This is a genomic window from Alsobacter sp. (genome assembly GCF_059501845.1).
The window spans coordinates 221,847-1,114,296 of the sequence record NZ_JCACDK010000018.1; the positions used below are offsets into that span (position 1 = coordinate 221,847).

An 892,450-nucleotide genomic window follows, 5' to 3' on the forward strand; every position below is an offset into this window, starting at 1 on the left:
GCACGAAGGCAACGAGATCGTCCGGCATCGAGGCCGAGACTTCCAGGCGAACGGGCTCCGCACGCTTGCGACGCCGCAGAGCCCTTTCAAAGCGGCTGATCATGTCGTCGCCGGTCTCGTCGACCGGGAGACCCCCATCCCGCAGAACCCGCAGGAGTCCGCTGCCGCGTACGGTGCAACTCGGGAAGAGGCGGTCGGCGCAGGACAGGAGTACGTCCTCGATGGCGACGAACAGACGTGCGCCGCGTTCGAACATGTCGGGCAACTCGACGAAGCGGCCAAGGGCCGTCGGCAGCACGATCAGCGCCCTGACCGTCTTGCGCCCCGGCCAGCGCTCGAGGTCGAGGACGAGAGCCGGCTGGCCGGCCGGGAGAAACGGGAAGGGGCGCGCGGCGCCGATGGCGAGCGGGGTCACCAGCGGCGCGATCTGGCGCAGCGCATGGTCGTCGAGCCAGGAGCGCTCGCGCATGGTGAGTTCGGCCGGCGAAAGCACGACCACACCTTCCGCCGACAAGGCCCGGCGAAGGTTCAGCCACGCGTCGTGCTGCGCCCTGTCGAGGACATCCAGGCGCTCTGCAAGGCAAAGCGCGGGTTCCGTTGCCACGGCCCCGTCAACGGGCGACGACGGCAGCCGCTCGCCGCCGCGCAGGAAACGCGCCGCTCGCGTTGCAAAGAATTCGTCCGAGCTGCGACCGGAAAGTGTAAGGAATTTAATGCGCTCCAACAAAGGATGACGCTCAGATGACGCTTCTGCGACGACTCTTGCCGCGAAATCAATCCACGATAAGTCACGGTTGAATGTACGGGGGATCAAGGTTTGTCGCTCCATTTGGAAGCGACGAGAATGGAATCGTCTAACTTAAGGATGTATTAACCGTACTACTCTCGCCTTGATTGCAGACGCGGCGCGTCAAACAGTGACTTGGCTTTTTCCGACGAAAAAATGCATCAGCGCATCCAAAGCGGAAAACGGATGTTGTGCCTCCCCCTGACAAAAGTGTCCGGGAACTGTCACATTCCCGACCTAAAACTTGACGGCGAGCGAGAGGCCCGGATCGCGCCGGCCGAGGCGGGGTCAGTCGTACCACTCCGACCGCCTCGGCCGGACAAGCCCCGCCTGCCACCACTCGAGAAATTGGGGGACACGCATGATCACGCTAGAGCAGTCTGTCGCAATTTATGCGCGAGCAATGCGCGCCTGGTTCGGTGCGCAGGCGGGATCGATGGCGCTTGCGCGTGTTGAGCAGTGCCGGGTGTCGGGTGACAATGAAGGCGTAGACGTGTGGATTTCGGTAGCGGATCGAATCGAGGCGCTCGAGATCCTTGGAGAACCCCGCCATTCGCTCCAGATTTCACCGGTGCGCGGCGGCTGGCTGTCAGCCTGATCGCGCGACCACCCCACCAGCGCGGCTGTAAGCACGCGTCAGGTGCGAACGCTGGCCTGCCAGGTGGCCTGCTCGAGCCAGGTCGGCTCGATCTCGATGCCCCAGCCCGGCCCGTCCGGGATTGCGACCTTGCCATCCACGGCCCTCAGCGGGTTGCGTAGCAACCCCTGTTCCCAGGGGTAATAGTCCGGCCCTTCGATCGAAAATTCGACATAGGGTCCGGCATTCGAGATGGCTCCCATGACGTGCAGGGTGAAAGCCGTCACCAGCGACTGGTTGGCGGAATGGGGGGTGACCGGCAGTCCCGCCTCGCGCGCCATGGCCACCACTTTCAGCATGCGGCAGACACCGCCGATGTAGCAGAGATCGGGTTGGACCACGTCGACGACGCGGTTCTCGATCATGTAGCGCCAAAGCGTGAGGTCGCAGTCCTGCTCGCCCCCCGTGACGTCGAGGGAAAGGGCCTGCGTCACCTGCTTCGTCCAGCCATGCTCCCAATAGGGGCACGGCTCCTCGAAATGCACGATGCCGTGCTGCTCCAGCATGCGGCCGACCTCGATGGCCCTGGCTGGCGAATACGCGCTGTTGGCGTCCACCAGCAAGGTCGCGTCATGGCCCAGCGCGCGGCGCACCATCGGAACGATCGCGTCCGTGCGGCCAGGCCACTCGTCGGCGTCGTGGCCGCACTCCTTGCCCACCCGGAACTTGAAGGCGGTGTAACCGTGCTCGCCCTGCAGCCGTGCGAGGCGCTCTGCCTCGGCCTCCGGCGTAATTTCGCCCCGCTTCATGCTGGATGCGTAGACAGGAAACGGCCGCGGCGAGCCGCCCAGCAACGCGCAGACGCTCTTGCCGGCCCGCTTGCCGCGCAGGTCCCACAACGCGGTGTCGAGCCCGGTGAGCGCCCGGAACAGATAGGATCCCGGAAACTTGTGCTCGCGCTCGGGGATGAGATCGACCAGCCCCTCGATGTCGTCCTCGTCGGCGCCCAACGCCCAGGGCGCCACCTGCCGGTGAAAGACGGTGGCGGTGATGTCGGCGCAATAGGTCGAGAGCTGGCCCCAGCCCTGCTCGCCCGTATCAGCGGTGACACGAACGAAGCCGACATAGGGCGTGCTGAAGGTCTCGAGTTTCTCGATCGTCATGGCGGTCCTGGTCGCGCATCTCCGGCCCAGGGCCACCTTCTCAGCCGAGTGGTCTGCCACTAAGGTCCATTCTGGAGAAATCGCCAGACCAATACGGGAGCCGGCCGTGGTCAAGCGAGAACGTGGTGCACTGCTGCAGATGATCGTGCTGGACCGCGAAGGCCCGCTCGGCCTGAGCAGCCAGATCAGCGCGGCGCTGCGCACGCTGGTTCTCGAAGGCGCGCTGCGCCCCGGGGAGCGGCTCCCCGCCACGCGCACGCTCGCCCGCGACCTCGGCGTTGCTCGGTCCACCGTGGTCGACACGTTCGAGCAATTGGGGGCGGAGGGACTGCTGGAGACCCGCACGGGATCCGGCACCTACGTGACCTCGGCCCTGGCGGCGCAGCGGCGGCCGTTCCCCCCACGCAAGCCGGCCGATGCTCCGGCGAGCGTCAGGCTCGGCGCCACGATGGCGAAAGCCGCACCGCATTTCGCCAGGCGGATCGACCACAGGCCCCTGCCTTTCACCACGGCCATGCCGGCCTTCGACGCGTTTCCGCTCGCACGCTGGGCGAGCCTGTCCGCCCGGCACTGGCGCGGCCGTCGGCCGGACATCCTCGGCTATCCCGATCCTCACGGCCATCGCCCGTTGCGGGAGGCCGTCGCCGCTCACCTGCGCACCAACCGCGGGATCGCCTGCGAAGCCGGCCAGGTCTTCGTCACGGGAGGAGCCCAGCAGGCCTTCCAGATCACGGCGCAGATGCTGCTCGATCCCGGTGACCCCGTCTGGTTTGAAGAGCCCGGAGCGATCGGCGCGCGCAACGCGATGCTGCTATCGGGGGCGCGGATCGTACCCGTTCCGGTGGATGGAAACGGTCTCGATGTCGCTGCCGCCCTGCGCCTGGCCGCCCAGTTCCGGCTGGCCTTCGTCACGCCGGCGCACCAGCAGCCCACCGGTGCCAAGATGAGCATCGACCGGCGCCTCGAACTTCTCGCGGCGGCCGACGCGGCCGACGCCTGGATCATCGAGGACGACTGGGATGGCGAGTTCTGCTTCTCCGGGTCCCCCTTGCCGACGCTGAAAGGGATCGATCGCAGCGATCGCGTCATCTATGTCGGCACCTTCAGCAAGTCCCTCTTCCCTGCCTTGCGCCTCGGCTTCGTGGTCGCGCCCGCGGCGCTCACGCCGGCCTTCGAATCCGCATTGAGAGCCTTCGCGCCGAGCGCGCCGCTGGGGCTCCAGGCAACCCTCGCCGCCTTCATCGAGGAGGGTGACTTCGCCGCCCATGTCCGCCGCATGCGCCGGCTCTATGCGGAGAGACACCAGGCCCTGCTGGACGCTGCCGGATCGCACCTGGGCGAGTGGCTGACCGTCGAACCCACCAACACCGGCCTTCACACGGTCGCGCGATTCAAATGCGATGTCTCCGCGCAAGCCGTCACCGCGGCGGCACATGAGCGGGGGGTTGTCGTGACGCCGGTCAGCCACTTCGCGCTCGGTCCGGTCCGCAGCGACGGGCTGGTGCTCGGCTTTGCCGGTTACTCTCCGGCGCAGATCGACACCGCCGCGGCCGAGCTCGCGAAGTCCTTTCGAGGGCTCGGCCCAAAGGGCTGAGTTCACGGGCGCGACCCGTAAAGTGGTCTGCCCGTTTTCAGAGAATGGACCTCACTGACAGACCAATGCCGCCGTACCGTCGCACGACGAGTCCATGATCGCCGGACCGCCATCTTGAAGGGGAGGTACCGATGAGGATCTTGAAGGGGCTGTTGGTTTGCGCCGTGAGTGCGCTGGGTATCGCGGCCGCGGGGACGGCTTCGGCCGAGACGCTGCGCTTGCTCACCTGGGGCGACTATGCACCCGAGTCCGTCATCAAGGCGTTCAAGGACCAGACGGGGATCGACGTCGAGGTCACGATCTCCAACAACGAGGACATGATCTCGAAGCTGCGGGCCACCGGCGGCGCGGGCTTCGATCTCGCCCAGCCCAGCCAGGACCGCATCGTCGGCCCGCAGGCCGAGTTCGGGATCTACAAGCCGCTCGACCTCTCCAAGATCGACGCAGGCCAGTTCATCCCCGAGTTGCTGGAGGCGACCAAGAAGAACACGGCGGTCGACGGCAAGGTCTATGGCGTCGCGCATCTGTGGGGCACGTCCGGCCTCGTCGTGAACAAGGACAAGGCTCCGGGCATCAGCGGCTTCACCGAGCTCTGCAGCGACGCCTACAAGGGCAAGGTCTCGATGCGCCTGAAGCGCACGGCGCTGCTCAGCATGGCGTTCGCGGCCGGGGATGATCCCTTCGCCGCCTATGGCGACAAGCAGAAATACGCAGAGATCATCGAACGCGCGGGCCAGAAGCTCGCCGCCTGCAAGCCGAACGTGAAGGCTTATTGGTCCGGCTCCGACGACCTCAACAACATGTTCCGCTCCGGCGAGATCGTCGCCTCCGAGGCGTGGGACTCGACGGGGTTCAAGCTGAACGCGGAGAACAAGGCGATCAACTTCGTCGCGCCGTCCTATGGCGCGCTCGGCTGGATCGACACGTTCGCGTTGCCGGCCAAGGGCAAGGCGGATGACGCAGCCTACAAGTGGATCAACTTCGTCATGCAGCCGAAGATCGCGGCCATGATCGTCGAGTCCTCTGGAAGCTTTTCCGCCTCCAAGGGGTCGGACCAGCTCGTGTCCGAGAAGCTGCGCGCAGCCTTCCAGCAGGCGTTCCCCCCTGCGGTGATCGCCAACATCAAGTGGTTCCCTGCCATTCCCGCCGGCCTGGAGGAAATGGAAGGCAAGGTTCTCGACAAGGTCGCGGCGAAGTAAGGCCGCTGGTCCGGCGAGGCGAGGGGGCTCTCCTCGCCGGCCCTCCGGTTTTTCACCGCGCCGCCACGCCGCATACGATGAGTGCTTCCGACCACGACCTCGAATGCCGCGGGCTGATCAAGCGGTTCGGCCACTTCACAGCCGTCGCCGACGTTTCGCTGTCTGTGCCGCGGGGCAGCTTCTTCTCGATTCTCGGGCCGTCCGGCTGCGGCAAGACTACGCTGATGCGGATGGTGGCAGGGTTCGTGAACCCCGATGCCGGCGACATCCTGATCAAGGGCCGTTCGGTTCTGGAGACGCCGCCCAACCGGCGGCCCGTCAACATGGTGTTCCAGCACCTCGCCCTGTTTCCGATGATGAACGTGGCCGAGAACATCGGTTATGGCCTGCGCAGGCGCGGCACGCCGCGCGCCTCGATCCGCAGCAAGGTCGACACGGTGCTGGAGCGGGTCGGGCTTCCCGGAATGGGCGGCAAGCGCATCGATCAGCTCTCCGGTGGCCAGAAGCAGCGCGTCGCGATTGCGCGCTGCATGGTGCTGGAACCGGCCGTCCTGCTCCTCGACGAACCGCTGGGCGCCCTCGATCTCAAACTGCGCGAGCACATGAAGCTGGAGCTCAAGCAGTTGCAGCACCAGTTCGGAACGACCTTCGTCTACATCACCCACGACCAGTCGGAAGCGCTGGTGATGTCCGACCAGGTCGCAGTGATGAACCGCGGCCGCTTCGAGCAGGTCGGCGCGCCCCAGGACCTCTATTACCGCCCCGCCACGCCCTTCGTTGCCGGCTTCGTCGGTGACAGCCATCGCTGGACAGGCCGCGTGGTCGAGGCCGCGGCAGGCCGCGTCGTGGTTCTCGCGACGGGGGGCACGCCCATCGTCGCCACGGCCGGGGCCTCGGCCCTCCCTGCTGCAGGGGACGAGGTCGACGTCTTCGTCCGTCCCGAGGTCATCGCCATCGCCGCCCCGGGTGGCGGGAAGGAAGAAGCCAGTTCCGACAACGTCCTGCCCGGGACGCTCGACAGCGTCCTGTTCAACGGCGCCAACAGCCGCGCCCTCGTCTGCATTGCCTCGGGCGATGTCGTCGGCGTGGCCCTCCCGCCGGCGGCAGACGGGCTGGCCCTCGGGCACGGCGCACCCGTCGTCCTGCGGTTCGCAGCTCACAACGCCCTGGTTTTCCCCCACAAGGCGGGAGGCGAGGCGTGACTGCGGCCAGGCAAAGGGATCCAAAGGCGAGCCTGGCCTTCCTGCTGGTGGTCACGCCTTTCATCCTGTGGATCCTCCTTCTCGTCGTGATCCCTCAGGTCAATCTCTTCGTCCTCTCGCTCCGGGAGAAAGTCGGACCCGGCCAGTACCAGACGGGGCTGCACAACTACGTTGATTTCTTCGGTGAGGACGTCTATGTCCGCGCGCTCCTGCGCACGGTGATGATGTCGCTGCTGGCCACGGCGCTGACGCTGCTCGTGGCATTTCCCGTCGCCTACTACATCGCCAAGATCGCGAGGGGCCGCGCGCGCGGCCTGCTCTTCCTGGTTTGCCTGCTGCCCTTCTGGGTGAGCGAACTCGTTCGCGTCTTCGGCTGGATGATCGTCCTGCGCGAGACAGGACTGCTCTCGGGCCTGCTCCAGTGGTCGGGGATCACCGGCGAGCCGGTCGAATTCCTCTACAACGACGTCACGGTGATGGTCGGCCTCGTCTACACGTCCATGCTCTTCATGGTGGTGCCGCTGACCTCGACGCTGGACAGCCTCGACGACGCGCTCGTCGAGGCCGGCTACGACCTCGGCGGCAACGGGTTCGCCGTCCTGCGGGAAATCGTACTCCCGCACGCCATGCCCGGCATCGTCGCGGGCTCGATCATCGTGTTCATGCTGAGCCTCGGCAACTATCTCACGCCGATACTGCTCGGCGGCAAGAACAGCCAGTGGTTCACGGCGCACATCTATTCCCAGTTCATCACCCGCTTCAACTGGGAGGTCGGGTCCGCTTTCGGCTTCGTGCTGCTGGCGACGTCGAGCCTCGTGGTCTGGGCCGGGCTGCGCCTGTCGGGCCAGTCGCTCGCCGGGACGCTGGGGAGGTCCTGAGATGCTGGCCTCCATTCCCGGCGGACGCGGGACCCGCCTCTTGCACAAGGCCTATGTCTGGGTCTTCGTGGCGTTCCTGGCTCTGCCCTTGGCCGTCGTGGCCGTGTTCGCCTTCAACGACTCGCTCTATCCCGCCTTGCCCTGGCGCGGCTGGACACTGGCCTGGTTCTTCGGTGAGACAGCCCCCAGGATCGGTGCCTTCCATGACAGGAACGTCCTGCGCGGCATTGGCAATTCCCTGGTTGTCGCGTGCGTCACGACCCTTCTGTCCGTGGCCGTGGGAACGACGACGGCCTTCCTGTTCGAGCGCCACGACTTCCGGTTCAAGTCGGCCTTCGCGCTCCTGATGCTGGCGCCGCTCGTGATCCCCGGCGTCATTCTCGGCATCTCGATCCTCGCCTTCTCCAGCAGCATCGCGAACCTCCTCGACGATCGCTTCGGCATCGAGGTGGCATGGCTCAGGCCGGGTCTTCCGCTGATCGTCCTCGGCCAGTTCTCCTTCATGGCGACCATCGCCACGCTGGTGATCTCTGCGCGCCTGCGCCGTTTCGACCGCTCGCTCGAGGAGGCCGCGTTGAACCTCGGCGCCACGAGAGCGGAGGCGATCCGCACCATCACCTTGCCCTTCCTGCGCCCGGCCATGATCGGCTCGGGCATCGTCGTCTTCCTAATGTCCTTCGAGAACTTCAACACGACGCTGATGTTGGTGGGCTCGGACCCGCCGCTTACGATCACCATGTACGACCGCATGAAGCAGGGCTCGACGCCCGTGCTGAATGCCGTCTCCGTCCTGCTGATGGTCGGTTCCGCACTCCTCGGCCTGCTGAGCGTCGTCGTTCAGCGGAACCGGGCAAAGGCGGACTGACCTCGGTGGCGGAAGACGTCTTCGACATCGTGGTGGTGGGCGCGGGGTCGGCAGGGAGCGCCGTCGCCGGCCGTCTTGCCCAGACCGGCCGCTTTACCGTGCTCGTCCTCGAGGCGGGGCCGCGCGACCTGAGCCCCTGGATCCATCTCCCCATCGGCTACGGCAAGCTCTTCTACGAGCCGCGTCTCAACTGGATGTACCAGACCGAGCCGGAACCTGGGCTCGAAGGGCGGTCGATCTACCAGCCCCGCGGCAAGGTGGTGGGCGGCTCCAGTTCCATCAACGCCATGGTCTATTCGCGCGGCCAGCCCGCCGACTTCGACGACTGGGTCGCCGCCGGGAACCCTGGCTGGAGCTGGGACGACGTGCTGCCTGTCTATCGGCGGATGGAGGACCATGCACTCGGGCCCAGCGGTGTCCACGGCAAGGGCGGCCCGCTCAGCGTCGCCGACATCAGCGAACGCGTGCATCCGCTCACCCACGTCTTCGTGGAGGCTGCGCGCGAGGCGGGGCTGCCCTTCACGAGAGACCTCAACGGAACCTCGATCGAAGGCGTGGGCTATTACCAGCTGAATATCCGCGACGGTTTCCGCGCCTCGGCTGCCAAGGCCTACCTGAAGCCGGTCATGCGCGGCGGTCGTCTGGAAGTGCTCTCGGGCTGCCTGGCCACGCGCATCCGTTTTGAAGGCCGCCGCGCCTGCGCCGTCGAGTTCATCCGCGGCGGCCGAACGAGAACGGCCCGCGCGCGGCGCGGGATCGTGCTGTCGGCCGGTGCCTTCAACACGCCCCAGCTTCTCCAGCTCTCAGGGATCGGGCGGGCCGCCGAGATTGCCAGGGCCGGGCTGCCACTCCTCCTCGACGCGCCGGCCGTGGGCGCCAACCTGCAGGACCATCTGTGCTACGACCATGTGTACCGGGCCTCCCGGCCCAGCCTCAATGACGACCTGCTGCCCATGCGTGGCCGCATGCGCGTGGCGCTCGCCTATCTCGCGGGCCGAAGGGGGCCCCTGTCGCTCAGCGTCAACCAGGGTGGCGGCTTCTACAGGACGAGGCCGGACCTGCAGGCGCCCGACATGCAGATCTACTTCTCGCCGTTGAGCTATGAGCGGACACCCCCCGGCGTTCGGGCCCTGATGCAGCCCGACCCGTTCTCGGGATTTTCGACGAGCGTATCGCCCTGCCGGCCCCGCAGCCGTGGAACAGTGTCCCTGCGGTCGGCAGATCCCAGGGAGGCTCCCCTGATCGCGCCGGGTTATCTGTCGGACGAACGGGATATTCTGGACATGCTCGCCGGTGCGCGCTTTCTGCGCCGATTGCGAGACACAGGGGCACTGTCGTCCATCGTCGCGGAAGAGCTCAAGCCCGGACCGGATACCGCGAGCGACGAGGACCTCGTCGCCGACATCAGGCAGCGCGCCTACTCGGTCTATCATCCATGCGGCACCTGCAGGATGGGGCCGGACCCGTCTTCCGCCGTGGTCGATAGACGGCTTCGGATCCATGGCACCGACGGACTGTGGATCGCGGACGCGTCTGTCTTCCCGTCCATCACGTCGGGAAACACGAATGCCCCCAGCATCATGGTTGGCGAGCGAGCAGCCGATTTCATTGCTGCCGACATGAACTGACCCGCGAGCCCACCGATGCAGGATAAGCCGAAGCACCTCACATCAGTCACCGCTGGCGACCCCGTGCCCCGGCGCGAGCTTGCCTCCGCCAACGCCTTGCTGCCGGGCGACGACCTCGGGATCCTGCTCGCTGCCGGGGAGAATGACGGCCTCGTGGTTCTCAGCGGCAAGCCAATCACCCTGCTGGCCAAAAAGCTGCTCGAGCGCGCGCCGGCTCCGTCGATGCGCTACGCCTACGTGCTCACCGAGGAAGGCTGGAAGGCGCTTCGCGCGGCCAGAGACTCGCAAGACGAACGCTAGCGGGCAGCAGGAGCCCAGCGATGCTGTTTGCGCAGGCCGCTTGCACCGGCTCCGCGGTGACGCGGGCGCGAATACGGAAGGGTGAACTCAAGCCGGCTTGCCCGGCCGTGCCGGCTGGGCCGCGGTTCCGGGTCCCAGCGAGCGCTGGACGAGCACGGAGTCGGACCAGCGTCCGTGCCGGAACGCGACGCCCTGGAGCCGCCCCACCTGCGCGAAGCCAAAGCTGGCGTGCAGCCCGAGCGAAGCCTGGTTGTCGCCATCCACATACCCGACCATCTGCCGGTATCCGGCGGCGGCGCAGGTGTCGATCAAGGCCTGCATCAGCTTGCGGCCGATGCCGATCCCGAGATGATGGTGATGGACGTAGATCGAATGCTTGACGGTGAAGCGATAGGCCGGACGCTTCCTGAACAGCACCACATAGGCATAACCGACCACGGTCCCGTCGAGAACGGCGGCCAAATGCGGGAACTTGCGCTCGCGCAGGTTCTTCCGTCGGTCCTTGATGTCGTCGGGCTGCGGGATCCCGCTCTCGTCGATACCCTCCTCGATCCCCGCACGGACGTGGTGACGGTAAATCGCCAGCATGGCTTCGACGTCATCGTCGCGCGTCGGTCGGATGATCAGGGAGGGCTGCACGGGGCGAGAGGGTTCGGGAACGAGTGTCGGCCAGACTATTCCGCCACGACGTAGGTGTGAAGCCGCACGCGCCCTGCTGCATCGGTCTCGCGATAGAGACCCTGGATCTCCACGTCGAAACCCGGGAACATGTTGAAGCACGCCTCGAACATTCTGAGATAGTCGATCATGGGGCGCGCCCGCCCCGTGAGACGCTCTCCCGGGACGATGGTGGCGATGCCCGGCGGGTAGACCACGAAGGGCGTCGTCGCGACGCGCCCCTCCAGCGCGTCCACCGGCACGTAGTCGACGTCGTTCCTGATCAGCCGGCGCGAGGCCTCGCGCGGCGACATCGCGACTTCCGGCAAATGCTCCGCAGCGAACTGCGCCGCCTGCAGCCCGCTGACGTTCGCCTCGCGGAAGAAGCGGTGCATCTCGCCGCAGAGATCGCGGACACGGACCCCGGCGTAGCGGCCCGAACGCTTGTGCGCGAATTCGGGGATCACCTCGGCGAGCGGGGCATTGTCGTCGTGCAGCCTCTTGAAGGCTACGAGCGCGCTGATCAGCGTTCCGGCCTTGCTCGCCTCGACACCCGGCGTCAGCAGGAACAGCAGCGAGTTCAGGTCGTTTTTCTCGGCGACGATGCGGTTTTCGCGGAGGTATTGCGCCACGATCGGCGCCGGAATGCCGTGATCGGCATAGGCGCCCGTCGCCCGATCGAAGCCCGGCGTGAGCAGAGTGAGCTTGTTGGGATCCGTCATGGCGAAGCCGGGCTCGAGGTCCGGAAAGCCGTGCCACGTCCGGCCGGGCTCGAGTGCCCAGTACGCCGGATCGGAAGCGAGCAGATCGGTCGTTACGCTCTCCCAGGCTACATCGTGCACTGCTCCCTGCTGCGCAGCGTCGGGAATGGCGACACGGTCGGGAACGAAGGGCTCGAAGAACCAGCGCCGCTCGGACCTGTGCTCCTTGTCCTGGAACTCGCGCGCCACCGCTCGGATCTTCTTGCGCAGCTCGATGCCGAGGCGGATCGTGTCGTCCCACAGAACCTCGCCGGACCGGCCCTTCATCATCTGCGCGCCCACGTCGAGCGAGGCGAACAGCGGATAGAAGGGCGACGTCGAGGCATGCTGCATGAAGCTTTCGTTGAACCGGCGGTGACCCACCCTGCGCTTCTGACCCACGATATGGCCGTCCCGCACGTGGATCTGCGAGGCCTGCGAGAAGCTCGCGAGTTGCTTGTGCGTCGACTGGGTGGCGATGATCCCCGGTGAGTCGGGGCCGAGACCGGTGAGGCCCATGGCGAAGCGCCCGGCATAGAGCGGGTGGAACTTCATGAAGCCGGCCCAGGCCTCGTCGAAGACGATGTAGTCGCAGAGGTGTCCGATTTTCTCGACGATCATCTGGGCGTGATGGATCGTCCCGTCATAGGTGCACTGCTCCACCACGCCGACGCGGAACGGGCGCGGTCTGCGCCACGCCTCCGGATCGGTGACCAGCGGGTGTGCCCGGATGCGCTCGCGCAACTTCTCTTCGTCGAAGGTGTCCCAGCGCATGGGGCCTATGAGACCCCATGCATTCCGTGTCGTGGGCAGGTAGACGGGAATGCCGCCGCCCAGCATCAAGGCGCCATGGTGCGCGGCCTTGTGGTTGTTGCGGTCGAAGAGCACGAGATCGCCGTCGGTCACCAATGCGCCGAGCGCGACCTTGTTGGAGGTCGAGGTGCCGTTGAGGACGAAATAGGTCTTTTCGGCCCCGAAGATCTCCGCCGCCTCCTGCTGCGCCCTCAGCGCCGGACCCTCGTGGGTCAGCAGGTCGCCCAGATCGAGCACGGAATTGTCGAGGTCGTCGCGGAACACGGCCTCGCCGAGGTGCTCCATGAACACCCGGCCGATCGGGCTGCGGCTGTAGAACACGCCGCCATTGTGCCCCGGGCAGGTCCAGAGCTGGTTGCCCTCTTCCGCGTAGTCGACCAAAGCGCCGAAGAACGGCGTTTTCAGCGTCTCTGCATACTGCTTGAGGCGGCTGATCAGGTTCTTGGCGATGAAGGCCGGCGTTTCCTCCGACAGGAAGACATAGCCGTCGATGAAATCGAGCACCTCGACGGGGACATCCTCGAAGCGCTTGCGGCGGATCAGCAGGACGATCGGAAAGTCGAGACCGCGCCGGCGCATCAGATTGATCAGCGCCGCGGTCTTACCCTCCAGGCCCTTCTTGCCCCAGTCCACGACCATGCAGCCGATGGCCGCGTCGGTCTGCACCGCAATCTCCGCATCCTCGATGCGGCGCGCCTTGACGACCTCGAAGCCGGATCGCTCGATCTCCTCGACAATCTGGTTGAAGCGCAGGCCCTCGAGTTCGTCGGGGTCGAAGGAGGGGGCCGAGAACAGGAAGTTGAAACGCCGAAAATAATCCATGGATTCCTCCACCTCGATGGCAGGTGTGGGATCCGCCCATTACGGGACGGTGACACTTTGCCGGCCATCCACGCTCCGGTGTTACAAGCCGGCTCGCGCGGTGATCAGCTTGCCGACGCCGGCACCGGGCATCGCGGGCGGCAGAGGGTCCAGCCTCGACCAGCGCATCTGCCTGCCCGGGTCTGGCGCAGAGATGACGGCCGGTGGGAGCAGGAAGCCCTCCGTGCCACTCTTCTCCCGACCCAGCAGAAGGCGGTAAACGCTGCCGATTTGCCGGCGCCCTCCCCGTTGCGAATCATCGGCACCGTGCCGGCGCCACAGGACCGAGACGTCTGGCACAATCGCCGCCGGGCGGCTTGCCTTGGTGCACCGTCGTCCGGTGTCATTTCACGATCCATCGCCCTGGAACCATCAAATCCCGAACGGTCCTTGCCGAAAGGGTGTGGAAGACGCGGGATCGATCAATATGACTAGCGATTGTGACAATGATCTCCGTCATTCGGATCAGCCAACGAACGAGTATCCGCTTGGAAATCATGGCACGGCTCCAGGTATTGCGCCGCATCGTCGAAGCGGCATTCACGACGACACCTGCAGACATCCCCGATGCGCAGGCTCCGCTGCTGTCCGCTCCGCTTTACGCGGTCGGCGACGTGCATGGCTGTGACGGCCTGCTCGAAGAGATGCTGGCCGCGATTCGTCTCGACGCCGCGCGCAGCGGGGGGGCGGCGCAGATCGTGTTCCTTGGCGATCTCGTCAACCGGGGACCGGGGACGAGGAGCGTCCTTGCCAGGCTTTCCGCCGGCCCGGAGCAACCATCCGAGCAATGGATCGTCCTGCGCGGCAATCACGAGGACACGATGCTGGACGGCCTGGCGCGCGGCGGCCCGGCGTTTCAGCGCTGGCTGCGAAAAGGCGGCGTCGAGACCCTGCGCTCCTACGGCCTGGCGAGGCGCGAGATGAACTGGGAGGCCGCGCGCGCGGCGGTCGATCCAGCACATGTCACCTTCCTCGCTGGCCTGCCGCACGTTCACAGGGACAACGAGCTCCTTTTCGTCCATGCCGGGATCCGCCCGGGTGTCGCCCTCGCCGACCAGTCGCCGGTGGACCTCGTCTCGATCCGTGGACCGTTTCTGTCCCGGCCGCACGGCCTCGGCGTCCTGGTCGTGCATGGACACACACCAACCAAGGGCCGTCCCGGCATGCGCCCAGGCAGGATCAACCTCGATACAGGGGCGGTGACGACCGGCATCCTGACCGCGGCGGCGTTCGACGCCGACCGGCGCGCGGTCAGGTTTCTCCAGGTCGGCGTCCGAAAGGGCGCGGTCGTGGAGACCGGGCCGAAGAAGCTGCCCTTCGCGCCGTCGGTGCAGGTCGAGATCAACCCCGATAGCAACGCCGACGAGGAGACATCGTGATGAGCGCGCTCGTACCGGCTGCAGGCCCACCCGTCCCGGCAGCGATACTCCGGCAGGCCGGGCGCGAGCACGAGGTCTCGTTCATCTGCGACGATGCCACCTTCAAGCTCGCAAGCGGCCTCGCTCTGCTGGGCGAGGCGGCTCCAGGCCCGTCCTACCGCCGCCTGCAGACCATCTATTTCGATACGGAGGATGGCCGGCTGCGGGCCCGCCGTATGGCCCTTCGCCTTCGCAGGACGCGGGGCGGCTATCTCATGGGGCTGAAATGGAGCCCCACCAGCCCGGCCCATTCATTCGCCCGCGGTGAGGTGGAGGTGATGGTCCGCTCACCCGAACCAGACCTCAGCCTCTTCGGCGAGGATGTCCGCACCGAACTGGGCGGCGTCCTCGACGGGGCCGCGCTCGTGCCGGTGTTCGCCACGGATATCCGGCGCTCCGTGAAGATCGTCGGCGTCGGGCGCAGCGCAATCGAAGTCGCCTTCGATTCCGGCAACATCCGGGCGGGTGATCGCCATATGCCGGTCCGCGACATCGAGCTGGAGCTCAAGTCGGGGGATGCATCCGACCTGTTCCGGCTGGGCCTCGCGCTGCTCGATCGGCTGCCGCTGAGGCTCGGCACGCGGAGCAAGGCCGAGCGCGGCGCCTGGCTGCTGACGGGCGTGCCGCCCGGCCCCGTTGGAGCGACCGCACCCGCGATCACCTCCGCCACCAACGCCGACGACGCGATTGCCGGCGTGATCCGGGCCTGCCTCATCCAGTTCACGGCGAACTGGGAGTGCTTCCGCCAAGGCGAGCGGGTCGAGGCCGTGCATCAGATGCGGGTCGCCATCCGCCGCCTGCGTTCGGCGCTCGCAATCTTCAATCGCACGCTTCCCTGCCCGGAATTCGTTGAGTTCCGGGCGGAAGCCCGCCGGCTTGCCTCGGTGATGGGTGAGGCGCGCGACTGGGATGTCTTCGGAGACCTCGTGCGCGCCGGCCCCCTCGCAGCGTTCCCGGCGGACCAGGGTCTGCACGTTCTGCTTCAACAGGCAACGGCCAGGGCCGAGGCAGGCCACCGGCAGGTGGAGGCGCTGCTCGCCGACCCCGGAACGTCGCGCTTCGTTCTGGCGCTCGAACTGTTCGTCGTCCGGCGAGGCTGGCGCGTGGGCGACGACGCGGGCCGCCTCGCCATCCTGGCTGCGCCGGTCGGAGTCCTGGCCTCCGAGTGCCTCGGCCAGCTCGACAGGAAGGCCCGGAAGCAGGGCAAGCACTTCGACGCGATGAGCGAAGAAGAGCGCCACGAACTCCGCATCAGGCTCAAGAACGTGCGCTATGCCGCGGGTTTCTTCGGCCACGTCTTCGACCAGGGGCGGTCAGCCCGGGAATTCGGCAAGCGGGTGGCGTATCTGCAGGACCTCCTCGGCCACCTCAACGACGCCACGGTGGCCGGCGAACTTCTGCAGATGTCCGGTGCGCGGGACGATCCGGAAACCGCATATGCCGCCGGGATCATGAGCGGATGGTATCGCCGCGCCGTCGGTGACCATGAGCGCGAGCTGCGCCGCGCCTGGGTGAAATTTCAGGAAGCGCCCCGCTTCTGGAGGAGCCGCCGCCCGGAGCGCAGCGCGCGGCGGAAGGACAGCGGCTGAGGGCGGCTCGAGCGACAGCGAAGCTTGGGATCGGTTCAAACAGATCCACACGGAAGCGGCTGTTCTCCATAAGGTCGCAGGCTCCCGACTTCGGACAGCATGCCTAAGGGGCTGGCTCCGTTCTGGACATCGGAAAGTCTGCTATGAGGCTTAGGCGCCGAATGCTGCAGGGGACACTTTTGCGATGCCGCCGCTAAGCCGTCACCGCCGGTTTCGCAGACAGTCCACCCCGACGCCTGAGCAGTCCAAGGCCGGCGCACTGGAACGTCTGGCCCTGCTGATGGCACGCTATGACAGCGGCGCCATCCCGCCAGGTGTGGCCGCGGTCGTGAAGCGGCTCAGGCGGGCGGCGGGTCTGACGGAGTTGGAAGACTAAGCCGTCCGGGTCACGCCGTTGCCGCGCCGGAAAGCGTCGGCCGCGTCGCGACCGCCGCGACGAAGTCGGCGAAGGCGCGGGCCTTGGTGCTGGCCATCCGGCCGGTCGGAAAGACGGCCCAGAGATCGATCGGCGGGAGAACCCATTCGGTGAGGAGCTTCACTGCCTCCCCGTTTGCGAGTTCAGGAGCAAACATCCAGTCCGACGCGATGGTGATCCCGAGCCCGGCCAGGACGGCCGCGCGCGTGCCTTCGGCACTGCTCGCCCGGACCCGGCCCGCGACGGCGACCGAGATTTCCGTGGTGTCCCTCCGGAACGACCAAGTCCCGAAGCGACCCTGCGTGTAGGTGACCGCCTCGTGGCCGGCGAGGTCGGCGGGCGAGGACGGAGGGCCTCTACGGGCGACATAGTCGCGGCTGGCGATCACCGAGCGGGGACTGGTCGCCAGCCGCCGCGCGGTGGCGGAAGAGTCCTGAAGGTCACCCATCCGGAGCGCGACATCCACGCCCTCCTCGACGAGGTCGATCATCCTGTCGTCGAGGATGAGGTCGATGGCGAGGTCGGGATGGCCGTCGAGGAACTCCGGCAGGCGCGGGACGACATGGAGCCTGGCGAAGGTCGTGGCGGCCGAGGCCCGAAGGACCCCGCTCAGGCTTTGGCCCGCTCCCCGCGCGGCGAGATCCGCCTCGTCGGCCTCGGCCAGTGATGCCTTGGCCCGTTCGTAGAACCGGAGCCCTGCCTCCGTGGGCGCGAGGCCGCGCGTCGTGCGCAGGAGGAGACGCACGCCGAGCCGGGATTCCAGTTGGGCGATGGTCTTCGAGACGGCCGGTTGCCCGATCCTCAGCTGCCGGGCCGCGGCCGAGAAGGAGCCACTCTCCACCACCCGCACGAAGGACAGCATCGCCGCGTAGCGATCCATGGCCACTCTCCAACCTATTCCGCTGAGGAATAGATCATATCGCCACAGCCTGTCATCCCATGCCTTCCGGCATGGCCTAGCCTCCCTCCATCGCAAGCTTCACGGATGGAGACCACCGATGCCCCTCGCCTTCGACGCCTATCGCGACGCCTTCCCCCATGCCCGCCTGACGCGCAAGCCGAACGGCGTGCTCGAGGTCCGCCTGCACACGGACGGCGGCAAGCTCGTCTTCGACGGCCATGCCCACCGCGAGTTCGTCGACCTCTTTCACGCCATCGGGGAGGACCGCGACAACCGCGCCGTCATCCTGACCGGATCGGGCGACGCCTTCATGGACGCCATCAACCCGGACGGCTTCGATTTCTTCACCCCGCAGGGCTACGACCGCATCTTCCGTGAGGGCCGCAAGGTCCTGATGAACATCCTCGATGTCGAGGTACCGCTGATCGCGGCCCTCAACGGCCCTGTCCTGCTGCATTCAGAGTATGCGCTTCTCGCCGACATCGTCCTGGCGACGCCCGATACCGTGTTTCAGGACAAGCCGCATTTCGAGTTCGGCATCGTGCCGGGCGACGGGGTGAACCTGCTCTGGCCGGAGGTGATCGGCAGCGTTCGTGGCCGCTACTTCATCCTGACGCGACAGGTGCTCGACGCCGCCACGGCTAAGGACTGGGGCGTGGTCAACGAGATCGTGCCGCGGGACGGCCTCCTCGCCCGGGCCCACGAGATCGCCGACGCCATCGCGGCTCTGCCGCCGCTTACCGGCCGCTACACCCGGATCGCGCTCACCCAGATGCTGCGCCGGATCATCGAAGAGGGCGCGGGCTATGGCCTGGCCCTCGAGGGCATCAGCGCGGCCGATGTCGCCCGGTCCATGGCTCAGGGTTGAGGGAGGTTGTCATGTCTTTGCAAGCAAAACTGAACGCGTTCAAGGCCGCCTTCCGTTCCGGAGAACCGCCCTATAGCGTGACGGCCGACACGATCGCCGTCATGGACCGCGCCACCCGCGCGCTGATCGACTCCGGCGCGGCCGGCCTCGCCCTGAAGGCAGGAGATGCCGCGCCTGCCTTCAGCCTCAGGGATGCCCAGGGCGAGATGGTCTCATCGGGAGACCTGCTGGCGCGGGGACCTCTCGTCGTGAGCTTCTACCGCGGTGTCTGGTGCCCGTACTGCAACATGGAACTCCAGGCGCTCCAGTCCGAGCTCGCCTGGTTCAGGGAAGCCGGCGCGTCCCTCGTCGCGATCTCGCCGCAGACACCCGCCAACAGCCGCAAGTCGATGCGCCAGAATGGCCTCGACTTCCCCATCCTGTCCGACCCCGGCAACGCGGTCGCGCAGGCCTTCGGAATCCGCTTCTCCATGCCGGACGATCTGATCGCCATCTATCGCAAGCTCGGCAACGACCTGCCGTTGATCAACGGGGACGGCAGCTGGACGCTGCCGATGCCGGCCCGCTTCGTCATCGGCCAGGACGGGACGATCATCTACGCCGAGGTCAATCCCGACTACACCCTGCGGCCCGAGCCGTCGGACATGCGGCCGGCCCTCGCCGCGGCCAGCCGCCGGGCGGCCTGAGCAGGACCTGGTCGCCATCCCTCTCCCCCGTTTTTGGAGATCTCGACGCCATGATCGAAGTCTACGCCTTCGCCACGCCCAACAGCGTGAAAGTCCCCATCGCCCTCGAGGAGCTCGACCTTCCCTACGGCCTGACCGGCGTCAACATAAGGCAGGGCGCGCAGAAGGCGCCCGAGTACCTGGCGCTGAACCGGAACGGCAAGGTTCCGGTCCTGGTCGACCCCGATGGTCCCGATGGCCCTCTCGTCCTCACCGAAAGCGCGGCCATCCTCGTTCATCTCGCCGAGAAGACGGGGCGCCTTCTGCCGCATGACCCCAAGGGCCGCGCCCGCGTCTTCGAACAGCTCTTCTTCCACGCGTCCGGCCTGGGCGTGGCCTTCGGCAATGCAGGCTACTTCCGCAAGCTCGCGCCGGAGCCGGTGCCTTTGGCCATCGACCGGTTCGGCAACGAGGCGCTGAGACTCCTGGGCGTGCTCGACGCGGATCTGGCCGAGCGCCGCTTCGTCGCCGGCGAAGACTTCTCGATCGCCGACATCGCGCATTTCGGCTGGCTGTGGCGGCGCGAGTTCGCCGGTGTGTCGCTGGACGCCTTCCCCAACGTCCAGCGCTGGTACGACGCGGTCGCGGCGCGCCCGGCCGTCCAGCGCGGGATCGCGAGGACCACCGCGCTGGCGCCGGCCTGAGGAGGACGGGATGACACGATCGATCGTGGTGACCGGGGCCTCCCGGGGCATCGGGCTCGCGACGGCACGTGCGCTCTCCCGTGAGGGCTGGCACGTCATCGGGATCGCGCGCACTGACCCGGGCGGCGTCCCTGCCGAGATGATCGAGGCTGACCTCGCCGACCCCGTGGCGACGGCGCGCCTCGCGGAAGGCCTTTCACGCCGCGCCGACATCGCCGGGATCGTCAACAATGCCGGCATGGCCTTGCACGAAGACACTGGCGCCATCGACGTCGAGACGTCGATGCGGCTCCTGGAATTCAACTGGCGCCCTGCCTTGCAGCTCACGCAGGCGCTCCTTCCGGCCATGAGGCAGGCGCTCTTCGGACGGATCGTCAATGTCTCCAGCCTGGTCGTGCGCGGCTTGCCGTTCCGGGCCAGCTATGCGGCCTCAAAGGCAGCGCTGGAGAGCCTGACGAGGACGCTTGCGATCGAGCAGGCCGCCCATGGCATCACGGCCAATGCAGTCGCCCCCGGGCCCACCGAGACGGAGCTGTTCCGCGTCAACAACCCCGCCGGCAGTGCGGCGGAGGCGCGCTATCTCGCTCAGATTCCGATGCGCCGGCTCGGGCGGCCGGAGGACATTGCCGAGGTCATCGCGTTCCTGGCCTCTGACCGGGCCGGATACGTCACCGGCCAGGTGATCGGAGTGGACGGCGGCGCCAGCACCGGCCCGGGTGTGCCCGTCCCGCCTGCGGACTGAGGTCCGAGTCCCGCGCGGCATCAGCTGCCTGGCGCACCGGTTTCCATCGCGTCCTCGAGCGCCATGATCGCGCTGACCAGGAGCTCGACCGATTGCTGCATGGCCTCGAAGGCGCGCCCGTCCTGTTCGTCGCTCACGAGTTCGCCGACGCGGGCACAGATGTCGTGCAGCGCCCGCACGAGCTCCCTCACCAGCTCCCGTCGCGTGGCATCCACGGCCGCGCCTCCGATTGGACGTCAGGTCGTCATTGCAGGCTCACGGACCGCATGGGGAGATAGCGCGGGGCTCCGTCCTTCATGTCCCATGTGCGGACGAGGTGAGCGCCGGAGACGCGCACGTCCGCCGCCGCCTCGCCTGCACTTGCGCGAATCTCGATCCGGAGAGGTCCTGTGGCGCCGCCCTGCCAGGCGATGTCGAGATCCGTTTCGCCCGGCGCGAACGCGACATTTGTCCGCGACGCGACCTCGTGGTCGGAGGCATCAAGGAGACGAACGGAGAGAGACCCGGCTCCAGTCGCCACCGCGCGGATAGACAGCGTCCAGTGTCCCTCCGGCAGCGCATCGAAAGACCTGCTCAGCCACGTCGCGGACCGCAGGGCCGGCAGCGAGGCGGCGAGCCCGTCCCGGGCGGCAGCCGCCCCCGGCGGGCTGTCTCCCTCGGCCGTCAGGCGGAGCCAGGATGTCGGACCCAGATCCGCGAGAATGGCAGACGCCGGCGATGCCGTTCCCAGCATGAACTCGCTTGCCCGCCGCCACGCCTTCTCCGCCACCTTGCGGCCGAGCTCGAGACCCTCGGTGTGGTCTACCGGCCAATGGATGCCGCCATAGATCCGCGACACGCCGCTGGCCTCGGCCGCAGACCACAGCGTGGGATAGACGAGCTCGACCGGCTGATCGAGCCGCCTCTGCTCGGTGTAGAGCCGCGTCACGGAAGCGCGCAGTCCGAATTCGGTCTTGCCGGTCGCGAGTTCGGCCGCCCTCGCCCATGCGGCCGTGAACGCCGCGTGCCCGGAGACGTAGGCCGGGAAGGCCGGGGTCGGCAGGTAGGACGACCACTCGGCCGCGGGCCTCTCGCCAACGGGCCCGGCGGCCGCCGGCCCTGTCCCGGCAGCCAGTCGCGTCGCGGGCGCCGAATAGGCGAAGGCGGGCGGTGTCTCCGGCGGCCGCCATCCCTTCAGGGGAGCGTCGCCGAGGGCCCGAATGGCCGACAGCGGGCGAGCATAGTCGTAGTGGTACTTGGCTTCCCACGTCGCGATTGCCGTGTCGTGAAGAGCGACACCGATAACGAAGAAGAGCTTCACCTCCTCGTCGAGGCGCAAGTCGTCTCGGGAGGACAGAAAGCGCGTCAGCTCCAGCATGTGGGCCGGCGGCGGGCTGCCCCAGGGCACCCAGAACTCCGCAATCGCCTTCTCACGGTCGGTCAGGTTCGCGCTGACATCGACCAGGGTGCGCACCTGCTCGGCCCACTCCGGCGTGCCCGGCGCCGGCGGCGGAGGGGGCCGGAACTCGGCGGCATGCGAGAGCGCGAAGGGCATCACCCGCGACCAGTGCGGGGTGAGCGGCAGCTGGTCGGCGCCCAACGCCCGGATCGGCCGCCAGCGCCCGTAACCCTCGCCAGCGGCGCTATATCCCGTCGTGTCCGCGAAGTTCCCGGCCTGGTTGGCTCCGTCCTCCCGGGCGGCGGCCAGAATGGCCTGCGCAGCGTCCCGCCCCACCCGCGCCGCAGGCGTCTGCGAGGCAGGGTCATAGCCGAGGTCCCGCATGCGCAGGAGCAGCGCCTTTCGCCGTCCGGGCGCGAGTGCCTTCAACACCTCGTAGGCCGCATAGCTGATGGATTCGCGCTTGTTGACCACGGTCGGCGGCCCGGCCAGCGCCTTCAGCCTGCGTCCGGTCTGAACCCCCACCGCGACGGGATCGTAGGCAGCCCAGGCATCGTACATCGCGGTGTGCACGAGAGCGAGGAAACGGGCTCCCACGGTGGGTTCCCAGGCGACTTCGTTTGCAGCGGGCACGCTCTCGTCCAGCCATTCGGTCACGATGGACGACGCGCGGGAACTGTCCGCGAAACATCCGAGGCCGAGCGCCAGTCCGAGAGCGAGGGATGCGACTGTCCGGCAGGTCATGGCGACGCTCCTCTACCTGTCCAGGGCGCGCGTCACGCCGGCGAGCGAGGCGCGATGCTCCATCTTCATGACGCCGGCATCGGTGACCACGACGCGCGCCTGCTTTCCGAGCCGGAAGCCGCGCAGCAAGGCGGCGTAGTCTTTCGTGCCCTGCCGGATCGTCACGCGGCAGCGGCTTTCAGCGTCCGCGAAACGGCACTCACCCGGCCCGTAGAGATGCGAGAGGACCGGAACGGAATCCTTGTCGATGAATACTTCGACACGGGATCCCTCGACCCCCGCCTGCACGGTCTCGACGAGGATGTCCCGCTTTCCCGCGACGCTGAAGACGGCGTGGGCGGCGTCCCTCGGCCCCGCCAGGAGCATCACCTCGCCGCTGCGCGCCGAAGCGGGAGGCGAAAGGCTCAGCACGGGCAGAGCGAGAAGGACGGCACTGATGAAGGACGGCATGACAGGCCGCATGGTCGAGCTCCTGTGTGGCTGGAGGGGAAAGGGCGGCGCAGCCGCGCCGCCCCGGGGCTCGCTCAGAGGAAGCGGTAGACGATCGGGCAGTTCACGATCAGGCCGACCGAGCCGAACTTCTGCCCGTTGAGCCCGGTGAGGAAACCCTTCTCGACGAGGCCGAGGATCGCGAACTCCTCGGTCATCCGCGCCCGATAGCCCTTCTCGACGGAAGCCTGGGTCCAGACCGCGGGGTTGAGGTCCCAAAGCGGGCTGTAGTCGGTCGCGACAGTCGGAATCCCGCCGAGGACGTTCAGCGGCGATGCACCATCCGAGAGAGCGCTGTTGAGACCCTGGCGCTGCGGGTTGTCCTTACCGGTCGGTCCATTGACGAAGACGAAGATGCGCTCGACCGGGCTGAAGAGGCTGTCGTCGCCTGCCCCCTGGATGTCCTCGAGACCCGGCGCATAGGTCGCCGCCTCAGCCGTGGCCGGCAGCGGATTGCTGGCGTCCGTCGACAGATAGAGGACAGGCCGGGCGAAGCTGAAGCCGGTCGTCAGCGCCAGGGTGACGGTCTTGTCACGCGGGCAGATGCGGACGACCTTGTCGTGCACGAGGCTGTAGTCCGGATTGCCGTCGCAGAACTGGTCGAGCTGCTCGGCCGACACGTTCGACGCGATGATGGGCGCGTTGTAGATGTGCCCCCCGGCGTTCGTGACCTTCACGAGGGGGCTGTAGTCCTTGTCGCCGACGGATCCCGGCTGGAACTGCTTCGGCGGGAAGAAATTGGGTGCGTCACCCGGCGCGGCGCTGCGCTGCGGGCGGAAATCCACCTTCCCCGCCTCGAAAATCAGCTTGAACTTGGGACCGAGCACCGCCTTGCGCGTGCCGCGCCCGACGTCGGCATAGCTCAGCTTCGGCGAATAGTTCAGGCCGAGCTGGTCGGCGTTGCCGTGGTCGTCGGTGTCGGTGACGATGTACCACACCGTCTCCCCGCTCTTCATCGCGCCCTCGTAGAGCGGCAGCGTGATGGTGCCCTTGTCCTTGTCGACCTTTCCCGCCTTGAGATTGTGATACTCGCCGATCAGTTCCTTCTGCACCGAGGAGGGCTGCGGGCCGAAATAGGTGACAGGTACGTCGGCGCCGATGGCCGGCGGGGCGGGCTGCACGTCGTCGACGTCATCGGCCCGGCTCAGTGCGGGCCAGGCCAGCAGCAGCGCGCCGGATACGGCCGCCAGGCATGCGGCCCTGAGCGACGGACGGCGCGTCCAGGACCCGTATTGATTGCCGAGTTCCATTGCATGACTCCCTGTGCGTGGAGATCTGCCGAAATGGCAGGTCCAGCCGGGATATGCTGTGCTCTCAAAAGTCTAGCCGTCTTAGAGATTCATGTGTTTCGACGATCTGACGCACTTTCCTTAAATCATCTCATGGAATCACAGCTCACGCGGAAAAATCCTTTTCTCCTGTGCTGGTCGTCACTGAATTGTCGCACTGAGATAGCCGACATAAACTGACATAAGCACGGTACGATTTTCAGATTATTCCAAAATACAGCTGGGTGGCGCGCCATTAGCCGTTCAGGGTGACGCCGCGCAGGGTCGGCATGTGCCTGAGGGTTGGACAAAGGCCCCGCCATTCTCTTCCCGCCGCGGCAGCGACAGGCGCGCCTACCCGGTGCGGACACGTGAAGCGGAGGATGTCGTTGCTTCCGAGATTGTTCGACTTGCCCCTCGAAGGTCAGCCGGCTCGGATGATCCCCGACCTCGGCATCTGCTTCGAGGGGACGGGCCTCGTGGTCCAGTCCCTCCCCGTGGGAAGCATTTCAGGTTACTTCGTCTCCGGGCATCATCTCGTCGACGTACACGTCTCCGGTCTTGGCGACGTGATGTCGGTGGGAAGCGACCGGCGCAGGCCCTTTGCCGCTCCACAGCGCAGCGTCGGCTTCGTACCGGCCGAGACGGACCTTCGCCTGACCTGCGACAACAGCCGTCCGAACCTCCTCGTCTGGATCAGCCCGGATCGCCTCGAAAATCTCGTTGAAAGCAGCGTCACGCTCAGGCCGCTCGACTGGGAGGAAGATCCTGCCGGCTTCGAGATCGCGCGCCAGGCGATCATTGAAGTTCACGGCAGCGGCGGCCCGGAGCGCCTTCGGCTCGAAAGCCTGGCGGTCCAGTTGGTGTCGCGGACGATCGACAGGGTGCGCGCGGATTCCATGCGCGCTCCGACGGATCGGCGGCTGCGCGAGCGCATCACACGGGCCAAGGACTACGCCGTTGCTCACATCGCGGAAGATGTCGACCTCGCTGGCATGGCCGCCGCCGCATGCCTTTCGCCATACCACTTCCTGAGGGCGTTCCGCGCCACCACCGGAGAAACGCCGCACGCCTATCTCATGCGCCGTCGCGTCGAGACCGCCTCGGAACTGCTGCGGACAACGGATCTGCCTCTCGCGCTCATCGCGGTCCGGTGCGGGTTCTCGAGCCAGGCCCACTTCACCACCGCGTTCCGCAAGGTGATGTTCGCCACACCGGCGCACTATCGGAGCGAGTTTCGCGCCTTGGCTCCGAGCTCTCGCGGAGTTGCCTAGGGATGGAGGTTTACCAGATCCGGTACTTCCTGGCGGTCGCGGATCTCCTGAACTTCACCCGGGCGGCCGAGCAGTGCAATGTCGCCCAACCCTCGCTGACAAGGGGTGTCAGGCTCCTCGAGGATGAACTCGGCGGCGAACTTTTCCGGCGTGAACACCGCGCGACCCACCTGACGCCGTTCGGGCAGCGCATGCTGCCCCTCCTCAAGCAAAGCTACGACAGCATGACTGCCGCCAAGGATCTCGCGCGATCCTACAGCCGCCGTGGCAGCGAGCCTTTGTCGATCGCGCTGTCGACGTCGGTGGACGTCTCGCTGCTTGCCCCGCCGCTCGCCGAGTTGTTCCGGATCTTCCCGGATGTCGAGGTCAAGATCATCCGGGAACCCTCGCGCGAGCTGGTGTCCGTCCTGCGGGCCGGCGGAGTGGACCTCGCCTGCGCCGGTCCGCTCGCCGAAGTCTGGGAGAGGCTCGACATGTGGCGGCTCTTCGCGGAGCGGTTCACCTGCGTCGCCCGGCACGACCATCCGCTGGCCCATCGGACGTCGGTGTCGCTCGCCGACATCGCTCGCGAGCGGGTGCTCGGAGACTTGCACGGCCACGACTTCATCCCCGGCGAGGCGTGCGCTGGCGCGAAACCCCGCCTCGGCGCGGTGGCCAGCGCACCGGACGTCCTGCGCCTCGTCGAAGCGGGTCTCGGCATCGCGCTCCTTCCAAACACCTGGCCGATCGGTCACGCGCTCCGTCGCATTCCCGTACGGGATCTCGATGCATCGAGGGAGGTCAGGCTCTACGCCGTGGCGGGACGGCGCAGATCTCCCGCTGCCGCTCTCCTGGTGAAACTGCTCCGGGCCCGGAACTGGGATTCACCCGAGCCGGCATCCGCCAATGTCACACGGCTGAAGCCGATGTCCGCCGTCTGCGCGGACTTCCGCCACCGGGAAGAGGCCGAACCAGCCACTCACGGCATGGACTGAGCCGCACCCTTCCCGACGCCCCTCGCTTGAAAAGCAACTCCCCCACTGCTGTGGAGGAAGCCCAGTTTTTGGGCAGCTTGCCGGTTCAGGCCGCACGCATCGCCAGATCCTGGCCGCAGTCTTTCACAATGTTGCTGTTCTCCCGTCAAACCGCAATTTGTGGTTGAGTGATGATGGGACCACTCCCACACTGCAGGTCACGATCGAAGCGCATCCCGAAGACGAGACCATGCTTCACACGACTGATCTCGTAGCGGCGTCTCACTGGCGTCCGACGCTTGCAGAGGCGCTCGAGACGAGGCTGGACCTCGAAATCGTCCACGGCGTCACGGTCCGGCGCTTCCGGCACGGCTCATACCGGCTGAATTCGCCGGAGGGGTGCCGCGACCATCTGATCGCGCTCCGGCTCGCCGGAAGCTGTGGTGTGGAACGGACCTCCGCAGGCAGCCGCGACGCCGGCAGGACGGAAGCTGGCCATCTGACGATCCAGCCAGCCGGCCAGGGAAGTGCGTGGGAGGTCAAGGGGCACGGCGAACTTCTCTACCTGTTCATCCCGCCGGATCTCCTGGCGCAGATCGCGGAAGAACAGGATCTGCCGGCCAGCCGTGCGCTCCCGGTTTCACGGCTTGGCGTCAGGGACACCCAGCTGCGGGCCCTCTTGCAGCAGTTCCTCACGGTCTTCAGGCCCGCGCTGCCGCGCCCAACGCTCCTCGCCGAGTCGCTGCTGATCCAGATCACGACCGAAGTCCTGCGGCGGCACACGAACGCCTCCGGCCTTTCACCGCGGGAAAGGGCTATCCACCCCTTTTCGAGCGCGTTGCGGCGGCGCCTCGAGGAATACCTGGATGCGCATGTGATGGAGGGTGCGTCCGTCGGCGAGTTGGCCTCCTTCGCGGGCATCAGCCGGTCGCATTTCATCCACCGCTTCCGCATGACGTTCGGGACAACGCCGCACCGCTACCTCGTCGGCCTCCGGATCGAACTGGCGAAGCGGCACCTCGCAGACGGAAAGTCGCCCGCCGAGGTCGCCTATCTCACTGGATTTTCCGACCAGGCACATCTGACGACCGTGTTCCGCCAGTGGACCGGCGTGACACCGGGCTCGTACGGCCGGCATCGTTACGCCAGGTCAGGCTGACCGGCTTCCGTCGCCACCTTGCCCGGGACGTCTTTCCGGGCCGCGGCGGTTCACAGGAAGGGACGCGGGCAGAGGAGTGACTTCACCCTTGCCATCGCCTGGCGGACAGGTTCCCTCGCCTCATTGAGGCGAAGCGGGCCATGCCCGGGGAGAAAAACCTCGAAGTCAATTTCTGCCAGCCGCTCGATGGTGCGGCACGTGGCCTGGACGTTGCAATCCCACGTGTCCTGCAGCACCACCGTGCCACCCTCGAAGAGCGCGTCTCCGGCCATCAAGATCGCCGCCTCGGGATCCTCGACGACATAGGAGACATGGTCGGCGCTGTGGCCGGGTGTTGCAACCATGCGGATCCGGCGCCCGCCCATGACCGCGACGCTGTCGGGCGAGAGCACGTCGTCGATGACGCAGGGTTCGAAGCGGTAGTCGGCCGGGTAGACCCCCAGCGCCCTCGCGACGTCCAGGCTCATGGCGTGCTCGTCTCCGGCGGCGACGATGGCCGACGTCTCCGGCCCGGCGATGATCCGGGCTCCCCGGCGCCGCAGATGCGCGGCGCCGCCCGCATGGTCGGCATGGCAATGCGTGAGGAAGACATGCGTCACCGGACCAGGGAGTTCGCCAAGCGCGGTGTCCACACGGGCTAGATCCACGCCGGCGCCGGTGTCGAAGAGCAGCCAGCCTCCCTCAGCCTCGACGGCAAACGAGCTGCAATCCAGTGCATGGGTCGAGTTGTGCCCGAGCGCTCCACTCGTGACGAGGTAAATGCCACGACCGACGAGCATCCCTCACGTCCCGAGCACGGCAGGAATCTCACCCATCGTAATCCGGTTGACGCTCGCCGGCCCGGACCGGGCGAGAAGCGTGAATGTCTCCCTGAAGCCCGACCCGCAGGCCAGGGCCACGACGAGATCGCCGGACCCGAGCAGGCCGCGGCTGCAGAGCAGGTCGAGGGCCGGCGCCACGATTGCACTGGATGGTTCGAGATAGAGCCCGTCCACGCCTCCGATACGGCCGACCGCCGCCAGGCAGTCGGGCTCGGAACAGGACACGACCATGCCGTTGCAGGCGTCGAGGGCAGCGAGCGCATGCAGCCCGTCGGGCGGATGGCCGTGCGCGAGTTTTCCAAGGACGGTATCGAGGTCGTCGGTGAAGGGCAGCCTGGCAAAATCCTCCCAGGTCCGGATCCCGGCACCAAGGGCTACCTCGAGCGCGTTGAAGCGGTCCGGCACGGCGGCCACGAGCCGGGGCAAGGTGCGGATCATCCCGCCGTCGAGGAGATCCCGGAATCCCGCCGCGATGGAAGCGAGAGTTCCCCCGCCACCCGTCGGGATGATGACCCAGTCCGGGGCCCGGCCAAGGTCCTCCACGATCTCGTATGCGATCGTGCGGCATGCCAGCGCCTGCACGGGGTTCGAGCGCACCGTCGTCGAGGCGACATAGATGCCGTCGTGCCCCGCGAACTGCTGCAGTGTCTCGATGAGGGCGTCAATACCGTCATCGAGCAGGTAGATCTCGGAGCCAAGAGCACTGACGGGCGCGATGCGCTCGGCCGGGACCGAGCCGCCCATGAGCGTGACGCTCCGCAGGCCCGCCCGGGCCGCGTATGCCGCGGCCGAGAGACCGGTCGACCCCGCCGAAACGACGGCCATCGTTCTCGCGCCCAGCCGTACCGCATCGGCCGCTGCCAGTGAAAGCGCCCGGTCCTTGTGGGAGCCGGTCGGATTCCTGAACTCGTGCTTCCAGTACAGGCCGACATCCGGGAGCAGCCGGCTGCGGGTCAGCGGAGTGCCGCCCTCGCCGAGACTGACGGGGACGAGACCGGCGGGCACAGGAAGCCTGTCGACAAACCTCCAGAACGATCGGTCGTAGGGTGCGGCAGCCACGGCAGTGAGCCTCATCGGGGAAGATTGACACGACGGATTCGTCCGCGTAGTCCTATTGTCAGACATTGTGACTGATCAGGCAGACATTGGCAATGCAACTCAAGCGCGTCTCGCGGGTGACCACGTCCCAAACCGTCGCGACACAGCTCCTCGACCTCATCCGTCAGGGAGCGGTCAAGCCCGGGGACCAGCTGCCTCCGGAGAAGGAGTTGATGGAGCGGCTCCAGGTCGGACGGTCCACGGTCCGGGAGGCCCTGCAGATTCTCTCGACCCTGAACGTCGTCGAGGCCTCCGCCGGCCACGGCACGTTCGTGCGGCGGCCTACGGCCAGTGAAGTCCTGCGTCCGGAGGTCGTGAGCATCCTGATCGGCAATGAGGACGCTCTCGAGCTCCTCGAGGCGCGCGAGATGATCGAGCCCCAATGCGTGCGGCTGGCAGCCATCCGCGGCACGGTCGCTGACTTTGACGCGCTGTCCCGCCTGCTCGACCAGCACGAGGACGCGCGCCTGAACAACAGGCCCGTCAGCGGGTTTGCAGCCCGCTTCCATGTGATGCTCGCGGAAGCGTCGAAGAACAAGGTGGCGGCCAGCTTCATGGACTCGATCCTGGGGCTGCTGATGGAGCGCGGCCGGCGCTTCGACATGATCCCGGACTTCCAGGCCAAGGAGATCGAGCAGCATCGCGAGATCCTCGAGGTCGTCCGGTCCAGGGATCCCGATCGCGCCGCCACGCTCATGCTGAGCCACATCGTCGAATCCGCGGCAACCTACGACCGGGAAGGCGTCGTCGTCGGCAAGCCGCTTCTTGCGGTCGCCAATCGTCCAGCTGATTGAGGGAGGGGTCATGATGAGCTTCAGTATTGTCAGGCTGTCGCGCTCCGCGCTGTCCGCCGTCCTGTTGGCCGCGTTTTCGACTGCTGGCGCTGCACGCGCTGCCGAGATCGGCTTCTCGGTCATGGAGTCGGGGACATACGACAAGGCTGCGCAAGAGATCGCCGAGGCCTTCAAGGCCAAGACCGGCACGGACGTGAAGATCGCCGCCTTTCCCTGGGCGGTCCTGCGGCAGAACAACACGACCGACCTGATCTCGGGGACGGCCCAGTACGACGTGATGAGCGGCGGCTACTACCTCGCCGACGTCTATCCCTACTTCTCTCCGCTGACGTCCTTCATCAAGGCGGACGACTACGGCAAGGGCATGATCCCCGGCCTGATGGAGCCGGGCCGCTCCGAATGGGTCGGCAACGACCAGATCGGCGTCCCCTACGGCGTCGATGCCTTCGGCCTTCTCGTGAACACCGAGATCCTCGGCAAGGCTGGCGTAAAGCCCGAGTTCAAGGACTGGAACGACGTGGCGAAGGCCTGCGAGGCCATCGAGGCGAAGAACCCCGGCGTGGCATGCTTCAGCCATTCCACCGGCAATCCCGAGCAGATCGGCGCGTACTTCTTTTCCGCCTATCCCGGCACCTACATGACCAAGGACGGCAAGTACGCCCTAGAAGCCGACAAGGCAGCCGCGGCCGCCTCGCAGATCACGGCGTTGTGGAAGCATTTGCCGAAGAACGGCACGGCGCTTTCGTTCGACGAGGCCCATCAGCTCTTCAAGGACGGCAAGGTCGCCATGACGATGACCTGGCCGAGCTTCATCACGGGCTCTCTCGACAAGGACGGCTCGTCCGTGAAGGGCAAGTGGACCATGGTGCGCTTCCCGGGCGAAGGCTTCCCCTGGCTCTCGCTCTGGCAGCTCTTCATGCCGAAGACGGCCAAGGATCCCAAGCTCGCCTGGGCCTGGATGAAAGCCTTTGCCGGCCCCGAGAACGCCAAGGCCAACTACGTCAAGCACAACATCGGATCGGTCTGGCTGAGCATCTACGAAGACCCGGAGCTCAAGGCCAAGAACGCCCACTTCTGGCCGGTGATGATCGAGGGCTACTCGCGAGCCAAGAACCCGCCGCTCTCCGGCGAGGCGCAGGACGCGCTCACCAACACGCTGCAGGACATCGCCAACGGCCGCGTCAGCGCGGCGGACGGAATCAAGGCGGTCAACGAGAAGTGGGCTGGCCTCGCCGTGTCGCCGGCGCTCGTCGTCTCGGCCAAGGGCTCCGGGCTTCAGGCCAAGTGAACCGGACTGAGCACGGGGACATTCCCTCGTGCTCCGTCTCCGTCAAGCGTCAGTGAGAGGCCGGCCGTGTCCGATCGGAGTGCCCGAGGCACGCTGTCGATGCGCATCGAGCGATCCCTCGGCGAGGCCGGCGGGTTCGCCCTTCTGCTCCTTCCCGCGCTCGCGGTGCTCATCGCTGCACAACTGGTGCCGCTCGGTGCCGCCCTGTCCCTGTCCTTCCAGGACTGGTCGCTGGCGCGATCGCCGGAACCAGGGCCCTATGTCGGCCTCGTGAATTATACCAAGGCTTTCTCCGATCCGGTGTTCCTGGGGTCGGCGGGCTTCACCATCCTCCTCGCCCTCGCATCGACGCTCCTCCAGATCACGCTCGGCCTCGCCCTGGCTCTTGCGACGACCGGCGAAGGCTACACGCTCCGGCTGTCGCGCACGCTGCTGATGCTGCCGATGGTCGTCGCCCCGATCGCCGTCGGCACCATGTGGCGGATGCTGCTGTCGGCGCGGGTGGGGATGGTCAACAAGGGCCTCGCCGCTCTCGGGATCGAAGGGCCAAACTGGCTGGGCGACCCCGCCTGGGCGCGGCTGTCGCTCATCCTCGTGGACGCGTGGGAGTGGCTTCCATTCTCCACGATCGTGTTCACGGCGGCACTGGTCGGCCTGCCCCAGGACGTGCTGCGCGCCGCTTCCGTCGACGGCGCCTCGCGGCTCCAGACGTTTCGCCTCGTCGTGTGGCCGATGCTGGTGCCCATCGTCGTGATCGTGGCGATGTTCCGGCTGATCGACGGGCTGCTGACGCTGGACCTCGTCTTTACGACGACGCTCGGCGGTCCCGGCTACGCCACGCATACGCTCACCTACTGGATCTACCAGCAGGGCCTGCGATACTTCAACATCTCCTACGCCGCCGCATTGTCCTGGATGATGCTGGTCTTCTGTGTGGCGATCGCGGGCGCGTTCCTCTGGTGGCGCTCCTGGCTGGCGCGGTGGCTGTCCGAGGCGCGCGCATGACGGCCGTCTCGCGTTCGCCCTGGACCGTCCTGCGGGCGTTGCTGATCGGGCTCGGCCTGCTGGCCGCCTGCATGCCCTTCGTCGTGTTGTTCCTGAACGGGCTTCGGCCTGGCGACGAGTTCCTGTCCGAAGCGTCGGGACTGATCCCGGAGCGCCTCACGCTGGACAACTACGCCGTGATCTTCGATGCCCGCGCCGGCACGCTCGATTACCTCGTCAACTCCCTCGTCGTCACGACCGCGACCACCGTCCTCTCGGTCGCGATCGGGGCCATGGCCGCCTACGCGCTGTCGCGGGCCCGCCTGCCCTTCCGGCTCTCGCACGTGATCGCGACCGTTTTCCTGATGGTGCGGTTCTACCCCAAGATCGCCGTGGCCATTCCCTACTACCTGATGATGCGCGACGTGCACCTGCTGGACACGCGCACGGCCATCGTCATCGCCCATGTCAGCATCGCCGTTCCCTTCGTGGTCTGGCTGCTGCTGGCCTTCTTCGAGGAATTCCCGAGGGAGATCGAGCGCGCGGCCATGCTCGACGGCTGCGGGCCGATCCGCAGGTTCGTCCTGATCGTGCTGCCGCTCAGCACGCCGTCGCTCGTCACGGCCGCCATCCTCACTGCGTTCCTGTCCTGGAACGAGTTCCTGATGGCGTCCGCGGTAGGCCCCGTGCACGCCAAGACGCTGCCCGTCAGGGTCGCGAGCTTCATCACCGACAAGGGAACGCAATGGGGACCGATGTCCGCCATGAGCACCATCATCGTCCTGCCCGTCATGGCCTTCGCGCTGCTGACGCAGCGCTACCTCGTGCGCGGCCTCACAGCCGGCGCGGTCAAGGGCTGAGCCGTGGCTGAGGTGCTGCTCGAAGATGTCGGAAAGACCTTCGGCCGGGTCACTGCGCTGTCGCAGCTGAACCTGCGCATCGCGGACCATGAGTTCGTGTCGTTCCTCGGGCCTTCGGGATGCGGGAAGACGACCACGCTCAACATCATCGCCGGTCTGGAGACCCCCACCACCGGACGCATCCTGATAGGCGACCGGGAGGTCACGCGCGTCCCGGCGATGGACCGGGACATCGCCATGGTGTTCCAGTCCTATGCTCTCTATCCGCATATGACGGTCGCCGCCAACATGGGCTTTGCCCTGCGTGTCCGTGGCCGCTCTACCGACGAGATCCGGAAGGCTGTCGACCGCGCTGCGGCCATTCTCGACATCGGCCCTCTGCTCGATCGCTATCCGCGCCAGTTGTCGGGCGGGCAGCGCCAGCGCGTCGCCCTCGGGCGCGCCATGGTGCGGGACCCCCAGGTGTTTTTGCTGGACGAACCGCTGTCCAACCTCGACGCGGTTTTGCGAACCCAGACCCGCGCCGAATTGAAGCGCCTGTTCCAGGACCTGCGCACGACGGCCATCTACGTGACGCACGATCAGTCCGAGGCGATGACGATGTCAGACCGGATCGCCGTCTTCTCCACGGGCCGGATCCAGCAGGTCGATACACCGCTCGGCATCTACCGCGCGCCGGCCAACCGCTTCGTGGCGTCCTTCGTCGGCTCGCCACCCATGCGCTTCACCCGCATGCGTGCCGGCCCGACATCGCTCCAGGGAGCCGGGCTCGACCTGCCCCTGCCTCCGCGCTGGCCATCTGGCCAGGACGGGCGCCCCGTCGACCTCGGCCTCCGCCCGGAGGACCTCGTGCTGGGCGACACGGGCGAAGACGCAGTAGTCGAGTTGGTGGAGCACCTCGGCGCGCTCCGCCTCGTGCACCTGCGGCTGGGGGAGGCCTCCCTGGTCGCGCAGGTCGCCGAAGGCGAGGATCTCCGGCCCGCCGACCGCGTGAAGGTGAGGCTCTCGCCGGAGACTTTCTACGTCTTCGACGCCGAGAGCGGGGTGGCCCTCGCCACACCCGGAACGCTCAGGCGGAGCCTGACAGGAGGAGCGCTATGACGACCAAGCATCTGTTCCGTGAATTGACCTGGCCCGAGGTCAACGAGGTCGTCCTGCAGAGGCGCGTCGCGCTCATCCCCGTCGGGGCCATCGAGCAGCACGGGCCCCACCTGCCCGTCGACGTCGACAACACCTTCGTCGAGCATATCTGCGAGGAGACGGCGCGCCGCTCCGGCGGAACCGCGATCAGCCTGCCGCCGGTCCACTACGGCTACAACGCCCACAACATGGATTTCCCCGGCACCATCGACATCAAGATGGAAAACTTCATGGCCTATTGCTGCGACATCGGCGAGAGCCTGGCGCACCAGGGCTTCCGCAGGATGCTGTTCGTCAACGGGCACGGCTCCAACGCCTCGCTCTGCGACCTGATCGCCCGCCGGATCACCGTGACGACGCCCGCCATGGCAGGTGCGGTCAATCACTGGCAGGTGGCGTGGGACGTCATCCAGGGCCTACTCGAAGGCGGTCCATACGCGGCCGACCATGCCTGCGAATGGGAAACGTCCGAGTACCTCGCCCTCAAGCCCCACCTCGTCCAGCACGACAAGATCGCCGACGAGATCCCTGCCTACCGCGGCGGCCCGCGCTGGCTCTACCCCGACCTCAGCACCCAGCGCTGGGTCCATTTCATGAACTGGTGGAGCAAGATGAACGACTCCGGCGTGGCCGGCACGCCGACCCTGGCGACGGCCGAGAAGGGGCGCCAGATGCTGGAGACGACGATCTCGCGGCTGGTGGACGTCTGCCGCGAGTTCCGGGACCTGCCCGACGGGGAGCGGGTGGACCATACGGTGAAGCCATGACGCGTATTGCGCTGGACGAGGTCGCCGGTCTCGGGGTGCCACCCGGCAAGGTGGGGCGCTTCGACGTCGCGTTCGCGGACCGTGCCGACGGGAGCCCCGCGACATTTCCGCTGATCGTCGTGGAGGGCCATGCGGCGGGCCCGACCGCGCTCCTCACGGCCGGCATCCATGGCGACGAGTACGAGGGGCCGCGGGCGCTCTGGGCGCTGGCGGACCAGCTGCCGTCCCTGCCGGTTCGGGGCAGGGTGCTGATGGTGCCGATGGCAAACCTCGACGCCTTTTCGGCAGGCACACGGACGTCGCCGACCGATGGCCAGAACCTGGCCAGGATCTTTCCCGGCGATCCACAGGGCACGCTCACCTTTCGTCTGGCAGCTGCCCTCTTCGAGGTGGTGAGGATGGCAGACGTCCTCGTCGACCTGCATTCCGGCGGCGTGCGCCTCGCCTTCATGGAGGTCTGCGGTTTTTATTCCGAGGGTCCGGGCGTCACGCCGGAACTGGCCGCCCGATCGCTTTCGCTGGCGCGTGCGATGGGCCTCCAGCGCCTCTGGAGGCTGCCTGCCCGTGCCGGCGTGCTCTCCTACGAGGCCCTGCGGGCGGGCATCCCCGCGATCGGGGCCGAGAGCGGCGGGCGGGGCGGCCAGATCCAGGACGACGTCGACGGCTATGCGGCAGGTCTGCTCCGGGTTCTGCGCCACGAAGGCATTCTGCCCGACCTCCCGCCGGACATCCCCGCCGGTGCACCGGCCACGGCGGCGGTCCTGGACGGCGACTGGGCTCTCGCACCCTGCGGCGGATTCATCGAGAGCTTCGTCAGCCCGGGACAGGCCGTCGAGGCCGGCCACCCGCTGGCCGTGATCCGCTCCCCTTCGGGCGAAATCCTTGCAGACCTCCGCGCCGGAGAGCCGGGCATCGTCATGGGCGTGCGCCATCTGGCGTCGATCCAGCCCGGAGAATGGGCGACATGCGTTGTCCGGGAGGTTCTCCCGTGAGCAACCGATTGTCCGGCAAGGTCGCCATCGTCACGGGCGCCGCGGGCGGCATCGGGTCTGCCATCGGAGCGCGCCTGCGCTCGGAAGACGCGACCGTCGTGGGCGTCGATCTGCAGCCCGGTGTGGACGGTGTCGAAGCCTGTGACGTCTCTAGGCTCGCCGACGTCCAGCGGGTGGTCGACGGGGTCGTCGCCCGGTACGGCCGCATCGACATCCTCGTGCACGCAGCCGCCGCCCTGGGAGGCAGCGGCAACGTCCTCGGCATCACGCCCGAGGAATGGGCGCGCTACATCGATGTCAACCTGACCGGCTCCTTCTACATGGCCCAGACGGCCGCCCGGGCCATGGTCCTCGCCAAGGTGCAGGGCCGCATCGTTCTCATCGGATCCGTCAACAGCTTCGCCGCCGAAGCCGAGGCCGTCCCCTATGTCGCGAGCAAGGGCGGCGTGCGGATGCTGGTTAAGGCGCTTGCCGTCGATCTCGCCGGCCACGGCATCACAGTCAACCTTGTCGCGCCGGGCGCCATCACGGTTCCACGCAATGCCGCTCTCTTTGCGAGCGAACCCACGGCAACAGTGCATCGTACTGCGATCCCTGTCGGCGGTCCGGGTCTGCCGGACGATGTCGCCCGTGCCGCGCTGTACCTCGTCGATCCCGACACGTCCTACGTCACGGGCTCGGAACTTGTCGTGGATGGTGGTGTGCTCGCGAGAGTTTTCTAGGGCTCCCCATCCGGATCGGAGCACGCGGGGGATGTCTTGCGTCCCTCACGCGTCATGTTGCGCGCCTAAGGCGCGTGTCGATGAGGACGGCAAGGACCGTGCAGGCCCCGATAGCCGCGGTAATCCACTGGGCGTTCGAGCCCAGCAGCCGCAGCCCGAGGGAGAACGCACCCACCGTGAGCGCGCCCACGAGTGCGCCGAGCACCGAGCCCCGGCCTCCCCCCAGCGAAATGCCGCCGATCACCGCGGCTGTGACCGCCTCGATATTGATGAGTTCTCCGACCGTCGGCGTGATCGAGCCGATGCGCCCGATCATAACCCACCCCGCCAGCGCGGCGATCAGCCCCGCTCCGATATAGGCGGTTTCGCGGATCCGCCGAACCGGCAGGCCGGTGAGTGCCGCGGCTTCGGGATTGTCGCCCACGGCATAGGCGTGCCGGCCCCATGGCGTGCACGACAGGATGTACCACAGCACCGCCAGGAGAACGCCTGCCGCCGCGACGCCCAGCGTGATGACGGCCCCACCGATGTTCACGGAATGACCGAACACGTGGAGGAGAGGCGCCTGCGCCTCGACGTCCTGGCTGCGGATGGTCTCGTGCCTTGAGACGAGGTAGGCCGCGGTGCCGAAAATCTGCCACGTGCCGAGCGTCACGATGAAGGCCGGCAGGCGGGCGCGCGCGGTCAGCACGCCATTGATCGCGCCGCATGCCGCGCCTGCCGCCAGGCCGGCGAGGACGGCTGCCCAGCCCGGCCAACCCCAGGTGAACACCGCCTGGCCCATGACCACCATCGCGAGCACCAGGATCGCACCCAGCGACAGGTCGATCCCGCCGGTCAGGATCACCAGCGCCTGCGCAGCGGCGACGATGGTGGTGACTGTCACCTGCTGGACGATGAGCGAGAGCGCGAAGGGCGAGAAGAAAGGCGGCCCGAGCGCCGCGCCGAAGATGGCGACCGTGCCGCCCAGAACGAGCCACGGCACGCCGGCCCTGACCAGCCCCGGCATCGCAGTCGAGGTCATCCTGGTCCGCATCGACGGATCGCGCTCCGAACTCTGGCGACGGCCGATCCGTATAACGGAAGCGTCTCGCGGGAGCCATGCGGCACGACGGGAAGAGCATGGCGATGCCGGCGTAACCGGACCGCATTGCCCCGCCCACCCTGAGCTCGCGCGATCGCTCACGCTCCGTGGCACCCGTCCCGGGATCCCGGATTCAGGACAGCGGCTGACGTTCAACTTTCACGGACTGCCACGCATCGGAAGAACACGACATCGGGCCTCGGCCCTGGACGACCAGCGGTCAAGGGCCGGTGGCATGGGCGTGCGCTGGCATGTGGCGGGCGGCGACGTAGACGCCGAAGCCGAGGACCGCCCACATCAGGACCGAGAGGGGCAGGGCGATCATGATCCCTCGGGCCATTTCCGACTGTCCTGAGCTGAAGGGGGAGAGCAAGCCGGCGCAAGAGAGCGGGCGGGATGCAGGGATGAGGATGGAAACTGCCGTGCCTAGGCGGGGCGCTGCCTTGGGCCGGGACTATTTTGCGCCAGTGCCGCAGCCAGTGCGGCGCTCACCTGCTGGCGAGCCTGTGCGTGGCGCTTCGCTCGCTTGACACCGTTCATGGGGCCGACCTGACCTGCATCCGGGAAGGAAAAGGCTGACCGGCTTTTTAGAGCCGGCCAGCCTTCATCAACGACATGGAGGAGTCTATGTCTGTGATCGGGGAGGACGACCACGAGGTCAGAGTGGAACAGAATGGCCGGGCGCTAAAGTCGGGGCGAATACGATAGGCGTAAATGCGGATACGTTGCGGCCGGGAGTGTTCCTGCGTTCGGCCAGCAGCGCCGGGCTCCCGGTTGGGCACGTCAGTGGAACTTCGGAGTGCAAGCGCGGTTCTGAAGATGATACCGCGTTGCGTTCCGGCCCGAGGAGCGACGCCATGCCCAGTCTCGACTACGACACGATCGTCACGCTGACCACGGCCGCACCGGACGGGAGGCGACGCGTGGTCATGGTGGGCACTCTGCGCATGGCCTTTGCCGCAGCCCTCGAAATGCCGGGAGATGAAAGCACGACGGCCCGCATCGCTGGCGCGGGATTGCCTCCCGGAGGAACGTGGCTGCCGCCCTTCGGGGTCGTCCCGCTTCCGGAAAAAGGGCGCATGCCCCGCGCAACGCCTCCCGCGCGCCCAATCCACGCCTGACCCAACGATCTCGGTGGGCCAGCCTCGGCGACAAACGCGGACACCCCCGGGGTGATCGCGACGATGCAGGAACAAAGCTGCGGTCAACGATCGTTCACTATCGAGACCAGGGATCACACCGTCTTAACGGACCGGGAACGGTATTCAGCTCCTCTGCATGGACATCACGAGGAGCATACAGTGATCCAGTACCTTCGCGTTGCAGCCATCATTTTGTTCTCGGCAGGCGTTCAAGCTCAAGCTAGGGCGGAAAACTGGGTTGCGGAACGTATTCAGGGCCGTGTCACCGTCTCCACGCAGGACGGCGTCAGCGTTCTTCAACCCGGGATGGAGCTGCCCTATGGGGCAACCCTGGTCACCGCGTCTGGCTCCCGGGCCAGGCTGGTTCGCGGCAGCGGCGAGGTCATGGTGGGACCGGGCGCCACGATCCGGATCGAGACGAATCTGCTGGGAACCACGACGACAGTGGAGCAACGCGCGGGCGTGGTCGAGTTCGAGGTCGAGAAGAGGGCCGCACCCTACTTCAAGGTCGAGACCCCGGTCATGGCAGCAATCGTCAAGGGAACGCACTTCCGCGTCGCGGTCCTGCCCGGGCGTGCCGACCTGTCCGTCCAGCGCGGCCTTGTCGGCGTCACGGACTTGGCGAGCGGGCAGTCGGCCGATGTCGGGCCCGGCGAAAGGGCATCCAGCAGGACCGGCCGGGCCGGACTGTCGCTTGGCGGCAGGCCGGAGCGGGCGCGGGCCGCAGGAGAGGGCACGGGTGCTGTTGGCAGAGGCGAAGGCCGGCAGGGTGGCCCCGGAGAAGGCCGGGGAAGCGCGGGTGGCGGAAACGGGACGTCAGGAGGCGGGCACGGGGCCTCGGGTGGAGCAAACGGCAATGGCGGTGGAAGTGGCCATGATGGCAGCCACGGCCGCGGCGGAAACGGCGGCGGTGGTGCGGGTGGCGCCGGTGGTGCCGGCAGCGGCGGCCATGGTGGCGGAGGTGGCGGAGGCGGGGGAGGCGGCCATGGCGGTGGTGGGGGCGGAGGCGGTCACGGCGGCGGGGGCGGCCGGGGCCGCTAGCCGCGGCTCCGTGGCGTGTCAGGAACCATCCCCGACAGGTCCTCCACGCTGCCGCGCGCCGGCCGCTTCGCGCCCAGGCTCGTTCTCCTCCAGCCAGAGCGTGAGCATGGCGAACGAGAGCAGCACGCAGCCCATCACCTCCCAGGGCGACAGGATCTCGTGGAGGAAGAGGACGGCGAGAGCTGCAGCCACTCCCGGCTCGATCATCGATGCGACCAGCCCGACGACGGCAGAGCGGCAGCGTGCCATTCCGATGCAGTAACAGAGATAGGCCAGCGCCGTGGGGCCGAGCCCGAGATAGAGGAGCAGGCCGGCGCTTCTCCAGTCCGTGAGTGAGACCGACAACCGGTCCCACTCCAGCGGAGCGGCCACGAGTGTCACAGGCGCGAGAACGACCGCGGCGATCACGAGACCGAGGCCGGCGATCATCAGCGGAGAATGATCCGGCGCCAGCGACCGTGCGGCATGGGACATCACGACGAACGCAGCCGATGCGATCACCGACAGGCCCAAGCCGGCGGTGACATCGAAGACTTTTCCGCCATGGGCGTCATCCCCGCCGAATGCGACGACCCCCACCGCGGCCATGGCGAGCGCGGACAACACGTGACGCGAGATCCGCTCCGTTCCCCGGATCATCGTCCAGACAACCGCCAGCACCGGAGGCAGGCAAACCGTCAGGAAAACGGTGATCGTCACTCCCAGGAGCGAGAAGCTGCGGAACAGGCAGACCTGAAAAATTGCGCAGCACACGCCGAAGACCAGGAAGCCACCCCACGCGCCGCTGCGTGGCAAGGCGCTCGAGCCGCGTTTGAAGACAAAGGCCAGCAGAAGCAGGACAGGGCCGGCCACGATTGTCCTGGCGAAGCCGTAAACCTCGTCGGGAACCGCGAGTTCGCGCGGCAACAGCCGGCTGGCAACGCCGACCGTGGCCCAGAGCGCGGCGGCGAACATCACCAGTGCCAGCCCTGTCAAATGTTGCGAACGCTCGGATCTGGCACTTGCGATCTGCAACGACCTATCGCGCTCGCCGGCCTGGGCAGCCAGAGAGGCGAAGACCCGGGCCAGGCGGCCAAGTCCGTCGGCGCGGGCGGCAAGTTCCGGAAATTCGAGGCGCCGCGGATCGAAATTGCCCGCCTCGATCCGCCGCGCTGCTTCCGCGAGAAGCTGCACCTGTTCGATGTAGCGAAGCTCGACATCCCGAAGGCGCTTGCGCTCGATGCTCGCGTCGATCCGGGTGCGGAGCACGACCGTCTCGGACGGCATGGTGAGTAGGTCGTCGGCGCCGACAGCGATGGCCGAGGCGATCCCTTCCAGGTTATCGGCCGAAGCGTGGATGAGGATGACCGGCACGTGGGACAGCCCACCGCCGGCCTTCATCCACCGGATCATCTGTGTCGTGTCCGCAACCGGAAGCAAGGCCCCGAGCAGCACGAGGTCGAAGGTCATCCGCTCCAGCAACGCCATCGCGGCCTGCTGGTCGGGGACTGTCCGGACATCGTGCCCGAGGCTGGCGACCGCCTGCGCCAGGCTGGACGCATGCGCCGTCCTGTCATCCAGAACGAGCACCCTTCCCGCTCTCCGCTCCGCGGCGCGAGCAGAACCATCATTCATCAGCATGCCTGCCCGCATATGCCGGAGAACGTTAAGTCGCGCGCCCGTTCGTCAGATACGAATTGATATAGTCATGTACGTTGAAGAACTGTACAATCCGGACTATGTATAGTCTGGCATAACTTTCAGAGTTGAACAATGCACATCGGAGATGATGGCTGTATCATACTTGAAGGTATTATGTGGTTGCAGCAACGTTTTCGAGGAAAGGCGTCAGTCTAGGAGTATGAGACTGAGGCAAATCAGTTGCCGGGCGGGGCGCTGCCCACGTCTCCGACACCCCGCAGCCGGAATTCGACGACGAGCGGCGCCAGCAAAGCCTTGCATCCCGGTGGGTTCGGCCCTCTGCCCACGCCGAAATCCGGGCAGGCCATGCTGCCGGTTGCGCGGCATCCCTGGTGCTTCCATCCAGCTCTGGCACGAGATGCAGTGTTTCGCCACGAACGCTGTCTGTCGGCGGAAACTCCGCGCGGCCAAACAGCCCTGAGGCGGAGCGCACGCGTTGCCACGGCCGGCCTCTCGCGTCAGCCAATTCCAGCTATCTCTGCCTTGTGCAGTGTAGTAAATTCTGAAGTGCATCAGAGATGCTTTTGCCGGATGGAGGACCGGCCGCGGGCATCCTGCCGACTGCGCATACCAATTCCACAGAACCGAAAGATCTGGAGAGAGAAATGCGCATCACAGTTCTGGCAAACTATGCACCGTCAGCTATAAAAGGTCTGATGGACGGATCTGATCGTAGCGCTGCAATGCACACGTTGTTTGAAAGCGTGGGCGGCAGTTTTGAACGCCTCGACTTCACGAGAGGCATGTACGACGTGATCGTCACCGGCAACGTTCCAAGCCAGGCAGCAGCGATGGGTGTCGCGATGGCTGTCCGCGCGAGTGGCAAGATCTCCGATCTCGTCGTGCTCGAGCAGCTGGACATGGGCGAGGTGCTCGCGGCAGCCAAGAAGGCGTCATACCGGCCGCCGGCCTAGCCTGCCCACCGGACCCCGGGATCCGTCACCCTGGACAGGCGCGCACCGTTGGCCGCGCCTGTTCTTCAGGCCGGCTCAGTGCCAGCGGCGGTAATGCGGGCCCCAGTAGACCCGGTGGCGATACGGCGCATGCCAATAGCCGCCGTGCCAGCCGTGGCCGTAATAGCCGTGACCGTAGTAGACGACGCGACGATGCGGCCAATACCCGCCATAAGGCGCACCATAGCCGTAATACGCAGGGTAAGTGTCGTAGACCGGCGCATCATACGCTGGATAGTCGTAGTAGGCCGGCCCGGCATAGACGGGCGCGGTGGCGGCCGACAGCAGGCCGCCGAGCGCCAGGCCCGCTATTCCCAGGCCTACAGCCGGCCCCCAGCCGCCACCCCAGCCATGGGAGTGACCGTAGTAGCCGCCATGGCCATGGTACCAGTAGGGTCCTGCACTGGCGTTGCCGGCCGAGAGCGCGGTCGCGAGAGCAAGGGACAGAGCAGTCGTCGCAAGAATCCTGGGCATGTCACACCTCGCCTGGGTGCGTCACCTCGCTCGTATCAACGCACGTGCGTCCGCCCTGTTCCTGGCCCGCAGCCCGGTTCAGCCCAACGCACGACCCCCGACCTTGGCGCCTGCCGGCGTCCACGCCAGCCGCCTGCGCGGTCACGGGGTTGATCCGAGGCATGGTGATCGACCTCGCGGCAATCCTGCCCGTTCGCGGCGCCGGAGTGACTTTCCCTACGGTAAGTTACGTGTTCGCACCGCCCCGGCGCTCAGCCCAGGAGCTGGGCCAGCATGGAGACGAGGTCGTCCTTGCGGAACGGCTTTTTCAGGCGGGGAATATCCAGCGCGATGCTGTCGGCATCGGCGTAGCCGGAGACGAGGAGAACCGGAAGCTTCGGCACCCGGCTCCGGAGGGCCCTCGCGAGGTCGGTGCCATTCATGCCGGGCATGAGATGATCGGTCACCAGGACGTCGAAGCGCTGGCCCTTGTCGACGAGCTTCAGGGCCTGCTCGGCGGACTCCGCTTCGATCACCTGGAAGCCGAGCTCGCCCAGCATGTCAGCCGTGCTGAGCCGGACCAGCGGCTCGTCGTCCACCAGCAGGGCAGTCCCTCGCTGCGGGGCTGTCATCAGGGCGGGTTCGGACCGCGTTGCCGCCTCCTGGAGCGAGACCGTGCTCTCCGGCAGCCAGAGTTCGACATTGGTGCCGAGCCCGGGACGGCTGCGGATCGTCATGGCTCCGCCCAGTTGCGAGGCCAGCCCGTGAACCATGGACAGGCCGAGGCCCGTCCCCTTGCCGACCCCTTTCGTGGAGAAGAACGGCTCGGCTGCGCGCTTCAGCGTCTCCTCGTCCATGCCCGTCCCGGTGTCGGCGACGGACAGACGAATGTAGCGGCCCGGCCGCAACCTTGAGGGATGGCGGGCATCGATGATGTCGGCCGTGGCGGAGATGCGCAGCGTGCCGCCCTCAGGCATGGCGTCCCGGGCGTTCACCGCGAGGTTCAGGAGCGCCATCTCGAGCTGGTTCGGGTCGGCCAGCGCGGGCGGCACGTCCTGCCCTGCCTCGACCACGACCTTGATCTGCGGCCCGGTCGTGCTCGCCACCAGTTCTCCCATGCCGCCCATGAGCTGGGCGATGTCGACGGGAACCGACTGCAACGGCTGCCGCCGCGCAAAGGCCAGCAGCCGCTCGACCAGCGTCTTGGCCCTCTCGGCTGACTGGATGGCGCCGGACACCAGCCGCTGCTCGCGCTCACCACCGAGGCGCCTGCGTTCGAGCACGTCGAGAGCGCCGATGATGGGCGTCAGGAGGTTGTTGAAGTCGTGCGCCACCCCGCCGGTGAGCTGGCCGATCGCCTCCATCTTCTGGCTCTGCCGCAAAGCCTCCTGTGCCGCCTCCAGCTCCGCCTGACGGAGCTTCTCGTCGGTGACGTCGCGCGTGATGGAGTAGAGCTTGCCGCCCTCGGGCACGGTGGTCCAGGAAAGCCAGCGCCAGCCCCCGTCCTTCGTCAGGTAGCGGTTCTCGAAGTTCAGCACGGGCTGGCCACCCCTGGAGCGCTCGAACGCGACCGAGCTCGCCGCGAGATCATCCGGGTGCACGAACTCGGCATAGGGTCGGCCCAGCATCTCGCCAGTCGGCCACCCCAGTCCGGCCGTCCAGGCCGGATTGATCGCGTGGAAGGCTCCGGTCTCCAGGTCGACGACGGACAGGAAGTCCAGGCTGTTCTGCCAGATCTGGTCCCTCTCCCGGGTGCGCTCCTCGACCTGTGCCGCCAGTGTCTGCGCTGTCTCGATGAGGCGCTGCTGCTCGCGCCGTTCCGCCGTGACGTCGAGGTTGATCCCCGTCAGGCGAACCGGCTTGCCGTCCGGCCCGGTCACGGCGAGGGCCTGCGAGCGAATCCAGCGGACCTCGCCGTCGCGGGGCATCCTGCGGATATCGAAGCTGAACGAGCCTCCGCCCGAGGCTGCCGCCATGACCAGCGGCTCGGCGGCGGCCCGGTCTTCGGGATGGAGCGCGTCGGCCCAGGCGGCATACAGGCGATCCGCCGGCGTGCGGGGGTCGACCCCGAGCAGGTCGTACATCTCGGGCGACCAGGTGATCTCGTTCGTGACGAGATCCCAGTCCCAGACGCCGAGGCCTGCGGCCTGCTTGGCAAGCTGCAACCGCTGCTCGCTCCTGCGCAGCTCGGCTTCGGCCGCACGCATCGCGCTGATGTTCTGGACCGAGACGACCACCCTTCCGGGTTCTCCCGGCATCGGTGCCGAAGACAGGCGCACCGGGAAGCGGGTTCCGTCCCGCAGCCGGTATTCCTTCTCGTACGGATCCCACCAGCCGCGCTCGCGCGCCTGTTCTATGGCGGCCTGATCGAGGTGGAGGTACTCGGGGACGGTGAACTCCCGCCAGTCCCACCGCCCTTCCTCGAAGTCGGCACGGGTATGACCGGTCATCGCGAGAAAGCAGTCGTTGATAGCGAGGGTTTCGCCGGAAAGAGCGTCGAAGATGGTCAGTCCCATGAGGTCGGAGTCAAACACACCTCGGAACCGCGCCTCGCTGGCACGCAGCTTGGCTTGCGCGCCGACCCGCTCGATGTGAGCCCAGCACCGCTCGGTGACCTCGCTGATCAGGTTCAGTTCTTCCCCTGTCCATCGCCGCGGCACCCGGTCATGGATGGCCATCAAGGCGAGAAGCCGGCCTTCCTTGATCAGCGGCATGCAGATGGTCGCGGTGATGTCGAGGGCCTGGAAGGTCGCCGCCTCGTGCGGCGGGAGTTCTGTCAGATTGTCGTTGATGACCAGCGGCCGCCCTGCGCCGAGCTCCCGGACGGCAAGCTCGCCGAACGCCTTGAGGCTGTAGTGGCCGAGGATCGAGCGTGAATGCGGCTCATGCCAGTTGCCGCGGATCGTGAAGCCGTCCTCGTCGGGGTCCATGTCCGCATAGGCGCAGTTCGAAAGGTCGAGATGCTCGCCCATGAGCCGCGTCGTGATCGACAGCACGTCGTCGGCGCTCCTGGCGTTCGCGGTGGCCTGGGTGAGCTGGTCGAGAAAGCGGAAAAGCTCCGCGCTCGCGGCGTGGGCCTGCTCCGCCCGCACCTTGTCGGTGATGTCGATCACGGTCGCACCGACCTGGATCACCTCGCCGGCATCCGAGAGCACGGGAAAGAACCCGGTCAGCCAGGACCGGCGTTCGCCGGGACTGGCGGGCGTTTCTCCCTCGACCTCGACGGACCGCATGGCTTCGCCGGTGGCGAAAACCCGGTCGATGACGGGGCCGACAGCGACCGCATTGACGGGGACGAGCTCCTCGAGGGTGCGGCCGACATGCAAGCCGGCGGGAACGCCGTTGATGCCGGCCAGCATGGCGTTGATGCGGGTGTACCGATGCTCCCGGTCGAAGAACGCGAACCCGATCGGGGCATTCGCGATGAGGGCGTTCAGCGCCGCCGCGGTGTCGGCCAGGTCGGCGTGACTGCTCCTGGCCGTCGCCTCGGCCCGGGCCCGTTCCACCGACGACCAGGCGAGGCCGGCGACATCCTCCACGAGCGAGATCTCGTCCGGGGTCCAGTGATGCGCGTCGCGAAAATTGACGTAGAGCGAAGCGACGAAGCGCCCGCCCCTGACCAGCGGCACGGACGCGTAGGCGCGCGTGGCGATGGCGGCCCAGACCTGCGGGTCCTGTCCCGGGTCGGCCGTGAGGTCGTTGGACCAGCGGGACAGTCCCAGCCTTTGCTGCGCGATGTGCTCGGGGCCGAAGCTGTCCAACCGATAGGCCCCGTGGAGGGGCTCGACGCCGTCGGTGAAGCAGGTGTGCAGGACCACCGTCATGTCGTCCGGCTGAACCTCCCCGAAGCCGACCCGGTTCGCCCTGAGATGCCTGCCGAGGTGCTCCACGGCGACGGTCATGGTCTCGTGGGGGTCGTCCACGACCCGCAGGGCATCGCCGAGCTGGCGAAGAAAAGCCTGCCGGCGGTCGGCCAGCACCTGCGAGGTGATTTCATGGCAGGGGCAGAAGAAGCCCGAGACGGTCCCGTCCTCGCCCGGGACCGGCGTGTAGGAGTAGGCCCAGTGCGTCACCTCGGGATAACCCTTGCGGTGCATCACGAGCTCGATGTCGTCCATGTGGGACGCCTCGCCCCGGTAGGCGCGCTCCACGAGGGGCGTCAGGTCGGGGCGGATCTCGTCCCACACGTCCAGGAGGTCTCGCCCCAGCGCCGGGTGCTTGTTGGCCAGCACAGTCGCGTAGGCATCGTTGTAGAGCAGCGTCCGCTCCGGTCCCCAGGCGACGAACATGGGCTGGTTGCCGCCCAGCATGATGCTCACGAGGGTCTTGAGCGGCTGGGGCCAGCTGTCGGGAGCACCCAGCCGGGTGGCCGCCCAGTCGTGCCCGCGGATGCGGTTGGCCATTTCACCGTCACCGACCAACCAGTCTGGACCCGATGACACGTGCGCTCCCCGAGATGCAATCTCCAAATGTTAGGCGAGAAGAGGCTCCGCTGGCAAAATATCCACTTCAGCTCAAGCTATTCTGCTGACTGAATGACACCGAACAACAGCCGCAATACGGGACATGACAGAGCCCCATTATTGCAGAGCTCGAGCTATAGCATCGCAAGCGATGGGCCTGGACTTTAAAGCGAAATATATGGGCGCGGCACGACCAGCGAGTTGCTATCCGCGCCGCAACTCGGCGCAGCGCTCAACCCGGCCCCGATCGTTACCGAACGGATGTCGGCGAACTGACGTGATCCGCAGCCGCGTAGTGCTGCGGACCGTCGAGCAGGCCGCGCTCGACGACGGTTGCAATCGACATGACGCCTGCGACCACCAGCAGGACTCTCAGGAAGGCTTTCATGGCCCCGGTCTCCACCGACGCTGATTAACGTCTTTGCGAGAAAAGCGTTCGCTTCGAGCCTGCGGCGTTTCGGAGCACCCGCGCTAGGCGGCATGGTAGTGTGAGATCCCGGGTGGCCTTCCTGACGAGTTTCACCGATGCGGTTGATTGCTGGGCGGGGATCCCGCCCCGGACCGTTCAAAGCCGGATCCGGCCGGGGTTGGGGAAACGGGGCAGCCGACTCCCAGCGCGGCGCCGGACGGGTCGGAACGGCAGGGCTCATCCTCTCCCGTCTAGCCCTCGCCGCATGGACACTCGTGTGCCTCGCGCCGCTGTACTGGCTGGCTATCACGTCGCTGAAGGGACCCGCCGCGCTGGTCTATGGGCCCTTCTATCTGCCGGGCCTCGACTTCGTCCCTTCGCTTGCCGCCTGGCGCGACGTCCTTTCCACCGGCGAGGTGGCAAACCGCTTCACCAACACAGTGGTGGTCGCGCTCGCGTCATCGGCCCTGACGATGACGGCCTGCGTCCTGGCCCTGCATGACGGACGTGGAGCGCGGGTAACGACGGCCCTTCTGGTGACACGCCTGATCCCGCCCGTCGTGACTGTCGCACCCGTGTACCTCCTGGCTTCGGCGGCAGGGCTGCTCGACACCCGCACGGTGCTCGTCGGCACCTATTCCGCGCTCAACTTGCCGGTCGCGCTCTGGCTCATGCGGCCGTCCTTCGGAAGGCATCTCCAGGAACTGGAAGAGGCCGCGACGCTCGACGGCGCCTCGCGCCTGCGCATACTGCGAGACGTCACGCTCCCGCTCGTTTCCCGTCCCCTCGCCGCAGTCGGTCTGCTCGTCCTGGTCTTGTGCTGGAACGAGTATCTCTATGCCGCCTACCTGTCCGCCGCCGACGCACAGACGCTGCCGCCCTTCCTGGTCGGCCAGATGTCGGTTCGCGAGCAGCAGGCGGGATCGGACCCGGACGAGGTCAGCCGCCTGGCCGCGGTCGCCGTGCTCATGGTCGCTCCGCTGATCGCGGTAGCGTGGTGGATCACCCGTGCTTTCGACGCTCGTGAGCGCTGAACTCCGGGTTCAGATGGGGCTGTCCCGGCACCGTTGAACTCACCCGGCCAGTGGCGGCGTGACCCCGACCCAGGTCCTGTGCCCGTCGTCGCCGAGGAGAAAAACCGAGTCGACACTGGCGCGAGGGGAAGCGGGCGTCATTGTGCTGCCAAGCAAGGAACCGCAAAGGGAGGTATCTGTTTTCCAACGAGAGGGTGAGGCGTTGCAGGACCAGGAACGCGAGCGCAGGCTGACCGTCGCCGTGGGTGACATCCACGGCCGCGCGGACTTGCTCGCGCCGCTGTTGCAGGACATCGTGCAGCGCTGGGGCGAGCGTCTGCAGGCCATCGTCGTCGTGGGCGACCTCATCGATCGCGGCCCCGACAGTGCAGGCGTGGTTCGCGCCCTGCGAGAGCTGGAAGGCGCGCTGCCCGGCAAGGTCCATTGCCTGCGGGGGAACCACGAGCAGATGCTGCTGTCCTGCCTCGAGGCGCCGGGCCTCGTGCAGGAATGGCTGCAGTTCGGCGGGATGGAGACGCTGGACAGCTTCCGCGTCCAGAGCCCGTCGGCCATCCCCGAGGACGTCATAGCATGGCTCCGTGGCCTCCCGACCCAGTGGGAGGACCCGCTGCGATGCTACGTCCACGCCGGCCTGCAGCCGGGCCTGCGGCTGCGCTCGCAGAAGGACCAGCATCGCCTCTGGATCCGCGAACCGTTCCTGTCCTCGGGCTTCGATTTCGGCAAGCACGTCGTGCATGGGCACAGCACCGTCGAGACCATTGGTGGACGGCGGCCCTTCCCCGACATCAGGCAGTTCAGAACCAACCTCGACACGGGGGCATTCCACACCGGGGTGCTCTCAGCCGCCGTCTTCGACGATCAACAGCCTGGCCCGATCGGAGTGATGCAAGCCCTCGACGGCGGCATCGTCTACTGGATGCGCGGCCCGTTCGATGAGCCGGACCAGGAAGGGACCCCAGTTCGTCGAAAACTCGTCGCCTCGCTGGTGGCCGCGGGCCTGATCACGGCGGCCGGCATGGCTCTGCTGGGGCGCGCGCCGGACACCGGGACCGTCGCGGAGATCCAGACCGTATCTGCTTCACCTGTGCCGGCGTCGTCCGCCCCGGCGCAGCCTTCGGGAGCCCGCCAGCAGACGGCCGCGGCCATGGACCCGCTGGCCGAGGCGCTCCTGCCATGGTCGGGTCCCAGGCCCGGGTCACGCAAGGATCAACCGACCTCGCCCGTCGTGCAGTCCGAATCCGTCCACGCAGATTCGCCGGGCGCCGTTGCGGTCCTCCCTGCGCCTCAGGCCCCCGCGGCGCCGGCCGTGCCGCAGGAACAGGCCGGGCGTGAGCCGACCTTCGCCGCGATTGATCCGGCCCCGGTCGTGATCCCCGGTAAGCCTGAAATGGCGGACCCCGATCAGACTGCAGGGATCTCACCAGCAGACGACACGACCGGGTCGGTGCCGCCCGTGGAGCAGCAGGCCAGTATGCCCGCGCCGGTCGCCCCGGTCGCCCATCCAGCGCTCGTCGCCGGGGCGGATCAGCTTCCGCCCGAGGCACTGGCTGCGTTGACGCCATCTCCTCCCGCTCCGGTCGTGGCGGACAGTCAGGAGCCTGCCGTCCCACAGGCCGGTGCCCCGCCCGATGCGGCTGCTGACGCCGTCGTTGCGCGCCTCGATGCCCTGACAGACCTCGTGCCACCCGTCGAAGATCCGATTGCAATTGAGCCGCCGGCCACCGCGGCCGCGGTCGCGGCGCCAATCTCGGGCTCCGGCAGCGCAGGAAACAATGACGTCGAAGCCGCCATCGGCCCCGAACCGGGCCAGGCCGGAGCGGTCCCGGACGCTCTCGCGCGGCTGGCGGACCAGGTGCCGTCCGTCGAAGGCCTGGCAGGGCTCGACCCGCCCGCGGTGGCTCCGGTGCATCCCCGGGCCGAGGAGAAAACACCGGCGCAAATGGCCGGGCTGGAAAGCCCGATAAACGACCCTGCGGAGGATCAGGCGAGGCTCGCGCTCGCGCGGCTGGTCGATCTCGTCCCGCCCGTGAACGGCCTGCACGGGCTCGAGACGGACCAGCGCGTACAGCCTGTTCCGGCAGAAGCTCTCGATCCCGGTGCGGTCGTCGCAATGCCGGTCGCCCGTCCAGCCGGTACAAGCTCCCGTCCGGAGCCCGGCTCGCCCAGCCCGTCGATCACCCAGGCCAAGGCACCTCGGACTGCCACCCGCGCCCCGCGCCGGCCGCCCGCCGCCTATGCTGCCTCCCGTCCGGACAAGAGCTTCATAGCCGCTCTCTCCCGGCTCTTCCGCGCGGACGGCCCGGGTCGCCGCATGGCCGCAGCCCGGTCTGCCGAGTGCGTGACCGTCCGCGGCTCACGCAAGCTCTGCGGACCCGCCGCGTCGCATTCGCGCAGGGATGCCATCGCCGAAGTCTTCGGGCTCACTGAGTCCGGTGACGGCTCCGGCGGCTACACGGGCCGCGCCCCGGGCTTCGGGATCGGCGGCGCCGGCGGGGCTGCAAGCGGCGGCAGCGACGGTGGGGCGGGACAGGGAAACAGCGACGGCAACGGCCGCGGCAAAGGCAATGGTGGCGGCAACGGCCGGGGCAATGGTGGCGGCGGTAATGGTGGTGGCAATGGCAAAGGCCGGAGCTGACGCCGCGAGACACCCCGGCGGGCACCAGGTCGATCGCTTTTCGCCGGGCTCAAACTCAGTCGTGTAGCCCCTCCAGCCCGCCGGGACGTCTCAGCGCGAGGCGTCCGGCCCACGGTCTGCCCTGTGCGTGAGCGTCTCACGCGTGCTTTCCGAGCGTTTGCTTCCATCCTCCTGTCGATTCGTCGCGCTCCCCGCTGGTGCGGCGGCATGGACTCGTGCAAGTACGATCCATGCGAGCAGAGGAGTAAAAATGGCAAAGTTGAGCACCGAAGAAGTCGCCGAGCTCCGGAGGCTTCAGAAGCTGTTACGCGAGCAGCAGCGGGCCCTCGTTCTCGCCGCCGCCAAAGGCTCATCCCTGCCGCCGCGGCGCGCCATCCAGGAAATCGCCGAGCTGGAAAACGCCATCGTCGCCACCGACGCTGTCCTGCAGGACGGCTAGGTTTTCCTGCCGGTCGCCGAAGGCCGCTGCTTCGCGCGCCGCCGCCCGGCCCCGCCCGTTCCTCCTCGCCCGTGCTATGTCTCGGTCACGTGCAGCGCACGCTGGAGGCGACGATGGAAACGGAACAGGAGACCGTCGGGCAGTGCCTCTGCGGCGCGATCAGCTGGCGCTACCGGGGCGCCATTCCGGACGCGACGATCTGCAACTGCACCGCCTGCCGCCGCTACGGCGTGCTCTGGGCCTACGGACATGCCGGTGAAGAAATCACCGTCGAGGATCCCCGGTCGGCGCTGACCCGCTACATGCGAAAGGCGTCGTCGCCCCTCACCTTCGATTTCTGCGGAGTGTGCGGCAACGTCGTCTCGTGGCGCGGTCGCGGCCGGGATGAGAGCGGCCGGACGCGAATCGCGGTCAACCTCAGGCTCGCCGATCCCGACGCGGTCGCGCGCATTCCGCTACTGCGGTTCGACGGGCTGCATTCCTTCGACGACCTGCCTCCTGACGGGCGAAGGGTCGAGGATGTCTGGTTCTAAGGATCGAAGGGACGGAGCCTGGCCGGACCAACGCCCGGGCAGGTACCCGCGGGAGCGAGCAGCAGCAATGGCCGGCTCGTGGCGGTGAAAGCGGAGCGGGGATAAACGTCACCCCGCCCCGAGAACGATCACGCGGGAAGGACGACGACCTTCGTCTTCACCGGCGTCTTGCTGTAGAGGTCGAGCATGTCCTGGGTGAGCAGGCCGGTGCAGCCGCTCGTGATCCCGTTGCCGATGGTCGTAGGGTCGCTCGTGCTGTAGATCGTGTAGAGCGTATACTTGCCGTTCTGGTACAGGTAGAGCGTGCGTGCACCGAGCGGGTTCTCGAGACCGGGCGGCATGCCGCCGGCATACTTCGCTGCTTCGGGCTGGCGCTTGATCATCTCCGCCGGGGGCGTCCAGATCGGCCATTCGGCCTTGCGCCCGATATAGGCGTCACCGCTCCACTTGAAGCCGTCGCGGCCGACATTCGCACCGTAGCGCGTGGCCTTGCCCTCGCCCTCGATGCGGTAAACGTAGTAGTTGCCGGGATCGACGATGATCGTGCCCGGCGCCTCGGTGCTGTCGTAGCTGACTGTCCGGCGCCAGTACTTCGGGTCGACCTTGCTGATGTCGACCGCCGGAACCGGGAACTTCTCCTCCGGAAGGGGGCCGTACATGAGGGCCGCCTCGCTGCGGCTCATGCCATCCTGAGTCACGCATCCCGCGAGGCCGAGTGCACCGACGCTGACGGCGGAGCCCAGGAGGAACGACCGACGGTTCATCAGGCCCGAACGGGCTGCCTCGCCCGCCTCGCCAAAACGCGCGCTGTTTTCGTTCATGCTCATGATCGTGGAGATTCCCTTGTCCTGTCGTCCGACCAGAGGTTACTCCGGGTCACACGCTGAATGTCTTAACCGCGCGGACATTGCCGCCACGCGCTGCGATTGACAAGGTCGGGCTTATCCGGAGCAAGCCTGGCATGCGCCGGGTGGCGAGGGCCACCCCCTTGCCGCCTAGCGGCCCGGGAAGCCGATGGCCTCGCGGTTGACCACGAGGGCCGGGTCGAGCCGCCCCTCAAAGAAGTCGAGGATGTTGCGCATCGCTGCCACCGCCATGCGCCGTGCGCACTCTTCGGTCAGCCCGGCCGAATGCGGAGAGAGCACCGTGCGAGCCGAGGCGAGCAGCCTGTTGCCGGCGGAAGGAGGCTCGTCCGCGAAGACATCGAGACCGGCCGCGGCAATGCGGCCCTCCTCCAGCGTCGCGGCGAGCGCCTCCTCGTCGACCACGCCTCCGCGCGCCGTGTTGACCAGAATGGCCGAGCTCTTCATCCGCCGCAGTTCGGCGTCGCCGATGACGGGGCCTCCGGCCGAACCCGGCACATGCACGGAGACGAAGTCTGCTTCCGCCAGGGTCGGCAAGAGCCCCGCCGCAGGCTCAACCCCGACCTCCCGCATCAGCGCTTGGGGGACCGGCGGGTCGTGGGCGAGGACACGCATGCCGAAGGCGCGTGCCAGCTGCGCCACCTTGCGTCCGATGCGTCCGAAGCCGACCACCAGCAGCGTCTTGCCTTCGAGCTCCGTGGCACCGAAGCCGTTGCGCTCGTTCCAGCCCCCTTCGCGGACCGCCCTGTCATAGGCCAGCGTCTTCTTGGCAATGGCCAGCATGAGCATGAGGGCGTGCTCGGCGACGGGGCCGGAGTTCACGTCGCCGACCACCGCGAGGGGAATGCGACGGGCGTTCAACGCACCGACGTCGACGGCGTCGTAGCCCACGCCGTGGCGCGAGACCACGCGCAGGCGTGGCGCGTCGGCGATGACCGGTGCGGGCAACGGCTGGGTGCGGATGAGGAGCGCGTCGGCCTTGCCGATCAGCGGCGCGTAGGACGAGGTCGAGATCTCCTCGACGAGGTCGGCGGTGAAGCCGCTTGCCTCGCGCAGCACGGCGAGGCCCGCCTCGTGGATCTTGCCCGCGACGAGCACGTGCGGCATGCGGTCCGGCCTCCCCGGCAATTGCTGCAAGATTTCTTGTTGATCGGGTTGTCCTGCAACGATCGTTGCATGTCAAGACAGGCGGTGCCGGGCCCTCGCTGGCAATATCCATTGCTCCGATGCAAAGGTTGCAATATCAGTTGCAGAAAGAGGTGGAGCGGGTTCCCGCGAGGTCCCGCCCAGGGGAGGAAGCCGCATGTCTACCGTCCGCTGCACCATGGCGCAGGCGCTGGTCCGCTATCTCTGCAACCAGTTCACGATGGTCGAGGGCGAGCGGGTGCCGCTGTTCCCAGGCGTCTTCGCCATCTTCGGGCACGGCAACGTCACCTGCCTCTCCGAGGCCCTCGAGGCCGTGAAGGACACGATGCCGACCTGGCGCGGGCAGAACGAGCAGTCCATGGCGCTGGCCGCCATCGGCTTCGCCAAGGCCAGGCGCCGGCGGCAGATCATGGTCGCCGCCTCCTCGATCGGGCCTGGCGCGCTCAACATGATGACCGCCGCGGGCTGCGCCCATTCCAACCGGCTGCCAATCCTGATGCTGGCCGGCGACACCTTCGTCAACCGCCGCCCCGACCCCGTGATGCAGCAGGTCGAGCATTACGGCGATCCCACCATCAACGTGAACGACGCCTTCAAGGCCGTGACCCGCTACTGGGACCGGATCGTCCACCCCGAGCAGATCATCTCGTCCCTGCCGCAGGCGGTGGCGACGCTGCTTGATCCCGCCGATTGCGGCCCGGCCTTCATCGCCATGCCGCAGGACGTGCAGGAGATGGCCTGCGACTACCCTGAGGCGTTCTTCGCGCCGACGGTGCACATGCCACCCCGGCCGCGCGCGGACCGCAACCGCCTCGCCGAGGCGGTGGAGCTGCTCAAGGGTGCCAGGCGGCCTCTGATCATCTCTGGTGGCGGTACGCGCTATTCCGGCGCCGAGGCAGCGCTGGCGGCCTTCGCCGGGAAGCGCGGCATTCCGCTCTCCGAGACCATCGCCGGCAAGGGCACGGTGGCTCACGACCATCCCGCCTATGTCGGCCCGATCGGCATCGTCGGCTCGACCTCGGCCAACGCCATGGCTGCCGAGGCCGACGTGATCGTCGCCGTCGGCACGCGGCTGATGGACTTCACCACCGGCTCCTGGACGGTCTTCGCGCCGGAGGCAAAGTTCCTGTCGGTCAACGCGGCCCGCTGGGACGCCACCAAGCACCGGGCTCTGCCGGTCATCGGCGACGCGCTGGAGACGGTGACCGAGCTCGACGAGGCGCTGGGCGACTGGAAGGCGGACGACGCCTGGACCGGAAAGGGCCGCTCCGAGATGGAGCGCTGGAACGCCATGCTCGACGGTTTCCAGAAGCCCACCAACGCCGAGGTTCCCACCTATGCCCAGGTCGTCGGCGTCGTGAACGACAAGGCCGGCGAGAGGGACATGGTGATCACCGCGGCCGGCGGGCTACCGGGCGAGCTGATGAAGAACTGGCGGGTCAAGTCGCCCAACACATTCGACGTGGAGTTCGGCTTCTCGACCATGGGCTACGAGATTGCGGCCGCCTGGGGCGCGGCCATGGCCGATGCCTCGCGGCAGGTCATCGTCATGGTCGGCGACGGCTCATACATGATGATGAACTCGGACATCTATTCGTCCGTGCTCTCCGGCCACAAGCTGATCGTGGTGGTCTGTGACAATGGCGGCTACGCGGTGATCAACCGGCTTCAGAACGCCAAGGGCACGCCCTCCTTCAACAACCTCATCAAGGACTGCAAGGTGAAGGAGCCGTTCGGGGTCGACTTCGCCAAGCACGCGGAATCGATGGGTGCGCTGACGCGGCGCGTCGACAGCCTCGCGGAACTCGGCCCCGCCCTCGAGTGGGCCAAGACCACCGACCTCACGACGGTGCTGACCATTGTGTCCGATGCCTACACATGGACACCCGGCGACGCATGGTGGGACGTGGGCGTTCCGCAGGTGTCGGACCGCGACGACGTGAACAAGGCGGCGCAGGTGCAGGTCGAGGGCCGCCGGAAGCAGCGCGTCGGCGTGTGACACGGCCGCCGGCACACGGGATCCAGGAGGGCAGGACATGCGCGAGATCGGCGTTGCCGTCATAGGAACGGGCTTCATGGGCAAGGCCCATGCGCTTGCATACAGGACCGTGGATGCCGTGTTTCCGGGGTCGATGCGCCCTGTGCTGCAGGTGGTTGCCGACAATGTCGCGCCTGCGGCTGAGGCCACCGCCGCGCAGTACGGCTTCCGGTCCTGGACCACCGACTGGCAGGCCGCGATCGCCAATCCCGCCGTCGAAGTCGTGTCGGTCACGACGCCCAACCTGCTGCACCACGACATGGCGGTTGCCGCCGCGAGAGCCGGCAAGCACGTGCATTGCGAGAAGCCGCTGGCGCCGAACGCCGAAGTGGCCCGCGAGATGATGCAGGTGGTGGAGGCAGCCGGCGTCGTCAGCCAGGTCGGCTACAATTACCTGAAGAACCCCCTCATCAAGCTTGCCCGCGACATGATCCGGGGCGGCGAGATTGGCGAGGTCACCGGCTTTCGAGGCATCCACGCCGAGGACTACATGGCCGACCCCGAGACCCCCTGGTCTTGGCGCTGCGATGCCAGCGGCGGACCCGGAGCCGTCGCGGACCTCGGCAGCCACATCATCTCGATGGCGCGCTTTCTGGTCGGCCCCATCGAGACGCTGGTCGCCGACATCGAAACCCTTGTCCCGACGCGGCCGGTTTCAGCCGGTTCAAGCGAGCGCAGGGCCGTCGGCGTCGATGACGTGGCCCGCATCACCTTCCGCTTCGCCGGGGGCGCCGGCGGCTCAATCGAGGCGAACTGGTGTGCGACCGGGCGCAAGATGCAGCTCGGCTTCGAGATCAGCGGAAGCAAGGGCTCACTGGTCTTCAACCAGGAGCGGCTCAACGAACTCCTGCTGTACAGGACCGGCGGGGACCGGCGGCAGGCTGGCTATACGAGGATCGAGGCTGGCCCGCAGCACGCTCCCTACGGGCTGTTCTGCGTCGCGCCCGGCCACCAGCTGGGCTTCAACGATCTCAAGGTGATCGAGATGGCGGAGTTCCTGGCCAGCATCGCCGGCGGGCCGGCGGCGGGACCCGACTTCCGGGAGGCCTGGGAAATCCAGAAGGTCGTCGACGCCGCGGTCGCCTCGTCCAAGGCGAAGTCGTGGGTGACGGTGGGCTGAGCGGCAGGTGCCAGTCGTGCCGGCGATCCGCCCAAAGAAAAAGGTCGCTCCTTTCGGAGCGACCCAAGTCTAGGGAGGAAACGCCCAAGGAGGGCATGCAGCACGAGTGCTGCACTGCACAAACTAGAGTGGGCCGGGCAAATCGGCAAGGGCCGCGATTGCTTCCGATGATCCATTTCCAGGCACGTGCCATTTATGCAACATTTTTGAGCACACCCCAGCGTTGTGCGGCCTGTACCGGTCGGGTGCACGAAGGAGACGAGGGACATGAGCGTTGGTTCGCTTTCGGAAGCGACGCGGCTGCGCGACGAGATCTGCCGGGTGGGCGCGTCGGTCTTCGAACGCGGGCTGACGTTCGGATCGACCGGCAACATCAGCGCCAGGCTCTCCGACGGGGAGCTCCTAATGACGCCGACCAACGCCTCGCTGGGTGACCTCGACCCTGCCCGCCTGTCCCGCTTCTCCGCCGAGGGCGTGCATGTTGACGGCGACAAGCCGACCAAGGAGGCCTTCCTGCACCGCTGCATGTATTGCGAGCGGCCGCAGGCCGGGGGCGTCGTGCATCTCCACTCCACCTACTCGGTGGCCGTGAGCATCCTGGCCGACGTCGATCCCGCCGACGTGCTGCCGCCGCTCACCGCCTACTACATTATGCGCGTCGGCACGCTGCCGCTCATTCCCTATTACCCGCCGGGCGACGAGAGCCTCGCGGAGGCCGTGGCGGCGAAGGCGGGCGCGCATTCGGCCGTGCTGCTCGCCAATCACGGACCGGTGGTCTCCGGCAAGACCCTGCGGGAGGCGCAGTATGCCTGCGAGGAGCTGGAGGAAACCGCCAAGCTCCATCTGCTCCTGGACGGAAAGCGCGTGAGGCCGCTGACGTCGGACCAGGTCTCGGCTCTCAAGGGCCGCTGAGCCGCCGTCCTACTGGGCGAGGAAGCCGCCGTCGACGGGCAGCGTGTGCCCGGTCACCATGGCTGCGCCCGGTGATGCCAGGAAGAGAATGGCGGCCGCTACGTCCTCCGGGTCGGCCAGGCGCCGCAGCGGCGTCATCGCCTCGATCCGCGCCACGAGATCGGGGTCGGCGAGCAGCGGCGCGATGAAGGGCGTACGTACATAGGTCGGCGCAACCGCGTTGACGCGGATGCCGTGCGGCGCCCATTCGACTGCCAGCGCCCGCGTCATGTTGACGATCGCCCCCTTGGTCGTCTGGTAGGAGATGTTGGGGTAGAGCCCGCCGCCGGAAAATCCCATGATCGAGGACACGTTGACGATGGCGCCGCCGCCGCGCGCGATCATCCCGCGTGCCGCGATCCGGCTGGCCAGGAAGGTGCCGGTCATGTTGACGGCGACGACCTTCTCCCAGTCCGCCAGCGAGACGTCGACGGCCGGACGCCTGATCGCCGTTCCCGCGCTGTTGACGAGGATGTCGATGCCAGGCGCGCTGGCGCTCGCCTCGGCAAAGGCGGCCTCGAGGCTCTGCTCGTCGGACACATCGGCCTGGACCGCGAGATGCCCCATGCCGACGAGGTCATCCGGGAGTGCAGCCACTGCGCGGTCGAGGAGGACGACGCGCGCTCCGGCGCCGGCGAGGGTTCGCGCGGCCGCCAGTCCGATACCGCTCGCTGCCCCCGTCACGACAGCGGTCCGCCCGGCGAGGGAAAAGAGGGAATCCGGCATAGTAGGGCTCTGGAAGCGAGAGGAAGACACGAGGCCACCGCACCGGTGAGGCCGGTGCGAGCGGTCGCATCTTCCTAGCAGGCTCGCGCGACTTGTTCAGCCCCCGCAGCCGCAGCCACCGGAGGATCCCCCACCCGGGCTGCCGCCGCCATGGCCACCGCCGCCGCCTCCGTGGCCGCCTCCGTCTGAGCCGCCACCGGGACCACCGCCTCCGTGACCTCCTCCGCCGTGACCGCCCCCGCCTGAGCCGCCACCCCCTGGAGGCGTGCCGCCGCCATGGCCGCCTCCTGGAGGTGTACCTCCTCCATGACCGCCGCCTGGAGGCTGGCCGCCGCCATTGTCGCCGCCGCCCGGAGGCGTGCCGCCCCCGCTCCCGCCGCCCGGAGGGTTACCCCCGCCATTGCCGCCCCCACCCGGGGGTGTGCCGCCACCGTTCCCGCCACCCGGAGGATTACCCCCGCCATTGCCGCCTCCGCCGGGAGGCGTGCCGCCGTTGTCGCCTCCTGGAGGATTACCGCCGCCATTGCCGCCGCCTGGAGGCGTGCCGCCGCCCCCGTTGCCGCCCCCAGGGGGATTGCCCCCGCCCGGAGGCGTGCCGCCGCCAGTGTCGTTACCCGGAGGGTTGTTCGGCCTGCCGGGACCGGACGGGGGAGGGAAGTTACTTCCGCCGCCCACACCGGCCGGCGTGTTCACGGTCACGCGGTTGGGCGTCCCGCCCGTCGTCCGGTCCCGTGTTTCGGCCACGGTCCCGGCCGGACAGCGGTAGCGATACCAGCGCACCCCGCCAGTGCCGCCGGCTTCTCGGCAGAGGACGAGGACCGGCTTCCTCCCACCGATGCCTCCCGTCTGGCGGTCGCGGTTCTCGGCGACCGTCCCGGAGGGGCAGCGATGCCGGAACCAGCGCACGCGCTCGCGCCCGGACATCTCGCGGCACAGCACCAGCCGCCGCGACCCGCTCGGGGTGAATGCGCCCGTGCTGGCCACCTCGCGGCGAACCGTCTTGGCCCGGGCATGTCTCACGGGGACACAATTGCGGCCGTTCCAGCGCATGGCCTGGCCGGCCTGGCCCTGGGGGTAGCCACAGCCGCGAGCAACGCGCTTCCTGTCCTTCGTCGTGGTCGCTTGAGGAGCCGGGACGACCCGGCCACTGCCCAGATCATAGGGCCTGACCGCGCTGCGCGGTGCTTCCGGTGAAGTCCAGTGTCGCTGATGCGAGGCTGCGGGAAGATCCGCGGCACGCGCCGGGGAGAGCCCCAACGCGAGAACGGCCGCGACGGCCAGTGCGGCCCACGGCCGGGCTGAAAACAGGGACACGACGCCACTCCGATCATGATGTGGCGGCGACCTTAGAGGCGCATCAATATTAACACAATATTGATATTAATCCGTTAATAGGATCAAGGTCCTTGCGGTTGCAACTCCCGGGCGCGACTCTGCTTTCTCTGAAAGTCGCGTCCTAGCTCGCCCGGCGCAGTGCCTGCCTGACCACGTCGCGGTCGTCGCGGACGCGGAAGCTGCTGACGAGATCCTCCAGGCTCTTGATCTGCTGAGAGAGCATCGTGGCGGAGGCCGCGCTTTGCTCCGCCTGCGCGGCGTTTTGCTGGGTCGCGCCATCGAGCTGCGAGACGGCCTGACTGATCTCGTCGATGCCGGCAGCCTGCTCGGCTGTCGCCGAGGAGATTTCAGCGATTGTGCTGGCCACGGATGACGAAGTCTGGAGGATGCGCTGCAACGCCTCGCCGGCTTCCTTGCCGAGCCGCACGCCCGAGGAGACTTCGTCGACCGACTCGGTGATCAGCTTGGCGATGCCGCGCGCCGCCTCGCTGGAGCGCTGTGCAAGCGTGCGCACTTCCGAGGCCACGACCGCGAAGCCCTTGCCGGCATCGCCCGCCCGGGCCGCTTCGACGGCCGCGTTGAGGGCGAGCAGGTTCGTCTGGAAGGCGATGTCCTCGATGACGGTCGTAATGTCGGCGATGCGGCGAGATACCGCATCGATGCGCCCGATCGCCTCGACGGCAGCGCCGACGATGCGCCCTCCGTCCGTGGCTCCCGTCTTCGCTTGATCGGCGAGGCCTGCCGCCTGCTGGGCGGCATAGGCGCTGGACTTCACGGACGCAGCGAGTTCCTCGGTCGTCGCGGCGTTCTCCTCCAGGCTTGCGGCCTGGGTCTCCGTGCGCGCGGCGAGATCTTCGGCACCGGCGCGGATTTCGGCAGACGCAGTCGAGACGTCGGAAGCCGTCTGCTGGATCACTGCGATCGTTTCCGACAGGCGCTCGATGGTCTCGTCGATGCTGGACTTCAGCCGTCCGAAGAGGCCGTGATACTCGCCCGTCACGGGACGCGTCAGGTCCCCGGCCGCAATGGCAGCGAGCGAGGCGCCGAAGTCGTCGACCGCGTTGACGACGAGGTCGGCGACGGAGTTGAGCCCCTGCGCGATCTCGCGGGCCGTGCTCGTCTTGCCCGCCATGTCGACGCGGCGCGAGAAGTCGCCCTTTGCGGCTCCCTGCACGATCTCCGCGATCTCGCGCTCGGCGGCGAGTTCCTGCGTGATGTCGGTCCACACCAGTGCGTTGCCGACATGCTGGCCGTGCTCGTCGATGACGGCGTTCATGTCGACGTCGATGACATGCCCGCCGACCTCGTAGCGGATACGGCGGCGCCGGCCATTGTCGGAGATCACTTCGCGCTTCAGGTTCGCGTTCTGCACATAGTAGTCGGTGTGCTCTCCCTGCATGTCCTTGATCGAGAAGTTCTCCTTCGTGGCACGGAAATGCGGCTCCAGTTCCATGAAGAGGGTGACCAGCCGGTCGCTCAGGAACAGGATGCGCTCCTCCTGGTCCGTGATCATCAGCATGGTGCCGGACCCGTTCAGGCCGGCGGTCGTCAAGGCGTTCTGGCCCGTCATCACCTGCAGGCGCTTGAGGGCTCTGGCGATCTCCCCGAACTCGTTGTTCAGTTCCGCGCCCTCCACGGGGGTGGAGAAGTCGCCCTCCTGAAAGCGGGCGATGCTGGAGAGCACGCCGGCCAGCGGCCGGCGGATGGAGCGGATGACGAGGAACAGAACGAGCCCGGCCAGCGCGAGGCAACCCGCAACGATGCCCATGCGCAGCATGCGCTGATTATCGAAGCCGTCGATGCGGGCGGCAAGGAGGCGCAGAAGTTCGGAATTGGTCTTCGGCCAGATCTGCTCGACCGCAGCCCATTCGGCCGCGAACGCCGCCTGAGCAGCCTTCGCGGCTGCGGGAGCCGCTTCGGGAGCCGCGGAGAGAAGGGTCTCCACTGCGCTGCTCGACGCCTTGCCGGACGCCTCCAGGGCCGCTGCGGGCTCGCCGAGAACCTTGCGCACGCTGCCCTCGGGATTGTTGTCCATGGACAAGGCCAGCGAACTTGCCGCGTTGCCCCGTCCGATGCGAAGGCGTGTCGTGGCTTCGACGAAGGCCCGCATGGCGGCTGCGTCGGCAGGTTTCTCGGCGACGGCCCCCGCCGCTTCGTGCGCGGACTTCAGCGCAGCGTAGGCCTCTGGCAGGCGGAAAATGGCGACGTCCATCGCGTAGTAGGAGTCGAGGTCGGGATCGAGGGTCAGGTTCGAACCGTCTGACACCTTGCCGATGGCCGCCTGGGCGGCCGCCGAGACCTCAGCAGAACTGCCCTTGCCAACGATGGCCAGCAGGGCGTCGACCGCCTCCTTGCTGCCCATCTCGGTGTCGAGATCGGCGTAGGCGCCCCGCGCCTTTTCAACGGCTTTCAGAGCAACCGCCTGATCACGGGAAACATAGCCGGTCCACAACTCCTGTGCGTAGTGTGCTCCGACGATTTCCTTCTCCGCGAACGCGATGTCCTTTGCGACCTGGGACAGATAGAGCCACGTCATCAGGGCAAAGGGAACCGCCACGATCGCGAGTATCGCAGTGATCTTCATGCCTACGGTGAGTCGTGGCGCTGAAGCGGTTTTCGTCATGAGCCTGAAGTCCCCGGATCAAATCGAAAGAATAGCAATTCTGCTGACAATCGTGGAACATGCAGGACAAGTTCTTCGATTCCGTTACGGCCCACATGGGTCAAATACGATGGTTTACGAGTTGCAACGCGGCGCCACGCCGGCACGCAAGAGCGCGTGCAGGCTGTGGTCGATGTTGGACGCCCTTCCGGCGTGCAGGCGAAGCGCATAGAAAGGCGCAGGCTGCGCTTGACGCGCCGGAGGCCGGGGCGACGCATCATGACCGTGCTGCAGCGCTGGGCGAAAAGGCTGGCGATCCTGGTTGCAGTCGTCCTCTGCACCGTCTTCGCCGTGCGCGCCGTGCAGAGCGAGCTCGGCCCGCCCCTGCAGCCCTGGCACCTCTATGTCGGCGACGAGATGTCGCCTGCGGAGATCGACGCCGCGGACTGGGAGGCCTGGACGAAGCACGAGGACGCGCTGCTCGCCGACATGCGGGCCACTTTGGCCGGAAAGATCGAACCCGAGGACCGTATCCCTGCGAGCCGCTACACGCAGGGAGGCCCGATCGACCCCTTCACCTTCCCGCAGGACTGGAACCGCTCCTTCATCATCGAGCCGGAAGGCCGGCCCAGGGGCGCCGTCGTCCTCCTGCACGGCCTCACCGACTCGCCTTACAGCATGCGGCACGTCGCCGGAGTGTACCGGGATGCCGGGTTCGTCGCCGTCGTGCCCAGGATCCCCGGTCACGGTACGACGCCCGGCGGGCTGACGGACGCCACGGCGGCGGACTGGATGGCCGCCGTCCGCCTCGCCGTGCGCGAGGCACGCCGGCGAGCGGGGCCGGACGTGCCGCTTCATGTGGTCGGCTATTCCAACGGCGGCGCGCTGGCGATGACCTACACGCTGGACGCGCTGGAGACGCCGGCGCTCGCGCGGCCCGACAAGGTCATCCTGTTCTCGCCCATGGTGGGGGTGACGAGCCTGGCGCGCTTCGCCGGTCTTGCCGGCCTGCCGGCCATCCTGCCGCGCTTCGCCAAGGCCGCGTGGCTGGACATCGTGCCGGAGTACAACCCGTTCAAATACAACTCCTTTCCCGTCAACGCGGCCCGCCAGTCCTACCTGGTGTCGAGCGCCCTGCAGGAGCGGCTGCTCGCGCGCGCCCGGGACGCCAGGCTCGGCGAGCTGCCGCCCATCCTCACCTTCCAGTCGGTGATGGATTCCACCGTGAGCACGCCGGCCATCGTGCGCGCGCTCTACGAGCGGCTTCCCCCGAACGGCAGCGAGCTGGTGTTGTTCGACGTCAACCGCGCCGCCAGAGTGGCACCGCTGATCCGCGCGTCGGCCGGGGCCAAGGCGGAAACGCTGCTGCCTCCGGCCCCGCGCAACTTCCGCAGCGTCCTCGTGACAAACGCGTCAGCCGACACCAGCGACGTCGTCGCACGGATCGTCGAGGCGGGCGGAACGCAGGAGCAGGTCGTGCCCCTGTCCGCGACCTATCCTGCCGACGTCTACTCGCTCTCGCATATCGCCCTGCCCTTCCCGGAGGACGACGCTCTCTATGGTCTGCGGCCGACGGCGGCGGAGAGCTTCGGCGTCAGGCTGGGCTCTGTCGAGGCCCGCGGCGAGCGGGGCGTGCTCGTGGTCGGCCTCGACACGCTGCTGCGCATCTCCGCCAATCCGTTCTACCCGCTCGTGGCGGAGCGCATCCGCATGGCCATCGGTCCGCAGGCGCCCAGGCCCTGAGGCTCAGCCGACGACGGGCGTCGACAGCAGCCAAAGGCCGAGCACGGTGTAGCCGATCATCAGGACCCCCAGGGACACTTCGAAGAGGCGGGCACGCAGCGGATCTCCGATCTCGCGCAACGCCACCGCATGCGCGACGACCACGGCCAGGACATGGCCCAGCACCACCGCCGCGGTCTGAATGTTCCAGATCAGCGCCGCGCCGGAATAGGTCGTCAGGAACGAGGTCGTGACATGCAAATCCGCCGTGCCGAACAGGTCGAGCCCCCGGCCGAACGGGTCCGAGGCGACCTTTGCGGCGTACTGGCCCTCGACGAGGATCGCCGGCAGGAAGTGGGCGAGGTGCAGCCCCACGGCGATGGGGACCAGCGACAGCACATAGGCGCCGAGCGCGCGTGAGAGAAGCCCCGGCCGCGCCGCGGCCCGCCAGCCGATCCATATCCCGGCCGCATAGGCGAGCGGCAGCAGGAGAAGCGCCGCGACGAGCCCCAGCGTGTTCTGGACGACCATCGCGCTGCGGCCGGGATATTCGAGCGGGTTGACGCTGCCCACCGCCATCCAGGCGAAGGTCTGCGCCAGCGCATCGAACGACACCATGGCCAGCGCGGCGAGCAGCAGGTAGCCGCGGAAGAGCCCCGGCGGCGGAGCACCGGCCAGCTGGGCCCCGGGCCAGACCAGTGACAGCCGCGAGCGGCCGCCCTGCATGTCGCGCCGCAGCGGCGAGAGCAGGCCGACGGCCGCGAAGAACACGGTGAAGGGGTCGCCGCGCTCGCGCCATTCCTGCTCTCCGAAAACGAGGCAGAGAACGAACGTGGCCGACCAGTAGGCCAGCACGGCCCGCGCCAGCACCTCGGGGTCGTCGGGTGCGGGGTGGACGAGCTGCAGCCAGGCAAAGCCCAGGAAGGCGAGCATCGCCGGCGCGCAGCCTAAAACCCCGGAAAGCCTCGCCAGCGGACGCTCGCCCAACCTACCGCCGGTCAGGGCGGCCACGACCCGCACCGGGCCGGTCCACGGATTGAGCCAGGGCCACAGGTCGCCCGTCAGGGCCTGCGTCAGCGTGAGCCCGGTCCACCAGAGCGTCCAGATGACGATGGGGAGCGGATTGGCGAGCGGGTCGCGGCTGCCCCAGAACCCGGCTGCCAGCAGCATGGCCAGAAACGCAAAGGAGAGCAGGCTCGGCACGGTCCTCCCGGCCGGGCGAACCGTACCCAGGTCCAGCCGCGCCGACGCGAAGGCGACGGCCGCGCGGGCCGGCAGCGCCGCCATCAGCAGGACGGTTGCCGCCACCACCAGCGCGCCTCCGATCAGGTAGTGGCCGGTCGGCAGCAGCATGACGAAGCCACGCTCGCTGCCATGGGCGAAGGCGGTCGCAGGCGCGAGAACCAGTGCGAGAATGGCGACAACGAGCAAGCGACTGCGGCGAAGAAGGCTCCCCGCGCCAAAGCCACAGGTCAGACCGACGTTGTCATCCCCGGCCGGAGCCGCGGGGCGCCGGAGGGGAAGGGGAACCAGGAGCCTGAAGCAAGCGCGCTCAGGTTGGCTTGACCCTCCCCGTCCGGAAAGGCGCTGGATCCCCTTCTTGCGCCTTCGGCGCGCCGGGGATGACGAAGGGGGCGAACCGTCCGTCACGCCCGAGGCCCGCGCCCTAGTGCCCGACGCCGACATAGCGGTGCAGCAGGCCGGGGTCGGCTTCCAGTTCGGCGACGGCAAAGCTGCGGGTGGCCCGCCCGTTCTCCATGAATATAACCCGGTCGGCCACGGGCAGCACGGCATCGACGCGCTGCTCGACCAGGATGGAGGAGACACCCTCGGAGCGCAGGAGCCTCACCGTCTCGCGGATGCGGGAAATCATCGAGGGCATCAGCCCTTCGGTGGGCTCGTCCAGCAGCAGCACCTTCGGCTCGATGCAGAGCGCGCGCCCCATGGCGAGCATCTGCTGCTCGCCGCCCGACAGGGTGCCGGCGCGCTGGCTTAGCCTGTCCCCCAGCACGGGGAAGAGCTCCAGCACCCTCTGCAGCGCGGCCTGCCCGGAGCCCCGTGCCATCAGCCCGATCTCGAGGTTCTCGCGCACGGTGAGGTCGGCGAAGAGGCGCCTGCCCTGGGGGACGTATCCGATGCCCCGGCGCGCCACCTCTGACGCCGGAAGGTCGGAGATGACCTCGCCGTCGAGCATCACCGACCCGGAGGTGGGGCGCATCAGCCCCATGATGGTCTTCAGCGTCGTCGTCTTGCCCGCGCCGTTCCGGCCGAGGATGCACAGCACCTCGCTCTGCCCGAGCGCGAACGACACGCCGTCGAGCACGCGGGCCTCGCCGTAGTGGCAGACGATGTCGGCGACGCTCAGCATCACGACCCCAGATAGGCGCGCTGGACGGCCACGTCAGCGCGGATCGCGGCCGGCGTGCCCTCGGCCAGGATGGTCCCGGCGTTCATCACCGTGATGCGGTGGGCGAGCGCCATGACCACGTCCATGTTGTGCTCGATGAGAAGCACCGTGGCGTCTTCGGCGATGTCCCGTACGAGGGCGACGAAGCCGGCGATCTCCGCATCGGAAAGCCCCTGGGTCGGCTCGTCGAGGATCAGGAGCCGCGGCTGCAGCGCCAGCCCCATCGCCACTTCCAGCAACCGCTGGTGCCCGTAGGACAGCGTTCCCGCGCGCTGGCCGGACCGGCTGTCGAGGCCGACGCGCTCCAGCGCCTCACGGGAGAGGCGGTCGATATTGGCCGCCCGGAGCGCGCTCCCCTCGCGTGCGAGGCGCGATTGAACGGCCAGCTCGACATTCTCCTGGGCGGAGTGGGCGGGATAGATGGAGGTGATCTGGAAGGTGTAGGCGATGCCGCGAGCCACCCGTTCATGCGCCGGCAGCGCCGTCACGTCCTCACCGGCGAAGACGATGCGCCCCGACGTCGGCTCGATGCGCCCGCACACCAGGCTGACGAAAGTCGTCTTGCCGGCCCCGTTCGGCCCGATGATGGCGCGGATCTCGCCGGCGTCGAGCGCGAAGTCGACAGTGTCGACCGCTTTCAACCCGCCGAACTCGCGGCTGAGCCCGCGCGTCTCCAGCAGCCTCACGGCAGCCATGGCGCCCACCTCCTGCGGATCTCGCCCATCACTCCCTTGGGGAAGAACATCACGAGGACGATGAGCGCCACGCCGACCACGAGCATGTAGGCGGCCGTGAATTCCGAGGTCACGTCCACCGCGTAGAACATCAGGATGGTGCCGAGCAGCGGTCCCAGCACCGTTCCCGCACCGCCCACCAGCGTCCAGAGCAGCGGATAGATGGAGTACTGGATCGAGGCAAAGGTGGAGCCGACATAGGCGAAGAGCAGGGCGTAGGCCGCGCCAGCGGCGGCCGACAGAACGGCCGAGACGACCAGAGCCTCGCGCTTGGCACGCAGCGTGTCGAAGCCCAGCATGCGCGTGCGCTCCTCGTTCTCGCGGATGGCGACGAGCACGCGCCCACGCGGACCGCGGGCCAGCGCCAGCGCGGCGACGACCGCGACGAGCAGCAGCAGGACCGCCAGGTCGTAGCGAACGGCGGGATCGACGAGGTTGACGCGCAGGCCCCAGACACCGAAGGAGCGCGCGGCCTCCGGCAGGACGAGCCCCTCGTCGCCGCGCGTCCAGTCGCCGAAATAGAGCGTCGAGAGATGAAATGCCTGCGCGAACATGAGCGTGACGATCATGAACGCCACGCCCGTCGTGCGCAGGGCGACGAAGGCCACCGCGACGCCGAGCACCAGCCCGCAGGCGCATCCCGCGACGAAGGCGGCCGGCACGGGAAAGGCAAAGTAGTAGGCCGCCATCCCGGCGCCGTAGAGCCCGGCGGCGAAGAACATGGCGTGGCCGAGACTGAGCAGGCCCGTATAGCCAAAGAGCACGTTGAAGCCGATGGCGTAGACGGCAAACACCATACAGCGCGTCAGCGTGAGCTGGTGGTACTCCGGCACGACGAACTGCAGCAGGAACAGGAGCGCAACGACGGCCAGATGGCCGGCCACAACGGGGCCGGTTCCCGGCCCTCTCACCGCGGCTTCTGCCCGAAGAGGCCCTGCGGGCGGAAGACCAGGATCAGCGCAACGGCGAGGGTGGTGACGATCTTCGACAGCGTCGGCGAGGAGAAAACCGAGATGATGCCGTCGGAGAGGCCGACGATCAGCGAGGCCACCATCGTCCCCTTGATCGAGCCCAGCCCGCCGATGATGACGACGATGAAGGAGAGGAGCAGCGGGTCGAGCCCCATCAGGTAGTGCGCCTGCTGGATCGGCACGATCAGCACCGCGGCCACCGCGGCGAGCATGGCGCCGATGGCGAACACTGCGGAGTAGACGTGCCCGACCCGGATGCCGAAGGCCTGCGCGGTCTCGCGGTCATACTGGGTGGCCCGCATGACGAGGCCCCAGCGCGTCCGCGTGATGACGAACCAGGCCGCCGCGAGCAGGACGAGCGCCACGCCGACCACGACGAGCTTGTAGCCGGCATAACCGAACCACGGGAAGCGGATGCGGAAGCTGACCGGCGCCTCGACCGCGCGGGCATCCGCGCCGAAGGTCATCAGCACGGTCTGCTGGATGACGTAGAGCATGCCGATCGTGGCGATGATGGTCGCCTCGGGCTCGTAGTGGAGCCGGCGAAGCACGATCCTGTCCGCCGCCAGCGCGACGGCACCGGCCGCGAGCGGCGCGACCACCATCGCCGCCGCGAAGCCCAGGGCCGGGCTGGAGGACACCTGCGCCGCGACCGCCCAGGCCACCACGGCGCCCAGCATGAAGAACTCGCCATGGGCGACGTTGACGACCCGCATCACCCCGAAGACGAGGGAGAGCCCGAGCGCCGTCACCGCCAGCACGGACGCGCTGACGAGGCCTTCGAGGAATGCGAGCAGGAGGTGCGGTCCGAAATCCAACGAGCGCGATCCGGGAGGGCGTGGGTCCGGCGAAGGCGGCGGCCATCCCTGCGGACGGCCGCCGGCGCGCTCACAGAGGCATTTTGGTGTAGTCGGTGTCGTTCGTGTACTTGCCGTCGTCGATCGAGGTGGTGTGCACCACGTCGAGCTTGCCGGCATTGACCTTCGAGATGTTCTGCACGCCGAAGACCTGGTGCATCTTGCCGTCGAACACCTTGGCGCCCTGCGGCCTCTCGTTGCCGGCAGGCAGCGCCGTGATCGTCTCGCAGGCCTCGATGAACTTCGCCTTGTCGGCGGGTCCCTTGTAGCCGGAAGCCTCCATGGCCTGCTTGATGAAGTACAGCGTCTCCCAGCAGCCGAACATGTGGGAGTAGGTGGAGATATCCTTCGCGTCGCTCGTCGAGGCACCCGTGGCGTCGACGCCGACCGCCTTGCGGAAGTTCGTGTCCGCCGCCGCCGGGCTCGCGCCGGCATAGCGCGGATACGCTTCCCAGAAATAGGTGCCGTCGAGGAATTCGAGGTTCGGCGTCTTCAGGTCGACCGCCTCGAGGCTGTCGATGAAGCCGAAGATCTGCGGGCGCTTCGAGCCGTAGAAATCGCCGAGCTCCTTGACGAAGGTGAGCACGCCCGGCCCGACCATCACGTGATAGAGCACCTCGGTGGAGGACGGGATCTTGGGGAAGTACTTGGTGAAGGACGTGTCGGTCGGCGGCACCGGGATCAGCGACACCACCTCACCGCCCTGCTTCTTGATTGCCTCCGAGAAGAAGTCACGGTGGTCGTAGCCGAACGCGTAGTCCGGGTAGATCATCGTGACTTTCTTGCCGAGGTTCTTCGAGATCCACGGCGCCATCGAGCTGACCTGCTGGCGCACATCGGTGATGCCGGGCTGGAAGCAGTAGCGGTTCAGCTTCCCCGAGGCGACGTGGTAACCCTCCGACACCACGAAGTAGGGCATTTTCAGCTCGCCCGCGCGCGGTGCCGCGCCGAGCACGACATGCGAAAAGAGCGTGCCGAAGACGAGGTCCACCTTGTGCTGGGTGGCGAACTTTTCCACCACCTCGGCGCCGCGCTTGGGGTCCGTGCCGTCATCCTCGACGATGATCTCGATGGGCCGACCGCCGATGCCGCCGGCATCGTTGATGGCCTTCACCGCCGCCACGGTGGTGCGCTCGTACCAGCGCCCGTAGGCGGCGCCGATGCCGGTGCGGTGGACCTGGAAGCCGAGCTTCAGCGGCTCGGCCGCCAGTGCACGCCCGCTGCCGCCCAGGCCCGGCAGGGTGCCGGCCACGCCGGCGAGGCCGAGGCCCGCGCCCATTCCCTTCAGCACGCCGCGGCGGCTGAATCCCGTCCTGGTCCTGTCCGTCATCCCGTGATCTCCCCTCTCCGACCCCGTCACAGCGGGTGCAAGCCGCTTCTTCTCATGTGAGCGCAGCACGGGCCGCTTGGAAAGCGCCCACCGCGTGCAGCCGCGTTTCGTTTCACCTCTGGCCGTCCCATAGGGAGATATCCCCCGCCGCCAGCCCGCCGACGCGGGCATGCGGCCGGGATCCCGTGCTCATGGCCAGCACGAACATGAGCTCGCCCGCGCGCGGCGCATCGGGAACGGTCACCGTGATCGCGTCGAAGTGGCTGCGGACATAGGCGGCGTTGCGGTGATGCAGCGGAATGTCGATCGAGGCGCCCAGCGGCCCGACCTTGGCCGAGGACGGCACGATGGCGAGCGCCTTGCCCAGCATCTCGCGCATCGCGTAGCCGCCCGGCACGTGCCAGAGCGCCCCATGCTCGACCTCCCCGTCGGCGCCGACGAGCGATCCCTTGCCATAGGCCTCGATCGCCTCCGTCTCGCCGCCCAGCGCCGCGAGGAGGCGGCGCGAACAGACGAGGCCGAGCGGTTTCAGGGCATCCATCATCGGCAGGATGTCGGGCTCGTAGCGCCCGGCATAGGGGTTGGCGATCACGGCCGCGACCCAGCCCTTGCGCAGCGGCGTGTCGAGCTTCGGGCCGAAATCATGGTGGATCTCCTCCACCCCGGTGACGATCTTGCGGACGGACACGGTCATGGGGCAGCTCCGGCGATGGCAATATCCCGGCCCGAGCGGGACGGGGGCGGGGCGAGGCGGAAGCCGTCGCCGAGGACGAGCTGGCGGCCCTGCAGGGAGAGGGCTGCGTCCAGGATCAGGCCGGCCCGGCGCAGGTCGGCGGCGAGGGCGAGCCCGCGCGCAAGTGCCTGCCCGACGGCCATGGCCGGCAGGCGCGGGACGGCGACGGTCACCGGCAGGCCGCGCAAGTCGCTGTCGGGGTCGAGCGTGCAGGCGGGCTGGCGGGCGATGCCGGGGTGATCCGTGTCGACCGCGTTGGCGATCATCGTCGCCGCCGCATCGGCGGCAGCCGCACTGGCGGCGAGCACGGTCACCGCGTCGGCGATGCCCAGCGAGAACGACCGCCCGCGTGCACCGGAGGTGGCGATCCCGCCGATGCCGTCGCCGGATCCGACGCGGACGTGCGCTGGAAGCGCCGCGGGGTGCTCCGGCTCGACCGCCTCATGCCACCCCGACTGATGCGCGGGCAGCGGCTCACCCCCCTCGCCCCCGTCCCATCCGGCAAGGCCGATCTCCAGGAGTTCGCCCGGCGCACACCAGACGGCGATATCGCCGCCGTCATTGACCCACGCAGCCGAGAGGTCCGCCGCGCCGCGCATGACGCCCAGCAACTCGTCGGCCACCGCGCCCGCCACCGCCGCCATGGGCGTGATGAAGACGCCCGCAAACGGCGCCACGGCAGCAGCCATCCTGCGTCCCACGGCAGACGCAGGTTGCGGACCCGCATTCCCCACCGGCCCCCGCAGGCTACCCAGTTCCGCGCACAGCTCCGGGAGTATGGCGGGAAAGCGCGCGGCAGCGGCCCGGCAGGCCGCCTCGACCTCGCCGCGCGCGCCCCTTGCCGCGAGCACCACGTCGATCGGCCCGTGCGAGAGGTGCAGGCGCCCGCCTTTGAGAACCTGGATGGTGGCGCCCTCCATCGCCGTCACCCCAGCCTGCGCAGGAGTGAAAGAAAGAGACCGGCTTCCTCGCGGGACAGCGGCTCCAGTGTTCTCGCCGAGACCTCTGCGGCGGCCGCCTTCATGGCCCGGACCGCTTCCCGTCCCTGCGGGGTGAGGTCGACGATGACGAGCCGGGCATCGTCCGGCGAGACTGACTGGCGCACCAGGCCGCGCTTCACGAGGCGGCTCGCGACGCCCCACACGGTTGCGGGATCCATGGCAGTGAGCCGGCCCAGCTCGTTCTGCGAGACGGGCCCGGCGTCGTCGAGCTTGGCCAGCGCGGCGAACTGGGTGGGCGTGACGTCGAACGGGCCCATGACCGCGGCGAAGTGGCCGCTGGAGCGCTGGTGCGCCCGGCGCAGCAGATAGCCTGCCTGGTCCTCCAGCCGATACACCGCGGCATCCGCGGCCTCTCCAGGCGGCTTTCCCCGCCTGCGCGCAGGCTTGCCGCTCATGCGCCCCTCCGATCGAACGGCCACGGGTTCCCGCCGGGCCAGTTCTCGATCCGCGCCTCGCCCGCGAGCGCGGCGATCACGTCTTCCACCCGCACGACGTCGCCCATGTGCCCGCCCACCGTCTCGTAGAGGCTGCGGGGCAGGGTGAACTCCATGGGAGCGACCAGGGCGGGCGTCGGCACCGAGCCGAAGGATCGGCCCGGCATGTGCGTCACGTCCACCATCACCGTGATGCCGCCCCCCGGCCAGACATAGACGGGCGCGCCGCCCATGGTGATCCGCGCCTCGCCCTTTTGCACCGCGCGGGTGAGGAGCACCGGGTTCTGCGTCACGCCCGCCCGCAGCGAGCCGCCCGCCCCTGCCATGAACATGACGGTCGCCAGCGACGGCTCGCAGTTCTCCGCGATGCGGTCGACCACCGCCCCCACGGCGGCAGGCATGGGAGCCGGCACCGGGACGAGGTTCTCGTCGAGAATGCAGTAGAGCGCATCCTCCCCCGTGGTGGACGTGAACAGCAGCCGCAGGCCGGGCCATGCCACGGCCGGGTCGATCTTCTGCAGGATCGAGAGGGGATCGGAGATGTCCGTCCCGCCCCAGCCGAGCCCCGGCTGCGCCACCTGGAAATAGCGGCCAGGCGTCGACTTGCGCCCGCGCACGCGGAGGCCGGCGGGGCGCATGTCCAGCACCCGCCCGGCCTGGTGCTCGGTGAGCACGCCGGTGATGTGGTCGTCGACGACGATGACCTCGTCGACATGCCCCAGCCACTGCTTCGCGAAGATCCCCACGGTCGCCGAGCCGCAGCCCACCCGCATGCGCTCCTCGGGCTTGCCGTCGACGACGGGAGCCTTGCCGGCCGCAACCGCAACCTCGTGGCCGCCATCGATGGCGAGGGTCACATGCTCGCCCGCGCACAAAGCGAGCAGCGTCTCGCAGGTGACGACGCCCTCCTTCTTGGAGCCGCCGGTGAGGTGCCGGACGCCGCCGAGCGACAGCATCTGCGAGCCGTACTCCGCCGTCGTGACATGCCCGACCGGCTCGCCCTGGCAGCGGACGACCGCCTGCTCGGGACCGAGATGCCGGTCCGTGTCGATCTTCACCTTGACGCCGCAATAGCTGAAGATGCCCTCGGTCACGACCGTCACGGTGTCCACGCCCTCGTGCTCGCTGGAGACGATGAAGGGTGCCGGCTTGTAGTCGGGATAGGTCGTGCCGGACCCTACTCCGGTCACGAAAGTGCGCGAGGGCTCGATCAGCGATCCGTCCCAGTTGGCGGCGTCGGTCGCCACCACCGGCGCGCCGTCCTCGACGGCCCGGTGCAGAAGCAGGACCGGGTCCGTGCGCACGAGATGGCCGTTCTCGTTGGCGTAGCGGGCGCAGGCGCCGGGCCGGCCCGGCCGGATCCTGCACAGCACCGGGCAGGCATCGCAGCGCACGATGCCGTCCTCCTCCGCCGCGCCGAAGCGGCTGGAGCGGGCGGCGATGGAGAGATCCCCGGCGCTCATCGGCCCGCCTCGTCACCGCGGGCCCGAAGCGCCTCCCAGAGCCGGTGCGGCATCAGGGGTGCCCGCGTCACGCGCACCCCGCAGGCATGCCGCACGGCGGAGAAGATGGCCGGCGCGGTGGCGATCAGCGCCGGCTCACCCACGCCCTTCGCGCCATACGGGCCTTCCGGCTCGGGATCCTCGATGAGGTGGATCGCTATGGGGGGAATGTCGCCCGTGGTCGGGATCAGGTAGTCGTGCAGGTTCTCCGTGCGGCCCGGGATGAACTCCTCCATCAGGGCGAGCCCGAGCCCCTGCGCGATGCCGCCATGGATCTGGCCCTCGACCAGCGTCGGATTCACGGCCCGGCCGACGTCGTGCGCCGCTTCGATGGCGACCACCTTCACCGTGCCCAGTGCCGTGTCGACCTCGACCTCCGCCATCTGCGCCGCGAAACCATAGGAGACGTAGGGAATGCCCTGCCCGTCGGCATCGAGCGCCGTCGTGGGCGGATCCCAGGTGCCCATGCCCTCGAGGACGATGCCCTCCGCGTCGGCGGGCAGGTCCGCCAGCTTCACCGTGCGGGCCCCGGCGCCTTCGCCGACCACCAGCGTCGCACCGTCCAGGCGGATGGCGGCGTCTTCGCCGGCATTGGCGAGGGCCGTGATCCTCCCCCGAAGCGCCTTGGCGGCGAGCCGCGCGGCGTTGCCGGAGACGATGGTCTGTCTGGACGCCGAGGTCTTGCCGGCATCGGCCGTCAGGTCGGTGTCGCCGACCACGAGCTCGAACCGGGAGGCGGGGATGCCGAGGGTTTCCGCCGCGATCTGGGTCAGGACCGTCGTCGAGCCCTGGCCGATGTCGACCGCGCCGTTACGGAAGACCAGCCTTCCTTCGCGGTCCAGCGTGATGCGCATGGTGGACGGGTTCGACATCGAGGTGTTGCCGCAGCCATACCACATGCAGGCGACCCCGACGCCGCGCCGCAGGCGCCCGTCCGAGGCAGCGTTGAAGGCGGCGACGCGCGCCTTGGCGGCGTCCCAGCCCGGCTTCAGCGCATCGAGGCATTGCGGCAGGCCGCCCGACTCGAGCCGCTGGCCGGTGGCGGTTTCGTCGCCCCGGCCGATGGCGTTGAGGCGGCGGATGTCCCAGCGGCCTATGCCGAGGCCGACGGCGAGGTCGTCCATCAGCGTCTCGTGCGCGATGGCGGCCTGCGGCACGCCGAAGCCGCGGAAGGCTCCCGCCGGCGTGTCGTTGGTGTAGACGGCGCGGGTGCGGGCGAGGACGTTCGGCACGCGGTAGGGCCCGGTGCAGTGCACCGGCACGCGGTTGGCGACGGTCGGCCCCCATGACGCGTAGGCGCCGGTGTTGAAGTCCCCGTCGAAGCTGTAGGCGATGAGCCTTCCCGCCGCGTCGGCGGAGGCGCGGGCCTGCATCGAAGCCGGATGGCGCTTGGTGGTCGAGGCCATCGATTCCGCGCGCGAATAGACGATGCGGACCGGCCGGCCCGTCACCCGCGCCGCGACGGCGAGGAGTGGCTGCACCGAGACGTCGAGCTTGCCGCCAAAGCCGCCGCCGCACGCCGTCGGCCTGATGCGAACCTTCGACGCATCCACTCCCAGCACGCGCGCCACGTCTTCCAGATCCATGTAGGGCGCCTGCGTGCAGGCAGAGACCTCGATCCGGTCGCCCACCGGCACGGCGTAGCCGGCCTCGGGCTCGATATAGGCGTGCTCGACGAAGCCGGTCTCGAACGCTCCCGGCGCCGTCGCAGCCGCGGCGGCATGCCCGGCCCGCGCGTCGCCACGGCGCAGGAAGCCGCGGGTCAGGACGTTGTCCGGGGCGTGCGGGTGCAGCGGTCCGGCACCGTCGGCGAGGGCAGGCGCCACACCGGACAGCGGCGTCTTCACGGTCCAGGCGAGCGGCAGGTCGGCATCCGCCACGGCTTCGACGGCCGCCCTGTCCCCGACCAGTGCGAGCACGGCCTCGCCCCGGTAACGGACGAGGCCGTCGGCGAGGACTGGCTGGTCCTTGAGATGCGCGAAGATGCCGAAGGAGTTGGCGCCCGGGACGTCCCGCGCCGTCAGGACCACGGCGAGCCCGGGAACGCTCGCGCGAAAGGCCTCAAGGTCTCCCACCGTGAAGGTCGCCGACGCATGCGGCGAACGCACCACGCGCATCCACAGGGCATCGTGGGGAGCCTCGTCGGAGCCGAAAACGTCGGCACCCGTCACCTTCTTCCACCCGTCGAGGCGCGGAATGCGCGCGCCCACGCCCTCGCTCTCGGGCACGGGAATGGTCGCACCGCCTCCTGCAGCGACCGCGAGCACCGCGTCGATGATCTTCGCGTAGCCGGTGCAGCGGCAGAGCACTCCCCCCAGCGCGGCTTCCACTTCCCTCCGGGACGGGCTGGCATGGCGCGTGAGGCAGTCGACGGCCGCCATGATCATGCCGGGCGTGCAGATGCCGCACTGCGCAGCGCCATGGTCGAGGAAGGCGCGGCCGAGGCGGCGTGTCAGCCCGTCCGGCCCCTCGCCCTCGATGGTCTCGACCCGGCACCCATCCGCCTGGGCGGTGGGCACGAGGCAGGCGCAGACCTGCTCGCCCTCCAGCAGCACGGTGCAGGCGCCGCAGTCCCCGGCGCTGCAGCCAAGCTTCGTGCCGGTGAGACCCAGCCGGTCGCGCAGGGTCTCCGCCAGCGGCGCCAGGGGATCGGCTGTGACCGTCAGCTGCTCGCAGTTGACGGTTAGCGCGATGCCGCGGCCTTCGGGACGCTCCAGCATCAGGCGGCCCTCCTCTGCGGCGGGGCGGCGAGCTGTTCGACGAGGTCCCGCACCAGCACCAGCGCGGCCTCCCTGCGATAGGAGGCGGAGGCACGGATGTCGTCGATGGGCGAAAGCGCATCCAGCATGGCGGGACTGACGAGGCGAGCGAGGCCGGGTCCTGCGGGTTCGCCCGCCAGCGCCGCCTCGACCGCCGGCAACCGCTGCGCCACCGCCGAGCAGGCACCGACCGCCAGGCGTGCCGAGACGATGCGGCCGTCCGGACCGATGAGCAGCACGCCCGCGGCCATGGCGATGGAGATGACGAGATAGCTTCGCGCGCCGAGCTTCAGGAAGGCCGAGCGCTGCTCCAGCCCATCGGCCGGCAGCTGCACGACAACCGCGGTCACGAGTTCGTCGCTGCGGAGCGCCGTGCTCCGGTAGCCCGTCAGGAACTCCGGCAGCCTCAGGACGCGCCGTCCCGCCGGCCCGGCAAGCTCCACCGAGGCGTCCAACGCCAGCAGGTTCGGGATCCCGTCCCCGGCCGGGGAGGCCGTACAGAGATTTCCGGCGACGGTGCCCCTGTTCTGCACCTGCGCTCCCCCGATGGTGCGGGCGGCATGACGAAGACCGTCGAACATGGGCGGCAGGCCTGATTCGGCGATCCGGCTCCACGTCGCCCGCGCGCCGAGGCGGACCGCGCCGGCCGTTACATCGATCCCGTCCAGTTCCGTGATGGCCGAGATGTCCAGCACGTCCTGGCGTACCGGCGCTCCCCAGGACGCCTTGGCGACCCGGGCCGGATAGACGTCCGTGCCGCCGCTCATCACCTCGACGTCGCGGGAGGCGCGGATGGCGATGGCCTCGTCGAGCGTCGCCGGGCGGAGATAGTCAGCCATTCCCACCCTCCTCGCCGGTCCGGCCCCACAGAGCCATCACCTGCTCCCGTGTGTAGTAACCGCGCCCGAGATCGCGCGCGACGGCGGCGGGATCGCGCTCTTCCGGCGGGCCGTAGCCTCCGCCGCCGGGGGTCAGCACCTCGACCCGGTCTCCTGCCAGAAGGCGGATGCCCTGGTCCTTGGAGAGGTGCTCGGGCACGGTCACCGTGCCGCCCCGGTGGATCCGCACCACGTTCGGCGCGCCATCGAGCCCCCCCAGCACACCCGGTGGCCCGAAGCGGCCATGGTCCATGACGAAGGAGCCCGCCGCCTCGCCCCGCAGGATCTCGACCTCGTAGTGCACGCCGAAGCCGCCGCGGTGGCGGCCGGCCCCGCCGGAGCCCTCGCGCAGGCCGAACCGCCGGAAGAGCACGGGATAGAGCTGCTCGGTCACCTCGACCGGCGCGGTCTTGGAGATACCGATGGTCGAGCAGCCATTGGTCAGCCCGTCATGGTCGGCATTGCCGCCATAGCCGCCGCCGGAGATCTGGTACATGACGTAGCCCGTGCCGCGGCGCGGATCGGAGCCGCCCAATGCGAAGTTTCCGGACGATCCCGCCGGCGCAGCCGTCACCTTGTCCGGCAGAGCCTGCACCAGTGCCAGGAACACCGCCTCCGCGATGCGCTGTGACACCTCTGCCGCGCATCCGGACACCGGCCGGGGATAGCGTGCATCGAGGAACGTCCCTTCCGGCCGCACCACGTCGAGCGGGTCGAAGGCCCCGGCGTTGAGCGGCGTCTCGGGGAAGATGTGGCGCATGGCGAGGTAGACGGCCGAGCAGGTCGTCGCCCACACCGAGTTCATCGGCCCCCGGCAGGGCGGAGACGATCCGGTGAAGTCGAAGCGCAGGCCATCGCCCTTCTTCTCCACGGCGAGCGCGATGCGCAGCGGCTCGTTCACCACGCCGTCGCTGTCGACGAAGGCTTCCGAGCGATAGGTGCCGTCGGGGATCGCGGCGATCTGCGCCCGCATGAAATGCGCGGCCCGCACGCGGATCTCTCCGATGGCGCCTTCCACCGTCTCGCGTCCGTAGCGGTCGAGGAGCTCCGTCAGCCGGCGCTCGCCCACCTCCAGCGCCGCCGCCTGGGCCCGAATGTCGCCGATGCGCTGGTCGGCGATCCGGATGTTGGAGGTAATGATGGCGTAGATCTCCGCATCCATGACGCCGCGCTTGAACAGCTTCACGGGCGGCAGGCGAAGCCCCTCCTGCTCCACCTCGGTGGCGTGCGCGGAAAAGCCGCCCGGCACCATGCCGCCGACGTCCGGCCAGTGACCTGTGTTCTGCAGCCAGCAGAACAGCTCGCCGCGATGGTAGAAGGGCCGGGCGAAGCGCACGTCCATCAGATGCGTGCCGCCGAGATAGGGGTCGTTGACGATGTAGACGTCGCCCGGCTCCGGCGCGCCCGCCTTGCCCTCGCGCACCAGCCGCAGGATCTCGGCCGTGGAATGCTGCATCGTCCCGACGAAGACGGGCAGGCCCAGCTCGCCCTGCGCGATCAGGGCCCCGGTGTCCTTGTCGTAGAGCCCGGAGGACCGGTCGTCCGCTTCCGCGATCACCGGCGAGAACGCCGAGCGCGTGAAGGCGATGTCCATCTCGTTGCAGACCTGCTGCAGCCCGGCCTGGATCACGGCGAGCGTAAGCGGATCGAGCGGCATGGTCATGCGCGCACCTCCCCGACGGCGATGCGGAGGTTGCCGGAGCTGTCCACGCGCGCGGTGGCGCCGGGCTCCACCACGGTCGTCGCGTCGAACTGCTCGATGACGGCGGGGCCCTCCACGACGTCCCCGGCCCGCATGCCGTCGCGGTCGATCACCGCGGCATCGCGCCAGTTGCCGCCCAGATAGAGCTTGCGCCGGCCGTTTGCGGCGCCCGCTGGCTTGGGCGAGACCAGGGCAGTTACCGGGAAGGGCGCGCGCTTGCCGATCACCGACGTCACCAGGTTGACGAGCACCGGACGGATCTCCGGCAGCCGCACGCGGAAGCGGGCGAAGTAGGCCTCCTCGAAGATGGCCCGCAGCTCGTCGCGGGTTACGTCCGGCCCGGGAAGCGCGACGCGGATGAGGTGGGTCTGTCCCTGGAACTGCATGTCGGCGCCGTGCAGGGCGACGCTCTCCACCACCTCGTCCTTCTCCAGCGCGTTGATGCGCTCTCCCTCCGCGCGCTGGGCGCGCAGGACGGTGGAGACGCGGTCCATGTCGAGCGTGGGAAGCGGCGTGTTGACGGTCTGCACGAAGTCCTGGCGGAGGTCGGCGACGACGCAGCCGAGCGCGTTGGTCAGGCCGGGGCGGGCTGGAACCAGCACCTCGGGGATGCCGAGCTCGCGCGCGATGCCCACCGCGTGCAGCGGCCCGGCTCCGCCGAAGGCGAAGAGCACGAAGTCGCGCGGGTCGTGGCCCCGCGACAGCGACACGGCGCGGATAGCGCCGGCCATGTGCGTGTCGGCGATACGGATCGCCGCCGCGGCGGCATTCTCGATGGTGAGCCCCAGCGCCTGCGCCACGCCCAGGAACGAGGCGGCGACGCGGTCCATGTCGCAGCCCCCGCCGACGCCGGTGAGGGCGGAGGGATCGAGCCGCCCGAGCAGCAGGTGAGCATCGGTCACGGTGGGACGTGTCCCGCCCCGGCCGAAGCCTACCGGCCCTGGTCGAGAACCGGCCGATTCCGGCCCGATGCGCAGCATGCCGGACGCATCCACCCTGACGATCGAGCCGCCGCCCGCCCCCACGGTGCGCACGTCCACCATGGGGACGTGGATCGGCAGGCCATAGGCGATGGTGAGCTCCGCCGAGACCTCAGGGATGCCGCCATGGATGAGCGCCACGTCGGTCGAGGTGCCGCCCATGTCGTAGGTGATGGCGTTCGGCACTCCGGCGGCCGCAAGTGTCGCCACGGCGGCAGTCACGCCGGAGGCAGGACCGGACATGACGGTCTTCGCCGCCTCGCGCGCGACGAGCCGCGCCGGCACCATGCCGCCATTGCCGTTCATGACCAGCAGGTCGCGCCGGAAGCCGCGCGCCTCCAGCTCGCCCTGCAGGCGGCGGATGTAGCGGTCGAGCACCGGCTGGACGGCGGCGTTCACCGAGGCCGTCGTTCCCCGCTCATACTCCCGGAACTCCGAGAGCAGCCGGTGGCCAAGCGTGACGTAGCAGTTCGGCCAGACGGCACTGGCGATCTCGCCGGCCCGGACTTCGTGGGCAGGGTTCGCGTAGGAGTGCAGGAAGTGAATGACGAGGCTCTCGCATCCCGCCGCCGCCAGGGCGCGGGCGGCAGCCTCGACCGCCGCTTCGTCGAGGGCGACGACCACTTCGCCGCGCGCATCCATGCGCTCGGGCACTTCGAAGCGATCGTGGCGCTCGACCAGCGGCTCGAACACGCCTGTCATCCCGTAGGGCCTGGGCCGCGTCCGCCTGCCGATCTCCAGCGTGTCGCGGAACCCCTGCGTCGTGATCAGCCCGACGCGCGCCACCTTGCGTTCCAGCACGGCGTTTGTCGTCGCCGTGGTGCCGTGCACGATGAGGTCGATCTCTGACGGCACGATCCCCGCCGCCTCGATGGCGGCCAAGACGCCCTCCGCCTGGTTGGGCAGCGTGGTCGGCACCTTGGCCAGGCGCACGCGGGATCCCCCGGGGCCGGTCTCCAGCAGCACGAGATCGGTGAAGGTACCGCCGACGTCGATCCCGGCGATGCGCCTGGTTCCGTCTCCGCCGCGGCCCGATGTCATGCTCCCGCGCCTCCGGGCAAGGGCAAGCACGGGGAGGGTAGCGGGCGATGCTGCTGTCGGGGGCCGCTCACCGCAGCACCTCCGCGAACTGTATGCCGATCATTCGTACACACATGTTCGGCGGCGGACGGCAGCCTGTCAACGGATCCGGGAGGGCTCGCCAGGGGCGAGCCGCGCCGCGTCAGTGCAGCTTGAGCTTCGGCCGCACCACCTGGTTGACATGGCCGACGGCGATGAGCGCGACGCCCTTCAGCCAGCCATGGATGCCGATGAGGTGCAGCCGGTAGAGCGACAGGTAGACCATGCGCGCCAGCCGGCCCTCGATCGCCATGCGCCCGCCCACGAGGTTTCCCATCAGGCTGCCCACGGTCGAGAAGCGGCTCAGCGACACGAGCGAGCCCTTGTCGCGGTACACGAAGGGCTGCAGCGGGCGGTTGTTGATCATGGCCAGTATGTTGCAGTAGGCCGTCCACGCCATCTGGTGCGCGGCCTGGGCACGCGGCGGCACCGGCCGCTCCTCGCCCTCGGGCTTGAAGAAGCAGCAATCGCCCAGCGCGAAGACGCGATCGTCGCGCGTCGTCTGCAGCGTCGGCCGCACGACGAGCTGGTTGGACCGCGTCGTCTCCAGCCCGGCGATACCCTGCAGCAGGTCGGGCGCGCGTACGCCGGCCGCCCACACTTTGAGGTCGGCGGGGATGACCTCGCCGCCCTTCGTCACCATCGCCTCCGCGGTGACCTCGGTGATCGCCGTACCCGTCAGGACGCGGACGCCCAGCGCCTCGAGCTCCTCGTGCGCGGCCTTGGCGAGCTTTTCCGGAAGGGCCGGCAGGATGCGCGGTCCGGCCTCCACGAGGGTCACCTTGAGGCGGCTCTCGTCGAACACCTCCAGCCCGTAGTGCCGCAGGCCCGCAGCCGCGTTGTAGAGCTCGGCCGCCAGTTCCACGCCGGTCGCGCCGGCGCCGACGATGACGATCTCCACCTTCGCGTCCACCGACGGGTCGGCGATCATCGCGCGCGACACGCGAAGGCAGTGGTTGAGGAGCTTCTCGCGGAACCGGTCGGCCTGCTCCCGGTCGTCGAGAAAGAGGCAATGCTTGCGCGCGCCCGGCGTGCCGAAATCGTTGGAGACCGCGCCCACGGCGAGCACCAGGTAGTCGTAGCGGATGCGGTGCCTCCCGATCAGCTCGGAGCCGTCCTCCTCGTGGATGGGGGCCACGATCACCTGCCGGGCCTCGCGGTCGATCCCTTCCAGGCTGCCGAAGAAATAACGGTAGCCCCAGCGGTGCCCGTGGCTGCGGTACCCGACCTCGTCGAGATTGGCGTCGAGGGACCCGGCGGCCACCTCGTGCAGCAGCGGCTTCCAGATGTGCGTGCGGTTCCGCTCGAGAAGGATCACGTCGTACTTCTCGCGGCCAAGCTTGGCGCCGAGCCGTCGTACCAGTTCCAGTCCGCCGGCACCGCCGCCGACGACCACGATCTGCGTCTTCATGCTGGACACCCGCGGCCTTGTTTCGCCGGATCTTGGGGGGACGAGCGGCGACGGGAAACCGCTGCCGCAGCGTTCCCGATATCACGGCTTACGGCCTGCGGGACACTCCCGGATCATCGCGGCGCCACATTTTTGCCGCGCCCGCCTCAGGGCACCTCGCCCGCGGCTGCCGGATCCACACCCGAAGCGGGATCTGGAAGCGAGAAGATCTCCCGGAAACTGCGCCCGGATGCCAGCGCAGCCCGCCAGCCATCCTCGCGTGCGAGCCTCGCCTCGGCATCCCCTATGCGGGTCCGAACCGCCGAGGGCGGCAGGACGGCGAGGCCGTCGGCATCGCCGATGAGGATGTCGCCGGGCCTGACGATCGTGCCGCCCGCTACGACGGGGCAGTTCACCGCGCCGCGCTCGATCGAGATCGGACCGCGCGGATTGACGTGGCGCGCATAGACGGGGAAATCGTCCCATCCCGCCAGCGTATCGGTGTCGCGCACGGCACCGTCGCAGACCAGTCCCACCCCGCCGCGGGCCCGCAAATGACCGCCGAGGATGTCACCGATCATCGCGGTGTCGGCCCGCCCTCCGGCGGCGATCAGCAGCACGTCGCCGGGCCGGATGAGATCGAGCGCGTAGAGCACCGCGCCGAAGTCCGGCGGCTCGCACCGGACCGTCAGCGCCGGCCCGAACAGCCGCGCCTGCAGCGCCCGGGGGCGGAGCGGCGCGACGGCAGGGTCGATCTGGCCGATGTCTCCGCCCAGATCGATGGCGATGGCGGCGGGCACCGGCCGCCAGCGCTCGACCTCCTCGCGCGAGAGACCCGTGCCGGGCGGCGTATGGACGATGACGGGCATGGCGGGCCTCTTCTGAACGCGGGTCGGAGATCAGCGGCCCGCTTCGCGCGCCAGCGTTTCCCACGTCGATCGAATGCCCTCGCGCAGGCGCACCTTCGGCGTGAAGCCGATGTCACGCGCGATCGGTGAGACATCGAACTCCTGCTGCATTTCGTAGGCCGATTCCATCCCCGGCTCGACCTCGACCCGCGCACCCGGCACCACGTCCCGCACGATGGCGACCACCTCGGACATAGGCAGGAATTCGCCGCCGGTGGCCATGTAGCGCCGGGCGGGAAGCACGGGCGCATCGAGCGCCGTCACCAGCGCCAGCGCGGCGTCATCGGCATGGATGAACTGGGTCGGGACGCCGCCGGAGGCGCCGAGGCGGGTGGTGCGCCCGGCAATCGCGTCGAGGACCATCGTCTTGATGGCACAGGCGGTGCTGCGGCGGGGGCCGTAGACATGCGGGAAGCGCAGGCTGACGCTGTCGACGCCGTGCTCGATCCGGTAGCCCTCCAGGATGTGCTCGCAAGCCGTCTTCGTCGCGCCGTAGACCGTGCTCGGCGCCGGGATCAGCGTCCCGTCGGACCTCGCCTGCGTGGGTCCGATCGCACTGACCGACGAACAGTAGGATATCCGGCTCAGGCCGCGCTTACGCATTACCTCGAGGAGGTTCACCGTTCCGCCGACGTTTACCCGCACGAGCTCCGCCGGCCGGTCGGCCTCCACCATCGGTCCGGAATACGCTGCGCAGTGAACGATGGAGCCGAACGGGGACCTGTCCGCCAGGGCCTCGACGGCAGCGCCGTCGGAGACGTCGAGCGCCGTCACGCCCTCCCCGGCCCGCCAGTCCGTGGCGACGAAGGGCCGCGCACGGGAGGCGAGCAGGCGGCAGACGGCCGCGCCGATGAGGCCCTGCGCGCCCGTGACCAGAACCGTATCCATCCCGTCTCCTCAGATATCGTCGCGGCCGAGCCAGTGGACGTGGCGCTCGACCGAGGCCGCCATCGCCTCGGCCGCCCCCGAGCGGATCACCTTTCCCCACCACGCGCCATAGATCGCGTCGTAGCGAAAGCCTGAAATCCGGCTGGCGATGGCGCGCACCGAGGCGGCGCCGAGCGGGATGAAGTTGGGGTAGGAGCGCATGAAACCGAGATGCTTGCCGTCGGCCACCACCTGCAGCAGGTCTCCGGCCAGAAGCGCGCCCTTGCCGCCGCACAGATGGGCGCAATGCAGGACGGCGCCGCCCTCGAAATGCCCGCCGGAGCGGACCAGGGTGAGCCCGGGCAGCAGTTCCCGAGTCTCTTCCTCCCAGAACCGGAGGCACGGGTCGGGCCGCATGACGAAGTCGCGGTCCTGCGCGTGCAGCCAGACCGGGACGTCGTCGAAGGCCCGGCTCCACTCCACCATCGTCGTGTAGTAGTGCGGGTGCGAGATGGCGATGGCGGCGAGCCCGCCGAGGCCGGCGATCATCTCCACCGTGGCGGGATCGAGGAGGGACACGCAGTCCCACAGCACGTTGCCGGCGGGCGTCCGGACCAGCAGGGCGCGCTGGCCGATGCCGAACATCGGGGCGACGCCGATGCCGATCAGCTCGGCCTCCTGCCGCACCGCCTGCATGTGCGTGCGGCGCAGGCGGTCGAGCGTCGTCCATTCCTGGCCGGAGGGCGCCACGTATTGCCGGTATTCCTCGCAGATCGGGCAGGCCGGCGGCGGCGCCTCCGTCTCGGGATACTGGGTGCCGCAGGTAATGCAGATGAAGGCGTCCATCGGCGGCTCCCGGCCCGGTTCAGCGCACGAAGCGCTGTGCGTATTCCTCGCCGAGGCCGACGGCGGCGAAGTGCCGGCGGGCGGCGTCGAGCTTGGTGAAGACGTCCTCGACCCCCGTGGTCTCGCCATGGGGATCGCAATAGGCGTAGCCGCCCGTGACGTGGAACAGCGTCATCATCTCCGTCACCTCGTCGGGAACGACCAGCGTGTGCGTCTCGCCCGGCGGCTCGAACACGTAGTCGCCCTCGCGTGCCACCCAGTCATGCTCGAGGTAGCGCCAGCTGCCCCGCATGACGAAGGCGTGCACGGGGCCGAAATGCCTGTGCCGGGACAGCACGCCGGAGCGGCGCACGCGCAGGACGTTGACGTAGTAGCCCTGCGTCACGTTGAGCACGAGCGGCCGGAATGACACCGTGTCCGACTGCGGCACCCACATCCTCTCGTCGCCGTCGGCCGCCGCGCCCCCGGCGACGATGATGTCGGGGACCATGCCGAAAGGCTGCGGGTGCTGGTAGGGGATCTTGTCGCGGTCGGGCACACGGGCCGGAGCGCGGGCGATGACCGGGGCGTCGCTCATGATGTGCGTCATCCTGCGTGGCGGCCGGAACGCCGGCACCCAAGGTGATAGCCTTCGACGCTCCGGCTGGGAAGCCGCGGAGCCCTGCACAGGGCGGGTGGCACGGATTCAACTTGCACGGAGCGGCGACACACGCCAAGCGTGCAACGGGACCGTCTTGGGCTGAGCCGTTTATGGATCATGGCGTTTCACTGATCTCGACCATCGCGACCTGCTTCGCGTTCGCCTTCTGCTTCGGCTTCATCGCCCAGAAAATCGGGTTGCCGCCGCTGGTCGGCTACCTCGTGGCGGGCGTAGCCGTCGGACCGTTCACCCCGGGCTTCGTGGCCGATTCAGGCCTCGCGAGCCAGTTGGCGGAAGTCGGTGTCATCCTCCTGATGTTCGGCGTCGGCCTGCATTTCTCTCCGGCCGATTTGTCGGCGGTGCGCGGTGTGGCGGTGCCGGGGGCGCTCCTGCTCATCGCCGTGGCCACCGCGCTCGGGACGGCCCTCGCCATGGGATGGGGCTGGACTTTCGGGGGAGCGCTCGTCTTCGGGCTCTGCCTCTCGGTGGCGAGCACGGTGGTGGTGCTTCGCGCACTGGAGGAGCGCAACGGGCTCACCACGAGCGCCGGCCGCATCGCCGTCGGCTGGCTCATCGTCGAGGACCTCGCCATGGTCCTGGTGCTCGTGCTGCTGCCCGCGCTGGCCGAGGTGCTGGGCGCGGCTCCGGCCGAGGGCCAGGGCAGCCTCGCGGTGTCGCTCGCCATCACGCTGGGCAAGGTGGCTGCCTTCGTGACCCTCGCCATCGTGCTCGGGCCCCGCGTCGTGCCGTGGCTGCTGCAGCAGGTCGCCCGCACCGGCTCGCGCGAGCTCTTCACCCTGTCCGTCCTGGCGGTCGCGATCGGCATCGCCTTCGCCGCCGCACAGGTCTTCGGCGTGTCGCTGGCGCTCGGCGCCTTCTTCGCCGGCGTGGTTCTGAGCGAATCGCGCTTCGGCCACCGGGCCGCGGCCGAATCCATGCCCATGCAGGACGCCTTCGCGGTGCTCTTCTTCGTCTCCGTCGGGATGCTGTTCGACCCGCGCATCCTCGTCGAGAAGCCGATGCAGGTGGCCGAGGTGCTGGCCGTCATCGTCATCGGCAAGGCGGTCGCGGCGACGGCCATCGTGGCGCTCCTCGGATATCCGCTTTCCGTCGGCATCGCGACGGCAGCCGCGCTGGCGCGCATCGGCGAATTCTCCTTCATCCTCGCCGCCCTCGGCATCTCCACCGGCCTGCTGCCGCCGGAGGGCCGCGACCTCATCGTCGCCGCAGCGCTCTTGTCGATCACGCTGAGCTCGCTCGCCTATGCCGCAGCCGACGCGATCGGCTCGGCCGTCGCGGCCTCGCCGCGATTGTCGGCCTACGGCCAAAAGAGGCTCGGCGATCTGGAGGAGAGGCTGGAGGCGGTGCGGCGCAGGGCCGAAGCGCGGGAGGAGGAACACAGCGTCGAGATCCGCGCCGTCATGGGCAAGTTTCCCATTTTCGCCGGCCTGGACGACATCGCGCGCGAAGACCTCGTCATGCTGTTTCGCCCCGCCTCGGCGCAACCGGGCGAGCGCGTGATCCGCAAGGGCGACAGGCCGTCGGGGGCCTATTTCATCTCCTCCGGCAGCGTCCAGGTGGAGACCCCGAACGGCGACGTGCCGCTGGGGCCGGGAGACTTCTTCGGCGAGATGGCCCTGCTCAGCGGGGAACGGCGCAGCGCCACCGTCACGGCCACCGACTTCTGCGAGCTGTTCGTCCTCAGCCGCCGGGACTTCATGTCCTTCCTCGCCCGCCATCCCGGCCTGCAGTCCCTGATCAGCGAGGTCGCCACCTCACGCCGGGACATGAACCGAGTACACCAGGGCGGCTGAGCTTCAGGTAACGGTGTGATTCAGGTAAAGTACGGGCTTCAGCTGCTGCCGGGGTCGATGAAGGCGCAGATGGTCAGGTAGGACGGATCCGGGTCGGCGGGATCGACGGGCGAGGGCTGGTGTCCGCGCACGCCCCGGGCACGCGGGACCCCGCACCAGTGCGCCGGCGCCGCGCTGCCGGGGACTGGGCTCCAGACGATCCTGTCCCGGGCCACAAGCACGTCCGTCCCGTAGCGGCGGCTCGAGACGACCACGTCTCCCTCGGGAGTCAGGCGGTAGGCCGCCACGGACTCGCAGTCGCCCTCCTCCTTCGAGCCGCTGCAGCAGAGCTGCCCGCCGCGCCCCTTGAGCTGGTGATAGACGTCATGGGCGCGCGCGGCGGGTGCCCACAGGGCCAGGCTCGAGACAATGACCAGGATGATCGTCCTCATGGCTGGCCGTGCATCATCAGGGGATCAGCCTGGCCGGGCCGTCGCAGTCCGCCGGAATGCCTGGCACCACGGCTGCCGCTGATCCGTCGCAGTACTGCGCCCTCACCTCCTCGTAGTGCCGCCTCGCGCCGCTGACCACGTCGGCATCGCTGTAGCGGCGCCCGAGCTGGCGCGCTCCCAGCACGAGCCGCGCATACTGGTCGTCGCTCCACACCCTCAGCCTGCTTGTCTCCGTGGGCAGCGTTTCGGCGTCGGCTGGCGCACAGATCAGCAGCGGCAGCATTGCAAAGACCCGGCGGGGGACCATGGTCGTGCCTCTCCTCAAGTGGCCGGACAGCCCGGCCATCATTCGACACTGTGCAGCAACAGCGTCAAGTCGGCGCTTGATCGCATACGCGAGAGACACTTGAGCGACGTTATTTCAGCAATGGAAGAAGCGCTCGCGCTCACGCGGCCGGCGCCAGTTCAGCAACCGCGATGGCGCCGTCCGTGATGTAGCGGTTCACCTTGCCGATGGAGAGCCGCTCCCCGGGCGTGTAGGAGCGCGCCTCCGAGATCACGCCGGAACCGGCCAGCTCACCGACGAGGAAGTCCCGTTCAGCGTTGGTGTCGGCGTCGGTCGCGTGCGTGACCTGGAAGCTCAGCCGGGTCAGGGACAGTCCGGTGTCCTTGGTGACGGCTCCGATCCAGACGGCCTTCTCTCCCGAAACCGGCTGCGCGGACTGCAACCACAGCGCCGGCGTGTCGAGGGTGGCCTCTGCCCTTTCCACCGACAGGCCCCAGAACCGCACGTGGTGACGCTTGCGCGGGCTGTCGCCGATCGGCTTCTGGAAGCCGACGTCCTGTCCCCGGTCGAACAGGTAGAGCGTGCTGAAGGGCGCCGTGGGATAGGGCCGGTTCATGACGAATGCGACGGCCATCTTCCACGAGCTCGTCAGCCCCAGCGGGTCCGCCCCGCTCCAGCCCGCCGCGGCGAAGGCCCGGCTCAACTCCTCGCGCGTGCCGATCAGCGCGACGTTCACCGGATCGCCCGGCAGCCCGTCCCCGGTGAGGGTGTAGGACGGCACCTTGCCGGCATGGGTGAGGCGGGCCCCGAGGCGGATGGCGCGCGGGATGATGAGATAGGCCGCGATCCCGTAGGTGGCGGCGAGCGCCAGCACCAGCGGCAGCCGCCGGTCGGCGACGTCGAAGAAAACGACGAGGATCAGCCAGACGGTCGCCGCGCCGATGGCGAGAACCAGCAGCCGCTGCAACAGGCGCTTGAGCCTCCGCACCTCGTCAACCCTCCCGCAGCCGCCGCGCGGCTGGAGCGCGGCGGTTGCAGGATGGCACGACGGCAAGGCCGGGTGGAAGACGGGTTCCCCCGCCTTGCCGGGAAGTCAGCGCTTACTCCGGCGCCTGGAGCCCGTTCTCCTGCACCCAGGCCCATGTGTCGGCCAGCGCCAGCTCGAAGCGCCGGAACATCTCGGCGATCTCCTCCGGCTTGATGATCATGGGCGGGCACATCGCTACGTTGTCCTGGATGTTGCGCACGATCAGGCCGTGATGGTGGCCGCGGTCGTAGAGATAGGCGCCGACCTTGCCGATCGGGTCGAACTGGCGCTTGGTCGCCTTGTCGGCCACCAGCTCCAGCGCGCCGATCAGGCCGACGCCGCGCGCCTCGCCGACGAGGGGATGGCCGGCGAACTTGCGCAGGCCCTCCTGGAACAGCGGCTCCATCTGGCGCGCATGCTCGATGACGCCGCGCTCCTCCATGATCTTCAGGTTCTCCAGCGCGACCGCGGTCGCGACGGGATGGCCGCTCGCCGTGTAGCCGTGCCCGAAGGTGCCGATGCGGGCCGAGTTGTCCGCCAGCCCCTGGTAGATCTCGTCCGTCATCAGGATGGCGGCCAGCGGCATGTAGGAGGAGGTGATCTGCTTCGACAGCACCAGCATGTCGGGCGTGATCTTGTAGCGCTCGCAGGCGAAGGTGGTGCCGGTGCGCCCGAAGCCGTTGATGACCTCGTCGGCGACGATCAGGATGTCGTGCTTGCGGCACACGGCCTGGATCTTCTCCCAGTAGGTGGCCGGCGGCACGATGACCCCGCCGGCGCCCATCACCGGCTCGCCGATGAAGGCGGCGACGGTCTCGGGACCCTCGGCGTCGATCAGGTCCTGCAGCTGGTTGGCGAGGCGGCTGGCGAAGTCCTCCTCGGTTTCGCCCTCGTGGGCGAAGCGGTAGTGGTGCGGGCACGCCGTGTGCAGCACGTTGGCGATGGGCAGGTCGAAGTCGCGGTGGTTCCAGGGCAGGCCGGTCAGGCTTCCCGACGCGATCGTGATGCCGTGATAGCCGCGGATGCGGGCAATGAACTTCTTCTTCTTCGGCCGCCCCAGAGCGTTGTTGAGGTACCAGACGATCTTCATCACCGTGTCGTTGGCCTCGGAGCCGGAGTTGGTGAAGAAGACGCGCTTCAGGTGCGACGGCGCCATCGACACCAGCTTCTCGGCGAGGTCGATGGATGGGTTGTGCGACTTGCCGGCGAAGGTGTGGTAGTATGGCAGCTTGCGCATCTGCTCGGCCGCGGCCTGCACAAGGCGCTCCTCGCCGAAGCCGAGCGCCACGCTCCACAGGCCGGCCAGCCCTTCGATGTATTCCTTGCCCTGATCGTCGTAGACGTACACGCCCTTGCCGCGCTCGATGATGATCGGGCCCTTGCTCTCGTGCACGCGCGCATTCGTGTAGGGGTGCAGCACGTAGTTCACGTCCCGCGCGCTTTGCGAGTTGATCGGCGTGTTGGCGTTCATGGGGTCTCTCCCGGGTTTGTTTTGTGAGGGGATCTCACCGCCCCAGCCAGCGCTCGCGCACCGCGCCGGCATCGGCAAGGCCGAGACCGAGAGCGGTTGCGGCGCGCGCTGCGGCGGCCACGAGGTCGGAATTCCCTGCGGCGATACGGCCGTCGGGCAGTGTGAAGTTGTTCTCGAAACCAGTGCGCATGTCGCCGCCCAGCAGCGCTGCAAGCGCGAGGCAGCGGGTTTCCTCGGCCCCGAAGGCGCAGCACATCCAGTTCGGGAAAGGCGAGGCGCCGTCGTCCAGGAACGGCATCAGCTCGGAGGGACGGGCGAGCTGCCGTTCCGCATAGCGCCCGAGCACGTAGAGGACACCGGTGGACGCCGCATCCACATCGCCGCGCGCGGCGAAAGCGAGGAGCCGGTCGCGGTCGGCTCGGTCGTAGAGGATGACCTGCACCGCAATGCCCTCCTGCCGCGCCCAGTCGAGGAAGCGGAAGAAGGATCGTTCCTCCCCCTCGGGCGCGAGCTCGCGCAGGGCGACCGACACCGCCTCCGGGCGCACCTCCTCCACGACCCGGCGCTGCTCGGCCGGCGAGTAGACGCCCACCGCCTCGGTCGTGATCTGCACCACGAGCCGGTCTCCGACGGCGCGCCGCACCTGCACGGTCGCGTCGCGGTAGAGATCGGCGTCGAGCACGTGGCGGCCTTCCGCGTCGCGGACATGCATGTGGAGCACCGACGCGCCCGCCTCCAGCGCCTCGGCCGCAGCCCGGGCAAGTTCGGCCGGGGTGATCGGCAGCGCCCGGTGATCGGCCTTGCCTCGCCGGGCCCCATTGGGCGCAACCGCGATGGCGACGGAACGGGTCATGCCCGCTTGCCTCCCGCAGGCGCCTTGCGGCGGGAGCCCGCGAGCGCCGCGATCAGCTTCTCGTCGCGCCAGCGCTCCAGTTCCGCGATGCTGCGTCCACCGGCCTCCGCGGCGACGCCGTCCACGAGCACGGCCTTGACATCCGGCGACAGGGTCGGCGAGCCGAGGCTGCTCCAGCGTCGCTCCTGGCTGGGACCGAGATGGTCGAGATAGGCTGCGATCCCGCCCTCCCCGCCTCCGAGATGGTAGGCGAGGTGCGGGCCGATGACCGACCAGCGCAGCCCGGGCCCGGCGACGAGCGCCGCGTCGATGTCGGCGACGTCGGCGACACCCTCCGCCGCGAGATGCACGGCCTCGCGCCACAGCGCCGAGGCCAGCCTGTTGGCGAGGTGACCCGGCGCTTCCTTGCGCATGCGCACCGGCACCTTCCCGAGCGCCCGCATGAAGCGCACGGCCTTGCGCGCATGGACGTCGTCCGGACCGTAGATCTCGACCAGAGGCATGAGGTGGGCCGGATTGAAGGGGTGCGCGACGACGAGCCGTCCCGGCTTGTGCATCGTGGACGAGATGTCGGACCAGAGCAATGCGGAGGTGCTGGACCCGATCGTCGCCGCTCGGGGGGCGGCAGCCTCGATGCGAGCAAAGAGCTCCTGCTTCAGGGTGGCGTTCTCCGGCGCGTTCTCCTGGATCCAGCCGGCGTCGCGGACAGCGTCCTCCAGCGTCTCGCAGGCCGTCACCCTGCCGCGCCCGGCCAATCCCAGCCGGCGCAGCTGCCGGCGCAGGGGTGCGATCCGGCCGGCCAGAGCGCGCCTGCGCTCGGGATCGGGATCCCACGCGAACACGGTGCGCCCGGTCGCCGCGAACAGGGCGGCCCAGGACGCGCCGACGAGGCCGCAGCCCACGACGGCGACGACGGGGAGGAAGGGCCGTGCGGTCACCTCTGGCTCCTCCGCGCGCGCCGGACAGCAGCCGCCGCGTCCGTTTCGCCGAAGGTGAGGCTGGCATAGCCGGCATTGGCGGTACGCAGGTCCTCGCACAGAGCGCGCTCGGCGGCCCGTCCATCCCGGCGCTCGAGCGCCTCGACCAGTGCGAGGTGGCGCGGGATGCTCTGCTCGTAGATCTCCGCCGTGCCCGGGACGGTGTGGAGGGAACCGAGGAAGGGGCCGGCACGCAACCAGAAGGATTCGATCAGCCCCATCAGCATGGGCGAGCCGGCCTGGCGGTAGACGGCGAAGTGGAACTTCTGGTTGACGCTGACCGCCCCCGGCACGTCGCCGGCGGCAATGCGCGCCGCCATCTCGTCGTTCAGCGCACGCAGCCTCGCGACGAAATCGGGGGTCGCCGACGCGGCGGCCAGCCGGGCCGCATGCCCTTCGTTGAGGCAGCGGATCTCGAGCAGCTCGCCATGCTGGCCGCGGGTGAGGCTGGCGACCCGGAAGGCGCGGTTCGGCTGCTGGGTGAGCACGTGTTCGGCGACCAGGCGCTGCAGCGCCTCACGCACGGGCATGACGCTCGTGCCAAGCGCCGTGGCGAGCGTGCGGATGTTCATCGTCTCGCCCGGCGGCAGACGGCCCTCGAACAAAGCCTCGCGCAGCCGCGCATAGACGCGCTCCTGCAGCGTGTTCGTCTCGACGGCGCGAAGCGCCGATGCGATCACGTCCGGTGCGCGCAGGGGTCCCGCTTCCATAATGTGCTCCGCGGCGACAGCCCGGCGGCGGCCCCGTTCGACCGTTCTACATCAGACATCGGTGATCACAAATAGCGGCTTGACCGTCTCGACCCGCGCAGCCACCTTGGCCGCTGGCGGTCCGGATCCTGCAAGCACGACGGGATGTTGTGGGACGGTGCGGACGAGTGGCGCAGCCAGGCAAGCCGGCCCGACCGGCACGAGGGGGGACGCTGGCATGCCGGTTACGATCAATTGCGACATGGGCGAAGCCTTCGGCATCTACCGCTTCGGCGACGACGAGGCCTGCATGCCGTTCATCACGCACGCCAACGTCGCCTGCGGCTTCCATGCGTCCGACCCCATGGTGATGTGGCAGACGGTGAAAGCCGCCAAGCGCCACGGGATCAACGTCGGATCGCATCCCGGCCTGCCCGATCGCGAGGGCTTCGGCCGTCGCGAGATGAAGATGACCCGCGCCGAGGTCGCCGCCCTCGTCCTCTACCAGACCGGTGCGCTCAAGGCCTTCACCGACGCCGAAGGGATGGCCCTGTCGCACATCAAGCCGCACGGGGCCCTCTTCGGCATGGCGCAGCGCGACGAGGACCTCGCCGAGGGCATCGCCGACGCGGCGCTGGCGCTCGGCCTGCCGGTGATCGCCTATTCCGACTGTGCCATGTCGCGGGTCTTCGAGCGGCGCGGCGTCAGCTTCTCCTGCGAGTTCTACTCCGACCTCGACTATGACGATGCCGGCCGCCAGATCATCACGCGCTTCCACGAGCCCGTGACGCCGCAGGCCGCCGCCGACAAGGTGCTGCGGGCCGTCGAGCACGGGGTGACGGCCTCCGTGAACGGCAGGGATGTGGCCGTGACCGCCGAATCGATCTGCGTGCACAGCGACACGCCCGGAGCCGTCGAGGTCGCCCGCGCCGTCTTCACGGCGCTGAAGCCGCATCTCGCGCGCGCCTGAGCGGAGCGGAGCGATGATCTACGACGAACCGCGTTTCCTGCCCGGCGGCGACCGCTTCCTGCAGGTCGAGCTCGGCGACGAGATGAGCCTCGACCTCAACATCCAGGTGCACGCGCTGGCGAGGATGCTGCGCGAGAGCCGGATCGACGGGCTCGTCGAGCTCATCCCGGAGATGGCCTCGATCCTGATTTCCTATGACGGGGACCGAATCGGGATCGACGATCTCGCCCGCGAGGTGAGGCGCCTGCGCGACGGCATGGGCAGCCTCGACGAGCTGGAGCTGGAGAGCCGCCTCTATTCCGTCCCCATCCTCTACTTCGACCCGTGGACGCGCGACTGCGTCGAGGACTACCGGGCCAAGGTCGCGCCAAAGCCGGTGCTCGATCCCGAGCTGATCTGCGAGGCGAACGGGCTTGCCGGCCGCGATGCGCTGAAGCGCGTGCATGCGCGCACCGAGTATCTCGTCGCCGCCCTCGGCTTCTGGCCCGGCCTGTGCTCGCTGATGCCGCTGCACCCCGGCTCGCGGCTGACCGCTCCGAAATACAACCCGCCGCGCATGTGGACGCCCAAGGGCACGATCGGGCTCGGCGGGGCGCTCACCTGCATCTATCCCGACCAGACGCCGGGCGGGTACCAGATCTTCGCCCGCACGCCCATGCCGATCTGGGATCGGACGCAGCGCCTCAAGGCGTTCAAGGACAGCCTCGCGCTGTTCCGGGCCGGTGACCGGGTGAAGTTCGTGCCCATCGACGAACGCGAATACGCGGAGATCGCGGTCGAGGTGGAGGCGGGCGTGTACGAGCACGAATTCGTCGACTACCAGGTCTTCTCCATCCGCCGCTACAAGACCTGGCTCGCCGGCCTCGACCTGTCGTCCTCCGACACGGGGAGGCAGGCATGAGGAGCTTCGAGGTCGTCAAGCCGGGGCTCGAGACCAGCGTCCAGGACCTGCCAGGCCGCATCGGCCACTGGGAGCAGGGCTTCCCGCCTTCCGGGCCGATGGATGCCTGGTCGTTCCGCCTGGCCAACCTGCTCGTCGGCAATGACCGGGACGCGGCTGCGCTGGAGTGCCAGTTCCTCGGCCCGAGCCTGCGATTCGCAACGGACGCCATCGTCGCCGTGACCGGAGCCGATATGGGTGCCACGCTCGATGGCTCCCCGGTGCCGCCCTGGACCACCGTCGCGGTGAAAGCCGGGCAGGTGCTGGCGCTGGGCTCGGCCCGCACCGGAGCCCGCGCCTACATCGCCGTCGATGGCGGCATCGAAACGCCCGCCGTGCTCGGCTCGCGCTCCACCTTTCACATGGCCGGCGTCGGCGGCATCGAGGGCTACGCCGTGAAGGCCGGCCAGTCGGTCCCGCTGGGTCCGGCCGGGGGTTCGGCGGGCTGGACCGTGCGCCGGGATGCCCGCCCCGGCATCGGCGAGGCCCGTCGCTGGACGATCTCAGCCGTGCCCGGCCCGAACGACGACTGGCTCGACCAGGCCGCGCATGACCGGTTCCTCTCGGCCGACTGGACGATCCAGGCCAAGAGCAACCGCACCGGCATCCGCCTCACCGGCCCGGAATTCACCTTCGCGCCGCGCGCCTACGACAAGCGGCCGGAGCACGGGCAGGACCCGTCCAACATTCTGGATCACGGCTATCCCGTGGGAGCGGTGAACCTCGCAGGGCAGACGCCGATCATCCTGGCGCTCGACGGGCCGAGCACGGGCGGCTTCATCAATCCCTACACTGTCGCCAGCGCCGAGTTCTGGAAGCTCGGCCAGGCGCGGCCCTGGGACGTGCTGAACTTCAGGGCCGTGAGCGTCGAGGAGGCGCACGTCATGCGCCGGTCCGTTGCCCGCCTGTGCACGGCGAATTCGCTGGTGCGCGCGTGAGGCAGGCGGCTCCTCCGGTGGACCCCGCCACGCTCGAGATCGTGCACGGCAAGCTGATGGCCTGCGTCGACGAGATGGGCATCATCACCGCCCGCACCAGCATGAGCCCGGTGATCTACGAGGTTCTCGACTTCGCGTGCGGGGTCTGCCGCGCCGACGGCGACCTCGTCGCCCAGGCCAACGGGATCACGCTCTTCACCGGCACCTTCTCCGACCAGGTCCGCTTCATCAAGGAGCGCTTCGACGGCGAGATGCAGCCGGGCGACAGCTTCGTCACGAACGACCCCTATCGCGGCGGCACGCATGCCTGCGACATGGCCATCGTCACGCCGCTGTTTCACGACGGCCGCGTCGTCGCCTACGCCATCAACGTGGCGCACTGGCTCGATGTCGGCGGCGCCGTGCCCGGCAGTCTGCCGCCGGACGCCACCTCGGTGTTCCAGGAGGGGCTGCGCCTCCCCGGCTTCCGCGTCACCCGGGACGACCGCATCCTGCCGGAGATCGAGCGGCTGATCGCGGAGAACGTCCGGCTTCCCCTGCTGGCGCTCGCCGATCTCAGGGCGCAGCTCGCCTCCACCCGCCGGGCCGCCGCCCGCGTCGCCGAGATCATCGCCGACTATGGGCTGGGGACGTTCGAGGATTGCTGCGAAGCGATCCTTAACGACGCCGAGCGCCGCAGCCGCGCCGCCCTCGAGGCGCTGCCGGACGGCGAGTTCGAGGCAACCGACGTTATCGACGGCGACGGCGTCTCGGATGCACCCATCCCCGTCCGCTGCCGGGTGACGAAGCGCGGAAACTCCCTGTCGGTCGACTTCACGGGCACGGCCCCCACCGCAGCCGGGCCGGTCAACTGCGCCGCGGGCGCCACCCGCTCTGCCGTCAAGACCGTCTTCAAGGCCCTGGTCGGCCCGCAGGACCCGTCCAACGAGGGCTGGTTCCGGCCGCTCGACATCGTGCTGCCGCCGCGCACGGTCTTCAGCGCCGAGAAGCCGTCGCCGACGGGCTGGTACTACGAGGGCTCCGTCCATGCCTCCGAGCTGGTCTGGAAGGCGCTCGCCCCCGTCGCGCCGGAGCGCTTCCCCGCCGGCTCCTACGCCAGCCTGTGCGTCACCTACATCACCGGGCGTGACGCGCATGGCGAGGAGTTCGTCCACATCGAGCCGCAGCATGGCGGCTGGGGTGCCTGCCGCGACAGGGACGGCTCGTCCGGCCTGATCTCGCTGACGGACGGCGACACGTTCAACTACTCCGTCGAGCTCATCGAGGCGAAGTTCCCGCTCTTCGTCGAGCGCTACGGCTTCAACACCGAGGCGGGCGCCGGCGCGGGGCGCCATCGCGGCGGCTACGGCCTCGTGCGCGACTATCGGGTCCTGGCCGGGCAGGCCTGGGGCTATTGCGGCTTCGGGCGTACCGCCACGCCGCCCTGGGGCGTCGATGGCGGGCGGGACGGCTCGCTGAACGCGCTCAGGATCCGCGAACCCTCCGGCGCCACGCGGCTGACGCTGTCGCGGTGCGCCCGCTTCGACCTCTCGCCCGGCGACGTCGTCGCCATCGCCACGGGCGGCGGCGGAGGCTGGGGCGATCCCGCCGGCCGCGACGCCGCGGCCGTGGCGCGGGACGTCGAGGACGGGCTCCTCTCGCCCGAGGACGCGGACCGCCTCTACGGCTCCGGGGAGGGTGGCCGGTGATCCGCCTCGCAACCGATGTCGGCGGCACCTTCACCGACCTCGTCGCCTTCGACGAGACGACGGGCGCCGTGTTCACGGCGAAGACGCTGACCACGCCGCAGGACCAGTCGCGCGGCGTGCTCGCCGCCATCGCCGAGGCGCGCGAGCTGCACGGCCTCGACCCTGCGGCGGTCGCCTATTTCGTCCATGGCGGCACGGCCGTCATCAACGCCGTCACCGAGCGCAAGGGCGTGATGACGGCGCTCGTGACCACGCGCGGCTTCCGCGACGTGCTGGAGATCGGCCGCGGCAACCGGCCCGACCTCTACAATCTTCGCTCGCGCACCCCGCCGCCCTTCGTGCCGCGAGCCCTGCGTTTCGAGGTCGGCGAGCGCGTCGCGGCGGACGGCACGGTGGTCACGCCGCTCGCCGAGGGCGACGTCGCCCGTGTCGCGGAGGCCTGCCGGGCCGCTGGGGTCGAGGCCCTCGCCATCGTGTTCCTGCACAGCTACAGGGCGCCGGCTCACGAGGAACGCGCGGCCAGGCTGCTGCGCGAGGCGCTTCCCGGGGTCACGGTCTGTGCCAGCTGCGAGGTCTCGCGTGAATGGCGCGAATATGAGCGCAGCAGCACGGCCGTCCTGAACGCCTATGTGCAGCCGATCGTGCGCCGCTACCTCTCGGGCCTCGCGGACGGTCTCACCAAGGTGTCCGTCGCACCGCCGCACCATGCCATGCTGTCGAGCGGTGGCGTCGCGAGTTTCGCGCAGGCCATGGCGCAGCCGCTGACGTTGCTGGAATCCGGCCCGGCAGGCGGCGCGGCCGGCGCGGCCCGCATCGCCCGGGCGCTCGGCAGCGAGGGCGTCATCTATCTCGACGTCGGCGGGACGACCGCGAAGTGCTGCCTCGTCGGTGCCGATGGACCGGAGACCTCGCATCTCTACCATGTCGAGAAGACCCGCCTCTGGCCCGGCTATCCCGTCCAGGCCCCCGTCGTCGACATCGTCGAGATCGGGGCGGGCGGCGGGTCGATCGTCGGCGTCGACGCGCAGGGCCGCCTGAGCGTCGGCCCGCGCAGCGCGGGTGCCGATCCCGGCCCGGTCTGCTACGGGCGGGGAGGGACCCAGCCGACGCTCACAGATGCTGCGGTGGTGCTGGGCCACGTCGATCCCGCCACCTTCGCGGCCGGGCGGATGCGGCTCGACAGGGACGGCGCCGTCGGCGCCTACGAGGCACTCGGGCGCGCCCTCGCCATGGACGCACGCGCAGCCGCGGAAGCGGCTTTCGCGGTCGCCTCCGCCAACATGATCAACGCGCTGAAGCTCGTCACCGTGCAGCGCGGCCATGACCCCCGCAAGTTCCGGCTGGTGGTCAGCGGCGGCGCCGGGCCGCTCTTCGCGGCGGCGCTGGGCCGCGCCCTTGGGGTGCGTGGCGTCGTGATCCCGCCCTGGCCCGGTATCTTCTCGGCCTGGGGAATGCTCGCCGCCCGTCCGCGGGCGGAGGCGAGGCGCACGGTCTTCCTGCCGCTGGACGAGAACGCTCCGGCGGCGGCGGGCGCCGTGCTCGACGAACTTACGCAGGAGGCGCGCCGCAAGCTCGACGACGGTTGCGACATCACGGTCCGCCACAGCCTGGACATGCGCTATCGCGGCCAGGAGCACAGCGTCGTGGTGCCCTGTGTCCCCCGAGAGCCAGCCCCCGCGCTCGCCGCGCGCTTCCACGCGGAGCACGAGCGCAGCTACTCCTTCAGGCTCGACGGCCATGTGGTCGAGATCACCCACGCCTCAGTGGCCGCGGAGCGCGACGTCGCGCTGATCGGCCTGCCGGTGTCACCGCAGGGAGCCGCCCCGGAGCCGCGCCATCGCGGGGATGGCTGGACCGTCTGGCGCCGGGAGGCGCTTCCCGGCGGCTTCTCCCTGGAGGGACCCGCCCTCGTCGAGGAAGGCACGACGACGACCGTGATCCCGCCCGGCGATCGCGCTACCGTAACGAAGGACGGGCTCCTCCTCGTCGAACGCGCACAGGCTGGAGGGCCGGAAACCGGAGAGCACGCATGACCACCGCCCTCAGCTCCTACGCCGCCGGGGCGGCCTATGTGAACGGCCGGTACATGCCCATCTTCGAGGCCAGCATCCCGCTCACCGACTGGGGATACCGGCGGTCGGACGCGACCTATGACGTGATCGGCGTCTGGCGCGGCCGGTTTTTCCGGCTCGACGACCATCTCCGCCGCTTCCGCGCCTCGATGAAGGCGTTCCGGATGCAGCCGCAGGAGACCGACGACGACATCCGCGCCATCCTCAACCGCTGCGTCGCGCTCGCGGGCCTTCAGGATGCCTATGTCGCGGTCGACTGCCTGCGCGGCCGCCCGCCGGCCGGCATGCCCTACCACCCCGCTTTCGCGCGCAACTACATCACCGCCTTCGCCGTGCCGTGGATCTGCCTGCTCAGCCCGGAGCAGATGCGGCGCGGGGCGCATCTCGTCATCGCCGAGACGCTGCGCATTCCCACCCGCTCGGTCGATCCCCGGGCGAAGAACTTCCACTGGGCCGACCTGACCAAGGGGCAGTTCGAGGCGCTCGACCGGGGCGCCGAGTTCTGCGTGCTGCTGGACGAGGAGGGCAACGTTACCGAAGGAGCCGGCTACAACGTCTTTGCCGTCACAGGCGGGCGGGTGGCGACGCCGGATTCGGGCGTGCTGGAGGGCATGACCCGGCTGAGCGTCATGGAGCTGTGCCGCGAGCTCGGCATCCCCGCCGAGATCAGGCCGATGCCCGCACATGAGCTGCGCGAGGCAGACGAGATCTTCCTCGCCACCACGGCGGGCGGCATCATGCCGGCGTCCCGCATCGACGGCCGCATCATGGGCAACGACATGCCCGGCCAGATCTCCGAGCGGCTTCGCGAGGCATTCTGGGCGCGGCGCGAACAGGGCTGGCACGGCACGCCGGTCGACTACTCGGTGGCGGGCTGAAGCAGCGCGCGCCTTAGTGCCCGCTCCTCAGTGCCCCTGGGCGCGCAGGCGCAGCCTGTCCAGCACGACGCCGAGGATGACGATGGCGCCGAGCACGATCATCTGCACGTAGCCGTCGATGCGGGCGAGGTTCATGCCGTTCGACAGGATGGTGACGAAGAGCGCGCCCAGGATGGCCGTTCCGACGCCCCCCGCCCCGCCCGCGAGGCTGACGCCTCCCACCACGGCCGCGGCGATGGCCTGCAGCGACAGCGAGCCGCCAAGGTTCGGCTCTCCCGACCCGGTGCGCGCCGTCAGCATCATCGCGCCGACCGCCGTCAGGAGGGCACTGAGCACATAGGCATAGACGAGGATGCGGCGCGTCGGCATGCCCGCGACGACGGCGGAACGCTCGTTCGTGCCGATGATGTAGAGCGCGCGGCCGAAGACCGTGTAGCGCAGCGCGAGATGCAGGGCGATGGCGATGACGAAGGCGATGACGAGCGCCGCGGGGACGCCGAGGACGGTGCCGGAATAGAGCAGCGTCGAGTAGATCTCCGGCACCCCCTGCACCGGGCGGCCGTCCGAGAGCGTCGTCGCGATCCCGAGCGCGATGTTGTAGCTGCCGAGCGTCGTCACGAAGGGGCTGACGCCGACCATTGCGACGATGAGCCCGTTGAAGAGCCCCACTCCGAGGGCGAAGGCGAAGCCGGTGGCCAACCCCGCCAGCAAGATGACCGCGGGCGCATGCCCGCCAGACGCCGTGAGCGCGGCCATGACGAGCGCCACGGCGACGCTGACCATCGACACGGCCGGCCCCAGCGCGAGGTCGAAGCCGCGCGTGACGAGCACCACCATCTGGGCCATGGCGAAGATGGCGAGATAGCTCGTCTGCTGGGCGATGTTGACGAGGTTCTCGGGCGAGAGCACCCGCGCGTCGACGAGGCTGAAGCCGAGGAGCAGCACCAGCAGCGCGGCCGGCAGCACCGCCTTCATCAGGTTGTTCCAGCGCAGATGGAGGCGCCCGGTCCCGAGCGGGACCGCCTGTTCACTTGCCGGCGGCACTGCGCGCCCTCCGCGTCCCGATTTCATCGATGGCGACGGCCGCCACCATGATCACGCCCAGGAAGATCAGCTGGATCTTGCTGTTCACCTTCAGCAGGTTCAACGAGTTGGTGAGAATGGTGAGGAAGAGCGCGCTCAGCGCCACCATCTCGGCCCGGCCGATGCCGCCGCGCAGGCTGACGCCGCCGATCACCGCTGCGGCGATCGACTGCAGCATCATGCGGTCGCCGCCGAAGCTCGCCTGTCCGGAGCCCACCTGCGCGGTGAGGAGCACGCCCGTCAGCGCCGCAAGAAGCCCCGAAATGGCGTAGGTCGCGATCAGGTAGCCGCGCGTCGAGACGCCGGAAACGGTCGCCGCCTGGGCGTTGCCGCCGATGGCGAAGATGTAGCGCCCGAGCAGGGTGCGCCGCTGCAGGAAGATGACCAGGGCGATGACGATCAGCGCCACGTAGATCGAGATGGGCAGGCCGAAGAACTGGCCGCGCCCGAACTCCTTCACGAAGCCCTCCGGCATTCCGTAGACCGGGATGCCGTTCGTCAGGATCAGCGCCACGCCGAGGGTGGCCGACATCGTGCCAAGCGTCACGATGAAGCCGGAGATGCGGAGATAGGCGACGCACAGCCCGTTGATGATCCCGACAACGACACCGCTGCCGAGGCCGGCGATCAGTCCGATCGTAACGGCGATGGACGGCGTGTCGGGATAGGCGGCGGCGAGCGAGGCCATGGTCTTGGCCATGACGACGCTGGCCAGGGCCACCGTCGCTCCGACCGACAGGTCGAAGCCGCCGACGATGATCACCAGCGCCTGGCCGCAGGCGATGATGGCGAGCCAGGAGGCCTGGCGCAGGATGTTGATGACGTTGCCGGAGCCGTAGAACTTCGGCTCCACCAGCGACATCAGCACGATCACCAGGATCAGCAGAAGCGGCAGGAAGCCGATCCTCGAGATGATGTCGCCGAAGCGGACCCCTCCCCCGGCGGCCGGGGCCGGCGCGACGGTCTGGCTCATGCCGCCTGCTCCCCCTCGCGGTGCTCGAAGAAGCTCGCCAGCACGTTCTGCTCGTTGATGGCGTCGCCCTCGAGCTCGGCGACGATCTCGCCGTGGTGCATCACGTAGAGGCGGTTCGAGAGGTTCAGGACCTCCGGCAGCTCGGACGAGACCACGACGACGGCGGCCCCGGCCTCCACGAGGTCCTTCATGAACTCGTAGACCTCCACCTTCGCACCGACGTCGATGCCGACGGTCGGCTCGTCGAACAGGAAGACGGAAAGGTCGCGCGTCAGCGCGCGGGCCAGCATCACCTTCTGCCGGTTGCCACCGGAGAGGTTGCCGACGGCGCGCTCGATGTCGGGTGGCCGCAGCTTCAGACGGTCGACGATGCCGCGGATCGCGGAGCGCTCGCTGCGGACGTCGAGGATCCCCCTGCGCACGAAGCGGTCGAGGTCGAGCGCCGCCATCGAGGCGTTCTCGCGGATCGGCCTGCCGAGCGCGAGCCCTTCCGCGACGCGGTTGGCGGGGAAATAGGCGAGGCCGCGCTGCAGGCTCGCATGCGGCCCCGGTCTGACATAGGGGACGTCGGCAATCCGGACCTCGCCGCCCGAGACCGGCTCGATGCCGTAAATGGCACGCACCAGCTCGGACTTGCCGCAGCCCACGAGCCCGGCGATCCCGGTGATCTCGCCGGCCCGGGCATGGAAGTTGACGCCCTTCACGCTGCCGTCGGCAACGCTGACGCCGATTGCCTCGACCGCGGTCTTCCCGGGCTTGTGGGTGATCTTGGGGAAGAGCACGTCGATCTTGCGGCCGGTCATGAGTTCGACGAGTTCGCCGTCGCTCACATCGGCTGCGTCCAGCGTCTTGATGAGCCGCCCGTCGCGCAGCACGGTGATCCGGTCGGCGAGCGAGCGGATCTCGCGCATGCGGTGCGAGACGTAGATGATCCCGACGCCCTGGCTCTTCAGCTTGGCGATGAGCTCGAAGAGGCGCCCGGTCTCGCGCTCGGTGAGCGACGCCGTCGGCTCGTCGAGGATGAGCAGGCGCACGTCGCTGAGCAGGGCCTTGGCGATCTCCACCATCTGCTGGTGGGCGCGAGACAGGCTGCCGACCTGCTTGCGCGGCTCGAGCGCGAAGCCGAGTTCCTCGATGAGTTCGAGCGCCTGTTTCCGCATCCGGCGCGGATTAAGGATGCCGCCCTTCGACACCTCCCTGCCGAGGAACAAATTCTCCTCGACCGTGAGGCTGGAGACGAGCGAAAATTCCTGGAATACCGGGCTGATGCCGATGGCGCGGGCCCGGTGGGGCGTGAGGTTCCTCGCCTCCTCGCCATTGAAGCGGAACGCGCCCTCGTCCGGGGGGAAGGTGCCGGCGATGACGTTTATGAGCGTCGACTTGCCGGCCCCGTTCTCCCCGAACAAGACGTGAAGTTCCCCCCGGCGGACGTCGAAGTCGACGCCGTCGAGAGCCCGGACGCCCGGAAACGACTTCGAGATGCCGCGCATCTCGAGAATTGGCTCCGCTCCGGCCGCGGGGCTTGCGCCCGCGGCCGAAGTCCGGAGAGAGGGGGAGGTCACCTGGACCATCACTCCTGCCGTAGAGCCGGAGCCTACTTCGTCACGCTGTAGACCGGCTTCCAATCGGCCGGCGCGAGGATCAGGCCCATGTTGAGCTTGCCCGCGGTGCTCTTCAGAACCACGTCCGGCACCGGCTGGGCGAAGGTCATCACCGGCTTCTTGTCGAGGATGCGAACCGCCTGGTCCATGGAGATGCGGCCCTCGGCCACCGGATACTGCGTGGCAAAGCCCATGATGTCGCCGCGGTTCAGCGCGTCGAGCATGGCCTGGTTCTCATAAGACGACATGATCATCATCTCGCCCTGCTTGCCGGCTTCCTGCACGGCGCCGATCGCGGCTTCCGCCGTCGGCGCGGTGCCCCAGATGACGTTCATGTCGGGATAGGCCTGCAGCGCGTCCTGCAGCAGCTGGAGCTGCACTGCGACGCCGGAGTCGCCGAACTTCTCGCCCAGAACCTTGACGTTGGCCTTGCCGCCCAGCGCGCCTTTGAAGCCGTCGTTGAAGGACTCGGCCCAGCCGGAACCGGCCGGCCCGGGGAAAGTGACGACGTTCGCCTTCTTGTCACCGATGTTGTCGACGAGCGCCTTGCCCGTCATCGCGCCCATCTGCTTGAAGTCGACATAGATCATCGCCGGGAGCGAGGAAGCGGTGGAGATCGGGTTGACGCTGCCGATCACGGGAACGCCGCGCTTCTTCGCCTCGGCAAACTTCTGGGCGAGGCCGGCCTCGGAGATCGGGCCCACGACGATGGCGTCGTAGCCGCCGGCGAGGCAGTCGTCGAACTGCGAGAGCTGGCGGGGCAGGTTCTCGTAACCGCCGGCCTCGAACAGGTTCATGTTGATGCCGAGCCGCTCGGACTCCTTCACGATGCCGTAGGCGACGGCGACCCAGAAGCTGTCCTTCATGTGCGGGAACAGCACGCAGATCTTGTAGGGCTTGGACGCCTTGTCGACCGGCTCGTATTTGGCCGGGACGGGCTTGCCGCTGGACATGTCGACGACATCCAGGGGCCACCACTTGTCTTCCGCGGAGGCTGCTGAACCGGCGACGAGCGCCGTCATGCATGTGGCGGCAAAAGCCAGGCTCTTGAGTGTCATGACATCCCTCTCCCAAGGCAGATTTTGGACGGTTCTGGCCCATCCGCCGCCGTTGCGGACAGCGGGAGCCGCGACTGCGGCATGATGGCGGGCCGACCAGGAAGTGCTCCGCCGGGACACCCCGTGACAAGAATGATATCACATGCATCAGTCATGCAAGCGCCATGTGTCGCCATGTAACGGGAGGCCGGAACGATGACCGGCAGACATCAATCAGCACCATCCAGCGGGGTGCCGGCCTTCGCTGTCGCGGCACGCCGGGGCCGGGCGGGAGCGCGCTTATGAGCGTCGTGCCACAGGCCGGCGGGGTCGCCGAGATCGTCACCCCCATCAGCCGCGAGACGCTGCGGCTCAGGGTCTATGACGAGCTGCGCCGCGCCATTGCCGGCGGCCGGTTCCGGCCCGGGCAGTCCCTGACTGTGCGCGGACTCGCAGCCGCGCTCGGCGTCAGCGCCACGCCGGTCCGCGAGGCCCTGCAGATGCTGGCCGCCGAAGGAGCTCTCCTCGCCGAGCCGAACCGCTTCTTCCGCGTGCCGGAACTGAAGCGCGAACAATTCGCCGAGATCCGCGAGGTTCGGGCCGCGCTGGAGGGACTCGCCGCGGAAAAGGCGGCCGGGCAGGCGACGCCGGAAGAGCTGACCCGCATGGAGGATGCGAACCGGCGTGCGCTCGCCGCCATCGACGCGCAGGACACGGAGGCCTATCTCGCCGCCAACGAGGAATTCCACTTCGCGCTCTACGCGGCCGCGCGCTCGCCGCTTCTCGACCGACATATCCGGGCGCTGTGGCTGCAGGCCGGCCCGTCGCTGCGCCTCCTGTTCAAGGATATCGCGCTCGTCCGCGACCTGACCGACTACCACCGGGCCGCCCTGGTGGCGATTCGCGGCGGCGACCCTGCCGGAGCGCGGGAGGCCATCCGCAGCGACGTGCTCACGGCAGGCAACTTCATCCAGGAGCATCTCGCCCCGGGATGAACCCCGCGCTGCCCCTGCCCTCACCTTCCCGCCCCCCGGCCGAACCACCCGTCACCCCCGGCCTGCCCGTCACCTGCCCTGCATACAAGTGTCGGGCCAACATATGTCAGGGCTGACCGGAACGACGCGTGTCGTGAGCAGTTCCAGGACGCGGGACGGGGGGCCGGGCACCTCGGGAGCGGGAGAGCGGGATGGACGTCACGGTCAGGGACGCGGCTGAGAGAAGCCGCTTCGAGCTGGACATCGGCGGGCAGCTCGTCTTTGCCGACTACAGGCGCCGCGACGGCCGGCTGCTGATCACCCATGTCGAGGCTGCGCTACCCCTGCGCGGCACCGGAGCGGCCAGCCGGCTGATGGCGGGCATCGTCGCCCTCGCCGGCGAGAGCGGCGAGGACATCGTCCCGCTGTGTGCCTACGCGAAAGCCTGGATGCGCCGGCATGGGCGGGCGGCCGGCTAGGGTCAGGGCGCGGCCCTGCCCGTCGCTGCCCGAAGTTGCGCCACGAGGCCCGCAATCGACGCATCGTCCGGCAGCAGCACGGCCAGGCGCTCGGCATAACCGAGCGCTCCGGCGAGATCGCGCCGCTGCAGCGCATCCTTGAGCACGAGGCCCATGAGCTGCGGATCCGACGGATTGGCAGACAGCGCCGTCCCGGCGGCCTTCGCGGCCTCCGCCGGACGGCCAGTCGACTGCAGCGCTACGGCGTAGACATAGGCGTAGCGCGGCTCGCCGGGTGCCAGCCGCACGGCGTCGGCCAGGGCCTCGATCGCTTCCGGATAGCGCTTCTGGCGGATCAGCGAGAGGCCCAGCGCGTGACGCGGCGCGGCGGCCGTGGGGTCGATGGAGATCGTCTGGCGCAGCAGCAGCTCGGCGTCCTTTTCGCGGCCGGTTGCGCGGTAGAGGTCGGCCAGGTCGACACGCGGAGCCACCGAGGGGGTCAGCTTCATGGCTGCGAGGTATTCGCCTTCGGCCTCGGCCGGACGGCCCTGCCTGATGTGGAAATGCGCGAGGTTGGCCCGGTTCTCCGCACGGTCGGCGTTCAGCTGCTCGGAGGCGAGATACTCGGCGGCGGCCTTGTCGAAGGCGGCGCGTGCCGGCTCCGGCGTCCCCGGCGGGGGTCCTTCGGCAAGCTGGGTCACGGCCTCGAGCCGCACCGCGAGCACGGGATCCGACAGCAGTGGCGAGCCCAGCTGCCAGCGCTGCGGGGCGGGCAGCGTGGCGAGACCGCCCAGCGCGGCGACCCGGACCATCGGGTCGGGATCCGCGAGCGCCTTGCGCGCCGTTTCCGCCACGGCCGCCGAGGGGCGTTCCTGCAGCATCTGCAGCGCGGTGGCCCGCGCGACCGCCGGCACCGCCGTCCCGCCGGCGACCGCCAGCAACGCGTCACGGGCCTCCGGCTGGCCGGTGCGCGCAGCGTGGAAGGCCTCGCCCCAGGTCTGGAAGCCCTTGCGCCCGGGTCCGTGCCAGCGCTCCACGGCCGCGGCGGCCCAGGATACCGGCTTGTCGGAATGGCAGTCGGTGCAGGCATTCGGCGTGCCGAGCTTCACCGAGAGATCCGGCCGCGGGATGCGGAACGAGTGGTCGTGGCGGCGATCGACGACCATGTAGGTGCGCGCAGGCATGTGGCAGGAGACGCAGTCCGGCTGACCGGGTCCTTCGGGATGGCCGGTATGGGCCACGGAGGCGAATGTCTGCGGCGCATGGCACTGCGCGCAGACCTGCGCGCCGTCAGCCTTGAGCCGCGCGGAATGCGGATCGTGGCAGTCGCTGCACACGACGCCCTTCGCATACATCCTGCTCTGCCGGAACGAGGCGTCGTTGAACACCTCGTCCTTCATCTGGCCGTCGTCCTCGAACAGGTCGGGGGTGAGCAGGGCCGGCCGGTAGAAATCCGTCAGGGGGTGCCCGGGCAAGGGCACCTCGGCGAGCGACCCGCGCCTGGCATGGCAGGACGCACAGGTCTCGACCTCGTCGCCGGGAACGCGCGCGACACCCTGCGCGGGGCTTCCCGTCTTCGGATCGGGCGCCCAGTCGGGAGCAGGACGCTTCGCGGCGACGCTGGCGAACCCCTTGTTCGCCACACCCTCGGGCCGCCCGCCGCCCGCCCAGGCGACATGGCCGGCGCCGGGCCCATGGCAGCTCTCGCAGCCGACGCCGAGTTCCGACGCGGACGTCGAAAAGCGGTCCTTCGCCGCGTCGTATCCCTTGCGCACCGCCGTGGCATGGCAGTCGGCGCACATGTGGTTCCAGTTCTGCTGCTGCCCGGTCCAGTGCAGGGCGTCGCCGGGCGGGATGGCCTCGCCGGGATAGAGGTGGAACCAGCGCTGCCCGCCAGCCTCCCTGGGGCGCGTGTCCCACGCATAGGGCAGCACCTGGACGCGCCCATCCGGGAACGCGGTGAGGTATTGCTGCAGCGGGGCGACGCCGAAGGTCCAGTCGACGGGAAAGGCAGCCGCCCTGCCGTCCTTTCCTTCGGTTTCCACGACGAAGCGGCCGTCGCGTTTCACGAACCTGGCCTTGGAGCCGAAATGCTCCGAGCTTGCATCGGCGAAATCGCCCAGCACGGTGTCCGGCGTCGCCGGCTCCATCGCCTTCTGGTGCTGCGACCCGGACCAGGCGGCAGTCTCCGCCGCGTGGCACGTAGCGCATGCCGCGGAACCCGCATAGCCGGCGGGATGCCCGATGGCGACGGGGGGCGCCGGGGCGGGGCCGCCCGCGTCGGTCTGGCCGCGCACGGCGCCGACGGCGAGGACCATCATGGCGCAGCCAAGCGCCGCGGCGACGGCACCCCACCCGGCCCGCCGCCCGTTCCCGCTGCCGGACATCGGCCGATCCACCATGCATGCTCCCAGGTGACGCCGGAGGCCGCGCCTCGCCGATCATGCAGGCCGCGGACACGCCTCCGCTTGACCATCGGAGACCAAAGCTTGGCCTTCCGGGACAAGGCGGCGCGGCCTGTCGCCCCGGTCTACTCCAGATTGGTGTGCGTGTGCCGCATGCTTTCCGGGGTGACGCCGAGCCTGTCGCGCAGCGCGATGATCAGCGTTTCGAACAGGATGTACTGCGCGCCCTCGTAGAGAGAGCCACCGGGCAGGACCGTCGAGGGCGGCTGTCCCGCATCCGCCATGGTCTGCGCGGGAATGGCGATGACGAGGTCGGCCGCGCGCGGGCAGGGCCCGCCGGGCTGGGCAGTGACGCAGAGCGTCCGCGCGCCGTCGCGCTTCGCCACCCCCATCAGGGCCTCCACCGTCGAGAAATGGCCCGGCCCGGCCGAGACGATCAGCAGGTCGCCCTCGCCCAGATGAGGCGCCGTCATGTCGCCGACCACGGACGAGGCGAGCCCGATGTGGAAGAGCCGCATGGCGAAGCCCTTCAGCTGCAGCCCCTCCCGCCCTACGCCGTAGAGGGCAATCCGCCGCGCCGCCATGATGGACTCGACGGCCCGCTCCAGCTGGCCCTCGTCCAGCCGATCCGCGACGGCCTCCAGATCCCGCGCAGCCGCCCTGTAGAGCTCGATCATCGTCCGTGTCCTCCCGCCCCTGCCGGGCCTTGCCACCCGGTCGCGGCCATCCTAGCGCAGCGCGGCCTGAACGGGAGGCCCCGGCCTCAGGGACCGCGCGATGGCACGGCGTAGGGCGACAAAGAGCGCTTGAGGAACCGGCCCGCCTCCTTGGCCCCCAGGATCCGGCCTTCCTCCATCACGGTCTCGCCCCGCAGGATCGTCATCACCGGCCAGCCGGTCACGGCGATACCCTCGTAGGGCGTGTAGTCGGAACCGTGGTGCATCAGCTCCTGGCGGATCGTCTCCTTGCGGTTGGGATCCCAGATGACGATGTCGGCGTCGAAGCCCGGCGCGATCGAGCCCTTCTGGGGATAGAGGCCGTACATCTTGGCGTGGTTGGTCGAGGTCAGCGCCACGAACTCGTTCAGCGTGATGCGGCCCTCGCCGACACCCTTCGAGAACAGGATCTGCATGCGCGTCTCGATGCCGGGGATGCCGTTCGGCACCCAGCGGAAGGAGGTGCGCGCCTTCGGGTTCTTCTTGCCCTGCGTGCCCTCGAAGTAGAACGGGCAATGGTCGGACGAGAAGGTCGTGAACACGCCGGTGCGGATGCCCTCCCAGATCGCCTCCCAGTTCGCCGGGTCGCGCGGCGGCGGCGAGCAGACATACTTGCCGCCGCTCTCGTCCATGTTGAGGCCCTTCAAGTCGGCGGCCGTTAGGGCGATGTATTGCGGGCAGGTCTCGCCATAGACCTTGAGCCCCTTCTGCTGGGCCCAGCGGATCTGCTCCATCGGCTCCCGGCCGGAGACGTGCACGACCATGATCGGCACGTCGGTGAGCTCGGCATGGCTGATGGCGCGGTGCGTCGCCTCGCGCTCGACGGAGGGGGGGCGCGACACGGCATGGTAGTAGGGCGCCGTCTTGCCCGCCCGCTCCAGCCGCTCCGTCATGAAGCGGATCGCGTCGTAGCCCTCGCAATGCACCATCACCAGGGCGCCGCAGCCCCGCGCGCAGTCGAACACCTCGAGCAGCTGGCGGTCGTTCAGGACGAGGTCGTCATAGGTCATGAACACCTTGAACGAGGTGTAGCCGTCATCCACCAGCGCCGGCAGCTCCTGCCCGAGCACGCTCGACGACGGGTCGGAGATGATGAGGTGGAAGCCGTAGTCGCAGTAGCTCTGGCCGTCCGCCTCCTTGTGGTAGTCGACCACGCTCTGGCGCAGCGAGGCGCCGCGCGGCTGCAGCGCGAAGGGCAGCACGGTGGTGTTGCCGCCCGCGATCGCCGACCGGGTGCCGCTCTCGAAGCCGTCCGCCATCGCGGGCCCGCCGAAGGCGGGCTGGGCGAGGTGGACGTGGCTGTCGATGCCACCCGGCATCACCAGCATGCCGCCGGCGTCGATCTCCCTGGCGCCACCCGTGAGCCTGTCGGCGACCACGACGATCTTGCCGCCCCGGATGCCGACATCCGCGGCCACGGTGTCGGCGGCGGTGACGACGGTGCCGCCGCGGATGACGAGATCATAGTCGCTCATGCTGCCCTCCCGGGTCGCGGCAATGCCGCTGGCTGTCAGGGCCTCACTCTAGCGAGAGGCCCCCGCCCCTCAAGCAGCCGGACGGCATGGCAGGTTTCAGGCCCCGGCCGGAACCTCGGCCCGGCCGCGCCAGAGCGCGTGGAACTCCTCGTAGAGATCGCCCTGCGGCGTATAGAGCAGGTCGGTGTGCAGCTGGTCCGCCTCCGGCCGCCGGCGATACTCCTCCAGCCGGTTGGGATAGGACGGCAGCAGAGCGAGGGTCTCCGGAGACATCAGCTCGCGCTTCAGGAACGAGGTGCGCCGGTGCGAGTACTGGCGGATCTGGTAGACGGGCTTCAGGCATTCCGGCGTGTGGACGGACGAGACGTGGTCCAGCATGTCGCGCAGGACGAAGCCGCCGCCCGCCGCCGCCTCGTAGTAGGGCCGCGCCTCCTCCGGCACTGCGGACAGGTCTGCGACGTGGAGCGGCGGGCTGTCGGACGGCCACATGGCATTGCCTCCGGGGATGCGTGGTTTCCTCGCCGCCCAGAAAAGCCCGTGCCGGGCGTTCCGTCCAGCCCCGCCGCGACAGGGCGCATCCGCGGCAGGCAGACACCTCGCCGTCCTCAGCCGCGAGAAAGGCGGCGCGGGTGTGATCCGGGGCCCTTCCGGAACGGTTCGGCTCGGCAGCCGTTTCGCCAGCCTTACCCTTACCCATGGAGGCACCCATGTCCCGCTATGACGAAGACTGGCGTGGAGACCGCAGGCCCCGGCAGGGGCGCGGCGAGGACGACGATCGCGGCCGTGGCGCGCTGGACCGCCGCCGCACAGGCTATGGCGGCGAGTTCTACCGCGACGGCGAGGGCTCCGGGCGCGGCGACCGGTCGGGCGGACTGTCACCCGACTATGGCCGCGGCGATCCCGCGGCACGCGAGCGCGGCACCGACTGGCGCGGCGGCCAGGGCTACGGCGAATACGGCCGCGGCAGTGGCGACTACGGCCCGTCCCGCTACCCCGACGAGGACCGCTGGCGGCCGGGCGGCGACGCACGCTTCTGGCGCGAGGGGCGCCCCGTAGACTACGGCGCCCGCGGCGGCAGCTCCGGCGGGCAGGACCGGTATTCCGGCGACAGGTCGTGGCGCGAGAGCGGACGCGGCAGCTGGGACCAGGGCAATGACCGCGGCTTCTGGGACCGGGCGACCGACGAGGTCTCGTCCTGGTTCGGCGACGAGGACGCCGAGCGCCGGCGCCGGATGGACGAGGCGAGCGAGGGCCGGCACCGTGGGCGCGGGCCCAAGGGCTACACCCGCTCCGACGAGCGTATCCGCGAGGACGTCTCGGACCGCCTGACCGACGACCCATTGGTCGATGCCTCCGACATCGAGATCGCCGTGTCCGGCGGCGAGGTGACACTGACCGGCATGGTCGACAGCCGCGAGAGCCGGCGCCGGGCCGAGGATTGCGCCGAGCGGATCTCCGGCGTCACGCACGTCCAGAACAATATCCGCGTCCGCCGGGCCGAGGACCGTCAGGAGCTTCGCTCCGACAACACCGGCCTCTCCTCCGGCACCGCCTCTGGCGGCACGACCGCAGTCGAGGCCAACCGCTCGACGCCGGTCACGCGGGCCCGCGGGCGCGCCTGACGGCTGACGACCGAACACCTGCCATCCCGCCGGGCCCGGCCCGGCGGGATCACTCCCCTTTCGAATGATGAGGATTTCGCCATGCATGCCCAGCAGATGATCGCCACCCACCCGCACGTGAAGGGCGACACCAACGATGCCCTGATCCGGTGCATCGAGGCGTGCTTCGACTGCGCCCAGACCTGCACGTCGTGCGCCGACGCCTGTCTCGGCGAGAGCATGGTGGCCCAGCTCACCCAGTGCATCCGGTTCAACATGGATTGCGCCGACATCTGCGCCGCCACCGGCGCCATCGCCACGCGGCGGACCGGGTCGAACGAGGCGGTGATGAAGATGACGATCGAGGCTTGCGCCGAAGGCTGCAGGGCCTGCGCGCAGGAATGCGAGCGCCATGCCGGCATGCACGAACATTGCCGCGTCTGCGCCGAGGCCTGCCGGCGCTGCGAGACGGCCTGCCGCGAGGCGGCCGCCAGCATCTCGTCCCGCATGCAGTAGCCCCGGCCGGGCAAGGAAGGGCGCCGCGGAATCAGCCGGGTGCCGCCACCATTTCGGACGCCCGGTTCGTCTCGAGCTACAGCAGGATCCTATGACAGGACTGACGCCGGATAGGCCTGGAACAGGGCCGTCCCGCACTCGGGCAGAGCTGCGGCGCGAGACGGTCGAATCCGGCACAACCAGAGTCTGACCCCCGTCATTGTTCTGGCGTGCGAAACCGCAAATGGATTCCGGCAGAGGCGCCGTCGCCGACCGCTGCGTTTTCCTTGCCGGCTCTCCGTCGCGGGTGCATTGCACCCGCAACGGACGGGAGGGCGCCATGCTCGTGAACGGCATCTGGACCGAGGACTGGCACCCCGTACAGGCGAAGGACGCCAAGGGCGGCTTCGTGCGCCAGGCCTCCACCTTCCGCAACTGGGTGACCCCGGATGGGCGGCCGGGGCCGACCGGGGAAGGCGGCTTCGCGGCCGAGGTGGGTCGCTACCACCTCTACGTGGCGCTGATCTGCCCCTGGGCCTCACGGACGCTCATCGCGCGTGCGGTGAAGCGGCTGACGGACGCGATCTCGGTCTCCGTCGTCGAGCCCGTGCTGACGGACCGGGGCTGGCGCTTCGGCGATTATCCCGGCGCCACGCCGGACCACCTGCATGGCGCCACCTATGTCCACGAGCTCTATACGAGAGCCGATCCCGTCCATACCGGCCGCGCCACCGTTCCCGTCCTGTGGGACCGCAAGCGCGACACGATCGTCAACAACGAGTCCGCCGACATCGTGCGCATGCTGAACGACGGCTTCGGCGACCTCGCCGACCGGTCGGTGGACCTCTACCCGCAGGAGTTGCGGCGGGAGATCGATGCGCTGAACGAGCGCATCTATCCCGCCCTCAACAACGGCGTATACCGCACCGGCTTTGCGACCACGCAAGAAGCCTACGAGGAGGCCTTCGCCGAGGTGTTCGCCACGCTCGACTGGCTGGAGGACCGCCTCTCCGACGGCCGCGCACTGCTGTTCGGAGACATGCTGACGGAGAGCGACATCCGCCTCTTCGTCACGCTCATCCGCTTCGACGCGGCCTATGTCGGCGCCTTCAAGTGCAATCTGCGCAGGATTGCCGACTACCCCGCGCTCAGCCGCTTCGTAGAGACCATGCTGCGTTGGCCGGGCGTGCGCGAGACGGTGAGCATCGGCCACATCAAGGCGGGGTACTACTCGATCCGCTCAATCAACCCCACCGGCATCGTGCCGGTCGGGCCGGAGCTGCCCTTCGCTCACCTGCTGGCCTGAGGCGTCCAGGATTTCGCTGCTCCGGCGGCCCCCTCCCTGCCCTCCCCCGTGAACGGGGGAGGGTTCCCCGCGCTTTTCGGCAGATGTCGCGCCGTCAGAGCCCCAGGGCCTGCCCCGTCTTTGACCACAGGAACGCCGCGAGCCTTCCGTCCTCGCCGGGGGCGGCCATCAGCATGGCGCCGAGCGGCATGCCGGTCTCCGGATCAGTTCCGGCGGGGAGCCCGGCAATGGGACCGCCCAGCGCGGTCGCGGGGATGACGAGACTGGGGTCGCCCGTCGCCATGCCGGCGGGGGCGGGACCGGTAGCCGCGGGCATCAGGGCGAAGCGTCCGTCGAGCGCGCGCCAGAAGGCGTGGCCGAGGGAGACGAGCTCGCGAAGGGCCGCGTGATATTGCCCGTCCGGGATCGCCAGCCCCGCGTCGAGGTCGGCGGCGAGCCGGGCGTCGATGAGGTCGCGCGGCAGTCCGCGATGGGTGCGCCCGACCTCGGCCAGCAGCACGACCCTGTGCGCCTCGCGGAGCGCGTCGAGCGGCACGGGCGAGGCGATCTCCTCCACCGCGAGGCCAGCATCGCGGAAGCGCCCGGCGAGCCCGTCCATCGCGGCCGCGACACACCGCTCCGCCAGCCGCTCGATCAGCGGATCGCGCAGCAGCGCCACGCGGACGAGATCGCTGCCGGGACTGGTTCCGTCCATCCGCAGGTGGGCGGGAGCGAAGGCGGCAGCCACGAGTGCCGCACCCGAGGCGCGCGAAGCAAAGCCGCCTGCCGTGTCGAAACTCGGTGCGAACGGCACGACCCCGGTGCCGGGAACACCCAGTGTCGAGGGCTTGAAGCAGCCGATGCCACAATAGGCAGCCGGGCGATTCACGCTGCCCGCCGTCTGCGTTCCGATGGCGAGCGGCACCATCCCGGATGCCACGGCGGCGGCCGAGCCGGCCGAGGATCCGCCGGGGGTGCGCGAGAGGTCGTGCGGGTTGCGGGTCGGCGGCGGCCCGGTGAAATACGCAAATTCGGTGGTGTGCACCTTGCCGAGGAGCACGGCCCCTGCGGCACGCAGATGCGCCACGACCGTGGCATCGGCCGTGGCCGGCGGCGCCGCGGCGCGCGCGCGGCTGCCAGCGCGCGTCGGCAGGCCCTGCACGTCGATCACGTCCTTCACCGCGAAGGGGATTCCGTGCACCGGCCCACGGGCCGCTCCCGCCGCGCGCTCGGCGTCACGCTCGCGCGCCTGGGTCAGCGCCTCGTCGGCAAGCACCGTGATGAAGGCCCGCACCTCGCCGTCCACCTCGGCAATGCGGTCCAGGCACCGCCGGACGAGCATCTGCGAGGTCAGCGAACCCTCACGCAGGGCGCTGGCGAGGGCCTCGACCCCGCCGGGATCGGCTGCGAGGCCGCTCATGAGTGACGGGCCGCGCGCAGCTCGGCCCTGCGGGCGGCGGTCCCAGCGACGTCCACCGCGAGCGAATCGTCCTCGATTTCGCCGGTGAAGACGACGCCGTAGACGTCTCGCGCCTTGTCGCGGCTCTCCCAGCCCTCCAGCACGTCATGCAGCACGCGGGCGACTTCGCGGTCGAGCGGGTCGCCGTATCCGCCGCCCGAGGAGTCGCGGCCGCGCAGCGCATGGCCGGGCTGGATCGCGACCTGGATGACATTCGGCAGGCGCCTGTCTCCCTCCGGGCCGCCGACGAGCCAGGTCTGCCCCGGCGTACCCGGCAGGCCACCCACCACGCCGCGCGGCGGCGCGTGCTGGCCGTCGCAGGAGATCACCGCGGTGACGGGGTGGCCGGTCGGCTCGATCTCGATCTGCTGGGCCGGGGCTCCACGCCGACGTCCCGCGCCGGGGCTGTCCTGCACCAGCGCGAGGCTGCGCACGCGGATCGGGTGCTTCAGCTCGTCCACCTCGACGCTGTCGCGGTACATGAGCCCGGCGATGACGGGAATGGCGTAGTTCACCCAGCCATCGGCCCCCGGCGAGGCAGGGCCGCCATTGGTCGAGAGCATCATGCGGTTGACGTAGGGCGCGTCCGCCCGGCGCTTGTCCTTGCCGGAGATCACGGCCATGCCGGCACCCAGCCCGGTGCCGCCCTCCGACAGGCCATGACCGTCCCCCAGCTGCGCGAAGGCGGACTGGGTGATGTTGACCAGCCGCTCGGAGACGTTGGTGGTCCCCATCGAGCAGGAATGCGGGAATTTCGGCGCCGCGACGACGCTCTCCTCGGCATAGGTGAAGCGAAGGCGGCGGAAGCTGCCGGCGTTGCGCGGGAGGTCCTTCTCCAGCGCGTTGAAGATGGCGCCGACCACGGCCGAGGTCGCGGCCCCCAGGGAGGTGTTCAGCCCCACGTCGACGCAGGGCGGGTTGTCGGAGAGGTCGACGTGGATCATCGCCTCGTCCGGGTCGATCTCCAGCTTCACGGTGAGCTCCAGCCCGCCGGGGAGGATGCCTTCGAGCGGATCTGACCGCCCCTTGTTGACGAGCTTCGCCCTGGGCAGCCGCCGGATGTTGTCGATCATCCGGCGTTCGGAGTAGTCGAACCAGTCGCGGCTGAACTGCTTGACGGCGGCGACGCCGTACTTGGCGCAGAACTCCTCCAGCCGCCGCTCGGCGACACGGGCGCTGCCGAGCCCCGCGAGGTAGTCGCCGTACCACTGGTCGGGGACGCGGATGCGAGCCCGGCACATGCGCACGATGTCCTCGACGTTCTTGAAGTCGCGCTGGATGCGCACCCCGGGAAACACGATGGCCCCCTCGTGGTAGACGTCCCGCGCCAGCACGAAATAGCTCGACGGGATCGAGTTGCCGATGTCGGCCATGTGGCACTTCGAGACGGCCGTGAAGAGGTGCTCGTCCTCGAAAAAGATCGGCACCATGAACGTGTGGTCGGCCGGGTGGGTGTTGCCGCCATAGGGATCGTTGTCGAGGTAGGCGTCGCCCCGGCGGATGTCGCCCTGGTGGTAGCGGCGCATGTTCGCCGTCTGGATGTGGCAGCCGAAAATGTGCACCGGCAGGCCCTCGGCCGGGGCGAGGAGCTGGTCGTCGCCGGTGACGAGGCAGCAGGAGAAGTCGCGCGCCGACGAGATCACCGCCGAGCGCGCCGCCCGCAGCAGCGTGTTCGTCATCTCGCGCACGATGCCGTCCAGCCTGTTGGCCATGACGGAGAGCTGGACGGGGTCGAGCGAGGAAGAAGCGGTGTCTGTCGCCATGGCGGGCCTCCTCACGCGCAGGTCAGGATGTAGTTGCCGGCCACGCTGAGTCGCGCGGACAGGCCGGGATAGACGACGATGGTGGTCGTCGGCTCCTCGATGACGGCGGGCCCCTGCACGGCCGCGCCGGGCGCCAGGGCGTCACCCCGGTAGATCGGCGTCCGCACCCGTCCCGTTTCGGTGAAGTAGCAGTCCCGATGCGAGGTCGGCGTCGCCGCGTGCGGCTGCGCGGTGGCGTCCGGAGGCGGCGGGGGATCGAAGAGCGTGATGGCGATGCGCCCCTTCCAGTTCACGAACTCCACAGGGCTGCCCTCGTCGCGCACGGCGTAGACGCGCTCATGCGTGCGGTGAAAGGATTCGGCGAGCGCCGCCACGTCCTCCGGCCCCTCGATGTGCGAGGAGGGAAGCGCCGTGTCCAGCTCCCACACCTGCGCCCGGTAGCGGGCCTCGACGAAGAAGGCGGCGGAGACCCGCGCGCCTTCCGCTCCCGCAAGCCCGGCCTTGAACGCCTCGAGGTCGCCGGCGATGGCGGCCAGGGACGCGTTGACGCCCTCGGTGTCGAAGGCGGACGTATCCGTGAAGCGGCTGCGCGTCGCCTCGTGCACGATCTCGCTGTACTGCATGCCGCAGGCCGACAGCGCCGAGGCGAGGCGCGGCAGGATCACAGTCTCGCAGCCGAGCTCGCGCGCGATCGGCATGATGTTGAAGCCCGCCGCGCCGCCGCCGGCGACGATGACGCTCTCGCGCGGGTTCAGCCCCTCGTTCACGGTGATCTCGCCGATCGCCTTGATCATGTGCTCGTTGGCGATGGTCATGATGTCGGCCGCCAGCGCGTCCGGGGCGCGCCCGAGTTCGGCGGCGAGCGCCGCGACGACGCGCTGCGCGGCGGCCCTGTCCAGCGTCAGACGTCCGCCGTTGAAGTAGTCGGGGTCGATGTAGCCCAGCACGAGCGCGGCGTCGGTGACAGTCGGCCTGTCGCCGCCGCGGCCGTAGCAGGCCGGGCCGGGCACCGAGCCCGCCGATTGCGGGCCGACGCGCAGGAGCCCGCCCGCATCGACCCAGGCGATCGAACCGCCTCCCGCACCCACCGACCTCACGTCGACGGTTGAGGTGCCGATGATGTCGCCCAGCCAGCGCTGCCCCAGCCAGCTGTCGCGCGTGTAGACGAGGCCGCCGTCGCGCACCAGGCCGACGTCGAAAGTGGTCCCGCCGGTGTCGCAGACGATGGCGTTGCCGCCAAGCTTCTCGACCGCGGAATAGGCGCGGCCCGCCACGGGCGCCATGGCCGGCCCGGACTTCAGCGTGTGGATGGGCCGGGCCACCAGCTCGTCGACGTGCTGGCAGCCGCCGACAGAGGTCGACACAAGGAGATCGCCGCTGAAGCCGGCGGCCCGCAGGTCCTCGCTCATGTCGCGCAAATGCCGCTGCATCAGCGGCTTCAGCGATGCGTCGATGGCGGTGGCCGACGCCCGGCGGTACTCGCGCAAAATCGGGACCAGCTGGTGCGACAGCGTGTAGGGCACGCCCGGCATCACATCGTCGAGAATGCGGCCGACGGCCAGCTCGTGCGCGGGATCGGCGATGGACCAGAGCAGGCTCACCGCGACCGCCTCGAAGCCGCGCTGCTTCAGGGTCTCTGCGACAGCCCGGACCTGGGCGTCCGACACGGGGGAGACCTCCTCGCCGTCCGCGCCGATGCGCCCGTCGATCTCGAACGTGTAGCGGCGGGAAATGTAGGGGTCGGGGTAATCGTAGCTGTAGTCGTGCGGCCCGTGCTTGCCGCCCTCCTTCAAAACCAGCGTGTCGCGGAACCCGGTGGTGGTGAGGAACGCGGTCTTCGCCGTGCGCCTTGTGACGATGGCGTTGGTGGCGCGCGTGGTGCCATAGATGAGGACGTTGGTGCGGGCGAGCAGCGCGGCGACATCGAGCCCCAGCTCCTCGGCGACGACGGCAAGGGCACCCGCCATCCCCTCGAAAATGCGCTCGGGCGTCGTCAGCGCCTTGCCGATGTGCAGCCGCCCGGCCTCGTCGAGCACCACCATGTCGGTGAAGGTGCCGCCGGTGTCGACGGAGATCCGGTAGCCCATGCGTGCCTCCGCGTTGAATTCGGCGTCCAAGGCTGCACAATGCAAGCCGGAATCCAACACGCATCGCCATCAGGAGCGGGAATGGCCGACATCTACGAGCAGCGCGGCTATGCCCGCGAACCCATCGGCTTCGGGCGCAAGCCCGCCGTGCTGGTGGTCGATTTCCAGCGCGGCTTCACCGAGGCGGAGTTCCCGATGGGGGGCGGCGCGATGGTGGAGGCGGCCCTGCAGAAGACGCTCGGCGTGATGCGGGCGGCCAAGCGCGCCGGGGCGCCCGTGCTGGCCTGCGCCATCGCCTTCGACAGCCGCAAGGGCGCGCAGCCCTGGAAGGTCGGCCCGGTGCTCGACCTCATCGCCGGGACGCCGCAGGCGGCGCTGGACCCGCGCATCGCCGCCGAGGAGCCCGACGTGGTGATGTCGAAGACGGCCCCCTCCATGTTCTTCGGCACGGCCGCCGCGGCCGTGCTGACGCGCGAGGGCGTGGACACGGTCATCGTCACCGGGTGCATTACCTCCGGGTGCGTCCGGGCCACCATCGTCGACGCCTTCTCCGCCGGCTTCCGCGTCCAGGTGCCGCGCGACTGCGTCGGCGACCACGACCAGGCGGCGCACGAGCAGAACCTCGCCGACGTCGGCCGCCGCTACGCCGACATCATCGACGCCGAAACGGCCATCGCCGCCCTCGAGCGCTGGCGCGGCAGCAACGCGCCCTAGCGCCGGCCGCCTCACCCTTGTCCTCCCCGGCGCGCCGGAGGCGCGGGAAGGGATCCAGCGCATTTTCCGGCCTGCAACCCGCTCGCTGGCGGCCCCTGGCTCCCCTTCCCCTCCGCCGCTGCGCGGCTCCGGCCGGGGATGACAGGCTTCTCCGGCAGGCCAACCTGTGGTCATCCCACCCTGGATCAATGGCGGTCAGCAGCGCGCCCTAGGTCCGGCCGCCTCACTTCCTTGTCATCCCCGGCGCGCCGGAGGCGCGGGAAGGGGATCCAGCGCCTTTCCGGCCTGCAACCCGCTCGCTGGCGGCCCCTGGCTCCCCTTCCCCTCCGCCGCTGCGCGGCTCCGGCCGGGGATGACAGGCTTCTCCGGCAGGCCAACCTGTGGTCATCCCACCCTGGATCAATGGCGGTCAGCAGCGCGCCCTAGGTCCGGCCGCCTCACTTCCTTGTCATCCCCGGCGCGCCGGAGGCGCGGGAAGGGGATCCAGCGCCTTTCCGGCCTGCAACCCGCTCGCTGGCGGCCCCTGGCTCCCCTTCCCCTCCGCCGCTGCGCGGCTCCGGCCGGGGATGACAGGCTTCTCCGGCAGGCCAACCTGTGGTCATCCCACCCTGGATCAATGGCGGTCAGCAGCGCGCCCTAGGTCCGGCCGCCTCACTTCCTTGTCATCCCCGGCGCGCCGGAGGCGCGGGAAGGGGATCCAGCGCCTTTCCGGCCTGCAACCCGCTCGCTGGCGGCCCCTGGCTCCCCTTCCCCTCCGCCGCTGCGCGGCTCCGGCCGGGGATGACAGGGTTCTCCGGCAGTCTTGCTCTTCGCCTGCCTGCGTCCCAAGCTGCATCCCGGGTGGCCCGGCAGAGGCCGCGGTGGATCGGGAGGACGTCCATGAAGCTCGAGGGCAAGGTTGCGCTCGTCACCGGCGGGGCGCGCGGCATCGGGGCGGCTGTCGCGCGGGGCTATGTGCGCGAGGGCGCGCGGGTCGTCGTCGCCGACATCGAGATTGACACGGCCACAGCGCTCGCCGCGTCGCTCGGGGATCGTGCCGTGGCCGTGCCCCTGGATGTTCGCGACAGAGCCTCGATCGCAGCAGCGGTGGAGACGGCGGAGCACCGGTTCGGCGGCCTCGACGTGCTCTTCAACAATGCAGGCGTCTTCGACATGGCGCCGATCGCCGAGATCACCGAGGAGATGTACCGGCGCCAGTACGACGTGAACGTCGGCGGCGTCGTGTTCACCGCGCAGGCCGCCGTGGCCGCGATGCGGCGGCACGGCAGGGGCGGCGCCATCATCAACATCGCCTCGCAGGCCGGACGGCGCGGCGAGGGCAACATCGTCCTCTACTGCAGCGCCAAGGCGGCGGTGATCAGCATCACGCAGTCACTGGGGCTGGAACTCGCCAAGGAGGGCATCCGCGTCAATGCCATCGCTCCCGGGGTCATCGACACGCCGATGTGGGACCGGGTCGACGCGCTGTTCGCCAAATACGAGAAAAGGCCCGTCGGCGAGAAAAAGCGCATGGTCGGCGAGGCGGTGCCGCTCGGCCGCATGGGCGATCCGGAGGACCTCGTCGGTCCCGCGATCTTCCTCGCGTCCCATGACGCACATTACGTGACCTGCCAGACACTCAATGTCGACGGCGGCAACTGGATGAGCTGAATGAGCCTGATGGCCGGCGGGGGAAGCCCGGCCCCGGCCGGCGCCGCGCAATGCCGGGACACACAAGCGTGAAAAACAAAAGGGCAGCCAAAGCTGCCCCAGACCTTGCCGTCTATGCGGCTGACCCTAAGTCAGGTCACGCAGCGTTGCTGCGCGCCCGTCTTGGGCGTTTCCTCCCCAGACTTGGGCCGCGCTTGCGCGGCCTTTTTCTTGTCGGCGCGATTTAGAGCATAGCGTCGCCCCCGCCGCAAGGGGCGAGTCGTGGGCAAAGCCCGACTTAAATCGATAAGTACGGCTCATCGTCCAAGCAGAGGTCTCCTCCGTTGCCCGGACGGCGTTGCTGCCGCGTGTCAGGCGCTCCGGGCCTGCGGCCCGGCAAACGGCGGTTGTGGCGACAGCCACGCCCGTGCCACCCTGAATTCTCCTTCCGGAGTCCCCCATGCACGACCTGCAGCGCCCGACCGTGACCGCGCAAACGGCAGATGCGGCGGGCGCGTCGCGCCGCAACCTGCTCACGGGCATCCTTCTCGGCCTGTTCGCGGTCGTCGCGTGGGGCGCCTACTCCGTCGCGGCGAGGCACGGGCTCGACGGCGGCCTGACGGCGTGGGACCTGACGGCCCTGCGCTTCATCACCGCCGGCGTGGTGATGGCGCCCTTCCTCTGGCGCCTCGGCCTGCGCGACCTCGGCGGTGTCGGCTGGTGGCGCGGCATCGCCCTCACGCTGGGCGCCGGGCCGCTCTTCGCCTGGCTCTATGCCGAGGGCCTGCGCAACACCCCCTTCGCGCACGGGCCGGTGATCGCGCCATCGACCATCACGCTGGCAAGCCTGGTCCTGTCCGCCATCCTCCTCGGCGAGAAGGTGAGCTGGTCGCGCTGGCTGGGCGTCGCCATCGTTATCGCCGGCCTCGTCTTCGTTGCCGACAGCCGGGCCGACGGGAAAGGCTTCGGCCTGCCCAGCGGGTGGGACGGCATGCTTCTGGTGGCCGGCATGCTGTGGGCCATCTTCACCGTCAATCTGCGCCGGTGGAAGGTGGATGCCGTGCGCGCGACCGCCATCGTCGCCGTGCTCGGGCTCGTCGTCGTGGCACCGCTCTACCTCGCGACCGGCGGTCTGCGTACCGTGATGGAGCACCCGCAGGCGGCGGCGCTGCAAGCCGTCTTCCAGGGTCTCGTCTCGGCCGTCCTCGCCACGCTCGCCTACAGTGCCGCGGTCACCCGCCTCGGGGCGAGCCGGGCCGGCATCTTCCCGTCGCTCGTCCCGGCCTTCGCGGTGCTCATGGCCGTGCCGGCCCTCGGCATCGTCCCGACGGGACTTCAGGTGACGGGAATCGTGCTGGCGACGGCGGGACTGGTCCTCGCCATCGGCCTCCTCGACCGCCGCGCGACCTGAGGCCGGATGGCCTCAGGCAGTCTTGCCGCGCAGGCGGCCGGCGAGCCGGACGAGGGGCGCAACCCCGTAGGCGGCGACCGGGATCAGCGCGGCACCGATAACGAGGCCGATGAGGCCGGACCCGATGGCGGAGACGAGCCAGGAGACGAAACCCTGCGCCACGGGCACTGCCTGGGCCGCGCGCTCGGCGATGTCGTGGATCACGTGCCCCAGCGTACCCCAGCCGTAAAGCTCCAGCCCGTGCACGATGATTCCGCCGCCGACCCAGACCATGGCGGCGGTACCGATGATGGCGAGCAGCTGCAGGACGACGGGCATGCCCCTGACGAGACCGCGCCCGAAGCCGCGCACCATCGCGCCGACGGCGCCGGGCCTCGCGTAGCGCGCCAGCGCGAGGCCGGCATCATCGGCCTTTACGATCAGCGCAACGACCCCGTACACGGCGGCTGTGATGCCGATGCCCACCACGGCCAGCACCAGCGCCTGCGTCCAGAAAGGCGATTCGGCCGGCACGGCGGCGAGCGTGATGGCCATGATCTCGGCCGAGAGGATGAAATCGGTGCGGATCGCACCGGCGACCTTCTCGTTCTCGAGCGCCACGGGATCGGCGCCGGACGCACCCGCGGCTTCCTCGGCCGCGTGGGCCGCGTGCGGAAACAGCTTCTCGGCAATCTTCTCCGCGCCTTCGAAGCAGAGATACGCCCCGCCCAGCATCAGCAGGGGCGTGATCAGCCAGGGGGCCAGCAGGCTGAGCGCCAGCGCCGCAGGCAACAGGAACAGGAGCTTGTTGCGCAGCGAGCCCGCCGCGATGCGGGCGACGATGGGGATCTCGCGTTTCGCTGCGAACCCGACGACGTAGCGCGGCGTCACGGCCGCATCGTCGATCACCACGCCGGCCGCCTTGGCGCCTGCCTTGGCCGCCTGTGCGGCGACGTCGTCCAGCGAGGCAGCCGCCACCTTGGCGATGGCGGCGATGTCGTCGAGGAGGGCTATCAGTCCGACGCTCACGAAGGCTCCCTGCAGCTGGCGCTCCGGACGTATATAGGCCGGAGTCGCGACAGCGCGAGTGCGCTCGGGTGACGGACGGCGTCAGACCTGCCGCGTCACCATCATCTTCTTGATCTCGGCGATCGCCTTGGCCGGGTTGAGGCCCTTCGGGCACACCTTGGCGCAGTTCATGATGGTGTGGCAGCGATAGAGCTTGAAGGGATCCTCGAGCCCGTCGAGCCGCTCGCCCGTGGCCTCGTCGCGGCTGTCGATGAGCCAGCGATAGGCCTGCAGCAGGGCGGCGGGACCGAGATAGCGGTCCCCGTTCCACCAGTAGCTCGGGCAGCTCGTCGAGCAGCACGCGCACAGGATGCACTCGTAGAGGCCGTCGAGCTTGACGCGGTCCTCCGGCGCCTGCTGCCACTCCTTCTCAGGGGTTGGAGAGGAGGTGTGTAGCCAGGGCTCGATGGAAGCGTGCTGGGCGTAGAAATTGGTCAGGTCCGGGACGAGATCCTTGATCACCGGCATGTGCGGCAACGGATAGATCTTCACCGCCCCGCCCTTCACCTCGTCGATGGCCGTGGTGCAGGCGAGCGCGTTGGCCCCGTCGATGTTCATGGCGCAGGAGCCGCAGATGCCCTCGCGGCAGGAGCGGCGGAAGGCCAGCGTCGGGTCGACCTTGTTCTTGATCCAGATGATCCCGTCGAGGACCATCGGGCCGCAATCGTCGCGGTCAACCCAGTAGGTGTCGAGCCGTGGATTGGCGCCGCCGTCGGGATCGTAGCGGTAGATCCTGAACTCGGTGACGCGCTTGGCACCGGCGGGCTTCGGCCACGCCTTGCCCTCGACGATGCGCGAGTTCCTGGGAAGGGAGAGCTGGACCATGTTCAGATCCTTGGTGCCATAAGTTCACGAGGGCGAGGAGTCCCAGTCCGCAAGCGCGATAACCTGTTCGGAGTAGCCCGCGGGTCCAGCCTTCCCGGCAAATGCCGTGTCGGCCGTGATCATTGGACAATTCCGCGCGATCGCGAGTGCGAGATAGGTGCAATCATAGATCTGGTGATTCAGCGCGCGGGCGAGTGCGAAGGCCTGCGTGAGGATCACCTGGGAGGGAACGATCTCGACCAGGAGGGTCGGGAGGCGAACCAGAGCGGCCGACGCCTGATAGTCTGACATCTCACCACGCTGGGTCTTGCGAAGCATCGTATTGGCGACCTCGAGGAGGAGCCTGTCCGGAGCGATCATGTCGGAATGAAACGACAACACTCTGTCGGCGGCCTCGTGGCCCGGCTCGGCGACGAACCATTTTACGGCGATGGAAGCGTCGACGACGATCATCGCCCGTCGCGATCCTCCCTGAGCAGGACGACGCTGTCCGTCTGAGGCACGTCCTTCGGCGTCATGGCAGCGATGCGGCGGACGTCTGCGAGCTTCTGCTCCCAGGTCTGCTCCGCCGCGAGCCCGCGGTTCAGAAGCTCGATCACTTCCCGGTCGAGCGACCGGGCATGGGCCTTGGCTCGCGCCTGAAGGGCCTCAACGAGGTGGTCGTCGACATCGCGGATCAGGATGTCCGTCATCGAAGGCTTCCCCGCTCCTTGCGGCGCTGTCAAAGGAGTTAATACACCCGCGCCTTGGGCTCGATGTACTGCACGTCGTTGGTCATGGTGTAGGTGTGCACCGGCCTGTAGTCGATCGACACGGCGTGTCTCGCCTCGTCGATCCAGGTCAGCGTGTGCTTCATCCAGTTCTTGTCGTCGCGGTCCGGGAAATCCTCGCGTGCCTGGGCACCGCGGCTCTCCTGCCGGTTGAGGGCGCCTTCCATGGTGACGACGGCCTGGGTGATCAGGTTGTCGAACTCCAGCGTCTCGATCAGGTCGGAGTTCCAGATGAGCGACCGGTCGGTGACGCGGATGTCGGCCGTGCCGCGCCAGACATCGCCGATCAGCTTCTGGCCCTCGGCCAGCACCTCGCCGGTACGGTAGACGGCGCAGTTGTTCTGCATTGTCCTCTGCATGGTGTCGCGCAGAGCCGAGGTCGGCGTGCCGCCCGAGGCGTTGCGGAAGCGGTCGAGCCGGGAGAGCGACAGGTCGGCGGAGTCCTTCGGCAGCTCGGCGTGCTTCTCGCCGGGTGTGACGAGCTCCGCGGCGCGCAGGCCGGCGGCGCGGCCGAAGACGACGAGGTCGATGAGCGAGTTCGAGCCCAGCCGGTTGGCGCCGTGCACGGAGACGCAGGCCGCCTCGCCGAGCGCCATCAGGCCGGGGACGACCGTGTCGGGATCGCCGTTCTTCTTGGTCAGCACCTCGCCGTGATAGTTCGTCGGGATGCCGCCCATGTTGTAGTGGACCGTCGGCAGGACCGGGATCGGCTCCTTCGTCACGTCCACGCCGGCGAAGATCTTGGCGCTCTCGGAGATGCCGGGAAGCCGCTCGTGCAGGATCTTCGGGTCGAGATGGTCGAGGTGCAGGTAGATGTGGTCCTTGTCCTTGCCCACGCCGCGCCCGCCGCGGATTTCCATGGTCATGGCGCGCGAGACGACGTCGCGCGAGGCGAGGTCCTTGGCCGAGGGGGCATAGCGCTCCATGAAGCGCTCACCCTCGGAATTGGTGAGGTAGCCGCCCTCGCCGCGTGCACCCTCGGTGATCAGGCAGCCCGCGCCATAGATGCCGGTCGGGTGGAACTGCACGAACTCCATGTCCTGCAGCGGCAGGCCGGCGCGCAGCACCATGGCGTTGCCGTCGCCCGTGCAGGTGTGGGCGGAGGTGGCCGAGAAATAGGCGCGCCCGTAGCCGCCGGTCGCCAGAATGGTCTGGTGCGAGCGGAAGCGGTGGAGCGTGCCGTCGTCCATCTTCAGCGCCACGACGCCGCGGCAGCGGCCGTCCTCGTCCATGATGAGGTCGATGGCGAAATACTCGATGAAGAACTCGGTCTGGTTGCGCAGCGCCTGCCCGTAGAGGGTGTGCAGGATCGCGTGGCCGGTGCGGTCGGCGGCGGCGCAGGTGCGCTGGGCGGTGCCCTTGCCGTAGTCCGTCGTCATGCCGCCGAAGGGCCGCTGGTAGATCTTGCCCTCGTCGGTGCGGGAGAAGGGCACGCCCCAGTGCTCGAGCTCATAAACAGCGGCGGGCGCGTTGCGGCAGAGATACTCGATGGCGTCCTGGTCGCCGAGCCAGTCGGACCCCTTCACCGTGTCGTACATGTGCCAGCGCCAGTCGTCCGGGCCCATGTTGCCGAGCGCGGCGGAGATGCCGCCCTGCGCCGCGACCGTGTGCGAGCGGGTGGGGAACACCTTGGAGATGCACGCGGTACGAAGCCCGGCCTGCGAGCAGCCGACCGTGGCGCGAAGCCCGGCGCCACCGGCGCCGACGACGACGACGTCGAAGGTGTGGTCGGTGATCGGGTAGGCCTTGCCGGCCACCGCGGGGGCGGCGTGTCCGTTGGAGGTGGCGGCCATGATCAGGCTCCGAATGTGATCTTCAGGACGGCGAGCACGCAGGCGAGTCCGACGGCGATCGCGAAGAAGGTGTTGAGGATGAGCAGGACGAGCTTCCCGCCCTCCCCATGGACGTAGTCCTCGATGATGACCTGCATGCCTAGGCGCATGTGGACGATCCCCGTGATGATGAAGAGCAGCACCAGCAGCGCGACAAGGGGATGCGACAGCGACGACACCAGCGCCTCGCGTCCCTTGCCGACCACCGACAGGATGATGACGAGGAAGGCGAGCGTCAGCGGGATCTGCGCCACGGCGGTCAGCCTCTGGCGCCAGAAATGCTCTGTTCCGGAATGCGCGGGGCCCAGCCCCCGCACCTTCTTCAGGGGAGTCTCGATGCGGTGCGCCTCGAATTCGGCCATGGGATGATCCTCAGCGCAGGGCGTAGCCGACGATCCAGACCAGGACCGTCAGGGCGATGGAGCCGATCAGAGACCAGAGCGCCATCTGTTCGCGTCCCGCGGGACCGAAGCCGGCGCCGGTGTCCCAGACGAGGTGCTTCAGGCCGCCGAGCATGTGATGCATAAGCGCCCAGGTGAAGCCGAGCAGGACGATGAGCCCCAGCCACGAGCCCATGAGCCACTGCATGGTGTCGAAGGCCTGGGCGCTGGTGGCCGCGGAGATGAGCCAAGCGGCCAGCAGCAGCGTGCCGAAATAGAGAGCCCCGCCGGTGATCCGGTGCAGGATCGACATCGTCATCGTCAGGGTCGGGCGCCAGATCTGCAGGTGCGGAGACAGCGGGCGTGCGGGAGCGGACTTCGGGGCAGCCATGGCCTTCCTTCTCTCTGCGCCAGGGAACGGCACGAGCATGAATGCGGCCCGTTTCCGATAGCGAAACTCTATGTCCTCCGCAATGCGGCAGGATACCCGACAAAAGGCTCAATCGCCTGCAATTTGCGCGTTCCGGGGCAGCCCGGGACGCCTTGCGCGCCGGCTTGCCCTTATTTTCTCCGGCTCGCGATCAGCGCCGCGGCCTCGCAGGCGCTGCGCGCATCGACGACCGCCGCATGGGCGTCATGCAACCCGGCGAGGGCGACGCGGTGGACGGTGTCGGCCGGCCATGTTCCGCCATATGGGTCGGTCCGCTCCACTGTCCAGCACGCATCGGCCGCGACAAAGACGCGAAAGCCCAGGCCGCCCGCATGCCGCGCCGTCATGGCGACCGCGCCGTCGGTCGGCGCGCCGCAAATGACGAGGGTGGTGTGGCCTCCCGCCTCGAGCCGCTGCTCGAGTCCCGTGCCGGCGAAGGCGTTGCCCCCCGGTGCCGGGAAGATCGCCTCGTTCGGCTGCGGTTCGAGCCCCTCGACGAAGGCCCGGACCGGACCGGCTCGGTCTGCGCCGACATGGACGACCGGCATCCCGCATTGACGCCAGACGGACAGCAGGGCTCCAGCCCAGGCAGCGGCATCGGACCCGGATGGCGCTTCCGGCCATTCCGGACAGACGGACAGGAGCACTGTGTCGATGGGGATCCGCACGGTGTCAGGTCCGGACGGTCTGCGCAGGGAAGAGGTCCTGGACGGCAAGCACGAGGCCGGGAGGGTCGAGCGTCAGGTCACCACGGCTGATGATGGCCGTCTCGATCCGGCCCGCCTCGCGCCTGTGATGGGTCACGACCCGGCGGTCGCAGTCGACGATGAGATAGTGCCTGACCGAGGGCATTGCGAAATAGTCGGCGAGCTTTGCGCCGGAGTCCCGCCGGCTCGTGGACGGTGACACGACCTCCACCACTACCAGGGGGTCGTCCACGGCCAGTGCCTTAGGGTCCACGGGCTCGCCATATCGCACGCACGCGTCGGGCTCATAAACCGTGTCGCGCGAGACCCTCAAGGCCATGCCGTCGACAAACACCTGGCAGGGCAGGTTTCGCTCACGAACGCCCTGGCGGAGATACGCGTAGATTTCGCCCTTGACCAGGGCGTGCTGTGCCTGCTCGGCGCTCATGGTGCTGACCTGGCCCTGCACCAGTTCGTGACGCCCGGGCTGCGTCTGTGCCCAGGCCAGGAACTCGTCCGCGTCCATGGGCCTCGGGAATGGGGCCGACATCCTGTGCCTCCTCGGTGGCTGCACGATAGCGCAATCCAGCCCGGGACGGCAGGCGTCCTACCGCGGCAGCACCAGCCACAGGTCGAGGTCGAGGATCACGGCCGGGTGGTACTCGTCCCCGACCTTCAGGGGGAACTCGCCGCAGGGCTGGTCCTTGGTCGCCACCAGCCGGACGCGCAGCGCACCAGCGTCGGTGCGGCCGGGCAACTCCTGGCGGTCCAGCACCTCGCTCCAGGCATAGACCGTGTCGCCGGCGAAAAGCGGCGCGACGTGCCGGCCGGCATTGATGGCCGCGACATGGAAGGCGTTGGCGAGGCCGTTGAAGGACAGGGCCCGGGCGAGCGAGATCACGTGCCCGCCATAGATCAGGCGCCTGCGGAAGCGGCTTTCCGCCTGCGCCATACGGTCGAAATGCACTTTCGCGGTGTTCTGGTAAAGGCGCGTCGCGAGCTGGTGCTCGGCCTCCTCGACGGTGATCCCGTCGACATGGTCGATGCGCTCGCCGGTCTCGTAGTCACCCCACAGGAAGGGCGATCCCGCCAGGCCGGTGTCGTAGCCACCCCGGGTCAGGATGGGGCAGGCGTCCCCGAGCGCGTCCGGCGCAACTGCCCTCGGCAGTTCCGGCACATGCTCGTCGAGGACGGAGGAACCCGGTTCCCGCCGCCGCACCATGACCCAGCGCACATAGTCGAGGACGTCGGTGCCATCCTGGTTGCGGCCGGTGGAGCGGACATAGACCACACCCGTCTGGCCGTTGGCGTTCGCCTTGAGGCCGATCACCTCGGAGACGGCTGACAGCGTGTCGCCGGGATACACCGGCGCGAGGAACCGCCCGCCGGCATAGCCGAGATTGGCAACGGCGTTCAGCGAGATGTCGGGCACGGTTTTCCCGAACACGGTGTGGAAAACCAGCAGGTCGTCTAGCGGAGCGTGGGGATAGCCCGCCGCCCGGGCAAAGGCGTCGGAGGACTGCACCGCGAAGCGCGTGCCGTAGAGCGCCGTGTACAGCGCGGCGTCACCCTGCGTCAGGGTGCGGGGGGTGGCGTGGCGGATCACCTCGCCGAGCCGGAAATCCTCGAAGAAGCGGCCCGGGCTGGTCTTGCTCTCGGTCGGCATCGTGCCTCCTGCGTCGGGCGGAGGATGCGCCGGCCGGTGCGGTGCAGCAAGACGGGGAGGGGACGACCTTCGTCGCATGGGCCGACGAGGTTGGCCCTCACCCTTACCCTCTCCCACAAGGGAGAGGGGGGCCCGAGCGTTGAGCCTGAGTAACGAGGGGTGCTGCCCGGCTGGAGGCTTACGAACCAACACGCCGCCAAAGTCCCCCTCTCCCATGTGGGAGAGGGATGAAGGGTGAGGGCCCGCCCTAAAGCGCCGGCGCGGGCAGCCCGCGCCTTGCACAAGCCGCCGTCAGCGTGTTGGCGAGCAGGCAGGCGATGGTCATCGGGCCCACCCCACCGGGAACGGGGGTGATGGCTCCGGCAACGGCCGAAGCAGACTCGTAGGCGACGTCGCCGACGATCCTGGTCTTGCCTTCGCCGAGTTCCGGCGCCGCGACGCGGTTGATGCCGACGTCGATGACGATGGCGCCGGGCTTCACCCAGTCGCCCGTCACCATTTCGGGCCGCCCCACGGCGGCGACCAGGATGTCGGCGCGACGGCAGACGGACGGCAGGTCGCGGGTCTTGGAGTGCGCGATGGTCACGGTGCAGCTCTCGGCCAGCAGCAGCATGGCCATCGGCTTGCCGACGATGTTGGACCGGCCCACCACGACGGCCTCGAGGCCGGAAAGATCGCCAACCGTCCGCCTGAGCAGCTTCACGCATCCCAGCGGCGTGCACGGGACGAGGCCGCCCGTCCCGGTGGCGAGGCGGCCGGCATTGACGGGGTGGAAGCCGTCGACGTCCTTGGCGGGATCGATGGTGTCGAGCACGCGGTCGGCGTCGATGTGCGACGGGAGCGGCAGCTGCACGAGGATACCGTCGACGCTCTCGTCGGCGTTGAGGCTGTTCACCAGCGCCAGAAGGTCAGCTTCGCTGGTCTCGGCCGGCAGCCGGTGTTCAAAGGAATTCATGCCCGCCTCCCCGGTCTGCTTCACCTTGGAGCGGACATAGACCTGGCTGGCGGGATTCTCGCCGACGAGCACCACCGCCAGTCCCGGCGTGAAGCCGTGGTGCTGCTTGAGGTCGGCCGCGGCCGCGGCGATCTCGGCGCGCAGGCCCTCGGCGACGGCCTTGCCGTCGATGATGGTGGCCGTCATGGCGATCTCCCTTTTTTCGTCGCCGCCCCGGCTGCTGCGCCGGCCAGCGCCTGCGCAAGCTCGCTAGCCTCCCCGGCGATGGTGAGCGTCTTCACACGCGACGTCGCGCCCCCTGCCACCGACACGCGGGAGGCCGGCACGCCACAGGCGGAGGCGATGAGCTTGCACAGGGCCGCATTCGCCGCACCATCTTCCGGCACGGCCCGTACCCTCGCGGCGAGCACGGCACGGCCGTCGGAGAGCGTCTCGACCCCGTCGAGCGCGTCGCGACCGCCGCGCGGCGTCAGCCGCACCGTAACGAGCAGGCCCGGAGCGGCGGGGCGCCAGGGCACCTGCACTGGGTCAGAAGACGTAGGGGTAGATGTAGTACGCGATGACGAGCTGGATCAGGTAGATGATCAGCAGCAGCACGATGGGCGAGAGATCGAGGCCCCCCATGTCCGGCAGCCTTCGCCTGATGGGAGCCAGAACCGGCTCCGTCACCTGGTAGATGGCATTCCAGATGGCGCGGACTACGTCGTTTCGCATGTTCACGACGTTGAAGGCGATCAGCCAGCTGAGGATCGCGGAGACGATGATGACGTAGATGTAGAGCTGCAGCGCCAGATTGACGACGTCGAGGAGGGCGCGCATCCAATTCTCCGGAAGGTACTCGCAGCGGGGCGCCCCTGATGTAGCCGCCCACCCCCGTCTCGACAAGACTGCGCGGCTTTCCCCCGGAGAAACGGCCAGCCTGGCACCGGCAGGGCGTGATGCAGAAGCGCAACACCCCAGGGTACAAAGCAGCGCTGCAACCCTGTCTGCAACCGGGGATTAAGAACAGGCGGGGCTAGGCTCTGGTCGTTCTTCCGGAGCACCGACCAGAATGCCCCACATCTCCCGCCGCGACGCCCTCCGCGGCGCCGCACTCCTCGGCACGACGTCTCTCCTGGCCGGCTGCGTGTCGATCGCACCGTCAGTGAAGCCCGGCGCGAAGCCGCCCGCCCCGGTCGCCTTCTCCGGCGACACCTCGGCCCTGTACGGCGCTGTCTCCGGTGAGCCCTTCCCGGTGCACCCCATCAACCTGTCGTCGATCGACCGCGCCTACCTGCGTTCCACGGTCGCCTACTCGTCCAAGGAGAAGCCGGGCACGATCGTCATCGATCCGCAGGCCCGCTACCTCTACCTCGTGCAGGAGAACGACACGGCGATCCGCTACGGGGTAGGCGTCGGGCGCGAGGGCTTCGGCTGGTCGGGCCGCGCCACGATCAACAGCAAGCAGGAATGGCCGGACTGGTATCCGCCGCCCGAGATGTTCGCCCGCCAGCCGGAGATCAAGGCAAAGATGTCGAAGCTGCAGAGCGGCATCGGCATGAAGGGTGGCCCGGGCAACCCGCTCGGCGCCCGCGCTATGTATCTCTGGCAGAACAACAAGGACACGCTGTTCCGCATCCACGGCACGCTCGAGCCGGAGACGATCGGCAAGCGTGTGTCCTCAGGCTGCATCCGGATGATCAACCAGGACGCGATCGACCTCTATTCGCGCGTTCCGGTCGGCACGCCGGTCGTGGTGCTCGGGCCGGGAACGGCCTGAGCCGTCTGCTCGCCCTCGTAGACCGGCACCTCGGTGGAGAATTCCAGCACGGCCCGCGTTCCGGGCCGTGCATCCTCGTAGGCGACCTTCGAGCCGAGATTGCGCGCCATGGCGGTGACGATGCGGGTGCCGAGGCCCGTGCCCTGGCTGCCGTCGCTCGCCGCCATGCCGACGCCGTCGTCCTCGACCACCAGCCGCGCGCAGCCGGAGGCGGGCTCGGCCATGGCAATGAGGATCCGGCCCGACTTCCCTGCGGGGAAGGCGTACTTGAAGGCGTTGGTCACGAGTTCCGTGACGATGACGCCGACCGAGACGGCCTTGTCGGTGGCGACGCTGATCGGGCTGAGGTCGAGGTCCACGCGGTGCGCCCCGCCCCCGGCTTTCATCGCGGCCTCCAGCTCCCCGACGAGGCTCACCAGATAGGCATCGATCTCGACAACCCGGACGTCGTCCGACGTGTAGAGGCGGCGGTGGATGTTGGCGATGGCGGTGACGCGCGCCTGCATTTCCTCCAGCGCCGCGCGGGCGCCGGGATCGGTGAGCGCGTTCGACTGCATACGCGCCATGGCGGCGACCAGCGCGAGGCTGTTCGCGACGCGGTGGTTCACCTCGCGCAACAGCACCTCGGCCCGGTCGCGCGCGGCGCGGATGTCGCGGTCGGCCTGCTCCTTGGCGAGCCGCAGGCGATGCTGCTCCAGCCCGGTCGACACCGCTTCGGCCAGAAGCTCGCGGAAATGGCCCTGGACGTCCTTCCAGACGTAATCGACGGCGCCGGCCTTCAGCGCGGCAACGGCGACGCGGCTGTCCTCGGACCCGGTGACGTAGATCACCGGCGGCGCGTTCGGCAGCGCCTTGATGACGGGCAGGACGTCGAGCCCGGTCTGGCCGGGCATGTGGTGGTCGAGCGCCACGAGCGAGATGCCGCCCTGGCGGATGCGCTCGACGCCGGCCTGTCCGTCCAGGACATGCTCGACCGCGTAGCCTCGCGATTCGAGGGCGCGCCGCACCAGCCGGCCGAGGCCGGGGTCGTCGTCGACGTAGAGGATGCGCGACCCCAGATCGGGCAAGGTCAGTCGTTCTCCGGAACCTGGATAACCGAAAAGAACAGGCCGAGTTGCCTGATCGCGTTGGCGAAAGCCTCGTAGTTGACGGGCTTGGTGATGTACACGTTGGCCCCGAGATCGTAGCAGCGCTGCACCTCTCGCTGGTCGTCCGTGGTGGTCAGCACGACGACCGGCGAGCGCTTGGTGTGCTGGTTCTCCTTGATCTTCTGAAGGATGTCGATCCCCGTCATGTCGGGAAGATTAAGGTCGAGCAGGACGAGAAGATGGCGCTTCGCGCTCACCTCGCCGCTGCCGTCCGGGCCCATCAGGTACTCGATGGCCGCGCTGCCGCTGGTGAAGGGCAGGATGTCGTTGTTGACCCCGGCACGCCGGATGTTGCGTTCGATGAGGCGGGCATGGCCCTCGTCGTCCTCGATCATGACGATGCAGACGGGATGCAAGGCAATCTCCTTCATTCGGCAGCGAGCTGCGACGGCGCCGCGCGCATCGGCTCGGCTGGAAGCGTGACGGTGAAGACGGTGCCCTCGCCCAGTGTCGAGGACACGTCGATGCGGCCTCCGAGCGTGCGGACGAGCGTGCGGACATGCGCGAGCCCGATGCCCTCGCCGGGCCTGTCCTGAACGCCGGAGCGCCGGAAGAGCTCGAAGATCCGCTTGTGGTCCTTCTCCGCGACGCCGCGGCCATTGTCCGTGACGGTGTAGCGGACGCGCGAGCCGATGCGTTCGCCGGAAACCACGATATGTCCCGGCCGGCCCGGCGCGAGGTATTTGAGCGCGTTGTCGACGAGGTTGCCGAAGATCTGCTCGACCGCGAGCCGGTCCGCGACCAGGGGCGGCAGGTCCTTCACCGTCACCGTGGCGCCCTGGCTGTCGGTCTGGTGCCGCAGCGAGTCGGCGAGGCCCGAGAGCAGCGGCGTCATCTCCAGATGCTCGGGCCGGAAGGTCCGCCGTCCCTCGCGCGAGAGCTTCAGGATGGCGTTGATGAGGCCGTCCATCTTGTTGATGGCGGCCTTGATGAAGGAGAGCGATTCGGCGAGGTCCTTGTCGATCGTGTCGGCCTTGGCCTTGTCGGCGATTTCGGTGCGGATCTCGTCGCGCACCGCCTCCAGCTCGCTGGTGAACCCCATGATGTTGACCAGCGGCGCGCGGAGATCGTGGCTGACGATGTAGGCGTAACGCTGGATTTCCTCGTTCGATTCCTTCAGCTCCGCCTCGGCGTCTCGCTGCTCGGTGATGTCGGTGTGCACGCCTACCCATTCCCGGATCGTGCCGTCGGGATCCAGCACAGGAACCGCGCGGATGGCGAAAGAACGCCAGACGGCGTCGCGGCGGCGCACGCGATGTTCGTGGACAAAGGTCTTGCGCTGCTCCACCGCCTCGTTCCAGGCGGCCACGCTGGCTTCGCGGTCGTCGGGATGGACTGCATCGGCCCAGCCGTAGCCCTCGTACTCCTCGCGGCTCTGGCCGGTCAGCGCCGCCCAGCCGGGCTGCTCGCCCGTCATCCGGCCCGACGCGTCGTTGGTCCACAACACGCCGCGCACGGCGTTGACGGCGGCGCGGAAGCGGTCCTGACCGCGCTGGATCGACCTCTCGCGCTCACGCAGCCGCGTCGAGGCCTCCGCCAGCTCGGCGCCGACGGTGTTCACCTCGGCGAGCGATGTTTTCAGCGGGCGCACCTCCTCGCCCCGGCCGAGCGACGCGGCGCTCGCCGAAAGCATCCGCAGCGGCGCGGTGATGCGGCGGCCGAAGAGGCTGGCGAGCAGGGCGGAGAGCACGAAGATGCCGACGCCGAGGCCGGCCAGCAGGAACAGGGACCGGCGGAACGATTCCTCGAGCTCGCTGCGCTTGACGCCCACGGCGACCCGCCAGTCCCCCAGGCGCGTCCGGGAGTAGGCCCCGATCACGGCCTGCCCGTCGATGGTCGTGCCGTTCCAGGTGCCTTCCTTGCCGGACGTGCTGTTCAGCAGATCCTCGGTGGCGCGCTTGCCGACGAATTCGTCGGCCCGCGTATTGCGCGCGATGATGGTCCCTGACCGGTCGACAACGGCGAGGGTCCAAGTCTGCGGCAAGTCCATTTGCCCCAGCATGACGTTCAGGCGGGTCACCGGGATACTCACCGCCAGCGTGTAGGGAACGTCGTTGCCCCGAACCACCGGCATGACGATGGAGAAGAGTTTCTCGCCGCTGAGGCGGCCGACGAACAGGTCGGAAACCTGCGGCTGCCGGGTGGCGATGGCTTGAGCATCGACCGGCAGCGCCAGGTCGGGCAGCGCCTCGCCGAACGGGCGGCGCGTGTTGACCAGCTGGCGGCCATCCGGCGTGCGGAGCACGGGCGAGACGCCGAGCAGTTGCACCACCTTCTGCGCCTGGTCGTAGAAGGCGGCGAGGTCGTCGGACTGGAGGGCCCGCGACAGGGACAGAACCTGCGCGCCGGCGGTCAGCCCGGTGAGCTCACGGTCGATGGCCACTGCGACCGTGCGGGCCGCTTCGGCTGCACGGCTTTCAACCCGGAGGCGCTCCGCCTGGGCATACTGCCACAGCATCAGCCCGGCAAAGGCGAAAACGGGCAGGCCCAGCATGGCGCCGAAGAGCGCCATGTGCCACCGGGCGCTGCGGCTCGTCGGCGTGGAGAGGATCGCTGCTGACATGGCGTGAAGGGTCGCATTTCCGGCTGAAGAAGGCCGGAAGCCGGCGCGCAACAACGCCCGAGCCGCCGGGATGGTTCCTCGCGCGAAAGTCGCGCCCAGATGCGGTGAAGCCGTGGAAACGTGGGCTTTGCCGTGAGACTCCGTTAAGGTCGCGCCGCCTATCGTCCCGCGACCGCTCAGAGGTAGGCGATGGATCTCGACTTCGCTTCGTTCACGCCGCGCGAATGCGAGGTCGCAGCGGAGCTTCTGGGGCTGATCCGCCCGGTGGCGGGCGAGGCACTCGCGCGACTTTACCGTACCGACCTCGGCTATGCCGGGCAGGAGCACGATCCCGCCTTCCTCGCCGACGAGCTTCTCAAGATCGAGAAGATGTTCCGGCTCGACTTCGACGAGGATTACCGCCGCTGCAAGCGCAGCATCGTGAAGCGCGCGCTCGCCCGCGGCATGGATGCGCGCCGCTACCCCCTGTTCTTTCAGCGGGACTTCACCGCCTTCGTGTTGCCGGTCATCGCGCGCTACCGCTTCCGCCGGGGTCTCGAGGAACGGCTAGCGGTCTTCAACAAGGTCATGCTGACCGATTTGTGCTTCTCGATGGGGTATTTCGCCGAACTCGTCGAGGACGAACGGGCCTCCGAACTGGACGGCATCAGGACCGCGTTCGAGGCCGAGATCGCGCGCCGCGCAAGCGACCTCAAGGCCGGGATCGCAGAGGCGGAGCGCGGCGCCGCGATGCTGTCGGAGGCTGCGCGCAGAACCATGGAGGCGGTGTCGGCCTCGGGCGCCGACCCCTCCCGCGTGGCCGACGCGGTCGGCGAGATCGCCGAGGCCACCCGCTCCTTCAGCGCCACGGCCCACGACATCGCGCAGACCACGACCGATTCCGTGCAGGGCGTGGACAGGGCCGCCGACGAATGCGCCGACCTCTCCCGCCACATCGCCGGGCTGCAGGCTTCGATTTCGCAGATCGGAGGAGTCGTCGAGGAGATCCGATCCCTGTCGGCGCAGACCAACCTGCTGGCGCTCAACGCGACGATCGAGGCGGCGCGGGCCGGCGAGTCCGGGCGCGGCTTTGCCGTCGTCGCAGGAGAGGTGAAGAGCCTCGCCCAGGCGACGGACCGCTCCGCCGGTTCGATCGCCGCCCGCGTCGGGCAGATCCAGTCCACCAGCGGGACCATTCTCGGCAGCATCGAGGGACTGATGGCGACGATGCTCTCGCTTCAGGCCGCAGCGCGCAAGGTGACGGGTGCCGTGACGGGGCAGGCCGACGCGACCGGCGTCATCGCCCGGCAGACGACGGAGTCCGTGGCCGGCGTCGCCGCCATTGCCGAGCATGCGCGGATGGTGCGCAGCCTTTCGCAGGAGGCCGTGACGGCGGCGAGCGCGGTGGAGATCAGGCTTCGCGAGGCCGTGCGCGGCGCGACCGAGCTCCAGGACACCCTGACGGGTCTCATTCGACGCATAGGCGAACGGCGCGCGCCCTTCGTCGCGCCGCCGGCCACGGGGTCCAGCGTGCCCGCGGGCAAAGGTCCAGGCTGAGCACCCTGTTGCGTGGCGCGCCCTGATCGGAGAGGGTCGGCGGACACAGGGAGGACATGATGAGCATCAGCCTGCTGGAAGCCTTCGGCGCGGCCTGGAACAGGCACGATCTCGACGCGATCATGGACATGACGGCAGAGGACGGCGAGTTCTGGTCGGCGGCCGGCAGCCAGGCCTGCGGCGAGCGCTATGCGGGCAAGGAGGCGGTGAGGGCCGCCTATGCCGGCATCTTCGCCACGTTTCCGGATGGCCAGTGGACCAAGTCCCGCGTCACGATGATCGGCCCGGAGCGTGGCATGTCGGAGTGGCTGTTCGTCGGCACGAAGACGGACGGGAGCCGCGTCGAGGTGGACGGGCTGGATCTTCTCGACCTCGCCGGCGGCAAGGTCCGGATCAAGAACTCCTTCCGCAAGGCACGAAGCGCCTGAGTACTGTCCGGAGGGCGCCGGTACCCGTCGACTTACGGAAAATCGGTCTGCGACGAAAGTTGATGGTGCACCGCAACATTTTTCGTCCCGCAGAGCTCATAACGCCTATGATCTGAGCGGGACGCTGCGGCCTGCTTGGGGCTGAGATATGCACACAGCGTGGTCATTATGACGGACAATTCGGCAGAACCTCGCAGGAAATTGCACAAATGCAGGTATTTACCGTTCGTTAACCGCATCCGGGTCTGGAGGACCCCTCTTCACATTGCACCGCAGCGCATTATTGTGCACTGCAGGAAACGTTCCAAGGCTTCCCACGTCCGCGAGGAGAGGCCTTATGGCTCAGAAGACACTCACCCTGACCCACCGCGATGCGGCGAGCCCGCTTCGCTCTTTCGAAATGGTCGTGACCGGCGCGCTGCGCAGCATGGCCGAGGACGCTCTGACGCTGCTGTCCGAGCATGACGGGGCGCTCGCGAGCGTCCAGCGCGGCCGCGACGGCCGCAGCGGGCCCGTCCACTTGACCCTGGCCCAGGCAGCCCACGTGCTGGCCGAGCGCCGCCGCACCATCCGGGAGTTGTCCCGCAGGTCGGATCGGGATCTCGCCGATCTCAACATCCCGCGCCCGGCAATCCGCGCCGCCGCGACGGTCGCCGCCTTCACCTCCGCTGCTGTTGGCGTACCGTCGTCGCCGCTTCGCGCCTCGGGCGTGTCCTCCCTCGGCGCACGGATCGCGCGGGTCCTCGAGACCTACCGGCGTGAGTCGTTCCCGAGCGACACGGAGCGGGCGGAGGCCTATCTCGCCGATGCCGGCGACATCTACGACCTCGAGGCGCGCATGCGCGAACTCGACCGCAGGCGCCGCCGCACCGCCTTCGGCTGGCCGGCTTGAAGCCTTGCGCGCGAACCGGGGCGCCCGTCACCCCGGTTCGCGTCAGGCGGCGTCGCGTTGTGGAATGACGTCGACCACCTCGTCCCAGCGCCGCAGCATGGCGTCGACGCAGGCGGGATCGAACAGGGAACCGCGGCCCGAGAGAAGCTCGGCGCGGGCATCGGCCGAGGACCACGCGCCCTTGTAGCAGCGCGTGCTCGTGACGGCGTCGAACACGTCCGCCACGGCGGCGATCCGTCCGGCAATGGGGATTATCTCGCCCTCCAGGCCGAAGGGATAGCCTGACCCGTCCCATCGCTCGTGATGCGTCACGCTGATGATTTCGGCCAGGCGCAGCAGCGGCGAGCGGCTGTTCTTCAGCATGGCCTGCCCGATCAGAGTGTGTCTCTTGATGACCTCGAACTCGTCCTGGGTCAGCGGGCCTTTCTTGCGCAGGACATCGTCGGGGATTCCGACCTTTCCGATGTCGTGCATCTGCGCCGCGAGCGACAGGAACCGGCACTGCTCCTTGTCGAAGCCGAGTTCGTCGGCGATGATCCAGCAATAGCGCGCCATGCGCTGCACATGCTCTCCTGTATCGCTGTCGCGATATTCCCCGACGCGTGCCAGGCGGTCGACGAGTTCCTCCTCCTGGGCTTCGAGGGCTGCACGGACCTTCTCGACCTGGGCGGCGGCCCATTTCTCGTAATGCGCCTCGAGCGCGGCGTGGCTGCCGCGGACCAGCACATTGCCGATCCGATGCGCGAGGACGAGGGGATGCAGGGGCATGGCCGCGACATCGGCGGCGCCGGCCTGCAGAGCCGCGACGGCTGCGCCCTCGTCGTCATGCTGCAGGATCGCCAGGATCGGGACCGAGGATCCGTAGTGCTGGCGGGCGGCAGCGATCTCGGCGGGACCGGAGAGACCCTCGCCGTCGAACACGACGAGCAGACCAGGCTGCGCCAGCGGAAGTCCGCCATCGCCCGGAGCGTGATACGTCAAGTCGAGCGAGACACTCGCCGAAGGGTCGATCCGAAGTTCGGGTCGTCCCGCCGCGACGACGATTGTGGGTATGTCCCGCACGCTTTTCATCCTGAAGCGTCGCCAGCGCCAGTATCGGCACGCTCGACACCCTGACCGCTGCCCCTGAATATTGCGTTAGCCGGGCTCCGACTTCTCAGTCGAGAGAGTCCCAACGTGCCCGACGGGGCGGAGTCGCCGGACGGCGCCGGACTTCCCGCAGCAGTACGAGAGCTGAACCGAGGACGATTGCAGCCAGGACGGCGCCGATGGTTCTCGCCGGCGCGTCCGCACCGCAGGTGGCGTTGGCGAGGCCCTCGGGCAAAGGAAGCCTGGCATCGCACAGCCTGCGCGTGATCTGGGCAAGGACATCCATGGCGGGCACCATCCGATGACCCCGCACAGTCGCACGCTCAAGGCGGCCGGCTCGTTAAGTTTGTGGATCCGATTAAAATAATTTTGGGCCGAGGTGCGTTAACGCACTCCGCCCACCGCCGGGCGGGTGCATCATTGCTTCGTGGAGAGGCGCATGAGCGTCCGGGAGGCGGTGATGGTAGGCGTGTCGGGTCGGCGCAGGTTGCGCCGCGTGATGCTGGTTGCCGGGGTTCTGGTGTGCGGGCTCGTTTCGGGCTCGATGCTCGGCGCCGTGGCCCTGGTGACTGCGCAATGGGCCATCGCCTCCGACCCGCTCTTTGCGGAGCCGGGCGACGTGCAGGGCTCCTCCGGCCCCGGGACCGCGGGCTGAGCGGCTGCGCACGGCACGGGCATCGCGGAATTCCTTGCAGCACCGGAGATTTTCCCCGGGCACCCCCTCGTGTTTCAGGTTGCCAGCAGATGCGCTGGCGCCTATTTAGTCGCAATCGGGACTCGCGTGCGTGCAGGCGGCGCTTCGCGCCTTCCGCCCGCTTCGACGGCATCACGACACATCGACCGGACCGTTGCCCACGTGCCCGACGCGGCGCATCGGCGGCTTCGGCCTGCGGCGTCGCGAGGACGCAGCGCGGGCTGTCCGTGCAGCAGCGTCCGGCTGGCCATGGCGGCCGGCCTGCGTAAGCCCGGTCCCGGAAAAGGAGATCGCCCATGGCGAAGGAAGAAATGGTGGCTTTCGAGGGTCTCGTCACCGAGATCCTGCCCGATGCGCGCTTTCGCGTGCAGCTCGACAGCGGGCACGAGATCGTGGCCTACACGGCCGGCAAGATGAAGAAGAACCGGATCAAGACGCTCGCGGGCGACCGCGTTACAGTCGAGATGTCGCCCTACGACCTCGAGAAGGGCCGCCTGATCTTCCGTCACAAGGACGAGCGTGCTTCCAGCGGTCCGCGTCCCCCGATGCGCGGCGGCCAGCGCCGGCGCTGATTCGAGCCCACGGCACGTCGGTCCATGCCCCGCTGTCGCCGGAACGGCCAGAGCAGGGCGCCGCTGATCTGAAACAGCCATTCTGCACTCAAAGGTCGAGGTGACGGTTTTGACACCGTCCCGGGACGGGTTACCGTGCGCGCGAAAACGCGACGGACCTCCCGCCCAATGGACCATTCGACCCCTCCTCCCGACTTCGAACGCCTGAAATCCGTGCTCGCGGCGCGTCGCGACAGCCTGCCGAGGCGTCTTCAGCAGGTCGCGGAATTCGCAATGGAGCATCCGGACGAGATCGCCTTCGGCACGGCCGCCAGCATCGCGAACAGGGCGCAGGTCCAGCCCTCGACGCTCGTCCGTTTCGCCAAGGCGATCGGATATTCCGGATTTTCCGATCTCCAGGCTGTTTTCCGCAACCGGCTGCGCGACCGCTGGCCCGATTATGCCGAGCGCCTCAAGACCCTCAACGACAGCGGCGCGGCGGGTCGCGAGCCGTTGCGCCTGCTCTTCGGCTTCACCGATTCGGCGGCGGCCTCGCTGGAACGCATGCGCCAGACCATCTCCGGTCCGGACCTCGAGACGGCGGTGGAGGTCCTGGCGGGAGCGGGCACCATCTACCTCGTGGGACAGCGCCGGGCCTACCCCGTCGCCGCATACCTGGCCTATGCGCTCGCCAAGCTCAACATACGCTGCGCCCTCATCGACAATGTCGGCAGCCTCGCTCCGGAGCAGCTGGCCGCGGCAGGGCCGCAGGACGCGCTGCTAGCCATCAGCTTCACGCCCTACACGCCCGTCACCATCCAGCTCGCCCAGGACGCCGCACGAGCGCAGGTGCCGGTCATCGCGATCACCGACAGCGTGTTCAGCCCTCTCACTCCGCATGCGCGGGCCTGGCTGGAGGTCGTCGAGGCGGATTTCGGCGCGTTCCGGTCGATGGCTGCGACGTTCAGCCTCGCCATGGCACTCGCGGTTGCCGTCGGAGAGCGCCGGGCGCAGGCCCGGTCGGCTGCTGCCCCGGCGGGCTGAGACGCGTCAGCCCGTCGGCTGAAGCGTCAGCAGGCCGGGGGCGGCTGCGCCCGGGACGCGCGGAGACGCTGCGAGCAGGTCGAGCCGCTCCTGCATGATGCGCGTCGTGAACGGCTTGCGGATGATAGAGTGCACGCCCCAGCGGCTCGCCTCCGCCAGGATGCGGGCGTTGGGCTGGGCCGTCATGACAATGACGTCCGCATCGGGAGCCGGCGAATCCGGAGAGGTGCGCAGCTGCCGCAGGAACTCGCCGCCCGTCACGTCGGGCAGGACCCAGTCGAGCACGATCACCTCCGGCGGCAGCAGGCGGCACTGCTGCAGCGCCTCCGCCCCGTCGGCGGCCTCGACGATGTAGCGCACGCCGAGCGAGCGCATGATTTCGCGGACGGAGCGGCGCATGGCTGCGCCATCTTCCACGATCAGAAACGGCATCGTCTCGTACGGGCTCATCTCACGGGCTCGGGCATGGGAAGGAACGCCCGGATCATGCTCCCGCAAGTCTGAAAATACGCTGACACCGTTCGTCGAAATTCCGCGGTATCTGCCGCCCCAGCAGCAGATCCGCCGGATCCGTCAACCATGCTGCGGAATGCCTTGGACGCCGTTGCGCCCGGGCAACGCGCCTCAGCCGCGTCCGACGAAGGGCATCTTGGTGGCCATCACCGTCATGAACAGGACGTTCGCCTCCACCGGCAACCCCGCCATGTAGAGGACGGCGTTGGCGACGTGGTTGACGTCCATGCGCGCCTCGGCGGCCAGGGTGCCGTTCGCCTGCATCACGCCCGACTGCATGCGGTCGGTCATGTCGGTGGCGGCATTGCCGATATCGATCTGGCCGACGGCGATGTCGAAGGGCCGGCCGTCCAGCGCGAGGGCGCGCGTCAGTCCGGAGATGGCGTGCTTGGTGGCGGTGTAGGGCGAAGAATTGGGGCGCGGCACATGCGCCGAGACGGAGCCGTTGTTGATGATGCGGCCTCCCCGGGGCGTCTGCGCCTTGAACACGCGGAACGCCTCGCGCGCGCACAGGAACGACCCGGTCAGGTTGACGTCGACCACCGCCTGCCACTGCGCGACGGTGAGCTCGTCCGGCGGCACGCCCGGTGCCACGGCGCCGGCATTGTTGAAGACCATGTCGACGCGGCCGAACTCGGCCGTGGTGCGGTCGAACAAGGCCTTCACCGAGGCCTCGTCGGTCACGTCGGTGGAGACCGGGAGCGCCTTTCCGCTGGACTGGGAGGCCGTGTCCTGGAGGGCATCGGCGCGGCGGCCTGCCAGCGCAACGGACCAGCCCTCCCTGGCGAGCGCGATGGCGACGGCGCGTCCGACGCCAGAACCCGCACCCGTGACGATCGCAACCCGGCCGGCGCTGCTCATACTGGCATCCTCCCTGTCGCCGTCTCGGCGGCGCGGGGCCACAATGCTCAGGCTGCAGTGCTGCGGCAAGCCCCCTGCGCAGTGCCCCTCGAAACCCTGCTATGCCGCCTGCGAGGGCAATGCGAGGGCCGGGGCTGCCTTGCCGGTCGCGAGCCAGGCATCGAGGAAGGCCTCGATCCAGACCCGCATCTGGGGATCGTGCAGGTACCAGTCGCCGAGCTGGCGCTCGCGCGGCAGGGCGCCGGGCTTGGCGAGGTTGTCGTGCCCCCGCACCGTCCAGCGGCACATCATGGCGTATGTCACCTCGGGGTGGAACTGCAGTCCGAAGGCACGGTCGCCATAGCGGTAGGCCTGGTGCGGGAACACCTCGCCGCTGGCCAGCCCCTCGGCACCGCGCGGCAGGTCGAAGCCCTCGGAGTGCCAGTGATAGACGTGTCCGGGCCAGGCCGCGCCGATCTCACCGGCAAAGCGCTCCCCTGCCTCGGTCGGCCGGACGGGATAGTAGCCGACCTCCACCTGCCCCTCGGGATGGCTCTTGACGCACGCGCCGAGCTGGCGGGCCAGCATCTGCGCGCCGAGGCAGAGGCCGAGGAAGGGAATGCCGGAGGCGAGCACGCAGCCGATCCAGTCGGTCTGGCGGCGAACCCATTCATGCTCGTCATTGGCGCTCATCGGCCCGCCGAAGACGACGGCGCCGGCGTACTCGTCGAGATCGTCGGGAAGCGAGCACCCGCAGGGCGGGCGCCTGATCTCCAGCTCGTAGCCCCGTTGCCTGAGCAGCCGCCCCACGCGACCGGGGGTCGAATGTTCCTGGTGCAGGACGATGAGAATGCGCTGGTTCACGGTGGAACGGTCAGGAGTTGCAGGCTCTGCAACGACGCACAAATCGTGCCACGACAAAGCTTTTCGGTCAACGCAACGCTACGATGACGGTTTATCAGCCGTGGCCATGGCCTTGATGACGGCGAGTTCGCCCGGCTCGATGCCGAGCAGGTCGGCGGCGCGGTCGATCAGATCTTCCTCGAATTCGTGCAGGTGCCCGTCGGCCAGCGCCACCTGCCACATCAGCTCGACGACGGTGCGGCGCTGGGCGGGATCGAGCGAACGTCGAAGTTCGGAAGCAACGGCAGCGAAATCGCCCTGCTCGGCCGCCATGGCCTCGGCCTTGCGCAGAAAGTCGTCGGCCTGAGACCCGGCGAGCCCGGTATAGGTGGTCACGAGCTTGCGGAGCATGGCGCGTTCCGGCGCGGCCAGCGTACCGTCGACGAGCGCGCAGTCGACGATCAAGCTCGCGGCGAGCAGCTGCCGCTCATCCGCCGCGGGCTGCGGCGATGCCCGCCCGGAAAGGGCATCGACGAGGGCGGACAGGGTCTTCAGCATCGGCGACGCTCCGGTTCGCAGCGGAGTGTCGCCGAGCCCGGCCGCCGCTGTCCAGCGCAGCGAGGCTCCTCAGCGCAGGGGCCAGTCGGGGATCAGCGAGGGCTGGGCCGGCGCATACCCCAGCGCGGCGGACGCCGCGGGCTGGCGGGTGCGCGCCACGACGGTGCTGCCCTTTGCCTTGGCGACACGCGTCTTGGTTGTCGCCGAGGCGATCATGGTGTGGCGAGGCGTGCCGTCGATGGCGATCGTCGCGCCCTCCTTCTGCACCATGGCGAAGAGCGCCGCAGCGTTGGCCTTGGAGAGCCGGATGCAGCCATGCGACGCCGGGCGCCCGAGATTGCGAGCATCGTTGGTGCCGTGGATCGCGTAGCCGCCGCGGAAGAAGATGGAGTTCGGCATGGGCGCCATGTCGTACTTGCGCGAATAGTGCATCTTCGCGAGCCGGTACGGCTTGTAGACGCCGCGCGGCGTGACATAGCCGCGGCGAGCGCTGGAAACGGGCCAGACATACGTGCCGGAGTCCGATCGGACCGTCATGGTCTGGGTGGTGAGGTCCACCTTGATGTCGACGAGGGCAAAGGCCGAGGACGGGGCGAGGACGGCTGCCAACAGGAAGCCGAGGACGACGGCGAGGCGGCGCATGAAAGACTCCGGACCATTTCCGGCAGCCTTCCGGCCGCCGTGCTTGCGCCGCATCTCTTAAGCCCGGCGCCCTGCAGCGCCGGTTAAGGCCTCGTCCCCATCGTGAACGGTGGTAAATGCGGGATCAATGATCCCCTTGACGCACCCGTCAGGTGGGCGGAGCGGGATGCGACCGGCCGCGCCAGTCCTCGACGGATTGTCCGTCTGACGAGAGGGCATCCGGCCCTACCGGGGCCTTCCCGTATCCGCCGGGTATGTCCAGCACGTAGGTCGGCTGGCACAGGCCGGAAAGCCGCCCCCGCAGCGCCTTCACCAGTGCACGCCCCTCCTGCAGCGTCGTGCGCATGTGCGAGGTGCCGGGCGCCATGTCGCCCTGGTGCAGGTAGTAGGGCTTGATCCGGCAGGCGACGAAGGCGCGCATCAGGGCCGACAGCGTCTCGACATCGTCGTTGACGCCCTTCAGCAGCACGGTCTGGCTGACCAGCGGGATCCCGGCGTCCGCCAGTCTCGCGCAGGCCGCACGGGCCGCATCGGTGAGCTCGCGCGGGTGGTTGGCGTGGATGGACACCCAAGTCGCCGCGCCCGCACCGCCGCGCAGTGCCGCCACGAGCGCGGCGTCGACGCGCTCCGGCGCGACGACCGGGACGCGCGTATGCCAGCGGACGACCGCGACGTGCGGGATGGCCTGCAGCGCCGAAGTCAGTTCGGCGACACGCCTCGGCGACATGACGAGCGGATCGCCACCCGTGACGACCACCTCCCACACTTCCGGATGCGCGCGGACATAGGCGAGCGCCCGCTCCAGCGCCTCCGGCGCCAGCACCGCGTCCGCTCCCGGTCCCACCATCTCGCGGCGGAAGCAGAAGCGGCAATAGACGGCGCAGACATGCACGGGCTTCAGCAGCACCCGGTCGGGATAGCGGTGCACGATCCCCTCGACCGGACTGTGCGCGGCGTCTCCGATCGGGTCGGCCCGCTCGCCCGGCACCGTCGCCAGCTCCCGCATGTCGGGGATGAACTGGCGCGCGATGGGGTCGGCGGGATCGTCGGGGTCGATCAGCGCAGCCATGGCCGGCGTCACGGCGACAGCGTAGCGGTCCGCCACCGCCGCGATCCCGGCGGCGCGCTCCGGCGCGACAAGGCCGGCCGGCACGAGATCGTCCGCCCCGAGCGTACGGGCGGTCCGGGGCAGGGCGAGCAGGCGGGCGGCAGGAGGGCTCATGCGCGCTCCTCTCTCACGGAGCGGCGACCGGTGTCCACACCACCTGCTCGATCCGTGTCGCTCCGGTGGCCAGCATGACCAGCCGGTCGAACCCGAGCGCGATGCCGCTTGCCTCCGGCATGTGGGCCAGCGCGGCGAGAAAATCGTCATCGATCGGGTAGCGGCTGCCATAGACCCGCTGCATCTCGGCCATTTCGGCCTCGAAGCGGCGGCGCTGCTCGGCCGGGTCTGTCAGCTCGCGGAAGGCGTTGGCGAGTTCGACCCCGCAGGCATAGAGCTCGAAGCGCTCGGCGACGCGCGGATCGGCGGACTTCGGGCGGGCCAGCGCCGCCTCGCTCACCGGGTATTCGCAGAGCAGGGTGGGCCGGCCCATGCCGAGGCCGGGTTCGATGCGCTCCACCAGCACCCGGCTGAACATGTCGGCCCAGGTGTCGTCCCCGGCCACCCGGATCCCGGCGGCACGCGCCGAGTCGCCGAGGGCGGCTGCGTCCGTGGAGCCATCGGTCCCGACGGTGGCGAGCAGGTCGAGGCCTTCACGCGCGAAGGCCTCGGCCAGGGTGAGCCTTTCGGGTACAGCGGCAGGATCACAGGTCATTCCGCGCCAGGTCAGCACCGGTGTCCCCGCTGCAGCACAGGCGAGGCGGAGGATGCGCGCGCAATCCTCCATGAGGGTTTCGTAGGGCTCTCCGGCGCGATACCACTCGACCAGCGTGAACTCGGGGTGGTGCAGCGGCCCGCGCTCCCGGTTGCGGAACACGCGGGCGAAATCGACGATGCGGGTCTCGCCGGCGGCGAGCAGCTTTTTGCAGCCGAACTCGGGCGAGGTGTGCAGGTGCATGGCCCGGCCTGCCCCGTCCGGACCGGTCATCACCGTGGAGAAGGCGTGCAGATGCGCCTCGTTGCCCGGCGAAACCTGCAGGGCGGCGCTTTCCACCTCCGTGAAGCCGCGTGCCGCGAAGTCTTGCCTCAGCGCATCGCGGATCCGGTTGCGGGCGGCGAGGAACGGCCGGCGGTCGGCGTGCACCGACGCGTTCCACCAGGGCGAGACGGCAGGGGGGCTGGTCATCCGGGCCAATCCGTGCTGAAAGGCTGCCGCATCGTCAGCGCCGCGCCCGCGCTGCCGCCGGCATGCTCATGCCGCGGCTTCCGCGCCGGCCGGCTTGGTTCCCGTCCGGGCGCCGCGCAGCCAGAGAGAGACATCCGTGAAGGTCATCGCCAGCTCGCTCCGCAAGGGCAACATCGTCGACAAGGACGGCAAGCTCTACGTCATCCTGAGCGCCGAGAACATCCACCCCGGCAAGGGCACGCCGGTCACGCAGCTCGACATGCGCCGCATCAGCGACGGCGTGAAGATCTCCGAGCGCTACCGCACGACCGAGCAGGTCGAGCGCGCCTATGTCGAGGACCGCGACTACAACTTCCTCTACCAGGACGGCGAGGGCTGGCATTTCATGAATGCCGAGAACTACGACCAGATCGTCGTGCCGGAAGACGTCCTCGGCGACCAGGCGGTGTGGCTGCAGGAGAGCATGACCTGCGTGGTTAGCATGCACCAGGGCGTGCCGGTGGCCATCGAGCTCCCCGCCCGCGTCGTGCTCGAGATCGTCGACACCGAGCCGACCGTCAAGGGTCAGACCGCCTCCTCGTCCTACAAGCCCGCCAAGCTCTCCAATGGCGCGCGCACCATGGTGCCCCCGCACATCGCGGCGGGCACGCGCGTCGTCATCATGACGACCGACGGCTCCTATGTGGAGCGCGCCAAGGACTGAACTGAGGCGGCCGCGCCGGCGGCCTTCTGCTCACCTGCGGGCGGCCGTCGACAGGACGGAGGCGCCCTCGTCGATCGCCACCCAGCCGGTGGCGTTCTGGCTTTCGCGCTTGATGTAGGTGTAGCCCGTCTGACTCCAGGGCAGCACCGCGTCGCGCTTGTTGTCGAGCACGAAGTCGCCCCGGTCCGTGCGGATGGTCAGCACGGCGTGGCCCTCGTCGGCATCGTCGAGCACCACGGTCATGAGCATCGCCCGGCGGGGAAGGCCGGCGTCGGCGAGCATCTTGCGCTTGAGGAGCTGGAAATCCTCGCAATCGCCCATTCCGTCGCTGGGAAAGTCCCACCTGTCGGCAACGCCCCAGTGCTCCTGGTCGGTCACCGCCTCGATGGAGCGGTTGACCTTGCGATTGACGCTGTTCATCAGCTCCCAGAGCTGGGGCGTGAGGGCGACCTGCGACGGCTGGCCCCGGTCGACCCGGCATTCGCCGGGATAGCGGCGGCAGAAATCGGCCCACGCGGCGAGCGGCCTCGCGCTGCTCGACACCACCGCGCCGGTGGTGACGGGAGGCAGGCTCGTGTCGGAGGCCGACACCGGAGCCGTGGCCGCGCAGGCGAGAACCGCGGCGAGAAGGACGGCGCGGCTGCCGTGCCGCGAGGGAAGGACGAATGGCATGGATCGGCCCCTTGCTTACGGGCCGATCCTTCCGTGAGAGCGCCGTGCTTCCGCTGACTCGGAAACGTACAATTTGAGCGAAATGACGCTCACTCAGCCCCGGCGGAGGGCCATAGTAATCGCTCGGTGAATTATTCCGGCGAAATCCGCCGAAACCGGCAAGGATCCGGACGCAACTTCACGTCCCGCGTGTGCTCGCCGTCACGCATCCGCGCTCACATGTACCAGGGCACCTTGTAGTAGTCGTAGATGTTGCGCCCGTATCCCGGATCACCCCAGGGCGAGTCCGCGGCGGTGAAGCTCGGAGCGTTCTCGAGTTGCTCGCGGGTCAGGTCGACGACGTAGCCGCCGCGCCGCGTGTCATAGGTCAGTGTCTTCCAGGGCAGCGGGTGATAGCGCTCGCCGATGCCGAGAAAGCCGCCGAAGGACATCACGGCATAGGCGGCCTTGCCCGTAACCTTGTCGACCATGAAGTTTCGCACCGTCCCGAGCGTATGCCCGTCGCGGTCGAAGACCGTGGTACCCTCGACGCGGTCCGACGCGATCAGGCGCTGCGTCTCGTCGATGGGCAGCTGATCCTTCCGGGTCGGCTCGTGAGTTCCGGTTGTATCGCTCATCTTTCGACCTCCTCTTCGCGGGAGAGGCGGCAGGGCCGCCCTGTCCGTCCGTTCACTTCGGCTGCACGGGATCGCCCGGGTTCGTGCCCGGCGGGGGGATCACGACGCCGGAGCCGGTCTGCGGCGCAGGAACGTGCATCTCGGGATCGACGCCGGCCGGCGGCTTGATCACGCCCTCGCTGTCCTTGAGCTGCTCGCTCAGCGTCCCCGTCGAATCCGGGGCGGTTTTGCTCAGCGGAGGGTCGACCTTCTCGGGGACGGAACGCGCATCGGGCTGCTGGGGCGGCAGGACGGGTCCGGACACTTGGCTGTCCTGCGCGACCGCCATGGAGGCGGCCAGGGTGAACGGAAGCGCCAGCGCCAGGGCGCGGCGCGTGGGGAATTGGCGTGCCATGGGAGCCTCCTCATCCGGCATGGACCATCAGGCCAACCAACAGCGCGGCCGCCGCATCGTTCCGGTCCGCACCGTCACACGGCTTGGCCGCCGCCGCCCGCCATGTAGACTGGGACGGCTCAGCTGGTCCGGCTCGGCCTGGCTGCAGCCTGCAAGCGGAGGCTCACCATGGTGATGAAGACGGTTCTCGTACCGCTCGAATCGGTCGAGACGCTGCCCGCCATCCTGGGAACGGCGCTGGCCTTTGCCCGGCACTTCGGGTCCATGGTCGAGGGTGTCGCCTCGATGCCGATCGTCGACAACTACATCGTCGGCGAGATGGTGCCGCTGTGGCCGCCACAGCAGCGCGGCCCCTCCGAGACGCCGCAGGACCTCGCCGGCGCGTTCCGGCAGGCCATGGAGGACGCCGGCGCGCCGGCCCGCGAACGCGCGCCCGACGGGCTTCGCTACGGCTGGCGCGAGCCGGCCCTCATGGGCGACAGCGCCGTCGCCAGCCTGGCCCGCGCCTATGATGTCACGGTTGTCGGGCGCCCCTCCAGCAACCCGGCGGGCCCGCGGCTGTCGCTGCTGGAAGCCATCCTGTTCGAGAGCGGCCGGCCGATCCTGATCGCCCCGCCGGGCACGGCCCCTGCCGCCATCGGCGAGCGCGTCGTCGTGGCGTGGAACGGCAGCACCGAGACGGCGCGGACCGTGGCGTTCGCGATGCCCGTGCTGCGCCAGGCCCGGCAGGTCATCGTGCTGACGGTCGAAGGCGCCTCGGTACCGGGCCCCTCGGGCGAGGACCTCACCCGCACCCTGCGCGCCAACCAGATCGAGGCGGAGCCCCTGACGCTCGCCCCCGCCGGCCGCCAGAGCGGCGAAGCCTTCCTCGAGCATGCCTCCGCGATCGGCGCGGACCTCGTGGTCAAGGGCGCCTACACGCAGAGCCGCCTGCGCCAGATGATTTTCGGCGGCGCGACGAGCTTCATGCTGGCCAACGCCACGGTGCCGGTCTTCATGGCCCACTGAGCCCAGGGCAACAGGACGGCGACACTGCCACACCGGTTCGCGGCTGTGCATGCGCGCCGCGAAACCGCTTTCCTCGGACGTTTGGTCGCCTATGATGGCGACGGGACGGAACGCGAGGGCAGACCCGGTACATGGCACCCCTTCTCACGATGCGGGGCATCGACAAGCAGTTTGGCGGCGTGCCGGCTTTGCGGCAGGCGTCGCTCGTGGTCGAGCCCGGCGAGGTGCACGCGCTGATCGGCCAGAACGGCGCCGGCAAGTCGACGATGATCAAGATCCTGACGGGCTACTACCAGCGCGACGTCGGCGAGATCGAGTTCGACGGCAGGCCGGTCAGCTTCAACGCGCCGAAGGAGGCGCAGGCCGCCGGCATCAGCACGATCTATCAGGAGATCAACCTCGTCCCCTACCGCTCGGTGACCGAGAACATCTGCCTCGGCCGCGAGAAGAAGGTCTTCGGCCTCCTCGACTGGCGGGCCATGCACCGCGAGGCCGAGGAGTTGCTGTCGCGCTTCAACATGCGCGGCATCGACGTGCGCCGTCCGCTGATGGACTACCCGACGGCCGTGCAGCAGATGGTGGCCATCGCACGGGCCATCGGCTTCTCGGCCCGCCTCGTCATCATGGACGAGCCCACCTCCTCGCTGGACGACCAGGAGGTTTCTGTTCTCTTCGAGGTGATCCGGCAGCTCAAGGCCTCGGGCGTCTCCGTCATCTTTGTCAGCCACAAGCTCGACGAGCTCTACGCGGTGTGCGACCGCGTCACCATCATGCGCGACGGCCGCACCGTGCTGGTCTCGGAAATGGACAAGGTCTCCAAGCTCGACCTCGTCACCACCATGCTGGGCCGCGAGCTCAGCCAGGCGCTGCATGCGGGCAAGCAGGGCTCGGGCATACCCAGCGAGACGCCGTCGCTGCTCTCGGTCGATCACGTCGCCCGCGGGCGCATGGTGCGTGACGTCACCTTCGACGTGCGGCCCGGCGAGATCGTCGGCCTTGCCGGCCTGCTCGGCTCCGGACGCACGGAGAGCGTGCGCATGGTGTTCGGCGCCGACAAGCCCGAGAAGGGCGAGGTGCGCTTCGGCGGCCGCACCGGCATCTCCGGCCCGGCCGAGGCGATCGAGGCGGGAATGGGCTACTGCTCCGAGGACCGCAAGCTCGAGGGCATCATTCCCGGCCTGTCCGTCCGCGAGAATATGGTGCTCGCCCTGATGCCTAAGCTCTCGAAGAACGGCATCATCGACGAAAGCCGCAGCAAGGCCATCGCCGACGAGTTCGTGAAGCGGCTGGGCGTGCGCTGCGCCTCGCCGGAGCAGCCGATCCGGGAACTCTCGGGCGGCAACCAACAGAAGGTTCTGCTGGCGCGCTGGCTGTGCATGAACCCCAAGCTCCTGATCCTCGACGAGCCGACGCGCGGCATCGATGTCGGCGCCAAGGCGGAGATCCTGTCGCTGGTGCGCGAGCTCGCCGGCCGCGGCCTCGGCGTGCTTATGATCTCCTCCGAGCTCGAGGAGGTGGTGGAGGCGGCGAGCCGCATCTTCGTGCTGCGCGACGGCGTGACGGTGACCGAACTCGAGGGAGAGAATGTGAGCGAGGACTCCGTCATGGCCGCCATGGCGCATGGCCCGGGCATGGCCGACCAGATCGCCCGGGGAGGCGCCGATGCCTGAGACGGCCACCGCCGAGCAGCAGGGCGCCGCATCGCGCGGGGTCGACCTGAAGTCGATCCTGCAGCAATACGGCGCGCCGATCGCGCTCCTTCTGCTGATCCTGTTCAACGCGGCGGTGACGCCCAACTTCCTGACGCTGCAGACGCTGACCCTGAACCTCACGCAGGTCTGCACCATCGTCATCGTCGGCGTCGGCATGACCCTCGTCATCGCCACAGGGGGCATCGACCTGTCGGTCGGCTCGATGATGGCCATCGCCGGCGCTCTGGCACCGCTGATCTTCCTCGGCACCATCATCCCCGGCCTGCCGCTGTGGCTCGGCATCCCGCTGTCGCTCACCCTTCCCCTGGTGGTGGTGGGGGCACTCGGCTGGTTCAACGGATGGCTGATCACCCGCTTCCGCATCCAGCCGATCATCGCGACGCTGATCCTGTTCATCGCGGGGCGTGGCATCGCGCAGGTGGTGACCAACGGCAACCTGCAGGTCTTCACGACGCCGGAGTTCCGCTTCATCGGCACGGGCCGCCTGTTCGGCATCCCGTTCCAGGCGGTGCTGATGGCGATTATCGTGATCGTCGCCGCCTGGGTGATGCGCAAGACCGTGTTCGGCCGCCAGATCCTCGTGATCGGCGGTAATGAGCGGGCGGCGCGGCTGGCCGGTGTTCCCGTCTCGCGCGTCACGCGGATGGTCTACGCCATCTCCGGCATGCTGGCGGGCATAGCGGGCTTCATCGTCATCGCCCAGAACTCCGCGTCCGACGCCAACCTCGTCGGCCTCGGCATGGAACTCGACGCCATCGCCGCGGTGGCCGTGGGCGGCACGCTGCTCACCGGCGGGCGGGCCAGCATCATCGGCACTCTCTGGGGCGCGCTGATCATCCAGCTGGTGCGCTACTCGCTGCTCGCCAACGGCGTTCCCGACGCCGCCGCCCTCGTCGCCAAGGCGGCGATCATCATCATCGCCGTATGGCTGCAACGCCGCGGCAGCACAGCCTGAGCCCGAGACCGAGCATGACAGCGGCCCGTCCAAACCTCCTCAGAAGCGTCGGCCGGCACGGCGTCATCGTCGCGCTCGTCGCGCTGATCCTGTTCGGCGCGGTGCGCTACGATGGCTTCCTCGGCGAGTACAACGTGCTCACCGTGCTGCGCTACAACAGCATGTTCGCGCTGGTGGCACTGGGCATGGCCTTCGTCATCATGACCGGCGGCATCGACCTCTCGGTCGGATCGGCAGCGGCGCTGGGCAGCGTGGCGGCCGCCATCGCGTCGCCCTACGGCGTCATTCCCGGCCTCGCCGCCGGTGTCGGGATCGGGCTGGTCGTCGGCGCCATCAACGCCTTCAGCATCACGGTGCTGCGCATCCTGCCCTTCATCGCGACGCTGGCCACCATGCTGGCTGCGAGCGGCTGCGCGCTCTTGCTGGCGGGCAACGAATCCGTGTCGGTGTCCTACGAATCCGGCTTCACCGAACTCGGGCAGGGCGACTTCCTCGGCTTTCCCATCCCGGCCTGGATTGCAGGGGCGCTCTACGTCGTCGGCTCCGTCGTCCTCAACTTCACCGCCTTCGGCCGGACCGTGCTGGCGGTGGGCGGCAACGAGGACGCCACCAAGCTGATGGGGCTGCCGGCCGACCGCGTGGTCGGGGCGACCTACGTGATGAGCGGCGGCCTCGCCGGTCTGGCGGGCGTCATCCTTGCGTCCCAGTTCGGCGCGGGCCAGCCGATCGAGGGCGTCGGTTGGGAACTCTTCGCCATCGCCTCGGTGGTGGTGGGCGGCACGCTGCTGACGGGCGGCGTCGGCTCCGTCGGCGCCACGCTGGCCGGCGTCATGCTGCTCGGCCTGATCTTCAACATCCTCAACTTCGAGAACGGCATGGGCTGGATCAGCCTGTCCGCCTACTGGCAATCCGTGATCCGCGGTCTCTTCCTCCTCGTCGTCGTGATCATCCAGGCCCGGCTCGCCGGCCGCACCGCGGAGGCTGCGCCCTGAGCAGGGCAGGCCAGACCTGCGCGTGTTGACGCAGGCACGCAAACTCGGTTGAGAAAGCAGGCTGCGTCTCCGGGCGCGGCTTTTCTTGCGTGCGCGGGTGAAGGAACGGGACATGACGCAGTACGTCGCGAAGGAAGGCCTGCAGGTCGATCCCCTGTTCGAGGCTTTCATCGCCAGCGAGGCCCTGCCCGGCACCGGCATCACGCCCGACGCGTTCTGGAAGGGGCTCGCAGGGATCGTCCGCGACTTCACCTTCCGCAATCGCGCCCTTCTCGCGAGGCGCAGCGAGCTGCAGGCCCGGATCGACGCGCACGAGCGCGAGAACCGCGGCAAGCCGCGCGATCCCGCGCGCACCCGCGCCTTCCTCGAGGAGATCGGCTACCTCGTCCCGGAGGGCCCGTCCTTCACGATCGGCACGGCGAATGTCGACGACGAGATTGCCAGGGCGGCCGGCCCGCAGCTCGTGGTGCCCGTCACCAATGCGCGATACGCCCTGAACGCCGCCAACGCCCGCTGGGGCAGCCTCTACGACGCGCTCTACGGGACCGACGCCATTCCCGGCAAGCCTGCTCCCGGCGGTCTCGACGCCGGGCGCGCCAGGCTGGTCATCGCCTGGGCGCGGGACTTCCTCGACAAGGTCGCACCGGTCGCGGGCGGTTCCCACTCCCGCGCCACCGGCTACCGGGTGGAGGAGGGCGGGCTCGTCATCCGCACCGGCCAGGGCGATGCGAAGCTCGCCGATCCATCCTGCTTCGCCGGCTGGCTGGGCGAGCCGGACGCGCCGACATCCATCCTGTTCCGCCACAACGGCCTTCACGTGCAGGTCGTCATCGACCGCACGAGCCCGATCGGCCGGACGGACGATGCCGGCGTCTCCGACGTCCACATCGAGGCTGCGCTCAGCGCCATCATGGACGGCGAGGATTCCGTCGCCGCCGTCGACGGCGAGGACAAGGTCGGCGCCTACCGCAACTGGCTCGGCCTGATGAAGGGCGATCTCGCCGATACGTTCGAGAAGGGCGGTCGCCTGGTCGAGCGCCGCCTCAATCCGGACCGTGTGTTCCACGCACCCGGCGGCGGCGAGCTTCGGCTGCACGGGCGGGCGCTGATGCTCACCCGCAATGTCGGGCACCTGATGACCACCCCGACCGTGCTCGACGCGGAGGGCCGGGAGGTCTTCGAGGGCCTTCTCGACACGCTGGTGACCAGCGCCATCGCGCTGCATGACCTGCGCAAGCCGGCGGACGCGCCGATCCGCAATTCCCGCAAGGGCTCGGTCTACATCGTCAAGCCGAAGATGCACGGGCCGGAGGAGGTCGCCTTCGCCGTCGAGGTGTTCGGCCGGGCCGAGGACGTTCTCGGCCTGCCGCGAGACACGCTGAAGATCGGCATCATGGACGAGGAGCGGCGGACCTCGGCCAATCTCGCCGAGTGCATCCGCGCGGCAAGATCGCGGGTCTTCTTCATCAATACGGGGTTCCTCGACCGCACCGGCGACGAGATCCACACGGCGATGGAGGCCGGAGCCGCCGTGCACAAGGCGGACATGAAGGGCACCGCCTGGATCTCGGCCTACGAGCAGCGCAACGTCGCCATCGGGCTCGCGGCGGGGTTCAAGGGCCGCGCGCAGATCGGCAAGGGCATGTGGGCCATGCCCGACCTGATGGCCGACATGCTGAGCCAGAAGATCGCTCATCCCAAGTCCGGCGCCAGCACGGCCTGGGTGCCCTCTCCCACCGCGGCGACGCTGCACGCGACGCACTACCACGACGTCGACGTCGCCGCCGTGCAGGACCGCCTCGCCGGCGAGCCCCCCGCCTCCCTCGACGACCTCCTGACCCCGCCCATGGCGCGCGAGACGAACTGGTCGGAGGAGGAGGTGCGGCAGGAGGTCGAGAACAACGCCCAGGGCATCCTCGGTTATGTCGTGCGCTGGGTCGACCAGGGCGTCGGCTGCTCCAAGGTCCCGGACATCCACGATGTCGGCCTGATGGAGGATCGCGCGACGTGCCGCATCTCCAGCCAGCACATCGCCAACTGGCTGCACCACGGCATCGTGCGCGAGGAAGACGTGCGCGCCACGATGGAACGGATGGCTGCCGTCGTCGACAAGCAGAACGCCGGGGACCCGCTCTACGAGCCTATGGCGCCGGGCTTCGACGGCATCGCCTATGCCGCCGCCTGCGACCTGGTGTTCAAGGGCCGAGAGCAGCCGTCGGGCTACACGGAGCCTGTCCTGCACGCCCGCCGGCGTGAGAAGAAGGCGCGGAAGGGCGCGGGGTGACCCAGGCGGGGGCCGCCATGTTTGTGGCGGCGCATTGACCGGCCACGCCGCCGCTGCGAAAAGCAGAGCATGACTTCGCGCCGCCCGGCCGCCGGCAAAGGCCGCATCCTTCTCGCCATCCTGCTGGCCTACGGGCTGGCGCTGAAGGCGATCGCCGGCGTGCCCATGCTCCCGTCCGGGAGCGTCGAGGGGGTGGTTTCCGCCGAGCACGTGCTCTGCCTGACCGACGTGGCGAACGGCGACCAGCCGGCCGGGCTTCCGTCGAGCGGCAAGCACGATTGCGACACGTGCTGTCACCCGAGGGTGCCCGGTTTCGCGGCTCCCGAGATGGCGGTCGCCATTCCCGTGCAACTTCCGGAACCGGTTCCCAATCGCGGTGCGGTGCCGAATCGCCGGCTCCTGGCCGAGCCCGGTCCACCCTCCGAGGCCTGGGCCGAGGCCCGCGCGCAACGGGCACCGCCTTCGATCGATCTCGCCTGATCCGCGGGCCGGGCGCATCGCGACGGCCCAATTCTGACCGGCACCTCCGGCCGATAGGCGCAGAGCGCCTCCCGGTGGGCTTCCGACGAAAGATCGATCATGTCCAACTATGCCATCGCGGCCGCCTTTGGCGCCGCCATCCTCCTGTCCGCCATCAGCGCCCAGGCACACGCCACGCTGGAAACGACCGAAGCGAAGGTCAAGTCAGGCTACAAGGGCGTCATCCGCATCGGCCATGGCTGCGAGGGATCGCCCACCCTCATCGTCAGGGTGCGCATCCCGGAGGGAGTCATTTCCGTCAAGCCGCAGCCCAAGTCGGGCTGGACGGTCGAAACCGTGAAGGCGCCCTACCAGAGCGCTCACGACTATTACGGCACCTCGCTGACCGAGGGCGTCCGGGAGATCGTATGGACCGGAAAGCTGCTCGACGAGCACTATGACGAGTTCGTCTTCCGGGGCTACATCAGCGGTGAGTTGCAAGCTGGCCAGACCGTCTGGTTTCCTGTCGTGCAGGAGTGCGAGAAGGGTGCCCATCGCTGGATCGAGATCCCCGTGGACGGAAAGTCGGCCGACGACTACGAGGAGCCCGCGCCCGGCGTGAAGCTCCTGCCCGCGTCCGGCGGGCATTGATGGCGCAGGGCCGCGGCCCCGAGCCGCGGCCCGTCCTTTCCCCCATGCGCAGCATCCTCGCCGCCGTCGCGGCCATCCTCCTTCTCGTCTTTGCGGGGCCTCCAGCCGCCATGGCCCACGCCGTGCTGCTGGAGACGGCGCCGCGCGAGGGCGCCGTGGTCCCGTCCGCGCCAGGCTTGCTCGAGTTGCGCTTCAACGAGCCCGTCTCGCCGCTCGCCCTGCGCCTCGTCTCCCCCGACGGATCCATCGCGGACCTCCCGACCCCGGCCGGCGGAGACCGGCTCAGCGTGACCGCCCCGGACCTCACGGCGCGGGGCACCTATCTGCTCAGCTGGCGCGTCGTCTCCATCGATGGCCATCCCGTCGCGGGGACGTTGAGCTTCTCCATCGGGGCGCCCAGTGCCGTCGCGCTTCCCTTCGAGGAAGCCGGTCCAGGCGTCAGGCCCCTGCTGTGGCTGGCGCGTCTTGCCGTCTATGCCGGTCTCCTCGGCGGCGTCGGCACGGCTTTCGCTGCAGCGATCGTGATCGGCGGAATTGTTCCGCCGTGGACGGCGCGGCTCCGCGCGGGGTGTGCCCTGACGGGGCTCGCGGGAGCAGTCGCCCTGCTCGGCCTGCAAGGCCTGGACGCCCTTGCTTTACCTCTGTCGGCCCTCGCGTCGTCCCTGCCCTGGCGGACGGCGGTCACGACATCGGCGGGCCCGGCGATGCTGCTTGCCGCTTGCGCCTGCCTGCTCGCTTTTCGTCTGCCGGGAGAGCGCTGGCGCGGGCCCGCGGTGATCGTCGCGCTGCTGCTGGCCGCCGGATCGCTCGCCGTGACGGGCCACGCTTCCTCGCTCCAGCCCGGTGTCCTGTTCCGCCCCGCCGTCGCCCTGCACGCCGTCGCGGCCATGCTCTGGGCGGGCGGCCTGCTGCCGCTGCTGGATTTGGCCCGGCGGGACGACGCTGACCCGGCGCTGCCGGCCGGGTTGCGGCGCTTCTCGTCCGCGGCATTGCCCGGTGTCGCGGTCCTCGCGATGACGGGGGGCGGCCTGGCGGTGGCCCAGCTGGAATCGCCTGCCGGCCTCCTCACGCCCTACGGCCTGATCCTGCTGGCGAAGCTCTCCGCCGTGACGGCTCTGCTGGGGCTTGCCGCGCTCAATCGCTTCCGGCTGTCGCCCGCCGTGGCGCGGAACGAACCGGGCGCCCGCCGTCGCCTTGCCAGGTCGCTGATCGCGGAAATCCTGCTCATGGCGGTGGTCGCGGGGCTCGTCGCGGGCTGGCGCTTCACGCCGCCGCCGCGCGCGCTGGCAGCTGCCGCGGCCGCACCGCGTGACGTGGCGGTCCACGTCCACACGGCAGAAGCGATGGCGGATGTCACTGTCGTTCCCGGCCGGTCGGGGCCGAACGTCGTGCGGCTGGTGCTCCTGACCGGCGACTTCGGCGCGCTCGATGCCAAGGGCGTGCGCATCTCGCTCGCGGCGCCCGGCGGCGCTTTCGAGGCGGTCCAGCGGGAGGCCGTGCGCCAGCCGGACGGGAGTTGGGCCGTTGAGGGCGTTCCGCTGCCGATCGCCGGCCGCTGGACGATGCGCCTGTCGATCCTCGTGATGGACTACGACCGCGTCTCGCTCGAAGCCTTCGTCGACATCGCGCGCTGAGGCGGCCGCGTTACTGGGCGGCCACCTTCCACTCGTCGCCGTCGCCGTGCTCCTTGCGCGCGGCGACGTCCTTGGCCATCGCCGAGCGGTCGCGGGCGAGGAAGGTGTAGAACATCGGCACGACGAAGAGCGTGAAGATCGTGCCGATCGACATGCCGGTCGCGATGACGAGGCCCATCGAGAAGCGGGCTGCCGCGCCGGCGCCGCTGGCGGTCAGCAACGGCACGACGCCGAGCACCATGGCGGCCGTGGTCATCAGAATCGGCCGAAGGCGGACCTTGGCCGCCTCCTGGATCGCCGAACGGCGGTCCATGCCGCGCTGCACCTGGAGATCGTTGGCGAACTCCACCATCAGGATGCCGTGCTTGGTGATCAGGCCGATCAGCGTGATCAGGCCCACCTGCGTGTAGATGTTCAGCGTCGCCAGCCCGAGGTTCAGGAAGGCAATGGCCCCGAACATCGAGAGCGGCACCGACATCATGATGATGAACGGGTCGCGGAAGCTCTCGAACTGCGCGGCGAGCACGAGGTAGATGACGATCACGGCGAGCCCGAAGGCGAGCCCGATCGAGCTGCCCTCCTGCACTTCCAGGCGCGACTGGCCGGCGAAGTCCTCGTAGAAGCCCGTCGGCATCACCTCCGCCGCGATCTGGCGCAGCGTCGCCAGGCCCTGGCTCGTCGTCACCGTCGGCAGTGGGAGGGCCGACAGCGTCGCCGAGTTCAGCTGGTTGAACTGCTCGATGGAGGCGGGCGAGGTGCCCGTGGTCAGCGAGACGACGGAGGACACCGGCACCATCGTGCCGTTGGAGGCGCGGACATAGTAGTAGCGCAGGCGCTCGGGATTGAGCCGGTCCTCCGGCGAGACCTGCGTGACCACGTCGTAGCTTCGGTTGTCGCGGTCGAACTTGGAGATCGTTCCGCCGCCCACGAGGGCCGACAGCGTCGTGCCGATCTCGCTGACGGGCACGCCGAGCGCGGCCGCGCGGTCGCGGTCGATGGTGACCGTGGCCTTCGGCGTCTCATAGGTCATCGAGTTCTGCACGACGATGAACTTGCCTGACATCATCGCCTTCTGGCGGACCTGCTCGGCCACCTCGTAGGCCTGCTGGCTGTCGCCGATGGTGCGCAGCACGTACTGGATCGGCAGTCCGCCACTGGTGCCGGGGAGCGCGGGCGGCGAGAAGATGAAGGCCTGCACGCCGGCGTTGGAGTCGAGCAGGCCCTGGATGTCCTGCTTCACCGCAGCAGCCTTGCGGGCGGTGCGTTCGCTCCACTCCTTCAGCTTGAAGCCGATGAAGGCGCTGCCGCCGCCGTCCGTGCCGGCCACCATGAAGGTGTCCTGGATCTCGGGGATCTTGGTCTGCGCGTTGGTGAACGCCTTGGCAAAGCGGGCGGTGTAGTCCGCCGTGGCGTATTTCGGCGCCAGCACGAGGCCGAGGAACGCGCCCTGGTCCTCCTCTGGCGCCAGCTCGGACGGAGTCCTCACGAAGAGGAACACCGTCGTTCCCATAATGGCGCCGACGATGATCAGCGTGACCCAGCGCACCCGCAGCGATCCCGCCAGCCGGCGCCCGTACCAGTTTTCCAGCCGCGTGAAGCTGCGGTCGACAAAGGCGGCGAAACGGCCTTGCGCGCCATGCGGCTTCAGCAGACGCGACGACATCATCGGCGACAGCGTCAGCGCCACGATGCCGGAGATGATGACGGCGCCCGCCAGCGTGAAGGCGAACTCGCGGAACAGCGTGCCCGTGAGCCCCTGCGTGAAGCCGATGGGCGCGTAGACCGCCGCCAGCGTGATCGTCATCGACACGATGGGCGAGAAGATCTCCTTCATGCCCGTGATCGCGGCGTCGATCGGTTTCAGCCCCTCCTCGATGTGCCGGTGGATGTTCTCCACCACCACGATGGCGTCGTCGACGACGAGGCCGATGGCCAGCACCATTGCGAGCAGCGTCAGGAGGTTGATCGAGTAGCCGAGCACGAAGAGGACGAAGCAGACGCCGACCATCGACAGCGGGATCGTCACCACCGGGATGATCACCGAGCGGAACGAGCCGAGGAACAGCAGGATGACGATGCAGACGATGAGCGCCGCCTCGCCGATGGTCTTGAACACCTCGACGATGGACGCACGGATGAAGTTGGACGCATCGTAGACGACAGCGACCGTCATGCCCTTGGGCAGCGTCGGCCCGATGGATTTGACTGCGTCCTGCACCTGCCGCGCGACCGAGAGCGGGTTGGCGGCGGGCGCCGGCGTGACGCCGATGAAGGTGCCCTCGCGGCCGTTGAAGGCAACGATGGTGTCGGTGCTCTTGGGACCGAGTTCCACCCTGGCGACGTCCCGCAGCCGGATGATCTGGTCACCCGAGGCGCGGATCGGCAACGCACCGAAGGATTCCGGCGTCTGCAGGGTGGACTTCATCTCGAGCGCGTAGGCGACGTACTCGTTCTGCGTCTTGCCGGGTGCAGCCAGGAAGTTGCTGCTGCGGATCGAGCTGATGACGTCTGACGCCGTAACGTTGCGCGCGGCGAGCTTGATCGGGTCGAGCCAGACGCGCATCGAGAAGTCGCGTCCGCCGAGGATGTCGGCCGAACCGACGCCCTCGAGCGTGGCGAAGCGCGGTTGCACGACGCGGGTCAGGAATTCGGTGACCTGCTCGGGGTTCATCTCCGACGAGGCGAAGGTGAGGTACATCAGCGCGAAGGACTGGCCTGTGCCCTTCACCACCACCGGGTCCTCGGCGTCGCTGGGCAGCTGCGCGCGCACCTGCTGCACCTTGGAGGTGACCTCCGTCAGCGCGGCGTTGGGATCGGTGTTCAGGCGCATGCGCACCGAGACGGTGCTCAGCCCGAGCCGGCTCTGCGAGGTGACGTAGTCGACGCCCTCGGCGCTCGACACCGCCTTGGCGATCGGCGTCGAGATGAAGCCCTCGATGAGGTCCGCGCTGGCGCCGATATAGGCGGTGGTGACCGTCACCGTGGTCTCGTCGACCTTCGGGTACTGGCGCACCTGGAGGCTCATCAGACCCTGCGCGCCGAGCAGCAGGATCATCAGGCTGACCACCATCGACAGGACGGGACGGCGGATGAAGAGCTCCGTGAAACCCATGGCGCGCTCCTCAGCCTTCGTTTTCGAGCTTGGTGATGTCGATCGAGTTGTCGATCTTCACCGCCGCACCGGCCTGCAGCTTGTTCTGGCCGGCTGTCACAACCATCGCCCCGGCCTGGACGCCCGAGACCACCTCGGACTGGCGGCCCTCGCGGCGCCCGATCTTGACGAAGACCTGCTTCACGACCTGCCGGTCCTTGCCGTCCTTCTGCTCGTTCTCGATGACGTAGACGTAGTCGCCGTAGAGGCTGGTCACGACCGCGGTCTGCGGCACTGTGACGACGTTGTCCTCGGCCGGCAGGACGACGCGGACCTGCAGGAACTGGCCGGGCTGCACCGCGCCGCCCGAATTGTCGTCGAGCGTCGCCTGGACGTTGACGAGGCGGGTCTGCGGATCGACCCGCGGGTCGATGCCCGTCACCTTGCCCACGAACGGCATCTCGCCGTTGCCCACGCCGAACTTGACGGGCTGGCCCGCCTTCACCTGGCCGGCGAGTTGCTCGGGTACGCTGAAGTCGACCTTCATGCGGTCGAGGTCCTGCAGGGTGGCGACCACCGTGCCGGGCTGGACGTACTGGCCGGGATCGATGCGCGGAATGCCGATGACGCCGTCGAAGGGCGCCTTCAGCGCCTTCTGGTCGATCACCGCCTCGATGCGCTGCAGGCGCGAACGCGCCGTGGCGAGGCCCGCGACCGCCTGGTCATACGCCGACTGCGTGTCGAAGCCGCGCTGGCGCAACGTCGTCGACCGCTCCAGGGTGGATTCCGCCAGCTTGACTGCCGCCTGCGCGTCGATCAGGTCGGCGCGCTCCACCGCGTCGTCGATCTGCACCACGACCTGGTCCTTCTTCACCCGGTCATTGGCCTTGAAGCGGATCTCGCGCACGATGCCGCCGATCTCGACGGCGAGCTCGACGCCAAACTCGGCGCGGGCCGTGCCGATGCCGGCAATCCCCGGCGTCCAGGTTGTCGCCTTCACCGGCGCTGCCGAGACCACCTGCGGCGGACGCTGCATGGTGGCGAAGAACTGCCCGATCATCTTGTCGCGAAAGAAATTGAACCAGACCAGGCCGGCGCAGAGACCGACCGCCAGGATGAAAACCAGACCAACGACGAACGCCCGCTTCATGACCGGAAGCCCCGCGGCTTGAGAACCATCAGTGGACGATACGCGGAACGATCAAAATGGACCGCTTGCGCCGACTGCAACGAGGGTCTTATATACCGTCCGGACGGTACAGTCCATGCAGGGATCCAGAATGGCGAGCCGCGACGGAGCGAGTGCCCGGGACCGTATTCTGGATGCCGCATCCGACATCGTCTGCGAGGTCGGCGCCCGCAAACTGACGCTCGACGCGGTGGCCGTGCGGGCCTCCCTGAGCAAGGGCGGCGTGCTCTATCATTTCCGCAGCAAGGACGCGCTGCTGCGCGGCATGATCGAGCGCATGATCGGCGAATCCGCGGCCGAGCGCGAGCGCCTGCGTCCCAAGCTGGACGGGCGGCCGAATGTCGAATGCAGGCTGACGCTGGCCGTGGCCCTGCGGCAGTGGATCGGCAGCAAGCGCCAGGTGGCCGGTGCCATGCTGGCGGCATCCGCCGAGAGCCCGGGCCTGCTCGATCCCGTGCGCGACGTCATCGCCGAGGACTGGACACGCATCCGCGACACCGCAGACGACGCCGACGCCGCCATGGTGGCGCGCCTCGCTGTCGAGGGGCTGTGCAGCCTCGACATTCACGGGCTGAGCCCGCTGGCCGGCGAGGATCTTCCGCGCGTGCTGAGGGCGCTCGACCGGCTGCTGGAGCATGGCATCGCAAAGGAGCCGGTGGTACGGGAGCCGGTGCGCGAACCTGTCGCGCCGCCTGCCGCAGACATGCTTCCGCCCACAGTTGAGACGCGCAAGAGCGCGTGACGCTTATGCGTCAGACCGGCGCGGCTCCGAACGGAAACCGCCCCGCCTCCTCCCACGGCCCTCCCCGGTAGTGCCAGAGATGCAGGCCCTCGATGGCGAAGCCGAACGGCTGGAATATCGCCTCGAGAGCCTCCAGCGTGCGCCGGGCATGCGGCGGCGGCACCTTGTTCTGGATGGTGACGTGCGGCGCGAAGCGCTGCCGATCCTGCGGCGACAGCGCGGCAGACCATTCCTGCGCCAGCTCGCGCCGCACGATCGCCAGCGCCGGCGCCTCGATCTCCACCGAGATCCCGTGGCCGGTGAAGCGCAGGCCGAGGGCGCGGGCGGGCAGGGGGTCGAGGGACCAGCAGCGGTCCGCCAGCAGGGTCTCGACGTCTTCCAGCCAGTGGCCGGGGATGGCGTGGAACAGCGTCAGGTGGGCCGGCACCCGGTTCAGCCGCTCGGGAAAATAGGCCCGCCGCCATGCCTGAAACTTCTCCGTGGCGGCCTCGTCCATCAGGGCGGTGAGGATCAGCGGGTCGGCCTGCTCCTTGACGTGGGGAGAGCGGTAGAAGGCGGTCATGGGGCTCAGAACGTCTCCAGCCAGGGCCGCAGCTCGATTTCCCAGCTCCAGGCCGAGCGCGGCTGCGTGATCAGCGACCAGTAGGCCGCGGCAATGGCGTCGGGGTCCAGCGTCGAGTCCCGCCCGTCGTCGGCCCTGCGAGACGAGCGGATGCCGCCGTCGATGACGACATGGGCCACGTGCACCCCCTTGGGGTGGAGCTCCCGCGCCATGGACTGGGCGAGGCCGCGCAGAGCAAACTTGCCCATGGCGAAGGGGGCGGACTGTGCGTAGCCCTTCACGCCCGCCGACGCTCCCGTGAAGAGGATCGTGCCGCGTCCGGCGGCGAGCATGGCGCGCGCGGCAAGCCGGCCGACGAGGAAGGCGCCGAAGGCCGTGACCTCCAGCGTCCGCCGCACCTCCTCGGGATCGAGGTCCGCGATGGGGCCGCGAATGCGGTAGGACGGGTTGTAGACGACGATCGCGGGATCGGGCACGGCCGCGAACAGCGCCTCGACGTCCGCTGGCTTCGAGGCGTCGCAGGCGTGCAGCGTGGCGTTCGTCTCACGACCGAGATCCTCCAGCTTGCCGGTGTTGCGGGCCGCCAGGGCGACCGGGAGGCCCTCCCGGGCGAAGAGCCGCGCCAGCGAGGCCGAAAGCCCGTCCCCGGCGCCGACGACCAGTGCCGTCCCCTGCGTAGTTGCGGCCATGAGCGTCTCCCGTGCCGGATCCCGCATGAGGGTAGGGCGCGCGGGCCTGCATTGCGAGGCCCCCGCGTGACGTGCTCACGCTCTTGGGACTAGTCTTGCCGCCGTGAGGCGGGGCGGCAGACCCCGCGACGCAGCTGGAGGACCGCCCGTGACCGACGCCGCCATCGCCCTGTTCGGAACAATCGAGGTCGAGCCGGACCCCCGAACCCTGCGGGCCGGGCCGCTCGAGGCCGTGTTCGACGGGGCCGGCCTGCGCTGGATCCGCTGGAACGGCGTCGAGATCGTCCGCGCCATCTCATTCCTGGTCCGCGACGACGCCTGGCGCACCCCGGCTCAGCAGGTCAGCGACCTCGTGGTGGAAGAAGGCGAAGGCCGCTTCGCCCTGCGCTTCGTCTCGCTGGTGGATGCCGGTGGGGCAAAGCTGCGCAGCCGGGTCGCGTACGAGGCGAGCGCCGAAGGGAGGCTCGTCGCCCATGTGAGGATCGAGCCGCTCACGGACTTCATGACCAACCGCACCGGCTTCGTGGTGCTGCACCCGCTGGAGGGCGTGGCCGGGGGCAGGGTCGAGGTCGAGCACGCCTTGGGCGGCCGCGAGACCGTGACGCTCGGCGCGACCGTGAATCCGGCCCAGCCGCTCAAGGACATTCGCGAGGTGACGCATGAGCCCGCACCCGGCCTGCGCGCCACGGTGCGGATGGAGGGCGACGTCTTCGAGATGGAGGACCACCGCAACTGGACGGACGCGTCCTTCAAGACCTACAGCCGGCCCCTCGCCCTGCCCTTTCCGTACCGGCTGGACCAGGGCGCGACGGTTGAGCAGACGATCACACTGACCATTTCGGACTCGGGGCAGGCAGCATCCCCGGCGGGAGCATCGGCTTCCACGGGGGCCGCCGTTCGCGTCGGCGCACCCTTGCCTGCGACGATGCCGCGGATCGCCCTCGCCGTCTCTGCCGAGCGGGCTGCGGAAGCGCTGCAGGTGGCGGACGCAGTGCGCGAGGCGGCGCCCGGCGTGCTCCTCGCCCTTGTCGACATGGCGGCGGGCCATGCATCCGCGGAGCTGGCCGCCATCGCCCGGCTTGCGCAGGCGACGGGCCGTCCGGTCGCGCTGCATCTTGTGATCCCCGGGCAGGCATCCCCGGCCGGCGAGCTCGCCGAGGCGGCCCGCATGATGAGCGGGGCCGGTCTTTCGCCCGTGTCGGTGGCAGTCTTCCCCAAGGTGGACGAGATTTCCTTCCAGCCCGGCCAGAAGCGGCCGCCCGTGCCGGAGCTCGCGGACATCTACGCCGCCGCGCGGGAGGCTTTTCCGGGCGTCCCGGTGGGCGGCGGCTCGCCTGCCTTTTTCCCCGAGCTGAACCGGAAGCGGCCTCCCGCCGAGGCGATGGACTTCGTCACGCATGGCGGATGCGCCACGGTCCACGCCGCAGACGACGCCTCCGTAATGGAGACGCTGGAGGCGTGGCCCTGGATCGTGCGCTCGGCCCGCGCCTTCTCCGGCGAAACGCCGTACCACGCGGGTCCCGCCAATATCGGGGCCCGGCTCAACCCCTATGGGGCCGCCCCGGCCGACAACCCCGGCAATGCGCGCGTTGCCCTCGCCCATGTCGACCCGCGCCAGCGCGGCGTCTTCGCCGCTGCGTGGCATGCCAGCCTCGCCGCCGCTCTCGCGCCCCTCGCCGTGCCGGAGATGGCCGCGGGGGCGCCAGCAGGGCCGTTCGGGATCGCCCATACGGCACAGGGCTGGCCGGCGCCGGGCTACGAGGGCTCGCCAGACGGCACAGTTTATCCGCTCTGGCACGTCGTCGCGGCGCTGTCGGGAGCCACAGGTGCGGCGGTTCGCGCCGTGTCGACGCCGGCGGGGATTGCCGCCGTCGCGTGGGATGGACCGGAGGGTCCGGCGCTGATCGTCGCCAACCTGACGCGGGGTACCAGGCAGGTCGGGCTGGAGGGCATTCCCGGCATGACGCAGGCGAGGGTCCTGGATCCGGAAAGCTTCGACCTCGCCACGCGGGACCGTGCGGCCTTCGCGGCCTCGTCGCGGCCGCTCGGGGCCGATGGCCTGTCGCTTGGCCCCTACGCCGTGGCCTTCATCGGCTGCTGAGCCGGACCGCGCGTTTTCAGACGCGCCTTTCCGCAAACAAGAAAACTGCGGGTCTGGAGACCCGCGCTCCAACAAAAAGCGCCGCCCACGAGGGGCGGCGCTCCGTTTCGTCCCGTGATGCGGGAGGTCAGTAGGCCTCGGGCATGTAGGCGGCGATATTGTCCTTGGTGAAGACGCGGTCGACGTTGACGACGCGCGGCGGCAGCTTCTCGCCCTTTGAGAAAGCGACGACGGAGTCGAAGGACTTCGGGCCGAACTTCGGGTTGCACTCGACGACCACCAGCACCTGGCCGTTGGCCACGGCCTGCGCCGCGTCCTTGGTGCCGTCGATAGAGCCGATGATCAGGTCCTTGCCCGGCACCTTGCCGGCCGCCGACATGGCGGCGATGGCACCCATGGTCATCTCGTCATTGTGCGAGTAGAGCATGGTGGCCTCGGGATGCGCCTGGTAGAGCGTCTCGAACACCTGGCGGCCCTTGTCGCGGGCGAAGTCGCCGGACTGGGCGGCGACGATCTGCATGCCCGGGTGGTCCTTGATGTAGTCCTTGAAGCCCTTGTCGCGGTCATTGGCGGGCGAGCTGCCGACCGTGCCCTGCAGGACGATGATCTTGGCCTGGCCGTTGACGGCCTTGGTCAGGACCTCGGCGGCCTGCTGGCCTTCCTTGACGAAGTCGGAGCCGATGAAGGCGACGTAGTCCTCGCCGGCCTTGGCCAGGTTGGCGTCGACGCTGCGGTCGATCAGGAACAGCGGGATGCCGGCCTTCTTGGCGCCCATCACGGCCGGGATCAGCGGCTTCTCTTCGCGCGGCGACAGGAGGATGACGTCGACCTTCTGGGCAATCATCGACTGCACGTCGGCGACCTGCTTGGCGGCCGATCCGGCGGCGTCGGTGTAAACGAGCTGCCAGCCGCGCTTGGCGGCCTCTTCCTGCATGCTCGCGGTCTGGGCGAGACGCCAGGGGTTGTTCGACTCGGTCTGCGCGAATCCGATCTTGTACTTGTCCTTCGGCGCCAGCTTCGGCAGAGCCGCGAATACGTCGCGGGCCGAGAGCGTGGCGAGGGTAAGGCCGCCGGCAGAGGCGGCGAGAAGCGAGCGTCTCGTGAGCATTTCGATCTCCCTGTCGGGCCATTGAGAGCGGGACCCGTTACCGCCACCGGCTCCGCCACCAAGGCGGGCCGCCCGATTCGTAGCACGGCGGAATGGGACCGTCTCCGGTCCTCCCCACGCGTTTACTCAGACAAATTATTCCAGCGTACGGACGAGGGTCAAGCGGAAGCGCGAGCCTCTTCGAACGGGGCACCAGCCATGCAGCAGGAACACCGGCAGGGCCGGCGAATTGACAGGCCGGAAACCCTCTTTGGATGCGTCATGTTCTTCGAATGGACGGGAAGGCCAGTCCTGATGATCCCGACCCTCGCCTACACCGTTCAGCGCGCTGGCGGCGCGTGGGAACGGGCCAGCGCGGGACGGCTCTCGCACGAGGCGAACCCGGTCAGCGAGCGCGAGTTCTGGCACCGCTTCGAACATTGGGGGCTGCCCGACTTCCCGGTGGCCTTCTCGCAAATCGACCGGCGGCGCGCACCTCCGTCGGGATCGTCCCCGGCGCAGGCGGCGCGGCCCTGGGAGGCCTGACCCTATGCAGCCCGACCCGACGTGGATGCTGCCCGACGGGGTCGCGGCCGGAAGCACAGGGGGTCCGCCCTCCCTGACGCGGGACGCCAGCGGCCTCGCCTCCGTCCTGCACCGGAACATCCAGGCCCTGCGCGAAAGGCGGCGCGAGGAGCGCGCCAATGCGGGCGCGGGATCGCGGATCGCAGACGCAATGACCCGTTTCGCCGGCAGCATGGCCTTCGTGCTGCTGCATCTCACGCTGGTCGCGGCATGGGTGGCCTGGAACTCCGGGCTCGTCGGATTGAAGCCGTTCGACCCGACTTTCGTGATCCTTGCCACCACGGCGTCGGTCGAGGCGATCTTCATCTCGACTTTCGTCCTCATCGCGCAGAACCGCGCCGCCACCGAGGCGGACCGTCGCGCCGACCTCGACCTTCAGATCAACCTGCTCGCCGAGCACGAGATCACGCATCTCCTGAAGATCACCGCCGCCATCGCCGACCGGCTCGGCATCGCCGAGGCGCAGGCTCCCGAGCTGACGGAGCTGAAGCGCGTCGTCGTCCCCGAGGCCGTCCTCGAGCGGATCGAGGAAGGGCAGAAGGACCTCGACGCGGAAAGCTGATGCCGCGCCGCAGGCTCGGCCTGACGGCGCTTCGCCGCGCCTTCGCCCGAACCTGAGCCGCCGGAACCTTACCCGCGTCTCGTCATTGCCACCGCTCGCCGGACCGGCGGCCCGCGCCGCCGCAGCAGGAGTGCGGATCATGGGCCACGTGACGACGACGGAGCGGACATTCGAGGGTGCGGAACGCTGGCGCGGTTCAGCCGGGCAGGCGTCCCGGGACGCCGACAGCGCCGGCCGCCGCATGGCGCGCTCGCTCGGCTGGTTCAGCATCGGCCTGGGGCTGGCCGAACTGATCGCCCCGCGAGCGCTCACCCGAGCGCTGGGCACGGAAGGGCACGAGACCCTCGTCCAGGGCTTCGGCCTGCGCGAGATCGCGGCCGGCGTCGGCCTTCTCGCCACCGAGAATCCGAAGCCGTGGGTCGAGGGCCGCATCGCGGGCGACGTGCTCGACCTCGCCAGCCTCGCCGCCAGCCTCCGCGACAATGGCCGGCAGGGCACAGTGGGCCTCGCCTTGACGGCCGTGCTCGGCGTGACCGCACTCGACATCTGGTGCGCCCGCCGGCTCGCCGCAGAGCAGCAGGACGAGGCCTGGCGCTTCGTCGACAGCTACCGCAGCCGTTCCGGCTATCCGCGCCCGGCAAGCGCGATGCGCGGCGCGGCCTCGGATTTCGAGACGCCGCGGGACATGCGCAACGAGGACATGCGCAACTGGAACGCGCGCGAAGCCCGCGCCTGAGCTCCGGCTCAGTCGTCGGAATAGCGCTCCTCGGCCCACGGGTCGCCGCGGTTGTGGTAGCCGCGGACCTCCCAGAAGCCGGGACGGTCCTCGGCCACGAACTCGATGCGGTTCACCCACTTGGCGCTCTTCCAGAAATAGAGCCGCGGCAGAACGAGGCGGACCGGCCCGCCATGCTCCACCGGCAGTGGCCTGCCCTGCCAGGAGTGGGCGAGCAGCACGTCCTCGCCCGCAAAATCCTCGAGCGTCACGTTGGTGGTGTAGCCGTCATAGCTGTGCAGCACGACGTGGTGCGCGTCGGCGCTTGGCCGCACGAGGTCAAGCAGGTCGAGCGTCGCGACGCCCGTCCAGCCATTGTCGTAGCGCGACCAGCTCGTCACGCAGTGGATATCGGACACGATCTCGACCTGCGGCTGGGCCATGAAGGCCGGCAAGGTCCAGTGCTGCGGGTTCTCGACCAGCCCGCCGATGTCGAGGGTCCAGCCGTTCGGCCGGATCTCGGGCTGCAGGCCGAGGTCGAGCACCGGCCAGTCCTTGACCAGATGCTGCCCCGGGGGCAGCCGGTCCGCCTCCGCGCGGGCCACCCGCCCGGTGATGAAGCGCCGCTCCTTCGCCCAGCGCTGCTTTGTCGTGGTGAGCTTGGTGTCGGGCGGCAGGCCGCTCTCGTCGGACATCGGGGGATCCCTTCGCGTCAGGCCGGGACGGCTTCGGCCGGTGCCGCCGCCCAGGCTTCGGCCAGCAATTCATACGAGCGCAGTCGCGCCTCGTGATCGAAGATGGCGGAGGCGATGATGAGCTCGTCCGCCTGCGTCCGTGCGGCGATCGCGTCGAGCTCGCGCCGCACGGTGCGCGGCGAGCCCACGGCGGAGCAGGCGAGCATGGAGGACGCGTGCGCCTTCTCCGTCGGCGACCAGAAGGTCTCGATATCGTCGATCGGCTCGGGCAGCAGGCCGCGTGTGCCCCGCACCATGCGTGCGAAGGCCTGCTGCACGGTGGTGAACAGCCGGCGGGCTTCTGCGTCGGTCTCACCCGCGACGACGTTCACGGCCACCATCGCGTAGGGCGCGGACAGCTGCCCGGAGGGCTGGAACGACGCGCGGTAGACGCGCAGCGCCTCGTCCAGCGCGGCAGGCGCGAAGTGGGACGCGAACGCGTAGGGCAGGCCGAGCATGCCCGCGAGCCTCGCCCCGAAAAGGCTCGAGCCCAGGATCCAGAGTGGCACGTTCGTACCCGTGCCCGGCACGGCCTGGATGCCCTGCCCCGGCCGGGCCGGGCCGAGCAGATCGCGCAGCTCGACCACGTCCTGCGGAAAGGTGTCGGCGCTCTCATAGTCGCGGCGCAGCGCGTGCAGCGTCCGCTGGTCCGTGCCGGGGGCGCGGCCGAGACCGAGATCGATACGGCCGGGATAGAGGCTTTCCAGCGTGCCGAACTGCTCGGCGATGACGAGGGGCGAGTGGTTGGGCAGCATGATGCCGCCCGCCCCGACCCGGATCGTCCGGGTTCCGCCGGCGACGTGGCCGATGACGACGGAGGTGGCGGCGCTGGCGATGCCGGCCATATTGTGGTGCTCGGCCAGCCAGAAGCGGCGATAGCCGAGCGCTTCGGCGTGCTGCGCGAGGTCCAGGGAGCGCATGAGCGCGTCCCGCGGCGTCGCGCCTTCCGGCACGGGAGCGAGGTCGAGGACCGAGAGCGGTGTCATGGCGTGGTCTCCGGGCCGCGGTAGCGGGCCACAGTACGGGAGCGCCCCTCGGGCGTCGTTCGCCCTATGAGATCGGGTCTCGGGGCGTACGCGCAAGAGCCGCGCCATGCGCGCCGAGGGATCGTGTCCTGCACGGGAGGGACCTCAGCCTCGCCCATAGATGCGGTCGAGCACCCGGGCCACGGTGACCAGGCTCTCGGCCTCGGGGTCGAAGCCCCGCCCTTCCGCAAGCGCCCGCGCCCACGCCACGGCTGCCCGGCCGCCCCACTCGTCGGGTGGTTCCGCCAGCGGCTCCCGCGTCGTGCCACGGTGCAGGGCGGCGTTGAAGTCGTAGAAGGATCCGCCGACGTTGCGGAACGAGGTTCCCCCCTCGGTGCCGTAGAACGACGCGGCGATTTCCGCTTCCTGGCCGGCCTGCAGCCGCCAGGAGCACGCGATCCGCACCACGGCGCCGTCCGCAAGGTCGACGGTCGCCACCGCGTGATCCTCCACCTGCGTGTGGGGATCCGTGATCGGACGGCCGCCCGCATGCAGGCGGGAAGACACACCCGCAACCTCGCGCGCACCGAGCACCCACAAAGCGAGGTCGACCAGGTGCACGCCGAGATCCATCACGCAGCCGCCGCCGGACAGAGCGGGATCGTAGAACCACGGCTTGTCCGGCCCATAGGCATTGTGGAAAACGAGGTCGGCCGCAAAGATCCGGCCGAGGGCGCCGGAACCGGCCAGCTCGCGGATCTGCGCCATGCCGCGCGTGTGGCGGTAGGACAGGTCGACGCCCAACAGCAAGCCGGCCTCGCGTGCCGTGTCCACCGCCCGGCGCACCTCGGCCTCGGTCCGCCCGAGCGGCTTCTGGCAGAACACCGCCTTCCCCGCCTCGAGACAGGCTATCGTCTGCGCCGCATGCCGGGCGCTGGGCGTGGCGATCACGACCGCGTCGATGTCCTGCGCCAGCATGGCGTCGAGATCGGGCACGAGCCGGGCACCTGGGGCGTCCCCCAGGGCCGCCTGAGCCATGTCGGGAGAGGGATCGGCGATGCAGGCGGCCTCGGCGGCTCCCGCCTCGACGATGGCCCGCATCCGGTGCCGGCCGATCCAGCCGGTGCCGAGAAAGCCGAGGCGCGGCACCCGCGGCGGCGCGCTCATGGCGTCACCACCGCCTTGATGAAGCCGTCGGGCCTGTCCCGCGTCGCATCGAGCGCCTCGGCCAGCTGCTCTAGGGGAAAGGCGTGGGTGACGAGCCCGGCGGGCTCGATCAGCCCGCTCTCCACGGCGGCGACGGCCTCCTCCATGCCGCGCACATAGGCGGCGGGATCGCGTTCATGGGCGTTGATGACGTCGAGGCCGCGCCAGTTCCACAACCACATGTTCACCTGCCGCGGGCCGTCCTGGTGGTAGCCGGCCACGATTAGTCGCCCGCGCTCGCGGGTGAGTTCGGCGGCGAGGTCGAGCGGCCACTGCTTGCCCACCGCCTCGATGACACGGTCGCAGAAAGCGCCGCCAGTCAGGTCCTTCACCCTGGCGATGATGGCGCCGTGGTCGTCCATGGCGATCGTCTCGGCGGCACCCATGCGGCGGGCGAGGTCGAGCGACCATTGCCGGCGGGAGATGGCGATCACCCGCGCCCCCGCGGCGCTGGCAAGCCGCGTCAGGATGGCGCCGAGGAACCCGGCACCGACGATGGCGACGGTCTGCCCCGCCTCGATCTCGCTGCGGCGGAAGATGTTCATGGCGCAGCCCAGCGGCTCGCCGGGGAAGGGCGAGCCCGCAAGCCGCTCCGGAAACCGCACGGCCTGGGTGTCCTGCGCGAGATCGTACTCGGCATAGGCGTGGTTGGAGAGGAAGGCGACGCGCTCGCCCGGAGCGAAGCGGTTGACACCCTCGCCCAGCGCGTCGACGACCCCCCACCCTTCGTGCCCAAGGCCGCCGGGCTCGGTGGGAAAGCTCATCCAGTCCGGTCCTGACCACGGCACGAGGTTGGAGGCGCAGACGCCGCATCCCTCGATCCGGACGCGGATCTCGCCCGGCCCAGGGTCCGGGACGGCAACCGCGATCGTCTCCGTCCGGCCCGGGGCGGTGACGATGGCTGCGCGCATCGTGGTTGGCGCGGCCGCGCGTGCGGCGGACGGCCTTTCGGCCTGCGGAGCGCTGTCTGGCAAGTCTGTTCCTCGCTACCGCCGGTCCGGGGCCGGCAACGAACAAACGCGCTGCTCCGAGCCGGAGTTGCGGCCGGTTTGATCTGGTTCAGTGACGCAGCGGCCGCTGCCTCTAGCGTGCGCGCAAAGGAGGGGCCGCCGGCCCCTCAGGGCACCGGAGGCGTCCATGAAGATCAGGGACCTCATCGTCAGCGTCGATCCGTCTGATAGTGGGCGCGACAGGATGCACTTCGCGATCCGCCTCGCGGCACGCTTCGGCGCGCGCCTGACGGGCTACTACACGGGACCGACCGTGGGCCTGCTCCCCGGCGGCCCCGCCTTCGAGGTCGTCAAGGAGCTGCACGGCCAGTTCGCGGACGAAGCCGCCGTCGCCGGCGTGGCGGGCCAGTGGCAGGTCAGCGGCGAGCCGCTGGTCGAGGATCTGCTCGCGCACATCCGCGTGCGGGACCTCGCCATTCTCGGCCTTGGGCCGCCGAACGGGCCGCAGGACGACCTGCAGGGCTTCCGAATCGAGCAGGTGGTGGTGACCGCGGGGCGGCCGGTGCTCGGCATCCCGGTGAGCGCTCTGCCGGACGTGTTTCCCGAACGCGTGCTGGTGGCGTGGGACGGCAGCCGCGAGGCCGCGCGGGCCCTTCACGACGCGCTCCCCCTGATCGGCGCGGCGAAGACCGTGACGATCGTGTCGCTCGGCAAGCGCGGGGCGGACCTCGCCCGGCCGGTCATCGACCACCTCGGCCACCACGGGATCGACGCCGTCTTCGACGGCCGCACGCTCGACTACAACGTCGTCGGTGACGAGATCCTGCAGCGCGCCGCGCTGCTCGGCGCCGATCTCCTCGTCGCCGGCGCCTACGGCCACCCGCGCCTCCTGGAGCGCGTCCTCGGCGGCGTCAGCGACCGCTTCGGCCGGCAGATGCTGACCTCCGTGCTGATGTCGCACTGAACGGCAGGAGCGCGCCCAGTCAGCCCGGGACGATGCCGGCGTCGGCTGGCTTGCGTGGCTGGTCGCGGTCGAGGAACTGGGCACGGGCCAGGGCTGCAAAGCGGCCACCCTTCCCGACGAGCTCGTCGAAGCCGCCCGCCTCCACGATCCGGCCCTGCTCGAAGACGAGCACGCGGTCGGCATTGCGGATGGTGGCGAGGCGGTGGGCGATGACGAAGGTGGTGCGGCCCTTCATCACCTCGGTGAGCGCCGCCTGCAGCTTCACCTCCGTGTCGGCGTCCAGCGCCGATGTCGCCTCGTCAAGGATCAGGATCGGCGGGTCCTTGAGCAGGGCGCGGGCGATCGAGAGGCGCTGGCGCTCGCCGCCCGACAGCGACCGGCCGCGCTCGCCCACGATGGCGTGCAGGCCATCCGGCATGCGGCGGATGAAGTCGGCCGCCTGCGCCCGCTCGATCGCCTTCTCGATGTCCTCGCGCGTCGCGTCGGGGCGCCCGACCAGCAGGTTCTCCTCGATGGCGCGGGCAAACAGCATGGGCTCTTGGAAGACGACGCCGATGTTGCGCCGGAGCGAGCCGAGGCTGACGTCACGAATGTCCTTGCCGTCGACGAGGATGCGGCCGGACTGCGGGTCGAAGGCCCGGTGCAGCAGACCGAGCGTCGTCGACTTCCCCGACCCGGTGGAGCCGACGAGCGCGATCGTCTCCCCCGGGCGGGCCACGAAGGACACGTCTGCCACCGCCGGGCGCTTGCCGTCATAGGAGAAGCTGACGCCCTCGAACGCCACTTCGCCTGTCGCCCGACCGAGGTCGGCGGCGCCCGGCACGTCGCGGACGGCCGGCACGGTGTCGATGATGCGGAAGAACTCGTTCAGCTTCGGCACCTCGAGGAGCAGCGTGTTGGTGAAGGTGACCACCTGCTCCATGCGCGCGATGAGCAGCGTCGCCAGGCTCATGAATGCGACGATCTCGCCCACCGTCGCCATGCCGCGAAGGTTGAGCCACGTCCCGAGCAGGAAGACGCCCAGGATGGTGAGAGTGGCCGAGGCCCTCGTCGCCACGGCGGCCACCGCCCACCAGGACAGCACGGGCAGTTGCGCCGCCAGCAGCTGGTCGACGATCGAGCGCATCGCCCGCGTCTCCTGGTCGATGCGGGTGAAGCTCTGGATGACCGGAACATTGCCCAGCGCGTCCGACACGCGCTCCGCCAGCATGGAATTGTGGCGTTCGACGTCGCCCTGCATGGTCTCCGTCTTGCGCAGCACGAGCGTCGTCAGGACCGTGAACAGCGCCAGGAGCGCGATCAGCAGAAGCCCCAGCGGCCAGTTGATGAAGACACTGAGCGGCAGCAGCACCAGGAGCGACACGAAGGACGCGCAATGGGTGCGGAAGAAGGACAGGATCAGGTTCTGGATCCCGCCCGCCCCGTCGATCATCACCTTCAACACGCGGCCCGAATGCGTCGTGGCGTGAAACGACAGCGGCAGCGTCAGCACGTGCTCGAAGAACCCCGTCATCACGGCGAGCCGGCGGCGGTGCGAGAGCCGGTCGGCATGCAGGGCGACGAGCACGCCGCAGCCGATGGTGAACAGGCCGAACAGGATCCACAGGCCCGCCAGCGGCAGCAGGTCCGACATCATCGGCGGAACACCGGTCGCCTGGGCGCGCGACAAAAGGTCGACGATCCGGCCGAACAGCAAGGGCTCGGCAAACTGCGCACCGGCCAGCAGGATATTGGCCAGCCCCAGCACGGTTCCAAGCCTTGCCTCCGGCCCGAGCTGCCGCAGCACGCGCCCGTAGAGTGCGAGAATTCCCATCCTGTTCCCCCCGGCCCCGACGAGGGGCGGTGACTTAACCGTTCCTTCAGGCGCCGAACCTACGGTGAATCGGCCGCACGGCAGCGCAGAAGCGCGAACCGCCGGCCGCGCTAGCGCAGGAACCTCGAACGATGGATTTCGCGACCGGCATTGGGCTTGCCTTTGGAGTCGGCGTGGTTTGTACGCTGATCCTGATGGGCGGGAGCTTCTCCCTCTACTACGATATTCACGCAGTGATCGTCATCGGCGGCGGCACCGCCGCTGCAACCATTATCCGCTTTCCGTTCAGCGCTCTCCTCCATGGCTTCCCCATGGGGATCCGCTTCGCGTTCACGATGCGCAGCATGCATCCGCGCGAGCTGATCGATGAGATCACCAGGATCGCCGAGACGGTGCGGCGAAACGGCCCGATGGCCCTGGAGAACGTCAAGGTCGACGACACCTTCCTCGCCCAGGGCATCCGCTACATCGCCGACGGCTACGACCGCGACTTCATCAAGGACACGATGGAGCGCGACCGTGACAATTTCCTCATGCGCCTCGAGGAGGGCACGAAGATCTACCAGTCGATCGGCGACGCCGCGCCGGCCTGGGGCATGATCGGCACCCTGATCGGCATGGTGCAGATGTTCGCCAACATGGAGGACCCCTCCAAGCTCGGACCCTTCATGGCGATCTCGCTTCTGGCGACCCTCTACGGCGCGCTCGTCGGCAACCTCGTCGCCCTGCCGATCGCCGACAAGCTGAAGCTGAAGCTGGAGGAGGAGGACATCTCCCGGACTCTGATCATCGACGGCATCCTCCAGATCCGCGACGCCAAGAGCCCGACCATCGTGCGCGAGATGCTGCTCGCCTACCTCCCGGACCACCACCGCCACGAGATGGCGGAAGCGGCCTGACCCGGAAAGGGCCGCGACATGGCGCGCAGGAAGGGAGGCCATGGCGGCGGCCACGGTGGCTGGTTCGTCACATTCGCAGATCTCATGGCACTGCTGATGAGCTTCTTCGTCATGCTCACGGCAATGTCGACGCAGGACCAGAAGAAGCTGCAGATCGTCGCCGGCTCGATGCGCGACGCCTTCGGCACGCAGCGTGAGTCACGCCTCTCCGGCATCGTCGAGGCTGACGGCATTCCGGTGCGCCCCAACCTCAAGAACGTCAAGCGCGCCCCGCCCGACCAGGGCTCGGACTTCACCGCGCCGAGCATCTTCGACCGGCCGGACGATGGCGTCGCCGTGACCTCGTTCGACCGCGCCTTTGCGCTCGCCGCCGTGTCGCTGCGCCAGGCCATGCAGGACATGCCGGAGATCACCGAGGTCTCCAAAAACATCATCGTCGAGGAGGGCAAGGACGGCCTCGACATCTCGCTCGTCGACCAGGATGGCCGCGCCATGTTCCCGGAGGGCAGCGCCGAGCCCTATGAGCGGATGAAGAAGATCCTCGCGCACATGGCCCCGACCATCCGCAAGCTGCCGAACCGGATCTCCGTCACCGGCCATACCTCGGCGCAGCGGCCGGGCTCCAGCCCGGGCTGGACATCGTGGGATCTCTCGACGGCGCGCGCCTCGGCGGTGCGCAACATCCTCGCCACGTCCGGCATCCCCGACCAGCGCTTCGCCCAGGTGGTCGGCAAGGCCGACACGGACCCGATGTTTCCCGACGACCCCTATCTGCCTGCCAACCGGCGCGTGACGATCACGCTGCTGCGCGAGGCGCCGCCGCTGCCGACCGGGCGCAAGTTCTGAGACGGCGGGCCGCGGTTCAGCCGCCGGCTACGATCAGACACCAGTAGACGCGGTACTTCGTCCCCGGCCGGTCAACGGCGGCGATGCCCATGCGCGTGCCGAAGGGAGCGAGCATCACCGCGTTGTGCTGCGGCGAGTCGCGCCAGCCCGAGAACGCCTCGGCGAGCGTCCGGTATCCCGCCGACACGCGTTCCGCGCGCTTGCCCCCTCCCGCCGCGACGTGCGTGATCTTCGGCATCTCGCCCCAGGTCGAGGTGTCGGTCGCCGCCACGCCGGCTGCGCGGGCACGGGCCTGCTCCGTCAGCGCGGGATCGAGGGCGAGCGGGCCGAGGCCCTTCTTCGCGCGCCAGGCATTGACGAACCCGGCCGCTGCTTCGAGGTCCAGCTCGGCCCCCTCGTCGAGCCGCTGGTAGAAGGCGGGCACGGGGCCTGCCGGCGGCGCGGTGTTGCAGGCGGCGAGTGGAAGAAGACCAGCGCCGAGGAGGCCGGTGGCGAGGAGGCGTCTGCGGGAGATCATGGGGCGGGGGTGTCCTTGCCGTTTCCGCCCTTGCCCGCCTTCGGCCGGGATTCGAGCTTCTCGCCGATCTCCACCAGCCGCTCCTGCAGGGTATCGAGCCCGGAAATCCTGTATTCCGGTGTCCCCGGCGCCACGACGAGGCCCGAATCCCGCAGCCTGCGGAAGATCTCGAAGGTGAGATCGCTGGACACGCGGGCGGCCGTATCGACCTCGCCGACGAAGCAGATGAGGTCGAAGGTCAGCGTCGATTCCGTCATGGTCCGGAACAGGACGCGCGGCGCCGGATCCTCCAGCACGTCCTCGTGGCCCCGCGCGACCTCCTTGAGGACCGTCGAAACCTGGTCGGCGTCGGTGTACCGTCCCACCGGAACGGTGATGAGCACGCGGCCGGTACGGTCGGAATGGACCCAGTTCTTCACCGAGCCCGACACGAGGCTCGAATTCGGGACGATGAGGGTGGCGCGGTCGAAGGTCTCGACCTCGGTGGCGCGCACGTTGATGCGCTTCACATAGCCCTGCTCGCCGCCGACGACGATCCAGTCGCCGACGCGGATGCTCCGCTCAGCCAGCAGGATCAGGCCCGACACGAAGTTGTTGACGATCGACTGCAGGCCGAAACCGATGCCGACCGACAGCGCGCCGGCGACGATGGTGAATTTGTCGAGGCTGAGCCCGACATAGGACGCGGCCAGCACCGCAGCGAGCACGAAGCCGAGATAGCCCAGCCCGGTGGTGATGGAGTCCTTCAGGCCGACGTCGAGCTGGGTGTGCGGCAGGTACTTGGTGCGCAGCCAGCGCTGCACGGTGCGCGTGATGACGATGCCCAGCAGGAAGACGAAGGCACCCAGCAGGATCGTCCCGACCGAGACCGTGACGCCGCCCACCGATATGCCGAAGAAGGCGGCCCGGACCGAGGACAAAAGGTCGGTCGACTCGATGCCCCACGGCGCGAGAAGCAGCGTGGCGGCAAGTGCGAAGAGGACCACCTTCAGGGCGCCGGCGGTGAGGACGCCGATCTGCTCCAGCGAGTGGCGCGACAGGCCGATGCCCGCCTGGGCGAGCCGCGCCAGACGCCCGTTGGGCGCGAAGCCGACGCTGCACCATTCGTCGGCGAGCGAGAGCAGCATCATCAGCGAGGTCAGCACGATGGCCGCCCACGCCATCTGGCTGACCAGGAAGGACGCGAAGGCGACATAGCCCGCGAGGACGGCGCCGATGACGATGGCGCAGAGCACCCAGCCGGCGAAGCGGATGGGCGCCGTCAGGTCAGGCGTGTCGGAGACGTGCGGCCCGAAGGCTGCCTCGTCGCAATCGTCCACCCAGCGGATCATGTTGAGGGCGCGGGCGATGACCAGGGCGACGATGACGGCGAAGATGCCCTGCGTCGCGACCGAGAGACGGATGCCCGCCGCGATGCTCTGGTAGACCGCCTCGACGGTGCGGCCGAGCACCAGGACGATTGCGGCCAGCGTCGCCAGGTTGACGAGCGCCCGCGCGCGGTCGTCGGAAATGTTGAAGAGCCGCCAGTTCATGCGGTCCGGCGCGAGCAGCGCGTCGGCGAGGCTGCGGATGAAGGCGACGAAGGCCGCGCCCCAGATCAGCCGCGCGAAGGCAGGCTCGACGCGGGCCGGGAAGAGGTCCGTCGTGTCGACGATCTTGATCAGCAGCATCGAGGCGAGCGCCGGGGCGATGGCCCCTAGGAGCGTGATCGACGCCGCCGCATTGGTGCGCTGCAGCCGCGTCGGGTGCCCGGCCAGCCGGTCGCGCTTGACGAAGCCGAGCGCGAAGCGGCGCACGGGCAGGACGAGCACGATGGCGAGCAGCACGGCCGCCAGCAGGCCGAGGCCGGTGGGCCAGGTGACGCGCTGGCCCATGCGAGCCGACGTGTCGGCGGCAACCTGCATGAGAGCCCGCAGGTCCTGCGGAAACGTGGAGACGATATCCGCCCACAGGTCGGGTGCCAGCAGGCTGGACGAGGATTCGAAGAGCCGCTGGGTGAAGAGGTCGCGGCGCCTGTCTGCGATCTCCTTGTCGGTCTGCTCGGCCTGAACGAGGAGCGTGCGGGCGAGGCGGACGGTCTCGTCGATGTCGTTCAGCGCGCCCTGGCGGTCCTCCCGCTCGCGGCTCACGTCGGTACTTTCCGGCGGATCGTTCTCGCCCGGCTTGGGTCCGAGCTCGGCGAGGCGCTGTCGGATGGCGTCTGCCCGCGGCGTCAGGTCGGACACCACGGTGCGCGCGATATCGGCGAGAGGAACGAGCTGCTCGCGCAGCCCGCCGAGGGCGGCGTCGGTCTGGCCGCTGCGCTGGACGGCAGCCTCGATCTGGTCGAGCTGCAGGCGCACGCTGTCGAGCTTGGCGCGCTGGGCGGCCATGGCGGCGCTCGGAGGCGCGGGTTGGGGCTTTGGCGCCGGCTGCTGCTGGGCCGGCTGGCCCTGCTGCTGCGCCGGCGCGGCGGGAGCCGGCGCCTTCTGGCCGGCCGGGCCGTTCGCAGGGGCCTGGGAGGCGGGTGGCGTCGGGGCCGCTTGCTGGGCGATGGCGCCGGGCGGCACCACCAGCATCAGCAGCATGGAAAGAAGAAGGGCGGCCTTCGCCGCCCCGGCCCGTGCGGGACGTCTCATCGTGCTTCCTCGCCACGGCTGAGACCGGGCTTCGATTCGCGGCCCGGGAAGCTTGCGCGCCGGTGCGACGGAAGCAAGGCGGAGAGGCGCGTCAGCCTTCCTTCTTGTTCGCCTTGTGCTTCTCGATGCCGATCTTGATGAGCTCGCGCGCCTCCTCGGCGTCGCCCCAGCGCACCACCTTCACCCACTTGCCCTGCTCGAGGTCCTTGTAGTGCTCGAAGAAGTGCTTGATCTGGTCGATGGTGATCATCGGGAGGTCCGTGTAGTTCTGGACCTTCTCGTAGCGGCGGGTGAGCTTGGTCGACGGCACCGCGACGATCTTCTCGTCGCCGCCAGCCTCGTCTTCCATGAACAGGACGCCCACCGGGCGGACGCTCATCACGGCACCCGGCACGATCGCCCTGGTGTTGGCGACGATCACGTCGCACGGGTCGCCATCGTCGGAAAGCGTGTGCGGGATGAAGCCGTAGTTCCCGGGGTACCGCATCGACGTGTAGAGGAAGCGATCGACGACGAGAGCGCCCGACGCCTTGTCCATCTCATACTTGATCGGCTCACCGCCGATGGGAACCTCGATGATGACGTTGACCTCGTGGGGGGCGTTCTTCCCGATCTGGACTGCGTCGATACGCATCGTGATCACTCCACTGGCGCAAGGCGCCGTCGGCACGTCTTAGGGTTCATGGCGGCCTGCGGCAAGACGACTTTACGACAATGATTGACGCGACATCCACTCAGACCCAGCCGAAGGCGTGCCGGGCCCGCACCTCGGCACCAAAATGCTCCTCGCGCTCGCGCACCTTGATGCCGCCGAGATGGCGGTAGAACTGGCAGGCCCTGTCATTGTCGGCGAGCGCCCAGACCAGCAGGCCGGGAATGCGGTTGCCCGAGAGGTCGCGCCGCGCCGCCGTGAACAGCCTGCGTCCAAAGCCCAGCCCCTGGCATTCCGGCGCCACGTAGAGCTCGAAGATCTCGCCGCGGTAGGGAGAGACGGTGAGGCGGTTGCGGCCGTAGCTGATATAGCCGCGCACGGCGTCGTCGAAGTCGAGCACGGCGATGCGGCCGCCGCGCTCGAGCACGGTCCGCCACCAAGACGGACCGCGGCGCTGCACCATCTGCTCGAGCTCGCGGCCGGGGATGATGCCGCGATAAGCCTCGCGCCAGGCCGCGTCGTGAACGACCGCGATCGCTTCTGCGTCGCGGGGCCGGGCGAGGCGGACAGTGATGGCGGCCTGGGTCACGCGGCGAGTCTGGACCGGCACGCGGCGTCCGTAAAGCCCCTCGCATGCGACGCCGGGGCGCGCTCCTCCCGCCATGGTTGCCCCGGCGCACGCGTGCTGGTATTGCCCCCCGGTCCCGCCGCCGGAACGCCTCTTTGTTAAGCCGCATCGTCAAGACCGGCCGCACCCCCAAGCCCGACAATCGCTGGGATCGCCGCATGGCGCGCATCGCGCGGTGGGACCGGCCGATCGAGAGCGGCCGGCAGCGCCTTGCTGCCTGGGCCAACATGCTGCTGGCCGACCACGGCATCTTCCGTGTCGTCTACCTCAACCTGCACCGGGTGACGCCGTCGTTCTGGCGCGCCGCACAGCCCACGCCGGGACAGATCGCCAGGCTGGCCGGGCAGGGCCTGAAGACGGTGGTCAATCTGCGGGGCGGCCGCGAATACGGATCCTGGCCGCTGGAGCGCGAGGCCTGCGAGGCGCATGGGGTGGCGTTGACCGACTTCGTCGTCCGGTCACGCGGCGCGCCCGACAGGGAGGCCATCCTGGAGGCCAAGGCGTTCTTCGAGACGCTCGACTATCCCGTGCTGGTCCACTGCAAGTCGGGCGCCGACCGGGCCGGCTTCATGGCGGCGCTCTACCTGCTGCTGCATGAGGGTCGCCCGCTCGAGGAGGCGACCCGCCAACTTGCGCTGCGCTACGGCCATTTCCGCTGGGCCAAGACGGGCATCCTCGATGCCTTCTTCGAGCGCTACCGGGTCGAGGGCGCGGAAAAGGGCCAGAGCTTCGAGGACTGGCTGCGCCACACCTATGATCCGGAGGCGCTCGAGCGCGAGTTCCGGCCCGGCCTCGTCTCCGATTTCCTGGTCGACCGCCTGCTCAGACGCGAATGAGGCCGGTGCCGGGGACGGCGTCGCTCTCGATGTCCTCGCCGCCGCTCTGCAGCCAGTGCAGGCGGGCATAGATCCCGCCGCGGCCCAGCAAATCCTCGTGGGTGCCGATCTCGGCCACCTGGCCCTCGTCGAGCACGACGATCAGATCTGCGGCCCTCACCGTCGACAGCCGGTGCGCGATGACGAGCGAGGTGCGTCCGCGCGCCAGCCGGGTCAGCGCGTCCTGCACGATCCGCTCGGACTCCGAGTCGAGGGCGCTCGTGGCCTCGTCCAGCAGCAGGATCGGCGCATCCTTGAGAATGGCGCGGGCGAGGGAGACACGCTGGCGCTCGCCGCCGGAGAGGCGCATGCCGCGGTCGCCGACCGGCGTGTCGTACCCCTGGGGCAGGCGCTGGATGAAATCGTGCGCCGCGGCGGCGCGCGCTGCATCGGCGATCTCGTCGGGCGTGGCGCCCGGGCGGCCGATGGCGATGTTGGCGGCGACGGTGTCGTCGAAGAGCACGACGTCCTGTGAAACGACGGCGATGCGGCGGCGAAGGCTGTCCAGGGTGACGTCGCGCAGGTCCTGCCCGTCGATGGCCACCACGCCCTTCGTCGGATCGAAGAGCCGCGGGACCAGCGACATCAGGGTCGACTTGCCCGAGCCCGAGCGCCCGACGAGCGCCGTCATGCTGCCGCCGGGCACGACGAGATCGATGCCGGACAGCGCCGGCCCGTCGCCGCCATAGGAGAAAGAGACGTCCCGGAACGCGATCTCGCCCGATCCGATGGCGATGGGCCGCGCCTCCGGCCGGTCGACGACGGTCGGCGGCTCGTCCAGCACCGCATAGAAGCGTGACAGCGACGCTGCCGCCTCCTGCAGCACGGCGCTGAGGTTGCCGAGTGCGCGCATCGACTGGGCCGCCAGCAGCAGCGCCGTGACGAAGCCGGTGAAGTCGCCGATCGTCGTCTGGCCCTTGACGATGCGCCAGCCGATGAAGACGAGGACGGCGGCGACGGCCAGGCCTCCGGCCACCTCTAGCAACGGGTCGAGCCGGGCGCGCTGGTTGGCGGCCTTCATCTTCAGCCGCCGGATTTCCTCGAACGTGCGCGCGGCGCGCTGCTTGAGGCGGCCCTCCATGCCGTAGGCCTTGGCGACCCGGACGCCGGCCAGGCTCTCGGTCACCATGCCGGCCATGATGCCGGTCTGCTCCTGGGTGGAGTGCGCCGTGCGCCGCAGCTTGCGGCCGAGGCTGGATATGGCGGGAGCGACGATGGGCAGGACCAGGAGGGCCGCGAGCGCGACCTCCCAGTCGATCCACAGCATGACGAAAACGAGCGCCACCGCCGTCGCGACGTCGCGCAGGAAGACGGTGGAGAGCCGGGTGAGGCCCTCGCGCACATAGGTGAAGTCGGTGGTGAAGCGCTGCGTCAGCGCGGCTGGCGTCTCGCGCGACAGGCGGGCGAGATCGGCCTCGATGAGATGGCCGTAGAGGGCCGACTGCATGTCGGCCTCGATCCGCGTGACGACACGGTTGGTGAGCACGGCCTGCGCCCACATGGCGCTGCCTTTCACCGCCGTCACCAGGATGACGATAAAGGGCACAAGCTGCACGAGCCGCTTGTTCTGCTGCTCGAAGCCGTCGAAGGCCGCCTTGATGACCACGGGATAGAGGCTCGACGCGCCCGCCAGCACGCCGACCAGGGCGACGATGGCGAGCAGCGCCGGCCAGTGCGGCTTCATCCAGTCGTGCCACAGCCGCAGCAGCAGGCCGCGCGTTTCTGCCTTGAGCAGCGCCGAGGCGGCGCGCCGGCTCTTTCGCGATGGCCTGGCGGCGGTACTCACCGGCCGAAGATGCCCTTGAGCGTCTTGGCCAGCGTGTTGCGCTTCTTCTTGCGCTCGAGCTCCTCGGCGTCGCGAACCCAGGCGACCTGCACGACGCGGCGCTCCCCGGCGAAAGGCTTGTGCCCGTGCCACGAATTGTCGGCGCGCAGGAAGGCGAACACCGTGCCCATCGTCGGAGGCACTTCCAGCACCATGTCCTCGAAGTCGTCCGGCCCGTTGAGGACCCGCAGCCGGCCGGCGCCGGCATCCTGCCAGGCATCGTTCATGTAGACGAGCAGGGTCATCACCTTGCTCTCGCCGTCGGTGTGGATCCGGCCGTCCTTGGCCTGCGAGATCTTGCGGATCGTGGTGAGGCGGGGGAACGGGTGGAGGTTGAGGCCGAATTTCTTCGACAGTTCCTCCGTGAGTTCCGGGCTCTCCAGCTCGTCGATGAGCGTCTTGAAGTTCCCGCGCACTTCGACGTCGTCGACCGTCAGGAACCCCGGCTTGGTGATGTCGGGAAACTCCTCACGCAATGCTCCGATCTTCTCCTCGCGCAGAAACTTCTCGCCGAGGAAGAACGAATATGGCTCGCGCGACAGCGGTGCGGAGCGGACCGCCTCGTAGTCGAGGACTTCCGGACTGGCGCTCATCGGGGACCTCCAGGAGCCGGTCGCAACGCCGGCACACGGGTGAATGTCCCGTGCCTTCTACCTCCGGTTGTATCCCGGGGCAATTGCGCTCGCTGGGCCGAAGCGGGGCGCTCGTGCAGCGTGTGCCTCCGGCCGCGGCAAGGCCCGGCTGCGGGCCAGGCCGGGCCGCGAGGCGCAGCGCGTGGTAGGGCCGGCGGCCCTACTCCGCCGCGGCCCTCCTGACGGGGGCGATCGGATCCGCCAGCGGCTGGCGGCGCTCGAAATCGCTGATGTAGTCGCGGGTCAGCGGCACCGTGTCGACCTTCTTTGCCACCTGGATCTGGAACACCATGTGGCCGGCATGGCGGAAGGTCGCCTCGCAGGCGGCGAGGTAGAACTCCCACATGCGGCAGAACCGCTCGTCGTAGATCTCGCGGATGCGGTGGCGGTTGGCGTTGAAGCGGTTGCGCCAGGCTCGCAGGGTCTCCGCATAGTGCAGCCGCAGGATCTCGATGTCGGTGACGTGGAGGCCGGCGCGCTCGATCGAGGGAAGCACTTCGGAGAGAGCCGGCGAATAGCCGCCGGGGAAGATGTATTTCGCGATCCACGCATTGGTCGCGCCCGGCCCGTCGGCACGCCCGATCGAGTGGATCATGGCCACGCCGTCATCGGCCAGAAGCTCCGCCACCTTCTGGAAATAGGTGTCGTAGTGGTTGACGCCGACATGCTCAAACATGCCGACCGAGACGATGCGGTCGTACTTGCCGGCCTCGAGCCGGTAGTCGAGCATCTTGAAGCGCACCCGGTCCGGCCGCCCGGCCTCGAGCGCGCGCTGGTTGGAGACGCGGTGCTGCTCCTCCGAGAGCGTCAGGCCCGTGACGTCGACCGGAGCGATCTCCGACAGGTAGAGCCCGAGCCCGCCCCAGCCCGAACCGATGTCGAGCACTTTCTGGCCCGGCTTCAGGAGGAGCTTCGCCGCGATGTGCCGCTTCTTCTGGGCCTGGGCTTCCTCGATCGTGTCGTTCTGGTCGAGGAAATAGGCGCAGGAGTACTGACGGTCCGGGTCGAGGAACAGGTCGTACAGCGTGTCCGACAGGTCGTAGTGATGGGCGACGTTGCTGCGCGAGCGGTGCGCCGGATTGTACTGGGAGAGGCGGCGGCCGAGGCGGCGGATCGCCGCCCATACCCGGGAAGGCAGGTCGGGCGTCTCCCACCCGGAATTGCTCATGATCAGCTCGAGCGCGTCGTAGATCGTCGCGTCCTCGACAGTGAGCCGCCCTTCCATGAAGAGCTCGCCGGCGGCAAGCTCCGGATTCGCCAGGAGCGCCCATTGCGCGCCGCTGTCATGGATCCGGATCGTGACCCGGGGTGAACCCGAGCCGTATTCGTGCGTGACGCCTGCGTGATCGACGACGCGGAGCGTCCCCTTCTTCATTCGCGCTTTAAAAACCGGACCGAGCAGGTACATGGCCAACAGCACCCCGCCAGAACACCCGGCGAAAGTTTAACAACATCTTTCAAGCGGTGGAAAGCGCTGAGGTCGGGGAAAATACGGATTTTATGTCAGGGGTGTGATTGGCAATGCGCCATGGCGCCGCGTAGGGGTGGGGAGCAGGCGCGGCACCGGTGCACGGCGCCGCGCCAGGCCGAGGCTCAGTTGTCCTTCTTGCCCGAGCCCAGCTCGTAGGGGATCGGGGTCTTCGTATCCGGCTTGGGGTCGTAGCTGCGCATTTTGCACTGGTCCCAGCGAGGGGCCTTGCCGCAGGCGCCGCTGGTCATCTTCATGCCGCCGGCGGGAGCAGGGCCGGCAGCGAAGGCCGGAACAGAAAGTCCGAGGGCCGCGATGAGGCTGCCGGTGAGGAAAAGGGTGCGCATGGGAGTCTTCCCGTTTTGGTTGTGATGCGCGCCTTCCTAGCTGGGCCTCTGCAATGGCCTGATGACGAAACGACGAAACTTCCGTGTCATGTTTCTGTGAGCATTACCGAAGGGTTCGGTTGAACGAAAAAGCCCCGGCGCAATGCGCCGGGGCTTCCTGGACCCGATCCTGGTGAGGATCAGAAGTCGCGCTGAACGCGGAGGGCGAAAGCGACGCCGTTCGTGTTCTTCTTGAAGGCAACGTCGTTCAGGCTGTCGTAAGCGATGTTCTTGGCCTGAAGAGCGACGTAGTTGACCGTGCCGGACACCGTGAAGTTCTTCACCGGCGACCAGTTGCCCTGGGCACCGACCTGCCAGTAGTCGAAGTCGCGGCCGACGAGGCCGACGCCGTCGACCGTGCCGCGGCCGTTGAACACGTCGCTGCCGTAGTCGATGGCGGTGTAGCTGCCCCACAGAGCGGCGCTCAGGGTGGGGGTGAAGGTGTGCTGGAAGGCCGCGAGGGCGTTCCAACCCTTGGTCAGCTGGATCGAGCCAGCGTTGTTCGGCAGGCCGTCAGCGCCGTACGCGATCTGCGTGGCCTTGCCGAAGCCGTAGGTGCCGCCGGCGCCGATGTACGTCAGAGCGCCCTGGGTGTAGGCAGCCTGCAGGTACAGGGCGTCGCCCGGACCGAACGACGGCACGTTGATCTTCACGCCGCCCTGGAGGGCCCAGCCGTACTTGGTGTCGTCGTTGAAGTCACCGGTGCTCGTTGCCGTGACAACGCCACCGCCGACATCGTTCAGGTCGAAGATGGTCGTGCTGGCACGCAGCTGGTGGACAGCACCAGACAGCTGAACCTGGCCCCAGCTGTCAGCATAGAGCAAGCGAGCCACGACGTCGGGAACACGGTAGCCGCCCGGCGTGGTGTTGGCGAAGGCGCTGCCGTATCCGAACGGACCGGTGCCGCCAGCAGCCACGGTGTTCGTGCTGCTGTTGCCGAAGTAGCCCGGCGAACCCCAGTTCGTGCTGAGATCTTCCAGCGAGAGGGCAGCCGAGAAGTTGCCGAAGATGGCCGTGTAGGCCGCGCCGACGACGGAGTGGTCGGAGCCGAGCGTGCCGATGTTGTTGAAGGCGTCGGCGTAGAAGTCGAAGTACGACTGATACTTACCGGCCTGGAACCCACCGAGCTGCACCCACGCCTTGTCGATGAAGCCGCCACCGCCGCCGTAGCCGGCGTCCGCGCGGATGTCGGCGAACGAACGGAGCAGGCCGTACTCGGTCTGCGTACGAGCGTCGAGCTGCACCGAGCCGACGGCGTACTGACCGGCGAAGCGCTGGCCGTAGCCGCGGCCGGAGCTGCTGAAGCGGCTCGTGCCGTCCGGGTTCACCAGGTAGAAGTTGGTGTTGTAGGGCGTGCCGGCAGTGTACTGCCAACGGGCAAAGCCGCCGACGCGCAGGCAGACGTCAGTGCCGGGCACGACATAGCCGACGAAGGCGCCCCCGCCCAGCGAGCAGATGCGAACGTACTCGACCGGCGCGGCCTTCTTCATCGGAAGGTCGGCGGCCTGGGCCCCGGCGACAGCGGCAAAGCCCGCGGCCGTCCCGAGGAGAAGGCTCTTCATGAGCTTCATAAGGATCTCCTAACAAGTTGACTGACTGAGCCCTGGCCTCCCCCGGATCCGCCCCTGTCGCGCGGCGTCCGCGGTATTCCAAAACCCCTGTTGGCGGGGACGTCCCCGAGGCTCACCGAGCGCTGGAGTGAACTCCCGCCGGGGCTACGTTTCCGTCCGACTCGAATGCGCCAAGGACCTCCCTGACCGCGGTCCAACCCTACTCACAACGTCCGGTTGCGCAACTTGGATATTGACTTAGATCCTCGTAGAATGAGATTTAGTACCCCGCTGTTGCAAAAATGGCATATCCCGGGCGGGCCCCGGCAATGGCGTGATTAAGCCGAAATGAATGCGTTTCCCGAGGTGTTGTGCCAATTCTGGCCAAGTACCGAGGGAGAAAGGTCTTCACCCGATGCTGCGGTACAAGATCGAGCTCGACGCTCCTCATCTCTCCGAGGCCAGAATTCGCGAGCTGCTGTTACGCGAGTTCAGCCCAACAGACGTAACTATTGAGCGTATTGCACGCAGAACGCGTACAACCCCACACTGTACCGTCGAGGGAATGATTACCGCTCTACTGTCTGATGGACAGGCTTGGAAGGGCCGGGAGATCGTCTCTGAACTGTCGTCGGACGTGGACGCTGGCCTGGTCCAGGCCGCCATGCGCCGCCTTGAGCGTCGCGGTGACATCCGCCGCATCCGGCACGGCACCTACATGCTCGTCGGCCGCGAGGCGGCGACCACTGCTGCGCCGGCCGCCAACGACCTCGCGCGAAGCGCCGTGCTGGCCCGCCTGGACGAGGCCCGCACCCGCCCTGAGCTGGAGGCCATGCTGCGCCTGCCGGGAGAAACGGTGGCCCGTGCCCTCTCCTCCCTGCTTGTCAGCGGCGAGGTGATTCGCTTCCTGCCCGAAGACGGCGCGGCGGAGCCGATCTATGCGACGCCTGGCTCGCGCACGTTCCAGCCGGCCCGGCCGTCCTTCGAACCCGACGCCCGGCTGCGCGTGCTCGCCGCACTGGAGCCCGGGCGTTTTCACCGGGCGGCCGACGTTGCCGCAGTCGCCATCGTCGGACAGGACGCGGTCAACAAGCTGATCGAGAGCCTCGCCGGCGACGGGCTGGTCGCGACGTTCCGGATGGGCCCGTCCCGCTATCTCGCCGTGACCCCGGAGGGGGCCGCCTTGCGCGGCGCAGGCAGGTCCGGACCGAAGGCGCCTGCTGCCGAACTCCTCGGCGACATGGGCCCCCGCCGCACGGCCTTTCTCCAGATCCTGGCGACGCTCGGCAGTGCCCGAACCGTCGACGTGACGCATGCACTGGCCGAAGACCTGTTCTCCGGCCCCGGCTGCAGCGCGGTGCAGGCGGCCCAGAGCCTCGCCGGCATGGGTCTGATCGAGGCCGCCGACGAACCAGACAAGCGCCAGCCCGCCTATCGGCTGACCGCGCTGGGGTCACTTGTCGTGAGCGAGCTCGACCGCCGGCAGGCGCCGCCCGATCCCGTCGCGCTCAGCCTTCGCATCGGCGCCCGGCGCCTTTCGCGACGCAGCACGACGACCGCCCGCCGGTAGGGTTTCTGCGGACAGACGCAGCCTCCGAGATTGAATATGTAAGTTCGAACGAATGACGAAGGTCACACGGCGATTGTCGCACACCCTCCAGGCAGTCCGGAGGGACAGCCGAACCGCAGGAGCCCGCAGTGAACGCTCTCGAGACGGCCAGCGTCTGCGTGCCAACGGATCCGGGACTGCCTGATGAGATGCTGGCGAGGGCCGCGCTGGCGGCCTGCGAGGCCCAGACGCGCGTCGCGCGGGAGACCCTCGGCCGGGCCGCTGCGCCCTGCCGCGTCCCGTGCAGCGGCTGCCTGGCGGCGGCGCGCGCCGTTGCCGATCTCGTGATGGGGACGAGGATGACCGGGATGGAACCCCAGGCCCCGGTCATCGTTCAACGTGTCGGGAAATAGTGGCCGGTCACTCGCCCGTGTTTCCCGGACGCCTCGGAGCGTCATGCAACCGGCGCGACGATCGGGGCAATGGAAACACGAACCAAGGGCTTGAGCCTTTCGTCCGTTCAGCGTGAAAATCCCGGCTCGCAGGGGCCGGATGGCTGGACCGGGGTGCCACTGTTCGAAGGCATTCGCACGCAATCTCTCGAACTCGTCGGGAAGCACGCCTTCGTCCAGCGCGTGCCGGCCGGCGCCATTCTGACCGAGGCGGGCGAAAAACCCCGGCTGCTCCACATCGTGCTCGACGGGCTCGCGCATTTGGTGGCCGAGCACGCAGGGCACGAAGCGGGGGTGGCCATCGTCGAGCCGGTAGCGCCCGCCATGCTGTCGTCCGTCATCGTCGACCGTCCACAGCTCGCCACGCTGCAGACGTTGGCGCCGAGCCGACTGCTTCTGGTGCCAGCCGACGTCGTGCGAACAGTGTTCGAGACCGACAGCGCCTTTGCCCGCAGCGTGGCGAGAACTCTCGTGGAGGACGAGCGGCGATCCTTCCGCGAGGTGAAAAACCAGAAGCTCCGCACCGCGCCGGAGCGGCTCGCCAATTGGATACTCGGCGCACTGCGGCACACTCCCGGGCACATGAAGCTGCCGTTCGGGAAGCACGTTCTGGCACTGCATGTGGGCGCCACCCGCGAGCGGCTGTCGCGCAGTTTCGCGCTTCTCGAGGAGCACGGGCTGATCTCGGGCCGCAAGGACCTCGAGATCGCCGATCTCGAGAGCTTCCGACGCTTCGCCAAGCCGGCACCCCTCATCGACGACGACGCGGGCTGAGCCTCTTCCCGGCGAAAGTCACCGGCCGGGGAACCTGCCGGGTGAAACGGCGTTACCCCACCAGACCCCCGACGAGCCAGCCTTCCCGGAACCATTCCGGGCAACCCGGCCCCGCCAGCACGCCCCCTCCTGCTGGCGGGGCCGGTGCGTTTATGCCCCGCTTTGGTCCCCATCGAACTTCGGCGCGTCCTGTGCGTTTGCCGGTCCTACGTACGGAGGATCGCTTGGCCGACAGACTTTCTCCCCTTTCCGACCGGCGACAGGACCTGCGCCCCGCCAGCCCGGCCCCTGCAACCGCAGCAGCGCAGGAGCGCCATGCCGTTCCGCACGGCCAGGACGAGCCGCATTCCGGCCTGCAGGGCGGCATCACCGTCGCGATCATCGCCGCCGCGGTGATCATTGCCGCAGTGGTCTTCACCCACGAATGGCAGACCACCGAACCGGCGACGACGCCCGCCGCGGCGCCCGCGGGATCGACGGCCGCCCCCGAACCGGCCAAGAGCGCACCCGCACCCGCAGCGCCTGCAGCGCAACCGACCCCGCCGGCTCCGTCCCAGACCGCACCGGCACCCGCGGCTCAGGAGCAGGCGCCTCAGCCGGCTGCCCCGGCGCCGGCACCCGCGGCAACTCCGCCGCAGCCACCGGCGGCCGTGACGCCGCCTCCCCCGGCCGCGAACGCACCGTCCCCGCAGGCTGCGCCCGAACCGCCCGCGACTCCGCCCGCCTCTGATCCAGCCGCCGGCGCCCAGCCGGAGCAGGTCACGCCACCCGCCCAGAACGCCCCGAGCGCGCCGGTTCCCGGAGACCAGCCGCAGGAAGCGGCGCCGGGCCCGGCCGGCCAGCCGCAGCCGGGCAACACCCAGGCACCCCCTCCCCCGCCCTGAGCGGAGACTGGGCAGGAAACCAAGTCGGAGGGAGCCGCGTTTGATGTTCCCGCGCCCGACAGGGCGCAGCAGCCGCGCACCACGCCGCAACTCCCCCGGAGAGCACCGCCATGAGCATCCTTTGGACCATCATCATCGGCTTCGTTGCCGGCGTCATCGCCAAGCTGATCACGCCCGGCCGCAACGAGCCGTCAGGCTTCATCCTGACGACGATCCTCGGCATCGTCGGCGCGTTCGTGGCGACCTATCTCGGCCAGGCGATCGGCTGGTACCGGGCCGGTGAAGGCGCAGGCCTGATCGGCGCCGTGGTCGGCGCCATCATCGTCCTCGTTGTCTGGGGAATGGTGGCCGGCCGTCGCAACGCCCTCACCTGATCCGGCGGCGCGGGGCAGCCTCAGCGGCTGCTCCGCCTGCTCCCCTGCCCGGGCTCGAAGCGCGCCCGCAGCTGCTCGTAGTGATTGCGCAGCCGCTCCTCGTGCCTGATTTCGCGCTCCCGCCGCAGCGCAGCCTCGCCGGCGGTCTCTGGCCGCTGCACCTCCACGGCGAAGCGCGGATGCGGCTCGCCATGGATCTCGTACGCGGCAATGTCGATGCGCGCCGCGCCATGGCGCTCACGCAGCGCGCTGAGCCGTTCGATCGCCGTGTCGAGCGTCACTCCGTCGAGTTCCTCGGTGAGGTCGAGCCGCTCGGTGACGAGCGTCTCCTGTTCCTTCGCCATGATGTCGTCCTCCTCCGCGCACGGCCGCCGCGCCGCCGCTTCGCAGGAGAATCCGCGAGACGCCATAGGGTTTCGCCGCCCATCATCGCGCGCTTCAGCCAACCGTCCGGGCCGGCTCCGTCGGCGGCACGATGATGGCGCTGTCGATGTCGAACGGCTCCGTCACTGCAACGAACGTGTCGGGATAGAAACCGTTGAAGCGGGTGCGCAACGACAGCGAATAGGCGCCGATGTGGCCGACCTCGATCCAGTCGCCCGTGCTCACCGTGTCCGGCAGCCAAAAGGGCCGGGTCAGGATGTCGACGGAATCGCAGGTGGCCCCGCAGATGCGGAACGATTCGAACTTCAGCCCGCCCGCCCGCGCCGGCCTCCGTCGCGAGGGATCCTCGATGTGCTGCACGGGGAGGCTGATCTTGCCCGTCCACGCGTCTGACAGCGACGACCAGATCCCGTCATTGATGTAGAGCCGCTGCCCCTTGCGCAGCAGCACACGCACCACGACCGAGAGGGAGCGCGCCACCACGACGCGGCCCGGCTCGGCGACGAGAGGCAAATCGTCCAGCCCCCATTCCCGCACCTCCTGCAGTACGTCGGCCAGCAGTTCGCCGACCTGGGGCACGCGCGCGGCCGACCGCTGCCGGTCCGGCCCGTATTGGGCCGGGAATCCGCCGCCGATGTCGAGCGCGGAGAGCTCCGCCCGGGTCCGGCCACGGATCCACGCAGCGCTCGCCAGGGCCCGCTCATACGTGTCGAGATCCTCGACCTGGCTGCCGACGTGGAAGGCGATGCCGCTGCGGAAGCCGATATTGTCGATGCGGTCCAGAAGCTCGACGGCGTGGCGCGGCGTGGCGCCGAACTTGCGCGACAGCTCATAGGCGGCATGCCCCTTGGTGGCGATGCGGACGAAGAGCGTGAAATCGGCAGGGTCGAGATCGAGGGCGTGCACGATGCGCAGGATCTTGGCGACCTCGTCCTCGTGGTCCACGGCCATGACCCGGATGCCGTAGCTCTCGACCGCGAGCCGGATGTCCGACTGCGCCTTCACGGGGTGCATGTACAGGAGCTCGGCGCCGGGCTGCGCCTCCCGTGCCCCCGCGAACTCGGCGGGGCTCGCGACATCGAAGGCGGTCACCCCCGCAGCCGAGACGGTCGCCAGCACCGCAGGGTCGCTGTTGGTCTTGACGGCATAGGCCGTCTTGCCCGGGAAAGCCTGCATGAAGGCCTGCGTGTCGGCGGTCAGCACGTCGCGGCGGAAGCAGTAGAGCGGCGTGTCGGGCCGCAGCGCCAGTGCGGCCTCTCGGGCGCTCGGAAAGGTCTTCATGGGGAGCCTTGGAGTCGGTGGCGGGTCGAGGTGTCGCGGCAGGTGACCGGGAAGGTAGCAGGCGGCAGTTACAGTGCCTATGGCGTGTAAACCGGTGCCGTTGCGTTCAGATTCTGCAAAGATTCCGGTGAGGGATCGTTTAGCTACAATTTTAGCGGCCGATTCAAGGAAGAGGACCATTGTTGTGGCGAAGGGCGGACACGCCGCCCCTTGGACAACGGAGTGCCAAGATGGACACGGATCGTCTTCGCCAGGCTGCCGACGACATCATCGGACGCGGCCGCATCGCCTTCGCCGACGTGCGCCGCCTGCGCCGCGACATCCTCCCCGACGGGATCTCGAGCCGCGAGGAGGCCGAGATCCTGATCCGCCTCGATCAGGACACCAGCCGCTCCGATCGCGCCTGGACCGAGTTCTTCGTCTCCGAGCTCGTCGACTTCGTGGTCTGGGCCGAGCGCCCGACCGGGATCGTCGACGAGGAGGCCGCGAAGTGGCTCTCCGACGCGCTCGAGCGCGGCCGGGCCACGCGTAGCTGCCGCGCCCTTGTTCACGCCATCGTGCGCGAGGCCGAACGGGTGCACGAGAGCCTTTCGGCCGGTGCTCCCTGCGACGTCGAGATCCTTGCGGTTCCCGCCGAACAGGCCGCCGCCGTGCTGGCAGCCTGACGTCCCGCGACGACGGGGTGCGGCCGCATGGCGCCTCCCCGCGCGCCGCTGCGCCCTTGACCGGCGTGAGGGGGCGCGCGACGGTTCGGCCCTGAGCGGGAGTTCGCCATGGTCTTCGCCGGTGCCGCCTCGCGGGCAGCCGCCTTTGCCCTTTCCGCAGTGCTGGCCTGGCCCGCCGCAGCGGCCGACATCACCGTCATGCCTTCGCGCGGCGGCGTGGTCGTCTCCATGTCGGGAAAGATCGAGCACGGCGATACCGACCGTCTAGAGGCCCTGCTGGACGGGCTGGCCGGCGCGTCCGTCACCGTCCATGCCCTGGCTTTGAACTCGCCGGGCGGTTACCTCATCGAGAGCCTGGCCATGGCCGACGTCGTCCGCGCCCGCCGCATGACGACATTCGCCTGGGACACCTGCGCCAGCGCCTGCTTCGTGGTCTATGCGGCAGGCTCGCGGAAACTGGCGACGCCGATGGCGCGGCTCGGCGTCCACACCGCCTACGAGCCGGGTGGCGCGACCAGCAGCAAGGCCACGGCGACGATGGCGGAAGCCTGCCGGCGCTTCGGCGTACCCCAGAGCGTGCTGGCCAAGATGGCCAAGACGCGTGCTCCCGACATCGCCTGGATCACGCGCAGGGAGGCGCGCGCCATGGGCGTGCGGCAGATCCGGGCGCACCCTAGCGGCGAGGGGTGAGGCTCACCGCCCCGCTCATCCCTCCGGGTCATGGCAGCACACGCACAGCTTGTTGCCGTCGGGATCCCGTACATAGGCGCCGTAGTAATCGGCGTGGTATTCGGGCCTGAGGCCCGGAGCTCCCTCCGACGCGCCGCCGGCAGCGAGTGCCACCGCCCAGGCGCTGTCGACCGCCGCCCGGCTCGGAGCCAGCAGCGCGACCATCTGCCCGTTTCCGGCGGCGGCCTTACCTGTGAACGGCCGACCGACGAGAAACAGCGGCCGGCCCCCTTCGGCCTGCTCCCAACCGGCCCAGGGTCTATCCGGGTCGAGAAAGCGCCGGCGGTGGCCGAGGGCCTCCATCAGCGGCGCATAGAACGCCATCGCGCGCTCGAAATCCGTGACGCCGACGAAGACATGCGACAGCAAGGGCCATCTCCGGAAGGGACGGCCTGAAAATAGGCGCGCCGGGAGCAGCGATTCAAGCTGCCCCCGGCGCTGTCTTGAGTGACTGGACGAGGCAGGCGGCTACTTGTCGCCAGCGCCCTTCTGCACCGCTTCCATCACCCGCTCCAGGTTGAAGCTGCCGGGCTTCTGGCGTGGCGGGAACTCGCGGAAGCTCTGCAGCCATGCGCCGACATAGGCACCGGCGGGCGCGATCGCGAACATGCGGTCCATGTACCAGCGCTGGTAGCCCATGGCGTTCTCATGCTCGGCACGCTCGAACGGATCCATGCGGAGGTTGGTCAGCAGCGGCGCGCGCAGCTGGGTGAAGGGATCCTGCCAGACCCGCAGGCCCTCTGCCTTCTGCTCGAGGAACGTCACCTTCCAGTCGTCATAGCGCAGCGCGGCGACGCTGCCGTCGTCGGTCCAGTAGATGAACTCCCGGCGCGGCCAGGCGCCCTCTCCCTTCAGCGCCGGCGCGAGGTCGTAGCCGTCGAGATGAACCTTGTAGGTGCGGTCGCCGATTTTGCGGCCGGTGAGCAGGTCCTGCTTGACGCTGGCGTCCCCGGCCGCCGCCAGGAACGTCGTCAGCATGTCCTCGTGGGCGCCGATGTTGTTGACCACCGTCCCCGGCTTCACCACGCCCGGCCAGCGGATCACGGCGGGGACGCGGTAACCGCCTTCCCAGTTGGTGTTTTTCTCGCCGCGGAACATCGTCGTTCCGCCGTCCGGCCAGGTGAATGTCTCCGCGCCATTGTCGGTCGAGTACATGACGATGGTGTCGTTCTCGATGCCGAGCTCCTTCAGCTTGGCGAGGAGCTGCCCGACCATGCCGTCATGCTCGGCCATGCCGTCGGCGTAGATGCCGTATCCGGTCTTGCCCTCCGATTCCGCCTTCAGATGCGTGAAGACGTGCATGCGGGTGGAGTTCCACCAGATAAAGAATGGCTTGTCGTCCTTCTTGGCCTTGTCCATGAACTCCAGCGCGCTTTTGGTGACCTCCTCGTCGACGGTCTCCATGCGCTTGCGCGTCAGCGGCCCGGTGTCGACGATCTTCTGCGTGCCGTCCGGGTTGGCCCAGGAGTGGATGACGCCGCGCGGGCCGAAGCGCTCCTTGAACTTCGGGTCCTTCGGATAGTCCGGGTTCTCCGGCTCTTCCTCGGCGTTGAGGTGGTAGAGGTTGCCGAAGAACTCGTCGAAGCCGTGCGCCGTCGGCAGCATCTCGTCGCGGTCGCCGAGGTGGTTCTTGCCGAACTGCCCGGTGACGTAGCCGAGCGGCTTCAGCAGCGTCGCGATTGTCGGATCCTCTGCCTTCATGCCCTCGGGCGTACCGGGCAGGCCGACCTTGGTGAGGCCCGTGCGGATCGGCGACTGCCCGGTGATGAAGGCGGCCCGGCCGGCGGTGCAGCTCTGCTGGCCATACCAGTCGGTGAAGGTCACGCCCTCGTTGGCGATGCTGTCGATGTTGGGCGTGCGATATCCCATCATCCCGCGATTGTAGGCGCTGATGTTGAACTGGCCGATGTCGTCGCCCCAGATCACCAGGATATTGGGCTTTTTCGGCTGCTGCGCCGCGGCGGGAAGCGCCACGGCAAGACAGGCGGCGGCTGCGAGAGCAAGTCTCGCCAAGTGTCGTGTCGGCATCATCCACCTCGTTTGGTCGAAGGTGGACGAACCTATGGCGCGAGCGCGACAGTAAGCTTACCATTTTGCGCAGGCTAAGCTTCACGAGCGTATTGTATGAGCCGCTTCCGCTTGACGGGCGTATCCGGCCTCGGCCCCCTCGCCAGGGTCTGCGACGCATCCGGCGATGGAAACTTCAGCCGCGTGCTGCGCAAGGCCGGTGTTCCCGCAAGCCTGATCGCCGCGCCGCACGCCATGATCCCCATGCAGGCCATGTACGCCCTCTTCGAGGAAGGCGCCCGTGCGACGGGCGACGAACTCCTCGGCCTGCGTGTCGGGGCTGCAATGGACCCGGGGGAGTTCGGCGTCTGGGTGCGCTATGCCATTTGCGCAGAGACCCTTCGCGACATGGTGAAGCGGCTCGACCGAACCCTCGAGTACCACCAGCCGGGGGCGACGATCCGGCTGGCAGACCGCGACGGCACGGCGCTGCTGCGCTATCGCGCGGCCGATAGCCGCGGCACCGGCCTCTCGTTCCACGCCGACCACGTGCTCGAACCGATGCTGGCCGCCGTGCGCGTCTTCGCCGGATCCCGCTGGATGCCGCTTGCCTACCACCTGCCCTATGCCCGGCCGGTCCACTGGCGGCGGATCGAGGAGGCGCTCGGCGCACCCGTCGTGTTCGGCAGCAGCGGGACGGGACTGGATCTCCCCTCCGCCCTTCTCGATGCCCCCGCCGTGCAGCCGCGCCCGCGCGTCACGATGGCCGACGTCCAGCGGGCCATGGCGCAGCGCGAGCCCGCCAGCACCGCCGGCGCGGTGGCGAGCCTCATCACCTTCTCGCCGGAAAATGACGGTGCCTCGCTGCCCACCATCGCCGGCCTGCTCGGCGTCTCGGCGCGGGCGTTGCAAATGGCTCTCCAGCGGGAGGGCACGTCCTTTCGCCAGGTTGTCGCACGCCTGCGCCTGGCCGAGGCCCGCTGCCTGCTTCGCGAGACGTCGATGAGCGTCTCCGACATCGCCTGGTCGCTCGGCTACAGCGAGCTGCCCCACTTCACCCGCGCCTTCACGAAGGGCACCGGCGTGGCGCCGAGCGTCTTCCGGGCCCTGGCGCCGGCCGAAGCGGCCGGGCGCGGCTAGCGAGCATCACGGCAGCGGCGGACCGCGAAAAACGAAAAAGCCGCCTCGCGGCGGCCTCTCGTACTGTCCTCTGGCGAGGAGAAATGGAGCGGGCGAAGGGATTCGAACCCTCGACCCCAACCTTGGCAAGGTTGTGCTCTACCCCTGAGCTACACCCGCATCCTGCCTGCCCATCGGCCGGCGGCCGGTATATGCCGCATATCGACTGGCGATGCAACAGGGTTGTGCCGGGCCTGGTTGCCATCTCCGTCACCCGGCTTGCCGGCCGGGCAGCCCGCTCCTAGAAGGGCTGCGGTCCAGCCGGAACACGCATCATGACAGCCACGCGAGCCACGCCCGACGACCTCTTCGCCGCGCTCGACGCGCTCGGCATCCGCCATGAGACCCAGCACCACCCGGCCGTTTTCACGGTGGAGGAATCGAAGCGGCTGCGCGGCCAGCTTCCGGGCGCCCATGTGAAAAACCTCTTCCTCAAGGACAAGAAGAGCCGGCTCTTCCTCATCTCGGCGCTGGAGGACACCCGCATCGACCTCAAGCGCGTGCACGAGATCATCGGCGGCAGCGGTCGCGTCTCCTTCGGCTCGGCCGACCTCCTCGGCGAGGTGCTGGGCGTGGAGGCTGGCTCGGTGACCCCCTTCGCCGCCCTCAACGACCGGGAGAAGCGCGTCACCGTGGTGCTCGACCGGCGGCTGATGGAGCACCAGCGCATCAACGTCCATCCGCTCGTGAACACGATGACGACGGGCGTATCGCGGGATGATCTCGTCCGTTTCCTTGTCACCACGGGTCACGAACCGCTGATCGTGGCGGTAGGCGAGGCCGCGGCCGAAACGGAATGACCGCGTTGAAGGCGCGGCGGTGATTGCCGCGGCGCCTGAAACGCCCCATCTTTACGGGCGAAGGATCGCGGCCGGCCCGCGACGCCAGAGGGCCATACGGCTCCGGAGAGATCGACCATGAGTTTTGAACCGATTGCGGCGAACGCCGGAGGTGGGGACGTTCTCGTCGCCGACACGACCACGGCCAGTTTCCGGCAGGACGTGCTGACGGAATCGACGCGGCGACCCGTCCTCGTCGATTTCTGGGCGCCCTGGTGCGGCCCGTGCAAGCAGCTCACCCCCGTCCTCGAGAAGGTGGTGAAGGCCTCCGGGGGCAAGGTGAAGCTCCTGAAGATGAACATCGACGAGCACCCGCAGGTCGCGGGGCAGCTCGGCATCCAGTCGATCCCGGCCGTAATCGCCTTCCAGAACGGCCAGCCCGTGGACGGCTTCATGGGCGCCTTGCCGGAAGCGCAGGTGCAGGCCTTCATCGAGAGGCTGGTCGGCCCGGCCGGTCCCGAGCCCATCGACGAGGTGCTGCAGGAAGCCGACGCGCTGGCCACGGCCGGGGATGCCACCGGCGCCGCGCAGCTCTACGGAGAGGTCCTGGCCGTCGAGCCCGACAACGTCCGTGCCCTCGCATCGCTGGCCAAGTGCCATGTCGACCTCGGCGACCTCGCCACGGCCGAGCGGCTGCTCGGGGCCATCCCGCAGGACAAGCAGGGCGACGCCGCCGTCGCAGGAGCCAGGGCGGCGCTCGAACTGGCCCAGCAGGCAGAGTCCCTCGGCGACCTCGCGGACCTGCAGCGGCAGGTCGAGGCCAATCCTGCCGATCACCAGGCCCGCTTCGATCTCGCCCTGGGCCTGGCCGCGGGCGGTGACCGCGAGGCAGCCACCGACCACCTCGTCGAGATCATCAAGCGCGACCGGACGTGGAATGACGACGGGGCGCGGCGGCAGCTCCTGCAGTTCTTCGAGGCCTGGGGCCCCATGGACGAGATGACCGTGGCGGGCCGCCGCAAGCTCTCGACCGTCCTGTTCCGATGAGGGCCGCCCGCGGCCGGGAGGTAACAATGAGCACCAACGTGCACTACCGCGGGGCGGGCGACCTGCCGGCGGTCATCCCGGTCTTTCCGCTGCCCGGCGCGCTGCTGCTGCCGCGCGGCGAGCTGCCGCTGAACATCTTCGAACCGCGCTATCTCGCCATGACCGACGACGCGCTGCGGACGTCGCGGCTCATCGGCATGATCCAGCCGGAGGGTGACGGCGAAAGCCGGGTTCCCAAGCTGCACGCGGTCGGCTGCGCCGGGCGCATCACCCAGCTCGCCGAGACGGGTGATGGCCGCTACCTGCTGACGATCACGGGCATCGCGCGCTTCCGGGTGCTCGACGAGCTTCCCTCGACCACGCCCTACCGGCAGTGCCGGGTCGATTTCGGCGCTTTCCCCGTCGATTTCGAGGCGCGGGCCGGCGAGGACCAGGTCGACCGCGAGGGCGTCATCCGGACGCTGAAGGCCTTTCTCGCCGCCAACGACCTGAAGATCGACTGGAGCGGCGTACACGAAGCCTCGAACGAGGCGCTGATCAACGCATTGTGCATGATGAGCCCGTTCGGGACGCGCGAGAAGCAGGCGCTTTTGGAGGCGCCGGACCTGAAGTCCCGCGCCGAGATCCTGATCGCCGTGACCGAGATGGAACTCGCCCGCGGCGACGACGGCTCGGACGCCCCGCTGCAGTGAGGCCCGCATGACCTCCCAGGACCGCAGTTCCCAGGACCGAGCAACCCAGGACCGCGGTTCCCAAGACCGTGCTCCGACGGATCGCGCAGCGCTCCCGACGCGCATCGATCCCAAGCTGCTCGAGATCCTCGTGTGCCCGTTGACCCGGGGACCGCTGGAGTACGACGCGGCCAAGCAGGAACTCGTCAGCCGGCAGGCGAAGCTTGCCTACCCGATCCGCGACGGCATCCCGATCATGCTGCCGGAAGAGGCCCGGCCGCTCGACATGTGAGGGCGGCGGAGGCGGCTACAGCGCCTCGCCTCGGAGCAGCCGCGGGCCGTTCGACGGAATTCCGGCCGCCTCGCGGATGAAGGCGCCTTTCAGCACCGGAAGGCGGTCGACCACGGACAGTCCGGCATCCCGCAGCATGCGCAGCACGCCGGCATCGTTGGAAAAGAGCCGGTTCAGCACGTCGGTGACGACGCCCATGCGCACGGTGTCGAAGCGGCGCGAGCGCTCATAGGCTGCGAGCACGTCCGGCGAGCCGGGATCGAGGCCGAGCGAGGCCGTCGCGATCACCGCCTCGGCCAGCGCGGCGACGTCGCGCAATCCCATGTTCAGCCCCTGCCCGGCGATAGGGTGGATCGTGTGGGCGGCATCACCGACCAGGGCCAGGCGCTGTCCGACGAAGCTGCGCGCGATGGCGTAGCGCAGGGGGTAGGCTGCAGGGCGGGTCTCCATGGCGATCGGCCCGAGCTCGAGGCCGAAGCGGCGCTCGATCTCGGCCAGGAGATCGTCATCGTCGAGGCCGAGAATGGCGGGAACGTCCGCCGTCCGCTCCGTCCAGACGATGGACGAGCGCCGGCCCCGCAGGGGCAGGACGGCAAATGGGCCCGACGGCAGGAAATGCTCGCGGGCGACGCCTTCGTGGTCCCGCTCGTGGGCGATCGTGGCGACGATCCCCGACTGGCCGTAGGGCCACGTGACGGTTCCGATGCCCGCCGCCTCGCGCAGCGGCGAGCGGCCGCCGTCGCAGGCGACCACGAGGCGCGTGTCCAGGGTTGTGCCGTCGGCGAGCGTCACCATCGTTCCGTCCGCATCTGCGGTGGCGGAGCTCACCTCCAGGGTTTGCAGCAGGACCCCTGCCTCGCGCGCCCGATCAGACAGACCGTCCAGCAGCGCCGCATGCTCGACCATGTGGGCGAAAGGCTCGCCGGGCTCGGCTTCGCCTTCGAAGGTGAGGAAGACGGGGCGGACGGGATCGCCGACCCGGCTGTCCGTGATGCGCATCGCCGTGATCGGCTGCGCCCGGGCCGCGGCGGCCTCCCACGCTCCCAGCGCCTGCAGCATCCGGCGGGGGCCGGCCGCGATGGCGAAGGCGCGGTCGTCTGGACCGCGGCGGGCCAGGGCGGGATCGCAGACGGCTACCGCCAGCGCGCCGCCGCGGGCCTGCTTCAGGGCCACCGCCAGCGACAGGCCGACGGCGCCGCCGCCGGAAACCAGGACGTCCACGACGGTGTCGGCGCTCATGCGATGCCCGGCCTCCCTTGCCTGTGCCGGTTCTAGTCCGCGCCCGCTGCCCCGGCAATGCGGCGGCCCGCCCCGCGACGCTGGCGGCTGGCGCGGGCGGGTGCGATAAGGGCCGGGGAGCGACCATTCGGACGGTACGGCCATGGCGGCGGCAATCGACATCCTCCTTTCCGTGCTCGATCTCGAGCGGCTGGAGGAAAATCTCTTTCGCGGCCGCAGCCCGGCCTCCTCCTGGCAGCGCGTGTTCGGCGGCCAGGTGATCGGCCAGGCCCTCGTCGCGGCCTGCCGCACCGTCGAGGGCCGGCGGGCCCACTCTCTGCACGCCTACTTCCTGCTCGCGGGCGACCCCTCGGTGCCGATCGTCTATGAGGTCGAGCGCACGCGCGAGGGCCGCAGCTTCACCACGCGGCGGGTCAAGGCCATCCAGCACGGCAGCGTCATCTTCACGCTCAGCGCCTCCTACCAGACCGAGGAGGAAGGCCTCTCGCACCAGGCGACGATGCCGGACGTGCCGCCGCCGGAGGCGCTTCCGCCGGAAGACGAGTATCGCGCCCGCATCCTGCCCAGCCTGCCGGAGGCGGCCCGGCGCTACTTCGAACGCGAGCGGCCGATCGAGCTCCGGCCGGTGGAAATCGAGCGGTATGCCTCGCCGAAACCGCTCAAGCCGGTGTTTCATGTCTGGATCCGGACCACGGGTCCTCTGCCCGACGACCCCGCGGTGCACCAGTGCGCCCTCGCCTATGCGTCCGACATGACGCTGCTCGATGCGACGCTCATCGCCCATGGCCGCTCGGTGTTCGACCCCGGCATCCAGGCCGCCAGCCTCGACCATGCGCTGTGGTTTCATGCGCCGTTCCGGGCCGACGAATGGATGCTCTACGCCCAGGACAGCCCGTTCTCGGGGGGCGGCAGGGGCCTGGCTCGGGGCTCGATCTACACACGCGACGGCCGTCTTGTTGCTTCGGTTGCGCAGGAAGGGCTGATACGTCCGCGGGTTGCAAAGAAGATGCCTAACGAATAAGCATTTGCCGATTTTCTGACCTGCCTATTTCATTGGCAGCCCACTTATGACCGGGCTGACTCGCTTTTTTGCAATTCTGCGCCTCTTGAAGGGCCAGTTGGCACGGCGCTTGTTTCCCGTCTCCCCGGCTCGAACCGTTCAGCGGCACGCAACGGTGGCGTAAGGGGACAGGACGACATGAAAATCGTGATGGCGATCATCAAGCCGTTCAAGCTGGAGGAGGTTCGCGACGCGCTGACCGCTATCGGCGTACACGGCCTGACGGTGACCGAGGTGAAGGGGTATGGCCGGCAGAAGGGCCATACCGAGATCTATCGCGGCGCCGAGTATGCGGTGAGCTTCCTCCCGAAGCTGAAAATCGAGGTCGCGGTGGCCTCGGACCTCGTCGCAAAGGTCATCGACGCGATCACCGGCGCAGCCAAGACCGGCCAGATCGGCGACGGAAAGATCTTCGTCTCCCCCATCGAACAGGCAGTCCGCATCCGCACCGGTGAGCGCGACGGCGACGCGCTCTGAGTCCGCGTGATCTCGAACAGGAGTTTCGACCTATGAAGTTTCGGTCTATTGCCAAGGCGGGAGCTCTGGGGCTCGCTCTCGCCGGCGCGGCGAGCGTCGTGGCCTTTGCCCAGGATGCGGCTCCGGCCGCGGCTGCGGCCCCGGTGCCCAACAAGGGCGACACGGCCTGGATGATCGTCGCCACCTGTCTGGTGCTGATGATGGCCGTCCCCGGCTTGGCACTGTTCTACGGCGGCCTCGTGCGCACCAAGAACATGCTCAGCGTCCTCGCCCAGGTGTTCGCGATCGTTTCGATCGTGGCCGTCATTTACGCGCTCTACGGCTACTCGCTGTCGTTCACCGGTGGCGGCGGCCTCAATGACTATGTCGGCGGGTTCAGCAAGGCCTTCCTGAAGGGCGTCGACGCCACGACCGTGGCCGCGACCTTCTCGAACGGCGTCGTCATCCCCGAATTCCTCTATTTCGCCTTCCAGATGACATTCGCCTGCATCACGCCGGCGCTGATCGTCGGCGCCTTCGCGGAGCGCATCAAGTTCTCCTCGCTGATGGTCTTCATCATCCTCTGGGTGACGGTGATCTACTTCCCGATCGCTCACATGGTCTGGTACTGGGGCGGCCCGGACGTCTTCGCCGCAGCCGCCAAGGCCGTCCAGACGGCGACCGACGATGCCGCCAAGCAGGCCGCCCAGGCCAATCTCGACGCGGTGCTCGCCGATGCCGGCCTGATCTTCAAGTGGGGCGCGCTCGACTTCGCCGGCGGCACGGTGGTGCACATCAACGCAGGCATCGCCGGCTTCGTGGGCTGCCTGGTGCTGGGCAAGCGCGTCGGCTTCGGCAAGGACCTGCTGGCGCCGCACTCCCTGACCATGACGATGATCGGCGGCTCGCTGCTGTGGGTCGGCTGGTTCGGCTTCAATGCCGGCTCGAACCTCGAGGCGAACGGGACCACCGGGCTGGTGTTCGTCAACACCTTCCTCGCGACGGCCGCCGCCGCCGTGGCGTGGCTCGTCGTCGAGTGGGCGGCCAAGGGCCATCCTTCGCTGCTCGGCATGGTCTCGGGCGCGATTGCCGGCCTCGTGGCCATCACCCCGGCCTGCGGCTTCGCCGGACCGATGGGCTCCATGGTCCTCGGCGCCGTGGCATCGGTCGTGTGCTTCTTCTTCTGCTCGACGGTGAAGAACGCGCTCGGCTACGACGACTCGCTGGACGTCTTCGGCATCCACTGCGTCGGCGGAATCCTCGGCGCGCTGGCGACCGGCATCCTGGTGTCCCCCTCGCTGGGCGGCGCCGGCATCGCCGACTACATCTCCAAGCCAGGCGAGCTGGTGGCCGGCGAGTACGTCATGGGCACGCAGTTCATGGCGCAGCTCAAGGCCGTGCTGCTGACGCTGGCGTGGTCGGGAATCGGGTCCTTCATCCTCTACAAGATCGTCGACGTGATCATGGGCCTGCGCGTCTCGACGGAAGAGGAGCGCGAGGGTCTCGACATCGCCGAGCATGGCGAGCGCGCCTACAACTACTGATATGGGGAGCCGCGCCCGCCCGGGCGCGGCCCTCTTTCCGTTTCCTCCCTGAACTCGGGGCGGCCGCATCAAGCGGCTGCCCCTTTTTCTTGAGTGAATGCATCGTTAACGGGATCGCTCGGTTAGCGAACCCTTAACCGCTCGCTTCGTAGTTTCCAGGCAATGTCCGGAGCCGCGCGCCCGGTCTCTCCAGTCCTGGGCACCCCGCGAATGCGCACAAGCCGCGCCAGCTCTTCAGGCCTCGACCACCTCGCGGAATCGGCCCGCGACTTCGTCCTGCGACGGGCCGCCGAAATCACCGGCCTCGCCATGCTCCTGCTGGCGATCGCCTGTGCCGTGGCGCTCGTCACCTGGAACGTTCAGGACCCGAGCCTCAACTACGCCACCAGCGGCCCCGTCCGGAACCTCCTCGGCCGGCCGGGCGCCATGGTCGCGGACATCCTGATGCAGCTCCTCGGAGTGGCTTCGGTGGCCCTGCTGGGCCCGCCCGCCCTGGCGGGCCTGCGCATGCTGGCCGGCAAGCCTGTCCGCCACGCGCGCTGGCGCGTCGTGCTGTGGGCCGCAGGCACCGTGGCGGCCACGGGAGTGGCGGCGATCCTGCCGGCGACCGCCCGCTGGCCGCTGCCGACCGGCCTCGGCGGCGTGGTCGGCGACTTCGTGCTCGGCAGCATCCACTCGCTCACCTCGCCCGGCCTGTTCCGCATCGCCGCATTCGGCGCCGTCGCTGCCGTGGCCATCCTGGGCCTCTCCGCTGCGTCCGGCCTCGGCCTCGATGGCGCGGACGACGCCGAGCGGCCGGTCCGGCCCGCCCGCCCGGAGGAATTCGACGACGACGACCGCGCCGGCGAGCCCAGCCTGGGGATCGTGTCGATCGGCGCCATCATCCACGCCGTGCTGAGCCTCAAGGGCGCCCTGATGCGGCGCCTGCGTGGCCGCGGGCCGGGGGTGGTGGCCAGGATCCGGCACGTCGTGGACGAGCGCCGGGCGGCCGACAATGAGGTCTTCGCCGGCGCGCAGAAGGGTGTGCGCCGCGAGCCAGGCTTCGCCCCGGCGGGATCCGCCGCGCCGGTTCGCCCGGCCGCCGCATCCCATGACGACGACGCTTTCGTCGAGGAAGACGACGATTTCGGCTACGAACCGCCGGCCCGCGGCTCCTCGGGCGGCTTCGGCGACGGACCCGTGCTGGAGGCTACCGCCGCGCCTCGCGTCGCTCCTCCCGCCGCGCCGCCGAGGCCCGGGAAGCGCCTCGCCCGCGAGGCCCAGCCATCCCTGCTGGAGGCCGACGAGTACCAGTTGCCGCCGCTGACGCTGCTCGGCGAGCCCCGCCGCTCCAACGTCCAGGCCATGTCGCCGGAGTCGCTGGAGCAGAACGCCCGCCTGCTCGAGGGCGTGCTCGAGGATTTCGGCGTCCGCGGCGAGATCATCAAGGTCCACCCCGGTCCCGTCGTCACCCTGTACGAGCTCGAGCCCGCCCCGGGCATCAAGTCGTCGCGGGTCATCGGCCTCGCCGACGACATCGCCCGCTCGATGAGCGCCGTCTCGGCCCGCGTCGCCGTTGTTCCCGGCCGCAATGCCATCGGCATCGAGCTGCCCAACCAGAAGCGCGAGACCGTCTATCTGCGCGAATTGCTCGCCTCGGAGGATTTCGAGAAGTCGAAGTTCAAGCTGGCGCTGTGCCTCGGCAAGACGATCGGCGGCGAGCCCGTCATCGCCGAGCTCGCGCGCATGCCCCACCTGCTGGTCGCCGGCACCACCGGCTCCGGCAAGTCGGTCGCCATCAACACCATGATCCTCTCCCTGCTCTACCGGCTCCGTCCCGAGCAGTGCCGGCTGATCATGGTCGACCCCAAGATGCTGGAGCTCAGCGTCTATGACGGCATCCCGCACCTCCTGACCCCCGTCGTCACCGATCCCAAGAAGGCCGTCGTGGCGCTGAAATGGGCGGTCCGCGAGATGGAGGAGCGCTACAAGAAGATGTCGAAGGTCGGTGTGCGCAACATCGACGGCTTCAACGCCCGCGTTGCCGAGGCGAAGACGAAGGGAGAGGTGATCACCCGCACCGTGCAGACCGGCTTCGACCGGGAAACGGGCGAGGCGGTCTACGAGGACGAGGTCATGGACCTCGAGCAGCTGCCCTACATCGTCGTCATCGTCGACGAGATGGCGGACCTGATGATGGTCGCCGGCAAGGAGATCGAGGGCACGATCCAGCGCCTGGCGCAGATGGCCCGTGCCGCCGGCATCCATGTCATCCTCGCCACGCAGCGCCCGTCGGTCGACGTCATCACCGGCACGATCAAGGCGAACTTCCCCACCCGCATCTCCTTCCAGGTGACGTCGAAGATCGACAGCCGCACCATTCTCGGCGAGATGGGCGCCGAGCAGCTGCTCGGCCAGGGCGACATGCTCTACATGGCGGGCGGTGGCCGCATCGGCCGCGTGCACGGCCCGTTCGTGTCGGACGACGAGGTCGAGAAGGTCGTCGCCCACCTGAAGACGCAGGGCCGGCCGCAATACCTGGAATCGGTGCTCGAGGACGAGGAGCCCGCGCCTTCGGAGGACGAGGACGGGGCGGTCTTCGACAAGGGCGATTTCGGCGCGCCGTCGGGCGACGTCTACGACCAGGCTGTCGCGGTCGTGCTGCGCGACAAGAAGGCTTCCACCTCTTACATCCAGCGCCGTTTGCAGATCGGCTACAACAGGGCCGCCTCGCTGATGGAACGCATGGAGAAGGAGGGCATTGTCGGACCTGCAAACCATGCGGGCAAGCGCGAGATCCTGATCGAGGATGCCGCAGACCGCGGACCGGCGCCCTTTGACGACGACTGAGGCGCCGCGAAAGCGCCACACCGGCGCAGTAGGGACGTGGCACATGATGCGTAGCCGTTTGCGTTTCCTCGCGTCGGGCGCCGCCTTGCTGCTGGCGGCCGGGACGGCGTTCGCGCAGTCCGCCGATGACCCGCAGCCCCTCCCGTCCGCCGCTGCAGCGGCCGCGGCCGCCGTGGGTGCGAGCCCGGGCAAGCCGGCCCCGGCCGCCGCAGTCCAACCGCCAAAGCCGAAGGTGGTCCGCATCCCGATGCCGCCTCGCCGGCCGGCCGGCCTCGAAGCCCTGGCGGGCTCGGATGGTGGCGCAGGCCAGCTCGGAGACGCACCGCAGTCCGCAGGCGCTGATCCCGCCTCGCAACGCGCCATACCGGCCGTGGACGTGGAGACCGGCGGCGTTACCCCGGCCCGGGTGCAACCCGCCGCTGCCGTGGCGACGTCGCCGGCCGCCATCCTCGATCGTGTGAATGCCTCGCTGAACGCCATGAACGTGCTGCAGGCCGACTTCGTGCAGACCGGTGCGAACGGCCGGCGCAGCGAGGGCCGGCTCTACGTGGTCAAGCCAGGGCGGCTCCGTTTCGAGTACGACCCGCCGAACCCGGTCGAGATCGTCGCCGACGGCTCGAAGGTGGCGATCCGCGACCGCAAGCTGAACACGCAGGACATCTACCCGATCGGCCAGACGCCGCTGAAGTTCCTGCTCAAGGAGAACGTCGACATCGCCCGCGACACAAAGGTCGTGGATGTCGAGAACGGCAAGGATCTCGTCGGCGTCACCATCGAGGACAAGTCGACCTTCGGGGGCACGTCCCGCGTGGAACTGCGGTTCGACCCGCGCAGCTACGCCCTGAAGCAGTGGACCGTGACGGATCCGCAGGGCTACCAGACCACCGTGAACCTGAAGAACGCCTCCGCGACGAAGCCGGACGATCCCTTCATCTTCTCCATCGACTACACGCGGATGATGGGCGGCAAGTGAGCACGGGTCTCGGGGTTGCCGCACCGGGCCGCAGAGCGTAGAGCGGAGCGGAACGACCGCTCCGGAGCTGCCGCGTGCGCCTCAAGATTGCGACCTGGAACATCAATTCCGTGCGCCTGCGCGCCGGGCTCGTCTCCCGCGTCCTGACGGAGGAGGCGCCGGACGTGCTCTGCCTGCAGGAAACGAAGTGCCCGGACGATCGATTCCCGTTCGAGGAGTTCCGCAAGCTCGGCTACGAGCACATCGCGATCAACGGCCAGAAGGGGTATCACGGCGTCGCCGTGCTCTCGCGCCTTCCCTTCATCGATCGCACCGTGCGCGACTTCTGCGGCAAGAGCGATTGCCGCCACATCGCGATCACGCTCGGCAAGGAGGCCGGCGCGGCGGCGGGGATCACGGTGCACAACTTCTACGTTCCGGCGGGAGGCGACATCCCCGATCCCGACCAGAACGAGAAATTCGCACACAAGCTCTCCTTCCTCGACGAGATGCACCTGTGGTGCGGCGACCACCGCCCCGGCAAGGAGAGGGCGATCCTGGTCGGCGACCTCAACATCGCGCCGCTGGAAAACGACGTCTGGAGCCACAAGCAGTTGCTCGACGTCGTGTCCCACACCCCGATCGAGTGCGAGAAGCTGACCAACGTGCTCGGGACGGGGGAGTGGGTCGACGCCATCCGGACCCTGAAGCCCGAGCCGGAGCGGGTCTTCACCTGGTGGAGCTACCGCGCGGCAGAATGGGAAAAGTCGGACCGCGGCCGGCGCCTCGACCATGTCTGGCTGTCGCGGGACCTGTCCGGCGTCCTTTCCGGCAGCAGCATTATGCGCCAGGCGCGCAGCTGGGAGCGGCCGTCCGACCACGTGCCCGTGATGGTCACTCTGGACGTGTGAGGGCCGTGTCGTTGTCCATCGACAGCAGCGTGCCGCGCACCTGCTGAAGCCGGTCGGCGAGGGAAAGCACGCGCTGCTCCATCTCCCGGCGCAGCGCCTCGGCCGAGTCGGGATGCTCCTCCAGCACACGCCGGAAGATGCGCCGCGTAATTTTCAGCGCATTGGTGGGCTCGCGGGCGATGGCCGTGGCCGGCCGCATGGTGTCGACGATCATGGCGAGTTCGCCGACCAGCGTGCCCTTGGGAGCCACATGCGCCGGCGCGCCGTCGTCAGAAGCGTCGAGCGCCACCGCCCCGCTGGTGACGAGATAGGCGCCGTCCGACCGGTCGCCGCGGCGGAAGATGACGTCTCCGGCGCGGTAGACCCGGGCCTCGGCGGAAAAGGCAATCAGGCGCAGCGCCTCGCGTTCCAGGCACGCGAACAGCGGCACGTTCTGGAGGAGGGCGATGTCCTGCGCGAGCGCCACCGGCCGGCTCAGGGCAGGAGCTTGTAGCCGCCCGCTTCCGTCACCAGGATCTGCGCGCTGGAGGGATCGCGCTCGATCTTCTGGCGGAGGCGGTAGATGTGCGTCTCCAGCGTGTGCGTGGTGACGTTGGCATTGTAGCCCCACACCTCCGCCAGCAGGATGTCGCGCGTCACGACGCGTTGCTCGGCCCGGTAGAGGAAGCGCAGGATGGCGGTTTCCTTCTCCGTCAGCTTCAGCTTGGACCCGTTGGCGGCCACCAGCAGCTTGGCGCCGGGCCGGAACGTGTAGGGCCCGATGTTGAAGACGGCGTCCTCGCTGGCTTCGTGCTGGCGCAGATGGGCGCGGATGCGCGCCAGCAGCACAGCGAAGCGGAAGGGCTTGGTGACGTAGTCGTTGGCCCCGGACTCGAGCCCGAGCACCGTGTCGGATTCGGTGTCGTGGCCGGTCAGCATGATGATGGGGGATCGAAACCCCGCTTTCCGCATCGCCTTCACCGCCTCGCGGCCGTCCATGTCGGGCAGGCCGACATCCATCAGCGCGAGGTCGATGCGCTCGTCCTTCACCGCGGCGATCGCCTTGCCGGCGGTGTCGACGGTTCTTGTCGTGAACTCGTCGTGAAGTGCGAGTTGCTCGGAGAGGGCGTTGGCGAGTTCGGGATCGTCGTCGACCACCAGGATGCTACGCACGTTCGACATGATGGCTCCGACTCGTTTCGGCTGCCGCGGACAAGATCCCTGATGTAGGATCAACATCACGGTTCAACTAGACCACGCAGACCGCCGCGTGCAAGCGGCGGCCCGCACTTCTTTGCGTACGGACAACGCCTTGCCACCGAAAACCTCGCCTGCGCGGGCACCTCGCCTCATCCACGTCAGGCGCCGGCCGGGCCTGCGCAGCCTCGGCTGGCTGCAGGCGGGGGCTCTGCGCTGGCCGTGCGCGCTCGGTCGCGGCGGTGTGACGCACGCCAAGCGCGAGGGAGACGGCGCCACGCCGGCGGGCATTCTGAGGCCCCTGCAGGGCTTCTGGAGGCCAGACCGTGTTCGCCTGCCCTCGACGACGCTCCGCTTCACGCCGACCCGCCCTGACGATGGCTGGTGCGATGCGCCAGGGCATCCCGCCTACAACCGCAAGGTCAGGCTCCCGTTTCCCGCGAGCCACGAGGAGATGTGGCGGGCGGACGGGCTCTACAACGTGGTGATCGACCTCGACTGGAACCGACGGCCCGCCATCGCCGGCCGGGGCAGCGCCATCTTCCTGCATCTCGCCCGGCCCGACTACGCCCCTACTGCGGGATGCATTGCCGTTTCGCCAGCCACGATGCGCCGGCTGGTGCGGCTTCTCACGTCGCGCACCCGCATTCTGGTGCACGGGTAGCCCGCACAGACCCCGGAGACCTCATGAGCCCCCGACCCAGCCTGCTCTTCGACCTCGACGGCACACTGGTGGACACCGACCGGATCCACTTCAAGGCCTTCAACGTGATGCTGGAACCCTATGGCCGCAGCATCACGCCGGAGGAGTACAAGACGCAGATCATGGGTTTTCCCAACGTCACCATCATGCCGCGCGTCCTGCCCGGCGTGCCGGCCGCGGAGCAGGAGCGGCTCGCCGCGCGCAAGGAGGAGATCTTCCGCGAGCTCGCCGACGAGCTGGAGCCCATCGACGGCCTCCTCGACCTCCTCGACTGGGCAGCAGGGCATGCCTGCCCGGTCGCCGTGGTGACCAATGCGCCGCGCGCCAATGCGGAGATGGTTTTGCGTGCGCTGAAGCTCGATCAGCGTTTCGACGCCGTCGTGATCGCCGACGACCTGCCCCACCAGAAGCCGCACCCCCTGCCCTACCTGACGGGGCTGGAAAGGCTGGGCTCGTCGGCCGCCAACACGGTGGCGTTCGAGGATTCCCGCTCGGGCGTCATGGCCGCCGCCGCGGCCGGCCTGCCGGTCGTCGGCATCAGGACATCGCTCGACGACGCCACGCTGGTCGCCGCCGGCGCGGCCATGACGGCCGACCACTTCTCCGAGGCGGCCGTGCGGGAGCTGATCGCCGCCCGGACGGGTCTCGCCTGATCCTCAGCCGCGATGGCCGAAGATGGCGCTGCCCACCCGCACATGGGTGGCGCCGAGCTGGATCGCAGCCTCGAAGTCTGCGCTCATGCCCATGGAGAGCGTACGCAGCCCATGCCGCGCGGCCGTCGCCGCCAGCAGGGCGAAGTGGGGCGACGGGGGATCGGCTGCCGGCGGGATGCACATCAGCCCCTCGACGTCGAGCTTCCACACCGTCGTGCAGAGGCGCAGGAACGTGTCCACCTCGGTCGGGAGCAGCCCGGCTTTCTGCGGCTCCTCGCCCGTGTTCAGCTGAACCAGCAGGCGGGGCAGCCTGCCTCCCCTGTCGCGCTCCTTCACGAGAGCCAGGGCCAGTCTCTCGCGGTCCAGCGTCTCGATGACGTCGAAAAGCGCCACGGCCTCTCGCACCTTGTTGCTCTGCAGCGGCCCGATCAGATGCAGCTCGATGCCGGGGTATGCCTGCCGCAGCCCGGGCCACTTACCCTGCGCCTCCTGCACCCTGTTTTCGCCGAAGACACGGTGCCCCGCCGCGACGACGGGCTCGATCTCGGCGGCCTCGAAGGTCTTGCTGACGGCGACGAGAGTCACGTCGGCGGGATCGCGCCCTGCCTCCCTGGCTGCCCTGGCGATGTCCGCCCGGACCGTCCCATAGCGCTGGAGAAGGCCGTCATCCTGCGTGCCCGTCATGCTGGCCTCCGGGTTTGCGGGGGCAATTGACCCCGTTCGTCAATCGTGTCCTAGTCCGGCCGGGCCGCGCCGCGCAAGCGGGCGCGAACCCTTCGACTCGACCGCCGGCCCAGCCGGCACCGCCATCAGACTGTGTGGAAGCAATCAGTATGTCCGAGCGCTACAACGCCCGCGAAGCGGAGCCCCGGTGGCAGCGCGTGTGGGACGAGCGCGAGCTGTTCCGCACCCGTAACGACGATCCGCGGCCGAAATACTACGTCCTCGAGATGTTCCCCTATCCGTCCGGGCGCATCCACATGGGCCACGTCCGCAACTATGCCATGGGCGACGTGGTGGCGCGCTACCGCCGTGCCCGCGGCTTCAACGTGCTGCACCCGATGGGCTGGGACGCGTTCGGCATGCCGGCCGAGAACGCCGCCATGGCCAACAAGACGCATCCGGCGGCATGGACCTACGCCAACATCGCGACGATGCGCGGGCAGCTGAAGTCGATGGGCCTGTCGCTGGACTGGCACCGCGAGATCGCGACCTGCGATCCCAGCTACTACAAGCACCAACAGCGCATGTTCCTGGATTTCCTGGCTGCCGGGCTGGTCGACCGCAAGACCGCCAAGGTGAACTGGGATCCCGTGGACCACACAGTGCTGGCCAACGAGCAGGTGATCGACGGCCGCGGCTGGCGTTCGGGCGCACTGGTGGAGCAGCGTGAGCTGACCCAGTGGTTCCTGAAAACTACCGACTATGCGCAGGACCTGAACGACGCGCTCGACCGGCTGGAGCGCTGGCCCGAGAAGGTCCGCCTGATGCAGCGCAACTGGATCGGCCGCTCTGAAGGGCTTCTGGTGCGGTTCGCGCTGGATCCGGCGACGACCCCGGCCGGCGAGCGGGAGCTGGAGATCTACACGACGCGCCCCGACACGCTGTTCGGCGCCAAGTTCATGGCCGTTGCACCGGACCATCCGCTGGCGCGCGCCGCCGCGAAGAAGGACCCCGCGCTGGCCGAGTTCATCGAGGAGTGCAAGCGCACGGGAACGGCGCTGGAAGCCATCGAGAAGGCCGACAAGAAGGGCTACGACACGGGCGTGAGGGCCATTCACCCCTTCGATCCGTCCTGGACGCTGCCGGTCTACGTCGCCAACTTCATCCTGATGGAGTACGGCACGGGCGCCATTTTCGGCTGCCCGGCGCACGATCAGCGCGACCTCGACTTCGTCAACACCTACGGACTGGGCAACATCCCCGTTGTGTGCCCGCCCGGGGTCGATCCCGCCACCTTCGTCGTCACCGACGTCGCCTATGACGGCGACGGCCGCATGATCAACTCCCGCTTCCTCGACGGCATGACCCCCGCCGAGGCTCGCGAGGAGGTGGCGCGGCGGCTGGAGATGGAGCAGCGGGGCAACCGGCCTGTCGGCGAGCGCAAGGTGAATTTCCGCCTGCGCGACTGGGGCATCTCGCGCCAGCGCTACTGGGGCTGCCCGATCCCGGTCATCCACTGCGAGACCTGCGGCGTCGTGCCGGTGCCGCGCCAGGACCTGCCGGTCAAGCTGCCCGACGACGTCACCTTCGACGTCCCCGGCAATCCGCTGGAGCGCCATCCCACCTGGAAGCACGTGGCCTGCCCGCAATGCCATGGGCCGGCGCGCCGCGAGACGGACACGATGGACACCTTCGTGGACTCGTCCTGGTATTTCGCCCGCTTCACCGATCCCTGGATCGAGGACGAGCCCACCGACAGGGCCGCCGTCGACGGCTGGCTGCCGGTGAACCAGTATATTGGCGGCATCGAGCACGCGATCCTGCACCTGCTCTACTCCCGCTTCTTCACCCGGGCGATGAAGCGCACCGGCCATGCCGGGCTGGACGAGCCGTTCGACGGCCTGTTCACGCAGGGCATGGTCGTGCACGAGACCTATCGCGGTCCCGATGGCGGCTGGCTGTCCCCGGCCGAGATCCGCGTCGAGGCCGAAGGGGCCGGACGCAAGGCTATCGTCGCCGCGACGGGAGCACCCGCCGAGATCGGCCCCATCGAAAAGATGTCGAAGTCCAAGCGCAACACGGTGGATCCCGACGACATCATCGGAACCTACGGCGCCGACACGGCACGCTGGTTCATGCTGTCGGACTCGCCGCCCGAGCGCGACGTGATCTGGACCGAGGAGGGCGTGCAGGGGGCCGCCCGCTTCGTGCAGCGCCTGTGGCGCCTGACGGGAGAGATCGCCTCTGTGCCGGCTCCTCCCGAGGCTGTCCCGGCCGAGTACGGCCCGGCGGCCCTCGACCTGCGCAAGGCCGCCCACAGGGCGCTGATCCGCGTCGAGGAGGACGTGGAGCGCCTGCGCTTCAACCGCTGCGTGGCGCACTCCTACGAGCTCGCAAACGCGCTGCAGGCAACGCTGGCCGGCATCGAGGAGCCGCCGGGGCCCGACATGGCGGCTGCCCTGCACGAGGCCGGCGGGATCCTGGTTCAGATCGTCGCTCCGATGATGCCCCATCTCGCCGAGGAGTGCTGGTCGGCGCTGGGCCATGACGGTCTCGTGGCGGAGCGGCCCTGGCCGGTGGCGGACCGCGCCCTTGTCGTCGAGGACACGATCGTCCTGCCAGTCCAGGTCAACGGAAAGAAGCGCGCCGATCTCACCGTCCCCCGCGACGCCGCCAATGCCGAGATCGAAGCCGCAGTGGTGGCTTTGGATGCGGTACAACGGGCGCTGGACGGAAAGCCGGTCCGCAAGATCGTCATCGTGCCGCAGAGGATCGTCAATGTCGTCGCCTGACACGAGCACGGATCGCCGGTCGTTCCTGCGAAGGGCCGCGGGGCTGGGCAGCATGGCCGTGCTGGCCGTCGCGCTCGGCGGCTGCTTCAGGCCGCTCTACGGGCCGTCGGCGTCAGGGCCGCTGGTGCAGGACATCCTCGCGTCCATCGCGGTCGACTCCGTCGAGGACCGGACAGGCCACTATCTGGTGGAGGAGCTGCGCTTCAACCTCCTGAACGGCCGCGAGCAGCCCGCCAATCCGAAATACATGCTTTCGATGAACATCACGGAGAAAGTCTCCAGCGCCATCGTCAGCAGCGAAACGGGCCGGGCCTCCAATGCGACGGTGACCGTGACGGTCGACTACACCTTGAAAAAGTACGGGACGGACCAGCAAGTCCTGAATGGGCTGGCGGTCGGCAGCGCCTCCTACGATCGCTCGGTGCAGCGCTTCGCCTCCGTGCGCGCGGCCCGCGACGCCGAAATCAGGGTCGCTCGCCTGCTGGCGGACCAGATCCGTACGCGGCTCGCCGCCGACCTCGCCTACCGGACCTGACGCAATGGCCGCCCTCAAGCGGGGTGGAGACATCGACGCCTTCGTTCGGCGCCCTGACGCCGCATATCCCGTCATTCTCGTCTACGGGCCGAATGGCGGCCTCGTGCGAGAGCGGGCGGACCGGCTCGCGGGGACGGCTGCAGGGGCCGATGCCGACGCGTTCCAACTCGCCCGGCTCGACGGCGACGACATTGCCGGGGACCCACTGCGGCTCGCCGACGAAGCCAACACCGTGGGTCTCTTCGGCGGGCGCCGCATCATCCGGGTAAGGGCGGGCAGCCGCAACCTGGCACCCTGCGTCCAGCCGCTCGTCAGCGCTCCGCCGCGTGATGCGCTCGTCGTGATCGAGGCCGGCGACCTCGCCAACCGCAACCCCCTGCGCGTTCTTGTCGAGGGCGCGAAAGCGGCGATGGCCCTGCCCTGCTTCGCTGACGAACCCCGGGATCTCGCGGCCCTGCTCGACGAGATGCTGGCCGAAGCCGGGCTCCGCATCGGGCGCGAGGCCCGGGATGCATTGTCAGGGCACCTCGGCGCCGACCGCCAGCTGGCACGGCGCGAGATCGAGAAGCTCGTACTCTATTGCGCCGGCCAGCAGGAGGTGAAGCTCGAGGATGTCGAGGCGGCGATGTCCGATACCGCCGTCGTATCGACCGATCCCGTCGTGGACGCCGCCTTCCTGGGCGACGCAGAGAGCGCCGACCGGGGCGTCGCGCGCCTGCTCTCGGAGGGCGAGGATCCTGGCGTCGTCGTCGGCGCCGCCCTGCGCCACGCCATGCTCCTGCACCGCTCTCGCGTCGCGCTGGATGGCGGCGCCATGATGGAGGATGTCGAGCGCTCCTCACGGCTGTTCTTCAAGCGCAAGCCGGCCTTCCAGCGGCAGGTGAACCGCTGGAGCGCGGCCGCGCTGGAAAGCATCATCGCACTTCTGCGGGAGGCGCAGGCGTCGTGCCGGCGCCAGGCCACGCTGGGCCCTGCCATCCTCGCCCGCGCATTGATGACGGTCGCCGTCCGGATCCGCGGACGCTAGCGGCGCAGAGGCGCGCCTTCAGGCCATGTCGGCCGATCTCAGTCCCGCAGGCGCTTGCAGACGTTCTCCAGCTGGTCGAGCGTGCGGTAGCGGATGCGCAGCTCGCCGCCGCGGTTGCCGTGGTTGATGGCGACGACCATCCCCAGCACGTCTTCCAGGGCCTTTTCCAGCGCGCGGGTGTCGGGGTCCTTCTCGGCCTTGCTCTTCGCTGCGGGCTTCGGCGCGGCGTCCTCCTGCGCCATGCGCTCGACGTCGCGGACGTTCAGCCCCTTCTCGACGATCCGGCGCGCCGCGCCTTCGGGATCCTCGACGGAGAGGAGTGCGCGGGCGTGGCCCGCGGTCAGCTTGCCGTCATTGACGAGGGCCTTCACCGGCTCGGGCAGGCGCAGCAGCCGCATGGTGTTGGCGACATGGCTGCGGCTCTTGCCGACGATGCGTGCCAGGTCAGCCTGGGTATGGCCGAACTCGGCGACGAGCTGCTCATAGCCCAGCGCCTCCTCCAGCGGGTTCAGGTCGGCGCGCTGGACGTTCTCGACGATCGCGAGTTCGAGGGCCTCGCTCTCCGTCGCCTCGACGACGAGCACCGGCACGTCGTGCAGGCCGGCCCGCTGCGCCGCTCGCCAGCGCCGCTCACCCGCGATGATCTCGAAGACGTCCGCCATGCCGGCCACGGCGCGCGCGACGATGGGCTGGATGATGCCCTTTTCGCGGATCGAGCCGGCGAGTTCATCGAGGTCGGACTCCTCGAAGCTCTTCCGGGGGTTGCGCGGGTTCGGGCGCAGGAACTCGATGGGGATCTTGCGCTGGCCGGCACCCTTGGCGCGGTCCACGAAGGCGACTTCGTCGCCGACATCGCCGATCAGGGCCGCCAATCCGCGGCCGAGACGCGACCGGACGAGTTCTTCCGCCATGGTGTTCTCCATTGTCTTTGCGAGGCCAGTGCCCCGGGTCACGCCGCGTGGAGCGCCCGCTCGCGCCGGATGATCTCCGAGGCGAGCTTGAGATAGGCCTGCGACCCCGAGCTCTTGAGGTCGTAGAGCAGCACCGGCTTGCCGTAGGACGGCGCCTCGGACACCCGCACGTTCCGCGGGATCACCGTCTCGTAGACCTTGTCGCCCATGAACTGCCGGACATCGGCGACCACCTGGTTCGACAGATTGTTGCGGGGGTCGAACATGGTGAGCACGACGCCGTGGATGGTCAGCTTGGGGTTCAGCGCGGACCGCACCTGCTCCACGGTCTTCAGCAGCTGGCTGAGCCCTTCCAGCGCGAAGAACTCGCATTGAAGAGGCACAAGCACGGCGTCGGCAGCCGTCATGGCATTGATCGTCAGCAGGTTCAGCGATGGCGGGCAGTCCACCAGGACGTAGGTGAACGTGTCGAGCCCATGCTCCACAAGTGTCTTGTGGAGTGCACCCACGGCGCCCTTGAGCCGGAAGTTCCTGTCCTTCTCCGCCGCGATCTCCAGCTCCAGGCCGAGCAGGTCCAGGGTCGAAGGCGCCACGAAGAGACGGGGAACCGCTGTCTCGTGAACGGCGTCGCCGAGCACGATGTCGCCTACCAGCACGTCATAGGTGGACCGGCGCCGCATGCGGCGGTCGATGCCCAGCCCCGTCGAGGCATTGCCCTGCGGATCGAGGTCGACGATGAGAACGCGCTCACCGATGGCGGCGAGCGCGGTGCCGAGGTTGATGGCGGTCGTCGTCTTGCCGACACCGCCCTTCTGGTTGGCGAGCGCAAGGATGCGGGGAGGGCCGTCGGGCCGTCCCGTGGTGATCGAATCGTCCATGACGTGCCGCAATCCCGATCCGTTCGGTTACGAAACGATGCGCGGCTCCAGGGAGTGGACGATCACGATCCCGGCCTCCGGGTTGGTGATGCTCGCCGCTATCGACGACTGGATTCTCCAACATTTAGCCGACTCGGTCAATTCGGCCTCTACATCTTGGCCCTTGGGGAAGAGTCCCAGCGACCCTGTTGTCAACAGCTTCTCGGTCCAGCCCAGCAGCATGGGCAGCGGCGCGAGGGCCCTGGCCGTCACGACATCAACCGGTCCTTGGATGTCCGGGACGGTCTCCTCGATGCGGGCGTTCACCACGCGCGCCGGAAGCCCGAGCACCCTCGCCGCCTCGCGCAGGAAAGCGCATTTGCGGCCATTCGCCTCTACGAGCGTCACCTCCGCCCCTGGGCGGCCCTTCAGCAAAATGGCGATCACGAGCCCGGGGAAACCGGCGCCCGAGCCGAGGTCGAGCCATCGGAGGGCATCCGGTGCGAGTGTGGTGAGCTGGGCGGAGTCCGCGATGTGCCGGGTCCAGACCTCGGGGAGCGTTGCCGGACCGACGAGGTTCTTGACGGACTGCCAGCGCGTCAGGAGCTGCACCAGAGCCTCGAAATCGCGCTCGGTTTCACGTGAAACCGGGAAGAGCGCCAGAGCCCTGCGGCGGTCGTCACCGTCTCCGGCTTCTCCGCGACTCACTGTACCGGGTCCGAATCGACCGTGGCGCGGCGGCAATGGGCAGCCAGCAACGCCAAGGCCGCAGGCGTCATCCCCTCGACACGCCCCGCCTGTCCCAGGGTCCTCGGCTTGACCAAAGCGAGCTTTGCCCTGAGTTCACTCGAAAGCCCGGACAGGCTGGCATAGGCGAGATCCGGGACGAGGATCTGCTCCTCCCGCCGGAATGCCGCGATATCCGCGTCCTGCCTGTCGAGATAGACGGCGTACTTGGCGTCCGTCTCCACCCGGTCCGCCACCCGCCCTGGAACACCCGCGAGCTCGGGCCAGAGCGGGATGAGGGAAGCGAGCGACAGCCCGGGATAGGAGAGCAGCTCGAACGCAGACCGCCTCACCCCGTCCTGGTTTATCGCGAGGCCTGCCGCCCGGGCCTGAGTCGGGGTGACCGAGCGCTCCGCAAGACGGCTCCGGAGAGCTGCGACCTCCGCTTCGAGGCGGCGGGCCTTCGCGGCCCGATCCGACCTGATCACACCTGCGGTCTCGCCCAGCTCCGTCAGCCGCTCGCCTGCATTGTCCACCCTCAGGCTCAGCCGGTACTCCGAGCGGGAGGTGAACATTCGGTACGGCTCGGTCACGCCCTTCGTAACGAGGTCGTCGACGAGGACCCCGATATAAGCCTGCGACCGGTCGATCACGACCGGCTGGGCCGCCCCGGCGAGCCTGGCAGCGTTCATTCCGGCGAGCAGTCCCTGGGCGGCCGCCTCCTCGTATCCGGTGGTCCCGTTGATCTGGCCGGCTAGGAAAAGCCCGGCCAGCCTCTTGACCTGAAGTGTCGGATCGAGAGCCCGGGGGTCGACATAGTCGTACTCGATTGCGTAGCCCGGCCGCAGGATGCTGGCATCCTTCAGTCCGGGGATGGTCCGCACTAGGGCATGCTGGACGTCCTCCGGCAGGGAGGTCGAGATTCCGTTGGGATAGACGGTGTGATCGTCGCGGCCTTCCGGCTCGAGGAAGATCTGGTGATTCGTTCTGTCGGCGAATCGAACGACCTTGTCCTCGATCGACGGGCAATAACGCGGCCCTGTCCCGGAGATGTCGCCGGAATAGACCGGTGCACGATGCAGATTGGCGCGAATCAGCGCGTGTCCCGCTTCTGACGTTTGAGTGATGCCGCAGCGGACCTGCTCCACGTCCAGACGATCCGTCATCGCCGAGAATGGCTCGGGCGGATTGTCGCCGTCCTGCATCGCAAGGCTGGCCCAGTCGATCGTACGCCCGTCGAGGCGCGGCGGAGTGCCCGTCTTGAGACGGCCGAGCGGCAGCGCCAGATCCGCGAGCCTGGCCGCGAGCGCCCGCGATGGGGCCTCGCCGACGCGGCCAGCCGGGATCTTGCGCTCGCCGATATGGATCAGGCCGTTCAGGAATGTCCCTGTCGTCAGCACCACGGCTACGGCACCAAGCTGGCGTCCGTCGGCGAGAGTCACGCCGGTGGCACGGCCATCCGTGACGAGCAGATCCGCGACCTCGCCTTCGACGATCGCGAGACCGGCTGTCTCGGCAAGCAGCCGCTGCACGGCCTGCCGGTAGAGTTTCCTGTCGGCCTGGGCACGCGGGCCGCGCACGGCGGGGCCCTTTCGCCGGTTCAGCACCCGGAACTGGATCCCGCCCAGATCGGCCGCTCGTCCCATGATGCCGTCGAGTGCATCCACCTCGCGCACAAGGTGGCCCTTCCCGAGGCCGCCGATTGCGGGATTGCAGGACATCTCTCCGATAGTTGCGGCGTTGTGCGTGACGAGGGCGGTACCCGCTCCCATCCTTGCCGCGGCTGCCGCAGCCTCGGTGCCGGCGTGCCCGCCGCCAACCACGATGACGTCAAACCTGATCAAAGTGCACTCGCTCCAGCAGAGGAGGGCGACTTAGCGTGCAGCGGCTGCTTCGTCAAAGTGGAACGAGCGTTTCGGAACCGAATCGACCGTTTCACGTGAAACGGCTGCCTCATTTTCCGATGCAAAACCGCGAGAATATGGCTCCCAGGACAGTCTCGACGTCAACCCGATCGACAAGGACGTCCAAGGCCCGCATGGCCCTGCGAACCTCCTCCGCCGCGAGTTCAAGTTCGCCCCCGGCCGAGAGCAGCCGCGTTGCGGAGCGCAGCGCCTGCTCCGCGCCCTCGAGTGCCCGCCGGTGCCGCTCGCGGGTTACGATGGCCGATCCCGTCCCGGCCAAAGAGCAGACGCGTGACGTCAGCTCTGCGACCAGCTGATGGGTCCCGTCCGGATCGACGGTCGAAACGGCGATCTCCGCACTGGAGCTTTCTTCTACGATCGCATCGCCGGCCAGATCAGATTTCGACCGGACCCGCAGGACCTTCCCGGCCGGAAGGTCCTCATCCATTTCGGCCGGTGCGTCGGCAGGAGAAAGCCAGAGAATCAGGTCGGCGTCGGCCGCCCTGTCACGGGCCCGCTGCACCCCGATCTGCTCGACGGCATCGGCGGTGTCCCTGAGCCCGGCCGTATCTGTCAGCACGACCCGGATCCCCTGAAGGTCGAGCACCACCTCCAGCGCATCGCGCGTCGTTCCCGGAACATCCGTTACGATCGCCACGTCTCGACCGGCGAGAGCATTCACCAGGCTGGACTTGCCGGCGTTGGGAGGCCCGAGCACGACGACGCGAACGCCTTCCCGCACGATTTCGCCGCTGCGGTCGCCGAGCGCCTTGTTAAGATCAGCTCTCAGGGACGACAGCTCGTCGACGATGGGTCGGGCGTCAAAGCTCGCAACGTCCCCCTCGTCCGCAAAGTCGAGCTCCGCGTCGAGCCGGGCGAGGATGCCGACCAGCGTGTCGCGCCAGCCTCCGGCGCGGCCGGACAGGGCGCCGCCCATCTGCTCCAGGGCCTGCCGGCGCTGCGCCGCGGTCTCGGAATCGACGAGGTCTACGAGGGCTTCGGCCTGAACGAGGTCCAGCCTTCCATTCCGCAACGCCCGGAACGTGAACTCGCCCGGTTCGGCAGGCCGTAAGCCGGGCAGGCGGCCGAGAGCTGCCAGAACGGCGTCGCGCACCGACCGGCCGCCATGGAGGTGGAGCTCCGCCATGTCCTCGCCCGTCTCGGTGTTGGGGCCGGCGAACCAGAGGACCAGCGCCTCGTCGAGGAGCTCTTTCGAAACGGGATCGCGCAGCCGGCGAAGACCGGCCTTTCGTTCCTCAGGCAGCCGCGAGACGAAGCCGGAGAGCGCCGGTACGGCAAGCGGACCGCAGATCCTGACGACCGCGAGAGCGGACCGGCCCGGCGGGGTCGCGGGAGCAAAGATGGTGTCGGACGCGGAAGCGTTGAACATCAGCGAGGTGACCCTCAGCTCTGATCCGCCGTCGTTGCGGTGCCGAATCGACCAGGCGGCTTGTCCTGGCGTTCGCGTCTCTGTCCATCGTTCCGGATGCGAATCGCCAGGGCCCGGCGACCGTTCAGGTGTTCATCGAATCGAAGAAGTCCGAATTCGTCTTGGTCTGCCGCAGCTTGTCCATGAGGAACTCGATGGCGTCGACGGTGCCCATCGGATTGAGGATGCGGCGCAGGACGTACATCTTCTTGAGCACGTCGGCGGGAACGAGCAGCTCTTCCTTGCGGGTGCCCGAGCGCGTGATGTCGAGCGCCGGGAACACGCGCTTGTCCGAGACCTTGCGGTCCAGGATGATCTCGGAGTTACCCGTTCCCTTGAACTCCTCGAAGATCACTTCGTCCATGCGGCTGCCGGTATCGATCAGGGCCGTCGCGATGATCGTCAGCGAGCCGCCTTCCTCGATGTTGCGCGCCGCGCCGAAGAAGCGCTTCGGCCGCTGCAGGGCGTTGGCGTCGACGCCGCCGGTCAACACCTTGCCGGAGGACGGCACCACGGTGTTGTAGGCGCGACCGAGGCGGGTGATGGAGTCCAGCAGGATCACGACATCGCGGCCGTGCTCGACCAGGCGCTTGGCCTTCTCGATCACCATCTCGGCGACCTGCACGTGACGGGCCGCCGGCTCGTCGAAGGTCGACGAGACGACCTCGCCCCGCACGGAGCGCTGCATGTCCGTGACTTCCTCGGGCCGCTCGTCGATGAGCAGGACGATGAGGTAGCACTCCGGGTGGTTGGTGGTGATCGACTGGGCGACGTTCTGCAGCAGCACCGTCTTGCCGGTGCGCGGCGGCGCCACGATCAGGCCGCGCTGGCCCTTGCCGATCGGCGACACGATGTCGATGATTCGCGCCGAGAAGTCCTTGCGGGTCGGATCCTCGACCTCGAGCTTCAGCCTCTCATTGGGGTAGAGCGGCGTCAGATTGTCGAAATTGACCTTGTGCCGCGCCTTGTCGGGATCCTCGAAGTTGATCGTGGTGACCTTCAGGAGCGCGAAGTACCGCTCGCCCTCCTTCGGGCTGCGGATCTGCCCCTCGACGGTGTCACCGGTGCGAAGGCCGAAGCGGCGGATCTGCGAGGGTGAGACGTAAATGTCGTCAGGCCCTGCGAGATAATTCGAATCGGGCGAGCGCAGGAAGGCAAAGCCGTCCGGCAGGACCTCGACGACACCCTCCCCGATGATCTCCACCTCGTTCGAGGCAAGCTGCTTGAGGATCGCGAACATCAGCTCCTGCTTGCGCATGGTGCCGGCATTCTCGACCTGCAGCTCTTCGGCGAAGGCGAGCATCTCTGTCGGCGACTTCGCCTTGAGATCCTGGAGCTTGATTTCCCGCATGGAGATGTCCTGGAGGCGCCCGCTCTGTGGCCGGGCGGTCGGGTGGGGAGAAAAACGGGGACGCGTCTGCGACGGTTCCGCGGAGCCGGGCCCTGCTCGTATGCTTCGTGAGAGCCGAAGCGAGACCTCGGGTGGACCGGCCGCATCTGGGGAGGTGGAGGTCAGATAGCGCGATTTACACGGCCTGACAAGTGGATCCGAGCGGGTGCGATGCCGTCAGAACGGTTTGACGATCACGAGGACGACGATAACCACCATCAGCACCGTCGGCACCTCGTTGAGGATGCGGAAATAGCGCTGCGGCTTGGCGTTGCGGTCCTCGGCGAAGGCCCGGACGTGACCGGCGAGCATGCCGTGCACCGCGCTCATGCCGATCACCAGAAGAAGCTTGGCATGAAACCAGCCGGCCATGTACCAGCCGCCCTGCCAGACGATCCACAGGCCCGCCAGCCAGGTGACGATCATGGCCGGGTTCATGATCGCCTTCAGCAGGCGCCGTTCCATGACCTTGAACGTCTCGGACGTGTTTGAGCCGGCAGCGGCCTGCGTGTGGTAGACGAACAGCCGCGGCAGATAGAGCAACCCCGCCATCCACGCGATGACGGCGATGACGTGCAGGGCCTTGATCCACTCGTACATGGCGTGCGCTCAGCCGTGCCGGAGCCGCTGGACGAGGCGGGCAACGTGCTCTGGATTGGTCTCCGGCACGATGCCATGGCCGAGATTGAGGATATGCGGCCCGTCGGCGAAGCCTTTCAGCACCCCGTCGAGCCCCGAATCCAGCGCCTCTCCACCGGCCACCAGAGCCAGCGGATCGAGATTGCCCTGCACCGGCCGCCGGGACTGGACGTGCTTGGCCGCCCAGGCGGGATTGACGGCCCAGTCGAGGCCGATCGCGTCGGCGCCCGTCTCGGCGACACGGGCATGCCCCGCCCCCGCCGCCCTGGCGAAGACGATAATGCGAGCGTCCGGAACCTGCGCCCGGACTCCCGCCACGATGCGGCTGATCGGCTCCAGCGACCAGCGCTCGAGGCCTTCCGGAGTCAGCGCGCCGGCGAAGCTCTCGAAGATCTGGACGGCCTCGACGCCGTTCCTGAGCTGCCGCACGAGATAGGCGATCGAGGAGGTCACCAGCCGGTCGACCAGCGCCTGCATGAAGGCCGGCTCGCGGTAGGCGAGCAGCCTGGCGGGTGCGAGCTCGGGGGTGGCCTTCCCCGCGATCATATAGCTCGCAACGGTCCAGGGAGCCCCGCAGAAGCCCAGGAAGGTGGTCTCGGCCGGCAGGGCCGCCTTGACCCTGCGGATCGTCTCGAAGACCGGCTCCAGCCTCGTCCAGTCCGGCTCCTCGCGCAGGGCCTCGAGCCCCGCCATGCCGTCGAGCGGCGGCAGGCGCGGACCCTCGCCCTCGGCGAAGGAAACCGGCTGGCCCAGGGCGTCGGGGATGACGAGGATGTCGGAGAACAGGATGGCGGCGTCGAGCCCGTAGCGGCGGATCGGCTGCAGGGTCGCTTCGGCGGTAAGATCGGGCGTGTAGCAGAAATCCATGAACCCGGAGGCCTTGGCCCTGATCTCCCGGTACTCAGGAAGGTAGCGACCGGCCTGACGCATGATCCAGACCGGTGGCGGGTCCATCCGCTCCCCGGCGAGCACGCGGAGGAGCCGCTTGCCGGCGGCGGTCGGGGTGGGCTTGGCGCTCGTCGGATCGGACACGGATAAAGAATCTTTCTTTCATATAGAGAGTCTTGTTCTTGCTTTTAGACCGCCCGCCCGCGGGACGCCACCTCGTCCACAGGCCACCCACAGACTGTCCCTGCCGGGTGAATCGGCCGGGGATCCTGCGACCGCGAAAATCCTTAACGAATCGTAAAGGGAATCGAACGCCTTGTGCGGGCGGCCCGGCGCGTCGCGTCGCGTCGAGGCCGGCGGCAGGAACGGCCTGTCGAGAACAGGGATGAATCCGGTCCCCAGCGCGAGGCCTGTTGATCGCCAGGCGGTCATCGGTGACAGTGCCGGGGCGCCCTCCGGACGAGCCCGACTTGCACCCGGATCTCCACAGGCTTCCACAGGGCTGTGGGAAAGGCGCCGGGGACCTCACGGAATTGGGCCGCAGCTATTTTCACCTTCATCTCGTCTCCGATGCGACCGGCGAAACGCTGATCGCCGTCAGCCGTGCGGCCGCGGCGCAGTACCAGGGCATCTCCGCAATCGAGCATGTCTATCCGCTGGTGCGCAACGCCACGCAGCTCGACCGCGTCGTCAGCGAGCTCGAGGCCGCTCCCGGGATCGTGCTCTACACCCTGGTCGAGCCCGAGCTGGCGCAGCGGCTGGAGGCCGCCTGCGCCGAGTTCGGCTGCCCCTGCCTGTCTGTCCTCGATCCCGTGCTGAGCCTCTTCCAGTCCTATCTCGGCACGGTCTCGACGCAGCGGCCGGGCGCCCAGCACGTGCTCGACGGCGAGTATTTCAAGCGCATCGACGCGCTGAACTACACGCTCCTGCACGATGACGGGCAGCTTCCCACGGACCTGGAGAGCGCCGACGTCGTGCTGGTCGGCGTTAGCCGCACCTCGAAGACGCCCACCAGCATCTATCTCGCCAATCGCGGCATCAAGACCGCCAACATCCCGCTGGTGCCGTCCATCCCCCTCCCCTCGCAGCTGGAGACTGTGAAGAACCCGCTGGTGGTCGGGCTCGTCGCCAGCCCCGAGCGCATCGTGCAGATCCGGCAGAACCGCCTCCTCACTCTGAACGCGCCGGAGGACAGCCCCTATGTCGACCGGACCATCGTCGCCGAGGAGATCGCCTTCTCCCGCAAGCTGTGTGCGCGGCACAACTGGCCCCTGATCGACGTGACGCGCCGCTCCATCGAGGAGACGGCCGCCGCCATCATCGATCTCTACAAGCAGCACCGGCTGCGCTTCATCGTGGAGTGAGCATGGCAGCCGCAACGCTGTGGCTCGCGCGTGAACCGCTGATCCTGGCCTCGCGCAGCGCCGGACGGCGGGCGCTGCTGGAAGCGGCTGGAATCCCCGTTCAGCTGCACCCCGCCGGCATCGACGAGCGCGCGGCCGAGGGGGAGGCGAGAGCGGCCGGTGCCGATGCAGAGGGCGTGGCGGCCGCACTGGCCGCCGCAAAAGCCCTCGCGGTCTCCCGCGACATGCCCGGTCGGGTGGTGCTGGGCGCCGACCAGACGCTCGCCGTGGACGGCGCGGCGCTGCACAAGCCGGCGTCGCTGGAGGAAGCCGCCGGCCATCTGCGCCTGATGGGGGGCCGCAATCATCAGCTGCACTCCGCGGTCCATATACGGCGCGGCGACACGGTGCTGCTCCACACTGTCGAGACAGCCACTCTGCACATGCGCGCCTTGTCGGAGGCAATGATCCGGCGCTATTGCGAGGCTGCAGGCGACGCTGTTCTCTCCAGCGTCGGCGCCTACCAGCTCGAAGGGCTGGGGATCCACCTCTTCGAACGCATCGAAGGCGATCACTTCACCATCGTGGGACTGCCGATGCTGCCGGTTCTCGACGCGCTGCGCCGGGCGGGCCTCGTGCAAGCCTGAGGATCACGGGTATGGCCAAGGAACCCCGCGCCTGCGTCATCGGCCATCCCGTCGCGCATTCCCGCTCGCCGATGATCCACGGACATTGGCTGCGTACCCTGGGGCTGCCGGGGTCCTATGGACGCGAGGATGTCGCACCCGGCGACATCGAGAACTTCCTCCGTTCGCTGCGCGAGCGCGGCTATGCCGGTGCGAATGTCACGATCCCGCACAAGGAAGCGGCGTTCCGCGTGGCGGACAGGACGACGGACCGGGCTCGTGCGGTGGAGGCCGTCAACACGCTGTACTATGAGGGCGACGTCCTCGTCGGCGACAACACCGACGGCGAGGGTTTTCTGGCGAGCCTGGAGGAGGGGTGCCCCGGCTGGGCGAGGAAGGCCCGCTGCGCGCTCGTTCTGGGTGCCGGCGGAGCGGCACGGGGCGTGATCGCCGCGCTGCGCGGCACCGGGATCCCTCGCATAGTCGTTGCAAACCGGACGCGGGAGCGCGCCGAGGCGCTGGCGCGGCTTTTCGGCCCGGGGGTGGAGGCGATCGCCTGGGCAGACCTTCCTGAAGCGCTGCGGGAGGCTGACCTGCTGGTCAACACGACCTCCCTCGGCATGAAGGGTCATCCGCCCCTCGACCTCGACCTCCATCCGTTGAAGGAGGGAGCCGTCGTCACCGACATCGTCTATGTCCCGCTCCTGACGGATATCCTTGTCCGCGCCCGGGCGTCCGGCCACCCAGTCGTCGGCGGGCTCGGCATGCTGCTGTACCAGGCCGTCCCCGGCTTCGAGAAATGGTTCGGCGTCCGGCCCAGGGTCACGCCGGAGCTGCGCGCGCTGGTCGAGGCCGATGTCGAGCCGCCGCGATGACCTTCGTTATCGGCCTCACCGGATCCGTCGGAATGGGCAAGTCGACCACGGCCGCCCTATTCCGCGGGCTGGGCGTGCCCGTCCATGACGCCGATGCGGCGGTGCATCGGCTCTACGCGGGCGCCGCGGTGCCGCTCGTCGAGGAGGCTTTTCCCGGCGTGACGCGAGATGGCGCGATCGACCGCGGGGCCCTGAAGGCACGCGTCCTCGGCGACAGCGAGGCCATGCGGAGGCTGGAGGGCATCGTCCACCCGCTCGTGCGCGCCGAGGAGGACGCATTCCTGGCCAAACACTCGGCCGCTTCGCTTGCCGTGCTCGACGTGCCGCTGCTGCTCGAGACAGGCGGCGATGCGCGCTGCGACGCCGTTCTCGTCGTGACGGCCCCGGCAGCTGTGCAAAAGCAGCGCGTTCTCTCCAGGCCGGGAATGACGCAACAAACGTTCGAGGCCATCCTCGCGCGGCAGATGCCTGATTCGGACAAGCGCGCCCGCGCGCACTTCATCGTCGACACCGGGCGTGGCCTGGACGCCGCGGCGGCCCAGGTCGCCGGCATCGTGCGGACCGTCGCCGGACGGCCTGGGCGGGGAGGGCGCGCGTGATGGCGCTGCGCGAGATCGTCTTCGACACCGAGACCACGGGTCTCAGCGCCAATGGCGGCGACCGGATCGTGGAGATCGGCGGCGTCGAGATGCTGAACCACATCCCGACCGGCCGGAATTTCCACGTCTACATCAACCCCGAGCGCGACATGCCGCCGGAGGCGTTCGCGGTTCATGGCCTGTCGACCGCCTTCCTCTCGGACAAGCCGGTCTTCGCCGCCGTTGCGGGGGAGTTCCTGGAGTTCATCGGCGACGCCCGCATGGTGGCGCACAACGCGTCCTTCGACGTCGCCTTCTTCGATGCCGAATTCCGGCGCCTCGGCTACCCGCCGCTGGCACCCGAGCGCATCGTCGATACGCTGGTGATCGCCCGCCGCAAGTTTCCGTTCGCCAACAACAGCCTGGACGGCCTTTGCCAGCGCTTCGGCATCGACAATTCGCGCCGTACGAAGCATGGCGCGCTGCTCGACGCCGAGATCCTCGCCGAGGTGTATCTGGAGCTGATGGGCGGGCGGCAGGCGAGTTTCGGGCTCGCGGATACGCGTCGCGTCGCGGGTCCGGCGGCTGGTGCGGGCGGGCGCAGGAGCCTAGCCCGGCCGCAGACGCTGCCACCGCGCCTCACGCAGCAGGAGCAAGCGGCGCACCGCGCCTTCGTGGCGACGCTCGGCCAGGAGCCGGTGTGGGGCGACTACTGGACCGAGGCGGCGGCGGAGGCGGAAGCCGCCTCCTGAGCCCGTCGGTCAGGCCTGCGCGACCGGGGAGCCACCGCCGCTCTCGGCCAGGCGCTGGCGATACAGGCCGGCGAAGTCGATCGGATCGATGAACAGCGGGGGGAAGCCGCCATTGCGCACCGCGTCGGCCACGATCTGGCGGGCGAACGGGAAGAGCAGGCGCGGGCACTCGATCATCACGACTGGATGAACTTGCTCCGCCGGGATGTTCTGCATGCGGAACACGCCGGCATAAAGCAGCTCGAAGCTGAACAGCAGGTTCGGCTTGTCGCCGGCACGCCCCTCCAGCGTCAGCTCCACCTCGAAGTCCGTTTCGGACATCTGCTTGGCGTTGACGTTGACCGAGATCGAGATCTGCGGGGGCTCGGCCTGCGGGGTCAGCGAGCGCGGCGCGTTGGGATTCTCGAAAGACAGGTCCTTTATGTACTGGGCGAGGGCGTTGAGGCTCGCTGCGTTGGCGTCTTGCGGCGCGCCGTTGGCGGGTGCGGACATGTCATTCCTCCCAGGCCCGGACTTCCGGGCGGACTGCTGGACCGGGCGCGGTGGGGCACCCGTCGGGTCGCGCGGGGGCTAGCACGGAACGCCGGGCCGAACAAGGCGGCGGCGGTGCCGTTGACGAGTGGAAGAATGAGCGCGAGAACCCATATGATGTGGCTGGTATTGCCAAGCGACGCCGCCCCCGGGAGTGGATTGGGCCCATGCAGGATACGTTCGACCTGACGACGATCATCTTTCTCGCTCTGGCGGTGATCGTGATCTGGCGCCTGCGCTCCGTCCTCGGCACGCGCACCGGGTCGGAAAGGCCGCCGGGCGAGCTGCCGCGCCGTCCCGCGCCTCCCGTACCGGCGCGGCCCGCGGACAACAACGTGGTGCGCCTGCCGGAGAAGACCGACGCTCCCGCAGGGGACACGCCGCCGGCCGAGCGCTGGAAGGGACTGGCCGAGGCGGGAACCCCGCTGGCAGCCGGCTTCGATGCCGTCCACGCGGCCGATCCCACCTTCGATCCGAAGGAGTTCCGGGAAGGCGCCAAGCAGGCCTACGAGATGATCGTGACGGCCTTCGCGCAGGGCGATCGCCGCACGCTGCGCGATCTGCTGTCGCGCGAGGTGTTCGACGGGTTCGTCGGCGCGATCAACGATCGCGAGAAGCGCGGCGAGCGTGTCGAGATGACCTTTGTCTCAAGCGAGAAGGCGGAATTCGCCGACGCCCAGATGAAGGGCAAAAACGCCCAGATCACCATGCGCTTCCTCTCGAAGCTCATCACCGCGACCTACGACAAGTCCGGCGGGGTCGTGGATGGTGCCGCCGACAAGGTGGTGGATGTCACCGACGTATGGACCTTCTCGCGCGACACGAGCTCGCGTGACCCGAACTGGAAGCTGATCGCGACCGAGTCCGGGCATTGATCGGCAGGGCCGGCCATGTGCTCGCCCCGCTCCTGCTGCTGACCATGACCGCCGCCGCCCCTTCCCCAGGTCCAGCGATACCAAGTGTCGGGCCGGGCGGGGCAGTTCTGTCACCGGTCTCCTTCGACGCCATCCCGGGCTGGTCCGGCGACGACCACGCCGCCACCATGGCGGCGTTCCTGCGCAGCTGCGAGGCCATCGCGGATGGCATCGCCGCGTTGCGGCCCGGCGTCGCGCCGCCTGCGATTCTCGCCTCCGCCTGCCGCGACGCCCTCGCGGCCCGGCCGGCGACACAGGCTGGGGCGCGGAGCTTCTTCGAGGAGCGGTTCCGGGCATGGCGTATCACCCCCCGGGACGGCGAGGGGTTCCTGACCGGGTACTACGAACCCGAGGTCGAAGCCTCCGAGGTGCGCACGGGCCAGTTTCCCGTTCCGGTCCTGGGCAGGCCTGCCGACCTCGTCACGCTGGCACAGGGCGAGACGGCGCCGGGACTGGACCCGGCCCTCGCGGCGGCGCGGCGCACGCCCGGCGGCCTCGAGCCCTACCCGGACAGGGCCGCCATCGAGGATGGCGCTCTCGACGGCCGCGGCCTCGAACGGCTCTGGCTGCGCGATCGGGTCGAGCTCTTCTTTCTCCAGGTGCAGGGCTCCGCCCGGGCGGTGCTCCCCGACGGCCGGGTCGTGCGGCTCGTCTATGCCGGCCGCAACGGACAGCCCTACACCTCGATCGGCAAGGTCATCGTCTCGGAAGGCCTGATGCGGCTGGAAGACATGACCCTGCGCTCCCTCAAGGCCTGGCTGCGGGCCAATCCGCAGGAGGCGCGCCGCATCCTGAGGATGAACCGGTCCTACGTGTTCTTCTCCGTCCGGGACGACCTCGATCCCGCGGAGGGGCCGATCGGCGCAGCTTCCGTGCCGCTGACGCCGCTTCGCTCCATCGCTGTCGACCGGACGCTCTGGCCCTACGGGCTGCCCTTCTTCATCTCCGCCGACCTGCCGGACGGAACGGGCAAGACCGGGCCGTTCGCCCGCCTGACGATCGCCCAGGATACCGGGTCCGCCATCCTGGGACCGGCCCGGGCAGATCTGTTCACAGGCTGGGGACAAGCCGCGGGCGACCACGCGGGCGACATCCGCCATCGCGGCGATTTAGTCGTCCTGCTCCCCCTGGGGATAACTCCGGGGGATCTGGTGCCGTGAAGCCGCGCCGTCGCAGGACCCTGACGGGCGACGAGATGGCGCTGTGGTCGCACGTGACCCGCCACGTCACGCCCATGCGGGGACGCCGCGCCGACACGCCGCCGCTCGAGCCGGCGCCGGCTCCTGCGCCCGAAGCCGCCGTCCCGGCTGTCGCGAGCGAGACCAGGCCAGGGAAGTCCAAGAGGTCCGCCGCGAACGCCGCCCCCGCGCCGAAGCCGGCGCCCCCGCCATCACCGCCCGTGCCGGCCCCGCTGGAGCGGCGGCTGCGGCAGCGCCTGGCGCGCGGTCACCACCCCATCGACGCAGTGATCGACCTGCATGGCATGCGGCAGGACGAGGCGCATGCCGCGTTGCGGGCGTTCGTCAGGTCCTGCCAGGCGGCGCACTACTCGGTCGTCCTGGTGGTCACGGGCAAGGGCGGTCAGGGGATGTCCGGCCCCGGCCATGTCTTCGACGAGCGCGGCGTGCTGCGCCGGGTCGTGCCGCACTGGCTTCGGCTGCCCGACATACGCGGCGCGATCGTCGGCTTCGAGGAGGCCGCCGCCCATCATGGTGGAGCGGGGGCGCTCTATGTCCGGCTCCGCAAGCCGGGGAGGGGAGGGGCGTCGTGACGCCTTTCGGCGAAAAGGTCCGGGCGCTGCGGGCGGAGCGCGGTATCGCGCTGAAGGACATGGCCGAGGAGATCGGCGTCACGCCCACCTATCTCTCCGCGCTCGAGCATGGCCGCCGCGGCCGGCCGACCTGGGACACCCTCCAGCGGATCATCCAGTACTTCAACGTCATCTGGGATGATGCCGAGGAGCTGCAGCGCCTCGCCATGCTGTCTCATCCGAAGGTGACCATCGACACCGCCGGCCTCTCCCCGGCCGCGACGTTGCTCGCCAACCGCCTGAAACGGGCCATCGGCGACCTCGGCGCGGACGACCTCGCAAGGCTGCACGGCATTCTCGACGAGGCCACCGGTCGCAGGTGACGCTGCACGCACTCGCCGCGAAGCTTGACCCTTGTCGCTCCGGATGCGACACGCCGCCGACGCAACCCCACCGGATTTCTCCATGCCCGCTCCCCGCTTCGACGTGCTCGGCCTCGGCAATGCCATCGTCGACGTCCTCGCCCACACCGAGGACGACTTCCTCGTCGCCAACGACCTGAACAAGGGGGCGATGCGGCTGGTCGACGAGGCGGAGACGGAGCGCCTCTATGCCGCGATGGGGCCGGCGCTCATCATCTCCGGCGGCTCGGTGGCCAACTCCACGGTCGGCGTGGCGTCCTTCGGTGGACGCGCGGCGTATATCGGCAAGGTCCGCGACGACGAGCCGGGCGCGCTCTTCTCGCATGATCTGCGGGCGATGGGCGTCCATTTCGGCACGGCCCCGGCGCAGGACGGCCCCGCGACGGCCCGCAGCTTCATCCTGGTGACGCCGGACGGCGAGCGCACCATGAACACCTATCTCGGTGCCTGCCAGAACCTCAGCCCTGCCGACGTCGATGCCGAGGTGGTGCGCGATTCCGCCTTTGTCTATCTCGAAGGGTACATGTGGGATCGCGAGCAGGCGAAGGAGGCCTTCCGCAGCGCCGCCGACATCGCCCACTCCGCGCAGCGGCGCGTGGCGCTCACTCTCTCCGACGGCTTCTGTGTCGACCGGTATCGCGAGGAGTTCCTCGGCCTTGTCCGCTCCGGCCGCCTCGACATCCTCTTCGCCAACGAGCACGAGCTGAAGAGCCTGTACCAGACAGCGGACTTCGACACGGCGCTGTCGGCGCTGCGGGCCGAGCAGCCCCAGGGACGCGATCTCCTCGGCGTCGTCACGCGCTCCGCCGAGGGCTGCCTGGTCGTCACGCGCGAGGAGACGCACGCGGTTCCTGCGTTTCCGGTCGAGCGCCTGGTCGACACCACGGGGGCGGGCGACCTCTTCGCGGCCGGCTTCCTCTTTGGCCTCGCACGCGGCTTCGACCCCATCACGGGTGCCCGCCTCGGCGCGCTCGCCGCCGCCGAGGTGATCCAGCACATCGGCGCCAGGCCCGAGGTGAGCCTCAAGGAGCTGGCCGAGCAGAACGGCCTTCCGGTCTGACCCGCCAAGAGGCGGCGGGCCGGTGGCCAGCGGGCGATGATTCACGTGAAACATCGCCCCGGACGCATTCCGTGATTCACATCGGGACGGGGGTCATCCAGCCCTGCGCTGCCCCGGTCGGGTCGAGCAGGATGGCGATTCGCCCGACGCCCGGCACGTCGAAGGCCGGCCGCAGGAGAGTCGCGCCGAGCGACACGGCATTGGCGACGGTCTTGTCCACGTCATCCACCGCGATGTAGCTGAACCAGTGCGGCGGCACGCCGGGTGGAGACACGCCGGTCATGTTCATCAGGCCGCCGACCGGACGGTCGCCGAGCTTGGCGACCCAATATGTGGATCCTTCCGCCATCGGCATGGCGTCGAAGGTCCAGCCCAGCGTGGCGCCATAAAAGTCCTTGGCGCGGTCCACGTCGTTGGTCATCAGCTCGTTCCAGTAGAACGTCCCGTTCTCGGCCATGGCGATCCTCCTGCACAGTGGCGCGCAGCGTAACATCGGGACATGACGGCTTCCATGCCGCTGCGGCCTTGCCATCCGCTCCCGCCTCGGCCACATCGCGCCCATGCGCCTCTTTGAAACTCCGCTGCCCATCGACGACGCACTGCCCGGGCTCCTCGCGGCGCTGGCAGGGGGAAACGCCGCCGTGCTCGTCGCGCCGCCCGGAGCGGGCAAGACGACCCGCGTGCCGCTGGCCCTTCTCGACGAGCCGTGGACGACGGACGGCAAGATCCTCGTCCTGGAGCCGCGCCGGCTCGCCGCACGGGGGGCTGCACACCGCATGGCCGCCACCCTCCGCGAGACAGTCGGCGAGACGATCGGCCTGCGCGTCCGGCTCGGCTCGAAGGTCGGGCCCCGGACACGCATCGAGGTCATCACCGAGGGCGTGTTCACGCGCATGATCCTCGACAACCCCGAGCTGCCGGGCGTCGCCGCCGTGCTCTTCGACGAGTTCCACGAGCGGTCGCTCGACGCCGATACGGGCCTGGCCTTCGCCCGGGACGCTCAGGGCGGCCTGCGCGAAGACCTCCGGATTCTCGTCATGTCCGCGACGCTGGACGGGGCGCGCGTCGCCCGCCTGCTCGGCGATGCCCCCGTGATCGCCAGCGAAGGCAGGTCATACCCGGTCGAGACCCGGTATGCCCCGCGCGATGCGCGGCGGCGGATCGAGGAGGAGGTATCCGACGCGGTGCTGAGGGCCCTGCGGTCCGAGCCCGGCTCCATCCTGGTCTTCCTTCCCGGCCAGAGCGAGATCCGCCGGACCGCGCGTATCCTCGCCGAGCGCGTCTCCGATCCCGCGATCGATGTCGCGCCTCTCTATGGGGCGATGGACCAGAGGGCGCAGGATCTCGCGGTGCAGCCGGCAGCCCCGGGTCGCCGGAAGGTGGTGCTCGCGACCTCGATCGCTGAGACGTCGCTGACCATCGAGGGTGTCCGGGTGGTCATCGATTCGGGCCTCGCGCGCGTCCCCCGCTTCGAGCCCGCGCTCGGCCTGACGCGGCTGGAGACCGTGCGCGTCTCCCGCGCTGCCGCCGACCAGAGGAGGGGCCGTGCAGGCCGCACCGAGCCTGGCGTCTGCATCCGGCTGTGGGAGGAGGCAGCGACGGGGGCGCTGGAGCCCTTCGCCCGGCCGGAGATCCTGGCCGCCGACCTTTCGGGCCTGCTGCTCGACTGTGCCGCATGGGGCGTCGCGGACCCCTGCTCGCTCGCCTTCCTCGATCCGCCGCCGGCTCCCGCCCTCGCCGAGGCGCGCGCGCTGCTGCACGAGATCGGTGCACTCGACACTGAAGGCCGGCTCACGGACGAGGGCAGGGCGATCCGCGACCTGCCGCTGCCGCCGCGCCTCGCCCGGATGGTGGTGACGGCGTCCCGCCGCGATGAGGGGCGGCTGGCCGCCGACATCGCCGCCGTGATCGTCGAGCGCGGGCTGGGGGGCGACGGCACGCATCTCGGGCACCGGGTCGAGGCTTTCCGACGCGATCGATCCGCGCGCGCCGAGGACATGCGGCGGATGGCGCGCGGCTGGGCGGGGGAGGGGGCTGCAGGCGACCCGTCCGGGGCGGGGCGCGTTCTGGCGCTGGCCTATCCCGACCGCGTCGCCAGGGCGCGAGGGGCCGCCGGCACCTTCGTCATGGCCAATGGCCGCGGCGCCTCGGTCGAGCCGCACGATCCCCTCGCACGCGAGACCTTCCTCGCCGTGGCCGAGCTGGCGGGGGCGGCGGGATCGGCGCGCATCCTGCTCGCGGCGCCGATGGAGCAGGACGACATCGATGCGGACTTCGCCGGCCGGATCGAGGACCGCGACGAGGTCACCTTCGACAAGGCCTCGGCCTCCCTGCGGGCCCGCCGGGTGCGCCGCCTCGGCGCGGTATCGCTGGCCTCGCAGACGCTGCCGGTCGAGCCGACGCCGGCCAACGCCGCGCTGCTGGCCGAGGGCATCGCGGCGCTCGGCATGGGTCGGCTGCCCTGGACGAAGGCGCTGTCGCAATGGCGCAACCGCGTCCTGTTCATGCGCCGGGCCGACCCGTCTTTCCCCGACCTCTCCGACACGGTGTTGGCCTCGACGGCCGCCGAATGGCTGGCGCCGTTCATCACCGGCAAGGCGTCGCTGTCAGCGATCGGAGCCGATGACCTCCGGCAGGCCCTCGAAGCCCTGTTGCCATGGGACCTGTCGCGCCGCCTCGAGGCGGAGTGCCCGACCCATTTCGAGGCGCCCACCGGAAACCGCCACGCCATCGACTACGAGAATGGCGACGAGCCGGTGCTGGCCATCCGCGTGCAGGAGCTGTTCGGGCTGCGCGATCATCCGGCCGTCGCGGGCGGCAGGCTGCCGCTGCTGTTGCACCTGCTCTCGCCTGCCCACCGTCCTATCCAGATCACCCGCGACCTCCCCGGCTTCTGGGCCGGATCCTGGTCGGGCGTGAAGGCCGAGATGAAGGGCCGCTATCCCCGTCATCCCTGGCCGGACGACCCGGCGTCGGCACTGCCGACAGCCCGTGCCAAGCCGCGCGGCACCTGACCTCCCGATTGCACAGTCATCGGCTAGTATTCGGTGCTGCCGGCTTCGCCGCCATGGCAGTGACGCAACACTCGGCGCAGACCCCGGCCGTACACGCGTTGGTGATCTGCTCAAGCAGTTCAACTGCCACGCTTAGGACGTAATTGGACAACTTATCCGGGCGGCTGCAGGGCGTGAGCCCGGCGGCCGAAGATTGCGCCAGTCTGTCGCAGTCCCGCATTCATTCTGATCCGTACGCAACCTGAAGCTGTAGTCGCTGCGGTACACCACTGGAGACGCTGTCGATGACCTCCCGTTCTTTCCTGGCCGGCGCCCTTGCCGTCCTCGCCACCGCCGGTTCGGCCCTTGCCGCCGACCTCCCGGCCCGCTCCGCTCCGCCTCCGGTCGTTCCCGTCGCCCCCGTTTTCACCTGGACCGGCTTCTATGTCGGCGTGAACGCCGGCTACGGCTGGAGCGCCTCGAAGAACGCGACCTACACCGGCACCGACAACTACCTGTCTCTGGTGCCTCTCGTTCCCGGCTCCGTCGGCGTCGAGAATGACGGCTTCGTCGGCGGCGCGCAGGCCGGCTACAACTACCAGATCGGCGCCTTCGTCGTCGGCGCCGAGGCCGACATCCAGTACTCCGACCTGAAGAAGACCAGCGTCGTCGGCGCCGACCTCGCCACATCCAGCGTCAAGCGTGACCTGACCTGGTTCGGCACCGTGCGCGCCCGTGCCGGCTACGCCATCGACCGCCTGCTCGTCTACGGCACCGGCGGTCTGATCTATGGCGAGACAAAGCTCGACAACACGATCACCGGAAACGGCATCGCCAGCGGCGCCTTCTGGACGGGCTCGAAGTCGGATACGGCGGTCGGCTGGACGGTCGGCGCCGGCGCCGAGTATGCCTTCACCAACAACATCACGGCCAAGGTCGAGTACCTCTATTACGACCTCGGCACGACGCGCGTCGATGCGCTGCCCGACGGCACCACCGCGGCTGCCCTGCCGGGCGTCGCCGGTTCGCTCAAGGCCGACAATCGCGGCAACATCATCCGCGCGGGCCTGAACTACAAGTTCTGAGCGCCTCCGCATCTCCTGTCGACGGCCCGGCCCAGCGCCGGGCCGTTTGCGTTCGAGGGCGGGAATTTGCGAGCCGGGCGTTCCGCGTCCGGCCGGGATGGGGCATAAGCGGCCAACCCGTCCCGGAGACCCGCCATGTCCGCCCTGCCCGCTCCGCGCGACCGCCTCATCGTGGCGCTCGACCTTCCCGACACCGCCGCCGCCGAGGCGATGGTGGACCGGATCGGCGACGCCGCGACCTTCTACAAGGTCGGCATGGAGCTCGTATATGGCGGCGGCCTGCCGCTCGTCGAAAGGCTGGTGAAGGCGGGCAAGAGCGTCTTTCTCGACCTCAAGCTGCATGACATCCCCAACACCGTCGCCCGCGCCACGGCGCAGGTCGCCGGGCTGGGCGCGGCCTACCTCACCGTGCACGCCTATCCGCAGACGATGAAAGCCGCCGTCGAGGGAGCGCGAGGCACGGGGCTGCAGCTGCTGGCCGTCACGGTGATGACCTCCTGCGACGACGCCGACCTTGCCGCGGCCGGCTACGCCTTCGGCGTGCGCGACCTGGTGGCGCGCCGGGCGGAGCAGGCCGCCGCCGCCGGCGTGCACGGGCTGATCCTGTCGCCGGAGGAGGTTGCGGCGATGCGCGCCCGCGTCGGCAGCCGCCTCGCACTGGTCACGCCCGGGATCCGCCCGGCGGGCGGCGAGGCGGGAGACCAGAAGCGCGTCGCCACGCCGGGCGCCGCCATCGCGGCCGGCGCGGACCGCATCGTCGTCGGGCGGCCGGTGACGCAGGCTGCCGATCCGCGGGCGGCGGCCGAGGCGATCGTGGCGGAGATCGCCGCGGCCGCGTGATCCGCGCTTGCTCCGCTTTCGCTTCGCGAAACGAAGCGTCCGCAACGTTTGACCCTGCCGCGTGCGCCTGTTTCTCTTGCGCCCCAATCAGGGAGAGAACGACCATGCCCAAGGGCTACATCATCGCGCGCGTCAGCGTCGACGATCCCGACAGCTATTCCCTCTATGCCAAGGGCGCCTTCGCCGCGATGCAGAAGTACGGTGCAAGGATCATCGCCCGCGGTGGCCGTTCCGAAGCGCTGGAAGGCGATGCCCGGCCACGCAACGTCATCCTGGAGTTCGAGAGCTACGACCAGGCGAAGACGTACTTCACCTCACCCGAATACCAGGAGGCACGCCGCCACCGCGTCGGCGGCAGCACCGGCGAATTCGTGCTGGTGGAAGGCTTCGACGGAGAGCAGCCGTGAACAAGGGCTACTGGATCGCACGCGTCGACGTTCACGATGCGGAAGCCTACCAGGGCTATCTCGCCCGCAACGGCAAGGCCTTCGCCAAGCATGGCGCGCGGTTCGTGGTGCGCGGCGGTCCGTTCCATGTCGGGGCCGGAACCGCGCGAGAGCGCAACGTCGTCATCGAATTCCCGAGCTACCAGGCGGCGCTCGATTGCCTCAACTCGCCGGAATACGCCGAGGCCGTCGCCTTCCGTGACAAGGGCGCTCATGTCGACCTGATCGTCATCGGCGGCTATGACGGGCCGCAGCCGGGCGAGAGCGCCTGAGGCCTCGCCTTTTGCGGGACGGGGCGCTATGGAGCGGCGGGGCAGCCCGTGGCCGCCCCGGCGCGGCGTGAGGAGCAGCTTGTCATGACGGAGATGCGGCTGGTCGTGGTCGGCGCGGCGGGGCGCATGGGCCGCATGCTGGTGCGCACCATCCATGACACGCCCGGCGCCGTGCTCGCGGGCGCCATCGAGCGTCCGGGATCCGAGGCCATCGGGCAGGATGCCGGCATCCTCGCGGGCACCGGCGAAGCAGGGATCCGCGTCACGGACGATGCCCTGCCGGTCTTCGCCGCCGCCGACGGCGTGCTGGACTTCACCTCCCCCGCCGCCACGGTGTCCTTTGCGGCGCTGGCTGCGCAGGCCCGCATCGTCCACGTCGTCGGCACGACGGGGATGGAGGACGAGCACCTGGCGAAGCTGGAGGCCGCGGCACGCCACGCCGTCATCATCCGCTCCGGGAACATGAGCCTCGGCGTCAACCTGCTGGCCGCGCTGGTGAAGCGGGTGGCCAAGTCGCTCGGCGAGGAGTTCGACATCGAGATCGTCGAGATGCACCACCGGATGAAGGTCGATGCGCCCTCCGGCACGGCGTTGCTGCTCGGCGAGGCGGCGGCCGAGGGGCGCGGCATCGCGCTGCGCGACAAGTCCGAACGCGGCCGCGACGGCATCACCGGCGCGAGGCGCCCGGGTGCCATCGGTTTCGCCTCGCTGCGCGGCGGCACGGTGGTCGGCGATCACGACGTCGTCTTCGCCGGCCCATCGGAGCGCATCACCCTTTCCCACCATGCCGAGGACCGCGCCATCTTCGCCCGCGGCGCCGTCAGGGCCGCCCTCTGGGGGCGGGGGCGAAAGCCGGGGCTCTATTCCATGGCCGACGTGCTCGGCCTCGCCGATTTCTGAACCTACGGAGAAATTCCATGGAGCGCCTGCTCGTCCTCGTCCGCCATGGCCAGAGCGACTGGAACCTCAAGAACCTCTTCACCGGCTGGAAGGACCCCGGCCTGACCGAGAAGGGCATCGAGGAGGCGAAGGCGGCAGGGCGCAGGCTGAAGGCGCTCGGGCTCGGCTTCGACATCGCCTACACATCCGCCCTCACGCGGGCCCAGCATACGCTGAAGCTCGTCCTCGACGAGCTCGGCGCGCCCGGCCTGCCGACGACGCGGGACGAGGCGCTGAACGAGCGCGACTACGGCGATCTCTCCGGCCTCAACAAGGACGACGCGCGCGCCCGCTGGGGCGAGGAGCAGGTGCATCTCTGGCGCCGCTCCTACGACGTGCCGCCCCCGGGCGGAGAGAGCCTGAAGGACACGGTGGCGCGCGTTCTCCCCTACTACTGCCAGGAGATCCTGCCGGAGGTCCTGCGCGGCAAGCGCGTGATCGTCGCGGCCCACGGCAACTCGCTGCGGGCACTGGTGATGGTGCTGGACCGGCTGACGCCCGCCACCATCCCATCCATGGAGCTGGAGACCGGCGTGCCGCTCGTCTACCGGCTCCACGCCGATTCGACGGTGCTGTCCAAGGACGTGCTGACCGCCTGAGCCGGAGCGCGATCTCGCCTTTGTCATCCCCGGCGGCCCGAAGGGCCGGGAAGGGGATCAGGCCTGTTCGCGTTTCACCACTGGATCCTCTTCTCGGGCGGCTTCGCCGCCCGCCGGGGATGACACGCGAAAGCCGTCGTTACGTGTCCGAATCGAACAGGGCGGCGGTCGCCGGCTGCTTGGGAGCCGGCGTTTTCGGCTCGTACCGGCAGAGATCATTGATCAGGCAGCGCCAGCATTCCGGTTTCCGGGCCTTGCAGACATAGCGCCCGTGCAGGATCAGCCAGTGATGCGCGTGCAGGCGATAGGGGGCCGGCACGATCTTCTCCAGCCCAAGCTCGACCTTCAGCGGGTTGTCGCCCGGCGCCAGCGGGATGCGGTTCGACACCCGGAACAGGTGCGTGTCGACGGCGATCGTCTCCTGCCCGAAGGCCATGTTGAGCACGACATTGGCCGTCTTGCGCCCCACGCCGGGCAGCGTCTCCAGCACGGCCCGATCCTGCGGCACCTCGCCGCCGTGCTCCTCGACGAGCTGCCGCGAGAGGGCGATGACGTTCTTCGCCTTGTTCCGGAAGAGCCCGATCGTCTTGATCGCCTCCCGCACCGCGTCCTCGCCGAGGTCGAGCATCTTCTGCGGCGTGTCGGCAATGTTGAAGAGCGGACGGGTTGCCTTGTTGACGCCGGCATCGGTGGCCTGCGCCGACAGCACGACGGCGACGAGCAGCGTGTAGGGATTGACGTGCTCAAGCTCGCCCTTGGGCTCCGGCTCGGCCGCATGGAAACGGCGCAACACCTCGGTCACCAGCGCCGGCTCGAGCGGCTTCGGAGGTTTCGGCGGCTTCTTGCCTGCCCGGCCCGCGGCCTTTGCCGGAACGGCGGTCCGGGAGGCGCGTTTGCCCGGGGCCGCGAGTTCCTCCCCGCCTCCCGGCGATGCGGCGTTGCGTCTCTTTGAGGCAGCGGGGGCGGGCTTTTTCGGAGGCATCGCCGCGTTATAGTCGACGCTGCCGCGCCCGCAAGGAGCGTCGCTTGGCCTCTCCTGCTCTTCGCCCTACCCCGGACATGTCCGCAGCCGATCCCGCGCCCCTTTTCACGACCGTCCTGCACCCGCACCGCTCCATCGGATTTCGCGGCATGCGCCTTGTCGTGCTGCTCGTGGCGGCGGCCAGCCTGGTGGCGAGCATTCCGTTCATCGTGCTCGGCTTCTGGCCGGTGGCGGGGTTCTACGGGCTGGACGTGCTGCTGCTCTGGCTCGCGCTGCGCGCCAGCCTGGCCGAGGCGAAGGCCTATGAGGAGGTCGTCGTCTCCCCGCTCGAACTCATGCTGCGCAAGGTGCCGGTGAAGGGCGTGCCGGCGGAATGGCGTTTCAACCCGCTCTGGACACGGTTGGAACGACACGAGCACGCCGAGTTCGGCGTGCAGCGCCTCGCCTTTGTCTCCCGCGGCCTGCGCGTGCCCGTCGGCCAGTTCCTGTCGCCGGACGAGAAGGCCCGGCTGGGCGACCGCCTCTCCGCCGCGCTGGCCGAAGCCCGGCGCGGGCCGACCTACAATCCCTGATCGGCGGCTCAGGCGGGCTAACTCCGGATTCCACTTTTGTTCTGCGCCTTGCTATCCTCTTGCCGGGAGGAAGCCCCTCTCCGGGCCGGAACATTCCATGAACTACGCCGAACTTGCGGTCACCACCAACTTCACCTTCCTCACCGGCGCCTCGCATCCCGAGGAGTTGGTGGCGGAGGCGGCGCGGCTGGGGCTGAAGGGGATCGGCATTGCCGACACCAACACCGTGGCAGGCGTCGTGCGCGCCCATGTCGCCATGCGCGAGACGGAGGCTGCGGAGAAATTCGGCCTGAAGCTCGTCGTGGGCACACGGCTGGCCTTCACCGATGGGACGCCGGACATCATCGCCTATCCGCGGGACAGGGCCGGCTGGGGCCGGCTGACCCGCCTCCTGACCCTCGGCAAAAGGCGGGCGCAGAAAGGCGAATGCCACATTGCCCTGCCCGACCTCCTCGCCGACGCCGGCGGCCTCTGCCTCATTGCCATGCCGCCGAGGCGGCTGGGGGCAGGGGCTGTCGCTGCCCTGTGCGCAACCCTTGAGATGCTCGCCAAAGCTGTCCCCGGCTCCGTCTGGCTGGGCGCCACACTGCCCCATGGAGAGGGCGACAGGCGCCGGCTGGCGCGGCTCTCGGAACTGGCCACGGCCGCAGGCGTGCCGCTCGTGGCTCTGGGCGACGTACTCTACCACTCCCCCGGACGCCGCCCGCTGCAGGACGTGATGACCTGCATCCGCGAAAAGACCACGATCGACACCGCCGGCCGGAAGCTGGAGGCGAATGCCGAGCGGCACCTGAAGGAGCCCATCGAGACGGCGCGGCTCTATCGCGCCATGCCCGAGGCCATGGCCGAGACGCTGCGCATCCTCGACCTCTGCCGTTTCTCTCTGGACGAGCTGCGCTACGAATATCCCGACGAGCCCGTGCCGCAGGGCAGCAGCGCGCAGGACCACCTCGCGGCGCTGACATGGGAGGGCGCCGCCCGGCGCTACCCGGCGGGCATACCGGAGGGCGTGCGCAAGGCCATCGACAAGGAGCTCGCCCTCATCGCGCAGCTCGACTACGCCCCCTACTTCCTCACCGTGAACGACATCGTCGCCGAGGCGAGGCGGCGGGGCATCCTGTGCCAGGGGCGCGGGTCGGCCGCCAATTCCGCCGTCTGCTACTGCCTCGGCGTCACCGCCGTCGACCCCACCGCCATCGACCTCCTTTTCGAGCGCTTCGTCTCGGCCGAGCGGCGCGAGCCACCCGACATCGACGTCGATTTCGAGCATGAGCGGCGCGAGGAGGTCATCCAGTGGATCTACCAGCGGTATGGCCGGGAGCGCGCGGGCCTCGCCGCGACCGTGATCTCCTACCGCGCGCGCAGCGCCATCCGCGACGTCGGCAAGGCTCTGGGCCTCACCGAGGACGTCACGGCGGCGCTCGCCAACACGGTCTGGGGCAGCTGGGGCAAGGGCCTCGACGAGACGCAGGTGCGCCAGGCCGGGCTCGATCCTGCCAACCCCATGATCGCGCGGGCGGTGGGGCTCGCCATGCAGATCCTGGGCTTTCCCCGCCACCTCTCCCAGCATGTCGGCGGCTTCGTGCTGACGCGCGGGCGTCTCGACGAGACGGTGCCCATCGGCAATGCCGCCATGGACGACCGCACCTTCATCGAATGGGACAAGGACGACATCGACGCGCTCGGCATCATGAAGGTCGACGTGCTGGCGCTGGGCATGCTGACCTGCATCCGCAAGGCCCTCGACATGCTGCGCCTGCACGGCGTCGCCGATCTCGACCTCGCGACGATCCCGCGCGAGGACCCCGTCGTCTACGCCATGCTGCAGCGGGCGGATTCCCTCGGCGTCTTCCAGGTCGAGAGCCGGGCGCAGATGAACATGCTGCCGCGCCTGCGGCCGGAGCGCTTCTACGACCTCGTCATCGAGGTCGCCATCGTCCGGCCGGGGCCGATCCAGGGCGACATGGTGCACCCCTATCTGCGGCGCCGGCAGAACCGCGAGAAGGTGGTCTATCCCCGGCCCGCTGCCGAGCACGGACCGCCGGACGAGCTGGAGCGCGTGCTCGGCAAGACGCTGGGCGTGCCGCTTTTCCAGGAGCAGGCGATGCGCATCGCCATCGAGGCGGCGAAGTTCACGCCGGACGAGGCCAACAGGCTGAGGCGCGCCATGGCCACCTTCCGGCGCGTGGGCACCATTCATCTCTTCCAGCAGAAGATGGTGGAGGGCATGACGAGCCGCGGCTACGACCCCGACTTCGCCGCCCGCTGCTTCCAGCAGATCGAGGGGTTCGGCGAGTACGGCTTCCCCGAGAGCCACGCCGCGTCCTTCGCGCTGCTCGTCTACGCCTCGTCATGGCTGAAGTGCCATCATCCCGCAGCCTTCGCGGCGGGCCTGCTCAACAGCCAGCCCATGGGCTTCTACGCTCCCGCACAGATCGTGCGCGACGCGGTGGAGCACGGCGTCGAGGCGCGCCACCCCGACGTCAACGCCAGCACCTGGGACTGCACGCTGGAGGAGCGGGACGACGGCGCCCTCGCCCTGCGGCTCGGCTTCCGCCAGATCGACGGCTTCCGCGAGGAATGGGCAAAGCGCATCGCCGGGCGCCGCAATGGCTTCTACCCCACGCCGGAAAGCCTGCAGCGGCGTGCCGGCCTGCCCAAGGCGGCGCTGGTGCGGCTGGCCGAGGCGGATGCCCTTCGCTCCATGGGCCTCGACCGGCGTGACGCCGCCTGGGCCGTGCGCCGCTTGCCCGACGACGTCGCCCTGCCGCTCTTCGAGGCGGCGGGTGCGGCCGAGCTCGCCGAGGAGCCGCTGGTGGCGCTGCCTTCCATGCCGCTGCCCGAGCACGTCGTCATCGATTACCAGACGCTGCGCCTTTCCCTGAAGGGCCACCCGATGGGCTTCCTGCGGCCGGTTTTCGCCCGCGAGCGTGTTCTGACCTGCCGGCAGGTGCGGGACCTCGGCGACGGGCGCCGGGTGCGCTGCGCCGGCGTCGTGCTGGTGCGTCAGCAGCCCGGCAGCGCCAAGGGCGTCGTGTTCATGACCATCGAGGACGAGACCGGCATCGCCAATTGCGTGGTCTGGCCGAGCCTGCGCGAGAAGTTCCGCCGCGAGGTGATGGCGGCGCGCCTCGTACTGGTCGAGGGGCGCATCCAGCGCAGCCCGGAAGGCATCGTCCACCTCGTCGCCGAGCGCCTCGTCGACCGCACCGCCGAGCTCTCCCGCCTGTCGCGCGAGGACATGCCGGTGCCGCTCGCCAATGCCGACGAGGTGCGCCGGCCCATCCCGGAAAACAGGGTATCAGGCGGCCACTCCCCCCGCCGGCACCCCAGGGACGTGCGGATCCTGCCGAAGAGCCGGGATTTTCATTGAGAGCGAAGTGTGATACTCAGTGCTATAGTACGTTGTCGATTTTCTTTGTCCCTTTCTCAGGCTTTTCCGCGGATGGAGATTTTCGCTCACGCTGATTTTCTCCAGCGTGCGGAGCGTATGGGCATAGCGCACCATGCGCTCCTCGCGGCAGTGGCGCGGATCGAACGGGGGAGCATCGACGCGCAGCTTGGAAGCGGGCTGATCAAGCAGAGGGTGCAGGCACAAGGCCGCGGCAAATCAGGCGGCGCCCGCAGCGTGCTCTTCCTCAAGCACGAGCACCACGTGGTTTTCATCCATATTTACGCAAAGAACCGTCAGAGCGACTTGAGCCCACGGGAGCTCGACGCACTGCGCAGAACCGCCAAACAGCTCGCCCAGCTAGGGGCCGAAGAGATCCGGGACCTCGTCAGGGCTGGCAAATGGAGCAGAATCGAATGACTGCCCGGAAGCGCAAGACATATCGGAGCGACGTTCTGCGCTCTGTCCATATTCTCGCAAAGGACCTTCATTCCATTGGCGCCCTCGACAAGGCGACGATGCGCGAGTTCGACGTCACCTGCCTGACCGACGTCTCGCCGCTCGCGCCAGACGACATTCGCCGGATCCGCGAGGATGCGCAGATGAGCCAGGCCGTCTTCGCCATGGCACTCAACGTCACGACCTCGCTCGTGAGCCAGTGGGAGCGCGGCGAGAAGAAACCGAGCGGACCGTCGCTGAAGCTGCTGTCCCTGGCACGGCGCAAGGGGATCGACGCGATTCTCTAGAGCCGCAAGCGCCAGCGTCTTGAACTCCACGCTTTCTGACGCTATTTTGCGTCAATGCATGTGGTCCAGGTTCGCTCAATGGCGCTCGCCCAGTACGCCGACGATGGTTATTTCGTCCCGCGCAAGATCGCGGAGGCGCTGCGTACGACGAGCGAGGAGGTCGCCCGTACGGCCGGGCTGGGCCGGGACGCCGTGCAGCGAAAGGATCGCGTGCGGGCCGACCGGACACAGCGCCGCCTCCGCGAGATGGTGGAGATCATCAACAAACTGGAGCCGCGCTTCGGATCGGCGTTGCTCGCCTATGCCTGGTACCGCTCGCAACCCTTGCCGGGGTTTTCCGGCCATACCGCGATGCAACTCGTCAGGAGCGGGCGGGCAGGCGAGGTTCTGGACTATATCGACGCCGTCGATGCGGGCGTACACGCCTGAGCGCGCCGATGCTGCGCTACCAGGGCCGGCTGTTTCGTGCCCTGAACCCCGTCTATGCCCGTGAGCCGCTCTCAGGCAAGGGCGCTTCGCTCTATGGCGGCCGCTTCAACCCGATCGGAACCCCCGCACTGTACTGCTCGCTCTCCGTCCTGACGGCGCTGCGCGAGGCCAACCAGGCCGGCACACTCCAGCCCACGACCCTCGTATCCTACGAGGCCGACATCGACGGCATTTTCGACACCCGGGACGAGGCCGCGCTTCAGGAGCAGGGGCTCGATCCGGAGGACATAACTGACGCGTCCTGGCGCGACCGCATGAAAGCGGCCGGCATCGCGCCGGCCCAGGCCCTCGCGCGCCGGTTGCTCGAGCGCGGCTTCAACGCGCTGCTCGCGCGCAGCTTCGCGCCGGGCTCGACGGACGCAGACCTCAACCTGGTCCTGTGGCGCTGGGGGGATGCCACGCCCACCCGCCTCACCCTGATCGACGACGAGGGCCGCCTCTCCTGACGAAGGGGACAAGGCCCAGCGGCAACGGAACATTGCGCACCCCGCGACGCCCGGGCATCCTGCCCGCGTCACCCCGTCGGGACGCCGCCATGACCTTCGCCTCCCTGATCCATATCCGCGACGCCACCGAGGCCGACCTGCCGGGCATCCTCGACATCCACAACGACGCGGTGCTGAACTCGACGGCGATCTGGAGCTGGCATACCACCGACATCGAGAACCGCCGCGCCGTGCTGCGCGAGCGGCGCGCCAAGCACTACCCGTTCCTGGTGGCGGCCATGGACGGCGAGGTGCTGGGCTATGCCACTTTCGGAGATTTCCGGCCCTGGGAGGGCTATGCCCACACGGTTGAGCACGCGATCTACGTGCACCGCCACCACCACGGCAAGGGTGTCGGCAAGCTCCTGATGGAGCCACTGATCGCAGCTGCAGGAGACCTCGGAAAGCATGTGATGATCGCCGGGATCGAGGCCGGAAACACAGCGTCGATCCATTTCCACCAGGGCTTCGGCTTTGTCGAGACCGGCCGGCTGAAGGAGGTCGGCTGGAAGTTCGACCGCTGGCTCGACCTCGTCTTCATGCAGAAGACGCTCGGGTAGGGCGACAGAAGGCTACCGTCCTCATGCATCTCGAGGGTGCAGGAACCCGCCGGGATGGCAGCGGCGGCCGCCCGACTCGCGGCCGGGAATACACGGCCGAGTCAGAGTCCCGTTGACTCTGCGGCCCGCCTCTGGAATCCAATAGAACAGAAACAGAACATTCCGCCTTCGCCGCCGTTGTGAAGGGGCTCGCCGGGATAGCCGCATGACCTGCGGAAGCCCGGACGGGAGCCCTTTTGCCCGGTCTCAGAACCCGAAACCCCGTGGAGCCATGCCCGCATCCGCGCCGTCCCCGCTTGCCTTGCAGCCATCCCGCCAGGGTTCCCTCGCAGCCCTGCGCCAGCGCGTCGCCGCAATCGGCGCGGATGGCGGCACGCGGGCGCTGGAGGGCGCACGCCGTCCCGTCCCGCTCGGCCACCAGGCGGCGGACGCGGCGCTCGGCGGCGGGCTGGCGCGCGGCGGCCTGCACGAGCTGCATCCGGCCGCACCCGGCCACGAGGCGGCAACGACCGGCTTCGCCCTCGCCTGCCTGGCCCGGCTCTCGGGAGGAAGACAGCCCTGGCTCTGGGTGCGGCAGGACATCGCCGCCCGCGAGACGGGCGAACCCTACGGGCCCGGCCTCGCCTGCTTCGGGCTCGATCCCTCGCGCCTGCGGCTCGTCGCCGCTCCCGATGCCAGGGCCGTGCTGCGCGCCGCCGAGGAGGGGCTGCGCTGTGCCGCGCTCGCCGGCGTGCTGGTGGAGCCCTGGGGCGATCCGCGCGCCCTCGACCTCACCGCCATGCGCCGGCTGGTGCTCGCCGCCGAGGCCTCCGGCGTCAGCGCCCTCGTGCTGCGCAGCGGCGGCCACGGCGCCACCGGGGGCGGGGCGACGCGCTGGCTGGTCTCAGCCGCGCCCAGCCTCGCCCTCCCGGCCGCCGGGCCCTGGACCGCGCTGGGCCGCCCGGCCTTCGAGGCCGTCCTCCTGCGCTGCCGGCAGACCGGCGGGGCAGGCGAGGGCGGCCGCTGGATCATGGAGTGGGATCCCGATGAGCGATGCCTCCGCGACCCTGCCGCGCCTGGCGGCGGTGTGGTTTCCCCGCCTCGCCAGCGACCGGCTGCGCCGCGCCGCCCGGCGGGAGAAGACGCCGTCCGCCGCGCCGGCTGACGCGCCGCTCGTGGTGGTGGAGAAGGTGGCAGGCGCGCTGCGCGTCGCCTGCCTCGACGCCGCCGCATCCGCCGCAGGCCTTTCGCCGGGCATGGCGCTCGCCACGGCGCGCGCGCTGCATCCCGGCATCGCCGTGGCGGAGGCGGATCCGGACGCTGACGCAGCCCTCCTCGAAGCGCTGGCCGACTGGGCGGAGCGCTACACCCCGTTCATCGGGCTGCAGCCGGCGGACGGCCTCGTGCTCGACATCGGCGGCTCCGCCCATCTCTTCGGCGGCGAGGAGGGGTTGTTGCGAGACCTGCTGCGCCGCCTCGGCGGTGCCGGCTTCTCCGTGCGCGGGGCCATCGCCGGCACGGCGCTCGCCGCAAGGGCTCTGGCCCGCCTGGCGCCGGAGAGCGGGCGCGGGCTGGTCGTGCCCCCCGGAGGCGAGCGCGAGGCGGTGTCGGCCCTGCCCGTCGCGGCCCTCGGCCTTCCGCCGGAGGCGCTGGCGGCGCTCGACAGGCTCGGCCTGAAGCTGGTGGGGGACCTCGACGCGCGGGCGCGCGGCCCCCTCGCCGCCCGATTCGGGATGCGTCTCCTCGATGGCCTGGACCGGGCGCTGGGGCGGGCGGGCGAGCCCATCTCGCCGCGCCGGCCGCTGCCCGCCTGCACGGCGGAGCGCCGCTTCGCCGAGCCGATCGGCCACGAGGACGACGTGCGCCGGTCCATCCTGTCCCTCGCAGCCGATCTCGCGGAGGTGCTGGAGCGCCGCGGCGAGGGCTCGCGGCGGCTGGAGCTCGTCTTCTTCCGCGCCGACGGCGCGGTGCGCCGCCTCGCCGTCGAGACCGCCCGGCCCTTGCGCGACCCCGACGGAGTGCTGCGCCTCTTCCGCGAGCGGCTGGACGCGCTAGCCGATCCGGTGGATCCCGGCTTCGGCTTCGACGTGCTGCGCCTCTCGGCGCTCCACACCGAGCGCCTGGACCCCGCCCAGACCGGTCTCGACAGCCATGGCGAGGACGAGGGCGCCCTGGACGACCTTGCGGACCGGCTCGGCGCGCGCTTCGGCGCACGGCGCGTGCTGGCCCTGGCACCGGTGGAATCGCATTGGCCGGAACGGGCGAGCCTCGCCGTTCCCGCCCAGGCGCTGGCGCGGGCCGCTGCCGGAGGAGCGGGCTGGGCCGCATGGGACCCGGCATCGGAAAGCCCGGCGCGTCCACTGCGCCTCTTCGACCCGCCGGAGCGCATCGAGGCTTTGGCCGAAATCCCGGACGGCCCGCCCATCCGCTTTCGCTGGCGCCGCGTCCTGCACGCCGTGCGCCGCGCCGAAGGGCCGGAGCGCATCGCGCCGGAATGGTGGCGCATGGCCGACGACACGCTGACGCGCGACTATTTCCGCGTCGAGGACGAGGCCGGCCTGCGCTTCTGGGTCTACCGGGAGGGCCTGTGGGGCCGCGAGACGCTGACGCCGCGCTGGTTCATGCACGGGCTGTTCGGGTAGAGGCGCGGAGCGCGGGTCTCCCGACCCGCATTCCACCGCGCCGGAAAAGGCGCGTCTGGAGACGCGCGCTCCGGTGCTACCCCGCGCTGCGCGCCCTGGCCCTGAGCGGCGTCACGCCTTCGAAGGGCGGCGGCGGGTCGGGCACGCGCAGCGCCGGAGCGACCACCGCGGACGATTTCAGCGTCGCGCGGATCTCCTCGGCCAGCGCAACCGCCTCGGCCGAGCGCCGGTCGTGCCCCTCGATCAGGCCGATGGCATTCATCGACAGGGCCGGCAACCCGTCGCGCTGGTCGAGGATGCGCATGCTTGTGCGAAGGCCGCTGGCGGGCAGCACGGTGACGGCGAGGCCGGCGCTGACCACCGGGCCGATGGCGGCGTGGTTGGCGGAAACGAGCATCTGCCGCCAGGGGATGCCGGCGGACTGCAGCGAGTCGGTGGCCTCGGCGCGCCAGGCGCAGGACGGGCCGGAGAGGGCGAGCGGGAGCGGCCGTGCCTCGTGCGCGCGGGAGGCCGCACCGGTTACCCAGTACAGGGGCTCCTGGCGCAGGATCTCGGCGCCGCGCACGTCGCTGCACACCGTCACCACCGCCATGTCGACCTCGCGTGCCGCGACCCTGTCGCACAGCGTCAGGCTGTCCTCGCACACCACCGTCATCTCGACGAGCGGGTGGCGCCGGCCGAAGCGGCTCATGATCTCGGGGATGAACGTCTCGGCGTAGTCGTCCGGGATGCCGAAGCGGATGCGTCCGGCCAGCGCCTTGCGCGAGATGTCCGCCAGCGCCTGCGCCTCCAGTTCCAGCATGCGGCGGGCGTATTCGACCAGCTTCTCGCCGTCGTCGGACAGTTTCACGCCGCGGCCCTGCTTGAGGAATAGGGCGCGGCCGAGCTGTTCCTCAAGCCGGCGTATGTGCATCGAAACGGCCGACTGGGTCTTGTTCACCCGCTCCGCGGCGCGGGTGAAACTGCCGGTGTCGACGATGGCGACGAAGGAGCGGAGCTGGTCTGTGTCGAGCATGATCGATCTCGTTTTTCGATTGCCGACATTACAACCATTCGTTGGACCGATCAATCGGCCTGCCCCATTCTCCTGATGTGGCCGGGCAATCCACCGGCGCGAAACGACGGGAGACAGAGATGGTTGCGAGCGTCACCACCCGCGATTGCGCGGGTATGAGAGAAACGGGAACACGGCGGGCGCTGCGGCTCGTCTGGCAGATCGTCGCGTGGCCGGTGCAGGCCTGGCGCATCCGGCAGGAATACGCCGTGCTGGCAGGCATGTCGGAACACGAGTTGCGCGACATCGGGCTGAGCCGCCAGGACGTCATCGACGCCTCCGCCTACAAGGCCGGCGAGGACCCCACCCAGATGCTGGCGACGCGGGCGGAAGAACGCAGGCGGTGGTCGCGCCGGCACTGAGGCCGGATCATGCACCACCGCTGCGCCGGCCAGAGGCCGCGACGACGAAAACGGCACTGCGACAGCCCCAAGAAATAACCCGCGCGGATCGCTCCGCGCGGGTTTTTTCGTCTCAGCGCCGGGCCGAAGCCCGGCTCAAGGGCAGGATCACTCCTTGCCGTTCTTGTTGGCGCGCTTCAGGGCGGCACCGAGGATGTCGCCGAGGGAGGCGCCGGCATCGGCCGAGCCGTACTGGGCGATGGCTTCCTTCTCCTCGTACATCTCGAGCGCCTTGATCGAGACCTGCACCTTGCGCGACTTGCGGTCGAACATGGTGACGCGGGCATCGAGCTTCTCGCCGGGGGCGAAGCGCTCGGGGCGCTGATCGGAACGCTCGCGGGCGAGCTCCGAGCGCTTGATGAAGGTCGTCAGGTCGGTGCCGGTGATCTTCACCTCCAGCCCGGACTCCTTGACCTCGATCACCTCGCAGGTGACGACGGCGTTCTTCTTGAGGTCGCCGGCAGCGGCCGCGTCGGCGAAGGGATCGCCGCCGAGCTGCTTGATGCCGAGCGAGATGCGCTCCTTCTCGACATCGACGTCGAGAACCACGGCGCGCACCATGTCGCCCTTCTTGAACTCCTCGATGACCTGCTCGCCCGGACGGTTCCAGTCGAGGTCGGAGAGGTGGACCATGCCGTCCACGTCGCCGTCGAGGCCGATGAAGAGGCCGAACTCTGTCTTGTTCTTGACCTCGCCCTCGACCACGGCGCCGGCGGGATGCTTCTCGGAGAAGCCCTCCCACGGGTTCTGCAGGGTCTGCTTGAGGCCCAGCGAGATGCGGCGCTTGACCGGATCCACCTCGAGGATCTGCACGTCCACTTCCTGGGAGGTGGAGACGATCTTGCCGGGATGGACGTTCTTCTTGGTCCACGACATCTCGGAGACGTGGATCAGGCCCTCGATCCCCGGCTCCAGCTCCACGAAGGCGCCGTAGTCGGTGATGTTGGTGACGCGGCCGGTGAAGCGGGCATTGACCGGATACTTGGCCTCGATGCCCTCCCACGGGTCGGCAAGCAGCTGCTTGATGCCGAGCGAGATGCGGTGCGTCTCATGGTTGATCTTGATGATCTTGACCTTGAGCTGCTGGCCGATGGTGACCACCTCGGACGGATGGTTCACGCGGCGCCACGCCATGTCGGTGACATGCAGCAGGCCGTCAATGCCGCCGAGGTCGACGAAGGCGCCGTACTCGGTGATGTTCTTGACGACGCCGTCGACGGTCTGGCCTTCCTCGAGGTTGGCCACGAGCTCGGAACGGGCCTCGGCGCGGGTCTCCTCGAGAACCGTGCGGCGCGACACGACGATGTTGCCGCGGCGGCGGTCCATCTTGAGGATCTGGAACGGCTGCGGCACGCCCATCAGCGGGGTGACGTCGCGGATCGGGCGGATGTCGACCTGCGAGCGCGGCAGGAAGGCCACGGCGCCGTCGAGGTCGACCGTGTAGCCGCCCTTGACCTGGTTGAAGATGACGCCGTTCACCTTCTCGTTGCGCTCATAGGCAGCCTCGAGCTTGACCCAGCTCTCCTCGCGGCGCGCCTTGTCGCGCGAGATGACGGCTTCGCCGAGCGCGTTCTCGATGCGGTCGAGATAAACCTCGACCTCGTCACCGACGTTCAGCGTGCCTTCCCGGCCCGGGCCGGAGAATTCGCGCAGGGCCACGCGGCCCTCGGTCTTCAGGCCGACGTCGATGACGGCCATGTCCTTCTCGATAGCGACGACGATGCCCTTGATGACGGACCCTTCGAGGGCGTCCGACTGGGCAAAGGACTCGTCGAGAAGGGCGGCGAAATCCTCACGGCTCGGGGTTTTCTGGACAGCTGCGGACATTTGTTCTCCTGGTGGGCCGCTCTGGGCCCGGGCGCCGGGGGTTCGTGTTGCGTTGGCTCCGTTCCGCCGATGCCCCCGGGAGTGGGGCCCCGCATGAGCGGGCCGGCGCGAACCGGCGGTCGGGAGCGTGGTCCTGGTTCAGTGTGACGTTCGGGGAGACGCCGTCCGGACGAGGTCCGCCGGGGCGGGCGAAGCGCCCGGAACCGGCAATCCTCAGGCCGATTTCCGGCCCGGGCGGGCACCCTCGACGATGCCGAGGGCCTCCCTGAAGGCCTGCTCTATATCCAAAGCGGTCGTGTCGAGCAAGCGTGCGTCGCCCGCGGCGGCCAAAGGCGCCGTGCTGCGGCCGGAATCGCGCGCGTCGCGGCGCCTGATGTCGTCGAGGATGTCCTCGTAGGCCGTCTGCTCGCCCCTGCCTGCGAGCTCGCGGTGACGCCGCCGCGCGCGTTCCTCGGGCGACGCCGTGACGAAGATCTTCACGTCGGCATGCGGGCAGATGACCGTGCCGATGTCACGCCCGTCCAGCACCGCGCCGCCCGGCCGCCCGGCGAAGGCGCGCTGGAAGTCGGTCAGTGCCGTGCGCACGGCCGGGATGGCGGCGACGACCGACGCCGCCTCGCCCATCTCGCGCCCGCGCAGCCGCGTCTCGTCGAGGTGCGAGGGATCGAGCGCCTGCGCCGCGCGCACCGCCGCCTGCTCGTCCTTCAGCGGATGGTCGAAATCGAGGAGGGCGCGGGCGACGGCCCGGTAGAGCAGGCCGGTGTCGAGATGCGGCAGCCCGAGATGCACCGCCAGCCGGCGCGCGAGGGTGCCCTTGCCCGAGGCCGCCGGCCCGTCGATGGCGATGATCATGCTGGCCTCGTCGTCTGGAAGTGCTCGGACCGCGTGTCTCCGGACAACTCTTCCACCCCGCCGGAAAAGACAAGGGCGAACCTGGAGGTCCGAAGTCCCATGCCGGACCGCGGGTTTTCAGACCCGCTTTCCCAGGACGCCACAGAAGCAGCGGACATCGAGGTCCGCGGTCCGGGACTGCCGCTCACGAGAACTGCGCCCCGAGCCCGCCCATCAGCGGCACGAAGACCGGGAAGCTCGTCTCGATCGTCTTGCTGTCGTCGACGGTCATCGGCTTGTCCGACGCCATGCCCATGACGAGAAAGCTCATGGCGATGCGGTGGTCGAGATGCGTCTTCACCGAGCCGCCGCCCTTCACCCGTCCGCCCGAGCCGCGCACGATCAGGTCGTCCCCCTCGATGGCGTGGTCGACACCGGCAGCGGCGAGGCCATCGGCCACCGCCTGGAGCCGGTCGCTCTCCTTGACGCGCAGCTCGTGCAGGCCGCGCATGCGCGTCTCCCCCGTGGCGAAGGACGCGGCGACGGCGAGGATCGGGTACTCGTCGATCATCGACGGCGCCCGCCCGGCAGGCACGTCGACGCCGGTGAGGGACGAGGTACGCACGCGCAGGTCGGCGACCTCCTCGCCGCCTTCCTGGCGGCGGTCGAGCACCGTGATCTCGGCGCCCATCTCGGTCAGCGTGGTGAGCAGGCCGGTGCGAAGCGGGTTCATCATGACGCCTTCCAGCACCACGTCCGAGCCCTCGACGATCAGGGCTGCGACCATGGGGAAGGCGGCCGACGACGGGTCGCAGGGCACGACGACCGGCGCCGGGCGCAGCTCCGGCCGGCCGGTCAGCGCGACCCGGCGGCCATGCTCGCCCTCGGGCGTCACCACCACCTCGGCGCCGAAATAGGCGAGCATCTTCTCGGTATGGTCGCGCGAGGCCTCGCTCTCGATGACGGTCGTGACGCCCGGCGCGTTGAGGGCGGCGAGCAGCACGGCCGACTTGATCTGCGCCGAGGCCACGGGCGTGCGGTAGGTGATCGGCAGCGGGTCGCGCGCGCCGCGGATGGTGATGGGGCAGCGCCCGCCCGGCGCCTCGGAAACCACCTCGACGCCCATCTCGACCAGCGGGTCGAGGATGCGCCGCATCGGCCGCTTGCGCAGTGAGGCATCGCCGTCGAACGTCGCCGTGATGGCGTTGCCGCCGACCACGCCCATCATCAGGCGCGAACCGGTGCCGGCATTGCCGAAGTCGAGCACGCCGGCGGGCTCGGAGAGGCCGCCCACGCCGACGCCGCGCACACGCCAGCGTCCCGGCCCGAGCCGGTCGACAGTGGCGCCCAGCGCCCGGCAGGCCTCGGCCGTGCGCAGCACGTCGTCGCCCTCCAACAGGCCCTCGACCGCCGTCTCGCCGACGCTGAGCAGCCCGAAGATGAGCGAGCGGTGCGAGATCGACTTGTCGCCCGGCACCCGCACGCGGCCACGCAGCGGACCCCCGCGCGTGGCGGTGAGCGGCGAAGGGCTACCGGCATGGCTGGACAAGGATCGGCTCCGCTCTGCACCCACCGGCCCCCGCGCCGGCGCAGGTGCCCCTAGCACGGGGGGACGGCGAGGTCACGGGGGGAGGGATCGAAGACGGAAGACCTCCTTGCCTGGCATTGAGACGGGTGTGGATCCTGCCCCACGCGTCCGGCCCAGTCGCAGTGTTAGTCGAACCCGTCGAACGCCGGCCTCGGCGACTCCAGGTTCAGCCAGTCCGACGGTGTCAGCTTGGCAGCAGCCGGGCAGGCCGGTGCAGCTTGCCCACCCGCCTTCAATTGCGCCTTCACCAGGTCGCGGCCGCGCTGGTCCAGTTCTGGCAGCCGCCATGCGATGAGACCGCGTGCGACGTATGGCGCTCCGTCCGGTTGGCAGGCGAGATCGCCCAGCGCTTTCGCCTGCGCTTCGCGGTGCCGAGACCCGTCCGGGTCGCTGGCTTCGGAACGGCTTTGCACATCGGCCCAGAAGGCGTCGGCCTCATTGGCGGAGGAGGGATCGCGGAGAAGGCGCAGCAGGTTCTCTTCCAGGTCGCTCTGCGAGCCTATGGAGCAGGAGGGCGGCGGAAAAGGGTCTTCGCCGTCCCGGAGCCAGCGTCCGACCTCCGTCTCCGTCAAAGCGATATCCGTGGCCACCCTGCCGCCGCCGTCCCATCGCCAAGCCTGCATGACGGGCTTCGATCGGGTTCGCTCGATCAAGCTCTTGGACAGGAAAGATTCCGGGCCGACGAGCGGTTCGTCCAGGTCCGCTCCGAATGTCTGGTTGCCAACAAAATCCACTGCGGAGCCGTTCGCACCCTGCAGCAAAGAGCCTTCCAGGAAGGCGTCGGCGATCCGCGCGCCCGTCAGGTCGGTGCGTCGCAGATCGGCGAGGCGCATCGCCGCTCCCGTGAGAAGAACGCCACGGAGGTCTGCGCCACGCAGGTCCGCACCGGTCATCGTGGCGGAGTCGAAACTCGCGCCACGGGCCGAGACACGCTGGAGGAGCGTGCAATGGAGCTTGGCGAAAGGAGCGGCAACGCCGTCCATGACGGCGCTTCGGAGGTCGCCACCGGACAGGTCGGCCCCCGTGAGATCGGCCGCATCCAGCCTGGCGGAGGCCATCCTGGCGTCCCGCATGTCGGCCTTGCGGAACCGCGCTTCGGCCAGCAGCGCGGCGTTGAGATTGGCGCGCCAAAGGCTGGTGCGCACGTCAGGTGATCCATCGAAGCGTTCGACGGCTGCGAAGTCGACGCCCCGGAGGTCTGAACCCGAGAAGTCGGCGAGGGTGAAGTCACGACCCTTGAAGTCGCGCGTCGGCAGCAGGCGGCGGGGATCGTCGGCAGAGTCCCGCTCGCGCTTGACCTCGTCGAGTCTGGACGTTCCGACGATGATTTCGCGAGACAGGGCCAGGCGGTCGGCGAAGAGACCGCTCCAGTAAAGGGGCCGCAACCCGTGATCCCTGATCGCGGCCGCCACCCGGTCGCCGAGTGTGGGATCTCGCGGCGGCGGACCCCGCAGCAACAAACCCGAAATCCCCAGGACATGAAGTCTGCTGACGTCGCCGAGGTCCGTTGGGTCGAGTCCCGGTTCCCCCGCCCATCGGCCTTCGCACCCGCTCAGCCAGACGACGACCAGCCACGGAACGGCCCTGGCCATCACGGCAGGCGGAAGCCGAAGCTGCCAGAAACGCCTGCGGCCGCGCCAGAACGCACCGGGACCTCTCGGCAAAGCCCGTCCCCACCGGTAGCGGAAGCCACGCCAGAGAAGCGTCACCAGAACCATGTCGAGGCCTGCCAGAAGCCGGTGCAGCCAGGTGATGCGCCAATGGTGATAGGGCAGGAACTGCCATTGCATCACGACCAGCGTCACGACGGGAGCGACAGCAACCGTGAGTGCCGCCATGAGCGCGAGCACCAGGCTGTTGAATCCAGTCCGCTCTTCCCTGGCTCCGCACAGCATTTGCAGGAATGGCGCATTCTCCAGCCGCATGCGGTAGCGCTCCCGCTCGCTCTCAATGGGCAGAGTGTCGCCGAGGCTAACCTCAAAGACCTTGGCCGAGCGTGACAGCAGAACAAGCATAAGCAGCACGTAGAAATGCAAACCCAGATAGAAAATCGGCGCAATGACGTAGAAGGGTAGAAGCGGTACCTTCAGGTTTACGATGGGCAAATTCTGCGGCTCTTCAAGAAGCAGCATGCGATGCGTGGTGGTCAGCGCCGTCAGAACGAAATAGAGCGTCAGGCCAATGAAGGTAAACCAGAGCGCCTGCATGCGCTCGGCCGAGCGGTTCAGGGCCGCGAGGAGCGCGTCGAGTTCCGAGCGGTCGCGCATGGCGCCATGGCTCCGGCCAGCGGCGCGGCGGAGCAGACGGCCGCGTCGGAAGAAGGGTGCGGGCCGCGCCAACGGGGCCGCGCGGGGCAGCGTGAACGTAGCAAGCGGCGGCCGCTCCGGAGAAGGGAACGGCACGTGCAGTCGGGTTGTGCTGCACGACGGCGGGTCAGGCGCGCCCGTGCACGGGGCAGACACGCTATCCAGGGCCAAGCCGGACGGCGTGCCTTGCTCCCGGCTCTCCGCTGCGCTTCGGCCGGGATGACTCCTGCCTTCCCTTCGTCTGTCCATTGGCCGAACGAGGACCACCGTTGACAGCCGCCCGCGCCGCGACTAACGGGGTGCGCTTCCCATTCACATCGAGGCTCAACCCGTGGCGAAACCGGAACTCGGCACCAAGCGCCAATGCCAGAGCTGCGGCACCAAGTTCTACGACCTCAGCAAAGACCCGATCATCTGCCCGAAATGCGGAACGCCGTTCCAGGTGGCGACGGTCCGCGGCCGCCCCGAGGTCGTGGCGGCTCGTCCTGTCGAGGAAGAAGAGACCGAGCTCGACACGGCCGCCGGGCCGGAACTCGTCTCGCTCGACGAGGTCGAGGCGGAGGAGTCCGCCGAGGCGGTTGCCGATGACGGCGTCGAGATCGAGGACGACGTGGCCGACGACGACACCTTCCTCGCCGAGGAGGAGGAAGGCGACGACGACGTGGCCGACCTCATCGACGGCGACATCGAGGACGACGAAGAGGCTTGATCCGCCGGACGGGGGGGTCTATAGGACAGCCCGCCGCCGGAACAGGCGGCGCGGAGGTTCGCCTCCCCGGAGGTCCCCAGATCTCCGTGACGAACTGCAGTGGGGCCATAGCTCAGCTGGGAGAGCGCTTGAATGGCATTCAAGAGGTCAGCGGTTCGATCCCGCTTGGCTCCACCAGTTCTCTTTCGACGATCTTGAAGCAACCGCGCCGCTGGCGCGGTTTTTCATTTTGGGGTTGCTTGAGGTCAGGATTTGCCCGCGGCGCATGACGCGCGGGTGACGCCCGCCATCGTCCACCACAGGATGAGGCCGGCAAGGGCGAAGCCGCCGAGCATGAGATAGGCCGCGGGGAAACCGAGACGCTGGGCCACGAAGCCGGCGATCGCCGGGCTCAGCGAGGCACCCACGCCCTGCACCGTCATCACCGCGCCGAGGCCGGCATTGACGTGGCCGGTTCCGCGCAGGATGCGGGCGACCAGGCCGGGCACGGCGACGCCGAGCAGCCCTGCGCCGACGCCGTCGAGGATCTGCACGGGCACCACGGCCCAGACGCTTCCCCACCCCGCGGCGATGAGGGCGCGCACCGGCAGGGCCACCAGCGCCGCGACGAGGATCGGGAGATAGCCACGCGATTCGGCGACCCGGGACGCACCGAGCGCCATCGGGATCATCGTCAGCTGGGCGATGATGATGGTGGCCGCGGTGTAGGCGGCCGGATCGACGGAGGCACGTTGCGCCGCCGCTTGCTGGCCGAGCAGCGGCAGCAGCGCGCCGTTGCCGAGGTGGAAGAGCATCATCGTTCCCGCCAGCACCAGCAGCGGCGTGCAGCGCCAGAGCACGGCGAAGCTCGCGGGCGCCTCTGAAGCGCCCTCCGAGGAGCGCTCCAGCCCGCGCGCGGCCGCGTGGTCGATGCGGCTGGGGTCGATGAACAGCAGGCTCGCGATGGAGAGCACGGCCATGGCCGTCATCAGCGCGAACACCGCGACGAGGCCGTAGAGCCAGCCGAACAGGCCGGCCAGCGCGGCTGCGATGACGTTGCCGCCGTGGTTCCACGCCTCGTTTCGCCCGAGCTGGTGCGCGAGGCCCGCCTGGCCGACGAGGCCGAGGGTCAGGCCGGCGATGGCGGGGCCGATGGCGGCTCCGGCGATCCCCGTGGCGATCTGCGAGGCGGTGACGATCGCCACCGACGGCAGAATCAGGATGGCGAGCGAAGCGACGATGGTGAGCGCCGCGCAGATGCCGACGACGAGCCGCTTGGCCTTCGTCGCGTCGGCGAGCGCGCCGAAGGGCGTGGTGGCCAGCATGCCGGCAAGGCCGCCGGCGGTCATCACGAGGCCGATCGTGCCGGTGTTCCAGCCCTTCTCGATCAGGAAGACGCCGAGGAAGGGCCCGAGCCCGTCCCGCACGTCGGCGAGGAAAAAATTGACGGCGCCGAGAGCCCGGATCGAGCGGTCGGCGGCGGACCGGGGCACCTGTCCGGCGGCGGGGGAGGCGATGGTCATGGATGATCATTCCCGGCGAGCCCCCTCGCAACGAACGGTTCAGAAGCCGGGCGTCAGCAGCAGCGCGGCCAGCGCGGCGGCCAGCGCGGGCGGCATGACGACGAGGCCGAGCTTCAGGAAGGTCCAGGCGCCCACGTGCTCGCCCTCCCGGCGCAGCGCCAGCAGCCACAGGATGGTGGCGAGCGAGCCGGTGACGGACAGGTTGGGGCCGAGGTCGACGCCCACCAGCACGGCGCCGCGTACCACCTGCGGCACGTCCGCGGCCTGCACGGCCTGTCCGGCGAGCAGTCCGGCGGGGAGGTTGTTCATGAGGTTGCAGGCGATGGCGACCAGCGTCCCGGCCCCCCACACGGCCTGGGTCAGCGAAGCCGCGGCGGCCTGCTCCAGCGCGCCGCTGAGGGCCGCCTGCACCCCGGTGCGGCCGACCGCCTCGACGAGGACGAACAGGCCCGCGACGAGCGGCAGCACGCTCCAGGCGACGCCGCTGACAAGTGGGATGGGCGATTCCCGCTTCGCTACGAGGACGAGCAGGCACGCCCCCAGCCCGGCGGCCGCCGTCGGCGGTCCGAGAGGGCGTCCCAGGGCGGAGGCGCCGAGGATGGCCACGGCCGTCATCGCCAGGCCCACGGCCGCCCAGCGGCCGCCGCTGCTGAGGGGGACATGGTCACGGACCGGCTCAAGCCCGCCGCGCAGCAGCCGGCGCTGCGTCAGCCACAGGGCCGCGAACGTCGCGGCGATCGCGGCCAGCGACGCCGGCCCGAAACGCAGGATCCACTCGCCGAGAGGTGGCATGGCGTTGCCGAAGACCACGAGGTTGGCGGGGTTCGAGATGGGCAGAACGAAGCTCGCCGCATTGGCGATGAAGGCGCAGACCAGCAGGTAGGGCAGGGGCTCCGCCCGCGCTGCCCGCGCCGCCGCGTACACCGCGGGCGTGAGGACAACCGCCGTGGCGTCGTTGGAGAGCAGCGCCGTGACCACCGTGCCGACGAGGTAGACGAGCACGAAGAGGCGCAGGCGCGAGCCCTTCGCATGCTCCACCGCAAAGCGCGCCAGCCAGTCGAACAGCCCCTCCCGGCGCGCCAGCTCGGCGGCGAGCATCATCCCGGCGAGGAACAGGTAGACGTCGGTTCCGCGCAGCGCCGCATCGAGCGCGTCGCGCCACGGCAGCAGGCCGAGGGCGATGAGCGCGATCGCTCCGGCCAGAGCCCACACGGCCTCCGGCCAGCGGAACGGCCGCAGGATGACGCCGCCGGTGGCAGCCGCCGCCACGGCCCAGATCGCATAGGTCGTTTGAAACATGCAGGGGTCCGGGGGAGGTTTCGTCAGAGCGGGTTGCCGGATGCGTCAATGCGCGAGACGACGATACGCGGCAACCCTTCATCCCGTTCCCGCTACACGGCTGCGTGAACGCTGCCATGCGTGAGGTGCTTCACAGCGCACCCCCGCCCAATTCGCGACCATCCTCCCACGCCGGGCTGTCCGGCGTCGGCAGGAGGCTCAAATGGCCCGCACCCGGCTCACCCTCGCCCGCCCCGGCCGGTCGTCCTCGGCCCCGGGCCTCCTGCCCCCCTTTCTCCTGCCGCTCGCGATCCTCGGCAGCCTTGCCGCGGCCCGGCCCGTGCCGGCCTCGGCCGCCGCAGCGCCGCAGCACCTCGTCTATGTCGCAGCGCTTGCCGCCGACGGCACGGTGACGGACGAGCGGAGCATCGGCTGCGATCTCGCCTTGCCCTGTGAGGTGGTGCTGCCGGTCGGTGACGGCACGGTGATGCTGCGCCTCTTCGCCGAGGATGCGAGCGGCGTCAGCCTCTCCCCGATCGTGGAGGATGGCGATGGCCGCCTTGCCCGGGGGCGTCGCCAGGACATCGCCTGGGGCCGCAGCCGCTCGATCCAGGCGACCGTCCCCGTGCGCGCCCTCGCGGAAACCGGCGGCGACGGGCTCTTCGACCGCGGCCTGCGCGAGGACCTGCCGCCGCACGCCACGCTGCTCGTGGCGGTCACGCAGGCTGCATCGCCCGGCGAAGCGAAAGTGACGCTCGCCGCGCAGTGATATGCCCAGCGGCGATGCGCTGTCCCGGGCCCCGCCTTCGCTTGACGCGGTGCATGGCCGAGCCTAGTTTCCGGTCACAACCAGGGGAGCCCCGACAGGGGGCTGAGAGGTCACCAGGGCGCCTGCGCCGCGTGACGACCCTTCGAACCTGATCCAGGTCACACTGGCGTAGGGACGGTCGTGCAGGCAGCCACTCCCAAAGAGAAAGCTCCTCCCGCCGGTCCCTCCGGCCAGGGCGCCTGACAGGCGTGCGGGAGGAACCGGGCGTGCGAGACTTTGCCTGCGCCTTGAAGACGGGATGCACGCCGTGAGCGGCGCTCCCGTCCGCATCGTCGGCGCCGGCGTGGCCGGCCTTGCTTGCGCGCTGACGCTGGCCGAGCGAGGCGTCCCGGTCGAGGTCATCGACCATGGCGAGCGGCTCGGCGCGCGGTCGTGCTCCTGGTATGCCGGCGGCATGCTCGCTCCGTGGTGCGAGGCCGAGAGCGCGGAGGAGACGGTCGTGCGCCTCGGCATCGAGGCGCTCTCCTGGTGGAAGCAGCGCCATCCCGGCACGGTGTCCCTCGGCAGCCTCGTCATCGCGCCCGACCGCGACACCGGTGAGCTCACCCGCTTCGCGCGCCGCACGTCCGGCTTTGAATGGGCGGACGGAGACCGGGTGGCGGAGCTCGAGCCGGACCTCGCCGGCCGTTTCCGAAAGGCGCTGTTCTTCCCCGACGAGGCGCATCTCGATCCGCGCGCCGCGCTGGCCTCGCTGGCGCAGGCGCTGGCAGCCCGCGGCGTCCCCGTGCGCTTCGGGACCGGGGCGGGCGACTTGCCTCCCGCCGCCCTCACCGTCGACTGCCGCGGCTTCGCCGCGCGCGACGCCCTCCCCGACCTGCGTGGCGTCAAGGGCGAGATGGTGGTGGTGCGGACGCCGGAGGTCGCCATCTCCCGCCCCGTGCGGATGCTGCACCCCCGCTTCCCGCTCTACATCGTGCCGCGCGGCGACGGCGTCTACATGATCGGCGCCACCATGATCGAGAGCGAGGAGCGCGGACGCGTGACGCTGCGCTCCGCCATGGAGCTCCTCGGCGCCGCCTATGCCCTGCATCCCGCCTTTGCCGAGGCCGAGATCCTCGAGATGGGCGCCGACGTGCGCCCCGCCTTTCCCGACAACCTGCCCCGCGTGCGCCGCCATGGCCGCACGCTCTACGCCAATGGCCTCTTCCGGCACGGCTTCCTGCTGTCACCCGCTTTGGCGCGGATGACGGCGGACGCCGTCCTCGACCCCGGCCAGGTCCCGGAGCTGATGGATGAAAATCACGGTGAACGAAGAAGCGCTTGAGGTGGAGGCCGGCACCCTCCAGCTCGCGCTGAACGAGCTGGGCTATGGCGATGCCGCCGTCGCCACAGCCGTGAACGGCCAGTTCGTCCCCGCCTCGCTGCGCGAACGCAGGGAGATCTCCGAGGGCGACAGGATCGAGATCCTCGCACCCATGCAGGGAGGCTGACATGCCCTCCGACACCCAGCTCGAGGTCTACGGGACGCCGCTGCGCTCGCGGCTGTTCCTCGGCACCGCGCAATATCCCTCGCCCGCCATCCTCGCGGAGGCCGTCAAGGTCTCCGGCACGGAGGTCGTCACCGTCTCGCTGCGCCGGGAATCAGGCGCGCAGCGCGCCGGCCAGGGCTTCTGGCAGCTGATCCGCGACCTCAGGGTGCGCGTGCTGCCCAACACCGCCGGCAGCCATTCGGTGAAGGAAGCGGTGACGACCGCCCACATGGCGCGCGAGCTGTTCGACACGCCCTGGATCAAGCTGGAGGTGATCGGCGAGGCCGACACGCTGCAGCCCGACGTGTTCGGCCTCGTCGAGGCGGCGCGTATTCTCTCCGAGGACGGCTTCCAGGTCTTCCCCTACACCACCGAGGACCTCGTCGTGTGCGACAGGCTGGTGGAGGCGGGCTGCAGGGTGCTGATGCCCTGGGGCGCGCCGATCGGCTCCGGCCGCGGGCTCAACAACGTCTTCGGGCTGAAGGCGCTGCGCGCCCGCTTCCCCGATCTTCCGCTCGTCGTCGATGCCGGGCTGGGGGTTCCCTCCCACGCCGCCCAGGTGATGGAGCTCGGCTACGACGCAGTGCTCCTCAACACGGCGGTCGCCAAGGCCGGCGACCCGGCCCGCATGGCCCTCGCCTTTGCCCGGGCGCTGGAGGCCGGCCGCGCCGGCTACGAGGCCGACCCCATGGAGCCGCGCGACATGGCCGCACCCTCCACGCCCGTCCTCGGAAAGGCTGTCTTCACGTGAACCGCCTCGATCCGTTCTACCTCATCGTGCCCGACGTCGGCTGGATCGAGCGGCTCGTGCCGCTCGGGGTCAGGCTGGTGCAGCTGCGGCTCAAGGATGCCAGTCCGGAGGAGACCCGCCGCCAGATCGCCCGTGCGAGGGAAGTCTGCACCTGGCGCGGCGCGCAGCTCGTCGTCAACGACTACTGGCGCGAGGCCATCGACCTCGGCTGCGACTATGTCCATCTCGGCCAGGAGGACCTGGCGGAGGCCGACGTGGCCGCGATCCGCAAGGCCGGCATCCGGCTCGGCGTCTCCACCCACGACGCGGACGAGCTGGACACTGCGCTGTCCGTGCAGCCGGACTACGTCGCCCTCGGCCCCGTCTATCCCACCCTGCTGAAGCAGATGCCCTGGGCGCCGCAGGGGCTCGATCGCGTGCGCGAGTGGAAGCGGCTCGTCGGCGGCGTGCCGCTGGTCGGCATTGGCGGGCTGACGCCCGAGCGCCTGCCTGGCGTCTTCGAGGCGGGGGCGGACAGCACCGCCGTCGTGACCGACATCGTCATGGCGGCCGACCCGGAGGCGCGCACGCGGGAATGGATCGCCGCGACGAGGGCCTTTGCGTGAGCGACCGATACGCCCGCCAGATGCGGCTGCCAGAGGTTGGCGAGGCCGGACAGGCCCGCATCGCCGCGGCGCGCATCCTCGTGGTGGGGGCAGGCGGGCTGGGCTGTCCGGTCCTGCAATACCTCGCCGCTGCCGGCGCAGGGCGCCTGACGATCGTTGACCACGACACGGTCGAGGAGAGCAATTTGCACCGTCAGCCGCTCTACCGCATGGCCGATCTCGGCCGGCCGAAGGCGGAGGCTGCTGCCGAGGCTATCGCCGGGCTCAATCCCGAGGTCACAGTCCAAACCCGTGTCACCCGCCTGGATCCCGCCAACGCGCCCGCGCTGGTCGCGGCGGCCGACATCGTCATCGACGCCGCCGACAGCTTCGCCGTGACCTACACACTGAGCGACGCGTGCCTGGCCGCGGGCAAGCCTCTTGTTGCCGCGTCTGTGCTGGGGCTCACCGGCTATGCCGGCGTCTTCTGCGCGGGGGCGCCGAGCGTGCGGGCCGTGTTTCCGGACCTGCCGCAGCAGGCTGCCACCTGCGCCACGGCGGGCGTCCTCGGCCCCGCCGTCGGCATGGTCGGCGCGCTGCAGGCGCAGATGGCGCTGGCGCTGGTGCTGGGGACCGAGCCGTCCCCGCTCGGCCGCATGACCACGCTCGACCTGAAGCGCTGGTCGTTCGGCGGCTTCGATTTCAGGGATGCGCCGGAACCGGCGGCCGGCGAATTCGCGCCGTTCGTCGCGGTCTCGCAGGTTTCGCCGGGCGACGTGGTGGTCGAGCTCCGCCCGGAGGACGAGGCGCCCCGCCCGGCCGCACCCGGCGCCGTCCGCGTCCTGCCGGAGGAACTCGCCGGCTGGAGCGGCTCCGTGCGCCGCGAGGCGCGTATCGTGCTGTGCTGCCGCACCGGCCTGCGCTCCTGGCGCGCGGCGTCGACCCTGCGCAAGCGGGGTTTCAGCGATCTCGCGCTGCTGGCCGCGGGCTAGGACGGACCGCGTGTCCAAAGACGCGCTCTCCTTCGCAGGCCGAAAAAGGCGGGTCTGGAGACCCGCGCTCCTATCCGCGGTTCACGGCGACGCTGAGCTCGGGCTTCCGGTTGATGGTCTGGAACACCACGCAGTAGCGCTCGGTGAGCTTGATCAGGCTGTCGACCTTCACCTGCGGCGCATCGGTGTCGATGTCGAAGGCCAGCCGGATCTCGCGGAAGCCGACGGGGGCCTCGCGGTCGACGCCGAGCGTGCCGCGAAAGTCGAGGTCTCCCTCGGCCCGCACCACGCCCTTGCGCAACTCGACGCCGAGCGCCGTGGCGACGGCCTTCAGCGTCACGCCGGCGCAGGCCACGAGCGCCTCCAGCAGCATGTCGCCGGAGCACAGCTCGGCTCCCGAGCCGCCGGTCGCGGGATGCAGCCCGGCAATGGCGAGGGCCCGGCCCGTCTCGACCTTGCAGGCGATGTGCTGGTCGTCGAGCTCGCCCTGGGCCCTGAGCGTGATGACGGCCGCGTCCGGCTCGTTCCGGTAGCGGTCCTTGATGGGGGCCTGCATGGCGCGCAGCGCTTCGGCATCCATGGTCGTCTCCTGTCGGTTCGGGAAAGGATAGGCCGCGGCGGCGGTCACCACCACAGCGAGTCGCCCTCGGCGGCGTCCTGCCGGGCTTGGGCGTTGGGGCTCTTCAGGGATCGGTCGAGCGCACCGAGGATGCGGCGCTTGGCGCGCTCGAACCCCGTCGCGAAGCGGTCGCGGGGCCGCTCGGCCCGCACGCTGATGGTCTCGTAGACGCGGCCCGGGCGCGGCTGCATCACGACCACGCGGTCGGCCAGCGTGATCGCCTCCTCCACGTCGTGGGTGACCATGACGATCGTGGGCCGGCTCTCCGCCCACAGGGCGAGCAGGTGCTCGTGCAGGCTGGCGCGGGTAAAGGCGTCCAGCGCCGAGAACGGCTCGTCCAGCAAAAGCACCTTGGGCCGCGTGACGAAGGCTCGCGCGATGGCGACGCGCTGCTGCTGGCCTCCCGAGAGCTCGCGCGGCCACCGCCCCGCATGTTCGGAGAGGCCGACGCGCCCCAGCGCCTCGGCCGTGCGCGCGCTGCGCTCGGCACGCGGCACGTCGGCGATGCCGAAGGCGACATTGCCGGCCACGGTGAGCCAGGGCAGGAGCCGGGGCTCCTGGAAGACGATGCCGACGGCGGGATGGGGCGACGCAATCACGTCGTCGTCGACCGCGATCGATCCGCCGCTCGCCGTGTCCAGCCCGGCGACGAGGCGCAGCAGCGTCGTCTTTCCGCAGCCGGAGCCGCCGATGATGGCGAGGATCTCGCCCGCCTCCACGCCGATGTCGATGCCGGCCAGCGCGCGCGTGCCGTCGGCATAGGTCTTGTCGAGGTGGCGCAGTGTCAGCATCAGAGCCTCGCGCGCACCGTGTCCTGCCAGCGCAGGACGGGCCTCGTGGCGGCCACGAGCGCGGCGTCGCAGGCCTTGCCGAGCAGCGCAAAGGCGATGATGGCAGCGAGGATGCGGTCCGGCCGGCCCATCTGCTGGCCGTCGACGAGCAGGTATCCCAGCCCCTCCGAGGCGCCCATGAACTCGGCGGCGACGACGAACATGAAGCCGAGCCCCAGCCCCGAGCGCAGCGAGATGATCCAGGACGGCAGCACGGCCGGCAGCATCACGCGCCTGACCAGCCCGAAGCCGGAGAGGCGGAAGACGCGGCCGACCTCGATCAGCTTGCGGTCGATGCCCTCGATGGCGCCGGCGACGCCGAGATAGACGGGGAAGAACACGCCGACGGCGATGAGCGCCACCTTCGACGCCTCGAAGATGCCGAGCCAGAGCAGGAACAGCGGCACCCAGGCGATGGAGGGCACCGCCCGGAGAGCCTGCAGCGTCGGGTCCATGACCGCGCGCGCCACCCTGGAGGCTCCGGCGAGTGCACCGAACACCGTACCGGCAGCCGCTCCCAGCACGAACCCCGCCAGCACACGCCAGAGCGTCGCCCAGACATGGACCCAGAGTTCGCCCGTCTCCGCCAGCTCCCAGAGGGTCGCGGCGATGCGCGAGGGTGGCGGCATCAGCCGCCCGGTGGCCAGCCCCAGCCGCACCGCGGCTTCCCAGACGAGTGCGAGCCCGAACGGCAGCAGAAGGCCGAGCCACAGCAGGCGCAAACCCGTGCCGCCGCGCGAGGCGGCAGGCGTGGCCGTGGCGCGGGGGCGCTCGGTCTCGATGGCCTGGGGAACGCTCATGCCGTGGCGGGAGGCTCGTCCTGCGGCGGCAGGAACGCCGCCGGGGCATCCTGCCGCAAGGACCTCACTGCGTCGAGGACAGGTATTTCGGCTGGATCAGCTTGGCCACCGTGGCCTTCACGTCCGCCTCGGCCGGCAGAACGCCAGCCTGCTGCAGGGCGAGGCCGGCGGCGGTGATGGTCTCGGCCTGGGGCGCGCCGATGGCGCCGTTCTTCAGATCGGTGCGCTCCAGCTGCCGGGCAATGACGGGCTCCGGCAACTTCGTCGCGGCGACGAGCACGCGGCTCACCTCCGAGGGGTTGGCCAGGGCGTATGTCCGGCCCTCCTCGTACACCTTCAGCACGCGCTTCACGATCTCCGGGTTCTCCTGCGCGAAGGCCTCGCGCACGTTCAGGACGCCCCAGGAGTTGGCGGCGGGGTTGCGGTAGAACAGTTTGGCGCCGCCCTCGATCTCGGACGCGGCCATCAGTGGGTCGAGGCCCGCCCACGCGTCGACGTCGCCGCGCTCCAGCGCCAGGCGTCCGTCGGGATGCTGCAGCAGGACGAGCTTCACGTCCTTTTCCGTCAGGCCGTTCTCGGCCAGCGCGCGCACCAGGAAGATGTGCGGGTCGGTGCCGCGCGTCACCGCGATGCGCTTGCCCTTGAGGTCGGCCACCTTGGTGATGTCCGCGCTCTTGGTGACCAGCGCCGTCCATTCCGGCCGCGAATAGACGTAGATGGACTCGATCGGGTTGCCGTTGATCTTCGCCACGAGCGCGGCAGCCCCTGCCGTGGAGCCGAAGTCGAGCGATCCCGCGTTGAGGAACTCGAGCGCCTTGTTCGACCCCAGCGACTGCACCCAGCGGATGCTGATGCCGTCCTTCTCGAACTCCTTCTCGAGCAGGCCCTTGTCCTTCAGCACGAGGCTGACGGGATTGTAGGTGGCCCAGTCGATGCGGATTTCCTTCGGCGCCTCCGCCCGGGCGGGAACGGCGAAGGCGAGGGCGGCAGCCGCGAGGCCGAGCACGGCGCGACGGTCGAACAGGGTCATGGGTCGGTCTCCCGTGAGAAAACTTTGTTTGAAAGAAAGGACGAACGGACCGGTTTGTCAAACAATTCCGCACAGCCAGCGGGAATTTACCTTATTGCACAAGGAGGATGTGAAATTGGCGGCTCCGCCAAATGCCGGGCCTGGAGGACACTGCTCCCGGCCCGCGCGCCTCACGCTCCTGTCCTCTCAAACGTCAGGTAGGACGGCGTGCGGCCCTCGCGGATGGCCTTCGCCTCGTAGCGTGTGCCCGGCCAGCCGGGGTACGGCTCGCGCCAGTCGGCCGGGCGGCGCGCGGTCCAGGCGAGGCCGGGATTCCGCGCCACATGGGCCAGGGTCCAGCCGACATAGTGGTCGATGTCGGACGCGAAGTGAAACAGTCCGCCCGGCGGCAGGAGGCGGACGAACTCGGCCACGGTCTCGTCGCCGACGAAGCGCCGCTTGTGATGGCGGCGCTTGGGCCAGGGGTCGGGGTAAAGCAGGAAGATCCGCTCGAAGGCGGCGTCCGGCAGGGCCGGCAGGAGCTTCGTCGCGTCGTCGTCCCACAGCCGGATGGTGTCGATGCCCTCCGCGTCGATCGCGGACAGCATCTTGGCCATGCCGTTGACGAAAGGCTCGCAGCCGATGAAGCCGATGCCAGGGTTGGCGCGGGCGCGGGCGAGCAGATGTTCCCCGCCGCCGAAGCCGATTTCCAGCCAGACGGCGCTCACCGGGCGCGGGAACAGCGAGGCAAGGTCGGCGACAGCTTCCGGGTCGACGCGCAATGACGGGAGCAGGTCCTCGACGAGGCTGCTCTGCTGCCCGCGCAGGCGCTTGCCCTTCCGGCGGCCGAAGAACGCGCCGGACGGGCGGTCGGTAACGGTCATGGCCTCAGCGCAGCGCGGCGCGCAGCTTGTCCACGAGGTCGGTGCGCTCCCAGCTGAAGCCGCCATCGGCTTCCGGGGCGCGGCCGAAATGGCCGTAGGAGGAGGTGCGGGCATAGATCGGCTTGTTCAGTCCGAGATGCTCGCGGATGCCCCGGGGCGTCAGGTCGACGAAGCCCTTGTCGTCCAGCACCGCCTCCAGCTTCGCCTCGTCGACGCGGCCGGTGCCGTGCAGGTCGGCATAGATCGACAGCGGGCGGGCGACGCCGATGGCATAGGAGAGCTGGATGGTGCAGCGCTCGGCGAGGCCGGCTGCGACCACGTTCTTGGCGAGATAGCGCGCCGCGTAGGCGGCTGAGCGGTCCACCTTGGTCGGATCCTTGCCGGAGAACGCGCCGCCGCCATGCGGGGCCGCGCCGCCATATGTGTCGACGATGATCTTGCGGCCGGTCAGCCCGCTGTCGCCATCGGGGCCGCCGATGACGAACTTGCCGGTCGGGTTGACGTGCCACACCGTCGACTTGTCGATCCAGCCGTCCGGCAGCGCCTCGCGGACATAGGGGTCGACCAGCGCGCGCACGTCGTGCGAGCTGAGGTTCTCGTCGAGATGCTGGGTGGAGACGACGATCTGCGTCACGCCGACGGGCTTGCCGCCCTCGTAGCGCACCGTCACCTGGCTCTTGGCGTCCGGGCCGAGCACCCGGCTCTCGCCGGAGCGCCGCGCCTGCGACAGCCGCTGCAGGATGCGGTGGGCGTAGTGGATCGGCGCCGGCATCAGGTCGGGCGTCTCCGAGCAGGCATACCCGAACATGATGCCCTGGTCGCCGGCGCCCTCGTCCTTGTTGCCGGCCTGGTCGACGCCCTGCGCGATGTCTGCGGACTGGGCGTGCAGCAGGACCTCGATGTCCGCGTCCTCCCAGTGGAAGCCGGACTGCTCGTAGCCGATGTCGCGGATCGCGAGGCGGGCGATGTGGGCGATGTAATCGCGGGTCAGCGCGGCCGGGCCACGCGTCTCGCCTGCGATCACGACCCGGTTGGTCGTGGCCAGCGTCTCGGCGGCGACGCGGATGTCCTTGGGATCCCAGCCCTGCTCGGGGCCGATCCGGAAGAAGGCGTCGACGATCTCGTCGGAGATGCGGTCGCACACCTTGTCGGGATGGCCTTCCGAGACCGACTCGCTGGTGAAGAGATAGTTGGACCGTGCCACGTGTAGCGCTCCTGAACGCATCGCCGGAGGCCTCACCGGCGACAGGTGTGGGTTGTCCGCTAACTGACAGCCCGCGTTCTTCAGGTCAAGCCGAATCGGCGGATTCGTTCGTTACTCCGAACGGTACGATGAACGAGATCGTATGCCCTTGGACTACCGGGGATGCCGGCGCACGAACCTGGGCCGCCCTGCCGGTTGTTTGGACGGGGACGGGCTCCCGAAATTCCTCAGGCAGGATCCCCGGCACTGCAATCATCCTACAATTAGAGGTTCAAAGCAGGGATAAACGATTGGAGGGCCCTCCGCCTCGCTCCCGCTAGGCCGTATTGCCCTACAATACGCTTGACTCGCCTGTCGCCGGAGCCTTAGCGTCCAGTCAGTCGGAGGTGCCCGTGACGACACTGCCAGATCTCGGCCGGGAGGGACCGCCGCAGGAACGCGGCTCGGCGGTGGACGCCGTCGTCGACGAGATCCGCAGCATGATCCGCGACCGCGGCCTGACGGTCGGCGACGCCCTGCCCTCGGAGATCGAGCTTGCCGTGATGTTCGGCGCCAGCCGCAACACCGTGCGCGAGGCGATCCGCACACTGAAGGCCTATGGCGTCGTGGAGTCTCGGCAGAAGGTCGGCGCCGTCCTGACGGACCGCCGGCAGGCCGCCGTGATGGACCTGTTCTCCTTCGCCATCGACGTCTCTGCGGAGACGTTCCGCGACATCCAGGGCTTCCGCCGCCTGATCGAGATGAATTTGGGCGACGCGCTCATCGGCGGGGCCGCGCAGGGCTTCGTCGCGGACGCGGCCGAGATCAACGACCGGCTGGCCCTCGAAACCGACCCGATCGAGGCCTCGCGCCTCGACTTCAGGTTTCACCAGACCCTCGTCGAGGCCGTCGGCAACCGCACCCTGTGCGAGATCTACGGCATTCTCGAGCCCGTCATCCGCAAGGTGATGGAGCTCGGCAAGACGCAGCGCGTCGCCATCCACCACGCCGCCGACGAGCACCGCGGCATTCTCGATGCCCTGCGCGAGGGTGACAGGCTCGCCTTCGCCTACCGCATGCACCGCCATCTCGACGCCGGGCTGCAATACATCCCGGCGGCGAAGGGAGGGCCCGGACCGGCCGGGGACTGACGCCATTTCCCTGCGCGGGCGTGCCCGGCGGGCCCGCGCGGTCGAAGCAAACCATCCGTCCCGCGGCGGAAGGCAGGACGAGCAAGGCAGGACGAGCAAGGCAGGGCGGGCGCGGGTGACCGCGCGACGACCCTGCCGGAACACACCAAGAGGAGGAAACTCATGAAACTCGCATATCTGTTGGGCGCCGTCGCGTTTGGCGCAATCGCAGTGTCCGGCGCCGCGCGCGCCGAAGAGATCGCCGTCGGCGGCATCGTGTTCCAGCAGGACATGTATTTCCGCGGCGTCCAGCTGGGCCTCGAAGCCGGCGCCAAGGACAACAAGGCGACGCTCCTGCAGGGCAATTCGGAGTCCAAGCCGGAGAAGGAGGCGAGCTTCGTCAACACCTTCGTGAGCCGCGGCGTGAAGGCGATCGTGGTCGCGCCGATCAGCGCCAAGGCGTCCGTCAAGGCTCTCCAGGCCGCCCATGACAAGGGCGTCAAGGTCGTTCTCTACGGCACCCATCTCGACGCCGACTTCCCCGTCGCCTTCATCGGCACGTCGGACGCCGACATCGGCAAGGGCACCGGCTCGGTCGCGGCTGCCTTCCTGAAGGACAAGATGGGCGGCAACGCCAACGCCAAGGTGGCACTGCTCGGCTTCCGCTCGCAGCTCCCCGAGCAGAGCGACGCCCGCACCAACGGCTTCCTCGACCAGGTCAAGGGCGTGAACGTCGTGGCCCAGCAGGATGCCTGGCTCGCCGAGAAGGCCGTGGCGGTCGCAAGCGACATCCTGACGGCCCATCCGGAGGTCAACGTGATCTACGCCGCCAACGAGGGCGGCACCGTCGGCGCCGTCCAGGCGGTGCGCCGGGCCGGCAAGCAGGGCAAGGTCTTCGTGTTCGGGACCGATGGCTCCGAGCAGCTGGCAGGCATGCTCCTCGATCCCGACAACGTTCTCGTTGCCACCACCGCCCAGCAGCCTTTCGAGGTCGGCAAGAAGGCGATGACGGCGGCGCTCGACAGTGTCGCCGGCAAGCCCGTCGAGAAGACGGTCATGGTGCCGGTGCTGCCGCTGTCGCGCATGGACAAGGCCGGCGTCGACGCCTTTCTCGCCGACGCGAAGAAGATGAAGTGAGGCAGATCCAGGCGGCGGCGGGTTTCCCGCCCGTCGCTGCCGGGAGCCGGCCATGCGCGGATCGATCGAGTTCCAGGACGTCAGCAAGGTCTACGGGGTCACGACGGCCCTCGACCGCTTTTCCTTTGCCTTCGCCCCGGGGCGCATCCACGCCCTGATGGGCAAGAACGGCTCCGGCAAGTCCACCGCGATCAAGATCCTGGCCGGCGCCACGCAGCCAACGCAGGGGCGTCTGGTCGTCAATGGCGAGCCCGCCTCCTTCTCCGGCCCCCAGGACGCGTTCGACGCCGGTGTCGTGACCGTCCACCAGGAGCTGTCGCTGGTCCCGTCCCTCTCGGTGGCCGAGAACATCTTCATGGGGCGGATGCCGGTCCGCCGCAGGCTCGGCCTCGACATCGTCGACTGGAAGGCGGCCGTGCGCCGGGCCGGCGAACTGCTGGCGCAGATGGGGATCGACATCGACCCGCGCACCCCGGCGTCCCGCCTGAGCGTCGGCCAGCAGCAGATGGTCGAGATCGTCAAGGCGATGGGATCCTCGCCCTCAGTGCTCCTGCTGGACGAGCCGACCTCGGCCCTGGCGAGCCGGGAGGTGCAGCAGCTGTTCGAGCTGTTGCGGCGGCTGCGCCAGTCAGGCGTCACCATGATCTACATCACCCACCGCATGAGCGAGCTGTTCGAGATCGCCGACACCTGCACGGTGCTGCGCGACGGCCGTCTCGTCGGAACCCTCGACATGGCGGATGCCACCCCGGCCGGGATCGTCGAGATGATGTTCGGGGACGTGGCGCGGGCCTTCCGGCCACCGCGGCGCGACGTGGCGATGTCGCAGCCCGTCCTCAGCGTGCGCGGGCTCGGCCGGGCGCATGCCTTTGAGGACGTCAGCTTCGATCTCCACCGCGGCGAAATCCTCGGCTTTGCGGGCCTGCTCGGCTCCGGCCGGTCGGAAGTCCTGCGCGCCATCTTCGGGGCCGACCCGCACGACAGCGGGACGATCACCGTGGACGGCGAGGAGATCCGCACGCCCACGCCTCCGGCGATGAAAGCGCGGGGGCTCGGCTACACCCCGGAGAACCGCAAGGAGGCGGGGCTGGTCCAGAGCCTCGCCATCCACGACAATCTGATCATGGCCAGCCTCGCGCGCATCGCGCCGGGCGGCTTCGTGACCCGCGGCCGGGAGAAGCCGTTCGTCGCAACCCAGGTGCGCGATCTCGCGATCAAGGCGCCGGACCCCATGCTGCCGGTGTCCTCCCTCTCGGGCGGCAACCAGCAGAAGGTGGTCATCGGCAACTGGCTGAACACCCAGCCCAAGGTGATGTTCTTCGACGAGCCCAGCCGCGGCGTCGACGTGCAGGCCAAGCAGCAGATCTTCGAGATCATCTGGGCCCAGGCGGCGGCCGGGCTGTCGTCCATCTTCGTCTCCAGCGAGCTCGAGGAGGTGCTGGAGGTGTGCGACCGCATCCTCGTGATGCACCACGGGCGCATCGTGGCGGAACGGTTCCCCGCCTCCACCTCGCTGGCCGAACTCTACGAAATCTGCATGCGGGGACGTGAATGAGCACCACCACCCAGACGGGCAAGGCAGAGGCGGCCGCAGGCGGCGGCGGGGCGATGCGGCTGCAGCTCTACGCCATGGAGGCGATCCTCGTCGTCCTCGTCGTCATCCTGGTGTTCACGGCGCCCGGCTTCGCCTCGCTCGGCAACCTCCTCAACGTCCTGCGCACGGTGTCCATGCTGGGCATCATCGCCTTCGGCATGACCGCCGTGATCATCAGCGGCGAGATCGACCTGTCGGTCGGCGCCGGGGTCGCGCTGGCCGGGTGCATCGTCGCCTGGGTCTGCGGGGTGCTGACGGACCCGCTCGGGCCGGTCTTGGCGGTGATCCTGGGGGCTGCCGCGGCGATCGCCGTCGGCACGCTGTCGGGCGTGTTCACCGGCAAGATCCGGCAGTGGTTCAACGTGCCGACCTTCATCACCACGCTCGCTTTGTTCACGGCGCTGCGCGGCGCCGCCAATCTGATCACCGGCGGCTTTCCGCTGACGACCTTCCCGTCCTGGTTCGACGTGCTCGGCGCGGGCGACCTCTTCGGCATTCCCGTGCCGGTCTACTTCTTCGCCGCGACCTTCGTCGCAATGCATGTCCTGATGACCTATACGCGCTTCGGACGCGCGGTTTACGCGGTGGGCGGCAATGCCGAGGCGGCCCGCCTCTCCGGCATCGACGTATTCGGCGTCAAGACCACGACCCTCGCCATCACCGGCGCGCTGACGGCGGTGAGCGGCATCCTCATCGCCTCGCAGATCGGGTCCGGCACCGGCACTACCGCCACCGGCATGGAGCTCGACGTGGTGGCCGCCACCATCATCGGCGGAACCAGCCTGTTCGGCGGCAAGGGCCGCGTCTGGGGCACCCTGCTGGGGGTCCTGTTCCTCGGCTGCCTCAGCAACGGCATGACGCTGTTGAACGTGTCCGAGTACTGGCAGTACGTCGCCCGCGGCGGGATCATCCTGGCGGCCGTCCTGATGAACCAGATCCTGGAGCGCGCGCGATGAACGACTTCACCGGCAAGGTGGCCCTGGTCACCGGCACCACGGGCATCGGCAGGGCCGTCGCCCTCCGGATCCTGCAGGGCGGGGGCCGGGTTCTGGCGGCCGGCATCGACGAGGCCGCCAATGCGGAACTGCTGCACCTCGCCGGCAGCCCGGCGTTCGTCAGCCGCCGCTGCGACGTCAGCGACCCCGGCGACGTCGAGGCGACGGTCGGCGAGGCGGCGGACCGGTTCGGCGGGCTCGACATCATCGTCAATGCCGCGGCGGTCCATCCCTTCGGCGATGTCGTGGAGACCGACCTCGAGACTTGGAACCGCTGCCTGGCGGTCAACCTGACCAGCGTCTACCTCACCGCGCATCACGGCGTGCCGCTGATGCGCCAGCGCGGCGGCGGGTCGATCGTCAACCTCTCGAGCGTCCAGGGGCATGCCTGCCAGAAGCGGGTTGCCGCCTACGCCACCTCGAAGGGGGCCGTGCATACCCTGACCCGCGCCATGGCGCTCGATCTCGCCGCCCACGGGATCCGGGTCAACTCGGTGTCGCCGGGCTCGGTCCGCACGCCCATGCTGGCCATGGCGGCGCGCACCTTCGACGGTCCCGACGCGGATGTCGACGCCACCTTCGACCGGTTTGGCGCCGCCCACCCCCTCGGGCGCATCGGCGAGCCGGAGGAGGTCGCGGAACTCGTGGCCTTCCTCGCCTCGGGCCGCTCGGGCTTCTGCACGGGCGCCGACTACCTCGTCGATGGCGGGCTGAAGGCGGGCATCGGCGTGGCCTGAACACGGTCGAGCACGCCCGGGACATTGCGGAGAGCTTCCATGAAGATCGGTTTCGGCCTTTATCGCCACATGCTCGACGACGAGCATTTTGCGTTCGCACGCCAGTGCGGGGCCACCCACATCGTCGCCCATCTCTGCGATTATTTCCGCAAGAACGAGTCCTTCTCGCGCTCCGACCAGCCGGTCGGCGACCTCGCCGGATGGGGCCATGCCGACGGCCGCGTCTGGACGGTCGAGGAACTCGTCGACCTGCGCGAGCGGATGGCCAGGCACGGGCTCGTCTTCCATGCCATCGAGAACTTCGATCCCGCCTTCTGGTCCGACGTGCTGTTCGACGGCCCGCGCCGGGACGAGCAGATGGAGACGGTGGCCACCGTGATCCGCAACGTCGGCGCCGCCGGCATCCCTGTCTTCGGCTATAATTTCAGCCTTGCGGGCGTGGCGGGGCGCGTGCACCTGCACGGCGCCCGGGGCGGCGCGCAGACGGTCGGCCTGGACGGCCTCAACCCTGTCATCCAGGCGCCACTGCCGGCCAGCATGGCGTGGAACATGGTGGTCGATCCCGATGCGAAGGGGGTGCGCCCGCCGACCCCGGTCGAGGAGCTCTGGGGCCGGCTTCAGCGCTTCCTCGACATCATGGTGCCGGTCGCAGAGAAGGCCGGCGTCACGCTGGCGGCCCACCCCGACGATCCGCCGCTGGAGTTCGTGCGCGGCCAGCCCCGCCTGGTCTACCGGCCCGAACTGTTCCAGAAGCTCCTGGACATGGCGCCCAGCAGGAACAACGCGCTGGAGTTCTGCCTGGGCACCATCTCGGAAATGCAGGGTGCCGACGTGCTCGCCACGCTGGAGAAGCACGCCCGCCAGAAGAACATCGCCTACATCCACTTCCGCAACGTGCGGGGCAAGGCGCCTCATTACGAGGAGACCTTCATCGACGAGGGCGACATCGACATGCGCAAGGTGGTCGAGATCCTCGACCGTTGCGGCTATGACGGGGTCATCATCCCCGACCACACGCCGCAGATGACCTGCGCCGCGCCGTGGCACGCCGGCATGGCCTTCGCCATGGGCTACATGAACGCGCTCGTCAAAAGCGTGGCCGAGGACCGGGCCAGGCGCCCCGTCCAGACCGCGGCCGAGTGAGACGGCACGGCAGCGGGCGCGTGCTTTCCGCCGTTGCCGTAACCTGCGGGCCTACAGCACGAAGCGGCTGAGGTCGGCATTGGCGGCGAGGTCGCCCACCGCGTTCTCGACATAGGCGCCGTCGATGGCGATCGTCTCTCCCCCGCGGTCGGGCGCGGTGAAGGAGATGTCGTCGAGGATTCGCTCCATCACCGTCTGCAGGCGCCGCGCGCCGATGTTCTCGACCGTCGAGTTCACCTTCACCGCGATGCGGGCGATGGCGTCGATGGCATCGTCGGCGAAGGAGAGGGTGACGCCCTCCGTCTGCATCAGCGCCACGTACTGCTTGACCAGGCTCGCCTCGGTCTCGGTGAGGATCCGGCGGAAATCGCCCTCGTTGAGCGAGGAGAGCTCGACGCGGATGGGCAGGCGCCCCTGCAATTCCGGCAGCAGGTCGGACGGCTTGGAGACGTGGAAGGCGCCGGACGCGATAAAGAGGATGTGGTCGGTCTTCACCGGGCCATGCTTGGTCGACACGGACGTGCCCTCGATCAGCGGCAGCAGGTCGCGCTGAACGCCCTCGCGCGACACGTCGGCGCCGGAGCGTCCCTCGCGGGCGCAGATCTTGTCGATCTCGTCGAGGAAGACGATGCCGTTCTCCTCGACCTGCCGTATCGCTTCCGAAACGATCTGGTCCTGGTCGAGCATCTTGTCGCTCTCCTCGGCGACGAGCGGCTCGTGCGCCTCGGTGACGGTCATCCGGCGCGTCTTGGTGCGACCGCCCATCTTGCCGAAGATGTCGCCCAGCGAGATGGCGCCGACAGAGGCGCCGGGCATGTTGGGCAGCTCGAACATCGGCATGCCAGAGCTGGACTGCGCCAGCTCGAGCTCGACTTCCTTGTCGTCGAGCTCGCCCGACCGGAGCTTGCGGCGGAAGCTGTCGCGCGTCGCGGGGCCGGAGCCGGGGCCGACCAGCGCGTCGAGGATCCGCTCCTCGGCCGCCTTCTGGGCCCGCGCCAGCACGTCCTTGCGCTTGCCGTCGCGCACCAGCCCGATGCCGACCTCGACGAGGTCGCGCACGATCTGCTCGACGTCGCGGCCGACATAGCCGACCTCGGTGAACTTGGTCGCCTCGATCTTGAGGAAGGGTGCGCCCGCGAGCCGGGCGAGGCGGCGCGAAATCTCGGTCTTGCCGCAGCCTGTGGGCCCGATCATCAGAATGTTCTTGGGCAGCACCTCCTCGCGCATCGGGCCGGTCAGCTGCTGGCGGCGCCAGCGGTTGCGCAGGGCGATGGCGACCGCGCGCTTGGCGTCGCGCTGGCCGACGATGAAGCGGTCAAGCTCGGAGACGATCTCGCGGGGAGAGAAGGTGGTCATGGATCAGGCCGATGCTGGTAGCTTGGCCACCAGCCCCGGCAGGGGCAGGCGGCGGAGAAAGGCGGCGCGCACGTTTCGCCATGCGGCCCCGAGAAGAATGACGTAGATGCCGATAGCCGCCAGCGTCGCCGACAGCGCCACGGCTGTGCCGACCCCGGCCTTTCCCAGCGTGAGCCCGATTGCGACGGCGACATAGGCGAGGGTCGAGATGACCGGCGAACGCCGGTCGAGGAGCAACCCGAACAGCGTCACGGCGGCGGCCGAGACGAGGAGAGCCGCGACGAACGGCACGAAGTTCCTGTCCGCGTCCCCGCCGGATACCTGGCCCAGCACGGTCAGGAACAGCGGATGCACGAACAGCGGCGAGCCCGCGACGTAGAGCCAGAACGCGAACTGGCTCGACCGCTTCATGCGGCCGGGATCGCGCAGGTCGAAACGGACGGCAAGCACAAGGAACACGAGGCCGCACGCGGCTGCCGCCAGCAGCGCGGCATCGCCCGCCCGCGACGCCACGGCCCAGGCGATGGCGGCAGCCAGCGGAAGAACCAGGAACGGAATGCGGAAGCGCAGGAGCGTCACCGCGAGCGCGGCGATGCCGACCCCCTGCACCGCGCCGTCTGACGGTCCCGCCAGACCGGGAATGCCGGATGCGGCAGCCGCCGCCGCGGCAAACCACGCCACGGCCAGCGCGGCGACGATGCCGGGAGCCATCATCCGGCGGCGAAACACAAAATACTCGCCGAGCGCCCAGAAGACGGCCATCGCGCCCAGGGCGCCCGCGAGACCGGACCCGCCGGAGCGCAGGTAGACATTGGCGGCGGTGGCCAGGATCACCAGCCCCGCTGCGACGAAGAACTCGGCGAAGTTGTTGACGATGACGAAGCGCTCGTCGGACGCATGCGGCCGTCCGGCGCGGCCGGCGGCGAACTCCTCCAGCGCATCCGCCTGGGCGCGCGTGATCACACCGGCCACGACGGCCGCGTCGAGGTCCGGGCGGCGCAGGAGCGTCATGCCGTGTCGAGCGCCTCGATGGTGAGATTGGAGTTGGTGTAGACGCAGATGTCTGCAGCGATGCCGAGGCCCTTGCGCACGATCGTCTCGGCGTCGAGATCCGTGTTCTCGACCAGTGCCCGGGCGGCGGAGAGGGCGTAATTGCCGCCGGATCCGATCGCCATCAGCCCGTCAGGCGGATCGAGCACGTCGCCCGTGCCGGACAGGACGAGCCCGACCTGGCGGTCGGCGACCAGCATCATCGCCTCGAGCCGGCGCAGGTAACGGTCGGTCCGCCAGTCCTTGGCGAGCTCGACGCAGGCGCGCATGAGCTGGCCGGGATACTGTTCCAGCTTGCCTTCCAGCCGCTCGAACAGCGTGAAGGCGTCGGCCGTCGCCCCGGCGAAGCCGGCGATGACCTCGCCCTTGGCGAGCCGCCGCACCTTGCGGGCGTTGGACTTGATCACGGTCTGGCCCAGGCTCACCTGGCCGTCGCCGCCGATGACCACCTTGCCGCCCCGGCGCACCATCAGGATGGTTGTGGCGCGCCAGCGCGCGTCCTCGTCATGGCTCATGGTGACAATTTCCGCTGTCTGATGGTTCTCATGTAGGCGATAAGCGGGCCGTCACCAACCCGCCGCCTTCGCACACGGGATGGTCACCTTCGCATGGCAGCATGCCGGACAGGCATGGTGGCGCACCGGCGCGCGACTTGCTAGAAGGCCGCCGGCGGGTCCGCCGGCCGGGCCGCGGGAGTAGAAGCGATGCGTGCCGCGAGCGTGACGCGGAAGACATCGGAGACCTCTGTCTCCGTCAGCCTCGGCCTCGACGGGTCGGGCAAGGCCGATATCGCCACGGGCGTCGGCTTCCTTGACCACATGCTGGAGCTCTTCGCCCGGCACGCGCTGTTCGACCTCACGGCGCGCTGCGACGGCGACCGGCACGTCGACGACCACCACAGCGTGGAGGATGTCGGCATCGCGCTGGGCCAGGCCTTCCTGCAGGCACTCGGCGACAAGAAGGGCATCGCCCGCTACGCCTCGCTCGACCTGCCGATGGACGAGACGCTGACGCGCGTCGCCGTCGACATTTCCGGCCGGCCCTTCCTCGTGTTCCGCACGCAGTTCCCGCGCGAGAAGATCGGCACCTTCGACACCGAGCTGGTGCGCGAGTGGTTCCAGGCCTTCGCCATGAATGCCGGCATCACGCTGCATGTGGAGACACTCTACGGCGAGAACGCGCATCATATCGCCGAGAGCTGCTACAAGGGGCTGGCACGCACCCTGCGCGCGGCCTGCAGCGTCGATGCACGCGAGGCCGGCCGGGTGCCGTCCACCAAGGGCTCGCTCTGAGGCGGGCGTGACGCCCGCGTCCTGAGAGCGGGCGGAAAGCGACGGGAAGTCCGATGACGATCTACGCGGTGCACGTTCCGGAAGAGGCGAGGCGCGGCTCGGACGAGGGCCTCGAGCGCACGGTCCTGGTCAAGGACGGCTTCCACTGGCTCGCCCTGGTCCTCCCCTTGCTCTGGCTGCTCTTCAACCGCTGCTGGCTGGCGAGCCTGTTCTTCATCGTCGTGGCGTTGGCCATCGCCCTGGGCGGGCCGGCGATCGGCCTCGGCGAGACCTCGGTCGCCTTGCTCGAGATCCTGCTGTCGCTGGGAATCGCCTTCCATGCCGGGGACATCAAGTCCCGCGCGCTGGAACGCCGGGGCCTGCCGCTGGCCGACATCGTCTCGGCCTCCAGCCGCGAGGAGGCCGAGCTGCGCTTCTTCCAGCGCTGGCGAGCCGGCCGGACGACCGGCGGCACCAATCCTGTGGCGCAGTCCTCGCAGCCCTGGCCGCATCCCGCCGGTCCCCAGCCGGTGCTCGGCCTCTTCCCGCAGGCGGGGGGCCGGGCATGACGGTCGCCATCGTCGATTATGGCTCCGGCAACCTGCACTCCGCGTTCAAGGCCTTCGAGCGCGCCTCCCGCGAAGGCGGTACGGGCGAGACGATCGTCCTCACCAGCGACCCCGACGTGGTGCGGGCGGCCGACCGCATCGTGCTGCCGGGCGTCGGCGCCTTCGCCGACTGCCGGGCAGGGCTCGACGGCGTGGCCGGCATGGTCGAGGCGCTGGAGGAGACGGTGCGCGGCCGCGGCCGGCCCTTCCTCGGCATCTGCGTCGGCATGCAGCTGATAGCCGAGCGCGGCCTGGAATACGTGACCACGCGGGGACTGGGCTGGATCCCGGGTGACGTCACCCTGATCGAGCCGTCCGATCCCGCGCTCAAGATCCCGCACATGGGCTGGAACACGCTCGACCAGGCGCGCCCGCACGCGCTGCTCGACGGCATCCCCACCGGCCCCGACGGCTGGCACGCCTATTTCGTCCACTCCTACCACCTCGCCGCCAGCGACCCCGCGACCGTCGTGGCACGCTGCGACTATGCCGGGCCGGTGACCGCCATGGTGGCGCGCGACACGGTGGCCGGCACGCAGTTCCATCCCGAGAAGAGCCAGAAGCTCGGCCTCGCCCTCATCGCCAATTTCCTGAGGTGGCGGCCGTGATCCTGTTTCCCGCCATTGACCTCAAGGAAGGCCGCTGCGTCCGCCTCGTGCAGGGCGACATGGAGAAGGCCACCGTCTTCAACGACGATCCTGCCGCGCAGGCCGCCGACTTCGCATCGCAGGGCTTCTCGTGGCTGCACCTCGTCGATCTCGACGGCGCCTTCGCCGGGCGCCCGATGAATGCCGTGGCGGTCGAGGACATCCTCGCCGCGACCACGCTGCCCGTGCAGCTCGGCGGCGGCATCCGCGACCTGCGGACCGTCGAGGCGTGGCTCGCGCGCGGCGTGCGCCGGGTCATCATCGGCACCGCCGCGGTGCGCGATCCCGCCTTCGTGCGGGAGGCGGCCCGCCGCTTCCCCGGGCAGGTCGCGGTCGGCATCGACGCGCGCGACGGCCGCGTCGCCGTCGAGGGCTGGGCCCGCCTGTCCGAGATGTCCGCGGATGAGCTCGGCCGGCGCTTCGCCGATGCCGGCGTCGCCGCCATCGTCTACACCGACATCGCCCGCGACGGCGTGCTGAAGGGCCTCAACATCGAGGGCACGCTGGCGCTGGCCGGCGCCGTGCCGATCCCGGTGATCGCTTCCGGCGGCCTCGCCTCGATCGAGGACATCCACCGCCTGCTGGAGCCGGACTGCGCCGTGCTGGAAGGAGCCATCTCCGGCCGGGCGCTCTATGACGGCCGCCTCGACCCGGCGGAAGCCCTCGCCCTGATCCGGGCGGCGGAGGAAAAGGGAGGGGCCCGTGCTTAAGGTCCGCGTCATCCCCTGCCTCGACGTCAAGGACGGGCGCGTGGTGAAGGGCGTCCAGTTCGTCGACCTGCGCGACGCCGGCGACCCCGTCGAGAGTGCCATCGCCTATGACGCGGCCGGGGCCGACGAGCTCTGCTTCCTCGACATCACCGCCAGCCACGAGAACCGCGGCACGTTGCTCGACGTCGTCACCCGCACCGCCGAGCGGTGCTTCATGCCGCTGACCGTCGGCGGCGGCGTGCGCACGGTCGAGGACATCCGAGCCCTCCTGCTGGCGGGCGCCGACAAGGTCTCGATCAACACCGCCGCCGTGAACGACCGCGACTTCGTCCGCCGCGCCGCCGAGAAGTTCGGCGTGCAGTGCATCGTCGTCGCCATCGACGCCAAGAAGGTCTCCGGCGAGGGCGAGCCCGACCGCTGGGAGATCTTCACCCATGGCGGCCGCAAGCCGACCGGCATCGAGGCCGTCTCCTTCGCCGAGGAGGTGTGCGAGCGCGGCGCCGGCGAGATCCTGCTGACCTCCATGGACCGCGACGGCACCAAGGTGGGCTACGATACTGCGCTGACCCGCGCCATCGCCGACGCGGTGCCCGTGCCCGTCATCGCCTCCGGGGGGGTCGGCACGCTCGACCACCTCGTCGACGGCGTGCGCGACGGCCATGCCAGCGCCGTGCTGGCGGCCTCGATCTTCCATTTCGGCCAGCACACGATCCGCGAGGCCAAGGAGCGGCTGGCCGCGGCCGGGCTGCCGGTGAGGAACGACTGACATGGCGTTCTCGTTGAGCGACCTCGACGCCATCCTGGCCGAGCGGGCCAAGGCAGGCCCGGAGGCGTCCTACACGGCCAAGCTCCTCCAGGAGGGCCCGTCCAAGGCCGCCAGGAAGCTGGGGGAGGAGGCTGTCGAGGCCGTGATCGCTGCCGTCGAGGGCGACCGGACAGGCCTCAAGATGGAGGCGGCGGACGTGCTCTATCACCTATTGGTCGTGCTTCGCGCGCGCTCCGTCCCGTTGCAGGATGTGCTGGACGAGCTGGCGCGCCGCACCGGCCAGTCAGGGCTCGCGGAAAAGGCCTCGCGCCCGAAGGACTGAACAGGCCGCGGCCCGGAGAAGGAACGTCCGGCATGGACGAACGCGTCACCTCCGACCTCGAGGGCGAACTCTCGCCCTACCGCGTCTTCCATCGCGAGGAATGGGCGGCGCTGCGCGCCGACGCGCCGCTGACGCTGTCGGTCGAGGACCTCATCAAGCTGCAGTCGCTGAACGACCCGATTTCGCTCGAGGAGGTCGTCGCCATCTACCTGCCGCTGTCGCGCCTGCTGTCGCTCTACGTGGCCGCCACGCAGGGCCTGTTCAAGGCGACGCAGCGCTTCCTGCTCGCCGAGGACGGCAAGGTTCCCTACGTCATCGGCATCGGCGGCTCGGTGGCGGTGGGCAAGTCGACCACGGCGCGCGTGCTGACGGCGCTGCTCGCCCGCTGGCCCAACACGCCGAAGGTGGAACTCGTTACCACCGACGGCTTCCTGCACCCCAATGCCGTGCTGGAACGCCTCGGCATCATGGACAAGAAGGGCTTTCCGGAGAGCTACGACACCTCCGCCCTGCTGCGCTTCCTCTCGCAGGTGAAGGCCGGCAAGCACCATGTCGAGGCGCCGGTCTACTCGCACCTCACCTACGACGTCATTCCCGGCCAGACCGTCAGCGTCGACCGGCCGGACATCCTCATTGTCGAGGGCCTGAACGTGCTGCAGCCCAGCCGGCTGCCGCGCGACGGGGCGGCGATCCCCTTCGTCTCCGACTTCTTCGACTTCTCGGTCTATCTCGACGCCGACGAGGACCTGCTGGAGCGCTGGTACGTCGCCCGCTTCATGCGCCTGCGCGAGACCGCCTTCCGCGACCCCCGCTCGTATTTCCGCAAATACGCCGAGATCAGCGACGCCGAGGCCGAGGAGATCGCCCGGGCCATCTGGAACCGCACCAACCTCACGAACCTGCGCGAGAACGTGCTGCCCACCCGCCCCAGAGCGAGCCTCGTGCTCACCAAGGGCGCCAGCCACCGCATCGAGAAGGTGGCGCTGCGGAAGCTGTGAGGAGCGGGGGCCTGCGATCGCGAAGGCTCACCTTGTCATCCCCGGCGGCCGGCGTAGCCGGCCGGGAAGAGGATCCAGTCCTCGTCACCAATAACGTCTCCAACGGGCTCTTATAAACAGGGGCAGACTCTGGATCCCCTTCCCGCGCCGCTTCGCGGCACGCCGGGGATGACAAGAAAAGCCCCCGCCCCGTCACCCGCCCACGTTGAACGCCGCCAGCGCCGCCATGTTGACGATGTCGCTGTCCTTGGCGCCGAGCGGGACGATCTGCACGGCCTTGTCGAGGCCCACCAGCAGCGGGCCGATGACGGTGGAGCCGCCCAGCGACTGCAGCATCTTGGTGGAGATGGAGGCCGAGTGGAAGGCCGGCATCACCAGCACGTTGGCGGTGTCGGACAGGCGGCAGAACGGGTACTGCGCCATCAACTCCCTGTTCAGGGCGACGTCGGCGGCCATCTCGCCGTCATACTCGAAGTCGACGCGGCGCTGGTCGAGGATCTTCACCGCCTCGATCACCTTGGCCGAGCGCTCTCCCGGCGGATGGCCGAAGGTGGAGAAGGCGAGCAGGGCGACGCGCGGCTCGTAGCCGAGCCGGCGGGCCGTCCCGGCCGCCTCCACCGCGATGTCGGCGATCTCCGTGGCGGTCGGCATCTCGGTGATGGCGGTGTCGGCGACGAGCACCGCCCGGCCGCGCGCCAATACCAGCGACACGCCGATCATTTTGTGGCCCGGCTTGGGATCGATGACGTTGCGCACGTCCCCCAGCGCCACAGAGTAGTTGCGGGTGACGCCGGTCACCATGGCGTCGGCGTCGCCCAGCGCCACCATCGCCGCGGCGAAGTGGTTGCGGTCCTGGTTGATCAGGCGCTGGCAGTCCCGGTACAGGAAGCCTTTCCGCTGCAGCCGCTCGTAGAGGTACTGCGCATAGGCCGAGTTGCGGTGCGACAGCCGGGCATTGTGGACCTCGACGTGATCCTTGCCCTCGAGATCGATGCCGGCGAAGGCGGCGGTCTCGAAGATACGGTCCTCGCGGCCGACCAGGATGGCCTTGCCCAGCCCCTGGTTGACGAAGGAAACGGCGGCGCGGATGACCTGCTCCTCCTCGCCCTCGGCGAAGACGACGCGCTTGGGATAGCGCCGCACGCGCTCGATGGTGCGCTGGAGCGCTCCCGCGATCGGGTCACGCCGGGCCGAGAGCTGCGCGCGGTAGGACGTCATGTCGACGATGGGCTTGCGCGCTACGCCCGTATCCATCGCGGCCTGGGCCACGGCGGGCGGGATGACCGAGATCAGCCGGGGGTCGAACGGCACGGGGATGATGTAGTCGCGCCCGAAGCGCGGCCGGGCGCCCTGGTAGGCCACGGCAACCTCGTCCGGCACGTCCTCCTGCGCCAGCTCGGCCAGCGCCCGGGCCGCGGCGATCTTCATCTCCATGTTGATCGTCGTCGCGCGCACGTCGAGCGCGCCGCGGAAGATGTAGGGGAAGCCCAGGACGTTGTTGACCTGGTTCGGATAGTCCGAGCGGCCCGTGGCGATGATCACGTCCTCGCGGACGGCGTGCGCCTCCTCGGGCGTGATCTCCGGGTCGGGGTTGGCCATGGCGAAGATGATCGGATCCGGCCCCATGGAGCGCACCATCTCGCTGGACAGGGCGCCCTTGGCGGACAGGCCGAAGAACACGTCGGCGCCGCGCATCGCGTCTTCCAGCGTGCGCGCGTCGGTCTCGGTCGCGTGAGCCGACTTCCACTGGTTCATACCCTCGGTGCGGCCCTTGTAGACCACGCCCTTGGTGTCGCAGAGCAGGACGTTTTCCGGCCGGAAGCCCATCGCCTTGATGAGCTCCAGGCAGGCGATGCCCGCCGCGCCCGCGCCGTTGCAGACGAGCTTCGTCTTCGAAATGTCGCGGCCGGTCAGCTGCAACGCGTTGAGGATGCCCGCCGTGGCGATGATGGCCGTCCCGTGCTGGTCGTCATGGAACACCGGGATGTCCATGAGCTCGCGCAGTCGCTCCTCGATGATGAAGCACTCGGGAGCCTTGATGTCCTCCAGGTTGATGCCGCCGAAGGAGGGCCCGAGATAGCGCACCGCGTTGATGAAGGCGTCGGGATCCTCCGTGTCGACCTCGAGGTCGATCGAATCGACGTCGGCGAAGCGCTTGAACAGGACCGCCTTGCCCTCCATCACCGGTTTGGAGGCCAGCGCGCCGAGATTGCCGAGGCCGAGGATGGCGGTGCCGTTGGAGATGACGGCGACGAGGTTCCCCCTGGTCGTGTAGTCGAAAGCCCGAGACGGGTCTTCCGCGATCGCCTTCACCGGCACAGCGACGCCCGGAGAGTAGGCGAGCGACAGGTCGCGCTGGGTGGCCATCGGCTTGGTGGCGACGATCTCCAGCTTTCCCGGGCGCCCTTGCGCGTGGAACTGCAGCGCCTCCTGGTCCGAGATGGTCGGGCGGCTACGCTTGGCGGGCTTCTCGGTCGGCTTGCGCATGGCGGGTCCACTGGGGGCAGGGCGGGAGCGTCACCCTAGAGCACGCCATGCCCCCGAGGAAAAGGGTTTCGCGTGAAACACATCGGCTGGAGGGAAGGGGCCAGTGCGCGAAAGGCGTGGATGGCGGGCATGCCGCCGTGCGCCGGCGGGCCGGCTTTGCTAGCGTGCCGGCCATGAACGCCCTCGCTCCCGACCGCCAGGACACGCAGCCCGAGGCCCGGGTCACGCCGATGATGGCGCAGTACCTGGAGATCAAGTCCGCCAACACGGACTGCCTGCTCTTCTACCGGATGGGCGACTTCTACGAGCTGTTCTTCGAGGACGCCGAGATCGCCTCGCGAACCCTGGGCATCGTGCTGACGAAGCGCGGCAAGCATCTGGGCGACGACATCGCCATGTGCGGCGTGCCGGTGGAGCGCGCCGACGACTACCTCCAGCGCCTCATCGCCGCCGGCCACAAGGTGGCAGTCTGCGAGCAGACCGAGGATCCCGCCGAGGCGAGGAAGCGCGGCGCCAAGTCGGTGGTCCGGCGCGAGGTGATCCGCCTCGTCACCCCAGGCACCATCACCGAGGAGATGCTGCTCGAGCCCGGCCGGGCGAACCTGCTCGCCGCCGTGGCGCGGATCCGGGTGCCGGACGGAGGCTGGCTCTACGGCATTGCCACGGTCGACATCTCGACCGGCCATTTCGTCGTCGCCGATGCGGTGGAAGGCCAGCTCGGCGCCGAGATCGCCCGGCTCGAGCCTCGCGAGATCCTCGTGCCCGACGCGCTGATCGACGACCCCGGCCTGCGTGCGCTCTGGCGGGAGACGCGCGCACAGGTCACCCCGCTGGCCCGCGACGGGTTCGACGCGGCCTCCGGCGAGCGCCGGCTGGCCGGTTTCTTCGGCGTCGCCACGCTCTCGGGCTTCGGCGCCTTCTCGCGCCAGCAGGTCGCGGCGGCGGCGGCGATCGTCGCCTATGTCGAGCGCACGCAGAAGGGGGCGCGCCCGTCGCTCTCCCCGCCGCGCGCCGAGGCGCCGGGCGGCACCCTGCAGATCGATTCCGCGACCCGCGCCAATCTCGAGCTCACCCGCACTCTCTCCGGCGAGCGGGCAAGGAGCCTGCTCGCCTGCATCGACCGCACGCTGACGCCCGCCGGCGGTCGCCTTCTCGCCGAGCGCATGGCCGGACCGCTGACGGACGCCACCGCCATTGCGGCCCGGCACGACGCCGTGGCGTGGTTCCTCGACGATCCCATCCAGCGCGGCCGGGTGCGCGACGTGCTGAAACGCGCTCCGGACATGGCCCGCGCCCTGTCCCGGCTGGCGCTGGACCGCGGCGGCCCCCGCGATCTCGCCGCCCTGCGCGACGGCCTTGCAGCCGCACGCGCCGTGGCCGTTCTGCTGGCGGGCTCGCCTCTGCTGCCGGCCGAGCTGGCGGAGGCGGCCCGCCGCCTCGCGCCACCGAACGACGCGCTGGAGCGCGAACTCGCCGCCTGCCTCGCCGACGACCTGCCGCTCAACCGCCGCGACGGCGGTTTCGTCCGCACCGGGTTCGATTCCGCGCTGGACGAGGCGCGGGCCTTGCGCGACGCGAGCCGGACGGTCGTCGCCGGCCTGCAGGCGCGCTACGCCGAGGAGACCGGCTGCCGCACGCTGCGCATCAAGCACAACAACTTTCTCGGCTGGTTCATCGAGGTGCCGCAAGGAGCAGGCGAGGCCTTCCTGAAGCCGCCTCACAACGCCGCCTTCATCCACCGCCAGACGATGCAGGGCGCGATGCGCTTCTCGACGGCGGAACTCGCCGACCTCGAAAGCCGCATCTCCCGGGCCTCGGACGAGGCACTGTCGCTGGAGCTCGCGCATTTCGGCCGCCTCTGCTCCGACGCAGTGGCGCTGTCGGCCGGGCTGCGGGACGTAGCGGCGGCGCTCGCCGTGGTCGATGTCGCAGCGGCGCTGGCCGAGACGGCGGAGGTCTGCGCCTGGGTCCGGCCGGAGGTCGAGGACGGCCTCGCCTTCGCCGTGGAGGGCGGCCGCCACCCTGTCGTCGAGGCGGCGCTGGCCAGGGCCGGCTCGCCTTTCGTCGCAAACGATTCCGACCTCACCGGCACCGCCAGGGGCGGGCGCATCGCGCTCGTCACCGGCCCGAACATGGCGGGCAAGTCGACCTTCCTCAGGCAGAACGCCCTGATCGTCGTGCTGGCCCAGGCCGGCAGCTTCGTGCCCGCGCGGCGCGCCCGGCTGGGGGTGGTCGACCGGCTGTTCTCGCGGGTCGGAGCGGCCGACGACCTGGCGCGCGGGCGCTCCACCTTCATGGTGGAGATGATCGAGGCCGCCGCCATCCTCAACCAGGCGACCGACCGCTCCCTGGTCATCCTCGACGAGATCGGGCGCGGCACGGCGACCTTCGACGGTCTCTCCATCGCCTGGGCCGCGATCGAGCACCTGCACGAGGCCAATCGCTGCCGCGCCCTCTTCGCCACCCATTTCCACGAGCTGACCGTGCTGGCGCGGCGCCTGCCGCGCCTCGTCAACACCACGGTGCGGGTCACCGAGTTCAACGGCGACGTGGTGTTCCTGCACGAGGTGGTGCCCGGCGTCGCCGACCGCAGCTACGGCATCCAGGTGGCGCGGCTCGCCGGACTGCCGGCCGGTGTCGTCGAACGGGCCCGCACCATCCTGGACGAGCTGGAAGCCTCCGACCGCATGGCGCCGGTGCAGCGCCTGGTCGACGACCTGCCGCTCTTCGCCGCCGCCCGCCCGGCGCCGCCGCCTTCCGCCGCGCAGGATCCCCTGCGCGAGGCGCTGGCCGGCATCGACCCGGACGAGCTGACCCCCCGCGAGGCACTGGAAGCCTTGTACCGGCTGAAGAGAATCGACAACCCGAAGTAGAACATTCGAAATTTTCGCAAAGTGGATTGTATCCACTCGTATTGGGCTTGAGTTTCCGACTCGGAAAGACTTGCTTTCGTGTCGCCGTTACGGTCCGCTTCCATTCATCCGGAGCGGAGGGAGCGGCGGAGCATGGTCGTCCACGTCGCGACGGTTGCGTTCGACGGGATCGAGGCCCGGCCTGTCGATGTCCAGGTGCAGCTCGTCCCGGGCAGCGTCGTCTTCACCATTGTCGGGCTGGGCGACAAGGCGGTGGCCGAATCGCGCGAGCGGATCCGCTCGGCGCTGATCGCCTCCGGCCTCGCCATGCCGGCCCGGCGCATCACGGTGAACCTCGCGCCCGCCGACCTGCCGAAGGAGGGCAGCCACTACGACCTGCCCATCGCGCTCGGCGTGATGGCGGCCATCGGCGCGATCCCGGCTGATGCGCTGGAAGGTTTCACCGTGCTGGGCGAACTCGCGCTGGATGGTGCCATCGCCCCGGTCACGGGCGTGCTGCCTGCCGCCGTCGCGGCCAATGCCGACGGGAGGGGGCTGATCTGCCCCGCCCAGTCCGGGCCGGAAGCCGCCTGGGCGAGCCCCGACATGGAGATCGTGGCGCCACGTTCCCTCATCCAGCTGGCCAATCACATGCGCGGCGTCCAGGTGCTCGGCCGGCCGGAACCGGCCGTGCGGGCCGCTGTAGGCGACCTGCCGGACCTGCGCGACGTCAAGGGGCAGGAAAGCGCCAAGCGCGCCATCGAGGTCGCCGCGGCGGGCGGGCACAATCTGCTGTTCTGCGGGCCGCCGGGGGCCGGCAAGTCGATGCTCGCCATGCGCCTGCCCTCCATCCTGCCGCCGCTGAGCCCGCCGGAGCTCCTGGAGGTGTCGATGATCCATTCCGTCGGCGGGCTGCTCGCCGACGGCGCTTTGACCGACCGCCGGCCGTTCCGCGCGCCGCACCATTCGGCGTCGATGGCGGCATTGGTCGGCGGCGGTGTCACGGCGCGGCCCGGCGAGGTCTCGCTTGCCCATCACGGCGTGCTCTTCCTCGACGAACTGCCGGAGTTCCAGCCGCAGGTGCTGGACAGCCTGCGCCAGCCGCTGGAGACGGGCGAGATCGCCATAGCCCGCGCCAACCGCCGCGTGGTCTATCCCGCGCGCTTCCAGCTCGTGGCGGCGATGAACCCCTGCCGGTGCGGCCACGCCAACGACCCCGGCTATGCCTGCCGCCGCCAGCCGAACGAGCGCTGCGTGGCCCAGTATGCGTCGCGCATCTCCGGTCCCTTCCTAGACCGCATGGATCTGTCCCTCGACATTCCCGCCGTCAGTGCAGCCGACCTCATCTTGCCACCGCCGGCGGAGGGCTCGGCCGAGGTGGCCGCCCGCGTCGCCGCGGCGCGCCGGCGCCAGTCGCAGCGCAACGCGGCGGCCGGCCTTCCCGCGAGCACGACCAATGCCGCCCTGCCGCCCGCGCTGCTGGAGACCATCGCCGCCCCCGACTCCGCCGGCGCGGCGCTGCTCCGCCAGGCTGCCGACAGCCTAAGGCTGAGCGCGCGCGGCTTCCACCGCGTCATGCGCATCGCCCGCACGCTCGCCGATCTCGACGCGCGCGAGAAGGTCGGCCGGGTCCACCTCGCCGAGGCGCTGTCCTACCGTGCCGCAGTCGAGGCCCGGCGCGGGGGAGGCTGAACGGTTTCGAAACGACGTTCGCGCAGAATGGACCGGTTTTTCACGGCAGGACGCGAGCGTGACGGCGGTTTGGGTCTTTCAGGTGGTCGCGATTGCCGCGTTCCTGGCGCTGTGCGCCGGCGCGGCTCTCGGGCTGGCGCGGCTGGCGCGCTCGAACGCAGCCCTCCGCTGCCGCGCCGACCGGCTTGCCGGCGCGCTGGAACACGCCCAGGACGCGCTGTGGGAGGCGCGCGAGCGCGAGGAGCGCTACCGCAGCCTCATCGAGGGCCATGGCGACCTCCTGCTGCGCCGCGATGCCGCCGGCCGCGTGGTCTGGGCCAACGACGCCTTCGTGGCCCTGGCAGGCGAACCGCTGGAACGGCTGATCGGCTCGTCCTTCGCACTGCCGGGCTCCATCTCCGTCGAGCATGCGACGGCGTCGGGAGCGCAGTCCTACGACCAGGAGGTCGAGACGCCGCACGGGACGCGCTGGATCGCCTGGGTCGAGACGCCGGTGCGCGCGGCATCGGGCGGCGCCGAGATCCAGGCCGTGGGCCGGGACGTCACCGAGCGCCGCGCCGCCGAGGCGGCGCTGGCGGCCGAGCGCCGGCGTGCCGAGGCTGCGAGCGAGGCGAAGTCCCGCTTCCTCGCCAGCGTGACGCACGAGCTGCGCACCCCGCTCAACGGCGTTCTCGGCATGGCGCATCTGCTGGAGACGACGGGCCTCACGCCCGAGCAGGGGACATATGCGGCAGCCATCAGGACCTCCGGCGAAGCGCTCCTCTCGCTGATCACGGAGATCCTCGATTTCTCGAAGATCGAAGCCGGCAAGCTGGAAATCGTGCACGAGCCCTTCGATCTCGTCGCGCTGGTCGAGGGCACCGTGGAACTCCTCGCGCCGCGCGCCCAGGACAAGGGCATCGCGCTCGCCGCCAGCGTGGCGCCGGACGTCGCGCGCTTCGTGTTGGGCGATGCCGGCCGCATCCGCCAGGTGCTCACCAACCTCGCCGGGAATGCCGTGAAGTTCACCGAGACCGGCGGTGTCGGCGTGTCGGTGCTGTCGCACGAGGGCCGGCTCGTCTTTGCCGTGTCGGACACCGGCACCGGCATTCCCGCCGACAGGCTCTCCGGCATCTTCGCCGAATTCGAGCAGGTCGACGGCACGGCGACACGCCGGCACGAGGGCACCGGGCTCGGCCTCGCCATCTCGCGCCGGCTGGTGCAGGGCATGGGCGGCGACATCACGGTAGAGAGCGTCGAGGGCAGAGGCTCGGTGTTCCGCTTCGGCCTCGCCTTGCCAGCGGTGCCCGACGCTCCCGAGCGCGTTCGTCTGCCCGCCGGCATCGAGGGCTGCACGGCCCTGCTGGTGTCGCCCTCGCCCTTCGAGCAGGCCTTCCTCGCCGATCGCCTCACGGCAGGCGGCGTGACGGTGACGGTGGCCGAGACCGCCGAGGCCGGCATGCGGTCTTTGGCCATGCGCGTACCCGACATCCTTGTCGTCGACGGCGCACTGCGCGAGCCCGGCGTGCGCGCCCTCGCGTCCGCAGCGCGGGCGGCGGGCGTGTCGCGCCGCATCGTCCTGCTGTCGCCCTTCGAGAGACGCTCTTTCGGGTCGCCGGCCGCGGCGGGGTTCGAATCCTATCTGGTCAAGCCGGTGCGCGAGCGTTCGCTGGCAGCCCGGCTCGACGCGCCGGAGGCCGAGCCGCTCGCTCCCGCCCGAAGCCGGCGCAAGCCGTCCCGCGCCGCGCCGGTCCGCGTGCTGCTGGCCGAGGACAACGAAATCAACGCGCTGCTGGCGACCAAGCTGATGGAGCGCTCGGGCGCCGCCGTGACGCGCGCCGCCGACGGCATCGAGGCGGTTGACCTCTACCGCGCCGCCTGCGAGGAGCCGGGCCGCGGCTTCGACCTCGTGCTGATGGACGTGCGCATGCCCGGCATCGACGGCCATGAGGCAGCGCGGCGCATCCGCGCCGTGGAGCGCGACCATGGCGTCCCGCCGGTGCGCCTGCTGGCTCTCACGGCGAACGTGTCGGACGAGGACCGCCGCCGCGCTCTGGCCGCCGGGCTCGACGGCATGCTCGCAAAACCCCTCGACGCAGGGCAGCTCGGCGACCTTTTGCGTGCCGCGCGCCCGGGAAAGGCAGCGTCCGCCTGACGCAATTCCGTTTGTGACAACCCGCAGTCACATTGTCATGTGGCCGTCAGACGCGTATCTCAGAATCATGTCAGACGCCGGGGGCGGTGAAGCGGGTACGGCAGGACCGTGCCGCCCGGACGGCGCGGAAACGCGCATCCATGGACTCCGTGCCTTCCCGCCTCATGTCTGCCGCGTCCGGCTCCCCGATGGCGGCACGCCTGATCGGCGGCCTGCAGCGCTCCCGCAGCATCCTCGTCCCGCCCAGCTTTTCTCCCGCCCCCAAGCCGAGGCCGGCCAACGGCCTGGGTCCGGTGCTTGGCCGGATCGGCAGCCTCGAGGTGCGCCTCGCGGTTACGCGCAAGGACGTCATGCGTGCCCAGAAGCTGCGCTACAGCGTCTTTTACGAGGAGATGTCGGCCATCCCCGACATGATGTGCCGGCTGACGCGGCGCGACATGGACGCGTTCGACGCGCTGTGCGACCACCTGCTGGTCGTCGACCATGCGGCCGCGGCTCCGTCTTTCCAGCCTTTCGCCTCCGGGCCGGACGGGAAGAAGCGGCGCAAGCCCCGCGTCGTCGGCACCTACCGCCTGCTCCGCCAGGAGGTGGCCGAGCGGCATGGCGGCTTCTACACCGAGAGCGAGTTCGACATCGGCCGGCTCGTCGCCGCCCACCCCGGCCGGCGCTTCCTGGAGCTCGGGCGGTCCTGCGTCCTGCGGCCCTACCGCGACAAGCGCACGGTGGAGCTGCTCTGGCACGGCATCTGGGCCTATGTCCTGCACCACCGCGTCGACGTGATGTTCGGCTGCGCCAGCCTGGAGGGTACCGACCCTGCCCGGCTGGCCGTGCCGCTCTCCTTCCTCCACCACTCGGCCCGGGCTGAAGACGGCTGGCGCGTCAGGCCCGTGGACGGGCGCGGCGTCAGCATGGACCGGCTGCCGGCCGGCGCGGTGCAGCCCCGCGCCGCGATGCAGGCGCTGCCGCCGCTGATCAAGGGCTACCTCCGCGTGGGCGCCAGGTTCGGCGACGGTGCCGTCGTCGACCACCAGTTCGGCACGACCGACGTGCTGGTCGTCCTGCCCGTCGAGACCATCAACCCACGCTACATCGGCCATTTCGGCGCCGACGCCAGCCGCCACGCGGCCTGAGCGCGGTTCGTTCGGCACGTGCCGGATGAGGGCCGCTGTCAGTACCCGGCTGCCAGGCTGCCGCGGACGCGCGGGTCGGCGGTGCCGGCGAGGCCGCCGGGCGCGACCATGATGCTGTTGGCCGACCCCATGGTGGGGCCCAGCTGGAGCGTGTGGCCGCGCGCCTGCAGGATGCGCAGCGTGTCGGCCGAGAAGCCGCGCTCGATGCGCAGCGTGTCCGGCGCCCACTGGTGGTGCATGCGCGGCGCGGCGACGGCCTCGGCCACGTTCATGCCGTGGTCCACCACGTTGGAGATGACCTGAACCACCGTCGAGATGATGCGGCTGCCGCCGGGGCTGCCCGTCACCAGGAAGGGCTTGCCCTCCTTGAAGACGATGGTGGGCGACATCGAGGACAGCGGCCTCTTGCCCGGGCCGGGGGCGTTGGCGTCGCCCCCGATCAGCCCGAAGGCGTTGGGCACGCCGGGCTTGGCGGCGAAGTCGTCGAGCTCGTTGTTGAGCAGCACGCCTGTCCCCTCGGCCACGAGGCCGAGGCCGAAATTCAGGTTGAGCGTGTAGGTGTTGGAGACGACGTTGCCGTCGGCGTCCACCACCGAGAAATGCGTGGTGTGGTCGCCTTCGAAAGGCGCGAGGTTGCCCGGCTTGATCTGCGCGGCCGGCGTCGCCTGGTCCAGTGTGATGCCGGCCCGGATCGCGGCGGCGTAGTCCTTCGAGATCAGCGCCTTCAGCGGCACCTTCACGAAGCCGGGGTCTCCCAGATACTGCGAGCGGTCGGCATAGGCGCGCTTCATCGCCTCGGCCTCGAGATGCAGCGCGTCGGCCGAGCCGGCGCCCATCTTCGCCAGGTCGTAGCCCTCGAGGATGTTGAGGATCTCGATGACATGCGTGCCGCCGGAGGAGGGTGGCGGCATCGAGGCAATGGCATAGCCGCGGTAGCTGCCCGTCACCGGCTCGCGCTCGACCGCCTGGTAGGCCTTGAGGTCGTCGACCGTCATGGCGCCGCCGGCCGACTGCACGGCGGCCACGATGCGTTCGGCCGTGGGGCCCTCGTAGAAGCCGGCCGGTCCGCTGCGGGCGATGCGCAGCAGCGTTTCCGACAGGTCGGTCTGCACCAGCGTGTTGCCGGGCTTCAGCGGCGTGTCGTCGGCCCCGAAGAAGATCGCCTTGGTCGAGGGATAGCGCGCCAGCACGGCCTCCGCCTGCGGCAGGCTGTCGGCGAGGTCCTCCTCGACCGGGATGCCGTCGCGGGCCAGCGCCACGGCGGGGGCGGCGAGGTCGCCGATGGTGAACTTGCCGGAGCCGTGCCGTTCCAGCGCCAGCGCGAGGCCGGCCACGGTGCCGGGCACGCCGACCCCGAGCCCGCTGGCCGTCGACTTGGCGGCGTCGGCATTGCCCTGCGCGTCGAGGAACATCTCCTTCGTCGCGGCGGCGGGGGCGGTCTCGCGGTAGTCGATGGCGACGGTGCGGTTGTCCTGCGCCTTGTGGATCAGCATGAAGCCGCCACCGCCGAGATTGCCGGCCCGCGGCAGGGTGACGGCGAGCGCGAAGCCGACCGCGACAGCCGCGTCCACGGCATTGCCGCCGCGCCTGAGGATGTCAACGCCGATCCGGGAGGCGCGCCCTTCCTGGCTCGTCACCATGCCGGAGGTCGCCGTGACGGGCTGCAGCCGCGCCCAGGGCGAGACGAGCGGCTGGCCGGCGGGAATGGGCTGGTCGGCCGTCACGGGCTTGGCCTGGCCGAAGGCGAGGCCAGGCAGGAGCACGAGGGCAGAAAGAAGGGCGGCGCGACGCATGGAAGATCTCCGCTGACGCCGCATCATGCCCGACCGTCCCGCGGGATCAATGCCCGCGGCGAACCGCATGCGCTCAGCCGGCCTCGCGCGGGCGGATCATGCGCCGCTGCATGCGTTCGAGGATGCGCGTGCGCAGCCCATCCACGGCGACCGCGACGAAGATGATGGAGGCGGTCACCAGCGGGTAGATGTACGGGTCGGCATTGATGATGTTCAGCCCGTTCTGAGTCGTCTTGATCAGGATGGCGCCGAACACCACGCCGGCCACGCCGCCGCGGCCTCCGAACAGGCTGACGCCGCCCAGCACCGCCGCGGCCACCGCCGCGAACTCGATCTGGTCACCGTATTTCGGGCCGACCGCGCCGATCTGGGTGACGGTAACGAAGCCGCCGAAGCTCGCGAACAGCGCGCAGAGAACGAAGCAGGCGAAGGTGATGCGCTTGACCGGCAATCCCGCCTTCTTGGCCGCCTCGGCATCCTCGCCCACGGCGTAGACCTGCCGGCCGAAGGGCGTGCGGTGCAGGATGACCCAGGCCACGGCGAAGATCACGACGAAGGCGGCGATGGCGGAGGGCACGCCGAAGAACGAGGTGCGGTTGAGGTTGGTGATGGGGTCCGGGAAGGGCAGCGTGCGCGTGTTCGACAGGTACATGGCGAAGCCGCGCAGGATGAAGAGCGTGGCCAGCGTCGTGATGAAGGAGGCGACGCCGAGCACGGTCACGACGAAGCCGTTGATCGCACCGATGATCGCACCGATGCCCATGACGATCAGCATGGCGAGCGGCCACGGCACCTGCGGCAGGTAGAGCGCCATCAGGCAGGCTGTCAGGTACATGGTGGCGCCGATCGACAGGTCGATATGCGCCGTCAGCAGCACGAAGGTCATGCCGATGGCGAGGATGGCGATGGGCGCCGCCTGGATGACGATGTTGCGGAAGTTCGCGAGGTCGAGAAAGCGCGGCGACTGCAGGCCGAACACCAGCAGCACCAGCGCGAACAGCACCAGCGGGGCGTTCTGAAGCAGCAGCAGGACGAGGCGGTTGCCGGCGCTCATCGGGCTGCCTCCTGCGGGGCGAGCCCGCTGCGCGTCGCCGCGGCCATGATGGCCTCGCGGTCGAAGCGGCTGCGCTCGAAGCCGCCGGTGATCTCGCCCTTGTTGATGGTGAGAATGCGGTCGGACAGTCCGATCAGCTCCTCGATCTCAGAGGAGATGAGCAGGACGGCGCTGCCGTCCTCCACCAGCGCGTTGATGATCTTGTAGACCTCCTGCTTGGCGCCGACGTCGATGCCGCGCGTCGGTTCGTCGAGGATGAACACCTTCGGCTTGCGCATCAGCCACTTGCCGATGACGACCTTCTGCTGATTGCCGCCGGAGAGGTGCTTGGCCCTGGTCTCCGTGACGCGGTCCGTCGAGAGATGGACCTTGCGTGCCATCGCCTTCGCCGCGTCCGTCACCTTGCTGCCGTCGACGAGGCCGGCGGGGCCGGAGAAGTCGGCGAGGGAGGCGAGGATGGTGTTCTCGGCGATCGACGAATCCATCAGCAGCCCTTCGTGGCGCCGGTCCTCCGTGAGGAAGGCGATGCCCGCCTCCATGCTCGCCGCCGGGCCGGGCTCGGCGATGCGCTGGCCGTCGACGATGATCTCGCCGCGCGCGAAGGGGTCGAGGCCGAACACCATGCGGGCCAGCTCGGAGCGTCCCGAACCCATCAGCCCGGCAAGGCCGACGACCTCGCCCGCGCGGATCGAAAAGGAGATGTTTTCGGCCACGCCCGGCTGCGACAGGCCGCGCACCTCCAGCATGGTGCGCTCGCGCGGAACAACCGTGCGGGCGGGGAAGATGGCGTCGATCGAGCGCCCCACCATCATGCCGATCACCTTGGGCACGGTGAGCTCGGCGGCGAGAGCGTCGCCGATCACGGCCCCGTCGCGCAGCACCGTGACGTGCTCGCAGATCTCGAACACGTCATCGAGCGCGTGGCTGATGTAGACCATGCCGATGCCGCGGTTCTTGAGCCGGCCCATGATGGCGAAGAGGCGCTCCACCTCCCGGCGGGTCAGCGAGGTGGTGGGCTCGTCGAGGATGATCACCTTGGGATTGGCGGAAAGCGCCTTGGCGATCTCGACGAGCTGGCGCTCGCCCTGGCTGAGCCGCCCCACCAGCGTTCCCGGCGGCATGTGAAGGTCGACCTGCCGCAGCAACTCCTCGCTCGCCGAGCGGATCGCCTTGCGGTCAATGAAGGGCAGGCCACCGCGCCGGGGGAAGCGGTCGATGAAGACGTTCTCCTCGATCGACAGGTTGGGAAAGAGGTTCAGCTCCTGGTGGATGAAGGCGATGCCGGCCTGCGCCGCGTCGCGCGGGGTCGCCGGCCTGTAGGGCTGCCCGTCCAGCAGCATGTCGCCCGCGTCCGGCTGCAGGACACCGCCGAGAATGTTCATGCTGGTCGACTTGCCGGAGCCGTTCTCGCCGACGAGGCCGAGCGCCTGCCCGGCGCGGATGGCGAAGTGGACGCCGTGCAGCACCTGCACGCCGAAGAACTGCTTGGCGATGCCGCGCACCTCGACGACGGGGGTGGCGGGGGCCGATGCAATAGGTTGCGTGTCCATGGCCAGCCTCAGCGGTCCGCGAGGATCTTGTTGCGCAGCGTGTCGATGAGCGCCGCGAGGAGGATGACGCTGCCCTTGATCATGAAGATCGCGAAGAGCGAGGCGCCCAGAAGCTTCATGGTCGTGTCGAGCAGCACCAGGAACAGCACGCCGAAGACGGTCCAGATGATCTTGCCCTTGCCGCCGAACAGGCTGGTGCCGCCGATCACCACCGCGCCGATGACATCAAGCAGGATGTTCTCGCCGGCGATAGGGGAGCCGGTCTGCATGCGGCTCGTGTACATCACCGAGGCGATGGCGGCGCAGACGCCGCTGATCAGGAAGGCGATGACGATGGTGCGCGCCACCGGTACGCCCGAGACGCGTGCCGCCTTCGGGTTCAGCCCGACGGCATAGATCCAGCGCCCCAGCACCGATCGCGACAGGGCAAGATGGGCGACGACGCCTACCACCAGGGCGATGGCGAAGGTGAGGGGGACGACGAACGTCCCCTCGCCGATGCTGAAGCTGGCGATCTGCCCGTCCGCGATGGCGGTGAAGGGGTCGGGCAGATTGGCGATCGACGACGACTTCGTGTGGAAGGTCGTGTACCAGATCGCCGCGCCCGCGAAGAACATGCGCGTCGCCAGCGTGACGATGAAGGACGGCATGTTGAGCAGCACCGTCGACAGCCCGTTGACGGCACCGATGAGAAGCCCCACCGCCAGCATCAGCGCGATGGCGCCCGGAACGGCCAGAGGCCCCTCGCCGAAATAGCCGCCCGACAGCGTCATGGCGGAGGCGCCGACCACGGCGGCCAGCGAGATGACGGCGGTGACCGACAGGTCGATGCCGCCGACCACCAGCACGAAGGTCTGGCCAATGGCGACGACGAGCAGCGGCATCATGTCGGAGAGGATGTTCGTCGCCACCTCCACCGAGAGGATTTCTGGCACGAACGGGTAGATGGCGATCGTGTAGGCGACCGCGATCAGCAGGACGAGGTATTCCGACAGCAGGATGCGCACGAACTGGCTTCGGCCGGCGCGGCGGCCCGCGGGTGGCGCGGCCGTGGTTGACGGTTCTGCCGTGGTCATCGACCGCTCCGGGACCGGCATGCGGCCACTGTATCACAAAGGTCCGCGCGCCGCCGGGAGGGGCGGCGCGCGGGGAGGAAGCCGAAGGAGAGGGGACCCCTCGGCATCAACCGGAGTTCTTCTGCTTCCAGAGCACGTAGCCCCACATTTCGCCCTTCTTTGCCTGGAGATTGTCCTGGGTGATCGCGAAGCCGGGGTCGAGGAGAAGCTTGTCGACTTTCTTGCCCGCCTGCAGGTCGAGGATGGCCTGGATGGCGAGGGTGGTCTCGAAGAACAGGTTCTGCACGCCGCAGGCGTCCATGTACTTGTCCTTCATGAGCTCGTAGGCGGAGGGGAAGCCGTCGAAGCCCGTCAGGATGACGTGGTTGGGATCGCCGATGGGCGCCCATTTGTTGGCCGCCTTCAGCGCCTGGATGATCTGCGGCAGCAGGAAGTCCGAGGAGGTGAAGAGGAAGGAGATGTCGGGGTTCGCCTGCAGCGCGTTGGTGAGCCCGGCGAACGCCTTGTCGGCGTCCCACTCGGTGGGAATGCGGGCGACGACCTCGATCGTGTCCTTGAACTGGCCGACCGCCTCGTCGAAGCCGTCGCGGCGCTGGATGGCGTTGGGGTCGCCGAGATTGCCGATGAGGATGGCGGCCTTGTGCTTCTTGCCGGAGGCCTTCGCCACGCCGCAGGAATGCAGCACGGCGTCGCGCGAGATCTTCTGGTTGTCGGCCTGGATCGCCACCGAAAACGCGTCCGACGGTGCCGGCGGACGGTTGAAGTGCACCATCGGGATGTTGGCCTTGTTGGCGGCCTTGATGGCGGGAATGACGGCGTTGGAGTCGGTCTGGACGATGATGATGCCGTCCACCTTCTTGGTGATGGCGGCGCGCACCTGCTCGAACTGCTTGTTGTCGTCCTTGTCCGAGATGGCTTCCATGATCTCGAAGCCGCGCTTCTTGAGATCGTCGCGGATGATCTGGATGCCGGCGACCCAGAACTCCGAATAGAGCCCGTCGAACAGCACGGCGATCGTCTTCTTGCCTTCCGCCCTGACGGCGACGGAGAGGCCCGACGTCGCGGCGAGGGCCACGAGCGTGCCGACGGTGAATTCGCGTCTCGAGAGTGCCATGGCGGTCGTTTCCTCCTTCAGCGGCCCTGTCCGGCCCGGCCGGCGGCCTTTCGCCTGCCCGTTCCCGCGGCGCGCGGCGGGCATGTCGCCTCTTGTCTGGCCGGAGATTATGTCATCATATCTGTTTGTCAACGCGTGCCGGAGAGGAGCTGAGTCTCGGCCGGTCGTCATTCCGGCGTCGGCGCGCTATGAAGAAAGAGACAGCAGGGGCTGCCGGAGGGGACGGACCATGGCGCCGATCGTGCGGCGGAAGCTCTACCAGGAGGTGCTGAACCGCCTGATCGAGGGCATCATGAGCGGCGATTTTCCGCCGGGATCACAGATGCCGTCGGAGAAGGAGCTGATGGTCCGTTTCGGCGTCGGCCGGCCCGCCGTGCGCGAGGCGATGCTGACCATGCAGCAGATGGGCCTCGTCCGCATCTCCCACGGTGAGCGGGCCCGCGTCACCAACCCGTCTGCAGACACGATCATCGGGCAGATGTCGAGCGCCATGGTCATGATGCTCGCCACGTCTCCACGCGGCCTGGAAGACCTGAAGGAGGCTCGGGTCATGATGGAGACCGGTCTCGTACAGATCGCAGCACGCAAGGCGAGCGGCATCTACATCGAGAAGCTTACCGATATCCACGAGAGACTGGAGCAGGCGCGCGGCAATCGCGAGACATTCATCCAGATCGACATGGAATTCCATGGGCTGATCGCGGAGATGTCTGGCAACGCCATCATCGCTGCCGTCGTGCGCGGAATGCTGGGCTGGCTGACGCGGTTCCGCACCGAGATGGTGTCCGTGAAGGGCGCCGAGCGCGTCACCGTGGAGGAGCATGCCCGCATCCTGAAGGCCATCGCCGCGGGCGACGCCGCCGCCGCCGCCACGGCCATGTCGGATCATCTCAGCCGTGCCAGTTCGCTCTATGCCCAGTTCGCCACGCCCGAGCAGGGCGAGGCCGCCGGCCGCAACGCCTGATTCCGCGCAAGCCGCAAAAATCCCGGCGCACGAAGCCGGATTGCGTTCCGCCAAACTTGTATGATGACATGATGTTTGGTGCGTGCTAGCCCTTTTCCGGACCGATGGCACTCCCATGAGCCCCGACCGCATCACCGCCCTCTACCGCATCGAGACGCGCTTTCCGCTGGAGCAGGCGGCGGCCTCCATGGCGGGCGAGCAGTCGAGCGGCACCTTCCGCCCGGTGCCCGGCGAGACGCCGGAGCTCGTGCGGCGCTTCGGCGCGCGCGTCGAGGAGATCGTCGACGAGGGCGAGGCCGAAGCACCCTCGCTCCCCGGGTCGCGCGCTCCCGCCGGCCGCGAGACCGCGAAGCCGCGCCGCGCCCGGGTGCGCCTGTCCTGGAGCATCGAGAATACCGGCCTCAGCCTGCCCGCGGTGTGGACGACGGTAGCGGGCAATCTCTTCGAACTGTCGCAGTTCTCGGCGTTGAAGCTGCTCGACGTCTCGCTGCCGCCCGCCTTCGCCACGGCGTATCCGGGCCCGGCCTTCGGCGTCGAGGGCACCCGCAGGCTGACGGGCGTCGAGGGGCGACCGGTGATCGGCACCATCGTCAAGCCCAGCGTCGGGCTTTCGCCGGAGGAGACGGCGGACCTCGTCGACCGCTTCCTCACCGCCGGGCTCGATTTCGTGAAGGACGACGAGCTCATCGCCGATCCGCCCTACTCGCCCTTCGGCAAGCGCGTCGCCGCGGTGATGACGGTGGTCGAGCGCCACGCCGACCGCACCGGCCGCAAGGCCATGGTCGCCTTCAACATCTCGGGCGAGATGGACGACATGCTGCACCGCCTCGACATCGTCGAGAGGGCGGGCGGCACCTGCGCCATGCTGGTGCTGCAGGCGGTCGGGCTGCCTGCCCTTGACGCCGTCAGGCGGCGGAGCGCCGTGGCGCTGCATGGCCACCGGGCCGGCTGGGGTGTCTACGACCGCTCCCCCGGCATCGGCATGTCCTACCTCGCCTATCAGCGCTTCTGGCGGCTCGCAGGCGCCGACCACCTGCACGTCAACGGCATTCGCAACAAGTTCTGCGAGCCCGACGCGTCCGTCATCGCCTCGGCCCGCGAGTGCCTGTCGCCACTGTTCCCGCCTCCCGGCAGGCCCGACGTCGTGATGCCGGTGTTCTCGTCGGGCCAGTCCGCGGCGCAGGTCGCCGATACGTGGGACGCCATGCGCACGCCCGACCTCATCTTCTGCTGCGGCGGCGGCATCGTCGCCCATCCCGACGGGCTGGAAGCCGGCGTCGCCAGCGTACGGGAGGCCTGGGAGGCCGCGCAGTCCGGCATTCCCGCGGAGGAGTACGCCCGCACCCATCCCGCGCTGGCCACGGCGCTCGAGAGCTTCGGCAAGGGCGGCTGAACCGCCTGCCGCAACACCACCAGGAGGACACCCCATGACCACGTCCATCGCGATCCTCGGCTCCGGCGGCAAGATGGGCTTCCGCATTACCCGCAAGCTGGTCGATGCCGGCTACGACGTGCGCGCGGTGGAGATCGGCGAGGCCGGCAAGGCCCGCCTGGCGGAGGCCAATATCCCGGCCGTGACGGCCGAGGAGGGCGTGAAGGGCGCGCGCGTGGTGATCCTCGCGCTGCCCGACAACGTCATCGGCAAGGTCGCCGCCGATCTGTCGCCTAAGCTGCAGGCCGGCACCATGCTGCTGATCCTCGACGCCGCCGCGCCCTACGCCGGCGACCTCCCCAAGGACCGGCCGGACCTCACCTATTTCGTCGGCCATCCCTGCCATCCGCCGCTCTTCAACGAGGAGACGGAGTGGCCGGCGCGGCGCGACTACCACGGCGGCATCGCCCGGCAGTCGATCGTCTGCGCCCTGATGCAGGGTCCCGAGGAGGATTACGCGCTGGGCGAGGAGATCTGCCGCGCCATGTGGTCGCCCATCATCAAGGCGCACCGGGTGACCGTGGAGCAGCTCGCCATCCTCGAGCCGGGACTTTCGGAAATGGTCGCCATGCCCTTCGTCGACACGATGGTGGAGGCGGTGGAGGAGTGCGAGCGCAAATACGGCATACCCCGCGAGGCGGCCTTCGACTTCCTGATCGGGCACCTGAACGTCGAGATCGCGATGTGGTTCGGGTTCTCGCCGAAGGTGCCCTCCGACGCCGCGCTGCGGCTGATGCGCTTCGCCAAGACCGTGGTAGTGACCGAGAACTGGCGCGACGCGCTGGCGCCAGCCAAGGTCAAGGAAGCCTCCGAGCTGATCGTCCGGTCCTGAGCCGGACGCGGCGATAATCATGGCGGGAACGGCCCCCGTTCTATCCCTGTCCACCGTCGTCTTCGACGGGTGGGGTCTTGACGTGGCGGTCGCCGAGACCGCCGCGCTCGGCCTGACGCGGATCGAGCCCGCCTACATTGCCGGCTATCTCGACTTCGACGAGACCGCCTTTTCCGATGCTGCCGCGTCCGGGTTGCGCGGCCTCATGGAACGGGAGGGCCTGGGAGCACAGGCCGTCTCGGCGCACATGGACCTCGGGCTGCCCGGCGCGCCGGACATGCTGGCGCGCCGCGTGCGGTTCGCCGCGCGCATAGGAGCCCCCGTGCTGATCACCAACTTCTCGACCGCCGAGCACGAGGCCGCTGCGCTCGCCACGGTGGAAGGAGCGCTGCCGCTGGCGGAGCAGGCCGGCGTCGTAATCGCGCTGGAGAACCCCGGCCATGGCGACGGCAGTCTGATCCCGAGCGGCCGGGAGGGTGCGAAGCTCGCAGAATGCTTCGACCACCCGCAGCTGCGGCTGAACTGGGATGCCGGCAACGTCGTCACCTACAACCGGGGCGCGGTGGATCCGCTCGCGGACCTTGCGGCGGCGATGCCCTGGCTCGCGCACCTGCACCTGAAGGACGTCGCGGAGGAGGGGCCCGACTGGCGCTTCTGCGCCATCGGCGAGGGGATGGCCCCGTGCCGGAAGGCGCTGGCAGCGGCCTGCGGCATACCCGCCGGGCTCGAGCTGCCACTACGGCTCTGGCGGCCGGGCCGGGGCGATCCGCAGCGCCGCAGTGAGCGGCTGCCGCTCGACACCATCAGGAATGCGGTGCGGCGATCCCTCCAGGCGCTGGCGTGACCGTGAAGGAACGCTGCGGAAGGATCCACCAGTATCCGGCAACCAAACTGCGTGGGCGTCATTGACGGTTAAGCATTGCAGTGCTTGTGTGCGCCAAGCTTCGGAGGTCCGCATGCGCGCCCGTCTTACCCTTCTCGCCCTCGTCATGGCGAGTGTCGTCGCAGTCCCCGCCGTGTCGCAGGCGCAGACCAAGCGCAAGCCGGTGCAGCGCTATGACGCCGCCCGCACCTATCCGCAGGACGACCAGAGCTATCTCTACCTGTCCCCCGGCTCGGCCCAGGGGAAGGGCTCCCCGACCTACGTCACCAGCGGCAGCCGGCGGTTCAACCAGCCCTGGGCCATGTCCCAGTTCGACTGGATCGGCGACTTCAACTGATCCGCCAAAGCAAAAGGGCCGCCCCTTTCGGGACGGCCTCAGCCTGATTCAGGAGCCCGGCTGCCGCAAGGAGCCGGGCTTTGTCGTTCAGCGGTCCCAGTCCGCGTCCCGCTCGACATCCCAGCGGTCGGGGGCCGGACGATTCGGTTGCGTCTTGATCGTGCTCTCGATGGCCGGAGGTGCCGGCAGCTTCGCGAGCAGCGGGCCGGCCACGACGCCGGTCGCGAACACCGCAGACACCGCGACCGCGATCACGGCAGTGAAGAAGAGGATGCTCGACACCAGGGAGCCCGCGGCATTCGTGATGCGGCGCAGTCCCGGTGTGGGCTTATGAATATTCGACATGGTTGCGTCCTTTCGTTCGCTATGTGGTTCTCCTTACGGCAGATGTCATCCCCCGGTTTTGTGCAATGCGATCACGACGGCGAGAGCAACCCGTAAACTTGGTGCAGATCCAGTGACTTTTTCGAATGCTGCGCATGCGCAATCCAATGTTTGCGGAATTGCGGGCCAATGCTTGCGGCTACGCTTGCGCTAGCCGACTGCCCGCCTTGAGGCAGGTCATGGTCGGTCCTTGGTGCGCGCCGTAGAGCAGGTGCCGAGCCCGTTGCTGCCGCGCCGCACGATGCCGCTGCTCCACCGCGCGGCCAATTCCCCGGGCTGCGGATCACGATTGGACTGCACGGCTGCGCCACGACCGGACGTTGCAATCTCTGGCGATCCGCACTATGACTGACTGGTCAGTCAAACAGGAGCCTTTGATGCCCGCTCGCCAGGTCCGCTCCCCGAGGATGCCGGATCGCCGCGAGGCCATCCTCGACGCGGCGCTCGACGTCTTTTCCGCCCAGGGCTTCGCGGCGGCGCGCCTGGACGACGTGGCCGCGCAGGCGGGCGTTGCGAAGGGCACGCTCTACCTGCACTTCCGCAGCAAGCAGGATCTCTTCGAGCAGCTCGTAATCCACGCGGTGAAACCGGTGCTGGATAGCGCCGGGCTGCTCGCGACCGATCCCGACAGGCCCATGCGCGACGTCGTCGCCTCGCTGCACCACCTGTTCCGGCGCGAGGTGCTGGGGACCCGCCGCAAGGAGATCCTCCGCCTGGTTCTCGCCGAGGGGCCTCGCTTCCCCGCCATCGCCGCCTTCTACCATCGCGAGGTGGTCACGCGCGGGCTGGGCCTCATCCGCCGCCTTGCCGAACGCGGCGTTGCGCGCGGCGAGATCCGGAGCGATGCCATCGCCCGCTTTCCGCATCTGGTCTTCGCGCCGCTGCTGCTGGCGGTGCTGTGGGACGGACTGTTCTCGCAGCTGGAGCCTCTCGACGTAGAGGGACTTCTGGAAGCGCAGCGCCGGCTGGTGTTTCCCGAGCCGTCCTCCCGCGAGGAGGCCGGGTCATGAGCCGGGTCCCCGTCATGGCCGGCATTGCCGTGCTCGCCACCGCGGCCGCATGGGTCGCCTGGGCCGACCCGCTGCACTGGCGCGCGCAGGGACCCGTCACCTACCAGGGCTGGATCGAGGCCGACACGGTCTTCGTCGGCGCCGAGGATGGCGGCCGGCTGGCCTCCCTCGCCGTGGCCGAAGGCCAGGAGGTCAAGGCCGGGGATGCCCTCTTCTCCATCGATTCCAAGACCCAGACGGCCGACGTTCAGGCGGCCCGGCAGGCGCTGGACGAGGCCTCCTCCCGCCTCGCCAGGCTCGAGGCCGCGCAGCAGCGGCCGGAGGAAATCGCCATCCTGGAGGCCGCGCTGCAGCGCGCCCAGGCGACGCTCGACTACTCGAAGTCCGAGCTCGCCCGCGCACAGGAACTGGTGCGCAAGGGCTTCGCCACGCAGGCCCGCGCCGACCAGGCGCAGTCGAGCTTCGACCAGAACCAGGCGGCGGCCGAGGAAGTCCAGCGCCAGATCGCCGCCGCGCGCCTCGGCGGTCGCCGCGAAGACCTTGAGGCTGCGAGCTTCGTCGTCGGCCAGGCGAGAGCCCGCCTCGCCTCCGCGCAGGCGAAGCTCGACAGGCTCGCCGTCGTCGCGCCGGACGCGGGGCGGGTGCTCGAGGTCTACTACCGGCCGGGCGAGGTGGTGCCCGTCGGCCGGCCCGTCGTGTCCCTGCTGCCGCCGCCCAACATGAAAGTGCGCTTCTTCGTGCCGCAGGCGGTGCTGCCGCGGCTCGGGATCGGCCAGAGCGTGGCGGTACGCTGCGACGGGTGCGAGCCGGGGCTCACCGCCTCCATCACCTATCTCGCGCAGGAGGCCGAATACACGCCACCGGTTATCTACAGCCTCGAGGAGCGGCGCAAGCTCGTCTTCCGCGTCGAGGCGCGGCCGGGAAAGCCCCAGGCCCTGCGCGTCGGCCAGCCCGTCCAGGTGTCGCCGGCTGCGATGCAGGGAGGCAGGGATGGCGCAAGCTGACGCCGTTCGCCCCGCCGCGGAGGGGACCGACATCGTCATCGCAGTGAAAGGGCTCACCAAGCGCTTCGGCGAGCGCGTCGTGGTGAAGGACCTCACCATGCAGGTCCGGCGCGGGCAGATCTACGGCTTCCTCGGACCCAACGGGTCGGGAAAGACGACCACCATTCGCATGCTCTGTGGCCTGCTGACGCCCGATTCCGGGACGGGTACCTGCCTCGGCTACGACATCGTCACCCAGAGCCAGCTCATCAAGCGGCGCGTCGGCTACATGACGCAGCGCTTCTCGCTCTACCAGGACCTTTCGATCCGGGAGAACCTGGAGTTCGTCGCCCGCGTCTACGGTCTCGCCGACCCGCGCGGCGCCGCCGGCGCGGCGATCGACCGCCTCGGCCTGCGCGGGCGCGAGGAGCAACTGGCCGGCGAGCTCTCGGGCGGCTGGAAGCAGCGCCTGGCGCTCGGCGCCTGCATCCTGCCTTCGCCGGACCTGCTCCTGCTCGACGAGCCCACGGCCGGCGTCGATCCCAAGGCGCGCCGCGACTTCTGGGCCGAGATCCACGCATTGGCGGCCGAGGGGCTCACCGTGCTGGTCTCGACCCACTACATGGACGAGGCCGAGCGCTGCCACGAGATCGCGTACATCGCCTATGGCTCGCTGCTGGCGCACGGGACGGTGCCGGAGGTGATCGCGTCGGCGGGGCTCACCACCTACACGGTGCGCGGCGAACACCTGCAGGGGCTCGCTGACCGGCTGGCGGACGCGCCCGGCGTCGACATGGTCGCGCCCTTCGGAGCCAGCCTGCACGTCTGCGGCCGCGACGCCGCCGCGCTGGAGAGAACCATCGCTTCGTTGCGGGCGGATCCCGCCCTGACGGTCGAGCACGACCAGCCGACGCTGGAGGACGTCTTCATCGACCTCATGGGCCGGGCCCGGGACAATTTCCAGTGAGCGCCTCGCCCCAGCCAGCCCGCCGCTCGCCGGCCTCGCGCTTCGCCCCGCTTTCGCGGATCTGGGCGATGCTGGCGAAGGAATTCATCCAGCTCCTGCGCGACCGGGTGACGCTCGCGACCATGGTCAGCGTGCCGCTGATGCAGCTCTTCCTGTTCGGCTTCGCCATCAACACGACGCCGCGCCACATGCCGGCGGGCGTGCTGCTGCAGGAGCAGAGCGACGCCGGCCGCTCGATCCTCGAAGCGCTCCAGCACACCGACTTCTTCGACTTCCGGCTCGTCGCCGGCAGCGAGGCGGAGATCGACTCGGCGCTGCGGTCGGGCGACATCCTCTTTGCGCTGGAGATCCCCGCCGGCTTCGAGCGCGCGCTCCGGCGCGGCGAGACGCCGGCCCTGCTCTTCGTCGCCGACGCAACGGACCCCGTGGCCTCCGCCTCGGCGCTCGGCGCGCTCTCTCAGACCGTGCAGACGGCGCTGGTGCGCGACAGGATGACCTCGGACGGCGCGCCGTCCTCGCCGCCCTTCGAGATCCGCCAGCACCGGCGCTACAACCCCTCGGGCTCGAGCCAGCTCAACATCGTGCCCGGCCTGCTCGGCACCATCCTGACGATGACGCTGCTCATCTTCACCGCACTCTCCGTCACCCGCGAGGTCGAGCGCGGGACGATGGAGAACCTGCTGGCCATGCCGATCCGCCCCATCGAGATCATGCTGGGCAAGATCGCGCCCTATGTCGTGGTGGGCTTCCTGCAGGCGGCGATGATCGTTGCCGCCGGGGTCTTCGTATTCGGCGTGCCTGTCATCGGCAGCCTCGTGACGCTGGCCGTGATCGCGACGCTGTTCATCGCGACCAACCTGTCGATCGGCTACACCTTCTCGACCCTGGCCCACAACCAGCTGCAGGCCGTGCAGATGGCGATGATGTTCTTCCTGCCAAACATCCTTCTCTCCGGCTTCATGTTCCCGTTTTCCGGCATGCCGGTCTGGGCGCAATGGGTCGGGGAGTGCCTGCCGCTGACGCATTTCCTGCGCGTCGTGCGCGGCGTCATGCTGAAGGGCTCCGACATGCACGACCTCGCCCGCGAGGCGCTGTGGCTCGCCGGCCTGATGGGCTTGGCCATGACCATCGCCGTCACGCGCTTCCGCCAGACGCTGGACTGAGTGTCCGCGGCAGTGCGCGCCCTCATTGCACCCGGACATTGTTCCGCCGCCGGCGCCGTGCTCTAGGATGCGCTCCATGAGGACGGGTCTGAACGGCCGGGCGAGATCCGGCGGCATGATGGCGGTGCTGGCGCTGTGCTACGCGCTGGCCCTGCAGGCCATGCTCGCGCCCCAGGCCGCCCTCGCCGCCATGGCACGCGACGCGGCCGGTCATCTCCTCTGCGACACACCTGTCACGCCGGACCCCGCCGCCCACGACGGCCAGAACGCGTGCTGCCTGCCCGGCTGCGCAGCGTCCTGCGCGTCCCGTACTGCGGCGAAGGACCTGCCGCCGCCATTGCTTCCGCTGTGTCCTGGTATCGGGCCAGCGGCACTGCGGACTGCCATCGTCCTTCCATCAGTGCTGCCTGCGGCCACGGGCGAGCCCAGTGTGGCGGCGAGGCCGCCCCAGGCTCATCCCCGCGCGCCCCCGGGCGCCTGAGCGCGGACTTTCCTCACCCTTCTCGTACTTTCCGGGCGTCCGCCGACGCGTCGCGTTCGCCCGATATCCGCAGAGCACGTTCCATGCCCATTTTCACCTTCACCCGCTTCGCTTCTCACGCCGCCGTCGTCGCCACCGTCATGGCGGCCCAGGCGCCAGCCTTCGCACACGAGTACAAGGCCGGGGCCATCGTCATCGAGCATCCCTGGTCGCGCGCTACGCCCGGCGGCGCCAAGGTCGGCGGCGGCTATTTCGTGCTGCAGAACAAAGGTGAGGCGGACCGCCTGGTCTCCGTGGCGGCCCCCTCGATCAGCGAAAAGGTCCAGCTTCACGAGATGACCACCGTCGACGGCGTCATGAGAATGCGCCCGCTGCCCGATGGCGTGCCCGTTCCCGCCGGCGGCGAAGTGGCGTTCAAGCCGGGCGGCTACCATGTGATGTTCATGGACCTGAAGCAGCCCTTGAAGAAGGGCGACAAGGTCAAGGCCACCCTCACCTTCGAAAAGGCGGGGACGGCCGACGTCGAGTTCAACATCGAGGACATCGGCGCGCCGGCGCCGGAGCATCATCACGGCGCGATGAACTGAACACCGGGAAGGCGGCCGGAAACCGCTCCGGCCGCTTCCGCAAGGAGAAAAGCATGAGCGCACCCGCCGCCCTGGCCGCCCGGACCGTGGCCGACATCGTCACCTTTCACGACAGGCCGCTGGATGGCGCGGCCACACCCATCGATCCCGCCAAGGTGCTCACCGGCACGCCGGCGGAGAAGGTCGAGGTGCTCTATGCCGATCCGCGCGAGGAATTCCTCGTCGGATTGTGGGAGTGCACGGCGGGCTCCTGGCGCTGCCGTTTCGACGAGGAGGAGTACGTCCGCCTCATCGCCGGCGAGGTGAGGCTGACCGACCAGGACGGCGGCTCCCGCCTGTTCCGGCCGGGCGAATCCTTTCACGTGCCGTCGGGCTTCGCCGGCACGTGGGAGAACGTCACGGACGTTCGCAAGATCTTCGTCGCGCTGGTCCGCAAGGCCTGAGCAGGGCTCAGGTCGACGAGACCTGCGTGCTGCTGGACGATGAGGCGGTGTCGCTCGCGACCGTAGGTGAGGACTCGCGCAGGCGTTGTGCCATGCCCTTCAGCCAGTTCGACAGCTCGTCGCTCGACATCTTGCCGTCGCCGTCCTTGTCGAGCCTGGTGAAGAGCTGATCGATCCGGCCGGACGCATCCTTGCCGTCCTTCTCGTGCCTGCCATGGGCGCGGTAGTTGCTGTGATCGGCCTGGATCTGCGTCAGCTGGGCCTGCAGCGCCTGCTTCTGCTGCTCCACATAGGTCTTCAGCTCGCTCTTCGAGACAGAGCCGTCATTGTTGCCGTCCATGGCCTTGAACAGGTCCTGGACGGACGAGGTGGGATCTTTCGACCCGGTCCCCGGCATATTTTGCCCGGTGATTCCGAACGGGCCCTGCGAGCCGTCGGATTCGTCTTTTTTGCCGACGCGATCGAAAAGGGCGTTCAAGCCCTTGGAAAGTATGGACGATCCGGCGCCGATGAGCGACGTGGCGATGATCGGTGTCATGGCTGGCCTCCCTGGCCGGCCGCCGATGGCGGCCCTGTGTGCCGGGAGACCACGCAGGAAGCGTGCCGCGCCCTCAGCGGTGGAAGGCGGTCCAGTCGGGGTCCAGCACCGCGTCGTCGCAGATGGCCGCGACGATGGCGGCCGTCAGCGGCATGGCCGCGCGCTCGAGCCTTCCGTCCTGCCACATGCGGCGAAGGGTGGGGCCGACAGCCAGCGCGAGCTCCGCGCCCTCCACCGTGTCGGCCGCCATGTGCTCGGCCTTGGCCTCAGAATAGGGCAGGCCGAGGCCGAGCAGGCGCCCCATGCGCGAATTCCGCCCGGCCAGGCAGGTGACGTAGAGGTCGCCGGCACCCGGCAGCCCGCCGACGCTGCCCTGATCGCCGCCCAGCACACGCGTCAGGAGGCCGAGCTCCCGCAGGGCTTGCGTGAACAGGCTGGCGGAGAGGTTGAACATGCCGGCGCCGTTGCCGGCCTTGCCCTCGCGTTCCAGGCGGCCCGTCGCCCAGCCCACGCCGATGGCATAGAAGTTCTTGAACGCCGCGCAGACCTCCACTCCGACGACATCGGTGGACGGCCGGGCGTGGTAGAACTCCGCGACCAGCATCCCGATCGTGCGCTCCACAAGGCCCGGGTCATCTCCGGTGACGACGACGCCGGTGTGGCGCCCCGCCGCGAGTTCGCCCGCGATGCAGGGGCCGCCCACTGCCATCACCGGCACGTCCATGCCGAGCCGCTCCTTCAGGGCGCTGCGGACGACATGCGGCAGCACGTCGATGCCCTCGCCGGTCGGGGCGAGGCCCTTGGTGATCATCAGCACCGGCACCGGCCGGTCCAGCGCCTCGCACAGCCGGTCGATGGCCCAGCCGACGCCGGCCGAGGACACGCCGAGGATGACGAGGTCGACGTCCGGCCCGACGAGGCCCCTGAAGGCCGGCCAGTGATGGGCCGTGGTGGCGGCGGGCAGCGTCACCCCCAGGCGCGGGTGGAAGCCGTTGCCCTGGACCGAGCGGACGATCTCCTCGTCGAGATGCGTGCCGACGAGATCGATGCCGTGGCCGGCAGCGGCAGCGGGCAGGCACATGGCCGAGCCCATCACGCCGGCGCCGAGGATGACGATGCGGCCCATGAGGAGTTCCGTTTCGAAGGCGTCAGAGGGAGGCGGCGAGATCGCTCGCCGTGGGAAGGTCGGCGCCGCGCCGCGTGCAGGTGAGCGCCGAGGCCGCAATCGCCTCGTCGACGGCGGCGCCGGCCTGTTCCGCGTCGAGGCCGCCGACGCCCGCCGGCGTCAGCAGGCCGCGGCGGTCGAGATGAGCGAGCAGCGCGGCGTGGAAGCTGTCGCCCGCTCCCACCGTGTCGATCACTTCGACCCGGCGGCCGGGACGGTCGACGACGGCACCGCCCGAGGTGAAGGCCACGGCGCCGTCCGGCCCGCGCGTGAAGACGACGAGCTTCGGCCCGGCGGACAGGAGGTCGCGGGCGATGGCTGCGAGGTCCGGCCCCGTCCCGTAGAGCGGCTCCATGTCCTCGACGCTGGTTTTCAGGATGGTGGCGCGCGAGACGAAGCGCCGGAAGCGCGGGCGCCACGCGTCCATGTCCTCGATCAGCCGAGGCCTCAGATTGGGATCGAGGGAGACGACGAGGCGTCCGGCCTCGCGGTCCGTCAGCCATTCCAGCGTGGTGGCAATGGGCTCGACCGCCAGCGGAAAGCACCCCAGCACAAGAGCGTTCACCTCGGGCGGGAACGCGGCTGGTATGTCGGCGGGCAGCAGCGCGCGGTCGGCGCAGCCGTCCCCGTAGAAGGAATAGGTCGGGTGACCGTCGGCCGAGGTCGCCACGACGCTGATCGTCGTCTTCTCCGGGCCACGCCGCAGCCAGCGCGTGTCAACGCCGTCGCGCAGGAGCGGGCCGGCCAGGAAGTCGCCGAAGGCGTCCTTCGAGATCGAGGCGAGAAAGGCGACGTCGCGGCCGAGCCGCGCCAGCCCGAGGGCGACATTGTAGTTGGATCCGCCGCGCACCGGTTCTGACCGCATTCCGTCCGCCCCGGCCGGGCTGACGAAGAGGTCGATGAGCGCTTCCCCCGTGACGACGATCATGTGCGTTTGCGGCAACCGTTCTGCAGCGGTGGCCTTTCCTCCCGGGTCCGGACCATAGGGAAAAGGCGGCCTGGACGGAAGGGCAGAGCAGGCGAAGACCGGATGCGCTGATTCGCGTCGTGGCAAAGGCGGAAAGCTCGGTTGTACTGTTGCGGTCGACAAAGACCTGCCTGAGTCAGGTCAATCCGCATGTTGCTCCGCTTCTCGCGACCAGGCAGGACATGACATTGGTCAAGACATCGATCCGCAATCCGTGATATCGGTTTTTTGCTTGCGACCTTTCTTCCAATTGGAACCATGACGTGACTGGAGAGAACTTGCCGGATTAAGTGGCGTGGACTAAACTTTACCTTCCTGGGGGGTCGACGTATGACAGCGGCCAAACGCGAGGAGACTGATTATCTCCGCGAACTCAGGTTGTTCCGCGGCATTTCCGACGACAACTTCGAAACGCTGCTGCAACCGGCCTTCCTCCAGCGATTTCCGCCGCATGTCGTGCTGATCCGCCAGGGCGACCCGGCTGATTTTCTCCACATCGTGCTGGACGGCCTCCTCGAGCATTTCGCCGTGCACGAGCAGCGTGAGTACGGGTTGTTCATCACGGGCCCCGGCGAGGTCTTCCCCCTCGCGTCGGTCATCGGCGAGCGCCCCTGCATCGCATCCGTCAGGGTGATCGAGCCCTCGCAGGTGCTGATGCTGCCCACCGGCGTGTTCCGCACGGTGTTCAACCGCGACCCTGCCTTTGCCCGCGCCGCGGCGGCCGAACTGGCTGCCAGTTCGCGCGAGACGACGAAGGAACTCGCGAGCCAGAAGATGCGGCCGAGTTCCGAGCGGCTGGCCAACTGGATCCTCCGCCAGATGGTGCAGGACGGCGAGGACGGCACGCTGACCCTGCGCATCGACAAGCGCACGCTGGCCTCGCTGATCGGCACGACCCCCGAAAACCTGTCGCGCAACTTCGGCATCCTGTCGGGCCATGGCGTCGCCGTGCGCGGCCGCCAGATCGTCGTCGAGGACGCGGCGGCGCTCACGGCCTTTGCCGCGCCGCACCCGCTGATGGACGACCCCGCCGCCTGAAGGTTCGCCTCAGCCCGTCCTGCCGCTCGCAGGCGCCGGCCCGGCGCTCTCGCGGAAGACGATCTCGACCGGCCACACCTCCCGGAACGCCTCCGGGTCGCCGCCGTCGGCCAGTGCCAGCGCGATCTCCGTGATGCGCCGGCCAGCGTCGCGGATCGCCGAGGTCGTCGTGGTCAGCGGCGGCACCAGCGTCTCGGCCTTGATCGACGGCATGCGGTCGTCATGGGCGACGACGGAGACATCCGCCCCGACGGCGAGGCCGGCGTCGCGAATGGCCCGGCAGGAGCCCAGGGCCAGCAGCATGCTGGAGCACAGGATGGCGGTCGGCGGTGCCTCGAGCGCGAGGAAATCACGGGTCACGCGGTACCCGTTCTCCTCGCTCATGTCGCCCTGCACGGTCATTCCGGGCGAAGCCTGCAGGCCGCGGGCATCCAGCCCGGCGCGCCAGCCGCGCTCGCGGTCGCGGGCGAAGGTGAGGGCTGTCGGGCCGTTGACCAGCGCGATCCGGCGATGGCCGAGGTCGGCCAGCATCTCGGTGGCGCGCCGGAACCCGCCCTCGTTGTCGACGTCCAGGAAGGCGAAGGCTCCGGGCGCCTCGGTGCGTCCGTGCACGACGAACGGTACGCCCATGCGCGCCAGCATCGGCACCCGCGGGTCGCGCACCGCCGGACCGCTGACCACGAGGGCATCGACGGCGCGCAGCCGCGAGGCCCGCACGGCGCCGTCGAGCGAGGGCACGATGAGGACGTCGCTGTCCGTCTCGGCGACGCGCCCGGCGACGCCTGCCAGGAACTCCGCGAAGTGCGGGTCGATGGTGAGGCCGTAGTCGAAGGGAAACAGCACGCCGATCATGCCGGCACGCCCCGTGGCCAGACGCCGCGCGCTCGGGTTGGGGCGGTAGTCGTGGCGGCGCGCCGCCTCCATCACGCGCCGGCGTGTCTCCTCGCCGACCTCCGGATAGCCGTTGAGGGCGCGGCTCACCGTCGTCTGCGACAGTCCGAGATGGTCCGCGAGTTCCCGCAGATTCACGCCGTTTCCCCCGATCTTGCCCAGCATCCAAACCGCTTTGAATCCCGATTGCAACTCCCGCCGGCTTTGTGCGTGCAGCAAAGCCTGAGCTGATCGTGCGCAAGACTGAAATTCGCTCGATCCCGTGCGGTTGCGCTCAGGCCGGATGGTTCCGGCTTGACAAGGAGCGCACTCTGTCACAGCTTCTCAAAGCGCTTTGGGACAGAGCCGGGCATGGATCCGGGGTCCCTGGCGAGGAAACGCATCCCGTATCAACCCGGCGGCCCGGGCCGCTCCAGGGAGGCACCATGTTCAAGAGCTTTGTCCTGGCCGCGACGGCCACACTCGCCCTGGCGAGCGCCGCATCGGCGGCGGAAATTTCCATTTCATGCGGCGCGGTCGGCGCCGAGCTCGAATTCTGCAAGCAGGGCGTTGAAGCCTGGTCGAAGAAGACCGGCAACACCGTCAAGGTCGTCTCGACCCCCAACGACACCAATGAGCGCCTGGCGCTCTACCAGCAGATCCTCGCCTCGGGCGCCGCCGACATCGACGTGTTCCAGATCGACGTGATCTGGCCGGGCATCCTGGGGTCACACTTCATCGACCTGAAGCCCTACACGAAGGGCGCCGAGAAGGATCACTTCCCTGCCATCGTCGACAACAACACGGTGGGCGGCAAGCTCGTCGCCATGCCGTGGTTCACCGACGCCGGCGTGCTCTACTACCGCAAGGACCTGCTGGAGAAACACGGCGCGCAGCCGCCGGCGACCTGGTCGGACCTCGCGGCGACGGCTCAGAAGATCCAGGACGCCGAGCGCAAGGGCGGCAACGACAAGATGTGGGGCTTTGTCTTCCAGGGTAAGGCGTATGAGGGCCTCACCTGCGATGCGCTGGAGTGGATCGACAGCTTCGGCGGCGGCGCCATCGTCGACGGCAAGGGCGCCATCACCATCAACAACCCGAAGGCGGCCGAGGCCCTGACCACGGCGGCGAGCTGGGTGGGCAAGATCGCGCCCGATGGTGTGCTGAGCTATGGCGAGGAAGACGCCCGCGGCGTGTTCCAGTCCGGCAATGCGGTGTTCATGCGCAACTGGCCCTACGCCTGGGCGCTCGGCAACGGTGCAGACAGCCCGGTCAAGGGCAAGATGGGCGTTGTCGCCCTGCCCAAGGGCGGCGCCGACGGCAAGAACTCCGGCACGCTCGGCGGCTGGCAGCTCGCCGTCTCGAAGTACTCCAAGAACGCCGAGGCCGCCGCCGACCTCGTCGTCTTCCTGACCAGCCGCGAGGAGCAGAAGCGCCGCGCCATCCAGGGCAGTTACAACCCGACCATCGCAGCCCTCTACGAGGACCAGGAGGTCGTGACCGCGGTCCCGTTCTTCAAGGACCTCTACTCGACCTTCACCAATGCGGTCGCCCGCCCGTCCAAGATCACCGGCTCCAACTACAACAAGGTCTCCAACGCCTTCTGGAACGCCACGCACAGCGTGCTCTCCGGCAAGGCGAAGGCGCCCGAGGCCCTGGCTTCGCTCGAAGGCGACCTCAAGAAGATCAAGCGCTCCGGCTGGTGAGCGCCCGGGGCGGGAGCGGCATGCCGCTCCCGCTTCCCCCACCCCGATAGTTCCCGGTTGCACCGCCCCGACTTCTCTCGACCGGCCGAGGCCGGCAGGAGGCCGCGATGTCCCGTTCGGCCCTGACCCGCACGCGCGTGCGCTCGGCCTGGCAGTTCCTGGCGCCGATGCTGGTGGTCCTCGCCCTCGTCGCGGCCTGGCCGCTCGGGCGAACCATCTGGTACAGCTTCACCGACGCCAACCTGACGGACCTCTCCCAGAGCAAGTTCATCGGCTTCGAGAACTACCTCGCCAACTATGACGGCGAGTGGGCCGGCATCCTCGCCGATCCCGTCTGGTGGCGGGCGGTGGGCAACACGCTCTGGTTCACCGTCATCTCGATCATCCTCGAGACGATCCTCGGCTTCATCGTCGCCCTCGTCCTCAACGCCGAGTTCCGCGGCCGGGCCTTCGTGCGGGCCGCCGTGCTGATCCCCTGGGCCATCCCCACGATCGTCTCCGCGAAGATGTGGGGCTGGATGCTCCACGACCAGTTCGGCGTCATCAACGACATGCTGCTCGGCATCGGGCTCATTGCCCAGCCCATCGCCTGGACGGCGAACGCGCAGACGGCGATGTGGGCGGTGATCATCGTCGATGTCTGGAAGACGACGCCGTTCATGGCGCTGCTGATCCTGGCCGCGCTGCAGATGCTGCCCGGCGACATCTACGAGGCCGCGCGGATCGACGGCGTCCACCCCGTGAAGGTGTTCTTCAGGGTGACGCTGCCTCTCGTCCGGCCCGCGCTGATGGTCGCCATCATCTTCCGGGCGCTGGACGCGCTCAGGATCTTCGACCTCATCTACGTCCTGACCTCCAACAGCCGCGACACCATGTCGATGTCGGTCTATGCGCGGCAGCAGCTCGTCGACTTCCAGGAGGTCGGGCTCGGTTCGGCCGCCTCCACCCTGCTGTTCCTCGTCATCGCCACCGTCACCATCATCGCCATCACGGCGGGCCGGGTGAAGCTCGGAGCGGAGAACGCGTCATGACCAGCCGCAGGCGCAACGGGGCCATCAAGGCGATCGGCTTCTGGCTGCTCATCGCCGCCATCGTCATCTTCGCCGTCTTTCCCTTCTACTACGCCATCCTGTCCTCTCTGCGGACCGGGACGGCCCTGTTCGAGGCCTCGCTGCTGCCCGACCAGGTCACATTCCAGAACTATGTCAGCGTGTTCAGGGAGCAGCCCTTCGCGCGCAACATCCTGAACTCGATCATCGTCGCGGTGTCGGTGGTGGCGCTGTCGCTTTTTCTCGGCGTCACGGCCGCCTACGCGCTGGGCCGCGTGCCCTTCCGCGGCCGGGGCGTGCTGCTGCTGACGGTGCTCGGGGTGTCGATGTTCCCGCAGGTCGCGGTGCTCTCCGGCATGTTCGAGCTCATCCGCGGGCTCGGCCTCTACAACAGCCTCGCCGGCCTCGCGCTGTCCAACCTGATGCTGACGATGCCCTTCACCGTGTGGGTGCTCACCACCTTCATGCGCGAGCTGCCGAAGGAGCTGGAGGAGGCCGCCTTCGTCGACGGCGCCACGCCCTGGATCGTCGTGCGCCGGGTGTTCCTGCCGCTGATGTGGCCGGCCATGGTCACCACGGGCCTGCTCGCCTTCATCGCGGCGTGGAACGAGTTCCTCTTCGCGCTCACCTTCACCCTGTCGAACGAGGTGCGGACGGTGCCCGTCGCCATCGCCCTCATCACAGGCGCCAGCCAGCACGAGCTGCCCTGGGGCAACATCATGGCCGCCTCGGTCATCGTGACGGTGCCGCTCGTCGTCCTCGTCCTCGTCTTCCAGCGCAAGATCGTCTCCGGCCTCACCGCCGGCGCGGTCAAGGGCTGACACCCCAACAGCAAGAAGCATCCGAAAGGCCGGCTCCATGTCCGAGACGATCGACCGCCCCGACGCTGCAGCGACGGCCGGGCTGCCCTGGTGGCGGGGCGGGCTGATCTACCAAGTCTATCCGCGCAGCTTCCTCGACACGAACGGCGACGGCATCGGCGATCTCGAGGGTATCCGCCGCAAGCTGCCCTACATCGCCTCGCTCGGCACGGACGCGATCTGGATCTCGCCCTTCTTCACCTCGCCAATGAAGGATTTCGGCTACGACGTGGCCGACTACCGCGATGTCGACCCGATGTTCGGCACGCTGGCGGATTTCGACCGGCTCGTCGCGGATGCGCGCGGCCACGGCATCCGCATCATGATCGACCTCGTCCTCTCCCACACCTCGGACCGGCATCCCTGGTTCGCGGAGAGCCGGTCCTCGCGCGACAATCGCAAGGCCGACTGGTACGTCTGGGCCGAGCCGAAGCCGGACGGCACGCCCCCCAACAACTGGCTCTCCGTTTTCGGCGGGTCGGGCTGGGAGTGGGATTCGAGGCGCAGGCAGTACTACCTGCACAACTTCCTCGCCGCCCAGCCGGACCTGAACTTCCACAACCCCGCCGTGCAGGACGCGGTGCTCGACGTGGCCCGCTTCTGGCTCGAGCGCGGCGTCGGCGGCTTCAGGCTGGACACTGTCAACTTCTACTTCCACGACCGGGATCTGCGCGACAACCCGCCAAAGCCCGTGATGCCGGACGGCCCGTCCGGCTCGGTGCCGAGCGCCAATCCCTACGGCCGGCAGCTGCACCTCTACGACAAGGACCGGCCGGAGAACCTCGCCTTCCTCGAACGCCTGCGCGCGCTGATGGACCAGTATCCCGACGTCGCCGCCGTCGGCGAGCTCGGCACGGACCACGACATCTACGCGCTCACCGCTGCCTACACCGAGGGCGGCCGGCGCCTTCACATGGCCTATTCCTTCGACCTGCTGAGCACCGGGATCAGCCCGGCCCATCTCAGGCGCGGCGTGGCGACGCTGGAGACGGGCATCGGCTCGGGCTGGCCGAGCTGGGCGCTGAGCAACCACGACGTGATCCGCGTCGCCTCGCGCTGGAAGGGCGCCGATCCCGCCCGCCTCCCGGCCCTCGCCACGGCGCTCCTGACCAGCCTGCGCGGCACGCCCTGCCTCTACCAGGGCGAGGAACTCGGCCTGACCGAGGCGGACGTGCCCTTCGAGCTGCTGCAGGACCCCTACGGCATCCGCTTCTGGCCGGACTTCAAGGGCCGCGACGGCTGCCGGACGCCGCACCCCTGGACCGCTGACGCGCCGAACGCCGGGTTCACGACGGGCCGACCCTGGCTGCCGGTACCGCCGGAGCACCTCGCTCTGTCGGTGGCCTCGCAGGAGCCCGACGCGAACTCCACGCTCAACCGCGTCCGCCGCTTCATGGCGTGGCGGAAGGAGACGCCGGTGCTCCTCGACGGGTCTATCCGCTTCATCGACGGGCTGGACAGCTGCGTGATCTTCGTGCGCGAGGCCGGCAATGCGCGGCTGCTCTGCGCCTTCAACCTCGGGCCGGACGCCGTCACCGTCCCGCTCGCTGAGGTGAGCGGCGCGCCGCAGGCGGAGGCGACGGGCTTCAAGGGATCCTGGGAGCCGGGCGGCCTCGTGCTGCCCGCCTGGGACGCCTTCTTCGGCTGGATCTGAGGCGCGAACGGGACGAAGGGGAGGGACAGTCCATGGCCGAGGTTGAGATGCGCGGCGTGCGCAAGGCCTTCGGGGCGATCGAGACGATCCACGGGGTCGACCTGCACATCCGCTCGGGCGAGTTCGTGGTGTTCGTCGGGCCATCCGGCTGCGGCAAGTCCACCCTGCTGCGCCTGATCGCGGGACTGGAGGACATCACCAAGGGCGAGCTTCTGATGGACGGGCAGGTCGTCAACGAGCTGACGCCCAAGGAGCGCGGCATAGCCATGGTGTTCCAGTCCTATGCGCTCTACCCGCATATGACGGTCTACGAGAACATGGCCTTCGGCCTGGAGCTGTCGAAGACCGGCAAGGGCGAGATCGAGACCCGCGTCAAGCGCGCCGCCGAGATCCTGGCGCTCACCCCGCTGCTCGAGCGCCTGCCGCGCCAGCTCTCCGGCGGCCAGCGTCAGCGCGTCGCCATCGGCCGGGCCATCGTGCGCGAGCCGCGGGTGTTCCTCTTCGACGAGCCGCTGTCCAACCTCGACGCGGCCCTGCGCGTGCAGACGCGCATCGAGATCGCCAAGCTCCACGCCGACATGGGCGTGACCATGGTCTACGTCACGCACGACCAGGTCGAGGCGATGACCCTCGCCGACAAGATCGTCGTGCTCAACGCCGGCAATGTCGAGCAGGTCGGCAGCCCGCTGGAGCTCTACCACCGCCCCGCCAACCTGTTCGTCGCCGGTTTCATCGGCTCGCCGCAGATGAACTTCGTCGAGGGCCGCGTCGAGAGCGCCGACGCCACGGGAGTAAAGGTCGCCCTGCCCGGCGGCGGTCTCGCGGTCACGCCCGTGTCCGGATCCTCGCTCCACGCGGGTGACCGCGTCACCTTCGGCGTCAGGCCCGAGCACCTCACCTTTGGCGGCAATGGCTCCGGGCTGAAGGGCCGCGTCGAGGTGGTGGAGGAACTGGGCGAGAGCCACTTCGTCTACCTCCGCACCGCCGACGGCTCCCTCGTCACCCTGCGCGGCTCGGCCGGCTCTCCCGTGCAAACGGGCCAGGACGTCTCCGTGGCCCCGGCGCCCGGGGAGACGCACCTCTTCACCCCCGACGGCCGCGCGCTCCCCCGCCTGAACTGACCGCCCTCCGTCATCCTCCGCCCCCATCATCCCCGGCGGCGCGCAGCACCGGGACGGGGATCCAGAAATTTGGCCAATCACGGGGGGCTGGATCGCCCCCGTGCGCCTGCGGCGCGCCGGGGATGACAGGCTCAGAGGCAGACTTGTCACCGGAGCGCGATGAAAATGGGCGACGAGCGGGTCTGGAGACCCGCGCTCCTCCGTCGCCGCTACCCCATGTCGCTTGGAAATTAAGGCCCGCGCTGCTATTTGCCGCGCATGAGCGAGCACCCCATCGACAACATCCGCAACTTTTCCATCGTCGCGCATATCGACCATGGCAAGTCGACCCTGGCCGACCGCCTGATTCAGGTGACCGGCGGCCTCGCGGAGCGCGAAATGGTCGAGCAGGTGCTGGACTCGATGGACATCGAGCGCGAGCGCGGCATCACCATCAAGGCCAACACGGTGCGGCTCGACTACCGCGCCAAGGATGGCAAGGACTACATCCTGAACCTGATGGACACGCCCGGGCACGTCGACTTCGCCTACGAGGTCAGCCGCTCGCTGGCGGCGTGCGAGGGCTCGCTGCTCGTGGTCGACGCCTCCCAGGGTGTGGAGGCGCAGACGCTCGCCAACGTCTACCACGCGCTCGACGCCGACCACGAGATCGTGCCGGTCCTCAACAAGATCGACCTTCCCGCCGCCGAGCCGGACCGCGTCAAGGCGCAGATCGAGGAGGTCATCGGACTCGACGCGTCGGACGCCGTGCCGATCTCCGCCAAGACCGGGATCGGCATCGACCTTGTTCTGGAGGCCATCGTCAAGAAGCTGCCGCCGCCCAGGGGCGACGAGAAGGCGCCGCTGAAGGCCCTGCTCGTCGACAGCTGGTACGACGCCTATCTCGGCGTCGTCGTCATGGTGCGCGTCATCGACGGGTTCCTGAAGAGGGGCACCGACATCACCATGATGGGCACCAACGCCCGCTACGAGGTCGACCGGATCGGCGTCTTCAAGCCGAAGATGACCGATGTCGAGCGGCTCGGGCCGGGCGAGGTCGGCTTCATCACCGCCCAGATCAAGCAGGTGGCGGACACCCGCGTCGGCGACACCATCACCGAGACGCGCCGGCAGACCGCTTCCGCATTGCCGGGCTTCAAGCCGGCGCAGCCGGTCGTGTTCTGCGGCCTCTTCCCGGTCGATGCCGCGCAGTTCGAGGATCTCCGCGCCGCCATGGGCCGGCTGCGCCTCAACGACGCCAGCTTCAGCTACGAGATGGAATCCTCCGCCGCGCTGGGCTTCGGCTTCCGCTGCGGGTTCCTCGGCCTGCTCCACCTCGAGATCATCCAGGAGCGGCTGGAGCGCGAGTTCAACCTCGACCTCATCGCCACCGCCCCGTCGGTCATCTACCGCATCCGCATGCGGGACGGCACGGACATCGAGCTCCACAACCCGGCCGACATGCCGGACGTGATGAAGATCGAGGAGATCCAGGAGCCGTGGATCCGGGCCACGATCCTCACCCCGGACGAGTATCTCGGCGGCATCCTCAAGCTCTGCCAGGACCGGCGCGGATCGCAGGTCGACCTGAACTATGTCGGTAAGCGCGCCATGGTCGTCTACGACCTGCCGCTGAACGAGGTGGTCTTCGACTTCTACGACCGGCTGAAGTCGATCTCGAAGGGCTACGCCTCCTTCGACTACCAGCTCACCGACTACAAGGCGGGCGACCTCGTGAAGATGTCGATCCTCGTCAATGCCGAGCCGGTGGACGCGCTCTCCATGCTGGTGCACCGCAACCGTGCCGAGATGCGCGGGCGCGCCATGTGCGAGAAGCTGAAGGAGCTGATCCCGCAGCATCTCTTCCAGATCCCGATCCAGGCGGCGATCGGCGGCAAGATCATCGCCCGCGAGACGATCTCGGCCCTGCGCAAGGACGTGACGGCCAAGTGCTATGGCGGCGACATCAGCCGCAAGCGCAAGCTCCTCGACAAGCAGAAGGAGGGCAAGAAGCGCATGCGCCAGTTCGGACGCGTCGAGATCCCGCAGGAAGCCTTCATCGCCGCGCTGAAGATGGACGCCTGAGGGCCGCTTCCGGCCCATCCCGCGCGCGCCGCTCCGGCCCGGGATGACGCACCCCCTCCGCATGCGCTAGGGAAGGTCCGGCGGGCCCGTTCGGGCGCTCGCGGACGGGGTCGAGGATCATTCCATGAGCGTAGCGATCGACGGGCGCACCCTGCAGGCGGCAGACGTGGTGCGGGTGTCGCGTCCCGGGTTGCGCGGCGAGGCGCCGGAGCAGGCGGCGCTGGCGCCCGAGGCGCGCGAGCGGATCGCAGCGACGCGGACCTATATCGACGCGCACTGGATGCACGACGACGCGCCGCTGATGTACGCCTTCAACACCGGCGTCGGCCTGTTCAAGGACCAGCGCGTGCTGATGGCCGACATGGCGGCCTACCAGACGAAGACGATCTTCGCCCATGCCACCGGGGTCGGCGAGCCGCTGCCGGAGGACGCGACGCGCGCCACGATGATGCTGCGCGCCAACGCCTTCGCCTCCAACTATTCCGGCCCGCGGGTCGAGCTGGTCGAGCGGCTCCTCGCCTTCCTCAATGCGGGGCTCCACCCGGTGATCCCGGCCAAGGGCTCGGTGGGCGCCTCGGGCGACCTCGCGCCGCTCGCGCATCTCGCCGGCGCGCTGTGCGGCTTCGCCGAGGCGGAAATGATGTATCGCGGCCGCCGGCTGCCGGCGCGCCAGGCCATCGCGGAGGCCGGCTTCTCGCCGGACTTCGAGCTTTCCGCCAAGGACGCCTCGGCGCTGATCAACGGCTCCACCGTGTCGCTCGCCCTCGGCGTGCTGGCGCTGGAGGACGCACGCCGCATCCGGCGCACCGCAGACATCGCGCTGGCCCTGTCGCTGGAGGCGATGCGCTGCGAGCTCGCCGCCTTCGACCCGCGCGTGCATGCCGCCCGGCCGCATCCCGGCCAGCAGGCGGTGGCTCGCAACGTGCTGCGCCTCATCGGCGATTCCAGGCGCTGCTCGGAAGCCGCCCGCCTCGTCGTCTTCCCCGAGGAGAACCGCAAGGAGGGCGTGCCGCCGGCCCCGCGCGTCCAGGACGTCTACTCGCTGCGCTGCGCCCCCCAAGTGCACGGCCCCGTCGTGCAGGCGCTGGACTATGTCGGCGGCATCGTCGGCACAGAGATCAACTCGGCCACCGACAACCCGCTGATCTTCGACAATGGCGAGGGCGGTTACGTCTCGATCTCCGGTGGCCATTTCCACGGCCAGTACATGGCGCAGGCGATGGACGTGCTCGCCATTGCGATGGCCGACCTCGGCTCCATCTCCGAGCGCCGCCTCGCCCGGCTGATCGACCCCGCCATGAGCTACGGCCTGCCGCGCAACCTCCTGGCCGGCAAGAAGGGGCTCAACACCGGCTTCGCCACCGTGCAGTGCTCGATGTCGGCGCTGGTCATGGAGAACCGCACGCTGTGCATGCCGGGCTCGGTCGATTCCATCCCCGGCAAGAGCAATGCCGAGGACCACGTGTCGAACTCCACCTGGTGCGCCCGCAAGGCTCGCACCGTGGTCGAGAACGTCGAGCAGATCGTCGCCGGCGAGCTGCTCATGGCGGCGCAAGCGCTGTCGCTCGTCGAGCCGCTGGCGAAGGACCATCCGCTCGGCACGGGCACCCGGGCCGCGATGGAGGCCATCCGTGCCGCCATCCCGCCCGCGCTGGACGGCGACCGCTGGTACGCGACCGAGATGGCCCAGGCGCTCGATCTCGTGCGCAGCGGCGCCGTTCTCGATGCGGTCGAGGGCGCGGTGGGCGAACTGGAAGGGTAGGACCGCGCGTCTTCAGACGCGCACCTGGCGCCAGAACCAGGAAAGTGCGGGTCCGAAACCCGCGCTCCGGCCGGGGATGACGGGGCCCGCTTCCGGCGGCCGGGAGGTTACCGGCCTGCATCTCCGAGAAGCGGATCGTTCTCCAGCGTGATCGGCTGGCCATGGGGCGTGGCGTGGGCGGCGCGGTGCCAGGCGTCGCGGGTTTCCGCGAGCCGCCCGGGGTCGGCTGCGCCCTTGGCGACGACGAGCGTCTCGAGCGCGGCGAGCCAGTGCTGGTAGTAGGTCTCGCCCGTGTCGGGATCGCCGCGCTCCTGCGCGTCGCGGATGGCCGTGGCGAGCGCGGCCGCCCATTCCGGCCAGGTGAACAGCCCCTTCTCGTGCAGCGCGAGCGCCATGGCGAAGGCCTGCGCCTCCCAAGGCTCGCGGAAGACCGGGCCACCCTCGTCGCGCGGCAGGCCGGGCGAGGCGTCGAGGAGGCCCGGCGTGGCGGCGCTCACGGCGCAGCCTCCAGGTAGGGCTCCCAGCAATCGACCACGACGCGCAGGCCGGGGTCGCCGTCGCGGCCCCACAGCTCCGGGCCTGTGAACTCGACCGCGTAGAGCCAATGCGGGTCCTCGCCGCCCCCATGCGCATTGGAATCGGGGAAGACGTGGACGCCGTGGACGCGCAGCACCGTGCCCGTCTTGCCGCGGGCATAGCGGGGCAGGCGCGTATGGCCGGTGTGATGAATGACCACCGTCCGCACGGTGTCGCCCGCGGCGAACCGTGCGGCCTGTACCGCGGGCCGCTCGGCCGGCGCGCCGCCCGCGAGGATGCGCGCGGCACCTTCGGCGTCGGGTGGCGGGCGCCTCGTGGGAGCCGCCGGATGCAGGGCCCGGCCCGCATCGAGCTCCTCGGCGCCGACCAGCCCGTGGCGGTGAAGGAGCTTCGTCAGCCCCTTCAGCCAGATCTCGTAGTAGCTCGACGAGAGATAGTCCTGCGGGGCCAGCGTCTCGCGGGCGTGGCGGCTCTCGTCGATGCTCCACATGCCGAGGAAGCCGGAGGCGATGGTGACGGCGAGCGCCCGCTTCTCCCACTGCGCGTGGAAGACCGGCTCGTCCTGTTCCGGCGCGATGGGGCCGAAGCCCATCATGCCGCCGAGATCCTGGCCGCCGTTCATGCCGGACCTCCCGCCGTCCCGGGCGAGCGCGGCAGGCCCGCCCCGATCATGCTGTCGCGCGTGACGAGGGTCGCGAGCGCCTCCTCGTCCCAGCCTTCGGTGCCGGGAGGACGCATGGGGAGCACGAGGTAGCGCATCTCGGCCGTCGAATCCCAGACGCGGATGCGGGTGTTTTCGGGCAGCACCGTGCCGAACTCGGCCAGCACCCCACGGGGATCGTAGACGGCGCGCGATCGGTAGGGCGCCGACTTGTACCATACTGGCGGCAGCCCCAGCACCGGGATCGGGTAGCAGGAGCACAGGGTGCAGACGACCAGGTTGTGCTCGTCCGGCGTGTTCTCGACGACGCGGATGTGCTCGCCCTGCCGGCCGCCGAAGCCGAGCTCTGCGATGGCCGCTGTGCCGTTCTCGCGCAGGCGGGCGAGGTAGGCCGGGTCGTTCCACGCCTTCGCCACCACTTTGGCGCCGTTGCGCGGGCCGATCCTCGTCTCGTAGGTCTCGACGATTTCGTCGAGCGCGGCGGGATCGACCAGGCCCTTCTCGGTCAGGATCGTCTCCAGGGCGCGCACGCGCAGGGCCGGGCCGGAGAGGTCGGAACCCTCGTGCCCGTGGTCGTGGTCGTGATCGTCGTGCTCGTGTGCCATGCGGCGAGCTTAGCGCCGTGCCTTCGCGGAGGCGAGCGGCGGGCTGCGCCCCGGGCGCAGCTGCGCTATGCAGGGGCGGGAGGAACGCCACATGAAGGCCCAGGATCTCTTCGACCTCTCCGGCGAGGTGGCGCTCGTCACCGGCGCCTCCGGCGGCCTCGGCGCCCGTTTCGCCGCGGTGCTGGCCGCAAACGGCGCCAAAGTGGTGCTGGTCGCGCGGCGGGCAAAGGAGCTTGCCACGCAGGTGGAGGCGATCCGCGGCGCCGGAGGCGAGGCGATCGCCGTCGAGGCGGACGCCACGAAGCCGGAGGATCTCGCCCGCGCCTTCGACCGGGCCGAGGGCGCCTTCGGCACGGTGACCGTGCTGGTCAGCAATGCCGGCATTGCCCCGGCGCAGCGGCTCGTGGACATCACGCCGGAGCAGTGGCACGCCGTCATGAGCCTCAACCTCGACGCGGTGCTGTGGGGGGCGCAGGACGCCGCCCGGCGCATGATCGCCGCCGGGACGGGCGGGGCCATCGTCAACATTGCCTCCATCCTCGGCTTCGGCGTGACACGCGGCGTCGGGGCCTACGCCACGTCCAAGGCCGCCGTCGTGCAGCTGACGCGCGCGCTGGCCCTGGAATTCGCTCCCAAGGGGATCCGGGTGAACGCCATCGCGCCCGGCTACATCGTCACCGACATCAACCGTGAATGGCTCGCCTCATCCACCGGCGCCGCCATGCTGGACAGGATCCCGCTGCGCCGCTTCGGCGAGCCCGACGATCTCGACGGGGTTCTTCTCCTGCTCGCCTCGCGGGCCGGCCGCTTCATGACCGGAGAGACGGTGGTGGCCGATGGCGGCCATCTGCTGCCACTCTAGGCGGCGGAGCTCGGCGCCGGCCTTGATCTTCGCTCATATTTGAGCGATTGGGGCGGGCCTTTGGCCCGGAGGAACAGTTCTTGCCTCCATCCGGGATGCATTTCTCGTAGCGCTCGAGGCGGCAACCGCGCCGCCGGTCCCCCAGGAGGTGCGGCCATGTCCGCCATCGAACTGCCGGTCCAACAGACCTCCCGCGCCAGCGACAAGGACAAGCCGCTCTACGACGACGTGCGCCTGCTCGGCCAGATCCTCGGCGACACCGTGCGCGAGCAGGAGGGCGAGGCGACCTACGAGCTGGTCGAAGCCATCCGCCAGCTGAGCGTCGCCTTCCAGCGCCGGGCCGACGCCGAGGCCGGTCGCAACCTCGACCAGCTGCTGAAGCGCCTGAGCCCTCCGGAGACGGTCTCCGTCATCCGCGCCTTCAGCTATTTCTCGCACCTCGCCAACATCGCCGAGGACCGCCACCACGTGCGCCGCCGCGCCGCCCACGAGGCCGTCGGCGACCACCAGGACGGCAGCCTCGCCGCGAGCTTCGAGAAGCTGCGCGGCGCCGGCATCGATGGGGACCGCATCGCCCGCGCGCTGTCGCGCAGCTACGTCTCGCCGGTGCTCACGGCCCACCCGACGGAGGTGCAGCGCAAGAGCACGCTCGACGCAGAGCGTGCCATCGCCGAATTGCTGGCGCAGCGCGACACGCTGGTCTCGGCGCGCGACCGGGCCGAGAACGAAATGCTGCTGCGGGCGCGCATCGCCCAGCTCTGGCAGACCCGCATCCTGCGCTACGCCAAGCTCACCGTCCGCGACGAGATCGAGAACGTGCTGAGCTACTACCGCTCGACGTTCCTGAAGGGCATTCCCCGCCTCTATGCCGAGCTGGAGCACCATCTCGGCAAGCGCGTGCACACCTTCTTCCGCATGGGGAACTGGATCGGCGGGGACCGGGACGGCAACCCCAACGTCAACGCCGAAACGCTGCGCATGGCGCTGAGCCGGCAGTCGGAGACGGTGCTGCGGCACTACCTCACCGAGGTGCACGAGCTCGGCGCCGAGCTCTCCGTGTCGCGCATGCTGACCGGCGCCACGGCCGATCTCGACGCGCTGGCGGACGATGCGGGCGACGACAACCCGCACCGGGACGACGAGCCCTATCGCAGGGCGCTGATCGGCATCTATGCCCGCCTTGCCGGCACGCTGCGGGCGCTGACCGACACCGAGGCGACGCGCCATGCCGTGGCGCCCGGCCGGCCCTACGCCAGCCCGGAAGAGTTCCGCGCCGACCTCCTGGTCATCCAGGACAGCCTGAACAGGAACCATGGCGCGGTGCTGACGCGCCACCGCCTGCAGCCTCTGCTCCGGGCCGTCGAGGTGTTCGGCTTCCACCTCGCCACCACCGATTTGCGCCAGAACTCCGACAAGCACGAGGAGGTGGTGGCTGAGCTGCTGGCGACGGCGCGCATCGAGCCGGCCTACGCCTCCCTCCCAGAGGAGCGCAAGCAGCAGCTGCTGCTCCAGGTGCTGCAGGATCCGCGTGCGCTGCGCGTGCGCAATGCCGGCTACAGCGACACGGCCATCGGCGAGCTGGCCGTCTTCGAGACGGCGCGGGAGATGCTGCAGGCCTACGGGCCGCAGGCCATACGGCACTACATCATCAGCCATACCGAGAGCGTCAGCGACCTGCTGGAGGTGCTGGTCCTGCAGAAGGAATGCGGGCTGATGCACGGCACGCTGGCGCCGCAGGAGGCGTCATCGGCGCGGGCCGACCTGATCGTCGTGCCGCTCTTCGAGACGATCGAGGACCTGCGGGCCGCAGAGCCGATCATGAAGGCCTTCTACGACCTGCCCGGCATCGAGGCGCTGGTCCGCCATTCCGGTGGCGAGCAGGACGTGATGCTGGGCTATTCCGACAGCAACAAGGATGGCGGCTACTTCACCTCGAACTGGGAGCTTTATCGCGCCTCGACCGCGCTGGCGCGGTTGTTCGAGGCCAAGCCCGGCCTGACGCTGCGGCTCTTCCACGGCCGCGGCGGAACCGTGGGCCGCGGCGGCGGCCCGAGCTACCGCGCCATCCTGGCTCAGCCGCCGGGCACGGTAAAAGGCCAGATCCGGCTCACCGAGCAGGGTGAGGTCATCAACGCCAAGTACGCCAACCCCGAGATCGGTGCGCGCAACCTCGAGACCTTGATGGCCGCGACGCTGGAGGCGACGCTGCTCGCCCCTCGCACCGCCGCCGCTTCGGAGTTTCTGGAGGCCGCCGAGGAGATCTCGCGGCACAGCATGAAGTCCTACCGGGCGCTGGTCTACGAGACACAGGGGTTCACCGATTTCTTCTTCGCTTCCACGCCGATCACCGAGATCGCGGAGCTGAACATCGGCTCCCGCCCGGCGTCGCGGAAGGCGAACCGCAGGATCGAGGATTTGCGCGCCATCCCCTGGAGCTTCTCCTGGGGCCAGAGCCGCCTGAACCTGCCGGGCTGGCTGGGCTTCGGCTCGGCCGTCGAGGCCTTTCTGGCGCCAGACCCGAAGGCGCGGCTCGCCCTGCTGCGGCGCATGAACTCGGAGTGGCCGTTCTTCTCCACGCTGCTCTCCAACATGGACATGGTGCTCGCCAAGGCCGACCTCGCCGTCGCCCGCCGCTATTGCGACCTCGTCCCCGACAGGGCGCTCGCCGAAAGCATCTTCGGCGCGCTGGAGGCGGAGTGGACCCGCACGGTGAAGGCGCTCGAGGAGATCACCGGGGAGACGCGGCGGCTCGCCGACAACCCGGCGCTGGCGCGCTCCATCGCGCACCGCTTCGCCTACATCGCGCCTCTCAACCACCTGCAGGTCGAACTGCTGAGGCGCCGCCGGTCCGGCCAGGTGGACGAGAAGGCCCAGCGCGGCATCCTCATCTCCATCAACGGCATCGCCGCCGGCCTGCGCAACACGGGCTAAGGGAGCGCTCCGTCCCCTTGTCGTCCGCATTCCTCAATAAAACGCATGCGCTTACCCCTCTCCCGTATGGGGAGAGGGGCAGGGGTGAGGGATAGACTTTTGAGGGAAGGCGAAATCGGCAACGTAGGCCGGGATCCCACGCTGTGTGAGCGATGGTCCCTCACCCCTGCCCCTCTCCCAAAAGGGAGAGGGGTTTCCCGTGCTTCCTGGACGACGGTCGGGTGCTATCGCCAGCCCTGCTCGCCGACGAGGGGGACGAAGGTCACGTCCTGCAGGGTCTCCTGCTCGAAGGTCACGGCGCCCATGCGGGTGACCCTTACGAGCGTCTGGTGACCGCGCCCGCCCACGGGGATGACGAGCCGGCCGCCCGGCGCGAGCTGGCCGGTCAGGGCCGGGGGCACTGAGGGGCCGCCGGCCGAGACGACGATCGCGTTGAACGGCGCTTCCTCCGGCCAGCCCAGCGTCCCGTCGCCAATACGCTGGCGGATGTTGCCGTAGCCCAGATCCGTCCAGCGCCGCGCGGCACCGTCGGCGAGAACTGCGTGCCGCTCGATGGCGAAGACCTCGCGACAGAGGCGGCTCGCGACGGCGGCCGCGTAGCCGGAGCCCGATCCGACCTCAAGCAGGCGGTCACCCCCGGCCAGCCGCGCCGCTTCCAGCATCAGGCCGACGACGAAAGGCTGCGAGATGGTCTGCCCCTCGCCGATGGGCAGGGGACCGTCCTCATTGGCGCGGTCTGCAAAGGGCGCGGGCACGAAGGCCTCACGTGGCACGATGCGCATGGCCGCGAGCACGCTGGCGTCGGTCACACCGCGCCCGGCGATCTGGGTCTCGACCATGCGCTGGCGCGCCGTCATGCCGTCGGTCATCCCCGGTATCGTAGCGGGACCGGGCGGCTCAGCAACCCGAGGGAGCGATGATCCGGGCGATCCTGTAACCCTGCGACGTCTCGCGGACGGTCACGGTCGAACGCCCCTCGCATACCGCGCCGCCCCTGGCCGTGAAGCGGTAGCGGACCGACACTGTGGCGGGGCCCGTTTCCTCGGCCGACAGCACCGTCAGGGGCTCCGGCAGCGTGCCGTAGAAGCGCTCGATGCGGGCGGCGACGAACGGGCCGGAGCCGCGCTTCTCCCGCACGACATACCATTCGGCTCCGATGCCGTCGCCACGTGCCAGCGCCTGGTAGAAGCCGAGCGCGGCCTCGCGCGGCGTCTCCGGGCGCGGCGGGGTGCTGGGCAGGTCGGACCCGCCGCGGACCGGCGCGGCCGGCGGCTCCGGGACGGGAGCGGGAAGAGGAGGGTTCTCGGCCACCCGAGGAGGCGGCTCCTCGGCCAAGGGAGGAGGAGGCTCCTCGGCCAAGGGAGGAGGCGCGTCGTTGGCGGCACTGCGGGGGCGGGCCGCCGCCGTGTCCGGCCCGCAATCCCCGACATCGGTGCAGCGCAAGGGCAACGCGCAGACGGACCGGGCGAGATCGGCGGCGAGCCCCATCGTTCGCAAGGCCGCGATGGCGGCGCGCGTGGTGCAGGCGCCGTCATGGGCGCAGGCCGCCACGTCGGCCCGGCCCGCCTCGACCACGTCCTCGCGCTTGGCCTCCGGCAGCCGCTCGATGAAGTCGCTGATGCTGCGGGCGGTCTGGTCGTCGGGCAGGAAGTCGAGGTTCTTCGCCGGGCATTCCCGCCGGAGCGTGCCCTGGTAGGACGGCTGCTGCGGCTCCTGTGCGGCGTCCTGCGCGCGCGGCGCGGCGGGCCAGGCAGCCAGCCCGAGAAGCAGGATTGCGCTAGCGAGGCGTTTCACCATGGCGTGGCCGACGCCTCCCTTGCCTGGACGGCAAGACAACCCCCGCTCACCGGCAAGGTTGCGGGCGGGGATGCAGGAGTGGCGGGGCGCTCAGTGAGCCGGGCCGGATCCATCCTGCCCGCGCTCGGCGATCTCGAGCGCCCGCAGCAATTGCAGGATCGTCAGCGGCGGCGTCTCCAGCAGAGCCTGGTTGACGTGACCCTGGATGCCGACACCGAGACGCCGCAGGACGTCCTGCTCCGGGTGCAGGATCTCGCGCAGGCGCTGAGCGTCTTCGTTTTCTGTGGGCTTTTCAAAACTTGGCATTGCGGTGCATCGAATCACTGATTCGTTGGAGAATGCGACGAAGTGGCGCCCTTGTCTTCATGCTATTTGCGCGGTGATGCACAGTATCGTAAACAGATTGTCGCAGTCTCAGCAAAGCTGCACCTTGCGTTGCCGCGAATTCTTGCCAAGCCCACGCTCTTCGAAGTGAAGAGTTATGAAGCGTCTTCCGTCGCGGTGCAGTTGGCGTCGAGGCCTTCTTTCGTGCCCCTCCCGGCCGTGCTACGCGGAACACAAAACCACAAGGGAGGAGCAACCATGACGGGGACACCGACGATCGAAGCTTTGCTCGCGCGCTGGATCGACGCCTTCAACCGTCATGATCTCGACGATCACATGGCGCTCTACCGCGACGACGCCGTTCTGTTCGGCGCGGTCGACGAACTCCAGGTGGGGAAGGCCGCGGTCCGGGCCTATTTCGGCGGGCGCGGGGCGGGCGTGCGCGTCATCAACTATCCGATGCCGCGTGTCGTCGAGCTCGGTCCGGACACGGTCTGCACGGCGGGGCATGTCGACTTCGCCGACGGCGACGCCCCCATGCCGTACCGCATGACGTGGGTGCTCGTGCGCGAAGGCGGGAACTGGCGCATCGCCCAGCACCACGGCTCTCCGCGGCGGGGCGTGTGACGGATCCCACATCGCGAGCGCAGGCTTTGCGTCAGGGTCACTGGGACCGCGCTCACGGAGGGCGCGGCGAGGGGCAGCCATGGCCACGCGGTTTCACGCGCTTTTTCGGTATGCGGGCGTCGACGACGACGGTGACAAGCCCGGCATGATCGTGCCGGTGGGCGGCAGCAACCTCGTCGCCGTCGACCTGCGGGCGGACGAGCAGCTGAAGGCTTCCCGGCCGCACGACATTACCCTGCAGGAGCTCGGCGAGAAGGACCGCGCCAAGACCGATGCGACGCGCGAGTGGATCTTCGGCCTGCGTGACTTCGCGGCCTACAGGGACGCCCCTGTCGCGGTGACCCCGGTTCCCAAGGGCCGGATCTACCGGGTGGGCGTGAAGAAGAGGATCGGGATCGAGCAGACGCTCACCATCCACGCGAAGGACGGGTCGGTCGTGGAAAAGTTCCCGGTCGTCGGGCTGGACAAGAAGACCGTCGCGATCTCCATCAGGCCCGTGAAGGTGAAGGCTTCCGGAGGGAAGGAATACCGCGACCACGGCAAGCCGAACCCCGTCATTGCCGACGTCCTCACCCAGATGAACGTCGTCTGGCACCCGCAGGCCAATGTCGTGTTCACGCTGAGTTCGAAGGAGCCCTTCGAGCTCGACGCCCTCCCCGACGTCGTCGTCCTCGAGGACAAGGACGTCAGGGCGCTGTTCAAGTCCGGGAAGGACGTCAGGTCGAGATACACCTTCTTCCTGGTGAAGGAGATCGCGACTGGCAGCCACGACGACAACGGCGCCGCTGACGTCGAGATCGGAGTCGCGTTGCTCGCCGACCGTCGCAAGCCCACGACCGCGGCCCACGAGGCAGGGCACCTGCTGGGATCGTCGTCGGGACCGACGGGCCGCATGGATTACGGCCATCCGACGAAGGCCGCCGACCGCCTGATGCGCGACGGTGGCGCGGCATGGAAGGTCACCTTCAGCGAGGCGATCGGCTACTTCAACGGAAGCTACTGAGGCTGGCCCATTGCCCGAACGCATGCGATCATATGCCGCATTCAGCCTTTCCGATTAGCGACTTTCCCGAGCCTCTGGAGCCATGACGGCGCGCTGCGGCACAGCTAGCGTTTGCAATCAATGTTAGGTTGTACAACTCAGACGCGATTCACCCCGACCTCTCCATGGTCGACCGCATACGGAAGTCCACGATGACCGCACGCGACGATGTCCGCACGATCGACACCATGGCGGAGGTTGCCGTCCTCATCGCCCGGGAAGAGCGGCTTCGCCTCGCCATGCAGGCGGCACGGGTGTTCTTCTGGGACTGGGACGTGGTGCACGACACCATCGTCTGGGACGAAGGCCTCGCCGGTGCTCTTCAGATGCGGATGGACGAGGTTCCCACCTCTGCCGCCGGGGTGAAGGAGCTCATCCATCCCGGGGATGTCGAGCGCGTCGGCCACGCCATCGAGGCCGCGCTGGAAGGGCGCTCCGACTACGATCTGCGCTTCCGCATGATCCGCAAGGACGGCTCGGTGCGATGGACCGATACGCGGGCGATCGTAGTCCGTGATTCCTTCGGCCGGCCGGTCCGCATGGTGGGCTCGGACCGCGACGTCACGGACCGTGTGGCGCTGGAGATGGAGGCGCTCGACGCCAGGCACCGGCTGGCACGCATCGCCGAGGCGGCGCGCCTCGCCTGGTTCGAGATCGAGGAGAGCGAAGACGGCCAGCAGACGGAGCTCTCCGAGCACTGCCGCGCGCTGCTCGGGCTTGCGCAGTCGGAAGCGCTGCCGGCCGACATCAGCAGCCGCATTCATCCCAAGGACAGGCCGGCCTACGGCTCGCTGCGCGAGCGGCTGGCGCTGTGGGGCGGCGAGTTCGACGACGAATTCAGGATCGTCCTGCCCTCCGGCGTGGTGCGGCGCGTGAGGTCCATCGGCCGGGCCCAGGGCAGCCCGGAAGGCGCCGTGAAGCGTGTCACGGGCATCTACATGGACGTGACGTCCCGGCCCTTGCGCGATCCCGAGCAGGACGGAGCGGACCTGTCGACGGCCATCCATCCGCCCTCCACCCCGGCGCTGTCCGCTGCCATCGCGGAGGCCGCATGGCACCTGACGCGCGACGCCATCCAGCTCCTCGACGACACCGGCGGAGTGGTCGACCAGAACGAGGTCGCGGAAACCCGCTTCGGACCCCGCCGTGAAACGTCCGGGTCGTGGGTGGCGACGTTTACGCAGGAGAGCCGCACCGAGGCCGACCGCGCTCTCTCGCGGGCCTCGGACGGGATGTTCACGTCGTTCGTCGCCTCGCTCCCGGTTGCCGATGGAGGCGAGCGGCTGTTTGCCATCGAGCTCTCGCCGCTGCTGGACGGGCGCAGCCGCTGCATCGGCATTCTCGTGCGGTCGCGGCTCCTCACCGAACCCGAGAGCTGACGGAGTCCCGGAACGAAAAGACGAAAGCGACGTTCGGGAAGGCCTCGCAGGGCAAGAACCGCGGGGCGGCGGAGAATCCCGCCACCGTTAACCCCGACCGGAGCGATACCATGAGGACGCTGCCCCTTCTCGCCGTCGCGGCGATCATGCTGGCGGGTACGCCCGCCTTTGCGCAGGATTCGACCACGACCACCACCACGACGACCCAGACGCCGGGCACCAGCGTGACGATCGAGCAAAATGCACCCGGTACGGTCGAGAGCCGCGAGGTGACGGGTTCGGTAACGGAGTGCAAGTCGAAGACGGTGACGTCCCAGAACGACATGGGCGACACACAGACGGTGCACAAAGAAAAGTGCAACTGACGTCGACAGGCCGGCCAGTGCCAGGGGCTGGCCGGCTCGGCATGGCAACCGCCGACGGCTGATCGCCGCAGCTCTGCTGCAGGATTGATCAGGTCGGACCTTGGTCAGGCCTTGGGAAGTGTCGGCAGGTCAGGCGGGCGGAGCGCTTCTTCGTGGTACCAGCTGTCCCAATTCACCACCGGCTTCGGCGTGGCGGGGATCGGCAGGGCGGGACCGCGCGACAGACCGTTCCGCAGGCGGATCCGATCGGCCAGGCGGTAGACGTTGGAAGGCAGATCGGCGACTGGGCCGTGCGTCCGGGTGTCGTTCATGGCTCCCTCCTTCCGCGCCGTGGTGGCGCTCGGAGTGAATGGGGAACGCGCTTCTGAAAGGTCCTGTTCCACGCTACAAGCACGAATTCGAGCACAACAGTGTTAAAGTTTGGGCAAGCTGCTCATTCATAAGCCTCCACCCTAGCCTCTGGCGCGACCTTGTGCATAGCCGCGCTTGTTGCGTGCCCAAGGCATGCGCTGGCCGGGCGACGGGCGGTTCCTGGCCCGTGAACTGGCACGCAATATGCCTCCTCTCCTCCGGGTCCGTGACGGCCCGAGGCCGCCGTCCGTGCAGGCGCGGAGCCCTCGGGAATCGGCCCGTCAGGAGCGAGAGGACATGACGAAGTACAAGCTCGAGTACATTTGGCTGGACGGCTACACGCCGACGCCCAACTTGCGTGGCAAGACGCAGATCAAGGAATTCGACAGCTTTCCGACGCTCGATCAGCTGCCGCTGTGGGGCTTCGACGGCTCGTCCACGCTGCAGGCCGAGGGCCACAGCTCGGACTGCGTGCTGAAGCCGGTGCGCGTCGTTCCAGACATCACCCGCACCAATGGGGCGGTGGTGCTCTGCGAGGTGCTGATGCCGGACCTCACGCCGCACCCGTCCAACAAGCGTGCGACCGTCCTCGACGACGAGGGTGCGTGGTTCGGCTTCGAGCAGGAATACTTCTTCTTCAAGAACGGGCGCCCGCTCGGCTTCCCTGACGCCGGCTATCCCGCTCCGCAGGGGCCCTATTACACGGGCGTCGGCTACAGCAAGGTCGGCGACGTCGCGCGCGAGATCGTCGAGAAGCACCTCGACATCTGCCTCGCGGCCGGCCTGAACCATGAGGGCATCAACGCCGAGGTGGCCAAGGGCCAGTGGGAATTCCAGATCTTCGGCAAGGGCTCCAAGCGGGCCGCCGACGAGATGTGGCTCGCCCGCTACTTCATGGAGCGGCTGACCGAGAAATACGGCATTGACATCGAGTACCACTGCAAGCCGCTCGGCGACACCGACTGGAACGGCTCGGGCATGCACTGCAACTTCTCGACCTCCTACATGCGCGAGGTTGGCGGGAAGGAGTACTTCGAGTCCCTGATGGCGGCCTTTGCAGCGGCCCGCGAGGACCACATCGCCGTCTACGGCCCCGACAACCACATGCGCCTGACAGGCAAGCATGAAACGGCGTCGATCCACACCTTCAGCTGGGGTGTCGCGGACCGCGGCTGCTCGATCCGTGTCCCGCACAGCTTCGTCAACAACGGCTACAAGGGCTACCTCGAGGATCGCCGCCCGAACTCCCAGGGGGACCCCTACCAGATCGCGTCGCAGATCCTGAAGACGATCTCGACCGTGCCCCTGAAGGCGACCGCGGCCGCCTGAGCCGACACCGATCAATCAGCCGGGCGGGCCACGGGAAAACCGTGCGCCCGCCCGTTTTCGTTCAGGGGGTGATTTCACTTGATCGTCTTAACGAACGATTCAGACGCGTGCACGGCGCCGGGTATTCCGTCGTTCACACTGCATAGACATTGCGATGTCTTTTTCATTCAAATGCGCGCAAACCGGGTGTGCCGCGTGCAGTGACAGGGGTTCCCGTGTTTGAGTTGAGAATGAGCATCGCGCTTACCGTCGCGTCCTTCATCGGCGCAGTCGCTGCCGTCGCGGTCAAGCTCGGGGTCTTGGGCTGACGCTGGCTCGAAAGCAGCCGATCCGAACGGTACGGCCTCTCCGGGCAACAAACCCTTCGCGCGTCATTCGGCAAGCAGTCCCCGTATCGACGGAACGCCGCCGCACCGCCCGAACGAGCGGCTGAACGAGGCCCAGACAGGCGGGCAAAAGGCCCTCGAAAACTTTACTCCCGCTTCACTCGCTGGCGTTACTATTGACTTGAGTAAAGTCAACGAGCGGTCCGGAGGGGAAGCCCATGGCCACCGTATCCGCACCGGTCCGGCGCTACCTGATCGTCGTGAGAAACGCGGGATCGACGGTCGCCGACCTGCCCCCGTCCACCTGGATGCTGGTGGAAACCTGTTCCAGCGAGACCGCGGCGCAGTCCCGCTACTTTGCACTGCGGCCCTTCCTCGAGGAAAGCGGCGCGCCTTGCCTCGTCATCGAAGCCGTGAAGCCGGTTTTCGGACCCGAGGAATTCCGCGTGCTGGTCAGCCGCTCCGCCGTGCTCGAAAAGGGGTGGGTGCCCGAGGCCGTGCGGCTCTCGCGCGAGCAACTCGCCGCTCTCAAGGCGGCCATCGAAGACGCGTCGCAGAGGGTCCGGAAGGGTTTCGGGCCGCTGAAAGCCCGCCGCCGTCATGCCGCGGCGTGGATGTCGGCCCTGGCCGGCTTCGTCGTGACGATGGTCGGCATCACCGGGTTTGCCCTGTGGGATGGCGCGCCGGAACCGGCCACCGTCGCCGCGGCTGATGCCGCGCCGGAACCCGCCGGATCGCTGGTCGTGCTGCCGGACGGCAACGCGAAGGATCGCTTCGTCACGTTCCGCCTGCTCCCCGACGGCACGCGCACCGAGGAGAGGCGGATCAACAAGGCCGAGTACGATGCCCTGCGGGCTCGCAGCGGCCGCGCCTCCGGCGACAAGGAGCCGCCTGGCGCCTCCCGCACCTCGTCGCTGGCGGAACGCGCCAGCCTGTTCGCCCGCGTCCGCTCCAACGACTAGGGACCCGCCTGCGGATCGGCTTCGGCCAGGGCCTTGGCGCGGCCGATGTCCTCGACGAAGGCGAGCCACTCCCGCTGGCGCGCGTCGGGGTCGGGCTGGCGCAGCAGCGACGACGGGTGGATGGTCACAAAGGCCCGGCGCCCCGTCGCGAGCCGCAGCGGCCCGCGATTGCGGTTGACCGGCATGGCCTTGCCCGCCAGCGCATGCAACGCGGTGCCGCCCAGCGCCACGACGAGGCGGGGCGCGACGAGGCCGATCTCCTTCTCCAGCCACCAGCGCTCCTTGCGGATCTGGTCGGTGGTCGGCTTTTCGTGCAGACGGCGCTTGCCGCGCTGGGAGAAGTGAAACCGTTTCACGGCGTTGGTCAGGTACACGTCGCCGCGCCCGAGGCCGATTTCGTCCAGCGCGCGCGCCAGCACCTGGCCGGCGGGGCCGACGAAGGGCCGTGCCGCGAGGTCCTCCTGGTCACCGGGCTGCTCGCCGACGAACAGAAGCGGCGCGTTGGCCGGGCCCTCGCCGGGGACGAAGCGGCCGGTGCCCGCGCCCTCCTCCTCGAGGGCGGCCTGCGCCGCGTAGAGCGCGTCCAGCGTGGCGGGTTCAGCGGCGGGGCCGCCGACGGGGGCTGCGGCGCCATCGAGGCGCTCGAAAAGATCGCCGGTCATCACGGCACGCCCGGAGGTGCTTCGGGCACCGCCGTCCAGAGCTGAACCAGGGCGCCGCCAGGCCCCGTCACCGGGTCGCCGTCCGGCAGCGGAACGCGCGACGCGGCCAAGGCGGCGGCGTCCACGTCCTCCTCCGTCCCGCGCCGCAGGTCGGCGGTCCGGCCGCCGGCATAGGCGCCGACCACGAGGAGATCGGAGGAGGAGCCGAGATTGCGGTGGCTCATGCCGGCCGGCAGCACGACGACGTCTCCGGCCTGCAGCTTGACGCTGCGGCCATTGGGTCCGCCGAGCAGGGCATTGACCTCGCCGGCGGCGATGCCGAGCACCTCGTGCGCCGTCGTATGGAAATGGTCGAAGCCGTAGATGCCGTTTCGCCAGCTCCCGGTCCAGCCGTTCGCGGCGAACAGATCCTCGAATGCAGCCGGGCCGGACTGGGTCCCGATCACCCGGCGATAGACGAGCGCAGGATAGGGCGAGTTGGGGAAGGGCCCGTCGCGCCCCGACACGATCGTCTCGGGGGCGGCGGGGGCGAATGCAGCACTTGACGGTCGTTCGGTCATGGTCTCTCCCGTCGACCGGCGCTCAGCGCGCGCCGGCCTTGTCCTCCTCGATCTCGTCCTCGGCCGCGCCGGTCGCGTCATCCTCCTCGGTGTCGGCGAGAAGGTCGTCCAGCGCATCGGCAATCACGTCGAGCTGGTCGCGCGTTGCGGCGAGTTCGAGCGTTCCGCCGCTCTCGTCCTCGATGTGAAGCGTGAAGCTGTCGCCGCCCTGCTTGGCGGTGAAGCGGGACAGCATTTTGGTCTTGATGTCGGCCATGTTCGATCTCCGTATCGGACGCGGCAACGTCCGGACGGCGCGATCGATCCCGCGAGGAACGAACCTGCACGGCGGGGTTGCATCCGGCTGATGTCCGGAGCTTCGTTTCAGTCCTGTTAACCATGCCGAAAGCCCGGCTGATGCACGCTGTCCGGGGCGGCTGCGGCCGCGACGGACCTGCCGGCTTGGCCAAGCTCACGGCATCACGCATGCGTTGGCTCCTCGCCATCCTCGCCGCGGGGCTCCTCGCGGCGTTCGCGGTGGGCTGCGTGTCGGCGTGGCGCTCTGCCGTGGCGGCCGACGCGCTGACGGACGGGCGCGAGCTGACCGCCATCAAGCGGGCCATCGGCCTCGCCGGGGAGGTCGCCGCGGCGGAAGTGTTCCCACTCGTCAACGGCGACGAGCAGGCCCAGAAGGTGGCGGTCGGGCGCGACCTCCCCTGGCTGCGCTCCGTCTTCGGCTCGGCCGTCTTCCCGCCCGACACCGGCGAACACGCCATCGTGCTCGCCCCGGATGGCAAGCCGCTCTTCCACAGCGGCACCAACGCCCCGCCGACCGTGGAAGAGGCTGCGCCGGTGCTGGACGCCGCCGCGCCGCTGGTGGAACGCGTGCGGCGGGTCTACCGCAACTCCGTGCAGCCCGACCCGGCCGAGCCCGGCCGCTTCATGCTGCAATTGCCGCAGTCGGGGGCGATGGTGCGTGCCATCTACGACCATGACCTCGGCGTGGTCTCCGGCATGCCGGTGCTCCTCACCGTCGTCGCCATCCAGCCCGTCTCGCCGCCGCTGCTGCGTCAGGAAGACCCGACGGTGCTGATCGACGTGCGCGAACTGGTCGGCAACCGGGTGGCGGATCTCGGCCGCACGGCGCAGGTGGACGACCTGCGGATCGTGCCGGTGCCGAGGGGCATTCCGCCCAATCCGGACGGGCGCGTGCTCACCGATGCCGCCGGCCAGCCCGCGGCCGTGGCCATCTGGACCCGGGCCGCCCCCGCCAAGAGGGCGCTCGCCTCGGCTGTGGCGCCCGTGGTGGCGCTGCTCATGCTGGCGGCGATCGGCGGGCTGGCCGGTGCCATCGCGCGGCGCGAGATCGCCGGCCGCCTCGGCCTGCAGGAGGAGGCCGTCCTGCGGGCGGCGCGCCACGACGGTGCGACCGGGCTCGCCAACCGCCTCTGGTTCCGGAGCCGGCTGGAGGCCAACCTGATGGGCGCCACGGCGAAGCCCTTCGGCGTGGTGCTCATCGACATCGACGAACTGCGGCTCGTCAACGACACGCTGGGCCAGCGCGCCGGGGACGCGGTCGCAATCACCATCGCCATGCGGCTCCGGGAGGCGTTTGGCGGCGGATCGGCCCTGCCGGCCCGGCTCGGCGGCGATGAATTCGCGCTGATCACGACACCGGCCGCCACACGCGCCGAACTCGCCGGCCTGCTCGCAACGCTGGTGGCCGCGCTCGGGAAGCCGGTGTCATTCGAGGGACAGTCGATCCCGGTCACGGTGGCGGCGGGGGCGGCATGGTGCCCCGCGGACGGCGCGAGCACCGACCAGATCCTCCGCCACGCCGACATCGCCCTGATGCGGGCCCGCAAGGACGGCCGGGGCAAGGGTGTCGTGTTCGACCCCGTCTCTGCCGACGCCGCGCTCGCCCGCGCGCTCGCCGCCGCCGACACGAGCCTGGCGGCGCTGCGGAAGGTCGCCGCGGCCGGGAAGAAGGACGGCGGCTCCAGGCCGAAGGTCGAGGACGGCGACGACCAGGAGATCCTCGACCTCACCCCGAACAAGGGCGCCGCGGCCTGACGCGGCCGCATGGCGCGGCCGCCACCCGGGCAGGCGACGAGGGCCGCGGGCCGGTGCTATACCTCGGACGGGAAACGCCGACCGCCCGGAGGGCCCGTGAGCGACGACAAGAGGATCCTCGACGCGCTGTTCCAGGCGGCGCTCTCGGTGGCGCTGCCGGACGGGCGCTTCGAGGGCAGGCTGCCCGCCCCGCCGAAGGGCCGCACCATCGTGCTCGGCGCCGGCAAGGCCTCGGCCCGCATGGCGCAGGCCTTCGAGCATGCCTGGAGCGACGCCTGCAGCCGCCCCTGCGAGGGCGTCGTCGTGACGCGCTACGGCCATGGCGCACCGACGCGCTGGGTCGAGGTGGTGGAAGCCTCCCATCCCGTGCCCGACGAAGCCGGCCGCGACGCGGCCCGGCGCATCCTGGAGCTGGCGCAGTCGGCGGGGCCGGACGATCTCGTCGTCGCGCTCGTCTCCGGCGGAGCCTCGGCGCTGCTCACCCTGCCCGCTCCCGGCGTGACGCTGGAGGACAAGCAGGAGATCAACCGCGCGCTGCTGCGCTGCGGCGCCCCCATCGGCGAGATGAACCGCGTGCGCAAGGCGCTCTCGGCCATCAAGGGCGGCCGGCTCGCCGCCGCAGCGCGCCGTGCGACGCTGGTCACCTATCTCATCTCGGACGTGCCGGGAGACGACCCCGGCGTCATCGGCTCCGGGCCCACCATCCCCGAGCCGGGCGATGCAGAGCTCTCCCTTTCCATCCTGCGGCGCTACGGCATTGCGCTACGGCCGGGCCTCGAGGAAGCGATCCGGGACAATGCGATCGACGGCCCGGTGCCGGGCGGTGCCGTGCACATGCTGGCGACGCCGCAGATGGCGCTCGAGGCCGCGGCCCGGGCGGCGCGCGACCTCGGCGTCACGCCGCTGCTGCTGGGCGATGCCATCGAGGGTGAGGCCCGCGAGGTGGCGCGCGTCTTTGCCGGCGTCACGCGGTCGGTCGTCGAGCACGGTCAGCCGCTGCCCCGGCCCTGCGTGCTCTTGTCGGGCGGCGAGACCACCGTGACGCTGAGAGGCCATGGACGGGGCGGACGCAACGCCGAGTTCCTGCTGTCCCTCGCCGTGGCGCTGGGCGGGCTCGCGAACGTCTCGGCCATCGCCTGCGACACCGACGGCATCGACGGCTCGGAGGACAATGCCGGCGCGTGGTTCGACGACCGGCTGGCCGCGCAGGCCCGTGAGGCCGGGATAGACCTCGTCTCCCGCCTCGAGGACAACGATGCCTGGGGAGCCTTTTCCGCGCTCGGCCGTCTGGTGGAGACTGGCCCGACCCTGACCAACGTCAATGATTTCCGCGCCATCCTGATCCGATGAGGAGCCCGCCGTGACCGCCCCGACCGACTCCGCCAGAGGCATCACCATCCCCATCGCCTATGGCCGCGGGCACCTGCCGGTGACGCTGCCCCCCGGCGCGCAGCCGACCGTCATCCGCAAGGCGGTGCTGCCCAAGCTGCCCGATCCGGCGGCGGCGATCCGGGCGGCCTTCGACAACCCCATCGGCTCGGCCCCGCTGGCGGACCTGGCACGCGGCAGGGACAGCGCCTGCATCCTCATCTGCGACATCACGCGGCCAGTGCCGAACCGGCTGTTCCTGCGGCCCATGATCACGACGCTGGTCGAGCAGGGCATCCCGCTCGACAACATCACCGTGCTGGTGGCCACCGGACTGCACCGTCCCAACGAGGGAGAGGAGCTGGCCGAACTGGTGGGCGACCCCTGGGTGCTGGCGGAGGTGCGCGTCGAGAACCATTTCGCCCGCAGCACGGAAGACCACGTCGACCTCGGCCGGACGGCCACGCGGGGCACGCCGGTGAGCATCGACCGGCGTTTCGCCGAGGCCGGGCTGCGCATCGCGACGGGTCTCGTCGAGCCGCACTTCATGGCGGGATGGTCGGGCGGCCGGAAGGTGGTGGCGCCCGGCGTCGCGGGTCACGAGACCATCCGCACCTTCCATTCGGCGCGCTTCATGGAGGATCCGCTCGCGGTCCAGTGCAACCTCGTCGGCAATCCGCTGCACGAGGAGCAGCTGGAGATCATCCGGATGCTGGGCGACGTCTACGCCCTGAACACGGTGATCGACGAGGACCGCGATCTCGTCCACGTCACCTTCGGCGAAATCATCGGCAGCCATCTCGCGGCGGTCGACTTCATCGCTGGCGCGACGCGCATCGAGGTGCCCCGGCGCTTCAGCACGGTCGTCACCTCCTCCGCCGGCTACCCGCTGGACAAGACCTACTACCAGACGGTCAAGGGCATGGTGACGCCGCTCGACATTCTCGAGCCCGGCGGGACCCTCATCATCGCCTCGGAGTGCTCGGAGGGCTTCGGCTCGCCGGAGTTCCGCGAGGCGCAGGCGCGGCTGGTGGAGCTAGGCCCGGAGCGGTTTCTCGCCACGCTCACCGCCAAAACGCTCGCCGAGGTCGACGAGTGGCAGACCGAGATGCAGCTGAAGCCGATGCGGCTCGGCCGCATCGCACTCTACACCACCGGCCTCGACACCGAGGAGCGGCGCATCACGGCAGTGGAGATCATCGACAACATCGACCGGGCCGTGGCCGAGAGCATCGACCGGTCGGGCGACCCGGCCGTCGCATTCATCCCGGAGGGACCCTACGTCGTGCCGGTGCGCGGCTCGGTTGCCTGACGAAATCCCGGTGGCGGCTCTCCACGTCCATCTCGACGCGGTCGGCGGCGTTGCCGGCGACATGCTGGTCGCAGCGCTGCTGGATGCGCGGCCGGACCTGCTGGACCGGGTCGAACGCGACCTATCCCGCGTGCTCCCGGCCGAGGCCGGGCTGCCAAGGCTGGTGGAGGGCTTCAGCGGAGGCCTCAGGGCGCGGCGCTTCCGGCTGGACGGAGAGCCGGCTCCGGCGGGCGCCCATGGCGGGCCGGCGGGCTCCTATAGCGACATGCGCGAGCGCATCGAGCGCGCGGACCTCTCTCCGGGAACGGCAGGCCACGCGCTCGCCATCCTGCGCCTGATCGCCGAGACCGAGGCCGCGCTGCACGGCGTCGCGGTGGAGGAGGTCCATTTCCACGAGATCGCGGACTGGGACTCGCTGGCCGACGTGGTGGCCGTCGGCAGCCTCGCCGCAGCGCTGGGTCCCGCCACCTGGAGCGTCTCGGACCTGCCGCGCGGCGGCGGCCTGGTGAAGACGCAGCACGGCCTGCTGCCGGTGCCGGCGCCGGCGACCGCGGCGCTGCTGGCGGGCTTCCGCTGGCGCGACGATGGCGTGACCGGAGAACGGGTCACCCCGACGGGCGCCGCGGCCCTGCGCCATCTCTGCGGCAGCGAGCCGGCCCGAATCGCGGCGGGTCGTCTTCTCGCAACCGGGACGGGGGCCGGCACGCGGGACCTGCCCGGCCTTCCCAACGTGCTGCGCGCCCTGCTGTTCGAGCAGGAGGTGCATGCGGGCGCCGCCGACAGCGTCGGTGTGATCACATTCGACATCGACGACATGACCGGCGAGGAAATCGCCACCGCCTGCGACCGGCTGCGGGCGCATGCCGGCGTGCTCGATGTCAGCTCCGGCGCACGCATGGGCAAGAAGGGCCGACCGGCCCAGGAGGTTCGCGTGCTCGTCCGGCCCGAGGCGCTGGAGGACGTCATCGCCCGGTGTTTCGTGGAAACGGCGACGATCGGGCTGCGCTGGAGGCTGGAATCGCGCCGTGTGCTGCCCCGGGCGATGTCGGAAGGCACGGGCGGGGTCCGCCTCAAGACGGTCGAGCGCCCGGGCGGCGGCAGGACGGCGAAGGCGGAGAGCGACGATCTCGCCGGCGCAAGCCTTGCTGCAAGGCGCCGCGCCGCTCAGCTGGCCGAGGAGACTGACCGGGCGTCAGATCAGACCGGCTGACTGGTTGTCTCGTCGACTGATGTGATCAGCTTTTTTCTGGAAGGACAGCGGCTGCTCTGAGGAGGGCCTACGTATTCCACCGATCCGGTTCAGGGCATACGTACCTATGATTGCACACAATCCTGCTTCTACTTTATGGTGAGCTTGTGACGAACACAGCTCCGGCTGACGGCAGGTGAATCGATACGATGCGGGAAAATCCTCTCGAAGTATTTCGCAGGCTCGCGCTGTTCTCCGGCGTCTCTGACGAAGTCATTAGCCAGATTGCCATGACCAGCTTGTTCCACAGCTTTCCTGAGGGCGTCGAGCTGATCAGGGCGGGGGACCGGTTTTCCTTCCTCTACGGTCTGGTCAAGGGGAAAGTGGAAGCGAAAGCGGAGCACAATGGTGTCGAGACAATTCTCTACATCGTACGGCCCAGCCACTGCTTCGCGCACTCTTCCGTGCTTCTGGATGAACCGGCCTTCAGCTCCTACGTCACGGTGGAGCGGTCGGACATCCTGATGATCCCGGCCGATTCGATCCGCCATGCCGTGCGCAACGAATCCGGGCTTGCCTATCGCCTGGCCTGCGAGCTCGCCCGCACCACGTCCCTGTCGGCCCGCGAGATCCTGAACCAGAAGCTCCGCTCGGCCGTGGAGCGCCTCGCCATCCGGATCCTGCGCGAGCAGAAGAACGCGCCCGACACCAACGTCGTCGACTTCGGCTTGTCCAAGCGCCAGCTCGCAGCGGCCGTCGGGGCATCGCCGGAGACGCTGTCGCGTGCGCTGAACGTGCTGCGCAGCTCCGGCGTGGACGTGAACGGCAACCGCTTCATCGTGCTCGACCACGACGCGCTGCGCGATCTCGCCCGTCCGGCCCTGCACATGGATGGGCCGATCTGAGGTTTCGGATCCCGCTCGCCTTGGCGACGTTGCCCGATCGGCGGGGACGCCGCTAAGGTCGGCAGCCGCGCTTCCCGGCGCATGGCCGCGAGGAGCCGGATGATCGCCGAAAGACAGGACGCCCAAAGTCCCGAGTTGCCCGCTCCCGAGGTGCTCGCGGCGTCGCTGCGTGCCGTGCTCGCCGGAATGGGCTCCGCCGCCGTCGCCGTCAGCGGTGGCGTGGACAGCATGACCCTGGCGGAGATGGCGCATCGCACGCTGGGCGCTGCCAGCATGATGCTGCACGCATCCTCGCCGGCGGTCCCTGCCGAAGCGACCGAGCGCGTGGTCCGCCACGCCGCCCTCGCCGGCTGGCGGATGCGCGTCATCGACGCCGCGGAGCTCTCAGACCCATCCTACGCCGCGAACCCGGTCAATCGCTGTTTCTTCTGCAAGACCAACCTCTACGCCGCCATCGGGCGGGCGACGGACATGCCGATCGTCTCCGGCGCCAACCTCGATGACCTCGGCGAGTACCGGCCGGGGCTGGACGCCGCCCGCGAGCATGGCGTGCGCCACCCGTTCCTCGAAGCAGACATCGGCAAGGCCGGCGTCCGGGCGCTGGCGCGGCACCTCGGCCTTGCCGAAGTCGCCTCCCTCCCGGCCGCACCCTGCCTGTCGAGCCGCGTGGAAACCGGCATCGCCATCCGGCCACGGCTGCTGGCGGCGATCCATGCAGCCGAGCGGATGGTGGCCCGCGCACTGCCGGAGATCGGCCAGGACAGTGCCGTGAGGTGCCGCCTGCGGCGCGCCGGCGTCGTCGTCGAGCTGGATCCCGCCAGCCTTTCGGCCCTTGGAGAGGATGCGGCACTGGCCGGGCACATCGCCGCGCTCTTCCGCGAGGCGGGCGTGGAGTCCGCCGTGTCCTTCGCGGCCTATCGCAACGGCAGCGCCTTCCTGCGCGAGGGTGTCGCGTGAGCGAGACGGTTCTCGACCATGGCCGCCATGCGCGCATCGGCCTCGACGAGGCCGTCTACTGCGCCGGCAAGACATCCGGACAGATCGATCACATTCTCGATGAAGTCGCGGCGCGCGGCGGCGGCATTTTCCTCACCCGGCTCGATGCGGAGCGCCACGGAGCGCTCGCGCCGGCCCATCGCGCCGCGATGGACTACGACCCCCTGTCCCGCACGGCTCTGTTCGGCCCTTCCCATCCCGCCCGGGCCGGCTCACCCGTCGCCGTCGTCGCAGCCGGCACCTCGGACCTGCCGATGGCGCGCGAGGCTCTCCGGACGCTTGCCTATTACGGCCAGCCGGCGCGCGAGATCGCCGATGTCGGGGTTGCCGGGCTCTGGCGCCTGCTCGACCGTATCGAGGAGATCCGCGCCTGCCCTGTCGTCATCGTGGCGGCCGGCATGGACGCCGCATTGGTCAGCGTCGTCGGCGGTCTGGTGCCGGGACTCGTCGTCGCACTGCCCACCTCCGTCGGCTACGGCGTGGCCGCGGGAGGCCGCCCGGCTCTCGAGGCATCGCTCGCCACCTGCGCGCCGGGGGTCGCCGTCGTCAATGTTGATAACGGATATGGCGCCGCCTGCATTGCGTTACGCGCGCTCCGCTTGTGCACCGCTCCGAGCTGACACGTGTCAAGAATCGCACCAGGAATCCCTTGAACCCTCGGATATTGCTCGCGAAAGCACGAATTCGTACGTGTTGGGGTTGCGGGTGGGCGAAAATATGTCCTTAATCTAGATTGATCAAGTGGCGTAACCGTCTCATGGGGGACGAACCGGCAACGACCGGGAGTTGGCGTTCGGCGTGTCTGCCGGCGCAGGAGGACAAGGCATGACGACCCAGAGATCGCTCTACCGGACCCTTCTGACGGCCGGACTCATCGCCCTTGGAGCACTCGGCGCGACGGTGGCCGTGCTCGGGCTCAATGCCATCGCGACCATCTCCCTGAAGGCCGCCCAGATCACGGAACGGCATCATCTCCCGGCGCTGGAGGCCGTGCTTGCGATGGTCGCGGCATTCGCGGTGCTGCTGTGGCTGGGCCGCGCGGTGACCTCCGCCGGCCGCGAGGACGCCTGAGCCGCAGGCCGGCGACCACCCGACACGGTTGACCCGCAGGGTGCGATCCCGTTTGCTGGGAGCCCGCGCCTGCCGGCGCCGAGCCCCGAGGCCGTCATGCCCATCGTGAACCGGGTCGCAGCCGTCTCCGAAGAGATCGCCGGATGGCGACGGGAGCTGCACGCGCAGCCCGAGCTCGACTACGACGTCCACCTCACCGCCGAATTCGTGCGGCGCAAGCTTCTCGCCTTCGGGTGCGACGAGGTCGTGCCGGGGATCGGCCGCACCGGCGTCGTCGGCGTGATCAAGGGCAAGGGCAGCAGCGACGGCGTCGTCGGCCTGCGCGCCGACATGGACGCGCTGCCCATCAACGAGACGACAGGCAAGCCCTGGGCATCCCGCACCGCCGGCAAGATGCACGCCTGCGGCCATGACGGCCATACCGCCATGCTGCTCGGCGCGGCCCGCCACCTGGCGGAGACGCGCAACTTTTCCGGGACGGCCGTGGTGATCTTCCAGCCGGCCGAGGAGGGCGGCGGCGGCGCCCGCGCCATGCTCGACGACGGCCTCGTGACCCGCTTCGGCATCGGCAAGGTGTTCGGCATGCACAACATGCCGGGCCTGCCCGTGGGCAGCTTTGCCATCCGGCACGGAGCGATCATGGCGGCCGCCGACCGCTTCACCATCGCGGTGGAGGGGCGCGGCGCCCACGCCGCCCTGCCGCATCTCTCGGTCGACACGGTGCTCGTCGCCAGCCAGATCGTGGTGGCGCTGCAGTCCATCGTGGCGCGCAACGTGGATCCGCTGCAGAGCGCGGTGCTGTCGGTGTCGACCTTCCACGCCGGAGACGCCTTCAACGTGCTGCCGCAGACGGCCGAGCTTCGCGGCACCGTGCGGACCCTGCGCAAGGACGTGCAGGCGCTGGTCGAGCGGCGAATGCGCGAGGTGGTGGAGGGCGTCGCCGCGTTGCATGGCGGCACGGCACGGCTCGACTACGCCCACGGCTACCCCGTGACGGTGAACCACGACGCCGAGACCGACATCGCCGCCGCTGTGGCCGGAGACGTGGTAGGGCCGGACCGGGTGATCACCGGCGTCGACCCGATCATGGGCGCAGAGGACTTCTCCTACATGCTGGAAGCGCGGCCGGGAGCGTTCATCTTCGTGGGCAACGGCTCCTCGGCGGGGCTGCACAACCCGAACTACGATTTCGACGACACGGCCATTCCCGTCGGCACCAGCTACTGGGTGCGGCTGGTCGAGACCCTGCAGCCGGCGTGACGAAGGGCGCAGGCGCGCCGGCGCTCGCCAGACGGCGCGTGATCTGGTCTAACGTCGCGCACCCCGCACGCCGTTTCCAGCGCCCATGCACGCCCTTCAGCCCGGCCTCCTCGCCTTCCTCGCCGTCACGGCACTGGCCACGGCGGTCCTGACTGCATCATCACTGCCGCTGCTCATGCCGCTGCTGCGCCGCTATGCGCTGGCGCGCCCCAATGCCCGCTCCAGCCACCGCGTGCCGACACCGCAGGGCGGCGGCATCGCGGTCGTCGGCGCGGTCGTGGTCGCCATCGCCGCGGCACTTGCCTTCGGCTCGGCCATGGGGCCGGGCGAGGCGCGCAGCCTGTCCGTGCTGATGGCGTCCGCCGTGGGTCTCGCCCTGCTGGGCGCGGTGGACGACATCCGGCCCCTGCCGGCGGCGCTGCGCTTCGTGGTGCAGGCTTTCGCGGTGGCGGCGGTGCTGTGGGCGCTGCCGGAAGGGGTGCGGGTGTTCCCTGAGGCATTCCCACTGTGGGCCGAGCGGATCCTGGTGCTCGTCGCGGCGCTCTGGTTCGTCAATCTAACCAACTTCATGGACGGCATCGACTGGATGACGGTGGCGGGCTTCGTGCCCCTGCTCGCGGCGCTGTGCCTGCTGGCCGCGCTCGGCGCCTGCGCCCCCGCCGGGGGTCTCGTCGCCGCGGCGCTGCTGGGAGCACTGGCCGGCTTCGCCCCGCTGAACCGCCCGGTGGCGCGCGTCTTCCTCGGCGACGTCGGCAGTCTTCCGGTGGGGCTGCTCGCGGGCTACGCCATCCTGCGCCTGGCTGCCGAGGGGCATTTCGCAGCCGCCTGCATCCTGCCGCTCTACTATCTCGGCGACGCCACCGTGACGCTGCTGCGTCGTCTCGCCCGGCGCGAACGCGTTTGGGAGGCCCACAGAACCCACTTCTACCAGCGCGCCACGGATCTCGGCCTCACCGTGCCGCAGGTGATTGGACGCGTCTTCGCGGCCAATGCCGTCCTGGCCGTGCTGGCGACCGTCGCGGCCGTCCGTGCCACCACCGCGCCGGTGCTGCTCGCCACCGCCGCCGCGATCGCTGCTCTGGTCGTGCTGCTGGCCGAGTTGTCGAGGCCCCGGCGCAGGACCGCAGGGGACACAGCGGCCGCCGAGAAGCCGCGGTGAGCGGCCCGCTCCGCCGGGTGCTGCTGACGGGTGCGGGAGGCTTTGTCGGCCAGCACCTCGTCCCGGCGCTCGCAGCGGCCGGCTGGACGGTGCGGGCCGTCTCGAGGCGCGCACCGGAGGATCTGCCGCCCGGCGCCGAGCATCGCTCTGCCGGAGACCTGGCGCGGCCCGTCGACTGGGCCCCCTTGCTCGACGGCGTCGATGCCGTCGTGCACGCCGCCGCCATCGCCCACACCACGGGCGTCGAAGACGCACTCTACACGGCCGTCAACACGCGGGCGACCCTCGACCTCGCTGCCGCCGCGAAGGCGCGGTCCGCCCGCTTCGTGTTCCTGAGCTCGGTCCGGGCGCAGTGCGGCCCCGTGTCCGCCGCGGTTCTCACCGAGGAGGACCCGCCCGTTCCCACCGATGCCTATGGCCGCTCCAAGCTGGAGGCCGAGCGCGGTCTGGCACGGCTCGACATGGCGTGGACGGCGCTGCGGCCGGTGGTCGTCTATGGGCCGGGCGTGCGCGGCAATGTCGGCGCGCTGCAACGTCTCGCCGGACTTCCCCTGCCGCTGCCTTTCGGCGGCCTGACGGCCCGGCGCTCGTTCTGCAGCGTATGGAACCTCGCTTCCGCCGTCGCCCTCGCGCTGGAGGGGGGCGTGACGGGGCCGGTGCTCGTCGCGGATCCCGTCCCGTCCAGCCTCGCCGAGCTCGTCGCCGCGATGCGGGCGGCGCAGGGCCGCGGGGCGGGGCTGGTCGGAATTCCCCCGGAACTGCTCGGCAGCCTCGCGCGGCTCGCGGGCCAGGGCAGCGCCTGGGAGAGGCTGGCCGGGCCGATGGAAGTTTCGACGGGAAAGCTCAGCGCCGCAGGGTGGCGACCACCTTCGGCAACGACTCCGGAAGGCGTGCGTCGCTGGCTGGGGCAGCCGCCTCGCGGGTGAGGGCCGGCACCGCGTCGGCGAGGGTGGCCTCGGCGCGGGCCCGGTCGACGCCGTCCACCGCGGCGCGAAGGTCGCGCAGCCAGGCTTCCATGCGGGGGCGGTCGGCAAAGAAGGGCTTGGCAGCCATGACACCGGGCACCTCGGTGTCGGCCGTCGGCTCCTCCTTGCCGAAGAGGATCTCGTGCAGCCGTTCGCCGGGCCTGACGCCGGTGACCTGGATCTCGATGTCGACGCCCGGCTCGAAGCCGGCCAGCCGCACCATGCGCTCGGCCAATTCCATGATGCGGACGGGCTGCCCCATCTTCAGGACGTAGACCGACGGCTTGTCCTGTCCGTCGGCCTCCGGCCGGCGCAGATCGCGGTCGGCGTGCGACGCGGCGGTGAGCACGAGGTCGGCCGCCTCGCGCACCGTCATGAAGAACCGCACCATGTCGGGATGGGTGACGGTGACGGGGCCGCCCAGCGCGATCTGCTGCTTGAACTTGGGCACCACCGAGCCGTTCGAACCCAGCACATTGCCGAAACGCACGGAGATCACGCGCGTCGGACGCCGCCCGGCGCCCTCGGCGTCGAGCGCCTGGGCGTACATCTCGGCCATGCGCTTGGTCGCGCCGAGCATCGAGACGGGCTCGATGGCCTTGTCGGTCGAGATCATCACGGCGGCGCTGGCGCCCGCCTCGACGGCGGCGTCGAGCACGTTGACCGAGCCGAAGACGTTGGTCTTGATCGCCTCGTCCCAGTCCTGCTCGAGATAGGGCACGTGCTTCAGCGCGGCGGCGTGGAAGACGAGGTCGGGCCGGTAGTCCTTCATCACGCGCACCATGCGGGCGCGGTCGCGCACGTCGGCGATGATGCCGGAGACGCGCGTCGAGCCAGCCTGCCGCAGCAGCGTCTCGGTGATCTGGTGCAGGGCCGGCTCGGAATTCTCGATGACGAGGAGGTCGGACGCGCCGAAGGCGGCGACGCGCAGGGCGATCTCGCTGCCGATGGATCCGCCGCCGCCGGTGACGGCGACACGCCTTCCGCGCAGCAGGTTCTCCAGCCGCACCCGGTCGGTCTCCACTGTCGGGCGCAGCAGGAGGTCCTCGATCTCGACGGGAGCCAGCGCGATATCGCCGGTGACGCCCTCCTCCAGCGTCTGGAAGCGCGACAGCGGCACGCCCAGCCGCCGGCAGGCGGCGAGCAGCGTCTCCGGCTCGGCGTCGGGCGCCAGCGCCGAGGGGGCCAGGATCACGCGCTTCACCTTGATGCCGCGCTCCAGCAGGTCGGCGGCGACCTTTTCGAGCTGGGTGGAGCGCCCGAGCAGCGGAACGCCGCGGATGGACTGGCCGAGGTCGCTCTGGCGCGGCGAGAGGATGCCGGCGGCGTGCATGCGCTTCAGCCCGCCGCTCTCCATAGCGCGCAGGATGATCTCGGCTTCCGCGGCGCGCCCGACGATCAGCGCCGGCTGCGTGCCGAGCCGCTGCACCTGGTCGCGCGAGCGGACGTACCGCCCATAGCGATAGGCGACGCGGGGACCGCCGAGGCAGAAGATCTGCAGCATCCAGTAGAGGAGGATGGTGACCTTGCCGATGAACACGCCGGGGTAGAAGCCGGAGGTGGTCAGTACGTAGTCAAAGACGAGCAGCGCCAGGGCGAGGACGGTGCTCGCCTTGACGATGTTGGACAGGTCCGGCAGCGAGGCGAAGCGCCAGCGCGACTTGTAGAGACCGAAGAAGGCGTAGACGATTCCGGCCAGGACCACGAAGGGAAGCACGAGCCGTGGCAGGTCCGGGATGCGCTCCTCGAGCCGCGCGTCCTGGAAACGCAGGAAGAACGCCCCGGTGAGTGCGACAGCGGTGGCCAGCAGATCGTGGACGACGATCGCCAGCTTCTTCCAGTCGGGCAGGCGCGGGGCGAGGCTCATGGACAGAGCCGGGTATCCGCCGCGCCGGGGCGGAAGTCAACCTATGCGAGTACCTGCGATTGCAACGCGCGGAGGACGTTCCGGCGCTTGCGCGCTCAACGCTTGCGCAGGGCGCGAAGCAGGAAGTCGGTCATCGCGTCGAGTTCCGGCTTCAGGTTCTCGGCCGCGCATTCCGCGATCATCTGCGGGTGCGTGAACTTGATCACCGCGGCGTGGACGCAGCGCGCCGCCAGCGCCGGGTCCGGCACGTCGAACTCACCCGTCGCCACGCCGTCGGCGATGATCCCGTACAGCATGCCGTGCAGCCGCTCGACATGCGCGTGCACGATGGACCAGCTCTCCTCGAGCGCCACCGCCACCATCTCGTGCATCTTGCGGTCGCCGATATAGCGCTCGGCGCTCGTCGCGCTGACCGTCTTCAGGAACTCCCTCAACCGGTCGGCGGCGGGCCCGCTCCCCGAGGCGATGGCGCCGGCGGCCGCCTCGACCTCGCCCATCAGCACTTCGGCGACGGCCTCGTTGATGGCCTTCTTGGACTCGAAGAACCGGTAGACGTTCGCCGGGCTCATCCTGAGCGCCTTGGCGATGTCGGCGACGGTCGTCTTCTGGTAGCCGTAGAGGCGGAAATATTCCTCCGCCTGCGCAACGATGCGGGCGCGGGTATCTGTTTCGGGCTTGTCGAGCATGGAATGATTATCTGACGGCTGGCGTCATTCGTCAATCGTCTGGAGCGCTGCAGTTGCCGTGCTCGGCCCGATGACTTTCCATGACAGATTGATGACGGTTTTGCGATGACTGGATCGGGGTCCCCGGCCTAAGTTCCGCCCACGCAGCGGACCGTCCGCCGGCGCGGAGCGGACCGATGCGGCCGGTGCCATGAGCCTCGACGTCTTCCTCGCGGTGCTTGCCGCGGCGGCGCTGCATGCCGGCTGGAACGCCGTGCTGAAGGTGAAGATCGAGCCCTTTCTGGCCATGGCGCTCGTCAACGGCGCGGCGGGCCTGATGGGTCTGGTGCTGCTCGCCGTCACGGGACCGCCCGCCATGGCCTCGTGGGGCTGGCTGGCCGCGTCGACTGCGCTCCACCTCGCCTACTTCCTGTGCCTGACCGAGGCCTACCGCCACGCCGACATGGGCGTGGTGTACCCGATCGCGCGCGGCACCGCGCCGCTGGCGACGGCGCTGGGTTCCCTCGTCCTGCTGCACGAGGGGCTGACGGCGCAAGCGACCGCCGGCATTGCCGTGCTCGGCCTGGGCATCGGCCTCCTCGCTGTCGGCGGCGGTCGCAAGGTCCCGGCCAAGGGAGTGGCCTACGCGCTCGCCACTGCAATGACCATCACCAGCTACACGCTCACCGACGGCCTGGGCGCCCGCGCCTCCGGCAGCCCGCACGCCTATACCGCGGCGCTGTTCGTGCTGGACGGCCTCGCTTTGTGCGGCTTCACCTTCGCCCGGCGCGGCTGGTCGGCCGTGGCTCCGATGCGCAGCGCACTCTGGCCCGGCGTCGCCGGCGGCGCCATGTCGCTGGGCGCCTACTGGATCGCGATCTGGGCCATGACCGTGGCACCCATCCCGCTCGTCGCGGCCGTGCGCGAGACCAGCGTCCTGTGGGCCACCGTGATCGCCGTGGTGATCCTCAAGGAGCCGCTGAAGGCCTACCGGGTCGTGTCCGCCGCACTGATCGTGGCGGGACTGGTGATAATGCGGGTGGGATGATGGCGTCCCTGTTCTCAGGATCACCGCAGCGTTCCGCGCCCTTGCGCCCGCGCTCGCCCGCCCGCACCTTCGCCGTCGCATGGAGGGGACCGGCGCCGTGACAGACCTGCTGCTGACGTTGAACGCCGGCTCGTCCTCGGTGAAGTTCGCGCTGTTCACCGCTGAGGCGTCGCCCGTCCGCCTCGCCGCGGGGCAGGTGGAGAACCTGGCGCGCCAGGCCCGCTTCAAGGCCGCCCGCACCGGCGAGACGGCCGTCGCGGTGGCCATGGAGCCGCAGGGCCCTGCCACGCACGGGCAGGCGGTGGCCGCGATCCTCGCCTGGCTGGAGCAGCAGGACTTCCAGGGCCGTGTGATGGCGGTCGGACACAGGGTCGTGCATGGTGGGCCGCGCTTCGCCGACCCCGCCATCATCGCTCCCGCCGTCATGGAGGCGCTCGCCGCGCTGGTGCCGCTGGCGCCCCTGCACCAGCCGCACAACCTCGCCGCGATCGCAGCGGCACAGGCGCGCTTCCCCGGCGTGCCGCAGATCGCCTGCTTCGACACGGCGTTCCACCGCGGCCAGCCCTTCGTCGCGGACGTGTTCGGCCTGCCGCGCGCGTTCTATGCGGAAGGCGTGCGGCGCTACGGCTTCCACGGCCTCTCCTACGAGTCGATCGTCACGCAGCTGCGAGGCATTGATCCGGCGCTGGCGCAGGGGCGGCTCGTCGTCGCCCATCTCGGCAACGGGGCCTCAGCCTGCGCCATCGCGGCCGGGCGCTCAGTGGCGTCGACCATGGGGTTCACGGCAGTCGACGGACTGCCGATGGGAACGCGCAGCGGCCAGCTCGACCCGGGCGTCCTGCTCTATCTCATGGCCGAGCACCGCATGGACCATGCGGCCCTGACGGACCTGCTCTACAACCGGTCCGGCCTGCTGGGCCTGTCCGATCTGTCGAACGATATGCGCGAGCTCGAGGCGTCGGGCCGGCCCGAGGCGGGCGAGGCCATCGCCTACTTCGCCTACAGGCTGCGCCGCGAGATCGGCTCTCTCGCCGCGGCTCTCGGCGGGCTCGACGGCATCGTCTTCACCGGAGGCATCGGCGAGCACTCGTCGCGGTTGCGCGGCGAGGTGCTGCCGCATCTGCAATGGCTCGGGGTGGAGTACGACGACGACGCGAACAGGAGCGGCACCGGCGTGATTTCCCGCCAGGGCTCGCCCGTCACCGTGCGGGTCGTCGCGACGGACGAGGAGGCGATGATCGCCCGCCACGCGCTGCGGGCCGCCTCCGCTACGGGGTAGGCCAGCTTCAGGTGGCGCCTTCGGTCTTCTCGTCGCCGATGCGGTGCTCGACCGCGCCCGTCAGCCTGTTCCAGCCGGTCCGCACCTGCTGCCCGGCCGACTGGAGGTTGCGGTTCACGACCTCCCAGTTGACCATCCGCGCGTCGCCAGCGGTCGCCGTCGAGTCGGCAACATAGGCCGCTCCCACCGTCAGCAGCACGCCGAACACGATCCCCAGCAGCATACGCATGGCACGTCCCCGCCTTTTCCGCCCGGCACGCGCCGGTGAGGGCAGAACAAACGGGGGCGTCGCGGGTTCCTGCGGCTCTTCTATGTGTGCCCGGGCGGCTGGGCGAAGGCCCAGTCCCAAAGCGATGGGGACGCGCCGCCGCTAGGCCTCGTGGTCGGAGACGACGATGCCGTCCGTCCCGCCCTCGCAGACGGAGACGAGGGCAGCGGCGGCCTTCTGGTGTTCCGGGTGAGGCAGGTAGCCGTCGCGCGCGGCGGCGTCGGTGAAGTCGACGACGAAGCCGTGGTCGTAGCCGCGACCCATGCCCTCGGGGCTGACGTTCCGGCCGATTGTGAACGCCGTGATGCCGGGCACCGTGCGCTTGAGATCGCGCAGGGCGGCGTAGACGGCGTCGAGTTCGGCGGGGGTCACGTCCTTCCGGGCCTTGAACAGGACGACATGGCGGATCATGCGCGAACTCCGATGGTGGGCAGGTCCCGCACGGTCACGTAGCGGGCGGGGGCATCCTCCTCGACCGGGTCGGACGGACCCAGCGGCGGCAGGAAGTAGTTGTCGGTGGCGTCGTCGTTGACCAGCGAGATCTCGCCGGCCAGCGCCGTGCCGCCTTCCGCCCAGAAGGCGTGGGCGACATAGGGGTCAAGCACGAGGCTCTCGCCGGGTTCCAGCACCACGCGCCCGTTCGGCGGCACGCGGATCAGCTCGAGGTCCTTGCGGGCCGTGACGATCTCCCCCGTCGGCGTTCCGTCGCGGCCGACCGCGACGAGCTCGACGACGAAACGGGCTCCGCCCCTGTTGAGAATGTCCTCGGTCTTGACCACGTGGTAGTGGAAGGGCGTCCTCTGCCGGTCGCGGGCAACGATGGCCTTTTCACCGTAGAGGCGCCCCCGCCCTGACGGCAGCTGGTCGACATCGCCCATGCGGCTGGTGAACACCACGATGCCCTCGCGCTCGAAGGCGCCGGGTGCGAACTCCACAACGTTCCAGCCGAGAAACCCGGCACGCATCGCGGCCAGCGCCTCCGGGCGCCCCGAGAGCTCGCGCGGCGTCCAGGCCGCGAAGGGCGGCAGCTCGTAGCCGTGCCGGGCACAGACCTCCCGCGACTCGTCGATGATCCGGTCGATGCTCGAACGCCGCATGGGGCATGCTCCCGCTACGCATGGCGCGCGCGGCGCTTGCGCTTGACTTGGTGTCGGCCTTGCCGGCTTTTCTGCCGCCAGGCCGGCGGCATCCAAGCACGCCGCACCAGACGGCGCAAAGCCCGGCCTGCCCTTGGCTGACCCCGGAGGGGACAACCCGGAGACCCGCATGCCGAGCCTCGTCCTCCCCCGCGCCGATGGCGGCGTCGAGACCTTCACGCTCTCCCCCGCCTCGTCCTTCCCCGCGACGCATGCGGGCGGCTTCCCGCGCACCGTCTATGCGGCCGCCCACGTGGTGGCCGACCCCCGCCGCCAGGCCGAGCCATGGCGGGTGCCGGCCGTCGACTGGGACGCCACCCTCGCCTTCCGCCACCATCTCTGGGGGCTGGGTTTCGCCATCGCCGAGGCCATGGACACCTCCCAGCGCGGCATGGGGCTCGACTGGTCCGGCGCGAAGGACCTGATCCGCAAGTCCACCGCCGCCGCCCGCGACGTGCCGGGCGCCGACCTCGCCTGCGGCGCCGGCACGGACCAGCTCGACCCCGCCGCCGCCCGCGGCGTCGACGACGTCATCCGCGCCTATGAGGAGCAGATGGAATATGTCGAGAGCTGCGGCGGCCGCATCATTCTGATGGCCAGCCGGGCGCTCTGCCGGGTGGCAAAATCCCGCGACGACTACCTCGCCGTCTATGGCCGCCTGATCACGCAGGCGAAGGACAAGGTGATCCTGCACTGGCTCGGCGAGATGTTCGACCCGCAGCTCGCCGGCTACTGGGGCTCGAGCGACGTCGACCAGGCCATGGCCACCGTTCTGTCGCTCATCGAACGGCACGCCGGGCGTATCGACGGCATCAAGATCTCGCTGCTGGAGCAGGCGCATGAGGAGCGCATGCGCAAGCTGCTGCCGCATGGCGTCAAGATGTACACCGGCGACGACTTCAACTACGCGGCGCTGATCGCCGGGGACGGGCAGAACATCTCACACGGCCTGCTCGGCATTTTCGACCCCATCGCCCCGGCCGCGGCTGCGGCCTTCGACCGGCTGGCTGCCGGCGATCTCGACGGCTACCACGCCATCCTGGCGCCGACCGTGCCGCTGTCGCGCAAGATCTTCGAGGCACCGACGCAGTACTACAAGTCCGGGGTGGTCTTCATGGCCTGGCTGAACGGGTTCCAGGACCATTTCCGCATGCTGGGCGGCATGGAATCGGCGCGCGGCGTCATGCACTACGCCGACGTGTTCCGCCTCGCCGATGCCTCCGGCCTGCTGCGCGACCCCGACCTCGCCGCCACCCGTATGAAGGCCCTGATGGCGGTGAACGGCGTCTCCTGAGACCGGAACCGCTCCGCCGCGCCGACGTTCGCCTGACCCTGCGGGGCTCTGAGCGAGAGACGGAGGCGCGAATGGGTTTTTACTTGATCAGCCCGCTCTTCACGAGCGGGCAGCCGATGCCGGTGCGGTTCACGCGTGACGGCGAGAACATCTCGCCGCCGCTGGAATGGCACGGCGCGCCCGAGGGCACCCGCAGTTTCGCGCTGGTGATGGACGACGCCGTCACAGGCCAGTGGCACTGGGGCGTCTACGACCTCACCACGGCCAGCCTGCCCGAAGGCTCGGGAGCCGAGGGCGGCCCACTGCGCCAGGCGGTCAACGATTTCGGGCGCGCCGCCTATGACGGCCCGGCGCCCCCGCCCGAGGAAACCTACCATCCCTTCCGGTTCCGCCTGGCGGCGCTGGGCTGTGCGCGGCTGAATGTGCCGGAGGGGCTGCGGGTCAGCGAGTTGCGCGACGCGCTCTTGGCCAACCTCATCGAGGAGGTGGAGTTCGTGCCGCTCTACACGCGGATCGACCCGGGAGTTCTCGTGCACGGCTGATCCCGGGCGGCCGGTTCGTGCACGGTTGACCCGCTTGCGGCGGGGCTGTCGCGCGCCGCCGCGCCGCCCTAGAATGGGCTCATGCCGTCCCGCCGCACAGGCCGCCGCTCCGGCGGCTCCGTTCCCCCGGTCGTCTTCGACGAGGTTTTCGCGCTGGTCCTGTCGCTGCCCGGCCGCAAGCCGGCCTCCGGGCAGGCCCGGCGTCTCGAGACGCTGTTCCGCGAGCTCGCCAGCGAGGATCCGCCGCGCGACCCGGAGGAGATCTCCGACCTCATCTGGGCGCACTGGATCGCGCACCGCGACCGCGACGCGAGCGGCGCCATGGCGGCCGCCATCGAGGCGATGGGGCTCGGCGAGTTCGACCTCGCCCGCCCCATTCTCGACCGGCTGGTGGAGAGCGAGCCGCGCTGGTCGGAGGCGTGGAACAAGCGCGCCACCCTCTCCTTCATCGAGAAGCGCGACGCCGACGCGCTCGCCGACATCGCCCGCACGCTGATGCTGGAGCCGCGCCATTTCGGCGCCGTCTCCGGCTTCGGCCAGATCTGCGTCCGGCAGGGCCGCCTCACCGAGGCGCGGGCGGCGTTCCAGGTGGCGCTCGCCATCAACCCCTGGCTCGACGGAGTGAGCGAGGCCATCGACCAGCTCGAGCGCGTCACCCGCAGCCGCCTGCACTGAGGCGGTGCGTGTCATCCCTGGCCGGAGCAGCGCAGGGGGAGGGGAAGGTGATCCAGGGGCAGAGCCCCCGGCGAAAGTTACGCTTGGATCCGCATCCCGGCCCTTCGGGCCGCCGGGGATGACAAAGAAGAGCCTGACGGGCCGCCATGCCGCTGCGGCCCGGGACGCCGGCGAAGGGCCAAGGGGAATTGCGGCGGACCCGAAAAAGGGATTTGCTGCGGGCCATGCCGCCGCGAGGCGGTACAAGAACGCGCAACAAACATCAGGGGAAATCCATGACGTTGACACTTCGGCCGTCGCGACAGGCACTCGTGGGAGCCGGCCTCGGCCTTGCGGCCCTCCTGCTCGCCGGTACCGCAGCCTCGGCCAAGACGCTCGTCTACTGCTCGGAAGGCAGCCCGGAAAATTTCACCCCCGCCATCAACACCACCGGCACCAGCTTCGACGCGGCCCGGCCCGTCTACAACCAGCTCGTCGAGTTCGAGCGCGGCAGCACGAAGGTCGTCCCCGGACTGGCCGAGAGCTGGACGGTGAGCGAAGACGGCAAGGAGATCGTCTTCAAGCTGCGCAAGGGCGTGAAGTTCCACTCCACGAAGGACTTCAAGCCGACGCGCGATTTCAACGCCGACGACGTCCTGTTCTCGTTCAACCGGCAGTGGAAGGAAGACAATCCCTACCACAAGGTGTCCGGCGGCAAGTACGACTACTTCGCCGACATGGACATGCCGACGCTCCTGAAGAGCATCGACAAGGTCGACGACTATACCGTCAAGTTCACCCTGAACGAGGCCAACGCGCCGATTCTTGCCAACCTGGCCATGGATTTCGCCACGATCCAGTCGGCCGAGTTCGCTGACTTCCTGCAGAAGCAGGGCAAGCCTGAGATGATCGACCAGATCCCGGTCGGCACCGGGCCGTTCACCTTCGTCAACTACCAGAAGGACGCGGTCATCCGGTACAAGGCGAACCCGGACTACTGGGCCGGCAAGCCCGCCATCGACGACCTCGTCTTCGCCATCACGCCCGATCCCACCGCCCGCCTCGCCAAGCTGAAGAAGGGCGAGTGCCACGTGATGTTCGGACCGCGCCCGGCGGATCTCGAGGAAATCAAGAAGGATCCGGCGCTGAACCTGATGTCCCAGCCCGGCCTGAACATCGCCTACTGGGCTTTCAACGTTCAGAAGAAGCCCTTCGACGACAAGCGCGTCCGCCAGGCCTTCATCCACGCCATCGATCGCGAGGCGATCCTGCGCGACGTCTACCAGGGCGCCGGCCAGCAGGCGAAGAACCTGATCCCGCCGACGATCTGGTCCTATAATGACAAGATCGTCGACTACAAGTACGACCCCGAACTGGCCAAGTCGCTGCTCAAGGAAGCGGGCGTCACGACGCCGATGGACATCGACCTCTGGTACATGCCCGTCCAGCGACCCTACAACCCGAACGCCAAGCGCATCGCCGAGATGATGCAGGCGGACCTCGCCAAGCTCGGCATCAACGCCAAGCTCGTCACCTATGAGTGGGGCGAGTACCGCAAGCGGCTGCAGCAGGGCGAGCACATGACCGGCCAGCTCGGCTGGACGGGCGACAATGGCGATCCCGACAACTTCTTCTTCCTGCTCGGCTGCGCCGCGGCGCGTCCCGGCGGCCAGAACCTCTCCAAGTGGTGCAACAAGGACTTCGAGGATCGCTTCGTGAAGGCCCGTGCGAGCTCCGACATCCAGGAGCGCACCAAGCTCTACGAGGAGATGCAGCAGATCCACCACGACGAGGCGCCGAACATGACGATCGCGCACTCGGTGGTCTACGAGCCGACCCGCAAGGAAGTGCAGGACTGGAAGATCTCGCCCTTCGGCCGGCACGAGTTCTACGGCGTCAGCATGAAGTGACGCGACGAGGGCGGCGGGCAGCCCCCGCCGCCTTTTTCACGCGGGCCATGTCATCCCCGGGGCGCCGGGGATGATATGGAGCGTCAGGGCTCCTCGCCCTCCACGGCCCAGGCCCGCATCAGATGGTGGGCGATGGCGATGGGAGGCGGGCAGGTGAGGCCGTCGGGATGGCGGCCATCCAGCATGGCGCGGACCTCCTCGCGCGAGAACCAGCGCGCGTCCTCCAGCTCGATCTCGTCGACCGTGAGCCGGTCGTCAGTGGCCTGCGCCAGGCAGCCGATCATCAGCGATGCCGGGAACGGCCAGGGCTGGGAGGCGAGGTAGCGCACGGCCGACGTCGCGACGCCAGCCTCCTCGTGCAACTCGCGGCGCACCGCATCCTCCAGCGTCTCGCCCGGCTCGATGAAGCCGGCGAGGCAGGAATACATGCCGGGCGGAAAGCGCGACTGGCGGCCCAGCACGCAGGCTTCGCCGCGAACCGCCAGCATGATGGCGACGGGGTCGGTGCGCGGGAAGTGCTCGGCCTCGCAGGACGGGCATTCGCGCTTCCACCCGGCGGCACGCGGCGTCGTGGCCGTGCCGCAATTCGAGCAGAAGCGATGGCGCTGGTGCCAGTGCATCAGGCTCTTGGCCTGTGCCAGCTCTCCCAGCACGGACGGGGGCAGCAGGCCCTGCACCGCGAGGCTGCGCAGGTCGAGGCTGACGAGATCGCTGCCGCCCTGGTCCGAATCCGGGCTGCGCGCATCGATGAGGACGGCGAAGACGGGTACGGCGCCGTCGAGCCCGAGGAAGGCGCGCTCGCGCACCGTGCCGAGCCCGTCCGCCTCCGCCAGCGTGAAGCGCCCCGCCAGCCCCTCCGGCCGGCCCCGCAGCAGCGGCGTGTCTCCGGCCAGGACATAGGCCCGCGCCGCCGGATCGGCGGCGAAGCCGGCGAGGCGTCCAGTGTCCTCGCGGTGCTCGGCGAGGCGGTCGAGCCGGTTGGCGGCATAGCCGAGGGCGGCCGAGCGGTCGGGGCGATCGGGAGAGGTCATGCGATGATGTCCGGGCTCAGAGGCGGCCGAGGGCGGCGGAAAGCCGGGCGGCTTCCGCCTCGCCCTCGCCCGGCGGATAGGGTTCGGCCTGCCCGACGCCCCAGACCGGGCGCGGCCAGGCGGGATCGCCGTGAAAGCGGCCGATGACATGGACGTGCAGCTGCGCCACGACATTGCCGAGCGCGGCGACGTTGAGCTTGTCCGGCGCGTGCAGGGCCCGCAGCGCGGCGCAGGCCGCGCGGATCTCGCGCAGGAGGGCGCTTTGGTCGGCTTCCGCGAGGTCCACGAGTTCCACCGCGCCGGCGCGGCGGGGAACGAGCACCAGCCACGGAAAGCGGCGGTCCTTCATCAGGCGCACGCTGGACAAGGTGAGGTCGCCGACCGGCAGCGTGTCTTCCACCAGGCGGGGGTCGAGGCTGAATCCGTCGCTCATGAAAACAGTCTAGGCCTGTCCCCGAAGAGGCGCCAGCGCCGCTCCGGCAGGGCCGCTGTGCATCGGGCGATCAGGCGCAATCGGGCCGCCACGGCGCAGAAAAAAAGGCGGCCCCAGGGACCCGCCATCGAACACTCGCGCTCCGAGGAGCAGGTCCGGACCGCGGGATCCGCGGATCCCTCGTCCGGACAAGGAGATGGGACGGACGCCGCGCTCAGCGCGGCGCCATCACCATGATCATCTGGCGGCCTTCGAGCATCGGCTCGGACTCGACCTTGGAGACGTCGGCCATCTCGCTGCGCACGCGGTCGAGGAGCTTCAGGCCGAGATCCTGGTGCGCCATCTCGCGTCCGCGGAAGCGCAGCGTGACCTTGACCTTGTCGCCTTCCTCGAAGAAGCGGCGAACGGCGCGCATCTTGACCTCGTAGTCGTGGTCGTCGATGCCGGGGCGGAGCTTGATCTCCTTGACCTCGACCGTCTTCTGCTTCTTGCGGGCCTCGGCGGCCTTCTTCTGCTCGTTGAACTTGTACTTGCCGTAGTCGAGGATCTTGCACACGGGCGGCGCGGAGTTGGGAGCGATCTCGACCAGGTCCAGCCCTGCGTCCTCGGCGGCCTTGAGCGCATCGAAGAAGGCCACGACACCACGGTTCGTGCCACCCTCGTCGATGAGCTGTACCTCCCGGACGCCGCGTATGTCTCTGTTTGCGCGCGGTCCATCCTTTTGCGGGACCGGTGCGGCTCTCATGGGTCTGCGAATGGCGTCTGTCTCCTGTGCTGCCGTTCCCGGCGACGAAGCCCAGGGCGTCGAGGCCGATCTCGGACCTGTCGTTGAAACGAGGGAAAGGAAGTTGGCAGATAGCGATCCGTTGTCAACTCGTCAATTGCCGGTCGCGTTGCCGAATTCTTGCCGGAGTAAAACTTTCGCCGGATGCAGCCAGGCTCAGCCGCCGCGGCGTTCCAGCAGCGCGCCGTAGAGGTCGAGCGTCTCGCCCACCATCTTCTCCAGCGAGAAATGCGCCTCGACATGGGCGCGGGCGCGGGCCGCCATGCCGTCCCGGGCGCTGGCACCGAGCGAGAGGGCAGCCTTCAGGGCATCGGCGAGCGCCGCGACGTCGCCGGCCGGGACGCGCCAGCCGGTGCGCATGGCGGCCGGCACCTGCGGGGGCGCCAGCACCGTCTCTGGCACGGCGCCGAGGTCCGACACCACCACCGGCGCGCCCATGGCCTGCGCCTCGACGGCCGAGCGGCCGAACGCCTCCGGCTCGGTCGAGGGCACCGCCACGACGGAGGCCGCCAGGAACGCCGCCGGCATGTCGGTGCAGTGGCCGGCGATGGAGACGACGTCGTCGAGCTTCAGACGCGCCACCAGCGACGTCAGCTCCCGCACATAGGCGTCGCGGCCCTGCGCATCCCCGACGAGCAGGACGGCTAGATCCTGGACGCCCTGCTCGTGCAGTCTCGCCGCCGCCTCGATTAGGACGCGCTGGCCCTTCCACGCGGTGAGCCGGGCTGCCAGCAGCACGATGCGCCGGTGCGGGGCGATGCCCCATTCCTTGCGCAACTTCTCGACGCGCGCCGGATCGACGGCAAGTCCCGAGAACACCTTCAGGTCGGTGCCGCGGTGGATCACCCGCACCCGTTCGCGGGCGAAGGGATGCATGCGGCCGATCAGGTCCGCCGTGAAATGCGAGTTGGCGATGACCGCGTCGCCGCGCGCCATCACCGAATTGTAGAGCACCTTCACGGCCGATCGCCCGGCATAGCTGCCGTGATAGGTGGTGACGAAGGGGATGCCGAGCGCCTTGGTGGCGAAGAAGGCGCTCCAGGCCGGCGCGCGCGAGCGGGCGTGGACGAGGTCGACACCTTCGTCCAAACAGACGGCCCTGAGCCGGCGCACATTCGCCGCCATCGTCATCGGGTTCTTGCTGCGGGCCGGAAACGGGATCCAGATGCCTCCCTTGGCCTGCAGCTCGGCGACGAGCCTCCCGCCCTCGGTCGCCACCAGCGAGCGCGCCCCCACGGCGGCCAGCGCGGCGGCGATGTCCACCGTCGTGCGCTCGGCCCCGCCGGCGTCGAGGTCGGGCACGATCTGCAGCACCGTGTAGCCGGCGAGCGGAGAGAGACCCCGGTCGGCGAGGGGGTGCGCGGCCTTCCTCATCAGACGGGCCTGCCGTAAACAGGCCGGGCGGCGCCGCAGACGGGGCCGGGCCGCGAATCAGCGATTTTCAGGGCGGCGAGCATCGGGAGAGGAATAAGGTGGCCCATACCGTTGCGCAATTTCAGAGCGTCGGGCAGGGCGACGCGTCCCGGGAAATCGCCTTCCGCCGTCGCGACGGCCGGGCGCCGGACGTGGTCTGGCTCGGCGGCTTCCGCTCCGACATGCTGGCGACCAAGGCCGAGGCGCTGGATGGCTGGGCGGCCGAGACCGGCCAGGGCTTCCTCCGGCTCGACTATTCCGGCCACGGCGAATCGGGCGGGCGCTTCGAGGACGGCACGATCGGGCGCTGGCTCGAGGACGCGCTGGCCGTGGTCACCTCGCAGGCCCGGCCGCGGCCCGTGCTCGTCGGCTCATCCATGGGCGGCTGGATCGCGCTTCTGGCGGCGCGCGCCATGCGAGACCGCGGCACGCCCGCGTCCGGGCTGGTGCTCGTGGCCCCCGCGCCCGACTTCACGCAGACGCTGATGTGGGACGCCTTCCCGCCGCAGGTGCGCGAGGAGATCGAGACCACCGGGCGCTGGCTGCGCCACTCGGAGTATTCTCCAGAGCCCTATCCCATCACCCGCGCGCTGATCGAGGAGGGCCGCAACCACCTCCTCCTCGACGGCCCGCCGCTGGTGCTGGGCTGCCCTGTCCACATTCTGCAGGGGATGCAGGACCCCGACGTGCCCTGGCGTCACGCCCTGAAGCTGGTCGAGCACCTGCCCGGCGACGACGTGGTCACCACCCTGATCCGCGACGGCGACCACCGCCTCTCCCGCCCCCAGGACCTCACCCGCCTCGTCTCGGCCGTCGAGGCGATGGTGGAGGAGGCGCGGGCCGAAGGCTAGGGGAAGAGCGGCTTCCCCTTGTCATCCCCGGCGGCGTGCAGCGCCGGGAAGGGGATCCAGAGCCTGTTTTCCAACTACGAATCGAAAATCGCGCGCCCCGCCGCCCCTGGATCCCCTTCCCGCGCCTCCGGCGCGCCGGGGATGACAAAGTGCGGGGCCGGGGAGAGCTAATCCATGCGCAGCGCGAGATCCTTCGGGCCCGAAAACCTCAACCTGTCATCCCTGGCGCGTCGCGCAGCGGCGCGGGAAGGGGATCCAGGCCTGCTTTCCCAACTGCGCCCTGCCCTGCGCCGCTGCGGGGATGACAAGGGCGCAATTGGGAGTTGGTGGACAGCGGGGTGTCGCAGGAGTTTGGCTTGCGCCGGGAGAGGGCCATGGCCGAGCGCTACGCCGTCTACATCCTGGCCAGCAGGCGCAACGGGACACTGTATGTCGGCGTGACCGGAAACCTTCCCCTCCGCATCGAACAACACAGGGCAGGCATCGTCCCGGGCTTCACGCGGATGTACGGGGTCACGATCCTGGTATGGTTCGAGCTCTTCGCCGATGTGCGCGAGGCGATCGAGCGGGAAAAGCAGCTGAAAGGCTGGAACCGCGCCTGGAAACTCAAGCTGATCGAAGCCTCAAATCCGGGCTGGCATGAACTCAGCCCCGACTGACCTCATGCATCACCACCCTTGTCATCCCCGGCGGCCCGCAGGGCCGGGAAGGGGATCCAGGCCTGTTCAGTGACAGCGGAAGGTGAGCGTCCCGCCCCGCCGCCCCTGGATCCCCTTCCCGCGCCTTCGGCGCGCCGGGGATGACAAAGTGCGAGACCGAGAAGTATTCGATGCGCGCTGCGCAAGGTCCCACCGGCCGAAAAACGCCACCCTTGTCATCCCCGGCGGCCCGAAGGGCCGGGAAGGGGATCCAGGGCTTTTAGCCCGAGGGCGGCGATGAGGCTCTGAGTGCCTCCCCGCTACATCGTCGCGCCGATCTGCCAGGGGACGAACTCGGTGTCGCCGTAGCCGAGTTCCTCGGACTTGGAGCGCGTGCCGGAAGCGACCTCGAGGACCTTGGCGAAGATCTCGCGGCCCTTGTCCTGGATCGAGACGCCGTCGAGCACGTCGCCGCAGTTGATGTCCATGTCGTCGATCATGCGCTCGTAGATCGGCGTGTTGGTGGCGAGCTTGATGGAGGGCGTCGGCTTGCAGCCATAGGCCGAGCCGCGGCCGGTCGTGAAGCACAGCACGTTGGCGCCGCCCGCCACCTGGCCGGTCGCCGAGACAGGGTCGTAGCCGGGGGTGTCCATGTAGACGAAGCCCTTGGTGTCGACCTTCTCGGCATAGTGGTAGACGCCGGCCAGCGTCGTCGTGCCGCCCTTGGCGGCCGCGCCGAGCGACTTCTCCAGGATGGTGGTGAGCCCGCCCAGCTTGTTGCCGGGAGACGGGTTGTTGTTCATCTCCATCTTGTTGCGGGCGGTGTAGTCCTCCCACCAGTTGATCATGCCGACGAGCTTCTCGCCCACGTCGCGGCTGGCGGCGCGACGGGTCAGGAGGTGCTCGGCGCCGTAGATCTCCGGCGTCTCGGAGAGGATGGCCGTGCCGCCGTGGCGCACCAGCTCGTCCACGGCGGACCCCAGGGCCGGGTTGGCGGTGATGCCGGAATAGCCGTCCGACCCGCCGCACTGCAGGGCCAGCACCAGCTCGGAAGCCGGTACGGTCTGGCGCTGAACGGCGTTGACCTTGTCCAGCATGCCCTTGATGGCGTCGACGCCGGCCTGCACCGTCTTGCGGGTGCCGCCCGTCTCCTGGATGGTCATGGTGCGGAAGGTGTCGTTCTCCTCGATGCCGTAGGCCTCCTTCCAGCGCGGAATCTGGAAGCCCTCGCAGCCCAGCCCGACCATCACCACGCCACCGACGTTCGGGTTGGTGGCATAGCCCCACTGCGTCCGCTTGAGCACCTCGTAGCCCTCGCCCTTGACGTCGATGGCGCAGCCGCCGCCCTGGGTGAGCGCGATGACGCCGTCGATGTTGGGGTAGTCCCGCAGCAGGCCGGAGCGGTTGATCTCCTCGCCCATGAAGCGGGCGACGGTGGCCGAGCAGTTCACCGAGGTGAGCACCGCGATGTAGTTGCGCGTCCCGACCTTGCCGTTCGGCCGGCGGAAGCCCTGGAACGTCGCCTGCATCTCGACCGGAAGAACGTCCTCCTGCCGGGCATCCTCGGCGAAGCGGTAGTCGCGCGCGAAGGCATGCATCTCGACATTGTGCTCGTGCACCCATTCGCCCGGCGAGATCGCCTTCGACGCAAAGCCGATGATCTGGCCGAACTTGAGGATGGGCTGGCCCTCGGCGATCGGCACCGTCGCCATCTTGTGGCCGCGCGGCACGCGGGCGAGCGCCTTCACCCCCTCCGGCGCGGCGCCGGCGTCGATCGCGTCCACCGCGACGATGACGTTGTCCGCGGGATTGAGGCGGATGGTGCGGGGGGCGGCCATGATTGTTTCTCCCATAGGTCGTCAGGGCGCGACGAGGCGGGGGTTGTCGCGCGCGAAGCTCTCGAACTCGTCCAGTACGCGTTGCAGATGGTGGCTCATCGCCGCGCGGGCAGCGCCGGCGTCTCCGGCCGCGATGGCGGCATGGATGGCCCTGTGCTCGTCCAGCGTCCCGGTGAGGCGACCCTGCAAAGGCAGCATCAGCCGGCGCACCCGGTCGATGCGGGCGCGGACGCCGTCGAGCACCGAGGCGGCATAGGAAAATCCCAGCGCAGACGCGATCTGGGCGTGGAACAGCAGGTCGAGCCGGTGAAAGTCGGCCCGGTCCTCGACCTCCGCCGCGACGGCGGCGTAGCGCAGGGTGCGCGAGAGGCCCTCGGCCTGCTCGGCCGTGACGGAGATGGCCGCGAGACCCGCGAGTTCCGCCTCGATGCCGCGGCGCACATGCATCAGTTCGCGCGTTTCGCCGGCGGCGATGCGCGACACGAACGTGCCGCGCTGCGGCTGCACGTCGACGAGATGCTCGAAGGCGAGGCGGCTCAGCGCGGCACCGACCGGAAAGCGCGACAGGCCCAGCCGGGCGCACAGGGCCGGCTTGTCGATGGCGCTGCCGGGAGCGAGCTCGCCATCGAGTATGGCGGCGCGGATCACCCGGTAGGCCTCGTCCGCCTTCGTCCGCGCGCCTTCCCGCTGGGGGCCGGCGGCGGCCTCCGGAGACGGTGCGGTACTGGCGGCGGGATGCAAGGTCATCCCATCTGTCCGGCTAGCATGCCAGTTGTGTGTACCCGATCGCCTGCCGCGTCAAGCACTGCGGCGCCGCGAGAGAGCAGCGGGCCCCGTACCCTTAACCACCCCTTAAAGCAGCCACACTTACCGTCCAGATCGCTGCGCCGGACAGAGTGCGCCCCGGTGGGGCGTGCAGGATCGGTTTCTGGGCGGGTACCATGACGGAACGGGGGCGCGCAGGCGGGTCCCGGCAGGAGCCGGGCTTCGGATCGCCGCGCAAGCGCGCGGATCTGGACTTGCGCCTCTCCGCGGCCGACAGGCCGGGCGGACCTGTGCCCGGTGGACGGGACAGCGGCGGACGCCGCGAACCCGACCACTCGCCCCGCATCGTTCCCGGTGAGGAGCGCAGCCGTGATGCCGGGCGCACGCCGCCGCCGGGCGCTGACGAGGCCACGGGTGCGATGGGCGGCACGAAACGCAGGACGGCGCCGAAAGCCCGCAAGGCCGCGCCGAAGGCGCGCCGCCGGCGGTCCTTGCTCGGCCACATGGTCTACTGGACCTTCGTCCTCGGCCTGTGGGGCGCCATCGGCGTCGGTGGGCTGGTCGTCTACCACGCCTCCAAGCTGCCGCCGATCGACCAGCTCGCCGTGCCCAAGCGGCCGCCCAACATCGCCATCGTCGCCGATGACGGCGCGCTGATCGCCAACCGCGGCGAGACCGGCGGGCGCACGGTGACGCTGAAGGAGCTTCCGCCCTACCTGCCGCAGGCCTTCGTCGCCATCGAGGACCGCCGCTTCTTCGACCATTACGGAGTCGATCCGCTCGGCATCGCCCGCGCCGTGGTGAAGAACGTCACCGGCAGCGGCGGCATGCAGGGCGGCTCGACGCTGACCCAGCAGCTCGCCAAGAACCTGTTCCTGACGCAGGAGCGCACGGCATCGCGCAAGATCCAGGAGGCGATCCTCGCCATCTGGCTGGAGCGCAACTACAGCAAGAAGCAGCTGCTCGAGCTCTATCTCAACCGCGTCTATTTCGGCTCGGGCGCCTATGGCGTCGAGGCGGCGGCGCAGAAGTACTACGGCAAGAGCGCACGCGAGGTGACGCTCGCCGAGGCGGCGACCTTGGCCGGGCTGGTGCAGGCGCCCTCGCGCCTGGCACCCAACCGCAACCCGGATGCGGCGCAGGCCCGGGCCTCCCTCGTCATCGCCGCCATGGCGCGCGAGGGCATGATCACCGACCAGATGGCGAAGGTCGCGCTGATGAACCCGCCCACCCCCGCCAGGCAGGCCGGGGCGGGATCCATGGACTACGCCGCCGACTATGTGATGGACGTGCTCGACGACTATGTCGGCACGATCGACCGCGACATCGTGGTGAGCACCACCATCGACCCCGGCATGCAGACGGCCGCCGAGCGCGCGCTGGTCGACGAGCTGAACACGAAGGGCGCGAAGTTCAACGTCTCGCAGGGCGCCTTCGTCGCCATGCAACCCGATGGCGGCGTCAAGGCGCTCGTCGGCGGACGCAACTACTCGGAGAGCCAGTTCAACCGCGCCACCACCGCCAAGCGCCAGCCGGGCTCCGCCTTCAAGCCCTTCGTCTACCTGACGGCCGTGGAGCAGGGGCTGACCCCCGACACCATCCGCGAGGACGCGCCGACCAAGGTGAAGGGCTGGTCGCCCGAGAACTACTCGAAGGACTACCGCGGCCCGGTGAGCCTGCGCACGGCGCTGGCGCTCTCGCTCAATACGGTGGCGGTGCGGCTGGGCCTGGAGGTCGGACCCAAGGCCGTCGTCCAGACCGCCCAGCGCCTCGGCATCCAGTCGAAGCTCGAGCCAAACGCGTCCATCGCGCTCGGCACCTCGGAGGTGACGCCGCTGGAGCTCGTCTCCGCCTACGCCACCTTCGCCAATGGCGGGCAGCTGGCCCAGCCCTACGTCATCACGCAGGTGAAGACGATCTCGGGCCAGAAGATCTACCAGCGCACGGGCAGTGGCCTCGGCCGGGCGGTGGAGCTGCCGGCGGTTGGCGCGATGAACGCGATGATGCGCGAGACGCTGCTCACAGGCACGGCGCGCAAGGCCGAGCTGCCGGGCTGGGAGGCCGCAGGCAAGACCGGCACGAGCCAGGAGTTCCGCGACGCCTGGTTCATCGGCTACACCGGCTCGCTGGTCGCCGGCGTCTGGCTCGGCAATGACGACGGCACGCCGACGAAGAAGGTCTCCGGCGGCAACCTGCCTGTCGAGACCTGGAGCCGCTTCATGAAGACGGCCCTGGCCGGCCAGAGCCCCGTGCCGCTGCCCGGCGGCGACTGGAAGATGCTGTCGCCAGCCCCGCCCGGCGACCCCTACTTCACGCCTGCGCCCCCGGCCGAGCCGGGTACGCCGATGGCCGAGCGTGCCCCGGCAGCTCCGCCGCGCGTCGCAACGGGCGCCGGGCCCATGGTCATCGTGCCCCGCCCGCCCGCCGAGGTCGGCCAGACCGCCGCGACCGGCCGCGCTCCGGCGCAGGTGCAGCCCGCGAGCGAGGCGCTGGATCCCGAATTCGCCCCAGTGCCGCCGCGGCCTCCCGCCCCTGTCGCCCGCTCGGCCGCGAACGACGACGCACCCCGCCCGCCCGGCGACGTCGGCGGCGTCCCGGCCCGCCAGCGGCAGCAGCAGCCGCAGCCGCAGCAGGGGCTGCTCGGACGGCTGTTCGGGGGCTGAGCGAAGAGGACCGCGCGTCTCGAGACGCGCGGCCACTCGCGCCTGATCTGGAAGCACCCGCCAACTCTCCTCCGCATGCGGGGGAGGGTTTCCGCGCTCCGCTCTACCTGTACCGGTGCAGGCCCGCGCCGTGACGCTTGAGCCAGGTTTCGGCGGCGTCGGTGCCGGGGCACAGCCTGTGGACGATGGCCCAGAAGCGGCTGGAATGGTTCATCTCGGCGAGATGGGCCACCTCGTGTGCGGCGAGGTAGTCGAGGATCTCGGGCGGGGCGAGGATCAGCCGCCAGGAGAAGCTGAGCGCTCCCTTCGACGAGCATGAGCCCCAGCGGCTGCGGGTGTCGCGCAGGGTGATGCGCGTCGCCTTGCGGCCGAGTGCCGCCGCATGGCGCTGCACGGCGCCGTCGAGGTCGCGCTTGGCTTCGCGCTTCAGCCAGTCGGCGAGCCGGCGTCTGGCATGTTCCGGATTTCCCGCCACCACGAGGAGCGGGCCGTCCTCGCCCTCCTCGGTCCACACCGTTCCGCGCGCATGCGGGCGATGCACGACGAGGTGGGGCGTGCCGCGCACGGGAACGGTCGCGCCCGGGGCGATCTCGATCGTGTCGGGCAGGCGCGCCAGCCTCTGCGCGATCCAGCCGCCATGGCGCCCGGCGAAGTCGACCGCCGTGCGCAGGTCTGCCCGCATGGGCAGGGTGAGGACGACACCGCCCGTGGCGACACTGACGCGCAGCGTGAAGCGCCGCGCGTTCGGCATGCGCCGCACCGCGACCCGGTAGACGGCGCCGGCATGGCGCACGTCGATGTGAGGCGGATCCTCCAGGCGTGGCCGGCGCGGCGAAGCAGGCGCACGGCGTCGGCCGAAACTCAGTCCGAACGGCATGGAAAGAACGTGCCGGATTCGGCGGCGCAAGTCACGCGGGGGGCGAAGGGAACCACGGGGAACCCCTCTCCCGAACGGGAGAGGGGTGGCGCGCGCTGGATGGAGAGCCAGCGTCTGGAGAGTCCTCCCTCCTACAGCTCCACGGCCTTGCCGGTCCTGGCGCTCCTGTCCGCCGCCAAAACGATGCGGAGGCTCTCGATAGCGTCGCGGACGTGGGCGGACGTGTCGCGGTCCTCTCGGATGGCGGCGAGGAAGAGGCGCTGCTCGCGTTCGCACAGCTCCTGGTGGCCGGGTTCGTCGGTCATGGGCAGGATGTCGTCGGCCCGGGCGAAGGATCCGTCGGACTTCAGCTCCGCGTGATGGACGCGAAGTGCGCCTGTCTTGGTGTGACCGTCGATGTCGGAGGAGGCGGTGGCCGCCTCGCCCTCGCCGGTGCCGCCGCCCTGTTCGGCGGCGACGATGGAAACGCTTCCCTTCGGGCCGATCATGTCCTTCACGAAGAAGGCCGTCTCGCTGATCATCGGCCCCCAGCCGGCCTCGTACCAGCCGACCGAGCCGTCGTCGAAGGTCACGTGCAGGTGGCCGTAATTGTACATGTCCGGCTTCACCTCCTCGGTGAGCCGTACGCCGATGGCGTGCACGCGCACGGGGCGGGCGCCCGTGACCTGGCACATCACGTCGACATAGTGGACGCCGCAGTCGACGATGGGAGAGATCGAGGCCATCAGCTGCTTGTGCGTGGCCCAGTTCGACCCTGCCGACTGCTGGTTGAGGTTCATGCGCATGACCAGCGGCTTGCCCAGCGTGCGCCCGACCTCAACGAACTTCACCCAGGACGGGTGGACGCGGAGGATGTAGCCGATGACGAGCTTCTTCCCGGCCTTTTCCGCCGCGGCGGCGACGCGCTCGGCGCCTTCCACGGTCTCGGACAGCGGCTTTTCCAGGAAGACGTGACAGCCGGCCTCGAGAGCGGCGAGCGCATACTCCTCGTGCGTGTCCGGCCAGGTGTTGATGGAGACGGCATCAGGCTTCAGGGCGGCCAGCGCCTCGCGATAGTCGGAAAAGAGCGGCACGCCCGGAAATTCCGGCGTCACGTCGTCGCGCCGGTCGATGCCGCGCGTGCACAGCCCGGCGATCTCGAACCCGTCGATGGCCTGGTAGGCCCGGGCGTGGCTGAGCCCCATGTTGCCCAGCCCCACCACCAGAACCTTCACTGCCTCAGCCATGGCGTCCTCCGTTTTCTTCTTGTTCGTCGATCCAGGTGGCGTGGACCGTCAGGTCGTCGCCGAGATGCACCAGCGATGCCCGGTAGCCTGCCTCGATCCGGCCGAGTTCGCCGCCGAGGCCGATCCATGCCGCAGGATTGGCCGACGCCATGGCGAGTGCCTCCGGCAGCGCAACGCCGAGCCGCTCCACGGCGAAGCGCACCGCCTCGTCCATGGTCAGCGTCGAGCCCGCCAGCGTGCCGTCGGCAAGAACGAGCTTGCCGTCGCGGCGCATCGCCTCGCGGCCCTGCAGGGCGAAGGCGTCGGGACCGCCGGCGGCGGGGGGCATGGCATCCGTCACCAGCACGAGCCGGTCGTGGGGCTTGGCCGCCAGTGCCACCTTCAGCGCGGTGTCGTCGACGTGGAAACCGTCGGCGATAAGCCCGGCATAGGCGCCGGGCGAGGACAGCGCCGCGCCGACCATGCCGGGGCTGCGGTGGCCGAGCTGGCTCATGGCGTTGAAGAGGTGCGTGAAGCCGCTGGCCCCAGCCTCGAGCGCGGCGAGCGCCTGCGCATCCGTCGCCTCGGAATGTCCGAGGCTGACGACGATCCCCGCTCGGACGAGCCGCCGGATCATCTCCGGAGGCACGTCGCAGGGCGACACGGTGAGAAGAACGACGCCGCAGTCGAGACCCGACAGCCAGGTCAGGTCGTCTTCCCCCAGCGGCCTGACGCGCTGGGGCGGGTGGGCGCCCTTGCGGCGGATGTCGATGAACGGCCCTTCGACATGGATGCCGAGCACGCCGGGCGCGCCTTCGCGCAGGGCCTGCGCGATGGCTTCCGCAGCGGCCCGCATCACCTCCGGCGCGTCGGTGATGACGGTGGGCAGCATGCCCGTGGTGCCGTAGCGCCGATGGGCGGCGGCGATGGCGCGCACGCCGCGCGGCGTCGGATCCTCGTTCAGCAGCACCCCGCCGCCGCCATTCACCTGCACGTCGACGAAGCCCGGGACGAGAATTCCGCCGCCGAGGTCGCGGACGGGAACGCCTGCCGGGATCTCCGACGCGGGGACGACCGCCTCGATCCGGCCGCCGGCGACGACGACGGCCCGGCCCTCCGCGAAGCCGGCGGTGGTCAGGACGCGCGCGCCCCCGAGAACGAAGCGCATCACACCGTCTCCGTCACCTTGCGCAGCATGCGCGGCCGGTCGGGGTCGCGGCCGCGCAGGCGGGCCGTCTCCTCGGCGCAGCGGTAGAAGCTCTGCACCATCGAGACCGGCTCGAGGAAAGGATGGCCGGGATCGGCATAGGGCAACCGCCCGGCCTCGCCCGGGCCGGGCTCGACGGCCAGCACCGTGGCACCGGCGGCGCGGAGCCTGGCGATGGCCTCGACCATGCCCGGCCGGGCGCGGTCGCCGGGGGAGAAGACGAGAACCGGGAAATCCTCGCCCACCAGTTCCAGCGGGCCGTGCATCACCTCGGCTGCCGAATAGGCCTCGGCATGGATGGCGCAGGTCTCCTTCAGCTTCAGCGCCGCCTCCAGAGCGATGGGGTAGGAGGGACCGCGCCCGAGGACGTAGAGCGACCCGGCCTCGGCGATCACCTCCGGCGCCCCTTCCCAGCGCACCTGGCTGGCGGCGGCCAGCGCTTCCGGCAGGCGGTCCGTCGCAGCCGCCCAGGCGGCTTCCCCCGCCCAGGCGGAGACGATGCGCGCGGCGGCCGCGAGACTGGCGACGAAGGACTTCGTCGCCGCCACGCTGGTCTCCGGGCCGGCATGGAGGGGCAGGCACAGGTCCGCCTCGTTGGCGACGGGGGATGTCGCGTCGTTGACGAGCGCCACGGTGAAGGCCCCCGCCTTGCGGGCCGCCGCCTGCAGGGCGACCACGTCCGGGCTGCGGCCCGACTGCGAGACCGTCACGAAGAGCGCGTCGTCGAGCTTCAGCGGCGCATCGTAGACCGAGACCACCGAGGCTCCGATGGAGCAGCAGGGAAGGCCCAGCGCAATCTCGACGAGGTACTTCAGGTAGAAGGCGGCGTTGTCCGAGCTGCCCCTGGCGCAGGTCGCGACGAGGCGCGGCGGGCGAGCCGCGAGCCGCTTGCCCAGCGCATCGAAGGCGGCGCGGTTCTCACGGAACTGGCGCTCGACCGCCTCGGCGGCCTGAGCCGTCTCGCGGGCCATGGCAGTGGTGGATTCGGCACTCATCTCTGGTCCCCTGCGGCGCGGCTCACGACGGGCGCTCCGACGGCGCGATGGTGAGCTCCGCGACGAAATCGTAGGTATCACCCCGGTAATGCGAGCGCGTGAACTCCACCACCCGCCCGTCCGGCAGGTAGGAGACGCGATGGATGAAGAGGGCCGGGCTGCCCGCTGGCTGGCCCAGCAGAGCCGCCTCCGCCGCCGGCAGCTCGCGCGCCTGCAGGCGCTGCAGGGCGCGCACCGGCCGCGCTCCGTGGCGCTCGAGCGCCTCGTAGAGCGAGGCTCCGACCTCGGCGGGATCGGGCAGGAACCGGCGCGGCACGACGGCGAGCTCGACGGCGAGGGGGATCGCGTTAGCCCGGCGCAGGCGGTGGAAGCGGCACACCTGCTCGCCCGGCGACAGCGCCAGCACCATCGCCTCCTCCGGCGAGGGCAACCCCGCCGAACGGTCGAGCCAGTCCGAATCCGTCGAGAGGCCGCGGGTGGCCATGTCCTGCGTGAAGCTGGTGAGCCGCGACAGCGGCTGCTCGATGCGCGGACGCTGCGGGGCGACATAGGTTCCCGAGCCGCGCCGCTGCACCAGAACGCCCTCGTCGACGAGGCCCGCAATGGCCTTGCGGACCGTGACCCGCGAGACGCCGAGCCGGTCGGCAAGGTCGCGCTCGGCCGGCAGGGCATCGGCCTCCGGCAGCACGCCGGCATCGACTGCGTCGCGCACGGCCTTGCGCAGCTTGAGGTAGAGCGGCGTGGGGCCCTGCGAGTCGAAGTGCAGCTGGCTGAAGAAGTCCCCGCCGGCGCTCATGCGGTGCTCCGCCCGGCGTGACGTCGCGCCATCAGGATGGCGCCGTCGAGCGGATCGCGGACGGGCTCGACGAGGATTGCGGCGATGTCGGCCGGCAGCCGCCCGCGCAGCGCCAGCGCAACGCTGCCGATCAGGGCAACCCGGGGGGCGCCCGCCCGCACCAGCCCGCGCGCCAGCGCGGCGATGGCGTCGGCCGCTTCCCCGGCGACCGCAAGGCCAGGCGGGTCACCCGCGGCCGCAGCCTCGAGGACCATGGGCGCGAGGGCGCCGAAGTCGCGCGACAGCGCCGTGCGCGCCCAGTCGGCGATGCGCGGCACGTCGCGGTCGAAGCGGGCGAGAAGGGCTTCCAGGAGAGGCGATGTCTCGACCAGACCGTCATAGGCCAGGACGGCGCGGCGCAGCGCATCCCGGCCGATGACGGCGCCCGAGCCGCCATCGCCGATGACGGAACCCCAGCCTCCGAGCGAGACGCGCGCCTCACCGACCAGCGCCAGCCCGGCCGAGCCGGTCCCGGCGATGACGATGCCGCCGTCGCCGCCATCATGTGCGCCGAGACAGGCGGCGTAGGCGTCGTTGTCCACCGTCACGGTCCCGAAGGGCAGGCCGGCACCCTCGACGCGCGCAGCGGCGTCCGGCGACATGACCCCCGCGAGGCCGAGCCCTGCATGCGCGCTGGCGAGCGCCGACGCGGGAAGGCCGGCCCGGTCGGCCGCGGCTTCAGCGGTGGAGCGGATGCGGGCGATGGCCCCGGCGAAGTCCTGGTAGATGTTGGCGAGGCCGCCCTCCGCCTCGCCGAGCAGGCGTCCCCCGGCATCGCGCAAGCGGGCGCGGCAGCGCGTCCCGCCCCCGTCGATGCCGAGATAAAGCTCCTGAGCCATCGCTCCCGTCCTTTGCGAGCGAGCATACCAAAACCATACCGAAAGGGAAGGCGGGTCGACAGCATTCCCGCGGAAAATCGGTCAATCTGTCCTGAACTGCTTCAACGGGTCTGCTTAACTCGTGTCACCGCCAGCAGAATCGACGCTTTCGCCTCCTTTGTCACGTTAACGCTTCGCTTACCTCTGGACAATTGGTAGCCATGCGGTATTGTCGCTGCGAGACGCCCTCCAGGATCACCATGGCTGCCACAGAGACCGCCAGCGACCGTTTTTCCGGCATCGACCGCTGGGACGATGCGGCTGCGCTCGACGCCCTCGTGGGCGGGCAGGAGCGGGCCGTCGCGGCGGTCCGCGCCGCCATCCCGGCGCTCTCGGCCGCAGCGCAGGCCATCGCGCCGCGCCTGAAGGCGGGGGGCCGGCTTGTCTATGCCGGAGCGGGAAGCTCCGCCAGCATCGCCGCGCAGGACGGATCGGAACTGCCCGGGACGTTCGGCTTTTCCCGCGAGCGCATCGTCTTTCTCATCGCGGGCGGCCCCGCCGCGCTGCTCGACATCGACGGGGCGGCCGAGGACGACATCGCTGCCGGCGAGGCGGACGTCGCGTCGCTCGGAGACGTCTCGGGCGACGTGGTGATCGCCGTCTCGGCCAGCGGCTCGACTCCCTACACGCTCGCCGTGGCCCGGCGCGCGAAAGCCGGCGGGTCGCTCGTCGTCGGCATCGCCAACAATGGGCAGGCGCCCCTCCTCGCCACGGCCGATTGGGCCGTGCTGCTGGAGACGGGGCCCGAGGTCGTCGCCGGCTCGACGCGGATGGGCGCGGGCACTGCGCAGAAATGCGCGCTGGGGGCGCTCTCGACGCTGGTCGCCATCCGCCTCGGGCATGTGCATGACGGCATGATGGTGAGCGTCAGGGCGGACAACGCCAAGCTGGTTGTCCGGGCCCGGCGCATCGTGTCACGCATCGCTGGCGTGGCCGAGAACGAGGCGGAGGCGGCGCTGGCCGCGGCCGCCGGCGACGTCAAGATCGCGGCGCTGGCCTGCGCGGGCGCAGGCTCGGCGGCCAGGGCGCGAAGCCTCCTCGCGGAGGCCGACGGACATCTGCGGACGGCTCTGGAACGGCTGGGAAAGCCGTGACGGACGCGGATGCAGGACAGGGTGTCTTTCAGGGAGAGGACGAGACGATGACGAAGACAGGACCGACGGGCAAGGCGAAGCTGCTTCTCCTCGCCGCGACCATGCTGGCCGGGTTCACCGGCGCCGCGATGGCAGGCAACCTCAAGATCGAGAGCTGGCGCAACGACGACGCCGAGATCTGGAAGACGAAGATCATCCCGGCCTTCAACAAGAAGTACCCGGACATCAAGATCGACTTCGTCGCCACGCCGCCGAAGGAGTACAACGCCGCGCTGAACGCCCGTCTGCAGGGCGGCACCGCCGGCGACCTCATCACCTGCCGGCCCTTCGACGCGTCGCTCGATCTCTACAACAAGGGCAACATCGTCGCGTTGACCGGGGTGATCCAGGGTCTCTCCGGCTTCTCCGAGGTGGCCAAGGCCGCCTGGACCACCGACGACGGCAAGACCACGTTTTGCGTGCCGATGGGCTCGGTGATCCACGGCTTCATGTACAACAAGGACATCTTCTCCAAGCTCGGCCTCAAGGAGCCGAAGACGGAGGAGGAGTTCTTCGCGGTGCTCGACGCGATCAAGAAGGACGGCAACTACACGCCCCTCGACATGGGCACCAACGACCAGTGGGAAGCCGCCACGATGGGCTTCCAGAACATCGGGCCGAACTACTGGAAAGGCGAGGAAGGCCGCAAGGCGCTGATCGCCGGCACCCAGAAGTTCACCGACCCGCAATATGTCGCCGTGTTCGAGACGCTGGCCAAGTGGGCGCCCTACATGGGGTCGGGCTACAAGGCGCAGACCTATCCCGACAGCCAGAACCTGTTCTCGCTCGGCAAGGCGGCGATCTATCCCGCAGGCTCGTGGGACATCGCCACTTTCCGCTCCCAGGCCAGCTTCGACCTCGGCGTGTTCAAGCCGCCGCTGCCGAAGGGCGCGACGGACTGCTACATCTCCGACCACACGGATATCGGGCTCGGCATCAACAAGGCCTCGAAGAACCAGGAGGACGCCAAGAAATTCCTCGAATGGATCACCACGGAGGAGTTCGCCACCATCTTCGCCAACGAGGTCCCGGGCTTCTTCCCGCTCTCGGGCGCGAAGGTGCAGCTCAAGGACGACGTGGCGCAGTCCTTCGTCTCGTGGCGCGGCGAGTGCAAGTCGACGATCCGGAACTCCTACCAGATCCTGTCTCGCGGTACGCCGAACCTCGAGAACGACCTCTGGAACGTCTCGGCGCAGGTCATCAACGGCACGCTGACGCCGCAGGCCGCCGCCAAGCAGGCCCAGGACGGCCTGGACAAGTGGTACAAGCCGGCCAAGTGAGGCGGGGAGCGCGGGTCCTCGGACCCGCCTCCTGAAAAGCGCGTCTGGAGACGCGCGGTCCAGCCCGGACCGCGGGTCTTCAGACCCGCGTGTTCCTAGCGGGGGCGGGGGATGGCCGGGGGCAAGGACATCACGTCGGGAAGCGAGGTGGTCGGCGCGTCGCGCGCCGCCTATCTGCGCCTGCTCGCCGTGTTCCTGGGGCCGGCGCTCGTCATCTACACGCTGTTCTCGATCTACCCGCTGATCGCCACCATCCTCTATTCCTTCTACCACCCCGGCGAGGGTGGCGGCCTCAGCTTCGTCGGGCTCGGAAACTTCGTCACGCTGCTCACCGATCCCGGCTGGTCGGGGCCGTTCTGGAACGCGCTCCGGAACAACTTTGTCTTCTTCCTGGTCCACATGCTGGTCCAGAACCCGATCGGCATCGCGCTCGCGGCTCTGCTCAGCCTGCCCAGGCTCACCGGGCGCTCAGCTTACCGCACGCTGATCTTCATGCCCACGATGCTGTCGGTCGTGATCATCGGCTTCATATGGCAGCTGATCCTGTCACCGCTCTGGGGCATTTCGGAGGGCTTCCTCGCCGCAGTCGGGCTGAAGTCGTGGTTCGGGCCATGGCTGGGGCAGGAATCCACCGCGCTCATCACCCTGTCGCTGATCTCTGTGTGGCAGTTCGTCGGCATCCCGATGATCCTCACCTACGCCGCGCTGCTCGCAATCCCGCAGGATCTCGTCGATGCCGCCACGGCCGACGGCCTGAACCAGTTCCAGGTGTTCCTCTGGGTGAAGCTGCCGCTCGTGGCGCCCACGATCGGGCTGATCTCGATCCTGACTTTCGTCAACAACTTCAACGCTTTCGACCTCATCTACGCGGTCAAGGGCGCGCTCGCCGGGCCGAACTTCTCGACCGACATCATGGGCACGCTGTTTTACCGCACCTTCTTCGGAAACCAGCTGCAGGTGGGCGACCCTGCCATGGGCGCCACGGTCGCGACCATGATGTTCCTCGTCATCCTGATCGGCGTGATGGTCTACCTCTTCGTCATCCAGCGGCGCATCCAGCGCCACAGCTTCTGAGGGCGGAGATGCGTGGACGGCTCCTCTATCCCGTTCGACCATCGACCGAAGGGCGCTGGAAACCCTCCCCCGTTCACGGGGGAGGGACAGGGAGGGTGGATGCGCGCCGGCATCCAAAAAGGCCCCCCCTCTGTCCGCTTTGCGGACATCTCCCCCGCAGGCGGGGGAGAGTTGAAGCCCTGCCCGGCAAACCGAACCCGGAACTCCGCCCATGACGCCGCGCCGCGCAGCCAGCGCCACGGCGGTGCATGCCGTGCTCATCGCCTACACGGTCCTGGCCCTGTTCCCGATCGTGCTGGTGCTGATGAACTCGTTCAAGGCGCGCAAGGCCATCTTCGGGCAGCCGCTCTCATTCCCGACGCTGCAGACCTTCTCGACCATCGGCTACGACAAGGTCTTCGCCGACGAGTCCGTCGTCTGGTACTTCGTCAACAGCATCACGGTCACCGTCGGCACGCTGTTCTTCACGCTGCTGTTCGGGGCCATGGCGGCCTGGGCACTCACGGAATACCGCTTTCGTGGATCCACCGCGCTGAAGCTGTTCCTGTCGATCGGCATCATGGTGCCGATCCGGCTCGGCTCGGTCGCCATCCTGAAGTTCATGGTCGACCTCGGGCTCGTCAACACGCGAACGGCCCTGATCCTCGTCTATACCGCGCAGAATCTTCCGCTGGCCGTGTTCATCCTGTCGGAGTTCATCGCCCAGATCCCGCGCGACCTGCGCGAGGCGGCACGCTGCGACGGGCTCAGCGAGTATCACATCTTCGGCTACATCGTGCTGCCGCTGATCCGCCCGGCCATGGCGACCGTGGCCGTGTTCACGATGATCCCGGTGTGGAACGATTTGTGGTTCCCGCTGCTGCTGGCGCCCAGCGACGGCAAGCAAACCATCACCCTCGGCATCCAGCAGTTCATCGGGCAGTACGTCACGGACTGGAACGCCGTGCTGGCAGCGCTGTCGGTGGCCATCATCCCCGTCCTCGTCCTCTACATCGTCTTCTCCCGCCAGTTGATCCGCGGTCTCACCGCGGGCGCGGTCAAGTAGGGCTCCCCGCCGCCATGGCCGAACTCCGCATCGAAAACCTCAGCAAATCCTACGGCCAGGCCGAGATCCTGCGCGACATCGACCTGCAGGTGCCCGACGGCTCCTTCGTCGTGCTGGTCGGCCCGTCGGGTTGCGGAAAGTCGACGCTACTGAGGATGATCGCGGGACTGGAATCGATCACCGCCGGCAGGCTCGCCATCGGCGGCAAGGTGGTGAACGACCTGCCGCCGGCCGAGCGCGGCATCGCCATGGTGTTCCAGAGTTATGCCCTCTACCCCCACATGGACGTGGCCGCGAACATGGGCTTCGGCCTGCGCTTCGCCGGCACGCCGCGGGCCGAGATCGAGCGGCGCGTCGGCGAGGCGGCGCGCATCCTGCAGCTCGAACCGCTGCTGAAGCGCAAGCCGCGCGATCTCTCCGGGGGGCAGCGCCAGCGTGTCGCCATCGGCCGGGCGATCGTGCGCGAGCCGCAGGTCTTCCTGTTCGACGAGCCGCTGTCCAACCTCGACGCGGCGCTGCGCGTCAACACCCGCATCGAGATCGCCAGGCTGCATGCGATGCTGAAGGCGACCATCGTCTACGTGACGCACGATCAGGTGGAAGCGATGACGCTCGCCGACACGATCGTGGTGATGAACAAGGGCCGCATCGAGCAGGCCGGGAAGCCGCTGGACCTTTATTATCGGCCCTCCAACCTCTTCGTCGCCGGCTTCATCGGTTCGCCTGCGATGAATTTCGTCAAGGGAAGGGTCGGCGGGGCGGATCCGGGCAGCACGATGGTCGAGCTCGAGGACGGCAGCCGCATCGTCGTCCCCGCCCGTCCGGGCGCCCGGGAGGGCGATCCCGTGACCGTCGGCGTCAGGCCGGAGCACCTGTCGCTCGGGGGCGCCGCCGACATCCGGCTGTCTGGGACGCTCGATCTGGTCGAGCGCCTGGGCGAGACGGGCTATGCCTATCTGCGGCTCGGAAACGGGACGCCGGTCACGGCGGAAGTGCGCGGCGCGGTCGACCTCGCGACCGGGAGCCCAGCCACCGTGACGGCGGCACCGGAAAACGTGCATCTCTTCGACAGCGGCGGGCTTGCGCTCCTTCCGGCGTGACGGGCCTCGTGGACGACGGGACCCGGCCGGGCTATGGCCGGGGCGTGCCCCACCTTTCCCGACAGGTCCTGTGGTTTGTCGTGGCCGGCTCGGCCGCGACCGTCGCGCATTACGGAGCCCTGATCCTCCTCGTCGAAGGCGGTTTCGCGGGCCCGGCGGCCGGCGCGCTGGCCGGCTATTGCTGCGGCGGGGCCGTGTCCTACGTCCTCAACCGGCGGCTGGCGTTCCGCAGCGGCCGTCGGCACCGGGAGGCGCTGTGGCGTTTCGCAGTGGTGGCCGGGGTTGGCTTCGGCCTGACGGGGCTGGCCATGGCCGGCTTCACCTCGCGCCTGGGCTGGCCCTACCTGCCGGCGCAGATCGTGACGACGGGCCTGGTGATGATGTGGAGCTTCACGGCACACAGGCTGTGGACGTTCGGCGCGGGAACGGGGCGTCCGGTGTGAGCACCCCTGCCATTGGTGCAGGCCGGCACGGGACGTCGCTCAGTATTTGATCAGTCCGCGTGCATACAACTCTGGGTTGCTAGATTTCGATTCACGCTCTTCGGGGCAGTTGCGCGTATCCGCTCCACAGTACTACTCTCGCTTTTCAGTACCGTGATCGTATTCGCTCAATGGTTGGAATCATGAGAACGATTTCAGCAGCCCTCGTCTGCGCTTTGGGACTATGTGACGTCCCCGGACGGGCCCGCGCCGAGACGATCGGCGTTGCCAGCGAAGTCGTTCGAACCGTGCTCGAATCCACCGGCGACGAGTTTGCCCCGCTGGCCGAGGGCGAAACGCTGGTCCGCGACCAGCATATCCGCTCGGGACATGACGGATCCGCCTTGCTGACGCTCCGCGATGCCAGTGTCATCGCGGTCGGCCCGTCGTCGGAGGTGGTGCTGGATGCATTCGTGGCTCCGGGCGGCATCCCCGGGATCTCGGTAGCCCGCGGGGTATTCCGCTTCATCAGCGGTCCAGCCGGATCCGGCACACACTATTTCGTGAAGACGCCGCACGCGTCCATCGCCGTCCGGGGCACCCGCTTCGACGTGCGCGTCCTCGGCGGCCTGACCACAATCGTCCTCGACGAAGGCGCGGTCGATGTCTGCGTTCGCGGAATGTGCAGGGAGATGGGTCCGGGCACGTCGGTGGACGTGACGACCGCCGGGATCTACCCCACCGTGACCGGCAAGATGCTGCGCTGGACGTTCCTGACCGGGGCGAGCCCGGGTCTCCGGAAGCTTGCCGGCAATGCCGCCGTCTCGGCCGACAGGGGCATCGCCCCCGTCAGGGCGCAAGCCGCACACGAAATGCCCGGACCGCTTCCGATCGGCCGCACGGGCGGCGGCGAGGGCGGGCGGCACGGCTCGTTCGCCACGGCCTCGGCCTCGGCCTCGAGTTCTGCCGCGGCCGGGCCGGCTTCGGCCACGGCCGACTCCGCGCCCGCGCCGTCAGCTCCTGCCACCGCCAGCGCGGCGCCTTCTCCGTCGTCGCCGGCCGGATCTGGAGCGCCGTCCGGTTCAGGATCCGGCGTCAGCCAGGTCACCACCAGCCAGACCACGCTGACCGTCCAGATGTCTGGGCAGTCTGGGCAGCGCAACGCAGCGACAGATCCAGAGTCCGTCGCCAGCAATGAGCCGTCTGCCAACGCGGGAAAAGACAAGGGAACGCGAAACGGGCTCACATCCGGCCACCCGTCCCGCGTCGGAAAGGCGACCAGCGACTCCCCTTCGAAAAATCGCTTTTCCGCCGGAGGCAAGGCCGCGGCCGGATCCAAAGGGCGCAACGCCCGATGACCTCCCGGTCGGTGGAATGGCGGTTCGGCGCGTGACTCAGGCCGCCTTTGCGAGCCGCGTCGCGATGTCGGCGCGCAGCGTGCGGAAGTCCTTGGCGAACTGGCGAATGCCCTCCGACAGCTTCTCGGTCGCCATCGCGTCCTCGTTCATGGCCCAGCGGAACGACGCCTCGTCCGTCGGCACGCGGTCGGTGCCCTCGCGAGCGGCGGCGGCCGGATCGAGCCGGCGGGCGAGCGTGCCCTGGTCGGCGGCAAGCGTCTCCAGAAGAGCGGGCGCGATGGTCAGGCGGTCGCAGCCCGCAAGCGCCTCGATCTCGCCGGCGTTGCGGAACGACGCGCCCATGACGACGGTCTGGTAGCCGTGGCGCTTGTAGTAGGCATAGATCCGGCGCACCGAAAGGACACCGGGATCGTCTTCGGCTCCGAACGTGCGACCTTCCGCCTTCGCGTGCCAGTCGAGGATGCGGCCGACAAAGGGCGAGATCAGGAAAGCCTTGGCCTCGGCGGCGGCGGCGGCCTGGGCGAGCGAGAAGAGCAGGGTGAGGTTGCAGTCGATACCGTCGGCCTGCAGCTCGGCTGCGGCGCGGATGCCTTCCCACGTGGAGGCGATCTTGACCAGGATGCGTTCGCGCCCGATGCCGCGCTCCTCGTAGGCCCGGATGATGCCGCGCGCCTTGTCGACGGTGGCCCGCGTGTCGAAGGAGAGGTCGGCGTCGACCTCCGTCGAGACGCGGCCCGGCACGATTTGCGACAGCTCGGCGCCGAAGTTGACGGCGAGACGGTCGCAGACCGCGCCAACGACGGCATCGCCGCTGCCCTTGCTGCGGCCCCATGCGACGGCTTCGTCCACCAGATGCGCATAGGCGGGCATCTGCGCCGCCTTCAGGATCAGCGTCGGATTGGTGGTGCAGTCGGTCGGGCGGAAGGCCCGGATGGACTCGATGTCACCGGTGTCGGCGACGACGACGGTCATGGACTTGAGCTGTTCGAGCTTGGAGGGCATCGATGTCTCCCGGTCCCGTCGCGCGGGACGCTCGCCCTTGCGGGCTTGTTGGCGTGGTCCGTTGGTCCCTATCATGCCGCGCGCCGGGCCGGAACCCGCTCGCCGCCGGGCGCGATCCCGCACCGGCCCTTCGAATGAGAGGAACGACATGGCTACGGCCGCTTCCATGGGAACGCGTCAGTTCACGTCGCGCTCCGGCGCCACGATCACGTTTACGGAACTGGGGTTCGGAACCGCGCCTCTCGGCAACCTCTACCGGGCGGTTCCCGACGAAGAGGCCGAGGCGACGCTCGAGGCTGCCTGGGACGTGGGTTGCCGCTACTTCGACACGGCTCCGCTCTACGGGCTGGGCCTGGCGGAATCCCGGCTCAACCCTTTTCTGCGCCGCAAGCGCGGCAACCCCTTCGTGCTGTCGACGAAGGTCGGGCGCCTGCTGAACGTGTGCCCGCCGGCGCAGCGGACCGGCCAGGGGAAGTTCTTCGAGACCCCGTCGCGCAAGGAGGTCTACGACTACTCCTATGACGGCGTGATGCGGTCGCTCGAGATCTCCTTCGAGCGGCTCGGCGTGGACGCGATCGACATCGTGCTGTGCCATGACGTCGACATCTTCACCCATGGCAGCAAGGAGGCCTCGGACGCGCGCATCCGCGAGTTCATGGAGGGCGGCTACCGCGCCCTCGTCGAACTGCGCTCCTCAGGCGTGATCAAGGCCATCGGCGGCGGGATCAACGAATGGCAGGTCGCCGAGGCGCTGGCCCGGCAGGGCGACTTCGACCTGTTCCTGCTGGCAGGGCGTTATACGCTGCTCGAACAGGAGGCCCTCGACAGCTTCCTGCCGCTCTGCACGGAACGCGGCATCGGCATCCTGCTCGGCGGGCCCTACAACTCCGGCATTCTCGCCACCGGTCCCCGCCCCGGCTCCTTCTACAATTACGATCCCGCCCCGCCGGAGATCCTGGAGCGTACCGCGCGGCTGCAGAAGGTCTGCCAGTCGCACGGCGTGGCGCTGGCCGAGGCGGCGCTCGCCTTCCCGCTCGGTCACCCCGCCGTCGTCAGCGTAATCCCGGGCGGCGCGAGGCCCGACGAGGTCAGGCGCAACGCGGCCAACATGCGGGTGCGCATCCCGGCCTCGCTGTGGAGCGACCTGAAGGCGCAGGGCCTGATGCGCCAGGACGCGCCCGTTCCCGGCTGACGGGTTCCGCACTGCCGGTGCCGGCCCCCGTCATCGGCGGGCCGCAATCCGGCAGGAGGGTCCCGGCATGACCAGCCGAATCGACGCCCACCAGCATTTCTGGAACCCTCGCCGGGGCGACTATGGCTGGCTAACGCCGGAGCTCGCCGGCCTGTACCGGCCCTTCGGTGCCCAGGATCTCGCGCCCCTGCTCGAGGCGGCGGGGGTGCAGGGCACCGTGGCCATCCAGTGCGCGCCCAGCGTGGCGGAGACCGAGTACCTGCTCGGCATCGCCGATGCCACGCCCTGGGTGCTGGGCGTCGTCGGCTGGGTCGACTTCGCCGATCCCGGCCATCTCGACGCGCTCGACCGTCTCGCCCGGCACCCCCGGCTGAAGGGCTTCCGGGCCATGGTGCAGGACATGCCGGATCCCGAATGGATCCTGCGGCCGGAGCTGGACTGGGCCTTCCGGGCGCTCGTCGCCCACGACCTCGCCTTGGAGGCGCTGGTACGCCCGGCCCACCTGCCCGCCCTGTTTCGGCTCATCGAGCGCCACCCCGGGCTTCGCGTCGTCATCGACCACGCCGGGAAGCCACCGCTGCGCGACGGCGACACGGATGACTGGGCACGCGACATCGCCCGTATCGCCCGCCACTCCGGCGCGCTGTGCAAGCTCTCCGGCCTCGTCACCCTGCTGGGCGCAGGCTGGACGGCGGAGGCACTGCAGCCCAGCGTCGACCATCTGCTCGACACGTTCGGGCCCGGCCGGCTGATGTGGGGCTCGGACTGGCCCTATGTGACGCTGGCGTCCTCCTACCAGCGTTGGGTCAACACGGCCGCCGACCTCGTGACGGCGTGCAGCGCGGGAGAACAGCTCGCCATCTTCGGCGGCACCGCGGCCGCGTTCTACCGGTTGCCGGTGTAGGGTTGCTGCCGCCGATCGGGGGCGGCCTCACCGGGCCGGCAAGCTGTCACGCGGGACGATTTGACCCGCCGCTCAGTTGCAGCTTTTCTGGGGCGTCCATCTGCCGTTCGCGAAGGTGATCGTCGTCTCGCTGATCGTCCCGTCTCGACCGTCCACGCACGGAACGACGACGATGTCATCGCCGCGCCAGGAATAAGGTACGAAGTTATCTTTTTCCATGTTCTTTGGGAAAGTGTACTCCACTTCCACCTTCCCGCCATTGAAGCGGTAAATCGTCGTGGGATCGTCCTGGCCGTTAGGCTCCACGACGAAACGCCTCCCGGTTGCAGATGAAACCGCAGCGCCAACGAGATTGATCCTGAAACCATCTTGCATTCGGATCAGAATGCCTTGGCCTCCGATCTGGTATATTTTTCTGATGATCACGAACCCACTATGAATTCCTTCGAGCAAGTAGCTGTAACAAAGCTCGTCACAGCGAGACAAGTCAGTGTCCTTCAATGTCACGCCATGTCCATTGCCGAGCCGGAAGCTGAGGCGATCGCCGCTGCGCTTCGCGTTCGAACCGAGCACGGCGAGGCATTTCCTCTCGTCGTCCTCGCATGACGTGTCGGGATAGGCGCCGGCGCTCAGGGTTGTGGCGGCGAGCAATGCGAGGCTCAGACAGGAATGGCGAAGCATGAAAGGGCCGGTCATTGAAAGCCGGCATCGTACCGCCACGTCTCGCCGCCGCAAGGGCGGGCCTCGCGCGACGGAAGCGGCGTCATGCGCTGGCCGCGACGGCTGTTGCCGCACGGGAGGGATCAGCGCCCTTCAGCCCCCCGCCAGCGTGTCCCTCTAGCCTTCCCCGCCGTTTCGTGTATACGTCCGCGCGTCGCTCGGACTCTATTCCGGCGATCTCATGGACCATGCTGGACGACATCCCGGCGCGGCCCTTCCAAAAACCCCAACAAAGGATCATCCGATGTCGATCACGGCTGAGCGCAAGCAGGCGCTCGTGAAGGAATATGCCCTGAAGTCCGGCGACACGGGGTCGCCCGAGGTCCAGGTCGCGATCCTCACCGAGCGCATCGTCAACCTGACCGAGCACTTCAAGACCCACGCCAAGGACAACCACTCCCGCCGCGGCCTGCTCAAGCTGGTCTCGCAGCGCCGGTCGCTGCTCGACTACGTGAAGGGCAAGGACGAGGCGCGCTACCGCTCGCTGATCGAGCGTCTCGGCATCCGCCGCTGACGCTCCGGGGCAAGAAGCCCCGCACGCATGCGCGGCCGCGACGCACGCGGCCGCTCCGATCCGGCCAGGAGGCGCGCGGCCGCCGCCTCGCCGCAGCATCCTGAAGGCCGCGCGCGGGCTCCCGCCCGACCCACCGCCGCAGCACGCCGGACATCCGGGCGCCCTGCGGCCGAAGGCGCAGCATCCCTCCCGGCCGGAAGGCCCGGATCCTGCGCCGGACACACCGAGGACGGCAGGCATGGTGCCCGTCGCCTCCACCGGCCCGGCCTGGCGCTCATGGCAGGATCGCCGGATGCTTTCCCTCCCGCGTACCGGGGAAGCCTCTCGCCGTCTTGCTCATGGCGTCGGCCGGCCGACAAAAGAAAGACAGACGCCGATGTTCGACATTCAACGCGTGGAGCTCACCTGGGCCGGCCGCAAGCTGACGCTGGAGACGGGCCGCATCGCCCGCCAGGCCGACGGCGCCGTGCTCGCCACCTATGGCGAGACGACCGTGCTCGCCACCGTGGTGTCCGCCAAGACGCCCAAGGCGGGGATCGACTTCTTCCCCCTCACCGTCAACTATCAGGAAAAGGCCTTCGCGGCCGGCCGCATCCCCGGCGGATATTTCAAGCGCGAGGGCCGGCCGACCGAGAAGGAGACGCTGGTCTCCCGCCTCATCGACCGCCCGATCCGCCCGCTCTTCGTCGACGGCTACAAGAACGAGACGCAGGTCATCGTGACCGTGCTGTCGCATGACCTCGAGAACGATCCCGACATCGTCGCCATGGTGGCCGCCTCGGCCGCCCTGACGCTCTCCGGCGTGCCCTTCATGGGCCCGGTCGGCGCGGCCCGCGTCGGCTACATCAACGGCCAGCTCCGCCTCAACCCCACCATCGCCGAGATGGCCGACAGCCAGCTCGATCTCGTCGTCGCCGGCACGGCCGACGCGGTGCTGATGGTCGAGTCCGAGGCCAAGGAGCTGGCCGAGGACGTGATGCTGCAGGCCGTCATGCACGGCCACAAGGGCTTCCAGCCCGTTCTCGATGCCATCATCAAGCTGGCCGAGCGGGCCGCCAAGGAGCCCCGCGACTTCCAGACCCCCGATCATTCCGAGATCGAGGCGAAGATCATGGGCCTCGTCGAGGCCGAGTTGCGCGACGCCTTCACCACGCCCGACAAGATGGCGAGGCAGGAAAAGATTGCCGCCGCCAAGGCCAAGGTCATGGATGCGCTCTGCGGCGAGGGCGCCGCGAACCCCCTCGACAAGATCCTCGTCGGCGGCGTCTTCAAGGACGCCGAGGCCAAGATCGTGCGCTGGAACATTCTCGACACCGGCAAGCGCATCGACGGGCGTGACGTCCGCACGGTTCGTCCGATCGTCGCGGAAGCCGGCATCCTGCCGCGCGCGCACGGCTCGTCCCTCTTCACCCGCGGCGAGACGCAGGCCCTCGTGGTCGCGACGCTCGGCACCGGCGATGACGAGCAGTTCATCGACTCGCTGGAGGGCACCTACAAGGAGACGTTCCTCCTGCACTACAACTTCCCGCCCTACAGCGTCGGCGAGACCGGCCGCATGGGCTCGCCCGGGCGCCGCGAGATCGGCCACGGCAAGCTCGCCTGGCGCGCGCTGCACCCGATGCTGCCGCCCCACCACGAGTTCCCCTACACGATCCGCCTCGTCTCGGAGATCACGGAGTCGAACGGCTCGTCGTCAATGGCGACGGTCTGCGGCTCTTCGCTGGCCCTCATGGACGCCGGCGTGCCGCTGCGCTCCCCGGTGGCGGGCATCGCCATGGGCCTGATCCTGGAAGGTGAGCGCTACGCGGTGCTCTCCGACATCCTGGGCGACGAGGACCATCTCGGCGACATGGACTTCAAGGTCGCCGGCACCGAGAACGGCATCACCTCGCTGCAGATGGACATCAAGATCGCGGGGATCACCGAGGAGATCATGCAGGTCGCGCTCGACCAGGCCAAGGGCGGCCGCCTGCACATCCTCGGCGAGATGGCGAAGGGCCTGTCCGGCGCCCGCCAGGAGCTCGGCCAGTACGCGCCGCGCATCGAGACGATCAAGATCCCGACCGACAAGATCCGCGAGGTCATCGGTTCGGGCGGCAAGGTCATCCGTGAGATCGTCGAGAAGACCGGTGCCAAGATCGACATCTCCGACGACGGCACCGTCAAGGTGGCCTCCTCGGATCTCAACTCGATCACGGCGGCGCTGAACTGGATCAAGTCCATCGCCTCCGAGCCCGAGATCGGCGTGATCTATGACGGCACCGTGGTGAAGACGACCGACTTCGGCGCCTTCGTGAACTTCTTCGGCGCCAAGGACGGCCTCGTCCACATCAGCCAGCTCGCCTCCCAGCGCGTCGCCAAGGTCACCGACGTCGTCAAGGAAGGCGACAAGGTGAAGGTGAAGCTGCTCGGCTTCGACGAGCGCGGCAAGGTCCGCCTCTCCATGCGGGTCGTCGACCAGACCACCGGCGAGGACCTGGAGAAGAAGCAGAAGGCCGAGCCCGAGGCCGCCGCCGGGGAGTGATCCCCGCCCGTTCCTCCTGAGCCTCGCAAACAGCAACGACCCCTCTCGCCCAGGCGGGAGGGGTTTTTTGTTGCGCCCACCCGTCCTTGAAACGCGTCGGCAGGGGTGAGGGATGCACCGGGCAGAGTGTCGGCAGGGCAGACCGGGAGGATCGCCGGACGGTTGACGCTGGCTTGGGAGTAGCCTTCAGCGCGACTGTCCGGCCGGACGGTCCCTCACCCCTGCCCCTAGCCCACCCGGGAGAGGGGTTCCCCGCGCCTTTTCAGTGAGGTCCGCCGGCGCCGGTGAGCTCGCCCGTCATGAAGCGCTCGCGCGTCCCCTCTCCCGATTCGGGAGAGGGGCAGGGGTGAGGGATGCACCGGGCAGAGTGTCGGCAGGGCAGACCGGGAGGATCGCCGGACGGTTGACGCTGGCTTGGGAGTAGCCTTCAGCGCGACTGTCCGGCCGGACGGTCCCTCACCCCTGCCCCTAGCCCACCCGGGAGAGGGGTTCCCCGCGCCTTTTCAGTGAGGTCCGCCGGCGACGATGAGCTCGCGCGTCATGAAGCGCTCGCGCGTCCCCTCTCCCACCTGGGATACGGGATCCCGCGCCTCGGTGGCGAGCCGCGCCCGTGCGACGTCGCGCAGGTCGCAGGTGCTGCGGAGGTACGGCGACGGGCACAACTCCAGTACGCGCATGTTAAGCACTACGATTTCTGATTGATGACCAGTAACCATCCGGCTTTACCACCAGTTTGAATAGAACTTGAAACAATGGCGAACCTGCAGTCTATTCGGCTCAGCGATGCAGCCGCTTTTTGCGGCGGCCGAATCGTCGGGTGAGCCGTTGAAAACCGGCGCGCAACCGCCGCTGCCCGCTCCCTTTCAGGGGTGCGGGGCAGAGGCTCACGGCGCGAAGCCTGCCGGTGAGAGGGTGCCAGTCGAAACTGGACGCCTGTCTCGGCATCGGTGCGCAGGGCGCGTTTGCTTGCGTCGTTTTTCAGGTATCGCTTTCAGAAGGTCTTTGAGCCATGCGTAACGTGATTGCCGCGCTGCTTGCGTCGTATGTTGTCGTTTCCGGGGCCGCACCAGCGTTGGCCGAAACCGCGACGGCCGTGCTGAGCGTCAGCGCCACGGTCAGCTCGAGCTGCGTGATCAACAGCGTGGCGCCGGTGAGCTTCGGCGTCGTGGATCCAGCCAGGGTCAACGGCCAGGCCGCGACCGGGGCCATCGCCGTCACCTGCCCGTCCGACCGGCCGTTCAAGATTCAACTGGGAAAGGGCGAAGCTGGCGCGGCAACCGTCTATGCGAGACGGCTCATCTACAATGACCTTTCCAAGGGCATAACATACTCACTCTATAAAGACGCCAGGATGACACAGGTCTGGGGGGACCAAGATACTGGCGAGTGGTCCAGTCTTTCCGCCACTGGAACCGGCGCACAAGTCAGGTATCCCATCTATGGCAAGATGACAGGCCCTTTTCCCCAGGGCAGCAGCCCCGACGCCGGTCCCTACTCGGATACCGTCACGATCACGGTCGACTTCTGAGCGACGCCCATGCTGCTCAAATGGGCGCAATCCGCGGCCGCCCCGGCAATCTCAGCTGCCTGCATCCTGGCCAGCCCGGCGATGGGCGGCTCACTGCAGGTCGCGCCGACAACGGTCGAGTTCGGCGCGTCGCCGGCCACGACCCTGACGCTGAAGGCGGCGGGGCAGGCCACGCTGCCCGTCCAGGTCCGGGTTTTCCAGTGGGCGCAGAACGACGGGCGGGAAGCGTTGCTTCCCGCCTTCGACATTGCCGCCTCCCCGCCGCAGGCCCGGCTCGCGCCGGGAGCGAGCTATACGGTCCGCCTCGTCTCGCGCGGCGCGGCTTCGGGACCGGAGCGCGCCTACCGGCTCCTCGTGGATGAGCTGCCGCAGGCCGACCGGGCCCCGGCAGGCGCCGTGACGATGCTCCTGCGCTACTCGATACCCGTCTTTGCCGGAGGAAACGGGCAGCCGCCGCGCCTTGCGTGGTCGGCGCGCCTCTCGGGCGGGCAGATCGAGATCCGAGCGGTGAATTCGGGTGGCCGCCGCGCCCGGCTGTCGTCCGTCAAGGCGAGCGCCGGCGGCAGGTCGGTCGTCTTCGCGGAGGGACTGCTCGGCTACGCGCTGGCCGGCGGCACGATGGCGTGGAGCCGGCCCGTGCCGGCCGGGTTCGGAGGCGCCGTGCGCATCAGCGGCGAGACGGAGGCTGGGCCTTTCGATGCCGTCGTCGCGCTGCAGCGCTGAGCTTCGCCTTGCCGGTGCGGCGTTCGCCGCATGGCTGGCGCTCGCGGGCTCACCGACCCTTTCCGCCGGCGTCTCCGGCGATCTGCCGGACGAACCGCTCGAGCTGAGGCCTTCCGAGGACCCCGCGGGAACCCTGTCGCCGCCCTCCGCGGACGAGGGCATGCCCCTGCAGCTCGCCGTGGTGCTGAACGGCCGCGACACCGGGCTGGTTGGCGAGTTCCGGGAGCTGCCGGAGGGCGGGCTTTCCGCCAGCGCGGCGGATCTGCGCAGCGTCGGCATCAAGCCTCCGGGCCCCCTCGGCGCGGACGCGCCGGTCCGTCTCGGCGACCTTCCCGGGCTCATCTACCTCTACGACGTTCCGGGCCAGCGTGTGGTGCTGGATGCGCCCTTCGACCTGCTGATGCCGTTCACCGGCGCGGCAGAGGCTCCGCAAACGCTGCTGCCGGCGCGCTCGGACTGGGGCGCGGCCCTCGACTATTCGGCGTATGGCTATGCCGACGCCACCCGCCTGACGCTGCGGCCGGGCTCGGCAGAGGCGAGCCTGGCTCTCGACGCGAGAGCGTTTTCGCCATGGGGCGTCCTGCGCCAGACCGGCTTCGCCACCCGCGCCCTCGATGCACCGGCCCGCGCCGTCCGGCTCGATTCCACCTATGCGTGGCAGGATCCCTCGATCCCGTTCTCTGCCATGGCGGGGGACGTGGTGACCCCCGGGCCTCCCTGGGCACGGCCCGTTCGGCTCGCCGGCGTTCAGGGCGGCCGCGACTATGGCCTGCGGCCCGACATCGTCACCAGCGCGCTGCCCGTGCTGTCGGGTACGGCGGCCGTGCCCACCACGGTCGACGTCTTCGTCAACGGAACCCGCACCTTCTCGCAGGACGTGCCGGCCGGCCCCTATGCCATCGCCAGCGTGCCCGGCCTTTCCGGCTCGGGCCTCGCCGAGGTGGTCACGCGCGACGTAACGGGGCGCGAGGTCCGCACGCCGCTGCCGTTCTACACCGCCCCGGTGCTGCTGCGCGCCGGGATCGTAGAGTACTCCGCTCAGGGCGGTTATCCCCGCTATGGCTACGGGCGGGAGAACTTCGCCTACGCCGCCGATCCCGTCGCCAGCGGCGCGCTGCGGGCCGGCGTCGCCGACTGGCTGACCGTGCAGGCCTATGGCGAGGCCGGCGCAGGGCTTCGCAGCGCCGGGGCCGGGGTCTCGGTCAACCTGTTCGACAGGGCCGTGCTGACGCTGGCCGGACAAGGCAGCCGCTATGGGGGACGCTCAGGGTTCCTGCCCTACCTGGCGTTCCAGACGCGGGTGGGCCCGCTGGTTCTCTCCGGCTCGACGCAGCGCCGCCTCGGCTCGTACGAAGACCTCGCCTCGGTGCTGTCGCATCCGGCCGGGCACAAGGGGCCATTCGGCCTTTGGAGCTGGGATGCGACGGCGGCCCCGGCGGCCACGGACATGGCTCTCTTTCGCGTGCCGAGAGCCCTCGACCAGGCCAGCGCCAGTCTCGAAGGCCCCGTGCCGGGCAGCCTCGTCTCCTTCGGCTACGTGCATGTGAACCGCAAGGGGATTCCGGCTTCCCATCTGCTCACCGCAGGCTACAGCCAGTCCATCGGCCGAAACGTCACGCTGTACGCATCCGCATGGCGCGATTGGGGGCGCGAAGCGTCGACGGGCGTGACGTTCGGCCTCTCCGCCTTTCTCGGCGACTACGGGGCAAGCACCTCCGCCGTCTGGGATGGCGGTCAAGTGACCGGCGGGGTCAGCGCGACGAAGCTGGCGCGCGACGAGGAGGGCTCGTTCGGCTTCCGTGTGCGCGGCGACGAGGCGGGAGCAGGCCGCGCCGGGTCAGGCGGGCTTACCTATGTCGGGCGCTACGGAAGGATGGAGGCAGGGCTCGACGCCTTCGGGGCCCAGCGCGTGGCGCGGGCCGGGCTGGACGGCTCGCTCGCCTGGGTCGGGACCAGCTTTGCCGCGGGCCGCAGGACCGACGGCGCCTTCGCCATCGTCCGGGGAGGGGCGCCCGGCATTCCGGTCATGCTTTCCAACCGAATGGTCGGGACCACGGACTTCACCGGCAACCTGCTTGTGCCGGGGCTCGTGCCCGGCTTCGACAACCGCGTCGCCATCGATGTCGAGAGACTGCCGCCGGACATCGTCGCCGGACAGACGGAGGGCAGCGCTGTCCCCCTGCCGCAATCGGGGGTGCTGATCGACTTCGCCACCATGCCGGCCTCCGCCGGGTCCCTGGTGACTTTCGTGGGCGAGGACGGAGAGCCGGTTCCCGCGGGGTCGAACGGCATCGTCGGATCGCTCGCTTTCGTCGTGGGCTATGACGGCCAGGCCTATCTCGTCGGCCTTTCCGCCCAGAACGAGGCCACGCTGACCCTGCCGGACGGGCGCACGTGCCAGGCGAGCTTCGCCTCCGAACAATCCGCTGACGGAGCGGCAGCCACGATCGGGCCCGTCGCGTGTGTCCTGGTGGCGCCGGTGGCGCCTGCCCCGGAGCCGGACACTGCCGACGTTCCGGAAACAGGGTCTGTCAAGCCGCCACCGGGCCGGCGCCCGGTGCTGCGCGGTGGGCTGCCGTGAGGCCCCGGGCCGCACAGGCGATCGCGATCGTCCTCCTGCTGCTCGTCTGGCCGGGAAGCGGGCCGGCATGGGCGAACCCGGCCTGCACGGTGACGGCCGACCTTGCCTTCGGGCAGCTGGACACGACGTCCGGCACCACCATGACGGCGGCCGGCAGCGCCAGGGTCGAGTGCACCGGCGGCGCGCCGGACACGGCCTATACGGTCTGCATCGGCCCGATAGGGCGCCCGCTCCAGATCTCGGGGCCGGGTCCCTTCGCGTTCGAGGCGTACACGGACATGGCCTCAACCGACCGATTCGCGCAGTCCACGCCGACGACGCTGCAGGTCAGCACCACCACCGCGGGTCAGGGATCGGCCACCTTGCCGCTCTATGCGCAGGTCGTGACGGCGCGCGGCGAGATCCTGGCGGGCTCCTACACGGCGTCCATCCCGATCGGCAGCGCGACCTGCCCCGGAGGCATTTCCGCCACGGGAACGCTGAGGGCGAGCGCCGAGGTGGTCAAGCGATGCACCCTGGACATCGCCCGCCATGTCGACTTCGGGGTCATCGAACCCGACGCGAAGGAGGCTGTGGCGCAGGGTGTTCTCACGGTCACCTGCACGCGAGATGCCGTGCCCTACCGGATCGGTCTCGGGAACGGGCTGGCGTTCGCCAACGGGACCCGCGCCATGCGCGGACAGGGCGGAGTTCTGCCCTACGGCCTGTTCCGCGATCCCCGCCATTCGCAGCCCTGGGGCTCCGAAGCGGCATCGGATGTCGCAGCGACAGGCACCGCGGCGGCACAACGGTTTACGGTCTTCGGCAAGGTCGTGATGCCGTCGCCACGGCCGGCGCCCGGCCAGTACCGGGACGAGGTCGTGGTCACGGTAACGTATTAAGGCGGCGCGGAACGGGCCCGGGCCGGGAGAGTTGGATCGGTGACGGCGCGGCCCGGGAGGGCTGCGCCACCCAGCTCCCAGGGAGACGCAGATGCTCCGCTTTCCTCTTCTCGCGGCAACCGCCGCCGTGCTCGCAGCTTTTTCCGGGCCCGCAGCCCATGCCCAGTCCTCGGGTGACCGCAGCTCCGGCTGGATGGAGATGGACGACCAGGATTCCGGACATTGGACACGGGGCGACGACGGCAACCGGGACGAGCAGTCCTGGCAGGGCCATCACCGCCGCTGGGACAGTGCCGGCCGCGACGGTGGCGGCGACCGTGACGAAGGCGCCCGGCACGGCAGGCCGGAGGAGGGCTCCATGAGCCGCTTCGGCGGTGGTGCGCGGTTCATGCTGCGCTCCGGTGACGTTCGCCTTGCCGTGCAGTGCGGCCGGGGCGAGACGATGCGCGACTGCGTCGAGGCCACCATCCTGCTGATGGACAAGGCCCGCGGCTCGGGGCGCGGCCAGGCGGGCGGGTCGGATACGGCCCCCTCCTCGCCCAACCCGCCGGCAACCTCGCCTCAGCAGCCCTGAGGCGCCCTGCTGGACCCCGGTGGCGAGCGGCGTCTAGGATGACGGCGCCGGCGATGTGCCGGTGCAGGCTGCTTTCGTGATGATCGACCATATCGGCTTCACCGTCTCCGACTACGCTCGGTCGAAGGAGTTCTATCTCCGCGTCCTCAAGCCGCTCGGCTTCGGGCTGGTGATGGAGGTGACGGCCGAGCAGAGCGGCGCGGGCAACCATGCCGGCTTCGGGCCTCCGGGAAAGCCGTCCTTCTGGATCAGCGACGGCGACCCCATCAAGGGGCGCCTGCATATCGCCTTCATGGCCGACAGCCCGGCCGAGGTGGACGACTTCTATTTTGCCGCGATCGGCGCCGGTGCGATCGACAATGGCGAGCCGGGCCTTCGGCCGCATTATCATCCGCATTACTACGGCGCGTTCGTGCTTGATCCCGACGGGCACAATGTCGAGGCCGTCTGCCACCACGGATAAACGGCCGCGGAACAGATAGCCTCACTGCCAACGGAACTCCTCAAGTCACCGCACGTTGTTTCCGGGCCACGCAGGGTCGGCCAGTGATCCCGCATGCCCGTGATGGACCGATGTTGCTCGACAGGTTGAAGGCGGAGACGAGGGACGCCCACGACAGGATCGAGCGGGATCTCGGGCTCACCCGGGCGGATCTGAGCCTCGAGGCGTACGGAACCCTGCTGACGCGCATGCATGGATTCTTCTCAACATGGGAACCCGCCGTCGCGGCGGCGCTGGACGAGCCGGCCTTCTTCGAGCCGCGCCGGAAGCTGCATCTGCTCGCGCGGGACCTCATGACCCTCGGCCTGCGGCCGGGTCCCGCCTGCACCGGGCTGCCCGCTATGGCAGGCCCCGACGCCGCGCTGGGCTCGCTCTATGTCCTGGAGGGTTCGACGCTGGGGGGCCAGGTCATCAGGCGCCACGTCGACGCCTTGTTCGGCTTCCCGCCGGGGGGACCGACGGCCTACTTCACGGGCTACGGAGCCGATACCGGCCGCCGCTGGCAAGAGATGCGGGCGCGCCTCGCGGCTCTTCCGCAGCCTGCAGCTCCGGCCGTCGTGGAGGCCGCCCTGTCGACGTTTGGCGCCCTGCACAGCTGGCTCTCCCCATGCGAAACGCGTGTCCGGGGCTCGCATGTCTGACGCCCTCGACAGCGACATCCTCGAGGTCTGCGCCCGCGAACCCATCCGGGTGCCGGGCAACATCCAGCCGCACGGAGTGCTGCTGGGGCTCGATCCGGCCGATGGCCGCGTGCTCTGGGCCAGCGCCAATGCCGGGCCGCTGCTCGGGTGCCCGCCTGCGCAGGCCCTCGGCCACCCCGTTGCCGACGACGCTCCTGCCGCGGCGGTCCTGCGCCTCGACATCGACGAGGCCGCAGACACCTCTCACGAGATCGAGGCCGCCGGAAAGTCCTGGTGCGTGGCCGTGCGCCGCGGCGAGCAGGCCGTTCTGGTGGAGTTCGAGGAGTTCGAGCCGCACGCCCATGTCGAATCGATCTATGCGCAGGCCCGCCGGCTGGCCGAGAGCCTGCAGGCATCTGCGACGTTCGAGGAGATCGGCGAGGCCGCGACCCGTAGCGTCAGGGCGCTGACGGGTTTCGACCGCGTGCTGCTCTACCGGTTCGACGACCAATGGAACGGCACCGTCCTCGCGGAGGATCGCAACGACGCCCTGCCGTCCTATTCCGGACTGCGTTTCCCCGCCTCCGACATTCCCGCGCAGGCGCGCGATCTTTACCGGACCAACCGTCTCCGGCAGATCCCGTCGGCGCACTACGCACCTGTTCCCGTCCTGGCGGCGCCCGGCGTGGATGGCCCGCTCGACCTGTCGGCCGCGGCACTGCGCAGCGTCTCCCCGGTGCACCTGCAATACATGCGCAACATGGGCACAGGCGCGTCCATGTCGATCTCCATCGTGCTCGCCGGGCAGCTTTGGGGGCTCATTGCGTGCCACAGCCGCGAGCCGCGGCTCACCTCCCCCGCCGTGCGCGGTGCCTGCGACTTCGTCGGCCAGATCGTCGCCATGCGCCTTGCCGGCCAGCAGCTCTACGCGCGCGCCGCCGACAGGGTGAGCCGGCAGGCCATCCATGCCCGGCTTCTCACCGCCATGGCCGCGGCGACGAACTTCCTCGACGGCCTGACCGATGTCGGAACCGACCTGATGGCGCTGACAGGCGCGGCCGGAGCAGCGGTGATCACGGACGATCGCTGCATCTGCGTGGGCGTGACACCGGCGGAGCCCGACATCCGCGATCTCGCCGCATGGCTGGAGACGCGCGGTGAGACGGAGGTGTTCGCCACCCACTCCCTGCCGCAGGACTATCCTGAATCGGAGCGCTTCAGGGACACGGCGAGCGGGCTGCTGGCCGTCGGCATGTCGCAGATCCATGCGAGCTACGTGCTGTGGTTCCGCCCGGAGGTGATCAGGACGGTGAACTGGGGCGGCGATCCTCGGAAGAACGAGCCATCGCCGGAAACCGGACGCATCAATCCGCGGGTCTCGTTCGAGACCTGGAAGGAGACCGTAAGTCTCACCTCGGAACCCTGGAGCATCGGGGAGATCGACGCGGCGCGCGACCTGCGGGCGGCGTTGCTCGACATCGTGCTGCTGAAGGCCGAGCAGCTGGCCCAGCTGACGCGGGAGCTGGAGCGCAGCAACAAGGAGCTGGAGGCGTTCTCCTACTCCGTGTCACACGATCTGCGGGCCCCGTTCCGGCACATCGTCGGCTATGCCGAGCTGCTGCGCGAGCGGGGCTCGGACGCGCTCGACGAGAAGTCGCGGCATTACCTGGAAAACATCATCCAGTCCGCCTTTTCCGCCGGACGGCTGGTCGACGACCTGCTCCACTTCTCGCAGATGGGCCGCATTGCGCTGCGCCCCACGCCGGTGTCGCTCGACAGGCTTCTCGACGAGGTGCTGCGCCTCGCGGCGCCGGACCTGCAGGGACGCAACATCGAGATCCGGCGCGATCCGCTGCCGGCCGTCGACGGCGATCCGTCGCTGCTCCGGCAGGTCCTGCAGAACCTGATCGACAACGCGCTGAAATATACGCGTGGCCGCGATCCCGCCGTCATTTCGATCACCACCGAGAAGCGGCAGGGCGAGATCGTCGTCCATGTGACCGACAACGGGGTCGGTTTCGACATGGCCTATGTCGGCAAGCTCTTCGGCGTCTTTCAGCGCCTGCATCGGATGGAGGAGTTCGAAGGCACGGGCATTGGCCTCGCCAATGTCAGGCGCATCGTCGAGCGCCACGGGGGATCCGCGTGGGCCGAGGGAACCCCGGGCGCGGGCGCACGGTTCTCCTTCTCTCTTCCCGAGCGGCGACCATCATCGCAGGAGGCGTCCTGATGGCCGAATTGCGCCCTATCCTTCTGGTCGAGGACAGCCCCCGCGACGTCGAGCTGACGCTGGCGGCCCTCGCGAAATGCCAGCTTGCCAACGACATCGTCGTGGTGCGCGACGGCGCCGAGGCACTCGACTGGCTCTACAGCCGCGGGAGCTTCTCGGCCCGCTCGCCCGGCGAACCCGCCGTCGTGCTGCTCGACCTCAAGCTGCCGAAGGTCGACGGGCTGGAAGTGCTGGAGCGCGTCAAGGGCGACCCTCAACTGCGCCAGGTTCCCGTCGTCATGCTGACCTCCTCCCGCGAAGAACGGGACCTCGTGCGCAGCTACCAGCTGGGCGTCAACGCGTTCGTGGTGAAGCCGGTGGACTTCAAGGAATTCTTCCAGGCCATCCAGGACCTCGGGATGTTCTGGGCCATCCTCAACGAGCCGCCGCCTCCGGGCCAGCGGCTGCTGCCCTGAGCAGGGGCAAGGACCTCGCGCGATGGTCGACATCCTGCTGCTGGAGGACAACCCGATCGATGCGGACCTGATCGGCGAGTATCTGCGCCGCGCCGGCATCCCGTTCGTGCTGGAGCGCGTGGTCACGCGCGAGGAGTTCGAGGCGGCGCTCGAACACGGCAGGGCCGACCTCATCCTGTCCGACTATTCGCTTCCCTCCTTCGACGGGCTGTCGGCTCTCGCCATCGCCCGGGAGAAGGCGGCGGACACCCCCTTCATCTTCGTGTCCGGCATGCTGGGCGAGGAGATCGCGATCGAGTCCCTCAAGAACGGGGCCACGGACTATGTCGTGAAGACCCGCCTCGGACGGCTGCCCATGGTGGTCGAGCGCGCGCTGGCGGAGGCACGCGAGAAGGATGCCCGGCAACAGGTCGAGCAGCGCACGCGCCTGCTCGTGGCCGAGCTCAGTCATCGTGTGAAGAACACGCTGATGATGGTGCTCGCCATCGCCCAGCAGACGCTGCGCCGCAGCTCCGACCTGAAGGAGTTCGAGACCGCCTTCCTCGGACGCCTGCAGGCCCTGTCCGGCGCACACACCCTGCTGCTGAAGTCCAACTGGGAGGACATGGATCTGCGCGAGGTGGTCGAGGAGACGCTACGGCCATTCCGCCGCAGCGGGCTTCCCGCCTTCACGCTGCAGGGACCGCACGTGCCGCTGCCGCCGCAGCTGGCGCTCACCATCACCCTCGTCCTGCATGAGCTGGCGACCAATGCGGCGAAGTACGGCGCGCTGAGCCGCGAGGGCGGAACCGTGTCGCTGGCATGGGCGACGCAGAGCCCGCAGGACGAAAGCGGCGAGCCGCGCCTCGCCATGACCTGGCAGGAAGCTGGCGGACCCCCAGTGGTGGCGCCGTCGCGCAAGGGGTTCGGGACGACGCTCATCCGGCGCAGCGTCGCGATGGAGCTCAACGGTGACGCGGCGATCGATTTCCGGGAAGACGGGGTGGTGTGCGAGCTCGCCTTCCCGCTGGCTTGATGGCGCGGAAACGGCGTCCCGCAGCAGCATCGAGGCGGCCTGGTCAGCCCTGGGCGTGAACCGCCAGCGGCCGCGGCGCGAAGACGCGGAGCATTGCCTCGCGCAGCGAGGACTCGGCGTAGGGCTTGGACATCTGCGGCACGCGGGCGAAGCGCTCGGGCATGATCGAGGTGTCGGAATAGCCCGAGCAGAAGAGCACGGGCACCTTGCGCGCCAGCAGGATCTCGGCCACCGGATAGACCAGCCGGCCACGGACGTTCACGTCCAGAAGAGCCCCGTCGAGGCGCTCGGACCGCGCCGCCTGTTCCGCCTCGGAGATATGCGCGAACGGGCCGACGACTTCGCAGCCGAAGGATGCGAGCATGTCCTCGAGATTCAGCGCGATGATGAGTTCGTCCTCGACGACGAGGATCCTGAGGGAGTCGAGCGTTGCCATACCGGCGCGTCAACGCATCATCCCCGGCAAAAGTTCCCGGGTCTGGACGCGCGCCGCGCTTCCGGCGCACCGTTGTCAACGCTTTCCGAATCGGAGTGTTCCCATGGCCGACGATCCCGTCCTGGCGCGGGCCATCGCGCTGCTCGAGCGGGTGCCGCTCGTGGACGGCCACAACGACCTTCCCTACGTCATCCGTGCCGACCGGACAGCGAAGGGCGACGTCGCGGCGTGGGATCCGTCCCGACCGCACCAGGAGCACGACACGGACATCCCCCGCCTGCGTCAAGGCCGGGTCGGCGCGCAGGTCTGGGCCGCCTTCCAGCCGACGAACACGCCACACCCGGCACGCACCACGCTTGAACTGATCGACATCATCCACGAACTGACGCGCCTCTACCCCGACACCTTCCTTCCCGTCCGCCGGGCCGCCGACGTCGCGCGGGCACGCCGCAAGGGGCTGATCGGGTCGATCGTGGCGGTGGAGGGCGGCGTCGGGCTGGAGAACAGCCTGGCGCCTCTCCGGGTCTGGCGCGAGGCGGGGGTCCGGCTGATGACGCTCTGCCACAACGAGACGCTGGACTGGGTGGACAGCGCCACCGACGCGCCCCGCCATGGCGGCCTGACGGCGTTCGGCAGGGCCGTGGTGCTGGAGCTGAACCGCCTCGGCATCATGGTCGACCTCGCCCACGTCTCGCCGGCCGTGATGGAGCAGGTGCTGGACATCAGCCGTGCCCCGGTCGTCTTCTCGCATTCGAATGCCCGGGCGCTGTGCGACCACCCCCGCAACGTGCCCGACGCCGTGCTCGACCGCGTTCCCGGCCAGGGCGGGATCGTCATGGCGACCTTCGTGCCGCCCTTCATCTGCAAGCGCACGCGGGAGTGGTACCGCCCGATCAGCGAGCCCTGGGGCAAGGTGGCGGTCAACGCGGGCGACGAGACCGCGCATGTCAGCCGCGCCGGGCCCATGCCCGCCACGACCCTCGAGCAGGTTTGCGACCACATCGCGTACATCGCCAACCGCATCGGCACCGCCCATGTCGGGATCGGCTCCGACTTTTACGGCGGGCGGACGCCGCAGGGGCTGGAGCATGTCGGCCGCTTTCCGCACCTCATCGCCGAGCTGATGCGCAGGGGCTGGTCCGACGACGCGCTCGCGGCATTGGCGGGCGGCAACTTCCTGCGCGTGTTTCGCGCCGTCGAGCGCATCGGCGAGCGCCTGCGCCGGGAGGAGAGCGCGAGGGTGGGCCACGCCGCCGACTACGACGCCTGAGGGCCATGCCACGTTCGAGGTGAACGGGGCATATAAACATTTCTTTATGTCTTTATTGAACCTGCGACGCAGGCGATGTATAGAGCGCGCCAAGATCCATTGCGCGAGGCGCCCGATGACCCAGCATTTCAACGACTACCGCATCGCCGACATCGGCCTCGCCGACTGGGGCCGCAAGGAGATCGCCATCGCCGAGACGGAGATGCCGGGCCTGATGGCGACGCGCGCCGAATACGGCGCGTCGCAGCCGCTGAAGGGCGCGCGGATCGCCGGATCGCTGCACATGACGATCCAGACGGCCGTGCTGATCGAAACGCTGAAGGCTTTGGGCGCCGACGTGCGCTGGGCGTCCTGCAACATCTACTCGACGCAGGACCACGCGGCGGCCGCCATCGCCGCCGCCGGCATCCCGGTCTTCGCGATCAAGGGCGAGAGCCTCGAGGACTACTGGGACTACACGCACCGCATCTTCGAGTGGAGCGACGGCGGCACGCCCAACATGATCCTCGATGACGGAGGCGACGCGACGCTCCTCATCCACCTCGGCATCCGGGCCGAGAACGGCGACGTCGCCTTCCTCGACGGCCCGACCAACGAGGAAGAGGAGATCCTCTTCGCCGCGATCAAGAAGCGTCTGAAGAGCAATCACGGCTGGTACACGCGCAACGGGCAGGCCATCAAGGGCGTGACCGAGGAGACGACGACCGGCGTGCATCGCCTCTACCAGATGCAGAAGGAGGGGAAGCTTCTCTTCCCCGCCATCAACGTCAACGACAGCGTCACCAAGTCGAAGTTCGACAACCTCTATGGCTGCCGCGAGTCGCTGGTCGACGGCATCCGCCGCGGCACCGACGTGATGATGGCCGGCAAGGTCGCGATGGTCGCGGGCTTCGGGGACGTCGGCAAGGGCTCGGCCGCCTCGCTGCGCAACGCAGGCTGCCGCGTCGTCGTGTCCGAGATCGACCCGATCTGCGCCCTGCAGGCGGCGATGGAGGGCTATGAGGTCACCACGATGGAGGATGCCGCGCCGCGCGCCGACATCTTCGTCACGGCCACGGGCAATGTCGACGTCATCACCGTCGACCACATGCGCGCCATGAAGGACCGCGCCATCGTCTGCAACATCGGCCACTTCGACAGCGAGATCCAGATCGGCGGGCTGCGCAACTTCAAGTGGCACAACGTCAAGCCGCAGGTCGACGAGATCGAGTTCCCCGACGGCAAGCGCATCATCGTCCTGTCGGAAGGCCGGCTGGTGAACCTCGGCAACGCGACGGGGCACCCCTCCTTCGTCATGTCCGCGTCCTTCACCAACCAGACGCTGGCGCAGATCGAGCTGTGGACCAAGCAGGGCGAGTACGACAAGAAGGTTTACACCCTGCCCAAGCACCTCGACGAGAAGGTCGCGGCGCTGCACCTAGACAAGATCGGCGTCAAGCTGACGAAGCTCAGCGACAAGCAGGCCGAATACCTGCAGCTGCCGGCGACCGGGCCCTACAAGCCCGACCATTACCGCTACTGAAGCTTTGGAGGCGCGTCTCCGGGCGCGCCCTCTTCGGACCGCGCGTCTTCAGACGCGCTTGTCTGGAGCGCGCGTCTCCGGACGGGCCAGGAAGAATGCGGGTCTGAAGACCCGCGCTCCTGGCCGGGAAAGTCAGGGCGGTCAGGCCAGCGTCTTGTAGTAGATCACCGTGTCGCAGTACCCGCCGTCCGGCCACAGCGCGTAGCCGGGGATGATCCCGGCGCACATCCAGCCGCAGCGCGTATAGACGCGCTCTGCCGCGCCGCTGGCCGTGTCCAGCGTCAGCAAGGCAAGACCGCGCCGGCGCGCCTCCTCCTCCACCGCCATCATCAGCGCACCCCCGAGGCCCCGGTTGCGGGCGTCGCGATGGACCAGCACCTTGGCGACATCCGCCCTGTGAGGTTGGTTCGGCTTGTCGGAGGGCCAGAGCTGGGCGGTACCGGCCAGCCTGCCGTCGATCCAGCCGCCGAAGAGCACGGCGCGCCCGGCCTCGACCTCCTCGACGATGCCGTGCCACCAGGCGAGGGCGTCCCCGGGCCCAAACGGGTTCATGAAGCTGACGGAGGCTCCGCCGGCGACGCAGTCGGCGAGGATGGACGCGAGGTCCGGCAGCACGTCCTGCGCCGCGCCTGCGTCCAGGATGCGCACCTCCATGGCCATCTCGTCCTCCGTCAGGGCGCCGCCAGCACGACCGCGTAGCGCACGGGGCCGGGGCCGGGGTTGTGGAATGAAGTCGGGCTGTCGAGCCGCATGTGCAGGCTGTCGCCTGTCTCGAGCCGGTAGGTGTCGCCGCCGGTGACGAGTTCCAGCACGCCGTCCAGCACCCAGACGACCTGCTCGATGGGCCGGGCCGCCCAGGTATTCTCGAAGTGCACCCGCTCGCCCGGCGGAAAGGTGACCTCGACGATGTCGATGGTCGACCCCGGCGTCCGCGGCGCCACGTTGCGACGGACATAGCCGCTGGCGGGATCGCGCCAGACCGGCTGGTCGGCAGCGCGCGCCACCGGCGATGTGTCCTCGCCGCCGGACGCGAAGAACCGGGCGAGGCTCATCCCCAGCGCTGCGCAAATCCTTCCCAGCAGGGCCGCCGTCGGGCTCGCCTCGCCCCGCTCGATCCGGGAGATCATCGCGCGGCTGACGCCGGACCTGTGGGCGAGCTCGTCCAGCGTGAGACCGTGCGCGGAGCGCAACTCGCGCAGCCGGTCAGCAATGGCGATGTCAGCGCTTTCCATTATGCTAGAAAACGCGTCCTTCTTGATGGAGTCAAGCTGTCGATGAAGGCCACCTGGACAGGCCGCCTACAACTTGCCTCGACTTGTCTGGAATATTTGTCCTGCTGAAGCTTCGCCGTGAAACGTCTTGTTCCATGAGGCGTTTGGCAACCCTAGACCAATGGGTGGTCTTGCGGCGATCTGGCCCGTCCCGTAGCGTGACTGCATCGGAGACGGGGTTCCAGCCCCGGACGGACGGGCGTGGCCGGTGCCAGGCGTGGCCGCGTCGAGGGAGGACGGTGTGGAGAATATCGGCAACTACAACCGCGAGCACGGCGCCGAATCGTTCGGGTTTCGCAACCTGGCCAGGGTTCACTGGAACTTCGAGGCGCCCCGTCTCTACGAGGAGGCGCTGCAGCGGCGCGAGGCGGTGGTCGCCAAGGGTGGCGCCATCGTGGCCGAAACGGGCGTGCACACGGGCCGGTCTCCCAAGGACAAGTTCATCGTCAACGACGCCACGACCGCCGGGACGGTCTGGTGGGACAACAACGGCGCGATGACGCCGGAGCAGTTCGACCTGTTGCTGGCCGATTTCCTGGCCCATGCCGAGGGCCGGGAGCTCTTCGCGCAGGACCTCTATGGCGGCGCGGACAAGGCCTACCGGGTCAGGACCCGGATCTTCACCGAGTATGCCTGGCACTCGCTCTTCATCCGCAACCTGCTGATCCGTCCGGCGCCCGGCAAGCTCGAGGCTTTCCTGCCCGACCTGACCATCGTCGACCTGCCGAGCTTCAGGGCGGACCCCGCGCGCCATGGCTGCCGCACCGAGACGGTCATCGCCTGCGACTTAACCCGAAGGATCGTGCTGATCGGCGGCACCTCCTATGCCGGCGAGATGAAGAAGTCCGTCTTCACCTACCTGAACTTCGCGCTGCCGCCGCAGGGCGTCATGCCGATGCACTGCTCGGCCAACACCGGCGGGCGCAACGATTCCGCGGTGTTCTTCGGGCTTTCGGGAACCGGCAAGACGACGCTTTCGGCCGACCCGCAGCGCACGCTGATCGGCGACGACGAGCATGGCTGGTCGCCGAACGGCATCTTCAACTTCGAGGGCGGCTGCTACGCCAAGGCCATCCGCCTGTCGAAGGAGGCCGAGCCGGAGATCTACGCCACCACCGAGCGCTTCGGGACGGTGATGGAGAACGTCGTGCTCGACCCGGTGTCGCGCGAGCCGGACTTCGACGACGGCTCACGGACCGAGAACACCCGCATCGCCTACCCGCTCGACTTCATTCCCAACGCCTCGATGAGCGGCCGGGCGGGCATCCCGAAGAACATCGTGATGCTGACCTGCGACGCGTTCGGCGTTCTGCCGCCCATCGCCAAGCTGACGGCGGCGCAGGCCATGTACCACTTCCTGTCCGGCTACACGGCCAAGGTGGCGGGCACGGAAAAGGGCGTGAAGGATCCGGAGGCGACGTTCTCGACCTGCTTCGGCGCGCCGTTCATGCCGCGCCATCCGTCCGTCTACGGCAATTTGCTGCGCGATCTCATCGGCAAGCACGGGGTGGATTGCTGGCTGGTCAACACGGGCTGGACAGGCGGCAAGTTCGGCACAGGCCGGCGCATGCCGATCCGCGTCACCCGCCGCCTGCTGACGGCGGCGCTGGACGGGTCGCTGAACCGTGCCGACTTCCGCACCGACCCCTATTTCAGCTTCGCCGTGCCCACCTCGGTGCCGGGCGTCGAGCCGCACATCCTCTACCCCGTCAAGACCTGGGCCTCGAAGGCCGAGTTCGCGGAGACGGCACGGCGTCTCGTCGGCATGTTCCGGACGAACTTCGAAAAGTTCGAGCCGCATGTCGACGCCGACGTGAAGGCCGCCGCCCCGACCAGCCAGCTCGCGGCGGAGTAACGGTTCCCCGTCATCCCGGCCGGAGCGAAGCGGAGAGCCGGGATCCAGGATCTCTGTCCGTCGTGGCCCTGGATCCCGGTTCTGCGCCGCATCGCTTCGCGCTGCAGCGCGCCCGGGATGACAGGCGCCTACCGTCGTCGGCGCGGGCCAAGCCTATGCCACTCAGTATTGTGGAGAGCGGGTCTGAAGACCCGCGCTCCGGGTGCGGTCAGCCGACGGCTGCCGCGGCTTCGCGGGCGCGGTCGGCGCGCTTGCGGTCGTTGGGGTCGAGGAAGACCTTGCGCAGGCGGATCGACTTCGGCGTCACCTCGACGAGCTCGTCGTCCTGGATGTAGGCCAGCGCCTTTTCCAGCGTCATGCGGATCGGCGGGGTCAGGCGCACCGCCTCGTCCTTGCCGGCGGCGCGGATGTTGGTGAGCTTCTTGCCCTTGAGCACATTGACCTCGAGGTCGTTGTCGCGGGTGTGCTCGCCCACGATCATGCCCTGGTACACTTTCCAGCCGGGCTCGATCATCATCGGGCCGCGATCCTCGAGGTTCCACATGGCATAGGCCACGGCCTCGCCGGACTCGTTGGCGATCAGCACGCCGTTGCGCCGGCCCGCCACCTCGCCCCGGAAGGCGGCGTAGCCGTGGAACAGCCGGTTCATGATGGCCGTGCCGCGCGTATCGGTGAGGAGCTCGCCGAGATAGCCGATCAGGCCGCGGGTCGGAGCGTGGAAGACGAGGCGCAGGCGGTCGCCGCCCGAAGGCCGCATCTCCACCATCTCGGCGCGGCGCTCGGCCATCTTCTGCACGACGACGCCGGAATGCTCCTCGTCCACGTCGATGACGACTTCCTCGATCGGCTCGAGGATCTGGCCGGAGGCCTCGTCGCGCGAGAACACGACCTTGGGTCGCGAGACGGCGAGCTCGAAGCCCTCACGGCGCATCTGCTCGATGAGGATGGCGAGCTGAAGCTCGCCGCGCCCGGCGACTTCCATCGAGTCCTTGTCGGCCGACTCGGTGACGCGCAGCGCGATGTTGCCCTCCGCCTCCTTGAGCAGGCGGTCGCGGATGACGCGGCTCGTCACCTTGTCGCCCTCGGTGCCGGCCAGCGGCGAGTCGTTGACGCGGAACTGCATGGTGACGGTCGGCGGGTCGATCGGATGGGCCGGCAGCGGCTCCGCGACGAGCGGGTCGCAGAAGGTGTCGGCCACGGTGCCCTTGACCATGCCGGCGATGGCGATGATGTCGCCCGCCTCAGCCTCGTCGACCGGGATGCGCTCGAGGCCGCGGAAGCCCAGGACCTTGGAGATGCGGCCCTGCTCGACGAGGTTGCCCTCGGCGTCCAGCACCTTGAAGGCCTGGTTCGGCTTCACCGTACCCGACGTGATGCGTCCGGTGACGATGCGGCCGAGATAGGGGTTCGCCTCCAGGATCGTGCCGAGCAGGCGGAACGGGCCCTCCTCGACGACGGGCGGGTGCACGTGCTTCAGCACGAGGTCGAACAGCGGCGCCAGGTCGTCCTTCGCCCCGTCCGGGCTCTCGGACATCCAGCCCTGCTTGGCCGAGCCGTAGAGAATGGGAAAGTCGAGCTGCTCGTCGGTGGCGTCCAGCGCGGCGAAAAGGTCAAAAACTTCGTTGATCACCTCGGTGGCGCGCTGCTCGGGCTTGTCGATCTTGTTGATCGCCACGATGGGGCGAAGCCCCAGCTTCAGCGCCTTGCCGACCACGAACTTGGTCTGCGGCATCGGCCCCTCGGCCGCGTCGACCAGCACGATCACGCCGTCCACCATGTTGAGGATGCGCTCCACCTCGCCGCCGAAGTCGGCGTGGCCGGGCGTGTCCACGATGTTGATGCGGGTGTCCTTCCAGGTCACCGCCGTGCACTTGGCGAGGATGGTGATGCCGCGTTCGCGCTCCAGGTCGTTGGAGTCCATCGCGCGCTCGGCCACCTTCTGGTTTTCGCGGAAGGTACCGGACTGGGCCAGCAGCTTGTCGACGAGTGTCGTCTTGCCATGGTCGACGTGTGCGATGATCGCGATGTTTCGCAGCTTCATGTGGATGTCTCTTCGAACGACGAAACCCGGCCCCGCAGGGGGCGGGCCGGTTCGCTGCGGTGCAATATCATTGCTGCACGCGCGGGGCAATGACGCAGTTCCGCCGATGTTGCATGGTGCGACCTTGGCGGGGGTCGTGCGTTGCCACGCCTGCCCCGCTTGCCAGACGAAAGGATGCCGATGTTCACGCTTGAGATCGCCGGAAAGCCGGTCGCCGTCACGGATGCGGACGGCGAGGGCGCGCGCGAACTGTTCGAGGCCGACGAGTTCCGGGAAGACCTGCTCTCCCTCGAGAGCGATGGCCGCCCCATCTGGGACGGCGTCGCCGCTTTCCATATCCGCCCCGCCAACGACGAGGAAATGGACGCGCTGGAGCAGTCCCTCGACGAGGCCGATACGGAGCGCACGGACGACGAGGACGATGACGACGACGAGGAGGGCATCAACGTGCTGTTCCTCGTTCCCGTCGATGTCGAGAGGACCGGGCTCCCGAACTAGCGGTCGTTTCCGGCTGCGGGCGGCCTCCGGGTCGGCGGTTCGACGGATTGCAGGGCCCTGCTTGCGCTGCCATGAGTTGCAGCGGCCGGGCGGCCCGCCCAGGCTGGCCGGACATCACCGGCCCAGGGTAGGGGGATGCCGGCCATGGAACTCCACGCCAAGTACGAGCGGCTGCTAGCGGCCGCCCAGGCCCTGCCCCCGATCACCGTCGCAGTCGCTCATCCCTGCGACGAAGCCTCGATCGGCGCCACGATGGAAGCCGCCGGCCTGGGCCTGATCGTCCCGGTCCTCGTCGGGCCGCGGGCCAGGATCGAGGCGGCCGCAGCCAAGGCCGGCGTTTCGCTCTCCGGCGTACGGATCGTCGAGGCCGCGCACAGCCATGAGGCTGCCGACCTCGCGGTCGGGCTGGTCCGCTCGGCCGAGGTCGAGGCCCTGATGAAAGGCAGCCTGCACACGGACGAGCTGATGGGTGCGGTGGTGAAGAAGGAGAACGGCCTGCGCACCGGGCGCCGCGTCAGCCACTGCTTCGTCATGGACGTACCGAACCATCCGGAGCCGCTGATCATCACCGACGCGGCCGTCAACATCGCGCCGAGCCTGGAGGCCAAGGTCGACATCGTGCAGAACGCGATCGACCTCGCCGACGCCCTCGGCATCCAGGAGGTGCGGGTGGCCATCCTCTCCGCCATGGAGACGGTCAACTCGGCCGTGCCGTCCACCATCGAGGCGGCCGCCCTGTGCAAGATGGCCGAGCGCGGCCAGATCACGGGAGCGCTGCTCGACGGGCCGCTGGCGCTGGACAACGCCATCGACCTCGGCGCGGCGAAGATCAAGAACATCACGTCCAGGGTGGCGGGCCGCGCCAACGTACTCGTCGTGCCGGACCTGGAGGCCGGCAACATGCTGGCCAAGAGCCTCACTTTCCTCGCCGGCGCCGATGCCGCGGGCATCGTTCTGGGGGCGCGCGTGCCGGTGATCCTCACCAGCCGGGCGGATTCGCAGCTGACCCGCCGCGCCTCCTGCGCCGTCGCGTGCCTCGTCGCGGCACGGGCGAAGCAGAGGGCCGCCGTCAAGGCGGTGTAGTCCGGACGGCGCATCCCGTCGTCACCACGCGGCGGAACCCTCCCCCGTTCACGGGGGAGGGCAGGGAGGGGGGAGGAACCTCGGCCGCCAGGGAACAAGGCAAAAAGCCCCCTCTGTCGGCTTCGCCGACATTTCCCCCGCGAGCGGGAGAGAGTTGACGGGCAGCTCAGTGCCTGAGTTTTGCTTCGATCACCCCAGCAGGCGCGCCGCCAGCGCCCTGGCGAGAAGGGCCGGGCGCACCTGCTCCAGCGGCTTGATGTAGGCCCCGACATAGAAGTGACGGATCATCTTGGCCCGCGTGGCGATGCTGTCGTCGAAGCGCAGCGAGAAGCCGTCGGACAGGATGCGCACGACCGTCGCCTCGATCTCGTTCGGCCCGAAGCGCCAGCGGCAGGTCGAACCCACCGGGCCGGGCGCGGTTCCCGTCACGCTCGCGCCGCCGATCGAGATGTCCTTCAGCGTGAACGGCCGTTCGCCGTCCGGCACCAGGCAGACGACGCGGTCGGCTGTCCGGAAGCGCTCGGCCAGCCGCCGGCGGGGTTTCTCGATGCAGACGATGCAGGTCACGATGAGGAGCATGGCGTTGTACCAGCTCCAGAACAGCGCCATCGCGGCGTATTTCGGCTGCTGGTACTGGAACTCGACCAGGAAGCCCCAGGCGATGGCGATGAAGGTGAAGGCGAGGAGCGCCAGGTAGGTTGACAGCATCGACCACTGCACGAAGCCGCGGCTGCGATCGCCGCCCTTGGCCGTCACCTTGAACTTGTGCCCCTTCGGCTTCAGCGTGCCGACCACGACGGCTTTCAGCACCGTCGGCGCGGCGATGAGCTGGCACACTTCCGACATCACCACCATCCAGCGCCCGGCGGCGATCCAGGTGAGGGTGGCCGAGTTCCAGACGAAGTAGGGCAGGAAGTGGGACGACATGTCCCACACATTCGCGTGCACGGCGACGATGCCGAAGAGCAGGAAGGAGGAGGGCACGATGAAGGCGAAGGGCTTGACCGCGTAGACGGCCGACCAGTTGACAAAGGTCAGGACGAGCATGGCGCGGTCGGCCAGCCCCAGCGTCGTATGACGCGAGAACGGGCCGCTTCGTCCGCGGAAAATCTGCATGAAACCGAGGCACCAGCGCCCGCGCTGGGTGATGTATTCCTTCAGCCCCTCCGGAGCGAGGCCGAAGGTCAGCGGCTCGTTCAGGTAGACGGTGCGCAACCCCGCCTCCTTCATGCGCAGGGTGACGAGGTAGTCCTCGGTCACGCTGTCCGTCGGGAAGCCACCGATGCCCATCAGCGCGTCGTAACGGATCACCGAGGAAGTGCCGCAGCAGAAAGCCTGGTTCCAGCCGTCGAGGGACGGCATCACCACGTCGAAGAAGTAGCGCTGCTCGTCGGGCCACACCGCCGCGGCGGAAAGGTTCAGCTGGATCGGGTCGGGATTGACGAAGTGCTGCGGGGTCTGCACCACCGCCACGTCCTCGTCCATCAGCGACAGGGCCCGCTTCAGAAAGTGCGGCGTCGGCACGAAGTCGGCGTCGAGGATGGAGACGAAGCCCGGCTGGTCCGGGAGCTGGGCGAGGTGACGCAGCGCATTGTTGATGTTGCCTGCCTTGGCGTGGGCATTGTCAGAGCGCGTGAGGTAGCCGCAGTCGAGGCGGCGGCAGAGATCCTCCAGCCAGGGGCGGCGGCCGTCGTCGAGCACCCAGACCCGCAGGGCGGGGTAGTCCTGCCCGAGCGCGCCGACGATGGTGCGCTCGAGGATCGCCTCTTCCTCGTTATACGTGCAGATCAGGACGTCGACCCTGGGCCATGCCGTCTCCGGGGCGCGCGAGGCGAGCCGCCTGTCGACGTCCGGTGTCCGGTTGGTGCGGCGCACGAGCAGGAACACCGAGATCATGCCGGCCAGCACGGCCGTGGCCTCGATGCACAGGAACACCACGCCGAGCGGGTAGGAGACGTCGAGCGCCTGGCTGGGCAATGTCTCCGTGACGCGCCAGAACAGGTAGCGCGCCGACAGCACCATCGAGACACCGATGGCAAAGGCGCGCGCCCACCACGAGCGCGGATCGAGCTGCGACAGGATGACAATCACGCAGCCCAGTGTGACGAGGCCCGGCCAGCCGATGTCGACGAAGGTGGAAAAAGACGACACGCGCGGCCCCTCGCCCGCCGCTCAGAGCGGCTTGTCGAAGAGCACGCGCCCGGTGCGGCCGACGCCGCATCCCGTGTCGCGCCCAAGCCCGGGCACGGCCACCGTCACCCGGTATGGCTCCTTAGCCAGCGCGGAGGGCCCGATGGCCAGATTGCCCGGCGGTCCTGCGATGCCGGTGAGGTTGACCACCGTGCCGTCGAACGACTCGGTGGAATTGGACGGCTGGAAGCGCGCGGCCTGGCCGAGCGACAGTGAATTGAAGACGCTCTCGGTCACCGTCGCGGTGACGAGGGCATTGCCGCAGTCGAGCACGCGCAGCAGGTCCTGGCCGCGGCCGACCTCCTCGCCGGGGGCGGCGAGCACTTCCCAGACACGCCCGGTGGGCAGCGGCACCTCGACGGAGGAGCGGGCGGCGTAGCGCTCGGCCTCGCTCTCCACCTCGGTCCGCAGTCTTTTCTCGCGCAGGTCGAGCGCGGCACGCTCGTCCTCCAGCGCGGCGAGCTTCTCGGCCACCTCCTCGGCGCGCTGCGCCGATTGCGGGCGGTCATTGTAGCTGTCGCCGATGAAGACGCCGCGTCGCGCGGCATCGAGCTCGACGCGCAGGCCGTCGCGGCGGCGCTCGCCGGCCGACTTGAGGGCGAGCGAGACATCGCGGTCGCGGCGGGCGCGCTCGAGCTCGGCGAGGCTGGTGGACCCGGTCTTGGACAGCGTCTGCCCGCGGGCGAGGGTGGCATCGGCCTCGCGCACCTGCGCCTCGGAGCCGGCAATGCTGCTGTCGAGCTCGGCGATCCGCGCTTCAAGCTGGCGGATGCGGCCCTGGCGGAACTCCTCGACCTGGGCCTGCAGGCGGGCGAGTTCGCCGCGCATGCGCTCGATGCGGCGCTCGAGCCCGGGCCGGTCGTCGTCGGCGCGGGCGAGTTCACGCGCGAGATCGTCCAGGCGGGCCCTGTCGACGCGCGGGTTCTCGATGCGGATGACGGTGCGCCCCGGCTCGGCCGCGGCGAGGGACGCCAGGGGCTGGCCGGTGATCTCCAGCCGGCCCTCGATGGGCGCGCGGACGGTGACGAGGCGGGCATTGACCACAGCCTCGACGCTGGAGGGCTGCAGCAGCCGCATCAGCGGGACGAAGCCGAAGGTGGCGACGAGGATGAGCCCGAGCAGCACCTTCACGGCACGCCCGAGCCAAGGCGACCGGCGCGCGGCGGCAGGTGCGACGGCAGGCGCAGCGGCTGGAGCAGCCTCTGCGGGAACCTGGACCGGCGGGACCTCGGCGGGGGCCGGCTCGGGCGCCGCAGGCTGCGTGGCGGGATCGAAGCGGCTCTTCAGCAGGTTCTGGAGGCGCACCGCGCCCTGTTCGGCCGGCGAAAGCGCTGGATCCGGACTGGCGGAGTCGGTTTCGGGGACGACAGGCTGCGCTGCCGTCCTCATCCTGCCGGTTTTCCTGCGTTCGGCTCTCGCGCTCATCCAGCCAACATCCCGCGTGTTCCGGTGCCACTTGGGCACAAGGAGGGAAATGAGTGGATAACGTGACGGACTGAATCATTGGTTAGGTTAGAGACAAATCAACTCCACACCTGACCTACGTGAATCTACGCATTGCGGTTGTGAGGCCTTGGCGCGGGGTCGCCTGAGCCCGCAAATGCATATTGCTCAGCACGGGCGAGCCATTGCGAGGAGGGTGTGACCGCCTTCACAGCGCCGGCGGGCGGACTGCTGCAGGGTGTGGTCATCGGACGCGTTTCCCCTCCTCCCGCCTCGCCGGCCCGGCTACCCCGGGCCGGCTTTTTCTTGGCGCGAGGGCGTGGGCTCCAGCGGAAAGCCGGCCCACCCTGTTGACGAAGCCCCCTCGGCACGGGGCAAGTGGGGCACCGACATGTCCGTGCGACAGATCCGGAGACACGCCCCATCCGCACCGCAGGCACCTGGGCCATCTGCCTGTTCGTCCTCCTGGCGGCGACGGTCGCCGGCTATGCCTATCTCAACCAGGAAGACGCGATTGCCGTGGTCCTGCTCGGCGCCGCGCTGGTCGGCGTCGGCACGCTCTTCATCACCGACAGGATTTGATCGCGCCGCGCCTTGTGCCGCCGGGCGATATCCTGTATCCACCGCGCCCTTGCGTCAGTCACCGGGAGGTCCAAGCATGAAGCAGTTCTGCGCCGACACCCTCCCGGGCTTCCCGGGCTAGTCGTCCCGGCCTTCGGTCCCCGTCCCCGACCGCACCAGCAACGCCAGTTTTCATCTGCCGCGCCCACCGCGGGCACGCGCCTTTTCAGGGAGCCGGTTTCCGCCGACGCGGGCCGGTCCACCGCCATGTCGTCGACCGTCAAGACCGGCGCGCGCGAACCCTTTCGCCGCGTCTTCGCCTTCGTTTTCGGCCTGTGGGGCCGCCAGCGCGCACGCGTGACGTGGATCGCGGCGCTGGCGCTCGTCGCCACGCTGGCCGACGTGTTGATGCCCCTCTTCGCCGGCCGCCTCGTGGACGCGGTGTCGTCGGCAGGGGGAGACCGCGATGCCGCGCTCGCCTCGGCCCTCCAGGCGCTCGGTGCCATGGCCATGCTCGGCCTCGCCGGCGTCGGCTTCCGCTTCGCCTTCTTCAACGGGATCGTGAAGCTGACGCTGGCGATGATGGCCGCCATCGCCGGCGAGACTTTCGCACGCGTGCAGCGCTTCTCGACCGACTGGCACGCCAACAGCTTCGCCGGGTCCACCGTCCGCAAGATCACGCGCGGCATGTGGGCGCTCGACCAGCTCAACGACATCATGGTCATCGCCGTGCTGCCGTCGCTCGTCGTGCTGGCGGGCTCGACGGCGCTGCTGGCGTGGCACTGGCCCGTGATGGGCCTCCTGGTGGGCGCCGGCTCGCTGGCCTTCGTGACGATGACGGTGCTGCTCTCGACGCGCTGGGTGGCGCCTGCCGCGCGGCTCTCCAACGTATGGGACACGCGCATCGGGGCGGCGCTCGCCGACGCGATCAGCTGCAATGCCGTCGTCAAGGCCTTCGGCGCCGAGGCGCGCGAGGATACGCGGTTCGGCGGGGTGGTGGACAAGTGGCGCCGGCGCACCCGCCGCACCTGGACGCGCGGCAACGTCAATGGTGGGCTGCAGGGCCTCTGCCTCGCGCTCCTGCAGACGGGCGTGCTGGCCGTCGCGGTATGGCTGTGGTGGCGGGGCCGGGCGAGCGCAGGCGATGTCGCCTATGTGCTCACCGCCTACGCCGTCGTGCAGGGCTATCTGCGCGATGTCGGCCTGCATGTGCGCATGTTGCAGCGCTCCGTCAACGACATGGAGGAGCTCGTCGCCTTCCATGCCGAGCCGATGGGCGTGGCCGACAGGCCTGACGCCGATCCGATCAAGGTCGGGGCCGGAGAAGTGCGCTTCGACGAGGTCGTGTTCCACTATGGCGGGCACGCGACGCCGCTCTATGACGGCCTTTCCGTCACCATCGGTGCGGGGGAGCGCGTCGGCCTCGTCGGGCACTCCGGCTCGGGCAAGACAACCTTCGTCAAGCTGGTCCAGCGCCTCTACGACGTCACGGGCGGGCGCATCCTGATCGACGGGCAGGACATCGCGGCCGCGACGCAACAGTCGTTGCGCTCGCAGATCGCGCTGGTGCCGCAGGAGCCGATCCTGTTCCACCGCACGCTGGCCGAGAACATCGCCTATGCGCGGCCTTCGGCGAGCCAGGCCGACATCGAGAAAGCCGCACGCCTCGCCAATGCGCACGGCTTCATCGAGCGCCTTCCGCGCGGCTACGCCACGCTGGTCGGCGAGCGCGGCGTCAAGCTCTCCGGGGGCGAGAGGCAGCGCGTGGCGTTGGCGAGGGCGTTCCTGGCCGACGCGCCCATCCTGATCCTGGACGAGGCCACGTCGAGCCTCGATTCGGAGTCGGAAGCGGCGGTGCAGGAGGCGATGGAGCGGCTGATGAAGGGGCGCACCTCCATCATCATCGCGCATCGCCTGTCGACGGTCAGGGCCGTGGACCGGATCCTGGTCTTCGACCGCGGCCGCATCGTCGAGGAGGGCTCGCACGGCGTGCTGATCCACCGCGAGAACGGGCTCTATCGCCGCCTGTTCGAGCGCCAGGCCCTCGGCATCGCCGCCTGAGCGGGCTGCCGCGGGGGATACAAGGCGAGGACGTGGCCCCGCCGGCCACGTCCTCGCTGCAGCCGGAGGCAGAGTGTCGGCCTGCTACGCCATCCACCGCAGGGACATGCAGGAGAGCCCTGCGTCGATCCTGGCGATCTCGGTCGTCGAAAGCGGCGTCACGGCGTAGCCCCGGCTCGCCAGGAGATCCGCCGTGCGGGGCCACCTGGCAGAGACGAGCAGGAGGTCGTTGACGCGCAACGCGTTGGCGGCGGGCTCCTCGCCCTCCGGCACGGTGACGACGTCGTAGCCGGCAAACACGCCGGATGCGGCGAGGCGGGCGGTGGAGAGCACCGTCCCGTCGTCGAGCGGCGCGCAGTCGGACTTGAAGTGCAGCACCCCCGGCGGGGTGCGGACGACTTCGCCCCGGCGGCCGAGCTCTCCCAGGGCGCCGATGAGCGCATGCGCGCCGGCCTCGTCCGTGCGGTCGGACAGGCCGATCAGGACGCGGTCCCCCATGACGAGCACGTCGCCGCCGTCCGCGAATCCCTCCTCGAGACGGATCAGGCGTGGAAAGCGCTTCTCCAGAACGGGCGCGAGGTGCTCGGCTTCGCCGAGGCGCGACGCCGCCCCCGGCCGCAGCAGGATCGCGCCCTTGCCGAAGACGAGCGCCGGGTCCTCGACGAAGAGCGCGTCGGGAAATCCGTCGAGCGGGTCGAGCACCTCGACCGCCACGCCGGCGGCCTGCAGCGCGTCGACATAGGCCTCGTGCTCGGCGACGACGCCACGGAAGTCGGGCGCGCCGGTGTCGACGGCACGCAGGCCATCCACCACGCTGGCCGATGGACGGCGCACGATCGCATTGCTGAAACGGGTGACGGGGACGCGTCCGGTCATGGCAGGCTCCGCTGGAAGGCGGCGGACTGTAGGGATTCGGACGGGTGGCGCAAGGCCGCCGGGAGCGCGGATCTCCAGCTCCGCAGGAACGGCCGGGGGCGTCGGCGGCGCCTTGTCCGGGGAACATGACGCGGGCCGCATCTCCGCCCTACACTGCCGCGCGAGGAGCCATCATGGACGCCAGAGCCGCCATCGCCCCCTTCGCCGGCGACATCGTCGCGATCCGGCACGACCTGCACGCCCACCCCGAGATCGGGCTCGAGGAGAAGCGGACCTCCGCCCTCGTCGCGAGCCTGCTGGCCGCTTGGGGCTGGCAAGTCGAGACCGGGCTCGGCGGCACCGGCGTGGTGGGAACCCTGTCGCGCGGCACGGGGCGGCGCAGCATCGGGCTCAGGGCCGACATGGACGCGCTGCCGATACCCGAGGAGACGGGGCTGCCCTATGCCAGCCGCATCCCCGGCGTGATGCATGCCTGCGGGCATGACGGGCACACCGCCATGCTGCTCGCCGCCGCCCGCGCGCTCGCCTCCTCCAGGACATTCGACGGCACCGTCCATCTCATCTTCCAGCCCGCCGAGGAGAACCACGGCGGTGGCCGGCTGATGATGGAGGACGGCCTGTTCAGCCGTTTCCCCTGCGATGCCGTCTTCGGGCTGCACGTCATGCCCGGCATGGCTGAGAACACATTCGCCACCCGCCCCGGCCCGTTCATGGCCAGCGTCGAGGAGGCGCGGATCACCGTACGCGGCACGGGAGGACACGGGGCGCTGCCGCACCTGACGGCCGATCCCGTGGTGGCCGCGTCGAGCCTCGTCCTGGCGCTGCAGACGGTGGTGTCGCGCAATATCGATCCGCTCGAAGCGGGGATCGTCACCGTCGGCGCGTTCCGGGCCGGGACGGTCTGCAACGTCATCCCGGAACGGGCAGAGCTTCTGGCCGGGCTTCGCGCCTTCTCGCCGCAGGTGTGCGAGACCATCCGTGCGCGCGTCTCGGCGCTGGCCCACGCCCAGGCGGAGAGCTTCGGCTGCAGCGCGGACGTCGTCTTCTCGGATTTCTACCCGGTGCTGGTCAACCATCCCGCGATGACGGACGTCGCGCTCTCCGCCGCCGCCGCGCTGCTCGGGCCGGAGGCCGTCGGCGTGGCGGAGCGCCCCTACCCCTTCGGCGAGGACTTCGCCTTCATGCTGCAGGAGGTGCCGGGCTGCTACGGCGTGCTCGGCCAGGGGTCCGGCCGTCACGCGCTCCACCATCCCCGCTTCGACTTCAACGACGCCACGCTGGTGACGGGCGGCGCCTATTGGGTGACGCTCGCGGAGCGGTTCCTCGCCGTGGCCTGAGGCAGTATCGACCGCAGATGCGGCAGAGGAGAACGGAATGGCGCGGGGCATGACGGGTGACGGGGCGGGCCCGGCCAATGCGGCACGGCCGCTCGGCGACTATCTCGTCGGGCTCCTGGAGGCGAACGGCGTCGAGGTCGTGTTCGGCATTCCCGGCGTACACACGCTGGAGCTCTATCGCGGCCTGTCCGGCCGGAACATTCGCCATGTCCTCACGCGGCACGAGCAGGGCGCGGCGTTCGCAGCGGATGGTTATGCCCGGATGTCGGGCCGGCCCGGAGTCTGCTTTTTGATTTCGGGTCCGGGCGTCGGCAATGCGATGACCGCGATCGGCCAGGCCTATTCGGACTCCGTGCCGCTGCTCGTCATCTCCGCGGTGGCGGCCAGCGACACGCTCGGCAAGGGGTCGGGCGTGCTGCACGAGGTGACGGACCAGCGCGCCATGACCGCCCCGGTGACGGCCTTCAGCGCCACGGCCTTCACGGCGGAAGACTTCGAGGACCATTTGCGGCGGGCCTTCGCGCTCTTCGCCTCCGGCCGCAGGCGGCCCGTGCACATCGAGGTGCCGATCGACGTTCTGGCGGGGCAGTCCGACCGCGTGGCGGCTCCCTTCGCGGGCCCCGCCGGCCGGCCGCTCGCGCCGAAGGCGGCGATCGACGCGGCGGCGGCAATGCTGCGGGATGCGCAGCGACCTCTCGTGATCCTCGGAGGCGGCGCCGTGGAGGCAGGCCGTGCCGCACTGCGCATCGCCGGCACGACGGGTGCGTACATCGCCACGACCGTCGCGGCGAAGGGCGCGGTTCCCGACGATCATCCCGCCCATCTCGGCGCGACGCTGCAATGGCCCGCCATGCAGGCGCTGGCCGGCGAGGCCGACGTCGTGCTCGCCGCCGGTACTGAGCTTGCGGAAACCGACTTCTACGTTCCCACGCTGACACTCAGCGGGCGGCTGATCCGCATCGACATCGATCCCGGGCGCCTCGCCGACCGCTACCGGGCGGAGCTGCCGATCCTCGGCGATGCGGCGGACGCGCTGGCGCGCATCGCCGCCGCCCTCGGAAAGAACCAGGGCCGCGAACCGTGGAAGGGCCCGTCCGGCCCGCTGCGCGAGGGTTCCGCGCAAGGCGTGCTCGCGACGGAGCGGGGCCGCCGCCAGGCTGCCGCGCTGGCCGCCATTCGCCGGGCCTTGCCCGAGGACGGCGCGCTCTACACCGACATGACGCAGATCGCTTACTCGGGGAACGCGCTCTTCCCGGTGCCGGCCCCGCGCTGCTGGTTCCACCCCTCCGGCTACGGCACCCTGGGCTACGCGCTGCCCGCCGCCATCGGCGGCAAGATCGCGGCACCTCAGCGTCCGGTCGCGGCGCTCTTGGGCGACTACGGCTTCCAGTTCACCCTGCCCGAGCTTGCGACCGCGGCCCAGGAGGGGCTTTCGCTTCCGGTGCTGGTGTGGAACAACGACCGCCTCGCGCAGATCAGCGACGACATGGTGGCCTCGGGAATTCCGGAAATCGGCGTGTCGCAGACCAACCCGGACTTCCTGCTCCTGGCGCAGGCCTACGGCCTCTCGGCCGTGCGGCCCAACGGCACGCAGGCACTCGAGGCGGCGCTGCGCGACGCGCTGGCACGCCCGGGACCGACGCTGATCGACATCCGCGAGGACCGCATGCCGGCCTGACGCCGCGCCCGACACCAATACGGACCCGAAACGATGCCCCCGCCATTCTCGCCCCTCACCCGCCAGGTCGCCGGCCGCGGCTCCGACGCCTGGCTGATCCACGGCAAGGCGCTGCGCGCGCGGGAGGTGGGCGGCGACGTCATCGTGCTCAGCGTCGGCGATCCCGACTTCGACACGCCAGCCTTCATCACCGATGCAGCCGTCGAGGCGCTGCGCGGCGGCGACAGCCACTACACGACGATGCAGGGCCGGCTGAAGCTGCGCCAGGCGGTTGCCGACAGGCACGCGAGGCGCACCGGCGAAGAAGCGGTGGCCGAAAACGTCATGATCACGTCGGGAGCGCAGAACGCGCTCTATTTCACCGCGGCCTGCCTGGTCGGCCCGGGTGACCACGTGGTCGTCCTCGAGCCCGCCTATGTCACCTATCACGCCACGTTCGCGGCGGCGGGTGCGGAGGTGTCCTATGTCGAGATGCCGCGCGCCAGCGGCTTCCGGCTTGACGCGGCGGCACTGGAAGCGGCGATCCGGCCGCAGACGAAGGCGATCCTCTTCGCCAACCCCAACAACCCCACCGGCGTGATGCTGAGCGAGAGCGAGATCGCCGCCATCGCCGCCATCGCGGAGCGGCACGACCTCTGGATCGTCGCCGACGAAGTCTATGGCGACCTCGTCTTCGAGGGCTCCTTCGTGCCCATGGCGTCCGCGCCGGCGGCGCGGGGGCGGACGGTCAGCATCAGCAGCCTGTCGAAGTCGCATGCCATGACGGGCTGGCGCCTGGGCTGGCTCACCGGCCCGCGGCAGCTGATCGAACACGGCGAGCGCCTCAACACGGCGATGCTGTACGGCCTGCCAGGCTTCATCCAGGAAGGCGCCTACGCCGCCCTGACGCTCGGGGAGGAGGTGCCGGAGGAAATGGCCGGCATCTACCGCCAGCGCCGGGACGTGGTGCTGGAAGGGCTGCGCGGCGCCAACGGCCTATCCTGCATGCGCCCGCAGGCCGGCATGTTCATGATGGTGGACGTCTCCGGCACCGGCCTCGACGGCCAGGCCTTCATGGAAGGGCTCTACGAGCACACCGGCGTCTCGGTTCTCGCCGGAGGTGCCTTCGGGCTGCCGGCAAAGGACTGCGTGCGGGTGTCCTTCGCCGCCTCCGAGGCGCAGCTCGCCGATGGCTGCCGGCGCATCCGCGCCTTCGTGGCGGGCCTTCCCGGCTCCTCCGGCTGACATGGTCACGATCCTCGCCGACGGGATCGCCTATGGCGCGCTGCTCTTCCTGCTGGCGCTCGGGCTCTCCGTCACGATGGGGGTCATGAACGTCGTCAACCTCGCCCATGGCGTCTTTGCCATGGCGGGCGGCTATGTCGCCGCGCTGGCCATGGAGCGCTGGGGCGTGCCGTTCCTCGCCACCCTGCCGCTCGCCTTCCTCGGCGCGGCCCTGCTCGGCGCCGTGCTGGAACGCGTGCTCTACGTGCGGCTCTATCACCGCAGCCATCTCGACCAGGTGCTGGCGACGGTCGGGCTCGTCTTCGTCGCCTCGACGATCGCCGACGTGGCGCTGGGCGCACAGACCCGGCAGATCACCTTGCCAGACTGGCTGCGCGGCCGCATCGCGGTGCCCGGCGGCGACATCGGTGCCTACCGGCTGTTCGTCGCGGCCGTGTGCCTCGCCCTCGCCGGGCTGCTTCAGTACGGCCTGTCGCGCACCCGCCTCGGCGCCAGGCTCAGGGCATCCGTGGACAATCCGGCGGTCGCGCACGCCATGGGCATTCCGGTCGGCAGCATCTTCGCCGGCGCCTTCGCGCTGGGGTCCGGCCTGGCCGGGCTGGGCGGTGCGCTGGGTGCCGACATGATCGGCGTCGACCCGTCCTTCCCGGTGCGGATGATGGTCTACTTCCTGATCGTCGTGGCCGTCGGCGGCTCCAGCAGCATCGCTGGCCCGCTTGCCGCGGCGATGATCCTCGGCATCGCGGACGTGGCCGGGAAATACTGGCTGCCGGCCTACGGCCCCTTCGTGCTCTACGCCGTGATGGTGGGACTTCTGGTGGTGCGCCCGCGCGGGCTCGGCGCCGCCGCGGTGACGCGATGAGGCGTGGCGCGAGTCTGGCGACGCTCGGCTGGGCCGCCGGCTTCGGCGCAGCGGCCCTGGCGGCAGCCTTCTTGCCGGGGCTGCGCCTGCTCATCGCGGAGACAGCCATCGCCGCGCTCTTCGCCGTCTCGCTCGGACTGGTGCTCGCGGTGGCGGGCATCGTCTCGCTCGGCCATGCCGCCTTCTTCGGCATCGGCGCCTATGCCGCGGGGCTCACCGCCCTGCACCTGACGCCCGATCCGCTCGCCGGCCTTGCCGTCGCGGCCGGCTGCGCGGCGATGGCGGGCGCCGTTTCTGCCCTGCCGCTGGTGCGCGGCAACGACCTGACGCGCCTCGTCCTCACCCTGGCCGTCGCCATGCTCCTGCTGGAAGGCGCCAACCGCTTCGCCGGCATCACCGGGGGTTCCGACGGGCTGCAGGGCATCGCCATTGGTCCGGTGCTCGGCGCCTTCGACTTCGACCTCGGCGGGCGCACCGCCGCGTTCTACTGCCTTGCCGTTCTCGCCATCCTCTTTCTCGCGGCACGCCGGCTCGTCGCCTCGCCCTTCGGCCTGTCCCTGCGGGCGATCCGGGACGAGCCGGTCCGGGCGCGGGCGCTCGGCGTGCCGGTCGGGCGGCGCATCGTCGGCGTCTACACCATCGCTGCGGGGATGGCCGGGGTGGCGGGCGCGCTCAACGCCCAGTCCGCGCAGTTCGTCTCGCTCGACGTGCTGGAGTTCCACCGTTCCGCCGAGGCGCTGCTCGCCGTCGCGGTCGGAGCGGCGGCCGGCCTCGGCGGCGCGCTGGCGGGCGCCGTGCTGCTGGAGGTGGCGCAGGAGCGCTTCTCGTCCCTGACGCCGCAATACTGGCAGTTCTGGCTCGGGCTGCTGCTGATCGCGGTCGTTTTCCTGCCGCGCCCCGCATGGCCGCGGGGAGGCGCCGCCGAGAGGGACGAAGTGCCGTGAGCGCCCCGGTGCTGGAGACGCGCGGAGTGACCCGCCGGTTCGGCGGGCTTTCGGCGGTGGACGGGGTGAGCCTCTCCTTCGCGCCCGGCGAGCGCTGCGCCCTGGTGGGACCGAACGGGGCGGGCAAGACGACCTATGTCGACCTCCTCACCGGAGTGCAGCGGCCCGATGCGGGGCGCGTCCTCCTCGCCGGGCGGGACGTGACGGCGAGGCCCGCGCATGACCGGGCCCGCTCGGGGCTTTCCCGCACTTTCCAGGTCACGCGGCTGTTTCCGCGCCTGACGCCACGCGAATCGGTCTCGCTGGCCCTCTGCGAACGGAGCGGGACGGGCTGGCGGCCCTGGCGCGATGCGATCGCGGCGGCGGGACCGGCGACGACGGGCCGCCTGCTGCGTGCCTGCGGCCTCGAGCGCTGGGCAGACGAACCGGCGGGACACCTGCCCTATGGCCGTGCGCGGATGCTGGAGATTGCCCTGGCGCTGGCCCAGGAGCCGCGGGTGATGATCCTCGACGAGCCTGCGGCGGGCGTGCCGGACGCAGAGCGCCGGGACATCCTCGACCTGCTGGCCGCCCTCCCCGCCGAGACCTGCGTCATTCTAGTCGAGCACGACATGGACCTCGTCTTCAGCTTCGCGCGCCGCATCGTGGTGCTGGCCGCCGGCGCCGTTCTCGCGGACGGGCCGCCCGCCGCCATCGCGGCGGATCCTGCCGTGCAGCGTGCCTATCTCGGCCCGCCCTCGTGACGGCGGTCCTGCGTGTCAGCGGCCTCGTCGCAGGCTACGGGCCGGCCCGCGTGCTGCACGGGGTCGACCTCGTGGTGCCCGAAGGCGGCTCGCTGGCTCTGCTCGGCCGAAACGGCGCGGGCAAGACGACGCTGCTGCGGGCGCTGATGGGCCTCGCCGACAGGGCGGCGGGCACCATCGTGACGGGAGGGCGCGACGTGACGCGCCTCGGCCCGGAGGCGCGCTGCGCCGCGGGACTCGCCTGGGTGCCGCAGGAGCGCGCCGTCTTTCCCTCGCTCTCGGTCGAGGAAAACCTCACCGCCGTCGCGCGGCCGGGACCCTGGCCGCCGGCGCGGGCGCTGGCCCTTTTTCCGCGCCTGGCCGAGCGCCGGCGCCAGGCGGCCGGGCTGCTCTCGGGGGGAGAACAGCAGATGCTCGCCATCGCCCGGGCTCTCGTCCTCGCTCCAAAGGTGCTGCTGCTGGACGAGCCGCTGGAGGGGCTCGCCCCGACGGTCGCGGCGGAACTGGCCGGGATCCTCGCGGCACTCCGGCAGGCGGAGGGCCTGGCGACCGTGTTGGTGGAGCAGAAGGCGGCAGTGGCCCTGGGCCTCGCGGCGGAGGCCGCAATCCTGGAGCGCGGGCGCATCGTGCACCGTGCCGCCAGCACCGCCCTCCTGGCCGACCCGGAAACGCTGCGGGCCCGTCTCGGAGTGGGCGGCGACGGCTCGGCTTGAGCCTGACGGCGCTTTACCGCACACTCCAGCCCGCCGCACAGGCCGGGAGGCACGACGATGATCGCCAGGACTGGATCCGCGCTTGCCCTGTCAGCCTTTTTCGCGCTGGCGGCCCTGCAGTACGCAGCCGCCCAGGAGGCGGTGGGCACCGTTGATTCGGTTCAGGGCCCTGCAGACGCTGTTCGCGCCGACGTCCCGACGCCGCTGGCGGAGGGATCCGACGTTCTGCTGGACGACACGCTGAGGACGGGAGCGCAGGGACGCCTCGCCGCCACGCTCGCCGACAAGACGGCGATCTCGCTGGGCGAGAACGCCGAGATGACCATCGACAGCTTCGTCTATGGCGGCAAGGACAAGGGCAAGGGAGGCGCGGTGCTGCAGGCGGTGCAGGGCGCCTTCCTGGTCGTCGGCGGCGCGGTCGAGAAGCGGAAGGCGGGGCTGAAGGTGAAGACACCGGTCGCCACCATCTCGCTGCGCGGCACGACGGTGTGGGGCGGCCGCATCGACAACGCCTTTGGCGTGTTCGTCGCCGAAGGCCTCGTCACGGTGACGACGCGGCGAGGCCGCGTGACGCTCCGGCCGGGCGAAGGCACTTCGATCTCGGAGGATCTCCGTCCCCAACCGCCGAAGCGCTGGCCGCAGGAAAAGGTCGACAGGGCCCTGCGGGAGGTGCGGCCCTAGGCTGGCGCCCCCGCCCTCTCGTGTGTCCTCACCGCGTCGAGCACGGCCTCGGCGAGGGAGATGAAGTGGCAGCGCTCGGCTTCCGAGAAATCCTCGTGCAGGCGAAACGGCCGCGGCGGCAACGCAGGAGCGCCCTGCGCGAAGGCTTCGGGCAGGCGATTCGCCAGCAGCGTGGCGGTATGGTGGACGATCAACTCTGGATGGTGTGAACGGGACGACATGACGCACCGGTTGAGTGTGTTGCGGGTGTATGGCGGTCCGCGCTGGGGGTTGGCCCGGCCGATGACGGGGCTGATATCACGGTCGTCTCTCCCAAATATGTGGCCTGAAACGTTAATCGAGTTAAACGAAGGTTAATCGGCCAACCCTGTGAACAAGCGCTTCCGGTACGTCCCAGAGACTGGCGGCTCCTTCCGGAAACGATTAGTTAACGATTATTCTTTAAGTCTCTTATTGAATTGACAGGGTGGCGTAGGCGTAGGGCTCGGCCGGAGAAGCGGTCACCCGGTCGGACTGATCCCTTGTCGGGCGAGGGGCCGAATGGCCCGAACGGACGGTGCCGCGGGACGCGGCGCCGGGCCATGCCGGGGGCTAACGGTGATGGGCGTGGGGTCGAAGGCGGAGCCGGGCGGACAGACCGGCCCGGTATGGGACAAGGGATTCGAGCTAGCGCCGGACGAGGCGGGCTACGTGGAAAAGATTCGAGGGCGGATATTGGCCAGTCGCAAATCGCGAGATCCCGGCGCCAGCGCCGTGAAGGGTGACACCCTTCCCGAGGCGTCCGGCGGAGCCGAGCAGAAGCTGGAGGGCCTTCAGGGCCTCGGGCAGCTGCCGCTCGACTCGCTGCGGAAGCTGCGCGCCGACATCGTCGACCAGCTGCTCGACGAAAGCGCCGAGTACCGGGCCCTCGTCGCACTCGACCAGGCGATCGAACTGCTGCAGGGCATCTCGGAAGGCCGCTCGGGCGACGCGCTGCGCCGGGGCATCCGCAGGGCCGGGCCCGGCGGGCGCCGCCGCATCAGCCATACCGGGGCCGCCGCGCAGGTGATTGCGGAGATGGGCCAGCCGGTTCCGATCTCGCAGTTGCTCGACCTCGTTGCCGCCCGCGGCGCCATTGTCGGTGGCCAGCGCCCGGCCTCGACGCTGGCCTCCTCGCTCTCTCAGGACCCGCGGTTCTCCTCCATCGTATGGCGCGGCCAGCGCAGCTGGTGGCTGACCGACCAGCCGGCGCCGGAAGAGAGCGACGACTGACAACTTCCAAAGCCCCACCAGACAAAAGGCCCCGTCCGCAAGGCGGGGCCTTTGCTTTTTCCCGCACTCGATGCGCCGGCGCCAGACGTTGACGGAGCTGTGAAGTGCTGCCTCATGTTTGATCTCTGACGATTGTTGACATTCATCAGTGTTGAGGCGACAGTCCGGACGTCCGCCGCCGGAGCCTCGAACATGTCCGCGTCCGCCCCCATCGCTTCCGTCCTGGTTGCCGTCGCACTTTTAGCCCTTCCCGCCTGCAACGAGGCTGGTGGCCAGGCAAAGACGGAGCCGAAGCCCGACCGCCCAGTGCTCGTCACGCCCGTGCGCTACGCGCCCCTGTCCCCCGAGAGGAGCTTCGTCGCGACGATCCGGCCTCGCGTCGAGACCGAGCAGGGCTTCCGGATCGGCGGCAAGGTGGTGCGCCGGCTCGTCGAGGTCAGTGATCGCGTCAGGGCCGGGCAAACGCTTGCCCTTCTCGACGAGACCGATCTGCGGCTGCAGGTGGAGCAGGCGGAGGCCGACATCCGCGCCCTCGACACGGCGGTGGTGCAGGCCGACTCCGAGGAGCAGCGCGTGGTCAGCCTGCGCAAGCAGGGCTGGTCCACCGACTCCTCCTTCGACCGTCAGCGCGCCGCGACGGACGACGTCCGCGCCCGGCTGGACCGGGCGCAGCGCACGCTGGCGCTGGCCCGCAACGCGCTCGCCTACGCCACGCTGCAGGCCGACTCCGACGGCGTCGTCACGGCGAGCCTCGTCGAGCCCGGCCAGGTGGTCGCCGCCGGGCAGACGGCGCTCCGCATTGCCCGGGAGGGCGAGAAGGAGGCCGTCATCGCCGTCCCGGAGGCGCTGGTCGCGCGCATCGGGGAGCAGCGAGCCTCGCTGTCCCTCTGGTCGGCGCCGGAACGGCCGCTGCGCGCCGAGCTGCGCGAGCTTTCGCCGGCTGCGGATGCCGCCACGCGCACCTACACCGCCCGGTTCTCGCTCCCCGACGCCGACGCGAGCGTGAAGCTCGGCATGACGGCGACGGTCACCCTCTCGGAGCAGGGCGGCGGCGCCGTCGCCCGCCTGCCGCTCTCCGCCCTGTTCAGCCAGGGCACGGGCGCATCGGTCTGGACCGTGTCGGCCGACGGCGCCCTCTCCCTGCGGCCCGTGGAGGTCGCGGCCTACGACAAGGGCGAGGTGCTCGTGAAGTCGGGCGTCGAGGAGGGCGAGCGGGTCGTCAGCCTCGGCGTGCAGAAGCTCGATCGGGGCCAGCGGGTCCGGGTCGTCGACACCCTCGGCCTCTGAGAGCGGGAGACCCCAGCCATGCGCGCCTTCAACCTCTCCGCCTGGGCCGTCCGGCATCCCACGCTGATGCTGTTCTTCATCCTCGTGCTCGCGGCGGCCGGCGCGCTGTCCTACCAGCGGCTCGGCCGCTCCGAGGACCCGTCCTTCACCATCAAGGTCGCCGTCGTCACCGCCGTCTGGCCGGGCGCCACCGCCTCCGAGATGCAGGAGCAGGTCGCCGACACGATGGAGAAGAAGTTCCAGGAACTTCCCTACTTCGATAAGGTCGACACCTACACCAAGCCCGGCTTCACCGCGATGCAGGTGGTGTTCAAGGACTCGACCCCGCCCTCCTCCGTGCCTTTCCTCTTCTACCTGCTGCGCAAGAAGCTGACCGACGTCCGCCCGCAGCTGCCGGCCGGCCTCATCGGTCCGGCGGTCAATGACGAGTATGGCGACGTCGATTCCGTCCTCTACATGGTGTCCGGCGAAGGCGCCGGCTACGACCAGCTCAAGGCCGTGGCGGAAGGCCTGCGGCAGGACCTGCTGCGCGTCCCCGACGTGGTGAAGGTGAACCTCTACGGCGTGCAGGACCAGCGCATCTTCGTCGAGTTCAGCCACGCCAAGCTCGCCACCCTCGGCATCGCGCCACAGCAGGTCTTCGACGCCGTCTCGCGCCAGAACGCCGTGACGGCGGCCGGCATCGTGGAGACCGATGCCCAGCGCATCTCGCTGCGGGTCACCGGCGCCTATGACGGGCCGCAGGGTGTCGCCGAGACGCCGGTGGAGGCGGGCGGCAAGGTGTTCCGCCTCGGCGACATCGCCACGGTGACGCGCGGCTACGTCGATCCGCCCTCCTTCCTCGTGCGGCAGGAGGGCAAGCCCGCCATCGGCGTCGGCGTTGTCATGACGCGCGGCGGCAACCTTTTGACGCTAGGCACGGCCCTCGACGCCGAGCTCGCGCGCTTCGAGGCCCGCACCCCTGTCGGCGTCGACATCCAGCGCATCGCCGACCAACCCGCCGTGGTGAGCCATGCCGTCGGCGAGTTCGTGAAGTCGTTCATCGAGGCGCTCGCCATCGTGCTCCTCGTCAGCTTCCTGTCGCTGGGCTGGCGGACCGGCATCGTCGTGGCGCTCTCCGTGCCGCTGGTGCTCGCCATCGTGTTCATCGTCATGTACGCGACGGGGCAGGACCTGCACCGCATCACGCTCGGCGCGCTGATCATCGCGCTCGGGCTCCTGGTCGACGACGCCATCATCGCCGCCGAGATGATGGTGGTGAAGATGGAGCAGGGCGTGGACCGGGTCCGGGCCGCCTCCTTCGCATGGGACTCGACCGCCTTCCCCATGCTCACCGGCACGCTGGTGACGGCGGCGGGCTTCCTGCCGGTCGGCTTCGCAGCCTCGTCCACCGGCGAATATGCCGGCGGCATCTTCACCGTCGTGGCCATCGCGCTCGTCGCGTCCTGGTTCGTGGCGGTGATCTTCACGCCCTATCTCGGCGTCAAGCTGCTGCCGAACTTTGCCAGGGCGGGGCGGCACGGGGATGCACATGCCGTCTACGACACGCGGAGCTACCGGGCACTGCGGTCGGTGGTGGCGTGGTGCGTGAACCATCGCGTCATCGTGGTGCTCGCGACGCTTCTGGTGACGGCCGGCTCCATCGTCGCCTTCGGGCGGGTGCAGCAGCAGTTCTTCCCGCTGTCCGAGCGCCCCGAACTCTTCCTGCAGATGCGCCTGCCCGAGGGCTCCTCGATGCAGGCGACGCTGGCCACCGCGAAGCAGGCGGAGGCCATCGTGCAGGGCGACGGCGACATCGCCACCTGGACGACCTATGCCGGCCAGGGTTCGCCGCGGTTCTGGCTCGGCCTAAACCCCGAACTCCCCAACGAGGCCTTCGCCGAGATTGTCATCGTGGCCAAGGATGTCGAGGCCCGCGAACGGGTGAAGACGCGCATCGAGACGGCCGTCGCCGGCGGAGCCCTGTCCGGCGCACGGGTCCGTGTCGACCGCTTCAACTTCGGGCCGCCCGTGGGCTTTCCCGTCCAGTTCCGCGTCGTCGGGCCGGATACGGCGAAGGTGCGCGACATCGCCTACCGCGTCCGCGACGTGGTGCGCGGCAATGCCGACGTGATTGACCCCAACCTGAACTGGAACGAGCAGACCCCATCGATCCGCCTCGTCCTCGACCAGCAGCGCGCCCGCGTGCTGGGGCTCGATCCCGCCGCCCTCTCGCAGACGCTGCAGACGCTCGTCTCCGGCGTCACCCTCACCACGGTGCGCGACGGCACGGAGAAGGTCGACGTGGTGGCCCGCGCCGTGCCGGCCGAGCGCGCCGCCCTCGGCTCCATCGGCGACCTCACCGTCGTCTCGCGCGACGGCACGCCGGTGCCGCTCTCGCAGGTGGCGAAAGTGGAGTACACGCACGAGGAGCCGATCCTCTGGCGCCGCAACCGCGACATGGCGATCACCGTGCGCGCCGACGTGCGCGACGGCGTGCAACCGCCGGACGTCACCAACGCCATCTGGCCGAAGCTCCAGGAGATCCGCGAGACGCTGCCGGCCGGCTACCGGCTGGAGATCGGCGGCGCCATCGAGGAAGCCGAGAAGGGCAACGCCTCCCTCTTCAAGCTCTTTCCGGTGATGTTCCTCGCCATGGCGGTGGTGCTGATGCTGCAGCTGCAGAGCTTCTCGCGGCTGGTGCTCGTCTTCCTCACCGCGCCGCTCGGCATCATCGGGGCGTCGCTGGCGCTGAACCTGTCAGGCAAGCCCTTCGGCTTCGTCGCCCTGCTCGGCCTGATCGCGCTGGCCGGCATGATCATGCGCAACACCGTGATCCTGGTCGACCAGATCGAGAGCGACGTGGAGGGCGGCCTTTCCCGACGCGAGGCCATCGTCGAGGCGACGGTCCGCCGCGCCCGGCCGGTCGTGCTCACCGCGCTCGCCGCCATCCTGGCCATGATCCCGCTGTCGTCCTCGCCGTTCTGGGGACCGATGGCGATCACCATCATGGGAGGCCTGTTCGGCGCCACCTTCCTGACGCTGCTCTTCCTGCCCGGCCTCTACGCCCTGTGGTTCCGCAAGTCGCTGGACCGACCGGCCGCAGCCGAGGCGCATGGGACCGCCGGTCCCCTGCGCCTGCAGGAGGTCCCGCCCCGCCTGGCGGCGGAGTGAGGGTGTGGCGGCTTGCGCCGCCGTCCCGCTCTCATCCGGCGCAGGCGCGCCCGAATCCCATCCGGCCCGGCGCTTCCGCCAGCCCCGTTGACGATTGATAAATCCGGCGCGACCATCATTGAGACACACGAGCCCCTCGGGCGCATGCCGCGAGGGGCTTCCCGTTTCTGGCCGAAGGCCCCGGATCGCGTCCCATGTCGGAGAACCGCTCCACCCATATCCGCCTCACCTCGCACCCCGAGCAGGGAGCGCGGGCGCGCCGGCAGCTGCATTGGGGCGCCGCGGACCCGCTGCAGCGCGGGCCGGTGATCGGCACGGTGACCAATCCGGGGGACCGCAATGTCATCGGCGCCCATGGTGGCGCCTACGCCATGTACCGGGCGCTGGCAGTCTCGGCCGGCGCGCTCAACCCGATGGTGCGCCCCGACTTCCACAACACGCACCCGGTCGTCGGCATCGGCCCGCATCCGCAATGGAGCGAGCCGGGGCGCATCGTCTCGCTCGATCCGTGGGGGCACATGGCGGGTGAGGTATTCGCCGAGGCGATCGCGGGGGGCACCGACATCCGCCCGACCATCGCCATCACCAAGGCCCGCCTGCAGCTGCCCGAGATCCGGCAGGCGATGAAGGCGAAGCGGCTGAAGTCGGACGCGACGGTCCTGCACGCCAATGGCGATATCGCGGTCACCAAGGTCGCGGTCGATCCCGTCTGGCACCTTCCCGGCATCGCCGAGCGCTTCGGCACGACGGAGACGGGCCTGCGCCGCACGCTGTTCGAGCAGACGGGTGGCATGTTCCCCGAACTGGTGACGCGGCCGGACCTGCAGGTGTTCCTGCCGCCCATCGGCGGCACGACGCTCTACATCATGGGCGACCCCGCCGCGCTGTCCGACACGCGGCGGCGGGTGACCTGCCGCGTCCACGACGAGTGCAACGGCTCGGACGTGTTCGGCTCCGACATCTGCACCTGCCGGCCCTATCTGGTGCATGGCATCGAGGAATGCGTGCGCGAGGCGCAGCGCGGCGGCGCCGGGCTGATCGCCTACAACCGCAAGGAGGGCAGGGCGCTCGGCGAGGTCACCAAGTTCCTCGTCTACAATGCCCGCAAGCGGCAGGAGGGCGGCGACCAGGCCGCCACCTATTTCGAGCGAACCGAATGCGTAGCCGGGGTGCAGGACGCGCGCTTCCAGCAGCTGATGCCCGACGTGCTGCACTGGCTCGGGATCACGCGGGTCGACCGCTTCGTGTCGATGTCCAACATGAAGTACGAGGCGCTGACCGGCGCCGGCATCGAGATCGGCGAGCGCGTGCCCATCCCCGACGAGCTGATCCCGCCCGACGCCTCGGTGGAAATGGAGGCGAAAAAGGCGGCCGGCTACTACGCCCCCGGCGGGGCGCCGGACCGGGAAACGCTCAAGGACACCGTGGGCCGTCCGCTCGAACGCTATTGACAGGCGGCAGGCGCCGGGCCACCCCGTCGCGGCAGGACGACGCTCCCCAGGATCCCGGCACGCCGAGATGGCCGCACCAGACCCCGCGACACCCGACACCGGCGAGGCCAGGCTCGCCCGCGGCCTCCTGACCGCCTCCGCCGTGCGCGAGCGGGCCCATCGGCTGCTCGACCTCGGCATCGCCGGCGAGCTGCCGCACTTCGAGGTCGATTCCGGGCGCCTGCTGCGCTGCGCCGACTTCGTGCTCGACACGATCCGGCTCAACTACCCCACCCTCGACGTTCCCTTCCACGCCCGCTGGCGCCATTTCGCCGCCGGGGGCTTCGACCGCTGGGCGACGCTCGACCGTGCGACCGTCTGGCCCTCCACGGCAGCGAAGGCCCGCGCGGCCTTCGACTTCGCCATCGTCAGCGTGCTGCTCGACGCCGGTGCAGGAGCGGACTGGCGCTACACGGAGGCGGCGAGCGGCGAGACCTTCTCCCGCTCCGAGGGGCTCGGGGTGGCGAGCTTCGACATGCTGGCGGCCGGAGGCTTCTCCGCCCGGCCCGCCGACCCGCTGCGCGCCGACGCGGCGAAGCTTTCCGCACTCGACGAGGCGGCGCTGGCGGCGGGCTTCCAGGCCGGCCCGGACAATCCGCTGCTCGGCCTCGCCGGCCGCGCCGCGCTGATGCGCCGGCTGGGCGAGACGGTGGCGGCCAACCCCGCCGTGTTCGGCCGGGCGGACGATCCGCGCCCCGGCGGCCTCTTCGACCACCTCGCGGCGCAGGCCAGCGGTGGCGTGCTGCCGGCAACGGCGATCCTCGAGGCGCTGCTGGAGCATCTCGGCCCGATCTGGCCGGGCCGCATCTCCCTCGGCGGCGTCGATCTCGGCGACACGTGGCGCCATCCGTCGCTGGTGACGGCCGACGCCACCAACGGCCTCGTGCCGTTCCACAAGCTGTCGCAGTGGCTCGCCTACTCGCTGATCGAGCCGCTGCAGGGTGCAGGGATCGGCGTGGCCGGCATTGACGGGCTGACCGGGCTCGCCGAGTACCGCAATGGCGGGCTCTTCGTCGACACCGGCGTGCTCGTGCCGAAGGACCCGGAGGAGGCGGCGCGGCCGCAGCCCGTCGGCGGCACGCTGGTGGTGGAGTGGCGCGCCCTCACCGTCGCGCTGCTCGACGATGTCGCCGCCATCGTGCGCCATACGCTGGGCCAGACCCCGGAGGCCTTTCCGCTCGCCAAGGCGCTGGAAGGCGGCACCTGGGCGGCCGGGCGGCGCGCCGCCAGGCAGAAACGCGTGGATGGCGGGCCGCCGATCACGGTGGTCAGCGACGGAACGGTGTTCTGACGCCGTCCCGGCTTGCTAGGATCGCCCGCACTCACCCCGTCTCCGGCAAAGGTTCGACCCATGGAAGGCGTCACTGTCGTGTCCCACCCGCTGGTGCAGCACAAGCTGACACTGATGCGGGACAAGAAGCGCTCGACCAAGGGGTTCCGCCAGCTGCTCAACGAGATCGGCATGCTGCTGGCCTACGAGGTGACGCGCGACCTGCCGCTGGAACTCGTCGAGACGGAGACGCCGATCACGACGATGATGGCGCCCACCATCGCCGGCAAGAAGCTCGTCTTCGCACCGATCCTGCGTGCCGGCGTCGGCATGCTGGACGGCATGCTCTCCCTCGTGCCGTCGGCGCGCGTCGCCCATATCGGGCTCTACCGCGACCCCGAGACGCTGACGGCGGTGGAGTACTACTTCAAGGCCCCGTCCGACATCGCCGACCGCCTCGTCATCGTCATCGACCCGATGCTGGCCACCGCCAACTCCGCCGTCGCCGCCATCGACCGGCTGAAGGAGCGCGACGCCAAGGACATCCGCTTCGTCTGCCTCCTCGCGGCGCCGGAAGGCATCGCGCGCCTGCACGGGGCGCATCCCGACGTGCGCATCTGGACCGCGGCGGTCGACGAGCGCCTGAACGACCATGGCTACATCGTCCCCGGCCTCGGCGACGCCGGCGACCGGATGTACGGGACGCGGTAGGGGCGCTCCCGGCGTCGCCGCGCGGAAGCCTCTCCCGCCTGCGTGGGACAGGGGGAGTTTTCTAAAGGCCATAGACCCCCTCTGTCGGCGTTGCCGACATCTCCCCCGCATGGCGGGGGAGAGTTGCGGAGCGGTCTGCGGAAGGTCGGACCCCAATGCAGGGACGCGCTGCTGCTCCCGTGCCCGACGAAGAAAGGGCGCGGAAACCCTCCCCCGCCCGCGGGGGAGGGTAGGGAGGGGGGAACCCACGGCGCCGGGAAAACCGGAAGGCCCCCCTCTGTCGGCTGCGCCGACATCTCCCCCCGCAGGTGGGGGAGAGATGCGGATGAGGTCAGTATGAAGGCTGGAGCGAGCGGGTCTGAAGACCCGCGGTTCTGCTCCCCCAAAAAGAAAGCGGGCGGGGTTTCCCCCGCCCGCTCGTGTTCCGGAGATCCTGATGGATCAGGCGCCGCCGCCGATGCAGGTGGCTGCGTTGGCGGGGGTGCAGACGTCGAGGCCGGTGTAGGTCGGGTCCTTCGGGCCCGGCTTGCCGTCCTTCATGTCCTTCAGGAAGAACATGGTCTTGTAGCCCATCTCGAACGGACGCTGGCCGACCTGGCCGAGCGAGAGGCCGTCCTTGAGGAACTGCATCTGCACGGGCAGCGTGTCGGCGACGACGAGCGCCAGCGACTTGTCGGCGACGCGGGCCTTCAGCTTCTCGGCGTTCTTCTTGTACGCCTCGGGGGCGAACTGCGGGAAGCCGCCGGTCGGCACGAAGGCGTCGAGCTTGGGGTACTTGTTGTTGATGTCGGCCATCTGCTGGTTGGCGACAAGGAAGTCGTCGTTGGTGTAGAGCGGGCAGCCTTCCGCCTCGGTCCAGCCGCCCTGGCCCGTCAGCTTGTCGCCGGGAGCCTTGGCGCTCTTCTTGCCGGAGAGCGTGTCGCGGATGCCCTGCATGCGCTCATTGTGGTTGGCCGCGGCCGCGCCACCCGACTGGATGCAGATCGTGCCGCCGTTCGGCTTGGTCGCCTGCACGATCTTCGCGAGGTTCGTGCCGATGTCGTAGTTGTAGGTGCCGACATAGGCGGTGCGCAGGCCCTTGTCCTTGTCGAGCAGGTCGGAGTCCCAGGTCAGGACCGGGATGCCGGCCGCCTTGGCCTTCTCCAGCGCCTTGCCCATGGCGGCCGCGTTGGCGGGCGACACGGCGATGCCGTCGACCTTCTTGGCGATCAGGTCCTGGACGATCTGGACCTGCTCCTCGCCGCCGCCGTGCTCGCCGGGGCCGATATACATGCACTCGAAGGCGCCGTTGGCTTCCTTCTCGGCCTTCTTGCAGCCGTCGCGGGCCTGGTCGAAGAACGGGTTGTTCATGTTCTTCGGCACGAGGGCGAAGACATACTTCTTCTGCGCATAGGCGCCGCTGCTCGCGGCAGCCATCACGCCGGCGGCCACGGCCGCGCTGAGCACGTATTTCAGCATGTGTTTTCCTCCACTTTCCTTTTTGTAACCCCCCACGATCGACGCCCGTCCTTGGACGTGCGTCAGTCGCGTCTCCGACCGCGGATCTTCTCCAGAAGCACCGCGAGGATGATGAAGATGCCGACGAAGGCGCCCTGCCAGTTGGCGTCCACGCCGGCCATCAGAAGCGAGTTGCGGATGATCTCGATGAGCGCCGAGCCGATGATGGCGCCGTAGGCTCCGCCCGAGCCGCCCATGAGGTCGGCGCCGCCGATGACCGTGGAGGCGATGACCCGCAGTTCCCAGCCCGTGCCGTTGGCGTTGATGGCCGAGCCGTTGTAGCCGGTCACCAGCACGCCGGCGATGGCCGCCGTCAGCGCCGAGACGATGTAGGCCTGGAGCTTGATGCGCGCGACCGGCACGCCGGTGGCGCGGGCGGCCTGCTCGTTGCCACCGATGGCATAGAGATGCCGGCCCCAGGCTGTCTGCGTCAGTACGAAGCCGAAGATCACGGCCAGGACCACCATGACCCAGACCGGGTTGGCGATGCCAAGGATGTCGCCGCCGCCGATATTGTTGAAGAAGTCGCCGTCCGGCCCGAACTCGTAGATCATCCGGTTGCCGGACAGCACGATCGCCGCCGAGCGGGCGATGGAGAGCATGCCCAGCGTCACGACGAAGGAGGACAGGCCGACATAGGAGACGAGAAAGCCGTTGATCACGCCGCAAACGAGGCCGGTGAACAGGCCCGCCAGGACGGCAAGCCACCATGGGCCTTCCGCCTGCAGGACCAGCCCGCAGGCGACGCAGACGACGCCGATGATGGAGCCCACCGACAGGTCGATGCCGCCAGTGATGATCACGACCGTCATGCCCAGCGCCATCATGCCGACGAAGGCGAAGTTGCGCGTGATGTTGTAGGCGTTGTCGGCGGAGCGGAAGGCAGGCTCGTACCAGCCCATGAACAGGCAGATTGCGAGGACGGCGATCGTCACCCAGAAAGCCTGGCTGGAGAACAGCTTCTGGAGCGGCGTGCGCTCCTTGATGCCGACGACGGATTCGATCGAGACGTCGGTCGTGCCCGGCGCGGGAGCGCCCGCCGTGGTGGTCTCACGCTGCATGGATCGCTCCCGTGATCAGTCCCGTGACCTCCTCGGGCGAGGACTGGGCGATCCGCTTGTCCGCCACCTTGCGGCCACGCCGCATGACAATGACCCGGTCGCATACCTCGAACACGTCAGGCATGCGGTGGCTGATCAGAATGACGGCGTGACCCTCCGCCTTGAGCGTCCGGATCAGGTTCAGCACCTCCGCCACCTGCCGCACCGAGATGGCGGCCGTCGGCTCGTCCATCAGCACCAGCTTGGGCTCGGTGAGGCCGGTGCGGGCGATGGCCACCGCCTGGCGCTGCCCGCCGGACATTTGCTTCACGAGATCGTGCGGCCGCGTCTCCGACTTCAGCCTGCCGAAGAGCTCGCCCGCCCGCTTCACCATGGCGTTGTGGTCGAGCACTGTGAACGGGCCGACGCGCCGCTTCAGCTCGCGGCCGAGGAAAATGTTGGCTGCGGCGGAGAGGTTGTTGCAGAGCGCGAGGTCCTGGTAGACCACCTCGATCCCCTTCTCGCGCGCCTGGATGGGCTTGCTGAAGTGAACCGACTCGCCGTCGATCAGCAAATCGCCGGAGGACGGCGGGAAGTTGCCGGCGATGATCTTCACGAGCGTCGACTTGCCCGCGCCGTTGTCGCCCATGAGCCCGAGGACTTCTCCGGCCTCAAGGCTGAAACTCACGTCGCTGAGAGCCTTGATTGCTCCGAAATTCTTAGAGATGCCACGCAGTTCGAGTACCGGCACGGTCGCTCTATCCTCCCCCGGCCCCCGTCTTTCCGGAGCCATCCTGCGGTTGTCCGCAGTGTCCTTTGCGGCGCGTACTAGACGGCTTCTCGCGCCGTCACGCAAGCAGAAAAGAGGTGCGTACCTCAGTTTTCGGGACGGCAGATTGCAGATTCGGCACGTTATGACGCCATTCCCGGTGATTTCCGGCGATACCCGTCAAAGCTGAACGAACTCGCTTCTACACTTCCGTCACCGCGGCGCGTTGACGGCGCCGGGAAAGCATTGCACTGCAGGATCGACAGCCCCGGACGACGAACATGGCCCTTTCCCGCATCCAGCAGGCCCACGCCTCGCCGGTGTTCGACCGCGCCGCCCTCGAGCGCGACGTCGTCGCAGCGATCGGCGCAGCCGGGCCGGAGCCGGCGGACCGCCGGGCCGCCGTGGTCGTGGTGCTGCGCCGTGTCCTCACCGAGGGGCGGGCGAAAGCCCGCGACCTCCTCGACGCCGAGCATGACGGCATGGCCTGCGCCACCCGCCTGTCCGACCTCATGGACGGGCTCGTGGGCGCGCTGTTCCGGCTGGCGACGACGGTGCTCTACCCGGTCGAGAACCCCTCCTCCGGCGAGCGGCTGGCGGTGGTCGCGGTGGGCGGCTACGGCCGCGCCACGCTGGCGCCGGGGTCCGACGTCGACCTGCTGTTCCTGCTCCCCTACAAGTCCACGCCGTGGTCCGAGAACGTCGTGGAGACGATCCTCTACGCGCTGTGGGACCTGAAGCTGAAGGTCGGCCACTCCACCCGCACGGTCGACGAGTGCCTGCGCGAGGCGCGGGGTGACATGACCATCCGAACGGCGCTGCTCGAGGCGCGCATGCTGCTGGGTGACGTGCCGCTGTTCGAGGAGCTCGTGCTGCGCTTCGACCGTGAGGTGGTGCAGGGCACGGCGGCGGAATTCGTCGCGGCCAAGCTTGCCGAGCGAGAGCAGCGCGTGTCGCGCGCGGGCTCGTCGCGCTACCTCGTCGAGCCGAACGTCAAGGACGGCAAGGGCGGGCTGCGCGACCTCAACACCCTGTTCTGGATCGCCAAATACGTCTACCGCGTGCAGGACACCGGCGATCTCGTCAGTGCCGGGCTTTTTGACAAGGAGGAGCGCGAACTCTTCCAGCGCTGCGACGAGTTCCTGTGGCGCGTGCGCTGCCAGATGCACTTCATCACCGGCCGCGCCGAGGAGCGGCTGAGCTTCGACCTGCAGCGGCAGGTGGCGGAGCACATGGGCTATGCCGGGCGTACCGGCATGTCGGCGGTGGAGCGCTTCATGAAGCGCTACTTCCTCATCGCCAAGGACGTCGGCGACCTCACCGCCATCGTCTGCGCGGCGCTGGAGGCCCGCCACGCCAAGCCGCGGCCGATGCTGGACCGGCTCGTCGGCCATTTCCGTCGTTCCGGCAAGGCCATCGCCGAGACGCAGGACTTCGTGCTCGACAATGACCGCCTCAGCGTCGTGCGCGACGACGTGTTCGAGCGCGACCCCGTCAACCTCATCCGCATCTTCTGGCTGGCCGACAGGCTCAACCGGGCGCTGCACCCCGACGCCACGCGCCTCGTCACGCGCTCGCTGCGGCTGGCCGGGACGGAGCTGCGCAAGAACCCCGTCGCCAACCGGCTGTTCATGGAGATCCTGACGTCGCGCAACGCGCCGGAGGTGGTGCTGCGGCGGATGAACGAGGCCGGGCTGCTGGGACGCTTCGTGCCCGAGTTCGGCCGCGTCGTGGCGATGATGCAGTTCAACATGTACCACCACTACACGGTGGACGAGCACCTGATCCGCTCCCTCGGCGTCCTGGCGGACCTCGAGAATGGCCGGCTCAAGGAGGAGCTGCCGGTCGCCCACGAGATCCTGCCCTCGATCCGCAACCGCACGGTGCTGACCGTCGCGCTCTTCATCCACGACATCGCCAAGGGCCGCCCGGAAGACCATTCGGAAGCCGGGGCGAAGATCGCCCGCAAACTCGGGCCGCGGCTCGGCCTGACCGAGGCGGAGACCGACGCGGTCGCCTGGCTCGTCGAGTACCACCTGCTGATGTCGACGGTGGCGCAGAGCCGCGACCTCTCCGACCCCAAGACGATCGAGACCTTCGCCAACGTCGTGCAGAGCCTGGACCGGCTGAAAATGCTCCTCGTCCTCACCGTCTGCGACATCAAGGCGGTGGGACCCGGCGTGTGGAACGGCTGGAAGGGCCAGCTGCTGCGCACCCTCTACTGGGAGACCGAAATCGTGCTGGCCGGCGGCCACTCCGCCGCCGACCGCGGACAGCGCGTGCTGCGGGCCCAGGAGGAGCTGCGCCGCGGGCTGCCGGACTGGACGGCTCCCGAGATCGAGGCCTATGTCAGCCGGCACTACCCGGCCTACTGGCTCAAGGTCGACCTGCCGCGCAAGCTCAAGCACGCCCAGTTCCTGCGCAAGGCGGAACGCGACCAGCATTCGCTCGCAACAGAGGTAGCGACCGACGGTTTCCGCGGCGTCACCGAGCTCACCGTCGCGGCGCCCGACCATCCGCGGCTCCTCGCCATCATCACCGGCGCCTGTGCCGCGTCGGGGGCCAACATCGTCGACGCACAGATCTTCACCACGGTGGACGGGCTGGCGCTCGATACCATCTTCGTGTCGCGCGCCTTCGACCGCGACGAGGACGAGCTGCGCCGCGCCTCGCGCGTCGCCCAGCACATCGAGCGTGCGCTGAAGGGCGAGATCCGGATCGCCGAGGCGGTGGCGGCGCGCTCGCCGGAGCGAAACCCCGTCAGCAAGGCCTTCCACGTCGTGCCCGAGGTGGTCGTCGACAACGCCCTGTCGGCCCGCCACACCGTCATCGAGGTCTCCGGCCTCGACCGCACCGGGCTGCTCTACGACCTCACGACGGCGCTGAGCCGGCTCAACCTCAACATCGCCTCCGCCCACATCGCGACCTTTGGCGAGAAGGTGGTGGACGTGTTCTACGTCGCCGACCTCACCGGCACGAAGGTGGTGAACCCGAACCGGCAGGCCGCCATCCGGAGACACCTGATGGAGGTGCTGCAAGGGCGCGACGCGCATGAGCCGCAAGCGCGGCAGGCCCGCGCGGCGGCGCGCTGAGCCTCACGCGGACTTGATTTTCCGCGCCTGCAGCCTGATATCCCGCCCAGCCCGCGTAGAAAACGAAACGGACCGCCGCGATCCCATGACCGACCCGCACGCCAACGCCGCCCACACTTCCGAAACGCCGGACGCCGCCGCGCCCGAGGCGACGGCCGGGGCCGCCCAGCCGGGAGCCGAGCGCGACATCCATTCCGTCATCGAGGCGCTCAACGCCGAGAACACGCAGATGAAGGACAAGGTGCTGCGCACCCTGGCCGAGATGGAAAATCTCCGCCGCCGCACCGAGAAGGAAGTGGCCGACGCCCGCGCCTACGCCACGACCAACTTCGCCCGCGACGTCCTCACCGTGGCCGACAATGTTCGCCGTGCGCTGGACAGCGTGCCGGCCGAGGAGGCCGCGGCCGCGGACGGCGCGCTGAAGGCGCTGATGGAGGGCATCGAGCTCACCGAGCGCGACCTCCTCAAGACTCTGGAACGCCACGGCATCCGCCGCATCGAGCCGAAGGGCGAGCGCTTCGACCCCAATCTGCACCAGGCGATGTTCGAGATCCCGGACCCGTCCGTTCCCAACGGCACGGTGCGCGAGGTGGTGCAGCCCGGCTTCGTCATCGGCGAGCGCGTCCTGCGCCCGGCCCTGGTCGGCGTCGCCAAGGGCGGCCCCAAACCCGGCGCGTCGAACGGCACCGGCGAGAGCATCGACCGCTCGGCCTGAGAACCACGTCAGCTCAATCGGCCGACCCACTCCGCCATCCCCGGCGGCCCGAAGGGCCGGGACGGAGATCCAGACTCTCTTCATTCCGTCGTGCTTCAGACGAGCCGGAAGCGCCCGTCGGCCCCTGGGTCCCCTTCCCCTCCGCCGCTGCGCGGCTCCGGCCGGGGATGACACGGCGGGGCGGAGGGGCCTGTTCCGCCATCCCTGTCATCCCCGGCGGCCCGCAGGGCCGGGAAGGGGATCCAGACTCTCTTCGTTCCGCGGTGCTTCAGACGGGCCGGAAGCGTCCGTCGGCCCCTGGGTCCCCTTCCCCTCCGCCGCTGCGCGGCTGCGGCCGGGGATGACAGGGCGAAGCGGACGGGCTTGTTCCGCCACCCTTGTCATCCCCGGCGGCCCGAAGGGCCGGGAAGGGGATCCAGACTCTCTTCGTTCCGTCGTGCTTCAGACGAGCCGGAAGCGCCCGTCGGCCCCTGGGTCCCCTTCCCCTCCGCCGCTGCGCGGCTCCGGCCGGGGATGACAGGGGCGAAGCGGACGGGCTTGTTCCGCCACCTTGTCATCCCCGGCGGCCCGAAGGGCCGGGAAGGGGATCCAGGACTCTCTTCGTTCCGTCGTGCTTCAGACGGGCCGGGAAGCGCCCGTCCGCCCCTGGTTCCCCTTCCCCTCCGCCGCTGCGCGGCTCCGGCCGGGGATGACAGGGGCGGGGCGGGCCTATTCCGCTGCCTTCTGGCTTTCGACACGGAACGGATGGGCCGGGTAGACGCCGAGGACGCGGACCTCCTTTGAGAAGAAGGCCAGTTCCTCCAGCGCGAGGCGCAGCAGGCGGTCTTCCGGGTGGCCGTCGACGTCGGCGAGGAACTGCGTCGCCGAGAACTCGCCGTCGACCATGTAGCTCTCGAGCTTGGTCATGTTGACGCCGTTGGTGGCGAAGCCCCCCAGCGCCTTATAGAGCGCGGCCGGCACGTTGCGGACGCGGAAGAGGAAGGTCGTCACGGTCGGCCCGTTGTCGGGCTCGGCCCAGGCCGGCGCCTTCGACAGGATGACGAAGCGGGTGGTGTTGTGCACCTCGTCCTCGACGTCGTGGGCCAGCGTCTCCAGGCCGTAGATCTCGCCCGCCAGGGTGGTGGCCAGCGAGGCGCGGGTCGGGTCGTTCCACTCGGCGACCTCGCGCGCCGAGCCGGCCGTGTCGCCGGTGATGATCGGCTTCAACCCGAGCTTGCGGATGATCTTGCGGCACTGGCCGAGCGCGTGGACGTGGCTGTAGACGGCCTTGATGGTCGCCAGCGAGCCGCCCTTCACCGTCAGCAGCTGGAAATGGATGGGCAAGAAGTACTCGCCGATGATGTGCAGGCCCGAGGCCGGCAGGAAATGGTGGATGTCGGCGACGCGCCCGGCGATCGAGTTCTCGATCGGGATCATGCCGAGGTCGGCAGAGCCGTCCTTGATGGCGGCGAAGGCGTCCTCGAAGGTGGCGCAGGGCAGCGGCGTGCAGTCGGGATAGACCTCGAGGCAGGCGATGTGGGAATTGGCGCCGGGCTCGCCCTGGTAGGCGATGCGGAGCGGCTGGGCGTCGGTCATGTCGGTCTTGTCCTGTCAGTGCCGGGCCCGGGCGGCGAGGATGGCGCGGGCCCGTTCGAGATCGTGCGGCGTGTCGACGCCGAGGGGGACGTCGTCGACCAGCGCCACGTCGATGCGCATGCCGTTCTCCAGCGCGCGCAACTGCTCCAGCCGCTCGCGCTGTTCCAGCGGCGAGGGCGGCAGCGCCACGAAGCGCGACAGCGCGCGGCGGCGATAGGCGTAAAGGCCGATGTGATGCCAGAGCGGGCCTTCGCCGGAAGGTGCGGTGGCGCGCGTGAAATACAGGGCGCGCAGCAGCGCCGGGCCGCGCGGCGAACCGACCACCTTCACCACGTTCGGGTCCGTACGCTCCTCCGGCCGGACGATCTCGGTGGCGATGGTGGCGATGTCGACCGAGGCGTCGGCGAGAGGCAGGATGGCGGCCTGCACGGCGGCAGCGTCGATGGTGGGCAGGTCGCCCTGGACGTTGACGACGACGTCGTGGCGCCCCTCGGGATCGAAGCTCTCCACCGCCTCGTGGATCCGGTCGGAGCCCGACGGGTGGTCGGAGCGCGTCATGACCGCGATTCCGCCGGCCTTTTCGATGGCGGAGACCACGCCCGCCTCGTCGGTGGCCACCACGACGGGGCCGAGCCCGGCCTCGACTGCGCGGCGCCAGACATGGACGATCATGGGTTCGCCCAGGATGTCGGCGAGGGGCTTGCCGGGCAGGCGTGTCGAGGCCATGCGGGCGGGAATGAGGACGACGGGGTCGGACATCGGATCTGCTGGCGCTCTGCGGGCGGTCCACGCCGCCGCCCCCGGGGAAAGAGCGGCAGAAAGTATCAAGGGACATGCGCTTATACGAGTTGCCAAAGCCTCGTCAAAGCGGGTAATCAGGCGCGCCGAAGGCTTGGGAGCATGTGGATGACGGCCAGGGACCCCCTCTTTTTCAACAAGGTCGCAGGAGCGGTGCTTGGCACCCTGCTGTTCATGATGGGGTTGAACATCTTCGCCGAGGCCCTCTTCGCCCCGCCCCGCACTTTCGCACCCGGCTACGAGCTCGCCGGCGCCGAGGCCGCGCCGAAGGAGGCCGCTGCGGCGCCCGCAGCCCCGGCCCAGCCGCTCCCCGTTCTGCTCGCCAAGGCTGATCCCGCCCGCGGCCAGGCGACCGCAAAGGTCTGCACCTCCTGCCATTCCTTCGAGAAGGACGGCCCGAACAAGATCGGCCCGGACCTGTGGGGCGTCGTCAACCGCCCGATCGGCGCGCATGAGGGCTTCAAGTACTCGGCCGGCATGACGGAATATGCGGGTTCGGCGAAGACCTGGTCGTTCGAGCACCTGAATTCCTTCATCTCCAATCCCAAGGGCACGGTGAAGGGCACGGCGATGAGCTATGCCGGCCTGAAGGAAGACGACAAGCGCGCCGACGTGCTGGCCTACCTCGCCACCCTCGCCGACACGCCGGTCGAGCTGCCCAAGCCCTGAGGCCGACCAGCGCCGCGTCGACGATCCGAGGCCGGGCTCTGCCCGGCCTTTTTCGTTCAGCGCTGCCCTTCTTTGCCGCAGCCTCCGGACCCGGTGGCACGCAGGCGCAAAAGCGACATAATCCTCGCCATCGGTAGCGGCCCGCCGAACAGCCTCGGGAGACTTCATGCCGACCCTGCGCGCCTGCCTGTCCTCCGCCCTTCGCCTTGCCCTCGCTGTGGCGCTGCCGGCGGCGCTCCTCGCCGCAGCTCCCGCCCGGGCACAGGAAGGCGAGTGGCGCAACGGCCTGTCTCTGCTTGGGACGCCCAAATACAAGCCGGGCTTCGCGCATTTCGACTACGTCAACCCAGACGCCCCCAAGGGCGGCACGGTGCGCCTCGCCCGCCAGGGCGGCTTCGACAATTTCAACCTGGTCGTCGCGGGGGTGAAGGGCTCGGTCGAGGGCGGCATCGGCCTGGTCTACGAGACGCTGATGGCGCCGGCGCTGGACGAGGTCTCGACCGAATACGGGCTGCTCGCCGAGGCGGTGAAGTTTCCCGCCGATTTCTCCTCGGTGACCTACCGCCTGCGGCCCGAGGCGAAGTGGCAGGACGGTCAGCCTGTGACGCCGGAGGACGTCGTGTTCTCCTTCGAGGCGCTGAAGACCAACAGCCCGCAATACGCGTTCTACTATTCGCACGTGACCAAGGCGGAGAAGACCGGCGAGCGCGAGGTGACCTTCACCTTCGACCAGCCCGGCAACCGCGAGCTGCCGCAGATCGTCGGCCAGATCACCGTCCTGCCCAGGCACTGGTGGGAGGGCAACGGCCCGGACGGCAAGAAGCGCGACGTCACCCAGACCACGCTCGAGCCGCCCCTCGGCTCCGGCCCCTACCGCCTGAAGAGCTTCGAGCCCAACCGCAACGCCGTCTACGAGCGGGTGAAGGACTATTGGGGCGACAAGACCCCGACGCAGGTCGGCGCCAACAATTTCGACCAGATCCGCTACGAGTACTACCGTGACTCGACCGTGATGCTGGAAGCCTTCAAGGGTGACCAGTACGACTTCCGGGCCGAGAACAGCGCCAAGAACTGGGCGACAGCCTACGACTTCCCGGCCGTGAAGGAAGGCCGCGTGGTCCGCGAGGAGTTCCCTGAGAAGGCCCTGGGCCGCATGCAGGCCTTCGTCTTCAACCTGCGCCGGGAGAAGTTCAAGGATCCGCGCGTGCGCCGCGCGCTGAACCTCGCCTTCGACTTCGAGGAGATGAACAAGACCATCTTCTACGGCGCCTACAAGCGCATCGACAGCTTCTTCGCCGGCACCGAGCTCGCCTCCTCCGGCCTGCCCGAGGGCCGGGAGAAGGAGATCCTCGAGAAGGTGAAGGACAAGGTCCCGCCCCAGGTCTTCACCACGCCTTACAAGCCGCCCGTGAACGGCAACCCGCAGGCCGTGCGCGACAATCTGCGAGAGGCCGACCGGCTCTTGAAGGAGGCGGGCTGGGAGGTGAAGGGCCGCCAGCGCGTCAACGCCAGGGGCGAGCCGCTGACGGTGGAGTTCCTCGCCGACGATCCCACCTTCGAGCGCGTCTTCCTGTTCTACAAGCCAGGCCTTGAGAGGCTCGGCATCGGCGTCAGCGTGCGCTCGGTCGACGACGCCCAGTACGAGAACCGGCTGCGGACCTTCGACTTCGACGCGCTGGTCAAGACGTGGGGCCAGTCCCTGTCGCCCGGCAACGAGCAGCGCGAGTACTGGGGCTCCGCCGCCGCGTCCCGCCCCGGCTCGCAGAACCTCACCGGCATCTCCGACCCCGGCGTGGACGCGCTCATCGACACGGTGATCTACGCCAAGGACCGCGAGGAGCTGGTGGCCGCGACGCGTGCGCTCGATCGCGTCCTGCTCGCCAACGACTACGTCGTGCCGCAATGGTACTACCCGTTCAGCCGTACCGCCCGGTGGAACAGGTTCGGCCGTCCAGCGGCACTGCCGGAATACGGGCAGCCCGCCTTCCCCACCATCTGGTGGTGGGACGCCGAGCTCGCGGCCAAGACGGGAGGCCCGAAGTGAAGCCGACCCGCCGCGGGCTGCTGTCCGGCGCGGCGGCCCTCGCCGGTTCCGGCCTGCTCCCCGGGCTGGCGCGCGCACTGGACGGGGCGCCGGCGGATCCGGGTGGCTCGCAGCCCCCGCTGAAGGGCACGCAGGAGCCACCGCCGCCGGAATCGCACGGGCTCTCCAGCTTCGGCGATCTCGGCTACCCCGCCGACTTCAAGAATTTCCGCTACGTGAACCCGGACGCCCCCAAGGGCGGCACGGTGTCGATGCAGATCTCCTCGACGCGCGGCAACCAGGCCTTTGACACGTTCGACACGCTGAACATCTGGGTGCTGAAGGGCAATGGCGCCGCCGGCATGACCATGACCGTCGACAGCCTGATGGCCCGGGCGCTGGACGAGCCGGACGCGCTCTACGGGCTGGTGGCGAAGAGCGTCTCCATGAGCGACGACGGGCTGGAGCAGACCTTCCGGCTGCGCCCCGACGCGCGCTTCTCCGACGGCTCGCGCCTGACGGCCGACGACGTGGCGTTCTCGTTCAATACGCTGAGGGCCAAGGGTCATCCGCTGATCTCGCAGGCGATCCGCATGATGGACGGGGCCCGCGCGCTCGACGAGGGCACGGTGTCGGTGCGCTACGCGCAGGGCCGGCCGCGCAGCCTGCCGCTGACCGTGGCGGCGCTTCCGATCTTCTCCAAGGCCTGGTTTTCCGGCCGCGATTTCGAGGCGGCGACGCTGGACGCGCCGCTCGGTTCCGGACCCTACGCCGTCGAGCGCCTGGAGCAGGGCCGCTTCATCCTCTTCGCGCGGCGGCAGGACTACTGGGCGAAGGACTTGCCGGTGAATGTCGGCATCAACAATTTCGACCGGATCCGATTCGAGTATTTCCGCGACCGCGACGTTGCCTTCGAGGGTTTCAAGGGCGGCATCATCACCTTCCGCGAGGAGTTCACGTCGCGCATCTGGGCGCGGGGATACGACTTCCCCGCCCTCAAGGACGGCAAGGTCATCCGCGACGTCATCCCCGACGAGACGCCGTCGGGCTCGCAGGGCTGGTTCATGAACACCCGCCGCCCGGCCTTCGCCGATGTCCGGGTGCGCCAGGCACTGGGGCAGCTTTTCGACTTCGAGTGGACCAACACGAACCTGATGTTCGGCGCCTACAGGCGGACGACATCCTTCTTCGAGAACTCCGAGATGGCGGCCACGGGGGCGCCGGGCCCGGCCGAGCTCGCCCTGCTCGAGCCGCTGAAGGGGAAAGTGCCGGAAGCGGTGTTCGGCCCGGCCTACCTGCCGCCCGTCACCGACGGGTCCGGCCAGGACCGTGCCCTGCTGCGCAAGGCCGACGCGCTGCTGCGTGACGCGGGCTGCAAGCGCCAGAACAACACACTGCTGCGGCCGGACGGCCAGCCCTTCACTGTCGAGTTCCTCGACTTTTCGGAGGCGCTGGAGCCGCACACCGGCTCGCTCATCAAGAACATGAAGCTGCTCGGCATCGCGGCGACCTTCCGGTCCGTCGATCCCGCCCAGTACCAGCGGCGCACGGACAGCTTCGACTACGACATCATCTCCCGCCGCTTCGCCCTTCCCAACACGCCGGGCGACGAGCTGGAGGTGATGTACGCCTCGCGTACCGCCTCGGTGCCGGGGTCGAGCAACATCGCCGGCATCCAGGACCCGGCCGTGGATACGCTGCTCGCGGCGGCGCTCGGCGCCAGGGACCGTCCGGCCCTCGTGGCCGCCTGCAGGGCGCTCGACCGGGTGCTGCGCGCCGGCCATTACTGGATCCCGATGTGGACCAAGCCGGAGCACTGGCTCGCCTATTGGGACATGTTCGGCAAGCCTCCGGTAAAGCCCAAGTATGACCGCGGTGCACCGGGGACTTGGTGGTATGACGAAGCCAAGGCGCAGCGAATCGGGAAGGCGGGATGACAGGTCTCGGGTCGACACGGCCGGCGACGGCGGGAGCCTGAACGCATGCTCGCCTATGTCGCGCGCCGCATCCTTCTGATGATCCCGACGCTGTTCGGCATCATGCTGATCTCCTTCGTAGTGGTGCAGTTCGCCCCCGGCGGTCCCGTCGAGCGCATCCTGGCGCAGTTGCAGGGCAACGACACCTCCGCCACGTCCCGCATCACCGGCGGTGGAACGGACTTCTCGGGCGGCGGCCAGAACCAGCCCGGCGGTGGAGCGGGCGGAGAGGTGGCGTCCAAATATCGGGGTGCGCAGGGCCTCGACCCAGCGTTCATCAAGCAGCTCGAGGCCCAGTTCGGCTTCGACAAGCCGGCCTATGTCCGTTTCGGCCAGATGCTCTGGAACTACGCGCGCTTCGACTTCGGCAAGAGCTACTTCCGCGACGTGCCGGTGCTGAAGCTGATCAAGGAGAAGCTGCCCGTCTCCATCTCGCTCGGGCTCTGGATGACGCTGCTGTCCTACGCTATCTCGATCCCGCTCGGCATCCGCAAGGCGGTGAAGGACGGCTCGCGCTTCGACACCTGGACATCGGCGATCGTCATCATCGGCTACGCCATCCCGGGCTTCCTGTTCGCTATCCTGCTCATCGTTCTCTTCGGCGAGGGCTCGTCGTTCTTCCCCTTCTTCCCGCTGCGCGGGCTCACATCCGAGAATTTCTGGTCGCTGCCCTGGTACGCCCAGGTGGCGGACTACGTGCACCACATCGCGCTGCCGATTCTCGCCATGGCGCTCGGGGCGTTCGCCACCTCGACGCTGCTGACGAAGAACTCGTTCCTGGACGAGATCCGCAAGCAATACGTGCTGACGGCGCGCATGAAGGGGCTCTCGGAGCGGCAGGTGCTCTACGGGCACGTGTTCCGCAACGCCATGCTGATCGTCATCGCCGGCTTCCCCGGCGCCTTCATCAGCGCCTTTTTCTCGGGCTCGCTGCTGATCGAGACGGTGTTCTCGCTGGACGGGCTGGGGCTGCTCTCCTTCGAGTCGGTGGTGAACCGCGACTATGCCGTCGTCTTCGCCTCGCTCTACATCTTCTCCCTGCTCGGGCTCGTGGTGAACCTGCTCTCCGACCTCACCTACACCTGGATCGATCCGCGGATCGACTTCGAGACGCGGGAGGTGTGAGGTGGTCGATCGCGCCGCCGAACCCGCCGCCTTCGTCCCGGCCTTGCCGCAGGCGCCTCCGCTGCCGCGGAAGGGATGGCTGCGGCTCTCGCCGATCAATGCGAGGCGGCTCGCCAACTTCAAGGCTAACCGGCGCGGCTACTGGTCGTTCTGGCTGTTTATGGTGCTGTTCGTGCTCTGCCTCTTCGCGGAGTTCATCGCCAACGACCGGCCGATCGTCGCGAGCTACAAGGGCGAACTGCTGTTTCCCGTCTTCGTCGACTACCCGGAGGAGAAGTTCGGCGGCTTCCTCGCCCAGACCGACTACCGCGACCCGCTGATCGAGAGAGAGATCGCGGACAATGGCTGGGCCATTTGGCCGCCCGTCCGCTTCGCCTCCAACACGATCAACCTCGACCTGCCCACCGCCGCACCGTCGCCGCCGACCTGGATGCTGACAGAGGCCCAGTGCCGGCCGATGGCGGAGAAGAAGGGCGGCACGGGCTGCGGCGCGCTGGAGTGGAACTGGCTCGGCACGGACGATGGCGGCCGCGACGTGCTGGCGCGCATCATCTACGGCTTCCGGCTGTCGGTGGTCTTCGGCCTCGTGCTGGCCGGCATCTCGTCCGTGGTCGGCATCCTGGCCGGCGCCATCCAGGGCTATTTCGGCGGACGGATCGACCTCTACTTCCAGCGCTTCATCGAGATCTGGTCGGCCATACCCTCGCTCTACCTGCTGATGATCCTGTCCAACTTCTTCCCGCCCTCGTTCTTCACCCTGCTTTTCATCCTGCTGCTCTTCTCCTGGGTGGCGCTGGTGCACGTGGTGCGGGCAGAGTTCCTGCGGGCCCGCAACTTCGACTATGTTCGCGCCGCCCGCGCGCTCGGGCTCTCCGACGCCATGATCATGTGGCGCCACGTGCTGCCCAACGCGATGGTGGCGACGCTGACCTTCCTGCCGTTCATCCTCAACGGCTCGATCACGACGCTGACCTCGCTCGACTATCTCGGCTTCGGACTGCCACCCGGCTCACCCTCGCTGGGCGAACTGCTGCTGCAGGGCAAGAACAACATCGCAGCGCCATGGCTCGGACTCACCGGCTTCACCGTGATCGCGGTGATGCTGTCGCTGCTGATCTTCATCGGCGAGGCCGTGCGCGATGCGTTCGACCCGCGGAAGACGTTCGGGTGAGGGACTTGATGACGACCCAACCCCTCCTTTCCGTCCGCGACCTGTCCGTCGGCTTCCGCCAGGGTGGGAGGGATACGCTGGCCGTCGATCGCGTTTCCTTCGACGTCGCGCCGGGGGAAACGGTGGCGCTCGTGGGCGAGTCGGGTTCGGGCAAGTCCGTCACCGCGCTGTCCGTGCTCAAGCTGCTGCCCTACCCGCCGGCCTACCACCCGTCCGGGGAGATCCTGTTCAAGGGCAGGAACCTGCTGGAGGCCTCCGAGGACGAGCTGCGCAAGGTGCGCGGCAACGACGTCACCATGGTGTTCCAGGAGCCGATGACGTCGCTGAACCCGCTGCACACCGTGTCGCGGCAGATCGGCGAGATCCTGTCGCTGCACAAGGGCCTGACAGGCGAAGCGGCACGCGCCCGCACGCTCGACCTGCTGACGCAGGTCGGCATCCGCGAGCCGGCGTCGCGGCTCGAATCCTATCCGCACGAGCTCTCCGGCGGCCAGCGCCAGCGCGTGATGATCGCCATGGCGCTTGCCAATGAGCCGGACCTGCTGATCGCGGACGAGCCGACCACGGCGCTCGACGTCACCGTGCAGGCGCAGATCCTGAAGATGCTTGCGGAACTCAAGTCCCGCCTCGGCATGGCGATGCTGTTCATCACCCACGACCTCGGCATCGTCCGCAAGATCGCCGACCGCGTCTGCGTGATGACGCAGGGCAAGATCGTCGAGCACGGGCCGGTGGCGGACATTTTCGAGCGCCCGCAGCATCCCTACACGCGCAAATTGCTCGCCGCGGAGCCGAAGGGCCGGCCGGAGCCGCCACGCGCGGATGCGCCGGTGGTCGTCCAGACCGACGACGTGAAGGTCTGGTTCCCCATCCGCAAGGGCTTCCTCAAGAAGGTCGTCGGCCACATCAAGGCGGTCGACGGCATCACCGTCACGGTGCGCGAGGGCGAGACGGTCGGCGTGGTCGGCGAATCCGGGTCGGGCAAGACCACGCTCGGTCTCGCCATCCTCCGCCTCACCTCCTCGCAGGGGCCCATCGTCTATCTCGGCCGAAGGCTCGACGGGCTCACCTCGCGGGAGATGCGGCCCCTGCGCCGCGAGATGCAGATCGTCTTCCAGGACCCGTACGGCTCGCTTTCCCCGCGCATGTCGGTCGCCGACATCGTCGCCGAGGGCCTCGCGGTCCAGGAGGGCGGCTCGGTCGAACAGCGGCGCACCGTCGTCGCCCGTGCTCTGGCCGATGTCGGGCTCGACCCGGCGGCCATGGACCGCTACCCGCACGAGTTCTCGGGCGGCCAGCGCCAGCGCATCGCCATCGCCCGTGCGATGGCGCTGGAGCCGCGCTTCGTCGTGCTGGACGAGCCCACCTCGGCTCTCGACATGTCCGTGCAGGCGCAGATCGTCGACCTCCTGCGCGACCTGCAGAAGCGCCGAAACCTTGCCTACATGTTCATCAGCCACGACCTGAAGGTCGTCCGCGCGCTGGCCAACAGCGTGATCGTGATGCGCGAGGGACGGATCGTGGAGCAGGGCGACGCCGATGCCTTGTTCGCGTCGCCGAAATCCGACTATACCCGGGCCCTGTTCGCCGCCGCGTTCAACCTGGACACCGCGGATGCCGGAGTCGTCCGGCAGTAGACGCCGCCACAGCCCGGAGCCGCCCATGACCTTCTCCGTCCGCGACGCCGCGACGCTGTCCGCCATCCTGCGCGACGCCGCTGCCGTCGAGATCCTGCCGCGCTTCCGTTCTCTCGGCGAAGGGCAGGTCCGGCAGAAGACGGGCGCGCTCGACCTCGTCACCGACGCCGACGAGCAGGCCGAGATCCGCATCGCGGCTGATCTGCGCAAGGCCTTTCCGGGCTGTGTCGTGGTCGGGGAGGAGAGCACCGAGAAGGACCGCAGCCTGCTCGGCAAGCTCGCCGATGCTGATCTCGCGTTCATCGTCGACCCGATCGACGGGACGATGAACTTCGCCTCCGGCTTGCCCCTCTTCGGCGTCATGGCCGGCGTGGTCGTCCGCGGCGAGATCGTCGCCGGCGTCATCTACGACCCGATGGGCCAGGACTTCGCCATCGCCGTGCGCGGCGAGGGTGCGTGGTTCGAGGGAATGGAGGGGCAGCGCCGGGACATGCGCGTGGCCAGCCCGGCTCCGATCGGCGAGATGACCGGCGGCGCCTCCTGGAACACGCTGCAGGAGCCGATGCGCTCGACGCTGATCCACAATTTGCCCAAGGTGGCGACGTGCTTCAGCTATCGCTGCGCGGCGCACGAGTATCGCCTGGTGGCCTCGGGCAAGTGCCACTTTCTCGTCTACCACAAGCTGATGCCATGGGATCACGCCGCCGGCTGGCTGCTGCACCAGGAGGCAGGCGGCTACTCCGCCCGCTTCGACGGCTCGCCCTACCGCGCCACCACGCATGAGGGTGGTATCCTGGTTGCGCCAGACCAGGAGAGCTGGCAGGCCTTGCATTCCGCGCTTCTGGAGCGCCACCATCCCTGACGGGGAAGGAAACGTCCGTCCGATGGCGCGGGCCTACATCATCGTCCTGGATTCAGTGGGCTGCGGCGGCGCCGAGGATGGCGAGGCCTATGGCGACGCCGGCGCCGACACGCTGGGCCACATAGCAGCCGCCTGCGCGCGCGGCGAGGGTGACCGCGCCGGGCTGCGGTCCGGCCCGCTGGCGCTGCCCAATCTCGCCGCGCTCGGGCTGGCGGAGGCCTGCGAGGCCTCCACCGGCGTGCGGCCCGTGATCGCCGGGCATTCCGGCCCGCCCGCGGGACAGTGGGGCTACGCCGTCGAGGTCTCCGGCGGGAAGGATACCATCTCGGGACACTGGGAGATCTCCGGCACGCCGGTCCCCACCCCGTGGGGCTATTTCCCAGACACGGTGCCCGCTTTCCCGCCGGCCCTGACAGCGGCGATCATCGCGGCGGGCGCATTGCCCGGCATTCTCGGCGACTGCCACGCCTCCGGGACCGAGGTCATCGACCGCTTCGGCGCAGAGCATGTCCGAACCGGCAAGCCCATCGCCTACACCTCCGTCGATTCCGTGCTGCAGATCGCCGCGCACGAGGAAGCTTTCGGCCTGCAGCGGCTCTACGACCTCTGCGCCGCCGTGCGCAAACTGGTCGACCCGCTGAAGATCGGCCGCGTCATCGCCCGTCCCTTTCTGGGGACAGAGGCAGAGGGCTTCGTGCGCACAGGCAACCGCAAGGACTTCGCGGTGCCGCCTCCCGCCGGCACCATCCTCGACCGCGCCGCCGCGGCCGGGCGCGAGGTCGTCACCGTCGGCAAGGTCGGCGACATCTTCGCCCACCGCGCGACGGGGCGCGAGGTGAAGGCGCCCGGCAACATGAAGCTCTTCGACGCCATGCTGCCGGTGGCGGCGGAACTGGCGGAGGGCGGTCTGCTCTTCGCCAACTTCGTCGACTTCGACACGGATTTCGGCCATCGCCGCGACGTGCCGGGCTATGCGGCGTGCCTGGAGACCTTCGACCGGCGCCTGCCGGAGTTCCTTGCGCTGCTGCGGCGGGGCGACATCGCCGTCCTGACCGCGGACCACGGCAACGACCCGACATGGCGGGGCACCGACCACACGCGCGAGCACGTGCCGGTGCTCGTTGCCGGGCCCGGCGTCGCGCCCCGCTTTCTGGGTCGGCGCGATACCTATGCAGACATCGCCGAGACCGTCGCGGCGCATCTCGGCCTGCCCGGCCACGGTCCCGGTCGCAGCTGGATGTGAGGCCGGAATAGCGACGCCGCCCTCGCGCCGCACCCGCCCGATCGTGTAGAAGAGGCGCATGTCGACCGCCCATGCCGCCCCCACCGAGTCCGCCCCTCCCGCCACGCGGCCCCTGAAGCGAGGCGACCACGTCTTCCTCGTCGACGGGTCGTCCTACATCTTCCGGGCGTTCCACGCGCTGCCGCCGTTGACGCGCAAGTCGGACGGCCTGCCGATCGGCGCCGTGTCCGGCTTCTGCAACATGCTGTGGCGGCTGCTGCGCGATTCCGTGGCCGGCGAGCGCCCGACGCATCTCGCCGTGGTCTTCGACTATTCCGCCACGACGTTTCGCAACGCGCTTTACGACGGCTACAAGGCCCAGCGGCCGGAGCCGCCGGAGGAATTGCGCCCGCAGTTCCGCCTCATCCGAGACGCGGTGCGCGCCTTCGACCTGCCCTGCATCGAGCAGGAAGGCTACGAGGCCGACGACATCATCGCCACCTATGCCCGCCTCGCCTGCGAGGCCGGAGCCACGACCACCATCGTCGCCTCCGACAAGGATCTCATGCAGCTCGTCGGCAACGGCGTCAGCATGTACGATTCCATGAAGGAAAAGCGGATCGGCCGCGACGAGGTGATCGAGAAGTTCGGCGTTCCCCCGGAGAAGGTGCCGGACGTGCAGGCGCTGATCGGCGATACGGTCGACAACGTGCCCGGCGTGCCGGGCATCGGCGTCAAGACCGCCGCACAGCTGATCGGCGAGTATGGCGACCTCGAGACGCTTCTCTCCCGTGCCGGCGAGATCAAGCAGCCCAAGCGACGCGAGGCGCTGGAGGTGAACGCCCAGCAGGCGCGGCTCTCCTTGAAGCTCGTCACGCTCGACAAGCATGTCCCGCTGGACCGTCCGCCCGAGACCATCGGCGTGCACGACCCCGATGCCAGGCGGCTGGTCGCCTTCCTGAAGGCCATGGAGTTCAGCGCGGTCACCCGCCGCGTCGCCGATGCCTATGGAGTGGATCCCGGCTCCGTGGAGCCGGACGCGACCCTCGCCGCGCCCGGCGCCGGCACGGGCTGGGGCGGATCGGCACAGGCGCCGGGCAGCGGGCCCGAGCACGGGCCGGACATGAAGCCGAAGCCGGCTCCGTCCGATGCGTCGGCCGCCACCGCGGCGGCGAAGAACGGCCATGACGGCCCGACCCCCGGGCATCTCGCCGGGGAGGTGATGGCGAAGGTCCGCGCCGTGCCGGTGAACCTGCAGGGCTACGAGACGGTGCGCGACCTCGCGCGGCTCGATGCGTGGATCGCGGAAGCGCGCGCGGCAGGCGTGGTCGCGTTCGACACGGAGACGACGTCGCTCGACGCGATGCAGGCCGACCTCGTCGGCTTCTCGCTGGCGACCGCGCCGAACCGCGCCTGCTACGTGCCGCTTGCCCACCGTGGCGAGGGCTCCGGCGACCTTTTCGGCGGCAACGACCTCGTGCCCGGGCAGATCCCGAACCGTGACGCGCTCGCCAGCTTGAAGACGCTGCTGGAGGACCCCGGCGTCCTCAAGGTGGCGCAGAACCTGAAATACGACGCGCTGGTCTTGGCGCGGCACGGGCTCGGCGTCCACCCGGCCGACGACACGATGCTGCTCTCCTACGTGCTCGACGCCGGCCGCAACGGCCACGGCATGGACGAGCTGTCCGAGAACCTGCTCGGCCACAAGCCCATCCAGTTCGGGCAGGTGGCCGGGACGGGCAAGAGCTTCATCGGCTTTGCCCGCGTCTCCATCGAGAAGGCGACCGAATACGCCGCGGAGGATGCCGACGTCACCTTCCGGCTCTGGCAGGTGCTGAAGCCCCGCCTCGCGGCCGAGGGCATGGCGACGGTCTACGAGACGCTGGAGCGGCCGCTCGGCCCCGTGCTGGCGCGCATGGAACGGCACGGCATCGCCATCGACCGGCAGATCCTGTCGCGCCTCTCCGGCGAGTTCGCGCAGGGCATGGCGCGGCTGGAGGCCGAGATCCACCAGCTCGCAGGCGAGCCTTTCAACCTCGGGTCGCCCAAGCAGCTCGGCGACATCCTGTTCGGCAGGATGGGCCTGCCCGGCGCCACCAAGACGGCGACGGGCGCCTGGTCGACCGGCGCCAAGGTGCTGGAGGACCTCGCCGAGCAGGGCCACGACCTGCCCCGCCGCATCCTGGAATGGCGCCAGCTTTCCAAGCTCAAGTCGACCTACACGGACGCGCTGCCCGGCTACGTGAACCCGGAGACGGGGCGGGTGCACACCTGCTTCTCGCTCGCCTCGACGACCACGGGCCGGCTCTCCTCCTCCGAGCCGAACATCCAGAACATCCCGATCCGGACCGAGGAAGGCCGCAAGATCCGCGCCGCCTTCGTCGCCACGCCGGGCAACAGGTTGGTCTCGGCCGACTACTCGCAGATCGAACTGCGCGTCCTCGCCCATATCGCCGACATCCCGCAGCTGCGGCAGGCCTTTGCCGACGGCGTCGACATCCATGCCATGACGGCGTCGGAGATGTTCGGTGTGCCCGTGCAGGGCATGGACCCGAGCGTCCGGCGCCGCGCCAAGGCGATCAATTTCGGCATCATCTACGGCATCTCGGCCTTCGGCCTCGCCAACCAGCTCGGCATCGGGCGGGAGGAGGCCGGCGCCTACATCAAGAAGTACTTCGAGCGCTTCCCCGGCATCCGGGACTACATGGATTCCACCCGGCGCTTCGCCCGCTCCAACGGCTACGTGTCGACGCTGTTCGGCCGCAAGGCGCACTACCCGCAGATCAACTCCAAGAACCCGTCCGAGCGTGCCTTCATGGAGCGCGCCGCCATCAACGCGCCGATCCAGGGCACGGCCGCCGACATCATCCGCCGCGCCATGGTCCGCATGGAGGGCGCGCTGGCGCAGGCGAAGCTCAGCGCCCGCATGCTCCTGCAGGTGCATGACGAGCTCGTCTTCGAGGTGCCGGAGGCAGAGGTCGAGGCGACGCTGCCGGTGGTGAAGCGCGTCATGGAAGACGCCCCCCACCCCGCCGTGCAGCTGGCCGTGCCGCTGCAGGTCGATGCGCGTGCCGCCGACAACTGGGAAGCCGCGCACTGAGGCGCTGGTCACTCCGGCGGCCGGCAGAGCCGGCCGGGAAGGGGGCCCAGACGTCGCCGGACTCCGCTGAGCAGTGGGGAACGGGAACAAGCGCTGGATCCCCTTCCCGCGCCTTCGGCGCGCCGGGGAAGACGAGAGAAGGTGGGCACGTCAAAAAAGCGCGTCTGAAGACCCGCGTTGCGGACCGCGCGTCTTCGGACGCGCCTCGGTTCGTCCGTTCAGAACGGCAGGTTGAACACCCGGCTCGGGACGAGCTCGCCGCGTTCCACCATGCCGACGGCGATGACGACGCCGGAGCAGGCGGCGTAGACGGGGCCGCCCTCGGCGGGAGCGTCGCGGCCGCGCAGGATGACCGACTGGCCGCGGCGCAGGCGGCTGGCCTGGTCGCGGGAGATGACGATGCAGGGCAGCTCGGACAGGCCACCCTCGACGGACAGGAGCACCTCCGTCGCCGCCTCGGGCGCACCGTCGAGATCCGCCCAGGGCGTGGCGTCGTCGAGCGTGAAGGGCCCCACGCGGGTGCGCCGCAGGGCCGTGACGTGGCCGAGGCATCCGAGCGCGCGGCCGAGGTCGCGGGCGATGGCGCGGACATAGGTGCCCTTGCCGCACTCCGCCTCGAAGGTCGCGGATGTCTCGTCATGGGCGACGAGGCGCAGCGCGTGCACCTCGACGGGGCGCGCCTTCAGCTCCACCTCCTCGCCGTCGCGGGCGAGATCGTAGGCGCGCTCGCCGTCCACCTTGATGGCGGAGTACTTTGGCGGCACCTGCATGATCGTGCCCGTGAAGCTGGCGAGGTGTTCCTCGATCTCGTCACGCGCGGGCCGGACGTCGCTCGTGGCCACGGTGCGGCCCTCGCTGTCGTCGGTGTCGGTCTCCGATCCCCACTCGACCGTGAAGGTGTAGGCCTTCTCGCCGTCGACCACGTAGGGCACGGTCTTGGTCGCCTCGCCGAAGGCGAGCGGCAGGATGCCGGAGGCCAGCGGGTCGAGCGTGCCGGCATGGCCGGCCTTCTTGGCATTGAGCAGCCGGCGCACCGCAGAGACGGCGTAGGTGGAGGTCATCCCCACCGGCTTGTCCAGCACGATCCAGCCGTTGATCTCGGCCCTGTTCTTGCGCGGTGCGTTCATGCCTGCCCGTCGTCCCCGGTGTCGTCACGGTCGGCGTCGAGGTCACGCCGGACCTCCGGCGAGCGCAGGAGCGCGTCGATGCGCGCCGCCTCGTCCAGCCGGTCGTCGATGATGAAGCGAAGGTCCGGCGCGAACTTCAGGTTCACGCGGTGCGCCACCTCGGTGCGCAGCTGCTTGCGGCTGCCCGCGAAGGCCTTCAGCACCGGCTTTTCCAGGCCGCGGTCGTGCAGCGTGACGTAGACCGTGGCGAGACGCAGGTCCGGGCTCATCCGCACCTCGGGGATGGTGACGAAGGCGCGCGCGAAGACGGGGTCCGGCAGTTCGCCGCGGGCCAGCAGCTCGGTCACCGCGTGGCGCACCAGTTCACCCACGCGCAGCTGACGCTGCGAGGGGCCGGTGCGGTCGTCCTTGTTGTGCTTCATGGTTCACCGCCTGCCGGGATCGGACCGGTCGACGCCTGCAATGGAGTTCGGCAAAAGGAACGGGGCCGCTTTGCGGCCCCGGCCCGTCCTGTCAGGGAAGGCGCGAGGTCACAGCGAACGCCGGACCTCCTCGACGCGGTAACACTCGATGACGTCGCCTTCGCGCATGTCCTGGTAGCTCTCGAAGGCCATGCCGCACTCCTGGCCCGAGGGCACTTCCTTGACCTCGTCCTTGAAGCGCTTGAGCGTCGAGAGCTTGCCCTCGTGGATGACGACGTTGTCGCGGATGAGGCGCACGCTGGCGCCGCGCTCGACGCGGCCGTCCTGCACGAGGCAGCCCGCCACCTTGCCCACCTTCGACACGGCGAACACCTGCAGGATGCGGGCCTCGCCCAGCCGCTCCTCGCGGAGCGTGGGGGCGAGAAGGCCCGACATGGCCTGTTTGATGTCGTCCACCAGGTCGTAGATGATGTTGTAGTAGCGGATCTCGACGCCCGCCCGCTCGGCCGCCTCGCGCGCTTCTTTGTTGGCGCGCACGTTGAAGCCGATGATGGCGGCGCCCGACGTCTCGGCGAGCGTCACGTCGCTCTCGTTGATGCCGCCGGCACCCGCATGGATGATGCGGGCCGCGACCTCGTCGTTGCCGATCTTCTCGAGCGCGCCGATGATCGCCTCGACCGAGCCCTGCACGTCGCCCTTCACGAGCAGCGGGAATTCCTTCCGGCCGGTCGTCTTGAGCTGGCTCATCATGTCGGCCAGCGAGCCGCGGGCAACGCCGGCGCGGGCCGCGATCCGCTCGCGCTTCTGGCGCTGGCGGTAGGCGGTAACCTCGCGGGCGCGGGCCTCGTTCTCGACCACGGCGACGCGATCGCCCGCCTCGGGGGCGCCGTTGAAGCCGAGGATCTCGACCGGGAAGGACGGACCCGCCTCCGACACATGCGCGCCGGTCTGGTCGACGAGGGCGCGGACGCGGCCCCATTCGGAGCCGGCCACGACGATGTCGCCGGTGCGCAGCGTGCCGCGCTGGACGAGAACGGTCGCCACCGGGCCGCGGCCGCGGTCGAGCTTGGCCTCGATGACGGTGCCTTCCGCGGGACGCTCCGGGTTGGCCTTGAGGTCGAGCACTTCCGACTGCAGGGTGATCGCCTCGAGCAGCTTCTCGAGGTTCATCTTCTTGGTGGCGGAGACCTCCACCTCGAGCGTCTCGCCGCCCATCGACTCGACCTGCACCTCGTACTGGAGGAGCTCCGTGCGCACGCGCTCGGGGTTGGCGTTGGGCTTGTCGATCTTGTTGATCGCCACGATGAGCGGCACCTTGGCCGCCTTGGCGTGGTTGATCGCCTCGATCGTCTGCGGCATGACGCCGTCATCGGCCGCGACGACCAGGATGACGATGTCGGTCACCTTGGCGCCACGGGCGCGCATGGCGGTGAACGCCGCGTGGCCGGGGGTGTCGATGAAGGTGATCTTGCCGCCGAGCGGCGATTCCACCTGATACGCGCCGATGTGCTGGGTGATGCCGCCGGCTTCACCCCCTGCCACGTTGGCGTGGCGGATGGCGTCGAGCAGCGACGTCTTGCCGTGGTCGACATGGCCCATGATGGTGACGACAGGCGGGCGCGAGATCAGGTCCGCGTCGGCGTCCGGAGCGTCGAACAGACCCTCCTCGACGTCGGCCTCGGAGACGCGCTTCACCGTGTGGCCGAACTCCTCGGCCACGAGCTGCGCCGTGTCGGCGTCGATCACGTCGGTGATCTTCACCATCTGGCCCTGGCGCATGAGGAAGCGGATCACGTCCACGCTGCGCTCGGCCATGCGGTTGGCCAGCTCCTGGATCGTGATCGTCTCGGGAACGGTCACCTCGCGGGCGATCTTTTCCTTCGGCTCGTTCGACTGGTTGCCCTTGAGGCGCTGCACACGGCGGCGGAACGCCGCGACGGAACGCGTGCGCTCGTCCTCGTCGCCCGTGGCACGGGTGACGGTGAGGCGGCCGCGGCGCTTCTCCTCGCCCGGGCGGGTACGCTCCGGCTTGGGCGGCGTCACGATCTTCAGCGGCATTCCGGGCCGCCGGATGATCAGCTTCTTCTCCTCGTCCTCCGGCTCCGCAGGGCGGGCGGTGGACGGGGTAGGGGCGCCGAGCACGGGGCGGCGCACGATCGTGCCGGGCGCCGAGGACGGCGCGGCGGCGGCCGGGCGGGCCTCGGACGGCTGGTCGCCGAGCCGGCGCTTCGCCTCGTCCTCGGCCTTGCGCTTCACCTCGTCGTCGTGGCGGCGGCGGTTTTCCTCGTCGCGCTTGCGGGCCTCGGCGGCATCGCGCTCGACACGCTCGCGAGCCTCGCGCTCGACGCGGACCTTGGCGTCGATCTCGGCCTGGCGGCGCTCCTCCTCCTCGCGGCGGCGAGCCTCCACGAGGGCGGTGGCGCGGGCGTCACGCTCCTCCTCGGTCAGCGTGCGCAGCACGACACCGGAGGGAGCGCGCGAGGGCGACGGCGTGGCAGGACGGCTCTGCGGGGGCGGCATGGCCCGGCCGGACGGCGTCTGGGTCGGCGCGGCGGGTGCACGCTGGGGAGCGGCAGATGCCACCGGCGCCGCCGGTGCGGGACGCGCGACGCTCACCTGCGGTGCGGCAGGCGCGGCGACGGGCTCGGGCTTCGTTTCCGAGCCCGGTCCGATCACGCGCCGCTTCACCTTCTCCACGACGACCGCCTTCGTGCGGCCATGGGAGAAGCTCTGGCGTACGACGCCCTGCTCTACCGGCCGCTTCAGGCTCAGCGTCTTGGAAGGAACGCTGATCGTCTTGTCGCCGCTGTTCTTCGTATCACTCATTCCGCTCGTATCCTGCGGTTTCCCGGGGCGCCGTCTCGTCCGATGGATCATCCGCGTCCGGCGTATCGGGGCTGACGCCCACGGCCGTCTCGTCGCGGTAACGCTCCAAGGCCCGGAAGCGCGCCAGTGCGGCGCGGCTCGCGGGCCCGTCCAGAAGCGCTGCATGTATCACATGAGAGCGTCCCAATGCCAAATCCAATTGCGAGGAGTCGAGCGTGCCGAGGACGGGAACCTCTCCCCCTCCGTCTGCCCGCCGACGCCTCAGCGCCTGCCCTATCTTCCTGACCCCGTCCGGGGCCGCGTCACTCGCGTGGACGACAGCCGCCAAGCGACCGCGTTCGGCCGCCGCCTCGACCTTCGAAAACCCGGAGACGACCAGACCCGCCTTGTTGGCGAGGCTCAGTGCCTCCCGTGCGGCCCGCACATGCAGGCCCTCCACCATCGCGGGGAGGTCCGGCGGCGCCACCGCGGCGCTCTTCAACGCACGCCCGAAAGCCTTGCGCCGCACCGCCTCGGTCACCGCCTTGCGCGAGGCCGTCACCCAGACGCCGCGCCCGGGCAGCTTGCGGTGCAGGTCCGGCGTGACCGTGCCGTCCGGCGCCGCGACGAAGCGGATGAGCTCCTCGGGGGGCCGCACGGCGCGCGTCACCACGCAGAGCCGTTCCGGCCCTTCGCCCTCGTCCGCTGCAGCGTTCCGTTTGACCAAGCGCGTCCTTTCCGTCCCGTCCCGGGCGCCGCGGATCAAGCCTCCGCGGCTGCCTCCTCGTCCTGTTCCTCGGCGGCCGGCACCTCGGCCTCGATCCAGCCCGCCTTGACGCGGGCGGCCATGATCATGGCCTCCGCCTCCTCGCGCGAGATTTCCATCCCGTCGAGGATGCCGGCGTGGCGGACCGTGTCGGTCCCCTTCCGCTCGGACCAGCCGGTCAGGTCGTCGGTGGCGCAGCCGGCGAGATCCTCGACCGACTTGACGTCGTTCTCGCCGAACTTGACGAGCATGGCCGTCGAGACGCCGTCGACTTCCTTCAGCTCGTCGGCGACGCCGAGCTCGACGCGGCGGGCATCCTGTTCGGCCTCGACCCGCGCGAGATAATCGCGGGCGCGGCTCTGGATCTCTTCCGCAGTGTCCTCGTCGAAGCCTTCGATGGAGGCGAGTTCCGAGGGATCGACATAGGCGAGTTCCTCGACCGACCGGAAACCCTCCGAGGCGAGCAGCTGGCCGACGACCTCGTCGACGTCGAGCGCATCCATGAAGATGCGGGTGCGCTCCTGGAATTCCTTCTGGCGGCGCTCGGACTCCTCGGCCTCCGTCAGGATGTCGATGTCCCAGCCCGTGAGCTGGGAGGCGAGCCGCACATTCTGGCCGCGCCGTCCGATGGCAAGACTTAACTGGTCATCCGGGACCACGACTTCAATACGCTCGGCGTCCTCGTCGAGAACGACCTTGGCCACCTCGGCCGGCTGCAGGGCGTTGACGATGAAGGTGGCGACGTCCGGCGACCAGGGGATGATGTCGATCTTCTCGCCCTGCAACTCGCCGACGACGGCCTGCACGCGCGAGCCGCGCATGCCGACGCAGGCGCCGACGGGGTCGATGGAGCTGTCACGCGAGATCACGGCGATCTTGGCGCGCGAGCCGGGGTCGCGGGCGACAGCCTTCACCTCGACGATGCCGTCATAGATCTCCGGCACCTCCTGTGCGAAGAGCTTCGCCATGAACTGCGGATGCGTGCGCGACAGGAAGATCTGCGGGCCGCGCTGCTCGCGCCGGACGTCGTAGACATAGGCGCGGATCCGGTCGCCGGGGCGGAAGGCCTCGCGCGGGATCAACTCGTCGCGGCGCACGATGCCCTCGCCGCGGCCGAGGTCGACGATGACGTTGCCGTATTCGGCGCGCTTCACTGCGCCGTTGACGATCTCGCCGATGCGGTCCTTGTATTCCTCGTACTGCCTGTCGCGCTCGGCCTCGCGCACCTTCTGCACGATGACCTGCTTGGCCGACTGCGCCGCGATGCGGCCGAAGTCGAAGGGCGGCAGCGTGTCGGCGATCGTGTCGCCCACCTGCGCGGCAGGGTTGAAGCGCTGCGCGTCGACGAGCGCGATCTCGATCGCCGGGTTCTCGACCTGCTCGACCACGTGCAGGTAGCGCGACAGGCGCAGTTCGCCGGTGCGCGCGTTGATGTCGGCATGGATATCGGTCTCCGCGCCGTAGCGCGAGCGGGCCGCCTTGGCGATGGCATCCTCCATCGCCGCCAGCACGATCTGGCGGTCGATCACCTTCTCGCGCGCGACCGCATCGGCGATCTGCAAGAGTTCGAGCCTGTTGGCGGAGACGGCCATCGCGTCACTCCCTGGTGTCTGGCCCGGTCATGCCCGGGTCAGTGCTTCGGCTTGGGTTTGCGTGCGCCGGGGGCGGCGCCGGATCGGGGGCCCTGTGCGGGCCGTGAAACAGTCTTGGCATCCTTGCGCCCGCGCGGGGCAGGCGCCTGGGTCTTGCGCTGCGGCTTCGGGTGCGGCTTGGGCGGACGGACCGGCGCCGGGGTCGGCACCGGCGTGTCGCCGGCCTCGGTTTCGCCGGAATCCTCGTCGTCTTCAGCCCCAACAACGCCGTCTTCCAGCGCCCGGAGCTCGGCCTTGCCGCGCCGGAGGGACTCGCGGATCAGCGCTTCGGTGAGGACGAGCCGCGCCTCGGCGATGTCGCGGATGGGCAGCACGACGCGCGGATCCTCATCTGCGGCCGCGTCGCGCCGGGTGAGGACGGCGCCCTCGCCCTCGACGCCGGTGACGATGCCGCGGAAGCGCTTACGGCCCGCCTGCGGCACGGCCATCTCGACCTTGGCCTCGTGGCCGGCCCAGCGGGCGAAGTCCGACACGCGGACGAGCGGCCGGTCGATGCCGGGCGAGGAGACCTCGAGGTGATAGGCGCGATCGACGGGATCGTCGACGTCGAGGGCCGGCGACGCCGCGCGGCTCACCGCCTCGCAGTCGTCGACGCTCATCGTGCCGTCGGGCCGTTCGGCCATGATCTGCACGGTGCAGCCGTTCTGCGCGGTGACGCGCACGCGCACCAGCCGGTAGCCGAGGTCGCGCAGGACCGGTTCGACGATGGCGCCGACACGCGCAGCGACGCCCTTGTCCGCGATGAGGCGGGGTTCGTCGAGATCTGATGGCGTCACGCCGTCTGTCATCATAAGCGCCGTTGGGAGCGGGCCCGGGCAGGACCCACTCTCTCACCGTGACCGTACGATCACCCTGAGAATGAAGAGGATGACGGGGAGATACACGCTGGCGGCCGCGAATTCAAGCGCCGGTTGGAAGCGCGATCCTTGTTTTCTGTCGCCGCAACCGCATGCACCCGCAAATTGCTGTTTGGTACACTGTTTGGTGAGAAAGTCGCGTCATTGTCGCGGAGAAATGTAGGGGCGTTGGATGCAACCTTTCCACTCCGTGGTGGCCGAGGTCGAGACTTCGATCGCGAGCGGCGAAGAATCGCGCCGGGTGGACACGCTGCGCAAGCTGACGACCCTGTTCCTCGAGCAGGCGCCGATGCTGGGCGAGGAGCATGTCACCGTCTTCGACGAGGTCATTTCCCGTCTCGCCCACGAGATCGAGTTCCGCGCCCGCGTCGAGCTCGCCGAGCGCCTTGCCGACGTCGCCAACGCACCCCGGCGCACGGTGCGCGACCTCGCCTTCGACGACAACATCCAGATTGCCCGGCCGGTCATCGAGCGCTCGGCGCGGCTCGCCGAGGCAGACCTCGTCGACCTCGCCCGCGAGCGCGGGCAGAGCCACCTGCTCGCCCTCTCCGGCCGCAGGCACCTGCCGGAATCGGTCACCGACGTGCTCGTCGAGCGCGGCGACGAGAACGTCGTGCGCCGCGTCGCGGGCAATGAGACGGCCCGCTTCTCCACCCAGGGCTTCGACACGCTGGTGCAGCGGGCGGCAGACGACGGCGCGCTGCAGGCCATTCTCGGCGATCGCAAGGACCTCCCGGCTGCCCACGCCGCCGCGCTCATCGAAGCGGCCAAGCAGATGGCCCGGCGCGACATGGCGCAGTCGCTGCAGGATCAGCCTGACGTCGCGAGCATGCTCGGCGAAGCTCTTGACGCCAGCGCCCGCGCGGTGGCCGAAAGCGGCCTCGCGCCCATCGACTTCACCGGTGCCGCGCAGCGCGTGGACGCGCTCGCCGCCGCCGGCCCGCTGACCGAGGAGGTCGTGACCCGCCTGCTGCGCGATGACAAGCTGGCCGATGCGCTCGAGGTGCTCTCCCGCGTCTCCGGGCTTCCCTCCGACGCGGTGGCGACGGCCTACGGCGCGGCGAGCTACGACCCGATCCTGTTCATCGTGCGCGGCGTCAAGTTTGGCTGGCCTACCTTCAAACTTTTGCTGCGCGCAAAGACCGGCAAGGCCCCGCCTCAATCGCTGTTGCAGCAGGCTTTCGCCAGCTTCGAGGCCCTGACGATCCCGACCGCCCAGCGCGTGATGCGCTTCGTCGCGACGAAAAGTAAGCTCGGCGTCTAAGTACCTGCCGTATGATTCTCGGAAATCCGTCGTATGACGGATTCCGGCGCACAATTTGAAGCACGCAATTAAAACTTTGCAGAGCCGCCGCATCTAGGCTTCCGGAGAACGGAAGGCAGCGGACATGACGACGGTATCCCTGGCGAGAGATATGGCCACGGCGGCCACTGGCCCGCGCAGCGCGGAAACGCTGTCGCGGATCACGGACCTCTTCGTGCGGGATGCCGAGCGGTTCACCGACGACCACATCGCCGTCTTCGACGAGGTGATCGGGCTGCTCGCGGACCGCATCGAGCTCTATGCCCGCGCCGCGCTGGCTGAGAGGCTCGCGGACGTGCCGCGTGCTCCGCCGCGCGTCATCTCCCGCCTCGCCCGCGACGACATCGCCGTGGCGCGGCCGGTCCTCGAGCGCTCCCCGCGCCTCACCGAGAACGACCTCGTCGACCTCGCCCTCACCTTCGGGCAGGGCCACCTTCTCGCCATCAGCGCCCGGCCGCATTTGCCCGAGGCGGTCACCGACATCCTTATCGAGCGGGGCGACCGCGTCGTGCTGCACGCCACCGTGCGCAACGCCACGGCCCGCATCTCGGCGCGCGGCTTCGGCGGGCTGCTGGCCCGCGCCCACAATGACGAGGACCTGCAGGAACTGCTCGGCACACGCGCCGACCTGCCGCCCGAGCGGCTCCAGGAACTCGTGCTCGTCGCCCGGGCCGAGGTGCGCGAACGCCTGCTCGCCGCCATGCGCGATCGCTCGGCCGAGTTCGTCGAGCAGGCGCTGGAGGCCGGCGCCCAGCGCGTCTCAGCCGAGATCGAAGCGGCCGCGACCGACGCCGACGGCTATTCGGGCGAGGCGCTGGAAAGGCACCGCGCGGGCACGCTCTGCGAGACCGACATCGGCACCTTCGCGTCCGACGGCCGCAAGTCGGAGGCGAGCGCGGGCCTCGGCCTCCTCGCCGGCCTGCCACGCAAGATCGCCGACCGCATCTTCACCGAGCCGCAGGAAGACCTGCTGCTCATCGTCTGCAAGTCGCTCGATTTCCGCTGGCCGACCGTGCAGGTCCTGGTTGCCCTGAAGAGCGGCGCGCCTGCCCGCGCCTCGCTCTACGGCAAGCTCGAGAGCAATTACGATACGCTGAGCCGCCTCACCGCCCAGCGTGTCCTGCGCTTCCTTAAGGCGCGCGAGGACACCGCCGAGGACGTCTGACGGCCTGCCGCGGTCGACCGCGCGGACGCCCTGGTCAGGGCTTGGCGGGGTCGCGGACCGCGTCGACCTTGTCGAACTCGATGTTCCAGAGCTGGCCGTCCACCCGCTCGACCTTGCGGAGATAGACCGTCTGCACGATGTCGCGCGTCGCCGGGTCGATGCTGACCGGGCCGCGCGGCGAGGTCCAGGCGAGGCCCTTCATGGCTTCCACCAGGGCGGCGCCGTCGGTCTTGCCGCCGGTCTTGTCCAGCGCCTTGTAGATCAGGTTCATGCCGTCCCATCCGCCGATGGCCATCAGGTTCGGGCGGTTGCCGAATTCCCTGGTGAAGGCGGCGGCATAGGCCTTGTTCTCCGGTGAATCGTGCGCGGCGGAGTAATGGTGGCTCGTCACCATGCCGAGCACGGCATCGCCCATCTCGTTCAGGGTGAAGTCGTCGACCACGTCGCCGGTGGCGATGATCCTGATGCCTGCCTGAGCGAAGCCGCGGTCGGCGACCTCCTTCATCAGCGGCGCGCCCTGGCCATTGGGCACGAAGAGAAACACCGCCTCGGGCGCCTTGTCCTTCAGGCGCTGCAGGAAGGGCGCGAAGTCCGGGTTCTTCAGGGGCACGCGCAGCTGCTCGACGATCTCTCCGCCTGCCTTGCCGAAGGCGCCGGCGAAGGCCTTCTCGGCATCGAGGCCCGGCCCGTAGTCCGACACGAGCGTGGCCGCGCGCTTGACGCCGCTGCGGGCCGCCCACTGCGCCAGGGGCACGGTGTTCTGCGCCATGGTGAAGCTGGTGCGCACGACGAAAGGCGACTGCTCGGTGATGATCGAGGTGGCGGCCGCCATCACCACCATCGGCACCTTGGCCTGCGTGGCGACGGGCGCGGCGGCCAGCGCCAGCGGCGTCAGGCCGAAGCCGGCGATGATGTCGACCTTCTCGTTGACGACGAGATCCTGGACGATGCGCCGCGTCTGGTCGGCAGCGCCCGTGTCGTCCTTGACGATCAGCTCGACAGGGCGGCCCCCGGCCGTGGTGCCGTTGAGCTTCATGTAGAGGCGGGCGCCATTCTCGACCTGCCGCCCGATGGGCGGGCCGAACGGGCCCGTGAGCGGCAGCACGAGGCCGATGCGGACAGGCTCCGCGGCAACAGCCGGTCCGCCCGCGAACGGTGCGGCAAGCGCCGCCATCGCCACGCCAGCGGCCAGCGCCGCCCTCCTCGTCAGGCCCATGGTCAGTCCTCCCCGCCGCCCTCGGGGTGGCGGCGGCCGGGAAAATGGCACGGCCCGCGCCGGCCCTCCAGCCCCGTTGCGACCGCGAGCGGCGCCGTGGCGTCGCAGGCTGGACAGCATCGGGCCTCGCTTCGCGCCGTTGCGCGGCGGCGCTTGACCTTCCCGGTGCAGGCGGGCTTTGTCCGCCCATGCGCCCCGCCTCACTCGCCGCCTCCACCGCCCTCGTCGGCGCAGCGGCTGCCGCGTCGCGCATCCTGGGCTTCCTGCGCGACATCCTGCTGGCCATGCTGCTGGGCTCCGGCCCGGCGGCGGACGCCTTCGTCGTGGCCTTCCGCCTGCCCTCGCTGCTGCGCCGGATCCTGGGCGAGGGCGGGCTCAACGCGGGCGTGGTGCCGGTCGCGCAGCGGCTGCAGGCGGAGGAGGGAGAGGCGGCAGCCGGCCGCTTCGCCGGGGAGGCGCTCGGAGTGTCGGCCCTCGCGTTGGCGGTGCTGGTCGCCGCCGGAACGGTGCTCGCGCCCTGGATCGTGCTCGTCCTGGCTCCCGGCTTCGCGGAGGACGCAGCCCGGCTCGACACGGCGGTTTCGTGCCTGCGCCTCGTGCTGCCGCTGGTGCTGACGGCGACCCTTGCCGCGCTCGCCTCGGCGCTGCTGAACGCGCAGAACCGCTTCGCCGCGGCGGCGCTGGCGCCGCTCGTCGTCAACGCGGTGCTCGTCGCCGTGCTGCTGGCCCTGAGCCGCAGCGGGCTGCCGCAGGAGCAGCTGGCCGCCATCCTCGCTGCCGCCGTCTCCGTGGCAGGGCTTGCCCAGCTCCTGGCGCTGCTGCCTGCTCTGCGGCGCCTTCCCGCGCGTCCGGCCTGGACCATGCCGAGGCTGTCGCCGCCGCTGCTGCGGGCCTTGTCCCTCGGCCTGCCCGGCCTTGCCGCCATGACCCTCGCCCAGCTCGGCGTGGTGGTGGCGACCATGGTCGCCTCGCGGTCCCCCGAGGCCGTGGCGCGGCTCTACTACGCCGAGCGGCTCTACCAGCTGCCGCTGGGCTTCGTCGCCGCGGCGGCCGGCGTGGTGTTGCTGCCCGAGATTGCCCGCCGGCTCGTCGCGGGCGATGCCGAAGGCGTGCATCCCCTGCAGAACCGGGCGCTGGAGCTCGCCCTGGCCCTCGCGCTGCCGGCCGCGGTGGCGCTGGCGATGCTGGCGGGACCGATCGTCTCGGTGCTGTTCGAGCGCGGCGCGTTCGACGCAGCAGATGCCGCGTCGACCGCCGCCGCCCTCGCGGCGCTCGGCCTCGGCCTGCCCGGCGCGGCGGCGACGCGGGTGCTCTCGCAGCCCTTCTTCGCCCGCGAAAGGCCGCGCGCGCCGCTCGCCTGCGCCGCGCTCGGCCTCATCGCCACGGCCGCCGTCGCGGCCGCGCTGGAGGCCGGATTCGGGGCAGCCGGCGTGGCCGCAGGGGTGAGCGCGGGTGCATGGACCGGCGCCCTGGCCCTCGCCACCGTGGCGCTGCGGCTCGGCTGGTGGCGGCTCGACCATTCCACCGTCCCGCGGCTCCTGCGCATTGCGGCCGCCTGCGCAGGCATGGCGGCTGTGCTGTGGGGTCTCGAGCGGCTGGCTGCACCCTGGCTTGTCGCCGGAGCGGGCACGCCGAAGCGTGCGGCGGCGCTCGCCGTGCTCTGCCTTGGCGGCGGAGCCGCCTATCTGGCGCTGGCCCAGGTGCTGCGCGCGCTCGACCTGCGCGAGCTCACCGGCCGGGCCTGAAACGGCGACTTGCGCAAGCTGCCCCGCATTGCCATAAGCGCGCGTCCCGGACAGTCCCGCACACGCGCGGGAAACACCCGAGAGGTCCGACAGAAATGGCCGCGTTCAAGCAACTCGTCTTCTCCGGCGTGCAGCCCACGGGCAATCTGCACCTCGGCAACTATCTCGGGGCAATCAAGCGCTTCGTCGCCCTGCAGGACGAGTACGACTGCATCTACTGCGTCGTGGACATGCACGCGATCACCGTCTGGCAGGACCCGGCGGAGCTGACCAGCAGCATCCGCGAGGTCACGGCCGCCTTCCTCGCCGCCGGCATCGACCCGAAGCGGCACATCGTCTTCAACCAGAGCCAGGTTGCGGCGCATGCCGAGCTCGCCTGGATCTTCAACTGCATCGCGCGCATCGGCTGGTTGAACCGCATGACGCAGTTCAAGGAGAAGGCCGGCAAGGACCGCGAGAACGCGTCGGTGGGCCTCTACGCCTATCCGACGCTGATGGCTGCCGACATCCTCGTCTACCGGGCCACCCACGTGCCCGTGGGCGAGGACCAGAAGCAGCATCTCGAGCTCTCCCGCGACATCGCGCAGAAGTTCAACAACGACTATGCCGGCGCCATCGCGGAGCGCGGCTTCGGCGACGCCTTCTTCCCGCAGCCCGAGCCGCTGATCGCCGGCCCGGCGCCGCGCGTCATGTCGCTGCGCGACGGCACCAAGAAGATGTCGAAGTCGGACCCTTCCGACTATTCGCGCCTGACCTTCGCCGACGACGCCGACGCCATCGCCCAGAAGGTGCGCAAGGCGAAGACCGACCCCGAGCCGCTGCCCAGCGAAGCGGCGGGACTGGCCGGCCGGCCCGAGGCGGAGAACCTCGTTGTGATCTACGCGGCGCTGGCCGAGACCGAGAAGGAGAAGGTGCTGGCCGAGTTCGGCGGGGCGCAGTTCTCCTCCTTCAAGTCGGCGCTCGTCGATCTCGCGGTGACGAGGCTCGGGCCTATCAGCGCCGAGATGAAGCGGCTGAAGACGGATCCCGGCCATATCGACGCCGTGCTCGCCGACGGTTCCGAGCGCGCCCGCGCCCTCGCCGCGCCGGTCATCGCCGCGGTGAAGGACATCGTCGGCTTCGTGCGCTCCTGACGGGCTGCCGCATCCGCGCTTGCGGGGCGGCGCACGGACTGCCAGCATCCACGTTTGCGGGGCGGAGCGCGAGGCCATGGCTGCCAGTCCCAGGCGATCCTACGAGGCGGGCCACCGGCCGAAATTCCTGGTCGTCGTCGACGAGACGCCGGAATGCATCCGCGCCGTCTACTTCGCCGCCCGCCGCGCCGCGCGCGTCGGGGCCGAGGTGGCGCTGCTCGCCGTGCTGGACCCGCCCGACTTCCAGCACTGGTTCGGGGTCGGCGACGTGATCCAGGCCGAGGCCGAGGAGGAGGCCAGCCGCTGGCTCGACGCGGCGGCAGAGCGTGCGCGGTCCGTGACCGGGGTAGAGCCCGGCCGCGCCGTGCGCATCGGCTCGCGATCGGGCGAGATCCTCGCCGCCATCGATGCAGACGAGGACGTGTCCCTGCTCGTCATCGGCGCGGGCACGGGCGAGGAGGGGCCGGGACCACTGGTCAGCCACATTGCGGGCAAGGCGGCCGGCACCTTCCCCGTGCCCATCGCCATCGTGCCGGGCCAGCTGGACGATGCCGAGATCGACGCCCTCGCCTGATGCGAGCCCGCTGGACATGGCGGCTCCGGCACCCTAGGTCTGCGCCGTAGCGCACTCCCATGTCCCCGGCCCATGCAGATCACCGAGAGCCCCTGCATCCACGTCTGCACCATCGACCCCGCCTCGCGCCTGTGCGTGGGCTGCGGCCGGACGATCGACGAGATCGCGCGCTGGGTTGAGATGTCGCCGGCCGAGCGCCGTGCGATCATGGACGGGCTGCCCGGACGGCTGGAGAAGCTGGACCTTCCCGTTCCGCCGCCCCGGGTCCGCACGGGCCGCCGCCGGATCCGCGGCTGAACCCGCCTTTGCGAGCCTAGCGGAGCAACCCCGGTCTTTTCACTCAGGCAATGCGCCGGACCGGCTCAGGCGCAGGCCGCCTCGATCCGCTCGCGCAGCTTCTGTGCCGTGAACGGCTTCACGGCGATGGTCTCAACCGGGATGCCCTCGGCCCCCGGGCCCGGGCTCGACCGGGCCGTCGCCAGCACCACGGGGATGCCGGCCAGCCCTGGCCGCTCGCGCATGGCGCGCACGAGGTCCCCGCCGGTCAGCGGCGGCATGTGCCAGTCCGAGATGACGAGGCCGAAATCGCGCCGCTCCAGCCGTTCCAGCGCCTCGCCGACGCCCAAGGCCGTCTCGATGTCGGTGACGCCGATCTCGGCGAGCATGCCGCCGAGAATTTTCGCCATGACGAGGCTGTCGTCGACGACGAGAACCGGCTTTGTCGGGTCGAAGGGCATCGGGTCCGGGGCGGGCATCAGGGTCCTCCCGCAATGCCATCGCGCCACTGAAAATTGCCCCCCGCGGATCGCGACAATTCGCGCTATCCCGCCCGTTTCCGGGCTTATCCGGGGGGCTCTGGCGGACGGCGGGCACCCGTGTCAGCATCGCGACCGGACATCCCTGCCGCGAAACCCGATGCACCCCTTCGACCTGCGGGTCTACCTCGTCACCGACCCCGTCCTCGTCCGTCCGCGTGGGCTTGAGGAAACGGTGCTCGCCGCCGTGCGCGGAGGCGCGACCCTCGTCCAGCTGCGCGACAAAGACGCTTCCGACGCCGACTTCGCCGCGCAGGCCCGGCGGCTCATCGACATGCTGCGCCCGCTCGGCGTGCCGCTCGTCGTCAATGACCGCGTCGGCGTGGCGCGCGACGTGGGCGCCGAGGGCGTGCATGTCGGCCAGAGCGACGGCGACGTCCGGGCGGTGCGGTCGAGCATCGGTCCCGGCATGATCCTCGGCCTCTCCGTCACCAGCATGGCCGAGCTCGAGGCCGTTCCCGACGGGGTGGCGGATTACCTCGGCCTCGGGCCCGTCTTCGCCACCGGCACCAAGCCCGACCACGATCCTCCCATCGGGCTCGATGGACTCGCCGCCATGGTGCGGCGCTCGACACTGCCCACCGTCGCCATCGGCGGCATCGGCCTCGCCAACGCAGCCGAAGTCTTCGCCACGGGGGTCGGCGGCGTCGCCGTCGTCTCCGCCATCTGCTCGGCGCCGGACCCGGCGCAGGCCGCGAGCCGCCTGCTCGCGCTGGCCGGGCAACCCCGCGCTCCCTGACACCGGACGAGACCCATGGCCCGCTTCCGCCTCGCCCTGATCGCCCACGACCAGAAGAAGCCCGCCATGGTGGCCTGGGCGGAGCGGCACCGCGAACCCCTGGCGCGCTGCGACCTCTACGCCACCGGCACAACCGGCGCGCGCATCCTCGAGCGCTGCCCCGACCTCAGCATCACGCGCTTCAAGAGCGGCCCGCTGGGCGGCGACCAGCAGATCGGCGCGCTCATTGCCGAGGGCAAGCTCGACGGCCTCGTCTTCTTCGTCGACCCGCTCTCGCCGCATCCCCACGACGTCGACGTCAAGGCGCTGACCCGCCTGGCGCTGGTCTACGACATCCCGATGGCGTGCAACCCCTCCACGGCCGACCTCGTCGTTGCCGGCTACATGGCGAAACAGGGACGGGAGCGGGGGTAGGGGCTAACAGCCCCCCTCCCTACCCTCCCCCGCAGGCGGGGGAGGGTTTTCCCGCCCGCCTGTCATGTCGGGCGGCGACAAGCACCAGAATAAAACCGGGACCTGCTCCGCCGTCACGCCAAGCTCCGGAACCCTCCCCCGCTCGCGGGGGAGGGCAGGGAGGGGGGCAGCGCAACCTTCGGAATTAAGCTATTGGACGGCACCGGACAGGCCCGGTTGCCTCACTTCGCTCGCGATGATGGCGAGAGGCTCAGCCGCGCAGGACGGCGCCGGTCTTCTTCTGCACCTCGGTGATGATCTTGGCCGCGACCGTGTCGATCTCGGCGTCGGTCATGGTGCGGTCCGCCGGCTGGAGCGTGACCGAGACGGCGACGGACTTGCGGCCCTCGCCGACATTCGGCCCCTCGTAGACGTCGAAGACACCGGCCTCGGTGACCAGCTGCCGGTCGGCGGCCTGCACGGCGCGCAGGATGTCGCCGGCTGCGACGGCCTTGTCGACGACGAAGGCGAAGTCGCGGGCGACGGGCTGGAAGTCTGAGAGGACGAGCTTCGGCTTCATGCGCGTCGGCTTGGCTTTGGGCGGCGGCAGTGCGTCGAGAAGGAGCTCGAAGCCGACGAGCGGCCCCCTGGCGTCGAGCGCCTCCAGTGCCCGCGGGTGCAACTCGCCGAACCAGCCGACGACGCCCTTGGGCCCGAACTGCAGCGTGGCGGAACGGCCGGGATGGAACCAGGTCGGGCCACCGGCGACGACCTGCAGCCCGCCCGTCGGCACCCCCAGCGCCTCCAGCACGGCGAAGGCGTCACCCTTGGCGTCGAAGGCGTCCACGGGGCCGCCCTTGGCGTCCCAGTGGCGGCCGGACCCGGAGGGCCGCGCCAGCGCCCTGCGGATGCCGGCAGCGGCCGTCTTCTGGTCCTGCGGCCTGTCACCGGCAAAGACCTGGCCGACCTCGAACAGCGCCGTGTCGCCATAGCCCCGGTCGGCATTGCGCTGCGCTGCCTTGACCAGCCCCGGCAGCAGGCTCGGCCGCATGTCCGAGAGGTCGGCGGCGATGGGATTGGCGAGCGCCAGCTCCGGCTGGCCGCCGCCGAAGAGCTCGGCCTCGGCCTTGCCGATGAACGACCAGGTGACGGCTTCCACCAGCCCGCGGGCCGCGAGAGCCCGCTTGGCGCCGCGGGTGCGCTTCTGGATCAGCGTCAGCACCGGTTCGGCGACCGTCGCCTTCTCGCGCGGGAAAGGCACGGAGGCGACGCGGTCGAGGCCGGCGATGCGCACGATCTCCTCGACGAGGTCGGCCTTGCCCTCGACGTCCGGCCGCCATGACGGCACGGCCACCTTCACCACGTCCGTCCCCGAGACCCAGAAGCCCAGCGCCTCCAGGATGACCTTCATCTCGTAGACCGGCAGGTCGAGCCCCGTGAGGCGCTTCACCTCGGTCCAGGGAAGGCGGACGATCCTGTCGGTGTTCGGGATCTCGCCGGCGAGTTCCACCCGCGAGGCCTCGCCCCCCGCCAGATCGATGATCATGCGCGTGGCGAGTTCCAGCCCCGGCAGGCAGAAGTCGGGATCGACGCCGCGCTCGAAGCGGTAGCGCGCATCGGTGTTGATGCCGAGCCGGCGGCCGGTCTGGGCGATATTGAGCGGATCCCACAGCGCCGATTCGACGAGGACGTCGGTGGTGGTCTCGTCGCAGCCCGAATGCTCGCCGCCCATGATGCCGGCGATGGATTCCACGCCGTTGTCGTCGGCGATGACCACCATCGAGCGGTCGAGGGAATAGGTGCGCCCGTCGAGCGCCAGCACCTCCTCGCCGTCGCGGGCGCGGCGCACGACGAGGTCGCCATGGACCTTGCGCAGGTCGAAGACGTGCAGAGGCCGGCTGCGGTCGAAGGTGACGTAATTGGTGATGTCGACGAGAAGGTTGATGGGGCGCAAGCCGATCGCCTTCAGCCGCCGCTGCATCCACTCGGGGCTCGGCCCGTTCTTCACCCCGCGCACGAGGCGCATGGCGAATGCCGGGCAGAGGTTCACGTCCTCGGAGGAGAAGTCGAGCTTCACGCCAGTGGGCGTGGGATAGGTGCCCGGCACCTGCTGCACGGGCTTCTGCATCAGCTTGCCCAGCCCGGCCGCGGCAAGATCGCGGGCGACGCCCGCCACGCCCAGCGCGTCCGGCCGGTTCGGGGTCACGGCAATGTCGAACACCGGGTCGCCGAGGCCGGCCCACTCGGCATAGCGCACGCCCACCGGCGCGTCGGCCGGCAGGTCGATAATGCCGTCATGGTCCTCGCCGAGGCCCAGTTCCATGGCCGAGCACAGCATGCCGCGGCTCTCGACGCCGCGGATGGTGCCGACCGAGAGGGTGATGTTCTTGCCCGGGATGTAGGTGCCAGGCGGCGAGAACACGCTTGTCATGCCGGTGCGCGCATTGGGGGCGCCGCACACCACCTGCACGGGATCGCCCTCGCCGGTGTCGACCATGCACACGCGCAGCCTGTCGGCGTTGGGGTGCTGCTCGGCCGAGATCACCCGGGCGATCGTATACGCCTCGAGTTCCTTCGCCTTGTCCTCGACGCCCTCCACTTCCAGCCCGACGCGCGTCAGCGCCTCCGAGATCGCCTCGACCGAGGCCGTGGTGTCGAGATGCTCCTTGAGCCAGGAGAGGGTGAATTTCATCGTGTCACTCGCGCGCGGCAGCGTCCGGGACGGACACCGCTTGCCAGAACTGGTGGTCGGGATGTACCGGCATGCGGTCCACCGCAGCCCGATAGATGGTTTCGACGATGTCGTCGAGGTGCTCGTACAATTCCGGGTTCGGGAAGCGCATGACGCGATAGCCCGCTGCCTCGAAGGCTGCGTCCCTCGCCGCGTCCTTCCTCAGCCCTGCGTCGCGCCCGTGGTGATCACCGTCCAGCTCGATCACCAGCATGGCTTCGTGACAGACGAAGTCGGCGATGTAACCCAGCATCGGCACCTGGCGCCGGAAGGAGAGGCCCGCCAGCCTGTGCCCCCTCACCTTGGACCAGAGCAGGCGCTCGGCATCGGTCATGTCCCGGCGCAGGCGCCTGGCGAGGGTGAGATGGCGCGCTGGCGTGTTCTCTCTCATGGCCGAGGCTCCCCCTCCCTTTCGTGGTCGAGGCTCCCCCCTCCCTACCCTCCCCCGCGAGCGGGGGAGGGTTTCCCGCCGGCGTACTTCAACTCGTGTGCTGAAAGTCCCGCACCGCTGCACATGCCACGCTCCGGAACCCTCCCCCGCCTGCGGGCGAGGGCAGGGTGGGGGGACGGGGCGCAAAGCTAGGACGACAATCCACTGACCAGCGAAGGCAGGTCCAGCGGCCTGAACCCGTAGTGCTGGAGCCAGCGGACGTCGGCGTCGAAGAAGGCGCGCAGGTCTGGCATGCCGTATTTCAGCATGGCGATGCGGTCGATCCCCATGCCCCAGGCGAAGCCCTGGTACTCGTCGGGGTCGAGGCCGCAATTGCGCAGCACGTTGGGGTGGACCATTCCGCAGCCCAGGATCTCCAGCCAGTCCTCGCCCTCGCCGAAGCGGATCTCGCCGCCGCGGCGGGAGCACTGGATGTCGACCTCGGCGGATGGCTCGGTGAAGGGGAAGAAGGACGGCCGGAAGCGCATCTTCACCGAGGGCACTTCGAAGAAGGACTTGCAGAACTCCTCCAGGATCCATTTCAGGTGGCCGAGATGCGAGCCCTTGTCGATGACGAGGCCCTCGACCTGGTGGAACATCGGCGTGTGCGTCTGGTCGCTGTCGCAGCGATAGGTGCGGCCGGGGATGATGACGCGGATCGGCGGCTTCTGACCGAGCATCGTCCGGATCTGCACCGGGCTCGTATGGGTGCGCAGCACCTTGCGCTCGCCCTGCGCGTCCGGGGCGAAGAAGAAGGTGTCGTGCATCTCGCGCGCAGGGTGGCCGACCGGGAAGTTCAGCGCGGTGAAATTGTAGAAGTCCGTCTCGATGTCCGGGCCTTCCGCCACCGAGAATCCCATGTCGGCGAAGATGGCCGTGAGCTCGTCCACCACCTGGGTGATGGGGTGGATGCGCCCGCGCGAGGCCGGGCTCTCCGGCACGGGGAGCGTGACGTCGACGGTCTCGGCGGCGAGCCGCGCGTCGAGCGCTGCGTCCTTCAGCGCGGCGCGGCGCTCGCCGATGAGCGCCGTCACGCGGTCGCGCAGGCCGTTGATCAGCGGGCCCTTCTCGCGCCGCTCGTCGGGCGTCATCGAGCCCAGCGTCTTCAGGAGTTCGGAGACCGACCCCTTCTTGCCCAGCGCGGCAACGCGGACGGCCTCGAGCGCGGCCTCGTCGTTAGCGGCCGCGACGGCCCCGGCGAGCGATGTTTCCAGTGCGGCGAATTCGGACATGAGAACAACCGTCTTGCGTCCGGGACGGCGCCCCGGAACGGACGGCGGCTTTTGCCATGGCTTCGCCGGACTGTCGAGGGTTGGAGCCTGCCTCCAACAGGGCCCCACGACCGGGCGGGTGATGCGCAACGAAAAAGCCCGCCACGATGGGCGGGCTTTCTCATGCGACGCGCGACCGGGTCAGGCAGCGGCGGGAAGCGCCGACTTGGCCTTCTCGACGAGCGCGGCGAAAGCTGCCGGCTCCTTGATCGCGATGTCGGACAGCACCTTGCGGTCGACCTCGATGCCGGCCTTGTTGAGGCCGTCGATGAAGCGGGAATAGACGATCCCGTGCTCGCGCACGGCGGCGTTTAGGCGCTGGATCCACAGCGCGCGGAACGTGCGCTTCTTCGCCTTGCGGTCGCGCGTGGCGTACTGCATGGCGCGATCGACGGCCGCCTTGGCGGTGCGGATCGTATTTTTGCGGCGGCCGTAGAAACCCTTGGCGGCCTTCAGTGTCTTCTTGTGCTTGGCGTGGGACGTAACGCCCCTCTTGACGCGAGCCATGGCTGATCTCCTCGTTAGGTCTGCTTCGCCCGGGCGATCAGCCGTTGGGCAGGAAGTACTTCTTGACGTTGGCCGCGTCGCCCTCGAACAGGACAGCCGTGCCGCGGTTGTTGCGGATCTGCTTGTTGGTCCGCTTGATCATGCCGTGCCGCTTGCCGGCATGGGCATACATCACCTTGCCAGTGCCGGTGATCTTGAAGCGCTTTTTGGCGCTCGCTTTCGTCTTGATCTTCGTCTTGGGCATTTTGCTCGTCTCTCCGGCGCGATCGGCCTTGCGGCCGCCGCGGGTTGTTTTTGCCAGCCCGAAGGCCGTTCGTCTCATCATGAGCGAAACGATCCGCCACGGCAGCCCTGACAGCCGGGCGGATCGAAGGCGCGCTCTATAGCAGAAGCCCGGCGGAAGGCAAGGCCGAGCCTTGCGCGAGGCCTCAGCGGCCGGGCTTCTTCTTCACATCCGGGGCCGGCGGGAAGCGCGACAGCAGGTCCGTCGCGGTCACGTCGCGGTGGTTGCGGGTGTACTGCTCGGAGGCGTCGCGCAGGGGCTGGAAGTCCCAGGGGAAGACGTTCCCCTTCTGCAGCGCCTTGAACACGGTGAGGCGCGCCTGCTGGCTCGCGATGACGGCCTTCTTCACCGTTGCACGGTCGAAGCGCGCGGCGACCGCGGCGCGGAAGGCCGCCACCCGGTCGGCCAGCGTCGGGTCGGTGGCGAGGTTGGCACGCTCGTGCGGGTCGGCTTCGAGGTCGAAGAGCTGGTCGGGATCCGTCTCGCAGGCGATGAACTTCCACCGTCCCTGCCGCAGCATCACCATCGGCGCGGGCACGCCCTCGGCGAGATATTCGCCGAAGGTGATCGCCTCGGGGTCCTCCGCACCACCGGCCAAATGCGGGTGCAGCGATCGACCGTCCACGGGAGCCGCGAGCGCGGCGCCGGCGCCGGGGCGCACGATGTCGACGAGGGTGGGGAGGATGTCGGCGAGGCTCGCCGGGGTTTTCACCCGGCCCGGCCGGAAGCGCCCGGGAGCATGCACGATGAACGGGACCCGCGCCGAGGGCTCGAGAAAGCTCATCTTGTACCAAAGCCCGCGCTCGCCGAGGAAATCGCCATGGTCGGAGGTGAGGATCACGACCGTGTCGTCGGCCAGCCCGCCCGTCTCCAGCGTCTCCAGAAGCTGGGCGACGAGGTCGTCGACATAGGAGATGTTGGCATAATAGCCGTGGCGGGACATGCGTACGTCATCGTCCGTCACGTCGTAGTCGCCCATGGCCGAGACGTCGTGCAGGCGCCGGCTGTGCGGGTCCAATTCCGCATAGGGAATGGGCGGCGTCGTCGGCAGGTCGATGTCCTCGTCCCGGTAAAGCTCCCAGAAGCGCCGGCGCGCGGCGTAGGGGTCGTGCGGGTGGGTGAAGGACACGGTCAGGCAGAAGGGCAGCTGGTCGCGGTAGCGCGCGAAGTCGAAGAGGCGGCGCCTGGCGAGAAACGCGACCTCGTCGTCGTATTCGAGCTGGTTGGTGATCTCGGCGATGCCCGCCTGCTTTACCGAGGTCATGTTGTGGTACCACCAGTCGATCCGCTCCTGCGGGCGGGTCCAGTCCGGCGTCCAGCCGAAGTCGGCGGGGTAGATGTCGGTGGTCAGCCTTTCCTCGAAGCCGTGCAGCTGGTCCGGGCCGACGAAGTGCATCTTGCCGGCGAGGCAGGTGCGGTAGCCCTCCAGGCGCAGATAGTGCGCGAAGGTCGGCACCGAGGAGCGGAACTCGGCCGCGTTGTCGTAGACGCCGGTGCCCGACGAGAGCAGCCCGCTCATGAAGGTGGCGCGCGCGGGCGCGCAGAGCGGCGCGTTGGAGTAGAAATGTTCGAACACCACGCCTTCTCTTGCCAGCCGGTCGATGGCCGGCGTCTTCACCACCGAATGACCATAGGCCGGCAGGAAAGGCGCCGAGAGCTGGTCGGCGACGATGATCAGGATGTTCGGCTGGGAGCCGGGGCGGGCTGCGGAGGGCATGGGACTGTTCCGGGGCGCGGCGATGACCGCCAATTTGCAAGCAGGACTTTGCACGCCATGCGCTTGCCAGCACGCCGTTTAGCGACAAGTTAGCGCCAGCACCCGGCATGGCGCCGTGCGCCGCAGGCGGGTACCCGATTTTTCCCCCTCCGAGATGGAGCGACGTCACATGGCCAAGGTCCTGGTTCTCTATTATTCCGCCTACGGTCACATCGAGACGATGGCGAATGCGGTGGCCGATGGCGCCCGCAGCGCCGGCGCCGAGGTCGCCATCCGGCGCGTGCCCGAGCTGGTCTCGCCCGAGGTGGCGCAGGCCTCGCACTACAAGGTCGACCAGGCCGCGGCGATCGCCACCGTCGACGAACTCGCCGAATATGACGCGATCATCGTGGGTTCCGGCACCCGTTACGGCACCGTAACGAGCCAGATGCGCAATTTCTGGGACCAGACGGGCGGCCTGTGGTTCACCGGCAAGCTCGTCGGCAAGGTCGGCTCGGTGTTCACCTCCTCGGCCACGCAGCATGGCGGCCAGGAGTCGACCATCCTCGGCTTCATCCCCACGCTGCTGCACCACGGCATGGTCGTCGTCGGCCTGCCCTACGCCTTCCAGGGCCAGATGGGCGTCGAGGAAGTGAAGGGCGGCTCGCCCTACGGCGCGTCCACGATCACCGGCGGCGACGGCAGCCGCCAGCCTTCCGAGATCGAGCTCGAGGCTGCCCGCTACCAGGGCCGCCACGTCGCCGGGATCGCCGCCAAGATCGCCGGCTGATTTCCGATCGAAGCCTGACGCAGACGGCCGGGCTCGTGCCCGGCCGTTTCGATTCCGCGCGCCTCAGGCCGGCTGCGCCTCGGGGGTGGCGGGCTCGGCCGGCACCGGCTCCGGCGCAGGCGCGTGGGTGAGCAGCCGGCAGAGCCTCGCGATCGTGCCCTTCAGCTCGTGCCTGTGCACGACCATGTCGACCATGCCGTGGTCGCGCAGGTACTCGGCGCGCTGGAAGCCCTCCGGCAGTTTCTCGCGGATCGTCTGCTCGATGACACGCGGCCCGGCGAAGCCGATGAGTGCGCCGGGCTCGGCGATGTGGATGTCGCCCAGCATGGCATAGGACGCCGTGACACCCCCGGTCGTCGGGTTTGTGAGCACCACGATGTAGGGCTTCTTCGCCCGGCGCAGCCGCTGGATGGCGACCGTGGTGCGCGGCATCTGCATCAGCGAGAACATGCCCTCCTGCATGCGCGCGCCGCCCGAGGCGGCGAACATGACGAAGGGCGTGCCGCGCTCGACCGCCGTCTCCAGGCCCTTGATCACGCCCTCGCCGGCCGCCATGCCGAGAGAGCCGCCCATGAAGTCGAAGTCCTGCACGCCCAGGGTGAGCGGCAGTCCCTCGACCAGGCCGCATCCCACCTTCACCGCGTCGGGATTTCCGGTCTTCGCCCGCGCGTCGCGCAGCCGGTCGACATAGCGCTTCTCGTCGCGGAACCTCAGCGGGTCCAGCGGGACGTCGGGCAGGGCGATCTCGTCCCACGCGCCACCATCGAACGTCGATTCCAGCCGCTGCTGCGGCGTCATGCGAAGATGGTAGTTCGAGCCGGGGATGACGTACTGGTTGGCCTCGACGTCCTTGTGAAAGACGAGCTGGCCGGATTCCGGACACTTGATCCAGAGATTCTCCGGCGTGTCGCGGCGCAGGAACGACCGGATGCGCGGCCGCACCACATTGGAAATCCAGTTCATGGCGCTGGTGTCCATACCGCGTCCTTTCGGGTGTCGCGCGCGGCGGTGCCGCCTGCGGGCGATGTGGGCTGGCGCCCCCTGCGTTCAAGGGGCGGACGCATCACGCTCCGGAGAATGTCAGGCGGCGTCGCTCTTGGCCACGCGCCGCACGCCGGCGGCGATGTCTGCGACGAGGGCGGAGACGGCTCCGACGGTCGACGCCGTGGCCCGGCCTTCGGCGTCGAGCGAGGCCCTTATGGCATCCACCAGCGCCGAGCCGACGACGACGCCGTCCGCGCTGCGCGCGATGGCCTCGGCCGAGGCGGCGTTCTTGACGCCGAAGCCGACGGCGACGGGAAGGGGCGTGTGGCGCTTGATGCGCGCCACGGCGGTCCCGACCTGGGCGAAGTCCGGCGTCGCGGCACCGGTGATCCCGGTGATCGACACGTAGTAGACGAAGCCCGAGGTGTTGCGCAGCACCACGGGGAGCCGCTTGTCGTCGGTCGTGGGCGTCGCCAGCCGGATGAAGTTGAGGCCCGCGTTGAGCGCCGGGCGGCAGAGCTCGGCGTCTTCCTCGGGCGGCAGGTCGACGATGATGAGCCCGTCCACGCCGGCCTCGACCGCGTCCCGCAGGAACGCATCGACGCCGTAGATGTAGATCGGGTTGTAATAGCCCATCAGGATGATCGGCGTGTCGTCGTCACCGGCGCGGAAGTCCCGCACGAGCTGGATTGTCTTTTTCAGCGACATGCCGGCATGCAGCGCCCGCAGCCCCGCCGCCTGGATGGCCGGGCCGTCGGCCATCGGGTCTGTGAACGGCATGCCGAGCTCGATCAGGTCAGCGCCGGAGGCCGCCAGGGCCTTGGCGATGGAGAGCGAGGTGCCGGGGTCGGGATCTCCCGCCATCACGAAGGTGACGAGGGCGGCCCTGCCCTGGGCCTTCACGGACGCGAAGCGGCGATCGATGCGGGTGCTCATGGGCGCAGCAGTTAGCACGGCGGAAATGCAATGGGAAAGGGTTCGCTCAGCTCGCGCTCGGCGGAATCCGTGTCGCGAGCGGGTCCTCACCCCTGCCCCTCTCCCGAATCGGGAGAGGGGAAGCGCGCGGGGAACCCCTCTCCCATGTTGGGAGAGGGGCAGGGGTGAGGGTTTTGTTCAGTCCATCCCGCCGAGATGCTCGGCGACGGTGAAGATGTCCTTGTCGCCGCGGCCGCAGAGGTTGACCACCATCAGGTGATCCTTCGGCTTCTCGGCCGCGATCTGCATGGCCTTGGCGATGGCGTGCGAGGGCTCCAGGGCGGGGATGATGCCCTCGAGCTTGGAGACGAGCTGGAAGGCGTCCAGGGCCTCCTGGTCCGTGGCCGAGATGTACTGCACGCGCTTGACGTCGTGCAGCCAGGAATGCTCGGGCCCGATGCCGGGATAGTCGAGGCCGGCGGAGATCGAGTGGGCGTCGGTGATCTGCCCGTCATCGTTCATCAGCAGGTAGGTGCGGTTGCCGTGCAGCACGCCCGGCCGGCCGCCCGTCAGAGAGGCGGCGTGCAGGCCCGACGACAGGCCGTGGCCTGCCGCCTCGACCCCGTAGATCTCCACCGACGGGTCGTCGAGGAAGGGGTGGAACAGGCCGATGGCGTTGGAGCCGCCGCCGATCGCCGCGACGAGGCTGTCGGGCAGCCGGCCCTCGCGCTCCATCAGCTGTTCGCGGGTCTCGCGGCCGATGACGCTCTGGAAATCGCGCACCATGGCGGGATAGGGGTGCGGACCGGCCACCGTTCCGATGCAGTAGAAGGTGTCGGCGACGTTGGTGACCCAGTCGCGCAGCGCCTCGTTCATGGCGTCCTTGAGCGTCTTCGAGCCCGACTGGACCGGCACGACCTCGGCGCCCAGCATCTTCATGCGGAAGACGTTGGGCTTCTGCCGCTCGACGTCGACGGCGCCCATGTAGACGACGCATTTCAGCCCGAAACGGGCGCAGAGCGTGGCCGTGGCGACGCCATGCTGGCCGGCGCCGGTCTCGGCGATGATGCGCTCCTTGCCCATGCGGCGGGCGAGCAGGATCTGGCCGAGCACGTTGTTCACCTTGTGCGCGCCGGTATGGTTCAGCTCGTCGCGCTTCAGGTAGATCTTCGCTCCACCGGCATGCTCGGTCAGCCGTTCGGCGAAGTAGAGCGGGCTCGGCCGGCCGACATAGTGAGTGAGATACTCGCCCATCTCCTTCTGGAAGGCCGGATCGCTCTTGGCGACCTTGTAGGCCTGCTCGAGGGAGAGGATCAGCGGCATCAGGGTCTCGGCGACGAAGCGGCCGCCGAACATGCCGAAATGCCCGGTCTCGTCGGGACCGTTGCGGAAGGAGTTGGGGGTCTGGATGGTCACGGACGCTTCCCTGCCGGCCGGGCGGACCATGGCGGGCCTGCCCTGCGATGAATTCCTCAGGACGCCTCGGCGTCCCGCACAGCCCGCACGAAGGCGGCGATCTTCCCGACATCCTTGACGCCGGGTTGCGATTCCACCCCCGAGGAGACGTCTACGCCCGGCGCCCCGGTGGCAGCGATCGCCCGCGCCACGTTGCCGGCCTCGAGGCCTCCTGACAGCATATAGGGCTTTGCGAGGTCAAGGCCCGCAAGAATGCTCCAGTCGAAAGTGCGGCCATTTCCGCCAGGCAGCTGCGAGTCGGCCGGCGGCTTGGCATCGAAGAGGATCCGGTCGGCGACCAGGCGGTAGGCCTCCGCCCGCGCGACGTCCTCGACCGTCGCAACGCCGATGGCCTTCATCACCGGCACCCGGTGGCGCGCACGGATCTCCGCCACGCGCGAAGGCTCCTCCTCGCCATGCAGCTGAATGAGGTCGGGGTGCAGCGCCTCGACGATGGCGGCAAGCTCGTCATCCCCGGCATTCACGACCAGCGCCACCTTCCCGGCGCGGCCGCCGATGCGCGTGGAGAGCTGACGCGCGTCAGCATAGGACACGTTGCGGGGCGAACGGCCAAAGAAGACGAACCCGAGAAGGTCCGCGCCAGCCTCGATGGCCGCGTCCACCGTCTCGGGCGTGCTCAGACCGCAGATCTTGATCTCGACGGACATCGGACGGTTCAGTTCGCAATCGTCAAAAGGCCGGCCACTCTTGGGCGCGCGCGCCGGGATTGCAACGCTTCTTCTCCGGGAAGGGCGGATTTCAGGCCGGCTGCGGCGGCAGGCTGGTCCAGACATGGATGGCCGCCGCGAGATCTTCGATGGACGCGCCGACGGAGTTGAACATCGTGATCTCCGAGGCCGAGGTGCGGCCTGGGTGGCGGCCGGCGACGAGATCGAAGAGGTCGGCCCGGATATCCTGCGCCGTGATGATTCCGGCCGCGAGCGGGAGGGCATAGTCGCCGCCCTCCCTCGTCGCAGAATCGCGGATGTCACAGAACAGGCTCGCTAGGCGCACGCAGGCATCGTCGGTCTCCCGCATCGTCGGGCCGAAGGCGCCGACGCAGTCGAGATGGGCGCCCGGCTTCAGCCAGTCTCCGTGCACCAGCGGGTCGTGCGACAGTGTCGCGCAGGAGATGAGGTCGGCCTCGCGCACCGCAGCTTGGAGGTCCTCGACGGCGCGGGCCGGGATGCCGTGCGCTACCAGCTGCGCCGCCAGTTCGTGCGCTCTGGCAGGCCGGTGGTTCCACAGCGCCACGTCCTCGATCGGCCTCTCGGCCCGGTGGGCGCGGATCATGAAAGGCGCCAGCGCGCCGCAGCCCACCATGACCATGCGGGCGGCATCCGGCCGGGCGAGGTGGCGTGCGGCGAGCGCGGAGGCCGCGGCGGTTCGCCACAGCGTCAGGCGCGTCCCGTCCATCACCGCGAGCGGCACGCCGGTTTCGCCGTCGGCGAGCCAGACCGTGCCGTTGACGCTCGGCAGGCCCTTCGCGCCGTTGGCGGGAAACACCGACACCATCTTGGTGGCGATGAAGGAGGGCTTGTCGTCCGGTCCCGTCCAGGCCGGCATGACCAGCAGCACGGGTTTGCTGCTGTGCCGTTCGAGATGCAGATGGTGGCGGGGCGGGGCGGTGAAATGGCCGGCGAAGGCGCGTGACATCGCGTCGGCCAGCGGGGAGGGCTCCAGCACGGCGTCGATCTCGGCCGCGGTCACCACGCGCATGTCGGTCTCCTCGTCGGCGCCGCCGTGCCGGTCAACGCCGTGGCCAGGTCAGCGCAGGGTCGAGGTGGGGGGCGGCAGGGCGGTGCCGTCGCCGGCCACCGGCCGGACGCGCTCCAGCTCGGCGCGGGTGCGGGCCGCGTCGCGGGCATGGTCGCGGGCCGCGCGGCGGTGACGACCCTGCCCGAACCACATCGCCACGCCGCCGATGATCACGCCGATGGCGGCTGCGAGGAAGACGACGAGGAACAGCGGCACGGTGATGATGCCGCCCAGTCCCAGCCAGTCCAGCGGGTCGAACGTCACTGCCACCGTCGTGCGGTTGACCACGGCGAACACCAGCAGGATCGCCGCGAGCGGTACGATCACGAGGCCCTTGAAGAAAGCTCTCATCCCCACTCCAACCCGGTGCCGGTCGCGGGCGCCGGTGCGTCAGGCCGGCTCGACGCCGTTGCGGTTGAGCCTGAGCCTCATTTCCTTGCCGGCCTTGAACACCGGCACGGCCTTCTCGGCAACTGGAACGTGCTCGCCCGTGCGGGGGTTGCGGCCGATCCGCGCCTGTCGCCTCTTGACCGAGAATGCACCGAAACCGCGGATTTCGACACGATCGCCACGGGAAAGGGCCTGCACGATCTCTTCCAGGATCGCATTGACCACGTTTTCCGCGTCTCGCTGGTACAATTCCGGATAATGCTCGGCGATCTTCTGGACCAGCTCTGACTTGATCATGGCGGAAGGGCCTCGCCGCGCGGGATAGAGCATTGAATAATATCGGGTATTACGAGGTCAAGGGTGCCAGACGGCCAGAAGACCGTCAAGCGCGGCATAATCCGTCCCGCGCGCCGCCGTGATGATCCCCCTCGCAAGGTCCTCGAGCCCGGCCGCGGACGCCGCCCCGGCCGCCACGCTCCACAGGCCGAAGCCGGTGCCGTCCTCCCGCTTCCAGTCGCGGACGGGAAGGTCCTTGGCGATGCCCTTGTCCTTCTCGAGCCAGGCGATGGCCTGCTTGCGGTTGCCGATCTCGTCGACGAGCTTCAGGCCGAGCCCCTGCCTGCCCGTAAAGACCCGGCCGTCGCTCACCGTCTCGAGGTCGCCTCCAGCGATGGAGCGGCGCTCCGAGACGACCCGCTTAAACCAGTCATAGGTGTCGACCACCAGCGAGCGCAGCGCCTGCTCGGCGGCGGGCGTCGTCACCTCGAAGGGGCTTGGCGATGCCTTGAGCGGGGCCGACTTCACCGACTCCACGGTCACGCCGACATTGTCGAGCAGCTTGACCACGTTCGGGTACTGGAACAGCACGCCGATCGAGCCGACCAGCGAGGTCTGCTGCGCGACGATGCGGTCCGTACCCATCGCGGCGATGTAGCCGCCGGACGCGGCCATGCCGTCCACCACGGCGACCGTCGGCTTCTTCTGCGACAAGGCGCGCAGCGCGTCGAACAGCGCCTCGGACCCGGTGACGGTGCCACCGGGGCTGTCGATGTCGACGATGACCGCCTTGGCCGCGTCGCTCTTGCCGACACGCTCCAGCATGTCGAGCGTCTTGTCGTCGCCGGTGATGAAGCCCTTGATCTCGACCCGGGCAATGTGCGCGCCGGCGCCGCCGAGCCTGTCCCGGCCGAGCGCGAGGGCAATGCCGGCGATGGCGACGAGTGCCGCGACGAAGGCCGCCGCACGCCACCAGCCCAGGCGTCGCTTCATGCGCCTGCGATCGACGAGGTAATCGCTGTCCGACGTCATCCGGGCCTCCTGTGACGGCGTCTGTCTAGACCCCGCGCGCCCGCCCGGCAACCGTGCCGTGCCTGCGGCGGGCTGTTGCAACGGCGCGCCTCAGGCGCTACCGGAACCCGCCATGGCCTCCACCGACGAGCTTCTCGCGCGCTGCCTGCAGCTGCATCCCAAGCTGATCGACCTGTCGCTGGGCCGCATCGAGCGGCTGCTCGGCCGGCTCGGCAACCCGCAATTGCGCGTCCCTCCCGTCATCCACGTGGCGGGCACGAACGGCAAGGGCTCGACCGTCGCCTTCATGCGGGCCGTGCTGGAGCAGGCCGGGCTGGCCGTGCATGCCTACACCTCGCCGCATCTCGTGCGCTTCCACGAGCGCATCCGGCTGGGCGCGCCGGGTGGCGGGGCGCTGGTCAGCGAGGCGAAGCTCGCCTCGGCGCTCACCCGCTGCATGGAGGCCAATGACGGCGCGGAGATCACTTTCTTCGAGATCACGACGGCCGCCGCGTTTCTCCTGTTCTCCGAGAATCCGGCCCACGTCTTGCTGCTCGAAGTCGGCCTCGGCGGGCGCGCCGATACCACGAACGTGATCGAGAAGCCGCTCTCGGCCGTCGTCACATCGATCTCCATGGACCACGCCGAGTTCCTCGGCGACACGCCGGCCAAGATCGCGGCCGAGAAGGCGGGCATCTTCAAGCGCGGCGCCCCTTGCGTGATCGGCTACCAGGACCATCCGGAGGCGCGCGAGGTGCTCGAGCGCATGGCCGCGCGCACGGGAGCCCCGGTGATGGTCGCCGGGCAGGATTTCCATGTGCAGGAGGAGCAGGGCCGCCTCGTCTACCAGGACGAGAACGGGCTGCTCGACCTGCCGCTGCCCCGCCTCGCCGGCCGTCACCAGCACCGCAATGCCGGCGCCGCCATTGCCGGCCTCCGGGCGGCGGGCTTCGGGCGCCTCCCCGTGGCCGCCTACGAGGCCGGGATGACGTCCGCCGACTGGCCCGCACGCCTGCAGCCGCTGCGCCGCGGCAACCTCCTGCCGCTGCTGCCGGCGGAGACGGAGCTGTGGCTGGACGGCGGGCACAATCCCGATGGCGGCCGTGCGGTGGCCAGCGCGATGGCCGAGCGCGAGGACGCCGATCCGCGCCCGCTCGTGCTCGTCACCGGTATGCTCGGCACCAAGGACGCGCTCGGCTTCCTGGAGCCCTTCGCCGGGCTCGCCCGCGAGGTGCTGGCCGTCGCCATCCCCGGCGCCGCGGCGACCCGCCCGGCCGAGGAGACCGCCGCCATCGCGCGCGCGGCCGGCCTTCCCGCCAGCGCCCACCCTGGCGTCGAGGAAGCGCTCCGCGCCATCGCCGCGCGCGAGTGGCCGGTGCCCCCGCGCGTGCTGATCTGCGGCTCGCTCTACCTCGCCGGGGCGGTTCTGGCCGCCAACGGCACCCCGCCCACCTGAGCACCGGAGCGCGGGTCTCCAGACCCGCATCTTTTGTCAGCCAGGCGAACGGCGCGTCTGAAGACGCGCGGTCCCGGGCCGCGCCGGAGCGCGGGTCTTCAGACCCGCATCTTTCGTCAACGAGGCGAACAGCGCGTCTGAAGACGCGCGGTCCAGGGCCGCACCGGAGCGCGGGTCTTCAGACCCGCATCTTTCGTCAACCGGCGAACGGCGCGTCTGAAGACGCGCGGTCCAGGGCCGCGCCGGAGCGCGGGTCTCCAGACCCGCATCTATCGTCAACCGGCAAACGGCGCGTCTGAAGACGCGCGGTCCAGGGCCGCGCCGCGCCTACTTGCCCTTGCAGCTGCCGGCGATCGCCTGCTCGAAATCGGCGGCGGTGGAGGCGGTCTCGGCCGTCTTCACCCGCTTGTCGGTGTCGGTGAGGCAGCGGCCGTAGATCGCGTTGGCGGACTTCGCCGCGCGCACATGCTCGCGCCAGGCGTCGCAGAGCTTCGCCTGGGAGGCGTCGGCCAGGGCGGCAAGCCTGTCCTGCTGGATGCGCATGGTGCTTTCCGCCACCATCAGGTCGCGCTTGCACGCCGCCGTGTCGAGGCTGCCGGCGGAAGCGGGGGCGGCGAGCGCCAGCAGGAAGGCCGCCACACGCGCGATCCTTGGGAACAGCGATCTCATCCGAGGTTCAGCTCCTTGAAGAAGTCGTTGCCCTTGTCGTCGACGACGATGAAGGCGGGGAAGTCCTGGACCTCGATGCGCCAGATCGCTTCCATGCCGAGCTCTGGATACTCGATGACCTCGACCTTGCGGATGCATTCCTGCGCCAGCCGCGCCGCCGGGCCGCCGACGGAGCCGAGATAGAAGCCCCCGTGCTTCGCGCAGGCGTCGCGCACCTCCTTCGAGCGGTTGCCCTTGGCCAGCATCACCATGGAGCCGCCCGACGACTGGAACTGCTCGACATAGCTGTCCATGCGCCCGGCCGTGGTGGGGCCGAAGGATCCGGAGGCGTAGCCTTCCGGGGTCTTGGCCGGACCGGCATAGTAGACGGGGTGGTTGCGGAAATAGGCCGGCATCGGCTCGCCGCGCTCCAGCCTCTCGCGGATCTTGGCGTGCGCGATGTCGCGCGCCACGATCATCGGGCCATTGAGCGACAGGCGGGTGCGGATCGGATAGGCGGACAGCGTGCGCAGGATCTCCGGCATGGGCCGGTTGAGGTCGACCTTGACGACCTCCCCCTCCAGCGCGTGCTCGTCGATCTCGGGCAGGAAGCGGGCCGGGTTGGCCTCCAGCTCCTCGAGGAACACGCCGTCGCGCGTGATCTTGCCCAGCGCCTGCCGGTCGGCCGAACAGGAGACGCCGAGCCCGATGGGCAGCGACGCGCCGTGCCGGGGCAGGCGGATGACCCGCACGTCGTGGCAGAAATATTTGCCGCCGAACTGCGCGCCCACCCCCAGCGACTGCGTCAGTCTGTGAATCTCGGCTTCCATGTCGAGGTCGCGGAAGGCGTGACCGCTCTCCGATCCATGGCGCGGCAGCGCGTCGAGATAGCGCGTCGAGGCGAGCTTGACCGTTTTCAGGTTCTGCTCGGCCGAGGTGCCGCCGATGACGATGGCGAGGTGGTAGGGCGGGCAGGCGGCGGTACCGAGCGTCAGGATCTTCTCCTTGAGGAAGCCGACGAGCCTGTCGTGCGTCAGCAGCGACGGCGTGCCCTGGAACAGGAAGGTCTTGTTGGCCGAGCCGCCGCCCTTGGCGACGAAGAGGAAACGGTACTCGTCCTCCCCCTCCGCATAGAGCTCGATCTGCGCCGGAAGGTTGTCGCGCGTGTTTCGCTCCTCGAACATGGAGAGCGGCGCCAGCTGTGAATAGCGCAGGTTGCGCTCGAAATAGGCGTCGCGCACGCCTCCGGCGAGCATGTCCTCGTCGGCTCCGTCGGTCCACACGCGACGGCCCTTCTTGCCCATGATGATGGCCGTGCCGGTGTCCTGGCACATCGGCAGGATGCCGCCCGCGGCGATGTTGGCGTTCTTCAGCAAGTCGTAGGCGACGAACTTGTCGTTCGATGTCGCCTCGGGATCGTCGAGGATGGCGCGCAGCTGGGCGAGATGCCCGGGCCGGAGGAGGTGGTTGATGTCGATGAAGGCCTGCCGCGATAGGGCGCGCAACGTCTCCGGCGAGACGTCCAGGACCTCGCGGCCGCCGAGGTTCTCGAGGCGCGGGGCGGGCACGTCCAGCCGGCGATAGGGAGTGGTGTCGGGTCCGAGCGGGAAGAGACCGGTGGCGGCCATCGCGTGCCTCGCGGAAAAGCGTCGTCTGTGCAGCTTCTAGGCCCGCATGCCGGCCTTTCCAAGTGGCCGAAGGGTGCAGGCGCGGCGGGCGCCGCGACGTGGGGTGCACGATGCGGCATGGAAAGTGTTGCGCCGGCGCGCGTTGACACTGCCTGAATCCGCACGCCAGAGTGCTTGGGAAGGACGAGCCCGCTCCCCATGAATCACCCCGATTTCCCCCACCCCGCGCTCGTCGGCGACATCGGCGGCACCAATGCGCGCTTTGCCCTGGCGGAAACGCCCGGCGCGGAGCCGCGAATCCTCGCCAAGGTGAAGACCCGCGATTTCGCCGGTCCGCAGGCTGCCATCGAGGCCGTGACGCGGGACCTTCCGGTCAAGCCACGCTCGGTGCTGCTGTGCGGGGCCGGCCCGGTGAATGGGCTCACCTGCCACCTGACCAACGCCGACTGGTTCATCGACGGCGCCCAGCTCGCACCGGCGCTGACGCTGTCGCAGGGCTTCCTGCTCAATGATTTCGAGGCGCAGGCGCTGGCGCTGCCCGCCCTGCCGCCCGCGGCGTTGCGGACCATCGGGCCCGACCTGCCGGAAGGGCCGGGCGCGCGCGTCGTGCTGGGCCCCGGCACTGGCCTCGGCGTCGGCGCGCTGGTGAAGGCCGGGGACCTCTGGGTGCCCATCCCAAGCGAGGGCGGCCACATCGACCTTGCCGTCGACGGCGAGGACTGGCCCGTGCTGAGCCGGGTCGAGAAGGTCATGGGCCGGCTGACGGCCGAGGTGGTGCTGTCGGGGTCCGGCATCGCGCGGCTGCACGCCGCACGCAGGGCGGTGCTGGGCGGCTCCGGGCCGGACGACACGATCGCCATCGTCGAGACGGCCGTCGCCTCGCCCGGCGGGCCGGAAGCCGAGACGATCCGGGAGTTCCTGCGCCTGCTGGCGCGCTTCGCCGGCGACATGGCGCTGACCTTCGGCGCCACCGGAGGCGTCTACCTGTCCGGCGGCATCCTGCCACGCATCGCGCCGCTGCTGGACGCCGATGCCTTCCGGGCGGCCTTCGACGGCAAGGAGCCCGTGGACTGGCTGCCGCGCTCCATCGCCACGCGGCTCGTGGTGAGCCCGGACGCCGTGCTGCACGGCATGGCCGCCATCGCGGCGGCGCCAAGGCGCTACCTGCTCGACTACGACCGCCGGATGTGGGTTCGTTGAGGCCGGCGCACGGCGCCGGCGCGGATCATGCCGCGTTGGACGCGGCGGCAGCCTGGGTGAGGATGGCGTAGAGCGCCGCCTGGTCGGCGGTCGTGCGCAGCTTCTGCGTCACCACGGGGTCGCGCAGCACGCGGGCCACGCGCGCCAGCGCCTTGAGATGGTCCGCTCCCGCCGCCTCGGGCGCGATGAGCAGGAAGACGAGGTCGACGGGCTCGCCATCCAGCGCCTCGAAGTCGATCGGCCTTTCCAGCCGGGCGAAGAGGCCGAACAGCTTCTCCACCTTGGCGAGCTTGCCGTGCGGGATGGCGATGCCGTGGCCGATGCCGGTGGAGCCCAGCCGCTCGCGCTGCAGCAGCGTGTCGAAGATCTCGCGGTCCGGCAGGCCGGACATCTGGGCGGCGCGATGGGCCAGTTCCTGCAGGGCCTGCTTCTTGGTGCCGACCCGCAGCGCCGGAATGATCGCGTCGGATCTCAGAAAGTCGGAAAGAGGCATGGGGGCCCTGATTCTGTCGCCACCTGGGAGCGGCCGGGATGCATGAAGCAGGCCAGCCGAGCGCGTTGTGGTCCTCGTCGCGGGGGCGTCATTGACCGTCGGGGGAGAGCGTCGAAGGATCGATCCACCCGATGTTTCCGTCCGTCCGGCGGTACACCATGTTGACCCGTCCGGAGCCGGCGTGACGGAACACGACGACGGGGGTCCCCGTCAAGTCCAGATCCATCACGGCCTCGCTCACCGAGAGAGTGCGCACATTCTTCTTCGTCTCGGCGATGACAACGGGATGAAAGTCCGTGACTTCGTCCTCCTCGTCCTCGTCGGGAGCCTGGATGACGTAGGAGGGAATCTCGATGCCGAGGCCCGGCGCGGGGGCGGGCGCCCGGTCCTTGAGGCGCTGCTTGTAGCGGCGCAGGCGCTTCTCGATGCGGATCGCAGCCTGGTCGGCGCTCTGGTAGGCGTCGTGGGCGGCGCCCTCGGCCTGCAGCGTCACGCCGGAGGACAAATGCAGCGCGCAGTCGGTGCGAAAGCCCGTGCCCTCGCGCTTGACCGTGACATGCCCGGTGAAGCTGCCGTCGAAGAACTTGGACACCGCGCCGGAGACCCGGTCCACGACCTGCGCCCGGAGCGCTTCGCCGATATCGAGGTTTTTTCCCGAGACGCGAAGCGACATGGGTCTCACTCCCTCGGCTTGCGCGGTGAGCCGCCGCCGGACCGGCGAAAGGCGCCTGCGCGACTCCCTCGGCAAGACCTAAGGATGGCCCTTGCCGAAGTCAATGAGCGGCCCGCCGGAGGCACGCGCGGGCGTTGTCCTCAGCGCGCCCCGGCCATGGCGAGCTTTTCCCGCCGGCGTTCGACAGAGGACGGAATCCGCAATCCTTCCCGGTACTTGGCCACCGTGCGGCGGGCAATGTCGATGCCGGAGTCGCGCAACTTCTGGACGATGGCGTCGTCCGACAGCACATCGTCGGGGCTCTCCGCCTCGATCATCTGCTTGATGCGGAAGCGAACCGCCTCGGCCGAATGTGAGTCCGATCCGCGTGTGCCCGCGATGGCGGCGGTGAAGAAGTACTTCATCTCGAAGATGCCGCGCGGCGTCGACACGTACTTGTTGGAGGTGACCCGCGACACAGTGGATTCGTGCATTCCGATGGCGTCGGCGACCGTGCGCAGGTTCAAGGGCCGCAAGTGCTCCACCCCCAGCGCCAGAAAGGCGTCCTGCTGGCGGACGATCTCGCTGGCCACCTTCAGGATCGTCTTGGCGCGCTGCTCGAGGCTGCGGGTGAGCCAGTTGGCGGTCTGCATGCAGTCGGCGAGGTAGGCCTTCTCCGGCTCTTTCTTGGCCGAGCGGGAGACCTTGGCGAAATAGGTCTGGTTCACCAGGACGCGCGGCAGCACGTCGGAATTGAGCTCCACCGCCCAGCTGCCGTCGGCGGCGTTGCGGACATAGACGTCGGGCACGACCGGCTGGATGGGAGCGCCGCCGAAGCGCAGGCCCGGCTTCGGGTCGAGGCGGCGCAACTCGCCGACCATCTCGGCGAGGTCTTCCTCGTCGACACCGCAGGCTCGCCGGAGCGCGGCGAAGTCGCGCCGGGCGAGGAGGTCGAGATGGGCGACCAGCGCCTGCATGCAGGGGTCGTAGCGATCCTCCTCCCTCAGCTGGAGCGCCAGGCATTCGGAGAGGTCGCGCGCCCCGATGCCGGTAGGCTCGAAGCCGTGGATGAGGCCGAGCACGGCCTCGACACGGGCCAGCGGCACACCCAGGCGTTCGGCGACGGGCTCGAGCGGGTCGCGCAGGTACCCCGCCTCGTCGATCAGGTCGATCAGGGCCTGGCCGATGATCCGGTCGGTGGGGTCTGCGGTGGCGACGTGGAGCTGCTCCTCCAGCATGTCGTGCAGGGAGGTCTGCGCCGCGACGAAGGCCTCGAGGTTGACGTCCTCGCCACCGTCGCGGCCGCCGGGGCCGACGCCCGTCCAGCCCCCGGCGGAGAGCTGGATGCCGTCCGTCTCCGCCTGCGCCCTGGCCGGCGCGGCAGCGGGCTCGGCGTCGTAGACGTTCTCCATGGGTGTGCCGAGGCGTGCCTCGATCTCGCCCGCCTCGACCGGAAGGTCCTTCGCCAGCCAGTCTCCCTCGGCGGGACCCGCCTCCGGAACGGGGATCTCGGGAGCCTCGCGCATGTCGTCGGGATCACCGGCGCGTTCCAGCAGCGGGTTGCGCTCGAGCTCGCCCTCGACATAGCTGGCGAGCTCCGCGGAGGAGAACTGCAGGAGCTTGATCGCCTGCAGCAGCTGCGGCGTCATCACCAGGGCCTGTCCCTGGCGGATCTCCAGCCGCTGCGAAAACCTCATGACCCTCTTTCCCGGCACCCTGTCCGGCACGAAACTTGCCTTCGTTCCATCAATAGACTGGAACGGGGCTGCGGGTCAAAGGCGCAGGGCGAGGGTGGTTGCCGGGCTGTTGACGAATGCGGCGGCAGAGACGATCCGCCGTCCCGGCAGACAGAACGCGAGCGGTCTTTTCCGGCCCGAAGACGGCGCCGGGCACGCCGAGGCGCTAGCAGAGGCCGGCGTCACTGTCCGCAGGCCGCGTCCCGGCTGCGGGCGCAAACCGGCGTTCCGTCAGAGGCGAAAATCCTCGCCGAGATAAAGCCTGCGCACGTCCTCATTGGCGATGATCTCGTCCGGACGGCCTTCCATCAGCACGCGGCCGGAGTGGATGATGTAGGCGCGGTCGATGAGGCCCAGCGTCTCGCGCACATTGTGGTCGGTGATCAGCACGCCGATGCCGCGGGCGGTCAGGTGGCGGACGAGCGACTGGATGTCGCCCACGGCGATCGGGTCGATGCCCGCGAAAGGCTCGTCGAGCAGCATGAAGGATGGGCCGCCGGCCAACGCCCGCGCGATCTCGCAGCGTCGCCGCTCGCCGCCCGAGAGCGCGATCGACGGCGACTTGCGCAGCCGCTTGATGTTGAACTCCTCGAGCAGGCTGTCGAGCTCGGCCTCGCGGCGGTCCCGGTCGGGCTCGACCACCTCGAGCACGGCCCGGATGTTGTCCTCGACGTTGAGCCCGCGGAAGATCGAGGCCTCCTGCGGCAGGTAGCCGATGCCGAGGCGGGCCCGCCGGTACATGGGCAGGCTCGTGATGTCGTGCCCGTCCAGCGTGATGCGGCCCGCATCGGCGGCGACGAGCCCGGTGATCATGTAGAAGATCGTGGTCTTGCCGGCGCCGTTGGGCCCGAGCAGCCCGACCGCCTCGCCGCGGCGGACATAGAGCCCGGCGTCCTGGACCACCTGCCGGCTGCGATAGGCCTTCGCCAGTCCGGTGACGGTGAGAATGCCGGCCGCGCCTTCCGACTGCAGACGGCCGTCGTCGCCCCAGACCGCGTCCGGATAGCCGGCGGGTTCGGCGCCGTAGCCCTCGTGGGGAGGGGGCACTTCGGCGTTGCGCTTGCGCAGGAGCATGGGCTGGAGCTCGTCGGTGGCGGGTCGTTTAACGCGGCGGACGCGACCCTGCAATTCAGCTCTTGGGAGCGGGCGTCTTCGGCTTGGCGCCCGTCTTGGCACCCGGAGTGGCGTTGTCGTCGCCCGGCACGAAGACGCCGCGGACGCGCCCGGTGGACGCCCCGCTCTCCACGACGGCGACGCCGTTGACCGTGTCGTAGACGAGCTTGTCGCCCTTGGTGACGTTCTCGCCCTGGCTCAGCGCGACGTTGCCGGTGAGGATGATCTTGTTGGCGGACCTGTCGAAAACGCCTTCGTTGCCGGTCGCGACCTGGTCCTTGGAAATGACGGTGACGCCGCCCTTGGCTTCGACCCGCTTGAGCTGCGTGCCGCCGCTGGGGGCCGCGGCGGAGGCTGCCTCGGCGGCGGCGTCGGCCTGCGGCGCGTTGGCGTTGTCGCGCTCGTAGAACACGATCATCGTCGCCGACTTGATCGTCGTCTCGCCCTGAACCGCGATCACGTTCCCGCTATAGACGGCGCGATTCTCCTTGCTGAAGACCTCGAGCTTGTCGGCGTCGATCTGGATCGGTTCCTTCGAGTTGCCGAAGGCAGGCACCGGGCCGGGGTTCTGCGTGGCCTTGGGCTGCGCCGGGGTCTGCGCCGCGGCCGGCAGCACGAGAAGGGCGGCAAGGGCGAGGACGGTTGTGCGGTTCATGGCTTCACATCCTTGACCGGGGCGGCCTGCGGCTGGGGAGACGGAACGGTACCCGGAGGCGAGGCCGGCTTCGGCTCGTCCGGGACCACTTTCATCTTGGTGCGTACGCGGCCGTTGAAGACGATCCTCTGGCCGTTGTCGACCATCTCGAGGCCCATCGCCTCGATGGTGCCGCCCGTGAACTTGACCGACACGGGATCGTGGCTTTCGACATTGCCGGCCTTGAACTCGATCTGCGCGGACTTCATCCGCACGTCGTAGCCCGAATCGGTGCGGACGCGGACATCATCCGTCAGGTCGAGCTTGTCGGCGCTGCTGTCGTAGACACCGTTCAGGGCATCGACCGTGGCATAGCTCCGGTCCTGCAACGCGATGCGTGCGTTGATTTCCTTGAGCTCGATGACGTTGGGCTGCTTGATGTCCTGCGCCGCCCAGCGGGCGTTCACCTCGTAGGGCCGCATGTCCTTCTTGAAGCCTGTGAGCTTGGGCAGCTCCATCGTCACCTTCGTGCCGTTGAGCGTGATGGCGCCGACCGAGACGTTCCCGGGCAATGACTTGAAGGGCTCGAAGAAGGCGAAGAACAGGATGGCGCCGACCGCCAGCACCGCGCCCACCGGGATCGCGCGGCGGAGCAGGCGGACGCGCCTGGAGTGCCGTACCGCGGCGCGGTAGCGCCCCTCGGCCTCGAAGTCGCCCTCCATCGATCCGCCAAAAGCCATGCCGCGCCGATTCTCCGTGTCTCCACCCCCGGACCACGGGAGCGTGTCCTAGATATGGTGCTGCCGGGGGCGGCTTTCACCCTCGGCCCGGCCGGTGACCCTGTTCAGGGGTAGCCGTGGCCGAAAATGTCGCCGTCCTCGAAGCCGTCCAGGTCCAGCCGCGCCCGCGTCGGCAGGAAGTCGAAAGCCGCCTGCGCGAGCCCGGTCCTGCCCTCGCGGGCCAGCATCATGTCGAGCTTGTCCTTGAGGGCATGCAGATGCAGCACATCCGATGCGGCATAGGCGAGCTGCGCCTCGCTCAGCGTGGCGGCGCCCCAGTCGGAGGATTGCTGCTGCTTGGAGATTTCCTGGCCCAGCAGCTCGCGGACGAGATCCTTGAGGCCGTGGCGGTCGGTGTAGGTGCGCGTCAGCTTGGAGGCGATCTTCGTGCAGTAGATCGGCTGCGGCATGACGCCGAATCGGTTGGCGAGCACGGCGAGGTCGAAGCGCGCGAAATGAAAGAGCTTGAGCACCGACGGGTCGGCGAGAAGCCGCGTGAGGTTCGGCGCCGGAGCGTCACCCGGACGCAACTGCACGAGGTCGGCCGTGCCGTCGCCGCGCGACAGCTGCACCAGGCAGAGCCGGTCGCGATGGGGCTTCAGGCCGAGTGTCTCGGTATCGATGGCGACGCTGGGGCCGAACGCGGCGCCGTCGGGCAGGTCGTCCTTGTGCAGGCGGATCGTCATGCGGAGCTTCGGCAGGCCTCGGGACGGGATGGGGAGCGTCACCCTCAAACGGCACGCCGGGTGGCGGATAGCACGGGAAACCTTTGCGAACCATCAATCCCGCGTGTGCGGGCGCACGTCACCGACGCAGCGTGGAGACTCGAACTGAAAGTCAAAGCACGAAGCGGGCCACTCACGGTCGGGGGCGAGGACACTGTCGGCCGGCGCTCATCCGGGCCTGGCCGATCCGATGCAGGACGCGATGTCGAGCGATGCGGATGGTGCCCAGGAGAGGACTCGAACCTCCACCTCTTGCAAGACTGGTACCTGAAACCAGCGCGTCTACCAATTCCGCCACCTGGGCACGGCGCGTCTCATACGGGTGCCGCAAGGCGCTGTCAACGATGCCATCGCCGCCTCCCCGTGCCCCGCGCCAGCCGGGAATCCGGGGCGACGCTCCTGCGGCCGAACGTATCGGACACAATGCCGTCCGCCGATTGGCCCTTGTATCGCCACGAATGCTGATCCAATCTAGGCTTAATACGCAATGCAAGGAGTACGGCTCATGCGCCGCCCGCCGCATTCACTCGATGGCCGCAACCCGGCCCTGAGGCTCGTCCTCAAGAACGCGGCGCTGGGCTCGCTGCTTGGCCTCGGCTTCGCCATGACCCTCGTGGCCGTAGACGCGCACGGCCTCGGCACGCTGATCCGCGCCTCGGATACAGGCGTCCTCGCCTTTCTGCTGCTGGCCGGCGGCTTCATGGTGACCTTCGGCAGCCTCGTTGCCGGCGGGGCCGTCATGACCATCGGTGGCGAAGAGCGTGGCCATGGCGGCCGCGGCCTCGGCGCGGCCCTCGTCCCCGTGCCGGTCAGGGCGCGTCGCCGCGCCCCTGTACAGCGCGACCGGATGTGACTAAGAGCCTCCCGTCGGCAGGAGGCTCTTCCACATGACCGCGACATCGCAGCAGCTCGTCACCGTTTTCGGCGGCTCGGGTTTCGTCGGCCGTCATCTGGTGAGGGCGCTGGCGCGCCGCGGATACCGCATCCGGGTGGCCGTGCGCCGTCCTGACCTCGCCAACTTCCTGCAGCCGCTCGGTACCGTGGGCCAGATCCACGCGGTGCAGGCCAATCTGCGCTACCCCGCGTCCATCGCGCGTGCCCTCGAGAACGCCGACGCCGCGGTCAACCTCGTCGGCATTCTCTCCGAAGGTGGCCGCCAGACCTTCGACGCGGTGCAGGCGCAGGGTGCGCGCGCCGTCGCCGAAGCCGCCGCGGCGGCCGGGATCACCCGCTTCGTCCAGATGTCGGCGCTCGGCGCCGACCCCGACGGCGTATCCATCTATGCGCGCACCAAGGCCGAGGGGGAGGCCGCCGCGCTCGGGGCCGTGCCCACCGCCGTGGTGACGCGCCCGTCCATCGTCTTCGGGCCGGAGGATTCCTTCTTCAACCGCTTTGCCGCGCTGGCGCGCATGTCCCCTGCCCTGCCGCTGATCGGCGGCGGCGAGACGCGCTTCCAGCCCGTCTTCGTCGGCGACGTGGCCGAGACGATCGCCCGCGCCATCGACGGCACGCTCAGGACCGGCACCATCTACGAGCTGGGCGGACCGGAGGTGAAGACCTTCCGCGAGCTCATCGAGTACGTGCTCAAGGTGACAGGCCGCAAGCGCCTGCTGCTGCCGCTGCCCTTCGGTGCCGCGCGGCTGCAGGCCGGCGCCCTGGAGGGGTTGAAGTTCGCCACCTTCGGCCTGCTGCCGGAGGAGTTCCTGCTGACGCGGGACCAGGTGGACCTGCTCGGTCGCGATAACGTCGTCTCGGCGGAAGCCGCCGCGGACGGCCGGACGTTCCAGGGCATCGGCATCGCGCCCGAGACGATCGAGGCCGTCGTGCCGAGCTATCTGTATCGCTTCCGCAAGTTCGGCCAGTTCGACCGCTCGAAATACGCTTGACCCCGGCGGGTTTCGCTACTTCCCGGCCTTCACCTTCGCCCACAGCCTGTCGATGACAGGCTGCAGCTTCGCGTCGGGCGCCGGCACGGCGAAGAGCCGGCGCATGGTCTCGGGCGGCGGGACGACCGCCGGGTCCTGCTGCATCGCCTGGGGCAGGAGCGGCCGTGCCGCCTCGATGGCGGGGGTGCCACCGACGGCCGCGGCGTTGCGCGCGGCCACGTCCGGGCGGGACAGGTAGGCCACGAAGGCGTCGGCGGCCCCGGGGTCGGGAGACCCGGCCGGCCGGACGAACACGTCGAACCAGACGGGCGCTCCCTCGCGCGGCACGACGAAGGCGATCGGCGGGGCATCCTCTCTCCCCTCGAGCCTCCGCCGGGCCTGCAGCACGTCGGCCGAGGAGGCCAGCGCGATGCAGGCGTCGCCGGTCGCCAGGGCGGCCGAGACGTCGGCGGAGGAGAGCCGCCTCACCGAAGGCCGCATGCGCATGAGGGCATCCGCCGCGCGCTGGTAGTCGGCCGCGTTGCGGCTGTCGGCGGGCAGGCCGGCAAAGCGCAGGGCGGCGGGGAAGACATCCGCCGCCCGGTCCGGCAGCAGGATGCCGCAATCCTTGAGGCGGGAGGCGTTGTCGGGCCGGAACAGCGCGTCCCAACCCTCGACGGGCTTCTCGCCCAGCCGCTCCCGCACGTCCTGCGCGGTATAGCCGATGCCGAGCGTGCCCCACATATAGGAGACCGAGAGGCCCTGCGGGTCGAGCACCCGCAGCCGTTCGGCGAGGTCGGCGGGCGGTCTATCCTGTGAACCGTGCGCGAGGGCGGCGATGGCCTGGCGTGCCGCGAGTCCGACGACGAGGTCGGCGGGAACGATGGCCAGGTCGTACCCGGTCTTTCCCGCGCCGAGGGCGGCAGCGGCCGTCTCCGGCCGGTCGTAGCTGTCATAGGTGACGGCGATGCCCGTCTCGGCGGTGAAGGCGTCGAGAACCGCCCCGTCGACGTAGTCGGCCCAGCCATAGAGCGCCAGCGTGCGCCTGTCGTTCGCCGCCGCCGGCGTCACGGCCAGAACGCTGCAGACGGCGATGGCCGCCAGCAGGCGCCTCACCGGGCCCGCTCCACGACGTCCTGCAGCCGCTCCAGCGCGGAGTCGAGCACGCTGTCCTGCTTGGCGAAGCAGAAGCGCACCACGCTTCGCACCGGGTCCTGCGCATAAAAGGCCGAAACGGGAATCGCGGCGACGCCGTGCTCGCGCACCAGCCGCTCGCAGAAGGCAACGTCGTCGGTCTCGCCCAGGGGCGCGAGGTCGACATTGATGAAGTAGCTGCCGGCGCTCGGCAGCACGGTGAAGCCCGCCCCGGCGAGCCCCGCAGCGAATCGGTCGCGGCTGCGCTGCAGGCCCTCGCGCAGGCCGCGGAAGTACGAATCGTCCTTGGCCATGCCGAAGGCCACGGCGGCCTGCAGGTTCGGCGGGGTGGTGAAGGTGATGAACTGGTGCGCCTTGGCGAGCACGCGCATCAGGGGCGGCGCCGCCATGGCGAAGCCCACCTTCCAGCCGGTGAGCGAGAAGATCTTGCCGGCGGAGCCGATCTTCACGGTCCGCTCGCGCATGCACGGCAGCGCCATCAGCGGCTGGTGGGCGAGGCCGTCGAAGACGACGTGCTCCCAGACCTCGTCGCAGACGGCGACGGCGTCGTGCTCGACGCAGAAGCGGGCGAGCAGGGCGAGATCCTCCTGCCCGAAGACGGTGGCGGTCGGATTGAGGGGGTTGTTGAACAGGACGACCCGCGTGCGCGGCGAGAAGGCCTCGCGCAGCATGGCCTCGTCGAAGCGCCAGTGCGGCGGCTTCAGGTTCACCAGCCGGGGCACGCCCCCGGCGCGGCGCACCAGCGGCAGATAGGCGTCGTAGAGCGGCTGGAACAGCACCACCTCGTCGCCCGGCTCGATCAGCGCCATCAGCGCGCCGGCCAGCGCCTCGGTGGCGCCGGAGGTGACCATCACCTCGCTTTCCCAGTCGAGATCGAGGCCCTGGTGATGCCGGTAGTGCGCTGCGACGGCCTGGCGCAGCTCGGGCGTGCCCATCATGGGCGGATACTGGTTCCACCCGTCCATCACCGCATCGGCCGCCCTGCGGCGAACGTCCTCGGGGCCGGGATCGTCGGGGAAACCCTGGCCCAGGTTGATCGCGCCGGTCTCGCGCGCCAGCCGCGACATGGCCTCGAACACGGTGGTGGGCAGGTCGGCGAAGATCGGGTTCATGCGGCAAGGCTCCGGTCCCGCGGCTCTCCTACCACAGGTCGGGGGCTTGCCGCGAAACACATGCGGCCCGGACGATGCCGGGCCGCTGAAGGCAGGTTCTGGAAACAGCCCGGCGTGGATGCCGGGCCCGCAGCCTATCAGACGTTCGAGGTGATCCAGCGCGACAGCTCGCCCTTGGGCGCCGCGCCGACCTTCTGCGAGGCGACCTTGCCGTCCTTGAACATCATCAGCGTCGGGATCGACCGGATGCCGAGCTGGCCGGCGACACCGGGGTTCTCGTCGACGTTCAGCTTGACGATCTTCACCTTGCCGTCGAGCTCCTTCGAGATCTCCTCGAGGGCCGGGGCGATCATGCGGCAGGGGCCGCACCACTCGGCCCAGAAGTCGACGACGACGGGCGTGCCGGATTCGAGCACGTCGGACTTGAAGGTGGCGTCGGTGACGGCGGAGGTCATGTCTGGATCCTTTGAGTGCGCCGGGGTCAAGGGCCGGCTGCGTCGTGACGAAAGCTAGGAAGGCGGCGGCGGCCGGTCAAGCGTGCGTCACGCAGCCTTGATGCGCGCCAGCGCCGTGTCGAGGGCCGCGCCGGGGATCGTCATCACCGCCGGGCCGGACGTCCACACCAGCAGGCAGCGCACGGTGCGGCCCGGAAAGAGCCTCGACAGCAGGGCTCGGTACACGGCCAGCTGGGCGACGTGCGACTGCGGCACGTCCTCTGCCGACGCGGGCGGCGTCGCGCGTGTCTTGTAGTCGGCGACCAGAACCTCCTCCGGCGTCACAGCGAGGCGGTCGACCTGCCCGGACACCGCCACCATCGCCCCGCCCGGGCCCAGAGGCAGGCGGCCCGACAGCGGCGCCTCCGCCCGGCTGCCGGGGCCGAACAGCGCCGCGAGGGCGGGATCGGCGAGCAGCGCCAGCACCTCGTCCACGAGTCGCGTGCGCCGCTCGGGCGGCAGCGCGGCGCCGCGCACGGCCGCCAGCGCGGCCGCAGCCTCGCGGCGATGGGCGGGATCGCAGGCGGGAAGGCTCTCCAGCAGTGCGTGGGTGACAGTGCCGGCCAGGCGGGCCTCGCGCAGGAAGGGCGTGTCCACCGCGCGCTGCGGGGCGTCGGCCGCATCGAGCGCACTGGAGGGACGCACCGGCGGACGGGCCGGCGGCTCCGGCGCGATGGCACGGGTCAGCCAGGACGTGTCGGCGCTATCCCGGGCCGCCGCAACCCGCGGCTCCGCGGGCGTGGGCGGCGGGAACGGCTTCGTCTGGTAGCGTCTGACGCTGACGCCGCCCGGCAGCTCCACCGTCGCCATGACGGGGTCGAGCGTGACCGACACCATCTCGTACCAGCAGCCCGGCGTGCGCTTGTTCTGGCCCTCGAAGCCGCAGACATAGAGCCTGTCTTTCGCCCGGGTCATGCCCACGTAAAGGAGGCGATGGTACTCCTGCCACGCCGCCGCGTGCAGGCGGGCCCGCGCAGCAGAGGTGGCGGCGCAATCGTACTTCTTTCCCGCCGACCAGACCGGCAGTGCGCCGCCGGTAGCGTCCGGCACCATGAGCAACGGGTCGTCCTTCTTGCCGTCCGGCGCGGTGCAGGTGTCGGCGAGGAAGACGACGGGTGCCTCGAGCCCCTTGGCGCCGTGCACCGTCATGACGCGCACCTCGTCGGCACGGTCGTCCATGTCGCGGCGGATGGTGAGGTCGACGCCTTCCAGCCCGGCGAGAAACAGCGAGAGCGAAGGGGGCTGGCGCTGCTCGTGCTCGAGGGCGAGGCGCAGGAACTCGTCGACGGCGTCGCGCGCCTCGGCGCCGAGGCGCGAGAGCATGGCGCGCCTGCCACCCTCCGGGCCGAGAACGCCGGCATAGAAGGCGAACGGCCCGCACTGTCGGGCCCGCTCGCGCCAGCGGTCGAGCTTCTCCTGGACCATGGCGAAGAGCGGGTCTGTGGCGGCCAATTCCGCCACCGTGGCGGCGAGGCTGCTGTCGCCCCGGTCCCAGGCGGCGCGCAGCAGGTCCTCCTCCGTCAGCCCCACCAGGGGCGACTTGAGAAGGCAGGCGAGCGTCAGATCGTCCTCCGGCAGCAGCGAGGCGCGGCCGAGCGCGACGAGGTCGAGGACGGCGATGTGGCGGGTGAGCTTCAGCTGGTCGGCGCCGGCCACCGGCACTCCGCGGTCCTTCAGCGCCTTGATCACCGCCTCGAAGAAAGCGTTGCGCTGGCGCACGAGAATCAGCACGTCGCCGGGCCGGATGCGCCTCCCGGTCTCGTCCCCCTCGGTCTGCCAGCGCGCCAGCAGGTCGGCGATGCGCAAAGCGAGGCGGACGGCGGGGGCGCCGGCTTCCGGCTCGTCCAGCGGCTTCGCCCAGGCGTCGGGATCGGGCACGACGACGGGCTTCTCGGTGTCCCACACCTCGACGAGCCCGGGCGCGCCGATGCGGGCCGATGAGTGCGAGGTGGCGACAGGGGCGGCAAAGGCGAGGCTGGAATAATGCTCCGCGATGCCGAACACCCGGTCGACAGCCTGCAGGATCTCCGGCGCCGAGCGGAAAGACAGGTTCAGGCTCTCGTCGTGGAATTCCCAGCGCGACGGCTGGGCCTCCTTCAGCGCGAGGATTCGCGTGCCGAAGATGCGGCGCATGTCCTCGAAGACAGCCGGGGCGGCGCCCTGGAAGGAGAAGATCGACTGCTTGGGATCGCCCACGGCGAAGATGGTGCGCGGCTTCGTCGTCCGGCCCTCGCCGGCGACGAAGTCCTCGGCGATGGCGCGCAGGATGGACCACTGCGCCTCGCTGGTGTCCTGCGCCTCGTCGACGAGGATGTGGTCGATGCCGCGGTCGAGCTTGTAGAGCACGAAGGCGGCGTCCGAGCGCGAGAGGAGCGCGGCGGTGCGGCCGATGAGGTCGTCGAAGTCGAGCGCCCCTCGCGCCACCTTCGCCGCCTCGTAGCGGCCCGCGATGGCGTCGGCGATGCGCATCAGCGCCATGGTCCGGTCGAGAGCCTCGACGGCACGCAGCCGGTCGAGCCCGTCGAAGACCCGGCGCGATTCGGCCTGCAGCGCGGCCGCCAGCGCCGGCAGGCGCTTGACGAAGGCGGAAGTCAGGAACTGGCCGTCGGCGCGCGGCTTCGCGCCGTCGGACGTCACCATCACGCAGGTGTAGTACTCCAGCGCGACGTCGTCGTCGGTGGCCCGCGCCGCGTGGTCCAGCTCCTGCCCACGCTTCTTCTCGTTGCTCGAGCCCGCCAGCAGCTCCGCCGCCGCTGCCGGCCATTCCGAGCGCGGGAAACCGCCGTCGAGGAAGTCGCGCACGATGTTCGGACGGGTGGCATCCGGCGAAAGGCCCAGCGCTTCCGCCATCCGGGGGCGAAGCGCGGCCAGCCCCTCCTCGCCCCGCGCCTCCTCGCGCAGGAAGCCCGTCAGCTTCATGGCGCAGGCGACGAGCCCCTCGAAGCGGTCTTCCGAGGAGGCCTCGTTGACAGTCGCCAGCGCTTCCGCCAGCGCGGGATCGATGGTGCCTTCGGCGCGGGCCAGTACCTCTGCCCTGGCTCGGGCGAGGAGTTCGGCCTTGCCGAGGTCGTCCAGCACCTCGAAGCGGGCGGCGACGTTGGCTTCGAACGGAAACAGGTGCAGCAGCCGCTCGCAGAAGGCGTGGATGGTCTGGATCTTCAGCCCGCCCGGCGTCTCCACCGCGCAGGCGAAGAGCCGCCGTGCCCGCCGCAGCCGGTCGCGGGGCGGCGACGCCCCGTCCACCTTCGCGACCTCGGCGGCGAGTTCCTCCTCGGGCAGGCTCACCCATTTGCCGAGCGTGCCGAAGACACGTGCCGACATGTTGGCCGCCGCTGCCTTGGTGAAGGTGATGCACAGGATCCGCGCGGGGTCGACGCCGTCCAGCAGCAGGCGGATGACGCGGTACGCCAGCACGGTGGTCTTGCCGGAGCCGGCATTCGCCGACACCCAGGCCGAGGCGCGGGGGTCGGAGGCGCGGGCCTGGGCCAGCCGCGTGACGGGCGGGACGACGATGTCGCTCACGCTTCGTCCTCCCCGCCATCGCCGCTTTCGCCACCCGTCGCCGACCACTCGGCGAAGCGGGCCAGATGGTCGTAGGAGTTGTAGCGCTTCGCGAACTTGTTCGCGGTGCGCGAGCGGAAGCCGCGCTCACCGCTGCGGTACTCGCCCAGCAGCGCCACGAGGCTGTCGAAGTGGTCCCTGGCGAGCTCATGGGGATCGAAGGGGAACTTGCTGTCCTGCACCACCTTCTCCTCGCCCGCCGGCACGCCGCCGCTGAGCCGCACATAGAGAAGCTCGCCGACACGCTCGCCGGCCGGGACCCCCTCGAAGGCGCCGCGCTTGGCCATCTCGGCCTCCAGCGTCAGCTGCGGCGAGAAGCCGATGCGCACCACCTTGCCGGTGGGCACCTCGCCCGTCTTGAAGTCGACCACGGCGATGCCGCCGCCCGGCAGCAGCTCGATCCGGTCGGCGCGGCAGGTGAGGGTGAAGGGGGAGCCGTCCGCCAGCGTGAAGGACAGCTCGCCCTTGCGCTCGGCGATCACCTTGACCCCTGGACCGCGTCGGCCGGCCTCCCATGCGGCGGCGAAAGCCGCGATGCGCGCGAAGCGGGGCCACCAGAAGGCGCGGATGTCGGGCCGTCCGTAGAGTTCCGGCGTCTTGTCGAAGGCCTCGCGGCCCAGCTTCAGGAGCTGCTCCCGGGCATCCGGCGGCAAGGCGTCGGGGAAAGCCTGCGCGAAAGTGCCGAGCACGTCGTGCACGAGGCTGCCGCGCACGGCCACGCTGGGCGGCGTGCCGACGGGGTCGAGCGGATCGAGTGCCAGCACGTGCTTGGCGTAGACGGCGTAGGGATCGCGCACCAGCGTCTCGATCTCGGTGACGCTGAGCCGGGCCGGCAGCTTCTCCGCCCCGGGCCGCGGCTCGGGCCGCTTCAGCCGCGGTGCGGGCAGCGGCGCATCGAGGCTGCGGGCGAGCTCCAGCCAGGATGCGCCGCGCGCTTTCGGGTGATCGAACAGCTCTCCTGCGACGGCCTGGAGCCGCTGCAGGAAACGCGACGCCACGGTCGGGTCGCCGCCGCGCTTGGCGGCGCGGGTCAGCACGACGCGGCGCGCACCCATCGCCTGCGCGAAGTCGTGCGCCGTCTGCCCGATGCGCCGTTCCGGTGAGGGCAGATGCAAGTCCCGCCGCATCGGCCGGTTGAGGAACGCGTCGCTGCGCGTTTCCGGGGGCCACGCCTTCTCGTCCAGCCCGCCCAGCACCAGCGTGTCGGCGCACAGGAGACGGGCCTCCAGCAGGCCCCAGATCTTGACGCGGCGGTGCCCATCGCCCGTCTGCGACACGGCACGGCCGGCGCCGAGGCCGCCGAAAAAGGCGGGGTAGTCGTCGAAGGTGCCGGAGAGAGCCCGGCCCGAGCCGGCGCGAACCTCGTCGAAGAGGGCCGCCAGCGCTTCCTCGCTGGAGTCGCTGCCGTGGTCCTCGGCGGGGCCGGGGCGCATCAGCGCCGCGCATGCCGCCTCGTGGGCGGGCACCAGGGCGGTGAGGTCGATCCGGCCCTCTTGGCGGACGAAGCCGGAGAACGCGTCGCGCAGGGCGTTCACCACGGCATGCGCGGCGTCCCAGTCCTCCCGGCCCAGCCGCCGCCGGGGCCGCGGCGGGTGGCGGTCCCGCCCGCTCGAGCGGATGGCGAGGGAGGCAGCCAGCGCCTCGAGGCCGGGAGCGGGCGCCGGCCCGCGAAGCACGCCGATCTCCAGCGCGACCCGGCCCCGCTCGCGCAGATCCGGCGTCAGGCCGAGGCGGCAGAGCGGATGGGCGAGCAGGGCGATGACGTGCGCCGGTGCTGCCTCCCGGGCCGCCAGCTCCGCGGCGAGGCGGGCCAGCATCCCGGCGGGCGAGCGATCGAAGGGCTGGCCGGCGGAATCGTCGACACGGATGTTCCAGCGCCGGAGCTCGGCCGCGACGCGCACGGCCAGCGCCCGGTCGGGCGTGACCAGCGCCGCCGTTTCGTCGGGGCGCTCCAGCGTCTCGCGCAGCACCACGGCGATGGCGGCGGCCTCCTCGCGGTCGTCGGCCGCCTCGACCACGGCCACGCCTGCGAGCGCCGCCGCGATGTCGGCGGCGGGCAGGCGCTCCGGGGCGTCGGCCCACAAATGAGTCGTCTCAGCCGGCCGCAGCGCCTCCGACACCAGCCGCTCGCGCGCGGCCAGTGCGGGGTCGGGCGTGCCGAGCAGGCGCACGTCGGCGCGCTCGAGCCCGAAGCGCTGGACGAGGCGGGCTAGGATGGCCTGCGGGTGGCCGGGATGGCCGTCGACGCCGAACTCGGTGGGGGCGAGGACCGCCTGCCAGGAACTCTCGTCGAGGTGGGTATCCAGCCCCGGCAGCACCACGGCGCCCCGTGGCAGGCGGGAAATTGCGGCCAACAGCGTGGCGGTGGCGGGCATCGAGCCCGTCGAGCCGGCCGCGATCACCGGCGCCGCCGGCCGGTCCCGGTCGAGGCGCCCGGCCTCGCGGGTCAGGATCAGGTAGCGCCGCATAGCGCCGTCCATAACGCCGCGCTCCTGGCAGAGCTTGGGCCAGGCGTCGGCGGCGATGGCGAGGAAGTCGCGCGTGATGCGCCAGTAGGCGCCGAATTCGTCCGGCACGAGGCGGTGCACGTCGTCGCAGGTGCGGCCGTGGATGGAGAGCGAATCGATCAGCCGCCCGAGATCCCCCGCCAGCGCCAGCGCGTCGGCCGGAGAGGCCGGGACGAGCAGCGGTTCCTCCGGACGCAGGCGCAACATCGCCCGGTCCACCTGCCGCGCCCAGGCGAGGATGAGCTCGGCCAGCGCCAGCCGGCGGGCCGTCTCGCCCACCTCGGGCGGCAGGGACAGGTCGGCGGCAAGGCCGTCTCCGATGCCGTCCAGCAGCAGGTTCTCCTCTGCCTCGTCGACGTCGCCCAGCGGCACGATGCGCGGCAGGAGCACGGCATCGCCTCCTGCCCGGTCGGCCAGAAGCGTCGCGAGGGCCCGCGCGGCGCGGCGCGTCGGCAGGTAGACGGTGCCTTCCGACAGCGAGAGGGGATCGCCCGCCACGGGCCAGCCGGGCACCAGCGTCCCGGCCACGATCGCGTCGGCCAGGGCGGGGAGGAACGGGACGCCCGGCGAGATGGTGAAGACGCGCGGCACCGCCCGGTGCGCCGGCGCGGAATTGTCAGCGGACACTGGCGGCGATCTTCGTTTCTGCGAGGCCGATGGCCTCCGGTGTGCCGACATGCAGCCAGAGCCCGTCGAGCCTGAGCCCGTAGAGCCGCCCCGCCTCGGCGGCGCGGTTGAAGACGAGGTTCAGCGAGAACGCGCCGTCCGGGGTCCCGTCGAAGAGGTCCGGCTTCAGGATGGCTGCGCCGGCATAGACGAAGGGCACCACCTCGCGTTCCACGCGCCGGCGAAGCCGGCCCTGCGCGTCCATCTGGAAGTCGCCGATGCCGTCATAGCCGGTGGACGCCGCCGTGGAGGCGACGAGCAGCAGCACGTCCTGGCGGCCGGGGTCGAAATGCCCGGCGAGGCGCGCGAGGTTGGAGATGGGCCCGTCGATCCAGAAACTGTCGGCGTTCAGCACGAAGAAAGGCCCGGACCCGAGATGCGGCAGCGCCTTCTTCACGCCGCCGCCGGAATCCAGCAGCGCCTCGCGTTCGTCCGAGATCACGATGCGCGGGCGGCGGCGCTCGGCGAGGTGCGCCAGCATCTGGTCGGCGAAATGGTGGACGTTGACGACCGCCAGCTCCACCCCCGCTTCCGCCAGCGGGTCGAGGTTGTGGTCGAGCAGCGTCTTGCCGGCGACGCGCACCAGCGGCTTGGGGATGCGCTCGGTGATCGGGCGCATGCGCGTCCCCAGGCCCGCGGCGAGCACCATGGCGCGGGCGGGCACGACGGATCGGGAACGGGCTGTCATGGGGCGGCCGGAATGGGACGATGCGGCGGGCGGCGCGGCGCCCGGGTTCACTGCGCCGCGAAGAGCGACGGCAGATTCGCTTCATACCATCCCTTCAGGCCGGACAGAACGGGATGGGCGAGATTGCGCCTGACATATCCCTCGATGCGCGGAAGGTGCCTGAGATAGTCGGGCTTGCCGTCGCGCCGGTCGAGGCGGGTAAAGGTGCCGAGGATTTTGGTGTTCCGCTGCGCCCCCATCACCGCATAGGCCTGCGCGAAGGCCGCCATGTCGAAGGCCGGGTCGGCGGCAGTGCGCAGCCGCGCATACTGCCCGAGCAGCTTCAGCTCCAGCGCCTGCGGCACGTCCACGCGCGCATCCTGCAGCAAAGCCGCGAGGTCGTAGGCTGGATGGCCCAGCACGGCGTCCTGGAAGTCGATGATGGCGGCCCGTGCCATGCCCTGGCGCAGCGGCTGCCAGAGGATGTTGGGCGAGTGCATGTCGCGCAGCGTCCAGGTGCGCCGTGCCTGCAGCGGCTCCAGTGCCGTCTTCCACAGCGCCACGAAGGTGCTGCGGGCGGAACCCGACGGCGTCGTGCCGACGATGTGCGGCATGTACCAGTCGAGCGCCAGCTCGGCCTCGATCAGCAGCGCGTCGATGTCATAGGGCGGGATCACGTGCTCGCGCCCACTCTCGACCGGGACGCTTTCGGGAAGGTCGCGCCCATGCAGGTGGGCCAGCACCGCGACGGCCTCGGCGTAGCGATCCGGGATCGGCCCGTTCTCGTCGACGACACCTTCCGTGCCGAGATCCTCGATCAACAGAACGCCGGCCTCGAGGTCGCCCTCGTAGATGGCGGGCACGGAAATGCCCTGTGCGCGCAGGCCGTTGTCCATGCCGACGAAGGCGTGGACCGTGTCGGAGAGGCGGGCGATGGCAGGATAGGGCTTGCCCATCCGCACCGGCGGTCCCGGCGGGCGAGGCGGCGAAATCATCAGGATCCGCGTCTCCTGGCCCCGTGTCAGCCGCTCGTAGAGGCGGGTGGACGCATCGCCCTGGACGTGGGTGCGCGTCGCATCCTGCCATCCGGCGCGGTCGAGGACCTCGGCGACGGCGCGTGCCAGGGTCACGCGCTGCGCCCACGGGCCGAAGCCGGTGACGGTGGCGACGCGCTCGCCGTCCTCGCCGCCGGGCTTCAGCTTGAGCGCAACGTCGAGCCGCTCGGCGCCGGTGAGGAAGGGCACGCGCTCCGGCCACTCGACGAGCACGACCGAATCCTCCGCCGCCTCCTCCCAGCCGAGCTCGGCCAGCTCGTCGGCACCGGAGATGCGGTAGAGGTCGGCATGCACGACGGGAAAGCGCGGCGTGGCGTAGAGCTGCATCAGCGTGAAGGTGGGGCTCGGCACCTCCAGCGCGGGGTCGTCGGCCAGCGTGCGGATCATGGCCCGCGCAAAGGCCGTCTTGCCCGCGCCGAGGTCGCCGGAAAGCGTGACGAGATCGCCCGGCCCGACGATGGCGGCGAGGCGGCGGGCGAGCCCCGCAGTGGCGGCCTCGTCGTCCAGCGGCACCGTCCAGGCCGAACGGGGCAGGGGCGCCGGCGCATCGCTCATCGGCGGTGTCTCCTCACTCGGCGGCGACGCGGCTCGGCTGCCCGTTCACGGGAAAGGTGCAGGTCACCACCGTGCCCCGGCCAGGAGCGGACTGGATGTCGACCGTGCCGCCATGCAGCTCGACGAAGGATTGCACGATCGACAGGCCCAGGCCCACCCCCCGGTGCGCCGAACCCTTGGTGTGGCTCTCGAAGCGGTCGAAGACGCGCGGCAGCAGCTCGGGCGGGATGCCCCGGCCCTCGTCGCGCACCCTGAAGGTGACCGCCTCGTCGGACCGCACGGCGGTGACGGTGACGGTCTGGCCCTCCTGCGAGAAGCCGATGGCGTTCGACAGCAGGTTGAAGAGGATCTGCCGCAGCCGCTTGCCGTCGGCGATCATGCGCCCGACGGAGGGAGGCGCATCGACGACGAGGCGGATCTTCGATTCGGCCAGGCGGTCCTGGACGCCCTGCACCGCCGCGCTGATGGTCTCGCGGATGTCGACCGGCTCGAGCTGCAGCTCGATGGCGCCGCGGTCGATGGTGGCGAGGTCGAGAATGTCGTCGATGATGGCGAGAAGGGCGGCTGAGGACCGCAGGATGTGGCCGGCATAGTCCTTCTGCCGGGCGTTCAGCGGGCCCACAGTGCCCTCCGCCAGCAGCTGGGTGAAGCCGATGACGTTGGTGAGCGGCGAGCGCAGCTCATAGGACACGTGGTGGACGAAGCTCTCGCGCAGCTCGCCGGCGCGTTCCAGCGCGTCGTTGCGCTCGGTCAGGGCCCGCTCGACGTTCACGCTCGCGGTCATGTCGAGGAAGGTGATCAGCGTCGCGCCGTCCGGCAGCGGCGCCGCCGCACAGTCGAGCACCGTGCCATCGACCCGGGCGAGGCGCATGCCGAAGGTCTGGCGGATGTCGTGCAGCCCGGTCACGGCGGCGCGCACCGCGTTCCAGGTCTGGTCGTCGGGGTGCAGCCGGCGGGCGGCGGAGATCACCGCGTCGATGTGCGGGCGCTTGGCGGCGATGTCGGCCTCGAGCCGCCACATCGCCGAGAAGGCCGGGTTGGCGAGCGTCAGCCGGCCATCCATGCCGAACACGGCGACGCCTTCCTTGAGCGTGTCGAGCGTCTCGCCCTGCACGCGCACCAGCGAGTTGAACCGGGTCTCGATCTGGAAGCGCTCGGTGACGTCGTCGAAGAGGTAGGTCGAGCCGCCGTCCGGATTGAGGTTGGTGACGACTCGCAGCGTGCGCCCGTCCGGCAGGTACCAGGAGACGACCTGCGTCTCGGTCGTGCCATAGGTCTCCAGCACCGCGGTCTTCCACTTGCGGTAGTCCGCCTCCTCCGGCAGGACGCGCGCATGCCGCAGGCGGTCGAGGATCTCGCTGTGGGTGGGCTTGGCCTCGATAAAGGTCTCGTCGAGCTGCCACAGATCGCGATAGGCGGCGTTGCAGAAGCGCAGGCGCTTGCCGGCGTCGAAGATCGCGACGGCGGTCGGGATCTGGTCCAGCGTCGCGGAATGGGCCTGCGCCTGCCGGTTCAGTTCCGCCTGCGCCATGCCGAGGTCGGTCACGTCCACGGCCACGCCGACGGAGCCCTGCGCCGCATTGCGCTCCACCACGTCGAAGAGGCGGCGCTGGCCGGCGACGACCACGGGCACGCGGGCGTGGTACTGGCCCTCGCGCTGGCGCGCACGCTGCGCCTCGTCGCGCGCATGGCGCTCGAGGAGTTCGACGCCCGCGGCCGCCACGTCCTGGGGCGCCGACCCCTCGACGGCTTCGACGTAGGCGGCGTTGACCCAGGCAATGCGTCCCTCGGGATCGCGCAGCCACATGGGCTGGGGGACGGCGTCGATCATCTGTCGCAGCGCCGCGAGTTCGCCCGCCGCCTGCACGTGCTGCTCGGTCAGGCGCAGCAGGTCGAGCCGGTCGCCGGAGATCTCGCGGATGCGCAGCACGGCCCGGCCCATCACCGGCCGCCCCTCGATCTCGAGGACGCGGTCGGCGGAGCTGCGCACCGTCATGCGGAACGCCTCGCCGCGCTCCTTCAGCCGGTCGACGGCGGTCTCGGCGGCCTGAGCCTTGTCGGCGGCGAGCCATGACCCGAAAGTGAGCACCCTGCGCGGCTGGCCACTTTCGGCGACGAGCGCGATGTCGCCCTCGATCTCGGGCTCGCCGGTGCGCCCGCCCCAGGCCACGACGATCTGCGGCTCGGCCGCCAGGAGCACGTCGGCGCGATCGCCGCGCGCCCTGAGGTCGGCGTTCTCGGCCGCCAGCGCGGCCTCGCGCTCCATCCAGCGCCGGCGCTGGCGCATGTGGATGAGGGCGGTGGTCGTGGCGAAGATGACGAGGCCGAGGAAGATGGCGAGGCCAAAGGCGCCGGTCGGGTCCACCCGCGTCGGCAGGCGGGCAATCTTTTCGTAGATCGTCGTCGCGCGCGCCTCGGCGGCAAGGAGCGCGGCGGGCGCCACCCCGGCGGACAGCCGGAGGAAGGTGCTTCGGAGCACGCGGGGTGCGGCGAGGGCGGCTTTCAGGCACGCCGATGCCACCTGCCCCTCTCCGGCCATCCCGTCATGCCCTCTCGCTGCCGCAGCCATGGCGACCAGCCGGCGACCGGCCGCGGTCGCCGCGAATCGTCGCCACAATACCCCTGTGCTGACTCCGCCCGGAAGTGGTTAACGAGCCATGAAGGGCGTACCACCCTGCCACCGAAGGGGTAAGTTCGAGGCTGTATCGGTTCTGCAACAAGCAGATGTACGGACGCGCCCGAGCCGCGTCCGCAGGTCACCACCACGCGTGGAAGTGGTGCACCGGGCCATGCCCTGCGCCGATCGACAACGTGTCGGCGGCGCCGATGGCCGCCTGAACATAGGCCTTGGCCTCGACCACGGCCTCGCGCAGCCCGAGCCCGCGGGCAAGACCCGCCGCGATGGCGGCCGAGAGCGTGCAGCCCGTGCCGTGCGTGTTGCGGGTCGCGACGCGCGGGGCGGCGAGCCGCTCGATCCCGTCGCGGGCGACCAGCAGGTCGACGCTTTCCGCGGATGTGCCGTGGCCACCCTTCATCAGCACCGAACGGGCGCCGAGCGCCAGGATGGCCTCGCCCTGGCGCCTGACCTCGGCCTCGGTCGTGGCGATGCCGCTGTCGAGCAGCGCTGCGGCCTCCGGCAGGTTGGGCGTGACCAGCAGGGCACGCGGCATCAGGACGGATCGGATCGCCTCCACCGCGTCCGGCGACAGCAGCCTGTCGCCGCTGGTCGCCACCATCACGGGGTCGAGCACCACGTTGCGGGCCTTGTGCCGGTCGAGCCCCGCCGCGACGGCTTCGATCACGCCGGTGCGCGACAGCATGCCGATCTTCACGGCCGCAACCCGCAGGTCGGAGAACACGGAATCGATCTGTTGCGCGACGAACTCGGCGGGAACGTCGTGGATGCCCTGGACGCCCAGCGTGTTCTGCGCGGTGAGCGCGGTGAGGACGCTCGCGCCATAGACGCCCAGCGCCGAGAACGTCTTCAGATCGGCCTGGACGCCGGCTCCGCCGCCGGAATCGGATCCGGCGATGGTGACGGCGATGGGGGTCGTGTGGCTCATTCCGGTCGTGCTCCGCTGATGTCCATCATGTCGGGGCTCCGCCCTTCATGCGGGAGAGGGTGGCGCGCACGCCGTCGCGCAGCAGGCTTTCCAGGGCGGCCGTGACCGGGCCGGTAAATCGTGGATCCGCCGGAAGGTCGTCGCCGAACACCGACTTCACGCCCATCAGGCCGCGCGCCATCGCCCCGGCATTGCCGCCTGCCGCGTCGGCGATGCGCCGCAGCTCCGCGGCGAGGGGGTCGCGCACGTCGATCGGCCGCCCCGCCTCGTCGAAACCCGCGACGTAGCGCATCCAGCCTGCGACACCCAGCGCGAGGCGGGGGATGGGCGCCTGGGCCGCCAGCCGGTCGCGGACCGAGCCGAGCAGCCGCTGCGGCAGCTTCTGCGAGCCGTCCATAGCGATCTGCCACGTCCGGTGCCGCAGCGCGGGATTGCGGAAGCGCGCCACGAGGCGGGCCCGGTAGTCCGGCACGTCGGCGCCCGCAGGCACGCGCAGCGTCGGCGCCACCTCGTCCATGAGGGCGCCGACATGGTGGGCGATCTCCGGCTCGGCCATGGCGTCGGCCACCGTCTCGCAGCCGCAGAGATAGCCGAGATAGGCGAGCGAGGAGTGCGAGCCGTTGAGCAGGCGCAGCTTCATGGCCTCCCAGGCCGCGACGTCCGCGGTGAAGGTGGCGCCGGCGGCGGCCCAGTCCGGCCGCCCCTGCGGGAAGCGGTCCTCGATCACCCATTGCGTGTAGGGCTCGGTGACGATGGGCCAGGCGTCGCGCAGGCCGAGCGCGGCGGCGATGCGGTCGCGGTCCTCGTCGGTGGTGGCGGGGACGATGCGGTCGACCATGGTGGACGGGCAGGCGACGCCGCCCTCGACATGGCGGCCGAGCTCGGGATCGCGCAGCGCGGCGTAGCGCGAGAGCACGCGGTGGACGGTTTCCCCGTTGGCGGGAAGGTTGTCGCAGGTGAGCACGGTGAAGGGCGGCAGGCCGGCAGCGAGCCGGCGGGCGAGAGCCTCGACGATCAGCCCCGGAGCCGAGCGTGGCGTGGAGGGCGAAGCGAGGTCGGCGAGGATGTCGGGATGATCCTCGCGCAGGCGGCCGGTGGCGGGGTCGTGGCAATAGCCCTTCTCGGTCACCGTCAGCGAGACGATGCGGACCTTCGGCGCCGCCATCAGCTGCAGGAGCGCCTCGGGATCCTCCGGCGCCACCATAACCCTCCGAACCGAGCCGACGACACGCAGGCGCTCCCCCTCGCCGCTGCGGACGGAGAGCGCGTAGAGGCCGTCCTGCGGGTTCAGCGCATCGGCCGTATCGGGGGAGCGCAGGCTGGCGCCGACGATTCCCCAGCCGAGGTCGCCCGCCGCCAGCGCATCGTCCGTGTAGACGGCCTGGTGGGCGCGGTGGAAGGCTCCGATGCCGAGATGGACGATGCCCGTGCGCACCGCGGCGCGATCATAGGCCGGGCGCGCCGTGGCGGCCGGGATGCGGGACAGTGTGGAGCTCGACAGGCGCATGGCGGTGGTTCCAGCCGGGATAGGACGATCAGGCGAGCCTCGCGGCCACCTCGCGGGCCAGGGCGAGCGAAGCGGTCAGGCCAGGGCTCTCGATGCCGAACAGGTTGACGAGGCCCGGTACACCATGCGCCTCCGGTCCGTCGATGCGGAAGTCCGGCGCGGGAGCGTCAGGCGTCCCGATCTTGGGGCGGATGCCGGCATAGCCCGGCGACAGCGCGCCCTGCGGCAGGGACGGCCAGTAGCGCCGGATCGCCGCGTCGAAGCCCTCGCCCCGGCGCGGATCGACGGTGTAGTCGATGCCCTCGATCCATTCGACATCCGGCCCGAAGCGGGCCTGCCCGGCGAGGTCCAGCGTCAGGTGCACGCCGAGGCCGTGGGCTACGGGCGCGGGGTAGATCAGCCGGCTGAACGGGGCGCGCCCCGCCAGCACGAAATAGCACCCGCGGGCGTAGCGGGTTTCGGGGATGTGGGCTGCTCCCAGTCCGGCGATGCCGCCCGCCACCCGCGAGGCATGCAGTCCGGCGGAGTTGACGAGGATCCCCGCGGTGAGCCGCATCGGCTCGGCGCCGCCGGTGTGTACGTCGAACAGCGTCCCTGTCGCCTCGGCCCGGAGGAAGGGCGTGTTCAGCGCCAGCGCGGCCCCCGCGGCCTCGGCGTCGCCGAGCAAGGCGAGCATGAAGGCATGGCTGTCGACGATGCCGGTGGAGGGTGAATGCAGGGCCGCGACGGCGGCCAGCGCCGGCTCCATCGCCCGGGCCTGCGCGCCCAGGATCATGGCGAGGTCGTCGCACCCGTTCTGGAGGCCCCGGCGCAGGATGGCCTCGATGCCCGGAACCTCGCTCTCCTCTGCCGCCACGATCAGCTTGCCGCAGCGGCGGTAGGGAACGCCATGCGCGTCGCAATAGGCGTAGAGGGCATGGCGGCCCTCGACGCAGAGCCGCGCCTTCAGGCTGCCGGGCGGGTAGTAGAGCCCGGCATGGATGACCTCGCTGTTGCGCGACGAGGTCTCCGTGCCGATGCCGTCCGCGGCGTCTAGGATGACGACGCTGCGGCCGCCGAGCGCCAGCTCGCGGGCGATGGCGAGGCCGACCACGCCCGCGCCGACGACGAGGGCGTCGATGTCCGGCTCGGCTGCCACGCGCTCCTCCCCTGTCCGCTTCTCACCGGCCGGCGACGTAGCGCCCGACCGGCTCGACCGTCTTGATCAGGCCCTTGTCCTTCATGAAGGCACCGAACCGCTCGTACCGGCGATCGTCGACGGCGGCCGGGCTGGCCGCCAGCCGGGGCAGCGTGTCGATCCAGGCCTGCCGGTTCAGCGTGTCGTCGAGCTTGGGGTCGGTCGCCTTGAACACCTGCCAGGCCTCGTCGGGATTGTTGAGGATCCATACCGTGGCCGCCTCGAGCGCGTCCAGGAAGCGGCGGACTGCTGGATCCTTCGCCCGGTCCTGCTTGGTCAGGAAGATCAGCTCGTCATAGGGCGGAACGCCGTTCTCTTCCGGATAGAAGGCGCGGCCCTCCTTGCCGTTGAGCTTGAGGTCTGTCAGCTCGAAGTTCCGGAAGGCGCCGATCACCGCGTCCACCTGCCCCGACATCAGGGCCGGGGTCAGCGAGAAGTTGACGTTGACGAGCTTCACGTCGGAGAGCGACAGCCCGGCGGAGGAGAGCATCGTGCCCAGCAGCGCTTCCTCGAAGCCGGCGATGGAATAGCCGACGGTCTTGCCCTTGAGGTCGGCAAGCGACTTGATCGGCCCGTCCTTCAGCACGACGAGGCTGTTGAGCGGGGTCGCCACCGCCGTGCCGACGCGGATCACCGGCAGCCCCTCCTGCACCTGCGTGTAGAGGTTGGGCTGGTAGGACACCGCGATGTCGCCCTGCCCGGCGGCGAGGAGGCGCGGCGGCGCCGAGGGATCTGCCGGCTCGATCAGCGTCACGTCGAGGTTCTGCCTGGCGAAGAAGCCCTTCTCACGGGCGATGACCAGGGCCGCATGGTCCGGGTTCACGAACCAGTCGAGCAGCACGGTGAGCTTGTCGGCGGCGCGGGCGGGTGCCGCCGCGACGAGGCCGGCCAGAAGGCCGGCGGCCAGCGGCGCGAGCGCGCGGCGGGTCAGGGGCAACCTCGGGGGCATGGGCGTTCCTTTCGGGTCTTTTTCGTTTCAGCGCAGTGTGTCGGGGGCCCAGCGGACGAGCCGGCGCGTGGCGCGGTCGACCAGCATCCAGAGGGCGATGGAGAGAAGGGCGAGGACGTGGAGCGCGGCGAAGACGACGTCGGTCTGGGTGCGCGCATTGGCCTGCAGCATCAGCAGGCCGAGGCCGGAGGAGGAGCCGACCCATTCGCCGACCACCGCGCCGATGGGCGCGAGCGCGGCGGCGATGCGCAGGCCGGAGGCGAGGCTCGGCAGCGCAGCGGGAATGCGCAGCAGGCGCAGCGTCTGCAGCGGCGTCGCGCCGTAGAGGCGGGCGAGGTCGACGAGGCCGCGGTCGGTGCGCCGCAGCCCCTCCATCAGGCTGGTCGCGACGGGGAAGAAGATGATGAGGCTCGACATCACCACCTTGGAGGCGAGGCCGAAGCCGAACCAGACCACGAGCAACGGCGCGATGGCGAAGACCGGCAACGCCTGCGTGGCGACGAGGAGCGGCCCAAAGGCGCGCTCCACCGTGCTCCAGCGAGCCATGGCGAGCGCCGCGAGGATGCCGGCAGCGCAGCCGGCGAGAAGGCCGCAGACGATCTCCACCGCCGTCACGAGCGCCTGCGGGCCGATCAGGTCGAAGCGCGTGACCAGCGTCGTGGCGATGCGCGAGGGTGGCGGCAGGATGTAGTTGGGCACGCCCATCAGCCGCACCGCGGCCTCCCAGATCAGGAGGACGCCGGCGAGCGTGGCGCCTGCCAGGAGCCTGTCGGCCACGCGCATGGCCCTGCCCTGCGGGCCGGACCTGTGCTGTTCCTGAGACGGGGAAAGGCGTGCTGCGCCTGCCATCTCGCGTTCCCTCCGCCGGTGCTAGCCGGATCAGGTTCGACGGGTTGGCGGACGCCTCTCAGCCGCTCCAGTGGAAACGGCACCCCGACGAGAGATGCGAGACACGTATCAGGCCGCCCCTCCGCCACGCAAGACAAATGCATGACGCAGCGCAGCAGCGGCGCGCGGCAGGACGGGCCCGGCCCCTCTCCCGGCGCCGCAGCGCGGCTCCGGCCGGGGATAACAGGGTCAGATCACGTTTCGCTCGAGCAGCGGGCGGTTCTCGACGATGCGCTCGTGGCCGAGCGGGGTCAGGTCGAGGCTGAGATATCGGCCGTGGGCGATGAGTTCGGCGAGGCCGCGGCCGACGGCGGGCGATTGCTGCAGGCCGTGGCCGGAGAAACCGAGCGCAACGTAGACGTTCTCCGTGCCGACGGCGCGGCCGACGATGGCGTTGTGGTCGAGCAGGTTCATGTCGTAGTGCCCAGCCCACGCACGGCCCGGCCTGATCGCCTCGAAGGCGGGAACGCGGCTGGCGAGGGCGGGCCAGTAGACCTCCTCGAAGAGCGGCCAGTCGACCTCGAACTCCTGAGAATCGGGATCGTGGTCTCCGGGCGGGCCGCCGCAGATGAACATCTGCCCGTCCGGGCCCGGCCGGCCCTCGGGCCGCACCCAGACGCCGGACGTGTCGATGAGCAGCGGGGCGTTGTCGATGGGCGTGCGGCAGGTGAAGGAGAAGATGCAGCGTTTGCTGGAATGGATCGGCAGGTCGATGCCCGCCTCCGCCGCCAGCCTGCGCCCGCCCGAGGCGCCGGCGCAATCGACCAGCGCGCCGCACGCGATGCGGCTGCCGTCGGCGAGCCGGACGGCGGTGACCCGGTCTCCGTCACTCTCGACGCCCGTCACCTCGCCTTCGACATAGGTGACCCCGAGGCTGCGCGCCTTGCGGCGGAAGGCCTGCATCAGCGCCCAGCCGTCGAACCAGCCCTCGCCGCTGCGGCCCCAGCATCCCGCCGCGAGGTCTTCGCCGGCGAGCCAGGGGAACCGCTCGCGCAGGGCGGCCGGGTCGAGGAAAAGAATGTCGGCGCCCTCCTCGCGCTGCACGGCCTGGTTCTCGCGCAGCACGTGGGCGCCGGCTTCCGTCGCGAGGTAGAGGTAGCCGCCCTCGTGCAGGTCGATGGCCGGGTGGTCGCCGTCCACAGCCAGGATCTCGCCGATGCCGCGCATGAAGGCGATGCCGAACAGCGAGATGCGGATGTTCACGGGGCTCGAATATTGCTGGCGGATCGAGGCCGCCGACAGCGCCGAGGCCGAGTGCCTGTAGGTGAAGTCCTTCTCCACCACGACCACGCGGCCCGTGAAGCCGGGGTCCGCCGCCAGATGGTACGCCACCGACGAGCCCGTCACCGCCCCGCCGGCAATCACCACGTCCGCGCTCGCCGGTGCCTCGTCAGCCATGATCCCGTCCGCTTCCACGCATTGCGCGCGACCCATTGCAAACCCGGAAGCGCCTGTCGAGATTTTCAGAAAGCGGAGCGCGCGTCTTCAGACGCGCTCTTGTTTCCGACAAGGGACGATGCGGGTCTGAAGACCCGCGGTCCACCAGAGCGCGGAGCGCGCGTCTTCAGACGCGCTGTTGTTTCCTTCAAGGGGCGATGCGGGTCTGAAGACCCGCGGTCCACCAGAAGCCGGAGCGCGCGTCTTCAGACGCGCTCTTGTTTCCCCCAAGGGCGATGCGGGTCTGAAGACCCGCGCTCCCGTGTCGTTTGGCTTGCGGCGGGTCGGGGGGCGGGCCTACCGTGGGGCATGACGTCCTTCGCGCTTTCGGAGGACCATGCCGCGGTGCGCGACATGGCCCGAGCCTTCGCAGACGACCGCATGGCACCCCATGCGCTCGACTGGGACCGCGACCGCCATCTGCCGCTCGACGTGCTGCGCGAGGCGGCCGCGCTGGGGATGGCGGGCATCACCGTGCGCGAGGAGCACGGCGGCTCCGGCATGGCGCGGCTGCACTCGGTGGTTATCATGGAGGCGCTGGCGACGGGCTGCCCGACGGTCGCCGCCTTCCTGTCGATCCACAACATGGTCGCGGCGCTCGTCGACAAATTCGCCGGCGACGCGCTGCGCGAGCGGATCCTGCCGCCGCTCCTGACCATGGAGGCCGTCGCCAGCTACTGCCTGACAGAGCCCGGCTCCGGCTCCGACGCCGCCGCGCTGACGACGAGGGCGCGCCGCGACGGCGACGACTACGTGCTCGACGGGGTGAAGCAGTTCATCTCCGGCGCCGGCGTGTCGGACCTCTACCTCGTCATGGCCCGTACCGGCGGGCCGGGGCCGTCCGGCATCTCGGCCATCCTCGTGCCCAGGGGGACATCCGGCCTCTCCTTTGGCGCCGAGGAGCGCAAGATGGGCTGGCACGCCCAGCCGACCCGGCAGGTGATCCTGGAGGGCGTGCGCGTGCCGGTGGCCAACCGGCTGGGCGCCGAGGGCGAGGGCTTCCGGATCGCGCTGTCGGGGCTCGACGGCGGACGGCTCAACATCGCCGCCTGCTCGCTCGGCGGGGCGCAGGCGGCGCTGGAGAAGACGCTCGCCTACGCCGGCGAGCGCAAGGCCTTCGGCCAGAGGCTGCAGGACTTCCAGGCGCTGCAGTTCCGCATCGCCGACATGGCGACGCAGCTGGAGGTCGCCCGCACCTTCCTCTGGCGCGCGGCGGCGGCGCAGGACGGCGGCGACCCCGATGCGACGCGGTTGGCCGCCATGGCCAAGCGCTTCTGCACCGATGCCGGGTTCGAGGTCGCCGACATGGCCCTGCAGCTGCACGGCGGCTACGGCTACCTCGCCGAATACGGCATCGAGAAGATCGTCCGGGACCTGCGGGTGCACCGCATCCTGGAAGGCACCAACGAGATCATGCGCCTCATCGTCGCCCGCTCGCTGCTGGGCCGCGGCGGCAGCTGAGCCCACCTGTCCGGAGACATCGCATGAGCCACATCGCCTTTGTCGGGCTCGGCAACATGGGCGGGCCGATGGCCGCCAACCTCGTGCGCGCCGGCCACGCCGTGACGGGCTTCGACCTGTCCGCCGACAGCCTCGCCGCGGCACGGCAGGCGGGCGTGCACGCCGCCGCCTCGCTTGAGGAGGCCTGCGCGGGTGCCGCCACGGTGTTCACCATGCTGCCGGCCGGCAAGCACGTGCTGCAGGTTTGGCCGGCTGCGCTGGCGGCGGCAAAGCCCGGCGCGCTCTTCGTCGACTGCTCGACCATCGACGTCGACAGCGCGCGGGCGGCGCACGGCCTCGCGGCGCAGGCCGGCATGGCCTCGCTCGACGCGCCCGTGTCCGGCGGCGTGGGCGGCGCCTCGGCGGGCACGCTGACCTTCATGTGCGGCGGCGAGGAGGACGCCTTCGCGCGGGCCGGGCCGCTGCTGGCTGCCATGGGCCGCAAGGCCGTGCATTGCGGCGGTGCCGGAGCGGGGCAGGCGGCCAAGATCTGCAACAATATGATCCTCGGCATCTCGATGATCGCGGTGTGCGAGGGCTTCGTGCTGGCCGAGAAGCTCGGGCTTTCCCACCAGGCGCTCTTCGACGTGGCGTCGACCTCGTCGGGCCAGTGCTGGTCGCTGACGAACTATTGCCCGGTGCCCGGCCCCGTGCCCGCCAGCCCCGCCAACAAGGGCTACGCGCCGGGCTTTGCCGCAGCGCTGATGCTGAAGGACCTCACCTTGTCGCAGGAGGCGGCCAGGAGCTCCGGCGCGGAAACGCCCTTGGGCGAACATGCGCGGGCGCTCTACGAGGCCTATGCGGAGGCCGGGTTCCAAGCCTCGGACTTTTCCGGCATCGTGCGATTCCTGCGCGACGGCGGGGCGGCCTGAGGGCGCACAAGCCGATTTCCCGGAGAACGGCAGCGAGCCGCCCTGTCCTGACACGACGGCCATGACGGATGCCGCAGCCCGTGCCGTCATCTGCCCGGCTGGTTTCTGCTGCTGCTTGGTTTAAGCTCGTCGTGTTGCGCAACCAAGCGCACCCGGGAGGACCAGTCATGACCATTCGTGCCCTCGTCGCCGCCGCAGGCATCGTTCTCGCATCCTCGGCTTTCATTCCGTCGGCTCAGGCCGCCGTCTGCGCCAAGGGCGTCTACCGCGCGGGTTGCGCGGGCCCGAACGGCGCCGTTGCCGTGCGCAAGCCCGTGGCGACGACGACCACGACCTGCCGCTGGGTCAACGGCGTGCGTGTGTGCAAGCGCTACTGGTGAGCACTCAGCGGAAGAAGACGAGCGTCACCAGCACGAAGACCGGGATCAGCACGGCCCCGGACCACAGCATGTAGCCGAAGAAGCCGGGCATCTTCACGTTGCCCGAGCGGGCGATGGCATAGACCATGAAGTTGGGCGCGTTGCCGATATAGGTGTTCGCGCCCATGAACACCGCACCGCAGGAGATGGCGGCGAGCGTCAGCGCGCCCTCCGCCATCAGCGACCTGGCGTCGCCGCCGGCGAGCTCAAAGAAGACGAGATAGGTCGGCGCGTTGTCGAGGAAGGACGAGAGGATCCCGGTGAGCCAGAAATAGGCCGCCGGCACGGGAGCGCCGTCCGGCCCAGTCACCATCGCGACGAGCGGCGCGAAGGCACCCCCCGGTCCCGCGCGCAGCATGGCGATGACGGGGATCATCGCGACGAAGATGCCGGCGAAGAGCTTGGCCACCTCCACGATCGGCCCCCACGCGAAGCCGTTCGCGGCGCGGTATTCCGCCTTGCCCACGGCCAGCGAGACGAGCGCCACCGCGACGAAGACGATGTCCCGCAGCAGGTTCTGCAGCTCGATCTCCACGTCGAGGACGTCGAAGGAGATGCCAGGCTTCCACGCCCCGCTGACCAGCACGGCGAGCACGATGACGCCGATGAGGGCGATGTTGGGCACGCCCCGCAGGCGCACGCGCTTGTCCGGCGTGGGATCGCGGACAACGCCCTCGCGCCGGTAGATCACCGTGTCCACGACGAAGAAGACGGCCAGCACCAGCACGGCCGCGAAGGCCGTCTCGGCAGCGAGGTGGTGCGCGGTCCAGAAGAAGTCGACGCCACGCAGGAAACCGAGGAAGAGCGGCGGGTCTCCGAGCGGCGTCAGCGCCCCGCCGAGGTTCGAGACGATGAAGATGAAGAACACCACGACGTGGGCGTTGTGCTTGCGGTTGTCGTTGGCGCGCAGGACCGGCCGGATCATGACCATGGACGCGCCCGTCGTGCCGATGAAGCTCGCCAGCACGCCTCCCACCAGCAGCAGGAGCACATTTGCTGCCGGGGAGCCGTGGATGTTGCCGGCGATGAGGATGCCGCCCGCCGTCGTGAACAGCGCCAGCAGCAGCAGGATGAACGGCACGAATTCGAGCAGGATGGTGTGGGCCAGCGCCTCCGCTGTCGGGGTCGCGCCGCGCAGCACGAGGAGAGGAACGAGAACGAGCAGGGCCCAGAGCGCGGCGATCTTGCCCTGGTGATGCTCCCAGGCATGCGGCGCGAGCAGCGGGAAGAGCGCGATGGAGAGCAGCATGCCGGCGAAAGGCAGCGCCCAGGGCAGCCCGAAATTGGCGCCGTCGAGTGCCCCGGCAGCGAAGGCCGGCCCCGGCAGCGCCACCAGCGCGCCGGTGAGGAGAACGATCAGGATCGGCATGGGGCGGCTCGCGGTGGAGTGCCAGCCCTAGCAACGGCCGTCCCTCGCAGCAAGGCAGGCGGGCCGGTGCGTCCACACACCTTGAACGTGTCTGCGGTTGTGTAACGTTACGCCGCGCGCAGCGTGCGCGATGCGGAGGGGAGCGGCATGGCCACCTGGATCATTCTCGCCATCATCATCGTCGGCGGCCTCTGGCTGATCATGGCCTATAACGGGCTTGTCTCGATGCGCCAGCGGGTCGGGCAGGCCTTCGCCGACATCGACGTGCAGCTGAAGCAGCGCCACGACCTCATCCCCAATCTCGTCGAGACCGTGAAGGGCTACGCCTCGCACGAGCGCGACACGCTTGAGGCCGTGGTGGCGGCGCGCAACGCGGCGCTGGGCGCCCATGGCCCGGCTCAGCAGGCGGCCGCGGAAGGCGCCCTGTCCGGCGCGCTCGGCCGGCTCATCGCCCTCGGCGAGGCCTATCCGGACCTCAAGGCCAGCGCAAACTTCCAGCAGCTGCAGAACGACCTCTCCGACGTGGAGAACAAGCTCGCGGCGTCGCGGCGCTTCTTCAACAATTCCGTCGGCGAGTACAACGCAGCCATCCAGGCCTTCCCGGCGGTGCTGTTCTCCGGCTCGATGGGCTTCAAGCCGGGCGAGTTCTTCGACCTTGGCGCCGACCAGCGCAAGTCGCTGGACGTGGCGCCGACCGTGAAGTTCTGACGGCGGGCGAACCGCCGTCCCGCCAACGGGGGCGCGATGTTCCAGGCCTACGGCCTCTACACGCAGATCCGGTCGAACCGCATCCGCTCGGTGCTGCTGCTGGCCGGGCTGTTCCTGCTCGTCTGGGTGCTGACCTATGCGGGCGCGCTCGTCGCCTCCGCCATGGGCAGCAAGGACCCGCTGTCCGTCATCATGGCGCGCACGGCCGGGTACACGCTGCGCTCTCTGCCCTTCGTCACCATCGGGACGGCCGTCTGGGTGGCGATCGCCTGGAAGTGGCACCAGGCCATCCTGCGCGCCGTCACCGGGGCGAAGCGCGTGGAGCGGGCCGAGGAGCCGAAGCTCTACCAGCTGCTCGAAAACCTCTCCATCTCGCGCGGACTCACCATGCCGCGGCTCGAGATCCTCGAGACCGACGTGCTCAACGCCTATGCCAGCGGCCTCAATCCCGGGCAGTACACCGTCACCGTCACGCGCGGCCTGATGAACGCGCTGGACGACGCCGAGATGGAGGCCGTGCTCGCCCACGAGCTCACCCATATCCGCAACGGCGATGTGAGCCTCATGGTCGTGGCGGTCGTCATCGCCGGGGCCATTTCCTTCTTCGGCGAGATCCTGTTCCGCGGCTTCATGCGGACGGGCTGGTCGAGCGGAGGATCGTCATCCTCGTCGTCTTCGTCGTCCTCGTCCTCGGACAAGAAGGGCGGCGGCGGGGAGGTGATTGCAATTATCATCGCCGTCGCGCTGGTGCTGCTCTCCTGGCTGCTGTCGCAGGTGATCCGCTTCGCGCTGTCGCGCACCCGCGAGTATCTCGCCGATGCGGGGGCCGTGGAACTCACCAAGAACCCGGACGCGCTGATCTCCGCGCTGCGCAAGATCGAGGGCAGGGGGGAGCTCCCGCGGGTGCCGTCCGCCGTCATGGAGATGTGCATCGACAATCCCCGCTCCGGCTTCTCGGACCTTTTCGCGACGCATCCCTCCATCGACGCCCGCGTTTCCGCACTGGTCTCGCTCGCCGGCGGCCGCGACATGCCCTCCCGGGCCGCGCTCCCGGACGAAACGGTGATCGTTCCGGCGCGCGGAGGCGCGTGAGGGATGGCGGTAACGGGCTACTCCGCAGCCTTGCCGGCGGCCTGGGCGGCGTCTTCGGCGGCGGTCTCGGCGGCGTCGACCGTCTTCAGCGCCTCGGGGTGCGGCATGGAGATGATGTTGTAGCCGCTGTCGACATAGTGCACCTCGCCAGTGACGCCGGCGGACAGGCGCGACAGCAGGTAGATGGCGGAGCCGCCGATCTCCTCGATCGTGACGGTGCGGCGCAGCGGGGCGTGGCGCTTCTGGTAGTTGAACATCAGCCGGGCGTCGGCGATGCCGGCCCCTGCCAGCGTGCGCACAGGGCCGGGTGACAGCGCGTTGACGCGGATGCCGGCGGGGCCGAAGTCATTGGCGAGGTAGCGCACCGAGGCTTCCAGCGCCGCCTTGGCCACGCCCATGACGTTGTAGTTGGGCATGACGCGGGTGGAGCCGCCATAGGTCAGCGTGATCATGCTGCCGCCCTGCGTCATCAGGTCGGCGGCGCGCCGTGCGATCTCGGTGAACGAGAAGCAGGAGATCACCATGGTGCGCGCGAAGTTCTCGCGCGTCGTGTCGGCGTAGCGGCCCTTCAGCTCCGACTTGTCGGAGAAGGCGATGGCGTGGACGAGGAAGTCGATCCGTCCCCACCGCGCCTTGAGGTCGGCAAACACCGCGTCCACCGAGGCGAGGTCTTCCACGTCGCAGGGCAGCAAATAGTCCGACCCCGCCTCCTGGGCCAGCGGCGCAACACGCTTCCTCAGCGCCTCGCCCTGGTAGGTGAAGGCGAGCTCGGCGCCCTCGTCGGCAAGCGCCCGGGCGATGCCCCAGGCGATGGAGTGGTCGTTCGCGACGCCCATGACGAGGCCGCGCTTGCCGGTCATCAGAGAGGCCATGGGGAGGCTCCGGTCCTGGATCTCGGGCGCCTCACGCGTCCACGTGCTTGAAGACGATGGTGGCGTTGGTGCCGCCGAAGCCGAAGGAGTTCGACAGCGCCGCCCGGATCTGCACATTGTCGCGGCGCTGCGTGACGATGGGCATGTCGGCGAAGGCCGGGTCCATCTCGTCGATGTTGGCGCTCTCGCAGATGAAGCCGTTGTTCATCATCAGCAGCGAGTAGATCGCCTCCTGCACGCCGGTTGCCCCGAGCGAATGGCCGGTCAGCGACTTGGTGGCGGCGATGGGCGGGCACTTGTCGCCCGTGCCGAACACCTCGCGGATCGCCTCGATCTCCCTGAGGTCGCCCACCGGCGTCGAGGTGGCGTGCGGGTTGATGTAGTCGATCGGCGTCTTCACGGTGGAAATCGCCTGGCGCATGCAGCGGATGGCGCCCTCGCCGGATGGCGCGACCATGTCGTAGCCGTCCGAGGTGGCGCCGTAGCCGGCGATCTCCCCGTAGATGCGGGCCCCGCGGGCCTTGGCGTGCTCGAGTTCCTCAAGCACCAGCACGCCCGCGCCGCCCGCGATGACGAAGCCGTCGCGGTTGACGTCATAGGCGCGCGAGGCGACCCCCGGGCGGTCATTGTACTTGGTGGACATGGCGCCCATTGCGTCGAAGAGCACCGACAGCGTCCAGTCCAGCTCCTCGCAGCCGCCGGCGAAGACGACGTCCTGCTTGCCCCACTGGATCTGCTCGTAGCCCGCGCCGATGCAGTGGTTCGACGTCGCGCAGGCCGACGAGATCGAGTAGTTCACGCCCTTGATCTTGAACCAGGTGGCGAGCGTCGCCGAGGCGGTGGACGACATGGCCTTCGGCACGGCGAACGGCCCGACGCGCTTCGGGCCCTTCTCGCGGGCGATGTCGGCGGATTCGACGATGGTGCGCGCGGAGGGGCCGCCAGAGCCCATGATGATGCCCGTGCGATCATGCGTGATGTCGCTCTCGTCCAGGCCCGAATCGCGGATCGCCTGATCCATGGCGACGTGGTTCCACGCCGTGCCGGTCGCGTGGAAGCGCATGGCGCGCCTGTCGACGAGCTCCGAGGGATCGAGCGTCGGAGCGCCGTGCACCTGGCAGCGGAAGCCGAGCTCGGCATAGCGGTCGGCGCGCACGATGCCGGAACGCGCCTCGCGCAGGGAGGCGAGCACCTCCTGCGTGGTGTTGCCGATCGACGACACGATGCCCATGCCGGTGACGACGACACGTCTCATGGCCTCATCCTTCCCTTCGCCGGTGCATCCGCTGACGCGGCGCGCGGCGGCCGCTCAGGCGGCTTCCGTCTTGAAGAGGCCGACCCGCAGATCCTTGGCCTCGTAGATGCGGCGGCCGTCCGCCTCCAGCCAGCCATCGGCGATGCCGAGGACGAGCTTGGACCGGAAGACCCGCTTCAAATCGACGCCGTAAACCACTTTCCGGACACTGGGAAGAACCTGGTCCGAGAACTTCACCTCGCCGACGCCGAGGGCCCGGCCGCGCCCCTCCAGGCCCAGCCAGCCGAGGAAGAACCCGCAGAGTTGCCAGAGCGCATCGAGGCCGAGGCAGCCCGGCATCACCGGATCGCCCTTGAAATGGACGGGGAAGAACCAGAGGTCCGGGCGGATGTCGAGCTCGGCCCGGATCATGCCCTTGCCGTTGGGCCCGCCGCTTTCCTGGATGTCCGTGATGCGGTCGAACATCAGCATGGGCGGCAGCGGAAGCTGCGCGTTGCCCGGCCCGAAAATCTCGCCGCGGCCGCAGGCGAGGAGGTCTTCGTAGTCGTAGCTGGACCGCTGCTCCATCACCGCGGGAGGCTCCTCTCCAGACATGCCAGACCGCCACGCGCTTTCACGCATGACGGCGCGCGTGTGGTAACACAGCGTGCGGCGCGCCGGAAGGAGCAACGCGGGCGCGACCCGGGTGGTTCGCCGGAGCGCTCGCCCGGCAGCATGCCGCACGCGGTCAGGAGTTGCCCGGGTTGCGGGAGCGTGCCCCCGTCCCTATGATATGGCAGGCTTCCACAGGCGTTTTCCGACACATGGCCCTCCTCAACCTGCCTGGCGTACGCGTTCCGCGCAGCTCGCCCCCGACCGAGAACTGGCCGGCCCAGAGCGGCTGCCCGTATCACGACCTGCGCCGCAAGCTGCGCGAGGTGGGGCTGCGTCCGACGCGCCAGCGCGTCGGCCTGGGCTGGCTGCTCTTTGCCAAGGGCGATCGCCACGTCACGGCCGAGGGACTCTACGAGGAAGCCACGAAGGCTCGCGTCCCGGTTTCATTGGCGACCATCTACAACACGCTGCACCAGTTCACCCAGGCGGGGCTGCTGCGCGAGGTGGCGGTGGATGGGGCCAAGACCTACTTCGACACCAACACCGGCGACCATCACCATTTCTTCGTCGAGGGCGAGAACGTCCTCCAGGACATCGACGGCGAACTCGTCTCGGTCAGCGCCTTGCCGGAGCCTCCGCCCGGCATGGAGATCGCACGCGTCGACGTCATCGTCCGCCTGCGCCGCAAGCAGGACTGACGGGCAGGGCCGGCACAGGGCCGGCCGCCGTCAGCGTCCGTCTCCCGCCGCCAGCAGGGCGCGGTGGGCCTCCCGGTAGGTGGGGTAGTGCAGCGTCCACCCGAGCTCGGCCTTGGTCGCGGCGTTGGAGACGCGCTTGTTCTCGCCATAGAAGCTGCGCGCCATCGGCGAGAGCTCGGCCGTCTCGAAGGCCTGCTCGGGAGGCGGCTCGATGCCGAGGAGCCCGGCGGCGAATGTGACCACGTCCTGCGGCGGGGCCGGCTCGTCGTCCGTGACGTTCCAGACCGCGCCCGCCCGCGGCCGGTCGAGCCCGGCCGCGATGCAGCCGGCGATGTCCTCGACATGGATGCGGTTGAACACCTGCCCGGGCTTCACCAGCCGCTTCGCCATGCCGCTGCGCAGATTGACGAGCGCGTTCTGGCCGGGCCCGTAGATGCCCGCCAGCCGGAAGATCATCACGGCCTTGTGCGTCTCGGCGCCGAACACGATCCACGATTCCTCGGCCTCGACGCGCCGCACGGAGCGCTCGCTGGCCGGCCGTGGCGGCGTCTCTTCCGTCACCCAGCCGCCGCCATGGTCGCCATAGACGCCGACCGTGGAGAGATACCCGATCCATTTCAGCCGCGGCGCGGCGGCGAGTTCGGCCGAGCAGGTCCGCAGCACCGGGTCGCCGCCACCGTCGGGCGGCACGGAGACGAGCACCGCGTCCGCGTCCTGGATCACGTCGGCGAGTTCGCGCGACATGGTCTCGCCGTCGAAGACGACGCCCTGCACGCCATCGGCGGCGATCGCCCTCGCCTTGTCCTCGGCGCGCACCGTCGCGGAGATGGAGGCGAAGCGGCGGCCGTGCAGGCGCACGAAGTGGCTGGAGGTGTAGCCGTAGCCGAAGATCAGGAGGTTCAAGCCGGTGCTCCTTCCGGGGCCTGGCGCGGGCCGGGCGGGTCGTCGCCGGCGTCGAGCCATTCCGACCTTACCTGCGGATCGGCCTCGCCTTCCAGCGCTGCCGCACGCCGTTCCGCGAAGTCCGGCGCCTCCGCCAGGCGCGAGAAGGCCCACACCGCGGCGCCCCGCACGAGCGGCGAGGCGTCGTCGAGCCGTGCACGCGCCGCCTCGGCCAGCTCCGGCCGGCCGGAATTGCCGATGGCCACGAGGACGTTGCGCACGAACCGGTCGCGCCCCGTGCGCTTCACCGGTGTCGCGGAGAAGAGGGCCCGGAAGCCCGCTTCGTCGAGGGCGGCGAGGTCGGCGAGGGGAATGCCGTCGAGTTCCTCCCGGGCCGAGAGCTTCTGCTCGCGTGCCGCCTTGGCGAAGCGGTTCCACGGGCAGACGGCGAGGCAGTCGTCGCAGCCGAAGATGCGGTTGCCGATGCCGGCGCGAAGGCCGCGCGGGATGGGTCCGTCGTGCTCGATGGTGAGGTAGGCGATGCAGCGCGTCGCATCGAGCCGGTAGGGTGCCGGGAAGGCGTCGGTCGGGCAGATGTCGAGGCAGCGCCGGCAGGAGCCGCAATGGTCGCTGCCCGGCGTGTCGAAGGGCAATTCGGCGGTGGTGTAGATGGCCCCGAGGAAGAGCCAGGATCCTTCGCTGCGCGACACAAGCACGCTGTGCTTGCCCTGCCAGCCCAGGCCCGCCGCGGCGGCCAGCGGCTTCTCCATGACCGGAGCGGTGTCGACGAAGACCTTGTAGCCCGCCCCGCTACGGGCCGCGAGCAGGGAGGCAACCTGCTTCAGCCGCCCCTTCACCACGTCGTGATAGTCGCGCGAGCGGGCATAGACGGACACCGTGCCGCGCTCGGGACGGGCGAGATTGGCCAGCGGATCGCGGGCCGGGGCGTAGCTCATGCCGAGCATGACCACGGAGCGCACGGCCGGCCACAGCCCGGCGGGCGAGGCCCGCTGCTCGCGGCGCTCCGCCATCCACGCCATGTCGCCATGGTGCCCGGCGGCCAGCCACGCCTCCAGGCGCTCGCGGGCCTGCGGGATGCCGGAGGGGTCGGCGACGCCCATGGCGTCGAAGCCTTCCCGCCGCGCGGCGGCGAAAACGGCGTCCTTCAGGGCCTGCGGGCTCAGAAATCGAGGTCCGCGTAGTGCGCGGCGGCTTCCATGCCCGGCACGCGGTCCGTCAGCAGGGTCCGGAAGGACGGGCGCGACTTCACCCGCGCGTACCAGTTCTTCGCCGCCTCGTTCTCGTTCCACGGCACGTCGCCCAGATAGTCGGCCGCCGACAGCTGTGCCGCCGCGGCGAGGTCCGCATAGCTCAGCTTCTCGCCGGCGAGCCACCGCCGGCTGCCCATGAGGAAGCCGATATAGGCGAGATGATAGCGGATGTTGCTGCGCGCGGCGCGGATCGCGGCCATGTCCGGCGCCCCGCCGCCCTGTTCGGGCGTCATGTAGCGCTTGAACACCTTCTCGGTGACCAGGTAGCCGGTGACCTCGTCGTGCATCTTGCCATTGAACCAGTCGACCAGCCGGCGCACCTCGATGCGGCCGCGCGGGTCGGCGGGCAGCAGCCTGCGGTCGCCGAGCGCCAGACCGCGCGTCTCGTCGAGGTACTCGGCGATGATCGAGGCGCCCGGCACCGGGCCGGACTGCTCCTCGCTGAAGACGGGCGTGGTGCCGGCCGGATTGATCAGCAGGAACTCGGTGCGCCGCTCGAACGCCCGTTCCTCGACCAGTTCCACCTCGAGCCCGAATTCGCCGATCACCAGGCGCACGAACCGCGAATGAGGGCACAGGGGATGATGGTACAGCGTCGCCATGAAGCGGCTCTGGACTCCGACAGGGGCGGGACGATGGCGGGCGGCGCAGCCCGTTGCAGCCGGCAAACCCGGAAACCGGTGGTTGGCGCGGTGCGGGTCCCGCGTATAGAACCCGTGCGGCCGGGCGACAACCCGATTCGACGAGCCGTCGCGGCCACGCTAGACCTGCCCGCCCGCCGTTTCCGGAAAGGACCAGGATGGATCCCGTCGCCGCGCTCAAGGCCGTCGCCCTCGGCATTCTCGAAGGCGCCACCGAATTCCTCCCCGTGTCGTCCACGGGGCACCTGCTCCTGGCCGAGCATTTTCTCGGGCTGAGTTTCGCCGACGAGCGGTTCGACAAGACCTTCGCCGTGCTGATCCAGTTCGGCTCCATCCTGGCGCTGCTCAGCGTCTACTTCCGCAAGCTGCTCTCCATCGCCATGGACCTGCCGAGCGATCCGAAGGCTCGCACCTTCGTGATCGGCGTGCTCGTCGCCTTCCTGCCGGCCGCCGCGCTCGGCGCGGTGCTGCACGGCTTCATCAAGGACGTGCTCTTCAATCCGCTCATCGTCTGCATCGCGCTGATCGTCGGCGGCTTCGTGCTGATGGCGGTGGACCGCGTGCCGCTGCCCAAGCGCTACACGGACGTGTCGCAGTTCCCGATTTCGATGGCGCTGAAGATCGGCATCTGCCAGTGCCTCGCCATGATCCCCGGCGTCTCCCGCTCGGGCGCCACCATCGTCGGCGCGATGCTGTTTGGCGCCGACAAGCGCTCGGCGGCGGAATTCTCGTTCTTCCTCGCCATGCCGACCATGGCCGGCGCCTTCGCCTACGATCTCTACAAGAGCCGCGACTTTCTCGACTTGCACGGTATCGGGCTCATCGTCGTCGGCTTCATCGCCGCCTTCCTGTCCGGGCTCGTCGTGGTCAGGAGCCTGCTCGGCTATGTCAGCAAGCACGGCTTCGGCGTCTTCGCCTGGTGGCGCATCATCGTCGGCGCCGCCGGACTGGCCGGGCTCCTCGTTCTGGGCTGAGAAGCGGGCCCCTCCGCCTGTCCTTGCGAGCGAAGCGAAGCAATCCAGGCCTGGGCCCCCTTCCGACACGATTCCGGTCTGCTTCGCCGCTTCGCTCCTCGCAACGACGACAACAACCGGCCCCTCAATACCCCTGCGCCCGGTCCACCAGGTTCTCGAAGGGCTCGCCGGCCTCGTGGCGCCGGATCTGACGGGCGATCAGGGCGGCGATGGCGCGCGGCTCCGACATGGCGGCGTTGTGCGGGGTGACCGTGACGCGCGGATGGGTCCAGAGCGGCGAGGTCGCCGGCAGCGGCTCGGTCTCGAACACGTCGAGCGTGGCCCCGGCCAGCGAGCCGTCCTCCAGTGCCGCGAGGATGTCGGTCTCTTTCTGCAGCCCGCCACGCCCGGCATTGATCAGGAAAGGCCCGCCGAGCTTCCCGTCCCGGGCAAGCCCGCCGAGAAGACGACGGTCGACGATGCCCTGCGTGTCCGGGGTCAGCGGCAGCAGGACGACGAGGATGTCGGTGCGCGCCAGGAAGGCGCCCAGCTCGGCGGCGCCGGCGAAGGCGCGGATGCCGTCGACGTGCCTGGCCGTCCGGCTCCATCCCGCCACGTCGAAGCCCATGACGGCGAGCTTGCGCGCCGCATCCGCGCCGAGCACGCCGAGCCCCATCACGCCGACCCGCACATCGGCGGCGGCGGGCTGCAGGTCGTCGTCCTCCCACACGCGCTCGCGCTGCTGCCGCTCGTAGCGCCGCGTCTGGCGCAGGATGGAGAGGCAGTGCAGCACGACGTACTCGCTCATGCGGGCCGTCAAATCGGTATCGACCACGCGCAGGATCGGGACGTCGGGCAGCTTGTCGTCGGTCAGCAGGTGGTCGACGCCGGCGCCCAGCGAGAACACCGCGGCGAGGTTGGGCAGGCCCGCGAGGGAGCCCGGCGGGTGCTTCCACGCCGCGGCATAGTGGACCGCCCGGCGGTCGAAGATGTCGCCGGGCAGGACGACCTCCCGTCCCGGCAGCTCCTCGCGCAGGCGCGCCGCCCAGGCCTCGGCATCCATGCCACGCACGGCCACCAGGATCGTCATGCCGGCTCTCCCTCCCGCTCGTCCTCGTCGCCGGCGAAGCGCGCCAGCACGACCGGCGTCTCCTCGTGTGCCTCGCCGGAGATCGCGTAGGCTGCCTGCAGGGCCCGCGCCGCCGCAGCCGCAGCCTCCTCGGTCGCCGCGTGGACGACCCCGAGCGGAGCCTCCCCGCCGACCGGAGCCCCCAGCGCCGCCAGCCGCGTGAAGCCGACCGCGGGATCGATCACCCCGTCCGGCCGCGTCCGGCCGCCGCCCAGCCCCACCACCGCGAGCCCGACTGCCCGTGCGTCGCAGCCAGTGACGAAACCCTCGCGCGCAGGGGGCACGTCGCGGATCACGGGCGCGCGCGGCAGGTGCGCGTCCGGGTTCTCCAGCAGGTCCGCCGGGCCGCCGAGCGCGGCCACCATGCGCCCGAAGCGCTCGGCCGCCTGCCCCGACTGCACCGCAGCGTCGATCTGCGCCCAGCCATCCTCGATGCTCTCGGCGAGCCCCCCCAGCAGCAGCATCTCGCCGCCCAGCGCCACGACGACCTCGTGCAGCCGGGGGTCCAGATGCGCCCCGGTGAGATAGTCGATGGCGTTCCTCACCTCGACGGCGTTGCCCGCGGCGCTCGCCAGCGGCTGGTCCATGGCGGTGATCAGCGCCGTCGTCGGCAGCCCCGCCCCGTTCGCGACCTCGGCGAGGCTTTCCGCCAGCTCCGCCGACAGCTCCAGCGTCGGCATGAAGGCGCCCGAGCCCGTCTTCACGTCCATGACGAGACCGTCGAGGCCGGCGGCCAGTTTCTTGGACAGGATCGAGGCGGTGATCAACGGGATCGACTCGACGGTCGCCGTGACGTCCCGGATGGCGTAGAGCCGCATGTCGGCCGGCGCCAGCGCCGCGGTCTGCCCGATCACGGCGCAGCCGACCTCGCCGACGACCTTGCGGAACAAGGCGTTGTCGGGCTTCGAGACATACCCCGGTATGGCGTCGAGCTTGTCGAGGGTACCGCCGGTATGGCCGAGGCCGCGGCCCGAGATCATCGGCACGAAGCCGCCGCAGGCGGCCACGGCCGGGGCCAGCATCAGGCTGACATTGTCGCCGATGCCGCCGGTGGAGTGCTTGTCGAGCACGGGGCCGGGCAGGTCCGACCAGTCCAGCACCTCTCCCGACTGCGTCATGGCCCGGGTCAGCGCCACGCGCTCGTCCATGCTCATGCCGCGGAAGAACACCGCCATGGCGAAGGCCGCGGCCTGGCCTTCCGACACGCGGCCGTCCGTCAGGCCCGCGATGAAGTCGGCGATCTCGTCGCCGGACAGCTCGCCGCCGTCGCGCTTGCGGCGGATGATCTCCTGCGGAAGCAGCATGGTCAGTATCCCGGGTGGGTGACGGGGTCGGCCCCACCTTCCGCGGCGGCGACGAGTGCAGTGTGCAGGCCGCCGGCGCCGATGCGGAAGGTTGCGGGGCTCGCCCAGTTCTCCCCCAGGATAGACCCGGCGAGGCCGAGGTAGAAGGCCGCGTCCTGCAGGGTGCGGATGCCGCCGGCGGCCTTGAAGCCGGCGCCGCCGCCCGCGTCGCGGATGGCGAGCAGCATCGCTTCGGCGGCCTGCGGCGTGGCGGAGACCGCGATCGTCCCGGTCGAAGTCTTCAGGAAGTCGGCACCGGCGGCGATGGCGAGGTCGCTGGCGCGGCGGACCGTGGCGATGTCGGGCATGGCTCCCGCCTCCAGGGTGACGGTGAGGAGCTTGCCGTCCGGCAGCACGGACTTCACGTCGCGCACCATGGCTGAGGCAAGCTGCTCCTCGCCTCTCAGGAACGCCCGGTAGGGCAGGACGAGGTCGATCTCGTCGGCGCCGTCGGACAGCGCTTCCTGGGTGTCGTCGATAACGCGGTCCACGTCCTCCCCGCCGGACGGGAAGTTGGTCACGGTCGCTATCCCTACGCCGGTGTCCCGCAGCCTCCGCGCGCAATCTCCCGCGAACTGCGGCCATACGCACACGGCGGCGACCCGGGCCGGCGGTCCTGCCGCCTTGCGGCACAGCCCGTCGATGTCGGCCGGCCCGCAGGAGACTTCGAGATTGGTAAGGTCGAGAAGCCCGATGAGGCGCAGGGCCAATGCGTCGTCCCTAGCCATCGTCCTGCTCCAGGAAGGCGAGGACGAGGCGGCGCAGCGCGTCTCCCGCCACCATGGCGACCTCCTTGGTCTCGTCGTGCGACGGGTTGGCGTCCTTTATTCCGGCGCCGAAATTGGTGACGATCGACACCGCGCCGACCTCCAGGCCGATGCGCCGGGCGATGATGACCTCGGGAACGGTCGACATGCCGACGAGATCCCCGCCCAGGATGCCGATGGCGCGGATCTCCGCCGGCGTCTCGAAGCTCGGGCCCGATACCCAGCAATACACGCCCTCGCCCACGGCCAGCCCTGCCGCCGCCGCCGCCGTGGCGAGGCGCCGGCGCAGGGCCGGCGAATAGGCCTCCGTCATCGGCACGAAGCGCCCGTCGCCGCCGTCCCCGATCAGCGGATTGGCGCCGGACAGGTTGATGTGGTCGCGGATGATGCAGAGCGATCCCGGCGGCATTTCGGGTCGCAACGAACCGGCCGCGTTGGTCAGCAGCAGCCTGCTCACGCCGACCGCCTTCAGGGTCTCCAGCGCGGGCCGCATCACGGCGGCGTCGCCGGACTCGTAGTAGTGCGCGCGGCCCTGCATCAGCAGCACGCGCCGCCTGCCCAGCACGCCGATGACGGCGCGCCCCGCATGGCCCGAGACGCCGGCCGGCGGAAAGCCGGGAATGTCGGAATAGGGCACGATCACGGGGTCTGGAACGGCCTCGGCGAGCGGGCCGAGCCCGGTGCCCAGCACGATGGCGGTGTCGACGGGTCCGGCGAGCCGGGCCCGCAGCAGCGCGGCGCCGTCAGCCGGGTCGAAGTCCGGCCTCAAGACGAGGGCTCCTGCGCCATGGCGTGCGGGCCGAACGCGAGCGGGATCAGCTCGTCGGCGGTGAACCTTCTCCGGTATCCGCCCGGGTCGGCGGCCCAGACCGCGACGTTCGGCCCCCCGAACTCGAAGATGCGCTGCCGGCATGCGCCGCACGGCGTGACCAGCGCAGCGCCCTCGGCAATTACCGTGATTTCGGAGAGCACCGTGTCGCCGCCCGCCACCATCGCGGCGATGGCTCCCGCCTCGGCGCAGGTGCCGACGGGGTAGGCCGCATTCTCGACGTTCACTCCCGGATAGACCCGGCCGGACGCTCCGCGCGCTGCGGCCCCCACCCTGTAGCCGGAATAGGGGGCATAGGCCCGCTCGCGGATGGCACGAGCGGCCTCCAGGAGGTCGGCCGGCCCGTCGATGGGCGATGACATTTCAGCGTTCCTTCACATAGGGCAGGCCGGAGGCCCGGGGCGGGATCGCCCGGCCGATGAAGCCGGCCAGGAGGATCACCGTCAGGGCATAGGGCAGGGCCTGGATGGCCTGCACCGGCACCTCGCCGACGCCGGGAACTACCACGCCCTGGAGCCGGATCGCCACCGCGTCGAGCAGGCCGAACAGCAGGCAAGTCCACAGAGCGGGCCATGCCCGCCACTTGGCGAAGATGAGTGCGGCGAGCGCGATGAAGCCCTTGCCGGCGGTCATCTGCGGCAAGAAGCCCGCCGCCTGGGCGAGCGAGAGGTACGAACCGCCGAGCCCGCATAGAACGCCGGCCAGCACCACTGCCGCGTAGCGCAGGCCCGTGACGGAGATGCCGGCCGTATCCACCGCCGCCGGGTTCTCGCCGACGGCGCGCAGCCGCAGGCCGAAGCGGGTGCGGGCCAGCACCCACGCCGACAGGATCACGACAGCCAGGGCGCCGTAGACGAGCAGCGTGTGGCTGGAGATGACGTCGGCATAGAGCGGGCCCAGGACGGGCACGCCGCGCACGGCGTCCGCGAAGGGCAGGGTGACGGGCTCGAAGCGTTCCGCCCCGTCAAGCGGAGGGGTACGCCCGCCCTGGCCATACCAGGCATTGCCGATGAGGGCGGTGAGCCCCGCCGCGAGCATGTTGATCGCCACGCCGGAGACGATCTGGTTGCCGCGCTGGGAGATGGCCGCGAAGCCGTGCACCAGCGCGAAGGCGATGGCGGCGAGGATGCCGGCGAGCAGCCCGGCCCAGGCGCTGCCGGTGGCGTGCGAGGCGGCGGCGGCGGCGAACGCCGCGATCAGCATCTTGCCTTCGAGCCCGATGTCGACGACGCCGGACCGCTCGGACCACAGCCCCGCCATGCAGGCGAAGAGGAGGGGAACGGCGAGGCGAACGCCCGAATCGAAGATGGCGATTCCGGTGGAGAGCCAGTCCATCCTCAGCCCCCCGTCCGCAGGCGGGCGAAGAACACCGACAGCGGCTTGCGGAAAATGCCGTCAAGCGCGCCGGCGAAAAGGATGACGAGGCCGGAGATGGTGACGATCATGTCGCGCGTGATGGCCGGGCTCTCGAAGGCGAGTTCCGTGCCGCCCTGGAACAGCACGCCGAACAGGATCGCGGCGAGCACGATGCCGACAGGGTGGGAGCGGCCCATCAGCGCGACGGCGATACCGATGAAGCCCGACCCGGCCGTGAACTCCAGCAGCAGGCGCTCCTGCACGCCCATGATCTCGTTGACGGCGACCATCCCGGCGAGTCCGCCCGAGATCAGCATGGCGATCACGGTGATGCGCGGGATCGAGATGCCGGCATAGAGCGCCGCGCCGGGGTTGGCGCCGACGGTGCGGATGGCGTAGCCAAGCCGCGTGCGCCAGACGAGCACCCACACCGCGATGGCCATCAGCAGCGCGAGCAGGAAGGAGAGGTTCAGCGGCGAGGAGGGCATGGTGATGCCGAACTCCGCCGCGATCTCGTGCACGAAGGCGACATGAGCGGATTTCGCGAAGGTCGGCGTCTCCGGCGACATCGAGCCGGGCTTCCCGATCACGTTGACCAGCAGGTACACCAGCAGCGCCGAGGCCAGCATGTTGAACATGATGGTGGTGATGACGATGTGGCTGCCGCGCCTCGCCTGCAGCCAGGCCGGGATGAAGGCCCAGGCCGCCCCGGCGGCCGCCGCGCCAAGCACGCCGAGTGGCACGAGCAGCCAGGCCGGCAGAAAACCGAGATGGAGGCACACCAGCGCCGCGCCGAGGCCGCCGAGCGTCGCCTGGCCCTCGCCCCCAATGTTGAAGAGCCCGGCATGGTAGGCCACGGCCACCGCCAGCCCGGTGAAGATGAAGTTTGTGGCGTAGTAGAGCGTGAAGCCGATGCCCTCGGCGCTGCCCAGCGCGCCGCGCACCAGCACCACCGTGGCGTTCAGCGGGTTCTCGCCGATGGCCAGCACCACGAGCCCCGCGACAAAGAACGCCGCCACCACCGCGAGAGCGGGCACGAGCACGAGATCCACCCAGCGCGGCAGCTCGATGGGCGTGCTCATGCCGTGGCCTTTGTTCTTAGCCGTCCTTGCGAGCGCAGCGAAGCAATCCAGGCGCTTTTGCCTTTATCACTGCCGGCTCCTGGCTTGCTTCGTCGCTGCGCTCCTCGCAATGACGGTGAGGCCGGTGCGCCGCGACCGCTCATGCCGCCCGCTCCGTGACGCCGGCCATGAGGAGGCCGAGGTCCTGTTCGTCGCAGGCGTCGGGCAGGCGTTCGCCGGTGATGCGGCCGCCGCACATCACGATGATGCGGTCGGCGAGCCCCAGGATCTCCTCGAGCTCCACCGAGACCAGCAGCACGGCCACGCCCTCGTCGCGCAGCGCGACGATGCGGCGGTGGATGAACTCGATGGCGCCGATGTCGACGCCGCGCGTCGGCTGGCCGACGAGAAGCACCTTCGGGTTGCGCTCGATCTCGCGCGCCAGCACGAGCTTCTGCTGGTTGCCGCCCGAGAACTTGGATGTCTTGAGCAGGGGTGCCCGTGGGCGGACGTCGTAATGCTCCATCTTCGCCGCCGTGTCCGCGATGACGGGGCCCCGCGCGAGGAAGGGGCCGGTGCCGTATCGCTCCTCGTCGTGGAAGCCGAGGATGGCGCTCTCGCAGGCCTGGAAGGCGGGCACGAGGCCGGTGCGCAGCCTGTCCTCCGGCACGTGCAGCAGGCCGCGCTTGCGCAGGATGGCGGGGTCGCGGTCGTGCGGCGCGAATTCCTCGCCGGAAAAGTGCACGCTGCCCGACGCGATGGGCAGCATGCCCGCGATCGCCTCCAGCAGCTCGCTCTGGCCATTGCCCGCGATCCCGGCGATGCCGACGATCTCGCCCGCGCGAACCGTCAGCGACACGCCGTCGACGCGCGGCGTCCCGCGCCCGTCGAGCACCACGAGGTCGCGCGCCTCCAGCATGGTCGCGCCCGGCTTCGCCGGCCCCTTCTCGACGCGCAGGAGGACGCGGCGGCCCACCATCAGCTCGGCCAGCTCGGCCGGGCTGGTGGCGGAGGTGTCGAGCGTCGCCACCATCTCGCCGCGGCGCATCACCGAGACACGGTCGGTGACCGCCATGATCTCGCGCAGCTTGTGGGTGATCAGCACCACCGTCTTGCCCTCGTCCGAGAGCACGCGCAGCAGGCGGAAGAGCTGGTCGGCCTCCTCCGGCGTCAGCACGGCGGTGGGCTCGTCGAGCACCAGCACCTCCGCCCCGCGCACCAGCGCCTTGAGGATCTCGACGCGCTGCTGCAGCCCGACCGGCAGGTCGCCGACGATGGCGTCGGGGTCGATGGAGAGGCCGTAGTCCCGCCCGAGCCGGTCCAGCGCGGCGCGCACGGCACTCACGCCCTTGGCCAACAGCGCGCCGCCCTCGGCGCCGAGCATGACGTTGTCGAGGACGGAGAGCGGCTCAACCAGCATGAAATGCTGGAACACCATGCCGATCCCCGCCGCGATCGCCTCGCGCGGCGCCCGGATGCGGACCGGCCGCCCGGCGACACGGATCTCGCCCCGGTCGGCCTCGTAGAAGCCGTAGAGGATCGACATCAGCGTTGACTTGCCCGCCCCGTTCTCGCCGACGATGCCGTGGATCGAGCCCTTGCGCACGGTCAGGTCTACGGCCCTGTTGGCGTGCACGGGCCCGAAGCTCTTGTCGATGCCGACGAGCTCGATGGCGGGCGGAGCGGAGGCGGGACTGGGAAGGGCCATCAGGAGATCTGCCGCTGGATCGGGTTTCCGCCCCGCTGCGCGCCGCTGTCATCCCCGGCGGGCGGCGAAGCCGGCCGGGACGGGGATCCAGCGGCTCGCCTTCCTCGAGCGGATTGTGCGCGACAGCGAGGGCAGGGCCTGGTTCCCCTTCCCCGGAGCGGCTGCGCCGCCCCGGCCGGGGATGACGAGGAACCGCCCTCTCTCAGGTCAGCTCAGCCCGGGCACTTCTGGTCCGACATGTAGTCGTGCACCTTGATCCCGCCCGAGACGATGTCGGCGGAGGCCTTGTCGGCGGCGGCCTTCATGTCCGGGGTGATCAGCGCCTTGTTGTTGTCGTCCATCGCCCAGCCGACGCCGTTCTCGGCGAGGCCGAGCACCGACACGCCCGGCTTCCACGTGCCGTCCTTGGCCGCCGTGAAGGTGGCGATGGTGGCGTTGTCGACGCGCTTCAGCATCGAGGTCAGCACCTTGCCGGGGTGAAGGCCGTTCTGGTTGCTGTCGACTCCGATGCCGAGCTTGCCGGCATCCGCTGCCGCGCGCAGCACGCCCACGCCGGTGCCACCGGCCGCGTGGTAGACGACGTCGGCGCCGCGGTCGATCTGCGCCTTGGCGAGCTCGCCGCCCTTCACCGGGTCGTTCCAGGCCGCGCCGGTGGTGCCGGTCATGTTCTGGAACACCTCGGCCTGCGGGTTGGCGTATTTCACGCCCTGCACGTAGCCGCAGGCGAAGCGGCGGATGAGCGGGATGTCCATGCCGCCGACGAAGCCGACCTTGCCGGTCTTTGACGCCTTGGCGGCGAGCAGGCCGACGAGGAACGAGCCCTCCTGCTCCTTGAACACGATCGACTGCACGTTGGGCGCATCGACGACCATGTCGATGATGGCGAACTTGGTGTTGGGGAATTCCTTGGCCACCTTCTCCAGCGCGGTCGCCTGGCTGAAGCCGACGGCGAGAACCGGCGAGAAGCCGTCCTTGGCGAAGCGGCGGAGCGCCTGCTCGCGCTGGGCGTCGTTCTGGATCTCGAAGTCGCGGAACTCGACGCCGGTCTGCTTCTTGAACTGCTCGGCGCCGTTGAAAACGCCCTCGTTGAACGATTTGTCGAACTTTCCGCCGAGGTCATAGACGATCGCCGGCTTGACGTCGGCGGCGTGGGCTACGCCGGCCATGGCGACGGCGGCGACCGCGCCCAGAAGAAAAGCACGCATGGAATACCCCTCTGTTGACGGCTGTCCGCCGGTCGAGCGGCGGCCCGGATGCGGGACCATGGCATGGCTCCAGTCTCGGGTGAAGGGTCGAAACACCGCATTTCGCGGCCATTGGCTTGCGGCGGGCTCAATGGCACACTTTCTGACGGGGGGCGGAAGCGATGGCGGAGACAGCCATGACCAACCCCTGCGTGCGGCCGGATAGCGTTGCAAATAGACGTTGCATCGGGGTCCGCCGCCGGGCCGCAGCCGCCGCCCTCGTCCTGCTCGCCGCCTTGGGTGCGTCCTCAGCACCCGCCATGGCGCGCGGCGGCCCGACGGAGGTCGACGTCGAGCTCGTTCTGGCGGTCGACGTGTCCTATTCCATGGATCCCGAGGAGCAGGCGCTGCAGCGGCAGGGCTACATCGACGCCCTCACCTCGCCGCAGGTGCTGGACGCCATCTCCAAGGGCATCATCGGGCGCATCGCCGTCACCTACGTCGAGTGGGCCGGTGTCTCGTCGCAGGACGTCGTCGCGAAATGGGCCGTCATCGACGGCAAGGCCTCGGCGGAGGCTTTCGCAGCGCAACTCGCCGACCGCACCCCGCGCCGCCTCTACCGGACCTCGATCTCGGGCGCGATCGACTTCGGCTCCACCCTGTTCGAGGGCAATGGCTTCCAGGGCCTGAAGCGCGTCATCGACATCTCGGGCGACGGGTCCAACAACCAGGGCCGCCCGGTGACGGCGGCGCGCGACGACGCGGTCGCCAAGGGCATCACCGTCAACGGCCTGCCGCTGATGCTGAACCGGCCCGCGACGGGCTTCCCCGAGATCGAGCACCTCGACTGGTACTACAGCGACTGCGTCATCGGCGGCCCCGGGTCGTTCATGATCCCGATGCGCGACCGCGAACAATTTGCCGACGCCATCCGCACCAAGATCCTCACCGAGGTCTCGCTCGCCCCGCCTCTGCCCGACGAAGGGCTGATCGTGAAGACGCAGTCGCAGGAGCCGCGGGTGAACTGCCTGTTCGGCGAGAGGATGTGGCAGCAGCGCTGGGGCAACTGAGGCGGGCGTCCCGGTTTCAGCCCCCGGCGCCCTCGTCCCTCGCCCTGGCCGAAAGCTCCTGGAAGGCGCGGCGCAGGGCGCCTGGGCCGTCGATGCGCGAGGGGAAGAGCAGCCGCGCCGTCGCGTCCCCCAGCGCGAGGTCGCAGCCTTCGGGGTCGAGCCCGGTGAGCCGCCACGCGCCGTCGGGCAGCCCGAGGAGCCTGGTGGCGTAGAGGCGGACGGCGTCGGCGTGGTCGGCGTTGACGTGGGCCACGGCTTCCTCCTCGGCCGCGGCGATACCCTGCGCGCCGGCGAGGTCGAGGATGAGGTCGGCCGGCGCGAGGTCGACGATCCGGCCAAAGCCCGCAACGAGGTGGGCGCCTTCCACCTCCATGCGCCAGAAGGAGAAATCGGCGAAGGACGCGTACATCTCCGCCTCCGGGTGGCGCGCCAGGAAGCGGCGCCGCACCCGCTCCTCCCCGGTCCTGGCGAAGCGCCCGGCGACGCTGACGCGCGGATGCACGAGCGGGTCGCCCTCGCCGATGTCGGCGAAGAGCAGCCCCGCCGCAGGGTCGGCCGCGAGGTTCGTCGTGTGCACAGCGAGCGTCGAGATCAGGATCAGCGGCGCGCCGTCAATGTCGGTCGCGACCGAGGCGAGCGAGGGGTAGGGCGTGCGGCGTGCGGCATCGAGCGTGGCGAGCGTCGCATGCCGGGCGGACCGCACCAGCCTGCGGGCCTCTGCCCGCGCGTCGAACGCCTTGCCGCTCATGTCGGTCTCTCCGGTTCGGCGCCACGATGGCAGCGTGCAGGCCGGCGTCAAGCCGTCCAATCGGCGCGGCGAGGCCGGGCGGGCCTTGGGCGGAACCATGGCCGGGCTGACGAATTCAGGTCAGCGGCATGGCGGAATCGCAGCATCCGCATTAAGTTGGACGAACGGCCGCGGCGCGGTCGGCTGGGAACCGAACCGCGAGCGTCACATTGTCGCCGCTCTTGGCGGTGAGCGTCCGCCGCCCCGCGGGACCGGGGTTCGCGCCCATTCCGGGCCAAGTCCCGGCCGATTTGATGGCCGAACGAGTGAAACGATGCCCACGATCGCCCTCGTCGACGACGACCGCAACATCCTCACCTCCGTCTCCATCGCGCTGGAGGCCGAGGGCTACCGCATCCAGACCTACACCGACGGAGCGGCCGCGCTGGACGGACTGAAGGTCAATCCGCCCGACCTCGCCATCTTCGACATCAAGATGCCGCGCATGGACGGCATGGAGCTTCTGCGCCGGCTGCGCCAGAAGTCCGACCTTCCCGTCATCTTCCTCACCTCGAAGGACGAGGAAATCGACGAGCTCTTCGGCCTGAAGATGGGGGCCGACGACTTTATCCGGAAGCCGTTCTCGCAGCGCCTGCTTGTCGAACGCGTCAAGGCCGTGCTGCGCCGCGCCGGCGCAAAGGAAGTTGTCGGGACGAAGGAGAGCGACGCCAAGGCGCTCGAGCGCGGCGCGCTGCGCATGGACCCCGAGCGCCACACCTGCACGTGGAACGGCGAGCCGGTCACGCTCACCGTGACCGAGTTCCTCATCCTGCAGGCGCTGGCCATGCGCCCGGGCGTCGTCAAGAGCCGCAACGCCCTGATGGACGCCGCCTATGACGACCAGGTCTATGTCGACGACAGGACGATCGACAGCCACATCAAGCGGCTGCGCAAGAAGTTCAAGGCGGTCGACGACGATTTCGACTCGATCGAGACGCTCTACGGCGTCGGCTACCGCTTCAAGGAGGCCTGAGCGGCCGCGCGCCGCCGGATGACGGCATGACGGCCGAAGCCGAGCACGCCCCTGCCGGACGCCGCACCCGCCACGAGGGCGTTCCCCTCGGCCGCCGGGTGCGCGAGCGCGTGCGCGCGCTGTCCCGCCTGGTGGCGCTGCGCGCCTCCTCCAGCCTGGTCCGCCGCATCGTCGTGCTGAACCTGGCGGGTCTCGTCGCCCTGCTGCTCGGCTTCCTCTATCTCAACCAGTTCCGCGAAGGCCTCATCGATGCCCGCGTCCAGAGCCTTCTGACGCAGGGCGAGATCATGGCCGGCGCGGTTGCCGCCTCGGCCACGGTCGACACCGACCAGATCACCATCGATCCCGACAAGCTCCTGCAGCTGCAGGCCGGCGAGAGCGTCGGAGCCAATGACGACGCGGCTCTGGAGTTCTCCATCAACCCCGAGCGGGTGGCGCCCCTCCTCAGACGCCTCGTGACGCCGACGCGCACCCGCGCCCGCATCTACGACCGGGACGGCTTCCTGCTGCTGGACTCGCGTGCGCTCTATTCGCGCGGCGACATCCTGCGCTTCGACCTGCCGCCGCCCGAGCAGGAGGATTCGACCCTCATCGAGCGCACTTGGAACCAGTGGAAGCGCCGCTTCGGCCGCACCGGCCTGCCCATGTCGGACGATTCCTCGTCGACCAACGGCCGCAGCCTGCCGGAGGTGATGCGGGCGCTGGGCGGCACGCCGGCCAGCGTCGTGCGCGTCAACTCGGCAGGCGACACCATCGTCTCCGTCGCGGTGCCGATCCAGCGCTTCCGGGCCGTCCGCGGCGTGCTGCTCCTCTCCACCCAGGGCGGCGACATCGACGGCATCATCGCCTCCGAGCGCTGGGCCATCCTGCGCATCTTCCTCGTCGCTGCCGGCGTCATGATCGTGCTCTCGGTGCTCTTTGCCGGCACCATCGCCGGGCCCATCCGCCGCCTGTCCTCGGGGGCCGAGCGGGTGCGCCGCTCCATCAAGGCCCGTGAGGAGATCCCGGACTTCACCAGCCGATCGGACGAGATCGGACACCTGTCGGGCTCGCTGCGCGACATGACCAAGGCGCTCTACGACCGGATCGAGGCGATCGAGAGCTTCGCCGCCGACGTCGCGCACGAGTTGAAGAACCCGCTCACCTCCCTGCGCAGCGCCGTCGAGACGCTGCCGCTGGCGAAGTCGGACGACTCCCGCTCGCGCCTCCTCGGCGTCATCAATCACGACGTCCGCCGCCTCGACCGCCTGATCAGCGACATCTCCGACGCGTCCCGCCTCGACGCCGAGCTCGCCCGCGCCGACGCCGAGCCCGTCGATCTCGTGCGGCTGCTCGAGACGGTGGCGTCCGTCGCCAATGGCGTGCGTCGCGACGACGGCGTGCAGATCCGCTTCGAGGCCGTGCCGCATCCGCTCGGCCGCGACGCCTTCCTGGTCCTCGGCCATGACGGCCGGCTGGGGCAGGTCATCAGCAATCTCGTGGAGAATGCGCGGTCCTTCTCGCCGCATGGCGGCGAGGTGCGGTTGCTCCTGCGGCGCATCGGCCAGGAAGCCGAGATCGTCGTCGACGATGACGGGCCCGGCATTCCCGACCATGCGCTCGAGCGGATCTTCGAGCGTTTCTACACCGACCGGCCGGAAGAACAGGGCTTCGGCCAGAACTCCGGCCTGGGCCTGTCCATCTCGCGCCAGATCGTCGGCGCCCACCGTGGCCGCGTCTGGGCCGAGAACCGGGTCCATCCCGATGCCTCGGCCGAGGTGAAGCCGCTGGGCGCCCGGTTCGTCGTGCGCCTTCCCGCGGCCGTGTCGTGAGCACGGCGGCTGCGCTGCATGCCACCTGCGTCGTGGTGGGCGAGGCGGGGATTCTTCTCCGCGGCCCGTCCGGCAGCGGCAAGTCGATGCTGGCGCGCCGCCTCGTCGAGGCCGCGACGGCCCGAGGCCTTTTCGCGCGGCTCGTGGCCGACGACCGGGTGCGGGTGCGAATCAGTGCCGGACGGGCACTGGCCAGCGGCCATCCCGCCCTGAAGGGGTATGTCGAAGTGCGCGGCATCGGCATCGTCCCGGCCGAGCCCGAGCCGGCCTGCGTACTCGCCCTCGTCGTCGATCTGGAGGAGGCTCCGGGCGAAAGATTGCCGGTACCCGGCCTGATGCGCAGCCGATCTCTTGGAATCGACCTCCCCCGCATCGCCGCGGGCCCCGGAGACGCCGACCGCGTGCTCCTCGCCATAGCCCTCGTGGAGGAGACCGGAGGATTCCAGGAACCTTCCGGGGAGGTTGCGCGTTCGTGGGGGTTGCATCTCTCGCCGCATCGCACAAAATGAAGACTTCGTGCGCGGACATCCGCGCGGGAGAGTTTGATCAGATGATCGGTATGGTCCTCGTGACCCACGGGCGGCTCGCCATCGAGTTCCGGGCCGCCATGGAACACGTCGTGGGTCCGCAGGCGCAGGTCGAAACCATCACCATCGGCCCCGACGACGACATGGACCAGCGTCGCAGGGACATCGTCGATGCCGTGACGAAGGTGGACACCGGCGATGGCGTCGTGATCCTCACCGACATGTTCGGCGGCACACCCTCGAATCTCGCCATCTCCGTGATGAACGGCGGGAGGACCGAGGTCGTGGCCGGCATCAATCTCCCCATGCTCATCAAGCTCTGCTCCGTGCGCGGCGAGCACGACCTCGACAAGGTCGTCATCCAGGCGCAGGAGGCGGGCCGGAAGTACATCAACGTCGCGAGCCGGGTGCTCGCCGGCAAATGAGCGGCATCGTGGACGAAACCTGTCCGCCGGCACCCATCCCCGAGGGTGCGCTGGTGCGCGAGCTCCGCATCGTCAACAAGAAGGGCCTGCATGCCCGCGCCACTGCCAAGTTCGTGCAGTGCGCCGAGAATTTCACCTCGGCGATCCAGGTCACCCGCTGCGGCGAGACCGTCGGCGGCACCTCGATCATGGGGATCCTGACGCTCGGCGCGGGCATCGGCACGACGATCACGGTGACCGCCGTGGGCGAGGATGCGCCGGAGGCGCTCGACGCGCTCCAGGCTCTTGTCGAGAGCCGCTTCGGCGAGGACGAGTGACCGCCCCCCGCCCCGGCTCGCCGGTCGGCATCACCATGGGCGACGCGGCCGGAATCGGCCCGGAGATCATCGCCAAGCTCTTCGCAGCCGGCCTTTCCGCCCCCGCCGTCGTGCTGGGCGACGTGGGCGCGATGCGCCGCGCCCTCCCCCTCGCCGGCGGTTCCTGGTCCGTCGCTGAGGTGTCCTCGCCAGAGGAGGCCGCCTCCGTCCCGGCGGGGACGATTCCCGTGCTGCCGGCGAGCGCGCTGCCGGACGACCTGCCGCTCGGCGTGATCGACGGGCGCGCCGGCAGGGCCGCGCACGACGCGATCGTGGCCGCCGTCGACCTCGCCATGGCGGGCAGGCTGCGGGCCGTCGTCACGGCGCCGATCCACAAGGAAGCTTTGAAGGCCGGCGGCATCGGCCATCCCGGCCATACCGAGATCCTGGCCGAGCGCTCCGGCACGAACGAGTTCGCGATGATGCTGGCGAGCCGCGAGCTTCGCGTGCTGCTGGTCAGCATCCACGTCTCCCTGCGGGAAGCCATCGCGCTGGTGACGCCGGAGGCCGAGGACCGCGCCATCCGCCTCGCGGCCCTGGCCTGCCGCGGCTTTGGCATCGCCCGTCCGCGCATCGCGGTGGCCGGCCTCAACCCGCACGCCGGGGAGGGCGGGCTGTTCGGCCGCGAGGAGATCGACATCATCGCCCCCGCCGTGGCGCGCGCCCGGGCAGCCGGTTTCGACGCGAGTGGGCCGTGGCCGCCGGACACCGTCTTCATGCGCGCCCGGAGCGGCGAGTTCGACGTCGTCGTCGCGCAGTACCACGATCAGGGCCTGATCCCGGTGAAGTATCTCGGCCTCGACGAGGGTGTGAACGTCACCGTCGGGTTGCCCTTCGTGCGCACCTCCGTCGACCACGGCACGGCCTTCGACATCGCCGGAAAGGGCGTCGCCGACCCGGCCAGCCTGCGTGTCGCCTTCGACACGGCGCTGGCCATGACCGGAGTGAGCTAGTCCCTCAGTCCGGCCGCTTCTACAGCCGTCATCCCGGGCGCGCCGCATCGCTGCGCTCCGGCCGGGACGAAAGGCGGCGGAGTGCGGTGGTCTCCCCCGTCCTGACACCGCGGCCGCCAGCGCCTATATGAGCGCCCAGAGATACCTTGGAGCTTTCCCATGAGCGCGCCCGCGGCGACGGACAATCCGCTTCTCCAGACCTGGGACACGCCCTTCGGCCTGCCGCCCTTCGGCCGCATCCGCCCGGAGCATTTCGGCCCCGCTTTCGAGGCCGCCTTTGCGGCGCACCGGGCCGAGATCGACGCCATCGGGGCCGATCCCGCGCCGCCCAGCTTCGCCAACACCGTCGATGCGCTGGAGCGTTCGGGCGAGCTCCTGGAGAAGGTCGGCGGCACGTTCTGGAACCTGACCGGCGCCAACACCAACCCCGAGTTGCAGGCGGTCGAGCGCGAGATCTCGCCGAAGGCCGCGAAGCACTACGCCGACATCGGCATGCACGAGGCGCTGTTCCGCCGCATCGACGATCTCGCCGGCCGTGCCGCGTCGCTCGGCCTCACCGATGAGCAGGCCCGGGTGCTCGAACTCACCCACAAGCGCTTCGTGCGCGCCGGCGCCCGCCTGACGGGAGCCGACCGCGACCGCATGGCCGAGATCATGCAACGCCTCGCCGTGCTCGGGACACAGTTCAGCCAGAACGTGCTGGCCGACGAGGCGTCGTGGCAGCTGGTGCTGGAGGGCGAGGGTGATCTCGCCGGCCTTCCCGGCTGGCTGCGCGACGCCGCGGCCCGCGCCGCTGCCGACCGCGGCCTCGCCGGCAAGCACGTCATCACCCTCTCGCGCTCCTCCATCGAGCCCTTCCTGCAGTTCTCGGCCAACCGCGCCCGCCGCGAGGAGGCGTTCGCCGCCTGGACGCGCCGCGGCGAGAATGGCGGCGGAACCGACAACCGCGCCGTCGCCGGCGAGATGCTGGCGCTTCGGGCGGAGCGGGCGAAGCTTCTCGGCTTCCCCAACTTCGCCGCCTACAAGCTCGACACGTCGATGGCGAAGACGCCCGATGGCGTCCGCGGCCTGCTCGACCGCGTCTGGCCGCTCGCCCGAGCCCAGGCCGAGGAGGAGCACCGGGCCCTGGAGGCGCTGGCGCGCGAGGAGGGCTCCAACGAGCCCGTCGCGGCGCATGACTGGCGCTACTGGTCGGCGAAGCTGCGGATGAAGCTGCACGATCTCGACGAGGCCGCGCTGAAGCCCTATTTCCAGCTCGACCGCATGATCGAGGCGTCCTTCGACACGGCGACACGGCTGTTCGGCGTCACCTTCGAGGAGAAGACCGGCCTCGACCTCTACCACCCCGACGTGCGCGCCTGGGAGGTGAAGGACCGCGACGGACGCCATGTCGCCCTGTTCCTCGGCGACTATTTCGGTCGCCCGTCGAAGCGCAGCGGTGCCTGGATGAGCAGCTATCGCGGCCAGCAGCGCCTGCGCGGCGACGTCCGTCCCATCGTCGTCAACGTCATGAACTTCGCGCAGGCCGAACCGGGCAAGCCCTCTCTGCTCAGCCTCGACGATGCCCGCACGCTGTTCCACGAATTCGGCCACGGCCTGCATGGCATGCTGTCTGACGTGACCTATCCCTCGATCGCCGGCACCTCCGTGCCGCGCGACTTCGTCGAGTTCCCCTCCCAGCTCTACGAGCACTGGCTGATGAGCCCGCAGGTGCTGCGGCGCTATGCGGTTCACGCGGAAACCGGCGAGCCCCTGCCCGAGGCGGTGCTGGAGCGCGTGCTGGCGGCGCGCAACTTCAACCAGGGCTTCGCCACGGTTGAATATGTCAGCTCGGCCATGGTCGACCTCGACTTCCACGTGCTGGAGGATGCCGGCTCGGTCGACATCGGCGGTTTCGAGCGCGACGTCCTGGCCAAGCTCGGCATGCCCCAGGCCATGGTGATGCGCCACCGCCCGCCGCATTTCACCCACGTCTTCTCCGGCGACGGCTACTCGGCGGGCTACTACTCCTACCTCTGGTCGGAGGTGCTGGACGCCGACGGCTTCTCGGCCTTCGAGGAGACGGGCGACGTTTTCGACCCCGGCCTCGCCGCGCGGCTGAAGGAGCACGTCTATTCCGCCGGCTCGAAGCGCGACCCGGCCGAGGCGTACCGCGCCTTCCGCGGCCGCGACCCGGATCCCTCGGCCTTGCTGAGGAAGCGCGGCTTCCTTGCGGAGAACCCCACGCCGGCGGCGTGACAGCTCTTCGCCGCCGGACCTTGAACCGCCCGGCGGGTTGGCGATGATCGGCGGCGGCCTGCCGGCCGCTTCCGCATGCATCGAGGATCCGCCATGCCCACCGTCCTGCTCTACGGCGACAGCAACACCTTCGGCATGCCGCCGATGAAGGAACCCGTGTGGGACCGGCACTCGCCGTCCGAGCGCTGGCCCGGCGTGGCACGCGCCGCGCTCGGCGCCAGCTGGACGCTGATCGACGAGGCGCTTCCCGGCCGCACCACGCTGCGCGATGACCCGATCGAGGGCCATCACAAGAATGGCCGGACCGTGCTGCCCGCCATCCTGGAAAGCCACTGGCCGCTCGACGGCTTCGTCCTGATGCTGGGCACGAACGACCTCAAGGCCCGCTTCGGCGCCACTCCTTCGGACATCGCGGCGAGCTGCGACCTGCTGCTCACCGATGCCGTGGAGACGCTGACCGGCATCGGCGGCCCCGCGCCGAAGCTGATGCTGATCTGCCCGCCGCCGATCCTGCTCGCCGGCTTCCTCGGCGACATGTTCGCCGGCGGCGTGGAGAAGTCGAAGGCCCTGCCGCCCCTCTACGAAGCCGTCGCCCGCAGGCACGGCGCGGCCTTCCTCGACGCCGGCAAGGTGATCACGTCGAGCGCGCTAGACGGCATCCACTTCGACGCCGGCGAGCACGCCAAGCTCGGCAAGGCCGCAGCGGAGACGCTGAAGCAGCTGTTCGGCTGAGACGAGCGACGCACGACATCGTCATTGCGAGCGAAGCGAAGCAACCCAGGGCCTGTTCGCCATTCCGGCACCCGCGACCGGGCTGCTTCGTCGCTGCGCTTTTCGCAATGACGGTCGAGGAGCTCAGCCCGCCAGGCGCTCCTTCACGGCCGACCACGCCATCTCCGCCGCGACGCCTACGCGCCAGAGGGCGTGCATCGGCATGGGGCGGATGGGCGTGACCGGCAGATCGAGCGCTTCGGCCGGGGCAGCCGCCGCGCGGCGCGCCAGCATGCGGCCGACGGCGGTGGCCATGGCGACGCCCCGGCCATTGTAGCCGAGCGCGATGGTCAGCCCGGGCTCGGGCTCGTGCAGATGGGGCAGTTCGTCGGGCGTGACGGCGACCTGGCCGTTCCAGCAATGCGTCCAGCGGACGCCGGCGAGCGCCGGGAACAGCTCGCGGGCATGGCGCACCAGCACGGTGAAGTCGGCCGGCGCATGCGTGTCGTGCATCGCGCTGCGGCCGCCCATCAAGAAGCGGCCCGCCTCGTCGACGCGGTAGTAGATGTAGCGGGCCGAAATCTCGTAGAGCGACGCCCGCGAGGGCATGATCGCGGCGGCGAGGTCCGGCGGCAGCGGCTCGGTCGCGGTGATGCCGCTGTAGACCGGCACGATCGACTGCGCCAGCCCGGGCACGAGCGGCCCGGTATAGCCGTTGGTGCCGACGACGACCCGCCCGGCGCGCACCGTGCCGCGCGGCGTCTCCAGCACCCAGCCCTGCCCGTCCCTGCGCAGTGCCTGCACGGGCGAACCCCCGCACACGCGGGCTCCCGCCCGGCGCGCCGCCGCCGCGAGCCCGCGAGCATAGGAGAGCGGATTGAGGTTGCCGCCGCGCCTGTCCAGCATGACGCCCCGGTAGTGCGCGGTGCCCGTGAGGCGCCGGCTCTCCGCGGCGTCCAGCCAGGCCACGTCGGCGCCGCGGGCAGCCCATTGCCGCACCGTCTCGCGCACCTTCTTCTCCGCCGCGGCGGTGGGTGCGGCGCGGATCGTCCCGGTCTTCACGGCATGGCACGCGATGCCGAGCCGTTCGCACAGCGCGAAGACGAGCCCGGGCGCCTCGTGCCCGAGCCGCACCATGCGCCCGCCGAGATCGGCCCCGAAGTGCTCCTCCAGGGTATCAGGCTCGTGCTTGAGGCCGGGATTGACCTGGCCTCCGTTGCGGCCCGACGCGCCCCATCCCGGCTCGTGCGCCTCCAGCACGATGCAGGACACGCCCTGCTCGGCCAGATGCAGCGCGGTCGACAGGCCGGTGAAGCCGCCGCCGACGATGGCGACCTCCGTGGAGGCGTCCCCCGCTAGGGCGTCCAGCGGTTCGGCGGGGACGGCCGTGTCGGCATAGAGCGAGGGCGGGAGTGGTGCGGTCTGGAACAAACTCGGGGCCATGTGCGTCATGTCCGTCGAACAGGAGGACGGCGGAAACGGTGCCGTGCGCCACCGCACGCCGTTCCCGGCCTTTCGGGAGCATGGTCAGGTCAACGGCGCCGCATCGAGGGTGCCGGGGGAGAGCGAGATGAACGAGCAGGGTTTCACGATGGGTCGGGTCAACTGGCGCAACGCCGAGACCGTCCTCACCTCCGTGTTCGGCGCCGTCGGCGTCCTGGCAATGGCTCTCGCCGTGGCGCGCGCCTTCATCTGACGGCCGGGCCGCGTCAGCAGTTCGTGCAGATGCTGCGCACGTCGAGCATGCCCTTGTCGCGGTTCGACATCTTCTCGTCCGCCGACGTTCCGGGCTTGCTCGCCAGGGTCGACTGAACGGAAATCGTCTGCGCCTTCGGCGCCGGCTTGCGATGGTGCTTCTTCTTCGACGCCGCGTCGGCGTCCGCCGCTCCGGCCGCCAGCATGGCGAGGCCGGCCAGAACGAGCATCATGGTGCGCATGGAACTTCCCCTTCTCCGGCTGGGAGCTTAGCGCCGCCTTCGCGGCGGGCAAGCGGCGTCGTGCCGCGCACACGAAAAGGGCGGCCCTGCGGCCGCCCTTCGAATGTCCGTGCCGGCTCCAGCCGACGAGGGGCTCAGCGCCGCGACTTGTCGGCCGCGTCGCGAATCGCGTCCTTCGCGCCGCCCACGGCGTTCTGGGCCTTGCCTTCCATCTTGTCGGCCTTGCCTTCGGCCTGCAACTTCGTGTCGCCGGTGATCTTGCCGGCCGCGTCCTTCACGGAGCCCTTGATGTTCTTCGCGGCGCCTTCGATGCGATCCTTGTCCATGGCCTGCCTCCTTCGGGTTGGGGCACGGGCAACGGCCCGCCATCCCTTTTGTTCCGGCTGGTGAGGTCTCCATGCGCATCGTCTTCCTCGACCGCGCCAGCATCCCCCCGCACATCACGCTGCGCCGGCCCCGATTTCCGCACGACTGGGTCGAGCACGACCGCACGGCGCCGGAGGACACGGCCGCCCGCGCCGCCGGGGCCGATATCCTGATCGTGAACAAGGTGCGCGTCGGCGCCGATGCCATGGACGCGGCTCCCGGCCTCAGGCTCATCGCGGTGGCGGCGACTGGCACGGACTGCGTCGACCTCGCCGCGGCTGCGGCCCGCGGCGTCGCGGTCACCAACATTCGCGATTACGCCCGCGCCACCGTGCCCGAGCACACCTTCGCGCTGATCCTGTCGCTGCGGCGCTCGCTCGCCGCCTACCGGGAATCCGTGCTGGCCGGGCGCTGGCAGGAAAGCGGGCAGTTCTGCTTCTTCGACCACCCGATCGACGATCTCGCCGGCAGCACCCTGGGGCTCGTCGGCCAGGGCGCGCTGGGCTCGTCCGTCCGCCGCATCGCCGAGGCCTTCGGCATGCGCGTGCTGGTGGCCGGCCGCAAGGGCGACGACACGCCCCCGCCCGGCCGCACCCCCTTCGCGCAGGTGCTGGCGGAGAGCGACGTCGTCACCCTGCACTGCCCCCTGACGCCGCAGACGCGCGGCCTCGTCGGCCGGGCGGAATTCGCGCTGATGGCGCGCCGGCCCCTGCTGATCAACACCGCCCGCGGAGGCCTCGTCGACGAGGACGCCCTCGTCGAGGCGCTGGACTCCGGCCGGATCGCCGGCGCCGGCTTCGACGTCGCCACGCAGGAACCGCCGCCGCCCGGCCACCCGCTGATGCGCCTCGCGGGCCGCCCCAACGTCCTCGTCACCCCGCACGTCGCCTGGGCCAGCCGCCAGGCCATCCAGGGCCTCGCCGACCAGCTCATCGACACCATCGAAGCCTTCGCCGCCGGCACGCCCCGGAACCTCGTGGGCGGCTAGCGGAAGAGACGCGGGGAACCCCTCTCCCGATTCGGGAGAGGGGCAGGGGTGAGGGAGGGGGACGGCTCCGGTCACGCAGGATCGGAACACCCCAGCGCGGCCCGGATGCGGTCCAGCACGCGGGACAGGTTCTCCTCGACCTCGACGCTCGTGAATCGCAGGACCGCGAAGCCCATGGCCTCGATCTCCGCCGTCCGGCGTGCGTCGTACTCCTCGCGGCCGCGGTGCGCCGCCCCGTCGATCTCGATGACGAGGCGCGCGGCGAGGCAGGCGAAGTCGGCCACGTAAGGACCGAGCGGAACCTGCCTTCGCATCTTTGCGCCGCCCAGCCGGCGGGCCCGAAGCTCGCGCCAGAGTGCTTCCTCGGCGGGGGTCGAGAGGCGGCGCAGCTTGCGGGCAAAGTCGCGCTGTTCGGACGTCATCGGAACAGGGTCGCCGCGCGGGTCCGATCCGTCCAGCGAGCGCAGGTTGCGGGAGGGCCGGGTGCGAACTCGCTGCGCGGTAGTCCCTCACCCCTGCCCCTCTCCCAACTGGGAGAGGGGTTCCCCGCGCCGTCCGGAATGCGCGAGGCGCCAAGCTCCCCCGCCATGAAGCGCACGCGCCTCCCCTCTCCCGATTCGGGAGAGCGGCAGGGGTGAGGGAGGGGACGGTCGTGGTTAGGCTGAAGAGGTCAGGCTTCAGCCTGCCCCCGACCCCCGCGCCTCCGGCAGCGGGGCGCGGCTGCTCGGGCATCGCTCGCCGGTGCCGTGGCGCCGCTCGGGCGGCCTCAGTGGATCTCCGGCTCCGGGATCGGCGCCGTGCCCTCGAGGAAGTCGTAGTCGCAGCCCTGGTCGGCCTGGGTGACGTGCTCGGCGTGCAGGCGCACGTAGCCGCGCAGTTCGGGGCGCTTGCGGGGCGTGTAGGCGGCAAGACGAGCGGCGAGCTCGGCGTCGGTCAGCTCGACGCGGATGGAGCGGGCCTCGACGTCGATGCTGATCAGGTCGCCCGTGCGCACCGCCGCCAGCGGGCCGCCGACGAAGGATTCGGGGGCGACGTGCAGGATGCAGGCGCCATAGCTGGTGCCGGACATGCGCGCGTCGGAAATGCGCACCATGTCGCGCACGCCCTGCTTCAGGAGAACCTTGGGGATGGGCAGCATGCCCCATTCCGGCATGCCGGGGGCGCCGACGGGGCCGGCATTGCGCAGCACCATGACGTGGTCGGGCGTCACCTCCAGCGTCTCGTCGTTCACCGCCCCCATCATGGCATCGTAGTCGTCGAAGACGAGCGCCGGGCCGGTGTGCCTGAGCAGGCGGGGGTCGGCGGCCGTGGGCTTCATCACGCAGCCATTGGGGGCGAGGTTGCCCCGGAGCACCGCGAGCCCGCCCGCGGCGGCCACGGGATTGTCGAGCGGCCGGATGACGTCGTCGTTCCACACCCTGGCATCGCGATAGTTCTCGGCCACGGTCTTGCCGGTGACGGTGATCTCGCGCGTATCGAGATGGGGCATCAGGGTGCGGAAGAAGGCCCTGAACCCGCCCGCATAGTGGAAATCCTCCATCAGGAAGGCGCCGGAAGGCCTGAGGTTGGCGATGACGCCGCAGACATGTGAAAGGCGCTCGAAATCGTCGAGCGTCACCTGGATGCCCGCCCGGCGCGCCATGGCGACGATGTGGATGATGCCGTTGGTGGAACCGGCCATCGCCATCAGCGCCACGATGGCGTTGTGGAAGGCGCCTTTGGTGAGGATCCGCGACGGCCGAAGATCCTCCCACACCATTTCGACGATGCGAACGCCGGTCTCGGTCGCCATGCGCGAATGGCCGCTGTCGGCGGCCGGGATCGAGCCGGCCCCGGGCAGCGTCAGGCCCAGCGCCTCGACGATGCCCGCCATGGTCGATGCGGTGCCCATCGTCATGCAGGTGCCGAAGGAGCGGGCGATGCCGCTCTCCATCTCGCGCCACTCCGCCTCGGAGATGGTGCCGGCCTCCTTCTCCGCCCAGTACTTCCAGACGTCGGAGCCGGACCCCAGCTGCTTGCCACCCCAGTTGCCGCGCAGCATCGGCCCGGCCGGGCAGAAGATAAAGGGCAGGCCCATGCTGGTGGCGCCCATGACGAGGCCGGGCGGGGTCTTGTCGCATCCGCCGAGCAGCACGGCGCCGTCGACCGGGTGCGAACGCAGGAGCTCCTCCGTCTCCATGGCGAGCAGGTTGCGGTAGAGCATGGTGGTGGGCTTGACCATGCTCTCGGAGAGCGAGAGGGCGGGGAGTTCTATGGGAAAGCCGCCCGCCTGCCAGATGCCCCGCTTCACCTCCTCGGCCCGGGTGCGCAGATGGGTGTGGCAGGGGTTGATGTCGCTCCAGGTGTTGACGATGCCGATGACCGGCTTGCCCATGAAGTCTTCGTAGCGGTAGCCCATCTGCAGGGTGCGCGAGCGGTGGCCGAAGCTTCTGAGGTCCGTGGCGCCGAACCAGCGATGGCTGCGCAGGGTCTCGGGGGTCTTCTTGCGGTCGGCCATGATCCTGCTGCTCCTCGTGCCGCGCCTTTCTTCGCGGCCCTGGGCGGGCCGGCGCTTCACCCGACGATAGCAGAAGGGCGCCGGGCCGCATCCCCGGCGGAGGGCGATCCCGCGCCGACAAAAAAACCGCTCCGGACGGTGCCGGAGCGGTCGTGGGCGGCGGTCGGCGTTGGCCGGAGCGGGGGAGGGGCCGCCCTATTCCGCCGCCACAGTCCGCATGGGATTGTTGGGGTGCGTCGTCCAGTTGGCGTAGCCCGGCCGGATCGGCTCTGCGGTGCGCGGATCCGTGCCGGAGGTCATCTGCACCATCTCGATGCAGTTCTGGACGGGGCAGACCTCGACGCAGAGGTTGCAGCCCACGCACTCCTCGTCCTTGACGACGAACTTGCGCTGGCCGTCGACCATCGCCGTGATCGCCTGGTGCGAGGTGTCCTCGCAGGCGATGTGGCAGCGCCCGCATTTGATGCAGAGATCCTGGTCGATGTGCGCCTTGGTGACGTAGTTGAGGTTCAGGTACTGCCAGTCCGTGACGTTGGGCACGGCGCGGCCGCGGAAATCCTCGATCGTCTGGTAGCCCTTCTCGTCCATCCAGCCGGACAGGCCGGCGATCATCTCCTGCACGATCTTGAAGCCGTAGGTCATCGCCGCCGTGCAGACCTGCACCGTGCCGGCGCTCATGGCGATGAACTCGGCCGCGTCACGCCAGGTCGTGATGCCGCCGATGGCGGAGATCGGCATGCCGCGTGTCTGCGCGTCCCGGGCGATCTCGGCCACCATGTTGAGCGCGATCGGCTTCACCGCCGGGCCGCAATAGCCGCCATGCGAGCCCTTGCCGTCGATGGAGGGATTCGGCGAGAAGCTGTCGAGATCGACCGACACGATCGAGCTCACCGTGTTGATCAGCGACACGGCGTCGGCCCCGCCCTTGTGGGCGGCACGGGCGGGGTAGCGGATGTCGGTGATGTTGGGCGTCAGCTTCACGATGACCGGCATGCGCGAGTACTGCTTGCACCAGCGCGTCACCATCTCGATGTATTCGGGGACCTGGCCGACGGCCGAGCCCATGCCGCGCTCCGACATGCCGTGCGGGCAGCCGAAATTCAGCTCGATGCCGTCGCATCCGGTCTCCTCGACGAGGGGCAGGATCGACTTCCAGGCCTGCTCCTCGCAGGGCACCATGATGGACGCCACCACCGCCCTGTCGGGCCAGGCCATCTTCACCGTCTTGATCTCGCGGAGGTTCACCTCCAGCGGCCGGTCGGTGATCAGCTCGATGTTGTTGAAGCCGAGCAGCCGCCGGTCGGCGCCGTGGATGGCGCCGTAGCGCGGCCCGTTGACGTTGACGACGGGCGGGCCCGCCTCGCCCAGCGTCTTCCACACCACGCCGCCCCAGCCGGCGCGGAAGGCGCGGGTGACGTTGACCTCCCGGTCCGTCGGCGGTGCCGAGGCGAGCCAGAACGGGTTCGGCGACTTGATGCCGAGGAAGTCGGTCCGAAGGTCTGCCATGTCGTCCTCCCCTCCCGCTCAGGCGGCCATCGCGCCGCGCAGGGCGCGGTCGATGGCGATGGCGGCCTGCTTGCCGTCCTCGACGGCGCTGACCGTGAGATCCTGTCCCCCCGCGACGCAGTCGCCGCCGGCCCAGACGCCCGGCAGGCTGGTGCGCCGCTCGGCGTCGACAACGATCTTGCCACCCTCCAGGCGCAGCACGTCGGCGCCGCCGAAGGCGGAGGGCACCAGCGTCTGGCCGATGGCGGTGAGCACCATGTCGGCGGGAATGGTGAAGGTCTCGCCCGTGCCGACGACCCTGCCGCCCTGCTCGGCCGAGCGCTCGAAGCTGACCCCGACGACCTTGCCGCCGTCGCCCAGCAGCCCGGTGGGCATGGCCCAGCTGCGGATGACGACGCCGCTGGTCTGCGCGAGCTGGCGTTCGTAGAGCGAGGCCTTCATGGCGTCCTCGCCGCGGCGGTAGGCGATCGTCACCTCCTCGGCGCCGAGGCGCCTGGCCTGCACGGCCGCGTCGACGGCCGTCATGCCGCCGCCGATGACGACGACGCGCCGGCCGACCGGCACCTGCCCGTAGTCCTTCGCCTGGCGCAGGCGGGCGATCCAGTCGACCGCGTCCACCACGCCGTCCAGCGCGTCCTCGCCGGGCGATCCGAGCTTGTTGACGCCGGCGAGGCCGATGCCGAGGAACACGGCGTCATAGTCGCGCCGCAGCGCGGCGAGGTCGTCGGCGCCTTCCAGCGCGCGGCCCGTCACCACATCGATGTTGCCGACCCCCAGGACGAACTCGACCTCGCGCTGGGCGAAGTCCTCCGGCGTCTTGTAGGCGGCGATGCCGTACTCGTTGAGCCCGCCGAGCTTGTCGCGGCCGTCGAACACCGTCACCGCGTGGCCCAGCAGCGCAAGGCGGTGCGCGCAGGACAGGCCGGCCGGTCCGCCGCCGACGACGGCGACCTTCTTCCCGGTGGACGGGCCCGCGGCATAGGGCTGGCGGCCTTCCTCCAGCAGCACGTCCGTGGCATGGCGCTGCAGCAGGCCGATCTTGACCGGCTTGCCCTCGGCAGCCTCCCGCACGCAGGCCTCCTCGCACAGCGTCTCGGTCGGGCAGACGCGTGCGCACATGCCGCCGAAGATGTTGCTGTCGAGGATCGTCTTGGCCGCTCCAACCGGGCTGCCGGTCGAGATCTGGCGAATGAAGAGCGGAATGTCGATGGCGGTGGGGCAGGCGGTCTGGCAGGGCGCGTCGTAGCAGAAATAGCACCGGTCCGCCTCGACCCTCGCTTCGTGCGCGTCGAGCGGCGGATGCAGGTCGGTGAAGCCGGCGGCATACTCGGCCGTACTCAGGCGTCCTGCGGCAATACCCGGCGTGGTCCGACTGGCGCTCATGGTTCCCCTCCACTCGCCCGGGGGCAAAGCCGCCCGACTAAATCCTGACCGTTTGGTCAAGACTGTGACGGGAGCGGGGGCCTGTCAAGGGATGTCGGCTTGCCCCGAGGCCGGCCTGCGTACGATCTCGATCAAACGGGTGAGTGATATTGCGTAATCGATCATAATCACACCATAGTCCGGTGCGATTACAGCCTGAGCGTGTGGAACTTACGAACTGCATCCGCGTTGTGCGGCGGGAATACACGGCCTCAATCCGGAGATGTGTGATTTCGCACATCAGCCGGTGTGGTTTCCGGCCACGGTCGTGGCATTCGTCGAAATATCTAATCGATCATTGCCCCAGGAGGCGTTCATGTGCGACGAGTATCGGGAAGCTATTGATACCATTACCATTGCTGGTCTTCTGAAGGCCGTTCAGGTGCTCCATGCAAGGGCAACCGCCCAGCCGGAACTCTCGCCGCGGCTCCTCGAGAAGGAAGTTCTGCAGGCGATCAAGCAGATCGATGCCGACGAATTCGAGTACGACATCCAGGCCGAGGGCCTGCGGGAAGCACTCCAGCTCGTCTCTTCCGTCTTCCGTTACACCCACGCCCAACGCGCCGTCGGCGTTGACGAGACGCCGTTCCCGGGCTGACCACCCGCCGCATGTCCCAATAGCGTGAACCTGGATCGCACTTCGGCCCTGTAAAAGGGAGTGGCGGGACTTCTGCCCCGCCACTCCGGTCGTCGCCTGCGGCCGAAGTATCAGCCGAAGAGACGGAGCACGGCCTGGTCGGCCTGGTTCGACAGCGACAGGGCTGTCTGTGACAGCTGCTGCCGGGTCTGCAGGGACAGCAGGTTCGCCGCTTCCTCGTTCGAGTCGGCGTTGGTCAGGTTGTCGGAGCCGGTCTTCAGCGTGCTGATCAGGCTTTTCGAGAAGTCCTGCCGGTTCTGAATGATCGACTGGCTGTTCGAGAAGTCGGACTGGTAGCTGCGCACCGTGGCCTGCGCCGTCTTGATCGAGGTGACGGCACCGGTGAAGTCCGCCAGCGTCGATGCGGTCAGCGAGAGTGCTGCGACACTGAAGCCGTCCGACGACACGGCCTTGGACGAGACGGTCTGGAACGAGGTGCCCGCCTCGTTGAAGTTGACGGTGAGGTCGTTGCCCCCCGCCAGCAGGTTCGTGCCGTTGAAGCCCGAGTCCGTGGCAGTCTGGTCGATGGACGTCCGCAGATCGTTGAACTGCTGGGCATAGCTGTTCAACTGCGACTGGGTGAGACCGCCGCTCTGGGTGCTCTGCACCGTAGCGCCGATCAGGGCAGTGAGGGCAGCAGCGCCGCTGGAGGACACCGTGAAGGTGCTTCCCACGGTCGGTGCCGCGTTCAACACCAGGGCTCCATTCTGGAGCGAGGCCGAGTACTGGCCGCCTGTCTGCGAGTTGATCTGACCGATGACATCGCTGACCGTCTTGGTCGCTCCCGCGGCCCCGAGGTCGATCGTCGTCACCGCTCCGGTCGTGTCGTTGGTGAAGGTGAGGGTGTCACTGTTCGCGAAGCCGGCAACATCCGTTCCGACCAGCGTCGTGACCGTTCCCGTGAGCGCGTTCTTCGCACCGGCAGCGTCGGCCTTGACCTTGTCGACCAGGCCGCTGAGTGACTGGAGCGTCTTGTAGACCGTGTCCAGGCCCTTGCTGGCGGCCTGGATCGTGCTGATGCCGTTGCTCAGCCCGTCGAGAACGCCGGTCAGCTGTGTGGCGCGGTCGCTGAGACCCTGGGCCTGGAAGAAGCTGGACGGATTGTCGAGGGCGGAGTTGACCTTCTTTCCGGTCGCGAGACGGCCCTGGGTGAGGGTCATCAGGTCCGATGTCTGCTGCAGCGCGAGCAGGTTGGAACGGACGCGAGCGGAAATCGTGATGTCGGCCATGGTAGTCATCCTTCTGGTTGTCATAAGCCCGTACTGGGCTCGCAAAAGTGGTGACACGCCAAAGCTTGTCGTGATCTTAAAAGCACGTCCCAAAAGACGTGCATGATCGTTCATGCAACCTTCGGATGGCTGAACCTGGGCCGGTCGCCTTTTGGGACGACAAAGAAAAAGCGTTTATGGGCAGTGGGTTAGGGCGGCTGCTCGACTGCATCGGGGCGCTGGGCGTTGCCGGGTCGGCCTTCTCGCGGCATCCCTAACGGATGGTGACCAATCCAGTTGGCCGCCACGCTGCTGACACACGCGATGGTTGAGTCTAGATCGACGACTCGAGTCTTGGTACCTGTAGCCGATCGACCCAGGAGATGCGTTCCATGCGCCGTGCCCTTGTTCTGCTCGCCCTCTTCCCGCTCGCGGCCTGCGTCAGCGCGCCTCCGCCTCCTCCGCGGGAGTACGGCGAGATCCCGGCCAACAAGGTGTGGGCCCGCAAGGACGGACAGATGATGTCGAGCAACCCTGCGCTTCTCGCCCAGGGCAAGACGGACCTCGCGACCTGCCGCAAGGAGTCCGAAACGGACCAGCCCAACCGCCTTGACCTCACAAACTTCAAGGGGTGCATGGACGGCAAGGGCTACTATCTGATCGACCGGCAAGCCTGAACGTCCGCCCACGGCGTACGCAAACGGCTCATCCGGTATCGACCGGACTGGCGGTGCCCTGATGCAGCGTCATAGTGTTGCAGCGCCGGCCGAATTGCGCCGGCCCTCCCGTGGAGTTCAGCCGTGAGCAAGTCGCATCCTTCCGGCCGTCCCCGTTCCGGCGCGAAGCGCGGCGTCTCGAGTTATGTGCGCTGGCCGCGCGACGGCTTCATCAACCCGCGTCTCGAGAAGCGTGACGAACTGGCCGGCGGCTTCGGCTTCCGCATGCCGGATTCCCGCCACGACCACCTGCACCACGTGGCGCTCGCCCGGGGCAAGGACGACGCCCAGCGCTGACGGGAACGCCTCGCCCTACGCGGCCAGGATGCCACGCAGGATCGTGCCGACCACCTGCCGCTTGGCGGTCTCGAACTGTTCGTCGGTCAGCGGCCCGCCATTCAGCACCTCGATCTGGCGCGCGAAGTCGGCATAGTGCTGGGTCGACGCCCAGATCATGTAGAACAGGTAGGCCGGCTCGACCGGCGCGATCTTGCCCTCGGAAATCCAGCGCCGCACGATGGCGCCGCGCGAGCGCAGCCAGTCCTTCAGTGTCGTGTCGAGGTGATCGGCGATGGCCGGAGCGCCGCGCATGATCTCGCTGGCGAAGATGCGAGATCCCTCCGGCATGCTGCGCGACAGGTCCATCTTCGCCTCGATGTAGCGCTTCAGCGCCTCGGCCGGCTCGCCGGTGCCGTCCAGCGATGCCGCCGCGGCCAGCCAGGTCTCCAGGACCCGCGCCATCACCGCCCGGTAGAGGTCCGCCTTGCTCGGAAAGTAGTAGTGCACATTGGCCTTGGGCAGGCCGGCCCGCTCGGCGATTGCCGCCGTCGTCGCGCCCTTGAAGCCGAGCTCCGCGAACACCGAGGTTGCGGCCTCGAGAATGGCGCGCTCGTTCTCCTCGCGCACATGGGTGCGCTGCCTCGCCCCGCTCAATGCGTCGCCCCCGTCGCGTCCTGCGCTCGTCCCCGTGTCACCCCCGGAGGGCGGCCCGGAACGAATTGACCAAATGGTCAGGCGCATACTAGCCTCGCTTCGCCGGGGGGCAAGACGCGGGAGCGCGCCTTCGGCGGCGGCCGGTGGCAGCGACCTTGCATCGCCCGCTGGCGCCGGACACCGGGGATCGGCGAGGGGATAGCGATGGCGGAGCGGGGGAATGTGCGCGTCGACGGCGCACGCCTGTGGGACAGCCTCATGGAGATGGCGAAGATCGGCGCCACTCCCAAGGGCGGCTGCAAGCGGCTGACCCTTACCGACCTCGACAAGGAGGGCCGCGAGCTCTTCACCCGCTGGTGCCAGGCCGCCGGCTGCACCGTGAAGGTGGACCGCATGGGCAACATGTTCGCCCGCCGTCCGGGCATGGACGACAGCCTGCCGCCCGTGATGATGGGCAGCCACCTCGACACCCAGCCCACCGGGGGCAAGTTCGACGGCGTGCTCGGAGTCCTCGGCGCGCTGGAGGTGGTCCGCTCGCTCAACGACATGAACATCCGCACGAAGCACCCGATCGAGGTCGCCAACTGGACCAACGAGGAGGGTTCGCGCTTCGCGCCGGCCATGGTGTCCTCCGGCGTCTTCGCCGGGGTCTACACCGAGGAGCACGCCTATTCCCGGCTCGACCAGGACGGCAAGTCGCTGGGCGACGAGCTGAAGCGCATCGGCTTCCAGGGTCCGGAGCCCGTCGGCGGCCGGCCCATCCATGCCTTCTTCGAGCTGCACATCGAGCAGGGCCCGATCCTCGAGGACGAGTCGATCGATATCGGCGTCGTGACGCACGGGCAGGGCCAGCGCTGGTACGAGATCAACCTGACGGGCTTCGAAAGCCATGCCGGCTCCACGCCGATGCCGGTCCGCAAGGATGCGCTGCTCGGCGCGGCGCGGATCGTCGACCTCGTCAACCGCATCGGCCTCGCCCATGCCCCGCTCGCCGTCGCGACCGTGGGCATGATCAACTCCTATCCGAACTCCCGGAACGTGATTCCCGGCAGCGTCTTCATGACGGTCGATTTCCGCCACCCCTCGGACGACACGCTGAACGCGATGGACGGGGCGCTGCGCGAAGGGGTCGACGCCATCTGCGCGGCCATCGGGTTGACGCAGGAGACCAAGCAGATCTTCAACTACGCCCCCGTTCCGTTCGACCAGGGCTGCGTCTCGGCGGTCCGCAACGCGGCCGAGAAGCTCGGCTACACGCATCGCGACATCGTCTCGGGCGCCGGCCACGACGCCTGCTACATCGCCGGCGTGGCACCGACCTCGATGATTTTCACGCCCTGCGTCGACGGCGTCAGTCACAACGAGGCCGAGGACATCAAGCCGGAATGGGCAACCGCCGGCGCCAACGTGCTGCTGCACGCGGTGCTCGAGAAGGCCGTCATCGTCCCCTGACGGGGCCGCGCCACCAATCTGGACCGTTCGGAGAAAAGCCATGTCGACACTGGTCAAGGGCGGCACCGTGGTCACGGCCGACCGCACCTGGGACGCTGACGTGCTGGTGGAGGGCGAGCACATCGTCGCCGTCGGCAAGGACCTGAAGGGCGACGACGTCATCGACGCGCAGGGCTGCTACGTCATCCCCGGCGGCATCGACCCGCACACGCATCTCGAAATGCCCTTCATGGGCACCACCACGGCCGACGACTTCGAGACCGGCACCAAGGCCGCGCTGTCCGGCGGCACCACCATGGTGGTCGACTTCTGCATTCCGGGGAACGGCCAGCCGCTGCTGGAGGCCTGGGCCGACTGGGATCGCCGGGCGAAGAAGGCCTACAGCGACTACGCCTACCACATGTGCATCACCTACTGGAACGACCAGGTCCGGGCCGAGATGGCCGACGTGGTCGCCAAGGGCGTCACCACCTTCAAGCATTTCATGGCCTACAAGGGCGCGCTGATGGTGAACGACGAGCAGCTCTATGCCTCGTTCCAGCGCTGCGCCGAGCTGGGCGCCACGCCGCTCGTCCATGCCGAAAACGGCGACATCGTCGCCGCCCTGCAGGCGAAGCTCCTGCGCGACGGCGTCACCGGGCCGGAGGGCCATGCCTATTCCCGCCCGCCCGAGGTGGAGGGCGAGGCCGTCAACCGCGCCATCATGATCGCCGACGCCACGGGCGTGCCGCTCTACGTCGTGCACGTCTCGTCGATCCCGGCGCACGAGGCCATCGCCCGCGCCCGCTCGCTCGGCCAGCGCGTCTATGGCGAGCCGCTGGTGCAGCACCTGACGCTGGACGAGAGCGAGTACCACAACAAGGATTGGGACCACGCCGCGCGGCGCGTGATGTCGCCGCCCTTCCGCGACAGAAAGCACCAGGAAGACCTCTGGAATGGGCTCCGCGCCGGCTCGCTGCAGGTGGTCGCGACAGACCATTGCGCCTTCACCACCGAGCAGAAGCGCATGGGCCGCAACGACTTCACCAAGATCCCCAACGGCACGGGCGGGCTGGAGGACAGGCTCTCGGTGCTGTGGACGGCCGGCGTCGAGACGGGACGGCTCACCCCAAACGAGTTCGTGGCGGTGACCTCGACCAACGTCGCGAAGATCCTGAACCTTTATCCCCGCAAGGGCTCCATCACGCCCGGCGCCGAGGCCGACATCGTCGTGTGGGATCCCAAGGCGTCGAAGACCATCTCGGCCAAGTCGCAGCTCTCGGCGATCGATTACAACGTCTTCGAGGGCTACAAGGTCAGTGCCACGGCCCGCTACACGCTCTCGCGCGGCGAGGTCGTGTGGGACGGCGAGAAGATCATGGGCCAGTCCGGCCGTGGCCGTTTCGTCAAGCGCGACCCCTTCTCGGCCGACTTCAAGGCACTGCGGACCTGGAAGGACCTGACCGCGGACAAGGCCGTGGCCCGCTGACGTGGAAGCCGTAGCGCAGCGAACCGCGAACACCGTTCCGGCCGGGGCGACCGCCCCGACCGTCATCGCTGCCCGCGATCTGTCGCTCACCTACGACACTGCCGACGGTCCGGTCCACGCCCTGTCGCATGTCGACCTCGACGTGCGCCGGGGCGACTTCGTCTCGCTGATCGGCCCGTCGGGCTGCGGCAAGACGACGCTGCTGCGGGCGATCGCCGACCTCGAGGCGCCGACCTCCGGCACGCTCACCGTGAACGGTGTCACGCCGGGCGAAGCCCGCCTCAAGCGGGCCTATGGCTATGTCTTCCAGGCGCCGGCGCTCTATCCCTGGCGCTCCATCGCGCGCAACGTGTCGCTGCCGCTCGAGATCATGGGCTTCCCGAAGGCCGAGCGCGAGGCGCGGGTCGCTCGCAACCTCGAACTGGTCAATCTCGGGGGCTTCGAGAAGAAGTTCCCCTGGCAGCTGTCGGGCGGCATGCAGCAGCGCGCCTCCATCGCCCGCGCCCTCTCCTTCGATCCCGACCTGCTCCTGATGGACGAGCCCTTCGGCGCGCTGGACGAGATCGTCCGCGACAAGCTGAACGAGCAGCTGCTGCGGCTCTGGGACCACACGGGCAAGACGGTCGTCTTCGTCACGCACTCGATCCCGGAGGCGGTGTTCCTGTCGACCCGGATCGTGGTGATGTCGCCGCGCCCCGGCCGCATCCAGGAGGTAATCGACTGCGACCTGCCGCGCGACCGCACCCTCGACATCCGCGAGACGCCGCACTTCATGGAAGTCGCCAACCGGGTCCGGCACGGACTGCGGGAAGGGCATTCGTATGAGTGATGCCGGTAGTACCCGACCAGTCGTCGTCATCCCGGACGGAGCGAAGCGAAGAGCCGGGATCCAGCAACACGACACAGGGCAGCGGTCCTTTATCGCGTGTCCGCGGCGCACCGCTCCGCTTTGCGCCGCGCCCGGGATGACGCGGCGGGGGACCTGGTGAGAACGTCCACCTCTTCCATTCTGACCGACCGGATGCTGCCGGTGCTCGTGGTCTGCGCGGCCATCGTCGCTCTCTGGTATCTCGGCGCCGTGCTGATGAACGCGGAGTTGCAGCGGGACGCGTTCCGCAATGCCGGGCAGCAGGAGTGGACGACGGGCGAGCTCGTCGCCGGCACTCTGGCGCAGGAGCGTCCGAAGCTGCCTGCACCGCACCAGGTGGCCCAGGAGCTGTGGAAGACGGTGGTCGCCACGCCCGCTACGTCGAAGCGCAGCCTGCTCTACCACGCCCAGATCACGCTCTCGGCGACGCTGCTCGGCTTCCTGCTGGGGTCGGGACTGGGCATCGTGCTAGCGGTGCTCATCGTGCATGTCAGGAGCCTCGACCGGTCGATGATGCCGTGGCTGGTCTCCTCGCAGACCGTGCCGATCATCGCGCTGGCGCCGATGATCGTGATCATCCTCAACCAGCTCGACGTCACCGGCATCGTGCCCAAGGCGGCGATTGCGGCCTACCTCTCCTTCTTCCCGGTCACGGTGGGGATGGTGAAGGGGCTCCGTTCGCCCGATCCGCTTCAGCTCGATCTCATGCGGACCTACTCGGCCTCAAGGGCGCAGACCTTTTTCCTGCTGCGCGTGCCGGCCTCGGTGCCCTTCCTCTTCGCCAGCCTGAAGGTCGGCGTCGCCGCCAGCCTCGTCGGCGCGGTCGTGGCCGAGCTCACCCAGTCGGCCGATGGCGGGCTGGGGGCGCGGCTGCTGGCCGGCTCGTACTACGGCCAGACCATCCAGATCTGGGCGGCGATCTTCATGGCGGCCTTGTGTGCCTGCCTCCTCATCGCAGCCGTGGCCCTGGCCGACCGCGTCGTGCTTCGCCGCATGGGCTATCTGCGATGAGGACGGACTGGCTCGCCCTGCTCTGCGCCGCGGCGGGCATCGCCGCAGCCGCGCTGCCCTTCGGCGGCGAAGGCGGATGGGTGGCCCTTCGCAGTCTGTCGGCTCTGCTCGGCTTGGCGGCGCTGGCGCTCGCCCTGCTGGGCTCGCGCAGGGGCATGTCGGTTGCCCTCCTCGTCATGCTCGCTGCGCTGACGGCGGGGCTCGCCTTCGCGCTGGTCGGGGCCTTGTCGGGCGGGCTCGAATACGCCGCCGGCTCCGGCTACGCGCTGGCGCTCGCGGCGATGTGGCTCGGTGCCTGGCGCATCGTCCAGGCGCTCTCGGCGGCCCGCCTGCCCGCCGGCCCGGTGCAGGCGCTCGTCGGCATCGCCATCCCGCTCGTCTTCGGCATCACCATCCTGGTGATGTGGGAGGCGGGCGTGCGCGGCTTCGGCTCGCAGATGATGAAGGTCATCCTGCCCGCGCCCTCGGCCATCGGCGCGCGCTTCGCCTCCTCGCTTCCGGTGCTCGGCGCCGATTTCCTGCAGACCTTTCGCGGCGTGATCGTCGGCTACGTCCTCGGCTGCGGCGCGGGCATCCTCGTCGCCATCCTCATCGACCGGGTGCCGTTCCTGCAGCGCGGCCTGCTGCCGCTCGGCAACCTCGTCTCGGCCCTGCCCATCGTCGGCGTCGCTCCGATCATGGTCATGTGGTTCGGCTTCGACTGGCAGTCCAAGGCCGCCATCGTCGTGGTGATGACCTTCTTCCCGCAGCTCGTGAACACGGTCGCCGGCCTCGCCTCTGCGGGAGCCATGGAGCGCGACCTGATGAAGACGTGGGCGGCGAGCTACGGCCAGACGCTGCTGAACCTGCGGCTCCCGGCGGCGCTGCCCTTCATCTTCAACGGGCTGAAAATCAATTCCACGCTGGCGCTGATCGGCGCCATCGTGGCCGAATTCTTCGGCACGCCCATCGTCGGCATGGGCTTTCGCATCAACACAGAGGTTGGTCGCATGAACATCGACATGGTGTGGGCCACGATCGTCGTGGCTGCCCTCACCGGCACGCTGTTCTACGGCCTACTCGCCCTCGCGGAGCGGCGTGCCACCTTCTGGCACGCCTCCTACCGGCAGAGGGCGGTCTAGAAGGGGAACTGGCCGCGGGACCAACCTGCGGCCGTACAACGACAACGAAACCGGAGGGTCGAACCGTGAAGAAGCTCGCAATCGCAGCCCTGCTCGCCGCCGCCGCGGCGGGTGCCAGCGCGGCGCAAGCCGCCGACAAGGTGACGCTTCAGCTGAAATGGGTGACGCAGGGCCAGTTCGCCGGCTACTTCGTCGCCAAGGACAAGGGCTTCTACAAGGACGCCGGCCTCGACGTGACGATCAAGCCGGGCGGCCCCGACATCGCCCCGCCGCAGGTCATTGCCGGCGGTGGCGCCGACGTGATTGTCGACTGGATGCCCTCCGCCCTCGCCACCCGCGAGAAGGGCGTGCCGCTCGTCAATATCGCCCAGCCCTTCAAGCGCTCGGGCCTGATGCTGACCTGCCGCGCCGAGACGGGGATCAAGAAGCCGGAGGACCTGAAGGGCCGCACCATCGGCGTCTGGTTCTACGGCAACGAGTATCCCTTCCTCTCCTGGATGTCGAAGCTGAAGATCCCGACCGACGGCTCCGCCCAGGGCGTCAAGGTGCTGAAGCAGGGTTTCAACGTCGACCCGCTGATCCAGAAGCAGGCCGACTGCATCTCCACCATGACCTACAATGAGTACTGGCAGGTCATCGACGCCGGGCTGAAGCCCGAGAACCTGGTCGTCTTTAAGTACGAGGACCAGGGCGTGGCCACGACCGAGGACGGCCTCTACGTGCTCGAGGACAAGCTGAAGGATCCCAAGTTCGTCGACACCATGGCCCGCTTCGTGAAGGCCTCGATGAAGGGCTGGGAGTGGGCCGGCGCCCATCCGAAGGAGGCCGCCGCGATTGTGCTGGAGAACGACGCCACGGGTGCCCAGACGGAGAAGCACCAGGTCCGTATGGTCGAGGAAATCAACAAGCTGACCGCCGGCTCCGACGGCGCGCTGGACGAGGCCGACTACAAGCGCACCGTCGCGACGCTGCTGTCGGGCGGCTCAGACCCGGTGATCTCGAAGGAGCCGCAGGGCGCCTTCACCCATGCGGTGACGGACGCCGCCAAGGCGATGAAGTAGGATCTCTCCGGCAAGTCCCGAGTTGCGGCCGCGCCCTGCGCGGCCGCATTTTTCTGTCCCCCACCCCTCGAAACCGAGAGCCAGCCCGATGTCCCTGTCCAGCGTCGTCCTGCCGCTCTGCGCCGTTCTCGCGGCCATGGCCCTGCCTGTCCAGGCGGCCATCAATGCCCAGCTGGCCAGGGCCCTCGGCAACCCGGTCGCGGCGGTGGCCGTGTCCTTCTGCGCCGGGCTGGTGCTGCTGGTCGTGCTGGTGCTGACCGTGTTCCGCGACCTGCCGCCCGTCGCCGAGATCGTCAGGATCCCGCCCTGGCTCTTCGTCGCCGGCGGCTCGCTCGGCGTGCTCTACCTCATCGGCAACGTCGTGCTCGTGCCGCGGCTGGGGGCAGCCGCCATGTTCTCCTTCGCCATCGCGGGCCAGCTCACCGCGGCGCTGATCCTGGACAAGATCGGCTTCCTTGGCCTTGCCGTGCGCGAGATCAGCATGGGCCGTCTGGCCGGGGCGGTGCTCGTGATGATCGGCGCCGTGATGGTGCGCTCGCTGTAGGGCCTCTCACCGGATCACGAGGAACGGGGCACCCCAGCGGAAGCCATCAGCAGAACCGTCCGCGACCGGCACGGGCTCGGGCGCGGCGAGCACCATGGCCCAGTAGAGCCTGCCGTCAGCGCCCTTGCGCCTGGCGAGCCCGAGGCGTGTCACCTGCTTCATCAGCATGTTGGAGAGGTGGCCGCTCGACGCGGTCCAGGACGCCATGACCTCCGCAAGGTCGCGCTGGCCCATGGCGACGTTCTCCGCCGCGGCCGGGGCGGCCGAGCCTGCCTTGCGCATCCGGCTGCCGAGGTCGCCGGCAATGGTGTGGGACATGGTCGTCGCGGCGGCCATGGCGGCGGCCTGCTCGTCCGCGGCGCGGGTCAGTGTCGCGTCGGCCTTCACGGGCGGGAGGCCCTGGGCCGCGCGCAGGCCGGAGACGGCCTTGGCGGCCGCCACGGCCTCGGCCGGCAGCCGCTCGGCCTTCTGGGGCTTTGCAGGAGCGGCGACGGCGGCGGGGGTGGACGCCATACCGGCCGCGCACAGCACGGCGATCACGACTGCGACAGCCAATCGGTCCATGGCGATGTCTCCTGGCCAGCCGGCACGAATCGCCGGTCTGACGGCAGGATGGAAGAGGCGAGTTTACGGCGCGTCTACGGCCCGCCATGCCGGGCGCACGCCGGTCCGCCGCATTAACCCTAATCGAACATGACCCGGGAAAGCCTTGGACAGCCCTGGGTCGCAGCGTCACAATTAAGGTTAGCAGTCCATGAACGGGATGCGTTGCAAATGAGCGTTACAATCCGCGGCAGCCGGCCCGACCTGCCGCTTCCCGTCCGGATGACGGGAACGGTGGCGGGTGTGCGCGACCTGTCGCCCTCCGTCGCCGAGCTGGTCGTGGAACTGCGTGACCGCCTGCCCTGGATTCCCGGCCAATTCGTCAAGCTCTCCTTTGCCGGCGGGCCCGAGCGCGCCTATTGCCCCACCTTCGGGCTGCGCGCCGAGGCGCATGAGCGGACCCTCGTCTTCCATGTTCGCCGTCATCCGGAAGGGGCCTTCTCCGGTCGCCTCGGAACGGGCATCCGCTCGGGCGCCCGCATCGGCATGCACGGTCCGTTTGGCCGCGAGACGCTACGCCATGCCGATGGCAGGCTGGTGCTGGTTTCGGCCGGGGCCGGGTTCTCGGCGATCTGGGCCATGGCGGTGGCGGCCCGCCTCGGCCAACCGCACCGCGAACTCTCGGTAATCGTTGCCGCACGCGACCCGCGCGATCTCTACATGCGCCCAGCGCTCGCATGGTTGCGGGCCCGAGGCATTGCCGATGTCCGGGTCGTCGCCCGCGATGCTGGCGCCAGCGACCTCTTTGTCCAGGCGGGCAGGCCAGCCTCCGCAATGCCCGCTCTGGAGCCGGGCGATGAAGTGCACGTGGCCGGATCACCCGGCGACGTGGCTGCCGTGGCGGCCATTGCCGAACAGGCCGGGGCGCTCTGCCTCGCCGTACCGTTCCACGCGGCGGAACGGCACGACGCAGCCAGGTGGGAGACCGTGGTGGACACCGGACCGATGCCCGGCCGCACGGGGCGCGGCAACCGGCCCGCCTGAACGACTGAAACCCGATCCCCGCCGGAGCGTTGGCGGCCCGACCTGTCTTGCAGGAGGCCGCCATGCCCATCACGTCCACCTTCTCTCGTAAGCGTATCCTGGCGGCCGGCTGTGCCGCCGTCCTCCTCGCCACTGCGCCCGCCTTCGCCCAGAGCGGCGGCGGCTCGTCCGGCGGTTCTTCGGGCGGCTCGTCCGGGGGAAGCTCCTCGGGTTCCGCAGGCTCTACCGGATCCGCCGGCGGGATCGGCGGCGGCAGCGGCGGGGCCCCCGGGGCGCCGACCGGCTCCACCTCGATCGGCGGCGCCACCAGCATCGGGCCGAACTCCGACACGTCCGGCACCGTCCTTCCCAACGGCACGCCTGCCCCGGGCGGCGGGCAGGCCGGCACGCTCGGCGATCAGGGAACGTCCGCGGCGACAAACCCGGGCGTGCCCTCGACCAATCCGGGCACGCCGGGCGTGACGGGAACGGTCGGTTCGCAGACCGGCGGCCTCACGTCGGACCAGGCCGGGAGCGCCGCCAATTCGTCGGCGCCGGGCCTTGGCGGTTCGGCGGCCGAGATCGGCTCGCGCGGCGGCTCGCCGGCCTGTGCCGACGTCCTCGCCCATCGCGACTACTTCACCGCCAAGATCATCCAGGGGTGCGAGCAGCAGGCACGCAAGCAGGGTCAGGATCCCGCTAAGATCCCCGACCAGCGCCGCACGGCGGACGGCACGGGCTCGCTGGGTGCCGGGATCAAGCCAATCGACCGGCCTTCCGAGGTGCAGAAGCAGAAGGAAGCGGTCGACCAGAAGGTGCTGAAAGGCATCTGCACGAACTGCTGACCCTGCCTTCGGGCGGCGCTGACGGGCGCCCGTCCGAGGGCCCTGCGCGTCTAGACCGCCGGGCGCGTGCCCAGCCCGGCTAGCACGGCGCGGGTGATGGCGGCGGCCTGCCGCGCCATGGGACCCTGGATCCGTCCATAGAGGCGGAAGATGGCAGGCTGGGTCACCATGCCGAGCGCCAGCGCCGCGGCGAGGTCGGGATCGCCGGGGTCGATCTCGCCCTGCTCCATGGCCCGCGAGAACACGTCGCGCAGGGCCGAGACGGGGTTGCGCTCGGGCTCCAGGGGCACTGCTTCGAGATGGCGGTGCTGGTTGATCAGGATGAAGGTGAAGAGCGCCGGCCGCTCGTCGAACAGCGTGGCGAAGTGCAGCACCAGCCGCCACACCCTGCGGGGAAAGGGATCCGCAGCGCCGCCGATGGCCATCACGTCGCTGGCCAGCGCCTCGAAATGCGTGAGAAAGACCTCGCGCGCGATCTCCTCCTTCCCCTTGAAGTGGCGGTAGAGGGCGCCCTCCGCGACCCCCACCGCCTGGGCGATGTCGCGGATGGAGGCGCCCTCCACCCCTTTCGCCGCGAAGAGGCGCAGTGCCTCCTCGACGATCTTTGCCCGCGTGCGGCTGCCGTCGCGCATGGCCGCCTCAGGCCGCGCTCTCGGAGGCACGCTCGCGCACCAGCTTTCCGACGGCACCGTAGTCGACCTTGCCCGACCCCAGCAGCGGCACGTGGTCGACGGCGACCACCTCGGCGGGCACCATCAGGTCGGCAGCGCCCTTGGCCTTGGCGAAGGCCAGGAAGTCCGCCCGCGTCGCATCCTTGCGCTGGGTCAGCATGACCATGCGCTCGCCCTTGCGGGGATCGGGCGTCGTCGCGACGGCCGACAAAGCGTCCGGCCAGAGCTCGGCAGCCAGCGTCTCGACCGCGGCGAGCGACACCATCTCGCCGCCGATCTTGGCGAAGCGCTTGGCGCGGCCCTTGATGGTGACGAAGCCCTCGGCGTCCACGGCGACGATGTCACCCGTGTCGTGCCAGCCCTCCGGAGGGGGCTCCAGGACGCCCGGATTTTCCGACCGGAGGTAGCCCAGCATGACGTTGGGGCCCTTGACGAAGAGCCGCCCGCCCTCGGTGACACCGGGCACCGGCTCGAGCCGCACCTCCATCCCTGGCAGGATACGCCCGACGGTGCCGAAGCGGTTGAACATCGGCGTGTTGAGGGCGAGCGCCGGCGCCGTCTCGGTGATGCCGTAGCCCTCCAGAATTCGCAGGCCGAACTTCTCCATCCAGGTGCGCCGCGTCGCCTCCTTCACCGGTTCGGCCCCGGCCAGCACGTAGCGCAGCGAGCGGAAGTCATAGGGGTGTGCGGACCGCGCATAGCCGGCCAGGAACGTGTCGGTGCCGAACAGGATGGTCGCGTTCGACGCGTAGACCAGCTCCGGGACGATCCGGTAGTGCAGCGGCGAGGGGTAGAGATAGACCCTGACGCCGGATACCAGCGGCAGGATGAGCCCCACTGTGAGCCCGAAGGAGTGGAAGACGGGCAACACGTTGAAGACCGTGTCGGTACGCCCGAAATCGATGCGGGCCGCGGCCTGCGCCGCGTTGGCGAGCATGTTGCGGTTGGAGAGCACGACGCCCTTCGGCGCGCCCTCCGATCCGGAGGTGAAGAGCACGACGGCCCTGTCGTCGGCCTTGCCCTTCGACAGCGGCTTCTTCCAGCTCAGCAGAGCACCGAGGCGCTCGGCGAAGCCGACCTTGGCGCGAACGTCTTCCAGCCAGACGAACTGCACTTCGGCGGAAAGCGCCTCGACCAGCGCCTCCAGCCGGCCCTTCTCGACGAAGGCGCGGGAGGTGACGACGGTCTTCACCTCGGCGCCGCGGCACGCGGCAAGGATGTTGGTCGCGCCGGCGGTGAAGTTGAGCATGGCCGGGACGCGGCCGGCCGAGAGCAGGCCGAGCAGCGTGACCGCCGCGCCGCCCGACGTGGGCAGCAGCACGCCCACCGCGCCGCCCTCTGGCGCCAGCGGCGCAAGCCTGCGGCCGATGACGCGGGCACCCGCCAGCATCTTGCGGTAGCTCAGCGGCCCGCCCACGGGGTCGTCCACCGCCACACGGCCTGCGCCATGAATGTGCGCCGCCTCGATCACCGCCTGGATCACGGTCCGGTCGGTCGATGTGGTGCGGAAGACGAGGTCCGACATGATGCCGTAGAGCGCCGCTCCTGCCGCATGGCGGCGGGCGCGGCCCTTGAGCTCCGGATCGACGGAGAGCTTCACCGGGTCGAGGATGGTGACGCGCACCTTCGGGAACCAGCGCCTGCGCACCTGCTTGGGCGAGAGGCGCGAGAACGGCGTCGCCTCCAGCCCGTCGATGCGCACCGGGACGACGAAGGCGTCGGTCTTGTCGGCGATCAGGCCGGCCCCGTCATAGACCTTCATCAGGCTTCCGGTGACGGTGATCCGGCCCTCCGGGAAGATCACCAGCGGTTCGCCGGACTGAACGGAGTGGATCAGCGTCCGGGTTGCCATTGGCTTCGTGGGGTCGAGCGGCATGGCCCGCGTGATCTTCAGGAAGGGCTTCACCCACCAGCGCTGCGCGATGCCGTGGTCGATGGCGAAGACCGGGTCCTTGTCCATCAGCGACAGTGCGAGCCCGCCATCGAGGAAGCTGACATGGTTCAGCGCGATGATGGGGTTGGGACCCGCCTTGTCGAGGTTCTCGAGGCCCTTCACCTCCATCCGGTAGACGGCCCGGTAGATGATGGAGAGGACGTCGCGGAAGACGTTGACGGGCAGCAGCTTCAGCGCGGCGACGGCAGCGACGAGGTTGAGGGCGCCGAGCAGGGTTATGATCTGCCCCTCCGTCAGTCCTGCCGCCTGAAGGGCGGCCGCGGCCAGCGCGCCGCCGACGATGAAGCCGGCCTGGATGACGTTGCCGGCCGCGATGACGCGGGCGCGCCGATCCTCGCCGGCCCAGGACTGCACGGCGGCGAACACGGGGACGATGTAGAGGCCTCCGGCTACGGCGAGGCCGGCGAGATCGATCCCGATGCGCAGGCCCGTTCCCGTCGCGAAGAAGGCGAGGGGGCCGACGGGACTCGGGCCGGGCACGGCGGCCCATGTGGCGAGGCCGAGGTCGATGGCGAAGACGCCCATCAGCACGGCGCCGATGACGGTCGGCAGCAGGATGATGCGGCCGTGCGACATCCACGCCGCCAGCGCCGAGCCCACGCCGATGGAGACGGAGAACAGCGTCATGGCGGCGATGTAGAGATTGTCGTCGCCGCCGAGCCGGTCCCGCACCAGCGTCGAGAGCAGGGCCAGCATCACGGCGCCGACCAGCCAGAACCAGCTGACGACCAGCACTCCGCGCCACAGGCGCGTCTCGGACCACAGCGCCCGGATCAGCCCGCCGGTGGAGGCGAAGATGTTGGGGTTGACCCGCAGCCCGGGAGCCTTCTCGCCCGTCGGCGGGATCATCCGGGCGGCGATCCAGCAGGCGACGGCCAGGAGAATGAGCCCGGCGCCGACATAGAGCGGGTTCTCCGTTCCGGTCGCCGCCTTCGTGCCCGCGATCGTCCCGAGCAGGATGGCGATGAAGGTCGCCCCCTCGATCAGCGCGTTGCCGGCGGGCAGCTCTTCGGTCTTCAGGTGGTCAGGCAGGATGCCGTATTTGATCGGCCCGAACAGGGCCGCGATGATCCCGAACAGCCCCAGTGCCGCCATCAGGATCCAGACGTCCTGCATGACGAAGCCGGCGACGCCCACCAGCGAGGCAAAGATCTCGGCGAACTTCAGCCGCTTGGAGATGAGCGCCTTGTCGTAGCGGTCGGCCATCTCGCCGCCGAGCCCCGACAGGAGGAAGAACGGCGCAATAAAGATCGCCCCCGCGATCTGCACGAGTGTCCCCGACCCCTCCATGGCGAGCCGGTAGACGATGAGTGCCACCAGCGCGTTCTTGAGGAAGTTGTCGTTGAAGGCGGAGAAAAACTGGCACCAGAAGAGCGGCGCGAAGCGGCGGGTGCGCAGCAAGCTGTCGGACATGCGGTCCTCCGGGCCGGGTTGCCGGCCGAATAGTGAGTGATCACTCACTATCACAGGCAGCGGACCGTGCAAGAAGTGAACGATCACTCACTTAACGAGACGTGCGAAGACGCACGTGCTCCCGTTGGAGCGCGGGTCTTCAGACCCGCTTTGCCGCCGTACTCACGCCTTGCATTCCGGCCGGAGCAAAGCGGAGAGCCGGTGTCCAGGAACGCGATCGGACGCCGTCCAGAAATGCGGGTCTGCGGCGCGCGCCAACCTGCATGCCCGATGGGCTGGGTCTCGAGGGAGGCGCGTCTGAAGACGCGCGGTCCTACGTCCCCGCCGCGAAGTTTCTCGGCGCTGGCTGGATCGTCGAGGCCGACCCGTTGTTCACCTGCAGAACGGCCAGGCCGCGCTGGTTGGTGCCATCGGGCCGGAAGCGGAACAGGCCGTCCGTGCCGATGATGCCCTCGGGATCGGTGAAGTTGGCGTCGGTGAAGGCCTGCGTTCCGTATTTCGCGTGCAGCGCGTTCAGGAGGAACACCGCGTCGTAGGCCAGCGTGGCAATGCGCGCCGGCTGGCTGCCGAACTTCGCCCGGTAGCGGCCGGCAAAGGCGTTGAAGCCTGCCTTGTCGGGCGCGGCGAACCAGCCGCCCTGCACGGCCGCCGCCGTCTCGAGCCGGGGATCGTCCCACACGCCGGTGCCCAGCGTCTGCATGCGGCCGGGAACGCCATTGGCGGTCAGCACCGGCCCTAGCGTCGCCATCTCGGCGGCGCTGACCGGCAGGAACAGCGCGTCCGCGCCACCCGATGCAGCGACGATGCGCTTCACCGCGGCGTCGGCGCCGGCGGCGTCGAAGCGCTCCAGCGCCGCGATCCGCATGTTGCGGCGGGCGGCCGTCTCCTGCAGCGCGGCTGCCACGATGGTCCCGTAGGCACTGTTCGGGATCAGCGCCGCGACCGACCGTTTGCCGCGTCCTGCGGCGAAGGTGATGATCGTGTCGACGTCACTCTCCGGCATGAAGCTGAGCAGGTAGACGCCGCGCGTGGCCACGCTGGCATCGGTCGAGAAGGCGACGACCGGTCTTCCGGCGGGCTTGGCCACCTGCCCCACCGCCTGCACGGAGGAGGCGAGAAGCGGACCAAGGATCACCTCTGCGCCCTCGGCGAGCGCCTCTTCGGCAGCCTGACGCGCACCCTCGGCCGTGCCCTTGTCGTCCTTGGGCAGCAGCTGGACGACCGAGCCGTTGAACTCGGCGACAGCCATCTCGGCCGCGTTCTTCAGGGAGGTCGCCACGGCGCCGGTGTTGCCGCCCGCGCTGAGGGGCAGGATGAGGGCGACGCGCACCTTCCCCGGGATGACCGGCGGAGCGTTGGACGCCGACGATGCCGGCTGCTCGACGCCCAGGTTCGGCCCGGCCGTATTGCAGGCCGCCAGGACGGGGGCCAGGAGGCTCGTTCCGGCCAGCAGCCGCAGGACGCGACGCCGGCCCGCGTCGACGGCGTCCCCGGGAAACGATTCGTCACTCAACGCAGACTCCTCTCGCCGCACCGATCCGCGCGGGACGCCGATCCCGCATTCTTTGCGCGGGACGTTAGCCGAAGCTAATCTCGGCGCGAAGTCTGCGCAGGTGCCGCGGGCGGCGGATTCGGCCATGAGTAGCAAGAGAGACACGCCACGCCGCAGCGCTGCAGGCGATGCGCCGCCCTCCGCCTTCACCGCCTTCGGCATCCGCGCGGAGGCGACGGCGCTGGCGCCGGGCCTGCATGTCGTCGCGACCCCCATCGGAAACCTGGGCGACGTGTCGTTCCGGGCCCTGGGCACGCTGGCTGCGGCGAACGCCATCCTGGCCGAGGATACGCGGGTGACCCGGACGCTTCTCGCGCATTACGGCATCACCACGCCGCTGGTGCCCTATCACGAGCACAATGCCGAGGAGATGCGCCCCAAGGTGCTCGCGCGGCTGAAGCAGGGCGAGGCACTGGCTCTCGTGTCGGATGCCGGCACGCCGCTGGTCTCCGACCCCGGCTACAAGCTGGTCGAGGCGGCGCACGGGGACGGCATTCCGGTCACCACCGTGCCGGGACCCTCGGCCGTGCTCGCCGCCCTGGTCGTCGCGGGCCTGCCGACGGACCGCTTCTTCTTCGAGGGCTTCCTGCCGCCCAAGTCCGCCGCGCGCCGCGAGCGGCTGGAGGTTCTGCGCGAGGTGCCTGGCACGCTCGTCTTCTTCGAGAGCCCGCGCCGCGTCGCGGAGATGCTGGCCGACGCCGCGGCCGTCCTCGGTGAAAGGCCGGCGGCGGTCGCCCGCGAGCTCACCAAGTTCTACGAGAGCGTGCGCCGCGGCACGCTGCCCGTGCTGGCCGGGGCCTATGCCGGCGAACCGGCACCCAAGGGCGAGATCGTCGTCCTGATCGGGCCGCCTTCCGCCCGTTCGGCTGCGGGCGAGGATACCGAAGCGGCGCTGGACGAGGCCCTGCGGCGGCGCCTCGCCACCCTGTCCGTGAAAGACGCCGTGGCCGTCGTCGCCCAGGAGACAGGCTTGCCGAAGAAACGCGTCTACGCCCGCGCCGTGGCCATCGCGGGGACATGAGCCGCCGCGGCCCGCAGTTGCGCCGGGAGGCGCTGCGCCGGGGCCGCTGGGCCGAGATTGCCGCCGCCGCCCTCCTCATCCTGAGCGGGTATCGGATTCTCGTCCGCAACTATTCCGTGCACGGCGGAGAGATCGACATGGTCGTGCTGCGCGGCATGACGGTGGCGTTCGTCGAGGTGAAGGCGCGCGGCGACACGGAGGCCGGGCTGTGGTCGATCGGTCCGCAGAAGCAGCGCCGCATCCGCCGCGCGGCCGCGCACTGGCTCTCCCGCAATCCGTGGGCGGCGTCCCGGACGTTGCGGGGCGATGCGGTGATCGTCGTTCCCCGCCGCTTTCCGAGGCACGTTCCCGACGCCTTCCCCCTCGAAGTGTGAAAGGCCGCCATGCGGGCGCGGTCTTGCCAGCGCGGGGCAAGCGGAGGATGGTGCGGCCGCCCGAGGAGGCAGCAGCCAGGGAGCGCCCGATGCGCAAGACGAGACCGCTCGACGTCGCCGTCCAGATGGACCCGATCGAGCGCATCAACATCACCGGCGACAGCACCTTCGCCCTGCTGCTGACCGCGCAGGAGCGCGGGCACCGGCTCTTCTACTACACGCCCGACCGGCTCTCGATGCGCGATGGCCGTGTCACGGCGACGATGCAGCCGATCACCGTGCAGGACGTGAAGGGCGACCATGTCCGCATCGGCGAGGCGCAGCGCCGGGATCTCGCCGAGATCGACGTTGTTCTCCTGCGCCAGGACCCGCCCTTCGACCTCGCCTACATCACCACGACGCACCTCCTCGAGAGGGTGCATCCGAAGACGCTGGTGGTGAACGACCCGAAGGCCGTTCGCGACGCCCCGGAGAAGATCCTCGTCACCGACTTCCCGGACCTGATGCCGGCGACGCTGATCACCCGCGACCGCGAGGAGATCGAGGCGTTCCGCGCCGAGCATGGCGAGGTCGTCATGAAGCCGCTCTACGGCAATGGCGGCGCGGCGGTGTTCAAGGTGGGCGTCGCCGACCCGAACTTCGGCTCGCTGTTCGACCTCTTCTCCGTCACCTTCCGCGAGCCCTGGGTCGTGCAGCGCTTCCTGCCGCAGGTGATCCACGGCGACAAGCGCATCATCCTCGTTGACGGCGAGCCCCTGGGCGCCGTCAATCGCGTGCCGGCCGAAAACGACATCCGCTCCAACATGGTGCGCGGCGGTGCCGCCGAAACCACCCAGCTCAGCCCGCGCGAGCGGGAGATCTGCGACCGTATCGGCCCGACCCTGCGTGAGCGCGGGCTGATCTTCGTCGGCATCGACGTGATCGACGGCCACCTCACCGAGATCAACGTCACCTCGCCGACGGGGCTGCGCGCCATCAAGCGCCTCGGCGGCCCGGATCTCGCGGTCGCGATCTGGGAGGTCATTGAGGACAAGGTGAGCGGGTAGCCACCCCTCCTTGCGAGCGCAGCGAAGCAACCCGGGTCTGTTCGCCTTTTGGCGACCGCGACTGCATTGCTTCGTCGCTGCGCGCCTCGCAAGGACTTACAGCTCGCTGTGCGGGGCGAATTCGAGCCGTTTTTGCAGCGCGGGCTTGCCTTCGCAGGCGCGAAAGACCATTGGAGGCGCATGAGCGCACCCGAACCTTTCGCACCCGGCTTCGGCGTCTACGTGCATTGGCCGTTCTGCGCGTCGAAGTGCCCGTATTGCGACTTCAACAGCCATGTCCGCCACCAGCCGGTGGACGAGGCGCGCTATCTCGCCGCCTTTGAGCGCGAGATCGCGCATGAGGCCGAGATCGCGCCCGGGCGCACCGTCACCAGCATCTTCCTCGGCGGCGGCACGCCCTCGCTGATGAAGCCCTCCACCGTGGGCGGCATCCTCGACGCCATCGCCGCGCACTGGCCCGTCGCCCGCGACGTGGAGGTGACGCTGGAAGCCAATCCGACGAGCGTCGAGGCGGGCCGGCTGGCCGGCTACCGGGGAGCCGGGGTCAACCGCGTCTCCCTCGGCGTCCAGGCGATGAACGACACGGATCTTCGCGCGCTCGGCCGCCTGCACACGGCGGACGAGGCGATGGAGGCCGTGGGCATCGCCTCCTCGATTTTCGAGCGCACCTCGTTCGACCTCATCTATGCCCGTCCCGGGCAGACGCCGGAGGCCTGGGCCGCGGAGCTGGAGGAGGCGATCCGGCGCGCCGCCGAGCACCTGTCGCTCTACCAGCTCACCATCGAACCCGGCACCATGTTCGAGCGCCTTCGCGACGCGGGGAAGCTGGTCGTCCCCGACGACGAGCACGCCCGCGTGCTTTTCGACGTCACGCGCGAAATCTGCGACCGCCACGGCCTCCCCGCCTACGAGATCTCCAACCACGCCCGGCCTGGCGCGGAGTGCCGGCACAACCTCGTCTACTGGCGCTACGGCGAGTATGCCGGCGTCGGCCCCGGCGCCCATGCGCGGCTCGTCTCCTCCAACGGCCGGCTGGCTCTCTCCACCGTGCTGCAGCCCGAGGCCTGGCTGCGTCAGGTGGAGAAGCAGGGCCACGGCATCACCGAGGTCGAGCGCCTGTCGGCCGAGGCGGAGGGCGACGAGTTCCTGCTGATGGGTCTGCGCCTGACAGAGGGCATCTCGCCCGCCCGCTTCGCGGCACTGACCGGGCGAGAGCTGGCCGAGGACCGCGTCCGCGTGCTGCAGGAAGAAGGCCTGGTCGAGCAGACCCGTACCGGCCGCCTGCGCGTCACCCGCAGCGGCTTCCCCGTGCTCGACGCGATCGTGGCCGACCTGGCCGCCTGACGGACCAAACCGCGGGTCTTCAGACCCGCATGGCACGAGGCGCGTCTGAAGACGCGCGGTCCATGGAAGCGCCGGCTCCTACTGCAGTTCGCCGCCGGCCGAGGCTGCGGGAACGGGTGCGACGGGCTTCGGCTTGGGCTTCGGCTTTGGCGCAGCGAGTTGGCCGCTGGCCTCGAGCCGGGCGCGCCGCGCGTCGAGCGCCGCCGCGCGCAGTTCCGTGTAGCGCGCACCGCAGAATCCGTGGGCCGGCTCGCGGGCATAATCCCGGCAAAGCTCCTCGCGCGCGGCCGTGAACCCGGCCTGTTCGGTGACGAGCGCTTTCAGTTCGGCCTTGTCCTTGCTGCGCGCCATCAGCGCCTTGAAGGTCTCGCGCATGGCCTTGTCGGCGCGCGAGCGGTCGCCGTCGAAGTCGGCCGTCTTCGGCTCGAGATCGGCGGGGGGAGGCCCCCACAGCCCGCGCGCATCGACGCGACAGTCCGCTTCCTGGAAGGTGCACGCGGCCTCGCCGCCGACGAGGACGCTGCCGTCAGCCACGTCGAGCGTCAGCGGGCACCCGGGCACCGCGACGTCGTAGCGCGGCACGCCGTCGGGCCGTCCGACGGAGGTGATCGCCAGCGGCGCGCCATTGCCGAGGTCGAGGCCGCAGGCTTCCGTCGGCTTGGAGATCTTCTCGCCGACGGCGATGATCTTCAGCGTGTAGCCGCCGTCAGGGTTCTTCATCAGCGTGAGGCGGCCCTTGCTGCCGTATCGCAGGAACTCCTTGCCGGCCACGGCATCCTCGGCGAACGACTTCGGCGGCACCACCTTTTTCCTCGGCTTGGGCGGCGGGGCATCGCCCAGTCCAGATCCCTCGATCGCCGTGGCGCCAGGCAGGACGATCTGCGCCACGGCGGGCGTGCAGGCGAGGGCCGGCAGCGCGAGCGCGAGGAAGAGCGTGGCCGCCGGCCGGAAAGGGCCGGCGCGGCCCGTGCGGAGGAAACCCATGAACCGATCCTAACGTGGGACTGCAACTCTCGCGAGAAGAAGGTCGAACAACTACAATGCGGACGTCATGTCCTTGGTGCGACGCGAGCGTTGCGTCAAGCGCCGCGACCAGTCACTCTCCTTGCGGCGCAAGGGCCCTGTCCTTATATACCCGCCAGCCGCGGGAAACCCGCGCATCCTGAGGGGATCCGGCGGAAACGGGCCACGCAAGCGGCCCATACCGCCGACAGCCGGAGCGCCTGTATGGGCCCGGCGGTCTCGCTGAGAAAGGGGACTAGCATGGGTAAAGTAATCGGTATTGACCTCGGCACGACCAATTCCTGCGTCGCCATCATGGAAGGTGCGACGCCGAAGGTCGTGGAGAACGCGGAGGGCGCTCGTACGACGCCCTCGATCGTCGCGTTCACGGACGAAGGCGAGCGCCTCGTCGGCCAGCCGGCCAAGCGCCAGGCGGTGACGAATCCCGAGCGCACCTTCTTCGCCATCAAGCGCCTCATCGGGCGGACCTACGACGACCCGATGACGCAGAAGGACAAGGGCCTCGTGCCCTACAAGATCGTGCGCGCCGGCAACGGCGACGCCTGGGTGGACGCGGACGGCAAGACCTACTCGCCCTCGCAGATCTCGGCCTTCATCCTGCAGAAGATGAAGGAGACGGCGGAGGCGTTCATCGGCCAGCCGGTGACGCAGGCCGTCATCACGGTGCCTGCCTACTTCAACGACGCCCAGCGCCAGGCCACCAAGGACGCCGGCAAGATTGCCGGCCTCGAGGTGCTGCGCATCATCAACGAGCCGACGGCGGCGGCGCTCGCCTACGGCCTCGAGAAGAAGAAGAGCGGCACGGTCGCGGTCTATGACCTCGGCGGCGGCACCTTCGACGTCTCGATCCTCGAGATCAGCGACGGCGTGTTCGAGGTGAAGTCCACGAACGGCGACACGTTCCTGGGCGGCGAAGACTTCGACATGAGGCTCGTCGAGTATCTCGCGGACGAGTTCAAGAAGGAGAACGGGATCGACCTCAAGAAGGACAAGCTGGCTCTCCAGCGCCTGAAGGAGGCGGCCGAGAAGGCCAAGATCGAGCTCTCCTCCGCGAGCCAGACCGAGATCAACCTGCCCTACATCACCGCCGATTCGAGCGGCCCGAAGCATCTGACGCTGAAGCTCACCCGCGCCAAGTTCGAGGCGCTGGTGGACGATCTCGTGCAGAAGACGATCGAGCCCTGCCGCAAGGCGCTCAAGGACGCCGGCCTGACGGCGGCCGAGATCGACGAGGTCATCCTCGTCGGCGGGCAGTCGCGCATGCCCAAGGTCCAGGAGGCCGTGAAGCAGTTCTTCGGCAAGGAGCCCCACAAGGGCGTCAACCCGGACGAGGTCGTCGCCATCGGCGCGGCGGTGCAGGCCGGCGTGCTGCAGGGCGACGTCAAGGACGTGCTGCTGCTCGACGTGACCCCGCTGTCGCTGGGCATCGAGACGCTGGGCGGCGTGTTCACCCGGCTGATCGACCGCAACACGACGATCCCGACCAAGAAAGGTCAGGTCTTCTCGACTGCCGAGGACAACCAGACGGCGGTGACGATCCGGGTCTTTCAGGGCGAGCGCGAGATGGCGGCGGACAACAAGCTGCTCGGCCAGTTCGACCTGGTCGGCATCCCGCCGGCTCCCCGCGGCGTGCCGCAGATCGAGGTCACCTTCGACATCGACGCCAACGGCATCGTCAACGTGTCGGCCAAGGACAAGGCGACGAGCAAGGAGCAGCAGATCCGCATCCAGGCGTCGGGCGGCCTCAGCGAGGCCGACATCGAGAAGATGGTCAAGGACGCGGAGGCGCATGCCGCCGAGGACAAGAAGCGGCGTGAGCTGGTCGAGGTCCGCAACCAGGGCGAGAGCCTGATCCACCAGACCGAAAAGTCGGTGGCGGAGTTCGGCGACAAGGTCCCGGCTTCCGACAAGTCGGCGATCGAGACCGGCGTGACGGCGCTGCGCGACGCGCTCGGCACCGAGGATGTCGAGGCGATCAAGGCCAAGACCAACGACCTGATGCAGCTCTCGATGAAGCTCGGCCAGGCCATGTACGAGGCGCAGCAGGGCGCAGGCCCCGGCGAGGCCGCCGGCGGCGCACCGGGCGGCGAGGCCAAGGACGACGTTATCGACGCGGATTTCCGCGAGGTCGGCGACGACGACCGCAAGAAGAGCGCGTGACGCGGTGACGCGAGGCGGCCGGGGAGACCCGGCCGCCTTCTGCTTCGGGGGCGGGGCATGAGACCTTCGGAGGCGCTGGAGGCGAGGCCGATTTGAGAGCCGGCGACACTGGTCTCGATCTGGAGATCATGCTGGACGCACCCAGGAGCGCGCGCCGCTTCATTGATGGATTGACTGAGGATGAGTTCCTGGCCGAAGAACTTCATCAGAGCGCGGTTTCGATGTGTCTTGTCGTTATCGGCGAGTGCGCAAAGCGGCTGACTCGTCAGAACCAGGAATTTGCCGCGGAGCACGATCTGGACGGATGCGCGATCGCATCGCTCACAGCTATGAGACACTGGACATCAAGGTCGTCTGGGCGACTGCGCCAGGGGACCTCCAGCCCCTAATCGCGCGCTTGGAACCGATCCTCACTGCCCTGCCCGATCCCGACGCCTCAACGCCCGACTGAGCACCCCCGAGCCATGGCCAAAGCCGACTATTACGAAGTCCTTGAAGTCAGCCGAACCTGCACCGAGGTCGAGCTGAAGGCGTCGTTCCGCAAGCTCGCCATGAAGCACCACCCGGACCGCAATCCGGGCGACAAGGCTGCCGAGGCGAAGTTCAAGGAGCTGAACGAGGCCTACCAGACGCTCAGCGACCCGCAGAAGCGCGCCGCCTATGACCGCTTCGGCCACGCCGCCTTCGAGAATGGCGGCATGGGCGGCGGTCGCGGCTTCGACAACGACTTCGCGTCCTCCATGGCGGACATCTTCGAGGACCTGTTCGGCGACTTCGCCGGACGCCGCGGCGGCGGCCCCAATGGGCGCGAGCGCGGCTCCGACATGCGCTACAACCTCGAGATCACGCTCGAGGAGGCCTATCGCGGCAAGACCGCGACGCTGAAGGTGCCGACCTCCGTCTCCTGCGAAGCCTGCAACGGAACGGGCGCCAAGCCGGGCTCGAAGGCGCGCCAGTGCGCCACCTGCGCCGGGCATGGCCGCGTGCGCGCCAGCCAGGGCTTCTTCTCGATCGAGCGTACCTGCCCAGCCTGCCAGGGCCGCGGCGAGGTGATCGACGATCCCTGCCGCTCCTGCAACGGCGCTGGCCGCGTCACGCGCGAGCGCACGCTGTCGGTCAACATCCCCGCGGGCGTGGAAGACGGAACACGCATTCGCCTGGCCGGCGAGGGCGAAGCAGGAATGCGCGGGGGGCCGTCGGGCGACCTCTACATCTTCCTGTCCATCAAGCCGCATCCCTTCCTGCAGCGGGACGGGGCGGACCTGTTCTGCCGGGTGCCGGTGTCGATGGTGACGGCGGCGCTGGGCGGCGATCTCACCGTACCCTTGCTCGACGGGCAGGAAACATCCGTGAAGATCCCGGATGGCACTCAGACCGGCAAGCAGATCCGCATCCGCGGCAAGGGCATGCCGGTGCTGCGCGCCCGCGAGCACGGCGACCTCTACATCCAGGTCGTGGTGGAGACACCGCAGAAGCTCTCCAGCCGCCAGCGTGAGTTGCTGCGCGAATTCGAGACCGAGAGCTCGAAGGACACGCAGCCGGAGAGCGCCGGGTTCTTCAGCAAGGTCCGCGACTTCTTCGCCGGGCACGAGTGAGGGAGCGGGCGCGCTGCGACCGCGCGTCTCGAGACGCGCCCCGTGACGCGAGATGAAGTGCGGGTCTGAAGACCCGCGTTTCAGTCCGCTAGTAGCCGAGGATCCGCAGCACGATCCAGGTGATCCCGAAGCCGATCACGAAGATGACGAAGAGCAGCCCGAAGCCCTGGATGTCGCGGGGGAACCCGCGCGTCCGTCCGGGCCCGGCGATCACCCACCAGAAGGCGACGATGAGCCCGACAATGGCGGCGATCTCGTTACGCGGCATCCCGTGTCTCCGGTCCGGCGCACGGAGCGGCACAGCCCGCGCTTCTCTGTCCTGAACGCGGCGGAGCACCTTCCGGTTGCATCCCGGTCCCGGCTGACCGGCCGCGCCTTGGCCGAAGAAATGCATCCGTAATCTCGCCGTGCTCTGATGGTGGACGGGAACGGCCGCTTCGGACGGTCCGGCGAGGCTTGGGGGTGGACGTGTCGGGCAAGGCGTCGCGGGTCGGCCCGCAATCTCCGCAGGTGGTGGTGCTCGTCGGCGCGACCGGCGACCTCTCCCGCAGGAAGCTCCTTCCGGGGCTCTTCCACCTCGTCAGCGCGGGCTTCATCCCGGGCTGCCGCATCATCGGCGTCTCGCTCGACGACATCGACGTCGACGCGTTCCGGACGCTCGCGCGCGGTGCCATCGACCAGTTCTTTGCCCGGCCCGTGAGCCAGGCCGACTGGGACGCCTTTGCCGCCGCGCTCGACTACGTGCCGATGGGCGCAGGCGCCGAGCCGCTGGCCGCAGCCGTCGCGCGGGCCGAGGCGGCGCTGCCCGGCGAGAACCGCCGGCTCCACTATCTCAGCGTGCCGCCCAGCGCCGCTCTTCCGGCCGTGCACCTGCTGGCGGAGGCCGACCTCGTCGAGCGCAGCCGCATCATCATGGAGAAGCCGTTCGGGACGGACCTGGAAAGCGCCGTCATGCTCAACCGCCGCCTGCACGAGGTGTTCAGCGAAGACCAGATCTTCCGCATCGATCATTTTCTCGGCAAGGAGGCGGCTCAGAACATCCTGGCCTTCCGCTTCGCCAACGGGTTGTTCGAGCCGATCTGGAACCGCAACTTCATCGATCACGTGCAGATCGACGTGCCGGAGACGCTGACCATCGGCAAGCGAACGGCCTTCTACGAGCAGACCGGCGCCTTCCGCGACATGGTGGTCACCCATCTCTTCCAGATCGTCGGTTTCATGGCCATGGAGCCGCCGACAGCGCTGGAGCCGGGCCCGATCAACGAGGAGAAGAACAAGGTCTTCCGCAGCATGCGGCTGATCGACCCGAAGGATGTGGTGCGCGGCCAGTATGTCGGGTTTCGCGCCGAGCCGGGCGTCGATCCCGTCTCCGACACCGAGACCTTCATCGCCCTGAAGGTGCACATCGACAATTGGCGCTGGGCCGGCGTGCCGTTCTTCCTGCGCACGGGCAAGCGCATGGCGGAGGGCCAGCGCATCATCTCCATCGCGTTTCGCGAGCCGCCCAAGAGCATGTTCCCGGTCGGCTCGGGTGTCGGCGCGCAGGGGCCGGACCACCTCACCTTCGACCTCGCCGACGAGAGCCGCATGTCGCTCTCCTTCTACGGCAAGCGGCCGGGGCCCGGCATGCGGCTGGACAAGCTCAGCATGCAGTTCGCGATGCACGACACCGGCCTGATTGGCGACGTGCTGGAGGCCTATGAACGGCTGATTCTCGACGCCATGCGCGGCGACCGGACGCTCTTCACCGGCGCCGAGGGCATCGAGCGGCTCTGGGAGGTCTCGACGCCGCTGCTGGAAAACCCGCCGCCCGTGCGGCTTTACGAACCCGGCTCGTGGGGACCGAAGACCATCCACCAGCTGGTCGCCCCGCATGCCTGGCGCCTGCCCTTCGAGCGGGCCTGGCGGGATACGAATGGCAACGGGGCCTGACAGGCAGTGCTGGAGCGGCTCAGACGATGTCGGGGCCGCTCTGGGCCGTGTGGAACACGGTCAGGATGTCGATCCACTGCTCCGATACCTGGTAGACGATGATGTAAGGCAGGCCGCTGACGACGAATTCCCGGGTGCCTGCGATCCTTCCAGGCCGCCCCATCATGGGCTGCATCTCCAGTTTTCCTGCCGCCCCAACGATGCGCCTGACTACCTTTTCGGCGGCCCATCGATCTCGTTCCGCGATGAAACGGGCAATGCTGTCCAATCGGAAGGATGCTCTGGCTGTCCATCGCAGCCGGCGGCTCACGCCTTTGGCTCGCTCACCGTATACTTGCGCACCATTTCGGCGATGGCTTCGTCAGGCACGAACTCGCCGCGATCAGCTTCCGCCAGCCCGGCCTCGATGTCGGCGATCTGCCATTCCTGCGCGGAAAGAAAATCGTCAACAGCCTGCCGGGCAAGCTCGGCTTCTGAGCGGTTCAGCTTTTCGGCAAGCTCAGCCAGCCTCTGGGCACTTCCGTCGTCCAGGCGAACCGTCAATGCTGTCATGAGGCTGCCCTCACCACGTGTCCAGCGAAGGTATCCGAACTCCGGCACCTTCAAAAGTCAGTGCTGCCTCAGATATCCAAATTCGCCACGCTCAGCGCGTTGGACTGGATGAATTCGCGGCGCGGCTCGACGACGTCGCCCATCAGCTTGGTGAAGATGTCGTCGGCCTCCGAGCCTTCCTTGATCTTCACCTGCAGCAGCGAGCGGACGTTGCGGTCGAGCGTCGTCTCCCAGAGCTGCTCGGGATTCATCTCGCCGAGGCCCTTGTAGCGCTGCAGGGTGAGGCTCTTGCGGACGACGCTGGTGAGCGTCTCGAAGAGTTCGACGGCACCGTTGATCGGCCGCTCGTCGGCGCGGCGGACCAGCGTCGCCGTGTTGGCGAAGGCGGCACGCAACGGGGCAGCGTGCTCGGCGATCTTGCGGGCGTCGGCCGACCCGAGCAGCGCGGCATCGAGCGACACGACATGGCGCACGCCGCGCAGCGTCCTTTCCAGTACGTAGCCGCCGCCTTCGGCGTGGCCGGTCCAGCCCCGCTCGATGTCGTCGGCCAGCGTGTCCATGCGCCGGGCAATTTCCTTCGCCACGGCGTCGGACGTTTCCTGGTCACCCTGCATTTCCAGGGCGCCGGCCAGTGCCGCCTGTTCGACGGCCCGCCGGTCGTAGCGCGAATGCAGCCCGTTCAGGAGGTTGCGGATCACGCGTCCCTCCTCCAGCAGCGTGCGCAGGTCGCGTCCCGTCCGTTCCTCGCCTCCTGCGAGGCGCAGCAGCGCGCCTTCGACACCCTGCTCGATGAGGTAGTCCTCGAGCGCCCGCTCGTCCTTGAGGTACTGCTGGGACTTGCCGCGCGTCACCTTGTAGAGCGGCGGCTGGGCGATGAAGATATGGCCGCGCTCGATCAGCTCCGGCATCTGCCGGAAGAAGAAGGTGAGCAGGAGGGTGCGGATGTGGCTGCCGTCCACGTCCGCGTCCGTCATGATGATGATCTTGTGGTAGCGCAGCTTGTCGGCAGTGAACTCCTCCTTGCCGATGCCGGTACCGAGCGCCGTGATCAGCGTGCCGATCTCCTGGCTCGACAGCATCTTGTCGAAGCGCGCCCGCTCGACGTTCAGGATCTTGCCGCGCAGCGGCAGCACGGCCTGGTACTCGCGGTTGCGGCCCTGCTTGGCCGAGCCGCCGGCGGAGTCACCCTCGACCAGGAACAGCTCTGACTTGGACGGGTCGCGCTCCTGGCAGTCGGCCAGCTTGCCCGGCAGGGATGCGATGTCGAGCGCTCCCTTGCGGCGGGTCAGCTCGCGCGCCTTGCGGGCTGCCTCGCGGGCAGCCGCTGCCTCCACGACCTTGCCGACGACGCCGCGCGCCTCGGCCGGGTGCTCCTCCAGCCATACGGAGAGCGCCTCGTTCAGCACGTTCTCCACGACGGGCCGCACTTCGGACGAAACCAGCTTGTCCTTGGTCTGCGACGAGAACTTGGGATCGGGCACCTTCACCGACAGCACGCAGGTGAGGCCCTCGCGGCAATCATCGCCGGTGAGCGAAACCTTCTCCTTCTTGGATAGGCCGGAGCTGTCGGCATAGCCAGTCACCTGCCGGGTCAGCGAGGCGCGGAACCCCGCGAGATGGGTGCCGCCATCGCGTTGCGGGATGTTGTTGGTGAAGCACAGCACGTTCTCGTGGTAGCTGTCGTTCCACCACAGCGCTGCCTCGACCGTGATGCCGTCGCGCTCAGACCGCACCATGATCGGAGCCGGCAGGATCGGCGTCTTCGCCCGGTCGAGATAGCGGACGAAAGCCTCCAGCCCGCCCTCGTAGAGCAGCTCCTCACGCCTCACCTCGGCGTGGCGGGCATCGGTAAGCACGATGCGCACGCCCGAATTCAGGAAGGCGAGCTCGCGCAGGCGGTGCTCCAGCGTGTCGTAGTCGAACTCCACCATGGTGAAGGTTTCCGACGACGGCTGGAACGTCACCTCCGTGCCTCTCTTGCCGTGCGACGGGCCGGCCACGGCGAGCGACGCATTGGGCACGCCATGCGTGAAGCTCATCGCGTGCTCCTCGCCGTTCTGCCAGATGCGCAGGCGCAGCCAGGACGAGAGGGCGTTGACAACGGACACGCCGACGCCGTGAAGGCCGCCAGAGACCTTGTAGGAGTTCTGGTCGAACTTTCCGCCGGCATGCAGCTGCGTCATCACCAGCTCGGCCGCGGAGACGCCCTCTTCCTTGTGAATTCCCGTGGGGATTCCGCGCCCATTGTCCGTGACGGTGCACGATCCGTCGGGGTTCAGGGTAACGGTCACCTCGTCCGCATGGCCGGCCAGCGCCTCGTCGATGGCGTTGTCGACGACCTCGTACACCATGTGGTGGAGGCCGGATCCGTCATCGGTGTCGCCGATATACATTCCGGGACGCTTGCGGACAGCGTCCAAGCCCTTGAGAACCTTAATGGATTCGGCGCCGTAGACGTTCTCGTCCTCGGTGCGGCGGGCAGCTTCTGCCATGTCGGTCCCTATCCGGGTGGAAACCCTTGATTCGTCTTCGGAAATATAGTGCGGAACAGAGGCCTTTTCACGGCTCGTCCGGCGATTTACCAGAGCATTCCCGGTACCGTGCAGGATCGCTCCAGATGCTGCGCTGCTCCCGGCTGTCGCTTACCCGCGCCAAGGGCGACGGAGCCGCGTTCGGGCGCTATCGGGCCGCGATGGCTGCGGCCGTGCCCGCGAGAATCACTCCCGTCGTGCGGTTGATGCGCCTCAGCGCCCTTGGGCTGCAGAAGAGGCGGCGTGCCCTGGCGGCAAGCAGCGCGTAGCCGCCGAGCACGGAGGTGATGATGACGGCCATCAGCGCCGCGATCTCGAGGAAGGCAGGCAGGCTCAGCGACTGCAGGTCGACGAGGCTGGGCAGCAGCGCCATGAAGAACACGATCACCTTGGGATTGCCGAGCGTCAGCGACAGGCTGCCGAGGAAGAGCCGCAGCGGGCTCTCGCGGCCGGCGCCGCCGTGCCCCTCGTCACCGGCGACCGCCACCGGCGCGGTCCAGGCCTTCCAGGCGAGCCAGAGCAGATAGGCGCAGCCGGCATATTTGATGACCGTGAACACTGTCTCGAAGGTGTGGGCGATCACGCTGAGACCCGCCGCGGCCACGGTGAACCAGATGAGGTCGCCCGCCGTGAAGCCGAGGATGAACGGGAGCAGCCCGGCGCGTCCGCGCCCCAGGCCACGCGCGACCACGGCGGCGACGCCAGGCCCGGGTGTCGCGACGGCCAGCGTGTAGGCGGCCGCGAAGACGAGAAGTCCGGATAAGGTCATGCGCCGACCATACCGCGCACGCGGCCAGGCGTCACCTCGAAGCGCTGCGAGCCGGGCGGGAGCTCGCGGAATGCTGCCGGGTCGGCACCCGTCATCCAGACCTGCCCGCCCAGGGCGGCGAGCGTCTCGAAAAGGGCGGCGCGCCGGCGCGGGTCGAGATGGGCGGCGACCTCGTCGAGCAGGACGAAGGGCACGAGGCCCGTCGCCTGCGCCACCAGGCGCGCATGGGCCAGCACGAGCCCGACCAGCAAAGCTTTCTGCTCGCCGGTCGAGGAGAGCGCCGCGTCCACCTGCTTCGGGCCGTGCCGGACCGAGAGGTCGGAGGTCTGCGGCCCGAATAGGGCCCGGCCTGCCGCCCTGTCACGCGCCCGACCGTCGCGGAGGCGGGCCCGGAACATGTCCTCGACGTCGAGGGCGGGGGCGTCGGCGAGCAGCGCTTCCAGCTCGCCGGTCAGGGACAGCTCCGCCCAGGGGAACGGCGACGTGTCGTCGGCGGCCTCGCCGATCAGGGCCGCGAGGCGCAGCACGGCGTCGCGCCGGGCTGCGGCGACCGCAACGCCCGTCTCGGCCGCCTCGCGCTCGATCGCGTCCAGCCAGGCGGCGTCGGGGCGATCCTCCTCCAGCAGGCGGTTGCGCGAGCGGAGCGCCTTCTCCAGCGCGGTCACGCGGCCGCCGTGGCCCGTGTCGACGGCGAGGACGAGCCGGTCGAGAAAGCGGCGGCGGTCGCCGGCCGACCCTGCGAATAGCCCGTCCATGGCCGGCGTCAGCCAGACGATGCGGACATGCTCGGCAAAGGCCGTCGCCGATCCCACCTGTGTGCCGTCGATGCGCGAGCGCCGCTGCGGCGGCCCTCCGGCGTCGCCCGGTTCCGTTCCGGTGCCGAGGCGCACCACCGAACCATCCTCGTCCACCGCCAGCGAAGCGGCGAAGGTGCCGGGTCCTCCCAGCCTCGCCATGTCCGACAGGTCGGCCCGGCGCAGGCCACGGCCAGGCGAGAACAGCGACAGCGCTTCGAGGATGTTGGTCTTGCCGGCCCCGTTCTCGCCGGAAAGCGCGACGAGAGGCGCGGCGACCGCAAGGTCCAGCGCAGCGTAGGAGCGGAACTCGGAGAGCATCAGCCGGCGCACCATGGGCGCGCGCGCAGCGCTTCTTGGTCCGGTCAGGTCCGGCTGGGCAGGGGCGGCGTCGGCTGCTCCGTTCACACGCGCATCGGCATCAGGACGTAGAGGGCGGTTGCGCCCTCGCGGTCCTGAATGAGCGTGGGCGAACCGGGGTCGGCGAGCTTGAAGAGCGCCGTGTCGCCCTCGAGCTGCGAGGCGATGTCGAGCAGGTAGCGCGCGTTGAAGCCGATGTCGAGCGGCGTGGCCTCGTAGTCGACTTCCAGCTCCTCGACGGCGGAGCCGGAATCCGGATTGGTCACCGACAGCGTCAGCCGCCGGTCGGAGAGGGCGAGCTTCACGGCGCGGCCGCGTTCGCTGGAGATGGTGGACACGCGGTCCACGGCGGCCTGGAACTCGGACTTGTCGACCACCAGCGGCTTGTCGTTGCCGCTCGGAATGACGCGCTGATAGTCCGGGAAAGTCCCGTCGATCAGCTTCGACGTGAGCACCACCGAGCCCAGCGCCAGCCGGATCTTCGTGGGCGAGAGTTCGACCCGCACCTCCTCGCCGGCATCGTCGACGAGCTTGATGATCTCGGCGACGGCCTTGCGCGGCACGATCACCCCGGGCATTCCCTCGGCGCCTGCCGGGGCGGGGGTCTCGACGCGGGCCAGGCGGTGGCCGTCGGTCGCGACAGCACGCAGAACCGGCTGCCCCGCCGAGTCGAGCGTGTGGAGGTAGATGCCGTTGAGGTAGTAGCGCGTCTCCTCCGTGGAGATGGCGAACTGCGTCTTCTCGATCAGCCGCTTCAACTCCTTGGCCGGCAGCGTGAAGCTCGACGTCATCTCGCCGGCCGCGAGGTCGGGGAAGTCGGCTTCGGGCAGGGCCTGGAGCGTGAACCGCGAGCGGCCGGAGCGGATCAGCACCTGTCCCACGTCGCCGGTGGTCTCCAGCGAGGCCTGGGCCCCGTCCGGCAGCTTGCGGACGATATCGTAGAGGACATGGGCGGGCACCGTGATGCCGCCCTCCTGCCCGACATCGGCCGGCGCGGTCTCGGTGACCTCGAGGTCGAGGTCCGTGGCGCGCAGGCGCAGCTCACCGCCGGCGGCCCGGATCAGCACGTTGGAAAGGATCGGAATGGTGTTCCGGCGCTCCACGACCCGGTGGACGTGGCCCAGCGACTTCAACAGCGCGGAGCGCTCGACGGTGACCTTCATGGCCGGGATCCTGCATCACTCGGGCGGCGCCGCACAGGCGGCGCATAGCCGGGTCGGAGCCCGGCGGGCGAGCACATTGGCAACAGCGCAAGCCCGGCGCAAGCGCACCAGCGCTCGTGGCGGGCCGCTTTTGCCTGGTTTTCCCCGACGAGACGTCCGGGACGCCCGGCGCGCCAGTCGGGCGTCTATTCCTGCAACATCCGCTTGAGGAGTTCCACGTCCTCGCGCAGCGACGTGTCGATGGCCACTGCGCCCTCGATCTTGCGCACGGCGTGCAGCACCGTCGTGTGGTCCCTGCCGCCGAAACGACGCCCGATCTCCGGCAAGGAGCGTAGGGTCAGCTGCTTGGAGAGGTACATGGCAATCTGGCGAGGCTTCACCACGCCCGCCGAGCGCCGGGAGGACAGGATGTCGGAGCGGCTGACATTGTAGTGAACCGCCACCAGCTTCTGGATGTCCTCGATGCGCACCTTGCGCGGCTCGCGCGAGCGCACGAGGTCGCGGATGGCCGTTTCAGCACTCTCCACCGTCGGCATGGAACCGGAGAGCGTCGTGTGGGCGAGCAACCGGTTCACCGCGCCGTCGAGGTCGCGGCCATTGGTGACGATGGCGCGCGCCACATAGGACACGACGGGCTGGCTCACCTCGAAGGCGGGGTGGTGGATGCGGGCGGCGGCGATGCGCGCCTCGAGGATCTTGACGCGCAGCGCCTCGTCGAGCGCGCCCATCTCCACCACGAGCCCGCCGGCGAGACGCGAGCGTACGCGCTCGTCGAGGCTCTCCAGCTCGGCCGGGGACCTGTCGGCGGCAATCACCACCTGCCGGCCGGCGTCGATGAGAGCGTTGATGGTGTGGCAGAACTCCTGCTGGATCGATCGCCCCTGCAGGAACTGCACGTCGTCGATGACCAGCACGTCGATCCCGCGCAGGCGCTCCTTGAAAGCGAGCGCCGTCTGCGCCTTCAGCGCGGCCACGAACCCGTACATGAAGCGGTCGGCGGTGAGGTAGATGACGCGCTTGCCGGAGGCGATGACCTCATGGGCGACGGCCTGCAGGAGATGCGTCTTGCCGAGCCCCACGGCGGAATGAACGTAGAGGGGATTATAGAGAGGCGCCCCGACATTCTCGACGCGCGCCACCTTCTCGGCGGCGGCGTGGGCAAGGGCATTGGACTTTCCGACCAGGAACGTGCCGAACGAAAGCCGCCGGTCGAGTGGCGAGCCCTGCAGTCCGTCCTCCGAAGTAGGGGCCGAGCGATCGTCGATCGCGGAGAAGAACGGCACCGGCCGCTCCGTCGTCGCAGGGCGGCCGGAAACGGCCGCGGCGCCGGACGGAGACGGCTCCGATTGCTGCTGCGGCCGAGGCACGGGACGCTGGCCGGCGCCCCGCACGGCGAGAGACACGTCGCTGACGCCGTCGCATTCCGCCACGAACAGGGCGCGGACACGGTCGATGTAGTGGGACTGGATCCAGCTCTTCAGGAATCGCGTGGGCACGGTGAGGTGACCGACGCCCTGCACGATGCCGGCGAGCTCGAGGCGCCCGAACCAGCTGGAGAACACATCCTCGCCGAGTTCGGCTCGCAACCGCCGCTTCACACGCTCCCAAGCCTGCAATTGATTGTCGCCCCTGGCCGCATCCGGGCCCGCAGCTTCGGCCATCGCCGGGTTGACCTCCGTCGTGTTGAGTGCGCGCAGCATGTTCATCTCGTTTTGAGCATGACCGATCGTCGCCCGCGGCAGCCGCGCTGCGGGATCGGCGTCATGGACCTGGGGAATGGGTGGAATGCCGCCGAAGGCGACGTTGAGCAGACGCTAGTCCGTCGCGGCGGGATCACCGGAAGCACGGAACGCAATACGCGAAGGAACAATGCCAGAGGCCAGAAAACGCCTGCCCTGAAACGTCATGGAAACGGAAGATTCCAACATTTTCTGCCCCCTGAGCCCGGCCCCGACACGGCGACCGGGCGTTCCGTCACTTCGCATACGACTACCTCTTTCAGGTCAGGCGCACATGACGCGCACGCTGTTCCAGCCCGACCGGGACCATGCGGCGGTGCCGCCGATCCCTAGAGATCGTCACACTCTCCGTTACGCGAACGAACTCCTTCCTTGATGCAAGGCCACACCCGTCGCCGCTTGATGGGTAAGTCCGTTGGGGTACGCCCTGGACCTCATTGACCTTACACAGCCCCCCCGGGGGGTGCAACACAACCCCCGGTCGAGTCGAGTTGAATAGGGTTGTCCAGGAGGGGTGCAGGCCATTGTCGAGCCTTGGCTGAAAACGGCAAATCTTTGACTCGGTTCACCTTTCCTTAAGACGTCAAATTTCCGGGCAGTCGGGTTCCCTCGTTACAATTTTTTTTCCTGTCGCCATGACGGTTGGGCGACAGGTCAGAGGATTCCGGGACGGCTCCTCGCCTTGCCCTATAAATTATTGATTCCAATAGCGAAAATCTGCGCGGTGAAAGGCTCGGAAAGACCGCTTTCGCGGGCTTGGCGGTAGCACGCCTGTCAAGCGGAATCGCGAAGGTCACGGTCCCGTCAATGTCGTTCGCGCGCCCGTGAGGCGTCACCGCCACGCAGTCCGGCGCCGCGAAAAAGCCCGGAAGGTTGAGTGCCGGCGATGGCGTCAGCGCAACAAAAAACCCGGCCTGAAAGCCGGGTTTCGTCGGTCGAGGGCCTGCCCCTGAAGCGAGAGGCGTGAGCCGGTGTTCAGGCGCTGATGCGGGCGATGGCGCTTGCCAGCCGCGACACTTTCCGGGACGCCGTGTTGGCGTGCACGATGCCGTTCTGGGCCGCCTTAGCCAGCTCGGGCTCGGCCGCCTTGAAGGCCTCGGTGGCAGCAGCCTTGTCGCCGGTAGCGATGGCAGCCTCGACCTTCTTCACGAAGGTGCGCATGCGCGAACGGCGCATCCGGTTGACGGCGGTGCGCGCCTCGATCTTGCGAGTCGCCTTCTTCGCCGACTTCGTATTGGCCATGTGTCGTCCTCTTGGTGCGCTCCGCACCCGTGACCGGGAGAACGCGTGTTGAATGATGTCGTGGGCACGGGGCTCGTGGCCGCCGGTCGCCCAAGGAAGGCTGGCGTATAGCCGAAGCCCCTTGCAGCGTCAACGACGCTCTCGCTCGGACGCGCTAGAAGAGGTGCGCGAGGGCGAGCCGCAGCGGATGGGCGGGGTCCGACAGCAGTTTGGCGGCCACGGCGAGCGAGACCAGCACGAGTGCCGGCCGGATCAGCCGGGCCCCCACCCGCAGTGCCAGCTGCGAGCCGCACCAGGCTCCCGCCAGCGTTCCCACGGCCATCGCGAAACCGGCCGCCCACACGATCCGGCCCGAGAGCGCGAAGACGAAAAGCGCCGCGCCATTGCTGGCCACGTTGAGGAGCTTCGTCCCGCCCGTTGCCGGCAGCAGCCTGAGGCCGACGAGGGTCGCCAGACCGAGGAGATAGAAGGAGCCGGCCCCCGGTCCGAACACCCCGTCGTAGAAGCCGATGACAGGTGCCACGGCGAAGGCGAAGACCGCGGGATGCATGCGGCGACGGCTTGAATCCGCCCTGATCGACGGCGACAGAGCGAAGTAGATGGCGACGAGGACGAGCACGACCGGCATCGCGGCCGAAAGCCAGGTGGTCGGCACCGCCCCAAGCGCCAGCGATCCCGCCAGTGCGCCGAGGCCGGCGCCGAGGGCGGCGGGCCAGAGGCGGCCGAAATCGACATGCCCGGCCCGCGCATAGGAGGCCGTGGCGGTCGCCGTGCCGAAGATGCCCTGCAGCTTGTTCGTGGCGACCGCTGCGGCGGGATCGAGCCCGGCCAGGACCAGCGCGGGGATGGTGATCAGCCCGCCACCGCCCGCGATGGCGTCGACCATGCCCGCGACGAAGGCAGCGCCGGCGAGAAGGAGCAGAACCTCCGGCGCAGGGATCACGGGCTCAGCGGCCCTCGAAGCGGGCGGGGCGCTTCTCGACGAAGGCGGCCATGCCTTCCTTCTGGTCGGCGGTGGCGAACATGGCCTGGAAGACTCGGCGCTCGAAGCGGATGCCCTCCGACAGCGACGTCTCCCAGGAGCGGTTCACCGCCTCCTTGGCCATCATGACGGTCGGCCCGGAAAGGCCGGCGATCTCGGTGGCGACCTTCACGGCCTCCTCGACGAGGCTGTCGGCCGGCACGATGCGCGACACCAGCCCCGCGCGCTCGGCCTCGGCGGCGTCCATCATGCGGCCGGTCAGCACCATTTCCATGGCCTTGGACTTGCCGACATAGCGGGCAAGGCGCTGCGTGCCCCCGGCGCCCGGCATCACGCCGAGCCGGATCTCCGGCTGGCCGAACTTCGCCGTCTCGGCGGCGAGGATGAAGTCGCACATCATGGCGAGCTCGCAGCCGCCGCCCAGCGCGAAGCCCGCCACCGCCGCCACGATCGGCTTGCGGCGCGAGGCCACCCTGTCCCAGGCCGTGATGAAGTCCTCCACATAGGTCGCCGGCCAGGAGAGCCCGCCCATTTCCTTGATGTCGGCGCCGGCGGCGAAGGCCTTGGCGGAGCCGGTGATCACGGTGGCGCCCGTCCCGGCGTCGGCCTCGATGCGGTCGAGCGCATCGTTCAGCTCCGCCACCAGCCGCGCGTTCAGCGCGTTCAGGGCCTGCGGCCGGTTGAGGGTGATCAGCGCCACCTTTCCGCGCTGCTCGACGAGGATGGTCTCGTACCCGGTCGTGTCGGCCATCGGCGCCTCCTGTTGCACCGACAGCGCTAGCCCAGAGCGCGCCGCGCGGCAATCCCGGCCGATCAGCGCTGGCACACGCCGCAATAGAAGGTGGACCGGCCGGACTGGACGATGCGGCGCACCACGCCGGTGCAGCCGGGGCGCGGGCATGGCTCCCCCTCGCGGTCGTAGACGCGGAAGGCGTGCTGGAAGTAGCCGAGCGAGCCATCGGTATGTGCGTAGTCCCGGAGGCTGGATCCGCCGGCCTCGACCGCCTCGGCGAGAACGGCCTTGATCTCGGCCGCGAGGCGCGTGGCCGCCGCCGTGGGGCCGCCGTCCTTGCGCGTCAGGGTGCCTGCCGCCCGCCGCGGCGAAAGACCGGCCCGGTGCAGCGCCTCGCTCACATAGATGTTGCCGAGGCCGGCCACGAGCCGCTGGTCGAGCAGCGCCGCCTTGAGCGGCGCGGCCTTGCCGCGGAACAGACGCGCCAGCGCCGCCCCGTCGAGCGCATTGCCGAGCGGCTCGATCCCCATGCCCTTGAACAGCGGGTGCTCGTCCAGCGCCACCCGGGCGACGAGCGTCATGAAGCCGAAGCGGCGCGCATCATTGTAGACGATGCGCGTGCCGCTCGAGAGGTGGAACACCACGTGGTCGTGCACCGCGTCGTCGCCCGCCTCGTGGTGGAACACCCCCGGCGCCTGAGCCTCGCCGGACGCCGGGATGACGGTGAACCGCCCCGTCATGCCGAGATGCATGACGAGCACCGTGCCGTCGTCGAGGTCGGCGAGCAGGTACTTTGCCCTGCGGCCGAGAGCCTCGATCCGCCTCCCCTGCAGGCGACCGGAGAAATTCCCGGGAAACGGGAAGCGTAGGTCGGGACGGCGTATCTCGGCACGGACGATCGTCGCGCCCTCCATGGCGGGCGCGAGTCCGCGTCTGACTGTCTCGACCTCGGGCAGTTCGGGCATGGAATCGTCCGTTGTGTATGCCCCGGGAAGGGCCAAGCCGCCTCATGGCGTCCGGAGCCGACTAGCGCTAATGTCCGCGCGCTTTCAGCGGAGGACCGCATGCACGACGACAGCCGGGGCCCGGACGCGGAGGCCGAAACCCATTTCGGCTACACGACCGTTCCGCTCTCCGACAAGCAGGATCTGGTCGACGACGTCTTTCACAAGGTCGCCCGCCGCTACGACCTGATGAACGACCTGATGTCGGCGGGACTGCACCGGCTGTGGAAGGAGGCGATGGTGTCGGCCCTGCGCCCACCCCGGCGCGGCCCGTTCCGCCATCTCGACGTGGCCGGCGGGACCGGTGACATCGCATTCCGGGTGCTGGACGCCGGCGGCCCGGACGCCCACGTCACTGTGCTCGACATCAACGCCGACATGCTGGCCGTCGGCCGCGAGCGCACGCCGGCTCGCTTCGACGGCGCCATTGAGTTCGTCGAGGGCAATGCCGAGAGCCTGCCGCTCCCCGACGCCTCGTTCGACGCCTACACCATCGCCTTCGGCATCCGCAACGTGCCCCGCATCGACAAGGCCCTGGCCGAGGCCCACCGCGTCCTGAAGCGCGGCGGACGCTTCCTGTGCCTCGAATTCTCGCAGGTCGACGTGCCGCTGCTCGACACGGTCTACGACGCCTATTCCTTCGCAGTCGTCCCGGCTCTGGGCAAGGTCGTGACCGGAGATGGCGAGCCCTATCGCTATCTCGTGGAATCCATCCGCAAGTTCCCGCGCCCGGCGGCGTTCTCGGGAATGATCCGCGCCGCGGGCTTCCGCCGGGTCAGCGAGCGGCCGATGAGCGGCGGCATCGTGCGGCTGCATTCGGGGTGGAAGCTGTGATCCTCCGGCCGCGCGGCAGGGATGGCGGGAGCGCCGGGCTTTGCTGAATTCCATCACCGCCCTCGTGCGGTTGGCGCATGTGGGCTTCGTCCTCGCCCGCGAGGGCGCGCTGAGGCCCGCCGAAGGCGCCGACCTTCCGCCGCAGGCCCGCTTCGCCCTGTGGTGCGGACGGCTCATCGAGCGCCGCACTGCGAAGGATGACGCCTCGCGCCTCGCCGCGGCCCTCACCCGGCTGGGGCCGTCCTACGTCAAGTTCGGCCAGTTCCTCGCCACGCGCCCGGACGTGGTGGGCGTGCGCATGGCGCGCGACCTCGAGGCGCTGCAGGACCGCATGCCTGCGTTCCGGCGCTCGGAGGCCGTGGCCGCCGTCGAGCTCTCCCTCGGCGAGCCGCTGGACACGCTGTATGCCAGCTTCGGCGATGCCATGGCGGCGGCCTCCATCGCCCAGGTGCACAAGGCGCAGGTCACGGACGTCAATGGCGAGCGCACCGTTGCCGTGAAGGTGCTGCGGCCCGGCGTGCGAAACCGCTTCCGCAACGATCTGCGCTCCATGGCCTATGGCGCGCGCACGCTGGAACGCATCCTGCCCGCGCTGCGCCGGCTGAAGCCTGTCGGCGTCGTCGATACGCTGGCACGCTCCGTCAGCATGGAGATGGATTTGCGGCTGGAGGCCGCCGCCATGTCCGAAATGGCGGAGAACACCCGCGACGACGAGGATTTCCGGGTCCCGCAGGTCGACTGGGAACGGACCTCCCGCGACATCCTCACCATGGAGTGGATCGACGGCATCCCGCTCGGCCAGATCGAGGAGATCGAGGCCGCCGGCCATGACCGCGTCGCGCTCGGGCGCATCGTCATCCAGTCCTTCCTGCGGCACGCGCTGCGCGACGGCTTCTTCCACGCCGACATGCATCCCGGAAACCTGTTCGTCGACGCCCAGGGCCGGCTCTGCGCCGTCGACTTCGGCATCATGGGGCGGCTGGGGCCGAACGAGCGGCGCTTCCTGGCCGAGATCCTGCTGGGCTTCATCACGCGCGACTATCGCCGCGTCGCGGAGGTGCACTTCGAGGCGGGCTACGTGGCGCCCGTGCACTCGGTGGAGGACTTCGCCCAGGCCATCCGGGCCATCGGCGAGCCCATCCACAACCGCACGGCCGACCAGATCTCGATGGCCAAGCTGCTGACGCTGCTGTTCGAGATCACCGCGCTCTTCGACATGGAGACGCGCACCGAGCTCGTCATGCTGCAGAAGACGATGGTGGTGGTGGAGGGCGTGGCCCGAAAGCTCGATCCGCGGCTGGACATGTGGGCGACGTCCGAGCCCGTCGTCCGCAGCTGGATCGAGCGCAATCTCGGCCCGGTCGGCCGGGTCGAGGAGGCGGGGCGCGGGGCGCTCTCGCTGGCCTCGGCGATCGCCCGGATCCCCTCGCTTGCCGCGCGCGCCGAGAGGGCGCTCGCCGGCGTCGAGGAGGGCATGCGCCACGGCTTCCCGCTCGCCGCCGACACGCTGGCCGGTATCGGCCGGGCGGAGGCGCGTAGGGCGCGCTGGGGCAACCTGGCGCTGTGGGTCATTGCGGTGGTGCTCCTCGTCCTCGCCTGGCGCCTCTTCTCCTGAGGCGCTGACGCGGCCATCTTGTGCAAGCGCCGGAGCGGCGCCGGAGACCGGGAGCCATGACCTCCACAGCGGTGAACGCGATGCCCGCGGCCAAGCGCATCCTGCTCGTCATCGGCGGCGGCATCGCCGCGTTCAAGGTGCTGGAGCTGGCGCGCATCCTGCGCCGGCGGGGCTACGCCGTGCGCGGCGTCCTCACCCAGGCGGCGCAGCATTTCGTGACGCCGCTGTCGGTGTCCGCGCTGACCGCTGACAAGGTCTACACCGACCTCTTCTCGCTGACGGACGAGGCCGAAATGGGCCACATCGAGCTGTCGCGGGACGCAGACCTGGTCGTCGTCGCCCCCGCCACGGCCGACCTCATGGCCAAGCTGGCGGGCGGTCTCGCCAATGACCTCGCCTCGACGCTCCTGCTGGCGACAGACAAGCCGGTGCTCATGGCACCCGCCATGAACGTGCGCATGTGGCTGCACCCGGCCACGATGCGCAACCGCGCCACGCTGGAGGCGGATGGCGTGACCTTCGTCGGGCCGGACGAGGGCGAGATGGCCTGCGGCGAGTTCGGGCCCGGCCGCCTGGCGGAGCCGGAGGTGATCGCCGCCGCAGTCGACCGCATGCTGGCAGTCCGCGGAGGTGGCGCGTTGCAGGGCCGCCGCGTGCTCGTGACATCGGGCCCTACGCTCGAGCCCATCGATCCCGTGCGATTCATCGCCAACCGCTCCTCCGGCAAGCAGGGACACGCCATCGCTGCCGCCTGCGCGGCGCTGGGCGCCGAGGTGACGCTCGTCAGCGGGCCGGTGACCATCCCCGATCCCGCCGGTGTCCGGACGGTGCATGTCGAGAGCGCCCGCGAGATGCTGGCCGCGGTCGAGGCGGCTCTGCCGGCCGACGCCGCCATCTTCTGCGCCGCCGTGGCGGACTGGCGCGTGGCCCATGAGGGTGGCCAGAAGCTCAAGAAGCAGGCCGGCGCCGCGCCACCGTCCCTGGCGCTCGTCGAGAACCCCGACATCCTCGCCACCATCGCCGGCCGGACGAGCGGGCGGCCGCAGCTGGTGGTCGGCTTCGCCGCCGAGACGGAGAAGGTCGTCGAGCACGCCCAGGGCAAGCTCGCCCGCAAGAAATGCGACTGGATCGTCGCCAACGATGTCGGCGGCACGGGCGTGATGGGCGGCGACCGCAACACGGTCCATCTCGTCACCCGCGAGGGCGTCGAGGACTGGCCGACCATGGACAAGACGGCGGTCGCCGCCGCGCTGGCGGAGCGGATCGCGCGGGCGCTCGGGGACACGCGATGGGTGTGACGGTCGGGGTCGTGCGGCTGCCGCATGCCGAGGGGCTGCCTTTACCGCGTTACGAGACGGAAAGCGCCGCTGGAATGGACCTCTTGGCAGCGCTGCGTGAAAATGAAAAAATCACACTTGAGTTTGGGAAATGGGGACTTGTGCCGACCGGCCTCGTCATCCATCTCCCCGAAGGCTACGAGGCGCAGGTGCGTCCGCGGTCGGGCCTCGCCTTGAAGCACGGCGTCACCGTGCTGAACGCGCCGGGCACGATCGACGCGGACTACCGCGGCGAGGTCGGCGTCCTGCTCGTCAACCATGGGGCCGAGCCCTTCACGGTGACGCGCGGGATGCGGATCGCGCAGCTCGTCGTCGCGCCCGTGACCCGGGCCACGCTGGAGTTGCGCCAAGAGCTGCCGCAGAGCGGCCGCGGCGCCGGCGGGTTCGGGTCGACCGGCGTTCGAACTGCGGGGCCCGACACGCCCCGCGAGGACTAGCGAGCGGACGCGGGGCCTGTCCTCCGTCCTGCGGAGGGGCCGACACATGATCCTCTTGTCCCGGCGAAGTCTGCTGGCCATCGCGGCCGTGGTCGACATCGCCCTGCATGCCCGGCCGTCGCCCGTCGCGGCCAAGCATCTTGCCACGCGGCACAACCTGCCGCCCCGCCATCTCGAAACCATGCTCCAGGCCCTCGTGAGGGCCGGGATCCTCAAGGGGGTCCGCGGTCCGCGCGGCGGCTACGAGATCGCGCGCGAGCGCCGCCGGATCACGGCAGGCGAGATCGTCCGCGCCGCGATGGCGTCCACCGGCGAGGACTCGATGCCCCCGGTTCCCGAGTCGCGGCTGGTCGACGTCGTCGTCGGGCCGATGGTGGCGCGCGCCGGCTCGGCCTTCCTTGGAGAACTCGACGTCGTCACCGTGGACGATCTCTGCCGTCAGGCCGAGGCCGGCCGGGTGTTCGACGATATGCAGGTGGCGGCCGACTTCATCATCTGATCCGAACCTCCGGCCCCGAGCGCGGCCGGCAATCAAACGGGAGAGCGCACCATGGCCCAGACTGCCCACAAGACGCCGACGGATACCGCGCACATGCCGGGCCGCGGCCGCATCTACGACAGCATCACCGAAACGATCGGCGACACGCCGCTGGTGCGGCTGAACCGTCTCACCAAAGAAAAGGGCGTCGAGGCGACGATCCTGGCCAAGCTGGAGTTCTTCAACCCCATCGCCAGCGTCAAGGACCGCATTGGCGTCGCCATGATCGAGGCGCTGGAGCAGGAGGGCCATCTCAAGCCGGGTGGCACGCTGATCGAGCCCACCTCCGGCAACACCGGCATCGCGCTGGCCTTCGTCGCGGCGGCGCGCGGCTACAAGCTGATCCTCGTCATGCCGGAATCGATGTCGATCGAGCGTCGCAAGATGCTGGCCCTGCTCGGCGCGCAGCTGGAGCTCACCCCCGCCCCGCTCGGCATGCGCGGTGCCATCGGCCGTGCCGAGGAGCTGAAGGCGAGCATCCCCGGCGCCATCATCCCGCAGCAGTTCCGCAACCCCGCCAACCCCGACATCCACCGTCGCACCACGGCCGAGGAGATCTGGAACGACACGCGGGGCGAGATCGACTACTTCGTCTCCGGCGTCGGCACCGGCGGCACCATCACCGGCGTCGGTCAGGTGCTGAAGCCGCGCCGGCCCTCGCTGAAGATCGTCGCCGTGGAACCGGAGGACTCGCCCGTCCTGTCCGGCGGCACGCCGGGCCCCCACAAGATCCAGGGCATCGGCGCGGGCTTCGTGCCCGAGATCCTCGACCGCTCGGTCATCGACGAGGTGGTGACCGTCGGCAATCAGACGGCGTTCGAGACGGCGCGCCATCTGGCCCGGACCGAGGGCATTCCCGTCGGCATCTCCTCCGGAGCGGCCGTCGCCGCGGCGCTGGAGATCGGGGCGCGACCCGAGGCGAAGGGCAAGACGATCGTCGTCATCATCCCCTCCTTCGCCGAGCGCTACCTCTCCACGGCGCTGTTCGAGGGGCTGTAGGGCTTCGTCGCGTTGCCCCTCGAAAGAGAGGCAGCTGCCGTTACTGCGGGCGGACGGTGAGGGTGCGGGAGACGGCGTCGCGCCATCCCGCCACCTTTTCCGCCCGCTGCGCCGCTGGCAACTCCGGCGTGAACCGGGTCTCGAGCCGCCATGTGTCGGCAAAGGCGATCGGGGCAGGGTAGACGCCGGCGGACAGGCCCGCCAGGTAGGCTGCGCCGAGCGCCGTCGTCTCCTTGACGACCGGGCGGTCGACTGGCGAGCCGAGGATGTCGCCGAGGCGCTGCATGGCCCAGTCCGAGGCCACCATGCCGCCGTCGACGCGCAGCACCGTCTCCGCGCCGGCAGCCCCCGGCCAGTCGGCCTTCATGGCGTCGAGCAGGTCGAGCGTCTGGTAGCAGACGGCTTCCAGCGCGGCGCGGGCGATCTCCCTGGGCCCCGTCCCCCGCGTCAGCCCGAAGAGGGCGCCCCGGCACTCGGCATCCCAGTAGGGCGCGCCGAGACCAACGAAAGCGGGCACGAGGTAGACGCTCTGCATCGGGTCGGCGTCGCGGGCCAGGGGACCCGTCTCGGCCGCGGTCTTGATGATGCCGAGCCCGTCGCGCAGCCACTGCACCGCCGCTCCGGCGATGAAGATGGACCCCTCCAGCGCGTAGGTACGCTTGCCGCCGAGCTGGTAGGCGATGGTGGTCAGCAGCCGGTTCTTCGAGGCGACCGGCGCGGTGCCCGTGTTCAGCAGCGCGAAGCAGCCAGTGCCGTAGGTGGCCTTCATCATGCCCGGCGTGAAGCAGGCCTGGCCCACCGTGGCCGCCTGCTGGTCCCCGGCAATGCCGCGCACCACGATCGCCGCGCCGAAATGCTCGGGCAGCGCCGTGCCAAACTCGGCCGATGAGTCCATCACTGTCGGCAGCAGCGAGCGCGGCACGCGCAGGAGCCGCAGCAGGTCGTCGTCCCAGTCGCCGCGATGGATGTCGTAGAGGAGGGTGCGACAGGCATTCGTCGCGTCCGTGGCATGAACCTCGCCCCCGGTGAGGCGCCAGAGCAGGAAGCTGTCCACGGTGCCGAAGGCGAGCTCCCCCCGTTCCGCCCGCTGGCGCGCGCCGGGGACGTTGTCGAGGAGCCACGCGACCTTCGTGCCGGAGAAGTAGGGGTCGAGCAGCAGGCCCGTGCGAGCGGTCACCAGCGCCTCATTCCCGTCCGCCTTCAGGCGCGTGCAGAGTTCGGCGGTGCGCCGGTCCTGCCAGACGATGGCGCGGTGGATGGGGCGGCCGGTCGCACGATCCCAGACCAGCGCCGTCTCGCGCTGGTTGGTGATGCCGATGGCGGCCACGTCCTTGGCCTCGACGCCGGCCTTGGCGAGCACCTCCCGCCCTGTCGCCAGAACCGTGTCCCAGAGGTCCTCGGCCTCGTGCTCCACCCACCCCGAGGCGGGGAAGTGCTGCGGGAACTCCCGCTGCGCCGTCGCCACGATGCCCATGTCGGACGAGAACAGGATGGCGCGCGACGAGGTGGTGCCCTGGTCGATGGCGAGGATCAGGCTCATGGTCCCTCCCTGTGGCCCGTTGGCCGGGCGCATGGTTGCGCCGGGAGCTTATGCGAGGCGGAGGAGTGGCGGAAGGAGGGGGTGCCGGCTGCGGCGCGCGCTCATGCCAGCCTCGCGCACCGGCGCCTCGCGCCTGCGCGCCGCCGATGGTAGAGACACCTCAGACAACAGAAATCCCGGGAGACGCGCCTTGGCCCGCCTGACGCTCGATGTCGCCACCACCCTTCCCGAGGACGGCGCGAAGGGAGCCCTGGCCGGACGCCTCTGGCGCCCGGAGGCGGGAGGCCCTTCGGTCGTCGTGGTGCGCGAGGAGCGTGGCGAAGCCGTGCTCGTCGACGTGTCCAAAGCCTTCCCCACCATGCGCGACCTGTGCGAGCAGCACGATCCCGCCCGTGCGCTGGCCGAAGCCTCGGGCGACACCGTCGCGACGCTCGCGGACGTGCTGGCCAATACGCCGGAAGAGGGACGCGATACCGATCGGCCCTGGCTGCTCTCTCCTGTCGACTTGCAGGCGGTAAAGGCGGCGGGCGTCACCTTCGCGATTTCCATGCTGGAGCGGGTCATCGAGGAGCGGGCCCGCGGGGATGCCGCCTCGGCGGTCGAGATCCGCAAGGAGATGACTGCGCTGGTGGGCGAAGACCTGTCGCGGCTGAAGCCGGGTTCTCCCGAGGCCATGCGGCTGAAGGAACTGCTGATCGACCAGGGCCTGTGGAGCCAGTACCTCGAGGTCGGCATCGGGCCCGACGCCGAGATCTTCACCAAGGCGCCGCCCATGGCGTCCGTCGGCACGGGGGCGGACGCCGGCATCCATCCGATCTCCACCTGGAATAATCCCGAGCCCGAGGTGGTGCTCGTCGTCTCGTCGTCGGGCGCCATCGTCGGCGCAACACTCGGCAACGACGTCAACCTGCGCGACGTGGAGGGCCGCTCGGCGCTGCTGCTGGGCAAGGCGAAGGATAACAACGCCTCCGCCACGCTGGGCCCGTTCCTCCGGTTCTTCGACGTGTCCTTCTCGCTCGATGAGCTCCGGCGGGCGGAACTCACGCTTGTCGTCGAGGGCCCGGAGGGCTATCGGCTGGAGGGGTCGTCGAGCCTGTCCAAGATCAGCCGCGACTTCGCCGACCTCGCCAGGCAGATGCTGGGGCGGCACCACCAGTACCCGGACGGGGCGGTGCTCTACACCGGCACGCTCTTCGCGCCCATCGAGGACCGCGATGCTCCCGGCAAGGGTTTCACCCACAAGGTGGGCGACGTCGTCACAATCGCGACGCCGAAGCTCGGCCGCCTCGTCAACCGTATCCAGCTCGCCACGGAATGCGCGCCCTGGACGTTCGGCACCTCGCACCTGATGCGCAACCTCGCCCGGCGAGGACTGATCTGATGGACGTCAGGGAGCGTTTCCGGTAACGTTTCCGGAAACGGCGGAGTTCGATGATGAGCAGCAGCAATGCCCGTGTCAGGCGGCACCGCCAGAAGTCGGCTGGCGAAATGCGCCGGGTGGAAGTCGCGGTGAAGGGCCCGGACGTCGCGTTGATCCGGCGTGCTGCGAGTGTTCTGCGGCAGGACGGCGAAGAAGCACGCAGCCTTCGTGAGGTGCTTGCCAAGGGGCGGGAGCGCAGAAGCGCACTCGAACTTTTTGAGAAGGCCCGTGCCCTCTGGCCGGGAGGCCCCATGTTCGACATCGGGCGCGATGACCTTGCGCCAGACCGGGACATCGATCTTTGAGCCGGGGCGTTCTCCTCGACACCAACGTCGTCGGTGAATTCGGCCGCCGCGATGGCGACCCGCAAGTGGACCGCTGGCTCGCAGCCCAGGACGAGGAGCAGATTTTCGTACCGTCGATCGCGATGGGCGAGCTCGCATTCGGCATAGCCCGCTTGCCGGGAGGGCGCCGCAAGGAGGGACTACAGGCCTGGTTCTCTCATCTGCTCGACGCAATGGATGGACGCCTGCTCGCCCTTGACCTGGATGCAGCCCTCATCTGGGGCCGCCTCAGGGCTCAGCTTCAGCGGGACGGCTCCGAGAAGCCCGGCCTGGATCTTCAGATTGCTGCCATCGCGCTGAGCCGGAACCTTGTGATGGTTACCGGCAATGAGCGTCACTTCGCCGGCTTCGGCCTCGACATCATCAATCCATGGGCGGAACCGCCAGACAGGACAGGACCATGACCGAGACCTTCAAGAACCTCATCGGCGGCGAGTGGGTGACCGGCACCTCCGACAACGCCAATCTCAACCCGTCCAACACCGGCGACGTCGTGGGTCAGTACACGCGCGCCTCGAAGCAGCAGGCGGAGGATGCCATCGCGGCGGCGAAGGCGGCCTTCCCCGCCTGGTCCCGTTCCAGCCCTCAGCTGCGCCACGACATCCTGCACAAGGCGTCCGACGAGATCCTCGCCCGCAAGGACGAGCTCGGCCGGCTGCTGTCGCGCGAGGAAGGCAAGACGCTGCCCGAAGGCATCGGCGAGGTGACCCGCGCCGGGCAGATCCTCGGCTTCTTCGCAGGCGAGGCGCTGCGCCTCATGGGCGAGAAGGTTGCCTCCATCCGTCCGGGCCTCGACGTCGAGATGACGCGCGAGCCTGTCGGCGTCGTCGGCATGATCACGCCCTGGAACTTCCCCATCGCCATTCCGGCCTGGAAGATCGCCCCGGCGCTCGCCTACGGAAATACCATCGTCTTCAAGCCGGCCGACCTTGTCCCCGGCTCGGCCTGGGCGCTCGTCGACATCCTGCATCGCGCCGGCCTGCCGGCGGGCGTCCTGAACCTGGTGATGGGCCGCGGCTCCGAGGTCGGCCAGGCCATCCTCGAGCACAAGGACGTCTCGGCGATCTCGTTCACCGGCTCGGTGTCGACGGGCCGAAAGGTCGCCGCGACCTGCGTCGCCTCAACCCCGATGAAGAAGATCCAGCTCGAGATGGGCGGCAAGAATCCGCTCGTCGTGCTCGACGACGCCGACCTCGCGGTGGCGGTGGAATGCACGGTCAACGGCGCGTTCTTCTCCACCGGCCAGCGCTGCACGGCCTCCTCGCGCATCATCGTCCAGCAGGGCATCCACGACCGGTTCGTCGAGGCCGTGACCGAGCGCCTGAAGGGTCTCACTGTGGACGACGCCCTCAAGGCGGGCACGCATATCGGCCCCGTCGTCGACCAGGGTCAGCTCGACCAGGACCTGAAATACATCAAGATCGGTCAGGACGAGGGTGCAAGGCTCGCCTGGGGCGGTGAACTGCTCAACCGCGAGACGCCCGGCTTCTATCTCCAGCCCGCGCTTTTCACGCAGGCCACCAACGCCATGCGCATTTCGCGCGAGGAGATCTTCGGCCCCGTGGCCAGCGTCATCCGCGTCAAGGACTACGACGAGGCGCTGGCGGTCGCCAACGACACCGAGTTCGGTCTTTCCTCGGGCATCTGCACGACCAGCCTGAAATACGCCTCGCACTTCAAGCGCAACAGCGAGGCGGGCATGGTGATGGTCAACGTTCCGACGGCGGGCGTCGACTACCACGTGCCTTTCGGCGGCCGGAAGGGATCGAGCTACGGCCCGCGCGAGCAGGGCGCCTATGCCCGCGAGTTCTACACCATCGTGAAAACCGCCTACACCTTCCCGGGGTAGGCGCTCCTCGGTTCCGACACCGTCGTTGCGAGCGAAGCAACCTTGGCCCGTTTGCCTGAACCGGCCGGGTCCTGGGTTGCCTCGTCGCTGCGCTCCTCGCAAGGACGTCGGAGCGAGCGGCTCTCAGCGGCGGGACGGCGGCCTCTGCAGACGGCCGACGAGCGGCAGGAGCAGACGGCGCGGGGCGAGCGGGCCCAGCGCCGCCGTCACCTTGTTCATCGGGCCGGGCACCATGACCCGGTCACCGCGCAGGAAGGCCTCCGCCCCGGCGCGGGCGACGGCGGCCGCCGACATCGGCTTCATCACGTCGAGCAGGCGCGCGTCCATGCGGGCGCGGGCCTGGAAGCCCGTGGCGGTCGGGCCGGGGCAGAGGGCAGTGACGCGCACGCCTTCGCCGCGCAATTCCTCCCACAGCGCCTCGCTGAAGCTGAGCACGAAGGCCTTGGTCGCGTAGTACACCGCCATGCCGGGGCCGGGCTGGAAAGCGGCGGTGGACGCCACGTTGAGGATGCCGCCGCGGGCCGCCCGGATCGCCGGCAGGCAGGCAAGCGTCAGGTCCGTCAGGGCACGGACATTGAGGTCGATCATCGCGACCTGTTCGGCCCGGTCGAGGGCGGCGGCGTCGCCGGTGAGACCAAAGCCGGCATTGTTGACGAGCTCGGTCACCCGCACGCCTTCGCCCTCCAGTGTGGCGAGGATGCGGTCCGCCGCCCCGGGCTCACCGAGGTCGGACACCACCACGAGGGGGCGAGGACGCCCCGCTGCCGCGAGCGCATCCGCCAGGCTCTCCAGCGCGCCCCGGCTTCGTGCCGTCAGGGCGATGTCCCGCCCCCCTACCGACAGTTCCCGGGCAAGATCTGCACCGATGCCCCCCGAGGCTCCCGTGACCAGCGTGACGTCGCGCATGTCTTTCATCCCATGGCCTCACCGGCCTTCGGGCTCATGTCGCGTGTCCGGGGGCGTTGCGCCAGAGGGAGCAACGACGAAAAGCCCCGGGGACCGTCCCCGGGGCCGCATTCGTTCGTGCTGAAAGGTTATTGGCCGGGCGATCAGCGCCGCGATGAGGTGGAGCTGCTGGAGGCGTGGCCGCCGCCGCTCCCCTGGCCGGATCCGAAGCCGCCGGCGCCGCTGGTCGCGTTTGATGCGCTGCCTGACGTGGCGCCCGCATTGGTCGTCGCGGTGCCCGCGCCGGTGCTGGCGCTCGCCGTGCCGCCGCCGGTGCCGGAGCCGCCGGCGCTCGCCGGTCCGGAGGTCGAGGCGCTGGCCGTGCCATAGCCGCCGGTGCTCGTGTTGCTGGTGCCGGCCGTCGCAGCCGGTCCGCCACCGCCACCACCGCCACCGCCCGAGGAGCCGCCACCGCCCGATGAGGAGTCACCGCCGGACGAGGAACCACCCGACGAGGAGCCGAGACCGGCTGATGTGCCGCTCGCGTCACTGCGCCCGCCGCTCACGGCGCCAACGCAGCCCGAGCTGTACTTGCCGTTGATGACGATGCACCGCGAGCTGCTGCCGCTGGACGATGTTGCGGCGAAGGCGGGGCCCGATGCGAAGAGCGCTGCCGCCGCGAGAAGGGCGGTACGCGTCCTGATTGACGTCGACATGCGAAGTCCTCCCTTGAGCGGTGCCGTCAGCGCGAACGCGACGAGCTGTTGCCGCTCGACGAACTCGAGGCGGGGCCTGACGAGCCGAATGAGCCGATGGAACCGACAGACCCAACGGATCCGACCGAGCCGAAGGAGGCAGTCGAACCCACCGTCGACGGCGCCGAGAACGATCCGAGTGCATTGCTGACGGCGTTACCGGCAGCCGTCGCGGCACCCGAGCCCGTCCCGGACGCGGTGCCGACATTGGTAGATCCAGTGCCAAAGCCGGATCCGCCGGTGCCCGCCGCGGCACCGCCAGGACCGGCGGTGGTGCCGGCCGTGCCCGCGCCTCCGCCCGATGCGCCTGCCGAGGCCTCGCCGCCGGTGAGCCCGAGGCTCGCCCCGATCGTGCCGGCGGAAGACAAGCCTGCCCCTGGCAGCGCTATGCCGCCGCTCAGCGCGCCGCTGTAGGTGTCAGCCGCGCCGCCGCTCAGCGAGGCGGAGCCGCCATAGGGCATGCGCAGGCTGTAGGAGAAGCCCAGGCCCATGCCCGAGGCGAAACTGGTGCTGTTGCCGGTGCCGGCAATGCCGGTGCCGGAGCCGAGCCCGACGGCGCCTGCAATGGCACCGCTGATCGGCGTCAGCGTGATTGAGCCGGCCGAGGCTGGCACGGCGACCCCCGCCAGGGCCGCTGCGAGGACGAGGCTGCCGCAAGCGCGCGCCTTCTGTGTCCCCGGACGTGCGGAACGCATCATGGTTCGTCCCTCCTGGAAGCGGGCCGGACTCGTGCCGGGCTCCGCGGGGGCGCCGGCCGGAGCCGGCGCGCCTGTGCATGGAAGCGGAGGCGGGACCGGGCCCGCCTCCTGGTTTCGTCAGCGACGCGAGGACGAGGCCGAGGACGAGCCGCCGCCGCTGGAGCCGGCGCCGGCGGTGCCGCCGTTCGACGAGCTGACGCCCGTGCTCGCGCCGCCCGTGGCCGAGGAGCTGGCCGTCGTGCCCGTGCCAGTGGAGGAGGCGGAAGCGCCCGCGGTGCCCTGGCCCATGCCGCCGGCCGAGGCATTGCCGCTGGTGCGGCCGCCCACGTCGCCGCCGCTCTCGGCCGAGGTCCGCGTGTTGTTGCTCGACGTCGTCGTCCGGTTGCTGGAGTAGCCGCTGCCGTAACCGCCGCCGGAGATGCCGCCCTCGGCCGTCCAGTTGCCGGTCGAGTCGAGGGAGAGGCCGGCCGCGCCGGAGGTGTTGACGGAGGACGAGGCCTTGCCGGTCGAGGCGTCGGCCTTGGCGGCCCCGGCGCCGAGCGCCACGCCGGTCGCGTCAGCAGAGCCGTAGTTCACCCACTGGCCGCGCTTCTTGTCGTACAGGTAGATGCCGGGATGGGTCGTAACCGAACCGCCGGTCTCGCCGCCGGCATTGGTGTGGGCCGTGCTCTTGTCCTTGGTATACCGGTAGGACGTGGCAGAGGCGGACGTCGCGCCGAGCGCCACAACGGCGGTGGCTGCGAAAAGCGCCAGGGTCTTCAGGTTGGTCATGGCTTACTCCACTCCTTCGTGAGGCGGGGCCCTGCGCGGGGAGGCGCGGGAGGCCCGGATCGTGCGTTTCCAGACGGAGGGCACCGGCGGCGGGCTCGCGGCGCCAACTGGCCCGCGCTTCCGGTGTCCGCCCGGAGCTTCCGATCCTCGCCAACGGCGGGGACTGCCCGGCTCGTTAACGTGCTGTTAATCTAGGCACGACAGAGATTAAAAACTTAATCCAGATTAAGTTGAAGGCAATTGAAAGGCGTTCGGGACCGTGAAGGAAGAATTAGGGTTAATAGTCACGATTCATCTGGTTTCCTCGACGCCTGACGATTGCTTTGCTCAAGCTTGACTGGTCAGGTGGATACTTCTGCACTGTTAACCATAAGCCGCCCGCATCGCTGAGGGGGCGTCAAAGCCTGCCCTTTTGCGAGGCAAACGGGCCCAGAAATCCCTCTTGCGGGCTCCCAACCGGCCTGAAACAGTAATGGCGGGTGGCGACGGCGCCGGCGCGGTCTTCCGCGACAGAAGCGCCGCCCGCCCGTGAAGGAGGAGTGATTGACGGTTGAGGACCCTGTCCGGGCGCGTGCGCCCGCAGACGTCGTGGTGAGACTGGAGGGGATCCGCAAGAGCTTCGGGCAGTTCGAGGTTCTGAAGGGAGTTTCGCTCGCGGCGGACGAAGGGGACGTCATCGCACTGATCGGCGCGAGCGGATCGGGCAAGAGCACGCTCCTGCGCTGCATCAACCTTCTCGAGATCCCGAATGCCGGTCGCATCGAGATCGGCGGCGAGGAAATCCGTCTCAAGCCGTCAACGGCCGGCGCCCGGGCCATTGCCGATGCCGCACAGGTCCAGCGCATCCGTGCGCGGCTCGGCATGGTGTTCCAGAGCTTCAACCTGTGGCCGCACATGACCGTGCTGGAGAATGCCATCGAGGCGCCCGTGCACGTGCAGAAGGTGCCGCGGGCCGAGGCGATCGAGCGGGCGGAGGGATACCTGCACAAGGTCGGCCTCTACGAGAAGCGAGATGCCTACCCGGCCTTTCTCTCCGGCGGACAGCAGCAGCGCGCCGCGATCGCAAGGGCGCTCGCCATCGAGCCGGCCGTCATGCTCTTCGACGAGCCCACCTCGGCTCTCGATCCCGAGCTGGTCGGGGAGGTGCTGCGCGTCATCCGCGACCTCGCCCAGGAGGGCCGCACCATGATGCTGGTCACGCACGAAATGGCGTTTGCCCGCGACGTGGCGAGCCATGTCGCGTTCCTGCACAACGGACTGATCGAAGAGGAGGGGCCACCCCGGAAGGTGTTCGAGAACCCCTCGAGCCCCCGGTGCAGGCAGTTTGTCAGCGTCCGGAGGGACGGCTGACGCCACGGGAGGGCGGGAGGAGTCCTGCCCCGAAAGCAAGAAGCGAAACACGGAGCCCGTCATGAAAGCATTTCTCAAAGTCTGCGCCGCGGCCGCGCTCGCCTTCGGCGTGACCGCCGCGGCCGCCCAGGCACAGACCGTCAGGTTCAGCGTCTCCGCCGAGCCCTACCCTCCCTTCGCCTCCAAGAACGCCGCAGGCAAGTGGGAGGGCTTCGAGGTCGACCTCATCGGTGCCATCTGCGAGCAGATGAAGGCCAAGTGCGAGGTCAAGGAGACGGCGTGGGACGGCATCATCCCGGCGCTGACCTCGAAGAAGATCGACGTCATCTTCGCCTCCATGTCGATCACAGACGATCGCAAGAAGACGATCGACTTCTCGATCCCGTACTACAATACGCCGGCCGCCGTGCTCGCGGCCAAGAGCACACAGATCGGCGTCGATCCTCCCAGCATGAAGGGGAAGACTGTCGGCGTGCAGACTTCGACGATCCACTCGGCCTGGGCCGACCAGAACCTCAAGGGCATCGCCGAGGTGAAGGTCTACAACACGCAGGACGAAGCCAATGCCGACCTGATCGCGGGGCGGATTGATGCGACGATCGCCGACTCGGCGGCGCTCGACCCGGTGCTGGCCGACCCGTCCGGAAAGGATCTCGAGCTGAAGGGCACCTTCCCGCTCGGCACCGGCGTCGGCGCGGGCATCCGCAAGGGCGACGACAAGCTCAAGGAACAGATCAACGCGGCAATCAAGGCGATCTACGCCGACGGCACTTTCGACAAGATCGCGGGCAAGTACTTCAAGTACAAGGTAGGCACCCCGCCGCAGGGCTGATCGTGACACACCGGCCGGCTGAAACGCCGGCCGGTTTCGTCTGAGGGGGCGACAACCGGACATGGCAGCCGCATCGTTCTTCGAGGTGCTCGGCTTCGGCCCTGAAAGCTGGAGCCAGCAACTCCTGCTGGGCACCATCACGACCATCGAGATCTCGGTCGGAGCCTTCGCCACGGGCCTGGTCATTGGCATGGGCGTGGCCTGGGTGAAGCTGAACGGCGGACCCTGGGCCGTCAGGATCGCCAATTTCTACTCCACCGTCTGCCGCTCCGTGCCGGAGATCCTGCTGATCATCCTGCTTTATTTTGCCGGGCAGGAAGCGATCACGTGGCTGTTCGTCCGGCTCGGGGCCGAGGACGGCGTGTCGGTCAGCGGCTTTGCCGTCGCCATCGTCGTGTTGGGCCTCGTCCAGGGAGCCTACGCATCGGAGATCATCCGCGGCGCCATCCTGGCCGTTCCCAAGGGCCAGGTTGAAGCGGCGGAGGCCTACGGGATGCAGGGTTTCGGCTTGTTCCGGCGCATCGTTCTGCCCTGCATGGTGCCGCATGCCATCGGCGGCCTTGCCAATCTCTGGATGGTGATCATCAAGGACTCAGCTCTCGTCAGCGTCGTGGGCTCGAACGAGCTCCTCTTCACGGCCAAGCAGGCTGCCGGCGCGACGAAGTTCTACTTCTCCTTCTTCCTCGCGGCCGGCGCGCTGTACTACGTGCTGACGCTGCTCTCCAACGCGGGCATCCACCTCATCGAGCGCCGGATCCGGCGCTGGATGCCGCAGGTCTAGGGGGCGGCGATGCAGGAATGGCTGCACGGCCTCTGGGAAAACCAGTTCTTCTGGCTGGAGAAGTACGACACCCTGCTGCTCCAGGGCCTGTGGAGGACCATCCTTCTCGTCGTGCTCTCGGGCGTCATCGGCTTTGCCGGCGCGATCCTGGTCGGGCTCGGCCGCGTGTCCAAGAACCCGCTGATCTCCACAGGCTGCCTCGGCTTCACCAGCATCATCCGCGGCACGCCGCTGCTGGTGCAGATCTACCTGCTCTACTACGGCCTGGGCTCCGTCTTTTCTGGCATGCCGGCGCTGCGCCAGAGCTTCCTCTGGCCGTTCCTGCGCGAAGGCTTCTGGTACGTCGTCCTGGCGCTCGCCGTCAGCACGGCCGCCTATACGGGCGAGGTGGTGCGCGCGGCGCTCCTCGCGGTGCCCAAGGGCGAGATCGAGGCCGGCCGCGCCTTCGGGATGTCTCCAGGCCAGATCCGCCGCCGGATCTGGCTGCCGCGCGCCCTGCAAGGGATCCTGCCGACGCTCGCCGGCGAAACCGTGCTGCTTCTGAAGGCGACGGCGCTTGCCTCGACGGTGACCGTCATCGACCTGCTGGGCGCCGCCAACGTCGTGCGCGCCCAGACTTTCCGCACCTACGAGCCGCTGCTCTTCGTCGCCGTCGGCTATTTCGTCCTGACGGTGATCATCGAGAAGACTTTCGCCCGCTACGAGACACGCTTCGCGAGGTCCGTCAGGCGGTAGCGCTCACCGGCTCTTCACACCGTGCGCGGGGAACCCTCCACCGCCTGTCGGGAGTCCAGGGAGGGGGCCTGCGGGTCCTGAGAAGCCGCCACACCCGGTCGGCCAGAAATCCACAGCCTCATACCTCAGGGATGTTCTCGCGGAATATGGCCTGAACCCGCAGTGCCGGCCCGCGAGGACTGGGCTCGCCGCGCGCGGCGCGCAGCAGGCGGTCGATCAGTTCGCGGGCCTCGACCCGCGGATTCTGGTCGATGACCGCGTCCATCACCCCCGACAGCAGGAATTGCCGCGTGTGCGGCGTCAGTTCGTGGCCGATGAAGACCGTCTGCCGCGCTCTCCCCGCCTCTTCCAGGGCGCGGGCGATGCCCCGGTTGCCGGCGCCGATATTGTAGATGCCGGCGAGGTCGGGGACGCGGGCGAGGAGAGCGGTCGCCTCGCCGTAGGACCGCTCGGAGTCGTCGCGCACCTCGATTGTCTGGACGATCGACAGCGCATCGAAGTCTTCCGCCAGCATGTGGCGGAAGCCCATCTCCCGCTCCTCGTGGCCGCGATAGGAGAGCGAACCCGCAAACAGCGCCACCTTGCCACCCGTCGGACCGATGAAGCGGCCCAGCAGATGGCCGGCGAGACGTCCGGCCGCGCGATTGTCGATCCCGACATAGGCACTGCGCGGCACATCCGAGATGTCCGACACGAGGGTCAGCACCGGCACGTCATGGGCGGCGAGGTCGCGGATGGCCTCGCGCACGATGGGATGGTCCAGCGCGATGATGGCGACGCCGTCGCTGGCTCCGCGCAGCGCTGACAGCGCCTGCGCCAGCACCTCCGGCACAAAGCCCTCGATGCGGTGGACGCGGACTTCGGCCTCGGCGGCCCGCATTGTGCCCATCTCGGCGATGCGGTCGGCCAGGATGTTCATGAAGGTGTTGGTGCCGCCGGGCAGGATCACGTCGAGCGCAAGCCGTGATGCCGCAGGCAGGCCGGGCAGGCCGGGATCGACATAGCCCAGCCGCTCGGCGGCACCCAGCACGCGTGACCGGGTGCGCGCCTTAACCCCGCTTCGTCCGTGCAGCACACGGTCCACGGTGGCGGTCGAGACCCCCGCCTCGCGCGCCACGTCGACGATCGTGGGGCGGGCCCTGGTTGTCGGTCTGTCGTCCACGTCAGCACTCCTGTCCGGATGCACCATGGCGAGGACCGCAGAACGGGTCAACAATAATGAGGCGATCTGATGTGTTTAACGCCCATATTCACCCGACATTTTCTGATGGACGGCGGTTAGCGCCCAGAACTCTGGCACAACCGAAGTCGAAGCCGCTTCAGGTGCCATCAGCTCCCGTGCCGATTGACATGCACTGCATCGGATGACATCGATATGCATCAAAAAGCGACGGCGATCGCGACAGGGAGGACATCATGGTGGATGCGCTGGGCTTCACGCCCGACCCGCCCGTACGGGCCAGCCAGTTCAAGATCGGCTGCATCGGGGCCGGCTTCATCATGGCCGACGTCCATCTCGCCTCCTATGCCGAGGCAGGATTCCCCGTCGTCGCCATCGCCTCGCGCACGAAGGACAAGGCGGCCGAGGTTGCGGCGCGCTGGCAGATCCCGACGGTCCACGACACGCCCAAGGCGCTGATCGAGGACAAGCAGGTCGAGATCCTCGATCTCGCCTTCCCGCCCGACCAGCAGCCCGACCTGATCCGCCACGCGCTGAAGCAGCCGCACATCAAGGCCATCCTCGCCCAGAAGCCGCTGGCCATGACCTTCGAGGACGCCAGGGCCATCGAGGCGGAATGCCGGGCGGCCGGCAAGATCCTGTCGGTCAACCAGAACATGCGCTTCGACCAGTCGATGCGTGTCCTCAAGCAGATCCTCGACAAGGGCTGGCTCGGCAAGCCGGTGCTGGCCACGATCGAGATGCGGGCCATCCCGCACTGGCAGCCCTTCCTGCGCGACTACGGCCGCCTGACCCTGCTCAACATGTCGATCCACCACCTCGACGTGCTGCGCTTCCTCTTCGGCGACCCGGTGGAAATCTACACCGCAGCGCGACCCGACCCGCGCACGGACTTCGCGCACACGGACGGCATCACCGTCTCCACCCTCACCTTCCCCTCGGGAGTGATGGCGGTGTCGATGGAGGACGTGTGGAGCGGCCCGCGCGAGGAGGGCTTCGACAGCGACATCTACATCAAATGGCGCGTCGAGGGCACGGACGGCGTGGCCCAGGGCACGATCGGCTGGCCGGACTATCCGAACGGATCGCCCTCGACGCTGCGCTACGCTTCGAAGACCGCGACGGGCGGCAAGTGGGTCGAGCCGACCTGGGAGACGCGCTGGTTCCCGGGCGCCTTCAAGGGCGTCATGGAGCAGCTGCAATATGCGCTCGCCAGCGGCACACCGCCTGAGCTGAGCGGTGCGGACAATGTCAGGACCATGGCGCTGATCGAGGCGGGCTACCGCTCGCTGAAGGAGCACCGCGCCGTGAAGCTTTCGGAATTCGGCGTCTGAGACGCCCAACGATGATCAAAGGGAGGACGGCACCATGATGCAGGTGGGCATTTTCAACGGGTATTTCCCGTACACGCTCAAGGAGCAGGCGCAGAAGATCAAGGCGATCGGGTTCAACACGGTCCAGCTCGACCTCGCCTTCAAGGACATCGACTTCTCGACGCCCGAGTCGATCACTGTCGAGAAGGCAAAGCTGGTGCGCGAGACGTTCCGCGACCACGACCTGCCGATCTGCACGGTGTCCTGCTACACCAACATCGTGCATCCCGATCCCGGCGAGCGGAAGAAGCGCCTGGACTACCTCAAGGCGGTCATCCGCAACGCGCGCCATTTCGGCACGCCCTACGTCATCTCCGAGACCGGCACCTTCGACACCGAGTCCGACTGGGTGGCCCATCCGAAGAACAAGACCGAGGAAGGCTTTGAGGAGTGCCGCAAGGTCATCGCGGAGCTGGTGCAGACGGCCTATGACCACGGCGCGACGTTCCTGCTCGAGACCTATGTCAACAACGTCGTCGGCTCGGTCGAGGAGACCGTGCGCATGTTCGCCGAGATCGACCACCCGGCGCTCGGCCTGCTGATGGACCCGACCAACTATTTCGAGGCCCACAACATCGGCGACATGGACAAGGTGCTGAAGCAGATCTTCGACACGCTGTCGGACAAGGTCCGCATCGCCCATGCCAAGGACGTGAAGCTCTCCGAGGACAAGTCGGAGAAGCACGCCGACATCGACGCCTCGGAGGCGCACTCCTTCCGCGGCGTCGGCTCCATCGAGCTGCCGGCCCCGGGCCTCGGCGTCCTCAATTACGACTACTACCTCAGGCGCCTGGCCGAGAAGCACCCCAACATCCCGGTCATCATCGAGCACCTCGACGAGTCCGATGTGCCCAGGGCCAAGAAGTTCCTGGACGGAAAGCTCCGCGCCAACGGCGTGTGACCGACGGAGCGCGGGTCTTCAGACCCGCTCTCTTCCAAGGCGCTGCGGGCCGGAGGCCCGCGGTCCAAAGCGCGTCTGACGACGCGCGCTCCACAGGCAGCGAGGACCCGATGGTCGATCTCTACGGGAAGAGCCTGAGCCGGCGTGACGTGGCCGCCCGCTCCGGCATGCTGTCGCAATTCGCGGGCGTGCGGCTGATGACGCTCGGCGACGGGGTCGAGCGCGGCATCCGCATGCTCGAGTTCCGCACCGGAACGGGCCTGCGCTTCACCGTGCTGATCGACCGTGCCCTCGACATCGCCGATTGCGAGTTCCGCGGGCAGGCCATCGGCTGGCACTCGCCGTCGGGGTTCCGCCATCCCGGACTGCACGAATACGAGGGGGAGGACGGCCTTGCCTGGCTTCGCTCCTTCTCCGGCCTCATCGTCACCTGCGGCCTCGACCACACCCTCTTCATGCACGACGACGACGCGTCCCACTATGTCTACGGGCCGCGCAAAACCGTCTCGAGCTCCCTTCACGGCCGCATCGGCACCATTCCCGGGCGCCTCACGGGCTATGGCGAGGCCTGGAACGGTGACGAGTGCACGCTGTGGTGCGAGGGAGTGGTGCAGCAATCAGCCGTGTTCGGCGAGGACCTGCATCTCGTCCGCCGCATCGAGGCGAAGGTTGGCGGCAACGAGATCGTCCTGAAGGACCGGGTAGTGAACCACGGCTTCTACCGGACGCCTCACATGTTCTGCTATCACATCAATGTCGGCCATCCCGTCCTCGACGAGGGCTCGCGCTATCTCGCGCCCATTGTCGACACGCCATGGGCGGCGCATGCCGGTGAGGCCTACCGGCGGCAGGGCGCCGGCTACAGGTCGCTCCCGGCACCGCAGATGAACTTCCACGAGCAGGTCTGGCAGCACGAGATGGCGGCCGACACGCACGGCCGCGTTCCCGTCGCGCTCGTCAATGACCGCATAGGCCTCGGCTTCCTCGTCGAGACGAACAAGTCCGAGTTCCCCTGCCAGTACGAGTGGCAGAACCTGCAGTCCGGCCAGTATGCGCTCGGCATCGAGCCGTCGACCAACCACGTCCTCGGCAAGTCCTTCGCGCGTGAGCGGGGCGAGGTGATCTGGCTGGAGCATGGCGACGAGCGCTCCTACACCACCCGCCTCGCCGTTCTCGACGGGGCCGATGCCATTTCCCGCGCCGAGGCGCACACCCTGTCCATCGCCGCTCAGCCGGAGGACGACTATCCCGAGCCCTCCGGCACCTTCGCCCCGATCGGAGGCCGCTGAGATGGCCGCAGGCGACCTCGCAGGCCGCACCGTCCTGCTCACCGGAGCCGCCGGAGGGCTGGGGCTGGAGACGAGCCTCGCCTTCATCGAGGCCGGCGCCACGCTCGTCGCCATCGACAACGACCCGGTAAAGGCCGCGGCGCTGGAGGCGGCGGCCCATGGCCGCGGACCCGGCCGGCTGGTCCTCGAGCGCCTCGACCTCTCCGATCTCCCGGCGCTCGCGCGCGAGCTCGGCGCCGTCTCAGACCGGGTCGGCGGCTTCGATGCAGTTATCAACAATGCCGGAATCTACCCCGCCAAGCCGTTCGAGGAGTTCACCATCGAGGAGCACCAGGCGGTGCAGCGGGTGAACGTCGACGCCGGCATCGTCTGCGTGCAGGCGGCGCTGCCGCACATGCGCGAGCGAGGCTGGGGCCGCATCGTGAATATCTCGAGCGTCACCCTCTGGGGCGGTTGGGCCAACCTGTCACCCTACGTGGCATCCAAGGCGGCGCTGGTCGGCCTGACGCGGGCCTGGGCGCGCGAGTTCGGCCCTTATGGCGTCACGGTCAACGCGATCGCGCCCGGCGCCTTTCCGACCGACGCCGAGAAGATCCATCCGGACCCGGAGGGCTACACCCGCTTCGTGCTGGAGCGGCAGGCGCTGAAGCGTCGCGGCCATCCCCGGGACATCGCGGAAGCGCTGCTGTTCCTCGCGTCGGACAAAGCGGGCTTCATCACCGGCCAGACGATCAGTGTCGACGGCGGCTGGGTGATGCACTGAGGCGGCTGTGCCGCCGAGAGGGATTTCAAGACATGGGCGTACTCACCGGCTACCGCGTGCTCGACTGCACCATCGCCATGGCTGGCCCCTTCGCCGGCCAGCGGCTCGGCGACCTCGGCGCCGACGTGGTGAAGGTGGAGCCGGTGACGGGCGAATGGCAGCGCCATGTCGCCGCCGGCGGGGCGCGCGGCAATCGCATCAACGTATCGTTCCTGTCGCTGAACCGGAACAAGCGTTCGCTGGCGGTCGACCTCAAGAACCCCGAAGGCAAGGCCGTCCTGCTCGATCTCGTGCGCACGGCCGACGTGTTCCTGCAGAACTACCGGCCGGGCGTCGCCAAGCGCCTGGGCGTCGACTATGAGAGCCTGTCGAAGCTGAACCCGCGGCTCGTCTACGTCTCCATCTCCGGCTATGGCGAGGACGGTCCTTATGTCGACCGGCCCGGCCAGGACCTGATCCTGCAGGGCATGTCCGGCGCGATGCTGTCGGCCGGACGAGCCGGCGAGCCGCCGAACCCCGCCGGGCAGTACCTCGTGGACGCCGTGACCGCCTCGACCGCGTTCGAGGGCGTGCTCGCCGCGCTCCTGCACCGCGAGCGCACGGGGGAGGGGCAGCTCGTCACGGTGAACATGCTGGACGCCATCACCACCCTGCAGATGCAGGAGCTCTCGGTGTTCACCGTCGCCAACAAGCCGCAGCAGCGCTCGGCCGAGCCGCACGCCCACGTCTATATCCGCGCGCCCTACGGGGCCTTCGCGACGTCGGACGGCTACATCATCGTCGCCTTTCCGCTCCTGAAGAAGTTCGGCGAGCTGATCGGCGAGCCGTCCTTCCTCGACATGGACGACGAGGTCGACACCTGGACACGGCGCGACGAGATCTACGCCAAGACCCGCGACCGGCTGAAGCACCGGACCACCGAGGAGTGGCTGGCACTGTTCCGGGCCAACGATATCTGGGCGGGCAAGGTCTACGGCTATGCCGACCTCGTGCAGGATCCGCAGATCGCCCACAACGGCACCTTCGTGGAGTACGACCACCCCACCGAGGGCCATGTGAAGACCCCCGGCTTTCCCTACAAGTTCTCGAAGACGCCCCCCGCGGTTGATCGCGGCGCACCTCTCGCGGGCGAGCACACCCGTGACGTGCTGCGCGAGGCCGGCTTCGACGATGCGCGGATCGCGGCGCTGATGGCGGCCGGGGCGGTGGGGGAGACAAAGCCGTGAGCGACGTCACCTTCGCCATCGACGGCCACGTCGCCACCATTACGCTGAACCGGCCGCAGAAGCTGAACGCCGTCACGCCGGAGATGGCGGATGCCGTGGTGCAGGCCGTGGAGCACTGCAATGGCGACGACGCGGTGCGCTCCGTCATCGTCACCGGCGCGGGCGAGAAGGCGTTCTGCGCCGGCTCCGACATCGCCGAGCTCGACCGCTACGAGACACCCTGGGAGTTCCGCAACCGGCCGGACTATTGCGACGCCATCCGCCGGCTGCTGAAGCCCAGCATCGCTGCTGTGAACGGCTACGCCTTCGGCGGCGGGCTCGAGACCGCGCTGAGCTGCGACATCCGCATCGCCTCGGCCAATGCCCGCTTCGCCGCGCCCGAAATCAAGCTCGGCTGGATCGGCGGCGGCGGCATGACCGCCTTCCTCGCCCAGCACATCGGCCCGTCCAACACGGCGCTGATGATCATGACCGGCGACCCTATCGACGCGCAGCAGGCGCTGGCCTGGGGGCTGGTGAGCGAGGTCGCGGAGCAGGGCAACCTGATGGACCGCGCCCGCGCCGTCGCCATGACGATCGCCAGCCGCGCGCCCATTGCGGCGGAGACGGCCAAGGTCAATCTGCGCGCCGCATTCTCGATGCCGCTCGACAAGGCCATCGAATACGAGCGCGACCTGCAGACCATCTGCTTCGCAACGCAGGACGCCGCCGAGGGCCGGGCCGCCTTCAAGGACAAGCGCGCACCGGTGTTCCGCCGGCGGTGAGATCCACCAACCCGTGCCATCGACAAACCTTTGTCATCCCCGGCGACCTGCGCAGCAGGTCGGGAAGGGGATCGAGGGGCCGTCAGCCGAAAAGCCCTGGGTTCCAGTCCCGGCCCTTCGGGCCGCCGGGAATGACAGCTGAGAGAGCCGTCTGACGCGTACCGAGCGCAAGAGCGGGTCTGAAGACCCGCGCTCCGGACTGCGCGCGACGCGCATGGCCGCCCTGCCGCCTTGCGCATCCGTGCCTCTGCGCACTGGCGAAACCTGCTCCTGGTCACCATGATCTCGGGGAACCGGCGGGAGGGCCCGGCCCGGAGTTGTCGTCATGTCCGTGTCCACGACCAACAGGCCAGCAGGCGAAGCGGTCACCACGCTCTCGATCGAAGGGATGACCTGCGCCTCCTGCGTGTCCCGCGTCGAGAAAGCTCTGGCCCGCGTGCCGGGGGTGGAAGCCGCCGCCGTCAACCTCGCCACCCACCGCGCCACCGTCCGCCATGCGCCGGGTGTCGTAGCGGCCGCGCTGGCCGAAGCGGTCGACGATGCCGGATATGGCGCGACGCCGGTCGACGTCGCAGCGCCGCGGGCCGAGGGAGAGGACCGCGAGGCTGCCGAGGCGCGCTCGCTCGCCCGGTCTGTGCTGATCGCGGCCGTCCTCACCATCCCCGTCGTTGTGCTCGCCATGGGCGCGCACATGTCCGACGCCTTCCATCACTGGATCATGGGGACGCTTGGCGAACAGACGGACCGCGTCATCCAGCTCGTTTTGACGGCTGCGGTGCTCGCCGGGCCCGGCCGGCGTTTCTTCGCGAAGGGCATACCGGCCCTGCTGCGCGGCGGGCCCGACATGAACGCCCTCGTCTCCATCGGTGCCGGCGCCGCCTTCGCCTACTCCGCCGTTGCGACACTTGCGCCCGGCCTGCTGCCCGAGGGGACTGACGCGGTCTATTTCGAAGCGGCGGCCGTCATCGTCACGCTCGTCCTGCTCGGCCGCATGCTGGAGGCGCGTGCGCGGGGCCAGACGTCGGATGCCATCCGGCGGCTTGTCGGCCTTCAGCCGCAAACCGCGCGGGTGATCCGCGACGGCCTTGCGGCCGAACTCCCGCTGGACGCCGTACGCTCCGGCGACCACGTGCTGGTGCGCCCGGGCGAGCGCATCCCTGTCGACGGCGTGGTCCTCGACGGCGCGTCCTATGTCGACGAGTCGATGATCACCGGCGAGCCCATGCCGGCCGCCAAGGGCGCCGGCGACACGGTCGTCGGCGGCACGGTGAACCGGAGCGGGGCCTTTACGCTGCAGGCCACGACGCTCGGCGGCGACGCGGTGCTCGCCCGCATCATTCGCATGGTCGAGGACGCGCAGGGCGCGAAGCTGCCGATCCAGGCGATGGTGGACCGCGTCACGGCGTGGTTCGTGCCGGCGATCCTCGCCATCGCCGCGCTGACCTTCGTGGCCTGGCTCGTCCTCGCGCACGACCCCGCCCTGGCGCTCGTCAACGCGGTGGCGGTCCTCATCGTCGCCTGCCCCTGCGCCATGGGCCTGGCGACGCCCACCTCGATTATGGTCGCCACCGGCCGCGCCGCCGAACTCGGCGTCCTGTTCCGGCGGGGCGAGGGATTGCAGGCGCTCGAAGCCGTTCGCGTCGTCGCGCTCGACAAGACGGGCACCCTGACGGAGGGGCGGCCGGAGCTGACGGATATCGTGCCGGCCGGGGGCTTCGAGGCAGACGACGTCCTGCCACTCGCGGCTGCAGTCGAGGCGTATTCCGAGCATCCGCTCGGGCAGGCCATCGCCGGCGCGGCGGAACGCCGGGGCATGCCGGTTGCAACGGTCGCGGATTTCGAATCCGTGACCGGCCATGGCGTTGCCGGGACGGTAGCCGGACGGCGCGTCGCCGTGGGCGCCGCGCGCTGGATGGAACGGCTCGGGATCGACCACGCCGCGCTCGCGGGCGATGCCGCCCGGCTGGCGGCGGACGGCAAGTCCTCGCTCTATGTTGGCGTAGACGGGCGTGTCGCCGCCGTCCTCGCGGTGTCCGATCCCGTGAAGGCCAGCTCGCCCGAGGCCCTGTCGGCCCTCGCCGGGCTGGGGCTGACCGTCGCCATGGTGACAGGCGACAGCCGCCGCACGGCGGAAGCCGTCGCCCGCCGCCTCGGCATCGCCGCGGTGGAGGCAGAGGTGCTGCCGGAAGGCAAGGTCGAGGCCGTGAAGCGGCTGCGCGCCGCCCATGGCCCCATCGCCTTCGTCGGCGACGGCGTCAACGACGCGCCGGCACTGGCCGAGGCCGAGGTGGGCCTCGCCATCGGCACCGGCACAGACATCGCCGTTGAGAGCGCGGACGTGGTGCTGATGGCAGGCGACCTTCGCGGCGTGGTCAACGCGGTGGCGCTGTCGCGGGCCACGCTCCGCAACATCAGGCAGAACCTGTTCTGGGCGTTCGGCTACAACGTGCTGCTCGTGCCGGTCGCGGCCGGCGTGCTGTGGCCCGTTGCGGGTGTGCTGCTGTCGCCCATGCTGGCGGCCGCGGCCATGGGCCTGTCCAGCGTTTTCGTGGTCGGCAACGCGCTTCGGCTGCGTGGCTTCCGCCCACCGCTCGCGGATGCCGCGATGGGCGCCGGCGCCGGACGGCTCGCGCAGGCGCGTGCCTGAGAAGGCCGCCGGCGGCTCCGCAATCAACCAGATCGCAAATTGCCCCCCGCAATCGTAAGGTGAGCCGGCCGGTCGCAGTACCGGCGGTGCGGGGGTGCCTCATGTATCGGTTCCGGGCGTGCGTCATCGCGCTTCTTTTCGGCGTGTTCGCGGCCACGGCAGTGCCTGCACAGGAGACGCAGCCGACGGCGCCTCCGGCCGGCCTCACGCAGCAGCAGTTCGATGCTCTTGTTACCGCCATTGGCGACTCCGTCGCCAGGAAACTGCGCGAAGAGGGCGTCGTGCCGGCCAAGCCGGCCGGCAAGGAGGCCGGGAGGGAGGCCGGGAAGGAGGCTGCGCCTGCCGCCGAGGCGCCGAAGGTGGGGGTGGAGGACAGCGGTGACGCGGCGAGCCGTTTCGCGAGCGACTTCGCGAATCGCGCCGAAACGGTGCTCCTGGCCATTCCGTCGCTGCCGGGTGTCTTCGCACGCATCCCGTCCGCGCTCGACCGGAGCGCCAATGGGGGCCAGGGTCCCGGCGCTTTCCTGCTGCTTCTGCTCGCCGGCTCCGTCGCGGTGCTCGCGGTGGAGCCCCTTTACCGCCTGCTGCTCACCGGCCCCCGCCGGCGCCTTGCGGCGGCGGCCAGGCCGGACCCGGAGAGCAACGGCCTGCTGCAGCTGCTGGCGCTGGCGGTGCTGGACGCCGTCGCGCTCGGCCTCACCGCTCTCGTCGCCTTCGGCCTGGCCGGAACATGGTTCGACGGCACGGATCCGCAGCATCGCCTCGGCGCCCTCGTCCTTGGCGGTCTGTTCTCATGGCGGCTGTACATGTTCGCCTTCCGGCTCTCGTTGCGCCCGGTCCTGGCCGACGCCCGGCTCGTTCCCCTCGACGACACGGGTGCGCGCACGGTCTTCCACAGCGTGGCCATCGCGGTCGGCTTCGTCATCGGCCTGCGCACACTCCTGCGGCTCTTCATCGCCATGCAGATCCCGCGCGAGGTGATCTCGGCCGGCCAAGTCGTACTGAACCTCGTCATGCTGGCCGTTTTCATCTGGGCCTGCGTGCGGTCCCGCGACCCCGTTGCGCGGTGGTTCGAGAGTTTTGGCGGAGCACCCGGCCGGCAGACGGCGGGAGCCGCCGTCGCGCGTCGCTGGCTGCCGCTCGGTATCGCCTTCTTCGTGCTGCTCATCGCGACGCAGATCTACGGCGCGATCTCGGCCAAGTACTCGGTCCCTGTGGCCATGCTGCTCACGGTCAATGTCGTGATCGGGCTGCTGCTGGCCGAGACGGTGCTGATGACGGTGACCAACCGGCTCGGTGGACGCGCGGTCACGCCGCCCGGAGTGCGCCCGCCCATCCGGCTCGCCGACGTCGTCGTCCGCTGCCTGCGGGTTGCCATGTTCATCGTCGCCGGCGTCAGCGTCGCGCAGGCCTGGATCGTGGATGTCGTCGGCCTCGTCGACCAGTCCGGCTGGCACGACCTCACCCGCTCATCGCTGCGCGCCGGAGCAACGCTCTTCCTCGCCTACGTCGGCTTCGAGTTCGTCCGGCTGGCCACTCACCGCTATGTCGCACCGGCCGGCGGTGCCACGATGGACGAGGATGCCGGCCACACCGCCGCCTCGCGCCTCGCGACGCTGATGCCGCTGCTGCGCATCGCGCTCACCGTCGTCATCGCGGTGATCGCGTTGCTGATCGTGCTCTCGGAGCTCGGCGTCAACATCACGCCGCTCATCGCCGGCGCCTCGGTGCTCGGCCTTGCCGTGTCCTTCGGCAGCCAGACGCTGGTGCGCGACATCGTGTCCGGCGTCTTCTACCTCGCCGATGACGCCTTCCGGGTGGGTGAGTACATCGACTGCGGCAAGGCGAAGGGGACTGTCGAGGGGTTCACGCTGCGCTCGATCCGGCTGCGGCACCAGAACGGGCAGGTGCACACGATCCCGTTCGGGCAGCTGGGCCAGATCACCAATTTCAGCCGCGACTGGACCACGGTGAAGTTCAACCTGAAGTTCGCCCGCGACACCGACATCGAGAAGCTGCGCAAGGTCGTCAAGAAGATCGGCCAGGAGATGATGGAGAACGAGGAGATCAAGGGCGAGATCCTCGAGCCGCTGAAGATGCAGGGCATCGCCGACATCATGGAGAACGCGCTCGTCGTGCGCTTCAAGTTCACGGTAAAGCCCGGCAAGCCGTCCTACATCCAACGTGAGGCGGTGAAGCGCATGGTGCGCATCTTCCACGAGAGCGGCATCGAGTTCGCCAATGCGCTCGTCGCGGTGCAGACGATGCATGGCGCCGATCCGGCAGCAAACGCCGCCGCCGCAGCGCAATCGGTCATCGACAGCATGAAGGCCGCCAGCACCACCGCGCAGGCGAGCTGACGGCGGTTCGGACGCGCGGAGGCGTCCGCTTCAGGTGCAGGGGCCGGCGCCGGTGATAGGGTTGGGGGCGCCGTTGTTGGCGAGGTCCGTGCGCGTGACGTAGGTCGACAGGCGCGGCCGCATGAAGATCTTTTCGCCAAGGTTCAGCGTGCCCGTGATGATGTAGCCGATCACGGGTGTGTAGGGGTAACGCACCTCGGCCATCACGATGGATGTCCCGACGTCGCCCCGCAGCGCCGTGGGCAGGTCCGCCACGGTCAGCGTCGCGCCCTTGACCAGCGCCGTCCAGTTCTGCTGGAAGCTCCAGCACACCGTGGCCTTGTTGGGCACGGTGGGATCGGCCGAGCCCGAGCCGGAGATCGCGACGCTGGTGATGCGGATCTTCGCGGCGGAGATGGGCATCGGCGCCATGACGGCCGAGCCTGCGCCCACCACGGTCGTCAGGTCGGCGGCGACCATGCTGGAGTACTGGGTGGTGAGGTCGCCGAGCGTACGCGCCAGCAGCACGACGCGGCGATCAACCGTGAGCGCCTGGCTGACCTCCACCGAGCCGATGTAGATCGTCAGCATCAGCGGCAGCAGCAGCGCGAACTCGACCGCGGCGACCGCGCGCTCATCGACGCCGAGGCGGCCAAAGAGGCGCCGCAGCGTGCGTACGGCAGCGCCGTCGCGGGCCCGGCCGGCGGCTTCGTGCAACAGGGAGGGGCCTGGCTCGCTCATGTGGAGTAGGGCTCGTTCTTGAACGCGGCCGACGCCATGATCAGGAGCTTGTTGCCGGCCAGGTTCGTCATCGACTTGCCGATCAGCGGAACCACGATGGGGTAGGCCAGGATTCCGCGGACCACGACGATCTGGTTGGGCCCACCCATGGTGAAGCCGAGCCCGGACGTGTCGATGGTGCCATCGGGCTTAACCGGCGGTGTCGTGACGGAGGCCGCGGAGAAGGTGTTGTAGACCCGCACGTCGATGATCAGGTCGCGCGTGCAGTTGAACAGGGCGGTGACGCGCTTGCAGACCTCGGCCTTGAATTGCGCGGCGGTCATGTTGGCGGTCTGGGCCTGGCCCGTCATGATCAGGCGGGAGGCGTCGCTGACGGCGGTCTGCATGACCTGATTGGTCATGTGCACCATCGACGTCTCGAAAATCGCGTAGACGAGGCTGAGGAACGGCACGGCGAGCAGCGCGAACTCGACGGCGACCGAGCCGTCCTTGTTGCGCCTGAAGCCGAGCAGCCGGAGGCGGCGGGATTTCCGCGCCTGCGTTCCCTGCCCGTGCACGTTGATCGACATGCTCACCCCCAGCCGGTTCGCCGCATGGGCGCCATCACTTGGACGGCTAATTTGGATGAGTTATCGCCAACAACGCGTAAACATGAAGTTTGTAATCAATTCATGGTTGACGAGGCGTGTTCAGAAACTCTGCAAGTCTCTGCAAAACCGAGTTGGAGCGCTGGGGAGAACGATCAGCACTGTGCTGCGAGCGCGCCTGGCAAAGCGCGTATCGCGCGTGTTCAAGACTCCCGCCGCGCGAGGGTCCGGGAGAGTTTACTTTGCCAGCGCGTTGCGGCTCGTGGTCTGCGCACCGACCGCGTCGAAATGGCGCGGAACGTCGCCCAGGCTCAGCGTGGGCTGGCAGCGCGGGGTACAGGAGTAGGATTCGCGCTCCGAGCCGCGCATCAGGACGATGACGTCCTCATTCGGCGCTTCCACCTTGATGAGCGACTCGCCCAGCACCACGCCCGTCGAGTCCTGCGCGATGAGGTTGGTGGTGCCGTAGCTCTTGCCCGTCACGATCATCGAGCCGTTCTTTTGAACGGACACGTCGGCGATCATCGGGTTGCCAATGACGACCGTGGTCGTCCGGGCTGGCAGTTTCAGAACCTGGGCACGGTCGGTCTGCACCGTGATGGCGTCGATGGCGAACGCCGGTAGGGCGCCGAGAACAAGAAGCGCCCCGAGCAGGACAAGGCCGGACCGCGACTTCATCCGCATAACTCCTTTTTTCCGGCCGCCCTCAGGGCTGGCCGGGCCCGCCCCGCACAACTCGGGGCGCGACCGGTGACGATATTAAGTGTGTAATAGTGAATGAGCCCCTAACGCGATCGAACGATCACGATCAAAGCAACGTTGCCCATGCAATGATCGTCGGGCGCTTCGCCGTGCACCATGTATTCAGTCACCGCGCAGCTCCGGAAGACCCGTGTGCACTTGCAGGGCTCCACAAGAGTTGTAGTCTCGTCGAAGACTGGGCTGGCTTGCAACGATTGGTCGTTTACTCTGGAAATATTTTTTTAATTCTACGAAATTTAGGGCAGAGATCCGCTGTTTCTGCTCTGAAATTAACGCGATTAAAAGGCGTCACCACTATGTTGAACCTCATTCCGGGCGGCAATGCCACCGATGTGACGGATGCTCCGACCGGAAGCGACATGCGTAAGCGGGAGTCAGTCACATGAAGCTTATCTCTTCCTTCGTTCGCGACGAGTCGGGTGCCACTGCCATCGAGTACGGCCTGATCGCCGCCATCATCGCCGTCGGCCTCATCGGCGCGCTCAGCTCGCTGAAGAGCAACCTCTCCGAGACGTTCAACAAGGTCTCGAACGCGGTCAACACCGCAAACTGAGATCCTGCGCCGCTCACCGCGGCAGTTCGATCAAGAGAGCCCCGGCCAGCGCCGGGGCTTTCTCTTTTTGTAGGCAGGGGAAAATCATCGTAAATAATGCGTTGTTCAGCGGCGCAAAAGCAGATGTAAAAGAAAGCAACGTGCTAACCAAAGCATCTATATCCACGCAATTCTAATGATTAGAATATCGCATTAACTTGTCCGAAATCGATCGTGAGTAGGTTCGGCTTCGGTTCTGGCGGCCAGAGGGGCAGTCAGACGACGACAGACGCCCTACAGGAGCTTCACATGACGATCTTCTCTCGCTTCATCAAGGATGAGTCCGGCGCCACCGCCATTGAGTACGGCCTGATCGCCGCCATCATCGCTGTCGGCCTGATCGGCGCGCTCAGCTCGCTCAAGAGCAACCTCTCCGAGACGTTCAACAAGGTCTCCAACGCGGTCAACACCGCGAACTGATGACCTGGCGCTTTCTGCGCCTGCATCCAGAGCCCCGGCCCGCCAGCCGGGGCTCTCGCTTTTCAGGGGTGGGTTTTCGCCGCCGGCTCGAGGTGAAATGGGTTGCGCTAACCCGTCCTCAACCGTCGGTGGACAAGGATGACCTGCTCGCGTCGCCGGTGGAGCTGCACCTTGGAACAGATCTTCATCCTGCTGCTCTTTCCCGCCCTGATGGCCTATGCCGCCTCGTCGGACCTCGTCTCCATGACGATCTCCAACAAGGTGTCGCTCATCCTTGTCGCCGGTTTCTTTGCCGCTGCGCTCGCGCTGCACATGCCCGTCCCGGACATCGGCATGCACCTCGGCACCGGGGCGCTCGTCCTCGTCATCACCTTCGCTATGTTCGCGGCAGGCTGGATCGGGGGCGGCGACGCCAAGCTCGCCGCGGCCACGGCGCTGTGGCTCGGCTGGGACAAGGCGATGGAGTACGCCATCGTCGCCTCGCTGTTCGGCGGCGCGCTGACGCTCCTCATCCTGCAGTTCCGCAGCTGGCCGCTGCCGCGCATCGCCATCGGCGTGCAATGGCTCTCGCATCTTCACCAGCCGCGCACCGGCATCCCCTACGGCATCGCCCTCGCGGCGGCCGGCCTCACCCTTTATTCGGACTCGCCGCTCTGGACGCTCGCCTTCTCGCACTGAGAGGCTCGCGGCGTCACAGCAGCGGCGTCAGCATTCGCGCCACGCCCTCCACCGTGTCGCGTGCGCGCGATACCGCGGGAGCGCCCACGGTCGTGTCAGCGTGCAGCGCGTCGATCCAGCCGGTGACCTGGCGTACCGCCTGTGGACCATAGAACACGCAGTTCGCCTCGAAATTCAGGAACAGGCTGCGCGGGTCGATGTTGACCGAGCCGACCATGGCGGCCTCGTCGTCCACGACGACGATCTTGGCGTGCACCATCCCCCCGGTGAACCGTACGATCTTGCATCCTTCCGCCGCCAGCGCTCGCAGCCCCTGCGCCCGCGCGAGGTCGGCGAGAAAGTGGTTGGACGTGTCGGGCACGATGATGCGCACGTCGACGCCCTTGTGGGCGGCGATGCTGAGGGCCTCGAAGAGCCCGTCCGGCGGGATGAAGTAGGGAGATACGATCCACAGGCGCCGCTTCGCCGCCAGCGCCGCCGCCACCAGCGTGGCGTAGAGCGGGTCGCCCTTCACGTCCGGCCCGGACGGCAGCACCTGCGTAGACACGCAATCCGGATCGCTCTGGGCGGCGGGCATGTCGCCCGGCGGCAGATCCTCGCCGGTCGCGAAGCGCCAGTCGGCGCGGAACATGTCCGCGTAGGCCATCACCGCCGGTCCTTCCAGGAGAAACGAGAGATCCCGCCAGCGCGACGCGAGAGGCTGCGGGCCCATATACTCCAGCGCCATGTTGGCGCCGCCGGCCACGACCATGCGATCGTCGGCGATGGTGGCCTTTCGATGGTTGCGCAGGTTGCCGAGGAGCAGGCGTCGCGGCCGCACCGGGAGGAACCAGCCGACGCTTCCGCCGGCCTCTACCAGCGGCGCCAGCGTGCGGCTGCCGGTGAGGAATGATCCTATCCCGTCGAGCAGCAGCCGCACTTCGACGCCGGACGCGGCGCGCCGGGCCAGCGCCTCGATGATGGCCTTCCCGGTCGGATCGGAATGCAGGATGAAGGTCTGCACGTGCAGCCGCGTCTCGGCTGCCGCGATGACGTCCATCGTTCGCCGGAAGATGTCCACCCCGTCGGCGCACACCGTCAGGCGGTTGCCCGGCAGTGCCGCCGGCAGGCCGTAGCTGCGCACCAGCCGGTCCAGGGACGCGGCCTCGGCCTCCGCCGGCGATCCACCCTCGCGCAGGGCGAGCGGCGTCTTCAGGTCCTCGGCGGATTTCAGCTTTCGCGTGCCGAAGATGAGGTAGGCCGGCACGGCCGCCCACGGGATAAAGATCACGGCCAGCAGCCAGGCCGTGGTGCTCGTCGGTGCGCGGCGCCTGCGCAGCATGTCGCCGACGACGAAAAGCACCAGCACCACGCCCGCCACCGTGGCGAGATGGGCCAGAAGCGCTGTCCAGGCCAAGCTCCATACCTCCCCAGCAGGGCGGTGGCCTCAGCGGTCCACCACACCTTCCCCATGGCGATGGTGAGGCAGGCAGAGGCCCGCGTCGAGGGGCGGCCGGCGTCGAGGGACATTCGTAGGCCTTGACGCGGACGCGCGCGGACCCGTTGATACCCGCATTCGGAGCAGCGGGGGCGCGGACGTGATCATCGCCGTGGGCGGGACCAAGGGCGGCACCGGCAAGTCGACCGTGGCCACCAATCTCGCCGTTCTCCTCGCCACCTCCGCCCACGACGTGCTGCTGGTCGACGCGGACGAGCAGGGAACGGCGACGGACTTCACGGCCATGCGCAACCAGGGCAGGCCGGAGGGCGCGGGTTTCACCTGCATCGCCCTGAAGGGACGCGCCCTCGTCACCGAGACGAGGCGTCTCGCGCCGAAATACGACCATGTCGTCATCGATGTCGGTGCCGGCGACACCGCCAGCCAGCGTGGAGCCCTCGCCGTCGCCGACCAGTTCCTCGTCCCCCTGGCTCCACGCTCCTTCGACGTGTGGACGGTCGACAAGATCGCCGCCCTGATCGACGAAGCCCGTGTCACCAACCCCGAGCTGAAGGCCTTCGCCGTGCTCAACCGCGCCGATTCGGCCGGTGGAGAAAATGCGGCGGCAGCCGAGATCATCCGGACGCAGGAGGTCATCCAACTGCTCCCGGTGTCGCTCGGCAATCGCAAGAGCTATGCGCGGGCCGGGACGTCCGGCCTCAGTGTCGTCGAATTGCGGCCGGCCGACGCCAAGGCCGCGCAGGAGGTGAAAGACCTCTTCTCGGCGCTTGGACTGCGCGCCAAGCCTGCCTAGCACGTGCGCCAGCGCATGGCGGCGTAGACCAGAACCGTCCAGACGGGCTTCCACGAGAAACACGGACAGGCCACTCCTGTGCACCATGCCCCCGACGACCGGCTCGCCCGGCGCAATGCCCTCATTCTTGCCGCCGCGACCGCGCTGGCAGGAGCGAACTCGACGGTGATCTTCGCCACGGCGGCGATTCTCGGCGCGACGCTGGCGTCCGATCCCGCCTTTGCGACCCTTCCCATCTCCGTCTTCGTGGTCGGCATGGCGGTAGCGACCCTGCCCACGGGGATGGCGGCCCGCCGGTTCGGGCGGCGCGCTGCGTTCCTCGCCGGCTCGCTCTTCGGCGTCGCGGCGGGGCTGGTGGCCTACTGCGCGGTGATGGCCTCCTCGTTTCCGCTGCTCTGCGTCGCGACGTTCCTCGGCGGCATCTACGGCGCCGTGGCGCAGTCGTTCCGGTTCGCGGCGGCCGATACGGCGAGCGCTGCCTTGCGTCCCAAGGTGATCTCCTGGGTGCTGGCCGGCGGCATCGCCGCTGCCGTGCTCGGGCCCCAGCTGGTCCAGCTCACGATGGACCTCCACGCGCCATACCTGTTCTCGGTGACCTACCTGGCGCAGGCGGCGGTCTCCCTCCTCGCCATGGCGACGCTCGCTTTCGTCAGGATCCCGCTGCCGCCGCGTGGCCCGCAGGCCTCCGGCCGGCCGCTGCGGGTCATCGCGCGCCAGCCGCTCTTCATCACGGCCGTCATCTGCGGCGTGGCGAGCTACGGCCTGATGAACCTCGTGATGACCTCGGCCCCGCTCGCCATGAAGATGTGCGGGCACCCGATCAGCGCCTCCAACCTCGCCATCCAGTGGCACGTGCTGGCCATGTATGCGCCGAGCTTCTTCACGGGAACGCTGATCTCCCGCTTCGGAGCATCGCGCATCGTCGCGCTGGGCCTGGTCCTGCTGGCCGCGACCGGCGTGGTCGACCTCGCGGGGGTCAGCGTCGCCCATTTCTGGACGGGGATGATCCTGCTCGGCATCGGCTGGAACTTCGGTTTCGTCGGCGCGACCGCCATGGTTGCGGGGGCGTGCGCGCCGGAGGAACGCAACAAGGTGCAGGCCTTCAACGACTTCCTCGTCTTCGGCACGATGGCGGTGGGGTCGTTTTCCTCCGGCCATGTCCTGGCGGCATCGGGGTGGGGCGCGGTCAACGCGATCGTGTTTCCGCCCGTGCTCGTCGGCCTCGCCGCGCTCGCCTGGTACCGCTTCCGCCCGCAGGCCGTGGCGGCCTAGCGCTCACGCCTGCGCGGTACGCGCCGCGGACCTCGCCATCGCCAGCGCGAGAGCCAGCGTCACCGCGGCGCAGGCGGCGATCCCGGCGGCCATGGGCAGCAGGGTGCCGTCGGAAAAGCGGCTGCTGACGGCGATGATCACCGCGCCCAGCAGCAGCCTCAGCGTTCCCAGCAGCGAGGAGGCCGCTCCCGCGATGCTGCCGTGCTCCTCCAGCGCCAGGACGGTCGTCACCGGCAGGACGATACCGAGGAACCCGTAGCCGAGCGCCAGGACTACGCCGATCACCACGAGGTTCTCGACGCCGGCCAGGGTGAGCCCGAACGCCAGGAACATGGCCATGGCATAGCCGTAGACGGCCGGCCGCACGATGCGGTGCAGGCCGAACCGGCCTCCCAGCCACCCGTTCAGTTGCGCCGCAGCGAAGAAGGCGAACGCGTTCGAGGAGAAGGCCAGGCTGTAGCCGGCCGGCGACAGGCCGTAATGGTCGATCAGGATGAAGGACGAGTTGGCGAGGTAGACGAAGAAGCTCGCCATGGCGATGCCGCCCACCATCGTCATCGCCATGAAATGCCGGTCAGCCAGCAGCAGCCGGAAGGCGGCCAACGTGCCGGACACGCCGCTGTTGTGGCGCGCCTCCTTCGGACGGGTCTCGGCGAGCATTGTCGCGAGGAGAACGAGCCCGAGGATGGCGGCCACGGTGACCGCCCAGAACACGACCCGCCAGGACGCGAAGGAGATGGCGAGGCTTCCCGCCAGGGGCGCCAGGATCGGCGAGGTGCCGAACACGAGCATCAGCAGGGACGACAGCCGGGCCGCCTCCACACCGGTATGCATGTCGCGCACGATGGCCATCGGGATGACGATGGGCGCAGCGGCCCCCGCACCCTGCAGCGCCCGGAACGCCAGCAGCGTGCCGATGTCCGTCGCGAGCGCACACCCCACGCTGGCGATCGCGAACAGGCCGATGCCGAAGGCGAGCGGCGCCCTTCGCCCGAAGGCGTCCGAAACCGGGCCATAGACGATCTGGAGTAGCGCAAACGGGATGAAGAACACGGTGAGGCTCATCACAACCTGCTCGGGCGTCGCCGCCAGGCTGCGCCCGATCTCCGGCATCGCCGGCAGGTACATGTCGATCGCGAAAGGGCCGATGGCCGTCAGCAGGCCGAGGATCACGGCGTCCTTGAAGAGCTTCTGTCGCATGGTCCGTTCCGGGGGATCAGGCCGCGGTGGCGGCCCTGGGCGGGCAGACGAAAAGCCGCCAGCTAAAGCTTAACCGATCAGTTAAATCATGAAACCCGGGGACGGGCCGCGTCAATGCCCGTCGACAGCGCGTGGCGCCAGCCCGCCCGCCACATCGGGCACGAACTTGCGTGAAAGCCTTCCGGGGTCAGGTATGAGCCTTCAGATACCTGAGCCGTACGTTTCGTCCTTCCCCACCCTGGGGGCGGCCGACCGCGCCGCGGAACCGGAGCGAAGCTTCGGCAAGGGGGATGGCAGCGGCATCCAGTAGGCCAGGTCGGCGTCTGTATAGACGACGGCGCAGTCATGGTCCGAATCGGAGGCGATCCAGCTCTCGCCGGCGCGCGAACGGCCCCAGCGGGCGACGTCCACCTCGGCCGGGCCCTGCTCGCTCTCGCGGATCATGACGAGGACGCGCGTCCCGTCGCGCGGGGCGAGGTCCATGTCCTGCCACTCGCCATAGTCGGGATGTTCCATGACCGGCTCCATCGCGCTCCCTTGGGAGGGGAGGATGCGTCCGCTCGCCGCATTCGGCAAGGCAGAACGCGCGCCTGTCTGCGCCGACAATGCTGCCGCGCTATGCCGGTCGCCGGCGAATGGGCTGGCCGATCAGCCGCTCGAACTCGGCCTCGGGCGTGCCGTAGCAGGCTCCGGCGAAGCGCTCCAGCGTCGTCCGGTCCCGGACGATGATGCGCCCGCGCCGGTTGACGATCGCCCGCGCCCCTTCCAGCACATGCATGTCTGTGGTCACGCCAGCCCGCCTCACGCCCAGCATCAGCGAGAGGAATGCATGGGTGAGATCGAGCTGGTCGCTCTCGACCCGGTCGTGGCACATCAGGATCCAGCGGGCCAGACGGGCGATGAGCGGGAATCGCGCATTGGCCAGCGCGGTGAAGGCGACCTGGATCGAGAAGGCCTCGGCTCCGCGCGCCAGGTTCCTGTCGAACGCGGGTACCGCGTCCCGAAGGCTGAGGAGTTGTTCGGTCGGGATGCGCCAGGCAGGGCCGGGCATCTGCACGAAACATTCGAAAGGCGACTGGTCAGAGCCGTGTGACGCAGACGGGATCGCGATCCCGTCCCGCCCGATGATCCCGACCTCGACCTCTTCTTCGCCGGAACTTGCGACGAGGGAGACGACGGCCGTCTCGGGGAAGTAGACGAACGGAAACGGCTGTCCCGGCCGCGCCAGCTGTTCGCGCAGCGTCAGTTCCACCAGTTCGAGGTGCGGTGCAACCGCCTCGAACGCCTCGGGCGGCAAAGTGGACAACAGCAGATTGCGGACCGCCGACTGTTCGAAGGACATCGTGAGTGTGCGGCCCAATGAGGTTATCATAAATTGTGACGGAAAGGATTGACGGTTGTCCTGTTTTCCAGAAGCCGCACGTTAATGGTCCGTGGACCGCTGCCTAGGCGGGAAACCGTACACTTCCGGGATCAGGCAACAGGTTTTTCGATCAAGCCGGCTCACCGCGCCGGAAAATCAGGGCAATGACAGATGCAACGCCGATGCGTGTTTCGGTTGCAATAGTGAGATGAGGACCTGAGTCTACCAGACCGTCCTGCGAGCAGCAGGTGATAAGCAACTATCTATTATAACACGCCGGCCCGAATTGCCGGGCCGGCAAAGGTTAGCGGTCGCAGGGCCGAAAGGGCCGGCGCACCCTAGAGCCCGACGCGGCGCTTTCGGGCACCCAAAGTACGCAACCTGAGCGCGTTGAGGCGAATAAATCCCGCAGCATCGCGATGGTCGTACGCGACCGCGCCCTCTTCGAACGTCACGAGATCCTGATCATAGAGTGAATACGGGCTTTCGCGCCCGATCACCCACGCCGAGCCCTTGTAGAGCTTGAGTGTGACCGATCCGGTGACCGCTTCCTGGCTCTTGTCGATCAGGGCCTGCAGCATCTCGCGCTCGGGCGAGAACCAGAAGCCGTTGTAGATGAGCTCGGCATATTTGGGCATGAGCTCGTCCTTCAGATGCGCGGCGCCGCGGTCGAGCGTGATGGACTCGATGCCGCGGTGTGCCTGCAGCAGGATCGTGCCGCCGGGCGTCTCGTACATGCCGCGGCTCTTCATGCCGACGAAGCGGTTCTCGACGAGGTCCAGCCGTCCGATGCCGTTGGCGCGGCCAAGCTCGTTCAGCCTGGCCAGGAGCGTGGCCGGCGAGAGCTTCTGGCCATCGATGGCGACGGGATCGCCCTTCTCGAAATCGACGGTGATGACGGTCGGCTTGTCCGGCGCGCTCTCGGGATCGATGGTGCGCGAATAGACGTAGTCCGGCACCTCCTGGCCCGGATCCTCCAGCACCTTGCCCTCGGAGGAGGCGTGAAGGAGGTTGGCGTCGACGGAGAACGGCGCTTCCCCGCGCTTGTCCTTGGCGATCGGGATCTGGTTCTGCTCGGCGAAGGCGATCAGCTGCTCGCGCGACCGCAGGTCCCATTCACGCCAGGGGGCGATGATCGTGATGTCGGGCTTCAGGGCGTAATAGGAGAGTTCGAAGCGGACCTGGTCGTTCCCCTTGCCGGTGGCGCCATGGGAAACGGCGTCGGCGCCGACCTTCTCCGCGATCTCGATCTGCTTCTTGGCGATCAGCGGGCGCGCGATCGAGGTGCCAAGGAGGTACAGGCCCTCATACTGCGCGTTGGCGCGGAACATCGGGAAGACGTAGTCCCGCACGAACTCCTCGCGCAGATCCTCGATGAAGATGTTCTCCGGCTTGATGCCGAGCAGCAGGGCCTTGTCGCGCGCCGGGCCGAGCTCTTCACCCTGGCCGAGATCGGCCGTGAAGGTCACGACCTCGCAGCCATAGGTGGTCTGCAGCCACTTCAGGATGATCGACGTGTCGAGCCCGCCGGAATAGGCGAGCACGACCTTCTTGACGCGCTTGTCGGCCATGGGATCCGTCTCCGCTGCGAACCGGTGGCCGGCCCGCAAATCGCGGCTACCTATAGGGATCGGCAGAGCCGGCGCAAGCGCGGGTGCGGCCGATCAATCGATCTTCTCGTCGGGATAGACGCCCCACAGATTGCTTTGCGCCATCCAGCCGTCGAAGCCCTGGCCGATGATGCGGCACCAGCCGCCCTGGCAGTTGCGGACGGAGCCCAGTACGCCCGGCTGCAGCTGGGCGCTCACGCCCGACTGCAGGTTGGGCTTGTCGTACAGGGGCAGCGGCCCTGCCTTGGACCAGGGTGCGACGAGCGCCGTGCGCCGGCCGGAGAGCAGGCTGTGTAGCACCCAGCCCTCCGCGCCCTCGCTGTCCCGGATGCGACGCCACGTCTCGAACTCCGCGGTGATCTCGACAGGCAGTCCCGCCCGCTGAAACACCCACGTCGTCCGGTGGTCCTTGCTGGGGCCTTCCCGCAGGTTCACCCTGTCCGACTTCAGGCTGACGAAGCGCGGGATCGGCAGGTTCGATTCGGTCCCGATGGTGGTACCATCGACCGCGAAGGCCGAGCCGGGCACGCCCGCGACCAGCGTGGCGAGGACGGCGAGGCTGGCGATGGTTCTCAGGACGGCGCGCGTGGTGGCCGGCATCGGCTCGACACCCCTGGTCTCGTTCAAAAGTGCGGGGCTCCGGGGCGTTGTGTTTCCCCCTTCCGCTCGCTAGAGAGGTCGAGGGGTCCGACCGGCCCGCATGCTAGGCAGCGACGCCTCCGTTCTGGATCGGACACGGTTAACGAAGCCTTGAGACGGTCCGATCCCGGCCGGGATCGGGCGGCGGGGCCAAGCTGGGGCGGGGCATGTCGAAGAAGAAGCCGCTGGTCGTCGTCACCCGCAAGCTGCCGGACGTGGTCGAGACCCGCATGCGCGAGCTCTTCGACGCCAGGCTCAACGTCGACGACGTACCCATGACCACCTCGGCCCTCGTCGAGGCCATGCAGACGGCCGACGTGCTGGTGCCGACGGTCACCGACGAGATCGACGCCGCGCTGCTCGCCCAGGCTGGCGACCGGCTGCGGCTCATCGCCAATTTCGGCAACGGCGTCGACAACATCGACGTGCAGACCGCCCTGTCGCGCGGCATCACCGTCACCAACACGCCGGGCGTCCTCACCGAGGATACGGCCGACATGACGATGGCGCTGATCCTCGCCGTGGCACGCCGCGTCACCGAGGGCGCCCGTGTCATCCCGGACGAGGCGTGGAACGGCTGGTCGCCGACCTGGATGCTGGGGCACCGGATCACCGGAAAGCGGCTCGGCATCGTCGGCATGGGCCGCATCGGCCAGGCGCTGGCACGCCGCGCCAAGGCCTTCGGCCTGCAGGTCCACTACCACAACCGCCGCCGCGTCGCCGGGCCGATCGAGGAGGCGCTCGAGGCGACCTACTGGGACAGCCTCGACCAGATGCTGGCGCGCATGGACATCGTTTCCGTCAACTGCCCGCACACGCCCGCCACCTACCACCTTCTCTCGGCCCGCCGGCTCAAGCTCCTGAAGCGCGAGGCGATCGTCGTGAACACGGCGCGCGGCGAGATCATCGACGAGAACGCCCTCACGCGCATGCTCGAAGCCGGCGAGATCGCCGGGGCAGGGCTCGACGTCTTCGAGCACGAACCCGCCATTCCGCCGCGCCTGCTCAAGCTGGCGCGGCAGAACCGGGTCGTGGTGCTCCCGCACATGGGATCGGCCACGATCGAGGGCCGCGTCGACATGGGCGAGAAGGTGATCGTCAACATCAAGACCTTCATGGACGGCCACCGCCCGCCGGACCGGGTGCTCCCCTCCATGTTGTAGGTCACTGCCCGCAGCGTTCGCGACGGTACGCGGCAAGGAGCCTCTTCCCCTCGCCGACTGCCTCAGGGTAATGAACCTGATGCTGAAGTTCCTGCTGCGGCGCGTGCTGCTCACGGTCCCGACGTTCTTTGCGCTGATGTTCGTGACGTTCGTCGCCATCCGGCTCGTTCCCGGCGACCCCGTCGAAGTGCGCACCGGCGAGCGCGGCATCTCGCCCGAGCGTCTCGCCTATTTCCGCCATGAGCTCGGCCTCGACCAGCCGGTGTGGAAGCAGTTCTTCGACTATGTCTGGCAGGTGCTGCACGGCAATCTCGGCGTGTCGCTGGTGACGAACGAGAAGATCCTCACCGAGTTCACGACGCTGTTCCCCGCGACGCTCGAGCTCTCCATCTGCGCCATGCTCTTCGCCGTGCTGCTGGGTGTTCCCGCCGGCGTGATCGCAGCGGTGAAGCGCGGCAGCTGGTTCGACCAGGGCCTGATGGCGGTGGCCGTCACCGGCTTCTCCATGCCGATCTTCTGGTGGGGCCTGCTGCTGATCATGCTGGTCTCGGAGCGCTGGGGGCTGACCCCTGTTTCCGGCCGCATCGACCTCATCCAGTACTATTTCGAGCCCGTGACCGGGTTCATGCTGATCGACTCGCTGCTCTCCGACCAGGAGGGTGCGTTTTGGTCGGCGGTGCACCACCTCATCCTGCCCACCATCGTCCTCGGCACGATCCCGCTCGCGGTCGTGGCGCGCATGACGCGCTCGTCCATGCTGGAAGTCCTCGGCGAGGATTATGTACGCACCGCGCGTGCCAAGGGGATGCCGGAGCGCAGGGTCGTTGGCGTTCATGCGCTGAGGAACGCGCTCATCCCCGTCGTCACCATCGTCGGCCTGCAGGTCGGCACCCTTCTGGCCGGCGCGGTGCTGACCGAGACGATCTTTTCCTGGCCGGGCGTCGGCAAGTGGCTGATCGAGAGCATCGCCCGCCGCGACTACCCCGCCCTCCAGGGCGGCATCCTGCTGATCTCCGCCATGGTCATCCTGGTGAACCTCATCGTGGACCTGCTCTACGGGGCCATCAACCCGCGGATCCGCCATGGCCGCTGACATCGCCGATGCCGCGCCTCCCGCCGCCGTTCCGGTCGAGCACGTCCCGTCGCCGCCGGGGCCCATCGCCTCGTTCTGGGCATCGTTCTCGGAGAACAAAGGCGCCGTCATCGGCCTCGCCGTGCTGGTGCTGATCGGGCTCGTCGCCATCTTCGCCCACTGGGTCGCGCCCTATTCACCCATCGAGCAGTTCCGCGACTTTTCGAAGCTCCCGCCGGCCTGGGAGGAGGGCGGCAACTGGCGCTTCGTCCTCGGCACGGATGCGCTGGGCCGCGACATGCTGTCCCGCCTTATCTACGGCGCGCGCATTTCGCTCTTCATCGGCCTGTCCGTCATGACGGTGTCGGTGGTGGTCGGCGTCTCGCTCGGCCTCGTCGCGGCGTTCTTCGGCGGCATCGTCGACATCGTCATCATGCGGGTCATGGACCTCGTCCTGTCCATCCCCAGCCTCGTGCTCGCCATCCTCGTCGTCGCCGTCCTCGGTCCCAGCCTCGCCAACACCATCGTGGCGGTGTCGGTCGTCTACCTGCCCAATTACGTCCGCCTCGTGCGCGCCTCGGCGCTGGGCGAACTCGGGAGGGAGTACGTGACCGCGGCGAAGGTCGCGGGTGTCGGGCGGTTGAGGCTGATGTTCGTGACGGTGCTCCCCAACTGCCTCGCACCCTTGATCGTCCAGGCGGCGCTCGGCGTTTCCAACGCCATCCTCGAGGCGGCTGCGCTGGGCTTTCTCGGGCTCGGTGCACAGCCGCCCACGCCCGAATGGGGCTCGATGCTGGCCGACAGCCGCGAATTCATCCGCTCCAACCCGTGGATCGTGACGCTCCCCGGCCTCGCCATCCTGGTCACGGTGGTGTCGATCAACCTCATGGGCGACGGGCTGCGCGACGCTCTCGACCCGAAGCTGAAACGGAGCTGAGCCGTTGGCGCTGCTCGACATCCGCAACCTCTCCGTCTCCTTCGCCACGCGCGCGGGGCTGTTCAAGGCCGTAGACGGCGTCGACCTCACGATGGAGCAGGACCAGGTGGCCGCCATCGTCGGCGAATCCGGCTCCGGGAAGTCCGTCGCCATGCTGGCGGTGATGAGCCTCCTGCCCTGGACGGCGAAGGTCACCGCCGACGTGATGAGCTTCGACGGGCAGGACCTCCTGACCATGGACCGCCGGGCGCGGCGCCGGATCGTCGGGCGCGACCTCGCCATGATTTTCCAGGAGCCGATGACCTCTCTGAACCCGTGCTTCACGGTCGGCTTCCAGCTCGGCGAGACGCTGAAGCGGCATCTCGGGCTGGACAGGGCGGCGCGGAAGAAGCGTGCGGTCGAGCTGCTGGAGGAGGTCGGCATCACCGACCCCGGGCGGCGGCTCTCGGCCTTCCCCCACCAACTTTCCGGCGGCATGAGCCAGCGCGTGATGATCGCCATGGCCATCGCCTGCCGCCCGAAGCTGCTCATCGCCGACGAACCGACGACGGCGCTCGACGTCACCATCCAGGCGCAAATCCTCGACCTCCTGCTGCGGCTGCGGCAGGAGACCGGCATGGGCCTCGTGCTGATCACCCACGACATGGGCGTCGTCGCGGAGACGGCTCAGCGGGTCGTGGTCCAGTATGCAGGTCAGCAGGTGGAGCAGGCGGTAACCTCCGCGCTGTTCTCGGACCCTCACCATCCCTACACGTCGGCCATGCTCGCCGCCCTGCCGGAGCGCGCCACCGGCCGCGTCCTGCCCTCCATCCCGGGCGTCGTGCCGGGCCAGTTCGACCGGCCGACGGGCTGCCTCTTCTCGCCGCGCTGCGCCTTCGCCGACGAGCGCTGCCGCACCGTTCCGCCCCGCCCCGCGCCGCCGGAGCTCGGGCGGGCTCTGTGTCACTACCCGCTGGTGGCGGGCCAGCCGACGCATCGGGAGCGCGCGGCATGAGCGTGCGTCCCGCCTCCGGCGCCGTCGTCCTGGAGGGACGCGGCCTCTCGCGCGACTACTCCGCCCGCCGCGGCATGTTCTCGCCGGCCGCGACCGTGAAGGCGCTGGCCGGCGTCTCCTTCGACCTGAAGGCCGGGCAGACCCTGGCCGTCGTCGGCGAATCGGGGTCGGGCAAGTCGACCCTGGCGCGCCTCGTCACCATGATCGAGGAGCCGACGGCCGGCACGCTGCGCATCGACGGCGTCGATCTCGTCGGGGCCTCGTCCGAGGACAGGCGGCGCTTGCGCCGCGAGGTCCAGATCGTCTTCCAGAACCCCTATGGGTCCCTCAACCCGCGCCAGACCATCGGCGCGGCGCTGGAGGAGCCGCTTCTCGTCAACACGTCGATGAGCGCCGCCGAGCGGCGGGACGCCGCGGCCGCCATGATGGCGCGCGTCGGACTGAGGCCCGAATACGCCACCCGCTACCCCCACATGTTCTCCGGCGGACAGCGCCAGCGAATCGCAGTCGCCCGCGCGCTGATGCTGCGGCCGAAGATCCTCGTCCTCGACGAGCCGGTCTCCGCCCTCGACGTCTCGATCCGGGCGCAGGTGCTGAACCTGCTGGCCGAGCTGCAGGAGGAGTTCGGCCTCGCCTATCTCTTCATCTCGCACGACCTCTCGGTCGTCCGGCACATCGCCGACGAGGTGATGGTTATCTATCTCGGGCACGCCGTGGAGGTGGGCAGCCGCGAGGCGATTTTCGCCGCCCCGCAGCACCCCTATACGCGCGCGCTCCTGTCGGCGACGCCGGTCGCCGACCCGGGCGCGAAGAAGGAGCGGATCGTGCTCAAGGGCGAGTTGCCCTCGCCCTTCGACCCGCCGCCGGGATGCCCGTTCAACCCGCGCTGTCCCCTCGCATTCGATCGCTGTCGCGTGCAGAACCCCCCTCTCGAGGATAAGAACGGCCGCCGCGTCGCATGCTGGGCGGTGGAGCCGGGCTGAGCGGCTACAGCTTTGGAAAGGGTCCGTCGCTGACGAACTCCAGGAAGCCCTTGCTGTAGCAGACGAAGGTCACGTTCGCGCGCGCGGCCGGCGAGAACACCACTTCGCCCCGCCCCGCGAGCTGGGCCCTGATCCCGTCGGGAAGGGACATGGCCAGCACGCCGCGCACGGTCCTGTCGGCGACGTCGGGGGAGTAGGAAAGCTCGTAGCGCGCCTCTATCTTCGCGCGGCCCGTCTTCCCGTCTGGAAACTCCAGGACGCAAGATCCAACCTTGGGCATGAAAAAATCTCCGGCAATGAAACGACGTTCTGAAATGTGCTATGCGGCCCGGGGGCCGTCCCAAAAAGGGCCGGACCCGGTCCAATAGGCCATTCCTACCCGAGGAAGATTGATGTCCATTCAACGCATCGACCCCGGCCCGCGCATGTCGAGCGCGGTCATCCACGGCGACACCGTCTACGTCGCCGGCAAGGTGGCGAGCGACGCCGCCAAGGGCCGGAGCGTCACGGAGCAGACCCGCGACGTCCTCGGCCAGATCGAGGCCGTGCTGGCGCAGTGCGGCAGCGACAAGACCAAAATTCTCTCCGCGACGATCTATCTCTCCGACATCAAGACGTTCGGCGAGATGAACGCGGTGTGGGACGGCTGGGTGTCGCCCGGCAACACACCGGCGCGCGCGACCGTGGAGGCGCAGCTCGCCGCCCCCGAATACACGGTCGAGATCGTCGTAATCGCGGGACGCTGAGCCCGCCATGGGCAACCCGGCCATGCAGGCGGCCCTTTCCCTGCCGGCCGACGGCCGGCAGTCGCCCACCGCGCTCGCGGTGGCACGGGGCACGCGCCGCCTGCTCGCCGGCTTCGGATACGCCAGCGTCACCGAGCTGACGCTGGCCTCCGGCCGTCGCGCGGACCTCGTCGCGCTCGGTCCGGACGGGACGCTGTGGATCGTCGAGATCAAGTCGAGCGTGGCCGACCTCAGGGCCGACACGAAGTGGCCGGATTACCGGGACTTCTGTGACCGGCTGTTCTTCGCCATCCCCGACCATGTCCCCCAGGAGATCATGCCTCCCGATGCCGGCCTGATCGTTGCCGACGCCTATGGTGCTGCGCTCATGCGCGATGCGCCCGAGCACCGCCTCGCCGCGGCGCGCCGCAAAGCCGTGCTGCTGCGTTTCGCCCAGGCAGCGGCGAGCCGCCTGCATGTTCTCGCAGATCCCGAGCAGGGCGGCCTCGGTTTCTGACCCCGCCGCCCCAAGGAACTCGACGCGATGCTCGTCTCCTGCGCCTGGCGCGCGCTGAACCAGATTTTCTCGCCGCCCTTCCGCGCCGTGCTCTGGAAGTCGCTGGCGCTCACCATCGTGCTTCTCGGCTTGGTGTGGCTGGCCATCACCCGCTTCTTTGCCTGGTGGCTCTCGGGTGTCTCCGCTGTCGAGAGCCACCCCGTCATCGAGACCTATGCGGTGCTGCTTGCCGGCATCGGCCTTGTGGTCGGCCTCGGCTATCTCATCCCCGCCGTCTCGATGCTGGTGGCGAGCTTCTTCCTCGACGATGTCGCCGAGAAGGTGGAGCGCAACGACTACCCCACCGACGCGCCGGGGCGGGCACTGCCCACCAGCACGGCGCTTGTCGAGGCGGTGAAGTTTGCGCTGACCATGCTGGGCGTGAACCTCATCGCGCTGCTCTTCGTGTTCATCCCCGGCGTCAACCTCGTGGCGTTCTTCATCGCCAACGCCTACCTGCTCGGGCGCGAATACTTCGCGCTCGCTGCCGGCCGTTTCCGGTCCCTGCCGGAGGTGGCAGAACTCCGCCGCCGCCATCCCGGCACGGTTCTGGCCGCGGGGGCGCTGATCGCGGCCTTCGTCGTCGTTCCCGTCCTGAACCTGCTGACGCCGCTGTTCGGCACGGCGCTGATGGTGCACCTGCACAAGCAGCTGTCCACGCGGGCCCTTCCGGCCAACCGCACGTGACCCGCGCCGCCGCGCGCGGGCCAGGGCGGTAAGTGCCTCAGGCCGCTGCCGACTCCGGCTCGGCGTGTTCGTCCTCGCCAGCAATGGCGTGGACGAGATCCACCACGCGCCGACGCAGCTTGGGGTCGCGAATTTTCAGGAACGCCCGGTTGAGCTGGATTCCCTCGTTGGTGGCGAGGAAGTCGGCGACATAAGTTGTGTCACCCGCCTCGCTGAAGCCTCCGGTAGGCTGCGCCGGGTTCTCGGTGGCGGGCGAGCCCTCGAAGAAGAACTCCACCGGCATTCCGAGAATGCGGGAGATCTGCTGCAGGCGGCTCGCGCCGATCCTGTTGGTCCCCTTCTCGTACTTCTGGACCTGCTGGAAGGTGAGGCCAAGAGCTTCGCCGAGTTTTTCCTGGCTCATACCGATCAGGACACGACGCATCCGCACCCGGCTTCCGACATGCTTGTCGATGGGATTGGGGGCCTTCTTCAACATCAGACGTGCTCCACAATAGCTGCGCCGCACGCAGGCGGCAAAATGGGAAAACGATGACGCCGGTGCCCGCAAAAACAGCGGCTGCACCCCCGAGGAAAACCCCCGGTTGCGGTAAGCTATCCGCAAATCTCAGTAACTTGTCAAATGCGGAATGCAGCAATTGCGGCAAAAAGAGAGGCAAGCATCAACAAAATCGCGGGTATCCATGAGCCCATGCGCGAGAAGAGCGTAGGTTCTATGGCTTCCGGCAGTTTTGAATCCAGGACGCCGTCCACTCCGAGCGGCAGGCTCGCGACGATTCGGCCGTAGGGATCGGCCACGGCGGAGATCCCGGTGTTGGCCGCGCGCACGAGCGGCAGGCCCTGTTCGACGGCCCTCAGGCGGGCCTGCGCGAGGTGCTGGTAGGGGCCGGGGGTGATCCCGAACCAGCCGTCATTCGTCAGGTTCAGCAGCAGGCCCGGGCGCGTGCCGGGCGGAACGGCCTCCTCCGGGAATATCGCCTCGTAGCAGATCAGGGGCGCCACGAGCGGCAGGCCGGGGACGGCGAGCGCGACGTGGCGGCTCCCGGCCTCGAAGCCGCCGGGGACGTGAACGAACTGCCGCAGGCCAAGCCGCGTCAGCAGCCCCGCGAGGGGAAGGTATTCCCCGAAGGGGACGAGATGCACCTTGTCGGCGCTCGCCAGGATGGTGCCGTCGTCGCCGATCACGTGGATCGAATTGAAGTAATGCGTCTCCTCCTCCCCCGGGAGCGGTTCCTGGGCTCGCACGGCGCCGGCCAGCAGAATCGAGCCCTTGGGCAGCAGCGCGCCAATCTGGGCCAGGGCCTGTGGATCACGGGCGACGAGGAACGGGAAGGCCGACTCGGGCCAGACCAGGTGCGTGACACCCGCCATCCCCGGCCGCTCCGGCGACGTCGCGCGGTCGCTGAGCGACAGATAGCGCGCCATCACGCTGTGCCAGTTGTCGGGCCGGAATTTTTCGTCTTGCTGCAGGTTGGGCTGCATGATGCGCAGCTGCACGCCGGCCACGGTGGGCATGGGTGCCGACGGCACGCGGATCCAGCCGAAGGCAGCCAGCGCCACGAGCATCGCGGCAGCCAGCCCCGGCGCCAGCCACCGCCCGCGCGTGTTGACCGCCGTAGCGATGGTCGCGGGAGCAGCTGAGATCGCCACGGCCAGCAGCGTGAGCCCGTAGAGGCCCATCACCGAGGCGGCCTGCGAGAGCAGGAAGTGGTCGCCCAGCGCCATGCCGTAGGCATTCCAGGGGAAGCCCGTGAACACCGTGCCCCGCAGCCATTCGGAGAAGGTCAGTCCAGCGGCGAGCGCCAGGATGCGGGCGGGGCCGGGGGACCAGAGGATTCGGGCCAGCACGAAGCCCAGCGCCGGGAACACGCCGAGCCCCATCGGCAGCCCGAGCACGCCCAGCGGCAGCAGGAGCGCGAACTGGTCGGGCTCGACGAGGAATGCGGCGCCCAGCCACCAGAGCCCGGCCAAAAAGTAGCCGAAGCCGAAGGCCCAGCCGGTCCACGCGGCGCTCCACAAGGTGCGGCGGGAGAACCGGCCGACGCCCGATGCCGCGCCGTCCAGCAGCCACACGGCCACAGTCAGGGAAATGACGAGCGCGGGGAGGAAGCCGAAGGGCGGCATGGCGAGCGCGCCCGCGGCACCCGCCAGGATGGCAATCGCGAAACGGCCGAAGCCCCACGACAGGATGACGCCGTGAGCGATGCGCTTCAGCGCTGTCATTGGCCGGAGCGGCCGTTCCCGCCGTCCTCGGCGGGCGCGGGAAGGGCCGGCGGGGGCGGAGGCAGGGCCTTCCTCGGCTCCTCCGTGGCCTCGAGCCGCGGAGGATGGATGCGGACCCGCTTGATGCGGCGTGGATCGGCGTCGAGTACCTCGAACTCCAGCCCGAGCGGATGGGATATCACCTCGCCACGGGCCGGAACGCGGCCGGCCAGCGTGGCGATGAGCCCGCCCAGCGTGTCGACGTCGTCGGCGAGATCGCTGGCCAGCAGATCGACGCCCAGTTCCTGGGATGCATCTTCCAGGCTGGCGCGTGCATCGGCGAGGAAGGAGCCGTCGGCGGTGCGGGTGATGTCCGGCGTCTCGGCCTCGTCGTGCTCGTCCTCGATGTCGCCGACAACGATCTCCACGAGATCCTCGATGGAGACGAGGCCGTCGGTGCCGCCATACTCGTCGATGACCAGCGCCATGTGGGTGCGCAGCGTCTGCATCTTCACCAGCAGGTCGAGAGCCGGCATGGATGGCGGCACGAACAGGACGGGCCGCAGGATCTTGGCGGCCGAGAGGGGGGCCGACAGGTCGACGCGGCCGAGATCCGGCACGTCTAGCGCCGTCCTGCGCCGCCGCGGCACGCGGGCCGTCTCGGCCTTGGCGGCGATGTAGTCGAGGAAGTCGCGGATGTGCACCATGCCGCGTGGGTCGTCGAGCGTGTCGGCATAGACCGGCAGCCGCGAATGACCCGCCGTGCGGAACAGGCGCAGCAGGTCGCCCAGGGTGGCGTCGAGCGGGGCGGCGAGGATGTCGGCCCGGGGCACCATGACGTCGTCCACCCTGCGCGTGCGCAGCGCCAGGACGTTGCGCAGCATGGCGCGCTCCTGGGGGGAGAACTCGGCGTCCTCGGCCCCGGCGAGCGCGTCGTTGAGATCCTCGCGGATCGAGGCGGGCTTGATGCCGAGCAGCCCCAGCAGCCGGTCGAAAAGGCTGTCGTTGCTGCTGTCGCGCCCGCGGTCCTGGCCCGCGCCGGAAGCCGGCGCGCTACTGGAAGAATCGTCGCTCATGGTCGGCCCGACATCCTGCCGCCTGCTTCGCCGGCGTCAAGCTCGGTGCCGGCATAGGGGTCGGGGATACCCAGCCCGGCGAGAATCGTCACCTCCAGCGCCTCCATGGCCTCGGCGTCGGCCGGGGTCTCGTGATCGTGCCCCAGCAGATGCAGCACCCCGTGCACGACGAGGTGAGCGAGGTGCCCGGAGGCGGGCTTGCCCTCCTCCTCCGCCTCGCGCATCAACGTCTCGAGTGCGACGGCCACGTCGCCCAGCACGGGCGCGCGCGCCAGATCGCCGGGCGCGGCGGCGGGGAAGGAGAGCACGTTGGTCGGCTTGTCCTTGCCGCGCCACTGGCTGTTCAACTCGCGGACGGCGGCGTCGTCGGTCAGCAGGATGCAGAGCCCGATCCCGTCCCGCAGCGGCGTGCTGGCGGCGGCTAGCGCAGCCAGTGCCGCCCGTTCAGCCGTCTCTTCGGCCGCAGGCAGCGCGTCCCAGGCGCCGGCCTCGCGGACAATGTCGATCTCGGCGGTACTCACGATCCGGGCTTCGCCGGGCCGCGCATGAAGTCGGCATTGTAGGCGCCGACGATGCGCCGGACGAGATCATGGCGAACCACGTCCTCCTCGCCGAAGGTGACGTGGCCGATGCCCTCGACACCCTCCAGGATCCTCAGTGCCTCGATCAGCCCTGACTTCTGCCCCGTCGGCAGGTCGATCTGGCTGCTGTCGCCATTGATGATCATGCGGGAGTTCTCACCCAGGCGGGTCAGGAACATCTTCATTTGCATGGTCGTGGTGTTCTGGGCCTCGTCGAGCAGCACGATGGCGTTGCTCAGCGTGCGTCCGCGCATGAAGGCCAGCGGCGCGATCTCGATCATGCCCGTCTGCAGGCCGCGCTCGACGTGGCGGGCCTCCATGAAGTCGTAGAGCGCGTCGTAGATCGGGCGGAGATAGGGATCGACCTTCTCCTTCATGTCGCCGGGCAGGAATCCCAGGCGCTCGCCGGCCTCGACCGCCGGGCGCGACAGGACCAGCCGCTCCACCGTGCCGCGCTCCAGAAGCTGCACGGCATGGCCGACGGCGAGCCAGGTCTTGCCGGTGCCCGCGGGACCCTGCGCGAAGACGAGCTCGTACTGCTTGAGCGCCTGCAGATAGGAGTGCTGGGCCGCGTTGCGGGCGCGAACCCGGCGCCGCCGCGTGCCGATTTCCTCGAAGGCGGCACCGCCGGCATCGCGCACCGGAAACAGCGTGCCCTGCAAGGCAGTCTCCTGGATGACGCCGTCGACGTCGCCGGGGCTGAGCTGCGTCCCGTCGCCGACCCGCTCGTAGAGCTTTTCCAGCACGCGGCGGGCCTGTTCGGTCGCCTCGGGCGAGCCCTTGATGATCACGTGGTTGCCGTTGACGTTGGCAACGACGCCAAGACGCCGCTCGAGATGGGCGACGTTCTGGTCGTATTGCCCGAAGACGAGCCCGGCGAGCCGGTTCTCCTCGAAGGTCAGCCGGATTTCAGCCGTTTCAGAAACGCCCTGGCGCGCCGAGGGCCTCGACATCCGTGATCCGCCGTCACCAGGTCTCAAGCCGCTTCCCCCATCGCGCTCGCCGGAGCGTCCCGCGCTCATGCGCTCATCCTTCCCGCCGCCCGGCCCACCACGCGGCCGAACAGGCTGTTGGCGCCCTGGTGCGTGATCTCGACCGGCACGATATCGCCGATGGTGAGGCCGGGGTCGTCGACCTGAACGGCCTGCAGGTAGGGCGACTTGCCCGCCAGCTGTCCGGGATGCCGGCCATGCCGTTCCATCAGCACGTCCATCGTCTTGCCCACCGATGTCGCATTGAAAGCCGTCTGCTGGCGAGCGACCAGCGCCTGCAGCGCATGAAGCCGCGCCGACTTCACCGTCTCCGGCACCTGCTGTTCGAGGTCTGCCGCCGGCGTGCCCGGGCGGGGGCTGTACTTGAAGGAATAGGACGCGGCGAACCCGACCTCCTCGATGAGGCGCATCGTGTCCTCGAAGTCGGCATCGGTCTCGCCGGGGAAGCCGACGATGAAATCCGACGAGAGGGCAATGTCGGGCCGCGCAGCACGCACCCGGTCGATGATGGCGAGGTAGTCATCGCGCGTGTGGCGCCGGTTCATCGCGGCCAGGATACGGTCCGAGCCCGACTGAACCGGCAGGTGCAGGTAGGGCATCATCGCCGCCAAATCCCGATGGACGTCGATGAGTTCCTGCTCCATGTCGAGAGGGTGGCTCGTCGTGTAGCGCAGCCGCGCCAATCCATCGATCTCCGCCAGCGCGGCCATGAGCCGGCCGAGAGACCAGATGGACCCGTCCGGGCCCTCGCCGTGCCAGGCGTTCACGTTCTGGCCGAGAAGAGTGATCTCGCGCACCCCGGCGGCCGCCAGACGGCGTGCCTCGTCGAGGATGGCCGCCGCCGGACGCGAGGTTTCTGCGCCTCGCGTATAAGGCACCACGCAGAAGGTGCAGAACTTGTCGCAGCCCTCCTGCACCGTCAGGAAGGAGCAGACGCCGCGCGCCTGGACCTTCTCGGGCCGGGGCGCCGGCAGGATGTCGAATTTCGATTCGACGGGAAACTCGGTCTCCACGACCGGGCGCAGCTTCGCCTCGTCGAGCAGCTGCGGCAGGCGGTGATAGCCCTGCGGCCCGACGACGAGGTCGACCCCGGGAGCGCGGCGCAGGATTTCGGCGCCTTCCGCCTGGGCGACGCAGCCGGCCACCACGATACGGGTGTCCCGGCCGGAGGCGGCGCGCTCGCTGCGCGTGGCGCGGACGCGGCCGAGCTCGGAATAGACCTTTTCGGCCGCCTTCTCGCGGATGTGGCAGGTGTTCAGCACCACGACGTCGGCCTCGGTCATGTCGGTGGTCTCGACATAGCCCGACGGCGCCAGGGCATCGACCATCCGCTGGCTGTCATAGGCATTCATCTGGCAGCCATAGGACCGCACGTAGAGCTTTCGCGCCTCTCCGCCGACGGGTCCTGGCGCGGGCGCGCCTGTGCTCTGGTCCTTTGTCGTCATCGTCCTTCAGGGGTGCCGGGCACCCCGAGCCGTGTTCGCGCGCCGCGCCGAGACTGGCGTGCCACCGTGATCGTGTTTAGACGGTCCGCAGCGGGAAGAGAACCGGAATCCAACGGGCATCTGAACCCTTCAGAGTGGTTCGCGCCCCGTCACGGTCCTCACATAGTCGCGGCGGATCGTCTCTTCCACCACCCGCGTGACGCGCTTGCGGTCGGCCCCCCTGTCGAAAGCCACAGGTTCCCCCCAGACACAGACGGCGTCGATCGGCCCGCCGGCGAGGATGCCGACGAGGTGAGGCACCAGCTCGATGTCTCCCTGCCAGGCGATGAAGGGCCGCATGGCCCGTCCGACGGGCAGGCCGCTGCGGCGGGGATAGGCCACCGTCAGCGGCTGCACGACGACGTGGCGCGTGTGCTCGGCGGCGGCCAGCGCATCGCGCGCCGCGCCGATCAGTGCAGAGCGGAAGGGCTGCAGGCGGTTGCCGTCGTTGGTTGTGCCCTCCGCGAAGAGGACGATGGCATCGCCGTCGGCCATGCGTTCGCCAATGGCCCGGCTCGCATGTCCCGTCGCCGAGCGACGCTCCCGGTCGATGAAGATGGTGCGCTGCAGGCGCGCCAGCGTGCCGAACAGCGGCCACGAGGCCACCTCCGCCTTGGCGACGAAGCTCACCGGCATCATCGTGCCGATGACGAGGATGTCGAGCCAGCTCATATGGTTGGCGACGATCAGCATGGGCCGGTCCGGCGACGGCTCCCCCTCCACCTTCACGCGAATCCGGAGCATCCGGCAGGCGAAGTGCTGCCATGCCACGGGCAGCGTGCCGGCGAGCCGCCAGCCCCGCTTCACCGCGAGCCACTGCACCGGCAGCAGGACGAGGGTGACCGGCCCGAGCACCGCGATGACGAAGGCGATGCGAAGCCGGCCGGCGATGCCGGGGGTCGCTCCCTCCGCCGTTCCGCCCGCCACGCCGCTACTCCAGCGCGAGGCGCAGCACGAGGGCGTTCGCCGCCGACCCGTCCGCGCGCCTGTAGTACGACTTGCGCAGGCCCACCTGCCCGAAGCCATGCCTGCGATAGAGCGCGATCGCCGGCGTGTTGCCCTCCTCTACCTCCAGGAAGACCGCCCGTGCGCCCGCCGCGGCGAGCCCACCGAGATGCGCTTCGAGCAGCTTGCGCCCGAGGCCCCGGCCTTGCCGCCTCGCGGCGACGGCGATGGTCAGGATCTCCGCCTCGTCCGCGGCACGCCGGCTCAGCGCGAAGCCGTCGAGCCGGCTGCCGGCGCCGATGGCGTGGCCGGTGACCGCGCGGTCGCGCAGCATCGCCTCGATCTCTGCGATGCTCCATCCATGGCGAAACGACGCGGAATGCAGCGCCGCCACCCCGGCGGCGTCGGCAGGGCGCAGGACGCGCACCGCGACGGGCCGTTCGGGGAACAGCGAGAACATGTGCGTCCTCAGCGCCTCGGGATGCGGACGTGGTACTGCGGCTTGGCGTCGGGAGCACGGATGTAGAAGGGCTTCGGCAGGGCCTGGGCGGGCTGCGCAGATGCGCCGAGCCTCGCGACCCAGACAATGTCCGGCGCCGGCGACGCATCTTCCAGCGCCACCTCCAGCCCGATGGAGCGGGCTGCCTCCGCCAGCAACGGCGCGCCCGATCCCAGGATGCGCACCGCCCCCGTGCCGAGCAGCCGGGCCGCCTCCTTGGCGCCGACGATGCGGGGCGCCACGACCGTTCGCCCCGCCGGAGCGAACACCTGCAGGTAGACCTGCCCGTGCCGCGCATCGATGGCCGTGACGACGAGCGTGGCGACGCCCGACGCGATGATCGGCGCGGCGTAGGCCGAGAGCGTCGTCACGCCCACGGCTGGAACACCCGTCGCGAGCGCGATGGCACGGGCGGCCGAGATGCCGACGCGCAGGCCCGTGAAGCTGCCCGGTCCTACCGTGACGGCGACCCGGTCCAGCGAGCGGAAGCCGCCGGCCTCACCCACGATCCGGTCCACGATGGGAAGCAGCGCCTCGGCATGGCCGCGCACCATCGGCACGGATTCGCGCGCGACCGGCACCGGGCCCTCCGGCCCGGACGTTTCCACGACGGCGGCGGCGCAGACTTCCAGCGCCGTGTCGATGGCCAGGACGCGCAATCCTGTTTCCCCCTCCGCGTCCGGCGGATCAGACCGCCTGGACTTCCCGCACGTCCGGAATGAAGTGACGCAGCAGGTTCTGGATGCCGTGCTTCAACGTCGCCGTCGAGGACGGGCAGCCGGAGCAGGAGCCCTTCATCGTCAGATAGACGATGCCGTCGCGGAAGCCCTTGAAGGTGATGTCGCCGCCGTCGCCGGCCACCGCCGGACGCACGCGCGTCTCCAGCAGCTCCTTGATGGTGGCGACCGTCGGCGCGTCGGCCTCCTCGAAGAACTCGCCCTCCTCGTCGGCGTCCCCCGACGGGGCATCGTCGCCCTCGAAGAGCGTATCGCCGGAGAGGAAGTGCTCCATGATGGCGCCGAGAACGGCCGGCTTGAGGTGCTGCCACTCGCCGTCGGCCTTCGTCACGGTGACGAAGTCCGACCCGAAGAACACGCCCGACACGCCGGGAACGGCGAAGAGCCTGCGCGCCAGGGGCGAGCGCTCGGCCGCACGCGGGTCACGAATGTCCAGCGTTCCGTCGTGCATCACGACGCGGCCGGGGATGAACTTGAGGGTCGCCGGGTTCGGCGTTGCTTCGGTCTGGATGAACATGTCCTGCTCCTCACGCGTCCGGTTCAAGGCCGGCGGTCGGAAAGGGCGCCGGTGAGCGCTCAATCTCCTATGTGGATCGGAAACGATCCGGAATCAATCGAAGCTGCGACAGGCCAGGGATGCGGGCCCGGATCGCGCGTTTGCAAGGTGCGTTAAGCGTTGAGAAACGAGCGGCCCAGGAGGCCCGCGGTCCGGGACAACGCCTCTCCCGGCGCGCCGGGATCAATGGGCTGAACACCCGGGGCGAACCGGGTGGCAGCCGCCGCGTTGACCGCGTCCCTTCCCGGATCTGCCATGGACGCCCAGCTCGAGACTGCCCCCGCCCCGGACATGGACGCCGGCTCCACCGCCCTGGCCGGCGACATTCCGGCAATCCCCGCAGGTCCGCCCGGCGCGACGGCCGCCATGCTGGCCCATCTGGCGCGGCAGTCCCGCGCGGGGCTGCTGGTCGTGGCGGGCAATGAACGCGAGGCCGACGATCTCGCGGCACTCCTGAGGGCCTTCGCCCCCGCATGCACCGTGCTGGCCTTTCCGCCGTGGGATAGCCTTCCCGGAGACCGGCTGCCGCCTTCCGCCGCGGTGCTGGGGCGGCGCGCCGCCGTCCTCGCGTCGCTGGAATGGATGCGGCACGAAGGCGGCGAGGCGCCCGTGGTGATCGCGACGCCCGAGGCGCTGGTGCAGACCGTGCCGGAGACCTTTCCGCCCGCGCTGCGGCCCTTCACGCTGGCGACGGGCGAGGTCTTCGACGAGCCCGGCCTCGTCGGCAAGCTGCTGGAGCGCGGCTACTGGGCCGACGAGCGCGTCGACGAGCCCGGCGAGTTCTCCGCCAGGGCCGGCACTTTCGACATTTTCCCGGCCGATGCCGGCCAGCCCATCCGCATCGAGCACGAGGCGGACCGTATCGTGTCGATCCGCGTCTACGACCCCGACACCCAGCGCAGCGTCCGCGAGGCACAGGGGTGGCTCGTCGTGGCCGCCCGCGAGGCCGAACCGGGGCCGGACGGGGGCGCTCCTGCCTCCCGGGTGCTGCTTGCGTCACTCCTGCCCGAGGCCGCCATCGTCCTGGACCCGGCCGCGATGCGGCGTGCGGAGGCCTTCCGCGAACTGGTGGACCAGTCTGCCGGCCCCGGGCCAGCGGGCCTCTACGCCGCCCTCGCGGAGGCGGAAATAGCCCTGGCCGGACGACGGCTCGTCCCGATGCAGGATGACGCCGCCGCGGCCATCGCCCGCTTCGTGCTCGACCGGGATCCGCCGCGGGCGCTCGCCCGCTTCGTCGAGAGCGAGCGCACCGAGGGCCGACGCGTCGTCATCGCCGCGCCGCATGTGTCCGTGCTCCGGCGGACGCTGCGCAGCATCCGCAGGGCCGTGGGCGAGGACACCGCGGTCGTGACGACCTGGGCCAATGCGACGGAGGCGGACGGCGTGATCCCCGGCCTCGTCCTGCCGCTGTCGCACGGCTTCATCGACCGGCAGGCCGGAATTTCCGTGATCGCCGCCGCCGACCTTCTCGGAGCGCGCGCCGCTACGGGCGCGCCCGGGCGGGCCAGGCATGCGTTCGACCTCGATGCGGACTGGAGCGTCGGCGATGCCGTCGTCCACCGCGAGCACGGTGTCGCCATCCTGCATGGGCTCGAGCCCGTCACGGATGCGGAGGGGCGGGTCACCGAGACGATCCGGCTCGCCTTCGCCGGTGGCGAGACGCTTCTCGTCCCTGCGGCCGAGGCGGGGCAGCTGTGGCGCTACGGCTCGGCGGGATCGCAGGTGAAACCGCACCAGCTGCACGGCTCCGCCTGGCGCGAGACCCGCGACAAGGTCGCGGCCGAGATCGCCACCGCCGCCCAGGGCATCGCCGACCGCGCCGCGCGGCGGGAAGCCACCCCCGCCCCGGTGATCACGCCGGAACCAGCCCTCTACGAGCGCTTCGCCGCCCGTTTCCCCTATCCGGAGACGCCCGACCAGGCGGCGGCCATCGGCGATGTGCTGGACGATCTCCGCCGCGGCCGGCCGATGGACCGCCTCGTCTGCGGCGATGTCGGCTTCGGCAAGACGGAGGTGGCGCTGCGGGCGGCGGCGGCCGTCGCGCTCTGGGGCGGCCAGGTGGCGGTCGCGGCCCCGACGACGCTCCTGGCACGCCAGCATGCGGCGCAGTTCCGGCGGCGCTTCGCGGGTTTCGGCATCGAGGTCGCGGAACTGTCGCGCTTCACGCCGCCGGCCGAGGCCCGGGCCGTCAAGGAGGGGCTCGCCTCCGGACGGGTCAGGGTCGTCGTCGGCACTCACGCCGTCGCCGGGAAGGGGGTCGGTTTCGCCGACCTCGCCCTCGTCGTGATCGACGAGGAGCAGCGCTTCGGGCAACGCCAGAAGGCGGCGCTGAAGGCGCTGTCGCCGACCCTGCACGTGCTGTCGATGACGGCGACGCCGATCCCGCGCACGCTGCAGGTCGCGCTGGCCGGGCTCCGCGACCTCAGCGTCATCGCCACGCCGCCCGTTGCACGCCGGCCGGTGCGTACCGTGCTGGAGCCGTTCAAGCCGGAGGCCCTGGCCGCGGCGCTGAGGCGGGAGGCGGCCCGCGGCGGGCAGAGCTTCGTCGTCTGCCCGACCATCGAAGAGATGGAGCCTCTTGCCGGCCGCCTGTCATCGGCCTGTCCCGAACTAGAGGTCCTGCGCATCCATGCGCGCATGCCGGCCCAGGAGATCGACGAGGCCATGCTACGGTTCGCCGAGGGCGAGTGCGACTGCCTGCTCTCCACCAGCATCGTCGAGAGCGGCCTCGACGTGCCCAACGCCAACACCATGGTGATCTGGCGGCCCGACCGCTACGGCCTCGCCCAGCTGCACCAGTTGCGCGGACGGGTCGGGCGCGGCCGCGCCACCGGCTTCTGCGTGCTCATGCCCGCGGATGCGGCCGAGATCACCCCCGGTGCGATGCGCAGGCTCAACGCGCTGGTGGCGCTCGACAGACCCGGGGCAGGCTTCGCCGTTGCCGCCCGCGATCTCGACCAGCGCGGCGCGGGCGACCTCTTCGGCACCGACCAGAGCGGCCATCTCAGCCTGATCGGCGCCGGGCTGGCGCGCCACCTCACCGAGGTGGCTCTCCGCCGCGCGCGGGGGGAGACGGTGGAGGACGCGCCGCCGCCGGAGATCGGCATTGCCGACCGCGGCGGCATTCCGGCCGGTTATGTCGCCGAGGAGGAGGCGAGGCTGAACCTGCACATCCGGCTCGCACGGCTCGATTCGGCCAGGGCCATCGACGATTTCGGCGACGAACTCGACGACCGCTTCGGGCCACACCCGCCGGAGGTCGAGCGCCTGCTCGGGGTGGCCGCGCTCACAGCCCGAGCAGCCGCACTTGGGCTGGCCCGCATCGACATCGGCCCGCAGGGCGTGGCCGCGGCACCGGGGGCCCCGTTGGACTGGTTCGGCGAAAAGGACCGCAAGCTGGGTGGCGCACCGATCGGCTGGCGCAAGGACCGGATCGTCTGGACCCGGCCAGGAGAGCCAGGCACCGACATGCCGCGCGCCGAGGCGTTCCTGGCGGCACTGGAACACCTCAGGGAGGCGTGACGGCCCAATCCCGGACCGTTCGAAACGGCGCGTCTGAAGACGCGCGCTCCGGACCGCGGGTCTTTAGCGGGCCAGGCAAAGCTATTGCGTCCTTGCTTTGGCCGCGAGCGCCTTCGTGGCTGCAATGCATTCGGCCGCGACATGCCAGTAGCGGCGGTCCAGCTCGATGTTGAAGACAACGCCGGCGGGGAAGACGCACTCCTCCATGAGCCTGTCCCACGGGATGTCGCCCCACCCGACAGGCAGGTGCAGGTCGCCGTGCCCGTAGGCCAGCGCCTCGCCGCGCGTGTAGGTCCAGATGTCGTCCTGCCGGCCGAAGCTGTCGTGGACGTGGAGGTGGCGGGCGAACGGAGCCAATGCGGCGCATTCGGAGACGAGGTCGCCTCCGGTGAAGGACAGGTTGATGTAGCCGTGGCTGAAGTCGAGGGTCGCGGCGACGTTGGGGTGGTCCACGGCGGCGAGTTCACGGGCGAGGCGCGAGGGCGTCGGCGTATGCTCGTCCCCGACATAACCGGCGAACAGGTTTTCGACACAGAGGTACAGGCCGTGCTGGCGGGCAACGTCACCGGAACGCGACAGCCATTCGCGCTGCCGGGCATAGGCGTCCTCGATGCCGTCATGCTGGACGACCGGGCGAAAGCCCGCATGCATGACGTAGTGGATGGCGCCCAGCTCGGCGGACACCTCGATGGAGGACTTCAGCACCTCCATATGCCGCGGGATGCGCCAGGCATCGTCGAAGAAGTTGACCGCCAGCGGCCCGTGCGCGGTGTAGCGGACGTCGCGGCCGGCCGTGATGTCTTTCAGGCGGGCCAGCTGGTCGCGCCGGATCCGGCCACCGACAACGAGGTCCATGTCGTAGGTGGGCAGTTCGATGGTCGCAACGCCGTGGCGCTCGATCTCGTCGAGATGCGCCGCGAGGTCGGACAGGTCCTGCTTGCCCTCCAGCGCCGAAATTCCCGTTCCAAGAACGCCCCGTGCCATCGATGCCCTCCGTGATCCCGGCCGCCGCATTTCCGGTAGCGGCCGTGACAGGCGTACGACGATCCGGCGGGCGGCGTCGAGCGTCCGCCGAGCCTTGACAAGCGCGGGTGAAGCGCCGGCACTGGGGCGAAAGCCGGGGAGGGCGCGTTGGACCACGTCATCGGGATCGACATCGGCACCTCCGCCGTCAAGGTAATCGTCGTGGACGCGGACGAGCGGGTGGTCGCCTCGGTCGAGGCGCCGCTCGAAACGTCGCGTCCCCGTCCGGGCTGGGCGGAGCAGGATCCTGACGCCTGGTGGCAGACCACCGCCGGCCTGCTCGACGCTCTTGCGCGCGATCATGCGCCCGCGATGGCGCGGACCGGTGCCATCGGTCTGTCCGGGCAGAGCCACGCCACCGTGCTGCTCGACGGGTCCGACAAGCCGTTGCGTCCGGCGATCCTGTGGAATGACGGCCGCGCCAGCGCCGAGGCGCGCGAGATCGGCGAGCGCTATCCCGGCCTGCCCCGGAAGGTCGGCGTGCTCTGCATGCCGAGCTTCACCGCCCCGAAGATGCTCTGGCTCGCCCGGCATGACCCCGGCGCCGTGCAGGCGATGCGCACGCTGCTGCTGCCCAAGGACTATGTCGGTTTGCATCTGACGGGCGAGCGGGTCACGGACATGTCCGACGCCGCCGGAACGTGGTGGCTCGACGAGGGCCCGCGCCGGTGGTGCGCCGAGGCCCTCGCGGCGAGCCAGATGCCGGAGACCGCTCTTCCCAGGCTGACCGAGGGATCCGAGCGGACGGGTACACTGCGCCCCGCGCTGGCGCGGCGCTGGGGCATGCCCGACGGGGTCGCGGTCGCAGCCGGCGCGGGGGATGCCGCCTGCGGCGCGATCGGCATCGGCGCGGTCGAGAATGGCGACGCCTTCCTGCAGATCGGGACGTCGGCCCAGCTCTTCGTCACGGTCGACTCCTACCGCCCGTCCCCCGAGACGGCGGTCCACGCCTTCGCACATGGCCTGCCCGGGCGCTGGTACGTCATGGGCGCGATGCTCAACGGGGCGAGCTGCCTCGCCTTCGCCTCGCGTCTCTTCGGCATGGATGTGTCCGACCTACTGGCCGAGATGGGCGAAAGGCCGGCACGGCCGTCGCAGGTCATGTTCCTGCCCTACCTCGCCGGCGAGCGCACGCCGCACAACGACGCGGATGCGCGCGGCGTGTTCTTCGGGCTCGATCCCGACACGCCGCGCCGCGCGCTCGTCCAGGCGGTACTGGAGGGCGTGGCCTTCGCCTTCGCAGATTGCCGGGACGCGCTGGCGGCGGCCGGCACGGTCTTCCCCGGCGCAGGCGTCACGGGAGGCGGTGCGCGAAGCGCGGCCTGGATGGGCATCCTCGCCGACGTGCTCGGCATTCCCCTGACGCGGTACCGCGACGGCGGCAAGGGCCCGGCCTTCGGCGCCGCACGGCTCGGGCGCATGGCGCGCGACGGTTCCGGACCCGGCATCTGCACGCGCCCCGAAATTCTGGACGTGACGCAGCCGGATGACGGCCGGCACGCAGCCTACGCGGAGCGGCTGGGCCTCTATCGCGATCTCTATCAGGCGCTTCGCCCGTCCTTCGCGGCGGATGCCGTGATGCGGGAGAGGTCCTGAAAACGCGAAAGGCCGCCGGGCGGGTGGTGCACCGGCGGCCTTCCTCGATACGCGCCGGGCTTCAGCGCGGCGCGCGTTTGGCGAGAATACGTTGCAGGGTCCGGCGGTGCATGGCGAGACGCCGGGCCGTTTCGGACACGTTGCGCCCGCACAGCTCATAGACACGCTGGATGTGTTCCCAGCGCACCCTGTCCGCCGACATCGGGTTTTCCGGAGGCGTAGCCCGCTCGCCGGTCGTGGCCTTCAGGGCGCCGTCGATCTCGTCGGCATCGGCGGGCTTGGCGAGGTAATCGTAGGCACCGAGTTTCACGGCCGTGACGGCGGTCGCGATGTTGCCGTAGCCCGTCAGGATGATGCCGCGGGCTTCGGGCCGTTTCTCGTTCAGTTTCGCCAGCACGTCGAGACCGTTGCCGTCGCCGAGCCGCATGTCGATCACGGCAAAGGCGGGCGCCCCGCGCTGGATGGCGGTGACGCCGTCGGCCACGCTTTCTGCCGTCGTGACGGTATAGCCGCGCGTTTCCATGGCGCGGGCGAGCCGCGTCAGAAAGGCGCGGTCATCGTCGACGATCAGAAGAGACTTGTCCTGCGCGGCCATCGCCGCGGCGGACGGTGTGGATGAAACGCTGTCCAACATGTCGAACCTCCGCTCCGCAGTACGTGCGGAACCCGGTCCCGGTTCACTCGAAAACGAACAATTCGGAGTGATTCAAAGCGGAAATGCTGGTTCGAGCGGTTCTGCACGAGCAACCAACCCTCTTTCGAAGGCAAGTCTGGGCCAAACCACCCGCACGACGGCGCCGGGAGAACCATCCGTCGCATTGCCCAAATGGATACGCGCGCCCGATCTTTCCAGCAGCGTCTTGGCGATGAAGAGCCCGAGCCCCATCCCCTGCCCGGGCTCCTTGCGTCCGTCGCGCCCGACGCCGCGCGTCGTGACATAGGGTTCGCCGAGGCGGGACATGACCTCGGAGGGGAACCCCGGCCCGTCGTCCCTGATGGTGACGTGCACCTCCTCGAGGCTCCATTTGGCCGCGATGACGACACGGTCGGAGGCGAAGTCGACAGCGTTCTCCACCAGGTTTCCCAGGCCGTAGAGGATGCCTGGATTACGCCTGCACACCGGCTCGGCCCCCGGGCCCTCCGTCGTCACAGCGATATCGACGTCGAAGGGCCGCTGCGGCCCGGCGATCTCCTCCAGCAGGTGACTGAGGCGCATCGTCTCCAGCGGGCCCTCGCTCTCGTTGGACAGCGAGGTGAGCTTGCGCAGGATACCGCGGCAGCGGTCGACCTGCTCGTTGAGGAGCGACACGTCCTCCGCCATAGGCCCTTCCTTCGGGCCATTGTGCCGCAGCTCCTTGGCGACGAGCGCAATGGTCGCGAGCGGCGTCCCAAGCTCGTGCGCTGCGGCGGCTGCGAGGCCGTCGAGGGCGGAGAGGTGCTGCTCGCGCGCCAGGATGAGTTCCGTGGCGGCAAGCGCCTGGGCGAGGAGACGCGCCTCCTCGGTCACGCGCCACGCATAGACGCCGATGAAGGCGAGGCCGAGCAGCAGCGCGAACCAGATGCCCATCCGATACAGGAACGGCAGTGCCATTGGCTCGTCCGGCGACCATGGCAGCGGCCAGTGCACGAAGACGAGCGCCGAGGCGGCGGTCATGGCGAGGACGCCCAGCATCAGCGTTCGCCAGGGCGGCAGCGCGGCGGCCGAGATCATCACCGGCGCGAGGAACAGCATCGAGAACGGATTCTCAAGCCCGCCCGTGAGATAGAGCAGCGCCGCGAGCTGCAGGATGTCGAACGCCAGCAGGACGGTGGCGGCCTGCTCTCCCAGCCTGTGGCTGACCGGAAAGCGCCAGCGCAAGGCCGCGTTCAGCGCCGCCGAGGCCGCGACCACGGCAAAGCAGGAGAGGAACGGCATGGGATAGCCCAGCCCGGCATGCACGATGAGGATCGTGACGGCCTGCCCCGCGACGGCCAGCCAGCGCAGCCGCACGAGCGTGTCGAGCCTGAGGAGGCTGGCGGGGCGGACGATCTGGATCGCAGTCGAATCGGGCATGGCGCTGAAATAGTGTTCCCCGGCGCGCGGTGAAGGTCCCCGGTCCGGCTCTGCTGCATTGCATCAGGCACGCCTTCGGGCCGCCTGTCCAACACACTTCGCCACGGATGCGAGGCATGGCCGAAAGTCGCAGGGCAGGCACGCCCTTAGGCGGATTGTAACGGTTCCGCGAAACGCTAAGCTGCGGTTTCGCCGCAACGCAGCAACGATGCGCCGCCGGGTGCGTTGTCGGGAAGGAGAGCCGGCATGCAATTACCCTATTACATGTGGTACGAGGCAGCGCACGCGCTGCTGGGACCCGCTCGCGCCTTGGCCGAGTCGACACGCGTTTTCTATCAGAATCCCCTGAACCCGGTTTCGCATACCTCGTTCGGACGCTCCATGACGGCCGGATGCGAGCTCTTCGAGCGCACCACCCGCCGCTACGGCAAGCCGACGTTCGGCCTTCCGACGACACTCGTCGGCGGCGAAAGGGTCGCCGTGATCGAGCGTACCGTGTGGGAGCGGCCCTTCTGCAAGCTCATCCATTTCGATCGCGCGCTCGGCGAGATGCGGGCCCGCCAGCCCAAGCTCCTGATCGTCGCGCCGATGTCGGGGCACTACGCAACGCTGCTGCGCGGCACCGTCGAGGCCTTCCTGCCGACGCATGAAGTGTTCATCACCGACTGGGTCGACGCCCGCCTCGTGCCGATCAGCGAGGGCGGTTTCGACCTCGACGACTACATCGACTACGTCATCTCGATGTGTCACCTGCTCGGCCCCGACGTGCACGTCATGGCCGTGTGCCAGCCGTCGGTGCCGGTCATCGCCGCTGCGGCCCGCATGGAAGCGGAGAACGACCCGCGCTCGCCGCGCTCGATGATCCTGATGGGCGGCCCGATCGACACGCGCCTCAGCCCGACCGAGGTCAACAAGCTGGCCGAGAAGCGCGGCATCGACTGGTTCCGGCGCAACTGCATCGTCAAGGTGCCGTTGCCCAACGCCGGCTTCATGCGCGACGTCTACCCCGGCTTCTTCCAGCTTGCCGGCTTCATGGCGATGAACATCGACCGCCATCTCGAAGCGCATGCCGAGATGTTCAAGCACCTCGTGCAGGGCGACGGCGACTCCGCCGAGAAGCACCGCGACTTCTACGACGAATATCTGGCGGTGATGGACCTCACGGCGGAGTTCTACCTGCAGACCGTCGACACCGTCTTCGTGCGCCACGCCCTTCCCAAGGGCGAGATGATGCACCGGGACAAGCCGGTCGACCTGACCCAGATCCGCCGCTGCGGGCTGATGACGGTCGAGGGCGAGAAGGACGACATTTCCGGTGTCGGCCAGACCGAGGCCTCGCACCGCCTGTGCCCCAACATCCCCGAGGAGCTTCGCGCCCATTGGGTGCAGCCGAAGGTCGGTCATTACGGCGTTTTCAACGGCTCGCGCTTCAGGGCCGAGATCGCGCCGCGCATCGCCGACTTCATCGCCAATTGCGAGATGGCGGCGCGCAAGGGCCTGCCCGCTCGTGGCGCCAAGGGCGGCTCCGTCGTGCGTCTCGCCGGTGGAAAGCTGGCCGGCGTGCCGCAGGGCTGAACGCGCCCGTAACCCTCTCCGCAGGCGCACGGAAACACTTCCGTGATCCGTGCGTTTGCGGGGTTGACGAATGTGCCCGCCGGGTGCATTTCGAACGCAGCTTCACGGGTGCCTTGCACCCGTTTGGCCCCACAAGGACATCGAAACCCTATGCCCAGCGACAGTCCCAGTCGATTGACCGCGCCGTCGCCGGTCGCCGAGGTCCGCTGAACCCGTAGGGTCGGCTCACCTCCGGCAGGCCGTCGACGGCCGGTCGGGAAGAGTGAGCCATGAACACTGAAATTCGCTTTCTGGCGCAGCACCTGCTGCATCAAGGGGTGGCCCCGCTGAGCGATCGGGACCGCCGCGTCATTGCGCGCGTCGCCCGCCGCGTGCACGTCGCCCGCAACATCAACCAGGTCTTCGACGAGCGCCTGACGCTTGGCGAGCGCCTTGCCGACCGGGTCGCCGCGGTGGGCGGCTCGTGGGGATTCATCGTCGGCTGCACCGTCTTCCTCCTGGCCTGGGCCGCGCTGAACGGCCTGGTCCTGGCGGCGAGCGCCTTCGACCCCTATCCCTTCGTGTTCCTGAACCTGCTGCTCTCGATGGTCGCCGCCCTGCAGGCGCCGGTCATCATGATGTCGCAGAACCGGCAGGCCTCGAAGGACCGGCTGGCGGCGGCCATGGACTACGAGGTCAACATCAAGTCCGAGACCGCGATTTCCGAGCTCCACGACAAGGTGGACCGGATGCAGGCGCAGATCGAGCAGCTCGCCGCGCTGCAGGCCGAACTGCTCGGCGCCCAGGACGGGCGCAAGCCGCTGCGGGCGGTTTAGGGCCCTCACCCTCTATCCCTCTCCCGAACCGGGAGAGGGGACTACGGCGTCGGGATACCGTCGCGCCAGGCCCGGCCCTGGTCGATGTAAGGCGGACGTGGGAGTCCCCCTCTCCCCTGCGGGAGAGGCGTGCGGGGTGAGGGATCATCCGGGGGTCGACAGCACGCCCCGTCCGTGGCTTGCTGACCGCTTCACGGGGGAGCACAGCAAGCCGATGGCGACCTTCCAGGCCACGATTCTGACGCTCGCCTTCTGCAACGTGGTCGTGTATGCCGCCGCAGCATTGCGTGCCCGCGGCCTCGCCGGCAGTCCCCCGGCGCTGCGGGCCGCCAACCGCATGGGCGGGTCCCTGCTGATCGGGGCGAGGGTCGCCGCCGTGAGTATCCGGCACAGTTGAGGCCGGCCGCGAGGGAGTCGCGAATGACGTCCAGGCCGCTTCGTCTGCTCCTCCTGGCGCCGCTGGCCGCGGGCGTTCTGCTGCTCGCGCCCGGCCCGGCGTTCGCCAAGAAGGATTGCATCAAGACCTACAACAAGCAGGGGCAGGTGACGGGAGAGTACTGCGCCGACGGCCTGACCGACCCCGCTCCAGGAGGCAGCGACCAGACGGCGGAGGGAACACCGGCCATCGTCGATCCCGGGCCCGCACCCGACCCGGCCGGCACGGCCGCCAAGGCGGGCCGCAAGCGGGCGCAGCCGAAGGGCATGGATATCCGCTGCAGCGCGGCTCAGAAGTCGGCAGGGCAGCGCTGCACGGGCGTCTTCGACCTGAGCCTGTGAGCGCCGGCCGCTGCGCTTGCGCAGGGGAGCGGCCCTGCTAGGGTCCGGTGCATGTCCTCAACGATCGACTTCTGGTTCGAGTTCGCCTCGACCTACTCGTTTCTCGCCGCTGAACGCATCGACGGTCTGGCTCGGGACCGCGAAGTCGCCGTGCGCTGGCGCCCCTTCCTGCTCGGGCCGGTGTTGAAGGCGCAGGGCTGGACGACGTCGCCCTTCCTGGTCCACGAAGCGAAGGGCCGCTACATGTGGCGCGACATGGAACGCTGGTGCGACAGGCTGGGTCTTCCCTTCCGAAAGCCGGACGTGTTCCCGCAGAACGGTCTCCACGCCGCCCGCGTCGCCCTGGCCTTGCCGGAGGACGCACGCCCGGCCTTCGTGCGGGCCGTTTATCGCAGCGAGTTTTGCAGCGGCCTGGACATCGCCAATCCCGCCGTGGTGGAGGATTGCCTTCGCCAGACCGGCGCCGACCTCGATCCGGCGCTCACCGCGGCGCAAACTCCTCTCGTCAAGGATGCTCTGCGCCGCGAGACCGACACGGCCATCAGCCTCGGCGTCTTCGGTGCCCCGGCGCTCGTGACGGCGGATGGCGAACTGTTCTGGGGCAACGACCGTCTCGAGGAGGCGCTCGACTGGGCGGCGGGACGGAAATGAGCCTCTCGCCTGCCGAGGTCGAGCGCTATGCCCGCCACATCGTGCTGCGCCATGTCGGCGGGCCGGGCCAGCAGAAGCTCCGGGCGGCGCGGGTCCTGGTCGTCGGCGCAGGCGGCCTCGGCGCGCCCGTGCTGCAGTACCTCGCCGCGGCCGGAGTGGGCACGCTCGGCATCGCCGACGACGACACGGTCTCGCTGTCGAACCTGCAGCGCCAGGTCATCCACGGCACGCCGGACATCGGCCGGCCCAAGGTGGAGAGCGCGGCCGACGCCATCGGCCGGCTCAACCCGCATGTGAAGGTCGAGGGACATGCCGTGCGGCTCACACCTCCGCACATGGACGAAGTGCTGCGCGGCTATCACCTCGTCGCCGACGGGTCGGACAATTTCGACACGCGCTATGCGGTGTCGGACGCCTGCTACCGTCTCGGGCTGCCGCTCGTGACGGGCGCGCTCGGCGCCTTCGACGGCACGCTGACGACCATACGCGCCCATGAGGTGGCTGCGGACGGCACGCCGAACCCCACCTACCGCTGCCTGTTCCCGTCGCCTCCGCCGCCCGGGACCGTGCCGGCCTGCTCGGAAGCGGGCGTTCTCGGCGCGCTTGCCGGGGTGCTCGGGGCCATGATGGCGCTGGAAGTGATCCGCGAGATCGTCGGCTTCGGCGAGGGGCTGGTCGGCCGGCTGTTGATGCTCGATGCGCTCTCGATGCGCTTCGAGACGGTTCAGTATGGCTGGGACCCGGAGAACACGCTCAGCGGGACAGCGACGGAGCGCGTCTGAAGACGCGCGGTCCGGAGAAGCGCGCTACTGCGCCTCGTCGACGGCCGCCACCGGCGCGCCGCTGGTGCGCGGCGTCTGCGGGACCGTCGTCAGGCCGGCGGCCTCGTCCAGGCGCATCGGACCCCTCGGGGCCTTGGCGTCGACGCTGCGGATCTGCGTCCAGGGGTCGCCCTGCGCCACCGGCGGCAGCTTCTTCGGTTTCGGCCTGGTCGTGGCCTTGCTTTGGGAGGCGCCCGAGAGATCCTTCATCGCGGTGACGCTCTGCGCTGCCTCGACCGGCGACTGGTCACGCCGCGCGATCGTTTCGGCCTCGCCGTGCTTCCCCTGGAGGCTGAGAACGAGGGCCAGGTTCTGCCGGACCCGCGCATCGGCGTTCGGCAGGGCTGCCGCGCGGCGCAACGTGGCTTCCGCCTCGGGCAGGCGCTTGCTGAGCGCGTAGGAGAGGCCGAGATTGGTCAGCACCCCCGGCTCGTCCGGGCTGATTTTGAGCGCGGCGTTGTAGAGGTTCTGGGCCGAGGCGTGGTCGCCGAGTTGGTCGGCTGCCACACCCTGCGCGGAGAGGATGCGCCAGTCCGGCCGGTCCGGCGTGTGGGCGCCCGCGAGCACCTCCTGCGCCTGCTGGAAGTCGCCATTCTCCAGCAGCGCCTTGCCGTAAGCGGCGAGAATGTCGGTATCCTTCGGTGCCTTGATGGCGGCGGCCTGCAGCACGGCCACGGCCTGCTGCCGCTGGTCCAGCGCGCTCAGCGCCCTCGCATAGTTCAGCGAGGCCTGCTTTTCGCCGGGCTTCGCCTCGTAGCGGCGGCCCCACTCGTCGGCGTAGGAGCGCCAGGCGTCGGCGCTGCCCGGGGTGGCCGTGCTGCCGATCGAGCCCGTGACGGAAGGATCTCCGCTGCCCTTCTTGTTGCAGCCAGCGGCGCCCAGCGCGACCAGCGCCACGACGGCCAGTGCAGCCGTCCGCCTCGCCGTCCACTGTCCCCGGGGATCCGCCGCGCCCATCCTCGCCTCCGCAGCACCGCGCCCATCCGGGCGCAAACAACCTCAAGTTGCAGTCATAGGTTGTTAACCCTAACGGTCGGTTAACCACGGGCGTCCGGGCTGAGCCCGAATGCGCGTGCGAGGCCTGCACTGGAGGTCGCCGCACCGGTGCTGCTAGACAGGTGCCACACCCCGGGAGAGCCGCCTTGCACCAGTCCCTCGTCGCCGCCATCGATCCCGCCGCCGCCTCGGCCATTCCCTTTGCCGTCGTCACCAGGGACAATTGGGAGGAGGTGGCAGCGCGCATCGGCGCTCCCGCAACGGCTTTCGCCCGGGCGCAGGGCTTTGACGGAAAGGCGGGCACCAGCGTGGTCCTGCCGTCGCCAGAGGGCGGCGTCGCGGCCGTGCTGGCAGGGCACCCCGAGGGCGGCGACCCGTTTTCCCCGGCGAAAGGCGTCACGAGCCTGCCTGCCGGCCTTTACCGGCTGGAGCCGGGATCGGCCGATCCCTCGGCGACGCTGCTGGGCCTGCTGCTCGGGCTCTATGCCTTCACCCGTTACAAGGGAAAGAGCGAGGCCAGGGACATCCGCTTCGTCGTTCCCGACGGGGTGGACGGCGGGGAGGTTGGAAGGCAGGCCGACGCGGTGGCATTCGCCCGCGACCTCGTCAACACGCCCGCCAACGACCTCGGCCCGGCGGAACTCGAAGCGGCGGCGCGGGCCTGGGCCGCGCGCATGCGGGCCTCCTTCAATTCCATCGTGGGGGACGATCTGCTGGCGCAGAACTTTCCGCTGATCCACGCGGTGGGCCGCGCCTCCTCGCGGCCTCCGCGGCTCATCGACATCACCTGGGGCGAGACCTTCCGGCCGAAGGTCACGCTGGTCGGCAAGGGCGTGTGCTTCGACACCGGCGGCCTCAACATCAAGCCGGACGCCGGCATGCTGCTGATGAAGAAGGACATGGCGGGCGCGGCAACGGCGCTCGCCGCCGCGCAGATGATCATCGAGGCGAAGCTTCCCGTGCGGCTGCGCGTCCTGATCCCGGCCGTCGAGAACGCCATTTCCGGCTCGGCTTTCCGGCCCGGCGACGTCATCCCCAGCCGCAAGGGGCTGAGCGTCGAGATCGGCAACACCGATGCCGAGGGCCGTCTGGTCCTGGCGGATGCGCTGGCACTGGCCGACGAGGAGGAGCCCGACCTGCTCCTCGACTTCGCCACACTCACCGGCGCCGCGCGCGTGGCGCTGGGCCCAGACCTGCCGCCCGCCTACACGGACGACGAGGATCTCGCCGCGGCGCTGGTCGCCACGGGCCAGTCCGTCAACGACCCCGTCTGGCGGATGCCGCTGTGGAAGCGCTACGAGTCGATGCTCGACAGCAAGGTCGCCGACATCAACCACATCTCGGGCGGTTCATACGCCGGCTCCGTCACGGCCGCGCTGTTCCTGCGCCGCTTCGTGGAGCGGGCGAAGAGCTGGGCCCATTTCGACATCTTCGGCTGGACCCCTGTAGCTCGCCCGGGCCGGCCCGAGGGCGGCGAGCCGCAGACGGCGCGGCTGGTGCTGTCATTGGTTCGTCAACGATACGGAGCATCGGCCTGACCACGGGACTTGCCGCGCCGCCGGCCGGCTGAAATGATACGGGACCGTAACGATCGGGTCCCGCATGTCCGTCAGTTTGCGTCCCCTGCAGGCCCTGCGACTCTGGCACGACGTGATGCTCGATCTCGTGCGCGACGGGGAGCACGACCTGTCCGCCCGGCAGACGGCCATTCTCCTGACCGTCTACCTGGAGACGCCTCCGCACACCGTGCGCGGACTTGCGGCTAAGCTCGGGGTCAGCAAGCCCGTCATCACCCGGGCGCTGGACACGCTCGGCGAGAAGGAGCTCCTGGCCCGCCGGCGCGACGAGGTGGACAGGCGCAACGTCGTCGTGCAACGCACCGTGAAGGGCGCGCTGTTCGTCGAACATCTCGGCGACGTGGTCGTGGCGCGCAGCAGGGACCTTCCGCGATGACCGCCTTTGACCGCCGCCTCACCCCCGCCCGCCCCGACCTCGCCGCAGCCCATCTCGCGGGCAAGGTGACGGCCGACCGCTTTGTCGAGGGCCGGGCCATGCGCGTCGACCTGCCGGTCGCGCCGTTGCGGCGTTCGCCCGCGCCGGACGCGCCGCTCGACACCGAGGCGCTGATGGGCGAGGCGGTGACCGTCTACGAGAGCGACGAGGAAGGCTGGGCCTGGGGCCAACTCGCAGCCGACGGCTATGTGGGGTGGCTGCCCGCCGAGGCGCTGCGGCCGGCGGACGCGTTTCCCGCCCCGACGCACCGTGTCGCGCCGCTCCGGAGCTTCGTCTACCCCGGTCCCAGCATCAAGCTGCCGCCCTCGGCGGCCCTGTCGATCGGCTCCTCGGCCTCCGTTGTCCGGAGCGAGGGAGACTTCGCCGTGCTTGCGACGGGCGGCTTCGTCTTCGCCAGGCACCTGGTTCCGCTGGGTGAGAGCGAGCCCGACTTCGTCGCCGTCGCCGAGTGCTTCGTCGGCGTGCCGTATCTGTGGGGCGGCAAGACCAGCCTCGGGCTCGATTGCTCCGGCCTCGTCCAGGTGAGCCTCGCGGCCGCGGGCCTTTCCGCCCCGCGCGACAGCGACATGCAGGAGGCAGGCCTCGGGTCCGCCCTGCCCGGCGAAGCGGACCTCGCGCGCGGCGACCTCGTGTTCTGGAAAGGCCATGTCGGCATCCTCGTGGATCCCGTCACGCTGCTCCACGCCAGCGGCCACCACATGCTGGTGGTGCGCGAACCGCTCGCCGCGGCGCGCGCCCGCATCGCGTCCGCCACCGGTGCAGACTGGACGGGACTTCGAAGGCTCGCCGCCGGCTCATGATCGTGCTTGTCCGCGCCCGGTGAAACGCTACGTTCCTGCAACGTCACAGATCGAAAGGGCGGACGATGAGCGAGCGTGTCAGCCGGTTCACAGCCCGGCCCCCTGCGATTCCGACCGTTCACCTGGAGAGCGAGCGCCAACGCACCACCGAGTGGCGCTTTCCGCCCGGCGCACATACGGGATGGCACCGCCACGGCTGGGACTACGTTGTCGTACCCATCACCTCCGGCGAGCTGACACTCGTTGACGCGCAGGGCGAGCGAAAGGCAAAGCTCACGGCCGGCGTGCCTTACGAGCGCCGTGCCGGCGTGGAACACGACGTCGTCAACGACAATGATTTCGAGTTCATCTTCATCGAGATCGAGATCAAGTAGGACGTCGGGCGGACGGAGGTCATCGGGTGAGAGGTCGCGAGCAGGCAGTCCGCCGGAAACCTGCGCACAGGAGCGGCCCGCTCTGGGCCTCAAAGCTGGCGGACGAAGCCCGATTTCTCCGAAGCTGGCTGGAGAACCCGAAGACGACCGGCGCCATCACGCCGTCCGGGCCAGCGCTGGCCCGCGCCATGGCCCGTCGCGTCGATCCCCGCCTGCCCGGGCCTGTCGTGGAACTCGGGCCCGGCACCGGGCCCGTCACCGAGGCGCTGGTCGAGCGCGGCGTGGCGCAGGAGCGGCTGGTCCTCGTCGAGTACGACGCTGAATTCTGCGCGCTGCTCGCCCGGCGCTACCCGCGGGCGCGGGTCGTGCAGGGAGACGCCTACGCGCTGACGGTGACGCTCGCGGGCGTCCTCGACCATTCCGTCGCCGCCATCGTCTCCAGCCTGCCGCTGCTGACCCGTCCGGAGCGCGACCGCGCCCAGCTGCTTGCCGATGCCGCGCGGATCCTGGCGCCCGGCGCTCCGTTCGTGCAGTTCACCTATGGCGTCACCTCGCCGGTCCCGCGCCAGCCCTGGCTGGTGGCAGAGGCTTCACCGCCGATCTGGCGCAACATCCCGCCTGCTCGGGTGTGGACCTACCGCCGCTCGCCGGGGGCCGAGATTTCGCCGGTGCTGCCGCCCGACCTCATCGACCGTCTGCGCAGCGAGCTGCGCGACCGCAGCGGACGGGTGCGGGAAGAGTGGCTCGACCGCGCGACCCGTGCGCGCATGGAGTGGCAGGCCCGCTCCGGCCGCGTCCGCGCCCATGAGGGTCTCGCTTTCCTCCGCCGTCTCGCCGAGGCGGACGAATGCGGCGTCCGCCCGCCCAAGACGCGCCAGCGGACACGGCGCGACGGGCCTGCCTAGGGTCCGTGTTCTGTGCCGGAAAGCACAGCCTGAGTTGACGAGGTGGTTCGCCACCCCATCCGATCGGATCGCGCGACAGCGTCGGTTCGGGCGAGCGCCAGATCACGCGGATCATACGAAGGGGAAGCGTCGGTTCTGCCGGCTCCTTCTCCACCTGAAGCCTTGAACGGCGAACGCGCGGATGTGCCAATCTAGGGTCCGTCAAAACGGGGCATGCTCCACCCGTAACCACATGACTACGCCAGTGCCTCAGCTTCGCTTTGCATGTTTGCCATTTATCAATCCGTTCGTGCAATTACTCCGCGAGTCGCGGTATTTGGTTCGCGCCACAGTTTAGTCGTTCCCTGGTGAGGCGCGCCCACACTATTCAGCTCACGAAAAATCTCTTTCCGCATTTCCTGGGACAAACCGGCCTCCGGCAAAACACAGCCTTTTTTTGCTCATTGTCGCACCGGGACGGCCACAACGCCCGGATTACCCATGACAAAGGGTTGAGCCATGAAAAATATCTCCTTGAGCGTGCTTTCCACCGTCCTCGTCGTGGTGCTTTGCGTGTTGTCGGTTTTCGTAGGCGTGCTCGGCATCGTCAGTGTTCGTACGATCCAGCACAACGGCAACGTAATCGCGTCGAGCGCCCTTCCCTCCGTTCGCATCCTCGGCGAGATCAACGCCGATACGCTGCTCGTCCGCCTTGCCGTCCGACGGTTGATGCAGGCGGACAAGCCGGAGGCGATCGACCGTTCGGTGAACGACATCAAGGCGGCTCAGGAGGAACTCCGCAAGGACGCTGCCCTCTATGAAAACCTGATGTCCAGCGCGGAAGAGCGCGCGAACTGGGCGATATTCGAAGCCGGGTGGGCGAAGTATGGCGAGATCATCGATCGGGTGACATCGCTCGTCAGGGCGGGAAAAAGCGCCGAGGCGATAGCGCTTCAGGATGCGACCCGAGCGGAGACGGTCGTCGTCGCGTCGAAAGCTTTGAACGACAACATCGACCGAAACAACCGAGAGGCCGACGCCCTATCCGCTCAGGGCGCGCGCTTCGCGGCGACAGCCATCGCGATCGGTCTCGTTGCAATGGCCGTGGTCGTTCTGGTCTCGATCGGGACGTACCTCATGCTTCGCACCCGCATCGTCTTGCCCATCCGCTCGATCACACGGGCGATGAAGGATCTCGCGTCGGGGACGCTGTCGATTGACGTACCGTTCACGGACCGTCACGACGAACTCGGCCAGATGGCCGGCGCTGTCCAGGTCTTCAAGGAAAACGCGGTCCGTGTGAAAGCGCTGGAGGAAGAAGAGCGGGCGATCGCGGCCGAGCGGCTTCGCCGGGCGCAGTCGGTGGTCGAGATTGTCAGTGAGGTGGGCGAGGTCGTGCGCCGCGCCGCCGATGGCGACTTCAGCGCCCGGCTGCAGGTCACGACGGACGACCCGGACATGCGACAGCTGGTCGCCGGGATCAACGAGATCAACCAGGTCGTCGACGCCGCGACGAGCGAGTTCGCAGACGTGCTCGGTTCTCTTGCGCAGGGAGACCTCACCCGCACGGTCCGCACGGCCTATCGCGGCCGCTTCGACGCGTTGAAGCAGGCGCTCAACGAGACCATCGACCGCCTGTCGGCCACGGTATCGACCATCCAAGGCACGGCGCGCGAGGTGAGCGTGGCCGCAGGAGAGATCAACACTGGGGCCAGCGACCTCTCGTCCAGGACCGAGCATCAGGCCTCCTCGCTCGAGGAGACCGCCGCCACCACGGAAGAGCTCGCGGCTTCCGTGAAAGCGTCGGCGTCGTCGTCCCGCATCGCCGTTGACCTGGCCGAACAGGCCATGGGTGTCGCGCGCGGCGGCGGCGACATCGCCGGCAAGGCGGTGGATGCAATGTCGCGCATCGAGAGCGCAAGCCAGAAGATCTCCGACATCACCGGCGTCATCGATGAGATCGCCTTCCAGACCAACCTCCTCGCCCTGAACGCCGCGGTCGAGGCGGCCCGTGCCGGCGACGCGGGTAAGGGCTTTGCGGTCGTCGCGTCCGAGGTGCGAACCCTGGCGCAGCGCTCTTCCGAGGCGGCCAAGGAGATCACGGCGCTGATCAACGCATCCGTGTCCGAAGTCGGTCAAGGTGTGCAACTGGTCCGGTCGGCAGGCGAGGCGTTGAGCAAAATCGTGCTCGCCTCGCAGAAGGTGACCTCCACGGTCACGGAGATCTCCGCAGCCGCGACTGAGCAGGCCAACGGCATCGACGAGATGAGCCAAACCGTCGCGCACATGGACCAGATGACGCAGCAGAACGCAGCGCTGGCGGAAGAGAGCGCCGCCTCTGCCGCATCTCTGTCTGAGCAGATCTCCCGGCTCAACGAGCTTGTGGCGACGTTCAAGGTCAATGGTTCCAGCGCCGTCGCCACGGCCATGCCTGCAAGCCCGCGCGGGTTGCGGGAGCAGGCCCAGCAGGCCTTTTCCAGGCAGCGTCCGCGTAGGACTGCGGCGGTCGAGCCATCCGCATCGCGTAGCGGGACTTGGGACACGTTTTAGAGCAGGCTTCTCTTCACTCGGGACCATGGCCTGAGTCCCCCGGGAGGCCACTCGCGCACTCTTCGGGGGACACGAGATCGAGCAGTTCCAACTCCCTGACCCGCGGTCCTCCCTCCTCAAAGCACACTCTGGTCTGTTTACGCTTTCAAGCTAGCGTGCCCTGCAAGCAGGTGAACGACGTTGCGGGAAGCGCTGGGTCAATGCTGAAGCCTCAGGCGGCACACCCGCGTACCACCCATCACTACGAGATTCTGGACGGCTTGCGGGGCGTCGCGGCGGTCTGTGTCGTCCTGTTTCACCGGCATTATTGGATGCCGTCCAGGCACTTCCTGGATCACGGGTACCTCGCCGTAGACTTCTTCTTCTGCCTGAGTGGGTTCGTCATCGCCCACGCCTACGGCGCCCGGCTCGCGAACGGGATGACGTTCCGCCAGTTCGTCGTCGTGCGTGTGATCAGGCTGTACCCGCTGCTTGTCCTGGGCGCTGTCGCCGGTGGCCTCGTCGCTCTGCAGGGTGCGATGCGGGCTGGACAGGACATCACCGGCGCCGAGTGGGTGGCGATCGCGGCCGCGCTGCTCTGCCTCCCGACTGTCTCGCCGGTGCACCAATCATTCGGGTTCTCGGACAACGCCTTTCCCGTCAATGGTCCGCAATGGTCGTTGTTCTTCGAGATCTGCGTCAATTTCCTTTTTGCGGCGCTTTTCAAGTACTGGACCACCTTACTGACGGCATTGCTCGTCGTGGCGAGCGCCTTGATCGTCATGTCTTTCGGTGTGGCCGGGAATCATTTCGACGACCTGCTTCTCGGGCTGCCGCGAGCTTTGCTCTCGTTTGGAATGGGAGTGCTTCTGAGCCGGGCCCGAGCCGGAAAGACATCGCACACGTCGTCCGCCGCGTTCTTCCTGCTCTCCGGCGCGCTCATCGTGCTATTCTGGCCCGACTTGATGCCGTTCAACGACAGCGCCTATGAACTGGCCTGCATCCTCGTTGCATTCCCGGCCATCGTTTGGTTCGGCTCGAAATACGAGCCTGGAGAAAGAACCCGCAAGATCTGCGACATCAGCGGCCGCCTGTCGTACCCGCTCTATATTCTTCATTTCCCGATCCTGCGGATGATGGATCAAGTGGTCCCGCACAGCCCGGCGGGGGTGCTGGCGTCCTTGCTCGTCTGCGTGGCCGCGGCATACGCCGCAAGCCGATGGTACGACGAGCCGTTACGTCAGTGGATCATGCTCCGCTCCACCACGCGCTCAACCCCGAACACGATGGCGACAGTCACTCGAACCGAAAGTGCGAGACCGTGACCGACGGTCGCTGAAAGCCGATCGATCGCACGCCGGGACCGATCTGCCGGGCTCGGCGCTCAATCTGAACAACTCGGCGCCCGACCCGCCGGGGCGACCTGCAACTCCGCGAGGCCGCGGCGCATGACACTGCCGGTGGCGGCTGCCAAACTCTCCCCGCGGTTCAGGAGAGACGGCCCATGATTTCGACCAACGCACAGCCCGGACTGATCGTGCGGCAGAAGCTCCCGCTGAACCTCGAGTTTCCGTTCTCGACCTTGTCCAGCTACCTGACGCCGAGCGACCAGTTCTACGTGCGCAATCATTTTCCGGCGCCTGAGCTGGATCCCGGCACCTTCCACCTGCGGGTCGAGGGAGCCGTCGAGCGGCCGCTGTCCCTCACCCTGAAGGACCTGCATGCGCTGCCGCAGGCTGAGCTGACGGCCGTCATGGAATGCGCTGGCAATGGCCGGGTGTTCTACGAACCGGCGCGCGAGGGACTGCAGTGGCAGACCGGCGCCGTGGGCAACGCCCGCTGGACCGGCGTGACACTCTCGTCGGTGCTCGACGCGGCCGGTGTGGCTCCCGGCGCCTGCGAGGTCGTGCTGGTCGGGGCCGATCGCGGTGAGGTGGATGGTGGGAAGAAGACGGCGTCTCCCGGCAGGATTGCCTTTGCGAGAAGCCTTCCGCTCACGAAGGCGAGGCAGGCCGAAGTCCTGCTCGCCCATTCCATGAACGGTGAACCGCTGTCCGGCGAGCACGGGGCACCCCTGCGCGCCGTCGTCGGCGGGTGGTACGGGATGGCCTGGATCAAGTGGCTGACGCAGATCCGCGTCGTCGACGTTCCGTTCTCCGGCTACTGGCAGACACGGGACTATTTCCGCTGGGACCGGAGTCTGGGCGAGCCGATGCTCGTTCCGCTGGGCAGGATGGAAGTGAAGTCGCAGATCGCACGCCCGGCGGCGGGGGCTCGGCTCAGGGCAGGGCAGCCTGTCCTCGTCACGGGCGCCGCCTGGAGCGGCGAGGCCAGAATCGCCTCGGTCGAGATCGCGGTCGAGGGAAGCGGCGCAACGGACTGGACGCCGGCGCGGCTGCAGCCGCAGGACCACTCGCATGGCTGGTGCCTTTGGGAGTTCCCGTGGACCCCGACCGAGCCCGGTCGTGCATCGCTGCGATGCCGGGCCCGGGACGAGCACGGGGCGGTCCAGCCCGATACCCAGCAGACGGACCGGGAAAGCTATGCCGCGAACTGGATCGTACCCGTCGACGTGCAGGTAGCGGCGGCCGACTCGGACCCAAGCGACGACTTCGTCATCTAAGGGCGGGCGAAGGGTTGCAGCATCGCGGGCATCGCCTGCCCCGGCCCGACCGGCCTCGCGCGTGCGCCAGGGTCTCGTCATCGAGCAACAAAGGAGCTTTGCGCGGTCCACCAATTTGTTTCATGGATAGGGCTTGAGCGCTGCAGGTGCGGTCCGTTCAGGCGAGGGGTGTTCAATGTCGGGCAAGGCCGGACACCATGCCGGACGAAGATCTCAGGCTGAAGATCCTTCACGGGAGGAGCTGATCGCAGCGCTGGCCGAGGCTCGCGCCGAGCAGGCTGCGACGTCGGATGTTCTGGCAGCCATCAGCGACAGCAGGGTCGATCTCGAGACCATCCTGGTCCGGCTGATAGTCGCCGCGAACGAACTCTGCGGCGCCAGCCGTGGCGTCATCTGGCTGATGCAGGGCGGCCAGCTCGTCCTGGGCGCGCAGGTGGGCTATCCGCCGGAGTGGGTGACCCACGTCCTGGCCAATCCCGTCTCGCCCAGGGCGGATTCCGACACGGTCAGCGGTCGCGTGGCGGTGACCGGCGAGGTCATCAACGTCGCCGATCTTCCCGACGATCCGCGCTTCTCCGGCTACGCGGCGCACAGGATCGGCGACTACCGCGGATGCCTTGCCGCCCCCCTCGTCAGCGACGGAGCCGTGGCGGGCGTTATCGTCCTGACGCGACCGGAACCGGGATTGTTCACCGGGCGGCAGGTGGATCTCATCCGCCGGTTCTCCCACCAGGCAGTGGTCGCCGTCGAGAATGCGCGGCTCCTCTCGGCGACGCGCGAGGCGCTCGAGCGGCAGACAGCGACCACGGAAATCCTGCGTGTCATCAGCGAATCCCCCACCGATGCGCGGCCGGTCTTCGACCGCATCGTGGAGACTGCAAAGCACGTCCTGCGGTGCGAGACCGTGGTGGTCCTGCTGTGCGATGGCGACACGTTCTACGCCGCGTCGATCATGACGTCGCAAGGCCTGGTGGCGGACCTCTCGCGCCGGCGGCTGCCCATCGACGTCAACGCCAACTTTCCGTCGCGGGTCATCGTCGGGAAGACGCTCGTGAACTACCCGGACTGGTCGGTCATCGACCTGCCGGACCACGAGCGCAAGGTGCAGGCGGAGCTGGGCGTCAGGTCGTCGCTGTTTCTCCCGCTGATCCGCGACGACGAGTGCATCGGCGTGCTGGCGCTTGTGTCCGGCCTCGCCAACAATTTCGGCCCGGGTGAGATTGCGCAGGCCGAAGCCTTCCGCGACCAGGCGCTGATCGCCATCGAGAACGCGCGGCTCTTCAACGAGACCCAGGAGGCGCTGGAGCAGCAGCAGGCATCGGCGTCGATCCTGAGCGTGATCAGCAATTCGGTCGCCGACACGAAGCCCGTGTTCGAAAAAATCCTGCAGAGCTGCCGCTACCTGTTCGGCGGCGACGAGATCGACGTGCTGCTGGTCGACGAAGACGGCCAACTCACCATCGGCGCCTATCTCGGCGACTATCACGACGTTGTCGCGCCGACCTTTCCCGCGCCTGTCGAGCGTACACCGGCAGGCCGGGCGATCCGCGAGCGGAAGGCGGTGCACTGGCCCAATCTCGTCCATGGCGAGGATGTCCCGGGCGTCCTGCGCAAGATGGCGAAGCTGGCCGGATATCGCTCAATGGTGTTCGCGCCGATGCTGAAGGGAGAACGCGGCATCGGCGCCATCGGCGTGGCCCGGTCGACCGGTCCGTTCCAGCCCCGGGAAGTGGCGATGCTGCAGAGCTTCGCCGACCAGGCGGTGATCGCGATCGAGAATGCGCGGCTCTTCAACGAAACGAAGGAGGCGCTCGAGCACCAGACTGCCTCGGCCGAAGTGCTTCAGGTGATCAGCCGATCCGTTTCCGACGCCGCGCCCGTGTTCGACACCATCATGGAGGCGTGCCGCCGCCTTTTCGGACTCGAAGCCGTCGCCGTCTATCTGGTAGAGGGCGACATGGTCCGGGGAGTGGCCCATCTCGGCTGGTCCTACGGGGACTGGGGGCGCGATGCGATGCCGCTCTCCGGCAGCTCGACCGGCCTCGCCATCGAGCAGCGGCGCACGGTCCATTTTGCCGATCTCGGCGAAAAGCCCGACCTGCCCGAGCGCTTCAGGGCGCCGATCCGGGAGGCAGGAGGCCTCACGATCGTCTATGCGCCGATGCTCTGGGAGGATCATGGTGTCGGGTCCCTGGTCCTGTCGCGAAGGCCTGCCCGGCCCTTCTCCGAGAAGGAGCTGAAGCTCGTCCAGAGCTTTGCCGACCAGGCCGCGATCGCGATCCAGAATGCGCGGCTGTTCGACGAGGTCCGCGACAAGACCCGCGACCTTGAGGAGTCCCTAGCCCAGCAGACCGCGACGGCAGACGTGCTGAAGGTCATCAGCCGTTCAGCGTTCGACCTCGACCGCGCCGCGTCGACGATCCTGGAGGCCGCCGCGAGGCTCTGCCGTGCCACCATGGCGACCCTTCACCTGCGCGACGGCGATGTCTGCCGGCTCGCGACGCAGATCGGGATGCCCGAGGACTTCGAGCGGCTTGCCCGCGAGGCCCCTCTCCCGGTCAAGTATCCCCTGCATTCCAGGCGGACGGCGCGGGCGGGCGAGATCGCCCATTTCCCGGACGCCTGGTCCGACCCGGACTACCTCTACACGGAGACGGCGAAGCTCGCCGGCTATCGCGCCATCGTCGTCCTGCCCTTGATGCGCGACGGAGAACTCGTCGGCGTCTTCAGCCTTGCGCGCCCCGAACCGGGACCGTTTTCCGAGAGCAGATCAAGCTCACCCAGACCTTCGCCGACCAGGCCGCCATCGCCATCGAGAACTCGCGCCTGTTCAAGGAGGTCAGGTCCAAGAGCGACGATCTGAGCGAGGCGCTCCGCCAGCAGATCGCGACCGCGGAGGTGCTGAAGGTCATCAGCCGCTCAGCGTTCGACCTGCAAACCGTGTTCGACACGCTTATCACCTCCGCCGTCGAACTGGTCGGCGCGTTCAACGGCACCATCTGCGTGCGCGACGGCGACGGTTTCCGCTATCGGGCCAATTCCGGCATCCAGGGGGATTTCGGCGACTTCCTCGCGAAAAATCCTCCGACACCGGGCCGCGGATCCGCCGCTGGCCGTGTGCTTCTGTCGGGCCGCGTCGAGAGCATTCCGGACGTTCTGGAGGATCCCGACTTCGTGGTGCCCGCCTATGGGCTGAACAAGACGCGTTCCGTGCTCGGCGCGCCGCTGCTGCGCAACGACAGGGTCGAGGGCGCTCTGGTGTTGGCGCGCGTCGAACCCGGTCCGTTCAGCCAGCGCGAGGTCGATATCGTCCAGACCTTTGCCGACCAGGCGGTCATCGCCATCGAGAACGTGCGCCTCTTCAACGAGGTCGAAGCGCGCACGAAGGAGCTTCAGGAGACGATCGACGACCTCCAGCGGACGCAGGACCGCCTCGTCCAGACCGAGAAGCTGGCCTCTCTGGGCCAGCTGACGGCCGGCATCGCCCACGAGATCAAGAACCCGCTGAACTTCGTCAACAACTTCGCCTCGTTGTCGGTGGAACTGGTCGACGAGCTCCGGGACGTGCTGGCGCCGGCGCCCCTCGACGATGCCGTGCGCGGCGAGGTGGAGGAGATTTCGGGGATGCTCAAGGGCAACCTCGAAAAGGTGGCGAGCCACGGCCGCCGCGCCGATTCCATCGTCAGGAACATGCTGCTGCACTCCCGCAGCGGCTCCGGGGAGCGCCGGCGCGTGGACGTCAACGGGGTGGTCGAGGAGAGTCTCAACCTCGCCTATCACGGCGCCCGCGCGGAAACGGCAGGGTTCAACGTGACCCTGCACCGCGACTATGACGGGGAGGCAGGTGAAGCCGAACTCTTCCCCCAGGAGGTCACGCGCGTGCTGCTCAATCTTATCGGAAATGGCTTCTACGCCGTCCGCAAGAGGGGCGAGGCGGCAGGGCAGGGGTACGAGCCCCGGCTGACAGTGACGACGCGAAACCTTGGCCCGGCCATCGAGATCCGCGTCCGCGACAACGGGACCGGCATTCCCGACCACGTGAAGCAGAAGATGTTCGACCCGTTCTACACCACCAAGCCGGCCGGGGAGGGCACCGGGCTGGGGCTGTCCCTGAGCCACGACATCGTCGTGAAGCAGCACGACGGGCGGATCGAGGTTTCGACAGAGCCGGGCAGCTTCACGGAGTTCACGATCACCCTGCCGCGCAGCGCGTCAGTCACGCCGGGGGTCGGAGCATGAGCGTCCTGATCCTCGTCGTTGATGATGAGCCCGACGTCGCCGACCTTTTCCGCCAGCAGTTCCGCCGCGAGTTGCGGGCTGGCCGTTTCACGATGGAGTTCGCACTGTCGGGCGAGGGTGCCATCGAGAGGGTTGCCCGGCAACGCGAAGACGCCAGGCTGATCCTCGTCTTCTCCGACATCAACATGCCCGGCATGACCGGCCTCGAACTGCTGCCCCGTGTCAGGCAGGCGTGCCCCGACGTGCCCGTCATCATGATCACGGCCTACGGCGACGCTGAGACCCGCCGGCTGGCGCAGGAGGGCGGCGCCGCGGGCTTCGTCGTCAAGCCCATCGACTTTGCGCTGCTCCGCGAGGAGATCGACCGGAGGCTGGCGACATGACCACCATCCTCGTGGTCGACGACGAGCCCGATCTCGAGGCCCTGATCCTGCAGAAATTCCGTCGCCGCATTGCGGCCGGCGAGATGCGCTTCGTCTTCGCCCGCGACGGCATGGAGGCGCTCGAAAAGATCGAGGAGACGCCCGATCTCGACCTCGTGCTCTCCGACATCAACATGCCGCGCATGGACGGGCTGACGCTGCTCGGCAAGCTGCAGGAGGCGCCCGAGCCGTTGGCCACCGTCATCGTCTCGGCCTATGGCGACATGTCGAACATCCGCACGGCGATGAACCGCGGTGCCTTCGACTTCCTCATGAAGCCGATCGACTTCGCCGACGTCGAGACCACCATCGGCAAGACGCTGCGCCATATCGGCGCCTTTCGCGAGAGCCGCCTTCGCTGGGTTGAGGCGGAGAAGTCCCGCGCGGCACTCGCCCGGTACTTCTCGCCCAACCTGGCGGCCGAGCTCGCTTCCGCTGCCGCCGGCGTGGACCTCGGCAGCGCCCGGCGCGACGTGACGGCCCTGTTCACGGATGTCGCGGGCTTCACCGCGCTCGTCGAGACGCTGCCGCCGGGCCTGCTTGCCGATCTGCTCAACCGCTATTTCCGGTGCATGACCGACATCGTCTTCAGCCATGAGGGAACAGTGGCGAAGCTGATGGGGGACGCGCTGCACGTCCTCTTCGGCGCGCCGGCCCTGCAGGACGACCACGCCGCCCGCGCTGTCGCCTGCGCGCTCGATCTGGACGAGGCGGCCGAGGAATTCCGGCAGGAGGCCAATGCCGGCGGTGTGGCCTTCGGCGTGACCCGCATCGGCGTCCACTCCGGGCCCGCCCTGGTCGGCAATTTCGGCGGCGGCCGCTTTTTCGACTACACGGCCTATGGTGACACCATCAACACCGCCGCAAGGCTGGAATCCGCCAACAAGGCACTGGGGACGCGGATCTGCGTCAGCGCGGAGACAGCCGCGCGCTACCCCGGATTCCGCGGCCGGCCGATCGGTGACCTCATGTTGCGCGGGCGCGCGGCTCCCCTTCGCGCTTTCGAGCCCCTGCGGCTGGCTGACGAGGATCCGCTCGGCTACGAGGCGGCTTTCGCCAGGCTGGAGGCGGGAGACGCCACCGCGCTGTCGGCCTTCGCCACGCTGGTCGGCGTGCGCAGCGACGACCCCCTGGCCAGCCTGCACCTTCGCCGTCTTCTAGCCGGCCGGACGGACACGTTGCTCGACGCCTGAGCCTCGATGTTCGCTGCAGTTCTGGGGTCTGGGGCGCGCAAAGCAAAACCGCCAGGAGCCCGTGAGGATCCTGGCGGCCACTGGCCCAGATGTTTGGCCTGTCGATCCGGCGCGAGCCGGACGTGTCAGTTGTCGAGGAAGCTCCGCAGCTTGCGGCTGCGGCTGGGGTGCTTGAGCTTGCGCAGGGCCTTCGCCTCGATCTGGCGGATGCGCTCGCGGGTCACCGAGAACTGCTGGCCGACCTCTTCCAGCGTGTGGTCGGTGTTCATGCCGATGCCGAAACGCATTCGCAGCACGCGCTCCTCGCGCGGCGTGAGCGAGGCCAGCACGCGCGTCGTCGTCTCGCGCAGGTTCGACTGGATCGCCGCGTCGATCGGCAGGATGGCGTTCTTGTCCTCGATGAAGTCCCCGAGATGCGAATCCTCCTCGTCGCCGATCGGCGTCTCGAGGGAGATCGGCTCCTTGGCGATCTTCAGAACCTTGCGGACCTTCTCCAGAGGCATGGCCAGCTTCTCGGCCAGTTCCTCAGGCGTGGGCTCGCGGCCGATCTCGTGCAGCATCTGGCGCGACGTGCGGACGATCTTGTTGATCGTCTCGATCATGTGCACGGGGATGCGGATGGTCCTCGCCTGGTCGGCGATGCTGCGCGTGATCGCCTGCCGGATCCACCACGTGGCGTAGGTCGAGAACTTGTAGCCGCGCCGGTACTCGAACTTGTCGACCGCCTTCATCAGGCCGATGTTGCCCTCCTGGATAAGGTCCAGGAACTGCAGGCCGCGGTTCGTGTACTTCTTGGCGATCGAGATCACGAGGCGCAGGTTCGCCTCGACCATCTCCTTCTTCGCCTGACGGGCCTCGCGCTCGCCCTTCTGCACCATGTGCACGATCTTCCGGAACTCCTGGATCTCCAGGCCGGTCTCGGAGGCGAGGTTGTGGATCTCCTGGCGGATGTCCTTGATGGAGTCCTTGTCGTGGGCGACGAAGTCGCGCCAGCCGCGGGTGCCCAGCTTGGACACGCGCAGCAGCCACTTCGGGTCGAGCTCCGAGCCCTGGTAGTTCTTCAGGAAGTCGTCGCGCGAGACCTTGTAGCTCTCGGCAAGCCGCATCAGCCGGCCCTCGAGGCCGATCAGCCGCTTGTTGATGTCGTAGAGCTGCTCGACAAGGTTGTCGATGCGGTTCTGGTTGAGCGACAGCGACTTGACGTCGACGACGATCTCTTCCTTGAGCTTCTTGTACTTGCGCTCCTGGGCGGGAGACAGCGTCGTATTCTGCAGGCGCGACTCGACGTTCTGGTCCTGCAGGCGGCGCAGCTTCTTGTAGGCGTCGGCGATGCGGTCGAAGGTCTCCAGGACCTTCGGCTTCAGCTCCGCCTCCATCGCCGACAGGGAGACGTTGTTCTCCATGTCGTCTTCCTCGAGGTCACCCTCGGGGATCGGCGGCTCGGCTTCCTCGCCTTCGCGCGTGGCAGCGGCGGCGGCAGGCTCCTCGGCCTCCTCTTCGCCCTCTCCCTCACCTTCCTTGGGCGCGCCCTTGCCGTCCGGGCCGGCATAGGTCGCCTCGAGGTCGATGATGTCGCGCAGGAGGACCTTGCCCTCGTTCAGCTCGTCGCGCCAGATGATGATGGCCTGGAACGTCAGCGGGCTCTCGCAGAGGCCCGCGATCATCGCCTCGCGGCCGGCCTCGATGCGCTTTGCGATGGCGATCTCGCCCTCGCGGGACAGAAGCTCGACGGAGCCCATCTCGCGCAGATACATGCGCACCGGGTCGTCGGTGCGGTCCGTCGGCTCGGACTTCTCGGCCTTGGTGACGACAGCACGCGGGGCTGCCTCGACGAGCTCGCCGCCCTCCTCGTCATCGCCGCCGCTGTCGTCGGACGAGCCTTCCGGACGCTCGCTGTCGGCGTCCTCGGATTCGACGACGTTGATGCCCATCTCGTTGAGCATCGCGTAGATGTCTTCGATCTGGTCCGACGAGTTCTGGTCGGACGGCAGAACCTCGTTCAGTTCGTCATAGGTGACATAGCCGCGCTTCTTCGCGAGCTTGATCATCCGTTTGACGGCCTGATCGCTCAGGTCGAGCAGCGGGCTGTCCACCTGCGGAGCATCCGCGGCGTCGCCCTCAGCCTTCTCTGTTGCTTTTGTTGCCATCGCCCGATCGCTCCAGACTGTCGGTCACGTTCCAGTACCGAGACCGGGCACCTGCCCGCCACGCAATCCGCCTCCGGCCTGCATGGTCAAAAGGGCGGTGCCGCCATGGCGATGCCAGGCCGAACCACCCTCGTCACGAACTCAGGTCTGCACTGAATCGCGAATCGATTAACTCACCCCTAACCGTGCCGGCCTGTCGGTCCCGCCACCGTGCCGTCCCGTGTCCCCGGCGCTATGCGCCGCGGGCACCCGGGGCGCGCCCTGCCCCCTCGACCTCCGCCTCGGTCCCCTCCAAGGCGGAAATCTGCATCCTCAGGTCGCTCACCCATGCCAGATTGGACTCGTTAGGGTCCTCGGCAAGGGCAACCTCGGCCAGCCCGAGTTCGTTATGTAGCGTCCGCGCCCGCCGATGCAAGGTCATGGCCTGCCGCAGTATCTCCCTCACTGCGACGGGATCGGCTGCCGAGTCAAGGCACCATCTGACACTTGGACTGACCGCGGCGGCGAGTCTGGCGTATTCCGCCTCCAGCCCAAGCGCGGACGGAACGACGCCACCGTCCTCCAGCGCGCCCACCGCCGCGGCGTGCCCGATGGCGCGCTGCAGGGCCCGCGTGTCGGCGTGCGAAAAGTCGAGCGAGGCCAGCGCCTCGGCCTGTGCCGACAGCAATTCTGGATGGGCGAGCAGGATGCTCAGGATTAGCGCCTCGCGCGGCGACACGGACGAATGCCGGGCAAAAAGCGCGCTGCGGGCCAGGCTTTCGCTGGCCCGCGCGGGTTCGGCCGGAGCGAAGCGGCCGGGCTCGCGGTAACGGCCGCCGCCGCGCTGGTCTCGGCCACGGCCACCACCGCCAGCCTGCCGGCGCACCGGCGCAAACAGGGTGGAGAGCCGCGAGGCTATCTCGTCGCGATAGTGCCGGCGCAGATCCTCGTGGCGCACGGACGCCATGATCTCGCGCATCCGGCGTTCCAGCGCCGCCCGGCGCTCCGGCGTATCGAGCGGGCTCGACTCAACCTCCCGCGCCCAGAGCAGGTCGACAAGGGACGTTGCGCGCTCCACCACGCGGGCCACGGCGGAGGCGCCGCCGCTGCGGGCGAGATCATCCGGATCCTGCCCCTCCGGCAGCAGCGCGAATCGCAGGGATCGGCCGGGCTCCAGCAGCGGCAGGGCCGTGTCGATGGCACGGTAGGCGGCCCGGCGACCGGCCTTGTCGCCGTCGAAGCACAGGATCGGCTCGTCCGCCATGCGCCACAGCAGGGCCAGCTGGTCCTGGGTCAGGGCCGTACCCAGAGGCGCCACCGTGTTGGCGAAGCCGGCCATGGTCATGCCGATGACGTCGACATAGCCCTCCACGGCGATCACCGTGCCCTTGTCGTGGGCCGCCTTGCGGGCATTGTGGTGATTGTACAGCACCGTGCCCTTGTGGAAGAGCGGCGTGTCGGGGGAGTTCAGGTACTTGGCCGGGACGTCCTTCTCCAAAGCCCGCCCGCCGAAGGCGATGACGCGCCCGCGCACATCCGCGATGGGGAACATCAGCCGGTCGCGGAAGCGGTCATACGGGACGGCGATGTCATTGCCGGTCACCAGCAACCCCGCCTCGATCATCGCGTCGGACGTGACACCCTTGCCGGCGAGGTGGTCGCGCAGGGCGAACCTGTCCGGCGGGGCGTAGCCGAGGCCGAACCGGTCGCGCACTTCCGGCCCGAGGCCGCGGCCCTCGCAATAGGCCCGGGCCTTGAAGCCGGGCTTGGCCCGCAGCTGCTCCTGGAAGAAGGCGCAAGCGAGCGTCATCACCTCGCCGAGGCTGCGGTAGCGCCGGTCCTGCTCCTCCGCCTCGCGCGACTGGCGCGGTAGCTCAACCCCGGCCAGCCCGGCCAGCCTCTCGACGGCTTCGGGAAAGCTCAGCCCCTCCGTCTCCATCACGAAGCCGAAAATGTCGCCGTGCTTGCCGGAGGAGAAATCGTGGAAGAAGCCCTTCTGGTCGTTGACGAAGAAGGAGGGCGTCTTCTCCGCGTTGAAGGGTGACAGCCCCTTCCATTCGCGCCCCGCCTTCTGCAGGCGCACACGCTTGCCCACCACCTCCGACACCGGAAGGCGCGCGCGGATCTCGTCGAGGATGCCCGGAGGAAACTTCATGCCCCGTCATTATAGGGCCGCGCCGAGTCGGCTGGAATCCTCGGCTGGTTACGCCCGGTATCCACAGGGGGAGAGTCAGGTCCGGCGCAGGACCAGGATCTCCTCGCCGCCATCTTCGGTCAGGCCGTCGAACTCGAATCCGCGGCGCCGGTAGAAGCCGGCCGCGCGCGACTTGGGGTCCGTCGTGAGCCAGATACGCTGGGCGCCGGACCTGCGGAGCATGTCGATCTCGACCGTCAGAAGAGCCGAGCCGATACCGCGTCCCTCATCATCCGGGCTGACGAAGAGTGCCCACACTGACCCGTCGCGCGGATCATGCGCCGAGAAACCCCTGATCCGTCCGCCCTCGTCCCAGACCCGGAAACCTGGGTTGTCGAGAACCCACAGAACCTTTTCCCTCGGCACGCGGGCGGGATCCGAGAGACGATTCTCACGCACCGCGGACCGGATCTCGGTGATCGAGGGAAGATCGGCCTCCAAGGCCCGCCGGATCACGCGTGGTCGACCGTCTCAACCGCCGCTGAGCTTCGCCTTCACGGCGGCGCTGGCCTTGCCGAAATCCATCTGCCCCGCGTACTTCGCCTTCAGCGCGCCGATCACCTTGCCCATGTCCTTCATGCCGGCGGCACCCGTCTCGGCGATGGCCGCCGCGATGGCGGCCTCGGTCTCCTCGGGGCTCAGCTGCTGCGGCAGGAAGGAGGTGATGATGTCGATCTCCTCGTTTTCCTGCTGGGCGAGCTCCGGGCGACCTGCGCCGGTATAGATCGACGCGCTCTCCTGGCGCTGCTTGATCATCTTCTGCAGCAAAGCGAGGATCTCGTCGGTCCCGATCTCGCCCTTGCCGGCGCCGCGGGCCTCGATGTCGCGCTCCTTCAGGGCGGCGGTGATCAGCCTCACGGTCGCGACGCGGCGCTTGTCGCCGGCCTTCATCGCTTCCTTGAGCACCTCGGTGAACCGCTCGCGCATCCGTTCCTCCTGCCGGGCCGTGCGCAAACGCCGGCCCCGAATTGGGGAAAGTCCGGCCGAGCCGGAACGAACCCCTTGAATTGCAACGCTTTTGCCCGTCGTGCCGCGCGGTTGACGCGGCCCTGCGCCGCCCTTATTGATCCCCGCAAGCAGTGACAGCGTCCGCGACAGTCCCGCTTCCACCGGCGCCGCCGGCGGGAGAAGGGCGCGGGCGCGGCCCGATCCAGCTTCGGCGGCAGGACTAGGACGAAAATGACGACGCTTCAAGACCGGGCGGGAATGGCCCCCGCCACCGAAGGCGGCTGGCAGGAGCCGGTCGCGACCGCCGTGCTGGTTCTCGCCGACGGCACCGTCCTGGAAGGCTTCGGCGTCGGCGCCGTAGGGGAGGCTACCGGCGAGGTCTGCTTCAACACGGCCATGACCGGCTACGAGGAGATCCTCACCGACCCCTCCTATGCCGGGCAGATCATCACCTTCACCTTCCCCCACATCGGCAATGTCGGCACGAACGAAGAGGACGTGGAGACCGTCAACATGGCTGGCGAGTCCGGCGTGCGTGGCGTCGTCGTCCACACCGCCATCACCGAGCCCTCGAACTGGCGCGCCTCGCGCCCCTTCGACGGCTGGCTGAAGTCGCGCGGCATCGTCGGCCTCGCCGGCATCGACACCCGGGCGCTCACGGCGCTGATCCGCGAGAAGGGTATGCCCAACGCCGTCATCGCCCACGACCCGTCCGGCCAGTTCGACCTTCCCTCCCTGAAGGCGAAGGCTGCCGCGCTGCCGGCCATGGACGGGCTCGACCTCGTGCCGATGGTGGCCTCGACCCAGCGCTACGGATGGGACGAGGCAGCGTGGGACCGCGAAGCCGGCTACCGTATGCGCAAGGGCGAGACGTTCCACGTCGTCGCCATCGACTACGGCGTGAAGCGCAACATCCTGCGCCTCTTCGCCGAGCGCGGCTGCAAGGTCACCGTCGTGCCCCCGACGGCCACGGCCGCCGAGGTGATGGCGCTACAGCCCGATGGCGTGTTCCTGTCGAACGGCCCGGGCGACCCGGCCGCGACGGGCGAGTACTCCGTCCCGGTCATCAGGACGCTGCTGGACAGCCAGGTACCGACCTTCGGCATCTGCCTCGGGCACCAGATGATGGCGCTGGCGGTCGGGGCAAAGACCCGCAAGATGCACCAGGGCCACCACGGCGCGAACCATCCGGTGAAGGACTTCACCACCGGCAAGGTCGAGATCGTGTCGATGAATCACGGCTTCGCGGTGGACCGCGAGACGCTGCCGTCCAATGCAAAGGAGACCCACGTCTCGCTGTTTGACGGCTCCAATTGCGGCATGGCGCTCACCGACCGGCCGGCCTTCTCGGTGCAGCACCATCCCGAGGCCTCTCCGGGCCCCCAGGATAGCCACTATCTCTTCGACCGTTTCGTCGCGATGATGGCCGATCACCGCAAGCGGGCAGAGGCCTGAGGCGCTTCGCCGGATCGCTCCGGGGCCGATGCTGAGCGCATGTGATGCAGGCATGGCGTGAATTCTGGGACGGCGAGCACACGATCTACGCGGGCGAGCGCCACCGTCGCTCCCACGACCGCCTGATCGCCCGCGATCTCGCCGCGCTCCTGCCGCCCGGGCGGCCTGTCATGCTGGATTATGGCTGCGGGGAGGCCGGGCACGCCGCCGAACTCGCCCCCCGCTGCGCCCGCCTTCTGCTCTGCGACAGCGCGCCGACCCTGCGCGACCGCCTTCGCGCCAGGCTCGGCGGCATTCCCGGGATTGCCGTGCTCGCCCCGGAAGACTGCGCCCGGCTCGACGCCGGCTCGGTCGACCTCGCCGTCATGAACTCCGTGGCGCAATACATGAGCCCCGGCGAACTCGGCGGTGTCCTCCGCACTCTCCGTCCCTCGCTCCGGCCGGAGGGCCGCCTCGTCATCGGCGACGTGATCCCGGCGGCATCCGGCGCGCTCGACGACACCCTCGCCTTGCTGCGCTTCGCGAGGGAGGAGGGCTTCATGCTGGCAGCCCTCACGGGCCTCGCCCGCACCGCGGCGTCGCCCTACCGCCGGCTCAGGAACGATGTCGGCCTCACCCGTTACGGTCAGGACGACATGCTGGCGCTTCTGCACCGGTCCGGGTTCGCAGGTCGACGTCTCGCCCGCAACATCGGCCACAACCAGACCCGGATGACGTTCGAGGCAACGCCGGACTAAGCCCCGGAGCGCGGGCCTCCAGACCCACTTCTTTCAGCTCGTGGCTGCAATGCGCGTCTGAAGACGCGCGCTCCCATTCATCCGAGGCGGACCGCCTTATCCCTCCAGCTCCTCCCGCAGCATCTCCAGCCTCAGCCACTCCTCCTCGGCATGGGCAAGGTCGGCCTGCGCCTTCGACGCGGCTGCCGTGAGGCGGGCGAACGCGCCGGGGTCGCTGACGTAGAGATCGCCGTCGGAGAGCTTCTCCTGCAGGGCCGCGATGTCGGCGTGCAGCTTCTCCATCGTGGCCGGCAGGGTGTCGAGGGCGTGCTTGTCCTTGAAGGTCATTTTCTTCCGGCCATCCCGTGCAGCTGCGGCCGGTTCGGCCTTTGCAGCGGCGGGAGCCTTCGCCGCCTCGCGGGGCGCTTGCCTGGCCGTCACCCCGGCGCCGCGCTGGGCCACCATGTCGGTGTATCCGCCGGCATACTCGATCCAGCGGCCCTCGCCCTCGGCGACGACGACCGAGGTGACGACCCGATCGAGGAAATCGCGGTCGTGGCTGACGAGGATCACCGTGCCGGGGTAGTCCGCGATCATCTCCTGCAGCAGGTCGAGCGTCTCCAGGTCGAGGTCGTTGGTGGGCTCGTCGAGAACCAGCAGGTTCGACGGCAAAGCGAGGGCCCGCGCCAGCGCCAGGCGTCCCCGCTCGCCGCCCGACAGCACGCCGACGGGCGTCCGAGCCTGCTCGGGTGAGAACAGGAAGTCCTTCATGTAGCCGACGACGTGCTTGGGCTGGCCGTTGATCGTCAGCGTGTCGCCGCGCCCGCCGGTCAGGGTGGCCGCCAGCGTCTCGGTCGGGTCGAGCGTATCGCGGGCCTGGTCGAGCGTCGCCATCTGCAGATTGGCGCCGAGCTTCACGACGCCGTTATCCGGCGCCAGCATGCCGGTGAGCATCTTCAGGAGCGTCGTTTTGCCCGCCCCGTTCGGGCCGACGAGGCCGACACGGTCGCCGCGCAGGATGCGGGTGGAGAAGTTCGAGACGACCGGCTGCCCGCCATAGCCCTTGGCGATGTCGAGGGCCTCCACCACCAGTTTGCCGGAAAGATCCGCCTCCGAAACGCTGATCCTGACCGTGCCCTGCGCCCGCCGCCGCTCTCCGGCGGCTGTTCGCATGGCCGCCAGCTCGCCCATGCGCCGCACATTGCGCTTGCGGCGTGCCGTGACGCCGTAGCGGACCCAGTGCTCCTCCTCGACGATGCGCCTGTCGAGCTTGTGCGCCTCGTCCTCCTCCTGCTGCAGCACCGCGTCGCGCCATGCCTCGAAGGAGCCAAACCCCTTCTCCAGACGGCGCGTGATGCCGCGGTCCAGCCAGACGGTGGCGCGCGACAGCGTCTCGAGAAAGCGCCGGTCGTGGCTGATCAGCACCATGGCCGAGCGCATGCCGCGGATCTCTTTCTCCAGCCATTCGATGGCGGGGAGATCGAGATGGTTGGTCGGCTCGTCGAGGAGGAGGATGTCGGGATCAGGCGCCAATGCCCGGGCGAGCGCCGCCCTCCGGGCCTCGCCGCCGGAAAGCCTGCCCGTCTCTTCCTCGCCGGTCAGGCCGAGTTCGTTGAGCAGGTAGCGGGCGCGATAGGGGTCGTCACCCGGTCCCAGCCCCGCCTCCACATAGGCGAGTGTGCTGGCATGGCCGGCGAGGTCGGGCTCCTGCGGCAGGTAGCGGATCGTGGCCCCGGGCTGGGCGAAGCGGGTGCCGCGGTCGGGTTCGACGAGGTCGGCGGCGATCTTCAGGAGCGTCGACTTTCCCGAGCCGTTACGGCCGACGAGGCAAAGTCTCTCCCCGGGCGACACGGAAAGCCCGGCATCGACGATGAGCGGGGTGCCGCCGAAGGTGAGCGCGATCGACTGGAGCAGAAGCAGGGGGGGCTGGGCCATCGCCCGGCATGTGGCAGATCGCCATGGCCGGTGCAAGGGCGGCGGGACGGGATGGGCTGTCATGCAACCGCAAGCGGCGCCGTGCGTTGATAACCCGCATGCGCTGGGCTCCGGTCCACGCCCCATCTCTCCAGAGCTGGCCGCGATGCGGCCTCCCCCTACCGAAGGAGCCTCTCGTGGCCAAGGCCAAGACCGCTACGCGCGACAGCACAGCCTCCAACCTGCTCACCCCGACCGACTTGGCCCCCGAGGGCGTTAAGGCGATCGCAGAAGCACTGAACGGCGTGCTGGCCGACAGTTTCGCGCTCTACATGAAGACCAAGAACTATCACTGGCATGTCAGCGGGCCGCATTTCCGCGACTACCACCTCATGCTCGACGAGCAGAGCGCGGACATCTTCGCGACCACCGACGAGCTTGCAGAACGCGTGCGCAAGATCGGCGGCACGACGCTGCGCTCCATCGGCCATGTCTCGCGCCTGACCCGCATCCAGGACGACGACCGGGAGTTCGTCGATCCCGCCGACATGCTGCGGTCACTCGTCGCGGACAACAAGGCTGTCGTCGCCGCGATGCGCGAGGCGCACGAGGTCTGCGACGAGCACGAGGATGTCGCGAGCGCGAGCCTGCTCGAGAACTTCATCGACGCAGCAGAAAAGCGCGTGTGGTTCCTGTTCGAGGCGAGCCGGGCGGCCGACGCCAGCGGCCACTGAAGGCCGTCAGGCGGCCGTGCGCCTGGCGCTGCGCGTGACCCTCGCGACCAGCGCGTCGAACCCGGCGAAAAACTGGGCGCGAAGAGGGTCCCGCTCCATCATTATCTCGTGGCGGGCGTCCGCCACGGGCACGAAGACCCCCTGCCGGAGCCGGGAGGCAAAGCGCTCGGCGGCCGGTGTGGCGGTGACCCGGTCCGCCGTTCCGGCACAGACGAGCAGCGGCACGGCGATCCGGGACGGTGTATCCGCCGCCTGCAGGCGCTTCATGACGCGGAATGCAGCATCAAGCCACCCGATGGTGGGCTTGCCCAGTCCCAGTTCGGGCGCCGACGCAATGATGCCGGACCAGCGCAGGAAACGGTCGGCGTCGGACGACAGGATGTTGTCGTCGATGAACGACCCGCCGACGGTCGCCTGGCGCGTCCGTCCGGGGATGTAGGAGCTGTTCAGCCCCGCCGCTGCGAGGGCACTGCACAGGCCTTCGGCGAAGGGCGGCTTCAGCGCGGGCGACAGCGCGATCATGGGCGCCGTCACCGCTGCGGCGTCGACCAGGTTTGCAGTATCCGACAGGCCTTCGAGCAGCACGGCGGCGCCCATTGAATGGGCCACGGCGACCAGCGGGCCGGGCTGGCTTCGCGCGATGCGCAGCATGGCCGTCAGGTCGCGCCGATAGGCGCGAAAATCGTCGACGTGGCTCTTGCGCGGGTCGGGCAGCAACCGCTGCGAACCACCCTGGCCGCGCCAGTCGAAGGTCAGCACGCCAAAGCTGCGTTCGCGCAGATCGTCGATGACTTCGAAATATTTCTCGATCTGGTCGCCACGGCCCTGCAGCAGCAGCACCGTCCCCCGCGCACGCCCGCGCGCCGGGAACGCTGCCGCGCGCAACGCCACTCCGTCCGTCGCCTCGACGATCTGCGTCCGCGCTCCGTCGGGTACCGGGTTCTCGTGAGTGCCGACGAGTGTGTCCCTCGCCCCGCGCAATCCCGGGATGGGCCGCACAGCCTGGAACCCCGATGCCAGCGGAGCTCCAGGGACAGCTTCGTGGGTGGCGTCGAACATCGGCGCGGGTCACTCCGGTCAAGCCGGGCAACCCGGCGTCATCACAGCGTCACGAGATGTGGGGCAAGGAAGTGTCACACTCAAGCCCTGCGTGCATCAACGCGGGCCGATGGTGTGCGCGTCGTTTCAGCGCCCGCCTTCAAGCAGCTTCGAAACGACCTTTGCCGTGTAGTCGACCATCGGCACGATGCGGGCATAGTTGAGCCGCGTCGGGCCGATCACGCCGAGCACGCCGACGATTTTCTGGCTGGCGTCGCGGAATGGCGCCGCGATCAGCGACGATCCCGACAGCGAGAAGAGCTTGTTCTCCGAGCCGATATAGATGCGCACGCCCTCGCCGGTCTCGGCGCGGCCCAGGAGGTCGATCACCTCCTTCTTGGTCTCGAGGTCGGCGAAGAGCAGGCGGATCCGCTCGAGATCCTCCATGGCGTGGAGGTCTTCCAGCAGGTTCGCCTGGCCCCGGACGATGAGCTGGCGCGCTTCGGCCTCACCGGCCCAACTCGCGAGGCCATTCTCGACGAGCCTCGCGGTCAGCGTGTCGAGCTCGCCCTCGGCGCGGCGCCGCTCATCCTCGATCTCACCGGAAAGGTCGGCCAGCGTCTTGCCGCGGATGCGCTCGGACAGATAGTTCGAGGCTTCCTGCAGGGCGGAAGCCGGCAGGCCGGCCGGGAGCTCGATCACGCGGTTCTCGACCGAGCCGTCCTCGCCGACGAGAACGACGAGGGAGCGGCCGGGATCGAGGCGCACGAACTCGATGTGTCGCAGCCGGAGCGCGGCCTTCGTGGTGGCAACGACGCCGGCACCCCGCGACAGGCCCGACAGCATGGCCGAAGCCTCGGCCAGCAGCTGCTCGACGCTGCGGCTCTGGGCCGAGGCGCGCACCTGCGCGTCGATATGGGCGCGCTCCTCCTTGGAGAGGTCGCCGACTTCGAGGATGGAATCGACGAAGAAGCGCAGCCCGCCCTCGGTCGGCAACCGCCCGGCGCTGGTGTGCGGCGCGAAGATCAGGCCGGCTGCCTCGAGATCGGCCATGACGTTGCGCACCGAGGCGGGCGACAGCGCCATCGGCAGGATCCGCGAAATGTTGCGCGACCCTACCGGCTCGCCTGTGGCGAGGTAGCTCTCCACGATCCGCCGGAAGATCTCCCGCGACCGGTCATTGATCTCGACCAGCGGTCCGCCCGCAGGTGTCATGACGTCCGCCCGCATCGTGTTCGCCCCGATGATCCGCTGTTCCGCCATCGCGCCACTCGCCTGCGCCGGATCGGCGGCGCAGCGGCGCGACACCGGCGGCTCGCCCGGAAATGGGCGGGCATTGAGTGTGGGGGTCGCACCCGCCGCGATCAAGTGTGATGGAGCGCCGGGGCTCGTGGGCCGCTTTAGCCGAGAGCGCGTCCGGAGACGCGCGGTTGGTCGCGCAGGAGAGGCGGCACGCTTGCGGTTCACGGAAGCGGGCCCTACAACGCCGGTCTTTCCCGCCGGAGCACACCCATGAGACCGTCCCGCCGTGCACACGACGAACTGCGCAAGGTGAGCCTGGAGCGCGGGGTGGCGCGCTACGCCGAAGGCTCCTGCCTGGTGAAGTTCGGCGAGACCCATGTGCTGTGCACGGCGAGCCTCGAGGAGCGCGGCCCGCCATGGCTGCGCGGCACCGGCAAGGGCTGGGTGACCGCCGAATACGCCATGCTGCCGCGCGCAACGCACGAGCGCACCCGCCGCGAGGTGACGTCCGGCAAGCCGTCGGGCCGCACGCAGGAGATTCAGCGCCTGATCGGGCGGTCGCTCCGGGCCGTCGTGGACCTCTCGGCGATCGGGGAAAAGCAGATCGTCGTCGACTGCGACGTGCTGCAGGCGGACGGCGGCACCCGCACCGCCGCGATCACCGGCGGCTGGGTGGCGCTGCACGACTGCCTGCAATGGATGAAGGGCCGTTCCATGCTGTCGCGCGATGCGCTGCGCGACCATGTCGCCGCCATCTCATGCGGCATCAGCAACGGAACGCCCGTGCTCGACCTCGACTACGCCGAGGATTCAGCCGCCGAGACGGACGCCAATTTTGTCATGACCGGCTCCGGCGGCCTCGTCGAGGTGCAGGGCACGGCCGAGGGCAAGCCCTTCTCGGAGGAGGAGTTCCTGGCGCTGATGAAGCTCGCGCGGCAGGGCGTGTCCCGCCTCGTGGAGCTCCAGAAGCTGGCGACGATGTAGCCGGGACGCTTCAGCCATGGCCAGACAGCTCACCGGCCGCATCGTGGTGGCCACCCACAATCCCGGCAAGCTCGTCGAGATGAACGACCTGCTCGCCCCGCATGGCGTCACGGCCGTGTCCGCCGGCGAACTCGGCCTGCCCGAGCCGGACGAGACCGGCACGACCTTCGTCGACAATGCCCGTATCAAGGCGGAGGCTGCGGCGCAGGCCACGGGACTGCCCGCGGTCTCCGACGACTCCGGCCTGTGCGTCGCGGCGCTCGACGGGGCGCCGGGCATCTACTCGGCCCGGTGGGCCGGACCCGGGAAGGACTTTCGCGCCGCAATGGAGCGCATCGAGGCGGCCCTTCGCGAGCGTGACGCCTTCGAGCCGGAGGACCGGCGCGCCTGGTTCGTCTCGGCGCTGTGCGTGGCCTGGCCCGACGGGCATGTCGAGACCTTCGAAGGACGGGTGGACGGCACGCTGGTCTGGCCTCCGCGCGGCGAACGCGGCTTCGGCTACGACCCGATGTTCCTTCCCGACGGCTTCGACCGGACCTTTGGTGAGATGGAAAAGGTGGAAAAGCACGGGCTGCCGCCGCTCGGCCTCGCCCTGTCCCACCGTGCGCGAGCCTTCATCATGCTCGAGAAGGCCTGCCTGTCGGTGCCCGACGCGGACTGACGGCGCAATCCGGTCTTGCACTCGTCAGTTCCAGCCGAACACCTGGATGACGGCGGGGACCAGGATGACGATCAGCAGCACGGGCAGGAAAAACAGGATCATCGGCACGGTGAGCTTGGGCGGCAGCGCCGCGGCCTTCTTTTCGGCCTCGTTCATGCGCTGGTCACGGCCTTCCTGCGACAGCACGCGCAGCGCCTGCCCGAGCGGCGTGCCGTAGCGCTCGGCCTGTACCAGCGCGGTCGATACGCTCTTCACCACGTCGATGCCGGTGCGCTTGGCAATGTTCTCGAACGCCTGCCGGCGGTCCTGAAGGAAGGAGAGCTCGGCCGTTGTGAGCGACAGCTCTTCGGCCAGCGGCACGGATTGCGAGCCGATCTCCTGCGCCACCTTGCGGAAGGACTGCTCGATCGACATGCCGGATTCCACGCAGATCAGCAACAGGTCCAGCGCGTCTGGGAAAGCGAGGCGCATCGAGGCCTGGCGCTTGGCGATGACGTTGCGCAGGAAGATCTCCGGCAGCTTGATGCCGAGGAAGGCGCCGCCCAGGGCCACCGCGCCCTTGACGAAGATGGGCTGTTCCGTCTGCCAGATCAGGAACGCATAGATGGAGGCGCCAGTGAAGCAGATGATCGGCGAGATCAGGCGGAAGAACAGGAAGCCGATCTCGGCCTGGGGACCGCGGTAGCCCGCCATCATCAGGCGTTCCTTGGCGGTCTCGGTGCCGAGCCATCGTCCCAGCTGGAGCTGGTCGACAACGCTCTTCATGTACTGCTTGGGCTGCTGGCGCAGCGTCGGGCGGGCCTCGTTCTGGCGGTTCAGCCGCTCGCGCTCGCGCGCCCGGATCTGGTCGCGCTCCGAGGCCACCGCCTTCATCCGCTTCGTCAGCGTGTCGGATTCGAGCAGCGGCATGGCAAGCGTCAGCACGGTGGCCGCTGCCGCGACGGCGGCGAGCACCATCATCAGGAACTTCGGGTCGCCGAGCTTGATGACGAGCTGGTCGAGCATGGCGCCTCAGATGTCGAAATTGATCATTTTGCGCATCACAAGCACGCCCATTACCATCATCACGCCGCCGATGCCCATCCAGATCCGGCCGTGGATCGTGGTCCAGAGCAGCTCGATGTAGGCGGGGCTGGAGAGGTAGACGAGCACGCCGACGACGATCGGCAGCGAGCCGATGATGGCGGCCGAGGCCTTCGCCTCCATCGACATCGCGCCGATCTTGCCGCGCATCTTCTTGCGCTCGCGGATGACGCGGGACAGGTTTGCGAGCACCTCTGAGAGGTTGCCGCCCGACTTTGACTGGATGGCGATGACGATGCCGAAGAAGTTGGCTTCCGGCACGGGGACGCGCTCGTAGAGCTTGCCGACGGCATCCGCCATGGGCAGGCCCATCGCCTGGTTCTCGACGATGGTCCGGAACTCGCTCTTCACCGGCTCGGCGGACTCGTTGGCGATGATGCGCAGGCAGTCGCCCAGCGGAAGGCCGGAACGGATGCCGCGCACGATGATGTCCATCGCGTTGGGCAGCTCGTCGATGAACTTCTTGATGCGCCGCTTGCGGAGGAACCCCAGCAGCCAGCGCGGCACGCCGAAGCCGCCGATGAAGAGTCCCGCCAGCGCAGCGAACGGGTCGCCAGACGCCACGAACGCGAAGGCTGCAAAGACGAACCCGATGACGGCGCTGATGACGAGGAACTTGCGCTTGTCCCAGTCGAGGCCGGCCTGCGCGACCCGCTTCTCGAAGGTCATCTTGGTCGCGGCCCGCTGCTTGGCCTCGACCTCCTTCAGACTCTGGGCGATCTTGTCACGCCGCTGGTTGGCCGAGACGGCGGCTGCCCGCGAGGCCTGCTGGTTGCTCCGCCCGTCGCCGACGAGCGCCTTCTGCCGCTGCTCGGCGCGCTGGCCGCCCATGAGCCAGGGATAGGCGAGCGCATAGGCGGCCGCGCCCACCGCGACCGCGGCAAGCGCGCCGACGGCGAGCCCGTTCAGCGCCATGGCGTGTCTCCGCTGGCGACGTCAGCCGACCTTGGCATCGTCGGCGACCTCCATCGCGTCGAGAGCCGCGGCGAGCCGCTTCTCCTCGCCGTAGTAGCGGGCACGCTCCCACATGCGCGGCCGGCCGATACCGGTCGAGGCATGCCGGCCGATCAGCCTGCCGTTCGCGTCCTCGCCGGTGATGGCGTAGACGACGATGTCCTGCGTGATGATCGTGTCGCCTTCCATCCCCATCACCTCGGTGACATGGGTGATGCGGCGCGAGCCGTCGCGCAGTCGGGCCGCCTGCACGATGACGTCGACCGAGGAGACGATCATCTCGCGGATCGTGCGAGAGGGCAGGGCGAACCCGCCCATGGTGATCATGGATTCGATACGGCTCAGTGCCTCGCGGGGTGAGTTGGCGTGCAGCGTGCCCATCGAGCCGTCATGGCCCGTGTTCATCGCCTGCAGCAGGTCGAACGCCTCGGGTCCGCGCACCTCGCCGACGATGATCCGCTCGGGACGCATACGCAGGCAGTTCCTGACGAGGTCACGCATGGTGACCGCGCCGGAGCCTTCCAGGTTCGGCGGACGCGTTTCGAGGCGCACCACGTGCGGCTGCTGCAGCTGCAGTTCCGCCGCGTCCTCGCAGGTGATGATGCGCTCGTCGTCGTCGATGTAGCGCGTCAGGCAGTTCAGCAGCGTCGTCTTGCCCGAGCCCGTGCCGCCCGACACCACCACGTTGCAGCGCACGCGGCCGGTGATCTTCAGGATCTCGGCGCCTTCCGGCGAGATCGAGCCGAAGCGGGTAAGCTGGTCGAGAGTGAGCTTGTCCTTCTTGAACTTTCGAATGGTGAGGGCGGCGCCGTCGATGGCCAGCGGCGGGGCGATGACGTTGACGCGCGAGCCGTCCGGCAGGCGCGCGTCGCAGATGGGCGAGCTTTCGTCGACGCGGCGGCCGACCTGGCTGACGATGCGCTGGCAGATGTTCATCAGCTGCCCCTGGTCGCGAAAGCGAACATTGGTCAGCTGGATCTTGCCGGCGACTTCGATGAAGGTCCGGTCGGGGCCGTTCACCATGATGTCGGCGATGTCGTCGCGGGCCAGCAGCGGTTCGAGCGGCCCGTAGCCGAGCACGTCGTTGCAGATGTCGTCGAGGAGCTCTTCCTGCTCCGCGATCGACATCACGAGGTTCTTGAGCGCGATGATCTCGTTGACGATGTCGCGGATTTCCTCGCGCGCCGCGTCCGTCTCCAGCTTCGACAGCTGGGAGAGGTCGATCGCCTCGATGAGGGCGCCGAAGATCGTGCTCTTGGTGTGGTAGTACTCCTCCGACTTCGCCCGGTCCGGCACCACCGTGCGCGGCGCGGCCTGCGACACGGCGGCGTGGGACGCCGGCGGTGCCGCAGACACGGGATCCGGCGCGCGCGCGGGCGTCGGCGCGGGCGCGACGGCGGGCGCCGCCGCGGGGGGCGGGGCGGCAGCCGGTGTAGCCGGATTGACCTGGGTGCGCTTGCCGAACATGCGACTCTCTAGCGTATCCGCGCGATCCTGCCCTCGCAGCCTTGCGAAGAGGTGAACGTCATGCCTTGCGGCGCAGCCTGTTGACCAGCGGCCCCAGGATGGAGCGGCTGGCCTTCTTCTCCTCGTTCCTTCCAATCAGCGTCCGTGCGACGTGAAGGAAAGACTCGGTGACTTTGCCGTTGGCCTGAATTTCTGCAATCATCTGTCCGTTGTTTGCCGCGGTTCCGAAGAGCTGCGGATCGAACGGGATGATGCAGGAGGGCTCGCAATCGAGGGCCTTGGCGAAGTCGGCCGCCGGAATTTCCGGCCGCTTCGGAACGCCCTGCATGTTGAGGATGAGCTTGGGCCGCCGGTCATTGGGCCGGGCAGCCCGCATCACGTCCATCATGCTCTTGGCGTTTCGGAGGTTGGCGAGGTCGGGCGCCGCCACGAGCACGATGTCGTCGGCGCCGATCAGCACCCGCCGCGACCACCCCGTCCAGACATGCGGCACATCGAGCACGATGCACGGCACCGAGCCGCGCAGAATGTCGATGACCTGGTCGAACGTCGTCTCCTGGAAGTCGTAGAGCCTGTCGAGTGTCGCCGGGGCGGCGAGCAGCGACAGCGTCTCCGAGCACTTGGAGAGCAGTCGGTCGAGAAAGTTCTGGTCGAGCCTGTCCGGCGCGAACACCGCCTCGGCGATGCCCTGCGGCGGGTCCTGGTTGAAGTCCAGGCCGGCGGTGCCGAAGCCGAGGTCGAGGTCGGCGATGACAGTGGAGACGTCGAGCCCCCGCGCGATCGCCCAGCCGATATTGTGGGCGACGGTGGAGGCGCCGACGCCGCCCTTCGTTCCGACCACGGCGATGGTGCGGCCCAGCGGCTCGGCCCCCGGCGCGGTATAGAGCTCGGCGATGCCCTTGATGAAGCCCACCGTGTCGAGAGGCGTGATCAGGTACTCGCTCACGCCGCGCCGGATGAGTTCGCGATAGAGCAGAACGTCGTTGACGTGGCTGACCACGATCACCTTGGTGCCGGCGTCGCAGGACTCAGCCAGTTCGTCGAGAGAGTTGAGCAGCTGGGGACCGTCGCCGGCGGCAAACTCGAGCACGATGACGTTGGGCGTCGGCGCCGTGCGGTAGACCTCCACCGCCGCGGGCGCGCCGCCCATCTGAACCTTCAGCATGGCCTTGTCCATGCGCCGGTCGGCGCTGGCCGCCTCGATGGTCGCCGCCACCTCCGCCGTCTCGCAGAAGGCCTGGACGGTAATGCGCGGCACGGGCGGGATGTGCGTGCTCGCCATCTCCGCGGCCGGCTGCTGTGTGGGAACGCCTGCCCCCTGCATCGTCAGTTACCTCCGCCGCTGTCGCCGCTGACGCTCGCCGTCCCGGTCTTCCAGGCGGTCGAGGGGTCCACCGCCTTGCGCGCGTCGTCGAACACCTTCATGCGGCGGTTGACGTCGGGCGGGGTCTCGGCCCGCGGCCTGACGAGGTCGATCGGGTCGTCCACCTGGTTGGCCATCATGGTCTGGTAGGAACAGCCGAAATTGTAGTAGGGCCGGTTTTCCCAGCCCTGCAGCGAGGCGGCGTTGCCGTTGATGTCCTCGGGCCACTGGCCGCACTTCGTCGCCACCTTGGCCTGCAGCTTGGCGTAGCTGAGCCGGATCGGCGCCGCGAACGGGCCGGCGTCGGTCCGGTACATCGCGACCTTGATGTTGCGCCCGCCGATGCCGTGTTCGGCCAGGGCGGCGCGGACGACGCGCTCGCCGCCATAGCCCGACTGGCCGGACGGCACCATCATCTGCAGCGGCCCGCGGCCGTTGCGGCGGTAGTCCTCGGCGAAGAGGTCGAGATCCTTGCCCTGGCGCTCGTCCAGCCGGCTGTCGTTGCGGGCCAGGAAGAGATCGAGGTCGGTAGGCGCGTTGACCAGCGCGATGGGATGGCGGACGCGGTAGTCCACGGTCGCCGTGGTGACGGCATCTTCGGCCGTCTTGCACCCCGCGAGGGGGAAGGCGGCGACGCCGGCCAGAAGAAGGAGGATGGCGCGGGCTCCGGGACGGAGCGCGGCGGGAAACGGGGTCATTGTCGCCTTACTCCACGATGAAGCCGGCGCGGCCGCGATAGCTCGATGCGGCTGCGGTGGACTGGCCCTTGCCATAGATCCGGTTGAACCGGCCGATCAGCACCGCCTGCGGGTCGCTGGCGTCGGCGAAGCCGTCGTCGGGCCGGGCCACGGCCGAGGGCGCCGAAGGCTTGGCGATGTAGGGCGTGACGCTGATCAGCAGCTCCGTCTCGCGGCGCTCATAGTCGCGCGAGCGGAACAGGGCGCCGATGACGGGCAGGTTCATGAGGCCCGGGAAGCCATTCACCACCTGGCCGCTGGCCTGCTGCATCAGGCCGGCCGAGACCAGAGAGGCGCCGGAGGGCAGCTCGACGGTGGTGTCCATCTTGCGGGTCTTGAAGGCCGGGGCCGTGCTGCTCGTCGCCTTCAGCTGGTTGTCGTAGTCGAGGTCTGTGACCTCGGTGGAGACGTGCAGGCTGATGCGGCCGTCGTTCAACACCACCGGCGTGAAGTTGAGGGCCACGCCGACGTTCTTGTAGACGACGCTCACCACGCAGGAATTGCGGCCGAAGAGGTCGGTCGAGCACGACTCGCCGCCGGGAACCGGGATTTCGCCGCCCGCGGTGAACTTGGCGCTCTCGCCGGAGATGGCGGTCAGCGTCGGCTCGGCCAGGGTGCGCATGACGCCGGCGCGCTCGGCGGCCCGCAGGACAACGTTCGTGGAGCTGCCGACGCCGCCGCTGATCTGCGAGTCGGCCAGCACCTGGCGCGACAGGGTGAAGGGCGTGAAGATGTCGGCGGCGCCGGCGAGGTTGCCGACCTGCCACGTTCCCGAGGTGTTGACGCCAAGCTGCTTGAGGACGGCGCGCTGGATCTCAGCGACCGTCACCTTCAGCATGACCTGGTCCTTGCCCTTCACCTGGAGCGAGTTGACCACCACGCCGGCGACGGCCTGCGCTCCCACGGTGCTCGTCGAGACGAAGCCCTTGGCGATGTCCATGGCCTGCAGGGCGTCGCCGGCCGAGGCGACGGTGCCGGTGAGCACGATGGTGTCGCCGACCGGGACGATGTTGATGGCGCTGGTGGGCATGGCCGCCTTCAGCGTGCGGCGCAGCAGGTTCAGGTCGCGGCCGATATTGATGTCGAGGTTGGCAACCTGCCGTCCCTCGGAATCCAGCACGACGACGTTGGTCTGCCCGTCCGCCTCGCCGATCACGAAGATCTTCCGGGTGGAGCGCACGACGGCGTTGGCCACCTTCGGATTGGCGACGAAGACCTCCTTGGCGTCGCGCGGCAGGTCGACGATGACCGCCTTGCCGATGCCGAGGTCGAGCCGCCTGGCCCGGCCCGATTCGCTCTCCGTCACGCTGATCTGCGTCGGCGTGGAAGACTGGGCGAAGGCCGGTGCCCCGCCTGAGAGGCCGGCCACCAGCAGGGCGCCTGCGAGCAGGGCGCCCCGGAGGGTGCTGGTGGATGAGAGAGCGAAGCGCATCATTCGGATGGTCCTTCGTGCGGTGCCCGTCAGCGCTGCGACGCCGTCCCGTAACGGACGATGGTGAGCGTCGTGTCGTCGTTGGCAGACATCTGCGCCTCGGCTTTGGTGAGATCCTGGATGCTGCGCAGCGACAGCGAGAGCTGTCCCAGGCGCTGGGCCAGCGCGATGACTTCCACCTGGCGCGGGTCGAGCTCGAGGGTCGCGGTTTCACCGACGACCACCTTCTCGCCATTGCGCTCCTGAATGTTCTGGCCGATGGCGAGCACGCGGACGTTGCGCAGCAGCGTTTCGCTGACGATCACCTCGCTGCCCTGGGACTTGCTGGCCGCTTCGTCGCGGAACGTGCGGATCACGTCGACATGGTCGTTGGGCAGGATGAAGCCGCCGGCCGTGTTGGCGCCGCGGTTGTCGATGGTGATGGCGATGGCGCGCGAGCCGGAGGGCAGCAGCGCGGAGAGCACCCCGCCATTGGCCGACTTGACGATGCGCTCGGGACGGACGGGCTCGCCGGCCACCATCGGCACGCGGGCGATGCCGCCCGTGAACTCCTCGATGCCGTTCGGCTTTTCCGTCTTGAGGACCATGCCGGCGCTGGTCGCGTCGGCCGGCCACACCTGCCAGCGCATGTCCTTGGGAGCCACGGTGGTGCCGAGCGGGATCTCACCGGCGGCGACCAGGACTTCCGTCGTCTTCACCGCCTCGACCTTCTCGGGAGGGGGCGGCGGCGCTTCCGAGGACTGCGATGCGAGATAGGCGGCAATGCCGCCAGCCGCGAGCGCGATCCCGAGTACAGCAATACGAGCGAGCTTCATGCCGACACACCCACACCACCGGTCCACGAACGACCGGATCACATGGGGATTATTCGTCAGCGTATGGTTAAATTTTCGTTTGCATTTCTTTGGTTGAGCTTATGTCGCTCAACATATCGCAAACAGCACGCCTTCAGGCCGCCCTTCGCAAGGCTTCCTCGGCGGTCAGGCGGGTCTCCCGGGTCCCGGAGACGATGAGTTCGAGCACCTCGTGCTCATTGGTGTGGGCGACATAGCGCTCGCCGACATTCTCGCCCCGCTTCAGCACCATCACGCGGTCGCCGACCTCGAAGATGTCGGTGAGCCGGTGCGAGATGATGATCTGCGCCACGCCCTGTTTCTTGAGCTCCGCCATGGTCTCCAGCAGCCGTTCCGTGGCCATGACGGAGAGGTTGGCGGTGGGTTCGTCGAAGATGACGACGCGGGGGTTGAAGGAGATGGCGCGGGCGATGGCGACCGACTGCTGGCGGCCGCCGGACAGGCTCTCGACCTTCTGGAAGACGGAGTTAACGTCGACCTTGAGCCGCTTGAGCACGGCCTGCGCCTCCGCATACATGCGCGGCCGGTCGACGAACAGGCCCTTCCGCGGCCAGCGGCCGAGGAAGATGTTCTGGCCTATGTCCATGTTCCCGCACAGCGCGAAGTCCTGGTAGATCATCTCGATCCCGACGTCGCGGCTCTCCTGCGGGCTGCGGAAATGCGTCGCCTTGCCGTCGACGAGAACCTCGCCGCCGTCGCGCTGGTAGGCCCCCGTCATAACCTTCATCAGCGTGGACTTGCCGGCCGAGTTGTCGCCGACGAGGCCCAGGATCTCGCCCGGCATGAGGAAGAAATCGACGTTGCGCAGCGCGTGCACGGCGCCGAAATGCTTCTCGATGCCGCGCATCTCGATGATGGGCGTGGTCATGCGTCCCCTCCGTGCGGCGCCCGGCGCCTGAGCGCGCGGGAGAAGCGTTCCATGATGTTTTCCTGCCGGACCCAGATGTCGCCGACGACGGCGCAGATCAGGATCAGGCCGATGAAGACGTTCATCCAGTGCTGCGGCATGACGAAGGACGATCCGTCGGGAAGGATGACCTGCAGCGACAGCAGTGACCGGATCAGCGTGATGGCGGCCGCTCCCGCCAGCGCCCCGATGATCGTCCCGTAGCCGCCGAAGATCGAGCCGCCGCCGATGATGACGGAGGCGATTCCGTCGAGCTCGCGCCCCGCCCCGGCCGACGGGTTGAAGGAGCGGAGATAGGCGACGTAGATGACGCCCGCGGCGGCCGAGCAGCCGGCCGAGAAGACCAGCGACCAGAAGCGCACCGCCTTCGTGTCGATGCCGGCATAGCGCGCGGCCCGCTCGTTGCCGCCGACCGCGTAGACCATCTGTCCCCAGATCGTCCGGCCGAGAACGAGGCCCGCCACCAGCGCCACGACGGCCATGAACAGCGTCTGCGCGCTCACCGCCTTGGCCAGCGCGAGCGCGAAGCCGCCGCCCGGCGCTATGCCGAGCCAATCGAGGATCTCGAAGACGTTGCGGCCCATCAGGTTGTAGCTCTCGGGAAAGCCGGAGAGCTGTCGTCCAGCAACCAGCCAGGCGGCGAGGCCCCGCGCGACGTAGAACATGCCGAGCGTGGCGACGAAGGCAGGCAGGCCGAAGCGCACCGTGAGCCAGCCATTGATCACGCCGCACAGGATGCCGCCGACCATCGCCACGGTGACGGCGAGCGCCGGGTCCGCCCCCATCTCCTTCATCAGGAACGCCGCCGTGGCGCCGGAGAAGGCGAGGACCGAGCCGACGGAGAGGTCGATGTCGCCATTAGCGATGACGAAGGTGAGGCCCAGCGAGACCAGCGCGATCTCGGTGAAGGCGAGCAGGAGGTTGAAGCTGTTGTCGAGGGATCCCCAGAAGTCCGGCCGCAGCCAGAGGCCGATCGCCCAGAGGACGACGCTCAGGATGATGGCCGCGGCATCGCGCCGCGCCAGGAAGGCCCGGATGCCGCGCGCCCCCACGCCGCGGGCCTCGGACGCGGCGCCGCGCGTCTGCACGCCGACGATGGCGGCCTCGCCGCGATCGGGCGGGGGAGGTGCCTCGTCACCCCGCAGTCGCGCCCAGATGCGGGCGGCACCGCCTCCCTTGATGGCCCAGGGCTCGACCAGGACGGCCACGAGCAGGATCACGCCCAGGAAGGCGGGCACCGCGCCCGGCGGCAGCTGGGCGTAGGCCTGCACCTCCATCTGCACGTCGCCGACATCGATCATGCGGGTGATGGGGATCCCCTCCCGCAGCACCTTGTCGATGAGCACGACGAGGAGAGCGCCGAGGCAGGCGCCGAGCACCCGCCCGCGGCCGCCGGCGATGGAGGCGCCGCCCACGATCACCGCGGCGATGACGATGAGTTCCGCGCCCTGCCCGTACTGGGAGGTGATCCCCTTGTCCTGGGCGACGTTCATCAGGCCGGCGAGCGTGGCGGTGAGCGCCGAGAACAGGTAGGCGCGCATGCGCACCCACTTCGAGGGGATGCCGGCATAGGTCGCCGCCTGCTCGTTTCCGCCGACGGCGTAGGTCTCGTAGCCGACGCGCGTCTTGGCCAGCAGGATCATGCCGACGAGGGCGACGAGGATGAAAATGACGATCTGGCTGTTGAAGCCCAGCGCGTTCGTCTCGCCCCAGCCGAAGAACCAGCCGTCCGCCGCCGCCTTGCGCTCATAGGCGATGGTCTTGCCGCCGGTGAGTCCCAGAACAAGGCCCCGCCCGATGAAGAGCATGGTCAGCGTCGCGATGAAGGCGGGCACCTTCAGCCGGGTCACGAGCAGCCCGTTGATCAGGCCGATGGCCATGCCGATGACGACGCCGCCGAACACGGCCCAGCCGATCGGCAGATCAAAGTGCGACGGCGCGTAGAGGATCGAGAAGACGGTCGCCACCAGGCCGAGAATCGAGCCGACGGAGAGGTCCAGCTCCTTGTTGACGATGACGAAGGTCATGCCGACCGCCATCACGCCGAACCGGGCAGTGTCGCGCAGCACGGCCGAGAAGGCGTCGGTAGAGCCGAAGAAGGCGGGGTTGATGTAGACCCCGACGAGGTAGAGCAGGACCATGAACACCAGCAGCCCGACCTCCCAGCCGCCGATCAGCTGGAGCGGCAACCGCAGGCGGGTGCCGTCGGTCGTCGGGGCGGTTGCGATGCTGGTCATCGTGGTGCGGTCTCCGCGCCCGTCCGGAATGGACGCCGGTCATCCCGGGCGCGCCGCATCGCGGAGCGGTGCGGCGCAGACCCGGGATCCAGGCACTCGGAAGCCAGGTGGTCCTGGGTCCCGGCTCTTCGCTTCGCTTCGGCCGGGATGACGGCCTGAGGCGAGCGTCAGTTCTCGAAGCGCTTGCCGATCTTGTCGACGTTGTCCTTCGTCACGAGCTGGGCGCGCGTGTCGAGATTGGCGGCGGAGATGCCGCGGTCGATCTGCAGGTAGAGCTGCATCACCGGCCAGAAGCCCTGCAGGAAGGGCTGCTGCCCGAGCGAACCGGTCAGTGCGCCGGTCTTCAGGGCCTCCTGCTGCTTCGGACCGAGGTCGAAGCCGAAGGCGCAGACCTTGCCGTTCTGCTTGAGCTGGGCGATGGCGTCGCCGAGGGCGGGCGTCACGAAGCCGTTGGCGGCGAAGGCGCCGACGACGTCCTTGCGGCTCTCGATCAGCGACACCACCGAGTTCACGATGTTGTCCTTGTCGACGTCGATGCCGATGTTCTGCGGGCCGGCGTCGACCTTGAAGTCCTTCAGCTTGCCGGCGGCGTTCAGCGTCTTCACCGTGGCCTGGAAGGCGGCGGTGACGCGGCGGTTCACCTCCTCGTTGCCTAGCGTGGTGGTGTTCGGGAAGATGATCGACCCGCCCTTGACGTTGTTCTTGATCAGGCAGTTGGCCAGCGCCTCGCCGCCGATCGCCGCGGCCGATGATTCCTGGCCGGTATGGGAGATGGCGGAGCGGTTGAGGAGCTTGGGATCGAAGGAGTTGGTCGTGGCGACCGGGATGCCCTTCTCCGTCAGCTTCTTGACGAGGTCGTCATAGGCGCCCGACTGGGGGGTCGTCATGATGACGCCGTCGATCGTGGGGTCCTGCACGATCTGGTTGAGGATCGCGATCTCGCGCGGGATGTCGTCGACCGGTGCCTCGGAGCCCAGCATGATCAGGTTGATGCCGAGGGCGTTGGCGGCGACTTTCGCGCCGACATAGGTGGGGTCGAAGAAGCCGTTGCCGGCGGTGTGCGTGACGATGGCGAAGGTGAGCTTGCCGTCCTTCGAATTGAAGTCCTTCGTCGTCGCCGCCTCCTTGGCAGCGTCGTCGAAGGTGTAGCCGCCGACGGCCTTGTTGAGGACGCCCGACTGGGCGAGGGCGGCGCCCGCGCTGAGCACGGACACGCCTGCGGCCAACGCCGCAAGGCGAATGATGCGGTTCATGATGTTCCCTCCCTAGGAACTGTCCCGTTGGACCCGCCCGGCTCATCGGCCGGCGGTCACGGCCAAGGAAGCGTACTTCCGCCATGTGGCAAATCAACCCCTGTTGACGTGCGCATGGCGCGGGGCTGCACGTCGAGCGGGAAAATCGCCTACAGTTTCTCGGATTTATTGCTGAGGTACGTACATCTGTTCGCCGCGCCGGCGCTTGCGCCGGCCAATGCCGCCCGTGTATCGATGGGCAAACATCAGCCGTGCAGGCGGCGACAGGGAGGAAGCGATGGCAGGCGCGATTTATCCGGACCTCGAGGGCAAGGTGGTGTTGATCACGGGCGGCGGCAGCGGCATCGGCGAGGCCATCACCCGTCATTTCGCCCGCCAGAAGGCCAGGGTCGGCTTTATCGACATCAATGCCGACGCGTCTGCCAAGGTGGTGCGCGAGCTCGAGGCGCAGGGCACGGCGGTGGCCTTCGTCAGGGCGGACCTTACCGACATCGCGGCACTGCGCGAGGCTGTGTCGGCCCTCCGCGCCAAGCTCGGGCCCGTCGACGTGCTGGTCAACAACGCCGCCCATGACGAGCGCCACGCCACCAGCGACGTGACCGAGGAGTACTGGGACGGCCGCATCGCGGTGAACCTGAAGCACCAGTTCTTCGCCGCCCAGGCGGTCCTGCCGGACATGAAGGCCAAGAACGCCGGCGTCATCATCAATTTCGGCTCGACCTCCTGGATGGTCGGCCAGGGCGGCATGGCGGCCTACACCGCCGCGAAGTCGGCCGTCCTCGGGCTGACCCGGTCGCTCGCCCGCGACTACGGGCCCTACAACATCCGGGTCAACGCCATCGCTCCCGGCTGGATCATGACCGAGCGCCAGCAGACGCTCTGGCTGACGCCCGAGGCAGAGAAGGAGCTGTTCCAGCGCCAGTGCCTGAAGCGCAAGCTCTATCCCGACGACATCGCCAAGTTCACGGTGTTCATGGCGTCCGAGGAGTCGAGCGGCTGCACGAACCAGCAATACGTGGTCGATGGCGGCTGGGTCTGATAGCGTCCGCCGCCCGGAGCCAACCTTCCCGTGAGTGCGCTGAGGTCATGAGTTCACCGAGGCTGATCGCCGTCGACTGGGGCACCACCCGGCTGCGGGCCTGGCTGGTCGATGCGGCCGGTGCCGCGCTGGAGCGCGTCGCCGGCGACGACGGCATCATGGCGGTGCCGGCGGGAGGCTATCCGGCCACGCTGCGCAGGCATGTCGGCGCCTGGCTCGCCGCGCACGGGCCGATGCCGGTCGTGATGGCCGGCATGGTCGGCAGCCGCAACGGCTGGGTCGAGGCACCCTACGTGCACTGCCCGGCTGGCTTCGAGGCCGTGGCCGCTGCGCTCGTCGAGGTTGATCTCGGCGAGGGGCTGTCTGCCCGCATCGTGCCCGGCCTCAGCACGCGCGACGGCGAGGGCGTGCCCGACGTGCTGCGCGGCGAGGAGGTGAAGCTTGCCGGCGCCGGGATCGATGACGGCACCGTCGTTACCCCGGGCACGCACGGCAAATGGGCCCGGCTTTCGGGCGGGCGCGTCGTCTCCTTTGCCACCTTCATGACCGGCGACTTTTACGGCGCTCTGAGCGCCCACACGATCCTGGGCAAGCTCGCCGAGGAGCCGGAGGACGAGGCCGGCTTCGCGCGGGGGCTCGAGGCTTCGAAGCGTCCGGGCGGGCTGACGCACCAGGCCTTCTCCGCGCGGTCGCTGGCCCTGATGGGCGACCTGCCGCCAGCGCAGGTTGGGCCATTCCTGTCGGGATTGCTCGTCGGCAACGAAGTCCGCCACGGGCTCGCGATGCAGGAGGCGGGCGAGACGGTGGTGGTCGCCGACGGCGTGCTGGCGCGTGCCTATGGCTCGGCCTTCGCCGCCGCCGGGCACACGGTCAGGATCCTCGATCCCGACGCGGTGTTCCTGAAGGGCCTGACGCGTCTCCTCGATCTTTCCGGCGCCTGAGCGGAGCCAGCCATGTCCCATCTTGCCGATTTCGACGCGGCCTTCGCCCGCTGCTCCCTCATCGCCATCCTCCGCGGCCTCAGGCCGGAGGAGGCGGTTGCCGTCGGGGAGGCCATCGTCTCCGCCGGAATTGGCATCCTTGAGGTGCCGCTCAACTCGCCCGAGCCGCTGGTCAGCATCGGCGCGCTGGCCAAGGCACTTGCCGGCCGGGCCGTGGTCGGCGCCGGCACGGTGTATCGCGAGGCGGACGTCGATGCCGTCGCCGCAGCAGGCGGGCGCATCATCGTATCGCCCAACGCCAACCCCGCCGTCATCCGCCGCGCCAAGCACCTCGGCCTCGTCTCGGCCCCGGGCGTGATGACGCCGACCGAAGCCGCGGTCGCGCTCGAGGCCGGGGCGGACGTGATCAAGCTGTTTCCCGGCGAGGTCATCACGCCTTCTGCCGTGCGCGCCCTCGCGGCGGTGATGCCGCCCGGCACGCGTCTCGTCATCGTCGGCGGCGTCAGCCCCGAGACGCTTCCCGCCTATGCCGCGACGCCGGTGGCGGGCTACGGTATCGGATCGGCCCTGTTCAAGCCCGGCCTGGCTGCGGCCGAGGTGGGCGAGCGGGCGAGGAGCTTCGTCGCCGCATGGCGGGAGGCCACGGGGAGGGGAGCATGATCGTCGTCTTCGGCTCGGTGAATGTCGACTTCGTCACCCGCGTGCCCAACATTCCGAGCCCGGGCGAAACGGTGCTCGGCCCCGGCTACGATGTCATCCCCGGCGGAAAGGGGGCCAACCAGGCGCTGGCCGCGGCCCGCGCGGGTGCCAGGGTCGCCCTCGTGGCCGCAGTCGGGCAGGACCCGTTCGCGGCCATCGGCCTGTCGCTGCTGGAAACGGAAGGCGTCGACCTGACACGTACGGCGCGGGTCGAGGCACCGACGGGCGCGGCCTTCATCAGCGTCGACGACGCGCGCGGCGAGAACGCCATCGTCGTGGCCTCCGGCGCAAACACGCATGTACGCGCCACGCAGCTGGAGGCCGTGGAGATCGGCGCCTCGGACATCCTCCTCCTGCAGCGTGAGGTGCCCGATGCGGAGGCGGCCAAGGCCGCCGCCATCGCAAAATCGGCAGGAGCCCGCGTCGTCCTGAACGCCGCGCCGGCCGGTGCGATCCCGCACGAACTCCTCGGCGCGCTGGATGTGCTCATCGTCAACGAGCACGAGGTGATCACCGTGGGCGAGGCGCTGGGCATCGGCGGCGAGCCCGACGACGTGGCGCGCGGCATCGACGCGAAGCACGGCATCGCCACGGTGGTGACGCTCGGCGCGGAGGGCGTCATCGGCTGGACCGGCGGCGTGAGGCGGCACGTGCCTGCGCTCAGCATCACCCCTGTCGACACGACCGCGGCTGGCGACGCCTTCTGCGGCGCGTTCGCCGCCGCGCTGGACGCCGGCTACGGCTTCACGATGGCCCTGGCGCGCGGCGCCGCCGCCGGGAGCCTCGCCTGCACCATCCGGGGCGCGCAGCCGAGCCTGCCCCGCCGCGAGGCCATCGACGAAGCCACGGCCGGGTTCGCGGCCTGAACGGGGCCGGCCGCGAAAACGTGCGGTCGGGGCAAGGAAGCGGAAAGGGAGACCATGCTATCTCCCTCCCCATCCATGCTGCCCCTTGCCCGCCCATGCTGAAGCTCGCCGGAAAAGCAGCGGTCCTCGTGGCCGTCAGCTACGTTCTCGTCCAGGTCCTCAACGGCTCGACGGCGTTCCGGCTCGGGCCGCGGCCGGCCGACGCGCAGAAGACCACGCCTGCCCAGGACAGCATGCCCCGCGGCATGCTCGTGCTGCCCGAGGACGGAAGGGGCCACTTCATTGCCGAGCCGCTGGTCAATGGCACGCGGCTGAACATGCTGGTCGACACCGGTGCATCCGTCGTCGCGCTCTCGGCAGAGGATGCCGGACGGGCCGGGATCTTCCCGAATGCCGGCGAGTACAAGCTGACCATCGCCACGGCCAACGGCACCATCCAGGCCGCGCCGGTGAAGCTGCGCGAGGTCCGCGTCGGCAGCATCGTGCTGCGCGACGTCGAGGCTGCGGTGCTGCCTGCCGGCCGGCTCAAGGAGAGCCTCCTCGGCATGTCGTTCCTGCGCCGCCTGTCCAGCTTCCAGATCGCGGACGGCTCGCTGGTCCTCAAGCAGTAGACCGATCCACGGACCGCGCGTCTTCAGACGCGCTTCTCTGCCGGTCCCGGCAAAAGAGCGGGTCTGGAGTACCGCCCTCCAGCCTTGCGCCGGGCTGCCGTCTTTCCGCCTCCGGGAAGGGCAACCATTGCACTGTCCTGCCGTTCAGGTAGACCTTAGCCCGACCGAACTCGAGCCAGACGAGCCCCCATGTTCCCCAAGCCCGTCCCCTCCCTCGCCTTCAACACCTACGCGTACGAGACGCAGCCGATGGTGAAGCCCACGGGCTTCCGCGAGTACGACGCGCGCTGGCTGTTCGAGAAGGAGATCAACCTGATGGGCATCCAGGCCCTCGGCATGGGCCTCGGCACCATGATCAGGGACATGGGCGTGAAGCCGGAGATCGTCACCGGGCACGACTACCGGAGCTATTCCTCCTCCATCAAGCTGGCGTTGGTGAACGGCCTCGTTGCGGCGGGATGCAAGGTGCACGACATCGGCCTCGCGCTCTCGCCGATGGCTTATTTCGCACAGTTCGCCCTCGACGTTCCCTGCGTGGCCATGGTCACCGCCTCGCACAACGACAATGGCTGGACCGGCGTGAAGATGGGTGCGCAGCGCCCGGTCACCTTCGGGCCGGACGAGATGACCCGGCTCAAGGAGATCGTCCTCGCCGGCGCCTACCGGACCGAGGCGGGCGGCAGCTACAACTACGTCGAGAATTTCCCGGCGACGTACATCGCCGACCTCACCAGCCGGCCCAAGATGAAGCGCAAGCTCAAGGTCGTCGCCGCCTGCGGCAACGGCACGGCTGGTGCTTTCGCGCCGGAGATCCTGGAAAAGCTTGGCGTCGAGGTGATCCCGCTCGACACGGAGCTCGACTTCACCTTCCCGCGCTACAATCCGAACCCCGAGGAGCTCGAGATGCTCCACGCCATCGCCCACAAGGTGAAGGAAACGGGGGCGGATGTCGGCCTCGGGTTCGACGGCGACGGCGACCGCTGCGGCGTCGTCGACAATGAGGGCAACGAGATCTTCGCCGACAAGATCGGCGTGATGTTGGCGCGCGACCTCTCCAAGCTGCACCCCGGCTCCACGTTCGTGGTCGACGTGAAGTCGACCGGCCTGTTCGCCACCGATCCCGAGCTGATCGCGAGCGGCGCCAAGGCGGACTACTGGAAGACCGGCCACTCCTACATCAAGCGCCGCGTCGCCGACCTGAAGGCGCTGGCGGGGTTCGAGAAGTCCGGCCACTTCTTCTTCAACGCGCCGGTGGGCCGCGGCTATGACGATGGCCTCGTCACCGCCATCGCCGTCCTCGACATGCTGGACCGCAATCCCGACCGCTCGATGGCCGATCTCTACCGGGCGCTGCCCAAGACCTACGGCTCGCCCACAATGGCGCCGCACTGCGCCGACGAGGTGAAGTACGACGTCGTCACCCGCGTGGTGAAGCAGATCCAGGATCTCCAGGCCAAGGGCGGCTCCTTCGCCGGCGAGCCGATCCGCGACGTGGTGACCGTGAACGGCGTCCGCGTCACCACGCAGGACGGCACCTGGGGGCTGGTGCGCGCCTCCTCCAACAAGCCGGAGCTGGTCGTGGTGGTAGAGAGCCCCGTTTCCGAGGCCCGCATGCGCGAAATGTTCGCCGCTGTCGACGCGGTGCTGCGCGAGAACCCCGAGGTCGGAGCCTACAACCAGACCATCTGAAATCCGCCTGCCGCAGGCTGACCCTCCCCTGAGGGGAGGGGTTCCTGCCGGTTGCTAGGCAGCCCGCCGGGGAACCAGCCGCTCGCTACGCAGTGCTTCCTGCTCTCCGGAGCCGCCGGCCTCGTGGTACTCGGCGTCCTCGTTGACGCCCCAGATGTCGTAGAGCCTCTCGCCCGCCAGGATGTTGCGGACCGTCAGCATGGCGGTCATCATCGCGTGGTCCTGGTTGTTGTACTTGTGCATGCCGTTGCGGCCGACGAGATGAAGCGTGGGGAAGCGCTTCTCGAGGTCGAGGCGCACCATGTCGACGTGGTGCTTGTACTCGTCGTCATAGACCGGATAGGCCTTCGGCTGGCGCACCACGCAGGCGTCCACCACCTCGTCCTCGCGCACGAGCCCGATTTTGGCGATCTCCTGCTTGGCGAGCGCGACGAGCTCCTCGTCGGGCGCCGACCACAGGCCATCCCCCTCGAAGCAGAAATACTCCAGGCCGAGGCAGGCGAGCTTCGGGTCCGGCACCATCTCGGGCGACCAGGAGCGGAAGTTCTGGACGCGGCCAACCTTCACCGACGGGTCGTGGATATAGATCCAGTTGTCGGGGAAGAGGTCCTGCCGCGTCGTGATCAGCGCCACGGTGAGGAAGTCGCGGTACTTGAGGGCGCGCGCAGAGAAGGTCGAGATCGGCGCCGGGCGGATGGAGTTCACCAGCTCGCGCACCGGAGCCGAAGAGATGACGTGGTCGGCCGTGTAGGTCTCGACCTCGCCGTCACCGCGGCGCACCGTCACCGTCCAGAGCTTGCCGGCCTCGTCGTAGCTCATCGTGTCGAGGCTGCGGTCCATGAGGACGCGCCCGCCCTGCTCGACGGTCTTGCGGGCCGCCGCGTCCCACATCATGCCCGGGCCCTTGCGAGGGTACTGGAAGGACTCGATCAGCGTCTTCACAACCTCGCCATTCTTGGTGCCGCCCTTGCCGCGGAACGGCCGGGTGAGGGCGTTCATCACGGCGGTGCCGAGGCTCAGCCCCTTGATGCGCTGGGCCGCCCAGTCGGCCGAGATCTCGTCGCATGACATGCCCCACACCTTCTCGGTGTAGGTCTTGAAGAAGATCGAGAACAGCCGCTCGCCGAACTGGTTGCGCACCCACTGGTGGAAGGTGCGCGGGTTCTCGACAGGCTTCGCCTTGGCGAAGGCGTAGGAGAGCATGCAGTACGCGCTCTCCAGGATGCCGAGGTTGGACAGCGCCTCGAAGGCACGCAGCGGGTAGGAGTAGAGCTTGCCCTTGTAGTAGATGCGCGAGATGCGCGGGCGCTCGATGAAGTCGTCGGGAAGGATCTCCTTCCACAGGTCGACCACCTCCTTCGACTTCGAGAAGAAGCGGTGGCCGCCAATGTCGAAGAGGAAGCCCTTGTAGTCGACAGTGCGGCTGATGCCGCCGACCATCGTCGGATCCCGCTCGATGACGAGGACGTCCCGGCCCTCCTTGCTGAGGAGGTAGGAGGCAGTCAGTCCGGCCGGACCGGCGCCCACGATCAGGACTTCGGCATGGTTGCTCATGGTGTCTCCGACGGTCTTGCGGGGGAGAGTTCGGTGTCGCGCCGAGGCGCGAACGCGAAGAGCTTGTGGCCGGCGAAGCCGGCGACTGCGGCGAGGCCGGCGCCGATGAAGAGCGCAATCAGCCGCGGCAGGGCAGGGATCTCGTAGACGAGCGCGAGGAAGACGGCGTAGCTGAAGCCCTGCGCGCAGAGTGCCACGGCGGCGTAGCGAGCGGCCTCGGCAGCGGGGTGCCTGCCGCTGGCGCCGAAGGTGTGCCGCCGGTTCAGCCACCATGTGACGAGCGTCGCGACGCCGAGCGAAATGGCTCGCGACACTTCCGGCCGCATGTTCGCGGCATCCATGGCCGTGAAGAGGGACGCGTCCACCGCGAGGCCGACGAGGCCGACGCCGAGGAAGCGCGAGAAGGCGGCGGCGAGCGGATGGCGCAGCGCGCGCCACAACCTGGCCTCCAGCGCCCCGGCGCGGCGGCCGCCGGGGAGAAGAGAGGCCACCCAGGTGGGCGGCGAAAGGGCCGTGGCGTCGGTGTCCTTCATGGCCGGTGGCGTCCGCGCAAGAGTCTGTTCACTCGTCCGCTGGCGACTACGTTGCGTAATCAGCAATCTAGCGTTGATTTGTGTTTTAGACGCAACTCCGGAATGAATCGTAAATGTCGAAGCATCTGCTTCATTGCCAGATTACTACTTTCACGCTTGGGTAATATTACCAGAATTCACCGCAATGATTCCAATGAGCGTGCGCGAGCATTCCCGGATTGTTAACTGTACTCGCATAGCGTTGTGACGTTCCCCGAGCCCCGGATCTCATGACCGACCTCGCCCTCCGGCCCCAGGCCGCCACCTCATCGCCCCTCTCCTGGGCGCTCTCGGCACCGGCCTCGCTGGTGCTGCTCGCCTGGGCGCTCTTCATCGCCACCTCGCGGTTCGACTGGCACGGCATCGGCGTCCAGTTCAGCGACACCGACGACGCCATGCGCCTCGTCGAGATTCGCGACTTCCTGGCCGGGCAGGGCTGGTTCGACGTCCACCAGTACAGGCTCGACCCGCCGTCGACGGCGCCCATGCACTGGTCGCGCCTCGTCGACCTGCCGCAGGCTTTGCTGATGCTGGCCTTGGGTTCGGTCCTGCCGGCGCAGCTGGCGACCAAGATCACCATGTTCATCTGGCCGCCGTTGACCCTGATCCCGGCCCTCTTCGCCGCGCGCCGCCTTGCCATCATGGCAGGCGGGCCGCTTGCGGCGCTGCCGGGCGTGCTGCTCACCGTGTGGCTGATGCCTGCCACGTGGCAGTTCGCACCCGGGCGTATCGACCACCACAACGTCCAGATCGCGCTGACGCTCTGGCTCCTCGTCGCCGCGGGCACGCCCGGGACGGTCGCTGCAGCGCTTGCCGGCCTCGCCAGCGCAGCCATGCTGGCGGTGGGCATGGAGACGCTGCCCTATGTCGGCGTTGCTGCCGCCCTGGCGGCGATGCGGTTCATCGTCGATCCGCGGCAGGCCCGCGACGTCGCGACCTACGGCGCCTCGCTCGCCACCGCGACGCTCGGCTTCTACGTCCTCACGATCCCCCCCGGGCGCTGGGCCGTCGCTGCCTGCGACGCACTCTCGTCCAGCTACTTCGTGCTCGCCTGCGTCGGCGGGTGCGGCCTCGCGCTCGCCGCGTCGTGGCGGCCGGTCGGCGAGACGGCCTGGCGCCGCATCGCCTCCGTTGCCCTCGTGGGGGCTGTCGCGGTGGCTGCTTTCGGCGCTGTCGAGCCTGCCTGCCTGCGTGGACCCTTCGGCCAGATCGACCCGGCCATCGGCCCGATCTGGCTCGACCGGGTGCAGGAGGTCCAGCCGATCACCGTCAGCTGGCGCGACAACGCCCTCGCCACCCTCGTGACCCTGGCCATGCCCGTCTTTGGGCTGCTCTCGGCCTTGGCCCTGCTCTTCCGCAGGGCGCCGACCAGGCTGTTCGTCGGCGCGCTCGGCCTGTGCGTGGCCATATCGCTGGCCATCGGCTGCGTGCAGGTGCGCACGCTCGTCTATGCCAACATCCTCGCCGTGCCGCTCGTCGCCGGAGCCGTGGGTGCGCTGGCCGGGCGAGTGCAGAGGCTGGGCGGCTCGCCTGTCTCGGCCGTCCTGGCGGGGTCGCTGCTGGCGAGCTCCATCGTCACGCTGCTGGTGGCGAGCCTGATCCCCGGCCTCGCCTCCACTGCCGGGGCGGAGGAGAAGTCCCGGGCCGAGGCCGTGCGTGCCAATTGCTATGACAGCGCCAACTATGGTGCCCTTGCCGGGGAGCCCCCGGGCCTGGTCGCCAACTTCGTCGACAGCGGGCCCTTCATCCTCGTCGCGACCCATCACGCGGTCTTGTCCGCGCCCTATCACCGCGCCAGCCGCGGCATTCTCGACGGCTACGCCTTCTTCAAGGCCACGCCGGAGAAAGCACATGCCTATGCCCAGAGGCGCGGCGTCCGCTACGTCGTGTACTGCACGGCGTCTGGCTATGTCGGCCACTACAAGGCGACGGCACCGGACGGGCTTGCAGCCCGCCTCGACCGCGGCGACAGTCCCGATTGGCTCGAGCCCGTCGGCGACGCGAAAGGCCCCGTGAGAATCTTCCGCGTCCGCAACCCCTGACGCCGCCGGGCTGGGAGGTCCGCCTGATGCCGTCCTATGTCCCCCGTCGCGCCCGGCTCGCCGCCGTCCTGCTGGCCGTGCTCACGGCAGGCACGGCCCGGGCCGAGCCCGCGGCCCGCGACCTGTTCGGCGCCGTCGCTGCCCCCGCCGCGATGCCAGCGGCCTCGATCGGCACCTACGCCAAGGGCTGCCTGGCAGGCGGCGCGATGCTGCCCACCGAAGGCCAGACCTGGCAGGCGATGCGCCTCTCGCGCAACCGCAACTGGGGCCACCCGGCGCTGATCCGCTTCCTCACCGGCTTTTCGGCGAAGGCCGCCTCCGCAACCGGCTGGCCCGGCATCCTCGTCGGAGACATCGCCCAGCCGCGCGGCGGGCCGATGAAGTCGGGCCACGCCTCGCACCAGATCGGCCTCGATGCGGATGTCTGGCTGTCGCCGATGCCGAACCGCCTTCTCTCGCGCCAGGAGCGCGAGGACATCCAGGCCACCGAGATGGTGGCCCCCGGCGGCCTCAGCGTGTCCGCCGACTGGACGGACCGCCAGCGCGCCTTCGTCAAGGCGGCCGCCCTGGAGCCGAAGGTGGAGCGCATTTTCGTCAACGCGGCGATCAAGAAGGATCTCTGCCGCACCGCGGGAGGCGATCGGTCCTGGCTCAACAAGGTGCGGCCCATGTACGGTCACACCTTCCACATGCATCTTCGGCTGTCCTGCGCCTCGGGCGGGGAGTCCTGCGATCCCCAGGCGCCAACCCCTCCGGGTGACGGATGCGGCGCCGAGCTCGACTGGTGGTTCAGGCCGGAGGTGCTTCACCCCAAGCCCGGCAAGCCGGGCAAGCCCATGTCGCTCGACGCGCTTCCCGCCGCCTGCCGCGCCGTCCTGGCCGCACCCTGAGAGGCTCCCGCCGCAGGCGCTCCGGCCGGAAATGAAAGCGTCGCGTCAGTTCTACGCCCCTACTTCGCCTTGACGGTGCTGGCCGAGATTTTGTCGGTCCAGGCCAGGATGATGCCGGACAGCACGAACACGGCGTGCACGATGACGAGCCACATCAGTTCGCGGTCCGTGACGTTCTTCACGTCCATGAAGGCCTTGAGCAGCTGGATGGCCGAGATGGCGACGATGGAGGAGAGCAGCTTCAGCTTCAGACCGGTGAAGTCGATCTTCCCCATCCATTCCGGCCAGTCCTTGTGGTGCGTCTCGTCGATCTTGGAGACGAAGTTCTCGTAGCCGGAGAAGATGACGATGACGATCAGAGAGCCGGTGAATGTGAGATCGACCAGCGACAGCGTCGCCAGGATCACCTGCGATTCGGTGGCGTCTCCGATGAGAAGGATGAAGTGCCAGACCTCCTTGGTCGCCTTGACGAGCAGGAGGGCGAGGGCGAAGACCAGCCCGACATAGAAGGGCGCGAGCAGCCAGCGGCTCGCAAACAGGAATTTCTCCAGCGCCCTCTCGATCATGCCGCCTCCCGCCGCGAGCTACGGCGGGAGCATAAGCGGGCGATGCGCGCCGCGAAAGGCGGCGGCGCGCTGTCCGCGTTCACGCGTTCGCGGTGACGCCCGTGCCGATGGGGCAGGACACGCCGGTGCCGCCCAGCCCGCAATATCCGCCCGGGTTCCGGGCGAGGTACTGCTGGTGGTAATCCTCGGCGAAGTAGAACGGGCCCGTCGGGATGATCTCCGTCGTGATCGCCCCGATGCCGCGCGCCGCGAGCGCCTTGCCGTAGACGGCCTTGCTGTCCTCGGCGGCGCGGCGCTGCTCCTCGTCAGCCACGTAGATACCGGAGCGGTACTGCGTGCCGATGTCGTTGCCCTGGCGCATGCCCTGGGTCGGGTCGTGGCTCTCCCAGAACAGCTTCAGCAACTCCTCATAGGACACCTTGGCGGGATCGTAGACTACGAGCACCACCTCGTTGTGCCCGGTGAGGCCGGAGCAAACCTCCTCATAGGTGGGGTTCGGCGTCGTTCCCGCGGCATAGCCGACGGCGGTCACCCATACGCCCGGCACCTGCCAGAACTTGCGCTCGGCGCCCCAGAAACAGCCGAGCCCGAACACGGCCGTGCGAAGCCCCTCGGGATAGGGGCCCTTCAGCGCGTGGCCGTTGACCAGGTGCTTTTCGGCGGTGGGAAGGGGATTGGGGCGGCCCGGCAGCGCCTCGGAGGGGGCCGGCATCGCCGTCTTCTTGCGGAAGGAGAACATGGAGCACCTCTCGTGTTCGTCCAGAAATGGGGTGCCGGCCCCAAGGTTGCGAGCCGTCGTTCCATCATCTTGCCGTGAGCGGCCTCAGCGCCTTGCGACGAAGCCCACGTCGTCTTCGTCCTCGGACGTCGCGGCGAGCCGGACGACGAGGAAGCCGAGCACCAGCAGGATCGGCGAGAGCGGCCAACCCAGCACGGGCTGCACGACAGCCACCCACGCGTGCTCGCCCGCATGGGTCTCGACGAAGGCCCTGAACTGCTCCTCGCGCCCGGGCAGGGCCGTCTCGAGTGCCTCGTGCAGCGGCGTGTAGACGAGCGCCGAGGAGGCGATGGAGCGCGTGCCGTCGATGACCAGCGTCGCAAAGGCGCCGGCCAGCAGCAGGTAGCCGATCGTCCGCACCAGAAACCTGACCATCCCGCCGCTCCGCCGCGCCGCCCGCTCCGGGCCGTCCCCGCCCGCGCATGAGTAGCGCACCTGCGCCCGCTTGGGCAGGCCCACGACAGCACCGCGCGCCTGCGAACGATGCGGTCCGCCGGTGTCACAGGGCCCGCGCGAACCCCGCGCCGGTCATTGCGCCCATCGCCTTGCGCCGCCGCTCAGGATGGCTATAACCCACCTCGCGCGCCGCGGCGCGCGACGGAGGGGTGGCCGAGTGGTTGAAGGCGCACGCCTGGAAAGTGTGTATACGGGAAACCGTATCGCGGGTTCGAATCCCGCTCCCTCCGCCAGTAACCTTGCAAACTCTTGAAATTATTGTACTTTCTGGCGCTTAGCTAGCGCTTGCGTACACGCTTTCTTCCCCCGGATGTGTGTGAAATTAAATGTGCGAAAGCATGTTGAGCGCCAGTTAGGGTTCAATTCGCTCCGCATGCCGGAATTTTGTTTAGTTGACTACTTAACCCGTCGATCGAACAAAACAATCAACCGGTGACGCATATATACAACCTGTATCGCTAGTTCGAATCCAAGTTTCCGCCTGACACAGGCCTCAAGCTACTTGAAAGCAGGCGGCGAAAGGACGTTCTGCAACGCAAAGCGCTCAGACAGATTCTCGCTCGGCTGAAATATAGGCATCGAGCACCGCCCCAGTGTCAGCGCTGTACCATCCCGACGAGTGCAGCGGGTTGAATTCGATCAGCTTCCACTTGCCGCCCACGAGGCCGACATCGCACACGAAATGGCGCGCTGGTGACCAACGCTCGGAGATTGCATGTGCGGCGTCCAGGGCCCCGCGCGTGCGCGGGTCGGCATTATCGTAGCAGGACGCACAATCCCGGCGGTAGACTGAATGGCCTGCCGCCGCTCCATCGATCATGAACACGCGTACTTCCATGTCGATCGTCTTGGGCGCGCTCGACCAGATACGGAAGTCGCCCGCGAGGTTCTTCTCGGAGGCGATCTCTGCAAGACGCTCCGGGGTGAGCACCCCTCCCACAAGGGCCTTGGTGGTGGTCATCGGCCGATAGTGGCGCGGCGCGATCTCTTGAGCGAGCGCCTCCGCGATGCTGGTTTCCCAGCCATCGGCGTTGAGGTACAGATCATCGAGCCCGCGCCGCCACGATTCCGCGCTCGACGCTTCGTCGGACCAGAACACCCAGCGCTTGAGGTCATGGTGCTTTTGCGCCCAATTATAGACAAAGCCGATCGACCCGCAGACCAGAACCGGCCCCACCGCGTCGGGCTTGTTGAAGCCTTCGGGGAAGGGCGGCACGCCGCTCATGTCGTCCACCGACGAGATATCGTGGATCGTGATCCCGCGCTGTCGCGCCGCCTCCGCGAGCGGGCCGGTGAGGTGAACCACGAGATTGTTCTGAACGACGACGAGTGGTTTCATTGGTCAAGTATGATCCACACTAATCGTGGCCGGCGATTTCGTAGGCGCTTCGTGCATGGGCGACAGCATCCTTAATAGGCGGATGGATCATTGCACGTCGACGAATGTCGTTGAGCCGATCATACACTTCGCCGATAAATTTCATTTGCCCCGGCCCAAGCAGAAACCGGGCGCGACCGCCCGCTTCGGCAATGCGAACCAACGCCAGGTGACTTTCATCGAATCCTCCGCTGCGTATCGCCTCGTACATCATCGCCATCACGTCGGTGCAAATGGCACAGCACTTATCGAAGAGATCGAGCCCCAGCCTCTCCTGCGACGTAAGCCTTTGACGATAGGCGATCAGCAGGCCGAGGTTGCCGAAAATGACGGTCGCAAAAGCGCTCGTAACGAATTGGAGCTCCGCTCCTGCTGGCGTGCAATATTCAAATATTTGAGTTACTTGCGACCGCTGACGTTCGCCGGAAACCGCTGCGATTGTATGTGAAATTGTATGTGCGGGAGCAAACTTATTGCTTAGCTACAGAAATAAAGTTCAACGAATAGAATAACTTGGGAATTTTGTTACGAAGACACTCCCTCCGCCATTAACCATCCAGAACGCTAGTTTTTTTCCCCAAGCTAAGCTGTCGATCTACACACCATCGAGGCGTCGATTGGTTGTGCGATCGCGTGTGCGGGAAGTGTGTATCTTCTCGCTACGCCGAATGTCCGTTTACCTGAAAATCCGACATGCGCGCGACTTGTCTACTTCACATCGATCTGGACTTTGTAGATATATTCGCGTCCATCGAAGGTGATCACAGATAATTCGAACCGATCGTCTCCTATGTAGCCTTGACGGGATGTATAGAAGATCTGAATACCTGGAACTCTATGCCGGTTGCACTGGTAGCGTTGATTATCCGGCCTGAATTGCGAATAGCCCTTGCCCGGGACTAATTTGAGGGAACCGTGAGAAGGATCTGCCGTAACCCTTACAGTGGGAAGGCCAAGCAACGAACAGTCGGGGTTCAAACTGGTGACGAACTCGAACATTGACGGCCGACCGGAAGAAAAGACTGCCCGGCGATTGAATGTCTCGCTCGCGTAAGGAGTTGAAGGTCCCACGACGAGCAATATTGCCGCCAGTCGAAACGCCTTTGACATGTCCCGTCTCCCCAGTGGACGCCGACCGCGTAAAGTCTGTACTCGTGCTACTTTACGACGATTTGCACTTGAATCGTTCGCGGTACACCGTCCGAATGAATGACCTCGAACTCTGCGTAGTCCTCGCCTATGAAGCCACGAGCTGATGTGTACCACGCCTGTACAGAAGGAATTCGGACCGTATTGCACTCGTACTCTGGAGAAGTTGGGCCGGCGTTCGGAAAATCTTTGCTGCGGATAAGCCTTATCTTCCCCTGCTTCGGTGCGACAGTCACAGTCACCTTGGCAAATCCAGGAGAAGAGCAATCATGATTGTTTTCCCAAAAGTACAATATCCTGCTTGATTTATTGGAAACTACTACCTTGGTGACGGTCACGGCATAAGCTGATCTGGCCGACACAGAGACGGTCATCAGAACCGAGAGCGCCAGAGCGAACATGCGCGCCGCTCCCCGATCAAGAACCATGAACCGCCTCCATTGCCAATTGTGGGATAGTTCAATTGATTTATGCTGAATGAACTTAAGCTCATGCGCAAGGGGAGCCGTTCATGCGCAGATCCTTACTCGCGGTGGCGGCCGGCCTGACCGTCTGTGGATGCAACACACAAGCTGGGATTCCACCTGTGGCAGTTCCCGCTGGGGAGACGAGGAAACTGAACTTCTTCACCAGCCTGAACGCTGATTGCAGCTATATGGGCGACCCAGACATCCGAATTACGAAGTATCCACTGCACGGAAAGCTGATGATCGAAAAGGGGTTTGACTATACCGCATTCAAGGAGACGAACCAACGATACGACTGCAATATGAAAAAAGTACCCGGACTCCGGGTGCTCTACACACCCGACCCGGGTTTTGTGGGGACAGACTCCTATTCTGGCGAGTTAATATTCCCGAATGGCGGATACGATGCCGGTACCGTACCAATCACCGTAAAATAGAAGAACAGACCGACCGCCAAGCATAGGTATTGCGCGCCGAAGCATGCCGATCCGATGCCCGTCCAGGACAGTGAAGTGGACCCCCTGCGTCGCGCGCGCTCTGACGCTGCTCTGCTGCCCGTCAAGCCTCGCGCCGGTAGTGCATGGCAACGGCGCCGTTGCGGAGCGGCGTGGCCGAGATCAGCGCGAGGCGCCGCGTGACGGGCAGACCGCTCTGGTAGAGCGTCGGGCCGTGGCCTGTGATCCTGGGGTGGACGAGGAGCTTGTACGCGTCGATCAGGTCCAGCCGGTCCAGTGCGGTCGCAAGCGTGCCGCTACACAGCAGCACGCCGGCCGGGGTCTCGTCCTTCAGCCTTTGCGCGCCTCTGCGCAGGTCGCCGGCGACGAGGTGGCTGTTGCTCCACGGGAAGTCCGTTCGTGTCGACGACACGACGTATTTGGGCTTGGCCTCCAGCTTGACCGCCCACTCCCGGATCGCCGGCGTCGCATCCACGTCGCCGCGAGCGACCGCCGGCCAGTAGCTCTCCATCATCTCGTAGGTCACGCGACCCCAAAGCGTCGCCCCGGCCTCGTCCATGAGGCGGGTAAAGAAGGCGTGCGTCTCCTCGTCGGCGATGCCCTCCTGGTGGTCGACGCAGCCGTCCAGGGTGACGTTGAAGCTGAATGTCAGGAGTCCCATGCCGCGACCCTATGCCAGTTGACGGTGAGCACGCAGGCCCTGCCGGCGAGCCCGATTTAAAACACCTGCTTCAACGCTCCGCCGGGATGCTCGTTCGCGGCCGACCTGCCGCACGGAAGCCGGGGTGGCCGGCACGCCCTGCGCGTGAACCAACGTGCCTCGCCCGCGTCGACAACCGTCAATCAGCGAGGACGGCCGCATGCGCATCGCCAGCTTCAACGTCAACGGCGTCAATGGCCGCCTAGAGGGTCTCCTGCGCTGGCTGGAGGAGACGAAGCCGGACGTCGCGTGCCTGCAGGAACTGAAGGCACCGCAGGGGAAATTCCCGATCGCCGCCATCGAGGCGGCGGGATACCGCGCCATCTGGCTGGGGCAGAAGAGCTGGAACGGGGTGGCCGTGCTGACGCGCGATGCCGAGCCCATCGAGACGGCACGGCACCTGCCGGGCGATGAGGCCGACCAGCAGAGCCGCTACATCGAATGCGCCGTGCGGGGCATTCTGGTCGTGTGCCTCTACGTTCCCAACGGCAACCCGGCTCCCGGACCGAAGTTCGACTACAAGCTCGCCTGGCTGGACCGGCTTGGCCGTCGCCTGCATGAGCTGAAGGCATCGGGCGCGCCGGTGGTCCTGGCCGGGGACTTCAACATCATCCCCACGGAGCAGGACGTGTACCGGCCGGAACGGTGGCTGAAGGACGCCCTGTTCCGCCCGGAGGTGAGGTCCGCCTTCGCCGCTCTGACCGCAGACGGCTGGGTGGATGCGATCCGGGCGCTCCGGCCGGACGAGCGGATCTTCACCTTCTGGGACTATTTCCGCAACGCATGGGGCCGGGACGCCGGTCTGCGGATCGACCATGTGCTGCTCAGTCCCGATCTTCGCCCGCGGCTTGCCGGCTGCGGCGTTGATCGCCACGTGAGGGGCTGGCCCCATGCCAGCGACCATGCTCCGGTCTGGATCGAGCTGAAGTGACCGGGCCGGCAGCACTCGCCTGTAGCCGGTTAATTCCGCCCGTCTCAGTCTTTCCGGGTTGGCGGCCCCAGCAGAACGGGCGCCTTCTGCTGCACGACGGCCTTGATCCGATCGGCAAAGGCGGCGAGCAGCCAGGGAAGCTGCACCTCGACCCGCACGAGGTCGTCCATCACGTCGACCGTGCCGTGAACGGTCTGGCCGAGGGCAGCCAGGCTGAGCTTCAGCCGGTCGCCATCCCATTCATCTGCGACCATGCCGACGCGGTAGGTGCCCAGCATCTGCTGTGCCACTCCAATCCGCTCCCTCAGGCGCTCCCGGGCCTGTTCGCGACCCATGCTGTGGGAAATCGTCACGACGACGGGTTTGGACATGGCGCGCTCGTTCGGCTTCCTGTTGCACGGACCTGATCAAGACCCCGCCTGCGCGAAGGTTGCATTATCGCCGACGGAGGCCCTCGGCCTGCATCGGCCCGCACAGGAGGAACTCAGGACTGGTCGGGCACGTAGAGGCACACGGTTGGAGTGGTCTCCTTTCCGTCGATCGAGCAGCGATGGAAGTGAGCATCCGGCGAGTGCTTGACCAAGGGCGCCCGGAAGATCTCGCCGGTCGCCCGGATGCGCCAGCCGTCCGGAACGGGCGTGACCGCGTCGTCTGCGATGGGCCGGCAGTCCCGCCCTCCGCAGCAACTGGGGTCGTAGAACCAACCGCCGGGAGCGCTGTGCGGGTATGCCGGCAAGGGCACAATCGCCATGGCCAGAACGGTCAGGTTGGCAAGCCGCATGGAACTCTCCCTGCCGGGTTGGTCCCTCTCCCGCCCCCTCCGTCATGCCGGCGCCCTCCGCCTAGTTCGTCGCGAAGCAGTACAGCAGGCCCGCTCCGCCCGTGCTCTTGAGGTCGTCCTGGGCGCATCCGCCACCCGGCCCGCGGGAGGGGTGGGACGAGTTCCAGGACTTCGCCGCCGCGCTGTCGTCGAGGCCCGTGCGATCGGAGTGCCCGACCATCGCGGAACCGGCTGCGCTGCTCGTCCAGTTGCGGCAGGTCATGTCGGCGTCGCCTGTGAAGGCGCGTCCATCGGGCGTGGAGCCCGTCAGCACGTCATGCGTGTTGGGCTGGTCGCCCCGGCCCTTCACCACGTCGCCCTTCTCGGTGAGGGCGGTCTGCTTCGTCAGGGCGTTTGCCGGGCCGTGGAGGTCATCGACGCTTTTGGCGATGACAGTGCCCTTGGCGTTCGCCCATGGCCCGTTTCCGATGCGGTCGCGCGCGTTTACGGCGCCAGCGCCCTGCGTGCTGAGGTAGGCGCGCCATGTGCGTGAGCCCGCTCCCGCCGCGGCGGCGAGTTGCTGGCAATGGGCGTCGGCGCCGGCCAGCCCGCCGAGGTCACCACCTTTGCCCGGGCCGACGCTGGTGACGAAGAACGTCATGTCCCCTGGGCTCTGGGCGGAAGCCGCGGGGATCCACGAGATCAGCCCGAGTGCGGCCATCAACGGCAGATTCCTGGCGCGCATCGCTTTCTCCCGTTGGTCGCTCCCAGGCGGTTCATCCTCGCCTGCTGCATCATCATGGGGCCGAGGTGTACCGCCCCGCAACACCTTGTACGTGCGCTGCACGCGAGTCCGCCCTTTACCGACCTGAGGGTGGGTGACAGAGGGTGGGTGACAGTTCTTGACGCCTGCGAGCCCTACCTCATGCTCAGGAGGTATTCGAAATGGCGACTTTCAAGCGAGTTCATGCCGGACCCGGCCCGTCGGGACATGCAAGGGCCGGAGCTCTGTCGGAGGCGGCGCTGGATGCTTTCGAAGAGCGTGCCGGGATCGTCGAGTTTGACGGGGGCTTGCCACGCGAGCATGCCGAGGTGCTGGCCGCGCTCTGCACCGCTCCGCCGCCGGCAGGCGCGACGGCCGAGCAGGTGAGCAGCGTCATCGACGCCGCCGCCCGGTTCCTGGACCGGCGGCTGGGCGGGCCTTACGACCCGCCGCGAGAACAACTCGCGCTGCCCAACGCATGGTGATCCCGGCGGCCGCGATTGGTCGCCGCGATTCTCTCCGTCGGATCCCGGCGGCTGCTACGGCGTGTCCTCCCGCGCGTGCTTCGGCCGGCTCTTCTCGCTCCGCGGACCGTCGACCTGACTGCGCTGGCCGAGATGCAGGTGCAGCGAAGAGATGCGCCACTTCCGAAAGAGCCTTTGCGACTTCGACCTCCGGCATAGAGTGCAAGCCGGCGAAATAGAGGTCGGCTATCGGCGCACGCCGATCCTGTTGACCCCGCCATTCCTGTTACCGGGGCGCGGCGCAGTGACGGCACCCACGGGCGGCCGCGCAACCAGCCGGACACCGGGCCGGGCAATGCAGCCCGTGGGGTAGCCGATATAGGTGCAGTAGACGACAGCATTCGCCGTCTGTGTGGTGGCTGCGAAACTCGCCAATGACAGGCCGGCGGTGAGGATTGCGAGTGCGGCGATCCGGATCTGGGCCATTGGTCATCCCTGTTCGGTCGTTCGTCCCGACACGTGCCCGATTGCTTCCGGCGACCGGGCTCCTGTACGCGTGCCTCCGGCGACGGCCGGCAACCGGGATCCAAGGCGCGCGTCCGCCAGGATGGCTCTTCCCGCGACAACCGCCATCAGTGGATTGCCATAGGGGCAAGACCGGAGGCGCGACGGGAGGTCAGAAGAGGCCGGAACCGCTGTCCCTAAGTGACGTTGCGCCAATTCCTGAACGCTGCGCGGCCCACTCTCCTGCGAGCCGGGGGCTCCGCACCGCAGATCGACGTGCCCTCGTTGAAACTGGAGAAGCGGCAATGAAGCGGATTTTGCTCTCGGCAGGGCTTCTCACGCTCGTTTCAGCGTGTGCGCCAACCGCGGATTACCCGGTCGCGACATCCGGGTACCCGTACGATTCCAGCTACGGCTACGGCTACGGCTACGGATATTCGAACCGGTCACGCTACCCGTACTGGTACGGGGCTGGCCGCAGCTACGGGCGCGAGTACACCTACCCTCGCGGTGCGGCAGGTGTATGCGGGCCGTATGGGTTCTGCGGCAATGGCGGAACTGTCTATCGGAACAACGTTTACCGCGGGAATTACGGCGTCGGCGGACGGGGCGGATATGCAGGCGGGGGAGGAGGATTTGGAGGGCGCGGAGCGGGTGGTCGAGGCCGATGACGAAGCCGGCGGGAAGGCATCCCGGGAAAGATGCCCCGCAAGGCCAGGAGACGCCCCTCCGAACCTTACAGGTTCCAGAACATGTCACCCTGATCGCGGCGGGTCTTGGCATTGACGCAGATGTCCCAGCCGTCCAGCCAGGGAACCACCTCAGTCGTCAAGGTCGACGCGATGTCCAGCCGGTTGGCGTCGTTCATTTGAGAGCTGGCATCGACTGTTGCGGCGCCGAGCCCACCGGTCTGATGCAGGGCCTTGTTGCCCTTGCCGGTCTTGTAGTGCAGCAATTCATGGATCACGAGCGAACCGATGACACCACCCATTGTCAGCTTCGCGATGATTTCAGACTTTCTCGGCGCAGGCGCTGCATCGATCGTCGTGAAACCCCAATGCTCGGCCAGGAGGTTGTCTCGCGTCGGCGAGCCGGCAATCGAACGAAACTCCACCGGAAGCAGATAGACAATGTAGTCAAGCTTTCCAGGCGAGGGTTTCGTCGTAGAAATCACGACTGACGAGGAATGGGGTGGATCGCCCTGCTTCAGCCTCTTGTTTGCGAATGTAATGGCATCGTCGAAAAGCAGCTTGACCCGTGCGGCGAGGTCGGCTTTGAACGTTCCTATCTTCGTCAACTCAAATACGTCAGCGATATAGATTGTCACGTTCGCCATCAGCCGCTCCCTCGACGCCCGTGATGTTTTCTGGGCGATTGACAATGTTTCAGAGGAACGGGAAATTTGGAATAGGATGACTGGGGTCGAAGGGGAGGTCGGATGCTTTCGCTCGCCATGTTTCGCAACCTGAGCATCTCGATGATGGCGAACCGCAAGGCGGAGTGCGTCGTTGCCGACTTTCCCGAGTACGCGACCGAGGTAGGTGCCCTTTCCAGTGCTCAGACCGCACAGATCCGCGCTCTCGCCGTGCGGGTGTTTGCGAGCCTTTCCACGCCGCGCCCCTATCGCGGCATCGTCGTCGTCGGTCATGCCGACGTCGCGCTCCGGGTGGCCGTTGCGCAACGCGCGGCCTTCGAGACGGACGTCAGCCTCAAGCGCGCTGAGTCCGGCAGGAAGGTTTTCGAAGCGGCGCTCACCAAGCTCGCCGGTCACCCGTCGGTCAAATACATGGTCTGCTCGAAAGTATTCGGGATGGGATCGGCCCACCGGGTCGTTCTACACCCCCAGAACGAACAGGACATGCGCAAGAACCGCCGGGTGGAGTTCTTCCTCATTCCGCAGGACACCGGCACTCCCAACTGCGGCTGTGCAGCGTAGCGAGAGCGCGATCCGCAACTCGAGGCGCAGGGCGTCCTCGGCTCGTTCGTTCGGCCCTGCCCTGAACGCTGGCCTCCGCCTCTGGCCGGGCGTCTACCGGGCGAACAGTGTCGCCGCCTCCGCGTCAGAGAGGGGCGCAGGCCGCTCGGGGCGGCTTTCCAGCCGGACGGGGCGGTCGGTCTCGGCCGCGGCGAGAATGCCCACCATGGCCTCGAGAACGTGCTGGGCCACGTCGCCGGACGCCCGGTGCGGACGGCCCGTCGCGATCGCCTGCGCCATGTCTGCGAGCCCAAGCCCGCGGTAATTGGCTTTCTCGAAGGGGCCGTCCCACGGGTAGTTCGGGATGCCGAGCCTCGTGTCCGATGTCCCGATGGTCCGCCACTCGTCTCGGCCGGACGACACGCCCACCTCGCCACCGAAGAAGTTGGGATCGGGCACCCGCAGCCCGCCCTTCGCGCCGTAGAGCTCGATGAGCGGCAGGGAGTGCTTCCAGACGTCCCAACTCGCCTGGAAAACGATGTCGGCGCCCGACGCGAAGCGCAGCAGGGCGTGCACGGTCGTCGGCGTCTCCACCCTCACGGACTGGCCCTTGCGCGGCCCTTCGGCCGTGACGAGCCGTTCCGCGAAGCCGACCTTCGCCGTGGCGCGGATTTCGGCGATGGGCCCGAGCAGCACGACCATGGCGCCGAGGTAGTAGGGTCCGAGATCTAGCACGGGGCCGGCTCCGGGCTTGAAGAAGAACTCGGGGTCGGGATGCCAGTGCTCCATGCCGTGCGACATGATCGCGGCGCTGCCGGCGAGGATCGGCCCCACCTCGCCGGAGTCGATGACGGCGCGGGCGCGCTGCACACCCGGCCCGAACACCGTGTCGGGTGCGCAGCCGACCCGCAGACCGCGCGCCGCGGCGGCCGCGAGGATGGCGCGCCCGTCTGCGGGATCGACCGCCAGCGGCTTCTCCGAGAAGACGTGCTTGCCGGCTTCCAGCGCAGCCAGCGAGACTTCGGCATGGGCGTTGGGCACGGTGAGGTTGACGGCGATGTCGACGTCGTCGCGCCGCAGCACCTCGGCGGGCGAGCCGTGGGCCACGCGATGCGCCTCGCCCAGCGTCCGCGCGGCCTCGGGCCGGATGTCGGCAACCGCGACGAGCTTCAGCCCCGCGAACTGCGGGATCATGCGGGCATAGGTGAGGGCAATGTTGCCCGATCCGATCAGGGCGATCCCGGTGGTCATGTCAGCTCCGTCCCGCAAGACGCTTCATCGTGTCGCGCGAGCGGCGGGCGAAGCGGTCCCAGTCGCTCGGGTTGTCGTGCTCGGCCACGAAGATCCGCGTGCCCGCGACCTCGGCGGCCTGCCAAAGAGCCGGCCAGTCCATGGTGCCCTCGCCGACATCGGCCCAGCCGTCCTCGTCCGCGCAGGTTCCGGCGGGCGCGATATCCTTGACGTGCAGGGCCGGGATGCGGCCGGGATGGCGGGCGATCCAGTCCAGCGGGTCGTGGCCGCCGCGCACGATCCACGCAGCGTCCGCCTCCCACAGCACGTCCGGCCCTGCGGCCAGGATGTGCTGCATCGGCGTGGTGCCGTCCGGCAGCGCCGCGAACTCGAAATCATGATTGTGCCAGGCGAAGGCGAGGCCCTCGTTCTTCAGTCTCGCGGCGATGCCGGCGAGCTCCCGCCCGAAGGCAGCCCAGCCCGCCGCGTCGCGCGGCCGCTCGTCCGGCATCAGGAAGGGGCAGGCGACGAGCGCGATGCCGATGGTGCGGGCGGTGTCCACCACCCAGCTCGGCCGGTCCCGCAAATCGCCGAGGCGGATATGGGCGGAGGGCGCCGACAGCCCGTGCCGGTCGATGGCGGCCCGGAAGCCGGCGGGGTCGTCGTACATGGCGCCGTAGGGCTCCACCCCGCCGAAGCCGAGCTCGCGCAGCCGGGCGAGCTGCGCCTCAAGGGGCGGGAAGTTGCGGGCCGAGTAGAGCTGGAAGGAGAGGGGGGCTGAGGGAAGCATGGATCGCTCCTGGATGACGGCTAGAGGAGGTCGCCGGAGGTGCGGTCGAAGAGCAGGACCCGGCGGGGATCGATGGCGAGCAGGACCTCCTGTCCGCGCTCATAGGCCGCGTCGCCCTCGCCCCGGACGACGAGATCCACTCCGGCCACCCGGCAGCGCAGCACCGTGTCGGCTCCCATGGGCTCGACCAATTCGATGCGTGCCGGGTAGGACGGCTCTCCCTCGCGCGGCGGGCGCACCGCGATGTGCTCGGGCCTGATGCCCAGGATGACCTCGCCCGGCCGGCCGTCTCCCCTGAAGGGATACGTCGCGAGCGGCACGCCGAAGCCGCCCGACCGGAAGGCTGGCGCCCCGGCGCCTGCCTCCAGCGTGCCCTCGACGAAGGTGATGGGCGGCGAGCCGACGAAGCCCGCGACATAGGTGTTGGCCGGCCGCCGGTAGATCTCCTGCGGCGGTGCGAGCTGCTGGATGCGGCCGCCCTTCATCACGGCGATGCGGTCGGCCAGCGTCAGCGCCTCGATCTGGTCGTGCGTGACGTAGATCATCGTCGCGCCGAGCTCCTGGTGGAGCTTCTTGATCTCCACGCGCAATTCGCCGCGCAGCTGCGCGTCGAGGTTGGAGAGCGGCTCGTCGAACAGGAACACGGCGGCGTTCTTGACCAGCGCCCGTCCGATGGCGACCCGCTGGCGCTGGCCGCCGGAGAGCTGGGCCGGGCGGCGCTGCAGCAGGTTCTCGAGCCGCAAAAGCCGCGCCGCGTCGCCCACGCGCCGCTCGATTTCGGAACGCGGCGCGCCGGCGACCTTGAGCCCAAAGGCCATGTTGCCTTCCACCGTCATGCGCGGGTAGAGCGCATAGGACTGGAACACCATGCCGATGCCGCGGTCCTTGGGCTCGGCCCAGGTGACGTTGTTGCCCCCGATCCAGATCTCGCCATCGGTGACGTCGAGCAGCCCGGCAATGGCGTTCAGCAAAGTGGACTTGCCGCAGCCGGACGGGCCGAGGAGCACCAGGAACTCACCCTGCCCGACATCGAGGTCGAGCGCGTCGAGGACCGTCACGGCGCCGTAGCGGATGACGAGGTCCCGGACCGAGACCGCGGGATCGCCGGTGGGGGAGGAGTGGGGAAGCGCGCTCATCCCTTCACCGCCCCCGCGGCGATGCCGCGCACGAACCAGCGGCCCGAGACGAAGTAGACGACGAGCGGCACAAGGGCGGTCAGGATCGTCGCCGCCATATGAATGTTGTACGGCTTCTCGCCCATCGTCGTGTTGATGACGTTGTTGAGCTGGACCGTCATCGGCCAGTTCTCGCGGCCGGCGAAGACCGTGCCGAGCAGGAAGTCGTTCCAGATGCCGGTGATCTGCAGGATGGCGGCGACGACGATGATCGGCGTCGACATCGGCAGCATCACCGAGACGAAGATGCGCCAGAACCCGGCCCCGTCGACACGCGCAGCCTTGAAGAGTTCAACCGGCACGTTCATGTAGAAATTGCGAAACAGCAGCGTCATCACTGGCAAGCCGAAGAGGACATGGATCGAGATGATGTTCGGCAGCGTGTTGTAGAAGCCGAGCGTCGAGTAGATCCGCACGAGCGGATAAATGAAGATCTGGTAGGGCAGGAAGGCGCCCAGCAGCAGCCCGGCGAACAGAACATTGGAGCCGCGCGGCCGCCAGAAGGAGAGGGCGTAGCCGTTGACTGCCCCGAACGCGATGGAGAGCACGACGCTGGGCAGCAGGATCTTCATCGAGTTCCAGAAGCCCACCCCGATGCCCTCGCAGGTGAGCCCCGTGCACACCGAGCTCCAGGCCGAGATCCACGGCTCCAGCGTCGGCTCGCGCGGGAAGGCGAAGATATAGCCCTCCTGCACCTCGCTCATGGGCTTCAGGCTGGTGACGATCATCACGTAGAGCGGCATCAGGAAAAAGGCCGCCGCCACCGTCAGGAAGGCGTACAGGCCGACCCGCCCGGGCGTGAGCCGGGACGGGCGCCGGCCGCGTGGTGCAGCAGCGGCACTCATGCGTGCGCCCCCGCCCGCTTGCGGAAGTATTCGAAGTAGATGAAGGGGGCGAGGAAGGCGAGGACCGTCACCAGCATGACGGTCGAGGCCGCCGTCGCGAGCGCGATGTTGGCCCGCTGGAAGAGAAACTCCATCACGAACGTCGCCGGCACCTGCGTCGACAGGCCCGGGCCGCCGCGCGTCAGCGCCACCACGAGGTCGTAGGCGCGGACCACGCCGATCGAGAGCAGCACGACGCAGGTGATGATCATCGGCCGCAGCAGCGGCAAGACGATCGACACGTAGTAGCGCCACGGCGGGATGCCGTCGATCCGCGCCGCCTTCCACAGTTCGGGATCGACCCCGCGCAGACCGGCCAGCAGGATGGCCATGACCAGCCCGGAGGATTGCCAGACGCCGGCGATGACGAGCGCGTAGATCGCCATGTCGGGGTTCACCACCCAGTCGAAGGTGAAGCCCTCCCAGCCCATCAGCCGCACGCTGCGCTGGATGCCGAGTGTCGGGTTCATCAGCCACTGCCAGACGAGGCCGGTGACGATGAAGGACATGGCGTAGGGATAGAGGACGACGGTCCGGAACAGGTCCTCGCCATGCACCTTGCGGTCGATGGCCACGGCCAGGAGGAAGCCGACCACGAGGCAGAGCGCCACGAACAGCACGCCGAAGATGACGATGTTGTCGACCGACAGCCGCCAGCGGTCGTCACTGAACAGCCGCTGGTATTGCTGAAGCCCGACGAAGTTCGTGTTCGGCAGCGCCTTCGAATTCGTGAGCGAAATCTGGATCGACCAGGCGATCGTGCCGACATAGCCGGCGAGCAGCATGAACCAGGCTGGCACGAGGGCCAGCTGGACCGCCCAGGATGGTCTGCGCCTGTGCTTCACGGCGAGGCCGCCTCCGGCAGGACTGCGAGGGAGCGCGTCGGGACGATCCGGGGCAGAATGCCCGCCCCGGGAAATGGCGAGCCGGCCGGCAAGGCCGGCCAACGGATCACATGGCCACGGCCTTGGCGTACTTGGCCAGGAACGCGTCCACGTCGGGCTTCTTGGAATTCCACATCTCGGTGATGGCGTCGCGATAGGCGCCCACCTGGTCAGGCGTGTTGGTGAAGTCGAGGTTGGGGATCTGGTTGTCGAGGTTCTTCATCGCCTCCAGCCCGATCTTGGCGCAGGCGTCGACCTTGGACGTGTCGACGTCCGGCCGCACCGGGATCGAGCCCTTGACGTTGTTGAACGCCACCTGCACCTCGGGCGACAGGAGCGTTTTGGCCAGCAGGGCCTGCGCCTCCGCCGCCCCCTTGGCATCCGACTTCACCATGACGAAGACGTCGCCGCCGAAGGCGTAGCCGCCCTTGGTGCCGAAGCCCGCCTCGCAGACATAGTCCTTGCCGGCCGTCTGCTTGGCGGCGTTGAACTCGCCCTTGGCCCAGTCGCCCATCACCTGGACGCCGGCCTTTCCGGTGATGACCATCGCCGTGGCGTCGTTCCAGTTGCGGCCCGGCGAGCCCTCGTCGACATAGGGCTTCAGCTTGAGGAAGAGGTCGACCGCCTTGCGGAATTCCGGGCTCTTCACGGCGTCGACCTTGTGGTCGACGTAGATCGCCCTGAAGAGGTCCTTGCCGCCGTACGAATTGACGATGAAGTTGAAGAGGATCTCTTCCTGCCAGGCCTGGCCGCCCAGCGCCACCGGCGTGAGGCCGGCGGCCTTCAGCTTGTCGAGCACCGGGAAGAAGTCGTCCCAGCTCTTGGGAGCCTCGGCGCCCGCCTTCTGCAGCGCGGCGGCCGACCACCAGGCCCAGTGAATGCCGTGGACATTGACCGGCACGCCGTAGACGTGCCCTTCGCGCACGACGGAATTGTAGAGGACGGGCGGAAGCAGGTCCTTCCACTTCCCTTCCTGCGCCACGGCGTCGACATTGGCGACGTAGCCGTTCGCGACAATCTCGTCGAACTGCTTGCCGTAGTTGAACTGCATCGCGGTTGGCGGCTTGCCGCCCACGATGCGGCTGATACCCGTCGAGCGGGCATTCTCGCCGCCGCCGCCGGCGATGGCCGTGTCGACCCACTTGCCGCCGGCCTTGTTGAACGAATCGGCGAACACCTTGACCGCCGCCGCCTCTCCGCCGGAGGTCCACCAGTGGATCACCTCGGCCGTAGGCTGGTCGGCGCGCGCCGACGCTGCGGACAGGACGACGGCCAGGGCCGTGCAGGCAATGAATCGGGAGCGCATGCGTGTCATCAAACCCTCCGGAAAGCGTTCAATCCCTCGAGAGCCGCCGTGCGGCCGCCGGTCTTTGCGCCGGATGGGGGTGAGCTTAGTGGACGTTGTAATCGATTACAACAGTTCGTAGGTTGCACGTACGCTGTAGGCTCAGTCCCGGCCGGGCCGCGCCGGGACGCATGGGGGGTACATGTCGGACAGGGGAACTGGCGGGGACACGCCGAGGATCGCCGACGTGGCCTCTCTCTCGGGCGTCTCGACAGCCACTGTCAGCCGGGCGCTCGCAAATCCCGTCAGTGTCCGGCCGGAAACGCGGGACCGCGTGCTGGCCGCCGTGCGCACGCTGGGCTACACGCCGAACGCCGCCGCCCGAAACCTGCGCGCCCGGCGCTCGATGATGGCCATGGTTTTCGTTCCGCGGCTGTCGAACCCGTTCTTCGGCGAAGTCATCCGAGGTATCGACTTCGAGCTCTCGCGCAACGGCTACGGGCTCATCGTCGGCGACCTCGACAACAGCCCGGAGAAGGAGCGCCATCTGGCGGACGTCGTCTTCGCCGGGCACATCGACGGCATCATCGTCATGTGGGACAGGCTGCCGACGCGCGACGGACGCAGCGTCGTCGAAGCCGGCCTCCCCGTCGTCGGCGCGGTCGCCACCCCAGCGGAGACGGCCCGGGCCCGCGTCCTGATCGACGATGCCGGGAGCCTCGCAAAAGCCGTGGAGCACCTGCTCGCGCTCGGCCACCGGCGGTTCGGCTATGTCGGCGGTCCGGAGGGAAATTTCAACGCGGTGGCGCGGCGGGCCGGCTTCGTCGCTGCGCTCGAAAGAGCCGGGCTTGATCCCTCGGCCATGCCGTCCTGGACCGGCGACTATCGCTTCGCATCCGGCGAGGCGGCCGCCGCGGCGTTGCTGGCCGGAACGCCGCGCCCGACCGCGATCGTGTGCGCTAGCGACGAGATGGCAATCGGCTTCCTCAAGGGAGCCCGGGCGGCCGGTTGCGACGTTCCCGGCGACGTCTCCGTGACCGGTTTCGACGGTCTCGAATTCGGCGACTACTGCTCGCCGCCGCTCACCACGGTCGTCCAGCCGCGCTTCGAAATGGGCGTGGCCGCCGCGTCTCTCCTGCTCTCCCGCATGCGCGGCCTCGAGCCGCAGGACGCGCCGGCGGAACTGGTCCTCCAGTCGGATTTGCTGGTCAGGGGCAGCACGGCGCCGCCAGCCGGGTGATCAGGCGCGCGGAGCCGGCGCGACAGGCGGCTGCGTCGTGGCGATGCCGTCGGTGAGCGCGTCGATGCGGGCGAGTTCCTCCGCCGTGAACTCCAACGCCGCGAGCGCGCCCACGCAGTCGGTCACCTGCTCCGGCCGGCTGGCGCCGATGAGGGCCGAGGTCACCCGCCCGCCGCGCAGAACCCAGGCCAGGGCCAGCTGGGCGAGGCTCTGTCCCCGGCTTGCGGCGAGCGCGCCGAGATCCCGGATCCTGCCGAGGGCGGGCTCCTGCAGCAGGTCCTGGCGCACCGAGCTCGTCCGGGAGGCCCGGCTGTCCTGGGGGATGCCCGAGAGGTAGCGGCCGGTCAGCACGCCCTGGGCGAGCGGCGAGAAGACGATGGACCCGATGCCGAGATCGTCCAGCGCATCGAGGAGCCCGTCCGCCTCGACCCAGCGATTGACCATCGAGTAGCTCGGCTGGTGGATCAGGCAGGGCGTCCCGAGTTCGCGCAGGATCGCCGCCGCCTCGCGCGTCTGCCGGGCGGGGTAGGACGAGATGCCGGCGTAGAGCGCCTTGCCCGACCGCACGGCGGAATCGAGGGCTCCCATCGTCTCTTCCAGCGGCGTCTCGGGATCGAAGCGGTGGGAGTAAAAGATGTCGACATGCTCGAGCCCCATGCGCCGGAGACTCTGGTCGAGGCTGGAGAGCAGGTATTTGCGGCTGCCCCACTCGCCATAGGGACCTGGCCACATGCGGTAGCCGGCCTTGGTCGAGATGATCAGTTCGTCGCGCAGCCCGGCGAACTCGTCCCGGAGGATCGCGCCGAACGCCTCCTCCGCCGAGCCGGGCGGGGGACCGTAATTGTTGGCGAGATCGAAATGGGTGATGCCGTGCTCGAACGCCCGCCGGCAGATGGCGCGCGCCGTCTCGGCAGAGGCTTCGGCGCCGAAATTGTGCCAAAGCCCCAGCGAGATCGCCGGCAGCTTCAGTCCGCTCCGGCCGCAGCGCCGGTATTGCATCGCGTCGTATCCGGCCGCAGGTGGCATGGTCGACCGCTCCCTGATCCCCGGCGTCTGGGGTAGCCCGTTTCGGTCACTCCGCCAAGGAGCCGCTGCCGGCTTGCCGCGTCACCCTTGATCACCATAGTGGCCCCTGTCTTCCAGCGCTCGTCCTCACCAGTCTGCAGGCCGGCAGTCGCGCCGCGCCGTCACACGGAAAACCAGGAAACAACTGAGCGTGCCGTATGCCCTGGACTATGCCGGACTGTTCCTCGCCTCCTTCCTGGCGGCGACGATCCTGCCTGCGCAGTCGGAGGCCGTGCTGGCGGCCATGACCCTGTCGGGCGCGTACTCCGTCTGGGGCCTCGTGGCCGTCGCAAGCGTCGGCAACGTGCTGGGCGCCGTGGTCAACTGGCTGCTCGGCCGCTTCCTCTCCCGGTTCGAGGGGCGGCGCTGGTTTCCCGTGTCACGGGCGCAGGTGGAGCGGGCGGAGGGCTGGTATCGCCGGTGGGGGAAATGGTCGCTCCTGCTGTCCTGGCTGCCCGTCGTCGGCGACCCCCTGACGGTGGTGGCAGGCGTACTGCGCGAGCCTCTGCCGGCCTTCCTGATCCTTGTCACGATCGGCAAGGTGGGCCGCTACGTCGTCATCGCGCTCGTCGCCGGTCAGGCGGGTTAGGCGCGCGACCCCGCATCCGGCTTACCGGAGCCAGCCGGGCACGCCCCGCGGAGCGCGGCCGGTTCGCGCCGCCTCGGCGCAATCGTCCAGCGTGCCGAGCCGGACGGCGCAGCCGGAAAGTCCGGGGCCGTAATGGGCGTACTTCCCCGAATTGGTCAGCACCGTCCTGGTGCCCGGTGGGAACACCGGGCGGGTGATCGAGCACCAGCAGATGTCGGGATGAACCGCCACGCCGCTCGCGGCGAGGCTGGCGAGCGTGCCGTCCGCGCGCGCGGTTGAGATCGTGTCCCGCCCGGCGGTGACGATCACCGCGACGCCGGGATCGCGGGCCGCTCCGGCGAGCCTCGCGGCCAGCTCGCGGCATTCCTCGAGCGACGCGTGAGGACTGCCGATGGCGACCAGATCGACCTCCTCCGGACCGTCGTTCAGCATGGCCCATGTCGCGGCGAGGCGGGCACGATCGACGACGACCCGGTCTGCGCCGGGATGGGGCGGCAGGTGCGCCTCGGGCGTCACGCCCTCGACGTGCAGCATCGGCGCGGCCGACGTGGTTCCGAATGCCGCGCAGAGCGCCTTGAGGTCGTCGCGCCCGGGCTTGCCCGCCGCGAGGCCGCGCAGGAGGGGAACCCTGTCCGGGGAGGCGAGGCCGGCGACATAGCCGATGAGCGGCCAGATGGCCGCGTCGGCCCCGGGCGGCATATCGAAGTCGATGATGCGTGCGGGCCGGCGCTCCTCGTCGAGGAACGCGCCCGCCAGCGGCGCCCGGCCGGTGAGGGCGATGCAGAGGTCGAGGAAGTCCGGGTGCTTCGCCGTGCGCGCGCCAAGGACGGAATTGGCGAAGATGACGGCGTTCGACTCCGACCAGCCGAGCGCCTCGCCCGCTTCAGGCGCGCCGTCCAGCAGGTAGGGCGCGCAGGTGAAGCTGGCCCGGCAGCCCATGCGCACATAGGCATCTGCGAGCCGCTGGGCCGGCTCGCCGAAAGCGGGCGACACGCCCTGAGCGCGCCAGTTCTCGCGGTCGACCGAAATCGCATTCATCGTGGTGGGGACGCGCACGCGGGCGCCCAGCGCCTCCATGGCCTCGGCGAAGACGAGGTTGGCCGGGCCGGCATAGATGCACCCGTCGATATGTGCCCGCGTCACGGAAGTGAGCGATGCGGCGCCCTGCTGCCGCGCCATGGCGACGAGGATCCGCATCGCCTGTTGGACCGCCGGTCCGTCCTCGCCGACCAGCATGGCCTTGTCGTGGGCGTCGAGCACGAGGGCATCCGTCGCCGCAGGAGCGAGCGGGATCGTGATGTCGCCGGCTTCCACGCCCGTGGCGGTCACCGATGCGCGGGTGGCCCCGGACAGTGCGCGAAACGCTTCAGGGTGGAGCCGCAGCACCGGCACCGGCTTGCCGAACATTTCGCCCGCCACGATGGCGCCGAGCGTCAGCGTGTCCTCGGCTTCGCTGAAGACGAGGGCAGCCGGCGCGGCCCCGGCGAGCGCGAGTTCCAGAAGCACGCCCGATCCCGAGCAGGAGCCCCGGCTCGTCGGCATCACCACGACGGCGCCCGCAAGCGAAGCCCCATGGGCGGGGTGGTGGACGTCGATGACCCGGCCGTCGGTGGGATCGACCCCCCCCCAGAAGCTCAACCCCTCGTGCATGGCGACGACCGGGCCTTCGGCCGTGCCGGGAACGATGGGCAGCGCGGGGCCGGAGACGGAAGTTTCAAGTGCCATGTGTCGGGACCACGCTCATGACCGGCGGGTGCGGCCAGCAGCTGGTTCTAGAGCAGAAATCCGCGGTGCGACACAGGCGCTCTTCGCTCGTGCCAGGCCTGGCCTCGCTGGTTCAGCGTCCGGCGGCGGTGGCGTCGTACACCGTCACCTGCAGGCCCTTGTTGCCGTCGCCGTTGCAGTCGCCGGGGCAGCAGGAAATGGCGACCATCGTGTCGATCTCCGCGTGAAGCTCGACGTAGTCGCCCTTGCGCGCCTGCGGCGGCAGAAAGAACAGCCGGTGCGTCTCGTCGATGCCGGTGGTCATGAAGATGTTGAAGGCGTCGTGGACATGCGTGGCCGGAAAGCCGGCGTCCTGCAGCGCGCGGGTGAGGTTGGTGTTGCAGTTGGGCATGTCGAAGCGGCCATAGCGCAGGCCCCAGGCCCGGGCGCTGCACCGCGCATAGATGAGGTCGTGCGACGCGGCGTTGTGCGGCAGCGGGTCGCGCGGGACCGTGTCGGCGATGATCGTGAACATCGGCCGCATGTTGGGCTCGGTGCTCCACAGCCTGTCGCCCACGGAGAGGTGGGCACCCTGCAGCGTTCGCGTGCGGCCGGACCAGAAGTGCTCGCTGGGATCGTCGATCGCGAAGGCGTTGAAGTCGCACACCTGCGGACCGTCACAACAGGTGATCCGCAGGATCTGGCCCTGCCGCACGGGAAAGGCGCTGCCCTTCTCCTTCTCGACATAGCGGTCGAGAGCAACGGTGCGCGATGCTGTGTCGGCGGCCATTGCGGCGAAACTCGCCAGCAAGGCGGCGTCCAGCCCCTGGTACCCGTAGCCCGTCGTCGTCTCCATGGCTGGCCCTCACGCGTAGTAGAGCGGCGCGAGTCTCGCGCGCTGCACGAAGTCGGGATCGTGGAGAGGCACCAGCTCGCCGCCGGTGCGGGCCGCGATTGCCTTCAGGCGCCTGATGCTGGCGAGCGCCGCCTCGTCGTCCATCGACGAGCCGAGGACCTCGCGGTTGAAGTTCTCGAGCAGGTCGGCGCAATCGCCGGTCAGGATCTTGGTGCCGCTTTCCGGCAGCGCGACCGCCAGTGACTGATGGCCTGGCCGGTGCCCGCGCGTCAGCAGGATGTCGAGGCCGGGCATCAGCTCGACGTCGCCGTCGATGACGTTCCAGCGGATCGCGGGATCAGCGATGTCGGCGAAGGACTTCGCCTTGCGCCCCTCCTCGGAGAACGCCGCCTCGTATTCCATGCGCTGGATCGTGACGCGCGCATTCGTGAAGCGCGAGACATGGCCGGTATGGTCGCCATGGGCGTGGCTGAGGACGATCTCGCCGACATCGCCGGGCTGCACGCCGAGCGCGGCAAGCTGCGGCAGCAGCTCGTGCTCGGGGCAGACCACGGGCGGCCCGGGGAAGGTGTCGTTGCAAAAGATCGCCCGGCTCTGGACGGGATCGGCGAGCGGGGCGCTGTCGAGCCCGGTGTCGTAGAGCACGAGCCCGCGCCGTGTCTCAATGAGGTAGGCGCAGATCGGCACGGCGAGGATGATCGAGCGGTCGGCGCCGCGGATGCAGCCGGACTTGCGGATGATCTCGTAGCCGCAAAGGAGGATGTACAGCTTACGGGCGTCGGTCATGGCACTGCCTTGCGGGACGTCGAAGGATGGCGGCGCCCGCTGCCGGGCGCCGCCCTGGCAATCAGGACTTCGGCATGAACTGCGGATCGTAGACCTGGTCGTAGGGCACGTCCTCCTTCAGGAGGCCGGCGATCTTCACGATGGTCTTGGTCTTCTCCCACGCATCCGGCGGGATCGCCCCGTCATACTGCCACATGTCGTTGGCGATGGTGGACGCCAGCATCGCCTCCAGGTCGGCCGGCGGAAGCGTCGGGAACTCCTCGCGCGCGATGGCCTTGGCCCCCTCCGGATCGTTCTTCACGAACTGCAGGGACTTCAGGCACGCCGTCACCATCATCTTCACCAGCGCCGGGTCGGACTTGATGAGCTTCTGCGGCACGTTCAGCGTCGTCCACGAGAACAGGCCGAGTTCCTTCGGCATGCTGGCGAAGGGCGCCTGCCAGACGCCCTGCTTGATGCCCTGCGAGATGGTGGGCTCGGCTACGACGGCGGCGTCCGCCTGGCCGGCGGCGACGGCGGCCATCATGCCGGCGCTGCTGGCGATCTCGATGAGCGTCACGTCCTTGCGGGGGTCGAGCTTGTTCAACTCAAGGAGGTAGAGAAGGATCGAGTAGTCGGTGCCGCCGCGCGTGCCGATGGCGATCTTCTTGCCCTTGATCTTGTCGCCGAAGGACCCGGCGGGATCCACCGTTATGCCTGTCTTGGCCACCATGAAGGCATTCGCCCGGTTGGACAGGGCCACGACCGCCCGCAGCGCCTCGCCGCCGCGCTGCTTGACGAAGGCGATATGCTCGGGTCCGCCGATATAGGCCTGCGCGTCGCCGGCCAGAACCGCCGCGATGTGCTTGCCCCCGCCTTCCGTGGTGATCAGCTTGATGTCGAGTCCGGCTTCCTTGAAGTAGCCCTTCTTGATGCCGGCATAGAAGGGAAGGCTGTCCACGCTGTGGCCGGGCTCGGTCACGGTGAAAGGCTTCAGGTCGCCCGCCCGGGCGCCCCCGGCGGCGGACACCCCGGCAACCGCGGTTGCCAGGGCCAGTGTGTTGAATTGCCTGCGTGAAAATGTCGTCATCATTGGCTCCCCTCTCTCTGGTCGTCAGTCACGGCTTCCCCGTCCGGCGGCCACGGGCCGCCGGCGACAGGTCCTCGGTGTTCGTGTTCCGCGCCGGAGCGACGAGCGTCGCTCAGCCCCGGCCGCCGCGCGACGAGTCCGCCGCGTGGATCCCTTCCAGCAAACGTCGCTCAAGCCACACGACGACGCCGTAAAGCAGCATCGACAGGGCCGACAGAATGATGATCCCCGACCAGATCAGGGCGATGTCGTAGGTCGAGCCGGCATACATGATGACCTTGCCCAGCCCGAACTGGGACGAGATGAACTCGCCGATGAGAACGCCCGCCAGAGCGAGGCCGATATTGATCCGCAGTGAAGAGACGATCCAAGGCACCGCCGACGGCAGCACCACCTTCAGGAACACGTCGCGCCGTGTGCCGCCGAGCGAGTAGGTGAGGCGCACGAGGTCCTGGTCGACCGACTTCACGCCGGAGAAGGTCGCAAGCGCGGTGATGACGAAGGTCAGCGCGATCGCCATGGCGATCTTCGATTCGATGCCGATCCCGAAGAGCAGGATGATCAGCGGCCCCAGCGCCATCTTCGGGATGGCGTTGAAGACCACGATGAAGGGCTCGGCGACGCGCGCGCCGTTCGTCGACCACCACATGGCGAGCCCGATCGCGGCGCCCAGCAGGGAGCCCGCGACGAAGCCGATGATCGTCGCGCGGAACGTGAACCAGGTGTCGAAGAGAGCGGTCCCGTCTCGCACGAATACGTAGCCGGTGGTGAGGATGTCGGATGGCATCGACCAGAAGAAATGGTTGATGAGCCCGGCCCGCACGCCGATTTCCCAGAGCGCAAGCAGCAGGGCGAGGATGCCGATCTGGACGAGAAGAACGGTACGTGCCGGCCAGTCCCGCTCGGTCTTCAGCACGACGCCGCTGCTGGCGCGGGACGCAGGCGTGGCCGGCTTGCGGTCGGCCTTCGCATCATCGGGGAGGGCGTGCGTGGAAAGCGACATGCTCACCACTCCCCTTCGTCGTCGAGACCGTCATGGCCTTCGAACAGCAGCTCCAGGCAGCGGCGTTTCAGGCGCCCGAACTCCGGGCGCGTGACGACGTCGCGCGATCGCGGTCGCGGCAGGTCGACATGGAAGGTGTCGCGCACCCGTCCGGGCCGCGGCGACAGCACCACGATCTCGTCGGACAGGAAGATGGCCTCGTCCACGTCGTGGGTGACGAAGAGGATGGTGAGGTTGAAATCTTTCCACAGCGTCAGCAGCCATTGCTGCATCCGGAAGCGCGTCTGCGCGTCGAGCGCCGCGAAGGGTTCGTCCAGCAGGATCACGTCCTTGTTGCAGAGCAAAGTCCGCAGCAGGGCCGCACGCTGGCGCATGCCGCCCGAGAGTGCAGCGGGATAGTGGTTCTCGAACGCTGCCAGCCCATAGCGCTGCAGGAAGGGTCGTGCGATCTCGCGCGCCTGCTTCTTGGGCGTGCCCTGGATTTCCAGCCCGTAGATGACGTTCTCGAGGATCGTCCGCCAGGGCAGCAGAAGGTCCTTCTGCAGCATGTAGGAGACGATGCCGGCCCGCCCTGTGATGTCGGTGCCGTCATGCAGGACGGCGCCTTCGGTCGGTGCCAGCAATCCGGCCAGGATGTTGAAGAGCGTGGACTTGCCGCAGCCGGACTGGCCGATGATGGACACGAACCGCGAGGGCCGGACCTCGAGTGATATTGAATCGAGCGCGACCGTGGTCTGGCCGGACGTGCGGAAATGATGGCTGATCCCGTCGAGCCTGAGCTTGGGCATGGTGATGTCGACCGGCCTTTCGGCCCAGTCGCTTACGGTGACGGCATCGGCCACGGGCATGATTCTGCTCCCGCATCCCACGCTAGACACGCAGCGCCGACAGGGCGCCAGCAGTCATCGGGGGCTAGGACAACTGGAGCAAACCGCGTGCCAGTCACCAACGGCCTGAAATCGTTGAGTGGGCTCTAAACTTGTGCAGCCGGACTGCCTTCTTTGAGGGCCGCGAGAGCGCCGGATGCGTGTTCCTTGGGCGACAAATGAAAGACGGAAGAGACCTAAAGTTGGGTGTCAACTCTACACGGCCGGGCGACCGTCCCGCGGCGGGCGCGGCAGGCCGAGATCCTCGGCGCGCTGCTCGTCGGCCAGCGCGACGGCGGTGCGGAAGACGTCGCTGGAGCGCACGGTGCCGACGAGCCGGTCGGCGTTTCGGCGGTCGATGACCGGCAGGACGAAGCGGTCGTCGCGGCGGAAGATGTGGACGGCCTCGCCCAGCGATGTCTCCGGGCCGAGCCGGATGTCCGGGCGGCCGACCAGGTCGGCGGCTGCGACTGGCAGGTCCTGCTCGCCCTGCACGATCTCAAGCAGCGCCGGATCGACCAGCCCCATCAGCTTGCCCCCGAGATCGACGACGGCGACGCCGCGGTGCCCGGCCGCCGCGACGACCCGGGCCACCTCCGGCAGCGGCGCCTGCGGCGGAACGACGAACTTCGCCGGCCGCACGAGGTCGGCGATGGTCTGGGTGTTGATGCGGGAGATGTCGTGGCCGCCGTCGAGCGCGAGGCCCCGCTGCTGGAAGCGCCAGGTGGCGAAACTGTAGCCGAACAGGCGTTCGGTGAGGAACGCGGCCACCACCGCGCCGATGGCGACGACCACCGTCGCGTCATAGTCGCCGGTCGTTTCCAGCACGAGGAAGGCCATGGCGAGTGGGCTGCCGATGATGCTCGTTCCCACCGCCGCCATGCCGACGAGGGCGCACAGGGCCGGGTTCACGACGGGAACGCCGGGCAGGATCTGCGTCGCCCAGGCGATCGATTGTCCGAGCAGGGCGCCGATGAGCAACGAAGCGCTGAACAGGCCGCCGCGGAATCCTCCTCCGAGGCTGAGCGACGAGGAGACCACCTTGGCCCCGAGCAGGAGGAGGGCGGCGCTGGCCGCGATCTCGCCGTTGACCGCGGCATCGATGCCGGCATGCCCGCTGCCGAGGATCACCGGCGAGACCGTCGCCAGGGCGGCGAGGCCGGCCGCGGCTGCAACCCGGCGGATCCATTCCCGCTGCGAAAGGCGGGCGAGCGTCCTTTCGAAGGCGCCGACCATGAGCATGGTCGCTATGCCGACCAGCGATGCCGCCACGCCGATGATGAGTGCAGCCGGATAGTCCCGCCACACCACCCCCGTGCCCTGGCGCAGCGCGAAGGAACGGGATGGCCCCGCGATGCCCTGCACGACGGCGTAGGCCGCGACGGCGGCCAGCGCGACCGGCACCAGCGTTCGCCGGTTGTAGCTGCCGAGGATGAGCTCGTAGGCGTAGAGCATCCCCGCGATCGGAGCGCGGTAGGCGGCAGAGATGGCGGCGGCCGTGCCGGCACCGACGAGGAGGCGCATGTCGGAGCGCACGAGGCCGAGCCGCTGGCCCACCACGCTGGCGAGCACGGCGCCGATCTGCGTGACGGCCGCCTCGATGCCGACCGAGGCCCCGCACGCCACCGACAGCAGGATCGGCAGAACCACGGCCACCCCGTCCCAGGGCCGGAGGAAGCCGCCGCGCAGGGCGTTCGCCTCGACGGGGTCGGTCGGAGGCCGCTTGTCGAACCGGCCCAGCACCCAGCCGAGAGCACTGAGCAACAGGGCGCCGATCATGAGCGACACCGCGATGCGAAGCAGGGAGCTGTGCTCGGGAATGACGAGCCGCCGCTCGGCCGCGAAGCCCAGCGCCATGCGCTGGCTCCAGACGACGAATTCCTGCACGGCGACGACGCAGCCGCCGACGACCGCGCCGATGCCGGCTGCTGCCAGGATCGGCGCGGTAGCGCTCCGGACCCGGCGCGAGCCGGTCCGGCGCACCATGCCGAGAAGTGACGGGGTCATGCCCGGTCCCGATCCTGAACGCAGCGAGGAAGTCAGTCTTCCGGCGCGGTGTTACACGATGATGGCCAGGCTGGCCAAGGCAACCAGGTCGCCGGAGCCGCGCCGGATCGATGCTGCCCGGCCTGCGGCGGTCAGCGGCCGGGCTTGCCCTCGTGCTCATGGGCCGTCGAGCCGGCCGGCGGCACCGCGTGTCCCTCTACCGGCATCTTCTGCCCCGGATCGTCCTGGCGGCCCGACGACTTCGGTGCGTCCGCGGCGCTGTTGGCCTGCGTCTGGCCGTGGCCGGCGGTGATGGCGCCCTGGCCGTCGCCATGAGCCGGCGTGCCCGGCCTGGCCGGGTCCACTGGGGTCTTGTCCGTCATCGTGTCTCGCTCCTTGCTTGGGAGAGGACAACGCGGGCTCAGCCGTTCCGTTTCACGCGCTGCGGAGGTCTGCGGCGGCGTCGCGCACCAGCGCGGCAATCTCGGCGAGCTGGTCTGCGAGCGGGCTCGTCTTGCGCCACACCATGCCGATGGTGCGCTGCGGGCGCGGTGCGTCGAAGCGCGAGAGGCACACGGAAGCGGAGCGCGTCTCGACTGCAGCAGCCATCTCCGGAATCAGGGTGACGCCGATCCCGGCGCCGACCATCTGGACGAGCGTCGAGAGGGAGCTCGCCTCCAGCATGTCGCGCGGCGAGGTTGTCAGGCGGCAGAAAGAGAGCGCCTGGTCGCGGAAGCAGTGTCCCTCCTCCAGCAGCAGGAGCCGCATCTCCTGCAGCGTATCCGGGCTCGGCACGGGCTTGCCCTGGTCCTCCAGGGCTCGCACCAGCATGAACTCCTCGCTGAAGAGCGGCATCTCGATCAGGAAGGGCTGCGAAACCGGCAGGGCCACCACTGCGGCATCGAGCCGCCCGTCCGCGAGCTCCCGGATCAGCGCGTCGGTCAGTGTCTCGCGCACGCGGATATCCAGCCCGGGATGACCGCGCGCCAGCCGGCCGATAATTGAGGGCAGGAGGTAGGGCGCGACGGTCGGGATGATGCCGAGCCGCAGCGTCCCGGCAAAGCGGTCGCGCGAGGCCTTGGCGAGGTCGGAGAGCTCGTCGACCGAACGCAGGATGTCGCGGATGCGGCCGGCGAACTTCTCGCCGAAGCCGGTGAGCCGGACCTGCCGGGAGCTTCGTTCGAAAAGCGGCGCGCCCAACGCGTCCTCCAGCTCCTTGATCTGCATGGAGAGGGCCGGCTGGGTGATCGAGCAGGCCTCCGCGGCCCTCCCGAAGTGCCGGTAGCGGGCCAGCGCCTCGACATAGCGCAATTGCTTGAGCGTGACGTTCAGCATCAGTCGGCCTTATCGGCAGTATCAGAACTTCCGACTTAGCCTAATAGCTCAGCTCCTGTAGAAGGAAAGTTGCAGGTCGGCCGCAACGTGTTCAGCGCAAGGCGCACGGACGCGCGCGGCGGGGCCCTGCGAGCCGGCCGGCCGTCCGGCGCGGGATGTCCCGTGTCGCGGCCGTCCTCCGGCGCGGTCTTCCGGGCAGGCCGCGCGACGCGCCGGCTCCATACCCGCCCGGACCCCATTCGGTGCACCCAGGATCGGAGAGAGCCATGCACGGAACCAACACGGCAAACGCCGGCAAGTGCCCTGTGATGCATGGGGCGACCACGCATTTCGGCATCAGGTCGACGCGCGACTGGTGGCCGAACCAGCTCAACCTGAGCATCCTTCACCAGAACGCACCGCCGTCGAACCCGATGGCGCCGGCCTTCGACTACGCGACCGAGTTCCGGAAGCTCGACCTGAAGGCGGTGAAGCAGGACCTCTACGCCCTGATGACCGACAGCCAGGCGTGGTGGCCCGCGGATTACGGCCATTACGGGCCGCTCTTCATCCGCATGGCATGGCACAGCGCCGGCACCTACCGCACCGGCGACGGCCGCGGCGGCGCCTCGCGCGGCACGCAGCGCTTCGCCCCGCTCAACAGCTGGCCGGACAACGCCAACCTCGACAAGGCCCGCCGCCTGCTGTGGCCAGTCAAGCGCAAATACGGAAACAGCCTGTCCTGGGCCGACCTGATGATCCTCGCAGGCAATTGCGCGCTGGAATCGATGGGTTTCAGGACCTTCGGCTTCGGCGGCGGCCGCGAGGACGTCTGGGAGCCGGAGCAGGACGTCTACTGGGGCGCGGAGACCGAGTGGCTCGGCGACCGGCGCTACACGGGCGACCGTGAGCTCGAGAACCCGCTCGCCGCCGTGCAGATGGGCCTCATCTACGTCAACCCGGAAGGCCCGAACGGCAAGCCGGACCCGCTCGGCTCGGCCCGCGACATCCGCGAGACCTTTGCCCGCATGGCGATGAACGACGAGGAGACCGTCGCGCTCGTGGCCGGCGGCCACACCTTCGGCAAGACGCACGGAGCCGGCGACGCAGCGCTGGTCGGGCCGGAGCCCGAAGGCGCGCCGCTCGAGACACAGGGCCTGGGCTGGCTAAGCTCGTTCCGCAGCGGGCACGGGTCCGACACCATCACCAGCGGACTGGAGGGCGCGTGGACGCCCCACCCCACGACATGGGACATGGGCTATTTCGACGTGCTGTTCGGCTATGAGTGGGAGCTGGTGAAGAGCCCCGCCGGTGCCTGGCAGTGGGCGGCGAAGGGCCTCGCCGAGAAGGACCACGCGCCGGACGCGCAGGATCCGGCGAAGCTCGTTCCGCTGATGATGTCCACCGCCGACATGGCGATGAAGATGGACCCTGCCTACGAGAAGATCTCCCGGCACTATCACAAGAACCCGGCCGAGTTCGCCGACGCCTTCGCCCGTGCCTGGTTCAAGCTGACACACCGCGACATGGGGCCGAAGGTGCGGTATCTCGGCCCGGAGGTCCCGGCCGAAGACCTGATCTGGCAGGATCCCGTTCCGGCCTCCAACCATCCGCTGGTCGACGCGAAGGACGTGGCTGAGCTGAAGGCGAAGATTCTCGCCTCCGGCCTGTCCACGGGCGAGCTGGTCCGCACGGCGTGGGCGTCGGCCTCGACCTTCCGCGGCTCCGACCGACGCGGTGGCGCCAACGGCGCCCGCATCCGGCTCGCGCCGCAGAAGGACTGGGCGGTGAACAACCCCGCCGAGCTCTCCCGCGTGCTCGAGGTGCTGGGCAGCGTCCAGCGCGGCTTCAATGCCGCGCAGGCGGGCGGCAAGGCGGTCTCGCTGGCCGACCTGATCGTCCTCGGCGGCTGCGCCGCCGTCGAGCAGGCTGCGAAGGCCGCCGGCCATGCCGTGGAGGTGCCATTCACGCCAGGCCGCACGGACGCCTCGCAGGAGGAGACCGACGTGGAGTCCTTCTCCGTGCTGGAGCCGCAGGCGGACGGCTTCCGCAACTATCTCAGGACGCAGTTCACGGTTTCGGCCGAGGAACTGCTGGTCGACAAGGCCCAGCTGCTCACGCTGACGGCGCCGGAAATGACGGTGCTGGTCGGCGGGCTGCGCGTGCTCGGCGCCAACCATGGCGGCTCCACGCACGGCGTCTTCACGAACCGGCCGGGCGCGCTGACCAACGATTTCTTCGTCAACCTGGTCGAGCCCGGCATTGCCTGGCGCGCAACCTCGGACGAGGAAGCCGTGTTCGAGGGCCGCGATGCCGCGACCGGCACGGTGAAGTGGACGGCGACGCGCGTCGATCTCGTGTTCGGCTCGAACTCGCAGCTGCGCGGACTGTCCGAGCTCTACGCCCAGGACGACGCGAAGGTGAAGTTCGTGCACGACTTCGTCGCCGCCTGGACGAAAGTCATGAACGCGGACCGCTTCGAGCTGGCCCGCCGTTAAGGGACTTGGCGGGCGGGGAGAAACTCCGCCCGCCCGGACCGTCACTGCGAGGATCGATAGCGGCGAAGCATCCCAGGAGCAGCGCCAAAGCAGGGCGAACAGGACTGGGTTGCTTCGCTCCGCTCGCAATGACGCAAGTGGTGGCTCGGCTCTTCCGGCCCCTTAGTTCACCTTCTGGATCGTCCAGCCGCGCTGCTGGATCTCGGCCGCCGCCATGGGCGTGGTCGAACCCGTGATGGCGAGCACGAGGCCCGGCGCCGTGCCCTGTCCCTGCAGCTTGGCCGCGCGGTCGAAGGCACGCGCGACGCGCTGCGTCCACGCCACCTCGTCGAACGGAAAGAGCGCGATCAGCCTTCCGTCCTTCAGCCGGTTCAGGGGAAAGCCGCCGACGTCGACGAAATCGCCGATGCCGAGCGCAGACGCCTGCTGCGTCAGCAGCACCGCGCGGGTGCGCTGGAAGAAGGCTTCCTCCCGGCCAGCCGCCTCGGCCGCCCGCGCCACGAACAGCGCCGTGTTGCCGGCACGCAGCTTCTTGAGGGCGTGCGCCATGACCAGCAGGTCGGCGGGCGTGTAGAACCGGTTGTCGACAAGGCGCTGCGCGATGGCGGCAGGCACCTTCTGTCGCGCCAGCATGCCGAGCACGATCTCGACGACCTGCGTCGAGGTTTTCTCCGCCAGCGTATTGCGGATCGTGTCGACCGTGGAGGCCGAGCTCACCGCGATGCCCGCGCCACCGGGCACCACCATCAGCAGCGCCTTGACGGAGAGGTTGCCGAGAGCGGAGGCCCTCGCCACTTCCGTGAGCTTCGAGGCCAGGGGCGCGTAGTCGGAATAGGGGTCGACGCCGAGCTGGACGGCCAGTTGCCGCCTTGCCGAGTCGATGCCGAGCAGGCTGGTGGCGACCCCGTCGCGCGTCGCCCCGCGATTGGCGACGGCGCTGCCGATGCGGTCGAACATGTTCGCCAGCCCGTTGGCCGAGTTGGTCAGCGTCTTCTGCGGGTCGGCGATGAGATCCGCCCCGTAGCGCAACGGTGCGGCCGCCGTCTGCCCGAGCGACTTCAGGAAAACGTCGGATTCCGACATCGCCTGCAGCTTGCGCAGGGCCTCGAGCTCCCGGATGCGCTCGCGCGCCAGGCTTTCGCCCGCAACCTGCTGCACCCCGTAGCCGGACCGGATCGTGAAGACCCAGAGCAACCCGTCGCTGCCCACCCCTGGAGCGACGGTGTAGCCGGGGCCGCTGGCGAGGTCGCCAAGCACGGTGCGGGCGTCCGTGGCCGGCGGATCCTCGAAGGCGAGGGCCGCCGGCACCGCGGACAGGAGGACGAGACCGGCCAGGGCCGCGGAACGGAGCAGAGGTGTCATGCGCAAGCCCGCCTGAGTTCACATGGGATCAAGCCAAAGCTTAAGCTGATTCGAGATGGTCAAGATGCTTGATGGTTCTCGGGACACTGCAACACGGGAAAATCACCGAAATGAAACGGCAGCCTTGTCGGATTAAGCCGTCCGATCCGTAGCTTCACGGCGGGCTGCGCTTTAGCCTGTGAAGGGCGTGGTTCTGTTCCCCCGGAGATGATCGATGACGCTCGACCTTGCACGGACCGCCATGGCCGCGGCCGTCGCCCTTGCGACACTCGGCCTGCCTGCAGCGCCGGCGCTTGCGGGTGCCACCACGGGCCATTGGAAGGACGGCACCAGCTACGCCAAGTACAAGAGGTACGAGAAGCATGGCTACTCGCGCGCCTGCCATTATGATCGCCACTGCCGCGACCGGTACTGGCGTCACCATCGTCATGACGATCTCGTCAGGAAGCACAATCACGGGGTCACGGTGAAGGTGCGCTGAGCTACGCGCGCGCAGCCCTCGCCCGCGCGCCCGGACACTCGACCGCCATCCCGGCCCCGCGCATGATCCGCGCGTGGCCAGCCTTTCCGATTCTCCTGCGCACCCGCCCGTTCTCCGCAGCATCGCGCTGGCGACGATGGGCTACGCGTGTTTCGCCGCGCAGGACGCGATCGTGAAGTGGCTGGTGGCGCACCTGCCGGTCTGGCAGGTGCTGTTCAGCCGCTCGCTCGTCATCCTTGCCTTGCTCGCGGTGACCGACAGGAGCGGGGCCTATCGCTCCGCCATTGCGAGCCGCAGCAAGCCCGCCCTGGCCGGCCGCGCGGTGCTCATCCTGGTGGCCTGGCTGAGCTACTACACCGCCTCGCGCAGCCTCGGCCTCGCCCAGCTCGTGACGCTCTATTTTGCGGCGCCCATTTTCGTGGTCGTCCTCTCCGTCGTGATGCTGAAGGAGCGCGTCACGCCGCCGCGCTGGGCCGCCGTGCTCGGCGGCTTCGCCGGCGTCGTGCTGGCGGCCGGGCCGTCGCTGGCCCTCGATGCCATTCCCGCCGCGATGACGCTCTTCGCCGCGCTGACCTGGGCGATGACCACGATCCTGGTGCGCATCATCAGCCGCAGGGAAACGACCCCGACGCAGATGGTGGTGTCCAACTTCCTTTTCGCGGTGGCCTGCGGCGTAGCCCTGCCCTGGATCTGGGTCACTCCCAGCGCGACCGACCTCGTCCTGCTCGTCGGCCTCGGCATCGTCGGGGGCAGCGGCCAGTTTCTCGTCTTCGAGAGCTTCAGGCTGGCACCGGCCGCGGCCGTCGCGCCCTTCGAGTACACGAACCTCGTCTGGGCCTTCATCCTCGGCTATGTCATCTGGCACGACATCCCCGGCCCGATGGTCTTTGCCGGTGCGGGGCTGATCGTCCTGAGCGGAGTGGGCCTGATCCTCGCCGAGAGCAGGGCGGAAAAGCGGCGGTAGATGCCGCTTCGGGCCTCCCCGGAGTTACCCCTGTGCCCTGTCCTGTCCGCGCAGGACGACGAAATCGGACGCGGTGCGCGTCTTCGCCGTGTCGGCTTCGTCGGTCGTCACGAGGGCCATGCCCATCTGCAGGTTCTGGCGGGCCTTTTCCAGCAGAGCGGGGTCGACGGCGATGCGCTGGATCGTCTCCGGTGCGGCGAGGATGTTGTCGCTGCCGCCCGAATAGGCGGTGGTCAGCCATTTCAGCTGCCCGGCTTCCGCGTCCGTCTCGGCCAGCGTGTAGACGCCGTTGCCGATGGGCTTGCCGGGGTCCTTGATGTCGACCGCGCCCTGCCCGATCTCCTTGCCGTTCTGCAGGACGCGGGCCGTTTTCGTCTTGCTGCTGACCACGATGGCGGTGGCCTTCGGTTTGTCCTCGTGCCCTTCGGCATAGGCCTGCTTCATCAGCGCGGTATCGACGGCCTTGAACTCGTTGCGCGCGTACTGGCCGAGCACCATGCCGGGATGCGCCACGGAGACGGGATACGAGGTGTCGTCGGCGATCACGACGGTCATGCCGAGCTTCGTGATGCCGAACAGCATGTCCGAGAAAGCGAGCGGCAGGCGCACGCAGCCATGCGAGGCGGGGTAGCCCGGCAGCTGTCCCGCATGCAGCGCGATGCCCGACCATGTCAGCCGGTTCATGTTCGGCATCGGGGCGTTGTTGTAGGTGGACGAGCGGTGGTGCTTGTCCTTCTGCAGGATCGTGAAGACGCCCGTCGGCGTGGCATGGCCCTTCTTGCCGGTCGAGCAGGTCGAGGCGGCGATGCGGATGCCGTTGCGGTAGACGTGGCAGATCTGGTCCGGGATCGAGACGATGATCAGCACGGGACCGGTCGGCGAGCGTTCCGGAAACCAGTTGTACTCGCCGTTCTGGAGCTCTTCCGCGAATTTGGTCGTGAGCTGTGCCAGCGCGGGTCGCCCCGGGAGCGCAAGTGCAGCGCCTCCGGCGAGGCCCGCCGTGAGCGCGAGAAACCGTCTGCGATGGATCACGTCGCCCCCTTCGTCTCAATATGGCTGCTGACCGGGGCCGCCTAGAGCGCGCCCTCGTTGACCTTGGACATGACGCCCAGATAGGTCCCGGCTCTGTCGAAGCGGCAGGCGAAGGGCTTCACGCCCTGCTTGCCGAGGTCGGCTGCCGCGTCGACGAGATATCCTTCCGGGCCGGGGGCCACGCCCGCGGTTTTGATCCGCGACGGCTTCGTCGCGAAATCGACGGCGGCGTAGCGGCGGCAGTCGGCGGCAAGCTTCGCCTCCGGGGGTGTTCCGCTGGCTGCGCCGGGTGCCGGCCCCTCGCGGAGGTACTTGCCCGCGGCCCAGCCGGTGACAACCGCACCGGCGGTGGTCTCGACCCTGCACCAGCGCTGGCCGCCAACGATGCGGCAGCCCGCGTTGCGGAGCGCCGCGCCTTCCTCGACCGAAGCAGCCACCGGGGCTCGCGCCGAGGGAGATTTGCGGAGGTTCAGCTTGTCGCCCGCAGGTACGCCTGTGACCTGCCAGTAGTCCGGGCCACCCGTCAGCCCGTCGGCGAAATCCGCCTTTGGCGGCGTGTCGAGCGAAACGGTGCCGCCGATGGCGAAGGTGATGGTGTAGGTCACCGTCGCGCCGCGCCGCGCGCTCGACCGCATCTGGTAGACCTGCACGACGTAGTCGCCGGACACGGGCAGCTTGCCCTCGAAGCGGTCGGGAGTGTCGGCAGTGGAGCCGTTGAACAGCGCTTCGGGATTGCCGGGCGCCAGCACGTTGAAGTACGAGGCGCCGCCGCGGGCCTTGAAGCTCACCGTGAGCTTCTGCCCCGCCTCGGCACCGAGGGTGTACTCGACCGAGTCGTAGCCCTTGAAGCGCCCGGTGAACGTCGCGGAGCTGGCACCAGATGCGAACCGCACCGTTTCGCGCCGCACGTCGTCAGCGCGGGCCGCGCCTGACGGAAGGAGCATTGCGGAGAGCGCCAGGACGGCAATGAACCGGTACAGCATGGGTGTCCTCCCGCAGACCCCCGTCAATCGGGAAGCAGGAGAATGTTTAGTCAACCAGCTTGCTACGGCAAGCCCGTATCCTATGGGGCAGACGCTTATCTGCGCGAGAGCCCGGCCGTGAGCTGGGCAGCGTCACCGACTGTCCAGCCGAGGTTCAGCCAGGCATTCGGGTTCCCGGCAGACTGCCGCTTGACGAAGGTGAGGCCCGTCTCGGACCACAGGCGGACGCCCGAAACCTGGTTGTCGAGCACGTACTCGCCCCGGTCCGTCTCGACCGTCAGCACGGCATGGCCGAGGTCGCTCCGATCGAGGACGACCGTCACCAGCAGGACGGAGCTGGGCCAGCCCCGGCGCATGAGTTCGCGGCGCTTTTCGAGCACGTAGTCCTCGCAGTCGCCTGCGCCGGATGTCGCGTAACTCCAGCGCTCCTCGACGCCGTACTGCTCCATGTCGGAGACCGGCTCGATTGTCCGGTTGAAGGTCGCATTGACGTCGACGAGGTCCTGCCAGCGCTGCGGCGTGAGCGCCACGCTGGAAACGGCTGGACCGCTGGCGCGGCAGTCACCGGGGTTCTCCGCGCAGAACTGCCGCCAGCCTGCCGGGCTCGAGGCCCGCTCGGTTGCGCGTATATGGGAGAGGTCGGCCTCGGCCGCCCTGACCGGCGAGGGCAGGGCCATGGCGAGTGCCGGCAGAAAGGCAAGAAGAGGAGCGAGGCGCGTAGCATGCATACGACTTGGACCCGAATGTAACCACGGGCCATGTCTAGGGCGGACTTTCGCCGCTTCCGCTAAGATTGAGAGTTAACCGATTGCAATTGCCTCAAGTTAAATTCGTTTACCTTGACAGGCCTTGAATAACTTGCTGGCTCGGAGGGCGGCCGACGTCAGCCGCTGACGAAATCGACCAGAAGCTTGACGTTCAGCACCACGATGATCGCCGCGACGAGCGCCGCGATGGCCGTGAACCAGCGTGGGGAGGCGAGTTCCCCCATCTTGCGCTTCGATGCCGTGATCAGCACGAGCGGAATGACGGCGAAGGGAAGCTGCAGGCTGAGGATGACCTGGGAGAGGATGAGCAGCCTAGCCGTGCCGCTCTCGCCGTAGAACAGGGTCACTGCCGCTGCCGGGACGATGGCGACCAGGCGCGTGATCAGCCGTCTGAGCCAGGGTGCGAGCCTGATGTCGAGGAATCCCTCCATGACGATCTGCCCGGCCATGGTCGCGGTGACGGTGGAGTTGATCCCGCAGCAGATGAGCGCAATGGCGAAGAGCGTCGGCGCGATGGCAGACCCGAGCAGTGGCGACAGCAGAGCGTGGGCCTTGCCCAGTTCATCGACCGCTTCATGGCCGGTGCCGTGAAACGCGGCCGCGGCGAGGATCAGGATCGACGCATTGATGGTGAGCGCGAACATGAGGGCGAAGGTCGAATCCGCCGTGGCCAGCGTGATCGCCTCACGCTTTTCCGGCAAGGTTTCGCCAAAGGCGCGCGTCTGTACGATGCCGGAGTGCAGGTAGAGGTTATGGGGCATCACCGTCGCGCCGATGATGCCGAGCGCGAGGTAGAGCATGTTCGGGTTGGTGACGATGTCGGTCGTCGGCGCGAAACCGCGGATGACGCCGCCCCAGTCGGGATCGGCCATCGCGATCTGGACGATGAAGCAGACGGCGATGACGCCGAGCAGCGTGACGATGAAGGCTTCAATCCAGCGGAAGCCCTTGTTCTGCAGCCACAGAATCAGGAACACGTCCGCCGCCGTGATCAGCACGCCGAGCTCCAGCGGAATACCGAACAAAAGGTTCAGCCCGATGGCGGTGCCGATGACCTCGGCGAGATCCGTCGCGCAGATGGCGATCTCCGCCAGGAACCACAGCGGCCAGGCGAGCCAGCGCGGATAGGCGTCGCGGCAGGCCTGCGCGAGGTCCCGGCCCGTGGCGACCGCGAGCCGGGCGCACAGGTGCTGCAGCAGGATCGCCATGATGTTGGAGAGCAGGGCGACGAAGAGCAGCGCGTAGCCAAAATTGGCGCCACCCGCCAGCGACGTCGCCCAGTTGCCGGGATCCATATAGCCGACGGCGACGAGATAGCCCGGGCCCATGAAGGCCGCGAGCTTGCGCCAAATGCCGGCGCGGCCGGACACGGGGATGGAGCGGTGCACCTCCGCGAGAGACGGATCCGACCTGTCCCGCCGCCAGGTGGTCAGTGTCCGTTCGACGGGAGTTTCGGCGCCGCTCATCATGATCTCCGAACGCGGCAATTCTCGCCTAGTTGCAAATGAATTGCAAGAGCGACAGGAGGTCACAAACGGTTCGCCGTCTGCTAAGACAGCGCGATGACGAACTGGATCGAGGCGCAGTGCCGGACGAGGGGCATCAGGCTGACCGGCCAGCGCAGGCTGATCGCCCAGATCCTCTCCGAGGCATCGGACCACCCGGACGTGACGGAACTGCACCGGCGCGTCAGCGCCTGCGATCCGCGCGTGGCGCTCGCGACCGTGTACCGCACGGTGAAGCGTCTGGAAGAGGAGGGCATCGTCGAGCGCCACGCCTTCCTTGACGGGCGCGCCCGCTACGAGCGCGGCTCAAAGGATCACCACGACCATTTGATCGACGTGGAGAACGGGAAGGTGGTCGAGTTCACGAGTCCAGAGATCGAGCGCCTGCAGACGCAGATCGCCGAGAGCTTCGGCTTCGAGATCGTCGGGCACCGGCTGGAGCTCTATGTCCGCCGCAAGGCGGCCCGCTGACGAGCTGCCTGCCGCGGGCCGGCGTTGTTGCGGAGTGACGTGCCGGAAGCGCTCGGCGGATCAGAAAGCTCCCGCGAGGACCCCGACCCCGGCCAGCGCCATGAGGCCCCCTACCGCCTGAACCATCCGGTCCCCGTGGCGGGCGAACATACGGCTTGCACCAACGCCCAGCCCAATCCCGGCTGCGTGGAGCAGCGCAGTCGCCACCACGAACCCGACCGCGTAAAACGCCACGCCCGCCGTCTCCGGCATCTCCGCGCCGTGCGCGTGTCCGTGAAAAATGGCGAATGCCCCGACAAGACCCATGGCGATGGCGGTGGGCAGCGCCCAGCGCATTGCGATCGCCAGGCCGAGCACCACGATGGAGGCGCCGATGCCGGCCTCGACGAATGGTACAGCCACTCCGGTCATGCCCAGTGCCCCGCCAAGAGCCATCATGCCCACGAATGATGCAGGGACCAGCCACAGGGCCCGGCCACCCAGCCGGGCCGCGAAGATCCCGACCGCAACCATCGCCAGCACATGGTCGATGCCACTGACCGGATGGACAAAGCCCGCCGCGAAGCCATGCGTATGGTCGAGACCCGGGTGGGCGAAAGCGACGCCCGGCACGAGGAGCGCTGCGAGGGTCGGAGCGAGACGGGCGGCGAGACGATGCATGGAATCCCCCTGGGGCCTGAAGTGGCATCCTAGGAGCAAATCTCATGCCCTGACTACCCTGCTCCGCCGGCCACGACCGGCGCGGTCCGGGATCCAGACGCGCTCCGTGCGTGCAGGCGATCTCAGGCGCGCGTCGACGCGTCGTAGGCGGCCTGCGCAGCCAGCACGGCATCCATGTTGCGCTCGGCCCAATGGGCGAGAGCCGACACGGTGTCGGTGAGCGTGTGGCCGAGCGGCGTCAGCGCATACTCGACCGTCACCGGCACGGTCGGATACACCGTCCGCGAGAGCAGGCCGTCGCGTTCCAGTTTCTTCAAGGCCTGCGACAAAACCTTCTGCGAGATGCCGTCGATGTCGCGCCGCAGCTGGTTGAAGCGCATGGGCCCGTCCTCTAGCCTGTCGAGGATCAGCAGAGCCCATTTGTCCGCGAGCCTGTCCAGCACCATCCGTGTCGGGCAGAGCTCCTTGTACACGTCGTAGGCATTCTGCATCGCCGCTCTCCCGCCCTGCGTCCCGGCCGGTCCGGTTTCCCGGACGAAACCACGTCACCGGAAGGTGCTCCCTTACGCCGCTCCCGGAACGGTAGTACCTATCATTTTGATACGTGGTTTCCAACGGATACTGTTGGACAAAGCCAAGGAGAGACATCATGGCCGGTCAGATTCTGGTGCTGGGCGCGGGCGGAAACGTTGGCAAACCCCTGGTGGGGGCGCTGCTGGCGAAGGGCGAGACGGTCAAGGCAGCCTCTCGATCGGGAAAGCCGGTCGGCGCGGCCAAGGGCGTTGCTCTCGACGTTGCTGATCCCGCCACGTTCGACAGCGCCTTCGAGGGCGTCGACCGCGCCTATCTCATGCTCCCGACCGGCACGACGGCGATCAGGGAGACGCTCGTGCCGATCATCGATGCCGCGGCGAAGCGCGGCGTGAAGGTGGTTCTCATGACCGCCCTCGGTGTCGATGCTGACGATGCCATTCCCTACCGGCAAGCCGAGATCGCCCTGCAGAAGTCGGGGACGCCTCACGTCATCCTCCGGCCGAACTGGTTCGCCGACAATTTCCATACCTTCTGGAAGGCAGGCGTTGACCACGGCCAGATCTCGGTGCCCGCCGACACGGGCAAGACGAGCTTCATCGACACGCGCGACATCGCCGCCTCCGCCGCGGCCGCGTTGACCACGACCGTTCACGACGGCAAGGCCTTCAACCTGACCGGACCGGAAGCGCTGGGCTATGCCGATGCCGCGGCGATCCTGTCCGATGTGCTGGGCAGAACCATCACCTACGCTCCGGTCGACGACGACACCTTCGTTGGCAACCTCACGGGAGCCGGTGTGCCTCAGGACTATGCGCGCTTCATCGCCTCGATTTTCTACCCGGTCCGCGAAGGGTGGGCCGCGGTCGTAACCGGCGACGTGCAGACCCTGACCGGCAAGCCGCCGCGCGCCCTGCGCGACTATGCGCGCGACAACAAGGCCGTTCTCGCCGGCTGAGCCGTGCACGAAAAAGCCCGCCGGGGTGTCCCGGCGGGCTGTGTTTCAGAGCGGCTTGCGCCCGCGCGTCACGGGCAATCGGTGCGCCGGGTCGTGCTGGTCTCGCCATATTCGTTCTGATGCTGCACCGTCGTGCTGGAGCACGGCACCGTGCCGGTGACGTCCTCCTCGATGACGCGGCGCTGCGGCTGCTCGATGACCACCGTGTTGGGCTTCTTGGCGTCCGATGCGACGCCGCCGGCGATGCCGCCGACGCCGGCGCCAACCGCGGCCCCGACCGGGCCGCCCACGATGGCGCCCGTTACAGCGCCCGCTCCGGCCCCGGCCACGAACCCGTCGCCGTCCGCATAGGATACTCCGGCTGCGCCAAGCAGAAGACCGGTGGCGACCGTAATCGTCCTGAACAGATGAGTCATGGTCAGTCTCCCCTGCGCCATTTCAGTTGGCGTACTCAAAATTGCGATGTTGCCCCGTGTACCGGCATGCAACGCCGCCCCGGCAAAAGTGTTCCACACCGTTCATTGAGCCGGCTGCTTTTGCAGACTCGAGGAAGACTCGCTCTTCACCCAGCCGCGGGGATGGTTGGGGGTACTAGACTGACCTCGATATTAACCAAGCCGGGCGCTCACCGTTCGGCGCGCGACGGTCGCTTTTCCGACCGGAACGGGATCCCTGCCGGGGCATTGCCGAGGCGCCTGCAGCTTGGCTCGCCATACCGCGCGACAGCGCCTTGGGAGACGCGTCCGCGTGTTCGATCTATCCAGTGACCATATCCTGCTCGCCGGTCTTGGCGTGGCGATCGTGCTCGCGCACTGGTTTCCGCGCCTGTTCTCGGGGCGGGAGCCGGCCGCGGCGGCGCTCCTCATCGGGCTCGGCTGGGCACTCTTCGCGCTCGTGCCGAAGATGCCGGGTGCGATCGATCCGCTCTCCGCCGCCTGGGTCTGCGAGCGCGTCAGCGAGATGTGCGTGATCGTCAGCCTGTTCGGCGTCGGGCTGAGGATCGACAAGCTCTGGGCCATGGAGCCGTGGCGGGCGACCATCCGCCTGCTCCTCGTCGCCATGCCGCTCACCATCGTGACGATCGCGCTGCTGGGCTGGTGGATGGCGGGCCTGTCCTTTGCAGCGGCGCTCCTGCTGGGAGCCGTGCTGGCGCCGACCGATCCCGTTCTGGCCTCCGACGTTCAGGTTGGGCGCCCGACGGAAGGCGGCGAGCATCCGGTGCGCTTTGCCCTGACGACCGAGGCCGGCCTCAATGACGGCCTCGCCTTTCCCTTCGTCCATCTCGCGCTGCTGCTCGCCGGCACCACGGCACTCGGCTGGGCAGGTCTGGGTGAGTGGGCGGCACGCGATCTCGTCTACCGCATCGTGGTTGGCGTGGCCGGCGGCTTTGTGGTCGGCCGCATGCTCAGCGTTCTCCTGTTCACCTTTCCGCGCCGCAATCCGCTCGCGGACACCGAGTCGGGCGTCGTCGCGTTTGCCGGCGTGCTGGCCGCCTATGGCCTGACCGAACTCGCGGAAGGCTACGGCTTCGTCGCCGCCTTCGTTGCGGGACTGACGGTTCGGCGCACGGAATCGGGCCACGCGTTCCATGGCCGCCTGCACGACTTTTCGGAGGCGTTGGAACGCGCGCTGACGGCTCTCCTGCTGGTCGGGCTGGGCGTCGCGCTGCCGGTCACGCTGGCCGAACTCGAGTGGCAGGGCGCCCTCGTCGCCGTGCTTCTGATCGTCGCAGTGAGGCCCCTGGCCGGCTGGCTCTCGCTGACGGGAGCGCTGGCCACGACGAGGCAGCGCCTTGTCGTTGCGGTCTACGGGATCCGCGGGATCGGCTCCCTCTACTACCTGGCCTACGCCACCACGCATCATGATTGGGCGGAAGGCCCCCAGCTCTGGGCCATCGTGTCCTTCGCCATCGTGTTGTCCACCGTGCTGCACGGCTTCACCGCAGGGATTGCCGTGGAGCGCGCCGTGTCGCAGCCGGGAACGCAGGACCCTCCCGCCCGTTGAGAAGGACGAACGGAACAGGAACAGGCGAGGGTGCCATGAGCCAGCGTGAAGCAGGACGTGAAACGACGAGGGATGTGCGCGAGGAGCCCGCCTCCAGGCATGGGTCGCAGCGTGATCCCGATCCGCGCGACGCCCCGTTCGTGGGCGAGAACCCCGAACGGGGGCGCACGCCTGCGGACGAGGAGAACCCCAAGCGGGCGGGCGGCAGCGATTCCAACCGGATCAAGGACCCCGACGACTGGGTCACCGGCGAGGAGCCGATGACGGGAGCCCAGAAATCCTACCTCAAGACGCTGTCGGAAGAAGCTCACGACCCTGAGGCGTACGACGCCGGCCTCGACAAGGCCGAGGCGTCAAAGCGCATCGACGCGCTGAAGGACAAGGCCGGGCGCTAGCGGAGCGCGGGTCTCCGGACCCGCACCCCGCAGGCCGGGGTGCGCCCCTAGCGCGCGCCGGCCATGTAGTAGGCGTCGACCGCCGCGCCGAATTCCGGCTCCGCCAGTCGGTCCTCCCCGGCGCCATGCCGGGGAGCGGCCTCCAGCCGGTTGCGGTCGATGTCGACGACGTAGCCCTCGAGCTTCGTGTCGTACCGCAGCACCCGCCAGGGCAGGGGGTGATAGTGCTCGCCCAGGCCGAGAAAGCCGCCGAAGGCCATCACGGCATAGGCGACCTGCCCCGAGACCTTGTCGACCATGAAATTGTGGATCGTCCCGAGCTGCTCCCCCTCGGGGGAGTAGACCGGCGTCCCCTCCACCTTGTTGGAGGCAATGAGCTTGCGCGTCTCGTCGATGGCGACGCCCTCACCCGAGGGGTCGAGCTCCATCGAGCCGGGTTCACGAATGCTGCGTTCGTTGGGAAGCTCTGTCGGCATGGCATCCTCTCCCTGATGTCCGGCGGACAACGGCCATCCGCCCCTCCGGTTCAATCCCGCGCCCTCATGCCGCCCTCGGGCCGGTGCATTTGCTTACGGTCGAGACCGGGTCTAGGCCAAGACAACCGAAAAAGGCTCCGGAACCCTCCCCCGTTCACGGGGGAGGGCAGGGTGGGGGGATGGAACGTCCCGTCTCTGTGAGCTCGAGCGAAGGCAAGGTGGCCCTGATTTCACCCTTTCGCGAGCGGCTTCCCCCTCCCTACCCTCCCCCGCAGGCGGGGGAGGGTTTTCGGTCGCGCCTTTTCGACCTGCCAGCTCTTCCAGCTATGTCCGCCATCTCGCGGCCAGTGCAGCATAGCTGACTGTCCGGCAGGAACCGCTGCGTTGTTTGCCGGCGAAGCTCCGGAACCCTCCCCCGTTCACGGGGGAGGGCAGGGTGGGGGGATGGAACGTCCCGTCTCTGTGAGCTCGAGCGAAGGCAAGGTGGCCCTGATTTCACCCTTTCGCGAGCGGCTTCCCCCTCCCTACCCTCCCCCGCAGGCGGGGGAGGGTTTTCGGTCGCGCCTTTTCGACCTGCCAGCTCTTCCAGCTATGTCCGCCATCTCGCGGCCAGTGCAGCATAGCTGACTGTCCGGCAGGAACCGCTGCGTTGTTTGCCGGCGAAGCTCCGGAACCCTCCCCCGTTCACGGGGGAGGGCAGGGTGGGGGGATGGAACGTCCCGTCTCGGTGAGCTCGAGCGAAGGCAAGACGGGGGAAGGGGTCCCGGTCGCGCTCAGCTGGCCTTCTAGCGCCACATGCCGCGGACGCGCGATGCGATGGGCACGGGGGCCGAGGCGGGGCGGGGTCCGGCATGGCGCTGCTCGGGCGGGGGCCAGGCGGTCTTCTCGAAGCTTTTCAGGATGCCGTCCGGAATGAAGCGCGTCCGGGAGGCGTAGACGTGGCGGTCGCCTCCGGTTGCCTGGCCGCGCACATAGAAGCGCTGGGGCACAACGAGGTGCAGCGCGTCCTTGGCCCGCGTCATGGCGACGTAGAGCAGGCGACGCTCCTCCTCGATCTCCTCGCTCGTCCCGGTTGCGAGGTCGGACGGCATGCAGCCGTCGACCACGTTGAGGCAGTAGACGGCGCGCCACTCCTGTCCCTTGGCGGAGTGGATGGTGGACAGGATGAGGTAGTCGTCGTCCTTGCTCGGCGGCCCGGCGACGTCGCTCGTCGCCTGCGGCGGATCCAGCGTCAACTCGGTCAGGAAGCGCTCGCGGCTCGGATAGGTCGCTGCGATCTGCTCGAGTTGCACGAGGTCGGCGCGGCGCACGCCTGCGTCCTCGTGGATGCGCTCGAGATGCGGCTCGTACCAGAGCCGCGCCGCCTCCATCCCGCCGGGCCAACCCGCCTCGCCGCGCGCAAGGCGCAGCACCGTGTCGACGAAGCCCGGCCACGCGGTGCCGACACGCGGCGGCGGGACGAGCCCGGCCAGCGCATCGAAGGGCGACGGCGCCGCTGCGATCGCGTCCAGCACGACCCCGGCGGAGGACGGGCCCACGCCCGGCAGCAATTGCAGAAGGCGGAAACCCGCCACCCTGTCGCGCGGGTTCTCGCAGAAGCGCAGCAGCGCCAGCATGTCCTTCACGTGGGCGGCGTCTAGAAACTTCAGCCCGCCGAACTTGACGAAGGGGATCTGCCGGCGCGTCAGCTCGATCTCCAGCGGTCCGCTGTGGTGCGAGGCGCGGAACAGCACGGCCTGCTGCTTCAGCACCGTGCCGCCCTCGCGCGCCTCGAGGACCTGGGTCGCGACGTAGCGGGCCTGGTCGAGTTCGTCCGGCACGCTGACGACGAGCGGCCTGTCGCCGCCCTCCCGTTCCGTCCAGAGCGCTTTCGAGAAGCCCTCGCGCGCCAGTCCGATGACGGCGTTTGCGGCCTCCAGGACCGGCTTCGTTGAACGGTAGTTTCGCTCCAGCGCGACAACCGTCGCGGGTGGCGTGAAGCTGGCGGGGAAGTCGAGGATGTTGCGGACGGTGGCAGCGCGGAACGAGTAGATCGACTGCGCATCGTCGCCCACCACGGTGAGGCCGCGTCCTTCGGGGGACAGGGCGAGCAGGATGGCCGACTGCAGGCGGTTGGTGTCCTGGTACTCGTCGACGAGGATGTGGTCGAAGCGCGCAGCCATCTCCTCGGACAGTGAGGGTTCGGCGGCCATCTCGGCCCAGTAGAGCAGGAGATCGTCGTAATCGAGTACGTTCTGTTTCTGCTTGGCGTCGACATAGCCTGCGAACAGCGACTTCAGCTCCGTCCCCCAGGTCGCGCACCAGGGGAAGGAGGACTTCAGCACCGGCTCGATGTCCTCCTGCGCGTTCACGCAGCGGGAGTAGATGGCGAGGCACGTCCCCTTCGACGGAAAGCGCGCCTCCTTGCGTCCGAGCCCGAGTTCATGCCGGACGATGTTCATCAGGTCGGCTGAATCTTCCCGGTCGTGGATGGTGAAGGCCGGGTCGAGGCCAATCTGGAGGGCGTGCTCGCGCAGGATCCGGGCACCAATGGCGTGAAAGGTGCCCGCCCACGCCAGGGCCGGGGGGCCCGCGTCACTCACGCCCGCTGCAACGCCCGAGGCGCGGCGCACGATGCGGTCGACCCGTCGCGTCATCTCGGCGGCTGCCCGGCGCGAGAAGGTCATCAGGAGGATCCGATGAGGGTCGGCCCCGCTGACGATCAGATGGGCCACGCGATGCGCCAGCGTGTTGGTCTTGCCGGAGCCGGCCCCCGCAATGACGAGCAGCGGCCCCTGCCCGTGCGCGGCGGCCTGAAGCTGCCTGTCGTTGAGCCCGTCGAGATGTCCAGGCGAATCGAGGGGCAAGGCGGCACTCATGGTGGCGCATCCGACAGTATTCTCGCTTTGTTCGCAACCCCCGGTGGCTTCGCCTGTGCAGGAAGCGTAGGCCGTGCCTCTGGCCCTGCGATCCCCGCAGGGCTGGCTTGTACGTCAGCTTGACAACTCACGCTTGCGGCTAGTGAATTCGAGCCGCTGGCAGCAGGAGCACCCGGTCCCGGGACGCGGCTGCAAGGGGAGCCAGCCATGCCGTTCGTGCCGCATAGCGTTCCCGACCGCCACCCGGCCAATCGCCGGCGGCGCGCGAGGCAACGTGCGCGTCACGGGGCTTGAACTGCCGTCGCATCGCGACGGCCAACCAGGCACAGCCTGGCGGAGGGTTCCGGCGTCCGGCCCGGAGCCTCGCGGTCGGAAGCCGGCGGGAGGGGAGAGCATGCTGTCGAAACTGTCCAGGACGATCCTTGCGGCCGGCGCCGCCGTCGCGCTCGCGGCCGTCGCGGCCGGCCATGCCGCGGCCAAGGAGCTGCGCGTCATGGCCTGGGAGGGCTATGCGGACAAGGACTGGGTCGCCGAGTTCGAGAAGCAGACCGGCGCCAAGGTCAATGTCGTGTTCGTCGGCACGGACGACGAGATCTGGGCCAAGATCAAGGGCAGCGAGGGCAAGGACTTCGACGTCTTCGCCGTCAACACCGCGCAGCTGCAGCGCTACATCGACGCCGGGCTCGCCGTCCCGCACGACATGTCCAAGCTGCCGAACCAGAAGGCGGGTCTGCCGCGCTTCGCCGACCTCTCCAAGGTCACCGGCACGACGCGCGACGGCAAGGTCTACGGCATTCCCTACGCCTTCGACTCCATCGGCCTCATCTACGACACCGAGAAGGTGAAGCCGGCTCCGACCTCCATGTCCGTGCTCTGGGATCCCAAGTACAAGGGCAAGGTGCTGCTCTACGACAATGGCGAGCACAACTTCTCCTTCACGGCGCTGACCATGGGCGTCGACACCCCGTTCAAGCTCAGCCCCGAGCAGATGGACAAGGTGAAGGCGAAGCTCGGCGACCTGAAGAAGAACGCTATCGCCTTCTATTCGACCGCCGACGAAGCGCAGCAGATCTACAACACGAACGACATCGCGCTGATCTGGGCGAATTACGGCCAGCAGCAGATGAAGGCGATGCAGAAGGCGGGCGCCAAGGTCGGCTACATCAACCCCGAGGAAGGGGCGCTCACCTGGCTCGACACCTGGGCCATCACCAAGGGCGTCCAGGACATGGATCTCGCCGAGCAGTGGGTGAACTTCCTGCTCGACAAGAAGATCGGCGCGCAGCTCTCCGAGCGGACCGGCTTCGGCAACACCTCCGTCGCCTTGGAGGGTGCCAACCCGAAGGACAAGCTGATCTGGCTCGAAGCCGTCGAGGATCCCACGAAGCGCGCCGACGTCTGGAACGAGATCAAGGCTGCTCCGTGAGAGTGGCCGCACGGGCGCGCGGGGTTCGGGCGGGGACACGGTGAGCGACACACGGCGTCCCCTGCTCGAATTGCGGGCCCTGTCGAAGAGCTATGGCGCCGTCCCTGTTTTGCGCGAGGTCGACCTCGCCATCCGGGACGGCGAGTTCCTGACGCTTCTCGGGCCTTCCGGCTCGGGCAAGACGACGATCCTGCGCATTATCGGCGGCTTCGTCGAGCCGGACGGCGGCACCGTGCTGATGGACGGGACGGACATCGTCCGGCTGCCGATCAATCGCCGCCCCTTCAACACGGTGTTCCAGGACTACGCTTTGTTCCCGCACATGAAGGTTGCGGCGAACGTCGCCTACGGCCTGCGCGTGCGCGGCACCCCGTCGGCCGAGACCGAGCGGCGGGTCACGGAGGTCCTGGACCTCGTCCAGCTCGGCGGCCTGCGCGATCGCTTCCCGTCGGAACTCTCCGGCGGCCAGCGCCAGCGCGTGGCGCTCGCCCGCGCCATCGTCTGCCGTCCGCGGCTGATCCTGCTCGACGAGCCGCTCGCGGCACTCGACGTCTCCCTTCGCCGGCAGATGCAGCACTTCCTGAAGTCGGTCCAGCGCGAGATCCGCACCACCTTCCTCTTCGTCACGCACGACCAGGAGGAAGCGATCACCATGTCCGACCGCATCTGCGTGATGGACCAGGGCCGCATCCTGCAGGCGGGCAGCGCCGAGGACCTCTACTACCGGCCGGAAAGCCTTTTCGTGGCTCGCTTCTTCGGCGACAACAACCTCATCGAGGGCCGGGTCGCCGCCGGCGAAGGCGCGACGCCCGTGCTCGACACGGCCATGGGCCCCGTCCGCGCGCGAGGCGAAGCCCGGCTGCAGCCCGGAACGGCCGCCTTCGCGATGCTCCGGCCGGAGGCCGTCATCGTCGGCCAGCCCGGCGCCTCCGGCGCGCTGCAAGGCCGGGTCGAGTTCCTGGAGTTCGGCGGCGCGAGCACGCTCGCCGGGCTGCGCGTCGGAGAGGGGGAGGGGATCCCACTTCGCGCCCGGCTTCCCAGCAGCGCGCGGGGAGTGGGGCTTGCCGAGGGGCAGGCCGTCTCCGTCAGCTGGAATGAGGCGGACTGCCGGCTGGTGCCGCCGTGACCACCGCCCGCACACGCGACATGCTTGCATGGGCCGCCGCCGCGGCCGCCTTCGCGCTGCCTGTGGCGTTCATCGGCCTGCCGCTCGGCGGCTTTCTCCTGACCAGTTTCTTTCATGTAAAGGGCGGCGAGATCGTGCGCGAGCTGACCCTCGCCAACTATCTCCGCTTCTTCACCGAGGGCAGCTTCCTCTCGGTGCTCGGCAGCACGTGCCTGCTCTGCCTCGGCGTCGCCGCGCTGACCGTACTGATCGCCTACCCCGTGGCATGCTTCATCGCCGGGCTGAAGGGCCGGCTGCGCTATGCGGTGCTGCTGGCCGTCGTCGTGCCGATGCTGATGAGCTACATCGTCAAGATCTATGCGATCCGCGCCATCTTGGGCGGCACCGGCCTCCTCAACCGGGCCCTGCTCGCGATGGGCATCGTCGACGCGCCGGTCACGCTGTTCGTCTTCAACATGAACGCGATCCTGCTGACCCTGACGGTGCTCCTGATCCCCTTCGCCGTGCTGCCGATCGTGCTTTCGCTGGAGCGCATCCCGGCCTCGCTGCTGGAGGCCTCGTCCGATCTCGGCGCGTCCCGCGCCTACCGGTTCGCAACGGTGACGCTGCCCTTGTCGCTTCCCGGCGTCGCGGCCGCGGCGAGCTTCGTCTTCGTGCTCGCGATCGGCGATTTCCTGACGCCGCAGATGGTGGGCGGGCTCGCCGGCTTCACGTTCGGGCGGGTGATCTACAGCCAGTTCGGCACCGCTTTCAACTGGCCATTCGGCGCCGCGCTGGCGGTGATCCTGTGCATCGTGGTGGTGGCGGTCATCGCCCTCGGCGCCTTCGCCGGCGGGCGTCGGGGGAGGCCGGCATGACGCGCGCCGACCCCGGCCGCCTGGCGCTCGGCGCCTTCACCGGCCTCGTCTTCATTCTGCTCTACGGGCCCATCGCCGTTCCGGTGGTGGCCTCCTTTTTTCCCGTCGTGCAGGGCAGGATCGACTGGAGCAGCCCGACGCTCGACAGCTACCGGCTGCTCGCCTCTAACGACAGCGTGCTGGAGTCCTTGCTCAACACGCTGATCGTCGGCTTCTGCGCGTCCTTCCTGGCGCTCGTCGTCGGCATGGGGCTGGCGCTCCACCATGGCTGGCGCCGGGCGCGGGGGCGGGCTGTTCTGCAGGGGCTGGTGGCGCTGCCCTTCCTGATGCCGCCCATTATCACCGGGCTGGCGCTCCTGATCTTTTTTCGCGAGGTGGACATCGACCGTTCGCTGGCGACCGTTGTCATCGGCCATACCTGCTTCGTGCTGGCGCTCGTCTACCGCACTTTGCTGGTGCGGCTGGAGCAGCTCAGCGCCAGCCTCGTCGAGGCCTCCTACGACCTCGGCGCGTCGGGCTGGCAGACCTTCCGCCTCGTGCTGCTGCCCAATCTGACGAGCGCGATGGTCGGCGCCGTCGTGCTCGCCTTCGCGCTGTCCTTCGACGAGATGATGATCAGCCTGCTCGTGACCGGGACGGCGAGCACGCTGCCCGTGCGGCTTTGGGGCATGATGCGCCTCGGCTTCACGCCGGACATCAACGCCCTGGTGACGCTCATCCTCGCCTTCACCGCGCTGCTCTGCCTCGCCGCCGCCCGCGCCTTGTTCCCGGCCACGGGGGAACGCCGCGCCTGAGAGCAGGCAGGACACTGAAGATTGTCTTCCGCGGGTGAGCCAGCGCGGGGTCAGCGTGATCCGGTCGCCTGCCAGCGCACGAACCCGCCGGCCTTCACACAGACGTCTGTGCCCGGCACGCGCGTGCCGGTGAAGGCGCCGCCACCCAGCGTGCATGTCTGCACCGCCGAGATCGGGGCCGGCTTCGCCTTCTTTTCCTTCGGGAGGGGCACGGTCGTCGTATCGCCTGCCATGGCTGCCGTCGCGCCGAGGACGACGGCGCAAAGCGCGAGAGCGAGCCGGGTGCGCATGGGAGAGTGCCGCATGTCCATCCTCATGAGGCAAGCTATGCCGACAGGTCCTGAAACATGCAACCTGTGCGCGCAATCGTGACCCCAAGCGCGCCGCTTCGCCGGGCGAGGGGTGCGACTATCCCGAAGCCTTCTCGGCCGCCTTGGCCGCTTTCATGTTGACCCCGCGCTGCGCTGCTTCGGCGGCTCGCTTCACCTCCGTAAGACGATGCCCCTTGGCCCGCGTCTCACAGCGGCGCCGGAGGTCGGCGAGTTCCTCCTCCGTCAGGTCTTCGATCCCGATGTAGCGGTTCTGGGCGGCGCTGGCCCGGATCAACTCGTCGAGCTTCGTCTGCACGGCCGCGCTGTCGCGGTTCTGCGTGTTCTGGATGAGGAACACCTGCAGGAACGTCACGATCGTCGTTCCGGTGTTGATCACCAGCTGCCACGTGTCCGAATAGTGGAAGACCGGCCCGGTAATCGCCCAGATGATTACGATGGCAAGGCAAAGGGCGAAAGTGGCCGGCCGTCCCGTTGCATGAGCGACACCTGCCGCAAACGACGTGAAAGCGCGCGTGATGGTCATCGCAGGCTCCAGTGCTTGAAGCCGGAAAAACGCCCGGCGCCCGCGAACGTTGCTTCTGCGTACCTTGCCGGCCCCGCCGCCTGCTCCCGGCTGACGCATCTTTACGCTGAAGCAAGGGACGCAGGCCTAGGCTGCATGCGTGAACGTCTCGCCAAGACACCTCGCCGTCTGCGCTGTCCTTGCCCTCTGCGGATTTCTCGCATGGGCGATCCTCGCTGCTCTGCCGCTGCTTTCGGGTCGCGGCGTCGCCGAAGCTTGGGACATGCGGGTCTACTGGACCGTGTGCCTTCCGGCTCTCGCTCTTCTGCATGGCGCTGCCGGATACACGTCCGACATATCCCTCCCCCGCCTTCCGGTCTTCGCCATCGCCGGTCACGCGGTGGGCATCGCCGTCCTCCACCGCGCCGGAACCGATGCAGGGCTCGTCCCGCTCGCAATCGTGCTGACCGGCTTGCCGCTCTACGGCGCGCTCCTTGCCGCGGCGTGGCTCGGACGACAGGCAGCGGAGTTCCGCGCCGCAACCTGAGTCGTCTGGCCGCACGAACAATTCCGCCCGTTGCCCGTTCTCGGGGCCTGTCTCATCCCATACAGGCCCAGGAGCGACAATGACTAACAAGAACAAGGATGGCGTGTCCCGCCGCCAGATCGTCGGCGCGGGAGCCGGCCTTGCGGCCGCCGCCGCAGCAGTTGCGCCCGCAATCGCCCAGCAGCAACAGCAGCCGCAGCAGCCAGCGTCGATGCCGCTGCAGGACCCCACGGGCAAGTATCCCAAGCCGCCGTTCAAGAAGCAGTCGCAGCCCTGGCCGGGCCTCGCCCGCGACATGGACCCGCGGCCGGATCACGGCGAGCGCAGCTATCGCGGCTCGGGGCGCCTCGCCGGGCGCAAGGCGCTGATCACCGGCGGGGACTCCGGGATGGGCCGCGCCGCGGCCATCGCCTATGCGCGGGAAGGCGCCGACGTCGCCATCAACTATCTCCCGAACGAGGAGCAGGACGCGCAGGACGTCATCGCGCTCATCCGCGAGGCAGGCCGCAAGGGCGTCGCCATTCCCGGCGATCTCAGGGACGCCGCCTTCTGCCGGAGGCTCGTCGACGAGGCGGTCAGCGGACTGGGCGGGCTCGACATCGTCGTCTGCAACGCCGCGCGCCAGCAGACGCGCCAGTCCATCCTCGACGTCAGCGACGAGGATTTCGACGCAACGATGAAGACCAACATCTATGCGCCGTTCTACATCATCAAGGCCGCGCTGCCGCACCTGCAGCCGGGCTCCTGCATCATCGGCACGACGTCGGAGCAGGCCTACGACCCGTCGCCGGATCTCTACGACTACGCCCAGACCAAGGCGGCGACGATGAACTACGTGAAGTCGCTGGCCAAGCAACTCGGCCCCAAGGGCATCCGCGTCAACGGCGTGGCGCCGGGACCGATCTGGACGCCGCTGCAGGTCTCGGGCGGAGCGACGATGGAGAAGCTGGAGAAGTTCGGCGGGCAGACGCCGCTCGGGCGTCCCGGCCAGCCGGCGGAACTGGCCTCGATCTATGTCCAGCTCGCGGCCCCCGACGCCAGCTACGCGACCGGGCAGGTCTATGGCGCCGCCGGCGGCAGCGGCCAGCCCTGACAGCCACAAAACGCCGCGACGGTCCGGCCGTCGCGGCGTTCCGCATGATCGGCCGTCATCGTCAGCGGTGATCTCCGAAGCGCACGAACGCCGAACAAGGCATCCGGCCGCCAAGGAGGACCCGGCAGGCTTGCATGGCCGAGGAAAGCTTCCAGCCTCCTGTTGCGCCGCGCAAGAAGGCCGTCGGCGCCGAGGGCTGGGAGGAGTTCTAGCCCGGTTCCGGCTCACCCGGCGGCGCTGCCTCGTTCCACGTCGCGTGCCAGAAGGATTGCGGGTCCTCCGTCATGGTCCGCCACGCGTCGAGGCGGGGGAGATCGACCGAAATCCCGGCGACCCGCACGGCGAGTTTCCGCTTCGCAGCTTCGGTGATGTCCGTTCGCGCGAGCAACGGGAAGGCCGTCATGGGAAAGGCTTTCGAGGCCATTTGCGCAGCCTGCCACAGTCTCGCGGCAGCCGCAGCGCCGGCCCTTGCTGCGCCGAAGACACGGTCCGTGCCGAGTCTTCCGGTCTACGACCTTCGGGGTTGCTGGCCCCCGCCGGGGTGGATTAAGTCTCATAAGAATCAGGTTGACCTAGATCAGAAGTATGAGGACGCGGCTTGCTCAACTCACCGCACAGACAGCCGCGTCTCCCCCGCGGAATCCGTGGCGCCGCCCTGCTTCTGGCCGGAGTCGGGTCGTTCGCGGCCACGAGCGCGCGCGCTGACTGCGTCACCACCGGGCTTTCGACGACCTGCGACAGCACGGCTCCCAATCCGTTCGGCACTCCGATCGGCACCGGCCCCGGTGACGACGGACGCAGCGTGACCGTTCTGCCCGGCGCAGGCATCACGACGGGCAACGCGTCGGCCATCAGCCTCGGGAATGGCGCGTCCATCGTCGTCGACGGGACCGTCCAGAACAGCGCGACATTCAGCTCCGGCAATTACGGCACGGGCGCCAACACCATTGAGATGGACAGCAATGGCACCGTGACCATCGGCGCGGGCGGCATGGTTCTGTCCAACGGCACGCAGGTGAGCGCCGAGGCCATCAACGTCCAGGGCACGAACAACACGATCATCAACAATGGCAGGATCAACGCGGTCAATGCGGCTGCGATCTGGTCGGAAAACCCCGGCACCCTCACCATCGTCAACAACGGCATCATCTCGACCGGGCCGCTCGCAAACCCGGACCTCACGGCGGTCGTGATCGGCGGCAACATCGGCGCGGGGATCGACTTCACCAATCGCGGCACCGTCTATGGCAGCCTCGCCTTCGGAACGGGTACGGACGTCCTGCGCCTGTACACGGGCTCGCAGATCACCGGAAACATCGACGGCGGCGGCGGCACCGATTCCATTTTCCTGCTCGGGCCAGGCACGGACACCTTCACCGGCTCGATGGCCGGGTTCGAGTTCCTGACGAAGCAGGGCTCGGGCACCTGGATCCTGTCGGGCGTCAATACCGGCCTGACGCAGACGACGGTGGAGGACGGCATCCTCGGCATCGAGGGGACGCTGGTCTCGCCGATCGCCATCGAACCGGCTGGCACGCTGTCGGGCAACGGCACCGTGGACGGCGACGTCGACAACCGCGGCACCGTGGCGCCGGGCCTGCCCGGCGGGATCGGCACGCTGACGGTGACGGGGATCTATGCGGGCAATGGCGGCAGCCTCCTGACGCGCGTCGGCGGTTCGCCCGGCGCGCCGCAGGCCGACATCCTGCAGCTCAGCGGTGGCGGGGCGACCGCCACGGGGTCGACCCCCATTTTCGTGCGCAACGCCGGCGGCCTCGGCGCGCCGACGGTTGGCGACGGCATCCCCGTCGTGACGGCCGTGGGCGGCGCAACGACGGGCGCGTCAGCCTTCACCCTTGGCGCGCCCGCCATCGGCGGTGCGTACCAGTACACCCTGTTCCGCGGCGGCGCCGCCGGTGGGACGGCAGACAACTGGTACCTGCGCTCGATCGACCCCGACAATCCGTCGAGGCCTTTCTACAGGCTGGAAACAGGCCTCTACCCGGCCCTCCCCGCGCTGCTGGGGCAGTACATGACGGCGCTCGTCGATACGCTGGACCAGCGCCGGGCCAACCTGTCAGCCAATGCCGGCGAGCCCTCTACCGCGGGCGGAGCCTGGGGCCGCGCCGTCGGCACCCGTGCCGAAGCATCCGCGACCGGCCGCACCAACTGGGACGCCGACCTCGGCTACATCCAGCTCGGCTATGACCTCTACGGTGACGACACCGCGGACCACCGCACCTACGCCGGCGCCTTCATCGCGGCCGGGCACGGGACCGGGTCCGCGGAGACATCCGAGCGGGGAAGGGCGGGCTCGATCCGCGCCAACGCGTTCTCGATCGGCGTCTACGCCACCCGCTTCTGGACCAATGGCTTCTACGCCGACGGCCTCGCGCAGGCGACCAAGTTCGAGGGGCTCGACGCCCGCTCCGCCGCGGGCGGTACCCTGTCCACCGATGCGTGGGGAGGGTCCGTTTCGCTCGAGGGCGGCAAGCGCTTCGACGTTTCAGCGAACATGTGGGTGGTGCCCCAGGCCCAGATGGTGGCCAACACCGTGTCGATCTCCGACAAGAACGATGCGTATGCGCAGGTTTCCTGGGGATCGGAGAACACGCTGCGCGGGCGCCTCGGCCTGCTGGTCGGCGCGCGCTTCGGTGCGCCCGGCGAGACGCCCTTCGAGGTGTGGGGCCGCGTCAACGTCTGGAACGTCTTCGGCGGCTCGACCCGCACCACCCTGTCGTCCCTCGACGGCCAGAACGGTGTCGGCTTCACCGCTGCTGGAAGCCGGAACGGCGCCAGCGTCGATGCGGGGCTCCGCATGGCGGTGTCGAAGCAGGCCAGCCTCTTCGCGAATGCGAGCTATGACCGCGGCTTCGACGGGGCCCAATGGGGTGGCACCGGCCGCATCGGCTTCGAAATGAAGTGGTGAGGCGGCGACCGGCGCCGGCTCCCTCGCGAACGACCCGGATTTCCGGCTTGCCCTGATCGGTCTTTCGGGCTTGTCTTGCCGCGCTGCCGCAATCGGGGCCGGTGCGGCGGCAAGCAACCGAGAGGGGCGAACATGCCTTCCAGTCTGTCTGCCGGCGCCCTCATGGTCGCCATGCTGGCATCGGCGCCAGCCTTCGCCGAGACGAGCGCGTCGAGCGCCGCCGCCGCTGCGGCGGGGATCGTGCCGGAACGGCCCCGTCCGACGGTGGCCGCACCTTCGTCAGCGGCTCCTGCCGCGCCCCGCTTCACCACGCCGGTGGCGTCCAGCATCGCCTCGCGCGTCGGCTTGGCCGAAACGGGAGGGGCACCGTCCGCCCGCAAGCCATGCAAGCCCAAGCCGGGTGCGAAGACCTGCTGAGCAGGGTCTCCGACGAGTTCAGAGCAATGGGCGGTAGTCCCAGCCGTAAGAGCGCGGCCTATTCGGCCGGAGTGCCCGCCTTCGCAGCCGCGTTGGCCCGCGCCCGGCGCTTCTGGAAGCGCTTGTTCATGCGCGCCTCCCCCTCCGGCGATCCGTCGTGCCAGGTGCCGAACAGCTTGTCCAAGGGCACCAGGCCGTCGCCGTAGTTCACCTCGAAATACTTGTGGTGGAGGTAGTGCCCGTAAGCATGGCTGTCGACTGCCATCGTGTCCGTCACTTCCATCTTGTCGAAGCCGACATGGCCCGGAATGGCGCCGAACCCGGCGAAATGAAGCTGGTAGAGGGCCAGCACGGGGTTGGACGGGATGACGACGTGCCAGAGGATCGTCGAGAAATAGAGGAGATGCTCCACCGGGTGCATCGACAGCGACGACCAGGGCGACGGGTTGACCGAGTTGTGGTGCACGCTGTGCACCCATTTGTAGAGCGGCCCCCAGTGGATCAGCCGGTGGATGCAGAAGAAGTGGAACTCGTGGAGGATGGGAACCACCAGCGCCAGCAGGAACAGGTGCACCGGGTGTTCGGCGAAGGAGAGCCACGGCACGCAGCCATTGGCGAAGGCCCAGAGCACGCCAACCTCGTAGGCGGTCCAGATCGGCACTCCGGTGCCGAAGCCGCGGATCATGCCGTCGACGTTCTGGTTGTTGAACAGGAAGGCGCTGTTCTTCTGGTCGGCGGGAAATCTTGCATTGTACTTGAAGCGGTTCGCCTGGGCCCGGCTGACGTAGAGGCGATACTCGAAGGCTCCGTAGAACAGGAAGACGGCGACGCAGTTGACGGCGAACAGGCGCAGCACCCAGCCCCACGCGATGGTCTTCATCACCTCGACATCGGGCACCACGAACTGCCAGTAGAGCACCGCTGAGGCGGCGAAGAGCAGGTTCCAGGGCAGGAAGTAGCCCGGCAACCATTTCAGGATGGCGAGCGGACTGATCGGCAACCGGTAGAACGGCGCGATCTCGAGACGGGCGTTCGGGGACCAGTCGCCCCTCTTATTGCGCTTGCCGTACTGAAGATCGTCCATGGCGGCCTCGCTTGAGCCAGTCTGAAGGGTGGACCGGCAGACACGCGGCCCCCGGGCCGCGCCAACCTCCATCCCCGTCCTCTAATTCTTGCGCAACGATAGGCGAATTCAGGTTGGCCCGCGCCCCCCGCCGCGCTGATTCTTCATCAGCCGGTCAGATCCAGCCGCCATCGACGGTGAAGGTCTGCTTGGAGCACATGCGGCTGTCGTCCGCCGCCGGCCACAGGGCCATGCGCGCGATGTCGGGCGGGTAGAGCTTGTCCTTCAGCGTCTGCCGCTCGGCGATCTGCCTCTCGCCGGCTTCGTCGAGCCACAGCGCCTGCTGGCGCTCAGTCATGATCCAGCCGGGCGCGATGGCGTTGACCCGGATCCCGTCGCCGCCGAGCTCCGTGGCGAGAGCGCGGGTCAGGCCGACGACGGCCGCCTTGGCGGTGACGTAGCAGACGCAGTCGCCGTCGGCGACGGTCCAGGTGATGGAGCTGAAGTTGACGATCGACCCGCCGCCGGCCCCGCGCATCTGCGGCCGCACGGCTCTTGCGGCGAAGAGCTGGTGCTTCAGGTTCACCGCCATCCGGTCGTCGAAATAGGCGGAGGTGACGTCCTCCAGCGTGTGCCGGTCGTCGTTGCCGGCATTGTTGATCAGGGCCGTGACCGGGCCCAGCGTCGCGCCGACACGGGCGATAATGTCGCCGAGCGCCTCGACGTCGCGCAGGTCGCAGGCCTCGAACACGGGCGCGTGCCCGCCCATGCGGCCGAGGTCTGCCGCCAGCGCCCGGCCGGCTTCGGCGGCAAGATCGACGAAGGCCACCTTGCTGCCCTGGTCGTGAAAGTGCTCGACGATGCTCTTCCCGATGCCGGATGCTCCACCGGTGACGAAGACGACTTTGTCCCTGAGGCTCGGGTACCGCGCGCCGTTCGGCATGATCGCGTCGCTCATCGAAGTGTCCTCCTCGGCCCGGGCTTTGCGCGGTCTGGTAACCGCCGGGTCTGCGTCCATGTACACGGCCCAAGGGACGCGGGCACGGGCCCCGCAGCTTTTCCTGTGTGGGGCCAGATCCCCGGCGGAAGTGACACTGCAGGCTGCAGCGGCGGTTGCAGGACCGCGTCACGGCCGTGCTGTCCCGCAAAATTTTGGCACTGCAACCTTGTCGCAGAAGCACCAGGGGCCTTGCGCGGCGGCCTTATCTGCATACGATGCCCCCTCCACAGCGGGCGGGGGAGGTCGCGATGGACGACGGCGACGGTCATTTCCGCGCATCCCTATCCGCATCCTGGGCGTCCCACGCGGTCGCGCCGCCCTTCATCGATCCGGAAATCCTCCAGCAGGCCGATCTCGCGCAGACGCGCGACAGGCTGGCGCTGATCGTCCAGACGGAGATCCTGCCGCGCCTCGTGGGCCTTCATGCCGAGAACGCCAACGGCGAGGCGCAGAGCTCCGGGACCCCCGCGGCACCGGACATCGTCCACCTCGCTCATCTCGTTCTCGATCCCAACCTGCATCTGTCCTTCGATTTCATCGTCGAGCTGAAGAACCGCGGCCTGTCGATGGACGGGCTCTTCGTCAATCTGCTCGAACCCGCCGCGCGATGCCTCGGCACGATGTGGGACAACGACGAGTGCACCTTCGTCGACGTCACGCTCGGTGTCGGGCGCCTGCAGCAATTGCTTTCGATGCTCAGCAGCTCGTTCGCTGTCCCGGCGTTCTCCGAAAAGCGGCGCGTGCTCATGATGGCGATCGCCGAAGAGCGCCATTCGTTCGGCGTCGCGATGGTGGAGAAGTTCCTGCGCGCCGGAGGCTGGGATGTGAAATCCGAGCGTGGAACGACGCTTCAGCAGGTTTCCCGCCTCATGCGGAACGACTGGTATGCCGTGGCCGGCTTGACGGCCAGCTCGGACCGGCAGCTGGACTCGCTGGCTGCCACGATCCACCAGATCAGGCAGCATTCCTGCAACCCGGCAATCGGCATCATGGTCGGCGGCCCCCCGTTCACCGCCTGCCCGGAGCTGGCAGCGCAGGTCGGGGCCGACGCGACGGCCGTCAACGCCCCGACGGCGGTGCTGCTCGCCCAGAGGCTTTTCGACCTCGGGGCAGAGTCGAACTGGAAAAAGCGACGGGTCTGGCCCGCCTAGGCCCAATCGCAGTCCCCCGCCGGCGCAGTTCCGGTCACCCCGCGTTCACTTCCACCCCCTGCTTCACCTCGTGCAGGATGAAGCCTTCCATCGGGTCGAACTCGCCCTCCCACGGCGCCATCGCCAGCACGGCCTCGGCATCCCGCCGGCCGGCATCGCGGCGCGAACGGATGCCGGAGGGGCTGAAGTCGATGTCCTTGGTATGGTCCTCGCCTTCGAGCGAAGGGGCGAGCAGGCGCACCACGTGCATGCGGGTCAGGCAGCCATAGGCAGCCAGCTCCTTCACCTCCGGGAGGCCCGCGATCTCGGCCGGCAGCGTCCTGGAGAGCTCCGCGATGACGTGCCGGAGCTTGTGCATCTGCTTCTGCCGCGCGATGTGGCTCGCGGCCCGGCTGGCATACTGGATGTCCTTCTGGCGATTCATGACATCCCACATCGTCCCCGGCTCGGGACCACCGGGGTTCCAGATGTGGACGGCGAAGACGAGGGAGTTGCGCCGGGGCATGTCGTCGAACACTGCCTCGACCGGCGTGTTGGAGAGGATACCGCCGTCCCAGTAGAGGTCGCCGTCGATGCGCACGGCCGGGAAGGCCGGGGGAAGCGCGCCCGATGCCGCGACGTGGCGCGGGCCGAGCGGGCGCTCGCGGCTGTCGAAATAGGTCATCTCGCCCGTGCGGACATTCGCCGCGCCGACTGTCAGCCGTGTCGGGCCGCTGTTGATCCGCTCGAAGTCGACGAGGTCGGCGAGGGTGGAGAGCAGCGGCTGGGTCGAGTAGTAGCCGGCCTGCTCGGCGCCGAGCGGCACGTGCGAGCCGAGGAACGCCCCCGCATTGGGCTGGAAGAACGCCGGGATCCCGTGCGCCATGGTGAGCCAGTTGGAAGCCGCCGCCGCGAAGGGGGCGAGCCAGGTCAGCGCCCTGTAGTGAGGCCCGTGCTCGATGCGGCGCCAGAATTCGCAGAGCTTCGAGAGCCTGTCCTCCGGCGCGTTGCCGGCGATCAGGGCGGCGTTGATGGCCCCGATCGATGTGCCGATGATCCAGTCCGGCTCGACCCCCGCGGCGTGCATGGCCTCGTAGACGCCGAGCTGATACGCGCCGAGCGCCCCGCCGCCCTGGAGCACGAGGACGATCTGGCCGTGGCGGCGCAGCTTTTCGGCACAGGACTCGTCTTCGGCAGCGGCAGAGGCGGGAGCCTTGCGGCTTCGCGGTCCGGTGCGGATGGTGTGAATGGTCATGTCATGCCCTCCCCGAGCGAAGCGGCCGGCGCGGTGCGCCGGCCCGCCCGCCTCACATGTTCTTGTCGGTCTGGTCGTGCAGGATGTCGGCGGAGAGCAGCACTGCTGTCTTGTTGCCCGTGTTCTTCCACCAGTGCGCGGTGGCCTTCGTTTCACGGGCTACGTCCCCGGCCTTGTGCACGATCGGCACGGCACAGGTGCTGGCATATTCGGTGACCTCGCCCTCGACGATGTAGATGATGGCCGGCCGGTCGGCATGGCTGTGCCACGGCACGACGCCGCCCGGCTTCACCACCAGCTTGCGCAGCCTGAGCTGCCGGCCGGGGGTGGCGATCGACTCGCCGCCGAGGTCGGTGGCGGCGAGGACCGTGTCCGTCACGTCCTTGGCCGGGGTGGTGACCGGCTTGGTCAGGTCGACGCCGGTTTTGCCGGCCGGGCATTCGCCCGCGGAGGCGGCATTGGCCAGCAGAAGGACGGCAGGAAGGGCGATGGCTGCAGCCAGGGCCCGGCGGAGAGTGATGTGCGGCATCGGTGGGTCTCCTCTCGTGGCCCGGCGGAACTGCGCCGGGCATGGGAGAAGTGTTGCCGCGCTGGAGCCTGCGTTTGAAATGCCGGGTATCTCCAGAGACGATAGCCCCCTTCTATGGCGAACGGTGGGAGCCTGACCCTGTTGATGACGCCCGCAAAGGGCGCGGGGAGGATCCTGAGAATGATCGTCGACCGTTTCTCCATGAGTCACTCCACCCGGTCGCGGGAGAGCGTCGCCTGCTTCGAGCTGGCCGTGACCGGCGTTGCCGCGCACCGGCCCGGCGTGGCGGACGCGCTGTCGGCAGCGTTGGCCGCCGACCCCGGCCTGGTCGCGGCGCACGCGCTGAAGGGTTTCGCGCAGCTGATGCTCGCCCGCGCGGAAACGCTCGAATCAGCCCGCCGGGAGTGGCTCGCCGCCCGCGCCGCCCTCGTGCGCCGCGATGCGACACTGGACGAACACGTGCTGGTCGAGGCGCTCGGCCTCGCCGTGCGCGGACGCGGCCTCGCCGCCGCCGACCGGCTGGACGATTATCTCGCCGAGGGCAGCATGTCGCTGCTGCCCTTCAAGATCGCTCAGGGGCTGCGCTTCATGGGCGGTGACACGCGCGGCATGCTGGTGGCCAGCAACTCCGCCCTGAAGGCGATGTCGACCGAGGAACCCGGCTACGGGTTCGTTCTGGGCTGCCACGCCTTCGCGCTGGAGGAGGCCGGCGAATATGACCTCGCCGAACTCGCCGGGCGCGTCGCGCTGGAGCACGAGCCCCTGGACGCGTGGGGACTGCACGCCGTGTCGCACGTGCACGAGATGACCGGCCGCTACCGGGAAGGCATCAGCTGGCTGGAGGCGGCGCGGCAGAACTGGACCGGATGCAACAATTTCGGGCTCCACGTCGCATGGCACCTCGCGCTGTTCCACGTCGAGGGCGGTGACTTCGGCAGGGCGCTCCAGCTCTACGACGCGGAGGTCCGGCCGGAACCCAGCGAGGACTTCCGGGACATGGCCAACGCGGTCTCGTTCCTGTGGCGCATGCGCCAGCACGGTGTGCCGGTCGGCCGCCGCTGGGACGAGCTTCGCGACATCGCGCTGCGGCGGCGGGCCGATACGACTCTGCTGTTCTCATCCCTGCACACGCTTCTCGCGCTCGTCGCGACAGGCGAAAGAGCGGCGGCCGCCGAGCTGGCAAGGGCCATCGCCGCCCGGCGCAGCGGCCTCGACGACCAGGGCCAGGTGGCAGGGTTCGTCGCGGCCGACCTCGCCGGCGTGATTGCAGGCGAGGCAGCGGCCCCGGCGGATGTTCCTCGCCTCCTCGCGGACATGCCTCGCCTCGGCGGCAGCAACGCGCAGCGGGACGTCTTCGTGCGGACGCTTGCCGAGCTGGCCGCCACCCGGAGCGACGAGACCTCCCTGCGCCGCGTCATCGCGGCCCGGAGCCGCCTGCGGCGGGAGGACCGCTTCGAACGCGCCGTCCTGTCCCGTCTCGGCGTGGCGGACAGGGCCGAGCCCCAGCGAGCCGTCGCCTGACGGCATCACCTTCCCCTGGCAGTCAAACAGAAGGGGCGGCCCGGAGCCGCCCCTCTTTCCTGGTCGCAGGAGAACTGGCCGTCAGTGGGCCGTCCATCCGCCGTCGACCGGGATCGCGGTCCCCGTGATCGAGGCTGCCGCGTCGCCGGCGAGGAAGACGGCGAGCGCCCCCATCTGCTCCACCGTCGCGAAGGTCTTGTTGGGCTGGTTGGCGAGCAGCACGTCGCGGACCACGGCTTCCCGGGAGATGCCGTGCGCCTTCGCCTGGTCCTCGATCTGGGCCTCCACCAGCGGCGTCCAGACATAGCCGGGGCAGACCGCGTTGCAGGTGATGCCGTCCTGCGCCGTCTCCAGAGCCGTGACCTTCGTGAACCCCACGAGCCCGTGCTTGGCGGCGACATAGGCGGACTTGAACGGCGAGGCGACCAGCCCGTGTGCCGAGGCGATGTTGACGATGCGTCCCCAGCGGCGCGCCTTCATGCCGGGCAGGGCGAGCCGGGTCGTGTGGAACGCCGAGCCGAGGTTGATCGCCATGATCAGCGACCATTTCTCGGGCGGGAATGTCTCGATCGGCCCGACATGCTGGATGCCGGCATTGTTGACGAGGATGTCGAGCCGGCCGAACCGGGCCTCGATTTCGCCCATCATGCCGGCGATGGCGCCGGCGTCGCTCATGTCCGCGCCGGAGAAGAACACTTCCCGGCGGAACTCGGCTCCGAGCGTTCGCGTGAGGTCGGTGACGGCGCCGGGCGCTGCGAGACCGTTCAGCACGATGTCGGCGCCAGCCGCGGCAAGCGCCCGTGCGATGCCGAGCCCGATGCCGCTGGTCGATCCCGTGATCAGCGCCACCCTGCCCGCAAGGGGAAGGGCAGCGGGGGATGTGAGAGGCATTGCCTGAGAGGTCATGTCCGTTCTCCTGTCTGGTGCGGATGTCGATCAGGCTGCGCCGCGCAGCGCGGCAGGGGCGGGCACCGGGGCGTCCATCCCCTGCATCGCGTCCATGTCGATGTCGGGCTCCGCGCCCGTGATGAGCCGCGACCCGCGCTCATAGGTGAGGTAGCTCCACGCCCAGCTCATCAGCACGGAGGTCCGGTTGCGGAAGCCGACAAGGAAGAAGACGTGGGCCAGGCTCCACAGCACCCAGGCGGGGTAGCCCGACAGGCGAAGGCGGCCGACCTGGGCGACGGCCTTCTTGCGGCCGATCGTGGCCATGGTGCCGTAGTCTCGGTAGCGGAAGGCGGAGCGGGTCTGCGTCGCGATGGAGCGTGCGACGTGCTGGCCCTGCTGCTTGGCGACCGCGGCGATGCCGGGCAGCGGGCGTCCGCCCGGCCCGGGTACATGCGCGGTATCGCCGATCACGAAGATCTCGGGATGGTCCGGCAGGGTCAGGTCCGCCCCGACGAGCGCGCGGCCGGCAGCATCGGTATCCGCGCCCACCCATTTCGCAGCCTGCGAGGCCCGCACGCCGGCTGCCCAGATGACCGTGCGCGATTCGATGCGGTCTGCCCCGACGGCGACGCCTTCCGCGTCGCACGCGGTGACGACGCTGGAGAGCAGTACCTCGACGCCGAGCTCTTCCAGCGCCTTCTTCGCGGCTTCCGACATGCGGGGCTCGAAGGGCGCGAGGACGCGTGGCCCGCCTTCGAGAAGGATGATGCGCGCGTCGCGCGGATCGATGGACCGGAACTCCGCCGACAGGGCACGCCTGGCCAGCTCGGCGATGGCGCCGGCCATCTCCACGCCGGTCGGCCCGCCGCCGACGACGACGAAGTTGAGCAGACGGCGGCGCTCCTGCGGGTCGTCCTGGGTCTCGGCGAGTTCGAAGGCGAGCAGGATGCGGCGCCGGAGATAGGTGGCGTCGTCGATCTTCTTCAGGCCCTGGGCGTGGGCCTCCCACTCGTCATGGCCGAAATAGGCATGCCGCGCGCCGGTGGCGACGACGAGCATGTCATAGGGGAAGCTGCGCGAGCCTGCCTGGACGACACGCTTCTCCTTGTCGATCCCGCTGACCCGGGCGAGCACGACCGACGCGTTGCGCTGCCCGCGGAGCACCGAGCGGATCGGCGAGGCGATGTCGGCCGGAGAGAGGGCTGCCGTCGCGACCTGGTACAGCAGGGGCTGGAACAGGTGGTAGTTGTGCCGGTCGATGACCGTGACATCGACGGGAGCGCGCGCCAGAGCGCGTGCCGCGGCGATGCCGCCGAAGCCGGCACCGACGATGACGACGCGGGGACGCGCCGAGGGCTGGTCGCGATGAGCCATGGCAGCCTCCTGGCGTGTCAGTGAAGCGTGAGGCGGAGCGGGTGCCGGGCCGGCTCGGGCCGCTCCCAGCCAATCGCCCAGGAAAGTCGCCGCAGCTCGAGCGAAACGCCACCGATGTGCTGCAGGGCCTCCGCATACTGGGCGTCGGTCAGCACCGGCCCGGTGCGGTCGGGGATGTCGATCTCGATCTCGGAAATCGGTTCTTGTTCCGGCTGGCGGGTGCTCATCGGGCCTCTCCCGTTCGGGTTTCGTGAGCCCGATTGCACAGCCGAAACAGGCGCGACTGAAATACCGATGGTCGATGGAGCCGATGTCCGCCGCCTATGGCGGACGTAACGAAGCGCTGCGCTATGCGAACGATAGCTAACGGCTATGGAAGCCGGCGACACGAAGATGCACGACCGGGCTGACGCGCCGCTTCGCCCGGGTTAAGTTGATTTGTGTCGAACCGGGCATTCCATCATCGAGGGGCATCCCATGGAAATGCACCAGGTACGGTATTTTCTTGCGGTCTCGCGTACCCTGAACTTCACCAGGGCGGCGGAGGAGTGCAACGTCGCGCAGCCCTCCCTGACGCGCGCGATCAAGCTCCTCGAGGAGGAGCTCGGCGGCGATCTCTTCCGCCGCGAGCACAAGCTCTCTCACCTGACCGAGCTCGGCGAGCGCATGCTGCCGCTGCTGCAGCAATGTTTCGACGCGGCGCAGGGTGTGAAGCAGCTGGCCCACCAGATCCGCCGGGGCGAGGTCGCCTCGCTGCGGCTGGCGCTGTCGAACACGGTCGACATCACGCTGCTCATCCCGTTCCTCTCCGAGCTCACGCGGGCTTTCCCGGGCCTCGAACTGAAGTTCTCCCGCGGCACGGGCGAGATGGCGGCTGAGACGCTGAAGAAGGGCGAGGCGGACCTCGCAGTCGCCGGCATGCTGTCACAGTCCTGGGACCGCTTCGACGCGTGGCCACTTTTCAGCGAGGAGTTCGCGCTGCTGGTCGGCGGAGATCATCCCCTCGCCGGCGCCAACGCAGTCGAGATCGATGATCTCGCCTCCTACAAGCTGCTGGTGCGCGGCTACTGCGAGCAGGTCGACCAGATCAGTGCTCTCTTCAAGGGTCGCAATCTCCCATTCGAGAGTTCCCATGCGGTCGGATCCGAGCGCGACATGATCGCGCTGCTGGAGGCGGGAATCGGCGTCGCCATCGCGCCCCGCAGCACGGCGCTGCCCCAGTCGGTCCGCCGGATCGCCCTTCGGGGACTTCCCGTCACGCGCACGGTCAACCTCTATGCGGTTGCGGGACGGCAGCGCCCGGCGGCGGCCAACACTTTCATGAAGCTCGTGCGCGGGGCCGACTGGAGCCGGCACCTGCAGTGAGGAAAGGGGCTAGCGCGCCGCCCTGACGGCAGCCAGCAGATCCTTCACCTCCATGCGGCGCCGGTAGTCGGGATCGATGAACCGCGATGAGACGATGCCGCCGGTACTGACCACGAACGTCGCCGGAATGGGGAGCATCCAGGCCGAGTTTCCCTGGTAGGCGTCGAGATCGACGCCGAACGCCTTCATGTTGCTTCGCATCTCCTCGCCCACCCAGATCGCCAGGTTGAGGGACAGCGCGTAGCCATTGTCGAGGTCCGTCAGGATCGGGAAGTCGCCTCCCGCGATCTCCTTCAGCGTCGCCGCGAAACCGGCCCTGTCCGGCGTGATGGCGACCAGCGTGCCGCCGATCTCCTTCAGGGCCGTATGGGCCTGCGCGAGAGCACGGGCGTTGATCCGGCAAAAGGGACACCAGTGACCGCGATGGAACGCCACCGCCACGGGACCGCGTTCGAGCAGCGGCTCCAGCGCGACGAGGTGGCCCTCCTCGTCGGGCAGCAAAAAGGGCGGCATGGGCTCGCCCAGGCCGGGCGCGCCCTGGCCGGCCTCTACCGCCTGGAGGCGGCCGACGAGCCGGTCCACCACGGCAGTGAAGGTGGGATCGAGCGCGCGCAGAGTGTCGGCGAAGATCGCCAGCCGCTCGTTGACGGGCCCCTCGCCGTCGAGCGCGGCCTGGTAGGCGTCTGCGAGGCTGGCATAGGTGGTGCGGCTGTGGATCACGGCGGGGTGTCCCATTCTGGTCATTGCCTCATACCATGGCCCGCCATGCACGTGGGCTATCGTTGGCTTCCCGCCGGGGCAGGCGGATTGCTGCAACCGACGATAGCAACTTCCTATGAACACCATCGGTGACCGGCATTGGAGTGCCGGCGACGAAAGATCTCCAATCGTGAGGACGCAAACGGCGTCTGAAACTACCGACGGGAGATGACCATGAAGACGATTGCCACCGCCGCCCTGCTGGCCTGTTCGGCCCTCGCCCTTCCCGGGCTGGCCCTCGCCGATGCCGGCCACAGGGTGAAGCCCTACGTGAAGACAAACACCAGCTACATGCCGACCGCCTGCGCCCCGTCCGTGGTCGACAAGAACGGCAACGTCGCCGGCACCGGCACCAACCACGCCCGCCCCTGCGTTCCGGTTGCGATGACCAAGCCGGTGAAGCCGTGCAAGCCGATGGTCGTCGATTCCGCGGGCCGGACCCAGAGCGTCAATACGAACCATGCCCGTCCCTGCGAGACGGCCCAGGTCAATTGAAGAGGACGGAAGGCGCCGGGTCCCTCCCCTGGCGCCTCCTCTTTCCCTCCGCGACCAGACGCAGAAAAAGCCGGGCGCCATCAGCTGCCCGGCTTTTTCGTGCCCGAGAATGGGGGAGGGTGGGAGGAGAGTTCCTGTCTCTCCTCGCGCCGCTCGGATGCCGCGGCTCATCCGCGCCGTGACCAGACCTCGAAGACCAGGGCCGCGATGAAGCCGTAGATGACGTGGCCGACATAGCTCATGAAGGACAGGCCGCCGCCCCATTCCATCAGCAGGAACGGAAGGCCGGCGAGCGGGGCCATGATGCCGAGGGCGTTGAACCAGGTGAAGGAGCCCCAGCTCAGGCAGTCCGCAATGAGGGCGTTGCGGTTTAACAGCCGCGTCGCCGTGACCACGGTGACGATCGCCCAGAAGGCCGCCATGCCGCCGTCGACCCGGCCGGAGACGAGCGCCCACGCCATCCAGGCCGTGAACAGTGCCCACACGGCGACGTCGAGGACGACGGGCCAGCGCGGGAGAACCCGCGAAATGACGAAGTATGCGACGGGGTAGCCGACGATTCCAATGGCGTAGTGGATGGCTTCGGCGGGGAGGCGCGGCAGGTCGTAGTTCAGCCATGTCCGAGCCAGTGACTGGACGAGGCCCGCGGGCTCCAGCGGCCCGCCGAGGAAGAAGGGCGTGATCACCCGCGCCCAGACCTCCCAGGCCATCAGCCCGGCAAAGCCGCCGGCAAACAGTTTCGCGGCGTTGGCCGCGCTCGGGATCTGCAGGGCGGCGCGGGGTTGCGCCGTGCTCTCGATCATCATGGCTCTCTCCATCCCGTGACGGCCCGGGGCCGCGACGACGGCACGGGCGCACCGCGCGCCCGCATTCCTGAAGCAACACCACCATGGGGGGCCGGGCCGGGGCCAATACCGGGTCGCCATGGGATGCCAAGCCTCCGGCTATGGAGCCCGGGAATGCCCCGCCGCTATCGAGTCGGTAGGGACACGGCATTTCCATTCGCACGCCGGTGGAGAGACCCTGCGACCGTCGAAACTGTCGCAGGAGGCACGCCATGGACGCCCTGACGCATTCGGTCCCGGCTCCCCCGGTGGCCAGCCGCGACACAGGTCTCGCCGGTCACTCCGTCATCGCGCTGCTGGCGTTTCTCACCGTCGTGGACCTCTTTGCCGCACAGGCACTCCTGCCCTTGCTGGCGATCGAGTTCGCCGTCTCGCCGGGAACGATGGGGCTGGCGGTCAACGCGACGACGATCGGCATGGCGCTGGCCGGGCTTGCCGTGGCGCTGTTCGGCAAAGGGCTCGCCCCCGCACGCGGCGTGCCGCTCGCCCTGCTCGTGCTCGCCGTCCCCACCGTGATGCTCGCCTTCGCGCCGAACCTCTGGATATTCGCCCTGTTAAGGGTCTTGCAGGGCCTTTGCATGGCGACCGCCTTCACCCTCACCCTTACCCATCTCGGCGCGCGCGGAAGCCAGGCCGGGTTTGCCGCCTACGTCACCGGCAATGTCGCCAGCAACCTCTTTGGCCGCCTGGTGGCCGCGGGTGTGGCGAGCCATTTCGGCCTCTCCGCCGCTTTTTATGCATTTGCAACGATGAACATCGCCGGCGCTCTGCTGGCAGCTCGCGTGATCGGTTCCGGAGCGGATCCGCGTCCTGCGCCCGTGTCGTCCGCGGGTGCTTCCGCCGGCACGCTGCTCGCCGCGCCCGTTCTGGCCGGCTTCGGTGTCGGGTTCTGCATCCTTTTCGCCTTCATCGGAACCTTCACCTACGTGAATGTCGTGCTCGTGAGGCCACCCCTCTCGCTGGGCATGATGGATGTCGGCCTCGTCTACCTCGTCTTCGCGCCTTCGATCCTGACGACGCCCTTCGCAGGCCGGGCCGCGAGCCGGATCGGCGTTCGCGGCGTCGCGTGGCTCGGCCTCGGCACCGCGCTCGCAGGTCTGCCCCTGACCCTGCTGCCGAGCCTGCCATTCGTGCTGGCCGGGCTGTCGCTTGTCGGGGTTGGTACGTTCCTCGCCCAGGCCGTCGCGACCGGCTTCGTGAGCCGCGCCGCCGGATCGCGCCGGGCGGCCGCAAGCGGGATCTATCTCGCCAGCTATTTCTCCGGCGGCCTCGTCGGCAGCGCCGTGCTCGGCCGGGTCTTCGACCAGGTCGGCTGGACAGGCTGTGTTGCTGGGGTCGGGGCGGCGCTCGCGACAGCACTCGCGCTGGCGACGTTCTTCAAGCCCGTGCAGCCGTCCTGACCGCATTCCAGCATCCTGAAGGGAGCAAGCCTATGACACGGTTCGTCCGCACCACGGCCCTTGCGCTGCTGATGATCGCTTCTCCGGCCCTGGCACGGGCCGGAACCGCCGACGAGGTGCGCGCCACCTACGAGGCCTTCGTTGCCGCGCAGAACAGGCACGATCTCGCGGCGGTGCGGTCGCTGCTCCTCGACTCGCCCCGCTTCCTCTGGGTGAGCGACGGCCAGTCCTACTGGGGCCCGGATGCCATGATCGAGCGGATGGCCGTGTTTCAGAAATCCGACGTGTGGGAGGTCAAGCCGGGCCTCGACACGGCTGTCGCGGTCGAACTCGACGACCGCACGGGGTACCTGCACCTCCCGCTGGTGCTGGAGATCGGATCGCGCGAGCCCGGCCCCGACCACCTCCGCTTCCTCGTCAGCGTCCTCTGCGTCAAGGCGCAAGCCGGCTGGCGTATCGCCGCCCTGTTTACGACCACTCAGAAGGGCGCGCCCTGACCGGTGCCTGCCCGAGAGGTCGCGCCGTCAGCCCCCAATGCGATGGCCGGCCGGCTTGCCCGGAAGGGCGCGCCGCCCGCATTGATCTGCCCGGCGTTGTTTAGCCGTTCGGACCGGACGCATCGGCAGGGTTTGGGGGACCAAACCGTGGCGCTATCACCGGCTGCTCGGAGTGCTGGTCGGTCAGGCCGGCGAGGTGAGTTGGTTTTCGTTCTGCTCGTCTACCACCGTAATCCGCGAACCCCCGCTGTCAGCCAAGATCACGGCTGGCATTATTGGTTGAAATTCGATCCGTCATTGTTCACAGCTACAATGCTGTCCCCCGCAGCAGCTTGGAAACAAGCCCGCCCGGCAGGTTTGACCATGACGCTGGCGCGTTCCTGGGTTAACCGTTGAGTCATTCCGCCGAAGTCTGATCTGGATCCGGCCGCGGAAAGGATCTTTCGTGCCCGTTGTCGTGGCCTCCCGCTTTACCGACCGCCTGATCGCCATCGGTGGTCAGACTGGCCGTATGATGGCGGGACTGGACTGGTCGACATCCTCTCTCGGCGCGCCGGAAACGTGGCCACAGTCCCTACGCTCGGTGGTGGGGCTGCTGCTCGGGTCGAAGTTTCCGATGTTCGTCGCCTGGGGTGACGAACTCGGCTTTCTCTACAACGACGCCTATGCCGAGATCCTGGGTGCCAAGCACCCTGGCGCTCTCGGCGCCCGCTTCCGCGAAATCTGGTCGGAGATCTGGCCCGACATCTCGCCGCTCATCGATGCCGCCCTCGCTGGCGAGGCAACCTACCGCGAGGATCTGCCGCTGGTCATGAACCGGCGCGGCTATGACGAGCAGACCTGGTTCACCTTTTCCTACTCCCCCGTGCACGACGAAAACGGCCGTATCGCCGGCATGTTCTGCGCCGTTGCCGAAACCACGGGCAAGGTGCTGGCCGAGCAGCGGCAGAGCTTCGTCGTGAGGCTGGGCGACACGCTCGCGAAGCTCGCCGATCCCGTCGATCTGACGGCGGCCACCGCCGGGCTCCTCGGTCGGCATCTCCGCGTCGGGCGGGTGGGCTATGGTGAGATCGACCCGACCGGAGAGATCGTGTCGGTCGCGCGAGACTGGACAGACGGAGCCAACGTCTCGCTGGCGGGCGAGGCGCGCGTGCTGGATGCGTTCGGCCCGGAGGTGATCGCCGAGCTTCGTGCCGGGCGCACGCTGGTCGTCGGCGATTGCCTCACCGATCCGAGGACATCTCGCCCGGACTATCTCCTCACCTGGGAGAGCATCGGCACACGCGCCCTCATCGCGGCGCCGCTCGTGAGCGAAAACCGCCTCGTCGCGATCCTCTATGTGCACTCGGCCGTCCCGCGCCGGTGGTCCGACCTGGAGACGCGCCTTGTCGAGGACGCCGGCAGCCGCACCTGGGCGGCCGTCGAGCGTGCGAGCGCCGAGGCCGCCCTGCGCGAGAGCGAGTCCGCTCTTGCGGCCGAGGTCGAGGCGATGGAGCGATTGCAGGAGGTGAGCACGCGGCTGGTGGGCGATGAGGCCCCGCAGGCGATCTACGATGTCATCCTCACTGCTGCCGCCAACCTGATGGGATCCCAGTCCGCGAGCATCCAAATTCTGGACGCGGCCGGATCCCTCCAGCTCCTGGCGCACCGCGGCTACGACCAGCGCTCAGCCGACTACTGGCAGACCGTGGATACGACCTCCGGGAGCACTTGCGGTATTGCGTTGTCGTCCGGCGAGCGGGTGATCATCCCCGACGTGGAGAACAGCGGCCTGCCCGCCGACAGCGGCGATCTGCAGGCCTACCGCTGGACCGGCATGCGCGCGGTCCAGACGACGCCGCTCCTGTCCCGGTCGGGAAAGCTGCTGGGCATGCTCTCCACGCACTGGCAGCATCCGCATACTCCGCCGCCACGTGACCTCAAGCTCTTCGACGTTCTGGCCCGCCAGGCAGCCGACGCGATCGAACGGTCGCTGGTCCAGGCCGAGCTGCGTGAAAGCGAGGCGCGCCAGGCGTTCCTGCTCTCCCTGTCCGATGAATTGCGTTCGCTCAGGACGCCGGGGGAGATTGCCTCGGCAGTGGCCGAGCGCCTCGGCGAGCGGTTTGGTCTGAGCCGGGTCTTCTATGCCGAGATCTTCGGCAGCCTGATGAAAGTCGAGCGGGACTACACGAAAGGCGTCGCGTCGATCGTGGGCGAGCACGAGCTGGCGGCTTTCGGGCCTGACGTGCTGCGCTCCTATCATGAGGGCCCGATCGTCAAGGTCGACGACGTGCGTACAGACCCGCGCTTCAGCGAAGATGCGCGGCGAGGGCTCCTGGCCAGGCAGGTTGGCGCGTACCTCGACGTCGTCCTGTTCGAGGCCGACCGCTATGTCAGCCTGCTGGCCCTGCAGAGTGCCACGCCCCGAACATGGTCTGTGTCCGAAGAGGGCTTGTTCCGCGAGGTCGGCGAGCGCGTCAGGGCCGCGATCGAACGTGCCCGCGCCGAGGACCGGCTGCGCGAGCTCAACGACACGCTGGAGCGCCGAGTCGCCGAGGCCATGGCCGAGCGCAACATGCTCGCCAAGCTCGTCGAGATGACCGACGTCATGATCATGGCGGTCGATCTCGACTACAACATCCTGGCCCTGAATGTCGCCAACGCGGACGAATTCGAGCGCATCTTCGGGGTGCGGCCGAAGGCGGGCGACAACATGCTGGAGCTCCTGGCCGACCAGCCGGAGCACCAGGAGCAGGTGCGGCTCGGCTGGGCCAAGGGCATGCACGACGAGCCCGTCACGATGGTGGAGGACTACGGCGACCCCGAGCGGTCACGTCCCTACTACGAGGTGAACTTCCGGCCGCTTCGCAACGAGGCCGGCGAGCAGGTCGGCGTCTATCAGTTCGTCACCGATGTGACTGACCGGCTCCGTCGCGAAGCGCAGCTCGCCGAGGCGCAGGAGGCGCTGCGGCAGTCGCAGAAGATGGAGGCGATGGGCCAGCTCACCGGCGGCGTCGCACACGATTTCAACAACCTGCTGGCCCCCATCGTCGGTTCGCTCGACATGCTTCAGCGGCGGCAGCTCGGCGGTGAGCGCGAGCAGCGCCTCATCGCCGGCGCGATGCAGTCGGCCGAACGGGCAAAAACTCTCGTTCAGCGGCTGCTTGCCTTTGCGCGCCGCCAGCCGCTCCAGCCGATCCCGGTCGACCTCGCCAAATTGGTCAACGACATGGGCGAGCTGGTCGCGAGCACCACGGGCCCGCAGATCAGGGTTGTGGCCGACACCCCGCCCGACCTGCCACCGGCTGAGGCCGACCCGAACCAGCTCGAGATGGCACTCCTGAACCTCGTCGTGAACGCGCGCGACGCCATGGCGGAGGGAGGCGGCACGCTCAGCATTTCCGTCGGGGCTGAAGAGGTCGGGGCGGGTCACCGGTCCAAGCTCCCGCCCGGCACCTACCTTCGCCTGTCCGTCGCGGACACGGGCGCAGGGATGGACGAGGCGACGGCGGCTCGCGCCGTCGAGCCGTTTTTCTCCACCAAGGGAGTGGGCAAGGGGACGGGTCTCGGCCTCTCGATGGTCCACGGCCTTGCCTCACAGCTCGGCGGTGCGCTCACGATCCAGAGCCGGCCCGGACGAGGCACCAACGTCGAGCTGTGGTTGCCCCAGAGCGCCGAAGGATTGGAGGCGGTCAGCCCTGCCGCCGGATCTCCCGAGCTGCCGGGAACGCGCGGAACAGCGCTCCTCGTCGATGACGAGGACCTCGTTCGAATGATCACGGCGGATATGCTGAGCGACCTCGGCTATGCGGTGATCGAGGCGACCAGCGCCGAGGAGGCACTCTCCCTGATCCAGAAGGGCGAGGCCTTCGACCTTCTGGTCACCGACCACCTGATGCCGGGCATCAACGGCACCGATCTGGCTCGCGAGGTTCGGTCCGCCAAACCCGGGCTGCCTGTCCTGCTCGTGTCCGGTTACGCCGACGGTGTGGATTCCGACCTCCCGCGCCTGAGAAAGCCGTTCAGGGCGGAGGAACTGGCGTCAAGCCTCGCCCAGCTCACCAACGGTCCCTGCTAGCGGGAGCGATATCGCAGAGCGGGATTCGGAACAGGTGCATAGACCCGGCCACCATAATGGCCGGTAATAGGAAGCGATCGCATCTCGGAGCCGTGAACGGCCGGGCCGTCAGATCCGCCTCGCTCCCCTGTGGCGCGCGTGGGCCTAGGCGGCGGTCGCGGCCAGAAGGCTACGGCTCATGAGGGTGCTCCCGCTCACCTGACGATAATGGTGCCGGTCATGCCGGCTTCGCGGTGACCGGGAATGAGGCACGAGAAGTCGAAGGTGCCGGCTGTATCGAAGCGCCAGAGGATCTCGGACGACTCCTTCGGCCCGATCCGCTTGGCGTTCGGATCGTCGTGGTCCATGTCGGGGTTGCTCTTCATCGCCTCGGCATGCTTCAGGTTCATCTCGAGCGTGGCAAGCACCATCTCGTGGTCGCTGTTGCCGTCGTTCCTGAGCTCGAAGCGTACCTGCTCGCCCTTCTTCACCTCGATGCGGTTGGGCACGAAGGCCATGCCTTGGTCCCCGTCCTTCATGACGATATCGACTACCCGGGCAGGCTTCTTCGGATCGCCCGGCTGGCCGAAGCCGCCGGCGGCGTGGTGGTGACCGGACTCGCCGGCGCCCGCCCAGACGGCCGGTGCATGGATGGCGAGCGCGGCCATTGCGGCTACCGCAATGACGAAAGTCCTCACGATTGTTCTCCTTCTAGACATTTCAGTGCTGATGCAACTCCGGGTGAGCACGCCGATAGTGCCGGGCACACCCCCAACACCGTGGACACCGTCGTTAGCAATGGCAGTGCTGGTAGTGTCGGCACGGTGCTTGAAACGCCTGGTGAGGAATTCCTGTTCAACCACGGGGTAGACCTCAACCACCTCGGTATTTGGGACAGGGCTCACGGGGACACCACTGCGCCGGTGGTGGATGCCAATGGCGTCGTGTTTCAGCCCGTAAGCTATACGGACGAGAGCTCGCCCTTCCACCTGCATTCAGACTCGACGACGTTTGCACACCACGGGTTCGGCGAGTTCTGAGGATTGAACTCCAGCTGAACCGCTGGCGAGCGCAGGACAGTTCTTACGGCCGCTCACACGGCAAGCGAAAGACACTGCCCGCGATCGACCCACCCCGCGGCATGGCTCGCCGCAGATTTATCTGGTCCCGCGCCAAGGATGTCGCGCCGGGCCGCGTCCAATGATGTGGGAAGGCTTGGACAGGAGCAGATGGACGCGGGCACTCCGGACGAAATCCTTGCTCACCGCGCGGCCTTTGGCGACCGCGTGGCGTTCGAGGCTTTGCTCCGCCGCCACTATGACCGGATCTTCCGGCTTGCCTGGCGAATGACGGGCTCGCGTCCCGATGCGGAGGACGTCGCCCAGGATGTCTGCTGCGCGTTGGTGGACCGCATCTCGTCGTTCAGGGGAGAGGCGCGGTTCACGACGTGGCTCACCGGCGTCGTGATCAACGCCTGCAAGGACAGGGGGCGGCGAAGCTCGACCTTCGCCCGTCTCAGGACCGCGTTCGGCGTCTGGAGTGCGAATGCGCAAGGGCCGGACGGCAGGTCTCTTTTCGACAGGTCCGTCCTGACCGACAGTTTGAAGAAGCTGGATCCCGGCCTGCTCGACGCCGTGGTCCTGGTCGCCGGTGAAGGCCTGAGCCACGCCGAAGCGGCCCAGGTGCTCGGAGTGAAAGAAGCGACGGTGTCCTGGCGCATGCACGAGGCACGCAAGAGATTAGGCAAGCTGCTGGAGGCGGACGTCCATGGCTGACGACATCCACCTTCCCGAGGGGCCGCTCCCGTCCGACGCCGTTCGCGAGGACGCGATCAGGGCGGCGATGGACCGCTACGATCAGAAATCGTCCGGCCGCGTCCAAGGATCGTCCGATCGTTCGCGTCTCACGGAAAGGAATGCCGGTCGGCGTTCCGGAAACCGGGAGAGATCGATGGGCAAGACGAGGATCCTGTGGGGATCGACCGCCGCGGCCGCGCTGCTGGTCCTGGCGGCTGCGCCGATGCTGAGCCGCCACCTGACGCTGCCTGCCGGCAGGGGAATGGTCGACGCGCTCGAGGAAAACGGGATCGGTCCCTCGGCGAGCTCTGCTGACAAACCAGGACCGTTCCCTCTGGTCGAAGCCGAAGGCACGAAGGCCAAGCCGGAGGCTGTCGGCAGGACGGAAGCCGATGCTGCTCGCCTGGCGAACGCGGAGCCGCCTCCCGTGGCAGCGCCGCCGCCTGCTGCAGCGCCCGCAAAGCCGTCACCGCCTCAGGGAAAGATGCGGGCGGCCGACGCCGCAGCGAAAATGTCCGCTCCGGAAATGTCGCCTCCCAGCCCCGCGCGGCAGCTGGCGAGGTCCGATGCCGCCGGCGCGCAGGAGCAGGAACCCGCCGGCGGCCGCTTCGACCGCCGCGAGGCGAGCGGCTTCAAGGACGTGTCGGCGGAGCCGGTCTCGACCTTCTCGCTCGACGTCGACACCACCAGCTACTCCTTCATGCGCGCGAGCCTCGCCCGCAATCTCCTGCCGCCGCCCGCTTCCGTGCGGCCGGAGGAGTTCCTGAACTACTTCCCGTACGACTACGCCGCGCCGAAGGACCGCAACGAGCCGTTTGCCGTCACCGCCACCGTGGCGCCGAGCCCCTGGAATGCGAACCGGCAGGTCATCCACGTCGCGGTGAAAGGGTACGCGCTCGACGCCGGCCAGCGCCCGCGCGCCCACCTCACCTTCCTGATCGACACATCCGGCTCGATGTCCGGGCCGAACCGTCTGCCGCTCGCCAAGCAGGCGCTCTCCATGCTGGTCGACACGCTTAGGCCCGACGACACGATCGGCATCGTCACCTATGCCGGCTCGGCAGGCGTCGCGCTTGAGCCTACGCCGGCGTCGCAGAAAGGGCGTATCCTGGACGTGATCGCCTCGCTCGGTTCCGGCGGCAGCACTGCGGGACAGGCGGGGATCGCCGCCGCCTACGATCTCGCCGAGCGCAACTTCGAGAAGGGCGCCTTGAACCGGGTCGTCCTCGCGACGGACGGTGACTTCAATGTCGGCATCGCCAATCCAGGCGAGCTGCAGGACTTCGTCGCCTCGAAGCGCCAGACCGGCATCTTCCTGTCCGTTCTCGGCTTCGGCATGGGCAACTACAACGACAGCACGATGCAGGCGCTCGCCCAGCACGGCAATGGCGCCGCCGCTTACATCGACACCCTCGCCGAGGCCAGGAAGGTGCTCGTCGACGAGGCGACCTCGTCCATGTTCCCCATCGCCAGCGACGTGAAGGTGCAAGTCGAGTTCAACCCGGCACGGGTCTCCGAATATCGCCTTGTCGGATACGAGAAGCGGCTCCTTGCCCGAGAGGACTTCAACAACGACAAGGTCGATGCCGGCGAGGTGGGATCGGGCAAGGCCGTGACGGTCGTCTACGAGATCGTCCCGGTGGGCGCCCCGGGGACGTCCGATCCGCTTCGCTACACGACTGCGGCGGCACAGAAGGCGTCCCCTGCTGCGGACGAACTCGCCTTCGTGAAGCTCCGCTACAAGCTGCCAGGGTCCGACACCAGCGCGCTCATGTCCGTCCCCGTACCTGCCTCGGGCGCGGTGAAGTCGCTGGAGGCAGCGCCCCGCGAGACCCGCTGGGCCCTGGCGGTCGCCGACTTCGCCGAGATCCTGCGCGGCGGCAAATACGCCTCCGGGGACTTCGACAGGGTTCTCGCTCTGGCACAGGGTGCGCGGGGAGAAGACCCCTACGGCTACCGGGCCGAGTTCGTGCAGCTGGTTCGCGCTGCCAAAACCGCGCTCCCGGCGCAGCAGCCCGACGGGGTTCCGGGTACTCCGGTGCCCCTCATGCCAAAGCCCGCCCCGAAATAGCGAAGTCGCAAACGCATCCACATTCATCGCTCGGCCGAGGGATCTCCCTCGGTCGAGTGCGCACCTGCGGTCCTTTGACGACGGACCCGCACCGCCCTGTCAGGTTGCCAAGTCCAAAACGAGCGAAGCTCAAGGCGACCGAAATCCAAACTGTGGTTCAGGTCTGGAAAGGGCGCGCCTTGCAAGCAGATCCTCACAGTCGCGGATCGACCAGGAACTTCTCGCCGGTGCTCTTTTTGTGCGCAGCCGCCATCACCTCTGGTTTCAGCATGTCGGCGAGGCCGATCGTCCGCGTGTAATGACTGGCGAAGGTGGTGCGGATCTCGTCGGCGATACGCTGGTGCATGCGAGCGGCCACGTCGCGCCCAACCTTCTGCAGGAAGTTGGGAAGCAGCCACCCGCCGACGCTCCAGGAAAAGCCGAATCCGCGACGCAGCACGAGAGGACTCGGGTCCAGCAGACCGTAGATGTAGACCTGCTTGGCCACGGTCGAGCCGTAGCGGTTGTAGGACGGCATGTCCCGCACGGCGACCGCCTCCATGGCGTTCAGGATCCGGCTCGCCAAATCGCCACCGCCCACGGCATCGAAGCCCAGCGTCGCGCGGGTTGCCGTGAGTGCCTCGTTCAGCAGGGCGTCGAAATCGGGACTGCTGCTGTCGACGACATGCTCGGCGCCGATGCCGCGCAGCAGGTCCACCTGCGCCTGGCTTCGCACCACGTTCACCAGCGGGATGCCGTCGGCCTTGCAGATCCGCACCAGCATCTGCCCGAGGTTGGATGCGGCGGCGGTGTGCACCAGCGCCGTGTGCCCCTCCATGCGCATCGTTTCGACGAAGCCGAGCGCCGTGAGGGGATTGACGAACAGCGATGCCCCTTCGCGGGAGTCCACCCCGTCGGGAAGGAGGATGCAGTCGCGTGCTGCAACCTTGCGCAGGGTGGCGTACATGCTCCCGCCCCACATCCCGACCTTGCGCCCGACGAGATGAGCAGCATCGGGCGCAGCCTCGATCACGGTGCCGGCGCCTTCATTCCCGGCAGGCAGCGGTTGCCCGATGCGCCCGCGCACGGCGCCGAGAGAGGTAGGCGAGACCTGCGCCGCCAGTGCGGGGTGCTCTGCCGATCCGCCCGCCGTCAACGTCGCGGGATCGGCGGGGCCGAGAAGCAGCGCGAGGTCAGAGGGATTGATCGGTGCTGCCTCCACCCGGACGATGATCTCACCGGGTGCCGGGGGATCGATGGTCATCGGCTCGAGGCTGATACGCAGCCGCCCGTCCTGGGTGATCAGGGTTCGAAGTTCGAGGGCTTCCCGGGCCATGATCGTTCTCCTGCTGATCGGATTGATGGGTAGCATGAACGCTGGAGCGCCAGCTGCTTACGCAATCCAACTCCCGTCATGATGTCGCGGCCCCGGACATCAGCAAGGCGCCGTGTCATTGCCGAGGCAGCGGGAACGGTTCGGGCGCTTGTGTCGCCGGGGAAAGAGCCTAGCCTGCAACGAAACGGAAAGGCGTCCCGCGATGGATCTCGTCCAGATCATCTACTCGTCCCGGCCCTTCGGCTTCGATGATGCCCTGCTGGGCGGCATCTTGTCCGACGCCCGCCGCAACAACGCGCGCGACGGCATCACCGGCGCGCTGATCTGCAGGGCCGATGTCTACCTTCAATTGCTCGAGGGTCCGTCAGACGCTGTCGAGGCGGCCTTCGAGCGCATCACCCGGGACGACCGGCATCTCGAAGTCGAGAAACGCTTCAGCGCGCCGGTGGGCGAACGCCTGTTTCCGCAATGGTCCATGCGAGACGATCCTGCGAGATCCTGGATGTGGACGCAGGAAGAAGTCGCGAACGGGGCGCTGTCCAGCGCCTCGCCCAAGCAGGTTCTGGCCGTATTCACGCGGCTAGCCGGTGAGCCGGCCTGAACCCATCCGTCGGCGAGAGCAGGAAAGCAGACGAGGATCCGTGGCCCTGGGTGGCAGACGGCGCCCACATTGATCTCAGCCGAGGCACTGGCGGCATCGCGCCCCTTGGAACGATCGTTGACGTCCATCTCGGCGAGTTTCGAGACCGTGTCGTTCACGGCACCCCTCAGTGCGGCAAAGCGGCGTCAGATGTGCCGATCCCGCTTCGAGACAGAGCCGTTTTTCCGCCTTGCGCGTACGACCACTCGTGCGGATTTCGGTGCACCCCTTCGGCATCGTTGTCCTGCTCTGGGTTGCATGCGCTGCGCTCATCGTCTGGCAAGGCTGGGCACGAAAACACCCGGGTCGCGCAACCCTGGCTTCTGTCTCATCCAAGCCTAGATGAGCCCGAGGGAGCGCTCCGGAATGTGGATCTTCGCTGCGGCAGCTGTGTGCCTCGCCCTTACGCGGTGGCTCGACAAGCGGTTGGGTCAAGGCGACAGAAACTGACGTGAGCTTTCGAGCGGGGACGGGCCAGACGGCCTGTGCGGGCCTGCCAGCCAGTCGTGGCCGAACGCTCGCGACGCCGGAGCGTTGCCGGAAGACCAGTGGCTGACCGCTCCTCTTCCGAGGCCGCGAAGGCTTGGCGAGGCGCCGTCGAAAGCGAGGCTCAGGTGAGTGCGCAAGGTGAGGAGATGGCCCGCACGACTGCGGCCCAGGCAAAGAAAGCTGCCGAGCACACCGAGAGTGCGGCGCAGACCACTGCGGTCGCCGCGACCAGCACCGCAAGCGCTGCTCAGCAGACCAAAGACAGTGCCGACCGCCGCACCGAGCTCGCGGCGGACCGGACCATGTACGCGGCGGAGCGTACCTACGCCGCCTGGGTCCGCACCGGCCTGGTTGCCCTCGCGAGCGGCATTGGCGCTCGCAAGCTGCTGGACGGCATCGTGCCGGCGTGGATGGTGGTCGGCACGGGAACGATCCTCATCCTGTTCAGCGCATTCTGCTTTATCGCGGGCGTCTGGCGACAGATCTTCGTGGGAGCGCCGCCGCCGAATCCGGACGTCTCGCGCCTGCCCCCGCTGGTGCTTGTGACGGTGAACGGCTTTCTCGCGCTCGTGGCACTGGCGGCTCTCGTCGGAGTCTGGTCGCCGACGGGGCAATGACCACGTGAACCCCGTCAGGGTTCCTCCCGTAAGCGTGCGGTGCCGACCTGCTCCACATTCGCTTTTGAGCGGTTGCCCCTCCGCTGATCCGCGGGCCACCTTAGCCGTCAAGACACTAAGCCATCCCGTACGGCAAGGCCGGCCGGAACCTGCCGCGTGTTCAGCCAGCCTTCCTGAATCGCGAAGCGTCGCGGCCGTGGCCCGGATTTGTCACCTGGAAAGCCTGACGGCAGTGGTCTGAGCAATAGGGCCTGCCAGCGACGGCCGGCTTCTTGCAGTCAAACGTGTGATGGCGGCTTGAATGGGCGCTGGTCGCCCACCGGCAGGAGTGCGCACTCAATTGGTTTATGGCTAGCATGAAAACTCCTCAGCAGGACTTGCCCGCTCCGTAATAGTCCGGGATCGATGATGGGACCCGGGAGATGGGGATGCGGCCGTTGAAAGGTTAGCCTCACGGCTGCATGGCTACCCTGCATGCTGACCGATCGCCGGCGCAAAGGGGATGCACCGTCCGGCACCCCACTGGCGCAACGGTGTCATTGACCGAGCTTTGGCACGAGCACCGGGTGATCCGGGGCCGGACATGCGGCGATCGGCAGATGGGGCGGAAACGGCACCACGCGCGGCTTTCGCGCAGTGCCGCCCCGGTCAGGCGTACCAGTCGATCAGGCGTACCTCGGCCGCTGATCCAACCGCCGCAGCAAACGCCTTCGGGTCGCTCCCCTTGTAATGGTAGGGATAGACAACCTTCGGTCGAAAGGCTTTCACGGCATCGGCGGCCTGATCCACAGTCATTGTGTATGGGAGGTTCATCGGGAGAAAGGCAACGTCAATGTTTTTGAGAGCGCGCATCTCCGGGATGTCCTCCGTATCGCCGGCGACATAGACCTGCTTGTCGCCAAATGTGAAGACATAGCCGTTGCCGACACCCTTGGGGTGGAACTTCAGCCGGTCCGATGTCGTATTGTAGGCCGGGACGACGGTGAACGGCACGCCGGCGACTTCGCCCTTGTCGCCGTTCGCGGCAAGCCGTACGCGCGACCTCATCCCCTCGGGCATGCTCTCGGCAACGATCTTCGGCGCGGTCAGCCCGATCTCGGCGACCCCGAGTGCCTCGAGGGTCGGAACATCGAAATGGTCCGGGTGCTGATGAGTGAGGACGATTGCCGTGGCCTTGGGCAGGCCCGAGTAGCGAGCCCCTCCTCCCACCGGGTCGATGTAGATGACCTGATTCTTGAACCCGATCAGCAAGCTCGCGTGGTTTACGGGGTGAATCACCACGGGACCCGCCGAAGTTTCGAGGGTCTGTCCGGAAAGTGCCAGGTTCTGTGCAGAGGCGTTGGAGGCTGGGAAAACCGGAGGAATGGCGGCGAGAACCGGCAGGGCGAGGGACTTGAGGGTGTCACGGCGCGTCGGCATTGGAACTCCCAGATGATCGTTGCAGTGGTTTCAGCCCCCATCCACCACCTAGCGTGCGGCTCCAGCGAAACCAGAGTGGCTTGCGCGGCAACGCTCTCGAATGCGGCATGTCAGCCACGCCCTTCGCAGTGCCCTGATGTCCAGTGTGCGAGCGGCAGTCCGAAGTCCAAGCCACCCTTGCCGCGATTACCGCCGCCGTCGCCTCATGGCCGGAGCGTCCCTCTTCGCATTGCACCTGCAAGGCCTCGTCGCTGGCGCCGGGGCCGACGGTTCATGCTATGCCGGCATGCTGGTGGGGTGGTCGACTGTGCAAACGGCGCATCCGGCGTTCGCGAGCGCAATCAACAAAACCACAGCCAACGACGGCGTAAGCATGCTACAGCAGCATTTCTGCGCTGAACGGATCAGCGCCAACGATGGTCAGGATATTCTGTGCAGGTTCTCGTCCGCGACAACAATGTGGATCAAGCTCTCAAGGTGCTGAAGAAGCGGATGCAGCGCGAGGGCATCTTCAGAGAAATGAAGCAGAGGGCCTGCTACGAAAAGCCCTCTGAGCGGAGGGCGCGCGAGCACGCTGAAGCCATCCGCCGGTCCCGCAAGGCAGCGCGCAAGCAGGCTCAGCGAGAGGGCCTGCTCCCGATGCCAAAGCCCAAAGTGCGGCAGGCCCGGCCGAAATCGGCCTAGTCCGCCCCTCTGCACAGCATTGGCAGCGTCTGGCGCTTTTTCGGAGCAAGCGGCCCAGGCGCGCGATGCGTGCAGCCGAGCACCTCTGCCATGGTGCTCCGGTCGGACTTCAGCGGACAGCGGCCACTCCACGCCAGAACATCTCCGTCGCCCATGGCCCAGGGCGGTGTTCTCGGTGAGTGTGATCGTGGCCTCTGTCGAGCATTTCGCCTGAACAGTTGAGGGCCACCCGGGGCGCACTCGGCTGGTCACAGGCGGAGCTTGGAACAAACGCCCGGGTCCAAAGTAAACATCGCTGAGCCAGAAGCGGGATCAACAATCCCGCATGACCGCACGCCCCGAGAGCAAAGGGAAGCGACGGGGCGAGTTCGCATCCCATTCTTGTTCGAGGCACGCCGCCCAGGAAGGGGCCGGTTACCGGCTGCACGTTCCTTGCCTGGAACGTGCCGTGGGCTTGTCGATCATTGCGAAGGACACCGGGAACGGTGGCAGGTCCCAGGAGGCGAACCGTCGCCAGAACTCCGTCTCCGAGACGGCATCGGCTTCCAGTGCCACAGCTGTCGCACTTGCCCGCACCCAACGCTGTCCCGGCTTCTGCACGGCGAAGGCGAGAGTTGGCATCATCAGCGTCGGCCGGCCCTTCCAATCAAAAAGCATTTCGTGCTCGCCGTTATGTACCCTCGCCGTCCTGACGAGAGGGGCGAAACCCCGTCCAAGAGCGAAGGTTTCACCTGACAGCTCCCGGCAAGCTCATCCCAACAGCTTATCCAGCGTAATCGGCAGGTCGCGGACACGCTTGCCGGTGGCGTTGTAGATGGCGTTGGCGACTGCCGCTCCGGTTCCCGTGATACCGATCTCACCGACACCGCGCGCCCCCATCGGGGCGTGAGGGTCGGCAATGTCGGTCCACATGACATCGATGCTGGGCACGTCCATGTGCACGGGCACGTGGTACTCGGCGAGGCTGGGGTTCATGATGCGCCCCTTGCGTTCGTCGAATTGCGTCTCCTCCATCAGGGCGAGCCCAAGGCCCATGATGATGCCACCCCGGAACTGGCTGGCCGCCGTCTTGGGGTTGATGATACGGCCACAGTCGAAGGATCCGAGGAACCGGCTGACGCGTGGCTCGCCCGTGATTGCGTTGACACGCACCTCGCAGAACATCGCGGCGTGGCTGTGCATGGACCAGTGCATGGTCTCGAGCGGCATCGAAGCTTCCGCTTCCACGCTGACGGTATCGCGCTGTGCGCGCGTCAGAACCGAGGCATAGGTCTCGTGCCGGTCCGGTTCGTCGGCCTTGCAGAGGCCCGCGTCGCGGCTGGACACCGCGTCGGCATTGAGGCCGGCGAGCGGGGAATCGTTGCCAGCCAGCTTCAGCAACTCCTGCACGAGCGCGCGGTGGGCCGCGATCACGGCTGCGCCGACGGCAGCTGTCTGCTGCGATCCGCCTGCCAGGACAACGCCGGGCAGGGTCGAGTCCGCGTAGTTGAACGTCACCGCCTCCATCGGAAGCCCGAGCCTCTCGGCGGCGACCTGCGTGTGCGCGGTCGCCGTGCCCATGCCCATCTCGTGCGCGGCAATGTCGACGACGGCCCGGCCGTCCCGGGTGATCGTCAGCCGCGCCGCTGCGCCGGGCATGCGGTAGTAGGGATAGGTGCCGGTCGCGCATCCCATGCCCACCAGCCACTCTCCGTCGCGGACCGCGCCGGGCGTCGCGTTCCGCCGGTCCCAGCCGAACCGTTCGGCACCGGACCGCCAGGCATCCACGATCCGCCGCGACGAGAACGGCAGGCCCGAAAGCGGGTCCTTCTCGGGCTCGTTGCGCAAGCGCAGCGCGATCGGGTCCATGCCCAGCGCTTCCGCCAGCTCGTCCATGGCACACTCCAGCGCGAAGGTGCCGACGGCCTCGCCGGGTGCCCGCATGAAGGTGTTGCTCAGCATGTCGAGCTCGACCGCCTGAACGTCGAGGCGAAGCGTCTCTGACTCGTAGGCGCCGCGCGTCGCAAGGATGAAGGGCTCCGGCATCACGTTGTTGGCAGTCTTGGCCACCACGCCTTCATGGATGACGGCCTTCAGCCCACCGTCCCGGTCTGCGCCGAGCGCGACGCGCTGCTCGGTCAGCGTGCGGCCGCCCACGAGGCGGTAGACACCCTCGCGCGACAGGGCGAGACGCACCGGACGTCCCGCCATCTTCGCCGCCGCCGCCGCGAGCACCTGGTGCTGCCAGAGGCACTTGCCGCCGAAGCCGCCGCCAACGAAGGGCGAGGTGACGACGACCTGCTTCTCCTCGATCCCGAAAATCTGCGCGACGGACCATGCCGTGTGGGCCACGAGTTGCGACGCGTCGTGGATGCGCAGGGTCTCGCCCTGCCATCCCGCCGTAACCGCATGCAACTCGATGGCATTGTGATTGTGCCGGGGCGTCGTGTAGGTGGCATCGACCCGGACGGGCGCCTCGGCGAGAGCCGCGTCCGCATCGCCCTTCTCGTCGTGCAAGGGCCCGGTCATGAACACCGCCGTGCGCGTGCCCCGGGCCTTGGCCTCGGTAAAACTCGTGAGGGCCGCCGCGTCCTCGTATGTGGCACGCACCAGCGACTTGGCGTGGTCGGCCTGCTCCTGGGTCTCGGCCAGCACGACTGCGATCGGCTCGCCGTTCCAGTGGATCGTATCGTCCTGCATGATCGGCAGGTCGTCACCGCCGGCGGCCTTGGGACCGGACATGAACACGGGCACCGGCTTGAGCCTGGGTGCATTCCGGTAGGTCATGACGGCGATGACGCCGGGCGCTGCTTCGGCGTCTGCGGTGTCCAGCGACGCGATGCGCCCCCTGGCGATCGTGCTGAAGGCGAGGGCCGCGTAGACCATTCCCTCCATCGGAATCTCGGACGCGAAGGGCGCCTGTCCCGCAACCTTCAGCGGACCATCGATCCGCGAGACAGGCTTTCCGACGTGGCCGTGCCGGTGCTCGATGAGGGGATCCGGCCGCCCGCCGGGGATCCAGCTGTCAGGCGCCAGCGCCACGGCCTTGGCTACCGCGCCCTGCAGTGCGCCCTGCACGGCCACCTTCGTTTCCTTGATGATGCTCATGGCTGTCCTCCCGTCAGTTCCGTCAGGACGGCGGCAAGGGTGCGGCGCGCCAGTTCGACCTTGAATCCGTTGTCCCGCAGTGGCCGGGCATCGGCGAGCTCCGCATCCGCGGCCGCGAGGAAGGATGCTTCGGTCGCAGGTTTGCCCCGCAGGGCAGCCTCAGCCTTGAGGGCGCGCCACGGCTTGTGGGCCACGCCGCCGAGGGCGAGCCGCACATCCTCGACGTGCCCGTCGCGAACCTCGACCGCAGCCGCCACCGACACCAGCGCGAAGGCGTAGCTCGCCCGGTCGCGGACCTTGCGGTAGGTCGAGCGGTTGCCGAAGGCGAGAGGCGGCAGGGCGATGCCGGTAATGAGGTCGCCGGGCTCCAGGGTCGTGTCGAGATCCGGCCGGTCACCCGGCAAGCGGTGCAGGTCCGTGATCGGCAGGGACCTGTCGCCTGCCGCGCCGCGGATCTCGACGATGGCGTCGAACGCGGCAAGCGCCACCGCCATGTCGGACGGGTGCACCGCGACACAGGACTCCGAGGCACCGAGGATGGCATGGCCACGGTTGAAGCCGTCGAGAGCGTCGCAGCCCTCGCCGGGGTGACGCTTGTTACAGGACGAGCCATCCTTGTCGTAGAAATAGGGGCAGCGCGTGCGCTGCAGCAGGTTGCCGCCCACCGTGGCCATGTTGCGGATCTGGGCCGACGCTCCCGCCAGGATCGCCCGCGACAGGGCGGGATAGCGGTTGCGGACGGCCGCGTGCTCGGCGAGGGCCGTGTTGCGGACGGCTGCGCCGATCCTCATGCCGCCGTCGGCCTGGTCGACGATGTCGCCGTTGAGCCCGGTGACGTCGACGAGCGCGGCCGGGCGCTCGATGGTCTCGCGCATGAGGTCGACGAGGTTGGTCCCACCGCCGAGGTAGCGGGCGCCGGCGTCCGCACCCTGGCGAAGCGCATCGGCCGCATCGGCCGCACGGGCAAAGCTGAAGGGCCTCATGCTCCCGCCTCCGCGTAGACCTCGGTAATGGCCTCGACGATGCCGTTATGCGCGCCACAACGGCACAGATTGCCGCTCATGCGCTCGCGCAATTCGTCGGGGGTCAGGGGGATATCGGTCGCACCGAGGTCCTGGGTCACGTGGCTCGGCACGCCGCGCCGGATCTCCTCGATCATGCCCACGGCCGAACAGATCTGCCCGGGCGTGCAATAGCCACATTGGAAGCCATCGTGGTCGACGAAGGCCTGCTGCAGCGGATGCAGCGCGTCGGTCGTCCCCAGGCCCTCGATGGTGGTCACCTCCCGGCCGTCGAACTGAACCGCCAGCGCCAGGCAGGACAGGATGCGCTCCCCGTCGACGAGCACGGTGCACGCGCCGCAGGCCCCCTGGTTGCAGCCCTTCTTCGTCCCGGTAAGGGCGAGACGGTCTCGGAGCAGGTCGAGGAGCGAGACGCGCGGATCGTCTGGGACAGCCGCAGGCGTGCCATTGATCAGGATGGTCATGGAGCCCTCGTGAAAGGTTGGAATGCACCGGAGGCGTCGCCATCCCGGCTGACGCGGAGGTAAAGCTGCGTCCCAACAACCGAGCGCTCGATGAGTTGCCGATGCACACCCGAACCGCTGGGCCGAGGAGCGAAAAGCTCGATAGAGGACAGATCCAGCAGGTCGTCGAGGAATCCAGGCTCGATCTGCCGATGCCCGCCAGGGGTATGGCGGGCGCCGTGCCTACGTGATTGCCGCACCTGGCGAAATAAGTCTGGCGGAGCCCGCTGTTCAGCTCCACCCCTTCCGAAACTCGAAAGGGCATCGGGAGCCTGGCCCGTTTGACTTCGGGACCGTTTGTCGCAACAGCGCGCGGCCTGTGCCGAACCGAGGAGCGATCCTACCAACGCGGAGTTGTCGCCCGGCTAACGATCCGGAGACACGCGCATGAAGATCCTTGCTCTCAACTGCACCCTCAAGCCGAGTGGAGACTCCTCCACCGACCGGCTGCTGCAACTCGTTCTGTCGGAGTTCGCCCGGGACGGGGCGGCTGCAGAGATCGTCCGGGTCGCGGGTCTCGACATCAAGCCTGGCGTCAGCTCAGACGAGGGCGAGGGCGATGCCTGGCCCGCCTTGCGTCGGCAGATTCTCGAGGCTGACATCCTGCTGATCGGCACGCCCATCTGGATGGGCCAGCCATCCAGCGTCTCCAAGCGCGTGCTGGAGCGCATGGACGCTTTCCTCGACGAGACGGACGAGCAGGGTCGTACGCCCGCCCACGGCAAGGTCGCAAATGTCGTCGTCGTCGGCAACGAGGACGGCGCGCATCACGTATCCGCGGAACTCTTCCAAGCGTTGGCCGACGTCGGGTTCACGATCCCCGCCGGGGGTCCGAGCTACTGGGTGGGCGAGGCCATGGGCAGCACTGACTTCAAGGATCTGCCGACCGTGCCCGAAACCGTCACTAACGCCAGCCGCATGCTGGCGCGCAACACGGCGCATCTGGCCCGCCTCCTGAAACGGGAGCCCTATCCCGGCTACAAATAGCCGCAAGCGCAGCCTTGGAACCCACCGCCGCGCCGAAGGTTGGCGAGGTTGCACAGCCTGTGGTGGGAGAACGGCATGGATGGTCAGGTGGACGATCAGGTTACGGAACTCGACCTGAGGTCCGGACGTCCCATCTGGGAACGAGACGCCCTCCCGTTCACGCCTCCGCCACTCCCTGCCGTGAACCATTTGCGAACGGACGTGGTCATCGTTGGCGCGGGCATCACCGGCGCGTTCGCCGCCGAGCGCTTCACGCGCGAGGGCCGGGATGTCGTTCTGGTCGACCGCCACCTTCCCCGAAGCGGCAGCACCGCGGCGAGCACAGCCCTGCTCCAATGGGAGATCGACGCGCCCATGCTCGAGCTCGAAGAGCGGCTCGGGTTCGACGCGGCTGCGGCCATCTACCGACGGAGCGTGGCTGCAGTTCGCGCGATCGGCCACCTTGCTGCTGACCTCGGCAATTCCTGTGACTTCGGGTGGCGTCCCAGCCTGTTCCTGGCGGGAAACGAACTCGACCCGTCCGACCTCCGCGAGGAATTGCGGCTGCGGCTGAGGGCCGGCATCGAAGGCGAGTTCCTGTCGGCGGGCGAGCTCCAGGCCCGCTTCGGGTTCGATCGGGACGCCGCGCTTCTGCACGCGGGCTCGGCCGCCGCGCATCCGATGAACCTCGCGCGCATGCTGCTGGATGCCGCTATCCGCCGCGGAGCGAGGCTGCTCTCGCCTGCACTGGTGACGGACTACGAATGCAGCTCCCAAGGCGTTTCGGTTCGGACCGAGGATGGACGTCAGATCGACGGTGAGATCCTCGTCATGGCAAACGGCTACGAGCTGCCGCCCTTCGTGCCTGCGAAAGTGCACCGCATCACATCCACCTGGGCCTTCGCGACGAAGCCACAGCCCCCAGCCGCGATCTGGCCGGAGCGGGCCCTGGTCTGGGAAGCCTCCTCTCCCTACGCCTATATGCGTCTGACCTCGGAGGGGAGGATCGTATTTGGCGGGGAGGACGAAGACATCCAGGACGCGGAGCGCCGCGACTCCTTGCTCGACGCGAAGGTGGCCACGCTGCAGGCGAAACTCAGGGAGTTGGTTCCCGCCGCAGATCTGTCCGTTGACGCGGCATGGACGGGGTTCTTCAGCGAAACGTCGGATGGGTTGCCCCTCATCGGGGCCGTGCCCGGGATGCCCCGCACCTACGCGGCCTTTGGCTATGGCGGCAACGGAATCACTTTCAGCGCCATCGCAGCCGACATGATCGCGCGGCTTGCACAGGGGCAGACCGACCCCGCGCAGGAGTGGTTTGCCGTGGACCGGGATTGATAGTCAAAGTGAATGTCGGCGGTGACCAACCGTGATCCGATAGACGTTGCGCTCGAAGAGCCATAGAGGGATCGGCGCACTCCGCTCGCACCAAAGCGACAATTCCTGCGACAGACCGCTGTTGCGCCGGGCTCTTCTGAAGAGTTTGGCTGAGAAACGTTCACGGGTGAGAGGCCCTGCCGGAGCAATCCGGCGGGGCACGATGAGAGTGGTGTCGCATCGCAGACGCCGGCTTAAGCGGAACACCGGGCCGGCGCAGCGGCTTCACGCACCACCCTGAGTGGCCCTCGCTGGTGGAGGAGGGCCTTTCGACAGGATCAGCGATGCCCTTTGGACCTTCCGTGTCCACCGGCATCTGGCTTACCCCCACAGCCGCAGGTTCCACTCCCATGATTGCCGCTATCTCCGCCGGGGCTGCCTCCCGTCGGGTGTCCACCGCCACCCGTCTCAGGCGTTCCAGCCGTGCCGTCCGTACCGGGCTTCCCTCCGTCGGGCGTGCTCGGCTTCGCAGGCTTTCCAGGCATTGGAACCACGGTTCCGCTCGTTGGTCGGCTTGTGGTTGAAGTCCGGCCTGTATTGTTACGTCCACCGCCACTGCCAAGGTCAAACGGTGCATCGCTCGCTCCGTCAATCGCTCCCGTTGTCAGCGCGTGTTTTGCCGCTCCGTATTCCGCAGAGCAGGTCCGATGGGCAAAGCTTCCGCCGAATTGTTCGCAGTGATTACGCTGCACGGACAGTGGAAGATCAGCAGCACTGGCGGTGGAAGCGGCTGCCAGGCCAAGGAACAGCACGGCAGATGCTGTGAAACCAGCGGTAGTCGGAGATATTTTACGCATGACGCTCGCTCGAAACAGAGTGTGTGCGCCTTCAACTCATCTCCTAGAAATCGGTTCTCATTTAAATTAAAGCTGGTTAATTGCTCAGAGGCGCTATGCCTCAGACATTTGATCCGCAGACCTTGGTCCAAATGGTCTCAGCAAAGTCTGCGCTGGACAGACGGGTTCAGTGCTGAACCCGGCTGTCGCTCAATGCCGAGTACCGTGTAAGCGCCCGTGAGAAGATCGCGGCAGGATCGCATGGCACTGCCTGTCACACGCTGACCGCCGGACCTTGCGACCCGGCCTCGACGTTCTCCGTCCGCCGGAACCGGCGGATCAATCAAAACGGAACACGCTGAGCCTTTTGAAATCTGGCGGTGACATCTCCCGAGAGGGCGATGTCGTCCGGGTTCAACGTCATGACAGGTGAACCGGCGCTTAGGTCGAATTTGGTCAGATCAGCCGATATGACATTCGGGCTCGTCGTGAGTTCGAAGAAGTACCGGCGGTTCGTCAGGTTTGTGGCTGTCCGGTATTCGGTATTGTAGATGCCGAAGCCCTTGTAGGGGGCGCCGAATGGCACGGAGATGTTTCTGGCGATGGCCAGCACGCCCGAAATGGCTTCACGCTCGTTCTTCGGATCCGGCAGCATCGCAGCGTAGTAGGCGGCGCGCACGAAGCGGTCCGTTGCCTTCACGTTCCCCGGCAGTGGCGTGTCGCTGCTCGGCTTGCTGAAGTCATACTGCTTCAGAAGAGCGAGTTGCTGGTCGTAGGGCGGATCGTTTGTCATGATCCGGTACTCGCGGCCGTGATGCACCACCAGCTTGCCGTTGACGAACTCCAGGACGGCGGAGTCGCCCGTCGCATCCTCGACGGCGATATGGACGGTCGCCTTGTGCCCCCGCGCCTCGGTGGCAACGACCTGGACATCGCCCATGAGCTTGAGTGCTTCCTCGACGGTGGCGGCGTTGTCCAGCAGGTACTGCGCCCACAGGCCGGCGTTAAGTCCTGGCTTCGACGGATCGCGCGGACCGTAATCCGCTGCGGTCAGGTAAAGCAGGTGCGCGCCAAGACCGGCTTCGTTGAGGCCGTCCGCGGTACCGACGCCGTAGACGGTGGTGACCATGCTTCCGTGTTTGGACGTCCATTTGGCGGGGTTCTCGGGGACGACCGTCTCGGGTCCCAACATGCCACCGTTACGGGGCATCCCGCGTGGAAGGACGGTGATGACGGGTTCGGTGGTCTCCGGCCAGTCCATGGTTCGGCTGGAGAACACGCCAATCTTGCTCGTATTCGACAGGACGCGGCTGCACGCCGTCGCACCAGACAGCGAAGCCGCACCCACCGCGGCAACGAGCACACCAACGCCAAGTGCACGATACAAGCCCGTCTGCATCTCCAAGCCCTCCCCTAATCAGTTGTACAAACATATAATCAAATTGAGTTCCGACAAATGACAGCTGTTGTGATCGTTCCGGCGATGGAAGTCGATGCAGCCGCCGAGAGCGCGCTCCGCACGGCGACCGAGGCGTTGCGGCAGAACTGTGTGCCTGGCCTTAGGGTCACCGAAAGATCGCCCGGGTTCATCGGTAGGACGTTCGCCCAGACCTCGGTCAGCGATCCCGGAGTCCGGGAGGAGATCGGCCGGCGCGAAGTGCGCCGGACGCGATCGCCCTGGCCGTTGCCTTCGTGGTCGAGCAGCCCGACGACGTCGGAGATCGGCAGCATCGTCGTGCGGCCTACGCCGCGGGACTGAGACGGCGACCGGTCGACCCGCAGGATTCGGACGAGAGCTGACCGCACCAGTGGGATCTGGCAGCGGTGCTGTCCGTTATCCCGGCAGGTGCCTGGACGCGTTTGGCGTCCTGCACTGTCGCCGATTTGCGCACTGCCCGTTCAGGTAAGCGCACCGATGAAGAAAGAGGACCGACCATGGCCAAACGAGATGTCATTGTCCCGGACGGACGGCGTGCGTTGTATGAAGCCCACCGCTATTCTCCGGCTGTCCGAGCCGGCAACCTCGTCTTCGTCTCGGGACAGGTCGGCAGCAGGTCCGACGGTTCGCCCGAGCCCGACTTCGAGAAGCAGGTTCGCCTCGCCTTTGACAACCTGGAAGCCGTTCTTGCCGGCTGCGGCTGTAGCCTCGACGACATCGTCGACGTCACGACCTTCCACACGGATCCCGAGAACCAGTTCAACACGGTCATGAAGGTCAAGGCGGACAAGTTTCCGGACATGCCCTATCCGAACTGGACGGCTGTAGGCGTCACGTGGCTGAGCGGCTTCGACTTCGAGATCAAGGTAATCGCATCGCTGCCCGAGTGACCCGGGACAGAGCCTGAGGCGCGGGACCATCGTCCTGCCGCCTGATCGCCGTCCTTCCCGCTAACCATCTCCGCCTTCTTCGGCCGGCTTCCGTTGCCACGGTCGGGCATCCCTGCCGTGGTGGAGTTCCGTCTCGTTGGCATCGGCATCCGAGACAAGACTGGTCACCGGAGCGGGTCTGCCGACATGCGCACCGCCGCAAAGCGCGCTTCGGATCAAATTTCCGCCCTCACGGGATGTCCGCAGCGCAGCGCGGCTCATCCGCGGCAAGGCCGTTGGCGTCGAGCCGGAAACGCTGCGTGGCCCGATAGGCCCGCATCCGGGCGCGCATGATCGATCCCAGCGGCTGGTGAGCGCGGAGCGCGTGGGCGGGATTGTAGGCCAGTCGATCGTCGTAGTCCGCCCGCTCCGGCGTCCAGGCGTGCTGAGGCGGCAGGGTCAGCCGCGCCACCGTCCGATAGGGGCTGTCCGCTTCGCTCCACGCGACGGACGCGTCCTCGATCGGCATGGCCTCGACGTCGGTGCACAGTTGCACCTTGATGTCGTAGACGACCGGCCGATCCGCGGCGAAGGCGCATGCCGCATCCCGGAACGCGTCACGCGACGATCCCAGCGGTTCTGCTTCGGTGACGGCAGCCAGCGTTTCGGCCGAAGGCATGGCCGCCAGCTTGGCGACATAAGCGCCGTACCGTACCGCAGCCTGCGTGTAGAAGCGCTCTTCGAAGGGATGCGCGGGCGGGCGACCGAAGAACTTGAGGTTGGGAGCCTGCGTCCCGACTGCTTCCAGCGCGGCCTCCAGCCCGCGCGCGGCACGCGACATGGCCACGATCGCGGGCTCGGGCAGATGCGGCGACTGCGCGCCGGTGTAGCGGAAGGTGTTCAGGAATGACGATGAAGGACATCGCCGGCGCCCTATCGGCCGGTCGGGGCAAGCGGGTCCGCTACCTGGACCTGCCCGTGCCCTTGTACCGCGCTTCGCTGCGGCTCGCGGGGGTCGATCGCTGGCTTCGGGACGGGCTGGTCGCCCAATATGCCGCCGTCGTCGCCAAGGGTCACGACATCGCCGTGACGCATGAGGTCCGTCGCATCACCGGCAGCGAACCCAAGCCCTTCGCCGCCTGGGCCAAGGAACAACAGGCCCGATTCAGCTGACACGACGGCATATCGGTCGCATGAGGAGCACTGGATTCCGGAGCCAGTGAATGCAGCGAGGAGCTCTCTTGCCTCGCTTGGGCGCGGATCTCGAGCGTATGAATTTCGCGACGAGCAGCCTTTGGCCATAGACCGGCCATTCGCCAGACTAGACCCATCTTCGTACACGAGCTTTGTAGCTCTCGTAGCTTCCTCCGAAGATTTCGGTCATGGCCCGTTCCTCCGGGATGATCTGGAACCTCGTGATGAAAAGGGCAAAGCCGAGGGGCCCGAGGAGAAGCGCGAGCTGCCCGGAACCGGCTGCGAGGGACAGCAGGAGCAGGACCATCGAGACGTACATTGGGTTGCGGCTGATCCCGTAGGCGCCTGCCGTGACGAGCTTGCTCGCTCGGTCGACATCGACGGGATTGATCGTGGTCCCCGCCCGAAGGAACGCCCGCACAGCAGGGGCTCCAAAGACCCCCGCCAGCACGAACAGGATCGCTGACAGAGCCATTCTGGAGCCGCCGGAGAAGGGGCTGGGCGGGAGATAGGACCCCGCAGCCAGCATCAGGCCTGCCACGACGACCAGCAGGACGGGCGGCGGGATCCTCGTCTCGAGCGCGCTCACGATCGTCCTCCCGCAATCCTGAGCACCGGGCCGCCGAACCCGGCGGGGCGGCGCTGGCGGGTCATCTGCTCGCGGTGCTCTTCGGTCCACCGCGCGTCGTCAGCGGCCAGCGTGGGCTTCGGCGGCCGGGGAATGTCATGCCGGCGCTCCCACGCGGCCGGGTGGATGCCGCGATAGAACGGGGCCGCGTTGAACTTCGCCAAGGCGACGAGCCGGTTGACGATGATCTGGCGCGCGAAAGGCTGCCCCGCATAGCGCCGGGCCGTCGTCTCGAAATCCTCCGCCGGCGTACCGGTGACGTCCTCCAGGTCGGTCGTCACGCCGCCTTCGAGCGCGAAGGAGCCCCTTTCCATGTCGTCCATGTAAGCGCGGAGGTTGCTAACCTCGGCAGGATCGACCCCCTGCTGGCGGGCGACCTTGTAGAACAGCCACCACGGGAGCTTCATCGACAGGACGGGGTGTCCCACGGCCCTGGCCACGATCCGCCCCATCTCTGCACCCGACAGCAGAGCCGGCCCGGTCGGGCGATAGGTCATGCCGTCGTGTTTGTCCGGAGAGAGGAGCACCGCCGCAGCGAGACGCGCGATGTCTTCGTTCGACACCGGAGCCGCGCGGCCGTCGCCACTCAGGTAAGGGAAGATCCCCAGGAGAGCAGCAAAGTCGATGACCCGCAGGAAGTTGTCTGCGAACAGTCCGGGGTTCAGGGTCGTGTGCGCCATGCCCTGCAGCCGCTCCATTTGACGATCCACCAGCCAGATCTGGCGCGTGAGGTTGGAGGGATGGGCCCGGTGCGAGATCCACTGCGTCAGGTGAACCACCTGTTCCAGCTTCGCGTCCTCCGCCGCCTGGGCGAAGGCGACGGCGCTCTGGATCATGAGGGGGTGGAAGAAGGGCACGTAGAAGGCGCGCTGCGCCCCGCGCAGCGCCTCGGCGATCTGGTCGGGATCGAACAGGTCGGCTTGCACCACCTCGGCGCCGAGACGTGCCAGCGCCTCGCTGCGGGCGTCGATCGAGCGCACCACGGCGCGGACCAAGACGTCCTGCCCGAGCAACTGGCGGACCAGCGCGCCTCCGACTTTCCCGTTAGCGCCGGTGACGGCGATGATCGGCCTGGTCATGACTGGTCCTCCTGGTGAGTGGAGGCCACGTCCGGTCTCCGATGGAAATTAGAGTACGATAGACATCTTTGTTGTCAAGAGATAGATGTAGGTCATAATCTATTTTTCGTGGGCTTTTTCCCTGCGGCCTCAGCCGCCGGTCATGCCCGCCATGACGCGCTTCATGATGCGCACCCTTCCGCTGCGAGGCAGCGGGGCGAGGGCCCATGCGAGGGCCGATGCCAGCACGCCCGGACGGACCGTCGTCCGGCGCCCGAGCGCGCGCAGCGTGTGCCGGGCGACCTCCTCGGGAGACTGGCTCATGCTCATGGCCATCCCGGCCCGCGCGCCGAACCCTGTCCGCACGGGTCCGGGCGCGGAGGCCAGGACGTCCACCCCGTTCGGCCTGAGCTCCATCGCGAGCCCCTCGGCCAGCGTCTGCACATAGGCCTTGGTGGCGGCGTAGTTGGCCGCCCTGGGAACACCCTGGAAGGCGACCAGCGAGCTCATCAGCACGATTCCGCCGCGGCCGCGCTGAGACAGGCGGCTGCCGAACTCATGCGCGAGCGCAGCTAGAGCGCGGCAGTTCACGTCGATCATGTTGAGCTCGGTCTCGAGGTCAGCCTCGACGAAGGGCTTCGACGTGCCGAACCCGGCCGCCGCGACGAGGAGCCCCACGTCCAGGTCGCGTGTCCCCTCGACGACCGCCGCGACGCCCTCGTACGTGCCGAGGTCGGCGGGAATGATCCTGGTTCTGATGCTCTTTCCGCCACCTGACACTTCGGCCGAGAGAGCCTCGAGTTGAGCTTTACGTCGGGCGACGAGGGCCAGCGAGAGGCCACTCTTGGCCAAGTCGCGCGCAAGGGCGCGGCCAATGCCGTCGGATGCGCCGGTCACGACCGCCCAGGGTCCATACTGATGCTCGAAGGTCCGGCTCGGCATGTCTCTGTTCCTCTTCGTGAAAAGTTGGCACGTGTGGGCCTTCGGGCGTCCTGCAAGGACGTCCGTCTGTTTGCTGAATTGCGCAGGTGGACTACTGGCGGGGCGTCATGCCGTGCCTGATGCGGGAGCCGAACCCAGGACCTTCCGGATCGCCGGGTCGTCGCGGACGGCATCCAGAACTTCGGCCTGGAATGTCTCGTCGCCTGAGGCGCGGGCCACGACGACAGCTCCGACGAGCGTCGCGAGCAGTCTCAGGGCAGCCGCACGGCGGCTTCCGCCAGGTCCGCGCAGGCTTTCGGCGATGGGCTCCAGGATCTTCTCCGCCCCGTCCCGAAACGCGTCATTGACCGCCTCGCCGACATGGGCCGCCTCGCTCCCGACCGCGGCCATCGGGCACCCCAGCTCGGGATGAGCCACATGCCCCGGCGAGAGGTACGTCGCGACATAGGACCTCACGAGGTCAGCGGCCGCGACACCGTCACCACGCTCGAGCGTCGCTGCACGGTCGGCGAAGGCCTTTGTCATGGCCTCGGCGATGAGGGCCTCCTTGGAGGGGAAATGGCGGTAGAAGCCGCCGTGGGTCATTCCCGCAGCTTCCATGATGTCGGCGACACCAACACCGTCGAACCCCTTCTGGCGATAGAGCCTCGCAGCCTCGCTCAGGATCCGCTGGCGGCTCTCGGCCGTGGCTTCCTTGGTCTTACGCATGGCGATGTTCCCTTTTCACCAGAGGATAGATGACGTCTGCCCTCTTTTCAAGATGGCGATCATCATCTTTTTCCGCGTCCACCTTGTGATCGCCCTTGACAAAAGAGGATGGTCGTCATCTTTGTTATATAGATGTCAATCATACGCTAATAAGGAGCAGGCTATGCAGCCCGATACCGACAGGATCCAAAGCAGCGGCGCAGAGCGGATCGCCCAGGCGCGTCCCCGCCGACGGGCCTGGCTTGCTCTCCTCGGCACGACGGCTCTGCTCGGGGCGGTCGCTCTCGCCGTGCCGGGTGCCAGGGCGCGCGTCGCCGAGCCTCTCGGGGCTCTTGCGCAGACCCTGCGGGACAGGCTCGCCGGCGACCCCACAATGGAGAAGCCCGATCCGGTCCGCGGCGTCCGCGTGATGGCCGTCGCCGAGGCGGCGACCCGCCAGGAGCGCAGCTTCACGGGCGTGGTCGCTGCCCGCTACGAGACGGCCATCGGCTTTCGCGTCGGCGGCAAGATCGCCGCCCGCGCGGTCGAGGTGGGGCAGGCGGTACGCGCCGGAGACCTTCTCTTCAGTCTCGACCCGGCCGACTACGGCGCGGCGGTTGCGGCCGCCGAGGCGACCCTCGCCGCCGCGCAGGCCCAGGCCGTCCAGGCCGCCGCCGACGAGAAGCGGCAGGCGGTCCTGCTCACACAAGGCTGGACGACGCAGGCCGCCTATGACCGGTTCAAGGCCGCAGCCGAAGCCGCCGTCAACCAGGCCCGCGCCGCAGCCGACCGGCTGGTGCTCGCCCGCAACGACCTCTCCTACGCCGAGCTGCGCGCCCCCCACGACGGCATTGTCACGGCGCTCAGGGCCGAGGCCGGGCAGGTCGTGCCCGTCGGACAGCCGGTCCTCACCCTCGTTCGGCCTGGCGATCGCGAGGCCGTGGTCACCGTCCCGGAGGGGCAGCTCGCCGACATCCGCAGCTGGTCGGCGACTGCGAGCTTCTGGGGCCGCCCCGGCGAAGCCGAGACGGCGGTCCTGCGCGAGATCGCGCCCCAGGCCGATCCGGCGAGCCGCACCTATGCCGTCCGGTTCGGCCTGCCCGAAAGCGCCGACACCGCCGAACTCGGCAGCACGGTCACCGTGCGGCTCAGCCGGGACGTGAAGGGGGCGGCGACGAACGTCCCGGCCACCGCGGTGCTGTTCCGCGACGGAGCCCCGATCGTGTGGCGGGTGGACGCGTCCGGTGACCGCGTCGAGGCCGTGCCGGTCCGCGTCACGCGCCTCGGCGGCGAGACGGCCGATGTCAGCGGCCTCAAGGCGGGAGACCGCATCGTCACGCTCGGCGTGCACAGGCTCGACGCGGGCCTTCGCGTCCGCGTCGTCGAGGGGCCGGCCAACGCCGCGCCGGCCGCCACCGCCTCCACCGAAGCCCGCAGCCAAGGAGGCCGGTCGTGAACAGCTTCAATCTCTCCACGTGGGCCGTCCGCAACCGCGCGGTCGTGCTCTTCCTGATTCTCGTCTCGCTCGCGGCCGGCGGGTTCTCCTACCTCAACCTCGGTCGCGCCGAGGATCCCACCTTCACGATCAAGACGATGGTGGTGACGGCCGTGTGGCCCGGCGCGACAGCCGACGAGATGCAGCGCCAGGTCGCCGACCCCATCGAGACCAAGATCCGCACGCTGCCGCGGCTGGACTGGGTCCAGAGTTATTCCCGGCAAAATGTCACCGTCGTCCAGGTGCAGCTGCGCGACGACACGCCGCCGAAGGATGTCGCGGACCTCTTCTACCAGGTGCGCAAGAAGGTGGGGGACATCCGGCCCAACCTGCCGGCAGACCTGCGCGGGCCCTACTTCAACGACGAGTACTCAGACGTCTACGCCGCCGTTTTCATGCTCACGGCCCCCGAGTTGCAGCAGAAGGACCTGCTGCCCTATGCCGAGCGCTTCCGGCAGCGGCTGCTGCGTATCGCCGATATCGACAAGGTCGAGATCGTGGGCGAGCGTCCGCGCCGCGTCTTCGTCGATATCTCCTACACGAAGCTCGCCACGCTCGGCATTCCCGCCACCGCCATCCTGCAAGCCCTGCAGCAGCAGAACGCGCTGGTGCCCGCCGGGTCGGTCGATACGCCGACGGAGCGGGTGACGGTCAAGGTCGACGGCGCCTTCAAGTCCCTGGATGACGTCGCCAACGCGCCGGTGGCGGTGAACGGCCGCACGATCCGCATTGCCGACGTGGCCACCGTGACGCGCGGCTACGAGGACCCGCCCGCCTTCATCGCCCATTTCAACGGCGAGGAGGCGCTGGCCCTCCCCGTTCGCATGAAGGCCGGCGCCAACGGCCTCGCCCTTGGCAAAGCGCTCGATGAGGCCGTGCGCGACGTCCGCGCCACGCTGCCACTCGGCGTCGAGATCCACCAGGCGACGAACCAGGCCGAGGTCATCGGCGAGGCGGTCGACGAGTTCCTGCTGAAGTTCGTCGTCGCCATCGGCGTCGTGCTGCTGATCTCATTCGTGGCGCTGGGCTTCTCGCCGGGCGTCATCGTCGCGCTCTCCGTGCCGCTGACGCTCGCCATCACCTTCGTGGTGATGGAGGCCGCAGGCATGCAGTTCCAGCGCATCACGCTGGGATCGCTGATCCTGGCGCTCGGGCTGGTCGTCGACGACGCCATCATCGCCATCGAGATGATGCTGGTGAAGATCGAGGAAGGCTACGACCGCGTGAAGGCGGCCACCTTCGCCTGGACCTCCACGGCCAAGCCCATGCTGATCGGCACGTTCGTGACGATCGCGGGCTTCCTGCCCGTGGGTTTCGCCAAGTCTACGGCCGGCGAATACGCAGGGGGCATCTTCTGGGTGCTGCTGATCGCGCTCACGGTCTCCTGGGTCGTGGCCGTGGTCTTCACACCCTATCTCGGCGTCACGCTGCTGCCGAAGCGGCTCGAGGCGCAGGCCGCCGCCCGCGGTCCGCACGATCCCTACCACACGCCCTTCTTCGACCGCTTCCGCCGGGCGGTGGACCTCGTGCTGCGCTTTCGCTGGGTGGTCATCGCCCTGACCCTCGTTGCCTTCGGCGCTGCCGGCGTGGCCTTCACCCGCGTGCCAAAGCAGTTCTTCCCGCAATCCGAGCGCCACGAGCTCCTCGTCGAGCTGCGTGGAGCGGAGGGATCGAGCTTCGCACTGTCCCAGGCGGAGGTGGCCGAGATCGAGAAGCTGATCGCGGGCCGCCCGGAGATCGAGCACGTCGCCACCTATATCGGCCAGGGCGCGCCGCGCTTCTACCTCGCGCTGAACCCCGTCCTGCCCGACGACAACTTCGCCCTGCTCGTCATCATGACGAAAGGCAACAAGGAGCGCGAGGCGCTGCGCGCCGACCTGATCCGCCACTTCGCCAGGGACGAAGGCCTCGTCCGCGGCCGCGTCCTGCGGCTCGACTTCGGTCCGCCGACCGGCCACGTCGTGCAGTTCCGCATCGCCGGTCCCGACGCCGGGACCGTAAAGGCGATCGCCGGGAAGGTCCGCGACGTCATGCGCGCCGACCCGAACACCCGCGACGTCGAGCTGCAGTGGAGCGAGGAGGCGAAGTCCGTCCGCTTCGTGCTCGATCAGGACCGGGTCAAGCAGCTCGGCCTCTCGACCGCGGAGGTCGCGCAGACCCTGCAGATCGTGCTTTCCGGGGCCCCCGCCACGCAGCTGCGCGAGGACAACCGCCTCGCCGATGTCGTGGTCCGCGCCGCCGCCGACGAGCGCGCCGCGCTCGACCGCCTTGGCGACATCACGGTCACCACGAAGTCCGGGGCCTCCGTGCCGTTGTCCCAGATCGCCAAACTCCAGGTCGAGGCCGAGGAGCCGATCCTGTGGCGGCGCAACGGCGATGTCGTGCTCTCCGTCCGCTCGGACGTGGTGGACGGCGTGCAGGGGCCGGACGTCACCAACGCGCTCCTGCCCCGCCTGAAGCCGATCATGGACACGCTGCCGGCCGGCTATCGCATCGACCTCGGCGGCGCCATCGAGGAAAGCGCCAAGGCCAATGCGGCCCTCTTCGAGGTGCTGCCGCTGATGTTCCTCATCATGCTCACGCTGATCATGATCCAGGTGCGCAGTTTCTCGAAGCTGGCGGTGGTGTTCCTCACTTTCCCCTTGGGCTTCATCGGCGCGAGCTTCGCGCTGGCGCTCACCGGCAAGCCCTTCGGCTTCGTGGCCCTGCTCGGCATCCTGGCGCTGGGCGGCATCATCGTGCGCAACACGCTGATCCTCGTCGACCAGATCGACACCGACATGGCGCACGGCCTCACCATGCGCCAGGCCATCATCGAGACGACAGTGCGGCGCGCCCGTCCGGTGGTGCTCACCGCGCTCGCCGCCGTACTCGCCTTCCTGCCTCTCACGCTCACCAGCTTTTGGGGCCCGATGGCGATCGTGCTCATCGGCGGCACGCTGGTCGGCACGGTGCTGACCCTGTTCTTCCTGCCGGCGCTCTATGCCGCCTGGTTCCGGGTCGGCAACCAGCCGTCCCGCGCCGAGCGGACGTTTGGGGAGCCCCGGTTCCCCGAACGGGACGAAGCCGACAGGCCGACTTTTCTGATCGCGGCGGAGTGACGCTTCCGCGTCTGCACCGTCCGTTCCTCCCATCGATTCCAGAGAAATCCCGATGAACCCGCGCATTCCCGTTCTCGCTTTGGCGAGCTTCGCCATGGGCACCGAGGCCCACGTCTATGCCGGCCATCTCGAAAGCCTGGCCCGCGACGTCGGGCAACCCGTGGCGGCGGCGGGGCAACTCGCCACCGCCTTCGCCCTCACCTATGCCCTCACGGCGCCGGTCGTGGCCGGGCTCGTCGCCCGCTTCGACCGACGGACGATGATCCTGATCGGCCTTGTCCTGGTCGGGATCCTCAACATCGCGGCATCCGTCGCGCCCTCGATGCCCTCCCTCCTCGCGATCCGCGTGGCCTGCGGCCTCGCGGCGGGCCTCGTGGGACCCATCTCCTCGCTCGCCGCGGCGGAACTTGCTCCGCCTGCCGAGCGCGGCAAGGCGATGGCGGTGGTGCTGGCGGGCATGACCGTCGCCTTCGTGCTCGGCATTCCCGTTGGCAGCGTGATCGGCGATGTCGCAGGCTGGCGCGGCACGTTCGTCTATGCCGGCGCGGTCGCGCTCTTGGCGGGGGTGTTTGTACGCTTCGCGCTGCCCCCGGTACCAGGCGGCCGGCGCGCGGACCTCGCCGCCTTCAGGGTGGCCCTGCGGCCCGAAGTGCGCGGCCCCCTTCTCCTGAGCATGGCCGGCTTCGCCGCGACCTTCACCATCGTCGCCTATGTCGGTCCGGTGGTGACCGCGATCAGCGGGCTGACCGGCTCGGGCGTCGGCGCGATGCAGGCTCTCATCGGGGTCGGCAGCATTCTCGGCGTCGTTCTCGGCGCCCGCTTCGCCGACCGCCCGGCGACGGCACGTCTCCTCACCGCGAGCTTCGTGGTCTCCGCCTTCGCCCTGCTGGCCTACACGCTGCTGATGGCAAGACCCGAGGCAGCGGTTCTCGCACCACTGATCTCGGGGCCGCGAGCCGGCATCATCGCAGCCCTGTCCCTCGCCATGGTGGCGGGCGCGGCCGCGCTCTTCACGCGGACCCCTGTCATCCAGGCCAGCCTTGTCAGGGTCGCCCCGCACGATGCCCGCGGCATCGTCCTCGCCCTCAATGGGTCTATGATGTTCGTCGGCCAGGGGCTGGGCGCAGCACTGGGCGGTCTTACGCTCGCGGTGTCAGGCATCGAATGGCTGGGACTGGCCGCATCCGGCGTGGCACTGCTCGGGGCCGGGCTGGCGTCTCGCCAGGCAAGCCAGCGGGAGGCGCCGGCCGCGGCGGCGCCGCTCGCCCTGCCGGCCGAATAGGCCGCGCGAGGCCGGACCGGCGCTCCCTGATCCGCGGGCCGGGCTCACCAAATTTCTTCGCCTGTGTCGATCGAGGCCGGGGCCGTCGGTCATGGGGATGAAGCAGCCTGTTGCTTCGCTCTCACGAGGAGACATCCCATGGCCTTGACCACCGTCGTCGCCGCATCCGCGATCGCCCTGGCCGCGATCGCCACAGCCCCCTTTGCGCTCCCCGGCCGCGCCCATGTCGAGCGGACAGCGGTCGTGCCCGCGCCCACGGCAGCCGTCTTCGACATCCTGTCGCGATCGGCGGGCTTCGATTCAATCAACCCCTTCCGGACCTCGGATCCGGACCTGATCGTGACCTTCGCGGGTCCCGCCGACGGCGTGGGTGCCTCGTTCAACTGGACCGGCAAGAGCGGCTCGGGCTCCCAGACCATCGTCGAGGCCGTGCCCGGCGAGCGCGTGGTCATGCAGCTCGATCTCGGCGCGATGGGAAAGCCGCGCCAGACGTTCACGCTCCGTCGCTCGAACGGCGGCGGAACGGAGGTCACGTGGGCGCTCGACGCCGACCTCGGCGCGAACCCGGTCCACCGGGTGTTCGGCGTGTTCATGGACAAGATGCTGGGTCCCCAGTACGAACTGGGTCTCCGGAAGCTTTCCAGCGTCGCCGCAGGCGCCTGATTTTTACACGACTTTATTGTAGAAGGAGAGAACCAATGAAGTATACCCTGTTTCTCTACTCCGACGAGAGCGCGTTCGGCAGCATGCCGCCGGAGGCCATGGCCCAGATGCTGTCTGCCTTCAAGGCCTACACGCAGGCCCTGATCGAGGCCGGGGTCTTCGTGGCGACCGACTGGCTGAAGCCGAGCTTCACAGCCACGACGATCACACTGAAGGACGGCGAGCGCCGCGTTCAGGATGGCCCCTTCTCCTCAACGAAGGAGCAGATCGGCGGCTACTACGTGATCGACGTGGACAATCTCGACGCCGCGCTCGACTGGGCCGCCAGGTGCCCGGCCGCGCAGGGTGGCACGGTCGAGGTCCGCCCGACAGCGATGGGCTGACCACCGGCGCCGGCGGGGCCAGGGGCCTGCGCCGGCGCCTCCCGGGGGGAGGCGGACATGAACCCGATCCTGACCGTGGCCGCAGCGGGGCTGGCCATCAACGTGGTCGACGTCGGCACGACGCTGGCCTTCGCGGCGCGGCTCTGGACGGCGGAACTGGCGCGTCAGGGGATTGCGCCCAATCCCCTGACGCCGCCGTTCTACATCCTTGCCAATGTCGTCGGCGCCGGCGCGCTCTACCTGGCCATCCTCTCGCTGTCGCCGGCGTGGGGACCTGGCCCGATGACGGGCCTTGTCGCGGCGCTCTTCGTGTGGGGTATCACGCGGCTCTACGGGCTGGGACATGTCGTCATGCGGCAGATGCCGCTGCGCCTGTTCCTGATCATGTCCGCGGGGCTGGGCGGCGGCTACATGTTGGCGGGGCAACTCATCCTGTGGCTGATCACCTGAGCCGGGACGACACCAGCGGCGACGGCGCCGGCGCGACGCGGTCGCGCGCCGCGGCGGTGGCGCGTGACAGCTATGGACGTCTTCTGGCCCTGCTCTCGGCGCGGCTTGGCGACATCACGCGGGCCGAGGATGCGCTGGCGGAAGCCTTTGCCAGGGCCCTGGAGACCTGGCCGGACCGAGGCATTCCCGACAACCCCGAGGCCTGGCTGCTGACGGTGGCGCGGAACCGCGGGGTGAACGAGGCGATGCGGATGGGTACGCGCCTTTCCGTGCCCATCGACGCGGTGGAGGAGGCCACCCTCGCCATGGACGCCATCGACCCGGATGACATCCCCGATCAGCGCCTTCGCCTCATGTTCGCCTGCTCCCATCCGGCGATCGCGGAGAGCGTACGGACGCCGCTCATCCTGCAGACCGTGCTCGGCCTCGAGGCAAACGACATCGCGCGGCTGTTCCTGGTGACGCCAGCGGCGATGGCCCAGCGGCTGGTCCGCGCCAAGCGCAAGATCGGAGAGGCGCGCATCCCGTTCGAGCTGCCGTCGCGCTCGGCCATGCCGGAGCGGCTGGAGGCCGTGCTCGAGGCCGTGTACGGCGCGGTGTCCGCAGCTTTCGACGGCCTCGGCCCCGCGGAGGGGGAGCCGATCGCGCCCGAAGCACTGTTCCTCGCACGGCTGCTGGCGCAGCTTCTACCCGGCACGGCAGAGGCGCTCGGCCTCGCTGCGCTCGCCGCCCACCTCGCGGCGCGGGCCGCGGCCCGGCGCGACGCGGCTGGCGTCTACGTCCCGTTGGACGAGCAGGACGTGGCCCGATGGGACCAGGGGCTGCAGGACGAGGCCGAGACCCTGCTGCTGCGGGCCCGAAGGCTCGGCGCCGTCGGACGCTTCCAGCTGGAGGCCGCGATCCAATCGGCGCACATTGCGGGCCGGCGCTGCGGCCGGACGGACTGGGCCTCGATTGCCCTGCTCTACGAAGGACTGCTGCGCTGCGCGCCGTCCATCGGCGCCGCGGTCGGACAGGCGCTCGCGATCGGACAGTCCCAGGGCGCAGCGGCGGGCCTGGTGGCCCTCGGCCGCATCGACCCCGCCGTCGCGGATCGCTTCCAGCCGGCCCTTGCGGCGCGGGCCTTTCTGCTGGCGACCGCGGGCCGCCCTGATCAGGCCCGGGAGGCCTATGGCGCGGCCATCGCAGCGACGCCCGATCCGGCGGTCGCAGCCTTCCTCGAGAGCCGGATGCGGCGCCTCGCGGTGTGATCGTCGCTTCCTCGGCGCTTGCCGGGACGGCGGCCATCACCTGATCGCGGGCGTTTCAGTAGGAAAATCGGTAGGTCAGCGCCGTGCCCACCGTGAACTGGTTCTCCGACCCACCGCCGCCCTTGACGATCGGCGACTTCGCCGCTGGTCCAACGAGGCGGGCATAGTCGGCGAATAACGTGAACGTCACCGTTTCGGTCACGCGGTAGATCGCCCCACCCCCTACCCCCACGGACCGGAGCCCGGCCGACGGCTTGTACACCGCGTAGCCCGAACGGGCCGATTCCGTCGGGGTCACGCCGTAGAAGCCCTGGTTGTATTGCTGGTTGGAAGCGGAAACGCGCGGACCGACCGACAGGAACAGCCGGTCGTCGAGCAAAGGCGGCGCGGAGAGATCCGCCGACCATTCGGCGATCAGCCCCTCGTGCCCGCCGACGCCCTGGCGGACTTCGAGCGAGGTGGTGAGGAAAGGAAGCGGCGTGTACTTGACGAAGCCGCCGGCCTCCACGGTCCAGTCAACGTCGTTGAGACCCGTCAGGTAGCGCCGGTCGTTCGAGCGGTAGCGGCCGAAATTCGGCCGCGCGATGACCCCGGCCTTCAGGACCTCGGTGTTGTAGAGATTGGCTCCCACGCCATCCTTGACCGAGGCGAACACCGTGTCCCGCCAATCCACACCGATGTAGGGGATCGGCAGGTAGAGGAAGCGATTGGACCCGTCAAAGCGCGGAGCGGCGATGAAGCTCGCGCCCAGGTCCACCGTCCAGTCCGGTGCCTTCGCCTCCTGACCCTTGGGGGCAGGCCCGTCGGCCGCAAAGCCGGGCGAACAGGTGGCACGCAGGAGGATGCCACAGGTCAGAACAAGGCAGGACAGGCGCAGCGAAGGGATCATCCGGGGCTCCGGTTCGTGAGAACGGCGAGCCGCAGTCGTACGAGGGCAACATTGTGCGAGCCTGACCGGTGCGCCTGACAGACTGTCGCTGGCGTCAGGCGGATCGCGCCTGCGTGCGACGGGACGCCGCCTCTTCACCCGCGACAGGAAGCGTCATCTCGAAGGTTGCCCCGCCTCCCGGCGTTTCCCGGCAGCTGATCTCGCCGGCATGAAGGCGGAGGATCTGGGCTGCGATGGAGAGCCCCAGCCCCGTACCGATCCGTGCCTCGTCCTTGCGCCAGAACGGCTCGAACACGAGTTCGCGCGCGTTTGCCGGAATGCCGGGGCCGTGATCCGCGACGGTGATCGTGACGGACCCCTCGTCACGGCGGGCGCAGGCCACGATCACCGTCCCGCCGGCCGGCTCGTAGCTCAGCGCGTTGTCGATGAGGTTGGCGAGCGCGCTTCCGAGCGCCTGCCGGTTGGCGCGCATCACGATGGGAAGCGGGTCGCCCTCGAATTCGACCGCCCTGCCCATGCGAAGGGCGAGCGGTGCGCAGTCGGCGACGACCGCGCGCAGCAGCTTCTGCAGGTCGAGGTTCTCGTCCACGCGAACCTCGCGCCGGCCGAGCCGCGCGACGGCGAGGAGCTGGTTCAGGAGCAAGGCGATGCGGTTGACGGCCCGCTTCAGATCGTGGCGTGCGGGGCCTGCCGGCATTCCATCAATCTTGGCTTCGAGGATGGCGACCGGGGTCCGAAGCTCGTGAGCGGCGTTGGCGGAGAACAGTCGCTGACGGGCGATTCCGTCCTCCAGCCGCCCCAGCAGATCGTTGACCGCTTGGGCCAGCGGCGCGACCTCCCGGGGCAGGTCCTCGGCGGGAACGCGGCGGTGCAGGCTGTCGATCTCGATCGTCTCGGCCAGCCTGGAAGCCTGAACGACGGGCCTCAGGCTTCGGCGGACGACCACGGGAACGACAAGTGCCGCCATCAGGACCGCCGGACCGAAGAGGGGAAGCAGCTGGGCGAGATAGACCGTTAGAAAGCTCCCGAAATCGCCTCGCCCGAACGTGTCGTTCATCGATGCAACGACCACCTCACCGAAGGACGTGTCGATGGATGCGAAGCGGATCAGCGACGCCGGGGGCGACGCTTTCGCGTCGATCTGCCCGTTGCGGGGAAGGACCGGACCGAGCCGCACGAGGATCTCCGCGAGGGTTGGCGAGGAGCCTGCCAGAACCTCGTTGTCGCGAATGGCGGCGTAGACGAGGCCGGGACGCTGGCTGAGATAACCCAAGAACTCCGCGTCAGGCTGGATCTCCAGGCGGTCGTTCTGTGCTCGGAGGGACCGAACCACCAGGCCACGGGTCGTCTCGGCCGCCACGTCCTCGAAGGAGACGAAGGGCGAGAACAGCATCCAGGCCGTCATGCCTGCGATGGCGACGCCCGTCTGCACGAGCACGAGCAGGAAGATCAGGCGCCGGGTGAGGGAGCCCTTGCCCCTCATGCCGCATCGAGGCAGTAGCCCACGCCCCGCACCGGATGGATGGCGACCCCTGCCTCCGCCTTGCCGAGGCGGCTGCGCAGGCGGGAGACATGGGCGTCGAGCGTGTTGGACTGGATGTCGTCGTCGAAGCCGTAGACGTCCTCCAGCAACTGGTCGCGCAGGACCACGCGTCCCGCACGCCGCATGAGGGCTTCGAGCAGCGACAGCTCACGTCGCTTGAGCACGAGCGGCTGTCCGGCCACGGTCACCTCGCGGGATGACAAGTCGAAACTCAGCTGGCCGCAGACCACCGGCGGGGACTGCTCGCCGCCGGGACGGCGCAGCGCAGCGCGAACGCGGGCCATCAGCTCGTCCGTGTCGAACGGCTTGGTGAGATAGTCATCGGCGCCCATGTCGAGCCCGCGGATCTTGTCGGCGACCTGGTCGAGCGCGGACACCAGGATCACGGGAAGCCATGGCTGGACGCGCCTGACGTGCGGGATGAGCGACAATCCGTCCCCGTCGGGAAGCCGCCGATCGAGCAGGACGAGCCCATAGCGGATGACCGAGACGCTCGAGCGCGCCTCGTCGACCGTGCCGACCGCGTCGGCCGTGAAACCTGCCGCGCGGAGGTTGGACAGGACCGCCCGCCGCAGCTCGGCTTCGTCTTCGACCAACAGGACCCGCATCCGCTCACACTCCCGTTCCCGCTACGAAGTCTGAAGCAGCCTGGGTCGTCAACATTGCCGCAAGCTGACGAAGACAGGTCAGGCTCGGGCAATCTCCGCGGCCTAGCTGCTCTTTGCCTTGAAAGGAGGGCGCAGATGACCAGACGAGAACAAGCAACCCTGGCCGAAACTGATGAGCGGCGCCTTTTTGCCCATGTCGGAGCAGGTGTCCTTGCAACCTTTGCCGTCAGCGCCGGTGTCGCCGCGTTGGGCTGGATGGATCCCGGGCCGTCCGACCTGGAGGTCTTGCCGGGCGCGGTCGTCGCGCTCGTCTGGACGGGCCTGATCGGGGGTCTCGGCGCAGCGCGATGGCTCGCCGGGCGGGCGGGCGAGGCCGGGCGTGCCCAGCGGGGACCCATCGCCGGGCTTGCCGTCGCTTGCCTGCTCTATCCGTTCTATACGGCGGGGCTGTCCAGCCTGGCCATTGGGCTAGCCGCCAACGTCGTCATCGCCGTTGCCTGCGCCCGGATCGCCGACAGGCTTTTTCCGGTGACCCGCGGCGCAGCGATCCTCGTTGCTCTTCCGATTCCGTGGCTCGTCTTCGCCTCGGGGCTGATTGGGCGGGAGTGGCTTCTCGCACATCAGTAATCACGAGAGCGCGATGGGCGGAATGCGTCAGCCACATGCAATGCGGCAGGCCCATACAACAGGCCTCGACCAAGCAACAGGGAACTGCGAGCGGTGGCCAGTCTGCGCAATCTGGAAAACGAGGCCAAGCTCCGCACCATCCCACTCGACCACGAGCCGGTCAGACGACCGTCGTCGGTGATCCGCTCGCAGATGTAGGGCTCGAAAACGTGCAGAGACATGGGACATCCGCTTGAAGGCGACTTGTCCCAAAATTGTCCCCGAAGATCGAAAACTACGAATCAGACAGACAGAAAAGTCAGGAAATGGTGGCGCACCCGACACGATTCGAACGTGTGACCTTTGCCTTCGGAGGGCAACGCTCTATCCAGCTGAGCTACGGGTGCTCTCGGCCATGCCGACTGGCGATGCATAACCGATTGCGGCGAGGCGGGCAATGGCGGGGTGGGGCTGCGCGGCGATGTGGCGGTGGCGTGCCGCTCCGGCGGCAAAGGTCACGCGTTCGGAACGTGTCGGGTGCTCCGAGTGTGGGGCGTGCAGGGCAGAGGAGAACCCGACCCTGCAATCCTCTCCGCAAACCGGAATATGAGGAGGCATCTCGATCATCCGGGAAGAGCGATCGTCAGGTCCGGTTGCCCATCCACGCCTTCGACACGCATCTGCAAGCGATACGCCTGTCCGTGTTCAAGCCTGATCGTGGGGCGGCACTGGGCCGCAATGATCCGGAGTGCTTCACACGGCTGGGTGGATGACGGCAGTGTCAGTGAAATGTCACGTACGGCACCCAGACCTCGGGGACGCTGCAGATCTCTTCTCTTCTCGTGCGGCCAGTCGATGGGTGCGGCTGAACCGGGCGAGCGAAAGAGCATCGGCTGTTGCGGATCATCCCCATCGACCGCAACGGCGATCGACATGCCTTCGGGAAGGTAGGGTGCCTGATAGGCCCATGTCGGTATCGGTTGGAGATCACTCGAAAATGTGCCGCGCCAAGCGATTCCAAACGGACATGTATGCGTCGTTCGCCACCGCGATCGCTCGTAGAGGCCTGTTCGCTTGATGTTGGGGCTCGTGACGGCCTCTGGATCGTCCACCCACAGCAGCTCGAGGAACATGTTGTCGAAGCAGTAGCAGACATTCTGCGTTCCCTGGCCTGGATGTTCGCGACGGTAGGTTTCGATGAGCCCCAACGTCTCCATTCGAGCGATCTCTGGCCCGGTTGGGTCGATCAGCATGAAGATGTGGTCAATCATTGCCGGCCTCCCGGGGAGAAGTCAGCCTACATCCTTCGAGGTGCGGGCTCTCATGCGCCAAAAGTCACACGTTCGCAGGAGGCCTGGTGCACGGCAGGACAGCTCGCCCCCGCTCTTTCTCACGGTAGCGCCTCGGGCGGGGCCGCGCCGGGACCTGTTGCCCGACAACCGATTGCCGCGGCGCTCATGTTGTGGCTGAGTTGATCCGCTCAACACCCGCGACGGTGAGCACAGCCGTGGAGAGGGTCATCAGACTTCTAGCCAGCCTGCTTTCGAAGTTCATTAGCCGCGGCGAACTCACCCTCATCGATGCGCGCGGCAAAGCGCATGTCTTTGGCGGGAAGCTACCCGGGCCCGAGGTGCGGGCGCGGCTGCATGACCGTGCGCTGGAGACCAGACTGGCGCTCAATCCGGAACTGCATGCGGGCGAAGCCTACATGAACGGGACGCTGACGTTCGACGAGGGATCGAGCGTCCGCGACCTCCTGCTGCTCTTTTCCGTCAATCGTACGGGCCTCGGCGCGCACGCCTCCCAGAAGTTCACGCGGCGGGTGCTCAGGGCCGTGAAGAGATGGCAACAGGCCAACCCCATCGGGGCGTCGGCCGCCAACGCCAGGCACCACTACGACCTGTCGGCCGACTTCTACAGGCTCTTTCTCGATCCTGCGTTGATCTATTCCTGCGCGTACTTCGAGAACCCGGAAACGGACACGCTGGAGCAGGCCCAACTCTGCAAGCTGCAGAGGATTACGGCCAAACTGGCTGCACGGCCCGGCATGACCATCGCCGAAATCGGATCCGGCTGGGGCGCGCTGGCCATCCACATCGCCCGCACGACGGGCGCCCACGTCGTCGGCATCAACGTTTCGCCGGAACAGATCGCCGTTGCACGAGAGAATGCCGCGAGCGCCGGCCTGTCGGACCTCGTCACCTTCCGGGAGCTCGACTATCGCAACCTTGAAGGCCGCTTCGACCGCGTCGTCTCCGTCGGCATGATGGAACACGTCGGTGTGACGCAGTTCGACACCTACTTCCGGAAGATCGGCGACCTCGTCACCGACGATGGCTACGCCCTTGTCCACTGCATCGGCAGGATGAGCCCCCCGGGCACGACCAGCCCCTTCATCCAGAAGTATATCTTCCCCGGAGGTTACGTTCCGGCGCTGTCGGAAGTGTTCGCGTCGACAGAGCGGACCGGTCTGTGGGTGGCGGACATGGAGGTGCTGCGCCTGCACTACTATCACACGATCAGGCACTGGCGGGAGCGCTTCGAGGTCAACCGGCACAAGGCCGCCGAACTCTACGACGAGCGGTTCTGCCGGATGTGGGAGTTCTACCTGAACGCCGTTGAACTCGGCTTCCTGCACGGGTCCAACATGGTGTTTCAACTGGCGCTCTCGCGGGCGAGGGACGCTGTGCCGATCGTCAGAGACTTCATGACGCTGGATTACCTGGCTGCCGCCCGCGGGCAAGATGCGCCTGCGCATTGAGGCAGAGCGTCGAGCCGCAAGGCTGTGGGTGCCCGACCGACGGACAGCGCATTGAGCTTCTGACCCTGGTCCGGGCGGTCCCGCCAGCTCCGAGAGCGCACGGGCCGGAGCAGACCCTCGGCTGACGCCGATTGTTGCAGGCGGCAGTGGGCGTATAGTCGTCGCATGGCGGCATACAAGGCTGCACTGAAGCCATTCCTGCTCGACACGCCGTTCTTCGGTGGGTTGTCGGATGCGAGCCTCGACGTCCTCATTCCCATGCTGGGCGAGCGCCGGTTCGGCACCGGTCAGACCGTCGTCAAGGAGGGCGAGCCGGGACGTTCGATGTTCATCGTCCATTCCGGCGAACTCGCCGTCAGCATGTGCACCCCCGATGGGCGATCGGTCCGCTTGAACACGTTGGTGGCCGGCGATTTCTTTGGAGAAATGACCCTTCTCGATATGCAGGTCCGGTCGGCGACCGTGGCAGCGCAAACGGCATCTGTTCTCTTCGAGCTGTCAGCCGGGAGCCTGTATCGCTTCTACAAGGCGGATATTCACGGCTACGTCCTCGTCCTGCAGAACATCAATCGCGAACTGTGCCGGCGGCTGCGCCATTCGGATAGCCGCTTCGCAGGCTGATGGCAGGGTGAGCCCGTTCTGGCCAGCTCTTCATGCGGGCTGTGCACGCCCGCGAAGCGATGCGCTCGATCGATTGCGAATGCATATGCATCAAAGCTCCATTACGTAATCTGCGCTCGTTCTTGAGGGCGTGAGTGCTGGCGCATCTGGTCGCCCACAGCCAGACGGCGCCAGTCCGGCAGCATCCCCGGTTGTCGCCGCAAATTACGTTGTTAAGGTCTGGCTGGCTGCGTAGCGTAACGGCGCTCCGGATCTGGAGCTCCACGCTAGGGGGAGGATACCATGCCGACCGTAATGGCCTACCACGACGTCAAGGACACCAAGCACTGGCTCGCTTCACCCCGACGGAGAGAAATCTTCGAGCCGATCGGGGTGACGAATATTCGGACGTTCGTCGACCCACAGAAGCCAGGCCGCGTCGGCCTGGTCATGGACGTTGCTGACCTCGACCGGCTGGCATCCTTCATGAAGACGAAGCCAGCCCTCGACGCGATGGATTACGACGGCGTTCTGCCCGAGACGCTGGTGTTCCTCGTTCAGTCCTAGGACGGGTGAGGGAAGACCACGCGCGGCGCCTCCCGTCGCGCGTGTGTCCGATGGACGTGGCTCCGTCCCAGCGGTCCACGCTGAGCGCCCGCCGCGGCGCAGCCGTGTGGGGCGGCTCTGCTCCTGCTCAGTGCCTCGTTTCCCCAAAGGCCAAGCCGCCGTCCCATTCTGCTAAGCGTCAGCTTCGCCTGCTTGTCACAGTTTGTGGGATGCCCGTATTGGGCGAACGAGACCAGAGGGATGGCGCCTTCCATGACCGAAAAGACAAGGAACACTGTTGCGCCGAGCCGCAGGGCGGTGCTCACCCTTCTCGCTGTCGCATCCGGCCTTCCACTTGCCGGATGCGTCTCCTCGCCCGTGCCCGTCGCGGTGCCCTCGGCGCAGACGATCGAAGGCCTCGCTCCCTCGGGCCGGGTGACGATGACGCAGACCTTCGTCGCCGGAGTCGGGGTGGGGCAGGGCGTGCTGTCCTTCCAGGGCAAGACCTACCCGTTCAAGCTCGCGGGTACCGTCGTCGGACCGGGCAGCCTGTCGCGCGTCCAGGTGGAAGGCGACGTCTACAAGCTCAAGGATGTCGCGGAATTTGCCGGCGTCTACGCGGAGAGCACGGGCCCGGTCGGGCTGGAGACGTCGGGGCGCAGCAATCTCTGGTTGGAAAACAAGGCCGGCGTCGTGATGCACCTCACCGGCAAGACCACCGGCATCACGCTGAGCCTCGGACGGGACGAGATCATCGTCGAGTTTCTGCCCTGAACTTTGCGACCGCCCCGTCGGCGCGGAACTGCGCCGGCGGGGCTGTGCGGTGACATTGGCGAGAGCCTCCGGCTCACGTTCTCAGTTGTTGGCGGTCAGCGGATCGATGATCTGGGGAACCTCGGTAATCCTGCCCACCGGGATGCCGCTGAGTTCGCTGTGGCGGGCAATGTCCTCCTCGCTTTCCGCGAGGTAGATGCAGAAGGTCTTGTCGCCCGCGACGTAGGAATGCTGCCACTGGATGCGGGGCCCGATCGAGGCCAGGGCCTTGTTCGAGGCGCGGGCGGCGCCGCAGAGCTCGGTCAGCGAGAATTCGCCGATCCCCGGGATTTCGCGTTCGATGACGTAGCGCTTCATGGTTTGTCTCCTCGCGGTGGGTTCAGTTCGCGAGGTGACGATGCGCCTGCTTTGCACGCGGGCAAACCGTGATTTTCTTTCAGCAACCCAAGGTGGGCTTTATCGAGAGCGCTTGTCTTTTAGCTGGCTAAAGATAAGCTTTAGCAATGGCCGCTGCGACGCACCTCAAGGCCCTGCAGGCGCTCGAACTGGCCATCCGCTCGGGCTCGCTGAAGGCTGCGGCGGACCGGCTCGGCATCACGCCTGCGGCGGTCGGCCAGCGGATCAGGACCCTGGAAGACCACCTCGGCGCCGACCTGCTCACACGCGGACGGTCCGGCCTGATGCCGACGCCGCAGCTCGACCATGCCATGGCCGATTTGCGGCAGGCCTTCGCCGCCCTGGAACGCGTCACGCAGGCGCTCGACTTCCAGCGTGTCAGCGAAATCCAGATGGTGGCAGATCCCGACTGGGTCGAGCTCTGGCTGGGGCCGCGCCTCCCCGCCTTCCGGGAAGCTCATCCCAACGTGCTCTTCTGCATCAACGGAACCGGGGACGTGCCGATCAAGCTCGGCGCTCCCGACCTGCGGGTCACCTGTGGCGAGGGTCAGGACGAGCCCCTCTTCACCGACGTCCTCCTGCCGGTATCGGGCCCGGACAATTTGCGCCGGATCGCCGGAAAAGTGCCCGAACTCCAGATGGAGGGCATGCCCCTTCTTCACCTCAAGGCACAGCTCGAAGGCGGCGGCCAGCCAGGCTGGGTCGAGTGGTTCCAGGCGTACGGACGCCGCGAGAGCGGGCACGACCGGGGCGTCCGCTACCCTCATGCGCAGCTCGCGCTGGAGGCGGTCCGGCAGAATGTCGGCTTTCTCGTCTGCGGCCTGTCGCTGGTGCTGGACGATCTGGACAGTGGCGCGGTGGTCAATCCCTTCCCGATGGCGCAGCATATCGTCGCGCCGCACCCCTACAGGTTGAAGCTCCGCCACGACGTGGAGAGGCGGCCGCAAGTGCAGCGCTTCGTCACCTGGATGCGGCAGCAGGCAGGCGAGACCAGGGGGCGTATCGAGAGCGCCATTGGCCGGGGTTAGGAGGACACTTCCGCAAACTCAGGATCGTCACCGGGGAGGGCGCTGTGACCCGCGAGCAGATGATGAACCACGCGCGCGACTGGATCGCACACTGGAATGCCCGCGACCTCGACGGCGTCCTGTCGGTCTTTGCGGATGACGCCGTCTTCGTCAGTCCTCGCGCCCGGGACATGACGGGCTGCGCGACGGTGGTCGGCCGCGATGCTCTGCGGGCCTGCTGGCGCGCGGCGCTGGACCGTGTTCCCGACCTGCGCTTCGAACTCCTCGACGTCGTCGGCGACGAAGCGGGATCGAAGATGATGGTGCACTACATCTCCCACCGCGGCGGCACCGCCGTGCGGGCCTGCGAACTGATGGTGTTCGACCAACTGGGCCGGCAGGTCTCCGGCGAGGCGCTGTACGGCGCCGAACATCCGCCGCAGCCGCCAGGCGCCTTATAGCCGCGGGAGGCGTCCGCAATTGTGGGCAGGAACCCCACTGAGGCAAAGAAGCTACTTGAGTTTCACAAGCTTGTCCTTCGCGACGCTGGACAACTTAATTTCGCCGGGCAAACTGATGAGGCGCGCGCGAGCCTTGATGCGCGATGCGCTGCGTCGCCGCGTTCTGCCGTGCAATCCCGCCTTTCCCCAACCGGAAGGGGCCACCACCGGCCCGATCCGGCACGTTGCGGATCAAGAGTGCCGGATCCCGTCACCGCCGGATCCCGCCAGCCCTGGAGGAGACATTCATGTCGATCGGCTTGTGGTTGTTCCTGTGGATCATTGCCGCCTGGGCGCTCCTTTTCGGCCTCATCGGGCGCGGCGGTGTCGGCACGTCCGCGATAGGATCCTCCTACGCCACCCGTTTTCCCCCTCCCCCGGCAGCACCCGTCGCTCGTGTGGCGCCCGTGGCGCCGGCTGCGCCTGTGGCACCGGCTGCGCCTGTGGCACCCTTGGCACCCGCCGCGGCAGCAGCGCCCCTGATGACTGCGGCCACACCGGCGCCGGCGCCCGAGCCCGTCGCGGTCGAGCCCGCCTTGCCTCCGGTGGGAGACGAGCACAAGCCGGCGCTGCTCTCGGCTCCGCGCGAAGGCAAGGGCGACGACCTGGAGCTTATCTGGGGTGTCGGGCCCAAGCTGGCAGAGATGCTCAATCGCATGGGCATCTACCACTTCTCGCAGATCGCGTCGTGGACCGAGCAGAACCTGCGCTGGGTCGACCAGAACCTGGGCTCTTTCAGGGGCCGTGCCGTGCGGGACCAATGGATCGAGCAGGCCACCAAGCTGGCCTCGGGATGGCGGCCGGAAAACAGCATCGGCGACAGGCCGCAGGGCTGAACCAGCCGCTCAGGGCGGCAGGCTGAGTTCGCTGAGCCTCCCATTGCGGACGGCGTTGGCCCCTCAACCGTCGGCAGCCCTCCACGTGCCGTCCCAATCGTCCGGCGGGGGCTGCGCCTGCAGTCTTTCGCAGCGGGCCAGCATGGTCCGGGACGGTCCGTCCGTCGCGGCGAGGTCGAGGCAGGATCGAAAGCCGGCGGCGGCCGAGGTCCAGTCGCGGGCACGATAGTCCGCCAGGGCATCGGCATAGGCGCCAAGCAGAGCGTCCCTCGCCGGGTCGGGCTCGCCCTTCATGCCGAGGAGCTCGTAGATCGCGAGCGCGCCGTCCCGGCCTGAGACGGCGACCCTGTCCACCTCGCGCAGCTCCGCGGCGCCGCCCAGCATCGCCGCGGTTCCGTCGGAGACGAGGATGGACGTCCCGTAGCGCTTGTTCAGCTTCTCCAGCCGCGCCGCGATGTTCACGGGGTCGCCGAGCACGGTGTAGTTCATTGCCTCCTGCGACCCGACGCTCCCGGCGATCACGTCACCCGTGGCGATGCCGATCCGCAGGCCGAGGGCCGGGCGGTAGCTCTTCACGCCCAGCAGGTCCGGAAGTTCGCTCCGGAAGCGGGCGAAGCGCTCGATTTGCAGCAGCGCCGCCTCGCAGGCCAGCCGGGCCTGCGCCTCGCTTTCCACGAAGGGCGGACCCCAGAAGGCCATGGCGCCATCGCCCAGATACTTGTCGAGTACGCCCTGGCGCTCCCGGACGGCCTGGGTGAGGGCCGCGAGGAAGCGGTTCAGGACCGTCACGAGCAGGCCGGGGCTCACCTCTTCCGAGAGATGGGAGAAGCCGGCCATGTCGGCGAAGAGGATGGTCATCGGCCGGCGCTCGCCGCCGGTGGCGGGTGCTTCCGGCCCGTCGAGAAGGCCGGAGACGACCTTCGGGTCGAGGTAGCGGCCGAACGTGGCGCGGATCTTCTCTTTCAGCCGCAGCTCGGCGATCATCAGGTTGAACGAGCGCGTGAGACGGCCGATCTCGTCACCCGACGTGACGGGCAACTCGCCCTCGTAGCGTCCCTGCTCGACGGCCTCGGTGGCGGCGACGAGCCGGCGGATCGAGCTCACCATGCGGCGCGCGATCCAGACGGCGCCGAGGAAGCCGAGAAGGATGGCGAGCGCCAGCGTGACGAGGGTGAGGCGGATCACCTCCCGCCCGCTTTCCTGCGTCGTCTCGACCGCCGCATTGGCGAAGGACAGCGCCTCGCGGCGCGTATCCTCGAGATGGGAGTTCTGCTCTTCCCGCAACGCATCGAGATCCAGCAGCGCAGCACGGATGCCGTTGGTGTCGCGCCGGTCCAGGGCAGACAGGAAGGCTGTGCGCGCTGCCTCGTAGCGCCCGCGCAGATCGGTCACCGTCTCCAGCCGCACCTGCAGGCGGCCGAGCAGGACGCCCCCGGCAGCGCGGCTTTCCCCGCCGGACTGCAGCAGGGCGCGGGCGGATGCGACCTCCGTCAGGAAATCCTCCGCCGCCGCTTTTTCCCTGCGCAGGAGATCGTCGACCGCCGCGGGCCGTCCGGACAGCACTTCGATCGCTGCCTGCCTGAGAGACAGCGATTGCTCGAGCGATCGGATGTGAGCGCGCGCGAGCATGCCGTAGACCGGAACATAGACGCGGTTCACGGCGCCGATCGAGTCGCCCACGCGCACCGACAACGCCGTGTTGAGCGCGGCGACGACAGCCATCAGGGCGATGAGAAGTCCGGCCAGCGCGAAGATCGTGTTTGCGATGGACGGCTTGAAGCGCAGGCGCATCCGGAGGGTCCGGCGGAGGGTCGGCGCGAACCGTAGCCTTGGGCGCCGCCGCCGTCGAGCCGTCAAGCTCATCCGCTAGAGGCAATGCACGTGAAGACGCTACAATGAGTTGCAGGCCTGGCGAGCAGGTGAGGGCTGGCAAGGAGAGGGCGCGTACCATGGCTGGAACGGGGATCGAGGCGGTCCGGGCGCTTCTCGGGTCGAAGCCCCGGCCTGTCGGCTGGGCGCAGCGGCGCGCGCGGATCGAGGAGGTCGGCACGGTGACACCGGCCGCATCCGACATCGCCCTGACCCCAAGCATCGTTGGCGGCGTGCCGTGCGAGTGGTCGCTGGCGCCCGGAAGCGACGCGCCGAAGGTTCTGGTGTTCTTTCATGGAGGGGGGTTCTGCTCCGGCTCCATCGTCAGCCACCGGCGGCTGGTGACGGAGGCGGGCCGGGCTGCCGGCGTCCGCACTCTCGCCGTCGGGTATCGGCTGGCGCCCGAGCATCCCTTCCCCGCGGCGCCGGACGACGCGTTCGCGGTCTACGAGGCGCTTCTCGCGCAAGGCTATCGCGAGGACGCGATCGTCCTCGCCGGCGACAGCGCCGGGGGAGGGCTGTCCGTGGCGCTTGCGCTGCGCGCCCGGGCTGGTGGCCGGCGCGGGCCTGCCTGCCTGTGGCTGCTGTCGCCTTGGACCGACCTCGCCATGACCGGCGACACCCTCGCGAGCAAGGACGCCGCCGATCCGCTCATCCACAAGGGCTATCTGGAGGAACTCGCCTCGTCCTACGTGCCCGCCGGCACTGCACGCACCGACCCGCGCGTCTCCGTCCTTTACGCGGATCTGGCGGGTTGCCCGCCGCTCCTCATCCAGGTCGGCTCGGCGGAGACGCTGCTGTCCGATGCCACCCGGCTCGCCGACCGTGCCGGGGCCGCCGACGTGCCCGTGCGCCTCGAGATCTGGCCGCACATGATCCACGCCTTCCCGCTCTGGAACGGCATTCTGCAGGAGGGGCGCGACGCCATCGCCGCCGCGGCGGGTTTCATGCGTGCGCACCTGCCGTGAGCCGCCGCTCCGCTCTACCCCCTGACCTGCCAGCCGCCACGAGCATCGGAACAGCCGACCCGGTTCAGGCGATCTCGTAGAGGGTCATCTCGCCACTCACGCCGCGCAGTTCCCGCCGCCGGCGGCCCTGCTCGCCCCCGCGGGCTGCCAGCAGCCTCTTCACGGCCTCGTCGGAGACAACCGGTTCGGTTGCCAGGATGGCGCTGGGGTCGGCGAGGCCCTGCACGCGCGCTGCGACGTTCACGGTCTGGCCGAAATAATCCTGACGGTCGTTCAGCATCACCGCGAGGCAGGGGCCCTCGTGCACGCCGATGTTGAGCAGCAGCTCCTCGCGGCCATGCTCGTCGTTCAGCGCCTTCATCGCGTCGCGCATGCGCAGCGCCGCGGCAACCGCGCGATCGGGGGTCGGAAAGGTCGCCATCACGGCGTCGCCGATGGTCTTGACCACGGCCCCGGCCTCCCCGGCGACGATCTCGAGCAGCAGCCGGAAATGCGCCCGCACGAGGTCGAAGGCGGCGAGGTCGCCGACGCGGTCGTAGAGCGCAGTCGAGCCCTGCAGGTCGGTGAACAGGAAGGTGAGGCTGGTGATCTTGAGGCGCTGGTCGACATCCAGCGTCTCGGTGCGGAAGAGATCGCGGAACGTCTGGCTGGTCAGCAGCCGCTTGGCCGTGAGAAACGGCCGTCGCCGGCCGAGCGTCTCGTGCAGCGTCTCCCCCGCCACCCACAGTCCCGGGAGCACGCGCCGGTGTGCCCTGTTCTCCAGCTGCAGCCGCAGCGGCCCCGGCGAGATCTCCGTCGTGCCCGTATGGGTGTGTGTTTCGTTGAACAGCATCGAGATGTGTTGGCGTTCGGTCGTCGGCGGTCCCTTCACGTCGAGGAACTGGGTCGTGTGCGTCACGGGGTCGAACACGATGATGAAGGCTTCCGGGATCTGGACGGAGATGACGCCGCGCTCACCCGGCGCGAGTTCGAGCACCTCGAGGGTCATGGTGCGGATCAGCTCGTCCATGCCCTCCTCGGGCAACGCGATGCCCGATCCCCAGAAGATCTGGCGCGCATATTCGTGCACCGGCAGGCTGTCGGGATCATGCGCCGCGATCCGGCGCACCCGCGGGCTCACCGTGAAGGTGACCTCGACCATCTCGTCGAGCGTCGGCTCGTAGCCGGCGGCACAGAGGGCGCAATGATATTGCGAGCGGTCCAGCGTCTTCAGCGTCGCATTGGCGTCGAGAACGCCGCCGCAGCCGGGGCAGAGCACGTTCCAGGAGAGTTCGAACAGTCCGATGCGCGCGGCGTGCAGGAAGCCGTCAAGGGTGTCCTCCTCGTCGAGCCCCCGGGCCGCGGCGAAGGAGAGCACGTTGATCCTGTTCAGCTCGTGGTCCTGCCCTGTTTCGATGAGATCCAGAATGGGCCCGGACACGGCCTCGGGGGCCGACTGGCGGAGCAGTGAGTGAAGTGCCGAGACGTCGCTCATGCCGGCCCTCGTGACGGTTTCCGGCGCGGCACCGCGGAACGGCGGCGCCTGCCGGGACAGTCCGGCGCACAAAGCTCGGTGTCAAGCCGGACGACCGGCTCAGAGCCCGCCCGCGGCCCAGAGCCCCGCAGCACCTGCGGCAAGGGCAAGGAGGGCGACGATGGCCATGCGAAGCCCCATCCCCGCGCCGCCGACGCTCCAGGCGATGCCCGCCTTGGTGAGCGTGTTGGACGCGACAGCGACGCCGATGGCGGCCGCCGCCAGACCTGTCGAAATCTCTCCCTGCGCCATGCGCGACATGGAGAGCGTGATGGCGTCCACGTCGACCGTGCCGGAGATGGCGGCGAGGCCGATAACGCCGCCCCCGCCGAGATGCGTCGTCGCGATCTTGGCGGCAAGCGAGATCACGCCGATGAGCGCCGCCAGCTTGAGCGCCGTCGCCAGATCGAAGGGGTTCGAAACCTCGAGTTTCGGCGCTCCGTCGCCATCTCCGCGCAGGAGAAGGATGGCGCTTGCGGCAGCCTGCACCAACGCCGCCGCGCCCAGCGGCCAGGCGATGACCGGGCCGAGCGCAGGATTGAGGAACGTCGCGATCGCCCACACGCGCACGACCATGATCGCGCCGGCCAGGATGGCGCCGCCGGCGAGAAGCCCCGCAGAAGAGGCAGAGTTGCGGGCAAAGTTCGCGAGGGTCAGAGTCACGGCCGTCGAGGAGGCGAGGCCGCCGAAAGCCGCTGCCAGCGCAACACCGCCGCGCTCGCCCATGAGCTTGATGGCGAAGTAGCCGGCGAAGGAGATCGCCGAGAGCATGATGGCGAGGCGCCAGATCGAGGCCGGGTTGATGGCCCCCCAGGGATCGATGGTCCTGTCGGGCAGCACGGGGAGCAGCAGGAACGTCATGGCGAGGAGGATCAGTGCCGCGCGCAACTCGATCCACGTGATGTGGCGCAACGCGCCGTGCAGCGGGTCCTTGAGGGCGAGCAGCAGCACCGTCGCCACCGCCCCGGCTCCCGCTACCTTGACGTCGCCGAGCACCGCGTAGGCGCCCAGCATGAAGGCCAGCATGCCGGCAACGGCCCCGGTAACGCTGACGTCGCGTTCGGCTCGTGCTTCCAGCCAATGAAATGCGGCACTCGTGGCGGCAAAGCCGAGGAACACGAGGCCCAGCGTGGCAGCCCCGGCGACCGGCGTCAGGGCGCCGGCGATGCCGCCGAGCAGGCCTGACAGGGCGTGGGTACGGAGCCCCGCGGTCCGCTCGCCCTCCCGTTCCTCCCGCGCGCTCCAGCCCCGCTCCAGCCCGATGAGCAGACCGATGGCCAGCGCGACGCCGAGCCTGATGAAGAGCTGTTCCTCGGACATGCCTGTTCCCCCGCCGCGACTGTGCCTCCGGCGTGGGCGCAGGCGCAATAACGGGAAAGACCTATGCCGCCTTCGCAGCACGCGTCAGGGCAGGAGCCGGTAGGCACGTTAGTGCCGGGCGATTCGCGCGCGCTTAAAGCCGGAGCAGTGCGTGGCGGGAAGCGGGCGTCAGCGCCGCGCGCCGGCGTGCCGGCCGCTCATCGAGCTGAGCATGGCGACGGCAAAGACGAGGGCGAACATCGCGCAAGTGATCTGGAGACCGATGGACATTGTGGGGCAACCTGGCCGTGACAGGACCGATATTGGATGAGTTCAATTAAATTGAAATGAAAGGTTGGATCTGTGGTGAATGTCACATCCCGGACAGTTTCCCAGGCGGGTTAACCGGGCCGCAATCCGTGCGGCCCGGCCTTCCGGAGTCTCAGATCGAGCCTGTCCAAAGCGCCTGCTGGAAGGCGTACCCGTCTCCGGACTTCGCGACGAAGCCCGTTGCCGGGAAGCCGGCATGGTAGAAGGACAGCTGGATGTTGTCGGCCGCCGCCATGTCCAGCATGCGCTTGCGCGTGGCGATCGCTTGCTGCGGGTCCATGTCGAAGACCGGTGACCAGTCGGGCCGCCGTGCGAACACGGACGGATTGTTCGTGATGTCCCCGACGAAAATCAGCCGTCCCGATCCGGAGACGATGTCGTAGGCGGTGTGGCCGGGCGTATGGCCGTCGGCCTGCATGGCCGTGATGCCGGGAACGGCCTCCTTGCCCCAGGCGAAGCGCGCCACCTTGCCCGCGTCGGCGCCGAACGCCTTCCGCACAGCCGCGAAGTTCCCCTTGAGCCCCTCCGGCGCGGCACCCATCTTGGCGTCGTCCATCCAGAAGGCCCACTCCGCCTCAGGCACGCGGATCTCCGCGTTGGGATAGACCAGTGCGCCATCCTTGCTGCGCAGACCCATGATGTGGTCGCCGTGGAAATGGCTGAGCAGGACGACGTCGACGTCCTTCGGCGCAATGCCCGCGGCCTGCAGGTTCGACGCGATGCGCCCGGTGGTCGGGCCGCCATTGTCGGCAAAGCCCGTGTCGATCAGCACGACCTGCTTGCCGGTATTGACGACGATCGCAGTGAAGGTGTTGGCCATCTTGCCGCTGGCGACGCCGATCTCCTCGTAGGCCTTCGCGACCTCCGCGTCGGGAACGCTGCGCACGAAGCCTGGGGGAATGTCGCGCATCGCCATGCCGTCATGGACGGCGATGACCTCGAAGTCACCGACCTTGAAGCGGCTGAACCCGGGAGCCTGCGCTCCGCCAAGGGGGGCTGCGGCCATGCTGGGGGCTCCTGTAGCAGCAAGCGCGCCGGCCGATGCGGCTGCGGCGAGCAAAGTGCGGCGGGACATTTCCATGCGTCGTTCTCCGGTACAAATAGGCGGCCGCAGGCCCGGGAAAGGGGCGGATCGCACGCAATTGCTCAACAGGTTGTGCCGCCGGCGTGTTGCTCGGCCTCACCGGACCGTGAACGCCAGCCGGGACCGCAGGTCCCCGACGGACGAGAGCATCCCTTGTCGTCCGAACCGCTGCTTGTCGCGCCGCTCGCGCCAGCCGATGCTGCAGAACCCGGCCACCGAAGCCGGACCAACGATAATCACCGGAGGAACGCCATGACCGACATGAAGGACGGGACCGTCATCCAGGTCGCCTATGTCGTGCGCGACATCGACGCCGCCATGAAGCGCCATTGGGATGTCTGCGGCATGGGCCCGTGGGCGGTGTACCAGTTCGAGGCGCCGAAGGTTCAGGACTATGTCTACCGCGGCAAGCCTGCCACCCACTCCTGCCTGATTGCCGTGACATGGAACGACCGCATCCAGCTGGAACTGATGCAGCCCGTCAGCGGCTACTCGATCTACGACGAATTCCTCGACGCCAAGGGGGAGGGGCTGCACCACATCAAGCTGTTCTATGCCGACTGCCACAAGGCGGTGGCGGACTATGAGCGGCGCGGCTACCCGGTGATCCAGAGCGGCCGGTTCGACGAGGACGAGCACTACTACCTCGATACGGAGAAGGACTTCGGCTACATCATCGAGCTCGGCAATGCAGGGCGAATCCGGGCGGCCGAGCGCACCTACCCCGCATGAACCAAGGCCACGGCCGCCTTGCACCGCGTGCATGACTGAATCGCGGCGGGCATCTCAGCAACGCCCGCCCGATTGTACGTTCACGCACTGGCTTGCGCTGTGAGACGTTGATTGCACTGAGCAATCGCCGGTGGGCTGCCAAGATCCGACAGATCAAGCCTGAAGGATTGAAAGTAAGCTGCTTCTCGATCGACGGCGACATGCTGCGGTATCCAGACAGCAGACTTGCCTTCAAGCGTGCACGTGCCTAAGGAGCGGTCAATCAGCGACGGCGAAGGAGCCGTCGCGACCCCCGGCGCGATCGGGTCTCCCGCATCATCGACGTTCTTCCCGCGCCCTCCCGGCCTGCGGCAGCCGTCGGCATTGGACACATCATGCGAACCGACATCCTGACCCTTCTGAGAGACGTTCCACTCTTTTCCGACACCTCCGCCGCCACCATCGAAAAGCTGTCGCACGGCGCCTTCGCGCAGTGGTTTCCGGCCGAGGTGCTCCTGCACGACACCCACCAGTCCCCGGACTTCATGTTCGTGCTGCTGGACGGCGCAGTGGAGCAGACGCTCGGTCCCTCTGACAGCGTCAGTTCGACCTTGCGCTTCCTGCGCCCGCCTTCGCCGTTCGGAATCCCGGGCTGCGTCATTGCCGAGGTGCCCGGCTATGCGACCCGCACCATCGAGCGCTCGCGCATCCTGATGCTGCCTGCCGCCACGGTGCGTGACGCGTTGGCCGAGGACATCGGCCTGACCATGGCACTCCTGCGCCACGTCACCGAGGCCTGGGTGGCGACGGGTCAGGATCTGCACCGGCAGAAGGTGCACAATTCCGCCGAGCGGCTCGCCCACTGGATCCTGACGCAGGTGGACACCAACGGTGTCCTCGAACTGCCGTTCCAGAAACGGCGGCTGGCGGCGCTCGTCGGGACGACGCCGGAAAACCTGTCACGCAACATCGCGCTGCTGCGCGACCACGGCGTCGACTTCGAGGGCAGGGTGGTCAAGGTGAGGGACCGCGCCGCCCTGCGCGCGCTGGCCTCGGTCCAGTCCGGCGCGGCCGGAGTGGCCTGATCCGGTGGCTTCACGTCATGCGTGCCCGCCCGGAGCCGTGGCGGGCCGAACGGTGGAGGTCCTCGCCGCCGGCGCGGGTCTCGGATCCGGCTCTGTTGAGGGCGACGCAAGGTAGCCGGGAATGGCGAATTCCGCCCGGCAGCCGCCGCCGGCCTCCGGCCGCAGCGTCACCGCGCGGCCGTACTCCTCGAGGATGTCGCGGACGATCGCGAGGCCGAGGCCGCTGCCCTCGCCGCCTCCTTGACCCTGCGACCCCCGCTCCATCAGCACCGGCGCATCCGCCTCCTCAAGGCCTTCGCCGTCGTCGATGACCGCGACGTGCAGAACTCCCCTATCTTCGCGTGCCGTGAAGCGGACGCGGGAGCGCGCCGCCTTTCGGGCATTGTCGAGCAGGTTGCCGAGCACCTCGCCGAAGTCGTCGGGATCCATGTCGGCGCGGAGCGCCGGGTCGCATTCCACCGTCCAGGAGATGCGGTCGCTGTCGGGCATGCGGCGCATCAGCTCGACGAGACGTTCGGCAGACCGGCCGACATCCGTCGCCAGGCCACCGGCGGCGGACTTGCCATGCGTGCGCGCCCGCGCGAGCTCGCGCTCGACATGGCCCCGCATGAGGCCGATCTGCTCGCGCAGGAGAGCCGCGCTCGCGGCCTGTCCCGCCTCGTCCAGCCGCGCGGCCTCTGCTCCCAGGATCGTCAGCGGCGTCTTCAGCCCGTGCGCGAGGTCGCCGGCCCGGCCGCGCGCCCGCGACACGAGGTGCTGCTGGCGTTCGAGCAGCGCGTTCAGCGTCTCGGTGAGCGGCTGCACCTCGGTCGGGAAGTCGCCGGTGAGCCGGCCCGCGCGGCCCTCGTGAATGGCGGCGAGCTGCTGCTGCAGCCGGCGCAGCGGCGCCAGGCCGAGACCGGCCTGCAGCCAGAAGCCGAGCGCAAGGATGGCGCCGAGCACGATGAGCCCGCCGGCGGTGTCGAGGATGAAGTCGGACCGCAGGGCACGGATCTCGGCATGGTCGATGGCCACCGAGATGCGGAAGGGCGGCCCGGGCGACGGAGTAACGTCGCGTTCGAGCAGGTAGATCTCGCCGCCGTTGGGGCCCTTCATCTCGACGGCCTCGCGGTGCGCGGCGGCAGTCCCTGGAACGGTCGGAAGGATGTCGTCCCACAGCGACCGCGACCTGATCGGGTGCGTGCCACCCGTAATCTGCCAGTAGACGCCGCTGTACGGTGTGCGGTAGCGGGAATCCGTCAGGTTGCGCGTCAGCCGCGGGCTGCCGTCGGGACCGCGTTCCAGCGCTGCCGCGATGTCCTCCAGCCGAACCTCGAGCTCCTGCGCGACGCGCCGCTCCATGTGCCGCTCGAAGATGTAGGCGAGGCAGATGGCGGCCAGCGTCAGGGCCGCCGCAAGGCTGAGGCTGGACAGGACCAGCAGGCGAAGTCGCAGCGAGCCCGCCTTCATCTACCCCTCCACGACGTAGCCGTAGCCGCGGCGCGTGGCGATGGCGTCCGGCCCCAGCTTGCGGCGCAGGCGCTTGACGAGCGCCTCGATGGCGTTGCTGTCGGGCTCGCGGTCCGCCCCGTAGAGATGATCCTCCAGCTCCACCTGGGACACGACACGGCCCTTGTGGTGGACGAGGTAGCGCAGCAGGCGGAACTCCATCGGCGACACCTCGACCGGGTCGCCCGCGTTCTCCACCTGCATGCGGCGCGTGTCGAGGCGCACCGCGCCGGCCTCGATGACGGGCGACGCGTGCCCGCCCGAGCGCCGCAGAACGGCACCCAGCCGGGCGACCATCTCCTCGCGGTGGAAGGGTTTGGGAAGGTAGTCGTCGGCTCCCGCGTCGATGCCCTCGACCCGCTCCATCCACGCGCCGCGTGCGGTGAGCATCAGCACGGGTGTCGTGATGCCCGCGCGGCGCCAGCGCTTCAGCACCGTCAGCCCGTCCATCTGCGGCAGGCCGATGTCGAGGACGATGGCGTCGAACTCCTCGGTCTCGCCCCTGAACCAGGCGTCCTCTCCGTCATGCGAGAGGTCGACGGCGTACCCCGCCCGTCCCAGCGCCTGGCCGATGTCCTCGGCGATCCTGACCTCGTCCTCGACCACCAGAACCCGCATCAGTTCACCCCCACGACCCGGTTCCGGCGGGCATCGACGAGCACGCTCCGCACAGCGCCCTCATTGTCCAGCACCTTGACCTCGTAACTGACATTACCACCGGGAAGGCGTCCCACCTTGACCTCCAGCACGGAGCCGGGAACGGCCTTGCCGACAATCGGAAGCACCCGCGCCAGCGGCACGGCCTCGCCGTTCAGCATGGCGGCCCGGGCGTTCTCGTGATCGTCGTCCTGCTCGTCAGCATTGCCCCGCGCATCGGACTTAGCCTTGCGGTTGCGGGCGCCGTCATCCTTGCCGAAACCGAAGAGGTTCCAGATGGAGCCATCCGAGCCAGACCCGGAGGATACCGAACCCTGCGGTTGGCCGCGTCCGGAAGACCCGGATGGCCCGCCCCGTCCGCCGTCGTCCGAGCTGCCGGACCCCCCACCATCCGAACCGCCATCATCGGAACCGCCGGAACCGCCGCTCCCCGAATTGCTGCTTCCAGACCCGCTGTTGCTCCCCGACGAGTTGCTTCCCGACCCGCTGCCGCCGGAAGAGCCGCTGCTCCCGGACGAGCCGCTGCCGCCAGACGACCCGCTGCCGCCGGACGACCCGCTGCCGCCACCAGACGATCCGCCACCGCCGGACCCGCCCGAGCTACCGCCGTCCTTCGCCATCGCCACAGTGGCGAGCAGGAGCGATGCCGGAACCCCTATCGACAGGGCGGCAGCGAGCACGAAGCAGAAAAGGGTACGCCGGAACATGGTCACGCAGTGTCCCACGTCGAAGCTGACGAAAGGCTGACATGCCCGATCAGCGCGGCGCCGGCCGGACTTCGCCAGGATGCGATCATTCGGTTCACAACCCTCGGGAGAAGTCCATGTCGATCCTCCGGTCCACCCTCCTCGCCTCGGCGTTCTCGCTCGCCACAATGGTCGCCCCGGCGCTCGCCTCGACGGGCGCCGACGGCACTGGCACGGCGCTGCGTACTGCAGACGCCGCGGTTACCACGGCGGCTTCGAAAGACGGCGTCCTCGTGCTCGCCAAGCGCGACGGGGGATCCGGATCTTCGGGATCCGGGTCTTCCGGATCGGGCTCCGGTTCGTCCGGCTCCGGCTCCTCGCGCTCCGGCGGCTCAGACGATGGCGGCTCGCGGTCGGGTTCGGGCGAAGGCGGCTCGCGCTCGGGCGGTACGGATGACGGTGCCGGACACGACGCGGCCGGTCACGATGCCGGTGACGATCATGGCACGCATGCCGAGGCCGGAGACGACAAGGGCGGCCTGCGCACGGCAGCCGAGCCGGGCGACGACCGCGGCATGGGCATGGAGCCGGGCGACGACCACGGCGTCCACAACGCCTCCATTCCCGAGACCCACAAGAAGCGCCGGAAGGGAAAGACGGCGGAGCCGCTGCTCTGACGGGCGAATGAGTGTCGGGGAAGGAAGGTTCGCATCTTCCCCGCAAGCGGGCCGTCTTCCGAAGGGGAGGCGGCCCGCAGCACTTCACGCCGGAGGGCGGTAGCTCCGCACGGCATCGAGGAGCACCCGGACGGCGATGTCGGCGTCGCCTTCCGTGATGTCCTCGGCCGGGTTATGACTGATGCCACCCTTGCAGCGCACGAAGAGCATGGCGACCGGGCACAGCGCCGCCACTGCCATCGCGTCGTGCCCGGCACCGGACGGCAGCCGGCGCACGCCGATCTGGCGCCGGGACACGGCATCCGCCAGGAGGCCCGATAGCCCCTCGTCACAGGGACAGGCCTTCGTGTCGGAGATCGTCTCGATGGCGATCCCTGTGCCGCTCCGGCCCGCGATCTCGCGGAACGCCTGCTCGATCGCCGAAACCATAGCCTCGCGGTCCGCATCGCTCGGCGAACGCGCATCGAGGGTGAAGGAGACACGCCCCGGGATGACGTTGGCCGCCCCGGGCTCGACCGTCAGGATGCCGATGGTGGCGACCCGCTCGGGAGCGTCCGCGCCGATGCGCTGCACGGCCAGCACCATCTCTGCCGCCGCGGCGAGCGCATCCCGGCGCAGCCCCATCGGCACCGTGCCGGCATGGCCCGCCTCGCCGGTGACGGTGACCTTCCGGCGGCTGGCGCCGTTGATGGCGGTGACGACGCCGACCGGCAGGTCCTCCGCCTCCAGCACCGGGCCCTGCTCGATGTGCACCTCGAGGTAGCCGAGCGTGTCCTCGCGCCCGCGTGCGAGCGTCGCGAGCCCGGCGGGATTCCCGCCGAATGCGAGGAGGGCATCGCCCAGCCTCACGCCGTCGGCATCGCGCAGGTCGGTACAGCCGGCCTCGAGCGTTCCGGCCAGAGCGCGCGAGGAGGAGAGCAGGCTGGGAAAGCGGACATTCTCCTCGTCGCCGAAGGCCAGCGCCTCCACGGCGAAGGGCAGACGCTCACCTGCCCTCGCCAGGGCCTCGACTACGCCGATGGCGGCAACGACCCCCAGCGTTCCGTCGAAGGCTCCGGCGTCGCGCACCGTATCGATGTGGGATCCCAGCAGCAGCGCGGGCCGGCCGGGCTCCGTGCCCTCGTAGCGCCCGACGACCGTGCCGAGCGCATCGATGCTGACGCTGTCGCAGCCGGCTTCCCGCATCATCTCCGCGGTCGCGTCGGCTGCGATCCTGTGCGCGGGTGAGAGGAACAGCCGCTCGATCCGGCCGGGCACGTCGGTGATGCCGCGCAGCGCGGCCAGTCGCGCCATGGCGCGGCGACCGAGTTCGCCCTCTCCCGGATGGGCCATGGCGCTCAGAGCGTCCTGACCGCGACCGTGCCTTCCGCGGGCAGCATGGCGACGGGATTGCGCAGCGGCCTGCCGAAGCCGGGCGCCTCGATCTCGAACACGTCTCCCGGCTGCGTCCTGACGCCATCGGCGAAGGACAGCGTGGCGGTGCCGAAATAGTGGACATGCACGTCGCCCGGCACGCGGTGCCCCGCATACTTGAAATGATGGTGCTCGAGATTGGCGAGCGTGTGGGACATGTTCGCCTCCCCGGTGAGGAAGGGCTTTTCCCAGATCACGTGCCCGGCGCGGTGAATGCGGCTCATGCCGCGCACGTCGTGGGGGAGGTCGCCGACCAGCAGCTCGGGTCCATAGGAGGACTGCCGGAGCTTGGAATGGGCGAGCAGCAGGTAGTTCCTGCGTTCCGTGACGTGGTCGGAAAACTCGTTGCCCAGCGCGAAACCGACGCGGAACGGGGTACCGTCGGGGCCGATGAGGTAGAGGCCGGTCAACTCCGGTTCCTCGCCGGCGTCTTCGGCGAAGCCGGGGCTCTCGATGGCGTCCTCCGGCTTCACCAGCCAGTGGCCCGTGCCCTTGTAGAACCACTCCGGCTGCGCGCCGACGCCGCCGGCCCCCGGGCGGCCGCCCTCCAGGCCGTCGCGGAACATCTTCATCGAGTCCGTCAGCTTCTCCTCGGCGGTCTCGGAAACGTTCTTGTGCATCTTGTCGCGCGTGTCGGCGGAACCGAGATGCGTCAGGCCCGTGCCGGTGACAGAGATCCGGTGCGTGTCGGGATGGTCGAAGGGCAGCAGCAGGCGCTTCTCGCGGACGACGGCGTCATAGTCGACGAGGCGCGATCCAAGGCGGGCGCGGACCACCTCCTCGAGGGACTGGCCGGCGGCGATGGCCTCGCTGGCGAGCTCGTAGGTCGACTTCGCCCTCTCGACGATGGCGAGCGTCGCCCCGTCCTCACCGGCCACACCGACCCGCCGGGCCCCGTCCTCGGTGAACTGCACCAGACGCACCGCCATCCCAAATCCTCCTGCTGGCGCCGCGTGGGCGCTCTTCCAGAGGCGGCAGGATTGCGCCGCTGCCGGGCCATCGGTCAAGTGCCGCGCTGTTGGGCAGGTGCGCGCAACCGGCGCTGGACAGAAGGCGGATTGCGCGCTTGGCTGGCTGCTGCTTCAGCATACGGGTTCCGCCATGCCGCGCTTCGCCGCCAACCTCACCATGATGTACAATGAGTGGAGCTTCCTGGACCGGTTCCAGGCGGCCGCCGAGGACGGCTTCGACGCGGTCGAGTTCCTCTTCCCCTACGAGCACGCCCCCGAGGATATCGCCCGGCGGCTCTCCGACAACGCGCTGGAGCAGGCGCTCTTCAACCTCCCGCCCGGCGATTGGGCGAGCGGCGAACGCGGCTTCGCGGCCATTCCCGGCAGGGAGGCGGAGTTCCGCGCCGCCGTGGAGCGGGCGGTGCCCTATGTCGAGGCGACGGGCGTTCGGCGCGTCCATGTGATGGCTGGCATTTGCGACCCTGAGGACGCCGCCGCCCGCGAGACCTATGCGGCCAATCTCCGGGTCGCCGCAGAGCGCATGCAGCCGCTCGGCGTCGAGGTGCTGGTTGAGCCCATCAATGGGCGTGACATGCCCGGTTACTTCATGAGCGACTTCGAGTTCGCGGCCGACCTCATCGATGCGCTCGCCATTCCCAACCTGCGCCTGCAGTTCGACCTCTACCACCGCCAGATCATGCATGGCGACGTCACCATCGGCCTGCGCACGCTGATGCCGCTGACCTCCCACATCCAGGTCGCCAGCGTGCCCAGCCGCCACGAACCGTCCGGCGAGGAGCTGTCCTTCCCCTTCCTGTTCGAGGAACTCGACCGTCTGGGTTACGCGGGTTTCGTGGGATGCGAATACAGGCCTCGCGCCGGCACGCGCGAGGGTCTCGGCTGGTTCGCTCCGTGGCGCCGGCGCTGAAACCTGCGCCTTATGCTCAAGGTAGAGGCAGAAGGGTGGCGCTGCCCTCTTTGTAGGCATCGATTCGCCGTCATGCCCAGGGCGCCGATCCACCCCGGGGCCCGCACCCTGCGATTGTGTACGATTTTCCGTTAATCCCGCGCGTCCCGATCTGGCACGGCCCTTGCGATCCTCCTCCGCGGTAACTTGACCGGGCAGGAGGGGCTTCTCCCATGACTATGCGTATCCCGTCGCTACTCGCATCGGCCGTCGTCGCGGCCGGCCTGTCGCTCGCCAGCTTGGCGGCGAAGGCGGAAGAGACGATCAAGATCGGCGTGCTGCACTCGCTCTCTGGCACGATGGCCATCAGCGAGACGACGCTGAAGGACACGATCCTCTTCCTCATCGACGAGCAGAACAAGAAGGGCGGTGTCCTCGGCAAGAAGCTCGAGGCGGTCGTCGTCGACCCGGCCTCGAACTGGCCGCTTTTCGCCGAGAAGGCGCGCGAGCTCATCACCAAGGACAAGGTCGCGGCCGTGTTCGGCTGCTGGACCTCCGTGTCGCGCAAGTCCGTGCTGCCGGTTTTCGAGGAGCTGAACGGCATCCTCTTCTACCCCGTGCAGTACGAGGGCGAGGAATCCTCGCGCAACATCTTCTACACCGGCGCCGCGCCGAACCAGCAGGCGATCCCGGCCGTCGACTACCTGATGGAAAACGAGGGCGTGAAGCGCTGGGTGCTCGCCGGCACCGACTACGTCTACCCGCGCACCACCAACAAGATCCTCGAAGCGTATCTGAAGTCCAAGGGCGTCGCCGCCGAGGACATCATGATCAACTACACGCCGTTCGGTCATTCCGACTGGCAGACGATCGTCGCCGACGTCAAGAAGTTCGGCTCCGCCGGCAAGAAAACCGCCGTCGTGTCGACCATCAACGGCGATGCCAACGTTCCCTTCTACAAGGAGCTCGGCAATCAGGGCATCAAGGCGACCGACATCCCGGTCGTGGCCTTCTCCGTCGGTGAAGAAGAACTCGCCGGCATCGACACCAAGCCCCTCGTCGGCCATCTCGCCGCGTGGAACTACTTCGAGTCCGTCGATGTGCCGGAGAACAAGGCCTTCATCGAGAAGTGGAAGGCCTACACCAAGAACCCGAAGCGCGTGACCAACGACCCGATGGAGGCGCACGTCATCGGCTTCAACATGTGGGTCAAGGCCGTCGAAAAGGCCGGCACGACGGACCCCAACGCCGTCATCGACGCGCTGGTCGGCGTCACCGTGCCCAACCTGTCGGGCGGCTTCTCGGCCATGATGCCGAACCACCACATCACCAAGCCCGTGCTGATCGGCGAGATCAAGGATGACGGCCAGTTCAACATTGTCTCGCAGACACCTGGCCTCGTGGTCGGCGACGAGTGGTCGGACTACCTCGAGGGCTCGAAGGACCTGATCTCCGACTGGAGGGCTCCGCTCTCCTGCGGCAACTTCAACGTGAAGACCGGCAAGTGCGGCGGCGCCGCCAAGTGACGGTCGCGTAGACGCGGCTCGGACCTGAGCAACGGACCCGGCCACTCGGCCGGGTCCACCCCGCGCCGGCCGCTGCCGGCCGTTTTCTCCCAGCCGGAACACCGTACATGCGCGTCTGCCTGCTCGCCCGCCTCGCGGGCGCCATGCTCGCCCTGGCGCTCTTCGCGCTGGCGCCTCGCGCGGCGCTTGCCGCCGACCCCGAGGCGGCGCTGAAGCGCCTGGCCACGGAGGCTTTCGCCGACATCGAGGGCGGGGTGACCGACCTCGCCGCAAGCGGCAGCGAGCGCGCCGCGCCGGTCATCCAGGCTCTGAACGACAACAAGCTCTTCTACCGCCCGTCCGACAAGGCGCTCTTCATCAAGGGCGCGGATGGCGCCTATGTCGATGCGCGCACCGGCGCCGCGGTGGCCGAGGCGCCATCCGGCCTCAAGCAGGTGCGCGTCAACAATCGCGTCCGCCGCGCCGTCGAGGCGGCCGTGGGCTCGCTCACCCTGCTCGCGCCCGATCCGGCCAAGCGGCTCGCCGCCGCCGATGCGGTGTTCAAGTCGCGCGATCCCGCCGCGCTTCCTGCCCTCGACGCCGCTCTGGCGAAGGAGAGCGATCCCCGCATCAAGGCGGCCATGCAGCATGCCCGCGCCGCGGCGATCCTCGCCAAGGCGGACGCCACCGATGCCGACAAGGTCGACGCTGTCGAAGTGGTCGCCGCGCGCGGCGACCAGGATGCCCTCGCGATCCTCGCCGTGCTGCGCACGCAGGGCTCGCCCATCGTCAAGCTCGCAGCCGAAACCGCCGCCACCGCGATCGAGCGCCGCCTGGCGCTGCTCTCCTCGGTGCAGAACGCCTGGTACGGGCTGTCGCTCGGCTCGGTGCTGCTGCTCGCCGCCATCGGCCTCGCCATCACATTCGGCGTCATGGGCATCATCAACATGGCCCATGGCGAGATGGTGATGCTGGGCGCCTACACCACCTTCGTCGTGCAGGAATGGCTGCGGACCAGCCATCCCGACCTGTTCGACTGGTCGCTCGCCATCGCCCTGCCGCTGGCCTTCATCGTCGCCGCCCTCGTCGGCATCGCCATCGAGCGCCTGGTCATCCGCTTCCTGTACGGCCGGCCGCTGGAAACCCTGCTGGCGACCTGGGGCGTCAGCCTGATCCTGCAGCAGACCGTGCGCTCCATTTTCGGCGCCAACAATCGGGAGGTCGGCGCGCCGAGCTTCATGTCCGGCGCCTTCGAGATTGGCGGCATCACCGTCACCTATGGCCGCCTCTGGATCATCGTATTCAGCCTCGCGGTCTTCGCCGCCCTGCTCGTGGTGCTGCGGGCCACGTCCTTCGGCCTCAAGATGCGGGCCGTGACGCAGAACCGGCGCATGGCGTCCTGCATGGGCATCCGGACGCCCTGGGTGGACGCGATGACCTTCGCGCTCGGCTCGGGCATCGCCGGCGTGGCCGGGGTGGCGCTCTCGCAGATCGACAACGTCTCGCCCAACCTCGGCCAGAGCTACATCGTGGACAGCTTCATGGTCGTGGTCTTCGGCGGCGTCGGAAACCTCTGGGGGACGCTGGTGGCGGCGATGACGCTGGGCATCGCCAACAAGTTCCTCGAGCCCTTCGCCGGTGCCGTGCTCGGCAAGATCGTGCTGCTCGTCCTCATCATCCTGTTCATCCAGAAGCGTCCGCGCGGCCTGTTCGCGCTCAAGGGCCGGGCGGTGGAAGCATGATCACCGCAAGGCTCATCGCCGGGCTCGACCCGCGCGGCCGCATCTTCCTCGCCATCCTCGCGGGGCTCGCGATCCTCGTTCCGGTGCTGAACCTCGCGGTCTCCCCTGACTCGGCCTTCCACGTGCCGACCTACGCCGTCTCGCTGCTCGGCAAGTATCTCTGCTACGCGCTGCTGGCCGTCTCTCTCGACCTTGTCTGGGGCTATTGCGGCATCCTCTCGCTCGGGCACGGCGCATTCTTCGCGCTCGGCGGCTACGCCATGGGCATGTACCTGATGCGGCAGATCGGGACGCGCGGCGTCTATGCCGACCCGATCCTGCCGGACTTCATGGTCTTCCTGAACTGGAAGGAGCTGCCGCTCACCTGGTACGGCTTCCAGTCCTTTCCATACGCCATGCTGATGGTGATGCTTGTTCCCGGCCTGCTGGCCTTCGTCTTCGGCTGGTTCGCCTTCCGCTCGCGCGTCACCGGCGTCTACCTCTCCATTATCACGCAGGCGATGACCTACGCCCTGCTCCTCGCCTTCTTCCGAAACGACATGGGCTTCGGCGGCAACAACGGCCTGACCGACTTCAAGGACATCCTCGGCTTCAACATCCAGTCGCAGGAAACGCGCGTCTCTCTCTTCGTCGCCACGGTCGTCGCGCTGGCGCTCGGCTACCTCGTCGCCCTGTTCATGACCCGGACGGCCTACGGCAAGGTGCTCATTGCGGTGCGGGACGCCGAATCCCGGTCCCGCTTCCTCGGCTACCGCGTCGAGCGCTTCAAGCTCGTGGCCTTCACGGTATCGGCCTGCATGGCGGGCATCGCCGGCGCGCTCTACGTGCCGCAAGTCGGCATCATCAATCCGTCCGAGTTCGCTCCGGCGAACTCCATCGAGGCGGTCATCTGGGTCGCCGTCGGCGGGCGCGGCACGCTGGTCGGCGCGGCGCTGGGTGCCGTCGTGGTCAACTTCGCCAAGACGATGCTGACCTCCGGGCCGCTCGCGCCGGTCTGGCTGTTCTTCCTCGGCGCGCTGTTCGTCCTCGTCACGCTGTTCCTGCCCAAGGGCATCGTCGGCACCCTCTCCGAGTGGAGCCGGCGGCGGTCGGAGGCGTCGGAGAGCCGGAGGCGGTCTGCAGCCGTCGAGGCCGGCGCCGCGGAGACGATCCCATGAACGCCATCTCCGCGCCCGATCGCGAACTCACCCACACCATCCTCTATCTCGACGGCGTCTCCGTCTCGTTCGACGGCTTCCGGGCGCTGAACGACCTCTCTCTCGTTCTCGAACCGGGAGAGATGCGCGCCATCATCGGTCCCAACGGAGCCGGCAAGACGACAATGATGGACGTCATCACGGGCAAGACGCGGCCTGATGCCGGCGACGTGCTGTTCCAGGGACGGGTCGATCTCACCCGCCTCGACGAGGCCGAAATCGCCGAGCTCGGCATCGGCCGCAAGTTCCAGAAGCCCACCGTGTTCGAAGGCCAGACCGTCGCCGACAACATCCTCCTCGCCATGAAGGGACCGCGGGGCGCCCTGGCCTCCCTTTTCGGCTGGCGGAACCGGGTGCCGCCGGACGCGCTCGACGCCATCCTCGAGCGCATCGGCCTCCTCGATCATCGCCGCCGCATGGCTGCCGATCTCTCGCACGGCCAGAAGCAGTGGCTGGAGATCGGCATGCTACTGGCGCAGGATCCCAAGCTTCTGCTGGTCGACGAGCCGGTCGCCGGCATGACCGACGCCGAGACAGAGGCCACGGCCGAACTGCTCGTCGGCATCGCCAGGACGCATGCCGTGGTGGTCGTCGAGCACGACATGGCCTTCGTGCGCGCGCTCGACTGCAAGGTGACGTGCCTGCACGAGGGATCGGTGCTCGCCGAGGGGCAGATCGACGCGGTCTCGTCCAATGACCGCGTCATCGAAGTGTATCTGGGGCGCTGACCGGCATGGCCACTCTGTCCGTCGAGTCGATTGACCTCTTCTACGGCGCGGCGCAGGCCCTGCGGGGCGTGTCGCTGACGGCCGACACCGGGAAGGTGACCTGCGTTCTCGGCCGCAACGGCGTCGGCAAGTCGTCGCTGCTGCGCGCCATCGTCGGGCTGCAGCCGGTAGCGCGCGGCAAGATCACCTGGAACGACAAGGCACTCGGAGGCCTGCCGCCCTATGACCGGGCGCGGCACGGCATCGCCTATGTGCCGCAGGGCCGCGAGATCTTCCCGCTGCTGACGGTCAAGGAGAACCTCGAGACGGGCTTCGCGCCGCTGCCGCGCAAGGAGCGCTTCATCCCGGCCGAAATCTTCGACCTCTTTCCCGTGCTGAAGGACATGCTGGGCCGCCGCGGCGGCGACCTCTCGGGCGGTCAGCAGCAGCAGCTGGCCATCGGCAGGGCCCTGGTGACACGCCCGTCGCTGCTCGTCCTGGACGAACCGACGGAGGGCATACAGCCATCAATTATCAAGGACATCGGCCGCGCCATCGAGTACCTTCGCGGCAAGGGGGACATGGCGATCCTCCTGGTGGAACAGTATTTCGAGTTCGCGCGCGACCTGTGCGACAGCTTCGCGGTCATGGACCGCGGGCAGGTGGTGCTGGCGGGCGACAAGGGGGCGATGGTCGAAGCCGATGTCCGGCGTCATCTCTCGGTCTAGCGCGGGCCCGTGACAATGCGCGGCCAGGACAATTCCCCCCTCCCTGACCTGCCCCGCTTTGCGGGAGAGGGATCACCGTGTGTTTGTTACTCGAACTCTCTCCCGCGTAAGCGGGGGAGATGTCCGCGCAGCGGACAGAGGGGGTCCTTTGCTGCGTGATCTCAGCCCGGCCGGCGCTCCGGCACGCGGGCCCTCCAGCCTCCCTGCCTATGTTCGTGCCGCCGGCGCCGTGCGTGTCCGCTTCAATGCCGCGCCGCGCGGGACGGAGGCCGCTGAGCTCTCGGAGACCGGCGGCTTCCGCGTACGCTTCCCGAAGGTGGGGACCTGCGAGGCAGTGATCATCAACACCGGCGGCGGCATGACGGGCGGCGACAGGCTGGCGGTCGACCTCGCTCTCGACCCCGGCGCCGACGCCACGGTGACGAGCCAGTCGGCCGAGAAGGTCTACCGGTCGGATGGGCCGATGGCCCGCGTAGCCGTGAAAGCCACGCTCTCGGAGCGCGCCTCGTTGGCGTGGCTGCCGCAGGAGACGATCCTCTTCTCCGGCGCGCGGCTCGCCCGCACGCTCGACGTGGCGATGCCGGAGGATGCGTCCGTCACCATGGCCGAATCCATTATCTTCGGCCGCGTTGCCATGGGCGAGACGATGGGGGAGGGAGCGCTGTCGGACCGCTGGCGTGTCCGCCGCGGCGGGCGCCTCCTGTTCGCCGAGAACCTCGACCTGTCCGGCCCGATAGCCGGGCTCCTCGCCCGCCCGGCCATCGGCGGCGGCGCTCGCGCCGTGGCGACCGTGCTGCACGTGTCGCCCGGCGCCTCGGCCCTCCTGGAGCCCGTCCGCGAGGCCCTCGGATCCGTGGGCGTCGACGCCGGCGCGAGCGCCTGGAACGGCATGCTGGTCGTCCGCCTCGCCGATACCGATCCTGCCCGCCTGCGCGCCGCGCTGGCCCGCGCCCTGCGTCCGCTCAGGCCGGGGCCGCTGCCGCGCGTCTGGCAATGTTGAATCACGAACCGCAAGAACGACCGTGAGGAATGCCCCATGAACCTGTCGCCCCGCGAGAAGGACAAGCTCCTCGTCTCCATGGCCGCGATGGTCGCGCGCCGCCGCCTGGAGCGTGGCGTCAAGCTGAACCATCCCGAGGCCGTGGCGCTGATCACCGACTTCGTCATCGAGGGCGCTCGCGACGGCCGGTCCGTCGCCGAGTTGATGGAGGCGGGAGCCCACGTCATCACCGCCGACCAGGTGATGGACGGCATCGCCGAGATGATCCACGACGTGCAGGTCGAGGCGACCTTCCCGGACGGCACCAAGCTCGTCACGGTCCACAACCCGATCCGCGGCGCCTCGGGCGCGCTGACCCCGGGCGAGGTCACCACGCTTCCCGGCGACATCGTCATGAACGAAAGCCGCGAGACGGTGACGCTGACCGTGGCCAACACCGGCGACCGGCCGATCCAGGTCGGCAGCCACTACCACTTCTTCGAGACGAACCCGGCGCTGGCCTTCGACCGCGCCAAGGCCCGCGGCATGCGCCTCGACATCCCCGCCGGGACGGCCGTCCGCTTCGAGCCCGGCCAGAGCCGGGAGGTGCGGCTGGTGGCGCTGGCCGGAGACCGGAAGGTCTACGGGTTCCGGCAGGACGTGATGGGCAGCCTCTGAGCGGGAAGGACCGACACCATGGCAACGACTCTTTCCCGCAGTGCCTATTCCCACATGTTCGGGCCCACGACGGGCGACAAGGTGCGGCTTGCCGACACCTCCCTCGTGATAGAGGTGGAGAAGGACTTCACCATCTATGGCGAGGAGGTGAAGTTCGGCGGCGGCAAGGTGATCCGCGACGGCATGGGCCAGAGTCAGCGCACCAATGCCGAGGGCGCTGTCGACACGGTTATCACCAACGCGCTGATCCTGGACCACTGGGGGATCGTGAAGGCGGATGTCGGCCTGAAGGACGGGCGCATCGCGGCGATCGGCAAGGCCGGCAATCCGGACATCCAGCCCGGCGTCACCATCGTCATCGGGCCGGGCACGGACGTCATCGCGGGCGAGGGCAAGATCCTCACCGCCGGCGGCTTCGACAGCCACATCCACTTCATCTGCCCGCAGCAGATCGAGCATGCGCTGATGTCGGGCGTCACCTCCATGCTGGGTGGCGGCACCGGCCCCTCGGCCGGCACCAACGCCACCACCTGTACGCCCGGGCCATGGCACATCGCCCGCATGCTGCAGAGCTTCGACGCGTTCCCGGTGAACCTCGGCATCTCCGGCAAGGGCAACGCGGCGCTTCCCGCCGCCCTCGTCGAGATGATCAAGGCCGGAGCCTGCGCGCTCAAGCTGCACGAGGACTGGGGCACCACTCCCGCAGCCATCGACAACTGCCTCGCCGTCGCCGACGACTACGACGTGCAGGTGATGATCCACACCGACACGCTGAACGAGTCGGGCTTCGTGGAAGACACCGTGAAGGCCTTCAAGGGCCGCACCATCCATGCCTTCCACACGGAAGGCGCCGGCGGCGGCCACGCGCCGGACATCATCAAGGTCGCGGGCCTGCCCAACGTGCTGCCGTCATCCACCAATCCGACGCGGCCGTTCACGGTTAACACGCTCGACGAGCATCTCGACATGCTCATGGTCTGCCACCACCTCGACGGCTCGATCCCGGAGGACCTCGCCTTCGCCGAGAGCCGCATCCGCCGCGAGACGATCGCGGCCGAGGACATCCTGCACGACATCGGCGCGCTCTCGATGATGTCGTCGGACAGCCAGGCCATGGGCCGCCTGGGAGAGGTCGTCACCCGCACCTGGCAGACCGCCGACAAGATGAAGAAGCAGCGCGGCGCATTGCCGGGCGACGGCCCCGGAAACGACAATTTCCGCGCCCGGCGCTACGTCGCCAAGTACACGATCAACCCCGCCATCGCCCATGGTGTGTCGAAGCACATCGGCTCGGTGGAGGTGGGCAAGCTCGCCGACCTCGTGCTGTGGTCTCCTGCGTTCTTCGGCGTGAAGCCTGATCTCGTCGTGAAGGCGGGCACCATCATCGCCGCCCCGATGGGCGATCCCAACGCCTCGATCCCGACGCCGCAGCCCGTCCACTACCGGCCGATGTTCGGTGCTTTCGGCAAGGCGCTGACGGACTCGTCCCTCATCTTCACCTCGCAGGCAGCCATCGACGGCGGCCTGCGCGAGAAGCTCGGCGTCGCCAAGGAGTTCGTCGCGGTGGAAAACGTGCGCGGCGGGATCTCTAAGAAGGACATGGTGCTCAACGACGCCACGCCCGACATCCAGGTCGATCCCGAGACCTACGCCGTGACGGCCGACGGCGAACTGCTCGTCTGCGAGCCCGCCAAGGAGCTCGCCATGGCGCAGAGGTACTTCCTGTTCTAGAATTCCGAGGTCGGCTTTTCTGGAGTTGCCATGTCCGACCCCGCGCGGGTGAAGCCGGTTTCGGCCACCCGGTACGATGACGACTATTTTGCCTGGACGCAGGAGCAGGCTGCGCTCCTGCGGGGAAAAAAACGTATTTCGCAGATCGATACTGAAAACATTGCCGAGGAGCTGGAGGACTTGGGCCGCAGCCAGAAGAGGGAGATCCGGAGCCGGATCGTCGTTATCCTCCTGCATCTGTTGAAGTGGCGCTACCAGCCGGAACGGCGCTCGGAAAGCTGGACGTCGAGCCTGATCGAGCAGCGGACAGATATCGCCGACGAAATCACCGACAGCCCGAGCCTGCGTACATTTCCGGCAGACATACTGGCTCGTGCCTATTCGACGGCAAGGATACGCGCGGCCGGTGAGACCGGTCTGCCGCTCAACGCCTTTCCGGTTACCTGCCCTTTTACGATTGCCGAGGTTCTTTCGCTCGATTTCGTGCCCGAGGAGCCGACCGCATGAGCCGGGCCGACACGCTCGACACGCTCGTCCGCTACGAGGATGACTACAACGCATGGGTGCTTCAGCAGATCTCGCTGCTGAAGACCGGGCGCATCCCAGACGTGGATGTTCCCCATCTGATTGAGGAACTGCGTGACTTCGGCAATTCGGAGCCGGACCAGATCGAAAGCAGGATTGGGCCTGCTCTTGTCCGCTTTCCCGGAAACATGTCCCTATTCCGCCTCTCAGGCGGTCGAACCCGCTTACTGCCGGGCCCGCCCGGCGTGCCGGATTGA

Annotated in this window: 845 protein-coding genes, 5 tRNA genes, 2 pseudogenes and 2 riboswitches (1 of these 854 running past the window's edge); of the genes and pseudogenes, 441 read left to right on the forward strand and 411 right to left on the reverse strand. The window is 69.0% G+C overall.

Annotated elements, in window-relative coordinates:
* Positions 1–829, reverse strand: partial view of a polyphosphate kinase 1 gene (ppk1, locus tag AC5JCN_RS15920; protein ID WP_495756061.1) — the beginning only. Its footprint begins 1,325 nt before the window's first position; the window shows 829 of its 2,154 coding nt (coding positions 1–829); its start codon is at positions 827–829; its stop codon lies off the left edge, out of view.
* A 319-nt stretch (positions 830–1,148) separates the two neighbouring features.
* Between ppk1 and AC5JCN_RS15925 the strand changes: the two genes are divergently transcribed.
* Complete coding sequence (locus AC5JCN_RS15925) at positions 1,149–1,385, forward strand: hypothetical protein (protein ID WP_495756062.1); 237 nt, start codon at positions 1,149–1,151, stop codon at positions 1,383–1,385.
* A gap of 38 nt (positions 1,386–1,423) precedes the next feature.
* Here AC5JCN_RS15925 and AC5JCN_RS15930 read toward each other — a convergent pair whose 3' ends face one another.
* Positions 1,424–2,527: a mandelate racemase/muconate lactonizing enzyme family protein gene (locus AC5JCN_RS15930; RefSeq protein WP_495756063.1), complete on the reverse strand. Its 1,104-nt coding sequence runs from the start codon at positions 2,525–2,527 to the stop codon at positions 1,424–1,426.
* A 106-nt stretch (positions 2,528–2,633) separates the two neighbouring features.
* Here AC5JCN_RS15930 and pdxR point away from each other — a divergent pair, with 106 nt between their 5' ends.
* From pdxR to AC5JCN_RS15965, 7 genes are all read left to right on the forward strand, one after another.
* A complete protein-coding gene (pdxR, locus tag AC5JCN_RS15935) occupies positions 2,634–4,121 on the forward strand; it encodes a MocR-like pyridoxine biosynthesis transcription factor PdxR (protein ID WP_495756064.1) in 1,488 nt (495 codons plus the stop codon).
* Between the two features lie 131 nt (positions 4,122–4,252).
* Positions 4,253–5,320 carry an extracellular solute-binding protein gene (locus tag AC5JCN_RS15940; RefSeq protein ID WP_495756065.1) on the forward strand — a complete coding sequence of 356 codons (1,068 nt, stop codon included), beginning with the start codon at positions 4,253–4,255 and terminating at the stop codon, positions 5,318–5,320.
* Positions 5,321–5,397: 77 nt separating this feature from the next.
* The gene (locus AC5JCN_RS15945) at positions 5,398–6,522 is read left to right on the forward strand and encodes an ABC transporter ATP-binding protein (protein WP_495756066.1); all 1,125 of its coding nucleotides are present in this window, start codon (positions 5,398–5,400) and stop codon (positions 6,520–6,522) included.
* Positions 6,519–7,400 carry an ABC transporter permease gene (locus AC5JCN_RS15950; RefSeq protein WP_495756067.1) on the forward strand — a complete coding sequence of 294 codons (882 nt, stop codon included), beginning with the start codon at positions 6,519–6,521 and terminating at the stop codon, positions 7,398–7,400. The genes AC5JCN_RS15945 and AC5JCN_RS15950 overlap by 4 nt, the downstream gene beginning before the upstream one ends.
* 1 nt (position 7,401) lies before the next feature.
* The gene (locus AC5JCN_RS15955) at positions 7,402–8,265 is read left to right on the forward strand and encodes an ABC transporter permease (RefSeq protein ID WP_495756068.1); all 864 of its coding nucleotides are present in this window, start codon (positions 7,402–7,404) and stop codon (positions 8,263–8,265) included.
* Positions 8,266–8,270: 5 nt separating this feature from the next.
* Positions 8,271–9,893, forward strand: coding sequence for a GMC family oxidoreductase (locus AC5JCN_RS15960; protein ID WP_495756069.1), 1,623 nt, complete (start codon positions 8,271–8,273; stop codon positions 9,891–9,893).
* A 15-nt stretch (positions 9,894–9,908) separates the two neighbouring features.
* Positions 9,909–10,193, forward strand: a complete 285-nt coding sequence (locus AC5JCN_RS15965; RefSeq protein ID WP_495756070.1) for a hypothetical protein — start codon at positions 9,909–9,911, stop codon at positions 10,191–10,193.
* 87 nt (positions 10,194–10,280) lie between these two features.
* On the opposite strand, the gene AC5JCN_RS15970 is transcribed toward AC5JCN_RS15965, so the two are convergent.
* On the reverse strand, positions 10,281–10,832 hold the full coding sequence (locus tag AC5JCN_RS15970) for a GNAT family N-acetyltransferase (protein ID WP_495756071.1): 552 nt from the start codon (positions 10,830–10,832) through the stop codon (positions 10,281–10,283).
* A gap of 35 nt (positions 10,833–10,867) precedes the next feature.
* The gene (locus tag AC5JCN_RS15975) at positions 10,868–13,225 is read right to left on the reverse strand and encodes an Orn/Lys/Arg family decarboxylase (RefSeq protein ID WP_495756072.1); all 2,358 of its coding nucleotides are present in this window, start codon (positions 13,223–13,225) and stop codon (positions 10,868–10,870) included.
* A gap of 536 nt (positions 13,226–13,761) precedes the next feature.
* Between AC5JCN_RS15975 and AC5JCN_RS15980 the strand changes: the two genes are divergently transcribed.
* Both AC5JCN_RS15980 and AC5JCN_RS15985 read left to right on the forward strand, forming a co-directional pair.
* The gene (locus AC5JCN_RS15980) at positions 13,762–14,643 is read left to right on the forward strand and encodes a metallophosphoesterase family protein (protein ID WP_495756073.1); all 882 of its coding nucleotides are present in this window, start codon (positions 13,762–13,764) and stop codon (positions 14,641–14,643) included.
* Positions 14,643–16,271, forward strand: a complete 1,629-nt coding sequence (locus AC5JCN_RS15985) for a CYTH and CHAD domain-containing protein (RefSeq protein WP_495756074.1) — start codon at positions 14,643–14,645, stop codon at positions 16,269–16,271. Before AC5JCN_RS15980 ends, AC5JCN_RS15985 begins: the two co-directional genes overlap by 1 nt.
* A 386-nt stretch (positions 16,272–16,657) precedes the next feature.
* Here AC5JCN_RS15985 and AC5JCN_RS15990 read toward each other — a convergent pair whose 3' ends face one another.
* Positions 16,658–17,566: a LysR family transcriptional regulator gene (locus AC5JCN_RS15990; RefSeq protein ID WP_495756075.1), complete on the reverse strand. Its 909-nt coding sequence runs from the start codon at positions 17,564–17,566 to the stop codon at positions 16,658–16,660.
* Between the two features lie 118 nt (positions 17,567–17,684).
* On the opposite strand from AC5JCN_RS15990, the gene AC5JCN_RS15995 reads away from it, so the two are divergent.
* The 4 genes from AC5JCN_RS15995 to AC5JCN_RS16010 are packed head-to-tail and all read left to right on the forward strand — an operon-like array spanning position 17,685 to position 20,566.
* Positions 17,685–18,455, forward strand: coding sequence for an enoyl-CoA hydratase/isomerase family protein (locus AC5JCN_RS15995; RefSeq protein WP_495756076.1), 771 nt, complete (start codon positions 17,685–17,687; stop codon positions 18,453–18,455).
* Positions 18,456–18,466: 11 nt separating this feature from the next.
* Positions 18,467–19,141 (forward strand): peroxiredoxin-like family protein, encoded by a 675-nt coding sequence (locus AC5JCN_RS16000; RefSeq protein WP_495756077.1) that lies wholly within the window; start codon positions 18,467–18,469, stop codon positions 19,139–19,141.
* 50 nt (positions 19,142–19,191) lie between these two features.
* Positions 19,192–19,824 (forward strand): glutathione S-transferase family protein, encoded by a 633-nt coding sequence (locus tag AC5JCN_RS16005; RefSeq protein ID WP_495756078.1) that lies wholly within the window; start codon positions 19,192–19,194, stop codon positions 19,822–19,824.
* A gap of 10 nt (positions 19,825–19,834) precedes the next feature.
* A complete protein-coding gene (locus AC5JCN_RS16010) occupies positions 19,835–20,566 on the forward strand; it encodes an SDR family oxidoreductase (RefSeq protein WP_495756079.1) in 732 nt (243 codons plus the stop codon).
* 20 nt (positions 20,567–20,586) lie between these two features.
* Here AC5JCN_RS16010 and AC5JCN_RS16015 read toward each other — a convergent pair whose 3' ends face one another.
* The 4 genes from AC5JCN_RS16015 to AC5JCN_RS16030 all read right to left on the reverse strand — a co-directional run bounded on the left by AC5JCN_RS16015 (position 20,587) and on the right by AC5JCN_RS16030 (position 24,427).
* On the reverse strand, positions 20,587–20,781 hold the full coding sequence (locus AC5JCN_RS16015; protein WP_495756080.1) for a hypothetical protein: 195 nt from the start codon (positions 20,779–20,781) through the stop codon (positions 20,587–20,589).
* Positions 20,782–20,810: 29 nt separating this feature from the next.
* Complete coding sequence (locus AC5JCN_RS16020; RefSeq protein WP_495756081.1) at positions 20,811–22,688, reverse strand: vanadium-dependent haloperoxidase; 1,878 nt, start codon at positions 22,686–22,688, stop codon at positions 20,811–20,813.
* A gap of 12 nt (positions 22,689–22,700) precedes the next feature.
* On the reverse strand, positions 22,701–23,150 hold the full coding sequence (locus AC5JCN_RS16025) for a hypothetical protein (protein WP_495756082.1): 450 nt from the start codon (positions 23,148–23,150) through the stop codon (positions 22,701–22,703).
* Between the two features lie 62 nt (positions 23,151–23,212).
* Entirely contained in the window at positions 23,213–24,427 is a 1,215-nt protein-coding gene (locus AC5JCN_RS16030) for a hypothetical protein (protein WP_495756083.1), read from the reverse strand.
* A 407-nt stretch (positions 24,428–24,834) separates the two neighbouring features.
* Between AC5JCN_RS16030 and AC5JCN_RS16035 the strand changes: the two genes are divergently transcribed.
* The 3 genes from AC5JCN_RS16035 to AC5JCN_RS16045 all read left to right on the forward strand — a co-directional run bounded on the left by AC5JCN_RS16035 (position 24,835) and on the right by AC5JCN_RS16045 (position 27,831).
* Positions 24,835–25,719: a helix-turn-helix domain-containing protein gene (locus AC5JCN_RS16035; RefSeq protein WP_495756084.1), complete on the forward strand. Its 885-nt coding sequence runs from the start codon at positions 24,835–24,837 to the stop codon at positions 25,717–25,719.
* Positions 25,720–25,721: 2 nt separating this feature from the next.
* Positions 25,722–26,693, forward strand: coding sequence for a LysR family transcriptional regulator (locus tag AC5JCN_RS16040; protein ID WP_495756085.1), 972 nt, complete (start codon positions 25,722–25,724; stop codon positions 26,691–26,693).
* A gap of 229 nt (positions 26,694–26,922) precedes the next feature.
* Positions 26,923–27,831 (forward strand): helix-turn-helix domain-containing protein, encoded by a 909-nt coding sequence (locus AC5JCN_RS16045; protein ID WP_495756086.1) that lies wholly within the window; start codon positions 26,923–26,925, stop codon positions 27,829–27,831.
* Between the two features lie 50 nt (positions 27,832–27,881).
* Here the strand turns inward: AC5JCN_RS16045 and AC5JCN_RS16050 are convergent, their stop codons facing one another.
* Positions 27,882–28,610 (reverse strand): MBL fold metallo-hydrolase, encoded by a 729-nt coding sequence (locus AC5JCN_RS16050; protein WP_495756087.1) that lies wholly within the window; start codon positions 28,608–28,610, stop codon positions 27,882–27,884.
* Positions 28,611–28,613: 3 nt separating this feature from the next.
* Positions 28,614–29,711, reverse strand: coding sequence for a pyridoxal-phosphate dependent enzyme (locus tag AC5JCN_RS16055; protein ID WP_495756088.1), 1,098 nt, complete (start codon positions 29,709–29,711; stop codon positions 28,614–28,616).
* A gap of 92 nt (positions 29,712–29,803) precedes the next feature.
* Between AC5JCN_RS16055 and AC5JCN_RS16060 the strand changes: the two genes are divergently transcribed.
* The 8 genes from AC5JCN_RS16060 to AC5JCN_RS16095 all read left to right on the forward strand — a co-directional run bounded on the left by AC5JCN_RS16060 (position 29,804) and on the right by AC5JCN_RS16095 (position 37,297).
* Complete coding sequence (locus AC5JCN_RS16060; RefSeq protein ID WP_495756089.1) at positions 29,804–30,544, forward strand: FadR/GntR family transcriptional regulator; 741 nt, start codon at positions 29,804–29,806, stop codon at positions 30,542–30,544.
* A 13-nt stretch (positions 30,545–30,557) separates the two neighbouring features.
* The gene (locus tag AC5JCN_RS16065; RefSeq protein WP_495756090.1) at positions 30,558–31,832 is read left to right on the forward strand and encodes an extracellular solute-binding protein; all 1,275 of its coding nucleotides are present in this window, start codon (positions 30,558–30,560) and stop codon (positions 31,830–31,832) included.
* Positions 31,833–31,898: 66 nt separating this feature from the next.
* Positions 31,899–32,837: a carbohydrate ABC transporter permease gene (locus AC5JCN_RS16070; RefSeq protein ID WP_495756091.1), complete on the forward strand. Its 939-nt coding sequence runs from the start codon at positions 31,899–31,901 to the stop codon at positions 32,835–32,837.
* Positions 32,834–33,676, forward strand: a complete 843-nt coding sequence (locus AC5JCN_RS16075) for a carbohydrate ABC transporter permease (protein WP_495756092.1) — start codon at positions 32,834–32,836, stop codon at positions 33,674–33,676. The genes AC5JCN_RS16070 and AC5JCN_RS16075 overlap by 4 nt, the downstream gene beginning before the upstream one ends.
* 3 nt (positions 33,677–33,679) lie before the next feature.
* Positions 33,680–34,777 carry an ABC transporter ATP-binding protein gene (locus AC5JCN_RS16080; protein ID WP_495756093.1) on the forward strand — a complete coding sequence of 366 codons (1,098 nt, stop codon included), beginning with the start codon at positions 33,680–33,682 and terminating at the stop codon, positions 34,775–34,777.
* On the forward strand, positions 34,774–35,583 hold the full coding sequence (locus tag AC5JCN_RS16085) for a creatininase family protein (RefSeq protein WP_495756094.1): 810 nt from the start codon (positions 34,774–34,776) through the stop codon (positions 35,581–35,583). Before AC5JCN_RS16080 ends, AC5JCN_RS16085 begins: the two co-directional genes overlap by 4 nt.
* Complete coding sequence (locus AC5JCN_RS16090; protein WP_495756095.1) at positions 35,580–36,575, forward strand: succinylglutamate desuccinylase/aspartoacylase family protein; 996 nt, start codon at positions 35,580–35,582, stop codon at positions 36,573–36,575. The genes AC5JCN_RS16085 and AC5JCN_RS16090 overlap by 4 nt, the downstream gene beginning before the upstream one ends.
* Positions 36,572–37,297, forward strand: coding sequence for an SDR family NAD(P)-dependent oxidoreductase (locus AC5JCN_RS16095; RefSeq protein WP_495756096.1), 726 nt, complete (start codon positions 36,572–36,574; stop codon positions 37,295–37,297). The genes AC5JCN_RS16090 and AC5JCN_RS16095 overlap by 4 nt, the downstream gene beginning before the upstream one ends.
* Before the next feature lie 52 nt (positions 37,298–37,349).
* Here the strand turns inward: AC5JCN_RS16095 and AC5JCN_RS16100 are convergent, their stop codons facing one another.
* Positions 37,350–38,333 (reverse strand): ABC transporter permease, encoded by a 984-nt coding sequence (locus AC5JCN_RS16100; RefSeq protein ID WP_495756097.1) that lies wholly within the window; start codon positions 38,331–38,333, stop codon positions 37,350–37,352.
* Positions 38,334–39,238: 905 nt separating this feature from the next.
* Here AC5JCN_RS16100 and AC5JCN_RS16105 point away from each other — a divergent pair.
* Both AC5JCN_RS16105 and AC5JCN_RS16110 read left to right on the forward strand, forming a co-directional pair.
* On the forward strand, positions 39,239–39,502 hold the full coding sequence (locus AC5JCN_RS16105; protein WP_495756098.1) for a hypothetical protein: 264 nt from the start codon (positions 39,239–39,241) through the stop codon (positions 39,500–39,502).
* Positions 39,503–39,682: 180 nt separating this feature from the next.
* Positions 39,683–40,564 carry a FecR domain-containing protein gene (locus tag AC5JCN_RS16110; protein WP_495756099.1) on the forward strand — a complete coding sequence of 294 codons (882 nt, stop codon included), beginning with the start codon at positions 39,683–39,685 and terminating at the stop codon, positions 40,562–40,564.
* 18 nt (positions 40,565–40,582) lie between these two features.
* Here the strand turns inward: AC5JCN_RS16110 and AC5JCN_RS16115 are convergent, their stop codons facing one another.
* A complete protein-coding gene (locus AC5JCN_RS16115) occupies positions 40,583–42,133 on the reverse strand; it encodes an EamA family transporter (protein WP_495756100.1) in 1,551 nt (516 codons plus the stop codon).
* A 716-nt stretch (positions 42,134–42,849) separates the two neighbouring features.
* On the opposite strand from AC5JCN_RS16115, the gene AC5JCN_RS16120 reads away from it, so the two are divergent.
* Positions 42,850–43,158 (forward strand): GYD domain-containing protein, encoded by a 309-nt coding sequence (locus AC5JCN_RS16120; protein WP_495756101.1) that lies wholly within the window; start codon positions 42,850–42,852, stop codon positions 43,156–43,158.
* A 75-nt stretch (positions 43,159–43,233) separates the two neighbouring features.
* Here the strand turns inward: AC5JCN_RS16120 and AC5JCN_RS16125 are convergent, their stop codons facing one another.
* The 3 genes from AC5JCN_RS16125 to AC5JCN_RS16135 all read right to left on the reverse strand — a co-directional run bounded on the left by AC5JCN_RS16125 (position 43,234) and on the right by AC5JCN_RS16135 (position 48,501).
* A complete protein-coding gene (locus tag AC5JCN_RS16125) occupies positions 43,234–43,671 on the reverse strand; it encodes a hypothetical protein (protein ID WP_495756102.1) in 438 nt (145 codons plus the stop codon).
* A gap of 251 nt (positions 43,672–43,922) precedes the next feature.
* Positions 43,923–48,053: a PAS domain-containing protein gene (locus AC5JCN_RS16130; RefSeq protein ID WP_495756103.1), complete on the reverse strand. Its 4,131-nt coding sequence runs from the start codon at positions 48,051–48,053 to the stop codon at positions 43,923–43,925.
* Positions 48,054–48,363: 310 nt separating this feature from the next.
* Positions 48,364–48,501, reverse strand: coding sequence for a hypothetical protein (locus AC5JCN_RS16135; RefSeq protein ID WP_495756104.1), 138 nt, complete (start codon positions 48,499–48,501; stop codon positions 48,364–48,366).
* A gap of 296 nt (positions 48,502–48,797) precedes the next feature.
* Here AC5JCN_RS16135 and AC5JCN_RS16140 point away from each other — a divergent pair, with 296 nt between their 5' ends.
* The 4 genes from AC5JCN_RS16140 to AC5JCN_RS16155 all read left to right on the forward strand — a co-directional run bounded on the left by AC5JCN_RS16140 (position 48,798) and on the right by AC5JCN_RS16155 (position 53,163).
* Positions 48,798–49,556, forward strand: coding sequence for a carbohydrate ABC transporter permease (locus AC5JCN_RS16140; RefSeq protein ID WP_495756105.1), 759 nt, complete (start codon positions 48,798–48,800; stop codon positions 49,554–49,556).
* A gap of 202 nt (positions 49,557–49,758) precedes the next feature.
* Positions 49,759–52,191: a metallophosphoesterase gene (locus AC5JCN_RS16145; protein ID WP_495756106.1), complete on the forward strand. Its 2,433-nt coding sequence runs from the start codon at positions 49,759–49,761 to the stop codon at positions 52,189–52,191.
* A gap of 250 nt (positions 52,192–52,441) precedes the next feature.
* On the forward strand, positions 52,442–52,630 hold the full coding sequence (locus AC5JCN_RS16150; RefSeq protein ID WP_495756107.1) for a hypothetical protein: 189 nt from the start codon (positions 52,442–52,444) through the stop codon (positions 52,628–52,630).
* Between the two features lie 113 nt (positions 52,631–52,743).
* Positions 52,744–53,163, forward strand: a complete 420-nt coding sequence (locus AC5JCN_RS16155; protein ID WP_495756108.1) for a GFA family protein — start codon at positions 52,744–52,746, stop codon at positions 53,161–53,163.
* Between the two features lie 128 nt (positions 53,164–53,291).
* Here AC5JCN_RS16155 and AC5JCN_RS16160 read toward each other — a convergent pair whose 3' ends face one another.
* Complete coding sequence (locus AC5JCN_RS16160) at positions 53,292–53,990, reverse strand: L,D-transpeptidase family protein (RefSeq protein ID WP_495756109.1); 699 nt, start codon at positions 53,988–53,990, stop codon at positions 53,292–53,294.
* Between the two features lie 168 nt (positions 53,991–54,158).
* On the reverse strand, positions 54,159–55,133 hold the full coding sequence (locus tag AC5JCN_RS16165; RefSeq protein ID WP_495756110.1) for a hydroxyacid dehydrogenase: 975 nt from the start codon (positions 55,131–55,133) through the stop codon (positions 54,159–54,161).
* Positions 55,134–55,329: 196 nt separating this feature from the next.
* Between AC5JCN_RS16165 and iolD the strand changes: the two genes are divergently transcribed.
* The 3 genes from iolD to otnC all read left to right on the forward strand — a co-directional run bounded on the left by iolD (position 55,330) and on the right by otnC (position 59,242).
* On the forward strand, positions 55,330–57,171 hold the full coding sequence (gene iolD, locus AC5JCN_RS16170) for a 3D-(3,5/4)-trihydroxycyclohexane-1,2-dione acylhydrolase (decyclizing) (protein WP_495756111.1): 1,842 nt from the start codon (positions 55,330–55,332) through the stop codon (positions 57,169–57,171).
* A 37-nt stretch (positions 57,172–57,208) separates the two neighbouring features.
* Positions 57,209–58,330 (forward strand): Gfo/Idh/MocA family protein, encoded by a 1,122-nt coding sequence (locus AC5JCN_RS16175; protein ID WP_495756112.1) that lies wholly within the window; start codon positions 57,209–57,211, stop codon positions 58,328–58,330.
* A gap of 267 nt (positions 58,331–58,597) precedes the next feature.
* Complete coding sequence (gene otnC / locus AC5JCN_RS16180) at positions 58,598–59,242, forward strand: 3-oxo-tetronate 4-phosphate decarboxylase (protein WP_495756113.1); 645 nt, start codon at positions 58,598–58,600, stop codon at positions 59,240–59,242.
* A 9-nt stretch (positions 59,243–59,251) separates the two neighbouring features.
* Here otnC and AC5JCN_RS16185 read toward each other — a convergent pair whose 3' ends face one another.
* The 3 genes from AC5JCN_RS16185 to AC5JCN_RS16195 all read right to left on the reverse strand — a co-directional run bounded on the left by AC5JCN_RS16185 (position 59,252) and on the right by AC5JCN_RS16195 (position 63,926).
* Positions 59,252–60,007, reverse strand: coding sequence for an SDR family NAD(P)-dependent oxidoreductase (locus tag AC5JCN_RS16185; RefSeq protein ID WP_495756114.1), 756 nt, complete (start codon positions 60,005–60,007; stop codon positions 59,252–59,254).
* 74 nt (positions 60,008–60,081) lie between these two features.
* Positions 60,082–60,471 (reverse strand): hypothetical protein, encoded by a 390-nt coding sequence (locus tag AC5JCN_RS16190; protein WP_495756115.1) that lies wholly within the window; start codon positions 60,469–60,471, stop codon positions 60,082–60,084.
* Between the two features lie 992 nt (positions 60,472–61,463).
* A complete protein-coding gene (locus tag AC5JCN_RS16195) occupies positions 61,464–63,926 on the reverse strand; it encodes a methyl-accepting chemotaxis protein (protein ID WP_495756116.1) in 2,463 nt (820 codons plus the stop codon).
* A 297-nt stretch (positions 63,927–64,223) separates the two neighbouring features.
* On the opposite strand from AC5JCN_RS16195, the gene AC5JCN_RS16200 reads away from it, so the two are divergent.
* The gene (locus AC5JCN_RS16200; RefSeq protein ID WP_495756117.1) at positions 64,224–65,687 is read left to right on the forward strand and encodes an alpha/beta hydrolase; all 1,464 of its coding nucleotides are present in this window, start codon (positions 64,224–64,226) and stop codon (positions 65,685–65,687) included.
* 3 nt (positions 65,688–65,690) lie between these two features.
* Here the strand turns inward: AC5JCN_RS16200 and AC5JCN_RS16205 are convergent, their stop codons facing one another.
* The 19 genes from AC5JCN_RS16205 to AC5JCN_RS16295 form a co-directional block, all read right to left on the reverse strand.
* Positions 65,691–67,097 (reverse strand): hypothetical protein, encoded by a 1,407-nt coding sequence (locus AC5JCN_RS16205; RefSeq protein WP_495756118.1) that lies wholly within the window; start codon positions 67,095–67,097, stop codon positions 65,691–65,693.
* Positions 67,098–67,332: 235 nt separating this feature from the next.
* Positions 67,333–68,034, reverse strand: a complete 702-nt coding sequence (locus AC5JCN_RS16210; protein ID WP_495756119.1) for an ABC transporter ATP-binding protein — start codon at positions 68,032–68,034, stop codon at positions 67,333–67,335.
* The gene (locus AC5JCN_RS16215) at positions 68,034–68,768 is read right to left on the reverse strand and encodes an ABC transporter ATP-binding protein (protein WP_495756120.1); all 735 of its coding nucleotides are present in this window, start codon (positions 68,766–68,768) and stop codon (positions 68,034–68,036) included. Before AC5JCN_RS16215 ends, AC5JCN_RS16210 begins: the two co-directional genes overlap by 1 nt.
* Positions 68,756–69,691: a branched-chain amino acid ABC transporter permease gene (locus AC5JCN_RS16220; RefSeq protein ID WP_495756121.1), complete on the reverse strand. Its 936-nt coding sequence runs from the start codon at positions 69,689–69,691 to the stop codon at positions 68,756–68,758. The genes AC5JCN_RS16215 and AC5JCN_RS16220 overlap by 13 nt, the downstream gene beginning before the upstream one ends.
* A gap of 23 nt (positions 69,692–69,714) precedes the next feature.
* A complete protein-coding gene (locus AC5JCN_RS16225; RefSeq protein WP_495756122.1) occupies positions 69,715–70,596 on the reverse strand; it encodes a branched-chain amino acid ABC transporter permease in 882 nt (293 codons plus the stop codon).
* A 70-nt stretch (positions 70,597–70,666) separates the two neighbouring features.
* Entirely contained in the window at positions 70,667–71,965 is a 1,299-nt protein-coding gene (locus tag AC5JCN_RS16230) for an ABC transporter substrate-binding protein (protein ID WP_495756123.1), read from the reverse strand.
* Between the two features lie 112 nt (positions 71,966–72,077).
* Entirely contained in the window at positions 72,078–72,659 is a 582-nt protein-coding gene (locus tag AC5JCN_RS16235) for an amino acid synthesis family protein (protein WP_495756124.1), read from the reverse strand.
* Positions 72,656–73,618 (reverse strand): UPF0280 family protein, encoded by a 963-nt coding sequence (locus AC5JCN_RS16240; RefSeq protein WP_495756125.1) that lies wholly within the window; start codon positions 73,616–73,618, stop codon positions 72,656–72,658. The genes AC5JCN_RS16235 and AC5JCN_RS16240 overlap by 4 nt, the downstream gene beginning before the upstream one ends.
* Before the next feature lie 5 nt (positions 73,619–73,623).
* Positions 73,624–74,094: a MarR family winged helix-turn-helix transcriptional regulator gene (locus AC5JCN_RS16245; RefSeq protein ID WP_495756126.1), complete on the reverse strand. Its 471-nt coding sequence runs from the start codon at positions 74,092–74,094 to the stop codon at positions 73,624–73,626.
* Complete coding sequence (locus AC5JCN_RS16250; protein ID WP_495756127.1) at positions 74,091–75,596, reverse strand: 6-hydroxynicotinate reductase; 1,506 nt, start codon at positions 75,594–75,596, stop codon at positions 74,091–74,093. The genes AC5JCN_RS16245 and AC5JCN_RS16250 overlap by 4 nt, the downstream gene beginning before the upstream one ends.
* Positions 75,593–78,355 carry a molybdopterin-dependent oxidoreductase gene (locus AC5JCN_RS16255; RefSeq protein ID WP_495756128.1) on the reverse strand — a complete coding sequence of 921 codons (2,763 nt, stop codon included), beginning with the start codon at positions 78,353–78,355 and terminating at the stop codon, positions 75,593–75,595. Before AC5JCN_RS16255 ends, AC5JCN_RS16250 begins: the two co-directional genes overlap by 4 nt.
* The gene (locus tag AC5JCN_RS16260) at positions 78,355–79,233 is read right to left on the reverse strand and encodes an FAD binding domain-containing protein (RefSeq protein WP_495756129.1); all 879 of its coding nucleotides are present in this window, start codon (positions 79,231–79,233) and stop codon (positions 78,355–78,357) included. The genes AC5JCN_RS16255 and AC5JCN_RS16260 overlap by 1 nt, the downstream gene beginning before the upstream one ends.
* Positions 79,226–80,929, reverse strand: coding sequence for a hydantoinase B/oxoprolinase family protein (locus AC5JCN_RS16265; protein ID WP_495757662.1), 1,704 nt, complete (start codon positions 80,927–80,929; stop codon positions 79,226–79,228). Before AC5JCN_RS16265 ends, AC5JCN_RS16260 begins: the two co-directional genes overlap by 8 nt.
* Positions 80,930–80,931: 2 nt before the next feature.
* Entirely contained in the window at positions 80,932–82,995 is a 2,064-nt protein-coding gene (locus AC5JCN_RS16270) for a hydantoinase/oxoprolinase family protein (RefSeq protein ID WP_495756130.1), read from the reverse strand.
* Between the two features lie 181 nt (positions 82,996–83,176).
* Positions 83,177–84,484 (reverse strand): NAD(P)/FAD-dependent oxidoreductase, encoded by a 1,308-nt coding sequence (locus AC5JCN_RS16275; protein ID WP_495756131.1) that lies wholly within the window; start codon positions 84,482–84,484, stop codon positions 83,177–83,179.
* Between the two features lie 146 nt (positions 84,485–84,630).
* A complete protein-coding gene (locus AC5JCN_RS16280; protein WP_495756132.1) occupies positions 84,631–85,332 on the reverse strand; it encodes an RraA family protein in 702 nt (233 codons plus the stop codon).
* A gap of 30 nt (positions 85,333–85,362) precedes the next feature.
* Positions 85,363–86,259, reverse strand: coding sequence for an NAD-dependent epimerase/dehydratase family protein (locus tag AC5JCN_RS16285; RefSeq protein ID WP_495756133.1), 897 nt, complete (start codon positions 86,257–86,259; stop codon positions 85,363–85,365).
* A 9-nt stretch (positions 86,260–86,268) separates the two neighbouring features.
* A complete protein-coding gene (locus AC5JCN_RS16290) occupies positions 86,269–87,084 on the reverse strand; it encodes an MBL fold metallo-hydrolase (RefSeq protein WP_495756134.1) in 816 nt (271 codons plus the stop codon).
* Positions 87,085–87,103: 19 nt separating this feature from the next.
* The gene (locus AC5JCN_RS16295; RefSeq protein WP_495756135.1) at positions 87,104–87,661 is read right to left on the reverse strand and encodes a 2,4'-dihydroxyacetophenone dioxygenase family protein; all 558 of its coding nucleotides are present in this window, start codon (positions 87,659–87,661) and stop codon (positions 87,104–87,106) included.
* A gap of 173 nt (positions 87,662–87,834) precedes the next feature.
* Between AC5JCN_RS16295 and AC5JCN_RS16300 the strand changes: the two genes are divergently transcribed.
* Complete coding sequence (locus AC5JCN_RS16300) at positions 87,835–89,538, forward strand: cation:proton antiporter domain-containing protein (protein ID WP_495756136.1); 1,704 nt, start codon at positions 87,835–87,837, stop codon at positions 89,536–89,538.
* A 38-nt stretch (positions 89,539–89,576) separates the two neighbouring features.
* Here the strand turns inward: AC5JCN_RS16300 and AC5JCN_RS16305 are convergent, their stop codons facing one another.
* The 7 genes from AC5JCN_RS16305 to AC5JCN_RS16335 form a co-directional block, all read right to left on the reverse strand.
* The gene (locus tag AC5JCN_RS16305) at positions 89,577–89,969 is read right to left on the reverse strand and encodes a hypothetical protein (protein ID WP_495756137.1); all 393 of its coding nucleotides are present in this window, start codon (positions 89,967–89,969) and stop codon (positions 89,577–89,579) included.
* 16 nt (positions 89,970–89,985) lie between these two features.
* Positions 89,986–90,276: a hypothetical protein gene (locus tag AC5JCN_RS16310; protein WP_495756138.1), complete on the reverse strand. Its 291-nt coding sequence runs from the start codon at positions 90,274–90,276 to the stop codon at positions 89,986–89,988.
* A 139-nt stretch (positions 90,277–90,415) separates the two neighbouring features.
* Positions 90,416–91,243, reverse strand: a complete 828-nt coding sequence (locus AC5JCN_RS16315; RefSeq protein ID WP_495756139.1) for an LssY C-terminal domain-containing protein — start codon at positions 91,241–91,243, stop codon at positions 90,416–90,418.
* A 112-nt stretch (positions 91,244–91,355) separates the two neighbouring features.
* Complete coding sequence (locus AC5JCN_RS16320; protein ID WP_495756140.1) at positions 91,356–92,753, reverse strand: aspartate aminotransferase family protein; 1,398 nt, start codon at positions 92,751–92,753, stop codon at positions 91,356–91,358.
* A 34-nt stretch (positions 92,754–92,787) separates the two neighbouring features.
* Entirely contained in the window at positions 92,788–93,606 is an 819-nt protein-coding gene (locus AC5JCN_RS16325) for a beta-keto acid cleavage family enzyme (RefSeq protein WP_495756141.1), read from the reverse strand.
* Entirely contained in the window at positions 93,603–94,544 is a 942-nt protein-coding gene (locus AC5JCN_RS16330) for a 3-hydroxyacyl-CoA dehydrogenase NAD-binding domain-containing protein (RefSeq protein WP_495756142.1), read from the reverse strand. The genes AC5JCN_RS16325 and AC5JCN_RS16330 overlap by 4 nt, the downstream gene beginning before the upstream one ends.
* Positions 94,541–95,293: a GntR family transcriptional regulator gene (locus AC5JCN_RS16335; protein WP_495756143.1), complete on the reverse strand. Its 753-nt coding sequence runs from the start codon at positions 95,291–95,293 to the stop codon at positions 94,541–94,543. Before AC5JCN_RS16335 ends, AC5JCN_RS16330 begins: the two co-directional genes overlap by 4 nt.
* A gap of 217 nt (positions 95,294–95,510) precedes the next feature.
* On the opposite strand from AC5JCN_RS16335, the gene pxpA reads away from it, so the two are divergent.
* From pxpA to AC5JCN_RS16365, 6 genes are read left to right on the forward strand one after another with little or no spacing between them, the layout of a single operon-like run.
* Positions 95,511–96,242 (forward strand): 5-oxoprolinase subunit PxpA, encoded by a 732-nt coding sequence (pxpA, locus tag AC5JCN_RS16340; protein ID WP_495756144.1) that lies wholly within the window; start codon positions 95,511–95,513, stop codon positions 96,240–96,242.
* Between the two features lie 13 nt (positions 96,243–96,255).
* Complete coding sequence (locus tag AC5JCN_RS16345) at positions 96,256–97,143, forward strand: 5-oxoprolinase subunit B family protein (RefSeq protein WP_495756145.1); 888 nt, start codon at positions 96,256–96,258, stop codon at positions 97,141–97,143.
* A complete protein-coding gene (locus AC5JCN_RS16350) occupies positions 97,140–98,120 on the forward strand; it encodes a 5-oxoprolinase subunit C family protein (RefSeq protein WP_495756146.1) in 981 nt (326 codons plus the stop codon). Before AC5JCN_RS16345 ends, AC5JCN_RS16350 begins: the two co-directional genes overlap by 4 nt.
* Before the next feature lie 17 nt (positions 98,121–98,137).
* On the forward strand, positions 98,138–99,808 hold the full coding sequence (locus tag AC5JCN_RS16355) for a hydantoinase B/oxoprolinase family protein (RefSeq protein WP_495756147.1): 1,671 nt from the start codon (positions 98,138–98,140) through the stop codon (positions 99,806–99,808).
* Positions 99,805–101,841 carry a hydantoinase/oxoprolinase family protein gene (locus AC5JCN_RS16360; RefSeq protein ID WP_495756148.1) on the forward strand — a complete coding sequence of 679 codons (2,037 nt, stop codon included), beginning with the start codon at positions 99,805–99,807 and terminating at the stop codon, positions 101,839–101,841. The genes AC5JCN_RS16355 and AC5JCN_RS16360 overlap by 4 nt, the downstream gene beginning before the upstream one ends.
* On the forward strand, positions 101,838–102,758 hold the full coding sequence (locus tag AC5JCN_RS16365; protein ID WP_495756149.1) for an aminotransferase class IV: 921 nt from the start codon (positions 101,838–101,840) through the stop codon (positions 102,756–102,758). Before AC5JCN_RS16360 ends, AC5JCN_RS16365 begins: the two co-directional genes overlap by 4 nt.
* Positions 102,759–102,785: 27 nt before the next feature.
* On the opposite strand, the gene AC5JCN_RS16370 is transcribed toward AC5JCN_RS16365, so the two are convergent.
* The 4 genes from AC5JCN_RS16370 to torT all read right to left on the reverse strand — a co-directional run bounded on the left by AC5JCN_RS16370 (position 102,786) and on the right by torT (position 107,473).
* Positions 102,786–103,802 carry an ABC transporter permease gene (locus tag AC5JCN_RS16370; protein WP_495756150.1) on the reverse strand — a complete coding sequence of 339 codons (1,017 nt, stop codon included), beginning with the start codon at positions 103,800–103,802 and terminating at the stop codon, positions 102,786–102,788.
* Positions 103,786–104,814, reverse strand: a complete 1,029-nt coding sequence (locus AC5JCN_RS16375) for an ABC transporter permease (protein ID WP_495756151.1) — start codon at positions 104,812–104,814, stop codon at positions 103,786–103,788. Before AC5JCN_RS16375 ends, AC5JCN_RS16370 begins: the two co-directional genes overlap by 17 nt.
* Positions 104,811–106,304, reverse strand: coding sequence for a sugar ABC transporter ATP-binding protein (locus tag AC5JCN_RS16380; RefSeq protein WP_495756152.1), 1,494 nt, complete (start codon positions 106,302–106,304; stop codon positions 104,811–104,813). The genes AC5JCN_RS16375 and AC5JCN_RS16380 overlap by 4 nt, the downstream gene beginning before the upstream one ends.
* Positions 106,305–106,408: 104 nt before the next feature.
* The gene (gene torT / locus AC5JCN_RS16385; RefSeq protein ID WP_495756153.1) at positions 106,409–107,473 is read right to left on the reverse strand and encodes a TMAO reductase system periplasmic protein TorT; all 1,065 of its coding nucleotides are present in this window, start codon (positions 107,471–107,473) and stop codon (positions 106,409–106,411) included.
* A gap of 281 nt (positions 107,474–107,754) precedes the next feature.
* On the opposite strand from torT, the gene AC5JCN_RS16390 reads away from it, so the two are divergent.
* Together AC5JCN_RS16390 and AC5JCN_RS16395 are read left to right on the forward strand one after the other, a co-directional pair.
* Entirely contained in the window at positions 107,755–108,447 is a 693-nt protein-coding gene (locus AC5JCN_RS16390; RefSeq protein WP_495756154.1) for a GntR family transcriptional regulator, read from the forward strand.
* 191 nt (positions 108,448–108,638) lie between these two features.
* Positions 108,639–108,905 (forward strand): GNAT family N-acetyltransferase, encoded by a 267-nt coding sequence (locus AC5JCN_RS16395; protein ID WP_495756155.1) that lies wholly within the window; start codon positions 108,639–108,641, stop codon positions 108,903–108,905.
* A gap of 2 nt (positions 108,906–108,907) precedes the next feature.
* Here the strand turns inward: AC5JCN_RS16395 and AC5JCN_RS16400 are convergent, their stop codons facing one another.
* The 4 genes from AC5JCN_RS16400 to AC5JCN_RS16415 all read right to left on the reverse strand — a co-directional run bounded on the left by AC5JCN_RS16400 (position 108,908) and on the right by AC5JCN_RS16415 (position 113,969).
* Positions 108,908–111,271 carry a cytochrome c3 family protein gene (locus AC5JCN_RS16400; protein WP_495756156.1) on the reverse strand — a complete coding sequence of 788 codons (2,364 nt, stop codon included), beginning with the start codon at positions 111,269–111,271 and terminating at the stop codon, positions 108,908–108,910.
* Positions 111,272–111,414: 143 nt separating this feature from the next.
* Entirely contained in the window at positions 111,415–111,966 is a 552-nt protein-coding gene (locus AC5JCN_RS16405; RefSeq protein WP_495756157.1) for an SIS domain-containing protein, read from the reverse strand.
* An 86-nt stretch (positions 111,967–112,052) separates the two neighbouring features.
* On the reverse strand, positions 112,053–113,480 hold the full coding sequence (gene hydA, locus AC5JCN_RS16410; RefSeq protein ID WP_495756158.1) for a dihydropyrimidinase: 1,428 nt from the start codon (positions 113,478–113,480) through the stop codon (positions 112,053–112,055).
* Positions 113,481–113,576: 96 nt separating this feature from the next.
* On the reverse strand, positions 113,577–113,969 hold the full coding sequence (locus AC5JCN_RS16415; protein ID WP_495756159.1) for a hypothetical protein: 393 nt from the start codon (positions 113,967–113,969) through the stop codon (positions 113,577–113,579).
* A gap of 218 nt (positions 113,970–114,187) precedes the next feature.
* Here AC5JCN_RS16415 and AC5JCN_RS16420 point away from each other — a divergent pair, with 218 nt between their 5' ends.
* The 3 genes from AC5JCN_RS16420 (at position 114,188) to AC5JCN_RS16430 (ending at position 116,882) form a co-directional block, all read left to right on the forward strand.
* Entirely contained in the window at positions 114,188–115,102 is a 915-nt protein-coding gene (locus tag AC5JCN_RS16420; protein WP_495756160.1) for a BON domain-containing protein, read from the forward strand.
* Between the two features lie 81 nt (positions 115,103–115,183).
* The gene (locus tag AC5JCN_RS16425; RefSeq protein WP_495756161.1) at positions 115,184–115,597 is read left to right on the forward strand and encodes a four-helix bundle copper-binding protein; all 414 of its coding nucleotides are present in this window, start codon (positions 115,184–115,186) and stop codon (positions 115,595–115,597) included.
* Between the two features lie 319 nt (positions 115,598–115,916).
* The gene (locus AC5JCN_RS16430) at positions 115,917–116,882 is read left to right on the forward strand and encodes a glutathione S-transferase family protein (protein WP_495756162.1); all 966 of its coding nucleotides are present in this window, start codon (positions 115,917–115,919) and stop codon (positions 116,880–116,882) included.
* 94 nt (positions 116,883–116,976) lie between these two features.
* Here the strand turns inward: AC5JCN_RS16430 and AC5JCN_RS16435 are convergent, their stop codons facing one another.
* Genes AC5JCN_RS16435 through AC5JCN_RS16445 form a run of 3 tightly spaced genes read right to left on the reverse strand, consistent with a single transcriptional unit; the run spans position 116,977 to position 122,170 of the window.
* Positions 116,977–118,281 (reverse strand): amidase, encoded by a 1,305-nt coding sequence (locus tag AC5JCN_RS16435; RefSeq protein ID WP_495756163.1) that lies wholly within the window; start codon positions 118,279–118,281, stop codon positions 116,977–116,979.
* Positions 118,278–120,083 (reverse strand): hydantoinase B/oxoprolinase family protein, encoded by a 1,806-nt coding sequence (locus AC5JCN_RS16440; protein ID WP_495756164.1) that lies wholly within the window; start codon positions 120,081–120,083, stop codon positions 118,278–118,280. Before AC5JCN_RS16440 ends, AC5JCN_RS16435 begins: the two co-directional genes overlap by 4 nt.
* Positions 120,084–120,094: 11 nt before the next feature.
* Positions 120,095–122,170 (reverse strand): hydantoinase/oxoprolinase family protein, encoded by a 2,076-nt coding sequence (locus tag AC5JCN_RS16445; RefSeq protein ID WP_495756165.1) that lies wholly within the window; start codon positions 122,168–122,170, stop codon positions 120,095–120,097.
* An 81-nt stretch (positions 122,171–122,251) separates the two neighbouring features.
* On the opposite strand from AC5JCN_RS16445, the gene AC5JCN_RS16450 reads away from it, so the two are divergent.
* From AC5JCN_RS16450 to AC5JCN_RS16460, 3 genes are all read left to right on the forward strand, one after another.
* The gene (locus AC5JCN_RS16450) at positions 122,252–122,884 is read left to right on the forward strand and encodes an isochorismatase family protein (RefSeq protein WP_495756166.1); all 633 of its coding nucleotides are present in this window, start codon (positions 122,252–122,254) and stop codon (positions 122,882–122,884) included.
* Between the two features lie 879 nt (positions 122,885–123,763).
* Positions 123,764–124,534, forward strand: coding sequence for an L-iditol 2-dehydrogenase (locus tag AC5JCN_RS16455; RefSeq protein WP_495756167.1), 771 nt, complete (start codon positions 123,764–123,766; stop codon positions 124,532–124,534).
* Between the two features lie 439 nt (positions 124,535–124,973).
* A complete protein-coding gene (locus AC5JCN_RS16460; RefSeq protein WP_495756168.1) occupies positions 124,974–125,924 on the forward strand; it encodes a DMT family transporter in 951 nt (316 codons plus the stop codon).
* Positions 125,925–125,936: 12 nt separating this feature from the next.
* Here AC5JCN_RS16460 and AC5JCN_RS16465 read toward each other — a convergent pair whose 3' ends face one another.
* The 13 genes from AC5JCN_RS16465 to AC5JCN_RS16525 form a co-directional block, all read right to left on the reverse strand.
* Positions 125,937–126,932: a DUF808 domain-containing protein gene (locus tag AC5JCN_RS16465; RefSeq protein ID WP_495756169.1), complete on the reverse strand. Its 996-nt coding sequence runs from the start codon at positions 126,930–126,932 to the stop codon at positions 125,937–125,939.
* Positions 126,933–127,013: 81 nt separating this feature from the next.
* Positions 127,014–127,796: a succinate dehydrogenase iron-sulfur subunit gene (locus tag AC5JCN_RS16470; RefSeq protein ID WP_495756170.1), complete on the reverse strand. Its 783-nt coding sequence runs from the start codon at positions 127,794–127,796 to the stop codon at positions 127,014–127,016.
* A 24-nt stretch (positions 127,797–127,820) separates the two neighbouring features.
* Positions 127,821–128,249 (reverse strand): type II toxin-antitoxin system VapC family toxin, encoded by a 429-nt coding sequence (locus tag AC5JCN_RS16475; RefSeq protein ID WP_495756171.1) that lies wholly within the window; start codon positions 128,247–128,249, stop codon positions 127,821–127,823.
* Positions 128,246–128,488 carry a FitA-like ribbon-helix-helix domain-containing protein gene (locus tag AC5JCN_RS16480; RefSeq protein ID WP_495756172.1) on the reverse strand — a complete coding sequence of 81 codons (243 nt, stop codon included), beginning with the start codon at positions 128,486–128,488 and terminating at the stop codon, positions 128,246–128,248. Before AC5JCN_RS16480 ends, AC5JCN_RS16475 begins: the two co-directional genes overlap by 4 nt.
* 38 nt (positions 128,489–128,526) lie before the next feature.
* Positions 128,527–130,359, reverse strand: a complete 1,833-nt coding sequence (gene sdhA / locus AC5JCN_RS16485) for a succinate dehydrogenase flavoprotein subunit (protein WP_495756173.1) — start codon at positions 130,357–130,359, stop codon at positions 128,527–128,529.
* A 2-nt stretch (positions 130,360–130,361) separates the two neighbouring features.
* Positions 130,362–130,760, reverse strand: a complete 399-nt coding sequence (gene sdhD, locus AC5JCN_RS16490; RefSeq protein WP_495756174.1) for a succinate dehydrogenase, hydrophobic membrane anchor protein — start codon at positions 130,758–130,760, stop codon at positions 130,362–130,364.
* Between the two features lie 10 nt (positions 130,761–130,770).
* Complete coding sequence (gene sdhC, locus AC5JCN_RS16495; protein ID WP_495756175.1) at positions 130,771–131,169, reverse strand: succinate dehydrogenase, cytochrome b556 subunit; 399 nt, start codon at positions 131,167–131,169, stop codon at positions 130,771–130,773.
* A 170-nt stretch (positions 131,170–131,339) separates the two neighbouring features.
* Positions 131,340–131,876 (reverse strand): isochorismatase family protein, encoded by a 537-nt coding sequence (locus AC5JCN_RS16500; protein ID WP_495756176.1) that lies wholly within the window; start codon positions 131,874–131,876, stop codon positions 131,340–131,342.
* 4 nt (positions 131,877–131,880) lie between these two features.
* A complete protein-coding gene (locus AC5JCN_RS16505; protein WP_495756177.1) occupies positions 131,881–132,444 on the reverse strand; it encodes a Uma2 family endonuclease in 564 nt (187 codons plus the stop codon).
* A 57-nt stretch (positions 132,445–132,501) separates the two neighbouring features.
* The gene (locus AC5JCN_RS16510) at positions 132,502–133,560 is read right to left on the reverse strand and encodes a MaoC family dehydratase (RefSeq protein ID WP_495756178.1); all 1,059 of its coding nucleotides are present in this window, start codon (positions 133,558–133,560) and stop codon (positions 132,502–132,504) included.
* Between the two features lie 247 nt (positions 133,561–133,807).
* The gene (folD, locus tag AC5JCN_RS16515) at positions 133,808–134,701 is read right to left on the reverse strand and encodes a bifunctional methylenetetrahydrofolate dehydrogenase/methenyltetrahydrofolate cyclohydrolase FolD (RefSeq protein WP_495756179.1); all 894 of its coding nucleotides are present in this window, start codon (positions 134,699–134,701) and stop codon (positions 133,808–133,810) included.
* A complete protein-coding gene (locus tag AC5JCN_RS16520; RefSeq protein ID WP_495756180.1) occupies positions 134,698–135,033 on the reverse strand; it encodes a DUF167 family protein in 336 nt (111 codons plus the stop codon). The genes folD and AC5JCN_RS16520 overlap by 4 nt, the downstream gene beginning before the upstream one ends.
* Before the next feature lie 10 nt (positions 135,034–135,043).
* Positions 135,044–135,334, reverse strand: a complete 291-nt coding sequence (locus tag AC5JCN_RS16525; protein WP_495756181.1) for a YggT family protein — start codon at positions 135,332–135,334, stop codon at positions 135,044–135,046.
* A gap of 232 nt (positions 135,335–135,566) precedes the next feature.
* Here AC5JCN_RS16525 and AC5JCN_RS16530 point away from each other — a divergent pair, with 232 nt between their 5' ends.
* Entirely contained in the window at positions 135,567–136,274 is a 708-nt protein-coding gene (locus AC5JCN_RS16530; protein WP_495756182.1) for a L,D-transpeptidase, read from the forward strand.
* On the opposite strand, the gene AC5JCN_RS16535 is transcribed toward AC5JCN_RS16530, so the two are convergent.
* The 3 genes from AC5JCN_RS16535 to AC5JCN_RS16545 are packed head-to-tail and all read right to left on the reverse strand — an operon-like array spanning position 136,217 to position 139,985.
* The gene (locus AC5JCN_RS16535; protein WP_495756183.1) at positions 136,217–137,341 is read right to left on the reverse strand and encodes a sensor histidine kinase; all 1,125 of its coding nucleotides are present in this window, start codon (positions 137,339–137,341) and stop codon (positions 136,217–136,219) included. The two genes, AC5JCN_RS16530 and AC5JCN_RS16535, sit on opposite strands and share 58 nt — an antisense overlap.
* A gap of 2 nt (positions 137,342–137,343) precedes the next feature.
* Positions 137,344–137,757, reverse strand: coding sequence for a response regulator (locus AC5JCN_RS16540; RefSeq protein ID WP_495757663.1), 414 nt, complete (start codon positions 137,755–137,757; stop codon positions 137,344–137,346).
* Between the two features lie 32 nt (positions 137,758–137,789).
* Positions 137,790–139,985 carry a sensor histidine kinase gene (locus AC5JCN_RS16545; RefSeq protein ID WP_495756184.1) on the reverse strand — a complete coding sequence of 732 codons (2,196 nt, stop codon included), beginning with the start codon at positions 139,983–139,985 and terminating at the stop codon, positions 137,790–137,792.
* A 189-nt stretch (positions 139,986–140,174) separates the two neighbouring features.
* Between AC5JCN_RS16545 and AC5JCN_RS16550 the strand changes: the two genes are divergently transcribed.
* From AC5JCN_RS16550 to AC5JCN_RS16560, 3 genes are all read left to right on the forward strand, one after another.
* The gene (locus tag AC5JCN_RS16550; RefSeq protein WP_495756185.1) at positions 140,175–141,521 is read left to right on the forward strand and encodes a methyl-accepting chemotaxis protein; all 1,347 of its coding nucleotides are present in this window, start codon (positions 140,175–140,177) and stop codon (positions 141,519–141,521) included.
* 59 nt (positions 141,522–141,580) lie between these two features.
* Positions 141,581–141,949, forward strand: a complete 369-nt coding sequence (locus tag AC5JCN_RS16555) for a nuclear transport factor 2 family protein (protein ID WP_495756186.1) — start codon at positions 141,581–141,583, stop codon at positions 141,947–141,949.
* Between the two features lie 337 nt (positions 141,950–142,286).
* Positions 142,287–142,841 carry a DUF3563 family protein gene (locus AC5JCN_RS16560; protein ID WP_495756187.1) on the forward strand — a complete coding sequence of 185 codons (555 nt, stop codon included), beginning with the start codon at positions 142,287–142,289 and terminating at the stop codon, positions 142,839–142,841.
* A 42-nt stretch (positions 142,842–142,883) separates the two neighbouring features.
* Here the strand turns inward: AC5JCN_RS16560 and AC5JCN_RS16565 are convergent, their stop codons facing one another.
* Entirely contained in the window at positions 142,884–143,903 is a 1,020-nt protein-coding gene (locus AC5JCN_RS16565) for an HD-GYP domain-containing protein (protein ID WP_495756188.1), read from the reverse strand.
* Between the two features lie 466 nt (positions 143,904–144,369).
* On the opposite strand from AC5JCN_RS16565, the gene AC5JCN_RS16570 reads away from it, so the two are divergent.
* From AC5JCN_RS16570 to AC5JCN_RS16580, 3 genes are all read left to right on the forward strand, one after another.
* Complete coding sequence (locus tag AC5JCN_RS16570; RefSeq protein WP_495756189.1) at positions 144,370–144,585, forward strand: hypothetical protein; 216 nt, start codon at positions 144,370–144,372, stop codon at positions 144,583–144,585.
* 335 nt (positions 144,586–144,920) lie between these two features.
* Positions 144,921–145,196 carry a translation initiation factor IF-1 gene (gene infA / locus AC5JCN_RS16575; protein WP_495756190.1) on the forward strand — a complete coding sequence of 92 codons (276 nt, stop codon included), beginning with the start codon at positions 144,921–144,923 and terminating at the stop codon, positions 145,194–145,196.
* 168 nt (positions 145,197–145,364) lie between these two features.
* Positions 145,365–146,219, forward strand: a complete 855-nt coding sequence (locus AC5JCN_RS16580; RefSeq protein ID WP_495756191.1) for a MurR/RpiR family transcriptional regulator — start codon at positions 145,365–145,367, stop codon at positions 146,217–146,219.
* A gap of 6 nt (positions 146,220–146,225) precedes the next feature.
* Here the strand turns inward: AC5JCN_RS16580 and AC5JCN_RS16585 are convergent, their stop codons facing one another.
* From AC5JCN_RS16585 to epmA, 7 genes are all read right to left on the reverse strand, one after another.
* Positions 146,226–146,669, reverse strand: a complete 444-nt coding sequence (locus tag AC5JCN_RS16585; protein ID WP_495756192.1) for a response regulator — start codon at positions 146,667–146,669, stop codon at positions 146,226–146,228.
* 174 nt (positions 146,670–146,843) lie between these two features.
* Positions 146,844–147,593 (reverse strand): SDR family oxidoreductase, encoded by a 750-nt coding sequence (locus AC5JCN_RS16590; protein ID WP_495756193.1) that lies wholly within the window; start codon positions 147,591–147,593, stop codon positions 146,844–146,846.
* Between the two features lie 99 nt (positions 147,594–147,692).
* Positions 147,693–148,436, reverse strand: coding sequence for a glutamine amidotransferase (locus tag AC5JCN_RS16595; RefSeq protein ID WP_495756194.1), 744 nt, complete (start codon positions 148,434–148,436; stop codon positions 147,693–147,695).
* A 78-nt stretch (positions 148,437–148,514) separates the two neighbouring features.
* A complete protein-coding gene (locus AC5JCN_RS16600; protein WP_495756195.1) occupies positions 148,515–148,973 on the reverse strand; it encodes a tellurite resistance TerB family protein in 459 nt (152 codons plus the stop codon).
* Between the two features lie 69 nt (positions 148,974–149,042).
* Positions 149,043–149,615, reverse strand: coding sequence for a L,D-transpeptidase (locus AC5JCN_RS16605; protein ID WP_495756196.1), 573 nt, complete (start codon positions 149,613–149,615; stop codon positions 149,043–149,045).
* Between the two features lie 148 nt (positions 149,616–149,763).
* Complete coding sequence (locus AC5JCN_RS16610) at positions 149,764–150,837, reverse strand: lysine-2,3-aminomutase-like protein (RefSeq protein ID WP_495756197.1); 1,074 nt, start codon at positions 150,835–150,837, stop codon at positions 149,764–149,766.
* Between the two features lie 13 nt (positions 150,838–150,850).
* Entirely contained in the window at positions 150,851–151,903 is a 1,053-nt protein-coding gene (gene epmA, locus AC5JCN_RS16615) for an EF-P lysine aminoacylase EpmA (RefSeq protein WP_495756198.1), read from the reverse strand.
* Positions 151,904–152,039: 136 nt separating this feature from the next.
* Here epmA and efp point away from each other — a divergent pair, with 136 nt between their 5' ends.
* Entirely contained in the window at positions 152,040–152,606 is a 567-nt protein-coding gene (gene efp / locus AC5JCN_RS16620) for an elongation factor P (protein ID WP_495756199.1), read from the forward strand.
* 30 nt (positions 152,607–152,636) lie between these two features.
* Here efp and AC5JCN_RS16625 read toward each other — a convergent pair whose 3' ends face one another.
* The 3 genes from AC5JCN_RS16625 to AC5JCN_RS16635 all read right to left on the reverse strand — a co-directional run bounded on the left by AC5JCN_RS16625 (position 152,637) and on the right by AC5JCN_RS16635 (position 154,289).
* Positions 152,637–153,278, reverse strand: coding sequence for a transglutaminase-like cysteine peptidase (locus AC5JCN_RS16625; RefSeq protein ID WP_495756200.1), 642 nt, complete (start codon positions 153,276–153,278; stop codon positions 152,637–152,639).
* A 215-nt stretch (positions 153,279–153,493) separates the two neighbouring features.
* Positions 153,494–153,895 carry a PRC-barrel domain-containing protein gene (locus AC5JCN_RS16630; protein WP_495756201.1) on the reverse strand — a complete coding sequence of 134 codons (402 nt, stop codon included), beginning with the start codon at positions 153,893–153,895 and terminating at the stop codon, positions 153,494–153,496.
* Between the two features lie 52 nt (positions 153,896–153,947).
* Positions 153,948–154,289, reverse strand: a complete 342-nt coding sequence (locus AC5JCN_RS16635) for a hypothetical protein (RefSeq protein ID WP_495756202.1) — start codon at positions 154,287–154,289, stop codon at positions 153,948–153,950.
* Positions 154,290–154,457: 168 nt separating this feature from the next.
* On the opposite strand from AC5JCN_RS16635, the gene AC5JCN_RS16640 reads away from it, so the two are divergent.
* The 8 genes from AC5JCN_RS16640 (at position 154,458) to AC5JCN_RS16675 (ending at position 163,984) form a co-directional block, all read left to right on the forward strand.
* Positions 154,458–155,297, forward strand: coding sequence for a universal stress protein (locus AC5JCN_RS16640; protein WP_495756203.1), 840 nt, complete (start codon positions 154,458–154,460; stop codon positions 155,295–155,297).
* Positions 155,298–155,428: 131 nt separating this feature from the next.
* On the forward strand, positions 155,429–156,967 hold the full coding sequence (locus AC5JCN_RS16645) for a sugar ABC transporter ATP-binding protein (protein WP_495756204.1): 1,539 nt from the start codon (positions 155,429–155,431) through the stop codon (positions 156,965–156,967).
* Positions 156,960–157,964, forward strand: a complete 1,005-nt coding sequence (locus AC5JCN_RS16650) for an ABC transporter permease (protein ID WP_495756205.1) — start codon at positions 156,960–156,962, stop codon at positions 157,962–157,964. Before AC5JCN_RS16645 ends, AC5JCN_RS16650 begins: the two co-directional genes overlap by 8 nt.
* A 14-nt stretch (positions 157,965–157,978) precedes the next feature.
* Positions 157,979–158,956 carry an ABC transporter permease gene (locus AC5JCN_RS16655; protein ID WP_495756206.1) on the forward strand — a complete coding sequence of 326 codons (978 nt, stop codon included), beginning with the start codon at positions 157,979–157,981 and terminating at the stop codon, positions 158,954–158,956.
* Positions 158,957–159,068: 112 nt separating this feature from the next.
* Positions 159,069–161,240, forward strand: a complete 2,172-nt coding sequence (locus tag AC5JCN_RS16660) for a malate synthase G (protein WP_495756207.1) — start codon at positions 159,069–159,071, stop codon at positions 161,238–161,240.
* 69 nt (positions 161,241–161,309) lie between these two features.
* Positions 161,310–161,720: a hypothetical protein gene (locus AC5JCN_RS16665; RefSeq protein WP_495756208.1), complete on the forward strand. Its 411-nt coding sequence runs from the start codon at positions 161,310–161,312 to the stop codon at positions 161,718–161,720.
* A gap of 99 nt (positions 161,721–161,819) precedes the next feature.
* Complete coding sequence (locus AC5JCN_RS16670) at positions 161,820–162,350, forward strand: YcnI family copper-binding membrane protein (RefSeq protein ID WP_495756209.1); 531 nt, start codon at positions 161,820–161,822, stop codon at positions 162,348–162,350.
* Complete coding sequence (locus tag AC5JCN_RS16675) at positions 162,350–163,984, forward strand: copper resistance CopC/CopD family protein (RefSeq protein ID WP_495756210.1); 1,635 nt, start codon at positions 162,350–162,352, stop codon at positions 163,982–163,984. The genes AC5JCN_RS16670 and AC5JCN_RS16675 overlap by 1 nt, the downstream gene beginning before the upstream one ends.
* Positions 163,985–163,994: 10 nt before the next feature.
* Here the strand turns inward: AC5JCN_RS16675 and AC5JCN_RS16680 are convergent, their stop codons facing one another.
* Complete coding sequence (locus AC5JCN_RS16680; RefSeq protein WP_495756211.1) at positions 163,995–167,096, reverse strand: efflux RND transporter permease subunit; 3,102 nt, start codon at positions 167,094–167,096, stop codon at positions 163,995–163,997.
* Positions 167,097–167,106: 10 nt separating this feature from the next.
* Positions 167,107–168,225, reverse strand: a complete 1,119-nt coding sequence (locus AC5JCN_RS16685; RefSeq protein WP_495756212.1) for an efflux RND transporter periplasmic adaptor subunit — start codon at positions 168,223–168,225, stop codon at positions 167,107–167,109.
* A gap of 115 nt (positions 168,226–168,340) precedes the next feature.
* Between AC5JCN_RS16685 and AC5JCN_RS16690 the strand changes: the two genes are divergently transcribed.
* Positions 168,341–169,006 (forward strand): TetR/AcrR family transcriptional regulator, encoded by a 666-nt coding sequence (locus tag AC5JCN_RS16690; RefSeq protein WP_495756213.1) that lies wholly within the window; start codon positions 168,341–168,343, stop codon positions 169,004–169,006.
* Positions 169,007–169,016: 10 nt separating this feature from the next.
* Here AC5JCN_RS16690 and AC5JCN_RS16695 read toward each other — a convergent pair whose 3' ends face one another.
* Both AC5JCN_RS16695 and AC5JCN_RS16700 read right to left on the reverse strand, forming a co-directional pair.
* Positions 169,017–169,568: a 2'-5' RNA ligase family protein gene (locus AC5JCN_RS16695; RefSeq protein ID WP_495756214.1), complete on the reverse strand. Its 552-nt coding sequence runs from the start codon at positions 169,566–169,568 to the stop codon at positions 169,017–169,019.
* A 5-nt stretch (positions 169,569–169,573) separates the two neighbouring features.
* On the reverse strand, positions 169,574–170,257 hold the full coding sequence (locus AC5JCN_RS16700; RefSeq protein ID WP_495756215.1) for an SDR family NAD(P)-dependent oxidoreductase: 684 nt from the start codon (positions 170,255–170,257) through the stop codon (positions 169,574–169,576).
* A gap of 148 nt (positions 170,258–170,405) precedes the next feature.
* Between AC5JCN_RS16700 and AC5JCN_RS16705 the strand changes: the two genes are divergently transcribed.
* Positions 170,406–172,358, forward strand: a complete 1,953-nt coding sequence (locus AC5JCN_RS16705; protein ID WP_495756216.1) for a D-apionate lactonase family protein — start codon at positions 170,406–170,408, stop codon at positions 172,356–172,358.
* A 127-nt stretch (positions 172,359–172,485) separates the two neighbouring features.
* On the opposite strand, the gene AC5JCN_RS16710 is transcribed toward AC5JCN_RS16705, so the two are convergent.
* On the reverse strand, positions 172,486–173,466 hold the full coding sequence (locus AC5JCN_RS16710) for an ABC transporter substrate-binding protein (RefSeq protein ID WP_495756217.1): 981 nt from the start codon (positions 173,464–173,466) through the stop codon (positions 172,486–172,488).
* 261 nt (positions 173,467–173,727) lie between these two features.
* Between AC5JCN_RS16710 and AC5JCN_RS16715 the strand changes: the two genes are divergently transcribed.
* The 3 genes from AC5JCN_RS16715 to AC5JCN_RS16725 all read left to right on the forward strand — a co-directional run bounded on the left by AC5JCN_RS16715 (position 173,728) and on the right by AC5JCN_RS16725 (position 175,328).
* The gene (locus AC5JCN_RS16715) at positions 173,728–173,991 is read left to right on the forward strand and encodes a hypothetical protein (protein ID WP_495756218.1); all 264 of its coding nucleotides are present in this window, start codon (positions 173,728–173,730) and stop codon (positions 173,989–173,991) included.
* A 4-nt stretch (positions 173,992–173,995) separates the two neighbouring features.
* On the forward strand, positions 173,996–174,592 hold the full coding sequence (locus tag AC5JCN_RS16720) for a DUF1003 domain-containing protein (RefSeq protein ID WP_495756219.1): 597 nt from the start codon (positions 173,996–173,998) through the stop codon (positions 174,590–174,592).
* A 139-nt stretch (positions 174,593–174,731) separates the two neighbouring features.
* Positions 174,732–175,328: a cyclase dehydrase gene (locus AC5JCN_RS16725; RefSeq protein ID WP_495756220.1), complete on the forward strand. Its 597-nt coding sequence runs from the start codon at positions 174,732–174,734 to the stop codon at positions 175,326–175,328.
* Positions 175,329–175,336: 8 nt separating this feature from the next.
* On the opposite strand, the gene AC5JCN_RS16730 is transcribed toward AC5JCN_RS16725, so the two are convergent.
* The 4 genes from AC5JCN_RS16730 to AC5JCN_RS16745 all read right to left on the reverse strand — a co-directional run bounded on the left by AC5JCN_RS16730 (position 175,337) and on the right by AC5JCN_RS16745 (position 179,123).
* Complete coding sequence (locus tag AC5JCN_RS16730) at positions 175,337–176,002, reverse strand: sulfite oxidase-like oxidoreductase (RefSeq protein ID WP_495756221.1); 666 nt, start codon at positions 176,000–176,002, stop codon at positions 175,337–175,339.
* 17 nt (positions 176,003–176,019) lie between these two features.
* A complete protein-coding gene (locus tag AC5JCN_RS16735; RefSeq protein ID WP_495756222.1) occupies positions 176,020–177,027 on the reverse strand; it encodes an LLM class flavin-dependent oxidoreductase in 1,008 nt (335 codons plus the stop codon).
* Positions 177,028–177,171: 144 nt separating this feature from the next.
* Positions 177,172–178,173, reverse strand: coding sequence for a Gfo/Idh/MocA family protein (locus AC5JCN_RS16740; RefSeq protein WP_495756223.1), 1,002 nt, complete (start codon positions 178,171–178,173; stop codon positions 177,172–177,174).
* Entirely contained in the window at positions 178,170–179,123 is a 954-nt protein-coding gene (locus AC5JCN_RS16745) for an MDR/zinc-dependent alcohol dehydrogenase-like family protein (protein ID WP_495757664.1), read from the reverse strand. Before AC5JCN_RS16745 ends, AC5JCN_RS16740 begins: the two co-directional genes overlap by 4 nt.
* A gap of 226 nt (positions 179,124–179,349) precedes the next feature.
* On the opposite strand from AC5JCN_RS16745, the gene AC5JCN_RS16750 reads away from it, so the two are divergent.
* A complete protein-coding gene (locus tag AC5JCN_RS16750; protein WP_495756224.1) occupies positions 179,350–180,126 on the forward strand; it encodes a hypothetical protein in 777 nt (258 codons plus the stop codon).
* Positions 180,127–180,145: 19 nt separating this feature from the next.
* Here AC5JCN_RS16750 and AC5JCN_RS16755 read toward each other — a convergent pair whose 3' ends face one another.
* On the reverse strand, positions 180,146–181,939 hold the full coding sequence (locus tag AC5JCN_RS16755; protein WP_495756225.1) for a glucan ABC transporter ATP-binding protein/ permease: 1,794 nt from the start codon (positions 181,937–181,939) through the stop codon (positions 180,146–180,148).
* Positions 181,940–182,070: 131 nt separating this feature from the next.
* Between AC5JCN_RS16755 and AC5JCN_RS16760 the strand changes: the two genes are divergently transcribed.
* Positions 182,071–182,838 (forward strand): motility protein A, encoded by a 768-nt coding sequence (locus AC5JCN_RS16760; RefSeq protein ID WP_495756226.1) that lies wholly within the window; start codon positions 182,071–182,073, stop codon positions 182,836–182,838.
* Positions 182,839–182,856: 18 nt separating this feature from the next.
* The gene (locus AC5JCN_RS16765) at positions 182,857–183,684 is read left to right on the forward strand and encodes an OmpA/MotB family protein (RefSeq protein WP_495756227.1); all 828 of its coding nucleotides are present in this window, start codon (positions 182,857–182,859) and stop codon (positions 183,682–183,684) included.
* Positions 183,685–183,700: 16 nt separating this feature from the next.
* On the opposite strand, the gene AC5JCN_RS16770 is transcribed toward AC5JCN_RS16765, so the two are convergent.
* From AC5JCN_RS16770 to AC5JCN_RS16785, 4 genes are all read right to left on the reverse strand, one after another.
* On the reverse strand, positions 183,701–184,201 hold the full coding sequence (locus tag AC5JCN_RS16770; RefSeq protein ID WP_495756228.1) for a CAP domain-containing protein: 501 nt from the start codon (positions 184,199–184,201) through the stop codon (positions 183,701–183,703).
* Positions 184,198–186,819: a DUF3772 domain-containing protein gene (locus AC5JCN_RS16775; RefSeq protein ID WP_495756229.1), complete on the reverse strand. Its 2,622-nt coding sequence runs from the start codon at positions 186,817–186,819 to the stop codon at positions 184,198–184,200. Before AC5JCN_RS16775 ends, AC5JCN_RS16770 begins: the two co-directional genes overlap by 4 nt.
* A gap of 91 nt (positions 186,820–186,910) precedes the next feature.
* Positions 186,911–187,453: an inorganic diphosphatase gene (ppa, locus tag AC5JCN_RS16780; RefSeq protein ID WP_495756230.1), complete on the reverse strand. Its 543-nt coding sequence runs from the start codon at positions 187,451–187,453 to the stop codon at positions 186,911–186,913.
* Between the two features lie 100 nt (positions 187,454–187,553).
* On the reverse strand, positions 187,554–188,081 hold the full coding sequence (locus AC5JCN_RS16785) for a GNAT family N-acetyltransferase (RefSeq protein WP_495756231.1): 528 nt from the start codon (positions 188,079–188,081) through the stop codon (positions 187,554–187,556).
* 176 nt (positions 188,082–188,257) lie between these two features.
* On the opposite strand from AC5JCN_RS16785, the gene AC5JCN_RS16790 reads away from it, so the two are divergent.
* Positions 188,258–188,935 (forward strand): protein tyrosine phosphatase family protein, encoded by a 678-nt coding sequence (locus tag AC5JCN_RS16790; RefSeq protein ID WP_495756232.1) that lies wholly within the window; start codon positions 188,258–188,260, stop codon positions 188,933–188,935.
* Here AC5JCN_RS16790 and AC5JCN_RS16795 read toward each other — a convergent pair.
* The 5 genes from AC5JCN_RS16795 to AC5JCN_RS16815 form a co-directional block, all read right to left on the reverse strand.
* Positions 188,922–190,658, reverse strand: coding sequence for an ABC transporter ATP-binding protein (locus AC5JCN_RS16795; protein WP_495757665.1), 1,737 nt, complete (start codon positions 190,656–190,658; stop codon positions 188,922–188,924). The genes AC5JCN_RS16790 and AC5JCN_RS16795 overlap by 14 nt on opposite strands.
* A 98-nt stretch (positions 190,659–190,756) precedes the next feature.
* Positions 190,757–191,392: a 2OG-Fe(II) oxygenase gene (locus tag AC5JCN_RS16800; RefSeq protein WP_495756233.1), complete on the reverse strand. Its 636-nt coding sequence runs from the start codon at positions 191,390–191,392 to the stop codon at positions 190,757–190,759.
* A gap of 199 nt (positions 191,393–191,591) precedes the next feature.
* The gene (locus tag AC5JCN_RS16805; RefSeq protein ID WP_495756234.1) at positions 191,592–192,839 is read right to left on the reverse strand and encodes a cyclopropane fatty acid synthase; all 1,248 of its coding nucleotides are present in this window, start codon (positions 192,837–192,839) and stop codon (positions 191,592–191,594) included.
* Positions 192,840–193,024: 185 nt separating this feature from the next.
* The gene (locus tag AC5JCN_RS16810; protein WP_495756235.1) at positions 193,025–193,246 is read right to left on the reverse strand and encodes a hypothetical protein; all 222 of its coding nucleotides are present in this window, start codon (positions 193,244–193,246) and stop codon (positions 193,025–193,027) included.
* Positions 193,247–193,425: 179 nt separating this feature from the next.
* Entirely contained in the window at positions 193,426–194,856 is a 1,431-nt protein-coding gene (locus AC5JCN_RS16815; protein WP_495756236.1) for a porin, read from the reverse strand.
* A 544-nt stretch (positions 194,857–195,400) separates the two neighbouring features.
* On the opposite strand from AC5JCN_RS16815, the gene AC5JCN_RS16820 reads away from it, so the two are divergent.
* The 5 genes from AC5JCN_RS16820 to AC5JCN_RS16840 all read left to right on the forward strand — a co-directional run bounded on the left by AC5JCN_RS16820 (position 195,401) and on the right by AC5JCN_RS16840 (position 198,868).
* On the forward strand, positions 195,401–196,405 hold the full coding sequence (locus AC5JCN_RS16820) for a hypothetical protein (protein WP_495756237.1): 1,005 nt from the start codon (positions 195,401–195,403) through the stop codon (positions 196,403–196,405).
* Positions 196,406–196,533: 128 nt separating this feature from the next.
* Positions 196,534–196,797 (forward strand): hypothetical protein, encoded by a 264-nt coding sequence (locus tag AC5JCN_RS16825; RefSeq protein ID WP_495756238.1) that lies wholly within the window; start codon positions 196,534–196,536, stop codon positions 196,795–196,797.
* 69 nt (positions 196,798–196,866) lie between these two features.
* Positions 196,867–197,610 carry a helix-turn-helix domain-containing protein gene (locus AC5JCN_RS16830; RefSeq protein WP_495756239.1) on the forward strand — a complete coding sequence of 248 codons (744 nt, stop codon included), beginning with the start codon at positions 196,867–196,869 and terminating at the stop codon, positions 197,608–197,610.
* Between the two features lie 224 nt (positions 197,611–197,834).
* The gene (locus AC5JCN_RS16835; RefSeq protein WP_495756240.1) at positions 197,835–198,494 is read left to right on the forward strand and encodes a hypothetical protein; all 660 of its coding nucleotides are present in this window, start codon (positions 197,835–197,837) and stop codon (positions 198,492–198,494) included.
* Positions 198,495–198,604: 110 nt separating this feature from the next.
* Positions 198,605–198,868: a GlsB/YeaQ/YmgE family stress response membrane protein gene (locus tag AC5JCN_RS16840; protein ID WP_495756241.1), complete on the forward strand. Its 264-nt coding sequence runs from the start codon at positions 198,605–198,607 to the stop codon at positions 198,866–198,868.
* Between the two features lie 20 nt (positions 198,869–198,888).
* Here AC5JCN_RS16840 and AC5JCN_RS16845 read toward each other — a convergent pair whose 3' ends face one another.
* Positions 198,889–199,212 (reverse strand): hypothetical protein, encoded by a 324-nt coding sequence (locus AC5JCN_RS16845; protein WP_495756242.1) that lies wholly within the window; start codon positions 199,210–199,212, stop codon positions 198,889–198,891.
* Positions 199,213–199,306: 94 nt separating this feature from the next.
* Entirely contained in the window at positions 199,307–200,533 is a 1,227-nt protein-coding gene (locus AC5JCN_RS16850; RefSeq protein WP_495756243.1) for an alanine racemase, read from the reverse strand.
* Positions 200,534–200,763: 230 nt separating this feature from the next.
* On the opposite strand from AC5JCN_RS16850, the gene AC5JCN_RS16855 reads away from it, so the two are divergent.
* A complete protein-coding gene (locus tag AC5JCN_RS16855; protein WP_495756244.1) occupies positions 200,764–201,198 on the forward strand; it encodes a hypothetical protein in 435 nt (144 codons plus the stop codon).
* A gap of 108 nt (positions 201,199–201,306) precedes the next feature.
* On the forward strand, positions 201,307–201,888 hold the full coding sequence (locus AC5JCN_RS16860; protein ID WP_495756245.1) for an ATP-dependent Clp protease proteolytic subunit: 582 nt from the start codon (positions 201,307–201,309) through the stop codon (positions 201,886–201,888).
* Between the two features lie 15 nt (positions 201,889–201,903).
* Here AC5JCN_RS16860 and AC5JCN_RS16865 read toward each other — a convergent pair whose 3' ends face one another.
* Complete coding sequence (locus tag AC5JCN_RS16865) at positions 201,904–202,296, reverse strand: VOC family protein (protein WP_495756246.1); 393 nt, start codon at positions 202,294–202,296, stop codon at positions 201,904–201,906.
* A 99-nt stretch (positions 202,297–202,395) separates the two neighbouring features.
* The gene (locus AC5JCN_RS16870; RefSeq protein WP_495756247.1) at positions 202,396–203,955 is read right to left on the reverse strand and encodes an arylsulfatase; all 1,560 of its coding nucleotides are present in this window, start codon (positions 203,953–203,955) and stop codon (positions 202,396–202,398) included.
* Between the two features lie 96 nt (positions 203,956–204,051).
* On the opposite strand from AC5JCN_RS16870, the gene AC5JCN_RS16875 reads away from it, so the two are divergent.
* A complete protein-coding gene (locus tag AC5JCN_RS16875) occupies positions 204,052–205,074 on the forward strand; it encodes an AraC family transcriptional regulator (protein ID WP_495756248.1) in 1,023 nt (340 codons plus the stop codon).
* Positions 205,075–205,158: 84 nt separating this feature from the next.
* Here AC5JCN_RS16875 and AC5JCN_RS16880 read toward each other — a convergent pair.
* Positions 205,159–205,233 (reverse strand) — tRNA-Gly (locus tag AC5JCN_RS16880).
* Positions 205,234–205,388: 155 nt separating this feature from the next.
* Here AC5JCN_RS16880 and AC5JCN_RS16885 point away from each other — a divergent pair.
* The 4 genes from AC5JCN_RS16885 (at position 205,389) to AC5JCN_RS16900 (ending at position 207,902) form a co-directional block, all read left to right on the forward strand.
* Positions 205,389–205,913, forward strand: coding sequence for a prolyl-tRNA synthetase associated domain-containing protein (locus AC5JCN_RS16885; RefSeq protein WP_495756249.1), 525 nt, complete (start codon positions 205,389–205,391; stop codon positions 205,911–205,913).
* Between the two features lie 117 nt (positions 205,914–206,030).
* Entirely contained in the window at positions 206,031–206,939 is a 909-nt protein-coding gene (gene trxA / locus AC5JCN_RS16890; protein ID WP_495756250.1) for a thioredoxin, read from the forward strand.
* 26 nt (positions 206,940–206,965) lie between these two features.
* Positions 206,966–207,631 (forward strand): LON peptidase substrate-binding domain-containing protein, encoded by a 666-nt coding sequence (locus AC5JCN_RS16895; RefSeq protein ID WP_495756251.1) that lies wholly within the window; start codon positions 206,966–206,968, stop codon positions 207,629–207,631.
* 103 nt (positions 207,632–207,734) lie between these two features.
* Positions 207,735–207,902 (forward strand): Trm112 family protein, encoded by a 168-nt coding sequence (locus tag AC5JCN_RS16900; protein ID WP_495757666.1) that lies wholly within the window; start codon positions 207,735–207,737, stop codon positions 207,900–207,902.
* A gap of 15 nt (positions 207,903–207,917) precedes the next feature.
* Here AC5JCN_RS16900 and AC5JCN_RS16905 read toward each other — a convergent pair whose 3' ends face one another.
* A complete protein-coding gene (locus AC5JCN_RS16905; RefSeq protein ID WP_495756252.1) occupies positions 207,918–209,141 on the reverse strand; it encodes a ubiquinone biosynthesis hydroxylase in 1,224 nt (407 codons plus the stop codon).
* Positions 209,142–209,283: 142 nt separating this feature from the next.
* Here AC5JCN_RS16905 and tesB point away from each other — a divergent pair, with 142 nt between their 5' ends.
* From tesB to xth (AC5JCN_RS16935), 6 genes are all read left to right on the forward strand, one after another.
* Positions 209,284–210,162, forward strand: a complete 879-nt coding sequence (gene tesB, locus AC5JCN_RS16910) for an acyl-CoA thioesterase II (protein ID WP_495756253.1) — start codon at positions 209,284–209,286, stop codon at positions 210,160–210,162.
* A gap of 177 nt (positions 210,163–210,339) precedes the next feature.
* Complete coding sequence (locus AC5JCN_RS16915) at positions 210,340–210,678, forward strand: P-II family nitrogen regulator (protein ID WP_495756254.1); 339 nt, start codon at positions 210,340–210,342, stop codon at positions 210,676–210,678.
* A 32-nt stretch (positions 210,679–210,710) separates the two neighbouring features.
* On the forward strand, positions 210,711–212,201 hold the full coding sequence (locus tag AC5JCN_RS16920) for an ammonium transporter (RefSeq protein ID WP_495756255.1): 1,491 nt from the start codon (positions 210,711–210,713) through the stop codon (positions 212,199–212,201).
* Positions 212,202–212,411: 210 nt separating this feature from the next.
* Positions 212,412–215,030, forward strand: coding sequence for a DNA translocase FtsK (locus AC5JCN_RS16925; RefSeq protein ID WP_495756256.1), 2,619 nt, complete (start codon positions 212,412–212,414; stop codon positions 215,028–215,030).
* Between the two features lie 43 nt (positions 215,031–215,073).
* The gene (locus AC5JCN_RS16930) at positions 215,074–216,003 is read left to right on the forward strand and encodes an outer membrane lipoprotein carrier protein LolA (protein WP_495756257.1); all 930 of its coding nucleotides are present in this window, start codon (positions 215,074–215,076) and stop codon (positions 216,001–216,003) included.
* A gap of 74 nt (positions 216,004–216,077) precedes the next feature.
* The gene (gene xth / locus AC5JCN_RS16935) at positions 216,078–216,893 is read left to right on the forward strand and encodes an exodeoxyribonuclease III (RefSeq protein WP_495756258.1); all 816 of its coding nucleotides are present in this window, start codon (positions 216,078–216,080) and stop codon (positions 216,891–216,893) included.
* Here the strand turns inward: xth (AC5JCN_RS16935) and AC5JCN_RS16940 are convergent.
* Positions 216,877–217,359, reverse strand: a complete 483-nt coding sequence (locus AC5JCN_RS16940) for a cyclic nucleotide-binding domain-containing protein (protein WP_495756259.1) — start codon at positions 217,357–217,359, stop codon at positions 216,877–216,879. The genes xth (AC5JCN_RS16935) and AC5JCN_RS16940 overlap by 17 nt on opposite strands.
* An 8-nt stretch (positions 217,360–217,367) precedes the next feature.
* On the reverse strand, positions 217,368–218,054 hold the full coding sequence (locus AC5JCN_RS16945) for a response regulator transcription factor (protein WP_495756260.1): 687 nt from the start codon (positions 218,052–218,054) through the stop codon (positions 217,368–217,370).
* Between the two features lie 130 nt (positions 218,055–218,184).
* On the opposite strand from AC5JCN_RS16945, the gene AC5JCN_RS16950 reads away from it, so the two are divergent.
* On the forward strand, positions 218,185–218,733 hold the full coding sequence (locus tag AC5JCN_RS16950) for a L,D-transpeptidase family protein (protein ID WP_495756261.1): 549 nt from the start codon (positions 218,185–218,187) through the stop codon (positions 218,731–218,733).
* Between the two features lie 23 nt (positions 218,734–218,756).
* A complete protein-coding gene (locus tag AC5JCN_RS16955; protein WP_495756262.1) occupies positions 218,757–219,425 on the forward strand; it encodes an HAD family hydrolase in 669 nt (222 codons plus the stop codon).
* Between the two features lie 3 nt (positions 219,426–219,428).
* On the opposite strand, the gene AC5JCN_RS16960 is transcribed toward AC5JCN_RS16955, so the two are convergent.
* Positions 219,429–220,109 (reverse strand): YggS family pyridoxal phosphate-dependent enzyme, encoded by a 681-nt coding sequence (locus tag AC5JCN_RS16960; RefSeq protein WP_495756263.1) that lies wholly within the window; start codon positions 220,107–220,109, stop codon positions 219,429–219,431.
* A 149-nt stretch (positions 220,110–220,258) separates the two neighbouring features.
* Between AC5JCN_RS16960 and leuS the strand changes: the two genes are divergently transcribed.
* From leuS to holA, 3 genes are read left to right on the forward strand one after another with little or no spacing between them, the layout of a single operon-like run.
* Positions 220,259–222,880 (forward strand): leucine--tRNA ligase, encoded by a 2,622-nt coding sequence (gene leuS / locus AC5JCN_RS16965; protein WP_495756264.1) that lies wholly within the window; start codon positions 220,259–220,261, stop codon positions 222,878–222,880.
* Positions 222,867–223,415, forward strand: coding sequence for an LPS assembly lipoprotein LptE (lptE, locus tag AC5JCN_RS16970; protein ID WP_495756265.1), 549 nt, complete (start codon positions 222,867–222,869; stop codon positions 223,413–223,415). The genes leuS and lptE overlap by 14 nt, the downstream gene beginning before the upstream one ends.
* A 4-nt stretch (positions 223,416–223,419) precedes the next feature.
* Positions 223,420–224,442, forward strand: coding sequence for a DNA polymerase III subunit delta (gene holA / locus AC5JCN_RS16975; RefSeq protein ID WP_495756266.1), 1,023 nt, complete (start codon positions 223,420–223,422; stop codon positions 224,440–224,442).
* Between the two features lie 38 nt (positions 224,443–224,480).
* Here the strand turns inward: holA and AC5JCN_RS16980 are convergent, their stop codons facing one another.
* The 8 genes from AC5JCN_RS16980 to hemE form a co-directional block, all read right to left on the reverse strand.
* Positions 224,481–225,353: a ParB/RepB/Spo0J family partition protein gene (locus AC5JCN_RS16980; protein WP_495756267.1), complete on the reverse strand. Its 873-nt coding sequence runs from the start codon at positions 225,351–225,353 to the stop codon at positions 224,481–224,483.
* A 38-nt stretch (positions 225,354–225,391) separates the two neighbouring features.
* Positions 225,392–226,231 carry a ParA family protein gene (locus tag AC5JCN_RS16985; protein WP_495756268.1) on the reverse strand — a complete coding sequence of 280 codons (840 nt, stop codon included), beginning with the start codon at positions 226,229–226,231 and terminating at the stop codon, positions 225,392–225,394.
* Positions 226,232–226,258: 27 nt separating this feature from the next.
* Complete coding sequence (rsmG, locus tag AC5JCN_RS16990; RefSeq protein ID WP_495756269.1) at positions 226,259–226,918, reverse strand: 16S rRNA (guanine(527)-N(7))-methyltransferase RsmG; 660 nt, start codon at positions 226,916–226,918, stop codon at positions 226,259–226,261.
* Entirely contained in the window at positions 226,915–228,780 is a 1,866-nt protein-coding gene (mnmG, locus tag AC5JCN_RS16995) for a tRNA uridine-5-carboxymethylaminomethyl(34) synthesis enzyme MnmG (RefSeq protein WP_495756270.1), read from the reverse strand. Before mnmG ends, rsmG begins: the two co-directional genes overlap by 4 nt.
* Positions 228,781–228,889: 109 nt before the next feature.
* Entirely contained in the window at positions 228,890–230,230 is a 1,341-nt protein-coding gene (gene mnmE / locus AC5JCN_RS17000; protein ID WP_495756271.1) for a tRNA uridine-5-carboxymethylaminomethyl(34) synthesis GTPase MnmE, read from the reverse strand.
* Between the two features lie 124 nt (positions 230,231–230,354).
* Positions 230,355–231,620: a transcription termination factor Rho gene (gene rho, locus AC5JCN_RS17005; RefSeq protein WP_495756272.1), complete on the reverse strand. Its 1,266-nt coding sequence runs from the start codon at positions 231,618–231,620 to the stop codon at positions 230,355–230,357.
* 216 nt (positions 231,621–231,836) lie between these two features.
* Complete coding sequence (gene hemJ / locus AC5JCN_RS17010) at positions 231,837–232,259, reverse strand: protoporphyrinogen oxidase HemJ (RefSeq protein WP_495756273.1); 423 nt, start codon at positions 232,257–232,259, stop codon at positions 231,837–231,839.
* A 9-nt stretch (positions 232,260–232,268) separates the two neighbouring features.
* The gene (hemE, locus tag AC5JCN_RS17015) at positions 232,269–233,330 is read right to left on the reverse strand and encodes a uroporphyrinogen decarboxylase (RefSeq protein WP_495756274.1); all 1,062 of its coding nucleotides are present in this window, start codon (positions 233,328–233,330) and stop codon (positions 232,269–232,271) included.
* A 389-nt stretch (positions 233,331–233,719) separates the two neighbouring features.
* On the opposite strand from hemE, the gene AC5JCN_RS17020 reads away from it, so the two are divergent.
* The 5 genes from AC5JCN_RS17020 to dnaQ are packed head-to-tail and all read left to right on the forward strand — an operon-like array spanning position 233,720 to position 237,360.
* On the forward strand, positions 233,720–234,550 hold the full coding sequence (locus AC5JCN_RS17020) for a pyruvate, water dikinase regulatory protein (RefSeq protein WP_495756275.1): 831 nt from the start codon (positions 233,720–233,722) through the stop codon (positions 234,548–234,550).
* A gap of 2 nt (positions 234,551–234,552) precedes the next feature.
* Positions 234,553–235,176 carry a Maf family protein gene (locus AC5JCN_RS17025; protein ID WP_495756276.1) on the forward strand — a complete coding sequence of 208 codons (624 nt, stop codon included), beginning with the start codon at positions 234,553–234,555 and terminating at the stop codon, positions 235,174–235,176.
* A gap of 11 nt (positions 235,177–235,187) precedes the next feature.
* Positions 235,188–236,030, forward strand: coding sequence for a shikimate dehydrogenase (locus AC5JCN_RS17030; protein ID WP_495756277.1), 843 nt, complete (start codon positions 235,188–235,190; stop codon positions 236,028–236,030).
* Positions 236,027–236,629, forward strand: coding sequence for a dephospho-CoA kinase (gene coaE, locus AC5JCN_RS17035; protein WP_495756278.1), 603 nt, complete (start codon positions 236,027–236,029; stop codon positions 236,627–236,629). Before AC5JCN_RS17030 ends, coaE begins: the two co-directional genes overlap by 4 nt.
* Before the next feature lie 5 nt (positions 236,630–236,634).
* Positions 236,635–237,360, forward strand: a complete 726-nt coding sequence (gene dnaQ, locus AC5JCN_RS17040; RefSeq protein ID WP_495757667.1) for a DNA polymerase III subunit epsilon — start codon at positions 236,635–236,637, stop codon at positions 237,358–237,360.
* A 9-nt stretch (positions 237,361–237,369) separates the two neighbouring features.
* On the opposite strand, the gene secB is transcribed toward dnaQ, so the two are convergent.
* Entirely contained in the window at positions 237,370–237,852 is a 483-nt protein-coding gene (gene secB, locus AC5JCN_RS17045; RefSeq protein WP_495756279.1) for a protein-export chaperone SecB, read from the reverse strand.
* Positions 237,853–238,058: 206 nt separating this feature from the next.
* Here secB and AC5JCN_RS17050 point away from each other — a divergent pair, with 206 nt between their 5' ends.
* The 5 genes from AC5JCN_RS17050 to AC5JCN_RS17070 all read left to right on the forward strand — a co-directional run bounded on the left by AC5JCN_RS17050 (position 238,059) and on the right by AC5JCN_RS17070 (position 242,037).
* Positions 238,059–238,766, forward strand: a complete 708-nt coding sequence (locus tag AC5JCN_RS17050) for a Tim44/TimA family putative adaptor protein (RefSeq protein ID WP_495756280.1) — start codon at positions 238,059–238,061, stop codon at positions 238,764–238,766.
* Positions 238,763–239,965: a murein transglycosylase A gene (gene mltA / locus AC5JCN_RS17055; RefSeq protein WP_495756281.1), complete on the forward strand. Its 1,203-nt coding sequence runs from the start codon at positions 238,763–238,765 to the stop codon at positions 239,963–239,965. Before AC5JCN_RS17050 ends, mltA begins: the two co-directional genes overlap by 4 nt.
* Positions 239,962–240,576, forward strand: a complete 615-nt coding sequence (locus tag AC5JCN_RS17060) for a Smr/MutS family protein (protein ID WP_495756282.1) — start codon at positions 239,962–239,964, stop codon at positions 240,574–240,576. Before mltA ends, AC5JCN_RS17060 begins: the two co-directional genes overlap by 4 nt.
* A complete protein-coding gene (locus tag AC5JCN_RS17065; protein ID WP_495756283.1) occupies positions 240,573–240,938 on the forward strand; it encodes a helix-turn-helix domain-containing protein in 366 nt (121 codons plus the stop codon). Before AC5JCN_RS17060 ends, AC5JCN_RS17065 begins: the two co-directional genes overlap by 4 nt.
* Positions 240,939–241,020: 82 nt before the next feature.
* Positions 241,021–242,037: an adenosine kinase gene (locus AC5JCN_RS17070; protein ID WP_495756284.1), complete on the forward strand. Its 1,017-nt coding sequence runs from the start codon at positions 241,021–241,023 to the stop codon at positions 242,035–242,037.
* A gap of 76 nt (positions 242,038–242,113) precedes the next feature.
* Here AC5JCN_RS17070 and AC5JCN_RS17075 read toward each other — a convergent pair whose 3' ends face one another.
* Positions 242,114–242,494: a VOC family protein gene (locus AC5JCN_RS17075; RefSeq protein ID WP_495756285.1), complete on the reverse strand. Its 381-nt coding sequence runs from the start codon at positions 242,492–242,494 to the stop codon at positions 242,114–242,116.
* 103 nt (positions 242,495–242,597) lie between these two features.
* Here AC5JCN_RS17075 and hrpB point away from each other — a divergent pair, with 103 nt between their 5' ends.
* The 7 genes from hrpB to AC5JCN_RS17110 all read left to right on the forward strand — a co-directional run bounded on the left by hrpB (position 242,598) and on the right by AC5JCN_RS17110 (position 249,211).
* Entirely contained in the window at positions 242,598–245,051 is a 2,454-nt protein-coding gene (hrpB, locus tag AC5JCN_RS17080; protein ID WP_495756286.1) for an ATP-dependent helicase HrpB, read from the forward strand.
* Positions 245,052–245,335: 284 nt separating this feature from the next.
* A complete protein-coding gene (locus AC5JCN_RS17085) occupies positions 245,336–246,115 on the forward strand; it encodes an outer membrane protein (protein ID WP_495756287.1) in 780 nt (259 codons plus the stop codon).
* A gap of 135 nt (positions 246,116–246,250) precedes the next feature.
* Entirely contained in the window at positions 246,251–246,955 is a 705-nt protein-coding gene (gene pyrF / locus AC5JCN_RS17090; RefSeq protein ID WP_495756288.1) for an orotidine-5'-phosphate decarboxylase, read from the forward strand.
* A 104-nt stretch (positions 246,956–247,059) separates the two neighbouring features.
* Positions 247,060–247,362, forward strand: coding sequence for a DUF1330 domain-containing protein (locus tag AC5JCN_RS17095; protein ID WP_495756289.1), 303 nt, complete (start codon positions 247,060–247,062; stop codon positions 247,360–247,362).
* Complete coding sequence (locus AC5JCN_RS17100) at positions 247,359–247,673, forward strand: DUF1330 domain-containing protein (protein WP_495756290.1); 315 nt, start codon at positions 247,359–247,361, stop codon at positions 247,671–247,673. Before AC5JCN_RS17095 ends, AC5JCN_RS17100 begins: the two co-directional genes overlap by 4 nt.
* A gap of 93 nt (positions 247,674–247,766) precedes the next feature.
* Positions 247,767–248,573: a 4-hydroxy-tetrahydrodipicolinate reductase gene (gene dapB / locus AC5JCN_RS17105; protein WP_495757668.1), complete on the forward strand. Its 807-nt coding sequence runs from the start codon at positions 247,767–247,769 to the stop codon at positions 248,571–248,573.
* A 17-nt stretch (positions 248,574–248,590) separates the two neighbouring features.
* The gene (locus AC5JCN_RS17110; RefSeq protein ID WP_495756291.1) at positions 248,591–249,211 is read left to right on the forward strand and encodes a 2,3-bisphosphoglycerate-dependent phosphoglycerate mutase; all 621 of its coding nucleotides are present in this window, start codon (positions 248,591–248,593) and stop codon (positions 249,209–249,211) included.
* Between the two features lie 139 nt (positions 249,212–249,350).
* Here AC5JCN_RS17110 and nth read toward each other — a convergent pair whose 3' ends face one another.
* Positions 249,351–250,193, reverse strand: coding sequence for an endonuclease III (gene nth / locus AC5JCN_RS17115; protein WP_495756292.1), 843 nt, complete (start codon positions 250,191–250,193; stop codon positions 249,351–249,353).
* Positions 250,194–250,237: 44 nt separating this feature from the next.
* On the opposite strand from nth, the gene AC5JCN_RS17120 reads away from it, so the two are divergent.
* From AC5JCN_RS17120 to AC5JCN_RS17160, 9 genes are all read left to right on the forward strand, one after another.
* Complete coding sequence (locus AC5JCN_RS17120; RefSeq protein WP_495756293.1) at positions 250,238–250,765, forward strand: DUF2244 domain-containing protein; 528 nt, start codon at positions 250,238–250,240, stop codon at positions 250,763–250,765.
* A gap of 97 nt (positions 250,766–250,862) precedes the next feature.
* On the forward strand, positions 250,863–254,138 hold the full coding sequence (locus AC5JCN_RS17125; RefSeq protein ID WP_495756294.1) for an error-prone DNA polymerase: 3,276 nt from the start codon (positions 250,863–250,865) through the stop codon (positions 254,136–254,138).
* Between the two features lie 72 nt (positions 254,139–254,210).
* Positions 254,211–254,576, forward strand: a complete 366-nt coding sequence (locus AC5JCN_RS17130) for a type II toxin-antitoxin system RelE/ParE family toxin (protein WP_495756295.1) — start codon at positions 254,211–254,213, stop codon at positions 254,574–254,576.
* Entirely contained in the window at positions 254,573–254,902 is a 330-nt protein-coding gene (locus AC5JCN_RS17135) for a helix-turn-helix domain-containing protein (protein ID WP_495756296.1), read from the forward strand. Before AC5JCN_RS17130 ends, AC5JCN_RS17135 begins: the two co-directional genes overlap by 4 nt.
* A 78-nt stretch (positions 254,903–254,980) precedes the next feature.
* Positions 254,981–255,331, forward strand: a complete 351-nt coding sequence (locus tag AC5JCN_RS17140; RefSeq protein WP_495756297.1) for an antitoxin Xre/MbcA/ParS toxin-binding domain-containing protein — start codon at positions 254,981–254,983, stop codon at positions 255,329–255,331.
* 11 nt (positions 255,332–255,342) lie between these two features.
* A complete protein-coding gene (locus AC5JCN_RS17145) occupies positions 255,343–255,837 on the forward strand; it encodes an RES family NAD+ phosphorylase (RefSeq protein WP_495757669.1) in 495 nt (164 codons plus the stop codon).
* A 107-nt stretch (positions 255,838–255,944) separates the two neighbouring features.
* Positions 255,945–256,436 (forward strand): GNAT family N-acetyltransferase, encoded by a 492-nt coding sequence (locus AC5JCN_RS17150; RefSeq protein WP_495757670.1) that lies wholly within the window; start codon positions 255,945–255,947, stop codon positions 256,434–256,436.
* Positions 256,437–256,707: 271 nt separating this feature from the next.
* A complete protein-coding gene (locus AC5JCN_RS17155) occupies positions 256,708–257,580 on the forward strand; it encodes an ImuA family protein (protein ID WP_495756298.1) in 873 nt (290 codons plus the stop codon).
* Positions 257,462–259,057, forward strand: coding sequence for a Y-family DNA polymerase (locus AC5JCN_RS17160; protein ID WP_495756299.1), 1,596 nt, complete (start codon positions 257,462–257,464; stop codon positions 259,055–259,057). The genes AC5JCN_RS17155 and AC5JCN_RS17160 overlap by 119 nt, the downstream gene beginning before the upstream one ends.
* Positions 259,058–259,133: 76 nt before the next feature.
* On the opposite strand, the gene AC5JCN_RS17165 is transcribed toward AC5JCN_RS17160, so the two are convergent.
* Entirely contained in the window at positions 259,134–260,072 is a 939-nt protein-coding gene (locus AC5JCN_RS17165; protein WP_495756300.1) for a LysR substrate-binding domain-containing protein, read from the reverse strand.
* A gap of 119 nt (positions 260,073–260,191) precedes the next feature.
* Between AC5JCN_RS17165 and AC5JCN_RS17170 the strand changes: the two genes are divergently transcribed.
* The gene (locus AC5JCN_RS17170; protein WP_495756301.1) at positions 260,192–260,473 is read left to right on the forward strand and encodes a YjiS-like domain-containing protein; all 282 of its coding nucleotides are present in this window, start codon (positions 260,192–260,194) and stop codon (positions 260,471–260,473) included.
* Positions 260,474–260,620: 147 nt separating this feature from the next.
* Here AC5JCN_RS17170 and rpsA read toward each other — a convergent pair whose 3' ends face one another.
* The 4 genes from rpsA to AC5JCN_RS17190 form a co-directional block, all read right to left on the reverse strand.
* On the reverse strand, positions 260,621–262,339 hold the full coding sequence (gene rpsA, locus AC5JCN_RS17175) for a 30S ribosomal protein S1 (RefSeq protein WP_495756302.1): 1,719 nt from the start codon (positions 262,337–262,339) through the stop codon (positions 260,621–260,623).
* A 213-nt stretch (positions 262,340–262,552) separates the two neighbouring features.
* The gene (gene cmk / locus AC5JCN_RS17180; RefSeq protein ID WP_495756303.1) at positions 262,553–263,191 is read right to left on the reverse strand and encodes a (d)CMP kinase; all 639 of its coding nucleotides are present in this window, start codon (positions 263,189–263,191) and stop codon (positions 262,553–262,555) included.
* A 184-nt stretch (positions 263,192–263,375) separates the two neighbouring features.
* The gene (aroA, locus tag AC5JCN_RS17185) at positions 263,376–264,719 is read right to left on the reverse strand and encodes a 3-phosphoshikimate 1-carboxyvinyltransferase (RefSeq protein WP_495756304.1); all 1,344 of its coding nucleotides are present in this window, start codon (positions 264,717–264,719) and stop codon (positions 263,376–263,378) included.
* Between the two features lie 164 nt (positions 264,720–264,883).
* The gene (locus AC5JCN_RS17190; RefSeq protein ID WP_495756305.1) at positions 264,884–267,025 is read right to left on the reverse strand and encodes a pentapeptide repeat-containing protein; all 2,142 of its coding nucleotides are present in this window, start codon (positions 267,023–267,025) and stop codon (positions 264,884–264,886) included.
* 370 nt (positions 267,026–267,395) lie between these two features.
* Between AC5JCN_RS17190 and AC5JCN_RS17195 the strand changes: the two genes are divergently transcribed.
* Together AC5JCN_RS17195 and AC5JCN_RS17200 are read left to right on the forward strand one after the other, a co-directional pair.
* Positions 267,396–267,773: a TIGR02300 family protein gene (locus AC5JCN_RS17195; RefSeq protein ID WP_495756306.1), complete on the forward strand. Its 378-nt coding sequence runs from the start codon at positions 267,396–267,398 to the stop codon at positions 267,771–267,773.
* 101 nt (positions 267,774–267,874) lie between these two features.
* Positions 267,875–267,950 (forward strand) — tRNA-Ala (locus AC5JCN_RS17200).
* 68 nt (positions 267,951–268,018) lie between these two features.
* Here the strand turns inward: AC5JCN_RS17200 and AC5JCN_RS17205 are convergent.
* Both AC5JCN_RS17205 and AC5JCN_RS17210 read right to left on the reverse strand, forming a co-directional pair.
* Positions 268,019–269,275, reverse strand: coding sequence for an MFS transporter (locus AC5JCN_RS17205; RefSeq protein WP_495756307.1), 1,257 nt, complete (start codon positions 269,273–269,275; stop codon positions 268,019–268,021).
* 39 nt (positions 269,276–269,314) lie between these two features.
* Positions 269,315–270,574 (reverse strand): arsenic transporter, encoded by a 1,260-nt coding sequence (locus AC5JCN_RS17210; RefSeq protein ID WP_495756308.1) that lies wholly within the window; start codon positions 270,572–270,574, stop codon positions 269,315–269,317.
* Positions 270,575–270,776: 202 nt separating this feature from the next.
* Between AC5JCN_RS17210 and AC5JCN_RS17215 the strand changes: the two genes are divergently transcribed.
* The 6 genes from AC5JCN_RS17215 to AC5JCN_RS17240 all read left to right on the forward strand — a co-directional run bounded on the left by AC5JCN_RS17215 (position 270,777) and on the right by AC5JCN_RS17240 (position 275,178).
* Positions 270,777–271,322: a hypothetical protein gene (locus AC5JCN_RS17215; RefSeq protein WP_495756309.1), complete on the forward strand. Its 546-nt coding sequence runs from the start codon at positions 270,777–270,779 to the stop codon at positions 271,320–271,322.
* A gap of 72 nt (positions 271,323–271,394) precedes the next feature.
* A riboswitch (TPP riboswitch) is annotated at positions 271,395–271,515 on the forward strand.
* Between the two features lie 114 nt (positions 271,516–271,629).
* Positions 271,630–272,646: a glycine oxidase ThiO gene (gene thiO, locus AC5JCN_RS17220; RefSeq protein WP_495756310.1), complete on the forward strand. Its 1,017-nt coding sequence runs from the start codon at positions 271,630–271,632 to the stop codon at positions 272,644–272,646.
* Entirely contained in the window at positions 272,615–272,812 is a 198-nt protein-coding gene (gene thiS / locus AC5JCN_RS17225; protein WP_495756311.1) for a sulfur carrier protein ThiS, read from the forward strand. Before thiO ends, thiS begins: the two co-directional genes overlap by 32 nt.
* Position 272,813: 1 nt before the next feature.
* Entirely contained in the window at positions 272,814–273,602 is a 789-nt protein-coding gene (locus AC5JCN_RS17230; RefSeq protein ID WP_495756312.1) for a thiazole synthase, read from the forward strand.
* Positions 273,599–274,207 (forward strand): thiamine phosphate synthase, encoded by a 609-nt coding sequence (locus tag AC5JCN_RS17235; RefSeq protein ID WP_495756313.1) that lies wholly within the window; start codon positions 273,599–273,601, stop codon positions 274,205–274,207. The genes AC5JCN_RS17230 and AC5JCN_RS17235 overlap by 4 nt, the downstream gene beginning before the upstream one ends.
* The gene (locus tag AC5JCN_RS17240) at positions 274,204–275,178 is read left to right on the forward strand and encodes a ThiF family adenylyltransferase (RefSeq protein WP_495756314.1); all 975 of its coding nucleotides are present in this window, start codon (positions 274,204–274,206) and stop codon (positions 275,176–275,178) included. Before AC5JCN_RS17235 ends, AC5JCN_RS17240 begins: the two co-directional genes overlap by 4 nt.
* 70 nt (positions 275,179–275,248) lie before the next feature.
* On the opposite strand, the gene AC5JCN_RS17245 is transcribed toward AC5JCN_RS17240, so the two are convergent.
* The 6 genes from AC5JCN_RS17245 to metK form a co-directional block, all read right to left on the reverse strand.
* A complete protein-coding gene (locus AC5JCN_RS17245; RefSeq protein WP_495756315.1) occupies positions 275,249–275,758 on the reverse strand; it encodes an OsmC family protein in 510 nt (169 codons plus the stop codon).
* A gap of 44 nt (positions 275,759–275,802) precedes the next feature.
* Positions 275,803–276,588, reverse strand: coding sequence for an ABC transporter ATP-binding protein (locus tag AC5JCN_RS17250; RefSeq protein WP_495756316.1), 786 nt, complete (start codon positions 276,586–276,588; stop codon positions 275,803–275,805).
* Positions 276,588–277,427 (reverse strand): ABC transporter permease, encoded by an 840-nt coding sequence (locus AC5JCN_RS17255; protein ID WP_495756317.1) that lies wholly within the window; start codon positions 277,425–277,427, stop codon positions 276,588–276,590. The genes AC5JCN_RS17250 and AC5JCN_RS17255 overlap by 1 nt, the downstream gene beginning before the upstream one ends.
* A 64-nt stretch (positions 277,428–277,491) precedes the next feature.
* On the reverse strand, positions 277,492–278,457 hold the full coding sequence (locus AC5JCN_RS17260) for an aliphatic sulfonate ABC transporter substrate-binding protein (protein ID WP_495756318.1): 966 nt from the start codon (positions 278,455–278,457) through the stop codon (positions 277,492–277,494).
* 170 nt (positions 278,458–278,627) lie between these two features.
* Positions 278,628–279,320, reverse strand: a complete 693-nt coding sequence (gene trmB / locus AC5JCN_RS17265; RefSeq protein WP_495756319.1) for a tRNA (guanosine(46)-N7)-methyltransferase TrmB — start codon at positions 279,318–279,320, stop codon at positions 278,628–278,630.
* A 4-nt stretch (positions 279,321–279,324) separates the two neighbouring features.
* Positions 279,325–280,524 (reverse strand): methionine adenosyltransferase, encoded by a 1,200-nt coding sequence (gene metK / locus AC5JCN_RS17270; protein ID WP_495756320.1) that lies wholly within the window; start codon positions 280,522–280,524, stop codon positions 279,325–279,327.
* Between the two features lie 392 nt (positions 280,525–280,916).
* Here metK and AC5JCN_RS17275 point away from each other — a divergent pair, with 392 nt between their 5' ends.
* The 6 genes from AC5JCN_RS17275 (at position 280,917) to AC5JCN_RS17300 (ending at position 287,239) form a co-directional block, all read left to right on the forward strand.
* Positions 280,917–281,654 carry a FadR/GntR family transcriptional regulator gene (locus AC5JCN_RS17275; RefSeq protein ID WP_495756321.1) on the forward strand — a complete coding sequence of 246 codons (738 nt, stop codon included), beginning with the start codon at positions 280,917–280,919 and terminating at the stop codon, positions 281,652–281,654.
* Between the two features lie 162 nt (positions 281,655–281,816).
* The gene (locus AC5JCN_RS17280) at positions 281,817–282,770 is read left to right on the forward strand and encodes a substrate-binding domain-containing protein (RefSeq protein WP_495756322.1); all 954 of its coding nucleotides are present in this window, start codon (positions 281,817–281,819) and stop codon (positions 282,768–282,770) included.
* A gap of 52 nt (positions 282,771–282,822) precedes the next feature.
* Positions 282,823–284,325 carry a sugar ABC transporter ATP-binding protein gene (locus AC5JCN_RS17285; RefSeq protein ID WP_495756323.1) on the forward strand — a complete coding sequence of 501 codons (1,503 nt, stop codon included), beginning with the start codon at positions 282,823–282,825 and terminating at the stop codon, positions 284,323–284,325.
* Positions 284,322–285,320 (forward strand): ABC transporter permease, encoded by a 999-nt coding sequence (locus AC5JCN_RS17290; RefSeq protein ID WP_495756324.1) that lies wholly within the window; start codon positions 284,322–284,324, stop codon positions 285,318–285,320. The genes AC5JCN_RS17285 and AC5JCN_RS17290 overlap by 4 nt, the downstream gene beginning before the upstream one ends.
* Entirely contained in the window at positions 285,317–286,096 is a 780-nt protein-coding gene (locus tag AC5JCN_RS17295; protein WP_495756325.1) for an SDR family NAD(P)-dependent oxidoreductase, read from the forward strand. The genes AC5JCN_RS17290 and AC5JCN_RS17295 overlap by 4 nt, the downstream gene beginning before the upstream one ends.
* 39 nt (positions 286,097–286,135) lie before the next feature.
* Complete coding sequence (locus tag AC5JCN_RS17300; RefSeq protein ID WP_495756326.1) at positions 286,136–287,239, forward strand: mannonate dehydratase; 1,104 nt, start codon at positions 286,136–286,138, stop codon at positions 287,237–287,239.
* Positions 287,240–287,290: 51 nt separating this feature from the next.
* Here AC5JCN_RS17300 and hslU read toward each other — a convergent pair whose 3' ends face one another.
* From hslU to hslV, 3 genes are read right to left on the reverse strand one after another with little or no spacing between them, the layout of a single operon-like run.
* Positions 287,291–288,595 (reverse strand): ATP-dependent protease ATPase subunit HslU, encoded by a 1,305-nt coding sequence (gene hslU, locus AC5JCN_RS17305; protein WP_495756327.1) that lies wholly within the window; start codon positions 288,593–288,595, stop codon positions 287,291–287,293.
* A gap of 3 nt (positions 288,596–288,598) precedes the next feature.
* A complete protein-coding gene (locus tag AC5JCN_RS17310) occupies positions 288,599–289,606 on the reverse strand; it encodes a hypothetical protein (RefSeq protein ID WP_495756328.1) in 1,008 nt (335 codons plus the stop codon).
* Positions 289,603–290,160 (reverse strand): ATP-dependent protease subunit HslV, encoded by a 558-nt coding sequence (gene hslV, locus AC5JCN_RS17315; RefSeq protein ID WP_495756329.1) that lies wholly within the window; start codon positions 290,158–290,160, stop codon positions 289,603–289,605. Before hslV ends, AC5JCN_RS17310 begins: the two co-directional genes overlap by 4 nt.
* Before the next feature lie 189 nt (positions 290,161–290,349).
* On the opposite strand from hslV, the gene hisB reads away from it, so the two are divergent.
* The 7 genes from hisB to coaA are packed head-to-tail and all read left to right on the forward strand — an operon-like array spanning position 290,350 to position 294,967.
* Positions 290,350–290,937 (forward strand): imidazoleglycerol-phosphate dehydratase HisB, encoded by a 588-nt coding sequence (hisB, locus tag AC5JCN_RS17320; protein WP_495756330.1) that lies wholly within the window; start codon positions 290,350–290,352, stop codon positions 290,935–290,937.
* Between the two features lie 53 nt (positions 290,938–290,990).
* Entirely contained in the window at positions 290,991–291,485 is a 495-nt protein-coding gene (locus AC5JCN_RS17325; protein ID WP_495756331.1) for a DUF2628 domain-containing protein, read from the forward strand.
* Positions 291,482–292,132 (forward strand): imidazole glycerol phosphate synthase subunit HisH, encoded by a 651-nt coding sequence (gene hisH / locus AC5JCN_RS17330; RefSeq protein WP_495756332.1) that lies wholly within the window; start codon positions 291,482–291,484, stop codon positions 292,130–292,132. The genes AC5JCN_RS17325 and hisH overlap by 4 nt, the downstream gene beginning before the upstream one ends.
* A complete protein-coding gene (hisA, locus tag AC5JCN_RS17335) occupies positions 292,120–292,881 on the forward strand; it encodes a 1-(5-phosphoribosyl)-5-[(5-phosphoribosylamino)methylideneamino]imidazole-4-carboxamide isomerase (protein WP_495756333.1) in 762 nt (253 codons plus the stop codon). Before hisH ends, hisA begins: the two co-directional genes overlap by 13 nt.
* A complete protein-coding gene (gene hisF / locus AC5JCN_RS17340) occupies positions 292,874–293,647 on the forward strand; it encodes an imidazole glycerol phosphate synthase subunit HisF (RefSeq protein WP_495756334.1) in 774 nt (257 codons plus the stop codon). The genes hisA and hisF overlap by 8 nt, the downstream gene beginning before the upstream one ends.
* A 1-nt stretch (position 293,648) precedes the next feature.
* The gene (locus AC5JCN_RS17345; protein ID WP_495756335.1) at positions 293,649–293,969 is read left to right on the forward strand and encodes a phosphoribosyl-ATP diphosphatase; all 321 of its coding nucleotides are present in this window, start codon (positions 293,649–293,651) and stop codon (positions 293,967–293,969) included.
* A 32-nt stretch (positions 293,970–294,001) separates the two neighbouring features.
* Positions 294,002–294,967: a type I pantothenate kinase gene (gene coaA / locus AC5JCN_RS17350; RefSeq protein WP_495756336.1), complete on the forward strand. Its 966-nt coding sequence runs from the start codon at positions 294,002–294,004 to the stop codon at positions 294,965–294,967.
* Positions 294,968–295,159: 192 nt separating this feature from the next.
* Here the strand turns inward: coaA and AC5JCN_RS17355 are convergent, their stop codons facing one another.
* Entirely contained in the window at positions 295,160–297,454 is a 2,295-nt protein-coding gene (locus tag AC5JCN_RS17355) for an NADP-dependent malic enzyme (RefSeq protein ID WP_495756337.1), read from the reverse strand.
* Positions 297,455–297,627: 173 nt separating this feature from the next.
* Between AC5JCN_RS17355 and mutS the strand changes: the two genes are divergently transcribed.
* The 4 genes from mutS (at position 297,628) to olsB (ending at position 305,262) form a co-directional block, all read left to right on the forward strand.
* Positions 297,628–300,327, forward strand: coding sequence for a DNA mismatch repair protein MutS (gene mutS, locus AC5JCN_RS17360; RefSeq protein ID WP_495756338.1), 2,700 nt, complete (start codon positions 297,628–297,630; stop codon positions 300,325–300,327).
* 132 nt (positions 300,328–300,459) lie between these two features.
* Positions 300,460–301,998 carry a YifB family Mg chelatase-like AAA ATPase gene (locus AC5JCN_RS17365; protein ID WP_495756339.1) on the forward strand — a complete coding sequence of 513 codons (1,539 nt, stop codon included), beginning with the start codon at positions 300,460–300,462 and terminating at the stop codon, positions 301,996–301,998.
* Between the two features lie 58 nt (positions 301,999–302,056).
* Positions 302,057–304,132: an ATP-binding protein gene (locus tag AC5JCN_RS17370; protein ID WP_495756340.1), complete on the forward strand. Its 2,076-nt coding sequence runs from the start codon at positions 302,057–302,059 to the stop codon at positions 304,130–304,132.
* Positions 304,133–304,272: 140 nt separating this feature from the next.
* Positions 304,273–305,262 carry a l-ornithine N(alpha)-acyltransferase gene (olsB, locus tag AC5JCN_RS17375; protein WP_495756341.1) on the forward strand — a complete coding sequence of 330 codons (990 nt, stop codon included), beginning with the start codon at positions 304,273–304,275 and terminating at the stop codon, positions 305,260–305,262.
* 38 nt (positions 305,263–305,300) lie between these two features.
* On the opposite strand, the gene ggt is transcribed toward olsB, so the two are convergent.
* The 5 genes from ggt to AC5JCN_RS17400 form a co-directional block, all read right to left on the reverse strand.
* A complete protein-coding gene (ggt, locus tag AC5JCN_RS17380) occupies positions 305,301–307,055 on the reverse strand; it encodes a gamma-glutamyltransferase (protein ID WP_495756342.1) in 1,755 nt (584 codons plus the stop codon).
* A 73-nt stretch (positions 307,056–307,128) separates the two neighbouring features.
* Positions 307,129–308,109 (reverse strand): ABC transporter permease, encoded by a 981-nt coding sequence (locus AC5JCN_RS17385; RefSeq protein WP_495756343.1) that lies wholly within the window; start codon positions 308,107–308,109, stop codon positions 307,129–307,131.
* A complete protein-coding gene (locus tag AC5JCN_RS17390) occupies positions 308,106–309,659 on the reverse strand; it encodes a sugar ABC transporter ATP-binding protein (protein ID WP_495756344.1) in 1,554 nt (517 codons plus the stop codon). Before AC5JCN_RS17390 ends, AC5JCN_RS17385 begins: the two co-directional genes overlap by 4 nt.
* A gap of 8 nt (positions 309,660–309,667) precedes the next feature.
* Entirely contained in the window at positions 309,668–310,735 is a 1,068-nt protein-coding gene (locus AC5JCN_RS17395; protein WP_495756345.1) for an ABC transporter permease, read from the reverse strand.
* Between the two features lie 106 nt (positions 310,736–310,841).
* Positions 310,842–311,849, reverse strand: coding sequence for a sugar ABC transporter substrate-binding protein (locus tag AC5JCN_RS17400; RefSeq protein ID WP_495756346.1), 1,008 nt, complete (start codon positions 311,847–311,849; stop codon positions 310,842–310,844).
* Between the two features lie 229 nt (positions 311,850–312,078).
* Here AC5JCN_RS17400 and nanR point away from each other — a divergent pair, with 229 nt between their 5' ends.
* The 5 genes from nanR (at position 312,079) to AC5JCN_RS17425 (ending at position 316,297) form a co-directional block, all read left to right on the forward strand.
* On the forward strand, positions 312,079–312,813 hold the full coding sequence (nanR, locus tag AC5JCN_RS17405; protein WP_495756347.1) for a transcriptional regulator NanR: 735 nt from the start codon (positions 312,079–312,081) through the stop codon (positions 312,811–312,813).
* 115 nt (positions 312,814–312,928) lie between these two features.
* The gene (locus AC5JCN_RS17410; protein ID WP_495756348.1) at positions 312,929–314,206 is read left to right on the forward strand and encodes a ribulose-bisphosphate carboxylase large subunit family protein; all 1,278 of its coding nucleotides are present in this window, start codon (positions 312,929–312,931) and stop codon (positions 314,204–314,206) included.
* 34 nt (positions 314,207–314,240) lie between these two features.
* Positions 314,241–315,077: a phosphogluconate dehydrogenase C-terminal domain-containing protein gene (locus AC5JCN_RS17415; protein WP_495756349.1), complete on the forward strand. Its 837-nt coding sequence runs from the start codon at positions 314,241–314,243 to the stop codon at positions 315,075–315,077.
* Between the two features lie 19 nt (positions 315,078–315,096).
* Entirely contained in the window at positions 315,097–315,921 is an 825-nt protein-coding gene (locus AC5JCN_RS17420; protein ID WP_495756350.1) for a sugar phosphate isomerase/epimerase family protein, read from the forward strand.
* A 112-nt stretch (positions 315,922–316,033) separates the two neighbouring features.
* Positions 316,034–316,297, forward strand: coding sequence for a hypothetical protein (locus AC5JCN_RS17425; RefSeq protein ID WP_495756351.1), 264 nt, complete (start codon positions 316,034–316,036; stop codon positions 316,295–316,297).
* Between the two features lie 87 nt (positions 316,298–316,384).
* On the opposite strand, the gene AC5JCN_RS17430 is transcribed toward AC5JCN_RS17425, so the two are convergent.
* Positions 316,385–316,642 (reverse strand): hypothetical protein, encoded by a 258-nt coding sequence (locus AC5JCN_RS17430; RefSeq protein WP_495756352.1) that lies wholly within the window; start codon positions 316,640–316,642, stop codon positions 316,385–316,387.
* A gap of 416 nt (positions 316,643–317,058) precedes the next feature.
* Between AC5JCN_RS17430 and AC5JCN_RS17435 the strand changes: the two genes are divergently transcribed.
* The 7 genes from AC5JCN_RS17435 to AC5JCN_RS17465 all read left to right on the forward strand — a co-directional run bounded on the left by AC5JCN_RS17435 (position 317,059) and on the right by AC5JCN_RS17465 (position 322,315).
* Complete coding sequence (locus tag AC5JCN_RS17435) at positions 317,059–317,691, forward strand: TetR/AcrR family transcriptional regulator (protein ID WP_495756353.1); 633 nt, start codon at positions 317,059–317,061, stop codon at positions 317,689–317,691.
* On the forward strand, positions 317,688–318,695 hold the full coding sequence (locus tag AC5JCN_RS17440; RefSeq protein ID WP_495756354.1) for an HlyD family secretion protein: 1,008 nt from the start codon (positions 317,688–317,690) through the stop codon (positions 318,693–318,695). The genes AC5JCN_RS17435 and AC5JCN_RS17440 overlap by 4 nt, the downstream gene beginning before the upstream one ends.
* Complete coding sequence (locus AC5JCN_RS17445; RefSeq protein ID WP_495756355.1) at positions 318,682–319,641, forward strand: ABC transporter ATP-binding protein; 960 nt, start codon at positions 318,682–318,684, stop codon at positions 319,639–319,641. Before AC5JCN_RS17440 ends, AC5JCN_RS17445 begins: the two co-directional genes overlap by 14 nt.
* Positions 319,638–320,804, forward strand: a complete 1,167-nt coding sequence (locus AC5JCN_RS17450) for an ABC transporter permease (protein WP_495756356.1) — start codon at positions 319,638–319,640, stop codon at positions 320,802–320,804. Before AC5JCN_RS17445 ends, AC5JCN_RS17450 begins: the two co-directional genes overlap by 4 nt.
* Before the next feature lie 76 nt (positions 320,805–320,880).
* The gene (locus AC5JCN_RS17455) at positions 320,881–321,285 is read left to right on the forward strand and encodes a hypothetical protein (protein WP_495756357.1); all 405 of its coding nucleotides are present in this window, start codon (positions 320,881–320,883) and stop codon (positions 321,283–321,285) included.
* 83 nt (positions 321,286–321,368) lie between these two features.
* Positions 321,369–321,872, forward strand: a complete 504-nt coding sequence (locus AC5JCN_RS17460) for a copper chaperone PCu(A)C (protein ID WP_495756358.1) — start codon at positions 321,369–321,371, stop codon at positions 321,870–321,872.
* A 53-nt stretch (positions 321,873–321,925) separates the two neighbouring features.
* On the forward strand, positions 321,926–322,315 hold the full coding sequence (locus AC5JCN_RS17465; RefSeq protein WP_495756359.1) for a cupin domain-containing protein: 390 nt from the start codon (positions 321,926–321,928) through the stop codon (positions 322,313–322,315).
* Between the two features lie 7 nt (positions 322,316–322,322).
* Here the strand turns inward: AC5JCN_RS17465 and AC5JCN_RS17470 are convergent, their stop codons facing one another.
* From AC5JCN_RS17470 to AC5JCN_RS17480, 3 genes are all read right to left on the reverse strand, one after another.
* Positions 322,323–322,853: an EF-hand domain-containing protein gene (locus AC5JCN_RS17470; protein WP_495756360.1), complete on the reverse strand. Its 531-nt coding sequence runs from the start codon at positions 322,851–322,853 to the stop codon at positions 322,323–322,325.
* A 73-nt stretch (positions 322,854–322,926) separates the two neighbouring features.
* Positions 322,927–323,979: a hypothetical protein gene (locus tag AC5JCN_RS17475; protein WP_495756361.1), complete on the reverse strand. Its 1,053-nt coding sequence runs from the start codon at positions 323,977–323,979 to the stop codon at positions 322,927–322,929.
* 22 nt (positions 323,980–324,001) lie between these two features.
* On the reverse strand, positions 324,002–324,946 hold the full coding sequence (locus AC5JCN_RS17480) for a carbohydrate kinase family protein (RefSeq protein WP_495756362.1): 945 nt from the start codon (positions 324,944–324,946) through the stop codon (positions 324,002–324,004).
* A gap of 369 nt (positions 324,947–325,315) precedes the next feature.
* Between AC5JCN_RS17480 and AC5JCN_RS17485 the strand changes: the two genes are divergently transcribed.
* Positions 325,316–326,023: a cyclic nucleotide-binding domain-containing protein gene (locus AC5JCN_RS17485; protein WP_495756363.1), complete on the forward strand. Its 708-nt coding sequence runs from the start codon at positions 325,316–325,318 to the stop codon at positions 326,021–326,023.
* A 9-nt stretch (positions 326,024–326,032) separates the two neighbouring features.
* Here the strand turns inward: AC5JCN_RS17485 and AC5JCN_RS17490 are convergent, their stop codons facing one another.
* Complete coding sequence (locus AC5JCN_RS17490; protein WP_495756364.1) at positions 326,033–327,079, reverse strand: LacI family DNA-binding transcriptional regulator; 1,047 nt, start codon at positions 327,077–327,079, stop codon at positions 326,033–326,035.
* Between the two features lie 260 nt (positions 327,080–327,339).
* Here AC5JCN_RS17490 and AC5JCN_RS17495 point away from each other — a divergent pair, with 260 nt between their 5' ends.
* The 7 genes from AC5JCN_RS17495 (at position 327,340) to AC5JCN_RS17525 (ending at position 337,109) form a co-directional block, all read left to right on the forward strand.
* Complete coding sequence (locus AC5JCN_RS17495) at positions 327,340–328,599, forward strand: ABC transporter substrate-binding protein (protein WP_495756365.1); 1,260 nt, start codon at positions 327,340–327,342, stop codon at positions 328,597–328,599.
* A 107-nt stretch (positions 328,600–328,706) separates the two neighbouring features.
* Positions 328,707–329,630, forward strand: a complete 924-nt coding sequence (locus AC5JCN_RS17500; protein WP_495756366.1) for a carbohydrate ABC transporter permease — start codon at positions 328,707–328,709, stop codon at positions 329,628–329,630.
* Positions 329,627–330,469, forward strand: a complete 843-nt coding sequence (locus AC5JCN_RS17505) for a carbohydrate ABC transporter permease (protein WP_495756367.1) — start codon at positions 329,627–329,629, stop codon at positions 330,467–330,469. The genes AC5JCN_RS17500 and AC5JCN_RS17505 overlap by 4 nt, the downstream gene beginning before the upstream one ends.
* A gap of 37 nt (positions 330,470–330,506) precedes the next feature.
* Entirely contained in the window at positions 330,507–332,162 is a 1,656-nt protein-coding gene (locus tag AC5JCN_RS17510; protein ID WP_495756368.1) for an alpha-glucosidase, read from the forward strand.
* A gap of 32 nt (positions 332,163–332,194) precedes the next feature.
* Positions 332,195–333,283: an ABC transporter ATP-binding protein gene (locus AC5JCN_RS17515; RefSeq protein ID WP_495756369.1), complete on the forward strand. Its 1,089-nt coding sequence runs from the start codon at positions 332,195–332,197 to the stop codon at positions 333,281–333,283.
* Positions 333,284–333,541: 258 nt separating this feature from the next.
* On the forward strand, positions 333,542–335,347 hold the full coding sequence (lepA, locus tag AC5JCN_RS17520) for a translation elongation factor 4 (protein ID WP_495756370.1): 1,806 nt from the start codon (positions 333,542–333,544) through the stop codon (positions 335,345–335,347).
* Between the two features lie 124 nt (positions 335,348–335,471).
* Entirely contained in the window at positions 335,472–337,109 is a 1,638-nt protein-coding gene (locus AC5JCN_RS17525) for an HAL/PAL/TAL family ammonia-lyase (protein ID WP_495756371.1), read from the forward strand.
* Positions 337,110–337,216: 107 nt separating this feature from the next.
* Here AC5JCN_RS17525 and AC5JCN_RS17530 read toward each other — a convergent pair whose 3' ends face one another.
* The 3 genes from AC5JCN_RS17530 to nthA are packed head-to-tail and all read right to left on the reverse strand — an operon-like array spanning position 337,217 to position 338,912.
* On the reverse strand, positions 337,217–337,606 hold the full coding sequence (locus tag AC5JCN_RS17530) for a nitrile hydratase accessory protein (protein WP_495756372.1): 390 nt from the start codon (positions 337,604–337,606) through the stop codon (positions 337,217–337,219).
* Positions 337,603–338,268 (reverse strand): nitrile hydratase subunit beta, encoded by a 666-nt coding sequence (gene nthB / locus AC5JCN_RS17535; protein WP_495756373.1) that lies wholly within the window; start codon positions 338,266–338,268, stop codon positions 337,603–337,605. Before nthB ends, AC5JCN_RS17530 begins: the two co-directional genes overlap by 4 nt.
* The gene (gene nthA / locus AC5JCN_RS17540) at positions 338,265–338,912 is read right to left on the reverse strand and encodes a nitrile hydratase subunit alpha (RefSeq protein ID WP_495756374.1); all 648 of its coding nucleotides are present in this window, start codon (positions 338,910–338,912) and stop codon (positions 338,265–338,267) included. The genes nthB and nthA overlap by 4 nt, the downstream gene beginning before the upstream one ends.
* 91 nt (positions 338,913–339,003) lie before the next feature.
* Between nthA and AC5JCN_RS17545 the strand changes: the two genes are divergently transcribed.
* Positions 339,004–339,774 (forward strand): SDR family NAD(P)-dependent oxidoreductase, encoded by a 771-nt coding sequence (locus tag AC5JCN_RS17545; protein ID WP_495756375.1) that lies wholly within the window; start codon positions 339,004–339,006, stop codon positions 339,772–339,774.
* Between the two features lie 156 nt (positions 339,775–339,930).
* Positions 339,931–342,705, forward strand: coding sequence for a phosphoenolpyruvate carboxylase (gene ppc / locus AC5JCN_RS17550; protein WP_495756376.1), 2,775 nt, complete (start codon positions 339,931–339,933; stop codon positions 342,703–342,705).
* A 224-nt stretch (positions 342,706–342,929) separates the two neighbouring features.
* Here ppc and AC5JCN_RS17555 read toward each other — a convergent pair whose 3' ends face one another.
* From AC5JCN_RS17555 to AC5JCN_RS17565, 3 genes are all read right to left on the reverse strand, one after another.
* On the reverse strand, positions 342,930–343,574 hold the full coding sequence (locus tag AC5JCN_RS17555) for a protein-L-isoaspartate(D-aspartate) O-methyltransferase (RefSeq protein WP_495756377.1): 645 nt from the start codon (positions 343,572–343,574) through the stop codon (positions 342,930–342,932).
* A gap of 28 nt (positions 343,575–343,602) precedes the next feature.
* Positions 343,603–344,502 (reverse strand): hypothetical protein, encoded by a 900-nt coding sequence (locus tag AC5JCN_RS17560; RefSeq protein WP_495756378.1) that lies wholly within the window; start codon positions 344,500–344,502, stop codon positions 343,603–343,605.
* A gap of 90 nt (positions 344,503–344,592) precedes the next feature.
* A complete protein-coding gene (locus tag AC5JCN_RS17565; RefSeq protein WP_495756379.1) occupies positions 344,593–344,808 on the reverse strand; it encodes a hypothetical protein in 216 nt (71 codons plus the stop codon).
* Positions 344,809–345,084: 276 nt separating this feature from the next.
* Between AC5JCN_RS17565 and AC5JCN_RS17570 the strand changes: the two genes are divergently transcribed.
* The 4 genes from AC5JCN_RS17570 (at position 345,085) to AC5JCN_RS17585 (ending at position 348,239) form a co-directional block, all read left to right on the forward strand.
* Entirely contained in the window at positions 345,085–345,453 is a 369-nt protein-coding gene (locus AC5JCN_RS17570; RefSeq protein ID WP_495756380.1) for an SgcJ/EcaC family oxidoreductase, read from the forward strand.
* A gap of 79 nt (positions 345,454–345,532) precedes the next feature.
* On the forward strand, positions 345,533–346,456 hold the full coding sequence (locus AC5JCN_RS17575; RefSeq protein WP_495756381.1) for a hypothetical protein: 924 nt from the start codon (positions 345,533–345,535) through the stop codon (positions 346,454–346,456).
* Positions 346,457–346,647: 191 nt separating this feature from the next.
* The gene (locus AC5JCN_RS17580) at positions 346,648–347,874 is read left to right on the forward strand and encodes a PAS domain-containing protein (protein ID WP_495756382.1); all 1,227 of its coding nucleotides are present in this window, start codon (positions 346,648–346,650) and stop codon (positions 347,872–347,874) included.
* Between the two features lie 110 nt (positions 347,875–347,984).
* Positions 347,985–348,239 (forward strand): hypothetical protein, encoded by a 255-nt coding sequence (locus AC5JCN_RS17585; RefSeq protein WP_495756383.1) that lies wholly within the window; start codon positions 347,985–347,987, stop codon positions 348,237–348,239.
* A gap of 104 nt (positions 348,240–348,343) precedes the next feature.
* On the opposite strand, the gene AC5JCN_RS17590 is transcribed toward AC5JCN_RS17585, so the two are convergent.
* A complete protein-coding gene (locus tag AC5JCN_RS17590) occupies positions 348,344–348,550 on the reverse strand; it encodes a hypothetical protein (protein WP_495756384.1) in 207 nt (68 codons plus the stop codon).
* A 337-nt stretch (positions 348,551–348,887) separates the two neighbouring features.
* Here AC5JCN_RS17590 and AC5JCN_RS17595 point away from each other — a divergent pair, with 337 nt between their 5' ends.
* Together AC5JCN_RS17595 and AC5JCN_RS17600 are read left to right on the forward strand one after the other, a co-directional pair.
* Entirely contained in the window at positions 348,888–349,919 is a 1,032-nt protein-coding gene (locus tag AC5JCN_RS17595; RefSeq protein WP_495756385.1) for a glutamine synthetase beta-grasp domain-containing protein, read from the forward strand.
* A 544-nt stretch (positions 349,920–350,463) separates the two neighbouring features.
* Entirely contained in the window at positions 350,464–351,207 is a 744-nt protein-coding gene (locus AC5JCN_RS17600) for a hypothetical protein (RefSeq protein ID WP_495756386.1), read from the forward strand.
* Here the strand turns inward: AC5JCN_RS17600 and AC5JCN_RS17605 are convergent.
* Genes AC5JCN_RS17605 through AC5JCN_RS17615 form a run of 3 tightly spaced genes read right to left on the reverse strand, consistent with a single transcriptional unit; the run spans position 351,204 to position 352,685 of the window.
* Positions 351,204–351,869, reverse strand: a complete 666-nt coding sequence (locus AC5JCN_RS17605) for a UdgX family uracil-DNA binding protein (RefSeq protein WP_495756387.1) — start codon at positions 351,867–351,869, stop codon at positions 351,204–351,206. The two genes, AC5JCN_RS17600 and AC5JCN_RS17605, sit on opposite strands and share 4 nt — an antisense overlap.
* Positions 351,869–352,429, reverse strand: a complete 561-nt coding sequence (locus AC5JCN_RS17610; RefSeq protein ID WP_495756388.1) for a cupin domain-containing protein — start codon at positions 352,427–352,429, stop codon at positions 351,869–351,871. Before AC5JCN_RS17610 ends, AC5JCN_RS17605 begins: the two co-directional genes overlap by 1 nt.
* Before the next feature lie 22 nt (positions 352,430–352,451).
* Positions 352,452–352,685, reverse strand: a complete 234-nt coding sequence (locus tag AC5JCN_RS17615) for a hypothetical protein (protein ID WP_495756389.1) — start codon at positions 352,683–352,685, stop codon at positions 352,452–352,454.
* A gap of 185 nt (positions 352,686–352,870) precedes the next feature.
* Between AC5JCN_RS17615 and AC5JCN_RS17620 the strand changes: the two genes are divergently transcribed.
* The 11 genes from AC5JCN_RS17620 to AC5JCN_RS17670 all read left to right on the forward strand — a co-directional run bounded on the left by AC5JCN_RS17620 (position 352,871) and on the right by AC5JCN_RS17670 (position 364,667).
* The gene (locus tag AC5JCN_RS17620) at positions 352,871–354,481 is read left to right on the forward strand and encodes a diguanylate cyclase domain-containing protein (RefSeq protein WP_495756390.1); all 1,611 of its coding nucleotides are present in this window, start codon (positions 352,871–352,873) and stop codon (positions 354,479–354,481) included.
* Between the two features lie 96 nt (positions 354,482–354,577).
* A complete protein-coding gene (locus tag AC5JCN_RS17625) occupies positions 354,578–355,831 on the forward strand; it encodes a glycerate kinase type-2 family protein (RefSeq protein WP_495756391.1) in 1,254 nt (417 codons plus the stop codon).
* 10 nt (positions 355,832–355,841) lie between these two features.
* Complete coding sequence (locus tag AC5JCN_RS17630; RefSeq protein ID WP_495756392.1) at positions 355,842–357,161, forward strand: nickel-dependent lactate racemase family protein; 1,320 nt, start codon at positions 355,842–355,844, stop codon at positions 357,159–357,161.
* Positions 357,162–357,171: 10 nt separating this feature from the next.
* Positions 357,172–358,371 carry a nickel pincer cofactor biosynthesis protein LarC gene (larC, locus tag AC5JCN_RS17635; protein ID WP_495756393.1) on the forward strand — a complete coding sequence of 400 codons (1,200 nt, stop codon included), beginning with the start codon at positions 357,172–357,174 and terminating at the stop codon, positions 358,369–358,371.
* Between the two features lie 269 nt (positions 358,372–358,640).
* On the forward strand, positions 358,641–359,255 hold the full coding sequence (locus tag AC5JCN_RS17640; RefSeq protein ID WP_495756394.1) for a helix-turn-helix domain-containing protein: 615 nt from the start codon (positions 358,641–358,643) through the stop codon (positions 359,253–359,255).
* Positions 359,256–359,354: 99 nt separating this feature from the next.
* Complete coding sequence (gene larE, locus AC5JCN_RS17645) at positions 359,355–360,212, forward strand: ATP-dependent sacrificial sulfur transferase LarE (protein WP_495756395.1); 858 nt, start codon at positions 359,355–359,357, stop codon at positions 360,210–360,212.
* Positions 360,209–360,871, forward strand: coding sequence for a nickel pincer cofactor biosynthesis protein LarB (gene larB, locus AC5JCN_RS17650; protein WP_495756396.1), 663 nt, complete (start codon positions 360,209–360,211; stop codon positions 360,869–360,871). The genes larE and larB overlap by 4 nt, the downstream gene beginning before the upstream one ends.
* Positions 360,872–361,076: 205 nt before the next feature.
* A complete protein-coding gene (locus tag AC5JCN_RS17655) occupies positions 361,077–361,322 on the forward strand; it encodes a hypothetical protein (protein ID WP_495756397.1) in 246 nt (81 codons plus the stop codon).
* 96 nt (positions 361,323–361,418) lie between these two features.
* A complete protein-coding gene (locus AC5JCN_RS17660; protein ID WP_495756398.1) occupies positions 361,419–362,582 on the forward strand; it encodes a M20 aminoacylase family protein in 1,164 nt (387 codons plus the stop codon).
* Between the two features lie 85 nt (positions 362,583–362,667).
* Complete coding sequence (locus AC5JCN_RS17665) at positions 362,668–363,741, forward strand: MraY family glycosyltransferase (protein ID WP_495756399.1); 1,074 nt, start codon at positions 362,668–362,670, stop codon at positions 363,739–363,741.
* Positions 363,738–364,667: an NAD-dependent epimerase/dehydratase family protein gene (locus AC5JCN_RS17670; RefSeq protein WP_495756400.1), complete on the forward strand. Its 930-nt coding sequence runs from the start codon at positions 363,738–363,740 to the stop codon at positions 364,665–364,667. The genes AC5JCN_RS17665 and AC5JCN_RS17670 overlap by 4 nt, the downstream gene beginning before the upstream one ends.
* Here AC5JCN_RS17670 and AC5JCN_RS17675 read toward each other — a convergent pair.
* Positions 364,585–366,573: an SDR family NAD(P)-dependent oxidoreductase gene (locus tag AC5JCN_RS17675; RefSeq protein ID WP_495756401.1), complete on the reverse strand. Its 1,989-nt coding sequence runs from the start codon at positions 366,571–366,573 to the stop codon at positions 364,585–364,587. The two genes, AC5JCN_RS17670 and AC5JCN_RS17675, sit on opposite strands and share 83 nt — an antisense overlap.
* Before the next feature lie 95 nt (positions 366,574–366,668).
* The gene (locus AC5JCN_RS17680) at positions 366,669–367,259 is read right to left on the reverse strand and encodes a TetR/AcrR family transcriptional regulator (protein WP_495756402.1); all 591 of its coding nucleotides are present in this window, start codon (positions 367,257–367,259) and stop codon (positions 366,669–366,671) included.
* Positions 367,260–367,449: 190 nt separating this feature from the next.
* On the opposite strand from AC5JCN_RS17680, the gene AC5JCN_RS17685 reads away from it, so the two are divergent.
* Positions 367,450–368,286 carry an EamA family transporter gene (locus AC5JCN_RS17685; RefSeq protein ID WP_495756403.1) on the forward strand — a complete coding sequence of 279 codons (837 nt, stop codon included), beginning with the start codon at positions 367,450–367,452 and terminating at the stop codon, positions 368,284–368,286.
* 97 nt (positions 368,287–368,383) lie between these two features.
* Complete coding sequence (locus AC5JCN_RS17690; protein WP_495756404.1) at positions 368,384–369,565, forward strand: acetate/propionate family kinase; 1,182 nt, start codon at positions 368,384–368,386, stop codon at positions 369,563–369,565.
* Positions 369,566–369,572: 7 nt separating this feature from the next.
* On the opposite strand, the gene AC5JCN_RS17695 is transcribed toward AC5JCN_RS17690, so the two are convergent.
* The 3 genes from AC5JCN_RS17695 to AC5JCN_RS17705 form a co-directional block, all read right to left on the reverse strand.
* Positions 369,573–369,794 carry a hypothetical protein gene (locus tag AC5JCN_RS17695; RefSeq protein ID WP_495756405.1) on the reverse strand — a complete coding sequence of 74 codons (222 nt, stop codon included), beginning with the start codon at positions 369,792–369,794 and terminating at the stop codon, positions 369,573–369,575.
* A gap of 141 nt (positions 369,795–369,935) precedes the next feature.
* Positions 369,936–370,244, reverse strand: coding sequence for a Dabb family protein (locus tag AC5JCN_RS17700; protein ID WP_495756406.1), 309 nt, complete (start codon positions 370,242–370,244; stop codon positions 369,936–369,938).
* A complete protein-coding gene (locus tag AC5JCN_RS17705) occupies positions 370,241–370,930 on the reverse strand; it encodes a D-lyxose/D-mannose family sugar isomerase (protein WP_495756407.1) in 690 nt (229 codons plus the stop codon). The genes AC5JCN_RS17700 and AC5JCN_RS17705 overlap by 4 nt, the downstream gene beginning before the upstream one ends.
* 169 nt (positions 370,931–371,099) lie before the next feature.
* Here AC5JCN_RS17705 and AC5JCN_RS17710 point away from each other — a divergent pair, with 169 nt between their 5' ends.
* The 4 genes from AC5JCN_RS17710 (at position 371,100) to AC5JCN_RS17725 (ending at position 375,369) form a co-directional block, all read left to right on the forward strand.
* The gene (locus AC5JCN_RS17710) at positions 371,100–372,263 is read left to right on the forward strand and encodes a dihydrodipicolinate synthase family protein (RefSeq protein ID WP_495756408.1); all 1,164 of its coding nucleotides are present in this window, start codon (positions 371,100–371,102) and stop codon (positions 372,261–372,263) included.
* 71 nt (positions 372,264–372,334) lie between these two features.
* On the forward strand, positions 372,335–372,805 hold the full coding sequence (locus tag AC5JCN_RS17715) for a YbhB/YbcL family Raf kinase inhibitor-like protein (RefSeq protein ID WP_495756409.1): 471 nt from the start codon (positions 372,335–372,337) through the stop codon (positions 372,803–372,805).
* Between the two features lie 81 nt (positions 372,806–372,886).
* Positions 372,887–373,480 (forward strand): tetratricopeptide repeat protein, encoded by a 594-nt coding sequence (locus tag AC5JCN_RS17720; protein ID WP_495756410.1) that lies wholly within the window; start codon positions 372,887–372,889, stop codon positions 373,478–373,480.
* A gap of 275 nt (positions 373,481–373,755) precedes the next feature.
* A complete protein-coding gene (locus tag AC5JCN_RS17725) occupies positions 373,756–375,369 on the forward strand; it encodes an ABC transporter substrate-binding protein (RefSeq protein WP_495756411.1) in 1,614 nt (537 codons plus the stop codon).
* Between the two features lie 83 nt (positions 375,370–375,452).
* Here the strand turns inward: AC5JCN_RS17725 and nudC are convergent, their stop codons facing one another.
* The 4 genes from nudC to AC5JCN_RS17745 all read right to left on the reverse strand — a co-directional run bounded on the left by nudC (position 375,453) and on the right by AC5JCN_RS17745 (position 378,991).
* On the reverse strand, positions 375,453–376,400 hold the full coding sequence (nudC, locus tag AC5JCN_RS17730) for an NAD(+) diphosphatase (protein ID WP_495756412.1): 948 nt from the start codon (positions 376,398–376,400) through the stop codon (positions 375,453–375,455).
* 16 nt (positions 376,401–376,416) lie between these two features.
* Positions 376,417–376,833 (reverse strand): HIT domain-containing protein, encoded by a 417-nt coding sequence (locus tag AC5JCN_RS17735; RefSeq protein ID WP_495756413.1) that lies wholly within the window; start codon positions 376,831–376,833, stop codon positions 376,417–376,419.
* A 214-nt stretch (positions 376,834–377,047) separates the two neighbouring features.
* Positions 377,048–377,578, reverse strand: coding sequence for a translation initiation factor IF-3 (infC, locus tag AC5JCN_RS17740; RefSeq protein ID WP_495756414.1), 531 nt, complete (start codon positions 377,576–377,578; stop codon positions 377,048–377,050).
* A gap of 195 nt (positions 377,579–377,773) precedes the next feature.
* The gene (locus tag AC5JCN_RS17745; protein ID WP_495756415.1) at positions 377,774–378,991 is read right to left on the reverse strand and encodes a glycosyltransferase family 4 protein; all 1,218 of its coding nucleotides are present in this window, start codon (positions 378,989–378,991) and stop codon (positions 377,774–377,776) included.
* 98 nt (positions 378,992–379,089) lie between these two features.
* Here AC5JCN_RS17745 and AC5JCN_RS17750 point away from each other — a divergent pair, with 98 nt between their 5' ends.
* Entirely contained in the window at positions 379,090–379,881 is a 792-nt protein-coding gene (locus tag AC5JCN_RS17750; RefSeq protein WP_495756416.1) for an alpha/beta hydrolase, read from the forward strand.
* Between the two features lie 374 nt (positions 379,882–380,255).
* Positions 380,256–380,540: a GIY-YIG nuclease family protein gene (locus AC5JCN_RS17755; RefSeq protein ID WP_495756417.1), complete on the forward strand. Its 285-nt coding sequence runs from the start codon at positions 380,256–380,258 to the stop codon at positions 380,538–380,540.
* Positions 380,541–380,839: 299 nt separating this feature from the next.
* On the opposite strand, the gene AC5JCN_RS17760 is transcribed toward AC5JCN_RS17755, so the two are convergent.
* Together AC5JCN_RS17760 and AC5JCN_RS17765 are read right to left on the reverse strand one after the other, a co-directional pair.
* On the reverse strand, positions 380,840–382,357 hold the full coding sequence (locus tag AC5JCN_RS17760) for a UxaA family hydrolase (RefSeq protein WP_495756418.1): 1,518 nt from the start codon (positions 382,355–382,357) through the stop codon (positions 380,840–380,842).
* A gap of 21 nt (positions 382,358–382,378) precedes the next feature.
* Positions 382,379–383,104: a GntR family transcriptional regulator gene (locus AC5JCN_RS17765; protein WP_495756419.1), complete on the reverse strand. Its 726-nt coding sequence runs from the start codon at positions 383,102–383,104 to the stop codon at positions 382,379–382,381.
* Positions 383,105–383,298: 194 nt separating this feature from the next.
* Between AC5JCN_RS17765 and AC5JCN_RS17770 the strand changes: the two genes are divergently transcribed.
* The gene (locus AC5JCN_RS17770; RefSeq protein WP_495756420.1) at positions 383,299–385,785 is read left to right on the forward strand and encodes a transglycosylase domain-containing protein; all 2,487 of its coding nucleotides are present in this window, start codon (positions 383,299–383,301) and stop codon (positions 385,783–385,785) included.
* A 103-nt stretch (positions 385,786–385,888) separates the two neighbouring features.
* Here AC5JCN_RS17770 and AC5JCN_RS17775 read toward each other — a convergent pair whose 3' ends face one another.
* The 6 genes from AC5JCN_RS17775 to AC5JCN_RS17800 form a co-directional block, all read right to left on the reverse strand.
* Positions 385,889–386,662, reverse strand: coding sequence for a M48 family metallopeptidase (locus AC5JCN_RS17775; RefSeq protein WP_495756421.1), 774 nt, complete (start codon positions 386,660–386,662; stop codon positions 385,889–385,891).
* 131 nt (positions 386,663–386,793) lie between these two features.
* The gene (locus AC5JCN_RS17780; protein WP_495756422.1) at positions 386,794–387,888 is read right to left on the reverse strand and encodes a Gfo/Idh/MocA family protein; all 1,095 of its coding nucleotides are present in this window, start codon (positions 387,886–387,888) and stop codon (positions 386,794–386,796) included.
* A complete protein-coding gene (nagA, locus tag AC5JCN_RS17785; protein WP_495756423.1) occupies positions 387,881–389,035 on the reverse strand; it encodes an N-acetylglucosamine-6-phosphate deacetylase in 1,155 nt (384 codons plus the stop codon). Before nagA ends, AC5JCN_RS17780 begins: the two co-directional genes overlap by 8 nt.
* Positions 389,035–390,069, reverse strand: coding sequence for an SIS domain-containing protein (locus tag AC5JCN_RS17790; protein ID WP_495756424.1), 1,035 nt, complete (start codon positions 390,067–390,069; stop codon positions 389,035–389,037). Before AC5JCN_RS17790 ends, nagA begins: the two co-directional genes overlap by 1 nt.
* A 22-nt stretch (positions 390,070–390,091) precedes the next feature.
* Positions 390,092–390,865, reverse strand: a complete 774-nt coding sequence (locus AC5JCN_RS17795; protein WP_495756425.1) for a GntR family transcriptional regulator — start codon at positions 390,863–390,865, stop codon at positions 390,092–390,094.
* Positions 390,862–391,743: a glucosamine kinase nucleotide-binding domain-containing protein gene (locus AC5JCN_RS17800; protein WP_495756426.1), complete on the reverse strand. Its 882-nt coding sequence runs from the start codon at positions 391,741–391,743 to the stop codon at positions 390,862–390,864. The genes AC5JCN_RS17795 and AC5JCN_RS17800 overlap by 4 nt, the downstream gene beginning before the upstream one ends.
* A gap of 233 nt (positions 391,744–391,976) precedes the next feature.
* On the opposite strand from AC5JCN_RS17800, the gene AC5JCN_RS17805 reads away from it, so the two are divergent.
* From AC5JCN_RS17805 to AC5JCN_RS17835, 7 genes are all read left to right on the forward strand, one after another.
* On the forward strand, positions 391,977–392,876 hold the full coding sequence (locus tag AC5JCN_RS17805; protein ID WP_495757671.1) for an N-acetylmuramic acid 6-phosphate etherase: 900 nt from the start codon (positions 391,977–391,979) through the stop codon (positions 392,874–392,876).
* A gap of 47 nt (positions 392,877–392,923) precedes the next feature.
* Positions 392,924–394,195, forward strand: a complete 1,272-nt coding sequence (locus tag AC5JCN_RS17810; RefSeq protein ID WP_495756427.1) for an ABC transporter substrate-binding protein — start codon at positions 392,924–392,926, stop codon at positions 394,193–394,195.
* A gap of 111 nt (positions 394,196–394,306) precedes the next feature.
* Entirely contained in the window at positions 394,307–395,269 is a 963-nt protein-coding gene (locus tag AC5JCN_RS17815) for a carbohydrate ABC transporter permease (protein WP_495756428.1), read from the forward strand.
* A gap of 211 nt (positions 395,270–395,480) precedes the next feature.
* Positions 395,481–396,314 carry a carbohydrate ABC transporter permease gene (locus tag AC5JCN_RS17820; protein WP_495756429.1) on the forward strand — a complete coding sequence of 278 codons (834 nt, stop codon included), beginning with the start codon at positions 395,481–395,483 and terminating at the stop codon, positions 396,312–396,314.
* 14 nt (positions 396,315–396,328) lie between these two features.
* Positions 396,329–397,414: an ABC transporter ATP-binding protein gene (locus AC5JCN_RS17825; RefSeq protein ID WP_495756430.1), complete on the forward strand. Its 1,086-nt coding sequence runs from the start codon at positions 396,329–396,331 to the stop codon at positions 397,412–397,414.
* An 8-nt stretch (positions 397,415–397,422) separates the two neighbouring features.
* On the forward strand, positions 397,423–397,857 hold the full coding sequence (locus AC5JCN_RS17830; protein ID WP_495756431.1) for a GtrA family protein: 435 nt from the start codon (positions 397,423–397,425) through the stop codon (positions 397,855–397,857).
* A gap of 182 nt (positions 397,858–398,039) precedes the next feature.
* Positions 398,040–399,194 (forward strand): FecR family protein, encoded by a 1,155-nt coding sequence (locus AC5JCN_RS17835; RefSeq protein WP_495756432.1) that lies wholly within the window; start codon positions 398,040–398,042, stop codon positions 399,192–399,194.
* Positions 399,195–399,230: 36 nt separating this feature from the next.
* Here the strand turns inward: AC5JCN_RS17835 and tal are convergent, their stop codons facing one another.
* Complete coding sequence (gene tal, locus AC5JCN_RS17840) at positions 399,231–400,196, reverse strand: transaldolase (RefSeq protein ID WP_495756433.1); 966 nt, start codon at positions 400,194–400,196, stop codon at positions 399,231–399,233.
* A 166-nt stretch (positions 400,197–400,362) separates the two neighbouring features.
* Between tal and AC5JCN_RS17845 the strand changes: the two genes are divergently transcribed.
* Complete coding sequence (locus tag AC5JCN_RS17845) at positions 400,363–401,388, forward strand: aldo/keto reductase (RefSeq protein ID WP_495757672.1); 1,026 nt, start codon at positions 400,363–400,365, stop codon at positions 401,386–401,388.
* 67 nt (positions 401,389–401,455) lie between these two features.
* Positions 401,456–402,292, forward strand: a complete 837-nt coding sequence (locus AC5JCN_RS17850) for an amidohydrolase family protein (RefSeq protein WP_495756434.1) — start codon at positions 401,456–401,458, stop codon at positions 402,290–402,292.
* 72 nt (positions 402,293–402,364) lie between these two features.
* On the opposite strand, the gene AC5JCN_RS17855 is transcribed toward AC5JCN_RS17850, so the two are convergent.
* Positions 402,365–402,973 (reverse strand): hypothetical protein, encoded by a 609-nt coding sequence (locus AC5JCN_RS17855; protein WP_495756435.1) that lies wholly within the window; start codon positions 402,971–402,973, stop codon positions 402,365–402,367.
* 283 nt (positions 402,974–403,256) lie between these two features.
* On the opposite strand from AC5JCN_RS17855, the gene rpsO reads away from it, so the two are divergent.
* Both rpsO and pnp read left to right on the forward strand, forming a co-directional pair.
* Positions 403,257–403,526 carry a 30S ribosomal protein S15 gene (gene rpsO / locus AC5JCN_RS17860; RefSeq protein WP_495756436.1) on the forward strand — a complete coding sequence of 90 codons (270 nt, stop codon included), beginning with the start codon at positions 403,257–403,259 and terminating at the stop codon, positions 403,524–403,526.
* A 376-nt stretch (positions 403,527–403,902) separates the two neighbouring features.
* A complete protein-coding gene (pnp, locus tag AC5JCN_RS17865) occupies positions 403,903–406,050 on the forward strand; it encodes a polyribonucleotide nucleotidyltransferase (RefSeq protein WP_495756437.1) in 2,148 nt (715 codons plus the stop codon).
* 503 nt (positions 406,051–406,553) lie between these two features.
* On the opposite strand, the gene AC5JCN_RS17870 is transcribed toward pnp, so the two are convergent.
* Positions 406,554–406,736, reverse strand: coding sequence for a hypothetical protein (locus tag AC5JCN_RS17870; protein ID WP_495756438.1), 183 nt, complete (start codon positions 406,734–406,736; stop codon positions 406,554–406,556).
* Positions 406,737–407,059: 323 nt separating this feature from the next.
* Here AC5JCN_RS17870 and AC5JCN_RS17875 point away from each other — a divergent pair, with 323 nt between their 5' ends.
* From AC5JCN_RS17875 to AC5JCN_RS17920, 10 genes are all read left to right on the forward strand, one after another.
* The gene (locus AC5JCN_RS17875) at positions 407,060–407,578 is read left to right on the forward strand and encodes a Csu type fimbrial protein (RefSeq protein ID WP_495756439.1); all 519 of its coding nucleotides are present in this window, start codon (positions 407,060–407,062) and stop codon (positions 407,576–407,578) included.
* Between the two features lie 9 nt (positions 407,579–407,587).
* On the forward strand, positions 407,588–408,301 hold the full coding sequence (locus tag AC5JCN_RS17880) for a fimbrial biogenesis chaperone (RefSeq protein ID WP_495756440.1): 714 nt from the start codon (positions 407,588–407,590) through the stop codon (positions 408,299–408,301).
* Positions 408,276–410,882, forward strand: coding sequence for a fimbria/pilus outer membrane usher protein (locus tag AC5JCN_RS17885; RefSeq protein ID WP_495756441.1), 2,607 nt, complete (start codon positions 408,276–408,278; stop codon positions 410,880–410,882). Before AC5JCN_RS17880 ends, AC5JCN_RS17885 begins: the two co-directional genes overlap by 26 nt.
* Complete coding sequence (locus tag AC5JCN_RS17890; RefSeq protein ID WP_495756442.1) at positions 410,879–411,763, forward strand: Csu type fimbrial protein; 885 nt, start codon at positions 410,879–410,881, stop codon at positions 411,761–411,763. Before AC5JCN_RS17885 ends, AC5JCN_RS17890 begins: the two co-directional genes overlap by 4 nt.
* 91 nt (positions 411,764–411,854) lie before the next feature.
* Positions 411,855–412,337: a hypothetical protein gene (locus tag AC5JCN_RS17895; protein ID WP_495756443.1), complete on the forward strand. Its 483-nt coding sequence runs from the start codon at positions 411,855–411,857 to the stop codon at positions 412,335–412,337.
* Positions 412,338–412,416: 79 nt separating this feature from the next.
* Positions 412,417–412,800, forward strand: a complete 384-nt coding sequence (locus tag AC5JCN_RS17900; RefSeq protein WP_495757673.1) for a VOC family protein — start codon at positions 412,417–412,419, stop codon at positions 412,798–412,800.
* A gap of 110 nt (positions 412,801–412,910) precedes the next feature.
* Positions 412,911–413,480, forward strand: a complete 570-nt coding sequence (locus tag AC5JCN_RS17905; protein ID WP_495756444.1) for a biliverdin-producing heme oxygenase — start codon at positions 412,911–412,913, stop codon at positions 413,478–413,480.
* A complete protein-coding gene (locus AC5JCN_RS17910) occupies positions 413,473–415,689 on the forward strand; it encodes an ATP-binding protein (protein ID WP_495756445.1) in 2,217 nt (738 codons plus the stop codon). The genes AC5JCN_RS17905 and AC5JCN_RS17910 overlap by 8 nt, the downstream gene beginning before the upstream one ends.
* Positions 415,689–416,144, forward strand: coding sequence for a response regulator (locus AC5JCN_RS17915; protein WP_495756446.1), 456 nt, complete (start codon positions 415,689–415,691; stop codon positions 416,142–416,144). Before AC5JCN_RS17910 ends, AC5JCN_RS17915 begins: the two co-directional genes overlap by 1 nt.
* A 22-nt stretch (positions 416,145–416,166) precedes the next feature.
* Positions 416,167–417,159, forward strand: coding sequence for a sensor histidine kinase (locus tag AC5JCN_RS17920; protein WP_495756447.1), 993 nt, complete (start codon positions 416,167–416,169; stop codon positions 417,157–417,159).
* 43 nt (positions 417,160–417,202) lie between these two features.
* Here the strand turns inward: AC5JCN_RS17920 and AC5JCN_RS17925 are convergent, their stop codons facing one another.
* Entirely contained in the window at positions 417,203–417,595 is a 393-nt protein-coding gene (locus AC5JCN_RS17925; RefSeq protein WP_495756448.1) for a response regulator, read from the reverse strand.
* Positions 417,596–417,698: 103 nt separating this feature from the next.
* Between AC5JCN_RS17925 and AC5JCN_RS17930 the strand changes: the two genes are divergently transcribed.
* Both AC5JCN_RS17930 and ahcY read left to right on the forward strand, forming a co-directional pair.
* Entirely contained in the window at positions 417,699–418,865 is a 1,167-nt protein-coding gene (locus AC5JCN_RS17930; protein ID WP_495756449.1) for a dipeptidase, read from the forward strand.
* A gap of 115 nt (positions 418,866–418,980) precedes the next feature.
* Positions 418,981–420,387, forward strand: a complete 1,407-nt coding sequence (ahcY, locus tag AC5JCN_RS17935; RefSeq protein ID WP_495756450.1) for an adenosylhomocysteinase — start codon at positions 418,981–418,983, stop codon at positions 420,385–420,387.
* A gap of 141 nt (positions 420,388–420,528) precedes the next feature.
* On the opposite strand, the gene AC5JCN_RS17940 is transcribed toward ahcY, so the two are convergent.
* Positions 420,529–421,047, reverse strand: a complete 519-nt coding sequence (locus AC5JCN_RS17940) for a GNAT family N-acetyltransferase (protein ID WP_495756451.1) — start codon at positions 421,045–421,047, stop codon at positions 420,529–420,531.
* Positions 421,048–421,058: 11 nt separating this feature from the next.
* A complete protein-coding gene (locus AC5JCN_RS17945; protein WP_495757674.1) occupies positions 421,059–421,622 on the reverse strand; it encodes a helix-turn-helix domain-containing protein in 564 nt (187 codons plus the stop codon).
* A 277-nt stretch (positions 421,623–421,899) separates the two neighbouring features.
* Between AC5JCN_RS17945 and AC5JCN_RS17950 the strand changes: the two genes are divergently transcribed.
* Complete coding sequence (locus AC5JCN_RS17950; RefSeq protein ID WP_495757675.1) at positions 421,900–423,513, forward strand: phosphoenolpyruvate carboxykinase; 1,614 nt, start codon at positions 421,900–421,902, stop codon at positions 423,511–423,513.
* A 208-nt stretch (positions 423,514–423,721) separates the two neighbouring features.
* On the opposite strand, the gene typA is transcribed toward AC5JCN_RS17950, so the two are convergent.
* On the reverse strand, positions 423,722–425,554 hold the full coding sequence (gene typA / locus AC5JCN_RS17955) for a translational GTPase TypA (RefSeq protein WP_495756452.1): 1,833 nt from the start codon (positions 425,552–425,554) through the stop codon (positions 423,722–423,724).
* Positions 425,555–425,734: 180 nt separating this feature from the next.
* Between typA and AC5JCN_RS17960 the strand changes: the two genes are divergently transcribed.
* Together AC5JCN_RS17960 and AC5JCN_RS17965 are read left to right on the forward strand one after the other, a co-directional pair.
* The gene (locus AC5JCN_RS17960; RefSeq protein WP_495756453.1) at positions 425,735–426,052 is read left to right on the forward strand and encodes a hypothetical protein; all 318 of its coding nucleotides are present in this window, start codon (positions 425,735–425,737) and stop codon (positions 426,050–426,052) included.
* Between the two features lie 144 nt (positions 426,053–426,196).
* Complete coding sequence (locus AC5JCN_RS17965; protein WP_495756454.1) at positions 426,197–427,135, forward strand: phosphate acetyltransferase; 939 nt, start codon at positions 426,197–426,199, stop codon at positions 427,133–427,135.
* A 189-nt stretch (positions 427,136–427,324) separates the two neighbouring features.
* Here AC5JCN_RS17965 and AC5JCN_RS17970 read toward each other — a convergent pair whose 3' ends face one another.
* Positions 427,325–429,286, reverse strand: coding sequence for a glycosyltransferase (locus AC5JCN_RS17970; protein WP_495756455.1), 1,962 nt, complete (start codon positions 429,284–429,286; stop codon positions 427,325–427,327).
* A 21-nt stretch (positions 429,287–429,307) separates the two neighbouring features.
* Positions 429,308–430,714, reverse strand: coding sequence for an HlyD family secretion protein (locus tag AC5JCN_RS17975; RefSeq protein ID WP_495756456.1), 1,407 nt, complete (start codon positions 430,712–430,714; stop codon positions 429,308–429,310).
* 432 nt (positions 430,715–431,146) lie between these two features.
* Here AC5JCN_RS17975 and AC5JCN_RS17980 point away from each other — a divergent pair, with 432 nt between their 5' ends.
* Complete coding sequence (locus tag AC5JCN_RS17980; protein WP_495756457.1) at positions 431,147–431,350, forward strand: hypothetical protein; 204 nt, start codon at positions 431,147–431,149, stop codon at positions 431,348–431,350.
* A gap of 246 nt (positions 431,351–431,596) precedes the next feature.
* Positions 431,597–433,390: an ABC transporter ATP-binding protein gene (locus AC5JCN_RS17985; RefSeq protein WP_495756458.1), complete on the forward strand. Its 1,794-nt coding sequence runs from the start codon at positions 431,597–431,599 to the stop codon at positions 433,388–433,390.
* Positions 433,391–433,474: 84 nt separating this feature from the next.
* Here the strand turns inward: AC5JCN_RS17985 and AC5JCN_RS17990 are convergent, their stop codons facing one another.
* Positions 433,475–434,266, reverse strand: a complete 792-nt coding sequence (locus tag AC5JCN_RS17990; protein ID WP_495756459.1) for a dimethylarginine dimethylaminohydrolase family protein — start codon at positions 434,264–434,266, stop codon at positions 433,475–433,477.
* Positions 434,267–434,439: 173 nt separating this feature from the next.
* Between AC5JCN_RS17990 and AC5JCN_RS17995 the strand changes: the two genes are divergently transcribed.
* From AC5JCN_RS17995 to AC5JCN_RS18030, 8 genes are read left to right on the forward strand one after another with little or no spacing between them, the layout of a single operon-like run.
* Complete coding sequence (locus AC5JCN_RS17995) at positions 434,440–435,603, forward strand: amidohydrolase (RefSeq protein WP_495756460.1); 1,164 nt, start codon at positions 434,440–434,442, stop codon at positions 435,601–435,603.
* Positions 435,604–435,640: 37 nt separating this feature from the next.
* Entirely contained in the window at positions 435,641–437,281 is a 1,641-nt protein-coding gene (locus tag AC5JCN_RS18000) for a 5-guanidino-2-oxopentanoate decarboxylase (RefSeq protein ID WP_495756461.1), read from the forward strand.
* Between the two features lie 33 nt (positions 437,282–437,314).
* Positions 437,315–438,505 carry a pyridoxal phosphate-dependent aminotransferase gene (locus tag AC5JCN_RS18005; protein WP_495756462.1) on the forward strand — a complete coding sequence of 397 codons (1,191 nt, stop codon included), beginning with the start codon at positions 437,315–437,317 and terminating at the stop codon, positions 438,503–438,505.
* 1 nt (position 438,506) lies between these two features.
* Positions 438,507–439,367 carry a branched-chain amino acid ABC transporter permease gene (locus tag AC5JCN_RS18010; protein ID WP_495756463.1) on the forward strand — a complete coding sequence of 287 codons (861 nt, stop codon included), beginning with the start codon at positions 438,507–438,509 and terminating at the stop codon, positions 439,365–439,367.
* Complete coding sequence (locus AC5JCN_RS18015; RefSeq protein ID WP_495756464.1) at positions 439,364–440,311, forward strand: branched-chain amino acid ABC transporter permease; 948 nt, start codon at positions 439,364–439,366, stop codon at positions 440,309–440,311. Before AC5JCN_RS18010 ends, AC5JCN_RS18015 begins: the two co-directional genes overlap by 4 nt.
* Positions 440,308–441,054, forward strand: coding sequence for an ABC transporter ATP-binding protein (locus AC5JCN_RS18020; RefSeq protein WP_495756465.1), 747 nt, complete (start codon positions 440,308–440,310; stop codon positions 441,052–441,054). Before AC5JCN_RS18015 ends, AC5JCN_RS18020 begins: the two co-directional genes overlap by 4 nt.
* Positions 441,051–441,767, forward strand: coding sequence for an ABC transporter ATP-binding protein (locus AC5JCN_RS18025; RefSeq protein WP_495756466.1), 717 nt, complete (start codon positions 441,051–441,053; stop codon positions 441,765–441,767). Before AC5JCN_RS18020 ends, AC5JCN_RS18025 begins: the two co-directional genes overlap by 4 nt.
* 57 nt (positions 441,768–441,824) lie before the next feature.
* Positions 441,825–442,448, forward strand: a complete 624-nt coding sequence (locus AC5JCN_RS18030; RefSeq protein ID WP_495756467.1) for a FecR family protein — start codon at positions 441,825–441,827, stop codon at positions 442,446–442,448.
* Here AC5JCN_RS18030 and AC5JCN_RS18035 read toward each other — a convergent pair.
* Positions 442,445–442,669 (reverse strand): hypothetical protein, encoded by a 225-nt coding sequence (locus AC5JCN_RS18035; RefSeq protein WP_495756468.1) that lies wholly within the window; start codon positions 442,667–442,669, stop codon positions 442,445–442,447. The genes AC5JCN_RS18030 and AC5JCN_RS18035 overlap by 4 nt on opposite strands.
* A gap of 319 nt (positions 442,670–442,988) precedes the next feature.
* Between AC5JCN_RS18035 and AC5JCN_RS18040 the strand changes: the two genes are divergently transcribed.
* The 6 genes from AC5JCN_RS18040 to upp all read left to right on the forward strand — a co-directional run bounded on the left by AC5JCN_RS18040 (position 442,989) and on the right by upp (position 451,610).
* Positions 442,989–443,699, forward strand: a complete 711-nt coding sequence (locus tag AC5JCN_RS18040; RefSeq protein WP_495756469.1) for a hypothetical protein — start codon at positions 442,989–442,991, stop codon at positions 443,697–443,699.
* Positions 443,700–443,891: 192 nt separating this feature from the next.
* Complete coding sequence (locus AC5JCN_RS18045; protein ID WP_495756470.1) at positions 443,892–444,986, forward strand: efflux RND transporter periplasmic adaptor subunit; 1,095 nt, start codon at positions 443,892–443,894, stop codon at positions 444,984–444,986.
* Positions 444,987–445,004: 18 nt separating this feature from the next.
* Complete coding sequence (locus tag AC5JCN_RS18050; RefSeq protein ID WP_495756471.1) at positions 445,005–448,139, forward strand: efflux RND transporter permease subunit; 3,135 nt, start codon at positions 445,005–445,007, stop codon at positions 448,137–448,139.
* A gap of 194 nt (positions 448,140–448,333) precedes the next feature.
* Positions 448,334–449,590, forward strand: a complete 1,257-nt coding sequence (locus AC5JCN_RS18055) for a GTP cyclohydrolase II (RefSeq protein WP_495756472.1) — start codon at positions 448,334–448,336, stop codon at positions 449,588–449,590.
* Positions 449,591–449,657: 67 nt separating this feature from the next.
* Positions 449,658–450,920 carry a URC4/urg3 family protein gene (locus AC5JCN_RS18060; protein WP_495756473.1) on the forward strand — a complete coding sequence of 421 codons (1,263 nt, stop codon included), beginning with the start codon at positions 449,658–449,660 and terminating at the stop codon, positions 450,918–450,920.
* Positions 450,921–450,980: 60 nt separating this feature from the next.
* Positions 450,981–451,610, forward strand: a complete 630-nt coding sequence (gene upp, locus AC5JCN_RS18065) for a uracil phosphoribosyltransferase (RefSeq protein ID WP_495756474.1) — start codon at positions 450,981–450,983, stop codon at positions 451,608–451,610.
* 441 nt (positions 451,611–452,051) lie between these two features.
* Here upp and AC5JCN_RS18070 read toward each other — a convergent pair whose 3' ends face one another.
* The 3 genes from AC5JCN_RS18070 to AC5JCN_RS18080 form a co-directional block, all read right to left on the reverse strand.
* Complete coding sequence (locus AC5JCN_RS18070) at positions 452,052–453,068, reverse strand: sugar-binding protein (protein WP_495756475.1); 1,017 nt, start codon at positions 453,066–453,068, stop codon at positions 452,052–452,054.
* Positions 453,069–453,130: 62 nt separating this feature from the next.
* Entirely contained in the window at positions 453,131–454,168 is a 1,038-nt protein-coding gene (locus AC5JCN_RS18075; RefSeq protein WP_495756476.1) for an ABC transporter permease, read from the reverse strand.
* Positions 454,158–454,940, reverse strand: coding sequence for an ATP-binding cassette domain-containing protein (locus AC5JCN_RS18080; protein ID WP_495756477.1), 783 nt, complete (start codon positions 454,938–454,940; stop codon positions 454,158–454,160). The genes AC5JCN_RS18075 and AC5JCN_RS18080 overlap by 11 nt, the downstream gene beginning before the upstream one ends.
* A gap of 257 nt (positions 454,941–455,197) precedes the next feature.
* Here AC5JCN_RS18080 and AC5JCN_RS18085 point away from each other — a divergent pair, with 257 nt between their 5' ends.
* Together AC5JCN_RS18085 and grpE are read left to right on the forward strand one after the other, a co-directional pair.
* A complete protein-coding gene (locus tag AC5JCN_RS18085) occupies positions 455,198–458,008 on the forward strand; it encodes a [protein-PII] uridylyltransferase (protein WP_495756478.1) in 2,811 nt (936 codons plus the stop codon).
* An 85-nt stretch (positions 458,009–458,093) separates the two neighbouring features.
* Entirely contained in the window at positions 458,094–458,723 is a 630-nt protein-coding gene (grpE, locus tag AC5JCN_RS18090; RefSeq protein WP_495756479.1) for a nucleotide exchange factor GrpE, read from the forward strand.
* 708 nt (positions 458,724–459,431) lie between these two features.
* Here the strand turns inward: grpE and AC5JCN_RS18095 are convergent.
* Positions 459,432–460,298 carry a prephenate dehydratase gene (locus AC5JCN_RS18095; RefSeq protein ID WP_495756480.1) on the reverse strand — a complete coding sequence of 289 codons (867 nt, stop codon included), beginning with the start codon at positions 460,296–460,298 and terminating at the stop codon, positions 459,432–459,434.
* A 15-nt stretch (positions 460,299–460,313) separates the two neighbouring features.
* Entirely contained in the window at positions 460,314–461,057 is a 744-nt protein-coding gene (locus tag AC5JCN_RS18100) for a 3-deoxy-manno-octulosonate cytidylyltransferase (protein WP_495756481.1), read from the reverse strand.
* A 147-nt stretch (positions 461,058–461,204) separates the two neighbouring features.
* On the opposite strand from AC5JCN_RS18100, the gene AC5JCN_RS18105 reads away from it, so the two are divergent.
* The 9 genes from AC5JCN_RS18105 to polA all read left to right on the forward strand — a co-directional run bounded on the left by AC5JCN_RS18105 (position 461,205) and on the right by polA (position 474,881).
* Complete coding sequence (locus AC5JCN_RS18105) at positions 461,205–461,765, forward strand: c-type cytochrome (RefSeq protein WP_495756482.1); 561 nt, start codon at positions 461,205–461,207, stop codon at positions 461,763–461,765.
* Between the two features lie 166 nt (positions 461,766–461,931).
* Positions 461,932–463,809 carry an extracellular solute-binding protein gene (locus AC5JCN_RS18110; RefSeq protein ID WP_495756483.1) on the forward strand — a complete coding sequence of 626 codons (1,878 nt, stop codon included), beginning with the start codon at positions 461,932–461,934 and terminating at the stop codon, positions 463,807–463,809.
* A complete protein-coding gene (locus AC5JCN_RS18115; RefSeq protein WP_495756484.1) occupies positions 463,806–465,725 on the forward strand; it encodes an extracellular solute-binding protein in 1,920 nt (639 codons plus the stop codon). The genes AC5JCN_RS18110 and AC5JCN_RS18115 overlap by 4 nt, the downstream gene beginning before the upstream one ends.
* 45 nt (positions 465,726–465,770) lie before the next feature.
* Positions 465,771–466,889: a microcin C ABC transporter permease YejB gene (locus AC5JCN_RS18120; protein ID WP_495756485.1), complete on the forward strand. Its 1,119-nt coding sequence runs from the start codon at positions 465,771–465,773 to the stop codon at positions 466,887–466,889.
* A gap of 1 nt (position 466,890) precedes the next feature.
* Positions 466,891–468,060, forward strand: a complete 1,170-nt coding sequence (locus tag AC5JCN_RS18125) for an ABC transporter permease (RefSeq protein ID WP_495756486.1) — start codon at positions 466,891–466,893, stop codon at positions 468,058–468,060.
* Positions 468,061–468,068: 8 nt separating this feature from the next.
* Entirely contained in the window at positions 468,069–469,697 is a 1,629-nt protein-coding gene (locus tag AC5JCN_RS18130; protein ID WP_495756487.1) for an ABC transporter ATP-binding protein, read from the forward strand.
* 25 nt (positions 469,698–469,722) lie between these two features.
* On the forward strand, positions 469,723–470,559 hold the full coding sequence (locus tag AC5JCN_RS18135) for an inositol monophosphatase family protein (RefSeq protein WP_495756488.1): 837 nt from the start codon (positions 469,723–469,725) through the stop codon (positions 470,557–470,559).
* Between the two features lie 22 nt (positions 470,560–470,581).
* Positions 470,582–471,802, forward strand: coding sequence for a phosphopentomutase (locus tag AC5JCN_RS18140; RefSeq protein WP_495756489.1), 1,221 nt, complete (start codon positions 470,582–470,584; stop codon positions 471,800–471,802).
* A gap of 58 nt (positions 471,803–471,860) precedes the next feature.
* Positions 471,861–474,881, forward strand: a complete 3,021-nt coding sequence (gene polA / locus AC5JCN_RS18145) for a DNA polymerase I (protein ID WP_495756490.1) — start codon at positions 471,861–471,863, stop codon at positions 474,879–474,881.
* A 218-nt stretch (positions 474,882–475,099) separates the two neighbouring features.
* Here the strand turns inward: polA and truB are convergent, their stop codons facing one another.
* From truB to rimP, 6 genes are all read right to left on the reverse strand, one after another.
* Positions 475,100–476,008 (reverse strand): tRNA pseudouridine(55) synthase TruB, encoded by a 909-nt coding sequence (gene truB / locus AC5JCN_RS18150; protein WP_495756491.1) that lies wholly within the window; start codon positions 476,006–476,008, stop codon positions 475,100–475,102.
* Positions 476,005–476,430, reverse strand: coding sequence for a 30S ribosome-binding factor RbfA (gene rbfA, locus AC5JCN_RS18155; RefSeq protein ID WP_495756492.1), 426 nt, complete (start codon positions 476,428–476,430; stop codon positions 476,005–476,007). Before rbfA ends, truB begins: the two co-directional genes overlap by 4 nt.
* 108 nt (positions 476,431–476,538) lie before the next feature.
* Complete coding sequence (infB, locus tag AC5JCN_RS18160) at positions 476,539–479,256, reverse strand: translation initiation factor IF-2 (protein ID WP_495756493.1); 2,718 nt, start codon at positions 479,254–479,256, stop codon at positions 476,539–476,541.
* On the reverse strand, positions 479,249–479,962 hold the full coding sequence (locus tag AC5JCN_RS18165) for an RNA-binding protein (protein WP_495756494.1): 714 nt from the start codon (positions 479,960–479,962) through the stop codon (positions 479,249–479,251). The genes infB and AC5JCN_RS18165 overlap by 8 nt, the downstream gene beginning before the upstream one ends.
* Before the next feature lie 35 nt (positions 479,963–479,997).
* On the reverse strand, positions 479,998–481,593 hold the full coding sequence (gene nusA, locus AC5JCN_RS18170; RefSeq protein WP_495756495.1) for a transcription termination factor NusA: 1,596 nt from the start codon (positions 481,591–481,593) through the stop codon (positions 479,998–480,000).
* A 38-nt stretch (positions 481,594–481,631) separates the two neighbouring features.
* The gene (rimP, locus tag AC5JCN_RS18175; protein WP_495756496.1) at positions 481,632–482,444 is read right to left on the reverse strand and encodes a ribosome maturation factor RimP; all 813 of its coding nucleotides are present in this window, start codon (positions 482,442–482,444) and stop codon (positions 481,632–481,634) included.
* Positions 482,445–482,682: 238 nt separating this feature from the next.
* Between rimP and AC5JCN_RS18180 the strand changes: the two genes are divergently transcribed.
* Together AC5JCN_RS18180 and AC5JCN_RS18185 are read left to right on the forward strand one after the other, a co-directional pair.
* A complete protein-coding gene (locus AC5JCN_RS18180) occupies positions 482,683–483,774 on the forward strand; it encodes a DUF2336 domain-containing protein (RefSeq protein ID WP_495756497.1) in 1,092 nt (363 codons plus the stop codon).
* 124 nt (positions 483,775–483,898) lie between these two features.
* Complete coding sequence (locus tag AC5JCN_RS18185; protein ID WP_495756498.1) at positions 483,899–484,978, forward strand: DUF2336 domain-containing protein; 1,080 nt, start codon at positions 483,899–483,901, stop codon at positions 484,976–484,978.
* Between the two features lie 34 nt (positions 484,979–485,012).
* On the opposite strand, the gene AC5JCN_RS18190 is transcribed toward AC5JCN_RS18185, so the two are convergent.
* Complete coding sequence (locus AC5JCN_RS18190) at positions 485,013–486,194, reverse strand: ABC transporter substrate-binding protein (protein ID WP_495756499.1); 1,182 nt, start codon at positions 486,192–486,194, stop codon at positions 485,013–485,015.
* A 188-nt stretch (positions 486,195–486,382) separates the two neighbouring features.
* On the opposite strand from AC5JCN_RS18190, the gene murJ reads away from it, so the two are divergent.
* The 4 genes from murJ (at position 486,383) to AC5JCN_RS18210 (ending at position 489,943) form a co-directional block, all read left to right on the forward strand.
* Positions 486,383–487,939 (forward strand): murein biosynthesis integral membrane protein MurJ, encoded by a 1,557-nt coding sequence (gene murJ, locus AC5JCN_RS18195; protein WP_495756500.1) that lies wholly within the window; start codon positions 486,383–486,385, stop codon positions 487,937–487,939.
* A 95-nt stretch (positions 487,940–488,034) separates the two neighbouring features.
* Positions 488,035–489,072 carry a tryptophan--tRNA ligase gene (trpS, locus tag AC5JCN_RS18200; RefSeq protein ID WP_495756501.1) on the forward strand — a complete coding sequence of 346 codons (1,038 nt, stop codon included), beginning with the start codon at positions 488,035–488,037 and terminating at the stop codon, positions 489,070–489,072.
* 76 nt (positions 489,073–489,148) lie between these two features.
* The gene (locus AC5JCN_RS18205; protein ID WP_495756502.1) at positions 489,149–489,646 is read left to right on the forward strand and encodes a universal stress protein; all 498 of its coding nucleotides are present in this window, start codon (positions 489,149–489,151) and stop codon (positions 489,644–489,646) included.
* 72 nt (positions 489,647–489,718) lie between these two features.
* The gene (locus AC5JCN_RS18210; protein WP_495756503.1) at positions 489,719–489,943 is read left to right on the forward strand and encodes a DUF1289 domain-containing protein; all 225 of its coding nucleotides are present in this window, start codon (positions 489,719–489,721) and stop codon (positions 489,941–489,943) included.
* 65 nt (positions 489,944–490,008) lie between these two features.
* Here the strand turns inward: AC5JCN_RS18210 and AC5JCN_RS18215 are convergent, their stop codons facing one another.
* Positions 490,009–490,401, reverse strand: a complete 393-nt coding sequence (locus AC5JCN_RS18215) for a response regulator (protein WP_495756504.1) — start codon at positions 490,399–490,401, stop codon at positions 490,009–490,011.
* Between the two features lie 160 nt (positions 490,402–490,561).
* Here AC5JCN_RS18215 and thiE point away from each other — a divergent pair, with 160 nt between their 5' ends.
* Complete coding sequence (gene thiE / locus AC5JCN_RS18220; protein WP_495756505.1) at positions 490,562–491,200, forward strand: thiamine phosphate synthase; 639 nt, start codon at positions 490,562–490,564, stop codon at positions 491,198–491,200.
* Positions 491,201–491,215: 15 nt separating this feature from the next.
* A complete protein-coding gene (locus AC5JCN_RS18225) occupies positions 491,216–491,614 on the forward strand; it encodes a methylglyoxal synthase (RefSeq protein WP_495756506.1) in 399 nt (132 codons plus the stop codon).
* 250 nt (positions 491,615–491,864) lie between these two features.
* Here the strand turns inward: AC5JCN_RS18225 and pheT are convergent, their stop codons facing one another.
* The 6 genes from pheT to betC all read right to left on the reverse strand — a co-directional run bounded on the left by pheT (position 491,865) and on the right by betC (position 498,532).
* Positions 491,865–494,285 (reverse strand): phenylalanine--tRNA ligase subunit beta, encoded by a 2,421-nt coding sequence (gene pheT, locus AC5JCN_RS18230; RefSeq protein ID WP_495756507.1) that lies wholly within the window; start codon positions 494,283–494,285, stop codon positions 491,865–491,867.
* A 4-nt stretch (positions 494,286–494,289) separates the two neighbouring features.
* A complete protein-coding gene (locus tag AC5JCN_RS18235; RefSeq protein WP_495756508.1) occupies positions 494,290–494,715 on the reverse strand; it encodes an endonuclease domain-containing protein in 426 nt (141 codons plus the stop codon).
* A gap of 188 nt (positions 494,716–494,903) precedes the next feature.
* Positions 494,904–495,986 carry a phenylalanine--tRNA ligase subunit alpha gene (gene pheS / locus AC5JCN_RS18240; protein WP_495756509.1) on the reverse strand — a complete coding sequence of 361 codons (1,083 nt, stop codon included), beginning with the start codon at positions 495,984–495,986 and terminating at the stop codon, positions 494,904–494,906.
* Between the two features lie 180 nt (positions 495,987–496,166).
* Positions 496,167–496,532 (reverse strand): 50S ribosomal protein L20, encoded by a 366-nt coding sequence (rplT, locus tag AC5JCN_RS18245; protein WP_495756510.1) that lies wholly within the window; start codon positions 496,530–496,532, stop codon positions 496,167–496,169.
* Positions 496,533–496,569: 37 nt separating this feature from the next.
* Positions 496,570–496,776, reverse strand: a complete 207-nt coding sequence (gene rpmI, locus AC5JCN_RS18250; RefSeq protein ID WP_495756511.1) for a 50S ribosomal protein L35 — start codon at positions 496,774–496,776, stop codon at positions 496,570–496,572.
* A 184-nt stretch (positions 496,777–496,960) separates the two neighbouring features.
* The gene (gene betC / locus AC5JCN_RS18255; RefSeq protein WP_495756512.1) at positions 496,961–498,532 is read right to left on the reverse strand and encodes a choline-sulfatase; all 1,572 of its coding nucleotides are present in this window, start codon (positions 498,530–498,532) and stop codon (positions 496,961–496,963) included.
* 169 nt (positions 498,533–498,701) lie between these two features.
* On the opposite strand from betC, the gene wrbA reads away from it, so the two are divergent.
* Entirely contained in the window at positions 498,702–499,301 is a 600-nt protein-coding gene (gene wrbA, locus AC5JCN_RS18260) for an NAD(P)H:quinone oxidoreductase type IV (protein ID WP_495756513.1), read from the forward strand.
* Positions 499,302–499,364: 63 nt separating this feature from the next.
* On the opposite strand, the gene accD is transcribed toward wrbA, so the two are convergent.
* The 8 genes from accD to sppA form a co-directional block, all read right to left on the reverse strand.
* Positions 499,365–500,279, reverse strand: a complete 915-nt coding sequence (gene accD, locus AC5JCN_RS18265) for an acetyl-CoA carboxylase, carboxyltransferase subunit beta (RefSeq protein WP_495756514.1) — start codon at positions 500,277–500,279, stop codon at positions 499,365–499,367.
* A 102-nt stretch (positions 500,280–500,381) separates the two neighbouring features.
* Positions 500,382–501,221 carry a tryptophan synthase subunit alpha gene (trpA, locus tag AC5JCN_RS18270; RefSeq protein ID WP_495756515.1) on the reverse strand — a complete coding sequence of 280 codons (840 nt, stop codon included), beginning with the start codon at positions 501,219–501,221 and terminating at the stop codon, positions 500,382–500,384.
* A 177-nt stretch (positions 501,222–501,398) separates the two neighbouring features.
* The gene (trpB, locus tag AC5JCN_RS18275; RefSeq protein ID WP_495756516.1) at positions 501,399–502,616 is read right to left on the reverse strand and encodes a tryptophan synthase subunit beta; all 1,218 of its coding nucleotides are present in this window, start codon (positions 502,614–502,616) and stop codon (positions 501,399–501,401) included.
* Between the two features lie 56 nt (positions 502,617–502,672).
* Entirely contained in the window at positions 502,673–503,323 is a 651-nt protein-coding gene (locus tag AC5JCN_RS18280; RefSeq protein ID WP_495756517.1) for a phosphoribosylanthranilate isomerase, read from the reverse strand.
* A gap of 91 nt (positions 503,324–503,414) precedes the next feature.
* A complete protein-coding gene (gene lhpI, locus AC5JCN_RS18285; RefSeq protein WP_495756518.1) occupies positions 503,415–504,374 on the reverse strand; it encodes a bifunctional Delta(1)-pyrroline-2-carboxylate/Delta(1)-piperideine-2-carboxylate reductase in 960 nt (319 codons plus the stop codon).
* Between the two features lie 48 nt (positions 504,375–504,422).
* Positions 504,423–504,764, reverse strand: coding sequence for a lipopolysaccharide assembly protein LapA domain-containing protein (locus tag AC5JCN_RS18290; RefSeq protein ID WP_495756519.1), 342 nt, complete (start codon positions 504,762–504,764; stop codon positions 504,423–504,425).
* A gap of 39 nt (positions 504,765–504,803) precedes the next feature.
* Positions 504,804–505,100 carry an integration host factor subunit beta gene (locus AC5JCN_RS18295; RefSeq protein WP_495756520.1) on the reverse strand — a complete coding sequence of 99 codons (297 nt, stop codon included), beginning with the start codon at positions 505,098–505,100 and terminating at the stop codon, positions 504,804–504,806.
* A 57-nt stretch (positions 505,101–505,157) separates the two neighbouring features.
* Positions 505,158–506,111, reverse strand: a complete 954-nt coding sequence (sppA, locus tag AC5JCN_RS18300; protein ID WP_495756521.1) for a signal peptide peptidase SppA — start codon at positions 506,109–506,111, stop codon at positions 505,158–505,160.
* Between the two features lie 112 nt (positions 506,112–506,223).
* Between sppA and AC5JCN_RS18305 the strand changes: the two genes are divergently transcribed.
* A complete protein-coding gene (locus AC5JCN_RS18305) occupies positions 506,224–507,546 on the forward strand; it encodes a bifunctional folylpolyglutamate synthase/dihydrofolate synthase (RefSeq protein WP_495756522.1) in 1,323 nt (440 codons plus the stop codon).
* A gap of 327 nt (positions 507,547–507,873) precedes the next feature.
* Here the strand turns inward: AC5JCN_RS18305 and AC5JCN_RS18310 are convergent, their stop codons facing one another.
* Together AC5JCN_RS18310 and AC5JCN_RS18315 are read right to left on the reverse strand one after the other, a co-directional pair.
* Positions 507,874–508,215, reverse strand: coding sequence for a hypothetical protein (locus tag AC5JCN_RS18310; RefSeq protein ID WP_495756523.1), 342 nt, complete (start codon positions 508,213–508,215; stop codon positions 507,874–507,876).
* Positions 508,212–509,822 (reverse strand): fumarate hydratase, encoded by a 1,611-nt coding sequence (locus AC5JCN_RS18315; protein ID WP_495756524.1) that lies wholly within the window; start codon positions 509,820–509,822, stop codon positions 508,212–508,214. The genes AC5JCN_RS18310 and AC5JCN_RS18315 overlap by 4 nt, the downstream gene beginning before the upstream one ends.
* Before the next feature lie 198 nt (positions 509,823–510,020).
* Between AC5JCN_RS18315 and AC5JCN_RS18320 the strand changes: the two genes are divergently transcribed.
* Positions 510,021–511,022 carry a glucokinase gene (locus AC5JCN_RS18320; RefSeq protein ID WP_495756525.1) on the forward strand — a complete coding sequence of 334 codons (1,002 nt, stop codon included), beginning with the start codon at positions 510,021–510,023 and terminating at the stop codon, positions 511,020–511,022.
* A 25-nt stretch (positions 511,023–511,047) separates the two neighbouring features.
* Here AC5JCN_RS18320 and ptsN read toward each other — a convergent pair whose 3' ends face one another.
* The 8 genes from ptsN to AC5JCN_RS18360 all read right to left on the reverse strand — a co-directional run bounded on the left by ptsN (position 511,048) and on the right by AC5JCN_RS18360 (position 517,458).
* Entirely contained in the window at positions 511,048–511,515 is a 468-nt protein-coding gene (gene ptsN, locus AC5JCN_RS18325; RefSeq protein ID WP_495756526.1) for a PTS IIA-like nitrogen regulatory protein PtsN, read from the reverse strand.
* A gap of 88 nt (positions 511,516–511,603) precedes the next feature.
* Positions 511,604–512,188: a ribosome hibernation-promoting factor, HPF/YfiA family gene (gene hpf, locus AC5JCN_RS18330; protein WP_495756527.1), complete on the reverse strand. Its 585-nt coding sequence runs from the start codon at positions 512,186–512,188 to the stop codon at positions 511,604–511,606.
* Between the two features lie 140 nt (positions 512,189–512,328).
* Positions 512,329–513,864, reverse strand: coding sequence for an RNA polymerase factor sigma-54 (gene rpoN / locus AC5JCN_RS18335; protein WP_495756528.1), 1,536 nt, complete (start codon positions 513,862–513,864; stop codon positions 512,329–512,331).
* Positions 513,865–514,134: 270 nt separating this feature from the next.
* A complete protein-coding gene (gene lptB, locus AC5JCN_RS18340) occupies positions 514,135–514,977 on the reverse strand; it encodes an LPS export ABC transporter ATP-binding protein (RefSeq protein WP_495756529.1) in 843 nt (280 codons plus the stop codon).
* A gap of 55 nt (positions 514,978–515,032) precedes the next feature.
* The gene (gene lptA / locus AC5JCN_RS18345) at positions 515,033–515,671 is read right to left on the reverse strand and encodes a lipopolysaccharide transport periplasmic protein LptA (protein WP_495756530.1); all 639 of its coding nucleotides are present in this window, start codon (positions 515,669–515,671) and stop codon (positions 515,033–515,035) included.
* Positions 515,668–516,390, reverse strand: coding sequence for an LPS export ABC transporter periplasmic protein LptC (lptC, locus tag AC5JCN_RS18350; protein WP_495756531.1), 723 nt, complete (start codon positions 516,388–516,390; stop codon positions 515,668–515,670). Before lptC ends, lptA begins: the two co-directional genes overlap by 4 nt.
* A gap of 104 nt (positions 516,391–516,494) precedes the next feature.
* Complete coding sequence (locus AC5JCN_RS18355; protein WP_495756532.1) at positions 516,495–517,115, reverse strand: ribonuclease D; 621 nt, start codon at positions 517,113–517,115, stop codon at positions 516,495–516,497.
* A gap of 258 nt (positions 517,116–517,373) precedes the next feature.
* Positions 517,374–517,458 (reverse strand) — tRNA-Leu (locus AC5JCN_RS18360).
* A gap of 201 nt (positions 517,459–517,659) precedes the next feature.
* Here AC5JCN_RS18360 and AC5JCN_RS18365 point away from each other — a divergent pair.
* Together AC5JCN_RS18365 and AC5JCN_RS18370 are read left to right on the forward strand one after the other, a co-directional pair.
* Positions 517,660–518,007 carry a hypothetical protein gene (locus AC5JCN_RS18365; RefSeq protein ID WP_495756533.1) on the forward strand — a complete coding sequence of 116 codons (348 nt, stop codon included), beginning with the start codon at positions 517,660–517,662 and terminating at the stop codon, positions 518,005–518,007.
* Between the two features lie 34 nt (positions 518,008–518,041).
* On the forward strand, positions 518,042–519,040 hold the full coding sequence (locus AC5JCN_RS18370; protein ID WP_495756534.1) for a complex I NDUFA9 subunit family protein: 999 nt from the start codon (positions 518,042–518,044) through the stop codon (positions 519,038–519,040).
* Positions 519,041–519,055: 15 nt separating this feature from the next.
* On the opposite strand, the gene AC5JCN_RS18375 is transcribed toward AC5JCN_RS18370, so the two are convergent.
* The 14 genes from AC5JCN_RS18375 to AC5JCN_RS18440 form a co-directional block, all read right to left on the reverse strand.
* Complete coding sequence (locus AC5JCN_RS18375; RefSeq protein ID WP_495756535.1) at positions 519,056–520,135, reverse strand: extracellular solute-binding protein; 1,080 nt, start codon at positions 520,133–520,135, stop codon at positions 519,056–519,058.
* Complete coding sequence (locus AC5JCN_RS18380; RefSeq protein WP_495756536.1) at positions 520,132–521,286, reverse strand: aminotransferase; 1,155 nt, start codon at positions 521,284–521,286, stop codon at positions 520,132–520,134. Before AC5JCN_RS18380 ends, AC5JCN_RS18375 begins: the two co-directional genes overlap by 4 nt.
* A 137-nt stretch (positions 521,287–521,423) precedes the next feature.
* The gene (gene trxA, locus AC5JCN_RS18385) at positions 521,424–521,741 is read right to left on the reverse strand and encodes a thioredoxin (protein ID WP_495756537.1); all 318 of its coding nucleotides are present in this window, start codon (positions 521,739–521,741) and stop codon (positions 521,424–521,426) included.
* Between the two features lie 87 nt (positions 521,742–521,828).
* Positions 521,829–525,302, reverse strand: coding sequence for a double-strand break repair helicase AddA (gene addA / locus AC5JCN_RS18390; RefSeq protein WP_495756538.1), 3,474 nt, complete (start codon positions 525,300–525,302; stop codon positions 521,829–521,831).
* Positions 525,299–528,475: a double-strand break repair protein AddB gene (addB, locus tag AC5JCN_RS18395; protein ID WP_495756539.1), complete on the reverse strand. Its 3,177-nt coding sequence runs from the start codon at positions 528,473–528,475 to the stop codon at positions 525,299–525,301. Before addB ends, addA begins: the two co-directional genes overlap by 4 nt.
* A complete protein-coding gene (locus AC5JCN_RS18400; RefSeq protein WP_495756540.1) occupies positions 528,465–529,202 on the reverse strand; it encodes a nucleotidyltransferase family protein in 738 nt (245 codons plus the stop codon). Before AC5JCN_RS18400 ends, addB begins: the two co-directional genes overlap by 11 nt.
* A 47-nt stretch (positions 529,203–529,249) precedes the next feature.
* Positions 529,250–530,791 carry a tRNA (adenosine(37)-N6)-threonylcarbamoyltransferase complex ATPase subunit type 1 TsaE gene (tsaE, locus tag AC5JCN_RS18405; protein ID WP_495756541.1) on the reverse strand — a complete coding sequence of 514 codons (1,542 nt, stop codon included), beginning with the start codon at positions 530,789–530,791 and terminating at the stop codon, positions 529,250–529,252.
* Positions 530,792–530,804: 13 nt separating this feature from the next.
* Positions 530,805–533,360 (reverse strand): sensor histidine kinase, encoded by a 2,556-nt coding sequence (locus tag AC5JCN_RS18410; RefSeq protein ID WP_495756542.1) that lies wholly within the window; start codon positions 533,358–533,360, stop codon positions 530,805–530,807.
* 187 nt (positions 533,361–533,547) lie between these two features.
* A complete protein-coding gene (gene thiD, locus AC5JCN_RS18415; protein ID WP_495756543.1) occupies positions 533,548–534,354 on the reverse strand; it encodes a bifunctional hydroxymethylpyrimidine kinase/phosphomethylpyrimidine kinase in 807 nt (268 codons plus the stop codon).
* 25 nt (positions 534,355–534,379) lie between these two features.
* Positions 534,380–535,861, reverse strand: a complete 1,482-nt coding sequence (locus AC5JCN_RS18420) for a mannitol dehydrogenase family protein (RefSeq protein WP_495756544.1) — start codon at positions 535,859–535,861, stop codon at positions 534,380–534,382.
* A 28-nt stretch (positions 535,862–535,889) separates the two neighbouring features.
* The gene (locus AC5JCN_RS18425; RefSeq protein WP_495756545.1) at positions 535,890–536,999 is read right to left on the reverse strand and encodes an NAD(P)/FAD-dependent oxidoreductase; all 1,110 of its coding nucleotides are present in this window, start codon (positions 536,997–536,999) and stop codon (positions 535,890–535,892) included.
* Between the two features lie 22 nt (positions 537,000–537,021).
* Positions 537,022–537,987, reverse strand: a complete 966-nt coding sequence (locus AC5JCN_RS18430; RefSeq protein ID WP_495756546.1) for an ABC transporter substrate-binding protein — start codon at positions 537,985–537,987, stop codon at positions 537,022–537,024.
* Between the two features lie 27 nt (positions 537,988–538,014).
* Positions 538,015–538,770, reverse strand: coding sequence for an ABC transporter permease (locus AC5JCN_RS18435; RefSeq protein WP_495757676.1), 756 nt, complete (start codon positions 538,768–538,770; stop codon positions 538,015–538,017).
* A gap of 56 nt (positions 538,771–538,826) precedes the next feature.
* Positions 538,827–538,933: riboswitch (TPP riboswitch) on the reverse strand.
* A gap of 131 nt (positions 538,934–539,064) precedes the next feature.
* Complete coding sequence (locus AC5JCN_RS18440; RefSeq protein ID WP_495756547.1) at positions 539,065–540,273, reverse strand: NAD(P)/FAD-dependent oxidoreductase; 1,209 nt, start codon at positions 540,271–540,273, stop codon at positions 539,065–539,067.
* Between the two features lie 348 nt (positions 540,274–540,621).
* Between AC5JCN_RS18440 and AC5JCN_RS18445 the strand changes: the two genes are divergently transcribed.
* The 3 genes from AC5JCN_RS18445 to AC5JCN_RS18455 all read left to right on the forward strand — a co-directional run bounded on the left by AC5JCN_RS18445 (position 540,622) and on the right by AC5JCN_RS18455 (position 543,064).
* Entirely contained in the window at positions 540,622–541,773 is a 1,152-nt protein-coding gene (locus AC5JCN_RS18445; RefSeq protein ID WP_495756548.1) for an acyl-CoA dehydrogenase family protein, read from the forward strand.
* Positions 541,774–541,796: 23 nt separating this feature from the next.
* Positions 541,797–542,684, forward strand: a complete 888-nt coding sequence (gene mmsB, locus AC5JCN_RS18450; protein ID WP_495756549.1) for a 3-hydroxyisobutyrate dehydrogenase — start codon at positions 541,797–541,799, stop codon at positions 542,682–542,684.
* Positions 542,685–542,851: 167 nt separating this feature from the next.
* Complete coding sequence (locus AC5JCN_RS18455) at positions 542,852–543,064, forward strand: hypothetical protein (RefSeq protein WP_495756550.1); 213 nt, start codon at positions 542,852–542,854, stop codon at positions 543,062–543,064.
* 4 nt (positions 543,065–543,068) lie between these two features.
* Here the strand turns inward: AC5JCN_RS18455 and AC5JCN_RS18460 are convergent, their stop codons facing one another.
* Positions 543,069–544,472, reverse strand: a complete 1,404-nt coding sequence (locus AC5JCN_RS18460; protein ID WP_495756551.1) for a sodium:proton antiporter — start codon at positions 544,470–544,472, stop codon at positions 543,069–543,071.
* Between the two features lie 147 nt (positions 544,473–544,619).
* Between AC5JCN_RS18460 and AC5JCN_RS18465 the strand changes: the two genes are divergently transcribed.
* Positions 544,620–545,180, forward strand: coding sequence for a LemA family protein (locus AC5JCN_RS18465; RefSeq protein WP_495756552.1), 561 nt, complete (start codon positions 544,620–544,622; stop codon positions 545,178–545,180).
* Positions 545,181–545,216: 36 nt separating this feature from the next.
* Positions 545,217–546,272 carry a M48 family metallopeptidase gene (locus AC5JCN_RS18470; protein WP_495756553.1) on the forward strand — a complete coding sequence of 352 codons (1,056 nt, stop codon included), beginning with the start codon at positions 545,217–545,219 and terminating at the stop codon, positions 546,270–546,272.
* A gap of 17 nt (positions 546,273–546,289) precedes the next feature.
* Here AC5JCN_RS18470 and fabI read toward each other — a convergent pair whose 3' ends face one another.
* From fabI to fabA, 3 genes are read right to left on the reverse strand one after another with little or no spacing between them, the layout of a single operon-like run.
* The gene (gene fabI, locus AC5JCN_RS18475; protein ID WP_495756554.1) at positions 546,290–547,144 is read right to left on the reverse strand and encodes an enoyl-ACP reductase FabI; all 855 of its coding nucleotides are present in this window, start codon (positions 547,142–547,144) and stop codon (positions 546,290–546,292) included.
* Positions 547,145–547,175: 31 nt separating this feature from the next.
* Positions 547,176–548,399 carry a beta-ketoacyl-ACP synthase I gene (gene fabB / locus AC5JCN_RS18480; protein WP_495756555.1) on the reverse strand — a complete coding sequence of 408 codons (1,224 nt, stop codon included), beginning with the start codon at positions 548,397–548,399 and terminating at the stop codon, positions 547,176–547,178.
* A gap of 54 nt (positions 548,400–548,453) precedes the next feature.
* The gene (fabA, locus tag AC5JCN_RS18485) at positions 548,454–548,966 is read right to left on the reverse strand and encodes a 3-hydroxyacyl-[acyl-carrier-protein] dehydratase FabA (protein WP_495756556.1); all 513 of its coding nucleotides are present in this window, start codon (positions 548,964–548,966) and stop codon (positions 548,454–548,456) included.
* A 236-nt stretch (positions 548,967–549,202) separates the two neighbouring features.
* Here fabA and irrA point away from each other — a divergent pair, with 236 nt between their 5' ends.
* Complete coding sequence (irrA, locus tag AC5JCN_RS18490; protein WP_495756557.1) at positions 549,203–549,691, forward strand: iron response transcriptional regulator IrrA; 489 nt, start codon at positions 549,203–549,205, stop codon at positions 549,689–549,691.
* A 30-nt stretch (positions 549,692–549,721) separates the two neighbouring features.
* Here the strand turns inward: irrA and AC5JCN_RS18495 are convergent, their stop codons facing one another.
* Genes AC5JCN_RS18495 through AC5JCN_RS18505 form a run of 3 tightly spaced genes read right to left on the reverse strand, consistent with a single transcriptional unit; the run spans position 549,722 to position 552,446 of the window.
* Positions 549,722–550,594: an SDR family oxidoreductase gene (locus AC5JCN_RS18495; protein WP_495756558.1), complete on the reverse strand. Its 873-nt coding sequence runs from the start codon at positions 550,592–550,594 to the stop codon at positions 549,722–549,724.
* Complete coding sequence (queG, locus tag AC5JCN_RS18500; RefSeq protein ID WP_495756559.1) at positions 550,591–551,694, reverse strand: tRNA epoxyqueuosine(34) reductase QueG; 1,104 nt, start codon at positions 551,692–551,694, stop codon at positions 550,591–550,593. The genes AC5JCN_RS18495 and queG overlap by 4 nt, the downstream gene beginning before the upstream one ends.
* Before the next feature lie 59 nt (positions 551,695–551,753).
* Entirely contained in the window at positions 551,754–552,446 is a 693-nt protein-coding gene (locus AC5JCN_RS18505) for a glutathione S-transferase family protein (RefSeq protein ID WP_495756560.1), read from the reverse strand.
* Positions 552,447–552,643: 197 nt separating this feature from the next.
* On the opposite strand from AC5JCN_RS18505, the gene AC5JCN_RS18510 reads away from it, so the two are divergent.
* Positions 552,644–553,459, forward strand: coding sequence for an undecaprenyl-diphosphate phosphatase (locus AC5JCN_RS18510; RefSeq protein WP_495756561.1), 816 nt, complete (start codon positions 552,644–552,646; stop codon positions 553,457–553,459).
* Positions 553,460–553,583: 124 nt separating this feature from the next.
* On the opposite strand, the gene AC5JCN_RS18515 is transcribed toward AC5JCN_RS18510, so the two are convergent.
* The 9 genes from AC5JCN_RS18515 to AC5JCN_RS18555 form a co-directional block, all read right to left on the reverse strand.
* Positions 553,584–554,528 carry a 2-hydroxyacid dehydrogenase gene (locus tag AC5JCN_RS18515; protein WP_495756562.1) on the reverse strand — a complete coding sequence of 315 codons (945 nt, stop codon included), beginning with the start codon at positions 554,526–554,528 and terminating at the stop codon, positions 553,584–553,586.
* Positions 554,525–555,871, reverse strand: coding sequence for a thymidine phosphorylase (gene deoA, locus AC5JCN_RS18520; protein WP_495756563.1), 1,347 nt, complete (start codon positions 555,869–555,871; stop codon positions 554,525–554,527). Before deoA ends, AC5JCN_RS18515 begins: the two co-directional genes overlap by 4 nt.
* Before the next feature lie 2 nt (positions 555,872–555,873).
* Entirely contained in the window at positions 555,874–556,638 is a 765-nt protein-coding gene (gene deoC, locus AC5JCN_RS18525) for a deoxyribose-phosphate aldolase (protein ID WP_495756564.1), read from the reverse strand.
* Positions 556,631–557,446: a purine-nucleoside phosphorylase gene (locus AC5JCN_RS18530; RefSeq protein WP_495756565.1), complete on the reverse strand. Its 816-nt coding sequence runs from the start codon at positions 557,444–557,446 to the stop codon at positions 556,631–556,633. The genes deoC and AC5JCN_RS18530 overlap by 8 nt, the downstream gene beginning before the upstream one ends.
* On the reverse strand, positions 557,443–557,868 hold the full coding sequence (locus AC5JCN_RS18535; protein ID WP_495756566.1) for a cytidine deaminase: 426 nt from the start codon (positions 557,866–557,868) through the stop codon (positions 557,443–557,445). Before AC5JCN_RS18535 ends, AC5JCN_RS18530 begins: the two co-directional genes overlap by 4 nt.
* Before the next feature lies 1 nt (position 557,869).
* Positions 557,870–558,841, reverse strand: a complete 972-nt coding sequence (locus AC5JCN_RS18540; RefSeq protein WP_495756567.1) for an ABC transporter permease — start codon at positions 558,839–558,841, stop codon at positions 557,870–557,872.
* Positions 558,842–558,843: 2 nt separating this feature from the next.
* Complete coding sequence (locus AC5JCN_RS18545; protein ID WP_495756568.1) at positions 558,844–559,944, reverse strand: ABC transporter permease; 1,101 nt, start codon at positions 559,942–559,944, stop codon at positions 558,844–558,846.
* 139 nt (positions 559,945–560,083) lie between these two features.
* Positions 560,084–561,631 carry an ABC transporter ATP-binding protein gene (locus tag AC5JCN_RS18550; protein ID WP_495756569.1) on the reverse strand — a complete coding sequence of 516 codons (1,548 nt, stop codon included), beginning with the start codon at positions 561,629–561,631 and terminating at the stop codon, positions 560,084–560,086.
* A 212-nt stretch (positions 561,632–561,843) separates the two neighbouring features.
* Entirely contained in the window at positions 561,844–562,836 is a 993-nt protein-coding gene (locus AC5JCN_RS18555) for a BMP family lipoprotein (RefSeq protein ID WP_495756570.1), read from the reverse strand.
* 176 nt (positions 562,837–563,012) lie between these two features.
* Between AC5JCN_RS18555 and AC5JCN_RS18560 the strand changes: the two genes are divergently transcribed.
* The gene (locus tag AC5JCN_RS18560; RefSeq protein WP_495756571.1) at positions 563,013–563,885 is read left to right on the forward strand and encodes a DUF1194 domain-containing protein; all 873 of its coding nucleotides are present in this window, start codon (positions 563,013–563,015) and stop codon (positions 563,883–563,885) included.
* 16 nt (positions 563,886–563,901) lie between these two features.
* Here AC5JCN_RS18560 and AC5JCN_RS18565 read toward each other — a convergent pair whose 3' ends face one another.
* Positions 563,902–564,633 carry a HugZ family pyridoxamine 5'-phosphate oxidase gene (locus tag AC5JCN_RS18565; protein WP_495756572.1) on the reverse strand — a complete coding sequence of 244 codons (732 nt, stop codon included), beginning with the start codon at positions 564,631–564,633 and terminating at the stop codon, positions 563,902–563,904.
* A 313-nt stretch (positions 564,634–564,946) separates the two neighbouring features.
* Between AC5JCN_RS18565 and AC5JCN_RS18570 the strand changes: the two genes are divergently transcribed.
* The 8 genes from AC5JCN_RS18570 (at position 564,947) to AC5JCN_RS18605 (ending at position 572,687) form a co-directional block, all read left to right on the forward strand.
* On the forward strand, positions 564,947–565,645 hold the full coding sequence (locus tag AC5JCN_RS18570; protein ID WP_495756573.1) for a response regulator transcription factor: 699 nt from the start codon (positions 564,947–564,949) through the stop codon (positions 565,643–565,645).
* A gap of 26 nt (positions 565,646–565,671) precedes the next feature.
* Positions 565,672–567,456, forward strand: coding sequence for a sensor histidine kinase (locus AC5JCN_RS18575; protein ID WP_495756574.1), 1,785 nt, complete (start codon positions 565,672–565,674; stop codon positions 567,454–567,456).
* Complete coding sequence (locus tag AC5JCN_RS18580) at positions 567,453–567,965, forward strand: HPr kinase/phosphorylase (RefSeq protein ID WP_495756575.1); 513 nt, start codon at positions 567,453–567,455, stop codon at positions 567,963–567,965. The genes AC5JCN_RS18575 and AC5JCN_RS18580 overlap by 4 nt, the downstream gene beginning before the upstream one ends.
* Before the next feature lie 41 nt (positions 567,966–568,006).
* Entirely contained in the window at positions 568,007–568,408 is a 402-nt protein-coding gene (locus AC5JCN_RS18585) for a PTS sugar transporter subunit IIA (RefSeq protein WP_495756576.1), read from the forward strand.
* On the forward strand, positions 568,405–568,725 hold the full coding sequence (locus AC5JCN_RS18590) for an HPr family phosphocarrier protein (protein ID WP_495756577.1): 321 nt from the start codon (positions 568,405–568,407) through the stop codon (positions 568,723–568,725). The genes AC5JCN_RS18585 and AC5JCN_RS18590 overlap by 4 nt, the downstream gene beginning before the upstream one ends.
* A gap of 35 nt (positions 568,726–568,760) precedes the next feature.
* On the forward strand, positions 568,761–569,717 hold the full coding sequence (gene pdxA, locus AC5JCN_RS18595; protein ID WP_495757677.1) for a 4-hydroxythreonine-4-phosphate dehydrogenase PdxA: 957 nt from the start codon (positions 568,761–568,763) through the stop codon (positions 569,715–569,717).
* Positions 569,718–569,876: 159 nt separating this feature from the next.
* Entirely contained in the window at positions 569,877–571,955 is a 2,079-nt protein-coding gene (locus tag AC5JCN_RS18600) for a M3 family metallopeptidase (RefSeq protein ID WP_495756578.1), read from the forward strand.
* A 93-nt stretch (positions 571,956–572,048) separates the two neighbouring features.
* Positions 572,049–572,687 (forward strand): SGNH/GDSL hydrolase family protein, encoded by a 639-nt coding sequence (locus AC5JCN_RS18605; RefSeq protein WP_495756579.1) that lies wholly within the window; start codon positions 572,049–572,051, stop codon positions 572,685–572,687.
* Between the two features lie 123 nt (positions 572,688–572,810).
* On the opposite strand, the gene AC5JCN_RS18610 is transcribed toward AC5JCN_RS18605, so the two are convergent.
* Positions 572,811–574,109, reverse strand: coding sequence for an NAD(P)/FAD-dependent oxidoreductase (locus AC5JCN_RS18610; protein WP_495756580.1), 1,299 nt, complete (start codon positions 574,107–574,109; stop codon positions 572,811–572,813).
* Between the two features lie 7 nt (positions 574,110–574,116).
* Here AC5JCN_RS18610 and AC5JCN_RS18615 point away from each other — a divergent pair, with 7 nt between their 5' ends.
* Positions 574,117–574,362, forward strand: a complete 246-nt coding sequence (locus AC5JCN_RS18615; RefSeq protein ID WP_495756581.1) for a hypothetical protein — start codon at positions 574,117–574,119, stop codon at positions 574,360–574,362.
* Between the two features lie 13 nt (positions 574,363–574,375).
* Here AC5JCN_RS18615 and AC5JCN_RS18620 read toward each other — a convergent pair whose 3' ends face one another.
* Entirely contained in the window at positions 574,376–574,603 is a 228-nt protein-coding gene (locus AC5JCN_RS18620; RefSeq protein ID WP_495756582.1) for a hypothetical protein, read from the reverse strand.
* Positions 574,604–574,737: 134 nt separating this feature from the next.
* A complete protein-coding gene (locus tag AC5JCN_RS18625) occupies positions 574,738–574,929 on the reverse strand; it encodes a CsbD family protein (RefSeq protein ID WP_495756583.1) in 192 nt (63 codons plus the stop codon).
* 71 nt (positions 574,930–575,000) lie between these two features.
* On the opposite strand from AC5JCN_RS18625, the gene AC5JCN_RS18630 reads away from it, so the two are divergent.
* Positions 575,001–575,957 carry a D-2-hydroxyacid dehydrogenase gene (locus AC5JCN_RS18630; RefSeq protein WP_495756584.1) on the forward strand — a complete coding sequence of 319 codons (957 nt, stop codon included), beginning with the start codon at positions 575,001–575,003 and terminating at the stop codon, positions 575,955–575,957.
* 71 nt (positions 575,958–576,028) lie between these two features.
* Here AC5JCN_RS18630 and AC5JCN_RS18635 read toward each other — a convergent pair whose 3' ends face one another.
* The 4 genes from AC5JCN_RS18635 to AC5JCN_RS18650 form a co-directional block, all read right to left on the reverse strand.
* Positions 576,029–576,379, reverse strand: coding sequence for an endonuclease domain-containing protein (locus AC5JCN_RS18635; RefSeq protein ID WP_495756585.1), 351 nt, complete (start codon positions 576,377–576,379; stop codon positions 576,029–576,031).
* A 344-nt stretch (positions 576,380–576,723) separates the two neighbouring features.
* Positions 576,724–578,454 carry an L-arabinonate dehydratase gene (araD, locus tag AC5JCN_RS18640; protein WP_495756586.1) on the reverse strand — a complete coding sequence of 577 codons (1,731 nt, stop codon included), beginning with the start codon at positions 578,452–578,454 and terminating at the stop codon, positions 576,724–576,726.
* 195 nt (positions 578,455–578,649) lie between these two features.
* Positions 578,650–579,960, reverse strand: coding sequence for an NAD-dependent dihydropyrimidine dehydrogenase subunit PreA (preA, locus tag AC5JCN_RS18645; protein ID WP_495756587.1), 1,311 nt, complete (start codon positions 579,958–579,960; stop codon positions 578,650–578,652).
* 18 nt (positions 579,961–579,978) lie between these two features.
* A complete protein-coding gene (locus tag AC5JCN_RS18650) occupies positions 579,979–581,343 on the reverse strand; it encodes an NAD(P)-dependent oxidoreductase (RefSeq protein ID WP_495756588.1) in 1,365 nt (454 codons plus the stop codon).
* Positions 581,344–581,698: 355 nt separating this feature from the next.
* On the opposite strand from AC5JCN_RS18650, the gene AC5JCN_RS18655 reads away from it, so the two are divergent.
* On the forward strand, positions 581,699–581,980 hold the full coding sequence (locus tag AC5JCN_RS18655; RefSeq protein WP_495756589.1) for a hypothetical protein: 282 nt from the start codon (positions 581,699–581,701) through the stop codon (positions 581,978–581,980).
* 110 nt (positions 581,981–582,090) lie between these two features.
* On the opposite strand, the gene AC5JCN_RS18660 is transcribed toward AC5JCN_RS18655, so the two are convergent.
* A complete protein-coding gene (locus tag AC5JCN_RS18660; protein ID WP_495756590.1) occupies positions 582,091–583,248 on the reverse strand; it encodes a flagellin N-terminal helical domain-containing protein in 1,158 nt (385 codons plus the stop codon).
* Between the two features lie 371 nt (positions 583,249–583,619).
* On the opposite strand from AC5JCN_RS18660, the gene AC5JCN_RS18665 reads away from it, so the two are divergent.
* Both AC5JCN_RS18665 and AC5JCN_RS18670 read left to right on the forward strand, forming a co-directional pair.
* Positions 583,620–583,904, forward strand: a complete 285-nt coding sequence (locus tag AC5JCN_RS18665; RefSeq protein ID WP_495756591.1) for a hypothetical protein — start codon at positions 583,620–583,622, stop codon at positions 583,902–583,904.
* 123 nt (positions 583,905–584,027) lie between these two features.
* Positions 584,028–584,240, forward strand: coding sequence for a hypothetical protein (locus AC5JCN_RS18670; protein WP_495756592.1), 213 nt, complete (start codon positions 584,028–584,030; stop codon positions 584,238–584,240).
* A gap of 15 nt (positions 584,241–584,255) precedes the next feature.
* On the opposite strand, the gene AC5JCN_RS18675 is transcribed toward AC5JCN_RS18670, so the two are convergent.
* Entirely contained in the window at positions 584,256–584,876 is a 621-nt protein-coding gene (locus AC5JCN_RS18675; protein WP_495756593.1) for a TetR family transcriptional regulator C-terminal domain-containing protein, read from the reverse strand.
* Between the two features lie 204 nt (positions 584,877–585,080).
* On the opposite strand from AC5JCN_RS18675, the gene AC5JCN_RS18680 reads away from it, so the two are divergent.
* The 7 genes from AC5JCN_RS18680 (at position 585,081) to AC5JCN_RS18710 (ending at position 592,401) form a co-directional block, all read left to right on the forward strand.
* The gene (locus tag AC5JCN_RS18680; RefSeq protein WP_495756594.1) at positions 585,081–586,328 is read left to right on the forward strand and encodes a Zn-dependent hydrolase; all 1,248 of its coding nucleotides are present in this window, start codon (positions 585,081–585,083) and stop codon (positions 586,326–586,328) included.
* Between the two features lie 40 nt (positions 586,329–586,368).
* Positions 586,369–587,796, forward strand: a complete 1,428-nt coding sequence (gene hydA / locus AC5JCN_RS18685) for a dihydropyrimidinase (RefSeq protein WP_495756595.1) — start codon at positions 586,369–586,371, stop codon at positions 587,794–587,796.
* A gap of 1 nt (position 587,797) precedes the next feature.
* A complete protein-coding gene (locus AC5JCN_RS18690; protein ID WP_495756596.1) occupies positions 587,798–588,625 on the forward strand; it encodes an ABC transporter ATP-binding protein in 828 nt (275 codons plus the stop codon).
* 192 nt (positions 588,626–588,817) lie between these two features.
* Positions 588,818–589,675, forward strand: a complete 858-nt coding sequence (locus tag AC5JCN_RS18695) for an ABC transporter permease (RefSeq protein ID WP_495757678.1) — start codon at positions 588,818–588,820, stop codon at positions 589,673–589,675.
* On the forward strand, positions 589,672–590,796 hold the full coding sequence (locus AC5JCN_RS18700) for an ABC transporter permease (protein ID WP_495756597.1): 1,125 nt from the start codon (positions 589,672–589,674) through the stop codon (positions 590,794–590,796). The genes AC5JCN_RS18695 and AC5JCN_RS18700 overlap by 4 nt, the downstream gene beginning before the upstream one ends.
* Before the next feature lie 65 nt (positions 590,797–590,861).
* Entirely contained in the window at positions 590,862–591,857 is a 996-nt protein-coding gene (locus AC5JCN_RS18705; RefSeq protein ID WP_495756598.1) for an ABC transporter substrate-binding protein, read from the forward strand.
* An 88-nt stretch (positions 591,858–591,945) separates the two neighbouring features.
* Positions 591,946–592,401 (forward strand): DMT family transporter, encoded by a 456-nt coding sequence (locus tag AC5JCN_RS18710; RefSeq protein WP_495756599.1) that lies wholly within the window; start codon positions 591,946–591,948, stop codon positions 592,399–592,401.
* A 6-nt stretch (positions 592,402–592,407) separates the two neighbouring features.
* On the opposite strand, the gene AC5JCN_RS18715 is transcribed toward AC5JCN_RS18710, so the two are convergent.
* On the reverse strand, positions 592,408–592,965 hold the full coding sequence (locus tag AC5JCN_RS18715) for a CAP domain-containing protein (RefSeq protein ID WP_495756600.1): 558 nt from the start codon (positions 592,963–592,965) through the stop codon (positions 592,408–592,410).
* Between the two features lie 210 nt (positions 592,966–593,175).
* On the opposite strand from AC5JCN_RS18715, the gene AC5JCN_RS18720 reads away from it, so the two are divergent.
* Together AC5JCN_RS18720 and AC5JCN_RS18725 are read left to right on the forward strand one after the other, a co-directional pair.
* Complete coding sequence (locus tag AC5JCN_RS18720) at positions 593,176–593,988, forward strand: ferredoxin reductase domain-containing protein (protein WP_495756601.1); 813 nt, start codon at positions 593,176–593,178, stop codon at positions 593,986–593,988.
* A gap of 62 nt (positions 593,989–594,050) precedes the next feature.
* Positions 594,051–594,812: a hypothetical protein gene (locus AC5JCN_RS18725; RefSeq protein WP_495756602.1), complete on the forward strand. Its 762-nt coding sequence runs from the start codon at positions 594,051–594,053 to the stop codon at positions 594,810–594,812.
* Between the two features lie 50 nt (positions 594,813–594,862).
* Here AC5JCN_RS18725 and AC5JCN_RS18730 read toward each other — a convergent pair whose 3' ends face one another.
* From AC5JCN_RS18730 to AC5JCN_RS18740, 3 genes are all read right to left on the reverse strand, one after another.
* On the reverse strand, positions 594,863–595,444 hold the full coding sequence (locus AC5JCN_RS18730; protein ID WP_495756603.1) for a TetR/AcrR family transcriptional regulator: 582 nt from the start codon (positions 595,442–595,444) through the stop codon (positions 594,863–594,865).
* A 7-nt stretch (positions 595,445–595,451) separates the two neighbouring features.
* Entirely contained in the window at positions 595,452–598,850 is a 3,399-nt protein-coding gene (locus AC5JCN_RS18735) for an acyl-[ACP]--phospholipid O-acyltransferase (RefSeq protein ID WP_495756604.1), read from the reverse strand.
* A gap of 313 nt (positions 598,851–599,163) precedes the next feature.
* Positions 599,164–600,363, reverse strand: a complete 1,200-nt coding sequence (locus tag AC5JCN_RS18740; protein WP_495756605.1) for a penicillin-binding protein activator — start codon at positions 600,361–600,363, stop codon at positions 599,164–599,166.
* A gap of 124 nt (positions 600,364–600,487) precedes the next feature.
* Here AC5JCN_RS18740 and rsmI point away from each other — a divergent pair, with 124 nt between their 5' ends.
* The 4 genes from rsmI to hemW all read left to right on the forward strand — a co-directional run bounded on the left by rsmI (position 600,488) and on the right by hemW (position 604,187).
* Positions 600,488–601,423, forward strand: coding sequence for a 16S rRNA (cytidine(1402)-2'-O)-methyltransferase (rsmI, locus tag AC5JCN_RS18745; RefSeq protein WP_495756606.1), 936 nt, complete (start codon positions 600,488–600,490; stop codon positions 601,421–601,423).
* Entirely contained in the window at positions 601,420–601,797 is a 378-nt protein-coding gene (locus tag AC5JCN_RS18750) for a YraN family protein (protein WP_495756607.1), read from the forward strand. The genes rsmI and AC5JCN_RS18750 overlap by 4 nt, the downstream gene beginning before the upstream one ends.
* A gap of 89 nt (positions 601,798–601,886) precedes the next feature.
* Positions 601,887–602,843, forward strand: coding sequence for a glutathione synthase (gene gshB / locus AC5JCN_RS18755; protein WP_495756608.1), 957 nt, complete (start codon positions 601,887–601,889; stop codon positions 602,841–602,843).
* Between the two features lie 180 nt (positions 602,844–603,023).
* On the forward strand, positions 603,024–604,187 hold the full coding sequence (gene hemW, locus AC5JCN_RS18760; protein ID WP_495756609.1) for a radical SAM family heme chaperone HemW: 1,164 nt from the start codon (positions 603,024–603,026) through the stop codon (positions 604,185–604,187).
* Positions 604,188–604,265: 78 nt separating this feature from the next.
* Here the strand turns inward: hemW and AC5JCN_RS18765 are convergent, their stop codons facing one another.
* Complete coding sequence (locus AC5JCN_RS18765; protein ID WP_495756610.1) at positions 604,266–605,171, reverse strand: lysozyme inhibitor LprI family protein; 906 nt, start codon at positions 605,169–605,171, stop codon at positions 604,266–604,268.
* Between the two features lie 279 nt (positions 605,172–605,450).
* Between AC5JCN_RS18765 and dnaK the strand changes: the two genes are divergently transcribed.
* The 3 genes from dnaK to dnaJ all read left to right on the forward strand — a co-directional run bounded on the left by dnaK (position 605,451) and on the right by dnaJ (position 608,965).
* Positions 605,451–607,370, forward strand: coding sequence for a molecular chaperone DnaK (gene dnaK, locus AC5JCN_RS18770; RefSeq protein WP_495756611.1), 1,920 nt, complete (start codon positions 605,451–605,453; stop codon positions 607,368–607,370).
* A gap of 128 nt (positions 607,371–607,498) precedes the next feature.
* Complete coding sequence (locus AC5JCN_RS18775; RefSeq protein WP_495756612.1) at positions 607,499–607,759, forward strand: HepT-like ribonuclease domain-containing protein; 261 nt, start codon at positions 607,499–607,501, stop codon at positions 607,757–607,759.
* Between the two features lie 75 nt (positions 607,760–607,834).
* Positions 607,835–608,965 (forward strand): molecular chaperone DnaJ, encoded by a 1,131-nt coding sequence (gene dnaJ, locus AC5JCN_RS18780; RefSeq protein WP_495756613.1) that lies wholly within the window; start codon positions 607,835–607,837, stop codon positions 608,963–608,965.
* 88 nt (positions 608,966–609,053) lie between these two features.
* Here the strand turns inward: dnaJ and AC5JCN_RS18785 are convergent, their stop codons facing one another.
* A complete protein-coding gene (locus AC5JCN_RS18785; protein ID WP_495756614.1) occupies positions 609,054–609,233 on the reverse strand; it encodes a hypothetical protein in 180 nt (59 codons plus the stop codon).
* A gap of 200 nt (positions 609,234–609,433) precedes the next feature.
* Here AC5JCN_RS18785 and zwf point away from each other — a divergent pair, with 200 nt between their 5' ends.
* Positions 609,434–610,897: a glucose-6-phosphate dehydrogenase gene (zwf, locus tag AC5JCN_RS18790; RefSeq protein WP_495756615.1), complete on the forward strand. Its 1,464-nt coding sequence runs from the start codon at positions 609,434–609,436 to the stop codon at positions 610,895–610,897.
* A 19-nt stretch (positions 610,898–610,916) separates the two neighbouring features.
* On the opposite strand, the gene AC5JCN_RS18795 is transcribed toward zwf, so the two are convergent.
* The 11 genes from AC5JCN_RS18795 to mutM form a co-directional block, all read right to left on the reverse strand.
* Positions 610,917–611,207, reverse strand: a complete 291-nt coding sequence (locus AC5JCN_RS18795) for a type II toxin-antitoxin system RelE/ParE family toxin (RefSeq protein ID WP_495756616.1) — start codon at positions 611,205–611,207, stop codon at positions 610,917–610,919.
* Complete coding sequence (locus AC5JCN_RS18800; protein ID WP_495756617.1) at positions 611,204–611,449, reverse strand: CopG family ribbon-helix-helix protein; 246 nt, start codon at positions 611,447–611,449, stop codon at positions 611,204–611,206. Before AC5JCN_RS18800 ends, AC5JCN_RS18795 begins: the two co-directional genes overlap by 4 nt.
* A gap of 68 nt (positions 611,450–611,517) precedes the next feature.
* Entirely contained in the window at positions 611,518–613,941 is a 2,424-nt protein-coding gene (gyrB, locus tag AC5JCN_RS18805; RefSeq protein ID WP_495756618.1) for a DNA topoisomerase (ATP-hydrolyzing) subunit B, read from the reverse strand.
* Between the two features lie 187 nt (positions 613,942–614,128).
* Positions 614,129–614,749, reverse strand: coding sequence for a LysE family translocator (locus AC5JCN_RS18810; RefSeq protein WP_495756619.1), 621 nt, complete (start codon positions 614,747–614,749; stop codon positions 614,129–614,131).
* Positions 614,746–615,879: a DNA replication/repair protein RecF gene (gene recF / locus AC5JCN_RS18815; protein ID WP_495757679.1), complete on the reverse strand. Its 1,134-nt coding sequence runs from the start codon at positions 615,877–615,879 to the stop codon at positions 614,746–614,748. The genes AC5JCN_RS18810 and recF overlap by 4 nt, the downstream gene beginning before the upstream one ends.
* Before the next feature lie 68 nt (positions 615,880–615,947).
* The gene (gene dnaN, locus AC5JCN_RS18820; protein ID WP_495756620.1) at positions 615,948–617,066 is read right to left on the reverse strand and encodes a DNA polymerase III subunit beta; all 1,119 of its coding nucleotides are present in this window, start codon (positions 617,064–617,066) and stop codon (positions 615,948–615,950) included.
* A 185-nt stretch (positions 617,067–617,251) separates the two neighbouring features.
* The gene (gene dnaA / locus AC5JCN_RS18825) at positions 617,252–618,727 is read right to left on the reverse strand and encodes a chromosomal replication initiator protein DnaA (protein ID WP_495757680.1); all 1,476 of its coding nucleotides are present in this window, start codon (positions 618,725–618,727) and stop codon (positions 617,252–617,254) included.
* 1,053 nt (positions 618,728–619,780) lie between these two features.
* On the reverse strand, positions 619,781–620,047 hold the full coding sequence (rpsT, locus tag AC5JCN_RS18830) for a 30S ribosomal protein S20 (protein ID WP_495756621.1): 267 nt from the start codon (positions 620,045–620,047) through the stop codon (positions 619,781–619,783).
* Positions 620,048–620,201: 154 nt separating this feature from the next.
* The gene (locus tag AC5JCN_RS18835; protein WP_495756622.1) at positions 620,202–620,990 is read right to left on the reverse strand and encodes a TSUP family transporter; all 789 of its coding nucleotides are present in this window, start codon (positions 620,988–620,990) and stop codon (positions 620,202–620,204) included.
* Between the two features lie 4 nt (positions 620,991–620,994).
* Positions 620,995–621,780 carry an enoyl-CoA hydratase gene (locus tag AC5JCN_RS18840; RefSeq protein WP_495756623.1) on the reverse strand — a complete coding sequence of 262 codons (786 nt, stop codon included), beginning with the start codon at positions 621,778–621,780 and terminating at the stop codon, positions 620,995–620,997.
* A gap of 62 nt (positions 621,781–621,842) precedes the next feature.
* The gene (gene mutM / locus AC5JCN_RS18845) at positions 621,843–622,727 is read right to left on the reverse strand and encodes a bifunctional DNA-formamidopyrimidine glycosylase/DNA-(apurinic or apyrimidinic site) lyase (RefSeq protein ID WP_495756624.1); all 885 of its coding nucleotides are present in this window, start codon (positions 622,725–622,727) and stop codon (positions 621,843–621,845) included.
* A 99-nt stretch (positions 622,728–622,826) separates the two neighbouring features.
* Between mutM and ubiE the strand changes: the two genes are divergently transcribed.
* From ubiE to cysK, 6 genes are read left to right on the forward strand one after another with little or no spacing between them, the layout of a single operon-like run.
* Positions 622,827–623,600, forward strand: a complete 774-nt coding sequence (gene ubiE / locus AC5JCN_RS18850; protein WP_495756625.1) for a bifunctional demethylmenaquinone methyltransferase/2-methoxy-6-polyprenyl-1,4-benzoquinol methylase UbiE — start codon at positions 622,827–622,829, stop codon at positions 623,598–623,600.
* Between the two features lie 40 nt (positions 623,601–623,640).
* Positions 623,641–625,215, forward strand: a complete 1,575-nt coding sequence (ubiB, locus tag AC5JCN_RS18855; RefSeq protein ID WP_495756626.1) for a 2-polyprenylphenol 6-hydroxylase — start codon at positions 623,641–623,643, stop codon at positions 625,213–625,215.
* A 56-nt stretch (positions 625,216–625,271) separates the two neighbouring features.
* Positions 625,272–626,513, forward strand: coding sequence for a bifunctional phosphopantothenoylcysteine decarboxylase/phosphopantothenate--cysteine ligase CoaBC (gene coaBC / locus AC5JCN_RS18860; protein WP_495756627.1), 1,242 nt, complete (start codon positions 625,272–625,274; stop codon positions 626,511–626,513).
* Entirely contained in the window at positions 626,504–626,989 is a 486-nt protein-coding gene (dut, locus tag AC5JCN_RS18865; RefSeq protein WP_495756628.1) for a dUTP diphosphatase, read from the forward strand. Before coaBC ends, dut begins: the two co-directional genes overlap by 10 nt.
* Positions 626,990–627,035: 46 nt before the next feature.
* Positions 627,036–627,488, forward strand: a complete 453-nt coding sequence (locus AC5JCN_RS18870; protein ID WP_495756629.1) for an RrF2 family transcriptional regulator — start codon at positions 627,036–627,038, stop codon at positions 627,486–627,488.
* 51 nt (positions 627,489–627,539) lie between these two features.
* A complete protein-coding gene (gene cysK, locus AC5JCN_RS18875; RefSeq protein ID WP_495756630.1) occupies positions 627,540–628,526 on the forward strand; it encodes a cysteine synthase A in 987 nt (328 codons plus the stop codon).
* 40 nt (positions 628,527–628,566) lie between these two features.
* On the opposite strand, the gene glpK is transcribed toward cysK, so the two are convergent.
* A complete protein-coding gene (gene glpK, locus AC5JCN_RS18880) occupies positions 628,567–630,066 on the reverse strand; it encodes a glycerol kinase GlpK (protein ID WP_495756631.1) in 1,500 nt (499 codons plus the stop codon).
* A gap of 190 nt (positions 630,067–630,256) precedes the next feature.
* Here glpK and AC5JCN_RS18885 point away from each other — a divergent pair, with 190 nt between their 5' ends.
* The 4 genes from AC5JCN_RS18885 to AC5JCN_RS18900 are packed head-to-tail and all read left to right on the forward strand — an operon-like array spanning position 630,257 to position 633,679.
* Positions 630,257–631,447 (forward strand): fumarylacetoacetate hydrolase family protein, encoded by a 1,191-nt coding sequence (locus AC5JCN_RS18885; protein WP_495756632.1) that lies wholly within the window; start codon positions 630,257–630,259, stop codon positions 631,445–631,447.
* A gap of 53 nt (positions 631,448–631,500) precedes the next feature.
* On the forward strand, positions 631,501–631,791 hold the full coding sequence (locus AC5JCN_RS18890) for a hypothetical protein (RefSeq protein WP_495756633.1): 291 nt from the start codon (positions 631,501–631,503) through the stop codon (positions 631,789–631,791).
* A complete protein-coding gene (locus AC5JCN_RS18895; RefSeq protein WP_495756634.1) occupies positions 631,788–632,234 on the forward strand; it encodes a PIN domain-containing protein in 447 nt (148 codons plus the stop codon). Before AC5JCN_RS18890 ends, AC5JCN_RS18895 begins: the two co-directional genes overlap by 4 nt.
* Positions 632,231–633,679 (forward strand): aldehyde dehydrogenase family protein, encoded by a 1,449-nt coding sequence (locus AC5JCN_RS18900; protein ID WP_495756635.1) that lies wholly within the window; start codon positions 632,231–632,233, stop codon positions 633,677–633,679. The genes AC5JCN_RS18895 and AC5JCN_RS18900 overlap by 4 nt, the downstream gene beginning before the upstream one ends.
* Positions 633,680–633,802: 123 nt before the next feature.
* Here AC5JCN_RS18900 and AC5JCN_RS18905 read toward each other — a convergent pair whose 3' ends face one another.
* The 4 genes from AC5JCN_RS18905 to AC5JCN_RS18920 form a co-directional block, all read right to left on the reverse strand.
* Positions 633,803–634,594: an SDR family NAD(P)-dependent oxidoreductase gene (locus AC5JCN_RS18905; RefSeq protein ID WP_495756636.1), complete on the reverse strand. Its 792-nt coding sequence runs from the start codon at positions 634,592–634,594 to the stop codon at positions 633,803–633,805.
* 134 nt (positions 634,595–634,728) lie between these two features.
* A complete protein-coding gene (locus AC5JCN_RS18910) occupies positions 634,729–635,280 on the reverse strand; it encodes a hypothetical protein (RefSeq protein ID WP_495756637.1) in 552 nt (183 codons plus the stop codon).
* Between the two features lie 26 nt (positions 635,281–635,306).
* A complete protein-coding gene (locus tag AC5JCN_RS18915; protein ID WP_495756638.1) occupies positions 635,307–636,017 on the reverse strand; it encodes a hypothetical protein in 711 nt (236 codons plus the stop codon).
* Positions 636,018–636,134: 117 nt separating this feature from the next.
* Positions 636,135–636,788, reverse strand: a complete 654-nt coding sequence (locus tag AC5JCN_RS18920; protein ID WP_495756639.1) for a hypothetical protein — start codon at positions 636,786–636,788, stop codon at positions 636,135–636,137.
* Between the two features lie 588 nt (positions 636,789–637,376).
* Between AC5JCN_RS18920 and AC5JCN_RS18925 the strand changes: the two genes are divergently transcribed.
* The 4 genes from AC5JCN_RS18925 (at position 637,377) to AC5JCN_RS18940 (ending at position 640,486) form a co-directional block, all read left to right on the forward strand.
* The gene (locus AC5JCN_RS18925; protein ID WP_495757681.1) at positions 637,377–638,138 is read left to right on the forward strand and encodes an ABC transporter ATP-binding protein; all 762 of its coding nucleotides are present in this window, start codon (positions 637,377–637,379) and stop codon (positions 638,136–638,138) included.
* A gap of 61 nt (positions 638,139–638,199) precedes the next feature.
* On the forward strand, positions 638,200–638,970 hold the full coding sequence (locus tag AC5JCN_RS18930; RefSeq protein WP_495756640.1) for a transporter substrate-binding domain-containing protein: 771 nt from the start codon (positions 638,200–638,202) through the stop codon (positions 638,968–638,970).
* A 61-nt stretch (positions 638,971–639,031) separates the two neighbouring features.
* Positions 639,032–639,751, forward strand: coding sequence for an ABC transporter permease (locus AC5JCN_RS18935; protein WP_495756641.1), 720 nt, complete (start codon positions 639,032–639,034; stop codon positions 639,749–639,751).
* Between the two features lie 9 nt (positions 639,752–639,760).
* Positions 639,761–640,486, forward strand: coding sequence for an ABC transporter permease (locus tag AC5JCN_RS18940; RefSeq protein ID WP_495756642.1), 726 nt, complete (start codon positions 639,761–639,763; stop codon positions 640,484–640,486).
* 118 nt (positions 640,487–640,604) lie between these two features.
* Here the strand turns inward: AC5JCN_RS18940 and AC5JCN_RS18945 are convergent, their stop codons facing one another.
* Positions 640,605–641,648 carry a LacI family DNA-binding transcriptional regulator gene (locus AC5JCN_RS18945; protein ID WP_495756643.1) on the reverse strand — a complete coding sequence of 348 codons (1,044 nt, stop codon included), beginning with the start codon at positions 641,646–641,648 and terminating at the stop codon, positions 640,605–640,607.
* A 254-nt stretch (positions 641,649–641,902) separates the two neighbouring features.
* On the opposite strand from AC5JCN_RS18945, the gene AC5JCN_RS18950 reads away from it, so the two are divergent.
* The 8 genes and pseudogenes from AC5JCN_RS18950 (at position 641,903) to AC5JCN_RS18985 (ending at position 652,989) form a co-directional block, all read left to right on the forward strand.
* Positions 641,903–643,000, forward strand: coding sequence for a Gfo/Idh/MocA family protein (locus AC5JCN_RS18950; protein ID WP_495756644.1), 1,098 nt, complete (start codon positions 641,903–641,905; stop codon positions 642,998–643,000).
* 34 nt (positions 643,001–643,034) lie between these two features.
* Positions 643,035–643,940, forward strand: coding sequence for a sugar phosphate isomerase/epimerase family protein (locus AC5JCN_RS18955; RefSeq protein WP_495756645.1), 906 nt, complete (start codon positions 643,035–643,037; stop codon positions 643,938–643,940).
* A gap of 110 nt (positions 643,941–644,050) precedes the next feature.
* On the forward strand, positions 644,051–645,229 hold the full coding sequence (locus AC5JCN_RS18960) for an aldose 1-epimerase family protein (protein ID WP_495756646.1): 1,179 nt from the start codon (positions 644,051–644,053) through the stop codon (positions 645,227–645,229).
* 1 nt (position 645,230) lies between these two features.
* Positions 645,231–645,992: an SDR family NAD(P)-dependent oxidoreductase gene (locus tag AC5JCN_RS18965; protein ID WP_495756647.1), complete on the forward strand. Its 762-nt coding sequence runs from the start codon at positions 645,231–645,233 to the stop codon at positions 645,990–645,992.
* Positions 645,993–646,024: 32 nt separating this feature from the next.
* Complete coding sequence (locus tag AC5JCN_RS18970; RefSeq protein ID WP_495756648.1) at positions 646,025–647,218, forward strand: CaiB/BaiF CoA transferase family protein; 1,194 nt, start codon at positions 646,025–646,027, stop codon at positions 647,216–647,218.
* Positions 647,215–647,982, forward strand: coding sequence for an enoyl-CoA hydratase/isomerase family protein (locus tag AC5JCN_RS18975; RefSeq protein ID WP_495756649.1), 768 nt, complete (start codon positions 647,215–647,217; stop codon positions 647,980–647,982). Before AC5JCN_RS18970 ends, AC5JCN_RS18975 begins: the two co-directional genes overlap by 4 nt.
* 298 nt (positions 647,983–648,280) lie before the next feature.
* Positions 648,281–650,629, forward strand: a pseudogene (locus AC5JCN_RS18980) (heavy metal translocating P-type ATPase); the annotation flags it as partial.
* A gap of 101 nt (positions 650,630–650,730) precedes the next feature.
* On the forward strand, positions 650,731–652,989 hold the full coding sequence (locus AC5JCN_RS18985; RefSeq protein ID WP_495756650.1) for a mechanosensitive ion channel domain-containing protein: 2,259 nt from the start codon (positions 650,731–650,733) through the stop codon (positions 652,987–652,989).
* Between the two features lie 30 nt (positions 652,990–653,019).
* Here AC5JCN_RS18985 and AC5JCN_RS18990 read toward each other — a convergent pair whose 3' ends face one another.
* The 3 genes from AC5JCN_RS18990 to AC5JCN_RS19000 form a co-directional block, all read right to left on the reverse strand.
* Entirely contained in the window at positions 653,020–653,709 is a 690-nt protein-coding gene (locus AC5JCN_RS18990; RefSeq protein ID WP_495756651.1) for a TadE/TadG family type IV pilus assembly protein, read from the reverse strand.
* A complete protein-coding gene (locus tag AC5JCN_RS18995) occupies positions 653,706–654,278 on the reverse strand; it encodes a TadE/TadG family type IV pilus assembly protein (protein ID WP_495756652.1) in 573 nt (190 codons plus the stop codon). Before AC5JCN_RS18995 ends, AC5JCN_RS18990 begins: the two co-directional genes overlap by 4 nt.
* A gap of 255 nt (positions 654,279–654,533) precedes the next feature.
* A complete protein-coding gene (locus AC5JCN_RS19000) occupies positions 654,534–654,974 on the reverse strand; it encodes a pilus assembly protein N-terminal domain-containing protein (RefSeq protein ID WP_495756653.1) in 441 nt (146 codons plus the stop codon).
* A gap of 466 nt (positions 654,975–655,440) precedes the next feature.
* Between AC5JCN_RS19000 and AC5JCN_RS19005 the strand changes: the two genes are divergently transcribed.
* The 3 genes from AC5JCN_RS19005 (at position 655,441) to AC5JCN_RS19015 (ending at position 656,748) form a co-directional block, all read left to right on the forward strand.
* Complete coding sequence (locus tag AC5JCN_RS19005; protein WP_495756654.1) at positions 655,441–655,611, forward strand: Flp family type IVb pilin; 171 nt, start codon at positions 655,441–655,443, stop codon at positions 655,609–655,611.
* A gap of 288 nt (positions 655,612–655,899) precedes the next feature.
* Positions 655,900–656,070, forward strand: coding sequence for a Flp family type IVb pilin (locus AC5JCN_RS19010; protein WP_495756655.1), 171 nt, complete (start codon positions 655,900–655,902; stop codon positions 656,068–656,070).
* 171 nt (positions 656,071–656,241) lie between these two features.
* Positions 656,242–656,748: an A24 family peptidase gene (locus AC5JCN_RS19015; RefSeq protein ID WP_495756656.1), complete on the forward strand. Its 507-nt coding sequence runs from the start codon at positions 656,242–656,244 to the stop codon at positions 656,746–656,748.
* A gap of 13 nt (positions 656,749–656,761) precedes the next feature.
* On the opposite strand, the gene AC5JCN_RS19020 is transcribed toward AC5JCN_RS19015, so the two are convergent.
* Positions 656,762–658,144, reverse strand: a complete 1,383-nt coding sequence (locus AC5JCN_RS19020) for a phospholipase D-like domain-containing protein (protein WP_495756657.1) — start codon at positions 658,142–658,144, stop codon at positions 656,762–656,764.
* 181 nt (positions 658,145–658,325) lie between these two features.
* On the opposite strand from AC5JCN_RS19020, the gene AC5JCN_RS19025 reads away from it, so the two are divergent.
* A complete protein-coding gene (locus AC5JCN_RS19025) occupies positions 658,326–658,979 on the forward strand; it encodes a nucleotide-binding protein (protein ID WP_495756658.1) in 654 nt (217 codons plus the stop codon).
* A gap of 78 nt (positions 658,980–659,057) precedes the next feature.
* Positions 659,058–660,251 (forward strand): MFS transporter, encoded by a 1,194-nt coding sequence (locus tag AC5JCN_RS19030; RefSeq protein ID WP_495756659.1) that lies wholly within the window; start codon positions 659,058–659,060, stop codon positions 660,249–660,251.
* A gap of 3 nt (positions 660,252–660,254) precedes the next feature.
* Here the strand turns inward: AC5JCN_RS19030 and AC5JCN_RS19035 are convergent, their stop codons facing one another.
* The 5 genes from AC5JCN_RS19035 to AC5JCN_RS19055 all read right to left on the reverse strand — a co-directional run bounded on the left by AC5JCN_RS19035 (position 660,255) and on the right by AC5JCN_RS19055 (position 665,024).
* A complete protein-coding gene (locus AC5JCN_RS19035; RefSeq protein ID WP_495756660.1) occupies positions 660,255–661,451 on the reverse strand; it encodes a multidrug effflux MFS transporter in 1,197 nt (398 codons plus the stop codon).
* A 201-nt stretch (positions 661,452–661,652) separates the two neighbouring features.
* Positions 661,653–661,967, reverse strand: a complete 315-nt coding sequence (locus AC5JCN_RS19040; RefSeq protein WP_495756661.1) for a DUF551 domain-containing protein — start codon at positions 661,965–661,967, stop codon at positions 661,653–661,655.
* Positions 661,968–662,067: 100 nt separating this feature from the next.
* Positions 662,068–662,793 (reverse strand): Crp/Fnr family transcriptional regulator, encoded by a 726-nt coding sequence (locus tag AC5JCN_RS19045; protein WP_495756662.1) that lies wholly within the window; start codon positions 662,791–662,793, stop codon positions 662,068–662,070.
* Positions 662,794–663,152: 359 nt separating this feature from the next.
* Positions 663,153–664,385 (reverse strand): argininosuccinate synthase, encoded by a 1,233-nt coding sequence (locus tag AC5JCN_RS19050; protein ID WP_495756663.1) that lies wholly within the window; start codon positions 664,383–664,385, stop codon positions 663,153–663,155.
* A 93-nt stretch (positions 664,386–664,478) separates the two neighbouring features.
* On the reverse strand, positions 664,479–665,024 hold the full coding sequence (locus tag AC5JCN_RS19055; RefSeq protein ID WP_495757682.1) for an SH3 domain-containing protein: 546 nt from the start codon (positions 665,022–665,024) through the stop codon (positions 664,479–664,481).
* Between the two features lie 206 nt (positions 665,025–665,230).
* Between AC5JCN_RS19055 and AC5JCN_RS19060 the strand changes: the two genes are divergently transcribed.
* From AC5JCN_RS19060 to AC5JCN_RS19080, 5 genes are all read left to right on the forward strand, one after another.
* Complete coding sequence (locus tag AC5JCN_RS19060) at positions 665,231–666,226, forward strand: 2-hydroxyacid dehydrogenase (protein ID WP_495756664.1); 996 nt, start codon at positions 665,231–665,233, stop codon at positions 666,224–666,226.
* A gap of 79 nt (positions 666,227–666,305) precedes the next feature.
* Complete coding sequence (locus tag AC5JCN_RS19065; protein WP_495756665.1) at positions 666,306–667,319, forward strand: ABC transporter permease subunit; 1,014 nt, start codon at positions 666,306–666,308, stop codon at positions 667,317–667,319.
* Positions 667,309–668,235: an ABC transporter permease subunit gene (locus AC5JCN_RS19070; protein ID WP_495756666.1), complete on the forward strand. Its 927-nt coding sequence runs from the start codon at positions 667,309–667,311 to the stop codon at positions 668,233–668,235. The genes AC5JCN_RS19065 and AC5JCN_RS19070 overlap by 11 nt, the downstream gene beginning before the upstream one ends.
* Before the next feature lie 4 nt (positions 668,236–668,239).
* Positions 668,240–669,229, forward strand: coding sequence for an ABC transporter ATP-binding protein (locus AC5JCN_RS19075; protein WP_495756667.1), 990 nt, complete (start codon positions 668,240–668,242; stop codon positions 669,227–669,229).
* Positions 669,226–670,212 (forward strand): dipeptide ABC transporter ATP-binding protein, encoded by a 987-nt coding sequence (locus tag AC5JCN_RS19080; protein ID WP_495756668.1) that lies wholly within the window; start codon positions 669,226–669,228, stop codon positions 670,210–670,212. The genes AC5JCN_RS19075 and AC5JCN_RS19080 overlap by 4 nt, the downstream gene beginning before the upstream one ends.
* Positions 670,213–670,216: 4 nt before the next feature.
* On the opposite strand, the gene AC5JCN_RS19085 is transcribed toward AC5JCN_RS19080, so the two are convergent.
* On the reverse strand, positions 670,217–670,492 hold the full coding sequence (locus AC5JCN_RS19085) for a hypothetical protein (RefSeq protein ID WP_495756669.1): 276 nt from the start codon (positions 670,490–670,492) through the stop codon (positions 670,217–670,219).
* A 112-nt stretch (positions 670,493–670,604) separates the two neighbouring features.
* On the opposite strand from AC5JCN_RS19085, the gene AC5JCN_RS19090 reads away from it, so the two are divergent.
* From AC5JCN_RS19090 to AC5JCN_RS19100, 3 genes are read left to right on the forward strand one after another with little or no spacing between them, the layout of a single operon-like run.
* Positions 670,605–670,958 carry a RidA family protein gene (locus AC5JCN_RS19090; protein WP_495756670.1) on the forward strand — a complete coding sequence of 118 codons (354 nt, stop codon included), beginning with the start codon at positions 670,605–670,607 and terminating at the stop codon, positions 670,956–670,958.
* A gap of 7 nt (positions 670,959–670,965) precedes the next feature.
* Entirely contained in the window at positions 670,966–671,454 is a 489-nt protein-coding gene (locus AC5JCN_RS19095; RefSeq protein ID WP_495756671.1) for an MmcB family DNA repair protein, read from the forward strand.
* 27 nt (positions 671,455–671,481) lie between these two features.
* Positions 671,482–672,180, forward strand: a complete 699-nt coding sequence (locus AC5JCN_RS19100) for a sulfate transporter family protein (protein WP_495756672.1) — start codon at positions 671,482–671,484, stop codon at positions 672,178–672,180.
* A 37-nt stretch (positions 672,181–672,217) separates the two neighbouring features.
* Here the strand turns inward: AC5JCN_RS19100 and AC5JCN_RS19105 are convergent, their stop codons facing one another.
* The 10 genes from AC5JCN_RS19105 to AC5JCN_RS19150 all read right to left on the reverse strand — a co-directional run bounded on the left by AC5JCN_RS19105 (position 672,218) and on the right by AC5JCN_RS19150 (position 681,213).
* Positions 672,218–672,658 (reverse strand): helix-turn-helix domain-containing protein, encoded by a 441-nt coding sequence (locus AC5JCN_RS19105; RefSeq protein ID WP_495756673.1) that lies wholly within the window; start codon positions 672,656–672,658, stop codon positions 672,218–672,220.
* 140 nt (positions 672,659–672,798) lie between these two features.
* Positions 672,799–674,403: an apolipoprotein N-acyltransferase gene (lnt, locus tag AC5JCN_RS19110; RefSeq protein ID WP_495756674.1), complete on the reverse strand. Its 1,605-nt coding sequence runs from the start codon at positions 674,401–674,403 to the stop codon at positions 672,799–672,801.
* Positions 674,400–675,458 (reverse strand): hemolysin family protein, encoded by a 1,059-nt coding sequence (locus AC5JCN_RS19115; RefSeq protein ID WP_495756675.1) that lies wholly within the window; start codon positions 675,456–675,458, stop codon positions 674,400–674,402. Before AC5JCN_RS19115 ends, lnt begins: the two co-directional genes overlap by 4 nt.
* The gene (gene ybeY, locus AC5JCN_RS19120; protein WP_495756676.1) at positions 675,455–675,979 is read right to left on the reverse strand and encodes an rRNA maturation RNase YbeY; all 525 of its coding nucleotides are present in this window, start codon (positions 675,977–675,979) and stop codon (positions 675,455–675,457) included. Before ybeY ends, AC5JCN_RS19115 begins: the two co-directional genes overlap by 4 nt.
* Positions 675,976–676,992: a PhoH family protein gene (locus AC5JCN_RS19125; RefSeq protein ID WP_495756677.1), complete on the reverse strand. Its 1,017-nt coding sequence runs from the start codon at positions 676,990–676,992 to the stop codon at positions 675,976–675,978. The genes ybeY and AC5JCN_RS19125 overlap by 4 nt, the downstream gene beginning before the upstream one ends.
* A gap of 65 nt (positions 676,993–677,057) precedes the next feature.
* Complete coding sequence (gene miaB / locus AC5JCN_RS19130; RefSeq protein WP_495756678.1) at positions 677,058–678,476, reverse strand: tRNA (N6-isopentenyl adenosine(37)-C2)-methylthiotransferase MiaB; 1,419 nt, start codon at positions 678,474–678,476, stop codon at positions 677,058–677,060.
* 129 nt (positions 678,477–678,605) lie between these two features.
* The gene (gene olsA / locus AC5JCN_RS19135; RefSeq protein WP_495756679.1) at positions 678,606–679,442 is read right to left on the reverse strand and encodes a lyso-ornithine lipid O-acyltransferase; all 837 of its coding nucleotides are present in this window, start codon (positions 679,440–679,442) and stop codon (positions 678,606–678,608) included.
* 4 nt (positions 679,443–679,446) lie between these two features.
* The gene (locus AC5JCN_RS19140; protein ID WP_495756680.1) at positions 679,447–679,920 is read right to left on the reverse strand and encodes a GNAT family N-acetyltransferase; all 474 of its coding nucleotides are present in this window, start codon (positions 679,918–679,920) and stop codon (positions 679,447–679,449) included.
* An 8-nt stretch (positions 679,921–679,928) separates the two neighbouring features.
* Entirely contained in the window at positions 679,929–680,618 is a 690-nt protein-coding gene (gene tsaB / locus AC5JCN_RS19145) for a tRNA (adenosine(37)-N6)-threonylcarbamoyltransferase complex dimerization subunit type 1 TsaB (protein ID WP_495756681.1), read from the reverse strand.
* 28 nt (positions 680,619–680,646) lie between these two features.
* Positions 680,647–681,213 (reverse strand): NifU family protein, encoded by a 567-nt coding sequence (locus tag AC5JCN_RS19150; protein WP_495756682.1) that lies wholly within the window; start codon positions 681,211–681,213, stop codon positions 680,647–680,649.
* A 294-nt stretch (positions 681,214–681,507) separates the two neighbouring features.
* Here AC5JCN_RS19150 and AC5JCN_RS19155 point away from each other — a divergent pair, with 294 nt between their 5' ends.
* Positions 681,508–684,774, forward strand: coding sequence for a helicase-related protein (locus AC5JCN_RS19155; protein WP_495756683.1), 3,267 nt, complete (start codon positions 681,508–681,510; stop codon positions 684,772–684,774).
* An 81-nt stretch (positions 684,775–684,855) separates the two neighbouring features.
* Here the strand turns inward: AC5JCN_RS19155 and AC5JCN_RS19160 are convergent, their stop codons facing one another.
* Positions 684,856–685,758 carry a sugar phosphate isomerase/epimerase family protein gene (locus tag AC5JCN_RS19160; RefSeq protein ID WP_495756684.1) on the reverse strand — a complete coding sequence of 301 codons (903 nt, stop codon included), beginning with the start codon at positions 685,756–685,758 and terminating at the stop codon, positions 684,856–684,858.
* Positions 685,759–685,905: 147 nt separating this feature from the next.
* Here AC5JCN_RS19160 and xylB point away from each other — a divergent pair, with 147 nt between their 5' ends.
* Positions 685,906–687,393 carry a xylulokinase gene (gene xylB / locus AC5JCN_RS19165; RefSeq protein WP_495756685.1) on the forward strand — a complete coding sequence of 496 codons (1,488 nt, stop codon included), beginning with the start codon at positions 685,906–685,908 and terminating at the stop codon, positions 687,391–687,393.
* A 61-nt stretch (positions 687,394–687,454) separates the two neighbouring features.
* Here the strand turns inward: xylB and AC5JCN_RS19170 are convergent, their stop codons facing one another.
* Positions 687,455–688,027: an ActR/PrrA/RegA family redox response regulator transcription factor gene (locus tag AC5JCN_RS19170; protein ID WP_495756686.1), complete on the reverse strand. Its 573-nt coding sequence runs from the start codon at positions 688,025–688,027 to the stop codon at positions 687,455–687,457.
* Positions 688,028–688,099: 72 nt separating this feature from the next.
* Positions 688,100–689,446 (reverse strand): ActS/PrrB/RegB family redox-sensitive histidine kinase, encoded by a 1,347-nt coding sequence (locus tag AC5JCN_RS19175; protein ID WP_495756687.1) that lies wholly within the window; start codon positions 689,444–689,446, stop codon positions 688,100–688,102.
* Positions 689,447–689,692: 246 nt separating this feature from the next.
* Between AC5JCN_RS19175 and AC5JCN_RS19180 the strand changes: the two genes are divergently transcribed.
* From AC5JCN_RS19180 to AC5JCN_RS19205, 6 genes are all read left to right on the forward strand, one after another.
* Positions 689,693–691,021 (forward strand): polyhydroxyalkanoate depolymerase, encoded by a 1,329-nt coding sequence (locus tag AC5JCN_RS19180; RefSeq protein ID WP_495756688.1) that lies wholly within the window; start codon positions 689,693–689,695, stop codon positions 691,019–691,021.
* Positions 691,022–691,290: 269 nt separating this feature from the next.
* On the forward strand, positions 691,291–691,836 hold the full coding sequence (locus AC5JCN_RS19185) for a DUF1003 domain-containing protein (protein ID WP_495756689.1): 546 nt from the start codon (positions 691,291–691,293) through the stop codon (positions 691,834–691,836).
* A gap of 136 nt (positions 691,837–691,972) precedes the next feature.
* Positions 691,973–692,233, forward strand: coding sequence for a hypothetical protein (locus AC5JCN_RS19190; protein ID WP_495756690.1), 261 nt, complete (start codon positions 691,973–691,975; stop codon positions 692,231–692,233).
* A 23-nt stretch (positions 692,234–692,256) separates the two neighbouring features.
* Positions 692,257–692,613, forward strand: a complete 357-nt coding sequence (locus AC5JCN_RS19195; RefSeq protein ID WP_495756691.1) for a hypothetical protein — start codon at positions 692,257–692,259, stop codon at positions 692,611–692,613.
* A 51-nt stretch (positions 692,614–692,664) separates the two neighbouring features.
* Positions 692,665–693,264 carry a 2-hydroxychromene-2-carboxylate isomerase gene (locus AC5JCN_RS19200; RefSeq protein WP_495756692.1) on the forward strand — a complete coding sequence of 200 codons (600 nt, stop codon included), beginning with the start codon at positions 692,665–692,667 and terminating at the stop codon, positions 693,262–693,264.
* Positions 693,261–694,046 carry a HesA/MoeB/ThiF family protein gene (locus AC5JCN_RS19205; RefSeq protein ID WP_495756693.1) on the forward strand — a complete coding sequence of 262 codons (786 nt, stop codon included), beginning with the start codon at positions 693,261–693,263 and terminating at the stop codon, positions 694,044–694,046. The genes AC5JCN_RS19200 and AC5JCN_RS19205 overlap by 4 nt, the downstream gene beginning before the upstream one ends.
* A gap of 24 nt (positions 694,047–694,070) precedes the next feature.
* Here AC5JCN_RS19205 and AC5JCN_RS19210 read toward each other — a convergent pair whose 3' ends face one another.
* The gene (locus tag AC5JCN_RS19210; protein ID WP_495756694.1) at positions 694,071–695,042 is read right to left on the reverse strand and encodes a tetratricopeptide repeat protein; all 972 of its coding nucleotides are present in this window, start codon (positions 695,040–695,042) and stop codon (positions 694,071–694,073) included.
* 185 nt (positions 695,043–695,227) lie between these two features.
* Here AC5JCN_RS19210 and AC5JCN_RS19215 point away from each other — a divergent pair, with 185 nt between their 5' ends.
* From AC5JCN_RS19215 to AC5JCN_RS19270, 12 genes and pseudogenes are all read left to right on the forward strand, one after another.
* Positions 695,228–696,619: a leucyl aminopeptidase family protein gene (locus tag AC5JCN_RS19215; RefSeq protein ID WP_495756695.1), complete on the forward strand. Its 1,392-nt coding sequence runs from the start codon at positions 695,228–695,230 to the stop codon at positions 696,617–696,619.
* Positions 696,620–696,683: 64 nt separating this feature from the next.
* Positions 696,684–697,034 carry a MarR family transcriptional regulator gene (locus AC5JCN_RS19220; RefSeq protein WP_495756696.1) on the forward strand — a complete coding sequence of 117 codons (351 nt, stop codon included), beginning with the start codon at positions 696,684–696,686 and terminating at the stop codon, positions 697,032–697,034.
* Positions 697,031–697,894, forward strand: coding sequence for a C40 family peptidase (locus AC5JCN_RS19225; RefSeq protein WP_495756697.1), 864 nt, complete (start codon positions 697,031–697,033; stop codon positions 697,892–697,894). The genes AC5JCN_RS19220 and AC5JCN_RS19225 overlap by 4 nt, the downstream gene beginning before the upstream one ends.
* A 65-nt stretch (positions 697,895–697,959) precedes the next feature.
* Positions 697,960–698,268: a cupin domain-containing protein gene (locus AC5JCN_RS19230; RefSeq protein ID WP_495756698.1), complete on the forward strand. Its 309-nt coding sequence runs from the start codon at positions 697,960–697,962 to the stop codon at positions 698,266–698,268.
* A 95-nt stretch (positions 698,269–698,363) separates the two neighbouring features.
* A pseudogene (locus tag AC5JCN_RS19235) lies at positions 698,364–698,912 on the forward strand (class I SAM-dependent methyltransferase); the annotation flags it as partial.
* A gap of 759 nt (positions 698,913–699,671) precedes the next feature.
* Positions 699,672–701,702: a methyl-accepting chemotaxis protein gene (locus tag AC5JCN_RS19240; protein WP_495756699.1), complete on the forward strand. Its 2,031-nt coding sequence runs from the start codon at positions 699,672–699,674 to the stop codon at positions 701,700–701,702.
* A 200-nt stretch (positions 701,703–701,902) separates the two neighbouring features.
* Complete coding sequence (locus tag AC5JCN_RS19245; RefSeq protein WP_495756700.1) at positions 701,903–703,006, forward strand: acyltransferase family protein; 1,104 nt, start codon at positions 701,903–701,905, stop codon at positions 703,004–703,006.
* Positions 703,007–703,185: 179 nt separating this feature from the next.
* Positions 703,186–704,304 carry a sulfite oxidase gene (locus AC5JCN_RS19250; protein WP_495756701.1) on the forward strand — a complete coding sequence of 373 codons (1,119 nt, stop codon included), beginning with the start codon at positions 703,186–703,188 and terminating at the stop codon, positions 704,302–704,304.
* A 175-nt stretch (positions 704,305–704,479) separates the two neighbouring features.
* Positions 704,480–707,167, forward strand: a complete 2,688-nt coding sequence (locus AC5JCN_RS19255) for a GAF domain-containing protein (RefSeq protein WP_495756702.1) — start codon at positions 704,480–704,482, stop codon at positions 707,165–707,167.
* Between the two features lie 35 nt (positions 707,168–707,202).
* Positions 707,203–708,543, forward strand: a complete 1,341-nt coding sequence (locus tag AC5JCN_RS19260; protein ID WP_495756703.1) for a sensor histidine kinase — start codon at positions 707,203–707,205, stop codon at positions 708,541–708,543.
* A complete protein-coding gene (locus AC5JCN_RS19265) occupies positions 708,540–708,926 on the forward strand; it encodes a response regulator (RefSeq protein ID WP_495756704.1) in 387 nt (128 codons plus the stop codon). Before AC5JCN_RS19260 ends, AC5JCN_RS19265 begins: the two co-directional genes overlap by 4 nt.
* Positions 708,923–710,158 carry an adenylate/guanylate cyclase domain-containing protein gene (locus AC5JCN_RS19270; RefSeq protein ID WP_495756705.1) on the forward strand — a complete coding sequence of 412 codons (1,236 nt, stop codon included), beginning with the start codon at positions 708,923–708,925 and terminating at the stop codon, positions 710,156–710,158. The genes AC5JCN_RS19265 and AC5JCN_RS19270 overlap by 4 nt, the downstream gene beginning before the upstream one ends.
* Positions 710,159–710,283: 125 nt before the next feature.
* On the opposite strand, the gene rpoD is transcribed toward AC5JCN_RS19270, so the two are convergent.
* From rpoD to AC5JCN_RS19290, 4 genes are all read right to left on the reverse strand, one after another.
* Positions 710,284–712,305, reverse strand: coding sequence for an RNA polymerase sigma factor RpoD (gene rpoD / locus AC5JCN_RS19275; protein ID WP_495756706.1), 2,022 nt, complete (start codon positions 712,303–712,305; stop codon positions 710,284–710,286).
* 232 nt (positions 712,306–712,537) lie between these two features.
* Positions 712,538–714,439 (reverse strand): DNA primase, encoded by a 1,902-nt coding sequence (gene dnaG / locus AC5JCN_RS19280; protein ID WP_495756707.1) that lies wholly within the window; start codon positions 714,437–714,439, stop codon positions 712,538–712,540.
* Positions 714,440–714,514: 75 nt separating this feature from the next.
* Positions 714,515–714,844, reverse strand: a complete 330-nt coding sequence (locus AC5JCN_RS19285; protein WP_495756708.1) for a GNAT family N-acetyltransferase — start codon at positions 714,842–714,844, stop codon at positions 714,515–714,517.
* 105 nt (positions 714,845–714,949) lie between these two features.
* Positions 714,950–715,405 (reverse strand): GatB/YqeY domain-containing protein, encoded by a 456-nt coding sequence (locus AC5JCN_RS19290; protein ID WP_495756709.1) that lies wholly within the window; start codon positions 715,403–715,405, stop codon positions 714,950–714,952.
* Positions 715,406–715,657: 252 nt separating this feature from the next.
* Here AC5JCN_RS19290 and carA point away from each other — a divergent pair, with 252 nt between their 5' ends.
* Both carA and AC5JCN_RS19300 read left to right on the forward strand, forming a co-directional pair.
* Positions 715,658–716,881, forward strand: a complete 1,224-nt coding sequence (gene carA, locus AC5JCN_RS19295) for a glutamine-hydrolyzing carbamoyl-phosphate synthase small subunit (RefSeq protein ID WP_495756710.1) — start codon at positions 715,658–715,660, stop codon at positions 716,879–716,881.
* Between the two features lie 44 nt (positions 716,882–716,925).
* Positions 716,926–717,618, forward strand: coding sequence for a class I SAM-dependent methyltransferase (locus tag AC5JCN_RS19300; RefSeq protein ID WP_495756711.1), 693 nt, complete (start codon positions 716,926–716,928; stop codon positions 717,616–717,618).
* Between the two features lie 96 nt (positions 717,619–717,714).
* Here the strand turns inward: AC5JCN_RS19300 and AC5JCN_RS19305 are convergent, their stop codons facing one another.
* Positions 717,715–719,532 carry an ABC-F family ATP-binding cassette domain-containing protein gene (locus AC5JCN_RS19305; RefSeq protein WP_495756712.1) on the reverse strand — a complete coding sequence of 606 codons (1,818 nt, stop codon included), beginning with the start codon at positions 719,530–719,532 and terminating at the stop codon, positions 717,715–717,717.
* Between the two features lie 176 nt (positions 719,533–719,708).
* Between AC5JCN_RS19305 and AC5JCN_RS19310 the strand changes: the two genes are divergently transcribed.
* Entirely contained in the window at positions 719,709–720,245 is a 537-nt protein-coding gene (locus AC5JCN_RS19310) for a Dps family protein (RefSeq protein WP_495756713.1), read from the forward strand.
* Between the two features lie 6 nt (positions 720,246–720,251).
* Here the strand turns inward: AC5JCN_RS19310 and AC5JCN_RS19315 are convergent, their stop codons facing one another.
* Positions 720,252–721,304 carry an alpha/beta hydrolase gene (locus AC5JCN_RS19315; protein ID WP_495756714.1) on the reverse strand — a complete coding sequence of 351 codons (1,053 nt, stop codon included), beginning with the start codon at positions 721,302–721,304 and terminating at the stop codon, positions 720,252–720,254.
* Positions 721,305–721,430: 126 nt separating this feature from the next.
* Positions 721,431–722,513 (reverse strand): heat-inducible transcriptional repressor HrcA, encoded by a 1,083-nt coding sequence (gene hrcA / locus AC5JCN_RS19320; protein ID WP_495757683.1) that lies wholly within the window; start codon positions 722,511–722,513, stop codon positions 721,431–721,433.
* Between the two features lie 282 nt (positions 722,514–722,795).
* Between hrcA and rph the strand changes: the two genes are divergently transcribed.
* Entirely contained in the window at positions 722,796–723,509 is a 714-nt protein-coding gene (gene rph / locus AC5JCN_RS19325; RefSeq protein ID WP_495756715.1) for a ribonuclease PH, read from the forward strand.
* A 16-nt stretch (positions 723,510–723,525) separates the two neighbouring features.
* On the forward strand, positions 723,526–724,170 hold the full coding sequence (gene rdgB, locus AC5JCN_RS19330; RefSeq protein ID WP_495756716.1) for an RdgB/HAM1 family non-canonical purine NTP pyrophosphatase: 645 nt from the start codon (positions 723,526–723,528) through the stop codon (positions 724,168–724,170).
* 24 nt (positions 724,171–724,194) lie between these two features.
* Here the strand turns inward: rdgB and AC5JCN_RS19335 are convergent, their stop codons facing one another.
* From AC5JCN_RS19335 to AC5JCN_RS19380, 10 genes are all read right to left on the reverse strand, one after another.
* Positions 724,195–725,175, reverse strand: a complete 981-nt coding sequence (locus AC5JCN_RS19335) for a type II secretion system F family protein (RefSeq protein WP_495756717.1) — start codon at positions 725,173–725,175, stop codon at positions 724,195–724,197.
* 6 nt (positions 725,176–725,181) lie between these two features.
* Positions 725,182–726,168 carry a type II secretion system F family protein gene (locus tag AC5JCN_RS19340; protein ID WP_495756718.1) on the reverse strand — a complete coding sequence of 329 codons (987 nt, stop codon included), beginning with the start codon at positions 726,166–726,168 and terminating at the stop codon, positions 725,182–725,184.
* Between the two features lie 21 nt (positions 726,169–726,189).
* Entirely contained in the window at positions 726,190–727,674 is a 1,485-nt protein-coding gene (locus AC5JCN_RS19345) for a TadA family conjugal transfer-associated ATPase (RefSeq protein ID WP_495756719.1), read from the reverse strand.
* Between the two features lie 58 nt (positions 727,675–727,732).
* The gene (locus tag AC5JCN_RS19350; RefSeq protein WP_495756720.1) at positions 727,733–728,998 is read right to left on the reverse strand and encodes a CpaE/TadZ family protein; all 1,266 of its coding nucleotides are present in this window, start codon (positions 728,996–728,998) and stop codon (positions 727,733–727,735) included.
* Between the two features lie 2 nt (positions 728,999–729,000).
* Positions 729,001–729,735, reverse strand: a complete 735-nt coding sequence (locus tag AC5JCN_RS19355) for a CpaD family pilus assembly protein (RefSeq protein ID WP_495756721.1) — start codon at positions 729,733–729,735, stop codon at positions 729,001–729,003.
* Positions 729,736–729,742: 7 nt separating this feature from the next.
* A complete protein-coding gene (locus AC5JCN_RS19360) occupies positions 729,743–731,209 on the reverse strand; it encodes a type II and III secretion system protein family protein (protein WP_495756722.1) in 1,467 nt (488 codons plus the stop codon).
* Between the two features lie 26 nt (positions 731,210–731,235).
* Complete coding sequence (gene cpaB / locus AC5JCN_RS19365) at positions 731,236–732,021, reverse strand: Flp pilus assembly protein CpaB (protein WP_495756723.1); 786 nt, start codon at positions 732,019–732,021, stop codon at positions 731,236–731,238.
* A gap of 133 nt (positions 732,022–732,154) precedes the next feature.
* A complete protein-coding gene (locus AC5JCN_RS19370) occupies positions 732,155–732,928 on the reverse strand; it encodes an ATP-binding cassette domain-containing protein (RefSeq protein ID WP_495756724.1) in 774 nt (257 codons plus the stop codon).
* The gene (locus AC5JCN_RS19375; protein ID WP_495756725.1) at positions 732,925–735,204 is read right to left on the reverse strand and encodes an ABC transporter permease; all 2,280 of its coding nucleotides are present in this window, start codon (positions 735,202–735,204) and stop codon (positions 732,925–732,927) included. The genes AC5JCN_RS19370 and AC5JCN_RS19375 overlap by 4 nt, the downstream gene beginning before the upstream one ends.
* A gap of 167 nt (positions 735,205–735,371) precedes the next feature.
* On the reverse strand, positions 735,372–736,457 hold the full coding sequence (locus AC5JCN_RS19380; protein ID WP_495756726.1) for a substrate-binding domain-containing protein: 1,086 nt from the start codon (positions 736,455–736,457) through the stop codon (positions 735,372–735,374).
* A gap of 277 nt (positions 736,458–736,734) precedes the next feature.
* Between AC5JCN_RS19380 and AC5JCN_RS19385 the strand changes: the two genes are divergently transcribed.
* From AC5JCN_RS19385 to AC5JCN_RS19410, 6 genes are all read left to right on the forward strand, one after another.
* Complete coding sequence (locus AC5JCN_RS19385; protein ID WP_495756727.1) at positions 736,735–737,496, forward strand: SDR family NAD(P)-dependent oxidoreductase; 762 nt, start codon at positions 736,735–736,737, stop codon at positions 737,494–737,496.
* Between the two features lie 47 nt (positions 737,497–737,543).
* Positions 737,544–738,437: a 2-dehydro-3-deoxygalactonokinase gene (locus tag AC5JCN_RS19390; protein WP_495756728.1), complete on the forward strand. Its 894-nt coding sequence runs from the start codon at positions 737,544–737,546 to the stop codon at positions 738,435–738,437.
* 12 nt (positions 738,438–738,449) lie between these two features.
* The gene (locus tag AC5JCN_RS19395) at positions 738,450–739,097 is read left to right on the forward strand and encodes a 2-dehydro-3-deoxy-6-phosphogalactonate aldolase (RefSeq protein ID WP_495756729.1); all 648 of its coding nucleotides are present in this window, start codon (positions 738,450–738,452) and stop codon (positions 739,095–739,097) included.
* Positions 739,094–740,002, forward strand: coding sequence for a ribokinase (locus AC5JCN_RS19400; RefSeq protein ID WP_495756730.1), 909 nt, complete (start codon positions 739,094–739,096; stop codon positions 740,000–740,002). The genes AC5JCN_RS19395 and AC5JCN_RS19400 overlap by 4 nt, the downstream gene beginning before the upstream one ends.
* A 128-nt stretch (positions 740,003–740,130) precedes the next feature.
* Positions 740,131–740,613, forward strand: a complete 483-nt coding sequence (locus AC5JCN_RS19405; protein WP_495756731.1) for a retropepsin-like aspartic protease family protein — start codon at positions 740,131–740,133, stop codon at positions 740,611–740,613.
* 189 nt (positions 740,614–740,802) lie between these two features.
* On the forward strand, positions 740,803–742,302 hold the full coding sequence (locus AC5JCN_RS19410) for a phosphomannomutase/phosphoglucomutase (protein ID WP_495756732.1): 1,500 nt from the start codon (positions 740,803–740,805) through the stop codon (positions 742,300–742,302).
* A 54-nt stretch (positions 742,303–742,356) separates the two neighbouring features.
* On the opposite strand, the gene AC5JCN_RS19415 is transcribed toward AC5JCN_RS19410, so the two are convergent.
* The gene (locus tag AC5JCN_RS19415; protein ID WP_495756733.1) at positions 742,357–743,856 is read right to left on the reverse strand and encodes an NAD(P)/FAD-dependent oxidoreductase; all 1,500 of its coding nucleotides are present in this window, start codon (positions 743,854–743,856) and stop codon (positions 742,357–742,359) included.
* Positions 743,853–744,389, reverse strand: coding sequence for a GtrA family protein (locus AC5JCN_RS19420; protein WP_495756734.1), 537 nt, complete (start codon positions 744,387–744,389; stop codon positions 743,853–743,855). Before AC5JCN_RS19420 ends, AC5JCN_RS19415 begins: the two co-directional genes overlap by 4 nt.
* Before the next feature lie 269 nt (positions 744,390–744,658).
* Here AC5JCN_RS19420 and AC5JCN_RS19425 point away from each other — a divergent pair, with 269 nt between their 5' ends.
* Both AC5JCN_RS19425 and mepA read left to right on the forward strand, forming a co-directional pair.
* The gene (locus tag AC5JCN_RS19425) at positions 744,659–746,470 is read left to right on the forward strand and encodes a hypothetical protein (protein ID WP_495756735.1); all 1,812 of its coding nucleotides are present in this window, start codon (positions 744,659–744,661) and stop codon (positions 746,468–746,470) included.
* A 26-nt stretch (positions 746,471–746,496) separates the two neighbouring features.
* Positions 746,497–747,360: a penicillin-insensitive murein endopeptidase gene (mepA, locus tag AC5JCN_RS19430; RefSeq protein WP_495756736.1), complete on the forward strand. Its 864-nt coding sequence runs from the start codon at positions 746,497–746,499 to the stop codon at positions 747,358–747,360.
* Positions 747,361–747,419: 59 nt separating this feature from the next.
* On the opposite strand, the gene AC5JCN_RS19435 is transcribed toward mepA, so the two are convergent.
* The 3 genes from AC5JCN_RS19435 to AC5JCN_RS19445 all read right to left on the reverse strand — a co-directional run bounded on the left by AC5JCN_RS19435 (position 747,420) and on the right by AC5JCN_RS19445 (position 749,079).
* Positions 747,420–747,926 (reverse strand): TIGR00645 family protein, encoded by a 507-nt coding sequence (locus AC5JCN_RS19435; protein ID WP_495756737.1) that lies wholly within the window; start codon positions 747,924–747,926, stop codon positions 747,420–747,422.
* A gap of 79 nt (positions 747,927–748,005) precedes the next feature.
* Positions 748,006–748,665, reverse strand: a complete 660-nt coding sequence (gene msrA / locus AC5JCN_RS19440; RefSeq protein ID WP_495756738.1) for a peptide-methionine (S)-S-oxide reductase MsrA — start codon at positions 748,663–748,665, stop codon at positions 748,006–748,008.
* Positions 748,666–748,749: 84 nt separating this feature from the next.
* The gene (locus AC5JCN_RS19445; RefSeq protein WP_495756739.1) at positions 748,750–749,079 is read right to left on the reverse strand and encodes a hypothetical protein; all 330 of its coding nucleotides are present in this window, start codon (positions 749,077–749,079) and stop codon (positions 748,750–748,752) included.
* Between the two features lie 224 nt (positions 749,080–749,303).
* Here AC5JCN_RS19445 and AC5JCN_RS19450 point away from each other — a divergent pair.
* A tRNA-Ser gene (locus tag AC5JCN_RS19450) sits at positions 749,304–749,393 on the forward strand.
* 311 nt (positions 749,394–749,704) lie between these two features.
* Here AC5JCN_RS19450 and AC5JCN_RS19455 read toward each other — a convergent pair.
* Positions 749,705–750,499 carry an ATP-grasp domain-containing protein gene (locus AC5JCN_RS19455; RefSeq protein ID WP_495756740.1) on the reverse strand — a complete coding sequence of 265 codons (795 nt, stop codon included), beginning with the start codon at positions 750,497–750,499 and terminating at the stop codon, positions 749,705–749,707.
* Between the two features lie 55 nt (positions 750,500–750,554).
* On the opposite strand from AC5JCN_RS19455, the gene AC5JCN_RS19460 reads away from it, so the two are divergent.
* Entirely contained in the window at positions 750,555–750,986 is a 432-nt protein-coding gene (locus tag AC5JCN_RS19460; protein ID WP_495756741.1) for a hypothetical protein, read from the forward strand.
* A 260-nt stretch (positions 750,987–751,246) separates the two neighbouring features.
* Here AC5JCN_RS19460 and AC5JCN_RS19465 read toward each other — a convergent pair whose 3' ends face one another.
* Together AC5JCN_RS19465 and AC5JCN_RS19470 are read right to left on the reverse strand one after the other, a co-directional pair.
* Positions 751,247–751,648 (reverse strand): hypothetical protein, encoded by a 402-nt coding sequence (locus tag AC5JCN_RS19465; protein ID WP_495756742.1) that lies wholly within the window; start codon positions 751,646–751,648, stop codon positions 751,247–751,249.
* A gap of 47 nt (positions 751,649–751,695) precedes the next feature.
* On the reverse strand, positions 751,696–752,115 hold the full coding sequence (locus AC5JCN_RS19470) for a hypothetical protein (RefSeq protein ID WP_495756743.1): 420 nt from the start codon (positions 752,113–752,115) through the stop codon (positions 751,696–751,698).
* A gap of 83 nt (positions 752,116–752,198) precedes the next feature.
* On the opposite strand from AC5JCN_RS19470, the gene AC5JCN_RS19475 reads away from it, so the two are divergent.
* Positions 752,199–752,591, forward strand: a complete 393-nt coding sequence (locus AC5JCN_RS19475; RefSeq protein ID WP_495756744.1) for a hypothetical protein — start codon at positions 752,199–752,201, stop codon at positions 752,589–752,591.
* Between the two features lie 121 nt (positions 752,592–752,712).
* Here the strand turns inward: AC5JCN_RS19475 and AC5JCN_RS19480 are convergent, their stop codons facing one another.
* Positions 752,713–753,270 (reverse strand): dihydrofolate reductase family protein, encoded by a 558-nt coding sequence (locus tag AC5JCN_RS19480; protein WP_495756745.1) that lies wholly within the window; start codon positions 753,268–753,270, stop codon positions 752,713–752,715.
* Positions 753,271–753,469: 199 nt separating this feature from the next.
* Here AC5JCN_RS19480 and xth (AC5JCN_RS19485) point away from each other — a divergent pair, with 199 nt between their 5' ends.
* On the forward strand, positions 753,470–754,240 hold the full coding sequence (gene xth / locus AC5JCN_RS19485; RefSeq protein ID WP_495756746.1) for an exodeoxyribonuclease III: 771 nt from the start codon (positions 753,470–753,472) through the stop codon (positions 754,238–754,240).
* Positions 754,241–754,284: 44 nt separating this feature from the next.
* Here the strand turns inward: xth (AC5JCN_RS19485) and AC5JCN_RS19490 are convergent, their stop codons facing one another.
* The 3 genes from AC5JCN_RS19490 to AC5JCN_RS19500 form a co-directional block, all read right to left on the reverse strand.
* Positions 754,285–754,611 carry a polyhydroxyalkanoic acid system family protein gene (locus tag AC5JCN_RS19490; protein ID WP_495756747.1) on the reverse strand — a complete coding sequence of 109 codons (327 nt, stop codon included), beginning with the start codon at positions 754,609–754,611 and terminating at the stop codon, positions 754,285–754,287.
* A 113-nt stretch (positions 754,612–754,724) separates the two neighbouring features.
* Positions 754,725–755,021, reverse strand: a complete 297-nt coding sequence (locus AC5JCN_RS19495; protein WP_495756748.1) for a hypothetical protein — start codon at positions 755,019–755,021, stop codon at positions 754,725–754,727.
* Positions 755,022–755,082: 61 nt separating this feature from the next.
* Positions 755,083–755,745 carry a lectin gene (locus AC5JCN_RS19500; protein ID WP_495756749.1) on the reverse strand — a complete coding sequence of 221 codons (663 nt, stop codon included), beginning with the start codon at positions 755,743–755,745 and terminating at the stop codon, positions 755,083–755,085.
* A 200-nt stretch (positions 755,746–755,945) separates the two neighbouring features.
* Here AC5JCN_RS19500 and AC5JCN_RS19505 point away from each other — a divergent pair, with 200 nt between their 5' ends.
* Positions 755,946–756,248 carry a hypothetical protein gene (locus AC5JCN_RS19505; RefSeq protein WP_495756750.1) on the forward strand — a complete coding sequence of 101 codons (303 nt, stop codon included), beginning with the start codon at positions 755,946–755,948 and terminating at the stop codon, positions 756,246–756,248.
* 225 nt (positions 756,249–756,473) lie between these two features.
* Here AC5JCN_RS19505 and AC5JCN_RS19510 read toward each other — a convergent pair whose 3' ends face one another.
* Positions 756,474–756,713: a hypothetical protein gene (locus tag AC5JCN_RS19510; protein WP_495756751.1), complete on the reverse strand. Its 240-nt coding sequence runs from the start codon at positions 756,711–756,713 to the stop codon at positions 756,474–756,476.
* 754 nt (positions 756,714–757,467) lie between these two features.
* The gene (locus AC5JCN_RS19515; RefSeq protein ID WP_495756752.1) at positions 757,468–758,067 is read right to left on the reverse strand and encodes a hypothetical protein; all 600 of its coding nucleotides are present in this window, start codon (positions 758,065–758,067) and stop codon (positions 757,468–757,470) included.
* Between the two features lie 102 nt (positions 758,068–758,169).
* Between AC5JCN_RS19515 and AC5JCN_RS19520 the strand changes: the two genes are divergently transcribed.
* Entirely contained in the window at positions 758,170–758,667 is a 498-nt protein-coding gene (locus AC5JCN_RS19520) for an OmpA family protein (RefSeq protein WP_495756753.1), read from the forward strand.
* A 93-nt stretch (positions 758,668–758,760) separates the two neighbouring features.
* Here AC5JCN_RS19520 and AC5JCN_RS19525 read toward each other — a convergent pair whose 3' ends face one another.
* From AC5JCN_RS19525 to AC5JCN_RS19550, 6 genes are all read right to left on the reverse strand, one after another.
* Complete coding sequence (locus AC5JCN_RS19525; RefSeq protein ID WP_495756754.1) at positions 758,761–759,897, reverse strand: Gfo/Idh/MocA family protein; 1,137 nt, start codon at positions 759,895–759,897, stop codon at positions 758,761–758,763.
* Between the two features lies 1 nt (position 759,898).
* Positions 759,899–760,666, reverse strand: coding sequence for a sugar phosphate isomerase/epimerase family protein (locus AC5JCN_RS19530; protein WP_495756755.1), 768 nt, complete (start codon positions 760,664–760,666; stop codon positions 759,899–759,901).
* A gap of 20 nt (positions 760,667–760,686) precedes the next feature.
* Positions 760,687–761,802 (reverse strand): ABC transporter ATP-binding protein, encoded by a 1,116-nt coding sequence (locus AC5JCN_RS19535; protein WP_495756756.1) that lies wholly within the window; start codon positions 761,800–761,802, stop codon positions 760,687–760,689.
* The gene (locus AC5JCN_RS19540) at positions 761,799–762,686 is read right to left on the reverse strand and encodes a carbohydrate ABC transporter permease (protein WP_495756757.1); all 888 of its coding nucleotides are present in this window, start codon (positions 762,684–762,686) and stop codon (positions 761,799–761,801) included. Before AC5JCN_RS19540 ends, AC5JCN_RS19535 begins: the two co-directional genes overlap by 4 nt.
* Positions 762,683–763,570 carry a carbohydrate ABC transporter permease gene (locus AC5JCN_RS19545; protein WP_495756758.1) on the reverse strand — a complete coding sequence of 296 codons (888 nt, stop codon included), beginning with the start codon at positions 763,568–763,570 and terminating at the stop codon, positions 762,683–762,685. The genes AC5JCN_RS19540 and AC5JCN_RS19545 overlap by 4 nt, the downstream gene beginning before the upstream one ends.
* Positions 763,571–763,676: 106 nt before the next feature.
* Entirely contained in the window at positions 763,677–764,924 is a 1,248-nt protein-coding gene (locus AC5JCN_RS19550; RefSeq protein ID WP_495756759.1) for an ABC transporter substrate-binding protein, read from the reverse strand.
* Between the two features lie 172 nt (positions 764,925–765,096).
* Between AC5JCN_RS19550 and AC5JCN_RS19555 the strand changes: the two genes are divergently transcribed.
* A complete protein-coding gene (locus tag AC5JCN_RS19555) occupies positions 765,097–766,134 on the forward strand; it encodes a LacI family DNA-binding transcriptional regulator (protein ID WP_495756760.1) in 1,038 nt (345 codons plus the stop codon).
* On the opposite strand, the gene mgrA is transcribed toward AC5JCN_RS19555, so the two are convergent.
* Complete coding sequence (gene mgrA, locus AC5JCN_RS19560; protein ID WP_495756761.1) at positions 766,135–767,160, reverse strand: L-glyceraldehyde 3-phosphate reductase; 1,026 nt, start codon at positions 767,158–767,160, stop codon at positions 766,135–766,137.
* Between the two features lie 190 nt (positions 767,161–767,350).
* On the opposite strand from mgrA, the gene AC5JCN_RS19565 reads away from it, so the two are divergent.
* Positions 767,351–767,788, forward strand: coding sequence for a YqaA family protein (locus AC5JCN_RS19565; RefSeq protein ID WP_495756762.1), 438 nt, complete (start codon positions 767,351–767,353; stop codon positions 767,786–767,788).
* Positions 767,789–767,809: 21 nt separating this feature from the next.
* Here AC5JCN_RS19565 and lhpI (AC5JCN_RS19570) read toward each other — a convergent pair whose 3' ends face one another.
* The 9 genes from lhpI (AC5JCN_RS19570) to AC5JCN_RS19610 form a co-directional block, all read right to left on the reverse strand.
* Positions 767,810–769,513 carry a cis-3-hydroxy-L-proline dehydratase gene (gene lhpI / locus AC5JCN_RS19570; RefSeq protein ID WP_495756763.1) on the reverse strand — a complete coding sequence of 568 codons (1,704 nt, stop codon included), beginning with the start codon at positions 769,511–769,513 and terminating at the stop codon, positions 767,810–767,812.
* A gap of 112 nt (positions 769,514–769,625) precedes the next feature.
* Positions 769,626–770,348: a DUF1989 domain-containing protein gene (locus tag AC5JCN_RS19575; protein ID WP_495756764.1), complete on the reverse strand. Its 723-nt coding sequence runs from the start codon at positions 770,346–770,348 to the stop codon at positions 769,626–769,628.
* A gap of 9 nt (positions 770,349–770,357) precedes the next feature.
* Positions 770,358–771,134, reverse strand: coding sequence for an N-acyl homoserine lactonase family protein (locus AC5JCN_RS19580; protein WP_495756765.1), 777 nt, complete (start codon positions 771,132–771,134; stop codon positions 770,358–770,360).
* 61 nt (positions 771,135–771,195) lie between these two features.
* Positions 771,196–772,203: an ABC transporter substrate-binding protein gene (locus AC5JCN_RS19585; RefSeq protein WP_495756766.1), complete on the reverse strand. Its 1,008-nt coding sequence runs from the start codon at positions 772,201–772,203 to the stop codon at positions 771,196–771,198.
* 112 nt (positions 772,204–772,315) lie between these two features.
* The gene (locus tag AC5JCN_RS19590; protein WP_495756767.1) at positions 772,316–773,206 is read right to left on the reverse strand and encodes an ABC transporter permease; all 891 of its coding nucleotides are present in this window, start codon (positions 773,204–773,206) and stop codon (positions 772,316–772,318) included.
* Between the two features lie 2 nt (positions 773,207–773,208).
* Positions 773,209–774,054, reverse strand: coding sequence for an ABC transporter ATP-binding protein (locus AC5JCN_RS19595; protein WP_495756768.1), 846 nt, complete (start codon positions 774,052–774,054; stop codon positions 773,209–773,211).
* Between the two features lie 234 nt (positions 774,055–774,288).
* Entirely contained in the window at positions 774,289–776,079 is a 1,791-nt protein-coding gene (locus tag AC5JCN_RS19600; RefSeq protein ID WP_495756769.1) for a chloride channel protein, read from the reverse strand.
* Between the two features lie 131 nt (positions 776,080–776,210).
* Complete coding sequence (locus AC5JCN_RS19605) at positions 776,211–776,441, reverse strand: hypothetical protein (RefSeq protein WP_495756770.1); 231 nt, start codon at positions 776,439–776,441, stop codon at positions 776,211–776,213.
* A gap of 52 nt (positions 776,442–776,493) precedes the next feature.
* Entirely contained in the window at positions 776,494–777,393 is a 900-nt protein-coding gene (locus tag AC5JCN_RS19610) for a hydrogen peroxide-inducible genes activator (RefSeq protein WP_495756771.1), read from the reverse strand.
* Positions 777,394–777,659: 266 nt separating this feature from the next.
* Between AC5JCN_RS19610 and katG the strand changes: the two genes are divergently transcribed.
* Positions 777,660–779,870 carry a catalase/peroxidase HPI gene (gene katG / locus AC5JCN_RS19615; RefSeq protein ID WP_495756772.1) on the forward strand — a complete coding sequence of 737 codons (2,211 nt, stop codon included), beginning with the start codon at positions 777,660–777,662 and terminating at the stop codon, positions 779,868–779,870.
* Positions 779,871–780,032: 162 nt separating this feature from the next.
* Here katG and AC5JCN_RS19620 read toward each other — a convergent pair whose 3' ends face one another.
* The gene (locus AC5JCN_RS19620; protein ID WP_495756773.1) at positions 780,033–781,232 is read right to left on the reverse strand and encodes a hypothetical protein; all 1,200 of its coding nucleotides are present in this window, start codon (positions 781,230–781,232) and stop codon (positions 780,033–780,035) included.
* Between the two features lie 214 nt (positions 781,233–781,446).
* Between AC5JCN_RS19620 and AC5JCN_RS19625 the strand changes: the two genes are divergently transcribed.
* Together AC5JCN_RS19625 and AC5JCN_RS19630 are read left to right on the forward strand one after the other, a co-directional pair.
* The gene (locus tag AC5JCN_RS19625; RefSeq protein ID WP_495756774.1) at positions 781,447–781,713 is read left to right on the forward strand and encodes a hypothetical protein; all 267 of its coding nucleotides are present in this window, start codon (positions 781,447–781,449) and stop codon (positions 781,711–781,713) included.
* Between the two features lie 73 nt (positions 781,714–781,786).
* Positions 781,787–782,677: a DMT family transporter gene (locus tag AC5JCN_RS19630; RefSeq protein ID WP_495756775.1), complete on the forward strand. Its 891-nt coding sequence runs from the start codon at positions 781,787–781,789 to the stop codon at positions 782,675–782,677.
* A 24-nt stretch (positions 782,678–782,701) separates the two neighbouring features.
* On the opposite strand, the gene AC5JCN_RS19635 is transcribed toward AC5JCN_RS19630, so the two are convergent.
* The 4 genes from AC5JCN_RS19635 to AC5JCN_RS19650 all read right to left on the reverse strand — a co-directional run bounded on the left by AC5JCN_RS19635 (position 782,702) and on the right by AC5JCN_RS19650 (position 786,925).
* A complete protein-coding gene (locus tag AC5JCN_RS19635; protein WP_495756776.1) occupies positions 782,702–783,709 on the reverse strand; it encodes a L,D-transpeptidase in 1,008 nt (335 codons plus the stop codon).
* Between the two features lie 41 nt (positions 783,710–783,750).
* Complete coding sequence (locus AC5JCN_RS19640; protein ID WP_495756777.1) at positions 783,751–784,692, reverse strand: SH3 domain-containing protein; 942 nt, start codon at positions 784,690–784,692, stop codon at positions 783,751–783,753.
* Between the two features lie 95 nt (positions 784,693–784,787).
* Positions 784,788–785,420 carry a transglutaminase-like cysteine peptidase gene (locus AC5JCN_RS19645; RefSeq protein WP_495756778.1) on the reverse strand — a complete coding sequence of 211 codons (633 nt, stop codon included), beginning with the start codon at positions 785,418–785,420 and terminating at the stop codon, positions 784,788–784,790.
* Positions 785,421–785,575: 155 nt separating this feature from the next.
* Positions 785,576–786,925, reverse strand: a complete 1,350-nt coding sequence (locus tag AC5JCN_RS19650; protein ID WP_495756779.1) for an Nramp family divalent metal transporter — start codon at positions 786,923–786,925, stop codon at positions 785,576–785,578.
* Between the two features lie 96 nt (positions 786,926–787,021).
* Between AC5JCN_RS19650 and AC5JCN_RS19655 the strand changes: the two genes are divergently transcribed.
* Complete coding sequence (locus tag AC5JCN_RS19655; RefSeq protein ID WP_495756780.1) at positions 787,022–787,435, forward strand: Fur family transcriptional regulator; 414 nt, start codon at positions 787,022–787,024, stop codon at positions 787,433–787,435.
* Between the two features lie 60 nt (positions 787,436–787,495).
* Here AC5JCN_RS19655 and AC5JCN_RS19660 read toward each other — a convergent pair whose 3' ends face one another.
* On the reverse strand, positions 787,496–788,095 hold the full coding sequence (locus AC5JCN_RS19660) for a HupE/UreJ family protein (RefSeq protein WP_495756781.1): 600 nt from the start codon (positions 788,093–788,095) through the stop codon (positions 787,496–787,498).
* 122 nt (positions 788,096–788,217) lie between these two features.
* Positions 788,218–788,586 (reverse strand): winged helix-turn-helix transcriptional regulator, encoded by a 369-nt coding sequence (locus AC5JCN_RS19665; RefSeq protein ID WP_495756782.1) that lies wholly within the window; start codon positions 788,584–788,586, stop codon positions 788,218–788,220.
* 158 nt (positions 788,587–788,744) lie between these two features.
* On the opposite strand from AC5JCN_RS19665, the gene AC5JCN_RS19670 reads away from it, so the two are divergent.
* Complete coding sequence (locus AC5JCN_RS19670) at positions 788,745–789,584, forward strand: SDR family oxidoreductase (RefSeq protein ID WP_495756783.1); 840 nt, start codon at positions 788,745–788,747, stop codon at positions 789,582–789,584.
* Positions 789,585–789,652: 68 nt separating this feature from the next.
* Here the strand turns inward: AC5JCN_RS19670 and AC5JCN_RS19675 are convergent, their stop codons facing one another.
* Entirely contained in the window at positions 789,653–790,000 is a 348-nt protein-coding gene (locus tag AC5JCN_RS19675; RefSeq protein ID WP_495756784.1) for a glycine zipper domain-containing protein, read from the reverse strand.
* Positions 790,001–790,331: 331 nt separating this feature from the next.
* Between AC5JCN_RS19675 and AC5JCN_RS19680 the strand changes: the two genes are divergently transcribed.
* Both AC5JCN_RS19680 and AC5JCN_RS19685 read left to right on the forward strand, forming a co-directional pair.
* On the forward strand, positions 790,332–791,588 hold the full coding sequence (locus AC5JCN_RS19680) for a cation:proton antiporter domain-containing protein (RefSeq protein ID WP_495756785.1): 1,257 nt from the start codon (positions 790,332–790,334) through the stop codon (positions 791,586–791,588).
* 140 nt (positions 791,589–791,728) lie between these two features.
* Positions 791,729–791,983: a DUF3072 domain-containing protein gene (locus tag AC5JCN_RS19685; protein ID WP_495757684.1), complete on the forward strand. Its 255-nt coding sequence runs from the start codon at positions 791,729–791,731 to the stop codon at positions 791,981–791,983.
* A gap of 47 nt (positions 791,984–792,030) precedes the next feature.
* On the opposite strand, the gene AC5JCN_RS19690 is transcribed toward AC5JCN_RS19685, so the two are convergent.
* Both AC5JCN_RS19690 and AC5JCN_RS19695 read right to left on the reverse strand, forming a co-directional pair.
* Positions 792,031–792,459 (reverse strand): PRC-barrel domain-containing protein, encoded by a 429-nt coding sequence (locus AC5JCN_RS19690; protein ID WP_495756786.1) that lies wholly within the window; start codon positions 792,457–792,459, stop codon positions 792,031–792,033.
* Between the two features lie 785 nt (positions 792,460–793,244).
* A complete protein-coding gene (locus tag AC5JCN_RS19695; RefSeq protein ID WP_495756787.1) occupies positions 793,245–795,317 on the reverse strand; it encodes an ATP-dependent helicase in 2,073 nt (690 codons plus the stop codon).
* A 394-nt stretch (positions 795,318–795,711) separates the two neighbouring features.
* On the opposite strand from AC5JCN_RS19695, the gene AC5JCN_RS19700 reads away from it, so the two are divergent.
* The 4 genes from AC5JCN_RS19700 to AC5JCN_RS19715 are packed head-to-tail and all read left to right on the forward strand — an operon-like array spanning position 795,712 to position 799,520.
* Positions 795,712–796,743: an ABC transporter substrate-binding protein gene (locus tag AC5JCN_RS19700; RefSeq protein ID WP_495756788.1), complete on the forward strand. Its 1,032-nt coding sequence runs from the start codon at positions 795,712–795,714 to the stop codon at positions 796,741–796,743.
* 40 nt (positions 796,744–796,783) lie between these two features.
* Positions 796,784–797,869: an ABC transporter ATP-binding protein gene (locus AC5JCN_RS19705; RefSeq protein WP_495756789.1), complete on the forward strand. Its 1,086-nt coding sequence runs from the start codon at positions 796,784–796,786 to the stop codon at positions 797,867–797,869.
* The gene (locus tag AC5JCN_RS19710; protein WP_495756790.1) at positions 797,866–798,726 is read left to right on the forward strand and encodes an ABC transporter permease; all 861 of its coding nucleotides are present in this window, start codon (positions 797,866–797,868) and stop codon (positions 798,724–798,726) included. Before AC5JCN_RS19705 ends, AC5JCN_RS19710 begins: the two co-directional genes overlap by 4 nt.
* Positions 798,723–799,520, forward strand: coding sequence for an ABC transporter permease (locus AC5JCN_RS19715; RefSeq protein WP_495756791.1), 798 nt, complete (start codon positions 798,723–798,725; stop codon positions 799,518–799,520). The genes AC5JCN_RS19710 and AC5JCN_RS19715 overlap by 4 nt, the downstream gene beginning before the upstream one ends.
* Before the next feature lie 50 nt (positions 799,521–799,570).
* On the opposite strand, the gene AC5JCN_RS19720 is transcribed toward AC5JCN_RS19715, so the two are convergent.
* Together AC5JCN_RS19720 and AC5JCN_RS19725 are read right to left on the reverse strand one after the other, a co-directional pair.
* Entirely contained in the window at positions 799,571–799,825 is a 255-nt protein-coding gene (locus AC5JCN_RS19720; RefSeq protein WP_495756792.1) for a porin, read from the reverse strand.
* 103 nt (positions 799,826–799,928) lie between these two features.
* Entirely contained in the window at positions 799,929–800,375 is a 447-nt protein-coding gene (locus AC5JCN_RS19725) for a low affinity iron permease family protein (RefSeq protein WP_495756793.1), read from the reverse strand.
* Positions 800,376–800,514: 139 nt separating this feature from the next.
* Between AC5JCN_RS19725 and AC5JCN_RS19730 the strand changes: the two genes are divergently transcribed.
* On the forward strand, positions 800,515–800,901 hold the full coding sequence (locus tag AC5JCN_RS19730) for a hypothetical protein (protein WP_495756794.1): 387 nt from the start codon (positions 800,515–800,517) through the stop codon (positions 800,899–800,901).
* Positions 800,902–801,112: 211 nt separating this feature from the next.
* Positions 801,113–801,994: an SDR family oxidoreductase gene (locus tag AC5JCN_RS19735; RefSeq protein WP_495757685.1), complete on the forward strand. Its 882-nt coding sequence runs from the start codon at positions 801,113–801,115 to the stop codon at positions 801,992–801,994.
* 208 nt (positions 801,995–802,202) lie between these two features.
* Here AC5JCN_RS19735 and AC5JCN_RS19740 read toward each other — a convergent pair whose 3' ends face one another.
* Positions 802,203–802,418 (reverse strand): hypothetical protein, encoded by a 216-nt coding sequence (locus AC5JCN_RS19740; protein WP_495756795.1) that lies wholly within the window; start codon positions 802,416–802,418, stop codon positions 802,203–802,205.
* 378 nt (positions 802,419–802,796) lie between these two features.
* On the opposite strand from AC5JCN_RS19740, the gene AC5JCN_RS19745 reads away from it, so the two are divergent.
* Positions 802,797–804,923 carry an autotransporter family protein gene (locus tag AC5JCN_RS19745; RefSeq protein WP_495756796.1) on the forward strand — a complete coding sequence of 709 codons (2,127 nt, stop codon included), beginning with the start codon at positions 802,797–802,799 and terminating at the stop codon, positions 804,921–804,923.
* A gap of 132 nt (positions 804,924–805,055) precedes the next feature.
* Positions 805,056–805,340: a hypothetical protein gene (locus AC5JCN_RS19750; RefSeq protein ID WP_495756797.1), complete on the forward strand. Its 285-nt coding sequence runs from the start codon at positions 805,056–805,058 to the stop codon at positions 805,338–805,340.
* 58 nt (positions 805,341–805,398) lie between these two features.
* Here AC5JCN_RS19750 and AC5JCN_RS19755 read toward each other — a convergent pair whose 3' ends face one another.
* Complete coding sequence (locus AC5JCN_RS19755; RefSeq protein ID WP_495756798.1) at positions 805,399–806,424, reverse strand: sterol desaturase family protein; 1,026 nt, start codon at positions 806,422–806,424, stop codon at positions 805,399–805,401.
* 154 nt (positions 806,425–806,578) lie between these two features.
* Positions 806,579–807,361, reverse strand: a complete 783-nt coding sequence (locus AC5JCN_RS19760) for an SDR family NAD(P)-dependent oxidoreductase (RefSeq protein WP_495756799.1) — start codon at positions 807,359–807,361, stop codon at positions 806,579–806,581.
* Positions 807,362–807,651: 290 nt separating this feature from the next.
* Here AC5JCN_RS19760 and AC5JCN_RS19765 point away from each other — a divergent pair, with 290 nt between their 5' ends.
* Entirely contained in the window at positions 807,652–808,554 is a 903-nt protein-coding gene (locus AC5JCN_RS19765) for a cobalamin B12-binding domain-containing protein (RefSeq protein ID WP_495756800.1), read from the forward strand.
* A 34-nt stretch (positions 808,555–808,588) separates the two neighbouring features.
* Here AC5JCN_RS19765 and AC5JCN_RS19770 read toward each other — a convergent pair whose 3' ends face one another.
* Both AC5JCN_RS19770 and AC5JCN_RS19775 read right to left on the reverse strand, forming a co-directional pair.
* Positions 808,589–809,788: a patatin-like phospholipase family protein gene (locus AC5JCN_RS19770; protein WP_495756801.1), complete on the reverse strand. Its 1,200-nt coding sequence runs from the start codon at positions 809,786–809,788 to the stop codon at positions 808,589–808,591.
* A 52-nt stretch (positions 809,789–809,840) separates the two neighbouring features.
* Complete coding sequence (locus tag AC5JCN_RS19775; protein WP_495756802.1) at positions 809,841–810,317, reverse strand: cupin domain-containing protein; 477 nt, start codon at positions 810,315–810,317, stop codon at positions 809,841–809,843.
* 180 nt (positions 810,318–810,497) lie between these two features.
* Here AC5JCN_RS19775 and AC5JCN_RS19780 point away from each other — a divergent pair, with 180 nt between their 5' ends.
* Entirely contained in the window at positions 810,498–811,838 is a 1,341-nt protein-coding gene (locus AC5JCN_RS19780) for a tetratricopeptide repeat protein (RefSeq protein ID WP_495756803.1), read from the forward strand.
* Positions 811,839–811,919: 81 nt separating this feature from the next.
* On the opposite strand, the gene AC5JCN_RS19785 is transcribed toward AC5JCN_RS19780, so the two are convergent.
* From AC5JCN_RS19785 to AC5JCN_RS19795, 3 genes are read right to left on the reverse strand one after another with little or no spacing between them, the layout of a single operon-like run.
* Positions 811,920–812,744 (reverse strand): 3-hydroxybutyrate dehydrogenase, encoded by an 825-nt coding sequence (locus tag AC5JCN_RS19785; RefSeq protein ID WP_495756804.1) that lies wholly within the window; start codon positions 812,742–812,744, stop codon positions 811,920–811,922.
* Positions 812,745–812,774: 30 nt separating this feature from the next.
* A complete protein-coding gene (locus AC5JCN_RS19790) occupies positions 812,775–814,100 on the reverse strand; it encodes an NAD(P)/FAD-dependent oxidoreductase (protein WP_495756805.1) in 1,326 nt (441 codons plus the stop codon).
* Positions 814,101–814,117: 17 nt separating this feature from the next.
* Positions 814,118–814,327 (reverse strand): hypothetical protein, encoded by a 210-nt coding sequence (locus tag AC5JCN_RS19795; protein WP_495756806.1) that lies wholly within the window; start codon positions 814,325–814,327, stop codon positions 814,118–814,120.
* A 250-nt stretch (positions 814,328–814,577) separates the two neighbouring features.
* Here AC5JCN_RS19795 and AC5JCN_RS19800 point away from each other — a divergent pair, with 250 nt between their 5' ends.
* Positions 814,578–815,465: a LysR family transcriptional regulator gene (locus AC5JCN_RS19800; protein WP_495756807.1), complete on the forward strand. Its 888-nt coding sequence runs from the start codon at positions 814,578–814,580 to the stop codon at positions 815,463–815,465.
* A 9-nt stretch (positions 815,466–815,474) separates the two neighbouring features.
* Here the strand turns inward: AC5JCN_RS19800 and AC5JCN_RS19805 are convergent, their stop codons facing one another.
* A complete protein-coding gene (locus tag AC5JCN_RS19805) occupies positions 815,475–816,185 on the reverse strand; it encodes a peroxiredoxin-like family protein (RefSeq protein ID WP_495756808.1) in 711 nt (236 codons plus the stop codon).
* A gap of 213 nt (positions 816,186–816,398) precedes the next feature.
* Between AC5JCN_RS19805 and AC5JCN_RS19810 the strand changes: the two genes are divergently transcribed.
* The gene (locus tag AC5JCN_RS19810) at positions 816,399–816,719 is read left to right on the forward strand and encodes a hypothetical protein (protein ID WP_495756809.1); all 321 of its coding nucleotides are present in this window, start codon (positions 816,399–816,401) and stop codon (positions 816,717–816,719) included.
* Between the two features lie 167 nt (positions 816,720–816,886).
* Here AC5JCN_RS19810 and AC5JCN_RS19815 read toward each other — a convergent pair whose 3' ends face one another.
* The gene (locus AC5JCN_RS19815; RefSeq protein ID WP_495756810.1) at positions 816,887–817,525 is read right to left on the reverse strand and encodes a hypothetical protein; all 639 of its coding nucleotides are present in this window, start codon (positions 817,523–817,525) and stop codon (positions 816,887–816,889) included.
* A 251-nt stretch (positions 817,526–817,776) separates the two neighbouring features.
* Between AC5JCN_RS19815 and AC5JCN_RS19820 the strand changes: the two genes are divergently transcribed.
* The 3 genes from AC5JCN_RS19820 (at position 817,777) to AC5JCN_RS19830 (ending at position 823,518) form a co-directional block, all read left to right on the forward strand.
* Positions 817,777–818,964 carry an MFS transporter gene (locus tag AC5JCN_RS19820; RefSeq protein ID WP_495756811.1) on the forward strand — a complete coding sequence of 396 codons (1,188 nt, stop codon included), beginning with the start codon at positions 817,777–817,779 and terminating at the stop codon, positions 818,962–818,964.
* A gap of 32 nt (positions 818,965–818,996) precedes the next feature.
* A complete protein-coding gene (locus AC5JCN_RS19825; protein WP_495756812.1) occupies positions 818,997–819,461 on the forward strand; it encodes a nuclear transport factor 2 family protein in 465 nt (154 codons plus the stop codon).
* A gap of 511 nt (positions 819,462–819,972) precedes the next feature.
* A complete protein-coding gene (locus AC5JCN_RS19830) occupies positions 819,973–823,518 on the forward strand; it encodes a GAF domain-containing protein (protein ID WP_495757686.1) in 3,546 nt (1,181 codons plus the stop codon).
* 194 nt (positions 823,519–823,712) lie between these two features.
* Here the strand turns inward: AC5JCN_RS19830 and AC5JCN_RS19835 are convergent, their stop codons facing one another.
* Positions 823,713–824,195, reverse strand: coding sequence for a cupredoxin domain-containing protein (locus tag AC5JCN_RS19835; RefSeq protein ID WP_495756813.1), 483 nt, complete (start codon positions 824,193–824,195; stop codon positions 823,713–823,715).
* A gap of 126 nt (positions 824,196–824,321) precedes the next feature.
* Between AC5JCN_RS19835 and AC5JCN_RS19840 the strand changes: the two genes are divergently transcribed.
* The 3 genes from AC5JCN_RS19840 (at position 824,322) to AC5JCN_RS19850 (ending at position 827,364) form a co-directional block, all read left to right on the forward strand.
* The gene (locus AC5JCN_RS19840; protein WP_495756814.1) at positions 824,322–824,537 is read left to right on the forward strand and encodes a hypothetical protein; all 216 of its coding nucleotides are present in this window, start codon (positions 824,322–824,324) and stop codon (positions 824,535–824,537) included.
* A 189-nt stretch (positions 824,538–824,726) separates the two neighbouring features.
* Complete coding sequence (locus tag AC5JCN_RS19845) at positions 824,727–825,272, forward strand: RNA polymerase sigma factor (RefSeq protein ID WP_495756815.1); 546 nt, start codon at positions 824,727–824,729, stop codon at positions 825,270–825,272.
* 175 nt (positions 825,273–825,447) lie between these two features.
* Positions 825,448–827,364 carry a vWA domain-containing protein gene (locus AC5JCN_RS19850; RefSeq protein ID WP_495756816.1) on the forward strand — a complete coding sequence of 639 codons (1,917 nt, stop codon included), beginning with the start codon at positions 825,448–825,450 and terminating at the stop codon, positions 827,362–827,364.
* A 193-nt stretch (positions 827,365–827,557) separates the two neighbouring features.
* Here the strand turns inward: AC5JCN_RS19850 and AC5JCN_RS19855 are convergent, their stop codons facing one another.
* A complete protein-coding gene (locus tag AC5JCN_RS19855; RefSeq protein ID WP_495756817.1) occupies positions 827,558–828,679 on the reverse strand; it encodes a zinc-binding dehydrogenase in 1,122 nt (373 codons plus the stop codon).
* A gap of 202 nt (positions 828,680–828,881) precedes the next feature.
* Between AC5JCN_RS19855 and AC5JCN_RS19860 the strand changes: the two genes are divergently transcribed.
* Positions 828,882–829,280, forward strand: coding sequence for a BLUF domain-containing protein (locus tag AC5JCN_RS19860; protein WP_495756818.1), 399 nt, complete (start codon positions 828,882–828,884; stop codon positions 829,278–829,280).
* A 587-nt stretch (positions 829,281–829,867) separates the two neighbouring features.
* On the forward strand, positions 829,868–830,425 hold the full coding sequence (locus tag AC5JCN_RS19865; RefSeq protein WP_495756819.1) for a YidH family protein: 558 nt from the start codon (positions 829,868–829,870) through the stop codon (positions 830,423–830,425).
* A gap of 160 nt (positions 830,426–830,585) precedes the next feature.
* On the opposite strand, the gene AC5JCN_RS19870 is transcribed toward AC5JCN_RS19865, so the two are convergent.
* Both AC5JCN_RS19870 and AC5JCN_RS19875 read right to left on the reverse strand, forming a co-directional pair.
* Positions 830,586–830,783, reverse strand: a complete 198-nt coding sequence (locus tag AC5JCN_RS19870; protein ID WP_495756820.1) for a GcrA family cell cycle regulator — start codon at positions 830,781–830,783, stop codon at positions 830,586–830,588.
* A 290-nt stretch (positions 830,784–831,073) separates the two neighbouring features.
* Positions 831,074–831,844, reverse strand: coding sequence for an MBL fold metallo-hydrolase (locus AC5JCN_RS19875; protein ID WP_495756821.1), 771 nt, complete (start codon positions 831,842–831,844; stop codon positions 831,074–831,076).
* Between the two features lie 432 nt (positions 831,845–832,276).
* Here AC5JCN_RS19875 and rpsU point away from each other — a divergent pair, with 432 nt between their 5' ends.
* Positions 832,277–832,528 carry a 30S ribosomal protein S21 gene (gene rpsU / locus AC5JCN_RS19880; protein WP_495756822.1) on the forward strand — a complete coding sequence of 84 codons (252 nt, stop codon included), beginning with the start codon at positions 832,277–832,279 and terminating at the stop codon, positions 832,526–832,528.
* Positions 832,529–833,278: 750 nt separating this feature from the next.
* Here the strand turns inward: rpsU and AC5JCN_RS19885 are convergent.
* The 3 genes from AC5JCN_RS19885 to AC5JCN_RS19895 are packed head-to-tail and all read right to left on the reverse strand — an operon-like array spanning position 833,279 to position 837,101.
* Positions 833,279–835,615 (reverse strand): xanthine dehydrogenase family protein molybdopterin-binding subunit, encoded by a 2,337-nt coding sequence (locus tag AC5JCN_RS19885; protein ID WP_495756823.1) that lies wholly within the window; start codon positions 835,613–835,615, stop codon positions 833,279–833,281.
* The gene (locus AC5JCN_RS19890; RefSeq protein WP_495756824.1) at positions 835,612–836,598 is read right to left on the reverse strand and encodes an FAD binding domain-containing protein; all 987 of its coding nucleotides are present in this window, start codon (positions 836,596–836,598) and stop codon (positions 835,612–835,614) included. Before AC5JCN_RS19890 ends, AC5JCN_RS19885 begins: the two co-directional genes overlap by 4 nt.
* Positions 836,595–837,101, reverse strand: a complete 507-nt coding sequence (locus AC5JCN_RS19895) for a 2Fe-2S iron-sulfur cluster-binding protein (protein WP_495756825.1) — start codon at positions 837,099–837,101, stop codon at positions 836,595–836,597. The genes AC5JCN_RS19890 and AC5JCN_RS19895 overlap by 4 nt, the downstream gene beginning before the upstream one ends.
* Positions 837,102–837,527: 426 nt before the next feature.
* Here AC5JCN_RS19895 and AC5JCN_RS19900 point away from each other — a divergent pair, with 426 nt between their 5' ends.
* Together AC5JCN_RS19900 and AC5JCN_RS19905 are read left to right on the forward strand one after the other, a co-directional pair.
* A complete protein-coding gene (locus AC5JCN_RS19900; protein WP_495756826.1) occupies positions 837,528–838,127 on the forward strand; it encodes a flavodoxin family protein in 600 nt (199 codons plus the stop codon).
* 75 nt (positions 838,128–838,202) lie between these two features.
* On the forward strand, positions 838,203–839,444 hold the full coding sequence (locus tag AC5JCN_RS19905) for an NAD(P)/FAD-dependent oxidoreductase (RefSeq protein WP_495756827.1): 1,242 nt from the start codon (positions 838,203–838,205) through the stop codon (positions 839,442–839,444).
* 1,158 nt (positions 839,445–840,602) lie between these two features.
* Here AC5JCN_RS19905 and AC5JCN_RS19910 read toward each other — a convergent pair.
* Together AC5JCN_RS19910 and AC5JCN_RS19915 are read right to left on the reverse strand one after the other, a co-directional pair.
* The gene (locus tag AC5JCN_RS19910) at positions 840,603–841,658 is read right to left on the reverse strand and encodes a linear amide C-N hydrolase (RefSeq protein WP_495756828.1); all 1,056 of its coding nucleotides are present in this window, start codon (positions 841,656–841,658) and stop codon (positions 840,603–840,605) included.
* 38 nt (positions 841,659–841,696) lie between these two features.
* Positions 841,697–841,990, reverse strand: a complete 294-nt coding sequence (locus AC5JCN_RS19915) for a hypothetical protein (protein ID WP_495756829.1) — start codon at positions 841,988–841,990, stop codon at positions 841,697–841,699.
* Between the two features lie 204 nt (positions 841,991–842,194).
* Between AC5JCN_RS19915 and AC5JCN_RS19920 the strand changes: the two genes are divergently transcribed.
* A complete protein-coding gene (locus AC5JCN_RS19920; RefSeq protein WP_495756830.1) occupies positions 842,195–842,587 on the forward strand; it encodes a RidA family protein in 393 nt (130 codons plus the stop codon).
* A gap of 229 nt (positions 842,588–842,816) precedes the next feature.
* Here AC5JCN_RS19920 and AC5JCN_RS19925 read toward each other — a convergent pair whose 3' ends face one another.
* A complete protein-coding gene (locus AC5JCN_RS19925; RefSeq protein WP_495756831.1) occupies positions 842,817–843,407 on the reverse strand; it encodes a catalase family protein in 591 nt (196 codons plus the stop codon).
* 71 nt (positions 843,408–843,478) lie between these two features.
* On the opposite strand from AC5JCN_RS19925, the gene AC5JCN_RS19930 reads away from it, so the two are divergent.
* Positions 843,479–843,739, forward strand: coding sequence for a hypothetical protein (locus AC5JCN_RS19930; RefSeq protein WP_495756832.1), 261 nt, complete (start codon positions 843,479–843,481; stop codon positions 843,737–843,739).
* A gap of 148 nt (positions 843,740–843,887) precedes the next feature.
* Here the strand turns inward: AC5JCN_RS19930 and AC5JCN_RS19935 are convergent, their stop codons facing one another.
* The 4 genes from AC5JCN_RS19935 to AC5JCN_RS19950 form a co-directional block, all read right to left on the reverse strand.
* Positions 843,888–844,349, reverse strand: a complete 462-nt coding sequence (locus AC5JCN_RS19935; RefSeq protein ID WP_495756833.1) for a methyltransferase family protein — start codon at positions 844,347–844,349, stop codon at positions 843,888–843,890.
* Positions 844,346–845,467, reverse strand: a complete 1,122-nt coding sequence (locus AC5JCN_RS19940; RefSeq protein WP_495756834.1) for an NmrA family NAD(P)-binding protein — start codon at positions 845,465–845,467, stop codon at positions 844,346–844,348. The genes AC5JCN_RS19935 and AC5JCN_RS19940 overlap by 4 nt, the downstream gene beginning before the upstream one ends.
* 129 nt (positions 845,468–845,596) lie before the next feature.
* Positions 845,597–846,388 (reverse strand): SDR family NAD(P)-dependent oxidoreductase, encoded by a 792-nt coding sequence (locus tag AC5JCN_RS19945; protein ID WP_495756835.1) that lies wholly within the window; start codon positions 846,386–846,388, stop codon positions 845,597–845,599.
* A gap of 105 nt (positions 846,389–846,493) precedes the next feature.
* Positions 846,494–847,096 (reverse strand): TetR/AcrR family transcriptional regulator, encoded by a 603-nt coding sequence (locus tag AC5JCN_RS19950; RefSeq protein ID WP_495756836.1) that lies wholly within the window; start codon positions 847,094–847,096, stop codon positions 846,494–846,496.
* A 163-nt stretch (positions 847,097–847,259) separates the two neighbouring features.
* On the opposite strand from AC5JCN_RS19950, the gene AC5JCN_RS19955 reads away from it, so the two are divergent.
* From AC5JCN_RS19955 to AC5JCN_RS19985, 7 genes are all read left to right on the forward strand, one after another.
* Positions 847,260–848,531: an efflux RND transporter periplasmic adaptor subunit gene (locus AC5JCN_RS19955; RefSeq protein WP_495756837.1), complete on the forward strand. Its 1,272-nt coding sequence runs from the start codon at positions 847,260–847,262 to the stop codon at positions 848,529–848,531.
* Entirely contained in the window at positions 848,528–851,671 is a 3,144-nt protein-coding gene (locus AC5JCN_RS19960) for an efflux RND transporter permease subunit (RefSeq protein ID WP_495756838.1), read from the forward strand. Before AC5JCN_RS19955 ends, AC5JCN_RS19960 begins: the two co-directional genes overlap by 4 nt.
* Before the next feature lie 52 nt (positions 851,672–851,723).
* Positions 851,724–852,953: an MFS transporter gene (locus tag AC5JCN_RS19965; RefSeq protein WP_495756839.1), complete on the forward strand. Its 1,230-nt coding sequence runs from the start codon at positions 851,724–851,726 to the stop codon at positions 852,951–852,953.
* Between the two features lie 138 nt (positions 852,954–853,091).
* Positions 853,092–853,616, forward strand: a complete 525-nt coding sequence (locus AC5JCN_RS19970) for an SRPBCC family protein (protein ID WP_495756840.1) — start codon at positions 853,092–853,094, stop codon at positions 853,614–853,616.
* Positions 853,617–853,651: 35 nt separating this feature from the next.
* Positions 853,652–853,999 (forward strand): YciI family protein, encoded by a 348-nt coding sequence (locus AC5JCN_RS19975; protein WP_495756841.1) that lies wholly within the window; start codon positions 853,652–853,654, stop codon positions 853,997–853,999.
* 57 nt (positions 854,000–854,056) lie between these two features.
* Positions 854,057–854,449: a hypothetical protein gene (locus AC5JCN_RS19980; RefSeq protein ID WP_495756842.1), complete on the forward strand. Its 393-nt coding sequence runs from the start codon at positions 854,057–854,059 to the stop codon at positions 854,447–854,449.
* Entirely contained in the window at positions 854,434–855,699 is a 1,266-nt protein-coding gene (locus AC5JCN_RS19985; RefSeq protein WP_495756843.1) for an RNA polymerase sigma factor, read from the forward strand. Before AC5JCN_RS19980 ends, AC5JCN_RS19985 begins: the two co-directional genes overlap by 16 nt.
* Before the next feature lie 55 nt (positions 855,700–855,754).
* Here the strand turns inward: AC5JCN_RS19985 and AC5JCN_RS19990 are convergent, their stop codons facing one another.
* The 3 genes from AC5JCN_RS19990 to AC5JCN_RS20000 form a co-directional block, all read right to left on the reverse strand.
* Positions 855,755–856,588, reverse strand: coding sequence for a MipA/OmpV family protein (locus tag AC5JCN_RS19990; protein WP_495756844.1), 834 nt, complete (start codon positions 856,586–856,588; stop codon positions 855,755–855,757).
* A 94-nt stretch (positions 856,589–856,682) separates the two neighbouring features.
* Positions 856,683–858,071 (reverse strand): sensor histidine kinase, encoded by a 1,389-nt coding sequence (locus AC5JCN_RS19995; RefSeq protein ID WP_495756845.1) that lies wholly within the window; start codon positions 858,069–858,071, stop codon positions 856,683–856,685.
* Positions 858,068–858,739 carry a response regulator transcription factor gene (locus AC5JCN_RS20000; RefSeq protein WP_495756846.1) on the reverse strand — a complete coding sequence of 224 codons (672 nt, stop codon included), beginning with the start codon at positions 858,737–858,739 and terminating at the stop codon, positions 858,068–858,070. The genes AC5JCN_RS19995 and AC5JCN_RS20000 overlap by 4 nt, the downstream gene beginning before the upstream one ends.
* Positions 858,740–858,874: 135 nt before the next feature.
* On the opposite strand from AC5JCN_RS20000, the gene AC5JCN_RS20005 reads away from it, so the two are divergent.
* Positions 858,875–859,366: a tryptophan-rich sensory protein gene (locus AC5JCN_RS20005; protein WP_495756847.1), complete on the forward strand. Its 492-nt coding sequence runs from the start codon at positions 858,875–858,877 to the stop codon at positions 859,364–859,366.
* 309 nt (positions 859,367–859,675) lie between these two features.
* On the opposite strand, the gene AC5JCN_RS20010 is transcribed toward AC5JCN_RS20005, so the two are convergent.
* Positions 859,676–859,752 (reverse strand) — tRNA-Arg (locus tag AC5JCN_RS20010).
* Positions 859,753–859,968: 216 nt separating this feature from the next.
* Positions 859,969–860,616: a VOC family protein gene (locus AC5JCN_RS20015; protein WP_495756848.1), complete on the reverse strand. Its 648-nt coding sequence runs from the start codon at positions 860,614–860,616 to the stop codon at positions 859,969–859,971.
* Between the two features lie 236 nt (positions 860,617–860,852).
* On the opposite strand from AC5JCN_RS20015, the gene AC5JCN_RS20020 reads away from it, so the two are divergent.
* The 4 genes from AC5JCN_RS20020 to AC5JCN_RS20035 all read left to right on the forward strand — a co-directional run bounded on the left by AC5JCN_RS20020 (position 860,853) and on the right by AC5JCN_RS20035 (position 864,026).
* A complete protein-coding gene (locus tag AC5JCN_RS20020) occupies positions 860,853–862,106 on the forward strand; it encodes a class I SAM-dependent methyltransferase (protein ID WP_495756849.1) in 1,254 nt (417 codons plus the stop codon).
* A 165-nt stretch (positions 862,107–862,271) separates the two neighbouring features.
* Positions 862,272–862,727, forward strand: coding sequence for a cyclic nucleotide-binding domain-containing protein (locus AC5JCN_RS20025; protein ID WP_495756850.1), 456 nt, complete (start codon positions 862,272–862,274; stop codon positions 862,725–862,727).
* Positions 862,728–863,009: 282 nt separating this feature from the next.
* Positions 863,010–863,273, forward strand: a complete 264-nt coding sequence (locus AC5JCN_RS20030) for a hypothetical protein (RefSeq protein ID WP_495756851.1) — start codon at positions 863,010–863,012, stop codon at positions 863,271–863,273.
* 252 nt (positions 863,274–863,525) lie between these two features.
* The gene (locus AC5JCN_RS20035; RefSeq protein ID WP_495756852.1) at positions 863,526–864,026 is read left to right on the forward strand and encodes a hypothetical protein; all 501 of its coding nucleotides are present in this window, start codon (positions 863,526–863,528) and stop codon (positions 864,024–864,026) included.
* 81 nt (positions 864,027–864,107) lie between these two features.
* On the opposite strand, the gene AC5JCN_RS20040 is transcribed toward AC5JCN_RS20035, so the two are convergent.
* Positions 864,108–864,383 carry a DUF4242 domain-containing protein gene (locus AC5JCN_RS20040; protein WP_495756853.1) on the reverse strand — a complete coding sequence of 92 codons (276 nt, stop codon included), beginning with the start codon at positions 864,381–864,383 and terminating at the stop codon, positions 864,108–864,110.
* Between the two features lie 146 nt (positions 864,384–864,529).
* Between AC5JCN_RS20040 and AC5JCN_RS20045 the strand changes: the two genes are divergently transcribed.
* The 3 genes from AC5JCN_RS20045 to AC5JCN_RS20055 all read left to right on the forward strand — a co-directional run bounded on the left by AC5JCN_RS20045 (position 864,530) and on the right by AC5JCN_RS20055 (position 866,765).
* A complete protein-coding gene (locus tag AC5JCN_RS20045) occupies positions 864,530–865,450 on the forward strand; it encodes a LysR family transcriptional regulator (protein WP_495756854.1) in 921 nt (306 codons plus the stop codon).
* A gap of 44 nt (positions 865,451–865,494) precedes the next feature.
* Complete coding sequence (locus AC5JCN_RS20050) at positions 865,495–865,890, forward strand: nuclear transport factor 2 family protein (RefSeq protein ID WP_495756855.1); 396 nt, start codon at positions 865,495–865,497, stop codon at positions 865,888–865,890.
* A 287-nt stretch (positions 865,891–866,177) separates the two neighbouring features.
* Positions 866,178–866,765, forward strand: coding sequence for a helix-hairpin-helix domain-containing protein (locus AC5JCN_RS20055; RefSeq protein WP_495756856.1), 588 nt, complete (start codon positions 866,178–866,180; stop codon positions 866,763–866,765).
* Positions 866,766–866,828: 63 nt separating this feature from the next.
* Here the strand turns inward: AC5JCN_RS20055 and AC5JCN_RS20060 are convergent, their stop codons facing one another.
* Complete coding sequence (locus AC5JCN_RS20060) at positions 866,829–868,556, reverse strand: adenylate/guanylate cyclase domain-containing protein (RefSeq protein WP_495756857.1); 1,728 nt, start codon at positions 868,554–868,556, stop codon at positions 866,829–866,831.
* 158 nt (positions 868,557–868,714) lie between these two features.
* On the opposite strand from AC5JCN_RS20060, the gene AC5JCN_RS20065 reads away from it, so the two are divergent.
* On the forward strand, positions 868,715–869,602 hold the full coding sequence (locus AC5JCN_RS20065; protein ID WP_495756858.1) for an alpha/beta hydrolase: 888 nt from the start codon (positions 868,715–868,717) through the stop codon (positions 869,600–869,602).
* 64 nt (positions 869,603–869,666) lie between these two features.
* Here AC5JCN_RS20065 and AC5JCN_RS20070 read toward each other — a convergent pair whose 3' ends face one another.
* From AC5JCN_RS20070 to AC5JCN_RS20080, 3 genes are all read right to left on the reverse strand, one after another.
* Positions 869,667–871,076 (reverse strand): adenylate/guanylate cyclase domain-containing protein, encoded by a 1,410-nt coding sequence (locus tag AC5JCN_RS20070; protein WP_495756859.1) that lies wholly within the window; start codon positions 871,074–871,076, stop codon positions 869,667–869,669.
* Positions 871,077–871,175: 99 nt separating this feature from the next.
* Positions 871,176–872,435, reverse strand: a complete 1,260-nt coding sequence (locus tag AC5JCN_RS20075) for an MgtC/SapB family protein (RefSeq protein WP_495756860.1) — start codon at positions 872,433–872,435, stop codon at positions 871,176–871,178.
* Positions 872,436–872,856: 421 nt separating this feature from the next.
* On the reverse strand, positions 872,857–873,750 hold the full coding sequence (locus AC5JCN_RS20080; protein WP_495756861.1) for an MBL fold metallo-hydrolase: 894 nt from the start codon (positions 873,748–873,750) through the stop codon (positions 872,857–872,859).
* A 330-nt stretch (positions 873,751–874,080) separates the two neighbouring features.
* On the opposite strand from AC5JCN_RS20080, the gene AC5JCN_RS20085 reads away from it, so the two are divergent.
* On the forward strand, positions 874,081–874,560 hold the full coding sequence (locus AC5JCN_RS20085) for a VOC family protein (RefSeq protein WP_495756862.1): 480 nt from the start codon (positions 874,081–874,083) through the stop codon (positions 874,558–874,560).
* A 374-nt stretch (positions 874,561–874,934) separates the two neighbouring features.
* The gene (locus AC5JCN_RS20090; protein WP_495756863.1) at positions 874,935–875,624 is read left to right on the forward strand and encodes a helix-turn-helix domain-containing protein; all 690 of its coding nucleotides are present in this window, start codon (positions 874,935–874,937) and stop codon (positions 875,622–875,624) included.
* A gap of 15 nt (positions 875,625–875,639) precedes the next feature.
* On the opposite strand, the gene AC5JCN_RS20095 is transcribed toward AC5JCN_RS20090, so the two are convergent.
* The 3 genes from AC5JCN_RS20095 to AC5JCN_RS20105 are packed head-to-tail and all read right to left on the reverse strand — an operon-like array spanning position 875,640 to position 878,476.
* Entirely contained in the window at positions 875,640–877,073 is a 1,434-nt protein-coding gene (locus AC5JCN_RS20095; RefSeq protein WP_495756864.1) for a sensor histidine kinase, read from the reverse strand.
* Positions 877,074–877,730 (reverse strand): response regulator transcription factor, encoded by a 657-nt coding sequence (locus AC5JCN_RS20100; protein WP_495756865.1) that lies wholly within the window; start codon positions 877,728–877,730, stop codon positions 877,074–877,076.
* Positions 877,730–878,476: a PepSY domain-containing protein gene (locus tag AC5JCN_RS20105; RefSeq protein WP_495756866.1), complete on the reverse strand. Its 747-nt coding sequence runs from the start codon at positions 878,474–878,476 to the stop codon at positions 877,730–877,732. Before AC5JCN_RS20105 ends, AC5JCN_RS20100 begins: the two co-directional genes overlap by 1 nt.
* A 116-nt stretch (positions 878,477–878,592) precedes the next feature.
* Here AC5JCN_RS20105 and AC5JCN_RS20110 point away from each other — a divergent pair, with 116 nt between their 5' ends.
* Positions 878,593–879,132 (forward strand): hypothetical protein, encoded by a 540-nt coding sequence (locus AC5JCN_RS20110; RefSeq protein WP_495756867.1) that lies wholly within the window; start codon positions 878,593–878,595, stop codon positions 879,130–879,132.
* Positions 879,133–879,216: 84 nt separating this feature from the next.
* Here AC5JCN_RS20110 and AC5JCN_RS20115 read toward each other — a convergent pair whose 3' ends face one another.
* Together AC5JCN_RS20115 and araD1 are read right to left on the reverse strand one after the other, a co-directional pair.
* A complete protein-coding gene (locus AC5JCN_RS20115) occupies positions 879,217–880,464 on the reverse strand; it encodes an allantoate amidohydrolase (RefSeq protein ID WP_495756868.1) in 1,248 nt (415 codons plus the stop codon).
* 5 nt (positions 880,465–880,469) lie between these two features.
* On the reverse strand, positions 880,470–881,474 hold the full coding sequence (gene araD1, locus AC5JCN_RS20120) for an AraD1 family protein (protein WP_495756869.1): 1,005 nt from the start codon (positions 881,472–881,474) through the stop codon (positions 880,470–880,472).
* 172 nt (positions 881,475–881,646) lie between these two features.
* Between araD1 and otnI the strand changes: the two genes are divergently transcribed.
* The 11 genes from otnI to AC5JCN_RS20175 all read left to right on the forward strand — a co-directional run bounded on the left by otnI (position 881,647) and on the right by AC5JCN_RS20175 (position 892,450).
* On the forward strand, positions 881,647–882,423 hold the full coding sequence (gene otnI, locus AC5JCN_RS20125; protein WP_495756870.1) for a 2-oxo-tetronate isomerase: 777 nt from the start codon (positions 881,647–881,649) through the stop codon (positions 882,421–882,423).
* A 218-nt stretch (positions 882,424–882,641) separates the two neighbouring features.
* Positions 882,642–883,928: an urea ABC transporter substrate-binding protein gene (gene urtA / locus AC5JCN_RS20130; RefSeq protein ID WP_495757687.1), complete on the forward strand. Its 1,287-nt coding sequence runs from the start codon at positions 882,642–882,644 to the stop codon at positions 883,926–883,928.
* Positions 883,929–884,035: 107 nt separating this feature from the next.
* The gene (gene urtB / locus AC5JCN_RS20135; RefSeq protein ID WP_495756871.1) at positions 884,036–885,649 is read left to right on the forward strand and encodes an urea ABC transporter permease subunit UrtB; all 1,614 of its coding nucleotides are present in this window, start codon (positions 884,036–884,038) and stop codon (positions 885,647–885,649) included.
* Positions 885,646–886,806: an urea ABC transporter permease subunit UrtC gene (gene urtC, locus AC5JCN_RS20140; protein WP_495756872.1), complete on the forward strand. Its 1,161-nt coding sequence runs from the start codon at positions 885,646–885,648 to the stop codon at positions 886,804–886,806. Before urtB ends, urtC begins: the two co-directional genes overlap by 4 nt.
* Positions 886,803–887,573 (forward strand): urea ABC transporter ATP-binding protein UrtD, encoded by a 771-nt coding sequence (urtD, locus tag AC5JCN_RS20145; protein WP_495756873.1) that lies wholly within the window; start codon positions 886,803–886,805, stop codon positions 887,571–887,573. The genes urtC and urtD overlap by 4 nt, the downstream gene beginning before the upstream one ends.
* A 5-nt stretch (positions 887,574–887,578) precedes the next feature.
* A complete protein-coding gene (gene urtE, locus AC5JCN_RS20150) occupies positions 887,579–888,280 on the forward strand; it encodes an urea ABC transporter ATP-binding subunit UrtE (RefSeq protein WP_495756874.1) in 702 nt (233 codons plus the stop codon).
* Positions 888,281–888,428: 148 nt separating this feature from the next.
* Complete coding sequence (locus AC5JCN_RS20155) at positions 888,429–889,280, forward strand: urease accessory protein UreD (protein ID WP_495756875.1); 852 nt, start codon at positions 888,429–888,431, stop codon at positions 889,278–889,280.
* Positions 889,281–889,316: 36 nt separating this feature from the next.
* The gene (locus AC5JCN_RS20160; protein WP_495756876.1) at positions 889,317–889,937 is read left to right on the forward strand and encodes an urease subunit gamma; all 621 of its coding nucleotides are present in this window, start codon (positions 889,317–889,319) and stop codon (positions 889,935–889,937) included.
* 18 nt (positions 889,938–889,955) lie between these two features.
* Positions 889,956–891,668, forward strand: a complete 1,713-nt coding sequence (ureC, locus tag AC5JCN_RS20165; RefSeq protein ID WP_495756877.1) for an urease subunit alpha — start codon at positions 889,956–889,958, stop codon at positions 891,666–891,668.
* 30 nt (positions 891,669–891,698) lie between these two features.
* A complete protein-coding gene (locus tag AC5JCN_RS20170; protein WP_495756878.1) occupies positions 891,699–892,175 on the forward strand; it encodes a DUF29 domain-containing protein in 477 nt (158 codons plus the stop codon).
* The gene (locus AC5JCN_RS20175; protein ID WP_495756879.1) at positions 892,172–892,450 is read left to right on the forward strand and encodes a DUF29 family protein; all 279 of its coding nucleotides are present in this window, start codon (positions 892,172–892,174) and stop codon (positions 892,448–892,450) included. The genes AC5JCN_RS20170 and AC5JCN_RS20175 overlap by 4 nt, the downstream gene beginning before the upstream one ends.

Bases quoted from the DNA above. Each gene is read 5' to 3' on its own strand.
- AC5JCN_RS19390 (WP_495756728.1), top strand. From the start codon at position 737,544: ATGAGTTCACCGAGGCTGATCGCCGTCGACTGGGGCACCACCCGGCTG.
- AC5JCN_RS19340 (WP_495756718.1), bottom strand. From the start codon at position 726,168: ATGGCGCTGAACGGGCTCGCCGTCGGCGCGCTTGCCGCGGTCGCGGTG.
- AC5JCN_RS19755 (WP_495756798.1), bottom strand. From the start codon at position 806,424: ATGGACGATCTTCAGTACGGCAAGCGCAATAAGAGGGGCGACTGGTCC.
- AC5JCN_RS16725 (WP_495756220.1), top strand. From the start codon at position 174,732: ATGGGCCACGTGACGACGACGGAGCGGACATTCGAGGGTGCGGAACGC.
- AC5JCN_RS19150 (WP_495756682.1), bottom strand. From the start codon at position 681,213: ATGTTCATCCAGACCGAAGCAACGCCGAACCCGGCGACCCTCAAGTTC.
- AC5JCN_RS17905 (WP_495756444.1), top strand. From the start codon at position 412,911: ATGTTGCTCGACAGGTTGAAGGCGGAGACGAGGGACGCCCACGACAGG.
- AC5JCN_RS16415 (WP_495756159.1), bottom strand. From the start codon at position 113,969: ATGTGGCCGTCCGACAGCCCGCCGCTCCACGTCGCAGACCTGTCCGCA.
- pdxA (WP_495757677.1), top strand. From the start codon at position 568,761: ATGGGCGACGCGGCCGGAATCGGCCCGGAGATCATCGCCAAGCTCTTC.
- AC5JCN_RS19105 (WP_495756673.1), bottom strand. From the start codon at position 672,658: ATGTTGAAGAAGGCCCCCAATCCCATCGACAAGCATGTCGGAAGCCGG.
- AC5JCN_RS17715 (WP_495756409.1), top strand. From the start codon at position 372,335: ATGGGTTTTTACTTGATCAGCCCGCTCTTCACGAGCGGGCAGCCGATG.
- AC5JCN_RS16440 (WP_495756164.1), bottom strand. From the start codon at position 120,083: ATGGCGACAGACACCGCTTCTTCCTCGCTCGACCCCGTCCAGCTCTCC.
- AC5JCN_RS19690 (WP_495756786.1), bottom strand. From the start codon at position 792,459: ATGCCGACAGAGCTTCCCAACGAACGCAGCATTCGTGAACCCGGCTCG.
- AC5JCN_RS19385 (WP_495756727.1), top strand. From the start codon at position 736,735: ATGGCAGGCGCGATTTATCCGGACCTCGAGGGCAAGGTGGTGTTGATC.
- AC5JCN_RS19580 (WP_495756765.1), bottom strand. From the start codon at position 771,134: ATGACCGACGCCCGTAAGCTGTACATCCTCCTTTGCGGCTACGAGATC.
- nthA (WP_495756374.1), bottom strand. From the start codon at position 338,912: ATGGCACACGAGCACGACGATCACGACCACGACCACGGGCACGAGGGT.
- AC5JCN_RS18620 (WP_495756582.1), bottom strand. From the start codon at position 574,603: ATGCGCACCATGATGCTCGTTCTGGCCGGCCTCGCCATGCTGGCGGCC.
- AC5JCN_RS19785 (WP_495756804.1), bottom strand. From the start codon at position 812,744: ATGACCTCTCAGGCAATGCCTCTCACATCCCCCGCTGCCCTTCCCCTT.
- AC5JCN_RS19200 (WP_495756692.1), top strand. From the start codon at position 692,665: ATGTCCTCAACGATCGACTTCTGGTTCGAGTTCGCCTCGACCTACTCG.
- betC (WP_495756512.1), bottom strand. From the start codon at position 498,532: ATGCCCTCCGCAGCCCGCCCCGGCTCCCAGCCGAACATCCTGATCATC.
- AC5JCN_RS16075 (WP_495756092.1), top strand. From the start codon at position 32,834: ATGACGGCCGTCTCGCGTTCGCCCTGGACCGTCCTGCGGGCGTTGCTG.
- AC5JCN_RS18435 (WP_495757676.1), bottom strand. From the start codon at position 538,770: ATGCGCGTGGCCGACAGGCTCCTGGCAGGCGCCACGCTCGCCGGCGTC.
- AC5JCN_RS17735 (WP_495756413.1), bottom strand. From the start codon at position 376,833: ATGAGCGACGGATTCAGCCTCGACCCCCGCCTGGTGGAAGACACGCTG.
- AC5JCN_RS19175 (WP_495756687.1), bottom strand. From the start codon at position 689,446: ATGCCCGATTCGACTGCGATCCAGATCGTCCGCCCCGCCAGCCTCCTC.
- AC5JCN_RS18950 (WP_495756644.1), top strand. From the start codon at position 641,903: ATGGTGGATGCGCTGGGCTTCACGCCCGACCCGCCCGTACGGGCCAGC.
- AC5JCN_RS16635 (WP_495756202.1), bottom strand. From the start codon at position 154,289: ATGGCACGCCAATTCCCCACGCGCCGCGCCCTGGCGCTGGCGCTTCCG.
- AC5JCN_RS18900 (WP_495756635.1), top strand. From the start codon at position 632,231: ATGACCGAGACCTTCAAGAACCTCATCGGCGGCGAGTGGGTGACCGGC.
- AC5JCN_RS19625 (WP_495756774.1), top strand. From the start codon at position 781,447: ATGACGCTCGACCTTGCACGGACCGCCATGGCCGCGGCCGTCGCCCTT.
- AC5JCN_RS16930 (WP_495756257.1), top strand. From the start codon at position 215,074: ATGATGCGTAGCCGTTTGCGTTTCCTCGCGTCGGGCGCCGCCTTGCTG.
- AC5JCN_RS17430 (WP_495756352.1), bottom strand. From the start codon at position 316,642: ATGTCGAATATTCATAAGCCCACACCGGGACTGCGCCGCATCACGAAT.
- AC5JCN_RS17510 (WP_495756368.1), top strand. From the start codon at position 330,507: ATGTCCGAGACGATCGACCGCCCCGACGCTGCAGCGACGGCCGGGCTG.
- AC5JCN_RS19845 (WP_495756815.1), top strand. From the start codon at position 824,727: ATGGACGCGGGCACTCCGGACGAAATCCTTGCTCACCGCGCGGCCTTT.
- coaE (WP_495756278.1), top strand. From the start codon at position 236,027: ATGACCTTCGTTATCGGCCTCACCGGATCCGTCGGAATGGGCAAGTCG.
- AC5JCN_RS18505 (WP_495756560.1), bottom strand. From the start codon at position 552,446: ATGGCGACGCTGTACCATCATCCCCTGTGCCCTCATTCGCGGTTCGTG.
- AC5JCN_RS17385 (WP_495756343.1), bottom strand. From the start codon at position 308,109: ATGAGCGCCGGCAACCGCCTCGTCCTGCTGCTGCTTCAGAACGCCCCG.
- msrA (WP_495756738.1), bottom strand. From the start codon at position 748,665: ATGTTCTCCTTCCGCAAGAAGACGGCGATGCCGGCCCCCTCCGAGGCG.
- AC5JCN_RS16445 (WP_495756165.1), bottom strand. From the start codon at position 122,170: ATGGGCTACCGGATCTCCGTCGACACCGGCGGCACCTTCACCGACATG.
- AC5JCN_RS19035 (WP_495756660.1), bottom strand. From the start codon at position 661,451: ATGCGACAGAAGCTCTTCAAGGACGCCGTGATCCTCGGCCTGCTGACG.
- AC5JCN_RS19995 (WP_495756845.1), bottom strand. From the start codon at position 858,071: ATGAGGGGCAAGGGCTCCCTCACCCGGCGCCTGATCTTCCTGCTCGTG.
- AC5JCN_RS17260 (WP_495756318.1), bottom strand. From the start codon at position 278,457: ATGACCCTGTTCGACCGTCGCGCCGTGCTCGGCCTCGCGGCTGCCGCC.
- AC5JCN_RS17975 (WP_495756456.1), bottom strand. From the start codon at position 430,714: ATGAGGACGGCAGCGCAGCCTGTCGTCCCCGAAACCGACTCCGCCAGT.
- AC5JCN_RS16435 (WP_495756163.1), bottom strand. From the start codon at position 118,281: ATGAGCGGCCTCGCAGCCGATCCCGGCGGGGTCGAGGCCCTCGCCAGC.
- AC5JCN_RS16470 (WP_495756170.1), bottom strand. From the start codon at position 127,796: ATGGTCCAGCTCTCCCTTCCCAGGAACTCGCGCATCGTCGAGGGCAAG.
- AC5JCN_RS17590 (WP_495756384.1), bottom strand. From the start codon at position 348,550: ATGAACGACACCCGGACGCACGGCCCAGTCGCCGATCTGCCTTCCAAC.
- nanR (WP_495756347.1), top strand. From the start codon at position 312,079: ATGGCGCCGATCGTGCGGCGGAAGCTCTACCAGGAGGTGCTGAACCGC.
- AC5JCN_RS16350 (WP_495756146.1), top strand. From the start codon at position 97,140: ATGAGGAGCTTCGAGGTCGTCAAGCCGGGGCTCGAGACCAGCGTCCAG.
- AC5JCN_RS16010 (WP_495756079.1), top strand. From the start codon at position 19,835: ATGACACGATCGATCGTGGTGACCGGGGCCTCCCGGGGCATCGGGCTC.
- AC5JCN_RS16400 (WP_495756156.1), bottom strand. From the start codon at position 111,271: ATGTCCGGCAGCGGGAACGGGCGGCGGGCCGGGTGGGGTGCCGTCGCC.
- AC5JCN_RS18775 (WP_495756612.1), top strand. From the start codon at position 607,499: ATGCTGGACGCACCCAGGAGCGCGCGCCGCTTCATTGATGGATTGACT.
- AC5JCN_RS19575 (WP_495756764.1), bottom strand. From the start codon at position 770,348: ATGGAGACGACGACGGGCTACGGGTACCAGGGGCTGGACGCCGCCTTG.
- AC5JCN_RS19620 (WP_495756773.1), bottom strand. From the start codon at position 781,232: ATGACACCTCTGCTCCGTTCCGCGGCCCTGGCCGGTCTCGTCCTCCTG.
- AC5JCN_RS18080 (WP_495756477.1), bottom strand. From the start codon at position 454,940: ATGGCTCCGGAAAGACGGGGGCCGGGGGAGGATAGAGCGACCGTGCCG.
- AC5JCN_RS16875 (WP_495756248.1), top strand. From the start codon at position 204,052: ATGAGCCGCTTCCGCTTGACGGGCGTATCCGGCCTCGGCCCCCTCGCC.
- mepA (WP_495756736.1), top strand. From the start codon at position 746,497: ATGCCGTCCTATGTCCCCCGTCGCGCCCGGCTCGCCGCCGTCCTGCTG.
- AC5JCN_RS18995 (WP_495756652.1), bottom strand. From the start codon at position 654,278: ATGTCGATCAACGTGCACGGGCAGGGAACGCAGGCGCGGAAATCCCGC.
- AC5JCN_RS15990 (WP_495756075.1), bottom strand. From the start codon at position 17,566: ATGGATCGCTACGCGGCGATGCTGTCCTTCGTGCGGGTGGTGGAGAGT.
- AC5JCN_RS16660 (WP_495756207.1), top strand. From the start codon at position 159,069: ATGACGCAGTACGTCGCGAAGGAAGGCCTGCAGGTCGATCCCCTGTTC.
- rpmI (WP_495756511.1), bottom strand. From the start codon at position 496,776: ATGCCCAAGACGAAGATCAAGACGAAAGCGAGCGCCAAAAAGCGCTTC.
- lhpI (WP_495756763.1), bottom strand. From the start codon at position 769,513: ATGGCACTTGAAACTTCCGTCTCCGGCCCCGCGCTGCCCATCGTTCCC.
- AC5JCN_RS19970 (WP_495756840.1), top strand. From the start codon at position 853,092: ATGGCCTTGACCACCGTCGTCGCCGCATCCGCGATCGCCCTGGCCGCG.
- AC5JCN_RS16285 (WP_495756133.1), bottom strand. From the start codon at position 86,259: ATGGATACGGTTCTGGTCACGGGCGCGCAGGGCCTCATCGGCGCGGCC.
- AC5JCN_RS16270 (WP_495756130.1), bottom strand. From the start codon at position 82,995: ATGACATCGGGCCGCGGCGGAGACGGAACCAGGCGCATCGCCGGGATC.
- AC5JCN_RS17595 (WP_495756385.1), top strand. From the start codon at position 348,888: ATGACGAAGTACAAGCTCGAGTACATTTGGCTGGACGGCTACACGCCG.
- AC5JCN_RS18140 (WP_495756489.1), top strand. From the start codon at position 470,582: ATGGCGCGGGCCTACATCATCGTCCTGGATTCAGTGGGCTGCGGCGGC.
- AC5JCN_RS19725 (WP_495756793.1), bottom strand. From the start codon at position 800,375: ATGACCATCACGCGCGCTTTCACGTCGTTTGCGGCAGGTGTCGCTCAT.
- AC5JCN_RS19720 (WP_495756792.1), bottom strand. From the start codon at position 799,825: ATGCGGCACTCTCCCATGCGCACCCGGCTCGCTCTCGCGCTTTGCGCC.
- AC5JCN_RS17425 (WP_495756351.1), top strand. From the start codon at position 316,034: ATGCGCGCCCGTCTTACCCTTCTCGCCCTCGTCATGGCGAGTGTCGTC.
- AC5JCN_RS16800 (WP_495756233.1), bottom strand. From the start codon at position 191,392: ATGAGCGCCAGTCCGGAAGTCCTCGACTACGAGGCGGTCCGCTCCGCA.
- AC5JCN_RS19790 (WP_495756805.1), bottom strand. From the start codon at position 814,100: ATGGCTCATCGCGACCAGCCCTCGGCGCGTCCCCGCGTCGTCATCGTC.
- AC5JCN_RS16320 (WP_495756140.1), bottom strand. From the start codon at position 92,753: ATGAACGCCAACACGCCGATCAACTCGCAAAGCGCGCGGGACGTGAAC.
- AC5JCN_RS19315 (WP_495756714.1), bottom strand. From the start codon at position 721,304: ATGTTCGACGCCACCCACGAAGCTGTCCCTGGAGCTCCGCTGGCATCG.
- AC5JCN_RS20095 (WP_495756864.1), bottom strand. From the start codon at position 877,073: ATGAAGGCGGGCTCGCTGCGACTTCGCCTGCTGGTCCTGTCCAGCCTC.
- torT (WP_495756153.1), bottom strand. From the start codon at position 107,473: ATGACACTCAAGAGCCTGGCTTTTGCCGCCACATGCATGACGGCGCTC.
- AC5JCN_RS16755 (WP_495756225.1), bottom strand. From the start codon at position 181,939: ATGGGAATTCTCGCACTCTACGGGCGCGTGCTGCGGCAGCTCGGGCCG.
- AC5JCN_RS16805 (WP_495756234.1), bottom strand. From the start codon at position 192,839: ATGTACCTGCTCGGTCCGGTTTTTAAAGCGCGAATGAAGAAGGGGACG.
- AC5JCN_RS15995 (WP_495756076.1), top strand. From the start codon at position 17,685: ATGCCCCTCGCCTTCGACGCCTATCGCGACGCCTTCCCCCATGCCCGC.
- AC5JCN_RS17820 (WP_495756429.1), top strand. From the start codon at position 395,481: ATGACGCCGCGCCGCGCAGCCAGCGCCACGGCGGTGCATGCCGTGCTC.
- AC5JCN_RS19610 (WP_495756771.1), bottom strand. From the start codon at position 777,393: ATGCTGAACGTCACGCTCAAGCAATTGCGCTATGTCGAGGCGCTGGCC.
- pheS (WP_495756509.1), bottom strand. From the start codon at position 495,986: ATGTCCGAATTCGCCGCACTGGAAACATCGCTCGCCGGGGCCGTCGCG.
- ureC (WP_495756877.1), top strand. From the start codon at position 889,956: ATGGCAACGACTCTTTCCCGCAGTGCCTATTCCCACATGTTCGGGCCC.
- AC5JCN_RS16600 (WP_495756195.1), bottom strand. From the start codon at position 148,973: ATGCTGAAGACCCTGTCCGCCCTCGTCGATGCCCTTTCCGGGCGGGCA.
- urtE (WP_495756874.1), top strand. From the start codon at position 887,579: ATGGCCACTCTGTCCGTCGAGTCGATTGACCTCTTCTACGGCGCGGCG.
- AC5JCN_RS19930 (WP_495756832.1), top strand. From the start codon at position 843,479: ATGAAGGACATCGCCGGCGCCCTATCGGCCGGTCGGGGCAAGCGGGTC.
- AC5JCN_RS18955 (WP_495756645.1), top strand. From the start codon at position 643,035: ATGATGCAGGTGGGCATTTTCAACGGGTATTTCCCGTACACGCTCAAG.
- AC5JCN_RS16795 (WP_495757665.1), bottom strand. From the start codon at position 190,658: ATGAAGCCGCACTGGCCGGCGCTGCTCGCCATCGTCGCCCTGGTCGGC.
- AC5JCN_RS17070 (WP_495756284.1), top strand. From the start codon at position 241,021: ATGCCCGCTCCCCGCTTCGACGTGCTCGGCCTCGGCAATGCCATCGTC.
- AC5JCN_RS18680 (WP_495756594.1), top strand. From the start codon at position 585,081: ATGGCGGAGCGGGGGAATGTGCGCGTCGACGGCGCACGCCTGTGGGAC.
- dnaK (WP_495756611.1), top strand. From the start codon at position 605,451: ATGGGTAAAGTAATCGGTATTGACCTCGGCACGACCAATTCCTGCGTC.
- AC5JCN_RS15980 (WP_495756073.1), top strand. From the start codon at position 13,762: ATGGCACGGCTCCAGGTATTGCGCCGCATCGTCGAAGCGGCATTCACG.
- AC5JCN_RS20045 (WP_495756854.1), top strand. From the start codon at position 864,530: ATGGCCGCTGCGACGCACCTCAAGGCCCTGCAGGCGCTCGAACTGGCC.
- AC5JCN_RS19675 (WP_495756784.1), bottom strand. From the start codon at position 790,000: ATGACTCATCTGTTCAGGACGATTACGGTCGCCACCGGTCTTCTGCTT.
- AC5JCN_RS19335 (WP_495756717.1), bottom strand. From the start codon at position 725,175: ATGCTCGACCAGCTCGTCATCAAGCTCGGCGACCCGAAGTTCCTGATG.
- AC5JCN_RS18430 (WP_495756546.1), bottom strand. From the start codon at position 537,987: ATGCCCCCGAGGTTGCCCCTGACCCGCCGCGCGCTCGCGCCGCTGGCC.
- AC5JCN_RS16450 (WP_495756166.1), top strand. From the start codon at position 122,252: ATGGCCGACATCTACGAGCAGCGCGGCTATGCCCGCGAACCCATCGGC.
- AC5JCN_RS16335 (WP_495756143.1), bottom strand. From the start codon at position 95,293: ATGGAAGCGGGACCCCTGCGCGCACCGGACGTGATCGCATCGGCGCTT.
- AC5JCN_RS19750 (WP_495756797.1), top strand. From the start codon at position 805,056: ATGCCTTCCAGTCTGTCTGCCGGCGCCCTCATGGTCGCCATGCTGGCA.
- AC5JCN_RS18235 (WP_495756508.1), bottom strand. From the start codon at position 494,715: ATGAGAGAGAACACGCCAGCGCGCCATCTCACCCTCGCCAGGCGCCTG.
- lptE (WP_495756265.1), top strand. From the start codon at position 222,867: ATGTCGTCGCCTGACACGAGCACGGATCGCCGGTCGTTCCTGCGAAGG.
- AC5JCN_RS17545 (WP_495756375.1), top strand. From the start codon at position 339,004: ATGAAGGCCCAGGATCTCTTCGACCTCTCCGGCGAGGTGGCGCTCGTC.
- AC5JCN_RS17355 (WP_495756337.1), bottom strand. From the start codon at position 297,454: ATGCGCAAGCCGACCGAGAAGCCCGCCAAGCGTAGCCGCCCGACCATC.
- AC5JCN_RS17135 (WP_495756296.1), top strand. From the start codon at position 254,573: ATGACTGCCCGGAAGCGCAAGACATATCGGAGCGACGTTCTGCGCTCT.
- AC5JCN_RS17660 (WP_495756398.1), top strand. From the start codon at position 361,419: ATGCCCATCGTGAACCGGGTCGCAGCCGTCTCCGAAGAGATCGCCGGA.
- thiD (WP_495756543.1), bottom strand. From the start codon at position 534,354: ATGAGCCACACGACCCCCATCGCCGTCACCATCGCCGGATCCGATTCC.
- AC5JCN_RS18700 (WP_495756597.1), top strand. From the start codon at position 589,672: ATGAGGACGGACTGGCTCGCCCTGCTCTGCGCCGCGGCGGGCATCGCC.
- AC5JCN_RS18910 (WP_495756637.1), bottom strand. From the start codon at position 635,280: ATGTCGACGTCAATCAGGACGCGTACCGCCCTTCTCGCGGCGGCAGCG.
- AC5JCN_RS16845 (WP_495756242.1), bottom strand. From the start codon at position 199,212: ATGGCGAAGGAACAGGAGACGCTCGTCACCGAGCGGCTCGACCTCACC.
- hslU (WP_495756327.1), bottom strand. From the start codon at position 288,595: ATGACCACCTTCTCTCCCCGCGAGATCGTCTCCGAGCTTGACCGCTTC.
- rho (WP_495756272.1), bottom strand. From the start codon at position 231,620: ATGCGGGAAATCAAGCTCCAGGATCTCAAGGCGAAGTCGCCGACAGAG.
- AC5JCN_RS19525 (WP_495756754.1), bottom strand. From the start codon at position 759,897: ATGACCACCGGGATCGCCCTGATCGGATCGGGCAACATTGCCCTCACC.
- AC5JCN_RS17885 (WP_495756441.1), top strand. From the start codon at position 408,276: ATGCCGTCGTCGCGCTGCAGCGCTGAGCTTCGCCTTGCCGGTGCGGCG.
- AC5JCN_RS17410 (WP_495756348.1), top strand. From the start codon at position 312,929: ATGAGCCCCGACCGCATCACCGCCCTCTACCGCATCGAGACGCGCTTT.
- AC5JCN_RS19180 (WP_495756688.1), top strand. From the start codon at position 689,693: ATGCAATTACCCTATTACATGTGGTACGAGGCAGCGCACGCGCTGCTG.
- AC5JCN_RS17985 (WP_495756458.1), top strand. From the start codon at position 431,597: ATGTCGTCGACCGTCAAGACCGGCGCGCGCGAACCCTTTCGCCGCGTC.
- rpoN (WP_495756528.1), bottom strand. From the start codon at position 513,864: ATGAGGTTTTCGCAGCGGCTGGAGATCCGCCAGGGACAGGCCCTGGTG.
- AC5JCN_RS16915 (WP_495756254.1), top strand. From the start codon at position 210,340: ATGAAAATCGTGATGGCGATCATCAAGCCGTTCAAGCTGGAGGAGGTT.
- AC5JCN_RS16590 (WP_495756193.1), bottom strand. From the start codon at position 147,593: ATGAGCAGCGCCGGCCGGGTTGCGATCGTCACGGGTGCGGGTTCTGGC.
- AC5JCN_RS20055 (WP_495756856.1), top strand. From the start codon at position 866,178: ATGTCGATCGGCTTGTGGTTGTTCCTGTGGATCATTGCCGCCTGGGCG.
- truB (WP_495756491.1), bottom strand. From the start codon at position 476,008: ATGAACGCACCGCGCAAGAACAGGGCCGAGATCAACGGCTGGATCGTG.
- AC5JCN_RS16770 (WP_495756228.1), bottom strand. From the start codon at position 184,201: ATGATCTCCCGCAGACGCCTCCTCGCCACCGGCCTCCTCGGCGCTGGT.
- urtA (WP_495757687.1), top strand. From the start codon at position 882,642: ATGCGTATCCCGTCGCTACTCGCATCGGCCGTCGTCGCGGCCGGCCTG.
- AC5JCN_RS17445 (WP_495756355.1), top strand. From the start codon at position 318,682: ATGGCGCAAGCTGACGCCGTTCGCCCCGCCGCGGAGGGGACCGACATC.
- AC5JCN_RS19055 (WP_495757682.1), bottom strand. From the start codon at position 665,024: ATGCCGGCCACCACGCGCGCCGTCCTGAGAACCATCGCCAGCCTCGCC.
- AC5JCN_RS18440 (WP_495756547.1), bottom strand. From the start codon at position 540,273: ATGGCTGACGAGGCACCGGCGAGCGCGGACGTGGTGATTGCCGGCGGG.
- thiS (WP_495756311.1), top strand. From the start codon at position 272,615: ATGAAAATCACGGTGAACGAAGAAGCGCTTGAGGTGGAGGCCGGCACC.
- AC5JCN_RS18205 (WP_495756502.1), top strand. From the start codon at position 489,149: ATGGCTGCCAGTCCCAGGCGATCCTACGAGGCGGGCCACCGGCCGAAA.
- AC5JCN_RS16920 (WP_495756255.1), top strand. From the start codon at position 210,711: ATGAAGTTTCGGTCTATTGCCAAGGCGGGAGCTCTGGGGCTCGCTCTC.
- AC5JCN_RS17775 (WP_495756421.1), bottom strand. From the start codon at position 386,662: ATGCCGTTCGGACTGAGTTTCGGCCGACGCCGTGCGCCTGCTTCGCCG.
- AC5JCN_RS17765 (WP_495756419.1), bottom strand. From the start codon at position 383,104: ATGACCTTGCATCCCGCCGCCAGTACCGCACCGTCTCCGGAGGCCGCC.
- AC5JCN_RS17465 (WP_495756359.1), top strand. From the start codon at position 321,926: ATGAGCGCACCCGCCGCCCTGGCCGCCCGGACCGTGGCCGACATCGTC.
- AC5JCN_RS18550 (WP_495756569.1), bottom strand. From the start codon at position 561,631: ATGGCCCTTCCCAGTCCCGCCTCCGCTCCGCCCGCCATCGAGCTCGTC.
- AC5JCN_RS18765 (WP_495756610.1), bottom strand. From the start codon at position 605,171: ATGGGTTTCCTCCGCACGGGCCGCGCCGGCCCTTTCCGGCCGGCGGCC.
- AC5JCN_RS16730 (WP_495756221.1), bottom strand. From the start codon at position 176,002: ATGTCCGACGAGAGCGGCCTGCCGCCCGACACCAAGCTCACCACGACA.
- rplT (WP_495756510.1), bottom strand. From the start codon at position 496,532: ATGGCTCGCGTCAAGAGGGGCGTTACGTCCCACGCCAAGCACAAGAAG.
- olsB (WP_495756341.1), top strand. From the start codon at position 304,273: ATGGACTCCGTGCCTTCCCGCCTCATGTCTGCCGCGTCCGGCTCCCCG.
- gyrB (WP_495756618.1), bottom strand. From the start codon at position 613,941: ATGGCAGAAGCTGCCCGCCGCACCGAGGACGAGAACGTCTACGGCGCC.
- AC5JCN_RS17705 (WP_495756407.1), bottom strand. From the start codon at position 370,930: ATGCGGCGTTCGAGCATCGACCGGATCATCGACGAGTCGCGGGAGGTC.
- AC5JCN_RS18310 (WP_495756523.1), bottom strand. From the start codon at position 508,215: ATGAGATCGCTGTTCCCAAGGATCGCGCGTGTGGCGGCCTTCCTGCTG.
- AC5JCN_RS19640 (WP_495756777.1), bottom strand. From the start codon at position 784,692: ATGCTGTACCGGTTCATTGCCGTCCTGGCGCTCTCCGCAATGCTCCTT.
- AC5JCN_RS16120 (WP_495756101.1), top strand. From the start codon at position 42,850: ATGCGCATCACAGTTCTGGCAAACTATGCACCGTCAGCTATAAAAGGT.
- AC5JCN_RS19515 (WP_495756752.1), bottom strand. From the start codon at position 758,067: ATGGCGAACGTGACAATCTATATCGCTGACGTATTTGAGTTGACGAAG.
- AC5JCN_RS19395 (WP_495756729.1), top strand. From the start codon at position 738,450: ATGTCCCATCTTGCCGATTTCGACGCGGCCTTCGCCCGCTGCTCCCTC.
- lptB (WP_495756529.1), bottom strand. From the start codon at position 514,977: ATGCTCCTGCGCAAGCGCAACGCCGAAGTGCCCCCTCCCCACGAGGGC.
- AC5JCN_RS17615 (WP_495756389.1), bottom strand. From the start codon at position 352,685: ATGGCCGACATCAAGACCAAAATGCTGTCCCGCTTCACCGCCAAGCAG.
- AC5JCN_RS16710 (WP_495756217.1), bottom strand. From the start codon at position 173,466: ATGCTCACGAGACGCTCGCTTCTCGCCGCCTCTGCCGGCGGCCTTACC.
- rbfA (WP_495756492.1), bottom strand. From the start codon at position 476,430: ATGAAGCACAACAAGGACGACCGCACCGGCCCCTCGCAGCGTCAGCTG.
- AC5JCN_RS16525 (WP_495756181.1), bottom strand. From the start codon at position 135,334: ATGCGCGCCCTCCTCGACGTCGTCAATCTGGCGCTGCAGCTCTACATC.
- AC5JCN_RS18625 (WP_495756583.1), bottom strand. From the start codon at position 574,929: ATGGACAAGGATCGCATCGAAGGCGCCGCGAAGAACATCAAGGGCTCC.
- hrpB (WP_495756286.1), top strand. From the start codon at position 242,598: ATGCGCCTCTTTGAAACTCCGCTGCCCATCGACGACGCACTGCCCGGG.
- AC5JCN_RS19505 (WP_495756750.1), top strand. From the start codon at position 755,946: ATGGCGACTTTCAAGCGAGTTCATGCCGGACCCGGCCCGTCGGGACAT.
- AC5JCN_RS19070 (WP_495756666.1), top strand. From the start codon at position 667,309: ATGGCCGCTGACATCGCCGATGCCGCGCCTCCCGCCGCCGTTCCGGTC.
- coaA (WP_495756336.1), top strand. From the start codon at position 294,002: ATGGACGAACGCGTCACCTCCGACCTCGAGGGCGAACTCTCGCCCTAC.
- AC5JCN_RS16460 (WP_495756168.1), top strand. From the start codon at position 124,974: ATGCACGACCTGCAGCGCCCGACCGTGACCGCGCAAACGGCAGATGCG.
- AC5JCN_RS16775 (WP_495756229.1), bottom strand. From the start codon at position 186,819: ATGAGACGTCCCGCACGGGCCGGGGCGGCGAAGGCCGCCCTTCTTCTT.
- AC5JCN_RS19535 (WP_495756756.1), bottom strand. From the start codon at position 761,802: ATGAGCGCGCTTCCCCACTCCTCCCCCACCGGCGATCCCGCGGTCTCG.
- AC5JCN_RS16100 (WP_495756097.1), bottom strand. From the start codon at position 38,333: ATGCGGACCAGGATGACCTCGACTGCGATGCCGGGGCTGGTCAGGGCC.
- AC5JCN_RS16735 (WP_495756222.1), bottom strand. From the start codon at position 177,027: ATGACACCGCTCTCGGTCCTCGACCTCGCTCCCGTGCCGGAAGGCGCG.
- AC5JCN_RS18785 (WP_495756614.1), bottom strand. From the start codon at position 609,233: ATGCCGCGTAACGAGATCGCCGCCATTGTCGGGCTCATCGTCGCCTTC.
- AC5JCN_RS19665 (WP_495756782.1), bottom strand. From the start codon at position 788,586: ATGCAGAATGCCTACGACGTGTACAAGGAGCTCTGCCCGACACGGATG.
- AC5JCN_RS16695 (WP_495756214.1), bottom strand. From the start codon at position 169,568: ATGACCGCCTTCTACCGCTCTCCCCACGTCAAGGAGCAGGCCGACCCG.
- AC5JCN_RS16185 (WP_495756114.1), bottom strand. From the start codon at position 60,007: ATGCCGGATTCCCTCTTTTCCCTCGCCGGGCGGACCGCTGTCGTGACG.
- trxA (WP_495756537.1), bottom strand. From the start codon at position 521,741: ATGACCTCCGCCGTCACCGACGCCACCTTCAAGTCCGACGTGCTCGAA.
- infA (WP_495756190.1), top strand. From the start codon at position 144,921: ATGGCGAAGGAAGAAATGGTGGCTTTCGAGGGTCTCGTCACCGAGATC.
- AC5JCN_RS19210 (WP_495756694.1), bottom strand. From the start codon at position 695,042: ATGGGCGCGGCGGATCCCCGGGGACAGTGGACGGCGAGGCGGACGGCT.
- tsaE (WP_495756541.1), bottom strand. From the start codon at position 530,791: ATGAGCGATGCGCCGGCGCCCCTGCCCCGTTCGGCCTGGACGGTGCCG.
- AC5JCN_RS19445 (WP_495756739.1), bottom strand. From the start codon at position 749,079: ATGGTCAGGTTTCTGGTGCGGACGATCGGCTACCTGCTGCTGGCCGGC.
- AC5JCN_RS16150 (WP_495756107.1), top strand. From the start codon at position 52,442: ATGGCAAAGTTGAGCACCGAAGAAGTCGCCGAGCTCCGGAGGCTTCAG.
- AC5JCN_RS17655 (WP_495756397.1), top strand. From the start codon at position 361,077: ATGACGACCCAGAGATCGCTCTACCGGACCCTTCTGACGGCCGGACTC.
- AC5JCN_RS16550 (WP_495756185.1), top strand. From the start codon at position 140,175: ATGGATCTCGACTTCGCTTCGTTCACGCCGCGCGAATGCGAGGTCGCA.
- AC5JCN_RS17810 (WP_495756427.1), top strand. From the start codon at position 392,924: ATGACGAAGACAGGACCGACGGGCAAGGCGAAGCTGCTTCTCCTCGCC.
- typA (WP_495756452.1), bottom strand. From the start codon at position 425,554: ATGAAGCTGCGAAACATCGCGATCATCGCACACGTCGACCATGGCAAG.
- AC5JCN_RS15925 (WP_495756062.1), top strand. From the start codon at position 1,149: ATGATCACGCTAGAGCAGTCTGTCGCAATTTATGCGCGAGCAATGCGC.
- AC5JCN_RS19735 (WP_495757685.1), top strand. From the start codon at position 801,113: ATGCCGCTGCAGGACCCCACGGGCAAGTATCCCAAGCCGCCGTTCAAG.
- AC5JCN_RS19400 (WP_495756730.1), top strand. From the start codon at position 739,094: ATGATCGTCGTCTTCGGCTCGGTGAATGTCGACTTCGTCACCCGCGTG.
- rpsO (WP_495756436.1), top strand. From the start codon at position 403,257: ATGTCGATCACGGCTGAGCGCAAGCAGGCGCTCGTGAAGGAATATGCC.
- AC5JCN_RS16895 (WP_495756251.1), top strand. From the start codon at position 206,966: ATGAGCACCAACGTGCACTACCGCGGGGCGGGCGACCTGCCGGCGGTC.
- AC5JCN_RS18710 (WP_495756599.1), top strand. From the start codon at position 591,946: ATGTCCCTGTCCAGCGTCGTCCTGCCGCTCTGCGCCGTTCTCGCGGCC.
- dut (WP_495756628.1), top strand. From the start codon at position 626,504: ATGGGTGTGACGGTCGGGGTCGTGCGGCTGCCGCATGCCGAGGGGCTG.
- AC5JCN_RS19380 (WP_495756726.1), bottom strand. From the start codon at position 736,457: ATGAACCGCATCATTCGCCTTGCGGCGTTGGCCGCAGGCGTGTCCGTG.
- polA (WP_495756490.1), top strand. From the start codon at position 471,861: ATGTCGACCGCCCATGCCGCCCCCACCGAGTCCGCCCCTCCCGCCACG.
- AC5JCN_RS16375 (WP_495756151.1), bottom strand. From the start codon at position 104,814: ATGAGCCAGACCGTCGCGCCGGCCCCGGCCGCCGGGGGAGGGGTCCGC.
- AC5JCN_RS18135 (WP_495756488.1), top strand. From the start codon at position 469,723: ATGACCTTCTCCGTCCGCGACGCCGCGACGCTGTCCGCCATCCTGCGC.
- AC5JCN_RS17190 (WP_495756305.1), bottom strand. From the start codon at position 267,025: ATGCGCGACCGCTCGGAACTCGACGCGCTCCTCGCGGCCCTGAACCGC.
- AC5JCN_RS18545 (WP_495756568.1), bottom strand. From the start codon at position 559,944: ATGAGCACGCCCATCGAGCTGCCGCGCTGGGTGGATCTCGTGCTCGTG.
- AC5JCN_RS18110 (WP_495756483.1), top strand. From the start codon at position 461,932: ATGCCGACCCTGCGCGCCTGCCTGTCCTCCGCCCTTCGCCTTGCCCTC.
- AC5JCN_RS17930 (WP_495756449.1), top strand. From the start codon at position 417,699: ATGGCCGACGATCCCGTCCTGGCGCGGGCCATCGCGCTGCTCGAGCGG.
- AC5JCN_RS16395 (WP_495756155.1), top strand. From the start codon at position 108,639: ATGGACGTCACGGTCAGGGACGCGGCTGAGAGAAGCCGCTTCGAGCTG.
- AC5JCN_RS19375 (WP_495756725.1), bottom strand. From the start codon at position 735,204: ATGACCAGCATCGCAACCGCCCCGACGACCGACGGCACCCGCCTGCGG.
- AC5JCN_RS19990 (WP_495756844.1), bottom strand. From the start codon at position 856,588: ATGATCCCTTCGCTGCGCCTGTCCTGCCTTGTTCTGACCTGTGGCATC.
- AC5JCN_RS17700 (WP_495756406.1), bottom strand. From the start codon at position 370,244: ATGATCCGCCATGTCGTCCTGTTCAAGGCCCGGAAGGACGTGACCCCC.
- AC5JCN_RS19495 (WP_495756748.1), bottom strand. From the start codon at position 755,021: ATGCGGCTTGCCAACCTGACCGTTCTGGCCATGGCGATTGTGCCCTTG.
- AC5JCN_RS17875 (WP_495756439.1), top strand. From the start codon at position 407,060: ATGCGTAACGTGATTGCCGCGCTGCTTGCGTCGTATGTTGTCGTTTCC.
- wrbA (WP_495756513.1), top strand. From the start codon at position 498,702: ATGGCCAAGGTCCTGGTTCTCTATTATTCCGCCTACGGTCACATCGAG.
- AC5JCN_RS17025 (WP_495756276.1), top strand. From the start codon at position 234,553: ATGGCAGCCGCAACGCTGTGGCTCGCGCGTGAACCGCTGATCCTGGCC.
- AC5JCN_RS18575 (WP_495756574.1), top strand. From the start codon at position 565,672: ATGACGGCCGAAGCCGAGCACGCCCCTGCCGGACGCCGCACCCGCCAC.
- AC5JCN_RS17525 (WP_495756371.1), top strand. From the start codon at position 335,472: ATGAGCGTAGCGATCGACGGGCGCACCCTGCAGGCGGCAGACGTGGTG.
- larE (WP_495756395.1), top strand. From the start codon at position 359,355: ATGATCGCCGAAAGACAGGACGCCCAAAGTCCCGAGTTGCCCGCTCCC.
- AC5JCN_RS19205 (WP_495756693.1), top strand. From the start codon at position 693,261: ATGAGCCTCTCGCCTGCCGAGGTCGAGCGCTATGCCCGCCACATCGTG.
- AC5JCN_RS16165 (WP_495756110.1), bottom strand. From the start codon at position 55,133: ATGCCGCACGTGCTCGTCGCGGGCAAGATCCACGAGGCGGGCCTCGCC.
- AC5JCN_RS19480 (WP_495756745.1), bottom strand. From the start codon at position 753,270: ATGGGACTCCTGACATTCAGCTTCAACGTCACCCTGGACGGCTGCGTC.
- AC5JCN_RS16840 (WP_495756241.1), top strand. From the start codon at position 198,605: ATGAGCATCCTTTGGACCATCATCATCGGCTTCGTTGCCGGCGTCATC.
- queG (WP_495756559.1), bottom strand. From the start codon at position 551,694: ATGGGCGTCGCCGACCCCTCCGGCATCCCGCAGGCCCGCGAGCGCCTG.
- AC5JCN_RS19595 (WP_495756768.1), bottom strand. From the start codon at position 774,054: ATGCCCGTGGCCGATGCCGTCACCGTAAGCGACTGGGCCGAAAGGCCG.
- ppa (WP_495756230.1), bottom strand. From the start codon at position 187,453: ATGCGTATCGACGCAGTCCAGATCGGGAAGAACGCCCCCCACGAGGTC.
- AC5JCN_RS19425 (WP_495756735.1), top strand. From the start codon at position 744,659: ATGACCGACCTCGCCCTCCGGCCCCAGGCCGCCACCTCATCGCCCCTC.
- AC5JCN_RS19910 (WP_495756828.1), bottom strand. From the start codon at position 841,658: ATGCAGACGGGCTTGTATCGTGCACTTGGCGTTGGTGTGCTCGTTGCC.
- AC5JCN_RS19460 (WP_495756741.1), top strand. From the start codon at position 750,555: ATGGGCGACAGCATCCTTAATAGGCGGATGGATCATTGCACGTCGACG.
- AC5JCN_RS18225 (WP_495756506.1), top strand. From the start codon at position 491,216: ATGGCCCGCTTCCGCCTCGCCCTGATCGCCCACGACCAGAAGAAGCCC.
- AC5JCN_RS16085 (WP_495756094.1), top strand. From the start codon at position 34,774: ATGACGACCAAGCATCTGTTCCGTGAATTGACCTGGCCCGAGGTCAAC.
- AC5JCN_RS16020 (WP_495756081.1), bottom strand. From the start codon at position 22,688: ATGACCTGCCGGACAGTCGCATCCCTCGCTCTCGGACTGGCGCTCGGC.
- trpA (WP_495756515.1), bottom strand. From the start codon at position 501,221: ATGAGCACCCGCATCGATCGCCGCTTCGCGTCCGTGAAGGCCCAGGGC.
- AC5JCN_RS16655 (WP_495756206.1), top strand. From the start codon at position 157,979: ATGACAGCGGCCCGTCCAAACCTCCTCAGAAGCGTCGGCCGGCACGGC.
- AC5JCN_RS19950 (WP_495756836.1), bottom strand. From the start codon at position 847,096: ATGCGTAAGACCAAGGAAGCCACGGCCGAGAGCCGCCAGCGGATCCTG.
- AC5JCN_RS17675 (WP_495756401.1), bottom strand. From the start codon at position 366,573: ATGAGCCTCGCCCCGCGCCTGCCCGACTGGAAGAAGCTGGCGATCGTC.
- AC5JCN_RS18565 (WP_495756572.1), bottom strand. From the start codon at position 564,633: ATGAGCGGCAAGGCGTTCGACGCGCGGGCAGAGGCCCGCAGGCTGGTG.
- ptsN (WP_495756526.1), bottom strand. From the start codon at position 511,515: ATGCCTCTTTCCGACTTTCTGAGATCCGACGCGATCATTCCGGCGCTG.
- urtC (WP_495756872.1), top strand. From the start codon at position 885,646: ATGATCACCGCAAGGCTCATCGCCGGGCTCGACCCGCGCGGCCGCATC.
- AC5JCN_RS19870 (WP_495756820.1), bottom strand. From the start codon at position 830,783: ATGCTAGCCATAAACCAATTGAGTGCGCACTCCTGCCGGTGGGCGACC.
- AC5JCN_RS17255 (WP_495756317.1), bottom strand. From the start codon at position 277,427: ATGAGCGTTCCCCAGGCCATCGAGACCGAGCGCCCCCGCGCCACGGCC.
- AC5JCN_RS18990 (WP_495756651.1), bottom strand. From the start codon at position 653,709: ATGAGCGAGCCAGGCCCCTCCCTGTTGCACGAAGCCGCCGGCCGGGCC.
- AC5JCN_RS18320 (WP_495756525.1), top strand. From the start codon at position 510,021: ATGAATCACCCCGATTTCCCCCACCCCGCGCTCGTCGGCGACATCGGC.
- AC5JCN_RS16210 (WP_495756119.1), bottom strand. From the start codon at position 68,034: ATGCTGAGCGTCGCCGACATCGTCTGCCACTACGGCGAGGCCCGCGTG.
- AC5JCN_RS17695 (WP_495756405.1), bottom strand. From the start codon at position 369,794: ATGCGTATGCTGCTGGGGATCGTGTTCGGCGTGCTGCTGACGGTGGGA.
- AC5JCN_RS16135 (WP_495756104.1), bottom strand. From the start codon at position 48,501: ATGAAAGCCTTCCTGAGAGTCCTGCTGGTGGTCGCAGGCGTCATGTCG.
- AC5JCN_RS19650 (WP_495756779.1), bottom strand. From the start codon at position 786,925: ATGAGCGGCGCCGAAACTCCCGTCGAACGGACACTGACCACCTGGCGG.
- AC5JCN_RS17605 (WP_495756387.1), bottom strand. From the start codon at position 351,869: ATGACCGGCGATCTTTTCGAGCGCCTCGATGGCGCCGCAGCCCCCGTC.
- AC5JCN_RS16155 (WP_495756108.1), top strand. From the start codon at position 52,744: ATGGAAACGGAACAGGAGACCGTCGGGCAGTGCCTCTGCGGCGCGATC.
- AC5JCN_RS16420 (WP_495756160.1), top strand. From the start codon at position 114,188: ATGTCCCGCTATGACGAAGACTGGCGTGGAGACCGCAGGCCCCGGCAG.
- AC5JCN_RS20065 (WP_495756858.1), top strand. From the start codon at position 868,715: ATGGCTGGAACGGGGATCGAGGCGGTCCGGGCGCTTCTCGGGTCGAAG.
- urtB (WP_495756871.1), top strand. From the start codon at position 884,036: ATGCGCGTCTGCCTGCTCGCCCGCCTCGCGGGCGCCATGCTCGCCCTG.
- AC5JCN_RS16250 (WP_495756127.1), bottom strand. From the start codon at position 75,596: ATGAGCGCCGGGGATCTCTCCATCGCCGCCCGCTCCAGCCGCTTCGGC.
- AC5JCN_RS17310 (WP_495756328.1), bottom strand. From the start codon at position 289,606: ATGACGCTCCTGCGCCGCCCGGACCTCGACGCGGCCGTCGTGGCCGGT.
- AC5JCN_RS18920 (WP_495756639.1), bottom strand. From the start codon at position 636,788: ATGACCAACCTGAAGACCCTGGCGCTTTTCGCAGCCACCGCCGTTGTG.
- AC5JCN_RS19820 (WP_495756811.1), top strand. From the start codon at position 817,777: ATGGACGCCCTGACGCATTCGGTCCCGGCTCCCCCGGTGGCCAGCCGC.
- miaB (WP_495756678.1), bottom strand. From the start codon at position 678,476: ATGACGACAAAGGACCAGAGCACAGGCGCGCCCGCGCCAGGACCCGTC.
- AC5JCN_RS19715 (WP_495756791.1), top strand. From the start codon at position 798,723: ATGACGCGCGCCGACCCCGGCCGCCTGGCGCTCGGCGCCTTCACCGGC.
- AC5JCN_RS17030 (WP_495756277.1), top strand. From the start codon at position 235,188: ATGGCCAAGGAACCCCGCGCCTGCGTCATCGGCCATCCCGTCGCGCAT.
- AC5JCN_RS18470 (WP_495756553.1), top strand. From the start codon at position 545,217: ATGTTCCAGGCCTACGGCCTCTACACGCAGATCCGGTCGAACCGCATC.
- AC5JCN_RS18600 (WP_495756578.1), top strand. From the start codon at position 569,877: ATGAGCGCGCCCGCGGCGACGGACAATCCGCTTCTCCAGACCTGGGAC.
- AC5JCN_RS19645 (WP_495756778.1), bottom strand. From the start codon at position 785,420: ATGCATGCTACGCGCCTCGCTCCTCTTCTTGCCTTTCTGCCGGCACTC.
- AC5JCN_RS19410 (WP_495756732.1), top strand. From the start codon at position 740,803: ATGTTCCCCAAGCCCGTCCCCTCCCTCGCCTTCAACACCTACGCGTAC.
- AC5JCN_RS16870 (WP_495756247.1), bottom strand. From the start codon at position 203,955: ATGCCGACACGACACTTGGCGAGACTTGCTCTCGCAGCCGCCGCCTGT.
- AC5JCN_RS19350 (WP_495756720.1), bottom strand. From the start codon at position 728,998: ATGCAGGGGGCAGGCGTTCCCACACAGCAGCCGGCCGCGGAGATGGCG.
- AC5JCN_RS17245 (WP_495756315.1), bottom strand. From the start codon at position 275,758: ATGGATGCCGAAGCGCTGCGCGCCATGCAGGCCCCCATCAAGGACCGC.
- AC5JCN_RS17600 (WP_495756386.1), top strand. From the start codon at position 350,464: ATGGCCACCGTATCCGCACCGGTCCGGCGCTACCTGATCGTCGTGAGA.
- AC5JCN_RS18085 (WP_495756478.1), top strand. From the start codon at position 455,198: ATGGCCCTTTCCCGCATCCAGCAGGCCCACGCCTCGCCGGTGTTCGAC.
- rdgB (WP_495756716.1), top strand. From the start codon at position 723,526: ATGGCCAGACAGCTCACCGGCCGCATCGTGGTGGCCACCCACAATCCC.
- trxA (WP_495756250.1), top strand. From the start codon at position 206,031: ATGAGTTTTGAACCGATTGCGGCGAACGCCGGAGGTGGGGACGTTCTC.
- AC5JCN_RS16850 (WP_495756243.1), bottom strand. From the start codon at position 200,533: ATGAAGACCTTTCCGAGCGCCCGAGAGGCCGCACTGGCGCTGCGGCCC.
- AC5JCN_RS16245 (WP_495756126.1), bottom strand. From the start codon at position 74,094: ATGAGCGGCAAGCCTGCGCGCAGGCGGGGAAAGCCGCCTGGAGAGGCC.
- AC5JCN_RS19760 (WP_495756799.1), bottom strand. From the start codon at position 807,361: ATGAGCGACGCGATCATGCCGAACGGCGCGCGGTACCCGAGCCTCAGG.
- AC5JCN_RS17250 (WP_495756316.1), bottom strand. From the start codon at position 276,588: ATGCTGACACTGCGCCACCTCGACAAGACCTATGCCGACGGCACGCGC.
- lepA (WP_495756370.1), top strand. From the start codon at position 333,542: ATGAGCGAGCACCCCATCGACAACATCCGCAACTTTTCCATCGTCGCG.
- AC5JCN_RS19655 (WP_495756780.1), top strand. From the start codon at position 787,022: ATGACGAACTGGATCGAGGCGCAGTGCCGGACGAGGGGCATCAGGCTG.
- AC5JCN_RS16040 (WP_495756085.1), top strand. From the start codon at position 25,722: ATGGAGGTTTACCAGATCCGGTACTTCCTGGCGGTCGCGGATCTCCTG.
- AC5JCN_RS19925 (WP_495756831.1), bottom strand. From the start codon at position 843,407: ATGTCGCGTGCCGCGCGCGGGCTGGAGGCCGCGCTGGAAGCAGTCGGG.
- dapB (WP_495757668.1), top strand. From the start codon at position 247,767: ATGCGGCTGGTCGTGGTCGGCGCGGCGGGGCGCATGGGCCGCATGCTG.
- AC5JCN_RS18715 (WP_495756600.1), bottom strand. From the start codon at position 592,965: ATGGACCGATTGGCTGTCGCAGTCGTGATCGCCGTGCTGTGCGCGGCC.
- AC5JCN_RS17495 (WP_495756365.1), top strand. From the start codon at position 327,340: ATGTTCAAGAGCTTTGTCCTGGCCGCGACGGCCACACTCGCCCTGGCG.
- AC5JCN_RS17850 (WP_495756434.1), top strand. From the start codon at position 401,456: ATGACCAGCCGAATCGACGCCCACCAGCATTTCTGGAACCCTCGCCGG.
- rpoD (WP_495756706.1), bottom strand. From the start codon at position 712,305: ATGGCAACAAAAGCAACAGAGAAGGCTGAGGGCGACGCCGCGGATGCT.
- xth (WP_495756746.1), top strand. From the start codon at position 753,470: ATGCGCATCGCCAGCTTCAACGTCAACGGCGTCAATGGCCGCCTAGAG.
- AC5JCN_RS17215 (WP_495756309.1), top strand. From the start codon at position 270,777: ATGGCCCGCACCCGGCTCACCCTCGCCCGCCCCGGCCGGTCGTCCTCG.
- AC5JCN_RS16560 (WP_495756187.1), top strand. From the start codon at position 142,287: ATGGCTCAGAAGACACTCACCCTGACCCACCGCGATGCGGCGAGCCCG.
- AC5JCN_RS18605 (WP_495756579.1), top strand. From the start codon at position 572,049: ATGCCCACCGTCCTGCTCTACGGCGACAGCAACACCTTCGGCATGCCG.
- AC5JCN_RS18970 (WP_495756648.1), top strand. From the start codon at position 646,025: ATGGGCGTACTCACCGGCTACCGCGTGCTCGACTGCACCATCGCCATG.
- trmB (WP_495756319.1), bottom strand. From the start codon at position 279,320: ATGACCGTTACCGACCGCCCGTCCGGCGCGTTCTTCGGCCGCCGGAAG.
- AC5JCN_RS20085 (WP_495756862.1), top strand. From the start codon at position 874,081: ATGACCGACATGAAGGACGGGACCGTCATCCAGGTCGCCTATGTCGTG.
- AC5JCN_RS18515 (WP_495756562.1), bottom strand. From the start codon at position 554,528: ATGACGATCCTGGTGGCCGTGCGTGGCATGGATGCCGAGGCCTGGGCG.
- AC5JCN_RS19370 (WP_495756724.1), bottom strand. From the start codon at position 732,928: ATGACCACGCCCATCATCGAGATGCGCGGCATCGAGAAGCATTTCGGC.
- AC5JCN_RS18410 (WP_495756542.1), bottom strand. From the start codon at position 533,360: ATGGCTGCGGCAGCGAGAGGGCATGACGGGATGGCCGGAGAGGGGCAG.
- AC5JCN_RS20115 (WP_495756868.1), bottom strand. From the start codon at position 880,464: ATGGCCCATCCGGGAGAGGGCGAACTCGGTCGCCGCGCCATGGCGCGA.
- AC5JCN_RS17825 (WP_495756430.1), top strand. From the start codon at position 396,329: ATGGCCGAACTCCGCATCGAAAACCTCAGCAAATCCTACGGCCAGGCC.
- AC5JCN_RS19585 (WP_495756766.1), bottom strand. From the start codon at position 772,203: ATGACGACATTTTCACGCAGGCAATTCAACACACTGGCCCTGGCAACC.
- infC (WP_495756414.1), bottom strand. From the start codon at position 377,578: ATGAGAGCCGCACCGGTCCCGCAAAAGGATGGACCGCGCGCAAACAGA.
- AC5JCN_RS18930 (WP_495756640.1), top strand. From the start codon at position 638,200: ATGAAAGCATTTCTCAAAGTCTGCGCCGCGGCCGCGCTCGCCTTCGGC.
- AC5JCN_RS18070 (WP_495756475.1), bottom strand. From the start codon at position 453,068: ATGCTGAAATACGTGCTCAGCGCGGCCGTGGCCGCCGGCGTGATGGCT.
- coaBC (WP_495756627.1), top strand. From the start codon at position 625,272: ATGACCTCCACAGCGGTGAACGCGATGCCCGCGGCCAAGCGCATCCTG.
- AC5JCN_RS20175 (WP_495756879.1), top strand. From the start codon at position 892,172: ATGAGCCGGGCCGACACGCTCGACACGCTCGTCCGCTACGAGGATGAC.
- AC5JCN_RS16380 (WP_495756152.1), bottom strand. From the start codon at position 106,304: ATGCGCGGCATCTCGAAGTCGTTTCCGGGCGTCCGGGCTCTCGACGGC.
- AC5JCN_RS19850 (WP_495756816.1), top strand. From the start codon at position 825,448: ATGGGCAAGACGAGGATCCTGTGGGGATCGACCGCCGCGGCCGCGCTG.
- AC5JCN_RS20035 (WP_495756852.1), top strand. From the start codon at position 863,526: ATGACCGAAAAGACAAGGAACACTGTTGCGCCGAGCCGCAGGGCGGTG.
- AC5JCN_RS16215 (WP_495756120.1), bottom strand. From the start codon at position 68,768: ATGGCTGCCGTGAGGCTGCTGGAGACGCGCGGGCTCAGCCGCGAGTTC.
- AC5JCN_RS17170 (WP_495756301.1), top strand. From the start codon at position 260,192: ATGGTTGCGAGCGTCACCACCCGCGATTGCGCGGGTATGAGAGAAACG.
- AC5JCN_RS19940 (WP_495756834.1), bottom strand. From the start codon at position 845,467: ATGACCAGGCCGATCATCGCCGTCACCGGCGCTAACGGGAAAGTCGGA.
- AC5JCN_RS19095 (WP_495756671.1), top strand. From the start codon at position 670,966: ATGGGCAACCCGGCCATGCAGGCGGCCCTTTCCCTGCCGGCCGACGGC.
- AC5JCN_RS18610 (WP_495756580.1), bottom strand. From the start codon at position 574,109: ATGGCCCCGAGTTTGTTCCAGACCGCACCACTCCCGCCCTCGCTCTAT.
- AC5JCN_RS17640 (WP_495756394.1), top strand. From the start codon at position 358,641: ATGACCAGCTTGTTCCACAGCTTTCCTGAGGGCGTCGAGCTGATCAGG.
- AC5JCN_RS18120 (WP_495756485.1), top strand. From the start codon at position 465,771: ATGCTCGCCTATGTCGCGCGCCGCATCCTTCTGATGATCCCGACGCTG.
- AC5JCN_RS16925 (WP_495756256.1), top strand. From the start codon at position 212,412: ATGCGCACAAGCCGCGCCAGCTCTTCAGGCCTCGACCACCTCGCGGAA.
- AC5JCN_RS16605 (WP_495756196.1), bottom strand. From the start codon at position 149,615: ATGCGCCGCCTCGCCGTCGTCCTCGGCTTCCTGTTGGCAGCCGTCCTC.
- AC5JCN_RS16670 (WP_495756209.1), top strand. From the start codon at position 161,820: ATGTCCAACTATGCCATCGCGGCCGCCTTTGGCGCCGCCATCCTCCTG.
- AC5JCN_RS18650 (WP_495756588.1), bottom strand. From the start codon at position 581,343: ATGAGCGCCAGTCGGACCACGCCGGGTATTGCCGCAGGACGCCTGAGT.
- AC5JCN_RS18295 (WP_495756520.1), bottom strand. From the start codon at position 505,100: ATGATCAAGTCAGAGCTGGTCCAGAAGATCGCCGAGCATTATCCGGAA.
- AC5JCN_RS18535 (WP_495756566.1), bottom strand. From the start codon at position 557,868: ATGTCATCGCCCATCGACGGGCCGGCCGACCTCCTGGAGGCCGCTCGT.
- AC5JCN_RS18035 (WP_495756468.1), bottom strand. From the start codon at position 442,669: ATGTCGTCCCGTTCACACCATCCAGAGTTGATCGTCCACCATACCGCC.
- AC5JCN_RS17725 (WP_495756411.1), top strand. From the start codon at position 373,756: ATGACGTTGACACTTCGGCCGTCGCGACAGGCACTCGTGGGAGCCGGC.
- mmsB (WP_495756549.1), top strand. From the start codon at position 541,797: ATGAGCCACATCGCCTTTGTCGGGCTCGGCAACATGGGCGGGCCGATG.
- AC5JCN_RS19220 (WP_495756696.1), top strand. From the start codon at position 696,684: ATGTCCGTCAGTTTGCGTCCCCTGCAGGCCCTGCGACTCTGGCACGAC.
- AC5JCN_RS17800 (WP_495756426.1), bottom strand. From the start codon at position 391,743: ATGGCTCAGGAGCTTTATCTCGGCATCGACGGGGGCGGGACGCGCTGC.
- AC5JCN_RS18915 (WP_495756638.1), bottom strand. From the start codon at position 636,017: ATGATGCGTTCCGCACGTCCGGGGACACAGAAGGCGCGCGCTTGCGGC.
- AC5JCN_RS16275 (WP_495756131.1), bottom strand. From the start codon at position 84,484: ATGAAGACGCAGATCGTGGTCGTCGGCGGCGGTGCCGGCGGACTGGAA.
- AC5JCN_RS19090 (WP_495756670.1), top strand. From the start codon at position 670,605: ATGTCCATTCAACGCATCGACCCCGGCCCGCGCATGTCGAGCGCGGTC.
- urtD (WP_495756873.1), top strand. From the start codon at position 886,803: ATGAACGCCATCTCCGCGCCCGATCGCGAACTCACCCACACCATCCTC.
- AC5JCN_RS18655 (WP_495756589.1), top strand. From the start codon at position 581,699: ATGTGCGACGAGTATCGGGAAGCTATTGATACCATTACCATTGCTGGT.
- AC5JCN_RS19945 (WP_495756835.1), bottom strand. From the start codon at position 846,388: ATGCCGAGCCGGACCTTCGAGCATCAGTATGGACCCTGGGCGGTCGTG.
- AC5JCN_RS18890 (WP_495756633.1), top strand. From the start codon at position 631,501: ATGAGCAGCAGCAATGCCCGTGTCAGGCGGCACCGCCAGAAGTCGGCT.
- AC5JCN_RS16060 (WP_495756089.1), top strand. From the start codon at position 29,804: ATGCAACTCAAGCGCGTCTCGCGGGTGACCACGTCCCAAACCGTCGCG.
- AC5JCN_RS18370 (WP_495756534.1), top strand. From the start codon at position 518,042: ATGACCGCGACATCGCAGCAGCTCGTCACCGTTTTCGGCGGCTCGGGT.
- AC5JCN_RS19885 (WP_495756823.1), bottom strand. From the start codon at position 835,615: ATGAGCATCATCAAGGAAACGAAGGTGGCCGTGCAGGGCGCACTGCAG.
- AC5JCN_RS15945 (WP_495756066.1), top strand. From the start codon at position 5,398: ATGAGTGCTTCCGACCACGACCTCGAATGCCGCGGGCTGATCAAGCGG.
- AC5JCN_RS18665 (WP_495756591.1), top strand. From the start codon at position 583,620: ATGCGCCGTGCCCTTGTTCTGCTCGCCCTCTTCCCGCTCGCGGCCTGC.
- AC5JCN_RS19290 (WP_495756709.1), bottom strand. From the start codon at position 715,405: ATGCGCGAGCGGTTCACCGAGGTGCTCAAGGAAGCGATGAAGGCCGGC.
- ggt (WP_495756342.1), bottom strand. From the start codon at position 307,055: ATGCGTCGCGCCGCCCTTCTTTCTGCCCTCGTGCTCCTGCCTGGCCTC.
- AC5JCN_RS17130 (WP_495756295.1), top strand. From the start codon at position 254,211: ATGGAGATTTTCGCTCACGCTGATTTTCTCCAGCGTGCGGAGCGTATG.
- AC5JCN_RS20080 (WP_495756861.1), bottom strand. From the start codon at position 873,750: ATGGCCGCAGCCCCCCTTGGCGGAGCGCAGGCTCCCGGGTTCAGCCGC.
- AC5JCN_RS17085 (WP_495756287.1), top strand. From the start codon at position 245,336: ATGACCTCCCGTTCTTTCCTGGCCGGCGCCCTTGCCGTCCTCGCCACC.
- lnt (WP_495756674.1), bottom strand. From the start codon at position 674,403: ATGACAGCGCTGAAGCGCATCGCTCACGGCGTCATCCTGTCGTGGGGC.
- AC5JCN_RS17685 (WP_495756403.1), top strand. From the start codon at position 367,450: ATGAGCCTCGACGTCTTCCTCGCGGTGCTTGCCGCGGCGGCGCTGCAT.
- otnC (WP_495756113.1), top strand. From the start codon at position 58,598: ATGAGCGTTGGTTCGCTTTCGGAAGCGACGCGGCTGCGCGACGAGATC.
- ppc (WP_495756376.1), top strand. From the start codon at position 339,931: ATGTCCGCCATCGAACTGCCGGTCCAACAGACCTCCCGCGCCAGCGAC.
- AC5JCN_RS16045 (WP_495756086.1), top strand. From the start codon at position 26,923: ATGCTTCACACGACTGATCTCGTAGCGGCGTCTCACTGGCGTCCGACG.
- AC5JCN_RS16310 (WP_495756138.1), bottom strand. From the start codon at position 90,276: ATGGTCCCCCGCCGGGTCTTTGCAATGCTGCCGCTGCTGATCTGTGCG.
- AC5JCN_RS16580 (WP_495756191.1), top strand. From the start codon at position 145,365: ATGGACCATTCGACCCCTCCTCCCGACTTCGAACGCCTGAAATCCGTG.
- sdhA (WP_495756173.1), bottom strand. From the start codon at position 130,359: ATGGCCGCCACCTCCAACGGACACGCCGCCCCCGCGGTGGCCGGCAAG.
- AC5JCN_RS16680 (WP_495756211.1), bottom strand. From the start codon at position 167,096: ATGGGTTTCACGGAGCTCTTCATCCGCCGTCCCGTCCTGTCGATGGTG.
- AC5JCN_RS16985 (WP_495756268.1), bottom strand. From the start codon at position 226,231: ATGGACGATTCGATCACCACGGGACGGCCCGACGGCCCTCCCCGCATC.
- AC5JCN_RS19510 (WP_495756751.1), bottom strand. From the start codon at position 756,713: ATGGCCCAGATCCGGATCGCCGCACTCGCAATCCTCACCGCCGGCCTG.
- AC5JCN_RS19115 (WP_495756675.1), bottom strand. From the start codon at position 675,458: ATGAGCGACGATTCTTCCAGTAGCGCGCCGGCTTCCGGCGCGGGCCAG.
- AC5JCN_RS17395 (WP_495756345.1), bottom strand. From the start codon at position 310,735: ATGACCACGGCAGAACCGTCAACCACGGCCGCGCCACCCGCGGGCCGC.
- lptA (WP_495756530.1), bottom strand. From the start codon at position 515,671: ATGAACCGCACAACCGTCCTCGCCCTTGCCGCCCTTCTCGTGCTGCCG.
- AC5JCN_RS19555 (WP_495756760.1), top strand. From the start codon at position 765,097: ATGTCGGACAGGGGAACTGGCGGGGACACGCCGAGGATCGCCGACGTG.
- nusA (WP_495756495.1), bottom strand. From the start codon at position 481,593: ATGGCCGTCTCCGCCAACAGGCTCGAACTCTTGCAGATCGCCGATGCG.
- AC5JCN_RS19530 (WP_495756755.1), bottom strand. From the start codon at position 760,666: ATGCTTCCCTCAGCCCCCCTCTCCTTCCAGCTCTACTCGGCCCGCAAC.
- AC5JCN_RS19860 (WP_495756818.1), top strand. From the start codon at position 828,882: ATGGATCTCGTCCAGATCATCTACTCGTCCCGGCCCTTCGGCTTCGAT.
- AC5JCN_RS18445 (WP_495756548.1), top strand. From the start codon at position 540,622: ATGACGTCCTTCGCGCTTTCGGAGGACCATGCCGCGGTGCGCGACATG.
- AC5JCN_RS17795 (WP_495756425.1), bottom strand. From the start codon at position 390,865: ATGAGCGCCGGCGGGGACTTCTTCAGCCAGCTGCACTTCGACTCGCAG.
- AC5JCN_RS20000 (WP_495756846.1), bottom strand. From the start codon at position 858,739: ATGCGGGTCCTGTTGGTCGAAGACGAAGCCGAGCTGCGGCGGGCGGTC.
- AC5JCN_RS19600 (WP_495756769.1), bottom strand. From the start codon at position 776,079: ATGACCCCGTCACTTCTCGGCATGGTGCGCCGGACCGGCTCGCGCCGG.
- AC5JCN_RS16665 (WP_495756208.1), top strand. From the start codon at position 161,310: ATGACTTCGCGCCGCCCGGCCGCCGGCAAAGGCCGCATCCTTCTCGCC.
- AC5JCN_RS17780 (WP_495756422.1), bottom strand. From the start codon at position 387,888: ATGGCTGAGGCAGTGAAGGTTCTGGTGGTGGGGCTGGGCAACATGGGG.
- secB (WP_495756279.1), bottom strand. From the start codon at position 237,852: ATGTCCGCACCCGCCAACGGCGCGCCGCAAGACGCCAACGCAGCGAGC.
- AC5JCN_RS16175 (WP_495756112.1), top strand. From the start codon at position 57,209: ATGCGCGAGATCGGCGTTGCCGTCATAGGAACGGGCTTCATGGGCAAG.
- dnaA (WP_495757680.1), bottom strand. From the start codon at position 618,727: ATGGCCGAAGCTGCGGGCCCGGATGCGGCCAGGGGCGACAATCAATTG.
- AC5JCN_RS17680 (WP_495756402.1), bottom strand. From the start codon at position 367,259: ATGCTCGACAAGCCCGAAACAGATACCCGCGCCCGCATCGTTGCGCAG.
- AC5JCN_RS16810 (WP_495756235.1), bottom strand. From the start codon at position 193,246: ATGCGCACCCTTTTCCTCACCGGCAGCCTCATCGCGGCCCTCGGACTT.
- AC5JCN_RS16820 (WP_495756237.1), top strand. From the start codon at position 195,401: ATGATTACCGCTCTACTGTCTGATGGACAGGCTTGGAAGGGCCGGGAG.
- rimP (WP_495756496.1), bottom strand. From the start codon at position 482,444: ATGATGACAGACGGCGTGACGCCATCAGATCTCGACGAACCCCGCCTC.
- AC5JCN_RS19360 (WP_495756722.1), bottom strand. From the start codon at position 731,209: ATGATGCGCTTCGCTCTCTCATCCACCAGCACCCTCCGGGGCGCCCTG.
- AC5JCN_RS19245 (WP_495756700.1), top strand. From the start codon at position 701,903: ATGCTGAAGCCTCAGGCGGCACACCCGCGTACCACCCATCACTACGAG.
- AC5JCN_RS19815 (WP_495756810.1), bottom strand. From the start codon at position 817,525: ATGATGATCGAGAGCACGGCGCAACCCCGCGCCGCCCTGCAGATCCCG.
- AC5JCN_RS20070 (WP_495756859.1), bottom strand. From the start codon at position 871,076: ATGAGCGACGTCTCGGCACTTCACTCACTGCTCCGCCAGTCGGCCCCC.
- AC5JCN_RS20005 (WP_495756847.1), top strand. From the start codon at position 858,875: ATGACCAGACGAGAACAAGCAACCCTGGCCGAAACTGATGAGCGGCGC.
- AC5JCN_RS17835 (WP_495756432.1), top strand. From the start codon at position 398,040: ATGAGAACGATTTCAGCAGCCCTCGTCTGCGCTTTGGGACTATGTGAC.
- trpS (WP_495756501.1), top strand. From the start codon at position 488,035: ATGGCCGCGTTCAAGCAACTCGTCTTCTCCGGCGTGCAGCCCACGGGC.
- deoC (WP_495756564.1), bottom strand. From the start codon at position 556,638: ATGGCTAGGGACGACGCATTGGCCCTGCGCCTCATCGGGCTTCTCGAC.
- AC5JCN_RS18725 (WP_495756602.1), top strand. From the start codon at position 594,051: ATGCCCATCACGTCCACCTTCTCTCGTAAGCGTATCCTGGCGGCCGGC.
- AC5JCN_RS16545 (WP_495756184.1), bottom strand. From the start codon at position 139,985: ATGTCAGCAGCGATCCTCTCCACGCCGACGAGCCGCAGCGCCCGGTGG.
- AC5JCN_RS18305 (WP_495756522.1), top strand. From the start codon at position 506,224: ATGGCCTCCACCGACGAGCTTCTCGCGCGCTGCCTGCAGCTGCATCCC.
- AC5JCN_RS16325 (WP_495756141.1), bottom strand. From the start codon at position 93,606: ATGACCCGTTCCGTCGCCATCGCGGTTGCGCCCAATGGGGCCCGGCGA.
- AC5JCN_RS19415 (WP_495756733.1), bottom strand. From the start codon at position 743,856: ATGAGCAACCATGCCGAAGTCCTGATCGTGGGCGCCGGTCCGGCCGGA.
- AC5JCN_RS18365 (WP_495756533.1), top strand. From the start codon at position 517,660: ATGCGCCGCCCGCCGCATTCACTCGATGGCCGCAACCCGGCCCTGAGG.
- AC5JCN_RS16050 (WP_495756087.1), bottom strand. From the start codon at position 28,610: ATGCTCGTCGGTCGTGGCATTTACCTCGTCACGAGTGGAGCGCTCGGG.
- recF (WP_495757679.1), bottom strand. From the start codon at position 615,879: ATGGTGCGCCGGCTGATGCTCTCCGAGTTCCGCTCCTACGCTGCGCTG.
- irrA (WP_495756557.1), top strand. From the start codon at position 549,203: ATGGCCCTCCTCAACCTGCCTGGCGTACGCGTTCCGCGCAGCTCGCCC.
- AC5JCN_RS19085 (WP_495756669.1), bottom strand. From the start codon at position 670,492: ATGCCCAAGGTTGGATCTTGCGTCCTGGAGTTTCCAGACGGGAAGACG.
- cpaB (WP_495756723.1), bottom strand. From the start codon at position 732,021: ATGAAGCTCGCTCGTATTGCTGTACTCGGGATCGCGCTCGCGGCTGGC.
- hisH (WP_495756332.1), top strand. From the start codon at position 291,482: ATGACGGTCGCCATCGTCGATTATGGCTCCGGCAACCTGCACTCCGCG.
- leuS (WP_495756264.1), top strand. From the start codon at position 220,259: ATGTCCGAGCGCTACAACGCCCGCGAAGCGGAGCCCCGGTGGCAGCGC.
- AC5JCN_RS18420 (WP_495756544.1), bottom strand. From the start codon at position 535,861: ATGCGCCTGTCGAGCTCCACACTGTCCCGCATCCCGGCCGCCACGGCG.
- AC5JCN_RS17500 (WP_495756366.1), top strand. From the start codon at position 328,707: ATGTCCCGTTCGGCCCTGACCCGCACGCGCGTGCGCTCGGCCTGGCAG.
- mutM (WP_495756624.1), bottom strand. From the start codon at position 622,727: ATGCCCGAACTGCCCGAGGTCGAGACAGTCAGACGCGGACTCGCGCCC.
- AC5JCN_RS16750 (WP_495756224.1), top strand. From the start codon at position 179,350: ATGAAGATCAGGGACCTCATCGTCAGCGTCGATCCGTCTGATAGTGGG.
- AC5JCN_RS16760 (WP_495756226.1), top strand. From the start codon at position 182,071: ATGGATTTCGCGACCGGCATTGGGCTTGCCTTTGGAGTCGGCGTGGTT.
- AC5JCN_RS17990 (WP_495756459.1), bottom strand. From the start codon at position 434,266: ATGACCGGACGCGTCCCCGTCACCCGTTTCAGCAATGCGATCGTGCGC.
- AC5JCN_RS17455 (WP_495756357.1), top strand. From the start codon at position 320,881: ATGAGGACGGGTCTGAACGGCCGGGCGAGATCCGGCGGCATGATGGCG.
- AC5JCN_RS16955 (WP_495756262.1), top strand. From the start codon at position 218,757: ATGAGCCCCCGACCCAGCCTGCTCTTCGACCTCGACGGCACACTGGTG.
- hemJ (WP_495756273.1), bottom strand. From the start codon at position 232,259: ATGTACGAGTGGATCAAGGCCCTGCACGTCATCGCCGTCATCGCGTGG.
- AC5JCN_RS19345 (WP_495756719.1), bottom strand. From the start codon at position 727,674: ATGTTCGGCAAGCGCACCCAGGTCAATCCGGCTACACCGGCTGCCGCC.
- AC5JCN_RS19270 (WP_495756705.1), top strand. From the start codon at position 708,923: ATGACCACCATCCTCGTGGTCGACGACGAGCCCGATCTCGAGGCCCTG.
- AC5JCN_RS17845 (WP_495757672.1), top strand. From the start codon at position 400,363: ATGGGAACGCGTCAGTTCACGTCGCGCTCCGGCGCCACGATCACGTTT.
- AC5JCN_RS18510 (WP_495756561.1), top strand. From the start codon at position 552,644: ATGGATCCCGTCGCCGCGCTCAAGGCCGTCGCCCTCGGCATTCTCGAA.
- pyrF (WP_495756288.1), top strand. From the start codon at position 246,251: ATGTCCGCCCTGCCCGCTCCGCGCGACCGCCTCATCGTGGCGCTCGAC.
- AC5JCN_RS16240 (WP_495756125.1), bottom strand. From the start codon at position 73,618: ATGGAGGGCGCCACCATCCAGGTTCTCAAAGGCGGGCGCCTGCACCTC.
- AC5JCN_RS16190 (WP_495756115.1), bottom strand. From the start codon at position 60,471: ATGGCGGGGGTAATCCTCCGGGTGGCGGGAACGGTGGCGGCACACCCC.
- AC5JCN_RS17710 (WP_495756408.1), top strand. From the start codon at position 371,100: ATGCCGAGCCTCGTCCTCCCCCGCGCCGATGGCGGCGTCGAGACCTTC.
- AC5JCN_RS17575 (WP_495756381.1), top strand. From the start codon at position 345,533: ATGGCCACGCGGTTTCACGCGCTTTTTCGGTATGCGGGCGTCGACGAC.
- AC5JCN_RS16405 (WP_495756157.1), bottom strand. From the start codon at position 111,966: ATGATCGAGCTCTACAGGGCGGCTGCGCGGGATCTGGAGGCCGTCGCG.
- AC5JCN_RS18050 (WP_495756471.1), top strand. From the start codon at position 445,005: ATGCGCGCCTTCAACCTCTCCGCCTGGGCCGTCCGGCATCCCACGCTG.
- AC5JCN_RS18045 (WP_495756470.1), top strand. From the start codon at position 443,892: ATGTCCGCGTCCGCCCCCATCGCTTCCGTCCTGGTTGCCGTCGCACTT.
- AC5JCN_RS16830 (WP_495756239.1), top strand. From the start codon at position 196,867: ATGGAAACACGAACCAAGGGCTTGAGCCTTTCGTCCGTTCAGCGTGAA.
- AC5JCN_RS20060 (WP_495756857.1), bottom strand. From the start codon at position 868,556: ATGCGCCTGCGCTTCAAGCCGTCCATCGCAAACACGATCTTCGCGCTG.
- nth (WP_495756292.1), bottom strand. From the start codon at position 250,193: ATGCCTCCGAAAAAGCCCGCCCCCGCTGCCTCAAAGAGACGCAACGCC.
- hydA (WP_495756158.1), bottom strand. From the start codon at position 113,480: ATGAGCGACTATGATCTCGTCATCCGCGGCGGCACCGTCGTCACCGCC.
- AC5JCN_RS17895 (WP_495756443.1), top strand. From the start codon at position 411,855: ATGCTCCGCTTTCCTCTTCTCGCGGCAACCGCCGCCGTGCTCGCAGCT.
- AC5JCN_RS16690 (WP_495756213.1), top strand. From the start codon at position 168,341: ATGCAGGGATCCAGAATGGCGAGCCGCGACGGAGCGAGTGCCCGGGAC.
- AC5JCN_RS20110 (WP_495756867.1), top strand. From the start codon at position 878,593: ATGTCGATCCTCCGGTCCACCCTCCTCGCCTCGGCGTTCTCGCTCGCC.
- rph (WP_495756715.1), top strand. From the start codon at position 722,796: ATGAGACCGTCCCGCCGTGCACACGACGAACTGCGCAAGGTGAGCCTG.
- AC5JCN_RS15940 (WP_495756065.1), top strand. From the start codon at position 4,253: ATGAGGATCTTGAAGGGGCTGTTGGTTTGCGCCGTGAGTGCGCTGGGT.
- AC5JCN_RS17325 (WP_495756331.1), top strand. From the start codon at position 290,991: ATGACGATCTACGCGGTGCACGTTCCGGAAGAGGCGAGGCGCGGCTCG.
- AC5JCN_RS17995 (WP_495756460.1), top strand. From the start codon at position 434,440: ATGGACGCCAGAGCCGCCATCGCCCCCTTCGCCGGCGACATCGTCGCG.
- AC5JCN_RS16455 (WP_495756167.1), top strand. From the start codon at position 123,764: ATGAAGCTCGAGGGCAAGGTTGCGCTCGTCACCGGCGGGGCGCGCGGC.
- AC5JCN_RS19435 (WP_495756737.1), bottom strand. From the start codon at position 747,926: ATGATCGAGAGGGCGCTGGAGAAATTCCTGTTTGCGAGCCGCTGGCTG.
- AC5JCN_RS16765 (WP_495756227.1), top strand. From the start codon at position 182,857: ATGGCGCGCAGGAAGGGAGGCCATGGCGGCGGCCACGGTGGCTGGTTC.
- AC5JCN_RS19795 (WP_495756806.1), bottom strand. From the start codon at position 814,327: ATGAGCACCCGCCAGCCGGAACAAGAACCGATTTCCGAGATCGAGATC.
- AC5JCN_RS18105 (WP_495756482.1), top strand. From the start codon at position 461,205: ATGACGGCCAGGGACCCCCTCTTTTTCAACAAGGTCGCAGGAGCGGTG.
- murJ (WP_495756500.1), top strand. From the start codon at position 486,383: ATGCGCCCCGCCTCACTCGCCGCCTCCACCGCCCTCGTCGGCGCAGCG.
- AC5JCN_RS15975 (WP_495756072.1), bottom strand. From the start codon at position 13,225: ATGGATTATTTTCGGCGTTTCAACTTCCTGTTCTCGGCCCCCTCCTTC.
- AC5JCN_RS17580 (WP_495756382.1), top strand. From the start codon at position 346,648: ATGACCGCACGCGACGATGTCCGCACGATCGACACCATGGCGGAGGTT.
- AC5JCN_RS18040 (WP_495756469.1), top strand. From the start codon at position 442,989: ATGGCCCGAACGGACGGTGCCGCGGGACGCGGCGCCGGGCCATGCCGG.
- AC5JCN_RS18965 (WP_495756647.1), top strand. From the start codon at position 645,231: ATGGCCGCAGGCGACCTCGCAGGCCGCACCGTCCTGCTCACCGGAGCC.
- AC5JCN_RS16510 (WP_495756178.1), bottom strand. From the start codon at position 133,560: ATGCCGACCGAGAGCAAGACCAGCCCGGGCCGCTTCTTCGAGGATTTC.
- AC5JCN_RS16740 (WP_495756223.1), bottom strand. From the start codon at position 178,173: ATGAGCGCGCCGCCGCGGGTGCCGCGCCTCGGCTTTCTCGGCACCGGC.
- AC5JCN_RS16885 (WP_495756249.1), top strand. From the start codon at position 205,389: ATGACAGCCACGCGAGCCACGCCCGACGACCTCTTCGCCGCGCTCGAC.
- AC5JCN_RS19920 (WP_495756830.1), top strand. From the start codon at position 842,195: ATGGCCAAACGAGATGTCATTGTCCCGGACGGACGGCGTGCGTTGTAT.
- AC5JCN_RS16505 (WP_495756177.1), bottom strand. From the start codon at position 132,444: ATGTCGGCCCCATTCCCGAGGCCCATGGACGCGGACGAGTTCCTGGCC.
- AC5JCN_RS18720 (WP_495756601.1), top strand. From the start codon at position 593,176: ATGAGCGTTACAATCCGCGGCAGCCGGCCCGACCTGCCGCTTCCCGTC.
- pheT (WP_495756507.1), bottom strand. From the start codon at position 494,285: ATGAAATTCACCCTCTCCTGGCTCAAGGAGCATCTCGACACCACGGCC.
- AC5JCN_RS18455 (WP_495756550.1), top strand. From the start codon at position 542,852: ATGACCATTCGTGCCCTCGTCGCCGCCGCAGGCATCGTTCTCGCATCC.
- AC5JCN_RS16745 (WP_495757664.1), bottom strand. From the start codon at position 179,123: ATGCGCGCAGCCATCGTCACCGCCCCGGGCCGGACGGAGACGATCGCG.
- AC5JCN_RS17230 (WP_495756312.1), top strand. From the start codon at position 272,814: ATGCCCTCCGACACCCAGCTCGAGGTCTACGGGACGCCGCTGCGCTCG.
- thiE (WP_495756505.1), top strand. From the start codon at position 490,562: ATGCACCCCTTCGACCTGCGGGTCTACCTCGTCACCGACCCCGTCCTC.
- AC5JCN_RS18280 (WP_495756517.1), bottom strand. From the start codon at position 503,323: ATGTCCGTCGAGATCAAGATCTGCGGTCTGAGCACGCCCGAGACGGTG.
- hydA (WP_495756595.1), top strand. From the start codon at position 586,369: ATGTCGACACTGGTCAAGGGCGGCACCGTGGTCACGGCCGACCGCACC.
- AC5JCN_RS17555 (WP_495756377.1), bottom strand. From the start codon at position 343,574: ATGACCGACGGCATGACGGCGCGCCAGCGCATGGTCGAGACCCAGATC.
- AC5JCN_RS18750 (WP_495756607.1), top strand. From the start codon at position 601,420: ATGAGCCGCCGCGGCCCGCAGTTGCGCCGGGAGGCGCTGCGCCGGGGC.
- AC5JCN_RS20090 (WP_495756863.1), top strand. From the start codon at position 874,935: ATGCGAACCGACATCCTGACCCTTCTGAGAGACGTTCCACTCTTTTCC.
- AC5JCN_RS18130 (WP_495756487.1), top strand. From the start codon at position 468,069: ATGACGACCCAACCCCTCCTTTCCGTCCGCGACCTGTCCGTCGGCTTC.
- AC5JCN_RS16675 (WP_495756210.1), top strand. From the start codon at position 162,350: ATGGCGCAGGGCCGCGGCCCCGAGCCGCGGCCCGTCCTTTCCCCCATG.
- hemW (WP_495756609.1), top strand. From the start codon at position 603,024: ATGAGCGCACCCGAACCTTTCGCACCCGGCTTCGGCGTCTACGTGCAT.
- AC5JCN_RS17110 (WP_495756291.1), top strand. From the start codon at position 248,591: ATGGAGCGCCTGCTCGTCCTCGTCCGCCATGGCCAGAGCGACTGGAAC.
- AC5JCN_RS19780 (WP_495756803.1), top strand. From the start codon at position 810,498: ATGATCGTCGACCGTTTCTCCATGAGTCACTCCACCCGGTCGCGGGAG.
- AC5JCN_RS19905 (WP_495756827.1), top strand. From the start codon at position 838,203: ATGGATGGTCAGGTGGACGATCAGGTTACGGAACTCGACCTGAGGTCC.
- AC5JCN_RS16945 (WP_495756260.1), bottom strand. From the start codon at position 218,054: ATGTCGAACGTGCGTAGCATCCTGGTGGTCGACGACGATCCCGAACTC.
- AC5JCN_RS19125 (WP_495756677.1), bottom strand. From the start codon at position 676,992: ATGTCGAGGCCCTCGGCGCGCCAGGGCGTTTCTGAAACGGCTGAAATC.
- AC5JCN_RS16200 (WP_495756117.1), top strand. From the start codon at position 64,224: ATGACCGTGCTGCAGCGCTGGGCGAAAAGGCTGGCGATCCTGGTTGCA.
- AC5JCN_RS17205 (WP_495756307.1), bottom strand. From the start codon at position 269,275: ATGACCATCGCCTCCCCCGCCGCCGGACAGGTGCCCCGGTCCGCCGCC.
- AC5JCN_RS19900 (WP_495756826.1), top strand. From the start codon at position 837,528: ATGAAGATCCTTGCTCTCAACTGCACCCTCAAGCCGAGTGGAGACTCC.
- hrcA (WP_495757683.1), bottom strand. From the start codon at position 722,513: ATGCGGGCGGACGTCATGACACCTGCGGGCGGACCGCTGGTCGAGATC.
- AC5JCN_RS17435 (WP_495756353.1), top strand. From the start codon at position 317,059: ATGCCCGCTCGCCAGGTCCGCTCCCCGAGGATGCCGGATCGCCGCGAG.
- fabB (WP_495756555.1), bottom strand. From the start codon at position 548,399: ATGAGACGTGTCGTCGTCACCGGCATGGGCATCGTGTCGTCGATCGGC.
- AC5JCN_RS16425 (WP_495756161.1), top strand. From the start codon at position 115,184: ATGCATGCCCAGCAGATGATCGCCACCCACCCGCACGTGAAGGGCGAC.
- AC5JCN_RS18540 (WP_495756567.1), bottom strand. From the start codon at position 558,841: ATGGACTGGCTCTCCACCGGAATCGCCATCTTCGATTCGGGCGTTCGC.
- hpf (WP_495756527.1), bottom strand. From the start codon at position 512,188: ATGTCGCTTCGCGTCTCGGGAAAAAACCTCGATATCGGCGAAGCGCTC.
- AC5JCN_RS17960 (WP_495756453.1), top strand. From the start codon at position 425,735: ATGTTCACGCTTGAGATCGCCGGAAAGCCGGTCGCCGTCACGGATGCG.
- AC5JCN_RS17925 (WP_495756448.1), bottom strand. From the start codon at position 417,595: ATGGCAACGCTCGACTCCCTCAGGATCCTCGTCGTCGAGGACGAACTC.
- araD (WP_495756586.1), bottom strand. From the start codon at position 578,454: ATGGCCGACCGCAAGAAGACCCCCGAGACCCTGCGCAGCCATCGCTGG.
- AC5JCN_RS20105 (WP_495756866.1), bottom strand. From the start codon at position 878,476: ATGTTCCGGCGTACCCTTTTCTGCTTCGTGCTCGCTGCCGCCCTGTCG.
- AC5JCN_RS20040 (WP_495756853.1), bottom strand. From the start codon at position 864,383: ATGAAGCGCTACGTCATCGAACGCGAAATCCCGGGGATCGGCGAATTC.
- AC5JCN_RS16030 (WP_495756083.1), bottom strand. From the start codon at position 24,427: ATGGAACTCGGCAATCAATACGGGTCCTGGACGCGCCGTCCGTCGCTC.
- AC5JCN_RS17920 (WP_495756447.1), top strand. From the start codon at position 416,167: ATGGTCGACATCCTGCTGCTGGAGGACAACCCGATCGATGCGGACCTG.
- AC5JCN_RS16860 (WP_495756245.1), top strand. From the start codon at position 201,307: ATGGTCTTCGCCGGTGCCGCCTCGCGGGCAGCCGCCTTTGCCCTTTCC.
- cysK (WP_495756630.1), top strand. From the start codon at position 627,540: ATGGCCCAGACTGCCCACAAGACGCCGACGGATACCGCGCACATGCCG.
- AC5JCN_RS16815 (WP_495756236.1), bottom strand. From the start codon at position 194,856: ATGAAGCTCATGAAGAGCCTTCTCCTCGGGACGGCCGCGGGCTTTGCC.
- AC5JCN_RS15930 (WP_495756063.1), bottom strand. From the start codon at position 2,527: ATGACGATCGAGAAACTCGAGACCTTCAGCACGCCCTATGTCGGCTTC.
- AC5JCN_RS19420 (WP_495756734.1), bottom strand. From the start codon at position 744,389: ATGAAGGACACCGACGCCACGGCCCTTTCGCCGCCCACCTGGGTGGCC.
- AC5JCN_RS17855 (WP_495756435.1), bottom strand. From the start codon at position 402,973: ATGCTTCGCCATTCCTGTCTGAGCCTCGCATTGCTCGCCGCCACAACC.
- AC5JCN_RS18460 (WP_495756551.1), bottom strand. From the start codon at position 544,472: ATGCCGATCCTGATCGTTCTCCTCACCGGCGCGCTGGTGGCGCTGCCG.
- AC5JCN_RS17125 (WP_495756294.1), top strand. From the start codon at position 250,863: ATGAACTACGCCGAACTTGCGGTCACCACCAACTTCACCTTCCTCACC.
- AC5JCN_RS19660 (WP_495756781.1), bottom strand. From the start codon at position 788,095: ATGCATCGTCTCGCCGCCCGTCTCGCTCCGACCCTCGCAGCGCTCCTC.
- AC5JCN_RS17745 (WP_495756415.1), bottom strand. From the start codon at position 378,991: ATGAGGAAGGCCGCGCACCCCCTCGCCGACCGGGGTCTCTCTCCGCTC.
- nudC (WP_495756412.1), bottom strand. From the start codon at position 376,400: ATGACCTCTCCCGATCGCCCCGACCGCTCGGCCGCCCTCGGCTATGCC.
- AC5JCN_RS16540 (WP_495757663.1), bottom strand. From the start codon at position 137,757: ATGATCGAGGACGACGAGGGCCATGCCCGCCTCATCGAACGCAACATC.
- AC5JCN_RS16005 (WP_495756078.1), top strand. From the start codon at position 19,192: ATGATCGAAGTCTACGCCTTCGCCACGCCCAACAGCGTGAAAGTCCCC.
- AC5JCN_RS19855 (WP_495756817.1), bottom strand. From the start codon at position 828,679: ATGGCCCGGGAAGCCCTCGAACTTCGAACCCTGATCACCCAGGACGGG.
- AC5JCN_RS18075 (WP_495756476.1), bottom strand. From the start codon at position 454,168: ATGCAGCGTGAGACCACCACGGCGGGCGCTCCCGCGCCGGGCACGACC.
- AC5JCN_RS19830 (WP_495757686.1), top strand. From the start codon at position 819,973: ATGATGGCGGGACTGGACTGGTCGACATCCTCTCTCGGCGCGCCGGAA.
- AC5JCN_RS16475 (WP_495756171.1), bottom strand. From the start codon at position 128,249: ATGATCGTCGTCGACGCTTCCATCGCCGTAAAATGGTTCGTCGCCGAG.
- AC5JCN_RS18660 (WP_495756590.1), bottom strand. From the start codon at position 583,248: ATGGCCGACATCACGATTTCCGCTCGCGTCCGTTCCAACCTGCTCGCG.
- AC5JCN_RS16650 (WP_495756205.1), top strand. From the start codon at position 156,960: ATGCCTGAGACGGCCACCGCCGAGCAGCAGGGCGCCGCATCGCGCGGG.
- accD (WP_495756514.1), bottom strand. From the start codon at position 500,279: ATGGACACCAGCGCCATGAACTGGATTTCCAATGTGGTGCGGCCGCGC.
- AC5JCN_RS16125 (WP_495756102.1), bottom strand. From the start codon at position 43,671: ATGCCCAGGATTCTTGCGACGACTGCTCTGTCCCTTGCTCTCGCGACC.
- AC5JCN_RS19455 (WP_495756740.1), bottom strand. From the start codon at position 750,499: ATGAAACCACTCGTCGTCGTTCAGAACAATCTCGTGGTTCACCTCACC.
- AC5JCN_RS18465 (WP_495756552.1), top strand. From the start codon at position 544,620: ATGGCCACCTGGATCATTCTCGCCATCATCATCGTCGGCGGCCTCTGG.
- AC5JCN_RS15965 (WP_495756070.1), top strand. From the start codon at position 9,909: ATGCAGGATAAGCCGAAGCACCTCACATCAGTCACCGCTGGCGACCCC.
- gshB (WP_495756608.1), top strand. From the start codon at position 601,887: ATGCGCAAGACGAGACCGCTCGACGTCGCCGTCCAGATGGACCCGATC.
- sppA (WP_495756521.1), bottom strand. From the start codon at position 506,111: ATGACGTCGGACAGCGATTACCTCGTCGATCGCAGGCGCATGAAGCGA.
- grpE (WP_495756479.1), top strand. From the start codon at position 458,094: ATGACCGACCCGCACGCCAACGCCGCCCACACTTCCGAAACGCCGGAC.
- AC5JCN_RS16195 (WP_495756116.1), bottom strand. From the start codon at position 63,926: ATGAAGATCACTGCGATACTCGCGATCGTGGCGGTTCCCTTTGCCCTG.
- AC5JCN_RS16130 (WP_495756103.1), bottom strand. From the start codon at position 48,053: ATGGCCAACCGCATCCGCGGGCACGACTGGGCGGCCACCCGGCTGGGT.
- AC5JCN_RS16905 (WP_495756252.1), bottom strand. From the start codon at position 209,141: ATGAGCGCCGACACCGTCGTGGACGTCCTGGTTTCCGGCGGCGGCGCC.
- AC5JCN_RS17210 (WP_495756308.1), bottom strand. From the start codon at position 270,574: ATGTTTCAAACGACCTATGCGATCTGGGCCGTGGCGGCGGCTGCCACC.
- lptC (WP_495756531.1), bottom strand. From the start codon at position 516,390: ATGGCTTTTGGCGGATCGATGGAGGGCGACTTCGAGGCCGAGGGGCGC.
- tesB (WP_495756253.1), top strand. From the start codon at position 209,284: ATGGCGGCGGCAATCGACATCCTCCTTTCCGTGCTCGATCTCGAGCGG.
- AC5JCN_RS19000 (WP_495756653.1), bottom strand. From the start codon at position 654,974: ATGAAGTCGCGGTCCGGCCTTGTCCTGCTCGGGGCGCTTCTTGTTCTC.
- AC5JCN_RS19045 (WP_495756662.1), bottom strand. From the start codon at position 662,793: ATGTCCTTCGAACAGTCGGCGGTCCGCAATCTGCTGTTGTCCACTTTG.
- AC5JCN_RS18095 (WP_495756480.1), bottom strand. From the start codon at position 460,298: ATGACCGACGCCCAGCCGCTCCGCATCGCCTACCAGGGCGAGCCCGGC.
- rpsA (WP_495756302.1), bottom strand. From the start codon at position 262,339: ATGTCCGCAGCTGTCCAGAAAACCCCGAGCCGTGAGGATTTCGCCGCC.
- AC5JCN_RS17900 (WP_495757673.1), top strand. From the start codon at position 412,417: ATGATCGACCATATCGGCTTCACCGTCTCCGACTACGCTCGGTCGAAG.
- AC5JCN_RS17815 (WP_495756428.1), top strand. From the start codon at position 394,307: ATGGCCGGGGGCAAGGACATCACGTCGGGAAGCGAGGTGGTCGGCGCG.
- pnp (WP_495756437.1), top strand. From the start codon at position 403,903: ATGTTCGACATTCAACGCGTGGAGCTCACCTGGGCCGGCCGCAAGCTG.
- AC5JCN_RS19305 (WP_495756712.1), bottom strand. From the start codon at position 719,532: ATGGCCCAGCCCCCCCTGCTTCTGCTCCAGTCGATCGCGCTCACCTTC.
- AC5JCN_RS19010 (WP_495756655.1), top strand. From the start codon at position 655,900: ATGACGATCTTCTCTCGCTTCATCAAGGATGAGTCCGGCGCCACCGCC.
- AC5JCN_RS20015 (WP_495756848.1), bottom strand. From the start codon at position 860,616: ATGATTGACCACATCTTCATGCTGATCGACCCAACCGGGCCAGAGATC.
- AC5JCN_RS16365 (WP_495756149.1), top strand. From the start codon at position 101,838: ATGACCACCGCCCTCAGCTCCTACGCCGCCGGGGCGGCCTATGTGAAC.
- AC5JCN_RS17290 (WP_495756324.1), top strand. From the start codon at position 284,322: ATGAGCACCACCACCCAGACGGGCAAGGCAGAGGCGGCCGCAGGCGGC.
- AC5JCN_RS16585 (WP_495756192.1), bottom strand. From the start codon at position 146,669: ATGAGCCCGTACGAGACGATGCCGTTTCTGATCGTGGAAGATGGCGCA.
- AC5JCN_RS17295 (WP_495756325.1), top strand. From the start codon at position 285,317: ATGAACGACTTCACCGGCAAGGTGGCCCTGGTCACCGGCACCACGGGC.
- AC5JCN_RS16345 (WP_495756145.1), top strand. From the start codon at position 96,256: ATGATCTACGACGAACCGCGTTTCCTGCCCGGCGGCGACCGCTTCCTG.
- AC5JCN_RS19810 (WP_495756809.1), top strand. From the start codon at position 816,399: ATGAAGACGATTGCCACCGCCGCCCTGCTGGCCTGTTCGGCCCTCGCC.
- AC5JCN_RS19890 (WP_495756824.1), bottom strand. From the start codon at position 836,598: ATGAGGCCCTTCAGCTTTGCCCGTGCGGCCGATGCGGCCGATGCGCTT.
- AC5JCN_RS19670 (WP_495756783.1), top strand. From the start codon at position 788,745: ATGGCCGGTCAGATTCTGGTGCTGGGCGCGGGCGGAAACGTTGGCAAA.
- AC5JCN_RS19050 (WP_495756663.1), bottom strand. From the start codon at position 664,385: ATGGCCGACAAGCGCGTCAAGAAGGTCGTGCTCGCCTATTCCGGCGGG.
- sdhC (WP_495756175.1), bottom strand. From the start codon at position 131,169: ATGGCTGCCCCGAAGTCCGCTCCCGCACGCCCGCTGTCTCCGCACCTG.
- AC5JCN_RS18290 (WP_495756519.1), bottom strand. From the start codon at position 504,764: ATGAGAGCTTTCTTCAAGGGCCTCGTGATCGTACCGCTCGCGGCGATC.
- AC5JCN_RS16300 (WP_495756136.1), top strand. From the start codon at position 87,835: ATGGATCATGGCGTTTCACTGATCTCGACCATCGCGACCTGCTTCGCG.
- AC5JCN_RS17585 (WP_495756383.1), top strand. From the start codon at position 347,985: ATGAGGACGCTGCCCCTTCTCGCCGTCGCGGCGATCATGCTGGCGGGT.
- AC5JCN_RS17965 (WP_495756454.1), top strand. From the start codon at position 426,197: ATGGAACTCCACGCCAAGTACGAGCGGCTGCTAGCGGCCGCCCAGGCC.
- AC5JCN_RS17390 (WP_495756344.1), bottom strand. From the start codon at position 309,659: ATGGACACGCAACCTATTGCATCGGCCCCCGCCACCCCCGTCGTCGAG.
- AC5JCN_RS17480 (WP_495756362.1), bottom strand. From the start codon at position 324,946: ATGATCGTCGTCACGGGGGAAGCGCTCATCGACCTCTTCGTCAGCCCG.
- AC5JCN_RS17505 (WP_495756367.1), top strand. From the start codon at position 329,627: ATGACCAGCCGCAGGCGCAACGGGGCCATCAAGGCGATCGGCTTCTGG.
- AC5JCN_RS18210 (WP_495756503.1), top strand. From the start codon at position 489,719: ATGCAGATCACCGAGAGCCCCTGCATCCACGTCTGCACCATCGACCCC.
- AC5JCN_RS17470 (WP_495756360.1), bottom strand. From the start codon at position 322,853: ATGACACCGATCATCGCCACGTCGCTCATCGGCGCCGGATCGTCCATA.
- AC5JCN_RS18355 (WP_495756532.1), bottom strand. From the start codon at position 517,115: ATGACGATCCGCCTGCACAAGGACGACCTGCCCGACGGCGCCGCGTTC.
- AC5JCN_RS17415 (WP_495756349.1), top strand. From the start codon at position 314,241: ATGACCACGTCCATCGCGATCCTCGGCTCCGGCGGCAAGATGGGCTTC.
- AC5JCN_RS17160 (WP_495756299.1), top strand. From the start codon at position 257,462: ATGAGCGATGCCTCCGCGACCCTGCCGCGCCTGGCGGCGGTGTGGTTT.
- AC5JCN_RS18380 (WP_495756536.1), bottom strand. From the start codon at position 521,286: ATGAACCCGATCTTCGCCGACCTGCCCACCACCGTGTTCGAGGCCATG.
- AC5JCN_RS19465 (WP_495756742.1), bottom strand. From the start codon at position 751,648: ATGTCAAAGGCGTTTCGACTGGCGGCAATATTGCTCGTCGTGGGACCT.
- pxpA (WP_495756144.1), top strand. From the start codon at position 95,511: ATGCCGGTTACGATCAATTGCGACATGGGCGAAGCCTTCGGCATCTAC.
- AC5JCN_RS19475 (WP_495756744.1), top strand. From the start codon at position 752,199: ATGCGCAGATCCTTACTCGCGGTGGCGGCCGGCCTGACCGTCTGTGGA.
- AC5JCN_RS18555 (WP_495756570.1), bottom strand. From the start codon at position 562,836: ATGCGTGCTTTTCTTCTGGGCGCGGTCGCCGCCGTCGCCATGGCCGGC.
- AC5JCN_RS17155 (WP_495756298.1), top strand. From the start codon at position 256,708: ATGCCCGCATCCGCGCCGTCCCCGCTTGCCTTGCAGCCATCCCGCCAG.
- AC5JCN_RS20160 (WP_495756876.1), top strand. From the start codon at position 889,317: ATGAACCTGTCGCCCCGCGAGAAGGACAAGCTCCTCGTCTCCATGGCC.
- dnaG (WP_495756707.1), bottom strand. From the start codon at position 714,439: ATGAAGTTTCCTCCGGGCATCCTCGACGAGATCCGCGCGCGCCTTCCG.
- AC5JCN_RS17910 (WP_495756445.1), top strand. From the start codon at position 413,473: ATGTCTGACGCCCTCGACAGCGACATCCTCGAGGTCTGCGCCCGCGAA.
- AC5JCN_RS18735 (WP_495756604.1), bottom strand. From the start codon at position 598,850: ATGTCCGACAGCTTGCTGCGCACCCGCCGCTTCGCGCCGCTCTTCTGG.
- AC5JCN_RS19255 (WP_495756702.1), top strand. From the start codon at position 704,480: ATGTCGGGCAAGGCCGGACACCATGCCGGACGAAGATCTCAGGCTGAA.
- hisB (WP_495756330.1), top strand. From the start codon at position 290,350: ATGCGTGCCGCGAGCGTGACGCGGAAGACATCGGAGACCTCTGTCTCC.
- AC5JCN_RS19765 (WP_495756800.1), top strand. From the start codon at position 807,652: ATGGACGACGGCGACGGTCATTTCCGCGCATCCCTATCCGCATCCTGG.
- AC5JCN_RS17345 (WP_495756335.1), top strand. From the start codon at position 293,649: ATGGCGTTCTCGTTGAGCGACCTCGACGCCATCCTGGCCGAGCGGGCC.
- AC5JCN_RS19915 (WP_495756829.1), bottom strand. From the start codon at position 841,990: ATGCTGCCGATCTCCGACGTCGTCGGGCTGCTCGACCACGAAGGCAAC.
- AC5JCN_RS19895 (WP_495756825.1), bottom strand. From the start codon at position 837,101: ATGACCATCCTGATCAATGGCACGCCTGCGGCTGTCCCAGACGATCCG.
- AC5JCN_RS19590 (WP_495756767.1), bottom strand. From the start codon at position 773,206: ATGTCGCTTTCCACGCACGCCCTCCCCGATGATGCGAAGGCCGACCGC.
- AC5JCN_RS18010 (WP_495756463.1), top strand. From the start codon at position 438,507: ATGGTCACGATCCTCGCCGACGGGATCGCCTATGGCGCGCTGCTCTTC.
- nagA (WP_495756423.1), bottom strand. From the start codon at position 389,035: ATGCGCTTCGTTCTCGGGGGCGCGCGCGTCCTGACCACCGCCGGCTTC.
- AC5JCN_RS18960 (WP_495756646.1), top strand. From the start codon at position 644,051: ATGGTCGATCTCTACGGGAAGAGCCTGAGCCGGCGTGACGTGGCCGCC.
- AC5JCN_RS19240 (WP_495756699.1), top strand. From the start codon at position 699,672: ATGAAAAATATCTCCTTGAGCGTGCTTTCCACCGTCCTCGTCGTGGTG.
- AC5JCN_RS18585 (WP_495756576.1), top strand. From the start codon at position 568,007: ATGATCGGTATGGTCCTCGTGACCCACGGGCGGCTCGCCATCGAGTTC.
- AC5JCN_RS16630 (WP_495756201.1), bottom strand. From the start codon at position 153,895: ATGAGCGATACAACCGGAACTCACGAGCCGACCCGGAAGGATCAGCTG.
- AC5JCN_RS16555 (WP_495756186.1), top strand. From the start codon at position 141,581: ATGAGCATCAGCCTGCTGGAAGCCTTCGGCGCGGCCTGGAACAGGCAC.
- AC5JCN_RS18180 (WP_495756497.1), top strand. From the start codon at position 482,683: ATGCAACCTTTCCACTCCGTGGTGGCCGAGGTCGAGACTTCGATCGCG.
- glpK (WP_495756631.1), bottom strand. From the start codon at position 630,066: ATGAGCCTGATCCTCGCCATCGACCAGGGCACCACCTCGTCGCGCGCC.
- AC5JCN_RS19170 (WP_495756686.1), bottom strand. From the start codon at position 688,027: ATGTTGGACAGCGTTTCATCCACACCGTCCGCCGCGGCGATGGCCGCG.
- AC5JCN_RS20030 (WP_495756851.1), top strand. From the start codon at position 863,010: ATGCCGACCGTAATGGCCTACCACGACGTCAAGGACACCAAGCACTGG.
- folD (WP_495756179.1), bottom strand. From the start codon at position 134,701: ATGACGGCCACCATCATCGACGGCAAGGCCGTCGCCGAGGGCCTGCGC.
- AC5JCN_RS19980 (WP_495756842.1), top strand. From the start codon at position 854,057: ATGAACCCGATCCTGACCGTGGCCGCAGCGGGGCTGGCCATCAACGTG.
- AC5JCN_RS17420 (WP_495756350.1), top strand. From the start codon at position 315,097: ATGGCGGGAACGGCCCCCGTTCTATCCCTGTCCACCGTCGTCTTCGAC.
- tal (WP_495756433.1), bottom strand. From the start codon at position 400,196: ATGCCCTCCAAGCTCGAACAGCTCAAGTCCATGACCGTCGTCGTCGCC.
- AC5JCN_RS19800 (WP_495756807.1), top strand. From the start codon at position 814,578: ATGGAAATGCACCAGGTACGGTATTTTCTTGCGGTCTCGCGTACCCTG.
- AC5JCN_RS15985 (WP_495756074.1), top strand. From the start codon at position 14,643: ATGAGCGCGCTCGTACCGGCTGCAGGCCCACCCGTCCCGGCAGCGATA.
- AC5JCN_RS19605 (WP_495756770.1), bottom strand. From the start codon at position 776,441: ATGACGGACAAGACCCCAGTGGACCCGGCCAGGCCGGGCACGCCGGCT.
- AC5JCN_RS16295 (WP_495756135.1), bottom strand. From the start codon at position 87,661: ATGAGCGACGCCCCGGTCATCGCCCGCGCTCCGGCCCGTGTGCCCGAC.
- AC5JCN_RS18870 (WP_495756629.1), top strand. From the start codon at position 627,036: ATGATCCTCTTGTCCCGGCGAAGTCTGCTGGCCATCGCGGCCGTGGTC.
- AC5JCN_RS19975 (WP_495756841.1), top strand. From the start codon at position 853,652: ATGAAGTATACCCTGTTTCTCTACTCCGACGAGAGCGCGTTCGGCAGC.
- AC5JCN_RS16855 (WP_495756244.1), top strand. From the start codon at position 200,764: ATGGACACGGATCGTCTTCGCCAGGCTGCCGACGACATCATCGGACGC.
- AC5JCN_RS17285 (WP_495756323.1), top strand. From the start codon at position 282,823: ATGCGCGGATCGATCGAGTTCCAGGACGTCAGCAAGGTCTACGGGGTC.
- AC5JCN_RS16090 (WP_495756095.1), top strand. From the start codon at position 35,580: ATGACGCGTATTGCGCTGGACGAGGTCGCCGGTCTCGGGGTGCCACCC.
- rpsT (WP_495756621.1), bottom strand. From the start codon at position 620,047: ATGGCCAATACGAAGTCGGCGAAGAAGGCGACTCGCAAGATCGAGGCG.
- AC5JCN_RS16390 (WP_495756154.1), top strand. From the start codon at position 107,755: ATGAGCGTCGTGCCACAGGCCGGCGGGGTCGCCGAGATCGTCACCCCC.
- AC5JCN_RS17880 (WP_495756440.1), top strand. From the start codon at position 407,588: ATGCTGCTCAAATGGGCGCAATCCGCGGCCGCCCCGGCAATCTCAGCT.
- katG (WP_495756772.1), top strand. From the start codon at position 777,660: ATGCACGGAACCAACACGGCAAACGCCGGCAAGTGCCCTGTGATGCAT.
- AC5JCN_RS19265 (WP_495756704.1), top strand. From the start codon at position 708,540: ATGAGCGTCCTGATCCTCGTCGTTGATGATGAGCCCGACGTCGCCGAC.
- rsmI (WP_495756606.1), top strand. From the start codon at position 600,488: ATGAGTAGCAAGAGAGACACGCCACGCCGCAGCGCTGCAGGCGATGCG.
- AC5JCN_RS19490 (WP_495756747.1), bottom strand. From the start codon at position 754,611: ATGTCCAAACCCGTCGTCGTGACGATTTCCCACAGCATGGGTCGCGAA.
- AC5JCN_RS19955 (WP_495756837.1), top strand. From the start codon at position 847,260: ATGCAGCCCGATACCGACAGGATCCAAAGCAGCGGCGCAGAGCGGATC.
- lhpI (WP_495756518.1), bottom strand. From the start codon at position 504,374: ATGCGCGTGGTGACCGCGGCCGAGATCGACGCCGTGCTGGAGCCCTCC.
- AC5JCN_RS17760 (WP_495756418.1), bottom strand. From the start codon at position 382,357: ATGGCCGCCCCCCGCACCATCCGCCTCAATCCCGCGGACAACGTCATC.
- ahcY (WP_495756450.1), top strand. From the start codon at position 418,981: ATGACCCAGCATTTCAACGACTACCGCATCGCCGACATCGGCCTCGCC.
- AC5JCN_RS17515 (WP_495756369.1), top strand. From the start codon at position 332,195: ATGGCCGAGGTTGAGATGCGCGGCGTGCGCAAGGCCTTCGGGGCGATC.
- AC5JCN_RS18570 (WP_495756573.1), top strand. From the start codon at position 564,947: ATGCCCACGATCGCCCTCGTCGACGACGACCGCAACATCCTCACCTCC.
- AC5JCN_RS16980 (WP_495756267.1), bottom strand. From the start codon at position 225,353: ATGGCGGAAGAACTCGTCCGGTCGCGTCTCGGCCGCGGATTGGCGGCC.
- AC5JCN_RS16230 (WP_495756123.1), bottom strand. From the start codon at position 71,965: ATGACGGACAGGACCAGGACGGGATTCAGCCGCCGCGGCGTGCTGAAG.
- AC5JCN_RS17475 (WP_495756361.1), bottom strand. From the start codon at position 323,979: ATGGGCCGCATCGTCATCCTCGGCGCCGGCGTGATGGGCTCGGCCATG.
- AC5JCN_RS15955 (WP_495756068.1), top strand. From the start codon at position 7,402: ATGCTGGCCTCCATTCCCGGCGGACGCGGGACCCGCCTCTTGCACAAG.
- ubiE (WP_495756625.1), top strand. From the start codon at position 622,827: ATGCACGACGACAGCCGGGGCCCGGACGCGGAGGCCGAAACCCATTTC.
- AC5JCN_RS17755 (WP_495756417.1), top strand. From the start codon at position 380,256: ATGGCCGAGCGCTACGCCGTCTACATCCTGGCCAGCAGGCGCAACGGG.
- araD1 (WP_495756869.1), bottom strand. From the start codon at position 881,474: ATGGCGGTGCGTCTGGTGCAGTTCACCGAGGACGGGGCCCGGCGGGTC.
- AC5JCN_RS17440 (WP_495756354.1), top strand. From the start codon at position 317,688: ATGAGCCGGGTCCCCGTCATGGCCGGCATTGCCGTGCTCGCCACCGCG.
- dnaN (WP_495756620.1), bottom strand. From the start codon at position 617,066: ATGAAGGTCACCGTCGAGCGCTCCGCGCTGTTGAAGTCGCTGGGCCAC.
- AC5JCN_RS17560 (WP_495756378.1), bottom strand. From the start codon at position 344,502: ATGGTGAAACGCCTCGCTAGCGCAATCCTGCTTCTCGGGCTGGCTGCC.
- fabA (WP_495756556.1), bottom strand. From the start codon at position 548,966: ATGGAGCAGCGGTCCAGCTACGACTACGAAGACCTCCTCGCCTGCGGC.
- AC5JCN_RS19230 (WP_495756698.1), top strand. From the start codon at position 697,960: ATGAGCGAGCGTGTCAGCCGGTTCACAGCCCGGCCCCCTGCGATTCCG.
- mgrA (WP_495756761.1), bottom strand. From the start codon at position 767,160: ATGCCACCTGCGGCCGGATACGACGCGATGCAATACCGGCGCTGCGGC.
- AC5JCN_RS16255 (WP_495756128.1), bottom strand. From the start codon at position 78,355: ATGCTGGAGCGTCCCGAAGGCCGCGGCATCGCGCTAACCGTCAACTGC.
- AC5JCN_RS16280 (WP_495756132.1), bottom strand. From the start codon at position 85,332: ATGCCCGTCATCGTCCATACGCCGCCCGGCACGGGTCTCTCGCGCGAG.
- AC5JCN_RS19065 (WP_495756665.1), top strand. From the start codon at position 666,306: ATGCTGAAGTTCCTGCTGCGGCGCGTGCTGCTCACGGTCCCGACGTTC.
- AC5JCN_RS18810 (WP_495756619.1), bottom strand. From the start codon at position 614,749: ATGACCTTATCCGGACTTCTCGTCTTCGCGGCCGCCTACACGCTGGCC.
- AC5JCN_RS18905 (WP_495756636.1), bottom strand. From the start codon at position 634,594: ATGAAAGACATGCGCGACGTCACGCTGGTCACGGGAGCCTCGGGGGGC.
- AC5JCN_RS19540 (WP_495756757.1), bottom strand. From the start codon at position 762,686: ATGAGTGCCGCTGCTGCACCACGCGGCCGGCGCCCGTCCCGGCTCACG.
- AC5JCN_RS20100 (WP_495756865.1), bottom strand. From the start codon at position 877,730: ATGCGGGTTCTGGTGGTCGAGGACGAGGTCAGGATCGCCGAGGACATC.
- AC5JCN_RS19875 (WP_495756821.1), bottom strand. From the start codon at position 831,844: ATGCCGACGCGCCGTGACACCCTCAAGTCCCTCGCCCTGCCGGTTCTC.
- AC5JCN_RS19965 (WP_495756839.1), top strand. From the start codon at position 851,724: ATGAACCCGCGCATTCCCGTTCTCGCTTTGGCGAGCTTCGCCATGGGC.
- AC5JCN_RS16265 (WP_495757662.1), bottom strand. From the start codon at position 80,929: ATGCCGCTCGATCCGCTTACGCTCGCCGTGATCCAGGCCGGGCTGCAG.
- AC5JCN_RS18630 (WP_495756584.1), top strand. From the start codon at position 575,001: ATGCGCATCGTCTTCCTCGACCGCGCCAGCATCCCCCCGCACATCACG.
- AC5JCN_RS17140 (WP_495756297.1), top strand. From the start codon at position 254,981: ATGGCGCTCGCCCAGTACGCCGACGATGGTTATTTCGTCCCGCGCAAG.
- AC5JCN_RS16235 (WP_495756124.1), bottom strand. From the start codon at position 72,659: ATGACCGTGTCCGTCCGCAAGATCGTCACCGGGGTGGAGGAGATCCAC.
- fabI (WP_495756554.1), bottom strand. From the start codon at position 547,144: ATGGCCTCTCTGATGACCGGCAAGCGCGGCCTCGTCATGGGCGTCGCG.
- AC5JCN_RS17565 (WP_495756379.1), bottom strand. From the start codon at position 344,808: ATGCCAAGTTTTGAAAAGCCCACAGAAAACGAAGACGCTCAGCGCCTG.
- AC5JCN_RS16260 (WP_495756129.1), bottom strand. From the start codon at position 79,233: ATGGCTGACTATCTCCGCCCGGCGACGCTCGACGAGGCCATCGCCATC.
- AC5JCN_RS19060 (WP_495756664.1), top strand. From the start codon at position 665,231: ATGTCGAAGAAGAAGCCGCTGGTCGTCGTCACCCGCAAGCTGCCGGAC.
- AC5JCN_RS19005 (WP_495756654.1), top strand. From the start codon at position 655,441: ATGAAGCTTATCTCTTCCTTCGTTCGCGACGAGTCGGGTGCCACTGCC.
- AC5JCN_RS20170 (WP_495756878.1), top strand. From the start codon at position 891,699: ATGTCCGACCCCGCGCGGGTGAAGCCGGTTTCGGCCACCCGGTACGAT.
- AC5JCN_RS16640 (WP_495756203.1), top strand. From the start codon at position 154,458: ATGGTGATGAAGACGGTTCTCGTACCGCTCGAATCGGTCGAGACGCTG.
- AC5JCN_RS18985 (WP_495756650.1), top strand. From the start codon at position 650,731: ATGTATCGGTTCCGGGCGTGCGTCATCGCGCTTCTTTTCGGCGTGTTC.
- AC5JCN_RS18560 (WP_495756571.1), top strand. From the start codon at position 563,013: ATGACCAACCCCTGCGTGCGGCCGGATAGCGTTGCAAATAGACGTTGC.
- AC5JCN_RS19250 (WP_495756701.1), top strand. From the start codon at position 703,186: ATGATTTCGACCAACGCACAGCCCGGACTGATCGTGCGGCAGAAGCTC.
- AC5JCN_RS18015 (WP_495756464.1), top strand. From the start codon at position 439,364: ATGAGGCGTGGCGCGAGTCTGGCGACGCTCGGCTGGGCCGCCGGCTTC.
- AC5JCN_RS19355 (WP_495756721.1), bottom strand. From the start codon at position 729,735: ATGACCCCGTTTCCCGCCGCGCTCCGTCCCGGAGCCCGCGCCATCCTC.
- AC5JCN_RS18940 (WP_495756642.1), top strand. From the start codon at position 639,761: ATGCAGGAATGGCTGCACGGCCTCTGGGAAAACCAGTTCTTCTGGCTG.
- AC5JCN_RS19155 (WP_495756683.1), top strand. From the start codon at position 681,508: ATGGACGCCCAGCTCGAGACTGCCCCCGCCCCGGACATGGACGCCGGC.
- AC5JCN_RS16000 (WP_495756077.1), top strand. From the start codon at position 18,467: ATGTCTTTGCAAGCAAAACTGAACGCGTTCAAGGCCGCCTTCCGTTCC.
- preA (WP_495756587.1), bottom strand. From the start codon at position 579,960: ATGGCAGACCTTCGGACCGACTTCCTCGGCATCAAGTCGCCGAACCCG.
- AC5JCN_RS16610 (WP_495756197.1), bottom strand. From the start codon at position 150,837: ATGAGCCCTCCTGCCGCCCGCCTGCTCGCCCTGCCCCGGACCGCCCGT.
- AC5JCN_RS19140 (WP_495756680.1), bottom strand. From the start codon at position 679,920: ATGTTCTCGCTGTTCCCCGAACGGCCCGTCGCGGTGCGCGTCCTGCGC.
- AC5JCN_RS19160 (WP_495756684.1), bottom strand. From the start codon at position 685,758: ATGGCACGGGGCGTTCTTGGAACGGGAATTTCGGCGCTGGAGGGCAAG.
- upp (WP_495756474.1), top strand. From the start codon at position 450,981: ATGGAAGGCGTCACTGTCGTGTCCCACCCGCTGGTGCAGCACAAGCTG.
- AC5JCN_RS17075 (WP_495756285.1), bottom strand. From the start codon at position 242,494: ATGGCCGAGAACGGGACGTTCTACTGGAACGAGCTGATGACCAACGAC.
- AC5JCN_RS18400 (WP_495756540.1), bottom strand. From the start codon at position 529,202: ATGACAGCCCGTTCCCGATCCGTCGTGCCCGCCCGCGCCATGGTGCTC.
- AC5JCN_RS16715 (WP_495756218.1), top strand. From the start codon at position 173,728: ATGTTCTTCGAATGGACGGGAAGGCCAGTCCTGATGATCCCGACCCTC.
- AC5JCN_RS16430 (WP_495756162.1), top strand. From the start codon at position 115,917: ATGCTCGTGAACGGCATCTGGACCGAGGACTGGCACCCCGTACAGGCG.
- mutS (WP_495756338.1), top strand. From the start codon at position 297,628: ATGAACGCCCTCGCTCCCGACCGCCAGGACACGCAGCCCGAGGCCCGG.
- AC5JCN_RS17770 (WP_495756420.1), top strand. From the start codon at position 383,299: ATGACGGAACGGGGGCGCGCAGGCGGGTCCCGGCAGGAGCCGGGCTTC.
- AC5JCN_RS17460 (WP_495756358.1), top strand. From the start codon at position 321,369: ATGCCCATTTTCACCTTCACCCGCTTCGCTTCTCACGCCGCCGTCGTC.
- AC5JCN_RS17365 (WP_495756339.1), top strand. From the start codon at position 300,460: ATGGTCGTCCACGTCGCGACGGTTGCGTTCGACGGGATCGAGGCCCGG.
- nthB (WP_495756373.1), bottom strand. From the start codon at position 338,268: ATGAACGGCGGCCAGGATCTCGGCGGCATGATGGGCTTCGGCCCCATC.
- AC5JCN_RS19500 (WP_495756749.1), bottom strand. From the start codon at position 755,745: ATGCGCGCCAGGAATCTGCCGTTGATGGCCGCACTCGGGCTGATCTCG.
- AC5JCN_RS19225 (WP_495756697.1), top strand. From the start codon at position 697,031: ATGACCGCCTTTGACCGCCGCCTCACCCCCGCCCGCCCCGACCTCGCC.
- holA (WP_495756266.1), top strand. From the start codon at position 223,420: ATGGCCGCCCTCAAGCGGGGTGGAGACATCGACGCCTTCGTTCGGCGC.
- iolD (WP_495756111.1), top strand. From the start codon at position 55,330: ATGTCTACCGTCCGCTGCACCATGGCGCAGGCGCTGGTCCGCTATCTC.
- AC5JCN_RS17940 (WP_495756451.1), bottom strand. From the start codon at position 421,047: ATGGCCATGGAGGTGCGCATCCTGGACGCAGGCGCGGCGCAGGACGTG.
- AC5JCN_RS19770 (WP_495756801.1), bottom strand. From the start codon at position 809,788: ATGACCATTCACACCATCCGCACCGGACCGCGAAGCCGCAAGGCTCCC.
- AC5JCN_RS16025 (WP_495756082.1), bottom strand. From the start codon at position 23,150: ATGCGGCCTGTCATGCCGTCCTTCATCAGTGCCGTCCTTCTCGCTCTG.
- AC5JCN_RS16685 (WP_495756212.1), bottom strand. From the start codon at position 168,225: ATGAAGCGGGCGTTCGTCGTTGGTCTGGTTTTCATCCTGGCGGTCGGT.
- carA (WP_495756710.1), top strand. From the start codon at position 715,658: ATGACGACGCTTCAAGACCGGGCGGGAATGGCCCCCGCCACCGAAGGC.
- sdhD (WP_495756174.1), bottom strand. From the start codon at position 130,760: ATGGCCGAATTCGAGGCGCACCGCATCGAGACTCCCCTGAAGAAGGTG.
- AC5JCN_RS16960 (WP_495756263.1), bottom strand. From the start codon at position 220,109: ATGACGGGCACGCAGGATGACGGCCTTCTCCAGCGCTATGGGACGGTC.
- AC5JCN_RS18215 (WP_495756504.1), bottom strand. From the start codon at position 490,401: ATGCCCGCCCCGGACCCGATGCCCTTCGACCCGACAAAGCCGGTTCTC.
- AC5JCN_RS16625 (WP_495756200.1), bottom strand. From the start codon at position 153,278: ATGCCATTCGTCCTTCCCTCGCGGCACGGCAGCCGCGCCGTCCTTCTC.
- AC5JCN_RS18935 (WP_495756641.1), top strand. From the start codon at position 639,032: ATGGCAGCCGCATCGTTCTTCGAGGTGCTCGGCTTCGGCCCTGAAAGC.
- AC5JCN_RS18060 (WP_495756473.1), top strand. From the start codon at position 449,658: ATGGCCGCACCAGACCCCGCGACACCCGACACCGGCGAGGCCAGGCTC.
- infB (WP_495756493.1), bottom strand. From the start codon at position 479,256: ATGAGTGATACGAAGAACAGCGGCGACAAGACGATCAGCGTTCCTTCC.
- AC5JCN_RS19100 (WP_495756672.1), top strand. From the start codon at position 671,482: ATGCTCGTCTCCTGCGCCTGGCGCGCGCTGAACCAGATTTTCTCGCCG.
- AC5JCN_RS17490 (WP_495756364.1), bottom strand. From the start codon at position 327,079: ATGCTGGGCAAGATCGGGGGAAACGGCGTGAATCTGCGGGAACTCGCG.
- AC5JCN_RS16290 (WP_495756134.1), bottom strand. From the start codon at position 87,084: ATGGACGCCTTCATCTGCATTACCTGCGGCACCCAGTATCCCGAGACG.
- AC5JCN_RS17720 (WP_495756410.1), top strand. From the start codon at position 372,887: ATGCCGTCCCGCCGCACAGGCCGCCGCTCCGGCGGCTCCGTTCCCCCG.
- AC5JCN_RS16065 (WP_495756090.1), top strand. From the start codon at position 30,558: ATGAGCTTCAGTATTGTCAGGCTGTCGCGCTCCGCGCTGTCCGCCGTC.
- otnI (WP_495756870.1), top strand. From the start codon at position 881,647: ATGCCGCGCTTCGCCGCCAACCTCACCATGATGTACAATGAGTGGAGC.
- AC5JCN_RS19825 (WP_495756812.1), top strand. From the start codon at position 818,997: ATGACACGGTTCGTCCGCACCACGGCCCTTGCGCTGCTGATGATCGCT.
- hslV (WP_495756329.1), bottom strand. From the start codon at position 290,160: ATGAGCCATGACGAGGACGCGCGCTGGCGCGCCACAACCATCCTGATG.
- AC5JCN_RS17400 (WP_495756346.1), bottom strand. From the start codon at position 311,849: ATGGCACTCTCGAGACGCGAATTCACCGTCGGCACGCTCGTGGCCCTC.
- AC5JCN_RS19695 (WP_495756787.1), bottom strand. From the start codon at position 795,317: ATGAGTGCCGCCTTGCCCCTCGATTCGCCTGGACATCTCGACGGGCTC.
- AC5JCN_RS18005 (WP_495756462.1), top strand. From the start codon at position 437,315: ATGCCCCCGCCATTCTCGCCCCTCACCCGCCAGGTCGCCGGCCGCGGC.
- AC5JCN_RS18615 (WP_495756581.1), top strand. From the start codon at position 574,117: ATGTCCGTCGAACAGGAGGACGGCGGAAACGGTGCCGTGCGCCACCGC.
- AC5JCN_RS19040 (WP_495756661.1), bottom strand. From the start codon at position 661,967: ATGGAACATCCCGACTATGGCGAGTGGCAGGACATGGACCTCGCCCCG.
- AC5JCN_RS16480 (WP_495756172.1), bottom strand. From the start codon at position 128,488: ATGACGGACATCCTGATCCGCGATGTCGACGACCACCTCGTTGAGGCC.
- AC5JCN_RS16700 (WP_495756215.1), bottom strand. From the start codon at position 170,257: ATGGCCGCAACTACGCAGGGGACGGCACTGGTCGTCGGCGCCGGGGAC.
- AC5JCN_RS18030 (WP_495756467.1), top strand. From the start codon at position 441,825: ATGATCGCCAGGACTGGATCCGCGCTTGCCCTGTCAGCCTTTTTCGCG.
- AC5JCN_RS19700 (WP_495756788.1), top strand. From the start codon at position 795,712: ATGCTGTCGAAACTGTCCAGGACGATCCTTGCGGCCGGCGCCGCCGTC.
- AC5JCN_RS19550 (WP_495756759.1), bottom strand. From the start codon at position 764,924: ATGACACGCATGCGCTCCCGATTCATTGCCTGCACGGCCCTGGCCGTC.
- AC5JCN_RS18315 (WP_495756524.1), bottom strand. From the start codon at position 509,822: ATGGCCGCCACCGGTCTCTTCCCGCTCGGACCCGACACCACTCCCTAT.
- AC5JCN_RS17915 (WP_495756446.1), top strand. From the start codon at position 415,689: ATGGCCGAATTGCGCCCTATCCTTCTGGTCGAGGACAGCCCCCGCGAC.
- epmA (WP_495756198.1), bottom strand. From the start codon at position 151,903: ATGACCAGCCCCCCTGCCGTCTCGCCCTGGTGGAACGCGTCGGTGCAC.
- AC5JCN_RS20025 (WP_495756850.1), top strand. From the start codon at position 862,272: ATGGCGGCATACAAGGCTGCACTGAAGCCATTCCTGCTCGACACGCCG.
- cmk (WP_495756303.1), bottom strand. From the start codon at position 263,191: ATGATCATCGCCATCGACGGGCCGGCGGCCTCGGGCAAGGGCACCCTC.
- AC5JCN_RS16645 (WP_495756204.1), top strand. From the start codon at position 155,429: ATGGCACCCCTTCTCACGATGCGGGGCATCGACAAGCAGTTTGGCGGC.
- AC5JCN_RS18635 (WP_495756585.1), bottom strand. From the start codon at position 576,379: ATGACGTCCGAACAGCGCGACTTTGCCCGCAAGCTGCGCCGCCTCTCG.
- AC5JCN_RS19195 (WP_495756691.1), top strand. From the start codon at position 692,257: ATGACGTCCAGGCCGCTTCGTCTGCTCCTCCTGGCGCCGCTGGCCGCG.
- AC5JCN_RS17570 (WP_495756380.1), top strand. From the start codon at position 345,085: ATGACGGGGACACCGACGATCGAAGCTTTGCTCGCGCGCTGGATCGAC.
- AC5JCN_RS16305 (WP_495756137.1), bottom strand. From the start codon at position 89,969: ATGAGGACGATCATCCTGGTCATTGTCTCGAGCCTGGCCCTGTGGGCA.
- AC5JCN_RS17300 (WP_495756326.1), top strand. From the start codon at position 286,136: ATGAAGATCGGTTTCGGCCTTTATCGCCACATGCTCGACGACGAGCAT.
- AC5JCN_RS18840 (WP_495756623.1), bottom strand. From the start codon at position 621,780: ATGGCCGACACGACCGGGTACGAGACCATCCTCGTCGAGCAGCGCGGA.
- deoA (WP_495756563.1), bottom strand. From the start codon at position 555,871: ATGCTGCTTCCGCAGGAGATCATCCGCCGCAAGCGCGACGGCGGCGAG.
- AC5JCN_RS18190 (WP_495756499.1), bottom strand. From the start codon at position 486,194: ATGGGCCTGACGAGGAGGGCGGCGCTGGCCGCTGGCGTGGCGATGGCG.
- AC5JCN_RS19470 (WP_495756743.1), bottom strand. From the start codon at position 752,115: ATGGTTCTTGATCGGGGAGCGGCGCGCATGTTCGCTCTGGCGCTCTCG.
- AC5JCN_RS18695 (WP_495757678.1), top strand. From the start codon at position 588,818: ATGCTGCCGGTGCTCGTGGTCTGCGCGGCCATCGTCGCTCTCTGGTAT.
- AC5JCN_RS16570 (WP_495756189.1), top strand. From the start codon at position 144,370: ATGAGCGTCCGGGAGGCGGTGATGGTAGGCGTGTCGGGTCGGCGCAGG.
- AC5JCN_RS16160 (WP_495756109.1), bottom strand. From the start codon at position 53,990: ATGAGCATGAACGAAAACAGCGCGCGTTTTGGCGAGGCGGGCGAGGCA.
- AC5JCN_RS16720 (WP_495756219.1), top strand. From the start codon at position 173,996: ATGCAGCCCGACCCGACGTGGATGCTGCCCGACGGGGTCGCGGCCGGA.
- AC5JCN_RS17165 (WP_495756300.1), bottom strand. From the start codon at position 260,072: ATGCTCGACACAGACCAGCTCCGCTCCTTCGTCGCCATCGTCGACACC.
- AC5JCN_RS18590 (WP_495756577.1), top strand. From the start codon at position 568,405: ATGAGCGGCATCGTGGACGAAACCTGTCCGCCGGCACCCATCCCCGAG.
- AC5JCN_RS18185 (WP_495756498.1), top strand. From the start codon at position 483,899: ATGACGACGGTATCCCTGGCGAGAGATATGGCCACGGCGGCCACTGGC.
- AC5JCN_RS19740 (WP_495756795.1), bottom strand. From the start codon at position 802,418: ATGGCCTCGAAAGCCTTTCCCATGACGGCCTTCCCGTTGCTCGCGCGA.
- AC5JCN_RS16530 (WP_495756182.1), top strand. From the start codon at position 135,567: ATGCCCCACATCTCCCGCCGCGACGCCCTCCGCGGCGCCGCACTCCTC.
- AC5JCN_RS17790 (WP_495756424.1), bottom strand. From the start codon at position 390,069: ATGAGTGCCGAATCCACCACTGCCATGGCCCGCGAGACGGCTCAGGCC.
- AC5JCN_RS17665 (WP_495756399.1), top strand. From the start codon at position 362,668: ATGCACGCCCTTCAGCCCGGCCTCCTCGCCTTCCTCGCCGTCACGGCA.
- AC5JCN_RS18100 (WP_495756481.1), bottom strand. From the start codon at position 461,057: ATGTCCGACCCCGTCGTCCTCATTCCCGCCCGCATGGCCTCGACACGC.
- mnmE (WP_495756271.1), bottom strand. From the start codon at position 230,230: ATGTTCAACGCTTCCGCGTCCGACACCATCTTTGCTCCCGCGACCCCG.
- AC5JCN_RS17610 (WP_495756388.1), bottom strand. From the start codon at position 352,429: ATGACCGAACGACCGTCAAGTGCTGCATTCGCCCCCGCCGCCCCCGAG.
- AC5JCN_RS17050 (WP_495756280.1), top strand. From the start codon at position 238,059: ATGCAGGATACGTTCGACCTGACGACGATCATCTTTCTCGCTCTGGCG.
- AC5JCN_RS19080 (WP_495756668.1), top strand. From the start codon at position 669,226: ATGAGCGTGCGTCCCGCCTCCGGCGCCGTCGTCCTGGAGGGACGCGGC.
- AC5JCN_RS18000 (WP_495756461.1), top strand. From the start codon at position 435,641: ATGGCGCGGGGCATGACGGGTGACGGGGCGGGCCCGGCCAATGCGGCA.
- AC5JCN_RS18055 (WP_495756472.1), top strand. From the start codon at position 448,334: ATGTCGGAGAACCGCTCCACCCATATCCGCCTCACCTCGCACCCCGAG.
- AC5JCN_RS17280 (WP_495756322.1), top strand. From the start codon at position 281,817: ATGAAACTCGCATATCTGTTGGGCGCCGTCGCGTTTGGCGCAATCGCA.
- AC5JCN_RS16790 (WP_495756232.1), top strand. From the start codon at position 188,258: ATGGCGCGCATCGCGCGGTGGGACCGGCCGATCGAGAGCGGCCGGCAG.
- AC5JCN_RS19775 (WP_495756802.1), bottom strand. From the start codon at position 810,317: ATGCCGCACATCACTCTCCGCCGGGCCCTGGCTGCAGCCATCGCCCTT.
- AC5JCN_RS16105 (WP_495756098.1), top strand. From the start codon at position 39,239: ATGCCCAGTCTCGACTACGACACGATCGTCACGCTGACCACGGCCGCA.
- AC5JCN_RS17485 (WP_495756363.1), top strand. From the start codon at position 325,316: ATGACAGCGGCCAAACGCGAGGAGACTGATTATCTCCGCGAACTCAGG.
- AC5JCN_RS17095 (WP_495756289.1), top strand. From the start codon at position 247,060: ATGCCCAAGGGCTACATCATCGCGCGCGTCAGCGTCGACGATCCCGAC.
- AC5JCN_RS18800 (WP_495756617.1), bottom strand. From the start codon at position 611,449: ATGACAGCATTGACGGTTCGCCTGGACGACGGAAGTGCCCAGAGGCTG.
- AC5JCN_RS18730 (WP_495756603.1), bottom strand. From the start codon at position 595,444: ATGCGCGACGGCAGCCGCACGCGGGCAAAGATCGTCGAGGAGGCACTG.
- AC5JCN_RS19185 (WP_495756689.1), top strand. From the start codon at position 691,291: ATGAACACTGAAATTCGCTTTCTGGCGCAGCACCTGCTGCATCAAGGG.
- AC5JCN_RS19300 (WP_495756711.1), top strand. From the start codon at position 716,926: ATGCAGGCATGGCGTGAATTCTGGGACGGCGAGCACACGATCTACGCG.
- dnaJ (WP_495756613.1), top strand. From the start codon at position 607,835: ATGGCCAAAGCCGACTATTACGAAGTCCTTGAAGTCAGCCGAACCTGC.
- AC5JCN_RS20075 (WP_495756860.1), bottom strand. From the start codon at position 872,435: ATGTCCGAGGAACAGCTCTTCATCAGGCTCGGCGTCGCGCTGGCCATC.
- AC5JCN_RS19520 (WP_495756753.1), top strand. From the start codon at position 758,170: ATGCTTTCGCTCGCCATGTTTCGCAACCTGAGCATCTCGATGATGGCG.